This is a genomic window from Terriglobus roseus DSM 18391, from assembly GCF_000265425.1.
Lineage (GTDB): Bacteria > Acidobacteriota > Terriglobia > Terriglobales > Acidobacteriaceae > Terriglobus > Terriglobus roseus.
The window spans coordinates 2,186,779-3,109,524 of sequence record NC_018014.1; the positions used below are offsets into that span (position 1 = coordinate 2,186,779).

The following is a 922,746-nucleotide window of genomic DNA, read 5'->3' on the forward strand; positions in this document are numbered from 1 at the left end:
GCTATTGCGTATGGGGGTGAGTGTGCCGACGAGTGCGATCCGTGTGCAGAACATGGCGGCAGTGTTTATCTCTGCAGCGCTGCCGGCGTTTGCGCGCTCGGGGACGAGGGTGGATCTCACGGTCTCATCGGCGGGTGATGCCCGGAGCCTGGAGGGTGGGCTGCTGCTGATGACTCCGCTGTATGGCACGGATGGCAGGATCTATGCGGAGGCGCAGGGGCCATTGGTGCTTGGCGGGTATTCGGTCAGTGCGAATGGCAACAGCAAGAGTGTGAATCATCCGACGACGGCCCGCATTCCGATGGGTGGATCGGTGGAGCGTGGTGTGCCGCTGGATCTGGCGGGACGGACGACCTTCAACATCCTGCTGCAAGATGCGGACTTTCGGAGTGCGCGGTCGATGGCGGATGCGATCAACAAAGAGTTGGGTCGACCAGCCGCGCATGCGAGTAACAGCCGCAGTGTGGAACTGCAGGTGAAGGCGGGCGAAGATGTGCCGGAGCTGCTGTCTCGTGTAGAGGGTGTTGAGGTGACGCTGTCGCCGAAGGCGAAGGTCGTGGTGAATGAGCGAACCGGCACCGTGGTGATCGGCGGCAATGTGGTGCTGCAGCCCGCTTCGATTCTGCATGGAGGCCTGGCGGTCAACATTGTGAGCGAGTTTGAGGTATCGCAGCCAAACGGGTTCTCAAACGGCTCGACGAAGGTGGTACAGCAGACGCAGGTCGACGCGAAAGAGAAGCCGGTGAACCGCATTGATCTGAAGAGCGGATCGACGGTGGAGGACCTGGTGCGGAGCCTGCAGATGATTGGCGCGACGGCACGTGACGTGATCTCTATCCTGCAGGCGATGAAATCTGCCGGTGCGGTTGAGGCAGAGATTGAGGTGCTGTGATGCTGACATCCTTGACGGCGGTGCCGGGCACTTCCGACGTTTCAGTGCAGGCGGACAATGCTGCGCGACATGCGAAGTTGATGCATGCTGCGCAACAATTTGAGGCCGTGATGCTGGGCGAGTTGATGAAGCCCCTGTCGAAGTCCTCTGCAGTTGACGGAGAGGAAGGCGAGCAGAGCGGTAACGCGATGCAGGGGTATGGCGTCGAGGCGATGGCGGGTGCGCTGGCGCAGTCTGGTGCGTTGGGATTTGCGCACCGGATGGTTGCGGCAGTGGAAGGACAGTACGAGAAAAGTATGTCCGAAAAAAATACAGTTCCGGCTCATGGTTCTGTGGATGCTGCCGATGATCCGATGGGAGGGAAGTAGAGATGACGATTACCAATGGGATCGCAGGTTCGCCGCTGCCGGCGGGAACGCAGATCGGCAAGGCCGAGCAGACGGTGGAGCAGCGCTCAAAGTTGAGCGACGTATCCGCGAAGACCGCCACCAACACACAGGATGCAGCGAGCCTGAGCGGTACCGGCAGTCTTCTGGCTGCGGCATCTGCCGACACGGACGATGTGCGCACCGACAAGGTGGAAGAGCTGAAGGCGGCCATCCACAATGGCACCTATAACGTTCCGGCTGCCGACGTTGCAGACAAACTGATCCGTAACATGCTGGGGTAGATGCGTGCTCGATCTGGTAAAGGCAGTCTCGGTGGCGCTGAGCAGGAATGATGCAGAGACGCTGGAGCAGCTTGCGTTGGAAGCGTGCGAGGGGCGCTACTGCATGACGGCGCTGCACCGTGACGAGCTTGCCCGTGCGACGCATGTGCTGACCGCGCAGATGAATGCGGCTTCGTGGCACCTTGAGCTTCGATCACGCATGTTGGGACAGGGCGGTACCAGTCGGAAGGCGATCGCATGGGATCTTTAAGCGCACTGCTTAGCATGTCGAAGAGCGCGCTGGCAGCGGACCAGGCGGCGTTGTCGGCGACGGCGGATAATATCAGCAATCAGAACACCGAGGGTTACACGCGCCGCAGTGTGAGTTGGAGCAGTGGCGATACGGTGAATGTGCGCGGCACGAGCACGACCACCGGCGTGACGGCGACCGTGGTGGCGCAGCGAGATCGCGTGTTGCAGAGAGCGGTGCAGACAGCGACGGAAGCTGCGAGTGCGAGCAGCACACGTGTGACATCGCTGAGCAGCCTGCAGTCCTTATTTGCGATTGGATCGACCGGCGAGGATGCATCGGGCATTGGTGCTGCTGTGAGTGACTTTTTCAATGCGGCGACGGCGCTTGCTTCTACTCCCACGGACGGTACCGCGCGGCAGACGATGTTGACGGCAGCGCAGACGCTGGCGAGTGCTATGAATCGCACGGCGGGCCAGATCTCGCTGCAGAGTTCCGCGTTGAACCAGACGATTACGAGTTCTGTGGCGCAGGCGAATTCGCTGGCGGCGACGGTGGCTTCGTTGAACCAGCAGATCAGCAGTGCGAGCGGTGGGACAAGTGTGGATTCGCTGGTGGACCAGCGCGACCTTGCGGTAACGCAGCTATCCAAACTGATCGACGTGAACAGTATTGCGAACAGCGACGGCAGTGTGGGGCTTGCATTGTCTGACGGCACGGCGCTGGTGACGGGATCGATTGCGCTGCCGCTGACGACGGGCGTTGCGAGTGGTGTGACGCAGATCTATGCTGCAACGTCTGCCGGTGGAGCGAATGTGACGGGGGCGATCCATGGCGGCAGCATTGGCGGTTCTCTGCAGGTTCGGGACAGCGATATGCCTGCCGTGATGGCGCAACTGGATACCCTGGCGGGCACTATTGCTGCCGCGGTGAACGCGCAGAATGCGCTGGGCACGGATGCCGCGGGAAATCCTGGTGGTGCGATCTTCAGTGGATCTACGGCGGCGACGCTGACGGTGGTTGCGACGAGTGCGAGCGCGATTGCAGCTTCTCCGGATGGGAGTAATGTGGCGGCGATCGGAGCGCTGCAGGATGCTGCTTCGATTGGGGGCAAGACGTTCTCCGGTGCGTTTTCTGAGATGGTTTCCGGACTGGGAACGACCGCGGCGGATGCGACGACCGGGCGTGCCACGGATGCGGCTGTGTTGACGCAGACGACGACGCAGATGGAGGCGGTGTCGGGAGTATCGCTGGATACGGAGGCTTTGAACCTGACGCAGTTTCAGCGGTCTTACGAGGCTGCTGCGAAGGTATTGGCGATTGTGAATGAGTTGATGGCGCAGGCGATCAACCTGGGCACGCAGACGACCGTGTCGTAAGTGAAGGGGCAGACCTATGCTGAGCAGCAACTCATCCTTGCAGTCGCTTCTGACGTCGCTGAGTGACATGAACGCGAGGCAGACGAAGATTTCGCAGGAGACGTCTTCGGGCGTGCGCCTTACGGCGTTGAGCGATGACGCGAGCGCGGCTGGGCAGGCCGTGACCATGGCGGATACCCTGCGCCGGGATGACGCGTTTGTTGCGACTGCGAACACGGTGGGGAGCCGGATGCAGGCTGCGGATACGGCACTGAGTTCCGTGGTGGCGCAGATGACTTCGGCGATCAGTACGGCGGTGGGTGCGCTGACGGATGGGACAACGGCGACGGCTCGCGCTACGGCCGCGCAGCAACTTGGATCGATTCGCGACAGTCTGGTGTCGCTGGCGAACAGCAGCTATTCGGGGAGCTACCTGTTCAGTGGCAGCGGGACGGTGGCGCCGTTTACCGAGGATGCGAGTGGCAATGTGACGTATGCCGGCGACGCCCAGACGACGTCCGTGACGTTGACGAGTGGGAGCAAGCTGCAGAGTTCACTTGCGGGGGCGTCGGTGTTCCTGGCTTCGGGAGCTTCAGTGTTTACGGCGCTGAATGATGCGATTGCAGCCTTGCAACCGAATGCCAGTGCGAATGCGGCTACGGTGACCGGGGCGTTGCGAAGCGCTTTGGACAATGTGACATCGCAACGGGCTGTGCTGAACACAGCGCAGGCGCGGCTTTCGAGTGAGAGTACTTATGTTTCGACGCAGAAGACGAATCTTACCGCGGATCAGACGACGCTGCTTTCGGCCGATACGGCGACGCTAGCGACGGAGCTTTCGGCGGTGACGACGCAGCGGTCTGCGCTGCTAAGCACGATTGGGATTGTGCAGAAGGGTAGCTTGTTCGACTACCTGTAGGGTTCGTGTGGGTGCGAGCGCATTCGGTACACTCGACGAGTGATCGGCGCGATTCAATTCCTTTGGAACAGCACACGTGGTTCGCGGCTTCGGCCGTGGCGGAGCCCCTATCTGCGCTGGCGCGTGGAGACGTATAGCGGCATGCATGCGGAGACGATTGGCGCGGGTGCGATGCTGCGTTTTCTTTGGGCGGAGAAGTGGCAGTTTCTGCGGTTTCTGCGGTGGACCGAGGAGATGCGGGCGGAGAGTAAGAGCGTCTCGCGGCATGGGTAGTGCGGACGGGATTGGTCGACGACGGTTTCTGGCGGCAGGTGCAGCGATGGTTGGGGCTGTGGTTTTGTCGGGTTGTGGGCCGCGGCGTGTGGGTGGTTCGCCTGCGCTGGCGGGCGTCGATGTTGGAGGGAAGGCGTCGCTGAAGGAGCATGCGGCGAATGCCCGGCTGCTATTTGGCTTTGCGGTGGATACTCGGCAACTGCGGGAGAATCGCCGGTATCGGGAAGTAGTCGAGCAGCAGGCTTCGATCATCGTGGCGGAGAATGCGATGAAGTGGCGGGCGCTGCGGCCGGCGGTGGATCGGTATGACTTTGAGGATGCCGATGGGCTGCTGACGTTCGCGGAGAAGAATCGCATCAAGCTGCGGGGGCATAACCTTTGCTGGCATGAGTCTTTGCCAGTGTGGTTCGATGCCGTGGCGAATCGGGGGAATGCGCACCGGTTGCTGGTGGATCACATTCGGACGGTGGCGGGGCGGTATGCGGGTCGCATGCACTCGTGGGATGTGGTGAATGAGGCGATCAACACTCGCGATGGGCGTGGGGATGGGTTGAGGAATTCGCCCTGGCTGCGGCTGGTGGGGACGGACTATATCGAGATTGCTTTCCGCACGGCTCGTGAGGCGGATCCTGCTGCTTTGCTGACCTATAACGAGTTTGGGTTGGAGCCGGAGACGGTGGAAGGTGCAGGGAAGCGCGCGGCTACGCTGCAGATGTTGCGGCGGTTGAAGCAGCGGAATGTGCCGATCGATGCCGTTGGGATCCAGTCGCATCTGGAGGCTGGTTCGCGGAGCGGCTATGGGCCGGAGCTGACGAAGTTTATGGCTGCGTGTCGCGAGATGGGACTTGAGATCTTTTTGTCGGAGATGGATGTCAGCGACCGGAATCTGCCGGTGAACACGGATAGCCGCGATGCGGTGGTGGCCGAGAGCTATCGGTCTTATTTGGAGATGACGCTTCAGGAGCGCAGGGTAACTGCGGTGCTGACCTGGGGTGTGGATGATGGTGGGACGTGGCTGACCGCGGGGGAACCGCGGAGGGATCAGTCGGCGCAACGGCCGCTACTGTTTGATAGCAGCTTCCAGGCGAAGCCGGCGTTTGCTGCAGTGCGTGAGGCGTTTGTTGGGCGGATGCGGCCGGGGTCGGGTGCGAGTGCGGCTCGTGTGCCTGCTTACTTGCCTCGCTTGTAGCGCTTGTCTATTTGCTGGATCTGACAAGTGCGGAAGTTGGAGCTACGTTTCAGAAGCGAGACGTAGGGCACCCGCTGTCTTGCAGGTCTCGACTTTGCTCCGTCTTCGCGATAAGTGGTATCCTGTCTCGTAGACCAAATTGGATTTTCGGAATCAGGAGTACCGCAAGACAGTGTTGGCAACAGCGAAAAAGAACGACATCATCACGAAGTATCGTACGCACGATACCGATACCGGCAGCCCTGAAGTACAGATTGCGATCCTTAGCGAGCGCATCGGTCAGCTTACCGACCACTTCAAGACTCACAAGAAGGACCACGGCTCGCGCCGCGGCCTGCTTATGCTTGTTTCCAAGCGCCGCAGCCTGTTGGACTACCTGAAGAAGAATGATTCCGACCGTTACCGCGACGTTATCGGTAAGCTCGGCATCCGTAAGTAGTTTTCTTTTCCAGGCATATCCAATCAGGGGCGAGGGCCGCATCGAGATGCTGCGCACGCAGACTTCCGTTACGCCGGGGCAGAGATGCCTCGGCCTCACCTCCACACTGTGGAGCGTGAAAGGTTGACTGTGGCGTATCGCCTTCGGCCTCGCTGCCTCCTGGTTCGTTCCGGGCCTGGCCAATCCATTGACTTTATCGGCTCGCACCGCGTTCACCCCAGCGCAGAGCGGGCCCGCGCGCGTTCGCAGGCTTACTGTCGCGCCCACGACTTCCCATACAAAACCACAAAGAGAGAACACCCGCTATGAAGCAGGAAGTTTCCGTTGAACTTGCCGGTGGCAAGCGCATTACATTCGAGACCGGCCGCATTGCAAAGCAGGCCTCAGGCGCGGCGTTCACAAGCTGCGGCGACACCGTCATCCTGGCTACGGCCGTTGGCGCACCCGAGCCGAAAGAAGGCGTCGACTTTTTCCCGCTGACCGTTGAGTACCGCGAAACCACGTACGCCGGTGGCCGCATCCCCGGTGGCTTCATCAAGCGCGAAGGCCGCCCCAGCGAGAAGGAAATTCTCACCTGCCGCCAGATTGATCGCCCGATCCGCCCGCTGTTCCCGGAGACCTACCGCAACGAGACCCAGGTGGTCGCGTTCGTGTACTCCGCTGATAAGGAAAACGATCCGGATGTGGTCGCGATTAACGCAGCATCCTGCGCGATTGCCCTCTCTGATCTGCCCTTCGAAGGCCCCATCGGCGCTGTCCGTATTGGCCAGATCGACGGCGCCTTCATCGTGAACCCGACCTACGCTGAGCGCGCGAAGAGCACGCTCAACATCATGGTTGCCGGCACCAAGGACGGCATTGTGATGGTCGAGTCTGGCGCCAAGGGCGTCAGTGAAGAGACGGTCGTCGAAGCCATCGAGTTCGGGCACACGCAGGCCAAGCTGATCTGCGCAGCCATCATGGAGCTGGTTGGCCTTGCCGGCAAGCCCAAGCGCGCTACCAAGGCGCTTGAAGTGGACACTGCCTATGCCGAAAGCATCAAGATCCAGGTTGGCGACCGCCTGATCGATGCCGTCGACACGCAGAAGTACGACAAGATTGCGAGCTACGCCAAGATCAAGGAATTGAAGGATGAGCTGAAGAAGTCTCTTCCAGAGGGCAGCGATGCTGCCGCTTCGAAGAAGCTCGGCAAGTACTATGACAAGCTCCGCGAAGAGATCTTCCGTGAGCAGGTTCTAAAGGATCGCATCCGTCCCGATCGCCGCGCCTTCAACAAGGTTCGCGACATCGAGATTGAAGTTGGCATCCTGCCTCGCCCGCACGGCTCGGCACTCTTCCAGCGCGGTGAGACCCAGGCCATTGTGACCGCAACTCTGGGCACTGGCGACGATGCGCAGCGCATGGAGTCGTACGAGGGTGAGCAGAAGAAGCGCTTCATGCTTCACTACAACTTCCCGCCGTATTCCGTTGGTGAGGTTGGACGTATGAGCGGCACGGGTCGCCGCGAGATTGGCCACGGCGCGCTTGCGTACCGCGCGATCGAGGCTGTGCTTCCCGAGGATTCGCCCTACACTCTGCGCGTGGTTTCCGATATCACCGAGTCGAACGGATCGTCGTCGATGGCGTCTGTTTGCGGCGCTTCGCTGGCGCTGATGCATGCCGGTATCCCGCTGAAGGCGGCGGTTGCCGGTATTGCGATGGGCCTGGTTAAGGAAGGCGACGAGTACGCCATCCTGACCGACATTGCCGGTGCGGAAGATCACTACGGCGACATGGACTTCAAGGTGGCCGGTACGCGCGAAGGCATTACCGCGCTGCAGATGGACATCAAGATCATGGGCATCACGCCGCAGATCATGCGTGAGGCTCTGGCGCAGGCCAAGGAAGCTCGCCTGTTCCTGCTGGACAAGATGGACGCTGTGATCAGCGGTGCGCGTGAAGAGAAGTCACGCTACGCTCCGCAGATCAAGACGCTGCAGATTCCGACGGACAAGATTCGTGACCTGATTGGACCCGGCGGCAAGGTGATTCGTTCGATCATCGAGGCGACCCAGGTGAAGATCGATGTGGACGACACCGGCAAGGTGGACGTTTCGTCGAGCGATCCGGACGGCCTGGCACGCGCACTGCAGATGATCACCGATATCACGGCTGTTCCCGAGATCGGCAAGACGTACCTGGGCAAGGTGGTTCGCCTGGCAGAGTTCGGCGCATTCGTCGAAATCTTCCCGGGCACGGACGGCCTGCTGCACGTTTCCGAGATTGCAGAACATCGCGTGAAGGAAGTGAAGGACGAACTGCGCGAGGGCGATACGGTTCTGGTGAAGGTGCTCGGTATCGAGGGCAACCGCATCAAGCTGAGCCGCAAGGCAGTTCTGAAGGAGCAGCGCGCCAAGCTTGGCCTGCCTGATCCCGAGCCGCAGGCGGACGATCGCGGTGGCGATCGCCCGGCGGGTGGGGGCGACCGTGATCGCGGTCCCCGTCCTCCGCGTCCTGAGCGCACTGCTCCGGCACCGTCCGAAGAAACCATCACGCTTGAGGGCGGCGATGACTTCGAAGACGACGATGACATGGATGACGAAGAGGGCGACGAGGAGGGCGATGAGCCCGAGACGACGACCGAGGGTGGCGCGGCTCCAGCTGGTGGCGCTCCGCGTCCTGCTGGCGGTGCAAAGCGTCGCCGCCGTCGCGGTGGACGCCGTGGACCGGGTGCAGGTGGCCCGGCGGCCGGTGGCGCACCAAGCGCGTAACGGTACTTGCAAGAAACGTAAAGGGCCGCTGCGTAATGCAGCGGCCCTTTGTGTTTTTGATCTGCGTTAGGCCACGGAGGCGCGGAATTGTGCGGAGTGTTAATGCTTCGGCAAGACGTACTTGCGCAGCCTCTGTGCAGGCAGCTCGATGATGTAACGCGATAGAACGGCCAGCATGATGGTCGCTGCCAAGACCGTCACAAGGCGCATCAGATATGGCCCATTCTCATCGAGGAACAATTGATCGTGGTGCCGGTCCCAACTGATGTAGACATAGCCGTGAATCATGTAAAAGGCGTAACTGATGAGTCCCATGAAAGTGAGTGCGCGGCTGCGTGCCCATGCAAGCCATGAGGCGTTGGTGTGACTGACAATATGCGCGACAACGCTCAAGGCGATCAGGGTTAGACCTGTTTGCGACATCGCAGCGAAATAGGCTGCATGCGCGGCGCGAAGTGAAGTCATCTCCGGCAGGAGCAGCAGAACACCGATGAAGAAGCAGGCCGCCATCATGCTGTTTTCTTTTAGGGACGCACCTTGCGGCGATCCGCGTCGCGTCCACCAGCATGCGAGCAGTGCTCCTCCGGCGAGTCCATCGCAGCGCAGAGGCGTGAGGCCATAGTTATGGTGTCCGAAGTGGGCGGCGACGAGGCGAAGCAGGATGCAGGCAATGACAATGCCAAGGGCCGTCTTCTGCAGGTGGTCAATTTTGCGACGTCGGACCACCGTCGGCCACAGGATGTAGAACTGTTCCTCGATTGCCAGCGTCCAGAACGGTCCAAGGGCCACCACGTGAAACGAAGCAGAGAGGTTAGCGATAAAGAGTAAGGCGAGGACGACATACTTCCAAGATGCCGGGTATGTCATCAGGAGAAAGGCAAGGCAGGCGACGTACAGCGGAAAGATTCTCAGCGCCCGCTTCCAATAGAAGTCCTTGTAGTAGCGCTTGCTTTCACGCTCTCCGATCAGGATGTTCGTGATGAGGAAACCCGACAGGACAAAGAAAAGATCGACACCGCCGTAAGCCAGACTGGTGAGGCTATACATGGTCTTGATGAGGAAAGTGCCATGCGTCGGCGTGATCGAGACATAGGACAGGTGATGAAAGAAGACCAAGAGAGCGGCGATGCCGCGCAGTCCATCTAGTTCAAGAATGTGTGGCAGTCGAGGTCGTGGCACAGGTTGCGGGGACAATTGTTCTCCTGGAAAGCGTCCACGAGAGTCAGCGACGGAATGCGCTTGAATCAATCGGTGGGTCATCCGTGATTCAAAGTTTGCTTGGCGATACGGTATTGTAGCCCGGGCATTGCCGCCGCGGCGGCTGCGACACGGAGTGCACGATAGGCAGGACTGGGAAGAAGAGGACGTCCGTAACTCGTCGTCTTTCGCATAGCGTTACACTAGGCGCGAAGATGTCTGCTTCCATGTACATCGTTGTTCAGGGTGAAGATCCCGGCTTTGACACATTTGTGAATGGCCGGGCACTGGTGCGTAATGAAGACGCTCTGGAACGGCTGGCGATTCGGCTGGGCGTTCGACCGCTGATTGATTTCTTCTCCGCGGATGAGAATTCGATGTCGCTGCTGATCGAAGAGGGCGCGGGGAATCCCGAGTTGCTGGAGAAGCTGCCGCCACCGCAGTGGTTTGCCGGCGACGATGGGCTGGCCACGGTGCGTCCGCTGCTGCAGGCGCTGCGAGAGGATCCTTCGCAGTTAGGGAGTGAAGGTGAGTACCTGCGCGAGGAGCTTGAGGAGTATGAAGTGGTGCTGCAGAAGACGGCCGATCGCTGTCTTCGGTGGCATCTGGCTGTTAGCTGGCGTTAGTTCGCTGTTCACCTAAGTAGTTAGGAGTTTGCTTTGATCCTTGCACCGCATGAGTTTGTTACGCTGGATACGCCTTACGGCCCAATGCGCACACACATTGTTCGTCCTGCTGCGCCGGGGAAGTATCCCGGGCTGGTGTTCTATTCGGAGATCTTCCAGATCACGGAGCCGATTCGCCGGACGGCAGCGTTGCTGGCGGGGCATGGGTATGTTGTGGCGATGCCCGAGATTTATCACGAGTTCCTTCCGGCGGGTGAGGTGCTTGCGTATGACCAGGCGGGATCGGATGTCGGGAACAAGTACAAGTATGAGAAGGAACTGGCCAGCTATGACGCGGATACGCGTGCGGTGCTGGACCATCTGAAGTCACGCGAGGACTGTACCGGACAGCTTGGTGCGATTGGCATCTGCCTGGGTGGACATCTGTCATTCCGTGCGGCGATGGAGCCGGATGTGCGTGCGACGGTCTGCTTTTACGGCACGGACATCCATAAGGGTTCGCTGGGCAAGGGGCAGAGCGATGATTCGCTGGCGCGTGCGGCGGAGATCAAGGGCGAGTTGCTGATGATTTGGGGCCGCCAGGATCCGCACATTCCTCTGGAGGGCCGGCGGATCGTGCTGGCTCGGCTGGACGAGTTGAATCTGCGGTTCGCGTGGCACGAGGTGAACGGCGCACACGCGTTCATGCGGGATGAAGGCGCTCGCTATGATCCGGAGCTGGCGATGCATCTGTATCGGGAGACGCTGGATCTGTTCCACCGCAGCCTGGGTGCGGGCGACCGCTGAGTCTTAGCCCTGAAGGTTTCGCCAGCGTCGCACGAGGTTCTGTGCGGCGCTTGGCCATTCCGGGAAGATGAATTCGAAGCCTGCCTGTTGCAGGACTGCCGGGAGGACGCGGCGGCTCTTCAGGATCAGTTCTGTTTCCGTGCGAAGGAAGACGGCTCCGACTTCAAGCATCCACTTGCTGGCGGGCAGGCCCATCTGCGTGCCGTTGGCCAGGCGGATAGCGCGCATGAAGTCCTGGTTGGGAATGGGGTTGGGCGCGCAGATGTTGACCGGTCCGCTGACCTCGTCATTTTCGATGAGGAACTGCGCGGCGCGGACGAAGTCCTGATCGTGAATCCATGACAGGTACTGCGTGCCGGGGCCCTGGGTGCCGCCCAGACCGTGGCGCACGAGTCCCAGGAGCACGTCGAAGACGCCGTCCTTGTCCGGGCTCATGACCATGGAGGTGCGGAGAGCGATCTTGCGGGTGGCTGGTGTTGGGATGGCTGTGAGTGCGGCCTCCCATTGCAGGCCGATGCCGACGGAGAAGCCCCATGTTTCAGGGACGCCCGGTTCGTTGCCACCGAGTTCGCCGGTGAATTCGTCCTGTGGCTTGTCGATTGAGTGGCGGTAGAGCGTCGCGGTTGAGGCGTTGAGCCACACCTTTGGTGGACACGCTGCGGCGGCGATCGCCTGGCCTACGGCGAGTGTGGTGAGGGTGCGGGATTCGAGAATTTCTTTGCGGTGCTGGGGTGTGTAGCGGCAGTTGACGGTGCGTCCACTGAGGTGGATGACCGCGTCTGCGCCGTCCATCTCGTGTGCCCATGCGCCCGGGTATTTGCCGTCCCAGGATGCGGTTCGCCATGGAGCGGGCTGGGGATGACGGGAGAGAACTACGACTTCGTCGCCGCGCTTTTGGAAGGCACGCGCGAGCATGGTGCCGACCTGACCACTGCCACCTGGGATGACGATCTTCATTTACTCAAGATAGCTCTTGATCCATGGGTCGTCGGAATGGGTGAGTTCGAGGGTGGTGCCGTCGAAGACGACCTTGCCTTCGTTGAGAATTACGAATTTGGTGTTTTCGTCGACGCCGCCGTCGGGAATGGGCTTGGCTGTGTTGCTCTCGGTGTCCCAGCGGCTGGTGGCGAGCAGGAAGGCGTCCTGCAGGCGATGCGTGATCATGAGCGACGTGGTGTGCGAGACGTCGCGCTGTTTCATGACGAGTTCGACGATGGTGGTCGAAGTGATTGGGTCGAGGCCACCAGTGGGGGAGTCGTAGAGGATCAGGTCAGGCTTGGTGATGATGGCGCGCGCGATGGAGACGCGTCGGCGCATGCCGCCGGAGAGCTCGGAGGGAAACTTCGCAATGGCCTGGCTGAGTTCGACGAACTGGAGAGCTTCCTCGACGCGCTTGTGCGATTCGTCGATGGAGACGCCTTCTTCGTTGAGACGGTAGGCGACGTTGTCCTCGACGTTCATGGAGTCGAAGAGGGCTGACTCCTGGAAGACCATGCCGACGCGGCGTCGCATCTGGAAGAGCTCGCGCTCGGACATTGTGGTGATCTCCTGCCCGAAGACCTTAATGCTGCCGCTGTCAGGCTTGATGAGGCCGTTGACGAGCTTCATCAGGACGCTCTTGCCGCCGCCGGCGGGGCCGAGGAGGACGCGGGTCTCGCCGGAATTAACGGTCAGGCTGACGCCGTTGAGCACGGGGTCGCGCTCGAAGACGATGCTGACGTCCTTCAGTTCGAGAACGGGTCCGTCGTAGTCTTGGGCGGCTTTGTCTTGCGTGTCTTCGGCCATGGGTTATCGCCCGAAGATGCCGATGGTGGCGCGGCTGATGAGGAAGTCGATGACGATGATGAAGACGGAGGAGACGACGACAGCCTGTGTGGTGGCTTTGCCGACGCCTTGGGTGCCGCCCTTGGTGTTCATGCCGAAGTAGCAGCCGACCGAGGCGATGATGAAGCCGAAGAAGATCGGCTTGGCCATGCCCTGGACTACGTCGCCGTAAAGCAACGCACGATAGCTGGTGCGCAGGTAGCTGTGGCCGTTGAGGCCGAGCATGAAGACACCGACGAGACCGCCGCCGAGCATACCGACGCCGTCCGAGAGGATCGTCAGCCAGAAGAGCATGAAGACGGTGGCGGTGATGCGGGGTGTGACGAGCTTGCGGATTGGGTCGACGCCGAGGGCGCGCATGGCGTCGATCTGCTCGGTGACCTTCATGGAGCCGAGTTCGCTGGCCATGCCGGAGGCGTTGCGGCCGGAGACCATGAGGCCTGTGAGGACGGGACCCAGCTCTTTCACCATCGACAGCGAGACCAGCGTGCCGGTCATACTGACGGCGCCAAACTGCTTCAAGGAGGAGACGGACTGGAGGGCCAGAACGCATCCGGTGAAGAAGCCGGCGAGGATCACGATGGGCAGCGAACCGATGCCGATGGAGTCCATTTGAGTGAAGATGTCCGCGAGATAGATAGGCGGCGTGAAGAGGGCAGCGACCGCGCGAGCGCACAGGAGGGAATAGTCCTGGACCGCGGTTAGCTTTTCCTTGACGAACTCCGTTGGCGATGCAAATTTCATCAGTGGTCGGATTGCCTGTCTTGTAGCGGGAAGTCCCTGTCAAAGTATCAGATGCAGGAAGGTGCTGCACCGTTTCGTTCGATTGCGTGTTGCGTGTTCTTGTAGGTTCCGTGGCGCTGCGGGTGAGAAAATAGAGCGTGATGTCCACGACCATGCAGGCAGTTGTACTCCACGGCAGGGAAGATCTTAGGCTGGAGACGGTCGCCGTACCGCAGCCGGGGCCGGGCGAGTTGCTGCTGCGCGTGGGTGCGGCGCTGACGTGCGGTACCGATCTGAAGGTGTATCGGCGCGGGTATCACGCGAAGATGCTGGTGCCACCGACGCTCTTTGGGCATGAGATCGCCGGGACGGTGATCGCGATGGGCGCGGATGTGGCTGGTTTCAAGCAGGGCGATCGCGTGGTCGCGCTGAACTCTGCGCCTTGTGGTGCGTGCCTGTTCTGCCGGCGGGATCAGCCGAACCTTTGCAGTGACCTCTTGTTCAACAACGGTGCTTATGCGGAGTACATTCGCATCCCGGCGCGGATTGTGGCGAAGAATACGCTGCACGTGCCGGAGGGTGTGCCGTTTCAGCATGCTGCCTTGACGGAGCCGCTGGCGTGCGTGGTGCATGGACTGGAGCAGTGCAAACCGCGGACGGGCGATACGGTGGTTGTGATCGGTGCGGGGCCTATCGGGCTGATGTTTTTGCGGACGGCGCAGATTGCGGGTTGCCGCGTGATTGCGGTGGTCAAGCGGGATGACCAGATCGCGAGTGCGAAGCGCTTTGGTGCGGATGAAGTGGTGCAGATTGCGGAGGGCGTGGATACTGTCGCCGCAGTGCGTGCCTTGACCGAGGACGGTGAGGGCGCGGACATTGTTGTTGAGTGCGTTGCGACGCCTGCGACCTGGGAGCAATCGGTGGAGATGGTTCGCAAGGGTGGTGTGGTGAACCTGTTTGGTGGGCCCCCGAGCGGGACCAGCGTCTCGTTCGATACGAACCGGCTGCACTATGGCGATATCACGCTGAAGGCGACCTTTCATCACACACCCGCTGCGTGCCGTCGCGCGTTTGAGTTGATTACGAGCGGACGGATGCATGCGGAGGACTTCATCACGGCAACCTCTGCACTGTCGGATGTGCCGGATGTCTTTCGGCGGATGCTGGTGCGGTCTGCGACGGGGACGCTGGACATCAAAACGGCGATCCTGCCCGAGGCGGCACAGTGAGTACCGCGATGGCATCGGAACAGCGGCTTGAGGGCGCGCCGGTTGAGTTCCTTGAGCCGGCTACGCGGCCGACGCTGACTGAGGCGCAGGCCTGGTGCAAGGCGCTGGCGAACTCTCACTACGAGAACTTCCATGTCGCCACATATTTCCTGCCGGCGAAGTTGCGGCCGCATTTTCATGCGGTGTATGCGTACTGCCGCGTCTCGGACGACCTGGGGGATGAGGTTCCGGATCGCGAGACGGCGACGCGCCTGCTGGATACGTGGGGCGCGATGTTGAATGAGTGCTACGACGCTCCGGAGCAGTCGCGGCATCCCGTATTCGTTGCGCTGCGACCAAGCATTGTTGCGTGCGATCTGCCTCGTAAGCCGTTTCTGGATCTGCTGAGCGCCTTCCAGGCGGACCAGGTGAAGACCCGGTTTGCCACGCTGGATGAGGACAATGACTACTCGCGTGATTCCGCGAATCCAGTCGGCGCTCTGGTGCTGTACCTGTGCGGCTATCGTGATCCTGCGATGCATACGTTGAGTGACAAGACCTGCACGGCGCTGCAGTTGGCGAATTTCTGGCAGGATGTGGGCGAGGATCTGCGTGAGCGCGATCGTGTCTATCTGCCGCAGGATCGGCTGGCGAAGTACGGACTCGATGATGCTTTTCTGAAGCGCGGCGTGGAGAACGATGCCTACCGCGCGATGGTGCAGGAGCTTTGCGCGGAGACGCGTGCGATGTTGCTTGCGGGCGCTCCGCTGATCGACCAAGTCGATCGCGAACTTGCGGCAACGCTGCGACTGTTTACACAGGGTGGACTTGCGATCCTGGATGCGATCGCTGCGATCGACTACAACACGTTGAGTCGCCGCATTGAAGTGAGCAAGAGTGCAAAGATGAAGCTGCTTGCAGGTGCTGCACTGAGCAAGTTGGGCGTGCATCGCGGGTCGCGAGGTCTTCGGTGACGGATGAGCTTACCGCGGCATATGCCCACTGCCGCGTGATTGCAAAGCGCGAGGCGAAGAACTTCTACTACGGTTTTATGGCGCTGCCAGCGCATAAGCGCGATGCCATGTGCGCCGTGTATGCCTTCATGCGGCGGGCGGATGACATCAGCGACGAAGAGAGTTACTCGCTGGATGATCGTCGCGTGATGATGGCAGACTGGCTGGCTTCGTGGCGCGGTGAGCGTGCCGTCGATGCGCAGGATGTGCAAGTGTTTATGGCTGTGCGCGATGTCCAGGTCAGCTTCGGTGTGACGGACGACCTGCTTGAGAAGCTGATCGCCGGTACGACGATGGATCTCGATCCGGCGGCGCCGGCGGGTGTGCAGCGCATCAGCGTTGCTGGGCGCACGATCGATCAGTATGAGAGTGCCGAAGCGCTGGAGCGTTACTGTTACCTTGTCGCTTCGGTCGTGGGTCTGGTTACGATTCGCATCTTTGGATTCACGAATCCCGCCGCTGATGAGTATGCAGAGCAGCTTGGTCTTGCATTCCAGTTCACCAATATTCTCCGCGACGTGAAGGAAGACGCCGAGCGAGGCCGCATCTACCTGCCGCTCGAGTGGATGGAGCCGGCAGGTGTTACCTCGGCGGATGTGTTGAAGGCGGCGGCGTCCGGTGATGCGTCGCCTGCGATGTATGCAGTGCTGGCAGAGCTTGGGTCGCGTGCCGAGACTTTCTATGGCGCAGAGAACAAACTGATTCCGCTTCTCGCGACGGACAGCCGTGCCGCGATGCGGGTGCTGATCAGGATTTATCACATGCTGCTGCAGGACATTCGCGCGAAGCACTACCGCGTTTTCCAGGAGCGCATCAGCGTTTCGACGGCTCGGAAGCTGGCGGTGCTGGGCAAAGGGATGCTGGGCGGGCTGATGGCGCGTGGTGGAGCGAAGCCGTGAGTGTGCCTCATTTTGATGCTGTGGTGGTTGGGGCTGGACTTGCCGGCCTGGCAGCGGCGTCTGCGCTGAGCAGTGCGGGCGGGAAGGTACTGGTGCTGGAGCGGAAGCCGTTCGTCGGCGGCCGCGCTTACTCGTACGAGCACCCGGCGCTGCATGAAGAGATCGACTGTCAGCATGTGTTGCTGGGCTGCTGCACGAACCTGGTACACCTGTGTGAACAGGCCGGTGTGGCAGATCGAATCCGGTGGTATGACGAGCTTACGTTCCTGGAGCCGGGGCTGGATGGCAAAGCTGCTCAGCGGACGTCGTTGAAGCCCCGCATCCTGCCTGCGCCGCTACACACGTCGTTCGACTTCCTGCGGGCACCGATGCTTGGGCTCGCGGACAAGGTTGGCATCGCGCGCGGCCTCATGGACTTTATGCGCGGCTATCCCGCGGGTGATTCGGAGAGCTTTGCGACGTGGCTGAAGCGGACGCGACAGACTCCACGTGCGATCAAGCACTTGTGGGAGCCGGTGATTGTCGGTGCATTGAATGATGGCTTTGAGAACTGCTCGACGAAGTATGCGGGGCAGGTCTTTCACGAGTCGTTTCTGAAGTCGGCGCAGGGCGGCCGGCTGGGAATTCCTGCGATGCCGCTATCGCAGTTCTATGGGTACGTTGCGGAAGAGACGGTGCGGCAGGGGGCAGAGCTGCGTCTGTCGCAGTCGGTCACCGGACTCGCGCGCGAGGGCGATGTGTGGTCGATCGCAACGAGCGAGGGATCGTTCACTGGCGACAACGTTGTGCTTGCGGTGCCGTTTCAGCAGGCGGCTGCGCTGTTGCCGATGGATGCTGCTGGCACCGCGCTCCGCGAGCAATTCTCAAAGCTCCAGAACGCTCCGATCACGACCGTTCACCTTTGGTTTGAGCGGGAGATTACGGAACTGGATCACGCCGCGTTGCTGGACACGGGCATTCAGTGGATCTTTCAGAAGTCACGGATTCGTAAGACGCCTGGGCAGGGAAGTTACTGCGAGCTGACGATCTCTGCGTCGTTTGCGGAGTTGCACCAGACACGGGAGGAAATCCTCGGAAATGCTCTGCGGGAGCTTGCGATGTTCTTTCCGAAGGTGCGCGAAGTGAAGCTGGTGAAGAGCGGGATACTGAAGGAGGCTCGCGCTACGTTCTCGGTGACGCCGGGGCTGGATGCCTCCCGGCCTACGCAGACGACGGCGTGGCCTGGATTGTTTCTTGCGGGCGACTGGACGGAGACGGGCTGGCCTTCGACGATGGAGGGCGCGGTGCGTGGTGGGTACCTGGCGGCTGGCGCCGTGGCGGGAACGAAGTTCCTGCGGCCGGATTTGCCTGCGACCGGGTTGACGGGTTTGATCGCTCGGTCTTGAAGCGCAATCTCTAGAGTTGGTGGTCACGCTTAGTGAACTCTGCGTTCGGAGAAGACCTCCCTCAGCGGCTGAAGCCATTTTGTTGTTGGTTCTCATGGCATGGCTGAAGCCATGCCCCTCCGAAGGAAGTCGCGCTGACGCGCGATTTAGCGCTTTGCGCTTCCGTTCAGTGGGTCGTGCGTTGGCGATGGAGCGCTTCGTGGCGAACCCGGTTCTAGCGGTAGGGAGGTGAGGGCCGTGGATGCTTGAATGCCTTCGGGATCCTTGGCTTTGCCATGCAATGACGGGCTTTGGGGGTGATCTTGCCGCTGCCTTTTTAATCTGGAAAAGCTCGACCTCAGGGGCTGAAGCCCGCTTCTCGGAGGTTGTGGTGGCACAGCTGAAGCTGTGCCCTTCCGAGTCACTGGCTTTGGAAGCGGGCGTAGGCTGCGCGGTGGTAGAAGTTTGCGGTGGCGCTGTCCACGTCTCACAGACGAGACCTTGGGGCACCAGGCGGCGTGTTAACCCGAGGATCTTTGATGGATCAGAGGAAAGCAGTTCGCGCGTTGCGCGAATCCCCACTTTAGCTTCGCGAAAATGGGGCACCCAGAGTCGTGATCTCCGCTAGCTGTTAAGCCGTGCCCTTGAGCGACGCGTTCGGGCCTCCGTGAGCTTGAGGTGCTTGTCGATTCCTGGGGCTTGCTAGCGCGTTAGGAGGAAGACGCCTGCGCTGACAAATATGGCTGCGAGCCAGCGGCGGCGGTCCACGTTTTCTTTCAGGAAGAACTTTGCTGCAACGGCTGTTGCGATGAAGGTTAGCGAGTTGGTTGCGGGCGCTACCAGGCTTAGGTCCGCTCCGGAGAGCGCGAAGAGTAGCGCGAAGAAGCTGATTGCCATGCAGGCGATGCCGCCGATGAGGAAGGGCGATGTGACGACGGCCTTGATGGCGCCGGGGAGGCCGCTCTTTGCGCGGATCTCGTCGAGGTCACCGACGCGGGTCATGGCGGCCGAGATCATCGTCTCGCCGATGGTTGCGCCGAGGACCATGACGACGATGGTGATTATGGTCGAACTGCCAAGGTTCGCGATCATACCTGCACGCCTTCTTGCTCCACGATGGCGATGATGGTCGAGCTGCCGAGATTCGCGATCATGGCTGCACCCCTTCGAGTTCCGCGAGGGCGAGATGTTCGGTGCGGGATGGGCCGTTGGCCACGAAGCCTACGCCAATGACAATGCAGGCGATGCCTGCCCAGCGCATGGGGGTGATGGCCTCGTGCAACCAGAGGCGGCCGATGAGCGCGGTGACGACGTTGCCGAAGGCGGTGGCGGGCTGTACGAAGGTGAGGTCAGCCCAGCTAAGCGCCGTCATGTAACTGCCCATGAAGCTGATGAGGACGAGGATGCCGGCGATGACCCAGGGATTCATCAGAGCGTGCAGTAGCAGGCCCATGTGATCAAAGGAGACCGGACCGACCTGTTTCATGCCGCGGCTGAGGAGGGCGTCACCGATGGAGGCGCCCAGCATGATGAAGACGAGCATGAGGTATTGCGAAGCTTTGAGGCGGTGGGACATTCAGCTTTGATTGTATCGACTTAGGATGATCCGAAGCCGGGCGGGCACATACTGTCGCTGCGCCTGAGAAGTTGCAGCCAAATGAAAACCGCCTCCGTTTCCGGAGGCGTTTCTGTTTGGATCGACTTTGGAACTAGGCGTTCATGCTGACGGATTCCTGCGCCTTCAGTGCGTTCTGTTCCTTCTTGAGACGCGAAGCCTTGTTGCGCTGGCTGCGGAGCTTCATGAAGGCCTTTGCCTCGACGTACAGGCGCGGCACATCGCGGTTGACGATTGCCTTCCAGACGACGCGGGCTGCGGCCTTCGGGCGGAAGTAGTACTCGTCGTAGAACTTGTGCACCATCTCCATCACGTACTCGGTCGGCAGGCCGGGGTATTCAATGTGTGCCATCTGGTGGCCGCCGCCGTCGTTCATGATCTCGTTGGTGATGTAGCCGTTCTTCTCAGCGAAGTCATAGAACTCGGTGCCGGGGTAGGCATGCGCAACGGAGACCTGGATGGTCTCGCAGTCGAGCTGCTTGGCGAAGTTGATCGTGTTCCAGATCGACTCCTTGGTTTCGCCGGGCAGGCCGAGGATGAAGTCGGCGTGGATGATCAGACCGAGGTCGTGGCAGTCCTTGACGAACTCGCGGGCACGCTCAACGGTCGAGCCCTTCTTGATGTTCTTGAGGATCTGCGGATCGCCGGACTCGAAGCCAACGATGAGCAGGCGGCAGCCCGCTTCCTTCATAGCCTTCAGGGTGTCGCGGTGGGTCGTGGTACGGCTGGTGCAGGACCACGTGATGTTCAAAGGCTTGAGCTTCGCGCAGAGCTCGATGGTGCGTTCCTTTTGGATGTTGAAGGTGTCGTCATCGAAGAAGAACTCCTTGACGTCAGGGAAGTTCTCCTTGGCCCACTTCAATTCCGCTGCGACGTCGTCGGTGGAGCGCTTGCGCCATGCGTGGCCGCTGAGTGTCTGGGGCCAGAGGCAGAAAGTGCACTGTGCCGGGCAGCCGCGCGTGCTGTAAAGCGAGATGTAAGGGTGCAGAAGGAACGGCACGTTGTAGCGTGTGACGTCCATGTCGCGCTTGTAGATCTTGGTCGCCCAGGGCATCGCGTCGAGGTCTTCGACCTGCGGACGATCCGGGTTGTGCTGAATGACGCCGTTCTCATCCTTGTAGGAGAGGCCGAGGATCTCGTTGATCGGCTTACCCTGCGCGTATTCGACGATGGTGTAGTCGAACTCGCGGCGGCAGATGAAGTCGATGGCGTCGCACTCGTTCAGAGCGCGGTCGGGGTCGGTGGTCACCGGCGGTCCGACGAATGCGATCTTGATGGTCGGGTTGACCTTCTTGATGGCCTGCGCGAGCGCGTGATCGCCGGCCCAGCCTACCGTGGAGGTGAAGAGCACCAGGAACTCGTAATCCTTCGCGATGTTGATCGTCTCTTCGGCGCTGACGTGGTGCGGGGGCGCGTCGAGCAGGCGCGAGCCCTCCAGCATGCCGGCCGGGTAGGCCAACCACACGGGATACCAGTAGGATTCGATCTCACGCGTCGCGGGCCAACGGGAGCTGGCGCCACCGTCGAAGTTTTCAAAGGAAGGCGGGTTCAGGAGCAGTGTCTTCAATACCATGGTTGTACCTCGAATTTTACCATTTAGTGACCGGTCAAAGGACCGGTGGAACCCAGTCGGGAACCTTTCCGGCGGCCGCTAGGGGTGGGGTATGACGGAAGGGGAATTCGGCACGATGCCGGGGCTGGCTCCGGTGGGAGCGGTGGTGGGAACACCCGGTGCGGTTGTACCTGCGGGTGAAGGCACGCTTGGCGTCAGGGTGCGACTACCGGTGGCACCCAGAATCCAGTCGCCAAGGCCCTCTGTTTGACGCAGCAGGTTGACCTGCGTTTGACGCAGTTGCAACTCGGCGGCCAGAACGTCGAGATATTTCTGACGTTCCTGAAGCTGGGCGTTGAGCTGGTCCTTGGGATTGACTTGTGGGCCCTGGGAGGCGCCCCCGTCGAGCTGGAGTTGGAGTTTTAGAGTTTCGAGTTGATCTTCTGCGATCTCGCGGTCGTCGCGAGCGAGTTGGGCACGGAGGTCGAGTTCGCGGGTGGAGTTCGCCAGTTTTGAGCGACCTTCGCGATAGACGCCGCGCTGCTGGTCCGCCTCGGCGTAGGCACGTGCGGCATCTGCGGCTGAACCACGCGCCTTGGCCCGGTGTGCCATGTCCAGCAGCGGGATATTAAACTGGAGGCCAAAGCTGAGCGCGTTTTCGCTGTTCGGGTGCGCGTCGGTGCCGCCATACCGGGGGTAGTAGTCGAGGTAGGAGGAGAGCGAGGTCGCCACGCGGCTGTAATTGCCGGCGAGCACGATCTGCGGACGAAGCATGTAGCGGCTATCGCCGAAGGCGGTGTACTGCTTCGCGCGTGCACTCGCGAACGCTGCCTTGATGCCGTAGCTGTCTGGCAGCTTGTCCATATCCACGTCCGCGGATGCTGGCGTCCGCGTGAATTCCGGAACCGAGCTGCGATCCGTGAAGAGGAATGTCGCAGGAAGGCCGGTCAAGAGTGCGAGATGCTGGCGATTCGCTGCGATTTCATCGTCTACCTGGAGGCTTGCGAGACGTAGTTGCGTCCCGGTGCGTCGCGATTTGGGGAGTTCGACTTTTGGGTCGACGCCGAGAGCGATGCGGTCTGTGGTGATGGACACCAGGCGGTCTGAGTATGCGATGGAATCGCGAAGAACCATCTTGCGTTCCAGGGAGTAATCCAGCGCCAGGTAGGTGTTAGTTGTGTCTTCGGCTACTTCGATCTGGCTGTTGTGCAGGGTAAGTTCGGCAGCCCGGACACCTTCGTCGGTCGAACGGATGTAGTCCTTTTGCGAGAAGCTAAAGACGAGACTCTGAGCGCTTATTGAGAAGATGACCGGGACATTCAGAGGAGCGCCAGTGGATTGGCCGTAGCCGGTCACGACACCGACGGTGGGGATATAGGCGTCGCGGGCTTCGCTGCGCGCGGCACGGGCTTTGTCGAGGTCGGCCTGTGCCATGCGGATCTTGGGGCTGTTCTTCAGCGCAAGGTTCACTGCGGACTGCAGGGAGATCTGCGCGACGCCGCGGCCGGTGCAGACGAGGAATGCGGCGAGGGCGAGTGTGCGGAGTGCGTAGGAGCGTGTCATTGACCGGCTCCTTTCCGTGCGGCGTCGTAGTTGGCGGCGAGCGCCAGGGCTGCGGCGTATTCTTTTTGGGCGCCGGCAGTATCGCCCGTTGCCTTGAGCGCATTGCCTAGCAGGACGTGCGCATGGGCGAATGCGGAGAGTTCGATCTGCTGGGTTCCGAGGTACGCACGAAGTGCTGCGATCGCTTCAATGGGCTGCTTGAGATCGATCAGGATTGCGGCGGCATCGAGGGTGTCCGGACCATGATGTGGGTCGGCTGCGAGCGCGAGCTTTGCGTTCTGGGCGGCTCGATCCGCCTGCTTGCGGCTGCGGTAAAAGCTGGCTAGATCGACATAGGCCTCAGGCGAATGGGCCACTGCGAGTTCGGCACGATACTCGGCTTCCGCAGTTGCGTCGTCCTTCGACTTGGCGGCAATCATGGCTGAGAGGCGGTGGGCTCGCGCTGCGGAGAGGGGCTTGAGGCGGTTTGCGATGTCGCGGGCCTTATCAAGTCCGCCGCCCACGATGCCAGGAGCCTCGGCGTAAAACTGGCCCAAATCGCTGAGGGCTTCTACATTCTTGGGATTCAGTTGGACTGCCTTTTCGAAGCTTCCACGGATTTTGCTGACCATTCGCATACCGGTGAAGGTGCCGCTGTGATCGGCCTTATTGCCGTAGACGCGTGCCAGCTCGAGGGCGTAGTCGCTGTTGGAGGGCGCCAGAGAAGCGGCTGATTCGCAGGCGGTAATGGCTTCATCGCGTCCATCGACAGAGGAGTAGAGCTTGCACAACAGTTCCTGTGCGTCAGCGTTCCGGATCGGCTTCAGGGCTGCGACTGCGGCGTCGACTCGGCCTGCGCGGGCATCCGCCAGAGCGGGTGCGGGAATCTGCGCGGCGGCGGTCGCTGCGAATAGGAGGGTAACGCACGCTACTCGAGACACACCGATCACTGCTGCACAACCCTGACCCGCAGGCCTTCCGAGAGATCGATACTGCTGCTGGTTGAGGCGAGTGCGACAAGATCGTTGGGATTGATGCCGGAGACGATCTGTACCGCCATCAGGTTTACCGAACCAATCTTGACGACGCGCTTCACGAGCTGATTGTTCTGGACCAGGAAGACGTAGCTTTCTGAGCCTTGTGTCCGCAACGCCTCACGCGGCAGGCTGAGCACGTGATAGATCGACTGCGTCGTGACGCTAACGTTCACGTTGGTATTTGGAAGCAGATCGCCTGTGGCGTCGTCTACAGCGATGAGACACTCGCCAACGTTTCGGGTGCCGTAGGTTATGACCGTCGTGGGCGTCCGGACGATGTGGCCGTGCCAGCTGAGACCCGGCTTGGCGTCCCACTTGATGACCACCTTGTCGTTTAGTTTCAGGCGGCCGATCTCGGGCTCATCGAAGTAGGCGCGGACCTGCATCTTGGTGAGGTCGGCAACCTGCACGAGTTCTTCACCGGAGCCGACGAAATCATAAGCTTTCACGGGCAGGGAATAGACGGTGCCGGAGAACGGTGCACGTACGACGCTCTGAGAAAGTGACTGCTGCGCTGCGGCCAAGCTTGCCTGGCTGTCAGCCAACTGAGCGCTGGCGCGCTGCTTATCCAATGGAGAGTAACGACCTGTGGAGCGCTTCTGGAGTGAATCGAGGGAGCTTTGCGCCGAGGAGAGGCGGGACTGGGCAGAGGCGACCTCGCTAAGTGAGGCTGCGCCCTTCGCTTGTAATGCCTGTAGTGCAGAAAGATCCTTCTGCGATTGTGCTACCTGAAGACGTGCGCGCTCGAGGTCGCCGGTAATGCCGATACGCTCGTCCGTCGATCCGCCATTGCCTACGTCAAATTGCGCTGCGCGTGCCTGCGCAATGGCTGACCGTGCGGTCTCCACGCGAGCCTCGGCGGCAGCGGTGCTCATGCGGAGCAGCAGCGTTCCGGCGCCAACCTGTTGGCCTGCACGGACGTAGACTGCCTGCACGCTGCCGGCTTCGCCAGCATGGGCCTGGAAGTTCTGGATGGGTTCGACTTTACCGTTGGTCGACAGGTCGCTCAATAGGTCGCCGTAGCCAGCCTTCGCCGCTCTGATGTCGATTTCCTTACGCGTGAAGAGGCGAATGCCGATGACCAGTGCGATCACGAGGATCGCCACGATCGCCACTCGAAAGGCTATTTTTCCGCTGTTTCCGCTTGCAGTGTCAGTCATGCCCGATTCGTCATTATATGAGACTCAGAAAGCTGTTTCTCGGTTCAAAAGAATCGTTTACGGTACGTCGGGTGTTTCGTGGAGGCGCAGGTCTGCGAGTTCCATCTCCGCTCCACCAAACTGCGGGTGCTTGTTCTCGCGCACACGGAAGACCGCATCGACCACGGAACCCGCGCCAATGCCCATTTCCGCGAGTCGTTCCGGCCAGACCACGGCTCGGCTCCAGCAGAGGCAGCTGATCTGCGTGTCGTCTCCTACGCTGAGGCACAGCTTAAGATGGCGCTCCTTCAGCACCTTCGGCTGGTCGCGGATGGTGCAGGCGCGGGCGAGAAAAAGGGGTTCTCGATTGCTGTGGCCAAAGGGTTCGAGTAATCGCAGTTTCTTTAGCAGCTCAGGCGTGAGTTCCGTGAGCGGAAGTTCTGCGTCGATCTCGACTCGCTGCTGCAGCATCTCCGGTGAGAGGCGGCCGTTCGCGTAGGCTGCGAGCCGTTCGCGAAGCATCGGTACGCGATCTGACGGCATGGAGAAGCCAACGGCGTGCGCGTGGCCGCCGAAACGGTCAAAGATGACGGGTTCAGCGTGGGAGTGCGCAGCAGTGATTGCGTCCAGCAGATGAAAGCCGGGAACGGAGCGACCGGATCCATGAGCCAAGCCATTTTCGTGGGCGATGACGAGCGCCGGACGCCCCATCCGCTCGACCACGCGTGAGGCGAGGATGCCAATGACGCCGCGATGCCAGCCGTCGCCGTCGAGCACAAGGCAGCCGGCGGCGGCAAGTGCGACTTCGTCGGCACGGAGAACGACCATCTGCTCTTCAAGAGCGGTCAGGACGGTGGCTTCGACGTTGCGACGCTCTTCGTTGAGCAGGTGCAGTTTTTCTGCGATGGCGCGGCCCTCTGCGGGGTCGCGCGTAAGGAACATGCGGACGACGTCGCTGGCCACGTCCATGCGGCCGGCTGCATTAATGCGCGGCGCGATGCGGAAGGCGATCTCCGTGGCGGACGGGCCGCGCTCCTCATCGGCAGCGACGCCGGCGAGGTCCATGAGAGCGCGGAGGCCGCCCTGGCGAGGATCGCGCAGAGCACGCAGGCCAAGCGCGACGATGGTGCGGTTCTCACCCGTGAGCGGCACGGCGTCGGCAACGGTTGCGATGGCAACCAACTTCAGCAGGGACGGCAGTAGCTTGTCCCATAGGGCAGTGAATTCGACGGTGCGGTAGTGCGATGGATCGGGTGGTGACGTGGTCGCTGCGTGCAGGAGGGCGTGCGCCAGTTTGAAGGCGACGGCGGCTCCGCAGAGTTCCTTGTACGGGTAGTCGCAGAAGGGCTGATTGGGATTGATCACGGCGACCGCGTCCGGTATGCCGGCGACGCCGTCAGGCAGATGGTGATCGGTGACAATCAGATTGAGTCCCAGCGCCTTACACTCGTCCGCTGCGGCGAAGGCACGGATGCCGGTATCGACACTGATGACGAGGCGAACGCCCTGCGCTGCGGCCTCACCCAGCACGCCGGTCTGCATGCCGTAGCCTTCGCGGATGCGGTGCGGGATATGAAAGCGGACGAGCGAGGATCCACGGCCGTTGCTGTCGAGCGGCGTGATGCGGTCGATGGCGGTCTTGAGGAGGACGGTAGCGGTGGTGCCGTCGACGTCGTAGTCACCGTAGATGAGGATGGGCTCGCGCTTCGCAACAGCCAACAAAACACGGGCGACCGCTTCCTTCATGCCAAGTAGAAAATTGGGGTCGTGCAGGTCTGCCATGCTTGGGACGAGGTAGCGGCGGGCAGCGGCGGGAGTTTCGATGCCGCGGGAGACGAGAACCTGCGCGAACCAGAGCGGCTGTTCCAGCGCTGCGGCCAGCCCGTGCGCCTCAATCGAGGGCGGTTCCGGCATGATCCAGCGGGCCTGCATGGCAGATGTTTCTGCGGGCATCCGGTTATTCGTCGTCGCTGTCGTCAAGAACGATGCTGCCCAGATCGGCCACAGCTTCCATCCACTGCTGATAGCGGTCGTACCACTCGGTGGCGGTCTCGTAGAGGAACATGACGCCGCCGTAGGCGAAGCCGAGCTGCAGGTAGCCGGTCTTGCCGACGTACTTGAGCAGGTACTGTGCGTCGTCGAGCTCCTGGCCAGCTTCGTCGGGGAAGCGGTGGACGCGGGTGCGCTCGATCAGCGTCTCAATGTCCTGCTTTTCCAGGACGACTTCGCTCATGGTGACGAAGGGGACGTTGGTCGCCTTGGCATGCTCGACGAAGTCTTTCCAGCTGTCGGGACCATCATCCTCAAACATCACGGAGGGCACGTCTTCCGGGACGTATGCGTTCAGGCGCCGCAGGCCGTTGCCCGCGATGAACGCGATCATGTCGTCTTTCACAATGAGGAGGTCGTCTGGCTGCATCGTCCTTTGATTGTCTCATCCCGAAGGCCGGGGAGCATCGAGGTTATGAGTGTTCCCGAGTGGCAGATTCGTGTCTGCATGAATGAGCGCGAGCCCGACGCATCCCGGCCTTCCTGCCGGAACGAGGGCGCCAAGAAGTTAAAGGACGAGCTCAAGGACATGGTGAAGGATGCCGCTCTAATGAGAAAGGTTCGCGTGCTGGAACCAGCTGCATGGACTAGTGTGAACACGCTGCGGTTTGCGTGGTGTATTCGGACAATGTCTGGTACAGCTTTACCAAGGCGAAGGGACGCGGAGAAGATCGTGCAGCAGCACCTGGTAGGCGGAAAGCCAGTGAAACGCCTGCTGCGTGACGCGCCCGAGAATCTGCGACGGGCGGACAGCCGCAAGTAGAGAAGTAGGGGGACGGCTGCAACATGCTATCCTCCTTCTTGCCCATGCTCTTCTCCAAAGACTACGTCGGATATTTGTCGCGCCAGGTTGTGCGCAGGCTGGTGGAGGCGAAGATGATTCGCACCGACAAGCCAGCCATTGTGGCCGAGCGGATCAACGCCGGTCTGATCGAAGAGCTGTCTCTGGAAGACCGCATCAATGACGAAGTTCGCGTCATTCTTGAGGCTTTCCAGGACGACATGCTGAAATCCGGCGCGAGCTACCCGGAGATGTTCAAAAAGGTGAAGAACGAGCTCACCCGCAAGTACAAGGCGGTGCTTTAGTCATGCGCATCTCTCGCGATAAGGTGAATAAGCTGGCCCACACGGTCGCCGACACACTGGCGGACGTGGACGAGGCTGAGTTTCTGGAAGATCGCAATACGATCCGTCAGGAAGCCCGGAAGATCCTGGAAATGCTGCTGGCCGATGAAGTGAAGATCGATGCCGCCGCGCGCGGCAAGATCACGTCGCAGCAGAGGATCATCCTGGAAGGCACGCAGGAGTGGGACATCCTTTACCGGAAGTACTACAACGATGAAGTGAAGCGGCTGGGTATCTAGAGCGGTTTGGAATCATCACGGTGTTTGCGGTATACTTTGGAAGTCGCGCAAGTGATGGCCATTCCAAATGTGGCGTTATGGTGTAACTGGTTAACACGTCGCCCTCTCAAGGCGAAGAGTCCGGGTTCGAGCCCCGGTAACGCTACCAAATTCTCAGCTTCTCGCTAAATAACCTCAGACTTGAGCCACCCAGGCTGCTTTTATGGCGTCCTGTCTACTTTGGGGGTAGCTTTTTGGCTAAGCAGCGAATCTTGGTGACTGGCGCAAGCGGCACCTTAGGCCTGAACATCCTTCGTCAGTTAGTTGCAACGAACTCCTATAAAGTTATTGCACCGGTCCGCAGCAAAAGTGCGGAGCTGGCCACTTTCGGCGAAGATGTTCAATTCATCGATCATGAACTAAGCGATGCGATCCATACGGCCCAGATCTTTGAGCGTGCGAACCCGGACGTAATTGTCCATGCGGCTGCCAGTGGCTTGCGCCCCCCTAAAGGGTCCTGGTTTGACTTGATGCACTTCAATGTGGAATCGACGATGCGTTTATTTCAGATGAACTGCAGGTTTGACCACCATTCGCGTTTCATCTACATCAGCACGGGGCTTGTGTATCGAGAACAGGGCCGCCCTCTACTTGAGACTGATCCTATTGAGACCCTGCACCCCTACGGGGCCAGCAAGGCCGCTAGCGACTCGATGCTCCAAGCCGCGGCAGCGGAGTTTAAGCGGTCGCTCACCATATTGCGGCCGTTCGCTTTCACGGGCCTTCATGATGGCGGCGAACGCCTTTTTCCGAGAATCGTCACGGCTTCAGCTACCGGCAACACATTGCCTATGACGCTTGGGAACCAAGTGCGTGATTTTTGTTCCGTCGAAGATATTGCGCGGGCCGTCGTGCTGACAATCGAACGTAAGCCTGAGTCGATGATCGAAAAATTCAATCTAGGCAGCGGAGTTTCTGTTCCGCTTCGTGACCTAGTGACCGACGTGTGTCAGAAGTTAAAACTTGCGCCCAAGCTTGAATTTGGGAAAGTGCCGATGCACCCATTTGAACCCTTCCATTCCGTCGCGGATATTACCGCTGCTCGGGAGAAGCTCGGCTGGACTCCACGCCAGTCCGTGGCGCGCGCCGTTTGGGAACTGGCCAGACAAATGTATCCCGCACTAGAGATGAAGGAGCCTGCCCCAGGTGGAAGAACAGCTTGAGCTTTCTGTAGTAATGCCTGCTTATCGCGAAGCAGATTCGCTTCGCATGCTTCTGCCGAATCTTGTCCCTGCCGTTGCGAAACTTTCGAACAGGTTTGAGATTATCGTCGCGGACTCCATGACACCTGTCGATGACACAGCCGAGGTCTGCGGTGAAAACGGTGTGCGATGCGTGCCGCGTCGCGGCGGCAACACCTATGGGGATGCGGTTCGCAGCGGAATCGAGAGTTCATCGGGAAGATATGTGCTTTTGATGGATTCCGACGGTTCGCACAATCCAGCGGAACTGTTCAAGCTCTGGAACCAGCGTGGAAAGTGCGATCTGGTCATCGGGTCGCGCTACGTACGCGGAGGCAGTACCGAGAATCCAGCGATCCTGATTCTGATGAGCCGTGTTCTCAATTTGGCATATAAGTTCGCCTTCCACCTTCCGGTCGCAGATGTCAGCAATAGCCTCAGACTTTATCGTGGGGAGCAACTGCGCTCCCTGCACTTGGTCTCGAGTAACTTCGACATCGTGGAAGAGATTCTGATTCGTCTTGTTGCAGGCAAAACTCACGCTACCGTGACGGAAGTGCCTGTCACATTTGAGCAGCGTAAGGCGGGTGAAAGCAAGCGTCACTTGCCGACGTTTGTTATGAGTTATTTCAGTTCCATGGCTAAAATGCGGGCCTTCCGCAATGAAGAGATGGCAAAAAACAAGCAGTAGACGGGAGATACGGTTTGGCTTACTTAGTAACTGGTGGATGTGGTTTTGTTGGCAGCAATCTGACCGCGGAGTTGTTACGCCGGGGGGAGCAGGTCGTGGTTTTGGATAATTTCACGCGTCCCGGAACGCCGATAAACTATGCATGGCTCCAGACGATTGGTAGGTTCGATTTCTTTCACGGAGACGTTCGGAACAGCCAGGATGTTGAGACGATCTTCCGGGCTTTTCCGATCGATTGTGTGTTCCATCTGGCAGGACAGGTCGCGATGACCACGTCTCTTGAGAATCCACGCCGCGACTTCGAAGTTAACGTGCTGGGCTCCATTAATGTGCTGGAGGCAGTCCGATTGCACGCACCGGACGCAACGGTGGTCTATGCATCGAGCAATAAGGTCTACGGTGAACTTGAGGCCTGCGTCCTGGAAGAGAAGCCGACTCGCTACGAGCCGGCGGGCAAGAAAGACGTGGACGAACGGGCTAGGCTGGAGTTCTACACGCCGTATGGCTGCTCAAAGGGCGCGGCAGACCAGTACATGCAGGAATATGCGCGTAACTTCAAGGTGAAGAGCGTGGTCTTCCGGCATTCCACAATTTACGGCGGACGTCAGATCTCGACGTTTGATCAGGGCTGGGTCGGCTGGTTCTGCCAGCAGGCGATTGAGACAAAGCACAATCCGTCTCATAGTTTTACGATCAACGGCGATGGCAAGCAGGTTCGTGATCTATTGCATGTGTCGGATGCGGTGGCTTGCTACCTTGCAGCACACGAAAACCGCGCACAAGGTATCGGAAATGCCTTCAACATCGGTGGCGGTTATGAGAACAGCATGTCCTTGCGAGAACTCTTTTTACACCTGGAGAAGGAACTGGGCATAAAGATGAATCCACGCGAACTGCCGTGGCGAGCCAACGACCAGAAGTACTTCGTCGCGGACAATAGCAAGGCGTTAAGGCTCATCGGTTGGTCACCAAAGAAAGCGAAGGCAGATGGGATCGCGGACTCTCTCGCTTGGGAACTCCAGAGACGGAATGCATAAGCGCGCCGCACAGAATCACTTGGATGGCACAAGCCCGCGTAAAGAACGGGCGCTGCTTCTAACTGTCGGCAATTGCAAGCCGATCCAAGCATTTCTGTTAGTGTTGATCAGCCTATGGGTCCTGACCGCCGTAGTCGGCCTGCTGGAGCACTTTGCTCTGCACTGGCCGAAGGAGCATTGGTCGCCAATGTTCGTGTCTACCGCCCCGTACGATGATTTCACCATTTACAGGGAACGCTTTCATTACTTCCATCAGGCCGATTTTTTCGTGCCTTGGCAGACTCACGCCGTTGGGATCTCCAATTTCCCCTTCACATATCCGGCGCCGGCTGCAATTGCCTTCAAGCTCCTCTTCGTTTTTGGTTCTGCTAGCGAGTATGTGCTTTTTGCATTCTTTCTAGCCGGGAGTTTGCTCGCGCTAGCGCTCTTTGGACGCGCGCTGACGGTACACGGGTTCACTGGGCCTTCTACCATTTGTTTTCTCGGTCTTGCGGCAGGCCTTTCATATCCGGCCATGTTCGCGATCGACCGTGGAAACATCGAGCTCTTGAACGCCCTCCTCGTTTGGTCAGCCGTCGCTTGCATATGGAAACGGTGGTGGACCGCAGGTGCAGTCCTGCTCGGAGTCGCCATCTCTTTCAAGCTGTTTCCTATATTCCTCCTAGGATTGTTCGTTGCGAACCGCAAGTATCTTGCCACGTTGGTATCTGTGTCCTCGGCTGGTGTCGCCACGGTATTGTCCTACTTGGCACTCGGCCCTACATTGGGAGAGGCACGTCGGGGAATTGCCAGCGGGTTACTTTTCTTTCAGCAACAGTACGTTTTATCTTTCCATCAGTATGAGGCGGAGTTTGACCATTCACTTTTTTTGCCTGTGAAGATGGTTGCCATCGCGCTTCATCATTTTTTCCCCGCCTCCTTGCCAGCGGGACTTGCGTCCTACGCCAGCGGCTATCTCGCTATTGCAACTCTCTTGTGCCTCGTTCTTTTTTTCTGGCGAATTGTGAAAATGCCGTTGCCGAATCAAATCATCATTTTGGTGGTGCTATCGGTTTTGGTCCCACCCTTATCCAGCGATTACACCTTGGTCCATCTCTACGCAGGTTGGGCCGTCCTCACGTTATGCGTCGTAAGTTCCAACCGGCTTGACGACAGAGCGATGAAGGGAGGGTTGCTTGCCATGGCCCTGTTCGGCGCACTGATGGCACCGGAGAGTTTTCTTTATGCGCATCACTTTGGATTCTCCGGTCTAGCGAAGATGCTTATGCTCCTCACACTGGCCGCGACAGCCGCAATCTTCCCTTGGCAGTACAGCGGTTTATTGAAAGATGATGGGGTTGCGCTCTTAACCTGATTGTCGATAAGCACCATCATGGGCTCGGTCTTCGGAACGATATTAATACCGAGGCAGCGTATACTTTCCTCGTGAGCGCTGCAGCTAAAACCTTTTATATGGAGACCTTCGGTTGCCAGATGAATGCCCATGACTCTGAAAAGGTCATTGGCACGTTGGAGCATGAGGGGTATGTCCGGGTCCAGGATGAAGAGGCTGCGGAGCTGATTCTTTACAACACCTGCTCAATTCGCGACAAGGCGGAGCAGAAGGTCTTCCATCGGCTGAACGAATACAAGCGCATGCAGGGCGAAGGGAAGCAGTTTGCCGTGCTGGGCTGTGTTGCGCAGCAGGAAGGCGAGAAGATTTTTGAGAAGGCGCCTTTTGTGTCGCTGGTTTCGGGATCGGCTTCGTATCGCAATCTGCCGGAGATGCTGGTGCGTCTCGAGGCTGGTGAGAAGCGGATCACGGGCCTGGACGACCGTCGTACGCAGGACGCGACGTTCGATACGGAGTTCACGACACGCAGCAATCCGCACCGCGGCTACATCACCATCATTGAAGGTTGCGACAAGTTCTGCAGCTATTGCGTGGTGCCGTATACGCGTGGCAAAGAGCGTTCGCGGGCGTCCGACAGCATCATGGCTGAGGCGCAGCGGATGGCCTCGCTGGGCTATACGGACATCCAGTTGCTGGGGCAGAACGTGAACAGTTACCGCGACCCCCTGGGGCAGCGGACATTTGCGCAGGTGTTGGAATCGATTGGTGTGCTGCACGGTGTTCGTCGGGTGCGCTTCACTACGTCGCATCCGCGCGACTTTACGCCGGACATTATTGAAGTAATCGACCGGATGCCGACCGTCTGCGACCACGTGCATCTGCCGGTGCAGTCCGGCTCTTCTGCGGTGCTGAAGGCGATGCAGCGCGAGTACACGCGGGAGTGGTACCTGGAGCGCATCGGCTGGATCAAGGCTGCGAAGCGGGATATCAGCATGACGACGGACATCATCGTTGGGTTCCCCGGAGAGACGGAAGAGGACTTTGAGATGACGATGAGTCTGCTGGATGAAGTGGGCTACGACGCCGTCTACGCCTTCCAGTACTCGCAGCGTCCCAATACGCCTGCAGTGGGCATGCCGGATACCGTTCCGGACGATGTGAAGTCTTCGCGGCTGCAGCGGTTGATGGACGCGCAGCGGGAGCGGCAGCGTATTGCCTACGAGCGTCATATGGGGCAGGTGATGGACGTGATGGTGGAGGGCTACAATTCGCAGCGTGGTCAGATCACAGGTCGTTCCTCCCAGAACAAAACGGTGAACTTCACCACGACGCAGCCGATTCTTCCGGCGCTGGGCAGCTATCAACAGGTAAAGATCACACGCAGCTTCCCCAACAGCCTGGTGGGCGAAGCAGTACTGGCAGGCTGACGATGACACGTTCTGCAGAGCACGCAAAGGGAAGCACGACGCCTGAGGGAACGGGCGATGAGGTTGAGGTTCGTATACGGGGTCTGATGATGGATCCTGTCACGAACATGCCCATGATCGTCCTGAAGGATTTGACCGGCGACGGCGTGCTGCCCATCTGGGTCGGCATCTTCGAGGCAAACGCGATTGCGCTTGAGATTGAGAAATCCGCGACACCGCGGCCGATGACGCATGATTTGTTGCGGAATGTACTGCGTGCCTTCGACGCGACCGTGACCCGCGTGGTCATCAACGACCTGAAGGATGACACGTTCTTTGCGGTGATCTGGCTGGATCGCGACGGTGACGTCATGACCATGGATTCGCGGCCCTCGGATGCGCTGGCTCTGGCGATGCGCGCGGATTGCCCTATCTATGTCAGTCGCACCGTGATGGACAACGCTCGGATGAACCAGAAAGGGCGCGACGTAAATTCCGATGAATTGCGTCGCTGGCTGGAAGGCCTGGGCGACGACGATATGGGCCGCTACAAGATGTAGCTTGCCCTGGGCGGTTCCCCAGTCGTCGAAAACTGCATGTTGCACTCAACCGGCGATATCATGAGCGTTGGGTTTCAAGCACCCACGGATGAGAGGCACCATGAGGGATGAAAACGCATTGGCTGCGGCCAACTTTTACGATGAAGCCATGAGCAGCCCGCGGGCGCTTGCCGCCACACTGGATCACACCTTGCTGAAGGCCGACGCAACACGCGCACAGGTCCTGCATATCTGTGAAGAGGCCGCCGAGTATCGCTTTGCCTGTGCCATGGTTAACCCGTTCTGGGTGTCGACGGCGGTCGCTGCGCTTGCCGGTGCGGACGTTCCCGTAGGTGTGGTCATTGGGTTTCCGCTGGGCGCCTCGCTGATGGAGTCGAAAGTAGACGAGGCGAAGCGGGCAATTGCGTTGGGCGCGCATGACGTCGACATGGTGATGAACATCGGCGCTTTGAAGAGCGGCGAGTATGATGCCGTTGCCGAGGACATCCGTGGCGTGGTGGAGGTTGCACACGGCCGCGGCGCCATCGTGAAGGTAATTCTGGAAACGGCGCTCCTGAACTTTGAGGAGAAGTTACGCGCCAGCGAGATTGCCGTGACGGCGGGTGCCGACTTTATCAAGACAAGCACGGGCTTTTCGACGGGCGGGGCTACCGTGGATGACATTGCGCAGATGCGCGGCGTCGCGGGGTCTCGTTGCGGTGTGAAGGCTTCGGGCGGCATCCGATCGCTGGCAGACGCGCAGGCGATGTTGCGTGCCGGCGCCACACGGATTGGTGCCAGCGCCAGCGTGCGGATTGTGCAGGAGTTGACGGGCGACGCCGACGCGTTGAAGGCAACATCCGGCTATTAAGCCATCTTAGGAATCAAATCTGCTACAAAGGCAGGCATGGACGCGATCGAGGACAAGCCGAAGCGGAACGGGAAGCCACTGCGTGTGGCGTCGCGGTCCCGCGCCTCGGATGCGTCCGAGGTTCGCCTTGATGAAGGTGATGACGCCGCCCTGCTATCCGACCAGTTCGAGGGGGACTATCGCCCCAGCCCGAACGCGCCGCAGAGTGCGCCGCAAGTAGAGATCCCTGACCGCGGTCCCACCACCAACGGCGAGATGAATATCCCGCCCACGTCACCCTCACATCCTGAGAACCGCATCCGCGTATCGAGCGAGCATGTGGACTTTCTGCTGAGACTGGCCGAGGCGTTGAACAATACGCTGGATCTGCAGACGCTAATGCTGCGTGTGGCCGAGCTGGTACGGGCCGTCGTGGATTACCGCATCTTCGCGATCCTGCTGATCAACGACCGGACCCAGGAGCTGTGGATGCGCTTCCAGGTCGGCCATGCCCCGGAGATCGAGCGCATGCGCGTCAAGCTGGGCCGCGGCGTTGTCGGTCAGGCTGCACAGACGCGAACGTCGATCCTGGTCGATGATGTAAGCCACCTGCCGCACTACATCAGCGCGAACCCGGCGGTTAAAAGCGAGCTGGCGGTGCCGCTGATCGTGAAGAACCGCGTCATCGGCGTCATCGATCTTGAGAGTGAACAGCTTGCGGCGTTCACACAGGATCAACGGCGTTTGTTGGAGCTGGTGGCGTCGCGCATGGCGGTTGCGATCGAGAATGCCCGGCTGTACACACGCCTTTCGCGGCAGGCGCAGACGCTGACCGTGCTGAGCGAGATCAGCCGCGAATTCACGGCCATTCTTGACCTGGACACGCTGCTGCAGCGCATCGGCGTGCTGCTGAAGCGTGTGGTCGACTTCCAGATGTTTACGGTGCTGCTGTGGAGCGAGAGCCGGCAGCAGTTTGTGCATCGTCTGTCGACGCGCTTTGGCGAGCGCGTAAACCGCGACCGCAATGCCGTTATGGGGCAAGGCATCTTCGGCATAGCGGCGGAGCAGAAGGAGCCAATCCTGGTGGGCGATGTCCGGAAGGATGCGCGCTACCTGGGTGATAGTACTGCCTCGCCGGAGCGAGGAGCGGACACGCGCGAGGTGCGGTCGATGCTGGCCGTCCCGCTGATGTACAAGGAAAAGGTTGTTGGCGTGATGGCGTTGGAGCATACACGCCTCAACTACTACAACGAGGATCATCAGCGGACGCTGACGACTCTGGCCGGCCAGATTGCGATCGCGATCTCAAATGCGCGTTTGTACGAGCGCATCTTCGAAGAAGAACAACGCATGGAGCGGGATCTGCAGATGGCGCGTGAGGTGCAGATGCGTCTGCTGCCACCCCCTCCGCAGCCGTTGCCGCATGCAGAGTTTGCAGCGCGCTTTCTGCCCGCGCGGTCGATCGGCGGCGATGTCTATGACTTCATCAACTATGGCGATAACTGCGTGGCCATTGCTGTAGGCGACGTCAGTGGTAAGGCAGCTCCCGCGGCTCTCTATGCCGCGCTGGTCAGCGGCATCCTGCGGTCACTTGCAGCGCAACACCTGCAGCCGGCGGCGATGCTGGCGGCGCTGAACGACCAGTTGCAGGAGCGCAAGCTGGACTCGCAGTACGTAACGATGCTGTTTGCCGTGTGGAACGACGAAGGACGGACGCTAAGCATTGCCAATGCGGGATCGGTGCAGCCGATGCTTGTCTCCTGCGATGGGGACCGGATGCGTGCGCGTGTCATCGAAGCAGAGGGATTCCCGCTGGGGCTGTTTCCGAATGCAGAGTATGAGGAGTTCACTATCTCGACACGCCCGGGCGACCTTTTGGTTTTCTTCTCGGACGGTATTGTGGACGCGGAGAATAAGAGCGACGAGATGTTTGGCACGGAGCGCCTGAGCGAAGTACTGGAAACATTGACGCAGCCGGATGCTGAAGCCGCCGTGGTGGCCGTGCTGGACGCTGTCGCGAAGTTCCAGGATGGCAAAGAACACTTCGACGATGAGACGTTGGTCGTTCTGCGCGTCCTTTGATCGCCTGCTTCGCTCTAGAATGAATGCATGTCTTCGAATTCCACTACACAGACCGTGCTGCCTGCGCGCACGGTGCGCGGCAGCGTCCGTCTGCCCGGCGACAAGAGCATCTCGCACCGCTATGCCATGCTGGCCGGCCTTGCGAAGGGAACTTCGCGCCTCGCGAACTTCTCCACCGGCGCTGACCCGCATAGCTCGCTTGCCTGCATGGAAGCGCTTGGCGCGACGGTCGTGAAGCGTGATGACGGCGTCATTGAAGTCACGGGTGTTGGCGGCACATTTCAGCAGCCGACGCGCGACTTGGATTGCGGCAACAGTGGATCCACCATGCGAATGCTGGCGGGGCTGGTGGCGTCGCATCCTGGTACGTACACGTTCGTGGGTGACGCATCGCTGACGAAGCGGCCGATGCAGCGCATCAAGGGACCTCTGGAACAGATGGGCGCACGCATCGAGCTCATCGATGGGCACGCACCGATGGTCGTCCACGGCGGGCCGTTGAAGGCGATTGAGTTCAGCACCCCGATTGCATCGGCCCAGGTGAAGACTGCTGTGTTGTTTGCGGGATTGGGCGCGGAAGGCACCACGACTTTGCAGGAGGCGGTTCGCACGCGCGACCACTCGGAGCATGCACTGCGCGCGTTCGGTGCGGAGCTTGAGCGTGGGCGGGACAGCATCTCGATCCGTGGCGGACAGTCGCTCACAGCGATTGAAGCGACGGTGCCCGGCGATCTTTCATCAGCCGCCTTCTTCCTTTGCGCGGCGCTGCTGTTTCCGGATTCACAGCTGGTGCTGGATGACGTCGGCATGAATCCCTCGCGGTCGACTCTGCTGGATGTGCTGACCGGCATGGGATTGAAGATCACGGTGCTGAACCTAGAAGAGAAGCATGGCGAGATGATCGGCACGCTGCAAGTGAACGGCGCTGAGGTCCTGAAGGGTGCAGAAATCACCGGCACACTGCCGGCCCTCATCATTGATGAACTGCCAGTGCTTGCCGCCATCGCTCCGTTCACGCGCGATGGTGTGACGATCCGTGATGCGAAGGAACTACGCGTCAAAGAGTCCGACCGCATTGCCTTGGTGGTACAGAACCTAAGGGCGATGGGCGCGGAGGTTGAGGAGTTTGAGGATGGCATGCACGTTCCCGGCGGCCAGACGCTGCGTGGTGGCGTGGTCGATTCGGCCGACGATCATCGCATCGCCATGGCTTTTGCTGTGGCTGCGCTGCGCGCAGAGGGCGAGACGACGATCCACGGCGCAGAGGCTGCGGCTATCTCGTTCCCGGAGTTCTTCACGCTTCTGAACGAAATTGCCGCGCGTTAAGAAAAGGTCGCATGGAAACGTCGCAGCCAGTAGAGATCTTCATTGCAGAGGTGGAAGCGTTCGGCGGTGCCGAACGCAGCGACCTCGCGCTTTCGCGATGGCTCTATGAGCATGGTATTGCGAACCGCGTGCTGACCTATGAGGATCGCGTTGGGCTGGAAAAGCATGTGCAACATCCTCTTGAAGTCATCCAATTAAAGCCGCAGGGCGGTGTGCGCGCTAAGATCGCGGCATTGAAACAGCATTTTGCAGACAAGAAACAGCAGCCGAAGTTGATCGTCTCTGGCTACCAGCCGGCGCTGCATGTCACTCTCGCTGGTGTGCGTGGTTTCAACTGCCTCATGCATGACACCGCGGCGTTGTTGAGCGATGCGGGACATCGCTCGCTCAAGGGAAAGCTTCGACTCGCAATTTCGGAGTACGTCATCGGCATCGGGCTGCGGTCGGGTGGCGCCACAATCGTAACCAGTGAATTCCTGCAGGCGGAATGTCGTAAAGACTTTCGCATGAAAGCTCAAATTGCGCGCATGGGCGGTCTGCCTGCGAAGGACGGTTTTCATGAGCGGCCGTTTCATGGCGTGTTGAACATGCTTTCCGTCTGCCGTATCGAAGCCAACAAACGCATCGACTGGATGCTGGAAGCCCTCGCTGTCCTTGAGAGGGAATCGCCTCCACTTTCCGCCAAGGCTGACTGGCGCCTGGACCTCGCAGGGAAAGGATCACTGATCGAGTCGCTGCGGCAGCGTGCGCAGGTGCTGGGCCTTGCAGAGCGTGTGCGCTTCCTGGGCTATGTCTCCGATGATGAGTTGCAGCTGCTGATGCGCGAAGCGCACCTTTTCCTGATGCCAGCGGTGCAGGGTTTCGGGATACCTGCGGTTGAGGCGCTACAGGCTGGCATACCGGTGTTGCTGCACCGCGAGAGTGGCGTGAGTGACATCCTGCGCGAGACACCGTGGGCTACAGTGTTCGATGGTGGCCCGGATGCGATGGTGCCCGCGTTGCGTGACGCCATTGAAGGTCTGGTTGCAGGGAGACAGATCGATCAACCACTACCGCCCATCTCCACGGAAGACGAGTGGGCTGCAAAGGTTGCGGGTCTCTGCGGTTGGGCCTGATCAGGCCTTGCTGAGAGCGATCTGGTTTGCTGTGATCAGGTCATCGCGCAGATGCTTGTAGAGCTGCTCCCGTGTGGCTTCGTCTCGTGCGCGCAACACGGCCGATGGATGGAAGGTTGCCATCACTTGCTCGGCATAGGGCGTCGACAGAATCTTGCCGCGATCGCGCATGAGTGCAAAGGTTCCGCCCAGCAACGACTTCGATGCGGACGCACCGAGGCAAAGAACTATTTTGGGTTTGAGAGCGTCCAGTTCCGCAAGGAGCCATGGCTTGCACGCGACGATCTCACTCATCCGCGGGTTCTGGTGCAGTCGCAGCTTGCCGCGCTGCACGAACTTGAAATGCTTTACGGCATTCGTCAAGTAGACATCGGCATCGTGGATGCCGGCTTCAGCGAGTGCTCGTCGCAGCACTCCGCCAGCGGGCCCGACGAATGGCTCGCCCTGCAGATCTTCCTGGTCGCCTGGCTGTTCACCTACCAGCACGAGGGAAGCGTGCAGGCTTCCTCGCCCCGGCACGACCTGCGTGGCGTGGCAGTACAGGTCACAGCCTTTGCAGGTGGGTAGTGCCGCGTTGATCGCCGTGAGCGTGTGTGAGGCAGGGACGAAAGGTGCGGCGCTTGGCTTGCCGGTCTGTAGAGCCACCATCCCCTCAACGCGCTTCGCTGCGGTTGCCATCAAATTGGGAAGCAAGTCCACCTCGGGCAGGTTGCCCCAATAGCGTACCGGCATGTGGCCACGCATGGCATCAGGATTCAACCGCGCCGGATTGAAGATGTTGGCGTAATAACTCTTCCAGAGCACTTCAAGTTCATCGCCGGCGGGTGCGTGGTCCCGCGTGACCGCTGGGCCATATTGCAGCTGCTTCGTTGCGGGATCCCATGACGCGGAACCGTCGGGAGTGAGGATGGACCAGCGCATGATGGCGAAGCGTTCTGCAAAGAACGGGGCTGCAAGTTCGAGGATGCGATGCTGCGGTTCATACCAGGCGATGAAGTGCTCTTCGCTATCCTGCTGAATGCTGCGAAAGCGAACAAAGGCGTGCATCTTGTGTTCATCGCGACGCACCTGCTGCTCCATGCGCAGCAGTTCGTTAACGTCGCGGTCGACTTCAACCTTCAGCAAATCGCGATTGGATTGAAGCCGCCAAAGCAGGCGGTAGAGCAGATTCCAGCGTTGCGGGTCGCGATGGTACGAAGCGAGCAGCGCCTTCTGCAGGAAGGTCTTTGGAACGTGCGGAGCCTTGGCTTCGACATTGAGATCAAGTGGTTTAGATACCGTCTGGAAGAGGTCATTCGAAGAGGGAACGGTCGCATCTTCGAAGTCGATCTCATCGGGGGTAACCCCTTGGGACAATGCTGCACGTGCAAGGTCTCGCCACGCGTTGAATTCGGGCTCGACACGCAGGCGCCTTGTCGCAGAGGCGATCACAAGGCGCCCCAAAGTGCGCTGCGGCCGGCTTCCTCGAACAATCCCATTTGCTGGGCAGGTGGTTGCGTGGCACTCGTCACCGTCGTCGCGACATCTCCGAGGAGATTAGGAACGCTGGGTAAATGGTCCGCTGCGATGAGATAGTTCGCGGCATCTTTCAGTCGCACATGGAGCTTGCGAAGATCCTCGATGCCAAGACGGTGATAGCGGCGGATGCTGAGGATGCGATCGACGTTGCGATAACCGAGGCCAGGGACGCGCAGCAGCGTCTCGCGGGGTGCGGCATTCACGTCAACGGGAAAGAACTCCGGGTTGCGACGCGCCCAGCCCAGCTTCGGATCCACGGCTAGATCGAGTTCCGGCTCCGTCTCCGTTGTGATTTCATCCGCGGCGAAGCCGTAGTGCCGCATCAACCAGTCGGCCTGATAGAGCCGGTGCTCGCGGATCATCGGTGAAGCTCTTAACGGTAGCCGCGTGTCTGCTTCGGGGTAGGGTGAAAAGCCGGTGTAATAGACGCGGCGCAGCTTGTAGCTGGTGTAGAGGCCGCTGGCGCGCGTGATGATTTCGCGGTCGGTCGAAGGCGTAGCTCCGATGACCATCTGCGTACTTTGCCCGGCGGGTGCAAACTTTGGCGCAGAGTGAAAGCGTGCGCGATCCTCATCCGCCTCCTGCTTGCGCTCGTGAATCTGCGTCATCGTTGTTTCGATGACCGCGGACTTCTTCTCCGGCGCAAGCTGCACAAGGTCCTGCTGCGTGGGCAGCTCGATGTTTGCAGAGAGTCGGTCGGCATAGAGGCCTGCCTCATCGACGAGTCGCTGCGCACAGCCGGGGATGGCCTTGATGTGGATGTAGCCACCGAAGTGGTGGACGGACCGCAGCGTCTTCGCGACGGCGATCAATTGCTCCATGGTGTAGTCCGGCGATTGGATGATGCCGGACGACAGGAACAGGCCTTCAATGTAATTCCGCTTGTAGAAATCGAGCGTGAGTGTGACGATCTCCTCCGGCGTGAAACGCGCGCGGCGGATGTCGCTGCTGACGCGGTTGACGCAGAAGACACAGTCGTACGTGCAGAAGTTTGTGAGCAGCAGCTTTAGCAGGCTGACGCAGCGTCCGTCCGGAGTGTAGCTGTGGCAGATTCCGTTACCGTCGGAGTGACCCACGCCCTGACCGTTGCCCGCGCGCTTGGCACCGGACGAGGCACATGAGGCGTCGTACTTCGCCGCGTCGGCTAGGATTTCGAGCTTTTGCTGAACGGTCATCGACACCTTTCTATCCTAGCGAATAGGAAGCGAAGACCTTTCGGGTGGTTGCGTGTGGTGAAGCCTGTAGTGAGAGGTGTTTACGGCATGCATCTTTGTTCGGACCAGTGTGGAGGAGCACGGAAAAGCGGATGCGATCAGGATCGCATCCGCTTTGCTGACCTTACTGGCTTACTAAACCTTATCTTCCGGGAACAAGCGAATGTCAGCGACATTGCGGTACTTCTCCGCGTAGTCCATGCCGTAACCAATGACGAAGCGATTGGGAATTTTGAAGCAGACGTAGTCGGCTTCAATGGGCACCAGGCGGCGCTCCGGCTTATCGAGGCATGTCGCGATCTTCAGCGATGCGGGCTTGTGCTGCAGCATCAGTTTGCGCAGATAGCTCAGCGTCAGGCCTGTGTCGAGGATGTCTTCGACGACGATGACGTGCTTGCCTTCAATTGGTACATCCAGATCCTTGATGAGCTTAACGGCACCGCTGCTGGTCTTGCCCTTGCCGTAACTGGAGACGGCGACGAAGTCGAAGGTGTTATCGACTTCGATGGCGCGAGCGAGATCTGCAAGGAAGATGGCCGCGCCCTTCAACACACCCACAAGGACGATGCTTTCTCCTTTGTAGTCTTCACTGATCTGCTTGCCGATGGCGATGACGCGCTCGCGTATCTGCTCGACGGAGAAGAGAACTTGGCAGGAGGACGCGGGGACGAAGGGAAGGGTGGGAGTCGCCATGTACCTTAGCCTATCGCGTACGGTCGCGAGCGCAAACCCCGGTATACTTGGAAGACGCAATGTTTCCGTATCTGCACATCGGTTCGCTCACTCTCGGCACGTTCGGCATCCTGATGTGGTTCGCTGCGGTGACTGCGGCGTACGTGCTGCATCGCTCGTTCCTGCGAGCTGGTGTGTCGGCTGATGCCATCGTCGTTGTCTCAACCGTGATGATCGCCGGTGTAGTCGGCGCCAAGCTCTGGCACGAGTTACAACACCCCTTCCAGCTTCGTATGGCCATGCAGGAGGTCATCCTGCCGGGCTGGTCTCAGCCGCTGGAAGTCCTAACGCGCTTCTTCCACTGGTTTCAGGCCGGCTTTGCGTGGTTTGGCGGCTTGCTCTTCGGCATCGGCGCGCTGATGTGGCAGGGTCGTACGCACAAGACCGGTGCCGTGCGGATGCTGGATCTTGCAGCACCTGCTGCGGCGATCGGTTACGGCGTGGGACGTATCGGCTGCCTCACCTCAGGTGACGGCGACTATGGTGTAGCAACAACGCTGCCGTGGGGCATCCACATCCACGACGACGCCCTGGATCCGCCACAGCCGAATCCGCCGGGTCTGCTGGTGCACCCGACGCCCATCTACGAGTTGCTTTTCTCGTTGGCGCTGGGATGGTACCTGTGGGTCCGTGGACGTAAGGGCGATTTGCCCATCGGACAGCTCACGGGTGAATACCTGGTTCTGAGTGGTGTTGGTCGCTTTCTGGTGGAACTCTTGCGCCGAAACGAGCGTCTGTATCTGGGCATGAGCAATGCTCAGGTGGCATCGCTGGGCACTATTGTGGTCGGGGCGATTGTGATCGCAATTTCACGGAGCCGCAGGTCCGCTGTGGTCGAGCAGACGGCTTAGATCTTCCGCGGCTAAAGCCTTCGCAGAAACGCCTTCGCCTCTTCAAACTCTGGAAAAAGCTTCTCCTCCGCCTGAAATTCGCGCGAGTGGATGCAGCGACGACCCGTACGGGCGCGCACCACGGGATGCTTCAGGTGCAGCATCTCGTGGTACATCAGGTACTCGATCGCGAAACGCGGCACGTGTGCGGCGTCGAAGACGCGGCTGACCACGATTGTGTTGTGTGCGGCGTCGTAGTGGCCGAGCATACGGCGTGCGTGATGGCCGCTCCACGTCAGAATCGGGCGGCCCAGAAGGCCGTGGAAGAAGCGACGGTTGATCGTCTCGAAGACCTCGTCAAGATCGTAGAAATGGCCTACAGCCGTGTGAATCTGCTTACGGCCGCGTGTCTGCCGTGCATGTTCCGCCTGGCGGCTGACCGCCTCCGAAGAGGTGTAGCGGCGATAGCGATCGGAGTGCGCGGCCGTGATCGGCTTGCGATAAAGCTTGGCGATCAGGATGTGGGCGATGGCTTCCAAGACAGATTCCGGGGCGGACTGCAGCAGATCCGAGAGACTGACGAGCAGCTTGCCTTCCCGCAGACGGATCGTGGTGTTCAGTGAAACGAAGCGCCGGAAGCGGATGTCGAACGGCGGCATGGGCGCGCGTGGCCGCAGATCGCGGTAGGCGACTTCAAAGATGCGCTGCAGTTCCGGGGAGCTCACTACCAACAGTTTACGACTCGCACTACTCCCGTGGGATAAGTCCGACTCCACCTGGGTTCGCGGTCTTGCTGGGCGGATGTTCTTTGAAGTAGGCGACCTGCGCGGGCAGCATCTCGGTCGCCTGGGACTTCACATCTACAACGGCCTCGATTGCCAGTTTCCGGATGATGTTGTAGCTGTCGTCGTCGGGCGGCTGCTTCAGTACGCTCTCCCAGCGCATGGTGGCATCGATGAGTTTCGGCAGGGGTTTCCGCAGGTCGCGGTGCGCGTTGCTGTACTCCTCAAGGTTGTCCTGGAATTCGTCGACCAGACCGGCGATCTCGTCCATACTCTCGCGAATGTCCTCGCGGCGTCCTTGTGCGCGCTTGTCTGCAAGGATGACCTGAATACGCTTGATGCGGGATTCGATAATGCTTTGATAGACGGCAACTCGCGCAGCAGGATCGGCCGCGGCGTCGCGAACAGCCTCCTCCTCTCTCTCGGAGAGCGCAGTGGAGTGCCGCTGAGCCTGTGCTGCAGACAGACATAGGCAGAGCGCGAGGATTAGAAAGGGAATGCGGCGCACGGGGCCTCTACTTCTCGAAAACAGCGCTCAGGAGGGCCGTTTGCACCTTATCGAGCTGCCTCAAGGCACTTTGCACCATTGGCTTCATGTCGCCAGAGGCGCTACGTACCAAGTCAGTAAGTCGGCGGTTGGTCGCGTGGAGCAGCATCTCGGTCTTCTTCAAACCCTTGCTGTCGCGGTGAAGATCGCTTTCTAGCTCGGCGGTGCAAGCTTCCAGCTGATGGAGTGTGGCTTGTGCCTTTTCTTCTTCGCCTTCGGCGATCTCCCGTGAGACGAGCAGGCTGATCTTGTCGGCAAGATCTGCGTACATCTGCACTTGCTCGCGTGGTGAGGCTTGCTGGGCGCGCAGTTGCAACGACGCGATGGTGGCGGAGTCGATCATCAGGCCATTGTCGGCGGCGCGCGAGGACAATGGCAGCGCGAGCATGGCACCGCAACATGCGACGGTACGCAGGTGGGCAGGAAGATTGTGGGGTAGACGATGGAGCCGATTGCAAAGACGTGGGACCTGCATTGCACACCTCCCCGGGACGGGGATCTGAACCTGTGGCTTACATGGCCGGCGGAGTGAGTTACTTCGCCCGATCAAGAATCCGCAGCCGCTGTTGCGCCTGCCACTCTTGGTCTGGAAATTTACCACCGGATTGCTGCAAAAACAAGTGGTACTGCTCCTGTGCGGCTTTCGTGTGGTGCAGAGCGTCGTGCGCTGAAGCTGACAGGAACGTGTATGGCGGCTGTGATGGCAAGACCGCGTTGCGCGTTGCCAGCGCTCTCAGCACTGTTTCGTAGTCTTTGTTGGAGGATGCGGCGAACGCCAGTTCGCCGGCGGCCTCTGCCATTGCGGTCTTTGTGGGGAAGCGGTCGGGGTGTGCGAGGGCGCTCTGGAGTAGCGGTTCGGCTTCCGGGGAGCGCTTCAGGCGGATGAGCGCGTCGGCTGTTCCGCTTAGGATTGTTACGTCTTCGGGGCTGGTTTTCAGCAGGGAATCGTATAGGTCGTAGGCTTTGTCCGGGGCGCCCGCGTTGGTGTAGGCGCGGGCTAGTAAGAGGGCGACTGCGCCGTTCTCTGGCTCGGTTTTGTGGAGCTTTTCCAGGGATGGGAGGGCTGCTTCGGTTTGGCCGTCGAGGAGTTGCTCGGATGCCAATTCTGCCAGCAAAACGTGGTTTTGCGGGTGGTTTTCGAGGGCTTTCTGGAGCACTTTCTGCGCTTCTGCGGACTTTTTGAGACGACTCAGTACGCGGGCGTAGCCGACGGCCACTTCGATGTCGTTGGGGGCCAGTTCTGAGGCGTGGGCATAGGCCTTTTCGGTCGCAGCGTCGTCGTGCTGGGAGTCGGTGAGCTCGGCTGCCATGGCGGCGTCGTCCGGGGTCTCGGGTGAGAGCTTGAGGGCCTGGATGAGTTCCGGGATGGCGCGGGCGGGGGCGCGGAAGTGGATCTGGGCGAGAGCGCGGTAGGCTCGGGCCTGGATGGCCGGGTCAGCGTTGGGGACCTTCGTGACGGCGGTGAGTTGTTCTTCCGCTTCCTTCGCGTTGCCGGTCCGTGCAAGGAGCAGGCCGAGCGAGGCGCGGGCGGTTACGTCTTCGGGTTTCAGGGCGATGGCGCTGCGGTAGGCGGCGGCTGCTTCGTTGTTGTTGCCGAGGGCGTCCTGCGCGAAGGCGAGATCGTAGAAGATGCGGGCGTTGGTCTGCGTTGATGTTGCGAACGGCTTGAGCAGGGTGACGGCTTCTGTGTACTTTTCCGAAGCGATGTTTTCTTCCGCGGCCTGCAGGGCGGCGCTCTCCGCGGTCGGTGGGGCCTGGCGCGTGGTATCCGGCACGGGCGAGGTGGTGCCCGGGGGCATCTGCATCTGGATTTCGGCGTGGGCGTGTGCGTTTGCCGTTGCGGCGACGATCAGCAGCGCTGCAAGAGAGAGCTTCATAGCGCTGCCTCAAGTACCGGAGCGAGCCACTGGCCCGTGTAGGAGCCGGGGACCTTTGCGATCTCTTCCGGCGTGCCCACGGCGACGACCTGGCCGCCGGCCGAGCCGCCTTCCGGACCCATGTCGATGACCCAGTCCGCGCACTTGATGATGTCCATGTTGTGTTCGATGACGAGGAGCGATCCGCCGCCTTCGATGAGTTTGCGGAAGGCCTGCAGAAGGGTTGCGACGTCGGCGAAGTGTAGGCCCGTGGTTGGCTCGTCGAGGATGTAGAGGACGCGGCTGGCGGCCTTCTTCGTCTCGCCGCCGCGCGTGCCGGTGCGGATGTTGGCGAGGTGCGAGGCGAGTTTGACTCGCTGTGCCTCGCCGCCGCTGAGCGTGGTTGCCGACTGACCGAGGCGGACGTAACCGAGACCGACTTCGTCGAGGACCTGGAGGCGTTCCACGATCTTCGGGGTGCCGGCAAAGTAGTGCACGGCATCCTTCACGGTCATGTTCAGGACATCGTGGATGTTCTTGTTCTTGTACTTCACCTCAAGGATGCCGGGCTTGTAGCGCGAGCCGCCGCATTCTTCGCAGGGCAGTTCGATGTCGGCGAGGAACTGCATCTCGACCGTGACGGTGCCGTCGCCTTCGCAGGTATCGCAGCGGCCGCCGGGGACGTTGAAGCTGAAGCTGCCTGCGGTGTAGTTTTTGCGGCGCGAGTCGGGCTGCGATGCGAAGAGTTCGCGGATGGCGTCGAAGGCCTTGATGTAGGTGACGGGGTTCGAACGCGGTGTGCGGCCGATGGGGGACTGGTCGACGAGGACGACTTCACGGAGGAAGTGGGTGCCGATGAGTTCGCGATAAAGCTGCGTGACATCGCCGCTGGCACCTTCGACGCCGAGTGCGTGTTGCAGCGCGCGGTGCAGCACCTGGTGCACGATGGTGCTCTTGCCGCTGCCGCTGACGCCGGTGACGACGGTTAACATGCCTAACGGTATTTCGAGGTCCACGCCGCGCAGGTTATGGATGCGTGCGCCTTTAAGTTTGAGGACTTCGCGAGTAGGTTCGCGGCGCTCCTGCGGCACGGGGATGCGTGTGCGACCGGAGAGGTATTTTCCGGTGATGGAGTTGGGATCGTTCTTGACGTGTTCGACGGTGCCGATGGCGAGGAGCTGGCCGCCGAGTTCGCCGGCGCCGGGACCGAGATCGATGAGGCGATCGGCTGCGAGGATGACGTCGGGATCGTGCTCGACGACGAGGACGGTGTTCCCGAGGTCGCGCAGCTCATGCATGATCTTGATGAGCTTGGCGGTATCGCGCGAGTGCAGGCCGATGGATGGCTCGTCGAGCACGTAGAGCGCACCGACGAGGCGTGAGCCGAGTGATGAGGCGAGCTGGATACGCTGCGATTCGCCGCCACTGAGGGTAGAGGAGAGGCGGTCGAGTGTGAGGTATTCCAGGCCAACCTGTTCGAGGAAGCCGATGCGCTGGCGTACCTCTTCGAGGATCTTGCCGGCGATCTCTGCCTGTGCGGGCGAGAGCTGCAAACCTTCAAAGAAGATGCGTGCGCCGGTGATGGTGAGTGCGGCGGCTTCGCAGATGTTCCTGTCGTTGAGCAGGACGGCGCGAGCTTCCGCGCGGAGGCGCTGGCCGCGGCAGTCCGGGCATGGTGCGTAGCCGCGGTACTTGGAGAGGAAGACGCGGACGTGCAGCTTGTACTTCTTGGAATCGAGCGAACGAAAGAAGCCGCGGATGCCGACGAAGCCTGAGCCGCCATCCCAGATGGCGTTCTGCTGCGCGGGCGTCATGTCGTACCAGGCGAGCTTGGTGGGGATGCTGTTCGCCGTGGCGAAGCGCTTCATCATGCCATGGAACTCGCGGTACTTGGGCTTGGTCCACGGATCGATCGCGCCGTCGTCGAGCGACTTGCCCTTGTCCGGGATGATGAGGTCCGGATCAAAGTCGATGGTGTTCCCGAAGCCCTGGCAGCGCGGGCAGGCGCCGAAGGGGTTGTTGAAGCTGAAGAGACGTGGCTCCGGATCGCGGTAGGCGCGGTGGCAGTTGGTGCACTCGAAGGCCGAGGAGAAGCGGATGCGCTGCGGCTCGGAGCCATCGCGCGGCGCGGTGAGGAAGACGATCTCGCCGCTCTCGCGGTAGCCGGTCTCGATGGCGTCGACGATGCGTGCACGGACTTCCGCGCTGACGCTGAGGCGGTCGGCGAGAACGTAGATCGGTTCGGCGAAGTTGAGTTCCAGCAGCGATTCCGGCGTGGAGAACTCAACGATGCTGCCGTTCTGGAAGAGGCGGTTGTAGCCACGGCGACGGAGTTCGACCAGGCGGTCGCGCATGGGCTCCGTTGGATCGTTGACGGGAGGTGCTTCGACTTCCTTCGTCTTCTTGGTCGAGAGCTTCTTCGGCTTGGGTGCCGGCTTGGCGGGCGACTCTTCCACGGGCAGGGCGAAGTCCTGCATGGGCTCGAGGACGATGGGACGGCGCTCGATGGGGAAGAGTGCGAAGAGGCGCGTGTCGTCGCCGAGGGCGAGGATGCTGGTGGCGATCTCATCGACGGTGTCGCGCTTGACGATGCCGCCACAGTGCAGGCAGGTGACGGTGCCGCAGCGCGCGTAGAGCAGCCGCATGTAGTCGTAGATCTCGGTTGCGGTGGCCACGGTCGAGCGGGGGTTGCGCGTCTGGTTCTTCTGCTTGATGGCGATGGCGGGCGCGAGGCCGTCCATGTGATCGACGTCAGGCTTCTCGATGCGCTCGAGGAATTGCCGCGCGTAGGCAGAGAGCGATTCGACGTAGCGACGCTGGCCTTCGGCGTAGACGGTATCGAAGGCGAGCGAGGACTTGCCCGAGCCCGACACACCGCTGACGACCGTCAGCATGTTGTGCGGGATGTCGACGTCGATGCCCTTGAGGTTATGGGTACGCGCACCGCGAATGACGATGTTCTCGTTGGGCGAGACCGCCTTCAGCGCGGGCGTTGCCGGAGGGGGGATGACTTCCGGCAGTGCAACGGCTTTCTTCTCACGCGCCAAGAACATCTCCGTTCGCGGTTTTGTTGGATCCGTCGGCGTGGTCGGTCGCGGATTCGGAGGGCCAGATCATTTCGACCAGCAGTAGAACGGCACCGACGCTGATGGCCGAGTCGGCGATATTGAAGTCCGGCCAGTGATAGCTGCCGATGTGGACCTCGAGGAAGTCGATGACGTAGTGGAGGACGGCACGATCGTAGAGGTTACCGATGGCTCCGCCGAGTACGAGCGCAAAGCCGACGGAGGCGGCCGACCAGTGCTTCCCGTAGCGGACGAGCATGAAGAGGACAGCCAGCGCGGCAATGATGGAGAAGATGATGAGGCCGATGCGTACGGCCAGCGGCGAGGCCGACTCCGCAAACATGGAGAAGGCTGCGCCGGTGTTGAGCACGTGCGTGATGCGGAAGACCTTGGGGATGATGACCTTGCCGCTGCCCATCGAGATGTGATGCTCGACCGCGATCTTCGAGAGGCGGTCGAGCAGAACGACGACGAAGGCGATCAGCAGCAGCCACGGGCGCGCATCGCGGCGGGACCTTTGTTCGGTGTGCCATTCCGTACTCATGCAGACACCTCGTTTGCGGCTTCGTAGCCGATCTTTTCGAGCGCGTCGGCGCAACGGGCGCAGACGGTGGGATAGCGACCTTCGGCGCCGACGTCATCGGTGTAGCGCCAGCAGCGATCGCAGCGTGTGCCTTCTGCCTTTGCGAACTCCACCTGCGTATCCGCTGAGCCGAGTGCGGGATCGAGTGCTGCCAGTTCGACCTGAGAGACACCGAAGAGTTCCGGCAGTTGCCGCTCGTACTTCGAGAGGACTGCTGCCAGGTCACTCCTGGACGCGGTGACCACGATCTTCGCTTCCAGCGCTTTGCCGATGGTCTTGGCGGCGCGTGCGGCTTCGAGCACTTTGAGGGCGGACTCGCGTACCGTGCGGATCTGCAGGACGTCCGTGAGCAGGTCTGCGGAAGATTGCGTTGCGCCGAAGTCTTCCGCGGAGGGGAAGTTTGCGATGTGGACGCTTGCTTCGCGGCCTTCGACCGGCGGCAGGTAGCCCCAGATCTCGTCTGCTGTGAACGAGAGGATGGGGGCGATCAGGCGAACGAGTGCTTCGGTGATCTTCCAGACAGCCGTCTGTGCGCTGAGGCGGCGTGTGTCCGAGGGCGCCAGCGTGTAGAGGCGATCCTTAAGGACGTCGAGGTAGAAGGCGCTGAGTTCGGAGTTGCAGAACTCGTTGAGTGCGTGGAAGACGCGGTGGAACTCGAAGGCGTCGTAGCTGGCGCGGACCTTCGTGACCAGCTCTGCGGTGCGGGCGAGCATGTACTGGTCGAGCGCTTCCATCTGGTCCCACGGTTGTTCGTCCGTTGCAGGGACGAAGCCGTCGAGGTTTGCGAGCAGGAAGCGGAAGGTGTTGCGCAGCTTGCGGTAGATCTCTTCCGCGAGGCGCTTCATGAGCGGCACGGAGGCGATGACATCTTCGCGGAAGTCGACGGATGCGACCCACAGGCGAACGATGTCGCCGCCGAGTTCGTCCATGACCTTGACGGGATCGACACCGTTGCCGAGCGACTTGGAGAAGGCGCGGCGCTGCTCGTCGAGTGTCCAGCCGGAGGTTGCGACGTACTTGTACGGTGCCTGGTCGCGAATGCCGACGGCAGAGAGCAACGAGGAATGGAACCAGCCACGATGCTGATCGCCGCCCTCGGTGTACATGTCGGCGGGGAACTGGAGTTCGGGCTCGGCTTCGAGCACGGCGTGCCAGCTTGCACCGGACTCAAACCAGACGTCGAGGATGTCCATTTCCTTGCGGAACTCGGTACCGGCGCACTTCGCGCATGCGGTGCCGGCGGGCAGCAGGTCTTCCGCGGAGTGCCGATACCAGGCGTCTGCGCTTTCGGTTTCGAAGCGCTTGACGACGCTGGCGTTGATGGCCGGATCGTTCATGGGCTCATGACACTTCTGGCAGAGGAAGACGGCGATGGGCACGCCCCAGATGCGCTGGCGGCTGATGCACCAGTCGGGGCGTGTGGCGATCATGTTGCTGATGCGCTCCTGGCCCCAGGAGGGGTCCCAGGTGACCTTCGCGATCTCGGCGAGGGCGCGTTCGCGGAAGGTGGTGCCGTCGAGCGGCGTCTCCATGCCGATGAACCACTGCTCGGTGGCGCGATAGATCACAGGGCGATGGCAGCGCCAGCAGTGCGGGTAGCTGTGATGTACGTCGCCCTGCGCCATGAGCGCGCCGCGCGTCTTGAGCAGCTCGATGATGGGCGCGTTGGCCTTGTGCACGTTCAGGCTGTCGTACTCGGGCAGGCCGTTGCGCAGGCGGCCGGCTTCGTCAACGTCGCAGACCTGCGAGAGCGCGTACTTCTTGCCGGTGGCGAAGTCGTCCGGGCCGTGTGCGGGCGCGGTGTGGACGCCGCCGGTGCCTTGCTCGGTGGTGACGTACTCAGCCATGACGCCGAGGATTTCGCGGGGCAGGAAGGGGTGAGCAAAGGTGGTGCGCTCAAGCTTCTCGCCGTGGACGCGCGCGAGGACTTCGACGTCGGGCAGGTTTGCCGTGGTCTTGAGGGACTCGAGGAGTTCCGAGGCGACGAGGTAGACGTTGCCCTTGCCGTAGGTCTCGTTGTCTTCCGTGACCTGCACGGCGACGTACTCGAATTCCGGATGGAAGGCGATGGCAAGCGATGCCGGCAGGGTCCAGGGAGTGGTCGTCCAGATGAGGCCGAAGACGGGCAGGCCGGCGAGCGCGGGGTCAATGAGCGCGGCGTCGCTGGTGAGGGCGTAGCGCACGTAGACCGAGGGCGAGGTGTGCATCTCGTACTCGACTTCCGCCTCGGCGAGCGCGGTCTTGTCGTGCATGCACCAGTAGACCGGGCGCAGCCCCTTATAGACGAAGCCCTTTTCGAAGAAGGCGTAGAAGGTTTCGAGGATGCGGGCTTCGTAACCGAAGCTCATGGTGAGGTAGGGGTTGTCCCAGCGGCCGAGGACGCCCATGCGTACGAACTGCGAGCGCTGGAGGTCAACGTACTTCTGCGCGTAGTCGCGGCACTGCTGGCGGACGGTGAGCGCGTCCATTTCGAGCTTCTTGCGGCCGAGCTGCTCGTCGACCTTGATCTCGATGGGGAGGCCGTGGCAGTCCCATCCTGGGACGTAGGGTGCGTCAAAGCCCGCCATGGTCTTCGATTTGACGACGAAGTCCTTGATGCACTTGTTGAGCGCATGGCCGAGGTGGATGGCGCCGTTGGCGTAGGGCGGGCCATCGTGGAGGATGAATTTCTTTTTGCCAGCGCGCGATGCGCGAATCTGCCCGTATAGATCGGCCTCGGTCCATGCCTTCAGGCGCGCCGGTTCGTTGCCGGGCAGGTTGGCCTTCATGGGAAACGCTGTCTTTGGAAGATTGAGCGTGTCCTTCAACTGCTTCGGCTTAGTCGCCTCGTCCATCATTCCCTCATGCATTTGTGGCGGCGGTGCGCTGCGAAGACGTCGCAGGCTGCGCCCAAACCCTTATTGTAAGGGTGCGCAGCGACTGGCGATGTAAGGGGTGTACCTGCAGGGTTGCGCCTACCGAAGATTGAGAGTTACTTCCTATGGTCCGGCTGCGTCAAATGACAGTGATGTGGTGCAAACTTTGCGAAGACAAGATGTTGGGCGCATTTTGTACAATGTGGACGGACGCCTGATACGCCGTACAGCAGCTTGTGTTCCTTTAGACCCGGTCAGCGAGCCGGGCGGATCGACGAATCCAAGGACAGGGCCACCAGTAGATTGTTCCCGCGCGACCTACGCACGTGAGAACCAACGAGATTTGAGGCGATGGCGACTATCACTGAAGAACCTCACACCAAGGCCACGGACGGACCGCAGCTGGGTCAGCCGGATGAGCTGCAGCCGATGAGCCCTTTTGCGTCGCTCATCGAAAACTTTCGCGACGCTTTCTTTCCGGAGAAGCTGCCGCCGCTGGTGCTTGAGTCCAAGCCGATTGCGGTTGCGAATCCGATGGACGTCAAGCGCGACCCGAAGTCGACGGCCGTTGCCGTTGGCGTGCACGCGCTGATCTTCCTGCTGATTTTCTGGATCAGCACGCGCGTGATCAAGGTGGTTACGGCTTCGAAGCCGGTGATCAAGGAGATATCGTTCGACACGCCGCCTCCGCAGCCTCCGGTGAAAGTACCGGCGCTGAAGGCGATGGGCGGTGGTGGCGGTGCGCATGACATTGCGCCGGTGACGCAGGGACGTCTGCCGAAGATTTCTCCGACGCCGATTGTGCCGCCATCGAATCCTCCTAAGATTGAGCCGAAGCTGACGGTGGATCCTGCGATCAACATTCAGACGAATGTGAAGATGACGAACAACAATATGCCGAATCTTGGTATGCCGAACGCGCCGAATGTCGGTATGAATTCGCTGGGTAACGGCAGCGGCGGCGGTCTGGGCAGTGGTCGCGGCAACGGTCTTGGACCGGGCAGCGGCGGTGGCACGGGCGGCGGCACCTACCAGGTTGGTGGCGATGTTTCGGCGCCGCGGCTGATCTACTCGACGGATCCTGAGTTCAGCGAGGAAGCTCGCAAGGCGAAGTTCCAGGGTGAGGTGATGGTTCACTTAATCGTGGATGCTACGGGGCGGCCTACGCAGATCCGGGTGATTCGTCCGGTGGGCATGGGACTGGATGAGAAGGCGCGCGAGGCCGTGGCGCAGTGGAAGTTTGCTCCGGCGAAGAAGGGCGGCGTTGCCGTTCCGGTGGAGTTGAATGTTGCGGTTAACTTCCAGATCTTCTAAGCACTTCGGTAGCGACAAGAAAGCCCGGCTTCGCGCCGGGCTTTTCTGCGTTTGAATTGTTTGCGCTTACAGGGTCGAGATGGAGTGGCGCTTGAGGCCCGCGTGCAGGAGCTGCTCGGCTGTGATGCCCTTGATGTGGATGCCGGTGCCGACTGGCTTGGTGATGTCGGGGACTTGCTTCTGCGTTAGGACGCCTGCTTCGATGAGAGCAGTGTTCGCCTCATCGGCGGACTCGTAGGCGAACTCGTAGAACTCTGCTGCGGCGGTGGCACTGCCGACTCGGACGCGGACGGTCTGGCCCTGCTGGAACATGCTGAGGGTCAGGTCGCCGAGCATGGTCTGGGCGGGCGCGTTGAGCTCGTTGACGTCCGCAATGGAAAGATCGCGCGGCTGGGTCAGACCTGAGCGGGAGTGTTCTGCCGCTTCCACCCGTTGTGCGCCTGATTGAATGTCCTGATCGTTTGTCATGGCTGTTGGATGGCCTCCTGCTATCGGGAGTTGCGATATCGCTCTAACGAGTGGTGGCGACCGAGATTTCGTCGAAGGTCATGTTCTCAACTGGGGAGGCGGTGCGTTCTTTCCAGTCGAGGAACATGCGGCCATAGCTATCGGTGAAACAGGCATCACGGGGGATGTCGAGGCGTTCGAGAGCCCGGTCGATCCAGGCTGGTTGGCCTTCCAGTTCGGCGAAGTCACCGATGGGTGTTTCATCGAGGACGAGGGCGCCTTCTCCGTCGTGGAACTCGGTCCGGAACTTTTCGTAGCGGAAGACGGGGTTGTAGCCGAGTTCTACGAAGACGGCCCCCATGGCGTCGCCGTCGCTGACGACGGTTTCGGTCTCGAGGCGTTCCTTGTAGAACGAGCTGTCGTCGTTGTGCGCCGGCGGTCGTTTGTGGGTGAGGACCCACTGGCCGCCGTACTCGCGGAGTCGCAGCACCTGGCGTCCGCCAAGGAGCCGTCGTTCCGGTGTGTCAAAGAGCGCATTGCGCTCCAGCGTGCGCGGCGTTTGCAAAGCAAACCCGGCGGCGAGCGCCCGTGCGCGAAACTCGCGCGGATCGGGGACGCAGAACTTGAGTTCAATCTCCGCGTGCGACATGTGCCTGAGTATAGGCGCATCGGCGGCGCAAGACTGAGGGAAACACGTACTATAGTGCGGTGAAAACCGCCACGCACAAGACACTGCACCTTATCGCCGACCGGATGGCCGACGTGACGCAGGCCGCAGCCACGCTTGCCACAGGCGGGCTGGTCGCCATGCCCACCGAGACGGTCTACGGTCTTGCGGCGAACGCGCTGGATGCTGCAGCTGTCGAGAAGATTTTCGTTGCAAAGGAGCGGCCTCACTGGGATCCGCTGATCGTTCATGTGAGCGACCGGGCGATGCTGGAGCGTGTGGTGCGGCAGGTGCCGGCGTCGGCGCTGCCGCTGATGGAGGCGTTCTGGCCGGGGCCGCTGACGGTGCTGCTGCCGCGTCACCCCGATCTGCCGGATGCCGTGACTGCGGGGCGCGATCTTGTGGGTGTGCGGATGCCGTCGCATCCGGCGGCGCTGGCTCTGATCCGGGCGGCGAATCTGCCGCTGGCGGCTCCGAGTGCGAACCGGTTCGGACACATCAGCCCGACGACGGTGGCGCATGTGCTGGCGGACCTGGATGGACGTATCGATGCCGTGCTGGATGCGGGGCCGTGCGCGATCGGTGTGGAGTCGACGGTGCTTGATCCGACGGCGTCGCCGATGGTGCTCTACCGGCAGGGTGGGGTCAGTCTCGCGCAGATTGAGGTTGTGGTGAAGCAGCGGGTCACGGTCTACCGCCGTAGCGATGATGTGACCAAAGTCGCGGCGAAGCCAGAAAGTTTACCGTCGCCGGGCGTTGGGATTCGGCACTACGCTCCACGGGCGCGGCTGATGCTGGTGCATACGCAGGCCGATCTGGATGATCTGTTGCATCATGTCACGCCGGAGAAGACGGGGGTGATGGTGCCGCTGGGGTGGGCAGTGCCGGAGTGGACGGGGAAGGTCTTCCAGTGGGAGTGCTGGAATGATCCTGCGGCTTTGGCTCGGACGCTGTATACGGGGCTGCGGGCTTTGGATGGGATGCGGGTGAATACGATTGTTTGTCCGTTGCCGCCAGCGGGTGATGAGGCGCTGGTGGAGGCGATTCGGGATCGTTTGTTGAAGGCTGCGCGGGAGAGTTAGTGGCCGGGGCTGAAGCCCCTTTTAGGTGGGATTTTCAGGGGCCTAAAGGCCCCTGCTTTCTCCGGTTCGCGCTTTCGCGCGAATGGCTCCGTTTTGCGACGCATGTCTTTCGGCAGTTTTGGGTTTTTAGGCCCTGAGGGTGCTGTCTCTCAGTTTGCGCTTTGCGTGAATCTCCTATGCCTTCCCTCGGAGAGAACGGATTGCGTGTCCACGTTTCGTTGCTGACTGAACACGTAGAGCGGTTTGTGCTCCGCACCAATCCCCACCTTAGCTTCGCGAAGGTGGGCACCCGGTTTTCGCTTGATTTGAGTTTGTTGGCTCAACGGAAGGAAAAGCGGTTCGCGCTTTGCGCGAATAACCCACCCTTTTGCTTCGCAAAAGAATGGGGCACCCGGATCGGTAGCGCTCTCAGCATCGCATCCCACGTCTCAGAGGCGAGACGCGGGGCACCCGGTGTTCTTCGTCTATCCGGTCCAGGTTCGTCTATCCGGTCAAGGTTCGCGTGTCTGGTTCAGTCGGTTAGCGGCGGCCGTCGGCCATGTTTTCGGCGAAGGCGTCGAGGGAGATGGAGCGGAGGAGGTTTCTACGCATGCCGCTGATGACGTTGTCGAGGCCACGGACGGCGTTCTCTAGCCAGGCGAAAGTCACGGAGTCCGCGAGCGTCTCCAGTTCGCGGCCGAGGTCGATGTTCCTCATGCGGTCGGGTACACCGCTGCGGAGGAGCAGAAGGTCTTCAAGCAGGCCTGCGAGTGCGGAGAGCATGGCCTGGGTCTTCTGCTGGCCTTCGGCGCCGGCGCGGTAGGTTTCCGTCGTCTTGAAGAGGTCGGTGTGCTCGCTGTCTGTGGTGGCGGAGCGCAGGAGGACCATGGCGTCCGTACGCGCCTTGAGGTAGCTCTCAAGGTCGTAGGAGAGCGCTCGGCCTGCGGCACCCTGGGCGAGCCTTGCGACGAGGGCCCGCTGTTGCGGCTTTACTTCTGGCTTGCGAGCGGCGAGTAGCTGCTCAATCTCCGGAGAGGAGAGCGCTCCGAGGCGAACGGCGGCGCAGCGGCTGCGGATGGTGGGCAGCAGCTCGCCGGGATGCTCGGCCATGAGGATGATGTGTGCGTAGGACGGCGGCTCTTCGAGCACCTTGAGCAGGCTGTTTGCGGCCTCCTTCATAAAGGCTGCGGAAGGGAAGAGATAGACGCGGCGCTTGCTGTCACCGGGCAAGGAGTAGATGCCGTGGATGAGCGATCGAACCTGCCCGAGCTTAACGAGGAGTTGCGGCGGATCGGGTGGAAGGACGAGCACGTCCGGGTGCGTCTGGATGAGGACGCGGGTGTCCTTCTTGTCCGTCTCACGCATCTCTTCGCGGGCGCTGACTGCGGCCTCGACGAGTGTGGGCAGGTCGAATGATTCGGCGATGCGGGTGCAGTGACGGCACTCCCCGCAGAAGTCTGCGAGGTCACCGCCTGCGTGCGGTTCGCGCGGCTGACGTTCGCAGAGGAGCGCCATGGTGATCATGAGCGACAGTGTGTACTTGCCGGAGCCAGCGGGACCGCTCAGGAGAATGGAGTGCGGAAGGCGGCCGGAGGCGACGGCCCGGCGCAGGTGTGTCACGGTCGATTCGTTACCGACGAAATCCTTGAAGCGAAAAGGCACGTCCACAAGGATACTTGGTCGCATCGCCCAGCAGGAGACGTGTGCCCAAATAGGACAGCGCATTTCACGATTCGATGAGCGCTGACCTCCAGAATCTCGGAATATTTGTGGCGTTGCACCTGTGTCGGGTTCACAGCCTTCGTTGACCTGATAAAGGCGTAGAGTTACGCACTCTGACAGATCAAAACATCTTAGGCGCGGAATATGACAGCAACGAAAGGGGCAAATGAGCATTTTTCAGGAAGAAGAACCAAGCACATCGCTCCAAAACGAGGCCTTCCGTGCAGCAAAGAGAGCTCTGAGAACGCCCTGGGATGACACGCGGTACGCCGATCCTATTCCGGCGGCATCACCCGCTAACGTGTTGGCGGATGTCGTGAGGAGCTCGCAGCGTGATCAGAGCCCGTCTGGAGATGTGCTGATCCGCATGGAAAGCTCCTTCCAGACGGATTTGCGTCGCTTCGATACACTGACGTCCGGTAAGCTGCTGACGTTGGAGCAGCAAATTCTGCTGATCGAAGACGTTCACCGGTATGGTCGCATTTTTGATGCGATCTCCAACGGAATCACCATCGGCGACGCGGCACAGCCAGGAGCGCCGCTACTCTACGTCAATTCCGCGTTTGAAGAGATGACGGGATATCGATCCAACGAAGTACTGGGGCGTGACTGCAACTTCCTTCAGCGCAACAACAGGGATCAGCCGGGCGTGGTGAAGATACGCAAGGCCCTAGAAGAGCGGCGTGAAGAGCGGGTCCTGCTGCGCAACTACCGCAAGGATGGAACGCCTTTCTGGAACGAGCTGTATCTTTCACCGATCTTGGACTTGAAGGGGCGGCTGACGCACTTCGTAGGGATACAAAACGACGTGACCGCCAGGGTCAATGCCGAGCTGCAATTGTCGGACGAGAGGGACCGCCTGTTTGCGGCTTCGGAGTGCAGCCTGGACTGTATCTACGTCTGTGAATCCGTGCGCGACAAGAAGGATGACATCGTGGATTTCACGTTCACGTATCTGAACGCAAATGTGTCGAAGATGGTATTGGTTCCGCTGGATAAGCTACTGGGCGGCAGGATGTGTGAGTTGCTGCCGGTGAACCGAGAGCTTGGGCTGTTCGATCTCTACAAGCAGGTAGCTCTCACGGGTGTGCCATTGGTCCATGAGTGCCGAGTGCATGACCGTAACATCCGCAGTTCCTGGATCCGCGTGCAGGTAGTGAAGTTGCACGACGGTGTGGTGGTGAACGCTTCCGACATCACTCAGCGGAAAGAGGCCGAGGAGCTGATGCTGTCCCATGGCCTGCATGATTCGCTTACGTCACTGCCGAACCGGCGGGTATTGAAAGACCGGATTCAGCAGGGAATCTTCCGGGCGGACCGTACGAGGCAGTTGATGAGTGTGTTCGTGATCGATTTGGATAATTTCAAGCAGATCAACGACACCCTGGGACATGCGGCGGGCGACGAGACATTGGTGACAGTGGCGCGTCGATTGAGTGGTTGCATGCGGTCGATCGACTCAGTGATCCGGATGGGCGGAGATGAGTTCGTGATCGTCCTGCCGGAGATTCGCGGCGTGGGCGACACAGAGATGCTGGCGGCGCGTATCTCGCGAGAATTGGCGGCGCCCATGATCATTGCAGGCCAAACAGTTCAGGTGACGAGCAGCATCGGGATCACTCTTTATCCGGGAACGGCGCTCACCCCCGACGACCTGCTGAGTGAAGCCGATGGAGCGATGTACGCTGCAAAGCGTCGCGGAAAGAATCAGAGCGAGCTGTTTGTTCCGAAGGCTGCGGCCTAGCGTCCGCCGGAATTCACGTGCGTAGGATCTAGACCGGCTTCGCCATGATCTTGGTGAAGTAGAAAGTCATGACAGTCTTGCCGGTGTTGGTGATGCCATGGAGGACGTTGGCTTCTGCGTACATCATGTCACCAGCCTGGACCTGTGAGGTGACTCCGTCGACGACGATCTCGCCGGTGCCGGATGCGATGATCATCAACTCTTCTTCCGGGTGACGGTGTGGCGGATGCGGACGTGCACCCGGCTCGAGCGTGCATGCTCCTGAGGCAATGCCTTCGAGCTGGAGCGTCGGGCCGTTGAAGGAGACCATCGCCTTTGCGCCCGGGCTGTCGCCTTCGGCGGGCAGGCCCTTTGCTTTCACGACGGAACTCTTGAGCCGCGCACCTGTTGTCTTGGTATCGACGTGGGTGATGGGTTGCGAGGTCTGTGCGATTGCGCTGGGCATGACAGCGGTTGCGGCCAGAAATTTTCTGCGGTTCATTGCGATCTCCGTGCGTCGACTTTAACGGTCGAGAACAGACTACCGCGAACGCATTTGCAATAGCTCAGCTAACGCGCGTGCAGGGTGACACGCATCGGGTATTTGGGCCGCAGCGTGATCTTCTCTTCGACCTCGACGGGCTGGCCGGGAATCCATTCGAGGCGCCACTTCTGCGCGATGGTTGCGATGAGCATGACGCCCTCAAGCCAGGCGAAGCCTTCGCCGATGCACTGGCGCGGACCGCCGCCGAAGGGGAAGTACTCAAACTTGTCGCGCTTGGCTTTCTCTTCTTCGGTGTGGCGGAGAGGATCGAAGCGCAGCGGGTCGGGGTAGTAACGCTCGTCACGTTGCAGGATGTACTGCGAGATGAAGACGTGGGTTCCCGCGGGCATCCGGTAGGGGCCGATCTCGAATGGTTCCGTCGACTTGCGGCCCATGGCCCATGCAGGCGGATAGAGACGCATGGCTTCGGCGAAGACCATCTGGGTGTACTTGAGGTTGGCGTAGTCGTCGAGGGTGGGAGCGCGGCCGTCGAGGACCTGGCGAACCTCTTCGAAGAGGCGCTCCTGATGCTCGGGGTTCGTGGCGAGGAGATACCAGGTCCAGGAGAGGGCGTTGGCCGTCGTCTCATAGCCTGCGAGAAAGATGGTGAGAACTTCGTCGCGCAGTTGTTCGTCGCTGAGTTCAGATCCGTCTTCGTCGCGCGAAGAGAGCAGCATGCTCAGGAGGTCTTTGCGATCGGCGTGTTCAGGGTCGGCGGCGTTGGCTACCTTGCGATCGGCGATGATGCGGCGGACGACTTTGTCGAGACCAGCACGAGCCTTGGCGAACTTGCTGAGGCCGGGCATGGGGATTTTGTACTTCAGGAAGGCTTCCGCGTTGGGGAAGGCGATCAGGAAGTTGTAGATGCGCATGATGACGTTGGTCTGCTCGTTGATCTCGCGGATGTCGTCGTCGACTTCGGTGTCGAAGAGGGTGCGGGCCACGATGTCGAGTGAGAGCGTCATCATCTCAGCGTTCATGTCGACGATGGCGCCGTCGGACCACTGGTCGCGCCAGTGAAGGGTGCTGCGAACCATCTCGCTGCCGTAGTCGTAGATGCGCTGGCGGTGGAATGCTGGGGCGACGATGCGGCGCGAGCGCTTGTGCGTTGGGTCGTCGCTGGTGAGCAGGCCCTCGCCGAGGAGGATCTTGAGGCGGACGATGGTGCGTTCGCGCACAAACTTGCCGGCCTGGTTGATGAGGACCTCGCGGATGGCGGCGGGGTCGCTGAGGAAGATGACATGGTTGCCGAAGAGCATGTAGTGCGAGATGGGACCGCAGTGCTTCGCCATGTACTCGAAGAGCAGGATGGGCTTGCCGAGGCGCGCCCAGGGCTTGTGCAGGTAGAAGGGCAGCGTCTTGCGCAGGCCGGGCGGGATGCGCCACGTGCCTGTCTTGGTCGTCAGCTCGTGCGCAGGCCGGAAGACGTAGGAGTTCTCAAAGTCGATGGTGTCGGCCATAGTCGTTAGACTCGGATGCCAGCCGCCACGAGTCGTTGCTCTACGACCTGACGCACACGCGCGGCGATGGCTTCGATGCTGTCATCACCAGTTCCGGGGCCGATGAGAACGACGCGCTGCGGTTCGCGTTTGGCGATGGCGGTATAGGCGTCGTGGACGCGGCGATAGAAGGCCTCGCCCTCGGCTTCGAAGCGGTTCTCGTCGGCTCCGTTGTTCTGTTGCTTGAAGCGTTCGTTGCGGCGGCGGGCGCGTTTGAGTGCCTGGTCGACATCGGGTAACAGAAGGACGGTGAGCGACGGCTGCAGGTCGTCGCAGATGGCACGGTGGACGGCCAGTACGCGATCGGTGCCGAGACCGCGGCCGGCACCCTGATAGGCCTCGCTGGAGTCGGTATAGCGGTCGCAGAGAATGACTTTGCCTTCGGCGAGCGCGGGTTGGATGACCTGGCGGATCGACTGGGCTCGGTCTGCGAACATCAGTGCGAGTTCGGTGAGGGGAGCAATCTCGCCGAGGGATTGTTCAGAGCGGGAGTCGAGCAGGATGCTGCGGATGCGTTCGCCGAGCGGTGTGCCGCCGGGTTGACGGAGGAGGACGGGCTCGGTGCCGCGTTCGCGCAGCCAGTCGGCGAGGCGTTTGATCTGGGTGGTCTTGCCGGAGCCGTCGGGTCCGTCAAAGGTGATGAAGGCGCCGGGTGACGCGGGTGCAGTGCTCACGGCTTCAGGCTCGTGTGGAAGTCGGCGTGGTCCTGCGTGGGCAGCGTGATGTCGAGCGTGCCCTCCTGGCCTTCGTTGAGCCAGGGGCCGGTCTGCGCGTGCTCGTGCTTTGCGGCGTCGATGAAGCTGACCTTGATGTTGCCGCTGCCGAGGAGCTTGAAGCGGTAGTGAAAGCTGGCGCCGGGCGCGAGAAGCTGCGTGCCGAAGCTGGCGCTCGGGTAGTCGACCTGAACGACGTTCAGGGGTGCATCGCTCGCGTTGGTGATGGTGGCCTGAATGTAATGGGAATGGCAGCCCGTCAGGACCGAGGACATACCCAACGCAAGGCCAAGGAAGAGTCGACGCATAGAGAGCAGGGTATCAGGCCGGTCCTGCGCTATGCGAAGGCGTTCCCGGAGTGGCGATCGAGAATGCGTGCGCTGAGCACGACGCCGCTGCGGCCATCGTGCAACATGATCGGGAAGGCGAGGACGCTCCAGGTGGCGTTGCCCTCTTCTTCACGCGGTTCCATCAGCAGGCCGCGGCGTGTGCGGTCGATGTAGGTTTCGCGGGTGGTGGAGACGGCGTAGAGGACATCGCGCCAGTCGCGCATGGTGTTCGACATCTCGGCGAAGATGTTTCGGCCGGGGAACCAGTCGCGGGGCTTCTCGAGGTATTCTGCAGTGCTTTCGTTGACGTAGTGCCAGTTGCCCTCTGGATCGAGGATCTGCACAAGGACGTCGACACCGATGGCCATGGCAATGCGGCTGTAGTAGAACTCACGTGCATCGACGACGACGGGTGCTCCACGACGCTTGGCTTCGAGGCCGCGAAGGGCCGAGAGTAGATCGTCGACGGAGCTGTGGCCCTTGAGCAGGTGCATGTCTTCCATGCCGCCGAAACGCCGTTCGAGCGTTGCGGAGAGGATGATGATCGGCACTTCAGGTCGCCGCTGGCGTAGCTTTGCCGCGACGGCAGTGCCGAATTTGCCTGCGCCGAGGTGGTAGTCGAGCACTGCGATGTCGGTGCTTTCGAGGAGTTCGTTTGCCTCTTCGATGGTGCCGGCGGGTAGGGACTCGTAGCCGTTCTGTCGCAGGATTGCGGCGCGCAGAAGCAGGTTGGCTGGGTCGTCATCCAGGAGCAGAACGCGGACTGGCTTCAACTCCTCCGGTGCGCCCTTACTGCCTGCGCCCGGCATGGAGAGAAGATTGTTGCCGTCGTTGTTGCCGTTCTCGATAGTGATGTCGTCAGCCATACTCTCTCGGTCAGATGCTTTAGGGGGCTTGCCAGTCACCCCACTTGCGTTGATCGCATTACTCGTTTGGATTGGTTGTTCTACGCAGGGTTCGCAGATCGCGCAGCATTTCGGGGAGTCTTGTAAACGCTGCGACGGAGCGCAACCATTGCCGGTTGTCCATTGCAGGATAGCCGCTTACGACAGCGCCGGGTGCGACGTCGCTGGGGATGCCGCTCTGTGCGGTTGCTACGGCGCCGTCGCCGACTTTACAGTGACCGGCCACGCCGACCTGGCCAGCGAGAATGACGCGGTCGCCTACCTCGGTCGAGCCTGCCAAGCCCACCTGCGCGCAGAGGAGTGTGTTCTCGCCGACAGTCGAGCCGTGTCCTACCTGTACCAAGTTGTCGATCTTGCTGCCCGCACCGATGCTTGTTTCGCCGATGCTGGCGCGGTCGACGCAGGCGTTGGCCTGGACTTCAACACGATCGGCGAGCACTGCCGCGCCGGATTGCACGATCTTGACCCATGCCGAACCGTCGCGGGCGTAGCCGAAGCCATCGGCTCCGATGATTGCGCCGTTCTGCAGAGTTACATCGTCGCCGAGGCGGCAGAACTCACGCACGACGGCGTGCGCATGCGCGAAGAAGCGATGGCCGAGACGGGCCCCCTGGTAGATGACGGTGTGCGGCAGGATGACGGCATCGTCACCGACGACTACGTCTGCTCCGATGACGACATAAGCGCCGACGTGCGCGCGATCACCGATGGCGGCCGACGCGTCGATGACGGCGGTTGCGTGGATGCCGGGCGTGTACTTCGGCGCGGTGTAGAAGAGGCTGATGGTCTGAGCGAAGGCGCGGTAGCAGTTCTTGATGCGGAGGGTCGCGGTGCCTTCGAGGGCGGGGAAGTCCGGCTCGACGAGAATGGCGGCCGCCTTTGTGGACTTTGCGAGCGGAGCGTACTTCGGATTCGCAATGAAGGTGATCTGGTCCGGCCTGGCATGCTCGATGCCGGCGACTCCTGTGATCTCAACGTCACCGTCACCGACCAGCTCCGCGCCGAGGCGGCTCGCGATCTCTGAAAGTTTCATGCGGTCAATCGTACTGCTTCCCGGGCTACTGGGTGCGGGCGTCCGGAGGGAGAGCGAGGCTGAAGAGGTCAGGCTGCTCCTCCACCTCGGCTGCGATGGCTACCGGCTTTTTGCGAGAGGGCGTGGTGACGACGGCAAGTACTTCCATTGACTCAATGGCGAGCCGCGGCACGAAGAGTCGCTGGGTGTTGCCACGGATGTCGGGAGGGACCAGGTGGACGCCGAGATCCTGGGACCATCCGTCCGCGAGGGTAAGGTCCAAGGGAGCCAAGCCCTCGAGGATGTCGCCATCGCGCAGGGTGAGACGGAGCCAGAGGCCTTCGGTTCGAGGACGTGCCAGGAAGGTCTTGCGGGTGAGACGTTCCGGGGTGACGGAGTCCGCCGTGTTGAAGTCGCGCACATAGGCGGCGTACTTGACGTCTGTGAGGGGTACCGGCTGGATACGTCCGCTGAGGTCGAGGAGATCGAGCATGGGCGGTTGGCCGGTGTGGGCGAGTCCGCTGGATGGGAGGTAGCCCCAGAGGAGGCCTGGCAGGAAGCGGCGTACTATGACTTTCTTGCGGCTTGACGCCATCTCTCGCTCACTCCCAGTGGGTCGGTTCCCCGGCCTCTGCGCCTATTCTGGTCCTGCACCACTGCTGTGGCAAGAAATAGCGCCGGGATGGGTATTCAAATCACCAGCATCGTGCTACACTCGCATTTTGTGCCGAGGCTTTCACCCAGTCGCTAACCTGCTGAATCAGCGACGCTTATCGGCATCGCGCGGCCGCCGTGATGGGCCGCGATCTGGAGACTGAACGGCTCATGGCTGATTATATCTATCTGCTGGAAACCCGCCTTTCGCCCGCGCAGCAGAGGGCCATTGGAACGATTCGCACCGTCGCTCGCGAGTTCGACACCACCGTATTCCTGACGGGTGGTGCGGTTCGCGACCTTACCGGTGGCGGATCAATTCGCGATCTTGACCTGACTGTTCAGGGGGATGTCTCCCGGTTGAAGAACCCGTTGACGTCGGCTGGCGCTGAAGTTGTGGGCGAAAATCCCACCGCTTCACAGCTTTTCCTGGTCTTCCCGGGAGGCGTGCGTGTCGAACTGAGTTCGGCCGTTTCCGTCACCTGGCCAAAGCCCGGTAAGCCACAGTACGAACCCGGCAACATCACCGACGACCTTCGCCGCCGCGACTTTACAGCGAACGCCATGGCCATCTCGCTGAACGAGGGATCGTATGGGCTTCTGATGGATCCGTTGAACGGCGTGGCCGACATCGAAAACCGCGAACTGCGGCTGGTGAGCAACTACGGCTTCATCGAAGACCCGTCGCGCCTGATCCGCATGACGCGCCTGATCGCGCGTCTGGGCTGGCAGATGGAAGAGAAGACCCGTCAGCGCTACGAGACGGCGAAGGAAGAAGGCTACATCTCCGCTCTGGGCGACTGGAGCCGCGGATACGAGCTGGAAGAGATCTTCCATGAAGAAGACCCTGTCCGCGTGCTGCGTGCGCTCGAGGCCGAGGGCTGGGTGACGGCGCTGTATCCAGCACTAAGCTCTGCCAAGGCGAATACCGCAGCGCTGAGCGATCTGCATGAGCGCCAGGGCCAGTTGCAGATGCAGAGCATCCTGTCGCAGCCCGCCGCCGTCGCGTTCCCGCTGGTCACGGCGAAGATGTCGGCGACCGAGGTCGCGCAGTTGAAGGCGATGTTCGTGCGGCCTGGCTTCGTTCGTGAGATCGATACGCTGGATGCCCGCACGAAGGACTTTGCAACGCAGCTTTCTGCGAAGGACGTCGCTGCGCCTTCGGCTGCATGGCGGATGCTGCACGCGTCCGAGCCCAACCTGATTCTGGCGACTGCCTATGGCAGCAAGTCGGCACCAGTCCAGGCTCGTCTGAAGACGTTCCTCACCGAATCGCCCAATGCACGCCAGCGCATTCCGTACTCGCTGCTGACGGAGATGCGCATTACGCAGGACCTCCCGATCTATGCGGAACTGCTGGATAAGCTGTTCTTCGAGTTGATGGACGGCAAGCTGTCGACTCCGGAAGAGATGAAGGCTTTCCTGGAGCCCTATTCTCCGCCCGCGCCACCGCCGCCTGTGAACCTTCGTCGCGCTCGCGCGAAGAAGGAAGCGCGCCCGAGCCGCGCCAAGGCCAAGAAGGCCGCGGTGACTGTTGCGGCCGAAGAAGAGAATGCCGGCCTGGAATCTGGTCTGACCGAAGTTGGCGATCTTACCGGCCCGGATCGTGGACCGGAGCCGACGCCTCGCACGCCGATCTCGAAGGTCGCTCCTGAGCCCACGCCCGTGAAGGTGGTTGCTCCGAAGAAGGCTGCTCCTGTGGCACCGGTCGTCGTAAAGGCTGCTTCCGCTGCCGAACCGAAACCGGTCGCCGCAAAGAAGGTTGCACCGCCTGCGAAGGCCGCTCCGGCTCCGGTTGTGGTCAAGAAGGCAGCACCGGTCAAGGCCGCTCCTGCAAAGGCTGTGGCCAAGAAGGCCGTACCGCCCGCGAAGGCACCAGCCAAGGCCGTTGCGAAGAAGGCGCCGGTGAAGGTTGCCACAAAGAAGGCGGCACCTGTGAAGGCGGCCGCGAAGAAGGTTGTCGCCAAGAAAGCTGTTCCGGCGAAGAAGGCTGTACCTGCGAAGAAGGCGGCTCCTGCAAAGAAGGCCGTACCTGCGAAGGCTGGCAAGAAAGCCGTGCCTGCGAAGAAGTCTGGCCGGCGATAGGCCAAACAGGACGCTTGAAGATGCTTCAAATCACAGGCCACCTTCGGGTGGCCTTCTGATTTGGTATGGCTGATCGTGCTACGTTGGCGGCATGCGATTTGTACGGGTAATCCTTTGGGCGATGCTGGCCGCGGCCGTGTGCTCGGTGCTGGTGGTCTTTCTGTTCTGGTGGACGGTGCCGGATCACAACACGACACAAAGTCACTTTGACACGCTGATTGTCCTCGGCACGCCTGCTAAGGCGGACGGTACGCCCTCAGTCGAACTGCGCGAGCGGATCGATGAGAGTGTGCGCGAGTACAAGGCGGGCGTGGCGCAGCACGTGATCATGACGGGCGGACCGGCGCACAACAGCTATGTCGAAGGTCAGGTGATGGCCGACTACGCAGCCGCGGAAGGCGTGCCGCGGGAGGCGATCGTCATTGAAGGGAAGGCGAAGGACACCATCCAGAACATCTGGTACAGCCACGCCATCATGGCGGATCACGGATGGCACTCGGCGGAGGTGATTAGTTCGCCGTACCATCTGCCGCGGACCGCGCTAATCCTGGAGCACTACAAGGACGGCCTGAACTTTGACTGGCGCACGCACCCCGCGCAGTGGCCCCATGAGTATGGCCTCTGGGACAAGGTGAAGCGGGATTACCGTGAGGCGGTTGGCTGCTTTGCAATCCGCCGGGCGGGCTTCCGCCACTCGCAGTACCTGCCGGGAAGCTGAACCACGAGAGTAAACACTCTGGAAAACATCTCGTCCGATGCTTTCGATGCCTGCGATTAAGTGACTCTATTCATTGAAGAACGGGTTGCGCTCGATCTCATGGCCGATGGTCGTGGCGCGTCCGTGACCGGGGATCACTTCTGTGTTCTCGGGAAGAGGGAAGAGCTTCTCGCGAATGGAGCGAAGGATAGTCGCGGTGTCGCCGCCGGGGAGATCCGTCCGACCGATGCCGCTGCGGAAGAGTGTATCGCCGGCCAGAAGCAGATTGCTCTCGGGAAAAAGCAGGGAGATGCTGCCTTCGGTGTGACCTGGGGTGTGGAGCACCGTTCCGGTCTGTGTGCCGACGACGATCTTCGTACCTTCCTCGGCGCTCTCGTCGGGTGGTGCGACCTTCGGCGTCGGGACGCCCATCCATGCGGCCTGCTGTTCCATCCACGCGAGCTGGGCGAGGTCGGCCTGATGGTAGAGGACAGGCGCGCCCGTCTGTTCCGAGAGGAGTTTTGCTCCGGCGATGTGATCGAGGTGACCGTGAGTCACGACGATCTGCCGCAGCTTAAGCGTGTGCGCGGTCAGGAATGCGGTGATGCGTGCGAGATCTGCGCCGGGGTCGACGACGGTGGCGTCGTGTGCTGCTTCGTCGTAGAGGATGGAGCAGTTGCACTGGAGCGGGCCGACGGGGAAGGTCTCACGTTGCACAGGGGAAGCTCCTACGGGGTTAATGGGCACAGCAAAGGGGCGCAGGCCATAAGCCTACGCCCCTTGGAAGAACCGTTGAGCGCCTTACTTCTTCGGCGCGCTCTGCTGTGTCTTGATGCCCGACAGCACCGAACGATCGCTGGTGCGCGACATCAGGATGGTCAGGCTGATCGAAGTGAGCATAAAGAGCACTGCCGACCAGGTGGTCAGGCGGGTGAGCAGATTGGCTGCGCCACGCGGGCCGAAGGCGGTCTGCGAACCCTGTCCACCGAAGGCTCCGGCGAGATCGGCGCTCTTGCCCTGTTGCAACAGGACGACGCCGATGAGGAAGACACAGATAACGACATGCAGGATGACGAGAAGGATCAGAAGGGCGTTCATCGGTCTGGAGCTTGCCTCAATGCGCCGGGTAACGGCGCGGTACGCTTTTGGCGCAGATCAGAATGGGTGCGGCGGAACCGCGTGGCCTGAGGAGTCAGGGATTGGAGCGATGGTCGCTTGCGAGAGCTCTTGAAAGAGTTGCCTCTTGGCACATCTCTCCAGCAGTGAGTGTATCACCGTGGACCGCGTCAAATCCCGTGACGAACCATCGGGAGTTCCTGTCGTCGTAAGTGGACAGCTTATGCTGCCGGAGCGGACTCGTCCGTTTTGTCCTGGCAGATCTGTTCTGTGATCGAAGACTGGATGGTGTGGGTGATCAAAAGGCCCTTTGCCAGGATCTCATCGTCTTCCTGTGCCTGCTTCGCTCTGCTGCGAAGGGTCTCCTGCTCTTTGACCTTGCGGTCGTCGATGTCCTCAACACTGCCGTACCAGCGTGTGATCTCGCCGGAGGGACCGAAGCGAGGGGAGCCGGTGGAGCGCATCCATCGCCAATCGCCATCGATGCCCATGACGCGGTACTCGACATCGATCGGTTTGCCGGTTCGCAGTGCGTGTTTCATGACCTTCAACGTGTTGGCGAGGTCGTCGGTATGGAGCGCTTCAAGCCACCGCAGGTTGCGCGTCCGATCCTTGCCGAGAGGCGTGGTCTGGACCCAGCGCGAACTGACCTGGAGGTTGTTTCCGTCCGAGTCCATGACCCATGGGACTTCCGGGTTTACCTCGTAGAGAAATGCCTCGGGGTCAGTCTTGCGTGCGGCCGAGCGCCGTTTGCGCTTGTGTTCTGTAATGTCGAGGACCGAGATGGAGACGCCGATGACCTCGTCGGCCTCATCCCACGCGGGCTGATAGGAGGCCAGGAGTTCGAGGTCTGCGCCACCGGGGAATTGGTGCGGTCCGTGGAGTTCCACGCGCGAGACGGCCTCGCCCTGTAATGCTCGGGCGAGATAGGGCTCGAAGATGGGATACCACTCGGGATAGACCTCCTGGATCGGGTGGCCCAGATGCGCCCTGACGGAGATGCCACTCATCTCGGCGAGGCGCTTGTTCAGGCTGACGTAGCGAAGTTTTTTGTCGAGGAAACACAGGCCGACCGGTGCTCCGTCGTAGATAGCCTGGAGTTGCGCCATGCGGAGGGTCGGCAGTGCTTCGAGGCTGGAAGTAGCCCAATCGTCGCCGGGCGTGGCGAGTGCCGGCAGAGCGGCGATCGGTTCCGCTGCGATCATTGCGGCCATACATTCAGCACCTTGCGGCCGACCGTAGCGCCAGCCCTGCGCCTGTTCGCAGCCGAGCCAGATGAGCATATCGGCCTGTTCTTCAGTCTCCACGCCCTCGGCAACGGTGATGAGATCAAGGCTCTGTGCCAGACCGACGATGGCGGCGACAATCTTGCGACTGTCGCGGGCGACGGTCATGGATGCGATAAAACTGGCGTCGATCTTCAGTTCGTCGAAGGCCATCGACTGCAGGTGCCGAAGGCTGGAGTAGCCGGTGCCGAAGTCATCCATGGCGAGCTTGCAACCCATTTCACGCAGTTCGCCGGCGTTCTTTTTGGCCAGGCTCAGATCGTGGTGAAGGGCGGTCTCGGTTACTTCGACGATGAGTTGTTTCAGAGAAAAGCTAGTGCTGCCGGCGATGGAATGAATCTGTCCGGGCAGAGTAGATTCGCTCATCTGGATCGGGGAGGCGTTGACCGAGAGAGTCAGGTGCTTCGGCAGGTCCTTGGCGGCTAGGAATGCCTTCTGGCATATCTGTTGGGTGAGGGAACCGATCAGTCCGTTGCTCTCTGCGAGCGAGATGAAGTTTCGTGGCAGGATGGGGCCGTGCTCAGGATGCTGCCACCTGGCGAGGACTTCGAATCCCTTCAGGTTTCCGGTTCGGATTTCGACGATGGGCTGGAAGAAGGGGATGATCTGGTTCGCGTCTAGAGCCCGGACGATGTCACGCAACTCAACGAACATAAGAGGCCTCTTGGAGGTAACTCCCTCATCCTACCTTGATTACGTCCGTCATCAGTCATAAGACGACGCGCAGCGTCTTGTGACACTGATTTCACATTGGCGACATGGTTGTCGGAGGACAAATAAAAGAAGGCCAACCGCTTGGGTTGGCCTTCTTTGTTTGCTTGAGATTTAGGAGTGGTGCGGAGGACGGGACTTGAACCCGTATGGTGTTACCCGCTAGCACCTCAAGCTAGTGCGTCTGCCAATTTCGCCACCTCCGCATACAGAAAGCGCATACTGCTTGCACTACTGTGGGAAGCCCCATCCAGACCTAAGTATAGCAGAGTAAAGCCCTAAACTCTGCCTGCGGAAAACGGGTTATGAAAAGTGCTTCAGGAGATCGCGGAAGCTGGACAGGTGCAAGAGGTGACGGTCGTGTCGAGGCTCGGCGAGCGGCTCGCTCTCAAGCACCCACGTACTTGGGTGTGGCAGATAGACGGCGTGCATGCCCGCGGCCAGCGCGGGGTTGGCGTCGCTGCGTGGACTGTTACCGATCATCCACGTGACAGCGGGGTCGCAATCGTAACGATGAAGTAATGTCTCGTACGCTGCGGTGTGTTTCTCTGGCAGGACCTCAACGTGGTGGAAGTGCTCGTGGAGTCCGGAGCGCGAGAGCTTGGCAGTCTGTTCTTGGTGGTCGCCCTTGGTCACGAGGATCAGCGTGTGCTTTTGCGCGAGCAGCGGCAACGTTTCGAAGACACCGTCGAGCAGCGTGAGTTCTGCGTCGCGAACGCTGACCGCGCATGCGGCGAGATGTTCGTGCGTGTCGATTGTGACCTCAGCGCCGGTAAGGTGCGCGTAGCCGGCGATCAAGGATTGATGAAAGGCTCCTGTGCCGTAGCCGTGCGTCTTGACCCGTGTTGCTTCCAGCGCGTCGAAGGCTTCGCGTACTTCTGCGGGAGAGAGCTTGGGGTGCGCGACCAGTTCGACGAAGCGCTCGATCGCGCGCTCGAAGTAGATGTTGTTCTCCCAGAGCGTGTCGTCCGCGTCGATCATCAGGACCTGTGGACCAATCGGTAGGACGGGCGCTGCTGCGATCTGCGAGGGTGCGAGGCTGGTCATACGTGAGGCCAATGTAGCAATCCATGCAGCAGGCGAGGGAAGTTGGCCTGCCGCCGCAGGGCCTTCCGCTGGTTCCAGGTGAGCTGGAGCCAGCGGCAGGGCGTTGTGCGTTTCAGTATATGATTTCGCGATAGCCGATTGGTTAGGAACGCAGTCTCAGTGAAGTCATTCGCGAGGCATGCGGCGCATTTGGGCCAGCTTAGGGAGCCACGCAATGGAGCAGAACGGCCCGCTGCAGTATGGGCCCTATGTTGTGCTGGAACAGATCGGTGCCGGTGGCATGGGTGCGGTGTACCGTGCGCGCGACCGGCGGCTGGAACGCGACGTTGCCATCAAGGTTCTGCATCGCCACCTGGAGATGGCAAGTGCTCGCGAACGCTTTCTGCGCGAGGCACGCGCAGTATCTTCGCTGAACCATCCCAATATCTCAACGATCTTCGATATCGGCGAACAAGACGGCGATCCGTACCTGGTGATGGAACTGCTCCACGGCCAGAGCCTGAAAGACCGGCTGGTGGACGGTGTGCCGATGTTGCCAGCCGAGCTGGAGGCCATTGCAACACAGGCGGCGCTGGCGCTGGCGGCTGCACATGCCAAGGGCATCGTGCACCGGGACATCAAGCCGGCGAACTTGTTCCTGGTGGATGGTCCGCACGGGGAGAAGCAGTTGAAGGTGCTGGATTTCGGTCTGGCGAAGATGGAGACGGATCGCATTCTTTATGGCGATGCCGGCGGGCTGACCCGCACCGGTTCGACTGTCGGAACCGTCGAGTACATGTCGCCGGAGCAGGCGCGCGGCGAAGACCTGGACGCCAGATCCGATTTGTTTTCGCTGGGAGCTGTGCTGTACGAGCTTGCAACGGGCGATGTGCCCTTCCGCGGTGCGACGAGTGCTGTGGTGTTTGCAGAGCTGCTGGGAAGCGACCCGGTGCCTCCGCGCATGCAGAACTCACACTTGTCGCCCGGGATGGATGCCATCATCCGCAAGCTGCTGGAGAAAAAGCGCGAGAATCGCATTCAGTCTGCGACCGTGCTGTTGGAAGACTTGAGAAAGCTGAAGCATGAGGCTCCCGCGCGGCCCTCTGTTTCCTCTGGTGCGAGTGTTACGTCCGTTCCGCAGGACACGCCTGCTGCGGTCTCCCAAGAGTTGCCGGTTAGGCCCTTGCCGTCGCGCGAAACCCAACCAAAACATGTAGTGCCGGTTCAGGAGCCAACGGTACGCGGCCCGCGAATCAAGCCTTCCGGCAGCCGGCCTTCCCAGATTTATGCGCGCACATCCGGTAGCCGGCCCTCACTCGAACTCGATGCTGCTCGCCTCCTACAGGATCTGTCCTTTGAGCGGGCTGCTGCTGAGGGTGACTCGGAAGAGGTGGAAGCAACGGGTCGCATACGCTGGTGGATTCCTGTGCTGGCCGTTCTATTGTTGGCGGGCATTGCGGCCGCAATCTTTCTGCGGCCGAGAGGAGCAGCGACATCGGCAGCAAGCGTCTTCACTGGGTCATTACAGATTACGCAGTTCGATAATTCCACCGGCAACGCTGTTCTGCAGGAAACTCCGGCGGTTGCCATGCAGATCCTCTTGAAGGAAATGCCGTCTCTCCATCTGACAGGCTTTGCGCCCTCTCCAGATACAGTGGATCTGGACGCGGCAGAGATGGCGAAGCGCAGTGGCGCAGCGGCTTATCTGACTGGCTCTGTATCGCGCGACGGCGAGCGATACCACGTACACGCCGAGATCCTGAAGACGACGGACAGCTCCAGGCTGGCACAGGAAGATGTCGACGCGGCATCCATGGTGGAGCTGCCCAATGCATTGAGTCGACTGGCGGTCGCGCTGCGCACACACATGGGCGAAACGCCGGAACAGGCCGGAGCGGATACGGTTCAACTGGCGAACGAGGCTACAGCTTCGCTGAGTGCGCTGGCGTTGTACGCGCGCGGCTCATCGCTGCTACGAGCGGGGCAGCCGACGGCGGCCGTTGAACAGTTTCAAAAGGCTCTGGCCGACGATCCGTCCTTTGTCACTGCGAGGCTGGATCTGGTGGAGTCACTACGTCAGGCGGGAGCAGAACCGGAGCGCCTGCAGGCTGCGGCCCTTCTGAAGCCGATGGCTGGACGGGTTGGCGTGTGCGAGAGAAACCGCGCAGTCTATGAGATCGCAGACGCCGCCGGCGCGCTCGATGCGGCGCAGCAATGGGCGACGGCCTGTCCGACTCAGACCGAAGCGCAGATTGCTCTTGCACGGCAATTGCTTGCGGCCGGGCGTGGCGCAGAGGCGGAGGCAGTCGGGAACAAAGCTGTCCTCTTCGACCCAGCCGGTCGTGGTGCCATCACCATCGCGACAGAGGCCATGATCTCGCAGGACCACTATGAGTCCGCGCTGAAGCAGCAGGCTCACGCCGTGTCACTGCGCGCCTCCACGCCTGGATTGCTGTTGCTGGCAGCTTATCTGCGCGGGGATCTGGCTACCGAGTCAATGGCGCTGGCCCTCGCGGAAGCATCGTCGAACTGGCAGGATCAGTGGGCCGTGGTGACCTATCTTGCCAATCGCGGAAGGCTGGTCGAGGCGTCGCGATTTGGGCAAGGCGCGGCGGCTCGCCTGCAGCAGATGCGGGAAGTCGCGTCAACGGGAACGCTCATGCGTACACGTATCTCCGCTCTTCAAGCGATGGCCGGACATTGCGACGGCGGTGCAATTCGTGCCGCGAAGGCAGGCGACTTGGCCGAGTTCTATGCAGAGATTGCCGGGGCATGGTGCAAGCACGCGCCAGGCAGCGCGGGAATCAACGATGTGCACCTGGCAACGATTGCACGCGCGGCCGATACGTGGAGCAACGGCGATGCGCAGGGAGCGCTCGACATTCTGCAGAGCAGCCGTGGTGGCAGACAGGCACCCGTTGCGGCCATGCTTCGCGGTGAGATACACCTGGCGATGAAGGAGCGGGTGCTCGCCATTGGTGACTTCCAAGCTGTGATCACAAAGCGCGGAGCATCACTGCTGACGGGGACACTGGTCTACCCGGCAGCGCAGGCGGGCCTGGCGACGGCCTATCACAGGATGGGCGATGAGCCGAATGCCGCGCGGGTCGAAGACGATCTGAAGGCACTGTGGAAGGATGCTCCGCGCAACGAACCGTTGCTGAGGCGCGCGGTGAAGTAAACCTCCCTCATCGGTGATGACCGGGGTTAGTGTCTGGATGGTGTTGCCTTCGGCGACTTCGTCAGGTTTTCGGCAAGGAACAAACCACTCTTACCAGCGCTGACGAGGTCCAGGTCTCCATCGCCGTCGATGTCGACTGCGACCGTCTGAACGCCGCCGCCCATGCGTCCGCCGTAGTCGACGATGTGCCGTGTCCATTCGACTCCACCGTTGGCGGGTGTGGCTTTGTCGGCGGGTAGCTTGCGCCATTCATACCAGTAGAGACCGATGGGATCGCGCTCGCCTGGGTCGCCGCCGTTGTGAGCGAAGTAGCGCTTGCCGGTGACGAAGTCTGGCTGGCCGTCGCCGTTCATGTCTACAAGCTGCGAGGCGTGGGCCTGCGACCATGAGCTGTCGATGACGTGTTGCACCCATTTACCGTCGGCGGTCTGCTCATACCAGGCGACGCCATAGTCGTGCGCCACGCCGGTCAGAAGGTCTTTGCGGCCGTCACCGTTGATGTCGATCAGGTGCATGTAACCGAACTGGCCGTTGGGGCGGGCTGCAGATTTTGCCTGATCAGCGGGCGTTCCGGCGGGCGGGATGGACTTCCATCCCCAGTCGGTTGGATGGAAGACCCAGTCGCCTTCGGCGTGGATGTCGGCCGGAGCTTCGAGCCAGCCTTTGGGTATGAGGATGTCGTTGCGACCGTCGCCGTTGACGTCACCTGCGCCGATGCCGTGGCCGTAGCTCATCTTGGCGACGACGTGTTTGACCCACTTACCATTCGCAAGTTCGAACCATGCGGCGGGCACGTTGGGCCGGTCGAATTCGGGGAGTAGTTCGTTGGCTTTGCTGTCGTTATTGAGGTCGACGAGGAAGGCGAACTCGGTTGGGCCACTGTTGTCGATCTCGGTTTGCTTCCAGGGACCGCCGGTTTTGCCGGGGTTCTTGAGCCAGACGATGTTGTGTGCGAAGTAGCTGAACTGGATGATGTCGGTCCAGCCGTCGCCGTCGACGTCCATTGGCTGGTCTGAGAAGTTGTCGATGTAGCCGTTGGCGTAGTCGATCTGGCGCAGTGGATGCTTGGTCCAGTGCGGTGCTTCGTACCAGCTTTCTCCTGCGACGATGTCGGGTTTGCCGTCGCGATTGATGTCGGTAACGGCGACGGTTTCGCCGTAGCTAGGGTCGATCATGGTGACGTGGAAGGCTATGTCCGGCGGTCTGCTGGCAGCGAAGGTTACAGCCGCGCCACAGATTGTTGCGGCCGTCAGGAGTGCTTGCAGGGTGACGCGCATGCGGTCAAAACCTTCCGATTGAATCGTCTCAGTCGCGGAGGATTGTAGCGGCTCGCGCGCGTGATGAGCAAAGCGCGAGCCGGGGCACCTTTCCCTAGGGTTTTGCGGGCAGACCGATGAGCGGGGTCTTCACCGGAGCGGCGGCTCCGATGAATTCCATAACGGCACCGTTGGTCGCGGTGTCGCCGTAGCTGGTAACCCAGAGGTTGCCGCTGGGATCGATGGCCAGCCGTTGCGGATTCTTGAGCGATGCTGCCGCGCCGTACCCGTTGGTGCCGGAGAGGAGGGTGCCGGGTGTGCCGGTGCCTGTTTCGCCCTGGAGCTGCGTCAGTGTTCCGGTGAGGGTGTTGGCTACCCAGACGTGGTTGGCGCTGTCGACCGCGATGCCTTGCGGTTGGGTACCGGTGCCGAGCGTGTAGCCGGCCGAGGCGACGTTGCCGGAGGGGCGCACCTCGCTGACGGAGTCGCCGCTGAAGTTGGCGGCCCAGATGTTGCCGGCGCTATCGAGCGCGATGCCTGCTGGTGCGTTGCAGCAGGTGACGGCGGTGCCGAGCGTGCGATCGGCGGCCACGCGGAGCAGGGTGCTACCGCCCTGGTTGGCGAACCATGCACCGTTGGTGGCGTCGATCGCGATCGCGGAGGGATCGTTGAAGGTGCCGGCGAGACCGCCGGTCGGTGTGATGGGAGCTCCTGCCGAGGAGAGGAGGGCAACGGTGGAGTTACCACCGTTCGCCACCCAGACATTGCCGAGTGCGTCAGTTGCGAGGCTGGCCGGATTGTTGACGCCACTTGAGAAGCCCGTGGTGCCGGAGAGGACGACGCCAAGCCTGGTCAACTGCTGTACTGCGCCCTTCCCGGAATTCACGCTGGCTGCACTTTCCTTGCTGGCGACCCAGATGTTGCCGGAGCGGTCGATTGCAAGTCCGTTGAGTTCGAACATGCCACCACCGGTGTAACCAGTCGAGGGCGAGAAGGCCGCGCCCTGCGACGACAGCCGTGTGACCGCGCCTGCATAGTTCGCGATCCAGACGCTGCCGATGCCGTCGATGGCGATTGCCGTTGGTTTGTTGATGCCGCCGCCCTTGTGCGTCACGGCCAGCGTCCAGTCGGCTGGCGCGGCTGCGAGGCGTGGCGTGAAGACGCCGCCGGTGGATAGCGCGTACACCGCAGCTGGGTTTGCGGCTGGATGGAGGGCGAGGTTGACGAGGGCGGAGAAACTGTCGGTTGAGTAGCCTCCGCTACCAACAGGTCCCGGGGTGGTTGTGGCGTTCAGCAGAGGCTGGCACGCGGCGCTACCGGTGAGACCGCCGCAGGTTGAAAGGGCGTTGGCGAGCGAGTTCAGTTCTGCCAGCGGGAGCGTGCTGGCTGGGGAGAGCTGTGGGCCGCTCGGGAGTCCTGTGACCGGGTCCGCGATGACCTTGGCGGTAAGGAAGGCGCTTGCGATGCCTCCGGCGTTCGAGGCCGGTGCGCCGATGCGTGCGTAGGCGTACCCCGCGTAGGTATCGCTGAACTGTGCGAGTGCGTATGCCGCAGCGACTGTGGTGAATTCGTTGATAGTCGCGGCTGTGCCGAGGCTGCCGCATGGCCCGAGTGCGGTGACGAGTGTAAGAAGGTCAGTTGCTGCAGATCCGCCTGCGGGAGTGCCGCCACTCGATAGCAGAAACGCCTGGTCGGTCGCGCTGGCGCAAGTATAGGTGAGGGAGAAGTGGCCGGAGGAGTCGGTGGAGAGTGACGGGCTGATGAGACGGGGGGCGGTCGCGTAGCCGGTGGTTCCCGCGGTGTAGAGACGTACGGTCGCACCCACGACTGCGCTCTTGCGGATCTGGACCGCGCCGTTCAGCGCTCCTGCGAGTTTGAAGGTGGCCTGCGCGATTGCGCTGTTGCCGTATCCGGTCGCGACGGCGATGGCCTTGACGGTGGAGCTGGTGCTGAGGCGGAAGGGGGCAGTGTAACGAGTGGATGCAGTGGTCGGGGTGCGGCCGTCGACGGTGTAGTAGATGGCTGCGCCAGCCGTGGCATCGGTGATGGTGACGGTCTGTGCCGTGGTGAAGGTGCCCCCGGCAGGGCTGATGGCGGGTAGGGCGACGGTCTTCGGCAGGATCGTGATGATGGAGGATGCGACCGCACTGTTGTTATAGCCGGTAGCTATGGTGATCGCGCGCACTGTCGTTGTTGCAGAGACTGCGAAGGCCGCTGTGTACTTCGTCGACGACGCGGTGGGCGTGGAGCCGTTGGTGGTGTAGTAGACGGTCGACGCGGGTGTGGCCGCGGTGATGGTGACGGTCTGCGGGCCTGCGAAGGAACCTGTTGCGGGCGTGATGACGGGGGCAGCGGCCCCCGGCAGATTGATATTAATTTTGACGGTTGCGACACGGCTGTAAGCCGCGGAGGAGATCACGGCGATCGCGCTGACAGTCGACGTGCTTGCAACCTGAAAGGGGCCTTTATAGGCGGGAGAGAACGAAGTCGCAGGGCTTCCGTTGACCGTGTACCGGATGACGCTGTCTTTGTTGACGGAGGTGATGGTGACCGTTTGCGTCCGGGCGAATGTGCCGCCACCGGGTGAGATGGTGGGGGCCGGCAGGGAGGCAGGATCGACACCGCATCCGGTAAGCGAGAGCGCAAGGAAGGACAGAACTGCAAAGGTGTGACGCAAAGATGCCATACGGTCTCCGGAGTTACGCTGCTGGTCCCGCATCTGCAGGGCAGGGTCAGGTTTCGAGGGTTTCACCTCACCATAAGACCTTTTGACCCAATGCGGTTGCTAAACTTTGCACAAAATGAGTAATTCCTTATCTTCGTCCGTACAATCTTGACTGGTGCTCTGGCTGGGCAGCGAAGAGGGGTTGAAGAAAGAGATTCCGCGTTGTGGATGATCTTCGCCTTTTCATCGCCTATACTTCGATGCATGGAGATTGGCGGCTACAACAAACACGTGGACCTTTCGAAGCTGGGGACTTCCGTGCTTGTGGGTGCGTGCGTGATCCTGGCGATCCGCACGGCGCGCAAGGTGATCCACGATCATCCGACAGCATCGGACCGTGACCTGGAGGCGGAGGTGGATACCTCGATACGGCTTGCGCACCGGGTGATGAAACACATGGTGAGCAAACATGCCACGCTCTTCCCGAGCAAGGATGTGCCGTGGTATCTGCCAGCGGATGAGGATCACCCGAAGTGAGGCGACTCCGAGAGTCGGGAAGCGGGCAGAGCGGACGGTAGCATGGACCTGCGAGGCAGAATGAAGACGCTTACAGGCTTGCTGGTCCACCACCTCTTGATGATTACGGTCGCGGCGATGTTTGTGCCGAGCAGCCCTTCCCAGGCCAAGGTGCAGAAGACCGAGGTCCATTTTCAGCGGTACGCGGGTGCTTCGCTGGATGCGCAGCTTCGAGCCGCAGTGGCCGCCTACGCGGGCAAGCCCGCAACGCTGGTGTTGATCCAGGACACGGCTGGGACGTTTGCGGCACCTGCGACTCTACGGGCGAATGACGATCTGCTGTTCAACGCTTCCGCGTCGTTTGCTTCCGGTGCTTACGTTGTGGCGAACGGCGGGAACCGGATCTCCTGTGCGGCGAATGTGGTGCTGACGACCAAGACGCCCAACACCTCTCTGATCCGTGCGGAGGGCAATGGTATCGACGTGGGGAATTGCACGGCGAGCGGTGGCGGCGGCGACTCTGCCGTGGTGGCAGCGCCTGTTGCCCGGCATGCGCAGCACCTTCGGGTTCATGACCTGGTGGTGAAGGACATTGGCGTGGCGAACCTTGGCGGTGTGGACGATGCCGAGGTGTGGAAGTTCGACGCGACGGCGAGCCGGCGGGGCGGCACGGCGTACGGAGTCGTCATGACCGGGGATTCCACGCATGTGCGTGTGCATGACGGCAGTGTGAAGCTGTTCGGCCATGGCGTCGAGTGGTTCAACGCGGATGCGAACCTGAGCAGGGGTGGTCCTAAAACCCGCGCACAAGTGGGAGCGCATGGTGGCTGGTACACGATCGAAACGATGCAGTGCGAATCTGTCACGGGTGCGTGCGTCTGGGGTTCGGTCGCTCACGACATTGTGTCGCGCAACAATGTGTCTCGTAATGCCGGGGACGTGGGGTTCGATTGCGAAGGATGCATCGATTACCGAAGCGAGAATGACAGTTCGACGGAGGCTGCGAATGGTGGCTTCGCGACCTTCTTCTATGCGGACAACAACGTCTTCGTTCGCCCGCACCATACGTCTTCGACGGGCAAGAGCGGCGTGATGATCTTCAATGACTCACGCATGCCTGGTGTGAACACGCGGACGGCAGTCATCGATGGGGTTATCAACTGCTACAACGTTGCGTGTGTGGGCGTGGGTGGCAACGCATCGCAGGGCTTACAGGTAACTGGCACGCAGTTTTTGAATGCGTCCATTACGCCGAATGATTACTGGGCTGGGCCGACGATCAAGAACAACCACTTCACGGCATCGGCGGCGATGGGCCCGGCGATCAACCTGGGTACGCTCTTTGGTGGCGGCGTGGTGAGTGTCGAGGGCAACACGTTTGAGGGTGGATTCAAGCAGGCGGCGGGAGTGTCCTGCGTTGTTGTAAAGAATGTGGACTACAACGCGCCGGTTGCGGTGGTGTTGAAGCAGAACCGTTGCGCGGGCGGCTTCACGGGGGATTGGGATGCGACTTCCGGCAGTGGGAACGCGGGTGTTGGGATGAACCTGACGCTGGATGGGAATGTGGAGACGCATGCCGGGATGGCTCTGCATGGGTTTGGTGGGCGGGATCGGGTTTTGAAGGGGAAGTAGGGGTAGTCGTTATCGGATGTGACTTGTCTTATAGCTGCGCTGCCCGCCCATGCGTACCGTACGCGACGGTTTCCGCTGTGAGAATCACGGCGAGTAGCCTGCTCGATCCATCAGAAGCGTTAGCCGGTGCGGCTTCGACGCGGATCGGGCGCAGCATTCTTCAGCCGAGGTAGACCTCGGTACTGTAAGCGATTATCTCTCAGCACTGGTTGCTTACGCTGAATTCATCAGGGATGATGACGCATGGAACAGCCTAGCTTGAACGCGTCGCTTTACCAGAAAGAACTAAGTGATATCGCGCAGATGATGGCCATGCGCATTCTCCGCGAGTGGCCCTCGGAGCGCCTGAACGAGGCAAGAGGCGCAACAGTTCTACTAACCACTTTACAGATGGCGCTACATTATTGGAACTGCATCAATTTCATTGCTACGGTTCAGAAAACTACATCTCCGGTTGGCACCAAGAGCATTCTTTAGTTTTTCCATTGATAGATCGGACGCTCTTGGAGATGGTCGCTAACGTCATTTTTCTTCTAGAAGATCTGGAGAGCAATGGGTTCTGGTTTCTTCGCGCAGGATGGAGAGGGGCAAAGATTGCTTACGACGCAACTCATGCTGAGCAATGGACGGAAGATCGGCCTGATATCGTGAAGTTTTTACAAGAACGAGGAGCGATCTTGGAAGAAGGACGGGCCGACCTCCTCATCACGGAAGAAGAAGCGCTAAACCCCACAACAGCACTGAGGCAGTGGCTCACCATCGGCCTCTTGAAAGACTACGGAGTGAAGAAGGACGATCCGTTGAGCAGGGGGCGCAGAGTCGTTAAATATCTTTACACCCGCTTTTATTCTGAGCTCGCATCCATCGCACATTCGGATGGCTTTGCACAACTTATCCAAGGAGCCCTTGCTACTAGCATTGCTTTGACACCCGAGCAACGATCAATCATTAGGGAAGATGCATTTCCCATCCAGAGGTCACGCAGCATGTTCCTCTCCTCCATGTTCCTGCTTTGCATCATCTGTGAAGTTCAGCAGTATCTGGCTTTCAATGACGGACTGCTACCAGTTCGGATCTTACGAATTTGGGAGCATCTTTCGGTGCAGGAGGAAATTCGAGATGTATACGAAATGGGCTATAAGGAGTTGTACGATCTACCATCTGTCGGACAGACCCCATAGGACTGTTCTTTGAGTCTTTAGCCGAAATCAGCATCCGGTCTGAGCCGTTCGACGACAATGAAGCACGCGATTACCAACTCCGCGCAGGCTGCAACGAATGCGTCGTCTACCTCTACAAGAGTGTCTGGCTCCGACACATCACCTTCATGAAAGAAACGTTGGTCGGGTGCCTTCAGAAGGAACGGGAGTTTGTCTTTCTGAGCTAGAAGTCGCTCGTAGCTGCTTCCCTTGCCATGCTTCAAGACATTTATGCCTGCGAAGAATTGATCAAATCGCAGCACCAAGGCATATTCTTCTGCTTCAGCGAGAAGCTGAGAAGCTGTCGCGGCACCGTAGCCCATCCTGAAGGCGGGCCTCGAAGATCGAGAAGATGCCAACTGCGACGACCACCTTTCCGAGCGCGAGAGCCTGCTGGGTTTTCACGAGGGCCGCACTTCCGGGTTTGTCCTTCGCAACAGCATTCCGCATGGCGCCGTTAAGCGCGTCAAGCATGAAGTAACTGCAACGCCAGGTGATCTCGGCAAAGCGATCCACAACTCAACCTCTAATCGCATCTTAGCGTCAGGGAAAGCTGTCTTGCCGTTGAGCAGCTCGGCCGCTTTCTGCCGCTCAGATCTGTCAAAGTCAGCGAGTAGGGCACGCTATTCTCGCACTTCATCGCCATTCCGCTATAGCGGTAATGCGTAGGTCCCGCTCGACGATAGGCGGCGAGAAGAGAAGAGATCAGCCGAGGTGCCGGAGAACTGCCAGGTCTCGCTATCAGGCTTGGGTTTCCAATTTCCAAGCTTTACTGTCACGAAATCACCAATGGCAAAGGCTACGTAGATTACGTAACCTTTTGGGACCTATTAGCTGACCGTAAGCCGCTTGTAGCAAACAACTTAGGATTGAATGGCGGAGAGACAGGGATTCGAACCCTGGATACCTTGCGGTATACACGCTTTCCAAGCGTGCGCCTTCAGCCACTCGGCCATCTCTCCGCGTGCTTCCATCTTACGACAGAATTGGTACTTCTGGAGGGCTGGTGTGTCGTCTGGGGAGTTGTCGTTGCGATGGGTGGGCGGGTAAGGTTTTGTTGCGGGATTTGATGGCTGCGATGTGGCCAGGGGAGTAGCGATTGTCGATTGCGGGATGTCTTGGCGAATCGGCGGAGGTTCGGCGCGAGGTTGAGGGAGCGCTGCGCCGGATGCAGTTGGGTGCGGGCAGTCTGCGGTCTGTGCTGCCTTGCGGTGGTGCGTGGCTGGGTGCTGTGGATGAGGCGACGGTGTGGGAGGGCGATAGCGGCTCTTCGCCTGTGGATGTGGTCTTTGATGGGCGGCTGTTTGAGCTGGGGAAGCTGTGCGCGGAGCTGGATCTGCCGGAGGATTCGAGCGAGGCCCGGGTGGCGGCGTTTGCTTACCTGGCGTGGGGTGCGGAGTTTTCGGAGCGGCTGGATGGCGAGTATGCGTTTGCGTTGTGGGATCGCAGGGAGCGGCGGCTGGTGCTGGGTCGCGATGCGATGTCGCGTGTGCCGCTGTATTACAGCCGGCCTCGTGGCGGGTTCTGTTGCGCGAGTGAGCCGGTTGGGTTGATTGGCTGGGCGGGTGTCGATGCTTCGTTGAATGAGCGTGCCCTGGCCATGGTGCTGAGCCTGACGGCGTCGGCGCCGACGGATGAGATGACGACGGTGCGGAAGGGCATCCTGTCACTGAAGGGCGGCCATGTGATGCTGGTGGGCGCGGATGCGACGGAGCGGACGATCGACTACTGGAGGCCGCTAGGCGCGCCGAAGCTGGTGGTGAAGGATTGGCGGGAGTATGCGGAGGCGCTGCGCGAGGCGATGTTGCGTGCGGTGCGGGTGCGTCTGCCGGCGAAGGGGCTGGTGGCTTCGCAGCTTAGCTCGGGCTTTGATAGTTCGGGGGTGACTGCGCTGACGGCGCAGGTGCTTGCGGAGCAGAACCGGCCGCTGATTGCGTATACGTCTGTACCGGTGCATGCGGTGAACGCGCGGGAGATTGCGGGCGATCGTTTCAGCGATGAGTGGCCGCTGGCGGCGAAGGTTGCAGCGATGTATCCGAATGTGGAGCATGTTGCGGTTCGGACGGATGCGGCGGACTGGTGGCGTGCGCTGGATGTGATGAGCGATGTGTGTGGTGGGCCGACGGGGTTCATCCGGAACTCGCGCTGGTATTTCGGGATCCTGGAAGATGCTCGCCGGCGAGGTGCGGTGGCGATGATGGAGGGCCAGGCGGGAAACCACACCGCGAGCTACAACGGCGGGTTTGGGCTATACGATTTGCGGCGGAGCGGGCAGTGGATGCCGCTGGTTCGGGCGTTGCGGAACCGCAGGCGGCATGGCGCGAAGTGGAAGACGATGCTGGGGGCGACGTGGATGCCGTCGCGCAGTGCGATGGCTCGGATACAGCGGCTGCGCCGGAAGCAGATGCCGAAGATGTTTGAGCTGTCGCTGATGCGGCGGGATTTCTATGAGAGTTCGGGCCTGCCGCAGATGGAGATGTCGGCGATGGGAACGACGATGGAAGGGGATCGGTCGAGCGGTGCGGCGTGGCGGTTCTCGATCATTCGCGGCGGCGACATGGGGATGATGGGCGCGCTGCAGCGGCGGGCTTTCAGCATGCAGCGCGAAGATCCTACGGCGGATCGGCGGCTGATCGAGCTTTGCCTGCGAATTCCGGATGAGGCATTTGCGCCGGAAGGGATCAAGCGGGAGCTGTACCGAGAGGCGTTTCGCAGGGACTTGCCAGCGGAGCTGCTGGCGGAGCCGCTGCGGGGGTTGCAGTCGAGTGATTTTCTGCAGATGTTTGAGGCGTGGATACCGCAGTGGCAGGACGAGCTTGACCGGCTTGCACAGTCGCCGCTGGCGAGCCGTGTTCTGGATCTGCCGCGCATGCAGAGGCTGTTGGATGACTGGCCGAAGATGATCGCGGGGAGTCGAGCGAAGGCGGATCTGGCCTACAACTACACGTTTGGCGGAGCGATCGCGATGGGGCGGTTTCTTCGAAGGATTGAAGAAGCGAAGGGGCGTTGATGCGAAGAAGGCCGGCGATGATCGCCGGCCTTCTTCCGTTTGGGTTATGCGCGTTCCTGGTCGAAATGCTTCGGAATGCGGCGGGCCATGAGTGGTGTGAGCAGCAGGACGGAGAGCACGGTCGTGATCATGCCTCCGACGACGACGCGGGCGAGTGGTTGTTGTGCCTGGGCGCCGATGCCGTTGCTGATGGCCGCGGGTAGGAGACCAAGGCCTGCGGACATGCATGCCATGAGGACGGGACGCATCTCGTCGAGGGCACCTTCCCGGAGGCCCGCCTTTGCGCCGTGGTGCTGTTGCGCTCGACGGATGCCGGAGAGGAAGACGACTGCGCCCAACGTTGCGACGCCGGTGAGCGAGGTGAAGCCGACGGCTGCGGAGATGGAGAACGCGGTGTGTGTGATGAGCAGCGCGAGGATGCCTCCGATCGCCGCGAAGGGGAGCGTTGCGAGGACGATGAAGGCGTCGAGCCAGGTGTTGAACTGCGTGTAGAGAAGGATCAGGATGGCGAGCAGGCTGATCGGGATGATGAGGGCGAGTCGCTTCTGTTCTTTCTTGAGGGAGTCGAACTCGCCGGCCCAGGCATAGGTATAGCCGTGGGGTAGCGCGATCTTGTCGCTGAGTTGTTTTTGCAGATCCGTGATGGTTGCTGCGAGGTCGCGGCCGCGCACACTGAACTTGATGGGGATGTAGCGGCGACCGGCTTCGCGATAGATCTGGAAGCTGCCCTGACGCAGGCCGATGTCGGCTACGGAGGAGAGTGGAACGGAGCTGCCGTCGCCGGCGGGCAGCATGATGGAGCCGATGCTGTCGGGGCTGTTGCGGTATTGGCCGGGGTAGCGGACGGTGATGTCGAAGCGGCGGTCGCCTTCGATCATCTGCGTGACGGGCGCGCCGCCGACCGCGGCCTGGATGGCTGCGTTAACGTCAGCGGGTGCGACGCCATAGCGCGAGGCCTTGGCGCGGTCGACACGGACGACGAGTGAGGGTTGGCCGTCGACCTTGAAGATGCCGACGTCCTGCACACCGGGTACGCCGTCCATGACGTTCTGGACGTTGATTGCCTGCTTGCTGAGTTCGTTGAGATCGTCACCGAAGATCTTGAGCGAGTTCTCGCCCTTGACGCCGCTCATGGCCTCTTCGACGTTGTCCTGGATCTGTTGCGAGAAGCCAAAGACGGCGCCGGGGTATTTGGAGAGCTGATGCTGCATCTGTTCGATCAGCTTTTCCTTGGAGCCGTGAACGTCCTTGGGCCACTCGCTTTCGTCCTTGAGGTCGACGAGGAATTCGAGGTTGTTGAAGGTGGTGACGTCTGTGCCGTCGTTGGGACGGCCGAGTTGCGAGACGACCTGTTTGACCTCAGGGAATTTGAGGAACTCGCCCCGGAACTCGTCGACGGTCTTTGCTGCGAGGTCGAAGGACACATCCTGCGGCAAGGTTGCGCGAATCCAGAGATTGCCTTCTTCCAGCGGCGGCATGAACTCACCGCCGACGGCGTAGACGAAGAGCAAACCTGCGATGACGAGAGAGGCCCCTGCTGTGATCCAGACCAGCCTAGAGTGGCGCATGGTCATGGTGAAGGCGCGATTGTAGTGATGGCGGAACCAGTTGGAGAGCCAGGTTCCTTCGCCTGCGTGCGCGTCTTCTGCTTCGGGCACGGCTGTGGGTGGTCCTTTGGGGGCGAGGACGAAGGCGAGTACGGGAGCGAAGACGAGACCGAAGAGCAGCGCACCGATGAGTGCGAAGCCGTAGGTGACGGACATGGGCGCGAAGATCTTGCCGGGGACACCCTGCATGGTGAAGAGCGGGATGAAGGCGACGAGGATGATGGCGGTGGAGAAGAGAACAGGGCGCGATGCGTCCTGTACGCCTTCAATGATGAGCGTGGCGAGGTCGTCTTCGGGCAGCCTTCGCGAGAGTTTGCGATGAATGTTTTCGAGGACGACGATGGAGGCGTCGACGAGGATGCCGAAGTCGATGGCGCCGATGGAGATGAGGTTGGCGGAGTGGCCCGTTGCGGCCATCAACGAGAAGGCAAACAAGACCGCGAACGGAATGGTTGCGGCCGCGATGATGGTGGTTCGTACGTCACCCAGCATGAAGAGCAGGATGAGCGTGACGAGTACGAGGCCGGTGATGATGACGTGCTTGACCGTGTGTTCGGTGCGGTCGATGAGGTTGGTGCGATCGCTGATGGTGTCGATGTGCATGCCCGGGGGCATCAGGCCGCTGTTGAGCTGCTTGATCTTGCCCTTGAGGCCTTCGAGTGCGGGGATGGACTCTTCGTCCTTGTTGAGGAGGACGATGCCTTCGACGATGTCGCTTTGTTTGTTGCGGCCGATCTTGCCGAGGCGTTGCTGCGAGCCTTCACGCACTGTTGCTACATCGCCAACCAGAACGGGTACGCCCTTGTTCTGCGCGATGACGATCTGTTCGATGTCGCCGACGGTGTGGAGCTGGCCGACGGCGCGGACGTTGACGCTCTGTTCGCCGAGTGTGACGTAGTTGCCGCCCGCGTTGGCGTTGGAGTTGTTCACGGCCGCGGTGAGCTGCGGGAGTGTGACACCGTGCGCGAGGAGCTTCTGCGGGTCGGCTTCGATCTGGTACTGCTTGACCTGACCGCCGAAGGTGGTGATATCGATGATGCCGGGGACCTGCTTCAACTCACGACGGACCAGCCAGTCCTGTGTGGCGGTGAGGTCGTTGAGGGTGTAGGGGCCGGTGAGCTGGTAGCGATAGATTTCGCCGATGGGTGACCAGGGCGAGAGCTGCGGCTGCAAGCCCTGGGGTAGCTGGATCAGTTGCAGGCGATCAAGGACTTCCTGTCGGTCGTGGAAGTAGTCGCTGGTGAAGGTGAAGTAGAGCTTCACATCGCTGAGGCCGAAGATGGAGATCGACCGCACGCCGTCAAGATGCGGCATGCCGAAGAGTGAGGTTTCGATGGGCGCAGTGACCTGCTGCTCCATCTCTTCGGCAGACCACGCGGGGTTCTGCGTGATGATTTCGACGAGTGGCGGCGACGGGTCGGGGTAGGCCTCAACGTCAAGCTGCAGCGCGCCGAAGGTGCCGGCGACAAGCATGCAGGCGAGAAGGATGAGGACCAGCGCACGCATGCGCAGGAGTAAGCGGATGATGGATGCCATCGTTAATCTCCCGCTGCCGGTGCGCGCAGGAAGCTGGCACCCGTTTTCACGACGCGTTCGCCGTTTTGCAGACCGCTCAGGATCTCGACGTCGTCACCGTGGACTCCGCCGATCTTGACCTGGCGCAGTGCGAACTTGTTGTCCGCACCCTGCACGTAGACCTCAGCATTCTCGCCATCGTGAATGACGGCCGTTGCGGGCACGAGCACGACGGTGTTCGCGGGACGTGCGATCTGAAGGCTTGCGAACATGGCTGGCTTGAGGCGATGGCCTGGGTTGGGCAGAACGACGCGTGCGCGGAGGGTGTGCGTGGTTGGGTCGAAGACATCGCCGACGTTGGCGAGCGTGCCGTGGAAGACTTCGTTGGGATAGGCCTGCACGGTGACGTCGACGTGTTCGGACCTCTTAAGGAGCGCGAGATCGCGCTCGAAGACTTCGCCTTCGACCCAGACGGTATCGAGATTGGCGATGGTGGCGATGCCGTTGGTGGCGTTGTCGACGGACTTCTGCAATTCGCCGTTGGCGGCTCCCACTTCAATGACAGTCCCGCTGATGGGCGAGGTGATGGGTGCGATGTCGCTGGTGCCGTTCTCGCTGAAGCCGAGTTCATGCAGACGCTGGCGCGTGCGTTCGAGCTCTGCGTGATCGCCGCCAGCTGTGGCTTGCAGTTCGATGAATGCGGCCTGCGAGAGCACCTCATGATCGAGCAGCAGTTTGCCGCGAGTAACAGCACGGTCGGCGCGGTCGGCTTCAACCTTTGCCTTCTCGTAGTCGGAGCGTGCGGCTGCGACATCACCGCTTTGCAGCATGGCGATGGTCTGGCCCTTGCGGACGTCCTGTCCGGCGATGACTTTGAGGGCCATGATGCGGCCGGAGAGTGGCGGGAAGATATGGACGAGTTTCGTCGGGTCTGCCTCGATGTGAGCGGGTACGTTGAGTTGGTCGTTCAACGATGCGGTGTGCGCGGTGGTGACGGTGAGGTTGGCTGCGGGCAGGTCAGCCTGCGGCGCTTCCTTCTTTTCTTTGCAGCCGACGGAGGTCAGAAGCAACAGGACAGCGGCGCCTGCGAGGGCGGCTCGGGTGCTGATGGGGACGGACATTACGGATTCACCTCAGTCGCCGTGGCGTAGGAGAGTTGGTGCAGCGCGGTTTGCGCGGTGGCTTGTGCGTTGAGCGCGGCGAGATTGGTCAGGCGGTAGTCCTGCAGGGCCGAGAGGTAGTCGAGCAGGGTGGCGTTGCCGTTGCGGTAGGCGAACTCAAGGTTGTCGCGGACGTGTGCGGCTTCCGCGAGGTACTTGGTCTGGTAGCGCGCGTTCTGCACCACTGCGGCCTGATAGGCGGCGTAGGCCTGGTCGACGTCACTGATGACCTGATTGACCTGCTGCTGCAGGAGGAGGCGGCTGCTCTCGGCCTCGCGACGGGTGCGCTCCTGCTCGCCCTGATTGTGGTCGAAGATGCGAAGCGGGATCTGCAGATTAAAACCGCCAGTGCTGCCGGTTCCGGAGTGTTCGTACTCGACGCCGAACTGCGGATCGGTCTTGCCGTTGGCGTTGGCCAGGCGGATAGCGGCTTCGTTGGCGCGAACCTGCCGACTGGCTGCGAGGAGGTCCGGACGGGCGGCGATGGCTGCGTCCTCTAACTGCTTCTCCGTGCTGGCGAGTTGCGGAAGATCGAGCGTGCCGGTGATGTCGAAACTGGTGAGGCCGTGCGGCTCCCCAAGGAGCAGTTGCAGCTGCTCGCTGGCCTGGGTGAGATTGAGCTGCGCGTTGGTCTGGTCGTTCTCAAAGCCAGCGAGCTGAAGTTCGATCCGATCGAAGTCGGTGCGGTCGACGTCGCCGACGTCGAGACGAACCTTCATGAGGTCGACGGTGCGCCGGTAGCCTGCGAGGTTGTCGTTGGCGATGGCGAGGGCGAGCTTGGCCTGGAGCATGCGTGTGAAGGCGATACGAACGGCGAAGTCAAGGCTGCGTCGCTGGTCATCGAACTGCGCGGATGCGACGCCCGTATTGGCACGTGCGGCGTCGAGACGCAGGCTACGCTTGCCGCCGGTTTCGAAGACGCGCTGCAGTCCGATGCCATAGAAGGGCGGCCCATTGGGGTCGGTGTTGGAGAGGGTGTTCTGCGTGCCTTCACCGACGATGGACGGGTTGAGGCGCAGACCTGCGGTGATCTCGAGGGCTTGCACAGCAGACACATGTGCCTGGAGGCCCTGCAGGCCCGGACTGTGAAGCCGGGCGTAGTCGACGGCCTGCGAGATCGTGAGGGGTTGGCCGGGTGCAGAGGCAGACGGGGGCGCCGCTGTCTGTGCGAATGCCACGGCCTGCAGCAAAAGGCTGCCGGACAGGATAAGACTTTTCATGTGGGTACGGGGTTCCTCAGCGCACGGAAGCGTTGCGGATGAATGTCCTGGGGGTCGATCGGCGCAGTAGCGCCGAAGAGACAGCTAGGCGGGGGAGAGAGCCGGCGGCGGGCGGGCGGACTCCGGCCTTGCGGCGGGGTGGTCCGTCAGGCGCAGCGCCTCTGTCGAACGCGCAAAACGGCCTGCGGAGACAAGGCGCGCGCGGAGCAACAGCAACATCAACGCGGGCATGACCTCTGCCGGCGAACTGATGGGATTGTTCGGAGAGCCCAGTAGTAACGTGTCACCGAGGTGGCGACTGCTGGTTTCAGTGTCGAGCTTGGCCCGCTGCAGATCGTCCGTCATGGACAAGGCAGGGAAGAGTACCAGCGCGATCAGCGCGGTGCAGCCGAGCGCAACCACAAGGGAACACCGCAACGTGCCGCGACGATGCCCACGTACTGCCAGATAGGCAAGTACGCTGGCGACCGACAGCCACAGCAGATTGAGCAGATGTTCCACTATGCGGATGATAGCCGAGACTGGCAAGCGCCGGGGAAAGAATCGTGGACTGGAGAGGGTTGCCGCCGCGGTGCGACGTTGTGGCGCTCGACAAAAGTTTTACTTGATCGTAAGAAGTTTATTGCTTCTGCGTATGGCGTGGTGTAGCACAGAGCTACACCGTCTTTTCGCTTTCTATGCGCAAACTCTGGCTTCTGCTTTTGCTTGCTCTCGGCATTCCGGCGTACGCGGCTGATCCCGCGTGTACCGGTCTGTGCCTGAAACAGGTGACGTGTACGGGCGGCGCTACGACGTCCATTACGGGCACGGTCTTTGCGCCGAACGGTGTGGATCCGCTGCCGAACGTGCTGGTGTTTATTCCGAATGCTCCTATAGAAGCGTTCACACCGGGTGTCGCTTGCCCGGCGCCCAACGCGCCGCCGACGGGTTCGCCTCTGGTGGGCGGGAGGACCGCTGCGGACGGCTCGTTCCGGCTGGTGAATGTGCCGGTCGGGACGGCGATACCGCTGGTGATCCAGTCCGGGCGCTGGCGCCGGCAGTTGACGGTGTCTACGACGACCGCTTGCGCGGATACGGCTTTTTCCGCTCGAATGCCACGCAACCAGACAGAGGGCGATATCCCACTGATTGCGGTCGCGACGGGACGTGCCGATGCGGTGGAATGCGTCCTTCGGAAGGTTGGCATCGATGAGGCCGAGGTCACCAATCCCATGGGAACCGGTCGTATCCACCTGTATACGGGCAGCGGTTCGAAGGGCGCTGAGATCGATATCACGACGCCCTCGCAGAGTTCGCTGATGGACGATGCGGCGCAGTTGAGCAAGTATGACGTGCTGATGTTGCCGTGCCAGGGAACAAGCGAAGGTCAGACGACGCCGGACCGGCTAACGAATCTGCTGGGTTATGCAAATGCTGGCGGCCGGGTTTATGCCAGCCATTATTCGTATGCGTGGTTCCACCAGAATGGCCCCTTCGCATCCGTGGCCGCATGGCCTGCGAACGAGGTGAGCGCGCGGGCTGGCGGCACAGCAACGGTCAACACGAGTTTTGCCAGTGGGAAGACGTTGAGCGACTGGTTGCAGGTGGTCGGTGCCAGCACCAGTCCCGGGCAGGTGAATCTGCAGGAGATCAGTCCCGCGATTACGGGCGTCAATGCTCCGACGCAGGTCTGGCTGACGCTGAATAGTCCGAGCCAGGGCAATCCGGTTCAGCAGTTCACCTTCAACACGCCAGTCGGGAGCGCGAACCAGTGCGGCCGCGTGCTGTTCAACGAGTACCACGTGGAGAGTCCCGCTGTATCGCCTGCGAAAGCCTTTCCAACGGAGTGCTCTAAAGGCGCCATGACGAGCCAGGAGAAGCTGCTGGAGTACAGCCTGTTCGATTTGACGAACAGCGGCGCGGGACCGACGTTGACGCCAGCCTCGGCGGAGTTTGGAATGCAGGCGGTTGGCTTCAGCACGGCTGCGAAGATCTTTACCTTGACGAACGACTCCATCTTTCCGTCTGTTGTGAGTTCCGTGACGGTCACGAGCGATTTCCTGGTGACGTCCAACTCCTGCGGCAACCTGGCTCCAAATGCATCGTGCCAGATCGGCGTCGTCTTTAAACCGACGGCCATTGGAGCCGCCACCGGGACGCTGACGGTCTTCTCGAACGCGTCCACGGCTACCTCGACATTAACGGGGACGGGCGTCGACTTTACGATTGCCATGACACCGGCTTCGGGATCGCTGATTGCCGGGACCAGCCTGACCGCGCCAGTCACCGTGCTGCCGCTTGCGGGCTATGCTGGCGCCGTCACGATCAGTTGCACAACGACCGTCCCGGGATCGACGTGTACGCCGAACAAAACGAGTGTCATACCGTCGGCCGTGGCTGGCGTGTCGGTCACCATCACGTCCACTTCAAAGTACGCGGTGGTGGGCTATGGCGGATTCGGCCGGGGCGTGATGGCTTTGGTGGCACTTTGCAGTGTGTGCCTGCTTTGGCGACGCAGAAGCCAGGTGCGCTCGCTGGTGCTGACATCTTGTGGCGTGCTGATGCTCTTGGCAGTGTGCGGTGCGGTCACGGGGTGCTCCAGCAAACTGCCTGGACAGAACGCTGTGTACACGGCTCCGGGCACTTACACGTACACGATCACCGCAACGGATGGGCTTCTGAAGCACTCGGCGACTTACTCACTGAAGGTGACGGTGAATTAGAGTCGTCGGATGAACGAATTCGATTTTGCCTCGCTTGTGCAGGGCACCTCAAAGCCACAAGGACTGGTATCGACCAGACGAATGTTTGCAGTCGTGGCGCTTGGCATTGCGGCACTGACGCAGCAGGGTGTGGCACAGTCCCAGCCGACGACGATCGCGTTGAAACCCTACCTGGGCGTGCTTTGGTCGTTCGGGGCGGAGATTGGAGGGAAGCCGGGCGTCTTTCTTTTCGATACGGGCGGCGGCATTACGGTGATCACACCGGAGAGCGCGAAGGCGATCGGATGTGCGCCCTGGGGCCAACTGAGCGGTTTCCGGATGCGCGGTGATCGAGTCGATATGACTCGCTGCAATGACGTTTCTGTGCGGGCCAATGGAGCGACGCTAATGACTGCGACGGTAGGAGTCTTCGATTTTGCGAAGCTGTTGCCGAAGGACGCGCCGCCGCTAGCCGGCTCGGTGGCGCTGAGCAGCTTTACCGGAAAGGTCGTGACGATCGACCTGGGACACCAATAGGTCATCCTTGAGACGGCCGCGAGTCTGAAGCGGCGGATTGCGGACGCGAAGGAGGTCGAGGTGCACTTGGCCGGTGAGGTTTCGGGGCATGCCGTGACACCGTATCTGGCCGTCCAGTCGCCGAAGGGTAAGGTCTGGATGGAAGTGGATACCGGGAGCAATTCGTCGGTCATCGTTGGCGGTCACAATGCCGAACTTTTCTCGATGAAGCCCGAGGACAAGAGTGCGCAACAGTTTCGGGGCGAACTGGCTGGTGGTGTGGCGTTGGCGGCGGGGGATGCTCAGTCGATGCCGCTGGTCATCGATGGGAATATCGGTGCGGCGATCCTCAAGCACTGGGTACTGACTCTGGATGTTCCGCATGGCCGTGCCTGGATCTCGTCGGCGGATGCTCGCTAGCCCTGATTGCACCGCATACACTACGTCCGATAATGCATATTCTGTATAGTGAACGTCTGGCGAGGCCTGATGGCAGGCTTGCAGAGCCTCCCTTGTCATTTTTGGCATTCTCGGCTTCCCTGAGGTCTCGTTACCTCTTACCGCCGCCGACGAAGTGGACTACTTCGAAGCGGTCTCCGGATTGGACTGGGGTGTCTGGCCAGGTGCTTCGCGGTACGATGTCTCCGTTGCGTTCGAGGGCTACGCGATCGCCGCGGAAGCCGAGTGCGGCTACGAGCGCGGTCACGTAGGGTGTCTCTCCCAGATCGTCAAAGGTTCGCTCGGCGCCATTCAGGGTTACGGTGATCGGTCCTGCCATGGCGCAAGTTTACCAAGGCTGGACCGCCCGCTCACCGTCCTGGGATTTTCTGTGCACGTCGTCGCCACAGGAGTGCGGTCTGTACGCGCTGGTGCCAAGGCTGGATCAGTTCGCACTCCGCAAAAACCTGACGGGAGCAGGACATCAGTGTGCGGATGGCTGTTCCGTCGGAGGGTACTTCGACCGGGTCGTAGAGGCGGGAGTCCGCCAGGTATTCGACTGCGTGGCCGAGGATTTCAAGCGCCCGACCCTGGGTCGGCGTCGTGCGGCGGCAGATGGGTACTGTGCGAGCCGGCCAATGGCCCGCAGCGTATTCGACGATGGAACCAAGTGCGGTGGGGTGGGCAACGGTTGACATGTTGCACTGATCGGCGAAGTGGCTGTCGCCGTTAATCCGTCTGATGTCCCAAGATGGGCCACAGCAGATTCATGGGCCCGCGGCCGGCGCCACGTGGTGTGGCTGTGCGCATGGCTCGCGCGACGTATGCCTTTGCCGTTGCGGCTGCTGTTGGCCAGTCGTGACCGGCGAGTCTGCCGCAGAGCAAGGCGCTGGAGAAGGCGCAGCCCGTGCCGTGGGTGGCGCGAGTTTCGATGCGTTCGCCTGGAAGCGTGCTCCAGACTCCTTGCACCAGCAGCAGGTCGTCCGGCTTTGCGCGGTGGCCCCCGGTAACGACGATCGCGAGCGCGGGATGCTTTCGGGCGAGCGTCTCTGCTGCAGTTCCAATCTCTTCCTCGGTGTTGCATGGGAGGCCGGTGAGGACGGTGAGTTCGTCGGTGTTGGGGGTGATGGCGTCGACGAGAGGCAGCAGTTGCTCGATGAGAGTGCGAGTTCCCTCGCTGTCCAGCAGCGCTTTGCCGGAGCTGGATCGCAGGACGGGATCGAGGACGATCAGAGGTTTCTTCGGGAGGTCTTTCAGGAAGTCAATGACGGCGCGCACCTGTGACTGACCGCCGAGCATGCCGATCTTGATCCCGGCTGGCGGGAGGTCTGACCAGAGCTCGGTGAGTGTTTGCGACAGTACATCGGGTGCGACGAGTTCCACGCGGCGCACGCCCACGGTAGATTGCACGGTGAGCGCGGTGATGGCGGATGTGCCGAAGATGCCATGGGCTGCGAAGACGGCCAGATCGGCGGTGATGCCAGCTCCTGAGGATGGGTCGAAGCCGGCGATGGTGAGTGCTGTCATACGGTTCTCAGCATAGCGTGGCGGCGCATCTACACTGGAGGCATGGACCCGCTTGACCGCCTGATTGTCGCCCTGGATTACCCCTCACGTGCGGAGGCCATGGCTTTTGTGGACCGACTGGATGGCACGGTGCGCTGGCTGAAGGTTGGCCTGGAGCTCTACCTGGCCGAGGGCCGGCCGATGGTTGAGGCCTTGCGCGAGCGCGGCTTTGAAGTCTTTCTGGATCTGAAGCTGCATGACATTCCCAATACGGTTGCGGGTGCAGTGCGGTCGGCTGGAGCCTGTGGTGCGGCACTGCTGACGCTGCATGCGGCAGGTGGACCCGCGATGCTGGCGGCCGCAGCGGAGGCCGCATCGAAGCTGGCCAGCCCTCCAAGATTGCTGGCTGTGACGGTGCTGACGAGTATGGATGCCGCGCAATTGCGAGCGATTGGCATTGAGGCAGAGGCGCGCGAACACGTGGTTCGATTGGGAGAGATGGCCGTGGCGGCGGGTGTAAATGGGCTGGTGTGTTCGCCGGAGGAGATCATTCCGTTGCGGTCGAGCTCGGCGCAGGATGCGCGGCTGGTGGTGCCGGGAATTCGTCCGGCGGGTGCGGTGAAAGATGATCAGAGCCGGATTGCGACGGCTGGTGATGCGATTCGGTATGGGGCGGACATGCTGGTTGTGGGTCGGCCCATTACTCGGGCCTCTGATCCGGCGGCTGCGGCAGCTGCTTTGATCGAAGAGGTCCGTGCGGCGCAGACGGCTTGAGATTCGCGACGATCTAGATTTTGTTGCAAAAGGAAAAGACCCGGCGCCTAGGCACTGGGTCTTCCCTTTTAGATCCTGTTCGGTTGATGTCGCTTGGGACTACAGACGCTCAAAGAACTCGCATGCTGAGCACGAAATGTAGATGCCGCCGGGGGTGCCGCGTTCGCGGTCCTTGACGCGCTTTACGATACGCGTTGGCTTGCCACACTTCGGGCAGTCGGTGCTCTTTGTGGTGTCCATCGCCTTTTTGCGATCACCGGTTTTGGCAATCTTCGCCATGGGGTATTCCTCTCTGCGGCGCCTTCCGTGCGCCTGATGGGATCTTGATTCGCGGGTATTCCGGCGGCACAGGAAGCGCAGCCAGGTTGCGAGCAGCCACAGGGAGACCGTGGGCTCTGTCGCTCAACCTGATCAGTTTACATCAGATTCGGCAAGTTGTTGGCAGCAAAGCTCTTCTTGACCGTTGGGTCGGGCGCTGCCGGCTTGCTGTTCTCGCTGTCCGGGCGTTCGCCGGGTGCGCGGAGTGAGGGAGCCTTGGGTTGCGCGGCTTCAGCGTCTGCGGTTCCCTTCGTGGCGCCAGGCGTATCCCCAAGCGAGACCTCATGGATGAGCGCCGGATCGCGGTAGCCGGCCATCTGGTCCTTGTCCCGGACTTCGATTGGCTTGCCGAGTGCGGCGGTCTTCATGAGGACGACACGGTCGCCGCGAAAACGGACGAACCGGATGGTCTGCGGCGTGTGGCCGTAGATCCACTCTTCGAAGACTTCCCCATCGGAGCTTTCGGTCGCGCGCTCCCGCAGCTTGCTTTCAGGCTGACCGAGGGCCGCGAGGACCATGCGGCGATTCATGCCGACGAGGACTTCGTGTTCTTCTACGGCTTTCTTAATGGGATCCGGGAGCGTGTCGGCGAAGGCCTGTTCGGAGCTTTTCAGGCCGAAGTCGAGCAAGGGCTCCAGTAGCGCTTTAAGTTCCGAGGCGGAGACGCGTGGCGTCTGGCCCTCAAAGAGCAGCGTGATGCGGGTGCCTGTAGGAAGCTCGCCGACCTGTCCGTCCCCTGCCAGCGGCATGTTGTTGATGGAGATGTGACGGAGGAAGCGGTGCGGCAGGTAGGGACCGCCGTTGATGTCGATGTTGATGCGGTCGCCGAGGATGACGATGTCGGTGACCATAATGCGGTCTCCCGCGCCGGCGCACATGCCGCCTTTATAGAGAAGGGTCTGCAATTCTTTGCTGCCGACGGTCAGCTTGCCGTTCGCATGCAGCACGAGGCCGGGCGCTCCAAGTGGCAGAGCGCGATGGGCGAAACCTTGTTCCATGAGCAGCATGCGCACGAGTTCGCGCTTGCCCGCGAGATCCATGGGCTCCTGCGTGAATTCGACGCGGGTGGGCTTGAAGCCTATCAAGGGATCGCCGATGGCGGTTTCACGACCGACAACGAAGACATCGCGCTGCACCTGCGGACCTGCGACGGCCTGAGCGCACGCAGGCATGACTGGGCTGGCGACTGTCAAGAGTAGAAGCGCGGACGTGATTGATAAGCGCATGGGAGGGGACCCGATGCACGCAATGTAGACCCTACGGGGTTTGCTACGCAAGGGCCTGTGTCGGATATTGTTCGCAGGATGCTAAACGATTACAAAATTGGGTCTCGTGGCGTGGCAGGCAGGTCCGGAGCCGCGGGAGACGCGGGTGCGATACCGCCGATCTGTACGAGCGGTGCGGCTGCGGCGTGCTTCTTCTCTTCGCGGATGTGTTCTTCCGGCGGTGCGATGACGACGGGTGCGCCAGCACCTTCGATGGGCTGCCAGGTGTAATGCCAGGCGTAGTCCCTGGTGATGCGGAAGAGCGCGACTAGCGCTGCGATGAGCACGAGAACTGCGAAGGCAGAAGCCTCCGGGCCGAACGGGCCGCCCGTGAGCCAGGCGGGGCCGCCGGCGTCACTCTGCACGATGCCGTAGGTGACGGGGGTGTAGGGCGAGTTGGCGCCGAAGAGCAGCTGCAAGCCGAGCGTCCAGCCGATCTGCAGGCCCAGCGGCAGCCAGATGGCGCGTGTGCGCAGATAGCCCGCGACGAAGAGCGATGCGGAGAGTGCCATGAAGATCAGGCCGCGCCCCTGACCGCCCTGTCCGCTGATTGCAAGGCAGGTGACGACGAAGATGACTGCAGCCGTCGCCCATGCGGGACCGGTTGCACGTACGAGCAGACGCAACGGCAGTCCCGCGAGCACCAGTTGCACGACGAGTGCGAAGGCTGTGAGCACCACGGCGCTGACGAAGAAGTGAGTTATGGCAACGCTGGTGAAGCTGAACGTAAGGTCGAGGTTGCCAGTGAGCATAGCCGGCAGAACCAGAGCGATGGCGATTGCCCAGCCCAGCGCTGCGCCGCGGCCGAACTCTGCCGCAATGCCCGGACGGCGGACGAAGCCAATGCTGCTGAGGGGACGGAGGTCGGCGATGTAGGCGCGCGCAATCGCGTAGAAGCCGCCCGCAAGCAGGGCCGCTGCGACGATTTCTCGCACGATGGCTTCCCACAGTACCGGCACAGGCTTCGTCACCTCACCGGCGACGGCCAGTGACAGGACGATCCACGCGGCGGAGAGCAGAAACAGCGATGCGACGCGATTGGTGCGTGGTCTGGTGGGTGGGGTACCGTTCATCCGCTTGTGTGCCTTCCCTGTTTGACGAAGGCCGAGCTATGCCGTGGTCTTGGCCGTGGTGTAGAACTGCGCGATGTTGCGGAACTTCTGGTAGCGACGTTCGAGCAGCTCTTCCATGGACTGTGACTTAAGATCCGTGAAGTGATGCTTGAGGCATCCACGAATATGCTCCAGGGCGCGTTCGGGATTTGCCTGGACACCACCGGGCGGCTCGGCGATGACGTCATCGACGCAGCCCATGCGTGAAACGTCCGGTGCGGTGTACTTGAGAGCGTCTGCTGCGGCCTGGCGCTTGGCTGCATCCTTCCACATGATGGAGGCGCAGCCCTCGGGCGAGATGACCGAGTAGATGGCGTTTTCCATCATGAGGACGCGATCGGCGACGGCGAGAGCGAGTGCGCCACCGCTGCCACCCTCACCCGTGATGACGGTGATGGTGGGAACGCGCAGGCGCGACATTTCGATGAGGTTGCGAGCGATGGCTTCGCCCTGTCCACGCTCTTCTGCGCCCAGGCCGGGGTAAGCACCGGCGAGGTCGAGGAAGGAGAAGACGGGACGGCCGAACTTTTCGGCGATCTTCATGGCGCGCAGCGCTTTTCGGTAGCCCTCAGGTTCGGGCGAGCCAAAGCGGAACTGCATGCGCTCCTTGGTGGTGCGGCCCTTGCGATTGCAGAGGACGAGCACGTCATCGTCACCGAAGCGCGCCATGCCAGCGTACATCGCAGCGTCGTCGCCAAAGCTGCGGTCGCCGTGCAGTTCGCTCTGGTCGGTGAAGAGCGCGTCGATGAAGTTCATGGGGTGAAGGCGCTGCGGGTCACGCGCAACCTCGGTCTTTCGCCACGCCTCGGACACGGGCGGGGCTACGGGCTTTGCTTCTATCTCTGCCATGCGTTTCAATCCGCGCTGCAGGGCTCGCAGCGACTTCGCCGATTATACGTTCTTACGGCCCATCATCCCGTCGACCGACAGACTGTTTGCTTCGACGAGCCAGAGCATGACGAAGAAGACGAGGCTGTACTGCAGTTGCGTGCCTGCGCCGTTCCAGTTCTGCGTAGAGGTTGTGCCGAAGGTGAGAGCGATCATGAAAAGCGATCCGCCGATCAGTGCGAGGCGCGTGAAGAGCCCCAGTGTGAGCAGGATGCCCAATATTAGTTCGATGAAGGGCGTTGCGTAGAGAAAGGCCAGCGACAGGGCGTGCGGCAGCGGCCCCTTGTCCATTCCGTTGACTGCACCGTTGGCGAAGGCGCCCACGCCGCTAAGGATGCGAAAGAAGCCGTGGCCGAAGATGTTGATGCCGAGTGCGAGGCGCATGAGCGCGTAGGCGATGGCTTTGTGATCTCGAAGCATGCGGTAACTCCTGCTGAGTAGACGGTTTGTGGCGTCTGCAAGACCCACCGCCTTTGTGCGACAGGTACGGTCGCTGGAGACGGTGACGCCATCCTACTGAGAGAACCAGCCCGGTGCTTCGAGGGGCTGAAGGAGAACGAAGATGAGATACACGACACTGCCGAAGCTGGCCATGATGACGCTCCTCACTTTGACTGCGGGAACCGTCGCATTGAGCGCCCAAGAGGTTCGCACCGACTATGACCACAAGGCGAACTTCGGTCAATATCACACGTTTTCGATCTACAAGCTGCACGCCTCCGACCAGATTGTTGAGGGGAGACTGCGCGATGACATTCATCAGGCGCTGACTTCGCGCGGCTATCGCGAGGTGCCGGAGGGTGGTGATCTTGCGATCACAGCCGTCGGTGGCATCACGAACAAGCAAGAGTACAGCACCTTCTACAACGGCCTGGGTGGCGGCTATGGTTATGGCGGCTGGGGCGGATGGCGTGGCTTCGGCGGCTGGGGCGGCGGTGGCGGCACGGGTGTTTCGACGACGAGGGCCTATAACGTGCCGGTAGGAACGCTTGCAATCGACGCGTACGACCGCTCGAGCAAGCAGCTTGTCTTCCGCGGAACGGCTTCCGACACGCTCTCGAAGAAGTCGGAGAAGAATGCTTCGAAGCTGGAAAAGGCTGTCGATAAGATTTTCGACAAGCTGCCCAAGTCCAACGGGTAACAAAAAGCGGCGAGTGAGATTCGATCACTCGCCGCTTCTTCGTTAGTTGATGACCTTGACGCCACCAGCACCGACGAGACCTTCCACCTGATCGATGAAGAGACGGTCGGCGCAGACGTTGAAGCCGACGGGTTCGAGGACAGCACAGAACTCTCCGGGCTCTTCGAGGTCGAGGAGCACTTTGCCTGGGCCGGGCTTGGCTGTGAAGATGCTGAGCAGCTTGTCGAGCAGAGCGGCGTCGGGATTGTGCAGTGGCACTTTGATGCGTAGGGCCTCGGGCAGGCGCAGCTTCACATCTTCGAGTGCTGTGATCTTGGTGACGGAGAGCTTTGGTGCGGAGTCTTCTTCACCGCGCAGCGAACCACTTACGAGTACCGGTACGTCAATCTTGAGCGCTTCCTGCAGCTTCTCGTAGTCCTTCGGAAAGGCAATGATGTCGATCTTGCCGTGGGTATCTTCGAGGATGGCGGAGGCGTACATTTCGCCGCTGCGTTTGCTCTTTGCGACCTTGAGCGCGGAGATGACGCCGGCGATTTGAATTTCGGTCTGCGGTTCGCGCTGGCCGCGCTGAAAGACCACCGGTTCCGGCTTCATCTCGCAGGCGGTTGCGGTGTCGAGGACGCCCTTGATGTTGCGGAGCTTCTCGCGGTACTTGTCCATGGGGTGTCCGCTGACGAAGAAGCCGAGGACTTCCTTTTCGTTCTGAAGACGCGTGTGCTCGTCCCACTCGGGCACCTGGGGCAGCTCGTCCTCTGCGGCTGCCTGTCCACCGCCGGCTGGGCCAGCGTCGAAGAGACCGAAGAGGCCGCTCTGGCCGCTGGCGGCGTCGCGCTGTGACTTCTGCGCGCGTTCCATGGCCTTATCGACTGCGTTGTAGACGCGGGCGCGTGGTCCGAAGCTGTCCATGGCTCCGGCCTTGATGAGCGATTCGAAGACGCGCTTGTTCAGCAGGCGCAGCTCGACGGACTCGCAGAAGTCCCACATGGACGAGAAGCCCGGCTTCCCTTCTGCCTGCAGTTTGCGCCGAGAGGCGACGATCGTGTCGATGGCATTGCCGCCAACGTTCTTGATGGCAGCGAGGCCGAAGCGGATGCCGCCGTTGCTGGGTGTGAAGTTGGAGTCAGAGATCTGCACGTCGGGCGGCAGCACGGTGATGCCCATCTCGCGGCACTCGCCGATGTACTTCACGACATTCTCTGGCTTCGAGGTTTCACTGGTCAGCAGCGCCGCCATGAACTCGACGGGATAGTGCGTCTTGAGCCATGCCGTGTGATACGCGAGGAGCGCGTATGCGGACGAGTGCGACTTGTTAAAGCCATAACCCGCAAACTGCAGGATGAGATCGAAGAGAGCGCCGGCCTTGTCCTTGGGGTGCTTGCGTTCGGCTGCGCCGGCCATAAACAACTCACGCTGCACTTCCATGGCAGCGGGATCTTTTTTACCCATGGCGCGGCGCAGAAGATCAGCACCGCCGAGTGAGTATCCAGCAATGACGCTGGAGATCTGCATGACCTGTTCCTGGTAGACGATGACGCCGAGCGTCTCCTTCAGCAGGCCTTCGAGGTCCGGCAACATGTATTCGACAGCGCGGCGTCCCCACTTACGTTCGATGAAGTCATCAATCATGCCGCCCTGGATTGGGCCCGGGCGATAGAGTGCGTTGAGTGCCGTGAGGTCTTCGACGGTGGTGGGCTTGTACCGGCGAAGAACGTCGCGCATGCCGCCCGATTCAAACTGGAAGACACCTGAAGTCAGCGCACGATGGAAGACCTTCTCATACGTCACCTGGTCATCCAGATCGATGGTCGACATATCGATGGTGACGCCCTGGTGCTGCTTGATGAGCTTGAGGCAATCGTCGATGACGGTCAGCGTGGTTAGCCCAAGGAAGTCCATCTTGAGCAGACCCATCTTCTCGACGGCCTTCATGTCATACGCCGTAACAAGATCATCAGTCTTGGTCAGCGTGACAGGCACCAGCTCCGTCAACGGCTGCGGCGCAATCACAACACCGGCAGCATGAACGCCAGCGCCACGCACAAGTCCCTCGAGACGCATGGCAGTGTCGATGACTTCGCGGATTTGCGGATTCGTCTCGTACACCGCGGCCAGCGGCGGCGAGTCCTTCAAAGCCTCCGCGATCGTGATGCCGATCGTCGCAGGAATCATCTTCGCAATGCGATCGATTTCGCCATAGGGGATTTCGAGGGCGCGACCGACGTCCTTGATGGCGGCCTTTGCAGCCATGGTGTTGAAGGTGATGATTTGCGCAACCTGGTCTGCGCCATACTTACGCTTGACGTAGTCGATGACCTCGCCGCGGCGGTTCATGCAGAAGTCGATATCGATATCAGGCATCGACACGCGCTCAGGATTCAGGAAGCGCTCGAAGAGCAGCTCGTTCTGCAGCGGGTCGACGTCCGTAATCTCCATGACGTAGGCGACGAGCGAACCCGCAGCCGATCCACGGCCGGGTCCAACCGGGATGTTCTGCTCCTTCGCGTACCGGATGAAGTCCCACACGATCATGAAGTAGCCGGGGAACTTCATGCTCTTGATGCAATCCAGTTCGCGCTGCAGACGCGCTTCATACGCGTCAATCTCGTAACGCAGCAGACCACGCGACCGCAGGTGCGTTACCGCGGTGTTCAGTCGCTTCTTCAGACCTTCACGGCAGACAGCTTCAAAGTAATCGTCGAGGGACATACCCTCGGGCACGGGGAACGCCGGGAACGGGTCGTCTACCTTCTTCAACTTCACGTTGCAGCGGTCGACGAACTGCATGGTGCGTGTGCAGACTTCTTCGTGGCCGGCGAAGGTGCGGTGCATCTCCTCCGCGGACTTGATGTAGAACTCCTGCGTATCGAACTTGAAGCGGTTCGGGTCGTTCATCGAACCCGCCGTCTGTACGCAGAGCAGGATCTCGTGTGCGCGGCTGTCATCCGCAGCGACATAGTGCGAATCGTTGGTCGCGATCAGCGGAATGTCGAGGTCTTTCTCCATCCGGAAGAGCTGATCGCAGACACCCTTGTCCGGCTCCAACCCGTGATCCTGAATCTCGAGGAAGAAGTTGCCCTTGCCGAACATGTCCTGGAACATGCCCGCACTACGCTTCGCCTCTTCGTACTTGTCCTTCATCAGGTGCTGGTTGATCTCACCCGCCAGGCAGCCGCTGAAAGCGATGAGGCCTTCCGTGTGCTTCGACAGGAACTCCTTCGAGACGCGCGGCTTGCGATAGAAGCCATGCACCGCCGCTTCACTCGTCAAACGCACCAGGTTCCGATAGCCGGCGTCGTTCTCCGCCAGCACCAGGAAGTGGTTGTAACCGCCGCTGCGTTCGCGATGGTCGTCGGTCTGCGACAGGTAAAGCTCGCAGCCGATGATGGGCTTGATGCCCTTCTTCTGCATGGCGTCTGCAAAGTGCACCGCGCCGAAGATGTTGCCATGGTCGGTCATGGCTGCGCCTTTCTGGCCCAGCTTGCTCATGTGCGCGGCGAGTTTATCGACGTCGCAGGCGCCGTCCAGAAGGCTGTAATCGGTGTGGAGATGCAGGTGCGTGAAATCAACGGCCATGGATCGATTCTAGGCCGCGCGGGATGTGGTAGAAGCCTCTGGAAAAGCCGTACGAATTAGGTGACGATCTCTCCCCTGCCCAACTGCGCGACGGCAGCTTCCGCGCGCTCTCGCAATGCCTTTCGATCTGCGGCAGACTTCTTGCCGAGCGCAATGTACGGCATGCGAAGCCGTTGATTCGACTGCAACAGATCCGCATGACGCTCAAGGAAGGTCCAGTAGAGCGCGGTGAATGGGCAAGACCCAGGACCGAGCGCCTTCTTCGGATCAAGCGGGCACTTGCCGCAGTAGTCGCTCATCCGGTTGATGTACGCGGCACCGGAGACGTACGGCTTGGTGGCAGTCAGGCCGCCGTCCGCGAAGGTCGCCATGCCGAGGACGTTGGACTCCACGACCCAGTCGTAAGCGTCGATGTAGGCGACCCAGAACCAGTCCGTCAGTTCCCGCGGTGAGAAGCCGCAGAGTACCGCGAGATTCGACAGGACCATAAGGCGGGTGATGTGGTGCGACCAGCCCTGATCGCGGACCTGCGCGACCACGGTGTCCAGACAGCGCATGCCCGAACGATCGCCCCAGTAGGCCGGCGGCAGGGGGAGATGGGCATCAAGCGCAGAGGGTGTTGCGGGGCGGTCCGGCGTGGCAGGATCAATGGTTTGCACGATGGTGGCGCTGTAGGCGTGTGCTTCGCGGTTCGAAGGAGGGTCGGGGCTCTGCGGCAGTGTGCGGAAGCCATCGGTGGTGTCGTGGATGTGGCGCATGAACTCTCGCCAACCGAGGATCTGGCGGATGAAACCTTCGGCACTGGCAAGCGGAATCTTGCCCTGGTGATAGGCGGTCTCAACGTCTGCAATGATCTCGCGAGGCAGCAGGCGGCTGATGTTCATGAGGGCGGAGAGCGCGGAGTGAAAGAGCATCGGCTCCTGTGTGCTCATGGCGTCTTCCCATGGACCGAAGAACGGCAGTAGCCGGTCGAGTGCGAAGCTCCAGGCGCTCTTCGCATCGGCCTCCGTGACGGGAAGATCGAAGCCGTCCGCACTTCCGAAAGCAATCGGATTCACCCGCTGCATCATCTCCAACAATTCGATTGTGATGGCGTCCTGTGCAAAGGTGGGACGAGGTGGAGGTGTGATCTGTCCGCGGTAGGGTTCGCGATTCTGCTCATCGTAGGAGAGCTTGCCACCTGCATAGTTTCCGTCTTCCATCAGGATGCCGGTGGACCGTCGCATGTAGCGGTAGAAGCGCTCCATCAGGAACTGGCGACCGCGTGAGGCGCCCTTCCCGAAGACCTCCTGCCAGTCCTCGGAGGTTGAAAGCCAGGCCGTGTCCGGACGATCTTCGAGCCGCAGGCCGGATGCGCAGCCGCGTTCGAGGTCTTTACGAAGCTCGCGTTCTGCTGCGCGGGTCGAGAGGATGGAGCCAAGTCTAAAGCGTTGCTGCGCTGCGAATAACTGCTCACCGTAGCTTTCGGGGCCGTTCAGATAGAGCACGTGGCGGCCGCGTTCGATCTGCTCGAGCGCGAAGTGGCGCATATTCGAAAGGACGAGGAGAACCTTCTTGTGGTGGTAGGGGCGTGACTTTCCCTTCGCATGCGATTCGACGAGGATGATGCCGGCATCGCTATCTGTTGCGAGTGGACCGATGCGATCGTTCAGGCGGTCACAGGGCACGAAGACCCAGGAACGTTCGCGTGCCTCTGCGGCGGAGGGATACCGCTCACGCATGCTATCGAGAAAGGCCATGCCGCTTGGATGCGATGAAACCGATGCTGCAGACGGGGCGGTTTTCTTACCGTGAATCTGATTGCGCCTACTTTGCGATCGCACGGCGCCCGCGGAAGTTATCTGCCTGCCGTATCGATGCAGGACCGGCAGCAAGAGTACAGGCGTGCTGGGTCGATGATTTTCATGGAAATAAAGCTTTACGGACCATGCAGACTCCTGTTGACTGGGCGGCAGGAGAATCCCGATGCGTCTCGTCGCCAGTTTGATGGTTTGCAGTACAGTCGCTTTTGCTTCGCTCAGCGCCGCCGCACAGCAACCGGCCATGCCCTCCTGCCCCGGTACACCTGAGATCGTCCGTGTCTCCACCATCAAGCCCGGCAAGATGGACAAGTTTCTGGAAGCCGTTGCGGCCCAGGCAAAGTGGTACAAGCAACAGGGCACGACCGATGAGATCAGCGTCCTGCGCGTGATGGATACCAACACCGGTGCATGGTCTGCGACGGAGGCACTTACAACGCACACGGAACCCGCCGGGCAGGACGCGAAGCGCGCCCACAATGCGGGCTATGACGCCTTTGTGTCGCTCTTCCGCGAGAGCTCCGATGTAAAGGCACAGTATGTTGGCTGCCGACTGAACTAAGTGAATCTGTCAGGCGACCGCGGCGGTGAGTCGCTGTACACCGTCGCGGAAGGCCTCTGTGGGCGTCAGCAGACTCAGGACGAGCCATCCGCGGGACGGGAAGCCGTAGAGAGATCCGGGATGGGCTGCGATTCCCTCTTCCTGCAGCAGCCGGATCGCGACGGCCCTGTCGTCGTCGTTGGCGGGTATGCGCAGAACCACGGCCCAGCCCCCCTCTACCTTGAGCCGTGAGACGGATGTGCCGGCGATCGCGAGGTCGAGCGCGCGCAGATTGCTCGAGACACGTGCCTGAATTTGCGACTGCATTGCCTCACGCAGGACGAGCCACTTTGGCAGCGCGACCTGGGGTGGTGTGGCGATGGAGAGGAAGGTGTCGGCGATGATCTCGAGTCGCTCCATCGCGATGGCGGTTTCAGAGGGCGGTCCGCAGACGACGGTCCAGGCCAGCTTCATCTGCGGCAGGGCAAGCAGCTTGCTGAGGCCACCGAGGACAAAAGTTAGCACGGGAGGCTGGAGCGAGGCGAAGCTGGGCTGCGAGGCAGACTCGAGTGTGTAGTCGAGGAAGACCTCGTCGAGGATGAGCGGCAGGCCGTGCTCGAGCGCGGTGGCGAAGAGTGCGTCGCGGTCGGCCGGGCTGCAGAAGTGTCCGGTGGGATTGTTGGGATGGATAGCAACGATGGCGCGGGTACGCGGCGTGACCGCGGCGGCGAGCGAAGCAGGGTCGATCTGCCAACCGTCGTGATAGACGAGCGGGTACGGGATTAGCTCGACATCATGCAGGCGCGCCAGCAGGTCGAAGAGAGGATAGCTTGGCGATGGCACGAGGATCGCATCGCCGGGTTCGCAGAAGAGCCGCAGAAGGTAGCCGTAGGCTTCGCTGGTGCTCGCGGTGAGCAGGATGTTCTCGGGACTGACCTGGGCACCGTAGTTTTCGGCGTAGAGCTCCGCGATCGAGGTGCGGGCGGTGTGGATGCCGCGCGGGTCTGCACTGTAGTGGAGAACAGTTGCATCTCCGAGCGCTGTCGCGATAGCAACGGGATAGTCGAATCCGCAACGTGTGGGGTTCGAAACCGTAAGGTCGACGAAGCCGGGATTGGTGCGCGCAGCGGCGAGTGCCTCGCCATAGGGCGAAGCTGCGTCTCCGAAATCGCTGCGTGAGGCGAACCGCATAGACCCATGCTACGCAACCTGCGGGTAACGGAGGTTGGTTACAATCGACCGATGTCCTCCCCTATCGATGCAGTGTTGTTCGACTACGGCATGGTGCTGAGCGCACCGCGAATCCCGCGCGTGTGGAGCGAGCTTGCCGGCATGAGCGGTCTAACGGAAGCTGACCTGGAGCGCGAGTACTGGCTGCGCCGCGATGATTATGACGCGGGCGTCCTGACCGGCGAAGCTTTCTGGAGCGGGATCGGTGCGAGTGTCGGCGCGACCTACTCCGAAGAACAGTTGCGCGCGATGAACGATGGCGATGTGCGCCTGTGGGGCGGGCTGAACGAGCCCATGGTGCAGTGGGTACTGCGGCTGCATGATGCGGGAGTGCGCACGGGCATCCTGTCGAACATGGGCGACCGCATGGCGGAGGGACTGTCCGCGCGGTTTGACTGGATCGGCCGGTTCCATCACACGGTGTGGTCGCATGCGCTGAGTCTGCGCAAGCCGGACCCTGCGATCTATGAGGCATCCGCCAAAGGTCTTGGCGTGGAGCCCGCAAAGATCCTGTTCGTCGACGACAAGCCTGAGAACACAGAGGCTGCCATCGCGTTCGGCATGCAGGCCATCGTCTACAAGGACTTTGAAAGCTTTATCGCGGAGATGAAGCACCGTGGATTCGGCGAGTTGTTGCGTCCGATCGCGTCGACGACACCCTAGTTACCCGGTGGTGAGATGAGCGGCTTCCCTTTTCGGGACACCGCCTCATCACCTATTTGGGTACAAGTAGCAGAACAGGACACGGGTTTTGGTCCTTTGCGTGGATAAATAGGACGAGCCCGACCAGGGCCCGGCAAACAATCCTGCGCATGTGTCTGTTTCCTGGAAAATCCAAGATGGCCTTCTGCGCCGCGCTGCTGCTGGGCGTGGCGAGTCTGCTGCCCGCGCAGCAGGTGACGCTGGCAGGGCTGCGGTCTCTGAATCACGCGGGCGCGTTTCATGGTCTGAAGCAGGACGCTGCGGGATACTTGTACACGCTCTTCGACGCCCGCGACGGCGTCCGGCTGATGAAGTTCAATGCGGCGGGAACGCAGATGCTGGCGCAGACACTGGTGGGCCAGGCCGGTGATACCGGCATCGCGCTGGATGTGGACAGCGCGGGCTTCGTCTATGTTGCAGGCACGTCGAACTCCCTGGGATCGGTGACCGGCACAGCCGGGACAGCGTTTCCCAATCGCGCGGACACATCGACCAATAGTTTTATTGCGCGCTTTACCTCGTCGCTCGCCGAGGAGTGGTTGACCTTTTGCGGCAGTGGCAGGCTGGCCGTGAGCGGCATCGCCGCGACGACGACATCCGTGTACCTGACGGGTTCGATCTTTGCGTCGACGCTGCCGGTCACGTCCGGCGGCATCCAGCAGACGACTGCGCCGGGCAGTGGTGGCAACGGCTTTGTGGAAAGCTTCTCGGCGACTTCAGGAGCGCTTCTGTACGCAACGTATCTGACCGGGGCGAATGGTGACACCTCTCCCACGGCGATCGCGGTCGATGACGCGGGCAACGCTTATGTTGCGGGCGTTACGAGTGCCACCGGCTATCCGACGACGGCGGCATTGGTGCCGACCTTTCGTGCCAATGCAGGCGTAAATGCTGCAGGCTTTCTGACGAAACTGAATGTGGCCGGGGACGGCTTTCTGTTCTCAACCTTTGTGCCGGGCGGCGGTCTGAGTGCAGTGGCGGTGGATACGGGCGGCAGCGGGTCGATCCTGATCTCGGGGAACATTGCGCCGGGTCTGCTTCCAATGACGGCCGTGCAGGCACCGTTTGCTCCTTCACTGGACTACCAGTCGGCGGCACGCATCGCGCTGGATGGCTCGTCCGTCATGAGTGCGACGCTGCTCGCTCCGGGCTTTGAATCGGTAATTGCGCCTGGTACTGCCGGGTCGGCGTGGGTGTTTATCTCATCGCAGAATGCAACCTCGGTGCCGCTGCTGCCGTTGGCGCCGGTGGAGTCCATGGGAAGCGCGCTCGCCTTCCGGGTGAACAGCGCCGGTCGCGTGGATCGTGCTGCCCGCTTCGGTGGCCTGCCTGTGACGAACAGCGGCTACGCAAGCATGCCTGCGTTGGCGACCGGAGTGGTCGTTACAGCGGATGGTTCGGTGGCGTTGGCAGGGTCCGTCAGTCCCACGCTAAGTTCCGAACTGCTAGCAACCGAGACCTATGACCTACCTCTGACCGGGGCGCCGAATGCTGCGTTGCCTTCGACCGTTCGCGACGCTCTACCGCTTGCCTCCTGCGACGGCAGTACCTGCAGCGGGAGTGCGGGTTCTCTCGTGAAGCTGGCACCGGATGCTCTTGCGCCGAGCCTTGCACTTTCGGTCGATGACCTGCCAAGGTTGACGCTGCGGAATGTCGGGACAGCGGCTGCAACCGGCGTGTCCGTAGTGGCGAACGGCTTTGGCGTCGAGAGCAGTTGCGGCAGCACTTTGAATCCCGCAGGCGAGTGCAGCCTGTTTCTGACCGGAGCCGGGCCGGGATCGGTCACCGTACAGGCGACGAACAGTGCTGCGTTTACGACGCAGTTGCCTGTCTCTGCGGTCACTTCGAGTGGCCTAACAGTACTTCCGCGCGAGCTGGATTTCGGTATCCAGACGGCTGCATCCGCCGTAACGATACGAACGCTTACGGTGCGGAATCTGGGAAGTTCGACACGGACCTTCGTTTCGCAAAAGAGCGGCAACGGCGCTGCGGGCTACACATTGGCGGAAACGGCGAGCACCTGCACACCAGCGGGCGATGGTGTCAGCAAAGTGCTGGCGGGCGGCGGGTCGTGCAGCATCACGCTAGGACTGACGGCGAGTGCCGATGCCACCAACGACGGGGCGGTGAATGCGCGCTGGACGATCGGCTCTGAGGATGTGCTGCTGACCGGCTATGTGCAGGCGGCAGCGACGGCCCTGTCGGCGACCACGGTGGACTTCGGCCGACAGTACATCGGGGGACTGCGGCCTCCGCGTTACGTCTACCTGACGAACAGCAGCGATGCTCCGCAGAGCCATGCGGCCGTTGCGTCGACGAACCCGGCGTTCACAGTGACGGATGAATGCCCGGCGAAGCTGCAGCCTCGGACGGTCTGCCGGATCGCACTGGGTTATAACTCGGACGCTGCACCGTCGAGCGACGCGCTGACACTTACCGTGGACGCAGCACAGGTGGCGGTGCTGGGTGAAACTCTGCCGCAGCCCTCGATCAATGGCTCAACCGCGAATCCAAATCTGACACTGTCCGAGACAACCGTCCTCTTCAACGATGCGGTGACTGTCACGACCGTATCGTCCGAGACGCACACCGTCACCGTCGGAAATATTGGTGGCGCTGCATTTGCTCTATCCCTGGTGGCGACGGGTGACTTTCGCTTTGCGACGGACTGCGGGGCCATGCTGGCAGGCGGCGCCAGTTGCAATGTGGTGATGTCGTTCACACCGTCGGCTGCGGGTCAGCGCGGCGGGTTGCTGGCAGTGACTGCCGGGTCGGCTGGGCCTGCTTACATCTCGATGTCGGGCGATGCGACGGCCATTCTGCCGCAGAACGATGGCCTCAGTTTTGGGGATATCCCCCTCAATACGCCGTCCGTTCAGTGGCTGAAGGTTTCGCATTCGTTCGTATCGATGACCGCTGCTTCTGCCGATCCGAACTTCACCGCAGTGCTGGTGGAAGATACCGGCTTTGGACATGGTCAGCCTGCGCCCAGCGCCTTCGGGAGTACGGTCACCGGATCGTGTCTGAGCTGCTATCTTGGCGTGCGGTTTCTGCCGACGACGGTCGGCACGCATCTCGGCACGGTCACGCTGGCATCGACGGCTGGTGGCAAGCCGATGACTCTGGTGGTTGCGGGTAACGGGTCGCCGTTGATGGGTCTTGTTCTTACACCGCTGGCGCAGGATTTTGGAGCGGTGCCGGTGCATACCTCCACGGCTTCGACAATCTTTCAGTTGACGAACGCCACGGGTGGAAGTGTCGTCGTGACCGGGTTCCAGGCGACCGGCGACTTTGCCGTGACGGGAGAGGTCACGGGTGGAGCCGACTGTTCCGGCGGAAGCGTGCTGCCCGCTTACGCAAGTTGTTTTGCCGCTCTTCGGTTTACTCCGATTGCGGTCGGTACGCGCTTAGGATCGCTGACGGTTACGACTGCCAGCGCGAGCATGACCGCAGGACTTAGAGGGACAGGCTCGGGTGATCCTGGGGTAGCCTTCACGCCGGGCGAGCTTCGCTTCGACAACGTTCCCGGCACGTCTGCGACGACGCAAGTCATTACCGTTACCAATACGAGCGCCTCCACTGCGACGGTGGGGTCCGCGACGAGCAGCGATCCCCACTTTGCCGTTGCCACAAACTGCGGCGCGTTGGCTGCAGGCGGTAGTTGCACGGAAACGGTGACGTATACGCCCGGTAGCGGCCTCAGTAGTGGCACGCTGACGATCCCGATTACGACGGCACCCTCGGGCGTGCCCATGACGGCGAACTACAGCATTGCGCTTGCCGGGCAGTTTCCGGCGGAGTCTGCTGGCATCCAGATCATTCCGGGCGAGCATGCCTCGGTAAATTTCGGATCGGCCGCCACCGGCGCGCCCGCCGGGACGCGTGTGCTCCATGTAAACAACCTCACGTCGAGCGCGCTATCACTCACCGTCAGCGCGCCGCGCCAGTTTGCCGTTACCGGCGATTCATGCGGAGGGCTGGCGCCGAATGCCGGTTGTGATCTGACGGTGCAGTACACCCCCGTGAGCGGCGGCGACGCGACCGGCACCGTCTTTGTGCAGGGCACCCCGTCGGACGGATCAGCCACACGCAATGGTCTTGCCTATCTGGAGGGCTATGGCGCGGGCAATGCCTCCCTTGCCGTAACGGGGAACCTTTCGATCGCGGGCGTGCTGACTTTTGGGAGCGTCACCTCGGGCCTCAGCGCCTCGCAGACGCTGACCTTCACCAATCCGCTGACTTCCGCAGCGGGCACTGCGGTCACCGTTCGGCGAGTGCAGTCTGAGCTCCCTTTCCTCTCGACGACCGATTGCGGCGCACCTTTGCTGCCCGGACAGAGCTGTTCCGTAAGCGTGAGATATACCCCGCTCTACCAGGTCGCGTCGTCAGCGGACATTACCGTGCCGCAGATCGACACAGGAACTCTAACCATCGAGAGCGATGCCGCGAATGCGCCGCTGTTCCTCGACCTGCTCGGCCAGGCAAAGGCGGCGGTCGTCAGCGTACCTTCGAACACAGCTCCACTGGCGGCTTTCACAACATCGCAGGGGTCGCTCACTTTCGGCTCGTCCGCTGCAGGCACAGCGTCTGTGCCGCAGTCTGTGCGACTGACCAGTACCGGAACGGCTACCGTGCATGTGACTGGAGTTGTCACCAGCAGCGGCTTCCAGGCCTCGAATGGCTGCGGCGCCTTGATCGCAGGCGCGTCCTGCTCCATTGCCGTCACCTACCAGCCTCAGACTTCTGGGCCGACGGTTGGATCGCTGGAGATTCAGAGCGATGCCAGCACGTCGCTGGAACTTGTGTCACTGCTCGGCATGGGCTCGCCGGCATCGGTGACGCTCGCCCCGCTCGCTCTCGACTTTGGACGTGTCCTGGTTGGCCGCAGCGCGTCGCAGATGGCGACGCTGACGAATACCGGCAGCACTTCCCTTGCGATCGGCTCCCTCATCACGACTGGAGGCAACTTCGCCCTGGCGACCGCCACGACCGCAACCAATGCGTGCCCGAGTAGCGGCGGCACCGTAGGCGCGGGTACCAGTTGCACCATTGCTGTTATGTTCACGCCGTCGACTGCCGCGACCCTTCGCGGAACACTGTCGGTCGCTACTTCGGCGACTCCCCTGCCGCTGGCGGTGGATTTGTCTGGCGTGGGAACCAGGCCGCAGCTCAGTATTACCCCTGACTCGCTGGCGTTTGCGAGTGTCCTGGTTGGCACGACGGCAACGCAATCGGTCACGCTGCGCAATACCAGCGCTTTGACGGTGGATGGTCTGAGTTTTCGCGCGACTCCGGGCTTCAGCGTAAGCAGTACCTGCGGAATCACGAGCCTTAACGCTGCGTCCTCTTGTGCGGTGAGTGTTACGTTTGCGCCGACGGCCACCGGCGTTTATGCGGGGACGCTGACGGTTGCAAGCACCGATCCTGCCTCACCCATCACGATTCCACTCACCGGCACGGGGACACAAACCGGCACGATCATCAATCCTCCGGCTGGCGACATCGGGCTTACCGTGAACGGAGGTTCTACCGCGTCCGTAACAGTGCAGGCGGGCCTTCCGGCGACCTACGCTCTAAACGTCACACCGTCCAATGGCTTTACCGGCGACGTGGCGCTGACCTGCATGGCGGAGAAGCCTGCTGACTACACCGCGTGCTCGTTATTGCCCGCCTCGGTGACGTTGGGAGGAGGCGCGCAGGCTTCCTCTGCGACCATCTCTACTCTTTCAGCCGTATCCGCAGCGATCGGAGCACCAAGCCCTCTCGGACTGCGGGACGTGTTGCTGTGCACGCCACCGGCATTGCTCCTGCTGCTTGGTCTGAGGCAGCGGCGCTTTGCTGCGCTGCTCACCTTTTTGCTGGCGGTCGCCCCGGTCAGTGGCGGTTGCGGCAGCAGTGTGGACCGGCGTATTCGCTATGCTGCCACTGGCACATACACCTTCCACGTCACAGCGACACCGGTGGATGGCGTGACTGCGCCGAAGAGCGTGACACTCACGCTTGTGATCACACCGCGGTAGACAGCCCTAGCAGGCCGCTTAGGAAATGCGTGCGGGCGCCATGGCGACCTGCTCGACGATCTCGATGCCAAAACCCTGGAGCGCGGGCACGTGCGTGGGGCGCGAGACGAGCAGGCGGATGCGATGGATGCCAAGGTCCGAGAGGATCTGACCGCCGATGCCGGTGTGACGCAGCGTCTGGGACTGATCCTTCGAACTGGCTCGCATCGCGGCATCGCGGTGCATCACCATGCGCGGCGGGGTCGTAGTGCGATCGATCCCGAAGCCTCGGCTGCCGTTATGTAGATAGACCAGGGCGCCGCGGCCGTGTTCGGCGATCAGGCGCATGGCGTTTTCGACGCTCTGACGGCACTCGCAGCCATCGTGACAGAAGATGCCGCCGGCGAGACAGTGTGTGTGGACACGCACGAGCACGGGATCTGCGCCGCCCATGTCGCTGACATCACCCATCACCATGGCAAGGTGGCTTTCGCCCTCTTCGACATCGCTCGCGTAGGCGATGGTTCGGAACTCACCCCAGGGTGTATTCAACACCGTTTCGGCTTCGCGGTGGATATAGCGCTCGTGTTGCAGGCGGTAGCGGATCAGTTCCGCCACGGTCAGCATTCCCATGTCATGGGTCTTGCAGAATTCGATCAGGTCCGGCACGCGCGCCATGCTGCCGTCGTCATTCATGATCTCGCAGATCACACCGGCAGGGATCAGGCCGCTCATGCGAGCAAGATCTACAGAAGCTTCAGTTTGTCCTGCACGTACGAGCACGCCACCTTTGCGCGCACGCAGCGGGAAGACGTGGCCGGGCCGCGCCAGGTCTGCGGCTGTTTTGCCGGCGGTAACTGCAGTCAGGATGGTGTGCGCGCGGTCCGCAGCGCTGATGCCCGTGGAGACACCCTCGCGAGCCTCAATACTCTCGGTGAATGCGGTGCCGAAGCGCGAGGTGTTCTCAGCGGCCATGGGCGAGAGACGCAGGTAGTCCGCGCGTTCCTCGGTGAGCGTTAGGCAGATCAGGCCGCGGCCGTACTTTGCCATGAAGTTGATGGCTTCAGGCGTGGTGAATTCAGCGGCGAGCGTCAGATCGCCCTCGTTTTCGCGGTCTTCGTCATCGACCACCACAATCATGCGGCCCGCGGCAAACTGCCGCAGCGCCTCCGGAACGTCGATGAAAGGGCTCTCAGGCATAGGTCTAGAGTGTATCTCCCGGATTTGGATGATCATGATGCGACAGAAGCCTCAGAACAAACGCTGGCTTCTGGACAAAACAATGGCCCCGCCGGAAGCGGGGCCATGCTGACTTGCCGACACGCTGCTTACAGCGTGGACTCGATTTCGAAACCCCAGGCCTCGAGCAGCGCCTCCGGGATGTACTTCGAGTTCTTATTGCGGCGCGCCCACTCACGAAGACGCGTCGACCGGATGTACTGGTCCGGGGTCAGCTTGTATTCCTTCACTACCAGTTCGAACGATGTGACGGTCGGCACTACCGGTCCAATCGGCTCCGGCTTGCCCCAATTCGGGTTTCCACGACGCTTCGCCATCTTTTCTCCTCGACCCTAAGTCGTATGCCGCACAGCTCTACAGCGGGTTCAACCCGCAAGGCGCAACAAACACCTTAGTTTACCGCACTTTCACAGGAATTCCAAGGCGGCGAGAAGCGAAGGACGTCGTCAATGTGGCGCGTTGGCTGAGACATCTTGCTATGTCGCTCTCCTCATCACAGTTATGTTGATTCAAGTCTTCTTCCCATGTCACAACCAACCCTTGAGGCCCTATGAGCAATTCCAAGTGTCAAACCCTTGATACGGCACCTGAGCCGGAGGATCTCCAGAATTGGGAGGTCAGCCGCCGCACCTTCTGCAATCGGCGACCGCCGTTGGCGCAACGCTGGCGGTGGGTATGTCCCCAGCGGACGCGCAGACCGTGATGCCTGGAAGTTGCCAAGACCAAGTCCGTAACACTGAACATCAACGGGCAGGATCACAGCATCCAGTTGGACACGCGGACCAGCCTGCTCGACGCGCTGCGAGATCACCTGGACATGACCGGATCGAAGAAGGGTTGCGATCACGGCCAGTGTGGCGCATGCACGGTGCTTGTTAATGGCCGTCGTGTGAATAGCTGCCTGCTATTGGCGGTTTCGGCTGAGGGCGACCCCATCACGACTATTGAAGGACTGTCGCACGGCGATGACCTCTCGCCCATGCAGGCTGCCTTCCTGGAACATGACGCGTTTCAGTGCGGCTACTGCACGCCCGGCCAGATCTGTTCGGCGACAGCGTTACTGGACGAGATGAAGGCCGGCCACGCGTCGGTGGTTTCGTTCGAAGACGGCACACAGAATGCGCCGAAACTGACCGACCGTGAGATCAAGGAGCGCATGAGCGGCAACATCTGCCGCTGCGGCGCCTACCCCAACATTGTGAGCGCCGTACGCGCTGTCGCGAAAGGAATGAGCCTGTGAATCCCTTCGCTTACGAACGAGCCACTGCCCCCGAAGGCGCCGTCCACTCCCTCGCTGCCGACAAGAACGCGAAGCTGCTGGGCGGCGGAACAAACCTCGTCGACCTGATGAAGCAGGATGTCGAGCGCCCGTCTACGTTGATCGACATCACGCGCCTGTCGGCATTGGCGCACATCGAAGCTGTAGAAGGCGGACACCGCGTCGGCGCCCTGGTCCGCAACAGCGACCTGGCGAACGATGGGGATGTACGCAAGACCTATCCCCTGCTTTCGCAGGCACTGCTTGCGGGTGCTTCTGCGCAGTTACGCAACCTGGCCACGACCGGCGGCAACCTGATGCAGCGCACTCGCTGCTACTACTTTTATGATTCTGCTCTGCCTGCCTGCAACAAGCGCGCCCCGGGTTCGGGCTGCGGAGCCGTCGAGGGATTCAATCGCGTCCATGCGGTTCTGGGACAGACGGACGAGGGGCCAGCCGGCGCGCATACCTGCATCGCGACAAACCCCAGCGACATGAACGTGGCGCTGGCGGCACTTCATGCAGTGGTTGAAATTTCAGGGCCGAAGGGCAAGCGAACGATGCCTGTGCGCGAGTTCCACCGGCTGGTTGGCAAGACGCCACAGCTCGACACGAACCTGCAGCACGATGAACTGATCACCGGCGTGCATCTGCCGGCGTCTGCTGCGAAGTTTGCGGCAAACAGCTACTACCTGAAGGCGCGCGATCGGCAGAGCTATGCCTTCGCACTTGTTTCCGTCGCCGCTGGTCTTGAAATGGACGGCGGAAGCATCAAGTCCGTCGCGCTGGCATTGGGTGGCGTCGCACATAAGCCATGGACCAGCGAAGCCGCTGAAAAGGCCATGATCGGCAAGCCCGCCACTGAAGAAACTTTCAAGGCCGCCGCGGCAGCAGCCATGCAGGGTGCGAAGGGCTACGAGCACAACGCCTTCAAGATCGAACTCGCGAAGAGCTGCATCGTCCGCGCCTTCACCTTGGCGGCGCAAGGCACCGGCAACCACGGCGCAGAAGGAGCGGCAGCATGATGGACGAGATGCAGGAACAGAAGAGTCCTGTCGGCAACGGCAAGGAACTGCCGGTTCGTTATGACGGCAAGCTGAAGGTCTTGGGCAAGGCGAAGTATGCTGCCGAGTTTGCCAAGGAGATCGAAGAACAATTCAAAGGCAAGGGCATGCTGTACGCCTACCTTGTGGTGTCGAACATCGCTTCGGGCGAGATCATCAGCATGGACACGTCTGCGGCCGACCACGCCTCCGGTGTCGTGAAGATTCTGACGCCGTTCAACGCACCAAAGCTGCCGATGGTGGCTCCGCAGCCGCCTGCCACGCGCAAGCTATCGCTCCTGCAGGACCGCACCGTCTATTACAACGGCGAGCCGATTGGGATCGTGCTCGCGAAGTCGCAGGTAGAGGCGGCGCACGCAGCTTCGCTGATCAAGGTGAAGTACAAGGTCGTGCCGTCGAAGCTGAACTTCGACAAGCGCCTCGGCGAGGCGCGTATGCCCAAAGGCGGCAACGCTCCCAAGGCACAGAAGCATGGCGACGAAGCGGCCGCATGGGCGAAGGCGACAACCGTCGTTGAGCACACCTACAGCACTCCGCTGCAGACACACAATCCCATGGAGCCCCATGCGACCATCGCCGCATGGGAGGCCGACAAGCTGACCGTCTACGATGCGACGCAATACATCAGCGGCGATAAGCAGACGCTGGCCAAGCACTTCTCACTGCCGCTCGACAGCGTTCACGTCATCGATCCCTACGTTGGCGGCGGCTTCGGCTCGAAGGGATCGACGTGGTCGCATGTGGTCCTGTGCGCCCTGGCTGCGAAGGTTGCGGGCGTGCCCGTGAAGCTGGTGATGGAGCGCAACCAGATGTTCGGCCCAGTTGGCGGACGCCCGAAGACGGTACAGACCATCAAGCTGGGTACGGACAACACCGGCAAGCTCGTGGCGATACAGCATGACGTGATTCTGCCCGCCTCGGTGATGGAAGACTTCATGGAGGCTGCGGCGAACCAGACCACGATGCTCTACCAGTGCGACCAGATCAGCACCTCGCACAAGATGGTGGACATGAACATCGGCGTGCAGACCTTCCAGCGCGCACCGGGTGAGGCAGTCGGGACAGCGGCACTCGAGTCGGCGATGGACGAACTGGCCATCAAGCTCAATATGGATCCCCTCCAACTCCGCATGCTGAACTACGCCGAGAAGGATCCGGGCCAGCAAAAAGAGTTCTCTTCGAAGCACCTAAAGGATGCTTACACACAGGCAGCAGAACGCTTTGGATGGACGAAGCGGAACAGCACGCCCGGAGCGATGCGCGAAGGCAACAAGCACATCGGGTACGGCATGGCGACCGCCACCTACCCGGCGAATCGCTCGGCTGCTATGGCCGTCATTCGCTTACAGGCCAACGGTCGCATGTTCATTGGCAGCGGCACGCAGGACCTTGGCACCGGCATGTACACCATGATGGCCCAGACCGTCATGCAGGAGCTGGATGTTCCCTGGGAGATGATCGATGTGAAGCTGGGCGACTCTACGCTGCCCAAGGCACCGGTGTCAGGCGGTTCGCAGTCCACTGCGTCCGTTGGACCTGCGGTCAAGGAAGCCTGCAATCAGTTGAAGTTGAAGCTCGCAAACATGGCTGCCGCCGATCCATCGTCCAAGCTGTACGGCGCCATGGTGAATGACATCGAGGTGAAGGGTGGCATGTTGGTATCGAAGACCGACGCGTCGAAGTCTGAACCACTGGCAGCCTCGATCGCTCGCAACAAGGGAGCAGCCATTGAGGAAACGGGGTCCGGCGAACCAAGCCAGGAGGCGCAACGCGCGCTATCCACGCATAGCTGGGGCGCAGTCTTTGCAGAGGTCGCCGTGGACGATCACACGCACATGGTGGAGGTCCGCCGCGTCGTTGCGACCTACGACATCGGCAAGCTGCTAAACAAAAAGACCGGCATGTCGCAGCTTGAGGGTGGCATCGTGTGGGGCATCGGTACTGCACTTACCGAGGAGACGGTGCTCGACAACACCACGGGCCGCATCGTCAACAACAATCTGGCGGAGTACCACGTGCCGGTCAACCTTGACGCTGGCATCATCGACGTCACGGTCATCGACACGCCGGATACGAAGTTCAATCCTCAGGGCGCGAGGGGCGTGGGCGAGATCGGCATCACTGGCGTCGCAGGCGCAATCGCTAACGCCATCTTCAACGCTACCGGCAAGCGCGTGCGCGACTTCCCCATTACGCCGGACAAGATCATGGCGGCGTAGTTTCAACAAAGAGACAGGAACCGGAAGCGGCACCAGCGATGGTGCCGCTTCTGTTTGTGCAGCATGCCTGAGGCGAACGCTATGCGAAAATAGCATTCACCGCATGGCCTCCACCACTCCACCTGTCGATCTGAATGCACTGCTGCACAGCACCTTTGGTTTTCGCGATTTTCGCGTGAATCAGCAGGCTGTGTGCGAGGCCGCCACTGCTGGGCGGGATGTGCTGCTGGTGATGCCGACGGGTGCAGGCAAGAGTCTCTGCTACCAGCTTCCAGCTCTGGCGCGAGGTGGCACGGCGCTGGTGATCTCGCCGCTGATCGCGCTGATGGACGATCAGGCTCACAAACTGACATCACTCGGCCTGCGCGTGGGTCGTATCCACTCCGGCATGGACCGAGAACACAGCCGGCAGGTGTGCCGCGACTATCTCGACGGCAACCTGCAATTTCTCTTCATCGCACCCGAGCGCTTCCGAGTACCGGGCTTCGGTGCCATGCTGACCAAGCGACTGCCTTCGCTCATCGCGATCGACGAAGCGCACTGCATTTCGCAATGGGGCCATGACTTTCGGCCGGACTACCGCAATTTGGCGGCGCATCTGCAGTCACTGCGGCCAGCCCCGGTAATCGCGCTGACGGCGACAGCGACACCACAGGTGCAGCGCGACATCGTCAGCGAACTAGCGCTAAAGGATGCAAAACAGTTCATTCACGGTTTCCGCCGCACGAATCTTGCGGTCGAGGTGGTTGAGGTCAGCAAGCCGCGCCGTATCGAACTCGCGCGCAAGCTGCTGAAGGACGACGCGAATCGCCCGGCCATCATCTATGCGCCATCGCGCAAGGACGCTGAGGCACTCGCGACCGAACTGAACACCGACTTCCCTACCGCCAGCTATCACGCAGGTCTTGATCCGGGCACGCGCGACCGCGTGCAACGCAGCTTTCTCGATGGCAAGACGGAGGTGGTCGTTGCGACCATCGCCTTCGGCATGGGGATCGACAAAGCCGACGTGCGGACTGTCCTGCACATGGCCATGCCTGCATCGGTCGAGAGCTTCTATCAGGAGATTGGTCGTGCTGGCCGCGACGGGAAGCCCGCACGCACGGTGCTGATGTACAGCTTCGCCGACCGCCGGATGCATGACTTCTTTCTGGAGCGCGACTATCCGCCGGCAGACACGCTGGCACGCATCGCCACGTCTCTGGGTGAGGAGCCAATTTACGCGGACGATCTGCGCATCCGGCTGAAGCTTGACTTGGACGTCTTCGGCCCCGCACTCGACAAACTGCTGGCGCAGGGTGCCGCGCAGATCGATATGGGCGGCAACGTGACGCGCGCGGAGAACCCCAACGCGCAGTGGCGCCGCACCTACGACACGCAGGTGAACTTTCGCCGTGGCCAGATCGACGCGATGATGCGCTTCGCCTCGGGTGCCGAATGCCGCATGGCTGCACTCATTAAGCACTTTGGTGATTCCTCCGATAGCGCTCGCACCTGCGGTCTGTGTGACTTCTGTTCACCGGAACGCGCGTCGGCACAGGCCTTCCGCGAACCAACGAACGACGAGATGCGCGAGATCAAGCGCATCCTGCGGGCACTGTCGGGGGCATCTGCGGGCAAATCCACGGGCAAGCTGTTTACCGAGCTCTACCCGACCGGTGCGCTTGACCGCAAAGAGATGGACGCGCTGCTGGACTCGCTGACACGTGCCGGTTACACCGCTGTTGAGTCCGCTAGCTTCGTCGCGGAGGATGGCCGCGAGATCAGCTATCGCCGCGCCCTGCTCACTCACGAGGGCCGCGAAGCCGAGGACACCGGCGAGGATCCGGTGGGCCTGCAATTGCGGGATGCCGAAACGGTCAACGCGGGCCGCACACGTACCCGCGACCGTAGCACGACATCCTCTGCGAAGAAGAAGGCTGCTGACATTGAGAACACGCCGCTCTCGGCCGAGCAGAAGCAGCTTGATGCGTCGCTGCGGGCGTGGCGTGCGGCGGAAGCAAAGACCCTCGGCAAGCCTGCGTTCGTGGTCTTCGGCGACCGGACTTTGCGCGCCATTGTCCTTGAGGCTCCCGCTTCGATGGCGGAATTGCAGAACATCTCGGGCATTGGCCCAGCCAAGGCGGAGCGGTTCGGCGACGCGATTCTTACCGTAGTCAGCGGAGGGTCTGCTCCCACCAGCAAGCCCGCCCCCAAGCAGGCGAAGAATGCAGCGGCTGCTCGGCCGCCAGCTGCAACGACCATTCAGGCGGCGATCTCGTATGTTCCGACGCAACCTGCCGACGATGCCCCGCAATCGCTGGAACATGCGCTGAAAGTATGGCGGATGCGGGAGGCGCAACGGCAATCGAAAGCGCCCTTTGACTTGTTGCACGATCGGACGATTCGCGAAATTGCCGCGCAAAGACCGCAGTCCGTTGCCGATCTGCGGGCAATGGACATCGATGGGGCGTGGATCGAGCGGTTCGGTGCGGCTGTCTGTTCGGTTGTGGCACAGCACGCATAGCTGCGCCCTTGGGCGAGCTTCTGCGTGCCGCGAACAAAGTGGGCCTGTCCCGTCCGCGTACCGCACAGTGTCATAGATCGGCGAACAGTGCCATAAATTCGCTGCTAAACTTAGCTTGCTGGCCGGGATGCATTGTGCACCCGAACTAACCCGTCTTACATTTTGCGAAACATCCGAAGGAGCATTTGCGCCATGGCTGACCTCTCTTCTTCCAACGGTAACTACGCACCGCACGGTCTGCGGCTGAAGACCGGCCTGGCCGAGATGCTCAAGGGCGGCGTCATCATGGACGTCATGAACGTTGAGCAGGCGCGCATCGCTGAAGAAGCCGGCGCTGTTTCCGTCATGGCACTTGAGCGCGTTCCCGCGATGATACGCGCCGAAGGCGGCGTTGCCCGCATGGCGAACCCCAAGCTCATCAAGGAAATCATCGCCACCGTCTCCATCCCGGTTATGGCAAAGGCACGCATCGGCCACTTTGCCGAGGCGCAGGTCCTGCAGCATCTGGGCGTTGACTTCATCGACGAGAGCGAAGTTCTCACGCCCGCCGATGAGGTTTACCACATCGACAAGCATGCGTTCACCACGCCCTTCGTCTGCGGTGCACGCAACCTGGGCGAGGCGCTTCGCCGCATCGCTGAGGGCGCAGCCATGATCCGCACAAAGGGCGAGCCGGGCACCGGCGACGTAGTGCACGCTGTGCAGCATATGCGCCAGATCATCCGTGAGATCAAGGCACTCACTGTTCTGGGTGACGAAGAGCTCTACAACGCAGCCAAGGTCCACGGCGCACCGTACGAGCTGATCCGTATGGTCGCGCAGACCGGCAAGCTGCCCGTGCCGAACTTCTCGGCTGGCGGTATCGCCACCCCGGCCGACGCTTCGTTGATGATGCAGCTAGGCGCAGAGACGGTCTTCGTCGGCAGTGGCATCTTCATGAAGGAGGGCGCAACGCCCCTCGACGTGGAGAACGACCCCAAGGATCGTGCCGAGGCCATCTCGCGCGCAAAGGCTATCGTCATCGCGGCAACGCACTACGACGATCCCAAGATCTTGGCGGAAGCCAGCGAAGCCGTACTGGGATCGATGAAGGGCCTCGCAGCAGCCGCCATTGAAGAGAAGAACCTGATGCAGACACGGGGCTGGTAGGCGTTCACACGCCCGCTTACTGCTTCGCGTAAGCCTTCCGTTGGTTGGCATGAAACGCACACGAAAGGCCGCGAGCAATCGCGGCCTTTCTCTCTTAAAAGGAGCTCCTTGACCAGCGAGCATCGGACCGCCGTGAAAGTCGTGCTGAATGGTGGATTTGCTTACCTACCGGATGCTGGTCGCTCCTTTTCGCGCGGTGTGATCGCGCTCGATGGATACGTGTTTCGCCGTGTCCACTTACGGCGGGGGCTTCCACTGGAAGCCGGCTTGAGATTTGCGGCCGAATTCATCCGCGCCGCAGGACGGCCGATGCAGGCTTTCTGCGGCTGCGAACTCCGTATTCCCACCAGACTTTCCCGCACCGGGTTTGCGGAGTTTAACCGGCGCTCCATCGCCGCACTTGGCTCAAGCGGTTTCGAGATCGAGCCGGTGAACCCCGCCGCCCGCACCAACATGGCACCGGCGATTGGTGCACCAACGGATGCGGCACTGGCTGCCTTTACCTTCGCCGTACCGAGCCGTTCCAGCCCAGAGGCGCAGGACTTTCTCATCTCAGGCAAGCCGGAACTTGCAAGCAATCCAGATCGCGTCATCGCGACCGGTGACATCTCGTCCAGCGGCATGCAGGAAAAAGCCGCCTTCGTCCTTGAAGAGCTGCAGCTTACCGTGCGGCAACTTGGCGGGTATTGGGACAGGGTTACCGCAGGACAGATCTACACAAGGCATTCGATCGGAGATCTCGAGGGTGTATTCGCATCCGCCGGTTTACCGCTTACCCGTTGCACCCACATTCCCGGCGACCCGCCTGTCTTTGGCCCGGACGGCGTACCGCTTGAGTTCGAGGTGGATGTGCGTTCGATCACGGTCGAAGAGACGGCTTAGTGCTCCGCGTCACGATGCAGCCGCTATGATGGCTTATGGCCGACTCATCCACAGGCATTGCGCAACCAACCATCGGTATTCTCGCGCTGCAGGGCGCCTTTGACGCGCACGCGCGCATGTTGCAATCGCTGGGCGCGACGACCGTTCTGGTCCGCAAGCCGGAACAGCTCGCCACCATCGACGGCCTCATCATTCCCGGTGGCGAATCGACCACATTTCTGAAGCACCTGGAGCGCGCCGGCTTCTTCGACGTGCTGGCTGAGTTCACGCGCACGAAACCCACCTTTGGCACCTGCGCCGGCGTCATCCTGATGGCAAAGACAGTGCTTAGCCCCACGCAGAAGTCCCTTGGCGTCCTCGACATCGCGATCGAGCGCAACGCCTACGGCCGTCAGAATGACTCACGCATCCTGGAAGCTGAAACTTCCCTGCCCGGCGGCCCAATCGAAATGGTCTACATCCGCGCACCGCGCATCACCGAGATGGGCCCCGGCGTTGAAGTCCTTGCAGAGCGCGAGGGTTCGCCTACGCTCGTCCGGCAGGGTCATCTGCTGGCGGCCACCTTTCATCCGGAGCTGTCGACGGATCCGCGGGTGCACCAGCTTTTCCTTGATCTTGTGAAGTCCGGCCGCAACTAGCGTTCGATTTCCGCAGCAATCTCTGCAGATTTACGCCGCACGGGTTTTCACCGATGCGGTCACGGAGTACACTCAGGGCCAACAGCGCCTGCGCCATGCCTGCCATTCTTCATCCCGATGAGGTCGTCGAAAAGCGACCATCCCGCCGTATCGACGAGGGCGATACGGGTGGCGGACGTCTGCCACCCATCGAGCCGAAGCACACCGGCGGCGGTGGCGATGGCGACAACTGGAACAACAAACCGGTAGGCCGTCGCGGACCACGTGAGCGCCTGGGTAACTATCGTCGCGGCCTCTTCTTCGCGCTGGCCGGCGACCTGATGTTCTTCGTCGCCATCGTCTGCGCCTTCTTCGCAACCAAGCACTCCGGACACATCGACGCCTACAACCACTGGGTGTACTCGTGGGTTCCCATCGCGATCCCGTCGATCTTATGGCTGAACACGGGCGCCCTGCTGATCTCCTCGATCACCATCGAACTGGCGCGGCGGTCCATCTTCCGCGAGATTGACGTGATGGAAGAGTGGCTGGGCATGGGAACGCCCACACGGAAGCGTGTGATGCCGTGGCTGGCTGTGTCTACCCTGCTGGGGTTGACGTTCTTATGGGGACAGTACCTGGCGTGGAAGCAACTGGCGCGTGAGCCAATCTTCGTGCGCGGAAACCAGTCATCGCGCTTCTTTTACCTGATCACCGGCATCCACGGCGTGCACCTGCTGCTGGGGATCGCGCTGCTCATCGCTGCGTTCATCGGCATGCGGACGGTAAAACAGATCGAGTCGCGGCAGATCCTGGTCGACTGCAGCGCATGGTACTGGCACACCATGGGTGCTCTCTGGATCTTCCTGTTTGGCCTGCTCATCTACGGCCAGTAGCTCCCGACACTGCCATCCCGTGGTCGAGGATGACAGTGTCTCGGCCTAGAGACCAGCAGCCAGTCCGCTGACAAGTTCGGCGTACTTCTCAACAGCGTCCAGCAGTTCAGACTTGAGCACCTTCTCCTCGGGCGTGTGCGCGACATGAATGGTTCCAGGTCCCAGCAGCATCGGCTCACCCCAGTTCGTCAGCGAGGAAATGTCCGTGGCGTACTTCGCCACCATCGTCTCCCAGCCCGGCATGCGCTTCATGCGGACGGCGGACAGGTCGAGCGCAAACTTCACATCGCAGCGGTTCGCAACCACCCGCTCCACAATGTCCTTCACGTCGCGCGAATCGCCAATGGTGCGGATCAATACGTGCGCCTCGGCCGCGTCGGCGATCACATTCGGAGCTCGTCCGCCGCTGACCAGGCCGGTATTCACCGTCGTCTCACCGATCTCGGCATCCACCGGAAACTCTGTCCGCTGCAGCTCGTGCAGGACGTCGATCAGCTTGTTGATCGCGGAGTCGCCAAGCTCGGGGTACGCCGAATGGGCCATCTTGCCGCTGGCGCGAAGTTCCACCCGCAACGCGCCCTTGGTGGCGAGCGCTAGTTTGTTCTCCGTCGGTTCGCCATTGATCAGGTAGCGCGAGCCGTGTCCATCAAGATTCGCCACCTTAGCACCGGCGGAGTCACGCTCTTCACCGACGACGTAAAGCAAGCCAACTGCAACGCCGCCCTTCAGAAGCTTCTCTGCGGCGCACACCTGCGATGCGAGGATGCCCTTGGCATCGCACGAACCGCGGCCGTACACGTACACGTCGTCTTCGCTCGATTCGAAGTACGGCGGCACCGTATCAAAGTGCGTCGACAGGGTGATCAGCGGCGACGAGCCGGGCATGGTCGCATAGACATTGAAACGCTCACCGGATGAGCCGTTGATCCCCGGCTGCTCCACCTTCTGCCGCTCCACGTTGTAGCCAAGCCCGCGCAGATATTCGTCAAGAAACACGCCGCAGCGGCCTTCGTTGTAGGTCGTCGATTCGATGTCGACAAGCTTTCGTGTCAGCGCAATTGGATCGATGGACATGCACACAAGGATACCCGACGAAGTCGCCGCTATCATCGAAGCATGGCTGCAACCATTCAAACGATCGAGACACTGCGCGGACCCGCGGGGCGGCTGGAGGCGTTGCTCAACGTCGGCAACAGCGCCGCAACTTACTCCGCGCTGGTCTGTCATCCGCATCCGCCGTCGGGCGGCACCATGCATACCAAGGTGGTCTATCAGGCCGCGAAGGGATTCTCGCACTTCGGTGTGCCGGTACTCCGCTTCAACTTCCGCGGGACAGGCCGCAGCGAAGGCGTCCATGACAACGGCCCCGGCGAGATCGAAGATGTTCGCGCTGCGATCAATTGGCTCGATCATGAGTTCGGTCTGCCGATCCTCCTTGCAGGCTTCTCCTTCGGTGCGAACATCGCCTTCCGCGCGGGCTGCGGCGATCCACGCATCAAGGGCCTCATCGGCCTTGGAATGCCGGTGGAGGCGGGCGGGCGCAAGTACAGCTATGAGTTCATGAGGGACTGCACCGCACCGAAGCTCTTCCTCACCGGTGCAGAAGATCCCTTCGCTCCGAGAGAGCTGATGGAGGAAGTCTTCGCGAACGCACCCGGCGACACCGAGATGCGCTGGATCGAGGGCGCGGAGCACTTCTTCGCGGGCGTGCCGTCCTCGCCCGCAGTCAAGCTCGACCGCATGCAGCTCGCGCTGCGCGAATGGCTCCACGCGCACTTCTTCCGGCAGACACCCGTCGTTGAGGCGGCTCGCGAGGCAAGATAGATCGAGCTCCCAGGTGGCATTTCCCGCACCCGGGAACGTACTCTCTTCCTGCGCGGAAGTCCGGCGATCTACATGGTTTTGCAGTGCGAGCTATGGGAAAACGTAGACCGCTTTACGCCCAGCGGTCAGCGGTATGATGAACTGGTATTGACAAGCCATTTCCACCAACTGGACCGCATATTTGATGACGTCTATCGCCATAAGCGATTGGCCTCCAACGTGCAATAGAAGGTGATGAGCGCGCGTTTCGCGATACGTCGCCGGAGATCAAGACCGAAGGAATGGGCAAGGCGCTACAAACCCGCGTAACCGCCGTTGTGTTGGCGATCGTGACCCTACTGGTCTGCGCGCTGGGCATTGCCAATTTTCTTCAGGAGAGCTCGTACGAGGCGCCGACGGACGGCGTCTGGTGGATTGAAGGCACCGGTGGCCTGCTGGCAGAGCGCGTCCCTGCGAACTCGCCTGCGCATCGCGCTGGCGTCCGCGAAGGCGATCTACTTGTCACGGCCAACAAGCGCAACACACTAGCTGCCCCGGCTCTGCAGCGTGAGATGGGCCACACCGGCACATGGGGCCACATCAATTACTCGTTGATGCGCGGCAAGGCGCCACTCGAAGTCCCCGTCATTCTCGAGCCGACCGACCGCAGCCGCAACCAGGGTCTTCGTCTCATTGCGCTGGCTTACCTTGCCATCGGCATGTATGTCCTGCTGCGACGCTGGACTGCGCCAAAGGCGATGCACTTCTACGTCTTCTGCCTCGTCAGCGGCGTCCTTTACAGCTTCCGCTACACGGGCGTCTTCGACACGCTGGATTGGATCTGCTACTGGGGCGTGCTGGCTGCGGGAGCACTGCAACCCGCCCTCTTCCTGCACTTCGCCGTCTCGTTTGGCGACATGACGCAGTCCCTGCGCCGCAAGGCATTGGTTGCGTTGATCTACATTCCGGGCGCGGTCGAGTTCGGCCTGCAGATCGAGGCCATCACACGCTGGTCGGCGACCGAGCGGCTGAAGCATCGGCTGGATCAGATTGGCGTGGGCTATCTCGCGCTGTATTACGTGATCGCAGCGGTTGTCTTCTGGTTCCGGTACCGCGCGTCCGACAAGCCGCTGGAGCGGCAGCAGTTGAAGTGGCTGACGCGCGGCACACAGCTCTCCGTCATCCCGTTCACTGCGCTCTACGCAATTCCCTACCTTGCGGACGCGGACGTTCCCGTCGCACTGGCCCGCGCCGCCGGATTCGCGCTGATCTTCCTGCCTCTCACCTTCGCGTGGGCCATTGTTCGCTACCGCCTGATGGACACGGACCTGATCTTCAAGCGTGGTGTCACCTACACGCTCGCGACGGCCGCGCTTATCGGCGTCTACTTCGGCGTGGTCGCCCTGTCGGCAGAGGTGGTGCACACCCGCCTGCCCAGCCTGCGGATCTGGGGACTGCTCGCCGGTATCATCGCCACCGCGCTGATCTTCGAGCCGATCAAAGCAGCCATCCAGGCGCGTGTCGACCGGCTCTTCGACCGCAAGCGGTACGACTATCGCGAGACGCTGATCGAGTTCAGCCGCGGCCTCTCTTCGCAGACAGATCTGCCGACGCTCTCGCGCTCTATCGTGGAGCGGCTCTCGCAGACACTTCTGGTTTCGCGCGTTGCAGTCTTCGTCGCATCGGACGACGGAACCGGCCGAGACTTCTCGCTGGCAGCATCCCACGGTCTGCCCGACAACATCCTCGTCGACCTGCCCACGCAGACCTCGCGCGACTCCTTCCTCAACTTCGGTCTGCTTTCTCAGGACCACATCTTCTTTGAGAATCCGCAGCAGTTGCTGCACCTGGAGCCGGCTGAGCAGCGGATGGCATCGCTGCTGGACCTGAACTACTACCTGCCGTGTCGCGTCTCCCGCCAGGGACACGCCTCGCGCACCATCGCCGTCATCGGCCTGGGCCGCACGCAGGAAGGTGACTTCCTCTCCTCCGAAGACATGGAGCTGCTGAGCTCCCTCGCCGGATACATCGGCATCGCCATCCAGAACGCGCAGCTCTTCTCGCGGCTGGAGCAGCAGATCACCGAGTTTGAGCGCCTGAAGGAGTTCAACGAGAACATCGTCGAATCCATCAAGGTCGGTATCTTCACTCTGGACCTGAACAACGCCGTCGAGAGTTGGAACGCCGAGATGGAAGTGATGTACGCGCTCCCGCGTGCGGACGCCATCGGCCGCAACGTTGCCGAACTCTTCCCGAGCACGTTTCTCGAACCCTTCTTCGAGGCCCATAACCAGCCCGGAACGCATCACCTGTCAAAGGTACGGTTGGATCTGCGCACCGGCGAAAGCCGCACGGCCAACATCGCCATTGCCCCACTGCTAACGCGCGACTTCGTCTCCGTTGGCTCCATCGTCATGATGGAAGACATCACGGATCGCACTCGCCTGGAAGGTCAACTGACACAGGCTGAGAAGCTGTCCTCCATAGGCCTACTCGCTGCGGGCGTAGCGCACGAGGTGAACACGCCACTCGCCGTGATCTCGTCCTACGCGCAGATGCTCCAGAAGCACACGCGCGACGATCTGCGCCTTGCTCCGATCCTCGAAAAGATCACGCAGCAAACCTTCCGCGCGTCGGAGATCGTCAACGGCCTGCTGAACTTCTCGCGGACCAGCTCGACGGTCTTCGCCTCTCTCGATCTGAACGCGGTGCTTCGCGAGACACTGACGCTGATCGATCACCAGCTCCGCACAGCTCGTGTCACCGTCGACGCGGACCTGCAGGCAACGCTGCCACGCATCTACGGCAGCCAGGGCAAACTGCAGCAGGTGATCCTGAATCTTCTGTTGAACGCCAAAGACGCCATGAACGACGGCGCCGGCGGCACCATCCGCCTGGTCACCTATGACAACGGCAACGACGTGACACTGCGTATCTCCGATACTGGCTCCGGCATCGATCCGGAGCACCTCCATCGCATCTACGATCCGTTCTTCACCACGAAAAATGCGCCTCGTCAGGGGCAGCATAAGGGGACCGGATTGGGGTTGTCGGTTTCTTATGGCATCGTGCAGGAGCATAATGGCCGTATCGCGGTGGAGAGCACCGTCGGCGTGGGCACCACGTTCACGCTCGACTTCCCCATCGAGCCATCGCCCAAGGATGACCCAAGCGCGCAGCGCGAACCGTCCAAATCACAGGCGATCGATCCCATCGAAGCAAGGACCGTGAATGCCTGAGGCATTACCCGACAACACACTCGCACTCGGCGCACGCATTCTCATCATTGACGACGAAGCCGCCATCCGTGACTCTCTCGAAGCACTTTTGACCCTGGAAGGCTTCACCGTCGATCTGGCCCCGGAAGGCATCAGCGGCCTCGAAGCGCTCGCTGGCGGTCAGTACGACCTGCTGCTGCTGGACCTGTCCATGCCGGGCGAGAGCGGCATCGACCTGCTGCCCCGCATCAAGCGTATGCGGCCCGAACTCCCCGTCATCATGATTACGGCCTTCGGCACCGTCGGCAACGTCGTCGACGCACTCCGTGCGGGCGCCGATAACTTCGTCCAGAAGCCCTGGGATAACGAGAAGCTCCTGGCGGACATGCGGACCGCGATCGCGAAGCATCGCTCGCAGCAGGAGGTCGTTCAGCTTCGTAAGACCTTGAAGCAGCGATACAGCTTCGACAACATCATCGGCAAGTCCGACATCATGGCGAAGCTGCTGGACACCGTCGCACAGGTCGCACCCGCGAAGACCACCGTCCTCATCCAGGGCGAGAGCGGCACCGGCAAGGAACTCATCGCCAAGGCCATCCACACGGCCAGCCCGCGCCGCGACAAGCCCTTCGTAGCCATCAACACGGGCGCCGTACCGACCGACCTGCTGGAGTCCACACTCTTCGGACACGTGAAGGGCGCCTTCACCTCCGCCGTTGCGGCGAAGAAGGGCCTCTTCGAGGTCGCGGACGGCGGCACACTCTTCCTCGACGAGATCGGCACCATGCCCATCGAGACGCAGGCCAAGGTGCTGCGTGCACTGCAGGAGCGCCGCTTCATGCCCGTAGGTGGCACCGCCGAGATCGCAGTGGATGTGCGCATCGTCGCCGCCACCAACGTGAACCTGCAGGCCGCTGTTCGCGACGGACGCTTCCGCGAAGATCTTTACTATCGCCTCTCCGTCATCACGCTCGATCTGCCGGCACTGCGCCAGCGCAAGGAAGACGTTCCGCTGCTTGCCGCTCACTTCCTGCGGCACTACAGCGAAGAGAACGGCTTTGAGCTGCGCACACTCTCGCCCGACGCTTTGCGCGCCATGCTCGACTACGACTGGCCCGGCAACGTCCGCGAACTCGAGAACGCCATGGAGCGCGGCGTCGTGCTCTCCGGCGGCCCCAACATCACGCTCGACCTGCTGCCGCAACAGTTGAGCGGCACCGTCTATACCGCGGCTGTGCTCGACCACAAGACCGACGCCTCCCTCTTCGACATCATGGAAGAGATCGAGCGCCGCATCCTGGCCGACCGCCTCGAACGCTGCAACTGGAACCAGACCGAGGCCGCAGAGTTCCTGCGCATCCCTCTAAGCACCCTGAACCAGAAGATCAAACGCCTGAACGTCGAGATCAAGAAACGCCACCGCGACTAACGGCGACGCTTAGAGCGTCGTGGGCAGTAGCAAGGTAATCGTCCGCGATGAACGGAGTTGGATCATTGCCGGCAGGCACCCGACCCACTCACCGTCCGCCTGCACGTGAGTTCTGCCAACCGCTCCGTCACACGTGAATGAGACCACATCGTGTCGGCTGAGCAGCGGGTTCCAGCGCTCCAGCCGCAACCATGAGGACAGAAACCAAAGCGGCATAGCAAGCAGTGCCGGCGCTTTGACGAGCACCAGTCGCATGCTCTCGTCATTGAACGTGGCGCCGCGTGCCACACCCGGAAAGATGCCGCCGAGATCCCCGATGCGCAGTGCCATCGCACTCACTGCCTCCGCCGTCCCCTCCGTGCCATCCGCACCCTTCCATTGCACGCGAAACGGACGGAAGCCCCCACGCAGCAACAGGCGCAGAGCATGCCAAAGGTAGGCCCACCGCCCTACGAAGCTTCGATTGATCGTCAGCATTCGGTACATCAAGGCACCGTCGGGCCCACTACCGGCCATCGTCAAGAAGTAGCGTTCGCCGCTCGTTGTCACACACTGACCAACGGCTACACGGCGCTCGCGCCTCGCGGCATAGGCAGCGGCCGCTCGCAGCGGATTCAACGGAATGGATAGCTCGCGGCACAACGCATTCGCACTGCCCAGCGGGATGATCGCGAGCTTCGCTGAAGTACCGACGATGCCCTGCAACACGTCGTGAACGGTACCGTCGCCGCCGCAGGCAAAGATGACCTCCGCACGCTCCGCAATCGCCGAGCGCGCCTGGTCCCCGGCACTGCCGCGATGCGTGGTCGCTGTCACCGTAAGCTCGTATCCATGCCCGCGCAGCAACGAAGCAATCTGCTGCACCGTGGCCTCACGGGCACTGCGGTTGCGGCCAGCCTGCGGGTTGTAGAGCAGAAGGCCGCGCATGATGTCTGGAGTCTACGGCTGAATGACGATCTTCATGGAGTCGGCAACAGGATGCGATGCCAGGTCGATCCCTTTCACAGCGTCCTCAAGTGAGAAGCGGTGCGAGATCAGCTTCGTAAGATCGAATGTGCCGTCGCGATAACCGCTGAACACGAGCTCAATCGCCTCATCCTGGATGGCAACGGAAGATGAGTACGACCCCATCAACGTCTTCTCATCCATGCAGACAGCGGCCGGATCGAAGGGAGCTTCGCCATGCTGCGTCTGCGCAAAGAGGCAGACACGGCCACCGGGCCGAATCGCATTCATCGCCAGGGTGATCAGGCTGTTCGCGCCCACGGCAAGCAGAGCAACATCCGCGCCACGCCCCTCGGTCACACGCTTGCACTCCGCAACGACGTCGGCGTTCGCATCCAGCGGATGATCGAGTCCGTACCCCGCAGCCACCGCATGACGCTCCGCGTAGAGATCGCTCGTCAGCACATGCGGCGTCTTGCGCTTGGCAAGAGCAGCCAGCAGGATGCCAATGGGTCCCTGACCGATGACAAGAACAGTCTCATCATCCTTCAGGTCAAGAAGCTCAATGGCCTTGTAGCAGGTGTTGACCGGCTCGATCCATGCAGCCTGCTCAAACGGAATATCGTTAGGAAGCTTAATTAATCCCCTGCGAACGATCCAGTCCATCACGCGGATATACTCCGCAAACCCACCGCCCGATGGCTCGCCAAAGCCAGCCGTAGCGCCAACCTTCTTGTACGTCTCGCACTGCGCAAAGGTCTGCTTGCGGCAGTAGTAGCACTCGCCGCAGGGAATATGGTGAAAGCTCATCACGCGGTCGCCAACCGCAAAGCCCTTAACTCCCTCGCCCACCTGCACGATGGTTCCAGCCATCTCATGGCCAAAGATCCGCGGCGCCGAGTGCGATCCCGTGTGGATCTTCTTCAGATCCGTCCCGCAGATGCCGCAGGTATCGATCTTCATCAACACTTCGCCAGCGCCGATCGTCGGCACGACAACCGTCTCCACACGAACATCATTCACAGCACGGTACACAGCAGCGCGCTGCTCCGTTGGCAAGGTCGTTTCTTCACGAGTCACTGCAACACTCATCGCGGTCTCTCAATTCCAATGTCATCGGCAATGGCTGCGCACAGATTCACCGCTGCCAGCTTTGCCTGCTTGCCAAACTGCGCAAGCGAACTCCAGCACTGCGGCTTCGTCGCAACATGTGCGATGAAGCGCGCCGTCGCGAACTGCCCTGCTGCGGTCACGAACGGATTCATATCCGGCAGCTCTTCATCCAGGGTATCGCTGATGGCCTTGATGGCGCGGAAGCCCAAACCGTTCGCCATAGCCAAACGTGCCACCGTGGAAGCTTCCATATCCACCGCAACCGCCCCGTCATAAGTACCCGCCAGGCGATGCTTCTCTTCACGCACAGCAACGCGCGTTGATGTCAGCAACAGTCCGCCAGGGCCATTGGCCGGCAGCATCTCACCCGTATTCAGATCGCGCACCATGCTGGCACGCACGATCGAACCCGGCGCCAGTTCTTCGCGCAGAGCACCCGCCCAGCCAACGGACAGTAACTGCATCGGTTCGCACACCTGGCGCGCTCGCGCAAATGAACGCAGCGCCGCGTTCGCTCCCATACCGCCCGCAAAGGCCATGATCGGCCCATTAGGATGCTGCCACCCGTCGACGCCGTCCTTGGTCTCAAGCGCAGCCCAACTACGGACCAGCGGCTTCAGTTCGCCAGGCATAGCGGCGATGATCACGATCGCATCGTTCATCATGCGCGTGCCTTGTATGCCGGCGCATAGCCATTCGCAACGAACCACTCCATCGCCGAACGCAATGCCATATCCACCGGCTTCACCTCGAAGCCCAATTCTCTCTCCGCCTTCGTCGAAGCCGCGAACATCATCTTGCGCCCCATACGCACGGCCTCAACGGTTGCCCGTGGCTCCTTACCCCGGAGCTTGCCCGTGATCGTCTCGTCGAAGAAAGCGAAGGCCATCGCAACGCCGTGCGGCACCTTATGCTTCGGCGATGGCAGACCACTCATGGCGGCCATGCGATCGAGAATCTGCTTCAGCGTCAGGTTCTCGCCACCCAGGATGTAACGCTCACCCGGTGTGCCACGATCCAGTGCAACGACGTGCATGCGCGCAATCTCGGCGACATCCACCAGGTTCAGGCCGGTGTCCACGTAAGCCGGAAAGTTCTTGTTCAAGAAGTCAACGACGATGCGGCCAGTCGGCGTTGGCTTGCGATCCTGAGCACCAATTGGCGTCGTGGGATTTAGGATCATGACGTGCTGCCCAGCCCGCGCGGCTGCAATCGCCTCCTGCTCCGCAAGCCACTTCGAACGCTTGTAGTGGCCGATCATGTCGGCTTCGCTCACTGGAGTCGTCTCGTCGACGATGATGTTTGACTTGGTAAAGCCCATGGTCGCCACGCTCGACGTGTACACCACGCGCGGCACGCCCACCTCACGCGCCAGCTTCAACAGTTCACGCGTGCCGTCAACGTTGGCCTTGTACATGTCCGCAGGATCGGGCACCCACAGTCGATAGTCCGCAGCGACATGCACCAACGCATCGCAGCCTGTCAGCGCTGAGCGTAACGAGGACACATCGCGCAGATCGCCAACGACCGTCTCGCCCGCGATCCCCTCAAGCGAAGCAAGATTACTCGAGGAGCGTGTGAGCAGGCGCAGCTCGGCACCCGCCGCAGCGTAGGCGCCAGCCACATGACTACCGACGAACCCCGTTGCTCCAGTAAGAAAAACCCGCATGAATGGTTAGGTAGCCGAACTAATCGAGCTTCTCCGGCTCGATCTGGATGTTCTTCTCGCCGGCTGCCTTCTTCTCCCAGTACTTCTTGACCCAGGCGTCAAAGGTCTTACCTGCGGCGGTGTCGCGGCCGCTGAAGTTGACCGCAGCGATCTCCGCGTACGGAATGCTGCGACGCGAACGGTCTTCGCCCTTCGACGGCATCACACGCACCATGGAATCCAGCAGCGTCTTGCCCTGACGGCGATCGTAGACGTAGCCCTCGACAACTTCGCCGGACTTCAAAGTGAGCGTCACATCGCCGCGGTAGTCGAACGCCTTTTCAAGCACGTCCTTCACTTCCGCTTCGGTCGCGAGCTCTGGAATCCATCCTTCCAGATTCTCGCGCTCGCGGCCCGCCATTACTTCCAGCTGGTCGGGCGATGCCTCTTGCAGCTCTTCGATCTTGAGGTGTTCCTGCTGGTCAGTCGCCATCGTTAGTCTCCTGCCACCAGGGATTCCGCGTGGTTCACGCGCTCTGCTTCAGCCGACAGAATCGGCGAACCGATCTGCACCAGTTGGCCGTGGTTTGTTGGGCGCCAGTCATTCAGAATCTTATTCGCGCCATCGTCCTTGTAGGTGTTGAAGAAGATCGCCTTCGCGGTCTGCAGCAAGCCCTTGACCGAGCCGAAGGTGTAGTTCACACCGCTGGCCTCATAGCCCGAGTGCACCATGCAATTCGCGCAACGCGGGTTACCGCTCTCCGTGCCGTAGTTCGCCCACTCCACCGACTGCATCAGTTCGGCGAACGAGTCAGCATAGCCATCCTGCAGCAGGTAGCAAGGCTTCTGCCAGCCGAAGATGGAATAGGTCGGCATGCCCCAGGGCGTGCACGTCAGTTCCTTCTTGCCCATCAGGAATTCCATGAACATGGGCGAAGCATTGAAGCGCCAGGTCTTCTTCCGGTTCGACAGCAGCGCGCGGAAGAGCTTCTTCGAGCGGGCGCGGCCCAGGAAGTGCTTCTGGTCAGGAGCCTTGTCGTACGTGTAGCCGGGCGAAACCATCATGCTCTCAACGCCGGCTTCCATCAGCTGGTCGAAGTGGCGGCGAACCGAATTCGGGTCGGCACCATCGAAGAGCGTCGTGTTTGTCGTGACACGGAAACCTGCAGCCACGGCAGCGTGAACGCCTTCCATGGCGATGTCGTAACCGCCCTCGCGGCAGACACCAAAGTCATGATGCTCGCGCTCACCGTCCACGTGTACTGAGAACGACAGGTACTTCGAAGGCTTGAACAGGTGCAGCTTTTCCTTCAGCAGCAAGGCGTTCGTGCACATGTACACGTACTTCTTGCGAGCGACCAGGCCGGCGACAATCTCCGGCATGCGCGGGTGCAGCAGCGGCTCGCCGCCGGGAATGGCAACCATCGGTGTGCCGCACTCTTCCACTGCTTTGAAGCAGTCTTCGGGCGACAGCTCAGCCTTCAGGATATGGGCCGGGTACTGGATCTTGCCGCAGCCGGCGCATGCCAGGTTGCAGCGGAACAACGGCTCCAGCATTAACACCAGCGGATACCGCTTCTTACCCATCAACTTCTGCTTCAAGACGTAGGTTGCTACGGTCCAAGCTTGCGAAACTGGTACTGCCATTCGCGCTACCTCCAGCGTGCTTTACACGCATGCCACGCAAATGCGCAGCGAGTGAAAATCAAAACTTCTAAGCGTCACTGCGTGACATGCACTTATCGTAGGTCGTCAGCGCCAGCAACGGGAAATACTGTTTGTACAGGTGGTATCCCAGATAGAACACCCGCGGGAATCCGGTACCTGTGTAGTAGCTTTCGCCGTTTCGTCCCGGCACAAGCTCACTCCATGAACCGTCTTCCGCCTGGTGATCCACCAGCCAGCGCACACCCTTTGCAACCGAGTCGGAACGCGTATCGCCACCAGCCAGCAAGGCCAGTAGAGCCCAAGCGGTCTGTGAAGGCGTGGAAGGACCTACGCCCCGCGAACCCGGGTTATCGTAGGTGCCGCACGTCTCGCCCCATCCGCCGTCGTTGTTCTGCACGGACCGCACCCATTCCACCGACTGCTGAACCTGAGGCTCATTCGTATCGAACCCGATGGCTTCCAGGCCACGCAGCACAAGGAACGTGCCATACAAATAGTTCACACCCCAGCGCCCAAACCACGAACCATCGGACTCCTGCTCACGCAGGATGAACTGGACCGCTGCTTCCACACGCTTGTCACGGCGCGTGTAGCCATAGGCTGCCAACGTTTCCAGAATGCGGCCGGTAATGTCCACTGTCGGCGGATCCAGCATCGCGTTGTGATCGGCGAACGGGATGTACTGGAAGATCATCTTCGTGTTGTCACGATCAAACGAGGCCCAGCCGCCGTTGCGGCACTGCATGCCGAAGACCCAGTTGATGGCTCGCTCTGCGGCATCATGCTGACGAGCTTCCTGCGGATGGTCCACCATCTTCAGAGCCAGCAGGACCTCGCCCGTGTCGTCGACATCGGGGTAATGAATATTGTTGAAGAAGAATGCCCAGCCGCCCGGCTCGACGTTCTTGACCTTCTGAGCCCAATCACCCTTGTGGCGGTTCTCTTTGCTCAGCAGCCAATCGGCCGCCTTGATCATGCGCGGGTCTGTCGAGGACAGACCTGCCTCACCCAATGAGGAGACGACCTGGGCCGTATCCCATACGGGCGAAAGGCATGGCTGCATGCGGAAGGTCGGCACCGGATACTCCGGCGTTCCCTCCGGGCAATCGATCCCCAGCTTCTCAAATTCGTCCATCGCGCGAATCATCTGCGGATCATCGAGTGAGTATCCGAGATGCCGCAGAGCAACGATGGCATTCAGCATGGCAGGATAGATCGCTCCCAGACCGTCGGAACCCTCAAAGCGCTCCAGCATCCACTCCTCGGCCTTCTTCAGCGCAACCTTCCGCAGTGGGCGGATATGAATCCGCTCGGCCCAATGCACCATGCGATCCAGGAAGAGGAAGAAGTTACGCCACGAGACGATCTTCTTGTCCCAGCGCAGATGCAGATCGGAGTTCGCGCGACCGCCAACGAAGAGTTCGTCGATGCCCTGCTCTGCCGGCAGCAACTTCAACGGTTTCTTCGCGTACATGATCGACAGCGGCACCAGGATGCCGCGGGACCACGATGAGATCTCGTAGATGTTGAAGTAGAACCAGTTCGGCGCAAGAACGATCTCGGGCGGAATCGCCGGTACGGCGTCGTAATCGTACTGTCCAAACGCGCATAGATAGATCTTCGTGAAGGTGTTGCACTCCACGACACCGCCGTTCGCCAGCACCCACTCGCGTGCCTTGACGAGGATAGGATCATCCTGCGACCAGCCCATCAGCTTCAGCGCGTGGTAGGCCTTCACGCCGTAGTTAATGTTCGATGGTCCGCCAGGGTACAGACTCCATCCGCCATCGTCGTTCTGGTGACGCAGAATTTCATTCATTGCACGCTGCATCTTGCCGGGATCGCCCGTGCCCAGCAGCGTGTGCAGGAAGATGTAATCCGCCTCCAGCATCACGTCGGCTTCCAGTTCGCCGCACCAGTAGCCATCTGCGTGCTGCTGGCCCAGCAGCCACTCCTTCGCCGTTGACACGGCTGCACGCACTCTGTCCAGGCCAAGGTCAAGACGACCAAAGCGCGGCTGTGCGGGGCTCGCGGATGCGGTGGTTGCCGCTGGCGTGCCCGATCTCAAGTCATTTTCCTGCATTCTGATTAGACGAATCCTTCGGCAGATGCGGTGCAGCCTGCGAACCTTCGTGGATGCTGCAAATACGGCGTAAAACGCAATTGATACCGCGTTTCGGTAGCAAATGCCAGAGAAATACTAAGCGCGAACAGTCTGCGCTCCCGGCGCGGATGCGATGGCCTGCACGATCTCAGGCGGAAGGCCGAAACGGACGTTCTCCGGCATCACCTCAACCTCATCGACATCACCATATCCCTTGCCTTGCAGATAGGCCACAACTTCCTGCACCAAGACCTCAGGCGCAGACGCACCGGCCGTGATCGCCACGCGCCCTCTGCCCTCCAGCCACTCGGGCTGGATGTCCTTGGCGCTGTCGATCAGGTAGGACGTGGTCCCGATATTCATCGAGACCTCAACCAGGCGGTTCGAGTTGGAACTGTTCCGCGATCCGACGACGAGAACCAGATCGGCACCATGCGCCACATTCTTAACGGCAGTCTGGCGGTTCTCGGTGGCGTAGCAGATGTCCTGCGCATGCGGTCCCACGATCTTCGGGAACTTCTTCTTCAGCGCCTCGATCATGTACTTCGCTTCGTCCAGCGACAACGTGGTCTGCGTGAGATACGCAACGCGTTCTGGATCGGGCACGACAAGCTGATCAACCTCTTCAACGGTTGAAACCACCTGGGTCACATCCGGAGCCTCGCCCTGCGTGCCCTCGACTTCTTCGTGATCGCGATGTCCGACCAGCACCAGCGAGTAGCCCTGCTTGGCAAACTTGATCGCCTCGACGTGCACCTTGGTAACAAGTGGGCAGGTCGCGTCGATCACTTTAAGTCCGCGTTCCTTCGCGCGCTCACGAACAGCCGGCGAGACGCCGTGCGCGGAATAGATCACGCGCTTGCCCTCAGGCACCTCGTCCAGTTCGTTGACGAAGATCGCCCCCTTCTGGCGCAGGTCATCGACCACGTAGCTGTTGTGCACGATCTCTTTGCGCACGTAGATCGGCGCGCCGAAGGTGTCCAGCGCAATCTTGACGATGTCGACCGCGCGCACTACACCGGCGCAGAAACCACGGGGCTTCAGCAGCAGAACGCGCTTCTGTTTTTGCGCTGTCATTTTCGGCGGAGATGGGCGGGTCGAGGGTAAGGGTGCTCACCTTGAAAGTATACCGCGAAGTAAACAGCGAGTGGTCCGAATTGAACCGTCGCTGGTGCAAAGGCATGAAACTCTTGAGCGCGGCGGTGACGCAATATGGCGCACGCACCCAAGGCAGACCTAGAGATGTCCGCCGCAGCCCGTGTGAGTGCAATGACAACTCAGCGTGTTCGGGGCGGCGGCAGCCGCGTCCTTGCACAGATCCGAGCAGAATTTGCCTTCCGTAACCGTACAGGTGCAAGGCAGATGGGCGCATTTCTTTGGATCGTGAGACATTTGGGGCCTCCGCTTGACTTACTGGCAGGAAGTATAGACCTCGCCCAGTCCTAAGCAGCGACTATTTACTAGCCTTCAACATCTGCTCAGCGTGACGCAAACTCGTCTCCGTCACGGTGGCGCCACTGATCATGCGCGCTATCTCGCTCGTCCGCTCCTCTTCCTTCATCTGCCGGATCTGGGTGCGGGTACGGCCGTCACGCTCAGACTTCTCGACAAGGAAATGCTGATTCGCAAATGCAGCGATCTGCGGGAGATGCGTGACGCACAGAACCTGTTGATGGCTCGCGAGCGCCTTCAGCTTCTGCCCGACAGCCTCTGCCGCCCTCCCGCCGATACCGATATCGATTTCATCGAAGACCAGCGTGCGCGGCAGCGGGATCCGGCGGCGCGTACGGTCTGCTCCGCCCTCTTCAACCGAAACTTTCAGCGCCAGCATCACGCGGCTCATCTCGCCACCGCTCGCAATCTCTTCCAGCGGCTTCAGGGGTTCGCCGGCATTCGTCGCGATCAGGCATTCCACGTGGTCCCAGCCCACTGCAGTCCAGAAGCTCTGCTCCTTCTGCGGAGCAACCTCGACACGGAACTGCACCTTCATCGCAAGGTCATTAATCTGCTGCTCCGCGAGCTTTTCCAGGCTGCGGGCAGCCGTGGTCCGCGTCTCTGTCAGGTCGCTGGCGACGCACGTATAGATATGTTCCATCTCTGCAAGGGTCTGCTTCGCTTCCGCGATCAGGACATCGCGATTCTCGATCTCCTGAAGCTTGGTGGTCACATCCTCGCCATAGGCGATGACCTCGGCCAGGGTGCGGCCATACTTACGCTTCAGACGATCCAGCGCGGCCAGCCGATCCTCAATCGCCGACAGGCGTTCGGGCGAGGCATTGATGTTCTCTGCGTAATGACGGGAGGTCGCGCTGATGTCCGCCACAGTCGCACGAGCGTTGGCGATCTGCGTCGCTGCTTCGGTAAAGCTGCTGTCAAAGCGCGCAAGCTCTTCCAGATGCTTCTGCGCAGCGGCCAGCGTGCTCTCGGCAGAACCTTCGTTCTCGTACAAAACCTCGTGTGCGCTCATGGAAGCCGTGTAGAGCTTTTCAGCGTTCGCCAGGACACGCTTCTCGCTCTCGAGCTGCTCGTCTTCTTCCGCGGAGAGGATCTCTGCCTCGGCGATCTCGGTGCGTTGGAAGCTCCAAAGGTCGGCGTTACGGAGCCGCTCCTGCTCTTCTCCACTGAGACGATTCAGTTCTTCCATAGCCTCGCGCCACATGGTGTATGCAGTGCGGATATTTTCGCCTGCCCGCGCGGGATCAAGGCCCTTGCGCGTCATCAAACGGGTCCGTAATTCGCCCGACAACTCACGGCCCGGCAGCAGCGCCGTCTGGATGCCGGCATAACGGTCCAGCAGGCCACGCTGCTGCGTTTGATCAAAGGAATTCGTGGTTTCGGACTGGGCATGCACCAGCGCAAGTTCCGGTGCCAACTGCCGCAAAACACCAACCGTCGCAGGCTGATTGTTCAGAAAGACACGGCCCTTACCGCTGATATTGACCTCGCGGCGCAATAGGATCTCCGTGCCTTCAACATCGATACCGTTGGCCTCAAGGATCGCCTCAGCACCCGGCGTCGCTTCAAAGACGCAGGAAACCACGGCTTTTTCTGCACCATGCCGCACCACATCACTGGCAGCGCGACCGCCCATCAGCAGCGCGAGCGCGTCGACAAGGATCGATTTACCCGCGCCCGTCTCACCCGTAAGAAGGTTCAGGCCAGCACCAAAGGTTGCGACGGCGTGGTCGATGACGGCGTAGTTTTCGGCTCGAAGCTCCAACAGCATTTTCGCCCTACCTTCGCGCAGAGAATAGCATGGAGCACCACAGGAAAGGTGCGGTTTTGCCGGAACAGCATTGTCAAAATAAGTACACGGCCACTCGCCCGGATCTCGTGGCCGGAATCTTCGGAGGTACGTAGATCAACCCCATTCGCCGCGAGCCGCTACACTTTCACAAGGTATGGCTATTCTCCTCGCGCTCCTGTTGCAAGACGATGTTCCTGTCTCCGCCGCCACCGCGCCACCCGCTGCGGCCAACTCCTCTGCCTTAATGGAGATGCTGCACAACAGCGGCCCCGTCGCTCTTGCGGTGTTGCTCTTGCTGCTGGCGATGTCGATCTTTTCGTGGACGATTATTCTGACGAAAGCCGGCGCCTTCCGCCGTGCCCGCGCGAAGAGCCAGGCCTTTCTACGTGCCTTTCGCAAGTCGACGCGACTCAGCGAGATCGCAACGGTGTCGGACAGTTACAAACCATCACCTCTAGTTTCTGTCTTCACGGAAATCGTCGATGAGTACCAGCGCCAAACGGGCGGTCGTGGCCTTCCGCGCAACCCCATCACGATTGAGCGCGCCGCGCAGATTGCCTCCAGCGAAGCACTCTCCGAGCTGGAGACCCAGTTGACATGGCTCGCGACCATTGCTGCCGTCGCGCCATTCATCGGACTGCTCGGCACCGTGATGGGTATCGTCGATGCATTCCACGGCCTCGGCACGCAGGGCGCCGCGACTCTCCGCGCCGTCGCGCCCGGCATCAGTGAAGCGCTGATCACAACCGCGGCCGGCCTTGTCGTCGCAATCCCCGCCGTCGTCGGGTACAACCAGCTCTCGGCCAGCACCAAGGAATTTGCCGCCCGCATGGACGACTTCAGCCGTGAACTGCTGAACGCACTCGAGAATGCAGCAGCAGGTGCGCCGCAGCCGCCACCCGCTGAAGACCCGCGCCGTCGCGCCATGCAGACCAACTAAGCCCTTAGGAGATCGACACCATGGCCTTCTCCACTCGACGGACGCAGTCCTCGCTCGCTGAGATCAACATCACGCCGCTGGTCGACGTGGTCCTCGTTCTGCTGCTCATCTTCATGCTGACCGCACCTGTGCTGCAGTCGGGCATCGAGGTCGCAGTGCCTCAGACGCGTACCGTAAATCAGCTCACGGAAGAGCGCACGGTTGTCTCCATCGACCACGAGCGACGCGTTTATCTGCAGGACAAGCCGGTCAACATCGCCGAACTGCCCAGGCTGCTCCGTTCCAAGGGTGATCCGTCCAAGAAGGTGATCTACCTGCGGGCAGATCAGAAGGTTCCCTTCGGCGCCTTTGCCTCTGTGATGGACGCCGTGAAGCAGGCGGGCATCACCAACATCAGCATCGTCACCAGGCCCTTCGAGAAGTAAGCAATGCCGGCAGTGCAGGAGCCAACCCGAACCGGTCGCACCACGAAGCAGAACTTCGTGGTCGCGCTGGCGCTGCATGGAATCATCATCGGCGGCATCATCGGCTCGGCCTACGTCTTCCATAAGACTGGTGATGCCTGGGGCGACAAGGCTGATGTCACGGGTGCCGTGCAAGCGACCATGGTCAGCTCTGTACCGCTGCCGCCCAAGGTGCAGCCGACCACCGACAACGTGCTGGCCTCAGAATCCCCGAGCCCTGTGCCGCCTCCTCCAAAGGCCGCTGCGGAGCCTCCGCCAAAGCCGACCGACATCCCCATCGTCGTGAAGCAGCCGGACAAGAAGCAGCCTCCCAAGACCGCGGAAGCACCTTCGCCAAAGCCACCGGAGCACCCGCAACCGGCAAAGCCGCAGCCTGATAAGGCCGCCACAGGCGAGACGGCCGGCCTGCGAGTCGCCATGACTGCCGTTGAGAATCGCGCAGGTACCTCGTCTACGAACGTTGCGGACTCGGCCTTCGGCCAGCGCTATGCATATTATGTGCGCGCACTGACGCAGAAAGTCGCGCAGCAGTGGTTTACGCAAACGCTGGACAGCGGTGCCCCCGGGCACCGCGTCTACATCAGTTTCCGCGTCGAGCGAGACGGCACGCCATCGCAAATCCAGATTGCCAAGCCGAGCGGAGATGCCACCCTGGACGCGAGCGCTCTGCGTGCTTTGCAGCGCATCGACACCTTTGGCCCGCTACCCGATGGATATAACGGCCAGTACATCAACGTTCAGTATTATTTCGATCCCAAGCAGTAGATAGTGCGCGATTTACCGTACCCAATCTGGCACCTGTACCAGCCGATAGGAAACGCGTGCGTCTACCATAGAGAACGATGACGATCCGCATACAGCAATCTCTTCGTCGCGCGCTTCTGTCGCTTGCCTTGGCCGGCTGCATTGCCCCGCAACTGCACGCGCAGGACAACGTATTTACTGGGACCAACACCGGAGCCGACCGCGTCCGCATCGCCGCCGCTGACTTTCGCGGAGGAACGCCTGACGCCGCAGCTCTGAAGCGTACCTTCGATACCGTTCTCTACAGCGACCTTGGCAACGCCGGCGTCTTCGATCTTGTTTCGAAGAGCATGCAGCCGCAGGCGACTCCCGGCGCACCTGCCGAGATTCGTCTCGCTGACTGGGGTGGTGGCACAACCAACGCCGCCTTCGTCGCCTTCGGTTCCTTCAGCATCAACGCAGGCCGCGCCGTCGTGAGCGCCTATGTCGACGACACGCACAACGCGCAATTCCCACAGGTGCTCGGCAAGCAGTACACCGAAGCCGCGGACGAGAACGGCGCGCGTACCATCGCTCACAAGCTGGCTGACGAGATCATCCTCCGCCTTGGTGGCGGCATTCCCGGCATCGCCGAAAGCAAGATCTACTATGTGCATGCAGGTGGCGGCAGCAAAGAGATCTGGGCCATGGATTACGACGGTGCGAACGCGCACGCCGTGACGAACCTGGGAACAATCTCTATCTCGCCCCGCGTCTCTCCGGACAACTCGCGCGTAGCCTTTTCTTCGCTGGGCAAGTACGGTTTTCAGATCCGAGTTTTCTCGCTCCTGCTGAACCGCATGGTGTCCTTCCCGGACAGCAGCGGCACGAACCTGTCGCCGGCCTGGTCTGCCAACGGTCAACTGGCTTACTCTTCCTCACGCTCAGGCGATCCGGAGATTTACGTCTCTGACGGCAGCGGAAACAGCGCGCGGCGCATCACGAACTCGCGTGGTCCGGACGTTTCGCCCACTTGGAATCCGAAGACTGGATCGCAACTCGCGTGGATAAGCGGTCGCACCGGCTTGCCGCAGGTCTATATCATGGACACGGATGGCGCCGGCGTTCAACGCATGACGGACACTGGCTATGCAACATCCGTCTCATGGTCGCCTAACGGCCAGTTCCTCGCCTTTGCATGGGACCGGAAGTACGGTCCAGGTGCGCCAGGCGGTCAGGATATTTACCTGATGGACGTGGCCAGCAAGAAGTGGATTCAGTTGACCAACGGCATCGGTCGCTGCGACTTCCCGTCGTGGTCTCCGGACGGCCGCCATATCGTCTTCGCAGTCGGTTCTGGCGCGCGTGCCGAGGTCTGGACGATGCTCGCCGACGGCACCGGAAAACATAAACTCGCAGGGACCGGCAGTGACATGCCAAACTGGAGCTTCCGGTAACTTTTTTTTGATTACACGCAAGCGGGCGTCACCGGCCGCAAGGAGAAACGAATGACACTGCACAAACTGCGGACCAATACGCTGCTCACGATCGCTGCCGCGTCCATGGTCCTGCTGTCCGGCTGCCACAAGAAGGTAAGCGCACCGCCACCCTACACGGCACCCGCTGCGGTCGATACCGCCATCGCGCCCACCGCTGTGCTCACAGCCGATCCCTCGGCGATCGATCTCGGCCAGTCCGTCGTGCTGAACTGGCGCACCACTGGCGCAACGTCGGTGACCATCGACGGCATCGGTCCGGTCAATCTTAGCGGCACGCAGAATGTCACGCCATCGAACTCCACCAACTTTCACCTGGTTGCGAAGGGTGATGGCGGTGTTGCGGAAGCCAACGTTCGCGTGACCGTCCGTGTCCCTGCGCCTCCGACTGCTGATCTCGGCACGCAGAATGACCTTGGCTCCGACGCCGCCTTCCATGCCGCGGTGCAGGATGTCTTCTTCGACTACGACAGCTACGACCTGCGCGCAGATGCTCAGACCAATGCAACGCAGGCTGCCAGCTACCTGTCGCAGCACCCGGCTATCAAGATCACCATCGGCGGTTACTGCGATGAGCGTGGATCGGCCGAGTACAACCTGGCTCTGGGCGAGAACCGCGCCAATGCAGCGAAGACCGCACTGGTCAACGCCGGCATTGCGACCAACCGCATCCGAGTGATCTCGTTTGGTAAGGAAAAGCAGTTCTGCACCGAGCAGAATGAAAGCTGCTGGCAGCAGAACCGCCGCGCGCAGTTCAACATCGACCGCTAAAGACATGTCTTGTGTTCGGCTCTGACAACAGGGCCGAGCGCAGGCATCGTTCACTTTCTTAACCTTTTCCTGCGGCAAGCGCGAGCCTGCCGCAGCCTTCGTTTTGAGGGACATCAATGCGCCGCTTCCTTCGCCTCGCGCCCGCTACACTCGCCGTCGCCGCCGTTTTGCTCTCTGCTCCCGTGCCGGCCTTTGCCGTCAACAAGGACATGATTCAACTGCAGACGCAGATCCAGCAGTTGCAGGATGCCGTGGCTCGCCTGCAGCAGTCCAACGATGAACGCATGGGCGTCATGAAGGATCTGGTGCAGCAGACCACCGACTCTGTCAACAAGATGGCGCTCGCCCTGGATACGCTGCAACGGCAGATGCATGCGCAGTCAGAGGCCTCCGGAAAAAGCCTGGAGACGGTCAGCGGACAGATGCAGTCGATCAACGACTCTGTGGATGAGTTGAAGGCACGCCTCGCCAAGATCGACCGCGCCATCGCCGACGTACAAAGCACGCAGCAGTCGATGGGCGCGCGAACGGACAATGGTGGCGGTTCATCCGCACCGGTGGCTCCCGCGCCCATGGATTCTCCGGCGCCCATCTCGTCGATGCCCGCGCCGACCGGCAAGACTTCCAAGCTCTTGCCGCCCGTCAATACAGTGCCATCAGCCAGCGCTGGTCTGCCCACGAAGTCTTCAGCGCCACCAGTCGAAGACCTCTACCTGACCGCGTTCACTGACTTTAACGGGGCGAAGTACTCGTTGGCGTCGGCTGAATTCGCCGACGTCATCAAGTTCTATCCCGACTCAAACCTCGCTGGGAATTCGTATTTCTATCTGGGCGAGATCGACTACAAAGCAGGCCGCTTCGCACCCGCATCGAAGAACTACGACAAGGTGATTGAGCAGTATCCTGGCAATCAGAAAATCCCTGTCTCGCAATTACGCAAGGGCGAGTCGCTGCTGGCCCTGAAGCAGACCGACGCGGGTGCGCGCGAACTACGGTCCCTTATCCAGCGCTATCCCAACTCGCAAGAGGCCGTGGCTGCGCGCAGCAAGCTCAACGCGCTCGGCATCACGGTCGTCCCGCGTAATCGCTAGGCCCGTGCCGCCCCGTTAGGAGCGCATGCCTCGCAGCAGGTTTGCAATCTGCGCCGCGCGGTCGCCTGTGACGGGCAGCAGCGGAAGTCTTGGGCGGCCACCAAAATAACCTGACAGTTCACTGCCCGCCTTGATTGCAGGCGTATCCCACGGCGCGATTCCCTGCTCCGCTACTGCCAGCCTTCCCTGTTTCTCCTTCATCAAGGAAGCGTCGCCGTCCTTCCAAGCAGCCCACACCTCAAACGCAGCTTGCGGCACAGCCGATGCGATTGGCATCAACAGCCCGCCTGCACCGGCATGTAGAGCCTCGGTGGCGCCTGCGGCCACACCCCACAGCACCTGGAATCCGACCTGCTTTGTACGTGTCTTCAACGCGGCCACTGGTGGTGCTGTCGCAACGGCCGCTTCGCCTGCCGTTGCACCGCTCAAGGAAGCGGCGCTGACAAAGCTGCCGCCGACCGCTGCTGCAGCTTCCGGCACATGCAACATGCGAGCGGTCGCAGCTGTGAAGGTGATGGTGGTGGTTACCGCGCGGGATACCTTTGCGGTCAACTCACGCACCTGCACGACGCGGCTGACGTGTGCCGAGTAGTCCAACAAGCCAATGACATTTGGATGTCCGCTCAGACGTTCAATCGCAGCGGACGGCAGCACCACCCGCGCTGGATCAGACACCAGGATCACCGGCAATTGCGATGCATCCGCGATGGCTTCAAAGTAGGTGAACAGTGCCGTCGTCGCTTCGCCATCTTCCCACAACAGGTTGCGATACTCGATCGGCGCCTCCACCAACACCGCATCGAAACGAGCTTCTGCCGCGACCTTCGCCAGCGCCAACGATGCGAAAACGCTGGGCAGCCCGATACCGGCAAGCAACACTTTCTCTTTCGCAGCCTCGGCGCCAACAGTTCGCAACACCTGGGCGCGTTCTTCGTCGGTCAATGATGCGGACTCGCCCGTGCTGCCAAGCGCGCAGAGGCCGCTCACCGGGGTCAGCGACAGCCGCCGCACATTGTGTTCCAGCTTGCGCAGGTTCAGCCTGCCATCCGGGTAAAACGGCGTCGTCAGCGGTACATGAATTCCATCGAGCAACATACTCCCATGGTATCGCCACTGTTGCGGGAGCGTCGTGGTGACGGCGCGGTTACCGCTTCCGCAACTACGGTTTCCGCTTTGCAAGCGCCCGGGAAGCAGCTAACGTAAGAGGCGATGGAATCCGTAGAAATCCGGGGCAATAAAACCACCAACGACCTCTTGCGGGAGGCTGGATGGTTTGCTCTGCACTCGTTGCTTGCGGTTGTCGTCCTCATCGCGATCCTGGCCGGCTTCTGGGGCGCACACGTAGATCCGGATGCTGCGACACCGAAGATGCTGTGCACCATTCTCGCTTTCGTGATTCCAGGGCTTGCAGCGTACGGCATTATGCGGACACATCCCGACGGCATCGCAGGCTATGTGTGGATCTCCGGCGCACTCTTCTTCGGCGTCGTCTGCGTCTATGTACTTGATCTGCCGACTGGTCCCGGTCTTTGCGAGCACTGCACCCTCATCGAGCGGCTTTACCGAACCTTCTTTTCCATCACACACAACAGCGGCATGCTGGGCGGTGACGGCGTGCTCATCGGAGCCTGGATTCCACTCTCGATTATCGGCTATTCCGTCGGAGCGAGGCTTGCCACCTCGGCCGTGGACTGATGCAAACGCTTTGAAACACGAAAGGCCTCCGACGAATCGGAGGCCTTTCGTTGTGTTGAGGAGACGAGCGAGTTAGACCTTCGCCGTCTCTCGTGACGCATGCAGCTCCTGCAGGTTGTAAACCGTGACGCTTCCGCCCTGCAGTGACGCGATACCCTCGGCAGCAGCGCGCGCTGCTGCGACCGTGGTGATCGTCGGGATGCGGGCCAGCACTGCGGCCCGGCGAATCGCCTTTTCGTCGAAGAACGTATCCTGTCCGCGCGGCGTGTTCACGATCAGTTGAATGCGTTCGCCCTTGATGAAGTCGACCACGTTAGGCCGGCCTTCCTTCACCTTATGCACACGCTCGACCTGCAGGCCCGCCGTCGACAACACATCGGCAGTGCCGTGCGTTGCGACCAGGTGGAAGCCCATCTCGACAAACTGCTTCGCCAGAGGCACAAGCGTTTCCTTGTCGTGATCGTTCACGCTCAGGAAGACTGTGCCCTTTGTCGGCAGGTTCTGTCCCGCAGCGATCTGCGCCTTGGCGAAGGCCTCGCCGAAGGTCTCGGCAACACCCATGACTTCACCCGTCGAGCGCATCTCCGGTCCGAGAACAGGATCGACACCCTGGAACTTACCCCACGGGAAGACCGGCGACTTCACGAAGTAGTGGTCGCCTGTGCCTAGGTCCTTGCCGCTTGCGAGTTCCGCCGGCAGCAGTTCCTTCAACGTGCGGCCCGTCATCAGGCGCGATGCAATCTTCGCCAGCGGGACGCCCGTCGCCTTAGACACGTAGGGCACCGTGCGCGAAGCACGCGGATTCACTTCGATGACGTAGACGATGCCACGCTGGATGGCGAACTGGATGTTGCACAGGCCGATCACGTTCAGCGCCAGCGCAAGCTGCCGCGTATAGCGACGGATCTGATTGAGAACGTCTTCCGTCAAATCAACCGCCGGCAGTACACAGGACGAATCGCCCGAGTGAATGCCGGCCTCCTCGATGTGCTGCATGATGCCCGCGATGATGACATCCTTGCCATCGCAGAGGGCGTCGACATCGACCTCGGTCGCGTCTTCGAGGAAGTGGTCGATCAGCACTGGCCGCTCCTGCGAATACTCGATCGCCGTGTTCATGTATTGCACGATCGCTGCATCGTCATACGCGATGACCATCGCGCGTCCACCCAACACGAAGCTGGGCCGCACGAGAACCGGATAGGTGATCTTGTTCGCGCCGGCAAGAGCTTCAGCGACGCTGGTTGCGAGCACGCCCGCAGGCTGCGGGATCTTCAGGTCTTCGATCAGCTTCTGGAAGCGCTTGCGATCTTCTGCAAGCTCAATTGATTCGGGCGAGGTTCCGATGATGGGCACTCCCGCCGCCTTCAGCGGCAGCGACAGGTTCAGCGGCGTCTGACCACCGAACTGCACGATCATGCCGATGTCTGCACCACCCGAAGCCTCATGCTTGTAGACCGCAAGAACGTCTTCGAAGGTCAGCGGCTCAAAGTAGAGACGATCGCTGGTGTCATAGTCGGTCGAAACTGTCTCCGGATTGCAGTTGACCATGATGGTCTCGTAGCCATCCTCGCGCAACGCGAACGCCGCGTGGCAGCAGCAGTAATCAAACTCAATGCCCTGGCCAATGCGGTTCGGTCCGCTGCCCAGGATTATGATCTTCTTGCGATCCGTCGGTGCCGCCTCATCCTCTTCGTCGTAGCTGGAGTACAGGTAGGGCGTGTAGCTCTCGAACTCGGCCGCGCATGTGTCCACCAGCTTGTAGACGGGCATGACGCCCATCTTCTCGCGCAATGCACGCACCGGTGCTGCAGCGTCCTTCCCTTCAAGACCCCACGATGCCGCAAGGATGTCATCGCTGACGCCCATGCGCTTGACCGTGCGCAGCTCGTCTTCCGTGATGGTGTCGATGCTGTTGCCAGCGGTCGACTTGATCTCATCGACGATCTGCTTCACCTGGAAGAGGAACCAGGGATCCATGCCGGTCAGGCGCGCAACTTCGCGCACCGTCATGCCCCGCTCAAAGGCGTAACGCACGTAGGTCAACCGCTCAGGATGCGCAGTGACCAGACGCTGCGTCAGGCGGCGCGGCTCGATGTCCGCAGCCGATGCTTTCTTGCCCGTCTCTAGGGAGCGGACGGCTTTCATCATCGCTTCTTTGAAGGTCCGGCCGATAGCCATCACTTCGCCGACCGACTTCATCTGCGGTCCAAGCGACTCATCGGCGCCCGGAAACTTCTCGAACTGCCACTTCGGAATCTTTACGACGACGTAGTCGATTGTCGGCTCAAAGCAGGCCGGCGTCGCCTTCGTGATGTCGTTCTGTAACTCATCCAGCGTGTAGCCAACCGCCAGGCGAGCCGCGATCTTTGCGATCGGGAAGCCCGTCGCCTTTGAAGCCAGCGCGGACGAACGCGACACGCGCGGGTTCATCTCGATGACGGTCATGCGGCCGTTCGCAGGATTCACGGCGAATTGCACATTGCTGCCGCCGGTCTCCACACCAATCTCACGGATGACACGGATGGCCGCATCGCGCATGCACTGGTACTCACGATCGGTCAGCGTCTGCGCGGGCGCAACGGTGATGGAGTCGCCCGTGTGAACGCCCATGGGATCGAAGTTTTCAATGGAACAGATGATGATGACGTTGTCCGCTAGATCACGCACAACCTCAAGCTCATACTCCTTCCAGCCGAGTACAGACTCTTCCAGCAGGCACTCGCCGACGGGAGAAAGATCCAGACCGCGCGACAGAATCTCCGTCAGCTCTTCACGGTTGTAGGCGATACCGCCGCCCGATCCGCCCAGCGTGAAGGAGGGGCGAATAACCGCGGGGAAACCGATCTTCTGCGTAAAGTCCAGGCCGTCACGCAGGTTGTTCACCAGGGCGGAACGCGGCATGTCGAGGCCGATCTTGTTCATCGCGTCCTTGAACAACAGACGGTCTTCGGCCTTCTTGATCGCGTCCAGCTTCGCGCCGATCAACTCCACGTTGTACTTGTCGAGCGTGCCCGCATCCGCCATATCGACAGCGAGGTTCAGCGCCGTCTGGCCACCGACTGTCGGCAGCAACGCGAAGACACCGGAGCGACCGCTCTCTTTAAGAAGTTCACTCTCTACGCGGAGAATCTCCTCCACGTACTTCGGTGTCAGAGGCTCGACGTACGTGCGGTCTGCGACCTCCGGGTCCGTCATGATGGACGCTGGATTGCTGTTGACCAGCACCACCTCGTAGCCTTCAGCCTTCAGCGCCTTACACGCCTGGGTGCCGCTGTAATCGAACTCGGCCGACTGGCCAATGACAATCGGACCGGAGCCGATTACCAGAATCTTTGCGATGTCATTCCTGCGTGGCATCTATCTCTTCTCTCTCACTCGCCTGGCAAAACACACAAGCTCTCATGAAAAGGGGCATCCTCAGGATGCCCCTTTTGATTACTTCTTCCACTCATCCATCATCTTGCGGAAGTCCTTGAACAGGTAATGCGAATCGTGCGGACCGGGGCTTGCCTCGGGGTGATACTGCACGCTGAACATCGGATGTTCTTTGTGCTTCAAGCCAGCAACCGTACCGTCGTTCAGGTTGGTGTGCGTCACCGCAACCGTCGCGTCGTCCAGTGTTTCCGGATCGACCGCATAGTTGTGGTTCTGCGAGGTGATCTCGACCTTACCCGTCTCAAGATTCTTGATGGGGTGGTTCGCTCCATGGTGGCCGAACTTCAGCTTGTAGGTCTTGCCGCCAAGTGCCAGGCCAAAAATCTGATGGCCCAGGCAGATGCCGAACATCGGCGTCTTTCCGGCCAGATCCTGCACGTTCTTCTGCGCATAATCCAGCGGCTCAGGATCTCCGGGACCATTCGAGAAGAAGACGCCATCAGGATTCATCGCCAGCACTTCTGCTGCAGAGGTCTTCGCAGGCACTACCGTCACGCGGCAGTTCTCGCGAGCCAGCATACGCAGGATGTTCTGCTTGATGCCGAAGTCATACGCGACCACATGCATCTGCTTGCCATCCGTGCTGATCGAGGCCGGCAGAAACTTGTCGCCTGTTTCGTTTGCGGCGCTGGCGCTTGAAAACTCGTAAGGGGTCTTCGTGCTCACAACAGACGCGAGATCCGTCCCATCCATCTTGCGAATGGCGCGAGCCTTGGCTACGAGCACGTCAACGTCCGTCACCTTCGTGGAGATAACGCCACGCATGACGCCATTCGCACGCAGATGCCGCACGATAGCGCGCGTGTCGACTTCCGCGATCACGGGCACGTTGTACTTCTCAAGGTATTCGTCGGTCACCTGCGTTGAGCGCCAGTTGCTGGACACCGGAGAAAACTCCCGTGTCACCAGGCCTTCAATATAGGGTTTGGTGCTCTCAGCATCATTCGGCGTGGTGCCGTAATTTCCAATCTGCGGATTGGTGAGAACAACGATCTGTCCGGCATAAGAAGGATCGGTGAAGATCTCCTGATAACCGGTCAATGCAGTGTTGAAAACGACTTCCCCGGAACATTCGGCAGGGGCGCCGAAGCCTTTACCGCGGAAGATGCGCCCGTCTTCGAGCGCGAGGATAGCTTGCATTGCCTCTCCTACTGGAGTGGATTCAATCGATTCTATCAGCGTTAGCCCCATGACACAGCATCAAGTCGAAGCTTCCTGAAGAGAAGTGTGTGAATCCACTCTCTGGCATACCTATGTAATGTCCACCAGCACGTCTCCGCCCTCCGTTTTCAAAGGGAAAATGTCGACGTGCGCATGCTCCTCCGGACAGTTGCCGGTCGTCACTTCAAAGCCCCACGCGTGCCACGGACAGACCACGCGATCTCCCTCGACCCATCCCTCACCCAACGGGCCACGACGGTGAGGACACCAGTTGTCCATCGCGCTCAAAGCGCCGTTCACATTCGCCAGGCAAACATCCACGCCCTGGGCCTCCAGCTGCATCACCTTTCCCGGCTGCGGCGCTTCCTCCACCGCGCACAAACGAACCCACTGCGCCATTCCCTACTCCCTTTTGTCGTTTCGTGATTGGATGCAGCGACAGCTCCCTCCGCACCCTCAACATCCGCCGCGCTACCATGGAGCCTGCAATGGCCCAGCAACCCAAGACCTCGCCCAAGTCACAGCCTCGCGCTACGTCATCCCGCCCTGCCCAATCGTCACCTCCGAAGACGGTCGAGGTCGTCGACCCGCGCTGGCTCGTCCGCATGCTTGGTGTCTTCATCGTGCTTGGGCTGTTTTGCAGCTATCTCGCGCTTGGGCTGCTCTTTTACATGGGATCGTGGCAGCTTGTACTGCATCCAACACGACTTGCCAATGGCGGGACACGCCTCGTCTCGGAGAAGATTCACTTCGGACCTAACGGCGCCGGCGAACCGCAACTTGCTGGCGAATGGATTGGCGTACCCGGCAGCTCTTCTCGGGCCAATTTTGCCGCCCTTTACCTACGCGGTGGTGACGGCCAGCTCGATGCTGCGGACGGCACACAGATTGCCATGCTGCGTGACCTCGGACTGAACGTCCTCGCCTTCGACTACCGCGGTTACGGCAACAGCGCCCAGCGTCCTCACCCCAGCGAAGACCGCATGCAGGCCGACGCAGTATCCGCCTGGGAGTACCTCACCAGCACCCGCCACATCGCACCCGACCACGTGATCCTCTTCGGCAGTGGTACCGGCGTCTCGCTGGCTGTGAAGCTCCTCCAGAACTACGGTCCCGGTGGCGGCCTGATCGCCTACAACGCCGATCCCACTGTCCGCGCCCGCGTTGCACACGATCCGCGCAGCCACCTCTTTCCGCTGAGCCTCGTCTTTCACGACAACTTCTCGCTGGAAGGTCTGAAGCACGTCACTACTCCAAAGCTGCTTTACACCGTCGGCCAGGCAGACGGCGCACGCAAGGCTGTCTATCAGACCGCTGCCGATCCCAAGCTGACGGTGGAAGTCCCGACACACGATGAAGCAGCCGAGAAGGCCGCGCTGACGCGCTTTCTGGACAGCAACCTGCCCGGTGCCTCTATCCCGGTACTGACACCGCAGGTGCCCTCGGCAAAATAGAACGAAGAATCGCGCTATGTCGACATAGCCTGAACGAAAGAGGTGTTCGTCCATGGCCCGATTCTTTGATCGTCTACAGCCCTTTGCCCTGCTCATACTGCGCATCGTGCTGGGTTGCGCGCTGGTATCGGCCAGTTACACCAAGATCATCCCCCACGGCGGCTTTCACGGCAACAACACCTTTGCCGCCATCGAACATTGGAACGCCTACGTCCTCACGCTTGGCATGCCGGCGTGGCTGGGCACCATCGCAGCGCTCGGAGAGTTTCTAGGCGGCTTTTGCCTTCTTGCAGGACTCTTCACACGCTTCTTCGGCGGTCTGAACACCCTCATCCTTATCGTTGCGATCGCCAAAGTCACATTCCCTTCCTACGGCGCCTCGAAGTACCCGCTTACCTGCATGGCCCTCTCTTTTATCGTGATGGCTTTCGGCGCGGGGCCTATCTCGCTGGACAGCCGTCTCGGCTGGGAATAGCAAACGCTGTCGCGGCTGCGTTTCCTGGCTGACCGAACGATTCCAATGACGCGACCACCGACGACTCTTCTTGCGACTTACCGGCAGCGATCTTCTTGGAATACTCGATTCACACAAATGAAACAATTGCTCCTTACGTGCACAAGAAGTGAAGGCCTCCGATGTTCCGGAGGCCTTACATATAAAGGTGGGAAGATTTGGTGCGGATAGGTGAAACCAGGGTCGTAGAAGGGTGACCCCGGCGTATTGCTGACTACAACGGATAAGACGCAGTCACGGTTGAAAGGTTGCGCTGTCCGCTGTGGACTTTCGGTGGAATCAAATTATGTACACCATCCACAATGAGATACATTACTCCTTCTTTCCGAATGTCACGTCATTTTCAAAGACACGTGTTGCGAATCTGACTGCTACGCGAAACGCAGGAACTGCGCAGGCGTCACAGCACCACCTGGGAAGACGGAACTCAGATCACGCGTGCCCAGTGCGTGATACGCCGCCTCGCCAAGCACCTGCCGGAAATCCGTCGTAATGGCCAGGTCGCGCCCCTCATTCAACTGGTGATCATCCAGTCCTGGCCACTGGCCGTAAACTTTGCCACCCTTGATGCTGCCGCCCAGAACGAACATCACGTTGCCATGTCCGTGATCGGTTCCACCTGTGCCATTCTGGCGTGCAGTGCGTCCGAACTCACTCATGGTGATCAGAGTGATGTGCTCCGCGTCCTGCCCCATGTCGTTCCAGAAGGCGGCGATCGCCTCGCTGAATTCCTTCAGGCGATTGGAAAGTCGGCCGTTCACGCTGCCCTGCGCCTGGTGTGTGTCCCAGTCGCCGATGTCCGCGAATGCTGCTTCCACGCCAAGATTAGCCTTCATCAACTGAGCAATCTGCTTCAGGTTGTTGGCAAATGGCGAGTTTGGATACACGACGCCGTTCGCCGGCTGATAGTGAGCGGGATCGGTCGCCTTCAACATCCTCACCGCTTCGAACGTCTCCTGACCTTCACCGCTCAGGATGCGATCGTTCGTCCCCGCGTACATGGCCTGGAATGCTGCGGATGCTGCCACACCCTGCGCTCCCTGACCGCCGACTGAGAAGTTCGCAACGTTCGCGACTGCGACTGCTGGCAGACGTCCCTGCAGAGTACGCGGAACTTGCGTACCAAGGGCTACGGCTCGGAAGGCACTCATCGCCTTCGGATCGACTCGCTCTGCCTGCAGTGCGCGGTTCAGCCATCCATCCTGCGTGCTCTTGATGCCGGGTGTGCCGCTTTCCATGTAGTCCTGCGCGTCGAAGTGCGACCGCGTCGTGTCAGGCGAACCCACTGCGTGGATCGCCGCAAGATGTCCCTGCTTGAAGAGCGGCAGTAGAGGAGCCATCGCAGGGTGGAAGCCGAACTGACCGTCCAGATCGAGCACCTCGTTCGGTTGCAGCGCGATCGACGGCCGCATCGCGTAGTAGTTCTTTTCCTTGTAGGGCACAACAATGTTCAAGCCATCAGCGGCGCCACGCTGAAACAGGACAACAAGCTTCTTGCCATTCGCCTGCGCCGTAGCCTGTTCCGCCATCACACTGCGAACAAGAAAGCCTGGCACAGCTGCCGTACCGACAAGCGCCAACGCGCCACCCCGAACAAATGCCCGACGAGAAAACATTCCGATATCCTCCGCCGGTCTGACCGGCGACTTACCCACTGCTATCAACCCAACCCATCAAACTTCGTTCTGTCAGAGCTACGCCATTTCGGCGCATCGTGGAGATAGAGATCACCCGGGTCAGCGGATTTCTATCTCCGTTGAAACTCAGGCGAGCCAAGCAACAGCCCAGCCATTGCGGCGGCCTGCTTATCTGCGGGAGGCGGTCCTGCTTTGATCACGGCCGCGCCCAGACCGCGTGGTTGTGCCATGCCCTTCTGCGGCAGAGGCCCCTTCACCTTACCGGCCACCATCATGTCCAGACGATCCTGCTGCTGTGCCTGCTTCTCCGCATCCGTTAGGACGCGGGTGCCGTTCGCGGAGAACTGCTGTGCTGCCTGCTGCGCAGTGGCATCGTTCCCTTGCGTGATCACCGCGGTGCGAGTCTGAGCGCTCACCGGTACCTCAAACAACCGCGATTCCAGCAGTGATTCTTTACGGATCGCTTCTGGATCTGCCGCACCCGATCCCGTAGTCAGCGAAACTGGACGGATCATTGGCGTTCCATTTGTTAGCGCGGGCATCCAGTCCACGGTCGCTCCGCCGATGCGATTCGTCGAGAGCGACAACGCGAAGTTCATGCGGTTAACCAATGCAGACGAGGACAGCCACGTCGCTTCATCCCACTTATAACCGGTCGGCGGCTGGCATCCGTACAGAGGCATCCCGAGCTGCTGCAGCGACTGGATCAATGGCAACGGATTCGAGACATCCGCCCCACTCGCTCGCACTGCGCTCGTGACGTACTCCAGCGGCGTCTTCAGCTTGGCGTTCACCGTTGTCGTCGTAAAGAACTCGGGCGAATGGATCATCGCGCGAAGCACCTGCCTGATATCGCCATTGCTCGAGAGGAAGGCCTTCGCCATGCGATCGACCATGGCCTGCGGTGGATTGTCACTGACGAAGCGTTGCGCGATCTCGGTCGAGATGAAGTGCGCAGTGGCAGGGCTGGTAGCGAGCATGTGCAGCGCCTGGTAGCCCTCTTCTTCTCCGGTGGGCTGGATGGTCTTGCCCAATACCGTCTTCGGTCCCGGCTCGTGCCGGTTCATGTTGAAGTTGTATGCGCCACCATCGTAGGGACGATCGAGTGTCCAGCCGGTGAAGACCTTCGCGAGTTCCGTCACGTCCTTCTGGGTGTAGCCACCCGTCACGCCTAGTGTGTGCAGTTCCATCACTTCGCGCGCGTAGTTCTCATTCAGCCCAAGGTCCTGTTTGTTCTTGGCATTCTTCTTCGCCCGCTCTGCCGCAATCGAGTTCGGTCCCATGCTTGTGGCGTTGTTCAGATACATCAGCATCGCCGGGCTTTGCGCGGTTGCAACCAGCAGGTCTTCAAACTTACCGAGGGCGTTCGCGCGGATCGTCTGCTCGTACTCCGGCAGCACACTTGGTATCTGCCCGTTGGCGCCGACGAAGACGTTGAAGTGGTTCAGCCAGAAGTCGGTCATGACCGCCTCGAGCTGTCGCTGCGAGTAGATGTCACGCAGCAGACGCGAGCCCTGCGTCTCCGCGTTGATCATGCGGTTTGTTCCGGAAAGTGCGAGCAGCGTTTCCTTTTGGAGTGGTGTCATTCCATCGGTGATCTTCGCTTCCAGTGGGCCCTTGGCGCCTTTGCGTAGCGCGATGAGGTCTGCCGGCGGCATGCTGAGGAGGCGGCCGTAGCGATCGTTTGGCGACAGCGAGACCAGCGAATCAACTGCTGCTTTGGGCATGGCAGGAGTGGCCTGTTCGAGGTTCGCGACGGCGGCCTGAGCCTGTGCTTGCGCGGCTGTTTGCGCGGCTACATTCTGCATGGAGCCGTTCATCATCGTTGCGTCTGTGTTGCCGTTTTTAGTGGCGTCTGCCTTTGATTTGTTCTCGCGAACCATCTGGTAGAACTCGACCTGGTCGCCTACGATGGCGCGTAGTTCCGGGTCATTGGGAAGCACGCCAGTCTTAGCGATCTGGCGCAGCATTGCTGGTTCCGGATAGCGGCGCATGCGGTCGCTTTGTGTCATGCGGAGGGCCGGGTAGACGTCGAGTCTTGCCTCGAAAGCACTGTCGTTTATGGACTGCGGCTGGAGCTGCCGTTCGAGCCAATTGTCCACGCCAAGTGCGCGTACAGAGGCCAAATCTGCCTGCGTTGGACCGAAAGTGAATCGATTCAGTAGCAGATTGGCTCGCGCGTCCTTGTCGAGCGGACGAGCAGCGGGCGTCGAGGCAGATTTTGTCGCAGCGATCGCACTCAGGGGTGCGCTGAAGACGAAGCTGCCACAGAGTGCCGCGGCGAGAATGTGACGAAAGTGGTGTTGAGCGATGCCCATGAAACACCTCGGGTGCTGGATTCGGGGCGGCCGAGGCCGCCGGACTCCAGTGGGAACACAACGGTCTCTGCAATGTTGCGCAGGACACATTCCGAGGTGATCTTATGCCAAGCGAAACGAAGCGCTAGAACGCTGCGAGTTCTGCCATGGCGCGGTAGAGATCTTCCGGCTGCGGGAGGATCGCATCTTCGAGGACGGGCTGGTAGGCCACGAAGGTGTCCATGCCGGCGACACGGCGCACTGGAGCGTCGAGGTCGTGGAAGAGTTCGTCAGCAATGCGTGCTGCGAGTTCTGCACCGAAGCCCCAGCTTCGCATGTCCTCGTGCGCGATGATGACGCGATTTGTCTTGCGGACGCTCTCGGCGATGGCTTCGAAGTCGTAGGGTGAGAGCGATCTCAGATCGATCACTTCGACGCTGATGTCCTGCTCACGTTCGATCTTCTGCGCGGCCTGCAGGGCACGCGGGACCACGGCGCCGTAGGTCACGACGGTGAGGTCGGTACCAGTCTTGACGGTCTTTGCCTTGCCGAACGGGATGGCGTACTCCGGTCCTGGATAAGGGGCGCGGCCGTAGGCCTCGCGGTAGAGGCGCTTGTGTTCCAGGAAGAGGACGGGATCATCGCACCGGATCGCTGTGCGCAGCAGACCTGCCGCATCGAGCGCGTTGGATGGCATGACGACGCGCACGCCGGGCGTGTGCGTGAAGATGCTCTCACCGGACTGAGAGTGATAGAGCGATCCGCCGGTGAGGTAGCCGCCGATGGGGACACGGATCACCAGAGGTGATGAGTGGTTGCCGTTCGATCTCCAGCGGAAGACGGATAACTCGTTCCGCATCTGGTGCATGGCAGGCCAGATGTAATCAAAGAATTGAATTTCTACGACGGGCTTCAGGCCGCGTGAGGCCATGCCGATGGCGCGACCGACGATGTTGGCTTCAGCCAACGGCGAGTTGAAGACGCGGTCGGAGCCGAACTCTGTCTGCAGGCCCGCGGTGATCTTGAAGACACCGCCCTTGCCCTTCAAGGTGCCGGTCTTCAGATGTTCGTCGCGTGTCGCGTCGGCGACGTCTTCGCCAAAGACGATGATGCGCGGATCGCGCCGCATTTCGTCGCGGAGGGTGTGGTTGATCAGGTCCGCGATGGTGTGGTCGACGGCGTCTTCGAGCTTGGGTTCCGTCGCGAAGACTGCGTCGGTCGGCTTCAGGTCTTCGGAATAGACGTGCTTCGTGATGTTGGCGACGAGCGGGAGTGGAGCGCCCAGTGCGACGTCGGCCGCTGCGCGGACTTCGTCGTCGACTGCGCGCTTGAGTTTGTCCAGAGCCTCTTCGGTCAGGAAGCCTTCACGGAGAAGGAGTGCTTCGGTGCGACCAAGCGGATCGCGCAGGGCGTCGGCTTCAAGCTCTGAGGGGTGCCGGTACCAGCGCTCGTCATCGCTGAGTGCGTGCGAGTACGGGCGGATGACGTGGCCGTGGACCAGCGCGGGGCCCTTGCGAGCGCGGCAGTAGGCGACCGCCTCCCTCATCGCTTCATAGCTGGCGATGGGATCGGTGCCGTCGATCTCGGCGAAGTGAAAGTTTGGGAAGTTCGCGACGAGCCGCGAGATGTTGCCACCCGGCGTGTTGGCTTCGACGGGCGTGGAGATGGCGTAGCCGTTGTCTTCCACGACGAAGATGACCGGCAGGCGGTTGTTCGAGGCGGTGTTCAGCGCCTCCCAGAACTCGCCCTGCGAGGTGGAGCCTTCGCCGATGGAGGTGTAGACGACCTCGTCGGACTCGAAACTGACGTCTTTGAACTTGCGGTAGTCCCCCGCGCCGTATTCGCCAGCGGCAGCGTCGGGATGATCCGTGAAGTAGATGCCGGCCTCGGCACAGCCGACGGCGTGCAGGCACTGGGTGCCTGTCGCTGAGGATGGCGACATAAGGTGGATCGGCTTGCTGGTCCAGTGGGACGGCATCTGGCGTCCGCCGCTGCCGGGGTCGTCTGCGCCTACGGCCTGTAGAAGCTGGTCGGTGACCGTCTGCCCGAGTGCCAGGCATAGCGCCCGGTCACGATAGTACGGGAAGAACCAGTCATAGCCTGGCTTCAGTGCGAGACCGGCGGCTACCAGAAGGGCTTCGTGGCCGGCGCAGGAGATCTGGAAGAAGATTTTCTGCTGGCGCTTCAGCAGGATTTCGCGGTCGTCGGTCTTCCGCGACAGGTACATCAGCCGATAGAAGTGGATCAGCTCTTCTCCCGTAAGGGATCCAAGCGCACTCTCTGCCTTTGTCGTCCCTGCTGTCGTGGTGCGCGCTGCCATGCTGTTGCCCTTGTCCTAAGATCCTGGTCCGCCGTCACCACGTCACGGCGTTCCCTGCTGATTGTAAAGCGGTAGCGTCCGCCGTGCATCACGCGGGGACGACGCCTGCTTCAAGCTTGCGAACGGCGCGCCGATAAGGACCCCGTGGCAGATCCGGGGCCAGACGCTGAAAGGTGTCGCCTGTCCGGCTGCTGCGAGCGGATTGCACAGACCAGGTGAGGCTTTCAAATGTTCTCGATCTCCAGCTTGCGAAGGGCGGTTCTCTACCTCTTCTTCACCATCACGACGGTGTCGCTGGTGCGACCTGACGTGCATGGGCAGACTGTGTCTGCGACGGCCGCCAGCGTGAATGGCGTCCATCGACTCCTGGTGATCTACCGCAACGGCAGTATTCCCGGGGATGCGGAGGGCGCAGCCGTCCGTGCCGGCGGACACCTGCTGCGACGGCACGAGCGGCTGGGCACTGCACTCCTGACGGGGACGAGCGCGGCTGAGTCTGCCCTGAAGCTGGACCCAAGAGTGGAATTCGTCGTCGAGGACCGGGTGGTGACTGCTTCGAGTGTTGTGACTCGGTTGGAGACGGACGGGTCATCGGCGACGCGAACGGCCCCGATCCTGCGTGCCAATGTGCCGCGCGCCACGCCGCGAGATGATGGCGCCGACAGCTTCTATCGCGACTCGGCGCAGGGCTGGGCGGTTCGTGCCGTGGGAGCGATGGGCGGTGGCGTTGCCGGAAGTGGCGTCGCCGGACCGTGGGCGACGACAACCGGCAAGGGTGTTCGCATTGCGATTCTGGATAGCGGTGTCGATCGCGCCCACCCGGATATTGCTCCGAACCTGGCGCTGAGCATGACGGAGATCAACCAGGCCGTGCAGCCGAGCGTATGCGATGACGGTTCGCCCCAGGACCAGAGCGGTCACGGAACCTGGGTGGCGTCGCTGGCTGCGGGTGCGGCGGGAAGCGGCACGGGGCGAATGGTAGGCGTAGCGCCCGAGGCGGTGCTGCTGAATATCAAGGTGATGCAGCGCATGCCTGGGGACGGCAACTCGACGGCGGCGCAGTGCAATGCGGGACAGGCTTCCGGCTTGCTGTCGTGGGTGTTGCAGGGCGTGGAAGACGCCATTGCGCAACGGGCGGACGTGATTGTGATGAGTATGAGTGTGACGCTGGACCTGTACAGCGGCGACGCGGCTGGGCTGAAGGCGAGCTTTGACCGCGTGACACACGCGGCTGCCGACGCAGGAGCCGTGGTGGTGGCTGCCGCGGGCAACGATGCCTTCGACTTCACCAACACGAGGTATCTGGCGCTGCCGGCGCAGTCCCGAGATGTACTGGCCGTGGTCGCCTCAACGAATCCCGATTGTGCGCAAAACCTGGTGACGAACGCCACGTGCGTTGCGGGCGTTCCGACCCTGGCGTACTACAGCAACCTGGGAGCGCCGCTGCATGCGGTGGGCGCACCCGGCGGCAGCTATCCGGCGGGCGGCGACGAGAGCGTCTCCGGATGGGTGCGCGGAGCGTGCAGCAACGGTCAGCCGAATACGGTGGACGGCGTGCCGACGGACGCGAATCACTCCGAAGGGTGCTTCAACCTGGGCCATGTGCCGTATGTGCAGGCGCTCGGCACCAGCGCGAGTGCGCCGCTGGCTGCGGGAGTTGTGGCACTGGTTCGCGCGGCGCATCCGGAGTGGAGTGCTGCAACGGTACTGGCTGCGGTGCGAGCTTCCGCGGTGCCGACCGCCTCGATGGCGTACGGCGTGGTGAATGCCGCAGCCGCACTTGCCTATCGGCCGTGACCGTCGCCAACCCTGGTCTATTGCCTCATGCGGTCTTTGACCGACTTCGCGAGTTTCTCGATCTGGTCGGCTTGCTTGATGACCTGGACGGAGAGTTCGTCCTTTTTGGTCTGATCGACCGCGGTTTTAAGCTGCTGCGCCATCGCCAGCAGTTGGTCAGCGTCGGCTAGCATCTTTTTCTGGCGATCCTGCGCGACCATCTCGGCACGTGCGTGCTCCGGGACCTGTGCTGTCCCCGTGAAGCGCTGCTGCGCGTGAGCAGTAGCTATCAGGAGCGTCACGGTAAGAACGACCTTCGACATACGAACAAGGTTCAACATCCCACACCATCCAAAACAGTCCGTGCCGGCAGTTTGCAGCCGACATGCGGCACCGCCAGGCGAGCAAATCAATCCCGCATCTGGTCCTTCACCGATCGCGCCAGCCTGGCGATGTCGTCGAGTCGCTTTGCGTCTTCGGGCGTTGCTTCCCGTGTCGCAAGTTGCGCCCTCAACTGCTCCGTCAACTCCAGCAGCCGATTGGCGCTGTCCACCATACGCCTCTTCCGTTCCAGTTTGCGAGCGGCTTCGCGGCGCGTGACGATCTCTTTTGGAAAGTCGGGCGACACCGAAGAATCAAGGGGGTAGGTGGAGTTCCCGGGCCTGGAAGGATCCATGCCGCGCCCGTTGTTGGGGATGTTGCTGGGCGTCTGATTCTGCCGCATGTTGGGGTAGCTGTTCGCCTGTCCGAAGGCAGTCGAAGGAGAGGGCAAAACGATTCCCAGCGACACCGCCGTCAACAGCACGGTGGAAATGACAGCAGGACGTACGAGGTGTGATGCCTTCATGCTGCTGCCCCTCCTGTGTGTGTGGCGCTGCGATGTAACGCGCTGCGAGGTGAATGGTGAAGCGGATGTTGCGTTAGATGCTATGCGGCTGCGAAAACCTGGAGCCTATTTTGGAGCTTCGTCCTTCATGGTGTTCGCAAGCTTCTCGAGCTCACGAATCTGCTTGATGGCTGTGGCGGAGATCTCGCCGCCCTTCATGTTGCCAACGGATTCGTGAATCTGCCGGCCGAGGGCGGAGAGACGCTGCGCCTGATCGTTGAGTTTCTTCTGGCGCTCTGTTGTGGCGGGCGCACTTACCGTGGCGGCGTTTTGCTGTACGGAGGGCGGGTGCACCGGTTGTGCCTGGGCGGGAGCATTGAGTGTGAGAAGGAGCGTGGGAGCTGCGAGAAAGGATGCGCGCATGTTGATCAGTCCTCCAGCTTGCCCTGAATGGATTTTGCGAGACGCGAGATCTCATGCAGGCGTTTGAGGTCTGCTGTCGTGAGTTCCTGATGGGTTGCGGTGTCTTTCTGGAACTGCTCCGTCATGCTCTGCAGCAAGGCGGCTTGTTCGATTGCCTGTTTCCGCTCTGTGAGCCGCCGCTTCGCCTTGAACCGTTCGAGCAGAAGCACGGAAGGTGAGCTACCGGGGTCACTGCTGGAGGGCGCGCTTTCGTAGACGCTTGGCAGTGGCGCTATGACTTGCGGTGAGGGGTGGCGACGCCCCGCCCCTGGCCGCTTGTCGACGAGGCGACGAGATACAAAGAGGCGATCCCGATGGCGTTGCCAAGAGTGTGCCGATGCATAGGGGTTCCCTTTCGGTCGATGCGGAGCGGTCGGCCTGCGACAATGTTTGGGGTAAGGGCTCTGCCCCAAGATCATAACTCTGAAGCCGGCAGGAGCTCGCGCATGCTTTTCACACCGCTTATGACATTGTTTGTTCCGACCACACCGCCCGATGCCAGCTTTAAGGAGCTGGGCCATAGCTGGCACGTGGACATTGTGGACTTTGTCCGCCACGACGCTCCGAAGATCCTGGTGATCCTGCTGGTCTCGTTTGTCCTGCAGCGGATCGTGGCTTTCTTCGTGAACCGTATGCGCCGCATTGCGGACGCGTATGCCGGCCGGAGTCCTCGGGCGTCGCAACTGCGCACCGTGGCGGCAATTCTGCGAGCCAGTTGTTACGGATTGATCGGTTTCATTGCCCTGCTGCAGATCCTGCCGCTGTTCAACATTGATCTAAAGCCGCTGCTGGCGTCGGCGGGAGTGGTGGGGCTTGGCATCTCGTTTGGCGCGCAGTCGCTGTTCAAGGACATGCTGAACGGCATCTTCATCCTGATCGAAGACCAATTCAATGTGGGCGACGTGGTGAAGCTGGCGGGCCTGACGGGAACGGTGGAAGATCTATCACTGCGCGCGACGACGCTGCGGGATGGCGACGGCACGCAGTACTTTATTCCCAACTCGCAGATTGCAACGGTATCGAACCTGTCGCGCGAGTTCTCGGTGGCTTCCCTTTCGGTATCGGTGGATGCTTCGGCGGACCCGGACCGGGTGACGGCGCTGCTGCGGGAGATTGCGGCGGAGGTCCGCAGCGAACCGGCGTTCAAGGATGTGGCGATCGCTGATGCGGACATTCTTGGGGTAGACAAGATCAACGGTCGCGAAGTGATCTATCCCGTGAATATTCGAGTGAAGGCGAACCAGAAGGATGGGATTTTGCGTGCACTGCGCCGCCGGATCCTGCAGCGATTCGATCAGGAAGGCATTCCGCTGGGCATGCCGACGAGCACGTTTGTGATGGCAGGGGCCGCACGATCCCACGGTCGCTCAGCCTGCGCCGTCCGTTACTGAGGGGTAGAACCGGGCGAGACTGATTACATCTTGCGGGCGAGTACGAGGGTGATGTCGTCCGGCTGTTCGCCGCCGCCGATCCATGCGTCGAGCGCCGCCATCACCTCATGCGAGATGACTTCGAGGGGCTGGTCGCGGTGTTCGCGGACGACCTCAAGCAGGCGGTCCTCACCGAACTCGCCGAAGTCGTTCTCGGGTTCGGTGACGCCGTCGGAGTAAGCGATGAGCAGGTCGCCGGTGTCGAGTGTGACGGTTTCCTGCTCGTAGTGCATGCCGTCCATGAGGCCGACTACGGTGCCGCCCTTGTCTAGCCGTATGACCCGGCCGTCGCGTTTGAGGATGAAGGGCGGTAGCTGCCCTGCGTTGGAGTAGGTAAGCCGGCCACTGGCGTCGTCGTAGTGCGCAAGGAAGAGGGTGGCGTACTTTTCCGGCTGGGTGGAGCGGTAGAGGTGCTTGTTGAGCAGGGACAGGATGCGGGCGGGCGATTCGAAGAGTTCGCCGCACTCGAGCGACTCCTGGTGGGTGAGTGCGCGGGCGGTGTCGCCGTAGAGCTCTTCGCTGGCGAGACGGTAGGCGCGCACGGCGGAGTGCAGCGTTGCCATGAGGAGCGCGGCCGAGATTCCCTTGCCGCTGATGTCGCCCAGGGCGAGGCCGAGGCCGGTGATCTTTCGCGAGTTGTCGTTGTCGTCGTGGAAGACGAGGAAGTCGTAGTAGTCGCCGGAGACCGTGCGGGCGGGGCGGCAGATGCCGTGCAGTTGGAGCGATGGCACGCGAACGGAGGCCTGCGGGAAGAGGTTTGCCTGCACCTCCTGCGCGATGCTTAGTTCGCTCTGCATGCGCTCCTTTTCCTTTTGCTCCTCGATGAGTCTGCCGAGCGACCAGGACATGCGGTTGAAGGAGCGGCAGAGGTCGGCGAGCTGGTCGTCGCGCTGCACCTGGATGCGGTGAGCGAGGTTGCCGCTGTCGATGGAGAGCGTGGCGGCGTAGAGGTCCTCGACGGAGCCGGTCATGGTTCTTGTGAGGCGCATTGCCACGTAGAAGGCGAAGATCTCAAAGATGGCGAAGACCAGGCAGATGCCGAGGAAGACAGCGCGTACCGTGTCGGAGATGCGGCCGGTGAGGCCGCTGCCGAAGAGCTGCTCAAAGAGAATGGACGGGCGGGATTCTACGTTGAATGGGACGGCCTGGATTTCGCCGGTCTCCCAGTTGACGACGGAGAGCGTGGACGGAAAGCGGACGCCGTAGTCGAAGAAGGAGGATGCTGGCGGCCGGACGCCGCCCACCAGCCGGGTGCGGCGCAGCTCCTTTGCGGTGAGGCTGGCGCGGCGCTTCTGCTGGAGTGCGAGGCCGGGCACGAGCGTTACCTGTCCGAGGCCGTCGGCGACTCCATTCAGAAGCTGCTCCGAGACGGGAACGCTGCCGATGACGGTGACGGTGTGGTCGTGGCCTGCGGGTACTCGGTCGACCACGGCCATGTAGAGCACGCCGCCGTCGGCGACGAAGACCTTCAACTGACCGAAGCGGCGCTTACCTACCCAGTCCGCCATGCGTAAGGGACTGCGTGCGTTGCCGGCGAATCCCGGGGTGTCGACGGGCGTTTTGTCGACGTAGATGGCGCGTTGGCGACCTTCCAGGATTCGTCCGGCGGCATTACCGGGTGCATTGGCCCCGGGGCCTGCGCTGTTCGGCAGAGTGCCGGCGGTTGCCGGCGCGTCTGCCGCTGGAGTGGTGGGCGCCGAGGTGGGCGCTGCGGCTGGGCGTGTGCCGGCGGGTCCGCCGCTGGTTCCGGGAGTACGGTTTGGACCGCCTCGGCCGAATCCTCCAAAGCCGTTCGGAAAGCGCATCAAGCTGTCGACGGTGGCGCCGTCTTCGAGACGGTGGGCGATACCGAAGGCGAGGCCTGCGTCGGTGGTCCCCATGCTGTCCAACTGCAACTGCAGGTGCGACGCTGCGAGATGAATGGCGAACTGCCCTGCTGCGACGTATGCGGCCAGGAAGACCAGCGTGAAGAAGAGCACGACTGGGGTCAGGCCGATGAGGAGGTAGGTGAGAATCAGCTTGTTGCGCAGGCGCCACAGCATGCCGTGGCGAGCTGCCCGGTAGAGCACCGGCACGCCGGATAGGATGCCGATCGCGAGCAGAGGCCAACGCAGGAACGATGCGGCGCTGCCAAGACTTTCCGGCAGATAGGCCAGCAAAAAGCAAAGTGCAGTAAGTCCCCAGACCAGGCGGACCCACATTGGCACGCGCCGCCATGGGCCGGGACCCGGTGCTCCTGTCGCCGCGTAGAGCGGGTCAGACATGTTCTGCTGGCGTGGACGAAGCACTAGCGGCATCGGCTCAGTCTGCCTCCGCCGCGTGAGCCATGCGCATGGCGTGACGCGTCGCAGAGAAGTGCGCGCCGGCCAGCAGCATCAGGCCGCTCAGGAATGCCCAGAGCATCAGGCCGACCGAGATCTGAAAGGGGCCATAGACATCCTGGAAGTTCAGGTGGGGCAACGTGAGGATATAGAGGTGTTTCGCGCCCTCCCACAGCAGGCCGGTGACGATGGCGGTGGGTAAGACCGCGAGCGCGGGGATCTTGCGGTTGGGCAGGATCCAGTAGATCAGGAAGAAGAGCATGACTGAGCTGAATGTCGCAAGGACGCTCAGGAAGCCTTTCGAAAGAACTGCATAGAAGATGTTCTGCGTGTGGCCCATGAAGAGGAAGCCGAGCACTGCCTGCTGCGCGGAGGAGACACCAATCGAAAACATAGCCAGCAGACCGACGGAGAGGGCGAGGCCGAGGGACACCGCCTGGTTGTGCAGGTAGCTGCGATTCTTCGTTACGCGCCACACGTTATTCAGTGCAACCTCAAGCGGCAGGAAGACGCCGGTGCTGCTGACGAGCAGCATGCCCACGCTGAAGAACTGCACGCCCTTGTGCGGATGCACCAGCAGTGTCATGTTTCGCATGACAAAATCCTGGCCAACGGGCAGGTAGCTGTACATTAGCTGGCTGACGACCGTCACCATCGCAGGCGAGTGGAAGATGACACGCGAGATGGTCAACAGGAGGACGATGAACGGGAAGAGCGACAGGATGACGTTGGCAGCTACGGAGAAGGCGTAGGTGTGGACGTCGGTCTGCGTCAGATAACGCAGCAGCGCCACGAGTTGCGCGCCGGTACCACCTTCGATCGGCTCAGGCCACACTTCGCGCTCGCCTGGCGCGGACTTGACGCCTTCCGCCTGAGCCTCACTTGGTTCTTCGGATGGTTTCGACGGCTCGGCTTCGTAGGGCGGCGTAATGAACGGCATAGGCGGCGCACGGGCCCCCATCCGCCCGGTTCAAACGATGCTAGCAGAGCTATCCGGTGTGATCTTCTCTTCTTTGAAGGCCTGCGGCGTCTGTTGGTCTAAAGACGTTCCGGTCCCCACGATTTGTTCCAAGGCCCACGCCGCAGCTTCGCGGAGCATCTCGTCCTCGCCGGCTGCCCACGTCTGCAGACGTTGGGTGTGCCGTGCATCCCCGCTGTTGCCCATGGCGATGGCCACGTTGCGCTGGAGGCGGCGACGACCGGTGCGCTCGAGTGGCGATCCGCGAAACCTGCGCTTGAATGCAGGGGTATCCATTGCGGCCAGATCCTCAAGCGACGGATTTACAAGGGATGTTCTTGCCTGCATGTCCGGAGCGGTTCCGACGGGCGCCCGACGATTCCAGGGGCAGACGTCCTGACAGATGTCGCAGCCGAAGACCTGCCGCCCCATGAGAGGTCGAAGCGACTCGTCGATACTGCCCTTCTTTTCGATGGTCAAATAGGCGATACATCGGGTGGCATCCATCCGCCGGGGCGCGATGAGCGCGTCGGTCGGGCAGGCATCGATGCAGCGGGTGCATGTGCCGCACCGGTCAGCGGCCGGAAGCAAGACTGCGTCATTTGTCAGCGGCAACGATGTGAGCAGGACGCCCAGCAGCAGCCACGATCCCTGCTGCTGGTTGAGCATGCAGGTGTTCTTGCCGATCCATCCGATGCCTGATAGTTGCGCGAACCATCGCTCTACGACGGGGCCGGTGTCGACGTAGCAGCGTGTCTGGATAGCTTCCTCGCCGGGAGGCACCATGGCGTGCAGGTCGGCTTCGACTCGTTTGAGACGAGCGAGCAGTACCTCGTGATAGTCGGTCGGGACGGCCTCATCGCCGGTACTGTCGCCGCTCCAGGCGTAGCGTGCGATCCATCCGGCGCCATCGGGTGCTGCATCGATGGATCGCGGCTGGGCGCTGTTGTAGTTGATGGCGCAGAGCACCACCGACCGCGCCCACGGTACCGCCCGCTGCAGTGACGAGCGTAGCGGGACGCCGTCGGCGTCCTCGCGCAGCATCCATGCCATGTCCCCGGCAAAGCCTGCGCGAGCCCATTCCGCGAAGCGCTCGCTTTGGAGTTTTTCTTCTGGCGAGTCGCGCTCCGGCACCGCCGCGACGCCGGCCAGGTCAAAGCCCGCGCCGAGCGCACTTGCAATCAGGTTCTCGCGGAGGCGCGGTGTGATCATGATCTTTCGGCTCTCACCTATTATTGCCTTCGTCTTCAGACTGGTGTGAGCCGAGCCGCGCCACGCCCGCGTTCAGTGCCAGGCGCCTGACCCAGCAAGGTTGAGAGCCAAGGTGATCGCGACCACCAGTATGGGTTGGAGCTTCCATTGCGTGATTAGAACGAATGCGAGCAGCGCGATGCAGAAGTCTGCTGTGCCGTGGATTGCGGTTGTCCAGAGCGGATGAAAGAGTGCTGCAATGAGGACTCCTACGACTGCAGCGTTGACTCCTCGAAGTGCCGACTGGACGGTGTGACGCTCGCGCCAGCTTTGCCAGAATGGCAGGATGGATCCCATCGCGAGCAGGCCGGGAGCGCTGAGACCGAGGAGTCCCAGTAGACCGAAGAGCACGCGGTGGGCGGAACCCTGTATCGACGCGCCCAGGAATGCACCGAAGGTAAAGAGCGGACCTGGGACTGCCTGCGCTGCTCCGTAACCGGATAAGAAGACGGGCTCGCTCACCCAGCCAGGAGTGACGAAAGCACTTTCGAGCAGGGGGAGGACGACATGGCCGCCGCCGAAGACCAGTGCTCCGCAGGTGTAGAAGGCGGAGAGCACCTGGAGTGCGAGCAGGTGGGTCAGGCGACTTGTCACAGGGAGCAGGAGCAGCAGACCGAAGAGTGTGGCCGCGCAGGCGATGCCGACGATCCTGGAGGGCCGCACCAGGAATGCTCGTGGTGAAGCGGGCGGGACGGTTCGAAAGAATGCGAGACCGATGATCGCGCCGAGGAGGATCGCGAGGAGAGTGCCGAATCGGGCCGGGCCGAAGCTGACAATTACGAGCGCGCCAACGGCGATGATCATGCGTCCGCGATCGGGTGCGAGGGAACGCTGCATCATCAAGACGGCCTGAGCGACGATGGCGACCGCGACAAGCTGCAGACCGTGCACTATGCGGAGGCCGAGCGTGCCGGAGAGATGCGTTGCCGCAAAGGCGAAGAGCAACATCAGGAGAGCGGACGGTAAGGTGAACGCTGTCCAGGCCGCGATGCCGCCGAGCCATCCGGCACGGAGCACGCCGAGACCAAAGCACACCTGGCTGCTGGATGGTCCCGGGAGGGATTGGGCGAGGGCTATGAGTTCTGCGAAGCTGTCTTCGTTGCACCATCTGCGCTGGACGACGATGTCTTCCTGAAGGTAGCCAAGATGGGCGATGGGGCCGCCGAACGAGACGCAGCCCAGGCGCAGGAAGGCGAGGAACACCTCAAGCGTCGTGCCGCGTGATGACTCCTGCTCCATCTGTCAGCCGCTCCTCAATGCTCGACGATACAGAGCGCGAGAGGCATTTCCCTTAACGCGCGAAGCGTCTGGAGACTTTGCAGCACGGCCTGTCGCCCTTTGTAGCGTCAGGGCTTTTTCTGGTTCCGGATCCTGAGGATGAGATAGAGGACGATCGCCACGTTGAGCGCGAGCACGACCACCTTGACGGCGGTGGGGTGGAGATGGATCTCGAAGATCTCCAGTGGGATCAGCGAGGCGGTGATGATCGCTGTGAACCACTCGGCCCATGGCTTCATGAGCCAGAGCCCGATGCCCTCAGTAAGGAAGAGGGCCGCGTAGATGAAGCTGCCGATGCCGACCTCTTTGAAGTCCTTCGATGGCAGGTTGACGATCCTGGCCAGAGCCCCGTCGACGTAACGGCCACCCGGATTGAAGCCGATCGTTGCTGCCAGACGATTCACTGCTTCGGTAGCGTCGTTGTTGTGAAGTAAGTGGAGCGCGCCGATGCCTACGGCGACGAGCGTGATGGCTTTCACCAGTTTGAAGATGGCGATCAGCCGGAGCAGGCCGCTGTTTTTCTGTGTCACGTCGATTGCTACCTTTTCAAGTTTTGCGCCCGTAAGAGTCGACGGATAAGGCTATCTCTCTGATGCTGCGGCGAAGTTTCCTGTCCAGCAGATACAGGTGAGGCTGTAGACGCGGGGGCGTCGGCGTCGCATGCACTATCCTTGCTTCAGTCATAATGAAGTCCCCTGTAAGCCGTCTCCTCGCTACCCTCTTTATTCTTTGCGTCCTCTTTCTCGTTTACAAGAGTTTCTTTCCGACGAGTGTTCACGCGCCTCGAACCGGCTCGCGCGCGAAGCCTCAGAGGTCGGGACGCGACACGCCATCGCGTAAGGTGCCCAAGCAACAACCGCTGCCCGGCAACGCTTCGAAGGGTGACTGCAACGCGCTGGGAGTGACGTGTGATTCCAGCTACTTCGCAACCTGGCAATGGCCTAAGGATGACACCTGCGCGGTGGGCGTGAGGAACGGCTATCCGATTCCCGACCCTCGTTGTACGCCCGGCGGAGCTGTGCCGAACCTGGACGCGGAGATCCTTCGTGATCCGCAGTGGCGCACGAAATGTATCCGCAACTGCCAGAGCACGGAGAAGCAGAAGCATGTGACGTATGCCTGGTATGGCATGGTGGCGCCGACTGAAAACAACGGATCAACCCAGGTGTGTGAACTGGATCACCTGGTGCCGCTGGAGTTGGGCGGAGCGGATGGGTTGGGCAACATCTGGCCGCAGTGCGGGCCGGCCGAGAATGTCTTGAGGGATCGATTTTTTAAACGCAAGGATCTGGTCGAGAACTATCTTGCGGCGAAGGTTCGATCGGGCGAGATGCCGCTGGAAGAGGCGCAACGAGGCATCGCCACGGATTGGACGCAGTACCTTGCGGCAGCTGCGCAATCCAAGCGCAACCGTTGAGTCGCCTTGTCCAAGTGCGGTATTTTGTGGAGGTGTTGTCTCCTGCCGTATCTCAGGAGCGAAGTGACACTGACGATTTCGACGAGGACCCCATTGCAGCGAAGTGATCTACCCTCGATCGCATTACCCTGGTCACGCCGCCGATTTGTTGGCGTTGCCCCGGCTCTCCTTTTTGTGCGCGAGGCGATGGCTGTACCGTCGTCTCCGCGTCGCGTTCTGCTGTGCTCTGCGGCTAAGGCCGGCGGTGAGATTTATTCCGCGACGTGGGATCCCGCGAGCGGCGCGCTTGGCGTGTTGCAGAAGTCCGTGGCGATCACAAATCCGACGTTCATGGCCTTCGCTCGGATTGCGGGCAATACGTATGCCTATGCGGTGAGTGAAGCCACCGGCGCGGGAGCAACTGTAAGTGCCTTCGCTGCCGATCCGACGAGTGGTGTTCTTCGCCTGATCAATACACAGTCAAGCGAGGGTGATGCGCCGACGCATGTTTCCGTGTCGCCAGATGCACGCACGCTCGCCGTCGCAAATTACAACGGTGGCAGCATCACGACTTACCGGATCGACGGTCATGGAGCTATCTCTTCGCCCGTGTCGCATATTCAGTACACAGGCCACGGACCAAATCCGAAGCGGCAGGAGAGTGCTCATGCACACTCAGTCCGCTTCACCGCGGATGGGCGCTTTCTGCTGGTGAATAACTTTGGTCTGGACCAGATCCTGATCTACCGCGTGAATCAAGGGACCGCAGAGATCACGCCGCACACGATACCCCTCTGGTCGACCACTCCTGGCAGCGGTCCGCGTCACATCGCATTTCATCCCAATGGTCGTTGGATCTATTGCCTCGAAGAACTCGATTCCAGTGTCGACATCCTGCAGTGGGACGGCAAGGCAGGACGCTTGACGCCGGTTAGCCGTGTCTCAAGTCTGCCGAAGGATTTTCCGCAAGGCATCGCCTTCTCCGGTGAGATCGCAGTCTCGCCCGACGGGCGCAATCTCTACATTGGGAATCGTGTTGCGTCCGATACCATCGCGACCTTCCGCATCGATCACGATGGTGGCGCGCTGACGCTGATTCAGCTTGCGAGTAACGGTGGCAAGAACACGCGACACTTCGCTATCGATCCCACGGGACGATGGCTGATGCTGTGCGACGTTGCATCGAACAGCGTTGTGATTCTTGAGCGAGATGCAAAGACAGGAGAGCTGTCGGCGCCGATCCACACCTACTCGCTGGAGAGCCCGATGTTCGCAGACTTCCTGCCTGTCTGAAGCTGATTAGCGGCGGAACGTCAGCGTTCCCCAACGATCAGGGATATGCATATTCACTTCGCCCTGCGGCGACCATACCCAGTTCTCTTCGCGCGGATGTCCCGGCAGCCACTCCACACGGCTGAAGTTCACGCGCCATTGCGTGCCGTCGACAGGCATAGGAACCTGCTGCCGTGATGCAAACGCATCCAGCGGCAAGGCAATCTCCAGCGTCCATCCCTTGTCTTTATCCGACCGCTGATTGAGTGTGCCCTGGACCGCGACGGCAGTCCGGATACCTGCTGCTTCCCAACCATTGTCCGCCTTGCCGCCCTCGCGATACGGACGATTCAGATAAAGGTCCCAGGTCGTGTTGAGGGCGTTCATCTCAAATTCGAAATAGTCTTTATCTGAGGGGACGGGCTTCAGAAATAATTCGAAGTCGTCGTCATGAAATATTACGGAGTCATGCGCCGTAAGGGTGCCATGCACATCGGGCTCCTGCAGTTCTGCTGCGATGTAAAGTGCGTGATCGTCCCACAGCATTTTCATCCGAGTGCGATAGATGGGACGCCGATCTGCGCCACCCGTAATATCTACAAAAGCTGATGTCCATGCGGCGTGTCGCCATACGGCGTCATCCAGTTTGCCGTCGATCGTCGGTGGCGCGCCCACATGGTGGCATACATAGCTCAACGGGGATGGCGCCTGCGCTAAAAGTGGCGTAAATGCGAAGGTTGCGCCGAGGATCAAGCCGAGGAAACGAGTCAAGTCACTCTCCAGATACCTTGCTGTTTTTACTGTAAGCAAAACGAATGTCACTTATTCCTGACGATCCTCACGAGAGCCTGCTAGGTCATATGACCTAGCCCTCGGTGCGCGTTGTGCGGTCTACTGTGTCAACGTTAAAGTACCGAGAACATAGATCAAAATTGCAGCATATTTAGCTCGCTGCCCCCTGGTTTGTTCCACTTTGAAATTCCCCTTTTCGGAGACCAAGTTGATGAAGCGTTCCCTACTCTGTATGTCTGCGGTGCTTGTCTGTACGAGCCCCAGTATCTACGGCCAGACGATTACCGGTAGTATCAATGGCACTGTGACGGACGCCTCCGGCGCCGTCCTACCCGGCGCGAAGATTGTCGCCACCAACATCCAGACCAACGTGAGCAGCACCGCTGAGTCCACCAGCTCGGGCGTTTACAACCTTCGCTTCCTTCAGGTTGGCCAGTACAAGGTCACGATCCAGGCTGCAGGCTTTGCTCCGCAGACACTTGGACCTTTTGCACTCGAGGCAGGCCAGGACGCGAAGTTCGACGCCAAGCTTGGCGCTGAAGGCGTCAACCAGTCGGTCACTGTCAACGAAGCACTGATCCCACTGCTCAACACGGAGAGCGCTGAGCTTGGATCAACGCTCGATGCTCACGCAATCGACAACATCCCACTTCAGGGCCGTAACTTCTCGTCGCTGACGATCTTCACGCCCGGCGCTGTTGCGACCGATCCCACCAGCTTTACCGGCACCAACGCCATCGAGCGCAGCACCGGCGGTGGTGGACAGGTTGCAGTAAACGGCAACCGCCAGCAGTCGAACAACTTCCTGCTTGACGGTATCGAAATCAACGAGACCATCAACAACACCATCGGCTACAACCCAAGCCCCGATGCGCTGGACCAGGTCCGCACGGTCAGCGCCAACGCCCAGGCTGAGTATGGCAACGTCAACGGCGGCGACGTGATTGCCCTGACGAAGAGCGGCACCAACCAGTTCCATGGCAGCGCCTTCTACTACGTCAACGACGATAGCTTCAACGCGAACACGTGGGAGAACAACCACAACGCGGTACCGACGCCCAAGAACAGCGCGACCAGCAACATCTTTGGCGGCACCTTTGGCGGACCAGTCCTGAAGGATCGTCTCTTCTTCTTCGCAGATTACTCCGGCAACCGCTACCACACGGGCGGCACGTCGGCTGTAAACGTGGCAACAGCGAAGATGCGCGCGGGTGATTTCTCGGAACTGTTGGATCGCTCTCTGATCAACACGCCGGTCCAGCTCTATGACACGCAGACTGCTGGAGCGCCGGCGTATGCCAACAACCGTCTTCCTGTCACGGCTTTGAATCCGGTTGCGCGATATCTGTTTGCACATCCTGAGCTGTATCCGCTGCCGAACCAGGCCGCACAGGCTGGCACCGTCACCAACGGCAACTATCGCGGTGTGACCAAGCAGCGCATCTACAACGACCAGTTCGACGTCAAGGTCGATTATCGCTACCACGACAAGGACACCTTCTTCGTCCGCTATAGCCAGAGCACGGCAGGCGACACGAACACGGCACCGATCGCACTCGCCTTCCCGACTGCATCGACCTACCCAACGAAGGGTGTTGCCATCAACCATGTGCACACCTTCACGCCGACCATTCAGAACGAGCTCCGCGTAGGCTTCTTCCGTACGGCGTGGCACCAGGGTCTGCCGCAGGACACGACCGGCGTCTTCGGTCTGAGCGGAAACAGCCTTGTTGGTATCAGCGGCGGAAACCAGGTTCCTGGCTTCTCAGCGCAGAACATCACCTCGACGGGTGCGAACCTCTCAGCGAGCAGCGGTGGTGCGGCATTCGGTAACGCCGGCATCTACTCCGACAATGTGATGAACAACTTCACTTACGCCGACAACCTGACGGTGCAGAAGGGTAGCCACATCATCAAGATGGGCGGCCAGTTCATCCGCTACCAGCAGAACAGCCTGTACACCGGCAACGACGGTGCTCAGGGTCAGATGACGTACAACGGTAACTTCACTGCGGCCAACGGCTCGTCTGGCTCCGGTGTGGCTGACTTCTACCTGAATCGTGCGTTCTCGGCTGGCCGCGGCACGCTTGCCGGTCACACCGGTCAGCGTCAATGGCGTGATGCCTGGTTTGTGCAGGATGACTGGAAGGTCTCTTCCACCTTCACGCTTAACCTCGGTCTGCGTTGGGAGTACGACCAGCCCGTCTACGAAGTCAATAACAAGCAGGCGAACCTGAACCTTCAGACTGGCGCCATCCAACTGGCCGGTGTGAACGGAAACAGCCGTGCGCTCTACAACCCGGTCTGGACCAACTTCATGCCGCGTGTTGGTTTCTCTTGGAATCCAAAGCCGCGCATGGTGCTGCGTGGTGGCTTCGGCTCCACGACGTACATGGAAGGCAGCGGTGCGAACCTTCGCCTGAACATCAACCCGCCGTTCCAGAGCTCGGTGAGCTACACGGGATCGGCTCCTTCCGGTGGCAGCCTGGGCAGCTTCACGACGGTTCAGAACGCCTTCGCCCAGAACACCGCCACCTGCGCTTACAGCACCGATCCCACCTGCGGACAGCTTTTCCGTGCATGGGACCCGAACCTGAAGCCCTCCACGGTGAACGAGTACAGCCTCACCTCGGAGTACCAGCTCAGCAACACGAGCTCGGTACAGGTTGGCTATGTGGGTGAGTACGGCTATCACCTCATCCAGGCAGTCAATGCAAACCAGCCGACCCGTCCATGCCTCGTAAACGGCGCAGTGCTTGCGGTAAACGATCCTGCTTGCTTCGCCACGAACAAGACGCCCTTCTACCAGGTGGTTGGTCAGTCCGGTCGTGTGGCGCTGACTGCGTCGCAGTCGATGATGAACTACAACTCGCTGCAGGCAAGCTTCCGTCAGCGTCTGAAGGCCGGTCTGCAGTTCACTGTGAACTATGCCTACAGCAAGGCAATGACGAACAGCATCGGTTTCTTCGGTGTGTCCAACGTTCAGACCAACAGCGCTTACGCAGAAGATCCGCGTAACAACACCATCGAGTATGGTCCTTCCGGTGCGGACGTACGCCATAACCTGAACTTCACCATGACCTACGATCTGCCTGTAGGCCGTGGACGTATGGTGGGATCGAACATGCCCCGGTTCGTCGATGAGTTCATCGGCGGCTGGAAGCTGGCGACCTCTGGCTTCGTCTACTCGGGCTTCCCGACGACGATCACCAGCAACACCATCAACTCCGGTGTTAACTCGTCCCAGCAGCGCATGATCCGGTACCGTCCGCTGCGAGTGGTCAACCGTTCGGTCGCTCACTGGTTCGGAACGGATCCGTCGGCGACGTCCTGCAACACGCCTGGCTTTGACAACGGCGTCTGCGCCTACGGCCTGCCGGCCAACGGCGTGATCAGCCAGCAGCGCCCCGGAACGGAGCGCACGCCTGGCTTCATGCAGTACGATGCTTCCCTGTTCAAGGACTTCAATATCACCGAGCGCCAGCACCTGAGCCTGCGCGTGGATGGTACGAATGTCTTCAACATTGCAAGCTACGGCAACCCGAACAGCACCGCACAGGATGCTACGTTCGGTAACATCACGAAGACCCGCTCTGGACCACGGCAGCTGCAGCTGTCTGCCAAGTACGTTTTCTAACAACTGAGTCTCATGGCGGCGTGGATAATATCCACGCCGCTATGGGCTTTGATGAACGCAGCCGCCGAACGCTGCGTTGATCAAAGCCCGATGTAGACAAGGGAAGCTAGCGCGCTCAGGGAGCGTACTGGACGCTGGGCTTCGACCAACGGTGCACGCTATGGTCTATTAGGTCTGAGGGATCCGTATGCAGCCTAACTGGACAAGACGACGCTTTCTGCAGGCCGCCGGCCTGACCATTGCCGCGCATGGCACCAACTTCACTCATGCGCTGCCGCTCTCTCATCGTCCGACACACGCTTATGTCGCGGTAGAGAATGGCCTGCACGTTCTTCGTTCCGCCGGAGACTCCTGGCAACCGCTGCAGTTCGTTGAGAGCTTCGCCCCATCGGCAGTCCTGATGAACACCCGCTCAGGGACACTGTTTGTAGCAAATGCTCGCGAGCGCTTCGAAGGTTTGCCAACGGCATCCGTCGAGAGCTATCGCATCGATGAACGGAGCCGCACGCTCAACCGGATCGGCACGCAGCGACTTAGTCTTGCAGCCGTAATGCCGCACGCGATGGCGCTCTCTCCCGACGGATCGCTCATGGTGGTCGCTGCTGCCGCAGGTCTCTACAACATGCTGCCCGTCACACGGGATGGAGCAATTGGTGAGGTCACGGCGGTACGGAAAGAACTGCGGCTCGATGCAGCAGGTGCAACGCACATGTTCTTCGCGAGTGACAAGAAACTCCAGGTGCAGGATGCCTCCGGCACTCGGCTCTACCGTTGCGACTTGAATGGTATGGCTCTTCTGGATGCCTCACCTTCGACACAGCCACTTCCGTCCGGCACCTCACCTCTTGTGACAGGCCAACGCTCTGTCGCTTTTGCACGTTTCGCATAACCGCATCCGCCGAAAGAGAGCATTTCCATGTATCGCACCATCGCCCGCCGCGCCAACACGCTATTGGCACTGGCGTCCATTGCAGTTGCACTGACGACTTCGCAAAATTCACCCGCGCAAAATGCAGTCGATGTCAAACCGACGCCGCAGCAAACTGCCTGGCAGGACATGGAGTTTGGCGTCATCCTGCACTTCGGGACAAATACATTTCTTGATCGCGAGTGGGGCGATGGCACGGCCGACCCGAAGGTCTTCAATCCTACGCAGCTGAACACGGATCAGTGGATGAAGGCCATCAAGGCTTCGGGCGCGAAGTATGTCGTCATGGTCGCGAAGCACCACGACGGATTCTGCCTGTGGCCGACCGGGCAGACGGACTACAGCATCAAGGCGAGCCCGTGGAAGGACGGCAAAGGCGACCTGGTTCGCGAGGCTGCAAATGCAGCGCGCGCCAATGGCCTGCGCTTTGGAATCTACCTGTCCCCCTGGGATCGGCATGAGCCGAAGTACAAGGACTCTGCCGAGTATGACAAGTACTACAACGCAGAGCTGGAAGAGCTTGTGCAGCGCTACGGCGACCTTGCAGAGTTCTGGCTGGATGGCGCGGGCAGCGCCGGGCACGTTTATAACTTCCCGAAGATCATCGAGACTTTGCGTACCTATCAGCCCAATACCATCGTCTTCGCAGACACCGCTCTGTTCGAATACGGCGATGCGCGCTGGGCGGGCGATGAGTCTGGTTCCGTTGGCTACCAAGTCTGGAACGTCATCGATCGTCATGGCTACCTGCGGTGGCGTCCGATTGAAGTGGATACGCCGCTGCGCAACGTTCACTGGTTCTGGCACCCGAAGGACGAGAAAAGTCTGAAGTCGCTCCCTGACCTGCTTGATAGTTACGAGAATTCCGTGGGCCACGGTGGTCAGTGGATGCTCGGTGTCGCTCCGGATGATCGAGGCCTGCTGCCCGACAGCGATGTGGCACGCTTGCGTGAGCTGGGTGATGCTCTGCAACAGCGCTACAGCCACAGTCTGCTGCAACAGCACCTGCCGGTCGACAACAACGTAACCAACGCACTCGACGGCAATACCGACACGTTTTGGAGTGCTCCCGCGGGATCGCATGCGGCAACGCTGGAAGTGAAGCTGGCGAAGCCTGTCACCTTCGATCACGCGATGACGATGGAGTGGCTCGTGGAGGGTCAGCAGATCCAGCGTTACAGCATCGATGCGTGGACCGACGGCGCCTGGCACACCATCGTTCAGAGCGAAGCCATCGGCCACAAGAAGATCGACCGCTTCCCTGCAGTGACCGCACAGCGGGTACGCCTGAACATCCTCACCAGCGCAGGCGAAGCTCGCATCCGCGAGTTTGGGCTCTTCCGCCTCGACGAAACAGCGACCGCAGCGAAGTAAGTGCCGGCAGAGAAAAGGGAGTGTGGAGCCAACGCTCCACACTCCCTTTACTTTTTGATCGTGACCTAGGCCTTGCGAGCCTGCCACGAAGCCTTGCCGTACTCACCCAGATCAACGGAGCCGCTCGCGGTGTCGCCCGCGACCGTGCCCTTGAAGTTCCAATCCAGTTGATGACCCGAAACCGGCATGGTGCTGCGCAGCTTGATGTCATTGCCATGGATGCTTCCCTTCAAGGTTGCGTTGAAGAGTTCGCCCTTCTGCGTGCCGGAGAGGTCGCTGCCGCTCTGCTTCAGTTCGAACTCCTGCTCACCCTTGCCGCGCAGATACTGAATTGCGACATGCCACTTACCTTCGACCTTGCTCGCGCCCGGCGCAATGACAGGATTTGAGTAAGCATCGGGATGCGACAACGCCGCGAAGATCGCATCAGCAACGATTTTCTCTTCGCCTGGCGACATCATGTAGGGCATCACGGTCAGGCTGCTCGCCATGTTTTCCGGACGAATGCCCGTGCCACCATCCAGCATGACGCGCGGGTTGCCGGCATCCAGCTTCGCCGTCAACTCGGTACCGGTGATCTTCAGGACATTCGCATCCCGGTGCACTCGCAGACGGGGCGAACGGTTCGAAAGGTCTTCCGGTTCAAGGTACTCAAAAGTGGTGGACTGCAGCGGCTTCAGACGCGCTTCAATCGTCTTCAGCCAGCTCATCCACATCTTCTGCTCGGCAGCGTGATCACGCTTACCCCACTGCTGAACAGCAGCGCGGATGCCCATGATCTCTTCCTTGCCGACCTTGTAGGCACGACCGTAGTTGTGGTGGGGGGAGGCCTGGAACCACGCGGCCTTTGTCAGTTCCTTGTCACCAAGCAACAGACCTGCAGCCTGCGGTCCACGCATGCACTTACCACCCGAGTAACCGACGAGATTGGCGCCTGCCTGAATGTACTTGTTCGGCACCAGCGGCTCTTCGGCTGCTGCATCGACAAAGACAGGAACGTTCTTGGCGCGTGCCATCTGGCAGATGTTTGCAACAGAGAGCGGTCCTTTCTCTGCTGCGGGCGACGCCAGCACATAGACCATCGCTACCTTGTCGGTGAGCTTCGCCTGAAACTCCTCTGCGCTATCGACTTCCACGATCTCCGCGCCGGTCATGCGCACACCGAAGTCGTACGGGTTGCGTGAGTGCTTCGGGATGATGACCTGCGACTTCAGCCGCTTGTACGGGAAGGCCTGCGACCACTCCACGTTGGTTCCGCACGAACAGGCTACGGTCGCCAGCGCAATCGCGGCTTCACAACCTGTGGTGACGGTACATCCGGGCGCGCCAAGCATCTGCGCGATATCGGCTCCGACCTTGTCCATCAGCTCGTCCAGATGCACGAAGTAGAACGAGGCCTCATACATGGCCTGCTTTACCTCAGGCAAGGAACGCGACCCCGTGATGATGGTGAACGTCCCATGCGCATTGACGATGGGACGCACACCGAGCTTCGTGAAGATGTTGTCTTGTGGCGTGCCGGGTGACAGAGACAAACCCGTACGCGCCGGCTGATCGTCGGCGAGCGTCGCAGCATGTGCCGACAACGGAGCAGCGACCGCCGCTGCAGAAAGGACACCGGACTGCTTGAGTACATCGCGCCGTGTAGGACGCGCTTTGCTGAACAGAGACATGATCTTCCTTTGGTCTTTCAAGTGAGCAGCGGCGTTGTTTCCGTTTTAAACGTAAGCGATGCAGTCCATCTCGACCAGCGAGTTACCCGGTACACCGCCTGCCGGAGCAACCGTGGTGCGAACCGGAGGAATGCCGGTGAAGCGGCCCAGATAGGTATCGTTCATTGCCTTATAGTCCTTGAGATCATTCAGGTAGACGTTAACCTTCAGGACCTTGTCCATGGACGAACCGCATTCGATCAGCTGCTTCTCGAGCTCGTCCAGCACATGCTTCGTGTGCTCTTGAATGGTGCCCTCAAAGTGAGCCCCGACACCTGCAAGGTAGAGCGTTCCGTTATGCAACACTGCGCTTGAGAAAAGGCGCTTCTCGCCATCCTTCGGCTTGGGCCAGCCCTGCTTCTGTTCCTTCGGGGTTGCGGCGGCAGCCTCAGACGGGACCAATGCAGCAGCACCGGTCACAACGGCAGCAGCGCCTGCGGCATTCTTCAAGAGGTTACGGCGGGTGGTTTTGTTTGCGGTATTCGACATCGGTTTCTCCTGGCAGCCCGTGGCTGGTTTACGAAACGTTGGGTTGGGTCAGCAGCTTGCGCAGTGCGGCAGCGACGACTTCGGCTTCGCCGGGTTGCAGCATCCACGTCGCAAGCACGATCGTATTCTCGTCAGCAGTATGGAAGCGGCCGCTGTTACCGGTCGCCGGATTCAGTTCAATGGGAGGGTTCTGTGCACGCAGTTTGTCCGCGACCTGCAGCGGTGTGATGCCCACAACTTTTGGATCATAACGAAGGAAGAGATGAGGCACATGGTTTGCAATCTTCGGCATGAAGATCTCACTCTTCAACGTCGGTACGTTTTTCAACGCTGCCTGGATCACATGCGTGCGATCAAGGAACTCGCGCTGCATCGTCGCATCATCCTGCGACAGGATCCAGTCCACTGCCGCGACCATGCCGGCAATCTGTTCCTTCGCAACTTTCATGCCACGACCGACAGCTTCGCTGTTCGGGCTGTCGTTTTCCGCTGCCAAATCAATCAGCTTCTTCTTGCCCAGCAGAAGCCCGGCATTCTGCGGTCCGCGGATTCCTTTGCCGCCTGAGAAGCAGACAAAGTCAAAACCCATGCCGGTGTACTTCCACAGGTTCTCGATCGGAGGCATGTCTGCGGCTGCATCCAGGTGGCACGGCACGTTATGCTCATGCGCGATGCGGAGCCACGTTTCGCGGTCAATCTGTGTGGGAGGATTGTTCTCCGGCGCAGCATCGTTGAAGTAGTTCGTCATCACCGTGCGATCGCTGAAGGCCTTGCGATAGTCGTCTACCGTAACGACTTCGCGAACCTTAACGCCGCACAGAATCATGGCATGGTCGTATTCGTAACGATGCGACTTCTGCACGATGACTTCGTATCCGCGCTCGAGGGCCGCCTGCGGAATCTCCTCAGGCTTGATGTTGCCCTTCGATGCGATGGACGCCGCTGTGGCGAGCGTCAGTGCCGCCGAAGCGCCCGAGGTCACCAGTGCACCTTCGCACTTCAGACGCTTGGCGATGTACTCCCCTGCGGCCTTGTGCAGTTCCTTCAGTCGGACCGGATGGTGCGCGGCCGCCGCAACTGCGCGCTGCACGGACGGTGGCATCACGGCAGCCGTCAGGTAGGTGTAGGTTCCTGCCGCGTTGATCACGGTAGGAACGCCCAGCTTGGCGTAGTAGTCATCGGCGGCAGCGCCCGCGGGCGCCTCGGCCGCCGCGACTGAGGGCAGCACGGCTGCTGCTGCCACGGCCGTACTAAATTCGAGAAAGCCTCTGCGCGAGAGCTTCTGCTGATCAGTCCGTTGCGTCACGAAAACACCTTTCCGCTTATGGGAGTGCCGTTCGATCTGTTGATTGCGAGTACCTCTAACCCTACCTGCGAGGTTCTGCAGATTAATGGGGCAGATGTCCTACGCCGCCACTCAAATCCTGCCAAACTGTTTTACCGCAGCCACGATGGAATGCAGCCGCTCAATGTACGGATACATCGCGTGTTCGGTCTCATCCAGCTTCTGTGCCACGATCAAAACCTCTGCCGCACGTGCTCGCGGAATCACGACCACACCATCCTGGTCGGCTGAAATGATATCGCCTGCATTCACGGTAACGCCGTCGCAATTGACCGGGATATTCATGCCGCCGAAGCGATAGTGGCCCACGGAGGTTGACGGTACCGGCCCGGTCGCATACACCGGGAAACCAATGCGCTTCAACTGCGGAAGATCGCGCACACCGCCATCGACCACCGCACCGCTGAAGCCGCGCGACCACATGGCCGTACCCATCAGTCCGCCCATACCGGCGATGTCGGCACCGTCTTCAATCTTCATCACGTAGACCGAACCGGTGGTACCAGTGTCAATCGCCTTCAGCATGCCGCTCAGAGCATCGGGATCGTGATTCTCTTCCTTCTTCAGCAGTACGGTCAGTGCTGTGCCGACGAACTTTGTCGGGAAGATCGCCTGCATCTTGTGGCTCATGTAGTGCTTCTCATGCAGCGTCTGCTCGACGGCATCGGACACCGATGCGGCTTCCACATGGCGATACGCCTCCAGCATTCCGGGCAGATCCTTGTCATACTCCGCTGCAGTCCTGGGAGCCTGCGCCAGAACACCCGCGTGTGTGAAGACGGCCGCAGCGGCTGTCAGGCAAATCGCCGTGGTGCCGATGGCGGCATATCGTTTCAATCTCATTCCCTGCTTCTCCTGGTCGCGTGACACGCTTAATGAAAAAGATAGCCGCCGGAAGGTCCCGGCGGCTAGAGGTTGGAACAATTTGGAGAATTTAGAAGTTGATCTTGCCGGCGAGCTGCAGAATACGCGGTGTGTATCCGCTTGCCATGGACGAGATGGTACCGAAGGTAGATCCAGTGAAGTTGAACTGGCCCGTGGTTGCGCTTGCGGTCGGCAAATTCGAGTTCGGGTTACCGACGTTCGCATGGTTGAACAGGTTGAACGATTCTGCACGCAACTGCAGCTTCAGGCGCTCGAAGATCGCGAAGTCCTTGGACATCGAGAAGTTAACGTTCGCGAAGCCAGGTCCCTTCAGATCGTTGCGGTGCAGGTTGCCGAAGGTGAATGCTGCGGGCAGCGAGTAAGCGGTGCGGTCGATGCAGTTTGTGTTGCCGATACGGGTAGCGCGGCCACAGCTGAGGGCGTTTCCGTCCTTCACGTAGTTAGGGCGCTGCGTGCCGATGCCACCAACGTTGGCCTGGTCGTTCGAGATCGAGACATTGAACGGGATACCAGACTGCAGGGTGACGATGGCATTTGCATGCCAGCCGCCGAGCAACGAGTTGCCGATCGCTCCAAGTGCATGGAAGTCAGGCATGGCATAGGTAACAGTTCCAACGAAACGGTTCCGAATATCCCAGTTGGAGTTCGAGTAGTCAGCCCGCAGGTTGTTCTGGATCATCGCCGTACCGCCGCCATTCGCGTCGCTCGACGTGTCCATGTTGTGTGCCCACGTGTAGCCCAGCATGACATCCAGCCCGCGATATGCGTGCTGACGGAAGATTGCGCTCATGCCGTGATAGGTCGAGAAGCTGTCGTTGGTGATCTGACGAATCTGGCCAAACAACTGGTAGGGACGACGGGGATTGACAGCGCCAGCACCCGGCGTGGGCTGGTTCGGGTAGTAGGAGCGATCCAGGTACAGCGCCTTGGAACCAAGGTACTGCAGCTCAAACGCGCCGCCCTTCCAGAGCTCTACACCGGTATCCACGTTCCACTGGTACATGCGCGGGGTCGGCAGATAGTAGTTATCCGTAAAGGCCGAGACATACGTGCCAGGCGTTCCCGCCACGGGAGAAGCTGTTCCGCCGCTGCCGCCTGTTGGGTTGGCAAAGGTCAGCGTACCGACCGGGTTCGTACCGCTGTTGCCGTTGTAAACGATCGATGCCGCGAGCGGATAGTTCGAGGACGCCAGCGTGAAGGCGTTCAGGTGGTTGGGGTTGTAGAAAATACCGCCGCCACCGCGGATCACGATCTTGTCTGTTGCGCGGTATGCGAGACCGAGGCGCGGGGAGATGAGGTCATGGTTCGGTCCGTGGAATCCGAAGCCAGGCGTGGGAACGAACGTTCCTGGTGTGGTTGCCGTGCTGTTTGGCGTAAGCGCGGTGTAGGTCGAGTTCAGGATGCGGGCGTAACCATTCAGGGAGGTCGGGACGAGCGGCAGCTCATAACGGACGCCGTACTGAACCGTCAGCTTCTGTGTGGCCTGCCAGTTGTCCTGCGCGAAGAAACCATTACGCCACTCGGAGACAGATCCCTTCACCTGGAAAACGGGTGTCGTTACCTGGTTGGAGTAACCGGTGATGAAGTCGGCTGCAGCGTTTCCGGTATAGGAACCGTTGAAGCTGAACTGACCACGCGGCGTGTTACCGGCTGCACGGCCGATCGTCATCCGGCGAATGTCTGCACCTGCCATGATGTTGTGCTTGCCGAAGGTGTAGCTGATCTGGTCGTAGCCGTGAATCGTACGGTCGTCCTGGAACCAGTTCGTACCCTCAGCGCCAAGGCCCTGGTAGTTGGTGATGGTGATCGTGGGGATGCCGGGGTTTGCATTCGCAGTATCTGCGGTGAAGCCCGGGATGCCGAGATCCGTACCTGCCGTGCCCAGACCGGCCGTATAGAAGTAGTTGAGCGAGCTGGTGCTGAACTTGTTGAAGCCCACACGGAGATCGTTGATCATGCGCGGGGTGATGATGTGCGTGTACGCAATCAAGCCGTTCGTGTTCTTGGTCGGCGAGCTGCTGCCGGACGTAGGAACAATGTTGCCCGACGCGGACGTGATCGTCTGGTAGGAGTAACGGGCGAACAGACGGACCTTCTCGCCAAGGTTGTAGTCAACACGATCAAGCGTCTGATCCTGCTGGAAGGTGTTCGGCACGGCAACGCTGGCGTTGTTCGTGGTGCCTGGCAGGTTCGGATTCGCGTAGTACTGCAGCAGCTTGGTAGCGAGGGGCGAAACGTTCGTGATGCGGTTGTTCGCATACGGCGTCTTCGTGACTGGGTCCACAATCTGCTGACCTGCACCAGCGGCGCAAATACCGCCAACGAAGCTGGTACAGAGTGCGGAGAAATCGCCGCTCTGCATTGCTGGCGTCAGCAGTGTGGCGACAGTCGGAGACTGCTGCTTCTGCCGAAGACCTTCATACGATCCCATGAAGAAGAGGCGGTCGCGACCGTTGAAGACGTGCGGGATGGCGACGGGGCCGTCCAGAACGAATCCGAACTGGTTGAAATGCTGTACAGGAGTAGCGGCGCCCGATGGCGTCAGGAAGCTCTTGGCGTTGAACACGGTGTTCTGCACGTAGTCGAATGCCGTGCCGTGGAAGGTGTTCGTTCCGGCCTTGGTGTCGACGTTGATGTGTACGCCCATGTACGCGCCGTACTGCGCGGTATAGTTGCCGGTCTGCGTCTGAACCGCGCCGACTGCGTCTGCATTCGGTGTGACCGGCGAGCTCGAGATCAGCGAGTTCATGATCGTGATGCCGTCCAGGGTCAGCGAATTCGTAACTTCACGCGTACCTGCACCGATGTAGTTTGCGCCGGGAGGGTTACCGGTATAGCTGGTCTTGGGTCCGACGATGATGCTGGGATTCGTCGTCGCCAGTTCCATGACGCGGCGGCTTGCCATCGGCAGATTCTCGACCTGGTGCGCCGTTACCGTCTCGCCCACCAGTGCATCGTCGGTCGACAGTGCTGGGGTCGAGGTGGTCACAGTCACTTCCTGTGTGGAAGAACCGACCTGCAGCATGACGTCAGTACGTGCAGCCATGTTCAGCACAACATCGGTGCCCTTGCTGGTTACGCGCGAGAAGCCGTTCTGCTCAACGGACACGTCATAGCTACCAGGCTGCACGAACGGGATCTGATAGTAGCCCTGTGCATTGGTCGTGCCCGTGTATTGAACCTTTGTTGCAGTATTCACGGCAGTGACATGTGCGCCGGATACAACTGCACCAGTGCTATCCGTGACGGTTCCTACAAGAGACGTGTTGTTTGCTACCTGCGCGAACATCGCGGCAGGAAGAACCATGGGTGCAAGGTAAAGAAGAGACTTCTTCAATGAGGCGCTCCGGGTCAAGCTGAAATGAAGTGCAGGCTGTGAAGGCGCTACGGGCCCCGCCGTTCACATGCGAATCTGGCTGTGCTTATGGAGCTATTTCACAGCACGACCGGAAATGGCGCATCGGCCATATTGCACATTTGTTCGTAAGTCAAATGACCTAGTTGGATCGATTACGCCGACCGCAAGTATTTTAGGCTTCGTCCAAGTGGACGAGACCGCGCTGCAGCGCGAAGATGGTGGCCTGCGTGCGGTCACGCGCACCGACCTTATCCAACACCGCGCTCACGTGGATGCGCACGGTCTTCTCCGCAATTCCGAGTTCTTCTGCAATTTCGCGATTCGACCGCCCACGCGTGATGCAGGTCAGTACCTCGGCCTCGCGTGGCGTTAGATCGGTGGCCGGAATGCGTTCCGCCAGCCGATTGAGCACCGCCGAAGGAATGTAGCGAAGATCGCGACCCACTGCCTGAATCGCGTTCAGAACCTCGTCGCCGCTGGCGTCTTTTGTAAGGTAACCAAGTGCGCCACCCCGCAGCGCGCGATAGATATCCTCGCTGCCTTGGTAGGAAGACAGCACGATGCAACGCGCATGCGGAAACTCTTTGCGAATCGTAGCAAGAACCTCAAACCCGCTCATACGAGGCAGCCTCAGATCCAACAAAACGATGTCTGGCAGGAACTCGCGGTACATGGCGATGCCCTGCTCACCGTCGACAGCCTGACCGACGATCTGCAGGCCTGGCTGCATCGACAGCACGCTGGTCAGCGCCATTCGCGCCAGGAAGTGATCCTCCACCAGCAGTATTCGCGTGAGCTTCGTCATCTGCATCAACCTAACAGAAACGACCTACCACATGGCGGCGGACAGGGCGTTTCGCTCCGCCACGGGCATCGCATCACCTGCTGAAAAAGGAACCCGCACGACGATCTCAGTACCGAGATGCAGGGTCGATCGAACCGCAAAATCGCCACCCAGCTTCCGGGCGCGCTCTTCCATCACCATCATGCCGAAGTGGCCCTTTTTAGCCGAAGGTCGTCCCGGCTGAAAGCCGCATCCATCGTCCTTGACTTCCAGGCGAACCTCGCCCTTATTGAAGACCAGGCGCACATCGATACGCTGTGGCGAGGCGTGCCGGAGCGCGTTCGAGATCGCCTCCTGGCCGATGCAGACCAGGTGATGCACTGACCCCGGCGGCAAGACCAGCTCCGTACCGTCCACCTGCAGATCCACATGGATACTGTGCTCACGATAGTGCGCATCGATGGCGCGCGAGAGCGCATGCGACAGCACGCCGGAAAGCTCCTGCGAGTCGCGCAGATCCCAGATGATGCGGCGTGCCTCAGCCTGGCAGTGCACCACCATGCTGTGCGCCAGTTCGCAGGACTGCACCGCAGCCGCGGGATCGCCACCATCCACCAGCCGCTTTGCGGTTGCCTCCACCTGCCAGGCCACTGCAGCGAAGCCCGCCATCAGCGTGTCATGACATTCCCGCGCAATGCGGTTTCGCTCTTCCACAATCACGGCCAGCGAAGCGCGCATGCGATGCATGCGTCGGCGATACCAGACCACTGCGGCCGCGCCACACAGCAGCAGCATCGCAACCATGAAGTACCACCGCGCGTAAAAGTGCGGCATCTGCCGAACGCCCAGGGCTGCCGACGGCGAAATCCAATCCGTGCCGCTCTTACGCGCCTGCACCTCAAACCGATAGTGGCCCGGCGGCAGATGCTGGTAGTGCGCAGCACGCAGATGTGTGGTCGTCCACTCGCTGTCATAGCCATCCAGCCTGTAGCGAAACTCAATCTGTCCAGGATTCGAAAGTTCGCGGGCGTCGTAGAAGATCCGCAGATCCGCCTGCCCGGGCTTTAGCTCCAGGGTCCCGTTCGACCGCAGCGTCTCCATCTCACCGCTCGCCGCCGAGCTCCACCCCTCTATGGAAGCCACGGCGACCCGAGGTCCCGCATCCTCTGCGACGGCCGTCGTATGGACGAAGCCGCGTGTCGTGGCAAACCACAACGTCCCATCCGCCATGCGCGTCGCGCCAGGTTGCGATGGTCCGCTGCAGTCGCTTGAACGCATGCCGTCCGCCTTGCCGAACAGCACAACGTCCGGCACGGTCCCATGGCGATCCACGGCGCGCTGCATCTGCTCGCGGGAGACGCGAAGAATGCCACGTGACGTCCCCAACCATAGGTGGCCATCGAAATCTTCCAGACCGCTGTAGATTGGCAGACTGCCGAGCGCGCCGCCCACCTGCAGCGGCGCAACATGATCTCCCTGCAGAAGGCCCAGGCCGCCCCGTCGCGATCCCACCCAGATATCCCCGGCCAGATCGCGCGACAGCGACAGTACGTAAGGATGCGTCAGGCCCTTGATGGCGGTGACCGTCTGTCCCTTTACGCGGAACAGTCCCTCACTCGTGCCGACCAGTACACTGCCGTCCTGATCCTGGGACAGGCAGGTGATTAGTTTGTTGTCCAGCAGACGATCCGCCGCCCCCTTGCCCGGCTCCCCCGAGCTGAAGCGGAAGATGCCCGTGTAGGTTCCGATCCACAGCTCCCCTTCACGCGAGTACAGCAGCGCGCTCACGGCATTCACTGGAGACTCAATACCCAAGCGGTAGTGCTGCTTTTTCTTCTCGGTGACGCGGTATACCCCGTCAAACCATGTGCCCACCCATATCTCGCCCGGTTTCCCTTCGGTCAGCGCACGTATCGGTGTCGAGGGCTGCATCTCCGGCAACGGCACCGGCACGGTGACTTCCCCATGCTTGTGGAAGAGTCCCTGCCCCCAAGAGCCGAGCCAAAGGTCTCCCCGGCTGTCGGCGAAGGCCGCCGCCGCGTAGCCCACCGCGAGGCCTTCCTGCCTTCCATAAGGAGCGAAGGGCGCCTTGCGCCACCGGCTTAGTCCGCCGGTCAACATGCCGATCCAAAGATTGTCTTCGTCGTCGACAAAGAGCGACCGTACGGTCTCGTCTTCAAAGCCTTCACGTGCGCCCCAGTGCGCTGTCTCGGCTGCGACTTTTCCGATCGCCGGACTGTAACGCCAGAGGCCGTCGTGGCGAGTCCCAACCCAGACGTTGCGCCCCGCGTCGCTCACCAACTGCGTTACAGGACTTTTGGTCCCCATCACTTCTTTCACGACCGGCGCATTCGCTGACTCGTCCAGCACCTGCAACAAAGCGTGATCCGTACCGATCCAAAGCCCGCCATCACGATCCCGGAAGAGCGCCGTCGGCGATCCGTACTGCCTGGGCAACGGCAGGGCCTGCAGCGCTTCACTGCGCCATCGGAACAACCCGTTTGACGTGATGAACAACATGGAACCTGGAATGCCGTTCCCACCGCGGCAGTCGGCAAAGACCACTGTGATATCACCGGCGATTGTTCCAGTACCGGGAATGCGCTCCAGGCGGCCATTCCGAAAGCGTTCAATTCCGTTATGCGTCGCGACCCACAGCGTGCCCGCGTGGTCCAGCATCATGGTGCGGATGCGTTCATGCAGCAATCCAGCCTGCTCGCTCACGTTCACAACACCGGCCGCCGTCTGGTGCAGGACACCGCTGCCATCTGTGCCCACCCACAGATCGTTGTCCAGGCCGGGTAGCATCGCGTTCACTGCCGCCCCATTTACGCCAGCCGGGTTCTTTACAGTGCCCACCGGCTCAAATCGCTGGCCGTCGAAGGTCAGCACACCGGAAAACGTCGCCAGCAGCAGCTTCCTGTCGGTTGACTGCGTGATCTGCCGCACGTTGTTCTCGGACAGACCTTCTTCCACCTGCCAGTTCTGTTTTTGGTACTCCGACAGGCGCAGCCGGACCCCGGGCGTCGGCACCGCAGCCTGCCCCGCATACGCGCAACCGGCCACGAACGCCATCAGGACGATCAGAAACTGTATCCTGATCCGCGGGCCTCTGTTACCACTTCGGGGAGTGTTCTTCATGCGTCTGCTCTGTCTACCAAATCACAAGCGGCGACGCTCCGCAAGCATTTGCAAGGCTACAGACCTGCAATCCTATAAGACTATTGACGTAGACGCGCCACGGCCCATGGGCCCATGACAGACCGCTCCGCGGGGTAGATGATGTGCTGTCCTGTTAAACAGCCGTAAGGAGTTCCTTTGAATCTCTCGTTCCGATCCGTTCGCCTGGCGTTTGGACTTGCTCTGCTGTCCGGCGCCGCTCTCCACGCCCAGCAGTACGACCTGTTGCTCCAGCACGGCCATGTCATCGATCCGCGCAACAACATCGATGCCGTGATGGATGTTGCCATCAGCGCCGGCAAGATCGCAAAGGTCGCCGCCACGATCCCGTCTGCCTCAGCCGTTAAGACCGTCGACGCGACGGGCCTTTACGTGACGCCAGGCCTCATCGACATTCACGCGCACGTCTACACGGGCACAGGCGAAAAGAACTCCTACGCCGGCGACAACAGCATCTACCCGGACGGTTTTACCTTCCGCGTTGGTGTGACCACGGTCGTCGATGCCGGCGGCTCCGGCTGGCGCAACTTTGAAGACTTCAAGCAGCGTGTCATCGACCGTCAGCAGACCCGCATCCTCGCAGAGCTGAATATCGTCGGTTCGGGCATGCGTGGCGCTAAATATGAACAGAACCTGGACGACATGGACGGCGCGGCGACTGCAGAAGTGGCCAAGAAGTACCCTGGCCTGATCGTCGGCATCAAGAGCGCCCACTTCGAAGGTCCGGAATGGAAGCCGTATGAGCAGGCTGTGAAGGCCGGCACCATCGCCAACATCCCTGTCATGATCGACTACGGCGCCGACCGCAAGGAACGTCCTCTCTACGACCTGCTGACGAAGGTGCTCCGCCCCGGCGACATCTACACCCACGTCTACAGCGGTCTGCGCGAAGAGCAGGATCCCGTCACCCTCGGACCGCAGAAGGGCTTGATCGAAGGCCGCAAGCGGGGTATCTACTTCGACGTGGGACACGGTGGTGGCTCGTTCAACTGGAACGTGGCGTACCCCATCGTCACCAAGTTCAAGTTCCTTCCGGACTCCATCTCGACCGACATCCATATCACCAGCATGAACGCCGGTATGAAGGACATGCTGAACGTGATGGACAAGTTCCTTGCGCTGGGCGAACCGCTGCCGCTGGTCATCAAGCAGTCCACTTCAAATCCCGCGCATGAGATGAAGCAGGACCAGCTCGGCAACCTGTCTGAAGGCGCGATCGCCGACGTCGCTATTCTTCGCCTCGAGAATGGCAGGTTCGGATTTGTGGACATGAACAACGTCCGCGTCGACGGCAAGCAGAAGCTCACCTGCGAGCTGACCATCAAAGACGGCAAGGTGGTCTACGATCTGAACGGCATCTCGGCCGATCCGTACGGCGCGCCGGCATCCAGCGCTCAGAAGCAGTCCAAGCGCTGGACAACTATGCACACGGCCTTCGGCAAGGACCAGGAAGCCCACTAAGGCACTATTCTTATACCTGCAACCCCAGACGGCGTCCCTTCTAACGGACGCCGTTCTGACTTCAACAACATGGTTCCTCGGGGCGAGCTGTCATCATGGCTCTGACCTTCTTGCGCACCCCATCGGCGACCCGGAGCAAAAAACAGGTATGAGTTCAAAGGCATCTTCAGTCCGCGTCCGGTATCTGCTTGGCTTTCTTCTCTTCGCACTGAGCGGCATTGCCTTCCTCGACCGTACGAACATTTCCATCGCGGGTCCGCAGATCAGCCGGGAGTTCGCCCTGGGCCACGAACGGCTCGGATGGATCTTCAGCGCTTTCCTGATTGGCTACGCCATCATGCAGGTACCCGCGGGCTGGATGGCCTCGCGTTTCGGCCCGCGAGCTGTGCTCACTATTGGCACGCTCTGGTGGGGCGTCGCGACCATCCTGGCGACACTGTTGCCGGTGGGCACACCCACCGCTGTCTTCTGGCTGATCGCACTCCGCTTCCTGCTGGGAGCTGGTGAATCCGTCGTCTACCCCGCAGCCAATCAGTTCGTCTCCAACTGGATCCCGGTTGGAGAACGCGGGATCATCAACGGCCTGATCTTCGCTGGTGTGGGTGCCGGTAGCGGTCTCACACCGCCCCTCCTCAACTGGATCATCACGCAGCATGGCTGGCGCGCGGCCTTCTGGTTCAGTGCGATCGTCGGCGTCTTCATCGGTGGCGTGTGGTGGTTCGCATCTCGCAACATGCCGGAACAGCACCCCTCGGTATCCAAAGAAGAGCTGCAGGAGATTCGTGCTGGTCTGCCGAGCACCTTGCCTACAGAAAGTGACCTCGTGGATGGAGCGACCGTGAACCCGGTAGCTCCGAAATTCGAGTGGAAGGCGATGTTTACCCGCAAGGATCTGCCACTTCTCATGGGCGCCTATTTCTGCTTCGGATATATTTCCTGGATCTACTTCAGTTGGTTCTTCACGTACATGTCCGAAGTGCGCGGCTTTAATCCGAAGTCCAGCGCACTGTTCACGATGTTGCCTTTTATCTCCATGACGTTCTTCTGCCTGCTGGGTGGCGCTCTCAGTGACCGCATTACGCGTCGCTATGGTTTGCGCGCCGGCCGATGCTGGCTGGCTTCGGTTGCACTCTGCCTCACCGCGTGCTTCCTTGTCTTCGGCTCACAGGCAAAGAACCCGATCACGGCCGCCATCATTCTCTCGCTTGGCGCGGGTGCACTCTACCTCTCGCAGAGTTCCTTCTGGTCCGTCTCGATCGACATCGCCGGCAAGCAGTCCGGCGTCTTCTCTGCTCTTGTGAATACGGGCGGACAGGTTGGCGGCGCAGTTACCGCATCATTGACGCCATGGATCGCCCACGGCTTCGGCTGGACCTCTTCCTTCGGAACCGCAGCTTGCATGGCCATGCTCGGCGCCGCATGCTGGGCAGTCGTCAATCCAGCTCAGGTCCAGGCACGGGAAGCGTAGCGCGTCCCGTCGCGCCTGGAGAGTGCGTTCTGTGCCACGCGAGCAGTTGCGCATGCAACAGCGAACAGCGAGTGGAAAGCCGACTGGACAGTCGGCGGTTCTGGTGCCCAAACCGGGATGCTTCATGAGCAGAAATATCCGAAGGTCTGCCAGACGGCAGAGCGAGCCTCCACCAAGCTGTAATTTCTTCGTACATGGAGAAAGCTGGCGTCGGTGATTCGGGAGATCAGCTTTCACGGTCGAGCAGCCTGCGGAGGCTATTTGCCGTCCTAAACTCGACATGGCGCCGTGCCAGGGTGTCGTTGCTTGGCCACTGTGGCGCTTGCGGAACGTCCGCAGGTAGAAATCCTGATTGCGCGCGCTGCAAAGCTTTTCTGGACCGTGTCACAAAATCCTGGCCTTAGCGGACGGTTCCTGCGCCAGGAAATGCGTCGCCAAAAACAAACCACTCTAAGCGTCAGCTTCTCAGAAGCTTTAGTCGGAACTGAGGTCTAATCGCTTCGTCCGAGGTAGGTGACGTGCATCGAATATTTTTGCAGTATTCAATTTGATATGACGCAGCGACAGAGGCACCTCATACAACGTCTCTGCATAGCTCAGCCACGAGAGGCGCCAACCTTGTTCGAGGGTATGATCAGCAATGCCGTCGATGACCGCGTGATACATCTCCGGGTCGTTCGCCCAGGACGTTCCTCGCAACACATGCGGCTCGGCGGTGGGATCCCCGAGGTCATCATAGAAACCATTCTTCGGTGCCTTTTGCCAGTTGGCGATCTGCAACAGGCGGTCCCCTCGTTGTCCTTCTGACGGTAGCTGTAGAGCAAGCTTCATCTCCGCATCCAGCCAAGTTCTGTCGTTCAGGGGCGTCTCAATACGGTCCAGATTCGCACCGCGTTCCCAGTTCGAAGCGCCATACCTGGCGACACTGAGTTGCAGGCCAATCTCGTGAAAGAGCTGATTGGCGAGATGCTCAAGGTCTGCACGTAGAGAAAGCTCTTGTCCAACTCGACCGTGTTGACGCACCGAGCGGTGTAGGAGCGAACAACTTCCCGCTCAACTACTCGTCGCAGGCCTATAACTATCCCAGCCCCGAAGCGTACAACTGGAACCTCACCGTGGAACAGGAAGTCCCTGCCCTTGGCTTATTGACCATGTCCTACGCCGGCCGCAGGGGCATCCACCTGGAGAATATTCTGAACGCCAATCAGCTTCAGCCAGGAACGGTGCAGGCGAACCCCGGTGTCAACCAGGATGCTCTCCGTCCCTACAAGAGCTTCTCGAACATCAATCAAGCCACTAACTCCGGTGCGTCGAACTAATTGGTTCGGCACGTCGGCCTTCGTGACCTCGTATGACGTACTTACAACGCAATACGCGGGCAAGTTCGCTGGTCGAGGATCTCGTAACCAGATCACCGGACCCGGCTTCCAGAGCTATAACGCTGCATTGAACAAGAGCTGGACGCTTGTCCCCGGCCACGAAAACACGGTGCTCACCTTCCGTGCCGAGGCCTTTAACTTGCTCAGTCATCCGAGAGCGGATAAACCCGGATGTCGGCTATACCTCCGGCACCTTCGGCAAGAGCACCACAAAGGGCCAGACATACTGTGCAGACCGTCAGTTCCAGTTCAGTCTGCGCGTTGGTTTCTGATACCCCTAGTACTCCACTTATCCGGGTTCCACTTTCATAATGGAACCCGGTTTGTTTTGAGCCTAGCGCTTAAGCACACCGCAGAACGACAGCGGTTTCTGCCGACTTAGTCGCTCAGCGTTTTCGGGGTGGCGGCTGCACGTAGGATGAATCCTCCGGCTGCGTCACCGCAAACTGATCGTCGTCTTTCAGCTCCTTTTTCAGGCGGTATAGCTCCCGCTTCAACGCGGCAACTAGAGATTGTGCAGTGGGATCGCTGTAGATATTGTGCATCTCGGAGGGATCATGCACGAGGTCGTAGCACTCCCACTGATCCTTCTTCCAGAAATAGATCAGCTTGTGCGTCTCGGTGCGGACACCGTAGTGGGCACGTGTGTTGTGATCGCCTGGATCGTGATAGTAGCGGTAGTACATGGCATGACGCCAATCTTTGGGTGTGTGTCCCTGCCAGACTGGAAGGAAGCTGCGACCCTGCATGTCGGCGGGCGTCGGGCGGCCGGCCGCGTCAAGGAACGTGGGTGCGAAATCGCAATTGATGCCGATGGCCTTCGAGACTGTGCCGGGCTTGATGAATCCCGGCCAGCGAACTACGAACGGCATCTGGAGCGACTCCTCGTACATGAAGCGTTTGTCGAATAGCCCATGTTCACCAAGGAAGAAACCCTGATCGCTGGTGTAAATGACGATGGTGTTCTCTCGCAGCCCGTTGGCGTCGAGCCAGTCCAGCACGCGACCGACGTTATCGTCGACGCTTTGAACACAGGCGAGATAGTCGCGCATGTAACGCTGGTATTTCCAGTCTTCCAACTCCCGGCCGGTGATAGTTTTCTTCACGCCGTCGGACTCAATCTCGACTTCCATCGGCTTTGCAGCCAGCCACTGCTTCTGGTCCTCCGGTGACAGGCCTGCCGGTGGAACGATCTTGAGATCTGCGCGCGTCAGGTCACGAAAGACGGATTGCTTTTGTTCTCGCAGAGCATCGGTACGGCCCGCGTAGTCGTCGCGTAGTGTCGCCGGCTCGGGGATGTGGAGGTTCTCAAATTGCTTTCGGTGCTTTTCGTCTGGCGTCCATTCGCGGTGAGGAGCCTTGTGGTGCGACATGATGAAGAAGGGTTTGTCCTGAGGACGCTCTTTCAGTGTCCGGATCGTCAGATCGGCGATGATGTCCGTACAGTAGCCCTTGATCTGCGTGGAGCCGTCCTTGTCGTAGAACACTGGATCGTTGTACACGCCCTGTCCGGGGAGAATATTCCAAGTGTCAAAGCCGGTAGGATCGCTGCCAAGGTGCCACTTGCCAATCATCGCGGTGTGATAGCCGGCGCTTTGCAGATACTTCGCAACGGTGGGTTGCGAGCCATCGAAGCGATTGAAGATCGGCACACCGTTGAGGTGGCTGTACTTGCCGGTCAAGATGGTGGCGCGGCTGGGAGTGCAGATGGCGTTGGTGGCGAAGACATGATCCATGCGCATGCCTTCCCTGGCGATCCGATCCAGGTTGGGTGTCTGATTGATCTTGCTGCCATAGCAACTCATGGCCTGCGCAGCATGGTCATCGGTCATGATGAACAAGATATTCGGGCGCGACTTTGTCTGGGCCGCGTCAGCAGCGAGGCCTGTGAGCAGCGCACCCGCCGCAAGCGCTGAAGTCCCGATGAAGCTTCGTCGGGAAAGGTCATGGGATGAATGATCGGACATCTTCAAGAATTCCTCGGATCAAGATTAGACTGCTACGGCACCTTGTTGCACCGACTGAGGTTGTCGCCGGAGGTGAGTCCGCTTCTCTCCAAGTGAAAACGGCCTCACCATGGTGAGGCCGTTCAGGTTGGGATCCTTTAAAAGAGCAACTTCGCCCCGAACTGAAGCTGCCGCGGCGTGTTGGCCTGTGATGTGATGGTGCCAAACGCAGTGGAGTTGACGCTGGTGTTGGGTGCGCCGAATTGCACGTGGTTGAAGACGTTGAAGGCTTCCGCGCGTAACTGCAGCTGCATGGTCTCGCGCAGGTGGAAGGCTTTGAACAACGAGAAGTCCGTTGTCACCAGGCGAGGCGAACGGAGCTGCGCAATATACGCGGGTGCGTTGCCGAGCGAGAAGGCCGCAGGCTGGGTGAAAGCGGACGTATCGAACGAACGGGTCAGACGGTCGTGGATGTCGCCGCCAAGTGTTGGGTTTGAGCCGTTCCAGTTGGCATACAGCGTCGGGTTGCCGAGGCCGGAGGTATTGCTGGCAGTGACCTGCAGTGGTGTTCCACTCTGCAGTGTGGTGATGCCGTTCACCTGCCACCCCCCAATGAGTGCGTCCACCGCCCGGTTCATGTTCGTGCCGAAGGATCGGCCCACGCCGACGGGGAGTTCGTAGGTGTAGGCAAGAACCACGCGGTGCGGAACGTCCTGTGAGGCGATGGCGTAGTCGTACATCGGGTTGTAGCTGTCCTGGTGGGTTACGTTTGAGTCGCGCGATCTGGAGTAGACATAGTTGCCTCTCACCTCCAGGCCGAAGCTCATCCGCTTTTCGAGCTGGATCTGCAGGGCGTTGTACTTCGTCTGCGCTCCTGTCATAAAGAGCGGTTGCACGCTGGTGAATTGCGGGTAAGGACGCAGCAACTGGGCACGGCTGACGCGTGCCGCGGAGAGTGCACCGCGCGTGATGGTGCCGAAGAAAGGGTTCGGCAGCAGATCGTTCAAAGTCGCCCCAAGTGCCAACGCCGAAACAGGAAGCTGATTGAAGTCAATGCCGCCTTCGCGGCTCTGCTGAAGCTTTACCCCGTGATTGCCCACGTAGCCCACCTGAACATGGAGCTTTCCAGGCAGTTCCCGATCGACGTTGATTGTGTACTGCTCTGTGTAGGGCGTGGGCGTGTTTCGCAACACACCTTGGATCTGTCCCCCAGCACCGGTCGCAACACCCTGTGCGGCGCCCGGTGCGGGCTGGAAGCCATTCGGGAAAGGGTTATCGAGCGTGTTCAATGGCGTAATGCCGTCCAGTGAACCAACCCAGTCATTCTGCACGCGGAAGCCGAACGGTCCAATGGTGCCGGCGGCTGCCTGCGCTGACGGTCCGTACACCATGGCAAACCCCGCATGGATCACGGTGTTCTTGTCGACGGAGTAAGCGAGACCGACGCGAGGCGCGAAGTTGTTCGCGTCCGTCGAGTACTGGTGCCGATCCTGCCCACCGACTCCAACGAAGACCAGGCCGCCTTTGAGACCGGACAGACCAGACGCCTGCGCGAGGGCCGGTGACGCAACATTCGGATCAAAGAAATTCGTGCGGTTATAGCGTTCCGTCCGCGGTGTATCCAGGTCATAGCGCAACCCCATACTCAGCGTCAGCTTGGGCATGATGCGCCAATCATCCTGCAGGTAAGCGCCGTAGTAAAAGCTTTGAGTCGCGGCATCTTTAAAGTTCTGAATGAGGTCTCCCGTTCCCGTGCCAAGCAGCATCGACGCGATGCTGTTTCCCGCTGCCGTGCTCGCCGCGTTCGGATTGGGACCCTGCGTGAAGCCGTTGGTAAATGCATAGTTGCCGGATGTGTCGCGTGTCTCACGATCGTTCACGCGGATCATGCGTGCATCCAGGCCCGCTTTCACCACGTGATTTCCCTTCAGCCATGTCAGGCTTTGCAACAGGCTGTAGGACATAAAGGCGTTGTGGCGATTGTCTCCATTGCCAAGCTGCACATAGCTGCTTGCCGTCACGACCGGAAAGACTGGAAGGCCGCCGCCGTTCACGACGGACGCGGGCAAGCCCAGGTCGCTCGCCTGGAAGCCGAGGCCTGCGTTGAGGTAGTCGTACAACGCGCGAGCAAAGCCGAGGCGAACGTCATACACCAGACTGGCCTTCGGCGTAGCCGTGTAGCCGAGGACAAAGTTGCGCATCCAGTTGCGCTGTTCGATCCGGTTCTCTGCCTGTGTGATCGCGGTCGGAAAGAAGGGCTGTGGGTTGTCATCGTAAAAGCGGTCGGAGTAGCGGCCGAACAATGTCTGGTTGTGCGGCAGTCGAGCATCCAGTCGAACGTCCCAGCTGTCGATGCGGTTGTCCTGTGTGCTGGTGGCGAAGAAGTTGTTCTGCCCCGTGCGAGGGTCTCCTGCGATGTTGGGCAGCGGGTAGTAGTTCATCACGTCTGTGCGACGCGGCTCTGACGAGCTTTGGGAATGACGTTGCCGGCGAAGGGGGTACGTACATAGCCGCCTGATCCGTTCGACCGCGTGGTGAAAGGATCGTAGATCTGTACGAGCGCACCCGCAGAGGTGAAGGTTTGCGAGAAGTCTCCCTGGCGCTGGAGCAATGTCGGTACAGATGCCGTGGTCTGCGTGGCCTGCGAAGCGCGTAACAGCTCTGCCGAGACCAGGAAAAAGAGCTTATCGCGAAGAATGGGGCCGTTCAGCACGCCGCCAAACTGATTACGCTGGAAGGTAGGCAGCGCCCGCTTGTTGCGATTGGAGAAGTAGTCGTTCGCGTCCAAAGCAGAATTGCGCGCGAATTCGAAGAGCGTGCCGTGGAAGCGGTTTGTGCCGCTCTTAAAGGCAGTGTTCAGGATGCCGCCTAGGCTGCGGCCAAACTCTGCGGGATAATTCTGTCCCAGCACACGGAACTGGTTGATCGCGTCAACGGATGGGAAGACACCCACGCCTGAGTTGCCGTTGACCGTGGGAAATCCACCAGGAATGCCGTCCACAAGGACGTCGGTGTAGCCTTGGCGCGTGCCGTTGATGGAATAGCCGACTGAGTTGTAATTGTTACCGACCGAACCTGCAAAACCAGGCGTCAGTGCGATCAGAGAATAGGGATTGCGAGAATTCAGCGGAAGGTTCCGGATCTCGGAGCCGGTCACAACAGACGAAATGGTGACGTCCGTCGTGTCGATTGCATTTGCATCTGCTTCCACCGTGACAACGCTGCTCGCCGCGCCGGGCAACAGGCCCACATCGATTCTTGCATTCTGCGAGACATTGAGCGTGATGCCACGCTGCTTGTAGTGCTGGAATCCTGCTGCATCCACTTCAATTTGATAGCTGGATGGTGCGAGGTTCACGACGGTGTACTCGCCGTCTTTGTTTGCGGTAACAGTCTGGCTGGTATTCGTACCGAGGTCTGTCACCGTTACCGACGCGTTCTGAATCAACGCACCCGAGGGATCGTGGACTGTGCCAGTTACGGTCGCAGTCACGGATTGTGCGTAAAACGGGGTTGGAAGCACTGCAGCGAAGAGCAGCGCCTGCAAAGAGCGCCGGCTTGAAAATGACATGAGGAGGCCTTTCCATTAAAACGATGGCACCGAACGGCGCGTCAACGAGGAGACTTATGGTTTTGGTCATCCGGCCACCGTTCACTGCGGATCATTCCGCAATGAAGACAGACGTAGGCCCATCTTCCTCGACAGAGAGGCGATTCGTCTTCAACACGGTGTGAAAGGAAAATAGGCGACAGTGACGTCAAGCTCTCCCTTGGACCCAACGACTCCACAGACGGCAACAATGTTGAGAAACGCCGACGTGGCATGAGCCGTCCTGGACTGAGTGTTTTATGCGCGAGCCGCACTGACCATATCGCTCATGATCCCGTATTGCGTATCATCACCTCGTGCTCTCACCAAGGCACCGCTGGAGATTCGATCCGATGGCAGCAACGCGACGTCAGTTCCTGAAGGGCAGTGGCGCATTAGCGGCCGCAGCCGCAGCTCCCACACTTCCTGCCACAAATGGGATTGCGCAGAAGCCTGCGGACCGATCGCCGAAGCCTTTGCTGCCTCTGAGCGACTACGTCAATGTGCTGCAAGGCACTCATTCAAATCCTCAGTTTTCGCGGGGAAATACGCTACCGATCGTTGCTGAGCCATTTGGAATGGCGCACTGGACGCTCGAATCCAGAGGTGGATCCCCGTGGATGTTCGCGCCAGAGGACCAGCGGATCCAGGGCTTCCGATGCACGCACCAACTTAGTCCCTGGCTTGGCGATTATGGCTGGTCCACCATCATGCCGGTGACGGGCGAGCCAGAAGTGCGTGCAAGTGCTCGCGCCTCATCGTATCGACCGAGTGAACTCGTGGCGCATCCGTATGGCTTCAAGATGAACCTGCTTCGCTACGGGTTGGACGCAGAGCTTACACCGACATGCCGCGGTGCCGTGCTACGCACAATCAGCCGTCACGGCGAGCCAATCTCGCTGCTCATTGATGTGCCCGAGCCTGGCGCCGAGTTCACCTGGGATGGCAACAAGGGTGTGCTGCGGTGGAAGACATCGGCGAATGTCGGAGGAACGCCCGCTGGCTTCGCGACGTTTTATGTACTTCGCGTCGGTGTAGCAGGCGCTACGTTCGAGCAGAAAGAATTAAAGGCGGCAGGGACCGGACGAAACAACGCGGCCAGCGTAGTCGGTCTGATTCACTTACACGCTACACAGGCGGAGATAGCGGTCGCCCACTCGTTCCTGTCATTTGAGCAGGCTGAGCGCAACATCGACACCGAGGTTGGATCGAGCACCTTCGACGCAGTCCAGGCGAAGACAAAATCAATGTGGGAAGAGCACCTGTCGGCAGTGAAGATCCAGGGTGCCAGCGAGAAGCAGATGCGGACGTTCTATTCCTGCCTCTTCAGAACTCTGCTCTTTCCTCGCACCTGGCACGAGATCGATGTCGACGGAAAGACCGTGCATATGAGCCCATACACGGGCAAGTCCACACCGGGCGTGATGTATGCAGACCACGGGTACTGGGACGTGTATCGAGCGTGGTATCCGATGATGACCCTGCTATATCCGGAAAAGCTGGGCGAGATCCTGCAAAGCTGGGTCAACGCCGGTACCGAGGGAGAATGGATGCCCCAGTTCCCTTGCCCGGGATATCGTGCATGCATGACAGGGTCGTTGATCGATTCGTTGTTCGCCGATGCGGTGGTGAAGGACATCCCAGGCTTCAACAAGGAAGCCGCATACCAATTGCTGAAGAAACACGCCACACAGCCCGGTGATCCCGCAAAAGGATACGGACGGCGCGGACAAGCAGCGTACGCAAAACTTGGGTTCGTTCCGAACGATCTGGTCGAGCAGGCATGCGTCGAATCACTCGATGCGCACTACGGTGACTTTTGCATCGGACAGATCGCAACAAAGCTCGGACACGCGGACGACGCGGCGATGTTTGCAAAGCGCTCGCGCGACTGGCGGCTTCTATTCGATCAGGACACAAAGTTCTTCCGCGGCAAGAACTCCGATGGCTCCTGGGTTCCGAACTTTCGCGAGTACCAATGGGGATCACCGTATGTAGAGGGCTGTGCGTGGCAGCACCGATGGAGCGTTCCGCACGAACCAGAAGCGATGATGGAGGCTTTCGGGGGTAAGGAAGTCTTCGTCAACGAACTCGTCAAGTGCGTGGAGCAGGAACCTCGATTTGAGGTCGGTGTCTACCATCAGGAGATCCACGAGATGAGCGAAATGGCTGCTGTGCGATTTGGACAATACGCACATAGCAACCAGCCTTCCCACCACATCCTGTACATGTTCACGATCGGAGGGCGCCCAGACCTTACTCAGAAATGGGTACGCAGAGTTCTTACCGATCTCTACTCTCCGGAAGACTTCTGCGGTGATGAAGACACTGGCGCTATGGCCGCATGGTATGTTCTGAGTTCTTTGGGATTGTATTCACTGTGCCCGGGCAAACCGCAATGGATGCTCGGCTCCCCTCTATGGAGGTCCGCAGAGGTGCGCCTGGGGCTGAAGGGGAAGACCGTGAAGATCGAATCGGTGGGAGATCCGGCTACGAAGCCGTACCGTGCTTCCCTGTCAATCGATGGCATCGACCATAGCGGAGACTTCGTGCAGCATGCGGAACTATTGAGAGCACGGAATCTGCGTTTCGCTGTGAAGGCATAGACGAGAAGCTCAAGTATCTCCTGACTCGCGGACGTTATGAGGGTAGTTTCGAACTACCACCGGTGCCTTGCAGCCTTGGCCCTTTTGCTGTTCACCCTAGAACACCTCATTATTGTCACTGCGGGCTTGAATTGGAAGAGAGATTTCGGCGATACAGCCCGTAGAATCTTGCCGATTTCTCAAAGACAGTGCTCCACCATGTGCAGCGATGATCTGCCTTGACAGTGTCAGCCCTGTGCCCGTTCCGTGCTCCTTTGTGGTGTAGAACGGTACGAAAAGGTTCTCGGGGTTTGCTAAACCCGCACCGTTATCAACGATGTGTAGCGATAGCGACGCCCCATCGATCGTCCAACTTAGATCGATGAATGCGGCATCGTCTGCGGCTTCCGTATGGATCGAAGCTTCGGCTGCATTCTTCAGCAGGTTGATAAGTACTTGCTGTAGCTGGTCCGGGTCACCCTGGATCACAATGTCGGGAGAAGGAAGCACCCGCACCGCGGCTCTCGTCTCCAACGGCGTCGTTTGCTCGACTAAGGTCATGAGATCGACTTCTGTCATGCGCGGTTGGGGTAGACGCGATAACTGTTGATAGGCCTGCAAGAAACGATTGAGTGAGTCCGCGCGATCCTCAATCACAACGAGACCGCGCTGGAACTCGTACAGATCTTGCGTGGTGTGGTTGCTGTTCCCGAAGGGGATGGGCCGGGATCGCAACATGGATGCGATGGATTTGATCGGAGTCAGCGAGTTATTGATCTCGTGTCCCAGGACGCGTATCAGGCGCTGCCATGCGAGGCGCTCCTCTTCCCGCAGTGCAGCCGCAACGTCGCTGAGCACGAAGAGCGTATGTGGTACGCCTTGAAGGCGGAAGGTAGAGCGACGGACAGACCAGCGAACGGGAGATCCTTCTAAGGCCGTGCGACCATCATCTTCTGGCGCATAGACCTCTCCATCGCGAAGACCTGTGAGCGCACTGAGTTTGAGCTGTGATGCATCTTGTCCTAGCGCAGAGCGGGGGTGAAGATGCAACGCTCGTTCGGCAGCGTTATTGAGCAGGCGAAGTCTTCCCGAAGCGTCAAAGGCAAGCAGTGGTGCGGGCATTGAGGAAATGACGCTGTCCACGAGAGCGAGCGCGTCCAGGGCAGAGTTGCGTTGACGCTGCAATGTGCTGGCGAGGGCGTTGATCTCAAGCGCCAGGTCACCCATCGAGTCGCCGCGCCGTGCTCCGCGGGCACGAAAGGTGTAATCCTCCTCACGCAGTGAGGACACGATGTTCGAGAGAGTCTGCAACGGGCGCGTCATGCTCTCGAAAAAGAACGACGTGACGAAGAGCCAAGCACCAAACGCGACCGACAAACATGTGGTCAGAAGTGGCCAGTTGAACTGCTGATGAAAGCACCACGTGGTGACAGTGAGAAGCGCCGGGAGCGACGAGAACGTTATCCAGAGTCGTAGTCGCCGCTCATAGCTAAGCTTGTTTCGCCTTCGGCCCAGGGGCATCCGCCGGCGACTTGTGCCGTTTTGTGGAACAGGCGGCGTGATAGCTGCGCCTTGAAGATCAGAGTCCATGCTTTTCCATGCGACGATACAACGCTCCGCGACTAAGGCCAAGCGCCTCGGCGGCATGACTAACGTTGCCGGAGTTTCGGGCAAGGGCCTTTCGAACAAGGACAGCCTCGACCTCTTCGAGACTCATGTCATCCAGATTCGAGCTGCCCTGCCGAACGCTCTGATGGAGGCCGAGTTCACTTGCTGCAATCCGCGTGCCGCGCGCCATCAACACGGCGCGTTCCATCGTGTGGTTCAGTTCGCGCACGTTGCCCGGCCAGACATACTGCAGCAACTGTTGCAATGCGCCGGCTTCGAAACCTTCGACAGGTCGGCGGTAGCGTGCAGCGTAGCGGGCCAGGAAGTGTGCTGCCAGCGCTGGGATATCTTCACGCCGGTCACGCAAAGGCGGCAGTCTAATCTCCACCGTGTTGAGGCGGAAGAAGAGATCCTCGCGAAACCGTCCGGCTGCTGTCTCCTCCGCGAGGTTGGCGTTGGTTGCCGAGAGCATTCTTACGTCAACGTTGCGCGTGACAGATGATCCGACACGCTCCAACTGTCCCGATTCGATGACGCGCAACAGTTTCGCCTGTTGCCGCAGCGGAATGTTCGCGATCTCGTCCAGGAAAAGAGTGCCCCCACTGGCGAGTTCGAAGCGTCCAATGCGATCGGCGCGCGCGTCCGTGAACGCTCCCTTCACATGGCCGAAGAGCTCACTCTCAAACGTGCCGTCCGGCAGCGCTCCGGTATTGACTGCGACCAGCGTCTTGCCAGCACGCAGCGAAAGTTGATGGAGGGTTTGAGCGACCACTTCCTTGCCGGTACCGTGCTCACCCGTGATGAGCACGTTCGCGTCCGAAGGGCCGATGCGGTGCATCAGTTCCAGTACCGAACGCATCGCGGGAGCGGTTGCGATGAACTCAGCGCTTCCCTCCGCGCGCAGGATCCGATTCTCTGCTTCGAGCAGCAGAGTGCGGCGATGCGCATGGTAGAGGTCGATCTGAGTTTTAACGATCGCCAGAAGACGAGCATTTTCCCACGGCTTCTGCACAAAGTCGCTGGCGCCCCGACGCATGGCCTCTACGGCAAGATCGACATTGGCCCATGCCGTCATAACAAGGATCGGCAGTCTCTCGCTGTTGCTACCGCACCCTTGACGGATGGTATCGAGTAACTGAAGTCCTTCCCCACCGCTGGTGGTGTCACGTGTGTAATTCAGATCGATAAGTAACGCGTCATACTCGGTGTCTTCGAGATATTTGAGCACCAGCGCAGGCGACCGCGCCGCATCGACAACATAACCTTCCGCGCGCAGCAACATCGCCAACGCCTCAAGGATGTAAGGCTGGTCGTCGGCGATGAGTAAGCGACATCGAGGTGAGTTGTTGTCACCTGCATGATGGCGTCGTGATGAAGGCTCTGCGTTCATAGATTCAGCGAACCGCTCAGGGTTGCGGCGCAATGACCTGGGACGTCTGGGTACCGACGCGTGCCGAGGCCACTGAAACGCCATTATCGTCCAATGTTGTTCCGATTGCGCGCTGCAGCTCGACGCGCGATTTTTGATAGGCCGTTCGTGCTGCGACCAAGGCAGACTCGGCGGATGCGAGTGCCTGTCGCGCAAGCAGCGTATCCTGCGCTGATCCTGCGCCGAGCTGTTGCTCCTTGCCGGTGATGTCGAAGGTCTTTGCCGCAAGATCACGCGCTTTCGCGGCTGCGGCCACGCGTGCCTGCGCCTGCTGCAGCGCGTATTGAGCGTTACGGACTTCAATGCGGATCTGCTTCCGCTGCTGCTGCACCAGGATCTCGGCCTGGCAGGTCTCCAACTCCGAACGATACTGGTCGCTCTTGGCTTGACGGTTGCGTATCGGCACATTCACGTTCAGACCGACATAGTAGTTTGGCGCGCTGTTGTTGAAGGTGTTGGTGAAGGAGCCACCGTATCCCGTTGGAACGGTGGACACAACGCCGCCAGTCGAAGCAGGATTCGTGAGTCCGGCAAGACCAACGCCACCGTACTGACCGACGAGATTCACGGCGGGCAGGAGTGCGTTGTTCACGGCATCGCGGCTGATGTCACGATTTTTCAGATTGATGCTGGAGATCTTAAGTTCGAGCCTGCGAGAAAGCGCGTCATTAATGATGATTTCGGTGGGTGCCTGTACCTCCTGCGCACTGTCCGCCGCAACCGCACTCAGGTCCGTGGGATGAACGGGCATGACTTCCAACGTCGGATCGTCCAGATTTCGAGTGAGCGCATTCTTCATCAGCAACTCTTGAAACTGCAGCACGGACTTTGCGATCGTAAGATCGCCCTCTGCGCGAGCGACTTCGCCCTCATCCTTCGTGACATCGAGTGCGGGGATTGCCTGCAATGCAAGCTGTTTCCGACCGAGATCCAGGGTGTCATTCGCGAAACCCAGCGTCCGCTCTTTGACTTGCTCATCTTCAAAGGCAGCAACGAGATCCCAGTAAAGGTTCGCCACCTGTGTGATCGTGCTGATGACCTGTAGTTCAAATGCCTCGTCCGAAATCTTCTTGTTGTTTCGCGCAATGCGCAGGTAGCGAAGATTCGGGCCACGTCCGAATCCGGCCAGCAAGGGTTGATTGATCCCGAAATTGAACTGGGAATTTAATGTCGGGTTCAGAAAACTATAGGGACTATTTGTTGTCTGCCTGTTTCCTTGATAAGTAAACGAAACTGTCGTCCCCGTGCTGAAGGACTGCTGATAACCGATGGTGCCGTTGATGCTGTTATCGCGAAGCGTTGGAACGCCGTAGATCGTAAGGTTCGACAGAGGGCTCGTGGAATGTTGAACGTTTGCACTGCCGGTGAGGATGGGGTCGTACGAGTTAACTGCCGTACCGCTGCCGAGTGTGGACTGCACCAGGCCTGACGCGCCTGTGCCCGCGCCGCCGGCTCCTCCACTGGTGCCGCCCGCGCCCGCGCCCGTGGAACTGGACCCGAAACCGCCAACACCATTGCCCCCGGGGGTATTCTGCACTACGCCCGTATTCACACCGCGTGTGCTGCCGCCGGCCTTGGTGCGTTCAATATCCGCTTCGGCGATGGGGATGTTGTAGCGTGCAATCGCCAGGTCCAGGTTATTCTCGAGCGAGAGAGCGATGGCATCGGCCAACGATAATTCAAGAACTCCGTTATGCATCAAAGCATCGATCCGTGGAGAATTTGAAAGATTCGCTGCAGGCACGCTGGCAGGACGGTAAGTAGCAAGCGGGTTATGCGAGTGTGGAAGCGTCAGCGGCGTGGAAGGCTGAGGCGCCTGCAACGTCGCACCTTGTGAGGGAGCCACCGCCTGAGCAAACGACTGAGATGTAAAGAAAAGAAGAGTCGCGGTAGCGGCTGTCCTTCCCGGGTTTCTAAGAGCAGATCTCATGCGGCGGTGGTACTCGCTTTCTGATGACAGGAAACAGTTAAGAGGCTTACTCAGCGCGAAGTGCCTGCATCGGTTCGATGGAAGAAGCTCGCCGCGCCGGAACCACGCCTGCGACCAGAGCACTCAGCAAAAGCAGAATGCTTGAGACGGCAAGCGGCAGCGGATTCCAGCCCTTTACGCCGTACAGCTGCGACTGCAACAGGTGACCTGCAGCCAGCGCGACCGGGATGCCAATGAGCAGCCCAAGGATGGTCTGCTGCATTGCGCCGCGGAGAATCATCATGAGGACATGGCTGCGGTCCGCTCCCAATGCCATGCGGATGCCAATCTCACTGGTACGGCGGCCAACCGTATAGGCCGTGACTCCGTAGATGCCGAGCGAAGCAAGTATGAGTGCCAGGACTCCAAAGACTATAGTCAGCCGCACGACTGTTTCGTCCTGCGTAAAGTGATTGCTGACCTGATCGGAATAGTTCAGCAGTTGAGCAATTGGAATATCAGAGTTCACTGACTGGAAGGTGCGACGCATCGTGTTGGCAGCCGTCGCCGCATCCCCGTCATACCGCACGATCAGCACGGTGGCGTAATGAAAAAAGCGCTGACTCAGTTGGGCATCCTGGATAGTTGCCGCCGACGCATTCACGTGTGAGAAATCGACGATCTGTGTCATGGGCAGGAAGTACATGCCTCGTACCTCGCCCCTCGGGTCGCGGTACTTGGAATCATCGACAACGCCAACGATCTCAAACTCGTGCGCCAGGTCCAGAGTTGGGCCGAAGTGCGCTCCAATGACCTGCTTGCCCTGAAGATACTTATCCACGAAACGTTTGTTGACCACGGCGACATGAGTACTGGAAACGGTGTCGTGATCGGTGATTCCCCGGCCCAGTAAGATGCGGGTTCCGAGCGCGTCAAAGAAATGCGGGCTCACTGCGTCATAGCTTGCACCCTGATTGCGCACCGATGGGTCTTGACCCGGAAGCGCGACACCACTGCCCCAGTTGTTGTCGCTCATGGGGCTATAAGTTGCATAAGAAAAATCATGCAGAGTGGGAACAGCCTGGAACGCCTGATCCAGTTGGCGGTACAGCCCATCGAGCCGCTCATACGGCATGCCTGACGCCTGGATGTCGATAAAGGCGATGAGCCGCCCCTTCGGCTGAAAGTGGAAGTCCTGCCGCTCCAGGTTCCGCAGGCTTGCGATGAGCAGCCCTGCGGAACTCAGAAGCGCAACAGACAGCGCAGCCTGCAGAATGACCAGCACCTTTTGTGGTCGGGCACTCGAATCAGTTGTGCTGCGGTTGGCCCCGCGTAGGGCTTCCGCAGGATTTGCGGCGGTAGCGATCCAGGCCGGTGCAATGCCGAACAAAACTCCGGTGAGGAGCGAGACCCCCAGAGCAAAGAGCAGCACCGGAATGGATGGAGACGCCTGGAGCGGATTGATCTGCACGTCCTTCATAAGGAGTGCGAGCATGCCCTTGACGCCACCATAAGCGACGAGCAAAGAGAGCAGTCCGCCTAGTAGAGAGAGAAGCAACGATTCGACCAGCATCTGCCGAATCAGCCGGGAGCGCGGCGCCCCTAACGCGGTGCGGACACTCAGTTCCTGGCTGCGCGCCATACCGCGGACAAGCATCAGGTTGGCGAGGTTGGCGCACGTAATCAGCAGGACGAATCCAGCGATCATCATCAGCATGTTGAGGCTGCTCTTGTACTGATCGCCAAGGTCATTGATGCCGCTTGCCGCAGGGGCGAGCTCCGTCGTCTGCTTTGCAAATTCTGCTTCCGTAGTGTGGTCGCTCGGTTCACGATGCGCCCGCAACCACCGGACAAGCTGGACCTGTATCGACTTCTGGATGAGCGGCACTTGCTTGCTGTCGGGAATGCGAGCTAACAGATCCAGCCAGTGGGAGTTCGGCATCAGCGCCAGCTTTCGTTCCGGTTCCAGCAACGGTTCATGCGCAAGCGGGAACCACACTCCGGCAGGGTCGGCAGCGTTTCGCTCTCCCAGAAAGTTTTCTGCTGCGACACCAACGACCGTGACCGGTCGCCCTGCCATCAGCAGTGCCTGGCCGACGATCGACGGATCGGAATGAAACTTGGCTTGCCAGATGGCGTGACTCAACACCACCACGGGCGGCGCACCTTCCTGGTCATCATTGGGCGTGATCAACCTTCCAAGAGATGGCTGCACACCTAACACCTGGAAGTAATTTCCAGAGACTGCCCGAGCGTCCAGCGACTGTGCCCCATTGTCACCGGCGCGCCGAGCCGTCACGGTGAGCGTGCCGGCCTGCACAGCGAGAATGCCGTCCGTACCGCTCACCTGGTCACGCAGAGAACGGTACAAATCGTTCGAGAAGATGCGCCAGTCGTTCTGCAATCCGCCGTCGACACAGCATTCAATCTCCTTCCCCACCTTGTAGATCTGCTCCGGATGCTGGACCGGCATCGACCGTAGCAGCACCTGGTAGGTGAGTGTAAAAATTGCCGTCGTCGCACCAATGCCCAGCGCCAGCGTGAGAATCGCTGTTGCCGCAAACCCCGGCGAGCGACGTAAACGCCGCATGCCATATCGGATGTCCTGCAAGATCGTGTTCATAGTCTCTCCCCGGATGCGTGCTGCTGGATGGGTGCGGGTCCGTTTTAGAGGACAGCGTTCCCATTGCGGTAGCCGGCCTGGTATTGCTGGTCGGCCTCTGCGATCAGGTGCTGCAGTTCCCCTTCGGCTACGACCTTGCCGTCAAACAAGTGAACCTGGCGGTCGGCGTGCGCAGCGAAGCGGGGATCGTGCGTGACCATGCAGATCGTCGCTCCTTCGCCATGCAGATCGGCAAGCAGACGCATAACGGCTTCGCCGTTCTTGGAATCAAGGTTGCCGGTCGGTTCGTCGGCGAGAAGGATGCTGGGAGATCCAGCGAGCGCACGTGCCACAGCCACACGCTGCTGTTGACCTCCACTCAGTTGCGCGGGATAGTGGCGGAGTCGGTGCGCCATGTTCACGCGCTCTAACGCCTGCACCACACGGTCCTTCCGCTCAGAGGCATTCATTCCAGCCCGATAGGTAAGGGGCAATTCAACATTCTCAAAGACCGTCAGGTCTCCAATGAGATTGAAGCTCTGAAAGATGAACCCGATCTCCTGGTTCCGAATACGAGAGCGGTCCGCGAAGTTCAGATTTGCGACCTGCTTACCATTCAGCGTGTACTCTCCGGCTGTCGACGTGTCGAGCAGACCAAGGATGGAGAGCAGCGTGGACTTGCCGCAACCGGACGGGCCGCTCATGGCAACGTACTCACCGCGTGCGATCGAAAGGTGCACACCACTGAGCGCATGCGTTTCGATCTCGTCTGTATAGAAGACCTTGGTCAGCCCCTCGATGTGAATCAACTGGTTCGCTGCTACTGTCATGGCGTTGCTCTCCCATTCGCGGATCACTGTTTTTCGATCTGGACGCGATCGTTGTTGTCCCACTTGCTCATGTCGCTCAGCACTACGGTGTCGCCGGGTTGCAGCCCGCCCAGCACCTGGATTGCATTCACCGACGCACGTCCCACCTGCACTGAGGTACGTACGGCAGTCCGTCCGTCAGGAAGAACTTTGAACAGACTGAGCGTGCTGTTCTCGTTCCCCTGCGCGGGACGGCCGACATAGATCACATCGTTGAGGCGATCCAAATCGATCGTGCCGTCCACACTCAGATCCGGGCGTGCTCCCTGCGGCAATGATCCTGTTAACGCAACATCGACGGTAACGGTTCCGTTCTGCACGGCAGGATCGACCCGCGTAACCTGACCGGCGATGATGCCGTTGTGCGTATCAATCGCCGCAGGCTGTCCAATCTGGATATCGCGCGCCTGCGTTTCCGCGATTTTGAGGGATGCTTTCAACTGATCGGGCTGCACGACCTTGGCCAACGTTGTGCCAACGTCTACGTGTTCGCCGACCTGATGAGGTAGGTCGACAAGAACACCGTCAATTCCCGCACGAACGCTGAGTGCATCCGTCTGGCGCTGCTTCAGTGCAAGCATCGCCTGTGCCTGCTCTACTTTCGCCTGCTGGACCGCGATCTGCGTCTTCACGGCCTGCTGGTTCAACTGCAGCCGCTGCCCTTCAATGTCATTGCGCGTGTTTAGCTCGTCTGCCTTGCCGCGTGACTCGTTGTATTTCAAGCCGCTGATCACGCCGAGATCGAGCAGGTTCTTGTCGGTTTGCGCCTGCAGGTTGGCCTGGTGCTGGTCCTGCCGCACGGTCGCGGCGGCCGCGCGCTGCGTCATCAGGTCGCTCTGCAGCTTTGCCTCGGTGTTCTTCAGATCTGCCTTCGCCGCCTGCACCTGAAGCTGAGCATCCATTAGTTGTTGCTGGGTCGCGGGGTCGATCAGGTCCATCAGGATGGTGTCTGCGTGGACGACGGCGCCTGGTAGCACACGGATCCGAACCACCGTGGCCTCAGACTCGGCCGGTATCAGGCGAATCCGGTCTTCGCGGGGCGTCAAAGTACCGGGCCCGCGAACCTGCCGCAGCATCGGGCCACGCTTCACAACGTCGGTAAACACCGGTCCCTCAACCGTGGGGGAAGCCGGCTTCAGCCGCAGAAGGAAAAGGACAGCAACGGCAACGAGAATCGCTACCACTGAGGCAGTGATGACGTTGCGACGAAACTTCTTTCGTTTCAGATCGGGTCGAACGATATCCATGTACGGTGTCCTAGTGCACGGTGGCAGCCAAAGTAGATACGCAGATTCGCTGGCATTCGTGGCAGAAAGTGACCGCGGCCCGCGAGAAAGTGTCCATTCACGATTCAAGGTGTCCATTCGTGGACACCTTGATTTTGCAAACAAATGAAAGAGGGCACAGCGACCGATATCGCTGCGCCCTGCATTTCAGCTTGCTTACTGTGTTCGAAGTGCGACCAAAGGATTGATGTGTGCCGCTCGCCGAGCGGGAAAGTAACCGGCGGCGAGTGAAACCACAAGGAGCGACACCAGCATGGCGGCGAACGTCATCGGATCAGTCGCCTCTGTTCCGTAAAGCATTGCGGCAATACCCTTCGCAACGAGGATCGCCGCGACGGTGCCCACGGCAATACCGATGCCGGCAAGCCGAAGCGTGCGCTGAAGAACCGAGCGCAAGACGGAAGCTGGACTAGCGCCCAGAGCCATGCGTATGCCAATCTCTTGCGTCTGTCGCGTCACCGAATAAGAGATGACGCCGTAGATGCCAAGGCAAGCGAGCACGACACCGGAGGCAGCAAACAAGCCGACCAGCCATGCGAAAAACCGACGGGGTGAAGTGGAATGATCGACCAACGCCTGCATCGGCCGAACGTCCACCGCGCCCTGCGCCGGGTTAGTGCGCCGAAGAAGCTTCAACAAAGTGGGCTGCAGTGTCGCCGCGGATAGATTGCTACGCACAACCAGTTCCACCCCCGACATGTCGGAGAGTTGCGACACGGGAAAGTAAACCTGCCACGCGGAACTCGCCTCGACATCCGTCTCGTGAACATCGGGTACAACACCGACGATGCGGCGTTCTTTTCCGCTCATATCAACCATGTGATCCAAAGCGTCTCCACTCGGAAACAGCATCCGGGCAGCTCGCTCATTCAGGATGATGACCGGCTCGCTTGCATCATCGTCTTGCCACGAGAAATCCCGTCCGCGAAGATGCATGGCCATGGCCTCCATGTAGCCGGGCGTGATCATGTACACGAATGTCGGCATCCTCTCGTTGGGGCCATAGTGCACGCCCTTGATGCCGGGAGCACCCCAGGTACGATTACGCGCGAGCGGTAGGTTGTCAGCGATGCCGGCGCTCTGAATCCCAGGAATCGCACTGACCTGCTGCAGCAGATTCCGATAGTAGGGTCCGGCCTTCCCCGTCTTCAGGTCCGGCATTTCGACTGAGATCGTTGCGGCGTGCGATGGCTGGAAACCGAGATCAATCTCCATAACCTTCAAAAAGCTGCGCAGCAACAGACCTGCTCCGACGACAAGCACGCAGGCAAGCGCTACCTCTGAGATGATCAGCGCATTCCGCAGGCCCTCGTGCTTCCGCCCCTCGCTTGCTCCAGGACCGCTGTCCTTGAGCGTCGCCTGCAGATTCGCATCCGCTGTAATACGAAGACTGGGGACAACACCAAAGAGCAGTGTCGCGCCGATGCCAAGCAGCACCGTCCACAATAGCGTGGGCATGTCGATGCGCAGTTCGCTGATCAGCGGCAACGCCAGTGAACCCTGATGAGCCAGCCACTGCGTCACAACCGCAGCCAGCGCAATACCAATCGCGGCGCCCGCAAACGAGAGGAGGAGGCTCTCTGTGAGCAGTTGCCGAATGATGCGTTGACGACTCGCACCTAAGGCAAAGCGCAACGCAAACTCCTTACTGCGTGTTGCAGCGCGCCCAAGCAGCAGGTTCGATAGATTCACGCAGACGATCAGAAGAATCATCGCCACGGCACTCCACAAGACATACAGTGAGCGGCGCAGTGGACCGGCAACGTGCTCCTTCATGGGCACTGCTGCTACGGCCTTGTAGCCTCCTTTGCTGTCCGCCTGTTTCTTGCTCCAGTAAAGCTGCGGGAACAGCGTCGCTGACTCGGCCTCAGCCTGCCGCGTGGTAACGCCCGGCTTCAGGCGAGCGATAAGCGTCACGATGTTACCCCAGTCTCGCCCCTCATCCAGACTGAACGGAGAGAGGACATCGACGCGCGTGCCAGGCGAGAACGTAGCACCGAAATCGAAGGCGGCAGGCAGCACACCAATGATCGTTGCAGGTTTACCATCCACGGAAATCGCCTGATCGACGACATCGCGATCCCCGTGGAAATGGGTCATCCAGAAGGCATGCGACAGCATCACCACAGGCGACGCACCTTTGCGTCCGTCTTCCATGCGAAAGCCGCGTCCGAGTTGTGGCGGCACTTGCAGCACATCCAGCAGATTCGGGATAACACCGATTCCTGTGATCGGCGTAGGAATACCGGAGCCTGTAAGTTTCAGGTTATTCGGCGCGGAAAATGCAAAGTATCCAGTGACACCGCTGAATGACTGATTGCGATCGCGAAGATCCTCATACGCGTCGGAGGAGTATGTTGCACCAGACAGACCACCGCCCGCCTCGGCGGGCTGCAGCCACACAACCTGCCCCGGATTGCGGAAAGGAAGCGGCCTCAGCAGGATCGTGTTCACCAAGCTGAAGACAGCTATATTCGCGCCCATGCCAAGAGCCAGGATCAAGACCGCAATCGTCGTAAAACCACGATCACGCTTCAGCGACCTGGCGGCAAAGCGGAGATCCTGCCGCAGCGTATCCAGCCAGGCCCGCGGATGCTGGCGGTAGACTTGCTCCCGCGCCGACTCGATACCGCCAAACTCGATCAGTGCCAGACGACGCGCTTCGACCAGGGACATCCCTGCCCCCATCTTGTTGGCCATCGACTCCGCCAGGTGCGCACGGATCTCCTCCTCAACCTCTGTGGAGGGACGCTTCCGGAAGAAAAAGCGCAGGCGGCTCAACCTTGCGGCAATCATGCGAACTGCTCCGCAGTAGCTCCAAGAATGAGTGAGACGGCTGCACTTAAGCGTGTCCACTGCTCAATTTCAGCCCGAAGCTGCTTCTTACCAACCGGCGTCAGCGCATAGAATTTGGCGCGGCGGTTGTTGTCGGAGGCACCCCACGATGCTTCAATCCAGCCCTTGTACTCCAGCCGGTGCAGCGCTGGATAGAGCGACCCCTGGCCCACCTGCAGCACATCTTCCGAGATTTGTTGAATGCGCGAGGCGATCCCCCAGCCGTGCATGGGAGCATGAGCGAGTGTTTTCAGAATGAGCACATCAAGCGTGCCCTGCAACAGATCGGTGGATGGCGCCATCAACTCTCCCCTTGACGTTCGACACAAGCGTCCTCCATCCCTTGTCGAATGTCAAGGGGAGAACCCGTCATAAGACAGAATCGATAATTTCTACGAGAAAGGCCTTCAGCTTTCCTCCCTTTCTGGCTTCTTCAGGCCTTCTCACTTATGGGTGGGGTATTCTTCGCTCGAGGTTGACGCTCTTGGCCGCTCGCGGAGTCATGACTGCTTAGAGGCTTTTAGAAAATAGTCGCGGCCTTGCTGCCGCGGGAAGCCTACGCTCGGATCAGTCCTGCGAGCCGCGAAGAACCCCAAACGCCTCACAGCTTCGGCTCTCCTTAACGCAGCTTCTCGACCAATATCCTGCGCCGATGTCAGATTCAGCACATGGGAAGCCCCAACAAAGCAAGGTCAATGGAAGCGATCCCAGAATTCCTAATAAAGTGATTCTCCGGCATACTTCGTCTCCTTCCCTTCACTCACATCAAGAACACGAATAGTGGAGCGATGCAAAGTTCTTTATGACAAGAAGATTGCGAAGGCATCGGGCAGCTCGCGCTGACACCAGCGGCCCGACTTACACCACGTTGCCGCCAACCCATACGCAATCCATTCCTCCCAGCTCGAAGAGATCTCGTTCCGTGATGTCTGACGCGGTGATCAAAACTCCATTCTCTATACGAACGACCTGAACCCGCAGCCACCTGCACGGTACGTCGTGCGCCTGAAAGGAACATCGGGCAATGAAAGGGTGATTTGTTAAGGCCACCCGTTTACACTCCGCAAACAGGTCTACATCCCAGTTTCCGCGAAAGCACTGACTCATCCGCGATTCCGCTATCGATTCAGAGTGAGAAATCACCAACTTCTTGGCGTTTGAGTTTAGGTAGGTGAAGATAAAGTCGTCTATCTCATCTTTTCCATCGAAGACCGTTTCACAAATCAACAGAGCATCCATGCTGCTCTCCGCCGCAGCATGCAGCCGATCCCTTTCGCGTTTCCAGAGAGCGCCCATACAAAGCGCTTTGTCTGCCTGTGTTTTCTCTGCTGTCGCGTCAAACACGATCCTGGCGAAGCCCAGCAACTTCCCATCAGGCCCACGCATGCCGGAAATCTCACACCTTGCCCAGAAGCGGCCACCATCCTTCTTTAGGTGCCAGTTCTCTCCTGTGCATCGACCGCATTCTGCGGCTTCCCACATCTCGCGATCGGGGATCCGCTTTGCGACATCTTCGGGCAGATAGAACATGGAAAAGTGGCGAGCCAAAACTTCGCTTGCAGCGTATCCCTTCATCCTCTCCGCGCCGAGATTCCATGAACGGACTTGCCCCCGGCAATCGAGCATGTAGAGGGCGTAACTCCCAATGGATTCGACCATCAGGTGAAAGCGCCCCTCTTGGGAATGAAGACGGTCTCGATCGCAGACTCGTGACGGTGCCATCTCGACAAACGATTGAACTACCTCCGGATTTTGAAGTGCTGCCGCAAGTCGATACCCATGTCCTGAGACTGTTTGGATAAATTCACTTCCGTCCGGAAGTTTACCCATCGCCTTTCGAATCATGTAAATCGACTGAGTAAGGTTACCCTGCTCTACGAATGCTCCGTGCCAGACAGCCTCGAAAATCGCGGACTTGGAAACAACGTCCCCTTCAGCTCTGGCAATGAAGGCAAGCACATCCAATTGACGCCGTGAGAGTGCTAACACGCGCGGTCCGTCTTTTAGACACAACGGAAAGGAATGAAGGGAATATCTTCCAATTGCCTGAACCGGGGTACGAGCATCATGCAACATCGCTTTCGGCGTGCTGCTCATCATCAACCTCAATTCTCGTCCCATTTGAGTTTTTTTACATGGCGCTAGAACTAAGCTTGGCGCGCATAGAGAGACGGTTGGGCATCACGATATAGATCATGAAAGGTATTAGCAATCGTATTTTGAAAGGAAATAAACGTATCGCTCTGTGAACGAAAGCCAGGTGGGCCAGTGAGAGTAAAGCATTTTCAAGAAACTATCGTTCCTATAACTACCCTTGCTTGCGTCATCTCAAGCTGCATGGGAGTGTCGAACGTTTCATCCGCGCAGACCGCGAATGTTCAGCGCCCTGATAGTGAGGGAATCACTACCTTGCGTGAACGCGAACTACTTGCGCAGATCCATGACTTGCAAGAGCGGGTAGAAGCTCTTGAGGCTCGCCAAAATGGGACCAAGGGCCCTTTACACCTGGGTTCTCAGACTCCTGCAGGTGCTCTTTCCACACAACCACCTTCCGTCGACCCACTCCCGTCGTCAGCGCCGCCCGCAAATCTCACAACCCCTTCCTCCACTCAAGTGTCAGTTACTCAAAGCAGTCTCACCACGCGCTACGCGACAGCCCAGGCCCCTTCCAGCGCAGATGCTGCATCAACATCTCCTGCACAATGGGGCGCACTCGAACCTGGACGGGGCTTCAAACTGGCCAAGACGGAGTATGGGGAACTAAACCTCAGCGGCTACGCGCTCGTCCGATACTTAAATCAGCTCCCCGCCTCCCACACCTATACCAGCTATTCCGGTATTTCCAAGACCTCAAACGGTCGCAGCGACATTCAGCTTCAACGCGCCCTGATCTGGATGAACGGCTGGGTGTACCACCCGAAATTCAACTACGAAGTTCTGTTGTGGACAGTTAATTCCATCAATCAGGTCACGGTCGCAGGAAAACTTGGCTATAATTTTCATCCAGCCTTCAATTTGTACGGCGGCATTGGGGGCCTTCCGGGCGTCCGGTCAATGACCGGTGCGTTTCCCTACTTTGCAGGTACGGATCGCGTGATGGCGGAAGAGTTTTTCCGCCCTGGATTTACAACTGGCATCTGGGCAGTCGGCGCCCTTTCCAAGAAGTCCCGCTACATGGTGATGCTGGGCAATAATCTAAGCCAGATTGGTCTGACGGCTAACAAACTTACGCGGAGTCCTGCAGTCGCTGCCAGTGCATGGTGGATGCCTACTAGCGGAGAATTTGGTTCACGGGGCGGCTTCGGAGACTATGAAAGACACAAAACGCTAGCGACTCGTTTCGGTTTTTCCTACACACACAGCCCAGAGACCCGCGGGAATCAACCCGATCCGGAATCTGGCCCTGACAATGTGCAGATCCGAGTATCCGACGCTTCGCTTCTCTTCGGACCTAGCTCATTGGCACCGGGTGTGACCCTGCAAACCGCCCATTTCAATCTATACGCCATGGATGCAGGCCTAAAGTACCGTGGTTTCGCGATCCAAAGCGAAGGATACGTACGAAACCTAGACCACTTCGAGTTCCTGAGCGGCTCACTCCCATATCACAGCATCCGCGATAACGGTTTCTATACGCAAGCTTCCTACACATTACCGTCCAGAACTATTGAACTTTACGCCTTGACCTCCCAGATTTTCGGCCAGCAGGTCTACAGCTACGAGTACGGCGGCGGGACGAACTATCGCCCATTTCACACGCAGAATTTCCGGGTGAATGCAGATGTGAAGCGAATCGTGCGCTCACCTGTCGACAGCCTCTTTGGCTACTACATAGGTGGGCTCAAAGGCATGACTGTGTCGATCTCTTCCGACGTATTTTTCTAGCGCCATGGTCCGCATCGACTATGCGCCGACAAAGCTGATCACTGGTAGGAGACGTGGAGATAAAGCATATGACGATGACAACCAGGTTTGAAGCGTCTTATCCTTCGTTGATATTACTTGTGGCTCTAGTGGCACTCCTGTCGCTTTTACCGATGCGCGGTCAAAACTCCGCTTACGAGTTCAATGATGCTCATTTTCATCTGACGAACTACGTTCAGGAGGGTCCCGATATCTCAGAATTCGTCAAGATCATGGGAACAAAGGTTGGGCGGGTTGCACTCTTCGGGATACCGCTCCAACAGCAGTGGTCTTATCGCATTTCCGGCGAAAACGCACCCCGATACTATCTCGACACCGATGCGAAGCTTTATTACTACTCTTTCGTTGATGCTGTCATTGCGGAGCAATACAAATCCCTTCCGCAAACAGATCAAGAACGCTTTGATCCCATGATCACTGGATTCAATCCCACCGACATGTATGCGGTGGACCACATCCGTCGCGTGCTAAAGACATACCCGGGAGTATTCACAGGAGTCGGAGAGTTCTCGATACATAAGGAGTTTGTCGCTTCCAAGATTGTCGGCGATGTTGCCAGTCTGACTGATCCTGCCCTTGATCGGATCTTGGATTTCGCTGGCGAGTCGGGTCTGGTCGTTATTCTCCATAACGACATCGATGTCCCCTTTCCAAAACCGGCACACGATGCGGCGTACGCAAAGGAACTTGAATCCCTCTTTCGGAGACACGCAAACACGACGATCATATGGGCGCATATCGGCCTCGGCAGAATCGTAAAGCCCTCGAGCGATCAGAGAGCCTTTGTCGAGAAGATTTTGTCTGACCCTACTTTGACAAACGTCTATTGCGACGTCTCGTGGGATGAGACCGCCAAGTACCTCGTGGGGCAACCTAATGGATTTCAAGCAGCCCGCGAACTCGCGACCCGCTTTCCGGACCGTTTCATCTTTGGCACGGACGAGGTAGCACCGTCAAATGCAGAGAGCTACATGAAGGTATATGAGCAATACAAGCCTCTCTTGGAAGCTCTACCTCCCGCCGTGCGAGAAAAACTCCTGAAGAGCAACTATGAACGGGTGTTTGGAAACGGTCGAAGGCGCGTCCGGGTCTGGGAGGCAGAAAATCTTCGAAATGACAGAAAGACAGAGTAGCGGGGTGATCTCCATTCGATAGCAAGAAGCGACATCTTTCGAGGAGTGACTTTTATGGACCACACCAGCAAGCGAATCAGGTTTCGAATGTCAACGACATCGAGTGGGCTGCGGCTCCTCATTAAGGGATGGCGCGAAATCCTAATCGTCGCACTCCTCTTTATTCCCACAACAGCCTTTTGTCAGGCCCCAGCCCCTGATCTTGAAGGCTTGAAGAACAGGCTTGCGAAACTCGAGAACGAGGTGCAGGCGATCCGATCTGCGATCACATCTATCGAGACAAAAACGGCACCCGCAGTGGAATCTGCACCAGAAGTGCATAGCAAGGTTCGACCTGTTGAGCCCGCATCCCAGGTTCCGCTCCCAAGCGTCGTTCATATTGGTGCGGCGACCGACACAAGGGAGACGATCAATCAGGTTGAAGTCGGTGCGACCCGCATCAATAACGAGTCGTTGGATCCTGCGCGACGCGGATATTTTAAGCTTCCGTTGACAGATACGCTGATTCAGATCAATGGCTTCGTAAAGAGCGATCTGTTCATTGACACAAACTATGCAGGTGCCTACTCTGGCGCCTATGTTCCCTCCCTATTCCCCTCTAGCCCCCAACCACACTCTGTTAACTCCAGCGTGGTCATGAAGGCGTCTCGGCTCGCTCTCACGATATTGCAGCCAGCTTCCGCTAAGACCGTGAAGGGATACTTCGAGGTTGATGCACTGGGCAGCACGTCAGGTACTTCCATACGCATTCGACACATCTACGCTCAGTACCTAAACATCCTTGGCGGCCAAACGTGGAGCGCGTTTGGCGATCCTGATGTCTTTCCCAATACATTAGAGTTTGAGGGCCCTCCGGGCATCATCGGACTGCGCAACCCGCAGATTCGGTACACACAAGCAATCAATGCGAAGCACAGCATCGGCTTCTCGGTCGAGAACCCGGGAACGGACACTCCTGCCAACACTCCATTTGGCACTCCTACTGGAACTTCGACCAGACCGGACCTGGTGGCGTTTTACCGCCTTGAGACACCCCATGGACACATTCAGTCGGCGTTCATCTCGCGATCGGTAGGCGGGGTTGTCGCTGGCACCTCCCAATCCAATTTGCGACAGCACCTCAATGGTTACGGCGCGTCACTCTCTGGCGCCTTCGCCTTTGGTCGCAATAAAGGAGAAAGCATAGTGGCTCAGGCGGTAATTGGGAAGGGCATCTCCAACTACTACAACGATAATTTTGGTCTGGGCTCAGACGTAGGCTTCTCGGCAAACAATTGACTCGTCACAACACCAAGTGGCTCGGTGTCAGCCGGCTACACCCATCCCTGGACGCCCATCCTATTCTCAAACATCAGTTACGGTTTTCTTAAAATCAATAATGCCGCGCAGGATCCTGGAACGAATTATCGCCTCAGCAACTATTCCACTGCGAGCCTTGTCGTCCAACCGAAGATCAATGTTCTCTTCGGAGCCGAGTTTATCTACGGCAGCCTACAGCGGAAGAACGGCTTTTACTGGGTGGCGCCCCGCCTGCAGATCAGTGCCACATATTACCTAAACAAGCATCCCCGAGAGTAGTCATATAGAGGCCTACCAATGAGATCAACGCAGAAGATTCTGAGAATCGTGTTCAGCGCAAGCTTCCTGCTGGCTTCCTTCACATTCGTCAGCGCTCAAAGCAATCGAAGTCCAGTCGCGCCCACCCCAGAACAGTTCCAATCAACGCTGGGCAACGCATACGAGAAGTTCAAGGGCGACACGGGAGGAAAGAATGCGGACTATATCCCGTACCTCGCTCATGTTGACTCGAAACTGTTCGGCATCGCGGTTGTGACGACAGATGGAAAGCTATACAAGGTTGGGGACGTTGAGTATGCCTTCTCCATACAATCGATCTCCAAGGTGTTTACGCTAGCGCTGGCCATGGAAGAACTCGGCCCCGACGAAGTGCTGGCAAAGATTGGCGGGGAGCCTACGGGGCGACCGTTTAATTCGATTCCTGCCGTGGTCGATATGCCGAGCCATGCGGGCAACCCATATGTGAATGCCGGTGCAATCGCCACGACGAGTCTGATTTCAGGCGCCGATCCCGTTGCAAAGTGGGCAAAGATCCTTGCTTTTTACAGCGAAGCAAGCGGAAGCAAGCTTTCCTTGATAGACGAAGTATATAAATCCGAGGCCGCCACCAACACAGGGAATAAGGCCATCTCGATGCTGTTGGCGAAATACGATCGCATCTACGCGAATCCGTTTGAATCGGTCGATGTTTATACCAAGCAATGCTCAGTAGGTGTCACGGCGGATCAGTTGGCGGTGATGGGAGCAACGCTTGCCAACAACGGAAAGAATCCTATGACCGGCAAGCAGGTGGTCAAACAAGATAATGTCCCACACATCCTTGCAGAAATGATGATGGCCGGGCTGTATGACGGCTCCGGACAGTGGGCCTGGACCGTTGGGATCCCCGCAAAGAGCGGTGTAGGAGGGTCCATTCTTGCAGTAGTGCCCGGAAAAGGAGCGATAGCTGTCTTCGCGCCACCATTGGACGAGGCTGGAAATAGCGTTAAAGCTCAAAAGGTCATTGGATATGTCGCCGACAAGCTTGGCATCAATCTTTTCGCGGCGAGTTCGGTTGGTTTGAAGTAAAAACCGTCTCTTCTGGGAAATGTGACAGCGCGACCAATTGCCAGGCGCTGCCAAGTTAGCTTTCAGCCGCTGGCGCTAAGTGAAGACAGGTACGGACAAGCGAATGGGGCGAGACCGGACTGGCCAATCGATGTCAACTTTTTCCCCTCGGCCCTTACGTGACAGGACTACCCGACCAAATCGGGAGGAGCGGAGGACTTTCTGGGGACTTGTTTGGTTTGCCTCGATGTGTCTATCTGCAACTCCTTCCTACTGCTCGAGCCGGGAGAAAACGGACGTGATTTTCATGAAGAACGGAGACAGAATCACCTGTGAGATTCGGTCGCTCGCAAGGGGACAGCTAACGATTAAACAGGCCTATGCGAACACCGTTGTCCTTCTCGACTGGGGGCAAATCAGCCGTATCGAATCGACGCAGCGTTTTTTGGTCATCACTGCAACAAGAGAGGAGATCAGCGGACAGGTGTCGGAGGCAGCCGACGGAAGCTTGCTGACCGTAACCGGAAGCGTGAATAGAAAAGTTACTCATGACGATGTCGTGAGCATTCAACAGACAGGCGATGGTTTCGCACGGCACCTGCGCGGCAACGTGGATCTGGGTTTTAGTGTGGCTCAGGCGAACTCGCAGCTGAACGTCGCGTTGAATGGGGACATAACTTACAGCGCAATGCGGCGCATCTTCTCTGTGAATGCACGGTCCCAGTTTACGAGTCAAAGGGAAACTAGAAATACAAGGGAGCTTGGATTGCAATCGGAATATTTTCACCAGCTAAAAGGTTCCACTTGGTATGGAGGCGGCATTGCTAATCTACTCTCCAGTTCGGAGCAGGAGATCGCACTACGGACTACCTTAGGTGCCGCACTCGCAGTTCATCCCATTTCTACGAACAGTAGGGCCTTCACAATGATAGGGGCCTTGGCTTACACCGCTGAACAGAACTCGCCACGCACCGCAACACCTTCTAGGGCGGATAGCATCGATGCCGCTCTGGCAGTTCAAGGTGCCAGATTTCGCTTCGATTCTGCGAGCGCAGATACGACATTATGGATTCTGCCGAGTCTGACTTATCCTGGCCGCGTGCGATTGACGATGAGCCAGGATGCATACTACAGGTTCCTGAAGGACTTCTACGTTCGCGCCAGTTTCTATGACAATTATGACACCCGGCCGGTGGCGGGAGCTCCTGCAAACAATCTTGGAATATCTACGACTGTAGGATGGTCGTTTCGATAGTGCTGCTCAACTAGCAATGGCCCCGTTCGTAGCGACAACCGAAGCGACGCTATCTTTCGCTTATACAGTTCGGAGACACCATGTACCCACGAGCTTGTCAGATATTGGTCTTCATCAGCGGCGGCCTCTTTTCCGCTTTAGTTCATGCCCAGGTGGCAAGGGAGCCTGCGGTGGGCGCAGTGACACTGTTCCAGAACGTGCGTGTGCTACAGAAGTCCGGGCAGCTCTCAGCACCCTCTTATGTGTTGGTCCGGGGCAACAGGATTGAGCGCATCGCAACTTCTGCTGTGCCAACAGACCGCAGCGCGTCTACCAGAATCATCGAGGGAGGGGGGCGCACGCTGATGCCCGGTTTGATCGATGCGCACACTCATATTCTGCTGCAGTCGATTCCAATGTCCGTCGCGATGACTGCCGACATCGGCTATTTGAACCTGGTCGCCGGGCAAGCAGCGAGCGAAATGCTACTTCGTGGATTTACGACAATCCGCGACCTTGGTGGACCGTCCTTCGGTTTGAAGATGGCCATCGATCAGGGACTCATTCCAGGCCCCCGAATTGTCCCGTCTGGCGCGTTTATCTCTCAGACGAGCGGACACGGCGACTTCCGTATGCCCTACGAAATCCCGCGCACAGTCGGTACACCGCTAAGCCATTCGGAACAGGAGGGAGTGGCCGCCATCGCTGACGGTTCCGATGAGGTGAGGCTGCGCGCCCGCGAGCAGTTGATGAAGGGGGCGACGCAAATAAAGCTCATGGCAGGCGGGGGCGTTGCCTCTCCTTACGATCCGCTCGACGTCGCGCAATACACAGAGTTTGAGTTTCGCGCGGCTGTAGAAGCAGCGGAAAACTGGGGCACCTACGTCACTGTTCATGCCTACACGCCTAAAGCCATACGGACGGCGATCGCGGGAGGAGTGAAGTGCATCGAGCACGGTCAGCTTGCCGATGATGCGTCAGCGAAGCTGATGGCAGACAAGGGTATTTGGTGGAGTCTGCAACCATTCTTGGATGATGAAGACGCGAATCCGCAACCAGCGGGGTCGACAAATCGGCAAAAACAGCTGGAAATGTCGGCTGGGACAGACACAGCTTACAAGCTTGCGAAGAAGTACAAGGTCAAAACAGCATGGGGCACGGACACACTGTTCGATGCAAAGCTCGCATCACGGCAGGGGGCTCAGTTGGCCAAGATGGTGCGCTGGTACACGCCGTCCGAGATTTTAACGATGGCCACTGCGGATAATGCAGAACTCCTGGCAATGGCTGGCGCCAGGAATCCATATCCCGGACGGCTGGGAGTGGTGGAAGAAGGTGCTCTGGCGGATCTTCTGCTTGTGGACGGCGACCCCATCGCTAACATTCAGTTGATCACCAATCCCGGGAAGAATCTCTTAGTCATCATGAAAGATGGAGTGATCTATAAGAACCAGATTTCGCTTCCATGAACGAAAGGCGGGGTCTGAGCTCAACATCCGTCACTATCCCATCCTGAGCTCAATGTACCTTCGCATGCATGCCAATTAGTGAGAGAAGGCTGTCGATGAACCACTTACCTGCTATTTCGTATCGAGCGAATCGTCGTTCTTCATCAGGTGCAGCTGCAGTTATGCTTCTTCTATTGGTGGGCGCGATTACAACCTCTGCGCAATCCACTCCTGCACCAGCAAGACGGCCCACGATCGGCGTAGCACTCGAAGGTGGTGGGGCCCTTGGATTGGCTCATATTGGAGTGCTCCGCTGGTTTGAGAAGAATCACATCCCCGTCGACTATATCGTCGGTACTAGCATGGGCGGCTTGGTCGGTGGCCTATACGCGACCGGGCACAGTCCCAGCCAGATCGAAGGCCTTGTTAAAACGATGGACTGGCCACTCATCATCGGCGGTGAGACGCCTTACGAAGATCTTTCTTTCCGCCGCAAGCAGGATCACCGCGCGATTCCGACAAGCCTCACGCTCGGGTTCAGACGGGGAGCGGCTCCGCCTTCGGCGCTAAACGCCGGCCAACAAATCTCCATGGAAATCGATCGAGCGACGTTGCCATATTCGACAGTTGAGTCCTTCGACGACTTGCCGATCCCTTTCCGTTGCGTATCGACGGAGTTGATCTCTGGCCAGTTGCATGTCTTCGACCACGGCCCCATCGCTCTCGCAATGCGGTCCACCATGTCACTACCAGGTGTGTTCGCACCCATCCGCGACGGAGACAGCTTGTATATCGATGGGGCGCTTGTGGACAACCTTCCCACTGATGTGGTTCGCGAGATGGGACCTGACATCGTGATCGCGGTTCACCTGCAGGTTTCCGCGGCAACTGCTAACGATATTCGGTCTTTGTTTAGTGTTCTGGGACGGTCAATCACGGTAGGGGTAGCAAATACGGAATTGCGGGGAATGGAAGGGGCGGACTTGGTGATTAAGGTAGATGTCTCCCGATTCAACAGCCTGGAATATGAAAAAGGAGATGAGCTGATCGAGCAAGGGTTTCAGGCCACGGAAGCAAAATCCATGATTCTCCGGCCCTATGCACTCAATCAAACTGACTGGGATGCATATCTTAAAAATCGTGACGGCCGTAGGCAAGCACCGATCCCTGTCCCGCGTTTCATAGCAGTCCAGGGAGTGAATGGAGGAGCTCAAAAGACAATCGAGACATCTCTGCAACAGATAATCGGCAAGCCGCTCGATACATCACACCTCGAGGCCGACCTGACGCGGCTGACTGGACAAGGCAGGTTCGACGGTGCCTCATATGGTCTGACACGCAAAAACGGCGAGGATGGATTGCTTGTAATCGCACACGAACAGGAATACGCGCCGCCGGTTTTGCAACTCGGCTTCGAAGTAAGTGGCGCCCAGCCTGACAATGTGAACTTCACGCAGGCAGGAAGACTCACCTTCATGGAGATCGCCGGGGCTGGATCAGAATTGCGGAACGACTTCCAGTTCGGCAATACCTACGGTATAGAGTCTGAGCTCTACAAACCATTTGCAGGGCGGTCACAATGGTTTTACGCGCCGCGCATCAGCGCAAACATCTCCCAGCAGCGAATCTACTCCAACGCGCTTCCTGTAGCTCAGTACAGTTTTGGCCGGGCAGCGGGAGCCCTTGATTTTGGCTATGCGGTTAGCCGTTTCACCGAAGTCCGCGCAGGGTATGAGACTGGTTACCTTGATGCCTCTCTCAGGCTTGGGACTCCAGAATTTTCGTCCGTGAAAGGAAGAACCGGCACATCAAAGCTCCGGTTCGAGACATTGCATCTCGACCACCCAATCATTCCAAGACGCGGCTACGTGGGCCGGTTTAGTTTTGACTGGGTCGATACAAGCCCAGGTGCTAAAAGCGCGTATCCCAGTGTGCGGTCGTCTGTGAGCTATTTCAAGACTGTGTCGCGCGCCGCTTCCGTCTTCTTGACGGCGCAGGGTGGCACTACCCTTGGATACCGGAACACCGGTGTTCCGCAGTTCCTCATGGGAGGGGTTTCCGGCTGGGTAGCTTACGGGGCGAACGAACTGAGGGGCAACCAGTTCTACCTTTTGCGGGCCGGCTATATGCATTCGCTTTTCCGAATGCCACCCTTCCTTGGAGGGAACGTCTATGGTGTGACGCTCTTCGAAGCAGGGAAAATGTTTGCCTCGCCTCAGGTGAGCAGGCTGCCGACGGATGGTGTGGCGGGCATGATCGCGGTCACAGCCGTGGGGCCAGTGTTCGTCGGCGGTGCCGTAGGCGACACAGGCCATGCGAAGTGGTTCTTCTCCCTCGGGCATGTTTTCTGAACTGCTGCCAGATCTGAATGTCAGAGACACATCACGCCCGGACTTGGCTGGAGGAAAACGGTGAGATCGCTGAGAACAAACTTTGGAATCGGTCTAGCGCTTGTGCTTACCGTCTGCACTGCCAGCTTCGCTCAGGTGCAAAGAATAGACCGGCGGCAGGTTACGGGACTCGTGTCCATGGGGGGGCAGGCATTGCAAGGTGCGGTCGTGTATATCAAAGTATCCCCGACCCTAAGAGTCCGCACCTACATAACACAGGAAGACGGGTTGTATTCGTTTAGTAGTTTGCAGTCGCATACTGATTATTTGCTTTGGGCGTCATATCACGGTCGGCGTTCTAAGATGAAAAAGATAAGCCACTTTGATCGCGCACTCGACCGTAAGATCCTCTTAGTAATCCCTGAACACTAATGTCGCACCGTCTTCTGTTAGAGCCAAGATGCTGCCGTTCGTCTGGTGGCATATGATTTTTTCGGTTTCTTGTTAGCTCCCCTGTTTCTGCTCGGCTGCACTTCCAGCCCGCGCAGCCAGGATATCGTCCGCAGGTCAACCGCTGCCGTGACCAGGACTGTTGTCAACGATGCGAAAGTAGCGGCTCTTAGAATCCGCGACGATCTCAGACGCAATCCTGACAACGAGCCTGTGGACATCAACACTTTGTCCAGAATTCACCTTGAAGGCCTACCCGGTGTAACGGCGGCTATCGCCGAACGCGTGATTCGAGGCCGGCCCCTACAAACGCCCCTCTGATCCATCGCCACATCCTCTCTCAAGCGCATTATGATAAGGCCTCTCCGAGGCTCGTTGCTCATTAGCTGGCTGTCGTCACCGTTTAGAAACACGAGCGGTCGCTTGCCGGGTACGATGCGTGACGATAGCCGATCTCGAGCTTGGTCGACTCGGGCTGCGGGTGGATCGATTCGACCATGATGGGCTAAACGAGAGTCAGGCTATACCCCGGCAAATCGCTTACATTCAATTATCGTTCTCGAACCCGCCTGCACGTATTTATGGGCCCACGAATATCGAGCACATTCGCGGCCTTGCAGTGTTTAGAAGAAGAGTGCACTGACCTCAGTCGCCGTTAGCTTCTACTTTCAACTCTAGTACCAATCTCACCTTGGTGTTCCTATAACGCAGCCCCGGCTTATCTTCCGTAAGCAGTACGAGCATCATTCTTCCTGCTAGTCACCGACTCGACAGCTGTCCCCGCAAAACAACAGCCGTGATGTCTGTCTGCAAATACCTAAGATCCTCCTGCGGATTGCGGTTCAGTATCAGCAGATTTGCGTAGTACCCCGGCTGAACCCGCCCCACGCTCTTCAGGCCGTAAGCGCGATCAAAGTTTACGGTTGCTGTTGCCAGCGCCTCGTCGTTGGTCAGCCCGAGGACTTCCTTCATCTTGTAAAGATCATTCAGTAGAGAAAGCCCTGGCAGGGTCCCGAATCGCGGATTCGCGCTTGCCGCCAGATACCTTGCACCGTTCCGTTTGTTAGCTCTCTCCAGCGCATAGAGCGACTCAGCCCACTGATTGTTTGCGTAGTTCGTGTAGACGGATTCGCTGACTCGCGTCATCGGTATGCCGCAGGTATTCCGCTCTTCGTAATACTTCGAGAATGCCGCGAACGTAGCGAAGTCGTGGAAAGAGTAGAGGCCAAGGGCTGGCGTGAGAAAGAAGTTCTTCACGAGGAACTTGGAATGCTCCTGCGTGGTCGAGCTTTCCCCATCGACCGCTCTATAGAAATTGAGTAACGAGGATGCGTTTGTCTGAAGATCCGGTAAGTCTCGGATGGAGTCCGGTGCCAGCGGGTCAAAGTACCATTCCGTGTGTAAAAGATTATGAACCCCCACCGCGTCACGATAGGCCGCTGAAGCCAACTCCGCGTTGATGCGGATCTTGTTGTCTTCCCGAAGGCGCGGCAGCAGATACGCCATCTGGCTTGCGTTCATATCCTTATTTAGATCGACAAATTTAACACCGTCGCTGTTTTGGAGAGCGCTCGAAACCTGTTCGTCGAGCTGATCCAGCGTAAACGTGCCGCCAATGCCACGGCTCTTTATCAACGCCATGGGATAGATCACAGGTGAAGGATTCAAGCTGAGGTTAATTGCTCCACGATCCAACCCTGCCGTCGCAACGACCGAAGTGACTCCATAACGAATCGCCTCGTCAGCTTCGCACTGCGTGCTCATTTCACTCAGTGAGTCGGTCAGGCCCGCCATAATAAACTTGCCTCTGACATCCACAGTAGGCTCATCGTCGGGATACTGATCCTCCGTGTAAATCGCCGAGATGCGATCTCCCGTCACTTCGATGACGGAATGCGCAGCCAGCCCTTCGGCCGGGCGAATCAATGTCGCTCCAACTAGAAGATACGAGCCGGACCGAAACTCACGCGCACAAGACGAGAGCAGCGGTAGAAGCGACAGACCAAGGAGGCCGAGGTAGTTCATGATCCGCATAGCTATCCAAACCAAATCGTAGGTACAACCAACTCTTTCATGATGAGTGGGGCGTAAGGGTCCAGGCAGCTACAACTTATGGGCGCTCTTTGCTCCAACAGACGCGCTATTGGAAATCGAGCTATGGGAAATTAGGCTCACGAGAGCCCGCCCCACCGGCAGCGTCCCTAGAGACACCACTAAAGAACACCAAAGGATATTTTTATGTGCATCGCTTGTACGTTGTCTGACACCCTGGGCAGACTTGCTTCCGATAACATGCAGCCTGATAAAGGCTCGATTGTCGGTCGGCGCCAGTTTCTGAGCGGTGCTCTCGCCCTGGCGAGCGTAGCGAGTTTGCCTGCTTCGGCCATGATGAGGGATGCTAAGGGTTCGTTCGTGAAAGCTATTCCTTCCCGAGACGGGAAGGCCACGGTGGTCTTTACCAATGGGGCCGTCTACACCATGAATTCAAAGGCTCCCTGGGCGGAGGCTGTTGCGGTCAATGGTGACAAGATCGTCGCCGTCGGCACGAGCGCCGAAGTGAAATCCAGCATCGGTAAGCGCACAGAGGTCATCGATCTCAAGGGACAGATGCTTCTTCCTGGCTTTGTCGAGGGGCACACTCACCCGTTTCTCGGAGCCTTTTTTACCTCAGGTGTGGACCTGCAGTACCCCACGCTCGAAGAGGCACTCAAGGAGATCAAGAAGTATGTAGCCGCCAACCCGACTGGCCCGCTGCGCGGTTTTGGATGGCGCATGGATATGTTCCCGAAGGAAGGACCGACCCGCCAGATGCTGGACGAGATTGTCAGCGACCGTCCCATCATGCTTTTCGCGATCGATGTCCATAGTATGTGGGTGAATAGCAAGGCGCTTGAAGTCGCAAAGATCACAGCGAAGACTCCCGATCCGATTCCAAACTTCAGCTATTTCGTTCGCGATAAGAATGGCGAGCCAACGGGGTTCGTGTTGGAGGTGCTTGCCGAGCTTATGGTGGCCAACGCAGTAGAGCCCGTCACGGTGCAAGCGATGTCTGCCTATCTTGGGAAGTGGCTACCGAATGCGGCGAAGGCTGGCATCACGACATTGTTCGACGCGTCTGTGCCGCCCGTCTCGGGCGATGAGGGCGACATCATCCAGATCTACGCTGACTATGAAGCGAAGGGTGCCTTACCGTTTCGCGTCTCGGCATCGCACGTAGTTAAGGGTGCCAGCGGTGTCGCAAAGGCGGTAGCGAAGACACAAGGGCTCGCCAGACGATTTCAGAGTTCACTAGTGAACGCGCGCACGTTGAAGATCGTAGCGGACGGGACAGAGGAAGGCTGGACGGCGTACATGCTGAAGCCGTATACCGATAAGCCGAATGAAGTCGGCACACCACCATTCACCCAGCAAGAGATGGACACGATGGTCTCGTCGGCCGACCTTGCCGGTATCGATGTGCACATACACGCCTGCGGCGATGCAACGGTCCGCATGGCGCTGAATGCCATCGAGCATACGATCACGACAAATCCTCTGCGGGACCGTCGGAACACAATCGCTCACAATGTCCTGGTGGATGATGCGGATTTACCTCGCTTTGCAAAGCTAGGGGTAGTCTCCGAGTTCTCGCCTAACTGGCACTCCTACGATCCAGACACGACACAAATCCTTCTGGAACGTATGGGACCAGAACGCCAGGGAAAGATCTACCGACCGAACTCGATCCTGAAGGCAGGAGGTCGTATCTCCATGGGCACTGATTGGCCAGCGGCGGGATATTTTTCGACCTACAAGCCACTCGACGCAATTCAGATTGGTGTGACTCGTAAGCTGCTGGACAAAACCGACGCGGACCCCTGCCTTCAACCTGAGAGCGAACGTCTTGAGCTTTCGGACGCCTTGCACGCGAACACGTTGGGAGCGGCCTACCAACTCCGCATGGAGAAGGAGATCGGTTCCATCCAAGTCGGAAAGTGCGCCGATCTGGTGGTTCTCGCAAAAAACCTCTTCAACGTGCCGAAGAGTGAGATCGCCGGCACGCCGGTGAGAATGGCCATGCTGAACGGCCGCTTTACTCATCGAGAAGCTTTCTAAAGGTTGAAGAAACGATTTACGGCTCGCCTGCGAAGGCGAGCCATTCCCTGTTACTGGGGACTGATGTTGAATGCAACCGACTTCGAACTCGTTCGTCTGGAGTAGAACCAGACAGTCGACTTATCTGGCCTGCAGACGTCGGCCCTGCCCCATCGATGCCGCCACACTCGCGAAGGATCCTCAGGATCGAACGCGTCAATCAAAGTACTCATCTAGATTGAATCATCGTTCAACCCTCAACTCGCGGATTGAGCGATCCTAGAACGCGTGCCGGTGAGGTGAAACATCATAGCGTTTTGTCTGACTCTCCAAGGCAAACTGCCAGATTCGGCAGCACGGCGGATGCCAGGAGCAATCAGAGAAAGACTGCCCATTGTTGAAATGGCCTTATTCTCTAGAGGTTGCGCCGAGTCAAGCCGCGCAATCCCGGCTCCGTCTTCGCAACAAATGCAGCCAGCCGGTCCCAACGCCGTCGCCCCACTCCTCGATCTTCCGGTTGAACACAGAGGCGATTTCCCAATGGAGCTCGATGAGTGTGGCATTGACTGCCCGCACTGCCCTCTCACAGGGCGCGGCGATCAGTCTCGCGATCTGCGCGAAGCTCTCTCCTTCGCTTCTTCGCGCGATGGGACTCGTTTGTCCGATGGTCGAACTTGAGCTTGCCGGGTCATTATTTTCCGCCTCACGGACTCTTGTATCGACCATAGTCAACCTGACTCAACAGCTGACTTGAATGAGGCCTACCTTGCTGCACCGAAGTGCTCAATCTCCGTCTCCGTCGCGTCGCAGCTTCGGCCGCTAAGGACCAGATCACACAGTCGCTATCGCTCTCCCCGACTGTGCCGCCCTCGGAGACTGACCGCAATCACGGCTCCTTCTCGGTTGAGCTGGCTTCCTGCCAGACACGATTCTTTTCTTCACACAGACCGGAGTGGCCACCGTCCGGACGCGGCAGCTCTCGCCCGAGAGATCGATGATCGCCTACCGGTCCTCACGCATCGGAATGGCCTCAACGGTGAGCGAGGCTAGTCTTCCCTGCTCCAGAGAGCGCAGCCGACCAGCAGCGCCAGAATCGCGGAGTCCCACTTCCCCTTAGCGGTCGATGGGTCCGGCACCGCCAGCAGTTACCTCTCCTGTTCTTGGTCTGCCAGTTTCTGAAGCGAGTTCCCTTGTCCCGCACAGTCGGGATGTCGGCCAGTTTAGCTGCCTCTCCGCGGGTGAGCATGTCGTCCTTCTGGGCTTCGGAAGCCGGTTTCCGAACCGCCGCCAAACGCACACTGGCTCACCACGCCGTTCTTGGTGCAAAGCGTCCGACAGCCCGCATTCACGACTCGCACCTTTGCCCCCACCAGTGGTGCCACCTGCTCTTCAACTCCACGGCTTTTAGTTAGGTAACGGTTTCAACCCTGCGTGACCTTAAAGACAATTCGTCGTCGGCCCTACGAAAGCCTCGCTTCAAGTCGACAACATGCGTACGGAAGCGGAAACGATCGGCAGGGCGCCAGGCGATCAGAATTCGACGCGCAACGATACCTGTCCGGTTCTATTCCCTCCAAAGTCTGATCCCCGTGATTGCGTGATCTTGCCGAAGCTGGCAGACGTCAGGTCGAGCGTGGGATCGGCTAAATTGGTATGGTTCAGCACATTAGTAAATGTGCCTTCGGTACGAACTCTCAAGCTCTCGCGAATTCGGAACGTTTTGCTAATTCCAGCAGAGAGGTTAACGGTACCCGGCCCGCGTAGATCCCCAACTGCTTCTGAGCCATAACGTCCGATGGGCCGCGACCCTACGCCGACATCACAAGTTGCGATGGACGCTGGATCCGAGCTGCCGGGGCACGCAAAGGCATTTCGATTGAACCAATGAGAGCGTGTGCGCTCTCCGCTGTTCGCATCTGCGATACGGTCCGGCCGCTGGTTTGCGCCACCAACATACGTTCCGGATCCCGTTCCGGACGGATCGATGTAGCCCGCCGGGAAATAGGCCGTCAAAAACGTACCGCTTTGCATCAGGAAGATGTTGCTCAACTGCCATCCGCCGAGAAGCGTGTCCGTAACCCGATTCATGTTGCTGCCGAAGATTCGCCCGCGACCTACTGGTATCTCATAGATCAATGTGGACAGCCACCGGTGGCGGCGGGTCGCGGCAACATTGCCATAATCCACGTGGCGGTCGAAGCTGTCCGTCGCACTGTAGCCACCCTGCTCATCGACGAAACCCGCTGAGTTGAAGTTGCCGGCGCTCCCTTGGTTGTCGGAAAGGTTCTTGGCAAGCGTGTAGGTGGTTCCGAATGACAGGCCGCGACTCATCCGCCGTGTGAACTCTACCTGCATGGACTGATAGTCTGCCTGGGCCGCTGTGCTCCGATTCGTCACCTGGTAAAAGTTCGGGAAGGGGTAGTCCGCCTGCGATGCCTGTGAGGACAAGCGCGTACTGGACCTTGCTAACTGATTCAGTTGTGGCTGCCAGATCAGGTGCCATGTGTGCAGTCCAACATAGGAGATACGACCGGCAAGGTTATGTCCAAAGTCATGGTCGATGGATAGATTCGTTTGCAGGGAATAGGGGTCGTGCCAGTTGGGGTCGATGGCGCTATAGAAGTAAACGCTGCCGAGCGCAGGCGTGAACTGTCCGCTGGCGGCGGTATTGGGGAAGACAAATGTTGGTGGAACAAACGTCGACGAGCCTGCTGTGTTGGAACCACTGGAGTAGTAATTGGTGAAGGTCTGGTAGTTCTGCTGCAGTGTCTGCGCGATTGCGTAAAAGAGAGCGCCTGTCGTGGTGATGTTGAAGTAGCCCGCGCCGCCCCGCAGAACCGTTTTGTCATCGCTGAAAGGACGATAGGCAAATCCAACACGCGGCATGAAGCGCAGGTGCGGTGCTTTGCGCAGACCCGCAGGCAGACCGGCATCGACATTGCTGACAACCGGCGTGCAAGGAACGCCGGCAACGCTACCGCCGCTGGCATACGGGTTGTTCACACCTGCGATAGGGCATGCATTCACATTAGCCAGTTCCTGCACATCAAGTGCACTTGCATACCCTGACGGGTAGATCAGCCTCCCGGTCCGCGCCACGGATGGATCAAAGTTGCCGGCAAGTCCATTGGAGGACGCCAGCGCCGGATGGTACTCATACCGTAAGCCGAAGGTCAGGTTGAGCCGTTCAGTTGCCTTCCAGGCATCTTGTGCATAGAAGGCGAAACTGTTTGTGGTCGCGTCATTGTCCTGGCGGATGTTGTTGCTTTGGTTCTGGTACGGGACGCCTGCCAGGAAGTCTGCAAACTGGTCGCCGGTGGCCGTGTTCTGCGCGTCGAAGAGGAAGTTGCCGTAGTTGATTGAGGGTGTGGCGCCTCCGGCCTGCGTGTGCGCTCCAAGGTGTCGAATGTCGAATCCCAGGCGCATGGTGTGCCCGCCTGCCGTGTACGTGACGTTGTCGATGTATTGAAATACTCGCGAGCGCTCTTCATAACCAAGGCGCGACCCGATGGAAGTGACAGGAGCATCACCACCGTTGAAGTTGAGGTGAGGGATGCCGTTAAAGAATGGCGTCACACTCGTCGTCAGGCCCGTGCTCTGTGTGAATCCCGAACCATCGAAGGGGTTGCTATTGCCATCCTGCTCCAGTGTGAAGCCGAACTTAGCCTCATTGGCTAGCCGTGGCGTGACTGCAATATTAACGTTACTGGTCAGAATGCGATAGCGCGCGTAGGCCGTGCTGTTCGGAAGGGTCAGGTCGATCGGTTGCGATTGATTATTATTCTTCCAGGAGTAACGGACCGAGGCGGTTATCTTGCTTCCAATGACCTGGTCAGCACGTACATCGAATTGATTTGAGTTGATGTCGTTTCGCCGCGAACTGAGATAGTTGTAGCCACGATCGGCAACAGCGGCCGACAAAGAGAGATTTGCGTCGATATTGGGATCAGGATAGAACTGCAGGAACTTGGCGGAGACTGGATTAACGGGCAGGATGTTTCCTGCGTACGTTCCACCGGTGAAGGGGTTCTGCAGCGGCGTGGATGTCTCCTGCGAGAAGTTTCCCTGTTTCATCAGAACGGTAGGCACAGTGCGCTGCAGCGGCGTCGTCTGTGGGAAGCGAAGTCCCTCAAAGGCTCCGAAGAGGAAGGTTCGATTACGTCCGTTATATAGGTGCGGGACTACGACAGGGAGACCAACGCTTGCCCCGAAGTCCTTGGCGTCTTTCTGTGGCTTGGTGCTCGCATCAGCGCCAAAGGGTGTCGCATCTAATGCGTCATTCTGGTAGTACATGTAAGCCGAGCCATGGACCTGGTTCGTACCGCTCTTCGTAATGGTTGTGATCTCACCAGGCTGACCGTACTCGGCGTTGTTATTAACGCCGTCGACGCGGATCTCAGCAATGGATTCTGCAGACGGAAAGGCATCGGCTTGCACGTTGTTACTGGTCTGATTTTGCGCGGAGATGCCATCGACCGTCGTGTCCGTCTGCGAAGGCAGACCACCCTGGATGGAATAGCGCACCGAAGGGGCGGGACGCGTTGATGGCGCTGGTGGATAGCCTGCACTGTCTGGCTGCACACCAGGTAAAGCCTGCACCACGCTCAAAGGCGAGGTGGATCCTGCACCACGATAATTCGCCGGTAAATCAAGGACCGCCTGCGGTGTCAGAGTGGCTGATATCTGAGCGTTTTCTAGGTTGATCAGCCCCGCGTCTGTCGCGCTGACCGTGACCGCATCGTTGACATCGCCCGTTTTGAGTGTGACGTCGAAGCGCAGTTCCTGACGCGACTGCAGCAAGATGCCCGTTGACGTCGATGTAGACAGTCCCGCTGCCTGAGCCATGATGTCGTAGTGGCCTGGCTCAAGATTCAGCGAGGTATAGCTTCCGTTGCTGTCGCTTGTGGCAATACGGTCCGTATTGCTTTCCGTCCGGTGCAGTCTAACGGTTGCATTTGGAACGCGAGCACCCGTCTTGTCCTGGACGGTGCCGGAGATGCTGCCAAGCGTTGACTGCGCCAGAGCACATGGCGCGACGACGACAACAAGCGCAATGGGGAGGAGAGAGCGACGATGCATGTTAGGCCTCAAGATTGTGAAGTAGAAGTGTGGTCCGCGGTGCGCTTCAACGCACTCGCAGCGGGGACAGCAAAGCAATGGAGTGAGTGGCATCTGCTGCAGCTTCCGACCGCATACGATGTTGCCAAAGGACGGTAAGAAGAAGACCGGAACTTACGGAGGCGATGGCTCTTCCCATCCACAGTCCGACAGCGCCATATCCCAGGGGAAACGCAAGTAAGTACGCCGCCGGCATACCAAGCACCCAGTTACAGAAGACGCTTACCCACAAAGGCGTGCGCGTATCACCAAGTCCAGTTAAGGCAGACGCCTGCACTACGAATGCCGCATCGCCAAGAATAAGAACGCTGCACAGCCAGAACAACGGCGTCGCTGCTGCAACGACGTGGTTGTCTGTCGTATAGAAGGAAGCGAGCTTGTGAGCGAAGCTGAGAAAAGCAACCGCTGCAATCGCTCCATAGCCAAGCGCGAGCAACATTGTCGCCTTGGTAGCGCTCCGCACGCCGCGCAGGTCGTTACGTCCAGCGGCTTGACCAACACGGATCATCGCTGCGTAAGAGAGTCCGGTTGGGACCATATAAACGAACGCGTTCAAATCAAGTGCCACCTGATGGGCAGCAAGCAAATTCGTTCCTAGCCGAGCACAAAGTAGCGACATGAACGTAGATATGCCGAGTTCCAGGGAGAATTCCAGGCCGGAAGGCCAACCGACTTGTAGCAGCGCCCGCAGCCTTGCTGCATCCGGACGAAGCGTGGCGAGCCTCGGGCGCTGGTGCATCTGCCGCAGAGCGAAGACCACGCCGGGTACCAGTAACAGCAACATCCAAAAACGCACAACAACCGTGGCCCACCCTGAGCCTGCGAGTCCCATGGCAGGCATGTGCCAGTGCCCATACAGCAGAAGCCAGTCGAAGAGCAGATTCACAGCTCCAGAAGTTACCAAGGACGCCGTGATGAGTCCGACACGGTTGATGGATTGCAGAAACCGCCGCAATGCCATGTAAAGCATCAGTGGAACGGTGGACCAGACCAATGCACGAAGGTAGGTTTGTGTTATTAAAGCGACATCTCGTGAGACGCCAAATCGCGGCAGCAGAGTGCCGAAGCCAAGGGTGAGAAGCATTACCAGCGGCGTCGCGAGGACAACGATCCACATCGACTGCGCAAGCATGCGCACACACTCTTGCTTATCGTTACGTCCGGCAGCCTGCGAAACATAGGTCTCAAGGCCATTAAGCAGGTAGATCGCAAAGAATGCGATCGCGTAGTAAATTGTGTTGCCAAGCGAGGACGCAGCGATAGCCGCCGCGGAATGCGGCAGTCGTCCGATCATGAGGGCGTCGACAATATAGGTCGACATCCAGCCCAACTCTCCAAGCGCAAGGGGCAACCCAATGCGTGTGCATGCGGCGACCTCGCGTCGAAGGCTAACGGCAGATACCGCAGGCGCATTCTCAAGCAGCGCACTGCCATCAGCGCTGCTTGATGAAATAGAAAGCAACTCAACTCCTTGAGGGATGGATTCTTCCTTCTGATGCAACATGCGTGCTGCTGAAAAATCAGATTTTGACAGAGTGAAACGCGGAACGGCTTCTGGTTTCACATGCGAAACATAAGCTTGAAACTCGTCTGGGGAAGGCTCTTCAAGAGCGACACCAGATCATCTGAGCCTGAGAGGATTTCATGCGCGTTCTGGTTCTTTCGCCGCATCGTGATGATGCAGCCTTCTCATGCGGATTGATTCTGCACGAACTTCTCTCCGCAGGACACAGCGTTTCCATCGTGAACGTTTGCACAGTCAGCCGATACGCTCCCCTACGCCTCGCAGGACAGCCACGACGTTACTCGGCTGGTCACTGCACTGCGGATGCGAGAAGACCTCGTATTTATACAAACGATCTTGCGGGCAACTGGAGCGAAGAGCGACCAGGTCCATCTAGGGGATCTGGCATGGCAGGATCTGCCAATTCGCTGGGGAACGGAGGACGCACACTCCTTGTCTCCAGCAGACCTTCGGCAGGACGAGGTGCAATCGTTGGCGCGGAGCTTTGCCTCACTCCCCTTTACAGATCTCGTGTTGGCGCCGATGGCCTTGGGAGGCCATATCGACCATCGACTGGTCTACGAAGCAGCTAGGCACACCTTTAGCAGTGCCCGCCTTCTCTTCTACGAGGATCTGCCGTATGCATGTCGGATGTCCGCAGACAAACGAGAGAACTCTGCTTTGAGCCCCGGACAGGTGCTTCAGGAAGCATGGTTTCCACTGGAGCCGGCATCCGCTGCGTCGAAGCGAGATTACGCGATGTGTTATCCATCTCAGATCGCGGTCGACGTCTCCGACGAGATGCAAACATACGCTATGGCCCATAGCGGCAGAGAACGGTTTTCCGCGAGCCCAGAAGCATTACAGAAGCTGCGCACCGCGCTCCAGAGACAAGGAGTTCCCGATTGATGAAACTACCCTCTCCAAGTCAAGAGAACGCGGGCCCTGAAGTCTCTATTCTGATGACGGCGTTTAATAGCTCCACATATCTTGCGGAGGCCTTCGATAGCATTCTGAGTCAGGCAACATCTCGCATTTGGGAACTTCTCTTTGTGGACGACGGATCCACCGACGGAACTCTTGCCATCGCTCGGCAGCATGCGAACCGGTATTCCGGAAGAATTCGTGTTCTGGTACATCCGGGCGGTGTCAATCGAGGGATCAGCGCGTCACGTAATCTTGCGCTGCGTTATGCCCGCGCGCCTCTAATCACTTTCCTCGACTCCGATGATGTCTGGCTTCCACACCATCTGGAGACGCAGGCGTCTTTGCTGGATGACATGCCCCACGTAACGATGGTTTATGCAGCGGCCGAACGCTGGGTCGACTTCACAGTCCCGTTCCATGAACAGAGCTCCCGCGCAGCCAACTGGGGAAGTAATTACATACCACCGCTGATACCCAGGGGGGCGTCCGTCGGTCTGCTGGCACGTGGAGAACTGCTACGTTGGTTTCGGGAAGATGAGAGTATGGTCCCGTGTATCTGCACGGTCATGCTAAGAACCGCAGCGGCAAGGATGGTTGGCGGCTTCTGTGCCGACTTCCGAGGACTTTACGACGATCAGGCGTTCCACGCAAAGGTCGCACGGCAATACGATATTTATGCGCACGACGTTTGTGTCGCGCGTTATCGTCAACATCCGGCTTCGTGCTGTGCTCGGGCACGTTTGGATGATCAGATTGAGCAGAAGGAGCGCGACAAGTTCCAGGCATTCCTGTCGTCGACTCAAGGAACTTGATCGATGAAGCTACGGCGGCCGCGTCGCCATCCTTCCCGGACAGGCACCCGCCGAGGAGTTCAGCACCCTTGCGCATGAACTCGCATACGAAATGCTCCACAAGGCAGAGCGCCGCACAGCGACCTCAGAGACCGTACGTGAAACAGCAGACCATCGGCCTTGACGCTGGCCAAGCCTCCGCCGACTACATCCACCTGTTGTACGGCAACGCCGTTCTGCTGACGGAAAGCCTCGAGGTCATCTAGAAGACATCAGATCTCATCCTCTCTTCTACTGAGACGGCACCCGACGCAGCCAAACAGAACAAAACCACCGAAGCAGTCGCGGAGGTGGCGTAGTGCAGACCATCCTCAACATCCTCACGCATGCCTCTTGGTGATCCATCCTATGAATGAGACTCGTGACAGGCCGCTCCGCACCCGCTATTCCAGCGATTTGGGACATCTGAAGTCGTGGCTATGGGATCTGGGCATAGTGGAAAAGATATCGATGACTTCATCGTCTCCCTAGTTCGCGATCCGCTCCTTCCTTCGTCGGTCAGCGTGTCGGCCTTCTAACCAGAGAAACAGCACGATGTATGTGTGGCGGGTGTTTATGGACGGAGGATCTTCTCTGCGTTGTGGTTGTCGTTGTCGAAGGAGGGTGGCAGCAGTATCTGAACATTTAGACCTCCTGCGGATCTGTTGCTTGCCATAATTTTGCCTCCGTGGAGATGTACGGCTCGCTCCGCGATCGCCAGCCCTACGCCGAAACCACCGGAGCTCTCTGATCTCGCCATGTCGACCCGATAGAACGGGCGGAATATATGAGAGAGATGATCGAGCGGAATCCCGGGGCCGGTATCTCTCACAGAGACCTTGAAACCGCCGGGCGGGATCTGAACAGCCATTGCCTGATGGACGTCAAGGTTGCTGAGCTCGACTTCCACGACGCCCCCGGGCGGCGTATAGCGAATCGCATTTCGGAGGATGTTCTCGATGGCGCGGCTGAGCATGACAGGCTGCCCCGTCATTAAGCTGTTCCTCACGTTAGAGTGAAACTCGATTCTGCAACCCCGTGCACTTGCCTCAAAGTTCGCAGCCTCCAACAACTCTTCGATCAATAGCTGCATTTCGAAACTGTCCAGACGAGGCGTCTGCCGTGTGCTCTCCAGCAGCGAGAGCGTCAGCATCTCTCCGATGAGTTCATTGACTTTCCCTGTCTCTTGCTCCATGTGATCGAAGACTGCCTGGTCGGCGTTGCTGTCCTCTCGGGCGAGTTCGACGGCCATACACAGGCGTGCGAGTGGCGAACGAAGCTCGTGTGAAACGTCACGGATGAGCATTTTCTGCGCGTCGATCAGTTCGCTCACGCGATCCGCCATGCTGTTGAAGTCGGCCATTAGTGTCCGCACATCGGCGCTGTCAAATTGTCCCCAGCGTGATGGGCCTGGAACAGGAAGACGAGTATCCAGGTCGCCGGCAGTAAAGGTGCGAAATGCTGCAGAGAGGGCTCGAAGGGGACGAGTCAGCAGGTACGCAAAAAGGAACGTCACCAGAATGGACAGTGGCAAGGCGCTCTTAGGAAATGGTGGGAATAACGGAGGACGGATAAATGGCGAACTGAGGACGATAAACCACTTTGCTCCCGAAGCCAGCGTGATAGGCATCGCATGAATCCATTGACTGCCGTTCCTCTTACCGGTCAATGCGTCCTTGCTGATGGAACGCTGTAGGGCTTCTGCTTCTACCTGCGTTATCGAGCGGCCACAGAGTGGTTTCCCCTGGGCGTTTGCAACGATCCAGAGAGGATCAGAAAGCGAAACAGCAGAACAACCGTGGGAGCGATAGTCCTCGAGCGCTATCGTCAGAGTGTGTTGCGCGGAACTCTTGAAGATGGCTTCCAGCTCAGTCGGAGAGTGCGGCACGTCATCCGGAAAGAAGATAGTCGCGCCTACGAACACGGCAAGCGTTGCAAGCCAGAAGGAGAGAAAGAGTTGCAGGAAGAAGGTGCGCATCGGCTACTCAGGCCTCTTCCATGCGAGCCACCGGCATGGATGGAGAGAAGAGGTAACCGGTGCTCCGTATCGCGATGAGTCCGCCCGTGAACAGTGGAAAGACTTCAAGCTTCTTACGCAGACGCGAGACGTGCATATCAACACTTCTGTCGTACGCGCGATGCGGCCTTTCCAGCGCTTCGATGCAAAGAACCTCTCGGTTAAGCACTTCGCCCGGATGAGATAGAAAGATGCGCAGGAGGAGGTATTCCACGTCCGTAAGATCGATTGAGCGGCCATGGAACGTTATCTGACGGTGCAACGGATCGATGGCAAACCCCGGAGTTGCCTCTGCAGCAGGCATATCAGCGCGAGGCACGACATGCGCGCGACGAACCACAGCGCGCATGCGAGCGAGTAACTCTCGTGGGTTGAACGGCTTCGGAAGATAGTCGTCCGCTCCCATTTCGAGGCCGACAATCCGGTCGATCTCTTCGCCTCTTGCGGTAAGCAGAAGGACATGGGGGTTCATCTCGCGTTGGAGACGACGCAAAACCTCAAAGCCATCGAAATCCGGCAACATCACATCAAGGACGACTAGTTCCGCACGGACTCTACGTGCGGCCTCCATGCCCGATGCTCCGGTGTGTGCAGCAGTGACGTCCCAGCCGTGACGAGTCAAGTAGTCCCGCAGCATCGAGCAGAGTTTCACGTCATCATCGATGACCAGCACGCGGTCCTTCTGGATGGTCTGCGCTTCTGTCATGTGTATCCAGCCTCTTCCCTAGTCTGCGCCCAAACCCTTTCCAGACGGATGTTCCGTGACACTTCGTTACACTTTGTGACCCATCATTACCACGGTTCAACTTTGGCCGATCACTCTTGGATAAGAGGTAACCATGCTCCCTTCCGAGAGGCCGATGCAAGAAGCCACATCCGCCGCCCCTGACGAATCCGCCCCCCAGCAGACGCCGCATGAACGCCGGTGGCTCGCCTGGGTACTCGTTGTCCTGGTCTGCGGCATCATCACGATCCCTCTGCTTCTGCCTACGATGCCACCCGGCGGGATGCCTCCGGGTGGTATGCCACCGGCCGGTCCTGGAGGCGCCGCGCCCAGGGGGGCCGGCGATAAGGGCAAGAAGGCTTCAGGATCCCCGAGCAGCGTCATGGCAGCCACGGACAACAGCACCCCGGTCACGACGGCCAAGGTGCAAACGGGCCACATGGATATCTTCCTGGATGCCCTCGGTACCGTGACCCCGTTGGCTACGGTAAATGTGTACAGCCAGGTCAGCGGACGCGTCCTGGCGGTGAACTACCGCGAGGGCCAGATGGTTCACAAGGGACAGGTGCTGGTAGAGATCGATCCGCGCCCGACCGAGGCACAGGCGCAGCAGGCACGGGGTAGCCTGGCGCGAGATCGGGCGCTCCTGGACCAGGCCCGCGTCAACCTGCAGCGCTACCAGGAAGCATTGAAGGATCACGCAATCGCCGAGCAGACCGTATTCGATCAGTCCGCGACCGTGAATCAGTACGAGGGTACGGTCGCCAATGACGAAGGACAGGTGAAGTACTACGAGGTTCAGCTCAGCTATTGCCATATCATCGCGCCGATCTCCGGCAAGATTGGTCTGCGGCTGGTTGACTCCGGCAATACCATCTTTTCGGGCAGTTCAACCACCATTGCGACGATCACGCAGCTGAACCCAATCACCGTTGTGTTCTCCGTTGCGGAAGATCATCTCCCCAAGATCCAGCAGAAGACCGGGCCGAATCATGGAGCCTTGACGGTTGCCCTTTACGACCGTTCCCAGACCAGCCAACTAACCACTGGAAAGCTGCTTACCCTCGACAACCAGGTGGATACAAGCACCGGAACCGTGCGGCTGCGTGCCCAGTTCGACAACGCTGCAGCAGCGCTCTATCCCAACCAATTCGTGAATGCACGGCTTCAGGTGGATACGCTGCAGAACGCCAAGCTGATCCCCACTGGCGCCGTGCAATACAACGGCCAACAAGCATTTGTGTACGTCGTGAAACAGGACTCCACGGTGGCGCTGCGTAATATCACCGTCCTGAATACTGAAGGAAACCAGAGTGCGATCGACGGCCTGAACCCCGGCGATACGGTCATCACTAGTAACTTCGACCGTCTGACGGATGGCGCAAAGGTGGCAGTGGGTTCCAGCCAGTCGGCCATGATGGGGCCTGCGTAATGAATATTTCGCGGCCCTTCATCACGCGGCCGGTTGCGACGATCCTGCTGATGGTGGCGATCCTGCTCGTCGGCATTGTCGCTTACAGGGACCTGCCAATCTCTGCACTACCTGAGGTCAACTACCCGACCATTCAGGTGCAGACGCTGTATCCCGGCGCCAGTCCCGAGGTGATGAGTTCCACAGTCACCGGTCCGTTGGAGAAGCAGTTCGGCCAGATGCAGGGCCTGTCGCAGATGACCTCCACCTCTTCCGGAGGTGCGTCGGTCATTGTGTTGCAGTTTGATTTGACCGAAGACATCGACGTCGCTGAACAGGAAGTCCAGGCTGCGATCAATGCCTCAAACTCCTACCTGCCCGCCGACCTTCCTATCCCACCGACTTACAGTAAGACAAACCCCGCAGATGCGCCTGTGTTGACGCTTGCTCTGACATCGAAGGTGATGCCATTGAGTGAAGTCCAGGACCTTGCGGACACACGTTTGGCACCGAAGATCTCTCAGCTCACCGGTGTGGGTCTCGTCACGATCCAGGGCGGGCAGAAGCCTGCGGTACGCATCCAGGCAAATCCAACGGCGCTTGCCTCTTATGGTTTGACTCTTGAAGATGTCCGGACAGCGATTACCGGCACCAGCGTCAACACGGCCAAAGGCACGCTGAACGGACCGCAGCAGGCGTACACCATCGACGCGAACGATCAGCTCACTTCGGCCGAGCAGTACAAGCAAGTGGTCGTGGCCTATCGCAATGGATCGGCTGTCATGCTGCCGGAGGTCGCGAAGATCACCAATGGCGTTGAGAACAACAAACTGGCTGCCTGGATGAACACCACGCCAGCGATTATCCTCAGCATCCAGCGGCAATCTGATGCCAACACGATCAAGGTAGTCGACTCGATCAAGGCACTGCTGCCGCAGTTGCAGGCAAGCCTGCCGGCTTCCATTGAAGTGCATATACTGACCGACCGAACCATAACGGTCCGCGCTTCGGTAGAAGACGTTGAGTTCGAGCTGCTGCTGACGATCGGGCTGGTGATCGCGGTGATTTACGTCTTCCTGCGATCATGGCGAGCCACCGTGATTCCTGCGGTTGCTGTTCCGCTCTCGTTGGTCGGTACGTTCGCCGCGATGTATGCGCTGGGCTACAGCCTGAACAATCTAACGTTGATGGCGCTCACGATTTCGACCGGCTTCGTCGTCGATGATGCGATCGTGATGATCGAGAACATCAGCCGCTACCTGGAAGAGGGACTGGATCCTCTTGAGGCATCCCTCAAAGGCGCTGAAGAGATCGGCTTCACCATCCTGTCGCTCACGGTTTCACTGATCGCTGTGCTGATTCCGCTGCTGTTCATGGGAGACATCACTGGCCGGCTCTTCCGGGAGTTTGCCGTGACGCTGGCGGTGACAATCATCATCTCCGCGGTGGTCTCCCTCACCTTGACACCGATGATGGCGTCGCGGCTGTTGAAGCACACACCTCCTGAAGACGAGACGCGCTTTTACAAATGGTCAGAGCACCAGTTCGAACGCATCATCGGCTTCTACGGGCGGACACTTCAGTGGGTGCTCGGTCGTCAGGCGGTGGTGCTGGTCATTGCGTTCAGCATGATCGTCTGCGCTGGTCTTCTGTACTACTTCATCCCCAAGGGCTTCTTCCCGACGCAGGATACCGGCATCATCCAAGCCATCACCCAGGCACCGGAGGCCACGAGCTTCGACGCGATGAGCAAACGGGAACAAACGGTGGCCCGAGAGATTCTGGAAGACCCCGCCGTGGAATCCATCGCATCGTTCATCGGCGTGGATGCCAGCAACACCACGCCAAATACGGGACGCATGCAGATCAATCTGAAGGCACTGTCCACGCGTGGTGTCTCAGCGACGGAGGTTATCCAGCGACTGCGTCCCAAGCTGAACCGCATCACCGGCATCACAACCTACCTGCAGCCAGTCCAGGATCTTACCGTTGAGGATCGTGTCAGTCGTACGCAATACCAGTACACGATCGAAGACTCCGACAGCGCAGAGCTGAAGGCGTGGTCGTCGAAGCTGGTCGCCAGGCTTCGTACCCTGCCTCAACTAGAAGACGTGACCACGGACGAGTTGCCGAACGGCAATGCAGTCACGGTCGATGTGGACCGCGTCACGGCATCCCGTCTAGGCATCAACCCTCAGAGCCTGGACAACACGCTTTACGATGCCTTCGGCCAGCGCCAGATCTCAACGCTGTATAGCCAGACGAACCAGTACCACGTGATCCTCGAAGCTGATTCGAAGTTTCAGAGCAGCGTGGAGCGGCTTGGCGATATTTACATGCAGGGCACGGGAACTGCGAGTAACTCCAGCAGCGGTGGAGGATCGGGGGGCTACGGCCAGACTGGCACGTCGTCTTCCTCCTCGACCAACTCGCAATTGACTGCGAGCAGTACAAGCGGTGTAAGCGCCACGACATCCAGCAGCTCGACGCTGGCTACGACTACAGCCAACAGCCAACTCAATACCTCGGCGCAAAACGGGGCAATCTCAGGATCGACCACCGGCAGTACAGTGCTCCAGACATCGTCGACCACCGGCAGCACGTCTGCACTTAGCACATCCTCTTCCAGTGGTGGGTCGTCGTCGGCGCAGAGCAGTACCGGGTCAGCCGCTGGTGGTGGTGGCGGCAGTGCAAGCAGCAGCAATTCGAGCGCTCGTTATCCCGTCCCGCTCGCGGCATTCACCACGATCAAGAAGTCCCTTACACCGCTGACCATCAATCGTCAGTCGCAGTTTCCGGTCATCACGATCTCGTTCAATCTTGCGCCGGGTGTGCACTTGAGCCAGGCGGTGAATGCCGTGACGAAAGCGACCGCTGCACTCAAGATGCCAACGAATGTACAGACGAAGTTCCAGGGTACAGCAGCCAGTTATGAGACATCGTTGAACAACGAAGGTCTGCTGGTGCTTGCAGCGCTACTCACCGTCTACATCGTCCTCGGTGTTTTGTACGAGAGCTTCATTCACCCACTCACTATTCTCTCCACACTGCCGTCAGCAGGCGTAGGCGCGTTGCTGGCGCTCATGCTCTGCCGCATGGACTTGGGCATCGTTGGCATCATCGGCATTGTGCTGCTGATTGGCATCGTGAAGAAGAACGGCATCATGATGGTCGACTTCGCTCTCAACGCAGAACGCGTCGAAGGCAAGCCGCCCGAAGAAGCGATCTATAACGCGAGCTTGCTTCGCTTCCGTCCGATCATGATGACGACCCTTGCTGCCCTCTTCGGTGGATTACCGCTCGCACTTGGTCGCGGTATCGGGGCTGAGCTGCGCAGGCCTCTTGGCGTAGCGATGGTGGGCGGCTTGCTATTGAGCCAGGTACTGACGCTGTACACGACGCCGGTGATCTACCTCTGGTTCGATCGCATCAGCCAGAAGTTGCAGCGGAGAAAGAACGATAAGCCGATTGGTCAACAGAACCTGCCACTAGGGGGTCAGGCATGAACATATCTGCCCCTGCGATTCGCAGACCCATCGCTACAATTCTGTTGACGGCTGCGCTGGGCCTGGCTGGAACTCTAGCCTTCAACGTCCTTCCAGTTTCCCCGTTGCCACAGATCGATTCCCCGACCATCAGTGTCAGCGCGCAGCTACCGGGCGCCAGCCCCGATGTGATGGCAGCGGCCGTGGCGACACCACTCGAGCGTCAGTTTGGTCATATCGCCGGTGTCACGGAGATGACCTCGCAGAGCTCGACTGGATCAAGTTCGATCTCGCTGCAGTTTGATCTGAGTAAGAACGTCAACGCCGCGGCACGTGAAGTACAGGCGGCGATCAGTGCGGCCCGGACCTATCTCCCAACGAACCTGCCTTCCAATCCTGTGTACCGCAAGGTGAACTCCGCGGACGCACCCATCGCCATTCTTGGGATTGAGTCCGACACGTATGCCGTAGGCGCGCTCTACGATTCCGCATCTACCATCCTGCAGCAGAAGATTGCGCAGATTAAGGGTGTTGGTCAGATCACCATCGGCGGTTCCACACTGCCCGCCGTACGTGTTGAAATCAATCCCCTGCAGCTTGAGCACTATGGCTTGAGCCTGGCGGATGTTGCCACCTTCCTGAAGAACCAGAACGCTCACACGCCGACCGGTGCTCTGTCAGACGGGCAGACCATGAGCTACATCACGGTGAACGATCAGCTCTCAAAAGCAGAGGACTATCGCAAGCTGGTGGTGAGTACGCGCAATGGAGCTGCCGTCCGATTGGAGGACATCGCAGAGGTCGTAGATTCGACCGAGAATCTACACTCCAGCGGCTATGTGAATGGACGCAAGTCGGTTGACCTCATCATCTTCAAACAGCCCGGTGCCAACATCATCGAGACAGTGGATCGCATCAACGCACAGCTCCCTGCCCTGCGTTCGGCGATCCCGGCCGGGCAGTCGATTACCAAAATCATGGATGCGACCACCACGATCCGTGCTTCGCTGCGTGATACAGAACTGACACTGCTCCTTTCGATCCTGCTCGTCATCCTGGTGGTCTTCGTGTTCCTCCGCGACTGGAGAGCGACGATCATCCCCGGCATTGCCGTTCCCACTTCGTTGATCGGAACCTTCGGTGCGATGTACCTGCTGCACTATTCACTCGACAACCTCAGCCTGATGGCGCTCACCATCTCGACGGGATTCGTCATCGACGATGCCATCGTCGTCATGGAAAACATCACGCGTTACGTTGAGGAGGGCGTGCCGCCACTCGAAGCAGCATATAAAGGCGCAAAGGAGATTGGCTTCACGGTCATCTCCATCACGGCTTCCCTGCTGGCAGTGTTCATTCCAATCCTCATGATGGGTGGCATCATCGGGCGACTCTTCCGTGAGTTCGCCGTGACGCTATCGATCGCCATCTTCATTTCGATGGTCCTGTCCCTGACGACGACGCCAATGCTTTGCTCGCTGCTGTTGAAGCCCCGCGAGAAGTCAGAGCACGGCCGCTTGTATCGGTTCGTGGAAAGCTGCTTCGACTGGCTGCGCGCCATGTATGAACGCAGCCTTCGCTGGGTGATCCGCGACCACGCAGTGCTGGTCCTCGCGGTCTTCCTCTTCACCATCGGGTTGAATGTTGTGTACCTGATGCGTGTCTCAAAAGGCTTGTTTCCCCAGCAGGACACAGGCTTGTTGATGGGCGCTGTCATGGGTCCACAGGATGCGTCGTTCCAGATGATGGATGGCGCCACCAAGAAGTCCGTCGAGATCGTTCGCGCAGATCCTGCAGTCCAGAATGTCATTGGTTTTACGGGCGGCGGCATCAGCGGCACGTCGAACAACGCTTTCATGTTCGTTGTCCTCAAGCCACTGGACGAGCGCAAGCTGAGTGCGACTGCTGTCCTGAATCGTCTGCGTCCGAAACTGATGGTAGTCAAAGAGGCGCAGACCTTCCTGATGGCCGCGCAGGAGATCAACCTTGGCGCGCGACAATCGAACGCACAGTATCAATACACGCTGCAGGCAGACTCCACAAGCGACCTGAAGAAATACGTCCCCCTGCTCACACGCGAGATGAAGAAACTGTCCCTCGTTGCCGACGTCAACTCCGATCTACAGAGCGGTGGCCTGGAGGCCTACCTGACGTATGACCGTCGCACGGCAGCCCGCCTTGGGATCATGCCTTCGAATATCAACGACGCCCTGAACTACTCCTTTTCGCAGGCGCAGACGTCGACGATCTACAAGCCGCTCAATCAGTACCATGTCATCCTCGAAGCCCAGCAGCAGTTCACGCAATCACCCGCGACTCTTCGCAATACGTATGTGCAAACCGCCAGCGGTTCCGTCCCCCTGAGTGCCATCAGCACTTATAAAACGCTCACCGCCCCGCTGTCCGTGAACCATTCCGGTCTCTATCCGTCGTCGACCATCTCTTTCAACCTGGCAGGCGGGACATCGATTGAAAAAGCAACCAGCGAGGTGCACGCGCTGGAAACACAGTTGCACATACCGAAGAGCGTGCATGGAGCTTTCTCCGGCACAGCCCAGCTCTATCAGGCTTCCATCGACTCTGAGCCGATTCTGATCGCCACCGCCATCTTCGCGGTATACATCGTCCTGGGTGTTCTCTATGAGAGCTTCATTCACCCCATCACCATCCTCACCACGCTCCCATCCGCATCGCTCGGTGCAGTCATCACGCTCGTGCTCTTCCATGCCGAACTGGACGTCATCTCCCTGATCGGGATCATCCTGCTCATCGGCATTGTGAAGAAGAACGCCATCATGATGATCGACTTTGCGTTGCAGTTGGAACGCGAGCAAAACTTGCCGCCCGAAGACGCCATCTTCCAAGCCTGCATCCTGCGCTTTCGTCCCATCCTGATGACCACCGCGGCAGCATTCTTCGGAGCAGTTCCACTGGCCTTTGGCAGCGGAATCGGCTCGGAGTTTCGCCGGCCACTTGGCCTCACCATTCTCGGTGGTTTGCTTGTGAGCCAGGTCCTCACGCTCTACACCACGCCAGTCGTGTACCTGATGTTGGATCGCCTGCGCCATCGCTTTGGTCGCAAGCAATCGAACCATCCTCATGCGATCGCGGCCCAGGGGGCATTATGAAACTTGTCACATCTGCTCGCGCAACGGGCGCAGCGTTAACGCTTTCTCTCTCCCTGCTTGGTGGTTGCCGCGTTGGCCCTAAGTATGTCCGTGCCTCGATGCCTACAGCGCCGCCAGTCGCATACAAGGAGAACCAGGCCGGCAGCGACGAAGCCCGCAGCAACGGTTGGCGTCAGGCTCATCCAGACGATGCCATGCTGCGCGGAAAGTGGTGGGAGGTCTTCCAGAACGCAGAGCTAAACGCTCTGGAAGAACACCTCATCATCGACAACCAGAACATCAAGCAATACTTCGAGAACTACATGGCGGCGCGCGCTGTTGTCCGCAATGCCCATGCCTCTCTCTATCCATCGATCTCGTTTGCACCCAGCACGAACATCCAAGGTCAGGGCAATCAGAGCACCGCGACCGCAACGACGTCCACCACGGGCACGAGCGGAAGCGGTACGACCGGGACGACGCTTGCGAGCAACAGCAGCCACAGTTACTCACTCCCCTTCAGCGCCTCTTGGGAGCCTGATCTCTTCGGGAAGGTTCGTAACACCATTCGCGAGGACGCCAACGCGGCACAGGTAAGTGCGGCAAATCTGGCGAACGAAACACTCAGCGAGCAGGCCAGTCTGGCTCAGTATTACTTCGAACTGCGCGGCCAGGACGCACTTCAGGAGCTCTACAACAAGACAGTGGATGCCTACCGAGATACTCTGCGTCTCACCCAGACGCGATACCGGACCGGCATTGACTCTGACCAGGATGTCGCCCAGGCCGAGACAAACCTTCGCACCGCCGAAGCGAATGCAGCCGCGGTGGCGACAACACGTGGCCAGTACGAACACGCCATCGCTCTGCTGATCGGTCAGCCCCCAGGCAACTTCTCAATCGCCGTCAAACCGTTGGATGCCAAGCCTCCGTTCGTTCCGGTCGGGATCCCATCCCAACTGCTGGAACGGCGTCCAGACATTGCAGCAGCCGAGCGAACGATGGCTCAGGCGAATGCACTGATCGGCGTCGGCCAGGCGGCCTACTACCCTGACATCTCTCTGACTGCCAGCGCGGGAACACAAAGCTCAGACATTACGCACCTGCTGAATCTCTCCGCGGGCTTCTGGTCACTGGGCACAAGCGCAACCGAGACGATCTTCGACGCGGGAGCGCGCCGCGCTACGGTGCAACAGTACAAGGCACAGTACAACGCAGATGTGGCGGCATACCGGCAGACGGTGCTGAACGCCTTCAAGGAGGTCGAAGATTATCTGATCTCAAGCCGGCAACTCGCTGAACAGCAACAACGACAGCAGTTAGCGATCACCTCCGCGCAGCGATACCAGAAGCTCGCCTTCACCCGTTACACAACGGGCGTCGACACCTACCTTAATGTTCTGACAGCACAGAACAGTGTCTTCAACAGCCAGGAAACGGAAGTCAACCTCCGTACCAGCCGCATGACCGCGGCTGTCCAGTTGATCGCGGCTCTCGGTGGTGGTTGGAGTGCGACAGATCTGCCATCGGAGAAGGACGTTACTCGCAAGCCATAGAAGGCACCTCACCCTGAAGGGCTCTGCCAGGTCGAACTCCTAAAAGGCCAGGTCCGCAAGAAACTGGCCGCTGCCTGCACCGCACTCCCGTTGCGCGGAAGGCCGTTTCGTACGCCAAACGTAGAACGCTAGCTCTTGGCGTTCAACCTTCGGTTGCGACGGGAATTGTTTTCGGGCGTGCGTGGAACTCAACCACTTCCTTCACGTCCAAACAGAGAGCAAAACCTGCGTAGAGAAAGCCGTAGGCGGTACCTCCGATGAGAAAGCTGACCAGCAGCGATGGGAGCCATGCCGACATGGAAAGGATTGGTTCTTTCATCGTCGTATTGACCGAATGGATCAGTCTGGGTATTGGATTTCTCATGGACTCCCGATTCGACCCTCGTTGTTTATAGACGGCTTTCACCGAAGGCCGTTCCGTCATGAGTGGTCACTGACCGTAACGATTTGTCACAACCAGATCAGCATGACTTGAGGTACCGTTCGCGGAGTTTTGCGGGAGTGTGGCATCCACGACTTACTACATTCACGCGGCGTGTCTCGCGATGTCCTGATCGTCGATGACGATGTAGATCTATGCCGAATGCTCGCAAGCTTCCTCGGCCAGCACGGCTGGATAGTCCATGCCGGGCATAACGGCCAACGTGCGCTGGAACTCTGCCGGAGCAAACCCTTCGAGGTAATTCTGCTCGACATTGACTTGTCGGACTGCAGTGGCTTCGACCTTATCCGAGAGATTCACGACTCGATGGGGACACCCATCATCGTTATCAGTGGTCGATGCGAAGAGACGGATCGCATTGTGGGTCTGGAGCTCGGGGCGGATGATTACATCTCGAAGCCTTTCAGCCTGCGGGAATTGTTTGCTCGCATGGGGGCCGTTGTCCGTCGATCAGGTCAATTGGCTAGGAGCCCGAACGGCCCTTCTACTCACTCCTTCGGTCATTTTGTAGTCCAGTTGGAAACGCATGAAATCTCTTACGGCAGAACGAAGCTTACCTTGACCCCGGCGGAATTTCAGCTCCTACGTCTCTTACTCGATAGGCCGTATGAAGTGTGCAGTCGTGAGCTGCTGGCGCAGATCGTGCTGCTTCGGACCTATGACCCACTCGACAGAAGTCTGGACATGCACATCTTGAGACTTCGGCGAAAGCTGGGCCGTGTTCCACAGTTCGGAGGGGGCATCCTCACCGTAAGGAGCGGTGGCTACATGCTGGCTCTCCATCCTCAAAAATTCAAAGGGATCTGAATGACAAGAGTCAGTCGCGACGGTATGTGGAGTTCGTTCCAATCAGAATCTGTCACCGACGCGGTAGGTGCTGACGTGCATCGCAGAGTCGCTCACCACGTGCGGCGTCACTGTGATCAAAAGCTCGTTCCTGGTTCCGTCGGAGTTCTTGTTGGTGCTTTGGAAACCCGGTAGATCTGCCATCCCAGGCAAACCGTCCAGCGCCTTTGCTTCATCTGTACTTACCAGGGCGGCAAGCATGGTCGATTGGCCAGGGGCGATGGTAACGGTCGACTTCAGCGCCCGGTTGTTGAGGATAGGGATATCGTTGACCCCGGTTCCTCCCAGGGATTCGAGCTTGAAGTCGAGATTCAATTCCACGTCTCCGTCCCGAAGGAGCCGTGGTGTCAGTTTGAGCGTGAGGCCGATATCCTCGAACTGGATCTGCGGCGTCGTGTTGCTACCGCTGCCGCTGGACCCAGTGAGCTGTGCAATGACGGAACTGCTGACCCCAGCAGCCGCCAACTCCTGCGCTACAGTGCTGCTCGAAGCCGAAGTCGTGATTGCCGTCAGAATTGGATAGCGGGATCCGACACGCAACGTGGCCTCGTGGCGGTCACTCGAGCGTATCTGGAGCGCATTCAACATCCGGACGTCGGTGGAGTTCAAGAGCATATTCAAACTGGTCGAACCCATAGATATTCCCAGCAGCGGAACACCCTCCAGGCTGCCGACAGTTCCAAGGATGCTTGTAAGGGAACTACTTCCAGACACGCCGGCTGCCACGAGGAATGCGACCTCCTGCAGTTCCTGCTGATAAGTCGTGCCCGAGAGAGTCAACGCACCGCTCGAGATAGATTCATTGAGTAGGGTTTGGTTATCTGAGATCAGCTTCTGTGCCGTGCCAGAGACGTCAGTAGCAGTGGCCGAGGTCGGCGGTGCAAACCCGATCTTGCGGGCGGTAGTCTTGTCGACTTCGTAGATGTTGATGTCGAGCAGGATGTCTGCAGTTCGCACAGCAAGCTCGGTCAACAGATCATGGATGCGGTGCACGGATGCTTGTGGACCACGAACAACGATGATGCCGCTGTCGGCATTCACCGCCAGATGCGTCAGATCAAAATGTGAACGCAGGACATTTGCGAGTTCCAGCATTTGCGGCCGGTTCTGCGAGGAGAGATAGATGGTCTCTTCCACCAGTGGCATGAGCAATCCACGCACCTCTTCTGCGTCATCTGCAATCAAGGCGCTCGTCGAGTCCAGTGGTACGGCGAAGAGATGGGCCGCCTTATGAAGCACGCGGGCTGCCCCCAGGAAATCAACATCATCGACATCGATGCGAAGGTTCTTCCCACTCAGGACAGAAGGATCGAAGACGCTTTCGATGCCGAACGCCCTGTAAACCTCGCGGACGACCTGCTGTGTGGCGCCACTCGTATGAAAACTCCGGACCCCATCAAAGGGTGTCAAGGCAAGCGGTCCCTCAAATTCCTCTGACGTACGCCGCTCCTGCTGCCCTGTCGTTTTACGTAGGGTGTCGGCGAATTGCAGTACGAGCGGGTTGTTCGGATCGAGAGTTCTTGCTCCCGCAAACAAGCGGTCGGCCTCTCCAGCATCGCCCGCAAGGCGCGACTTGAAGGAGGCCTGCATTAATCGCTTCACCTCAACCTCACGCGCATAGAGCAGCGCCAGGACGTAGGTTCGGTTGTCAGGGTCGAGGTGGACGGCTCGTTCAAATTGGCGCTGGGCCTTCTGAAATTCTCCGCGCGCGAAGAACTTTGCTCCTTCCAGATAGGCGTCGTCTGCCTCCCGCTTTTGTCTTCGCGACCCGGTATGCGCCGTGGTCGTCGGCACATCCGCAGCAGATGGTTGCGACTCGCTCTGATTACTGCTGCTACTGAGTACCACCGTGCTTGCGCAAGTGATACCGGGACTTGCGCACGCAGCACCGAGGGGAAGCAAGAAAACAAGTCCCGCCTCCCATCTACTGAACATGCACCGCCCCAGGTTTCCCGACGACAGCCAGGCCACTCTGCTTGCTGTCAGTGGCGTTCATGTTCGTCAGGGTTAGAGTCGAATCTCCACTGCCTACCGCCTTGAACGTAAGGATCACAAGGCTTCCATCACCCGTCACCCCACCAGCATTTGGTGGCCGCACCACGGATACGGAGACCACTCCATTGCCGCTCTCGCGTTGCTGCAACGCCGCGGGTTGACCGTCACGGCCCAGGAGCTCTCCGTTGTCCACGCGCACGAGCGACAACACCTTGGGATCGAAATTTACTTGGAACGGAGCGCTGAATAGATCGACCGCGTGGGAAGCCGTCACAGCCACCTGGAAGGTGGATCCGATCTGCTGATTCACTGCGGACGGTACCACTTGAAGGACTACCGATGCACTTGGTATCGCGCCGCTTGTCTTGGTTGTGGGTGATACCAGCGGACGCGCCTGCGCCGCAAGCTGTCCAAGCATGGCCGAGGCAGCGTTCGCGGCAGACGTCGGCTGACTGGTGGCAGCCTGCTCTTTGCCTCCAACATCGTCCACATCCTTCGTATCGCTGAGTCTGCCATTCGGGCCGCGATGCCGCAGTTCGATGCTCTGGCTGGTGCCGCTGTCGATCACTCTCGTGTTCGCTTCGGTCAGGGGTGATTCCCGAACGATGTGCGGAATCAGTAGGAAGACGATCTCGTCGCTCGATTGCTTCTTGTCCTGACTGCTAAAAAAATATTTGAGAAACGGTAGCTCTCCTAGCCCAGGCGTTCCGCTTACGCTCTTGGTATCGCTCTGCTGAAGAAGCCCAGCCAGAATGGATGGTTCGCCGTCTTTGAGTTGAATCACCTGCTGCACCAAGCGCTGGGAGATGATCGGCTCCGAGACGCCGCTGATGGTGGTTGACCCTGTCTGCGAGGAGACTTCGATCTTCATCTTGAGTGATACCTGGTGATCAAGATGAACCGTGGGTGTCATGTCGATGTTGACACCCACATCCACGTAAGTGAACTGCGTCGTCGCTGTGGCAGTCGATGTGAGCGTGGAAGTTGTCGAACCGGTTGCGACGGGGATCTTTGATCCGATCTTGAGCGTCGCCTGTTGACCATCACTCGCGCGTACCCTTGGATTCTGCAGAACCCGCGTGTCCGAGTCAGACAGCAGCGCGTTCAGCGAAGCGCTGCTCAAAGTCACGGCGAAGTTGGTGCCGTTCAAGTTGCCGAGTGTGTTCAGCGTCAATCCCGAGGTGGAAGTACTAGTAGACGTTGACGATGAGCTCGAAGAACTGGTGGAATTCGCATTGCTGGCTTGGGCACTCACACTGAAGCTCGTCGGCAACGTAATGCCTAGATTCCGCTCCAGATCACGGCTTACCTCCAGAACCGCAACGTCTACGACCACTTCCGAGCGCGTCCGATCAAAGTCATCAATCAGCTTCTGAACCAGCACCAGCTCGGCTGGGGTCGCACGGATCACAATGGCGTTCTGCGATGCGAGTAGAAAGATCTTGGTACTCGGATCGAGGAGATTCCTGAGCGCAGTCAGTACTTCGTTGGCATCATTCTGCTGCGACATATTTGTCAAATAGAACGTCTCTACCGCAAGACCGTCATTGTCGGTATGCTTCGCGCGATTGTTCTGCGCAACAAAGATCGTGTTCTCCGTAAGTGGAGACCAGAACGTCCCGGCTATCTTACCGACGATTCGGAGACTATCGTTCAGCGACACGTTGGAGAGGTCCACCGCAATCCGTCTCGAGTTGTAGTCGGAATCGAAGATGACATTGAGGCCCGCCAGCTTTGCGATCGCCTGATAGATGACCTTGCTGTCTTCAACAAGGTGCATGGTGATAGGGTCCATCGAAATTGGCGCGAGCTCGACCGGACTGTCCAAAGAATCAATCTCGCGACGCACGCGCTTCTGATGCTGTGCCTGTAAGTTCCCCACCGGAGCGGCCGCACCGCCTCCTCCAGCAACCGCACTTCCCGACGCATGCGATGCATTGGATGGTTCCTCTGAGGCGAGGAGCTCTTGTGCAGCCGATTGATTTCCCCGGTCGATCTGCAGGGCGCGCGCGAACTCTTTCATGGCGCCGGCGTCGCCAGATTGCCGCAAGACACGCCCACGATCCAGATGTGCGTTCGATGCCTGGAAGCGCATCCGCTCATAGTGGGTCTCGTAGCGGAGATCCTTCGGCTTCAGTAGATGCGCTTGACGATAGGCCTCAAAGGCTGCGTCGAAATCATTACGCAGCTCGGCCTCGTTCCCGCGCTTGTCCCATTTCGCCGCGGATTGCGCCAGGGATTTGTTTGGAGCAACGCAGGTAACTACCGCACAGAGAAGCGATAGAAATACCTTGCGTTTACAGTCAGCCATCTCGTGTCGAAAAACTTTGGAATATTGTCGGCTCACAGTGCGATAGACGTTCAACGAAGTCTTCGGCGGCACTCCGGTCGGTAACGAATTGTCATCATCACTCGTGACATTTCAGGATCCTGTCAGGCAGCTGATCAGGCGGTGCACTCATGCAGCACCAACGGACTGCGGCGATGACAATTTGTTACAAACCGTGACCACGGCAACAAACCGGAAGCGTTCTTCTAAAGCCAACGCGGCCGCAGTGATCCATAGGACCGCTGCAGAAGGAGCAAGACATTGCGCATGCTTTTAAACTCCAGTGGTAATTCCCTCGCTCTGCGATCCTGCTTGGCTCTTGCGGGCGCCATTCTAATCTTCGGTCGGTTTGCGGCAGCACAAGGTGCGCCGCTGGCAGGACCCGCCCCATTCAAAGCGATTGTCAGCGTCCGCGGCGGCGGCGTTGAGCGCAACGCGCCGTACCGTGTGCCGCAGCGCGTCGTGCAGGGAGTTGTGCGAGACGGCCACGAAAAAGGAATCCCACGGGCTGAGGTCTTCCTCAAGGACGATCGAACCTTGAAAGTGCGTCAACTTCTTGCGGACGAGAACGGGAACTATATCTTCGGTGGTCTGCCACTCGATCACGACTACCAGGTATGGGCAAAAGCAGGCGAAATAACCACTCCGGTCAAACCTGTCAGCTCGTTCATGGGGATGCATGACGTGACGATGAACTTCCACATCGCAGCCGACAGCCACACATCGGAAGCTCCGAAGACTATCGAGACCGCAAAGCAGTAGTTCTGTCGGCGACCTCAGTCGGAAGAAGCACCCGGCATCAAGAGCTGTCTCCCCGAAGGCCAGCGTGATCGCCATCACTCGATGGCGGACCGTAAGGAAAGCACAACTATTCACCATGTCACGGTGGACGAGAGGGATCTTGTCTTCCAGAATTCGTGAGGCACCAGCTGAAGCTGAAACAACTATTGGGCGGTCCAGATCGCGTCGGTCAGAGAGATGAGTCGGTCGGCGCGGCGTGCGCTCTCACACCACCGCACGTGGAAGAGACTGCGAGCGATGTCGTCCAGCTCTATCAACAAAGTTGCGCACGGCTAGGCCTGCTTACTATGAGCTGTATGTTTGTCGCCCTTCCTCTCTGGGGCCAGAACCAGGCCGCGCTCCACCTGCCAGATGGCCCAACTCCACAGAGCACATCGTCCATGGCAATAGCGCAGGCCACGACACAAGGTGACTCCACACTGTCGGGCATGATTCTTGACACTGCCGGCGCTTCCATCGTGGGGATTGCTCTCCACTTGGAAGACGTTGCTGGTAAGGACATTCGGCAAGCGTCAACGGATATCGACGGAAAGTTCACCTTTGGCAAAGTGGCTTCCGGGACCTACCGTGTCGTCGTGCTGCCGCAGAATGGCTTTGAGGGATACACCACCGAGAGTTTCGACGTCGGCTCGCAAGAGGCCGTGGCGATCTACGCAATCACGCTGGGGATCGCATCCGCCAGCAGTGAGGTGACCGTACGACCGACGGAGATAATCGCAGCCGAGCAGATTAAGGCACAGGAGAAACAGCGACTGATCGGCATCCTGCCCAACTACTACATCAGCTTCGTGCACGATGCAGCGCCAATGACCGCGAAGCAGAAGTACGGCTTAGCGCTTCATGAGTTTCTCGATCCAACGCGCTTTGCTGGCACGGCAATCGTAGCGGGCGTGGAACAAGCGAATAACTCGTATGCTGGTTACGGATCAGGTGCGGCAGGATACGGAAAACGCTACGCCGCCGCATATGGCGACGGTCTCTTCCAGAGCATTTTGAGCCATGCAGTCTTCCCCTCTCTCCTTCACCAGGATCCTCGCTACTTCTATCAGGGGACGGGCACGACCAAGTCACGCGCCTTGCACGCCATCAGCTTCGCTGTGGCTGTGCGAAACGACAATGGCCATACGGCTCCGAATTACTCCTACCTGCTCGGCGACATTGGGGCCGGCATGATATCGAACCTCTACTATCCGCATGCTGACCGCGGTTATGGCTTGGTCTTTACAAATGCAATAATCAGCATGGGAGGACGCGCAGCGGGCGGTTTGCTGCACGAATTTCTCGATAAGCACATTACAAAGAATGTCCCGCGAACGGGGACTTCGTCCACCAGCGGAAAGATCCAACCGTAGGTAGGGCCACCGCCGGTATGTCGTCAGAGGGCCCTACCTGTGGGATCTCAACTTGCAAAGATTGTCAGTTCCCTGCTCGCCAGCCTTGTCCGGGTCGAAGACCAACACGATCTTACGGATATCGTTGGCGATCGCCAGTTCAAGGTGCGCGACGGTGAACGCTGTGCCGCAAGTCGCTACAGCCGTCTTGATGCCGCCGGCGTACAGAGTGGTCGCGTCCCCCTTTGCCCTCGATCATCACTGTCTTAGGTTTTGAACATCGGGCAAACCTGACTCGAGCTCGCCACACATCTTAAAGATGTAGCTTAGGCCCTCCCGTCGCGGGTCAAATGGCGCATTTAAGATCGCAATCCTCGAGTCCTAAACCAAGGAACGCAACTGCTTCCCTAGGATAGGTGTAAGTCTGATTCGGGAATCTCGGCGAGCGGGGCGATCAGCCCAATGGCTCTTCTGAATAAGCTCGCGTACATATCCTGGATATCGACGCTCCTTCGTCGATACTTTCAGTCCCCCACTTCCAGCCTCGGGGCCAAAGAGATGAATAGGGACGCTTTCCAACGGAGTTTCCGCCAGTATGCGTACCAGTAGGAGCAGGTAGACATCCGGCAGACTGTGTGGAAGGCATAGAAACAGATAAACCCCTCAGATAGAGGGGTTTATGGCGTTCCGTGTAGAACTTAATGAAGGTCGTGGCGGAGAGTGAGGGATTCGAACCCCCGATAGACTTACGCCTATGTCTGATTTCGAGTCAGGTGCATTCAACCGGGCTCTGCCAACTCTCCGACTTGATCGAGTATAGAGGTTCGGACGGGACACGGCAAACCGCTTTGTCGCGGAATGCGAACCACCGTTCCCACCCCACGCGGTTATCCGCCTTCTTCGCCGTCGAAGCACTTTCTCAAGTTCCGGGACCACATTTCCACGGCAACTCTTCGTACAGTTGAAGTTGCGGTTACCCACATCGGAACGACCACAAGTGCCGCCAGACTTTTGCACCGGCATCCCACATCTTGTGCTTGCGCGGTCACCCGGCACGAGCTAAAGTACATCTACTTCCGATGCAGTGCATGGCACCGCTCCCCAGCGATCCCTGCACAAGCGAAGCTAAAGCGAAAAAAGCAGCAGTTAGACGATGGTCGAAGGCAAGGCGGTCTTGCTGGAAACACATCGCCCGAAACGAATGTTCTCCACCCCATTTCGGCAGCGCGCCTTCAATGGCGCATGCAAGGAGCACCATGGCGAGCACTACCGTCCAGACCAGCCTTTCCGATATCCTTCCCGGCTTCCCCGCCCGCGAAGAAACGCCCGTCATGCACGTCAAAAAGCGGAACGGCGCTCTCGAACCGGTAGACGTCAACAAGATCGTCCGCGCCGTGCAGCGCTCTGGCTACGGCCTGCAGCACGTCGATGCGATCCGCATCGCATCCAAGACCATCGGTGGTCTCTATGACGGCGCGACCACCCGCGAACTGGACGCCATCTCCATCGACACTGCCGCTTCCCTTATTGCGGAAGAGCCGCAGTACTCCAAGCTGGCTTCGCGGCTGCTGCTGGCCACCATCCTCAAGGAAGTCGCCGGTCAAAACCTGCACTCCTTCTCGCAGTCCGTCGAGTACGGCGCGCAGGTCGGCATCGTCTCGCCCGCAGTCGCAGAGTTCGTACGCATCCACATGCGCAAGCTGAACCAGGCCATCAAGGAAGACAACGACGACCGCTTCGAGTACTTCGGCCTGCGCACCGTATACGACCGCTACCTGCTCCGCGATCCCCTCTCCCGCAAGGTCATCGAGACCCCGCAGCATTTCTTCCTGCGCGTCGCCTGCGGTCTCGCCGGCACCCCGCACGAAGCAATTGAGTTCTACAACCTGATCTCCTCGCACGACTACATGCCGTCGTCGCCCACGCTCTTCAACAGCGGTACGAAGCACCCGCAGATGTCGAGCTGCTACCTGCATGACTCACCGCAGGACTCGCTCGAATCCATCTACGACTCCTACAAGGACGTCGCGCTGCTCAGCAAGTTCTCCGGCGGCATCGGCCTCGCCTTTCACCGCGTCCGCAGCGAAGGATCGCTGATCCGTGCCACCAACGGCCTCTCCAACGGCATCGTGCCGTGGCTGCGTACGCTCGACTCCTCCGTCGCCGCCGTCAACCAGGGCGGTAAGCGGAAGGGTGCATGCTGCGTCTACCTCGAGCCTTGGCACGCGGACATCGAGAGCTTCTTGGAACTCCGCGAGAACACCGGCGATCTCTCCCGCCGCACCTACAACCTGAACCTCGCCAACTGGATTCCCGACCTCTTCATGAAGCGCGTCGACGAGGACGGCATGTGGTCGCTCTTCGACCCCAAGCTCGTCCCGCAGCTCCCTGACCTCTTCGGGGAAGAGTTCGAAAAGGCCTACATCCAGGCCGAAGAAGACAAGATCTACTACCGCCAGATGAAGGCGCGAGACCTTTACGCACGCATGATGCGTTCGCTTGCCGAAACCGGCAACGGCTGGATGACCTTCAAGGACGCCTGCAACGTCAAGAACAACCAGACAGGCCTGCCCGGCAACGTGATCCATCTGTCGAACCTGTGCACGGAGATCACGGAAGTCACCAGCAAGGACGAGACGGCTGTGTGCAACCTGGGCTCGGTGAACCTAGGTCGTCACATGAAGACTGACGAAAACGGCAAGACGGTATTCGACTTCGAGAAGCTCGCCAACACCGTCCGGGTTGCCGTGCCCATGCTCGACCGCGTCATCGACATCAACTTCTACCCGGTGCAGCAGGCCCTCAAGGCCAACAACCGCTGGCGCCCCGTAGGCCTTGGCGTCATGGGTCTGCAGGACGTCTTCTTCCAGATGCGTCTTCCCTTCGACTCCCCCGAAGCGCAGGCACTCTCGACCAAGATTCAGGAAGAGATCTACTACTACGCCATGCTCGCCACCACCGAGCTCGCCGAGAAGAACGGACCGCACCCCTCGTTCAACGAGACCCGCCTCGCACAGGGCAACTTCCAGTTCGACCTATGGAAGATCACGCCCAGCGAGCCCGAGCGTTGGGAGGCACTGCGCCAGCGCATCAAGCAGTCTGGAGTGCGCAACTCCCTACTGATCGCCATCGCACCTACGGCGACCATCGCATCCATCGTCGGCTGCTATGAGTGCATCGAGCCGCAGATCTCCAACCTCTTCAAGCGCGAAACCCTCTCAGGCGAGTTCCTGCAGGTCAACCGCTACCTCATCAACGAGCTCAAGGCACTCGGCATGTGGAACGAAGAGATGCGCATGAAGCTCAAGATGTCCGAAGGTTCCGTACAGAACATCGACGACCTCACCGACGAGCTGAAGCTCATCTACCGCACCGTCTGGGAAGTCCCCATGCGCAGCCTCATCGATATGGCAGCAGCACGCAACGCCTACATCGACCAGGCACAGTCGCTCAACCTATTCAGCGAGTCGCCCAACATCGGCCGCCTCTCCTCCATGTACATGTACGCCTGGAAGCAGGGCCTCAAGACGACCTACTACCTGCGTTCGCGTCCCGCAACCAAGATCGCGAAGACCACCGTACAGAAGGGCGCCATGTCCTCCAGCCTGCCGCAGACCGCACAGGCCCAGTTGCAGAACGTCTCCGTCCCCGAGCCGGAGCAGCAGCCCATCGACGCCTCCGCAGCCATCGCCTGCTCTCTCGAAAACCCTGAGAGCTGCGAGGCCTGCCAGTAAGACATACGTGTGGGGCGGCCTTAAGGCGGCCCCGCACGCCCTGTTATCCCGCGTGCTTTGCAGAAAGCACGCCCGCCGCACGCAGGCGAAACAAGTTCGTTAGGAGTCCTATCCAATGTCCACCATCGCAACGCCAGTAACCACGGCTAACTCCGTCGCAGCACCGATCTCCATCCTTGATCCCGGCATGTGTCTCACGCTTCGTCCGATGAAGTACCCGGTCTACTACGACATGTTCCGCGACGGTATCAAGAACACCTGGACCGTGGAAGAAGTCGACTTCTCCACCGACCTCGTCGATCTTCGTTCGAAGATGAGCCCGGCCGAGATCCACACCATCAAGCGCCTCGTGGCCTTCTTCGCGACCGGCGACTCCATCGTCTCGAACAACCTCGTGCTCAATCTCTACAAGCACATCAACTCGCCCGAAGCGCGCCTCTACCTCTCGCGCCAGCTCTACGAGGAGGCCGTGCACGTCCAGTTCTACCTGACGCTGCTCGACAACTACGTCCCCGACCAGAAAGAGCGCGAAGAGGCCTTCTCCGCCGTTGAGAACATCCCCTCCATCCAGAAGAAAGCCGAGTTCTGTATGAAGTGGATGGACTCCATCCAGGCCCTCGACACGCTCGAGACGCGCGATCACCGCCGCCAGTTTCTGCTCAACCTCATCTGCTTCGCGTCGTCGATTGAAGGCCTCTTCTTCTTCGCGGCCTTCGCCTACGTCTACTTCTTCCGTTCGAAGGGCCTGCTGCACGGCCTGGCATCGGGCACGAACTGGGTCTTCCGTGACGAAAGCTGCCACCTCGAGTTCGCCTTTGAGGTCGTCAACACCGTCCGCCAGCAGGAACCAGACCTCTGGGACGCCGATCTTGAGCGCCAGATCATCGAAATGCTCGAGGAAGCCGTTGACTGCGAAGCACAATTCGCAGACGATCTGCTCTCCGGCGGCGTCGCCGGACTCTCCGTCCGCGACATGCGCGCTTACCTCGGCTACGTCGCCGACAGCCGCCTGCAGCGACTCGGCATCGCGCCTCACTTCAAGACCAAGAACCCCTTCAGCTTCATGGAGCTGCAGGACGTCCAGGAGCTCACCAACTTCTTCGAACGCCGCGTCTCGGCCTACCAGACCGCGGTCGAAGGCGAAGTTGGCTTTGGCGAAGATTTTTAACGAACAATTCCGCACGATAATCCAGTGACAAAGAAAGCTGCCCGCACATCGCCGGGCAGCTTCTTTCGTCTGTTCACCATCTCAAAAACCATGCGAGTGGAAGAAGAAGTTCGCATCCCCGACGCGGTGGATGTGGTAGAGCCCAACCAGGTCGAGTCCACCATTGAAGCGAAGCAGATTGGCGACCGCATCCGGCGCCTCCGCATGAAACGCTCCATGGGTCTCGTCGAACTCGGCAAGAAAACCGGCCTCTCGGCCAGCTTCCTGTCCCAGCTGGAAACCGGTCGTGTTGTCCCCACGGTTCGAAACCTGGCGCGTATCTCCATCACCTTCGGCAAAGATCTCTCGTACTTCTTCCGCGACGAGCAGCCCATCACCTTCCGCATCCTCCGCCAGTCGGAGCGCGTACGCCTGCAGAAGAACGCCGGAACCGTACCGACCTTCCTCTCGGAAAACCTCAGCGGCCTCATCGCCGACAGCAGCATGGTTCCCTGCATCGCAGAATTTCGCGGTACCGCCGAAGAGGTCTGCTTCCGGCCCCGCATCTTCGAAGGCGTTGAATTCACCATGGTCGTCGAAGGTACCCTCACCCTCGTCTCTGAGATGGAAACACGCACCTTGGAATGCGGTGATGTCGCCTGGCTCGACGCCATGCGCAAGCGCCAGTACACCTGCGACCCCGGCGAACGCGCACGCGCCATCATCATCACGCGTCCCAACCGCAACTAGACACATCCGACGACACAGTTAGAACCCCACGTCTCCCTCTCTGAGACATGGGGTTCTTCGTTTCGCACACCCCGACGCACGGGACGCGAGACACTATTGCCATGCCCTCTGTTCCCGCAGACCAGCCAAGGAAATGGACGCCGCTCCCCGCGTCCTGGCGCAGGGCTGCCCTCGACCAGACCGGCACGGTCCTGCTTGAGTCTTCACTCCCAAGCGAAACGCAGCACCACTCCTATCTCTTCCTCGCCGCTGACCGCGTCCTCACCGCGCACTCGCCGCAAGAACTTCCGTCTCTCTTCGAAGCCATCGAGCAGGCCCTCGCCGAAGGCCACTGGGTAGCCGGTTCCCTGGACTACGAAGCCGGCTCCCACTTCCTCGACCTGCCCACACGAGTAACCAGGACGCCGCTCGCAACCTTCGGCATCTACACCGCGCCGCGCATCTTCGACCACACAAGCGACTCCACGGATGAGCCCGAACCGCCCAGGCCTGGACCGCTGCCCATCGCTCCCATGCTGCGCATCCGCCGCGAAGACTACACCGCCGCCATCGCCCGCATCCAGCGGTGGATCGCCGCCGGCGATACCTACCAGCTCAACTTCACCACCCACGCACTAAGTCCGTACGCCGACGACGCAGCCACGCTCTACGCGGCGTTGCAAACGCAGCAGCCATGCAGCTACGGCGCCATCCTGAACCTGCTACCGCAAAGCAAACCGTCCTCAGCCTCTCACCGGAACTCTTCTTCCGCGCCACACCCGACGGCACGCTGACCACCAAACCCATGAAAGGCACCGCGCTGCGCGGCACAACCGCAGCCGAAGACGACGCGCGCGCCGAGTCCCTGCGCAATGACGAGAAGAACCGCGCAGAACACGTCATGATCGTCGACCTTCTCCGCAACGATCTCGGCCGCATCTGCGAAGCGGGCACCGTCCGCGTCGATCGCCTCTTCGAAGTCGAGCGCTATCCCACGCTGCTGCAGATGACCTCCACTATCACCGGCCGCACGCCCCACCGGCTCGCCTGGTATCAGGTCTTCCGCGCACTCTTCCCCTCTGGTTCCATCACCGGCGCACCCAAACGTCACACCATGGCACTGACCGCACAGATCGAGGACCACCCACGCGGCATCTACACCGGCGCCATCGGCTACTTTGCACCGGACGGCAACGCGTGCTTCAACGTAGCGATCCGCACCGTCGTACTCGACGGCAAAACGATGGTGTTAGGAGTCGGCGGCGGCATCGTCGCAGACTCCACCTCCACCGGCGAATACGACGAATGCCTCCTCAAAACCGCCTTCCTGCAACGCGCAGCCCAACCCATCCAACTGATCGAAACAATGCGCTGGATGGGCACCACCCCGGCTGCCCCGGACATTGGCACTCTTGCGCATGAGCGGGAACTCGCGGAAAGAATACCGCTGCTCCCATTCCATCTGCAGCGCCTCGAAAGCTCCGCCGCATCCCTCGGATTCCGTTTCGACGCAGAAGCCATCCTCGCCACCATCGCAGAAGCAAGCACCCAGTGGGACGGCCAACCCAGGCGTCTGCGACTGCTTCTCCACCGCAATGGCGCGGTTGAGCTTCAGCATGCCGACGCTCCCAACTGGCAGCCCCATCTAAAGGTGAGCTTCGCAAGACAGATCACGAGCCGCGAAGCTCCGTACCTCCGCCACAAGAGCACCTTCCGCCCGGAGTACGATCCGGCCCTGCGCGAAGCGCATGCCGCAGGCCACGACGAAGCCCTCTTCCGGAATGAAATCGGTGAGATCACCGAGGGCTGCATTTCGTCGCTGCTGGCATGCCTGCAGGGACAGTGGCTCACACCACCGCTCGCCAGTGGCTGCCTGCCCGGTACCTACCGCGCAGCACTCCTCGAAGCAGGCCTGATCCGGGAACGATCCATCACCATGAGTGACCTGCGAACGGCAGACCATCTCTGTCTCTGCAACGCCATACGGGGCACCGGCTGCATTGCATCTCTGCAACTACCAGACGGTGAGCGCATCCATTACAAGATCGCCGCGCACCCGCCGCAACTTGTAGGAAGATGAGGCTTACAGAAGGTAGTCTTGATAGAGTGCCTCTCGCCGAAGTGATCCTCAACCATCAAGCTCTTGCTTCGAAGCAAGGACCTGAGCGTTTGCTTTCGGAGGGGCATGGCTTCAGCCATGCCATCAACAAGCTCAAGAAAGACCGGCGTTCGCCGCTTACGGAACCCATCAGACGCGCACAAGACCTCTCAGCACCAGGGACATCGGAAGCAAGAATTTAAGCTTTTGCTTTCGGAGGGGCATGGCTTCAGCCATGCCATCAACAAACTCAAGAGAGACCGGCTTTAGCCGCTGAGGGAATCTCTCAGGGGCATACGAAAGAATTAAGGAACGAGGAAACGTTGGAAGCAGGCATTGCCGTAGCGGCGATTCAGGCAGTGGCCATGGCGGCAGCGCTCTGGCTCAGTGCGCGGCATCGCCTGCTCGAACGCGGCATGGGGTATCTCGTCAGTCTCGCCGTCGGCGTTCTGCTGGCAACGGCGCTGCTGCACATCATGCCGGAAGCCATCATCACCGTCGGCAATCGGCCGGCGCTCTGGTTCACCTTCCTCGCCACCATCTTCGTGCTCTTCTGCTTTGAGCGGATCTTCGCCACACTCACCGGCCATCCTGTCGAAACGCCCGCGCAGGGCGAGCCCGACTGCGGTCCGCATCACCATCATCACCACGAACACGGCGCACGCCCCGTCTCGCTCATCTTCGGTGGCATGCTGCACAGCTTCGTCGATGGTGTCTCGGTCGCCGCAGCCTTCGCCGCCGGCCGTCGCATCGGCTGGCTAACCGCCGTTGCCATCACGCTGCATGAAGTGCCGCACCGCATGGGCGACTACGCCCTGCTACGCCACCTCCACGTCTCGCCCGCCCGCGCCCAGCGCTTCCTTCTGCTCATCGCCGCGGCAGCCATGGCAGGGGTAGCTATCGTGGGCGTGGCAGGCCACACATTCGACGCAACCAACTGGCTCCTGCCCGTAAGTGCCGCCAGCTTCGTCTACATCGCCCTGGTGAACCTCATGCCGGAACTCCCCGGAGAAAGCACCATCCGCAGCGTATGCCTGCAACTCGCCTGCATGATCGCCGGAGCGATCCTCGTAGCACTGGTCCTGCGAGTCCCCGGTAGCTGACTCCGAGTCACCATCCGGTCGCCATGGAGCGACGAATACGGCTCATTCCTGGGAAGGGAGCCCGCCGGAGATTCCTCCAAGGGCGGAGCTCGCACGGATCTCGAACCGCTATCCTCGTCACGCTGAAATCTTGTCAAGCCCCTGGACCATCTAAACATCACATTCAAAGCCACTTACAAGTGGCGGATAATTAGAGGAATTCCGCTAGAATAGAAAGAGTAGAGGATAACGGCGTTTTAGGCGCGAGCTAAATCCTTTAGAATCTAATTTTTGCGTGTAAGTCCAATAGAATCTAATTTTTACAGGCGCTGCAAAACCTAACCCCTTTCGAATCTGATTTTTACGAAAATTGAGGGGGGGGGGAGGGGGTCACGGCGAACCACCCATGGTTCTCCCTCTGCCGGCTCCGAAACGCAACAAAAGCGTGTAATAATTCGTGGAAATCGTGACATAATCGTAGGGTTGGTCTGAAACATCAGACCCGGCATCAGGAGATTGGTATGGCGAAGGTATGTCCCATCACCGGCAAACGGCCGATGGCTGGAAATAAAGTGTCGCACGCGAACAATAAGACGCGTCGCCGCTGGGAGCCGAACCTGCAGTGGAAGCGCATTTGGGTTCCGAGCGAGAAGAAGTTTGTGCGTATGCGCGTGTCTGCACGCGGCCTCCGCACCATTAACAAGCTGGGCGTAGAAGCTGCCCTGCTCCAGGCGAAGGGATAACGGACATGCGCACAATCATCAAGCTCGTCTCCAGCGCCGGTACCGGCCACTTCTACACCACGACCAAGAACCCCAAGACCACCAGCGCTAAGCTGGAGTTCAAGAAGTACGATCCGGTCGTGCGTAAGCACGTCTCGTATCGCGAAGCGAAGATCTAACTCTTCCCTTCCAATACTCTCTCGCAACGCCGCGATCTCCGGATCGCGGCGTTCGTGTGTGTGCGCTTCCGCACAATTTACTTTCGCCGGTAGGCGACTTCGACGCTGCGGCTGCATCTACCAAAAAATGACGCACGGCCATCCAATGACAAAGGTTCGGCGTCCGCAGTCTTATACAGGAGCATCAGGATGCATCCCTCCGTTCGTTCGCTCGCGCTCTGTGCAACACTTTCCGCGGCCATGTTGGCCGGCTGCCACAGCAATAACGCCGCAACCGCCGGCTCCACCACCGTCCGTATGCCCGATGGCAGCGTACAGGTCATCGCCGCCGGCCAGCCGCTCCCCGTCGGCTCCACCGTCCTCGCTGTAGGCAATGGCTCCACCGCCATCTCGCCCGCAACCGGTGCTCCAGTTGCTGTCGCACCCGGCGGATCAGTAACTCCCATGCCCCCGGCAGCAGCGCCCGGTTATGCCCCCAGCGGACCCGCGACAGCACCCGCACCCGCGGCAACACCCGCACCTGCCGCAGCTCCGGTCGCAGCGGCACCCGCTCCCGCACCGGCACTGGTCGTCCCCGCTGGTACTCGTGTAACCATCCGCACCAACGAATCGCTCTCGGCAGAACATAGCGGCGGCCCCGGAACCAGCTTCAGCGGCGAGCTTAACTCCCCCATCGTGGTGCGTGGAGTAACAGTCTTCCGCCGCGGTACTTCAGTGCGTGGCGAGATCGTCAGCGCCAACGGCCGGGGCCACTTCACCGGCGCCGGCGCCATCGGCATCGAGCTGACCAACATCGGCGGTTACCGCGTGCAGACCAGCGAGTACATCGCACGCACCAAGGGTCGCGGCAAGCGCACTGCAGGCTTCATCGGCGGCGGCGCGGGTCTCGGTGCGCTCATCGGCGGTCTGGCCGGCGGTGGTAAGGGTGCCCTGATCGGCGGCATGTCCGGCGCAGGCGCAGGCACCGTCGCAGGAGCGTACACCGGCAGCCGCGACACCATCATCCCGTCGGAGAGTGCCATCACCTTCACGCTGCGCAGCTCCATCGCAGTAAAGTAAGCGTTCGCACCGCAACAGCAGACATAAAAAAAGGGGCCATGAACATGGCCCCCTTTTTTACTTCTCGCGCTCCGGAATCGTTAAGGCTGAATCAGAAACACCCCATCGCGCATGATCTGAGACTCGCCCTCAGCATCACCCAGCCAGATGTTGAAGCCGAGACCGACCACATCGATGTGTGTCGAAGACTTCCACGGCGCTCCTGTATGTGCGCCATATGGATCACCGAACGCGATATGGATGCCAGGGAACTTCTCATCCTGCAGAATATTGCCGATCACTTCCTGCACGCCAATGTTCGTCCCAATTGCGAATTCACCCACGCGGTCGCTGTTCTCGTCCGTGTGCGTGTAAGCCCAGAATTCCCGCTCCAACTGCTTGTTCTCGCAGGAAATCCGAACGATCCGATTGTTCTCAATAGCAATCGAAAGCGGCGTCTCCCGCAGGATGCCATAACGAGCGCACAGATAGTCGCCAACAACACCGTCGACCACAAACACACCGTTCACTTCACCCGGAGCCGTAAAGCACTCGCCGCCCGGCAGGTTTCCCCACTTCTCCGTGGAGATGATGCCCGACGTCTTGAACCACTTGTAGTTCGGGTTTAGTTGCGCGTGGATGTCCGTTCCAGCAGCAGTCGTCGCACGCACATAAGTCGCCTCACGCACGCGATCCAGAACCGCCTGCGACAGCGCATCGACCGCACTGAAGTCCGCGCGCATGCCCTGCACCATGATCTCGGGTGTCACATTCACCATGTGGGCGTGCCGCATGCGGCGGCGGTTCACAACATCCGTCATCTCCATCCGGCTGCGCAACTCATTCGGCTGCACCTCCACGGCGAAGATGCTCACCTGGCTCGACTCCATGTCTTCCAGCACAGCAGCAGGCATTCCGATCAACGGCCGAGGAGCAAGCTCCTCGAGTACAAAGCCATTCCATTGGCAGCCGATCCGGTCCAGTTCCACAGCGATCGACGCCGCGATCGCCATCGTCTTCTCATCGGTGATGACCGTAACTTTCTCGCCCGGTTGAATCCGCAGGCACGTGGTCACAGCATTACGTGCGCCTTGGCCAAACGACGGCGGAAAAGGCACAGAGGAAAGACGCGTCGAGATATAGGCTGCTGGCATCGTTCTCCTTCAGATGCTTAAGCGTACCGCGCCGGCTCGCCCCCAGCCGAAAATGGAAGACCCCGGCAGAAATCGCCGGGGTCTTCCAGGTATGCCGCTTGGGCAGGAGTTATGCGCGGTAAAGCTCGTGCGGGATGTCGTTGATGTCCAGATGAGCTGCCACCGGTGCGGTGGGCGAGTTCATGACCTTGGTGAAGGCCGTCTGGAACTTCTTCATCTCTTCCGGTGTACCGACGGTCACGCGGACCATCGTCGGGTAGATCGACCAGACACGGCCGATAGCCACCTTCTCGCCAAGCATCGCGCGCTGCACTTCGGCGCCGGGACGCTTTACGTCAACCATGAACATGTTGGCTTGTGCACCAGGAATAAATGCAAAGTTGTTCTTCTGCAGGTACTCGAGCGTGTTGTCCAGCGTGTCCTTGTTGATCTTGCGGCGCAGCGGAACCAGCTGCGGATCGTTCAGGCTGGCGGCTGCGGCTGCGGCCGAGGTCAGCGAGATCGAACCGATCTGGCGGTTGTTCGACGTGACAGTCTCAAACTTCGCCAGCAGGTCAGGACGGCCGAAGGCGAAGCCGGCGCGAACGCCTGCCATACCGTAGATCTTCGAGAACGTGCGCAGGACGATGACGTCCTTGTCTGCAGCAACCATGTCGATGACGGAGTCTTCGGTCGAGAAGTGGTGATAGGCCTCGTCGACGATGACAACCGAACCGGCAGGCTTGTTCTTTACGAGCCATTCGATGTCCGACTTCGGCGTGATCGTGCCGGTCGGGTTGTTCGGGTTCACGATGTAATACGCACCCGGATTCGGGTGAGCAGCAAGCATCGCCTTCACGTCGTACGCGTAGGTCTTTTTATCCAGCGGAACCTGGATGTACTTGGCCTTACAGGTCTGTGCAGCGCGGAAACCCTGCTCGTAGGAGGGATCGCCCAGGATGAGCGCCTTGTCCGGTCCAATGTTGGAGTAGAGAGCCAGATCCAGCGGTCCACCCGAACCCGGGTAGATGCGGACGTAGCCAGGCTTCAACTGGAACTGCTCGCTGATCGCCTTGGTCATCGCGGCAGAGTACTCACGATCGTAACGGCCGCCCTTCTTGGCAGCGCCGCTGATCGCTTCGAGGGCGACGGGAGCAGGTCCAAGCGGGTTCTCGTTCGACGAGATGATCACGGTGTTGGGGTCACGCGGAGCACGTCCGCCGCCCATGTCATCGCCCATGCCGCCACCACGGCGACCTGCTTGCGGCGCGGCCGGAGCTGCGGCCTGCATTGCGAATGCGGGCATGGATGCCACCGCAGCCGAAGCGATGCCAGCGGTGCGCATGAAAGAACGGCGGGAAAAATACTGCTGGGCGGAAGCGAAGTTCTTCAAATCCATACGACTCTCCTCAGTGAAACTGCGGTGAACGAATCGAGGTACACGTCGGCGACACGACGCTACTTTGCGTTTGCAGGAAACTTGTGAACTGAAGCTTGGGATCGCCCATGCAGGACGGCTGTTTGCATGAGGATTTCCTTCACAATAGCGTGAATTCTTCGCGAATGCGCAATGCACCACAACTTTTTTTTCGAGACGGCGTCGAAGGTTAGGTTTCTTACAGTCCGGCGCGCGTCTCGGACGCCATGTAGTCCACCACCGCGCGCAGGTCATTCGTCTCACGCCAGACTTTCAACTGCCGGTCCGCCCCGCTGCCGTTTTCCAGCATCGTGCGAATGTAGTTGATTTCATTGCGCGATCCCAGTTCGTCGACCACGTCGTCGATGAAGTGCAGGTATTCCTCGATCAGTTCGCGCTCGGGCACCTCGGTCTCTTTGCCGAAGTCGATTAGTTTGCCATCCAAACCATATCGGACCGCCCGGAACTTGTTCTCCATCAGCAGCGCACGCGAGTACTGCCGAAAATCCACGTTGTTTGCGTGCAGACAGTGCAGCTTCATCGCCGTCGCCTGAATCAGAGCCGCAATCGCCACGGACTCCTCCGCCCTCATGGGGATGTCGCAAATGCGCACCTCGACCGTATTGAAGAATGGGTGTGGCCGAACGTCCCACCAGAGCTTCTTCGCGTTGTCGATGCTGTTCGTCTTGATCAGCAGATTCACATAGTTTTCGAATTCGGAGTACGAGGCGAAGCTGTCCGGCAGATTCGTACGCGGAAAGTTCTCAAACACCTTTGCGCGATAGCTCTTGTAACCCGTGTCCATGCCCAGCCAGAAGGGCGAATTCGTGGACAGCGCAAGGATGTGCGGAAGAAAGTAACGCAGAGAATTCATGATGCGAATGGCTGCCTCCCGATCCTCAATGCCCACGTGAACGTGCAGGCCAAAGATCAGGTTTGCGCGCGCCACCAGTTGTAGATCTTCCACGACCTTGTCGTAACGCGGATCGGGATAGATCTCCTGCTCACGCCAGTCAGCAAAGGGATGAGTCGCGCCCGCGACGAGCACCAGGCCATTCTCCTCAGCCAAACGAATCATATTGCGGCGAAGATCGTAAAGGTCTTCGCGAGCATCCTGGATGTTGTGGCAGACCCTCGTGCCGACCTCGATGACAGACTGGTGCATCTCGGCTTTCACGCGCTCTTCCAGGCGCAGCTTGCCGTTCTCCAGCATCTCCGTCGCCACATGTGAGCGCAGATCGCGGGTCACGGGGTCAATGGTCTGGTACTCCTCTTCAATGCCCAACGTGAACGACGGTCGCATAGCAAGCTCCGATGCCGCGCACTATTCCGGGAGTGGCTTTCCTATGTCGCCAGCCCGACAGAGCTACGGGTGAGAACGAGAGTAGCATCGAGCACCCGCACCGCACATCCTCAGGCGTCAGTTCCCGACGCTGCGATTCAGGTTCTCGTACCAACGTGTGGGGCGAACGAAAAAGACAAGCTCGCCGGGCTGCGTATGCACGGCCACATTACCGCAGGTATTTTCCGCGGCAACACCCGACTTAGCAACTTCGGTCATGTTGTATCCGCGCGGCGGAGCGTATCGAGCCGGTCGGCGGCAGTCGTTATAATCCACGCTGCTGACCAGAACACGCAGAGGATCGCCCACGGGCGCAGGCATCAACCCGATGCCCTGCGCCCCTGTGGCAAACTCATACCCCGGGCCTGAAGGCTCGTCATACCAGAGCTTCACATGACCGTTCGCAATAGGCTGGCCATTGCGTCCATCAATCAAACGCACGCGAAAGACAAGCGAACCTGGAGGGGCATCGACAGATGCCGCACTCGCTGAAGACTTTGGCAGAGGTGGTACAGCAATGCCTGCGGGCGCACCCGTCTGCTGCTGCGCGCATGCCGTACTTGCAAGCACCAGAATCACCGCTGAGAGAAGGTGCTTCATTTGATCGATTTCTTCTGACGAGCAGCTTTCGCGGCCTCAGGTTGTACGTCTGGCTGATATCCCAGGAAGGAAGACCAGCGCAATTCCGGCAACTCGCCATCGTTCGCTTGCGCACGCTCAATGGCAAGCTTTGCCACCTGCTCAACGATCCATTGAAAGTTTTCTTCACCAACAGAGTTCAGATCCGCATCCGGCGCCGGGTTCATGAAATCAATCGCGTAGGGAATGCCGTCTTCCACCGCAAATTCGACAGTGTTGAGGTCGTATCCAAGCGACCTGCACAGGGTGAGCGCATCCTTCTCCACGCGTGCAAGCAAGGCGGGCTCATAAGTCGGCGGATTCAGCACATAACGATCGGCGTGCGGGCGTGATGGATCGTACGGCATGATACGCACGTCTCTCTGTCCAACCACATAACAGCGAAAATACTCGCGGAACTTGACCGCAGCCTGCAGCGTCATGCAAAGGTCGCGCGTCTGGTCATACGCTTCAAAGAACTCGCGCTCATCGTGGACGTGAAAGACGTCCTTCCATCCACCACCGTCATGCGGTTTCAGAAACGCCGGAAAGCCGATGTAGTCGAAGACGCTCTTCCAGTCGTAGGGATACGGCAAATTCCGAAACGAGATGTCATTGGTGTCCGGCGGCATCTGCTTGCTCGGCAGAATGACTGTCTTCGGCACAGCGACACCTAGTTTCGCAGCCAAAGCGTAGTTGAAGAACTTGTCGTCGGCGCTCCACCAGAACGGATTGTTGATGACATGCGTTCCGGTAAGAACCGCATTCTTCAGGTAAGCCCGGTAGAACGGAACGTCATGCGAGATGCGGTCGACAATGACGGAATAGCCGCACGGACAAGCCTCTTTGACCGAACCGATCTCAACAAACTCCGCTGTAATCCCATCCACATTCATGGAATTGACCTTGTCCACAAAAGCCTGAGGGAAGGTGTTTTCCATGCCGAAGAGGATGCCGATCTTCTTCATTCTTATCTCCTAAGTTGGTGGATGCGTTACGGCGGAGTTCTGTAGTTTCTGGCTTCGTAGTCTCTGGACGCGAGCCGGCTTCCCGGCGTGTGAGGAGAACGAAAAACCCCAACTCCTAGAGATAAGTCTGAAGCATTCTCCGCCACCAGGGCCAGTCATGCCCCGTGTTGTCACCCCAAACATCCAGACGGACGGGGATGCCCTTGCTCCGCATCATGGCGGCGAGGCGCTCGTTGTCGTTCCAGCATTGGTCGTGTTGCCCGGTCGCCAGGACGTAGGTGTTGTGCCGGAACTTATCCAGATACCAGGGGTCGTTCAGATTTGGCAGAAAGTCCATAGGCAGCGTGTAATAGACATCGTCGTCGTAGTGCCCTCGCAGGAAACGCGCCAGATCAAACGCACCGCCCATTGAGAGCATGGCGTTGATCTTGTCCGGGTGGCGCAGCGCCATGCTGGCCGCGTGAAAGCCGCCAAATGAGCAGCCAGTCATCGCTACCATCTGGTTCCAGTTCTTGTGGCGAACCTGCGGCAGCACCTCGTGCATGATGTATTGCTCATACTGCAGGTGCCGTGCGATCTGCCAGCGCCCGCTGACGCCCCGGTTGTACCAGCTTTCGCTGTCAACAGAGTCAACGCACCACAGCTGGATCTGGCCGCGGTTAATCTTGTTTTCGATTGCGGCCACCATGCCCTGATCTTCAAACTCATAGAAGCGGCCGCAGGACGTGGGAAAGACGATTACGGGCAAGCCGTCATGCCCAAAGACAAGGCGCTCCATTGGCCGGCCCAAGGCAGCAGAGTGGTCGACGTGGTATTCGCGGTGCATATGCGTTGCCCTCCGGCAAAAGCCTGCTCTGGTACCCTTCGAAGGAATCTTAGTTCATGGAAATCGTTGCCTCCCAGCCCGACACTCACACGGAAATCACCCCGCCGGGACCACGAATGGCAGAGGTCGCAGCGCAGGGCCGCTACCTTCGGATCTGTGACTGGGAGTCTCAGTACCTTCCCAATCCTCGAGACCTCTTCCTTTATCTGCCCGAAGCCTACCTCCTCGAACCCGAGCGCAGCTTCCCGGTCTTAGTTCTGCATGACGGGCAGAATCTCTTTGACGGTGACCTGGCCTACGTAAAAGGCAGCACATGGCGTGCGGGCACTACAGCAGATGAAGAGATCGCTGCAGGTCGCGTCGAACCCTTGATCCTGGTCGGCGTAGCGAACACCGGCGCAACTCGGATGGCGGACTATACCCCTACGCCCGACCCAAGGCTCGGTGGCGGAAGAGGCCCCTTCTACGCGCAACTGCTGATAGAAGAACTCCTCCCGATGTTGCGCGCCGAGTATCGCGTGCTTTCAGGCGCAGACCACACAGGTATAGCTGGCTCATCCCTGGGTGGCCTCATCTCCTTGGCGATAGGTCTCAAGTCCCCGAACGTCTTCGGTCGCATTGGCGTGCTGTCTCCATCCATCTGGTGGGACAACCGCTCGATTCTGCGCGACGTTCGCTCGCTGAAGAGCCGCCTGCCCCTCCGCATTTGGCTGGATATGGGTACGGGCGAGGGCCTGCGTCACGTTCGCGACGCCGATTTGCTCTCGCAATTGCTTCTAGGCAAAGGGTGGCGGGAGGGAAACGACCTTCTGTACAGGAAGTTTCCGGGGGCGATTCATAATGAGGATGCCTGGGCAGATCGGTTCGCCGAGGTTCTGCAATTTCTTTTTCCGGACATGGGGAATCGCAGGTGATCCCACAGCCGCCTTGTATTCCGGCGAAAAATGGCCCACAATAGATTGGTTGGAAAGAGCTGCGCGCCGAAGCGTTTCCCCGGCCGGCAGAATCTCTGCCGCGGCAGTTGGCCCCGTCGAACGGGGTAACCGAGACATCTTTCAGAGTGAGGAAGTAAAAACAGTGGTCATGATTCGTCTGGCGCGCGTAGGCGCCACCAAGCAGCCGTACTATCGCATCGTCGTCATCGAGAAGGATCGCGCCCGCAACGGCCGTTCCATCGAAGTGGTTGGTACCTACAATCCCCGCACCGAGCCCGCAACTGTCGAGCTCAAGCACGATCGCATTGCCTACTGGACCGGCGTCGGCGCACAGATGTCGGACATCGTCGCCAAGCTTGTGAAGAATGCACCCGCGCCGGCAGCTGCCGACGCCCGTAGCAGCATAATCTCCCATTGCGGTACAAAGGCCACGTTTCTGTCGCAAAAACGCGATTTAGACGTGGCTTTTTCCTTGCTTGCAAGGCCATACCCCTGTAGAAACTTTTTAAGTGGAAGCTGTATCCCTTTAGCAACCATCCAACTGATCACTGGCGCTGCGCGGTAGCGCCTCCAGCCGCAAGAGCGGATCAAGTTCACCCCCAAGGTACGTATGACGGACAATCCCCTCCCCGGTTCTGTGCAACAGATGTGTGACTTAATGACTGGCATGGCGACCGCCTTGGTGGACCAACCGGACAAGGTCCGTGTTGAAGCGGAAACCTTCGAGACCGAGACGGTGTTGCGGCTGTACGTCGCCACCGATGATCTCGGCAAGCTCATCGGCAAACAGGGTCGCACAGCGCGGTCACTGCGCACGATTCTTGGTGCCGCCGGCAGCAAGCTACAGCAGCGCTTCAGCCTCGATGTGCAGTCCGAATAGATGATTCCGCAGACAAATGATTGGGTGACACTGGCCCGCGTCGTCCGTCCGCAGGGTCGACGCGGTGAGGTTCTTTGTGACCTCTTCACGGACTTCCCGGACCAGTTCAAAGATCGTCCCAACGTATCCCTCCTCGCGCCCAGCGGCCTCCGCACGGATGCGGTCGTCCAGGATCACTGGCTGCCTGTAGGCCGAAGCGCCGGTCGAATCGTACTGAAGTTCGCAGGTTACGACTCCATCACCGATGCCGAAAAGCTTACTAAGGCCGAAGCGCAAATCCCTGCCGAAGAACGAGTTGCGTTGGATGAGCAAACGTACTACGTGAACGATCTGATCGGGTGCATCATGACCGACGGCGAGATCGAGATCGGGAAAGTAGATGACATGCACTTCCCGCAGGATCCCCAGGGTCGCCGCATCGAAACAGCAGCATCCATCTTCGTTGTGACCCGGGCAAACGGCGATGAAGTCATGATCCCCTTCGCCAATGAGTTCATCGCAAAGATCGACATCGCTGCGAAGCGGATTGAGATGCGCCTGCCGCAGGGCCTTGTCGACATGAACGGCTAGCTGCAGCAGCCAGCAATCCAACCGATGAAAGAATAGCGGCATGCCGTCCGAAACCAGCATAACGACTGCAGCCGAACCGAAGCAGACTCTCCGCTTCGATATCGTGACGATCTTTCCTGACTTCTTTGAAAGCACACTCCGCAACGGAGTGGTCGCGCGCGCGTTGAACAGCGGCATCGCACAGATCGGCACCGTCGATCTGCGCAGCTTTACCCACGATCGCCACCGCACGGTCGATGACCGCCCGTTCGGCGGCGGCGAAGGCATGGTGCTGAAACCCGAGCCACTCTCCGAGGCGATTGAGTCTCTGGGGCTGTCGCCCAAGCCCCTCCGCGATCCCAGGCGAGAGACGGTGATCCTGCTCTCTGCACAGGGATCACGGTTCACACAGGCGGTGGCCCATGAGTTGAAGTCGATGGATCGCGTCGTTCTGGTCTGCGGGCGATACGAAGGGGTAGACGAACGCGTCAACCAGATGCACTGCGACCGCGAACTCTCCATCGGCGACTACGTCCTCTCGGGCGGAGAACTCGGCGCTGCCATCATCGTGGACGCCGTCACGCGGCTCCTGCCGGGCGTTCTTGGGAACCCGGACTCCGCACATTACGAGAGCTTCGGCCACGCCCACGACTCCGATCGCGCTGAGAACGCACCTCCACAAGCCGTTGCAGCATCTGCCGGATTGCTCGACTACCCTCACTACACGCGACCGGCCGAGTTTCGCGGAGTCGCCATCCCCGACGTCCTCGCAGCCGGCGATCATCTAGCCATTCGGCGCTGGCGCAGGCAACAGGCTCTCCTGAAAACGCTGCAAAATCGTCCCGACCTGCTGGCTGAGGCACCGCTGACCAAGGAGGATCGCAGGTTTCTTGAAAGCCTACGCAGATCCGCCGAGCCGAACCAACAGTGATTCCCTTGCAGGAAAGTCGCTTTCGCCATATCGGATATTGTTTTTCGGCGTTATTTGGGATAAACTGATCCACGACTCTAAGTAAGGAAACAGCATTATGTCGATTCACCCCATCATGCAGAAGCTCGCGGCTAAGCTCGAGCGCACTGACCTTCCGGAATTCGCTCCGGGCGATACCGTCCGCGTGCAGGTAAAGATCAAGGAAGGCGACAAAGAGCGTCTTCAGGCATTCGAGGGCATGTGCATCGCCCGTAAGAATGGCCCCCAGGGTTCCTTCACCGTGCGCAAGATGAGCTTCGGCCAGGGCGTGGAGCGTATCTTCCCGTTCAACTCGAAGGTCGTCGACAAGGTCGAGAAGGTTCGCTCGTACGAAGTGCGTCGCGCCAAGCTGTTCTACCTCCGTGGTCTGCGCGGTAAGGCCGCCCGTCTGCGCGAAGTGGGCCGCACCGCTTAAGCTTCTTCCACCTCAATGAGACGAGCGCCCCTTGGGCGCTCGTTTTTCGTTGCTGTTCACTTATTTACTTCGCGGGGCTTGGCTCCGCCGCTGGAACCGCTTGAGCAGCCGGCGAGAAACCCGGCACCTTGCCGCAGTTGGTAATGCAGACCGCTGTTGCCAGCTTTGGTCGCATGCCCGTCGGCAGCGGTGGAGCTACCGTAGCTTCCTTGTTCTCTATCCGCTTTGCGCCGGGCCACTCGTACGGAGCACCGGCCGTGCTCCCGTAACCCATCACGGGATAGCGCGAATCCTCGGTGTATTGCGGATCGAACTTCACCCAGGCTGACTCGGGCTTCTTGCCGGTCAACGGCTTTTCCGACGCGAGTTGAAACTCGTGGTCGCCCACCTTAACGCTCAGTGTATTTTCACGGAACGCGTCCTTCTGCTCCAGCGAGCCCGGAAAGGCAGACTGCGATACGATCACCGTGCCAATGGTTGGTGCGGAAAGATAGATGAACTTCAGGTCCGGTATGTCGTGATTCAGACGAGCCTTGCCCGTCCATCCATCCACTGTCATTGTGCCGTCGACGATGCTGATGGGATGGGACTTCGCCACCTTGATCTTCGACTTAACTCGCTTGCCCTTCTTGTTGTAGAGCACAGGTAAAGGGCGCGCAGTCGGGGCCGACCAACGGCGTTCCGTCGAAACTCGCTTCATACTCGCCACGCCACGTCATACCAGACGCCGCGAGATCTTCGACGCTCGGAGGGTTCGGCTCCATACCCGCCGGTAACACCTTCAAAGTGTGTGCGGAGGGCTCATCGTTTTCAGCCGCCGCAAGACCAGGTGCCGGATCCGCGGACGCCGGATCGCCCTTAGGCGTTGGTGTCGGCGCCACTTGGGCAGGCTTGGACTCCTTGCCCGTCGGTGGCTCGACAGTCGTCGCGGGGGAGTTTTGGGAAACGGCACAGGCAGGCAGAAGAGCAAAGGCCGCCAAGGTCAAACTGAGGCAGCGGGGACTGCGCATGGGGTCTCCATTAGAAAGTATCAACGTTGCGAGAGTATCCTGCGGAACATCGATTGTGTAGAGAGACTAGCGCTGGCCAGCACGAGTCGTCCACGGCGCATCTCCATCCCTTCAACGCGGCCTGCCATGGAGATCAACCTGCTGTGCGGCGGCGTCTGCCTGTGATGCTGCCGCAGCCTTTGCTTTGTACACTGGTAGAGCATGGCGACCATCCCCACAGACCTTCGTCGCAAGCGCCCGATGATTCCCGAAGGGCAGACCAAGCAGCAGATGCTGCGAGACCTCGTCTGCTCTGACGCACCCGAGCAGGCGCTGCGTTACCACGGCTTCTGCTGCATCGCCGGCGTGGACGAAGTGGGCCGCGGCGCGTTGTTCGGTTCCGTGGTGGCCGCAGCGGTCGTGCTGCCGCCACGCACCTCGAAGCTGCAGCGCCTCGGTCTTCGCGACAGCAAGCAACTGACCCGCGAGGAACGTGAACTCCTGGACCGCGAAATCCGCAAGTGTGCCATCGCCTTTGCGGTGGGGGAGGTCGACTCCGAGACCATCGACCGGATCAACATCTACCAGGCCTCGCGCCTGGCTATGCGTTTGGCAGTCGACCAACTAGGCTGCGTCCCGGATCACTTGCTCATCGACGCGATGCGGATCGACCATCCCTGCGCGCAGACCAAGCTCATCTACGGGGATTCCCTGTCCGTGTCGATCGCTGCAGCATCAGTGTTGGCTAAGGTCTATCGCGATGCGCAGATGCGCGAGTGGCACCTCGCACACCCGCAGTACGGCCTCGCATCTCATAAGGGCTACGCCACGCCGGAACATCGCCGCGCGCTGGAAGAACACGGCCCGACCCCCTTGCACCGCAGATCCTTTGCTCCGGTGGCAAAGTTCTTCGGGGACGAGACCCTGGAACAAGCTGTAGTGATGACTGATCTGTTGTTCGATGATGCCGAGTTACAGGAGGAGTTGGAACCTTGTCAAAGCGCCTGATGTGCGTGGTCGCACACCCCGATGATGAATGTTTCGCCTTCGGCGGAGCGCTGGCACTTGCCGCAAAGGCCTCCTGCGAAACCTACGTAGTTTGCCTGACGGACGGCCAGGCAGCGACCAACCGCGGCAGCTCCGCGGACGGCCAGGATCTCGGCAGAATGCGGCGCGACGAGTTCGCACGGAGCTGCGACGTGCTCGGCGTCACTAAACACGAGATCCTTGATTATCAGGACGGTCGACTCGAATTCGAAGAACTGAATGGCGTTGCGAAGCGGCTCGTAGAACGCATGCGGACATGGAAGCCGCACATCGTCCTCACCTTCGGTCTGGACGGATCACTGAACGTTCACGCTGACCACACCATGGCAAGCTGCTTCACCAGCGCCGCCTTTCATTGGTCGGCTCGCAGCAAGCGCTTCCCGGATCTTGGTCTGCCAACCCACGCACCACAAAAGCTATATCACCAGAGCACGGAGTTCACGCTGCCGGACCGCGAGGCGCTTCTGCCCGCACCCTGGACAGTCGTACTCGACGTCTCAGCCGTGAAAGAGCAGAAGCTCGCGGCCTTCCGCGAACACACCTCGCAGGTCCCTGTAATGGACAACGTGAAGCCCTTCTGGGATCAGTACGGCGATCGTGAACACTACACACTCGCCGCAGCGTCCACGCCGCAGGCCGCAGTGTTGACGCAAAGCATGTTCGAAGGCATCGTCGAGGACTAAGCCGCTACGCGGACAGCAGGCTTCTTCTTGAGCCACTGGTAGGCCGGTCGAGCCAGCAACAGCACCAGAAGCACAGCTGAGTCCTTCCAGGGGCTCAGCACCCCCTTTTTCACCAGCCACCAGTAGTGAATGACCCCAAAGACGGCCGCAATGTAGACGGTCCGATGCAGCGTCTGCCACGGCTTACCGCCCATCTTGCGCATGATCCATTGCGGCGAAGTCAGCGCGAGCGCCAGCAGAATCACATACGACAGCAAACCCACCTGGATGAAACGGCGCTTTGCAACGTCCTCAACCATCGTGGGCCAGACCGCGATCCAATCCTCACGCAACACGTGGAACTGTCCCTGGCGCAGCGCATCCAGCGCGCCAGGCAGATCAAATCCGCTGAAGAGCAAGACATAAGTCAGCAGGTGCAGAGATGCGTAAAAGAACGCAAACAGCCCCAGCATCCGGCGCAGACGGACAAGCCAGGCCAGCTTCGGTGAGAGCCGACGAACAGGCGTGATCGCAAGCGAGATCAAAAGCATCCACAGTGCCCAGTCGCCAGTCCAGTGCGTAATGGTCTGCACAGGATCCGCGCCGAGTGTGTCCTCGTGAAAGCTCCACACGATGCCAAAAAACGGCACCAGCGCCAGCAGGAATACGAAAGGCTTCAGGATCTTGATCGTGCGATTGGACATGAATTCAGTTTCTGAGTTTCTCGTTTCGTAGTTTCGAGGCTCCGAAGTCGACTGGAAGTGAGTCTCGCATCGAGAACCTGCTGCGATCTGCGAATCTCAAACAAGAAACCAGAAACGAGCAACGAGAAACACCTAATAGTTCTTGTTCAGATCCATGCCCTTGTAGAGCGACGCCACCTCGTTGCCATAGCCGTTGAATGGCAGCGTTGCCACCGTACGCGGGAAGACGCTCGCGTCAATGCGGCGCTCATGTGCCTGGCTCCAGCGAGGGTGGTTGTGCGTCGGATTCACATTCGAGTAAAAACCGTACTCTGACGCCGAGATGTCGTTCCACGTCGTCACCGGCTGCTTGTCGGTAAACCGTATGCGCACGATCGACTTCGCTGACTTGAAGCCATACTTCCACGGGACGATCACGCGGATGGGCGCGCCCTGCTGATTCTCCAGCGTCTGGCCGTACGCGCCAAAGGTCAACAGCGCCAGCGGGTTCATCGCCTCATCCAGACGCAGACCTTCGGTATAGGGCCAGTTGAAGCCACCCGGAAGATCCATCTGGCTGCGGTCCGCCAGCGAGATGAACTCGACGTACTTTGCCTCGGGCTTCGGCTGCGCAAAGTTGATCAGGTTCGCCAGCGGATAACCCACCCACGGAATGATCATGCTCCACGCTTCAACGCAACGGAACCGATATGTGCGGTCTTCCAGTGGCTTGTACTTCAGCAACGTCTCGATATCGACCGTCTTCGGGTTATTGCACAGGCCTTCGATCTTCACAGTCCACGGCCGCTGCTTAAGCTTGCCCGCGTTCGCCTTCGGATCGGCCTTGTCTGTGCCGAACTCGTAAAAATTGTTGTAGCTGGTCGCCTTGCCCTGCGGCGTGATGGCATCGCTCACTGCGGGCGCCTGCCCCGGCACCGTCGGCAACTTGGTGGCAGCGTGAACCGTCGGCGTGAAGAGCGGCGGCATCTTCTGGTGCCACTCATACGCCAGTCCCGCTGCGGCCAGGCCACCGAAGATGAGGTTGCGGCGATTCAGGAAACTCTCGCGTGGTGTGATCTCAGACGACTTAAACTCCGGTGCTTTGCCGATCAACATCTCGCTTACCTCTTCCTCTACGTGTCGCCCTACAGATCACAGCACGACGCTGTCATCTTAGTATGACGTGCTGAAACGGCGACCGGTTTGCGTCTGGCGGCACATTGCGAAAGACTTGTGGGCGGACGTTCGTACGACGAAAGGTATCTTGCATGACAATTCCGGCAGCACGCGAGGCGGTTCTACGCCAGACCGCGGACACTCTTCTGACAGCGCGACGCACCGCCTCCCCGATTTCGGATCTTCCGGTCGCGCTGCACCCCGCAACAGAAGCTGAGGCATTCGCCGTTCAGGACGTCATGGCGGAAGCCTATCGTCCCGTCGCCGGCTACAAAGTCGGCGCGCGCAGTCCGGAGCATGAGCCTTTCTTCGCACCCATGCCCGCCGCATGGATGGGCGAGAACGGAGCGCTCTTCCGCGGCGAGAATCACCGCCTGCGTGGCGTTGAAGCAGAGATCTGCTTCCGCATCGGCACTGCGCTGCCACCACGCGCACTTCCTTACACGCGCGATGAAGTTGTCGCCGCCATCGGAAGCTGCCATCCGGCAATCGAGATCCTCGAATCGGCGTACAACGATCCAACATCTGTCTCCCGCGAATGTATGCTGGCCGACCTCCAGATGCACGGCGGCTTTGTTGCCGGTCCTGCAGTCCCCAATTGGCAGACGATCGATTGGTCGCAGGAGCAGGTCACGCTCTCTGCCGACGGCGCCGTCCGCGTGGAGAACACCGGCTCAAACCCCGGTGGCAGCGACCTCATCCGCCTCCTTGTCTATCTGGCAAACGAAGGCGCCACCCGCACCGGCGGCCTCAAGCATGGCGACTGGATTACGACCGGCAGTTGGACCGGCGTTACCTGGACCTCGCACGGCACGGAAGTGGTCGCGAACTTCAGCCACGCAGGCCGCGTCAGCCTGCAATTTGCCTCGGAGAAGCTGTAAGCCATGCAGACCATTGAATTCAAGACGCCGCTTACGCCCGCTGACGAACAGATCCTCACACCGGACGCCGTCAACTTCCTGACGGCACTCCACCGTAACTTCAACGCCCGCCGGCTCGAGCTGCTGCAGGCCCGCATCGCTCGCCAGGCGCACTTGGACGCAGGCGAACGCCCTGACTTCCTGCCGGAGACCGCCAGCATTCGCAGTGCCGCTTGGCGCTGCGCACCGATCCCTGCTGACCTCCAGGACCGTCGCGTCGAGATCACCGGGCCTGTCGAACGCAAGATGGTGATCAACGCGCTGAACAGCGGTGCGAAGGTCTTCATGGCGGACTTTGAAGACTCCACCACACCCACCTGGACCAACCTCCTCGAAGGTCAGGCAAACCTGCGGGACGCCGTCCGCCGCACCATCACCTTCGAAGCCCCGGAGACGGGCAAAAGCTACAAGCTCAACGAGAAGACAGCAGTGCTCTTCGTACGGCCGCGCGGCTGGCATCTGCCGGAACAGCACATGATCGTGGATGGCGAGCCGATGAGCGGCTCCCTCTTCGATTTCGGCCTCTACCTCTTTCACAACGCGACAGAGCTGCTTGCACGCGGCTCCGGACCGTACTTCTACCTACCCAAGATGGAATCGCATCTGGAAGCGCGGCTGTGGAACGACGCCATCGTCTTCGCGCAGAACTACATCGGCGTGCCGCAAGGCTCCGTCCGCGCAACCGTGCTGATCGAGACCATCCTCGCGACCTTCGAAATGGACGAGATCCTCTATGAACTGCGCGACCACTCGGCCGGCCTCAACTGCGGTCGCTGGGACTACATCTTCTCGTTCATCAAGAAGCTCGCCGCAGACAAGACCATCCTCCTGCCGGATCGCGGACAGGTCACCATGGCGACCCATTTCATGCGGTCGTACTCGAAGCTCGCCATCAAGACCTGTCACCACCGCGAAATCAGCGCCATGGGCGGCATGAGCGCCTTCATCCCCATCAAGAGCGATCCCGAGGCAAACGAACGCGCTCTCGCGCAGGTCCGCGCCGACAAGGAGCGCGAAGCAGGCGACGGACACGACGGCACATGGGTCGCGCATCCCGGCCTCGTACCCATCGCCATGGAGGTCTTCGACCGCCTGATGCCGGGACCAAACCAGATCGATAAGAAGCTCGACGACTACACCGCAACCGCGACGGACCTGCTCCAGATCCCGACCGGCCAGATCACCGAGGCCGGTCTTCGTCAAAACGTGGCGGTCGGTCTGGGCTACGTCGAAGCTTGGCTGCGCGGCATCGGCTGTGTCCCTCTCTTCAACCTGATGGAGGATGCCGCGACCGCAGAGATCAGCCGCGCCCAGCTCTGGCAATGGGTCCACCATGGCGCTGTGCTGGCCGACGGCCGCGCCGTCACGGCAGATCTGGTCGACAGCGTCATTGACGACGAACTGAGCAAGACCAGGTCAGCCGTAGACGCGAAGCGCTTTGCAGCCTACGAACGCGCCGCGCTCATGATGCGCGACCTCGTTCGCAGTGACCGCTTCACGGACTTCCTGACGCTGCCCGCGTACGAATCGGTCCTCAAAGAAGGTCTGGCGTAGCGGGTGCCCCACGTCTCGATTCTGAGACGTGGGATCGGCGACCTCCGAAGCTTCGTGAAAGCAACGCCCCAAAAATCGGAACGTCGGGCACCGGAACTATTGGCCACTCAGTCAATCATCAGTCAGTAACGGCATTGACATCGTCGTGCCCGCGAGACATCCTGCCAGTGCCCCGCAAGAATCACACCAAAGCACACAGGGAGCACGCATCGTTATGGCTCGTCCTTATTGGTCAGGCACCATCCAGATCTCGCTCGTCTCGTTCGCGGTAAAGTTCTTCGTCGCGACCGAAGCAAAGAGTCAGATTCGCTTTCACCAGATCAGCCGCTCCACCGGCGAACGCGTCCGTCACCAGAAGGTGCTCGCATCGTCTCTCGAGGAGAACGACGGCGGTGGTGAAGAAGAGACTCAGGCTTCGGCGACCGTCGGCAAAGACGACATCGTCAAGGGATACGAGTACACCAAGGGCCAGTACGTCATGATCGAGCCCAGCGAGATCGCGAACCTCCGCGTCCCGTCGAAGCACGCCATCTCCATCGAACAATTCGTCGATGAGAGCGAGATCGATCCCGCATACTTTGAAAAGCCATACTTTGTGGCGCCCGATGGCGACGCACAGGCCGAAGCCTTTGCCGTAGTCCGCGAAGCCATGGGCAAAGCCGGCAAGGTTGGCATCGGCAAGATCGCCTTCGCCGGTCGCGAACACGTCGTCGCCATCATGGCCAGCAAAGACGACGAGGGCCGCGGCCTGATGGCCTACACGATGCGCTATCAGGAAGAACTGCGCAATCCGAACGAGTACTTCGCTAGCATTCCGAAAGTCGAGATCGAAGAAGACCAGCTCGAACTGGCACAGCAACTCATCAAGAAGAAGACCGCAAAGTTCGATCCGAAGCGCTACAAGGATGGCTACGAGATCGCGCTCAAGGAACTCGTCGACGCGAAGGTCCACAACGAGCCTATCCCTGTTGATGAGCCGGCCCCGAAACGCGCCAAGGTCGTCAACCTGATGGATGCCCTGCGTAGCAGCCTTGCGGGCAAGTCCGACTCTGAGGACGAGACGGACGCACCGCCGCCCGGAACGAAGAAGACCGCCGCAAAGACGGAAACGAAGAAGTCCTCGAAGAAGAGCACCGTAACGGAGATGCCGCGCCGCGACCACGTCGCTCCGGAACGCAAGAAGGCATCCGCCAGTGTCAAACCGGCAAAGTCCGCTCCCAAGCATAAGTCCGCATAGCGTGTCGACCACTACACACAGGGTGCGACTTCGGTCGCACCTTGCTTTTTCTGTGCAGCGGCGCATCATAAACTCCCATGGCAAAGGCAAAGAAGGCCTCGACTTCCGCAGCATCCAGCGCAGGCGACGCTGTCGATGAACAACTCGCACGCTATCGCTCCATGCGCGACTTTAAGGTCACAGCAGAGCCAAGCGGCGGGACAAAATCGAAGAAGCCCGAAGCGCTTCCCTTTGTCATACAGAAGCACGCAGCAACGCGCCTCCACTACGACTTCCGCCTGGGTTGGAACGGCGTCCTGAAGAGCTGGGCAGTCGCCAAGGGTCCCAGCTACAACGTGCATGACCGGCGACTGGCCGTGCAGGTAGAAGACCATCCCATGGAGTACGGCGGCTTCGAAGGCATCATCCCTCGCGGCCAATACGGTGGGGGCACCGTCATGGTGTGGGACCAGGGAACTTGGGAGCCGCACGTCGACGTGGATGAGGGTCTGCGCAAAGGCTCACTCAAGTTCGGCATCAACGGCACCAAGATGCACGGCAACTGGACCCTCGTCCGCATGGGCGGCAAGGCCGCGCAGGAAGGCAAGCCCAACTGGCTGCTGATCAAGGAGCACGACGACTTCGAGCGCGGCCCCGACGATCCCTGCATCACGGAAGAGATGCCCAACTCAGCCGTCACCGGCCGCACACTCGAAGAGATCGCCACAGCCAGCACGCACGTGTGGAACAGCAAGGAGACCGCCGGCGAGGGCCCTGCCTGGTACCGGGATCGTGCACGTGATGCCGACGCGGCCTCGACCAGCGACAAAGCAGCCAGCAAGCCTGCAGCGAAGCCCTCCGCTAAGACCACAAGTAAGGCATCACCGAAACAGGCAAAGTCTCCTCCAGTAGTTCCCGCACAAATCGAAAAGCTGCCGCAAGAGAAGCTGCCAGACTTCTTGAAGCCACAGCTCGCAGGAGAGACAACCGCACCGCCCGCGGGCGACGAATGGGTGCACGAACTCAAACTCGACGGCTACCGGGTGCAGGCACGCAAACACGGTAACAACGTGGAACTCTACACACGCAGCGGCCTCGACTGGACGCACCGAATGAAGCCCATCGCTGAAGCGGTTAAACAACTCGCAGTGGAGGATGCCATCCTCGACGGTGAAGTATGCGTTCTCGATGACAAAGGCCTCTCAAGCTTCGCGCGCCTGCAGGCCTCCTTTGAGAAGAACGAGAAGCACCCACTCACCTTCTTCGTCTTCGACCTGCTGCACCTCAACGGACACAACACGCGCCCTGCCGCTGCGCGAACGCAAAGCCCTCTTGCATAGCTTAGTCACCGAGGACGGCGATGTCCGCATGAGCGAAGACATGATCGGCGATGGCACCAGGATCTTTCACGCTGCCTGCGAACTGCACGCCGAAGGCATCATCTCGAAACGCGCGGACGGCGCCTACACTCCAGGCCGAAGCGCACAGTGGGTCAAGTCAAAGTGCGTGCATGAGCAGGAGTTCGTCGTCGGCGGATGGGTTGACCTTTCCAACGGCACACGCGGCATCGGTTCCCTCTTACTCGGCTACTACGACGATGCAGGCAAGCTGATCTACGCCGGCCGCACCGGCACCGGCTTCACGCAGAAGATCCACAAGATGCTCCGCGACAAACTCGACGCCCTCGAGCAGAAGACGATGCCCTTCACCGCCATCAGCGCAGAAGGCCGCCGCGGTGCCCACTGGGTCAAGCCCGAACTCGTCGTACAGGTGCGCTTCTCCACGTGGACCGGGGACCAGCAGGTCCGACAGGCGTCGTATCAAGGCCTGCGCGAAGACAAGCCAGCAGACGAAGTACGCCGCGAGATCGGCCCACCCTCCGCAAAATACAAGCCTGTCGCAGCCAGCACAAAAGCCGATCCCGAGCCCAGCGCGTCCACTGAAGTCGTCCACAAGGCCAAGGCAAACAAAGTGGTCAGCATCAACGCAAAGAAGGACGCGAAGCCTACTAGCGCTCAGAAGAATGCAGCTGCAGCCACCACGCCAATGCCGGCAATCCGCCTGACTCACCCCGACAAAATAGTCGATCCCGAGAGCGGCATCACCAAGCAGCAACTCGCAGAGTTCCTATGGGCCGTCGCACCGCAGATGCTCCCACACATCGCCGACCGTCCACTCAGCCTCGTCCGCTGCCCAGAAGGCTCTTCGAACCAATGCTTCTACCAGAAGCACGTCAATCACATGCTGCCAAAAGGCGTCGGCTCCGTGATGGTCGCGGACAAGAAAGGCGGCGCACCCGAGCCCTACATCACGCTGAACGACGCGGAAGCACTCGCCGGGCTGGCGCAGATGTCTGTTCTTGAGATCCACCCGTGGGGCTCGCACAACGACCACCTCGAGGAGCCCGACCGCATCATCATCGACCTCGACCCCGACGAGAGCTTGCCCTGGTCCACCGTCTGCGAAGCCGCGCTGGAAGTGCGCAGCCTGCTCGACGCCATGAAGCTGAAAAGCTTCCTCAAGATCACAGGCGGCAAGGGCCTGCACGTATGTTTTCCCGTCACACCAGAGCACGACTTCTCGATCATCAAGGCTTGGACGCACGGCCTCGTGCAGGCAATGGAAACCGCCCGTCCTGAACTCTACTTGTCAAAAATGTCGAAGGCCGCACGCACCGGCAAGATCTATCTGGACTATCTGCGCAATGAACGTGGCGCCACCGCCGTGGCACCCTACAGCATGCGAGCCCGCACAGGACTACCAGTAAGCGTGCCGCTGGAGTGGGAAGAACTCGCCGGCAGCGAACGCCCGCGCTACACCGTCAAAGACTTCGCAACATGGCAGCATAGGCTGGCGAGAGACCCCTGGCAGGCCGTGCTCAAGGTGAAACAGACCATACCAAAGGATGCTCTGGAGCGCTTCGCCGGAAAGACGAAGCGCTCCTGAACGCGGTTACTTCGTAACGCCGAAGGTGAAGACCGTCATCGAATGGAAGGTCTGCCCCGGCTTGAGCAGCGTGCTCGGGAACGCCGGATGATTCGGCGAATCCGGGAAGTGCTGCGTCTCCAGGCAGAAGCCACCGCGACGGACGTACTTCGCACCGCCCGTGCCGGTGTTCACGCCGTCCTTCATCGAATTGCCCGTATAGAACTGGACGCCCGGCTCCGTGGTCGACACCGTCAGCGTGCGGCCCGACGTCGGCTCCGAGACAACGGCTGCCGTGCGCAGAACGCCCGACTTGCCGTTCAGAACCCAGTTATGGTCGTAACCGCCACCCAGCTTCAGCTGGTCGTTCTTCGTGTCGACGCGCTCGCCAATGGTGTGCGGCGTGCGGAAATCAAACGGCGTACCGGCAACCGGCGGCAGATCGCCCGTCGGGATCAAAACCGAATCGACCGGCGTGTAGCGGTCAGCATCGATCTGGACCTTGTGATTCACGATCGTCCCATTCCCCTCACCGCCCAGGTTGAAGTAGGAGTGGTTCGTCAGGTTCAGGACCGTCGCCTTCGTCGTCGTGGCGCTGTAAGCGATCTGCAACGCATGGCCCTTCAACGTATAGCGCACGTGAGCGGTCAGCTCACCGGGATAGCCCTGGTCTCCATCGGGCGATACCAGCGTCATCTCCACACCCTCGGGGATCACCTTTGCCGTCCACACACGCGCCGAGAAGCCGTCGGTCCCGCCATGCAGCGACTGGCCATTGTTGTTGATCGGCACGTGGAAGGTCTTGCCATCGATCGTGAACTGGCCCTTCGCAATGCGATTCCCGTAGCGACCAACCACGGCGCCAAAGTACGTTCCACCATCGTTGACGTACCCGTCAAGATTGGCCGCGCCCAGCACGACGTTCCCCACCTTGCCGTGGCTGTCGGGAGCCAGCACGCTCTGGATTCGAGCGCCGTAGGTGATGATCTTCACTTCCAGGCTGGCGTCTTTCAGCGTGTAGATGTCCACTGCTTTGCCGTCCTTCGTCGTCCCGAAGGCAGCCTTGGTTACCTGTGCTTCTAAGCTCATTCCAACCAATCCCAGCGCCAGCAGCGCAATCGCGTGTTTCATTGTCACAGTTCCCGCCTTCCAACGCCGCAATCGCGGCACCGGCGAAGTATAACCGGCCCGCTCAGCCACGCGCGAACGCAGACACTCCTACAAGCCGGCGCAACACGCTGTTGTGGTGGCCTTCACAAGGACCTATACTGTATGTAGTTCTTTGACAGCGCTGCAGTTATGCAACGCTCGAAGCTGCTCCACCAAGTGGGGGCGTCATGGTTTCGACGGGGTTGCTTGTGGCAGAGAGGCATGCCGGGGTGGGTACACCCGTAATCGCGCCCAAAACTATAAGTGCCGAACCTCAGTTCGCTCTTGCTGCTTAATTAGTTAAGTAGCCGATCGCTCAAGCTTCGCCTATGGGCCTGTACCGATCGTCGCACAGTAGGCTGGTCAAAGCTGTTCCGTCTGTACGGCAATGACGAGATCGATCAGACTGGTCGCCGGCGCATCTTCGTCCGTTCTAAGTTCCGGTGACGAGACAAAAATGAACCAGGAAAAAGCATGAAAGCTCTCTGTCGTTGGTTTCTTCGGACGGGAGTTCGATTCTCCCCGCCTCCACCACCCATCTCAAAATACGGCAGCGCGCGTCGGCAAACGCCAATGGTTGAAGTTTCGACACACCCGTCGGAACGCCCTCTCGGCCCGATTACCTCCTGAGCGACATAGTCCCCTCCAGATTCCCGACGACCTTTCCGTCGGAAGGATCCGCATGCGCGCTGCGCGAGCTCAACGTCACTTCCCTTCGTCAGCTGTCGATCTCGTTGAACGAGATGAGTAACCGGACGCTCAGTCGCCGACCAAGACCGACGAATCACCGGCGCGGTTTGGGCAGGTTTCCCACTATATAGGTTTTGTGCTATCCGGCCGACCGAAGGCCAATGGAATCCTCCCGGACAGAGACCCCCTGCCCGACAGATAGAGTCACGCATCTGCTGCGCCTCGATCAAAAGATGCTGTCAATCCGCGGCTATTCCCACGTTGGGCTCTTCTCCTCAAAGCTGGGTGTTGAAGTTACTAGACTTGAAATCCATGAAATCTCTTTGGTAGCGCACGTGCCACGTGAAGTTATTGAGGCTATCTCCCACGTCGATTGGGCGGCACCGCCGCGGAGTCCTTTCATAAAGTGCATAGCTCTTTGCAGACATTGGTTAAGTCGTTGCACACTGCAGCTCGTTTCACTGTCGCCAACTTCGCTTTTCGGAGCATCCTCATGAAGAAACCAGGGGTTGTAGTTTCGCTCATCCTGACGTTGGCTCTCGTTACTGCGCTGCCCCTTTCCGCGAAGGTGGTCGACACAGCCAATGAAGCGCAGGGAGAATTGGCAGGCAGGCTAAAGAAGGTGAATGAGGCCGGAATTTCCGTAACCACGGTAAGCGATCTGGCATCGTCGGTCAGCGTCGAAGCCGTGCTGCTTCCCTACAGCGTCACCAAACGCACCTTTGGCAGAGAACTGGCGGATAAGTACGCGGCAGTCTCACTCATCGTATCCAATCGAGACCCCAGGCAGAGTGTAATCCTGCACAGCGTCTTTCTCGATTACAGTAAGTGGCTCTTTAGCGGCATCTTTGCTGGCATGACCGACAAAGCGCGCGTGGAGACGACGGCCTGGCAAGCACAGACCAACCCATCACAGGTAGCCAGTGCTGAAGTGCGCACGGTACGCACCGACTTCCAGGACGCACAACTGTGGAGCGCCCGAAACTGGGCCATCCACATCGCCACAGCCGTTGGCGCCACTGCTGGCGGCCTCGCCTACTCCACGGCAAGCGACCTCTTCTCACCCAGCGTGACAGCTTTCAGCAGTTACGTAGTTCCTGCCATAGGTGCTATCTGGCCGGATAACTCTCAGACCCAACTAAACCTCTTGAATGACATCGGTTTCCGGACAAATCATGTCATCGCCGCCAAGTCGGCGGACATCGTGGTGGCATTCTTTCCCTTGGACAGATTCCTCACGCCCAGTCTTCAGAAAATATACAAACAAGCACCGGCAGCATTCTTTAACCCCGCCGAACTTTTACTTGAGAAAGACAGAAAAAAAGGCCCTGGCCTGCTCATGAAACAACTGGAGGAGTTGGGCATCTTCGAGCCGGTCGCCTGCGTGACCGGGGATAAAGAAAAGCCCTCCGTGCGGTGCGCTATGTTCAATTCCGTGATGGAGTATGAACGGCATTATGCAGAACTGAAAAAGAAATCTCCGGAAAGTAAAAACCTGAATCCTTGCGGCCAGCCGGGCGAACCACCCGCTTTTTGCTACGCCGTCGACATGCTGAACAGGGTCAGCTTGAACACAATTCGGTTAGTCGTGGGCGGCGTGATGACCATCGACGCAGCCTCCGTCCCAGCGACGATCTCATCGGTAAACCTGAACGCAGGAACTCTGGCCGATGACTGGAAAGCCTCAAAGACATTGACAGGCTCTCTAATGGGAACCTTCTTGTCGGGCGCAGCGCTTTCCGTGACAAGCCCCGGTCCAGGTGGCACCACAACCTCTCCATTCAGCGCCATCACCATTGATCCGGCATCCACTGATTCCATCATGACCTATAAGGCCACCGTTGGCTCATCAGACCTGGCATCCGGCGCGAAGCTAAGCTTTGTCGTCTCCAAAACCGCGCAGGACAACACGACCACCACCAGCACCCCTTACATCTACACCCTCCCCGATCCCGCCCTTAGCTTCGACAGCGCCAACTGGGCCAAGGGCGGAAAGGTCAGCGGCTCGATCAAAGGCACAGGCCTCACAGGCGTCACGTTGCTCTCAGTCCAGGGCTCCGATGCAAACCAGCTTGCTGCAAATTTCGCCGTCGAAAATGACGCCAACAGCGACACCTCGCGGGCATTCACTCTGAATATCGTCAACACGGACGTACCTCACGGGACCGTGCTGACATTCACGCTCTCGAAGATGCACGCCGACAATACAGCAGTCACATTGCTCTACACAGTGCCCTAGCGGAAAGCGATTCAGGATCAAGGGAGGCGCAATGTTCAAATCATTCTGGAGTAGAAAGTCTCAAGAAACCCAACCACAGTCCTCATTGGTCCATCCCGAGGCAAACGCATCGGTGCGCGAGAGCAATCCACCTCCAACAGGGACACCCCCCGGTACGCCCGCTGCGAACGACTACATCTATCGCCTCGCCGAGACAATTTTGAAGTTCCCCCTCAAAGAGCAAAAGGAACTCAACCGTGCGGCTCAGCGTGACTTGGAGAGGTGCAAGACAAGATCCAGATCCGGATCCGGCTTGGCTCCGATCCTTGAACTTGCCCACTGCCTTGCAAAACGTCCGGAACTGCAATCGCGTGTCTCTCTACTGGTGAACTACACACCAAGCCGTTGGCTCGTGGAGAAAGAGATCGACGAGATCAAAAACGCCGAGCTGCCGCAGATGCCCCAAAGCAAGATGGCCCAAAGCAAGATGACATCGACGCGAAGTCCGCCCCCTATCAGTGGATGCATCAAAACCGCGTCGCTGGCCTCTGTTTCTCCGGCGGTGGCATCCGGAGCGCCACCTTCAATCTCGGTCTTCTGCAGGGCATGGCAGCACAAGTCATTAACGGAAAATCAATCCTTGAAAATTTTGATTACCTTTCGACCGTATCTGGCGGGGGGTACATTCATCAGTGGTTTGCAGCATGGATCAAGCGTGAGACTGACTTCAAACAAGTAATTCACCATCTAATTCCGCTACCCGCGCCCCACTGCGACCCTCTCCATCCGGCCGCCCTGACATGGCTCCGGCGTTACTCCAGTTATCTCACCCCGGACAAGGGATTCTTCAAACAGGACACCTGGGTCGTCTTCGCAATCTGGCTCAGAAATACGTTCCTGAACCAACTGGTTCTTATCTCAAGCCTCCTGCTGTTGGTACTTGTACCGCACTTCTTTACATCGCGGAATTCAACCCGGCATCCCCAGTCCCACGACGCTTCACGATCAACATTGTTAGAGACCATGGATCTCCCCTTTCGCCACGTATGGCAGCCTCTCTGCACATTGACGTCCCGGTCCGATAAGTTCAACTTCAAGCTATCTGTGTGGTGGAAGTACATAAGAGGCGTAGTCACCCCACTATGCCACAGCGGAACGTTACTCGCCCTCGGCGCAATCATCCTGTTTGCGATCGGTGTCGCGACGACAGCGTTCTGGCTGAAGCGTGCACGGAATCATGCTGACTGCCAGGAAGAAAGCGGACCAGCCGAGGGCGGCGATGGAGAAAGCGGATCGGCGGAAGGCGGCCAGGGAGCAGCCCAGGCGATAGTTGCGTTCCTGTTGCTCTCAAGCCTGTGCGTAACAGGTTTCCTAAACAACGACCGAGCCTGGGAACAATCCAAGTTTGCACTTTCCTACGTGGTCTTCCTTCTGCTTTTCGTCGCAAACGCGACCGTTGTTCACGCAGGCGGCGCACAGCAGGCATTCGAAACACTGAACGCTTTCGATGAGTCGAACAGTGGTCTACGCCGGTTGTGGGTGAAAATCCAGGTCATTGGCGGCCTCATCCTCAGCCTGTCTGCAGTCGCCGCGGCAGGGGCCACAGCGTGGTTTCTCCTGATGACCTGGGCAGTCTTCTCCGGACTACCACTTCTCGCCGCAAAGTTTCACCTCTATGGCCACGGCTTTGATCCGTGGCGCCTCATCCTCGTTGCCGGCCCTCCACTCTTTCTAAGCGTGCCATTTTTCTCACAGGTACTTCTCGCCGGCCTCATCGGCAGGGACTTCGCAGACTGGCTTAGGGAGTGGCTCGCCAGCATCCGTGCATGGAGCTTCATCATCGGTGTGACATGGGCTGCGTGGTTCGGAGCATCCCTCCTCACTAGACCTCTGCTCTTGGCGATCTGGGATAGCACGCCCCACGGTCGTCCGTCGGCGTTGATCGGATGGGTTCTGACGACCTTTGGCAGCGTCTTAGCGGCCAAGAGCCCCAAGACACAGGGAGAAACCACCGGGACCAGCAGCAGCGTAAAGGCGCTCAACCTTCTCGCAGTCGTAGGCCCTTATGTCTTCGTCACAGGGCTGATGCTCCTGCTCGCATGGGCCGTCGACAAAGCGCTTAGCCTCTCACTTACTCACCCCCACCTCTATCCTTGTCTCGTTATCGGCGGACTTCTTTCCGTCTTTTGCTTGTTCGGTTGGCGAGTCGACATCAACGAATTCTCAATGCACACCTTCTACCGCAACCGGCTGACTCGTTGTTATCTCGGAGCGACAAATCGGAAACGTAAGCCAGACCCTTTGACCGGGTTTGACGAAGGAGACACAAAGGACACCGTGCTCTCCACCTTTCGTGTCGATAAGTACAAAGGACCGTTTCCAATCTTCTGCTCAACCTTGAACTTGACCTTCGGGGAAGATCTAGCCTGGCAGCAAAGAAAGGCGGCATCCTTCATATTCACGCCGCTCTATTCCGGCTACCACGTAGGTTGGACAACTGGCATAAAAAAACATGTCCTCAGCTACAACGGCTACGTCCCAACCCGTACATTCGCCTACCCCAATGGCGGCATCAACATGGCGACTGCAGTAGCGATCTCCGGCGCCGCAGTCAGCCCGAACTGGGGTTACCACACCAGCCCTGCCACTGCCTTCTTGATGACCATGTTTAACGTTCGCCTGGGCTGGTGGTTACGCAATCCCCGCACATCGAAATACGCTGGGCAGGCGTGCTCTTCGACGCAGTTGTTTGATGCGGACGAAACACCGTCGCCACGTTTCCCTGCAGGATCTCTCATCAATGAGTTACGAGGCTCCGTGACGGACTCATCAGACTTCGTCTATCTCACCGACGGTGGTCACTTTGAAAACATGGGTCTTTATGAACTCATACGAAGGCGCTGCCGCTTCGTCGTCGTCTGCGACGCAGAGGAGGATCATGCCTTCACCTTCGGAGGTATAGGAAATGCGATCCAGCGTTGCCGCATCGACTTCGGCGTCGAGATCGACCTCAACTTAGGAAACCTACGGCCGCAGATGGATCCACAGCTCGGATATCCCGTCAGCAAATGTCACTTTGTATCTGGAACCGTGAGATATCCCGAACGCATGGACGACGAAGCCCCGATAACCGGTCGCATCCTTTACATCAAAGCCTCGCTCACCGGGCAGACCCCGCAATTCAAAAAAGCAAACTCCGGCGCCATCACCAACCTGCCGGGCGAGTCGGGCGACCTCCTGAAGCAGCGACTTGGCAATGCAGCTTTCCCTAACGACTCAACGGCCAATCAGTGGTTCGATGAGGAGACTTTCGAAAGCTATCGCCGGCTCGGCATACACATCGCAGAAGAAATCGAACGCTGCGGTCAATGGACGCCAAATCTGCCGTAGGCTGACGTGCAGAAATACTTGGCTTTACACGTGGCAACCGCGACCGAAAGCGCTGCACAGTCCAGCGCTTTCCGGCCCTTCGTCAGAGACCGCAACGTCGGACATTGACCCGCCGCTTACCTGATTCGTTCGACCGCCTGGAACATCCAATCACTGTGTATCGTCCCAAAACAACGGGCGTGAGAAGGAGTTTCATTGGCTCAGAAAACGGCTCTCGTAGTAGGCTCGACCGGTATCGTTGGCCTCAATCTCGCAACCCACCTTGCGGATCAGGACTGGGCGGTCTACGGTCTGGCGCGTAAGGCGGTTAGCTCCGTAGGCATCCATGCCGTCCCTGCTGATCTACTCGACCCCTCCGCACTCGCAACGGCGCTCAAAGACATCAAACCCACCCACGTTTACACCACCACGTGGATGCGTCAGCCGACTGAAGCCGAGAACATCCGCGTAAACAGCACCATGGTCCGCAACCTTCTCGAAGCGGTTTCGAAGTCCAACTCCGTAGAGCACGTCGGTCTCGTCACCGGCCTGAAACACTACCTTGGACCGTTTGAAGCGTATGGCAAAGGAAAGCTTCCCGCGACGCCGTTCCGCGAAGAACAGGGCCGCCTGGACATCGAGAATTTCTACTATGCGCAGGAGGACGAGGTCTTTGCAGCAGCGAAGCGGCAAGGCTTCGGCTGGAGCGTCCATCGCCCGCACACAATCATCGGCTACGCAGTCGGCAACGCCATGAACATGGGCGTAACCCTCGCTGCCTACGCCTCCATCTGCCGCGAAACCGGACGCCCGTTTATCTTCCCAGGATCTGCCGCGCAGTGGAATGGCCTGACCGACATGACAGACGCCCGCCTGCTTGCGCGCCAGCTGTCATGGGCAGGAACAACGCCTGCCGCACGCGACCAGGCCTTTAACGTCGTCAACGGAGACGTCTTCCGTTGGAGCTGGATGTGGCAGCGCATCGCCGACTGGTTCGGTATCGAAGCCGCCCCTTTCCCTGACCAGATCACTCCCCTCGAAGCTCAACTCGCCAACGCGGCACCCATTTGGTCCGAGATAGCAGCGAAGTACCAGCTGAACGAGCCCAAGTTAGATACGCTGATTTCTCCATGGCACACCGACGCCGACCTTGGCCGGCCGATCGAAGTCATGACCGATATGAGCAAGAGCCGCAAGATGGGCTTCCTCGACTATCAGGCCACGGACGACAGCTTCTTCGACCTCTTCACCCGCCTCCGGGAGGCGCAGCTCATCCCGTAAAGCAAATCCTCGCAAATCGCACAGAAGCATCGGGCCTGATCGCAAACAACGATCAGGCCCGACCTTCATGCAAAATGCAGATAAACTTGAACTACGCCCGGGTGGTGAAATGGCAGACACAGCGGACTTAAAATCCGCAGACCTTAACGGTCGTGCCGGTTCGAGTCCGGCCCCGGGCACCAATCACTTCAGGAACCCAGCTAGCTGCCGCCGTAAAGCTGCCGATACATCTCGCGATTGCGCAGGATGCTTTGCACGTATTCGCGAGTCTCTGTGTACGGAATGGACTCCACAAACTCAGGCAGATCCTTGTAGTTGTTCTCGCCCATCCAGTTCCGGATCGGCACATCGCCTGCGTTGTAGGCCGCCAGCGCATACTCCGGCGTGCCATTGAATCGGTCCAACACCTGCCGAAGGTTTGCCGTGCCCAGCCGCAGATTGATGGACGGATTCAACAACTGCGCCGGCGCAAATTTCCCCATCCCAATCCGCTTCGCTTGCTGTTTCCCCACAGCCGGCAGCAACTGCATCAGACCCATCGCATTCGCACGCGAAATAGCACCGGGGTTAAATTCACTCTCCTGCCGGATCAGCGACGCTACCAGGTAGGGGTCCAGCCCCTGGGCCTGCGCACTCGCAGTCAGATCGCTCCAGTAGGGCCTCGGAAACAGCAGTTGCCAGTATTGTGTCGGAACCTCACTGACGGGCAGCGTGTACAGGCCACTGCCGCCGCGCTTCACCGCCTGAAGTGCGCGAACATTCTCGCCAAAGCTCGTCCAGATCTCCGCCTCTGCCAGCGATCCCCACTGAGACGCCGTGCCGCTCGCCTGGATCTCCGGCGCAATAAACTCGTTCAACGCAGCGTTGGCCAGCAGGCGGGCCTTGATCAGGTGCGGATCGTTCTCCGGCAGTGCAGCCACCAGCGTCGGCGCGGGAGGTGTGCGTACACTCGACAGCGCTACAGCCGGTTCTACCGCTGCCTGCGGCCCCATCAGCTTCAATCGCTGACGCGCCAGGTTCGCATAGTAGTAATTGCGATAGGTATTCGAAAGTGCCGTATAAAAATTCGCCGCCTGCGAAAAGTTACGCTCAGGGTCTTCGTACAAACGTCCCCGCCAGTAGAGCGCGTTTGGCGCCTCCTGGCTCATGGGATACTTCACCACCTGCTCTTCCATCAGCCGCGCGGCTTCCGCGTAGTTACGCAGCCGATAGTTCAGCCAGGCGGAACGCCAGTGCGCTGACGGCGCATACGTGCTGTTTGGGAACAGTTCGAACAATTTCGAATAGTGCTCGATTGCCTGCGTGGAGTTCCGTTTCAGCAGGTACATATTGCCGCCGGAGTACAAAGCTTCTTCAAGCCAGCGGCTGTGCGGAAACCGCTGCTCCATCTGCGTCAGGATGGCGGTGTGTCCGGCCTGGTCGCCCTCTGTCCGCGAAATCTCCGCGAGCATATAAAGCTTCAGTGCGGCACTATCATCGCCCGTATCCGGCAGCCGCTCTGCATCATGACGCGAAAGGCGTTTCAACCGCAGATCGCAAACGGCAGCATAGATCGCCAGTGCATCACGGTCCGCCTGCGACAGCGTGCTGTCGTTCTTCTGAATGGAGTCGTACTCGGACCCTGCATCCGCATAACGCTTTGCGTTAAACAGCGCATCGGCATGCAGCTTCCGCTCACCGGCAGTCGGGCCGGCGTTCATCGCCTGCAATGCTGTACGGGACTGCGCGGCCTCCGGTGAAAACGGCAGGCGAACATAAATCTGTCGATAGATCGCCGCAGCCGCGTTCGTATCGCCCGCCATCTGGTGCGCCCGGGCCTCCGCAAACAGGTAGTCGGCGCTCTGCGCCTTGGACTGGCCCATCAGTGTCGCCAGTGATCGCAGGGCGCCCGTTGCATCGTTCGCCACAAGATACGCGTTCGCCAGGGTCACAGGCGCGCTCGGAATGAAGATGCTACCGGGATACTTCTGCGCGAAGTTGTTCAGCAGATTCGCGGCCGTGGACGTGTCGTGATTGTTCAGCGCAGCCTGTGCACCCAGGTATTCCGCGTAATCGCGCAAGGCCGTACCCTGCGCCGCAGCAGAGCGGTACGCGTTAACCGCTTCGCCATAACGACGATCCGCCGCATAAGCGTGTCCCATCGAAAGGTAAGCGGCAGCAGCGCCCTCACCAGGATGGGCCGCCGCATAGTTCTCAACACCTGCAAATGCCGCCGCAGACCGTGAAGATGCAAGCTGCTGTGCCATCGGCCGCAGCGTAGACGACGCCGTGAACGCCGAACTCAAGCTACGACTCTGTGCCGTCGGAACCGACTCAACCTGAGTCGTGCGAGCGTGCGGTCCACCACGCAAGGCAGCCGGTGCAGCCTTGCCTCCCCTGCTTCGGACTGAGGTGGACCGAGTTGAAGCTGACCTTGCCGAAGCCGAGCGTGATGGAGCAGCTGCGTGCCGTCCCCCACCCGATGCACGAGCAGCCGATGCCCCACGCGAGGCTGTGGCAACCTTGCCATGAGCTGCCGTCGCGCGCGCAGCAGGCTTCTTCGCCGCGGTATGTTTCTGGGGAGCAGCCAGCGTCGCCAGCGGCAGCAACAACGCCGATACGGCCAGAACAGATACGGGGTAAAGGATGTGCTTCACGTCTCCACTCTAGGATGCAGAAACGCCCTTCGCACTGTTCAGGGCAGATTTCCGCGAACCACACTTGATTACGACGTCTCACATCGCCCTCCGTCGCAACCAATGTCCACGGAATGCAGCAGATGGCGTTGCTCTCCCTCACCGCCGGAAGTACACTGCAACTAGCAGATGCCACCCGTCGTCGAACAGCCCGGAGTAGAAGAGGTCCACCCCGACGTAGCGTTGGTAGACGCTGCGCGCCACGGCGACACAGCCGCCTTCGAAAAACTGGTGCGCCAGTATGACCGCCAGATCTTTCGCGTCGCCCAGCACATCACCCAGAATCGCGAAGACGCCGAAGACATCACTCAGGACGTCTTCATGAAGGCGTACGGCAAGCTGGATCAGTTCCAGGGCAACAGCAAGTTCTCCACTTGGCTCACCCGCATCGCGGTCAATGAGAGCCTGATGCGCCTGCGCAAGCGCAAAACCAGTCGCACCGTCTCTATGGATCAGGATGTTCAGACTGAAGAGGGTTCGATCCCTCGCGATTTCGCCGATTGGACACCCGACCCTGAGCAGCAGTACGGTACTTCCGAGCTGGGAGAGATCCTGCAGAAGACAATTGCAGGCTTGTCGCCAGGATTTCGCACCGTTTTCACACTTCGAGACATCGAAAACCTGTCGACCGAAGAGACGGCAACAGCACTTGGTCTGAGTGTGCCGGCTGTAAAGTCAAGATTGCTTCGTGCACGGCTCCAGCTTCGCGAAAGGCTGAGCCGCTACATGAAGCGTAAGGACGGGAGCATCAAGCCGTGACCTGCACCGAGTTTCTTGCGCAGATGACCGATTACTTCGACGGCGACGTCGAGCCTCAGCTCCTGGAGGAGATCCAGTCGCACCTGTGCGAATGCCACCACTGCGAGATTCTCGTCGACACTACCCGAAAGACCATCCGTGTCTATCGTGACCATCAGGTCTACGACCTGACCGATGAAGTGCGCGAGCGAACGGTCGCACGCATCATGGCTGCCTGTACCACCCCTAGAGCCTAGACACACCTTTGTAGCGGGCCGGCGCGACGAAACAGCCTCAACGCAGCTCCACGCCTGAAGGCTAGTCGGATCGCCGCTAGGTGTTGGGTCGCAGAGTGTTCATCCGCCTGCGATGGCTTTCGACGCCCCCAGAAGCGACTCGATTCCCGGAAACAGGAAAGGGCCGGACGCATACGCGTCCGGCCCTTCCTGAAGACCTGTCTACTTGACGACTTGCTGAAACAGCGGCGAGTTCAACAGATCCGAGAACTGGCCCTCGCTTGACGCATAAGACACCTGAAGCGTACCCGCGCTCGAGTCCACCTGCGTCTCAGTCATCGCAGTCTTCTCCATCGTGCTGCCCTGCACTTGCTTCATCAGGACAACGCCCTTCATCAGCGCTGCAGCAGTCGCAGCAGTCATCGTGTCGCTCATGACGACAGCCATGTTGAAGTGGATGCCGTTCGCAAAGTCAAGAGTATAGCGGGAACTTCTCATCCGGTTCTTTACGCTGTCATAGTCCGTCAGCGCCGCCGCCTCGCCTAACACGGAACGCATCATCGTCTGCGTTCCCTTCTGATCCAGCAGGCTCCAGATGGCACGTGAATCCACAACATTCATCTCGTTCATCATGTCGCCGTTCTGCAACATGTTCTCCGTGATGCCATCCCGCGAATCCAGCCCCGCACGGACCGCTGAAGCATCACCAAAGATCATCGTCGTCTGGTTCAGAAACACAACGCTCATGCCCGCAGCACCCATCGGGTAGATATTGTAGTTGCGCAGCACCAGCGGCTTCGTCTTGTTCTTGGCAAACGTGCCAAGGATCGAAGCAGTGTTGAACTGTCCCTGTGCGATGCCAACCGTATGTACCTGCTGCCCGGTGCGGAAGGCAGCAAAGGCCAACGTATCGGCGTCGCGATCGACCTTCATACCGCTGTTGCGCAAGGCGGTCTCAAGACGTGTGAGTTCCGGCGGCATGATGCGTGCCTTCAGGTTCATCGCTGCAGACGAACCCTGCATCGCGCGATAGTCCACCACGATCAACTGCTGCACGTCCTTCGGGATTGCGGCCTTGGCGTCACTGCTCAACTGCGACGCCCGCGCGCCGCCAACCGCCAGCAGACCAACCACACCCAACAGAACCGCACGTGCTGCAATCTTCATCACTATCTTGCCTCCGAAACTTACTCACTGCGATTTTAGACGTCTGCGGCGACTGAATCGTCAGGCCAATTCATCGGCGATTCAAGTCGGTGCTCCAAAATCTTGTCTTCTGGCTGAAATTCAGGCACCTGCTGCAACCAAAGTGGTAGGCCATCGCCCGTCTGCGAGAGGCATGCAGCCTTCGGCACCAGGCCAATCACCTCGCCATCCCCCACATCTGCACCATGCAAACGTGCCAGGCGGCAGACCGATGCATGCACATCAGCAACAGGCGTCGTGCGGAAGTCCGTGATGTTCATGCTGACCTGCGCCCGCCCATCCACGAGCACGCCCATCGCCTTCACACCGAACATCCCGCCATTGGAAGCGCGCAGATCCTTCGCAATCGCGCGCGCCGCGTGCAGATCGCCCTTCTCCAGATAGATGTTGTAAGCAATCAGGAACTGCCGCGCACCCACCGCGCTCGCACCAGCAGTCGGGTGCAGTTCCGTCGATCCGACATCCGGGTGCCGACCTGAGTCCGACCGAACATCCCGCTGCAGCCCTTCAAACTGGCCTCGACGAACATCCTCCAGCCGTATGCGATCCGGCCGGCGCGCAGCCGCCTCATAAAAGTAAACAGGCACGCCAAAACGCTTCCAGATCTCAATCCCGGCATGGTGCGCCAGCACGGCACACTGTCCCAGCGAGTAATTCGAAACCGGCACAAATGGCACCACGTCCGCAGCGCCAATGCGCGGATGCACACCATGCTGGCCGGTAAGGTCGATTAACTGCGCGGCCCGGCCCACCGCACGAATCGCCGCCTCGGCCACGGCATCGGGCGCGCCTGCTACCGTCACCACGCTTCGGTTATGCGCGGGGTCCATAGACCAGTCCAGCAGACTGACCCCGTACACCCGCATCGCCCGCACAATCTCGCGAACAACACGTTCATCTCGTCCCTCTGAAAAGTTGGGGACGCACTCGACAATAGGTTCAGCCATCACAGCAACATCACAGTCCGTCTTGCGTTACTTCCACCAGCTATACCCAAGCGAAAACTGAACACTTGCGTTCACGCCTGGATTACGATCGCCCAGGCTAGCCGACGAGATATGGATGCCATTCGCACCCAGATCCAGCGACTGCTTCGGCTTCACAAAATAATGCACGCCAATGCCACCCTGCGGCGTGAAGTTCCAAACGCTCGCGCCCGATCCCGGACCAGAGTTCACCAGGTTTACTTCCCCCTGACCGTACGCGGGATACTTATGGTTCGTCCAGAGCACGCCACCAGCGGCCTGCACCCACGGCATGATGCGCTTGCCATGCGTGAAGTTCCACCGCAGGATGATCGGCGTAATCGACACACCGTGATACGTGCCGCCAACCGTATAGGGCCCCGCGCAGTCCAGCACAATCGGATTCGGCGTCGCGACGCAGTTGTAACGCTGAAACTTCGGCGTGTTCGACTGCCAGTACGGGAAGATCTCACCTGCGTACTCAAAATTGCCACGCAGGACGCCCTTGCCGTAAACAGGCGTCAGCACCTTGCCCACGTGCGCACCGGCCATGAAGAACTTGAAGCCGTCGCGATTCTGAGTGAAGCCTTTGCCGCCCTGGAACAGGACACCATACTCCCACGGCGTACCGCTTGTGACTGCCTGTACTGGCGCCTCCTGCGGCATCATCTGCGCATGGCCTTGAGCGCCAGTGACCATCGCAAACATCGCAGTCGCTACCCCAAACAACTTCCGCATCCGCCCTCGCTCTTCCTGCAAAGCAAAGCCGCCGAAGCCCGGCGGCCTGCTGTTTCCTGCAACCTGTTCCCTGCGATTATGCGGGAACCTGCGACTCGTCCATATCGAAGTTGCTGTAAAGATTCTGCGTATCATCCAGGTCTTCCAGCACCTCCAGCAGACGCATCATCGCATTGGCCTGCGAACCTTCCAGCTTCTGGTACGTCGACGGCACCATCGTGATCTCAGCATGTTCCGGCTTGAAGCCAGCCTTGGTCACGGCATCCCGAACGGCCTCGAAGTCCTTCGGCGTGGTGTAGATCTCCCAGTGATCGCCTTCTTCACTCAGGTCGTCTGCGCCCGCATCCAGCACGATCTCGGTGATCTTGTCCTCGTCCGCACCTTCCTTCGGAACGACGATAACGCCCTTCTTCGTGAAGATGTAACCCACCGAACCCGACTCACCCAGGTTGCCGCCATTCTTGCTGAAGGCATGGCGAATCTCGCTGACCGCGCGATTGCGGTTGTCCGTCAGCACTTCGATGATCACCGCGACGCCGCCAGGACCGTAGCCCTCATACGTGATCTCTTCGTAGCTCAGGCCTTCCAGTTCGCCCGTGCCTCGCTGAATCGCGCGCTTGATGTTGTCTGCCGGCATATTCTCGGCCTTGGCGGCCAGAATGGCCGTGCGAAGGCGCGGATTGCCGTCCGGGTCGCCGCCGCCCTGCTTGGCTGCAACCGTAATTTCCTTGATCAGGCGCGTGAACACCTTGCCGCGCTTGGCGTCCGCAGCGCCCTTCTTATGCTTGATGGTTGCCCATTTTGAGTGGCCTGACATCGACTGAAACCCCGCACTTTCTTTGGTTCTAAGCTGACAGCAAAGACTGCCCGCAACCAACGAAGTATAGCAAGCCGGGGCCTTCCCGTTCGACCCAGTGATGCGACCACGGAACCGGGCGCCCCACCTCTCGCTTTTGAGACGTGGGTTCTATCGCCGAGACAACGCGGCTCACCCTCAGAACCGCGTCACACAACACTCACTTGGCCGAGTCCAGCACCATCTGCAGATTCAGTGGCCCCGTCACCATCTTCAGATTCCCTGCCGCATCCACCGGCCACTCCGCCTGCGGACGATCCCAGTAAAGCTCCACGCCATTTCCATCCGGATCCGCAAGATAGATCGCCTCGCTCACACCGTGGTCGGAGGCACCCTGCAGCGGTACATTCGCCGCGATCAGCCGCCTCAGCGCATCGCCAAGCTCCGCACGCGTCGGATACAGGATCGCCAGGTGATACAGACCGGTCGTGCCAGGTGCCGGCGGCTTGCCACCAAGGCTCTCCCACGTGTTCAGGCCAATGTGATGGTGATAGCCACCCGCCGACAGAAACGCGGCACTGTTGCCGAACTTCTGCGTCACCGCAAAGCCAAGCACGCCACTGTAGAACGCAATCGCACGATCAAGATCCGCCACCTTCAGGTGCACATGACCAATGCGTACGCCGCTGCCAATAGGATTCGTCATCCCTATTCGATGTTTCGATATCGAATCAGTCGCACGAACCGCATGTCTACGGCATCTCTGGCGCGAACAACTCCTCGTACGTCTCACGACGCCGCACCAGCCGTGCCCCGGTCGATTCCACCAGCACCTCCGCTGGTCGCAGACGCGTGTTGTAGTTCGAACTCAGCGACAGCCCGTAAGCACCCGCATCCAGAACAGCAAGCAGATCGCCGTCCTCGGAGACAGGCAGCGTCCGCGCCCGCGCAAAGAAATCGCCGCTCTCGCATACGGGACCGACAATGTCGGCTTCCTCGTCCAGCGAGCCCTCGCGCGTCACCACCGGCACAATCTCGTGATGCGCCTGGTACAAAGCAGGACGGATCAGATCGTTCATGCCCGCATCGACAATGACAAACTTCTTGTCGCCATTCTGCTTGCGATAGAGCACGCGCGTGATCAGCGCGCCCGCCTGTCCCACCAGGAAGCGACCTGGCTCCAGCAGCAGATGTACGTCCATCGATCCCAACGCACTCTTCAGTGCGGCGGCATAGTGCGCGACCTGTTCGGCTGCGTCAAAATCCTTGTCCGCATACTCGATCCCAAGCCCGCCACCCGCATCCACATAACGAATCTGGTGGCCGTCACTCCGCAACTCCGCCACCAGTGCAAGCGTCTTTGCCAGCGCCTCGGCAAACGGCTCCACCTGCCGGATCTGCGAACCGATATGGACGCTGACGCCCGTCGTCTCGATCGACGGCATCGCCGCAGCCCGCGTGTACACGGCTCGCGCCAGCTTGATGCCGATGCCAAACTTGTGCGCGCTCAGCCCGGTCGAAATGTACGGATGCGTCTCCGCACTCACATCAGGATTCACACGCAGAGCAATACGCGCCCGCTTGCCCTTCGCCGCAGCACGCGCCGCCAGCAACTCTAGCTCTGGCTCGCTCTCCACGTTGAACTGGAGAATCTCCGCATCCAGCGCCTCGTCCATCTCGGCAGCGGTCTTGCCCACGCCAGAGAACACAACGCGACTCGCCACATCACGCCCACCGGCGGCCAGCACCCGCGCCAGTTCCCCACCGCTCACAATGTCGAAGCCGCAGCCCTGCGCGGCCAGCATCTTCAGGATCGCCAGCGACGAGTTCGCCTTCACCGCGTAACAAACGGTGTGAGACACGCCAGCAAAGGCCGTCTGAAACAGCCCGGCCCGCTCGGCAATCTGGTTTGCGGAATATACGTACAGCGGCGTGCCGAACTGCTCGGCAAGCTCCGCCACATCAACGCCGTCGCACTTGAGCCGCGCGTCGGCATACACAAAAGGCCGTCCCTGATTCATCCCATCCAGACTATCTGAACGGAGCAGACCTCAGTCGTACAACACAGGCTAGCCGAGTTTTTGACACGCATCACAAGCAGGGTCGCGGCAACGCCTTCCCCCAGGACACCGACTAAACAGATGGCGGCGGCGCGGGCGGATTTGTCGGCGGATAGTCTGCCGGCGGATAACCCACAGGCGGAGGCGGATAAGTTCCCGCATAAGGCAAAGCAAGCGGCTCTTCCGGAATCACGACCCAGCAGATCACGTAAGCCAGCAAACCGCCGCCGCCAAAGAACACCAGCAGCACCAGCGCAAGCCGTGTCAGCGTCAGATCCCAGCCATAGGCGCGGGCGAAAGCCGCGCAGACACCCGCGATCTTGCGGTCATAACGGGGACGAAGCAGTGGTCCATTCATAACGAAATCTCCTCCTGCCGATGCACAGCATTCTTGCACACGCTCGGCATTCACGGAGAGAGATACGCACGTACCGAAGCCTAAGTTCCCGTATAGGGGGACTTTATCAACTTCCGTGCAGCATCCGCCTGCGTCTGGTCGCCACCGGCCGCCGCCGCCAACTGATACTGCTTCACAGCCTCATCCCTGCGGTGCAGCTTGTCCAGCATCATGCCCGCATTCAACTGCGCACGCTTCCGCATCCAGTCGCTGCAGTTCGGCTGCTGAGAAGCCTTCAGATAACTTTCCGCAGCACCAAGGACGTCATTCTGCCCCCGCTGCGTCTCTCCCAGGCCAAAGTACGCAAGCTGCAATCGGGGATCGATGAAGTAACCTGGCTTCGCGGCATCCGCCAGCACAGCCTTGTAGATGTTGATGGCCTCCGGGCCATGACCCGAATCCTTCATCAGGTTCGCCTCTTCCAGCCGGAACAGAAAGTCATGCGGATACTGCTTCGCCAGCCCTTGGGCGACTGCATAGGCCTCGCTATAGCGCTGATCATGCCGCAGGAAGAGGGACAACGCCGTCTGTGATTCCACCTTGGTCGCCGTACCGTTCGCGGCCGCTTCACGCAGCAGCTTCAGGCCGCCTTCCTTGTTGCCGCCGATCCCTGCGATACCCACCAGCATCCGTACAAAGCGCGGCAGACTAGCCACCGCAAACTGCTGAATGCCCACCGCCATCTTCGCGTCCGCATAGTTGGGGTCCAGCTTCAGCACCTGCTCACTGTCATTGCGTGCCGCCAGTCCCTGCCGCGCGGCGCCGGTAAAGCTGTGGTCCGCCAGCGTCATCCACGCTGCGTGCATCCCGCGCACGTAGCCGCGGGCGAAGTAGGCGTCCTTATCCTGGCCGTTTGCCTTGATGCGAACATCCGCCTGGGCAATCGCGTTATCCGTCAGTTGGTCGATCTGTTTGCGCGTCGCCTCCGAGATGTCGGACTTATGCCCGGAACTCAGGAAATGTTCGTGCGCGTAGTAGGTCGTGTCCAGCAGATCCTGCCGATACAGCTCGCGGAAGATCGTATCCATCAACACATAGCCGCTGGCCATCGGGTCCTGCGGGTGCTCACGCTGCACCGCCTGGAAACGCTGCATCGCACCGTCATAATCCAGGTTGTAGAAATGCTGAAAGGCCTCACGGACCTGCGGATCGTTGTTCAGCGGGTAGGTATTCTCCGCACGTGCGGTACCGCAAACCAAAGCAAGCAGGACAGCAGCCATCGGGACTTTCATTCGCATCGCCACACGTTGGTAGACGCGTCCCGGGCCGCGCCGGGATGCGCGGCGCGTCATTACCGGACACAATCTCATCTCCGCCAGAGTCCGCAAGTCCCGATGAACGATTGCCGGATTGACGGATGGCCCGTGCGCGCATAAGTTGGGGGCACCCTTTCCTGAGGCTGGTACCCATGACGCGCGCGCAGCTACTGCAACTGCTCATCGGCCAGGCACGAGCATCGGGCTTTGAGTTCAAACGCTGGTACCACGAACACAGCGGCATGCCGTGGACGGGCGCCGACGAAGCCGTCCGCTGGCTCGCGCGCGGCAAACGAGCCCACATGCTCGTCTTCTCCCACACCTTCGCACGGGCATTCTTCCGCAGTGGCGAACGCATTACCTTCGTGGTTCCCCAGCAAACCTTCCAAAGCGCCCGGTCCACCGGGGAAGCGCGCACCGTCCAGCGCAAGGCACATCTACGACAGTCCAGCCGCAGCGATGTCTGGGAATACCACCTGCGCGAGATGGCCACCGCACCGGAACCACTGCGCTACCTGCGCCGCTATTTGCTAACGGAAGAGACGATGAGCGACCAGCCCGCAACGCTAACAAGCGCGGAAGAGGATTACGACGAGGAATTGATGGTCCGGGACGCGGACTAAAACTCCGCATGAAGCTTACTTCGCCGGAGCGCCCAGCTTTGCCAGCGCCTGCCGCACATCCCGGTCATGGTCGCCTTCCTCATCCAGCTTCAGGTACTCGCGATAGTTCAGGACAGCCTCGTCCGTCTTTTTCAGCTTGCTGGCAGCCTGAGCCAGGCCAAACCGAGCCTCCGGATCGTCCGGAGCATGATCCACGGCATCCTTGTAACGCAGATAAGCTCCCTGCGTGTTGCCGTCATTCATATAGAACTTCGCAATCTTCAGGTCGTCCGCCACGCGCGTCGCTTCCAGCTTCAACCGGGCTGCGCTCATATCGCCGCGACTGCCAAGATCCTTCAGCTTTGAAGCCTTCACCGGCGCATTCGGCGCAGCCGTCGTCGGCGCAACATCCGCATCATCGTCCGCCTTCGAGCTGGAACTAGCACCATCGTCGCCTCCGCTGCTCGAACTACTTCCCGAAGAAGAATAGCCATCCGGCGGCAGCTTCATCGGCCGCTCGGACGACGCAGGCGGATCGGGCACAGGCTCCGTCGGCATCGCTGGCAGACCATTCGGGTTCGCCGCTTTCGCAGGCGGCCCCGAAGGCTCCCCATCCACGTTCGCCCCGTGCTTAGAGTCATCCGTCGGGAAAGGAAACGCCGCCGCAGGAGGCTTGTCTTGCGTATCGCTCGAAGAAGAAGATCCCGCCGGTGCCGCCGAATCCGTCGCAACGCACGCCGGATCCTTCGATCCCGCCTTGCACTTCTTCGCAGGCTTTGAGGTCTGCGCACTGCCGCAAGCAACCGCCAGCAGCACGCATGCCGCCACCGCCAACCTCTTCGCCGATCTCGTCCGTTCGCTCATGACTTACACAACAGCTTAGACGCTCCATCCCAGCGTGAGGCAACCATCTGTTTTCGCGCCAAGGTCACGTGCCGTATACTCGCGCAACAATGCTCCCAAGACTCATGCTCCGTTCGTCGCCGGTCCACGGCTGCGGCTGTTACACACTTGACCCCATTCGCGCCGGCGCACGCGTCGCCGAATACGAGGGTCCGCGCATGACGAAGGCGGAGGCAGATGAGCGCTACGCCAACCGCGACATCACCTACCTCTTCGGCGTCCACGACCGGGACACCGTCATCGACGGCTTCGGCACGCCCATGTTCATCAACCACTGCTGCGAACCCAACTGCCAGAGCGAAGAAAACGACGGCCACATCTACGTCCTCGCCCTCCGCAACATCGCCGCCGGAGAAGAACTCACCTACGAGTACCACCTCTACGACAGCGACGAAGACGACCAGCCCTGCTACTGCGGGACCGAAGCCTGCCGCGGCACCATGTTCTCCGACGAGGAGATCAAGCGCCGCAAGCGACTCGGCCTGCCCATGACCCTCCGCAAGAAACCCAAAAAGGCCAAATAGCCCCTCCACGGCCACCCACCAACGATCCGCCTAATCCACCGCGGCACCCGCTAAACTAAATGGCGATGGCTTACCAGGTACTTGCCCGCAAATATCGTCCGCAACGCTTCGCCGACGTCGCCGGCCAGGACCACGTCACACGAACCCTGCAGAACGCGCTCGAGCAAAACCGCATCGCGCACGGCTACATCTTCAGCGGTCACCGTGGCATCGGCAAAACCACCATCGCGCGCATCCTCGCCTGCGCGCTCAACTGCCAGAACAAAATCGGCAGCAAAGAGCGCCCGACACCCGAGCCCTGCCTCGTCTGCGACGCCTGCACCGAGATCCGCGCCGGCAACGCCGTCGACGTCATTGAGATCGATGCCGCCACTAACCGCGGCATCGACGAGATCCGCGAACTGCGCGACGCCGCCCGCTACCGCCCCTCCCGCGACCGCTTCAAGATCTACATCCTCGACGAGGCGCACCAGATCACCGATGCCGCCTTCAACGCACTCCTGAAGACGCTGGAAGAACCACCAGACCACATCGTCTTCATGATGGCGACCACCGAGCCGGAGAACATCCCGCAGACCATCCGCTCGCGCTGCCAGCACTTCAGCTTTCACGCCGTCAAGCTCGACGACATCCTCAACGAACTCCGCGGAATCGCCGCTCACGAAGGCGTCCTCGCCGACGAAGCCGCGCTCGCTCTCCTCGCCGAAGCCGGCGACGGCAGCATGCGCGACGCGCTCTCCATCATGGATCAGGCCATCGCCTCCGCGCCCATGGTCGACGGCAAAGCCGAGCTCAGCGCCAGCGAGATCCGCGAACTCATGGGCACCGTGCCCAACACCGTCTTCGAAGAAATCCTCGAGTCCGTCGCACGCAACGACTCAGCCGCCGTCCTCACCACCGCAGGCCGCCTGCTCGACGCCGGCAACTCCTCCTCGCAGATCGCGCGCCAGTTCGTCCGCTACCTCCGCAACTGCATCGTCGCCAAGATCGCCTCGCTCACCGAAGAGCAGAACACCAGCGACCTCCTGCAGATCAGCCCCGACGAGCGCCGCCGCGCCGTCCGCACCGCCATGCTCTTCACCGAGGAAGAACTCACCCGCTTCCTCGGCGTCATGCTGCGCACCTTCGACGACCTCGGCTTCCGCCAGGAACAGCGCCTGCACCTCGAGCTCGGGCTCATCAAGCTCGTGCACCTGCAGCGACTCATCCCCATCGAAGAGTTCCTCTCGCAACTCCCCAAGCCCAGCAACAACCCGACACCGCGCACCATGCCGCCGCCACGCCCGGCCGCTGCGCCCAGCACGGCCCCCTCGCGTCCGGCAGCACCACCGTCGCGTTACGAAGCAGGCGGCAACGTCACGGGCCTCCCCGCGAAGGAAGACCCAAAGGCACCCTCGACCGCTCCGTCAGCCAGTGCCACGGTAACTCCCACGGCAAGCACAACAACCAACCCCTCCACTCCCGTGACGCCAGCACCCCGCTTCGAATCACAACCGACCGCCGCTCCCACGCCGGTCGCAACGCCCGTCAGCACCTCCACAGAACCGGGTGCCCCATACATACGCGAAGCGGATGTGTGGGCCTCGCGCGAAGCACGTCCCGTAGGCAGTGTGACACCCGTAACCGGACGCACCGAAGGTGCACTCGCCCTCGCACCCGATCCAGTCGCCCACCAGCCCGCGAACCTGTCGCCCTTCGCGCCGCCTGTAGCCGCCGAACCGCCAGCCGCGAAGCCCGCAACCCTGTCGCCATTCTCTGCACCCGAACCGGCAGCACCGAAGCCCGCGAACCTCTCGCCCTTCAGTACCCCGGCAGTAGCCACACCACCAGAACCCAGCACCGGCCTGAACATCCACATCCAGCCCAGCGCCGTCGCGCTCGCAGACCCGCCGGCCGCACACGCCGACGAGGCATACGATCCCTCCTGGGAGAGCATGCCACTGCCGGACGCCGACCCTGACGCCACAGAGCCCGCCTCGGCCCCCGCAGTCACCGGAGCAGCATCCGACGCGGCGCAACTTCAAGCCGCCGCCGTCGAAGCCCTCTTCGAGACAAAGAAGCACAACTCGGCCGCGGAACAACTGGAAGAGACCACCTGGACCATCGCCGACGGCGAAGTCCTGATAGCGACCACGCTCTCCAAGCCGTTGATGTCCACCATCTTCCGCCCGGACGTCGAAGCCATTATCAAGACGGCCCTGCGCGAAAAAGGCCTGGGCGGTGTCCGCATCGTCTTCCAGCCGGCTACGCCCGAAAGCAAAGCCAAGGCAGCCGCCCCCAAGAAACCCCGCACCGGCTCCGCGCAGGCAAAGGCATTGGAGCATCCAACCGTCCAGGCCGCTCAACGGCTCTTCAACGCCGAAGTCACCAACGTCTTCGACCTGCGCAAGGACTAGCGCACTCCCAAAGCTTTAGGAGATCGACCCCATGGACATGAGCAAGCTGCAGGAGATGATGGGCCAGGCCCAGCATATGCAGGAACAGATGGAACAGAAGCTGGCCACCACCACCGCAGAGGCGACCAGCGGCGGCGGTCTGGTAACGGCACGCGTCAACGGCAAGAAAGAGCTGCTGCGCCTGAAGATCGACCCCAATGCCCTCGCAGCCAGCGGCGGCGACGTGGAGATGCTCGAAGACCTCATCACCGCTGCCATCAACGAAGCCGGCCGCAAGGCCGACGACCAGATGCAGGCAGCCACCAGCGGCATGCTGGGCGGCATGGACCTCGGAAAGCTGCTCGGCTAAGTGCGTACCGCGGCGGGCCAATTCCGTAAACTATCCCTCCGCGGTCTCTGCATCTGCGCCGCACTTACAGGCCTGTGCACCTCCGCATCCGCGCAGGAACCCGATGAGGCCGTCAAGCAGGTCATCGCCCAGCACCACGGCAGCGTCGCTCTCTACGCACACCAGCTCAACACCGGCAAGACGATCAGCATCGACGCTGACAAGCCGGTCCAGACCGCAAGCACCATCAAACTCGCCCTGCTCTGGACCGCTGTGCACGAGATCGCTCTCGGCCACGCCACATGGGATGAGAAAGTCACACTCAAACCCGGCGAAGGCGTCGCCGGCTCGGGCATCCTCCACTTCTTCGACACGCCCATCACGCTCACGCTGAAAGACATCGCCACCATGATGGTCATCGTCAGCGATAACACCGCGACCAACCTCATGATTGACCGCTTCCCGACGAAACAGGTCGACGGGAACATGACGGCACTTGGCTACACCGACACATGGCTCTATAAGAAGGTCTTTAAACCGGCCGATGGCCCCATGCCCGCAGACCAGCCAAAGTTCGGCCTGGGTAAGACGACGCCACACCAGATCGCGCAACTGATCGAGAAGATCGGTCGTTGCGATGTCGACCTGCCCGGCCAGCCAAAGGTCAATCAGGCAAAGGCAGACACAGCCTGCAACGTCGCCATCGACATGCTGCGGAACCAGTTCTACCGAGACACCATCCCACGCTATCTGGAAACGCTCGACAACACGGAAAAAGGCAGCGGCATTGCCTCAAAGACGGGGTCGCTCGATGCCACTCGGTCCGACGTGGCCATCCTCGCGGCGAAGTCCGGTCCCATCGTCCTCGCGGTCTACACCTACGACAACGCCGACAAGGGCTGGAGCGTCGATAACGAGGGCGAAGTCGCCATCGCAAAGATCGCGCAGGCCGTCGTCAAAGCGTGGTCTCCTGCCGGTATCGACGGCAAGTCATTGACATCCGGCCTGGGCCTGCCTCCGGGTACCGCAAAGGGAGCGTCAAAGTAGCATGGAACGCTTCGCACAACCGATGGCCCGCCTGATCGAAGAGCTGCGCAAGCTGCCCGGCGTCGGCAACAAATCCGCACAACGTCTGGCCTTCCACATCCTGCGCTCGCCCAACGCCGACGCGGAACTGCTCGCCAACGCCATCCGCGAACTCAAAGCGCAACTGCGGCTTTGCAGTATCTGCAACAACGTCACCGACGTCGATCCCTGCACCTACTGCTCCTCCCCCACCCGCACGCACGCTACGGTCTGCGTCGTCGAAGAGCCAACCAGCATCGCGTCCATCGAAAAGACCCGCGGCTACAACGGCATCTATCACGTCCTCCACGGCACGCTCTCCCCGCTCAACGGCGTCGGCCCGGAACAACTGCGCACCGCCAACCTCTTCAGCCGCCTCGGCGAGATCGACGAAATCATCCTCGCCCTTTCGCCCACCGTCGAGGGAGAAGCAACATCACACTGGCTCGCAAACCAACTCCATCAGGCCAGTGCCGACCATCCGCTGCGCATCACGCGTATTGCCACCGGAGTCCCCGCAGGCAGCGACATCGAGTACGCCGACGAAATCACCATGAGCCGGGCAATGGAAGGCCGTCGCGAGATATAGATCTATCTTCGTGTGTGCTTTACGGTATTCGTAAATGGGAAAACGACGCCTTCAGCTCGATGATGAACTTGTAGGCGAAGCTATGCGCGTTAGTGGCATCAGCGATCCAAGTGAAGCAGTTGAATTCGTTCTTCGAGGGCACTTATTGAATCTCGCACTTGCGGCGTCAAGAGATGCACTGGATGCGGAAGGTTTAGAGTCCGTCGCGGTCGTCGATGGCCCGGAAACCCCAATCTCAGATATCGCTAGACTCTGCCTAATGTCGCCCGTGTGGGCTCTTGAAACACCGGCGCGTTCTGAGGCGGCCGAAGCAATCCGATCCGCAAAGAGCGGCACATCGCTGACGTTTTATAAAAGCGCCATCGCCTCCACTCCAACAGATGAAAGCATCGCCGCATCGTTCTCGATGATTCTGCTTCATCATCCGTCCGCGGCGCGGATCGTCCTCATAGAGGGAGCCACGGCCGTCAGAGATGCCTTGGTCCGACTAGGCTTCCCTCAACGAGCCGACTCGGCGATGGCTGTTCCAAAGGATTGGCCGATCGAGGGTTAAGCTTCTGGAAACACTCTCAGATCGCCGCCCGTCATCTCCTTCGGCAAATTCAATCCCAGCATCGCCAGCATCGTCGGCGAAAGATCACGCAGCGAACCACCCTCACGCAGACTGAACTTCTTACCCTGATCAGTCACAGCGATCAGCGGCACTGGATTCGTCGTGTGCGCGGTGTGCGGTCCACCGGTCACCGGATCGATCAACATCTCCGCGTTGCCATGGTCCGCGGTGATAAGCCACGATCCACCGTTGCGCTTCAAGGATGCGTAGATCTCGCCAAGGCACGCATCGACTGTCTCGACACCCTTGATCGTCGGCTCCATCCCTGCCGCTATGACCGACCATGTCGGCATTGGCAAAGTTCACGACTACCACGTCGAACGCAGTGTCATCGATCGCCTTCATCACCACATCGCAGATGCCACGCGCACTCATCTCGGGCGCCAGGTCATACGTCGCCACCTTCTGCGACTGCACCACCTCACGCTCCTCACCGCTGAATGGCTTCTCGATACCGCCATTGAAGAAGTAAGTCACGTGCGCATACTTCTCCGTCTCGGCGACGCGCAGGTTCCGCAGCTCGTTGTTCGCCATCACATTCGCCAGCAGGTTATCCATGCTCTCCGGCAGGATGACCATGGGCAACGTGAACTTCGGATCGTACTGCGTCATCGTGATGTAACGCAGATTCTTCGGAACGCTGACACGCGGAATCTCAAGGTCCAGCTCGTCAGCCTTGGGCAGATCGCGTGCGTCGGCCTTGGTCAAGCCACCGGCAACATTGCGTGCCAGGACGCGCGTAATCTGTCGCACGCGGTCGCTGCGGTAGTTGAAGCAGATGCAAAGATCCTCGTCCTGCACGGTGCCAAGCGGCTTCCCTGCCTCATCCGTGCAAACGAATGGGATCGTGAACTCATCCGTGACGCCGTTGTTGTAGCCCTCGCGCACCTTGGCCGCCGCATCCGTCGTCGAGCCGCCCTCGGCGTTGCCCTTCACCATGGCGTCAAACGCCTTCAGCTCGCGCTCCCACTTCAAGTCGCGATCCATCGCGTAGTAGCGGCCGCTGCAGCTCGCCAGCTTGCCCACGCCGATCTCGCGGATCTGCTGCTGCAGCGCATCAATGTAAGCCGCACCGGATGTCGGCATGGTGTCGCGTCCATCAAGGAACGCATGGACGAACACATCCTTCGCACCAAGCTGCGCGCAGAGCTTCAGCAACGCGTACAAGTGCCGCTGGTGCGAGTGCACGCCACCATCGCTCAACAAACCAAGAAAGTGAACCGCGCGACCGCGTTCCATCGCAGACTGGATCGAGTCGACCAGCAGCTTGTCCCTGAAGAACTCACCGCTCTCGATCATCGCGTCAATACGCGTGATGTCCATGCGAACCACACGCCCGGCGCCCAGGTTCAGATGGCCCACTTCGCTGTTGCCCATCTGCCCATCCGGCAGACCGACAAAGTGCTCACTCGCACGGATGATCGTATTCGGATACTCGCGCAGCAGCATGTCATACGTTGGCTTGCGAGCCATCGCAATCGCATTCCCATGCGTCTCCGCACGGATACCCCAGCCGTCAAGAATGGTAAGAACGAGTGGCTTGCGACGCGACATGCGATAGCTCCTTGCTTCCGTAAAAACTACTGCTGACTGCAAAGAAGGAGTGGCCGAAGCCACTCCTTCCGTAAATGGTTCACCTGGCGATTAGTCGCAGTTAATGGACTCGATGCCCAGGTACTCAGCGCCTTGACCGAGCTCTTCTTCGATGCGCAGCAGCTGGTTGTACTTGGCGATACGATCCGTACGCGAAGCCGAACCGGTCTTGATCTGGCCCGCGTTCGTAGCAACCGCAAGATCCGCGATGAAGGTGTCTTCCGTCTCGCCCGAACGGTGCGAGATGATCGACGTGTACCCATACCGGCGAGCCAGTTCGATCGACTCCATCGTCTCCGTGATCGTTCCGATCTGGTTGACCTTGATCAGGATCGAGTTGGCAACACCCTTCTCAATGCCCTCGCGCAGACGCTTCGTGTTCGTCACGAACAGGTCATCACCGACCAACTGGCAGCGGTCCCCGATCTCGTCCGTCAGAATCTTCCAGCCATCCCAATCGTCTTCTGCCAGACCATCTTCGATCGACACGATAGGATACTGGCGAACCCAGTCCGCCCAGTAGGCAGCCATCTCGGCCGAGCTCTTCTCGCTCTTGTCGCTCTTCTTGAAGATGTACCTGCCGGACTCCTTGTTGTAGAACTCGCTCGATGCCGGATCGAGTGCGAGGACAATATCCTCACCCGGCTCGTAACCAGCCAACTGAATCGATTCAAGAATGAGATCCAGCGCCTCGGTATTGGACTTAAGCGACGGTGCGAAACCACCCTCGTCACCCACCGCGGTGTTGTAACCCTTCTTCTTCAGGACGCCCTTCAGCGTGTGAAAGACCTCCGTCCCCCAGCGCAGTGCATCGCCAAAGCTGTCGGCACCAACCGGCATAATCATGAACTCTTGAAAGTCCACATTATTGTCCGCATGCGCGCCACCATTGAGGATATTCATCATCGGCGTCGGCAGCAGGCAGGCGTTCACGCCACCCAGATAGCGGTACAACGGCATCTTCAGCGCATTCGCCGAAGCGCGCGCACAAGCCATCGAAACCGCCAGAATCGCGTTCGCACCCAGGTTCGCCTTGTTCGGAGACCCGTCCAAAGCGAGCATCGTCGCATCGATCAAACGCTGATTCGTAGCATCCATCCCGGAAAGCTCGGGAGCGATGGAACTCTCAACGTTTTCAACGGCTTGCAGCACGCCCTTGCCCAGGTAGACTTCCTTGTCGCCATCGCGCAGTTCCACTGCCTCATGCTCGCCGGTGCTGGCACCGCTGGGCACTGCTGCGCGGCCAATGGCGCCGCCTGCAAGGGTCACGTCGGCTTCGACGGTAGGATTGCCCCGGCTGTCAAGGATCTCGCGCGCTGTGATGGATACGATCTCAGTCATGTTGCCTTTCCCTTCGCCCGCGTGCGGTGCGAGGATGCCCCCGTGGGCGATGATGCGATGTTGCAGCCGATCATTCAGCCGTGGCCGCCGATCGACGGCGATGCTGCTACCACCCGCACCGACGATCGTCTCCAGCAACTCAGCCATTAATATGTTGTCCGTGTGTGCAGCCCGGCGGGCACGAGTACCCGCAACTGCTTCGCCGTCATTCTAACAAAGCAGTATCAACACGCTGCGCAATGGTCTTTCCGAGGGAGGAGCAGTGACGCTCTTGATTCGCCCGGCAGATGACATGCCGCACTGGCGCCCGTCTCTTCTAGCCTAAGAAGAACTGCAGTCTCCCCGACGGCAGAAGGAGCCGAAGCGTGAAGCCACAGATCGCACTCGCACTCATCGTCGCCATGGCGACACCAGTTTTTGCTCAGCAGACCGGCGTGTCCCGTCCGCCGGAGGACTCAGTAGCAGATCTTCCGATCCCTGCGCCGGCAGCAAAGCCCTCAGCCGCGATCCCAATGAGCGCACCCGCAAGCTCTCCTGTTGCGTCCGAACAGTACGGCGAGTACAAGCCGTACGTTGGCCCCGGCGTCACCCTGCGCCCACGCATCGAAGAGAAGGTCGATCCGGATGCCGGCGTTGTGGGCGAGATGCCGCGCCGCGCTGATGAGCTTCCGATCAACACCCTGATGCACATCCGCCTGAGATCGGCCATCGCGACCCAAACCACGCAGCCGAACACCCCATTCACCGCCGAACTCGCCGAAGACATTCTGAACGAGGGCCGCGTCGTCCTCCCGGCGGGATCCACGGTGGAAGGCCGAATCACACAGGTCCGTGGTGGCCGTCGCATTCGCGGATCAGCCTTGATCCATCTGGAAGTTGAGACCGTAGTGTTGCCGGACGGAGCACGAAAGCTCATGCGTGCCATGGTCATCGACACCGACCAGACCGCAGACACGCGCATCGATGAAGAGGGCAACATCCTGCGGAAAGATCACGTCGGCGCAACACTGGCTGCCATGTCGCTCACCACGGGCGGAGCAGCAGCAGCGGGCGGCATCATCGGCGGCGCACCGGGTGCACTCATCGGCGCCGGTGTTGGTGCCGGCCTCAGCACTGCCTGGTGGTTGAAGCAGGATCGTCAGGCCCGCGTTCCCGAGGGCACGGTCCTGGTGATCAGCCTCACGGAACCAATGGCAATCGGCGGAAGCGCAAGACAGCCGGAATTCTCCCAGCGCACGGTTCCAGTTCTTGAAAGACGCTCGTCGACAGTCAACGCCGAAGCAGAGCCAACGACTCGTCCCTACGTAGCACCCCAAGCATTCGTCCCGACCAACTAAGCATTACCTCAATTCAGAAGTCAGCAGCGCGACCTCTCATTCGACTTCCATGCCGAAGCGCGAGAGTTCGCGCTTCTGCATGTTGTAGTCGACCAGAAATCCGACGCCGATGCACAGGTTAATCACTCCCGCGGCAGCAACGATCAGCGTCGGACGAACCAGCAGAATGGCGTAAAGCAGCAAGCCGAAGGCGCATAGCCCGATCCCGAGTGAGATGAGCACCATGGCCGCACGTCGTGTGTTGCCAAGGCTGCGGAGCGGATCACGCACTCGCTTCTCATCCTCGTTCGCACTTCTCATCATGCGTTCGATATCTGCCAGCGGCACACCGCGGTTTAGCATGGCGATGCGTTCCTGCGACCGGAGCTCTTTATTGCGGATCTCAGAAAAGATGCCCGCAACGCCAAGCCCGAGGATCATGAGGCAACCGGCTACGGGGACGATAAAGGGACTGTAGAAACCATTCATGGGTGTTCTCCTTTTCGTCCGCGTTAGACCAAGGGCCCGTATTTAAGTTTCAACCCACCGCGTGAAACTTATTACGATGTTCGTGGTCTTACTCACTCTTGACGACCACGGACAGCTTCGAGGCAATCGTTGCAGAGCATCAGGACATGGTGTTCCGCATGTTGGTGCGCCTGACTGGCACGCGAGAGCATGTCGACGATCTCGCCCAGGATGTCTTCCTTCGGCTCTATCGCGCGCTCCCCTCGTTCCGTGGCGAAGCTCTCCTAACCACGTACCTGCACCGCATCATCGTGAACGTGGCGCAGGACGAGTGGAAGCGGCGCAAACGGGATACCCGTGAGACATCACTTTCGGACGACGTCAGCGGATGGGAAGAGCGGCTGCATCACCCCTCAGCGAATGCCGAAGAACAGCTGAGCACACGCGAGTTGCAGCAACGCGTAGAGGACGAACTCGCAAATCTTAGCGCAGTCGAACGAGCCATACTGGTGCTCTACCATCAGGAAGAGCGCAGTTATCAGCAGATAGCGCAGTCCCTGCGACTGCCGATCGGCACAGTTCGAACGCATCTGCATCGAGGACGAAACAAGCTTCGAGTCGCTTTGGCCAGCCACGAACGCAGACCCACGCCACAGCAGGAAACACAGACGGGAGGCAGGCGTTGAACGAACAGAACGAACTGACACAACAGATCACCACCGCTCTGGAAGCAAAGCCGCTGATTGCCGTACCGGATGATTTTTCTGCCCGACTGATGGCTGCGCTGCCGCAGAAAAACATAGTGCGCCTCCCGCAGGCCTTGCCGGAAGGATCGCACTACGGCCAGCGGGTGACACTCGCCATGCTTGCGTTCATGCTGCTGGGGATGGTGGCTGCTGCCGCCTTATTGGGGCGCTCGGGTGCGTGGAGCCTTGCGGAAGACTTTCTCTTCCTTCAATTTGGCACACTGACACTTTGGTTCGTCTTGTCGCGACGCCGGGTCTTCTAGTTCCACTCCGCTGCGCTTGTGAATCTGAGCGCAGTGGAGTGAGGTTGAACGATGCCGAATCCGGCGTGAAGCTATCGCTCGACCTGGCTCAGCAGGCGCTTCCAGTTCTTGCTGTTGCGTTTGAAGGTCTTCTTCAAATCCGTCAGGATCAACTCAAAGTCGGCATTGCCATGCAGCCGAGACCATGCCGGGTTCTTCGAGAACCATGGGTAGTTTTCATTGCCGAGGTAGACCGCGCGGCGGAGCCAATGCAACGCCTCAACCGCTTCACCATCAACAGCAAAATAGGTCGCAAGTCGATACGCCATCTCGCTGTCTGCCTCAGCCGCCGCGAGCGTTTCATCCACGATGAAGGTCGACGCCTTGGCGCGATCGCCAAGCTGCGCGTAGCACATGGCGATGGTTGGATAGACGATGCGCATCGTCTTGTCTTCTGCGATCACCTCTTCGAGTGCAGCAATCGCCCGCTCCAACTGGCCGATACGCATGAACTGGTAGCCACGTGTGATGCGAAGGCGGGTGTGGCCTGGCTCCAGGGTCAGGCCCTTTTGAACCTCATCCTCGGCAAGCTCCATCTGCCCCTGGTACTGGAAGACACGCGCGCGATCGTTGTAGATGGCTGCCGCATCGGACGGGTTCAGCCGCAGCGCTGTCTGAAACTCCGCAAGAGCAGCTTCGTACTGCCCGTCACTGCGAAGCGTCGTACCGGCGATACGCCTCACATTCCAATCATTTCCGGCTGTCTGCAGCAGGTGCGCAATGCCGTGACGCGCGCTCTCCTTTTCGCCACGCGACAGCAGCATGTAGACGCGATAAAGATTCGCTTCGACCGAGCCTGGGTCGATGGCAAGCGCGCGATCCAGGGCACGCCGCGTCTCGATCAGGTGCATCTGGCCGCCCAGTCCGTGCCGCACATACTGCAAATGCGTCACGCCCAGCCCCGTCCATGCGGGGGCATAGGAAGGATCGCGCTGCGAGACACGATTAAACAGCTCCTTCGCACGATCCAGATCGTCCGCGCTGCCGCGGCGGAACATGAAGGAGTTGAGTAAGGCACGCGCCTGCAGATACTCCTCGGACAACTCCTGCTCCAGCGGCCGTGAGTCTTCCTGTTCCAGTTCTTTCGTGCGCGATGCGATGCGGACAGTCGCAGTGCCGCGCAGCACCGCGAAGATCTCCGCGCTGATCTCATTCTGAACCGCCACAAGATCGAACGAGTTCACATTGATGGATCCGCCCGCGCGTACCGACTGCGCCGGCACATCCAGCATCTGCCAGTTCAGATCGAATCCCTGATCGCTGCGCAGAAAGCTTCCGGCGACAACATACTCCACGCGCAACTTCTGACCGATGCTGAGCGGATCCAGCTGACGCGCATTCAGGTTCATCAGCGCACTGGAAGGCCGGACCACAAGACTCTGCATACGCGCCAACCGAGCACTAATAGCGTCTGCCAGTGCATAGCCGTACAGCGGCGCTGCATCGGCTGGTCCCATGTTGAGGAACGGCAGAACCACGATGGTGTTGTGCTGCTGGTTACCGCCACTCTCACGAAAGCGCTCAGCAAGCATGGAGAGGATGCCGGTCGACCGCTTCTCCTGTTCTGGCGTTGGGATCTCCAAATGATTGCGCGACGGCATGTTCAGTCCCGGCGACATCACCGAATCCAGCTGCTTCGCCATCAGGATGGTGCGCAGGCTTTCACGCAGCTCTGCTGCAGACGCGAAGCGCGCCGCAGGCTGTTTCTCAAGGCAATGAAGAATCGTGCTCTCAAGCTCAACCGGTGCGTCCGGAGCCAGCTCACGGATTGGCGGTGGTTCTTCAAACTGGATGGCACGAATGCTCTGGAAGTCCGGCGAATCAGGACGGTGAAATGGATGCCGGCCGGTCAATAATTCGTACAGCACGACACCGACAGCAAAGATGTCGCTTTGCACAGAAGACTGGCCCGTCACGAACTGCTCCGGAGCCATGTAGGCCAGCGTACCGCCGCGTGCCGTGTACTTCGCGTCGATAGGAATTTTGCGCTCGGCGTGCTTCGCCGGGTCGAACTCGACCTCTTCCATGTTGATGCGGCGCGCGAGACCAAAGTCGAGAATCTTCGCTAGCCCACCGTCTGTCAGGATGATGTTTGCAGGCTTCAGATCGCGATGGAAGATGCCAAGCGAATGCGCTGCGGCAAGACCGTCCGCCACCTGAATCCCCACAGATAACACAAGCTCCAGGCTTGCTGCACCGTTATCGATGATGCGGTCCAGCGGCTTGCCCGGGATGTACTGCATGACGATGAAGGCTTCGTTATCAGCCTCGCCAACTTCATAGATCCCGCAGACGTTGGGATGCTCAATGGCGGATGCCAGCCGGGCCTCTCGCAGATAGGTGGTGCGCATTTGCTCTGGTGTGAGCGCGCCACGCTGCAGGAGCTTGAGAACGACAGGGCGCTGCAGCTCCGTATCGTTGGCCAGCCACACCACACCACTGCCGCCGGTGCCCAGCTTTCGGACCAGCTCGTAGTGTTCGATGACGCGGTGCTTCATGCCACTCATTATCGCAGGAGCAGCCTGGTTCTTTGATTACAGAGCTGTGTGCACAACATAAGTGTTTTCAGGATGTCCCTATTTGGCAGTCCCCTCTAATGACGTCGAGGGCTTGCGTCAACGGCTGTATCAGGTCGTCCGACAGTTCCATCAGTCGAACCCTCCTGCCAACGCGCACGGCGGCCGAGAAAAAACATCAGCCCTCCAAAGATAAGCATTACCGATCCCCAGAGCACATTGATGTTCTGCCCCAGTGACTGCGCATAGATCGGGCTATGCCACGTCAGCGCGCCATAGCCGCACATAAGCGCGCCAATCGACAAAAACATGAGGCCCAGTGGAATACGAAGATCGAGACCCATGATCACTCCTCTACTTCATTAGGTAAGCTAACTACTTGACTAGGCGAAAGCCAGATTGAGCACGAGAAGGATCGCAAGGACGCCAATGCCAAGTGTCATCGGCCGGCTGTACCAGGGCAGATGATGTTCGACGGGCTTCGGCGTAAGCGAATACACAAGGCCGACCAACTCTTCTTCCGGCCGAGCCTTTGCCAATAGACTCACGACGATCGTTACGATCAAGTTGACCGAGAAGGCGAAGATGGCTGTCCAGAAGTTCTGCGCCATATCACCGGGATAACTGTGGAGATGCGCAAGCCACGCACCGTGGATACCCGGCGCGTCGCCCACCGGCAACGTCATGCCATGGTGCAGCAGTGCCGCGGTGGTACCGCTGATCAGGCCGGCAAACGCCGCGTGACCTGTCGTTCGCTTCCAGAACATGCCCAGCAAAAACGTCGCGAACAGCGGAGCATTCACCAGCGAGAAGACAAGCTGCAGCGTGTCCATGATGTTGTTAAAGCCGGTGACGAGATACGCTGCGCCGACACTCAGGATGACGCCTCCCACCGTAGCCCATCGGCCCATCTTGAGATAGTGAGCGTCTGTAGCGTTCTTATTCAGGTAGCTCTGGTAGATGTCGTAGGTCCATACGGCGTTGAAGGCTGTGACATTTCCCGCCATGCCGGACATGAAGCTGGCGAGCAAGGCGGTCAGGCCGAGGCCGAGGATGCCGGTCGGATAGTAATGCAGCAGCAGCGTCGGAATCGCGAGATCGTAGTTGTAAACCGGCTGGCCCTTGCTATCGGTCTGCATTGCGCCCGTGCGCGGATCCATCTTGACGGGGATCATGCCCTGCGAAGACGTGACGCTGGCACCGTTCACATGCGAGATGACGGTCGGCGTGGCCACCGCGATCAGACCAGGCAGAATGACCAGGAACGGGAAGACCATCTTCGGGATCGCAGCGATGAGCGGCACCTTGCGTGCACTCTCTTCACTGTCGGCAGCCATTGCGCGCTGAACCACCAGGAAGTCTGTGCACCAGTAGCCGAAGCTCAGCACAAACCCAAGGCCCATCGTCAGGCCGAACCACTCCACACCCAGCGGATTGGTGTTGGCGTGGCTCATGCCGCGCCACGAGTGCATGTAAGTCTCCGGCAGGCGAGTCTGCAGCCCATGCCAGCCGCCGATGTTGCGCAGGCCCAGGTACACCAGCGGCAGGAAGCCGGCGACGATCAGGAAGAACTGCAGCACCTCGTTATAGATCGCGCTGGTCAGCCCGCCTAGGAAGATGTAAGCCAGCACGATCACCGCGCTGATAAGCACCGAAACATGAAAGACATATTGGTCCGGAACGATGCCGTGAAAGATCCCAAGCGCCTGGATCAGCAGAGCCATGGCGTACATGCTGATGCCGGAAGAGAAGAGCGTCATAATGCCGAACGACACGGCATTCAGCGCGCGCGTCTTTTCGTCGAAGCGCATACGCAGGTACTCCGGTACGCTTCGGGCCTTGGATCCGTAATAGAACGGCATCATGAAGATGCCGACAAAGACCATCGCCGGCACGGCACCGATCCAGTAGAAATGACTGGTTGCCAAGCCATACTTCGCGCCGGAGGCACCCATGCCTATGACTTCCTGCGCCCCAAGATTGGCAGATAGGAAGGCCAGGCCGCAGACCCACGCCGGGATCGAGCGCCCGGCCAGGAAGAAGTCGTTGCTCGTCCGCATGTACCGCTTCAGCGCAACGCCAATGCCCAGCACAAAGACCAGGTACACGGCCATAATGAGCCAATCAATAGTGCCGAGATGTGTACTCAAGAGGTAGCGTCTCCGGGGATCAGAAAGTAAGGTGTTCTTCTAGGAAGTCCGCACCAAGCCTAGACCTTGTTTTCGCCTTCGTCTATCTGCAAGAAAAGGCGACCGAAGAGCGTAGCGATTGGCTAGAGTTGGTCATACCGTCCCAATTCCTGCATTTGAATGCGCCCTTCGCAGGCTGCCGAATGGCGATCACCGGCATCCAAATGCCGGAAAGCCTAAAACTCTGTTTCGAAGAGTAACCCGGCGAAGCCAAACCTGGCCGCCCGAGGATTCGAGGAAGAATGCAACGTACCGTTTTGTTGATTGACGATAATGCTATCCAGGCTGCCACCCGCCAGACAATTCTGAAGCGCGCCGGTTACTTCGTCATTCCTGCACTGAACGCGGAACGCGCCCTGCAGCAGTTTCGCGAGAACGACTTCCCGTCTGAGATCAACATGGTCATCACAGACCACATCATGCCGAACATGAGCGGGGCTGAGTTCGTGCGCGAACTGCGTACCTTCCGCCCGGAGCTGCCGGTCATGGTAATCAGCGGGCTGGAAGAGGCCGAGGAGGAGTACCGCGACTTGAACGTTCTCTTCCGTCTAAAGCCGCTGCTGCCCGACAATCTACTGGCATCGGTGGACCGCCTGATCCGTCCGGACGCCGCCTGATTCCCTTCTGCCGGCACCGAAACTCCGATGATCGCACCAGCGTTTGCCCACGGACTCTCCACCTGAGAGAATGGGTTCGCATCCCTGTACCTCGGGATCGGTAAACCCATGCCACACCCAATGCCACAGTTCGGCAGTTTCGCGCTTTTGCTGGCGCTGTGTCTCTCTGCATACACGTTTCTCGCTGGAGCATTCGCGCTCGTAGCAATGCAGCGCGGCTTGCAACTACGCGTCTCGGCCGAAAGGCTCGCCGAGACGGCGCGACGTGCCGGTCTGGGCAGCTTCATCGCGGTCCTCTGCGCAGCCATCGCCCTTATCTGGGCAGCCTTCACGAATGACTTCTCGGTCGAGTACATCCGGGAGCACTCGAACATCGCGCTGCACCCGGCTTACAAGTTTTCAGCGCTGTGGAGTGGCCAGGAAGGCTCCCTGCTGCTCTGGTCCTTTCTGACCACGGGCTACGCCTTCGTACTGCGTCTGCGCCATCGCACCGACGTCCGCTTGTTCGCGTATGCGTCGGTCATCCTCGCAGCCATCCAGATCTTCTTCCTTGCCCTGCTCAACTTCGCCGCGGAACCCTTCTCCTTGACGCGCGGCGTGATTCCGGCAGACGGTAACGGCCTGAATCCGCTTCTGCAATACCCGGAGATGGTCATCCATCCGCCGATGCTCTACCTGGGTTACGTGGGCTTTTCCGTACCATTCGCCTTTGCACTCGGCGCATTGATGATGAAGTACCCCGGCGAAAAGTGGATCCGCATCACACGCCGCTGGACGCTTGTCACATGGCTCTTCCTCACAGTCGGCATTTCGCTCGGTATGCACTGGGCTTACGCAGTTCTGGGGTGGGGCGGCTACTGGGGCTGGGACCCGGTTGAGAACGCATCGTTCCTGCCATGGCTTACGGCCACCGCCTTCCTGCACTCGGTCATGATGCAGGAAAAGCGCGGCATGATGAAGAAGTGGAACGTCTGGCTCATCTTCCTGACGTTCATGCTCACCATCCTGGGCACGCTCCTCACGCGATCCGGCATCGTCAGCAGTGTCCACGCCTTCGCCCAGAGCAGCATCGGCGACTGGTTCACGACATTCCTATGCATCATCTTCGCCGTATGCCTGTTCACCTTCTTCAAGCAGAGCGCTCACCTGAAGTCCGAGCACAAGCTTGAAGCGGTGGTCTCGCGCGAGAGCTCGTTCCTTTTCAACAATCTCGTCCTGCTCGTCGCCTGCTTCACCGTTCTCTTCGGCACGCTCTTCCCCGTCCTCAGCGAGTATGTCCAAGGGTCGAAAGTCACAATGGGCGCGCCCTTCTTCAATCGCGTTGCGGTTCCCATCGGCCTCTTCCTGCTACTCCTGACGGGCGTTGGTCCGCTGCTCGCATGGCGTGCGACGTCGCTCCGTTCCATCCGTCGCAACTTCGTTCTGCCGTGCGCGGCAATTCTAGGGAGCGCCGCCATCCTGATGCTCAGCGGCCTGCACCCCTGGAGCGCATCCAGCGAAGACCTGGAAGGCCAGCTTTACGCACTCGTCTGCTTCTCCATAGGCGCGGGCGTCTTCACGGCCATCCTCGCCGAGTTCCTGCGCGGCGCACACGTGGTCGCGACGCAGACCGGCAAGAACCTCGTCGCCTCCGGATGGACGCTGATGATGCGCAACAACCGGCGCTACGGTGGCTACCTGGTCCACTTCGGCATCGTTGTGCTCTTTGCAGGCCTCGCAGGAGCCGCGTTCAACCAGTCGAAAGAACTCGAGATGGGCTTTGGCGACTCGCTAACGATCGGCAACTACAAGCTCGTCTGCCTCAGCTACACGCAGGACTCCAACGCCAACTACGACACGGACTTTGCGCTGCTGGACGTCTATCGCGGCAACAAGAAGCTGACGCAGATGACGCCGGAGAAACGCTTCTACACCGCAAGCCAGACAAGCTCTACGATCGTTGCGATCCACTCCACCGTGCTACGTGACCTCTACGTCATCTTCCTGGGCCGCAACCCGGAGACCGAACCGTCCCATCATCAAGGTCTTCCTGAATCCCCTCGTCTCTTGGATCTGGGCAGGTGTCGCCATCGTCTTCGCAGGAACGGTACTGGCTCTTCTTCCCGGCCTCCGTCCCATGCTCAGTAACAAGGCCGCATCCGTAATGCCGGACCGTGAGTTGCAGACTGTGAGCGGCGATTGATGCGGGCCCTACTCAAAACCGCGTCCTGCAGATGGTCCTGCTCTTCACCGTCGCGCTCGTCACCATCGGCGCCGGTGACACGACAGACAAGTTCTCGAGCATCGGCCACAAGATGGTCTGTGTCTGCGGCTGCGGCCAAATCCTTCTGGAGTGCAACCACGTCGGCTGCCCGGACAGCGATCGCATGATCGGCGAGCTGCGCAATAAGGTCGCAGGCGGCGGTTCTGACACCAGCATCTTCAACTGGTTCGTAGCCAAGTACGGCCCCACGGTGCTGGCAGCGCCCATCCGTGGCGGCTTTGATAACGCCGCATGGATTGTCCCGGTCGTTGTCTTCATCCTGGCCATCGTCGGCACGGCGTTCCTCATCCGTCGCTGGAAGGGCCGTCACATGCTCGCGGTGCCGGGCGGCGCACCCTCCATGCCGTTTGCAGGCAGCGATGCTGTACGCGATCGCATTCGCCGCGAGACGGAGTACTAGCCATGGGCATCGCCGCATCCATCGTTCTCTTTGTCGCCCTCTTCGCCTACACCTTCTGGCCTGAGAAGAACCCCTTCACGCAGCGCGCCGCCTCCCGGCTTGATTTCCTGCGCGAACGTCGCGACGCCGTCTTCGCCAATCTGCGCGACCTCAACTTCGAGTACAAGGCCGGCAAGTATCCCGAAGAAGACTACGCCACCCAGCGTGCCCTGCTGGAAGATGAAGCAACGACCATCGTGACGGAGATCGACGTTCTCGAGCGCGCCTGACCTTAAGGCCAGCGCGAGTCCACTTTTGTGAACCGCGTGTGAATGGTAGTCTGCCGATGTACCCCTCAATCCAAGAGCGACACCACAAGGAGCACCATGCCCCTGCGCCGCCGCATCCTTTCCCTTGCCACCCTCACGCTGGCAATAGGCACCGCAGTCCCTTCGATCGCACAAGCCAAAGCCTCAACGTACAAGCCGATGAAGGGCTCAGAGATCCTGTGGGACAAGTGGGGCGTGCCGCATATCTTCGCAAAGAACACGAAGGATATGTTCTATCTCTACGGTTACGCGCAGACCGAGGCACACGGCGAACTACTGATGCACGTCATGGCCGGCAGCCGCGGCCGTTCCAGCGAGATCTACGGCGCGGGCGCGAACGATCGCAATCTGAAAACGGATCGGTGGGTGTGGCTCAATGAGGTGCCCAAGCGCTCCGCCCTCTGGCTCTCGCAGCAAATCCCGGAGTTCCGCAGCTATCTTGATTCTTTTGCAGCAGGCATCAACGCTTACGCAGCGGCGCATCCCGACAAGCTGAGTGCTGAGGCCAAGCAGGTGCTGCCCATCACGCCTCTCGATGTCATCGAACACACGCAACACTTTGTGAACTTCGAGTTCGTCGCCGGCCGCGCACTCATGGAGCCGCGCAACGCTACCCGCACCGCAGCGGCATCCACAGAAACAGCGTCGCTTGAGATGCCGGAATCGCCCTTCGCTCCCACCAACATGGACATGCAGGACGGCTCAAACGGCTGGGCCATCGCGCCCTCCCACAGCACCAGCGGCAACGCCATGCTGCTGATGAATCCGCACCTCGCTATGGCCGGCGAGCAGACCTATTTTGAGGCGCAGCTTGTCGCTCCCGGGATCAATCTTTTCGGCGCATCGCAGGTCGGTCTGCCGGTCATGCGCTTCTGCTTTTCAGACTATCTCGCCATCACCAACACGGTGAACACCAACAACGGCGCACTGCAGTTCGACATTAAGGAGCAGGCCGGCGGGTACCTTTACGACGGCAAGGTTCTACAGTATGAGACGTCTCAGTATCCCTTCCGCGTGAAGCAGAAAGATGGCAGCTTCACCACCGAAGTCGTGCAGGTGCAGAAGACTGTGCACGGCCCCATCATTCGCCGGGACAAGGGAGTTCCCGTCGCGCTGCTCACCGCAGGCCTCGACAAGCCCTTCTTCCTGGAGCAGTACTGGAAGATGGACACGGCGCACAACTTTGCGGAGTACCAGGCACAGCTACGCCGGCTGGAAGTGCCCATGTACAACATCCTCTACGCCGACCGCGACGGCCACATCGAATATCTCTTCAACGCCAACGTGCCACGCCGCACTGGCGATTGGGCCACATGGACGAAGCCCGTCGACGGATCCACCAGCGCCACCATGCCGCACGGCATCCTGAGCTATGACGAATTGCCCAAGCAGATCGACCCCGCCAGCGGCTACGTGCAGAACAGCAACGAACCACCATGGGATGCTGCCTGGCCCAACATGATGGATCGATCAGCCTACCCGGCGTACATCTCGTCGTTCTTTCCGCTCTTCCGCAGCGACCGCGCCCTTCGCATGTTGAGCGAGGACAAGAAAATCAGCTTCGACATGCTGCTGGAGAAGAAGTTTTCCACCCGCATGGAAATGGCCGACCGCGTCCTCGACGAACTGCTGGCTGACGTAGATCAGTATGGCAGTCCACGCGCGAAAGAGGCTGCGGCCGTGCTCCGGACATGGGATCGCCAGTGCGAAGCCAACTCCCGCGGCGCACTGCTCTTCTACACGTGGGCACAGAAATTCATCAGCACCAGTGTCGGCATGACGACCGTCGCAGCCCAAAAGAACTGGGCGATCCCATACGACTACAACCAGCCGCTGACGACACCGCGCGGCATCAAGGATCCGAAACTCGCGGTGCAGATGCTGGCCGACGCCGCAGACGAAACCGTGAAGCTCTACGGCGCGCTCGACCGCCCCTGGGGCGACGTCATGAAGATCGAAATCAACGGGCAGAGTGATGGCGACATTAAGGCAGTGCGGGGACCGGCGCTGAACGGTGTCTCACTCCCCGGCAATGGTGGCTACGGCAACCTGGGCGTCTTCCGCGTCTTCACATGGGGTCCGCTTCTCGAAGGCAAAAAGACACCGATCCACGGCGACGGCTTCACCATTGCGGTCGAATTCACCAAACCCGCCGTCAAGGCCAAAAGCTTCGTCTTCTACGGCGAATCTTCGCAGCCGGGCTCTCCCTTCCACACGGACGAGCTGCCGTTGGCAGAGAAGAAGCAGTGGCGAGACGTCTGGCGCACCCGCCCGGAGATCCTGGCGAACCTGAGTTCGAGAGACGCCTTCTAACTCGTAGGAATTGAAGCCAGGGCCACATCATCCGGTGTGGCCCTTTCGCTTCCGCATTTAGACTTAAAAGCGATGCGTTCCCTAAGAATCACTGCCCTCACGGCGCTGCTGGCGCTCCCCTTCTCGGCCTTCGCCGCAAGTACCCTCACCGGCACCATCACCAACGGCACGACGAACAAGCCGTCATCCGGCGACACCGTCACGCTCATCCGTCTGGCACAGGGCATGCAGGAAGCCGCGCACACCACCTCGGACGGCAAAGGCCACTACGAGCTCAACGTGCCCGACGACGGTGTGCACCTGGTCCGCGTGACCCACGAGGGCGCCAACTACTTCAAGCCGGCGCCTCCGGGCACGACCGCCCTCGACATCGACGTCTACGCCGTCGCAGCGAAGGTCCCCGGCGTAAAGCTTGAAGCGGACGTGATGCGCGTGCAGACTGAGGCCGACGGCAAGAGCCTCCGCGTCGTCCAGCACTTCTTCCTCAAGAACGAATCGGCACCGCCCAAGACACAATTCTCGGACGCGACCTTTGACTTTACCCTGCCGGAAGGCGCGGTCGTCGAGGGCGCAGCAGCGCAGGGCCCCGGCGGCATGACCGTCCAGTCACAGCCCGTCCCGCTAACAAAGAAGGGCCACTTCACCTTCAACTTTGCCGTGCGCCCGGGTGGGCAGACGCAGTTCCAGGTCAGCTATCGCGTGCCCTACAACGGATCGCTGAAGATGACGCCGACCACCGCCATGGCCTCTGACAACGTCATCGTCATGATGCCGAAGGCGATGAAGTTCGACGGTGGCAAGACGCCGTGGGCGCCCGTGCAGGATGAGGTGGATGCGCAGACCTTCGTCGCACGCAACATCGCAGGCGGCGATACCGCAGAGTTCACGCTCTCGGGTCAGGGCCAACTGCCTCGCACCACGACAACCGCTTCCGACGCAAGCCAGCAGAATCAGGGTAACGGCCCGGCAACCGGCACCCCAGCCAGCGGCGCGGACCCGAACGCTGATCCCGGGTCGAACACCGGCCCGGCAGCCAGTAACAAGCCGGGCGGTGGCCTCGGCACGCCCATCGACACACCCGATCCCCTCAGCAAGTACAAGTGGTGGATCATCGCTGGAGTCGCTCTGTTGCTGATCAGCGGAGCCGGTTTCCTCCTCGGACGCCCGCAGAATCCCGCCGTCGTCACAACCGACCCGACGATCCCTTCGACGGCAGCACCTGTCGGCGTCGCTATAGCAGCGGGTATCCCGCAGGCGGCATCACTGCTCAACGTCCTGCGCGACGAGCTCTTCACCCTTGAGAGCGATCGCTTGACCGGCAAAATCACCGAAGAGCAGTACGCGCGCGTAAAGCCTGCACTGGAAGTCGTCTTGCAGAACGCACTCGAGCGCAACAAACCGTCAGCATAGACAACAAACCCTCGGCATAAACGAGAGTCCCAGGTGCCCCAGCTTCGCTTCAAGGAGCTGGGGCATATCTGTCTGTGCCATCCACGGCGCAAGCCCCGCTACACTATCTCCATGGTCATTGCTGCCCGTGTCGTTCGTCTGCTTGCGTTCGCTGTTTGGATGGGCGCCCTCATCTTCTTTGGTGCGGTCGTAGCGCCCACAGCGGCGCGCGTCTTCGGCACCACAGAGCAATTCGCAACCTTCATCGGACACACCCTGCTCTTCGCACACTCCATCGGTCTGTGGTGCGGTGTGGCCATGATGATCAGCCTGCGGCTGCTGGGCAGCCGTGCCTATCGCATGCCCGTGCAGGCCGGCCTTGTGCTGCTGATGATCGTGATGACCTTCGTCTCCAACCGCGCCATCATCCTGCCCATGGAGCACGATCGCGCCCTCGCCGGCGGCAATATCAACATCCTTCTCCCCGGCTCGCCGATCCGTACCGATTTTGAATCACGCCACGCGTGGTCAACGCGCGTCGAGAGCGTCGTGATCCTCGCAGGTCTCGGCCTCGCGGTTCTCATCGGTATGGAGGCAGGCCTCCGCGAGCGCGGAACGAATGCCACCCCTCGCAAAGTCTTCGACCTGTCCGAAGACGCGTAACCCCTGCGGTACCTGGACCAAAGACGCGGTCCGTCGCGCACACCCGGCGCAACGAAGAACTTTTTCATTCTCAAGGTGAGTTTCTGCACAGGACAGTCACCCATCTCGTGCAAAAGTTCTGATAAACTCAATCTTGTCGTCGCGAGTGAAACAGGCAAGCAGCTCAGCCGGAATCACATAGCGCAACACGATCGAAGCATGCGGACGCGCAACACGGCGACCCGCTTCGATGTGACATCCATCTTGCACCAGCAAGTTTGGGGACGTAGCTCAGTCGGTTAGAGCGCTGCCCTGTCACGGCAGAGGTCGCGGGTTCGAGTCCCGTCGTCCCCGCCATCAATCTAAAGAACTTAGGTTGAGGCGGCCCCCCTAATACGCAGAAGTCAAAGGGTGTAAGTGGTACCTCGTACTTCGGGTGGATTCTTACCCGGTGCTTCACCAGTTTTGGAAACAGCCTCCACATAACACGCACCCTGCGCTGTCCGTTAATGCGAGCTCATGCCCGTGTATGAAGCATCTTCCCTGGTCGCCTTCAAAAGTGTGCTGAAGGTACTGCGAAAAGTGTGCCAGCCGAGTTCTTTCTGGATAATATTTGCTCGCGCTTCGCATGTAGGCCGGCAGAACGTTCAGAACTGCCGACGCATGGCGAGCTGGATATATGCCAAGTCAGACAAAGCGATATAGCGCACTCGTTGATAAAGCCAAAGTCGAAAAAATGAAGCAGATTGCAAGAATTGGGATTACTGATGCCAATACTGGCAGCTTCCTTGCCTTTTTCATGAGGATTAAACAACGAGATTCCATCTGCGGATGCAAGCCCTATGCGCCCGAGGGGCTGTCAACTGAGCCCGCTCACTCGATAGAGGTATCGCTGACCTAAGACTTAAGTGCTGCCTCTGGCTCCAGAGCCTAGAGTGTAATGCGGGCGCTTCGTCGGAGAAGATCATCATCACTCGGTTAGGCAAACGAGCTAGAAGATGAATGCCGCGACGCTGATAACAGCCACATAAGAACAGCACATTACCGGGTAATTCCGGGATATGGCGCCTGCTATGCGCATTGCAGAAAATTACTTGAGCAAGTAAATCATCTGAATTAAACGCAATAGGAAGAAATATTTCCTCAAATTATCGTTGCGTCGTTTCTAGACCGGTGTATGCTTCGGCTACTTCCAACGAGGTGCCATCGCGTGCCGGCTACGACTACTTTTCCAGGTGTCTATCTTGAGCGGTTGCCCAGTGGCGTCCGTTCCATTGCGGGTGTCAGCACTTCCGTTGCGGCTTTCCTCGGTGAGGCATCGCGCGGAACGGTTGGTGTTGCGACACAGATCTTTAACTTCACCGACTTTACGCGTGAGTTTGGCGGCCTGGTTAGTAAGTACGATCTTGGCTATGCTGTGCGGCAGTTCTTCATGAACGGCGGCAGCGAGGCTTGGATTGTTCGTGTTGCCGCGAATGCCGTGCAAGCTTCTGTGCCACTCACCGCGACAGGCGGAGCTACGGTTTTAACGCTAACTGCACTGGATGCGGGTGACTTTGGCAATGGCATCACCGTTACCGTTGACTGGAAGACGCCCTCCCCTGGCAGCACATTCAATCTGACTCTGGCCACCGCGGACGGAACATCCGTCGAGAGTTACAGTGGCCTGTCGATGAACTCCCAGGATGCCAAGTTCGTGGAGAAGGCACTTGCCTCATCCCAACTGGTCAAGGCCACCCGTGCGGCGGGCCTCGCATTTCCAAATCCGGGAACCAGCACCAGCGGTGTGGTGGCGGATACAACCGCTGCTCTAACGCCGCCCGCGGGCCAACCGCCGCGAACTGATTTGCGCATAGTCGTAGATGGTCTACCTGTCATCACAATATCGCTGAATGCTGCTGCCGTCAGCGGAGGCATCGGCGCGGTCGCATCGGCGATCCAGACGCAGGTAGTTGGCATCAGCACCAATCCATCCCTGAAGAACTTCACCTGCAAGCCCAATGGCAGCAATGACCGACTGATTCTTACCTCGGGAACTACCGGTGAGAACAGCAGTGTTATGGTTCTGCAGGGCGCGACGCGCGACGCCGCAGCGGCGCTGAAGTTAGGCGTGGCAAGCGGCGGAACAGAAGTAGACGGAACCAGCGCATTGCGCCCGAAACCCACGCCTGACCCCGGTGTATTGCGCGGAGCTGCGATCACCACAGCAACCGCCCTGGACACACTTCCCAAGGCCGATACGCACCAGTTACAACTCGTCCTGGATGGCGGTGTGGCGGACACGGTTGACTTGATTTCTGGCGGCCTTGCTGCGGGCGCCGACCTGAAGACGAAGTTGCAGGACATGGCGACACGACTGCAGGACGCGGTGCAGGCACTGCGGTCCACGGCAGCGTATACCGGCTTCACGGCGAAAGTGGATGACTCCGGGGCCAATCCATTGCTTGTCCTGACTTCGGGCACGCGAGGACCGGGATCATCCGTGAGCGTCCTAGCCGCAGGGGCTGACACGTTCGCGAACACCCTCGGACTTCTGACAGGGATCACTGCGACACCTGGCACAACAAAGGCGCTTGCGGGCGGCAGCGCGCAGGATGTTTCGCCCTCCACCGTGTACAGCAGCTATGTGCCGAGCGGTACGGCGAGGCAGGGGCTCTCCGCGCTGGAAGAAGTGCAGAGCTTCAACCTGTTGATCATGCCCGGTATTACGGACTCCGCGACGCTTGCCGATGCCGCTGCATATTGTCAGGCTCGCTCAGCCTTCCTGATTGCCGACGCACCCTTCGATACGGATATTCAGCACATGGTCACGGCGATCAGCGGGCCGTCGTTGCCGAAGAGTATCAACGCGGCGGTTTACTATCCGTACTTCTTTATCTCCGACCCACTAAATGGCGGCGCGAACAGGCGTATGCCTCCATCAGGTGCCATCGCAGGCATCTACGCGCGCACGGACACCACACGCGGCGTCTGGAAGGCACCTGCAGGCACAGACGCTTCCGTTGTCGGCGCTCTCGGTGTGGAGTACACGCTGACAGACTCGCAGAATGGTGCCTTAAATCCGCTCGGTGTGAACTGCATCCGGTCACTGCCAACCTTTGGCATTGTCAGTTGGGGCGCGCGAACGTTACGCGGTTCGAATGCGGAGGCGAATGAGTACAAGTATGTGCCGGTTAGCCGTACTGCCCTCTTCATCGAACAGAGTCTTTATCACGGGCTGCAATGGGTGGTCTTCGAACCAAACGACGAAACGCTCTGGTCGCAGATCCGGCTGAATGTTGGTGCGTTCATGCAGGGCCTCTTCAAGCAGGGTGCCTTTGCGGGGGTGAGCGCGGACCAGGCTTACTTTGTCGAATGCAGCAGCGAGACCACGACTTCCACTGACCAGAGCCTTGGCCGCGTGAATGTCATCGTCGGCTTTGCCCCGCTGCGGCCGGCTGAGTTCGTGATCATTCAGCTTCAGCAGATAGCCGGACAGGCAGCGTCGTAATCGACGGAAAGGAAGCCGTAAGCCATGGCGCAATTCACAGTAAATCCGGGGCGAGTCGACCCATACAAGAACTTCAAGTTCCGCGTGAAGTGGGACGGACGGTACGTCGCTGGCATCAGCAAAATCAGTGCGCTCAAGCGCACAACGGAAGTGGTCAAGCATCGAGATGGCAGCGATCTGTCTACGAGCTTCAAGTCGCCGGGGCGCACGGAGTACGAGGCCGTTACGCTGGAGCGCGGCGTGACCCATGACCTGGAGTTTGATACCTGGGCGCAGAAGGTATGGGACGTCAATGGCGGGCCCGGTACCGAGGTGTCACTGAAGGATTTCCGCAAGAACATCCGGCTGGAGTTGTTCAACGAGGCTGGCCAGATCGTGATGGCCTATAACCTCTTCCGCTGCTGGGTTTCGGAATACCAGCCTTGGCCTGACCTGGATGCGAATGCGAATGCCATCGCGATTCAACACATCAAGATCGAAAACGAAGGCTGGGTCCGTGACACGAAGGTGACGGAACCTGCAGAACCCAGCTTCTAATCCGGCCAGGAACTTGACGGAAGCGTAACGGCGCATCCGGAACTCCTTCGGCACGCACGGTACTACGGAGGACAAGATGGAAAGCAGCGCCGGCATGGTAGTGCGTGCGTGGGAGGCGGGATCGACTGTGACGGCCTGGCAGCGGCCGGCAGCCCTGCTCTCCGCGCTGACCGACATTCCGCTTCAACAGACGCTGCGCTTAGGGATCGCACGTCGTGATGCCGCGCTTGTCGCATGGCGCACTGCCCTCTTTGGAGTGCAGTGGCCCGCCTTCGCGCAGTGCCCCGCATGCAAAACCATGCTGGAGTACGAGCTACCGCAGCGTTCTGCCACGGTCGTAGAGAGCGACGAAGCCCTCGAGATAGACGTCAGTGGTCTGCACCTGCAGGTTAGGTGGCCGAACTCATTGGATCTGGCGGATGCGGCGGCTTGTCCAGATGCGCGAGAGGGCCGTGCACTGCTGCTGAAACGCATCCTGCCCGAACCAGTTGCGGAAGATTTTGTCGGCTCTGTGCTGACTGCGATGGCGGATGCGCACAACGGCTTCACAGGCATCGATCTGCAATGCCCGGAGTGTGCCGCGCATTGGTCGGAGGTGTTCGAGGCTGGTGAATACTTGTGGCGAGAAGTACGTGCGGCAGGCCGCCGAATCCTGCGGGATGTGGATGCGCTGGCGCGAGCCTATGGCTGGAGCGAGACGGAAATCCTGAGCCTGAGTGACTTGCGGCGCAACGAATACCTGGCGATGGTTCCATGAGCGCGGACTATCTGGAACTGCTCTTGGGGCGCGCGCGCGGCGAGCTACCCGCTGCAGAACCACGCATCCTGCCATCCATGGCGCCTCCATCCAGCCTGCAATGGGAAGAGATCAACGAAGAACGTCTGGCTGCGCCCGATCCACACATCGCTACGCAGCGCGCACCAGACCCGACCACGGCTTCAGCGATCGAGACGCGCGAGTTTCGTGACGGCCACACCCCATTGCGGGATGCGAAGCAGGCGCCCACTGTGAGTGCTCCCGGGCCTTCGCCAAAGCCGTTCCCCGGCCAACTTCTACCGCCGAGCGACGTCGTTCTATCCAACGTAGATAAGAGCGCTTCAATGGCAGTTACGCCGTTGCCCTCCCATGAGAACGTGACGCCGACACGGGAAGCTGTGAATCCGATTTCGCGTCTCGCTACTGCCGACCCCGGAGTGACGCGCCCTGATCCTCCGAAGATGGTGCCACCCACCTTGGGGCCAGCACGACCTCAATCGGCACATCCGCTGATGCCGCCACGCGAACAGGCTGCCACACCGCAGACAAGGCACTTACCCTCCCCTTTGAACACGCCACGGCCGGAGCCGGTTGCAGCAGCACCAATCACCATTCGCATCGATCGTATTGAAGTGCGAACCTCCGCACCAACGTCAACGCAACGGGTGGCACAACCAGAACGCTCTCCAGCAGCGATGCCGCTGGAAGACTATCTGCGCCGCAAAGGAGCGGGACGATGAGCACCGCCATGGCCATCGCGGCAGCAGCGCGCGTCGTCGCGCAGTTGATTGATCGGCGTGTCGCCCTGGAGAACTTCACCGCCTTCCAGTCGATGAAGACCACCGTTCTCTCTCCGGAACAGATCGACGGAACGGACATGTCGGCAACGATCGACGTCCCGCCGCATATCAACATCTTTCCGTATCACGTTGCCATGAATGCTGCATATCGCAATGCCTTCGAGCCGTCGCGCAATGCATTCGGACAGCCGGTGACGACGCCTCCGCTGGCGCTGGATATCAGCTTCCTGGTCAGCACACACAGCTCTTTGGAACTGTTGCCGGAGATGCTGCTTGGGCTCGCGATGCAGGCGCTCAGTGACGTACCGCAGTTGACGCGCGAGCGGGTACGCACATTGCTCGCGGTGAATCCGTTGATCGACCCTCCTGATCCTGTACTCGTGGCGCTGCAGCGATCAGGGCTCGCGGACCAGCTTGAAATTCTGCGGATCGAGCCGCTGAACCTCAACGCGGACGAGATGCAGAAGCTGTGGACTTCCATTCATAGCCGGTGTCGACCATCGTTCTGCTACCGCATCTCCGCAGTGCTGATTGAATCGGAAAATTCTGCGAAGAGTGCGCTGCCCGTGCGCACCTTTGCGACCGCCGTCGTTCAGTCGGTGCGGCCTTTCATTGATCGCATCGATCCGCCCAATCTGCTCTTCCAGGCGGCCGCCTCGCAGATCGCGCTGGTGGGTGAAGAACTCGTCCAGCCCGGTGCGGTAGCTGTTTTCAGCAATGGGGCCCGGCGGCCACTTGATGCCGGATCCACGCCTACACGCGCACTGGTAACGCTGCCTGCTGGCCTTTCTGCAGGCATCGTCGGTGTCGAGCTGGTACGGACCATCGACATCGGCGCCGCGCCATTGAAAGAGGTCAACGAGTCGAACCTTGCCATCTTTCTGCACCGGCCAGTCTTCGCGCTGAAAGGTGACGGCACACCAGACATCACGCTGAACGCAGGGGTGCTTTCCATCCGTCTGCAACCACCACCCACGACAAAGCAGGAGATACGCCTGCTGCTCAATGATCCCGTTCCATCAGCCAGCAGCGCCGGCTTCACGGTTGCGGGAGTGCTGGGAAACATCCCTGCGACCGACCCGGTCACTTTCAAATTGGCTGGCGTGACGCCCGGCAGCTACATGGTGCGCGTGCGGGTGGACGGCGCGGAGACGCCGCTGACGCTCGATGGCAATGGGGCCTACACCGGCCCAAAGATTACGGTGGTCTGACCCCATGGCGATCTCCACGGTTCCAACACGCACGGACTGGCGGACCACCGAGTTGGAGCGATCACTTTCGTCTGTCCGGGAGAGAGTTCGCACCCGGGACACACCCCTGAAGTTGACACCCACGCTGGAACTGCTGTCGGCGATCTTCGAGCTCTCACGCTTTGAATCAGAGGTTCTTCTGCTTTGCGCTGCGGCAGAACTCGACACGGATGCGGGAAAGGCACTGGCCCAACTCCAGGGCAGCAAATGCGTACACCCTACGTTCGGCCTGGCGCTGTCCTTGCTGGATCAGGCCGCATGGGAGGCCGTAGCGCCGCATGCTCCGTTACGCCGGTGGGATCTTCTGACGATGGAAACGGGCTCCACGCTGCTGACCAGTCCGCTGCGTATCGATGAGCGTGTCTTGCATTTCGTGGTGGGCATCGACAGCTTCGACCCACGCCTGCGTATGTATATGCAGCCTCTACTTGCCGCACCTGACCTCGTGGCCTCACAACAGGCAATAGCGATGCGCATGGCTGCACTTTGGCAGACGTCTGCGGAAGCCGTGCAACTGGCAGGACTGGATGGCGGTGCGAAGCGGGCGATTGTGACGCACGCGTGCGCAGCGATGGGCTGGCGTGCCTTCGTCTGGAGCGTCGATGCACTGCCGGAGGCGGCGGAACTGGACCGGGTAATGCGTCTCTGGCAAAGAGAGGCCGCTCTCAGTCGCGCTCTGCTGGTCATGGATGCCGAACGAGTCGATGGTGCGCGCGAACAGATGCAGGTTGAGCGGTTCGTGCGGCAACTTGCATCGCCGTGCGTAGTGCTGGTGCGGCAGCGTTGGCCTTCGCAGTCAGGACAGCTACTTACACTCGACGTAGTTCGGCCGCTACGGCAAGAGCAACAGGCGATCTGGCGCAAAGCCACGCTGCCGGAGGTTACTGACGACGAGGTCTCCCGCGTCAGCGCTCACTTCGACTTTGACGCAGATGCCATACGCGTAGCAGCGGCCGCGTGGCGCAGCGATCCCGGCGTGTCCCTTTGGAGGACTGCGCGGCAGTGCGCTCGCGCAGCCGTCGAGGGACTGGCGCAGACCATCACACCGCGGGCAGGCTGGGAAGACCTGGTCCTTGACGCCGGCATGAAACAGCGGCTGCGCAGGATTGCCTCGCAGGTTCGGCATCGCTCGCAGGTGTATGACACGTGGCGCATCGGCGAACGTGGTCCGAACGGACTTGGGATCACCGCACTGTTTGCAGGTCCGAGTGGTACCGGAAAAACGCTTGCAGCCGAGGTCATCGCGCATGAACTGGAACTGGACGTCTGCCGCGTCGACCTGAGTCAGCTTGTCAGCAAGTACATCGGAGAGACCGAAAAGAACATCGCGCGCATCTGCGAAGCTGCGGAACAAAGCGGCGCTGTGCTGCTCTTCGACGAGGCGGACGCACTCTTCGGCAAACGGAGCGAGGTAAAAGACAGCCACGACCGCCACGCGAATATCGAGGTCAGTTACCTGCTGCAGCGGATGGAGGTCTACCGCGGGCTTGCACTGCTAACCACCAACCTTGCGGAAAATATCGATCCCGCATTTTTGCGGCGCCTGCGCTTCGTCCTCCACTTCCGCCTGCCCGAAGCGGCGGAGCGCGCGGCAATCTGGCAGCGCATGTTTCCGAGAGAAGTGCCACTGCAAAATGTCGATTTCAACCTGCTTGCCCGTTTGCAGGTGGCCGGGGGCAATATCCGCAATATCGCCATGACTGCCATGTTCTTGGCGGCGGAGCACGGCACCGGCGTGACCATGCCGCTGCTGCTGGAAGGCGCGCGCATGGAGTACAGCAAGCTGGAACGAACGCTGCGTGATTCCGAGATCGAGGGCTGGGTATGAGAGCGCCTGCGCCCCCGTTCGAACTCAGCATCGGCGACCTTGTTCTGGAAGGCATGACGCCAGGTGCTCGGCAGGTGTGCGCTGCGGCGTTTTCCGCAGAGTTCGAACTGATCGTCCTGAACCGGGGCACTGCAAGCTTTGCGAAGCAGGATCATTCGGAATGGCAACTGCCGACGTTGACACTGCCGGCGCACACCGGCGACCAGCCGCGTCGCGTGGGAAGGGCTTTGGCAGTGGCGCTGTATGAGGCATTGCATTACGCCGGGGAGGGCCGATGAGCAAGTCCGCTGCTCCTCCCCAGCCAAAGCCAAAGGCGAACGCAAAACGGTCTGCACTGCGCAAAGCGATGTCAGAGCCGGGAAGACCACTGCCAGATGCAGTGCGCGTGGAACTTGAGATCAGATTCTCAACCAGTCTTGCAGCGGTTCGCGTTCACACTGGTCCTCTGGCAGATGAGGTAGCACGCGAATTGGGGGCAGATGCGCTGACGTTGGGACAGCACATCTTCTTCCGTGCAGGCAAATGGCAACCGGAGACGCTGGCCGGTCGCGACCTGCTGGCGCATGAGGCGATGCACACCCTGCAACAGCAGGCGTCTGCTCCGCCCGCGCAGGATCTTCGCGCATCCGAGCCGGGAGAGCCATTGGAACGCCAGGCAGATGAGGCCGCCGAGACGGGCAGCATACCCACGCCGACAGCCGAAGCGGTCGTCGCAAGACGGGTTGCGGGTATGGCCAACCGAGAGACAAAGACCATCGACCCGGCGCGGACCGTCGAGGAACTTTCGCGGACGCTGCTGATGCGCGTGCGCGCGGATGGTAAGGACAGCAGCGGGAGGATCCGCAACCAGTTGATCCGCATGGAAGACGACCTGCGCCGCGACGTTCTACGTTGGCTGGAAGCCCACATGGAAAGCCATGAGTGGCGCACCTTTCTGGATGTACTGGCCGAGGACGTTCCGTCCGGTCTGGACGGTACCGAAAATGCCCAGGGTGCCGCTGCCGCGCCCATCGGAGATCTGTCGCCAGAAGCCAGGGCCGTCGAATCCGCAAACGGGAAACTCGATGGCGAAGAGGCACACGATCAGACAGCACCGCAAGCCAGAAAGAGCGAACAGGCGGGGATCGAAGGTGAACAGGAGGAAGCCGCTGCATCGGGCGAAGCAGCCGTCGACCAGCCACAGATTGCAGCGGGTGCGGTCACTACCGAGACCGCCGAATCTGCAGGTGCCGGGGCAGTAGCTGCCCCTGCCCCCGAACCCGCCACATCCGCAGTAATTCCGTCCGCACCATCGGCAGCCGGCGGAGGTGGTGCGATGGAGCAGCCCTCCGTTGCGGCCCCAACTGATGCTGACGAGACAGCGACCGAAGCCAGCGCGGGAACCGATGCCCCGCAGGCACACGTCGCGGAAGACAGGGGCGGCGCTCCCGGTGCCGAAGGTCGCACAGAGGCAGCAGAGGAGGCGGAGGCAGATCCATCACAGGCGCAGAACTCCAAAGCTGACACAGCATCCGTCACTGGCGAGCCCACGCCCGATGCCGTTCCTGCCGGCCTTGCTCAGGAGACGGAAGCTACTTCGGGAACGGATGTTGACACTGCAAACGAAGGCGCTGTCGGGGCTTCTTCTGATGAGACCGAATCGGCATCCGAAACCGCCTCAGCCCCAGCTGGAATCGCCCTTCCCTCCCTCTCTCAGACGGGAGCTCAGCCGGAAGTGGAGCAGCCGCAGGCGAAGCCATCGTCGCCTGAGGAAGCGGCTGTCACTCAACCGACCGCGATGGGCAGCAATACGGCTCAGCAGATTGACCCCAATATCGACACGGGCGTGACCGCCGCTGCATCGGAGGCCACTGCCGGGGATGCGGCTTCAGAGTCTTCGGTCGAGGGCCACGTCGGTGACAACGGAGGTACGGTTCCCGGTGAAGGCATCGCTGCGCAGCCGGAAGTGGGAGGACAGGGCTCGGCTCCCGGTACCATCCCACCGGGCCTGCTGGGTGAGTTCTCAGGCGAACCACCGCAGAACGATGCCGCTGCACCCGCGGGTGGTGGAGGCGGTGGTGGCGCGGCCGTCCCGGAGCCTCCGCCGGAGCCCGACGCCGCCCAGAGCATTCCCTCCGCCGACCCCGTTGGTGCGATGGACGCCGTCGGTGGCATGCAGGTCGCCAGCGCTGCGCATGCGATGGGGGCAGCACAGGCGACAGTCGCCGCGGAGACCGGTCAGCAGCAGGCAGAGCTGGCGGCAGCGCCCCCGACGATTGAACGCCCTACGGGAGCACCGAGCGGCGCGGATGGTGTGGCTCCGGATAATGTCCCTGCTGTTCCTGCAGCCGCTGACCCGGCCGGAGTGGCAGCAGTTGCTGCGGGAGCTCCCATGGCGGTTGCTGCACCGCAGGCAGCGCCCGAGCCGGGTGCACCAGTGACCCAGGGAATCGCAAGACCCCAGGTGACCGGTACCAGCGAAGGCAAGATCACCGAATCAGATGCACGCCGGGTACAGCAGGCCGTCGGAGAGGTGCCAGTCACCGATGAGGCGCTGAATGTTGACGCGGGAGATGCGCCACCTCTGGCGCTGGAGGGTGATGCCGATCCCGCGCAGGTGCAAAACCAACAGACCGCACTGATGGACAGCGCAGCGACTAACGCGCAGCAGGGCGCGCAGGACGCTGCCGAACCGATGGGAGAGGACCATCTGTACCCTGCAGTGACACCGGGCACCATAGCCCCGGATGAAGCCGTAGCGGGTGTCGCCGCTGCAAGCGCCGGGCCAGAGCAGGACGCCGGCATGGGGGACATTGACATAGGTGTTGCCACGGTTGCCGAACAGGAGCACGGCGACGAAGTTCGCCAGCATGCAACGTCCGCATCCGGCCAGCTCACGACGAAACGCGCGGACAAAGACAACGAGCAGCAGAAGGCCAACACAGACAGCCAGAAACAGGTTTCCGATGCGATTGACGCTAATGCGAAGCAGCAGGCGGATGAGCGTACAACCGCGCGCAAACAAGTGTTGGATCAGCGCAAAGATTGGACCGAAGGTCAGAAGGCGGCGGTTACAACAGCGCGAGATGATTCTGGCAAGGAACTGCAGGGTGCTCGCGGCGAAATTACATCCGAACAGACAAAGGCGCAGGACAAGGCCAACGAACACATCGCCGAAGGCAACCGCAAGATCGTCACAGCACGCACCGACGGCGAGAACAAGGCTCGGGCCGAGCGCGAGAAAGCCAAGCGCGAGAGCGAAGATGATGGCGGCATCTTCGGCTGGATCGCCTCCAGTATCAGCAGTTTCTTTAACAAGCTGCTGGATGCAGTGCACGCCGTCTTCGACGCCGCGCGCAAACTCGTCAAGGTTGCGATCGAGGCAGCGCAGAAGTTGGCACACGCCGTCATCGACGCCGCACGCAAGGCCGTGGTGGGTCTCATCCAGGCAGCCGGTAAGGCACTCCTAGCCATTGGCGACAAGCTGCTCGCCGCCTTCCCTGCCCTGCACGACAAATTTCGTAAGGCCATTCACGGTCTGGTGGACGCCGCCGTCAAGGCCGTCAACAAGCTGGCCGATGCGCTGGACAAGGGTATCCGCGCCCTTCTAAACGGACTGATGAAGGCGCTCAACGCCATCCTCAGTGCCTACGAGGCCATCTACAGCGGCATCATCAAGGCAGTCGCTGGCTTTGTGAAGGGCGTGCTCGACAAGGTGCGTGCGCTGATCGCGGCACTCGCCCAGTTCGCTGCGCTGGTAAAAGATATTGCACCCGCACCGGGCCAGTGGCTAAGCAATCTTGGCGCATCGATCATGGACGGCATCCGCAATCACTTGTGGACCGCTCTGAAGACCGCCTTCAAACAGTGGTTCAACGACACCATCGAAGGCATCATCGGCATGGGCCGAATGGTGCTGGACCTGTTGCGAAAGGGCGGCCTCTCGCTCAAGAAGATCGCTGGCTTTGTGTGGAGCGCCATCATCTCCGCCATTCCGGGTATCGTCATCCAGTTCCTGATCGAGAAGCTCATCGCGATGATCATCCCTGCAGCCGGCGCGGTGATGCTCGTCATCCAGGGACTGATCGCAGCATGGGGAGCCATTCAGCGCATCATCGCCGCCTTCCAGCTGTTCTTCACCTTCCTCAAGGCGGTCAAGGCGGGCGGCGCGGGCCCGCAGTTTGCCACGGCCCTTGCAGCCGGAGCCATCGCGCTCATCCAGTTCCTTGCAGGCTTCATCATGTCGCGCCTTGGCGGAGCAGCGAGCGGCGTTACCAGCAAACTCAAGGCTATCGCGCAAAAGATCGTCGCCTTCTTCAAGCGCGTCGGCAAGGCGATTGGAAAGGGACTGAAGGTCGTTGGCCGCGTCATCGTGCGTGGCGTGAAGGCTGTCGGTCGCGTTGTCGTACGCGGCGCGAAAGCCGTTGGCAGAGTGGTCACCCGCGGTGCTCGTGCCGTGGCACGTGTAGCCACGCGTGCCGGGAAAGCTGTCGTACGAGTCTTGAGCAAGACGAAAATTGGCCGCGCAATCCTCCGCGCTGGCAGCAAGGTCGTTGGGAAGATTCGCACTGGTTATGGAAAGGCCAAAGACTGGCTCAAGAAGAAGCAGGAGCAATTCAAGGCGTGGCGGGAAAAACGAAAGAAGAACGCCGCGGAAAGGAAACAAAAGAGACTGGAGCATGCTGTAGCGGCCATCAAGCCGCCACTTGAGAGCATGCTGAAGCGCGGGGTCAGTGGCCTTTGGCTGAAGGCACGCCTGGGGTTCTGGTTGCTGCGTTATCGTCTGACTTCGCTGCGCGTTGCGGGCCGCGAGATCATCGCGAAGATCAACCCGGAAGCTCCCGTGACTGAAGTCGAAAAGGTTGGCATCGGCAAAGAGCTGCTCCCCATTCTGCGAGCCGCAGAAAGAAGGTTTGAGGAAGATTGGTATGCATCCAGGGCAGCGGATGACGCCGGAATGTCGAGCGCAAAGGAGGCTGACAATTACGTCCGCCCAAACGCAGAACTGGACGACATATTTAGCGCGCGGATGGCACGTACAGAGCGAGGAACGTCCTCAAGGCACGCACCGCTCTTCTTCCGGTCCACAGGTGTCACCATCCGAAGCAGGCGCGGGCCGTCTGCCTCGGATAGTCCGGCATTGCTTTCAGGCTTGATGGTTCCCCTCGGCAGGAAGTCCAGCTATAGCGCGATGCGAACGGAGTGGATAAAGACTGGTATGCCAACCATGGCTGCTCTTGCAGCTTCCCCGGAACATCGGACATTGCGCCTCTTTGAGCGAGCTCGTGGAGAGGGAATGCTTCCAGCAATGGACCTCGCCCAATCACTCGCAGAAGGAGGTCACGCCAACGCAGGCGACGTTACATACGGAGCGCTCGCGCCCATGGCTCCAGTGGGCGCAGCTCAAGCCGCGGAGGTGGATGCATTGAGAAAAGGCCTGCCGTTGAAGGTGGATCCCAAGGATCACAAGGGTTCTCCAGATCTACCTAAATACAACCGAAAGAAACTCGCAGGCGTTCGGGACGACAGTGCACGGCGCATCGCAAACATATTTCTCAGACTCCGCAGCGTAATCGAGTCTGGTCAATCACTTGAAACCACGCCGGGCAATGCCAGCTTCCCCGCGCTTGGAGAGGCTTTCAGCAAATGGCTGGAGGCGCACCGTAACCAGGACGTAATAGCAAAGTCAGGTGCTGCAGAGGTACTCTCCGCGGAGCTTGCCGTTTTCCTTAAGACCTACCGTGGTGGCTGACACCACTGTATTGAAAGGCAACATTGCGATGAGCACACCCGTATCACCACGCACATTACGCGCTGGTCTCGTGCTCGCCGACCCCAACTCCGGGTCGACGCAGCAGGTTATCGTGCTGCAGTACAGTCCGGAGTCCCTCAGCCGCTCCCTCCAGCCGCAGGCCGTCGGTGCCGAGTCAGGCGATCGCGTGGACGCCCTGCGCCTCAAGGCTCCGCCCGTCGAAACCTACAAGATCGACGCCGAGCTCGACGCAACCGATCAGATGGCAACAGCAGCCGGTGCACCCAATGGCCTCCTGCCGCAGCTTGCAGCGCTTGAGATGCTCGTCACTCCCTCCGTCTCCACCTTGCGTTCCAACCAGGCTCTCGCCATGGCCGGCACGTTGGAGATCGTTCCCGTGATGATGCCACTCACACTGTTTGTCTGGGGTCGTAACCGTATCCTGCCGGTTCGCATTACAGAGTACAGCGTGACAGAGGATGCCTTCGATCCGCAGTTAAATCCAATTCGTGCCCGCGTCAGCCTGAGCCTGCGCGTGCTGAATGTGAACGACCTTGTGCCAGGCAGCCGAGGGTCCGAACTTTACCTTGCGCATCAGTCGCAGATGGAAGCTCTGGCGCGCAAGTTTGCCTATGGCAGCGCAGCCGATGTGGGGCTGACCCGATGATCGCCAACCTGATTCGTATCCCTGATTCCTTTACGAGGAGGACCCTATGAAGAACCCGCTGCCAGCCAACAGTCGCTACTCCGCGGTGGAGGCTACACAGACCGTGCTGCCCGACGGACGGAACGTCGCTTTTCTGCGCCGCCGTTTTATCCCGCACCCATCGCAGTTCGCAACGCTGCAACAGCACACGGTGCGACAGAGCGAACGACTCGATCAAATTGCGGCTCAGTATCTGGGCGACCCGGAGATGTTCTGGCAGATTGCGGATGCCAACCTTGCCTTCGATCCTGCGGACCTGACCGCAACACCTGGAACAAACCTGCGCATCACCCTGCCCGCCGGCCTTCCCGGTGGGCCTGCGGACGACTGAGGAGACGGTAGACAGCATGCAGCAGATCTTCTTCACGTTGCTGATTGGCCCCATGGTGCCCGTGCCCGCGCCGGCGGCGGTGTCGAACGCGCTGCAGAGCGCGCAGGTCACCGTCGCCAGCGGCCAGCGCAGCGGCTTCCAGTTGCTCTTTAACGTGGCGACAAACAGCCTGTTGAACACAACGCTTCTTCCTGCGGGCCTGTTCGATCCCGGCATCCGCGTGATCCTTATGGCTATCGTCAACGGAATTCCAAACGTGCTGATGGATGGCATCGTCATGCGCCAGGAATTTGCTCCGTCAAACCAGCCGGGACAGAGCACACTCACGGTCACGGGTGAAGATGTGAGCGTCATGATGGGGCTGATTGATCTGAAAGGCATTCCCTATCCTGCGATGTCGGTCGAATTGCGAGTCGCCGCAATCCTGGCGAAGTACGCAATTTACGGTCTTGTTCCGCTGATCATTCCCTCTCTGTTTCCCGATCTCAACTTGCCAATGAAGTCCATCGCCTTCCAGAAGGGCACGGACCTTGACTACATCAATCAACTTGCCAAGGAGAACGGCTATGTCTTCTACCTCGAGTCCAGGCCCCGCGCCGGGTGTGAATCTGGCTTATTTCGGTCCAGAGATTCGCATCGGCGTGCCGCAGCCTGCACTCAACATCAACATGGACGCAGCAACCAACGTGGAATCTCTGAGCTTCAGCCTCGACGGTTCCACGCGCGAACAATTGGCCGTCCTCATTCAGGAACCATTCACCAAGTTGAATATTCCTGTTCCGATTCCCTCTCTAAGCCCTTACGCTCCACCGCTGGCGGCGAAGTCTGCGCCGGCGTTGCACCTGAAGTTTCTGGAAGGCGCAGCAAAATTGGATCCTCTGAAGGCCATGATCCAGGGCATCGGCAAAGCCACGGAGGCCAATGACGCTATTACCGCAAGCGGCTCCCTTGATGTACTGCGTTACGGACGCGTACTTGGTGCGCGGCAACTGGTGGGTGTCCGTGGCAGTGGACCTGCGTATGACGGCCTTTACTTCGTAAAGAGCGTGACGCATAACCTCAACCCTCGCAAGCGCGAGTACAAACAGAGTTTTAACTTGGCTCGGAACGGGCTGATCAGCCTGACGCCTCGAGTGGTGCCATAGACGATGAGCATGGACGAAACAACGCGTTACTACGGCAAGTACCGGGGCACGGTGGTGAACAACGTGGACCCGATGAAGACCGGACGCCTGATGGTGCAGGTGCCGGACGTGTACGGCATTGTGCCGTCAACGTGGGCCATGCCGTGTGTGCCTGCAAGCGGCATTCAAAACGGCATGTTGTGGTTACCCGCGATCGGTGCCGGCGTATGGGTGGAATTTGAGCAGGGCAACCCCGACTATCCCATCTGGGTTGGCGGCTGGTGGGGCTCTGCAGCGGAGGTGCCTGCGCTGACGCAACTCGCACCACCTGCAGTCTCCTGTATGGCCATGCAGACCACGCTGCAGAACGGCATCGTGCTGAGCGATGTGCCTGGCCCAACCGGCGGCATCATGCTCAAAAGCACGCTGGGCGCGAGCATCATCGTAAACGACACGGGAATTTACATACAGAACGGAAAGGGCGCGAGCATCACGTTGATCGGACCATCGGTCACCGTGAACACGGGCGCGCTGGTGGTGACTTAATGCCGGGACCTCTATTCCATGTAGGAGCCATCGCCATTTGCGCGCATGGCACGGGCGTCGTCAACGTGATCTCGTCGAACACGCGCGTCCTCGTCAGCGGCATGCCGGTCGCCACAGTGACCGATCAGGCCATGATCGCGGGTTGTCTGTTTCTCGCAACATCGCCCACGCCGCAACCATGTCTGCGTGTACAGTGGGTGACGCCTGCGGCGCGTGTGTTGATCAACGGTCAACCGGCGTTACTGCAGACCTCGGTCGGATTAGGACTTGGCCCCACTCAGGCTCCTCAAGGACCCATCAACATCGTGTCCACACAACCGCGGGTAATCGGCACGTAGAACGCCACGGGGAACTGCTATGCAGCATGTTCGATTTCCAATCCGTATCGATGGCCGGGGCCGTACCAGCACTGGCACTTACGAGCAGCATGTGGAAGACATGCTGGAACAGTTGCTCTTTACGCATGCGGGGGAACGCGTGAACCGGCCTGACTTTGGCGGCGGCCTGCTGCAGATGGTCTTCGCTCCCGGCGGCGACCAGCTCTCCGCAGCCACGCAGTTCATGGTCGCAGGCTCCATCCAGCAATGGCTGGGCGATCTGTTGCAGGTGGAAAGCGTCGATGTCTCTCAGACCGATAGCACCCTCTCTGTGTCCGTCTCCTACACGCTGCGTAAAACACAACAGCAGAAGACCTCCACGTTTACGAGGAGCAACTGATGGCCGCCTTTCTGTGTGCAAGCGAAGACCGGCGCGAAGCGGTACGAAGGCTGACGGGCACGACACCGCTCAATGGCATTGACTTTGTCGAGGTGCAGCCAGCCACACCCACCCAGGTTGAGGTGCACTTTCTGCACCCGATTGCGATCCCGCTGGCGACGGACAATTTCTTCGTCGAGGGCGGCGCACGCATCACGGGTCTGCAGGTGACAGCCTACGCACCCAACCCGGCCACGGGCTCGACCGTTCTGACGCTGACACTGAACACTGAGGGCGATCGGTCCAACTACACGTTGCGCATCGGGAATCCCTTTCCGTTGCCGGGTATTCCTTCCGGCATCGATCCCCAGTTAAGCGCGGTGGACTTCGTCTTTCATCCAGAGTGCGGAACGGCTGATTGTGCCGCAACGTCCAGCTGCCCGCCGACGGTCTACGATACGCCTCAGATTGACTATCTCGCGCGCGACTACGGTGCGATGCGACGGCAGTTGTTCGATCGTGTGTCGCTGCTTGTTCCCGGTTGGCGTGGTCGCAACGCTGCAGAGGTGGGTGCCATGCTGCTCGAGGTGCTGGCGTACACCGGAGACTACCTGAGTTACCGGCAGGACGCCGTCGCAACAGAGGCCTATCTCTCCACAGCGCGCCTGAATACTTCTGTCAAACGACACGCACGCCTGATGGATTACCAGATGCACAGCGGTCACAACGCGCGCGTGTGGGTGCAGTTGCATGTGACTGCAGACGTGCCCGGTGGCGTTCTGGCGGCGGTGCCGACCGGCTCTCGCCTGCTGACGGACCAGCCCGGACTACAGCCCGCACTGCCCACGACATGGAACGGATTCACCGACGCGGTCCACGCGGGAACGGGTGTGTTCGAATCGATGCGCGACGTTCATGACCTGCTCCTGGCGCACAATGAGTTGCCTTTCCACACATGGGGTGCGAGTGAGTGCTGTCTGCCGAAAGGCGGCACGCGAGCCACACTGCGCGGACGCTTTGACTCGCTCCGTGCAGGCGACGTACTTGTCCTTTGCGAGATGATCGGTCCGAAAACGGGTGATCGTGGCGATGCCGATGCCGTGCGCCGCCAGGCAGTGCGCCTGCTCAGCGTGGATGCAAGTGGCAGTGACCCGTACGATGGTCAGCTCATCACCGAAATCACCTGGCATCCGGAAGATGCGCTACAGTTCGCGCTGTGTATCGCAAGCCGCGATAGCGCAGGCAATCCCTTGCAGGACGTCAGCATGGCGCTTGGCAACATCGTGCTTGCCGATCACGGACGCACCATCGGACCCCCGGTAGATGGTGCTGCCCATGAGCCGTTGGCCGCAATGCCTGCACAAGGCCGTTACCTGCCACAGCTTGCGGCAAGCCCTGTAACTTTCGCCACACCCGCATTGCCGGTGCCGCTGCCAGGCGTCATGCTCGATTCCGCAGCAGCTTTGTTCGCAACCGACCCGCGCAAGGCGCTGCCAGAAGTAACGCTGACCAGCACGCCGGGTGGTCTGACATGGCTGCCCAGACTCTCTCTGCTGGATCGCGATATCGCATCGGACGGCGCGTACTTCGTGGCGGAGTCAGAACCCGGCCTGGGTACGACACTGCGCTTCGGAGATGACACACACGGCCGCAAGCCTGATCAACAGACAGTCTTCTCCGCGAGCTATCGTCTTGGGAATGGCCGCGACGGAAACGTGGGTGGCGACTCCATTCATCACGTGATGCTGCCTCACTCCGAGATAGACCGCGTGTGGAACCCGTTACCTGCGTCCGGCGGCGTAGAGCCGGAGACTATCGACCAGGCTCGGCAGAAGATTCCCTACGCTTACCGGACACAACAGCGCGCCGTTACATCCAGCGATTATGTCGCGGAGGCGATGGCGGTCGCCGGTGTGCAGCGTGCATCCGCGCGCATGCGCTGGACAGGCAGTTGGCACACCGTAACCGTCGTCGTCGATGCGCTGGGTGGTGCGCTGACGGAGGCCCTCAAAGATAGCGTGACGCTGGCACTCGAGGAAAAACGCATGGCCGGCCACGACGTAGAGGTGATGCCGGCAATGCTGGTCCCGCTCAGCATCGAGATGCATGTGTGTACAGGGGCCAACCGATATCGCGAAGACGTGCGCACCGCCATCCTGTCCAAACTCAACAGCGGTATACAGCCGGACGGTTCCCCAGGCCTCTTCCACCCCGATGTGATCGTGATGGGCGAACGCTTCTACATGAGCCCGCTGATCGCGGCGGTTCAGAGCATTGCCGGAGTCAGCGACGTCCGTATAACTCACTTCGAGCGCGAAGGCCAGCCAGGCCAACAAGGCATCATCGATGGTTTCCTGACGCCTGGACTGACGGAAGCATTCAGCATCGCCAACGACCCGAATTTCCCGGAACACGGCACCTTCAAGCTGATCGTGGAAGGAGGTCTATGAGCGACTGCACCTGCTGCACCGGCATCGCCGTAGTAGCACCCGGCACCATCGAAAACCCGCAGGGCCTCTCCACAATACCTTATCGCGTGGGAATACACGGCCAGTTCTTCGCTTCGATGCTCGCCGAGAACAACACCTCTGGCCTGCGCACGCGGGAGACGGATGACTTTACGGTCGCCGTCATGGACGCCGCTGCCGTGCTCTGCGACGTATTGAGCTTCTACCAGGAGAGCTTTGCAAACGAGCACTACCTTCGTACATCGAAGGAACGCCAATCGCTCGTGGGTATGGGCCAGCTGCTTGGCTACCAACTCGCAGCGGGCCGCGCTGCTTCGACCTATCTGGCGTTCACGCTGGAATCGCCCGTGGTGCCACCAGCACCTGCCATCGCAGGCCTTCCGCCTGGCCCCTACCCCACGCCCGGAGCCGTGGAAGGTGTGCCTGCATCCGTCAGCATTCCTATCGGCACAAAGGTGCAGAGTGTTCCCGGCCCCGGAGAGTCGCCTCAGACATTTGAAACAGTAGAAGCGCTGACAGCCCAGCCGGAGTGGAACAGCATTCCTCTTCGTCCCACGGCTCCGTTCTCGGCGGCCGCCACCGCGTTCAGCGCGGTCACGCTGCAGGGTTTCGTCGGCAACATTAAGCCGGGGGACTTTGTGTTGCTGCACCAGGATCCTTCGGCGCCCATCGTGCAGCAGGTGCTGAAGGTGGACACCCAGACGGTTGCGGGACAAACCACGTTGACTCTCGACGGTGCGACAAACCCGGGTGCCACTCTCGGATCGTTGCAGCCGCCTCCAGTGTCTAACCCGCCAGATGATTTCACTGAAAGCTACATCCTCTCTGCAGTGCGCGGCCGCAAGTGGAACCAGCCGGAGTTTGAAGCCATCATCAGCAACCGCCGCTGGGATACCGCGCGCTTACAGCAAGCAATCCGCAACGCGCAGGCGAAGGACACCTCCGGCGTGACCGTCAGTGTCATGTCATCGGCTGCTGCGCTCTTCGGTCACAACGCCGACCTCTCAGGCTCGTCGTCCTTGGAAACACTGGCAGAGTTGAGCATCAGCAAGAAGCTCGTAAAGAGCGTCGTGACTCATACATCTTCGGACGGTCATCTCTCGCAGCAGAACGCGGGGGCCGGGCAGCTGTATCTGGACGTACCGAATCCCGCCGCCGTGCCTGGCAGGTGGATCATGCTGGATGCTCCGTCTCTGAGAGTCGTCACGCAGATCAGCGGTGCCATCGATCTCTCTGTGGATGTCTTCGGTCCCGCCGCAAGGACCACTCGCGTGACACTCAAGAACCCGCCGGCTCAAAATGTGCTCGACAGCTTCTCCCTGCGATCGACCCGCGTGTTCTTGGAGGCGGCCACATTCGCTGTGGCTGCACCGTCCATGACTGCAACAAGCGGCAATGCCGACGCAGGCGGCGACACGCTGCGACTAGATGGTCCCTACCTTGGCTTGGTAGCCGGCCGGGACATAGTCGTCATGGGAGAGCTTACCCCTCTTCCGGGGCAGACAGCGTTTGAGCAGCGGACGATTGCCGGAGTAACTCTTGAAGACGGCTATACGGTGCTAAAGCTGTCCAATCCCCTGACCAACAGATTTGCGTGGTCCAGTGTGCGTGTCCTGGCGAATGTGGCCGCATCGACGCACGGCGAATCCCTTCCGGCAGAGACGCTGGGTGCCGGCGATGCGACCAAGGTCTTTCAAAGATTCGCTCTAAAGCAGGGTCCACTCACATGGGTCAGCGCATCGGTCCCCGCGGGCATTCTGCCGGCCATCACCGTGCGAGTGAACGGTGTCGCGTGGACGCGGGTGGATAATCTCTTCGCGTGCAGGCCGCAGGATCGTGTGTACATGCTGCAGACCACGTCTGAGGGCACCACATGGGTCTGCTTTGGGGATGGCGTCAACGGGGCGCGACTGCCAAGCGGCGCGGAGAACATCACTGCAGACTATCGCCGCGGTATCGGCGAGGGCGGCAACCTGAAGGCAGGCCAGCTTTCATTGGCATTGAGCCGTCCGCTGGGACTTAGCAGCGTCGTGAATCCGGTGGCCGCCACCGGTGGGGGCGCACCCGAGACATTGGAAGAGTCGCGCATCTCAATGCCCTACCCGATCAAGACGCTTGGCAGGATCGTCACCCTGCCAGACTACGAAGACTTCGCAAGGGCGTCTGCAGGCATCGCAAAAGCTCAGGCTGCTTGGGTATGGGACGGGCATCGCCGCGTGGCGATGGTCACCATTGCCGGACCGAACGGCGCGGTCATTCCGCCGGGTACGCCCGCATACTCGGATCTTCTGTCAGCTATTCAGTCAGCAGGGGATGAGCGAGTCGCGTCCGCACTCACGGCCTACCGACCCGTGTTTTTCGATGTCGATGCTTCGATCATCGTGGATCCCGCTTACGTCTCAGACTCCGTGCTCACAGCCGTGAAGGCGGCTCTTCAAAGCGCCTTCAGCTTCACGGTCCGGGCCTTCGGACAACCGGTCTACCTGAGCGAAGTGATCGCGGTGATGCAATCCGTTGCCGGTGTCATTGCTGTCGACGTAAATGCGCTGTATCGCAGTGGCACGACACCGGACCTTACGCTTGCACCGGCAGATTTCCTTGCCGCTGCGGGTGCCTCCGCTCTCGGCTCCACAATGACAGGCGCGGAACTCCTGACTCTGCGGGTTGGCGCGCTGAATAGCGTACGGGGGAACGCATGAGATACGACAAGGAGCATCTCCTCAGCCTGATTCCGGCCATCTACAAGCTGCGCGACGCCTTGAGCGACGATCAACCCAAAGGTCCACTGGATGCATTGATCGGCGCGATCGCTACGCAGATCTCAGGCGTCGAGTTGAACATTGAGCAGCTCTACGATGACCTCTTCATCGAGACGTGTGCGGATTGGGTCGTTCCCTATCTCGGCGATCTCATCGGCTATACCTCGCTCAGTGGCTCAACAGCGAACGTGCGCAGCCCCCGCGCCGAGGTCGCAAACACCATCAGCTATCGCCGCCGCAAGGGGACTCTCACGGTGCTGGAGATGCTCGCGGCTGATGTGACCGGCTGGCCCGCGCTTGCAAAGGAAAGCTTCCAGGGACTCGCCCAAACCCAGCATGTACGCCACCTGCGCCCCAGTCGCACATGGACGGCGTCCATGAGGTCACCGCTTCCTGCCCTTGCAGACAATCAGATTTTTCTCGACCTGCCGCACACCGTGGATGTTCGCCAGGTCAGTACAGGCCGCGGTCTGTGGAACATTCCGAATATTGCCATCACCCTGTACCGGCTTGCAGTCGGTAGCATCTCTGGCGGCACACCCGGCGTTCCCTCACCGGTCAATCCCAATCGGATGAGCTTCGATCCGTTAGGCCGCGATGTCCCATTGTTCCAGCCGGTCCGCGGGCCTGCTGCGGACCAGGCTCACACCGACTTGCCGCAGAACATGCCTTCCCGTGCATCGCGCCGCCTGTTATACGCCGAACTGGAGCAGCGACGTGCCCTGCTGGCGAAGGCAGTCGACCCGGCTGTGATCGAGGAAGAGGCCGTAGGCTTCACGGCGCTTCATCCGGTCTTCCGCATCGTGGTGGACGGTACCCCCATTGACCCGGAATTCATTGCCATCTGTAACCTGTCAGACTGGACGCCTTCCGCCGTTCCGGGTATCCAGGCCTCAGTTGATCCGGCACTCGGCCGATTCATGCTGGCAAATGCGACCCCGTCCAGCGTGCTGATTGATTACGCCTACGGATCACCCGGACCGTTTGGTGCGGGCGGCTACGTACGTCCGAACGCGCCCGCAATCACTGAAGTCACCAGCGGCGACTCGCTTTCCGGCGCTCTCGCAACTGCGCTCACAGCGAGCAAGGCTGATGTGCGCGTCTCCAGCAGCGCAACCTTTGCCGGAGACCTCACCATCACGCTCGACCCCGGCCAGACGCTGACGTTGCGTGCCGCCTCATTCATGCGGCCGGTCATCGGTGGCACACTGACCATCATTCTGGGTGACGGCTCTGCCTTGAAACTCAGTGGCTTTCTCATCTCCGGCGGCGTGCGCATCGATGGTGGACAAGGCTCCGTCGCCATAACAGGCTGCACAATGCCCGCCGCTCCTGATCTGGCGGTCGGCAGCAGTCCACCTCCTGCGCTCACCTGGGGAAACACTGGCGGTGGCACCTTGGCACTGGCTTCTACCCTCTCCGGCCCGCTGATCGTCGATGCCCTGCTGAACGTCAGTGTGACGGACTCAATCATTAATGCGGGCAGCGATTCCCTGCCTGCGATCAGTGCCGATGCCGGCGCCTCCGCAGGCGCTCTGTCGCTGGAAAGTACCACCGTGGTTGGCATGATCGCCGTGCGCGAGATCGGTCTCGTCCAGAACTCGCTGATCACCGGCTCACTTTCCAGCACGCGGACCCAGGGTGGGTGCGTGCGATTCAGTTACCTCGGCGTCAGGCTCCACCACGCCGCGCCGATACGAGTGCCAGCCCGACACCGCCATTGCTACCGCGACGGCGACTGCGCGCGCTGCGGGCGCGACCAATGCTGCGATTGCGGTTCAGATCACGGCCATCGCCACACGCCTGCTACCCGCTTTCACCAGTCTTGATCCCTCCCATCCGGCTTACGCGCAGCTTGGCACGCGTTGCGCTGCCGAGATCGCGTCGGGTGGTGAAGATGGTGGGGAGATGGGCATGTACCACTCACTCCAGCAGCCGGCACGAAGCGGCAACTTGGAGATACGCGTTGGGGAATACCTTCGCATCGGTTTAGAAGCAGGCCTGCTCTATGCAGATTGAGTTGTAAGAACGGAGACACTGATGAAGGGCGACTTCTCAAGAAAAACGTTCAATCCGGGGAATAACTACCGGTCGGTATTGCAGCAGCAGGGACGCGTCAGTGTGGACGCCGACTTCAACGAAGAAGTCGACATCCTCAACACCCGCATCGACTCCACCGCAGCAAGTGTCGTCGGGGATGTGGCGCGCGGCAAAAACAACTTCAGCATCAGCGTCAAAAGCGACGGTACGCTATCCATCGGCCCAGGCGTCCTGTACCTGCACGGCATCCCTTGCGTGAATGGAACAGAGTGTGGGCTGGGTACACAACCGTATCTGCCCGTGGACAATCCCAGCCAGGCCTCGTTCCCTGACCTGACCGCAAGTACCAGCTATGTCGTGTACCTGCGCGCGTTCGAGCGGTTGATTACCGCCGTGCAGGATCCTGCAATCAGGGAAAAGGCTCTTGGTGGCGCGGACACCGCTGTACGGACGCAGTGGGTCTGGCAGGTACGTCTTGCACCTGCCGTTCTCCCCAATCCCATAGACTGCGTCAACGCATCCTTCTGGCAGCCCGCGTTCAATCCGGGGAAGATGACGGCTGGTACGGTTGCGCTCGCAACCGGCAGCAGCCCTTGCGTCCTGCCCCCGCAGGCAAACTTCCGCGGCCTTGAGAATCAGCTCTACCGCGTGGAGATCCACAACGGCGGTCCCCTTGCGACGGCGACCTGCAAATGGTCACGGGAGAATGGGAGCGTCCTCACCGCCGTCATCGCCGGATCGGCCGCGTCCGGGCCCACTGCAGGGCCGGTGCTGAATGTCGCAAGTGTAGGTCGCGATGCTGATCTGGGTTTCGGAAATCAGCAATTCGTGGAACTGCTGGATGATGCTATCGAGTTGTGGGGAAAACCACAGCCGCTCTCGACGGTGAAGAACGTCACTGCATCGCTGAATCAAATCGAACTGCAGGCAGCCGCAAGTCTGCCCGTAAACTTCGACAGGGCACCCCGCCTTCGTCGTTGGGACCACACAACCGGCGACGCCAATGGGATTCCGCTCGCCACCGGATCCATCACTCTAGAGAACGGCATTGCAGTTACCTTCAGCGCGGGTGACTATCGCGCTGGAGACTACTGGCTCATTCCAGCGCGCACCGCCATCGATGCGGACACAGGCACCATCGAATGGCCCGTCGACGGATCGGGAACCCACCTTCCGCTACCGTCGAGGCAGGTGGAGTACCGCCAGATCCTCACCGCAGTCACCTGGAACGGATCAGCATTTGCACTTGCCCCGGGAGCGCGTAACTGCGTGCCACAATTCCCGGTTCTCAGTGCGATTGGCGCAGAGGATGTATCGTTCGACTCCAACTGCGGCATACTCGCGGGCGTCACGAATGTGGACCAGGCACTGGAAGCTCTTTGTGCGCACCAGGGCCCGTGCACGGTCGTTGTGGCCCCGCCGCAAACAGCCGGAGATCCCTGGTGGGATCCACTGCTTGCACTCCCTGCGGGCAAGGATGCGGAGATCTGCTTCCAGGCCGGAACGTTTCCTCTCAGTGGACAAGGCCTCGCCCTTACTAAGCTCGGCCATCTCAAGCTCACCGGCGCCGGCAACGGCACAAAGATCACCTCCACGGGTGAAGCCTGCCTCACATTCAATCAGTGTGCCAGCGTCATCGTTCGCGATCTGGCGGTGACGGCATCCGCCACGAATGCACCCCAACTCAATGGCGCACTTACGTTCATCGACTGCAATGATGTAGTCGTCGAGAGCGTCACCGCACAGACGAGCGATGATGGCAGTGTCGGATCTGCCTGCATCGCTGTCCGTCCGCAAGGCCGCCGCAACCCGGCTACAACCGCCTCATTGCGAGTACGCGGTTGCACTTTGAATGTTGGCTGGCAAAAGCACGGCATCCTCGGCGTGAACGTATTACGAGCGCAGATTGAAGACAATGAAATCGTCTGCAACAGCACACAAACCATTACGGTAAACACCGTCACCAAATCCAACGCCCTCATAAAGCAACTTGCGGGAGTTCTTGTCTCGGGACTCCGTGTGCTCGCACCTCAGAAGACAACACCTCCACCCGCACCGGCCCCTGCACCAACTCCCGCGCCGACGCCGGTTCCAGCACCTGCTCCCACGTCTCCGCAAGCCAAGAAGCAGGCAGGCACCGTCAACCTACGGGAGACCGTCGCGAACAAAATCAACACGTTCATGCTGCCAACCAAACACGATACCTCCGTGAAAGTAGGCGAGAGTTCGGTCGTCTTCACATCGGATCCTCGCTTCCGCAACGCATTCAGTACCTATGTAGCCAAGAACGCGCCCGCAGATGCCACCCCCACAGCTACGGCCAAAAACATCAATCAGCTCGCGATTGACTTCGCAAAGAACCCCCAGCTCTGGCAAACACTCCCGGGCTTCGTGAACTTGGTCCAGAGTTTCCCAGTGACCGGCTTGCGCGGGATCTGCCTGGCAGGTTCATCACTTCGCGAGGCCCGCATCGTGAACAACTCCATCCTGCGTTTCCGCGAAGGAGTTCATATCGGTTTAAGTCACTCGGAAGTACAACGTGGAGCGCCGGACATTGCCGACAACATCCTTATTCAAAACAATCGCATCGAGGTATCGATGCTTCCCGGAGACGAAGTAGCTGCCGCAAGGCTTCGCGGCCCATTCGCGATCTACGTCGGCAATGTGAATCACCTGATGGTTGTTGACAATCAGACCACGGTAAAAAGGAACAATGCAGACTTGCCAGCGCAAGCAGGAGTGGTAGTTTATGGCTGGCTGGGACCGCGCATCATCGCACGAGGTAACAGCGTCAGCGGATTTCGCACAGGCTTCGTCGTTACGCCCAGTAAGGGCATGGCACTGCCGCTGACGAGGCTTTGGATGGTCACGGAAAACATCATCACCGGAGGCGGAAGCATCGCAAGCGGTCCATTAAACCCACCGATAACATCCACCATCAACATAAATTGATCGACCGCGAAAATGCGCTTGACAACCAGAAAACGCAAGCGCAATCTTATCTCGAACGACCGGTTACGGCAGTGGTTTTCCTACGGTATGGATGAATGGGTTTCAATCGGGGTCGCTTTTAGTGTCTCTGTGAGTTTCTCGGACATGTGGGTTCAAATCCAACGAAATTACTTCTCGTAGCCGGTCGAACAACCCACACCACCTCTCCTGAAAACGTTAGATCCCGCTGGCGATCTCCATAGCTATGCGCCCTGCATGGTCCACATAAGGAGCGGGATACCACTCGTCTTAATGCGCAACCTTCTCCTTCCTTATCGCGGGAGCGGGATGTCACTTCACGTGGCAGCACGTAATCCTGCATTCGCGTAACTCCGGCTAGATCTTCACGACCGCGCCTGCATCATCAGGACTTCTCGACAGCCGACATCCCTCCTCGTGGTAACCGAATGTCAGGCCGTGGTAGATATTCTTGTGCCGAATGCCACGACCTTTAGAGCAGTCCTCATAAATCACCCTAAATTCCGCGAATAATATTGGACTTATCATGTTGCTGTCGCTAGGATGGCTCGGAACTCCCGTGTAGGAAATCGCAGGCTTGATCACGTGTACCTCGCATGCGTGTCACTGTTATGCATCATCAACAGTTAACATCCATCGCTTCCAGCGTGTCCCTGTTCCAACGCTCTCCTCCCTGTAACCATTTCCGGAGTGGTCCAGTGATCCTTTACGACTGTCTCTATCCCAAGATCAAGAGTGGCTGGTACGAACGCCTGCGCACATTTGCGGGCGTGTTTGCTGACTTCGGCGGAGATCTGATTCTGTTGCCACCGCCCTTTCGCACGACTTATACCGGGTCAGATAACATGAGCCTCGGCTACGATCCCATAAGCGATCTGGATATTGGGCAGTGGGAAAGTTTGCGCGGTGGCACCGCGGAGGATCTGCAGTCACTCGCGCGGGAGGCCCTTCGCCACGGCCTGCGTCTCATGTTCGATCTGCCGATGCATCAATATGGCGGCTTTCCGATCGTTGAGCGTAACGGCAAGGGAAAGCGCGACCGAAAGCTCGCCTACAAGCCATCCTTCCTCTTCCGCGCTGCACCCGACCAGAACTTCGAGCGTGCGCCAGCGGATGGCTTACGGGTTCCCTATCAACACTCAAAGCCCGCGGACTACTTGCGCAAAATGAAGATTCAATGCACAGCATGGCTTATGCACGTCACAGCGGGCTTTGGCTTGCGTCTTGATGAAGCCAAAGATATGGACATGAACCTTACGCACAGGCTGGCGGCAAGTATTCCAGGATTCAAGGTTGCCGAGGCTTACACCGGCAGTAATGCACAACTCGATTCCTATCACCGGCAATCCGGCCTCCCCGTCTTCGACTTTGGCAGCCATTTCGCGTATCGAGCCGTAAGTCAGGGTGCTGGTCTGGACGCACTCGTCTACACGGATCGCTATTGCCACATGAATCCTTCGGCAGCGGTTCCCTTCGTGGACAACCACGACACCGATGGTGCCGATGGCGTGGTCAACTTCAAAGGATGGTTCTATCTGGATGCCTGCACGCAGGCTGCGTTAGCCTGCAGTATCTACGCCGGCGACTATGAGTTGTACGGCCTCGCCCCCTTGATTGATAACTATCTCTGGATCGGCAAGCGTCTCGCTGTCGGTAATCAGGCTTACCACGTGATCAGCCCCGACGTTTTGATCTGGTCGCGTGATGGCAATGGTGGTGAGCTTGGCAACGCGGCCGGGGTGTTGTGCGGTATCTCACGCGATCCGTTCAACACGCGCTGGGTATGGACGGACACTCCGTGGCGTAACTGCTGGATCAGGAATTACGCGCGAAGCGGTGGCCCTAACGTATGGGTGTACCCTGACGGTCGCGCTTGCATCCCGCTTCCACCCAATAGCTTCAGTCGCGCGGATAACGGTGTCGCATACAGCCTGCTCAATCAGGATGGGCCGCTGCCAAAGCGCGAGTTGCATATTCCCCTTCGAAACCCGCTCGACTTTTCAGGAATTACGGTGACTTTATGAAGACACTAGTCCTTGTTCTAGTCGTATCAGCGTCCCTTCCCGCACAGGTGCTCACGAAGTCCTACGATGCGGCCCGCACCTCAGAAACGCGCAGCGAAACGATCCTCACCGTGGCAAAGGTGGGCGCGGGCATGCAGATGCAGCCACGTATTCCGTGCATCGGCGATGCGCGAGGTTGCGAAGCACAGCCGCTCATCGACGGTGGTGTCATGCTCCTCGCCTCGAACGGCAACGTAATCCGCGGCGTGAAGCCGGAAGACGGTGCGGGTATCTGGCAGACCCCTGTGCTCTGCGCTCCAGTAAGGTCCGTGCCTCAGAACGATATGTGGGGAGTAAATGAACACTTCGGGATGCTAAGCACCGGCGTGATCGATCCGGACACACACAAGCTCTACCAGGTCGCGACTTGTTCCGCTGATGGTACTGGCTCTCACCGGTCCATGAACCAGCGCATGTTTGTCATCGACACACGCAACGGCACCGTGCTGGCAAACACTGTTCTGGATGCCGCCAGTAACGGCCAGCGGTATTCGGATGCTCCACGAAAACAACGTGCCGCTCTGGCGCTTTGGTCACGCAATGGCGTCAAGTTTATCGTGATCGCTGCGGGTTCATTCGCTGAGACAGGCGAGAACGCCACCGGATGGATTCTGGCCTTCGATACCTTTGACAATCAGGTAAAGGCCGCAATCTCGACCCGGGCCGGGATCTGGATGTCGGGCGGTGGTCCCTCAATCGATCGGAATGGCCTCATCTACCTGGGTGCGGGCAATGGCCCGTTCAACGGTTCCACTACCTTCGGTGAGGCGATGATGCAGGTACAGCTAACGCCACCCACTGCCACTACACCAGCCAGGCTCGCTGTACTGCACGCGTGGGCCCCTTACTCAGACTCCGCACGAACCTGTGCGAATGCCCAACTTACCCAGCCTCGAGCCATGCTGATGAATAAGGTGGCAGGCGACTCTGCACCCAGCAACCCGCCGCCGGGCGCCAGAATGCCTATGAACACCGATTGCGGCGCACAATGGGGCGACCAGGATGCTCATCTCTCCGGAACTCTGTTTGAGCGTTTCAACCTGTACCTCACCGCAGGTAAGGATGGAATCGGCTATCTTGCAAACACTGCACAGTTTCCAGATACGCAGCCCTCGGACTTTTCCAACGCTAAGGCGAACTGCGCGAAGGTCAAGATGTTCCAGTTGGGATGGGATCTCGGCATGGACTCCTGTCCTGCGAAACTGGCTGGCCTTAACCGCTTTCCCGGCGCCAAGACCCGGCACATCCATTCGCCACTGGCACAGCATTTTGCGCCTGATTCCACACAGTTCGTGCTCGCCTTCGCAGAGAACAGCCCTTTGCAGGCGTGGCGCCTCGATGCAAATGGCGCCATGACATTTGTAGCCCGCGGCAATGAGATGGCGTCCGCACAATCCCGCGCGGAGCACGGTGGCATGCCCGGAGGCTTCTGTTCGGTCAGCTCAAACCGAGGAGCAAACGCCATCGCCTGGTGCGCAATCCCGGATGGCGACGCGAACAGGTCTGTGACAACCGGCCGGCTCGTTGCCTACGACCTGACAGGCTTCACCGGTGGTCGCATCCGCACACTCTGGACTTCAGAGCAATTTGTTTTCTCAAAGTTCTCACAGCCGGTGGTCTCCAACGGACGAGTCTATCTGGCGGACTACGCAGGCAGCGTCATGGTCTGGCACTAACAAGCTCTTACGAAAGACCCACGTGAGCATGCGTGACAAAACCTTCCGCCCTTTGGGGGCAGACATTTTCCCCACCTTGTAAAGGGAGCGGAAGTTCGCGCAGTCCGCAAGTCCTGAGGCATTGGTCGCCACGAAGAAAGCTGGCGAGCCGGTTGGGGCGATGGTGGAGCGGCGGACCCGCTACAGACGCAGCCGTCATCTGCAAACGGACTCAGTGACCATTCGGGCGCCGATCAAGAGGAAGTCACTGGTAGCCGCACAGCGTCGGGTTCTATCTCACGCACGATACGGAACGCTAGCAATCTTTAGTCTTAGTAACGCGATGCAAAACAACGGAGCCCGCCACCGTTCAATGAGAGTGACGGACTCCGGAGATTCACCGTTCAATAAACTGCGTTACTTACTGCACCTTTAGCGTGACACTCGCACTGTGAGGTGTGGCGTAGCCAGCTGCTGTCGCGGTAACGGTGATCGTGCGATTGACGGGCGTGGTAGTGGTGACTACGGTGTTTGAGCCGCAACCAGTCATTGCGGTCATGAAGAGAAAGCCGCAGCCCAGAAGCATCAACAGGCGAGCGTTCACTCGGCGGCGATGAACCAAACAAAACGGCAGAAACAGGACGGCCAGCGCCAGGCCGGAACGCCGCGACCACGCCGGCGAAGTATCGGCCTGGGAAGTAAGCTTCACTGTCTGGACCGTCAAACTTACTGTCTGGGGGCCTGCCGTGGTTGCAACTGACGTCGGCGTAAGCGTGTAGCTCATGCCAGCGTCCAGTCCTGCCACGGCGAAGGAAACGCCACCCGGATAGACAGGACTTCCGGGGCTAAGTGCGAAAGTGAAGGTGGCTGCGCTGCCCCCAGTAACGGTCTGGACGGTATTACCCGTAGCGTTAAAGGCAAAGTCAGAGACCGTAAGAGTGAGCGCCGCAGTAGCGGACGCTGCGGCATAGGCTCCTGCTGCAGGCTGACTAGCCGTGATGGTGTGAGCGCCGGCTAGCAGTGAATTGATGGCGTAGCTCGCCGTGCACGTGAGCGGTGACGCAACGCCCGTGCAGACGGCTGTGACAGCGGCGCCATTGTCCACAGTAAAGCTGACCGGAGCGGTAGGTGCGACAGTACCGGTGTAGGTAAGCTGTGCGGCCAGCGTGGCCGAAGCGGTCCCAACGGGCAGAGTTTGCGCCGCGAGGGAGAGCGAAGCACCAGGTTGAGAGACCGTGTGAGGAACACTGGCGGTAGTGCTTGCTAAGAAGTTGGAGTTCCCCGCGTAACGAGCGGTGATTGCAGACACACCCACCGGCAGCGTGGTGAGATTTAACGTCGCCGATCCGTTGGTGAGTACGCCGGTCCCGAGAGCTTGCGACCCATTGAAGAAGCTAACGACTTCGCCGTTCGTGGATAGGGTCTGAGCGACCGAAGGATTGAGCACCGCACTTAGAACAACCTGTTGGCCGTAGGCACTGATCGCCGGAGTGACCGAGAGCGTGAGAACCGTCACGATGGGCTGGCTCGTAAGGGATACGGTGTTCGAACTGCTGCCGGTATAGAGGCTGTCCCCCGTGTAGGTAGCCTTCACCAGGTGAGCAGACGTAACAGCTCCCACCGGGGAGATGCCCGTCGCGGTTGCAGTCGCGGTGGAAGATAGTTGCCCCAGCAAAACGGAGAGATTATTGCCGTGATAGTTACCCGTTACAAGATCGGCAATGCCGTCCCCATTGAAGTCGGCGGTCGAAACGGGGGACGGACCGGAACCTGTCGCATAAGTCACTTGCGCCGCGAAGGTACCGTCCGCCCTGCCCACGAAGACACCGACATTGTCACTGACATAGTTCGCCACGGCAAGATCGAGAATGCCGTCGCCGTTATAGTCGGCCGGGGCGATCGCATAGGGCGAGGTTCCAGTAGCGTAGACGACCTGCGCGTTGAACGTACCGTCGCCCTTGCCGGTGAGAACAGAGAGCGTATTGGCGGTGTAGTTGGTGACGGCAAGGTCGACGATACCGTCTCGATTGAAGTCACCGGCCACAAGGGGCGTAGGACCAGTGCCAACGGAGTAGCTGACGGGGCTGTTAAATACGCCGCCACCCTTGCCAATCACGACACCTACCCTGTTAGCGATGTAGTTCGTAACTGCAAGGTCCGGGATGCCATCGGCATTGAAGTCTGCAACGGCGATAGAAAGAGGTGTCAGGCCAGAAGGAACGACCACCTGGGTGTTAAAAGTTCCATCACCCTTGCCAAGAAAAACACCGACACTGTTGTCAAGCGAGTTCGAAACCACGAGGTCGAGGACACCGTCGCTGTCGAGGTCCGCCGTGGTCACGAAAACCGGCGAGTTCCCTGCAGCATAAGTCACCTGCGTGAAGAAAGTTCCATCCCCCTTCCCCAACAGGACGCTCACGGTGTTGGAGACTGAGTTCGCTACGGCGAGATCGACGATTCCGTCAGCGTTGAAGTCGCCTGCAGCAACATAGGACGGTGAGGCGCCAGTGCCATAGGTAACCTGGACGCCAATGGTTCCGTCGCCGTTTCCGAGAAACACTCCAACGGAACTGCCGCGATAGTTTGCCATCGCGATATCCGGGAAGCCGTCGTTATTGAAGTCTGCCGTGACGCTCGCAATGGGAGAATCGCCCGTGGCATAGGTCACATGCGAGGCGAACGTCTGGGCCGACGTAGCGCTGCCCAACACCCCCGTGCCCAGCAATGCATTGTTGTTTGTCGTGTCGACCAGGGAGACGCTACCAGTAGGGGCAACACTGCTGCCCGTACCTGCGACAGTCGCTGCCAGTGTGTAGTTACCAGCGACGCCGGTCTGCGTCAGCGTTGTCACGGTGGAGTGAGTCCCGGTCACCTGAACAGCGACGACTGGCGAGGCGCTGGTGATACTTGCTGCTGTGCCAGTGAATACAGCCTTGTAGGTGTGCGCCCCGATTCCGGTCCTTAGTCGAAGACTAGCCGTGCCCGTGGAGGTAAGCTGAGCGGTGCCCAGCAGGTAGCTGTCGACACACGAGATACCCGCGGTATCGCAGAATTTCACCTGCCCCGTGGTGACCGGCGTGGACCCAGCGAGAACAGTCGCACTCAGCGTTACGACCGTGCCAGAAACAACGCTCGACACAACCGATCCGCCGGCACGGGCCGCTAGAGTTGTTGCCGTCGCGGTGGGCGTGACTGCATTCGACGAACCCCACGACAGAACGCCAAGCGCCGCAACGACGCTATACGTAGCAATGCGACGAAGGTTGAGGCGAAGGGCCATAAAACGAAAGCAGGCAAGCAAAGGGGAACAGGATGTCATAGATCTCCACGAACAAGTACGAGCGGTGAAATGACAATGCGTGGTTTCCTTCCCTTTTTTGTCAGCGACACAGCGCCACGTGCACGGAATCGCAGGCAGAGGGGCATTACCAAGGGAGAAGAACGGTCGCAGTGGAAGAAAGGATGAAGCTTGCCGACCCATTCTACAGATTCCCCAAAGAACGGCGAACTATGATCAATCGATGAAACATCTCTCTGCAGCTAGTCGGCGGAAACTGAGACGAAACCTCTCTTCGTACATTCCTACAGAGCGGGTTCCTTTGTTCACTTGGGAGTGAGTGTCGCATGCTGGACTCAAGCTTGAGACAATTCCCTTTTCGCAATCAGTCATTTCCTCGTGCCATCAAACATGTTTGCACTTAGTCAGCGGCGTACACACAGCAATCGCTGGTTTCCACTTCAGACTGCGTTGAGAAAGCGCCTCCGAATTGTGCCCGCTGCGAACGTCGATCTCGCTCTAAATCGGAATACGCAGGTGGCCGCTCAGCAAGCGATAGGGGCAGGTCCTCAGGCTCGCGCCCCAATTCGGCGCAGTCTTCAAATACGAAGCATGCACTACCCAACTCTTCACGAGCCCACTGAAATAGATCCTCGAAACGAGCAGGAATGCGAGCCACGTCGAGATGCAGAAGCCTCACACTATGTCCATATCGGGGTTCCACGTGCGGCGCCAGTCCGCAGACAACCTGCGCTCCCAGCCTGCAAAGCATTGAAGAAGCTCCGTGCCGAGTGCTGACGATCGACCAGGCTGACCCTCCACCCAACAGGTCGGACAGCGCCATGCCCAGCATGACAATCTTTGCCCCGGAGTAAGAGCTCCTGAAGTACTGCTTCACAGCAAGGCCGCTCGCCTCTCCAAACTCAATACCTCTTCTCTTCGCATCAGCCTTATCGTTGGCAAATGCGCGAATCACCTGTGCCCGGGCCACCCCGGAGGCGATCGCACTGTCGTGACTGAGAAGCTCCTCGAACGACGACACGCCGTGGCGGTACCGGGCACACGCTGCAAGATCGCCCGTACTCGGATCTCGAACGAGAATGTGCCAGCATAAGTCATCCAGCGCCTGACGATCCAGCCCATCTTCGGTCAGTGTGGCCGCGACACCCGCGTATTCCTTGTACGTCTCGCCTCGCAGTAGCTGAATCTCTCGCTGCAGGGCAGCGTATTGGTGTGCCTGAATAACAACCGAGCTGCCAAAAGACGAAGTGTTGCGGGGCGCAAGAATCGTAACCATTGAGGCTCGGTGTGGTGTTACTTCCTGATGTGCCATGTCCCTCGACTATAGGGCCATTTCCGGCAACAACCTGCCCGCAGTGCCTAAAAATTGGCTGTGTGAAGCCACTCGCGGCGCGGCTCAAATTCGCTCGAACAATAAATCCAGAAAACAGCGATCGGGATGAAGGTATCTCGCGCAGGACGTCGCTTATGGCGATGGGCGTCTGAATCAGGTCACCAGCGCGGCAAAATCACAAGCATTCCTCCCAAGTGCAGAAGGCCAACGCATCGCACAGCCATGCATCGCCTTGAAGCTTCGGATGCGTCTCCTCAATCAGGTCGGAACGACCAAACTGCTCCAGTACCTCAGGGTTCGTCTTCCCATCCAGGCTCGACGTCATATGGCAAATCACGTAGGGTCTCATCGTTCGCTCTTCACTCTCCTCTTAACGTAGGCACATGGACTAGGTGCTAGATTCGTCAAAAGGTGTGAGAGAGTGTTCGAAGCCCTCGCATTCGCACCGTGTCACTTCACCGTCAGGCGATCTCGCCACTGCCGCACATCCCGCGTCGCTAAGGTAAACAGCATCCCGCCGCCAATCCTCGCAGCCTCCCAGGTTCGCATGCGAAGTTCAAGACGAAAATGAGCGCACACGGAGTATGTCGATGCAAGGGCAAGTCGACATACTCCGTGTGCAAGTTCCAGCGACTTAAAGTGCGTCCTACTGCCAGCCGCCTCCAAGAGCGCTGTAGAGCTGGACCAGCGTCAACGCCTCATTCTGCTGTGCACTCGCAAGGTTAAGCTGCGCAGAAAAGAGGTTCGAGTCTGTCGTCAACACTTCCAGATAGCTCGTCGATCCACCTTGATAGCGCAGACGCGCTAGCCGTGTCGCATCCTGTGCGGACGTCACCAGCAACTGCTGTTGCTCGCGTGCACGACGCTGTTTGTTCACAGCAATCAAAGCACTCGATACGTCGTGGAAGCCCGTGTAAACAGCCTTCTGATAAGTCAGGATCAACTCATCCTTCTGCCGCTTGGAAAGATCGTACTGCCCGCGAATCTTGCCTCCGGCAAAGATCGGCTGCGTCAGCGAACCAAGGCCATAGATCGTCTTCCCCGAAGGATCGAACAAGTTCGAGAACTCATCTCCACCAAAGCCTGCAGATCCGCTAATCGAAAGCTGCGGGAAGAACTGTGCACGCGCCGCACCCACCTGGGCGTTTGCTGCCTTCAGCTTCGCCTCGGCCTGTTGAATATCAGGTCGTCGCTCGATCAGCTGTGACGGAATACCGACGGGGAGAGCATCTGGCACAGGAGTAATTGCATTCGGATCCGCATGCGAAACCGGACCGGGCTCCTTGCCTAGCAGTAGCCTCAGGTCATTCTCACCCTGCTGGATCTGCTGCTCCAGTTGCGGTATCTGGCTGCTCGCCGTATACAGCAACTGCTCCGCCTGTCGCACGTCTGACAGCGGAACCGAGCCACCACGTTCCAGCGTCTGCGTCAGCTTCACCGACTCCTGGCGTGTCTTCAGCGTCTCCTTCGCGATCGCCAGCTGCTGATCCAGCGTGCGCAATTGGAAATAGGTCGTAGCCACCTGCTGCACCAGCGTCATCCGTACGGCACGCTGTGCCCACTGCTGCGCTAGCAGTTGATCGCGCGCTGCCTCAGTCTGCTTACGATAAAGACCCCAGAAATCAGGTGTCCACGAAGCCGACAGATTGAAGCTGCCAAACACCAGCGGACTGTTGATCGAAGTGCCGACCGTCGAAGGCAGATCGACACCTGCTCCCGTGCCGCCGCCGTTGATCTGCGGGAACTGCTGTGCCCGCGTGATCTTTACCTGCGATTCCTGTTGCAGCACGCGTTGCGCCGCAGCACGCAGATCGAAGTTGTTCGTCAGTGCCTCGCGAATCAACGCCTGCAGTTCGGGCTGTTTGAAGACAGTGCTCCACTGCTGATCGCCCAGCGAACCATTCGGATCACTCGACACCGCAGCGTCATCCGCACCGCGGAAGGCTGGCGGCGGCGGAACCTGCGGACGTGTGTACTTCGGGCCCACATTGCAACCGGCAAGCCCCATGACCGCGATCAATGCCAGGGAACTGACACCATATTTTTCATAGGCAATTCGGCTCATGCGTGACCCCCTTCCGGCTGGCTCACTGCGCCTGCCGGTTTCAGCTCTGTATCGTGTTCCGGCTCATGCTTCGAATCCATGGTGGTTCCCTTCCCGCCCTTACCGAAGCGATGCGAGATGTACTCCACCACGGCAAACGTGACAGGCACCATCAGGATGCCGAGGATGGTCGCCAACGTCATACCGCCGATCACCACCGTACCCAGGATGCGTCGCGACACCGCACCCGAACCTGTCGCAGTCCACAGCGGCAGACAGCCGAAGATGAACGCCAGCGCCGTCATCACAATCGGACGGAAACGTAACTTCGCAGCACCCAGTGCGGCTTCGCTGATGCTCTGTCCGCTCTTGTAGTTCGTCACCGCAAACTCAACAATCAGGATGGCGTTCTTCGCCGACAGACCGATGAGCATGATGAGACCGATCGTCGCAAAAATATCGTTCTCATACGACCGGATGCTAAGTGCCAGGTACGCACCCAGAATCGCGACCGGCGTGCTCAGCAGCACGCTGAACGGCAGTGTCCAGCTCTCATACAGCGCCGCAAGAATCAGGAAGACAAACACGATCGAGATACCGAATACGACCCACGTCGGTACGCCCTTCTCTGCTGCCTGCTCCTGGTAGCTCATGCCGCTGTAGCTGTACCCCATCCCCTCAGGCATCGCCTTTGCAAACGTCTCTTCCAGCGCCTTACGAACCTGACCACTGCTGTAACCGGGTGCTCCCGTCACGTTTAGCTGCGCTGCGTTGTATTCGTTGAAGCGCATCACAAACTCTGGACCGTTGATCTGCCTCGTCTTCACCAGCGCACTCAACGGCACCTGGCTTCCGTTCGCGCTGCGCACGTAGAACTGACCGATGTTGTTAATGTCTGTACGCGAAGTTCCCTCCGCCTCGACATAGGTCTGCCACTGTCGGCCAAACCGGTTGAAGTAGTTCACCAGGTAGCCACCCATAAAGGTCGACATGGTGTTGTACACCTGAGTCAGATCCACCTGCTGCTGAAGCACCTTCTCCTTGTCCACGTCCGCGTACAACTGCGGCACCGCCGGCAGGTAGGAAGGCACAGCAGACGCAATCTCTGGTCTCTTCTTTAGCGCACCCAGATAGCCGTAAAGGTTCTTTGTCAGAAAGTCTGCGTCGTCGTTACCGGACTGATCCTGCAGCACCATCGTCACACCACCCGAAGTTCCGATGCCCGGGATCGCCGGTGGCGGGAAGGTGAACGCAAGACCGTCCCCAAGTCCGCCAAGCTCCTTCGACACGTTGCCAAGAATGGCACCGATCTGCTCCTCCGCAGCCTTACGGTCTTCCCATGGCTTCAACGCCACGAAGAAGAACGCAGTGTTCGTGCTCTGCGTCTGCGTCAGCAGGCTAAAGCCGTTCACCTGCACCACACCCGCAATACCGGGCGTGTCCATCAACTGCTTCGTCACTTTTAGACCGGCTGCATCCGTACGCTGCATGCTCGCTGCGTCCGGCAACTGCATCGCGGCAAATAGGTAACCCTGATCCTCCTGCGGGATAAACCCACCCGGCAGGCGAGATCCCATGAAGACAGCGACGGCAGCAACAATCGCCAGCGCAATCATCGACAGAGCCGACTTATGCACTAGGATGCTGGAGGTAGAAACGTACTTGTCCGTGGTGCGGCCAAAGAAGCGGTTGAACCAGTCGAAGAATCGTCCCAGGAGGCCCGGCTTCTTGTTCTTGTCCTTCGGCTTCAGCAGCAGTGCAGCCAGTGCCGGGCTAAGTGTCAGCGCGTTGAACGCCGAGATCAGTACCGAGATCGCAATCGTCACAGCGAACTGCTGATACAGCCGTCCCGTAATGCCGGGGATGAACGCAGTAGGAATGAATACTGCGGCAAGAATGAGTGCGATCGCCACAACCGGGCCGCCCACCTCTTCCATCGCCTTGATGGTCGCCGACTGCGCGTCCATGCCCTCTTCCAGGTGGTGCTCAACTGCTTCCACCACGATGATCGCGTCATCCACCACCAGGCCGATAGCCAGCACAAGGCCGAACAGCGACAACGTGTTGATCGAGAACCCAAGCATCGGGAAGAAGATGAACGTACCGATCAACGACACCGGTACCGCCATCAACGGAATCAGCGTCGCGCGCCAGCCCTGCAGGAAGATATAGACCACAAGGATCACGAGGACGAGTGCGATCACAAGCGTCTCAGTAATCTCGTGAATACCCGCAGTGACAGCGAGCGTCGTATCCAGCGGCACGTCATACTTCATGCCCGTAGGAAAGTTCTTCTGCAGCTTATCCATCTTCGCGCGGACAAGCTTCGCAGTCTGAACCGCGTTGGAACCCGGCAGTTGATACACCGCCATGATGCCGGCAGGTGCACCGTTGTAACGCGCATTCAACCCATAAGCCTGCTCACCCAGCTCGATACGAGCGACATCCCGCAGGTGCAGGATGCTGCCATCGGGATTCGCCCGCACAACGATATTGCCGAATTCTTCCGGCAGCACCAGACGGCCCTGCGTACGCACCGTGTAAGTGAACTGCTGGCCGCTCGGTACCGGCTCGCCGCCGATCTGTCCGGCCGGGTTCACATTGTTCTGCGTCTGCAGCGCGGTGATAACGTCCTGCGCCGTAACACCCAGCTTCGCAAGCTGCTCCGGCTTCACCCACACACGCAACGCATACTGTCCCGCAAACACCTGCACACGGCTCACACCGGGAACGCGCGTGATCTCGTCCTGCACGTTGATGATGCCGTAGTTACCCAGAAACTCCTGGCTGTACTTGTTATCCGGCGAATTCAAGCCGATCAGCATCAACGGCGAAGTAAGCGCCTTCTGCACCGTCAGACCAGCCGTCGTCACCTGCGCCGGCAGCTGTGCCTGCGCCTGCGAAACACGCAACTGCGACAGGATCTGATCCGTATCCGGACTCGTCTTCACATCGAAGTCCACATACAGCGAAGCCTGCCCGTTGTTGGCATTCATGCTGTACATGTAGATCATGTTGTCGACGCCGTTCATCTGCTGCTCGATCGGCGTAGCAACAGCCTGCGACAACGTCCGCGCATCGGCGCCGGGGAACGTCGCCTGCACCAGAATCTCCGGTGGAACGATATCCGGATATTGCGACGTAGGCAGACTCACCAGCGAAACAATGCCGATAATGACCGTCAGGATCGCAATCACGATGGCCACAATGGGCCTGCGTATGAAAAATTTCGACATGATTACCTTCCCGCGGAAGCGCTGTCAGCGGTGGATGTTGAAGCCGTAGGAGCCGCCGCATGCGGACTCACCGGCATGCCTTCCTGCAGCTTCTGCAACTGGTCCGTGATCACTCGCGTGCCCGGCGTAACACCACCGGTCACAACCCAGTTGCTACCCGTCTGCTGCCCCAGCGTCACATTCACAACCTTCACCTTGCTGTCCGGCCCCACGGTGTAAAGCTGCTTCACGCCCTGCAGATCATTCACAGCCACCTGCGGCACCAGAATCGCGTTGTGCAACAGCTCCGTATTCGCAGACACCCGGCCAAACTGCCCTGGACGCAGCACATTTCCCGGATTCGGGAACACCGCCGCAATCCGGATCGCACCCGTCTGCTGATTCATCTGCCGATCCACAAACTGGATGTGCCCCTTATGCGGATACTCGCTTCCATCCGCCAGCGTCAGCGTTAAAGGCAGCGTGCCCGCCCCCTTCAGCAGATCACCCTTACCCGCATTCGAACGCTTCGAGAGCGCCAGGTACTCCCCATCGCTCATCGAGAAGTAAACCTTGATCGGATCCAGCTGCGACACCGACGTCAACACACTCTGCTGACTTACCAGATTGCCAACCTGCGTCGTAGCCTGGCCCGCAACACCGCCAATCAGCGATCGCACCTGCGTGAACCCAAGATTCAACTTCGCCGTGCTCACCTGAGCCTCGGCCGAAGCAATCTGCGCCTTCGCTGCTTCCACATTCGCCTGCTGCGCCGCAGCCTGCTGCTTATCGTTATCCAACTGGCTCTGTGCAATCGCGCGCTGCTCCGCCAGTGGCGTGTCGCGATTCACATTGATCTGTGCCAGTCCCAGGTTCGCCTGCGCCTGCGCAAGCTGGCCCTTCGCCTGTCCCAGCTGACCCATCGCCTGGTCCACCAGCGCCTGCAACGGCCGCGGATCGATCTGGAACAGCACCTGCCCCTTCGCCACCACCGAACCTTCGCGGTAGTTCTGCCGAATCAGGTACCCACTTACCTGCGGCTGGATCTGTGCATTCACAAAGCCATCCAGGGTGCCCACCCACTGGTTGCCCAGCGGAACATCCTGCGCCTGCAGCGTAATGGCCGAAACCGGCATCGGTCCACCCGCAGGTGCAGCGGGCGCCGGCTTCGAGCAGCCCGAGACCCAGAGCGACGCCAGCGTAAGTGCTGAAACACCGGTCAACTTCAATACCGCTGGCAAGTTAGTCTGCCGGCGTGCAGCAAGGGACAACGTCATTCCATCCTCCGGACATTTCGGAGCAGGCATAAATACATACATGCATGCATCTTTTATGAGATTCTGTCATAGCTATGTCGGATGCAGAGCAATTTGATGAAAATTCGCGATCCGCTCCACCGCAGCAGAGCCGCAAGCAAAATCGCTCCCTGCTCACCCGCCAGCAACTCATCGACGCCGCACGCAAGATCTTCGCGCGCGATGGCTTCGAGAAGGCAAGCCTGCAGGACATCTCAAACCTCGCAGGCAAGACCCGCGGCGCCTTCTACACGCACTTCGCCGACAAGGAAGATGTCTTCTTCGCCATCTTCGAGCAGTACCTCGCCGACGGCCAGGAGCAGTTTCGTCAGCGCATGAAGGGCGCGTCGACCAAGGCAAAGCGCATCGCCGCCCTTGCCGCCCACATCGTCCAGATCATCGGAGATAAGGAGCGCGCTCTACTTGCGCTGGAATTCAAAATCTACGTGCTACGTCATCCGCACGATCAGCAACGTCTCACAGACCTGCACAACGCCGTATGCCGCAGAGGGTGCGGCCCGGACATGGAAGCACTCATGCCGGAATTCCGCCGGCTGGATAACTCCATCGAGAGCCGCCGCCAGGTCGCACAGATGGGCGCTCTCGTTGACGGTCTGGCCCTGAATCACTTCTTCGATCCAGGCAGCCTGGACACCAAAACCCTGCTCAAGCAAGCGGCAGCCGGCATCCAGGCGCTCCTGTAAAGCGATAGCGCTTCCCTCTACTCTTAGTGAGCAGCCAGCTCCACGCGGCGTGCCACATGGTCCTGGATCCAGTGCGGATCCCACCATTCCTTCGCGTCGATTTGGACACCATCCAACTGCATCGCAAAGTGGACGTGATCGCCGCCGGCCATACCCGTCATACCGCTCAGACCCATCACCTGGCTACGCTTTACAGCATCGCCTTCCTTCACATCGATGCGGCTCATGTGGCCGTAGATCGTCTGCAGACCATATCCGTGATCCACGACAACGCAGTTGCCATAGATGCCAAGCGGCGCAGCCCACACCACACGACCGTCATTCGATGCCTCGACGCCAACATGCTGCGTCACCGCCAGGTCATATCCCAGGTGCACCTGCTCATCGATCTTTTCGCCGTGGTACATATAGCTCCGCACATCTGCAAACGTCGCTTCCGCGGCAGAGTGCGACTGCCGCGTGAACGGCTGGCTCCACAGAAAATGATCGGCCGTCTTGAATCGCAGCTCAGCCAGCGTCTTATTGTTCGACTGCCGCATCTGGCTGTTGATCTTCTTGAAGCGCTCCACCGGCGTCCCGCTGCCATTCGGATCCAGCTCACCCAGAACCTTTTGCATGAACTGGTCAGTGATCTGGATCTGGTGCTGCGTATAAACCGGCTGCTCCCGCTTCGGGAAGACCACCGTCAGCGGCGTCGTCACATCCGCGCCCGCGCCATTCGAAGCATAGACAACAGGAATCGTCTCCTGCGGCATATTCCACGCAAACGCAAACAGCGAGAACATGCCCGGCTTGCCGCCCGGCATCGGCCACGCACGGAATGTCTGGTTGCCCAGCCGCACGCCCGCCGACGTATACGCGCCCGTCACATTCATCGTCGCCAGATCCGCCATGCCGCGATACAGATAGTGCTGATCGGAATCAGCACTCACCGTCGGCGGCTGCGTCACCACATTCACCGCGCGCTCCCACCGGGTCGTGCCGCCAAACATCCCACCGGACTTCGCCTGCAGAATCAGCGTCGCGCGACCGTCCTTCAACTGCGGCGTGTCCTTCACACCAGCGGTAAAGTTCAGCGTCGTGTCCGGGCTCTTCGATGCACTCGCCGTATGCCACACCTGGTACGGCGTTCCATTCTGCTCGACCGTCGCGGTTAACTCGCTCAGACCATGCGGATCATGCACGCGCACTTCGATAGGCGTCGCCTGGCCCAGGGTGGTCACAGACGCAGCAACATCCACCGTCGGTTTGCTGCAACCCAGCAGCAGTTGGGTGATGGGGAAAAGCAGAAGAAGTTTGGCAGAGGTAGGGGTATTTCTCACAAGGCAATTCTACCGAGGTCCACGCAACACCAGGCGAACCACAACAGACACCTGTAAGCCCTCTCCTCGCCTAGACCTCTTCCAGCGCCAGGTCCTCTGACGGTGCCGCTGCCAGCGCAGCCCAGTCGAGTTCCTCCTCCAGGAGTTGAAAGACATCCTCCTCGATCTCGCCGTCGTCTCGCAGTGCGATCAGCCGCTCCCGCTGCGTGCACACAACCATGCTGCGTACGGTGTCCATGCCGGAACTCTGCGCAGAAAAGTCGAGTCGCGCAGCCTCTTTCAGTGCAATCTCCAGTTCCCTGCGAACGCTCTTCGCTGCCGAATCCGTCCGCTCACGCAGGCAGTTCACACCCACCTCCAGCAGCTCCTCGCGGGCCTTGTTCGACTCCTCTTTCAGCGACTCATCCGGCTCGATCTTCAGCAACTTGACCAACGGTCCAATTGTGAAGCCCTGGACCACCAGCGTTCCAAGCACGACGGAGAACGCCGCGAACACAATCATGCTTCGACCGGGAAACTCGTACGGCAAAGCGGAAGCCGTTGCAATCGTCAGGATGCCGCGAATACCGCACCAGGATGTTAGGAACGTCACGCCCACCGGTGGCTGCGGCAAGCCGCTCTTATCCAGTCGGTCCGCAAAGACGCGGTACAGAAACACCCACGCAATCCGCGTCACCACCGTCGTCAGCGTCACTGCCGCGCCAAAGATCACGGCCTGCTTCAGACTCACACCAGACAGATGCTTTGCTGCATCCAGCACCTGCATTCCCAGCAGTAGAAAAGCAATCGCCCCAAGAATGAACGTGATCGAACCCCACAGCGCAGTGGAATGGACTCGATCCCGCGGTGGCTCCTGTTTCGGAGCGCCCTTCGCAATCGTCATCGCCAGCACCACAACAGCCAGGATCGGAGAGACATGCAGTTTCTCGCCGAGAATCCAGGCGCCAAACGTGACAGCGATCTCCGCAATGGAAGCTGACAGGCTACCAGCCGTCCACTTCGCCACCATCAGGTAGAGCTTCCCAAGCACATACCCAAGAATCGCCCCGCCCGGGATCGCAAGCAGCAGCGGCCCGATGATCTTCCCAGGAGTCGAAGCTCCATGTAACGCCACCGCTTGCGCTGTTCCGAACAGCAGCAGAGCGGTCGCATCGTTCAAAAGGCTCTCGCCCTCCAGGATCAGCAGTGTCCGTCTCGGCAGCGGAAAGCGGCTCAGCACTGCACTCACGGCCGACGCATCCGGCGGAGACACAATGGCGCCCAGCGTCATCGCAGCGGCCCAGCCCAAACCGGCCATCGTATGACCCACCACACCAACGGCAACGGTCGTAATAATCACGGCGGCAACGGCCAGAATCGCCAGCGGCACCCAGTGTTTCTTCAGATCACGAGGAGCAGTATCGTAGGCCGCATCGAACAGCGCCGGCGTCACAAAGACTGCAAGTGCGAGCTCCGGTTCCAACACGATATTCGGCAGGAACGGAATGGCTGCCACTCCAATTCCCGCAAGAGCGAGGAGCGACGGATAGGGCAGGCTGAACCGGCGCGAGACCTGTAGCAGGACCACAGCCGCGACCATCAGCACAAGAATGCCTTCAAAAAGCTCCATCGAACCTCTTTCCACCTTTGCCTGAGTCGGTCTGAGGGCTTACAAAGCTGTCCCTCATACGATGCCGTCAGCTCTCGCAAGACCGCTCGATGCACCAGCCCTAAAAAACGCGCGCCTTCTTGGGTTGATTCGGTCGGTTCTCATCGTTCTTGTAACAGATCACGGACAAAGCGCCGTCACCCTCGATATAGGCGCGCTTGACGTTCTGGCAGCCTTCAATCCCACGCTCGCGCAGCATGGACATCAGATCGTCCCTCGTCAATAGCTCGTGGCGCATCGCGTTCACCTGCAGCACCCCATGGCGAATCAGGCATCGGGGTCCCGACTCGATCAGCGGCCGAATCGCAGGCACGTGATACGCGAGCCAGTCCAGCACAAACGACCAGAAGAAGATGGTGCCCGCCAGGATCAGCCCCTCAGGAATGGATCGATACTCCGAAGCCATCCCGTTCGAAACCGCATCCGCGATCAGCACGATCACCAGGATGTCCGCAAGTCCCATCTGCCCCGCATGCCGCGATCGCGCGATACGCAGGAAGGCAAACAGCGCAAGGTAGATCAGTGATCCGCGGATCACAATCTCGAGGGGAGAAAATGTCGGCACGAACATGTCGTGCCAATGGATGTTGAGCATCCGCTCAACCAGTGTCTTGCCGCCCATGCAAACTTGGATGCAGCCTTGGGCGGCTCGCGGAGGCGCAGCTGCGTCTCCGCGAACGACAGATAAGCCAACTCGCTAGAAGCTGAAACGAGCCTGCAGATTCACAATGCGTCCGGCAAGACCTTGGTTATAGGTGCCGAAGTTTGATGAGGTGATATTGGTTACCACGCTGCCCGGATTCAGGTTCGTCAGGTTCAACACGTTGAACGCATCCATCCGGAACTCCAGCCCCGTGCTCTCGCCGAAAAAGCGCGAACCCGGTAATGCGAAGTTCTTCGCGAGACTCGCATCCAGGTCCTGGTAATTCGGGCCGTCCAGCGTATTACGCGCCACTCCCGGCAGTGACGGCAGACCGTACCCGCCACCACCCGCCGGGATCCCCGTGGCAGGCACACCAAAGTAAGGCTGTCCGGCACCGGCAAGCGGAAAGTTGACGTTCGCGCCTTGGGTCTGACGCATTGCGCTTACGCTATGGTTCTTCCCTCCGGTACCGCTGTAGAACGTCGGCCGCAGTGTTGTATAGCCGCTGGTCCCGTAGTAAAGGTTGCCACCCGGTACGTTATACGTCGGCGTAAACGGAAAGCCCGTGTGGAAGTTGTAGATCCCCGAAACCGTCCAGCCATCGGCAATCGAGTGAGCAAACCCGTGCCCCTTGAAAAACCTAGGCTGCCACATGCCGAAGACCTTCGCTGCCTTGCCGAAGTTATAGTCGGAACGTCCATAAGCCAGGCTCGGATTGAACGAGTACGGGTCGGTGTAGTACGGCGACGATCCCTGATCCATCGTCTTGGCCCACTGGAAGCTCGCATCGATCGAGAAGCCATGGGACATCTGCTTGCGCAAGCCCGCCAGCAACTGGTTGTTGTTCGCCGTCCCGGTGTTCGTAAAGTACGCAAGATTCGAGACCAGCGGATTCACAGCATAGCCCTGCGTATAGGTGCGGACATACGCCTGGCTCTGCACAATAAGGTGGCGGGTAAGACTGCCCTGGTAGCCGACCGTCGCAACAAGCCCCAGCGGCAACTCGAACTGTGTGTCGAGCGAGAAGTGCTGCGTGTAGATCGTGGGGACGGTGCTCGGAAACGCCACAACACTGGCGCCACCGGCAGTGGGCAGGTTCGCCGCATTGAAGCCGCCGACAGCATTCGGATTCGCCGGGTACCCGAACAGCGACTTGGGATCGCTTGCCACGCTGTAAACAATCTTCGGATCGATCGTAGCGACCCCATTCACGATCCTGCTGTTGTTGTAACTCGCATTCAAGATGTAGGGCGGATTGTTGCCGGAATTACCTTGGATCGCGATCTCGTTCTGGTTGAAGTTCAGTCCATAGCCGCCGCGCAGCACCACGCGATGCTTCAGCGCCTCCGGATTCCACGCGAAGCCGAACTGCGGCCCGAAGTTGGCCTTCTGTGCCTGGCTCAGCGGGCCACCCGTTCGAACGCTCATGCCCGTGTACATCGCAGAGCCCTGACCGAACTCGACTACACCAATGTTGTTTTGCTTCGAATTCAGCGGTCCAAAGTAACTCCAGCGCAGCCCCATGTTCAGCGTCAGGTTCGGAGTCGCCTTCCAATCATCCTGCGCAAAGAAACCCCAGATCGTCGTCCGCTCATCCTGGCGGTTCGTACCCGGTGTCCCTGTAGCGGAAAGGAACGCCCCCGACTCCGAATGCGGCGCGTCATTCAGGAACGCCCACATGTTGTAAAAGTTGTAGGCCGGCCGAGCCGTGCTCGTCGGATTGTTCAGGTAATAGAGCCGCGTCGCCTCTCCGCCAAACTTCAGGATGTGGTTCCCCGTCGTCAACGTCGCCACATCTTTGAAGTTATAAGTGTGCTGGTTCAACACGCTCGGTCCGGGCGCACCGTAGTACCCCACGCTGATGTTGTTCGCTCCCAGTGTGTCCACCGTCGAGGTGGGCAGCCCGAAGGGCGCCTGCGGATTGCTCGACACTTCATTCCACCGGTAACCCGCGTCGTTAGCCCGTGCCTCGTTCAGCAGGTTCGGTGAGAAGATGTGATTCCAGATGACCGTGTACGCATCGTTGATCTGGTTGTGGTTGAACAGGTCATACACACGTCCCGGCCCGCCCTGGTTCGTGCGGCTCAATGGCACCCAATAGATGGCAAAGGCAAGATGATCCTTCTTCGTCACATCCCCATCCAGCCGCCCGTTGAACTGCTGACCCACCTGTGTCGTCGGGTTCTGGAACGAGTACTGCGCAATCGTCGGCGTGTTCGTCAGCCCACCACCCACACCCGGGTTGCTGTTACTCACCCATGTCGTGTCCTGCGTCCCGCGAGCACCCCTGACAGGTGACCCCAGGTTCAGAGCGCCGCCAACGGTCCGGCAGTTGACGCCTTCCTGGAAGCCGGCCGTCGAGCAAGTCTGGTTGATCTGGGTCGCGTTTACCGGCGCATTCCCGGCAAAGTTGAGGTACGTCGCCGCGATACTTCCGGCAGGTGCCAGCGCAGCGTACTGAGACGTCTCAAACCATCCCGTTCCCGGCACGGAAGTGTGGTCTCGCTGCGTCTCGTAGTTGAAAAAGAAGAACAGTCGATCCCGCAGAATCGGGCCGCCAATGCTGCCGCCAAACTGGTTCGAACGCGTAGCATCCCGCAGCAAACCACGGTCCGCAGGCGTCCCGGGATTGAACGTACCCGGACCGTTGTAACGCTGGTAAGCGTTCAATCCAGGGCGGTTAGCTCTCAGAAACAAACTTCCATGGAACCGGTTTGTACCCGTCTTCGAGTTCACCTGGATCTGCGCGCCACTGAAGCGCCCATTCTCCGCGTCATACCCATTCGACACCACCCGCACCGACCCAACCGAGTCCTGCGAAGGCGTAATAATCGAAGCCCCACCCCAAACAGCAGAAACCGTACTAACACCATCAATCGTGATGCTGTTATTGCCGTTTTGCCCACCATTCGCATTAGCCTGGGGCGCATTCTCCGTCTGGAAAATCCCATTCGAACGCGTAGCCGCACCAGGCCCCGCAGTGCCCGGCAAGTTTGAATTGCTAGTCCCGCTCGAAGCCTGCGCGCCATCGCCAAACACTCCAGGCGCAAGCTGAGTCAGTTGAAAAACATCCCGCCCAGCTGCAGGCAAATGCTGGATCTGGTTCTCATTGATCGTCCCGCTAATGGTCGCCGTCGCCGTCTCCAGGACCGGAGCACTTCCGGACGTTACATCCACGGAAGTGTTCTGCGACGCAATCCCAAGTTGCACATTCACGCTGTTGGGCGCGTCCGGCGTAATAGAAAGATTGTTCAGTTCTTTCGGCGAGAACCCGTCGAGCGCGACCGAAATCTTGTACTGATCCGGCGCCAATCCATTGAAGGTATAGACACCGCTCTCATTCGACGTGGTGGTCATCACACGATTCGTCTGGAGATCGGTCAGAGTAACGGCCGCTCCGGGCACCACCGCACCGCTGCCATCGCTCACGGTACCGGAGATCGAAGCGCGGAACTGCGCTGAGGCCGTTCCAGTGCAAACAATCGCAAGTGGAAGCAGGAATCGGGCACCGGCCGGAATACGGCGGCGCAGACTGCGGGGGGATGGGTACTTCATACAGCCTCCAACGGATCAGGCTCCATTCCCCTCCGCACGGATTGCGGACAACGAAAAGTACACTGACCCGACGTACAGGCGGAGATCCCGCTATGGAATATCACTCGTGACATCGGCACAAGTCATTCCGAGGGATGCTCTCTCACCGGTAAGAGGCTGCTTCAAGACCACGAATGCTAATACGCCCCGTTAACATCAAGCCCTCCCCTCGAACCACAACTGAAGCTCGGCGACATTGCTCTCGTGAACAAATTTATCGCTCGTGATGTATCTGCCGTCCGGATACCTCAAAAGATGAATGGCGTGCTTCGGCGGTATCGAACACCATTGCGTATGCTGAAGCGGCTACAAAGCTTGGATATAGGAATTGCGCTGATCTTGGCCGCAGCGCTCGGTTCCGTCGTGTTCACCGTTGCAGCAAGCAGTTCGTTTATCAGAACACCAAGAACCTGATTGAAGCGGAAGGTTGGGTCGAACACAGCCAGGAGGTGCTGAATAGCCTCCAGAGCGCATCGCAAAGGCTCGACCGCATTGAAGCCTATACCGGGCTCTACCTCGCGACCAAGAATGAAGATCAGCTCATCGCCGCTCGGTCGAACGTTGTCTCCCTCAGCACATCCAGCACCCGAATCCGCAGCCTCGTCTTTGACAATGCCGTTGCAGTCCAGGAGGTTACCGCTCTGGGAGCGTGTGCCACACGTCTCGCCCATGACTTGGAACGCGTCCCCGAGACTGGCAAGTCCCCGCAGACCAACATCCTCAAATGCCGCCAGACACTCGGCCGAATGTCCGAACAGGAGCGCACGCTCCTGAAGCAACGGACGGAAGCCTCCAGGGAGCGTTCTCAACGCTCCGTAGTCACGGAGTTCTCCATGGGCGGCATCTCTCTGCTCGCCTTGGTGTTTCTCTTCGGCTTCCTCATCCGGGACGCCTTTCGACGCAAGAGCGTCGCGATCCTCACAAACCGCACGAACTCCGAACTGGCCACCACGGTGCAGCAGTTGCACAATCGTGCGGAAGAATCCCGCCTTCTGACCGATGCCCGGGATGAACTCCAACTGTGTACAGGGCTGGATCAGGTCTACCGCGCCGCCGTCAGCAGCTTTGCTCGTCTGGCGCCCGCGACGAGCGGGACGATCTGCATGATCAACAACTCACGCGCCATGGCCGAAGTGGTTGCGCGTTGGGGGCCTCGACGCATCCATGGTGGAGATCTTCGTCCCCGATTCCTGCTGCTCCCTGCGCTCCGGGCGGCTGCGGTGGCGCGAGATAGGCGCATCCGAAGTGAATTGCTCACACTTTCTCAACGACGCTCCCGAAACCTACTTCTGCCTGCCGCTGGTAGCGCAAGGCGAGACGCTCGGAATGCTCTTCCTTACACCGAATGACAAGGACAGCATCGAAGGCGTGAGGTCGCGCGAAGACAGCATTCGCCAACTCGCAGAACTTACTGCCATGACCATCGCCGGTCTCCAGTTGCGCGTCAAGCTGGAAAACCAATCCGTACGGGACGGCCTCACCGGCCTTTTCAATCGTCACTTCATGGAGATCGCGCTGGAACGGGAACTTGCACGTGCCTCTCGCTCCAAGAGCCAGGTCGCCATGCTCATGCTGGACGTCGATCACTTCAAAACCTTCAACGATCAGTACGGCCATGCCACGGGCGACATCGTTCTCAAAGAAGTTGCAACGGTCTTCGAAGCTAAGATCCGCAGCGGAGATATGGTCTGCCGTTACGGCGGCGAAGAGTTCGCAATCATCCTTCCGGACGTGACAGTCGAAGGTGCCTTCATGACGGCGGAAAGAATCCGCACCGCCATCGCAGGGATGCGACTCACCTCAGGCCTGGCAATGCATTCGGACTTGAGCGTCTCGGTCGGCGTAGCGCTCTTCCCGCAGGATGCTGAGAATTCCGGAGATCTGCTCAGGAAAGCCGACGCGGCGCTCTACCGCGCAAAGCACGAAGGAAGAAATCAGGTCGTACTCGCCTAAACCTGACGATTTCGTCTTTCCACAAAGGCCGTTCCTCCGTCGGTCAGAGTACGGTGAAGATCAAGAAGCATTCGTGAAAGTAACTCACAAGAGTTTGCCGGCATGCACTCTTCTCAGTCCAGACAATATCCCTCACCCTAGAAGAGTTACTGTCTTCAAGGGAGACACACATGGACATCAAGAGAGTCGGAACACAGCCATCCGGCAAGGGACCGGCAGACTGGTTTACCGGAACGGTACGCATCGATCCGCTATTCACCGCACCTGACCCGGCCCTGGTAGTCGGTGCCAGCGTCACATTCGAGCCTGGCGCAAGAACCGCCTGGCACACACATCCACTAGGCCAGACGTTGATCGTGACGGCCGGTTGCGGATGGGCACAACGAGACGGCGGTCCGGTTGAGGAAATTCATCCCGGAGACGTCGTCTGGTTCTCGCCGCACGAGAAACACTGGCACGGAGCCACTCCCACCACGGCCATGACGCACATCGCCATCCAGGAAAAACAGGACGGCAAGGTCGTGGAGTGGATGGAACACGTCACGGACGAGCACTATCAACAGCCGCGCTAGAGGGCACAGCAGCACACGCAATCCCCTGCTCAGATCGCCATCAGTCCTGCGTGGCAGCACAAATCTGTTTTGCTTCGTGAAGCAGAAGCAACGACGGGCCGGCCCCCTTATAAGGTGTCCGGCCCGCGCGTTACCCCCCTTCGGCCAGAGCCAATCAACCCGACATGGCGTTTACCGCCGCGCTGTAGTCTTCCCCCGCCCCGCGGCGGTACTATCGCTGCATCAAAGAACCGAGGATTCACGGCCTGAGGCCGTCATCCTTAAAAAGGCTCGCAATATCGGAGCTGCCGTCCGGACAGCAGGACGCAGATGGAGGTCACAATGTCGACGAATGATGAAGAGAGCCAACAACCCATGACTTCGCTGGAAAGGCTCAGCCGCAGGTCCTTTTTGACCCGTGCCGGCATGGCCGGAGTCGCAGGCGCGACGGCCACGATGGCCGCGCCGCTCGCGGCCGCTGCAGCAGAGCCGGCAGCCGCCGCACAAGAGGCAGCAACTGCGACCATTCCCGGCACCGTACCGGTCAAACTCATGATCAACGGTCAGCAGCACAACCTGCAGGTCGACCCGCGCGCCACAGTACTCGATACCCTGCGCGAGACCCTGCACCTGACCGGCACCAAGAAGGGCTGCGACCACGGACAGTGCGGCGCCTGCACCATTCACGTCAATGGCCAGCGCGCCAACAGCTGCCTCCTCTTCGCCACCATGCAGCAGGGCAAAGAGATCACCACCATCGAAGGCCTTGGCACACCCGACCACATGCACCCCATGCAGACGGCGTTCGTCGAGCACGACGGCTACCAGTGCGGCTACTGCACCAGCGGCCAGATCATGTCGGCAGTCGCCATGATGAAGGAGCCCTGGGGCTCCAAGGATACGGACGTCAAGGAAGCGCTCAGCGGCAATATCTGCCGCTGCGGAGCCTACCCCAACATCGTCGCCGCTGTGCAAAGCTGCCGCGGCAAATTCACGGCATAAGAGGAGCCCAAGATGCAGCCCTTCGAACTCATTACGCCCAGCAGCATCCCCGACGCCGTCAAGGCGCAGGCGTCCGCGGCCACCGCCCAGCAGGGATCCCAGGTACGCTATATCGCCGGTGGCACCAACCTCGTCGATTACATGAAGCTAAACGTCGAGATGCCGCGGCAGCTCGTCGACATCAACGGCCTGCCACTCAACAAGATCGAGCCCGGCGAAAACGGCAGCCTGAAGATCGGCGCGCTCGCCAGCAACACCGCCGTTGCGCATCACGATCTTGTGAAGCAGCAGTATCCCGTCCTCTCCGAAGCTATCCTCAGCGGAGCCTCTACACAGCTCCGCAACATGGCATCGACCGCAGGCAATCTGCTGCAAAAAACGCGCTGCGGCTACTACCGTGACACCTCCTACGGCTGCAACAAGCGACAGCCCGGCACCGGCTGCTCCGCCATCGGAGGACATAATCGGATGCTCGCTATCCTCGGCACCAGCGACAAGTGCATCGCGTCGAACCCCTCCGACCAGAACGTTGCGCTCGCAGCCCTCGAAGCAAAAATCCACATCACCGGCGCCAAGGGCGATCGCGTCGTTCCCATCGCCGACTTCTACACGCTGCCCGGCAATACTCCGCAGCGTGAAACGGTACTCGAACCCGGCGACCTCATCACCCACGTCTCCATTCCCGCTCTTCCATCAGGCGCGAAGAGCCTCTATCTAAAACTTCGCGACCGGGCCTCGTACGAATTCGCCCTCACCTCCGCGGCCATCGTCATCAAGACAAGCGGCAATCACATCGACTTCGTCCGCGTAGCTCTTGGCGGCGTCGGAGCCGTGCCATGGCGCAGTCGCGAAGCGGAGAAGGCCCTGATGGGCAAGGCCGCCACGCCGGCCAACTTCCGCGCTGCCGCCGAAGCTGCACTGCACGGCGCCCGCCCGCAATCACAGAACGGCTTCAAAGTTGAACTCGCGAAACGCTGCCTGACCGCAGCCCTCACCAAGGTCACGGCATAGGAGGCGCATCATGATCCTCGATCAGCAGCAGGAATCGAAACCCGCAAACATCGGCGACAGCGCCGTCATCGGCAAGCCACAGTCACGTGTCGACGGTCCGCTTAAGACCACCGGCGCGGCCATGTACTCCTCCGACCATCACTTTGAAGGTCTCGTCTACGCATGGCCGACCACCGCAACCGTCGCAAGCGGCACCATAAGCGCCATCGATACGGCAGCGGCTGCAAAGATGCCAGGCGTCCTGGCCATCTACACACACGAGAGCATCGGCGCGCTCTACCGCACTCCTCCCGGCTCGGGCATGTCCATGATCCTGGATGAGAAGCGCCCTCCGCTCGAAGACACCACCGTCCGCTACTACGGCCAGTACGTCGCCGTTGCTGTCGCACAAACCGTCGAGCAGGCGCGCGCCGCAGCTGAAGCCGTCAAGGTCACCTACGCAAAGACACCGCACAACACCAGCGACAAGCTACTGGGCGATGTGGAGAAGACCGGCAAGAAGAGTGTCACCAAGCGTGGCGACACCGCAACTGCCTTCGCCTCTGCACCCGTCAAGCATGACGCCGTCTACAGCACACCTGCTGAGACGCACAATCCCATCGAGCTCCATGCGTCGGTTGCCGTCTACAAGAATGGCAAGTACACCCTCTATGAGACATCGCAAGCCGTCGTCAACTCGCGTGACGTACTCGCCGCGCAGCTCGGTGTGCCGTCTGAGAACGTGCAAGTCATCACGCGCTTCCTCGGCTCAGGCTTCGGCGGCAAGTTGTGGCCCTGGCCGCATGCAGCACTCGCCGCAGCCTGCGCGCGCAACCTGAACCGACCGGTCAAGCTGGTCGTCTCGCGCTCCATGATGTTCCAGAGCGTCGGCCACCGCCCCGCCATCGACCAGCAGATCAAGCTCGCAGCCGACACCAGCGGCAAGCTCCTCGTCATCGAGCAGAACTACGTCAACCACACCTCAATCCTCGACGACTACGACGAAGGTTGCGGCGAAGCTACCGGCTTCATCTACTCCTGCCAGAACGTCGCAGTAAACAGCGGCCTCGCACGCCGGAACATCGGCACGCCCACCTCCATGCGTGGTCCTGGTGCGGTACCTGGCCTCTACGCGCTTGAGTCCGCCATGGACGAGCTCGCCATCAAGCTCAAGATGGATCCCGTCAAACTTCGCCAGATCAACGAGCCGCAGAAGGATGAAAGCAACGGCCAGGAGTTCTCCTCACGGCACATGCAGGAATGCATCAGCACCGGCGCGGAGAAGTTCGGCTGGTCCAAGCGGAACCCGGCAATCGGATCGATGAAGAATGCGGAGGGCGTGACACTCGGCTGGGGCATGGCCGCATGCACGTGGATTGCAGCCCGCATGGAATCAGAAGCCACCGTCGAACTTCTGCAGGATGGCTCGGCCCGCGTCACCTGCGGCACGCAGGACATCGGCACCGGCACCTACACGGTGATCGCGCAGATGGTCTCGCACGAGACTGGCATCCCGATTGACAAGATCGAAGTTGTCCTCGGCGACTCCGCACTGCCGCCCGGCCCCATCAGCGGCGGCTCCTGGGCCACCGCGTCCGTAGTTCCCGCAGTGCTGCAGGCCGCGCAGAAGGCCACACAGACACTGCTCGTTGCAGCCGTTGGTGCTGCCGCAAGTCCCTTCAATGGCAAGGACGCAAAGATGCTCGAGTTCACCAATGGTGGCGTCCAGACCAAGGGCCAGTCCGGCACACACGTCGCCACCGCCGAGATCATTCGTATGGCCAAGGTGAAGGCCATCAGCGGTCAGGGCAAGTCCATGGGCACCCTCGGCAATCCCAACGAAAAGCTCTCCTCACACAGCTACGGAGCGCAGTTCGCTGAGGTTACTTGGGAGCCGGAGATCGCGCGTCTGCGTGTCAGCCGCGTCGTCACCGTCATCGACGCGGGTCGCATGATCAACCCGCGCGCAGCACGGAACCAGATCGAAGGTGCCGTCGTGATGGGCGTCGGCATGGCCATGTTCGAGGCCACCGAATATGACCAGCGCAGCGGTGCACCAATGAACAGCAACCTCGCCGACTACGTCATGGCCGTCAACGCCGACTGCCCGGAGATCGACGTCACCTTCCTCGACTACCCGGACTACAACCTCAACGCCATCGGGGCACGTGGCGTCGGCGAAATCGGCCTCGCCGGCATCGCCGCAGCGATCACGAATGCAGTTCACCACGCAACCGGCATTCGCGTTCGCAACCTGCCTATCCGCATCGAAGACCTGCTCGCTCCGGCAGGCCACCCGAAGAAAGAGCTGGTCTGAGATTCAGACCAGCTCTTCTCCTCTAGCGCTTCTCGCAGAAGCGAGCGCCGGGGTCGCTAAGGGACGGCGGCGGATTTGTCTTTCCCCACTCGGAGGGCGCTGATCCCATCTTCAGGATCAGCGTTCCTCCGTTGGCAATCTCCGCGTGACGAAACCAGTTCGTCGTCAGACTCCGTCCATTCAACGTCGCCGTCTGCACATAGCGATTCAGGCCGGCTGCATCCAGCCCCTCCGCAACGATGTGCAGCTTCTTTCCGTTCGCCAGCGCGAGCGAAGCATCGGGCACCGAAGGCGAACTGATCAGGTAGATATCCTGACCAGCCACCGGAAAGATGCCAAGCGACTGGAAGATGAGCCAGCTCGACATCGCGCCGGAATCATCGTTGCCAGGGATGCCGGCACGCGTGTCGTTGAATGCCTTCTCCAGCAGCAGGTGCGCAACGTCCGCGCTCTTGTCCGGACGCCCGGTGTAGTTGTAGAGCACCGGCATCAGGAAGCCAGGTTCATTCGAGATATCGAAGTGCCCGCGCGCGAACGTGAAGTCCATGCGATCGTTGAAGCGCTGGTTACCACCCGCCATCTCGATCAGGCGACGCATGTCCTGCGGTGCGTAGAGCGAGTAAGTCCAGATGTCGCCTTCATACATAAAGTCAGGCCACGTCCCGCGTACTGTGAGGTACGGTTCCGCCCACGAGCCATCCGGCTTACGCGGACGCAGGAACCCCTTGAAGCCTGACACCGCCATGTTGGGATCCCACAGGTGCTCGAAGTTATGCGTGCGGGCAAGCGCCCGGTCCATCTGCTTCTGTTCGCCCAGACCGCACGCGACCTCTGCAATTGCGAAGTCGTCATAGGCATACTCCACGGTCCGCGAGCCGGCACGCTCATCGGCCGTCGTAATGAAGCCGCGTTCGTTGTAATCCTTCAGCCCACCGCGGCCCTCCTTCTGCGCGTCCTTCGGAGGCACCTCGGCATCGTGCAACATCGCCTGCAAAGCCGTGGCATAGTCGATGCCCTTTAACCCCTTCACAAAAGCATCTGCAATCACCACGTTTGCATTGGAACCACCCTGCGTGCGGCCATTGTCGTTCCCGCTGCGCGCATCCGGCATGTACCCTGCGTGGCGATAGATATCGATCAGCGATCGAATAATGTCCCGCTGCCGGTCCGGCGAGATCAGTGTCAGCAGCGGACTCGACGTCCGATACGTATCCCAGATCGCGTAGTAGTCGTCGTAGTACGGCTCCGTCGAAGACCACAGTGGGTTCTCGCCCGTGCGATCCACCGGCATCATCATGATGTGGTACATCGCCGTGTAAAGCTGGTGACGTTGCGCCTCGGTCTCTCCTTTTACCTGCAGCTTCTCAAGCTCGGCATTCCAAAGCTTGTTGTTCGCATGGCGCACAGCCTCAAAGCTCCACCCAGGAATCTCTACCTGGATACTCTTCTTCGCCTGCTCCGCACTGATAAACGAGATGCCGACCTTAGCCTGCACCACTTGATGCGCACGCGCATTGAAATCGAACGAAGCGCCAACAGGCTTATCGCTGGTGACGACCACATCGCGCTCCGTCCCCAGCTCGCCACCATTCCACGTGCGTACGGCTGCAGCGGGCGTATCGATCTGCATGTCATAGAACACGCGATACTCGCCACCGCGGTTCCAGCCGCCACGAAAACGAGCGATGCCCTGGATCTCGCTGTTTGAGACCACATGCACCTCGGCACCAACGAAGGTCTGATCCTCCCAGCCCGTGCCCAGGTTCAGTGCCGCGGCAACATTGACCGTCAGGTGGGCCTCACCCGGATTCAGAAAGGTATAGCGATGAAAGCCAACGCGCCGGCTACTCGTAAGCTCCGCACGCACCTTCGGTCGCGTCAGCGTTGCGGCATAGTAGCCGGGCTTCGCGACCTCCTCCGTGCGCGGCGTTTTGATGTCATTCAAATTCAGTGGCCCGGTAACAGGAGCGACACGGATGTTGCCATACTTCCCGGCAGCGCCGCTAAGGTGAAGATGAGAGAAGCCAAGGATCAAGCCGTTGCTCGAATACCCAAAGCCCGAGCGGCGTCCGTCGAAGGTCTCCATATCCGGACCAACCTTCAACATGCCGAACGGAACCGTAGAACCGACGAAGGTGTTTCCTCCCCAGTCCACACCGATAAAAGGATCAACGTAGCGGGTGTAGTCCGGTGCACCTGCGCGACGCACCTCCGACTTCTGAGCAAAAGACGAGGTCGCCACAGATGCGATCAACAACAGGGAAAGACAGCGGAGCTTCAAGGAATTGGCCTTTCTAAAGGACAACAAACAATCAAACAGATTCCGGCATGTTGCGATTCAGGGCCGACGCACCAAAGCGGCCCTCGTATAACTACTAAAACGTTATACCGGAGGCCGGTACCGACCTATGTTTTTCGGTGCGATGAAAGTGCGTCCAGAAGCGTGAAAGACCAACACCAGCGGGACTTCTACGCGCTGCCCTCACCCTCCCGGGAACAGATTTACGTTGACAACGAGCTCTGGCGCTACTTATAGTCCGCGTCTACTTCCAACAAACTGTGGGGACGTCGTGGATATGTATAGCTACAGAAGAATCGCGTTGCATGCCATTGCGGCTGTCGCACTCGCCCCCCTTGCCGTCAGTAACGGCTTCGCACAAACTCTGTACGGCGGTCTGACCGGCGTCGTCACAGACTCCAGTGGATCCGTAGTTCCCGGCGCAAAAGTTACGGTGACAAATCCGGCAACTGGCCTTACGCGCACGGACGCCGCGGACAGTTCCGGAGCGTACCAGTTCACCGATCTTCCGCCCGGCACCTACGGTGTCGTCATCACGGCGCCCAGCTTCGGCACCGCCACTTCGAAGTCTGTACCCATCAGCGCGAATCAGTCACGCCGCTTTGACGCAACACTCACCGTTGGCAACGTGACGGAGACCGTTGAGGTCAACACGGTACCGCCTGCCCTGCAGACCGAGCGAGCGGACGTGAACTATGAGATCAGCCCCACGCAGGTCCAGGAGTTGCCGACGACCTCGACCGCAGGCCGAAACTTCCAGGGGCTCTATCGCCTCATCCCCGGTGTTCCGCCGCCCGTTGAGAACAACTCACAGGCCGGCAATCCAGGCCGGACACAGGCCGTCACGGCAAACGGCATCGTGAACACGGTCAACTCCACCAAGATCGACGGTGCCGCCGTGGGCTATCCGTGGCTCCAGTCCATCGTTGCCTATATCCCGCCGACAGATTCCATCGAGTCAGCCAACATCGTCACCAACAGCTTCAACGCAGAGCAGGGTGCTGCCGGCGGTATCGCTGCAAACCTCATCGTGAAGAGCGGTACCAACCGCTTTCACGGCGGCGCATGGGCGTATAACTCCATCGCCCAGTTCAACGCGCGCCAGTACTTCACCCGCGTCACGACCACGCCGATCCTGCCCAAGAACATCTATAACGAGTTCGGCGGCAACATCGGCGGTCCCATCATCCGCGACAAGCTCTTCTTCTTCTTTGGCTATAACCGTGTTTCGCTCCGTCAGTTCAAGACGGGCGGTGCAATGAACGTGCCACTTGCAGCCCTGCGCGGCGGCAACTTCGCGGGCACCGGTACCACCATCTACGACCCAACCACCGGCAACGCCAACGGTTCCGGACGCACGCCCTTTCCGGGAAACGTGATCCCCACGGGGAGACTAAGCCCCGCCACACAAAAGATTCTCGCGCTCCTCCCAACGGAGAAGGTCAACGCGATCTCCGGTAACTATCCCGGCGGCGCCGTGCTCTCGTATGACCGCGCGTCGTACGACACGAAGATCAGCTACAACCCGACAGACAAGACCACTTTCTTCGGTCGTTACTCCATCGGTCGTTCGCAGATCACCGATCCGCCCGCACTCGGCGCCGCCATCGGCAACACGTGGGATGGTGGTCAGCCTGGAACAGCGCCTGGCACCATCCAGAACATCGGCCTGGGCGCGACGCATTCGTTCACATCGAACTTCCTCATCGACGCGAATGCCGGCTTCGTGCGCATCAATCTCGCCGCACGCGCTCCGGACTACGGCACCAACCTCGGCACAGACCTTCTGGGCATCAGCGGTACCAACGGTGCAACACCCTTCCAGTCTGGCCTGCCAGGATTTCTGCCGACCGGACTCTCCAGCTTCGGTAACTACATCCAGTCCAATCCCTTCCAGTTCCGTGACATGCAGTATGTCGGCAATCTGAACGGCACTTACCTGCACGGCAAACACAACTTCCGTTTCGGCGGGGAGTATGTGCACTCTGCCATCAACCATCTGCAGGCAAACAACGCCGGCCCGCGCGGACAGTTCACCTTCACAGGCGGCGTCACCGGCAACAACAGCGGCCTGGCCGCCGATGGTCCCAACTACTACCGCACCGTCGCCGACATGCTCCTCGGTCTTCCGCAGGCAATCGGCAAAACCGTCCAACTCTTCCAGCCCAATGGCCCCCGCTTTTCAGTCTTCAGCTTTTACGCACAGGACACTTGGAAAGCGACACCGAACCTCACGATTAACTACGGCCTCCGGTACGAGTACTATCCCTTCGCGAACCGCGATCACACCGGCGTCTTCCGCTTCGATCCCGCCACCAGCAACGTGCTGATCGGCGGACGCGGCAACACACCAACCGATACCGGTGCAGACGTCGGGCGCGGACAGCTCGTCCCGCGATTCGGCATCAACTACCGCATCAACGAGAAGACGGTCATCCGAGCCGGCGGCGGCATCACGGTGGACCCGGAAAACTATCGCTTCTTCCGCGACTCTTATCCGGCCCTGATCACCCTGAACAACACCGGTGCAAACAACTACGTCGCAGCCGGTGCGCTCACCGCGCCCAACGCGGGAGCCCCGGGGATGAACACCCTCCCCAGCGGCGCGCTGGCGGCCGGCGTCCCGACTGTGAACGTGCCTAATATCAATACCGGCATCGTTCCCTTGCCCTTCAACTACACGACACAGACTGCACCGCAGAAGTGGCGTCGCGGCTACATCGAAGCCTATAACCTGTTTATTGACCGAGACCTCGCGCATGACGTCGTATTGAACATCGGTTACGTCGGCACGCACCATGTCCGTCAGGTGCTAGGCATCGACATCAACGCGGGTGGCGTCAGCACGCTTGGAGCGGCAAGCCGTCCGCTCTTCGCAAATGCCACAGCTCCCGGCGGCGCATTACGCTACACCGGAACCATCCTCAACGTGGCGCCCGCCGGAGACGAAGAATACTCGGGCATGCAGCTACAGATCAGCGATCGCCAGCTGAAGACCCTGCAATTCGGCTACAGCTACACCTGGTCGCACTATCTCAACTACTGGGACGCTGACTCGACACTCGGCACGCCCACCTTCAGCACGCCCGGTCTCTACAAGCGCAACTTCGCCTCGTCGGGCTTTGACCGCACCCATATGAATTCCCTATGGACGGTCTATAAGATTCCCTTCGGCAGAGGTCGCCAGTTTCTGAGTTCAGGCTTTGTTGGCAGTCTCGTAGGCGGTTGGGACCTGAATACCATCACCACCTACTACAGCGGCAGGCCTTTTCAGATCACGGACTCATCGCAGGCAGGCAACGGTGATACTGTGGTTCCCAACCAGATCTCGCAGCCGGTCAGAGCCGGCACAAAGTATCAACCCGGATCGAGTGTGTATCCGTATTACATCCAGAACCAGGGAAATTATGCCAAGCTGCCGAACGCGTCTTCGAACGGCAACACCTCGCGTAACTCAGTGCGCGGCCCAGGGTACTTCAACCTTGACGTAGGACTGACTCGCAACATTCCAATCTACCGTGAGCTTGCCATCATCCTGAAAGCAGAGTCCTTCGATGTAACGAATACTCCGCAATGGAGTGCACCAGTCGCGAACGTCAATGACAGCGGCTTCGGTCAGATCCAGAGCGTGCTGTCCACATCCAACCGCACACTCCGCTTCAGCGGCCGCATCTCCTTCTAACCAATCAACTCAAGAGGTCCGCATCTCACACAATATGCGGACCTCTCTTTTTCTGAACGCGTCAATCCGTTGCGTGGTCGGCGGCATGATCTTCTCCGGACCAGATACGCAACGAACTCCACTTCTCCGCCGCCCCACTCCAGAAGGGATCGCTCGCGGGTAGTCCCAATGGCAGGAAAGCTGTAGTGCAAAGATACAAACTCCCCGTGGAGATATAGGTCTCACCCAGCGAGGGCTGATGCCCGGCCAGCCCGATCGTAAGCCACCCCTTTGTGTCAAAGGTGCCACGAGCAAGCATCGTGCGTTTGATCACCGCATTCAGCGCGCAGCGAGCCTGCGCAGGCGAAAGATGCTCTGGTAGCTGCCGGCGCAAGGCAGCATCCGCCAGATGATGATATGCACCGCAACGGTACGCAATGGAACGTCCGATGGGCGGGAAACTGCCATCTGGATTAATGCTCCGCTCCTGCAACGCGGCAAACCGTTTCGCTCTCTCGACGATCGGCTTCCGCATCGCAGTCCACGCCGTCTCCTTGTCCCCGACAACCTCCATCAGAGCCACCAGGAAGGGATGAATCACGTAGGAGTTGTAGTTATCCGCGTGGAAGTGCGGGCCATCACCATAGATGCCATCACCCAGAAACCAAGCTGCGTGCTCGCGCAGAGCATAATCCACGCGCTCACGATCCCAATCTTCTCCCAGCATCGACAGACACGCCTCAACCATCGCAGCGAATAGCAGCCAGTTGTTGTAAGGCGGCGTCTGTCGCCGTGTCGCACGCAAAGCTTCACCAAGATGCTTCTTCACCGGCTCGGGGAGCGCATGCAACAAAGTGCGCGGAGCGCGTGCCATCGCGAGCGATAGAAATCCTGCGTCCACGATGGTCTGCCGTGCCGAACCAAATCGCAGATAAGAGGGCAAACCCGAATCAACTGACATCGCAATGGCCTTCTGAGCCAGTGCGGCACAACGCGCACGCTCAGCCTCTTCCGCGCCTGTCAGTGTCGTGTTCTCAAGCCACGGCGCAATGCCAGACAACGTCCTTGCCAGCGCCTCCAGCGGCGAGACACCACGGCGATCTGCCTCCTGGCCAGCAGCAGCCTCCACCGGCATCGCTTCAAACAACGTTCCTGCCGCGGCGGATCGCAGGACGGGATCAACAATCTTGACGAGAAGCTCCGTCCAATCCGAACGCATCGACGAAGCGCTCTCTGCAAGCGCTTCTGAGCTGAAACTTGCTGAAGACAATGAGGGTGTCAGCAACGCGGCAAAGCTTCCCGTCGCACCTGTAAGTAGCCTTCTGCGATTCACATCCATCTCCTTACGCCGCTAGGCTCGAGGTCGCACTTTGCATCGCGCAACAGACGGGCTTCATGCGCATAGAACCCGAGGATTAGCGACTCCCTGAAAGTGGTTGAAGTCTACCCGAACTTGCCTCGACGCGTCGCCTAAGCGTCACTCCGGAGAACTCACAGGCACCTGTGACAGACATCACTTCAAGCGAAGGGACCGCGCGCTAAGTTTGCATCAGGCGCGACGACACATGAGTTGAGATCTGTCGCTGCAAGGTGTTTCTACGTATCAGGACGAAGATCGGGCCGCACACATACGGCCTCTGCATCACGTCCGACCCACCCTTACATCCCCAAGGAGGAACCTTCCGATGTCCAGCATTGCTTCTTACACAAAGACCCACGATCAACGCATCCAGGACGACGTAATGCAGCAGATCACCTGGCAGCCAGAAATCCATTCCAAGGACATTAGCGTCAAGGTGCAGGATGCAAATGTGATGCTCACCGGCTTCGTACATGGCTACCTGGAGAAGCTCGCCGCAGAACGTGCCGCCAAGACAGTGTTCGGCGTTGTCTCCGTCGCGAATGACATTGAGGTAAAGCCACCCAGCATGCGTACTGATCCGGAGATCGCACGCGACGTGGTAGAAGCGCTGCGCATTCACGCAAGCGTCCCCGACGAAAAGATCAAGGTTGCCGTCTCTGGTGGCTTCGTAACACTGACCGGCGCAGTGGACTGGCACTACGAACTCGAGAATGCAGAGACAGCCGCGCACTCTATCAACGGAGTTCGCGGCATCGTGAATCTCCTGCAAATCAAACAGCGAGCCACCAGCGAACAAGTGCGGCAGAAGATCGAGGACGCACTGAAACGCATGGTCGACCTCGACGCTCGATCCATGTCTGTCTACACCAGCGACGGCACAGTATCGCTCTACGGGAACGTCCACTCCTGGTCCGAGCGCGAAAAAGCAGAACGCGCAGCCTGGCAGGCACCCGGCGTTCAGCAGGTTTCAAATCATCTCACCATCCATCCCTAACTGAAAACATTCCCGGGACGGACCAGGACATATCCAGACAGTCCGGGATTTTATTTCGGCGTCGGCCTGAACCAGGTCGACGCCTTTTTTCTTGCACAAGAACAGAACCTACTATTTGGAGTTGTCACTAACGACTAACACCGGGCAGGGTGCAGATCTCAGAATCTCTCCCGTCGGCCGCCACGAGAAGTGATCCGCACCAACCATACGCTCTCCGCTGCCAATCACGATCAGTGCCGCGTCTTCCTTGTTGGCCAGCGTAAGTACTTCCTCAGCGGGATCTCCATACTCCACACAATAGGTGATATCTGCCGCATCATCCGCAGGCTCACCCAAAGCAATACGCAACAACTCCTTGACGTATTCCTCCTTCCAGAGCCTGTCATGAGCCTCCGTCGGCGGACGTTCTGCCGGCGTATGCATCGCAAGTAGCTTCACACCGGCGTACTCCGCAATTGCCCTTGCATACTCCGCCGCGCGAACACTCGTCTCCGATGGAGTGCTCGCAAATACGACCGTCTTCCGCCGCATATCAGGTGGCTCGCACTCCGGACCGCAAACCAGGACAGGGCAAGTGCAACGAAACGCAAGTGATTCCGACACCGATCCGAAGAGGAATTGATCGATTCCCTTCCGCCCGTGAGACCCAACGATGACCAGGTCGGCATCCGTCTCCGACGCCGTCCGAAGCATCAGCTTCGCAGGCCCGTCAAAGTTAACGACCTCCTTGATCGGCCGATCGAAATGCTGCAGATGACGGTGGATCGCGTCCGCGATCTTGTCCCGGGCTTCGTCCAGCACCTCTTCTTTAAGCTGTTCATAGTAGATATCGATCACGCCGGGCGGTGGCGGAACCGAATGCGTAACAATTAGGTCTGCCTTGAGAACGGTCGCAATCTCTTCGGCCCATCGTAGAGCTCTGTTACCGCACTCATCGTTCTCATAGCCAACGACAATCTTGTGGATGGAAAGAGGCGGCACGTCCACCACGGGCTTGCTCACGCCCGCGGGTTCAATACTCAGTATCGGTTCTGACATAGGATCCCCCGGCATGGTTTCAGCATGCGCTTCAACTCGGAAGATTCTTGTGATTGCCGTCACTGCAGCATGTGGAAGCGCCACGTCGTAGGGATCTAGCCATTCGCTTCAGCACAGAGATGCCCCTCCGTCTGCGACGCTCATCTCATCAAATTACGAACGCAGATCCCCAAAGTCATCCCGTACCGTATCCAGCTTTTTCCGATACTCGGCAGCATCGCCATACGGGAGGAAGTGGCTGTAGCGGCTATGCTGTGCGGCAGCCTTCCGAGCGTGCTTCAGCGGACACCAATGCTGTTCCGTCCGCCCAACAACCTCCATCACATAAGCGATAAGACCGTTGGCGTAGGAACAGTAAATACAGTTGAGGCGCTCAAGCACATTCAGGTAGACGAGCGCGCCCCGGTCAAAGATCAGATAGTCTGCGCGTCTGACTTTGGGAACGCCATACACAGGGAAACAAATCGCCTGGTACAGCGTGATGACAGCATCAAGAAACAGAAACGCAACAAAGCAAAGATAGATGATGGGCGCCGTCAGTACGGCAAGAGGACGCGCATGCAACAGGTAGCGCCAAAGAGGGGTGCGTGCCTTGCGATGTGCCCGTCTGTCTTCATCCGAGATCAAGGGTGCATCCTGCTTCACCGGATACATCGGGAAAAGATCCGGCTTCACCTCTGCAATCAGAGCAGGTGGCACCTTCGGTAGAACATCCATGTAATTACCTTCTCTTCTATGTGCCGACTTAACTGAAACAACCATCGCAAGACGCTCGACTCACTTGAGCCCCGCTTCGCTGTAAACATTTCTCGCATTCCACAGAGACCATCCATTGGCATGCGCGTCCGCAGCGGCACGCGTCTGCGCCGCGACCTCTTCCGGTCCAAAAACACGTCGCGAGAATGCGGAGTCACGGAACCCCTGGATCCATGCGAGTATTTGGACCGTCGTGCCCGGGGCCTCTTGTCAGACGTTCTCGTACGGAGGCGTAAATCAGCGTGACGGCCGCGATGCCACGGCTAAGGTTAGGCACAGCAACTTCTGGCAAACTTTCAAAGGACTTGTAATAGTTGAGCAGGAAGCATCGCGTCTTATTGGCGCTTTATAGCTCAACTCTGTAGTGACAATGCGAACTATAGTCCTGAATGAGTCGCACCGTGAGGCTGGGAAGATTATGCATGTAGAACGTCATCGGATAAACAGGGTTGGCTGGTTGCGCGCATCGGTGCTTGGCGCGAACGATGGCCTCCTCTCGACCGCCAGTCTCGTCCTGGGTGTTGCAGCCGCGCACGGCACACATAAGGCCATCTTGATCTCTGGCGTTGCCGGCCTCGTTGCTGGAGCCATGTCGATGGCAGCCGGTGAATACGTGTCGGTCTCATCACAGGCAGACTCCGAAGCATCCGACTTGGAGCGTGAGCGTCGCGAGTTATCGACGGACCCAGTCGGTGAACTGGCCGAGTTGACGCAGATATACGTTACCCGGGGCTTGTCGCCCGATCTCGCAGGCCAGGTTGCAACGCAACTCATGACGCATGACGCGCTCGGAGCACACGCGCGCGACGAACTCGGCATAGCGGACGGTTCCATCGCACGACCAGTCCAGGCCGCGCTCGCATCCGCCGCCAGCTTTGCCGCAGGAGCGTCCGTCCCATTGATCGTCGGCGGCCTCGCAACAAGCCACCTCATCCCGTTTGTCCTCGTCACTTCTCTGCTCTGCCTGGTGGCCCTCGGTAGCCTGGCTGCGCGCGCAGGTGGAGCAGGTGCACTGAAAGGCTCACTCCGCGTAACCTTCTGGGGAGCACTGGCAATGGCTGTCACGCTCGGCGTTGGGTCTTTGGTTGGAGAGGCCAGTCCCGTCCGTTAATCCGCCACGACGGCCGCGACTTCACAGTGGCCACACTGTCCACACAGCAATCAGCGTCAGCAGCATCATGTCCGCGTACAGCAGGAACAGGACGCCTCCATGGTGAAGATCCCAGCGGACATGCATGCTTCGCACCGCATCACTCGTTGCGATCAGGCATAACGTAAACGGCCCCGCCATCAGCCAGCGGCCCGCATCCCAACCGTAGAAACGCAGCAGCAGAGCCAACACAAAAGCCCCGCACGCCAGCGCTGCACCACGCGCCAGATGCGAGCGCTCGTTCCCCTGTGTTTGAAGAGCGATCGAAGAGTTCCGGCGCAGACCTTCCCACCTATCCGCCAGCAGTGTGTGCGCATCAGCGGATCTGGGTTCGAGCATGTGTTGTCCTGTCTGAACTCAGCATCAAGCACGCGGACATAAGTTGGCTGTGATGGTAGTCACAGGCTGCTGAATCTGCGAAAGAGACACGACACGGAACACTCTGCCAGACAAATGTGAGCGCCATCACAACCAATCTCACATCGCAGCGTTACTTTCACCGTGAATCAATCTTCGATGAAAGGCAACATTCCCATGTCGACCACTGCTTTGCCAACCTATCCATACGCGATCCCTCACGAAATCCTCTTCGCCTTCGATCCCACAGACGACTCGCAGAAGGTGATGGAGTGCGCAAAGTCACTGGCCAAGCGGTTTGGATCCCACATCACCGTTGCGCATGTCAGCCAGCCGGTAAGTCCTTTCGTGGCTCCCGAAGCAATGTACTTCGAAGATCTCGACAACCAGGCTGCAGCAAGGACGGACGCGCAGTTGGATCAGGCAGTCGAGGATCTTCGTGCCAGCGGATTGAAAGCAGATAAATCGGAACACTGGGGTATGGTCTCTGACGAATTGCAGAAGCTTGCTCGAGAGAAGTCCGCGGACCTGCTGGTCCTTGGGACGCACGCGCCCCGTGGCCTGGATCGTCTCTTCTTCGGCTCCACTGCAGAAGATGTTGCGGATCGCTCCGGCTGGCCCGTAATGATCGTGGGCCCCAAGGCCGAGACGCCAAGCGGAGTCTGGTCACCCAGAGAAGTCGTCTGCATCGTCGGGCAAACACGGGAAGACGTAGGCACAGCTGTCTACGGCTATCACCTGTCGCGACAAGTGGGCGCCGCGTTCACTCTCTTCACCATCTCCGACAGCGTCACAGAACTTCCGGATCCAATCGAGAGCGAGTTGTTCCTGCGCAGCCTTGCAGAAGAACTCCCCGGAGTAGATGTAGCGCAGGAGATACCAAGGCGCGAGATTCGAAAGGGTATCGCGAAGGACTGTGTCATGAGGCTACTGAAGGAACTCGCTCCGGGAGCCGTCGTGATGCCAGCTGAAAAAGCCGGCCCAATGCACACCCACTTCAACCGCGGCCTGCTCTCAGACGTCGTTGGCGAAGCGAAATGCCCCGTCATCGTAATCACCAGCGACGATCGCAGCTGTTGAGGGTTAGACTTGACGCCTGAGCCTATGTTAAGACCACCTGAAGGACGCCGCGGTACTCGTCCAACAACGGCTGAGACATGGTCCGACCCAGGACGATGGCTTACCGCAATCGTCGAATCGTCTGACTCCGCCGTAATTGCGGAGTCGCTCGACGGCATCATCATGACGTGGAATGCAGCGGCATCCCGTATCTTCGGCTACACAGCCGACGAAGCAATCGGGATGCCGATCTTCCGCCTCGCTTACCCGGAAGAGGAAGAGTCCATCCAGATCGTGCTGGACGCCGTTCGTCGCGGCGAGCGCATCGATAACCTCCAAACGTCGCGGCGGCATAAGGATGGACACCGCATCTTTGTCTCGCTCAACCTCTTCCCTATCAAGGATGAGGCCGGCGCCGTCGTCGGTATTGCAAAGGTCGCAACCGACCTTACCAACCGCAAAAATGCCGAAGAGATTGAGGCAAGAATACGCATCGAGCTACTTGCAGAGCGTAAATATCGCGACTTGCTTCACCATGCACCAGACGCGATTCTTGAGGTCGACGATCGTGGTCGGATCCTCATTGCCAACCGGGCCGCTGAAAAACTGTTTGGCTACGAGCACGATGAGCTATTCGGAGCTTCCATCGAAATGCTCGTTCCGGAAGCAAACCGCCCGGACCACGCAAACCATCGAGCCGCTTTCGTTAAAGCGGGCAAGGCACGTCCCATGGGCTACGGACGCGACCTGAACGCCAAGCGTAAGGATGGCTCGGAGTTTCCTGTTGAGATCAGCCTCAGTCCCATCGTGATGGAGACTGGGGTCCTCGTCGTTGCAGCCATTCGTGACGTAACGGAACGCCGGCGGTCTGAGCTGCAGCTACGTCTACTGCAAGAGGATTATCTGGGCGAGCTGTCCGCCCGGCAGCAGGAAGCGGAGCGACTGAATCGCTTAAAGAGCGAGTTCCTTGCCAGCGTCAGTCACGAACTCCGGACTCCCCTGCACACCATCATCGGCTTTGCTGACCTTCTGCATGAGGACACGGACCACACACTCACCGGACGGCAAGGCCGCTTCGTCGAAAATATTCGCCGCGACTCAGAGCACTTACTCGCGCTCATCAACGACGTTCTCGACCTGAGTCACATCGAAGCAGGCGGACTCGCCGTTCACCCCCGCGAACTGTCGCTCTCTGCCGTCTTCACCGAAGTCATGGACGCTCTCCGAACGACCTGGGAAGAGAAGGCGCTCAACGTCACCGCCTCCTGCGATCCTGACTTGCAGTTACTGGCCGATCCCACTCGCCTGCGCCAGATACTCACCAACCTCCTGAGCAATGCAATCAAGTTCACCGGACGTGGCGGATCCGTTCAAATGAGAGGTACAAAAGAAGTCGGTTTCGCACTCATCGCCGTCGAAGACAGCGGCATCGGTATCGCGCCGGAAGAACTCTCGAACATCTTCAGCAAGTTCTACCAGGTCGGTGTCACCACAGGCGGCGTCCGCGAAGGCACCGGCCTTGGCTTGGCAATCTGCAAAGAGTTGGTGGAAATGCACGCCGGAACGCTCTCCGTCGCAAGCCAGCCCGGCGTAGGAAGTACCTTCTCGTTTGCTATCCCGCTATTGTGAAGGAACTGTGATGGGAGTCACAGCTCTACACCGAATCCTGGCTCTATCGTGAGCCATTGCTCGTCTGCACGTCTTTCTACCTTGGAGTCCATCTTGAAATGCCTCATTGCTGACGACGCAGCGCACGCACGTGAGTTGCTCTGGTCGATCCTGGAAGATATGGGCTTCGACATCCTGGAAGCCGCAGATGGGGAGGAGGCAATCCGCCTCGCGATCCTCAGTCTGCCCCAGGTGATCGTCCTGAATATAGGACTTCCGAAGAAGAGCGGCATTGAAGTAGTCTCCACCTTAAGGCGACAAGCCCCTCTGCAGAAGACGCCGATCATCGCTCTGATCGCGGCTGCTGGCCAGTACGAGCACACTCACCTAAGCCAGGCGGGCTTCTCACGCGTCCTCGTCAAGCCGGTCAACCCGGCTGAACTCCGTGCCGTGATCTCCGAGTTCACCTGCTAGCAACCCAGACCATGTTTCTTCAGCTTGTATCGCAGAGCATCCCGTCCGATACCGAGCCGTCTCGCCGTCTCGGACTGATTCCCATTTGTCTCGTTGAAGATCTGCTGCAGCAGCAGCCGCTCCTGGTTCACCAGGAGGGATGCTGTAACGAGCTGCATCGTACTGGGCACATCGACCACATCATCCGGAAGATCCTCGACGTCGATCAGTTCTGAATCTGCCAGCATGCACGACCGCGCGATCACGTGCTCCAACTGCCGCACATTGCCCGGCCAGTCATAGCGGTTCAGCACCAGTTGCGCACGGGGCGTGACACCGCGCACCTTCCGTCGATACTCCGAGGCGAAACGCTCAACGAAATGACCGGTAAGCAGTTCGATATCTTCCCTCCGTTCACGGAGGGGCGGAACCTTCAACTCGACCATTGACAGCCGATAGAACAGATCTTCCCGGAACTGACCCTCTTTCGCTGCCTGCTTCAGATCCCGATGGCTGGCAGCAATCACCTTCACATGGACGCGTCTCGGGACGAGCGATCCAATCTTATAGATCTCCTGGTTCTGAATGGCCCGCAGCAACTTCGCCTGGGTAGACATCGGCATGTCACCAATCTCATCCAGAAACAGGGTGCCTCCATCCGCCGCGGCAAATAGACCTTCCTTATCCCGATCGGCGCCCGTAAAGGCTCCGCGCGTGTGCCCGAACAGCTCACTCTCAAACAAAGTCTCCACGACCGCGGAGCAGTTCAGTACGACGAAACTCCCCCTGGTACGGCTGCGCGCGTGAACCGCCCGCGCCACAAGGTCCTTGCCTGTGCCAGTCTCCCCATGAATCAACAGGGTCCGGTAGTGCGGCGCGATCTTCTCCATCATGGCGAACAGGCGCCACATCGCAGCGCTCTTCGCGATCAGTCCTTCGAAGGTCAGATCCTCCATGTGGGCAGCAGTATCCGACAGAGCGAGCCGGCGGCTCTCGGCAGCGGTCAGCAGCAGGCGAACACGTTCCCGAAGGTCCGCGATCTTAACCGGCTTTTGCAGATAATCCGCGGCACCGTTGCGGATCGCCTCAACCGCTGTCTCGGTCGTGTAATGTGCCGTCATCAGAATCACATTCGTAGAAGGCGCAAATACCATAATTTGCCGAAGAACTTCCAAACCACTCAGTCCCGGCATCACCAGATCCGTAATGACAAGCTGTGGCCGCACGGTGCGGACCAGATCAAGCCCATGGACTGGATCGGAAGCAGTGTAAAGCGCAACGCCCTTTTGCTCCAGAGCGGCCGTCAACAGTTCCAGACTGCTGAGATTGTCGTCAATGATGACTGCGCGAATTAGTTCTGACATAGAACCGGTGCTGCGTGATTTGGCTCACAGGCTGCGCGCTTTTGCGCAGTTGAGAGCTGTTGAGGGAACAGCAAGTAACTTCAAGTGATTGATATCACAACTTAGTAAGTTTGGCTGTAAGTTTGCATTCATAGGGGCAGGCAACCTAGGAGAAACGAAATGTCCAAGTGCACAGGATGTCCCCACGCAGGTAAATACGCGTTCTGCAATCTGGGACAGGCCGCGCAGGCGTTTCTCGACGTGAACTCGATCACCATGGAGTATCCGCGCGGCAACGTCCTGTTCCGCGAAGGAGAATCAGCCGGGGCGGTCTTCATCGTCTGCAGCGGCAAGGTAAAGTCGACGGCCACCTCGACCGAAGGCCGTTCGGCCATCCTCCGTCTCTCTGGCCCTGGCGACGTCCTCGGCATGAGCGCAGTCCTCGGCGCAACACCCTACGAGATCACAGCAGAAGCTGTCCAGCCTTGCCGCATCCGCGTGCTCCATGCCCGCGTACTGCACCAGTTCATGCGCGAATTCAGCGATGCCAGCATGGGCGCCGCCCGCGCCCTCGCGCAGGACTATCGCTCGGCATTCCAGGAGATGCGTCTGATGGCCCTGCCTGAAACACCGGCAGGCCGCCTGTCGCGCCTCATCCTGGACTGGTCGGAGGAGAGCCAGACCACCGGCACACCGCTCACCATGACCCTCACGCACGAGGAACTCGCCTCCATGACTGCAACCACCCGCGAAACAGTCACGCGGACGTTAAGCCGCCTGCGCAAAGATGGTGCCATCGCAATCAAGGGCATCTCGCTGACCGTTTTGAAACCGGCCACGCTCCACGATCTGGCATCATGCTAGCGCTACAACATCAAGTAATGGACTGCATGGAAGCGATTCGAAATCGTAGATCGGTTCGATCCTTCACCAGCCAGCCCGTCGATCCCGAGCTCGTGCAGAGTCTGCTCGAAGCAGCCAACATGGCCCCAAGCTCGCGTAACTCCCAGCCCTGGGCCTTCTGGACCTTCATGGACGCAAGCTGCATCCGGACCATCGGACAGGAGGTGAAGGCATGGATCTTCCACGTTCCACCAGACGAACCATTCGCCTCCCCCATGCGACCCGTTATCTCTGCGATCGACTATGAGGTGTTCTACGGCGCTCCAGTGCTGATCCTCGTACTGGCCAGATCGACCGCCCAGGAAGCCCGGGATGCCTGCTGCCTGGCCGCCGAAAACCTCATGCTCGCCGCACGAGCGGCAGGCCTCGGCTCTTCGTGGGTCGGCATCGCAACAGACTGGTTTTCCTTACCGGAAACAAAACGCAAGCTGGCAATCCCGGCCAATTACTCCGTCGTTGTGCCGCTTGTCGTCGGCTACCCTGACGCGTGGCCGACCGAGACAGACCGGAGACTGCCGGAAGTGCGTTGGTGCACACTCGCCAACAAACCAGCCGACGCCTGACAGCCCGCCTGCAAGCCACTTCCTGAAATCACACGGCAGCCGCATACTGCAGCTCGATCGACTGCGCCGCCCTCGGCCTGCCAGGCAGCATTTGCGCAGCAGGTGCCTGCTCCCGGGTAAACGCAATGTGAAGAATCTCACCTGAGATCCAAGCCGCTACACGGTAGTCCCGTGCCAACCCGGGCAGCTTCATCCTCGTGTAGAACATTCTCGCCGGCAAATGAGGCCGCGTCAGGCATCCGCAAAGGCACAGCAGCTCACCTTCCAGGTGCAGACGAATCTCCTCCGGCCTGTATCCCTTTACAGGGACACGGTAGAGCAGACCGTCGCTCCGCAGAGTGCATGAGACCTGGACCGGATCCAGAACAAGCGCTTCGGCGATCTGCCAGTCCTGTTGAGTCAAAGGCCCATCCCATCTGCGAGCACTCAGCATATCGACTGTCTTCGCACAAATGCGTGACTCGATATGCTGCACCATCGAGAAGAAATCCATCGGAGAAGTGGTTCCCAACATCTCCGCCGTGTTCGTGGTCAGGTCATCCATCGTCTGCATCAGTCGGTACCTTCTCCCGGCATGGTTGGATTGCAAGAAGAGTGCAGCGCCACCAGGGCACAACCTTCTCCAAGCCTCACGCGACATTTCTACATTCACGCCGGGCACACGTCCGCGCAGTGACGCCAATCACCGAAAGCAGTTAAGGACATCACAGTACGAAACCGCTTCGGCGCTTACCTTCGGCATGAAGTCAAAACGCAGGAGACCTACATGCCAGTGATTGGACAGCGGCCCGAGATAGCTCTCGACGACATCGTTTTTGCAACCGACTTCTCCCCGGCATCACGCCGCGCGGAAGCCTACGCACTGCAGATCGCCCGCCGCTACAGCTCCCGCCTGCACATCGTCACCATCGTCGATCTCAACATCCCGATCCCGGCAGGCGACGGAACCTGTGTCCTTCCCGTGCAGGAAATGGTCGAGGCAAGGCGAGCGCAACTTGACGCGATGATTCCGCGATTTGCCGGCATTCACAGCGTCTTCCACGTCGCAGAATCCTTCTCCGTCGCCCAGGCCATCCTCGCCACGGCCACCGAGTGCGGCGCCGCTCTCATCGTCATGGGAACTTCCTCAAAAGGCATGCTGAAGAAGCTCGTCCTGGGGTCTGTCGCAGAAGAAGTGATTCGCAATGCGAAACCCCCAGTCCTCACCGTCGGCCCACACGTCCCGCCGGCCTGCGACGCGCTCGTGCCGTTCCAGCGAATCCTCTTCGCGAACGACATGAGCCCTCAGGCGAAGAGCGCACTCCCCGTCGCCCTGGCCTTCGCCGAAGACGGCGGTGCCCGCCTCGTCATCTGCCGCGTCACCCGGCCGAGTGGTTCCACGGACTCTTCCGAAGAGGACTCCGCACTGGAACAGTCACTTCAAAAAGCTCTGCCTGCAGCCGCAATCGACTGGTGCGATCCCGAGTACGTCGTCGAACACGGCGACCCATCCGAGGCTCTGGTCGCGCTCGCCCAGCGTACCAACTCCGACTTGATCGTCCTCGGATCACGCCGATCAAACTTCCGTTTGAACTATCTGGAAAGAGGCGTGACGCCGGCAGTCATCGCGCAGGCAAGATGCCCCGTCCTCAGCCTCAGCGCGTAAAGCTCATTCAGAACTCCCGGGAGAACACCAATGACAAACTCCATCACCAGCCCCTTCCCCATGATCCCTATCTTCAGCCGGCCTCGCACGCACGGCGTCACATCCGGTCATAGGCAGTTGCGCTTCCTTTTCGGAGCCGTATACATCGCCCTGCTTCTCACATGGCTCGCAGTGTCAGTTCTATAAATCGTCGGTTGATCAGCTAACAGACAACACGAAAGCCCAACTAAGAGACGCCCCAGGACCTCGTGTCTTCCTTCTGCCTGCTCCGGGTGATCTCGTTCAGAGTTATGGCTAGTTCCGAGTCGTAGCCATAGACATCGTCAAAGAAGCGGACGGTCCCATCCTCTGCCGCGATCCCCGTGCCATACACCAGCAGCACGGGGATCGGCGCGGCCAGTGATACCGAAACAGTCGCCGGATCCGCAATTGCCTGCGCAATCCGATCGGCAGTCCAGCCCCGCTCATCGCGAAGCACCCATGCCGCAAGCCGACTGGGATCCTCCACACGAATACACCCATGACTGAAATCGCGCTTGGTCTGCGCAAAGAGCGCAGTCTGCGGCGTGCCATGCATGTACGCGTCGAAAACATTCGGAAAGTTGAACTTGATGTCGCCCAGCGCATTCTGCCGACCGGGCACCTGCCGCACCCGAGCCTGCCCGCTCAGCAACCACCGTCTTGCCTCGGCGCTGTCACTGTCCAGCACGGCACCACTCCGGGACACAATCTGATAGTCATGCCGTCTCAGATACGAAGTGTCTCGCCGCACCAACGGCGCGATCTCGCGCATCTGGATGCTCTCCGGCACATTCCAGTAGGGATGGAAGGTGACCTCCTTCATCGGAGCGGAAAGGATCGGCGTCTGCCTCGAACCGGCACGTCCTACGATCACGGCCATCGACAACGTCACTCGCCCCTGCGGATCGTACGCGCGCAGCCGGAACTCCGGAATATTCACCACGACCGGCGGCCTAACAAATTCATGTGGCAACCAACGCCATCGTTCCAGGCTCATCGAAAGTTGTGCCGCGCGCCTCTTCATCGGCACATTCAACTCCCGCAAGGTCACCCGGTCGACACGTCCCGTAACAGCCAGCCCATGCAACTCCTGAAATCTGGCCAAAGCCCGTTGCTTCGGGGCATCGAAGGTCAGTTGACTCGCAGGCTCCACATACCGCGGCAGCAGACCGAACTGCGCAAGCCGCTCATCCAGGGCCACAGCGACCACCGTAGCGTCACCGAGCTGCAGGCTCCGAGCTTCGTCCGGTACGACGACATCCGCCTCGCTGTTCTCAAGCGTAAGCAGATCGTTAAGCGCACTCTCGGTCCTCAGGTATCCCGGATAGCTCGGCTCCAGGGCTTGTATCGCGCGTGAGGGTTCAACCGAAGAGACAAGGTTTTCACGGATGTAGTTCGCAACAAACCCACTATCCGCAACCTCGGCGTAGCCGGTCTTCTCAGAGTGCAGCCGGGCACGACCATACCTCAGGTCTGACACAAACCGCATTACGGCAACAGTCAGATCCACATCGAACTGTGCAAGCTCACGCTCTCGTCCAACGCATGGAATCTCCGTCGCAGCGGCTCGGCAGCCCCACCACGACAAGCCATAGTCTTCCGCACGCAATCCCTTCCGGTCCGCCTGTCCCATCGCAACCATCATCGATCGCGCTGCCGCAGTCGTCACACCATCCGCAGTCCAAGCCAGCCGGAAACCACACGGTGCATAAAACACACCGATCGCTTGCGCACGCGCCGCGGACATCTTCTGCACATCCAGTGACGCCAGGTACTGCGAAGCGCTGCGCGACAAACTATCCTGCCCCGACATCGCCGCACACGCAGCAACCTCTGCACGCCCCGCAAGCGGCAACGCACACACCAACATCAGCAACGCCGCGAGGAACCGGTCTCTCACGCGAAGCACCTGACGCTTCCTGGCACCACGATCACCCCATAACCAGGAACACAAGCCACGGCCAGACATAACGAAGGCAACACCGGGTTGTCATCGACAGCAAACTGCGGGGCCATGGCATCACCAATCCAATTCAGCCTAAGTCACCCGGCTCGCCACCGGGGTGACACGGATCACAAAATGCCTTTCACTCAGGCCCATTTCGGAACAGCGCTTTCATCACCGCAACGCAAGGCATCGTGTTGTGACCGAGATCACCCGATAGCGTGAGCCAGCACCCATCGCATACGTGTCGCCGCGCGCAAGATCACAGCATGATCGGCGCCCTGAGACTCATAAGCATGCCCAGCACCATCGCGATTCAGGTCACGAGCATCACCAGGTGGTTTGATGAAGGCGAAGCCCGCACACGCGCACGTTACGACGTCCATCTGGAGCTGCACTTCGGCGAAATGGTCTACATAGTCGGACCATCCAGCAGAGACGAAGCCATACGCTTGAGCATTCTCCGTCCAGACGCAGCAATGTCCTCAGCGAAGGCCACAGAATCCGTGGCCTATGAGCACCGACGCCCTCGCCTCATTTCGTCTCCGCAAGATCGGGTTCACCTTTCAGGACTTTCATCTCTTCCCGCACCTCGACTTCGCCCAAAACGTCGCTGTGCCGCTCATCCTGCACTACTTTCCGTGGAATAAGGCAGTGGAAGACGCCAAACTGTTGCGAGCGTAACTTCGAATGCAGCGCTCGGCGATGGTTGGACGAACGCGCAGCTAGCGACAGCTCATCAGGTAACGCACAACACCGCCCCATAGCCTCCAGCGACACAAGAAGGAAGACCATGATCCCGACCACCATGCGCGCCGCAGTCTTCCACGGAACACGTCACGACGGCGCGCCCCCTCTCACCATCGAAGAAAGGCCGGTGCCCACACCGGCCGAGGGCGAGAGTCTCCTTAAGGTCCTGGCCTGCGGTGTCTGTCGAACAGACCTGCATATCGTGGAAGGCGATCTCCCATTTCATCTACCTTCTGTCATCCCTGGTCATCAGATCGTCGGCGAAGTCGTCACGACATCCAGCAGCCAGTTTCAAGTGGGTGATCGCGTCGGTGTCTCATGGATGGGCGGAACAGACGGCACCTGTAAGTTCTGCAAAAGCAACAGAGAGAACCTCTGCGACGCCATCGCCTTCACCGGTTATTCGCGTGATGGTGGCTATGCCGAATATGTAACTGCCCGCACGGATTTCCTGATCCCACTTACGACCGCCCTCCCTCCGCAAATCGCTGCGCCGCTCCTCTGTGCAGGCATGATCGGCTTCCGCAGCTTGCGTGTGGCCGAGGTCAAGCCCGGTCAGAAGGTAGGCATCTTCGGCTTCGGTGCGTCGGCACGCTTGGTCATGCCCGTCCTTCACATGTGGGGGTGTGAAGTCTACGTCGCAACACGCGGCGAACGCCATCGTCAGGAAGCCGCGGCCATGGGCGCCACATGGGTTGGCGACGCCTTCGATCTACCGCCCACGCCTCTCGATGCAGCCGTTATCTTCGCGCCGGTTGGCAGCGTCGTCCTCGCCGGCCTCAAGTCGCTCGACAAAGGCGGCATCCTCTCCATCAACGCCATTCATCTCGATCAGATGCCCGCCTTCGACTACGACACCATCCTCTGGCACGAACGACAGATTCGAAGCGTCGCCAACATGACCCGGCAGGATGCAAAAGACTTCATGAGCATCGCGGAGAAGATTCGAATCACACCCGCCATCAAGGTCTTCTCACTCGAACAAGCCAATGAGGCACTCGCAGCCATCAAGGACGAAGACGTCGTCGGTTCCGCAGTCATCGTTCCTTGAAGGAGAGCCGCACCATGCCAGTCATCATCGCGGACATCGATGCAGCCTCGCAGGACGGCACGCTCCTTGGTCTCACCACGCAAGAGGCTGCGCAACGCCTCAATCAGTTCGGCCTCAATGAATCCGCATCGAAGCAGGGCAAGACACCCTGGCTCGATCAGGTGTTGCTTCTCTTCAACCCACTCTCCGTCGTGTTGCTCGTCGCGGCTGCCATCTCACTCACCATCGGCGAGCGCTTCGATGCCATCCTCATTACGGCCATTGTGCTGATCGGCGGCGGCATCGACTTCGCGCAGACCTACCACGCACGCATCACGATCGAACGACTGCGGGCGACTGTCGCGGCAACTGCCACCGCAAAGCGCGACGGCACCTGGCGGGAGATTCCTCGGTCGCAGATCGTTCCCGGCGACGTCATCCGCCTCTCCGCCGGCGACCTCGTTCCCGCCGACGCACGCCTCGCACAGTCACGGGATCTCGCCCTGCTCCAGGCCATGCTCACAGGGGAATCGACTTCCGTAGAAAAGCGAGCCACGTCCGACGCAGCATCAAGCTCCGCAGATGCCGTCAACATGATCTTCCTGGGCACATCCGTCGTAAGCGGCACGGGAACGGCAATCGTCACGGCAACAGGAAGGTCGACCGCCTTCGGCGACATCGTGGCACACCTCGCGGCAAAACCTCCTGAGACAGCCTTCGACCTCGGCATCAAGCGCTTCAGCTACATGATCGCCCGCATCGTCTTCGTCATGGTCCTGCTGGTGCTCGCTGCTAATCTCGCCATGCACCGGCCTCCCATCGAGTCACTGTTGTTTGCAGTTGCGCTGGCCGTCGGACTCACGCCGGAATTTCTCCCCATGATCACCTCCGTCACGCTCTCCCGCGGAGCGGTAGCGATGGCGCGCAAGCATGTCGTCGTGAAACATCTTCCGGCAATTCAAAATCTCGGCAGCATCGATGTCCTCTGCTCCGACAAGACAGGCACCCTGACCGCGGGCACCATGTCGCTGGTCGTCAGCGCATCACCCGACGGAACCGCCTCCAGCGCCCCGCAGGATCTCGCACTCATCAACAGCAGTTTGCAGGCGGGCATCCGGAGCCCACTCGACAAAGCCATCCTCGCCGGCAATCCAACACCACCAACTGCGACAAAGATCGACGAACTGCCCTTCGACTTCCAGCGCCGCCGCCTCTCCGTCATTGTTGACCATGCAGGACAGCGCACCCTCATCTGCAAGGGCTCCCCCGAAGGCATCTTCCCTCTCCTCACATCCTTCACATCCGGCGATAAAGTGCTTGCGATGACCGCCGAAGCGCTCTCCCGCGCGAAGGCCTACTACACCGCCCAAAGCACCCTCGGCTATCGCGTCCTCGCTGTCGCAACCAGAACACTTCCGGTACAGCCGCAATACAAGCTCGCCGATGAAAGCGTGCTCACACTCAACGGCTTCCTCTCCTTTGCCGACACCATCCTGCCCGATGCCGCCGAGACCATCGCACGCCTTCAGGGAGATGGTGTTTCCATCAAAATCCTCACCGGCGACAACGAACTCGTCGCAGCACACATCTGTGCGCAAGCCGGTCTTCCAGTCGCAGAGATCGTCCTCGGCACCGAACTCGAACTAATGAGTGACAACGCGCTCACACAGGTAGCCGAACGTGCAAATGTATTCGCACGCGTCTCACCTCCGCAGAAACTGCGCATCCTCACAGCCCTCCGCAGAAGAGGTCATACCGTCGGCTTCATGGGTGACGGCATCAACGACGCCCCCTCACTCCACGCGGCCGATGTCGGCATCGCAGCACCCGGTGCCGTCGATGTCGCGCAGGACGCCGCGGACGTCGTCCTCCTGCAGCCAGGCCTTGCCGTCTTGCATGAGGGCATCCTCGAAGGCCGGCGCGCCTTCGGCAACGTCATGAAGTATCTGCTGATGGGGACAAGCTCCAACTTCGGAAACGTACTCAGCATGGCCGTCGCGGCAGTCGCCCTGCCATTTCTGCCCATGCTGCCGGCACAGGTGCTACTGAACAACTTCCTCTACGATCTCTCGCAACTAACCATCCCGACCGACCGCGTCGACGCAGAATACTTTTCCAAGCCACAGAAGTGGGACATCGCCATCATCCGTCGCTTCATGGTCCTCGTCGGACCGATCAGCTCCATCTTCGACTTCCTTACCTTCTACGTCCTGCTTCACTTCTTCCGCGCAGGTCCCGCAGAGTTCCATACCGGATGGTTCGTAGAATCGCTCGCCACACAGACCTTGGTGTTGCTCGTCATCCGCACCGTACGATCGCCATTCCGCAGTCGCCCCAGCACAGGTCTTCTCTTATCTGTGATCTTTATCGTCGCAGTAGGATTCTGGCTGCCCTACTCCCGCTTCGCAGCAGATCTAGCCTTCACCAGGTTGCCGCTGACTTACTTCGCCTTCCTGGCGGCAGCAACCGTCTCCTATCTGCTATGCGTCGAGCTCGCAAAACGCTACATCATGTCAACGTCAAACGTCAGCGCAAAGTGAACTGACTAAGGAACCTTGGGCGCAGACGCCAGCTCCATGCCACGAGTTGTGCTATGACCGTCCAACGGCAACACCTTCGACCGCAACATCCTCACCGCAGTCGCCGCCTGCGCAGCACCAAAGCAGAGCAGGTAAAGATAGATCGCAGTCGCCAACTCCGCAGGTGAAAACCCAGCGCCCGCGCGAATCCGAATCGTGGCATAGACCACCGCAAAACAAGTCGCAACAAACGCACCCGCAAAATCCCAGACAGCCCACCGCTGTGCCCGCGTATGTTTCAACAACACAAATTCCCCAACCGCCGCACTAAGTGCCTGCAGCGCTGCCATCGGCAGAAACCACTCCACGCCAGCATGATCGAAGAACAGCGTCAGCAACAAGCCGCCAATCACAATGCCCACAACACCCTGGATCTGCATCACCCGCTTCGGCCAACGATGCGGATAGTCAAATCCACTGGCCAGCAGCAGAATGCTATCCACAATCCCATACAAGGCCAGAGCCGTCACAGCAATGGCCACGCCCACTGACACCAGCAGGATGCTCCGGTCCATATCCGTCGTCACCATCACCAGGCACCCGGTCAGCACCGCAAGACATCCACGTACCAGCGTCAACATCCAAAACCCTCGAACCTTATCCTTCATCGCTCGCCCCCGCGCATCCAGCTTCCCGCACCCACATCCTCGACGCGGTGACGCAGAGCATCTGCGGGCGTGACGCGCATCACAGGCCATCCCGCACAAAGAAGCTAGGTTCAACGTGGAGGTGCACCGTGAGTTCCATTTCCGTGCAGCCAAGTATTCTCTCTGCGGAGACTCATTCTCCAGTTAACCTCGCGGCGCCCGCACTTCAGTTCAAGCGCGTATTGGCTTGCACTGACTTCTCCGACGCATCCGCCAAAGCCGTCGAACAGGCGCATCGCCTCTGCTTGCATCACGGTGCGCAGCTAAGCCTCCTCTACATCCTGGAGCACGACGACCTCTCCGAGTGGCCCGATGCAGACAAGGAGCTCGCCTTGCTCGGTCTGCAACGCCGCCACGAACTGGAGTCCCTGGCGCAGCAACTGCAAACACCCACCGTCGCAGTAAAGCCCATCTTCCTCGACGGCCACATCACCACCGTCGTCCTTCAAGCCATTCGCGAGGAGAGCCCCGACCTCGTCGTCGTCGGAACACAGGGTCGCCGTGGCTTCGACCGGCTCCTGATGGGCTCCACCGCCGAAGCCATCATCCGTAACGCAGACTGCCCCGTCATGACGGTCGGCCCCGGCTTTCTACCGCCATCGCCCGAACTCGACGCCGGTCCCATCGTCTATGCCACCGACTTCCATGAAGGAGTCGAAGAGTCCATGGCCTACGCAGCATTCCTCTCGCACCAGCAGCAGGTGCCGCTTCACGCAATCCACGTCCTGCCGAAGTCATCCATCGACACAAAGAACCACATCGTCGCAAAGATCATGCAGACAGCGCTAGCCGATCTGCAGATAACATCCGGCAAGGAAGCACTACAACCCTCGTCGCATGCCGTCTTCGCCAAAGACGTCAGCAAGGCCATCGTCGAATACGCACGCGAGGTCCATGCCTCTGCCATCGTCCTCGGAGTCAACCGGCGCTCCAGCTTCGCATCGCATCTCCCGCTGCGAAGGACCTCCCGCGTCGTCATCCTCGCGCCCTGCCCGGTCTTCACCCTCGCCCATGCCAGGCACGTCTCGCCCCTGCTACACACAACAACGCACTAAGCCGCGCAGGCAGAAAGCAACGCAAACGTACAAGGGCCGCCCACGACTGGGCGGCCCTTCGAAAGCTGACCCACCGACGTAAGGGTCTGCTCTGTGCTGCGTGATGAAGAATGCTTAGTTGTTGATTGCGACGTGCAGCGTGACAGGAACGTCAACCGCAGTGCCATTCAGCGTACCGGGGGTGTAGCGGACCTTGTTCACAGCTTCCACAACACGCTCGTTCGTTGCGTTGTCGAGCGACTTCACAACATGGACGTTCTGCGGTACGCCGGCCGTGTCGACCGTGTACTCCACAACCACCTCGCCAGACACGGCGGGCGATGCAGCAACCTTCAGAGCGCTCAGACGTACCGGCGCCTTCAGGCCGGTGTAGATGCGGGGCGTGGCAGCCTTCACAGCACTCGCCTGGAAGGCAAACGCGGGAGCATCGACGGACGCAACCAGGTGCGAAACATTCGAATGCAGAGCCTGTGCAGGCATCATGACGGGGGCAACGAGCAGAGCGGCGGCGGCGAGGATCGAGCGCATAGGTTGAACTCCTTGATTGGGTCGTCGGTTATACACTGTTTGAGGCGTCCCTCGGTGTGTTCAACACCAAAATATATCGATGAGGTAATCATTGTCAACAGATAGTTGAAATGAATTTAGGAGCGCCCAGGCCTCCACCACCCCTCTCCCTCTAAACAACTGACAGAAAGCCACTTGCGCCGCCCCTCAACAGGAAAAGCAATGGGCCGGCAAGCAGCCGGCCCATTACCTTCCGCTTCATTCAACATCCGCTATGGCGTCGCAGTGACCGGCACCACCGGCAGGCTGATGAAGCTGGCACGGGGCCCCTCATGGTAGATCCGCTGCGTCGCCCGCTCGTAGTCCGCCGGTTTCGCATTAAAGATGTTCGGCACAAACTTCTGCGGATTCCGGTCATACAGCGGGAACAGCGAACTCTGCACCTGCACCATGATCCGGTGACCCGGCTGGAAGACATGGTTCACATTCGGCATATCCCACTTGTACGTCAGCGCCTCGTTCGACTTCAGAGCCTCGGGCTTTTCAAAGCTCGTGCGATAACGTCCGCGGAAGATATCCAGCGCAATCGGTAACTCATAGCCGCCCATCGCCTCGGCATGTCCATCCGGAAACACATCGATCAACTTCACAACCCAATCGCTATCGGTGCCCGACGTCGACGCCACCAGGTTCACCTTCGGCACACCGCTCACACGCACCGGCTCCTTCAACAGGTCGGTCGTGTAAGTCATCACATCCGGACGCCCATCGACAAATCGCTGATCGGTAACCAGCCACGTCCGCCAGTTCTCACCCGTATACGGCCGTGGAGAAAACGGCACAGGCTTCGCCGGGTCCGACACAAATTCGTCGAACTTCTCACCACTGCTCTTTGGTGCATCGAAGCCCAGCTTGCCACCCGCCTGCAGGTACATCGGCTTCGCCGTCGCATCGCAGCCGCTCTCACAACTCAGCGGCCACTTTGCAAACTTGTCCCAGTGATCTTCGCCCGTGTTGTAGATATAAACCGGCGGCGTATCCGCCTTTGGCGCACCCTCACGCAGGTATTGGTTGAAGAACGGCAACTGAACGTTTTGCAGATAAGTCGCCGTCGTATCGGTATCCCAGATCAGAGGCCCAAGCTGGTGCCCTTCCCGATTCACCTGGCTGTGAAACCACGGTCCCATCACCAGGAAGTTCATGTTGTTGTTCGTATCCTTCGGCTCCCACGCAGCATAGCTGTGGTTCGCTCCATACATGTCTTCCTGGTCCCACAGCCCCTGCAGCCACATCGTCGGCACCGTCAGGTCGGTCTTTGCGATCAGCTTGTCCAGTGCCTGCGACTGCCAGTAGGCGTCGTACGCCGGATGCGCCTCCACCATCTTCCAGAACGGCAGTTGCTCCTCGCCCATCGCCCGCGCCATGTCGCCCGCAGAGCCCATCTTCAGGAAGTTGGTGTACTCATCGCGGCCTTCGCGCGACACACGCACACCCGCACCGCGTGCCGTCGTCTGCGAGATGAAGTAGTCGAGATTCGGCTGACGGAACGCACCGTACTGGAACCAGTCATCACCCATCCATCCATCGACCATCGGGCTCTCCGGCACGGCAGCCTTCAACGCAGGATGCGGATGCAGCAATGCCATCACAACCGTGAAGCCCTCATACGAAGATCCGGTCATGCCCACACGGCCGTTCGACTCGGGCGTGTTTTTCACCAGCCAGTCGATCGTGTCATACGCGTCCATCGTGTCATCCGCACCCGTCGGATTCCACGGTCCCACCGGAGGCGGCGTCATCAGGTAAGCACCTTCCGACCCATACTTGCCGCGCACATCCTGGTAGACGCGAATGTATCCATCGCGCACATACACTTCATCGCTCAGGTTCAACTCGTCGATCATGTGCGGCGCATCCGGCTTCACGGCGCCACGGCCAGGCGCGGGAAAAGGAGCAGCAGCACTGCGCCCGGTCGAAGCCGCCATCAATGCAGCCTTCGGATCACGCGCAGCATGCGCGCGTGCCGCGGCATTATAGCAGGTGCGCGTCAGCAGCATCGGCGCATTCTTCACGCCCTTGGGAACGACGATCACTGTGTAGAGCTTCGTTCCGTCCCGCATCGGAATCATGACCACGCGCTTCTCGTAATCGAACGCCACCTTCGGCGCGTCGATCACCGCCGCAGCCTTCGGCGGCGTAAACGTCTGCGGAATCATGTTACTGTCCGTCGGACGTGAGGGCGCATTGCCCTTTTCCTGCGCATAGACAGGAACAGCAACAGTCACAACGGCAAGGACTGCCGCTGCCCAACGAGAATGCCTGGTCATGAAGGTCGTCCTTCGGCCCAAAGAAAAGCGGGCGCACATAGAGTGAGTGCACCCAGCATAACCCGCAGACGGATCCCTATTCCCTACTCCCTGCTCTACTGCGGCAGCACCAACTCATCCAGCGCCATAAAATCGCGCAGGATCGGATCGTCGATCTTCTCCAATTCGGCCAGCGTACCGAAGAACCGCGCAGTCCCTTCATGCAGGAACAGCAGCCGATCCGCCAGCTTCTTCGCAAACCGCATGTCATGCGTCACAACAATGCTTGTCAGGTGCAACTGCCGCTTCAACCGCTCAATCAGGTCGCCCAGCAGGTGCGCCATCAACGGATCCACCATCGTCGTCGGCTCGTCGTACAGCACAGCCTCCGGCTGCGCAGCCAGCGCGCGCGCAATCGCAACCGAACGCTTCATGCCGGTCGAAAGATCGCTCGGCAACAGGTCATCCATGCCGGCCACACCCACCATCTCCAGCAGGCCCTTCACCACCTGGCGTATCTGTTCTTCTTCCAGCTCACCCTTTTCCCGCAACGGGAATGCGACGTTCTCGCCGACCGAGATCGAATCGAAGAGCGCACCGTTCTGGAACACCATCGTCACCTTGCGGCGGATCGGCTGCATCTCTTTTTCGTTGAAGGCGCAGATATCCTCGTTGGCAACGCAGACCTTGCCCTTGTCCGGCTTCAGAAAACCCATCAGCATCTGCAGCGACACGGACTTGCCCACACCCGACCGCCCAAGAATGCAAAGTGTCTCGCCCGGCTTCACAAAGAAGCTCACATCCTCCAGCACCTTGAAGTCACCAAACGACTTGAACACATGCTCGAACGAGATGTAAGGCTTCTGGCTGTCCTCGTGGGAGACTTCGTTCTGCTCCTTCGACTGCTCGAAGAAGTCGCCGACCTCTTCCGCAACATCCTCTGAGACCTCATCGACGAGAGGCTTGTTCAGCATCTCCTCGGTCGCCTGCTCGTCGGCGGTCAGCGGTATGTCCTGCGTGGCAGATTCTTCGTTGGCGAGCACCTGGTCCTGCTGCTGCAACTTGTTGTGATCTTCAAGTGTCTCGTCGGGCATGCTAATTCGATGCGCCTCCCGCCATTTCGGTCGGAACTCCCGCTAGATCACGGGCAATCTCGAGATCAGCGGGCGTATTCACGTTCACGAAAGCGCGCGAAGCCGTAACCGGCGACACCAGCGAAGAGACCTCAAACGTACAGATCGACTTGCCATCCTCCCCCAGCATGCAGGGATGATCCGCAACGGCGTGCAGCACCGGCTGCAGCTTCAACGCCCCATTCTTCAATGCGGTCCGCACTACCTCGCGAGCATCGGCTCGGATCAGCAACGGCAGCGGCTGCGCAAAACCCTCCGTCACCATATGTGCCACCGCAGCGCCAGAGGCAATTGCAGTTGCGACAAAGCGGATTAGCAGCGAAGCCGGCAGCAGCGGTAGATCGATCGGATGCAGCAAGACATACTCCGCACCCTCCGCATCCTGCAGCGCCGCATCCAGCGCGCCCACTGGACCACAACCACAGGTCACGTCAGGCACCGTGCGGCCATAGGCGCTCAGGCGCTCGCAGCGTTCCGGCGTGCCACACAGAATGGCAGGGTCACTGCCGGGAACAGCATCGTGCACAATGCGCAGAGCGCGCTCCAGCAACGTCTCGTCGCCCATGCGCAGTAATGCTTTATCAATTGCGTGCGAACCAGGTTCGCGCTGCATGCGCGAACTCTCGCCGCCGGCTAATACATACGTACGAATCATGCGCCCAACAATGCGAAGAACCGGACAATCGACTCCGTCCCGCGGTAAAAATTACTTAGGTTGAACTTCTCATTTGGCGCGTGCAGATTGTCATCCGGCAGGCCAAACCCCATCATGACTGTCGGCACCTTCAACTGCCGCGCAAAGTCACCCACCACCGGAATCGACCCGCCGCCACGCACAAACACCGTCTCCTTCGCAAAGACTGCGCGCATCGCATCCGTCGCAGCCTGAACAAAGCGGTTGTCGGTACCGACCACGATCGGTTCCCCAGAATGGATCATACGGACTTCGATGGACACTCCCTTCGGCGCGATGCTTGCCACGTAGCCCTTCAACTTCTCGAAGGTATCCGCAGGTGTCATACCGGGCACAAGCCGCAACGAAACCTTGGCCAAAGCCTTCGCCGGGATCACCGTCTTCGCACCCGCACTGGTAAAGCCACCGGGCATGCCGTGCACGTCCAGAGTCGGCCGGGCCCACGTCCGCTCCAGCACCGAATAGCCGGGTTCGCCCGTCAGAACGCTGCTGCCTACCTCTGTCTCGCGGTAGTGCTCTTCGTCGAACGGCAGCGACTTCCACGCCGCCAGCTCCGCCGCCGTCGGCGCATCGATGCCGTCATAGATACCCGGAATCAGGATGCGGCCATCCTCGTCCTTCAGCTTGGCAATCACCTGCGACAGCGCGACGAATGGGTTCGGCGCAGCGCCGCCATACATGCCGCTGTGCAGATCGGTGCGGGCACCGCGCACCTCGATCTCCGTGTAGATCATGCCGCGCAGACCGACACACAGCGTCGGCAGATCGGGCGCAAACAGCTCCGTGTCGCACACCAGCGCAACGTCGCACTTCAGCTCTTCGGGATGTTCCTTCAGATAGGCAGCGATACCCTCGCCACCAACCTCTTCCTCACCCTCAGCCAGGAAGCGGATGTTCACCGGCAGCGGTCCGGCCTGCAACAGAGCCTCAAGAGCCTTCACTTCCATCCACAGTTGGCCCTTGTCATCCACAGCGCCACGCGCATAGATATTCCCATCGCGCTCCGTCGGTTCGAAGGGCGGCGTCAGCCACTCATCCAGCGGATCGGGCGGCTGCACATCGTAATGGCCGTAGCAAAGGATCGTCGGCTTACCCGCAGCGTGTAGGTGATCGGCATAAACCAGCGGATGCCCCTGCGTCTCGATCAGCCGGACATTCTCCATCCCGATGCGCTTCAGCTCGTCCGCAACGAACTGCGCAGCGCGACGCACATCACCCGTATGCTCCGGCAATGTGGAGATCGATGGGATGCGCAGAAAATCCTTCAACTCAGCGAGCGCATTCGCCTTGTTACTCTCAGCGAATTCCAGTGCAGACTTCGGCATGTCGTTCCGTACCCTCTTATGACCCTGTGCAAAGTTCTTATGATCATTGCAACACCGCCCGCGGCAGCGAACAATCAATCGCATGGCCAGCACACCACAGACCGAGCACACGACGCAAACAGAACGTACGCAAACCTGGGACGCTGCCCGATATGCGGCCAACGGCCGCTTCGTCGCCAACCTGGCCGGTGAAGTGCTCTCCATGTTGGATGCAAAGCCAGGCGAAGCCATCCTCGACCTCGGTTGCGGCGACGGTGCGTTAACCGAACGCATCGCAGCTACCGGCGCAAACGTCACCGGCTGCGACGCCGACACATCCATGCTCGCTGCCGCCCGCGAGCGCGGCCTGAAGACCGTCGAAGCTGACATGCGCTCACTCCCCTTCCAGAGCGAGTTCGACGCCGTCTTCTCCAACGCTGCCCTCCACTGGGTCACGGACCAGACAAGCGTCCTCCAGGGAATCCACCGCGCGCTCAAACCCGGCGGACGCTTCGTCGCCGAGATGGGAGGCCTCGGAAACATCGCTTCCATACGAACAGCACTACTCGCCGTACTGAGACGATTCAATCTTGACGCAGAAGAGCTCGGAGGATCGTTTTATCCCTCCGAAATGGACTACCGCACGCTGCTCGAATCCAACGGATTCCGCATCGTCACCATGGCCCTCGTACCCCGCCCAACCCTCGTGAAAGCAGGCATGGAGGAGTGGCTGCGCACCTTCCGCAGCGGCGTCCTGGCCCGTCTGCCCGAAGCCGCCCGGGAGCCAGCAGTCTCGGAAGTCACTGATTTACTTAGGCCAATGCTCTGCGACAACAGCGGCCAATGGTGGGCGGACTACGTCCGCCTGCGCTTCCACGCAGTCCGCGACTAACTTCCTCATTCTCCTGAACCACCAGCCGATAAGGCCAGTGGAGCAAACAGGCCATGATCGAACTGACCCGCCTAAACGGACACAAGCTACTCGTAAACAGCGACCTAATAAAACACGCAGAATCCATCCCTGACACAACGCTGACGCTCGTCACCGGCGAAAAACTCGTCGTGCTCGAAAGCTGCGATGACGTGCTGAAACGCACGCTGCACTACCGCGCACAGGTGCTCTCAGAAGCCTGGCCGTCAGCGGCAAGCGCTATCACAGCGCACAACTCCGCCAGCATCGCCCACGAAATCGAACTTCACTCCAACGACTAGCCGCCCAGGACACGGAGAGAACCATGGACCTCGCAAGCATCGGTGGCATCGTGATCGCCTTGGTCGCCATCCTCGGCGCCATGATGATGGAGGGCGGCAGCATCGCCCAGATCACACAACTGACCGCAGCCATCATCGTGATTGGCGGCACAATCGGCGCCATCAGCGTGCAGTTTCCGCTGAACGTCTTGCTCGCCTCCGCCAAGGGCATCCTCGGTGTCTTCCTGCACAAGGATCATGACGAAGAGGCCGTTCTAAAGCAGCTCGTCGAGTTCGCAAACAAGGCGCGTAAGAGCGGCATCGTCTCGCTGGATGGCGATCTCGCAAGTGTGCACGATCCCTTCCTGAAGCAGGGCTTGATGCTGGCAGTGGATGGCACGGAGTCCGGCGAGGTCCGCAAGATCCTGCAGCTCGAGATCGACAACAAGAGTGAGATGGACGAAAAGGTCCCTCAGGTGCTGGAGTCAGCCGGCGCCTTCGCACCAACTGTCGGCATCATCGGCGCTGTGCTCGGACTGATCCAAGTCATGCAGCACCTCGACAACATTGATGAGGTCGGCAAAGGCATCGCGGTCGCCTTCGTAGCGACCATCTACGGCGTTGCGTTGGCAAACCTGTTCTGCCTCCCAGCAGCGGGCAAGCTGAAGATTCGCCACAAACAGCACGTCATGATGCAGGAAATGATGCTCGAAGGCGTCATCAGCATCCTGGAAGGCCTGAATCCGCGGATGATCGAGACCAAATTAAAACATTCCTCACGAACCCCAGAGCGGAGGCGAAGACGTAGCGATGGGCAAGAAGAAGCACGCGGAACACGTCAACCATGAGCGCTGGCTCGTCTCCTGGGCGGACCTGCTGACATTGCTCTTCGCATTTTTCGTGGTCATGTTTGCGTCGAGCGTCAGCGACAAGAAAAAGTCGTCGAAGATGGCTGCCGCTATGCAGACAGCTTTCCAACAAAAGGCGATCTTCGATTCACACGCTGCAACGCCGCCGCTTGCACCAGGCGCCGGGACCTCCAGCGGCGATCCGATGCCGTTGGAACTGCCTATCGAAACCGCTTTAGTCAGCACCGAGCGAAGCGATGGTGACGCGGAGAAGAGGGCGATCGAAGCGTCCATTGCGCCTGCGTTGCAACAGCACCTGGTCAAGATGCGTGATGCCGAGGACGGCATCACGCTGTCCCTCGACAGCGCGGGCTTCTTTGACTCAGGCTCTGCGGAGGTGAAGCCATCGGTTCAGCCGATCCTGAACAAGCTCGCCGCGTCGTTACCGCGAAGGGCGCTTCGCGTGGAGGGTCACACGGACAATCGGCCCATCCACACAGCGCAGTTCCGAAGCAACTGGGAGCTGTCGACGGCTCGCGCCGCAGCAATTGCGGAAGTGCTGATGCGCTGCAGCTTGATCTCGCCGGCAGACTTTGCCATCGCGGGATACGCCGAATTTCACCCGATCGCCGGGAACAACACGGAGTCAGGGCGCGCGGCGAATCGTCGCGTGGATATTGTGCTTTTACGGAACCAGCGCACAACGTCGACGCAAAAAACATCAGCGCGAAGTTTCGAGTCGTTGCCACCTCAGAAGCTCCGCCGCTGCCGCCTGCGCGGTAGGCCTGGTTGTTGGCTCCACATTCTGACGTGCCGCGCGTCCACCTGTGACGCTATTACGCTGCAGACTCTTCGTTGCGGTTCTTCAGGTGACTCCAGACGAACCAGACGATGCCGATGAGGACGAGCGCGATGATGGCAGCATCGGCCTTGTGCAGGATCTTCTTCAGCGGGCTGTGCGGATCGTTCCAGCTTGCGCCAGCCTTCATGCCGACGTACGCCAGAGCAAAGCACCACGGCCACGAACCGAGGAACGTGTAGATGTGGAAGCGCAGCTGCGGCATGCGGGCGATGCCTGCGGGTAGTGCGATGAAGGTGCGCACGACTGGTAGCAGACGGCCGATGAGGACTGTGATGTCGCCGTACTTCTGGAAGTAGTGATCGACGCGGTCGAGGTCCTTGCGGCTCATGAGTACGTAGCGGCCGAACTTCTCCACCAGCGGACGACCGCCGTGCGCGCCGATCCAGTAGGCGATGACCGAGCCGATGTTGCAGCCGAGTGCGCCGGCGGTTGCGGCGGCGTAGAGGTTCATCTTGCCCTGGTCGACGACGAAGCCTGCGAAGGGCATGATGATTTCGCTTGGAAGCGGAATGCACGCGGATTCAATCGCCATGAGCAGCGCGACGCCGGGGTAGCCGATGGCTGAGATCAGGTGCGTGACGTATGGCAGTAGAAAATCGATGATTTTTTCAGTCATTTTGTTTGGGGAGCCACGGTGAGTATACCCGGCGTGGGCCTGTGCTTCGGTGAAGGATGTGGCTCGTGCCTACGCGCTGTCATGCGGCCGCTGATATCCTTGGAGGTATGGCTGAGACAGTAACCGCGCCCGAGACCCCGACCAACGCCGCACACACCGTTACACCTGTTACGGCTGCGCCCGCAGTCACGGGCGGACGTCCCGCGAGCAGCTATGGTGCTGCACCCGCGGCTCATGGCGGACCGCCGGTGAAGCGGCAGATCGTTGCCTTCTCCTTCTATAAGGTCCTGCCCGAGTGGAAGCGCCTGCCTGCAGCCGAGAAGGCTGCGATGAAGGCTGCCTTCATCGAGGTGATCGAGCGGTGGAACAAGCCCGGCGAGTTCCTGACGCTGACCTATTCGACGGTCGGAACGCGCGGCGATGTCGACATGTGCGTCTGGTCGATCTGCTACTCCGTTGAGGAGATGAACCGCATGCGCAGCGAGCTGCTGGCTTCGCCGCTGGGTGGCTACCTGGAGACGCCGCACAGCTTCCTGTCCATGACGAAGCGTTCGCAGTACCAGATCGACCGCGAGGACGAGAGCGAAGGCGAGGGTCGCGGCGCGATCCGTCCCGGCGGCCACAAGTACATCTTCGTTTATCCGTTCTGGAAGACGCGTCCGTGGTATCTGCTGTCGCTGGAAGAGCGTCGCCGGCTGATGGAAGAGCACATCCGCGTTGGCCTTGCTTACCCGCGCGTGAAGCTGAACACGACGTACTCGTTCGGCATCGACGATCAGGAGTTTGTGGTCGCGTTCGAGACCAACTTCCCTGAGGACTTCGTCGACCTGGTGCAGCAGCTCCGCGAGACCGAGATCAGCATGTACACGCTGAAGGACTTCCCGATCTTCTCGTGCGTACGCGTCACGCCTGCCGACATGCTGGATCGCCTGGGCTAATGGCGAAGGTCGTCAAACCGGCGAAGCCGCTGCCTGCGAAGAAAGCTGTCTCGCCTGCAGCGGCGAAGGGTATCCGTGCGCGGCAGATTGCTGCGTCGGAGCCTGTTGCGACGAAGAAGGCTGTCGGCAGGACGAAGAAGCCGCTGGCGCCGGAGCGCATTGCTGCGATCATCGATGCGCTGGCGAAGACCTATCCGGACGCGGTATGCGCGCTACACCACAGCAACGCGTGGGAGCTCACGGTTGCGACGATCCTCTCGGCGCAGTGCACGGATGCCCGCGTGAACATGGTGACTCCCGCGTTGTTCCACGCGTATCCGACGCCGAAGGCGATGGCACACGCGACGCCTGAGGAGCTGCAGCCGATCCTCAGTTCCCTGTCGTTCTTCCGTATGAAGGCGAAGTCGCTGGTCGGTGCGGCGAAGGTTGTTACCGAAGAGTTCGGCGGACAGATTCCGCAGACGATGGACGAGATGCTGCGCATTCCGGGCGCGGCACGTAAGACGTCGAACGTGGTGCTTGGCAGTTGGTATGGCATCGCTTCCGGTGTGGTCGTGGATACGCATGTTCTTCGTCTCTCGCGACGACTGGAACTCACGTTGAACGACGATCCCGTGAAGGTCGAGCGCGACCTGATGCAGATCATTCCGCAGACGGAGTGGATCAACTTCTCGCACCGGCTGATCCATCATGGCCGCCAGATCTGCGAGGCTCGCAAGCCAAAGTGCGTGGATTGTTCGCTGGAGACGGTTTGTAACTCGAGCGACAAGACCTGGAGTACGCACTAGTTCCTGGGACCCTCCCCCCCCCGCATTTTTGCAAAAATTAGATTCTAAAGGAGTTAGCGGAGGCGGTATCCGCAAAAATCAGATTCTAAAAGGGTTACGGGCAAAAATTAGATTCTAAAGGGGTTAGGGTCACTGGTTCCCGCCTCTTGCTTCTGGCTTCGTGATTTGCGCAAACGGACGGACCTTTGTGTCGCTGGCATCGGATTGACGGATGCAGCAACTGGAGATCCTCCGCTTCGCTGCGGGATGGCAAGCGTTTCCGTCGTGATTTGTAGGACTACTTCAAGCTTAGCGGATTCAGGCTAATTACCCGCCAACTTTATCTTGATTGGAATGAGTTACATCGCCGGTCCCGGGACCTTGACAGCTTGTGGAGCTATGCCTGGTTTCGGAGGGCCGTTGCTACTGCCACGGCGAGCGCAGCGACGCAGGCGTCGCGGGCTTCGATCGTAGCTTTGTGGCCTAGTTCCTGCAGTGTTGCCGTTGTAATCGGGCCGATCGAGGCGAGTACAACGCTGGGCGGGAGGCCAACCTTCGCCGCATCGAGCAGCGCGAAGAGGTTCTGGACGGCGGAGGAGCTTGTGAAGGTGATGGCGTGGACGTTGGGCAGTTCGCGCTTGAGGCGGTCTACCGATTCCATGGGGATGACGCTGCGGTAGGCGGGTGCCAGCGTTACTTCGGCGCCGGCTGCTGTGAGTGTTTCGATGAGGATATCCCGACCCTGCTCTGCGCGGACGAGTAGCATCTTCGATCCCTTTGCGTGCGGCAGGAGGGATTTCGCCAGCGATTCCGCGATGGCGGTCTGCGCCTGGAGGCGGACCGGAAAGCCTGCTTCGCGAAGGGCTTTGGTGGTGGCTGCGCCGATGCTGGCGATGCCGCAGCTCAATGGGACCGCCTGATCCTCAAGCCGTTCTGCGAAGACGGCGACCGCGTTGGCGGAGGTGAAGAGGATCCAGTCGTACTCGTCGAGTTGCGTGAGTTCGCGGTCGAGCGTGGCGTAGTCGTCCGCGGGTGGCGTGAGTGCAATGGTTGGGATGGATACGACGCGCAGGCCATGCGCGATCAGAGCGTCGCCGAGGGCGGACGCCTGATGGGGGGCGCGTGTGACAAGAACCCGAGCTGCCAAGAGTTACTCCGCGTCCGCCGTGGCGAATTCTCCCGCCAGCAGCTCCCGCGCTCCTTGCGCGATGAGATCGTTTGCAGCGCGTGTGCCGAAGTTCTCAGCCGACTCGCCGGGGGTTGCAAACAGCATGACGTTTGCCATGGCGTCTCCATCGGGAGAGACCACCGTTGCAAGCAACGTGGCGCCGCCGTCGGCATGGGTGCAGAGCGCGCCCACAGGGAGTGCGCATCCGCCGCCGAGTGCGTGGAGGAGCCAACGCTCCGCCTCGACTGCGTAACGAGTTTCGGCGTTGTCGAGTGGTTGGATGGCGGCGATGGTTGCCGCATCGTTTGCACGGGTCTCGATTGCGAGTGCGCCCTGGCCGGGAGCCGGGCACATCATCTCCGGATCGAATCGCTGGCGGATCCAGTCGGCCTGGCCGGGCAGTTCTTCCCCGTGCTCATGGCCCTTGGCATCGAAGTGCTCGCCGAGGTGATCGTGCTCTGGATGCGTGATGCATTCGATATGTGGCGTGCGGCCGTACTCCGGGTGCTGCGGGTCGAGTTCGACGGGCTTGAGCAGGCGAGGCCCAAGGCGGTCGAGCCCCGCGGCGGCGAGCACGAGTGCGTCGCAGTCGCCGCGACCGAGCTTGCGGATGCGTGTGTCGATGTTGCCGCGGATGGCGACGAATTGAAATTCAGGATTGAGTGCGCGCAGTTGCGCGATGCGGCGCGGCGACGTGGTGCCGATGCGTGCGTTCGCGGGCAGCGTATGAATCTGCAGCCACTCCGGCACGAGGAGGACGTCGCGTGGGTCCGCACGCTCCGGGATGGCGGCGAGCGTGAAGCGCGCATCCAGTTGCGTCGGAAGGTCCTTGAGGGAGTGCACGGCGAGGTCGATGGTGCCCGCCTCAAGTGCTTCCTCAATTTCCTTGATGAAGATGCCCTTGCCATCGATGTTCGCCGGGATCCTGCCGTCCGGACCGAGCACGGTGGCGGCGAATGCCGGGTCTTGCAGGCGGTCGCCGGTGGTGCGGATGATGGTGACTTCCGCAGTGTGGCCGAGCGCGCGCAGATGTGCAGCGATGTGATTCGATTGCCAGAGCGCCAGCCGCGAGCCGCGCGATCCTATGCGAAGATGCATGCGGCCATCATACTGCGCTCTTCGCGGGATGCCCAGCCGCGATTCACAGCCGCGTTGACGTAAGGCGGGTTGCATCGTCCGAGTTGCAGGTGAAGTTGCTCAACAGTTTGCTCTCTGTTGCAGACTGTGTGGTGTTGGGAGTGATGCTTGGCGGATGGGAAAGACGATTTCGGGATGCACTCGAACCGCACGTCCGCGGTGCCGCGAAAACGTGTGTGGTGGTGGATCGGCGCTGGGCTGTTGGTCTGCCTGCTGACGCTGCTGGTGGTCGGCGAGGTGATGGTCCGGCGGGCTGGGCCGATCCTGCGAGGACGCGTGGTGGAGACCTTGCAGACACGATTTCACAGTCGTGTGGAGCTCGACTACTTCGACGTCTCGCTGCTGCATGGCTTTGCGGTCACCGGTAGCGGCCTGCGTATCTACTCGCAGGATGACGTGGTGACGGCGGGCGCGAACGATCCCTTGATCACGGTGGGACAGTTTGAATTCCACACGCCCTTGCGCAGCCTCTTTGTGAAGCCGATGCATGTGGGCACGGTGCGCGTGGCCGGCATGACCATCCGCATTCCGCCGAGGCAGGAACGTGTTGCCGATGCACCTGCGAGACGCAGGCGCGGCAAGATCGAGGTGATCGCAGACGAGATCCTGGTGGAAAACTCGACACTTGTGATTGGCACGGCGAAGGCGAACAAGGATCCGAAACGCTTTGCCCTGGAGCGCATTCGGCTGCGGCATGTGGGTGAGGGTGAGCCGATGGAGTACGAGGCCACGCTGATGAACGCGTTCCCGCGGGGACAGATCCATGCATCCGGCGCCTTTGGTCCCTGGAACGCAGAGCAGCCCGGCGAGTCAGCAGTGCGGGGAGATTACGTCTTCGATCATGCGGAGCTGAACAGCATCAAGGGAGTGGGCGGCACGCTGTCGTCGGCAGGCAGCTTCAACGGCCGTTTGAACCGCATTGAGGCGGATGGCACGACGACCACGCCGGACTTTTCACTGGATACGGCGAATCATCCGATGCCGCTGGCGACACACTACCGTGCGGTGATCGACGGCACGAACGGCGACACCTATCTGCAGTCGGTGCAGGCGAAGCTGGGCGGCAGCGAGTTTACGTGTGCCGGCGCAATCCTGAATGTGAAGGGTAAGGGGCACATCACGGATCTGGATGTAGACATTCCTGCGGGGCGGTTGCGGGATTTTCTGGAGCTTGCCGTGAAGACGCGGCCGCCTTTTATGCAGAGCGGCATCAGCATGAAGATGCATCTACGCGTGCCGTACGGCAGGGAGAGCGTGACGAAGAAGCTGGAGATGCAGGGCAGATTTAGACTGCGGCAGATCCGATTTACGAATCCGCAGGTGCAGGACAAGGTGGACATGCTGAGCCTGCGGGCGCAGGGGAATCCGAAGGATGCCAGGCCGGGGGCCTCGGATGTGCCTTCGCAGATGAGCGGCTCGCTGGTGCTGAGTCGCGGGCAGATGACGGTTAGCCAGCTTAACTACCTGCTGCCGGGTGCGCAGGTTGCGCTGGATGGCGTGTACTCGCTGGATGGGAAGACCTTCGACTTCCATGGCAAGGTGCGGACGGCGGCGACTGTTTCGCAGATGGTTGCTACCGGGTGGAAGAGCTTCCTGCTGAAGCTGGCCGATCCGTTCTTCAGCAAACACGGTGCAGGCGCGGAGATACCGGTGAAGATTACCGGGACCGAAGGTGCTCCGAAGTTTGGTTTGGATTTTGGTGGCGGAAAGAAGAGCGAGGCTGCGCAGGAGAAGGACGATCTGCAGAGCCGGAGGGATGAACTGACGCCGGATGGACGGATTGCGCGTCATCCGTCGCCAGGGCTGCCGATTCCGAGATCGCGCCGGTAACGCGAAGAGGCGGCACTGGTGGCCGCCTCTTCTATGTGCTGCGTTGGTGCTACTGGCGCGTGTGGGTTCTGCCGTCGCGGGTGGGGTTCTGGGGCGGGTGGTCCTCGGTGCCGGCTTCCCTGCCTTGCTTGCCGATGTTCTCCGCACCGAGGTGCACCTTGCCCTCTTCGGCGAGGTGCGCTGCGTGCGAGTGGGCGTGGGCCTTGTCGTCGCCGGGTACGGCATCGACGTGGCCGCCCTTGACGGCTTCGCTCAGCTTGTCGCCGTGCATCTTGCTTTGCTCTTCTTTGAGGGTCGCCATTGCTACTCCTTTGTGAGTGCTTCGCGTGCTTTTGCTACTTTGTCCTCGGATGCGAGGGGCGCGGTGTCGACGGGTTCATCGCCGAAGTCGCGTGCGCCGTACTCGTAGTCGGTACCACCGTCGGTGTTCTGCTTGCCGGCAGGCTGCCTGGTGCGCTGCTCTTCATTTAGCTGCCAGCCCTGCTCGTGAGCGTACTCGCTTGCCAGGCCGCGCGTGTGTTCGCCGAGGCCGCGTGGTTCTTTTTGTGTGTCGTTGTCGTGTGCTGCCATGAAAACCACCTCACGTTCTGTGAGATGGACGGTTGGGCCGGGGAGAGGTCTGACGTGGCGGATCAGCGATCGCGGCTGAAGAGGCGCTGGATGATGGTGAGGGTGGCGGAGTCTCCCTCGTTGGCGCTCCTGCGCATGCCGGTCATGGGAGCGTGCAGGAATTTGTTCATCATGGAGCGGGTGAGCGCGTCCACGGCTTCCTGCTGCTCGGGCGTGAGGGTGTTCAGCTTTGCGCGGGCGCGGTCGAGTTCGGAAAGGCGTAGCTGCTCGGCGTGCTGCTGAAGTGCAAGGATGCCGGGGATGGCGTCGAGCGTCTGGAGGCGTGCGGCGAAGCGGTCGACCTCGTCGGAGACGATCTGCTCGGCAGCTGCGGCCTCTTCGGCGCGGGCGTTCATGTTCTTGGCGGCTACCTGCTGCAGGTCGTCGACGGAGTAGACAAAGGCGCCGTCGACGCCGTTGACGGCGGGATCGACGTCGCGCGGGACAGCGATGTCGATGAAGAAGACGGGCCGGCCGCGGCGGGCGTGGAGGATGGCCTGCGCCTCGCGGACGTTGAAGAGGTGCTCGCGGGCGCCGGTGCCGGTGACGATGATGTCGGCCTTGGGCGCGTGCTGCTGGAGGTCAGCGAATGGGACGGCGAGGCCGTGGAACTGCTCGGCCAGTCGCTGCGCGCGTTCGGGTGTGCGGTTGGCGACGAGGATGGAGCTGGCGCCCTGCGCGATGAGGTGGCGTGCGGCGAGCTCGCTCATCTTACCCGCGCCAACGAGCAGGACCTGCTTGCCTTTGAGTGAGCCGAAGATCTGCTTTGCGAGGTCGGCTGCGACGGAGGCGATGGAGACGGAGGAGGAGCCGATCTCGGTCTCGGTGCGGACTTTTTTCGCGACGGTGAAGGCGGACTGCAGCAGGCGCTCGAGTGTGGAGGAGACGGCGCCGACTTCGCGCGCAACGGTGTAGCTCTCCTTCACCTGGCCCAGGATCTGGGGTTCGCCGACGACCATGCTGTCGAGGGAGGAGGCTACGCGGAAGAGGTGGCGGATGGCCTCCTGCTCGCGGAACTCGTAGAGGTGCGGCGCGAGGACGGCGGTGGGGACCGCGAAGTAGTCGGAGAGGAAGCTGCGGAGGTCGCTGGCGGACTCGTGCTCCATGAGGAGCTCGACGCGGTTGCAGGTGGAGAGGATGAGGCCTTCGCGGACGCCGGGGTGGTGGACGAGCGAGCGGGTGGCGTCGGCGAGGCGGCCGGGCGCGATGGCGAGCCGTTCGCGAACGTCGATGGGTGCTGAGTTGTGGTTGACGCCGAGTAGCGAGAGACTCACGGGCGCCCCGCAAACTGGTGCACGCTGCTGACCGTGTCCGCCGACCACACCGCCAGCATGATGAAGAAGACGAAAGAGCTGAGCCAGACGGCACGGCGTCCGCGCAGACCGCTGCTGCGACGAATGGCGATCATGGCGACATAGGCGATCCACATCGCGAACGAGAGGAGGACCTTGGGGTCGCGGAAGTAGGCGGCACCGTAGGTCATCTGCGCGAGGGTGGTGCCGATGAGGAGGCCGGCGGTCATGCAGGGCAGGCCGATCAGCAGCGACTTGAGCGCGATCTGGTCGGTCGTCTCAAGCGGCGGCAGCTTGCTGAGCATGCCGGCGGAGGTGCGCGACTTGAGGCGCTTCTCTTGAATGAGATACAGAACCGAGGCGAGCACGGAGACGGAGAGCGCCGCGTAGGCCGCGAGGAGCAGGCCGATGTGCAGCCATAGCCAGACCGAGTGGAGCAGTGGAACGTCGAGCTGGCGGCGGCCGGGCGCGAAGGCGGGCAGCAGGCCGAGCAGGAAGACGGCGGGCAGAAGAACGACTCCGACCGTCAGGGTTCGATAGCGTGCGTAGACCGCGAGGAAGGCTGCGGCGAGCAGGAGGCCGAGGACTGCCTGGATCTCGCTGGCGTTGACCGGAAGGAAGTGGTGGGCGGCGTTGAGCATCTCGGCCACCGAGACGAAGTGGAAGAGCAATGCGGCGACGGCGGCTGGCACCGCAAGCAGGCGCCAGCGCGGCCGGTCATAGAGAACGGCCGGAAGCACCGCCAGTGAGGCGACGCCGTAGAGAATGACCGCGACTTTGAGCCAGAATAGCGACATTGATCAGCGCGGAACGCGCAGGATTACCCCGTAACGAACCAGGTAACAGTATACGGGCGTCGCTTTGGGGGCTGCGGGTGATGGAGGTCCTGTTCTGCGCTGCGGGATCGATGGTCCCTGCGCGGTATCGGGTAGTCCTGCGCGTGAGACGAAATCTTCCTGCCGATCCTGCTGTGTCATGAAATGGCCGAGATGGCTCTGGTCTCCTGCGGCGCTCGATGGCGCATCCGAGGGAGAGAACGGGAATGAAGTGTCCCGGCAGGAGGAATCATGGCATTTGAATTCACAGGCGACAAGCGCGTTCACGCAGGCGAAGCAACCGAAGGTCAGACCACGGCCTACATCGAGAGCTACACGTCCCAGGTTCCCAGCGGCATCTTTCTGACTGCGGCGATTGCGTCGATCAGCGCTTCGCTGGTCTTCAAGGCGATCCGCAAGGATCACGCAGCCCTGTTCGTCGGCCAGTGGGTTGCGCCATTCCTGATCCTGGGTCTGTACAACAAGATGGTGAAGCAGCACGGCTCGGACGCAGATACCCGCTCGTAGCCAACGCCCCGCCGATAGCCTTCCAAGCGCCAGCATGCCCTGAACCGGTATGCTGGCGTTCTAGTATGTCTGCGGAAAAGATCACAACAGAGACGCCACGCAAGTCCCAGGCGGAGACGCTGGCGTCTGACAAGCTGTCGCCCATGATGCGGCAGTTCGCAGCGGCCAAGGCTGCGCATCCTGATTCCCTGCTGTTCTTTCGCATGGGGGATTTCTACGAGCTCTTCTATGACGACGCCGTCGTCGCCTCCCGCGAACTGCAACTGACTCTTACCGCACGCGATCGCGAGCGGCAGCAGCCCATGTGCGGCGTGCCCTATCACGCGGCTGAGGGATATCTGCAGCGGCTGTTGCGCAAGGGATATCGCATTGCCATCTGTGAGCAGATGGAAGATCCCAAGCTGGCTAAAGGCATTGTGAAGCGCGAGGTCACGCGTGTCTTCACACCGGGGACTGCGCTGGATCCGAGTGCCGGCGCCGGGGAGAACACATTCCTGGCTTCGCTGGCTGTAGCGAACGATCGCAAGTCTGCTGGTGTGGCTTTGCTGGATCTCTCGACCGGTGAGTTCCGCACGACGGAGTTCCGTGGTGCCGATGCCGTTTCTGCAGCGACGGAGGAGGTTGCGCGCAATCGTCCGCGCGAGGTGTTGCTGCCGGCGGGACTACATCTGGGAGGGTCGCAGCCGGAGTTGGATGGCTCCGAGGCGGGCGATGACATGCTGTCCTCTGTCCGTACGAGGACGCCGGTTGAGGATTGGGTCTTCACGGCGGACTATGCCCTGCCGCTGCTGCAGAACCACTATCGCGCGCATTCGCTGGAGGGTTTCGGCCTGGCCGGGCGGACTTCGGCGGCGATTGCAGCGGGTGCGTTACTGCACTATCTGCGCGCGACGAAGCATGAGGAGCTGGAACACCTGGATGTGCCGCGGTTCTATGAGCGGTCGACGTGCCTGGAACTCGATGCGGTAAGCGTGCGCAATCTTGAGTTGATCGAGCCGCTCTTCAGCGGTGAGAGTCAGCAGACGACGCTTTGCTACGCGGTCGATGCCTGCCGTACGCCGATGGGCAAACGCATGTTGCGCGCGGTGCTCCTGCGGCCTTCGATTGATGTCGTGGAGATTGCCGCTCGCCATGATGCTGTGGGCGAGGCCGCGCGGTCGCTGGCTTCTCGCGAGCGCTTGCGGCGCGCGCTGGAGCAAGTGCTGGATCTTGAGCGATTGCTGGCACGCTTGGCGCTGGATTCCGCGGGACCTCGCGAGGTGGTTGCGCTGGCGCGAACGTTGGCGGCACTGCCGCCGGTGCAGGAGGCTCTGGCCGATCTGAACCAAGGCCGCTGGGGCGTGCTCCGCGAGCACTTCGACACGCTGGAGGATGTGTGTGCCCGCATCCAGGCCACGCTGGTCGATGAGCCTCCGCTGAAGCTGGGCGAGGGCGATGCCATTCAGGTTGGCGTGGACGCTGAGCTGGATGAGTTGCGCGGCCTGAGCCGCAGTGGACGCGAGGCGATCGCAGCGATTGAAGAACGCGAGCGCACACGGACGGGCATTGGCAGCCTGAAAGTGCGCTTCAACAGCGTCTTCGGTTACTACCTTGAGATTACGAAGTCGAACCTGGCGAATGTGCCGAGCGACTACGAACGCAAGCAGACGCTGGTGAATGCCGAGCGCTTCACCACGCCCGAGCTGAAGGAGTACGAGCGCAAGATCCTGACGGCGCAGGAGCGTGTGGGCGAGATCGAGCGACGCATCTTCGCCGCACTGCGTCGTGAGGTGCTCGGGAGTGCGGCGCGTATGCGCGAGGCTTCACGACGGCTTGCCGAGATTGACCTGCTCGCAAACTTCGCTCACATCGCTGCGCTGCGTGGATGGTCGCGGCCGGAGATCCTGGCGGACACGACGGTCTTCGAGTTTGCCGAGGCGCGGCATCCGGTGGTGGAGCTACGGCTTGAGGAGAGCGGCGCGGGACGGTTCATTCCGAACTCGGGCTTTCTTGACGGCGCGCAGGGGCCGTCACTGGCGTTGATCACCGGCCCGAACATGGGTGGTAAGTCGACCTATCTGCGCATGGCCGCGCTGCTGGCTATCCTGGCGCAGAGTGGATCGTTTGTGCCTGCGGTGGCGATGAAGCTGGGCCTGGTCGATCGCATCTTCACGCGCATTGGCGCGAGTGACAATGTGGCCCGTGGCCGATCGACCTTCATGGTGGAGATGACGGAGACTGCAGCGATCCTGAACTCGGCAACTCCTAAGAGTTTAGTTCTGCTGGACGAGATGGGTCGCGGCACTGCGACGTATGACGGCTTGTCTCTGGCGTGGGCTGCTGTCGAGCATCTGCATGATCGTGTTGGCGCTCGGACGCTGTTTGCCACGCACTATCACGAGTTGACACTGCTGGAAGAGAAGCTGGCTCGACTGAAAAATCTGCGTGTGGCATGTCGCGAGACGCCACAAGGCATCGTGTTTCTTCACCAGGTGGAGAGTGGCGCCGCGGATCGCAGTTATGGCATTGAAGTGGCGAAGCTGGCGGGGCTGCCGCGGGATGTAATCGCCCGTGCGCGGGCTGTGCTGAAGATGCATGAGAAGGCGGAGAGCGCGTCTGTCGCAGCGGCGGGACAAGCCGCGCAGATTGCGGCACCGCCGATGCAGATGACGATCTTTACGCCGCTGTCGCAGCGCGTGGTGGATCGCGTCCGTGAACTGGATGTGGATCGCATGACGCCGATGGAAGCATTGCAGTTGCTGGCCGAATTGAAACGGGAGATTGCGGAATGACCGAGACACCAAAGCCGATGATCGTTGCGGGCGTAATGAGCGGCACCTCTGCCGATGGTGTGGACGTCGCGCTGGTGCGTATTGCGGCGGGCAAAGCGGATGCATCGCCGAAGATGAAGCTGCTAGGCCATGCGGCGTTACCCTATCCGAAGAAGCTGCGTGAGGCGGTACTGGCCGCGATGGATGCGAAGGCAATCAGCGTGGCCGACCTGGCTCGGCTTCACTGGCGGCTGGGTGAGTTCTATGGCGACGCGATTGTGCGCGCGCAGCAGCAGCTTGGCGTGAAGGCGAAGCTGGCCGGCGTGCATGGCCAGACGATCTATCACCAGGGTGTGCCGGCCAAGTTCTTAGGAGACCCGCTGCGTTGTACCTGGCAGATTGGTGAAGCGAGCGAGGTGGCATCGCGCGCGGCGATGCCGGTGGTGAGCGACTTCCGACCTGCGGACATGGTCGCGGGCGGACAGGCCGCGCCGCTGGTGCCGATCTTCGATCGCGTCTTCTTTGCGCATGCAAAACGAAATCGCGTTCTGCAGAACCTGGGCGGCATCGCGAACATGACAGCCATTCCTGCGGGGACGGGCGATCTGCTTGCCTTTGATTCCGGCCCTGCTTCTGTCGTGATCGATGGCTGTATGCAGTCGCTGTATGGCAAGGCTTACGACCGCAACGGTGCAACTGCGAAGCGTGGCCGCGTGATCGATACGGTGCTGCAACAAGCGTTGAAGCTGCCGTACTTCTCTGCCCCGCCGCCGAAGAGCTGCGGTCGTGAGGAGTTTGGTGGGACCTTCGTGACCCGCTTCATCGCGGATTGCAGGAAGCAGGGCGCACAGGATGCTGACGTGATCGCGACTGCAACGGCGCTGACTGCCGAGAGCATCCTGCATGCGTATCGCAGTTTCGTGTGGCCCTTCCTCGGACAACGAGCACCGCTTGCCGATGCGACGGACTACATCGTGGCGGGCGGTGGCGCGAATAACGCGACGCTGATGAAGCTGTTGCGAGACGGACTGGAGCCGCTTGGCATAACCGTCAGCACGTCAGCCGATCACGGTGTGCCTGCCGAGGCAAAGGAGGCGATGGCGTTCGCGCTGCTGGCCTGGCTGCGGTGGCATGAGTTGCCGGGGAATGTGCCTGCTGCGACCGGTGCGAAGCGCGACGCGGCGCTTGGACGGGTTACGCTGCCGTGACCGCTTGTCGAGGACGTGTGTTTTGCAGCTTGCGTGGCGTTTTACTGCTGGGTTCGTTGTTGCCGCTTGCAGCGTGCCATGAGCGGCCGGACCGTGACACGCTCGTCATTGATATCGAAAGCTCGCCAACAAATCTGGACATACGCATTGGCAGTGATGCGCAGGCCGAGCACATCGGCGCGCTGCTGTTCGATTCGATCGTACGCAAGGATGAGCACTACAACCTGCAGCCGGCGATTGCTACGGCGTGGGAGTGGCGCGATCCGCTGACGCTGGTGCTGCACATTCGCGATGGAGTGCACTTCCACGATGACAAGCTGCTGGATGCGAATGACGTGGCGTGGTCGATCGACAGCATGCACAACGGCGCCATCACAACGTCGAAGAGCGGCAACTTTGCCAGCGTGGATCACACGGAAGTGACGGATCCGCACACCTGCATTGTGCACTTGAAAAAGGCCGATGCGAGCCTGCTGTTCAACATGAGCGATGAGTTGAGCGCGGTGGTGGAAAAGGGTGCGGGCAAGACGATGGGTGAGCACCCGATCGGCAGCGGCCCGTTTCGCTTTGTAAGCGAGGAGCAGGACAAAGACGTCGTGCTGGAGCGCAATCCCAATTACTGGGGCGGTGCGCCGTCGATTCCGCGGGTGCGGTTCGCCATTGTGCCGGACTCGATCACGCGCGCGCTGGAGTTGCAGAAGGGTTCTGCAGACGCTGCGTCCAATGCGCTAACGGGCGACACTGTGGCGGCGATGGCGAACGATCCCAACCTGGAGGTGGAGAGCAAGCCCGGATCGATTGTGAACTACATGACCTTCAACGCGACTGATCCCCTGCTGAAGGACAAGCGTGTGCGACAGGCCTTTGCGTATGCGGTGGATCGGCCTGCGATTACGAAGGCGTTGCTGCATGGCCAGGCGGAGGTGCAGGACACGTTGCTGCCGCTGGGTCACTGGGCGGCACCGGGCGCTGGCGATCCCATCACGCGGTACTCGCATGACGTTATGAAGGCAAAGGCGCTGCTGGAGTCTGCTGGATATCACGCGGACGCGAAGGGCGTGCGCATTCACCTGACGCTGAAGAGTTCAACCGATGACACGATGCGTCTGCTGGCGGCCGTGGTGCAGCAGCAGGTGCGCGACGCAGGCATTGAGCTGACGCTGCGGCAGAACGAGTTCGGTACGTTCTACAGCGATGTGACGAAGGGTGCGTTCCAGATCTATGTGCTGCGATGGGTTGGGTCGAATGAGGATCCCGATATCTTCCGCTACGCCTATAGCTCCGCGATGATGCCGCCGAAAGGATCAAATCGAGGGCACTATACGAACGCGCAGGCGGATGCGTTGATTGCACAGGGTGCGGGCGAGATCGACCAGGCGAAACGGCGCGAGACGTACCTGCAACTGCAACGCATACTGGCCGATGATGAGCCGACGCTGGTGCTTTGGTCGCCGGATAATGTCGTCGTTCACACGAAGCGGGTGCATGGTGTGGTGCCGGCTTCCGCGGGCAGCTTTGGGTGGCTGCGCACAGCAACTCTTCGGCAGCCGTAGCGGTTGACGTAAAGGGCAAGTCTTCGTACACTCGAAGAGGCGGTTGAGACGCTTCCAAGCGGCTCTCGCTTCCATCCTAAGCAGGATCCTCCTGCACCGTATTGCCCTCTCGTTCAATGGTAGGACTAGCGACTCTGACTCGCTCAATCGGGGTTCGAATCCCTGGGGGGCAACCACCTACGCCGGTAACGGCATGCCTTCCATACGGTTCTCGTGACTGCGGGAAACTTCTCCGCTTTTTTCCCGCTCCGTCGATCCCGCATCCCACAACGACCATGCTCATGCGGGATCGGGGTATTCGGCTGAGGGCTTATGCGTTTCGCCGATGTAGCGTTCGATACGATCCACGACGTCAGCGTGGTGTTGAGCGATATTGTTCTTCTCAGCCGGGTCGACGGCCAGATCGTAGAGTTCGAGCGGTCCTTTCCGTCCGTGGCGAACTGCCTTCCACTTACCCCACCGGACTGCCTGTTCGAAGACAGGCTCGTAGAACTCCCAGTAGAGAAAACGATCTTTCGGCCTGGCTTCCGGACGGAAGAGATAAGGACGGATGCTGATGCCGTCGGTCGCTTGCGGTGGGGCGCCAGCCAGGTCAAGGGCTGTCGGCAAGACGTCAGGAAAGAAGATCGGGACTTGCGACACTTTACCGGCGGGGATATGTCCCGGCCAGCGCGCGATGAATGGCTCGCGAATACCCCCTTCGTACATGTCCCGCTTGTAGCCCTGCAGGGCACCGTTGGAATCGAAGAAGTTCACCACCTTGGTTTGTTGGGGCGTGGGTTCTGAACGAGGACCGTTGTCCGAAGCGAAGAAGACGATTGTGTCCTCGTCTATTCCCTTCTGCTTCAGCGCTGCGAGGATCTTGCCGACGCCATTGTCGAGATGCCCGATCATGGCGGCATAGATCTTCTCGTCTTCGTCCCAGGGCTCCTTCGCATAGGAACCCTGATCGGGTGCGATGTAGGGGCTGTGGGGTGCGTCGTAGGCTACGTAAAGGAAGAACGGAGTGTCGCTGCTCTGCTGGATGTAGTTGACCGAGTCGTCCGTGATCATGGTGGTGTCGTAGCGACCTTGTTTCCCATTGGCGTTTTCAGGCAGGTCGATAAGGCGCTCGTTGTCGTAACGCTGCGTTGGGAAATAGCCCTGCGTGCTGGCTGTCTGGGTGAGCCAGCCCTTGAAGGTCTGAAAGCCGTGGCGGGTCGGAGTTGCCGCGGGATCATAGCCATCCAGATGCCACTTTCCGAAGAGCGCTGTCTTGTAGCCGCTGCGTGCTAGGTAATCGGCGATGGTGTGGTCGGCATCGGTCAGGCTTGCTCGGCGGATCTCTTCTTTGCCTTTGAAGCCCACGTGTCCTGCGGCCAGCGCGAAGTTATCTCGAACGCGGGTGTGGCCGGTGTTAAGGCCCGTCATCAAAACGCTGCGCGAGGGCGCGCAGACGGGCGCTCCGGCATAGGCCTGTGCGAAGCGGACACCTTCGGCTGCGAGCCGGTCGATGTGCGGCGTCTTGAACTTCCTCTGCCCATAGACACTGGTGTCGGCGTAACCCATGTCATCCGCGAGAATGAAGATGATGTTGGGCCGTCGTTTGGTCTGTGCCGCGAACGACTTCGTAAGATTGCTCAGCGCGAAGGCAGCCGAAGTAGACAATGCGTTCTGCAGGAAATGTCTGCGATTGAGCGCTGTTGAAGGCAATCCGTACTCCCTTTCCTGCAGGAAACGCGTTGGGATGAAGGTGCTTAGTCCTTGTCACGCACGCAGCGAAAGCTGATGTTCGTGGTCGCGCTGTCGGGTGTGTTGGAACTGCGCGCGCCGACGCGATAGCGATTGCAGTACGAGCGATGACAGAGGTACGAGCCGCCTTTGAGCACGCGTGCGACTCCCTCGGGTGGGCCGAGGGGATTGTGCCGCGTTGCGTGCTGATGCCAGGTGGGGTGAGACCAGTCTGCGATCCATTCCCATGTATTGCCGGTCATGCCAAAGAGCCCATAACCGTTTGGCGGAAAGGCGTCGGCTGGACAGGTGGAGGCGAAGCCGTCTTCTGCAGTATTACTGGTGGGAAAGTCGCCCTGCCAGATGTTGCAGAGATGCTTTCCCCCGGGCGTGAGATCGTCGCCCCAGGGGTAGGCTGCCTGCTCCAAGCCACCGCGCGCTGCGAACTCCCACTCTGCTTCTGTGGGGAGGCGCTTGCCTGCCCACGCGGCGTATGCGGCAGCGTCGTTCCAGGAGACATGCACCACCGGATGCTCGGCACGGGTGCTGATGTCGGATGATGGGCCTTCGGGATGCGACCAGGTTGCGCCTTCGATTCCCTGCCACCACTCTGCTCCATGAACCTGCACGGACGTGGAGCCATCCGCGTTGGGCGGGAGGTCGCCCGCGAAGACGAAGGACCAGCCGATACGCTCGGCCTCTGTGACGTACTGGGTAGCGTCGACAAACGGTGCGAAGTCACGATTGCGCACGACGAAGCGATCCATCCAGAAGGCGTCTACGGTGACGGGCCGCACAGGCCCTTCGCCGTCGTCAGGGAACGAGTCGGCGGACTCTGACCCCATCAAGAAGCGGCCACCTGGTAGGAGGACCATGTCCTCGGTGCTGCCGGTCGTTGCGCGGATGCGTTCGGTCGAGCTCTGCTGCGAGGCTTGCAGGAGCTGCGCGTGCTGCTTGCTGGGCACGCAGCATGGACTAACCTTCATGGTCATTGCACCCTCTCACCGCGCGCGACGTTGCGCTGCGGCTCGTCAATCATCTGAATGTCTGCATTTTGGAAGATGGCTTGAAGCGCCTGGTCGAGCACGGCGATGCGGCGATCGTCGAAGATGCGACGTGCGAGGTCGGCACGTATCTCATCGAGTGGCTGCAGCCCGGCGGCCTTATGGTCGCGCACCAGAGCGATGTGCAAGCCGAAGGGCGTCTCAAAGATGTCGCTCGGCTTTTTAGGCTTCAGGTTGAAGACAGTTTCTTCAAAGGCCGGCACCATGTCGTCGCGGGAGATCCATCCCAGTGCTCCACCGTTGCCTTTGCAGTCGGAGTAGCGATCGGCCACCGTTGCAAAAGGCTTGCCGCGCTTCAGCTCTTCGGCGGCACGTGTCAGCGTTGCCTTTGCAGCCTGCCGCTCCTCGTCCGTCTCTGCGAGACAGATGATGTGCGACACCAGCCAACGCTCTGGCAAGGTGAAGACGGCAGCGTTGCCACGATAGATGGTTTCCACTTCCTGACGGCCCGGTCTTGGCACATAGCGCGTGATGTGACGCTCAGCCTTGCGGACCGTGGCGCGCTCTGCCATCTCATCCATCACGCCAGCACCGCAGGACTGGTTCGCGGTGCTGCCCCATACCAGGCGGCGCTCTTCCTCGATCTCCTGCTCCGTCACGATCAGATTCTCTTGCGCCGCGAGTTGCCGCAGCAACACCGCGCGAAGCACACTGCGCTCTGCGACCTCCTGTGCCTGCGTGTAGTCGGCGGGAGATCGCTGTTGCATCTGTTCCGGCGTCAGTCCGCCGGAGACAGCGAGAAACTCGCGGTAGAAGCGTTCGTCGCTAATGAGTTCGCCATTGACTCGAAGTGCCATGAAGAAGAGTGTACTTTTTCCTCTCTGTCGTTGCGCTGCCGCACGTTAAGACCAAGGGACAGCGGAAGGCGCACTGCCCCATGGTCCGCTTAGGTTAGAACGTGAGCCGAACTGCCGCCTGCACCTGTCGTTGCGTTCCGGAGGTGTCGGTGGGCTTGGTTCCTGCGGTGGACGTGATGGTGCCGAATGCTGTGCTGCCGACGGTCACGTTCGGATTGCCGAGTTGCACATGATTGAGGACGTTGTAGCCCTCAAGGCGGAAGTTCAGGTTGCCACCTTCCCAACGCGGAATTGGAAAGTCACGCTGCACGCTGAGGTTCAACTGGTTTTGTCCAGGGCCACGAATCGCTCCCTTTCGCGTGTTGCCGAAGGTGTACTGCGGCTGCGCTACAAAGCAGCTTGTGTCAAACCATTTGCCGATCGTATGAGGAGCCGCCGCGTTTGCGCTGCAGACCTGGTTGGGACGATTGGTCTGACCGGAGTTCGTAATGTCCGTGCTCGTGGTTGGTGTGAGCGGCTGGCCAGTCTGCCACACATAGATGGGCGAGAGACCCCATCCACCCAGGACAGCGGATGCGAGGCGATTATTCATCACGGCATGGCTACCTGTAGGCAATGAAAAGAGACCGGTGAGCACGTAGCGGAATGGAACGTCGAAGTCGCTCGGACCCCAGTTCGATGCGTGATCGTACGAGTTCTGTAACTGGTCGCCGTTGGTGCAGGTGTCGCACACATCCAACGCCTGGCTCAACAGGCTGAAGCTGCGGCCGTACGTAATGGAGTTGCGAAACTGGATGCCCTTCGAAAAGCGTTTCTCAATCCGCGCGGAGATGCCCTGGTATTGCGTGGCGTTCCAGTCACCGATCTGATTGACTGCGGACTGCGTCACGCTGGAGAGCGGTCTGCGCGACTGCACGGTGGTCCCGTTGTTTACGAGTGGCTGGTTCACGTTCGACCGTCCGAGTAAGTGGACGCCGTGATTGCCGACATAGTTGAACTCCGTCAGCACAGACCATGGCAACTGCTTTTGCACGGAGAGGCTCCACTGCTGCACGTAGCCATATTGCATGTGCTGCACCCAACTGGTGACGCCGCCGGTATAGGTGGGCGAAAGGGTGAAGGTTGCCGGATCAACCGCTGGGGTTCGCGGGATAGATTGCGAGGGGCTTAGCTGGAACGCGGTTCTGGTGTTGATCTGATCGCTGGACTGGCTGATTGCACCATAGTTGTTGTAAGGCGGATTATTTGACAGGCGACTCGTAATGCCCAGGCCCTGGTCCTGCGCATAGAACATGCCGAACGATCCGCGGACCGTCATATCTTTCACACCGGGCACGCGGTAAGCAAAACCGACGCGCGGTGCGATGTTGTTCTTGTCTGCGTAGATGAGCGCACGTGGCAGCCGAGTGTCGATGCCGGCCTTGATGTACTGCAGGTACAACGGGCTGTCCTGATCGGTGATGAAGTTTGCTTCACGGTTGTCAACGTCATAGAAGGGCGTGAAGAGTTCGTAGCGGATGCCGTAGTTCAGTGTCAGATTTGTCGTTACATTCCATTGATCGTTGACGTAACCACCGTAGTACCAGCCGCGTTCCTGACTGCTGAGCGTGGTGCCCGTGTTCACCGAATTCGCATAGCCGAGCAACATGTCGGCGATACCGTATCCGCTGTTGGAACGTGATGTGGGAAGCTGCGTGAAAGCGCCTGTGAAGCCGAGGCTGCCACGGCCGTTGGATGCGGCTTGCGTATTCGGCCGGATCCACATCATCTCGCCGCCCAACTTGGTGAGGTGCCTGCCGTGGGACCACGAGACGTTATCGGCCCAATCCCACACCCCTGATGTCTTATGCAGCGGCGAGTTCCCCACCGCCTGGGAACCGATGGTGCTCTGCCCGGTGATGCTGAAGGTGGGCCAGCCTTCGGTGATGCCTGGGTCAAGAAGGCCGGGGATAAATTCCTGCCGTGCGAAGGTGCCAAGACCATCGTCGGCAATGCTGGTCCAGGAGAAGCGCAATTCATTCAGCAGTTGCTGGGTAATGACACGCGTGTAGCCTGCTCCGATGCCTTTGGAATCGATGCGGGTATTGCCGGGATCCTGCGCTCCGGGCAAGCCGACGCCTGTGAATGTGTTGTTTAGCGTTTCACCGTAGCGGGCGAAGAAACTGTCTTTATTGCTGAGCGTGTAGTCCAGACGGCCGATGCCGTTCTTTACGTCGATCTTGCTTGGAATAAACGAGGTGTAGTAATGCGTAAAGGGGTCGGTCGGACTGGTCGAATTGGGCAGCGGAAACAAATTGGCAAGCTGTTGTCCAAGCGCATTGATGCGAGCTGCGGGGATCCTGTTCTGGGCGAAGGCAGTGCGTGTGTAGTTTGCGCCTGCCTGCGTCGTCGTGGCCGGATCGTACACGGTGTACTTCGACTGGGAGAAGTCACCCGCACGTTCCAGAGCGGTGGGAACCGGTGCCTGACTGAACGATGAGGATTTGGTATGCCGTCCTTCGTACGCGCCGAAGAAGAAGAGGCGATCGCGGATGATGCGACCACCGAAGCTGCCACCGTACTGATTCTGTACGAACTGCTGCTTCGGCGACGCTGCTGTGGAGAAGTATGGTCTTGCGTCCAACACCTTGTTGCGGATGAAGTCATAGGCCGAGCCGTGCCAGCGGTTGGTACCGCTCTTTGTGATGGCGTTTAATAGAGCGCCTGCACCTGCGCCAAACTCTGCGGAGTAGTTTGACGTCTGCACGGTGAACTCCTGCAGAGCATCCAGCGGCGGCCGCACCATGTCACGCTGACCGTTGTCGAGCCCGCGCAGGTAGTTGACGTTGCGCGCGCCGTCTAGCAGAAACGAGTTCTGCAGACCATCGTTGCCATAGGCCACGAACGAGTTATCGCGACCAGCGTTCTGCGGCACGACACCCGGAATGTAGTTCGCAGCCTGCACGTAGTTACGGCCATTCAGTGGAATGTCCGTGAGTTCCTTGTTCTCGATTACCTGCTGGATCGTCTGTGACCTGTCCTCAATCAACGGGGCCTGGCCTGTGACCATGACGGAGTCCGCCGCCTCGCCAAGCTGCAGCGACGGCTGGAGTGTGACAGTTGCACCGACCTGCACGTTGACGGATTGTTGCTGCAGCGTCTTAAAGCCCGGCGCCGCAATACTGATGTTGTACTTTCCCGGGGGAACGAGCGGTACTTCGGCGATGCCCTTGTCATTGGTCTGCAGTATGCGTAACTGGGCGCCTGTGTCGGTACCTGTGACGGTCACTGTGGCGCCGGCAACGGCTGCTCCACCAGCGTCAAAGACCGTGATGCTGATTGCGCCGCTCGCACTCTGCGCATGTAACATCGTGGCCGACAGTGCGAGTGCAATTACTGGTGCACTCCGAAGGATGGATCTCAAGTAAGAAGTTTGCGTCATGTATTTCGCACAGCCAAAGGCCGCGCCTCCTGAAAGGTGTTGCGTTGGTCCGTATCTGAGAGCGTCGTGACTCTGCGTTAGTACGAATCGCCCGGCGCTACGGTGGGTGGCGCGTCAATGTCCAGCGGGTCGCCGAGCTTTGCCTGCATGGCTTTCAACTTCGCGATCATCTGAGTCTTCAAGCCGGCGTGGGATGGATCGTTGGCGAGGTCGTGCATCTCCCAGGGGTCCTTTTCAAGATCGAAGAGTTGGAAGCGCTTGATAGGCACATAGAAGATGAGCTTGTGCTGCTTCGTTCGAATGGATCGCTGGATGATATTGAGCCAGCCGAACATCGCGTCATTGATGGGTTGCGTCGTCTCACCCTTGAGATACGGCTTCAGGCTGGGAAACTCGACATGCGGCGGAACCGGGACACCGGCCAGCTCGCAGGTAGTCGCATACATGCTGTGCTGGTAGACCATCTCGTCGTTATGCGAGCCCGGTTTGATGCCGGGGCCACGTACGATCAGCGGCATGCGCATGGAGCACTCGTACTGATTCTGCTTGCCCATCAGGCCGTGTTCGCCTACGGCCAGGCCGTGGTCCGCCGTCATGATCACGTAAGTGTTATCTGCCTGCCCGCTGCGATCCAGTGCATCGAGCACACGCCCGATCTGGGCATCCATGTGCGTGATGATCGCGTAGTACTCCTTGCGATGCGTCTTCACATCCAGTTCGGTTCTGGGGAACGGCGCCAACTGCTCATCCCGCGTATGAAAGTCACCCTGGTTGAAGGGATGCTGTGGCAGGTAATTGGGAGGAAGCGCGATCTTGTCCACGGGGTACATCGCCTGGTATTCCTCGGGTGCCTGACGAGGATCATGCGGCGCGTTAAATCCGACGTACATAAAGAACGGCTTGTCATGCTCTGCACGCTGCCGATCGAGAAAGCTGATTGCGGAGTCGGCGTAGACCTCTGACGAGTGCTTCGTACTGCCTTCAGGGCCGTTGAGCCACAGGTGCTCGTCCAGCCAGTGCCCTTTCAGCGTGCGGTCGGTCGGGCTCCATGTGTTGCCCGGCGCGGGGCGGTCATACATGTTCTTCGTCGAGTCCAGGTAGCCAGGTCCCGTGGTCGCAATATCCGAGAAGGAGCGCTGCAGCGATACCGCATCCAGATGCCATTTCCCCGTCTGAAAGGTGCGATAGCCGGCGTTGCGGAGCGTTTGGCCCCACACGGGAACCATGCCGGACTGATTGTCCAGAAGAGCCTTCTGCGCCTTGAAGGGCGACAGGCCGGTGTTCAACATGGTGCGGCTGGCGACGCACACGGCTCCGACCCATGAGCCGCTGTGGAAGCAATGGGTGAAGTGCATCCCGCCGTGAACCAGGCGGTCGATGTTGGGCGTATGCACCTCCTGGTTATTGATGGAGTTGATCGTGCGGAACATGAGATCGTCCGCGATGAAGAAGAGAAAGTTTGGCCGAGAACCAGTTGCAGGTTCTGAGGATGCAACGGCGGTGCGCACCTGAGTTGCGGCAAGGGCGGCAGAGGATAGTCCTACAAACTGGCGTCGATTCATGGATTTTTTCTCGAGGGTTTTCGCGTGGCTGGAACGCCAGCAAATTTGGTTGTCGGGAAGCTTAGCAGACAAATGAAACACGCTCAGCACGGCAGCGGTCAGCAGGAGATGAAGATGTTCCGCGAGCGATATGACTCGGAGGCGTGCCCTCTCGGGCAATCTCAACTGCTTACAGGCAACAACAACATGCAGGACGGCTCGGGAGAGCGGCCTGCGCAAGTGTCAGCGACGGAGTGTTCGCGTGCGTACGGGAGTGAGGAGGTGATAAAAGCATGACGTTTCCAAACGTCAGAGATCAGGCATCTGCATGGGCTGCCAGTTGAACTAGTTTGCAGGTACTTCCCTGCCAACCGTTCGTTTGCTTGGATCTCCGAGGCTCTGTTCCCTCCCTGCGCTCAATCGTAACCGAGTCTTCACTCAATGCCCAGCGCAGCTGAACGAATGGTCTCGATCCGATGCGCCAGAAACGTGGACTTTCCCTGTCAATACCGAGAGTTTCGCGTCATGAGTGAGAGCAAATCTCGATAGAATCGTCGGATGGCCCAAACACATCCATGGCGTTCGGAACTGCTATCCATGATGAAACTGGCATGGCCGGTTGTGCTGGCCGAGCTTGGGTGGATGTTGCAGGGTGTGGTCGACGTGATCATGGTGGGCCGGCTGGGTCCCGTCGCGATCGGCGCGGTTGCGCTTGGCAATGCGCTGTACTACGCTCCGTCACTCTTCGGCCTTGGGCTGATGCTGGGATTGGATACCGTGATTGCGCATGCGTACGGCCGTGGCGACCATGAAGCGTGCCATCGCTGGCTGGCGCAGGGTGTCTACGTTGCACTGATTGCTACGTTGCCGCTGATGTTGATCACCTTCGGACTGAGCGCAGTGATTCCACATTTCGGAGTCGCAACGGAACTGATCCATCCCACGCGGACTTACATCGACATCCTGCTGCTGGGCACGCTGCCGCTGCTGCTGTACGCGGCATCACGCCGCTATCTTCAGTCCGTGGGGCAGGTGCGGGTGATCACCATCACCTTTGTCGGCGCAAACCTGCTGAACTGGGGCGGCAACTATGTGCTGATCAACGGCAAGCTCGGCCTGCCCGCGCTGGGTGTGGGTGGATCCGCAATCTCTACGGTGCTGTCTCGATGCCTGATGGCCTTGACGCTATTCGCATTCGCATGGCGTTATGAGAAGCAGCGCGGCCATCCGCTGTTTGAGCACTGGGCAAGGCCGGTGTTGCGCGAGATGCGTGAGTTGCTGAAGCTTGGCCTGCCGGCAGCAACGCAGCTGGTCCTGGAGATTGGCGCGTTTGCGGTGGCTACTGTTCTAGCGGGAAAGATCTCGCCGACCGCGCTGGCTGCGCACCAGATTGTGTTGAACTATGCGGCGCTGGCGTTCATGGTGCCGCTTGGTATCAGCGCAGCCGCGGCCATCGCCGTTGGTCACGCGCTGGGTGCGGGTGATCCGAAGGGTGCGAGGCTGCGCGCTTTGCTGGCACTCGGGCTCGGTGCGGGCTTCATGCTCTGCGTGACGGTGCTGTTCTTTGCCGTGCCGAAATACCTCATCGCGCTGTACACGCATGACAGCGCCGTCACCGCGATTGGCGTACCGCTGTTCGCGCTGGCGTCACTCTTTGCCGTATTCGATGGTGTGCAGATCGTCGCCAGCGGAGCGTTGCGCGGCATGGGTGAGACGCGCATCTCCATGTGGGCGAACCTGATCGGCTATTGGGCCATTGGCGTCCCACTGGGAGCGGTGTTGTGCTTCGTCTTTCACATGGGGATCTTTGGCGTCTGGATTGGTCTGGCGACCGCGCTCATCCTGATCTCGTTCGCGCTTTTTGCGGCGTGGCGAAAGAAGTCGGGAGCACTGCTTCATGCGAGCTCACCTGCTATCGCCTCACACTGAGGTGAGCCGAAGCGTGGGCTCCTATGCCTTTGCAGGCGTGAGCTTCTTTCCCATGGGCGTGGACTTCAACAACTTGCCGCCTTCTTCCAGGACGTGAAGCTGGTTGGCTGGTAGGTCCTTCCAGGTATCCTCGACACCCGAAGGCCAGGTGATCTTCACTGTCTCGGCCTTTGGTGCTACATCGAGTCCGAAGTGCATTCGCAGATCGTTCTGGGAGTAGTAACTGCCGCCGGAACGTAACTCATCCAGTTGCTGCAGCGGCTTGCCTGGTTGGTTTTGTGCAGTAACTACGATTCGCGCACCGATACCGGTTCGATTGCTCTTCGTGCCGACCAGTCGCAACTTGATCCAGTTACGCTGCACCGTGCTGTCGCAGCGTAACAACTGCGGCACGGTGTTGACGCAGTTCACGACAACGTCCATGTCGCCGTCGTTGTCATAGTCACCGAAGGCGCAGCCACGCGCCGTCGCCGGCTCGTTGATGCCGTTCCCTGCGACTTTCGTCACCTCTTCGAACTGACCATTCCGCAGGTTGCGATAGAGGTATTTCTTCTGCGCATAGGGTGCGTCGATGTGTGAGTTATCGACCTCGGGATAAACGTGCCCATTCGAGATAAGGATGTCCGGCCAGCCGTCGTTGTCGGGATCGAAGAAGCCCACGCCCCACCCCAGATAGCGCGTATTGATACCCAGGCCGGATAGATAGGTGTGGTCTTCAAACGTGCCATCGCCGAGATTTTCATAGAGCGAATCCGTGTCCCCCGCAAAGTTCGTCTTCACGATGTCCAGCAGGCCGTCGCGGTTGAAGTCACCGACGCTCACGCCCATGCCGGCCTGCGGCTTACCGTCCGGCGAGTAGGCGATGCCACTCTCAATCGCCTCGTCTTTAAAGGTGCCGTCCTTTTGGTTCCTGTAGAACGTCGCTGCCGTCGAGTCGTTCGCAACGTAGATATCGGGCCAGCCATCGTTGTCCAGATCTGCGACCACCACAGACAGCGCGTACGTTCCAATCGTGTCGAGGATGCCGCTCTTCTTGCTGACATCGGTGAAGGTGCCGTTGCCGTTGTTGCGATAGAGAATGTTCTTCGCACCCTCCAGTCCCGGCGGTCCGCACGCGACCTGGATGCCTTTGTAGGCGCAGCCGGCGGACTCTGGCAGCGGTGCTGTCTTCGGATCGAAGTCGATGTAGTTCGCAACGAAGAGATCCAGGTGCCCGTCCTTGTCGTAGTCGAGAAAGGCGCAGCCGGAGTTCCAGCGCACACGGTCCTGCTTCAGCCCCGCCTTCTCCGTCACATCGGTGAAGGTGCCATTGCCGTTGTTCTTCCAAAGCACGTTCTGACCGTAGTAACTGACGAAAAGATCATTCCATCCGTCATTGTCATAGTCGCCCACGCAGCATCCCTGCCCCCAACCTGCGCGGCCCAGTCCTGTCTGGATGGTCACGTCGGTGAAGGTGCCGTCGCGGTTGTTTTTGAACATCCTCGAGAGGGGCTCCTGCCCCTTTGGAAAACCACTTAGCCTCGATCCATTCACAAGGAAGATATCGAGCCAGTCGTCCTGGTCGTAGTCAAAAAACGCGACGCCACAGCCTGTCGTTTCCAGCAGGAATCGGTTCTTGTGCTCGTCCCCATAGATCGTCTTGGCATGCAGACCACTCTGCGTGGCTACGTCCACGAAGCTGTAGCCCAGAGGCGTTCCAAGGATCGGCGATGCCGCCATCTTCGGCGCACGGGCAGGCGCGTTGTACGTCGGCCGTGACATCCCCTGTTGCGCTTCCTGCGCCGGCACCGCCAGCGAAAGCACATCCTGGAGGCTCAGCACCAGGGCCGTACGCGACAGGCTCTTTAGAAAGGAACGGCGTGAGTTCAACATAGCGACTACTCGTATACCACTTCCTCACGAGAGGACGCACGACGAAACTAGCGCTTCGCCGGGTCCAGGGCCGCAGCTTTTTCACGTTCCGCCTTCGCCTCTGCAGATTGCCCTGTCTGCTGCAGGGCATCTGCCAGGCCACGGTGCGCCTCCGCAGAGTTCGGCGCGGCCGTGACTGCGGCCTGCATCTGCACCAGCGCATCCGTCGCCTTGCCTTGCGCAAGAAGCGCACGACCGCTCCGGAGCGAGAACGTTGCGCGCTGCGCATTAACCGCCACCCTGCTCAGGTTGGCCGCGATCTTGCGTTCCGCAGTCGCCGAGGCGCGGTCTCCGCTCTCCTGCATGACGGACGCCAGCGTGATGTGCGGTCCGGGCGCATCCGGCTGCAGCTTTATCGCCTGCCGCAGGGCCTCCGCAGCCTTTTCAGACTCACCACCCTGCCGGTAGACACTGCCCAGCAGAGCCCACGCTTCTCCATTGTGTGGTTCCAGCATTACTGCCTTCTGTAGTTGTTGAGCGGCCTCCTGGAAACGGCCCTGCTGCATCTCGAGCACACCCAATGTGTACGGCGCGTCCGGCAGGTTTGGGTCGAGTTCTTCAGTCTTGCGCAACTCGGCAGTCGCCCCTGCCACATCATCTTTCAACTTCAGTGCGAGCCCCAGGTCATAGTGCAACTGTACGCTGCCGGGCTCCTTCGCCAGACCCGCGCGAAACTGTTCCAGCGCATGGTCCAGATCGCTCTGCTGCAGGTAAGCGACACCTATGTTCTGACGCAGGAGCGCGTTGTCGCTGTGCGCAAGCGCCGCCTGATAGCGACGAAGCCCGCCCGCAGCATCTCCCGTCTGCACCAGCGCCAGGCCGTAGTTGGTCAGCGCCTCTGCATTCTCTGGCTCTGCGGCTACAAACTTCGCGAACAACGCCAAAGATGCAGCAGCGTCGCCCTGCGCCTGGCGAGCCAGTGCCAGCGCATACATCAGGTGCAACGATGACGGATCGCGCTGCAACGCCGGTTCCAGGACAGCAACGGCGTCATCCGCGCGGTTCAGTTCGACCAGCGCGCGCCCGAACTGCGCAGCCGTTGCGCTCGAAGCATCACCCAGATCAACTGCCTTCTTGAATTCACTCGCAGCCGGCGCCGGCTGATGAAGCGCAAGCAGCACGGATCCCAGGTGCGCGTGTGCCGGGACATACCGGACGTCCGCCGTCAGTGCTGCCTCCAGTTGCGCTTCTGCCTGCTCGTAACGCCGCTGTTGCGCCGTCACCGTCCCCAGTGCGTCCAGCAGCGCAGCGGACGTCTCTCCGCGCTCCACCGCGGCCTTCAATAGAACCTCCGCTTCAGCGGGCGCGCCATTGCCTGAGAGCGCGACGGCGAAAGCGAGCGTCTCGCGTTCTGAGAGTGTAGTGCCCGCCTCCACCGCGGAACGGAAGCTGTTTACAGCATCCGCATACTGCGCACTGTCCTTCTGCGCGATGCCGAGGGTCAGTAGCGCGTGTCCGTCGCGCGGGTCGATACGATGTGCGGTCGACAGTTCGGACACCGCCTCGCGACTCCGTCCCTGCGCAAGCAACACCGTTCCCAGCGCAACGTGTGCTGCTGCAACCTTCGGATACTGACGGACCAGTTGCGTGAAAACGTTTCGCGCTTCATCCAACCGTCCCGCTGCAAACGCCGCTGATCCGCGCGCGTAAAGCTCGCTGGCGTCCGGCCCCCGACCTTGCGCAACTGCACGGGGAATGCAGGAGGCCATCAGTAAGGCAAGAGCGAGCTGTGCGTGAGGGCAAATTCGCATAACGTCAAAATCCGATGGAGATGAGTGCCAAACTTTAGATTGATAACAACTTAGATCGAATGAGTTCTTGGTCCAGCACCGTGCTTCGGTTTACCCTATCAAATTTGACAAATAAGCATTGACAGGAGGCTTTCCACGTCATTAATGTTCGGCGGTCGAAAGCTCCGGAAACGTTGAAGTGATGCGCCCGAACATTGAGATGCATCGCCAACCCGGCGAAGAGCTCCTCGACTTGTCGCACTTGAGGAGGGTCTCATGAGAGTTCTTGGACGCCTTGGACTGGCGCTGGCTGTCACGGTCCTGTCTGTCCCGGGTACTGTCAACGCGCAAGCGGTGTACGGGTCCATCTACGGCACGGTCACAGATAACTCCGGTGCCGCAGTCCCGAACGCTGATGTTGTGGTGACCGATACCGCCAAAGGCACTTCGGTGACCGTGAAGACCAATGAGAGCGGTGCCTTTCGTGCCGACCACCTCGTACCCGATGACTATTCCGTCAAGGTGACGATGCAGGGCTTTAAGAGCTTCGAGCAGACTTCGGTCCACGTCTTTGCGGATACCGCAGCCAAAATCGATGCCCCACTGGCCGTCGGTTCCGCGAACGAAACCATCCAGGTCCGTGCAGATCAGCAGCCACAACTGAAGGCAGATCGCTCCGACGTCTCAACCACTCTCACGGCGAAAGAGATCGTCGACCTGCCTATCGCCGGCCGTAACTTCACCGGCTTACAACTCCTCTTGCCGGGTGCGCAGGAACTGACGTGGAGCCACGCAGCCAGCGAGAACCCCCAGGGGTCGAAGCAGATCGAAGTGGACGGCCAGGCGTTCGCGGGAACCGCCTTCCAGCTTGACGGTACCGACAACCAGGATCCGATTCTAGGAATCATCGTCGTCAATCCAAACGCTGATTCGCTGTCCGAAACCAAGATCACAACGCAGAACTTCGACGCGGAGTTCGGCAAAGCCGTCTCATCCGTCGTGACTGCGCAGACGAAGTCCGGGACCAATGCTTTCCATGGATCTGCGTTTGACTATCGCCAGTCCAACGCCAACTTGGCGCGCGACCCGTTCGTGCAATCCACGAAGTCCGCTGTTCCCGTCGGCCTGAAGAACCAGTTCGGCGGATCGCTTGGCGGCCCAATCCTCAAAGACCGCCTCTTCTTCTTCGGCGACTACCAAGGCGTCCGTCAGAAGGTGGGATCTTCGATTCTGCAGACCGTTCCCACACAGCACCTGATCCAGACCTGTCTTGGCCAGGCCACGGCACTCAGCGGAATCCCCGGCTGCGACTTCACGGAATACGCAAACTACTTCTCCGCCCCAGCCGCAGGTGGATCGGTCGTCGGCAACTTCACCCCCGTCGCGCAGCCATTCATCTTCCGTCCCGGAACAGCGACGGGCTACACCAATAACGTCATTCCGACGGCGCAACTTTCGCAGCCGGCACTCGCTCTGTTGAAGCAATTACAGCCCTATGCTCCGAACACGTCCGGCAGCAATCGTGGCCTCACACAGAACTACTCCGGTAACGGTACCGGCCTGTTTAACAGCGACCAGTGGGACGTTCGCGGTGACTACACGGCCAGCGATCGAATTCATGCTTTCGGCCGCTTCAGTCGCTTCACCGACACACTCACCGGCCCTGTTGCCTTCGGCGTGGCGGGCGGTGCGGGCTTTGGTCTTGGCGGCTATGGCGGCACCTCCAAGGGCGCGAACTCCAGTGCCGCAGCGGGCGTGGACGTGGTGCTCAGCAATAGCCTGATCACCGACGTTCGCCTGGGCTACTTCCGCTACAACATTGCGACGTCGAAGTTTGACGGAGGTCAGAACTCCGCAACGACACTCGGCATCCCCGGCCTCAATACCGGAAGCGTCTTTACCAGCGGCTCACCCGCTTGGAACATTACGGAAGTCGGAGCCTTCGGCGGTCCCAATAACAGCCAGTCTGTCGGACCGCAGTATGGTTCCGGTCTCAACATTAATCGCTGTAACTGCACACTCACGCAGCGAGAGGACCAGTTCCAACTAGCCAATAACTGGACGAAAACCTTCGGGAATCACTCCGTCAAGTTCGGTGCCGATTTACGCTACGCGCGCAATCTGCGCGTCCCAAGCGATAACAACCGCACCGGTGAACTTCGCTTCGGCACAGGCCCCACCAGCGGTGGGAACGCGACCAACGGTCTCGGCTTTGCAACCTTCGTCTTGGGTGATGTCACAACCTTCCAGCGCTACGTCAGCACCTCGACCAACGCGAAAGAGTTTCAGAAGCGTGACTTTTTCTATGCGCAGGACACGTGGCGCATCACGCCGAAGATCACCTTTAATTACGGTCTTCGCTACGAGTTGTACTTCCCGGAAGCAGTCAACGGTAAAGGCAATGGTTCGTTGCTTGATCTGAATACAGGCTTTTTGCGCGTCGCCGGCTTCGGCAATATCGGCTCCAACATGAACTACGGCATGCCGAAGAACACCTACAATCCGCGTATCGGTATTGCGTATCAGGTCACGGACCGGACGGTCGTTCGGGCGGGCTACGGCCGCAGCTTTGACATCGGCGTGTTCGGCTCCATCTTCGGTCATGCGGCAACGCAGAACCTGCCCACGCTTGCTAATCAGTCGCTCACAGGCTCCGGCGGGGACAACGCCACAAACAACGCCAACTTTGCCTTCACCCTGGCGGCAGGTCCTGCCGCTCCAACCCCGGTTACGGTACCTGCCAACGGGTTGTTGCCCAACCCCGGTGATCAGGTCACCTCACGCACGCGTCCTGATCCCCTCCGCCTGCCAACGCTGGATGCCTGGAATGCGAGCCTGCAGCAGTCTCTGACGCCGACGCTGTCGATGACCATCGCCTATGTGGGCAATAAGGGCACGCACACCTTCGGCGACGTCTCGGGCAACACTACCAATCCCAATGAGGCTGCCATTACGCTGCCTGCCGCTTATAGCATCAACGGCGCCACACTGCACTATGACCCGTCCGTTGCCAATGGCATCTCTGCGAATGGCGGCACCAAGAATCAGACCTACCTCACGCGGTACTACGGTGGGAAGCTGCCTGCCTGCGCTGGTAACACCAACGCCACCAATGCTGCAGGGACTGTCGTGCCAGGGGCCTGCGGATGGACGCAGGGCATCACCAATTTCAGCGATGACCTCAACACGCACTACAACGCATTGCAGGTGACGCTCACCAAGTCGATGACTCATGGCTACAGCTTCAACGTTAACTATGCGTTGCAACAGGCGATCAGCCAGAGCACTGGCTTCTCCACTTGGGACAAGAACATCGTTCGTGGCAATGACGGTGCGCTCCGTCGGTCGCAGATCACTGGTTACGGCCTGTTCGAGCTACCCTTCGGCAAAAACAAGATGTTCCTGGGAAATGCGACGGGGATACTGAATCAGATCGTAAGTGGATTTCAGATCAACCCGGTCGTGACTTACTCCAGCGGATTGCCGTTCACCATCACCTCGAATAACTCAGGCAACTGGGTACCGGGCAGTGCACCAAGCCAGCCGAATGGCGAAGCCACGCGTTTCTACAAGACGGTCACCGGCCGTCCCGGAGCGAACCTGAGGTACTTCACCACCGGCACGCTTACGAACAACCCCTACGGTTTCAGCGCACCGGCGCTGGACACCGTGGGCAACCTCGGGCGAAACACGGTCTATGGACCGCGCTTGTTCACGACAGATCTATCGCTCCTGAAAAACTTCACTATCCGGGAACGTTACTCTTTCCAGCTTCGTGCGGATGCCTTCAACGCCTTTAATCACATCAACTTCGGCAATCCTGGGGGATCGCTGGAGACTGGCGGCACCATCACCGCCGGTCCATTCGTCAACGGTGCGAACCCGCGGCAGATGCAGTTTGCAGTGCGAATCCAGTTCTAAGGTCAAGCTGAATCTCCGATTCCCAGGGGGAAGTGCGTCATGCACTTCCCCTTCTTTTCTATGATGGAGATCGCTTCGATATGCGCCAGCAACCCCTATCCGCGCTCTTCCTCTTCGCCGTGCTCACGTCGAACACGTGCGCGCAGTCGACGGAGACTCTCGACAAGCTGCAAGTGCTCGCGAACTCAGGCCGGGGCGTGGAGGCACTGCAGCAGCTGGATACGCTCGTGGCATCGCGGCCGAAGCTTGCCGGCGTTGCGCGAGTTCGGGGCATCGCGCTCTACAACCTCAATCGCTTTCCCGAAGCTGACGCGGCCTTCGCAGATGCTCTCAGCCAGGATTCGCACGATGAAGAGGCAGCGCAGATGCGCGGTCTGACACTCTACCGCCTGGGGCGTCCGCAAGAGGCGATTCCCCTCCTTGAGGGCGCCCACGGCAGCGCGCAGGGGAAGGCAGATCCAACGTATGTCCTGGCGCTCTGCTACGTCGAAGCGCATCGGTACGAAGATGCGCGGCGTGCGTACGCGACGCAATACGGACTTGCTCCAGAGTCTGCGGCAGCGTACCTGCTTGCGGGCCGCATGTTGTTTCGCCGGGAGTTGTTGCCGGTTGCAGAAGGCTTCGCGAAGGAAGCGGTCCGCCGCGATCCGAAGTTACCGCTTGCACATGAACTGCTCGGCGAGATCGCGCTGGCTGGTGGCCGCTTTGAAGAGGCGCAGGCAGAGTTTCAGCAGGAGTCCGCAACGAACCCGCTGGAAGCCGCTCCCTATGAGCGGCTGGGTGATCTGCTTGGTCGACAGGGGAAGTTCGCTGAGGCGCAGGTTGCGCTGCAGCGGGCCGTGCTCCTGGAGCCGAATGCCACCGGGCCGTACATCCTTCTTGGTCGGACGGCGCTGCGCCAGGGCGATGCTGTGGCCGCGCTCACTTATCTTCAAAAGGCCGAAACGATGGATCCAGCCTCAGCCATCACTCACAACCTGCTGGCGCAGACCTATCGTGTGATGAAACGCGACGAGGATGCCGCTCGCGAACTCGATGCGTTACAGAAACTGAATTCGAGTGCAGCTCCTGCGCTCCATGCGATACCGTAGCGTTCCTTCTGGAATGGGAGCGGCGGCTAGAGCCAGGACGTTACGCCTGCGGAAGCGTGGTGAGGCGATCCGGTGAGATTGGGCGGAGGGGCCATGCGGCAGCCTTGGCGACACCGCTCATTTCGATGAGAAGGTCAGGCGCGTTGGGAAGATAGAAGCGCCTGGTGCAGCCCGCACGATGGCCGAGGATGAACTCCAGAACAGAACCGTCCGCGAAAAGATGGATGTCGGCGGTGTCGGTCGCATGGAGCTCGAAGGATTGATCGCCCGCGTGAAAGCGATGCGTTGCCGAGTCATAGTGAACAGCGGCAATCTCCGTGTTGTCGGCTGCGTTGCGGACGATGCACTGCGCGTTGACTCGTGGTGCCGGTGTCGCGAGTATCTCGCCATTTGATTTGGGCAAGCGGACGCGTTGTGTCAGGTTGGAGGTGGAGACCGAGACAGGTGCGCCGCGCAGGGCTTGAAGGGTGGGCAGGGTGTCCATCCGAAGCGTGCCATCGGCATCCAGATGGAGCACACGCGGCAGGCTCATCACGCCGGCCCAGCCTGCTGCAACGGTATCGGACTCCGGGCGTCGCTCAGGGATCCAGCCCCACAGGATGCGATTTCCATGAGCGTCGAGCTGCGTCTTCGGCGCGTAGTAGGTGCCGAGGTCAAGCACGCCGGTCTTGCTCGCCTGGAAGCGCATCGTCTCCGTGTCGAGCTTGCCAGACTGCCAGTAGACCTTGCCTTCGGTGGAGTAGATGAGGACGTGACCGCCATCGAGCGCGAAGAAGTCCGGACACTCCCACATCTCACCGGAGGCGACCTTGTCATCCTGGACGGTGCCGTGCCATTCCCCTTCTGCGAACTTATGAAGGTAGCTCCAGCGCTTGAGATCGCGTGAGCTATAGATGAGTACGCAGCCCCCCTTACCGGACTCGCCGGCGCCGACGGTCATGTAATAAACGCCGCCCTGCTGCCAGATAGACGGGTCTCGGAAGCCGGTAACTTCATGAAGGTCAGCGGGTGGTGTGGGAACAATCGCGTCGGGTTCTTTCGTCCAGTGGAGCAGCATGGGATCGTCGGACCATGCGAGGCGCTGGGACTCACGGAAGTTGGGCTTGCCGCGTGTGGTCGCGTGCGCCGCATCGCTGAGTTCGGTCGCGGTATAGACCGCGTAAACGCGTTTGCCGACGATGAGACATGAACCGGAGAAGATGCCGTAGGAGTCGATGCTGTTGGGTGTCGGTGCGATGGCCAATGGCAGGTGCCGCCAGTGAATCATATCGTCGCTGACCATGTGAGCCCAGCTCATGTTGCCCCACACGGCGGCCTCGGGATTGTGCTGACAGAAGATGTGGTAACGGCCATGTGCGTAGATAGGGCCGTTCGGATCGTTCATCCATCCGCGCGCCGGCATGAGGTGGAACTGCGGACGCATGGTGTCACTGGCGAGCCTGGACTGCGGAACGCGAGCCTGGCCGAACGCACGCGGATCGCAGAGGGTGGCCGCAGTAGCAAGGCTCCAGAGCTGCAGAAAGTTCCTTCGCGAAAGATGCCCTGCGCTGAGTTGTGGCTGCGGCATTGTGTTTCTCCCGGAGCGAACGGCACCATCGTAATGCAGTGGGCAGTCAGGTGTCGTTTCCCTGTCCGCGATCAATTAGATGGCGTGAAGTCCCGCAGGTCATTCACGGTACTCTGCGTAAGACTCTGAAGCAGTGCAACGACAAAGTCCACCGTCTGATCGAAATCCTTCCGGTTCACGATGCCATTGTGAGCGTGTGTGTACCGCACGGGCACGACGATGTTGATCGTCGGCACGCCGCCGTTGCTGACCTGCATCTCGGCAGAATCATCTCCGTAGCCCTGCACCAGATCGTATTGCAGCGGAATCTTGCGCTCTGCGGCCACCTTCTTAACCTGCGCGACGAGCTTGCGATTCGCCAGTGCACTTGAGTCATACAGGAAGATACCGGGGCCACCGCCGAGCTTCGCCTGCGTCTCCTCCGGTCGGCTTCCGGGCGTGTCTCCAACGATGCCGCCCTCGATCGCGATGCCGATATCTGGTTTTACTAACTGCGCGGCTGTTCTGGCGCCACGCAGTCCAATCTCCTCTTGTGTCGTAGCCACGTAGAAGATCTGATTTCCGACGTTGGTGCCTTTCGTACGTTGCATCGCTGCGAGCAACACGGCACATCCGATTCTGTCATCCCACGCTTTGCCAAGATAGTTATCCGTTCCATTCAGCACCATGAAGGGCGCATCGGGCACGACTGGATCGCCGGGCTCTATGCCCATCGCAGCAGCTTCCGCAGCGTTCTTCGCGCCGATGTCCAGCATCAGGCTGTCACGGGGATACACCCTGGTCCGCTCATCCGCCGGGACCACATGAATGTCACGGATGCCGGTGACGCCGTGGACGGGTCCCTTGCTGCCGAGAATGATCCAACGCTGATCGACCAACGCCTGGTCAAGCCAGCCTCCCAGCATCTGCATCGTGAGGAAGCCGTTTGGCGTCACCCGACGGACCATACCTCCGAGCTCATCCATGTGCGCGTCCACCATGATCCGCGGCCCCGCACTTCCCTGCTGCGCGATGACAGAACCCAGGCCGTCGAACTTGATGGAGGATGAGTTTTGCTTCATCACCGGGTACATAATGGCTCGCACTGGCTCTTCCGCTCCAGGAGGTCCCGGCGCATCGGAGAGCTTCTTCAACATGTCGACCGTCGCATCGTTCGTCTGCGCGTGAAGTGTAGTCAAAGGGGTGGCGAGCACGCAGAAGAGCATGATGGATCTAAGCATGAAGACAAAGTAATTAGTCTCCGGGCAAAGGTCAAAAGTAAGTGCCTACCTTGCAATCGTCTCGTAACTCAGACCACCAGATAGCTTCATCGTTTCTTCCCTTTCCGGTGGGAAGACAGACCAGGTCGGAATCAAAGAAAAACGCTCCCGGGAGTTACCCCGGGAGCGTTTGGTCTTGTTCAGGTGTTGGTTAGAAGGTGAACTTGCCCCAGAGAACAATGTTTCTGCCGAGGGAACCCTGGCGAGCCAGCGATTGCGTTTCAAAGCTGGTCGGGCCGGTGCCGTACTGCAGGATGTCGGTTTCCAGGTACGGTCCACGATCGTTGTGATTAGCGATGTTCTGGACATCCATGCGCAGCAGGAGGAGACCGCGCTCCAGGCCAAGCAGCCCCGTGCCGAAGCCCTTCTGAACAGTAATGTCGTTGCGTGTGGTGCCGGGGTTGGAAAAGCTGTTGCGTCCCAGCAACCGCGAGTTGAACTGCCCGGACCGGTTGTTCGGGATCAGGAAGTGTACTTGGTCTGCAGTGACCGGAATCAAGGCACCATTGCTGGGATCGTTGAACGCAACATTGTTGTAGTAGACACCGGGAGTGCCACCAACAAAGCTACCGTCGATGCCGACTGTCTGGAACGGTGCACGAGCATTCCCAAGTATCGGACGATCGTTCGCAGCGGATCCGTCTCCGTTGTTATCCAGAGAACCAAGGCGGAAGGTACCGTAGGAACCACTCTGGAACTGCTCCACACCGGCAAAAGTGTAGTTACGGGTCAGTGCGCCGACGATGGTATCAGCGAACTTATTCGCAACGTGGAAGCCCTTGGGGGTGAAGGCATACGAGATCGATGCGTAGTGACGGTGGTCGAAGGCAGACGGTGCATACTCCTGCCGGCGTCCCACGGGTCCCAGGATCGCAGGTGCGGACGTGTTGCTGTCGCCGATAGCGAAGATTTCCGAACCGTTATCGAGGCTCTTGCTGAAGGTGTAGTTCGCGTGAACCGACAGGTACGAACCAAAGCGGCGCGAGAACTCGGTCTGCAGGCCGTTGTAGTTGCCGGAAGCAGAGTTATCGCGCACGGTGATGGCACCGCGCGACGTATTCAGGCGCGTTCCCGTAACGCCGCTAAACGGGTTCAGGGTTGAATTTGCAAACAGGTCGTACGAGCGAACGCCCACATAACGCACAGCAAGAATCGCATTAGCTACCGACTGCTCGATGCCCAGGTTGTACTGATAGCTCACCGGATTCCGGAGATTGCTCGAAACTGTCGTCTGACTTGCATTCGTGTTCAGCGTGGGAGTGAAGCTCGCCAGTGCTGCATTCGCATTCGCAATGCCCACACCGGTGTTGCTGGTGAGCGAACCTGCGATAGCATTCGGAGCAGACTGCGCAGCGTTCGTCACAAAGTTCGAGAAATAGCTGTCGTAGAACATGCCGAAGCCGCCACGCAGTACCGTCTTGCCCGAACCGAACATACCGCCCTGATTCGGCGTGTACGCGAAACCGATGCGCGGGGAAAGATTGTTCTTGTCGTTCTTTACTCGGACGACCGTGGTAAGCGGCTGGTAGGGGTTGCTCTCGTCGATACCAGGGTAGGCCAGGGAGTTTTCCGGGTTACCCGTGTAGTCGTAACGCATGCCCAGGTTCACAGTGAAGTTCGGTGCGAACTTCACGTCGTCCTGAAAGAAGAAGCCGGAACGCCATACGTGCGGATCGGTACGGCGGGGTCCGATCGTCTTGGTAACGCTGCCGGAGGATCCGGTCTGGTTCGCAAGGAAGTTCTGCAGTGCGCTTTGGGCAGTTCCCTTCGCGTAGTTGATCGTGCCAGCGTTCACACCGATGGTGTCCTTCTCTAACTGGCGGCCAATATCGAAGCCTGCGCGGATGGACTGGCGACCGTGCGTGTAGGTGAAGGTGTCCTGCACCTGGTACAGATCTTCAGCACGTCCCTGCGGGAAAGCTCCCGTCTGGGGACCGAGAGACGAGGAGGGAAATCCTGGCAGGTTCAGCAGAGGCAACGAGTAGGCGGGATTCGCCAGGGTAGCGGCTGTGGGTGCAAACGAGAAGTTGATGCGCGTTTCACTGACACGCAGTTCGTTCAGAACGTTGCCCGTGAAGACGTGTGTCCAGCTACCGGCACCCAGTTCCGAGGTGCCGCCCTGCTGTGTGTCCAGTCCCAGTGCGCCACCAGCTTCGTTCGCGAAGAAATCCGGCGTCAGAAGCTGACGGTCATGCAGGTAACGGAAGTAGAAGGAGTCCTTGTCGCTTGGCTTGAAGTCAACTCGAACACTCCATTGTGTATCCGGATTCTGCAGAGCAGCCGCAGGACGCTGAAAGAGTGCTTCTTCAACGAAGCAATTTCCACCCTGCGCACTGGCCGCGCAACCCGGCTGCACTCCAATATTGACGTTTGACGTCGGCTGATTCGTCACCTGGGCGTACGAGCCTAGGTAGGCGTTGTTCGCGGTGTATTGCTTCAGCAGTGCCACCTGCTGCGCGGAGACGCCCGTCAGGCTGTTCAGTGTTGCCACGCCTGCGGCAGTGGGTAACGTCACGGGGCTGATCTGAGTGTTGCCGTAGAAGCGCTGGAACTGTGTGCCACCGTAGACAAAGAGCTTGTCCTTGATGATGTAGCCGCCGCCCGTTGCTCCGATGGTGTGGCTCGTCTGACGCGGGTTGGGTGTGTCTGTACCGCGGAGGGAGTTCGGAACAGCGTTCAGGCCTGCGCTCGTGTAACGGTCATACACCGAACCGTGGAAGGAATTCGATCCCGATTTGGTGACCAGATTGAACACGCCACCGCCCGAACGGCCAAACTCTGCCGAGGCGACGCTGGTCAGGACCGTCAGGTTCTCATAGAGGTCGGGGATGTTCGGCTGAAATGCTTGACCGCCGATGCCGACGTCATTGATCTCCTGACTGTCCAGCAGGAAGTTGTTCGAACGGGGACGCGCGCCATCCACCTGGAGGTTAACGCCGTTACTCAACTGATTAGTGTCGGGGGCAGGGACAGTCTGTACGCCTGGAACGGTCGATGCCAGTTCCAGCGGATTCAGCGTGAATACGGGGAGCTTTGCGAGCTCGTTAGCGCTGATCGTTCCGGCGAGCTGGCCGTTTTCGGTATTAAGCGTCTCGCCCGATGCTTCCACCGTGATGGTGTCGCCGCGCGAACCAACATTCAAGGTCACGTTGTACGTGGTAACTGTCGAGGAGCCAACGGAGACGTGCTGCGCCGTGAACTTCGAGAAGCCCTCATGCTCTGCACTGATCGTGTAGTTTTCCGGGCTGAGTGCGTCGACTCGGAAGGAACCATCGGCACCGGTCGTCAGGGTACGGGTTTCGCCCGTCTGTTCGCCCTTGATGGTGATGACGGTCTGGCCGATTGCGGCTCCGCTGGGATCTTTCGCTACGCCGGAGATGGCGCCTTTACTGGTCTGCGCGAAAGCCATTCCGTTTGCGAGAACGCACGAGGCCGCGACGGCCAAAACTGGCATGAAGGGGGAACGCTTCAATGAATACTCCTAGTTTGTCGAGCTGACTGGGTGGGGGCCCGCAGTAGTATTGGCAATCCAAGGGCCAATCTCAAGTTGTTGAAAATGAGGCTCGCATAGCGATATCTCGCCTTGCACCACAAGAATTAAATGAATATTCATAGGCGACCTACAACAAACGGAATCCGCCAAACGCCATCGATTTACGCGTCATTGAAATAGTTTTGACTCATCCATCGCGGAATCAATGATTCAGAAAGGCGGTGATTTGTTCATTGAGGAACGTTCTGTCGGCTGGGCTGGCTCCGGCTCCGGCAGGGTGGCCCCACAGAGATGGGATGGGTGTCAGCGTGACGTGCGGGATGAAGGCCGCTTCGTATCTTGCGTCTTCCAGGGGGAAGTAAAGATCCGTGGCTGAGGGCATGTAGAGGAACGGAACCTCGATCGATCGAAGGGCCTGCTCGACATCGCCATTGAAGTTGGTCGGTTTTCCCTCCGCCAGTGTCGTATTGCCGACGTTGTTCGACTCCCAGGTGCGCGCCTGCAGGATGTAGTTGTTCGCGTCGGCGCTGAAGCGTTTGCGGAAGCTGAACATGTACTGCTCGAAGGTGGTGCCGGGCGCTGCGGTGGTGCGCCAGAGTTCCTTGCGCCACCACTCCTGCGAGTAGAGCCAGCCGGCCCAGACCATGCCGAAGGCCTCAAGTCCCTTCTCCGGCTCGGTCTTGTACTCGCCGTTCATGAAGGCAGGGTCGGCGGTGAGCGCGGCGATCTGGCCTTCAAGCCGAACGATCCCGTGGCCGTAGGTTTTGGCGGTGCCGCTTGTCGCGACGGCCCGGTCCATGAATGTGGGGTAGCTGACTGCCCACTGAAAAGCCTGCTGCGCCCCCATGGAAAAGCCAATGACCGCGCGCAGGTGCTGGATGTGCAGTTGCTCGATGAGCATCTGGTGCACAGCGTTTACGTTATCGCGGATGGTCATGACCGGAAAGCGTGGTCCGTCGAAGGGCGGCGGGGTGTTCGACGGAGAAGAGCTGCGGCCGTTGCCGAAGAGCTCGGAGGTGATGAGGAAGAGCTTTGAAGGGTCGAGGGCGCCTTTCGGGTAGTCGGGCGACTTTACTAGGAATTGGTAGCCCGTAAGGTTGGCCATGTAGTGCGAAGGAAGCAGGACCGCATTGGAGTGATCGGCGTTGAGCGTGCCGGTCGTGCCGTAGACGATGTGGGCTTCGGGAAGGACGACCCCGGACTCGGTTTTGAAGTTGTGAAGAACAAATTCATGGCGTTCGGGCGTCTGCGCCACCGTTTTCACGGGAGATTGACATACCGCGATGAGGTTGGATGAGAGGGTGAGCAGGATCAGGAGGCGGCGCATATCGAGAGAATATGCCGACTTTACGGTCAGTGGAACCACTTAGAGCGCTTCTGTCCGCGACTGATTCTCTGTCCTTTTACATATGACCACAAGTATATGATTTTTCATCAACTTCCAGACTTTCATAGATTGCCGCTAGAGCTCGAAAATTGCTTGACAGTGATAGTTTCAAGCGGGTAAAAAGTCAACGCTACACAATACGATTCATCCATGTTTTGAACTTACGTTTTCTGTTTTTCTTTGGAGGCTTTTGATGTATTCCTCACGATTCGCAATGAGGTCGCTGTTTGCGGCTTCTATGCTGATTCCCCTGGCGCATAGCGCTGTGGCGCAATCAGACGCTTCATCCCTATCGGGAACGGTGACCGACGCATCGGGCGCACTGCTCCCCAACGCAAAGGCAACAATCCACAGCGACGCAACCGGTTCCGACATCGTCGTCACCACCAACGCGAGCGGTAACTTCACGGTTCCGAACGTCCGTCCGGGCAACTACTCGGTCAAGATCGAGTCCGCGGGCTTCCAGTCCGTTACCTTGACCGCAGTTGCGGTGGATCCCAGCATCGGCAAGCACGTCGACATCAGCATGAAGGTCGGCGATGCCGGCACCTCGGTGAACGTCGAAGCCAACATCAACACCGTGCAGACGGAGAGCGCCGTCGTCGGTCAGCTCGTCACGCAGGAGCAGGTCAAGAGCATTCAGCTCAACGGCCGTAACCCGCTGTACCTTGCTCAGCTGGAGCCCGGCGTCGTACGGAATGCGCCGATGGCATCGTTCTCGTTCGGTCTGGACAACGGCCTGAACATCGGTGGCTCACGTTCGCAGGAGAGCGTCATCACACTGGACGGCGCACCCATGGTGCGTACCCGTTCCAACGGCACCAGCGTTGGCGTCGCCGACGTGGACTCCACCTCGCAGGTGCAGATCCTCACCAGCAGCTACCAGGCTGAGTACGGTCGCACGGCAGGCGGCCAGGTCCGCATGGTTCCCAAGAGCGGCACACAGGACTTCCACGGTTCGGTGTTCGAGTACCTGCGTAACAACTTCTTCAATGCAAACACCTGGCAGCGCAAGCTCCCCACCAACGACGCGAGCATCCGGAACCACCCGGCAGCTTTCCGTTACAACCAGTTCGGCTTCAACATCAACGGCCCGCTGTACATCCCCGGCTTCTTCAACAAGAGCAAGCAGCACCTGTTCTTCTTGTTCGGCCAGGAGTACGTGCGGTACAACAATGCCGACACCGTCTTCCGCCGCGTTCCGACCGCGCTGATGCGCACCGGTAACTTCAGCGAACTGCTCGCACCGAACATCTTCTACAGCGGTGCGCAGCAGATTGTGAACCCGACCACCGGCGCCAACTATGCTGGCAACGTCATCCCGACGACCGATCTCAGCGCCAACGGCCTGGGTCTTCTGAAGGCTTTCCCGGATGCTAATGCAGCAGGCCCCAACTACAACTGGGTGGACGCCGCGACGCAGCAGCAGACGCAGCGCAAGGACACACTGGTGGTTGACTGGGTACCGGCAGACGCACATCGCGTTCGCCTCAGCATCCTGAACTACAACTATCACCAGTTTGAGCCGCACTACGGCAACTTCAACCGCAATCCGCGTATCTTCGACCGTCCGAACCAGATCGGCGTCGTGCACTATTCGTGGACGATCAACCCGACCACGGTGAACGAAGCGATCTTCTCTGCCGCTTCGGATCACGTGACCATCGGTATCGATCAGTCCAGCGGACTGTTTGACCGTACCCGCTACGGCATCAACTATCCGTATCTGTACTCGTCTGCCACCAAGACGATCCCCAACAAGATCCCGACGGTTCAGCTCCCCAACTTCGACCTGCTGGACGGCGGTCCTTACCCGTCGCGTTCGGGCGGTATCGTCTACACGATCGCCGATAACCTCACCAAGGTCATCGGGAACCACACGCTGAAGTTTGGCGTGGTTGCCGAGTACTCCGGTGAGAACAACTTCGATCAGATCACGGTCTCAAACACGCCTGGATCGACGAACAACCAGAACGGCAAGTTCACCTTCACAGACTCGCGGGTCGGTGGCACCTCGAGCAAGGTCGGCGTAGCGAACGCCGCATTGGGTCTCTTCGATCAATACGGCGAAATCGGTCAGCGTTCCTACACCGTCTACCGGGCATGGATGTACGAGGGTTTTGCGCAGGATGCATGGCGCGTGACACCCAACCTCGTGGTTGAGGCAGGTATCCGTTACAGCTTCTACAACCCGTACTACGCCAAGTGGGGCAACCAGTCCGTCTTCAGCCAGAAGGACTACAACACCGGCAATCAGGCAACGGTCAATCGCGCGACCGGTGTTGTTACCGGCAGCGATCAGCAGCGCTTGAACGGCGTCGTTATCCCGGGCAGCAGCTTCCCCGGCAGCGCGCAGGGACACGTTTCTGCTGACATTCTGGCAAACGGCTACTCGTACCTCTTCCGCGGCTACAGCAACCAGTACTCGCCAACGGTGAAAACGAACATCCAGCCGCGCTTCGGCATCACCTATCAGCCGCACCCCGGTATGGTGATCCGTGCAGGTGGTGGACGTTACGTGCAGCGCCTAGGCATCACGGACAACGTCTTTACGGGTGGCAACACGCCCTTCCAGCCGTCGTCAACCGTGCAGTTGGGTAGCGTCAATGCACCGGGTGGTGTGGGAGTCAACAACTTCCCGCTGAACTACTCGTCGCAGGCCTTCAACTACCCCAGCCCAGAGGCATACAACTGGAATGCAACCGTCGAACAGGAGTTCCCTTCCCTCGGCGTGCTGACCCTGGCCTATGCCGGTCGTAAGGGCATTCACCTGGAGAACATCCTGAACGTGAACCAGCTTCAGCCTGGAACCGTGCAGGCTAATCCTGGCGTCAACCAGGATGCGCTGCGCCCCTACAAGGGCTTCAGCAACATCAACCAGGCGACCAACAGCGGTTCTTCCAACTACCACTCGCTGCAGGCAAACTTCCGTCGCCGTCTCACCAAGGGTCTGCTCCTGGGTGTGGCGTACACGTGGTCGAAGGCGATGGACTTTGGTTCCAGCAATGGCACCAATCTGCCCAACGCATTTGACAAGAACATCAACTACGGCCGTGCAGACTTTGATCGCCGTCACGTGTTCCTTGCGAACTTCGTCTACAACATCGACCAGTTCAACCACTCGTCGCACTTCATCAACCGCGCAGCGCTCGGTCACTGGCAGTTCTCCGGTACCCTGCAGGCTCAGACGGGCGCACCGTTGAACGTGACCACCACGGTTGACTTTGCGGGTGTCGGACCTGGTTCGGGAAACCAGCTGGTTCCCACCACAAAGTCAGTCTCGACCTCCAAGAACTTTGCGGGTCAGTCGAGCACGGCAACGTGGTTCGATACGAGCGCCTTCGTAACGTCCAACGCTGTTCTGAATTCCACGTACGCCGGTCGCTTTGCGCCGCGCGGAACGAGAAATCAGATTCAGGGACCTGGCTTCCAGAGCTACAGCGCTGCGCTGAACAAGGCGTGGACGCTGATCCCTGGCCACGACAGCACGCAGCTGAACTTCCGTGCGGAAGCCTTCAACCTGCTGAACAAGCCCACTGCCGACAACCCGGATCTCACCTACACCTCCGGTACGTTTGGACAGAGCAAGACCAAGGGCGGCACCTATGACCTGGGACGTCAGTTCCAGTTCAGCCTTCGCGTGGCTTTCTAAGCACTCTCCGCTGGTCCAACGTTGTACGTAACTGAAGTCGCACCACACAAAACCCGGTTGGCCCGAATAACACTCGGTCCAACCGGGTTCTGTATTTGCATCGGCGCCCTTGCGCCCGTTTCAACGAGAGGGACGATTCCAGGGGAATTTCGCTAACAACGAAGCCATCATGCAGGTGTTACTGACGCCGGCAAAGACCAGCCCCGCGCCGACGACCGCAGAGAGCAGATAAAGCCACGGCGATACCAGGAAGCCCATGATCATACCGAGCAGAACGAGTGATCCGGCCACCACTCTTACCTGCCGTTCCATGGCCCATGGTGCCCGTTCGGCGCGGACGACGGGGCTACCCGCAGCAATCCAGCCATCCATCCCGCCTTCGAGCACCGCGACAGACGCGAAGCCTTTCGATACGAGTGCTTCCTTCGCTTGCGCCGCTCGGCGTCCACTCTTGCAGATCAGCGTGATGCGGTCGGTCTCATCCCAGGCCTGACAGGTAAGGCTCAGTGTGCCGAGGGGAACAAGCGTCGAACCCGCAATGTGCCCTGCACCAAACTCCGCGTATTCACGAACGTCGATCCATCGCTCTGTCATCCTTACCTCACATCTACTACTATATTCTCATGTGGTGATATTATGAACCCATGGCCGCGCAAAAGATGAGCGACAAAATGATGGACCTTGTAGCGAGAAGGTTTCGTACACTCGGAGAGCCCTTCCGGCTCAGAATTCTGCAGGAGCTTGAAGGCGGCGAGCGGTCGGTGAATGAACTGGTCGCGGCGCTCGACGGGAATCAACCGAATGTCTCGAAGCATCTGCAGGTGCTCAGTGATGCAGGACTGGTAAGTCGTCGGCGCGAGGGAACCTCAGTCTTTTACGCCATCAGCGACCCCATGGTCTTCAAGCTTTGCGCACTGGTCTGCCAGTCTGCGCTGGAAAAAAGCAAGCAGGAGTTTGAAGACCTGAGCGGGACGAGAGGAAGCAAGCGATGAAGATCAAGCGATTCGAAGTGGCCGGTCTGGCTCAATACTCCTACATGATCTCGTCCGAGGGTAAGGCCGCCGTCATCGACGCCATGCGCGACACCGAAGTGTATGTGACCTACGCTGCGTTGCACGATCTCAAGATCGTGCAGGTGCTGGAGACGCACATCCATGCTGACTTTGCAGCGGGTTCGCTTGCGCTGGCAAACACGACAGGAGCCGAGCTTTCCCTAAGCAGCTATGACCACGGCGAGCGGTACCAATATGCCATGCCGCATCGCGCCCTGGTTGATGGTGAATCCGTGCACATTGGAAAGGTGAGGCTGCAGGCTCTCCACACGCCGGGTCACACGCCGGAGCACCTGTCCTTTCTCGCCTACGACGAAGAGAAGAACGCGAACGAGCCCGTAGCGTTGTTCTCCGGCGACTTTCTTTTTGTCGGCTCGCTCGGCCGACCGGACCTGTTGGGAGAAGAAGCGAAGGTTGCGTTGGCCAACGAGTTGTATGTCAGCCTGCAGCAGCGGATCGCCTCGTTACCCGACGGAGTGCAACTGTTCCCTGGCCACGGCGCCGGCTCGCTTTGCGGATCCGGCATGAGCGACCGTCCTGAGTCGACGTTAGGTTACGAGCGCAAGACGAACCACCTCTTTCAACTCAGTCGTCCAGAGTTCGTGGAGACCATTCTTAGCACCGTCCCCCCAATGCCGACATACTACCCACGCATGAAGCAGTTGAATGCGGACGGCGCGCGGGACGTATCGCATTTGCCGGGCGATCATGCACTTAACGCAGATACGGTGCATGCGCTCTCCCTCCTCGACGATGTCACGATCCTGGACATCCGTAGTCCCGAGGCATTTGGTAGCGCACATCTTCCCGGAGCGATCAACATCGGCTCCGGCCAGAACCTGTCGATGTGGGCAGGATGGCTGATCGACCCGCATCACCGGATTGTTCTGGTGAACGATGCCGGGGATGACGAAGCGTCGCGTCGCGCTCTGGTGCGCGTCGGGCTGGACAATATCGAGGGGTATCTTGCGAAGGGTTTCGCAGCCTGGGCTGCGGCAGGCATGGACCTGTCGCATACTCCTATGCTGTCGGTGCAGGAGGTGGCGTCAACTTCTTCGCTCCAGGTGCTGGATGTCCGTAGTGATGCCGAATGGGCTAGCGGCCATATCCCCGGCGCGCAGCACGTTATACTTGGCGATCTTCCGCAACATATCTCGACCCTGCCGGATGGGCCGATCGTCACGGTGTGCGGGAGCGGATATCGCGCCAGCGTTGCCGCCAGCATTCTTCAGAGAAGTAGCCACGACGGGAGTGTCAGCGTCCTGGAAGGTGGCATGGCCGCCTGGAACTCCCAACTCCTTGCGGTGCAGCAAACCTAGCGCCCAGCCCTAGGCGAAGGCTAAGACGATCGCACCCACGGTAATCAGAGCCCCGCCAGCGGCCTTCATCAGCGTGATGCGCTCTCCAAGCAGCGGCCAGGCAAGCAGAATGACGAAGACGACGCTCAGCTTGTCGATCGGCGCCACCTTCGAAGCCTGACCAAGCGACAGCGCGCGGAAGTAGCAGATCCACGACAGCCCCGTCGCCAGGCCCGACAGCGTCAGGAAGATCCAACTGCGACGCTCGATGTGCGCGATGCCGCCATGCGCACCGAAGCTGACAGCAATAACCCACGCGAAGAGTACGACGACCGTTGTGCGGACAGCGGTGGCAAGGTTGGGATCAACGCCGGCGACGCCCAGCTTGGCGAGTAGCGCTGTGGCGGCGGCGAAGACGGCCGAAAGCATTGCCCATACGATCCATGACATTCGCTACACTCCACCGTGGTCATTCAAACTTTGAGGCGTTGCTTAGGGAAAATCGCGTGGCGCCTGTAGCCGTTACTCCGGCGAGTCAGCTATCGTCTCATCGCAGCCTTAAGTCTGCCTAAAGAACGGCGTGTGATCCTTAAACCGATTGTTTTGGTGGCAACAGTGCGGATATTAGTAGTCGAAGATGAGGTACGGCTCGCGGAGAATATTGCACGCGGGCTTCGCGAGGGCCCCGGATACGCCGTGGATATCGCGCACGATGGGAAAGCGGCGCTGGAGTTTTGCAACGCCGGCGACTATGACCTGATCGTGCTGGACCTGATGCTGCCCGGCTGCAGCGGCGATGAGGTCGTTGCCAATTTGCGAGCAGCGAAGGTTGCGACACCAGTGCTGATCTTGACCGCTGTCAGTCAAACGGATCGAACGATCTCGCTGCTGGATGCGGGCGCAGACGACTTCATGACCAAGCCCTTCGACCTGGGCGAGTTGATCGCACGATGCCGTGCGCTGATTCGCCGCAGCAAGGGCGCGAGCCAGTCGTTGTTGCGATTTGGCGAGCTCGAATTGCACACAGGAGAGCAGAGCGTGGTGCGGGAGGGGCGGCAGATCGATCTGTCGCCAACCGAGTTCCGCATTCTCGAATATCTGATGTACCGTCCACGGATAGTCGTTTCAAAGCGCGAACTGTTGGAGCACTTGTATGACTTCACATGGGAGCACCACTCGAACGTCATTGAGGTCCATGTGTCGAATCTGCGAAGGAAGCTGCGTGGGAGCAAGGACGAGGACGTCGTTGAAACACTCCGTGGCCGTGGCTACCGTCTTGCCCAGTCGTAGACCCCTATGAAGTCGCGATCCATCACGCGCCAGACGGTCGCGATCGTGCTGCTTGCACAGATAACGTTCGCTCTTGTGTTGGGAGTCATCGCGATCCTGAGCGAACGCAATACCCGGCTGCGGGCCCTGGACCAGCAGATCGCGGGACGCCTGGATTCGCTGTTGGGAGCGATCCAGGATGCGGAAGACCCAGAAGACAACATCACGATTGACCCCGCCGAAGTCGACATCATGCGCGAGGATCGCTACGCCGTGTACTCGGAGAGCGGCAAGCTGATTGGTCGATCTGCCGATCACGAACCGGCACTTCCCGCACAGGGCGAGATGGGTCTCAGCAGACACCGGATCGATCGTTTGCAGTATCACGTGCTTCGGCGGAACGCGTTACGCATCATCGACCGCGCAGAGAACCATGGCATAGGACTTCGACGCCCAGTAGTGATTGTGTACGCATCACCCGAGAACCATGTGCTGCACGAGGTGTTTGAGGCGGTGGGTCGGCTGCTGGTTGCGATCGTTCTGGTGTCGGCCGCCGCAGCCTTTGTTACTGCATCGCTCGTTCGTAAGACGTTGCAACCGATTCGCGATCTGTCACTGGCGGCGCAGAGCGTGTCGTCCACTTCCCTGCAGTTCGATTCGCCACACAGTGCGATGCAGGTGGATGAGTTGCGACCACTGGCCACGACGCTGTCTGCATTGATCGATGAACTGCGCGAGGCCTTTGCCAAGGAACAACGCTTTGTGGGCGATGCTGCGCATGAATTGAAGACAGCCGTCGCCGTGGTGCGGTCGGCGGTCCAGGTGCTGATGCTGCGACGCCGCACCGAGCAGGAGTACGTCGCTGGGTTGGATCAGCTATTGCAGGACAATGATCGCGTCGAGGCGCTAGTGGCAAGCATGCTCGATTTGGCTCGCTTCGAGCAGGCTCCGAATGGGAAGGCGCCTTTACTGGATCTTGCGGACGCGGCACGGGAGGCCTGCGCGACGATGGAGTCGATCGCCGAGACGCACGGTGTGCGGCTCGTCGTAGAAGATGAAGCGTATGCGACAACGCATCTGTCGATGGATCGGGTTCAGACTCTGCTGACCAATCTCCTTTCAAACGCCATCCGTCACAGTTCGCCAGGAGGAACGGTGACTGTAGCGACGAAGCTTCAGGACGGCCATGCGGTGATCGAGGTAATCGACGAAGGCAGTGGTATTCCCGCGCACGCGTTGCCGCATGTCTTCGATCGTTTCTATCGCGCCGATCCGTCACGATCGCGCGCCTCCGGAGGAACCGGTCTTGGACTGGCAATCTGCAAGTCAATCGTAGAGTCTGCGGGGGGCAGGATCGACATCACCAGCACCGTTGGTAAGGGCACGCGCGTAAGGGCTCTCTTCATCACCGCTTAAGCGGTGGTCGCGACACTGAGGTGCCGGCCGTCATGATGGCCGCAGGGTGGATGCGATGAAGCGATATGCGACGTCTCTGGCAGCAATGTGCTGCCTGGTTGCGATGAGTTCGATGGCCCAGACTCCGTACAAGGTAGTGGCCCAGTGGAAGATTGGCGGCACCGGCGGATGGGATTATCTGCTTGCAGATGGCCCAGCCCACCGGCTTTACATTACGCACAACAGCCGTGTCGAAGTGGTGGATACCGCAACGGGCAAGCCCGTCGGTGCAGTGACGGGACTGAAGAGTACGCACGGCATCGCGCTCGATCCGGATGGCAAAACCGGCTACATCAGCGATGGTGCGGGAAACGCGGTCGTCATCTTTGATCGCACGTCGCTCGCAATACTGGCAACCATTCCGGCGGGAACGAACCCAGACGGCATTGCGTATGAGCCGACCACGAAGACGGTCTGGGCCTTCAATGGCCGCAGCAACAATATCTCGGTGATCGATCCTGCGAAGAAGACGGTCCTCGCGACCATCGCGCTGCCGGGCAAGCCTGAGTTTCCGCAGGTCGATGGCAAGGGTGCCGTCTTCGTGAACATCGAGGACAAGAACAGCATCGTCAAGCTGGATGCGTCAGCGAAAAAGGCCGTAGAGACATGGTCGCTGCCGGGTTGTGAATCGCCGTCCGGCATGGCCATGGACACGACGCATGGCCATCTTTTCTCCGTATGCGACGGAGACAAGATGGCTGTGACCGACGCCAAAACCGGCAAGCAGATTGCGCTGGCGTCGATCGGCGCGGGACCGGATGCTGCCGGATACGACGCAAAGAATCAGCTCGCATTTTCTTCGAATGGAGAGACCGGAACTCTCTCCGTCGTCGACGCTGCGCATGGCTACAAGACCGTGCAGACGCTGGCGACGAAGAAGGGAGCACGCACGATGGCCTACGACGCTGCGACCAACAGGATCTACCTGATGACAGCGGAGTACGGCGCACCGGCCGCCGGATCGAAGAGGCCTTCCGTTCTACCGGACACTGCCACAGTGCTTGTCGTGGGCAAGTAGTTTCTCGCATAAGACAAAGAGGAGGAGGCTCGCACGAGCCTCCTCCTCTTCTTGTTTGCAGTACTAAGCCGTGATGGCGTCATCGTGCGAGGACCGCGTGAGTCCGTAGTAAATCAGCGGCGTGACGATGAGGCTAAGTAGCATGGAGATGGCAATGCCGCCGATCACAGCAATGGCAAGCGGCTGTAGCATCTGCGAGCCCGCGCCGATTGCCAACGCAAGTGGCAGCATACCCGTCACAGCGGCGAGTGCCGTCATCAGAATGGGCCTCAACCGCCGCTGCGCAGACATCTTCATCGCATCAAGCGCGGACATACCCTCCGCGCGAAATCTTTCGTCTGCGTCCAGCAGCAGGATGCCATTCTTCGCAACAATACCAATCACCATGATGAGTCCCATGAACGAAGCCACGTTGAAGGCAGTGCCCGTCACGAGCAATGCTCCCACAACACCTGCAATCGATAGCACTGAGGACGACAGGATAGCGATCGGTGCAGCAAAGTTCCGGAACTCTGTAAGCAGCACACCAAAGACAAGAATCAGAGCAAGCAGCAACACACGCACAAGCTCGCCGAAGGACTTCTGCTGCTCCTCATAGGTGCCACCATATTCCACGCGCACGCTCGGCGGGATATGCATCGCCTGCACCCGCGCCTGAACAGCCTTCACGGCCGTCCCAAGATCCGTGCCCTCAAGCTGTGCCGTGACAGTCACCAGGCGCTGCAGATTCTCACGCTTGATCTCGTTCTGCGGCGGCAGCTGCGTAATCTCAGCCAATGATCCAAGCGACGCCGTCCGACCTGATGCCGAGTTGAAGACGGTGTCACGAATCGTATCCAGGTCTCGCCGCGTTGCATCGCCAAGCCGTACGCGCACAGTATAAGGACGCCCATTCGCGATGACCGGATCGTTCACAGTGACGCCGTCCAGAATGGACGTCGCATCCTCCGCGGCCTCCTGCGGTGTGAAGCCAAGCCGTGCAGCCAGCTGCGGGTCTACCTGGAAGTTAGTGGCCGGCCCACTAATGGTGTTGTCGATGCCGTTCTCGATGCTGACGACACCTTTCACCTTGCCAATCTCATCCGCGATGCGCGGAGCAAGTTCGCTCAGCAGCGCAAAGTCCTGGCTGAAGAGCTTGATCTGGATTGGCTCCGGCGCATTGGAGAGATCGTTGATGTTGTCCTGCAACACCTGGATATACTCCGTGTCGAGCTGCGGCTCGGCCGCCTTCACCTTCGCGCGAACCTCCGCGATCACCTCATCGATCGCGCGGTCACGCTTCCCTTTCAGCTTGACCGTCATGTCGCCCGTATTGGCTTCGGTCACAGCAGCGAGTCCCATCTGCAGACCCGTGCGGCGACTGACACTTTCCACCTCAGGTGTCTTTTTCAGAATCTGTTCGACGCGCGCCAGTACATCGCTCGTGGACTGTAGCGAACTGCCCGCAGGCATGATGTAGTCGATGATGAAGCCGCCCTCATCCATCTCCGGCAGCAGGTCCGAGCCAAGCGAGCGATATGCCAACAGCGTGCCGACAACAAGCACAGCGCACACACCGACGAGCGCCCAGGGCCGTGCCAACGAAAAGTCCAGAGCACGATGATGCCAACGCATCACACGCCCCAACACCTTGCCCGGTTCGCTTTGATGAGGAGCGCTATCGCCATCCGGTGCATGCTTCAACAGCAGCAGCGCAAGGCCCGGCGTAAAGCTGACTGCGAGTACCAACGATGTCAGCAGTGACACCGTCATGGTCGTCGCAAGTGCGCGAAAGAAGCTACCCGTAACTCCGGTAACTGCAACCAGTGGCAGAAACACCACGACCGGCGTGATCGTCGAACCGATCAGCGGCACTGCAATCTCTTTCAGTGCGAGCCGCACAGCATCCAGGCGCGACTGTCCGCTATCTCGATGGAGAACAATGTTTTCGACAACAACGATCGCATCGTCGATAACAAGACCGATCGCAGCGGCAAGACCACCCAGCGTCATCAGGTTGAAACTCTCGCCGATCAACCAGAGCGCAAGCACCGTCGCAGCAACAGTAACGGGGATCACGAGTCCTGCGATAAGCGATGACCGCCAGTCCCGCAGGAACAAATAGAGGATGATGCAGGCGAGTACGAGACCGATGAGGATCGCGTCACGCACACTACTGATACTCTCGCGAACGATCTGCGATTGATCGTAATAAGGCTTGAGAAGAACGCCCTTAGGCAGCTTCGTCGTTAAATCTGCAACCACAGCGCCAACACCGTCGGCCACTGCAACCGTGTTACTGCTGGGCTGGCGTGTAATGTTCAGGAGCACCGCCGGCTGGTCGTCCGCAGTGACCGCCGTGTAAACAGGCATGGTCGCTTGAATGACGTCCGCAACATCGCCAATGCGCACCGGCGCGCCACTGCTCGTGGTCTTTACAGAGAGCTGCTTCAGACCATCGATATCATGCGCTTGCGCTCCTACCAGAGCGAGGATCAGTTGGTGATCCTGCTGATACAGTCCCGGCGAGTCAATGATGTTCGACGTCTGGATCGCGTTGGTCAGGTCCAGGATCGTGACGCCCGCGGCCTGCAGCTTCGCCATGTTCGGAACTACGTGAAACTCCGGCACCTGTCCGCCTTGAATGGTGACCGTACTGACACCGCTCACCCTATTGAGCGGCGGCTTCAGCGTGTACTGCGCCAGCTCCCATAGCTGCGACTGCGACAGCGTATTCGATGTCAGCGAGTAACCAAGGATGGGAAAGGTCGCGAAGGTCAGGCGGTTCGTCGTGAGCTTCGCCGTAGTCGGCAACGTCTGCTGCACTTTGCTGAGTGCTGAGTCGACAAGCTGCAGCGTGCGAAACATGTCGACGGACCAATCAAAGAAGAGACTGACCTCTGCAGATCCACGGCTCGTTGTGGAACGCACCGTCATCAGGCCGGGAACGCTGTTCACAGCGTCTTCAATCGGCTTGGTGATAGTGACCTGCATCTGCCCGACCGGCATGACGCCGTTGTCCACGCCGATCACTACGCGCGGAAAGTTTGTCTCCGGAAATACGGCGATGGGCGTGCGAAAGAACGCATAGGATTCCCGCGATCGTCAGCACGACCGCGAGGAATAACACAGTACGCACCGACCGCGCCAGCCAGTACTGATCCGACTCGCGTGCGGCAGCCATCAGTCCTTGCCCTCGGCTGCCTTGCCTGCGGCGGGTTTGTCGTCGTCCGCTTCGCCGGGCTTGCCGACCTTCACCTTTGTGCCATCATCCAGACCGTAGCCGCCTTCCGTGATGACGTTATCGGTGGGTGACAACCCCGACAGTATCTGCACGCTCTCTGGCGTGCGGATGCCGACCTTCACCGGCTTCTTGTGCGCAGCACCATCCGCGCCGATCACGACGACAGCCGTGCTGCCGTCGGCAGCAGGAACGATGGCTGCGAGAGGAATCTGGAGTGCGTTGTTGACGGTCGTTCCGGTCAGCGTCGCATGAACGGGAGTGCCTACCTTCAGTGTGCCGCTCGTATTGCTGACCCTGACCCAAACTTCGACAGTCGTGGATCCCGTATCCAGAGCGGGACTCAGAAATGAAACCGTTCCTTCGAGCGGATCGTCCACGCCGGGAATCTTGACCTCAGCCTTGTCGCCCACGTGCAGCTTCTGAGCGCTGGGTTGCGCCAGATGCAGCTTTGCAAGGAGCGATGACGTGTCCATCACGGTGACCACGGTTGTGCCTGACTGTGCTGTTTCCCCGGGGAACAATGGTCGATCCGTGACGACACCGCTGATCGGACTCCGCAACTGCGCGTAACTCACCTGCGCCTCGGCACTAAGTAACTTGCCGCGGGCCGACGTAAGCTGTCCCTCGGCAGTCTGCTTGGACGTTGCGCGCGTCGTCGACATCACACTATCCAAATGTCTTACGGCAATGTCGTACGTAGCCTCTGCCTGCACGGCGGTCGCGTAGGCGGTGTCCGCATCGCGTCCCGACAGAGCTCCCTCTTGAAACAACTTCCTGCGTTCGTCCGCAGTCCGCTTGGCAACGTCGCGCGCAGCCTTCGCCTGCATGACATCGACCTCTGCCTTTTTCACATCCTCTGGGATGGAGGCGTTTACAGCGGTGGTCAGCGCAGCGTTCGCGGTGGTGACTGAACCGCGGCTATCCGCAGCAGCACCTCGCAGGTCGCGATCATCCAACGCGACAAGTAACTGGCCCTGCTTCACGCGCTGGCCACGCTCTACGTACTCATGCAGGATGGGCGCGCTGATGCGGGGCGCGATCGCTGCTTGGGAGAGTGGCGCAAGGATCGCGTCAGCCGCGATCTCCTCCGAAATAGAACCGGTCGTTGGATGTGCAGCCTGCACCGTGACGACGGGTGCCTCGGCCTCCTGATCCTTGCTCTTGCAAGCGGTGGTCGCAATCAGCGCCAGTGACAGCAGAGCAACAAAGTTCTTGCGGGAGCTACGTTCAACGTTCATGGGAGCCTTCCCGTCAGGGTTTGCAGTTGCGCGCGTGCCAGTTGATAGCGCAGTTGCCCGTCAACCTGTGCTGTCTCCGCATTGATGACGGCGGCTTGTGCGTCCACCACTTCCAGCGCGGTGCTTTCGCCATCGACGTAGCGAAGGTTCGTCAGGCGAAGGCTCTCGCGTGCCGTGATCACGCTGGCATCGAGCGAGCGCAGTTGTTGCGCGGCCAGGTCGGCCTCGGCGTAGAACTCTTCCAGGTTCGCAAGTAAACGACGTTGTGCTGCGGTGAGGACGACACGGGCAGCTCCGGCGCGTAGCTTGCTTGCCCTGATCCTGCGTTCCGTTGCGAGCCAATCCCATACGGGAATATCCAGCGTTGCGCTCATCGCGTAACCAAGATTGCGGATACCGTCGGGACCGTTCACGCCAAAGTTTGTCGCGTCGATGCCGTAGGTGTAATTGAGCGCGAGATCCGGCGTGAGCGCTGCCTTCGACGCAAACGTATCTGCCTGCGCCACCTGCAGACCGGCAATTGCGCTGCGGATCTCCGGATTATTCTGCTTCGCCAGACTGTCGATGCCGGGTCGGTCCGGCAACGGTGGTGGGATCGCCGGGATGTCGAGCGTGTACGGCGTGGATGGGTCCGGGTACAGCAGCACGCCTAGTTCAAGCCGCGCTTTGGTGGCGGCCAGCTTCGCGTCGGCCAGATCTCGCTCACGTTGCTGCTGTTGAAGCTGCGCCTTCAGAACGTCAGCGTGCGCAACTTCGCGGGCCTGTTCGCGCTTCTGCGTGATGTCGAGAAAGTGGTTGGCTTCGTTCAAAGCCTCAGCGGCTACGGTGGCCTTTTGCCCGGCGCCCTGTGAGCCGTAGAAGAGATTTGTCACCGCCACCACAAGGCCACGGCGAGCGACCTCCGCTTCGGCCTCCGCACGCAGTGCGCTGGCAGTTGCAGAGCGTATTGCTGCGATCTGGCCAAGGCCAATACGCTCATCGACTACGCCCTGGCTGGCATACTCGCGGATGGCGTTGTTCGCGATGAAGAGGGGCGAAGCATCGCCGGTGACCTGACCGATCCTACTTGCGGCCACACCGTTGGGCTGCGTGTAGACCGCCTGATTGTGATACGTGACCGTCGGCAGCAAGGCTGTCTTTGCGTTGGTACGCTCGAGAGCCAGCGCACCGCGTTCTGCGACGGCAGCGGCGTACTGTGGCTCATTCGCCTGCACCATGGTGATTGCCTGCTCAAGTGACAAAGCAGAAGTCTGGGCCGCTGGCGTTGCTATCGGAGCAGAAGTAGCGGTCTGACAGGGCGCGCTCATGGCGCACAGCAACATCCACCAGATGCATCCAGTCCGCATGGAGCGAGCCTAATGCAATAAGCATTAAGGTTGACTGAATATCTACGCTTAAATCCCGCGTAATTTACGCCCCGCTCTAGAAGTGAAAGATTAGATCGGTCGTCACGGTGAACTGGTTGGTACGTGTGCCGTTATCGTAGGCTCGCCGATCCCACGCGTGGTCGAAGCGTATCTCTGGACGCACCTGCACCGTGGTTCCCACCCAATGGCTCAGCATCAGTGTCTCTTCGCTGTAACGGGTCGCGTACCCCGTGCGCTGCCCCTTCTTGTCGTTCAAAAAGTCGGTGCGCAAGGAGACGAAATCGTGCGGCGAGAGTTGCTTGTTCAGGTAGTGAACGGCAGCCCATTCCGGGGCAAAACAGGTCTGCAGCCCCGGCCTGCAATTGGCGCCGTTTGTTCCCTTCTCCGGAACGATCGAGCCGTTCACGCTTGGCACGTCTCTCTGTGACATGGAGTACACCTCCGTTGCCATGTGCCAGGTGCTGCCAAACTTGTGATACCAGGTGGCGTCGTACATCTGAAGATTGTTAAAGGCATACTTGCCGTCGTTAATGCCGTTCGCGCAGACGTAGAAATTGTCATTGACGCTGGTCGTCGTATAACTCACACAACCTGTAAATGCCGGCTTGGCATCAGGTGTCCACGGCGCGACATCATGACTGGCAGACAGCCCGGCCTGCACCGTCCATCGATCATTCAACTGAATAGTCGCGAGAATGCCGGTGTCCGTAAAGGGATCAACCGCGTAGAGCAGTGAGTGGCTGAACATGTAGTTGTTCGGCGTCAGCTGCGCTTCAATGCCCGGAATCGAAATATAGCGACCAGCGCGGATATTCATGCCGTGCGCGACGTGTGGAAAGTAGACGTCGACGTACTCAAGCACCGGATCGAAGCCGTACTGCCGATTGTTCTTCAACAACTGTTGGCTGAAGTAACCCTTGTTCGTCGTGGAGCGATAGTCGGTGCCAAAGAAGCCCGTCACATGGAAACCCCAGTCGATGTGATCTCGCTGTACCGTGTCAGGCAACCGCTCTACGTAGACAACTGCCTGTCCAAGCTCCACACGATTGGAGTAGATGGCATTCGTCTGCGGATAGTTACGGTCGCGTGAGGTGGAGAGATTCGCCGTCGGCTCAATCCATCCATAGACCTTGGTGCGGCCTGTCGCGCCGTTGATCGCCGTCTGCAGCGGGTAAACGTTGCCGTCTGACTCACCAATCGTGGGCGAACCACCATAAGACCAGTCCGCGCTTGGGAACGGCGGCGAGTTGAGCGGCGACGGAACACTGCGGCGTGGCGCTGCAGGACCACTGACTGCCGTTCCCTTCCAGTCCGTTCGATAAAAGTCGATCCACCGCCCAACGAAGCCTGGTCTGGGAGTCGGTGCGGTCGCGGTCTTCTCGACTGCAGGCGCCTCGGGCACCGACTGTGCCTTGAGTGGCGTTGCGTACAACGAGAGTGCCGCGACCATCGTCAGGACGAAGGTGGTGCAGGTATGCGCGTTCTGAATCGAATTCGTCATCGGGCCCTTGAAAGCAGCGGGATCATAGGTCGTTGGATGCAGTGAGTAGCGTCAGTAAGCACATCGTAAGAAGCCATCATGCCTCGTTGGAATGTAGAAGAGGCGTTACAGAACACCGGTGAGGGCAAGGCTTGCGGTGCTGTTCAGGCTCGCTGCCGTGGGGTGCATGGATGCATTCAGAGCGATAGCCCCGTCCGTATGGCCAAGGTCGAACACTGCCGGATCGGGGTTGGAGAAGAACTGCCTGTGAAGGGAACGGACCGCACTCTCCACAGCCGCGCCGTCAATCATGAAGCTCATATTGATGCCGTTGGCGCCTTGCGAGATCATGTCGAGGTTGATCTCTCGTACAGCCGAGAACACCTGCTCGGAAAGCCCCTTGTGGCCCTGAATGTTATCGCCGACCAGGCAGATGAGCGCCTTGCCTTCCTCAGTCCGCACCGCGGCAATCTCGGACAGGTCCGCGATGATCGCCGGCAGATCGTCCGTAGCATCGATGCTGACGGAGATACTCACTTCACTTGTAGAAACCATGTTGACCGCGCACGCGTATCGGTCTAAGACCTCAAACGAAGCCCTCAGAAAGCCATGCGACATCAGCATGCGCGAAGAGACGATGTGAATGATGGTGAGGTGCTTCTTTGCGGAGATGCTCTTCAGCGGGCTGGTGCTCCGAGGTGCAGAGGCAGTGATCTTGGTGCCCTCATTGGAAGAATCATGCGAGTTCAGCACCCACACCGGGATGTCCTTCTTGACTGCGGGAAGAATCGTCGATGGGTGCAGCACCTTTGCACCGAAGTAAGCAAGCTCCGCAGCCTCTTCAAAGCTGATCGTCCTGACTCGCAAAGCATCGGGACAGATCCGCGGATCGGTCGTCATGATGCCGTTCACATCCGTCCAGATCTCAATCCCCTCCGCATTCAAACCACTTCCTACCAGTGCAGCCGTGAAGTCACTGCCGCCACGCCCAAGAGTCGTCGTGATACCACCAGTAGTCGCACCGATAAAGCCACCCATGATCGGGATTGCGCCGACATCCAGCAGAGGCAGTACGTGCTCCAACAGTTTGGCTTCAATCAGCTCTGGCTGTGGGACTGCTCTGCCGTGATGACTGTTCGTGATGATGCAGGTGCGAGCGTCAACGTGTGCGCTGCTAATCCCGCGATGCTCGAAGGCATCCGCGACGATCCTGCTTGAGAGACGTTCGCCGTAGCTGCTGATCAGATCCGTAGTGCGCTTGGTCAGCTCACCAACAGCCGCCACACCGCGAAGAATGTCCTCGAGCTTGTTGAGATTTTCGTCAATCACCTTCGCGACTGCGTGAATGTTTCTTCCGACCAACTCTACAGCGGTATGAAGATGACGCACACGCAATGCCCTGCAGAGAGCCATCGCTTCGTCGACCTGATTGTTCGCCGCCGCTTCCGCCGCCAGCAACAACTGGTCCGTCACCTTTGCCAGCGCAGAGACGACGACCACGGGGCGCTGGCCCCGATCGCGTCTGCCCTTGACGATCGAGATAGTCCGTTTGATCGCAGCAGCATCCTGGACGGAGGTACCACCAAACTTCATCACGACGATCGGCGATTCTGAGTTGGTGCTCTTTCTCTGATCGCCCGCGCTTGATCCCTCGCTCATGACTCTCCTGTCGAGGGCTCAGTGCGATGCCGGCGACACAATCCATTTCAAACCTTCCGCCATAAGAAAGGCATAAGAACGGAAAAACAACTGAGACGATTCAAAAGCATCACAAACCCGCGTCTATAGGCAGCGAAAAGGTGAATACGGAGCCCTGACCAAGCTGGCTGGTAACGGTTAGCGTCCCGCCATGGGCGCTGATAATCGCCTTGCTGATGGCCAGTCCCATGCCAGTCCCCGCCACGCGATCTCCCTGGCTACGCCCGCGATAGAAGCGATCAAAGATCAGCGCAAGCTCGCTGGAATCGATACCCACGCCACGATCCGCAACGCTTACTTCCACGAAACGGCCCTCCAGCCGCGCGGAAAGAAAGATAGGCGATCCCTCGGGCGAGTACTTCTCTGCGTTTTCAATCAGATTGCAAAGGACCTTATGAACAAACTCAGGGTCGGCCGTCACGGCTGGTAACTGTGGCACCGGGGCGAGTGTCAGCGGGTGCCTGGAGGGGTCGACCAGACACGTGGCAGCGGCTGCATCAAGCATCTCGGCAACACTCGCGGGCTGGAAGGTCATGTGCACCTGCTGCGCGTCCAGTTGCGCCATCTCCGTTGCCTGCGACACGAGCAGGTTTAAACGATCACTCTCTTCGTTGATGATCTGCAGCAGCTCGATCCTGGCTTCTGCGGGCGTCTCCGTGTTAGCGAGCAGTGCGCTCGCGGCGCCTTTGATCGACGTCAATGGCGTTCGCAGTTCGTGTGTGATGGAGTCGATGATGAGGGTCCGCAGTCTCTCGCTCTGCCGGTTCGCTTCCCCCTTCGCCACGTTTTCCAGTGCCTGTGCACGATCAAGCGAAATGGAGACGAGTCCTCCGATGGTTTCGAGGCTTTCCCTTGAGAGGGATGCGCCCTGGATGCTGACAAGGCCCCTGGGCATGACTCCTACCTTCAGTGGAACTCGTGCTTCTCCCTGATCCGAGACGTCCACGTTGGGCAGGGTGAGCGCGAGCTGACGCAGGTGCGGTAGCTCAAATCCCGAAAAGGCGTGTAGACCGTGCTCGAAGAAACGGTCGCCGTCGAGCAGGAAGAGCACCACCGAGTTTGCACGCGTGACGCGCGCGATCAGCATGGGCAGCGAACTGACGAGGTTCCCCACGTCGTCGAGTTGAAGCAACTCGCGCCCCAGCTCAAATGAGAGCTCAACTTCACGCTGACGGGCAGTCGCCTCATCCGCTTCGTCACGTGCTCGTTGCGAAAGGCGGCTGCCGATAACCGACGTGGAGAGAAAGGCCAGCAAGGCCAGCCAGTTCTGCGAGTCGGCGATAGTGATGCTGCCGATGGGAGGCAGGAAGTAATAATTGTAAGCAGCCGTAGCGGCGACTGAGACTGCAACCGCGTAGCGAAGGCTGAAGTTCGCGGCCAATCCAAGGATCAGCAGGACCAATGTCAGCGCGACAGTGGTCTGATTCACATGCAGCCAGCGGCTGTACACGAGTACAATTCCGGCCAGAGCCGCGAAGGAAACGATCCAGCGAACGATCATAAGAAAGCGGCGCGAGTTCATGGGGTGGATTGTAGATGGTCGAAGCTGAGCGGAAAACACCAGAGGACTGGCTCGCCTCCAGCGACCAGGAGAAAAAGACCGGCCGCCTCAAGATCTTCTTGGGTTACGCGCCGGGCGTCGGCAAGACCTTCAGCATGCTGAGCGAGGGTATCCGGAGGCGGAGTCGTGGGGAGGATGTGGTCGTTGGCGTGGTTGAGACGCATGGCCGCCGCGGCACGGCTGAACTCAGCACAAAGCTGGAGGAGGTACCGCCGCGCGAACTGAACTATCGCGGCACAGTCTTTCGCGAGATGGACGTCGATGCCATCCTCGCGCGGGCTCCGCAGGTCGTGCTGGTGGATGAGCTTGCCCATACGAACGTTGAAGGCAGCCGATTCGCGAAGCGGTTTGAGGACGTCCTGCTGCTGCTGGAGAACAACATCGATGTCCTTTCGACGATCAACATTCAGCACATTGAAAGCCTTACACCACGTGTTCAATCCCTGACGGGCATCAGCGTTCGGGAGCAGGTTCCGGACTGGGTTCTGGATCGTGCGGACGAGATCGTCATCGCCGACCTCACACCCGAAGCGCTGGCGACCCGCATGCGCCGCGGCGATGTCTATCCCATGGAACGTGTGGAGCGTGCGCTTGCCAACTTCTTTCGTAAGGGGAACCTGATTGCGCTTCGCGAGATGGCCCTGCAAAAAGTGACGCGCGCGGTCGATCGCAATCTGGACGCTTACGTCCGGCGTAAGCGGCTGGGTGCGCATTGGACGGTCACAGAGCGCGTTGCGGTCTGCATCAGTTCCAACCCGCAGTCACGCGACCTGATCGCACGTGGTGCGCGTCTCGCAGAAGGACTTGGCGGCGAACTGTATGTGCTACATGTCGCGAGCGACCGCGACACGGAAGGACAGCGAAAGCTGACACTCGATTCGCATATCCAGTTCGCACAGAATCTGGGAGCGAATATCGTTCAGTTAGCGGGCAGCAGTGTTGCTACGGCCACTGCGGCGTATGTGAAGGAGCAGCGCATCACACAGGCTATCTTCGGAAGGTCCGCACTGCGCGGTTTCAGGAAGTACTTGTACTACCTTGCGATAGGAAAATTTATGTCAGAAGCACCGCATGTCGATCTACACATCATCACGCAGGATCCCGAATGAGCCGTGTCCTGATAGTGGATGACGAACCACAGATCCTGCGCATGCTGCGCGCATCACTGACTGTGAACGGCTACGAAGTTGTCAGCGCAAAAAACGGACTGGAAGGCTTCACAGCATTCGAGCAGTTGCAGCCCGACCTGATTATCACCGACATGAGTATGCCGGTGATGGATGGGCTTTCGTTGACACGAGAGATCCGCCGGATCTCAAAGGTTCCAATCATTATCCTGAGCGTGCGCAACATGGAGCCGCTGAAGGTGGATGCACTGGATGCCGGCGCGGATGACTACGTCACGAAACCGTTCACGATGCCGGAGCTACTGGCGCGCGTGCGTGCAAATCTTCGCCGTGTCACCGACGCGGAGGCGGAACCCGAGGACGCCTTGCAGGAGGGCGACTTCTCGATGGACTTTCGCACGCGGACCGTCGCAGTTCGAAAGAACACGGTCCATCTGACTCCCAAGGAATTCGATCTGCTGCACTTCTTCCTGAAGTCGCCGGATCGTGTGCTGACACATCGTGCGCTGGCAGAGGCGGTGTGGGGGACTGTGAGCGATGGCCAGACCGAGAACCTGCGTGTGCTGGTGGCGCAAGTCCGTCGCAAGATCGAAGACAAGGATCATCGCTACGTCATCAGCGAGCCATGGGTCGGTTATGCGCTGCGGGTGAACGGCACCAAAAGCTCCTTATGACTTCTTAATGTCTTTCTTACGGACTTCTTACAGGCTCCCGCATTGGAATAGGCGGTGGAGTCGATACGATGTCTGCAGCAGTTGTGACGCTCGTGAGTCTGCGATCAAAGGTTGCGTTCCCTTGCGGCATGCAACCGGATCGCGCACCCGACTCTCTGGGAAAGTCGCAACTCTGCGCAACGCTTAGCGCCCACAAAGACAATCCACAACATGGTCTCCACCCGTACCTGGCCCTCCCGGCCATGCGTGAGATCACTGCGCCCCGACACACCCTCTTCATGCCCGCATTGCCGGCAACTGGGCTGCATGAAGGTGGCTACGCCGAATCTCCACTTGGCATAACGAAGGAAAGGAATCACCCATGCTCGACGTGTTAGCGATAGCACTCTTGTTCCTCTTATTTGGCGCGTGCCTGTTGTATCTGCGTGGCTGCGCCAGCCTGAAGGGCGGCCGCTGATGGCTCTGAATCTTGTGCTGTTGTTCCTGGCTGGCGCTCTTATGGCCTACCTGATTTACGCGTTGCTTCGCCCGGAGAAATTCTGATGTCTCTCAATGGATGGCTGCAGATCGCAGTGTTCATCGCGGCTGTACTGGTCCTGGCTAAACCCATGGGCAGCTTCATGACGAGCGTCTTCGAGCGCCGTCGTACTTTCCTTGATCCCGTACTTGTGCCGTGTGAACGCCTTCTCTATCGCGTGACGGGTGTAAACCCGGACGAAGAGATGAACTGGATGCAGTATGGAGTGGCCATGCTGATCTTCAGCGCGGCCAGCCTGGCTTTGACTTACGTCGTGCAGCGACTGCAGAACGTACTACCGCTGAACACACAGCACCTGCCCGGCGTCCCTGCCGATCTTGCGTTCAACACCGCCGTCTCTTTCACGACGAACACAAACTGGCAGTCGTACGTGCCAGAGACGACCATGAGCTATCTCACGCAGATGCTGGGCCTGGCAACGCATAACTTCTGGTCTGCTGCTGCGGGCCTGGCGCTGGCAATCGCGTTTATTCGTGGCATCGCACGTCGCGAAGCGAAGACGCTGGGTAACTTCTGGGTCGATCTGACGCGGGGCACCTTCTGGGTACTGTTGCCGCTCTCCGTCATCTTCGCGATGGTACTGGTGTCGCAGGGCGTTGTGCAGAACCTGAAGTCTTATGACACGGTGAAGTTACTGGAACCGCAAAAAGTTACCGGTACCGATGGCAAGACATCGACCGTAACAACGCAGACCATTGCGCAGGGCCCCGTGGCGTCTCAAGAAGCGATCAAGATGCTGGGGACAAATGGTGGCGGCTTCTTCAACGCGAACAGCGCGCATCCATTCGAGAATCCCACGCCACTTACCAACTTCCTGCAGATGCTTTCCATTTTCCTGATCCCTGCGGGACTCACGGTAACGCTTGGGCAGATGGTCGGTTCGCCGAAGCATGGATGGGCGGTGCTGGCGGCGATGACGGTGCTGTGGTTTGCCGGTGTCTTCACCGTCTTCTGGGCGGAGGCCAAGGGCAATCCTCAGTTCGCGAATGTTGACCAGCACGTGTCCATGCAGCAGGCCGGCGGCAACATGGAAGGCAAGGAAGTTCGCTTCGGCATCGCCAACTCTGCGCTGTTTGCAACGGTGACCACCGACGCAAGCTGTGGCGCTGTGAACAGCATGCATGACAGCTTCACGCCGCTTGGTGGGCTGGTTCCTTTGACGAACATCCTGCTTGGTGAGATCGTCTTTGGCGGTGTGGGAGCGGGCATGTACGGCATGCTGGTCTTCGTGATCGTCGCGGTGTTCATCGCGGGCTTGATGGTCGGTCGAACACCGGAGTACTTGGGCAAGAAAATCGAGTCGTATGACGTCCAGATGGCAATGCTTTACCTGTTGATCTTTCCGCTGATCATTCTTGGTCTGGCTGCAATCGGTCTTCGAACTCCAGCGGGACTGGCAGGCCTGGCAAATCATGGACCTCACGGGTTGTCGGAAGTTCTGTATGCGTACACCTCTGCCACAGGTAACAACGGCTCTGCATTTGCGGGACTGAGTGCCAACACGCATTGGTATAACTTCACGCTCGGCATCGCTATGTTCGCAGGACGTTTCCTGATGATCGTTCCGATGCTCGCGATCGCTGGCAATCTGGCCGCGAAGAAGATTACGCCTGCAACCGCTGGCACATTCCCCGTCACGACACCGCTTTTCACCGTGCTGCTGACAGGTTTGATTGTCATCGTTGGCGCGCTGACGTTCTTCCCGGTGCTGAGCCTTGGCCCCATCCTGGAGCACCTGCTACTTCGCGCGGGACACCTGTTCTAAACGTTCGTTGACGCGGACAAGGAAAGATAGACATGGCAACTCAAAAGAAGTCCTTATTTGACCGGGCGATTGTGAAACGAGCATCGGTGGATGCATTCGTGAAGCTGCATCCCCGCGGCATGATGAAGAATCCCGTGATGTTCGTTGTGGAGATCGGCAGCGTACTCACGACCATTCTGCTAATCGCAAACATGGCGACGCACACCGGCCACTTCCGTTTTGATGTGCAGATCACCCTGTGGCTCTGGTTCACCGTACTGTTCGCGAATTTCGCAGAGGCGATGGCGGAGGGCCGTGGCAAAGCGCAGGCTGATGCGCTGCGTCTCGCAAAGTCGGAGACAACGGCCTATCGCGTCGACAAGAGCGGCGCTGTCGAGGAGATCCCAAGTTCGCAGCTGCGCGTGAACGATGTGGTCCGCGTCGTTGCGGGACAGATGGTCCCGGGCGATGGTGAAGTAATCCAGGGCGTTGCTTCTGTGGATGAGTCTGCAATTACAGGCGAGTCCGCTCCAGTGATCCGCGAGGCAGGCGGTGATCGTTCCGCAGTGACTGGTGGCACGCGAGTGCTTAGCGACGTCATCGAGGTTCGCATCACATCCAATCCCGGCGAGACCTTCCTCGATCGTATGATTGCGCTGGTTGAGGGTGCTGAGCGGCAGAAGACACCGAACGAGATCGCTCTGAATATTCTGCTTGCAGGATTGACGATCATCTTTCTGCTGGCGGTAGTGACACTGCAGCCCTTTGCACAGTACTCCGGTGCGCCGCAGACGATCTTTGTTTTGATCTCACTGCTGGTCTGCCTCATCCCCACAACCATTGGCGGCCTGCTCTCAGCCATCGGTATCGCGGGTATGGATCGACTGGTGCAGCACAACGTTCTTGCTACTTCGGGACGTGCTGTGGAAGCAGCTGGCGACGTCAATACCTTGCTGCTTGATAAGACGGGCACTATCACCATTGGCAATCGCCAGGCATCGGAGTTTATCCCGGCACCCGGGGTATCCGCAGAGCAGCTTGCCGATGCCGCACAACTCTCTTCCCTGCCCGATGAAACGCCGGAGGGCCGCTCTATTGTGGTGCTTGCGAAGGAGAAGTACGGGCTTCGCGGACGCGAGCTGGGGCAGATGAATGCGGAGTTCGTTCCCTTCTCTGCAACGACGCGCATGAGCGGTATTGAAGTCGACGGTCGCAGCATCCGTAAGGGTGCGGTCGATGCGATTGCTCGCTATCTGCAGGAGCATGGCAGTGCCATGCATGATGAGGTTCGCAGTGCAGTGGAGATGGTCGCGAATAGTGGCGGCACACCTCTGGTGGTCGCAGAGAACGGTCGTGTGCTGGGCGTCATTCACCTGAAGGATGTTGTGAAGGGCGGCATGAAGGAGCGCTTCGAACAACTGCGCGCCATGGGTATTCGCACGGTCATGATCACGGGCGATAACCCGCTGACGGCAGCGGCCATTGCGCGTGAGGCTGGTGTGGATGACTTCCTGGCAGAAGCCAAGCCGAAGGACAAGATGGACCTCATCAAACGCGAGCAGGCGGAGGGCAAGCTGGTTGCGATGACGGGCGATGGCACCAATGACGCGCCCGCTCTTGCTCAGGCTGACGTAGGCGTCGCCATGAACTCCGGTACGCAGGCTGCAAAAGAAGCCGGCAACATGGTGGATCTGGACAGCAACCCTACCAAGCTGATCGAGATCGTTGCTATCGGCAAGCAGTTGCTGATGACACGCGGCGCGTTGACGACGTTCTCCATTGCGAACGATGTGGCAAAGTACTTCGCGATTATCCCTGCGATGTTTGCCGGGGTGTTCCCGGTGCTGAATGCGCTCAACATCATGCATCTGCACAACTCGGAATCGGCTGTGCTGTCGGCCATCATCTTCAACGCGTTGATCATCGTGGGACTTATCCCACTGGCACTGCGTGGAGTATCGTATCGGCCGCTATCCGCTGCTGCACTGCTGCAGAGAAATCTACTGGTTTACGGCGTAGGCGGCATTGTGGTGCCGTTCATCGGCATCAAGCTCATCGACATGCTCGTTACCGCGATGCATCTCGCATAGGACACTTATATGAAGAAGCAAATCATTACGGCTTGTCTCTACACCGTCATCACTGCGGTCCTGCTGGGCATCCTTTATCCACTTGCCATCACTGGTCTTTCGCGACTGCTGTTCCGTGACAAGGCTGATGGTCAACTGGTGCAGCGCAACGGTGAGCTCATCGGCTCACGGCTGATCGGTCAGCCGTTCACTGGCGCCGGCTACTTCCACAGTCGCCCTTCCGCGGCTGGCGCGGGGTACGACGCTGGCAATTCCAGCGGATCGAACCTGGGGCCGTCTACAAAGACTCTGATCGATCGTGTGAACGCCAGCACGGCGGCTGAATCGAATGGTGCTCCAGTACCCGTGGATCTGGTGACTACCTCTGGATCGGGTCTGGATCCGGACCTTTCCCCCGCGGCGGCCCTCTACCAGGTTCCTCGTGTTGCGAAGGAGAGGCATATCCCTGAGGCAGATTTGACGGCGATAGTTCGGAAAAGCGTCATCCCGCGTCAGTTTGGCCTGCTGGGAGAGCCGAGAGTCAATGTCCTGCAGTTGAATCTTGCTTTGGATCAGGCACGCTAAAGATGCTTCGCAAGCCGCTGGTCGATTGATCAGCGGCGCTGAAGCAACGGGCTGGCGATATCGACTGCGTCAAAGCCAAAGCTGTATCTTTACGACTTTCTTATGCGGGTGTGGGCTCTAATACTCTTTGACCTCCCCGGTCCTTGAGGCTCTCCCTTCGCATGCGATTGTTCGACCTTCTTCTAGGAAAACCGCTGGCGACCAGCGATGCACACAATGAACATATAGGCGTTGCAGCCGGCATCCCGATCTTTGGCCTGGATGGACTCACGAGCGCCGCCTACGGTCCGGAACAGGCCATGGCGATCCTCGTCCCGCTTGGCCTGCTTGGCGTGCAACAGCATCTGCTGCCTATCTTTGGCGCGATCCTGGTTCTGCTGGCGATTCTGTACTTCAGCTATCGCCAGACCATCGAGGCCTATCCCAACGGTGGTGGATCCTTCACCGTAGCCAGCGAGAACCTTGGCGATGGCGCGGGCCTGCTTGCGGCTGCTGCGCTGATGATTGACTACATCCTCACCGCGGCTGTGGGTGTGTCCGCAGGTGTGACGGCCCTGGTGAGTGCAGTGCCCCGGCTCCATCCGCATCAGCTTGCGCTGTGCCTGCTGATTCTGATGATCATTGTCCTGATCAACCTGCGCGGCGTGAAGGAGTCTGGTTTTGTCTTCATGCTGCCGACGTTTCTCTTTGTGGGGACGTTGTTGGCGACCGTTGCTGTCGGCGTCTGGCACACCTATGCCGCGCACGGACATCCCATTCCTTTGGCAGCTCCGCCGCCGCCCATCTCCGCGACCATGCAGTACGTCACAATCTGGCTGCTGCTCAAGGCGTTTGCCAGTGGGTGCGCTGCCATGACGGGCGTCGAGGCCGTGTCGAACGGTGTCACTGCCTTCAAGGAACCGAAGTCGAAGCGGGCGAACCACGCGCTCACCGTCATTATCGGTCTGCTTTTCACCATGCTCGCAGGCCTGGCTTACGTCGCGCGTGCTTATGGCGTGACCGCTATGGATTCGGGCGATGCAGCTTACCAGAGTGTGCTGTCGATTGAAGTAGCTGCTGTCTTCGGTCGGGGGTGGTTCTACTTCCTTACGATGGGCAGCGTCCTTGCCGCGCTCAGCTTTAGCGCCAATACAGCGTTTGCCGACTTCCCGCGCATGGCTCGTGCGATTGCTTTGAAGGACTACATGCCGCGCGTCTTCCTATTGCGCGGACGACGACTTCTCTTCTCGCACGGCATCTATGCTCTGACCGGCTTCACGGCTCTGCTGCTTATCATCTTCAACGGCGTAACCGATCGACTGATTCCGCTCTATGCCATCGGCGCTTTCCTCGCCTTTACGCTTAGCCAGGCCGGCATGGTTCGTCACTGGATGAAATGCACGGACGCAAAGCATCGCCACATCAAGATGTTCCTAAACGGACTTGGCGCCGTCGCAACCGGCATTACGCTATTAGTGGTATTAGTGGCCAAGTTCACCTCGGGCGCGTGGATCACGGCGCTGCTGGTGCCTGCCATCATCTGGCTCATGCACGGCATCAAGCATCACTACACCCGTATCAATCACGAGACAGCTGATCCTGAGCCGCTGCGCTTCACCGATCTTGAGCAGCCATTGGTCGTGATCCCCGTTGCCCGCTGGGACAAGATCACTGAAAAGGCTGTACGCTTCGGGCTGGTGATGAGCCAGGATGTGAAGATCGTAACCGTCGAGACCGATACGGACAGCGGCTTCGACGAGACTTGGGAACGCATGGTCATGGGTCCGATTCGCGCCCACGATGGACCAGTGCCGGAGATGGTGCAGGTCAAGAGTACGTACCGAACCGTCATCACGCCGCTCATGGACTACATCCTGAGCCTCGAAAAGGACTATCCCAAACGGAAGATAGCCGTGCTGATCCCCGAACTGGTAGTTAAGCACTGGTGGGAAAACCTGCTGCACAATCAACGGACGCAGATGTTGAAGTTGCTGCTGCTTGTGCGCGGCAATCGACGTATCGTGGTCGTCAATATTCCCTGGTACTTGTGAGTACCTGACGCTCGAGCACTTTGTCGCTTGCAACGAACGGACTGTGGCCCGATCAGGCCACGGTCCGTTCTGTTTGAGGCCGCACCCCGGCAAGTTCCAGGTGCATGTCCACAGGACCGGGCATCATCTTCCAATTTCGAAGTTGCGCAGAGGACAGTGGTCGCATGAGGTCGACAGGTTCCTTCCCCTCCTCTTTCGCGATGCGAAGCCAGCGATCCAGATCCGCCGCATCCGTCAGCGCTACGGGCAGCCGTTCGAAGAGCGTGCTCAAGATCGGCGTTACAAGTGCCGTCACGATGGCAAAGCTCTCGACAGCGTGCCCCTGATCGTTGGTCCACGTCTCCCACACACCTGCAATCCCGAATAGACCGCCACATTCAAGCGCGAAGGAACACTGCTGCTCGATCTCCGTCGAGAGGTGACGGCGTTCGTGCAGCACAGTGGCTGGTATGACGCAGCGGCGACGACGAAAGGCGCTACGGAAGCACGAGTCGCACGTCATCGCTTCCGCATGCGCTTCGGAACGCTGCTCTGCACCACGCTCATCGCACGCGTAGGACGGCACTAACCCCTCGCGCATCCAGACGATCTCCCGACGCGATGTTGTGGGGGAGATCCTGACCACGGGGTGGAATTTAACGCTTCTCTGCTGGTGTCTTAGCGAAGCCATTGACTCGATCGATGCGATGGTAGCCACCGTCGATTCAACGCCGGCCCACGCTGCGAGATGAGTCCAGTCCTGCTGCATTTCAAATCTTTGGAACATATATGCCTCCCGGGCACACTCATGTTGGCGACCTAATAGGCTTCGGTGAGATATCGCCACAAGACAACGACGATCATGCCGGCGACCGCAGTCAACAACAGAATGCCGAGGAGCTCTGCTCGTAGATCTGCTTTTTCGGGAAAGTCGACACGGTCCGAACGATGCCGCCTTCCTGCGAAGGCAAGAAAGATACGATCGCCAACGCCACGCTTGATCGCCGAAGTCTTATGCAGTTTTTCGTTGGGCATCGGGACTCTCCTACGGACGCTGAAGGGCACGAACGATACAGACGGCGAAGAAAGACGCGAACATCAGGAAGAGGCTGCCGCAGGCACGCGCACGGCTGGCATTAAAGCTCCCTTCCTGTACGCATTCCAGGGCACGTTCCCGTTCGATGAGGACGGAAAGACAGGGCGCCGCGCAATCAGGACGCAGTAGCATGGCTCCGGCCAGGTACAAAAGAACGACTCCAAGTGCCGCTCCGCCGTATGCGAGGATGTCGACGAAAATAAGACCTGACATCATGGCTTTCTCCAGTGTTAGTAGCAGACCTAGCGCCGCCATAACTATCGTGTGCGAGTGAGCGTCGCGGCGACATGAAAAGAGACAGGAGAGCCTGGGTGCCGGCGCTCCTGACCTCTCGACTAGAACTTGTAGATGAGGTCCGCGCCCACGAAGAACTGGTTGCGAGCCGTGCCGTTGTTGTAGCCCCGCATGTCCCAGGAATGATCAAAGCGGATTTCGGGACGAAGCACGATCGTGCTGCCGATGTACTTCGTCGCGTACAAAGTGTTCTCGGTGTACTTGCCTGCAATACCTGTGCGCTGTCCCTTCTTGTCGTTCAGAAGGTCCGAGCGGAAACCCACAGCCAGCTTCGAGTTGATCTCACGATTGATATAGTTCACGATCGCGTACTCCGGTGCCGTACAACGCAGTTGGCCGGCTGCACACTTCGCACCATTGGCGCCCGTCTCGGTCGGCACAGGGTTGGCTACATTGCCTGCCACGTTAGGTACTTCGCGCTGATACATGTACCAGGCCTCCGTTGCCATGTGCCACTTGGCATTGAAGCGGTGGTACCAGGTCATGTCGTAGTCCTGCAGGTTGTTGTACGCGTACTTTCCATCGTTGATGCCGTTGGCACATGCATAGAAGTTGTCATGGTTCGTCTTCGTCGAATAGTTGAGACACGCGATGCCCGAAGCTTTTCGATCATCTGACCAGATCGCCACGTCATGCCCCGCAGACACTCCGAGTTGCACCAGCCACTGCTTACTCAGCTTCAACGTCCCAATGATGCCCGTGTCCGTGAAGGGATCGATCGTATAAAGCAATGAGTGCGTCATGTTGTAGTTATTGGGCGCCAGCTGCGCTTCTATGCCCGGAACGGACAGGAAGCGACCAATCCGGATATTGAGGCCTTCCTTCACGGGGAAGTAAAGGTCCGCATATTCCAGTACCGGATCAAAGCCGTAACGACGATTCTTTTGCAGCAGTTGCTGACTGAAGTAATCCTTCGCCGTCGTGAAGCGGTAGTCATTACCGTAGAGCGCTGTGAAGTGGTAGCCGAAGTCGAAGTGTTTCTTCTGTACCGTGTCTGGCAGGCGCTCCACATAGATGACGGCCTGATTCAAGACAACGCTATTCGGAAAGACATCATAAGACACAGGAAAATTATTCGATCCCGACGTGCTCGCATTGAAGCTTGGTGCGATCCATCCATAGATCTTTGTCCGCGAGTTCTGTAACTTCAGGGCCGTCATCAACGGATATACGTTGGAGTCGGGGACACCGAGCAGTGGCGATCCGCCATAGCCCCAATCGGAGCTGGGAAAGGGCGCCGAGTCTAGCGGTGCATCCAATGCGCGGCGAACAGCTGGCGGAGTCGCCGGCGCTGTACCGGCCCAGTCCTGCCCATAAAAATGACCAAGGCGACGAAAGAAGTTGCCACCGGAAGAGGGGGCCTCGCCCGCGGCGGCACCGCCCTGCGGCGGTTTGCCTTCAACCACATCGGATGAACCATCCAAGACGTCCGTAGACACTACAGAGCTACTCATCTGGTTGACGGCCGTCTGTGCCTGCATGTTGATGGGGTACTGCAGAAATGCTGCGGTCGTCGCTACGGTTGCGTAGAGCGCCAGCGTGGAAATCTTTGTGCTTCGCATACTTCTCCGTTCAGCGCCGCCGGGGGTTGTAAATCCAGCAGCGCCATAACGAATGCTAGGCTTTAGGGCCCTAAGAAAGCCGTAAGGAAGTCATCAAAAGTCCATAAGGAAAAGGGAGCCAGTTACTCCTCGCGCAGTACTTCCAAGGGCTTTTGACCAAGGACACGAAAGCTGGCAAGCCATCCTGTCGCAACCGTAAGCAGTGCAACGCCTAGAAGCGCGCACACATTGATCAACGTCAGGAAGTGATAGTCGAGGTCGAGCTGTCGCAGAACGATTCGCGTCGTCAGGTTCGCAAAGATCAGGCCGACAAATCCAGCGATAAGGCCCAGCGTTGCAAACTCAATCGAGAAGATCGCGGCGATGCGTGATCGCGTGGCTCCCAAGGTCTTGAGGACGACAACCTCGCGAATGCGCCGGTACCGCGTGCCAGCGATGGCACTGGCAAGAATCACAAGTCCCGCAAAGATTGAGAAGCCCGCGAGGAACTGCACGACCAGCGACACCTGCAACAGCACACCACGCAGCGTCTCCATAGCCTGCGCCACGTTGATGACGGTAACCGTGGGATACTTCGCGTACAAAGCCCTCTGCAGTTCGCCCACCTGATCGGGGTTTGCATGCACACCGCCGTACCAGACCGTGGGCAACGACGCGAGCGGTGTACGTGGCAACAGAAACTCCGCGCGCGAAAAAGCATGCTGGCCATCGGATTTGATGATGGCCGCCACCGTTGCGTCTACCGGATGGTCGGGATCGCCGGGTGCAGCAAACAAGATGTGCGATCCAACATCAACGCCAAGCCTCTGCGCCATACGCTGCCCGATAGCAAGCTTCGCAAGCGGCTCGCCCGGCTGCCAGAAGGCACCGCGAACGACCTTCGTGCCCGGCGGAAAGTTGTCGGTCCACGTGATCGAAATCGACTGCAGCATGCGCTTGGGAAAGTTCTGCAGCTTCAGGTCGGCCGCGGGCGTTCCGTTAACGGACAAGATGCGCGAAGCGATGACCGGCAGCATCTCCGCTTCCCCTCGCACCGACGGCTGCGTCTTCAACAACGCACGCACACCGTCGATCTCACTGGGTGAGATGTCGATGAGGAAGACGTTCGGTAACGTCGGTTGTGTGGACAGCTTCAGTTCCTTGATGAGCGCATGCGACAGAAAGAAGACGCTGGCAATCTGCATCACACCAAGCCCAACTGCAGCCAGCAACGCCGCGGAAGGATTGCCGGGCCGATACAAGTTCGCAAGTCCATGGCGCACAACCGGTGTCAGGGAAGAACGCGTTCCGCGCAGGAGCACGCGCAACCCGGCAAGAACCAGCGTCGAAGTGATCAGCAGAACCAGCAGCACCGCAGCCAACCCGCCCGTAAAGACGCGGCCGACTGCCTTCGAGTCCGACAGCGTCGTCGCAATTAACGTGATGCCGACAAGGATAAGGATGCCCGCAACGATCTGCGCGCCGGAGCGACGGATCTTTGCAAGAAAGCCACTTACTGCGCTGCCATCGCCTGCATCATCCACCGTGCGGCGCAGAATGAGGATAGGCCGCACGTTGCGGATATCCAGCAGTGGCGGCATGGTGAACAGCAGCGTGGTCAGCAATCCGGTGGCAAGTCCCGCAAAGATCGCCGATGCCGCAATGTGCAGCTCCGGCGTAACGCCCAGCAACTTCGCCAGCAGCAGCGGCAGCACCAGTTGCACGCCAACACCAAGCACCACGCCAACGACACCACCCAGCAGACCAAGCAGCAGCGTCTGCAGCAGGTAGATGCGCAGAATGTGCGATGACCGAGCGCCCAACGACTTCATGATGGCGATGGAATCCATGCGCTGTAACAGGTGTGTGCGCATCGCCATGGCGACACCCACAGCTCCCAGCACAAGCGCTACCAGCGATACCAAGGACAGCACGCCCGTCGCACGATCAAGCGCCATGGTGATGGCAGGATTCGTCTCGCGATAGTCCGTCACCTGCGACTCCGGCAGGATCGTCTCAAGCTGCGCCTTCAGCCGCACCACATCGCGGTCGTTCTTCACCGGCAGCTTGAAGAGGTAACGCTGCCCGGCACGCGAACCCGGCGCCAGCAGGTGTGTACTCTCCAACTGGTCCTGCGTCAGTAGGATGCGCGGCCCCGCAGCGAACGATCCGGAGAGACGATCCGGCTCGCTCAACACGATCGACGAGATGCGCAGCTTCGCATCGCCAAGCTGGATGCGGTCACCCGTATGCAGCTTCAGGCGAATCAGCAGGTCTTCACCGACCGCAACGTTGTCTCCTCCGACGGCCTGCGTCAGCGGCATAGATGGCTTCAGATCGACCACGCCATAAAACGGATAAGCCGAGGTGTCGATCGCCTTGAGCGCAACCAGCAGCGGATCAAGCGAGTTGGCCGCAGTCGCCATGCCGGCCATTTCTGTAATAGGCGTCATGCGGACGCCGCCGGTCTTCAGGGCATCCAGCTTCGCAATCTGCGAGGCGTCCGGCTGTTGAAACATGCGTGCCGAAAGGTCACCGGCAAGGATAGAGCGAGCACGCACCAGCAGTGTCTGCCGAAATGCCGATGAGAATCCTCGCACGCCCGTCAGGGCCGCAACCCCAATCGCAACCGACAGGATGACAAAGAAGAACTTTCCGCGTGACGATCGCAGCTCGCGCGAAGCGATGCGGGCTGCCGTAGTCCATGAGAGCGCGGCCACCGCCTACACCTGCTCCGGTGTCTTATAGATATCGGAGATCACTTCGCCATCGCGGACGGTTAGCACCCGTGTCGCGTGCGCGGCAACTGCCGGATCGTGCGTGACCAGCACCAGCGTCGTGCCTTCGCGGCGGTTCAGGTCCAACAGCAGTTCCATAATGTGCGCGCCATTGTGCGTATCCAGATTGCCGGTAGGTTCGTCGGCCAGCACAATGGGTGGCCGCAGGATGAATGCTCGTGCCAACGCCACGCGCTGCTGCTCTCCGCCCGAAAGCTGCACGGGGTAGTGGTCGGCCCGTTCCGACAAGCCGACGGCTGCAAGCAGGTCCTTCGCACGGGCGATGCCCGCTGCCTGCTCCTTCGATGGAGCGTTCAGCTCATGGGGCAAGAGCACGTTCTCAAGCGCCGTCAACGTCGGAATCAATTGGTAGCTTTGAAAGACAAAGCCAATCAGCTTGCCCCGGACCTCGGCCAGCTTGTCTTCCGGTAGATAGCTGATGGCAGTGCCCTGCAGCGTGACATTGCCCTCGGTCGGCGTGTCCAGTCCCGCCAACAGGCCCAGCAACGTGCTCTTGCCCGAACCCGACGAGCCGACGATAGCGACAAACTCGCCCGCGCTGACATCAAACGTAATGCCGCGCAGGATTTCGACGGTGCGTGGGCCATTGCGGATCGACTTGCGAAGGCCCGCCACACGAATACTGGGTGCGGCACTGCTGGCAGTTTGGGTGTCGGGACTCAGGCTCGAACTCGCTTTCAGGAACTTTGCTACGTTGGACGGATGATGTTGAGAGATTGTTCCGGATTGAGCACGATGATACAGCGCCACCTTCCGCGGCACAGCCGCTTACTGGCCGCGATGTTGACGGTATGCGCTGTGCTGGCGATCTCAGGTTGCGAAGCCGAACGTCACGAACGCCCCACCGACAGCACCGACGGAGGCGCCACCCCCTTGGGATCCATGACCTCACACACACCAACCGTCACACCGAATGCTCCGACGGCGACAGACAGCCGCCCCGTCATTGCCGCCTTTGGCGATAGTCTGACGGCTGGCTACGGCGTGGATATGGAAAGCAGCTACCCCGCTGACCTGCAACGCGACCTGGACAAAGCCGGTTACCGCTACCGCGTCGTGAACATGGGTATCAGCGGCGACACCACGAAGGATGGCCTCGCGCGCGTGGAGCGGGTGCTGGCACTGAAACCTGCTATCGTCGTCGTCGAATTCGGCGGAAACGACGGGCTGCGTGGCGTACCGGTGGCGAGTTCGCGTACCAACCTGGACAGCATCGTCAATAAGCTACAGAGCAGCGGCACGCAGGTAGCCATGGCCGGTATCACGCTGCCGCCGCAGTACAGTCAGCCCTACATCAAGTCCTTCAACGAGACCTATACGCTGCTCGCAAAGAAGTACCATGTGCCACTGCTGCCCTTTGTCCTGCAGGACGTCTATGGTGTCCCAGGGAGTATCCAGCAAGACGGCATCCACCCCACAGCGCAGGGCTGCAAGCAGGTATCGAAGAACATCTTTGGACTGATCAAACCGCTGTTGAAGAAGTGAGCTACTTCCCTAGGCCAGGTTCACAAACGGCTGAATGAGCGTGCCGGCCACACGGCGGCCGATACCCAACAGTTCGTTGCGGTCCTTGAAGATGCGAATCAGCGGCGCGTCGGAGAACTCCGGCAGGTTGACGGCCATCCCGTTGCGTAGCTTGTTCTGCGAACCTTCATCGGCCGTCACCGACGGCATCTCTGGCAGCACCGTACGAGCATGCGGCAACAGTGCCTCGATGGTGCCGGCGTTGGCTGCGTCGATCAGTTGCTCGCGTGTGATCGCATCGGCCAACGTAAACGGTCCGGCCTGCACGCGGCGTAGCGCGCTCAGGTGCGCGCCGCATCCAGCTAACTGACCAAGCTCATGCGCGACGGATCGCACGTAACCGCCCGCCGAGACGTGCATCGTAAACGATGCCCTATCGCCCTCGAGCGATGTCAGCTCAAAGCCGTGGATCGTAATGCGCGCGGGCTTTACAGGCACTTCCTTGCCCTGCCTAGCGAGCTTGTGCGCAGGCACGCCACCGATCTTCTTCGCAGAGAAAACGGGCGGTACCTGATCGATCGTGCCGTGGAAGCCGGCGCTCAGTTCGCGCAATCTTTCCAGATTGCAATCCAGTGATTGCGGATCGCCTGCAGGTACTCCCTCCGCGTCGTAGGTGTCGGTAGCGAAGCCGAATCGGATTGTGCCGGTGTATTGCTTCTCAGCAGCACCGAAGAACTGCGCTAGCCGAGTCCACTTGCCCAGCATCAGCGGCAACACGCCCGTTGCCATCGGATCAAGGGTGCCAAGGTGGCCGACAGACTTTTCGCCTGTGGCGCGACGTACGAGGGAGACAACATCGTGCGAGGTGAGACCGGAGGGCTTATCGAAGATCAGGAGTCCATTCATTGCAGTCTTCGATTAGACCACCGATCGCACCATCTCGTGATGGCTTGCCGTTGCTTGCAGTCGGCTAGGCCCGTCCTGGAGACGGCTACGAACAGATTCCGCACTCATGAATACACGCGCGGTAGCGCGTCGAGGACGGTGCGAAGCACTAGAAGCCGCCGGGCCTGCGGATGAGCGACAGGAATTCGTTGCGTGTCTGTGCGCTCTCGCGGAAGCAGCCAAGCATCGCTGACGTTGACGTCATGCTTCCCTGCTTCTCTACTCCGCGCATCATCATGCAGAGGTGCTGCGCCTCAAGAATGACGGCCACTCCCATTGGGTGGATAGCTTCGACGACTGCATCGGCGATCTCGCGAGTCATACGTTCCTGCACTTGCAGGCGCCGTGCGAAGACATCGACCAGACGCGCGACCTTACTAAGGCCGATGACCTTTCCTTTTGGGATATAAGCGATATGCGCTTTGCCGAAGAACGGCAGCATGTGGTGCTCGCAGAGCGAGTAGAACTCGATGTCACGGACGATTACCATCTCGTCATAGTCGACGTCGAAGAGCGCGCCGCGCAGGATGTCCGTAGCGCTCTGCTCGTACCCGTGCGTCAGGAAGGTCATCGCCTTCTCCATACGTTCGGGCGTTTTCAGCAGGCCGTCGCGCTCGGGGTTTTCACCGATGCGCAGCAGCAATTCCCTGTAAAGCTCCGCGGTAGTCGCGTCGTTCAGAGTGACTTGCGGTTCTGCAACGGCCGTGTTCGTTTCCAGTCGACTATCTTTCATGGCTTCTTTCTTCAGACGCGCGGCTAGGCGATCGGTTGCAGAGCATGCTGTTCGTGCGGGATCAAGGCATCGATCTGGCCAGGCGCCAGTAGGTCAAAGCTGTTGTTCTTCGTCTCTTCGATGCGGATCCGATGCAGCCGCAATTGGCACGTGGGATCGAGCAGCGGAACCGCGCGACGGAAGACGCGCTCGACCTCGATGCCGAGGTTCTCGGTCGACGGCACGAAGTCGCCGTTAAAGACCGGATCCGCGTTCATGTGCTGCGCGTCGAAGCGATCGATGAGTTCCCGCTTCGCGAGTGCATCGAGCTTAGGCATATCGACAACAAAGCCTGTCTCGGGATCGATGGGTCCTGCCACTGTGACTTCAACGAAGTAGTTGTGACCGTGGCCGTACGGGTTGTTGCACTTGCCGTAGGTATCCCGGTTTTGCTGATCATTCAGGCTCGGCGCATGCAACCGGTGCGATGCGGAAAGGCGGTAGCGGCGTGTGAAGTGTGCGATTGGCATTACGCTACCAGCTCCGGGGCTGCTGTGTCCGAGATCCCATCGTTCAAGCCCTCGCCGTAGAAGTCTGCGAAGAGATCGTCCATCTCATAGACGCGCACCCGCTGCAACTTGGCGTTCGGTATCTTCCCATCGAGCCGGCGCCAGATGGCCACTGCGATGTTCTCGGTCGTGGGCACGACGTTCGCAAACTCCGGCACCTCGTGGTTTAGGTGGCGATGGTCATAGACGCTGACCACCTCCTGCTCTAGGATGTCCTTCAACAGCTTCAGGTCCACGACGAAGCCGGTGACGGGATCGACCTCGCCGCCCACCGTAACCTCAAGCGTGTAGTTGTGGCCGTGCCCATTCGTATTGGCGCACTTGCCAAAGACTTCGCGATTCTTCTCTTCGCTCCAAGCGGGATTGCGATAGAAGTGGGCGGAGGAGAACTCGGCTTTGCGTGTCAGATAAATCATCGTCTTATTGGATGAGTGTAAGGCGTTAAGAGTCGCTAAGTCGTGTACTCGCGGCCCTTCCACGTGACGGCCTTCGCGATCTTGACCATCTGCCATGAGCGGATCAACAAAGCTGCGAAGAGTGGCAGTGCGATCACCGTGAGGATGCGGTCGAGGAAGGGCGCGTGGGAACGGCCGACGCGCGAGAAGTAGCGCAGGAGCACACGCAGCCAGACGATGAAGATGGCCAGCGCCTGCCAGACCACAAGGTTCGGCATCAGGAGGGGCAGCAGCGGCAGGCCAAGCAGCAGAACGAAGTTGAGTAGGGCGATGGCCGCCATGATCAGCGGATTGCCGAAGAGCAGTGCGAGGTTCTTCGTCCAGCCTTCGATCATCTCCGGTGTTGACGCGTACATTCGTGCACTTACCGCTTCCGGTGCGTAGCGCAGTCGGATGGTGTGGCGGCGCTTCAGCAGCTTGGCGAGTGCGACGTCTTCGAGCACGGAAGATGCTACGGCCATGTGACCGCCCACGTCGAAGTAGGCCTGCCTGCGGACGAGCAGGAACTGGCCGTTGGCTGCTGCTATGGGGCTGGATGGGTCGCTTACTTTCTTCGGTGGATAGGTGCTTGCGAGCTCCGAGAAGATCAGCGGCATCAGCGCGCGCTGCACGAAGTTTGCTACGAGCTGGCGTGGCGAGTAGCTCAGCATCGTTAAATCGTGGCGTTCTGCTTCGACGATGGCGCGGCTGGTGCTGCCTGGTTCGTGGAGGGTGTCGGCGTCGGTGAAGAGGAGCCATTTCGCTGTGTGAGCCAAAGGCTGTGATGCTCCGAACCAGAGTGCGGCGTTTTTTCCGGTGAATCCGCTGCCGCTGGATTTCAGCGGAGGTGCCTGTAAAACATGCAATCCGGGGTGGTTTTCTGCGAGTTTCTGCACGATTTGAATCGATTCATCCGCCGAATTATCGTCGATCACAAAAATGTGCCAGTGCTCCCCCAACTGGAAGCCTGGTTCGGACTGGTCGAGCAGCGATTTGAGGCAGCCTGGGAGGTTGTGCGCCTCGTTCCGGGCGGGGATCAGGACGGTGAGGGGGTGCGTGGACGGCTCGTCCTCCTCAAGGTGAACGACGGGAGCGGTCCGGCGCAGGGCTGCGGCGGTGGGGCTGCCGTCAAAACGGAGGTCAAGGTCCGGCGCGGGGGTGACGCGATCGGTGCTCTGGTGCTCGGGTTGGGAACTGCTCGACTCGTCTGGCATGCGCCTCCGTATTATAGGAAGCGTGAGAGTTTCTGCGACGCTGCGTTTTGCTTTAGCCGCTGCCCTGTTGTTGACGGGCTGCAATCGTGGCGACCATCCGCAACAGATTGCGGAGACCGCGCCCGAGTTCACCGTCCAGGACGGACAGCAGACCGTGCGCCTGAGCCAGTTCCGCGGCAAGGTTGTCGTCCTTAACTTCTGGGCTACCTGGTGCGCGCCGTGCATCGACGAATTGCCCAGCCTGCAGGCCCTGCAGAAGGCGCGGCCGGACATCCAGGTGCTGGCCGTCTCCATCGACGACGATCCAGTTGCCTACGCGAAGTTCCTGAAGCAGTACGACATGAGCATCCTCAGCATCCGGACGGGCATGGAGGGCGTGAACCTGAAGTACGGATCGGTGCGTCCGCCGGAGACCTTCCTGATCGACCGAGGCGGGATGATCCGCCGGAAGTTCATCGGACCGCAGTTGTGGACGAATCCTGAGATTCTTGGGTATCTGCAGAAGATTTCGTAGCACTTCCAACCGGAGCGCTTAAGGACAACGCCCCACCCTTTGCTTGCAAAGGGTGGGGCGTTTGGCTTCGTCATGCTACTTAACGCTTGGACTGTCGTCTGCCGGCAGGTCGCCGAGGGCGTACTGGATGCCTGCGAGGACGTGTTCCATGATGGGTGTCGTGGCGTAGATGTGTTCGCTGTGGCCGAGGGCCTCATAGAAGACGCGGCCTTTGCCTTCGTGGCGGATCCAGCTCAGAGCGTAGTCGCCGTCGGTGCGTTTGGTTGCGGCCGTCTCCTTCGCCTTGTCGACGTCGCTCATCTTGGCGTAGTCGAGGCTGGTGAGGACGTGCACGCGCTTGCGTGAGAAGGAGTCCTGCACGAAGGTGTAGATCTCGTCATGCACGGTGAACTCCTGGCCGTGGAACATGGCGGTGATGGGGCTCTTCGGGTCGTCGATCTTCACGGTGATGGGCTGCGGGAAGAGCCAGTGGAACTTGAAGTAGCCGCCGATCATGGTGTCGAAGTCCTGCCATGTGCCGGTGGGTGCGTCGGTCGATCCGCGGGGCGGTGACGTGTGGTATGAGTCACCCGCTGCGTGAATCCCAGCGAGGCCTTTGCCGCCGCGGACGAAGTCGAGCAGCGCCTTCTTGCGCGCTTCGGTCGCGGCTGCGTCCTTCGGGTCATCCAGGAAGTTGAGCGTGGTGCTGTCGAGGAAGATCAGGTCATAGTTTGCGAGGTTCGCGGCGTTGATATCTGCGGGATCAAAGGTGATGGTGGTGCTGTACGCGCCGGTCGCCTCGCCCATAGCCTTGATGGTCTCCGCCGCGATCGGGATGGACGAATGGACGAAGCCCGCGGCGTGCGCCAGCAGCAGCACCTTGCGCGGTTTCTTGGGCTTGGCCGGCGCGTGATGCGGGATGTTGTCGAGCATCGCGACGTAGTCCTGAAGCTGCGGCTTCTGAAGCTGGACGCCGTCCTTGATGCTCTGCGGACGCGTGTCCGGGCTGGGAACGGTCTTCTCTTTCAGCTCGGCCGTGGAGCCGGTGTCAGGACGCTGTGCCGGGCGGGTTGCGGGTGGTGCGGCGGGTGCCTGAGCACAGGCTGCGGTGCTGGTGAGTACGGTGGCCGAAAGCGCAAGGGCCAGTGGCAGTGCTACACGAAGGATCATGTCTTTGGGAACTCCGGCGTGGCATTGAGGCCCGCCGTCACACGGTAATCGTGCGAGAGCGTGTCGTCAACGCGTTCCTGTCTATGGAGGATCCCCATACATCCGCTGCGCGTATGTATGGGCACCAGCTTCATGCGATGGTGGTTGCGCGGAAGAATCTTGATTCGCTGCCGTTGGCATCGCGTAGGGCGGAGGGATCAAGATGCAGATCCCTCCGCTTCGCTTCGCGATAGCTGTCCCTGTGGTGGGAAGCGGGACCGCTTAATCCTTGCCGTCTCGGAAGACACGCATGGAACGGCCACCGAGAATCACCTTTTCGCCAAGAGTCTCTGCGGCGAAGGGATTGTCGATCCTCTGGGTGTCGAGTACCTGGCGCCAGGGTGTGTTGCCCGGCGGCGGCGGCAGTTTGAACTCGACGCCGTCGTGGGCTGCGTTGACCATCATCAGGAAGCTGTCATCCGTGATGAGGCGGCCATCATCGTCAGTGACGCCGAGAGTTTTACCGTTGAGCATGAAAGCCAGAGAACGCTGCCAGTCGGCGTTCCAGTCCTCTTCGCGGAACTCCTCGCCGCCTGTGCCGTACCAGGCGATGTCCTTGATGACGGAGCCTCGCACGGTGCGGTCCTGGAAGAACTTGCGGCGACGCAGGTTGGGGTGCTTGGTCCGGAGCTCGATGAGCTTCGTCGTGAATTCCATCAGGCGCTGGCGGGGCTCGTCGAGCTTCCAGTCGTACCAGGTAATCTCGTTGTCCTGACAGTAGCCGTTGTTGTTGCCACGCTGGGAACGACCGACTTCGTCGCCGCCGCAGATCATAGGAACACCCTGCGACAAGATTAACGTTGTCAGGAAGTTGCGGGTCTGACGCTCACGTAACTCATTAATATCAGGATCGTCGGTCGCGCCCTCGGCACCCATGTTCCAACTGTCGTTGTCATTGGCGCCGTCGGTGTTGTCGTCGCCATTGTTCTCGTTGTGTTTTTCGTTGTAGCTAACGAGATCAGTGAGGGTGAAACCGTCGTGCGCCGTGATGAAGTTGATCGAGGCGTAGGGCTTGCGGCCGTCGCTCTGGTAGAGATCGCTGGAGCCCGTAATGCGGTAGGCGAAGTCCGAGAGCAGACCTTCGTCGCCCTTCCAGAAGCGGCGGACGGTGTCGCGGTATTTGCCGTTCCACTCAGCCCACAGGACCGGGAAGTTGCCGACCTGGTAGCCACCTTCGCCCACATCCCAAGGTTCGGCGATGAGCTTGACCGACTGCAGAATCGGATCCTGATGGATGACGTTGAAGAAGCTGGAGAGCTTCTGGACACCCTCTTCGTCGCGGGCGAGCGTGCTTGCGAGATCGAAGCGGAAGCCGTCGACGTGCATCTCCGTAACCCAATAACGCAGTGAGTCCATGACGAGCATGAGCACCTGCGGGTGCGAGACGTTGAGCGTGTTGCCGGTGCCGGTGTAGTCCATGTAGTAGCGGGGACTGTCAGCGACCTGGCGGTAGTAGGTTGTATTGTCGATGCCCTCCATGAAGAGCATCGGGCCCTTCTCGTTGCCCTCGCAGGTGTGGTTGTAGACCACGTCGAGAATGACCTCGATCCCCTCTTTGTGTAGGGCTTTAACCATTTCCTTGAACTCGCGGACTTGCTCGCCGTCGCTGCCGGAAGAGCTGTAGCGGGCCATGGGAGCGAAGTAGCCCAGGGTGTTGTAGCCCCAGTAGTCGCGCAGTTCGCGATCGACGAGGTGGCCTTCGTCGATGAAGTGGTGGACGGGCAAAAGTTCGACGGCGGTGACGCCGAGCATCTTCAGATACTTGACGCTGGGCTCGGATGCCAAACCGGCGTAGGTGCCACGCAAACTCTCTTCGATAGCGGTGTTCTGCATGGAAAAGCCACGGACATTGAGCTCGTAGATGATGGAGTCGGAGAGCGGGATCTCCGGCGGGCAGTCACCCCCCCAGTCAAAGTGCGGGTCGATAACGATGCTCTTCGGCACGCCGCTGGCTGAATCCTGATCGTCTTTTTTAAGGTCGTCGCCGCTCATGACGTCGTAGGGGAAGACCGGTTTCTTCCAATCGATATCGCCCGTAATGGCCTTGGCGTAGGGATCAACCAGTACCTTGGCTTTGTTAAAGCGAAGGCCTTGCTCCGGCTCCCAAGGGCCGTCGACGCGATAGCCGTAGCGCTGGCCGGGCCGGATGTTGCGGACCAGGCCGTGCCAGACGAACGCTGTTTTCTCCTTCAGGGCAACGCAGTCAACCTGGTTGTCCTGTTCGTCAAAGAAGCAGACGGAGACCGCCGTAGCGTTCTCGCTGTACACAGCGAAATTTGTTCCCTTGCTGGAGGCGGTTGCTCCGAGCGGGTAGGGCTTTCCGGGCAGAACGGTACGTGTCATCTCTTGCATATCCCTATTCAGATCGTGTCTTAGAACGGTGGGATGCGGTGAGCGCGCCGGGGGATGGGCAGCGAAGGCAATGGGTTTGGGGTTGCGTCCGGTAGGCGACGCCTGTCGGCGGCGAATGACGTCACAGTTCGCCGCCGATGGGCAAGGGGCGTATTCTTGGAGTCGGCATGATGTTGCGATTTGCGTCTTACACAATCTTTGCGGGCCTCGCCCTGTCGTTGCCCGTGCACGCTCAGCGGGCTGAGCCAGGTACGCCGTCCCAGTCACCTTCACCACCCCAGCAGACGAAGCCGGCGGCGCCGGTGGAGGAACTGCCGGATTCTCCAGGTGCGTCAGAAGGCCTGGGCATTCCGCCCATGCCGAATGGACCGACCGCCGTCCTCGACACCAGCATGGGCCGCCTGACGTGCCAGTTCTTTGCGAATGAATCGCCGAAGACGGTAGAGAACTTTATCGGCCTCGCGACCGGCACCAAGCCGTTTGTGGATCCCATCACCGACAAGCCGATGAAGGGTGTGCATTTTTACGACGGCACAACGTTTCATCGGGTGATCGCGAACTTCATGATCCAGGGCGGCGACCGCGCCGGGACGGGCGCGGGCGATGCGGGGTATTACATTCCCGAGGAGCGGTCAGCCGGACTACGGTTTGACCGCGAAGGCCGCTTGGCGATGGCCAATGCCGGGCCTGGCACGGGCAGCACCCAGTTCTTCGTAACGGAAGGGCCCGTTCCGGAACTGAACGGCAAACACACGATCTTCGGGCAGTGCGGTGCGCACTCTGTTCTGGTGGTGCAATCGATTGCGCGGGTCGAAAAGAACTCAAACGACAAGCCGGTCACACCGGTTTTGATCAACAAGGTGACGATCGTTCCGGAAGGCCAGCCGCTACCGGCGGAGCCAGCCGTTACGGCTGCTCCGGCCGCGAAATAGCATTCGGCAGGGCGGCATACGATACCGCCGGAAGCCGGGCGAACCCATCCGATAGACTTGCAACGAAAGAAGGAGAACGAAAATCATGGCAGAGCGCACACCTGGAACCTACGCGATCTTCAACACCAGCGAGGGCACCATTGTTACCAAGCTGTACGAGAAGGACGCGCCGGAGACCGTCGCCAACTTTATCGGCCTGGCCGAGGGCAGCAAGTCCTGGGAGAGCCGCAGCAAGAAGGGCGACAAGCTGTATGACGGCACCGTCTTTCACCGCGTGATTCCTGAGTTCATGATCCAGGGCGGCGATCCGGAAGGCACCGGCATGGGCGGCCCCGGCTACAAGTTTGCCGATGAGACCAAGGGTTCGCCGCACGGCTTCCAGACCACGGGCAAGCTGGCCATGGCGAATGCCGGCCCGAACACGAACGGATCGCAGTTCTTCATCACGGTTGCGCCGACCACGTGGCTGACCGGCCGCCACACCATCTTTGGTGAAGTGGTTGAGGGCTACGACATTGTGGAGAAGATCAGCAAGGCTCCGCGTGACGGCATGGACCGTCCGAAGAAGACCATCACGCTGGATACGGTTGTGATCGAGCGCGTTTAAGTTACTTTTCATCTTTCGATCGACGCCAGCGCCTTCGGGGGCTGGCGTTCTTTTTTTGCTCACATTCGCGCTCTTCAGGCCGCTGTCGCCGCTCGCCGCCGCACATGAAAGTGCCGATTGATGGGACTTTCGATCCAGTGATAGCAGGCGATACCGCATACGATGCTGAGCGCCATGGTCAGCCCTAGCGGCACCATGAAATTCTGGACGCCCGAGAATGCCGGCAGTTGAATGATGCTGCGGACTGCGCCAACGAGAAACCAGTGCACAAGGTAGATGGAGTATGACGCGTCCCCGATGAGGAGTAACAGCCTCGGGATTCTGCGCCCAATCGATCGCTCAAGTTCTACCGCGAAGCCCACCATCAGAAAGGCAAGCGGGCCTGCAAATACGAAGTAAGAGATGGCTCCCCATTGTGTAAAGACCATCAGCCATGTACTCAGGAGCATCCCTGCGCATGCAATCCATGCCGGACAAGGCATTGCACCACGCAAGGCAACGGCGCGATAACGTTCGGCAAGCACCATACCCAGCAGGAACTCTAACAAGAGAGGCAGACGTGCGGTGTCCACCGGCACAAGAGCCGGCAAGTGCAGAAAGAACCCAGCCGCCCCCAGCATCAACAATGGCGGCAGAAAATACCGCAGGCGCACGCGAAACAGAAGCGCCAGGGCAATCAGGAGGTAGAAAAGCATCTCCATGTTTAGTGTCCAGCCCGGCGGCAACAGTGGCACGACCTCTCCCAGGCTGTTCCGCGAGGGAAGGAAGAGGTAAGAGGCGATCGTGTGCCAGACTGCCAGCTTGACTGTACCCGGCAGGAAGAAGTCCTTGAGGAGTTTCAAGGTGGTGAAGATCCAGTACGCAGGCACAAGCCGTTCAAGCCGTCGCAACAGGAATCTGCGGGCGTCCGCCGGGCCGCTATTCGACCGGCGCACGGAGAGCGGCATGATGAAGCCGCTGAGAACAAAAAAGATGTCCAGGCCTGTGCCACCATTCACGATGAACGGCAGTGTTCGTCTCCCCAGCTCAAACCACATGGTGGTCGTATGTAGCGAGATCACAAGTAACGCCGCGATACCACGGAGCGCCTGTACCGTCAGAACCGTGCTGCGCAAAGAGGGTGCGGGCTGGATCAGTCCGCGACTCCCAGCTGCCGCAACCACTTTCATGCCAGTTGCAGCAGGCGGCTCGTCTCTGCCGTCATTTGCGTCAGGAGCTCGGGTTCGGTATTCATGGAGCGGCCGTAGCTTGGCACGAGGTCGCGGATGCGGTCTGCTGAGCTTTCTGTTGCGGACAGCACCGGGAGGCCCTTGGCGATGAGTTCGAGCATGATGGAGACGGCTGTGGATGCTCCGGGGGATGCACCGAGCAGTGCGGCGAGTGAGCCGTCGGCGCTACGGACGATCTCAGTGCCGAATTCCAGCTTGCCGCCGGCCTTCGGGTCGGGCTTGATGATCTGTACGCGTTGACCGGCGATTTCGAGCACCCAGTCCTCACCGCGGGCGGTGGGGACGAACTCGCGGAGGGCGTTGATGCGGTCTTCCTGCGACTGCATGACCTGGCCGATGAGGTACTTGGTGAGTTCAAGGTTGGTAGCGCCGGCGCCGAGCATGCTGATGAGGTTACCGGTGCCGATAGAGCCGGGCAGGTCGAGGAACGAGCCGGTCTTAAGGAACTTGGTGGTGAAGCCTGCGAAGGGTCCGAAGAGGAGCTCGCGCTTGCCGTCGATGACGCGCGTGTCCAGGTGAGGTACGGACATGGGCGGTGCGCCGAGTGCGGGCTTGCCGTAAACCTTGGCGGCGTGCTGCTCGATGACGTCGCGGTTGGTGCAGCGCAGCCATTGGCCGCTGACGGGGAAGCCGCCGTAGCCGCGGCCTTCGGGAATGCCGGACTGTTGCAGAAGCGGCAGAGCCCCACCGCCTGCACCGAGGAAGACGAAGCGGGTGGTGATGCGTGTGCGCTTTTTGGTGGCGAGGTTCTCTACTTCGACGTACCAGCGGTTGTCCGGCAGCCGTGTGAGATCCGTGACCTTGTGGCGCGTGTAGATGCCGCTGCCCTGCTCATACAGGAGGCCGAGAAGGAGACGGGTGAGCGCGCCGAAGTTGAGGTCGGTTCCCTCTTCCGAACGCGTTGCCGCGACTGGTTCGGAGGCGTCGCGGGAGTTCATCATCAGCGGAATCCACTCGCGGACCTTTGCGGCGTCGTCGCTGAACTGCATGCTGCGGAAGAGCGGGCTGACCTGCATGGCTGCGAAGCGGCGGCGGAGGAAGTCGACGGCTTCGGCTCCATGGACGAAGCTCATGTGCGGGATGCGATTGATGAACTGCTTCGGATCGGCCAGCAGGCCGCGCTCTACGAGCGATGCCCAGAACTGGCGGGAGTGCTGAAACTGCTCGTTGATCTTGATGGCGCGGTCGATGGCGATGGTGCCGTCGGGCTGCTCGGCGGTGTAGTTGAGCTCGCAGAGTGCGGCGTGGCCGGTGCCGGCGTTGTTCCAGGCGTCAGAGCTTTCGATGGCCGGGCGGTCGAGTGCTTCGACGACGGTGACGCGGACGGACGGCGCGAGGGTCTTGAGCAGCGTACCCAGCGTGGCCGACATGATACCGGCGCCAACCAGAAGAACATCGGTTTCAGCGGGAAGAGCAGCTACTTCAGACATTTGAAAAGCCTAGCAGGGGGTGATTACGACTCGCAATCCGATGTTCGCCCATTTGGGCGGCTATCGCACGATTTGCGGACCTTTGTGAGCGGGACGGAAACGTGTGGCTCAGAAGGCCTGACAGACCTTCTGAGCCCTATCGATTACACAGCGTGGTGCGCACGCTGCATGATGTTGAGTACGTCGGTGTACTTGTTGCCGGTGCCGGTGTTGAAGATGACGACGCGGTCGCTCGGGCTGAGGAATTCCGTCTCGATGAGGCGGTCGTAGGCTGCGGTGGCAGCGGCGCCTTCGGGCGAGAGCAGGATGCCTTCGTTCTTACCCCAGTCCTGGATGGACTCGAAGATCTGGTCGTCGGTCTGGGAGATGACGGTGCCGCCGCTCTGGCGGACGACGTCGAGGATGATGTAGTCGCCGTAGGGCTTTGGGACGCGGAGACCGCTGGCGAGTGTGTGTGCGTTCTGGAACATCACAGAGGCGTCCGCGCCTTCGCGGTAGGCCTTGGTGACGGGTTCGCAGCCCGCTGCCTGTACGGCGATCATCTTCGGGCGCTTGCCGGTGACCCAGCCAAGCTCTTCCATTTCGAGGAAAGCCTTCCACATGCCGATGAGGCCCACGCCACCGCCGGTGGGGTAGAAGACTGCGTCAGGGTAGGTCCAGCCGCACTGCTCGACCAGTTCGTAGCCCATGGTCTTCTTGCCTTCGACACGGAAGGGCTCCTTCAGCGTGGAGACATCGAACCAGCCCTCCTCTTCCCTGCGTGCTGCGACGATCTTGGCGCAGTCGCTGATGAGGCCGTCGACGAGGGTCATGTGCGCGCCGTAGGCGATGCACTCGACCTGATTGGCGAGCGGGACGTCCTGCGGCATGAAGACGTGTGCCTCAATGCCTGCGGCAGCCGCGTAAGCTGCACATGCGCCGCCGGCATTGCCCGCGCTGGGCACTGCGACCTTGCCGATGCCGTAGTGCTTCATCATCGTCATGCACATGCTCATGCCGCGCGCTTTGAAGGTACCGGTGGGGTTGGCTCCCTCTTCCTTCAGCAGCACGTTGGGATTGCGACGCGACGGGAGAATGGGTGTCCAGCCTTCGGCGAGTGTGACCGGTGGGACGTCTGGCAGGACCGGCGCGTAGCGCCACATGCTGTCAATCTGCGGCAGGTTATCGCGGACCTGCAGGCCGCGCGCGGCGGAGAGGTCGTAGCGAACGTAAAACGTTCCGGCACATACGGGGCAGACGGTCTTGGGTGTTTCCGCACTCTCGCGATGATGGCAACGCGAACATTCCAGGTGGTCGATCTTCGGCATAGATCATCAGGATAGAAGATTTGTGACAGCAGCGGCGCGGTGGGTGACGCAGACACCTGTCTTGCAGAGTCTTCGACGTCAGGCGGCGCTTATCGACAGACGGATGGGCTGGAGTATCTGAGCCTCCTCTACACTTGAGTGCGATGCGGACTGTGCTTGCGACTCGTTACGTTCTTGCCCTGCGCGAGGGCGGTTCCATGCCCGCGATCGTCGAGGCAGACGACCTTGGCATGTACGTTGTGAAGTTTCGTGGTGCCGGTCAGGGCCCGCTGGCTTTGACGGCCGAGATCGTCGCCGGTGAGATCGGCCGTACGCTCGGGTTGAGTGTGCCGGAGTTGGTGCTGGTGGAGGTTGATCCTGCACTGGGCCGCAACGATCCCGATGCAGAGATACGGCATCTGCTGAAGGCGAGCGTCGGCACCAATGTTGGGCTGGATTATCTCCCTGGGTCGACAGACTTCAATGCCGCCGCAGGAGACCTGATCTCTGCAGAGACGGCTTCCATGGCGGTGTGGTTCGACAGCTTTGTGCAGAACGTCGATCGCACGCCGCGCAATCCGAACCTGTTGATGTGGCATCGCGAGGTGCGCTTTATTGATCATGGTGCGGCGATGTTCTTTCATCACAACTGGGAGACGATGCCGACCAAGACGCAGTCGCCTTTCGCCCAGATCGAGCACCATGTGCTGCTGCCTTTTGCGAGTGATCTCAAAACTGCTTCGTCACGCGCGCGTGCCGTGCTGAGTGAAGACGTGCTGCGCGCCATCGTTTCGATGGTGCCCGATGCATTCCTTGCCGCGGCGCTGGTTGAGAGTGGCGATGCGGAAGCAATCAAGGCAGAGGCCACAGCGAAGCGCGAGGCTTATGTGCGCTTCTTTGTGGAGCGTCTGGCTCACTCATCTATCTTCGAAGAGGAGGCCGACCGTGCACGCCAACGCCAGCTTTGATTACGCGACGCTGCGCGTGGTGCCTCGCGTGGAGCGTGAGGAGTTCGTCAACGCCGGCGTGATCCTCTTCTGCCTGGAGCGACGTTATTTGAAGTGCCGCATCGCGCTCGATGAAGAGCGAGTGCTGGCGCTGGCACCTTCTCTTGATGTCGCGACCATCCGGCAGCATCTGCGTGCCGTGGAGCTGCTCTGCAACGGTGATGCAAAGGGTGGACCGATGGCGAAGCTGTCGCAGCGGGAACGCTTCCACTGGTTGACTGCTCCGCGTAGCACCGTTTTGCAGACCTCGCCGGTCCGAACGGGTGTTTGCAGCAAAGAAAACGGCGACTGCCATGATCTGGACAGTCGCCTGGGTGAGATTGCTGCGATGATGCTGGGGACAAAGTAGGACGGGGTCGCGCTTCCGCGCGACGGAGCGCACTTGGCGCTGGTCCATGTATCAGAATCGATACATGGGGCACCCAGTTCTCACCGCTCGCTAGCTCCAGGCTCGGCCTTCGATGACGCGCTCGTAGACCCTGATGTACTCTTCCGCGGGCTTGTTCCAGGAGAAGTCCTGTTCCATGCCCCGCCTCATCATGGCCTCCCACTGTTCCTTGTTCTGGAAGGTGGCGACGGCGCGACGGATGGCATCAAGGAAGTCCCACTGGTTGTAGCCGTGGAACTTGAAGCCGTTGCCCTGCCCTTCGTGGAGTTCAACGATGGTGTCCTCGAGGCCGCCGGTTGAGCGGACGACGGGCACCGTGCCGTAGCGCAGCGAGTACATCTGGTTCAGGCCGCTGGGCTCGTAGTGCGACGGCATCAGGAAGATGTCGCTGCCTGCCTCGATCTTGTGCGCGGTGGTGTTGTCGTAGCGGATGTCCACGCGCACCTTGTCCGGGTAGCGTGCGGCAAGCTCGCTCAGGAGGCGCTCGTAGTACTCCTCGCCGGTGCCGAGCGCGATGAGGACGACGTCGTCCTTGATGAGTTCATGCAGGATGCCCGCGAGCAGGTCAAAGCCCTTCTGCGTGGCGAAGCGCGAGACGATGCCGAGCACGGCCGTTGTGTCTTCGACGTGGTCGAGACCGAAGGCATGCAGGAGGTCGCGACGGCATTCTTTCTTGCCCTTCAGGTTGTCCGCGCTGTAGTGTGCTGCGATGTGCGCATCGCGTGCGGGGTCCCACTGGTCGTAGTCGACGCCGTTGAGGATACCGAAGAGATCGCCGCTGCGCCTCCGGAAGATGTCGTCGAGGCCGTTGCCGAACTCCGGCGTCTGGATCTCTTCGGCGTAGCGCCGGCTCACCGTCGTGAGCGCGTCGGCGTAGACAAGGCCACCCTTGAGCAGGTTGACGTTGTCGTATGCCTCGAGCTTTTCCAAGGTGAACATGTCCCACGGCAGCATGATGCGTGGCATGGTGTCGGCCGGGAACCAGCCCTGGTAGCCGGCGTTATGGATGGTGAAGACACACGGCACCTTGCGCAGGACAGGATCGAAGAAGTAGATCGAGCGCAGATAGATGGGCACGAGCGCCGCCTGCCAGTCGTGGGCGTGGAAGACATCCGGCACGCCGAGGATCTTGCTGGCTTCAATCACCGCGCGGCTGTAGAGCGAGAAGCGCTCCCAGTTGTCGAGGTAGTCGCCGCCGGGCGTGGCGTAGAAGCTTTCGCGATCGAACATCTCCGGACAATCGAAGAAGTAGACCTGCACGCCATCCTGGATGCCGCCGTCCAGCACGCGCACGTAGCGCTGATAGCTTGGGAACGGAATGGTAAGGCTTTGGATGACCGTTGGCAGGTCGGGCAGCTTGCGCGCGACCTGGCGATAGTACGGTACAAACGTGGTGACGCGATGGCCCATGCGGACCAGGACGGGAGGCAATGCGCCGACCACGTCAGCCAGGCCGCCGGTCTTGGCCCAGGGCACGCACTCCGATGCTGCGAAAACAATGTGCATCCAAACTCCTGCAAATGTGCAGACCCAACGATACCGCACACGCAGGCACGATACCCTAAAGGTCTAGTCATCGGATGCAGCCACGCAAGCCAAAGCTCGGACAAAATTTTCTGGTCGACGACAACGCGCGTCACCGCATCGCGGATGCCCTGGGCGATGTGTCGCAGCGGACGGTCCTGGAGATTGGTCCAGGGCATGGCGCGATCACGACGATTCTGGCGGAACGAGCGAAGCGGCTTGTGTGCATTGAGCTTGACCGGTCGCTGGCGCCCGAGCTGCGATTCAAGTTCCGCAACCACCCGAATGTCGAAATCGTGGAAGGCGATGTGCTGCAAACGGACCTGACCGCCCTGGTGCCTGAGGGTGAGAAGGGCCTGCTGATCGGCAACCTGCCGTATTACATCACCAGCGACATCCTGCTGCATATGTTCACGCATGAGGCCGCGCTTGAGCTGGCCGTGGTGATGATGCAGCGGGAGGTGGCGGACCGTGTGGCGGCTGAGCCTGGGTCGCGCGACTTTGGCCTGCTGGGAGCGACCGCACAGATGCACGCGCGGGCGAATTCTCTGTTTACGCTGCCGCCGCAGGCCTTTGCGCCACCGCCAGATGTCTATTCGACCGTGCTGCGGTTGGCGTTTGCGCCGCGGTTCGATGAGCTGGGCATTGCAGATCGCAAGGGCTTCGATCGTTTTCTGAAGCTTTGTTTCCAGCAGAAGCGTAAGACCCTGAGCAACAACCTGCGTGCTGCGGGCTACACGCCGGCGCAGATTGCGGATGCGTGCGCGGCCGCCGGGATCGAGTCAAGCACGCGCGCCGAGGCGCTGCCACTGGATCGGTTTGCTGAGTTGTTTCGGGCGCTTTAGGCTGCCTGCTACTTTTTGGCGATCTCCTGCTGATCGACCATAGTCAGCAGTTGCTGGGCGCGGGTTCGGACGCGTTCGAGGACGGCTACGTCAGTAGCGAGGCTCTCGAGGATTGGGCGGATGGCACCAAGCTCGGCGGCGCGGCCTGTCTTGGCATCCTCTGCGAGGCGGATCATGACGGGGTCGAGGCCGAGACGGTCGTAGCGATGCAGCCGGTCGAGCTCAAGGCCTGCCTGCACGGTGCCTGCGATGGCCAGCATGTAATCCAGTGCTTCACTGAGCGGCTTGTTGTCGGTGAAGTTAAAGGTGCAGTGTGCGGCGGGGCCATCAGCCGGGGCGTATTCGACTTCCTTGGTGCCCATGTTTGCGATGCCCTTGGAGCGGGTCTCGCATGGCTGCAGGTTGTGCGTGCGTTCCATCAGCGAACTGAGCCGGGCGCGACCGGTGGGCGAGAGACGGAAGAGCACCTGGCCTGGATCGCTTCCCTTCACGGGCTTGCCTGTGTACTCGGCCATGCCGTGCAGGGGGACGGAGATCTGCCAGTGCGGGACAAGCAGGCCGGGCCGGTCATAGCTGACGACGAGTCGAAACGGAGCAGTGGTTACTGCCGGAGCGGAGTCTGGCACAGCATCCTGCGCGTGCGCCGACAGGGCGAGAGCAAGTAACGAACCGGCGAAGAGCAAAGACTTCAACGAACACCCATCCCAAAGTGTGTCTGCGCCGTGTGCACGTGGCAGATGGCGATTGCCAGTGCGTCAGCGGCATCGGCTGGTTCCGGCGCCTTATCCAGATCGAGCAGCCTCGCAACCATGAACTGTACCTGCTCTTTCGCGGCGAGGCCATAGCCTACGACGGCGCTCTTGATGGAGAGCGGGGCGTACTCGCTGACTTCCAGATTGCAGGTGGCCGCGGCCAGCATGGCGACGCCGCGAACGTGGCCCAGTTTGAGGGCGCTTTTGGCGTTGGCGGCGAAGAAGACGTCTTCAATGGCAACGCAATCGGGCTCGTAGACGGTCATGAGTCCGGTCAGTTCGGCGAAGACCTGCTGCAGTCGCAGCGGCGTCTTCTGCTTCTTGTCGAGCTTGATGGCGCCGGCGGCGATGGGGACCAGGCGACGCTCGCGTGCGGTCTCTTCGACCTGCACCACGCCCCAGCCGGTGTATTCCGTGCCGCAGTCGATTCCGAAGACGCGCATAGGACGAGTGTACCGGCAATGTCGGCTAAGGGACGGGCCTGAATCGCGGATGCTACTGCCGCGCCAATGTGCGCTGTGGGCGGGTGAAAGGAGCGATTTACGGGGCTGCAACGGCTTGTCGGAGGGGCTTACAGAAGTCTTACACACAGATACGGGCACTTCACGGTAGCTTTGGTGGTGAGGCGGACCAAAGCCCGCCAGAAACGAGTAGCCGAATGTCTCCTGTTGTTGATCAAGCCGCTGCAGAACAGACTCGCAGCACCCCCGTCGCAACCGCGCCTGTGCGCCTTGTTCCGGCAGCCGTAGAAGCTCGCGAGAAGGCCAAGATGGACCTCCGCATGGGCCGCGAGCACCAGCACGGACAAGTGAACTGGATTACCGCCATTGCCTTCGGCGCGTTCCATGTTCTGGCTGTGGTAGCCCTCTTCTTCTGGTCCTGGTCGTATGTTGCCTGCTTCGCCGTGATGTACTTCCTGGCGATCAATGTCGGCATCGGCATGACGTATCACCGCCTGTTGACGCACCGCGGCTATCGCGTTCCCCGCTGGCTTGAGATCTTCATGACCGCCTGCGGCACCATGGCCCTTGAGGGCGGACCGATCTTCTGGGTGGCCACGCACCGCGTTCACCATCAGCACAGCGACCAGGAAGGCGATCCGCACACGCCGCACGATGGTACCTGGTGGGCGCACATCGGCTGGATCATCACCGGCCGCGCCATGCATAGTGAGACTGCCCTGCTGGGCCGTTACGCCCCTGACCTTACCCGCGATCCCGCACAGCGCTGGCTGAGCAAGTACCACTGGCTGCCGCTGACCATTGCCGGCTTCCTGCAGATGGGCCTTGGCTACTACATGGGCGGCGTGAAGATGATGTTCGGCATGGTTCTGTGGGGCACGTTCCTCCGCGTAGTTGTCGGTGTGAACGCGACCTGGTTCGTGAACTCGGCCTCGCACATGTTCGGACCGCGCCGCTTTGAGACGAAGGACGACTCGCGCAACAACTGGTGGGTCGCGATCCTTACCGGTGGCGAAGGCTGGCACAACAACCACCACGCTCATCCCGTCAGCGCGCGTCATGGCCTGGTCTGGTACGAGTTCGACATCAACTACTACGGCATCTGGCTGCTGAAGAAGCTGGGCATCGCAAAGAAGGTCCAGATTGCCAAGTGGGATCCTTCGAACCCGAAGCCTGCCGGCGCTTAGTCCGTTAATGTTTCCCAGAAGGCCCGGTGAAAGCCGGGCCTTTTTGTTTGTGCGCAGCTATGGTCCTGAGTGAATGAAGAGAGATGAAAGAATGATCACGCCATGAACATCACACGCCGGCGTGGCGCGATCGCGTTCTACATCACACTGGGTATCTGCCTGGTAGGGCTGGCCGTTGCCCTGAACGTTGGATGGATCATCGTCAACGTGACAGAGCGGCGTATTGCCATGCTGGTGCTCGGCGTGATCTTCTTCGCCGTCATCATTGCGGGCATGGTGCTCAACACAATCTTTCTGGTGCGTGAGATCCGGCGGAACGAACGCCAGGACAGCTTTCTGAACGCGGTCACGCACGAACTGAAGACACCCATTGCGTCCATCCGCCTGTACCTGGATACGCTGCAGCGGCGGCCACTGGAAGAGTCGCAGCGGCAGGAGTTCTACACGCGCATGCGTGAAGACAATGACCGCCTGCTGGCCACGGTGGAGCAGATCCTGCGCGCGGGCGAAGCCGGTGCCAAGGGTTTGCAGCGCAACGCGAAGGGCCGCCTGCCCGTGGATGTTCGCGCGCTGACGCAGGCCTGCCTGGAGGAGACCCTGCGACGGCACCATCTGGCTGAGGACGCAGTGAAGATGGTCGACGACACGGCCGGAGCAGACCTTCGCGTCAACGGCGATGCGGACAGCCTGCGCACCGCGATGTTGAACGTCCTGGACAATGCCGTGAAGTATTCCCCGGCGGGCGTGCACATCACGGCAGAGCTCAACACCGCACGTCGCGGCTTCGTCATTCTGCGTTTCATCGACACGGGCATGGGTATCCCGCCGGGCCAGCTTGGCAGGGTCTTTCACCGCTTCTATCGAGTGGGCGGCAATGCTTCCGCGAAGGTCAAGGGCACCGGCCTGGGACTGTTCATCGTCCGTGCCATTGCTCGTAATCACGGCGGCGATGCCAGTGCACAAAGCTACGGGGAAGGGCGCGGTACCACCATCACCCTGCAACTGCCGTTGATGCCCGCGGGCGCCGATACCAAGGCTGCAAGGAAGGTTTCATGAGCGATCAACCGCTGATTGCGCTGGTTGAGGATGAAGAGCATCTTGCCGATGCGCTGCTGTTCAACCTGAAGGCCGAAGGTTATCGCGTACACCACGAGGCGGATGGCGAGGCTGCGCTGGCGTGGCTGTTGAACGCGCCGGAACGTCCACGAGCCGTGCTGCTGGACGTGATGTTGCCGGGTATGGATGGATTTGCCATCGCGCGTGCACTGCGAGCTGCGAACAACTACGTCCCCATCCTGATGCTGACGGCCCGCGACCGGCCTGAGGACGTACTGGAAGGATTCGAGTCCGGTGCCGACGACTACCTGAACAAGCCGTTCGATCTGTCGATTCTGCTGGCCCGGCTGAACAGTCTGTTGCGTCGCATGCAGTGGCAGCAGGAATCGGCCCCGACCACCGAGGCCCCGGCTGCAGCCGAGCCGGAGGAGGTTCGCGATGTCTACGAGTTTGAGGGCAAGACCATCAACTTCGACTCGCTGGAGATCCATGCCAATGGCAAGATCACGCGGCTGACGCTCATGGAAGCGGACCTGTTGCGTTACCTGCTGGTTCGCGAGGGCCGGGTTGTTTCACGCAAGGAGATCCTGGAAGAGGTCTGGCGTGTGCGGGAGGACACGGATACGCGCGCCATCGACAATTTTATTGTGCGTCTGCGGCGATACCTGGAGGACGATCCCGTGCGGCCCCAGCACCTGCTTACGGTGCGTGGGGTTGGGTACCGGTTTGTGATCGATGGCGCGAAGGCTGCTGTCTGATCCTTGCCCGCTTTTCCACGAGCGGATACCGCGAACCCTTCCGCCGCCGGAGCGCGTCCAATCGCTACACTTAGGTACATGAGGAACCGTTGACACCGTGCGAATTCTGACGCGTTACATTTTGCGCGAAGTGCTGTCGCACGCGGTGCTGGGCGGTGTGCTGTTTACGTTTGTGCTCTTCATGCGCGACCTGGGGCGCTATCCTTGAGCTGCTGGTGCGCGGCTCCGCGTCGCTGCATTCGGTGATGCTGGTCTTCTTCTACACGCTGCCGACGACGCTGATCCTGACCATTCCGATGACGGTGCTGGTCGGTATCCTGCTTGGTCTTTCGCGGCTTTCGGCAGACAGCGAAGTCACGGCCATGCGGGCTGCAGGCTTTGGCGTGATGCAGTTTGTGGGCGTCGTCTCGTATGCGGCGGTTGCTGCGCTGCTGGTTGGCCTGTTCAATTCGATGTATGTTGCACCGAAGTCGGCAGCCGCGTTGTTGCGCCTGGAATCATCCCTGAAGACGCAGCAGGCAAGCTTTGAAGTGCAGCCGCGCGTCTTCTACGAGGACTTCAAGAACTACGTTCTGTACGTGCAGGACACGCGTCCGGCTCAGGGCGCGACGCTGTGGCGCCACGTCTTTCTGGCCGATCTGACGGAGCCTGCGGCGCCCTCGATCACCACGGCTGAACAGGCTGTTGTCGTGCCCGGCCCGAGCGCGTCGCTCCGGCTCCACTTCCGCGATGGATCGAAGCACGAGATCTCGCCCAAGGACCCGAACCAGTACGACATCTCCACCTTTACGGAGACGGACACACCCATCCAGACGGGCGCGCAGGAAGACCTGAAGCTGGGCCACGCGGACACGCCGCTGGTCGCGATGTCGTTCGCCGAGCTGTGGCATCGCCGCTTTGAGCCACAGGGTCGCGTCTACATGATCGAGCTCCATAAGCGCATCAGCTATCCGGTCGCATGTATTGTGCTGATGCTGGTGGGCGTGCCGCTTGGTCTGTCGTCCCGCCGCGGCGGCAAGAGCACCGGCTTTGTGCTGACGGTGGCGCTGGTCTTCGTCTACTACTTCTTTTCGAGCGTCGGCGTGGCCATGGCGAAGCAGGGCAAACTGCCGGCAGGCATCGGCGTGTGGATTGCCAACATTGTCTTCTCCATCGTGGGTTTCCTGCTGCTGCGGCAGATGGCCCGCGGCGATGTCGGGATGCGCGGAACGGCCCTGGTACGTGCGCTCTCACCGGTGGGCCTCTGGGTCGAACGGCGTCTGCCCGCCCGCTTCCGCTCGTCGAACGCCGCAGCACAGGCTGCGAAGCGTGAGCGTCCGGCAAGCTATCGACCACTGCGCAACAACCGCTTCCCGCTGATCTTTGACGACTACGTCATGCGCCAGTTCCTGTCGACCTTTGCGCTGGTGCTGGTCTCGTTCGTCGCGATCTCGATCATCTTCAACTTCTTCGAACTGATCGGCGACATCTTCCGCAACCGCACGCCGCTGATCACCGTCGGCGACTACCTGCTGAACCTGATCCCGTACATGCTCTACAACCTGACGCCGCTGTGCGCGCTGCTGGGTGTTCTGGTGACGCTCGGTTCCCTTTCGCGGACCAGCGAGTTGACGGCCATGAAGGCCAGCGGCGTGAGCCTGTACCGGCTGATCGCGCCTCTGCTGCTGATCGCAAGTATTCTTGCCGTCGGACTGTACGCCTTTGGCGATTTCTATCTGCCAAACGCCAATCGCCGGCAGGAGTCACTGCGATCGGAGATCAAGGGAAAGCCCGCACAGACCTTCCTGCGGCCTGATCGCAAGTGGATCAGCGGACAGCAGGACACGGTGGGCGAGCCGGCGCGCATCTTTTACTACCAGTTCTTCGATCCGGATAAGAACGTCTTCGCGAACCTGACGGTCTTCGAGTTCCAGCCGGGCAGCTTCCACCTGAGCCGCCGTATCTTTGCCAGCTCTGCGCACTGGGAACAGAAGACGCAGCAATGGGTGTTGGAGAGTGGCTGGGAACGCGACTTCCAGGGCGAAGCCATCTCCGACTACAAACCGTTTGCGCTTTCCGTCTTCCCCGAGATCCGCGAGCAGCCCTCCTACTTCAAGAAGGAGACGCGGCAGTCGCAGGAGATGAGCTTTGGCGAGCTGGACAAGTACATCACGGACCTGCAGCAGAGCGGCTTCGACACCATGCGGCTGCGTGTGCAGCTCAACCGCAAGCTGGCGTATCCGCTGATCACGCTGGTGATGGCGATCTTCGCGGTGCCGTTCGCTTTGACGATGGGCAAACGCGGGTCGCTGGCGGGTATTGCCACGGCCATCGGCATGGCCGTGGCTTACACGGTGATTGCCAGTGTTTTTGAGGCGATGGGGAATGTGAATGCGCTTCCGCCGATGCTGGCGGCGTGGTCGCCGGACCTGCTGTTTGGCATGGCGGGTGGGTATCTGCTGCTGAAAGCGCAGACCTGATCGCGGTTTCGCCGCATCGTGCAGACCACTCGTAGAATCAAATGCGAGGATTGTTCATGCGAAACCTTGCACCAGCGCTGCTCGCAACGATTGCCATGGCAGCGACCGCACAGACCGCCCCGAAGCCCGCAACCACCACCGCGAAGCCCGGCGCCGCGAAGAGCTCTACCGCGACACACCGGCTGACCGCTCACGTTCCAAGGACGACCATGCCCGATCCCAAAGCAACTGAAGGCACTGCCGCTGTCGGCACGATGCCCGCTGTCACCGGCACGCCGGCGCCGCTGTACGCACTGAAGTACATCGACACAAAGATTGGCGACGGCGAACTGGCTCGCCCGTCGACGCCGCCGTCCAACGTGGTCTTCTACACCGTGCATTACACCGGTTGGACCCTTGACGGTAAGAAGTTCGATTCGTCCGTCGACCGCGGCCAGCCCATCGTCTTTCCGATCGGCCTGAAGCGTGTGATCTCCGGCTGGGACACGGGCTTTGAAGGCATGCATGTCGGTGGCAAGCGCCGCCTTATCATCCCGTACCAGCTTGCTTATGGTGCTGCGGGGCATCCGCCCGATATCCCAGAGAAGGCTGACCTGGTCTTCGACGTGGAGCTGGTCGGTCAGGGCAATACGCAGCAGCCCGTTACGGGCTCGCATTTTGAGCCGCCGACGCCTGAGTCTGCACCCTTAACACCGCAACCCGGCGCGAACCCGGCGGCCAAGCCGGAAGATCACCCGGAATAGAACAGGAACAACCATGCTGGAAAAGCTGAACCCACTGCGTCCCTACCTGAAGCGATACCGCGCCCAACTGGCGCAGGGCGCAGTCGCGGTGCTGCTTTATAACAGCTCGAAGATCGTGATGCCGTTGCTGATCGGCCGCGCCGTGGATGGCATCGTCCACCACGGCGCGGAGTCGGTCATCACGCGTACGGTCTTTCTGTTGATCGCCGTCGCTGCCGTTGCGGCGGTGTGCCTGTATGCCACGCGATGGATCATCATTGGCGCCAGCCGCGAGATCGAGTTCGATCTGCGCAATGACATGTTCGGCAACCTTGAGAAGCAGTCGCTTTCGTTCTTCCACCAGCACCGTACGGGCGACATCATGGCCCGTGCGACGAACGATCTGAATGCGGTTCGACAACTGCTTGGCCCGGCAATCATGTACTCCGCCAACACCGTTGTCTTTACGGCGGCGGCGCTGCCGTTCATGCTGCACATCTCCAGCCGGCTGACGCTGTTTGCGTTCCTGCCGTTGCCGATCGCTTCCGTCGTCGTGCAGCTGATGGGCCGCAAGATCCACTCACGCTTTGAGCGGATCCAGGCCATGTTCTCGGAGATCAGCGCCAAGGCGCAGGAGAACTTCAGCGGTGCCCGCCTGGTCCGCGCCTTTGCGCAGGAAGAGGCGGAGATCAAGTCCTTCGAAACGGCGAACCGTGAGTACATCCGCCGGTCACTGTTTCTTGTCCGCATTATGGCCATGCTGTGGCCCACGCTTGAGTTTGTGCTGGGCATGTCGATCATGCTGACCTTGCTGGTCGGCGGCCGCGAAGTGGTTGGGGGCCGCATCTCCGCCGGGCAGTTCGCGGAGTACATGGTCTTCATGGTGCAGCTTACCTTCCCAATGCTGGCGCTTGGCTACGTCATCAACCTCTTTCAGCGCGGCACCGCATCGGTCGTGCGTATCGACGAGCTGCTGCGCTGGGAGCCGTCGATCAAGGACGAGAGTGGCCTGTCCATACCCATTGACGCTGTGCCACGCGGCGACATCGAGTTCCGCAACCTGACCTTCGGCTATGGCGACGGCCCGCGCATCCTGGAGGATGTGAACCTGTCGATCCCGGCAGGCAGCTCCCTTGCGATTGTCGGGCCGACCGGCTCGGGCAAGTCGACGCTGGTGAACCTGATTCCGCGACTGCTGGACGCGCCTGCGGGCGAAGTCTTCGTGGATGGTCTGCCCATCCGCGAGTGGCCGCTGACGGCCCTGCGCCGCTCCATCGGCTTTGTGCCACAGGAGACGTTCCTCTTCTCGACCAGCATCCGCGACAACATCGCCTTCGGCGTCGAGTCAGCCACGGACGCGGAGATCGAACGCGCCGCAACCGTCGCACACATCGCGAACGAGATCCTTGAATTCCCCCATGGCTTCGATACGCTGGTGGGCGAACGCGGCGTAACGCTTTCCGGTGGCCAGAAGCAACGGACGTCGATCGCGCGAGCAATCATGCGCGATCCGCGCATCCTGATCCTGGATGACGCACTTGCCTCCGTAGACACGTATACGGAAGAGCAGATTCTGCGCGGACTGCGCGAGGTGATGACAGACCGCACAACAATCCTGATCGCGCATCGCGTCTCGACCGCACGCAGCGCCGACCGGATCGCGGTCCTGATCAACGGTCGCATCACGCAGATCGGCACGCACGACGAACTGCTTGCCAGCGGTGGCTACTACTCGGAGCTGTTTGAGAAGCAGCAGCTGGAAGAAGAGATCGTCGCGAACTAACGATCGCCCGCCCTCGGCCATCAGCGCATAACGATCCGCTATGCGCGGGTAATGGTAATGCCGCGCTTCGCGTAGGGTTCGACCAACGCCTCGTCCACGCTACGTTCCACGATGATGCCGTTTATGTCGGCAAGGCCGACCACTTCGTAAGCCGAGGCGGCGTTCAGCTTCTCAGCAGAAGCAAGAACCACTGTCTCGGCAGAAGCCCGACTCAAGGCGCGTTTCACGGCGGCTTCCTCGTAGTCGCCGGTTGTGAGTCCGACCTTCGGGTGAACACCGGTGACGCCCATGAAGAAGATGTCGGCGTGAATCTTACTGATGGCCTCGACAGCAGATGCCCCGACCGCGACCACGGAATGCTTAAAGAAGCGACCGCCGATCAGAATCACTTCGACGCCTCCGTGGTTCACCAGCTCAAGCGCAATGGTCGGACTATGGGTCACGATGGTGGCTTTGAGGTCGAGCGGTAGATGCCGCGCAATCTCGCGAGAGGTCGTTCCTCCATCAAGGATCGCGACCTGGCCTGGCTGAATCATCGCCGCTGCCGCGATACCGATGGCAATCTTCCCTTCATGCCTGAGCTGTTCGCGACCGGCGAAGTCAGCGACGGCGGGCGAAGCCGGCAGTGCGCCACCGTGGACCCGCTGGAGTAGCCCCTCTCGTGCAAGTTCGCGCAAATCCCGGCGAATGGTGTCTTCGGAGACGTTCATAGACTGGCTCAGGTCTTTCGCAACGACCTGCCCCTCTTGCGTGAGAATCTGGATAATCTGCTGTTTTCGATGCGTCGTGAGCATTCGCTCTCTCTTGCACGATATTACTTGACTCTGCATGAAACTGCACGTTACGGTCAACGTATGAGTCACCAAGCGGCGGTGAATACGGCAAACGAAAAGGTACGGATCAAGGCGGTCGAGACCCTCTCCGACGATTGGTACGTTCTGAAAAAGACGACCTTCGAACTACTTCGCAGGGACGGGAGCTGGCAGCAGCAGAGCCGCGAAACGTATGACAGAGGGAACGGAGCGACCATTCTGCTCTACAACCTGGAGCGAAGGACGGTCGTGCTCACGCGCCAGTTTCGCTTTCCTGCCTACGTCAATGGTCACTCCGGCATGCTGATCGAAACGGCTGCGGGCCTGCTTGATCAGGCAAGTCCCGAAGATCGAATTCGCGCAGAAGCCGAAGAGGAGACTGGCTACCGTGTGTCGCATGTCCGCAGGGTCTTCGAAGCGTTCATGAGTCCGGGATCTGTCACGGAACGACTCTACTTCTTTGTCGCTGAATACGGGAGTGGGTCCCGGGCCACACTGGGTGGAGGCAATCACGAAGAAGGTGAGGATATCGAAGTTCTGGAGCTACCGTTCGAAAAGGCCATGGCTGCAATCGACAGCGGAGAGATTGAAGATGGCAAGACGATCATGCTTCTGCAATACGCATTCATTCATCTCTTCCAGGCCCAGCGAGCCACGCCGTAAGTCTGCGCTCTGGCCCAGTCGGCTCAGATGAGACTCAGGCCACCATCGACCGCCATCACCTGTCCCGTGATGAACTCCGGCGCGGCGGCGAAGAACATTACGGCTGCTACTACGTCCTCCGGGGATCCATCGCGTCCCATGGGCGTCTTCCCTGCCAGCCGCTCCGGCTCGTCCGGCAAACGGATCATGCCGGGCGCGACGCAATTCACGCTGACCTCCGGTGCCCATGCCTTCGCCATCGTCTGCGACAGCATATGCAGCGCGGCCTTGCTGGCGCAGTAGTGCCCGTGCGTGATCCATGGCTTCATGCCACCGAGCGAGCCGATGTTGATGATCCTGCCATGACCGCTGGCACGCAGATGCTGCAAGGCCGCCTGCGCCACCAGGAATGGACCGCGAGCGTTGACCGCGTAGGCGTCGTCCCACTGCTCTGGCGACAGTGCCTCTAGCGGTGCCGACTCAAACATACCGGCGTTGTTAATCAGCAGGTCCAGGTCGCCAAGAAACTCCACCGCCTGTGCGACCGCGCTGAAAAATGACAGCATCCGGCGAGCGCACATCGCACGCGACGGCGTGCGCGCGGACTCCGAGATCTGTGAGTTCCTGGACGACCGCGGCAGACTCCGCATCCAGCGAGCGTGAGGTCACAACGACGTTCGCTCCCGCGGCCGCGAGAGCCACGGCGAACGCACGTCCCAGCCGCCGGACGCCGCCTGTGACGAGTGCACGTCGGCCCCACAGTATGTTGCTCATGCTTAGTTCGAAGGAGAGGAGGTACCGGGCGAGCCGTCGCTGGCAGGCGTGGTATCGCTCGAGGTCTTATTCGGCATCTTGGCCGGTGCTGCAGGCGCCGGAGTGACGTTATGGTCGGCGGGTACCACGGTCGAATCACCCTTGGCCTTCGCGTTCTTCGGCAGCGAGGGCAGTTTGATCACAGGTGCTGTGGCCGGCAGCGGCTTCGGCGTCGAAGACGGGCCCGTATTGCGAATGGGCTCCTGAACGCCGACGCTGCGGTTCATGTCCTTGGCTTCGTTCTCACCATACGCAGAGACCTGCGTCGTCGGCCGCTTCATGCGTACCGTCAACTGCTTCGAAGGCCCATCCAGCAGGATCGTTCCGGCGTAGGTCGTAAAGCCATTCGCAATGACCTGAATGCCCACCTGCGAGCCGGTCGGAATGATGTCGATGAAAGCCTTGCCGTCTGTGCCGGACTTGATCTCGAGATTGCCCTCGTCGTTGCCATCCTTCGTGGGATGGAAGATGACGGCAGCGTTCTCAAGGATCTTGCCGTTCGTGTCCTTGACTACCAGAATCTCAAGGTGGCTGGTCTCGGGCGGCGCCTTGTACTTGCGGCCGTGGCGCTCCGACTGCGCAGGGGCCAGCGTGGCGGCCAGGGTAACAACACTTGCAACGGAGACGAGAAGCGAACGGCGGAACTGCATGGGTGCATTCTACCGCCGCAGGCGCTCGCCTGTCTCCGAGCAGTCACAAACTGAAGTCGTCTTTTGACGCTGCTTGACGTTTACAGACGACCTTGAGCGACATTCACTCATATTTCATTGAGCAGTCTTGACTCTCACTAGGCCACCGCCGTACATTAGCAATCGGAGCGGCGGAGTGCTAAAACGCCCTACCGCCCACCCACACATCAAGGAGAACGAAGAACCATGGCATCGACATTCACACCGCTGCACGACCGCATCCTGGTCCGTCGCCTGGAAGAAGGCGAAACACTTCGCGGCGGGATCATCATCCCCGATTCTGCGAAGGAAAAGCCCCAGCAGGGCACAGTTATCAGCGTCGGCAAGGGTAAGAGCAATGACGAGGGCAAGGTATTCCCGCTCGACGTCAAGGCTGGCGACACGGTCCTCTTCGGCAAGTACTCCGGCACCGAGATCAAGCTGGAAGGCGAAGATCTGCTGATCATGCGCGAAGAAGAAGTCCTCGGAATCCTCAAGTAACCATTGCCCCGAACTCGGGTGCCCCATGTCTCGCTTCTGAGACATGGGTTTTCAGAACTCCGCAATCAACCGCAGCTCTTCGTGAGCGCGAACAAAGGAAAACATAATGGCAAAGCAAATTCTGCACGGTGAAGATTCCCGTCAGGCTATCCTCCGCGGCGTGAACGTCCTGGCGGACGCCGTCAAGGTGACCCTCGGACCCAAGGGCCGTAACGTTGTCATCGAGAAGAAGTTCGGTTCGCCGACCATCACCAAGGACGGCGTTACCGTCGCCAAGGAAATCGAGCTGGCGAACTCGCTCGAGAACATGGGCGCACAGATGGTCAAGGAAGTTGCTTCCAAGACCTCGGACGTTGCCGGCGACGGTACGACCACTGCAACCGTTCTGGCACAGGCTATCTTCCGCGAGGGCGTGAAGACGGTTGCTGCCGGTGCAAACCCCATGGCACTGAAGCGCGGCATCGATAAGGCTGTTGCAGCCATCATCGGCGTTCGCGACAACGACGGTGTGGTTCAGGGCGGCGCCCTGTCCAAGTTCTCCAAGCCCGTCTCTGGCGACATGATCGCTCAGGTCGGCACCATCTCGGCTAACTCGGATTCGCAGATCGGCACCATCATTGCCGAAGCGATGAAGAAGGTTGGCAAGGACGGCGTCATCACCGTCGAAGAGGCGAAGAGCATGGAGACCCAGCTCGACGTCGTCGAAGGCATGCAGTTCGACCGCGGTTACCTGTCGCCCTACTTCGTCACCGACGCAGAGCGCATGGAAGCTGCCTTTGAGGATCCATACATCCTCATCTATGAGAAGAAGGTCTCGTCCATGAAGGACATCTTCCCCTGCTGGAGCAGATCGCTCGCACCGGCAAGGCACTCGTCATCATCGCGGAAGATGTTGATGGTGAGGCTCTCGCAACGCTCGTCGTCAACAAGCTGCGTGGCACGCTGAACGTCGCTGCTGTGAAGGCACCTGGCTTCGGCGATCGCCGCAAGGCAATGCTGGGCGACATCGCCATCCTGACCGGTGGCAAGGCCATCACGGAAGACCTCGGCATCAAGCTGGAGTCCGTGAAGATCGAGGACCTGGGCACCGCGAAGCGCGTGACCATCGACAAGGACAACACCACCATCATCGACGGCGCCGGCAAGGAAGCCGACATCGACGGTCGCGTGCGCGAGATCCGTTCGCAGGTTGAGAAGACCTCGTCGGATTACGACCGTGAGAAGCTGCAGGAGCGCCTCGCCAAGCTGGTTGGCGGCGTTGCAGTCATCAAGGTCGGTGCTGCTACCGAGACCGAGATGAAGGAAAAGAAAGCACGCGTCGAAGACGCGATGCACGCAACCCGCGCTGCCGTCGAAGAAGGCATCGTCCCCGGTGGCGGTGTGGCCCTGATCCGCTGCATCCCTGATGTGGACGCGCTGGTGAAGACGCTTGATGGTGACGAGAAGATCGGCGCCAACATCATCCGTCGCGCCATCGAAGAGCCGCTGCGCATGATCGCCTACAACGCAGGCGAAGAAGGCGCAGTTGTGATCGGTAAGATCACCGAGTCGAAGGACATGACCTTCGGTTACAACGCAGGCACCGACAAGTACGAGGACCTGGTCGCGGCCGGTGTCATCGATCCCACCAAGGTAACGCGCACTGCCCTGCAGAACGCAGCCTCCATCGCCGGCCTCATGCTGACGACGGAAGCCATGATCGCCGACATCCCGGAGAAGGCACCGGCAGGCGGCGGCCACAACCACGGCGGTGGCGGCGGTATGGACGGCATGTACTAAAGCATTGCATGCAGCGGACGCGGCCAAAGCCGCAGACGCAAGTGCGACGAGACAGAAAGCCCCGGAGCAATCCGGGGCTTTTGTTTACGACATGTTTCGGCCTGGACAATTCAGACGCCTACAAAACCACATCCAGATTGGGCACAAGCTCGCGCGCGACAGCTTTGGAGCTGATGAATAACAGTCGCCGAAAGTTGCCAAGCCCCTTCGTGTGTCGAATTAATTTTTTCACAAAATGAATTAGTTATGGGGCAAGGCTGAACGCCAGGAATAATTTTCCGTACTAGGAATTTTTTACTGTAGTTTAGGGCGGTGCCCGAAATCCTCTGCACGGTTGCCGGTCCCAGCTGCCATTTTTCGGGCTACCGCCTTGGCTGCTCCGTGAGGTGAGGGCTCCACCCAAAGAGGGTGGTAATGCTCGGTGGGGAGTCACGACTGAAAAGCGTGATTCCTGTTCATTTTAGGGAGTTTACGTTTGAAAGAATCCAACCCGCTTCCAACGCCCGGCGGTCATCACCGTTTCCATTTGCTAGATGCGCTCCGCGGCCTTGTTTCCGTGCTAGTCGTTTATCTGCACGCACCCGCCTATCTCAACTTGCGAGCTGGGCACGACACAACCCTTGGGGTCGACTTCTTTTTCTGCTTATCCGGGTTTGTGATTGCTTTCTCTTATGAACGGCGCCTGGCGCTGTCACTCACCTTCAAGCAGTTCTTACGCGCACGCCTCATTCGTCTCTACCCGATCTATCTCTTTGGCCTGCTCGAGGGAACCATCTCGTTCCTGCTGGTGATGGTCAAATTCCCTCTTTCGATTGGGGACGTGGGTCGCCTCTCGATTCTCTTCGGTCTACAGACGTTGATTCTTCCTGGCTTCGGCGTTTGGAAGAGCCACCTTCTGTTCCCGCTGAACTTCCCCGCCTGGTCAATGTTTTTCGAGTTGCTGGTCAACATTGCCTTCGCTGCAGCCATTCGTAAAAAAATCGCCAGCAACAAGGCTCTCATTGCGACTTACGCCGTCTCACTCGCGTTGATGATCGGGCTTACAACGCAATACAAGGGCACTGATGTTGGATGGGGTTTGAACGCAGGCCATCTCATCGGCGGCACCGCTCGTGTATGTCTATCTTTTGTCGCCGGAGTGCTCATCCTTCGCTACACCCGTGCGAATCCGCGCAAGAGTTTCTCAGATCGGATCAGCATCTTCGCTTCCCTAGGCATCATCATCGCATTACTGCTGATCCTGCAATCACCGCATCCAGTGTTACGCACCAAGCTATTTCAGCTACTCGCGATCAGCTCTCTTCTACCTGCCACCGTTTATCTCGGCTCGCGTTGTCACGTATCGAAAAGACTCGCGCCTGTCTGCGCTTTCTTAGGGGACATTTCCTTCCCTCTATACCTCATCCATGCCCCCATCATGGTTCTTTTTGATTTGCCTGCAGTGAAGGCACTCCTCCTTCGCCTTCCTTCCTTGCAGCCCCTCGTCGTTCCTTCGGTGCTCTTGATCGCCGGGACAATCTCTTACTTCGTTATGACGTACTACGATCTTCCGGTAAGAGCTTTCCTCCGACGCCAGCAATCACTGCGATCATTGATCTTCCACCTCCCAACCGCTCTCACACGACAAGGCAGCGTCAGCGATCGTAGCGAGCAAGGGCTGGGCCAGCGGTACCGCGATGAAGCAGCAAAGCACGTAGCGATGCTGTAGCTCAAGATGCCTCGTAACTAACTCACGCTACAAAGCACGCATGTCGCTTGAAGCTGGACAAGATGAAGAGATGCAAACGCAGAAAAGCCCCGACGATTCTCGAGGCTTTTTTGTTTTGTTTTGTGTAAAGAACTAAGCAACCACCTTGCCATGCGTAGCTTCGTTCAGTGTGTCAGCCCAAGGATCGATCACGATCTTGGTGACTTGGTCTTCCTTCTTCTGCCACTTGCCGTACATCTCCGGTGCCTGCTCGATACCGATGCGGTGCGAGATCATAAAGCTTGGGTCGATCTGGCCTGCTTCGATGCGCTCAAGTAGCGGTGCGAGATGCGCCTGCATGTGGGTCTGACCCATGTTCATGTGGACACCCTTGCCGAACGCTGCACCAAAGTTCACCTTATCGAGGACGCCACCATAGACGCCAGGGATGGAGATAGTTCCGCCCTTGCGCACGGCCTGAATAGCTTCGCGCAGAACGATGGGACGATCCGTCTCAAGCATCAACGTCTGCTTCACACTGTCATACAGACCGGCCGTCGTGGCAGCGTGTGCTTCCATACCGACAGCGTCGATACAGGAGTCCGGTCCCATGCCGCCAGTGATATCCCGCAGCGCTTCCTGGATGCTGAGACCTTCATCGGTGTAGTCCATGATGGTTGCTCCGCAGTAACCCTCTGCGAGGCGGAGACGCTCTGGGAAGCGATCGATGGCGATGACCTTCTCTGCGCCCAGCATGTACGCGCTGGCGATGGCGAAGAGCCCCACGGGACCGCAACCCCAAACAGCGACCGTGTCGCCGGGCTTGATGTTTGCATTCACAGCAGCCTGGTAGCCGGTTGGGAAAATATCCGAAAGGAAGAGTACCTTCTCGTCCGGGATGTCGCTCTCGATCTTGATGGGTCCCACATCCGCGAACGGGATGCGTGCGTACTGCGCCTGTCCCCCGGCGTAACCGCCGTACAGATGCGAGAAGCCGAAGAGACCTGATCCCGAGTAGCCATACATCGTTTCGGCAACCTGGGCGTTGGGGTTGGTGTTATCGCAGACGCTCCATAGATCGCTTGCGCAGAAGAAGCAGCTACCGCATGCGATGGTGAATGGCACCACGACGCGATCGCCACGCTTCAACTTCTTCACTTCACTGCCGACCTCTTCGACGATGCCCATGAACTCATGGCCCAGGATGTCTCCGGATTCCATCGACGGGATGAAGCCACCGTACAGATGCAGATCGCTACCGCAGATTGCGGTACGCGTGACGCGGATGATTGCGTCCTTGGGGTTAATGATCTTTGGGTCCGGAACATTCTGGACCTCCATGGACTCTTTGCCCATCCAGCAGACTGCCTTCATTGCGTACTCCTTCTAACTTGTCGCGAGTGTTTCGAAATGGTTGACTTACGCAGATCCAGGGCGATGCAGACTACTGCTGGCTGCTGCCCGGCGGCGTGGGGTTGTTCTCGCCGTACATCCACTTCTTGATGGTTCCGCTTATGCCGCGATCGCCATGCGGCTGGCCCTTCACGGTAGGAATCTCGCCCGTCTCTGCGAACTGCTTGAAGTGACGCAGATCTTCCGTCACAATCTGTCGCGGGCTGCGCTTGGCTGTCGCGGCGATCGCATTGCCGAGGGCGCCAGCGGGTACCTTACCCACCTGCACCAGCGTGACGCGTGTGCCCCGCGCTGTCTCTTCAAAGGTGACAACACCACTCTGCTTTACATCGTCGGTGATGGAGCGCCAGGCAATCTTCTTACCCGGGACGAGCTCTGTTACTTCCGAATCAAACTCAACGCGCTTGCCGTCGGCATCATCCGGATCACCCATAACCCAATGACTTACACGCTCACTTACAGGATTTACAGAAACGACATACTCCTGCCACAGGGGAATAGAAACGATATCGCTCCACATGGCGAAGAGAGTCTGAGCGTCCTGACGGATGATCTGCACGGACCGGCCGATGATCTCCCCATCGTCGGTCTTATCGGCCGGAACAAAGTAGCGATTGCCGTCCTGCTGTGCCATGGGAAAGGTATAGTTCGGCGGATTCTGCGGAGTACTCATGGTGGCCTCTGTCGTGGTGGCGTTACTGATTCTCTAGTTGTGATGGCACAACCGCGACTGTGAGCCACCCGCCGAGCGCCGCAAGCAGCACTTTCCGCACGTCATTTTCACCCGCAGCAACACGGCAGCGTCAGAAAGACACAACTGCCGCACTTTGTGTGACTTATGTGCCTGATATCGCACATAAGTCGATCGACTCTAACCGCAAAAGCCGTCCATGGCGCAGCCGCGTCTCGGTGAATCTGATCCGTAAGGATTATCAGAACTAGTGAAGCTACAAACAAAATGGCAACGCGACGAATCGCGTTGCCATTTGCAACTATGCTTTTGAGGCCTATCTGGCGCCGGCTGCGCCTGCCAGTTGCTGTGCGCGTAGCTTGACGCCCTTGGTGTTGGAGCTGACCTTTACGCGCTGCAGTTTGGTGGAGCCGGTTTGAAAGGTAACCAGATAGCTCTCACGCAGCTCAGAGTCGAACTTTCGGAAGTATGGCTCAAGCGAGACCGGGTTGATAGTGCCGCCGTTGAGTGATTCGCCACCTGTGCCTTCGGCAGTCTGGCTCAGATAGCTCTGCCCGCTGAAGCTGGCGAGATTGCCATTCACCTCGCGACGGCCGTAATAGATCGAATAAACGGGCACGCCGGCACGCTGGGCGTCCGTAATGGCCTGCGCGACGTAGGGGCTGTCCTGATTCATTGGGCTCACCGATCCGTTGTAGCGATCGATGCCGCTGGTGATCATTAGGACCACTCGCGCGACGCCCGGATGTACGGGCCACTTCTTCACCAGATCCTGGAGGCAGAAGTATGGGCTGCCGTCGACGCCTGCCATGGAGATGGGGAGACGGATGGCCTTGAGCTCCTGCTCAGCCTCCGTGCTGAAGCCCTGGGGAAAATTAACGCCACCATTGCGCATATAGCCAACGCCGACCGCGGTGGTGGGCGAAACGGTGTTCTTCACAAACGATTCCACTTCATGAAGCTGGATGCCAAAGTTCGAGCGCAGGCCGTCGTCGATCAGCAGCGCGACCTCGGTGCGCACACCGGGCTTGTTCCCAACGCTAAGCGCTTGCAGAGAGCTGACAGGCACTGTCTTGCCGTTGAACTCCAGCTTGAGATCGGAAGGCTGCAACGTGGGCGCGCCGCCCTTGCTCTCCGCACGCACGATGATGCTGACAGGCTTTGGGCCTTCCGTGTATGCATCCGAACGCTGCGCGTTCATGCTGAGTGTGGTGCAGCAGACTAGACCTGCAGTGATTGCCATGGAACGGAACATAGCGAACTCCTTGAAAGCCGCTGACATGGCTCTCTAGATAAGACGCCGTCCATGAATTTTGGATCGATATTTCTACACGCCAATACGGCATGCTGCCCGGTAAGCCTACTTCGGCTCTCCGGGCAGCACTGGATTATTCCGCTGGAAAGCGAACCTTCAGGCCAACACGCACCGTCAGCGGAAGGCCTGGATAGCCAAACGCGCCAATGTGCTGGTTGTTCAGCAGATTCTCAGCCTGCGTAAACACACCGATCGACGGCCGCCACTGGTAGGTGACGCTGGCGTCCAGCTTCGTAAAGCCATAGGCCAGGTTACGGTTCGGCAGCAGCATCGAGTTATCGAAGGTAGAGCTAGAGAACGCATCGATAAACGTCGAATCATCCGACCGCGAGGACATAGCCCCCTTCAGCGCAGCACCAAACTTGTTGCCCGTGTACTGCACGACGAAGAAGCCCGTGTTCGGCGCGCGCCGGAACGGACGCTGACCCACCAGCGGCGAACTGACACCGATGGCAACGCCCGCATACTTGGGGTTTACGGTCGCCGCACCACCAAGCGCCTGCAACGCATCGGTTGAGAAGGACTGCTTCACCGAAGCATCCAGGTACGTGTAGCCTGCACGAACAAACAGGCGATGCGTCATCTGGTACTGCAGCTCCGCTTCGATGCCCTGCCCCTGTGTCGACAGAGAGTTCAGATAAAAGCCATACAGCGCCTGCGGCAGCGTCTGGTTGAAGTACTGGTTGTACAGCGACGTCGACACATACTCGATGCCGCGGCCGTACGTACTGTGAAAGTAAGTGAGGTGCAGAATCGCACGGTCGCTATAGATGTTCTGACTTACGCCACCTTCGTAAGTACGGCTGCGCTGTGCGCCAATGGGACTGACACGGAACTTTGCAATATCCGCCGTATCGTTGATGCCTTGCAGCGCGGCATACAGCGATGAGAGCTGCGTCGACAGGTTCGGCTCCTGCACGCCCTTGGCAAAGTTCACACGCAGACGCGTGCCATGGAACCAGCCGGTACCAGGCTGAATGGCATAGTAAGCAAGCCCAAGCTGCGGCTGGCCCTCAGTGCCATACAGCGAGTTGCGCTGGATCGCACCGCCCAGTGTATAGAAGACTCGGTGACCCACGCTTCCCTGCATCTGCAACGTGTAATCGTAGTTGCTGCGGCCAACCTGCTGATTGGTGCCGAACAGCGGATACCGATACGAGCCACGCTCATCCTGAAAGCGGAAACCACCAATGACCGTAAGGTGTTCGTTGACCTTGTAGTCCGTCCGGTAGTCAAGTCCATCGCGGTTCGAGACCAGTTCATAGCGCGTTGGGAACGGATCGTAACCAACGACGGCGCTGCCCGTTGCAGACGTGCCATTCGCGCCGCGAATCGTCACAACCTTGCCGTAGTAAGTGCCGAAGCCATCCGGTGTGCCGTTGCTGGCAAACTGCTGCGACTGCTCGCGCTTGCGTGCGCCAATGTAGCGGAAGCTGTTATGCCAGCCGCTTCGACGCGTGTCGTCGATGACGCCGGACATGTACGTGTTCTGATCGCCCTGCTTACCCACCTGCGTCAGGCCCTGGAAGTCATAGGGGCCCGGCAGTCCCGTTGCAGACACACCATTGCGAACTGTGCCGCGGATGCTGGTAGTGCCCGTGAAGCTATAGCCCAGGTTCGCAGCAGACGTCGCGGAATGATAGCGGTCATTGGCCAGCGCGTTGGAGGTATCGAAGCGCGAGAAGGCCGTGTAGTAATCCGCCTTGCCGTACGTACCGGAGAGCGTCGCTTCATTGCGCCAGGTGTGTAAGTTTCCCGCGTCACCAGAGTAAGTAAGCACCGGCCGAATCGCCGTGCCGTGCGGTGTTTCAAAGCGCACCACACCCGCGCGCGCATCCGTACCGTAGAGCACGCTATCCGGTCCGCGATGTGACTCCAACGCGCGCACTGCCGTGGAAGATACGGTGCCAAAGTCAAAGACACCGCCCACGTCGTTCGCGGGTACATCGTCGATCAGGACCTTGTTCGCGTCCGAGTTGCCGCCACGCACAAACAGCGACGTCGCACCACCGTACTGGCCGGTCTGTACCATCGATACGCCTGGCTGCAGACGCAGTTCCTGCGTCACGTCGACACGCGTGCTCAGGTCCTGCATCGGAATAATCGTGACGCTACCGCTCGTCTGCGCGATCGCCGTGGGTACGCCCGTGGCCGTCACCGTGACTTCACTGCGGACGGGATTGATCGTCATTTGCAGATCGCGTGAGACCACGTCCAGCGACCGGCCATAGAAAGGCTCGCTGACCTGCACGGCAAAGGCCTGTGCGTTTGCCAGCAGCAAGAAGCGTCCGTCTTCCGTAGAGCGAATTTCGTACGAACCATCCGGCAGTGTGACGGTCGATGCCACAACCTGCGTGCCCTTGATTAACTGCACGCGTGCCGATGGAATGGCCCGGCCCAGCGGATCGCGCACGCTGCCGCGAATGATGACGGCGTGTGCCGTAAGTGTAGTGGTGGACAAGACTGCGGCGAGCCACACGCATGTGCGCGCGCGTCGCCTGGGGATGCAATACATTTGAATCTCCTACGCTCCCCCTCGGGGCGTGGTTTGCTGTCAGCACCGGAATCGGTCTCCTGACTTACGCGCTTGCGCAGGGCCTCGGTAATGCCACGCACCTCGCCTTCCCGCTGTTCGCAGTGACGACCGGCGCCTCGAAGCTCCGCGTCTCCTCAATGCATCGGAGGAGCGCGATTACAGTTGCGGGGCAGTGGCGGAATCTCACCGCGCTTCCCATTGCATTCCAATGCAGTTGGCGTGAATGTCGAACAGTGCGCCGAAGCGCAGTCTGTCAATGGAGTGTGAACCTCCAGTCTACGCGCCACCGGACGCATTAGGCCGCTGTATGTGCCTCTATCGCAACATTTGCCAGGATCGCCGATGCACGCAGGCAGGCGGTTTGATCCACATCGCGATGCGTCACCAGGCGCACGCTGTGGGCGCTCAGGGCACTGGCAAGTACGCCGTTTTGCTTGAGCGCTGCGACATATGCAGGCGCGTCAAAGGCAGTGGTGAAGATCACGATGTTCGTCTCAACATCTGCTGGATCAATCGTGATGCCTTCGATCTTCGCCAAGGCCTCTGCCAGCAGCCTCGCCGTGGCGTGATCCTCGTGCAGACGCTTCGGCATCTCTTCCAGCGCGATCAAGCCCGCCGCGGCCAGAATGCCCGCCTGCCGCATGCCACCACCCAGCGCCTTGCGGACCATGCGGGCTTCCCGGATGAATTCCGCAGTGCCAACCAGGAGCGATCCCACCGGCGCGCACAGGCCCTTCGACAGGCAAAAGTTCACCGAGTCATAGCCCTCCGTCAGCGTGGCAACGTCGGTCTTCAGAGCGGTCGCGGCGTTAAACACTCGCGCACCATCCAGGTGAATGGGCAAGCCGCGGCTGTGCGCGCCATTCCGCAACTCGCGCATGACGGCCAGCGGCGTCACCGTGCCGCCTGCCATGTTGTGCGTGTTCTCTACCCAGACCAGGCCGGTCTGTGCCTTGTAGTAAAGACCGGATGTCGCCAGAGCCGGCTCGATATCCTTCCAGCGCAGAACACCGCGCTGCCCGGCGACCGTACGCAACTGGCAGCCGCTGAACATTGCGGCCATGCCCATCTCCCAGTCCATCACATGCGCCCGCGACTCGCAGACAACTTCCCTCCCGGGCTGCGTGTGCAGACGCAGTGCGATCTGATTGCCCATCGATCCGGTCGGCACAAAGATAGAAGCCTCACGGCCAAAGAGCTCAGCAGCGCGCGCCTCCAGCTTGTTGATCGTCGGGTCCTCGCTGTAGACGTCATCCCCCACCTCAGCGTTGGCCATGGCAGAACGCATCTCGGGCGTGGGTTTTGTTACGGTGTCGCTGCGAAGGTCGATGATGTTCTCAGGCACGTTTCAGTTCTCCAGGTTCCGGCAAGCGCAGCAAAGGCTTGAAATCAACTCGCCAAATATCCAACTCGAACAGGTCGCCATCCTGATCGACGTTAAGCGAAATCTCGAGCCCCATGCCGTCTTCGTCCCTTGCACGCACGGCGATCAATTCGTGATCCATCTTCCGAGGCCCGAGCCCCGTAAAACGAAGGCTACCCATGCCGCCGTCCTTCATGAACTCGACACGAGCGTCAGCCAAATGATCCCGCAGCGATGCGCCGTCCGGCAGCATTTCGAGCATCGCTGTGATCAGCGCTGATTCGCGTGGAGTGAGGGCTCGCGCACCCGGGCTAACGTACGGTGATGCGTCCCACGTGGATGTTGCCGTCGTCGAATCTAAAGGCTCGAAACTCAAGGTGCACTCCTCTCACATGAACTTCTCCCGTATAGGGTCCGGCCATGAGTCGGTCCTGCAAGAGCTGCAGATGCTTCGTGATCTCCTGCTCAACGTCGCTTTGTGTCAGTCCTGCCGCATAGGTGTGACGGAAGGTATGTGAGAGCTGATTGGCATTCCGTCCGAACTCGATCAAATGGCGGTCATCCGCGATGACATGATTCTAAGCTGCTGGGATAGCGAGCAATTCTCCAAAAACACTGGATGAGAGGATGCGTCCGTTCTGAGTCAATCGGACGGATTCGCGGTCTACAGACATGAAGCCCGCGATAGCAAGCTCACGGGACCTCTCAACAAAGGCATCCACCCACGCAGCAGGGTAATCCCGCCGCAACGCGTCGATCGACACGCCCTCGCTCAAACGCAGCCCAAGGAAGATACTCTCCTCCCAGGCTTCAAGTGCATCCACCCGCTCCACCTCCACGGCCTCGGCGGCGTCCATGTAACCGTCCAGGTCGTCGGCGTTCGCGAAGCGCACAGCCCCACCGGTCTCGGCGTCCAACAGCATGGAGTGCGCATCGAGTCCGAAACCGAGGTAGGGTGCCCGTGTCCAGTACTTCAGATTGTGCCGCGACGTATGGCCGGCTCGCGCAAAGTTCGAGATCTCGTACTGCGTCAGCCCTGCGCCGTTCAACGCTTCACAAGCCTGCGAATAAAGATCCGCAACCAGTGAGTCAGCAGGCGTCGCATTGGCGCCGTAACGGACACCCGGTCCGATCAGCTCACGCCCAAGCCGCGAATCCTCATCGACCTCGAGCATGTAGACAGAAACGTGATCGACGCTACTCTCGATGGCCTGCTGCAACGACTCACTCCAGCTCGCGACCGTCTGGTGCGGCAGCCCGGCGATCAGATCCACGTTGAGATCCCGAACGCCCGCAGCACGCAGGCGTTCCAGCTCTGCCAGGCACGAAGCACCCGTATGCGAGCGCCCAACAGCCCGCGACTCCGCATCGACGAAGCTCTGCACCCCCAGCGAGATGCGGTTCACACCACTCTTTAGCAGCGAGTCCAACAGCGCATCGGAGATCTGACCCGGAGCGGCCTCTACGGTGATCTCGGCGTCCTGAAACACTTGAAACTGGTCACGAAGCGCACCAAAGAGCGCCGTCATCTGCTGTGGCTCCAGCAACGAAGGCGTACCCCCGCCAAGGAAGATCGAATCCACCGCGGATGGGACCGCAAGTCCATGCGGTGACGCGAAATCGCGCGCGGCGCCAATCTCTGCAATGACCCGATCCACGTAAGCGGCCATGCGCGCGGGCGGGTAAGCGTCTGAGGCGAAGTTGCAGAAGGTGCACTTGGCTTTGCAGAACGGCACCGAAAGGTACAGTCCCAGCGTGTTGTCGACCGTGCCCATGGCTCCATTTTCCCACGTTGGTGCTGGCCGCCCCATACGAAAGCTGCACCGGAGCGGCCCCGGCCCACATCTACAATGGGACAGACTCATGGCGAAACGCACCAAAGAAAAGCCCAAGCCCGCAGCGAAGTCCGGCGGCGACGAAGAGGTACTGGGAAAGGCCTATGACAGCCGGCTGATGCGCCGGCTGCTGACCTACATGCGTCCCTACACGGGCCATGCCGTCCTCAGCTTCGCCGCCATCCTGCTCAAGGCCGCCGCGGACGTCGCGGGCCCTTACCTGATCCTCGTTGCGACCGATCGCTACATGACGGGCCGCTCCACGACGTTTGTACCGCCATTTCTCCAGCGCCATCTCAGCACAGTGCCGCTCACGGGTATCACCCAGTGCGCGCTACTCTACATGTGCGCGCTGCTGATGAGCTACGGTCTCGAGTTCCTGCAGACCTACCTGATGCAGTGGACCGGCCAGCGCATCATGTTCGACATGCGCTCGCAGATCTTCCGCCACCTGCAGCGCATGCACGTCGGCTTCTACGACAAGAATCCCGTGGGCCGCCTGGTTACGCGCGTCACAAGCGACATTGACGCGCTGAACGAAATGTTCACGAGCGGCGTGCTCGCGATCTTCGAAGACGTCTTCGTCCTGATCTTCATCGTCGGCATCATGCTTTGGATGAGCTGGCCGCTGGCCCTGCTCACGCTCTCCGTACTGCCGCTCATCATGTACGCCACGCGGCTCTTTCGGATCGCCGTACGCGCCAGCTACCGTCGCATCCGCGTCGCCATTGCGAAGATCAACGCCTACACGCAGGAACACGTCAGCGGCATGAGCGTCGTACAACTCTTCAACCGCGAAGAGCGCGCCTACAAGGACTTCCAAAGCATCAACGCAGAACATCGCGACGCCTTCGTCGACCAGGTGCAGGCCTACTCGCTCTACTATCCTGCAGTCGAATTGCTCAGCAGCATCGCCATCGCAACGGTCATCTGGAAGGGTGGCCTAGGCGTCCTCCACGGCAGCACCTTCTTCGGCCGCACGGTCACGGTCGGCGTCCTGCTTGCCTTCATGCAGTACGCGCAGCGCTTCTTCCGGCCCATCATGGACCTCAGCGAGAAGTACAACATTCTGCAGGCTGCCATGGCCGCCAGCGAACGTGTCTTCAAGCTGATCGATACCGAGCCCGAAATCGTCTCACCGGCAACCGTCACCGCCACGCCAGACAGTGGCTCACCGTGCGCCATTGAGTTCCGCGATGTCTGGTTCACCTACCAGACGCTGAACGACGACCAGCGCGTCTGGGTCGAAACCGCGGCCGACGCGGAGCTTGCCGCATCGACCGACATCGAGTGGATCCTCCGTGGTGTTTCGTTCCGCGTGGCGCGCGGTGAGACCGCTGCCATCGTCGGACACACCGGTGCCGGCAAGACGACCATCACGGCCCTGATGATGCGCTTCTACGACGTCACGCGCGGCGCAGTCCTGATCGATGGTGTCGACGTCCGCGAAGTAGCTCTCGACACCCTGCGCAGGCGATTCGGTGTCGTTCTGCAGGATGCCTTTCTGTTCACCGGCACCGTCCGCAGCAACATCCGTCTGGGCAGTGAATGGATCACGGACGCCGAGGTCGAGCATGCCGCCGACGAGGTCAACATCGGCGACTTCATCCGCACCCTGCCGCAGGGCTTCGACCAGCCCATGCAGGAGCGCGGCGCGACCCTCTCCACCGGCCAGAAGCAGCTCATCAGCTTCGCACGCGCTCTGGCGCACCGGCCTGAGATCCTGATCCTCGACGAAGCCACCAGCTCCGTCGACACCGATACCGAACTGCGCGTGCGACTTGCCCTGCAGCGCATGATCACCGGCCGCACCTCGGTCGTAATCGCACACCGCCTCTCCACCATTCAGCGCGCAGACACCATCCTGGTCATGCACAAGGGCCAGCTCCGCGAGAGCGGCACGCATAACGAACTGCTCGTGGAGCGCGGCCTCTACTGGCGCCTCTACCGCCTGCAGTACAAGGATCAGGAAGACACCGTCATCCCCATTCCGGCAGAACCACTCCGCCTGCAGCCCGGCGACTAACGCAACATCGATTCAACACAGAAGCGGAGGCCCCATCGGCCTCCGCTTCTTCTTGCTGTCGACCACGGATCGTTACCGGCGACGGACACCCTCACGACCATTGTGGTTCTCGCGCTGGATCTGGTGGCTGGCGACGTTCTGTTCGCGATTCACCTGCTGCCGCTCAGGTCCGTTTAGCCGGCCGCCGTTTGCCATACGATCCGCCCTCACCTGCTGGTTGATGTTCTGCTGACGGCTCTCCGCTCGTGCCGCCTCGCTCGCCGTCATCTGGCCGCTGTTGATGCCGTTGGCAATTCGCTGCTGCTGATTCGCCTCGCGGTCACCCACCAGACTATTGCCCTGGTTCTGTACGGCAGCATTGTGCTTGTCGTTGTAGATCGAGTTGCTGATGTTGTTCTGGCGCTGGTTGATGTTCTGCTGCTCCTGCGGCGTCAGGCTCCCGCCGTTCGCTGCACGGTCATTCCGAATGGTGTTGTTCAGGTTCGCCTCGCGCCCCTCAACGTTTCTCGTCTCACCGGCGGTCATCTGCCCGGAAGCGACACCCTGCGCAATGCGGCCCTGCTGGTCGAAGCGGCGGCCATTCACCTGGTTCATCGCAAGCGTCTGCGGCCGACCACCATTCACGCTGGCAAGCGAGCCGCGATCCTGCGCAAAGTTCGTCTGGTGCATCTGCTGATTTACCGTGGCACCCACATGCTGCTCATGGGCAAAGGCCATCTGCTGCGGCGTCGGCCGCGCCGCGATCCCACCAGGTCCATTGAAGCTCACACGGTTGATGTTGTTGTTCACAATCACCGTGCGGTCGACGTACGTGTTGTGAATGACCGTCGTATTCACATTCATCACAGCCGTGTTGTAACGGAAGGTATTCCCCGCCCACACACCGCCGCCAAAGCCCACGCCCGTATAGCCAAAGCCATAGTTCACGCCGCCATAGAAGCCGACATGCGGTCCCCAGTAGCCGGGATGCCAGCCATACGCACCGCTTGCAAAGCCCCAGTAACCCGGCGTCCACAAATAGCCAACCTGCGGCGGCGCAACCCACACGCCCGGCACCCAGTAGTAGCCCGCAGGACCATAGGCCCAGTATCCCGGCGTCCACAGGTAGCCCGGCGTCGGGCACGGCGGCTGCACGTAGACCGGCAGCGCGGGCGGCGCAGTGTGAATGGCGATGCCAATCGAAAACGACTGGGCCGCAGCGGATGGCGGCGCGATGCTTGCAACAGCAGCGATCAAAGGCAGAGTTGCAGCGAAGGTCAGTTGCACGAAGCGATTCATGGTGTCTCCCGTGCACGAAGTCAGTCCGTGCAGACAGCCACTTCAACCCACGGCTTTTTCGGATGTTTCTCGCAGCCTCGCACAATGCGTTCCGTGTCGCAATTCTGCGTATCCGACATAACGAGCTCCGCAGCAACATCGCCCACCTACCGCGACGGATACACTTGTCGGGACGTGCTGCAGACCCCACTCATCTTCCTCTCGGCCGGCGAGGCCAGCGGCGACCACTACGGCGCACAACTCATCGCTGCCGTAAAAGCCGTCCTGCCACAGGCCCGTTTCATCGGACTGGGCGGAGCCGCCATGGAAGCCGAAGGCCAGCAACGAGTCGTCCGCGCAGAAGACGTCGCCGTCATGGGCATCACCGAGATACTGCAACACATCCCGCGCATCCTCGGCAGCTACCTCCGGCTCGTCCAATCCATCAAGAGGAACCGGCCAGACGTCGCCGTGCTCATCGACTTCCCCGATGTCAACTTCCGTCTCGCCAAACACCTCAAGAGGCTCGGTGTACCCGTCATCTGGTTCGTCAGCCCGCAACTCTGGGCCTGGAAGCGTAGTCGTCTGCGCTGGGTGCAGCAACGCATCTGGAAGATGCTGACCATCTTTCCCTTCGAAGAGACCTTCTATGCCAACCGCGGCGTCACGGCCGAATTCGTCGGACATCCGCTGGCGGAACAGCCGCTCCCGACGATCTCTCGCGAGCAATACGCGAAGGATCACAGCCTCGATCCTGCAAAGCAGTGGGTCGCTCTCCTGCCCGGCAGCCGTGGCGGTGAGATCGACGCAAACCTGCCAGAGATGGTGCGCGCAACCGCACTCATCGAGCAGGACTATCAGTACCTTCTCCCCGTCGCACCCACCGTCAGCGACGCACGTCGCGATGCGATGAGGACCGCCACGCAGGCATCCAGAGTCAAGCTGGTGTCCGACGCCCGCGCCGCCTTGCTGCACAGCCGCGCAGCCGTCGTAGCCAGCGGCACGGCGACAGTGCAGGCAGCGGTCATCGGCATCCCGTTCCTCCTCGTCTATCGAGTCTCGGACCTTACGTTTAAGGCAGCGAAGCGCCTGGTCCGATACCCCGTCGAAATTCCGGCGGAGGAGGACGCGCACGGCAATCTTCCCATCGGCATGGTGAACCTCGTCGCCGGCAGGCGGATCGTCCCCGAGCTCCTCCAGGAACACTTCACCGGAGAAGCCGCCGCCGCGGCCCTGAGACCCCTCCTCGAAGATTCACCCGAGCGTGCGGCTCAGATCGCAGCCCTCGCTGAAGTCCGTCACAAGCTCCAATCCCCCAACCACCGCACCGGCATCGAAAGCCTGCGCGACGCCGTACTGGAAGCTCTTGAACCGCCGCCCCTGACCACCTCATCCGCCGCGCCTGCATCTGCGTCTAAATAAAGGACAGCCCATAATTGGGCTACCCTTGCCTCAGCTCGAATGAAGGACCCTCGCCAGCATGTTTGCGATCCGCAAGTTTGTAGTCGCCACCAGCGCCGCCGCTCTCTCTATCTCCGCCGCCGCCCAGACCAGCGGCACGCGCCAGCCGCTGCAGGTGACCGGCTACACCATCGACGCACAGCTTGATCCCGTCGCTCAGCGCCTGACAGCGACCGCCGCCGTCACCTTCACAGCGGTTCAGGACCTCATGTCGGCCACCTTCGAACTGAACAACGGCCTCCGCATCACCAAGATCACCGGGCCGGACGGCAAGCCGCTCGACAGCGACCGTGACGCCAGACGCTCGACCGTTACGGTGTCGCTTCCCGTCGCTATCCCAACCGGAACAACCTCCACCTTTACATTCACTTACGCCGGCATCCTGAAAGAAGCAGATACAAGCCCGGTTGAGGGCATCAAGACCGCTGCGCTCGCCACGCCCATCTCCATGCTGCTCTACCCGGGCCGCTGGTTCCCCATGGTCGGCCTGTACACCAACCGCTTTACGATGAACCTGCACGCCACCGTCCCCAGCGATGAGATCGCCGTGAGCAGCGGTTTCACGGGTAAGAAATCGGTCGCTGGCAACAAGACCGAGTTCGACTTCGCATGGTCCAAACCCGGCTTCCCCGGAACCCTGATCGCAGGCAAGTTCCTACCGGCAGGCAAGGTCGCAGGCTCGAATCAGATCTCCATCTACGTCACCGAGCCGCACAAGGCCGCGGCTGCTGATTACGCCGGCGTAGCCGCGCAGCAGCAGGAGTACTTCACCAACACCTTCGGCCAGCCCGAGAGCGGCAAGCTGCAGATCGTCGAACTGCCCGACGACAGCGTCTCCGCATCCTGGGGACCAGAGATTGCCGCCATTGCGGGCAATCGCATCGGCGACAAGAACAGCCATCGCCTGCTGGCCAACACCATCAGCCGCCAGTGGTGGGGCTCTGAGATCTCGCCTGCCACACTGAACGACGCGTGGATCACGAACGGCATGGCCCGCTACTCCGAACTGATGAACCTGGAAGAGACCGGCGGCAAGACCGCGCTCCAGAACGCCATCCCCGATATCGAAGCAGGCGCGCTCGCCTACGACACGGCACCGCTCTCGACCCTCGCTCGCGTCGACCCATTCTCGCCACAGTTCCAGTCCATGACGCTTGAGAAGGGTGCCATGGTCTTCCACATGCTCCGTTACCAGCTTGGCGACGACAAATTCCTCGCCTTCCTGAAGGGCCTGCTCTCGCAGTACACCGACAAGCCCGTCCGCTCCGCTGATCTGGAAGTGGTCGCGAAGGCGCAGGGCGGCGAAGGCGTCAACCTGAGACCCTTCTTCGCGCAGTGGATCGATGGCACCGGCGCACCGTCCTTCCAGGACAAGTTCACCATCTACCGTCTCGGGTCCAACAAAGGCTTCCGCACCATCGGCTCTGTCTCGCAGGACCTCGACCTCTTCCGCATGCCCATCGACCTGCGCATCGAGACCGACGGTAAGACCGAAACCCGCAAGATCGACGTGACCGGTACGGACTCCGCGTACACCATCGAGACCTTCGGCCGTCCCCGCCGCATCGTCATCGATCCCGACAACTGGGTGCTCAAAAGCACGCCGGATCTCGCCGTCCGCGTCGCCGTCCTCAAGGGTCAGCAACTCGTAGCCCAGGGCGACCTCATCGGTGCACTGGCCGAGTACCAGAAGGCGCTCGACAGCAACAAGAACTCAGCGCTCGCAAACTACCGCATCGCAGAGATCTTCTTTACGCAACGTAACTACCAGTCGTCCGCCAACAGCTACCGCGACTCGCTGCGAGGCGACGGCGAACCGCGCTGGACGCAGGTCTGGAGCCACATCGGCCTCGGCAAGATCTTCGACCTGACCGGCCAGCGCGATCGTGCCGTGCAGGAATACCGACTCGCCGTGCAGACCAACGACAACACACAGGGCGCCATCAACGAAGCGCGTGCACTTCTGCAGAAACCCTTCGAGCGCGCGCGCTCCATGGACTAAGCTTCGTTTCGAACCAACAAGGCCCACGTCTCAATCCTGAGGCGTGGGCCCTGCCTTTTGCGAAGCAATGAGCCAGAATCCAACCACCACCTTCGGGTCAGAAGAATGTCGCATTCTTGCGCCTCAACACAAGCAACACGCGACGCAATTCCTGAATCCGCGCGCCACCAAAGCGCGTCTAGTTAGGTGTTCGGCAAGGAAATGCGGGTCACTCGAGAACCTGCGATCCGCACTGAACATGGCACAAGGCCAAACACGCCGGGCGATGAACGGAGCCGGCGCGAAGCTCTTCCCTAAAGCCGTGGGCACCAGTCGCGACCGCTCGACGACTGTCCCAACAGGGTGACACTTATGGTTCTTCGTAACGCTGCACTTTTGCTTGCACTGACGCTTCCAATAGCCGCATTCGCACAGGAGCATGATCGCTCCCCACACACGCATGACAGCTCACCGCGTACGCACGACAGCTCGCCACGTCCCACCGGCCAGCCGACTCGCTAACCGAGTCACATCGACATCAGAAAGGGCATGGCGCAAGCCATGCCCTTCTCTATTGCAAACCTTCCTCACGAACTAATCTTTTCGCTGCACCTGCAGCTGCGCGGCCTGCGCCGCCATGTCCCGTAGCGCCAGCAACACGGCATCGTGGATCTCTTCGCGGAAGGCATCACGCACTGTCTGTGCGACCTCACCCGGTTCAAACGCCACGTCACTCGTGCGGCGCTCGAAGACGCGCTCCAGCACCTGCTCCACCACCGGCTTCACGTTGATGTGCTTCGCAACGATCTTCGCCACACGCCGCACCGGGATATCCATCGCCGTTTCCATGGAGTCCTGCACCGCCGGCTGAGCCCCCTGCCAGTCGCCTTCGAAGATGTTGATCATCTTCTTCACCGCCGCTGCATCCTGGAAGATCACGCCAATCTCTCGGCGCGCCTCCAGCTCGAGCTTACGCAGACTCTGGCTGCCCAGAAATGCGGCCTTCCCATCACGAAGGATCGCGCGCACGTGCAGACGCATCCCCATCGTCCGCAGCGGCAGAATATTCGCCCGGGGTGAAGCGCGACCGATGATCCGCACATCCACGCCATCCGCGACCTTCTCCCGCAGCAACTTCACAAAGTCTGGATCGCTGATCTTCATCTCGTACAGCAGCAGCTGCTTCTTGGCGCCCTTGATGAACTCCGTCAGCTCCTTGCGCGCGTTAATCGGGCTGACGACCAGCTCATGCACGCTCGACACAAACGGCGTCCGGTGCGAGTCGCACTCGAACAGCTTCACCGCCTCCGCCACGATCGCGGGTGTCGTAATCCGAGCGCCAAACGACCGGCTCAGCGTAATGTCCAGGTGCGTGTAGTTGAACGCCAGCAGGAACAGTTCCTTGCGGTCGATGATGAACATCTTGCCGTGGTAACGCACCAGGTCGTCCGCCGTACGCGTCACGGTAATGCCGCGCTCCAGCAGACGCATCTCCAGCTTGCGAAGGTTCTTCTCTTCGCCGCGATTGGTAAACGCGATCAGCGCCTGCACCGTAACGCCGCGCTGCACGGCTTCTACGAGAGCCCGTTCGATCTCGCTACGGTCATACCGAAAGATCAGAATCAGAATGCTCGTCTTCGCGCTGCGCAGCGCGTTCAACAGGGGCTCGATGCCGTCATCCGGCTGTACCATCAGCTTCACTTGTATCTTGGTCTCCTGCTGTACTGGCACAGCGTCGTACTTCATGAGGATGCAGAACCGCTAGTGGAAGATGTTTTCCGTGCGTCGCGCATCGCACTTCGCGGGAATTGCTTCTTATCTCGTACAGACCACGTTCGGAGACAACATGTTGCGTTTCACACGGCTTTCGCACTTTGCAGTGATCTGCACGCTTGCCGCAGCATCCTTTCAAAGCTTTGCGTCCCCTGCCGCCGCCCACGCCGCTTACGTTCAGGACGACGACAAGAAGTCCAAGGCCAAAGAAGATGACAATGACCGCGACGTTCGCAGCAACGCCGCGCTGTGGGCGCAGATCCGCAACCCCGTCCTGTGGCACCAGCCAAAAGACATCGCCAGGCTGGACCTGCTCAACGGTCAGGGCGGCAGGGACAAGCAGCCCCGCCCTCCATTCGTCTTCGAATCAGAGGACATGGGCGGCACCAATCCCAAGATGGATGTGCGCGACGCCGGCGATAAGAAGTGGCGCGTGAAAGCTGGCGAAGAAGCACGGCCAGAGGTCGTCGCCTCGCGCCTTCTGTGGGCCATGGGCTACTTCGTCAATGACGACTACTTCTTGCCGTCAGCAACCGTCAGTAACGTAAAGGTGAAGCGGGGCCCGAAGGAATGGAAGGCCGGCCAACTGCAGGACGTCCGCTTCGCACGCAAACCCGCGGGCCAGAAGAAGATTGGCATCTGGGAGTGGAAGACCAACCCCTTCTACGGCAAGCGTGAGTTCAACGGCCTGCGCGTCATGATGGCCGTCATGAACAACTGGGACCTGAAGGACGAGAACAACGCCGTCTACACCGATAAGAAGAGCGGCCAGCAACTCTTCCTCGTCAGCGACGTCGGTGCAAGCTTCGGCTCCAACGGCATCGGATGGACCAAGGCAAGCTCCAAGGGAAATATCGACAGCTTCAAAGACTCGAAGTTCGTGACCCGCCTGACGACAGCCACCGTGGACTTCGGCACTCCCAGGCGTCCCACCGGCATGCTCTTCGCCACGGCGGGCGTCACGGCCAAGTCTTTCGCCATGCGGGCCAATCTCGACTGGATCGGCCGCGAGGTACCACGCGAGGACGCCCGATGGATCGGCGGCATGCTCGCCCAGCTCAGTCACAGGCAGTTGACCGATGCCTTCCGTGCAGGCGGCTTTCCCGACGAAGTCGTCACCCAATACGTAACCGTCGTCGAGTCACGCATCGCAGAGCTGAAGAAGCTTTAGTCAGCGCTGTCAGCAGAAACGAAGGCCCGGTTGCTGATGCATCCGGGCCTTCTTCCTGGCAACTGTCCGAACGGACGCCTAAGCCAGCAAAGCAGACTTCTCTTCATCCGCATGGGCTTGTGTCTCGTTCAATTCCTGGTATAAACCGCCGGCATGGATCAACTCGTCATGCGTGCCATTCTCCACGACACGCCCATCCTGCCAGCACATAGATGCAGTTCGCATTCCGCACCGTCGATAGCCGGTGAGCGATCACGATCGCCGTCTTCCCTTCCATCAATCGATCGAGCGCCTCGAACACCAGGTGCTCGCTGTTCGCATCAAGCGCCGAGGTCGGCTCATCCAGGATCAGGATCGGGCTGTTCCGCACCATGGCACGCGCAATCGCGATGCGTTGCCGCTGGCCACCCGACAGCAGGATGCCCCGCTCGCCCACGACTGTATCGTACTTCTGCGGCAGGCAGTCGATAAACTCATCCGCATTCGCGTCCTTCGCGGCCTGCACAATCTCGGCGTGCGTCGCCTCCGGCCGCCCATACGCAATGTTCTCCCAGATCGACCCGCTGAACAGCACCGTATCCTGCAGCACAAAGCTCAACTGCTCACGCAGTGACTTCTGCTTTACCTTGCTGACGTCCTGTCCATCGATCCGCACAGTTCCCGACTGCGGCTCGTAGAAACGTGCAATCAAGTTGATCAACGTCGTCTTGCCGGAACCAGTCGGCCCCACGATCGCAACCGTGGAGCAGGGCTCCACGCGCATCGTCACATCGTGCAGGATCTCGCGATCGCTGTTGTAGCTGAAGCTCACATTGTCCAGTTCGATGCGACCTTCGGTGATGCGCAGATTCTTGGCGCCAGCGGCGTCACGCACCTCGTCCTGATTGCCAATGATCTCCTGGATGCGTTCGTAGCCGATGTCGGCCTTCGAGTACGAATCCATGATCTTGCTGATGTCCTGCATCGGCTTGTACATACCCGCGATGTACGCAATAAAGATGTAGATCTTGCCGCCGGTCATATTCGAATCCAGAGCCAGCCGACCGCCGAAGTACAGCACACCGCAGGTACCCAGTGCCGTGACGATGTTCACAATCGGTACCAGCTTCGCCTTCAGCGTACGCGCCTTCAGTGAAGCCTCAACTGTCTCCAGGCTCTCGCCCTCAAGCCGGTCGATCTCATACTGCTCGCGCGAGAACGCCTTCACCACGCGGATGGAGCCAAGGACCTCCTGCACCACGGAGATCATCTTGCCCTCCTGCTTCCGCACCGCACGCGAAGCCTTCTTCACCTTGCGCGTGTACGTGTACACGATCGCGAACAGGATAGGCACGACAGCCAGCGCAATCAGTGTCAGTTGCCAGCTCAGGTAGAACAAAACGCCGATCATGCCGACAATGGTGGCGATGTCGACCAGGATGCTCAGCAACCCCGACACAATGAAGCTCTGAATCGAATCAATATCCGTCGTCACGCGGCTGATCAGGTCGCCCGTCTGGCTGGTGTCATGGTACGAAAGCGACAGCCGCTGCACCTGCGCGTAGAGCGTCCGGCGCAGATCATGCGTCACCCACTGCCCCACGCTCGTCGTCGTGTACTTCTCCCAGTACGAGCAGAACGCGTCCACAATCGCGATCGCAACAACCGCAATGCAGGCGAACATCAGGATCTGGTGCGGCTCCGTGCCGGCCGTGCGTTTGATGAACTTGAAGAGCCAGCCGTGAGATTCCTTGTGCGCAATCACATTGTCGAGCACGATCTTCAACGGCCACGGCGCCGCCACATCCGCGATACTCTCACCGGCAATCGCAACCAGCCCCAGCATCAGCGCCCGACGGTGAGGCCGCAGCAGTTCCTTGATCGTAATGCGGCGCGTCTCCTGCTTGTCGGGCATACTGCTCTGCAATCTCCTGGTCTGTGACGGCGTCTCGGGATCCACTGCAAATGCAGCAGGAACACGACAGTCGAACCACAGTTCCCGACCGCGTCGCCCCACGATACATTACGCCGAAGGACCACGGAATACCCCGTTAGCACGGAGAAAAGTAGCTCTTCAGAATCTCTTGAGTCCAACCGTTTGGACGCTGCGCCCCGCGCGGCTGTTGTCTTCCCGCCGTGTCAGCGGCCCGCCGCTCTCACGCGTTCAGAGCGCATCGTGGAACCACGCGGAGATCCAGCAATTCAACCTCGGGCGTCATGTAGTCCTCGCGCACCGGCTCTTCACGAAGCAGCCCCGTACTCAAATACTTCTTGTTGTCATCGCAAAACACAGTAGCAACCGTGGTCTTGCCTTCGAAGCGCATCGCCGCTGTCACCGCAGCAAGAAAATTGCAGCCCGACGAAATCCCTACGGCAAGCCCGAGCGTTCGCGCCAGCAACTGCGCCATCAGGATGGAGTCGCCATCGTGGATGGCGATCACCTCATCCACCTCGCGCAACTGGACGATCTCCGGAATGAACTCATCGCTGATGCCCTGGATGCGATGAGACCCCACCTTATAGCCGGTCGTCAGCGTAGGCGACTCCGCCGGCTCAACCGGATGACAGGTCAGGCCAGGCCACGCACGGCGCAGCGACTGCGAAACGCCCATGATCGTCCCCCCCGTTCCCACACCAGCAACAAACGCATCCGGGATCAGGCCTGCATGGCGAAGCTGCGCAATGATCTCTGGCCCGGTGCCGAGCGCGTGTGCCTCCACATTCGCTTCATTCTCAAACTGCCGTGGAAGGAAAACAGCGTTCTGCTCCAGGGCCAGCCTGCGGCAGCAGTCGATGCTGCCCAGAAAGCCACCCTGGTCCTTGCTGATGCTCACAACCTCTGCGCCATAGCTGCGGATCAGATCCATCCGCTCCCGGCTCATCCAGTCCGGCATGTAGATGACGACCTTATGTCCGAGCGCACCACCCAGTGCCGCAAACGCAATCCCCGTGTTTCCGCTGGTCGCTTCCGCAATGCGATCGCCCGGGCGCAGCGACCCATCCTCATACGCGCGCTCCAGAATGTGAAGCGCCATGCGGTCCTTGATCGAGCCGCTCAAATTCAGGTGCTCGGCCTTCGCGCAGACAGCGCCCGTGCGTCCGCGATACCGGTAGTCGATGCAGAGCATCGGCGTGTTGCCCACCAACTCCCGAAGTGCGGTGAAACGGTGACGCGTGGTCTCTGGAAGAGTGACAGGCTGCAGAAGCTCTAGGGGCATACGAGAATGCTAAAGATTCCCGTGCTTTCGATCCATAATGTTTGTAAGGTAGGATGCGTCTTATGCCGACGAATGTTAGGCCAAAAACCGCTGCAAAGAAGATCGCGAAAGCCGCAGAGGCATCGCACGTGCCGCCGCTCACGCCGGCGCCTGCCCTGCTTGATGCCATCGATCACGCCCTCATTGAAGAGTTGCAGGACAACGCACGCATCTCCTTCGCAGAACTGGCGCGCCGCGTCCATCTCTCCAAACCCGCAGTGATGGAGCGCGTACGCCGGCTGGAGACGTCCGGAGTGATCCTTCGTTACCGCACCGAGATCGACCCGGCAAAGCTCGGACTCGCAGTGCGTGCGTTCGTGAAGATCACCGTCGCTGGCGATCGCCTGTCGAACTTCGCACGCCTCGCGCGGTCGATCCCCGAGGTCGTCGAATGCCATCGCGTCACCGGCAATGAGAGCTTCCTGGTCCAGGTGGTCGTGCGCGACATGAACCACCTGGAGACAGTGATCGACGCGCTCATGCCCTACGTCGCCACCAATACCAGCATGGTGCTCAACTCCCCCGTACAAAGCGCGCGCATCCCACTCCCTGCGCCGCAACCGAAGCGCGGCGGACGACGATAGAGCGCGCAAACGCAGCGGAGGGATCTGCTTCTCGCCCATGCCGGCTGGTTTGCCTGGCTCGGACGAAAAGCAGATCCCTCCGCCTCACTAACGACTTGCTTCGAACTACAGCGAACTCATGTTGTGCAGGAACTCCTGGTTGTTGCGGGTCTTGCTCAGCTTGTCCGTCAACAGTTCCATAGCCTCGACCGGCGACAGCGGATTCAACACCTTGCGCAGAATCCACGTACGCTGCAGGTCTTCCTTCGGGATCAGCAACTCTTCCTTACGCGTACCGCTGCGCTGGATGTCGATCGCCGGGAAGACGCGCTTGTCGACCAGCTTGCGGTCCAGGATGACTTCCATGTTGCCCGTACCCTTGAACTCTTCGAAGATGACTTCGTCCATACGCGATCCGGTATCGACAAGAGCCGTCGCCATGATCGTGAGCGAACCGCCCTCTTCAATGTTGCGGGCCGCGCCGAAGAAGCGCTTGGGGCGCTGTAGCGCGTTCGAGTCCACACCGCCGGAGAGCACCTTGCCCGAAGGCGGCACGATCGTGTTGTAGGCACGTGCCAAACGGGTGATCGAATCCAGCAGGATCACAACATCGCGCTTGTGCTCGACCAGGCGCTTGGCCTTTTCGATGACCATCTCGGCCACCTGTACGTGACGTGCTGCCGGCTCGTCGAAGGTCGAGGAGATGACCTCGCCCTTTACCGAGCGCTGCATGTCCGTGACTTCTTCCGGACGCTCATCGATCAGCAGGACGATCAGCACAACCTCAGGATGGTTCGTCGTGATCGAGTTCGCAATCGACTGCAGCAGAACCGTCTTACCGGTACGCGGCGGTGCAACGATCAGGCCACGCTGGCCCTTGCCCACGGGCGTCAACAGGTCCATCACGCGGCCGGAGATGTTGTCGCGGACCGTCTCCATCTTCACGCGCTCTTCGGCGTACAGCGGCGTTAGGTTGTCGAACAGAATCTTGTTGCGCGTCTCTTCGGGCGATTCAAAGTTGATCGCTTCGATCTTGACCAGCGCGAAGTACTTCTCACCCTCGTGCGGCGGGCGCACGTTGCCGCTGATCGTGTCGCCGGTCTTCAGGTCGAACTTGCGGATCTGCGAAGGCGAAACGTAAATATCATCCGGACCGGGCAGGTAGTTATAGTCGGGCGAGCGAAGGAAGCCGTACCCGTCGGGCAGGATCTCAAGGACACCTTCCGCGAAGATGTGGCCCTCTTTTTCGCTCTGGGCCTGAAGGATCTTGAAGATCAGGTCCTGCTTACGCAGGGCGCTTGTGCCTTGGATCTCAAGGCCGCGTGCGAGCTTTCCGAGTTCGGCAATGCTCTTTTCTTTAAGTTCTGAGATGGTCATGGATACCTGTGTACGTGCGTCCGTCTTGATAGGAGCGGGTGAGACTGGGAAGGGATTTCAGTGCGGAGGGTGTTGCGGGCTGGTGCGGTTGTTTTGCTGCAAATCAAAGCAGTCGTGCAAACGGCAGTGCGGCACTCTCAACTTGGGTGTGGTGATGCTACAGACACTACTACGAAACCGGCGGCGTGCAAATGCCTATTTCGTTGAAAAGAGCGGTGCGGGTGCACCGCACGGCCGTTAGGCCGCGCGGCGCTCCTCGATGGTTTCCAGAACTGCAGCCGGCTCAGGGCCAGTCTTCAGATCGGACGGCGCCTGCTCATGGAAGCGCTCCAGAACTTCGTTCGTCGTGTCCTGCAGACGGGTGTTGGGCTTGTGGAGCTTGCGGGTTGCCTTGCTGGCAAGCTGACAAAGCTGGTAACGGTTCTGGACGTGGGTTAGAGCGCCAAAGATCAGATCGGAGCGCATGGTTCTCCTTAAATTTTGTTACGGCTTCAGTTGGAAGCCGCTTACAGCGGGCCGGAGGGGGAGTCTTGGAAGCCGGTTCACTGTAATTAGACGTCTCACCCTGGTCATGGGGTTCAACGCATGAAGTTCTTCAGAACGAGAGCGCACGGCACTACCCGCCACTGTGGCGTCCACTGCCCTCTCGTTACGGTATGGATTGCTGCGCCTGGCCGTCCGGCGCTTTGTACGGGAACTGGTCCATGTACTGGGATTCAACAGCGCCCGGCCTGGATGCCTCAGTAGTGGCACGCTGACGATCCCGATTACGACGGCACCCTCGGGCGTGCCCATGACGGCGAACTACAGCATTGCGCTTGCCGGGCAGTTTCCGGCGGAGTCTGCTGGCATCCAGATCATTCCGGGCGAGCATGCCTCGGTAAATTTCGGATCGGCCGCCACCGGCGCGCCCGCCGGGACGCGTGTGCTCCATGTAAACAACCTCACGTCGAGCGCGCTATCACTCACCGTCAGCGCGCCGCGCCAGTTTGCCGTTACCGGCGATTCATGCGGAGGGCTGGCGCCGAATGCCGGTTGTGATCTGACGGTGCAGTACACCCCCGTGAGCGGCGGCGACGCGACCGGCACCGTCTTTGTGCAGGGCACCCCGTCGGACGGATCAGCCACACGCAATGGTCTTGCCTATCTGGAGGGCTATGGCGCGGGCAATGCCTCCCTTGCCGTAACGGGGAACCTTTCGATCGCGGGCGTGCTGACTTTTGGGAGCGTCACCTCGGGCCTCAGCGCCTCGCAGACGCTGACCTTCACCAATCCGCTGACTTCCGCAGCGGGCACTGCGGTCACCGTTCGGCGAGTGCAGTCTGAGCTCCCTTTCCTCTCGACGACCGATTGCGGCGCACCTTTGCTGCCCGGACAGAGCTGTTCCGTAAGCGTGAGATATACCCCGCTCTACCAGGTCGCGTCGTCAGCGGACATTACCGTGCCGCAGATCGACACAGGAACTCTAACCATCGAGAGCGATGCCGCGAATGCGCCGCTGTTCCTCGACCTGCTCGGCCAGGCAAAGGCGGCGGTCGTCAGCGTACCTTCGAACACAGCTCCACTGGCGGCTTTCACAACATCGCAGGGGTCGCTCACTTTCGGCTCGTCCGCTGCAGGCACAGCGTCTGTGCCGCAGTCTGTGCGACTGACCAGTACCGGAACGGCTACCGTGCATGTGACTGGAGTTGTCACCAGCAGCGGCTTCCAGGCCTCGAATGGCTGCGGCGCCTTGATCGCAGGCGCGTCCTGCTCCATTGCCGTCACCTACCAGCCTCAGACTTCTGGGCCGACGGTTGGATCGCTGGAGATTCAGAGCGATGCCAGCACGTCGCTGGAACTTGTGTCACTGCTCGGCATGGGCTCGCCGGCATCGGTGACGCTCGCCCCGCTCGCTCTCGACTTTGGACGTGTCCTGGTTGGCCGCAGCGCGTCGCAGATGGCGACGCTGACGAATACCGGCAGCACTTCCCTTGCGATCGGCTCCCTCATCACGACTGGAGGCAACTTCGCCCTGGCGACCGCCACGACCGCAACCAATGCGTGCCCGAGTAGCGGCGGCACCGTAGGCGCGGGTACCAGTTGCACCATTGCTGTTATGTTCACGCCGTCGACTGCCGCGACCCTTCGCGGAACACTGTCGGTCGCTACTTCGGCGACTCCCCTGCCGCTGGCGGTGGATTTGTCTGGCGTGGGAACCAGGCCGCAGCTCAGTATTACCCCTGACTCGCTGGCGTTTGCGAGTGTCCTGGTTGGCACGACGGCAACGCAATCGGTCACGCTGCGCAATACCAGCGCTTTGACGGTGGATGGTCTGAGTTTTCGCGCGACTCCGGGCTTCAGCGTAAGCAGTACCTGCGGAATCACGAGCCTTAACGCTGCGTCCTCTTGTGCGGTGAGTGTTACGTTTGCGCCGACGGCCACCGGCGTTTATGCGGGGACGCTGACGGTTGCAAGCACCGATCCTGCCTCACCCATCACGATTCCACTCACCGGCACGGGGACACAAACCGGCACGATCATCAATCCTCCGGCTGGCGACATCGGGCTTACCGTGAACGGAGGTTCTACCGCGTCCGTAACAGTGCAGGCGGGCCTTCCGGCGACCTACGCTCTAAACGTCACACCGTCCAATGGCTTTACCGGCGACGTGGCGCTGACCTGCATGGCGGAGAAGCCTGCTGACTACACCGCGTGCTCGTTATTGCCCGCCTCGGTGACGTTGGGAGGAGGCGCGCAGGCTTCCTCTGCGACCATCTCTACTCTTTCAGCCGTATCCGCAGCGATCGGAGCACCAAGCCCTCTCGGACTGCGGGACGTGTTGCTGTGCACGCCACCGGCATTGCTCCTGCTGCTTGGTCTGAGGCAGCGGCGCTTTGCTGCGCTGCTCACCTTTTTGCTGGCGGTCGCCCCGGTCAGTGGCGGTTGCGGCAGCAGTGTGGACCGGCGTATTCGCTATGCTGCCACTGGCACATACACCTTCCACGTCACAGCGACACCGGTGGATGGCGTGACTGCGCCGAAGAGCGTGACACTCACGCTTGTGATCACACCGCGGTAGACAGCCCTAGCAGGCCGCTTAGGAAATGCGTGCGGGCGCCATGGCGACCTGCTCGACGATCTCGATGCCAAAACCCTGGAGCGCGGGCACGTGCGTGGGGCGCGAGACGAGCAGGCGGATGCGATGGATGCCAAGGTCCGAGAGGATCTGACCGCCGATGCCGGTGTGACGCAGCGTCTGGGACTGATCCTTCGAACTGGCTCGCATCGCGGCATCGCGGTGCATCACCATGCGCGGCGGGGTCGTAGTGCGATCGATCCCGAAGCCTCGGCTGCCGTTATGTAGATAGACCAGGGCGCCGCGGCCGTGTTCGGCGATCAGGCGCATGGCGTTTTCGACGCTCTGACGGCACTCGCAGCCATCGTGACAGAAGATGCCGCCGGCGAGACAGTGTGTGTGGACACGCACGAGCACGGGATCTGCGCCGCCCATGTCGCTGACATCACCCATCACCATGGCAAGGTGGCTTTCGCCCTCTTCGACATCGCTCGCGTAGGCGATGGTTCGGAACTCACCCCAGGGTGTATTCAACACCGTTTCGGCTTCGCGGTGGATATAGCGCTCGTGTTGCAGGCGGTAGCGGATCAGTTCCGCCACGGTCAGCATTCCCATGTCATGGGTCTTGCAGAATTCGATCAGGTCCGGCACGCGCGCCATGCTGCCGTCGTCATTCATGATCTCGCAGATCACACCGGCAGGGATCAGGCCGCTCATGCGAGCAAGATCTACAGAAGCTTCAGTTTGTCCTGCACGTACGAGCACGCCACCTTTGCGCGCACGCAGCGGGAAGACGTGGCCGGGCCGCGCCAGGTCTGCGGCTGTTTTGCCGGCGGTAACTGCAGTCAGGATGGTGTGCGCGCGGTCCGCAGCGCTGATGCCCGTGGAGACACCCTCGCGAGCCTCAATACTCTCGGTGAATGCGGTGCCGAAGCGCGAGGTGTTCTCAGCGGCCATGGGCGAGAGACGCAGGTAGTCCGCGCGTTCCTCGGTGAGCGTTAGGCAGATCAGGCCGCGGCCGTACTTTGCCATGAAGTTGATGGCTTCAGGCGTGGTGAATTCAGCGGCGAGCGTCAGATCGCCCTCGTTTTCGCGGTCTTCGTCATCGACCACCACAATCATGCGGCCCGCGGCAAACTGCCGCAGCGCCTCCGGAACGTCGATGAAAGGGCTCTCAGGCATAGGTCTAGAGTGTATCTCCCGGATTTGGATGATCATGATGCGACAGAAGCCTCAGAACAAACGCTGGCTTCTGGACAAAACAATGGCCCCGCCGGAAGCGGGGCCATGCTGACTTGCCGACACGCTGCTTACAGCGTGGACTCGATTTCGAAACCCCAGGCCTCGAGCAGCGCCTCCGGGATGTACTTCGAGTTCTTATTGCGGCGCGCCCACTCACGAAGACGCGTCGACCGGATGTACTGGTCCGGGGTCAGCTTGTATTCCTTCACTACCAGTTCGAACGATGTGACGGTCGGCACTACCGGTCCAATCGGCTCCGGCTTGCCCCAATTCGGGTTTCCACGACGCTTCGCCATCTTTTCTCCTCGACCCTAAGTCGTATGCCGCACAGCTCTACAGCGGGTTCAACCCGCAAGGCGCAACAAACACCTTAGTTTACCGCACTTTCACAGGAATTCCAAGGCGGCGAGAAGCGAAGGACGTCGTCAATGTGGCGCGTTGGCTGAGACATCTTGCTATGTCGCTCTCCTCATCACAGTTATGTTGATTCAAGTCTTTCTTCCCATGTCACAACCAACCCTTGAGGCCCTATGAGCAATTCCAAGTGTCAAACCCTTGATACGGCACCTGAGCCGGAGGATCTCCAGAATTGGGAGGTCAGCCGCCGCACCTTTCTGCAATCGGCGACCGCCGTTGGCGCAACGCTGGCGGTGGGTATGTCCCCAGCGGACGCGCAGACCGTGATGCCTGGAAGTGCCAAGACCAAGTCCGTAACACTGAACATCAACGGGCAGGATCACAGCATCCAGTTGGACACGCGGACCAGCCTGCTCGACGCGCTGCGAGATCACCTGGACATGACCGGATCGAAGAAGGGTTGCGATCACGGCCAGTGTGGCGCATGCACGGTGCTTGTTAATGGCCGTCGTGTGAATAGCTGCCTGCTATTGGCGGTTTCGGCTGAGGGCGACCCCATCACGACTATTGAAGGACTGTCGCACGGCGATGACCTCTCGCCCATGCAGGCTGCCTTCCTGGAACATGACGCGTTTCAGTGCGGCTACTGCACGCCCGGCCAGATCTGTTCGGCGACAGCGTTACTGGACGAGATGAAGGCCGGCCACGCGTCGGTGGTTTCGTTCGAAGACGGCACACAGAATGCGCCGAAACTGACCGACCGTGAGATCAAGGAGCGCATGAGCGGCAACATCTGCCGCTGCGGCGCCTACCCCAACATTGTGAGCGCCGTACGCGCTGTCGCGAAAGGAATGAGCCTGTGAATCCCTTCGCTTACGAACGAGCCACTGCCCCCGAAGGCGCCGTCCACTCCCTCGCTGCCGACAAGAACGCGAAGCTGCTGGGCGGCGGAACAAACCTCGTCGACCTGATGAAGCAGGATGTCGAGCGCCCGTCTACGTTGATCGACATCACGCGCCTGTCGGCATTGGCGCACATCGAAGCTGTAGAAGGCGGACACCGCGTCGGCGCCCTGGTCCGCAACAGCGACCTGGCGAACGATGGGGATGTACGCAAGACCTATCCCCTGCTTTCGCAGGCACTGCTTGCGGGTGCTTCTGCGCAGTTACGCAACCTGGCCACGACCGGCGGCAACCTGATGCAGCGCACTCGCTGCTACTACTTTTATGATTCTGCTCTGCCTGCCTGCAACAAGCGCGCCCCGGGTTCGGGCTGCGGAGCCGTCGAGGGATTCAATCGCGTCCATGCGGTTCTGGGACAGACGGACGAGGGGCCAGCCGGCGCGCATACCTGCATCGCGACAAACCCCAGCGACATGAACGTGGCGCTGGCGGCACTTCATGCAGTGGTTGAAATTTCAGGGCCGAAGGGCAAGCGAACGATGCCTGTGCGCGAGTTCCACCGGCTGGTTGGCAAGACGCCACAGCTCGACACGAACCTGCAGCACGATGAACTGATCACCGGCGTGCATCTGCCGGCGTCTGCTGCGAAGTTTGCGGCAAACAGCTACTACCTGAAGGCGCGCGATCGGCAGAGCTATGCCTTCGCACTTGTTTCCGTCGCCGCTGGTCTTGAAATGGACGGCGGAAGCATCAAGTCCGTCGCGCTGGCATTGGGTGGCGTCGCACATAAGCCATGGACCAGCGAAGCCGCTGAAAAGGCCATGATCGGCAAGCCCGCCACTGAAGAAACTTTCAAGGCCGCCGCGGCAGCAGCCATGCAGGGTGCGAAGGGCTACGAGCACAACGCCTTCAAGATCGAACTCGCGAAGAGCTGCATCGTCCGCGCCTTCACCTTGGCGGCGCAAGGCACCGGCAACCACGGCGCAGAAGGAGCGGCAGCATGATGGACGAGATGCAGGAACAGAAGAGTCCTGTCGGCAACGGCAAGGAACTGCCGGTTCGTTATGACGGCAAGCTGAAGGTCTTGGGCAAGGCGAAGTATGCTGCCGAGTTTGCCAAGGAGATCGAAGAACAATTCAAAGGCAAGGGCATGCTGTACGCCTACCTTGTGGTGTCGAACATCGCTTCGGGCGAGATCATCAGCATGGACACGTCTGCGGCCGACCACGCCTCCGGTGTCGTGAAGATTCTGACGCCGTTCAACGCACCAAAGCTGCCGATGGTGGCTCCGCAGCCGCCTGCCACGCGCAAGCTATCGCTCCTGCAGGACCGCACCGTCTATTACAACGGCGAGCCGATTGGGATCGTGCTCGCGAAGTCGCAGGTAGAGGCGGCGCACGCAGCTTCGCTGATCAAGGTGAAGTACAAGGTCGTGCCGTCGAAGCTGAACTTCGACAAGCGCCTCGGCGAGGCGCGTATGCCCAAAGGCGGCAACGCTCCCAAGGCACAGAAGCATGGCGACGAAGCGGCCGCATGGGCGAAGGCGACAACCGTCGTTGAGCACACCTACAGCACTCCGCTGCAGACACACAATCCCATGGAGCCCCATGCGACCATCGCCGCATGGGAGGCCGACAAGCTGACCGTCTACGATGCGACGCAATACATCAGCGGCGATAAGCAGACGCTGGCCAAGCACTTCTCACTGCCGCTCGACAGCGTTCACGTCATCGATCCCTACGTTGGCGGCGGCTTCGGCTCGAAGGGATCGACGTGGTCGCATGTGGTCCTGTGCGCCCTGGCTGCGAAGGTTGCGGGCGTGCCCGTGAAGCTGGTGATGGAGCGCAACCAGATGTTCGGCCCAGTTGGCGGACGCCCGAAGACGGTACAGACCATCAAGCTGGGTACGGACAACACCGGCAAGCTCGTGGCGATACAGCATGACGTGATTCTGCCCGCCTCGGTGATGGAAGACTTCATGGAGGCTGCGGCGAACCAGACCACGATGCTCTACCAGTGCGACCAGATCAGCACCTCGCACAAGATGGTGGACATGAACATCGGCGTGCAGACCTTCCAGCGCGCACCGGGTGAGGCAGTCGGGACAGCGGCACTCGAGTCGGCGATGGACGAACTGGCCATCAAGCTCAATATGGATCCCCTCCAACTCCGCATGCTGAACTACGCCGAGAAGGATCCGGGCCAGCAAAAAGAGTTCTCTTCGAAGCACCTAAAGGATGCTTACACACAGGCAGCAGAACGCTTTGGATGGACGAAGCGGAACAGCACGCCCGGAGCGATGCGCGAAGGCAACAAGCACATCGGGTACGGCATGGCGACCGCCACCTACCCGGCGAATCGCTCGGCTGCTATGGCCGTCATTCGCTTACAGGCCAACGGTCGCATGTTCATTGGCAGCGGCACGCAGGACCTTGGCACCGGCATGTACACCATGATGGCCCAGACCGTCATGCAGGAGCTGGATGTTCCCTGGGAGATGATCGATGTGAAGCTGGGCGACTCTACGCTGCCCAAGGCACCGGTGTCAGGCGGTTCGCAGTCCACTGCGTCCGTTGGACCTGCGGTCAAGGAAGCCTGCAATCAGTTGAAGTTGAAGCTCGCAAACATGGCTGCCGCCGATCCATCGTCCAAGCTGTACGGCGCCATGGTGAATGACATCGAGGTGAAGGGTGGCATGTTGGTATCGAAGACCGACGCGTCGAAGTCTGAACCACTGGCAGCCTCGATCGCTCGCAACAAGGGAGCAGCCATTGAGGAAACGGGGTCCGGCGAACCAAGCCAGGAGGCGCAACGCGCGCTATCCACGCATAGCTGGGGCGCAGTCTTTGCAGAGGTCGCCGTGGACGATCACACGCACATGGTGGAGGTCCGCCGCGTCGTTGCGACCTACGACATCGGCAAGCTGCTAAACAAAAAGACCGGCATGTCGCAGCTTGAGGGTGGCATCGTGTGGGGCATCGGTACTGCACTTACCGAGGAGACGGTGCTCGACAACACCACGGGCCGCATCGTCAACAACAATCTGGCGGAGTACCACGTGCCGGTCAACCTTGACGCTGGCATCATCGACGTCACGGTCATCGACACGCCGGATACGAAGTTCAATCCTCAGGGCGCGAGGGGCGTGGGCGAGATCGGCATCACTGGCGTCGCAGGCGCAATCGCTAACGCCATCTTCAACGCTACCGGCAAGCGCGTGCGCGACTTCCCCATTACGCCGGACAAGATCATGGCGGCGTAGTTTCAACAAAGAGACAGGAACCGGAAGCGGCACCAGCGATGGTGCCGCTTCTGTTTGTGCAGCATGCCTGAGGCGAACGCTATGCGAAAATAGCATTCACCGCATGGCCTCCACCACTCCACCTGTCGATCTGAATGCACTGCTGCACAGCACCTTTGGTTTTCGCGATTTTCGCGTGAATCAGCAGGCTGTGTGCGAGGCCGCCACTGCTGGGCGGGATGTGCTGCTGGTGATGCCGACGGGTGCAGGCAAGAGTCTCTGCTACCAGCTTCCAGCTCTGGCGCGAGGTGGCACGGCGCTGGTGATCTCGCCGCTGATCGCGCTGATGGACGATCAGGCTCACAAACTGACATCACTCGGCCTGCGCGTGGGTCGTATCCACTCCGGCATGGACCGAGAACACAGCCGGCAGGTGTGCCGCGACTATCTCGACGGCAACCTGCAATTTCTCTTCATCGCACCCGAGCGCTTCCGAGTACCGGGCTTCGGTGCCATGCTGACCAAGCGACTGCCTTCGCTCATCGCGATCGACGAAGCGCACTGCATTTCGCAATGGGGCCATGACTTTCGGCCGGACTACCGCAATTTGGCGGCGCATCTGCAGTCACTGCGGCCAGCCCCGGTAATCGCGCTGACGGCGACAGCGACACCACAGGTGCAGCGCGACATCGTCAGCGAACTAGCGCTAAAGGATGCAAAACAGTTCATTCACGGTTTCCGCCGCACGAATCTTGCGGTCGAGGTGGTTGAGGTCAGCAAGCCGCGCCGTATCGAACTCGCGCGCAAGCTGCTGAAGGACGACGCGAATCGCCCGGCCATCATCTATGCGCCATCGCGCAAGGACGCTGAGGCACTCGCGACCGAACTGAACACCGACTTCCCTACCGCCAGCTATCACGCAGGTCTTGATCCGGGCACGCGCGACCGCGTGCAACGCAGCTTTCTCGATGGCAAGACGGAGGTGGTCGTTGCGACCATCGCCTTCGGCATGGGGATCGACAAAGCCGACGTGCGGACTGTCCTGCACATGGCCATGCCTGCATCGGTCGAGAGCTTCTATCAGGAGATTGGTCGTGCTGGCCGCGACGGGAAGCCCGCACGCACGGTGCTGATGTACAGCTTCGCCGACCGCCGGATGCATGACTTCTTTCTGGAGCGCGACTATCCGCCGGCAGACACGCTGGCACGCATCGCCACGTCTCTGGGTGAGGAGCCAATTTACGCGGACGATCTGCGCATCCGGCTGAAGCTTGACTTGGACGTCTTCGGCCCCGCACTCGACAAACTGCTGGCGCAGGGTGCCGCGCAGATCGATATGGGCGGCAACGTGACGCGCGCGGAGAACCCCAACGCGCAGTGGCGCCGCACCTACGACACGCAGGTGAACTTTCGCCGTGGCCAGATCGACGCGATGATGCGCTTCGCCTCGGGTGCCGAATGCCGCATGGCTGCACTCATTAAGCACTTTGGTGATTCCTCCGATAGCGCTCGCACCTGCGGTCTGTGTGACTTCTGTTCACCGGAACGCGCGTCGGCACAGGCCTTCCGCGAACCAACGAACGACGAGATGCGCGAGATCAAGCGCATCCTGCGGGCACTGTCGGGGGCATCTGCGGGCAAATCCACGGGCAAGCTGTTTACCGAGCTCTACCCGACCGGTGCGCTTGACCGCAAAGAGATGGACGCGCTGCTGGACTCGCTGACACGTGCCGGTTACACCGCTGTTGAGTCCGCTAGCTTCGTCGCGGAGGATGGCCGCGAGATCAGCTATCGCCGCGCCCTGCTCACTCACGAGGGCCGCGAAGCCGAGGACACCGGCGAGGATCCGGTGGGCCTGCAATTGCGGGATGCCGAAACGGTCAACGCGGGCCGCACACGTACCCGCGACCGTAGCACGACATCCTCTGCGAAGAAGAAGGCTGCTGACATTGAGAACACGCCGCTCTCGGCCGAGCAGAAGCAGCTTGATGCGTCGCTGCGGGCGTGGCGTGCGGCGGAAGCAAAGACCCTCGGCAAGCCTGCGTTCGTGGTCTTCGGCGACCGGACTTTGCGCGCCATTGTCCTTGAGGCTCCCGCTTCGATGGCGGAATTGCAGAACATCTCGGGCATTGGCCCAGCCAAGGCGGAGCGGTTCGGCGACGCGATTCTTACCGTAGTCAGCGGAGGGTCTGCTCCCACCAGCAAGCCCGCCCCCAAGCAGGCGAAGAATGCAGCGGCTGCTCGGCCGCCAGCTGCAACGACCATTCAGGCGGCGATCTCGTATGTTCCGACGCAACCTGCCGACGATGCCCCGCAATCGCTGGAACATGCGCTGAAAGTATGGCGGATGCGGGAGGCGCAACGGCAATCGAAAGCGCCCTTTGACTTGTTGCACGATCGGACGATTCGCGAAATTGCCGCGCAAAGACCGCAGTCCGTTGCCGATCTGCGGGCAATGGACATCGATGGGGCGTGGATCGAGCGGTTCGGTGCGGCTGTCTGTTCGGTTGTGGCACAGCACGCATAGCTGCGCCCTTGGGCGAGCTTCTGCGTGCCGCGAACAAAGTGGGCCTGTCCCGTCCGCGTACCGCACAGTGTCATAGATCGGCGAACAGTGCCATAAATTCGCTGCTAAACTTAGCTTGCTGGCCGGGATGCATTGTGCACCCGAACTAACCCGTCTTACATTTTGCGAAACATCCGAAGGAGCATTTGCGCCATGGCTGACCTCTCTTCTTCCAACGGTAACTACGCACCGCACGGTCTGCGGCTGAAGACCGGCCTGGCCGAGATGCTCAAGGGCGGCGTCATCATGGACGTCATGAACGTTGAGCAGGCGCGCATCGCTGAAGAAGCCGGCGCTGTTTCCGTCATGGCACTTGAGCGCGTTCCCGCGATGATACGCGCCGAAGGCGGCGTTGCCCGCATGGCGAACCCCAAGCTCATCAAGGAAATCATCGCCACCGTCTCCATCCCGGTTATGGCAAAGGCACGCATCGGCCACTTTGCCGAGGCGCAGGTCCTGCAGCATCTGGGCGTTGACTTCATCGACGAGAGCGAAGTTCTCACGCCCGCCGATGAGGTTTACCACATCGACAAGCATGCGTTCACCACGCCCTTCGTCTGCGGTGCACGCAACCTGGGCGAGGCGCTTCGCCGCATCGCTGAGGGCGCAGCCATGATCCGCACAAAGGGCGAGCCGGGCACCGGCGACGTAGTGCACGCTGTGCAGCATATGCGCCAGATCATCCGTGAGATCAAGGCACTCACTGTTCTGGGTGACGAAGAGCTCTACAACGCAGCCAAGGTCCACGGCGCACCGTACGAGCTGATCCGTATGGTCGCGCAGACCGGCAAGCTGCCCGTGCCGAACTTCTCGGCTGGCGGTATCGCCACCCCGGCCGACGCTTCGTTGATGATGCAGCTAGGCGCAGAGACGGTCTTCGTCGGCAGTGGCATCTTCATGAAGGAGGGCGCAACGCCCCTCGACGTGGAGAACGACCCCAAGGATCGTGCCGAGGCCATCTCGCGCGCAAAGGCTATCGTCATCGCGGCAACGCACTACGACGATCCCAAGATCTTGGCGGAAGCCAGCGAAGCCGTACTGGGATCGATGAAGGGCCTCGCAGCAGCCGCCATTGAAGAGAAGAACCTGATGCAGACACGGGGCTGGTAGGCGTTCACACGCCCGCTTACTGCTTCGCGTAAGCCTTCCGTTGGTTGGCATGAAACGCACACGAAAGGCCGCGAGCAATCGCGGCCTTTCTCTCTTAAAAGGAGCTCCTTGACCAGCGAGCATCGGACCGCCGTGAAAGTCGTGCTGAATGGTGGATTTGCTTACCTACCGGATGCTGGTCGCTCCTTTTCGCGCGGTGTGATCGCGCTCGATGGATACGTGTTTCGCCGTGTCCACTTACGGCGGGGGCTTCCACTGGAAGCCGGCTTGAGATTTGCGGCCGAATTCATCCGCGCCGCAGGACGGCCGATGCAGGCTTTCTGCGGCTGCGAACTCCGTATTCCCACCAGACTTTCCCGCACCGGGTTTGCGGAGTTTAACCGGCGCTCCATCGCCGCACTTGGCTCAAGCGGTTTCGAGATCGAGCCGGTGAACCCCGCCGCCCGCACCAACATGGCACCGGCGATTGGTGCACCAACGGATGCGGCACTGGCTGCCTTTACCTTCGCCGTACCGAGCCGTTCCAGCCCAGAGGCGCAGGACTTTCTCATCTCAGGCAAGCCGGAACTTGCAAGCAATCCAGATCGCGTCATCGCGACCGGTGACATCTCGTCCAGCGGCATGCAGGAAAAAGCCGCCTTCGTCCTTGAAGAGCTGCAGCTTACCGTGCGGCAACTTGGCGGGTATTGGGACAGGGTTACCGCAGGACAGATCTACACAAGGCATTCGATCGGAGATCTCGAGGGTGTATTCGCATCCGCCGGTTTACCGCTTACCCGTTGCACCCACATTCCCGGCGACCCGCCTGTCTTTGGCCCGGACGGCGTACCGCTTGAGTTCGAGGTGGATGTGCGTTCGATCACGGTCGAAGAGACGGCTTAGTGCTCCGCGTCACGATGCAGCCGCTATGATGGCTTATGGCCGACTCATCCACAGGCATTGCGCAACCAACCATCGGTATTCTCGCGCTGCAGGGCGCCTTTGACGCGCACGCGCGCATGTTGCAATCGCTGGGCGCGACGACCGTTCTGGTCCGCAAGCCGGAACAGCTCGCCACCATCGACGGCCTCATCATTCCCGGTGGCGAATCGACCACATTTCTGAAGCACCTGGAGCGCGCCGGCTTCTTCGACGTGCTGGCTGAGTTCACGCGCACGAAACCCACCTTTGGCACCTGCGCCGGCGTCATCCTGATGGCAAAGACAGTGCTTAGCCCCACGCAGAAGTCCCTTGGCGTCCTCGACATCGCGATCGAGCGCAACGCCTACGGCCGTCAGAATGACTCACGCATCCTGGAAGCTGAAACTTCCCTGCCCGGCGGCCCAATCGAAATGGTCTACATCCGCGCACCGCGCATCACCGAGATGGGCCCCGGCGTTGAAGTCCTTGCAGAGCGCGAGGGTTCGCCTACGCTCGTCCGGCAGGGTCATCTGCTGGCGGCCACCTTTCATCCGGAGCTGTCGACGGATCCGCGGGTGCACCAGCTTTTCCTTGATCTTGTGAAGTCCGGCCGCAACTAGCGTTCGATTTCCGCAGCAATCTCTGCAGATTTACGCCGCACGGGTTTTCACCGATGCGGTCACGGAGTACACTCAGGGCCAACAGCGCCTGCGCCATGCCTGCCATTCTTCATCCCGATGAGGTCGTCGAAAAGCGACCATCCCGCCGTATCGACGAGGGCGATACGGGTGGCGGACGTCTGCCACCCATCGAGCCGAAGCACACCGGCGGCGGTGGCGATGGCGACAACTGGAACAACAAACCGGTAGGCCGTCGCGGACCACGTGAGCGCCTGGGTAACTATCGTCGCGGCCTCTTCTTCGCGCTGGCCGGCGACCTGATGTTCTTCGTCGCCATCGTCTGCGCCTTCTTCGCAACCAAGCACTCCGGACACATCGACGCCTACAACCACTGGGTGTACTCGTGGGTTCCCATCGCGATCCCGTCGATCTTATGGCTGAACACGGGCGCCCTGCTGATCTCCTCGATCACCATCGAACTGGCGCGGCGGTCCATCTTCCGCGAGATTGACGTGATGGAAGAGTGGCTGGGCATGGGAACGCCCACACGGAAGCGTGTGATGCCGTGGCTGGCTGTGTCTACCCTGCTGGGGTTGACGTTCTTATGGGGACAGTACCTGGCGTGGAAGCAACTGGCGCGTGAGCCAATCTTCGTGCGCGGAAACCAGTCATCGCGCTTCTTTTACCTGATCACCGGCATCCACGGCGTGCACCTGCTGCTGGGGATCGCGCTGCTCATCGCTGCGTTCATCGGCATGCGGACGGTAAAACAGATCGAGTCGCGGCAGATCCTGGTCGACTGCAGCGCATGGTACTGGCACACCATGGGTGCTCTCTGGATCTTCCTGTTTGGCCTGCTCATCTACGGCCAGTAGCTCCCGACACTGCCATCCCGTGGTCGAGGATGACAGTGTCTCGGCCTAGAGACCAGCAGCCAGTCCGCTGACAAGTTCGGCGTACTTCTCAACAGCGTCCAGCAGTTCAGACTTGAGCACCTTCTCCTCGGGCGTGTGCGCGACATGAATGGTTCCAGGTCCCAGCAGCATCGGCTCACCCCAGTTCGTCAGCGAGGAAATGTCCGTGGCGTACTTCGCCACCATCGTCTCCCAGCCCGGCATGCGCTTCATGCGGACGGCGGACAGGTCGAGCGCAAACTTCACATCGCAGCGGTTCGCAACCACCCGCTCCACAATGTCCTTCACGTCGCGCGAATCGCCAATGGTGCGGATCAATACGTGCGCCTCGGCCGCGTCGGCGATCACATTCGGAGCTCGTCCGCCGCTGACCAGGCCGGTATTCACCGTCGTCTCACCGATCTCGGCATCCACCGGAAACTCTGTCCGCTGCAGCTCGTGCAGGACGTCGATCAGCTTGTTGATCGCGGAGTCGCCAAGCTCGGGGTACGCCGAATGGGCCATCTTGCCGCTGGCGCGAAGTTCCACCCGCAACGCGCCCTTGGTGGCGAGCGCTAGTTTGTTCTCCGTCGGTTCGCCATTGATCAGGTAGCGCGAGCCGTGTCCATCAAGATTCGCCACCTTAGCACCGGCGGAGTCACGCTCTTCACCGACGACGTAAAGCAAGCCAACTGCAACGCCGCCCTTCAGAAGCTTCTCTGCGGCGCACACCTGCGATGCGAGGATGCCCTTGGCATCGCACGAACCGCGGCCGTACACGTACACGTCGTCTTCGCTCGATTCGAAGTACGGCGGCACCGTATCAAAGTGCGTCGACAGGGTGATCAGCGGCGACGAGCCGGGCATGGTCGCATAGACATTGAAACGCTCACCGGATGAGCCGTTGATCCCCGGCTGCTCCACCTTCTGCCGCTCCACGTTGTAGCCAAGCCCGCGCAGATATTCGTCAAGAAACACGCCGCAGCGGCCTTCGTTGTAGGTCGTCGATTCGATGTCGACAAGCTTTCGTGTCAGCGCAATTGGATCGATGGACATGCACACAAGGATACCCGACGAAGTCGCCGCTATCATCGAAGCATGGCTGCAACCATTCAAACGATCGAGACACTGCGCGGACCCGCGGGGCGGCTGGAGGCGTTGCTCAACGTCGGCAACAGCGCCGCAACTTACTCCGCGCTGGTCTGTCATCCGCATCCGCCGTCGGGCGGCACCATGCATACCAAGGTGGTCTATCAGGCCGCGAAGGGATTCTCGCACTTCGGTGTGCCGGTACTCCGCTTCAACTTCCGCGGGACAGGCCGCAGCGAAGGCGTCCATGACAACGGCCCCGGCGAGATCGAAGATGTTCGCGCTGCGATCAATTGGCTCGATCATGAGTTCGGTCTGCCGATCCTCCTTGCAGGCTTCTCCTTCGGTGCGAACATCGCCTTCCGCGCGGGCTGCGGCGATCCACGCATCAAGGGCCTCATCGGCCTTGGAATGCCGGTGGAGGCGGGCGGGCGCAAGTACAGCTATGAGTTCATGAGGGACTGCACCGCACCGAAGCTCTTCCTCACCGGTGCAGAAGATCCCTTCGCTCCGAGAGAGCTGATGGAGGAAGTCTTCGCGAACGCACCCGGCGACACCGAGATGCGCTGGATCGAGGGCGCGGAGCACTTCTTCGCGGGCGTGCCGTCCTCGCCCGCAGTCAAGCTCGACCGCATGCAGCTCGCGCTGCGCGAATGGCTCCACGCGCACTTCTTCCGGCAGACACCCGTCGTTGAGGCGGCTCGCGAGGCAAGATAGATCGAGCTCCCAGGTGGCATTTCCCGCACCCGGGAACGTACTCTCTTCCTGCGCGGAAGTCCGGCGATCTACATGGTTTTGCAGTGCGAGCTATGGGAAAACGTAGACCGCTTTACGCCCAGCGGTCAGCGGTATGATGAACTGGTATTGACAAGCCATTTCCACCAACTGGACCGCATATTTGATGACGTCTATCGCCATAAGCGATTGGCCTCCAACGTGCAATAGAAGGTGATGAGCGCGCGTTTCGCGATACGTCGCCGGAGATCAAGACCGAAGGAATGGGCAAGGCGCTACAAACCCGCGTAACCGCCGTTGTGTTGGCGATCGTGACCCTACTGGTCTGCGCGCTGGGCATTGCCAATTTTCTTCAGGAGAGCTCGTACGAGGCGCCGACGGACGGCGTCTGGTGGATTGAAGGCACCGGTGGCCTGCTGGCAGAGCGCGTCCCTGCGAACTCGCCTGCGCATCGCGCTGGCGTCCGCGAAGGCGATCTACTTGTCACGGCCAACAAGCGCAACACACTAGCTGCCCCGGCTCTGCAGCGTGAGATGGGCCACACCGGCACATGGGGCCACATCAATTACTCGTTGATGCGCGGCAAGGCGCCACTCGAAGTCCCCGTCATTCTCGAGCCGACCGACCGCAGCCGCAACCAGGGTCTTCGTCTCATTGCGCTGGCTTACCTTGCCATCGGCATGTATGTCCTGCTGCGACGCTGGACTGCGCCAAAGGCGATGCACTTCTACGTCTTCTGCCTCGTCAGCGGCGTCCTTTACAGCTTCCGCTACACGGGCGTCTTCGACACGCTGGATTGGATCTGCTACTGGGGCGTGCTGGCTGCGGGAGCACTGCAACCCGCCCTCTTCCTGCACTTCGCCGTCTCGTTTGGCGACATGACGCAGTCCCTGCGCCGCAAGGCATTGGTTGCGTTGATCTACATTCCGGGCGCGGTCGAGTTCGGCCTGCAGATCGAGGCCATCACACGCTGGTCGGCGACCGAGCGGCTGAAGCATCGGCTGGATCAGATTGGCGTGGGCTATCTCGCGCTGTATTACGTGATCGCAGCGGTTGTCTTCTGGTTCCGGTACCGCGCGTCCGACAAGCCGCTGGAGCGGCAGCAGTTGAAGTGGCTGACGCGCGGCACACAGCTCTCCGTCATCCCGTTCACTGCGCTCTACGCAATTCCCTACCTTGCGGACGCGGACGTTCCCGTCGCACTGGCCCGCGCCGCCGGATTCGCGCTGATCTTCCTGCCTCTCACCTTCGCGTGGGCCATTGTTCGCTACCGCCTGATGGACACGGACCTGATCTTCAAGCGTGGTGTCACCTACACGCTCGCGACGGCCGCGCTTATCGGCGTCTACTTCGGCGTGGTCGCCCTGTCGGCAGAGGTGGTGCACACCCGCCTGCCCAGCCTGCGGATCTGGGGACTGCTCGCCGGTATCATCGCCACCGCGCTGATCTTCGAGCCGATCAAAGCAGCCATCCAGGCGCGTGTCGACCGGCTCTTCGACCGCAAGCGGTACGACTATCGCGAGACGCTGATCGAGTTCAGCCGCGGCCTCTCTTCGCAGACAGATCTGCCGACGCTCTCGCGCTCTATCGTGGAGCGGCTCTCGCAGACACTTCTGGTTTCGCGCGTTGCAGTCTTCGTCGCATCGGACGACGGAACCGGCCGAGACTTCTCGCTGGCAGCATCCCACGGTCTGCCCGACAACATCCTCGTCGACCTGCCCACGCAGACCTCGCGCGACTCCTTCCTCAACTTCGGTCTGCTTTCTCAGGACCACATCTTCTTTGAGAATCCGCAGCAGTTGCTGCACCTGGAGCCGGCTGAGCAGCGGATGGCATCGCTGCTGGACCTGAACTACTACCTGCCGTGTCGCGTCTCCCGCCAGGGACACGCCTCGCGCACCATCGCCGTCATCGGCCTGGGCCGCACGCAGGAAGGTGACTTCCTCTCCTCCGAAGACATGGAGCTGCTGAGCTCCCTCGCCGGATACATCGGCATCGCCATCCAGAACGCGCAGCTCTTCTCGCGGCTGGAGCAGCAGATCACCGAGTTTGAGCGCCTGAAGGAGTTCAACGAGAACATCGTCGAATCCATCAAGGTCGGTATCTTCACTCTGGACCTGAACAACGCCGTCGAGAGTTGGAACGCCGAGATGGAAGTGATGTACGCGCTCCCGCGTGCGGACGCCATCGGCCGCAACGTTGCCGAACTCTTCCCGAGCACGTTTCTCGAACCCTTCTTCGAGGCCCATAACCAGCCCGGAACGCATCACCTGTCAAAGGTACGGTTGGATCTGCGCACCGGCGAAAGCCGCACGGCCAACATCGCCATTGCCCCACTGCTAACGCGCGACTTCGTCTCCGTTGGCTCCATCGTCATGATGGAAGACATCACGGATCGCACTCGCCTGGAAGGTCAACTGACACAGGCTGAGAAGCTGTCCTCCATAGGCCTACTCGCTGCGGGCGTAGCGCACGAGGTGAACACGCCACTCGCCGTGATCTCGTCCTACGCGCAGATGCTCCAGAAGCACACGCGCGACGATCTGCGCCTTGCTCCGATCCTCGAAAAGATCACGCAGCAAACCTTCCGCGCGTCGGAGATCGTCAACGGCCTGCTGAACTTCTCGCGGACCAGCTCGACGGTCTTCGCCTCTCTCGATCTGAACGCGGTGCTTCGCGAGACACTGACGCTGATCGATCACCAGCTCCGCACAGCTCGTGTCACCGTCGACGCGGACCTGCAGGCAACGCTGCCACGCATCTACGGCAGCCAGGGCAAACTGCAGCAGGTGATCCTGAATCTTCTGTTGAACGCCAAAGACGCCATGAACGACGGCGCCGGCGGCACCATCCGCCTGGTCACCTATGACAACGGCAACGACGTGACACTGCGTATCTCCGATACTGGCTCCGGCATCGATCCGGAGCACCTCCATCGCATCTACGATCCGTTCTTCACCACGAAAAATGCGCCTCGTCAGGGGCAGCATAAGGGGACCGGATTGGGGTTGTCGGTTTCTTATGGCATCGTGCAGGAGCATAATGGCCGTATCGCGGTGGAGAGCACCGTCGGCGTGGGCACCACGTTCACGCTCGACTTCCCCATCGAGCCATCGCCCAAGGATGACCCAAGCGCGCAGCGCGAACCGTCCAAATCACAGGCGATCGATCCCATCGAAGCAAGGACCGTGAATGCCTGAGGCATTACCCGACAACACACTCGCACTCGGCGCACGCATTCTCATCATTGACGACGAAGCCGCCATCCGTGACTCTCTCGAAGCACTTTTGACCCTGGAAGGCTTCACCGTCGATCTGGCCCCGGAAGGCATCAGCGGCCTCGAAGCGCTCGCTGGCGGTCAGTACGACCTGCTGCTGCTGGACCTGTCCATGCCGGGCGAGAGCGGCATCGACCTGCTGCCCCGCATCAAGCGTATGCGGCCCGAACTCCCCGTCATCATGATTACGGCCTTCGGCACCGTCGGCAACGTCGTCGACGCACTCCGTGCGGGCGCCGATAACTTCGTCCAGAAGCCCTGGGATAACGAGAAGCTCCTGGCGGACATGCGGACCGCGATCGCGAAGCATCGCTCGCAGCAGGAGGTCGTTCAGCTTCGTAAGACCTTGAAGCAGCGATACAGCTTCGACAACATCATCGGCAAGTCCGACATCATGGCGAAGCTGCTGGACACCGTCGCACAGGTCGCACCCGCGAAGACCACCGTCCTCATCCAGGGCGAGAGCGGCACCGGCAAGGAACTCATCGCCAAGGCCATCCACACGGCCAGCCCGCGCCGCGACAAGCCCTTCGTAGCCATCAACACGGGCGCCGTACCGACCGACCTGCTGGAGTCCACACTCTTCGGACACGTGAAGGGCGCCTTCACCTCCGCCGTTGCGGCGAAGAAGGGCCTCTTCGAGGTCGCGGACGGCGGCACACTCTTCCTCGACGAGATCGGCACCATGCCCATCGAGACGCAGGCCAAGGTGCTGCGTGCACTGCAGGAGCGCCGCTTCATGCCCGTAGGTGGCACCGCCGAGATCGCAGTGGATGTGCGCATCGTCGCCGCCACCAACGTGAACCTGCAGGCCGCTGTTCGCGACGGACGCTTCCGCGAAGATCTTTACTATCGCCTCTCCGTCATCACGCTCGATCTGCCGGCACTGCGCCAGCGCAAGGAAGACGTTCCGCTGCTTGCCGCTCACTTCCTGCGGCACTACAGCGAAGAGAACGGCTTTGAGCTGCGCACACTCTCGCCCGACGCTTTGCGCGCCATGCTCGACTACGACTGGCCCGGCAACGTCCGCGAACTCGAGAACGCCATGGAGCGCGGCGTCGTGCTCTCCGGCGGCCCCAACATCACGCTCGACCTGCTGCCGCAACAGTTGAGCGGCACCGTCTATACCGCGGCTGTGCTCGACCACAAGACCGACGCCTCCCTCTTCGACATCATGGAAGAGATCGAGCGCCGCATCCTGGCCGACCGCCTCGAACGCTGCAACTGGAACCAGACCGAGGCCGCAGAGTTCCTGCGCATCCCTCTAAGCACCCTGAACCAGAAGATCAAACGCCTGAACGTCGAGATCAAGAAACGCCACCGCGACTAACGGCGACGCTTAGAGCGTCGTGGGCAGTAGCAAGGTAATCGTCCGCGATGAACGGAGTTGGATCATTGCCGGCAGGCACCCGACCCACTCACCGTCCGCCTGCACGTGAGTTCTGCCAACCGCTCCGTCACACGTGAATGAGACCACATCGTGTCGGCTGAGCAGCGGGTTCCAGCGCTCCAGCCGCAACCATGAGGACAGAAACCAAAGCGGCATAGCAAGCAGTGCCGGCGCTTTGACGAGCACCAGTCGCATGCTCTCGTCATTGAACGTGGCGCCGCGTGCCACACCCGGAAAGATGCCGCCGAGATCCCCGATGCGCAGTGCCATCGCACTCACTGCCTCCGCCGTCCCCTCCGTGCCATCCGCACCCTTCCATTGCACGCGAAACGGACGGAAGCCCCCACGCAGCAACAGGCGCAGAGCATGCCAAAGGTAGGCCCACCGCCCTACGAAGCTTCGATTGATCGTCAGCATTCGGTACATCAAGGCACCGTCGGGCCCACTACCGGCCATCGTCAAGAAGTAGCGTTCGCCGCTCGTTGTCACACACTGACCAACGGCTACACGGCGCTCGCGCCTCGCGGCATAGGCAGCGGCCGCTCGCAGCGGATTCAACGGAATGGATAGCTCGCGGCACAACGCATTCGCACTGCCCAGCGGGATGATCGCGAGCTTCGCTGAAGTACCGACGATGCCCTGCAACACGTCGTGAACGGTACCGTCGCCGCCGCAGGCAAAGATGACCTCCGCACGCTCCGCAATCGCCGAGCGCGCCTGGTCCCCGGCACTGCCGCGATGCGTGGTCGCTGTCACCGTAAGCTCGTATCCATGCCCGCGCAGCAACGAAGCAATCTGCTGCACCGTGGCCTCACGGGCACTGCGGTTGCGGCCAGCCTGCGGGTTGTAGAGCAGAAGGCCGCGCATGATGTCTGGAGTCTACGGCTGAATGACGATCTTCATGGAGTCGGCAACAGGATGCGATGCCAGGTCGATCCCTTTCACAGCGTCCTCAAGTGAGAAGCGGTGCGAGATCAGCTTCGTAAGATCGAATGTGCCGTCGCGATAACCGCTGAACACGAGCTCAATCGCCTCATCCTGGATGGCAACGGAAGATGAGTACGACCCCATCAACGTCTTCTCATCCATGCAGACAGCGGCCGGATCGAAGGGAGCTTCGCCATGCTGCGTCTGCGCAAAGAGGCAGACACGGCCACCGGGCCGAATCGCATTCATCGCCAGGGTGATCAGGCTGTTCGCGCCCACGGCAAGCAGAGCAACATCCGCGCCACGCCCCTCGGTCACACGCTTGCACTCCGCAACGACGTCGGCGTTCGCATCCAGCGGATGATCGAGTCCGTACCCCGCAGCCACCGCATGACGCTCCGCGTAGAGATCGCTCGTCAGCACATGCGGCGTCTTGCGCTTGGCAAGAGCAGCCAGCAGGATGCCAATGGGTCCCTGACCGATGACAAGAACAGTCTCATCATCCTTCAGGTCAAGAAGCTCAATGGCCTTGTAGCAGGTGTTGACCGGCTCGATCCATGCAGCCTGCTCAAACGGAATATCGTTAGGAAGCTTAATTAATCCCCTGCGAACGATCCAGTCCATCACGCGGATATACTCCGCAAACCCACCGCCCGATGGCTCGCCAAAGCCAGCCGTAGCGCCAACCTTCTTGTACGTCTCGCACTGCGCAAAGGTCTGCTTGCGGCAGTAGTAGCACTCGCCGCAGGGAATATGGTGAAAGCTCATCACGCGGTCGCCAACCGCAAAGCCCTTAACTCCCTCGCCCACCTGCACGATGGTTCCAGCCATCTCATGGCCAAAGATCCGCGGCGCCGAGTGCGATCCCGTGTGGATCTTCTTCAGATCCGTCCCGCAGATGCCGCAGGTATCGATCTTCATCAACACTTCGCCAGCGCCGATCGTCGGCACGACAACCGTCTCCACACGAACATCATTCACAGCACGGTACACAGCAGCGCGCTGCTCCGTTGGCAAGGTCGTTTCTTCACGAGTCACTGCAACACTCATCGCGGTCTCTCAATTCCAATGTCATCGGCAATGGCTGCGCACAGATTCACCGCTGCCAGCTTTGCCTGCTTGCCAAACTGCGCAAGCGAACTCCAGCACTGCGGCTTCGTCGCAACATGTGCGATGAAGCGCGCCGTCGCGAACTGCCCTGCTGCGGTCACGAACGGATTCATATCCGGCAGCTCTTCATCCAGGGTATCGCTGATGGCCTTGATGGCGCGGAAGCCCAAACCGTTCGCCATAGCCAAACGTGCCACCGTGGAAGCTTCCATATCCACCGCAACCGCCCCGTCATAAGTACCCGCCAGGCGATGCTTCTCTTCACGCACAGCAACGCGCGTTGATGTCAGCAACAGTCCGCCAGGGCCATTGGCCGGCAGCATCTCACCCGTATTCAGATCGCGCACCATGCTGGCACGCACGATCGAACCCGGCGCCAGTTCTTCGCGCAGAGCACCCGCCCAGCCAACGGACAGTAACTGCATCGGTTCGCACACCTGGCGCGCTCGCGCAAATGAACGCAGCGCCGCGTTCGCTCCCATACCGCCCGCAAAGGCCATGATCGGCCCATTAGGATGCTGCCACCCGTCGACGCCGTCCTTGGTCTCAAGCGCAGCCCAACTACGGACCAGCGGCTTCAGTTCGCCAGGCATAGCGGCGATGATCACGATCGCATCGTTCATCATGCGCGTGCCTTGTATGCCGGCGCATAGCCATTCGCAACGAACCACTCCATCGCCGAACGCAATGCCATATCCACCGGCTTCACCTCGAAGCCCAATTCTCTCTCCGCCTTCGTCGAAGCCGCGAACATCATCTTGCGCCCCATACGCACGGCCTCAACGGTTGCCCGTGGCTCCTTACCCCGGAGCTTGCCCGTGATCGTCTCGTCGAAGAAAGCGAAGGCCATCGCAACGCCGTGCGGCACCTTATGCTTCGGCGATGGCAGACCACTCATGGCGGCCATGCGATCGAGAATCTGCTTCAGCGTCAGGTTCTCGCCACCCAGGATGTAACGCTCACCCGGTGTGCCACGATCCAGTGCAACGACGTGCATGCGCGCAATCTCGGCGACATCCACCAGGTTCAGGCCGGTGTCCACGTAAGCCGGAAAGTTCTTGTTCAAGAAGTCAACGACGATGCGGCCAGTCGGCGTTGGCTTGCGATCCTGAGCACCAATTGGCGTCGTGGGATTTAGGATCATGACGTGCTGCCCAGCCCGCGCGGCGGCAATCGCCTCCTGCTCCGCAAGCCACTTCGAACGCTTGTAGTGGCCGATCATGTCGGCTTCGCTCACTGGAGTCGTCTCGTCGACGATGATGTTTGACTTGGTAAAGCCCATGGTCGCCACGCTCGACGTGTACACCACGCGCGGCACGCCCACCTCACGCGCCAGCTTCAACAGTTCACGCGTGCCGTCAACGTTGGCCTTGTACATGTCCGCAGGATCGGGCACCCACAGTCGATAGTCCGCAGCGACATGCACCAACGCATCGCAGCCTGTCAGCGCTGAGCGTAACGAGGACACATCGCGCAGATCGCCAACGACCGTCTCGCCCGCGATCCCCTCAAGCGAAGCAAGATTACTCGAGGAGCGTGTGAGCAGGCGCAGCTCGGCACCCGCCGCAGCGTAGGCGCCAGCCACATGACTACCGACGAACCCCGTTGCTCCAGTAAGAAAAACCCGCATGAATGGTTAGGTAGCCGAACTAATCGAGCTTCTCCGGCTCGATCTGGATGTTCTTCTCGCCGGCTGCCTTCTTCTCCCAGTACTTCTTGACCCAGGCGTCAAAGGTCTTACCTGCGGCGGTGTCGCGGCCGCTGAAGTTGACCGCAGCGATCTCCGCGTACGGAATGCTGCGACGCGAACGGTCTTCGCCCTTCGACGGCATCACACGCACCATGGAATCCAGCAGCGTCTTGCCCTGACGGCGATCGTAGACGTAGCCCTCGACAACTTCGCCGGACTTCAAAGTGAGCGTCACATCGCCGCGGTAGTCGAACGCCTTTTCAAGCACGTCCTTCACTTCCGCTTCGGTCGCGAGCTCTGGAATCCATCCTTCCAGATTCTCGCGCTCGCGGCCCGCCATTACTTCCAGCTGGTCGGGCGATGCCTCTTGCAGCTCTTCGATCTTGAGGTGTTCCTGCTGGTCAGTCGCCATCGTTAGTCTCCTGCCACCAGGGATTCCGCGTGGTTCACGCGCTCTGCTTCAGCCGACAGAATCGGCGAACCGATCTGCACCAGTTGGCCGTGGTTTGTTGGGCGCCAGTCATTCAGAATCTTATTCGCGCCATCGTCCTTGTAGGTGTTGAAGAAGATCGCCTTCGCGGTCTGCAGCAAGCCCTTGACCGAGCCGAAGGTGTAGTTCACACCGCTGGCCTCATAGCCCGAGTGCACCATGCAATTCGCGCAACGCGGGTTACCGCTCTCCGTGCCGTAGTTCGCCCACTCCACCGACTGCATCAGTTCGGCGAACGAGTCAGCATAGCCATCCTGCAGCAGGTAGCAAGGCTTCTGCCAGCCGAAGATGGAATAGGTCGGCATGCCCCAGGGCGTGCACGTCAGTTCCTTCTTGCCCATCAGGAATTCCATGAACATGGGCGAAGCATTGAAGCGCCAGGTCTTCTTCCGGTTCGACAGCAGCGCGCGGAAGAGCTTCTTCGAGCGGGCGCGGCCCAGGAAGTGCTTCTGGTCAGGAGCCTTGTCGTACGTGTAGCCGGGCGAAACCATCATGCTCTCAACGCCGGCTTCCATCAGCTGGTCGAAGTGGCGGCGAACCGAATTCGGGTCGGCACCATCGAAGAGCGTCGTGTTTGTCGTGACACGGAAACCTGCAGCCACGGCAGCGTGAACGCCTTCCATGGCGATGTCGTAACCGCCCTCGCGGCAGACACCAAAGTCATGATGCTCGCGCTCACCGTCCACGTGTACTGAGAACGACAGGTACTTCGAAGGCTTGAACAGGTGCAGCTTTTCCTTCAGCAGCAAGGCGTTCGTGCACATGTACACGTACTTCTTGCGAGCGACCAGGCCGGCGACAATCTCCGGCATGCGCGGGTGCAGCAGCGGCTCGCCGCCGGGAATGGCAACCATCGGTGTGCCGCACTCTTCCACTGCTTTGAAGCAGTCTTCGGGCGACAGCTCAGCCTTCAGGATATGGGCCGGGTACTGGATCTTGCCGCAGCCGGCGCATGCCAGGTTGCAGCGGAACAACGGCTCCAGCATTAACACCAGCGGATACCGCTTCTTACCCATCAACTTCTGCTTCAAGACGTAGGTTGCTACGGTCCAAGCTTGCGAAACTGGTACTGCCATTCGCGCTACCTCCAGCGTGCTTTACACGCATGCCACGCAAATGCGCAGCGAGTGAAAATCAAAACTTCTAAGCGTCACTGCGTGACATGCACTTATCGTAGGTCGTCAGCGCCAGCAACGGGAAATACTGTTTGTACAGGTGGTATCCCAGATAGAACACCCGCGGGAATCCGGTACCTGTGTAGTAGCTTTCGCCGTTTCGTCCCGGCACAAGCTCACTCCATGAACCGTCTTCCGCCTGGTGATCCACCAGCCAGCGCACACCCTTTGCAACCGAGTCGGAACGCGTATCGCCACCAGCCAGCAAGGCCAGTAGAGCCCAAGCGGTCTGTGAAGGCGTGGAAGGACCTACGCCCCGCGAACCCGGGTTATCGTAGGTGCCGCACGTCTCGCCCCATCCGCCGTCGTTGTTCTGCACGGACCGCACCCATTCCACCGACTGCTGAACCTGAGGCTCATTCGTATCGAACCCGATGGCTTCCAGGCCACGCAGCACAAGGAACGTGCCATACAAATAGTTCACACCCCAGCGCCCAAACCACGAACCATCGGACTCCTGCTCACGCAGGATGAACTGGACCGCTGCTTCCACACGCTTGTCACGGCGCGTGTAGCCATAGGCTGCCAACGTTTCCAGAATGCGGCCGGTAATGTCCACTGTCGGCGGATCCAGCATCGCGTTGTGATCGGCGAACGGGATGTACTGGAAGATCATCTTCGTGTTGTCACGATCAAACGAGGCCCAGCCGCCGTTGCGGCACTGCATGCCGAAGACCCAGTTGATGGCTCGCTCTGCGGCATCATGCTGACGAGCTTCCTGCGGATGGTCCACCATCTTCAGAGCCAGCAGGACCTCGCCCGTGTCGTCGACATCGGGGTAATGAATATTGTTGAAGAAGAATGCCCAGCCGCCCGGCTCGACGTTCTTGACCTTCTGAGCCCAATCACCCTTGTGGCGGTTCTCTTTGCTCAGCAGCCAATCGGCCGCCTTGATCATGCGCGGGTCTGTCGAGGACAGACCTGCCTCACCCAATGAGGAGACGACCTGGGCCGTATCCCATACGGGCGAAAGGCATGGCTGCATGCGGAAGGTCGGCACCGGATACTCCGGCGTTCCCTCCGGGCAATCGATCCCCAGCTTCTCAAATTCGTCCATCGCGCGAATCATCTGCGGATCATCGAGTGAGTATCCGAGATGCCGCAGAGCAACGATGGCATTCAGCATGGCAGGATAGATCGCTCCCAGACCGTCGGAACCCTCAAAGCGCTCCAGCATCCACTCCTCGGCCTTCTTCAGCGCAACCTTCCGCAGTGGGCGGATATGAATCCGCTCGGCCCAATGCACCATGCGATCCAGGAAGAGGAAGAAGTTACGCCACGAGACGATCTTCTTGTCCCAGCGCAGATGCAGATCGGAGTTCGCGCGACCGCCAACGAAGAGTTCGTCGATGCCCTGCTCTGCCGGCAGCAACTTCAACGGTTTCTTCGCGTACATGATCGACAGCGGCACCAGGATGCCGCGGGACCACGATGAGATCTCGTAGATGTTGAAGTAGAACCAGTTCGGCGCAAGAACGATCTCGGGCGGAATCGCCGGTACGGCGTCGTAATCGTACTGTCCAAACGCGCATAGATAGATCTTCGTGAAGGTGTTGCACTCCACGACACCGCCGTTCGCCAGCACCCACTCGCGTGCCTTGACGAGGATAGGATCATCCTGCGACCAGCCCATCAGCTTCAGCGCGTGGTAGGCCTTCACGCCGTAGTTAATGTTCGATGGTCCGCCAGGGTACAGACTCCATCCGCCATCGTCGTTCTGGTGACGCAGAATTTCATTCATTGCACGCTGCATCTTGCCGGGATCGCCCGTGCCCAGCAGCGTGTGCAGGAAGATGTAATCCGCCTCCAGCATCACGTCGGCTTCCAGTTCGCCGCACCAGTAGCCATCTGCGTGCTGCTGGCCCAGCAGCCACTCCTTCGCCGTTGACACGGCTGCACGCACTCTGTCCAGGCCAAGGTCAAGACGACCAAAGCGCGGCTGTGCGGGGCTCGCGGATGCGGTGGTTGCCGCTGGCGTGCCCGATCTCAAGTCATTTTCCTGCATTCTGATTAGACGAATCCTTCGGCAGATGCGGTGCAGCCTGCGAACCTTCGTGGATGCTGCAAATACGGCGTAAAACGCAATTGATACCGCGTTTCGGTAGCAAATGCCAGAGAAATACTAAGCGCGAACAGTCTGCGCTCCCGGCGCGGATGCGATGGCCTGCACGATCTCAGGCGGAAGGCCGAAACGGACGTTCTCCGGCATCACCTCAACCTCATCGACATCACCATATCCCTTGCCTTGCAGATAGGCCACAACTTCCTGCACCAAGACCTCAGGCGCAGACGCACCGGCCGTGATCGCCACGCGCCCTCTGCCCTCCAGCCACTCGGGCTGGATGTCCTTGGCGCTGTCGATCAGGTAGGACGTGGTCCCGATATTCATCGAGACCTCAACCAGGCGGTTCGAGTTGGAACTGTTCCGCGATCCGACGACGAGAACCAGATCGGCACCATGCGCCACATTCTTAACGGCAGTCTGGCGGTTCTCGGTGGCGTAGCAGATGTCCTGCGCATGCGGTCCCACGATCTTCGGGAACTTCTTCTTCAGCGCCTCGATCATGTACTTCGCTTCGTCCAGCGACAACGTGGTCTGCGTGAGATACGCAACGCGTTCTGGATCGGGCACGACAAGCTGATCAACCTCTTCAACGGTTGAAACCACCTGGGTCACATCCGGAGCCTCGCCCTGCGTGCCCTCGACTTCTTCGTGATCGCGATGTCCGACCAGCACCAGCGAGTAGCCCTGCTTGGCAAACTTGATCGCCTCGACGTGCACCTTGGTAACAAGTGGGCAGGTCGCGTCGATCACTTTAAGTCCGCGTTCCTTCGCGCGCTCACGAACAGCCGGCGAGACGCCGTGCGCGGAATAGATCACGCGCTTGCCCTCAGGCACCTCGTCCAGTTCGTTGACGAAGATCGCCCCCTTCTGGCGCAGGTCATCGACCACGTAGCTGTTGTGCACGATCTCTTTGCGCACGTAGATCGGCGCGCCGAAGGTGTCCAGCGCAATCTTGACGATGTCGACCGCGCGCACTACACCGGCGCAGAAACCACGGGGCTTCAGCAGCAGAACGCGCTTCTGTTTTGCGCTGTCATTTTCGGCGGAGATGGGCGGGTCGAGGGTAAGGGTGCTCACCTTGAAAGTATACCGCGAAGTAAACAGCGAGTGGTCCGAATTGAACCGTCGCTGGTGCAAAGGCATGAAACTCTTGAGCGCGGCGGTGACGCAATATGGCGCACGCACCCAAGGCAGACCTAGAGATGTCCGCCGCAGCCCGTGTGAGTGCAATGACAACTCAGCGTGTTCGGGGCGGCGGCAGCCGCGTCCTTGCACAGATCCGAGCAGAATTTGCCTTCCGTAACCGTACAGGTGCAAGGCAGATGGGCGCATTTCTTTGGATCGTGAGACATTTGGGGCCTCCGCTTGACTTACTGGCAGGAAGTATAGACCTCGCCCAGTCCTAAGCAGCGACTATTTACTAGCCTTCAACATCTGCTCAGCGTGACGCAAACTCGTCTCCGTCACGGTGGCGCCACTGATCATGCGCGCTATCTCGCTCGTCCGCTCCTCTTCCTTCATCTGCCGGATCTGGGTGCGGGTACGGCCGTCACGCTCAGACTTCTCGACAAGGAAATGCTGATTCGCAAATGCAGCGATCTGCGGGAGATGCGTGACGCACAGAACCTGTTGATGGCTCGCGAGCGCCTTCAGCTTCTGCCCGACAGCCTCTGCCGCCCTCCCGCCGATACCGATATCGATTTCATCGAAGACCAGCGTGCGCGGCAGCGGGATCCGGCGGCGCGTACGGTCTGCTCCGCCCTCTTCAACCGAAACTTTCAGCGCCAGCATCACGCGGCTCATCTCGCCACCGCTCGCAATCTCTTCCAGCGGCTTCAGGGGTTCGCCGGCATTCGTCGCGATCAGGCATTCCACGTGGTCCCAGCCCACTGCAGTCCAGAAGCTCTGCTCCTTCTGCGGAGCAACCTCGACACGGAACTGCACCTTCATCGCAAGGTCATTAATCTGCTGCTCCGCGAGCTTTTCCAGGCTGCGGGCAGCCGTGGTCCGCGTCTCTGTCAGGTCGCTGGCGACGCACGTATAGATATGTTCCATCTCTGCAAGGGTCTGCTTCGCTTCCGCGATCAGGACATCGCGATTCTCGATCTCCTGAAGCTTGGTGGTCACATCCTCGCCATAGGCGATGACCTCGGCCAGGGTGCGGCCATACTTACGCTTCAGACGATCCAGCGCGGCCAGCCGATCCTCAATCGCCGACAGGCGTTCGGGCGAGGCATTGATGTTCTCTGCGTAATGACGGGAGGTCGCGCTGATGTCCGCCACAGTCGCACGAGCGTTGGCGATCTGCGTCGCTGCTTCGGTAAAGCTGCTGTCAAAGCGCGCAAGCTCTTCCAGATGCTTCTGCGCAGCGGCCAGCGTGCTCTCGGCAGAACCTTCGTTCTCGTACAAAACCTCGTGTGCGCTCATGGAAGCCGTGTAGAGCTTTTCAGCGTTCGCCAGGACACGCTTCTCGCTCTCGAGCTGCTCGTCTTCTTCCGCGGAGAGGATCTCTGCCTCGGCGATCTCGGTGCGTTGGAAGCTCCAAAGGTCGGCGTTACGGAGCCGCTCCTGCTCTTCTCCACTGAGACGATTCAGTTCTTCCATAGCCTCGCGCCACATGGTGTATGCAGTGCGGATATTTTCGCCTGCCCGCGCGGGATCAAGGCCCTTGCGCGTCATCAAACGGGTCCGTAATTCGCCCGACAACTCACGGCCCGGCAGCAGCGCCGTCTGGATGCCGGCATAACGGTCCAGCAGGCCACGCTGCTGCGTTTGATCAAAGGAATTCGTGGTTTCGGACTGGGCATGCACCAGCGCAAGTTCCGGTGCCAACTGCCGCAAAACACCAACCGTCGCAGGCTGATTGTTCAGAAAGACACGGCCCTTACCGCTGATATTGACCTCGCGGCGCAATAGGATCTCCGTGCCTTCAACATCGATACCGTTGGCCTCAAGGATCGCCTCAGCACCCGGCGTCGCTTCAAAGACGCAGGAAACCACGGCTTTTTCTGCACCATGCCGCACCACATCACTGGCAGCGCGACCGCCCATCAGCAGCGCGAGCGCGTCGACAAGGATCGATTTACCCGCGCCCGTCTCACCCGTAAGAAGGTTCAGGCCAGCACCAAAGGTTGCGACGGCGTGGTCGATGACGGCGTAGTTTTCGGCTCGAAGCTCCAACAGCATTTTCGCCCTACCTTCGCGCAGAGAATAGCATGGAGCACCACAGGAAAGGTGCGGTTTTGCCGGAACAGCATTGTCAAAATAAGTACACGGCCACTCGCCCGGATCTCGTGGCCGGAATCTTCGGAGGTACGTAGATCAACCCCATTCGCCGCGAGCCGCTACACTTTCACAAGGTATGGCTATTCTCCTCGCGCTCCTGTTGCAAGACGATGTTCCTGTCTCCGCCGCCACCGCGCCACCCGCTGCGGCCAACTCCTCTGCCTTAATGGAGATGCTGCACAACAGCGGCCCCGTCGCTCTTGCGGTGTTGCTCTTGCTGCTGGCGATGTCGATCTTTTCGTGGACGATTATTCTGACGAAAGCCGGCGCCTTCCGCCGTGCCCGCGCGAAGAGCCAGGCCTTTCTACGTGCCTTTCGCAAGTCGACGCGACTCAGCGAGATCGCAACGGTGTCGGACAGTTACAAACCATCACCTCTAGTTTCTGTCTTCACGGAAATCGTCGATGAGTACCAGCGCCAAACGGGCGGTCGTGGCCTTCCGCGCAACCCCATCACGATTGAGCGCGCCGCGCAGATTGCCTCCAGCGAAGCACTCTCCGAGCTGGAGACCCAGTTGACATGGCTCGCGACCATTGCTGCCGTCGCGCCATTCATCGGACTGCTCGGCACCGTGATGGGTATCGTCGATGCATTCCACGGCCTCGGCACGCAGGGCGCCGCGACTCTCCGCGCCGTCGCGCCCGGCATCAGTGAAGCGCTGATCACAACCGCGGCCGGCCTTGTCGTCGCAATCCCCGCCGTCGTCGGGTACAACCAGCTCTCGGCCAGCACCAAGGAATTTGCCGCCCGCATGGACGACTTCAGCCGTGAACTGCTGAACGCACTCGAGAATGCAGCAGCAGGTGCGCCGCAGCCGCCACCCGCTGAAGACCCGCGCCGTCGCGCCATGCAGACCAACTAAGCCCTTAGGAGATCGACACCATGGCCTTCTCCACTCGACGGACGCAGTCCTCGCTCGCTGAGATCAACATCACGCCGCTGGTCGACGTGGTCCTCGTTCTGCTGCTCATCTTCATGCTGACCGCACCTGTGCTGCAGTCGGGCATCGAGGTCGCAGTGCCTCAGACGCGTACCGTAAATCAGCTCACGGAAGAGCGCACGGTTGTCTCCATCGACCACGAGCGACGCGTTTATCTGCAGGACAAGCCGGTCAACATCGCCGAACTGCCCAGGCTGCTCCGTTCCAAGGGTGATCCGTCCAAGAAGGTGATCTACCTGCGGGCAGATCAGAAGGTTCCCTTCGGCGCCTTTGCCTCTGTGATGGACGCCGTGAAGCAGGCGGGCATCACCAACATCAGCATCGTCACCAGGCCCTTCGAGAAGTAAGCAATGCCGGCAGTGCAGGAGCCAACCCGAACCGGTCGCACCACGAAGCAGAACTTCGTGGTCGCGCTGGCGCTGCATGGAATCATCATCGGCGGCATCATCGGCTCGGCCTACGTCTTCCATAAGACTGGTGATGCCTGGGGCGACAAGGCTGATGTCACGGGTGCCGTGCAAGCGACCATGGTCAGCTCTGTACCGCTGCCGCCCAAGGTGCAGCCGACCACCGACAACGTGCTGGCCTCAGAATCCCCGAGCCCTGTGCCGCCTCCTCCAAAGGCCGCTGCGGAGCCTCCGCCAAAGCCGACCGACATCCCCATCGTCGTGAAGCAGCCGGACAAGAAGCAGCCTCCCAAGACCGCGGAAGCACCTTCGCCAAAGCCACCGGAGCACCCGCAACCGGCAAAGCCGCAGCCTGATAAGGCCGCCACAGGCGAGACGGCCGGCCTGCGAGTCGCCATGACTGCCGTTGAGAATCGCGCAGGTACCTCGTCTACGAACGTTGCGGACTCGGCCTTCGGCCAGCGCTATGCATATTATGTGCGCGCACTGACGCAGAAAGTCGCGCAGCAGTGGTTTACGCAAACGCTGGACAGCGGTGCCCCCGGGCACCGCGTCTACATCAGTTTCCGCGTCGAGCGAGACGGCACGCCATCGCAAATCCAGATTGCCAAGCCGAGCGGAGATGCCACCCTGGACGCGAGCGCTCTGCGTGCTTTGCAGCGCATCGACACCTTTGGCCCGCTACCCGATGGATATAACGGCCAGTACATCAACGTTCAGTATTATTTCGATCCCAAGCAGTAGATAGTGCGCGATTTACCGTACCCAATCTGGCACCTGTACCAGCCGATAGGAAACGCGTGCGTCTACCATAGAGAACGATGACGATCCGCATACAGCAATCTCTTCGTCGCGCGCTTCTGTCGCTTGCCTTGGCCGGCTGCATTGCCCCGCAACTGCACGCGCAGGACAACGTATTTACTGGGACCAACACCGGAGCCGACCGCGTCCGCATCGCCGCCGCTGACTTTCGCGGAGGAACGCCTGACGCCGCAGCTCTGAAGCGTACCTTCGATACCGTTCTCTACAGCGACCTTGGCAACGCCGGCGTCTTCGATCTTGTTTCGAAGAGCATGCAGCCGCAGGCGACTCCCGGCGCACCTGCCGAGATTCGTCTCGCTGACTGGGGTGGTGGCACAACCAACGCCGCCTTCGTCGCCTTCGGTTCCTTCAGCATCAACGCAGGCCGCGCCGTCGTGAGCGCCTATGTCGACGACACGCACAACGCGCAATTCCCACAGGTGCTCGGCAAGCAGTACACCGAAGCCGCGGACGAGAACGGCGCGCGTACCATCGCTCACAAGCTGGCTGACGAGATCATCCTCCGCCTTGGTGGCGGCATTCCCGGCATCGCCGAAAGCAAGATCTACTATGTGCATGCAGGTGGCGGCAGCAAAGAGATCTGGGCCATGGATTACGACGGTGCGAACGCGCACGCCGTGACGAACCTGGGAACAATCTCTATCTCGCCCCGCGTCTCTCCGGACAACTCGCGCGTAGCCTTTTCTTCGCTGGGCAAGTACGGTTTTCAGATCCGAGTTTTCTCGCTCCTGCTGAACCGCATGGTGTCCTTCCCGGACAGCAGCGGCACGAACCTGTCGCCGGCCTGGTCTGCCAACGGTCAACTGGCTTACTCTTCCTCACGCTCAGGCGATCCGGAGATTTACGTCTCTGACGGCAGCGGAAACAGCGCGCGGCGCATCACGAACTCGCGTGGTCCGGACGTTTCGCCCACTTGGAATCCGAAGACTGGATCGCAACTCGCGTGGATAAGCGGTCGCACCGGCTTGCCGCAGGTCTATATCATGGACACGGATGGCGCCGGCGTTCAACGCATGACGGACACTGGCTATGCAACATCCGTCTCATGGTCGCCTAACGGCCAGTTCCTCGCCTTTGCATGGGACCGGAAGTACGGTCCAGGTGCGCCAGGCGGTCAGGATATTTACCTGATGGACGTGGCCAGCAAGAAGTGGATTCAGTTGACCAACGGCATCGGTCGCTGCGACTTCCCGTCGTGGTCTCCGGACGGCCGCCATATCGTCTTCGCAGTCGGTTCTGGCGCGCGTGCCGAGGTCTGGACGATGCTCGCCGACGGCACCGGAAAACATAAACTCGCAGGGACCGGCAGTGACATGCCAAACTGGAGCTTCCGGTAACTTTTTTTTGATTACACGCAAGCGGGCGTCACCGGCCGCAAGGAGAAACGAATGACACTGCACAAACTGCGGACCAATACGCTGCTCACGATCGCTGCCGCGTCCATGGTCCTGCTGTCCGGCTGCCACAAGAAGGTAAGCGCACCGCCACCCTACACGGCACCCGCTGCGGTCGATACCGCCATCGCGCCCACCGCTGTGCTCACAGCCGATCCCTCGGCGATCGATCTCGGCCAGTCCGTCGTGCTGAACTGGCGCACCACTGGCGCAACGTCGGTGACCATCGACGGCATCGGTCCGGTCAATCTTAGCGGCACGCAGAATGTCACGCCATCGAACTCCACCAACTTTCACCTGGTTGCGAAGGGTGATGGCGGTGTTGCGGAAGCCAACGTTCGCGTGACCGTCCGTGTCCCTGCGCCTCCGACTGCTGATCTCGGCACGCAGAATGACCTTGGCTCCGACGCCGCCTTCCATGCCGCGGTGCAGGATGTCTTCTTCGACTACGACAGCTACGACCTGCGCGCAGATGCTCAGACCAATGCAACGCAGGCTGCCAGCTACCTGTCGCAGCACCCGGCTATCAAGATCACCATCGGCGGTTACTGCGATGAGCGTGGATCGGCCGAGTACAACCTGGCTCTGGGCGAGAACCGCGCCAATGCAGCGAAGACCGCACTGGTCAACGCCGGCATTGCGACCAACCGCATCCGAGTGATCTCGTTTGGTAAGGAAAAGCAGTTCTGCACCGAGCAGAATGAAAGCTGCTGGCAGCAGAACCGCCGCGCGCAGTTCAACATCGACCGCTAAAGACATGTCTTGTGTTCGGCTCTGACAACAGGGCCGAGCGCAGGCATCGTTCACTTTCTTAACCTTTTCCTGCGGCAAGCGCGAGCCTGCCGCAGCCTTCGTTTTGAGGGACATCAATGCGCCGCTTCCTTCGCCTCGCGCCCGCTACACTCGCCGTCGCCGCCGTTTTGCTCTCTGCTCCCGTGCCGGCCTTTGCCGTCAACAAGGACATGATTCAACTGCAGACGCAGATCCAGCAGTTGCAGGATGCCGTGGCTCGCCTGCAGCAGTCCAACGATGAACGCATGGGCGTCATGAAGGATCTGGTGCAGCAGACCACCGACTCTGTCAACAAGATGGCGCTCGCCCTGGATACGCTGCAACGGCAGATGCATGCGCAGTCAGAGGCCTCCGGAAAAAGCCTGGAGACGGTCAGCGGACAGATGCAGTCGATCAACGACTCTGTGGATGAGTTGAAGGCACGCCTCGCCAAGATCGACCGCGCCATCGCCGACGTACAAAGCACGCAGCAGTCGATGGGCGCGCGAACGGACAATGGTGGCGGTTCATCCGCACCGGTGGCTCCCGCGCCCATGGATTCTCCGGCGCCCATCTCGTCGATGCCCGCGCCGACCGGCAAGACTTCCAAGCTCTTGCCGCCCGTCAATACAGTGCCATCAGCCAGCGCTGGTCTGCCCACGAAGTCTTCAGCGCCACCAGTCGAAGACCTCTACCTGACCGCGTTCACTGACTTTAACGGGGCGAAGTACTCGTTGGCGTCGGCTGAATTCGCCGACGTCATCAAGTTCTATCCCGACTCAAACCTCGCTGGGAATTCGTATTTCTATCTGGGCGAGATCGACTACAAAGCAGGCCGCTTCGCACCCGCATCGAAGAACTACGACAAGGTGATTGAGCAGTATCCTGGCAATCAGAAAATCCCTGTCTCGCAATTACGCAAGGGCGAGTCGCTGCTGGCCCTGAAGCAGACCGACGCGGGTGCGCGCGAACTACGGTCCCTTATCCAGCGCTATCCCAACTCGCAAGAGGCCGTGGCTGCGCGCAGCAAGCTCAACGCGCTCGGCATCACGGTCGTCCCGCGTAATCGCTAGGCCCGTGCCGCCCCGTTAGGAGCGCATGCCTCGCAGCAGGTTTGCAATCTGCGCCGCGCGGTCGCCTGTGACGGGCAGCAGCGGAAGTCTTGGGCGGCCACCAAAATAACCTGACAGTTCACTGCCCGCCTTGATTGCAGGCGTATCCCACGGCGCGATTCCCTGCTCCGCTACTGCCAGCCTTCCCTGTTTCTCCTTCATCAAGGAAGCGTCGCCGTCCTTCCAAGCAGCCCACACCTCAAACGCAGCTTGCGGCACAGCCGATGCGATTGGCATCAACAGCCCGCCTGCACCGGCATGTAGAGCCTCGGTGGCGCCTGCGGCCACACCCCACAGCACCTGGAATCCGACCTGCTTTGTACGTGTCTTCAACGCGGCCACTGGTGGTGCTGTCGCAACGGCCGCTTCGCCTGCCGTTGCACCGCTCAAGGAAGCGGCGCTGACAAAGCTGCCGCCGACCGCTGCTGCAGCTTCCGGCACATGCAACATGCGAGCGGTCGCAGCTGTGAAGGTGATGGTGGTGGTTACCGCGCGGGATACCTTTGCGGTCAACTCACGCACCTGCACGACGCGGCTGACGTGTGCCGAGTAGTCCAACAAGCCAATGACATTTGGATGTCCGCTCAGACGTTCAATCGCAGCGGACGGCAGCACCACCCGCGCTGGATCAGACACCAGGATCACCGGCAATTGCGATGCATCCGCGATGGCTTCAAAGTAGGTGAACAGTGCCGTCGTCGCTTCGCCATCTTCCCACAACAGGTTGCGATACTCGATCGGCGCCTCCACCAACACCGCATCGAAACGAGCTTCTGCCGCGACCTTCGCCAGCGCCAACGATGCGAAAACGCTGGGCAGCCCGATACCGGCAAGCAACACTTTCTCTTTCGCAGCCTCGGCGCCAACAGTTCGCAACACCTGGGCGCGTTCTTCGTCGGTCAATGATGCGGACTCGCCCGTGCTGCCAAGCGCGCAGAGGCCGCTCACCGGGGTCAGCGACAGCCGCCGCACATTGTGTTCCAGCTTGCGCAGGTTCAGCCTGCCATCCGGGTAAAACGGCGTCGTCAGCGGTACATGAATTCCATCGAGCAACATACTCCCATGGTATCGCCACTGTTGCGGGAGCGTCGTGGTGACGGCGCGGTTACCGCTTCCGCAACTACGGTTTCCGCTTTGCAAGCGCCCGGGAAGCAGCTAACGTAAGAGGCGATGGAATCCGTAGAAATCCGGGGCAATAAAACCACCAACGACCTCTTGCGGGAGGCTGGATGGTTTGCTCTGCACTCGTTGCTTGCGGTTGTCGTCCTCATCGCGATCCTGGCCGGCTTCTGGGGCGCACACGTAGATCCGGATGCTGCGACACCGAAGATGCTGTGCACCATTCTCGCTTTCGTGATTCCAGGGCTTGCAGCGTACGGCATTATGCGGACACATCCCGACGGCATCGCAGGCTATGTGTGGATCTCCGGCGCACTCTTCTTCGGCGTCGTCTGCGTCTATGTACTTGATCTGCCGACTGGTCCCGGTCTTTGCGAGCACTGCACCCTCATCGAGCGGCTTTACCGAACCTTCTTTTCCATCACACACAACAGCGGCATGCTGGGCGGTGACGGCGTGCTCATCGGAGCCTGGATTCCACTCTCGATTATCGGCTATTCCGTCGGAGCGAGGCTTGCCACCTCGGCCGTGGACTGATGCAAACGCTTTGAAACACGAAAGGCCTCCGACGAATCGGAGGCCTTTCGTTGTGTTGAGGAGACGAGCGAGTTAGACCTTCGCCGTCTCTCGTGACGCATGCAGCTCCTGCAGGTTGTAAACCGTGACGCTTCCGCCCTGCAGTGACGCGATACCCTCGGCAGCAGCGCGCGCTGCTGCGACCGTGGTGATCGTCGGGATGCGGGCCAGCACTGCGGCCCGGCGAATCGCCTTTTCGTCGAAGAACGTATCCTGTCCGCGCGGCGTGTTCACGATCAGTTGAATGCGTTCGCCCTTGATGAAGTCGACCACGTTAGGCCGGCCTTCCTTCACCTTATGCACACGCTCGACCTGCAGGCCCGCCGTCGACAACACATCGGCAGTGCCGTGCGTTGCGACCAGGTGGAAGCCCATCTCGACAAACTGCTTCGCCAGAGGCACAAGCGTTTCCTTGTCGTGATCGTTCACGCTCAGGAAGACTGTGCCCTTTGTCGGCAGGTTCTGTCCCGCAGCGATCTGCGCCTTGGCGAAGGCCTCGCCGAAGGTCTCGGCAACACCCATGACTTCACCCGTCGAGCGCATCTCCGGTCCGAGAACAGGATCGACACCCTGGAACTTACCCCACGGGAAGACCGGCGACTTCACGAAGTAGTGGTCGCCTGTGCCTAGGTCCTTGCCGCTTGCGAGTTCCGCCGGCAGCAGTTCCTTCAACGTGCGGCCCGTCATCAGGCGCGATGCAATCTTCGCCAGCGGGACGCCCGTCGCCTTAGACACGTAGGGCACCGTGCGCGAAGCACGCGGATTCACTTCGATGACGTAGACGATGCCACGCTGGATGGCGAACTGGATGTTGCACAGGCCGATCACGTTCAGCGCCAGCGCAAGCTGCCGCGTATAGCGACGGATCTGATTGAGAACGTCTTCCGTCAAATCAACCGCCGGCAGTACACAGGACGAATCGCCCGAGTGAATGCCGGCCTCCTCGATGTGCTGCATGATGCCCGCGATGATGACATCCTTGCCATCGCAGAGGGCGTCGACATCGACCTCGGTCGCGTCTTCGAGGAAGTGGTCGATCAGCACTGGCCGCTCCTGCGAATACTCGATCGCCGTGTTCATGTATTGCACGATCGCTGCATCGTCATACGCGATGACCATCGCGCGTCCACCCAACACGAAGCTGGGCCGCACGAGAACCGGATAGGTGATCTTGTTCGCGCCGGCAAGAGCTTCAGCGACGCTGGTTGCGAGCACGCCCGCAGGCTGCGGGATCTTCAGGTCTTCGATCAGCTTCTGGAAGCGCTTGCGATCTTCTGCAAGCTCAATTGATTCGGGCGAGGTTCCGATGATGGGCACTCCCGCCGCCTTCAGCGGCAGCGACAGGTTCAGCGGCGTCTGACCACCGAACTGCACGATCATGCCGATGTCTGCACCACCCGAAGCCTCATGCTTGTAGACCGCAAGAACGTCTTCGAAGGTCAGCGGCTCAAAGTAGAGACGATCGCTGGTGTCATAGTCGGTCGAAACTGTCTCCGGATTGCAGTTGACCATGATGGTCTCGTAGCCATCCTCGCGCAACGCGAACGCCGCGTGGCAGCAGCAGTAATCAAACTCAATGCCCTGGCCAATGCGGTTCGGTCCGCTGCCCAGGATTATGATCTTCTTGCGATCCGTCGGTGCCGCCTCATCCTCTTCGTCGTAGCTGGAGTACAGGTAGGGCGTGTAGCTCTCGAACTCGGCCGCGCATGTGTCCACCAGCTTGTAGACGGGCATGACGCCCATCTTCTCGCGCAATGCACGCACCGGTGCTGCAGCGTCCTTCCCTTCAAGACCCCACGATGCCGCAAGGATGTCATCGCTGACGCCCATGCGCTTGACCGTGCGCAGCTCGTCTTCCGTGATGGTGTCGATGCTGTTGCCAGCGGTCGACTTGATCTCATCGACGATCTGCTTCACCTGGAAGAGGAACCAGGGATCCATGCCGGTCAGGCGCGCAACTTCGCGCACCGTCATGCCCCGCTCAAAGGCGTAACGCACGTAGGTCAACCGCTCAGGATGCGCAGTGACCAGACGCTGCGTCAGGCGGCGCGGCTCGATGTCCGCAGCCGATGCTTTCTTGCCCGTCTCTAGGGAGCGGACGGCTTTCATCATCGCTTCTTTGAAGGTCCGGCCGATAGCCATCACTTCGCCGACCGACTTCATCTGCGGTCCAAGCGACTCATCGGCGCCCGGAAACTTCTCGAACTGCCACTTCGGAATCTTTACGACGACGTAGTCGATTGTCGGCTCAAAGCAGGCCGGCGTCGCCTTCGTGATGTCGTTCTGTAACTCATCCAGCGTGTAGCCAACCGCCAGGCGAGCCGCGATCTTTGCGATCGGGAAGCCCGTCGCCTTTGAAGCCAGCGCGGACGAACGCGACACGCGCGGGTTCATCTCGATGACGGTCATGCGGCCGTTCGCAGGATTCACGGCGAATTGCACATTGCTGCCGCCGGTCTCCACACCAATCTCACGGATGACACGGATGGCCGCATCGCGCATGCACTGGTACTCACGATCGGTCAGCGTCTGCGCGGGCGCAACGGTGATGGAGTCGCCCGTGTGAACGCCCATGGGATCGAAGTTTTCAATGGAACAGATGATGATGACGTTGTCCGCTAGATCACGCACAACCTCAAGCTCATACTCCTTCCAGCCGAGTACAGACTCTTCCAGCAGGCACTCGCCGACGGGAGAAAGATCCAGACCGCGCGACAGAATCTCCGTCAGCTCTTCACGGTTGTAGGCGATACCGCCGCCCGATCCGCCCAGCGTGAAGGAGGGGCGAATAACCGCGGGGAAACCGATCTTCTGCGTAAAGTCCAGGCCGTCACGCAGGTTGTTCACCAGGGCGGAACGCGGCATGTCGAGGCCGATCTTGTTCATCGCGTCCTTGAACAACAGACGGTCTTCGGCCTTCTTGATCGCGTCCAGCTTCGCGCCGATCAACTCCACGTTGTACTTGTCGAGCGTGCCCGCATCCGCCATATCGACAGCGAGGTTCAGCGCCGTCTGGCCACCGACTGTCGGCAGCAACGCGAAGACACCGGAGCGACCGCTCTCTTTAAGAAGTTCACTCTCTACGCGGAGAATCTCCTCCACGTACTTCGGTGTCAGAGGCTCGACGTACGTGCGGTCTGCGACCTCCGGGTCCGTCATGATGGACGCTGGATTGCTGTTGACCAGCACCACCTCGTAGCCTTCAGCCTTCAGCGCCTTACACGCCTGGGTGCCGCTGTAATCGAACTCGGCCGACTGGCCAATGACAATCGGACCGGAGCCGATTACCAGAATCTTTGCGATGTCATTCCTGCGTGGCATCTATCTCTTCTCTCTCACTCGCCTGGCAAAACACACAAGCTCTCATGAAAAGGGGCATCCTCAGGATGCCCCTTTTGATTACTTCTTCCACTCATCCATCATCTTGCGGAAGTCCTTGAACAGGTAATGCGAATCGTGCGGACCGGGGCTTGCCTCGGGGTGATACTGCACGCTGAACATCGGATGTTCTTTGTGCTTCAAGCCAGCAACCGTACCGTCGTTCAGGTTGGTGTGCGTCACCGCAACCGTCGCGTCGTCCAGTGTTTCCGGATCGACCGCATAGTTGTGGTTCTGCGAGGTGATCTCGACCTTACCCGTCTCAAGATTCTTGATGGGGTGGTTCGCTCCATGGTGGCCGAACTTCAGCTTGTAGGTCTTGCCGCCAAGTGCCAGGCCAAAAATCTGATGGCCCAGGCAGATGCCGAACATCGGCGTCTTTCCGGCCAGATCCTGCACGTTCTTCTGCGCATAATCCAGCGGCTCAGGATCTCCGGGACCATTCGAGAAGAAGACGCCATCAGGATTCATCGCCAGCACTTCTGCTGCAGAGGTCTTCGCAGGCACTACCGTCACGCGGCAGTTCTCGCGAGCCAGCATACGCAGGATGTTCTGCTTGATGCCGAAGTCATACGCGACCACATGCATCTGCTTGCCATCCGTGCTGATCGAGGCCGGCAGAAACTTGTCGCCTGTTTCGTTTGCGGCGCTGGCGCTTGAAAACTCGTAAGGGGTCTTCGTGCTCACAACAGACGCGAGATCCGTCCCATCCATCTTGCGAATGGCGCGAGCCTTGGCTACGAGCACGTCAACGTCCGTCACCTTCGTGGAGATAACGCCACGCATGACGCCATTCGCACGCAGATGCCGCACGATAGCGCGCGTGTCGACTTCCGCGATCACGGGCACGTTGTACTTCTCAAGGTATTCGTCGGTCACCTGCGTTGAGCGCCAGTTGCTGGACACCGGAGAAAACTCCCGTGTCACCAGGCCTTCAATATAGGGTTTGGTGCTCTCAGCATCATTCGGCGTGGTGCCGTAATTTCCAATCTGCGGATTGGTGAGAACAACGATCTGTCCGGCATAAGAAGGATCGGTGAAGATCTCCTGATAACCGGTCAATGCAGTGTTGAAAACGACTTCCCCGGAACATTCGGCAGGGGCGCCGAAGCCTTTACCGCGGAAGATGCGCCCGTCTTCGAGCGCGAGGATAGCTTGCATTGCCTCTCCTACTGGAGTGGATTCAATCGATTCTATCAGCGTTAGCCCCATGACACAGCATCAAGTCGAAGCTTCCTGAAGAGAAGTGTGTGAATCCACTCTCTGGCATACCTATGTAATGTCCACCAGCACGTCTCCGCCCTCCGTTTTCAAAGGGAAAATGTCGACGTGCGCATGCTCCTCCGGACAGTTGCCGGTCGTCACTTCAAAGCCCCACGCGTGCCACGGACAGACCACGCGATCTCCCTCGACCCATCCCTCACCCAACGGGCCACGACGGTGAGGACACCAGTTGTCCATCGCGCTCAAAGCGCCGTTCACATTCGCCAGGCAAACATCCACGCCCTGGGCCTCCAGCTGCATCACCTTTCCCGGCTGCGGCGCTTCCTCCACCGCGCACAAACGAACCCACTGCGCCATTCCCTACTCCCTTTTGTCGTTTCGTGATTGGATGCAGCGACAGCTCCCTCCGCACCCTCAACATCCGCCGCGCTACCATGGAGCCTGCAATGGCCCAGCAACCCAAGACCTCGCCCAAGTCACAGCCTCGCGCTACGTCATCCCGCCCTGCCCAATCGTCACCTCCGAAGACGGTCGAGGTCGTCGACCCGCGCTGGCTCGTCCGCATGCTTGGTGTCTTCATCGTGCTTGGGCTGTTTTGCAGCTATCTCGCGCTTGGGCTGCTCTTTTACATGGGATCGTGGCAGCTTGTACTGCATCCAACACGACTTGCCAATGGCGGGACACGCCTCGTCTCGGAGAAGATTCACTTCGGACCTAACGGCGCCGGCGAACCGCAACTTGCTGGCGAATGGATTGGCGTACCCGGCAGCTCTTCTCGGGCCAATTTTGCCGCCCTTTACCTACGCGGTGGTGACGGCCAGCTCGATGCTGCGGACGGCACACAGATTGCCATGCTGCGTGACCTCGGACTGAACGTCCTCGCCTTCGACTACCGCGGTTACGGCAACAGCGCCCAGCGTCCTCACCCCAGCGAAGACCGCATGCAGGCCGACGCAGTATCCGCCTGGGAGTACCTCACCAGCACCCGCCACATCGCACCCGACCACGTGATCCTCTTCGGCAGTGGTACCGGCGTCTCGCTGGCTGTGAAGCTCCTCCAGAACTACGGTCCCGGTGGCGGCCTGATCGCCTACAACGCCGATCCCACTGTCCGCGCCCGCGTTGCACACGATCCGCGCAGCCACCTCTTTCCGCTGAGCCTCGTCTTTCACGACAACTTCTCGCTGGAAGGTCTGAAGCACGTCACTACTCCAAAGCTGCTTTACACCGTCGGCCAGGCAGACGGCGCACGCAAGGCTGTCTATCAGACCGCTGCCGATCCCAAGCTGACGGTGGAAGTCCCGACACACGATGAAGCAGCCGAGAAGGCCGCGCTGACGCGCTTTCTGGACAGCAACCTGCCCGGTGCCTCTATCCCGGTACTGACACCGCAGGTGCCCTCGGCAAAATAGAACGAAGAATCGCGCTATGTCGACATAGCCTGAACGAAAGAGGTGTTCGTCCATGGCCCGATTCTTTGATCGTCTACAGCCCTTTGCCCTGCTCATACTGCGCATCGTGCTGGGTTGCGCGCTGGTATCGGCCAGTTACACCAAGATCATCCCCCACGGCGGCTTTCACGGCAACAACACCTTTGCCGCCATCGAACATTGGAACGCCTACGTCCTCACGCTTGGCATGCCGGCGTGGCTGGGCACCATCGCAGCGCTCGGAGAGTTTCTAGGCGGCTTTTGCCTTCTTGCAGGACTCTTCACACGCTTCTTCGGCGGTCTGAACACCCTCATCCTTATCGTTGCGATCGCCAAAGTCACATTCCCTTCCTACGGCGCCTCGAAGTACCCGCTTACCTGCATGGCCCTCTCTTTTATCGTGATGGCTTTCGGCGCGGGGCCTATCTCGCTGGACAGCCGTCTCGGCTGGGAATAGCAAACGCTGTCGCGGCTGCGTTTCCTGGCTGACCGAACGATTCCAATGACGCGACCACCGACGACTCTTCTTGCGACTTACCGGCAGCGATCTTCTTGGAATACTCGATTCACACAAATGAAACAATTGCTCCTTACGTGCACAAGAAGTGAAGGCCTCCGATGTTCCGGAGGCCTTACATATAAAGGTGGGAAGATTTGGTGCGGATAGGTGAAACCAGGGTCGTAGAAGGGTGACCCCGGCGTATTGCTGACTACAACGGATAAGACGCAGTCACGGTTGAAAGGTTGCGCTGTCCGCTGTGGACTTTCGGTGGAATCAAATTATGTACACCATCCACAATGAGATACATTACTCCTTCTTTCCGAATGTCACGTCATTTTCAAAGACACGTGTTGCGAATCTGACTGCTACGCGAAACGCAGGAACTGCGCAGGCGTCACAGCACCACCTGGGAAGACGGAACTCAGATCACGCGTGCCCAGTGCGTGATACGCCGCCTCGCCAAGCACCTGCCGGAAATCCGTCGTAATGGCCAGGTCGCGCCCCTCATTCAACTGGTGATCATCCAGTCCTGGCCACTGGCCGTAAACTTTGCCACCCTTGATGCTGCCGCCCAGAACGAACATCACGTTGCCATGTCCGTGATCGGTTCCACCTGTGCCATTCTGGCGTGCAGTGCGTCCGAACTCACTCATGGTGATCAGAGTGATGTGCTCCGCGTCCTGCCCCATGTCGTTCCAGAAGGCGGCGATCGCCTCGCTGAATTCCTTCAGGCGATTGGAAAGTCGGCCGTTCACGCTGCCCTGCGCCTGGTGTGTGTCCCAGTCGCCGATGTCCGCGAATGCTGCTTCCACGCCAAGATTAGCCTTCATCAACTGAGCAATCTGCTTCAGGTTGTTGGCAAATGGCGAGTTTGGATACACGACGCCGTTCGCCGGCTGATAGTGAGCGGGATCGGTCGCCTTCAACATCCTCACCGCTTCGAACGTCTCCTGACCTTCACCGCTCAGGATGCGATCGTTCGTCCCCGCGTACATGGCCTGGAATGCTGCGGATGCTGCCACACCCTGCGCTCCCTGACCGCCGACTGAGAAGTTCGCAACGTTCGCGACTGCGACTGCTGGCAGACGTCCCTGCAGAGTACGCGGAACTTGCGTACCAAGGGCTACGGCTCGGAAGGCACTCATCGCCTTCGGATCGACTCGCTCTGCCTGCAGTGCGCGGTTCAGCCATCCATCCTGCGTGCTCTTGATGCCGGGTGTGCCGCTTTCCATGTAGTCCTGCGCGTCGAAGTGCGACCGCGTCGTGTCAGGCGAACCCACTGCGTGGATCGCCGCAAGATGTCCCTGCTTGAAGAGCGGCAGTAGAGGAGCCATCGCAGGGTGGAAGCCGAACTGACCGTCCAGATCGAGCACCTCGTTCGGTTGCAGCGCGATCGACGGCCGCATCGCGTAGTAGTTCTTTTCCTTGTAGGGCACAACAATGTTCAAGCCATCAGCGGCGCCACGCTGAAACAGGACAACAAGCTTCTTGCCATTCGCCTGCGCCGTAGCCTGTTCCGCCATCACACTGCGAACAAGAAAGCCTGGCACAGCTGCCGTACCGACAAGCGCCAACGCGCCACCCCGAACAAATGCCCGACGAGAAAACATTCCGATATCCTCCGCCGGTCTGACCGGCGACTTACCCACTGCTATCAACCCAACCCATCAAACTTCGTTCTGTCAGAGCTACGCCATTTCGGCGCATCGTGGAGATAGAGATCACCCGGGTCAGCGGATTTCTATCTCCGTTGAAACTCAGGCGAGCCAAGCAACAGCCCAGCCATTGCGGCGGCCTGCTTATCTGCGGGAGGCGGTCCTGCTTTGATCACGGCCGCGCCCAGACCGCGTGGTTGTGCCATGCCCTTCTGCGGCAGAGGCCCCTTCACCTTACCGGCCACCATCATGTCCAGACGATCCTGCTGCTGTGCCTGCTTCTCCGCATCCGTTAGGACGCGGGTGCCGTTCGCGGAGAACTGCTGTGCTGCCTGCTGCGCAGTGGCATCGTTCCCTTGCGTGATCACCGCGGTGCGAGTCTGAGCGCTCACCGGTACCTCAAACAACCGCGATTCCAGCAGTGATTCTTTACGGATCGCTTCTGGATCTGCCGCACCCGATCCCGTAGTCAGCGAAACTGGACGGATCATTGGCGTTCCATTTGTTAGCGCGGGCATCCAGTCCACGGTCGCTCCGCCGATGCGATTCGTCGAGAGCGACAACGCGAAGTTCATGCGGTTAACCAATGCAGACGAGGACAGCCACGTCGCTTCATCCCACTTATAACCGGTCGGCGGCTGGCATCCGTACAGAGGCATCCCGAGCTGCTGCAGCGACTGGATCAATGGCAACGGATTCGAGACATCCGCCCCACTCGCTCGCACTGCGCTCGTGACGTACTCCAGCGGCGTCTTCAGCTTGGCGTTCACCGTTGTCGTCGTAAAGAACTCGGGCGAATGGATCATCGCGCGAAGCACCTGCCTGATATCGCCATTGCTCGAGAGGAAGGCCTTCGCCATGCGATCGACCATGGCCTGCGGTGGATTGTCACTGACGAAGCGTTGCGCGATCTCGGTCGAGATGAAGTGCGCAGTGGCAGGGCTGGTAGCGAGCATGTGCAGCGCCTGGTAGCCCTCTTCTTCTCCGGTGGGCTGGATGGTCTTGCCCAATACCGTCTTCGGTCCCGGCTCGTGCCGGTTCATGTTGAAGTTGTATGCGCCACCATCGTAGGGACGATCGAGTGTCCAGCCGGTGAAGACCTTCGCGAGTTCCGTCACGTCCTTCTGGGTGTAGCCACCCGTCACGCCTAGTGTGTGCAGTTCCATCACTTCGCGCGCGTAGTTCTCATTCAGCCCAAGGTCCTGTTTGTTCTTGGCATTCTTCTTCGCCCGCTCTGCCGCAATCGAGTTCGGTCCCATGCTTGTGGCGTTGTTCAGATACATCAGCATCGCCGGGCTTTGCGCGGTTGCAACCAGCAGGTCTTCAAACTTACCGAGGGCGTTCGCGCGGATCGTCTGCTCGTACTCCGGCAGCACACTTGGTATCTGCCCGTTGGCGCCGACGAAGACGTTGAAGTGGTTCAGCCAGAAGTCGGTCATGACCGCCTCGAGCTGTCGCTGCGAGTAGATGTCACGCAGCAGACGCGAGCCCTGCGTCTCCGCGTTGATCATGCGGTTTGTTCCGGAAAGTGCGAGCAGCGTTTCCTTTTGGAGTGGTGTCATTCCATCGGTGATCTTCGCTTCCAGTGGGCCCTTGGCGCCTTTGCGTAGCGCGATGAGGTCTGCCGGCGGCATGCTGAGGAGGCGGCCGTAGCGATCGTTTGGCGACAGCGAGACCAGCGAATCAACTGCTGCTTTGGGCATGGCAGGAGTGGCCTGTTCGAGGTTCGCGACGGCGGCCTGAGCCTGTGCTTGCGCGGCTGTTTGCGCGGCTACATTCTGCATGGAGCCGTTCATCATCGTTGCGTCTGTGTTGCCGTTTTTAGTGGCGTCTGCCTTTGATTTGTTCTCGCGAACCATCTGGTAGAACTCGACCTGGTCGCCTACGATGGCGCGTAGTTCCGGGTCATTGGGAAGCACGCCAGTCTTAGCGATCTGGCGCAGCATTGCTGGTTCCGGATAGCGGCGCATGCGGTCGCTTTGTGTCATGCGGAGGGCCGGGTAGACGTCGAGTCTTGCCTCGAAAGCACTGTCGTTTATGGACTGCGGCTGGAGCTGCCGTTCGAGCCAATTGTCCACGCCAAGTGCGCGTACAGAGGCCAAATCTGCCTGCGTTGGACCGAAAGTGAATCGATTCAGTAGCAGATTGGCTCGCGCGTCCTTGTCGAGCGGACGAGCAGCGGGCGTCGAGGCAGATTTTGTCGCAGCGATCGCACTCAGGGGTGCGCTGAAGACGAAGCTGCCACAGAGTGCCGCGGCGAGAATGTGACGAAAGTGGTGTTGAGCGATGCCCATGAAACACCTCGGGTGCTGGATTCGGGGCGGCCGAGGCCGCCGGACTCCAGTGGGAACACAACGGTCTCTGCAATGTTGCGCAGGACACATTCCGAGGTGATCTTATGCCAAGCGAAACGAAGCGCTAGAACGCTGCGAGTTCTGCCATGGCGCGGTAGAGATCTTCCGGCTGCGGGAGGATCGCATCTTCGAGGACGGGCTGGTAGGCCACGAAGGTGTCCATGCCGGCGACACGGCGCACTGGAGCGTCGAGGTCGTGGAAGAGTTCGTCAGCAATGCGTGCTGCGAGTTCTGCACCGAAGCCCCAGCTTCGCATGTCCTCGTGCGCGATGATGACGCGATTTGTCTTGCGGACGCTCTCGGCGATGGCTTCGAAGTCGTAGGGTGAGAGCGATCTCAGATCGATCACTTCGACGCTGATGTCCTGCTCACGTTCGATCTTCTGCGCGGCCTGCAGGGCACGCGGGACCACGGCGCCGTAGGTCACGACGGTGAGGTCGGTACCAGTCTTGACGGTCTTTGCCTTGCCGAACGGGATGGCGTACTCCGGTCCTGGATAAGGGGCGCGGCCGTAGGCCTCGCGGTAGAGGCGCTTGTGTTCCAGGAAGAGGACGGGATCATCGCACCGGATCGCTGTGCGCAGCAGACCTGCCGCATCGAGCGCGTTGGATGGCATGACGACGCGCACGCCGGGCGTGTGCGTGAAGATGCTCTCACCGGACTGAGAGTGATAGAGCGATCCGCCGGTGAGGTAGCCGCCGATGGGGACACGGATCACCAGAGGTGATGAGTGGTTGCCGTTCGATCTCCAGCGGAAGACGGATAACTCGTTCCGCATCTGGTGCATGGCAGGCCAGATGTAATCAAAGAATTGAATTTCTACGACGGGCTTCAGGCCGCGTGAGGCCATGCCGATGGCGCGACCGACGATGTTGGCTTCAGCCAACGGCGAGTTGAAGACGCGGTCGGAGCCGAACTCTGTCTGCAGGCCCGCGGTGATCTTGAAGACACCGCCCTTGCCCTTCAAGGTGCCGGTCTTCAGATGTTCGTCGCGTGTCGCGTCGGCGACGTCTTCGCCAAAGACGATGATGCGCGGATCGCGCCGCATTTCGTCGCGGAGGGTGTGGTTGATCAGGTCCGCGATGGTGTGGTCGACGGCGTCTTCGAGCTTGGGTTCCGTCGCGAAGACTGCGTCGGTCGGCTTCAGGTCTTCGGAATAGACGTGCTTCGTGATGTTGGCGACGAGCGGGAGTGGAGCGCCCAGTGCGACGTCGGCCGCTGCGCGGACTTCGTCGTCGACTGCGCGCTTGAGTTTGTCCAGAGCCTCTTCGGTCAGGAAGCCTTCACGGAGAAGGAGTGCTTCGGTGCGACCAAGCGGATCGCGCAGGGCGTCGGCTTCAAGCTCTGAGGGGTGCCGGTACCAGCGCTCGTCATCGCTGAGTGCGTGCGAGTACGGGCGGATGACGTGGCCGTGGACCAGCGCGGGGCCCTTGCGAGCGCGGCAGTAGGCGACCGCCTCCCTCATCGCTTCATAGCTGGCGATGGGATCGGTGCCGTCGATCTCGGCGAAGTGAAAGTTTGGGAAGTTCGCGACGAGCCGCGAGATGTTGCCACCCGGCGTGTTGGCTTCGACGGGCGTGGAGATGGCGTAGCCGTTGTCTTCCACGACGAAGATGACCGGCAGGCGGTTGTTCGAGGCGGTGTTCAGCGCCTCCCAGAACTCGCCCTGCGAGGTGGAGCCTTCGCCGATGGAGGTGTAGACGACCTCGTCGGACTCGAAACTGACGTCTTTGAACTTGCGGTAGTCCCCCGCGCCGTATTCGCCAGCGGCAGCGTCGGGATGATCCGTGAAGTAGATGCCGGCCTCGGCACAGCCGACGGCGTGCAGGCACTGGGTGCCTGTCGCTGAGGATGGCGACATAAGGTGGATCGGCTTGCTGGTCCAGTGGGACGGCATCTGGCGTCCGCCGCTGCCGGGGTCGTCTGCGCCTACGGCCTGTAGAAGCTGGTCGGTGACCGTCTGCCCGAGTGCCAGGCATAGCGCCCGGTCACGATAGTACGGGAAGAACCAGTCATAGCCTGGCTTCAGTGCGAGACCGGCGGCTACCAGAAGGGCTTCGTGGCCGGCGCAGGAGATCTGGAAGAAGATTTTCTGCTGGCGCTTCAGCAGGATTTCGCGGTCGTCGGTCTTCCGCGACAGGTACATCAGCCGATAGAAGTGGATCAGCTCTTCTCCCGTAAGGGATCCAAGCGCACTCTCTGCCTTTGTCGTCCCTGCTGTCGTGGTGCGCGCTGCCATGCTGTTGCCCTTGTCCTAAGATCCTGGTCCGCCGTCACCACGTCACGGCGTTCCCTGCTGATTGTAAAGCGGTAGCGTCCGCCGTGCATCACGCGGGGACGACGCCTGCTTCAAGCTTGCGAACGGCGCGCCGATAAGGACCCCGTGGCAGATCCGGGGCCAGACGCTGAAAGGTGTCGCCTGTCCGGCTGCTGCGAGCGGATTGCACAGACCAGGTGAGGCTTTCAAATGTTCTCGATCTCCAGCTTGCGAAGGGCGGTTCTCTACCTCTTCTTCACCATCACGACGGTGTCGCTGGTGCGACCTGACGTGCATGGGCAGACTGTGTCTGCGACGGCCGCCAGCGTGAATGGCGTCCATCGACTCCTGGTGATCTACCGCAACGGCAGTATTCCCGGGGATGCGGAGGGCGCAGCCGTCCGTGCCGGCGGACACCTGCTGCGACGGCACGAGCGGCTGGGCACTGCACTCCTGACGGGGACGAGCGCGGCTGAGTCTGCCCTGAAGCTGGACCCAAGAGTGGAATTCGTCGTCGAGGACCGGGTGGTGACTGCTTCGAGTGTTGTGACTCGGTTGGAGACGGACGGGTCATCGGCGACGCGAACGGCCCCGATCCTGCGTGCCAATGTGCCGCGCGCCACGCCGCGAGATGATGGCGCCGACAGCTTCTATCGCGACTCGGCGCAGGGCTGGGCGGTTCGTGCCGTGGGAGCGATGGGCGGTGGCGTTGCCGGAAGTGGCGTCGCCGGACCGTGGGCGACGACAACCGGCAAGGGTGTTCGCATTGCGATTCTGGATAGCGGTGTCGATCGCGCCCACCCGGATATTGCTCCGAACCTGGCGCTGAGCATGACGGAGATCAACCAGGCCGTGCAGCCGAGCGTATGCGATGACGGTTCGCCCCAGGACCAGAGCGGTCACGGAACCTGGGTGGCGTCGCTGGCTGCGGGTGCGGCGGGAAGCGGCACGGGGCGAATGGTAGGCGTAGCGCCCGAGGCGGTGCTGCTGAATATCAAGGTGATGCAGCGCATGCCTGGGGACGGCAACTCGACGGCGGCGCAGTGCAATGCGGGACAGGCTTCCGGCTTGCTGTCGTGGGTGTTGCAGGGCGTGGAAGACGCCATTGCGCAACGGGCGGACGTGATTGTGATGAGTATGAGTGTGACGCTGGACCTGTACAGCGGCGACGCGGCTGGGCTGAAGGCGAGCTTTGACCGCGTGACACACGCGGCTGCCGACGCAGGAGCCGTGGTGGTGGCTGCCGCGGGCAACGATGCCTTCGACTTCACCAACACGAGGTATCTGGCGCTGCCGGCGCAGTCCCGAGATGTACTGGCCGTGGTCGCCTCAACGAATCCCGATTGTGCGCAAAACCTGGTGACGAACGCCACGTGCGTTGCGGGCGTTCCGACCCTGGCGTACTACAGCAACCTGGGAGCGCCGCTGCATGCGGTGGGCGCACCCGGCGGCAGCTATCCGGCGGGCGGCGACGAGAGCGTCTCCGGATGGGTGCGCGGAGCGTGCAGCAACGGTCAGCCGAATACGGTGGACGGCGTGCCGACGGACGCGAATCACTCCGAAGGGTGCTTCAACCTGGGCCATGTGCCGTATGTGCAGGCGCTCGGCACCAGCGCGAGTGCGCCGCTGGCTGCGGGAGTTGTGGCACTGGTTCGCGCGGCGCATCCGGAGTGGAGTGCTGCAACGGTACTGGCTGCGGTGCGAGCTTCCGCGGTGCCGACCGCCTCGATGGCGTACGGCGTGGTGAATGCCGCAGCCGCACTTGCCTATCGGCCGTGACCGTCGCCAACCCTGGTCTATTGCCTCATGCGGTCTTTGACCGACTTCGCGAGTTTCTCGATCTGGTCGGCTTGCTTGATGACCTGGACGGAGAGTTCGTCCTTTTTGGTCTGATCGACCGCGGTTTTAAGCTGCTGCGCCATCGCCAGCAGTTGGTCAGCGTCGGCTAGCATCTTTTTCTGGCGATCCTGCGCGACCATCTCGGCACGTGCGTGCTCCGGGACCTGTGCTGTCCCCGTGAAGCGCTGCTGCGCGTGAGCAGTAGCTATCAGGAGCGTCACGGTAAGAACGACCTTCGACATACGAACAAGGTTCAACATCCCACACCATCCAAAACAGTCCGTGCCGGCAGTTTGCAGCCGACATGCGGCACCGCCAGGCGAGCAAATCAATCCCGCATCTGGTCCTTCACCGATCGCGCCAGCCTGGCGATGTCGTCGAGTCGCTTTGCGTCTTCGGGCGTTGCTTCCCGTGTCGCAAGTTGCGCCCTCAACTGCTCCGTCAACTCCAGCAGCCGATTGGCGCTGTCCACCATACGCCTCTTCCGTTCCAGTTTGCGAGCGGCTTCGCGGCGCGTGACGATCTCTTTTGGAAAGTCGGGCGACACCGAAGAATCAAGGGGGTAGGTGGAGTTCCCGGGCCTGGAAGGATCCATGCCGCGCCCGTTGTTGGGGATGTTGCTGGGCGTCTGATTCTGCCGCATGTTGGGGTAGCTGTTCGCCTGTCCGAAGGCAGTCGAAGGAGAGGGCAAAACGATTCCCAGCGACACCGCCGTCAACAGCACGGTGGAAATGACAGCAGGACGTACGAGGTGTGATGCCTTCATGCTGCTGCCCCTCCTGTGTGTGTGGCGCTGCGATGTAACGCGCTGCGAGGTGAATGGTGAAGCGGATGTTGCGTTAGATGCTATGCGGCTGCGAAAACCTGGAGCCTATTTTGGAGCTTCGTCCTTCATGGTGTTCGCAAGCTTCTCGAGCTCACGAATCTGCTTGATGGCTGTGGCGGAGATCTCGCCGCCCTTCATGTTGCCAACGGATTCGTGAATCTGCCGGCCGAGGGCGGAGAGACGCTGCGCCTGATCGTTGAGTTTCTTCTGGCGCTCTGTTGTGGCGGGCGCACTTACCGTGGCGGCGTTTTGCTGTACGGAGGGCGGGTGCACCGGTTGTGCCTGGGCGGGAGCATTGAGTGTGAGAAGGAGCGTGGGAGCTGCGAGAAAGGATGCGCGCATGTTGATCAGTCCTCCAGCTTGCCCTGAATGGATTTTGCGAGACGCGAGATCTCATGCAGGCGTTTGAGGTCTGCTGTCGTGAGTTCCTGATGGGTTGCGGTGTCTTTCTGGAACTGCTCCGTCATGCTCTGCAGCAAGGCGGCTTGTTCGATTGCCTGTTTCCGCTCTGTGAGCCGCCGCTTCGCCTTGAACCGTTCGAGCAGAAGCACGGAAGGTGAGCTACCGGGGTCACTGCTGGAGGGCGCGCTTTCGTAGACGCTTGGCAGTGGCGCTATGACTTGCGGTGGAGGGGTGGCGACGCCCCGCCCCTGGCCGCTTGTCGACGAGGCGACGAGATACAAAGAGGCGATCCCGATGGCGTTGCCAAGAGTGTGCCGATGCATAGGGGTTCCCTTTCGGTCGATGCGGAGCGGTCGGCCTGCGACAATGTTTGGGGTAAGGGCTCTGCCCCAAGATCATAACTCTGAAGCCGGCAGGAGCTCGCGCATGCTTTTCACACCGCTTATGACATTGTTTGTTCCGACCACACCGCCCGATGCCAGCTTTAAGGAGCTGGGCCATAGCTGGCACGTGGACATTGTGGACTTTGTCCGCCACGACGCTCCGAAGATCCTGGTGATCCTGCTGGTCTCGTTTGTCCTGCAGCGGATCGTGGCTTTCTTCGTGAACCGTATGCGCCGCATTGCGGACGCGTATGCCGGCCGGAGTCCTCGGGCGTCGCAACTGCGCACCGTGGCGGCAATTCTGCGAGCCAGTTGTTACGGATTGATCGGTTTCATTGCCCTGCTGCAGATCCTGCCGCTGTTCAACATTGATCTAAAGCCGCTGCTGGCGTCGGCGGGAGTGGTGGGGCTTGGCATCTCGTTTGGCGCGCAGTCGCTGTTCAAGGACATGCTGAACGGCATCTTCATCCTGATCGAAGACCAATTCAATGTGGGCGACGTGGTGAAGCTGGCGGGCCTGACGGGAACGGTGGAAGATCTATCACTGCGCGCGACGACGCTGCGGGATGGCGACGGCACGCAGTACTTTATTCCCAACTCGCAGATTGCAACGGTATCGAACCTGTCGCGCGAGTTCTCGGTGGCTTCCCTTTCGGTATCGGTGGATGCTTCGGCGGACCCGGACCGGGTGACGGCGCTGCTGCGGGAGATTGCGGCGGAGGTCCGCAGCGAACCGGCGTTCAAGGATGTGGCGATCGCTGATGCGGACATTCTTGGGGTAGACAAGATCAACGGTCGCGAAGTGATCTATCCCGTGAATATTCGAGTGAAGGCGAACCAGAAGGATGGGATTTTGCGTGCACTGCGCCGCCGGATCCTGCAGCGATTCGATCAGGAAGGCATTCCGCTGGGCATGCCGACGAGCACGTTTGTGATGCAGGGGCCGCACGATCCCACGGTCGCTCAGCCTGCGCCGTCCGTTACTGAGGGGTAGAACCGGGCGAGACTGATTACATCTTGCGGGCGAGTACGAGGGTGATGTCGTCCGGCTGTTCGCCGCCGCCGATCCATGCGTCGAGCGCCGCCATCACCTCATGCGAGATGACTTCGAGGGGCTGGTCGCGGTGTTCGCGGACGACCTCAAGCAGGCGGTCCTCACCGAACTCGCCGAAGTCGTTCTCGGGTTCGGTGACGCCGTCGGAGTAAGCGATGAGCAGGTCGCCGGTGTCGAGTGTGACGGTTTCCTGCTCGTAGTGCATGCCGTCCATGAGGCCGACTACGGTGCCGCCCTTGTCTAGCCGTATGACCCGGCCGTCGCGTTTGAGGATGAAGGGCGGTAGCTGCCCTGCGTTGGAGTAGGTAAGCCGGCCACTGGCGTCGTCGTAGTGCGCAAGGAAGAGGGTGGCGTACTTTTCCGGCTGGGTGGAGCGGTAGAGGTGCTTGTTGAGCAGGGACAGGATGCGGGCGGGCGATTCGAAGAGTTCGCCGCACTCGAGCGACTCCTGGTGGGTGAGTGCGCGGGCGGTGTCGCCGTAGAGCTCTTCGCTGGCGAGACGGTAGGCGCGCACGGCGGAGTGCAGCGTTGCCATGAGGAGCGCGGCCGAGATTCCCTTGCCGCTGATGTCGCCCAGGGCGAGGCCGAGGCCGGTGATCTTTCGCGAGTTGTCGTTGTCGTCGTGGAAGACGAGGAAGTCGTAGTAGTCGCCGGAGACCGTGCGGGCGGGGCGGCAGATGCCGTGCAGTTGGAGCGATGGCACGCGAACGGAGGCCTGCGGGAAGAGGTTTGCCTGCACCTCCTGCGCGATGCTTAGTTCGCTCTGCATGCGCTCCTTTTCCTTTTGCTCCTCGATGAGTCTGCCGAGCGACCAGGACATGCGGTTGAAGGAGCGGCAGAGGTCGGCGAGCTGGTCGTCGCGCTGCACCTGGATGCGGTGAGCGAGGTTGCCGCTGTCGATGGAGAGCGTGGCGGCGTAGAGGTCCTCGACGGAGCCGGTCATGGTTCTTGTGAGGCGCATTGCCACGTAGAAGGCGAAGATCTCAAAGATGGCGAAGACCAGGCAGATGCCGAGGAAGACAGCGCGTACCGTGTCGGAGATGCGGCCGGTGAGGCCGCTGCCGAAGAGCTGCTCAAAGAGAATGGACGGGCGGGATTCTACGTTGAATGGGACGGCCTGGATTTCGCCGGTCTCCCAGTTGACGACGGAGAGCGTGGACGGAAAGCGGACGCCGTAGTCGAAGAAGGAGGATGCTGGCGGCCGGACGCCGCCCACCAGCCGGGTGCGGCGCAGCTCCTTTGCGGTGAGGCTGGCGCGGCGCTTCTGCTGGAGTGCGAGGCCGGGCACGAGCGTTACCTGTCCGAGGCCGTCGGCGACTCCATTCAGAAGCTGCTCCGAGACGGGAACGCTGCCGATGACGGTGACGGTGTGGTCGTGGCCTGCGGGTACTCGGTCGACCACGGCCATGTAGAGCACGCCGCCGTCGGCGACGAAGACCTTCAACTGACCGAAGCGGCGCTTACCTACCCAGTCCGCCATGCGTAAGGGACTGCGTGCGTTGCCGGCGAATCCCGGGGTGTCGACGGGCGTTTTGTCGACGTAGATGGCGCGTTGGCGACCTTCCAGGATTCGTCCGGCGGCATTACCGGGTGCATTGGCCCCGGGGCCTGCGCTGTTCGGCAGAGTGCCGGCGGTTGCCGGCGCGTCTGCCGCTGGAGTGGTGGGCGCCGAGGTGGGCGCTGCGGCTGGGCGTGTGCCGGCGGGTCCGCCGCTGGTTCCGGGAGTACGGTCTGGACCGCCTCGGCCGAATCCTCCAAAGCCGTTCGGAAAGCGCATCAAGCTGTCGACGGTGGCGCCGTCTTCGAGACGGTGGGCGATACCGAAGGCGAGGCCTGCGTCGGTGGTCCCCATGCTGTCCAACTGCAACTGCAGGTGCGACGCTGCGAGATGAATGGCGAACTGCCCTGCTGCGACGTATGCGGCCAGGAAGACCAGCGTGAAGAAGAGCACGACTGGGGTCAGGCCGATGAGGAGGTAGGTGAGAATCAGCTTGTTGCGCAGGCGCCACAGCATGCCGTGGCGAGCTGCCCGGTAGAGCACCGGCACGCCGGATAGGATGCCGATCGCGAGCAGAGGCCAACGCAGGAACGATGCGGCGCTGCCAAGACTTTCCGGCAGATAGGCCAGCAAAAAGCAAAGTGCAGTAAGTCCCCAGACCAGGCGGACCCACATTGGCACGCGCCGCCATGGGCCGGGACCCGGTGCTCCTGTCGCCGCGTAGAGCGGGTCAGACATGTTCTGCTGGCGTGGACGAAGCACTAGCGGCATCGGCTCAGTCTGCCTCCGCCGCGTGAGCCATGCGCATGGCGTGACGCGTCGCAGAGAAGTGCGCGCCGGCCAGCAGCATCAGGCCGCTCAGGAATGCCCAGAGCATCAGGCCGACCGAGATCTGAAAGGGGCCATAGACATCCTGGAAGTTCAGGTGGGGCAACGTGAGGATATAGAGGTGTTTCGCGCCCTCCCACAGCAGGCCGGTGACGATGGCGGTGGGTAAGACCGCGAGCGCGGGGATCTTGCGGTTGGGCAGGATCCAGTAGATCAGGAAGAAGAGCATGACTGAGCTGAATGTCGCAAGGACGCTCAGGAAGCCTTTCGAAAGAACTGCATAGAAGATGTTCTGCGTGTGGCCCATGAAGAGGAAGCCGAGCACTGCCTGCTGCGCGGAGGAGACACCAATCGAAAACATAGCCAGCAGACCGACGGAGAGGGCGAGGCCGAGGGACACCGCCTGGTTGTGCAGGTAGCTGCGATTCTTCGTTACGCGCCACACGTTATTCAGTGCAACCTCAAGCGGCAGGAAGACGCCGGTGCTGCTGACGAGCAGCATGCCCACGCTGAAGAACTGCACGCCCTTGTGCGGATGCACCAGCAGTGTCATGTTTCGCATGACAAAATCCTGGCCAACGGGCAGGTAGCTGTACATTAGCTGGCTGACGACCGTCACCATCGCAGGCGAGTGGAAGATGACACGCGAGATGGTCAACAGGAGGACGATGAACGGGAAGAGCGACAGGATGACGTTGGCAGCTACGGAGAAGGCGTAGGTGTGGACGTCGGTCTGCGTCAGATAACGCAGCAGCGCCACGAGTTGCGCGCCGGTACCACCTTCGATCGGCTCAGGCCACACTTCGCGCTCGCCTGGCGCGGACTTGACGCCTTCCGCCTGAGCCTCACTTGGTTCTTCGGATGGTTTCGACGGCTCGGCTTCGTAGGGCGGCGTAATGAACGGCATAGGCGGCGCACGGGCCCCCATCCGCCCGGTTCAAACGATGCTAGCAGAGCTATCCGGTGTGATCTTCTCTTCTTTGAAGGCCTGCGGCGTCTGTTGGTCTAAAGACGTTCCGGTCCCCACGATTTGTTCCAAGGCCCACGCCGCAGCTTCGCGGAGCATCTCGTCCTCGCCGGCTGCCCACGTCTGCAGACGTTGGGTGTGCCGTGCATCCCCGCTGTTGCCCATGGCGATGGCCACGTTGCGCTGGAGGCGGCGACGACCGGTGCGCTCGAGTGGCGATCCGCGAAACCTGCGCTTGAATGCAGGGGTATCCATTGCGGCCAGATCCTCAAGCGACGGATTTACAAGGGATGTTCTTGCCTGCATGTCCGGAGCGGTTCCGACGGGCGCCCGACGATTCCAGGGGCAGACGTCCTGACAGATGTCGCAGCCGAAGACCTGCCGCCCCATGAGAGGTCGAAGCGACTCGTCGATACTGCCCTTCTTTTCGATGGTCAAATAGGCGATACATCGGGTGGCATCCATCCGCCGGGGCGCGATGAGCGCGTCGGTCGGGCAGGCATCGATGCAGCGGGTGCATGTGCCGCACCGGTCAGCGGCCGGAAGCAAGACTGCGTCATTTGTCAGCGGCAACGATGTGAGCAGGACGCCCAGCAGCAGCCACGATCCCTGCTGCTGGTTGAGCATGCAGGTGTTCTTGCCGATCCATCCGATGCCTGATAGTTGCGCGAACCATCGCTCTACGACGGGGCCGGTGTCGACGTAGCAGCGTGTCTGGATAGCTTCCTCGCCGGGAGGCACCATGGCGTGCAGGTCGGCTTCGACTCGTTTGAGACGAGCGAGCAGTACCTCGTGATAGTCGGTCGGGACGGCCTCATCGCCGGTACTGTCGCCGCTCCAGGCGTAGCGTGCGATCCATCCGGCGCCATCGGGTGCTGCATCGATGGATCGCGGCTGGGCGCTGTTGTAGTTGATGGCGCAGAGCACCACCGACCGCGCCCACGGTACCGCCCGCTGCAGTGACGAGCGTAGCGGGACGCCGTCGGCGTCCTCGCGCAGCATCCATGCCATGTCCCCGGCAAAGCCTGCGCGAGCCCATTCCGCGAAGCGCTCGCTTTGGAGTTTTTCTTCTGGCGAGTCGCGCTCCGGCACCGCCGCGACGCCGGCCAGGTCAAAGCCCGCGCCGAGCGCACTTGCAATCAGGTTCTCGCGGAGGCGCGGTGTGATCATGATCTTTCGGCTCTCACCTATTATTGCCTTCGTCTTCAGACTGGTGTGAGCCGAGCCGCGCCACGCCCGCGTTCAGTGCCAGGCGCCTGACCCAGCAAGGTTGAGAGCCAAGGTGATCGCGACCACCAGTATGGGTTGGAGCTTCCATTGCGTGATTAGAACGAATGCGAGCAGCGCGATGCAGAAGTCTGCTGTGCCGTGGATTGCGGTTGTCCAGAGCGGATGAAAGAGTGCTGCAATGAGGACTCCTACGACTGCAGCGTTGACTCCTCGAAGTGCCGACTGGACGGTGTGACGCTCGCGCCAGCTTTGCCAGAATGGCAGGATGGATCCCATCGCGAGCAGGCCGGGAGCGCTGAGACCGAGGAGTCCCAGTAGACCGAAGAGCACGCGGTGGGCGGAACCCTGTATCGACGCGCCCAGGAATGCACCGAAGGTAAAGAGCGGACCTGGGACTGCCTGCGCTGCTCCGTAACCGGATAAGAAGACGGGCTCGCTCACCCAGCCAGGAGTGACGAAAGCACTTTCGAGCAGGGGGAGGACGACATGGCCGCCGCCGAAGACCAGTGCTCCGCAGGTGTAGAAGGCGGAGAGCACCTGGAGTGCGAGCAGGTGGGTCAGGCGACTTGTCACAGGGAGCAGGAGCAGCAGACCGAAGAGTGTGGCCGCGCAGGCGATGCCGACGATCCTGGAGGGCCGCACCAGGAATGCTCGTGGTGAAGCGGGCGGGACGGTTCGAAAGAATGCGAGACCGATGATCGCGCCGAGGAGGATCGCGAGGAGAGTGCCGAATCGGGCCGGGCCGAAGCTGACAATTACGAGCGCGCCAACGGCGATGATCATGCGTCCGCGATCGGGTGCGAGGGAACGCTGCATCATCAAGACGGCCTGAGCGACGATGGCGACCGCGACAAGCTGCAGACCGTGCACTATGCGGAGGCCGAGCGTGCCGGAGAGATGCGTTGCCGCAAAGGCGAAGAGCAACATCAGGAGAGCGGACGGTAAGGTGAACGCTGTCCAGGCCGCGATGCCGCCGAGCCATCCGGCACGGAGCACGCCGAGACCAAAGCACACCTGGCTGCTGGATGGTCCCGGGAGGGATTGGGCGAGGGCTATGAGTTCTGCGAAGCTGTCTTCGTTGCACCATCTGCGCTGGACGACGATGTCTTCCTGAAGGTAGCCAAGATGGGCGATGGGGCCGCCGAACGAGACGCAGCCCAGGCGCAGGAAGGCGAGGAACACCTCAAGCGTCGTGCCGCGTGATGACTCCTGCTCCATCTGTCAGCCGCTCCTCAATGCTCGACGATACAGAGCGCGAGAGGCATTTCCCTTAACGCGCGAAGCGTCTGGAGACTTTGCAGCACGGCCTGTCGCCCTTTGTAGCGTCAGGGCTTTTTCTGGTTCCGGATCCTGAGGATGAGATAGAGGACGATCGCCACGTTGAGCGCGAGCACGACCACCTTGACGGCGGTGGGGTGGAGATGGATCTCGAAGATCTCCAGTGGGATCAGCGAGGCGGTGATGATCGCTGTGAACCACTCGGCCCATGGCTTCATGAGCCAGAGCCCGATGCCCTCAGTAAGGAAGAGGGCCGCGTAGATGAAGCTGCCGATGCCGACCTCTTTGAAGTCCTTCGATGGCAGGTTGACGATCCTGGCCAGAGCCCCGTCGACGTAACGGCCACCCGGATTGAAGCCGATCGTTGCTGCCAGACGATTCACTGCTTCGGTAGCGTCGTTGTTGTGAAGTAAGTGGAGCGCGCCGATGCCTACGGCGACGAGCGTGATGGCTTTCACCAGTTTGAAGATGGCGATCAGCCGGAGCAGGCCGCTGTTTTTCTGTGTCACGTCGATTGCTACCTTTTCAAGTTTTGCGCCCGTAAGAGTCGACGGATAAGGCTATCTCTCTGATGCTGCGGCGAAGTTTCCTGTCCAGCAGATACAGGTGAGGCTGTAGACGCGGGGGCGTCGGCGTCGCATGCACTATCCTTGCTTCAGTCATAATGAAGTCCCCTGTAAGCCGTCTCCTCGCTACCCTCTTTATTCTTTGCGTCCTCTTTCTCGTTTACAAGAGTTTCTTTCCGACGAGTGTTCACGCGCCTCGAACCGGCTCGCGCGCGAAGCCTCAGAGGTCGGGACGCGACACGCCATCGCGTAAGGTGCCCAAGCAACAACCGCTGCCCGGCAACGCTTCGAAGGGTGACTGCAACGCGCTGGGAGTGACGTGTGATTCCAGCTACTTCGCAACCTGGCAATGGCCTAAGGATGACACCTGCGCGGTGGGCGTGAGGAACGGCTATCCGATTCCCGACCCTCGTTGTACGCCCGGCGGAGCTGTGCCGAACCTGGACGCGGAGATCCTTCGTGATCCGCAGTGGCGCACGAAATGTATCCGCAACTGCCAGAGCACGGAGAAGCAGAAGCATGTGACGTATGCCTGGTATGGCATGGTGGCGCCGACTGAAAACAACGGATCAACCCAGGTGTGTGAACTGGATCACCTGGTGCCGCTGGAGTTGGGCGGAGCGGATGGGTTGGGCAACATCTGGCCGCAGTGCGGGCCGGCCGAGAATGTCTTGAGGGATCGATTTTTTAAACGCAAGGATCTGGTCGAGAACTATCTTGCGGCGAAGGTTCGATCGGGCGAGATGCCGCTGGAAGAGGCGCAACGAGGCATCGCCACGGATTGGACGCAGTACCTTGCGGCAGCTGCGCAATCCAAGCGCAACCGTTGAGTCGCCTTGTCCAAGTGCGGTATTTTGTGGAGGTGTTGTCTCCTGCCGTATCTCAGGAGCGAAGTGACACTGACGATTTCGACGAGGACCCCATTGCAGCGAAGTGATCTACCCTCGATCGCATTACCCTGGTCACGCCGCCGATTTGTTGGCGTTGCCCCGGCTCTCCTTTTTGTGCGCGAGGCGATGGCTGTACCGTCGTCTCCGCGTCGCGTTCTGCTGTGCTCTGCGGCTAAGGCCGGCGGTGAGATTTATTCCGCGACGTGGGATCCCGCGAGCGGCGCGCTTGGCGTGTTGCAGAAGTCCGTGGCGATCACAAATCCGACGTTCATGGCCTTCGCTCGGATTGCGGGCAATACGTATGCCTATGCGGTGAGTGAAGCCACCGGCGCGGGAGCAACTGTAAGTGCCTTCGCTGCCGATCCGACGAGTGGTGTTCTTCGCCTGATCAATACACAGTCAAGCGAGGGTGATGCGCCGACGCATGTTTCCGTGTCGCCAGATGCACGCACGCTCGCCGTCGCAAATTACAACGGTGGCAGCATCACGACTTACCGGATCGACGGTCATGGAGCTATCTCTTCGCCCGTGTCGCATATTCAGTACACAGGCCACGGACCAAATCCGAAGCGGCAGGAGAGTGCTCATGCACACTCAGTCCGCTTCACCGCGGATGGGCGCTTTCTGCTGGTGAATAACTTTGGTCTGGACCAGATCCTGATCTACCGCGTGAATCAAGGGACCGCAGAGATCACGCCGCACACGATACCCCTCTGGTCGACCACTCCTGGCAGCGGTCCGCGTCACATCGCATTTCATCCCAATGGTCGTTGGATCTATTGCCTCGAAGAACTCGATTCCAGTGTCGACATCCTGCAGTGGGACGGCAAGGCAGGACGCTTGACGCCGGTTAGCCGTGTCTCAAGTCTGCCGAAGGATTTTCCGCAAGGCATCGCCTTCTCCGGTGAGATCGCAGTCTCGCCCGACGGGCGCAATCTCTACATTGGGAATCGTGTTGCGTCCGATACCATCGCGACCTTCCGCATCGATCACGATGGTGGCGCGCTGACGCTGATTCAGCTTGCGAGTAACGGTGGCAAGAACACGCGACACTTCGCTATCGATCCCACGGGACGATGGCTGATGCTGTGCGACGTTGCATCGAACAGCGTTGTGATTCTTGAGCGAGATGCAAAGACAGGAGAGCTGTCGGCGCCGATCCACACCTACTCGCTGGAGAGCCCGATGTTCGCAGACTTCCTGCCTGTCTGAAGCTGATTAGCGGCGGAACGTCAGCGTTCCCCAACGATCAGGGATATGCATATTCACTTCGCCCTGCGGCGACCATACCCAGTTCTCTTCGCGCGGATGTCCCGGCAGCCACTCCACACGGCTGAAGTTCACGCGCCATTGCGTGCCGTCGACAGGCATAGGAACCTGCTGCCGTGATGCAAACGCATCCAGCGGCAAGGCAATCTCCAGCGTCCATCCCTTGTCTTTATCCGACCGCTGATTGAGTGTGCCCTGGACCGCGACGGCAGTCCGGATACCTGCTGCTTCCCAACCATTGTCCGCCTTGCCGCCCTCGCGATACGGACGATTCAGATAAAGGTCCCAGGTCGTGTTGAGGGCGTTCATCTCAAATTCGAAATAGTCTTTATCTGAGGGGACGGGCTTCAGAAATAATTCGAAGTCGTCGTCATGAAATATTACGGAGTCATGCGCCGTAAGGGTGCCATGCACATCGGGCTCCTGCAGTTCTGCTGCGATGTAAAGTGCGTGATCGTCCCACAGCATTTTCATCCGAGTGCGATAGATGGGACGCCGATCTGCGCCACCCGTAATATCTACAAAAGCTGATGTCCATGCGGCGTGTCGCCATACGGCGTCATCCAGTTTGCCGTCGATCGTCGGTGGCGCGCCCACATGGTGGCATACATAGCTCAACGGGGATGGCGCCTGCGCTAAAAGTGGCGTAAATGCGAAGGTTGCGCCGAGGATCAAGCCGAGGAAACGAGTCAAGTCACTCTCCAGATACCTTGCTGTTTTTACTGTAAGCAAAACGAATGTCACTTATTCCTGACGATCCTCACGAGAGCCTGCTAGGTCATATGACCTAGCCCTCGGTGCGCGTTGTGCGGTCTACTGTGTCAACGTTAAAGTACCGAGAACATAGATCAAAATTGCAGCATATTTAGCTCGCTGCCCCCTGGTTTGTTCCACTTTGAAATTCCCCTTTTCGGAGACCAAGTTGATGAAGCGTTCCCTACTCTGTATGTCTGCGGTGCTTGTCTGTACGAGCCCCAGTATCTACGGCCAGACGATTACCGGTAGTATCAATGGCACTGTGACGGACGCCTCCGGCGCCGTCCTACCCGGCGCGAAGATTGTCGCCACCAACATCCAGACCAACGTGAGCAGCACCGCTGAGTCCACCAGCTCGGGCGTTTACAACCTTCGCTTCCTTCAGGTTGGCCAGTACAAGGTCACGATCCAGGCTGCAGGCTTTGCTCCGCAGACACTTGGACCTTTTGCACTCGAGGCAGGCCAGGACGCGAAGTTCGACGCCAAGCTTGGCGCTGAAGGCGTCAACCAGTCGGTCACTGTCAACGAAGCACTGATCCCACTGCTCAACACGGAGAGCGCTGAGCTTGGATCAACGCTCGATGCTCACGCAATCGACAACATCCCACTTCAGGGCCGTAACTTCTCGTCGCTGACGATCTTCACGCCCGGCGCTGTTGCGACCGATCCCACCAGCTTTACCGGCACCAACGCCATCGAGCGCAGCACCGGCGGTGGTGGACAGGTTGCAGTAAACGGCAACCGCCAGCAGTCGAACAACTTCCTGCTTGACGGTATCGAAATCAACGAGACCATCAACAACACCATCGGCTACAACCCAAGCCCCGATGCGCTGGACCAGGTCCGCACGGTCAGCGCCAACGCCCAGGCTGAGTATGGCAACGTCAACGGCGGCGACGTGATTGCCCTGACGAAGAGCGGCACCAACCAGTTCCATGGCAGCGCCTTCTACTACGTCAACGACGATAGCTTCAACGCGAACACGTGGGAGAACAACCACAACGCGGTACCGACGCCCAAGAACAGCGCGACCAGCAACATCTTTGGCGGCACCTTTGGCGGACCAGTCCTGAAGGATCGTCTCTTCTTCTTCGCAGATTACTCCGGCAACCGCTACCACACGGGCGGCACGTCGGCTGTAAACGTGGCAACAGCGAAGATGCGCGCGGGTGATTTCTCGGAACTGTTGGATCGCTCTCTGATCAACACGCCGGTCCAGCTCTATGACACGCAGACTGCTGGAGCGCCGGCGTATGCCAACAACCGTCTTCCTGTCACGGCTTTGAATCCGGTTGCGCGATATCTGTTTGCACATCCTGAGCTGTATCCGCTGCCGAACCAGGCCGCACAGGCTGGCACCGTCACCAACGGCAACTATCGCGGTGTGACCAAGCAGCGCATCTACAACGACCAGTTCGACGTCAAGGTCGATTATCGCTACCACGACAAGGACACCTTCTTCGTCCGCTATAGCCAGAGCACGGCAGGCGACACGAACACGGCACCGATCGCACTCGCCTTCCCGACTGCATCGACCTACCCAACGAAGGGTGTTGCCATCAACCATGTGCACACCTTCACGCCGACCATTCAGAACGAGCTCCGCGTAGGCTTCTTCCGTACGGCGTGGCACCAGGGTCTGCCGCAGGACACGACCGGCGTCTTCGGTCTGAGCGGAAACAGCCTTGTTGGTATCAGCGGCGGAAACCAGGTTCCTGGCTTCTCAGCGCAGAACATCACCTCGACGGGTGCGAACCTCTCAGCGAGCAGCGGTGGTGCGGCATTCGGTAACGCCGGCATCTACTCCGACAATGTGATGAACAACTTCACTTACGCCGACAACCTGACGGTGCAGAAGGGTAGCCACATCATCAAGATGGGCGGCCAGTTCATCCGCTACCAGCAGAACAGCCTGTACACCGGCAACGACGGTGCTCAGGGTCAGATGACGTACAACGGTAACTTCACTGCGGCCAACGGCTCGTCTGGCTCCGGTGTGGCTGACTTCTACCTGAATCGTGCGTTCTCGGCTGGCCGCGGCACGCTTGCCGGTCACACCGGTCAGCGTCAATGGCGTGATGCCTGGTTTGTGCAGGATGACTGGAAGGTCTCTTCCACCTTCACGCTTAACCTCGGTCTGCGTTGGGAGTACGACCAGCCCGTCTACGAAGTCAATAACAAGCAGGCGAACCTGAACCTTCAGACTGGCGCCATCCAACTGGCCGGTGTGAACGGAAACAGCCGTGCGCTCTACAACCCGGTCTGGACCAACTTCATGCCGCGTGTTGGTTTCTCTTGGAATCCAAAGCCGCGCATGGTGCTGCGTGGTGGCTTCGGCTCCACGACGTACATGGAAGGCAGCGGTGCGAACCTTCGCCTGAACATCAACCCGCCGTTCCAGAGCTCGGTGAGCTACACGGGATCGGCTCCTTCCGGTGGCAGCCTGGGCAGCTTCACGACGGTTCAGAACGCCTTCGCCCAGAACACCGCCACCTGCGCTTACAGCACCGATCCCACCTGCGGACAGCTTTTCCGTGCATGGGACCCGAACCTGAAGCCCTCCACGGTGAACGAGTACAGCCTCACCTCGGAGTACCAGCTCAGCAACACGAGCTCGGTACAGGTTGGCTATGTGGGTGAGTACGGCTATCACCTCATCCAGGCAGTCAATGCAAACCAGCCGACCCGTCCATGCCTCGTAAACGGCGCAGTGCTTGCGGTAAACGATCCTGCTTGCTTCGCCACGAACAAGACGCCCTTCTACCAGGTGGTTGGTCAGTCCGGTCGTGTGGCGCTGACTGCGTCGCAGTCGATGATGAACTACAACTCGCTGCAGGCAAGCTTCCGTCAGCGTCTGAAGGCCGGTCTGCAGTTCACTGTGAACTATGCCTACAGCAAGGCAATGACGAACAGCATCGGTTTCTTCGGTGTGTCCAACGTTCAGACCAACAGCGCTTACGCAGAAGATCCGCGTAACAACACCATCGAGTATGGTCCTTCCGGTGCGGACGTACGCCATAACCTGAACTTCACCATGACCTACGATCTGCCTGTAGGCCGTGGACGTATGGTGGGATCGAACATGCCCCGGTTCGTCGATGAGTTCATCGGCGGCTGGAAGCTGGCGACCTCTGGCTTCGTCTACTCGGGCTTCCCGACGACGATCACCAGCAACACCATCAACTCCGGTGTTAACTCGTCCCAGCAGCGCATGATCCGGTACCGTCCGCTGCGAGTGGTCAACCGTTCGGTCGCTCACTGGTTCGGAACGGATCCGTCGGCGACGTCCTGCAACACGCCTGGCTTTGACAACGGCGTCTGCGCCTACGGCCTGCCGGCCAACGGCGTGATCAGCCAGCAGCGCCCCGGAACGGAGCGCACGCCTGGCTTCATGCAGTACGATGCTTCCCTGTTCAAGGACTTCAATATCACCGAGCGCCAGCACCTGAGCCTGCGCGTGGATGGTACGAATGTCTTCAACATTGCAAGCTACGGCAACCCGAACAGCACCGCACAGGATGCTACGTTCGGTAACATCACGAAGACCCGCTCTGGACCACGGCAGCTGCAGCTGTCTGCCAAGTACGTTTTCTAACAACTGAGTCTCATGGCGGCGTGGATAATATCCACGCCGCTATGGGCTTTGATGAACGCAGCCGCCGAACGCTGCGTTGATCAAAGCCCGATGTAGACAAGGGAAGCTAGCGCGCTCAGGGAGCGTACTGGACGCTGGGCTTCGACCAACGGTGCACGCTATGGTCTATTAGGTCTGAGGGATCCGTATGCAGCCTAACTGGACAAGACGACGCTTTCTGCAGGCCGCCGGCCTGACCATTGCCGCGCATGGCACCAACTTCACTCATGCGCTGCCGCTCTCTCATCGTCCGACACACGCTTATGTCGCGGTAGAGAATGGCCTGCACGTTCTTCGTTCCGCCGGAGACTCCTGGCAACCGCTGCAGTTCGTTGAGAGCTTCGCCCCATCGGCAGTCCTGATGAACACCCGCTCAGGGACACTGTTTGTAGCAAATGCTCGCGAGCGCTTCGAAGGTTTGCCAACGGCATCCGTCGAGAGCTATCGCATCGATGAACGGAGCCGCACGCTCAACCGGATCGGCACGCAGCGACTTAGTCTTGCAGCCGTAATGCCGCACGCGATGGCGCTCTCTCCCGACGGATCGCTCATGGTGGTCGCTGCTGCCGCAGGTCTCTACAACATGCTGCCCGTCACACGGGATGGAGCAATTGGTGAGGTCACGGCGGTACGGAAAGAACTGCGGCTCGATGCAGCAGGTGCAACGCACATGTTCTTCGCGAGTGACAAGAAACTCCAGGTGCAGGATGCCTCCGGCACTCGGCTCTACCGTTGCGACTTGAATGGTATGGCTCTTCTGGATGCCTCACCTTCGACACAGCCACTTCCGTCCGGCACCTCACCTCTTGTGACAGGCCAACGCTCTGTCGCTTTTGCACGTTTCGCATAACCGCATCCGCCGAAAGAGAGCATTTCCATGTATCGCACCATCGCCCGCCGCGCCAACACGCTATTGGCACTGGCGTCCATTGCAGTTGCACTGACGACTTCGCAAAATTCACCCGCGCAAAATGCAGTCGATGTCAAACCGACGCCGCAGCAAACTGCCTGGCAGGACATGGAGTTTGGCGTCATCCTGCACTTCGGGACAAATACATTTCTTGATCGCGAGTGGGGCGATGGCACGGCCGACCCGAAGGTCTTCAATCCTACGCAGCTGAACACGGATCAGTGGATGAAGGCCATCAAGGCTTCGGGCGCGAAGTATGTCGTCATGGTCGCGAAGCACCACGACGGATTCTGCCTGTGGCCGACCGGGCAGACGGACTACAGCATCAAGGCGAGCCCGTGGAAGGACGGCAAAGGCGACCTGGTTCGCGAGGCTGCAAATGCAGCGCGCGCCAATGGCCTGCGCTTTGGAATCTACCTGTCCCCCTGGGATCGGCATGAGCCGAAGTACAAGGACTCTGCCGAGTATGACAAGTACTACAACGCAGAGCTGGAAGAGCTTGTGCAGCGCTACGGCGACCTTGCAGAGTTCTGGCTGGATGGCGCGGGCAGCGCCGGGCACGTTTATAACTTCCCGAAGATCATCGAGACTTTGCGTACCTATCAGCCCAATACCATCGTCTTCGCAGACACCGCTCTGTTCGAATACGGCGATGCGCGCTGGGCGGGCGATGAGTCTGGTTCCGTTGGCTACCAAGTCTGGAACGTCATCGATCGTCATGGCTACCTGCGGTGGCGTCCGATTGAAGTGGATACGCCGCTGCGCAACGTTCACTGGTTCTGGCACCCGAAGGACGAGAAAAGTCTGAAGTCGCTCCCTGACCTGCTTGATAGTTACGAGAATTCCGTGGGCCACGGTGGTCAGTGGATGCTCGGTGTCGCTCCGGATGATCGAGGCCTGCTGCCCGACAGCGATGTGGCACGCTTGCGTGAGCTGGGTGATGCTCTGCAACAGCGCTACAGCCACAGTCTGCTGCAACAGCACCTGCCGGTCGACAACAACGTAACCAACGCACTCGACGGCAATACCGACACGTTTTGGAGTGCTCCCGCGGGATCGCATGCGGCAACGCTGGAAGTGAAGCTGGCGAAGCCTGTCACCTTCGATCACGCGATGACGATGGAGTGGCTCGTGGAGGGTCAGCAGATCCAGCGTTACAGCATCGATGCGTGGACCGACGGCGCCTGGCACACCATCGTTCAGAGCGAAGCCATCGGCCACAAGAAGATCGACCGCTTCCCTGCAGTGACCGCACAGCGGGTACGCCTGAACATCCTCACCAGCGCAGGCGAAGCTCGCATCCGCGAGTTTGGGCTCTTCCGCCTCGACGAAACAGCGACCGCAGCGAAGTAAGTGCCGGCAGAGAAAAGGGAGTGTGGAGCCAACGCTCCACACTCCCTTTACTTTTTGATCGTGACCTAGGCCTTGCGAGCCTGCCACGAAGCCTTGCCGTACTCACCCAGATCAACGGAGCCGCTCGCGGTGTCGCCCGCGACCGTGCCCTTGAAGTTCCAATCCAGTTGATGACCCGAAACCGGCATGGTGCTGCGCAGCTTGATGTCATTGCCATGGATGCTTCCCTTCAAGGTTGCGTTGAAGAGTTCGCCCTTCTGCGTGCCGGAGAGGTCGCTGCCGCTCTGCTTCAGTTCGAACTCCTGCTCACCCTTGCCGCGCAGATACTGAATTGCGACATGCCACTTACCTTCGACCTTGCTCGCGCCCGGCGCAATGACAGGATTTGAGTAAGCATCGGGATGCGACAACGCCGCGAAGATCGCATCAGCAACGATTTTCTCTTCGCCTGGCGACATCATGTAGGGCATCACGGTCAGGCTGCTCGCCATGTTTTCCGGACGAATGCCCGTGCCACCATCCAGCATGACGCGCGGGTTGCCGGCATCCAGCTTCGCCGTCAACTCGGTACCGGTGATCTTCAGGACATTCGCATCCCAGTGCACTCGCAGACGGGGCGAACGGTTCGAAAGGTCTTCCGGTTCAAGGTACTCAAAAGTGGTGGACTGCAGCGGCTTCAGACGCGCTTCAATCGTCTTCAGCCAGCTCATCCACATCTTCTGCTCGGCAGCGTGATCACGCTTACCCCACTGCTGAACAGCAGCGCGGATGCCCATGATCTCTTCCTTGCCGACCTTGTAGGCACGACCGTAGTTGTGGTGGGGGGAGGCCTGGAACCACGCGGCCTTTGTCAGTTCCTTGTCACCAAGCAACAGACCTGCAGCCTGCGGTCCACGCATGCACTTACCACCCGAGTAACCGACGAGATTGGCGCCTGCCTGAATGTACTTGTTCGGCACCAGCGGCTCTTCGGCTGCTGCATCGACAAAGACAGGAACGTTCTTGGCGCGTGCCATCTGGCAGATGTTTGCAACAGAGAGCGGTCCTTTCTCTGCTGCGGGCGACGCCAGCACATAGACCATCGCTACCTTGTCGGTGAGCTTCGCCTGAAACTCCTCTGCGCTATCGACTTCCACGATCTCCGCGCCGGTCATGCGCACACCGAAGTCGTACGGGTTGCGTGAGTGCTTCGGGATGATGACCTGCGACTTCAGCCGCTTGTACGGGAAGGCCTGCGACCACTCCACGTTGGTTCCGCACGAACAGGCTACGGTCGCCAGCGCAATCGCGGCTTCACAACCTGTGGTGACGGTACATCCGGGCGCGCCAAGCATCTGCGCGATATCGGCTCCGACCTTGTCCATCAGCTCGTCCAGATGCACGAAGTAGAACGAGGCCTCATACATGGCCTGCTTTACCTCAGGCAAGGAACGCGACCCCGTGATGATGGTGAACGTCCCATGCGCATTGACGATGGGACGCACACCGAGCTTCGTGAAGATGTTGTCTTGTGGCGTGCCGGGTGACAGAGACAAACCCGTACGCGCCGGCTGATCGTCGGCGAGCGTCGCAGCATGTGCCGACAACGGAGCAGCGACCGCCGCTGCAGAAAGGACACCGGACTGCTTGAGTACATCGCGCCGTGTAGGACGCGCTTTGCTGAACAGAGACATGATCTTCCTTTGGTCTTTCAAGTGAGCAGCGGCGTTGTTTCCGTTTTAAACGTAAGCGATGCAGTCCATCTCGACCAGCGAGTTACCCGGTACACCGCCTGCCGGAGCAACCGTGGTGCGAACCGGAGGAATGCCGGTGAAGCGGCCCAGATAGGTATCGTTCATTGCCTTATAGTCCTTGAGATCATTCAGGTAGACGTTAACCTTCAGGACCTTGTCCATGGACGAACCGCATTCGATCAGCTGCTTCTCGAGCTCGTCCAGCACATGCTTCGTGTGCTCTTGAATGGTGCCCTCAAAGTGAGCCCCGACACCTGCAAGGTAGAGCGTTCCGTTATGCAACACTGCGCTTGAGAAAAGGCGCTTCTCGCCATCCTTCGGCTTGGGCCAGCCCTGCTTCTGTTCCTTCGGGGTTGCGGCGGCAGCCTCAGACGGGACCAATGCAGCAGCACCGGTCACAACGGCAGCAGCGCCTGCGGCATTCTTCAAGAGGTTACGGCGGGTGGTTTTGTTTGCGGTATTCGACATCGGTTTCTCCTGGCAGCCCGTGGCTGGTTTACGAAACGTTGGGTTGGGTCAGCAGCTTGCGCAGTGCGGCAGCGACGACTTCGGCTTCGCCGGGTTGCAGCATCCACGTCGCAAGCACGATCGTATTCTCGTCAGCAGTATGGAAGCGGCCGCTGTTACCGGTCGCCGGATTCAGTTCAATGGGAGGGTTCTGTGCACGCAGTTTGTCCGCGACCTGCAGCGGTGTGATGCCCACAACTTTTGGATCATAACGAAGGAAGAGATGAGGCACATGGTTTGCAATCTTCGGCATGAAGATCTCACTCTTCAACGTCGGTACGTTTTTCAACGCTGCCTGGATCACATGCGTGCGATCAAGGAACTCGCGCTGCATCGTCGCATCATCCTGCGACAGGATCCAGTCCACTGCCGCGACCATGCCGGCAATCTGTTCCTTCGCAACTTTCATGCCACGACCGACAGCTTCGCTGTTCGGGCTGTCGTTTTCCGCTGCCAAATCAATCAGCTTCTTCTTGCCCAGCAGAAGCCCGGCATTCTGCGGTCCGCGGATTCCTTTGCCGCCTGAGAAGCAGACAAAGTCAAAACCCATGCCGGTGTACTTCCACAGGTTCTCGATCGGAGGCATGTCTGCGGCTGCATCCAGGTGGCACGGCACGTTATGCTCATGCGCGATGCGGAGCCACGTTTCGCGGTCAATCTGTGTGGGAGGATTGTTCTCCGGCGCAGCATCGTTGAAGTAGTTCGTCATCACCGTGCGATCGCTGAAGGCCTTGCGATAGTCGTCTACCGTAACGACTTCGCGAACCTTAACGCCGCACAGAATCATGGCATGGTCGTATTCGTAACGATGCGACTTCTGCACGATGACTTCGTATCCGCGCTCGAGGGCCGCCTGCGGAATCTCCTCAGGCTTGATGTTGCCCTTCGATGCGATGGACGCCGCTGTGGCGAGCGTCAGTGCCGCCGAAGCGCCCGAGGTCACCAGTGCACCTTCGCACTTCAGACGCTTGGCGATGTACTCCCCTGCGGCCTTGTGCAGTTCCTTCAGTCGGACCGGATGGTGCGCGGCCGCCGCAACTGCGCGCTGCACGGACGGTGGCATCACGGCAGCCGTCAGGTAGGTGTAGGTTCCTGCCGCGTTGATCACGGTAGGAACGCCCAGCTTGGCGTAGTAGTCATCGGCGGCAGCGCCCGCGGGCGCCTCGGCCGCCGCGACTGAGGGCAGCACGGCTGCTGCTGCCACGGCCGTACTAAATTCGAGAAAGCCTCTGCGCGAGAGCTTCTGCTGATCAGTCCGTTGCGTCACGAAAACACCTTTCCGCTTATGGGAGTGCCGTTCGATCTGTTGATTGCGAGTACCTCTAACCCTACCTGCGAGGTTCTGCAGATTAATGGGGCAGATGTCCTACGCCGCCACTCAAATCCTGCCAAACTGTTTTACCGCAGCCACGATGGAATGCAGCCGCTCAATGTACGGATACATCGCGTGTTCGGTCTCATCCAGCTTCTGTGCCACGATCAAAACCTCTGCCGCACGTGCTCGCGGAATCACGACCACACCATCCTGGTCGGCTGAAATGATATCGCCTGCATTCACGGTAACGCCGTCGCAATTGACCGGGATATTCATGCCGCCGAAGCGATAGTGGCCCACGGAGGTTGACGGTACCGGCCCGGTCGCATACACCGGGAAACCAATGCGCTTCAACTGCGGAAGATCGCGCACACCGCCATCGACCACCGCACCGCTGAAGCCGCGCGACCACATGGCCGTACCCATCAGTCCGCCCATACCGGCGATGTCGGCACCGTCTTCAATCTTCATCACGTAGACCGAACCGGTGGTACCAGTGTCAATCGCCTTCAGCATGCCGCTCAGAGCATCGGGATCGTGATTCTCTTCCTTCTTCAGCAGTACGGTCAGTGCTGTGCCGACGAACTTTGTCGGGAAGATCGCCTGCATCTTGTGGCTCATGTAGTGCTTCTCATGCAGCGTCTGCTCGACGGCATCGGACACCGATGCGGCTTCCACATGGCGATACGCCTCCAGCATTCCGGGCAGATCCTTGTCATACTCCGCTGCAGTCCTGGGAGCCTGCGCCAGAACACCCGCGTGTGTGAAGACGGCCGCAGCGGCTGTCAGGCAAATCGCCGTGGTGCCGATGGCGGCATATCGTTTCAATCTCATTCCCTGCTTCTCCTGGTCGCGTGACACGCTTAATGAAAAAGATAGCCGCCGGAAGGTCCCGGCGGCTAGAGGTTGGAACAATTTGGAGAATTTAGAAGTTGATCTTGCCGGCGAGCTGCAGAATACGCGGTGTGTATCCGCTTGCCATGGACGAGATGGTACCGAAGGTAGATCCAGTGAAGTTGAACTGGCCCGTGGTTGCGCTTGCGGTCGGCAAATTCGAGTTCGGGTTACCGACGTTCGCATGGTTGAACAGGTTGAACGATTCTGCACGCAACTGCAGCTTCAGGCGCTCGAAGATCGCGAAGTCCTTGGACATCGAGAAGTTAACGTTCGCGAAGCCAGGTCCCTTCAGATCGTTGCGGTGCAGGTTGCCGAAGGTGAATGCTGCGGGCAGCGAGTAAGCGGTGCGGTCGATGCAGTTTGTGTTGCCGATACGGGTAGCGCGGCCACAGCTGAGGGCGTTTCCGTCCTTCACGTAGTTAGGGCGCTGCGTGCCGATGCCACCAACGTTGGCCTGGTCGTTCGAGATCGAGACATTGAACGGGATACCAGACTGCAGGGTGACGATGGCATTTGCATGCCAGCCGCCGAGCAACGAGTTGCCGATCGCTCCAAGTGCATGGAAGTCAGGCATGGCATAGGTAACAGTTCCAACGAAACGGTTCCGAATATCCCAGTTGGAGTTCGAGTAGTCAGCCCGCAGGTTGTTCTGGATCATCGCCGTACCGCCGCCATTCGCGTCGCTCGACGTGTCCATGTTGTGTGCCCACGTGTAGCCCAGCATGACATCCAGCCCGCGATATGCGTGCTGACGGAAGATTGCGCTCATGCCGTGATAGGTCGAGAAGCTGTCGTTGGTGATCTGACGAATCTGGCCAAACAACTGGTAGGGACGACGGGGATTGACAGCGCCAGCACCCGGCGTGGGCTGGTTCGGGTAGTAGGAGCGATCCAGGTACAGCGCCTTGGAACCAAGGTACTGCAGCTCAAACGCGCCGCCCTTCCAGAGCTCTACACCGGTATCCACGTTCCACTGGTACATGCGCGGGGTCGGCAGATAGTAGTTATCCGTAAAGGCCGAGACATACGTGCCAGGCGTTCCCGCCACGGGAGAAGCTGTTCCGCCGCTGCCGCCTGTTGGGTTGGCAAAGGTCAGCGTACCGACCGGGTTCGTACCGCTGTTGCCGTTGTAAACGATCGATGCCGCGAGCGGATAGTTCGAGGACGCCAGCGTGAAGGCGTTCAGGTGGTTGGGGTTGTAGAAAATACCGCCGCCACCGCGGATCACGATCTTGTCTGTTGCGCGGTATGCGAGACCGAGGCGCGGGGAGATGAGGTCATGGTTCGGTCCGTGGAATCCGAAGCCAGGCGTGGGAACGAACGTTCCTGGTGTGGTTGCCGTGCTGTTTGGCGTAAGCGCGGTGTAGGTCGAGTTCAGGATGCGGGCGTAACCATTCAGGGAGGTCGGGACGAGCGGCAGCTCATAACGGACGCCGTACTGAACCGTCAGCTTCTGTGTGGCCTGCCAGTTGTCCTGCGCGAAGAAACCATTACGCCACTCGGAGACAGATCCCTTCACCTGGAAAACGGGTGTCGTTACCTGGTTGGAGTAACCGGTGATGAAGTCGGCTGCAGCGTTTCCGGTATAGGAACCGTTGAAGCTGAACTGACCACGCGGCGTGTTACCGGCTGCACGGCCGGTCGTCATCCGGCGAATGTCTGCACCTGCCATGATGTTGTGCTTGCCGAAGGTGTAGCTGATCTGGTCGTAGCCGTGAATCGTACGGTCGTCCTGGAACCAGTTCGTACCCTCAGCGCCAAGGCCCTGGTAGTTGGTGATGGTGATCGTGGGGATGCCGGGGTTTGCATTCGCAGTATCTGCGGTGAAGCCCGGGATGCCGAGATCCGTACCTGCCGTGCCCAGACCGGCCGTATAGAAGTAGTTGAGCGAGCTGGTGCTGAACTTGTTGAAGCCCACACGGAGATCGTTGATCATGCGCGGGGTGATGATGTGCGTGTACGCAATCAAGCCGTTCGTGTTCTTGGTCGGCGAGCTGCTGCCGGACGTAGGAACAATGTTGCCCGACGCGGACGTGATCGTCTGGTAGGAGTAACGGGCGAACAGACGGACCTTCTCGCCAAGGTTGTAGTCAACACGATCAAGCGTCTGATCCTGCTGGAAGGTGTTCGGCACGGCAACGCTGGCGTTGTTCGTGGTGCCTGGCAGGTTCGGATTCGCGTAGTACTGCAGCAGCTTGGTAGCGAGGGGCGAAACGTTCGTGATGCGGTTGTTCGCATACGGCGTCTTCGTGACTGGGTCCACAATCTGCTGACCTGCACCAGCGGCGCAAATACCGCCAACGAAGCTGGTACAGAGTGCGGAGAAATCGCCGCTCTGCATTGCTGGCGTCAGCAGTGTGGCGACAGTCGGAGACTGCTGCTTCTGCCGAAGACCTTCATACGATCCCATGAAGAAGAGGCGGTCGCGACCGTTGAAGACGTGCGGGATGGCGACGGGGCCGTCCAGAACGAATCCGAACTGGTTGAAATGCTGTACAGGAGTAGCGGCGCCCGATGGCGTCAGGAAGCTCTTGGCGTTGAACACGGTGTTCTGCACGTAGTCGAATGCCGTGCCGTGGAAGGTGTTCGTTCCGGCCTTGGTGTCGACGTTGATGTGTACGCCCATGTACGCGCCGTACTGCGCGGTATAGTTGCCGGTCTGCGTCTGAACCGCGCCGACTGCGTCTGCATTCGGTGTGACCGGCGAGCTCGAGATCAGCGAGTTCATGATCGTGATGCCGTCCAGGGTCAGCGAATTCGTAACTTCACGCGTACCTGCACCGATGTAGTTTGCGCCGGGAGGGTTACCGGTATAGCTGGTCTTGGGTCCGACGATGATGCTGGGATTCGTCGTCGCCAGTTCCATGACGCGGCGGCTTGCCATCGGCAGATTCTCGACCTGGTGCGCCGTTACCGTCTCGCCCACCAGTGCATCGTCGGTCGACAGTGCTGGGGTCGAGGTGGTCACAGTCACTTCCTGTGTGGAAGAACCGACCTGCAGCATGACGTCAGTACGTGCAGCCATGTTCAGCACAACATCGGTGCCCTTGCTGGTTACGCGCGAGAAGCCGTTCTGCTCAACGGACACGTCATAGCTACCAGGCTGCACGAACGGGATCTGATAGTAGCCCTGTGCATTGGTCGTGCCCGTGTATTGAACCTTTGTTGCAGTATTCACGGCAGTGACATGTGCGCCGGATACAACTGCACCAGTGCTATCCGTGACGGTTCCTACAAGAGACGTGTTGTTTGCTACCTGCGCGAACATCGCGGCAGGAAGAACCATGGGTGCAAGGTAAAGAAGAGACTTCTTCAATGAGGCGCTCCGGGTCAAGCTGAAATGAAGTGCAGGCTGTGAAGGCGCTACGGGCCCCGCCGTTCACATGCGAATCTGGCTGTGCTTATGGAGCTATTTCACAGCACGACCGGAAATGGCGCATCGGCCATATTGCACATTTGTTCGTAAGTCAAATGACCTAGTTGGATCGATTACGCCGACCGCAAGTATTTTAGGCTTCGTCCAAGTGGACGAGACCGCGCTGCAGCGCGAAGATGGTGGCCTGCGTGCGGTCACGCGCACCGACCTTATCCAACACCGCGCTCACGTGGATGCGCACGGTCTTCTCCGCAATTCCGAGTTCTTCTGCAATTTCGCGATTCGACCGCCCACGCGTGATGCAGGTCAGTACCTCGGCCTCGCGTGGCGTTAGATCGGTGGCCGGAATGCGTTCCGCCAGCCGATTGAGCACCGCCGAAGGAATGTAGCGAAGATCGCGACCCACTGCCTGAATCGCGTTCAGAACCTCGTCGCCGCTGGCGTCTTTTGTAAGGTAACCAAGTGCGCCACCCCGCAGCGCGCGATAGATATCCTCGCTGCCTTGGTAGGAAGACAGCACGATGCAACGCGCATGCGGAAACTCTTTGCGAATCGTAGCAAGAACCTCAAACCCGCTCATACGAGGCAGCCTCAGATCCAACAAAACGATGTCTGGCAGGAACTCGCGGTACATGGCGATGCCCTGCTCACCGTCGACAGCCTGACCGACGATCTGCAGGCCTGGCTGCATCGACAGCACGCTGGTCAGCGCCATTCGCGCCAGGAAGTGATCCTCCACCAGCAGTATTCGCGTGAGCTTCGTCATCTGCATCAACCTAACAGAAACGACCTACCACATGGCGGCGGACAGGGCGTTTCGCTCCGCCACGGGCATCGCATCACCTGCTGAAAAAGGAACCCGCACGACGATCTCAGTACCGAGATGCAGGGTCGATCGAACCGCAAAATCGCCACCCAGCTTCCGGGCGCGCTCTTCCATCACCATCATGCCGAAGTGGCCCTTTTTAGCCGAAGGTCGTCCCGGCTGAAAGCCGCATCCATCGTCCTTGACTTCCAGGCGAACCTCGCCCTTATTGAAGACCAGGCGCACATCGATACGCTGTGGCGAGGCGTGCCGGAGCGCGTTCGAGATCGCCTCCTGGCCGATGCAGACCAGGTGATGCACTGACCCCGGCGGCAAGACCAGCTCCGTACCGTCCACCTGCAGATCCACATGGATACTGTGCTCACGATAGTGCGCATCGATGGCGCGCGAGAGCGCATGCGACAGCACGCCGGAAAGCTCCTGCGAGTCGCGCAGATCCCAGATGATGCGGCGTGCCTCAGCCTGGCAGTGCACCACCATGCTGTGCGCCAGTTCGCAGGACTGCACCGCAGCCGCGGGATCGCCACCATCCACCAGCCGCTTTGCGGTTGCCTCCACCTGCCAGGCCACTGCAGCGAAGCCCGCCATCAGCGTGTCATGACATTCCCGCGCAATGCGGTTTCGCTCTTCCACAATCACGGCCAGCGAAGCGCGCATGCGATGCATGCGTCGGCGATACCAGACCACTGCGGCCGCGCCACACAGCAGCAGCATCGCAACCATGAAGTACCACCGCGCGTAAAAGTGCGGCATCTGCCGAACGCCCAGGGCTGCCGACGGCGAAATCCAATCCGTGCCGCTCTTACGCGCCTGCACCTCAAACCGATAGTGGCCCGGCGGCAGATGCTGGTAGTGCGCAGCACGCAGATGTGTGGTCGTCCACTCGCTGTCATAGCCATCCAGCCTGTAGCGAAACTCAATCTGTCCAGGATTCGAAAGTTCGCGGGCGTCGTAGAAGATCCGCAGATCCGCCTGCCCGGGCTTTAGCTCCAGGGTCCCGTTCGACCGCAGCGTCTCCATCTCACCGCTCGCCGCCGAGCTCCACCCCTCTATGGAAGCCACGGCGACCCGAGGTCCCGCATCCTCTGCGACGGCCGTCGTATGGACGAAGCCGCGTGTCGTGGCAAACCACAACGTCCCATCCGCCATGCGCGTCGCGCCAGGTTGCGATGGTCCGCTGCAGTCGCTTGAACGCATGCCGTCCGCCTTGCCGAACAGCACAACGTCCGGCACGGTCCCATGGCGATCCACGGCGCGCTGCATCTGCTCGCGGGAGACGCGAAGAATGCCACGTGACGTCCCCAACCATAGGTGGCCATCGAAATCTTCCAGACCGCTGTAGATTGGCAGACTGCCGAGCGCGCCGCCCACCTGCAGCGGCGCAACATGATCTCCCTGCAGAAGGCCCAGGCCGCCCCGTCGCGATCCCACCCAGATATCCCCGGCCAGATCGCGCGACAGCGACAGTACGTAAGGATGCGTCAGGCCCTTGATGGCGGTGACCGTCTGTCCCTTTACGCGGAACAGTCCCTCACTCGTGCCGACCAGTACACTGCCGTCCTGATCCTGGGACAGGCAGGTGATTAGTTTGTTGTCCAGCAGACGATCCGCCGCCCCCTTGCCCGGCTCCCCCGAGCTGAAGCGGAAGATGCCCGTGTAGGTTCCGATCCACAGCTCCCCTTCACGCGAGTACAGCAGCGCGCTCACGGCATTCACTGGAGACTCAATACCCAAGCGGTAGTGCTGCTTTTTCTTCTCGGTGACGCGGTATACCCCGTCAAACCATGTGCCCACCCATATCTCGCCCGGTTTCCCTTCGGTCAGCGCACGTATCGGTGTCGAGGGCTGCATCTCCGGCAACGGCACCGGCACGGTGACTTCCCCATGCTTGTGGAAGAGTCCCTGCCCCCAAGAGCCGAGCCAAAGGTCTCCCCGGCTGTCGGCGAAGGCCGCCGCCGCGTAGCCCACCGCGAGGCCTTCCTGCCTTCCATAAGGAGCGAAGGGCGCCTTGCGCCACCGGCTTAGTCCGCCGGTCAACATGCCGATCCAAAGATTGTCTTCGTCGTCGACAAAGAGCGACCGTACGGTCTCGTCTTCAAAGCCTTCACGTGCGCCCCAGTGCGCTGTCTCGGCTGCGACTTTTCCGATCGCCGGACTGTAACGCCAGAGGCCGTCGTGGCGAGTCCCAACCCAGACGTTGCGCCCCGCGTCGCTCACCAACTGCGTTACAGGACTTTTGGTCCCCATCACTTCTTTCACGACCGGCGCATTCGCTGACTCGTCCAGCACCTGCAACAAAGCGTGATCCGTACCGATCCAAAGCCCGCCATCACGATCCCGGAAGAGCGCCGTCGGCGATCCGTACTGCCTGGGCAACGGCAGGGCCTGCAGCGCTTCACTGCGCCATCGGAACAACCCGTTTGACGTGATGAACAACATGGAACCTGGAATGCCGTTCCCACCGCGGCAGTCGGCAAAGACCACTGTGATATCACCGGCGATTGTTCCAGTACCGGGAATGCGCTCCAGGCGGCCATTCCGAAAGCGTTCAATTCCGTTATGCGTCGCGACCCACAGCGTGCCCGCGTGGTCCAGCATCATGGTGCGGATGCGTTCATGCAGCAATCCAGCCTGCTCGCTCACGTTCACAACACCGGCCGCCGTCTGGTGCAGGACACCGCTGCCATCTGTGCCCACCCACAGATCGTTGTCCAGGCCGGGTAGCATCGCGTTCACTGCCGCCCCATTTACGCCAGCCGGGTTCTTTACAGTGCCCACCGGCTCAAATCGCTGGCCGTCGAAGGTCAGCACACCGGAAAACGTCGCCAGCAGCAGCTTCCTGTCGGTTGACTGCGTGATCTGCCGCACGTTGTTCTCGGACAGACCTTCTTCCACCTGCCAGTTCTGTTTTTGGTACTCCGACAGGCGCAGCCGGACCCCGGGCGTCGGCACCGCAGCCTGCCCCGCATACGCGCAACCGGCCACGAACGCCATCAGGACGATCAGAAACTGTATCCTGATCCGCGGGCCTCTGTTACCACTTCGGGGAGTGTTCTTCATGCGTCTGCTCTGTCTACCAAATCACAAGCGGCGACGCTCCGCAAGCATTTGCAAGGCTACAGACCTGCAATCCTATAAGACTATTGACGTAGACGCGCCACGGCCCATGGGCCCATGACAGACCGCTCCGCGGGGTAGATGATGTGCTGTCCTGTTAAACAGCCGTAAGGAGTTCCTTTGAATCTCTCGTTCCGATCCGTTCGCCTGGCGTTTGGACTTGCTCTGCTGTCCGGCGCCGCTCTCCACGCCCAGCAGTACGACCTGTTGCTCCAGCACGGCCATGTCATCGATCCGCGCAACAACATCGATGCCGTGATGGATGTTGCCATCAGCGCCGGCAAGATCGCAAAGGTCGCCGCCACGATCCCGTCTGCCTCAGCCGTTAAGACCGTCGACGCGACGGGCCTTTACGTGACGCCAGGCCTCATCGACATTCACGCGCACGTCTACACGGGCACAGGCGAAAAGAACTCCTACGCCGGCGACAACAGCATCTACCCGGACGGTTTTACCTTCCGCGTTGGTGTGACCACGGTCGTCGATGCCGGCGGCTCCGGCTGGCGCAACTTTGAAGACTTCAAGCAGCGTGTCATCGACCGTCAGCAGACCCGCATCCTCGCAGAGCTGAATATCGTCGGTTCGGGCATGCGTGGCGCTAAATATGAACAGAACCTGGACGACATGGACGGCGCGGCGACTGCAGAAGTGGCCAAGAAGTACCCTGGCCTGATCGTCGGCATCAAGAGCGCCCACTTCGAAGGTCCGGAATGGAAGCCGTATGAGCAGGCTGTGAAGGCCGGCACCATCGCCAACATCCCTGTCATGATCGACTACGGCGCCGACCGCAAGGAACGTCCTCTCTACGACCTGCTGACGAAGGTGCTCCGCCCCGGCGACATCTACACCCACGTCTACAGCGGTCTGCGCGAAGAGCAGGATCCCGTCACCCTCGGACCGCAGAAGGGCTTGATCGAAGGCCGCAAGCGGGGTATCTACTTCGACGTGGGACACGGTGGTGGCTCGTTCAACTGGAACGTGGCGTACCCCATCGTCACCAAGTTCAAGTTCCTTCCGGACTCCATCTCGACCGACATCCATATCACCAGCATGAACGCCGGTATGAAGGACATGCTGAACGTGATGGACAAGTTCCTTGCGCTGGGCGAACCGCTGCCGCTGGTCATCAAGCAGTCCACTTCAAATCCCGCGCATGAGATGAAGCAGGACCAGCTCGGCAACCTGTCTGAAGGCGCGATCGCCGACGTCGCTATTCTTCGCCTCGAGAATGGCAGGTTCGGATTTGTGGACATGAACAACGTCCGCGTCGACGGCAAGCAGAAGCTCACCTGCGAGCTGACCATCAAAGACGGCAAGGTGGTCTACGATCTGAACGGCATCTCGGCCGATCCGTACGGCGCGCCGGCATCCAGCGCTCAGAAGCAGTCCAAGCGCTGGACAACTATGCACACGGCCTTCGGCAAGGACCAGGAAGCCCACTAAGGCACTATTCTTATACCTGCAACCCCAGACGGCGTCCCTTCTAACGGACGCCGTTCTGACTTCAACAACATGGTTCCTCGGGGCGAGCTGTCATCATGGCTCTGACCTTCTTGCGCACCCCATCGGCGACCCGGAGCAAAAAACAGGTATGAGTTCAAAGGCATCTTCAGTCCGCGTCCGGTATCTGCTTGGCTTTCTTCTCTTCGCACTGAGCGGCATTGCCTTCCTCGACCGTACGAACATTTCCATCGCGGGTCCGCAGATCAGCCGGGAGTTCGCCCTGGGCCACGAACGGCTCGGATGGATCTTCAGCGCTTTCCTGATTGGCTACGCCATCATGCAGGTACCCGCGGGCTGGATGGCCTCGCGTTTCGGCCCGCGAGCTGTGCTCACTATTGGCACGCTCTGGTGGGGCGTCGCGACCATCCTGGCGACACTGTTGCCGGTGGGCACACCCACCGCTGTCTTCTGGCTGATCGCACTCCGCTTCCTGCTGGGAGCTGGTGAATCCGTCGTCTACCCCGCAGCCAATCAGTTCGTCTCCAACTGGATCCCGGTTGGAGAACGCGGGATCATCAACGGCCTGATCTTCGCTGGTGTGGGTGCCGGTAGCGGTCTCACACCGCCCCTCCTCAACTGGATCATCACGCAGCATGGCTGGCGCGCGGCCTTCTGGTTCAGTGCGATCGTCGGCGTCTTCATCGGTGGCGTGTGGTGGTTCGCATCTCGCAACATGCCGGAACAGCACCCCTCGGTATCCAAAGAAGAGCTGCAGGAGATTCGTGCTGGTCTGCCGAGCACCTTGCCTACAGAAAGTGACCTCGTGGATGGAGCGACCGTGAACCCGGTAGCTCCGAAATTCGAGTGGAAGGCGATGTTTACCCGCAAGGATCTGCCACTTCTCATGGGCGCCTATTTCTGCTTCGGATATATTTCCTGGATCTACTTCAGTTGGTTCTTCACGTACATGTCCGAAGTGCGCGGCTTTAATCCGAAGTCCAGCGCACTGTTCACGATGTTGCCTTTTATCTCCATGACGTTCTTCTGCCTGCTGGGTGGCGCTCTCAGTGACCGCATTACGCGTCGCTATGGTTTGCGCGCCGGCCGATGCTGGCTGGCTTCGGTTGCACTCTGCCTCACCGCGTGCTTCCTTGTCTTCGGCTCACAGGCAAAGAACCCGATCACGGCCGCCATCATTCTCTCGCTTGGCGCGGGTGCACTCTACCTCTCGCAGAGTTCCTTCTGGTCCGTCTCGATCGACATCGCCGGCAAGCAGTCCGGCGTCTTCTCTGCTCTTGTGAATACGGGCGGACAGGTTGGCGGCGCAGTTACCGCATCATTGACGCCATGGATCGCCCACGGCTTCGGCTGGACCTCTTCCTTCGGAACCGCAGCTTGCATGGCCATGCTCGGCGCCGCATGCTGGGCAGTCGTCAATCCAGCTCAGGTCCAGGCACGGGAAGCGTAGCGCGTCCCGTCGCGCCTGGAGAGTGCGTTCTGTGCCACGCGAGCAGTTGCGCATGCAACAGCGAACAGCGAGTGGAAAGCCGACTGGACAGTCGGCGGTTCTGGTGCCCAAACCGGGATGCTTCATGAGCAGAAATATCCGAAGGTCTGCCAGACGGCAGAGCGAGCCTCCACCAAGCTGTAATTTCTTCGTACATGGAGAAAGCTGGCGTCGGTGATTCGGGAGATCAGCTTTCACGGTCGAGCAGCCTGCGGAGGCTATTTGCCGTCCTAAACTCGACATGGCGCCGTGCCAGGGTGTCGTTGCTTGGCCACTGTGGCGCTTGCGGAACGTCCGCAGGTAGAAATCCTGATTGCGCGCGCTGCAAAGCTTTTCTGGACCGTGTCACAAAATCCTGGCCTTAGCGGACGGTTCCTGCGCCAGGAAATGCGTCGCCAAAACAAACCACTCTAAGCGTCAGCTTCTCAGAAGCTTTAGTCGGAACTGAGGTCTAATCGCTTCGTCCGAGGTAGGTGACGTGCATCGAATATTTTTGCAGTATTCAATTTGATATGACGCAGCGACAGAGGCACCTCATACAACGTCTCTGCATAGCTCAGCCACGAGAGGCGCCAACCTTGTTCGAGGGTATGATCAGCAATGCCGTCGATGACCGCGTGATACATCTCCGGGTCGTTCGCCCAGGACGTTCCTCGCAACACATGCGGCTCGGCGGTGGGATCCCCGAGGTCATCATAGAAACCATTCTTCGGTGCCTTTTGCCAGTTGGCGATCTGCAACAGGCGGTCCCCTCGTTGTCCTTCTGACGGTAGCTGTAGAGCAAGCTTCATCTCCGCATCCAGCCAAGTTCTGTCGTTCAGGGGCGTCTCAATACGGTCCAGATTCGCACCGCGTTCCCAGTTCGAAGCGCCATACCTGGCGACACTGAGTTGCAGGCCAATCTCGTGAAAGAGCTGATTGGCGAGATGCTCAAGGTCTGCACGTAGAGAAAGCTCTTGTCCAACTCGACCGTGTTGACGCACCGAGCGGTGTAGGAGCGAACAACTTCCCGCTCAACTACTCGTCGCAGGCCTATAACTATCCCAGCCCCGAAGCGTACAACTGGAACCTCACCGTGGAACAGGAAGTCCCTGCCCTTGGCTTATTGACCATGTCCTACGCCGGCCGCAGGGGCATCCACCTGGAGAATATTCTGAACGCCAATCAGCTTCAGCCAGGAACGGTGCAGGCGAACCCCGGTGTCAACCAGGATGCTCTCCGTCCCTACAAGAGCTTCTCGAACATCAATCAAGCCACTAACTCCGGTGCGTCGAACTAATTGGTTCGGCACGTCGGCCTTCGTGACCTCGTATGACGTACTTACAACGCAATACGCGGGCAAGTTCGCTGGTCGAGGATCTCGTAACCAGATCACCGGACCCGGCTTCCAGAGCTATAACGCTGCATTGAACAAGAGCTGGACGCTTGTCCCCGGCCACGAAAACACGGTGCTCACCTTCCGTGCCGAGGCCTTTAACTTGCTCAGTCATCCGAGAGCGGATAAACCCGGATGTCGGCTATACCTCCGGCACCTTCGGCAAGAGCACCACAAAGGGCCAGACATACTGTGCAGACCGTCAGTTCCAGTTCAGTCTGCGCGTTGGTTTCTGATACCCCTAGTACTCCACTTATCCGGGTTCCACTTTCATAATGGAACCCGGTTTGTTTTGAGCCTAGCGCTTAAGCACACCGCAGAACGACAGCGGTTTCTGCCGACTTAGTCGCTCAGCGTTTTCGGGGTGGCGGCTGCACGTAGGATGAATCCTCCGGCTGCGTCACCGCAAACTGATCGTCGTCTTTCAGCTCCTTTTTCAGGCGGTATAGCTCCCGCTTCAACGCGGCAACTAGAGATTGTGCAGTGGGATCGCTGTAGATATTGTGCATCTCGGAGGGATCATGCACGAGGTCGTAGCACTCCCACTGATCCTTCTTCCAGAAATAGATCAGCTTGTGCGTCTCGGTGCGGACACCGTAGTGGGCACGTGTGTTGTGATCGCCTGGATCGTGATAGTAGCGGTAGTACATGGCATGACGCCAATCTTTGGGTGTGTGTCCCTGCCAGACTGGAAGGAAGCTGCGACCCTGCATGTCGGCGGGCGTCGGGCGGCCGGCCGCGTCAAGGAACGTGGGTGCGAAATCGCAATTGATGCCGATGGCCTTCGAGACTGTGCCGGGCTTGATGAATCCCGGCCAGCGAACTACGAACGGCATCTGGAGCGACTCCTCGTACATGAAGCGTTTGTCGAATAGCCCATGTTCACCAAGGAAGAAACCCTGATCGCTGGTGTAAATGACGATGGTGTTCTCTCGCAGCCCGTTGGCGTCGAGCCAGTCCAGCACGCGACCGACGTTATCGTCGACGCTTTGAACACAGGCGAGATAGTCGCGCATGTAACGCTGGTATTTCCAGTCTTCCAACTCCCGGCCGGTGATAGTTTTCTTCACGCCGTCGGACTCAATCTCGACTTCCATCGGCTTTGCAGCCAGCCACTGCTTCTGGTCCTCCGGTGACAGGCCTGCCGGTGGAACGATCTTGAGATCTGCGCGCGTCAGGTCACGAAAGACGGATTGCTTTTGTTCTCGCAGAGCATCGGTACGGCCCGCGTAGTCGTCGCGTAGTGTCGCCGGCTCGGGGATGTGGAGGTTCTCAAATTGCTTTCGGTGCTTTTCGTCTGGCGTCCATTCGCGGTGAGGAGCCTTGTGGTGCGACATGATGAAGAAGGGTTTGTCCTGAGGACGCTCTTTCAGTGTCCGGATCGTCAGATCGGCGATGATGTCCGTACAGTAGCCCTTGATCTGCGTGGAGCCGTCCTTGTCGTAGAACACTGGATCGTTGTACACGCCCTGTCCGGGGAGAATATTCCAAGTGTCAAAGCCGGTAGGATCGCTGCCAAGGTGCCACTTGCCAATCATCGCGGTGTGATAGCCGGCGCTTTGCAGATACTTCGCAACGGTGGGTTGCGAGCCATCGAAGCGATTGAAGATCGGCACACCGTTGAGGTGGCTGTACTTGCCGGTCAAGATGGTGGCGCGGCTGGGAGTGCAGATGGCGTTGGTGGCGAAGACATGATCCATGCGCATGCCTTCCCTGGCGATCCGATCCAGGTTGGGTGTCTGATTGATCTTGCTGCCATAGCAACTCATGGCCTGCGCAGCATGGTCATCGGTCATGATGAACAAGATATTCGGGCGCGACTTTGTCTGGGCCGCGTCAGCAGCGAGGCCTGTGAGCAGCGCACCCGCCGCAAGCGCTGAAGTCCCGATGAAGCTTCGTCGGGAAAGGTCATGGGATGAATGATCGGACATCTTCAAGAATTCCTCGGATCAAGATTAGACTGCTACGGCACCTTGTTGCACCGACTGAGGTTGTCGCCGGAGGTGAGTCCGCTTCTCTCCAAGTGAAAACGGCCTCACCATGGTGAGGCCGTTCAGGTTGGGATCCTTTAAAAGAGCAACTTCGCCCCGAACTGAAGCTGCCGCGGCGTGTTGGCCTGTGATGTGATGGTGCCAAACGCAGTGGAGTTGACGCTGGTGTTGGGTGCGCCGAATTGCACGTGGTTGAAGACGTTGAAGGCTTCCGCGCGTAACTGCAGCTGCATGGTCTCGCGCAGGTGGAAGGCTTTGAACAACGAGAAGTCCGTTGTCACCAGGCGAGGCGAACGGAGCTGCGCAATATACGCGGGTGCGTTGCCGAGCGAGAAGGCCGCAGGCTGGGTGAAAGCGGACGTATCGAACGAACGGGTCAGACGGTCGTGGATGTCGCCGCCAAGTGTTGGGTTTGAGCCGTTCCAGTTGGCATACAGCGTCGGGTTGCCGAGGCCGGAGGTATTGCTGGCAGTGACCTGCAGTGGTGTTCCACTCTGCAGTGTGGTGATGCCGTTCACCTGCCACCCCCCAATGAGTGCGTCCACCGCCCGGTTCATGTTCGTGCCGAAGGATCGGCCCACGCCGACGGGGAGTTCGTAGGTGTAGGCAAGAACCACGCGGTGCGGAACGTCCTGTGAGGCGATGGCGTAGTCGTACATCGGGTTGTAGCTGTCCTGGTGGGTTACGTTTGAGTCGCGCGATCTGGAGTAGACATAGTTGCCTCTCACCTCCAGGCCGAAGCTCATCCGCTTTTCGAGCTGGATCTGCAGGGCGTTGTACTTCGTCTGCGCTCCTGTCATAAAGAGCGGTTGCACGCTGGTGAATTGCGGGTAAGGACGCAGCAACTGGGCACGGCTGACGCGTGCCGCGGAGAGTGCACCGCGCGTGATGGTGCCGAAGAAAGGGTTCGGCAGCAGATCGTTCAAAGTCGCCCCAAGTGCCAACGCCGAAACAGGAAGCTGATTGAAGTCAATGCCGCCTTCGCGGCTCTGCTGAAGCTTTACCCCGTGATTGCCCACGTAGCCCACCTGAACATGGAGCTTTCCAGGCAGTTCCCGATCGACGTTGATTGTGTACTGCTCTGTGTAGGGCGTGGGCGTGTTTCGCAACACACCTTGGATCTGTCCCCCAGCACCGGTCGCAACACCCTGTGCGGCGCCCGGTGCGGGCTGGAAGCCATTCGGGAAAGGGTTATCGAGCGTGTTCAATGGCGTAATGCCGTCCAGTGAACCAACCCAGTCATTCTGCACGCGGAAGCCGAACGGTCCAATGGTGCCGGCGGCTGCCTGCGCTGACGGTCCGTACACCATGGCAAACCCCGCATGGATCACGGTGTTCTTGTCGACGGAGTAAGCGAGACCGACGCGAGGCGCGAAGTTGTTCGCGTCCGTCGAGTACTGGTGCCGATCCTGCCCACCGACTCCAACGAAGACCAGGCCGCCTTTGAGACCGGACAGACCAGACGCCTGCGCGAGGGCCGGTGACGCAACATTCGGATCAAAGAAATTCGTGCGGTTATAGCGTTCCGTCCGCGGTGTATCCAGGTCATAGCGCAACCCCATACTCAGCGTCAGCTTGGGCATGATGCGCCAATCATCCTGCAGGTAAGCGCCGTAGTAAAAGCTTTGAGTCGCGGCATCTTTAAAGTTCTGAATGAGGTCTCCCGTTCCCGTGCCAAGCAGCATCGACGCGATGCTGTTTCCCGCTGCCGTGCTCGCCGCGTTCGGATTGGGACCCTGCGTGAAGCCGTTGGTAAATGCATAGTTGCCGGATGTGTCGCGTGTCTCACGATCGTTCACGCGGATCATGCGTGCATCCAGGCCCGCTTTCACCACGTGATTTCCCTTCAGCCATGTCAGGCTTTGCAACAGGCTGTAGGACATAAAGGCGTTGTGGCGATTGTCTCCATTGCCAAGCTGCACATAGCTGCTTGCCGTCACGACCGGAAAGACTGGAAGGCCGCCGCCGTTCACGACGGACGCGGGCAAGCCCAGGTCGCTCGCCTGGAAGCCGAGGCCTGCGTTGAGGTAGTCGTACAACGCGCGAGCAAAGCCGAGGCGAACGTCATACACCAGACTGGCCTTCGGCGTAGCCGTGTAGCCGAGGACAAAGTTGCGCATCCAGTTGCGCTGTTCGATCCGGTTCTCTGCCTGTGTGATCGCGGTCGGAAAGAAGGGCTGTGGGTTGTCATCGTAAAAGCGGTCGGAGTAGCGGCCGAACAATGTCTGGTTGTGCGGCAGTCGAGCATCCAGTCGAACGTCCCAGCTGTCGATGCGGTTGTCCTGTGTGCTGGTGGCGAAGAAGTTGTTCTGCCCCGTGCGAGGGTCTCCTGCGATGTTGGGCAGCGGGTAGTAGTTCATCACGTCTGTGCGACGCGGCTCTGACGAGCTTTGGGAATGACGTTGCCGGCGAAGGGGGTACGTACATAGCCGCCTGATCCGTTCGACCGCGTGGTGAAAGGATCGTAGATCTGTACGAGCGCACCCGCAGAGGTGAAGGTTTGCGAGAAGTCTCCCTGGCGCTGGAGCAATGTCGGTACAGATGCCGTGGTCTGCGTGGCCTGCGAAGCGCGTAACAGCTCTGCCGAGACCAGGAAAAAGAGCTTATCGCGAAGAATGGGGCCGTTCAGCACGCCGCCAAACTGATTACGCTGGAAGGTAGGCAGCGCCCGCTTGTTGCGATTGGAGAAGTAGTCGTTCGCGTCCAAAGCAGAATTGCGCGCGAATTCGAAGAGCGTGCCGTGGAAGCGGTTTGTGCCGCTCTTAAAGGCAGTGTTCAGGATGCCGCCTAGGCTGCGGCCAAACTCTGCGGGATAATTCTGTCCCAGCACACGGAACTGGTTGATCGCGTCAACGGATGGGAAGACACCCACGCCTGAGTTGCCGTTGACCGTGGGAAATCCACCAGGAATGCCGTCCACAAGGACGTCGGTGTAGCCTTGGCGCGTGCCGTTGATCGGAATAGCCGACTGAGTTGTAATTGTTACCGACCGAACCTGCAAAACCAGGCGTCAGTGCGATCAGAGAATAGGGATTGCGAGAATTCAGCGGAAGGTTCCGGATCTCGGAGCCGGTCACAACAGACGAAATGGTGACGTCCGTCGTGTCGATTGCATTTGCATCTGCTTCCACCGTGACAACGCTGCTCGCCGCGCCGGGCAACAGGCCCACATCGATTCTTGCATTCTGCGAGACATTGAGCGTGATGCCACGCTGCTTGTAGTGCTGGAATCCTGCTGCATCCACTTCAATTTGATAGCTGGATGGTGCGAGGTTCACGACGGTGTACTCGCCGTCTTTGTTTGCGGTAACAGTCTGGCTGGTATTCGTACCGAGGTCTGTCACCGTTACCGACGCGTTCTGAATCAACGCACCCGAGGGATCGTGGACTGTGCCAGTTACGGTCGCAGTCACGGATTGTGCGTAAAACGGGGTTGGAAGCACTGCAGCGAAGAGCAGCGCCTGCAAAGAGCGCCGGCTTGAAAATGACATGAGGAGGCCTTTCCATTAAAACGATGGCACCGAACGGCGCGTCAACGAGGAGACTTATGGTTTTGGTCATCCGGCCACCGTTCACTGCGGATCATTCCGCAATGAAGACAGACGTAGGCCCATCTTCCTCGACAGAGAGGCGATTCGTCTTCAACACGGTGTGAAAGGAAAATAGGCGACAGTGACGTCAAGCTCTCCCTTGGACCCAACGACTCCACAGACGGCAACAATGTTGAGAAACGCCGACGTGGCATGAGCCGTCCTGGACTGAGTGTTTTATGCGCGAGCCGCACTGACCATATCGCTCATGATCCCGTATTGCGTATCATCACCTCGTGCTCTCACCAAGGCACCGCTGGAGATTCGATCCGATGGCAGCAACGCGACGTCAGTTCCTGAAGGGCAGTGGCGCATTAGCGGCCGCAGCCGCAGCTCCCACACTTCCTGCCACAAATGGGATTGCGCAGAAGCCTGCGGACCGATCGCCGAAGCCTTTGCTGCCTCTGAGCGACTACGTCAATGTGCTGCAAGGCACTCATTCAAATCCTCAGTTTTCGCGGGGAAATACGCTACCGATCGTTGCTGAGCCATTTGGAATGGCGCACTGGACGCTCGAATCCAGAGGTGGATCCCCGTGGATGTTCGCGCCAGAGGACCAGCGGATCCAGGGCTTCCGATGCACGCACCAACTTAGTCCCTGGCTTGGCGATTATGGCTGGTCCACCATCATGCCGGTGACGGGCGAGCCAGAAGTGCGTGCAAGTGCTCGCGCCTCATCGTATCGACCGAGTGAACTCGTGGCGCATCCGTATGGCTTCAAGATGAACCTGCTTCGCTACGGGTTGGACGCAGAGCTTACACCGACATGCCGCGGTGCCGTGCTACGCACAATCAGCCGTCACGGCGAGCCAATCTCGCTGCTCATTGATGTGCCCGAGCCTGGCGCCGAGTTCACCTGGGATGGCAACAAGGGTGTGCTGCGGTGGAAGACATCGGCGAATGTCGGAGGAACGCCCGCTGGCTTCGCGACGTTTTATGTACTTCGCGTCGGTGTAGCAGGCGCTACGTTCGAGCAGAAAGAATTAAAGGCGGCAGGGACCGGACGAAACAACGCGGCCAGCGTAGTCGGTCTGATTCACTTACACGCTACACAGGCGGAGATAGCGGTCGCCCACTCGTTCCTGTCATTTGAGCAGGCTGAGCGCAACATCGACACCGAGGTTGGATCGAGCACCTTCGACGCAGTCCAGGCGAAGACAAAATCAATGTGGGAAGAGCACCTGTCGGCAGTGAAGATCCAGGGTGCCAGCGAGAAGCAGATGCGGACGTTCTATTCCTGCCTCTTCAGAACTCTGCTCTTTCCTCGCACCTGGCACGAGATCGATGTCGACGGAAAGACCGTGCATATGAGCCCATACACGGGCAAGTCCACACCGGGCGTGATGTATGCAGACCACGGGTACTGGGACGTGTATCGAGCGTGGTATCCGATGATGACCCTGCTATATCCGGAAAAGCTGGGCGAGATCCTGCAAAGCTGGGTCAACGCCGGTACCGAGGGAGAATGGATGCCCCAGTTCCCTTGCCCGGGATATCGTGCATGCATGACAGGGTCGTTGATCGATTCGTTGTTCGCCGATGCGGTGGTGAAGGACATCCCAGGCTTCAACAAGGAAGCCGCATACCAATTGCTGAAGAAACACGCCACACAGCCCGGTGATCCCGCAAAAGGATACGGACGGCGCGGACAAGCAGCGTACGCAAAACTTGGGTTCGTTCCGAACGATCTGGTCGAGCAGGCATGCGTCGAATCACTCGATGCGCACTACGGTGACTTTTGCATCGGACAGATCGCAACAAAGCTCGGACACGCGGACGACGCGGCGATGTTTGCAAAGCGCTCGCGCGACTGGCGGCTTCTATTCGATCAGGACACAAAGTTCTTCCGCGGCAAGAACTCCGATGGCTCCTGGGTTCCGAACTTTCGCGAGTACCAATGGGGATCACCGTATGTAGAGGGCTGTGCGTGGCAGCACCGATGGAGCGTTCCGCACGAACCAGAAGCGATGATGGAGGCTTTCGGGGGTAAGGAAGTCTTCGTCAACGAACTCGTCAAGTGCGTGGAGCAGGAACCTCGATTTGAGGTCGGTGTCTACCATCAGGAGATCCACGAGATGAGCGAAATGGCTGCTGTGCGATTTGGACAATACGCACATAGCAACCAGCCTTCCCACCACATCCTGTACATGTTCACGATCGGAGGGCGCCCAGACCTTACTCAGAAATGGGTACGCAGAGTTCTTACCGATCTCTACTCTCCGGAAGACTTCTGCGGTGATGAAGACACTGGCGCTATGGCCGCATGGTATGTTCTGAGTTCTTTGGGATTGTATTCACTGTGCCCGGGCAAACCGCAATGGATGCTCGGCTCCCCTCTATGGAGGTCCGCAGAGGTGCGCCTGGGGCTGAAGGGGAAGACCGTGAAGATCGAATCGGTGGGAGATCCGGCTACGAAGCCGTACCGTGCTTCCCTGTCAATCGATGGCATCGACCATAGCGGAGACTTCGTGCAGCATGCGGAACTATTGAGAGCACGGAATCTGCGTTTCGCTGTGAAGGCATAGACGAGAAGCTCAAGTATCTCCTGACTCGCGGACGTTATGAGGGTAGTTTCGAACTACCACCGGTGCCTTGCAGCCTTGGCCCTTTTGCTGTTCACCCTAGAACACCTCATTATTGTCACTGCGGGCTTGAATTGGAAGAGAGATTTCGGCGATACAGCCCGTAGAATCTTGCCGATTTCTCAAAGACAGTGCTCCACCATGTGCAGCGATGATCTGCCTTGACAGTGTCAGCCCTGTGCCCGTTCCGTGCTCCTTTGTGGTGTAGAACGGTACGAAAAGGTTCTCGGGGTTTGCTAAACCCGCACCGTTATCAACGATGTGTAGCGATAGCGACGCCCCATCGATCGTCCAACTTAGATCGATGAATGCGGCATCGTCTGCGGCTTCCGTATGGATCGAAGCTTCGGCTGCATTCTTCAGCAGGTTGATAAGTACTTGCTGTAGCTGGTCCGGGTCACCCTGGATCACAATGTCGGGAGAAGGAAGCACCCGCACCGCGGCTCTCGTCTCCAACGGCGTCGTTTGCTCGACTAAGGTCATGAGATCGACTTCTGTCATGCGCGGTTGGGGTAGACGCGATAACTGTTGATAGGCCTGCAAGAAACGATTGAGTGAGTCCGCGCGATCCTCAATCACAACGAGACCGCGCTGGAACTCGTACAGATCTTGCGTGGTGTGGTTGCTGTTCCCGAAGGGGATGGGCCGGGATCGCAACATGGATGCGATGGATTTGATCGGAGTCAGCGAGTTATTGATCTCGTGTCCCAGGACGCGTATCAGGCGCTGCCATGCGAGGCGCTCCTCTTCCCGCAGTGCAGCCGCAACGTCGCTGAGCACGAAGAGCGTATGTGGTACGCCTTGAAGGCGGAAGGTAGAGCGACGGACAGACCAGCGAACGGGAGATCCTTCTAAGGCCGTGCGACCATCATCTTCTGGCGCATAGACCTCTCCATCGCGAAGACCTGTGAGCGCACTGAGTTTGAGCTGTGATGCATCTTGTCCTAGCGCAGAGCGGGGGTGAAGATGCAACGCTCGTTCGGCAGCGTTATTGAGCAGGCGAAGTCTTCCCGAAGCGTCAAAGGCAAGCAGTGGTGCGGGCATTGAGGAAATGACGCTGTCCACGAGAGCGAGCGCGTCCAGGGCAGAGTTGCGTTGACGCTGCAATGTGCTGGCGAGGGCGTTGATCTCAAGCGCCAGGTCACCCATCGAGTCGCCGCGCCGTGCTCCGCGGGCACGAAAGGTGTAATCCTCCTCACGCAGTGAGGACACGATGTTCGAGAGAGTCTGCAACGGGCGCGTCATGCTCTCGAAAAAGAACGACGTGACGAAGAGCCAAGCACCAAACGCGACCGACAAACATGTGGTCAGAAGTGGCCAGTTGAACTGCTGATGAAAGCACCACGTGGTGACAGTGAGAAGCGCCGGGAGCGACGAGAACGTTATCCAGAGTCGTAGTCGCCGCTCATAGCTAAGCTTGTTTCGCCTTCGGCCCAGGGGCATCCGCCGGCGACTTGTGCCGTTTTGTGGAACAGGCGGCGTGATAGCTGCGCCTTGAAGATCAGAGTCCATGCTTTTCCATGCGACGATACAACGCTCCGCGACTAAGGCCAAGCGCCTCGGCGGCATGACTAACGTTGCCGGAGTTTCGGGCAAGGGCCTTTCGAACAAGGACAGCCTCGACCTCTTCGAGACTCATGTCATCCAGATTCGAGCTGCCCTGCCGAACGCTCTGATGGAGGCCGAGTTCACTTGCTGCAATCCGCGTGCCGCGCGCCATCAACACGGCGCGTTCCATCGTGTGGTTCAGTTCGCGCACGTTGCCCGGCCAGACATACTGCAGCAACTGTTGCAATGCGCCGGCTTCGAAACCTTCGACAGGTCGGCGGTAGCGTGCAGCGTAGCGGGCCAGGAAGTGTGCTGCCAGCGCTGGGATATCTTCACGCCGGTCACGCAAAGGCGGCAGTCTAATCTCCACCGTGTTGAGGCGGAAGAAGAGATCCTCGCGAAACCGTCCGGCTGCTGTCTCCTCCGCGAGGTTGGCGTTGGTTGCCGAGAGCATTCTTACGTCAACGTTGCGCGTGACAGATGATCCGACACGCTCCAACTGTCCCGATTCGATGACGCGCAACAGTTTCGCCTGTTGCCGCAGCGGAATGTTCGCGATCTCGTCCAGGAAAAGAGTGCCCCCACTGGCGAGTTCGAAGCGTCCAATGCGATCGGCGCGCGCGTCCGTGAACGCTCCCTTCACATGGCCGAAGAGCTCACTCTCAAACGTGCCGTCCGGCAGCGCTCCGGTATTGACTGCGACCAGCGTCTTGCCAGCACGCAGCGAAAGTTGATGGAGGGTTTGAGCGACCACTTCCTTGCCGGTACCGTGCTCACCCGTGATGAGCACGTTCGCGTCCGAAGGGCCGATGCGGTGCATCAGTTCCAGTACCGAACGCATCGCGGGAGCGGTTGCGATGAACTCAGCGCTTCCCTCCGCGCGCAGGATCCGATTCTCTGCTTCGAGCAGCAGAGTGCGGCGATGCGCATGGTAGAGGTCGATCTGAGTTTTAACGATCGCCAGAAGACGAGCATTTTCCCACGGCTTCTGCACAAAGTCGCTGGCGCCCCGACGCATGGCCTCTACGGCAAGATCGACATTGGCCCATGCCGTCATAACAAGGATCGGCAGTCTCTCGCTGTTGCTACCGCACCCTTGACGGATGGTATCGAGTAACTGAAGTCCTTCCCCACCGCTGGTGGTGTCACGTGTGTAATTCAGATCGATAAGTAACGCGTCATACTCGGTGTCTTCGAGATATTTGAGCACCAGCGCAGGCGACCGCGCCGCATCGACAACATAACCTTCCGCGCGCAGCAACATCGCCAACGCCTCAAGGATGTAAGGCTGGTCGTCGGCGATGAGTAAGCGACATCGAGGTGAGTTGTTGTCACCTGCATGATGGCGTCGTGATGAAGGCTCTGCGTTCATAGATTCAGCGAACCGCTCAGGGTTGCGGCGCAATGACCTGGGACGTCTGGGTACCGACGCGTGCCGAGGCCACTGAAACGCCATTATCGTCCAATGTTGTTCCGATTGCGCGCTGCAGCTCGACGCGCGATTTTTGATAGGCCGTTCGTGCTGCGACCAAGGCAGACTCGGCGGATGCGAGTGCCTGTCGCGCAAGCAGCGTATCCTGCGCTGATCCTGCGCCGAGCTGTTGCTCCTTGCCGGTGATGTCGAAGGTCTTTGCCGCAAGATCACGCGCTTTCGCGGCTGCGGCCACGCGTGCCTGCGCCTGCTGCAGCGCGTATTGAGCGTTACGGACTTCAATGCGGATCTGCTTCCGCTGCTGCTGCACCAGGATCTCGGCCTGGCAGGTCTCCAACTCCGAACGATACTGGTCGCTCTTGGCTTGACGGTTGCGTATCGGCACATTCACGTTCAGACCGACATAGTAGTTTGGCGCGCTGTTGTTGAAGGTGTTGGTGAAGGAGCCACCGTATCCCGTTGGAACGGTGGACACAACGCCGCCAGTCGAAGCAGGATTCGTGAGTCCGGCAAGACCAACGCCACCGTACTGACCGACGAGATTCACGGCGGGCAGGAGTGCGTTGTTCACGGCATCGCGGCTGATGTCACGATTTTTCAGATTGATGCTGGAGATCTTAAGTTCGAGCCTGCGAGAAAGCGCGTCATTAATGATGATTTCGGTGGGTGCCTGTACCTCCTGCGCACTGTCCGCCGCAACCGCACTCAGGTCCGTGGGATGAACGGGCATGACTTCCAACGTCGGATCGTCCAGATTTCGAGTGAGCGCATTCTTCATCAGCAACTCTTGAAACTGCAGCACGGACTTTGCGATCGTAAGATCGCCCTCTGCGCGAGCGACTTCGCCCTCATCCTTCGTGACATCGAGTGCGGGGATTGCCTGCAATGCAAGCTGTTTCCGACCGAGATCCAGGGTGTCATTCGCGAAACCCAGCGTCCGCTCTTTGACTTGCTCATCTTCAAAGGCAGCAACGAGATCCCAGTAAAGGTTCGCCACCTGTGTGATCGTGCTGATGACCTGTAGTTCAAATGCCTCGTCCGAAATCTTCTTGTTGTTTCGCGCAATGCGCAGGTAGCGAAGATTCGGGCCACGTCCGAATCCGGCCAGCAAGGGTTGATTGATCCCGAAATTGAACTGGGAATTTAATGTCGGGTTCAGAAAACTATAGGGACTATTTGTTGTCTGCCTGTTTCCTTGATAAGTAAACGAAACTGTCGTCCCCGTGCTGAAGGACTGCTGATAACCGATGGTGCCGTTGATGCTGTTATCGCGAAGCGTTGGAACGCCGTAGATCGTAAGGTTCGACAGAGGGCTCGTGGAATGTTGAACGTTTGCACTGCCGGTGAGGATGGGGTCGTACGAGTTAACTGCCGTACCGCTGCCGAGTGTGGACTGCACCAGGCCTGACGCGCCTGTGCCCGCGCCGCCGGCTCCTCCACTGGTGCCGCCCGCGCCCGCGCCCGTGGAACTGGACCCGAAACCGCCAACACCATTGCCCCCGGGGGTATTCTGCACTACGCCCGTATTCACACCGCGTGTGCTGCCGCCGGCCTTGGTGCGTTCAATATCCGCTTCGGCGATGGGGATGTTGTAGCGTGCAATCGCCAGGTCCAGGTTATTCTCGAGCGAGAGAGCGATGGCATCGGCCAACGATAATTCAAGAACTCCGTTATGCATCAAAGCATCGATCCGTGGAGAATTTGAAAGATTCGCTGCAGGCACGCTGGCAGGACGGTAAGTAGCAAGCGGGTTATGCGAGTGTGGAAGCGTCAGCGGCGTGGAAGGCTGAGGCGCCTGCAACGTCGCACCTTGTGAGGGAGCCACCGCCTGAGCAAACGACTGAGATGTAAAGAAAAGAAGAGTCGCGGTAGCGGCTGTCCTTCCCGGGTTTCTAAGAGCAGATCTCATGCGGCGGTGGTACTCGCTTTCTGATGACAGGAAACAGTTAAGAGGCTTACTCAGCGCGAAGTGCCTGCATCGGTTCGATGGAAGAAGCTCGCCGCGCCGGAACCACGCCTGCGACCAGAGCACTCAGCAAAAGCAGAATGCTTGAGACGGCAAGCGGCAGCGGATTCCAGCCCTTTACGCCGTACAGCTGCGACTGCAACAGGTGACCTGCAGCCAGCGCGACCGGGATGCCAATGAGCAGCCCAAGGATGGTCTGCTGCATTGCGCCGCGGAGAATCATCATGAGGACATGGCTGCGGTCCGCTCCCAATGCCATGCGGATGCCAATCTCACTGGTACGGCGGCCAACCGTATAGGCCGTGACTCCGTAGATGCCGAGCGAAGCAAGTATGAGTGCCAGGACTCCAAAGACTATAGTCAGCCGCACGACTGTTTCGTCCTGCGTAAAGTGATTGCTGACCTGATCGGAATAGTTCAGCAGTTGAGCAATTGGAATATCAGAGTTCACTGACTGGAAGGTGCGACGCATCGTGTTGGCAGCCGTCGCCGCATCCCCGTCATACCGCACGATCAGCACGGTGGCGTAATGAAAAAAGCGCTGACTCAGTTGGGCATCCTGGATAGTTGCCGCCGACGCATTCACGTGTGAGAAATCGACGATCTGTGTCATGGGCAGGAAGTACATGCCTCGTACCTCGCCCCTCGGGTCGCGGTACTTGGAATCATCGACAACGCCAACGATCTCAAACTCGTGCGCCAGGTCCAGAGTTGGGCCGAAGTGCGCTCCAATGACCTGCTTGCCCTGAAGATACTTATCCACGAAACGTTTGTTGACCACGGCGACATGAGTACTGGAAACGGTGTCGTGATCGGTGATTCCCCGGCCCAGTAAGATGCGGGTTCCGAGCGCGTCAAAGAAATGCGGGCTCACTGCGTCATAGCTTGCACCCTGATTGCGCACCGATGGGTCTTGACCCGGAAGCGCGACACCACTGCCCCAGTTGTTGTCGCTCATGGGGCTATAAGTTGCATAAGAAAAATCATGCAGAGTGGGAACAGCCTGGAACGCCTGATCCAGTTGGCGGTACAGCCCATCGAGCCGCTCATACGGCATGCCTGACGCCTGGATGTCGATAAAGGCGATGAGCCGCCCCTTCGGCTGAAAGTGGAAGTCCTGCCGCTCCAGGTTCCGCAGGCTTGCGATGAGCAGCCCTGCGGAACTCAGAAGCGCAACAGACAGCGCAGCCTGCAGAATGACCAGCACCTTTTGTGGTCGGGCACTCGAATCAGTTGTGCTGCGGTTGGCCCCGCGTAGGGCTTCCGCAGGATTTGCGGCGGTAGCGATCCAGGCCGGTGCAATGCCGAACAAAACTCCGGTGAGGAGCGAGACCCCCAGAGCAAAGAGCAGCACCGGAATGGATGGAGACGCCTGGAGCGGATTGATCTGCACGTCCTTCATAAGGAGTGCGAGCATGCCCTTGACGCCACCATAAGCGACGAGCAAAGAGAGCAGTCCGCCTAGTAGAGAGAGAAGCAACGATTCGACCAGCATCTGCCGAATCAGCCGGGAGCGCGGCGCCCCTAACGCGGTGCGGACACTCAGTTCCTGGCTGCGCGCCATACCGCGGACAAGCATCAGGTTGGCGAGGTTGGCGCACGTAATCAGCAGGACGAATCCAGCGATCATCATCAGCATGTTGAGGCTGCTCTTGTACTGATCGCCAAGGTCATTGATGCCGCTTGCCGCAGGGGCGAGCTCCGTCGTCTGCTTTGCAAATTCTGCTTCCGTAGTGTGGTCGCTCGGTTCACGATGCGCCCGCAACCACCGGACAAGCTGGACCTGTATCGACTTCTGGATGAGCGGCACTTGCTTGCTGTCGGGAATGCGAGCTAACAGATCCAGCCAGTGGGAGTTCGGCATCAGCGCCAGCTTTCGTTCCGGTTCCAGCAACGGTTCATGCGCAAGCGGGAACCACACTCCGGCAGGGTCGGCAGCGTTTCGCTCTCCCAGAAAGTTTTCTGCTGCGACACCAACGACCGTGACCGGTCGCCCTGCCATCAGCAGTGCCTGGCCGACGATCGACGGATCGGAATGAAACTTGGCTTGCCAGATGGCGTGACTCAACACCACCACGGGCGGCGCACCTTCCTGGTCATCATTGGGCGTGATCAACCTTCCAAGAGATGGCTGCACACCTAACACCTGGAAGTAATTTCCAGAGACTGCCCGAGCGTCCAGCGACTGTGCCCCATTGTCACCGGCGCGCCGAGCCGTCACGGTGAGCGTGCCGGCCTGCACAGCGAGAATGCCGTCCGTACCGCTCACCTGGTCACGCAGAGAACGGTACAAATCGTTCGAGAAGATGCGCCAGTCGTTCTGCAATCCGCCGTCGACACAGCATTCAATCTCCTTCCCCACCTTGTAGATCTGCTCCGGATGCTGGACCGGCATCGACCGTAGCAGCACCTGGTAGGTGAGTGTAAAAATTGCCGTCGTCGCACCAATGCCCAGCGCCAGCGTGAGAATCGCTGTTGCCGCAAACCCCGGCGAGCGACGTAAACGCCGCATGCCATATCGGATGTCCTGCAAGATCGTGTTCATAGTCTCTCCCCGGATGCGTGCTGCTGGATGGGTGCGGGTCCGTTTTAGAGGACAGCGTTCCCATTGCGGTAGCCGGCCTGGTATTGCTGGTCGGCCTCTGCGATCAGGTGCTGCAGTTCCCCTTCGGCTACGACCTTGCCGTCAAACAAGTGAACCTGGCGGTCGGCGTGCGCAGCGAAGCGGGGATCGTGCGTGACCATGCAGATCGTCGCTCCTTCGCCATGCAGATCGGCAAGCAGACGCATAACGGCTTCGCCGTTCTTGGAATCAAGGTTGCCGGTCGGTTCGTCGGCGAGAAGGATGCTGGGAGATCCAGCGAGCGCACGTGCCACAGCCACACGCTGCTGTTGACCTCCACTCAGTTGCGCGGGATAGTGGCGGAGTCGGTGCGCCATGTTCACGCGCTCTAACGCCTGCACCACACGGTCCTTCCGCTCAGAGGCATTCATTCCAGCCCGATAGGTAAGGGGCAATTCAACATTCTCAAAGACCGTCAGGTCTCCAATGAGATTGAAGCTCTGAAAGATGAACCCGATCTCCTGGTTCCGAATACGAGAGCGGTCCGCGAAGTTCAGATTTGCGACCTGCTTACCATTCAGCGTGTACTCTCCGGCTGTCGACGTGTCGAGCAGACCAAGGATGGAGAGCAGCGTGGACTTGCCGCAACCGGACGGGCCGCTCATGGCAACGTACTCACCGCGTGCGATCGAAAGGTGCACACCACTGAGCGCATGCGTTTCGATCTCGTCTGTATAGAAGACCTTGGTCAGCCCCTCGATGTGAATCAACTGGTTCGCTGCTACTGTCATGGCGTTGCTCTCCCATTCGCGGATCACTGTTTTTCGATCTGGACGCGATCGTTGTTGTCCCACTTGCTCATGTCGCTCAGCACTACGGTGTCGCCGGGTTGCAGCCCGCCCAGCACCTGGATTGCATTCACCGACGCACGTCCCACCTGCACTGAGGTACGTACGGCAGTCCGTCCGTCAGGAAGAACTTTGAACAGACTGAGCGTGCTGTTCTCGTTCCCCTGCGCGGGACGGCCGACATAGATCACATCGTTGAGGCGATCCAAATCGATCGTGCCGTCCACACTCAGATCCGGGCGTGCTCCCTGCGGCAATGATCCTGTTAACGCAACATCGACGGTAACGGTTCCGTTCTGCACGGCAGGATCGACCCGCGTAACCTGACCGGCGATGATGCCGTTGTGCGTATCAATCGCCGCAGGCTGTCCAATCTGGATATCGCGCGCCTGCGTTTCCGCGATTTTGAGGGATGCTTTCAACTGATCGGGCTGCACGACCTTGGCCAACGTTGTGCCAACGTCTACGTGTTCGCCGACCTGATGAGGTAGGTCGACAAGAACACCGTCAATTCCCGCACGAACGCTGAGTGCATCCGTCTGGCGCTGCTTCAGTGCAAGCATCGCCTGTGCCTGCTCTACTTTCGCCTGCTGGACCGCGATCTGCGTCTTCACGGCCTGCTGGTTCAACTGCAGCCGCTGCCCTTCAATGTCATTGCGCGTGTTTAGCTCGTCTGCCTTGCCGCGTGACTCGTTGTATTTCAAGCCGCTGATCACGCCGAGATCGAGCAGGTTCTTGTCGGTTTGCGCCTGCAGGTTGGCCTGGTGCTGGTCCTGCCGCACGGTCGCGGCGGCCGCGCGCTGCGTCATCAGGTCGCTCTGCAGCTTTGCCTCGGTGTTCTTCAGATCTGCCTTCGCCGCCTGCACCTGAAGCTGAGCATCCATTAGTTGTTGCTGGGTCGCGGGGTCGATCAGGTCCATCAGGATGGTGTCTGCGTGGACGACGGCGCCTGGTAGCACACGGATCCGAACCACCGTGGCCTCAGACTCGGCCGGTATCAGGCGAATCCGGTCTTCGCGGGGCGTCAAAGTACCGGGCCCGCGAACCTGCCGCAGCATCGGGCCACGCTTCACAACGTCGGTAAACACCGGTCCCTCAACCGGTGGGGGAAGCCGGCTTCAGCCGCAGAAGGAAAAGGACAGCAACGGCAACGAGAATCGCTACCACTGAGGCAGTGATGACGTTGCGACGAAACTTCTTTCGTTTCAGATCGGGTCGAACGATATCCATGTACGGTGTCCTAGTGCACGGTGGCAGCCAAAGTAGATACGCAGATTCGCTGGCATTCGTGGCAGAAAGTGACCGCGGCCCGCGAGAAAGTGTCCATTCACGATTCAAGGTGTCCATTCGTGGACACCTTGATTTTGCAAACAAATGAAAGAGGGCACAGCGACCGATATCGCTGCGCCCTGCATTTCAGCTTGCTTACTGTGTTCGAAGTGCGACCAAAGGATTGATGTGTGCCGCTCGCCGAGCGGGAAAGTAACCGGCGGCGAGTGAAACCACAAGGAGCGACACCAGCATGGCGGCGAACGTCATCGGATCAGTCGCCTCTGTTCCGTAAAGCATTGCGGCAATACCCTTCGCAACGAGGATCGCCGCGACGGTGCCCACGGCAATACCGATGCCGGCAAGCCGAAGCGTGCGCTGAAGAACCGAGCGCAAGACGGAAGCTGGACTAGCGCCCAGAGCCATGCGTATGCCAATCTCTTGCGTCTGTCGCGTCACCGAATAAGAGATGACGCCGTAGATGCCAAGGCAAGCGAGCACGACACCGGAGGCAGCAAACAAGCCGACCAGCCATGCGAAAAACCGACGGGGTGAAGTGGAATGATCGACCAACGCCTGCATCGGCCGAACGTCCACCGCGCCCTGCGCCGGGTTAGTGCGCCGAAGAAGCTTCAACAAAGTGGGCTGCAGTGTCGCCGCGGATAGATTGCTACGCACAACCAGTTCCACCCCCGACATGTCGGAGAGTTGCGACACGGGAAAGTAAACCTGCCACGCGGAACTCGCCTCGACATCCGTCTCGTGAACATCGGGTACAACACCGACGATGCGGCGTTCTTTTCCGCTCATATCAACCATGTGATCCAAAGCGTCTCCACTCGGAAACAGCATCCGGGCAGCTCGCTCATTCAGGATGATGACCGGCTCGCTTGCATCATCGTCTTGCCACGAGAAATCCCGTCCGCGAAGATGCATGGCCATGGCCTCCATGTAGCCGGGCGTGATCATGTACACGAATGTCGGCATCCTCTCGTTGGGGCCATAGTGCACGCCCTTGATGCCGGGAGCACCCCAGGTACGATTACGCGCGAGCGGTAGGTTGTCAGCGATGCCGGCGCTCTGAATCCCAGGAATCGCACTGACCTGCTGCAGCAGATTCCGATAGTAGGGTCCGGCCTTCCCCGTCTTCAGGTCCGGCATTTCGACTGAGATCGTTGCGGCGTGCGATGGCTGGAAACCGAGATCAATCTCCATAACCTTCAAAAAGCTGCGCAGCAACAGACCTGCTCCGACGACAAGCACGCAGGCAAGCGCTACCTCTGAGATGATCAGCGCATTCCGCAGGCCCTCGTGCTTCCGCCCCTCGCTTGCTCCAGGACCGCTGTCCTTGAGCGTCGCCTGCAGATTCGCATCCGCTGTAATACGAAGACTGGGGACAACACCAAAGAGCAGTGTCGCGCCGATGCCAAGCAGCACCGTCCACAATAGCGTGGGCATGTCGATGCGCAGTTCGCTGATCAGCGGCAACGCCAGTGAACCCTGATGAGCCAGCCACTGCGTCACAACCGCAGCCAGCGCAATACCAATCGCGGCGCCCGCAAACGAGAGGAGGAGGCTCTCTGTGAGCAGTTGCCGAATGATGCGTTGACGACTCGCACCTAAGGCAAAGCGCAACGCAAACTCCTTACTGCGTGTTGCAGCGCGCCCAAGCAGCAGGTTCGATAGATTCACGCAGACGATCAGAAGAATCATCGCCACGGCACTCCACAAGACATACAGTGAGCGGCGCAGTGGACCGGCAACGTGCTCCTTCATGGGCACTGCTGCTACGGCCTTGTAGCCTCCTTTGCTGTCCGCCTGTTTCTTGCTCCAGTAAAGCTGCGGGAACAGCGTCGCTGACTCGGCCTCAGCCTGCCGCGTGGTAACGCCCGGCTTCAGGCGAGCGATAAGCGTCACGATGTTACCCCAGTCTCGCCCCTCATCCAGACTGAACGGAGAGAGGACATCGACGCGCGTGCCAGGCGAGAACGTAGCACCGAAATCGAAGGCGGCAGGCAGCACACCAATGATCGTTGCAGGTTTACCATCCACGGAAATCGCCTGATCGACGACATCGCGATCCCCGTGGAAATGGGTCATCCAGAAGGCATGCGACAGCATCACCACAGGCGACGCACCTTTGCGTCCGTCTTCCATGCGAAAGCCGCGTCCGAGTTGTGGCGGCACTTGCAGCACATCCAGCAGATTCGGGATAACACCGATTCCTGTGATCGGCGTAGGAATACCGGAGCCTGTAAGTTTCAGGTTATTCGGCGCGGAAAATGCAAAGTATCCAGTGACACCGCTGAATGACTGATTGCGATCGCGAAGATCCTCATACGCGTCGGAGGAGTATGTTGCACCAGACAGACCACCGCCCGCCTCGGCGGGCTGCAGCCACACAACCTGCCCCGGATTGCGGAAAGGAAGCGGCCTCAGCAGGATCGTGTTCACCAAGCTGAAGACAGCTATATTCGCGCCCATGCCAAGAGCCAGGATCAAGACCGCAATCGTCGTAAAACCACGATCACGCTTCAGCGACCTGGCGGCAAAGCGGAGATCCTGCCGCAGCGTATCCAGCCAGGCCCGCGGATGCTGGCGGTAGACTTGCTCCCGCGCCGACTCGATACCGCCAAACTCGATCAGTGCCAGACGACGCGCTTCGACCAGGGACATCCCTGCCCCCATCTTGTTGGCCATCGACTCCGCCAGGTGCGCACGGATCTCCTCCTCAACCTCTGTGGAGGGACGCTTCCGGAAGAAAAAGCGCAGGCGGCTCAACCTTGCGGCAATCATGCGAACTGCTCCGCAGTAGCTCCAAGAATGAGTGAGACGGCTGCACTTAAGCGTGTCCACTGCTCAATTTCAGCCCGAAGCTGCTTCTTACCAACCGGCGTCAGCGCATAGAATTTGGCGCGGCGGTTGTTGTCGGAGGCACCCCACGATGCTTCAATCCAGCCCTTGTACTCCAGCCGGTGCAGCGCTGGATAGAGCGACCCCTGGCCCACCTGCAGCACATCTTCCGAGATTTGTTGAATGCGCGAGGCGATCCCCCAGCCGTGCATGGGAGCATGAGCGAGTGTTTTCAGAATGAGCACATCAAGCGTGCCCTGCAACAGATCGGTGGATGGCGCCATCAACTCTCCCCTTGACGTTCGACACAAGCGTCCTCCATCCCTTGTCGAATGTCAAGGGGAGAACCCGTCATAAGACAGAATCGATAATTTCTACGAGAAAGGCCTTCAGCTTTCCTCCCTTTCTGGCTTCTTCAGGCCTTCTCACTTATGGGTGGGGTAGTTCTTCGCTCGAGGTTGACGCTCTTGGCCGCTCGCGGAGTCATGACTGCTTAGAGGCTTTTAGAAAATAGTCGCGGCCTTGCTGCCGCGGGAAGCCTACGCTCGGATCAGTCCTGCGAGCCGCGAAGAACCCCAAACGCCTCACAGCTTCGGCTCTCCTTAACGCAGCTTCTCGACCAATATCCTGCGCCGATGTCAGATTCAGCACATGGGAAGCCCCAACAAAGCAAGGTCAATGGAAGCGATCCCAGAATTCCTAATAAAGTGATTCTCCGGCATACTTCGTCTCCTTCCCTTCACTCACATCAAGAACACGAATAGTGGAGCGATGCAAAGTTCTTTATGACAAGAAGATTGCGAAGGCATCGGGCAGCTCGCGCTGACACCAGCGGCCCGACTTACACCACGTTGCCGCCAACCCATACGCAATCCATTCCTCCCAGCTCGAAGAGATCTCGTTCCGTGATGTCTGACGCGGTGATCAAAACTCCATTCTCTATACGAACGACCTGAACCCGTTTTCAGCCACCTGCACGGTACGTCGTGCGCCTGAAAGGACATCGGGCAATGAAAGGGTGATTTGTTAAGGCCACCCGTTTACACTCCGCAAACAGGTCTACATCCCAGTTTCCGCGAAAGCACTGACTCATCCGCGATTCCGCTATCGATTCAGAGTGAGAAATCACCAACTTCTTGGCGTTTGAGTTTAGGTAGGTGAAGATAAAGTCGTCTATCTCATCTTTTCCATCGAAGACCGTTTCACAAATCAACAGAGCATCCATGCTGCTCTCCGCCGCAGCATGCAGCCGATCCCTTTCGCGTTTCCAGAGAGCGCCCATACAAAGCGCTTTGTCTGCCTGTGTTTTCTCTGCTGTCGCGTCAAACACGATCCTGGCGAAGCCCAGCAACTTCCCATCAGGCCCACGCATGCCGGAAATCTCACACCTTGCCCAGAAGCGGCCACCATCCTTCTTTAGGTGCCAGTTCTCTCCTGTGCATCGACCGCATTCTGCGGCTTCCCACATCTCGCGATCGGGGATCCGCTTTGCGACATCTTCGGGCAGATAGAACATGGAAAAGTGGCGAGCCAAAACTTCGCTTGCAGCGTATCCCTTCATCCTCTCCGCGCCGAGATTCCATGAACGGACTTGCCCCCGGCAATCGAGCATGTAGAGGGCGTAACTCCCAATGGATTCGACCATCAGGTGAAAGCGCCCCTCTCGGGAATGAAGACGGTCTCGATCGCAGACTCGTGACGGTGCCATCTCGACAAACGATTGAACTACCTCCGGATTTTGAAGTGCTGCCGCAAGTCGATACCCATGTCCTGAGACTGTTTGGATAAATTCACTTCCGTCCGGAAGTTTACCCATCGCCTTTCGAATCATGTAAATCGACTGAGTAAGGTTACCCTGCTCTACGAATGCTCCGTGCCAGACAGCCTCGAAAATCGCGGACTTGGAAACAACGTCCCCTTCAGCTCTGGCAATGAAGGCAAGCACATCCAATTGACGCCGTGAGAGTGCTAACACGCGCGGTCCGTCTTTTAGACACAACGGAAAGGAATGAAGGGAATATCTTCCAATTGCCTGAACCGGGGTACGAGCATCATGCAACATCGCTTTCGGCGTGCTGCTCATCATCAACCTCAATTCTCGTCCCATTTGAGTTTTTTTACATGGCGCTAGAACTAAGCTTGGCGCGCATAGAGAGACGGTTGGGCATCACGATATAGATCATGAAAGGTATTAGCAATCGTATTTTGAAAGGAAATAAACGTATCGCTCTGTGAACGAAAGCCAGGTGGGCCAGTGAGAGTAAAGCATTTTCAAGAAACTATCGTTCCTATAACTACCCTTGCTTGCGTCATCTCAAGCTGCATGGGAGTGTCGAACGTTTCATCCGCGCAGACCGCGAATGTTCAGCGCCCTGATAGTGAGGGAATCACTACCTTGCGTGAACGCGAACTACTTGCGCAGATCCATGACTTGCAAGAGCGGGTAGAAGCTCTTGAGGCTCGCCAAAATGGGACCAAGGGCCCTTTACACCTGGGTTCTCAGACTCCTGCAGGTGCTCTTTCCACACAACCACCTTCCGTCGACCCACTCCCGTCGTCAGCGCCGCCCGCAAATCTCACAACCCCTTCCTCCACTCAAGTGTCAGTTACTCAAAGCAGTCTCACCACGCGCTACGCGACAGCCCAGGCCCCTTCCAGCGCAGATGCTGCATCAACATCTCCTGCACAATGGGGCGCACTCGAACCTGGACGGGGCTTCAAACTGGCCAAGACGGAGTATGGGGAACTAAACCTCAGCGGCTACGCGCTCGTCCGATACTTAAATCAGCTCCCCGCCTCCCACACCTATACCAGCTATTCCGGTATTTCCAAGACCTCAAACGGTCGCAGCGACATTCAGCTTCAACGCGCCCTGATCTGGATGAACGGCTGGGTGTACCACCCGAAATTCAACTACGAAGTTCTGTTGTGGACAGTTAATTCCATCAATCAGGTCACGGTCGCAGGAAAACTTGGCTATAATTTTCATCCAGCCTTCAATTTGTACGGCGGCATTGGGGGCCTTCCGGGCGTCCGGTCAATGACCGGTGCGTTTCCCTACTTTGCAGGTACGGATCGCGTGATGGCGGAAGAGTTTTTCCGCCCTGGATTTACAACTGGCATCTGGGCAGTCGGCGCCCTTTCCAAGAAGTCCCGCTACATGGTGATGCTGGGCAATAATCTAAGCCAGATTGGTCTGACGGCTAACAAACTTACGCGGAGTCCTGCAGTCGCTGCCAGTGCATGGTGGATGCCTACTAGCGGAGAATTTGGTTCACGGGGCGGCTTCGGAGACTATGAAAGACACAAAACGCTAGCGACTCGTTTCGGTTTTTCCTACACACACAGCCCAGAGACCCGCGGGAATCAACCCGATCCGGAATCTGGCCCTGACAATGTGCAGATCCGAGTATCCGACGCTTCGCTTCTCTTCGGACCTAGCTCATTGGCACCGGGTGTGACCCTGCAAACCGCCCATTTCAATCTATACGCCATGGATGCAGGCCTAAAGTACCGTGGTTTCGCGATCCAAAGCGAAGGATACGTACGAAACCTAGACCACTTCGAGTTCCTGAGCGGCTCACTCCCATATCACAGCATCCGCGATAACGGTTTCTATACGCAAGCTTCCTACACATTACCGTCCAGAACTATTGAACTTTACGCCTTGACCTCCCAGATTTTCGGCCAGCAGGTCTACAGCTACGAGTACGGCGGCGGGACGAACTATCGCCCATTTCACACGCAGAATTTCCGGGTGAATGCAGATGTGAAGCGAATCGTGCGCTCACCTGTCGACAGCCTCTTTGGCTACTACATAGGTGGGCTCAAAGGCATGACTGTGTCGATCTCTTCCGACGTATTTTTCTAGCGCCATGGTCCGCATCGACTATGCGCCGACAAAGCTGATCACTGGTAGGAGACGTGGAGATAAAGCATATGACGATGACAACCAGGTTTGAAGCGTCTTATCCTTCGTTGATATTACTTGTGGCTCTAGTGGCACTCCTGTCGCTTTTACCGATGCGCGGTCAAAACTCCGCTTACGAGTTCAATGATGCTCATTTTCATCTGACGAACTACGTTCAGGAGGGTCCCGATATCTCAGAATTCGTCAAGATCATGGGAACAAAGGTTGGGCGGGTTGCACTCTTCGGGATACCGCTCCAACAGCAGTGGTCTTATCGCATTTCCGGCGAAAACGCACCCCGATACTATCTCGACACCGATGCGAAGCTTTATTACTACTCTTTCGTTGATGCTGTCATTGCGGAGCAATACAAATCCCTTCCGCAAACAGATCAAGAACGCTTTGATCCCATGATCACTGGATTCAATCCCACCGACATGTATGCGGTGGACCACATCCGTCGCGTGCTAAAGACATACCCGGGAGTATTCACAGGAGTCGGAGAGTTCTCGATACATAAGGAGTTTGTCGCTTCCAAGATTGTCGGCGATGTTGCCAGTCTGACTGATCCTGCCCTTGATCGGATCTTGGATTTCGCTGGCGAGTCGGGTCTGGTCGTTATTCTCCATAACGACATCGATGTCCCCTTTCCAAAACCGGCACACGATGCGGCGTACGCAAAGGAACTTGAATCCCTCTTTCGGAGACACGCAAACACGACGATCATATGGGCGCATATCGGCCTCGGCAGAATCGTAAAGCCCTCGAGCGATCAGAGAGCCTTTGTCGAGAAGATTTTGTCTGACCCTACTTTGACAAACGTCTATTGCGACGTCTCGTGGGATGAGACCGCCAAGTACCTCGTGGGGCAACCTAATGGATTTCAAGCAGCCCGCGAACTCGCGACCCGCTTTCCGGACCGTTTCATCTTTGGCACGGACGAGGTAGCACCGTCAAATGCAGAGAGCTACATGAAGGTATATGAGCAATACAAGCCTCTCTTGGAAGCTCTACCTCCCGCCGTGCGAGAAAAACTCCTGAAGAGCAACTATGAACGGGTGTTTGGAAACGGTCGAAGGCGCGTCCGGGTCTGGGAGGCAGAAAATCTTCGAAATGACAGAAAGACAGAGTAGCGGGGTGATCTCCATTCGATAGCAAGAAGCGACATCTTTCGAGGAGTGACTTTTATGGACCACACCAGCAAGCGAATCAGGTTTCGAATGTCAACGACATCGAGTGGGCTGCGGCTCCTCATTAAGGGATGGCGCGAAATCCTAATCGTCGCACTCCTCTTTATTCCCACAACAGCCTTTTGTCAGGCCCCAGCCCCTGATCTTGAAGGCTTGAAGAACAGGCTTGCGAAACTCGAGAACGAGGTGCAGGCGATCCGATCTGCGATCACATCTATCGAGACAAAAACGGCACCCGCAGTGGAATCTGCACCAGAAGTGCATAGCAAGGTTCGACCTGTTGAGCCCGCATCCCAGGTTCCGCTCCCAAGCGTCGTTCATATTGGTGCGGCGACCGACACAAGGGAGACGATCAATCAGGTTGAAGTCGGTGCGACCCGCATCAATAACGAGTCGTTGGATCCTGCGCGACGCGGATATTTTAAGCTTCCGTTGACAGATACGCTGATTCAGATCAATGGCTTCGTAAAGAGCGATCTGTTCATTGACACAAACTATGCAGGTGCCTACTCTGGCGCCTATGTTCCCTCCCTATTCCCCTCTAGCCCCCAACCACACTCTGTTAACTCCAGCGTGGTCATGAAGGCGTCTCGGCTCGCTCTCACGATATTGCAGCCAGCTTCCGCTAAGACCGTGAAGGGATACTTCGAGGTTGATGCACTGGGCAGCACGTCAGGTACTTCCATACGCATTCGACACATCTACGCTCAGTACCTAAACATCCTTGGCGGCCAAACGTGGAGCGCGTTTGGCGATCCTGATGTCTTTCCCAATACATTAGAGTTTGAGGGCCCTCCGGGCATCATCGGACTGCGCAACCCGCAGATTCGGTACACACAAGCAATCAATGCGAAGCACAGCATCGGCTTCTCGGTCGAGAACCCGGGAACGGACACTCCTGCCAACACTCCATTTGGCACTCCTACTGGAACTTCGACCAGACCGGACCTGGTGGCGTTTTACCGCCTTGAGACACCCCATGGACACATTCAGTCGGCGTTCATCTCGCGATCGGTAGGCGGGGTTGTCGCTGGCACCTCCCAATCCAATTTGCGACAGCACCTCAATGGTTACGGCGCGTCACTCTCTGGCGCCTTCGCCTTTGGTCGCAATAAAGGAGAAAGCATAGTGGCTCAGGCGGTAATTGGGAAGGGCATCTCCAACTACTACAACGATAATTTTGGTCTGGGCTCAGACGTAGGCTTCTCGGCAAACAATTGACTCGTCACAACACCAAGTGGCTCGGTGTCAGCCGGCTACACCCATCCCTGGACGCCCATCCTATTCTCAAACATCAGTTACGGTTTTCTTAAAATCAATAATGCCGCGCAGGATCCTGGAACGAATTATCGCCTCAGCAACTATTCCACTGCGAGCCTTGTCGTCCAACCGAAGATCAATGTTCTCTTCGGAGCCGAGTTTATCTACGGCAGCCTACAGCGGAAGAACGGCTTTTACTGGGCGGCGCCCCGCCTGCAGATCAGTGCCACATATTACCTAAACAAGCATCCCCGAGAGTAGTCATATAGAGGCCTACCAATGAGATCAACGCAGAAGATTCTGAGAATCGTGTTCAGCGCAAGCTTCCTGCTGGCTTCCTTCACATTCGTCAGCGCTCAAAGCAATCGAAGTCCAGTCGCGCCCACCCCAGAACAGTTCCAATCAACGCTGGGCAACGCATACGAGAAGTTCAAGGGCGACACGGGAGGAAAGAATGCGGACTATATCCCGTACCTCGCTCATGTTGACTCGAAACTGTTCGGCATCGCGGTTGTGACGACAGATGGAAAGCTATACAAGGTTGGGGACGTTGAGTATGCCTTCTCCATACAATCGATCTCCAAGGTGTTTACGCTAGCGCTGGCCATGGAAGAACTCGGCCCCGACGAAGTGCTGGCAAAGATTGGCGGGGAGCCTACGGGGCGACCGTTTAATTCGATTCCTGCCGTGGTCGATATGCCGAGCCATGCGGGCAACCCATATGTGAATGCCGGTGCAATCGCCACGACGAGTCTGATTTCAGGCGCCGATCCCGTTGCAAAGTGGGCAAAGATCCTTGCTTTTTACAGCGAAGCAAGCGGAAGCAAGCTTTCCTTGATAGACGAAGTATATAAATCCGAGGCCGCCACCAACACAGGGAATAAGGCCATCTCGATGCTGTTGGCGAAATACGATCGCATCTACGCGAATCCGTTTGAATCGGTCGATGTTTATACCAAGCAATGCTCAGTAGGTGTCACGGCGGATCAGTTGGCGGTGATGGGAGCAACGCTTGCCAACAACGGAAAGAATCCTATGACCGGCAAGCAGGTGGTCAAACAAGATAATGTCCCACACATCCTTGCAGAAATGATGATGGCCGGGCTGTATGACGGCTCCGGACAGTGGGCCTGGACCGTTGGGATCCCCGCAAAGAGCGGTGTAGGAGGGTCCATTCTTGCAGTAGTGCCCGGAAAAGGAGCGATAGCTGTCTTCGCGCCACCATTGGACGAGGCTGGAAATAGCGTTAAAGCTCAAAAGGTCATTGGATATGTCGCCGACAAGCTTGGCATCAATCTTTTCGCGGCGAGTTCGGTTGGTTTGAAGTAAAAACCGTCTCTTCTGGGAAATGTGACAGCGCGACCAATTGCCAGGCGCTGCCAAGTTAGCTTTCAGCCGCTGGCGCTAAGTGAAGACAGGTACGGACAAGCGAATGGGGCGAGACCGGACTGGCCAATCGATGTCAACTTTTTCCCCTCGGCCCTTACGTGACAGGACTACCCGACCAAATCGGGAGGAGCGGAGGACTTTCTGGGGACTTGTTTGGTTTGCCTCGATGTGTCTATCTGCAACTCCTTCCTACTGCTCGAGCCGGGAGAAAACGGACGTGATTTTCATGAAGAACGGAGACAGAATCACCTGTGAGATTCGGTCGCTCGCAAGGGGACAGCTAACGATTAAACAGGCCTATGCGAACACCGTTGTCCTTCTCGACTGGGGGCAAATCAGCCGTATCGAATCGACGCAGCGTTTTTTGGTCATCACTGCAACAAGAGAGGAGATCAGCGGACAGGTGTCGGAGGCAGCCGACGGAAGCTTGCTGACCGTAACCGGAAGCGTGAATAGAAAAGTTACTCATGACGATGTCGTGAGCATTCAACAGACAGGCGATGGTTTCGCACGGCACCTGCGCGGCAACGTGGATCTGGGTTTTAGTGTGGCTCAGGCGAACTCGCAGCTGAACGTCGCGTTGAATGGGGACATAACTTACAGCGCAATGCGGCGCATCTTCTCTGTGAATGCACGGTCCCAGTTTACGAGTCAAAGGGAAACTAGAAATACAAGGGAGCTTGGATTGCAATCGGAATATTTTCACCAGCTAAAAGGTTCCACTTGGTATGGAGGCGGCATTGCTAATCTACTCTCCAGTTCGGAGCAGGAGATCGCACTACGGACTACCTTAGGTGCCGCACTCGCAGTTCATCCCATTTCTACGAACAGTAGGGCCTTCACAATGATAGGGGCCTTGGCTTACACCGCTGAACAGAACTCGCCACGCACCGCAACACCTTCTAGGGCGGATAGCATCGATGCCGCTCTGGCAGTTCAAGGTGCCAGATTTCGCTTCGATTCTGCGAGCGCAGATACGACATTATGGATTCTGCCGAGTCTGACTTATCCTGGCCGCGTGCGATTGACGATGAGCCAGGATGCATACTACAGGTTCCTGAAGGACTTCTACGTTCGCGCCAGTTTCTATGACAATTATGACACCCGGCCGGTGGCGGGAGCTCCTGCAAACAATCTTGGAATATCTACGACTGTAGGATGGTCGTTTCGATAGTGCTGCTCAACTAGCAATGGCCCCGTTCGTAGCGACAACCGAAGCGACGCTATCTTTCGCTTATACAGTTCGGAGACACCATGTACCCACGAGCTTGTCAGATATTGGTCTTCATCAGCGGCGGCCTCTTTTCCGCTTTAGTTCATGCCCAGGTGGCAAGGGAGCCTGCGGTGGGCGCAGTGACACTGTTCCAGAACGTGCGTGTGCTACAGAAGTCCGGGCAGCTCTCAGCACCCTCTTATGTGTTGGTCCGGGGCAACAGGATTGAGCGCATCGCAACTTCTGCTGTGCCAACAGACCGCAGCGCGTCTACCAGAATCATCGAGGGAGGGGGGCGCACGCTGATGCCCGGTTTGATCGATGCGCACACTCATATTCTGCTGCAGTCGATTCCAATGTCCGTCGCGATGACTGCCGACATCGGCTATTTGAACCTGGTCGCCGGGCAAGCAGCGAGCGAAATGCTACTTCGTGGATTTACGACAATCCGCGACCTTGGTGGACCGTCCTTCGGTTTGAAGATGGCCATCGATCAGGGACTCATTCCAGGCCCCCGAATTGTCCCGTCTGGCGCGTTTATCTCTCAGACGAGCGGACACGGCGACTTCCGTATGCCCTACGAAATCCCGCGCACAGTCGGTACACCGCTAAGCCATTCGGAACAGGAGGGAGTGGCCGCCATCGCTGACGGTTCCGATGAGGTGAGGCTGCGCGCCCGCGAGCAGTTGATGAAGGGGGCGACGCAAATAAAGCTCATGGCAGGCGGGGGCGTTGCCTCTCCTTACGATCCGCTCGACGTCGCGCAATACACAGAGTTTGAGTTTCGCGCGGCTGTAGAAGCAGCGGAAAACTGGGGCACCTACGTCACTGTTCATGCCTACACGCCTAAAGCCATACGGACGGCGATCGCGGGAGGAGTGAAGTGCATCGAGCACGGTCAGCTTGCCGATGATGCGTCAGCGAAGCTGATGGCAGACAAGGGTATTTGGTGGAGTCTGCAACCATTCTTGGATGATGAAGACGCGAATCCGCAACCAGCGGGGTCGACAAATCGGCAAAAACAGCTGGAAATGTCGGCTGGGACAGACACAGCTTACAAGCTTGCGAAGAAGTACAAGGTCAAAACAGCATGGGGCACGGACACACTGTTCGATGCAAAGCTCGCATCACGGCAGGGGGCTCAGTTGGCCAAGATGGTGCGCTGGTACACGCCGTCCGAGATTTTAACGATGGCCACTGCGGATAATGCAGAACTCCTGGCAATGGCTGGCGCCAGGAATCCATATCCCGGACGGCTGGGAGTGGTGGAAGAAGGTGCTCTGGCGGATCTTCTGCTTGTGGACGGCGACCCCATCGCTAACATTCAGTTGATCACCAATCCCGGGAAGAATCTCTTAGTCATCATGAAAGATGGAGTGATCTATAAGAACCAGATTTCGCTTCCATGAACGAAAGGCGGGGTCTGAGCTCAACATCCGTCACTATCCCATCCTGAGCTCAATGTACCTTCGCATGCATGCCAATTAGTGAGAGAAGGCTGTCGATGAACCACTTACCTGCTATTTCGTATCGAGCGAATCGTCGTTCTTCATCAGGTGCAGCTGCAGTTATGCTTCTTCTATTGGTGGGCGCGATTACAACCTCTGCGCAATCCACTCCTGCACCAGCAAGACGGCCCACGATCGGCGTAGCACTCGAAGGTGGTGGGGCCCTTGGATTGGCTCATATTGGAGTGCTCCGCTGGTTTGAGAAGAATCACATCCCCGTCGACTATATCGTCGGTACTAGCATGGGCGGCTTGGTCGGTGGCCTATACGCGACCGGGCACAGTCCCAGCCAGATCGAAGGCCTTGTTAAAACGATGGACTGGCCACTCATCATCGGCGGTGAGACGCCTTACGAAGATCTTTCTTTCCGCCGCAAGCAGGATCACCGCGCGATTCCGACAAGCCTCACGCTCGGGTTCAGACGGGGAGCGGCTCCGCCTTCGGCGCTAAACGCCGGCCAACAAATCTCCATGGAAATCGATCGAGCGACGTTGCCATATTCGACAGTTGAGTCCTTCGACGACTTGCCGATCCCTTTCCGTTGCGTATCGACGGAGTTGATCTCTGGCCAGTTGCATGTCTTCGACCACGGCCCCATCGCTCTCGCAATGCGGTCCACCATGTCACTACCAGGTGTGTTCGCACCCATCCGCGACGGAGACAGCTTGTATATCGATGGGGCGCTTGTGGACAACCTTCCCACTGATGTGGTTCGCGAGATGGGACCTGACATCGTGATCGCGGTTCACCTGCAGGTTTCCGCGGCAACTGCTAACGATATTCGGTCTTTGTTTAGTGTTCTGGGACGGTCAATCACGGTAGGGGTAGCAAATACGGAATTGCGGGGAATGGAAGGGGCGGACTTGGTGATTAAGGTAGATGTCTCCCGATTCAACAGCCTGGAATATGAAAAAGGAGATGAGCTGATCGAGCAAGGATTTCAGGCCACGGAAGCAAAATCCATGATTCTCCGGCCCTATGCACTCAATCAAACTGACTGGGATGCATATCTTAAAAATCGTGACGGCCGTAGGCAAGCACCGATCCCTGTCCCGCGTTTCATAGCAGTCCAGGGAGTGAATGGAGGAGCTCAAAAGACAATCGAGACATCTCTGCAACAGATAATCGGCAAGCCGCTCGATACATCACACCTCGAGGCCGACCTGACGCGGCTGACTGGACAAGGCAGGTTCGACGGTGCCTCATATGGTCTGACACGCAAAAACGGCGAGGATGGATTGCTTGTAATCGCACACGAACAGGAATACGCGCCGCCGGTTTTGCAACTCGGCTTCGAAGTAAGTGGCGCCCAGCCTGACAATGTGAACTTCACGCAGGCAGGAAGACTCACCTTCATGGAGATCGCCGGGGCTGGATCAGAATTGCGGAACGACTTCCAGTTCGGCAATACCTACGGTATAGAGTCTGAGCTCTACAAACCATTTGCAGGGCGGTCACAATGGTTTTACGCGCCGCGCATCAGCGCAAACATCTCCCAGCAGCGAATCTACTCCAACGCGCTTCCTGTAGCTCAGTACAGTTTTGGCCGGGCAGCGGGAGCCCTTGATTTTGGCTATGCGGTTAGCCGTTTCACCGAAGTCCGCGCAGGGTATGAGACTGGTTACCTTGATGCCTCTCTCAGGCTTGGGACTCCAGAATTTTCGTCCGTGAAAGGAAGAACCGGCACATCAAAGCTCCGGTTCGAGACATTGCATCTCGACCACCCAATCATTCCAAGACGCGGCTACGTGGGCCGGTTTAGTTTTGACTGGGTCGATACAAGCCCAGGTGCTAAAAGCGCGTATCCCAGTGTGCGGTCGTCTGTGAGCTATTTCAAGACTGTGTCGCGCGCCGCTTCCGTCTTCTTGACGGCGCAGGGTGGCACTACCCTTGGATACCGGAACACCGGTGTTCCGCAGTTCCTCATGGGAGGGGTTTCCGGCTGGGTAGCTTACGGGGCGAACGAACTGAGGGGCAACCAGTTCTACCTTTTGCGGGCCGGCTATATGCATTCGCTTTTCCGAATGCCACCCTTCCTTGGAGGGAACGTCTATGGTGTGACGCTCTTCGAAGCAGGGAAAATGTTTGCCTCGCCTCAGGTGAGCAGGCTGCCGACGGATGGTGTGGCGGGCATGATCGCGGTCACAGCCGTGGGGCCAGTGTTCGTCGGCGGTGCCGTAGGCGACACAGGCCATGCGAAGTGGTTCTTCTCCCTCGGGCATGTTTTCTGAACTGCTGCCAGATCTGAATGTCAGAGACACATCACGCCCGGACTTGGCTGGAGGAAAACGGTGAGATCGCTGAGAACAAACTTTGGAATCGGTCTAGCGCTTGTGCTTACCGTCTGCACTGCCAGCTTCGCTCAGGTGCAAAGAATAGACCGGCGGCAGGTTACGGGACTCGTGTCCATGGGGGGGCAGGCATTGCAAGGTGCGGTCGTGTATATCAAAGTATCCCCGACCCTAAGAGTCCGCACCTACATAACACAGGAAGACGGGTTGTATTCGTTTAGTAGTTTGCAGTCGCATACTGATTATTTGCTTTGGGCGTCATATCACGGTCGGCGTTCTAAGATGAAAAAGATAAGCCACTTTGATCGCGCACTCGACCGTAAGATCCTCTTAGTAATCCCTGAACACTAATGTCGCACCGTCTTCTGTTAGAGCCAAGATGCTGCCGTTCGTCTGGTGGCATATGATTTTTTCGGTTTCTTGTTAGCTCCCCTGTTTCTGCTCGGCTGCACTTCCAGCCCGCGCAGCCAGGATATCGTCCGCAGGTCAACCGCTGCCGTGACCAGGACTGTTGTCAACGATGCGAAAGTAGCGGCTCTTAGAATCCGCGACGATCTCAGACGCAATCCTGACAACGAGCCTGTGGACATCAACACTTTGTCCAGAATTCACCTTGAAGGCCTACCCGGTGTAACGGCGGCTATCGCCGAACGCGTGATTCGAGGCCGGCCCCTACAAACGCCCCTCTGATCCATCGCCACATCCTCTCTCAAGCGCATTATGATAAGGCCTCTCCGAGGCTCGTTGCTCATTAGCTGGCTGTCGTCACCGTTTAGAAACACGAGCGGTCGCTTGCCGGGTACGATGCGTGACGATAGCCGATCTCGAGCTTGGTCGACTCGGGCTGCGGGTGGATCGATTCGACCATGATGGGCTAAACGAGAGTCAGGCTATACCCCGGCAAATCGCTTACATTCAATTATCGTTCTCGAACCCGCCTGCACGTATTTATGGGCCCACGAATATCGAGCACATTCGCGGCCTTGCAGTGTTTAGAAGAAGAGTGCACTGACCTCAGTCGCCGTTAGCTTCTACTTTCAACTCTAGTACCAATCTCACCTTGGTGTTCCTATAACGCAGCCCCGGCTTATCTTCCGTAAGCAGTACGAGCATCATTCTTCCTGCTAGTCACCGACTCGACAGCTGTCCCCGCAAAACAACAGCCGTGATGTCTGTCTGCAAATACCTAAGATCCTCCTGCGGATTGCGGTTCAGTATCAGCAGATTTGCGTAGTACCCCGGCTGAACCCGCCCCACGCTCTTCAGGCCGTAAGCGCGATCAAAGTTTACGGTTGCTGTTGCCAGCGCCTCGTCGTTGGTCAGCCCGAGGACTTCCTTCATCTTGTAAAGATCATTCAGTAGAGAAAGCCCTGGCAGGGTCCCGAATCGCGGATTCGCGCTTGCCGCCAGATACCTTGCACCGTTCCGTTTGTTAGCTCTCTCCAGCGCATAGAGCGACTCAGCCCACTGATTGTTTGCGTAGTTCGTGTAGACGGATTCGCTGACTCGCGTCATCGGTATGCCGCAGGTATTCCGCTCTTCGTAATACTTCGAGAATGCCGCGAACGTAGCGAAGTCGTGGAAAGAGTAGAGGCCAAGGGCTGGCGTGAGAAAGAAGTTCTTCACGAGGAACTTGGAATGCTCCTGCGTGGTCGAGCTTTCCCCATCGACCGCTCTATAGAAATTGAGTAACGAGGATGCGTTTGTCTGAAGATCCGGTAAGTCTCGGATGGAGTCCGGTGCCAGCGGGTCAAAGTACCATTCCGTGTGTAAAAGATTATGAACCCCCACCGCGTCACGATAGGCCGCTGAAGCCAACTCCGCGTTGATGCGGATCTTGTTGTCTTCCCGAAGGCGCGGCAGCAGATACGCCATCTGGCTTGCGTTCATATCCTTATTTAGATCGACAAATTTAACACCGTCGCTGTTTTGGAGAGCGCTCGAAACCTGTTCGTCGAGCTGATCCAGCGTAAACGTGCCGCCAATGCCACGGCTCTTTATCAACGCCATGGGATAGATCACAGGTGAAGGATTCAAGCTGAGGTTAATTGCTCCACGATCCAACCCTGCCGTCGCAACGACCGAAGTGACTCCATAACGAATCGCCTCGTCAGCTTCGCACTGCGTGCTCATTTCACTCAGTGAGTCGGTCAGGCCCGCCATAATAAACTTGCCTCTGACATCCACAGTAGGCTCATCGTCGGGATACTGATCCTCCGTGTAAATCGCCGAGATGCGATCTCCCGTCACTTCGATGACGGAATGCGCAGCCAGCCCTTCGGCCGGGCGAATCAATGTCGCTCCAACTAGAAGATACGAGCCGGACCGAAACTCACGCGCACAAGACGAGAGCAGCGGTAGAAGCGACAGACCAAGGAGGCCGAGGTAGTTCATGATCCGCATAGCTATCCAAACCAAATCGTAGGTACAACCAACTCTTTCATGATGAGTGGGGCGTAAGGGTCCAGGCAGCTACAACTTATGGGCGCTCTTTGCTCCAACAGACGCGCTATTGGAAATCGAGCTATGGGAAATTAGGCTCACGAGAGCCCGCCCCACCGGCAGCGTCCCTAGAGACACCACTAAAGAACACCAAAGGATATTTTTATGTGCATCGCTTGTACGTTGTCTGACACCCTGGGCAGACTTGCTTCCGATAACATGCAGCCTGATAAAGGCTCGATTGTCGGTCGGCGCCAGTTTCTGAGCGGTGCTCTCGCCCTGGCGAGCGTAGCGAGTTTGCCTGCTTCGGCCATGATGAGGGATGCTAAGGGTTCGTTCGTGAAAGCTATTCCTTCCCGAGACGGGAAGGCCACGGTGGTCTTTACCAATGGGGCCGTCTACACCATGAATTCAAAGGCTCCCTGGGCGGAGGCTGTTGCGGTCAATGGTGACAAGATCGTCGCCGTCGGCACGAGCGCCGAAGTGAAATCCAGCATCGGTAAGCGCACAGAGGTCATCGATCTCAAGGGACAGATGCTTCTTCCTGGCTTTGTCGAGGGGCACACTCACCCGTTTCTCGGAGCCTTTTTTACCTCAGGTGTGGACCTGCAGTACCCCACGCTCGAAGAGGCACTCAAGGAGATCAAGAAGTATGTAGCCGCCAACCCGACTGGCCCGCTGCGCGGTTTTGGATGGCGCATGGATATGTTCCCGAAGGAAGGACCGACCCGCCAGATGCTGGACGAGATTGTCAGCGACCGTCCCATCATGCTTTTCGCGATCGATGTCCATAGTATGTGGGTGAATAGCAAGGCGCTTGAAGTCGCAAAGATCACAGCGAAGACTCCCGATCCGATTCCAAACTTCAGCTATTTCGTTCGCGATAAGAATGGCGAGCCAACGGGGTTCGTGTTGGAGGTGCTTGCCGAGCTTATGGTGGCCAACGCAGTAGAGCCCGTCACGGTGCAAGCGATGTCTGCCTATCTTGGGAAGTGGCTACCGAATGCGGCGAAGGCTGGCATCACGACATTGTTCGACGCGTCTGTGCCGCCCGTCTCGGGCGATGAGGGCGACATCATCCAGATCTACGCTGACTATGAAGCGAAGGGTGCCTTACCGTTTCGCGTCTCGGCATCGCACGTAGTTAAGGGTGCCAGCGGTGTCGCAAAGGCGGTAGCGAAGACACAAGGGCTCGCCAGACGATTTCAGAGTTCACTAGTGAACGCGCGCACGTTGAAGATCGTAGCGGACGGGACAGAGGAAGGCTGGACGGCGTACATGCTGAAGCCGTATACCGATAAGCCGAATGAAGTCGGCACACCACCATTCACCCAGCAAGAGATGGACACGATGGTCTCGTCGGCCGACCTTGCCGGTATCGATGTGCACATACACGCCTGCGGCGATGCAACGGTCCGCATGGCGCTGAATGCCATCGAGCATACGATCACGACAAATCCTCTGCGGGACCGTCGGAACACAATCGCTCACAATGTCCTGGTGGATGATGCGGATTTACCTCGCTTTGCAAAGCTAGGGGTAGTCTCCGAGTTCTCGCCTAACTGGCACTCCTACGATCCAGACACGACACAAATCCTTCTGGAACGTATGGGACCAGAACGCCAGGGAAAGATCTACCGACCGAACTCGATCCTGAAGGCAGGAGGTCGTATCTCCATGGGCACTGATTGGCCAGCGGCGGGATATTTTTCGACCTACAAGCCACTCGACGCAATTCAGATTGGTGTGACTCGTAAGCTGCTGGACAAAACCGACGCGGACCCCTGCCTTCAACCTGAGAGCGAACGTCTTGAGCTTTCGGACGCCTTGCACGCGAACACGTTGGGAGCGGCCTACCAACTCCGCATGGAGAAGGAGATCGGTTCCATCCAAGTCGGAAAGTGCGCCGATCTGGTGGTTCTCGCAAAAAACCTCTTCAACGTGCCGAAGAGTGAGATCGCCGGCACGCCGGTGAGAATGGCCATGCTGAACGGCCGCTTTACTCATCGAGAAGCTTTCTAAAGGTTGAAGAAACGATTTACGGCTCGCCTGCGAAGGCGAGCCATTCCCTGTTACTGGGGACTGATGTTGAATGCAACCGACTTCGAACTCGTTCGTCTGGAGTAGAACCAGACAGTCGACTTATCTGGCCTGCAGACGTCGGCCCTGCCCCATCGATGCCGCCACACTCGCGAAGGATCCTCAGGATCGAACGCGTCAATCAAAGTACTCATCTAGATTGAATCATCGTTCAACCCTCAACTCGCGGATTGAGCGATCCTAGAACGCGTGCCGGTGAGGTGAAACATCATAGCGTTTTGTCTGACTCTCCAAGGCAAACTGCCAGATTCGGCAGCACGGCGGATGCCAGGAGCAATCAGAGAAAGACTGCCCATTGTTGAAATGGCCTTATTCTCTAGAGGTTGCGCCGAGTCAAGCCGCGCAATCCCGGCTCCGTCTTCGCAACAAATGCAGCCAGCCGGTCCCAACGCCGTCGCCCCACTCCTCGATCTTCCGGTTGAACACAGAGGCGATTTCCCAATGGAGCTCGATGAGTGTGGCATTGACTGCCCGCACTGCCCTCTCACAGGGCGCGGCGATCAGTCTCGCGATCTGCGCGAAGCTCTCTCCTTCGCTTCTTCGCGCGATGGGACTCGTTTGTCCGATGGTCGAACTTGAGCTTGCCGGGTCATTATTTTCCGCCTCACGGACTCTTGTATCGACCATAGTCAACCTGACTCAACAGCTGACTTGAATGAGGCCTACCTTGCTGCACCGAAGTGCTCAATCTCCGTCTCCGTCGCGTCGCAGCTTCGGCCGCTAAGGACCAGATCACACAGTCGCTATCGCTCTCCCCGACTGTGCCGCCCTCGGAGACTGACCGCAATCACGGCTCCTTCTCGATTGAGCTGGCTTCCTGCCAGACACGATTCTTTTCTTCACACAGACCGGAGTGGCCACCGTCCGGACGCGGCAGCTCTCGCCCGAGAGATCGATGATCGCCTACCGGTCCTCACGCATCGGAATGGCCTCAACGGTGAGCGAGGCTAGTCTTCCCTGCTCCAGAGAGCGCAGCCGACCAGCAGCGCCAGAATCGCGGAGTCCCACTTCCCCTTAGCGGTCGATGGGTCCGGCACCGCCAGCAGTTACCTCTCCTGTTCTTGGTCTGCCAGTTTCTGAAGCGAGTTCCCTTGTCCCGCACAGTCGGGATGTCGGCCAGTTTAGCTGCCTCTCCGCGGGTGAGCATGTCGTCCTTCTGGGCTTCGGAAGCCGGTTTCCGAACCGCCGCCAAACGCACACTGGCTCACCACGCCGTTCTTGGTGCAAAGCGTCCGACAGCCCGCATTCACGACTCGCACCTTTGCCCCCACCAGTGGTGCCACCTGCTCTTCAACTCCACGGCTTTTAGTTAGGTAACGGTTTCAACCCTGCGTGACCTTAAAGACAATTCGTCGTCGGCCCTACGAAAGCCTCGCTTCAAGTCGACAACATGCGTACGGAAGCGGAAACGATCGGCAGGGCGCCAGGCGATCAGAATTCGACGCGCAACGATACCTGTCCGGTTCTATTCCCTCCAAAGTCTGATCCCCGTGATTGCGTGATCTTGCCGAAGCTGGCAGACGTCAGGTCGAGCGTGGGATCGGCTAAATTGGTATGGTTCAGCACATTAGTAAATGTGCCTTCGGTACGAACTCTCAAGCTCTCGCGAATTCGGAACGTTTTGCTAATTCCAGCAGAGAGGTTAACGGTACCCGGCCCGCGTAGATCCCCAACTGCTTCTGAGCCATAACGTCCGATGGGCCGCGACCCTACGCCGACATCACAAGTTGCGATGGACGCTGGATCCGAGCTGCCGGGGCACGCAAAGGCATTTCGATTGAACCAATGAGAGCGTGTGCGCTCTCCGCTGTTCGCATCTGCGATACGGTCCGGCCGCTGGTTTGCGCCACCAACATACGTTCCGGATCCCGTTCCGGACGGATCGATGTAGCCCGCCGGGAAATAGGCCGTCAAAAACGTACCGCTTTGCATCAGGAAGATGTTGCTCAACTGCCATCCGCCGAGAAGCGTGTCCGTAACCCGATTCATGTTGCTGCCGAAGATTCGCCCGCGACCTACTGGTATCTCATAGATCAATGTGGACAGCCACCGGTGGCGGCGGGTCGCGGCAACATTGCCATAATCCACGTGGCGGTCGAAGCTGTCCGTCGCACTGTAGCCACCCTGCTCATCGACGAAACCCGCTGAGTTGAAGTTGCCGGCGCTCCCTTGGTTGTCGGAAAGGTTCTTGGCAAGCGTGTAGGTGGTTCCGAATGACAGGCCGCGACTCATCCGCCGTGTGAACTCTACCTGCATGGACTGATAGTCTGCCTGGGCCGCTGTGCTCCGATTCGTCACCTGGTAAAAGTTCGGGAAGGGGTAGTCCGCCTGCGATGCCTGTGAGGACAAGCGCGTACTGGACCTTGCTAACTGATTCAGTTGTGGCTGCCAGATCAGGTGCCATGTGTGCAGTCCAACATAGGAGATACGACCGGCAAGGTTATGTCCAAAGTCATGGTCGATGGATAGATTCGTTTGCAGGGAATAGGGGTCGTGCCAGTTGGGGTCGATGGCGCTATAGAAGTAAACGCTGCCGAGCGCAGGCGTGAACTGTCCGCTGGCGGCGGTATTGGGGAAGACAAATGTTGGTGGAACAAACGTCGACGAGCCTGCTGTGTTGGAACCACTGGAGTAGTAATTGGTGAAGGTCTGGTAGTTCTGCTGCAGTGTCTGCGCGATTGCGTAAAAGAGAGCGCCTGTCGTGGTGATGTTGAAGTAGCCCGCGCCGCCCCGCAGAACCGTTTTGTCATCGCTGAAAGGACGATAGGCAAATCCAACACGCGGCATGAAGCGCAGGTGCGGTGCTTTGCGCAGACCCGCAGGCAGACCGGCATCGACATTGCTGACAACCGGCGTGCAAGGAACGCCGGCAACGCTACCGCCGCTGGCATACGGGTTGTTCACACCTGCGATAGGGCATGCATTCACATTAGCCAGTTCCTGCACATCAAGTGCACTTGCATACCCTGACGGGTAGATCAGCCTCCCGGTCCGCGCCACGGATGGATCAAAGTTGCCGGCAAGTCCATTGGAGGACGCCAGCGCCGGATGGTACTCATACCGTAAGCCGAAGGTCAGGTTGAGCCGTTCAGTTGCCTTCCAGGCATCTTGTGCATAGAAGGCGAAACTGTTTGTGGTCGCGTCATTGTCCTGGCGGATGTTGTTGCTTTGGTTCTGGTACGGGACGCCTGCCAGGAAGTCTGCAAACTGGTCGCCGGTGGCCGTGTTCTGCGCGTCGAAGAGGAAGTTGCCGTAGTTGATTGAGGGTGTGGCGCCTCCGGCCTGCGTGTGCGCTCCAAGGTGTCGAATGTCGAATCCCAGGCGCATGGTGTGCCCGCCTGCCGTGTACGTGACGTTGTCGATGTATTGAAATACTCGCGAGCGCTCTTCATAACCAAGGCGCGACCCGATGGAAGTGACAGGAGCATCACCACCGTTGAAGTTGAGGTGAGGGATGCCGTTAAAGAATGGCGTCACACTCGTCGTCAGGCCCGTGCTCTGTGTGAATCCCGAACCATCGAAGGGGTTGCTATTGCCATCCTGCTCCAGTGTGAAGCCGAACTTAGCCTCATTGGCTAGCCGTGGCGTGACTGCAATATTAACGTTACTGGTCAGAATGCGATAGCGCGCGTAGGCCGTGCTGTTCGGAAGGGTCAGGTCGATCGGTTGCGATTGATTATTATTCTTCCAGGAGTAACGGACCGAGGCGGTTATCTTGCTTCCAATGACCTGGTCAGCACGTACATCGAATTGATTTGAGTTGATGTCGTTTCGCCGCGAACTGAGATAGTTGTAGCCACGATCGGCAACAGCGGCCGACAAAGAGAGATTTGCGTCGATATTGGGATCAGGATAGAACTGCAGGAACTTGGCGGAGACTGGATTAACGGGCAGGATGTTTCCTGCGTACGTTCCACCGGTGAAGGGGTTCTGCAGCGGCGTGGATGTCTCCTGCGAGAAGTTTCCCTGTTTCATCAGAACGGTAGGCACAGTGCGCTGCAGCGGCGTCGTCTGTGGGAAGCGAAGTCCCTCAAAGGCTCCGAAGAGGAAGGTTCGATTACGTCCGTTATATAGGTGCGGGACTACGACAGGGAGACCAACGCTTGCCCCGAAGTCCTTGGCGTCTTTCTGTGGCTTGGTGCTCGCATCAGCGCCAAAGGGTGTCGCATCTAATGCGTCATTCTGGTAGTACATGTAAGCCGAGCCATGGACCTGGTTCGTACCGCTCTTCGTAATGGTTGTGATCTCACCAGGCTGACCGTACTCGGCGTTGTTATTAACGCCGTCGACGCGGATCTCAGCAATGGATTCTGCAGACGGAAAGGCATCGGCTTGCACGTTGTTACTGGTCTGATTTTGCGCGGAGATGCCATCGACCGTCGTGTCCGTCTGCGAAGGCAGACCACCCTGGATGGAATAGCGCACCGAAGGGGCGGGACGCGTTGATGGCGCTGGTGGATAGCCTGCACTGTCTGGCTGCACACCAGGTAAAGCCTGCACCACGCTCAAAGGCGAGGTGGATCCTGCACCACGATAATTCGCCGGTAAATCAAGGACCGCCTGCGGTGTCAGAGTGGCTGATATCTGAGCGTTTTCTAGGTTGATCAGCCCCGCGTCTGTCGCGCTGACCGTGACCGCATCGTTGACATCGCCCGTTTTGAGTGTGACGTCGAAGCGCAGTTCCTGACGCGACTGCAGCAAGATGCCCGTTGACGTCGATGTAGACAGTCCCGCTGCCTGAGCCATGATGTCGTAGTGGCCTGGCTCAAGATTCAGCGAGGTATAGCTTCCGTTGCTGTCGCTTGTGGCAATACGGTCCGTATTGCTTTCCGTCCGGTGCAGTCTAACGGTTGCATTTGGAACGCGAGCACCCGTCTTGTCCTGGACGGTGCCGGAGATGCTGCCAAGCGTTGACTGCGCCAGAGCACATGGCGCGACGACGACAACAAGCGCAATGGGGAGGAGAGAGCGACGATGCATGTTAGGCCTCAAGATTGTGAAGTAGAAGTGTGGTCCGCGGTGCGCTTCAACGCACTCGCAGCGGGGACAGCAAAGCAATGGAGTGAGTGGCATCTGCTGCAGCTTCCGACCGCATACGATGTTGCCAAAGGACGGTAAGAAGAAGACCGGAACTTACGGAGGCGATGGCTCTTCCCATCCACAGTCCGACAGCGCCATATCCCAGGGGAAACGCAAGTAAGTACGCCGCCGGCATACCAAGCACCCAGTTACAGAAGACGCTTACCCACAAAGGCGTGCGCGTATCACCAAGTCCAGTTAAGGCAGACGCCTGCACTACGAATGCCGCATCGCCAAGAATAAGAACGCTGCACAGCCAGAACAACGGCGTCGCTGCTGCAACGACGTGGTTGTCTGTCGTATAGAAGGAAGCGAGCTTGTGAGCGAAGCTGAGAAAAGCAACCGCTGCAATCGCTCCATAGCCAAGCGCGAGCAACATTGTCGCCTTGGTAGCGCTCCGCACGCCGCGCAGGTCGTTACGTCCAGCGGCTTGACCAACACGGATCATCGCTGCGTAAGAGAGTCCGGTTGGGACCATATAAACGAACGCGTTCAAATCAAGTGCCACCTGATGGGCAGCAAGCAAATTCGTTCCTAGCCGAGCACAAAGTAGCGACATGAACGTAGATATGCCGAGTTCCAGGGAGAATTCCAGGCCGGAAGGCCAACCGACTTGTAGCAGCGCCCGCAGCCTTGCTGCATCCGGACGAAGCGTGGCGAGCCTCGGGCGCTGGTGCATCTGCCGCAGAGCGAAGACCACGCCGGGTACCAGTAACAGCAACATCCAAAAACGCACAACAACCGTGGCCCACCCTGAGCCTGCGAGTCCCATGGCAGGCATGTGCCAGTGCCCATACAGCAGAAGCCAGTCGAAGAGCAGATTCACAGCTCCAGAAGTTACCAAGGACGCCGTGATGAGTCCGACACGGTTGATGGATTGCAGAAACCGCCGCAATGCCATGTAAAGCATCAGTGGAACGGTGGACCAGACCAATGCACGAAGGTAGGTTTGTGTTATTAAAGCGACATCTCGTGAGACGCCAAATCGCGGCAGCAGAGTGCCGAAGCCAAGGGTGAGAAGCATTACCAGCGGCGTCGCGAGGACAACGATCCACATCGACTGCGCAAGCATGCGCACACACTCTTGCTTATCGTTACGTCCGGCAGCCTGCGAAACATAGGTCTCAAGGCCATTAAGCAGGTAGATCGCAAAGAATGCGATCGCGTAGTAAATTGTGTTGCCAAGCGAGGACGCAGCGATAGCCGCCGCGGAATGCGGCAGTCGTCCGATCATGAGGGCGTCGACAATATAGGTCGACATCCAGCCCAACTCTCCAAGCGCAAGGGGCAACCCAATGCGTGTGCATGCGGCGACCTCGCGTCGAAGGCTAACGGCAGATACCGCAGGCGCATTCTCAAGCAGCGCACTGCCATCAGCGCTGCTTGATGAAATAGAAAGCAACTCAACTCCTTGAGGGATGGATTCTTCCTTCTGATGCAACATGCGTGCTGCTGAAAAATCAGATTTTGACAGAGTGAAACGCGGAACGGCTTCTGGTTTCACATGCGAAACATAAGCTTGAAACTCGTCTGGGGAAGGCTCTTCAAGAGCGACACCAGATCATCTGAGCCTGAGAGGATTTCATGCGCGTTCTGGTTCTTTCGCCGCATCGTGATGATGCAGCCTTCTCATGCGGATTGATTCTGCACGAACTTCTCTCCGCAGGACACAGCGTTTCCATCGTGAACGTTTGCACAGTCAGCCGATACGCTCCCTACGCCTCGCAGGACAGCCACGACGTTACTCGGCTGGTCACTGCACTGCGGATGCGAGAAGACCTCGTATTTATACAAACGATCTTGCGGGCAACTGGAGCGAAGAGCGACCAGGTCCATCTAGGGGATCTGGCATGGCAGGATCTGCCAATTCGCTGGGGAACGGAGGACGCACACTCCTTGTCTCCAGCAGACCTTCGGCAGGACGAGGTGCAATCGTTGGCGCGGAGCTTTGCCTCACTCCCCTTTACAGATCTCGTGTTGGCGCCGATGGCCTTGGGAGGCCATATCGACCATCGACTGGTCTACGAAGCAGCTAGGCACACCTTTAGCAGTGCCCGCCTTCTCTTCTACGAGGATCTGCCGTATGCATGTCGGATGTCCGCAGACAAACGAGAGAACTCTGCTTTGAGCCCCGGACAGGTGCTTCAGGAAGCATGGTTTCCACTGGAGCCGGCATCCGCTGCGTCGAAGCGAGATTACGCGATGTGTTATCCATCTCAGATCGCGGTCGACGTCTCCGACGAGATGCAAACATACGCTATGGCCCATAGCGGCAGAGAACGGTTTTCCGCGAGCCCAGAAGCATTACAGAAGCTGCGCACCGCGCTCCAGAGACAAGGAGTTCCCGATTGATGAAACTACCCTCTCCAAGTCAAGAGAACGCGGGCCCTGAAGTCTCTATTCTGATGACGGCGTTTAATAGCTCCACATATCTTGCGGAGGCCTTCGATAGCATTCTGAGTCAGGCAACATCTCGCATTTGGGAACTTCTCTTTGTGGACGACGGATCCACCGACGGAACTCTTGCCATCGCTCGGCAGCATGCGAACCGGTATTCCGGAAGAATTCGTGTTCTGGTACATCCGGGCGGTGTCAATCGAGGGATCAGCGCGTCACGTAATCTTGCGCTGCGTTATGCCCGCGCGCCTCTAATCACTTTCCTCGACTCCGATGATGTCTGGCTTCCACACCATCTGGAGACGCAGGCGTCTTTGCTGGATGACATGCCCCACGTAACGATGGTTTATGCAGCGGCCGAACGCTGGGTCGACTTCACAGTCCCGTTCCATGAACAGAGCTCCCGCGCAGCCAACTGGGGAAGTAATTACATACCACCGCTGATACCCAGGGGGGCGTCCGTCGGTCTGCTGGCACGTGGAGAACTGCTACGTTGGTTTCGGGAAGATGAGAGTATGGTCCCGTGTATCTGCACGGTCATGCTAAGAACCGCAGCGGCAAGGATGGTTGGCGGCTTCTGTGCCGACTTCCGAGGACTTTACGACGATCAGGCGTTCCACGCAAAGGTCGCACGGCAATACGATATTTATGCGCACGACGTTTGTGTCGCGCGTTATCGTCAACATCCGGCTTCGTGCTGTGCTCGGGCACGTTTGGATGATCAGATTGAGCAGAAGGAGCGCGACAAGTTCCAGGCATTCCTGTCGTCGACTCAAGGAACTTGATCGATGAAGCTACGGCGGCCGCGTCGCCATCCTTCCCGGACAGGCACCCGCCGAGGAGTTCAGCACCCTTGCGCATGAACTCGCATACGAAATGCTCCACAAGGCAGAGCGCCGCACAGCGACCTCAGAGACCGTACGTGAAACAGCAGACCATCGGCCTTGACGCTGGCCAAGCCTCCGCCGACTACATCCACCTGTTGTACGGCAACGCCGTTCTGCTGACGGAAAGCCTCGAGGTCATCTAGAAGACATCAGATCTCATCCTCTCTTCTACTGAGACGGCACCCGACGCAGCCAAACAGAACAAAACCACCGAAGCAGTCGCGGAGGTGGCGTAGTGCAGACCATCCTCAACATCCTCACGCATGCCTCTTGGTGATCCATCCTATGAATGAGACTCGTGACAGGCCGCTCCGCACCCGCTATTCCAGCGATTTGGGACATCTGAAGTCGTGGCTATGGGATCTGGGCATAGTGGAAAAGATATCGATGACTTCATCGTCTCCCTAGTTCGCGATCCGCTCCTTCCTTCGTCGGTCAGCGTGTCGGCCTTCTAACCAGAGAAACAGCACGATGTATGTGTGGCGGGTGTTTATGGACGGAGGATCTTCTCTGCGTTGTGGTTGTCGTTGTCGAAGGAGGGTGGCAGCAGTATCTGAACATTTAGACCTCCTGCGGATCTGTTGCTTGCCATAATTTTGCCTCCGTGGAGATGTACGGCTCGCTCCGCGATCGCCAGCCCTACGCCGAAACCACCGGAGCTCTCTGATCTCGCCATGTCGACCCGATAGAACGGGCGGAATATATGAGAGAGATGATCGAGCGGAATCCCGGGGCCGGTATCTCTCACAGAGACCTTGAAACCGCCGGGCGGGATCTGAACAGCCATTGCCTGATGGACGTCAAGGTTGCTGAGCTCGACTTCCACGACGCCCCCGGGCGGCGTATAGCGAATCGCATTTCGGAGGATGTTCTCGATGGCGCGGCTGAGCATGACAGGCTGCCCCGTCATTAAGCTGTTCCTCACGTTAGAGTGAAACTCGATTCTGCAACCCCGTGCACTTGCCTCAAAGTTCGCAGCCTCCAACAACTCTTCGATCAATAGCTGCATTTCGAAACTGTCCAGACGAGGCGTCTGCCGTGTGCTCTCCAGCAGCGAGAGCGTCAGCATCTCTCCGATGAGTTCATTGACTTTCCCTGTCTCTTGCTCCATGTGATCGAAGACTGCCTGGTCGGCGTTGCTGTCCTCTCGGGCGAGTTCGACGGCCATACACAGGCGTGCGAGTGGCGAACGAAGCTCGTGTGAAACGTCACGGATGAGCATTTTCTGCGCGTCGATCAGTTCGCTCACGCGATCCGCCATGCTGTTGAAGTCGGCCATTAGTGTCCGCACATCGGCGCTGTCAAATTGTCCCCAGCGTGATGGGCCTGGAACAGGAAGACGAGTATCCAGGTCGCCGGCAGTAAAGGTGCGAAATGCTGCAGAGAGGGCTCGAAGGGGACGAGTCAGCAGGTACGCAAAAAGGAACGTCACCAGAATGGACAGTGGCAAGGCGCTCTTAGGAAATGGTGGGAATAACGGAGGACGGATAAATGGCGAACTGAGGACGATAAACCACTTTGCTCCCGAAGCCAGCGTGATAGGCATCGCATGAATCCATTGACTGCCGTTCCTCTTACCGGTCAATGCGTCCTTGCTGATGGAACGCTGTAGGGCTTCTGCTTCTACCTGCGTTATCGAGCGGCCACAGAGTGGTTTCCCCTGGGCGTTTGCAACGATCCAGAGAGGATCAGAAAGCGAAACAGCAGAACAACCGTGGGAGCGATAGTCCTCGAGCGCTATCGTCAGAGTGTGTTGCGCGGAACTCTTGAAGATGGCTTCCAGCTCAGTCGGAGAGTGCGGCACGTCATCCGGAAAGAAGATAGTCGCGCCTACGAACACGGCAAGCGTTGCAAGCCAGAAGGAGAGAAAGAGTTGCAGGAAGAAGGTGCGCATCGGCTACTCAGGCCTCTTCCATGCGAGCCACCGGCATGGATGGAGAGAAGAGGTAACCGGTGCTCCGTATCGCGATGAGTCCGCCCGTGAACAGTGGAAAGACTTCAAGCTTCTTACGCAGACGCGAGACGTGCATATCAACACTTCTGTCGTACGCGCGATGCGGCCTTTCCAGCGCTTCGATGCAAAGAACCTCTCGGTTAAGCACTTCGCCCGGATGAGATAGAAAGATGCGCAGGAGGAGGTATTCCACGTCCGTAAGATCGATTGAGCGGCCATGGAACGTTATCTGACGGTGCAACGGATCGATGGCAAACCCCGGAGTTGCCTCTGCAGCAGGCATATCAGCGCGAGGCACGACATGCGCGCGACGAACCACAGCGCGCATGCGAGCGAGTAACTCTCGTGGGTTGAACGGCTTCGGAAGATAGTCGTCCGCTCCCATTTCGAGGCCGACAATCCGGTCGATCTCTTCGCCTCTTGCGGTAAGCAGAAGGACATGGGGGTTCATCTCGCGTTGGAGACGACGCAAAACCTCAAAGCCATCGAAATCCGGCAACATCACATCAAGGACGACTAGTTCCGCACGGACTCTACGTGCGGCCTCCATGCCCGATGCTCCGGTGTGTGCAGCAGTGACGTCCCAGCCGTGACGAGTCAAGTAGTCCCGCAGCATCGAGCAGAGTTTCACGTCATCATCGATGACCAGCACGCGGTCCTTCTGGATGGTCTGCGCTTCTGTCATGTGTATCCAGCCTCTTCCCTAGTCTGCGCCCAAACCCTTTCCAGACGGATGTTCCGTGACACTTCGTTACACTTTGTGACCCATCATTACCACGGTTCAACTTTGGCCGATCACTCTTGGATAAGAGGTAACCATGCTCCCTTCCGAGAGGCCGATGCAAGAAGCCACATCCGCCGCCCCTGACGAATCCGCCCCCCAGCAGACGCCGCATGAACGCCGGTGGCTCGCCTGGGTACTCGTTGTCCTGGTCTGCGGCATCATCACGATCCCTCTGCTTCTGCCTACGATGCCACCCGGCGGGATGCCTCCGGGTGGTATGCCACCGGCCGGTCCTGGAGGCGCCGCGCCCAGGGGGGCCGGCGATAAGGGCAAGAAGGCTTCAGGATCCCCGAGCAGCGTCATGGCAGCCACGGACAACAGCACCCCGGTCACGACGGCCAAGGTGCAAACGGGCCACATGGATATCTTCCTGGATGCCCTCGGTACCGTGACCCCGTTGGCTACGGTAAATGTGTACAGCCAGGTCAGCGGACGCGTCCTGGCGGTGAACTACCGCGAGGGCCAGATGGTTCACAAGGGACAGGTGCTGGTAGAGATCGATCCGCGCCCGACCGAGGCACAGGCGCAGCAGGCACGGGGTAGCCTGGCGCGAGATCGGGCGCTCCTGGACCAGGCCCGCGTCAACCTGCAGCGCTACCAGGAAGCATTGAAGGATCACGCAATCGCCGAGCAGACCGTATTCGATCAGTCCGCGACCGTGAATCAGTACGAGGGTACGGTCGCCAATGACGAAGGACAGGTGAAGTACTACGAGGTTCAGCTCAGCTATTGCCATATCATCGCGCCGATCTCCGGCAAGATTGGTCTGCGGCTGGTTGACTCCGGCAATACCATCTTTTCGGGCAGTTCAACCACCATTGCGACGATCACGCAGCTGAACCCAATCACCGTTGTGTTCTCCGTTGCGGAAGATCATCTCCCCAAGATCCAGCAGAAGACCGGGCCGAATCATGGAGCCTTGACGGTTGCCCTTTACGACCGTTCCCAGACCAGCCAACTAACCACTGGAAAGCTGCTTACCCTCGACAACCAGGTGGATACAAGCACCGGAACCGTGCGGCTGCGTGCCCAGTTCGACAACGCTGCAGCAGCGCTCTATCCCAACCAATTCGTGAATGCACGGCTTCAGGTGGATACGCTGCAGAACGCCAAGCTGATCCCCACTGGCGCCGTGCAATACAACGGCCAACAAGCATTTGTGTACGTCGTGAAACAGGACTCCACGGTGGCGCTGCGTAATATCACCGTCCTGAATACTGAAGGAAACCAGAGTGCGATCGACGGCCTGAACCCCGGCGATACGGTCATCACTAGTAACTTCGACCGTCTGACGGATGGCGCAAAGGTGGCAGTGGGTTCCAGCCAGTCGGCCATGATGGGGCCTGCGTAATGAATATTTCGCGGCCCTTCATCACGCGGCCGGTTGCGACGATCCTGCTGATGGTGGCGATCCTGCTCGTCGGCATTGTCGCTTACAGGGACCTGCCAATCTCTGCACTACCTGAGGTCAACTACCCGACCATTCAGGTGCAGACGCTGTATCCCGGCGCCAGTCCCGAGGTGATGAGTTCCACAGTCACCGGTCCGTTGGAGAAGCAGTTCGGCCAGATGCAGGGCCTGTCGCAGATGACCTCCACCTCTTCCGGAGGTGCGTCGGTCATTGTGTTGCAGTTTGATTTGACCGAAGACATCGACGTCGCTGAACAGGAAGTCCAGGCTGCGATCAATGCCTCAAACTCCTACCTGCCCGCCGACCTTCCTATCCCACCGACTTACAGTAAGACAAACCCCGCAGATGCGCCTGTGTTGACGCTTGCTCTGACATCGAAGGTGATGCCATTGAGTGAAGTCCAGGACCTTGCGGACACACGTTTGGCACCGAAGATCTCTCAGCTCACCGGTGTGGGTCTCGTCACGATCCAGGGCGGGCAGAAGCCTGCGGTACGCATCCAGGCAAATCCAACGGCGCTTGCCTCTTATGGTTTGACTCTTGAAGATGTCCGGACAGCGATTACCGGCACCAGCGTCAACACGGCCAAAGGCACGCTGAACGGACCGCAGCAGGCGTACACCATCGACGCGAACGATCAGCTCACTTCGGCCGAGCAGTACAAGCAAGTGGTCGTGGCCTATCGCAATGGATCGGCTGTCATGCTGCCGGAGGTCGCGAAGATCACCAATGGCGTTGAGAACAACAAACTGGCTGCCTGGATGAACACCACGCCAGCGATTATCCTCAGCATCCAGCGGCAATCTGATGCCAACACGATCAAGGTAGTCGACTCGATCAAGGCACTGCTGCCGCAGTTGCAGGCAAGCCTGCCGGCTTCCATTGAAGTGCATATACTGACCGACCGAACCATAACGGTCCGCGCTTCGGTAGAAGACGTTGAGTTCGAGCTGCTGCTGACGATCGGGCTGGTGATCGCGGTGATTTACGTCTTCCTGCGATCATGGCGAGCCACCGTGATTCCTGCGGTTGCTGTTCCGCTCTCGTTGGTCGGTACGTTCGCCGCGATGTATGCGCTGGGCTACAGCCTGAACAATCTAACGTTGATGGCGCTCACGATTTCGACCGGCTTCGTCGTCGATGATGCGATCGTGATGATCGAGAACATCAGCCGCTACCTGGAAGAGGGACTGGATCCTCTTGAGGCATCCCTCAAAGGCGCTGAAGAGATCGGCTTCACCATCCTGTCGCTCACGGTTTCACTGATCGCTGTGCTGATTCCGCTGCTGTTCATGGGAGACATCACTGGCCGGCTCTTCCGGGAGTTTGCCGTGACGCTGGCGGTGACAATCATCATCTCCGCGGTGGTCTCCCTCACCTTGACACCGATGATGGCGTCGCGGCTGTTGAAGCACACACCTCCTGAAGACGAGACGCGCTTTTACAAATGGTCAGAGCACCAGTTCGAACGCATCATCGGCTTCTACGGGCGGACACTTCAGTGGGTGCTCGGTCGTCAGGCGGTGGTGCTGGTCATTGCGTTCAGCATGATCGTCTGCGCTGGTCTTCTGTACTACTTCATCCCCAAGGGCTTCTTCCCGACGCAGGATACCGGCATCATCCAAGCCATCACCCAGGCACCGGAGGCCACGAGCTTCGACGCGATGAGCAAACGGGAACAAACGGTGGCCCGAGAGATTCTGGAAGACCCCGCCGTGGAATCCATCGCATCGTTCATCGGCGTGGATGCCAGCAACACCACGCCAAATACGGGACGCATGCAGATCAATCTGAAGGCACTGTCCACGCGTGGTGTCTCAGCGACGGAGGTTATCCAGCGACTGCGTCCCAAGCTGAACCGCATCACCGGCATCACAACCTACCTGCAGCCAGTCCAGGATCTTACCGTTGAGGATCGTGTCAGTCGTACGCAATACCAGTACACGATCGAAGACTCCGACAGCGCAGAGCTGAAGGCGTGGTCGTCGAAGCTGGTCGCCAGGCTTCGTACCCTGCCTCAACTAGAAGACGTGACCACGGACGAGTTGCCGAACGGCAATGCAGTCACGGTCGATGTGGACCGCGTCACGGCATCCCGTCTAGGCATCAACCCTCAGAGCCTGGACAACACGCTTTACGATGCCTTCGGCCAGCGCCAGATCTCAACGCTGTATAGCCAGACGAACCAGTACCACGTGATCCTCGAAGCTGATTCGAAGTTTCAGAGCAGCGTGGAGCGGCTTGGCGATATTTACATGCAGGGCACGGGAACTGCGAGTAACTCCAGCAGCGGTGGAGGATCGGGGGGCTACGGCCAGACTGGCACGTCGTCTTCCTCCTCGACCAACTCGCAATTGACTGCGAGCAGTACAAGCGGTGTAAGCGCCACGACATCCAGCAGCTCGACGCTGGCCACGACTACAGCCAACAGCCAACTCAATACCTCGGCGCAAAACGGGGCAATCTCAGGATCGACCACCGGCAGTACAGTGCTCCAGACATCGTCGACCACCGGCAGCACGTCTGCACTTAGCACATCCTCTTCCAGTGGTGGGTCGTCGTCGGCGCAGAGCAGTACCGGGTCAGCCGCTGGTGGTGGTGGCGGCAGTGCAAGCAGCAGCAATTCGAGCGCTCGTTATCCCGTCCCGCTCGCGGCATTCACCACGATCAAGAAGTCCCTTACACCGCTGACCATCAATCGTCAGTCGCAGTTTCCGGTCATCACGATCTCGTTCAATCTTGCGCCGGGTGTGCACTTGAGCCAGGCGGTGAATGCCGTGACGAAAGCGACCGCTGCACTCAAGATGCCAACGAATGTACAGACGAAGTTCCAGGGTACAGCAGCCAGTTATGAGACATCGTTGAACAACGAAGGTCTGCTGGTGCTTGCAGCGCTACTCACCGTCTACATCGTCCTCGGTGTTTTGTACGAGAGCTTCATTCACCCACTCACTATTCTCTCCACACTGCCGTCAGCAGGCGTAGGCGCGTTGCTGGCGCTCATGCTCTGCCGCATGGACTTGGGCATCGTTGGCATCATCGGCATTGTGCTGCTGATTGGCATCGTGAAGAAGAACGGCATCATGATGGTCGACTTCGCTCTCAACGCAGAACGCGTCGAAGGCAAGCCGCCCGAAGAAGCGATCTATAACGCGAGCTTGCTTCGCTTCCGTCCGATCATGATGACGACCCTTGCTGCCCTCTTCGGTGGATTACCGCTCGCACTTGGTCGCGGTATCGGGGCTGAGCTGCGCAGGCCTCTTGGCGTAGCGATGGTGGGCGGCTTGCTATTGAGCCAGGTACTGACGCTGTACACGACGCCGGTGATCTACCTCTGGTTCGATCGCATCAGCCAGAAGTTGCAGCGGAGAAAGAACGATAAGCCGATTGGTCAACAGAACCTGCCACTAGGGGGTCAGGCATGAACATATCTGCCCCTGCGATTCGCAGACCCATCGCTACAATTCTGTTGACGGCTGCGCTGGGCCTGGCTGGAACTCTAGCCTTCAACGTCCTTCCAGTTTCCCCGTTGCCACAGATCGATTCCCCGACCATCAGTGTCAGCGCGCAGCTACCGGGCGCCAGCCCCGATGTGATGGCAGCGGCCGTGGCGACACCACTCGAGCGTCAGTTTGGTCATATCGCCGGTGTCACGGAGATGACCTCGCAGAGCTCGACTGGATCAAGTTCGATCTCGCTGCAGTTTGATCTGAGTAAGAACGTCAACGCCGCGGCACGTGAAGTACAGGCGGCGATCAGTGCGGCCCGGACCTATCTCCCAACGAACCTGCCTTCCAATCCTGTGTACCGCAAGGTGAACTCCGCGGACGCACCCATCGCCATTCTTGGGATTGAGTCCGACACGTATGCCGTAGGCGCGCTCTACGATTCCGCATCTACCATCCTGCAGCAGAAGATTGCGCAGATTAAGGGTGTTGGTCAGATCACCATCGGCGGTTCCACACTGCCCGCCGTACGTGTTGAAATCAATCCCCTGCAGCTTGAGCACTATGGCTTGAGCCTGGCGGATGTTGCCACCTTCCTGAAGAACCAGAACGCTCACACGCCGACCGGTGCTCTGTCAGACGGGCAGACCATGAGCTACATCACGGTGAACGATCAGCTCTCAAAAGCAGAGGACTATCGCAAGCTGGTGGTGAGTACGCGCAATGGAGCTGCCGTCCGATTGGAGGACATCGCAGAGGTCGTAGATTCGACCGAGAATCTACACTCCAGCGGCTATGTGAATGGACGCAAGTCGGTTGACCTCATCATCTTCAAACAGCCCGGTGCCAACATCATCGAGACAGTGGATCGCATCAACGCACAGCTCCCTGCCCTGCGTTCGGCGATCCCGGCCGGGCAGTCGATTACCAAAATCATGGATGCGACCACCACGATCCGTGCTTCGCTGCGTGATACAGAACTGACACTGCTCCTTTCGATCCTGCTCGTCATCCTGGTGGTCTTCGTGTTCCTCCGCGACTGGAGAGCGACGATCATCCCCGGCATTGCCGTTCCCACTTCGTTGATCGGAACCTTCGGTGCGATGTACCTGCTGCACTATTCACTCGACAACCTCAGCCTGATGGCGCTCACCATCTCGACGGGATTCGTCATCGACGATGCCATCGTCGTCATGGAAAACATCACGCGTTACGTTGAGGAGGGCGTGCCGCCACTCGAAGCAGCATATAAAGGCGCAAAGGAGATTGGCTTCACGGTCATCTCCATCACGGCTTCCCTGCTGGCAGTGTTCATTCCAATCCTCATGATGGGTGGCATCATCGGGCGACTCTTCCGTGAGTTCGCCGTGACGCTATCGATCGCCATCTTCATTTCGATGGTCCTGTCCCTGACGACGACGCCAATGCTTTGCTCGCTGCTGTTGAAGCCCCGCGAGAAGTCAGAGCACGGCCGCTTGTATCGGTTCGTGGAAAGCTGCTTCGACTGGCTGCGCGCCATGTATGAACGCAGCCTTCGCTGGGTGATCCGCGACCACGCAGTGCTGGTCCTCGCGGTCTTCCTCTTCACCATCGGGTTGAATGTTGTGTACCTGATGCGTGTCTCAAAAGGCTTGTTTCCCCAGCAGGACACAGGCTTGTTGATGGGCGCTGTCATGGGTCCACAGGATGCGTCGTTCCAGATGATGGATGGCGCCACCAAGAAGTCCGTCGAGATCGTTCGCGCAGATCCTGCAGTCCAGAATGTCATTGGTTTTACGGGCGGCGGCATCAGCGGCACGTCGAACAACGCTTTCATGTTCGTTGTCCTCAAGCCACTGGACGAGCGCAAGCTGAGTGCGACTGCTGTCCTGAATCGTCTGCGTCCGAAACTGATGGTAGTCAAAGAGGCGCAGACCTTCCTGATGGCCGCGCAGGAGATCAACCTTGGCGCGCGACAATCGAACGCACAGTATCAATACACGCTGCAGGCAGACTCCACAAGCGACCTGAAGAAATACGTCCCCCTGCTCACACGCGAGATGAAGAAACTGTCCCTCGTTGCCGACGTCAACTCCGATCTACAGAGCGGTGGCCTGGAGGCCTACCTGACGTATGACCGTCGCACGGCAGCCCGCCTTGGGATCATGCCTTCGAATATCAACGACGCCCTGAACTACTCCTTTTCGCAGGCGCAGACGTCGACGATCTACAAGCCGCTCAATCAGTACCATGTCATCCTCGAAGCCCAGCAGCAGTTCACGCAATCACCCGCGACTCTTCGCAATACGTATGTGCAAACCGCCAGCGGTTCCGTCCCCCTGAGTGCCATCAGCACTTATAAAACGCTCACCGCCCCGCTGTCCGTGAACCATTCCGGTCTCTATCCGTCGTCGACCATCTCTTTCAACCTGGCAGGCGGGACATCGATTGAAAAAGCAACCAGCGAGGTGCACGCGCTGGAAACACAGTTGCACATACCGAAGAGCGTGCATGGAGCTTTCTCCGGCACAGCCCAGCTCTATCAGGCTTCCATCGACTCTGAGCCGATTCTGATCGCCACCGCCATCTTCGCGGTATACATCGTCCTGGGTGTTCTCTATGAGAGCTTCATTCACCCCATCACCATCCTCACCACGCTCCCATCCGCATCGCTCGGTGCAGTCATCACGCTCGTGCTCTTCCATGCCGAACTGGACGTCATCTCCCTGATCGGGATCATCCTGCTCATCGGCATTGTGAAGAAGAACGCCATCATGATGATCGACTTTGCGTTGCAGTTGGAACGCGAGCAAAACTTGCCGCCCGAAGACGCCATCTTCCAAGCCTGCATCCTGCGCTTTCGTCCCATCCTGATGACCACCGCGGCAGCATTCTTCGGAGCAGTTCCACTGGCCTTTGGCAGCGGAATCGGCTCGGAGTTTCGCCGGCCACTTGGCCTCACCATTCTCGGTGGTTTGCTTGTGAGCCAGGTCCTCACGCTCTACACCACGCCAGTCGTGTACCTGATGTTGGATCGCCTGCGCCATCGCTTTGGTCGCAAGCAATCGAACCATCCTCATGCGATCGCGGCCCAGGGGGCATTATGAAACTTGTCACATCTGCTCGCGCAACGGGCGCAGCGTTAACGCTTTCTCTCTCCCTGCTTGGTGGTTGCCGCGTTGGCCCTAAGTATGTCCGTGCCTCGATGCCTACAGCGCCGCCAGTCGCATACAAGGAGAACCAGGCCGGCAGCGACGAAGCCCGCAGCAACGGTTGGCGTCAGGCTCATCCAGACGATGCCATGCTGCGCGGAAAGTGGTGGGAGGTCTTCCAGAACGCAGAGCTAAACGCTCTGGAAGAACACCTCATCATCGACAACCAGAACATCAAGCAATACTTCGAGAACTACATGGCGGCGCGCGCTGTTGTCCGCAATGCCCATGCCTCTCTCTATCCATCGATCTCGTTTGCACCCAGCACGAACATCCAAGGTCAGGGCAATCAGAGCACCGCGACCGCAACGACGTCCACCACGGGCACGAGCGGAAGCGGTACGACCGGGACGACGCTTGCGAGCAACAGCAGCCACAGTTACTCACTCCCCTTCAGCGCCTCTTGGGAGCCTGATCTCTTCGGGAAGGTTCGTAACACCATTCGCGAGGACGCCAACGCGGCACAGGTAAGTGCGGCAAATCTGGCGAACGAAACACTCAGCGAGCAGGCCAGTCTGGCTCAGTATTACTTCGAACTGCGCGGCCAGGACGCACTTCAGGAGCTCTACAACAAGACAGTGGATGCCTACCGAGATACTCTGCGTCTCACCCAGACGCGATACCGGACCGGCATTGACTCTGACCAGGATGTCGCCCAGGCCGAGACAAACCTTCGCACCGCCGAAGCGAATGCAGCCGCGGTGGCGACAACACGTGGCCAGTACGAACACGCCATCGCTCTGCTGATCGGTCAGCCCCCCAGGCAACTTCTCAATCGCCGTCAAACCGTTGGATGCCAAGCCTCCGTTCGTTCCGGTCGGGATCCCATCCCAACTGCTGGAACGGCGTCCAGACATTGCAGCAGCCGAGCGAACGATGGCTCAGGCGAATGCACTGATCGGCGTCGGCCAGGCGGCCTACTACCCTGACATCTCTCTGACTGCCAGCGCGGGAACACAAAGCTCAGACATTACGCACCTGCTGAATCTCTCCGCGGGCTTCTGGTCACTGGGCACAAGCGCAACCGAGACGATCTTCGACGCGGGAGCGCGCCGCGCTACGGTGCAACAGTACAAGGCACAGTACAACGCAGATGTGGCGGCATACCGGCAGACGGTGCTGAACGCCTTCAAGGAGGTCGAAGATTATCTGATCTCAAGCCGGCAACTCGCTGAACAGCAACAACGACAGCAGTTAGCGATCACCTCCGCGCAGCGATACCAGAAGCTCGCCTTCACCCGTTACACAACGGGCGTCGACACCTACCTTAATGTTCTGACAGCACAGAACAGTGTCTTCAACAGCCAGGAAACGGAAGTCAACCTCCGTACCAGCCGCATGACCGCGGCTGTCCAGTTGATCGCGGCTCTCGGTGGTGGTTGGAGTGCGACAGATCTGCCATCGGAGAAGGACGTTACTCGCAAGCCATAGAAGGCACCTCACCCTGAAGGGCTCTGCCAGGTCGAACTCCTAAAAGGCCAGGTCCGCAAGAAACTGGCCGCTGCCTGCACCGCACTCCCGTTGCGCGGAAGGCCGTTTCGTACGCCAAACGTAGAACGCTAGCTCTTGGCGTTCAACCTTCGGTTGCGACGGGAATTGTTTTCGGGCGTGCGTGGAACTCAACCACTTCCTTCACGTCCAAACAGAGAGCAAAACCTGCGTAGAGAAAGCCGTAGGCGGTACCTCCGATGAGAAAGCTGACCAGCAGCGATGGGAGCCATGCCGACATGGAAAGGATTGGTTCTTTCATCGTCGTATTGACCGAATGGATCAGTCTGGGTATTGGATTTCTCATGGACTCCCGATTCGACCCTCGTTGTTTATAGACGGCTTTCACCGAAGGCCGTTCCGTCATGAGTGGTCACTGACCGTAACGATTTGTCACAACCAGATCAGCATGACTTGAGGTACCGTTCGCGGAGTTTTGCGGGAGTGTGGCATCCACGACTTACTACATTCACGCGGCGTGTCTCGCGATGTCCTGATCGTCGATGACGATGTAGATCTATGCCGAATGCTCGCAAGCTTCCTCGGCCAGCACGGCTGGATAGTCCATGCCGGGCATAACGGCCAACGTGCGCTGGAACTCTGCCGGAGCAAACCCTTCGAGGTAATTCTGCTCGACATTGACTTGTCGGACTGCAGTGGCTTCGACCTTATCCGAGAGATTCACGACTCGATGGGGACACCCATCATCGTTATCAGTGGTCGATGCGAAGAGACGGATCGCATTGTGGGTCTGGAGCTCGGGGCGGATGATTACATCTCGAAGCCTTTCAGCCTGCGGGAATTGTTTGCTCGCATGGGGGCCGTTGTCCGTCGATCAGGTCAATTGGCTAGGAGCCCGAACGGCCCTTCTACTCACTCCTTCGGTCATTTTGTAGTCCAGTTGGAAACGCATGAAATCTCTTACGGCAGAACGAAGCTTACCTTGACCCCGGCGGAATTTCAGCTCCTACGTCTCTTACTCGATAGGCCGTATGAAGTGTGCAGTCGTGAGCTGCTGGCGCAGATCGTGCTGCTTCGGACCTATGACCCACTCGACAGAAGTCTGGACATGCACATCTTGAGACTTCGGCGAAAGCTGGGCCGTGTTCCACAGTTCGGAGGGGGCATCCTCACCGTAAGGAGCGGTGGCTACATGCTGGCTCTCCATCCTCAAAAATTCAAAGGGATCTGAATGACAAGAGTCAGTCGCGACGGTATGTGGAGTTCGTTCCAATCAGAATCTGTCACCGACGCGGTAGGTGCTGACGTGCATCGCAGAGTCGCTCACCACGTGCGGCGTCACTGTGATCAAAAGCTCGTTCCTGGTTCCGTCGGAGTTCTTGTTGGTGCTTTGGAAACCCGGTAGATCTGCCATCCCAGGCAAACCGTCCAGCGCCTTTGCTTCATCTGTACTTACCAGGGCGGCAAGCATGGTCGATTGGCCAGGGGCGATGGTAACGGTCGACTTCAGCGCCCGGTTGTTGAGGATAGGGATATCGTTGACCCCGGTTCCTCCCAGGGATTCGAGCTTGAAGTCGAGATTCAATTCCACGTCTCCGTCCCGAAGGAGCCGTGGTGTCAGTTTGAGCGTGAGGCCGATATCCTCGAACTGGATCTGCGGCGTCGTGTTGCTACCGCTGCCGCTGGACCCAGTGAGCTGTGCAATGACGGAACTGCTGACCCCAGCAGCCGCCAACTCCTGCGCTACAGTGCTGCTCGAAGCCGAAGTCGTGATTGCCGTCAGAATTGGATAGCGGGATCCGACACGCAACGTGGCCTCGTGGCGGTCACTCGAGCGTATCTGGAGCGCATTCAACATCCGGACGTCGGTGGAGTTCAAGAGCATATTCAAACTGGTCGAACCCATAGATATTCCCAGCAGCGGAACACCCTCCAGGCTGCCGACAGTTCCAAGGATGCTTGTAAGGGAACTACTTCCAGACACGCCGGCTGCCACGAGGAATGCGACCTCCTGCAGTTCCTGCTGATAAGTCGTGCCCGAGAGAGTCAACGCACCGCTCGAGATAGATTCATTGAGTAGGGTTTGGTTATCTGAGATCAGCTTCTGTGCCGTGCCAGAGACGTCAGTAGCAGTGGCCGAGGTCGGCGGTGCAAACCCGATCTTGCGGGCGGTAGTCTTGTCGACTTCGTAGATGTTGATGTCGAGCAGGATGTCTGCAGTTCGCACAGCAAGCTCGGTCAACAGATCATGGATGCGGTGCACGGATGCTTGTGGACCACGAACAACGATGATGCCGCTGTCGGCATTCACCGCCAGATGCGTCAGATCAAAATGTGAACGCAGGACATTTGCGAGTTCCAGCATTTGCGGCCGGTTCTGCGAGGAGAGATAGATGGTCTCTTCCACCAGTGGCATGAGCAATCCACGCACCTCTTCTGCGTCATCTGCAATCAAGGCGCTCGTCGAGTCCAGTGGTACGGCGAAGAGATGGGCCGCCTTATGAAGCACGCGGGCTGCCCCCAGGAAATCAACATCATCGACATCGATGCGAAGGTTCTTCCCACTCAGGACAGAAGGATCGAAGACGCTTTCGATGCCGAACGCCCTGTAAACCTCGCGGACGACCTGCTGTGTGGCGCCACTCGTATGAAAACTCCGGACCCCATCAAAGGGTGTCAAGGCAAGCGGTCCCTCAAATTCCTCTGACGTACGCCGCTCCTGCTGCCCTGTCGTTTTACGTAGGGTGTCGGCGAATTGCAGTACGAGCGGGTTGTTCGGATCGAGAGTTCTTGCTCCCGCAAACAAGCGGTCGGCCTCTCCAGCATCGCCCGCAAGGCGCGACTTGAAGGAGGCCTGCATTAATCGCTTCACCTCAACCTCACGCGCATAGAGCAGCGCCAGGACGTAGGTTCGGTTGTCAGGGTCGAGGTGGACGGCTCGTTCAAATTGGCGCTGGGCCTTCTGAAATTCTCCGCGCGCGAAGAACTTTGCTCCTTCCAGATAGGCGTCGTCTGCCTCCCGCTTTTGTCTTCGCGACCCGGTATGCGCCGTGGTCGTCGGCACATCCGCAGCAGATGGTTGCGACTCGCTCTGATTACTGCTGCTACTGAGTACCACCGTGCTTGCGCAAGTGATACCGGGACTTGCGCACGCAGCACCGAGGGGAAGCAAGAAAACAAGTCCCGCCTCCCATCTACTGAACATGCACCGCCCCAGGTTTCCCGACGACAGCCAGGCCACTCTGCTTGCTGTCAGTGGCGTTCATGTTCGTCAGGGTTAGAGTCGAATCTCCACTGCCTACCGCCTTGAACGTAAGGATCACAAGGCTTCCATCACCCGTCACCCCACCAGCATTTGGTGGCCGCACCACGGATACGGAGACCACTCCATTGCCGCTCTCGCGTTGCTGCAACGCCGCGGGTTGACCGTCACGGCCCAGGAGCTCTCCGTTGTCCACGCGCACGAGCGACAACACCTTGGGATCGAAATTTACTTGGAACGGAGCGCTGAATAGATCGACCGCGTGGGAAGCCGTCACAGCCACCTGGAAGGTGGATCCGATCTGCTGATTCACTGCGGACGGTACCACTTGAAGGACTACCGATGCACTTGGTATCGCGCCGCTTGTCTTGGTTGTGGGTGATACCAGCGGACGCGCCTGCGCCGCAAGCTGTCCAAGCATGGCCGAGGCAGCGTTCGCGGCAGACGTCGGCTGACTGGTGGCAGCCTGCTCTTTGCCTCCAACATCGTCCACATCCTTCGTATCGCTGAGTCTGCCATTCGGGCCGCGATGCCGCAGTTCGATGCTCTGGCTGGTGCCGCTGTCGATCACTCTCGTGTTCGCTTCGGTCAGGGGTGATTCCCGAACGATGTGCGGAATCAGTAGGAAGACGATCTCGTCGCTCGATTGCTTCTTGTCCTGACTGCTAAAAAAATATTTGAGAAACGGTAGCTCTCCTAGCCCAGGCGTTCCGCTTACGCTCTTGGTATCGCTCTGCTGAAGAAGCCCAGCCAGAATGGATGGTTCGCCGTCTTTGAGTTGAATCACCTGCTGCACCAAGCGCTGGGAGATGATCGGCTCCGAGACGCCGCTGATGGTGGTTGACCCTGTCTGCGAGGAGACTTCGATCTTCATCTTGAGTGATACCTGGTGATCAAGATGAACCGTGGGTGTCATGTCGATGTTGACACCCACATCCACGTAAGTGAACTGCGTCGTCGCTGTGGCAGTCGATGTGAGCGTGGAAGTTGTCGAACCGGTTGCGACGGGGATCTTTGATCCGATCTTGAGCGTCGCCTGTTGACCATCACTCGCGCGTACCCTTGGATTCTGCAGAACCCGCGTGTCCGAGTCAGACAGCAGCGCGTTCAGCGAAGCGCTGCTCAAAGTCACGGCGAAGTTGGTGCCGTTCAAGTTGCCGAGTGTGTTCAGCGTCAATCCCGAGGTGGAAGTACTAGTAGACGTTGACGATGAGCTCGAAGAACTGGTGGAATTCGCATTGCTGGCTTGGGCACTCACACTGAAGCTCGTCGGCAACGTAATGCCTAGATTCCGCTCCAGATCACGGCTTACCTCCAGAACCGCAACGTCTACGACCACTTCCGAGCGCGTCCGATCAAAGTCATCAATCAGCTTCTGAACCAGCACCAGCTCGGCTGGGGTCGCACGGATCACAATGGCGTTCTGCGATGCGAGTAGAAAGATCTTGGTACTCGGATCGAGGAGATTCCTGAGCGCAGTCAGTACTTCGTTGGCATCATTCTGCTGCGACATATTTGTCAAATAGAACGTCTCTACCGCAAGACCGTCATTGTCGGTATGCTTCGCGCGATTGTTCTGCGCAACAAAGATCGTGTTCTCCGTAAGTGGAGACCAGAACGTCCCGGCTATCTTACCGACGATTCGGAGACTATCGTTCAGCGACACGTTGGAGAGGTCCACCGCAATCCGTCTCGAGTTGTAGTCGGAATCGAAGATGACATTGAGGCCCGCCAGCTTTGCGATCGCCTGATAGATGACCTTGCTGTCTTCAACAAGGTGCATGGTGATAGGGTCCATCGAAATTGGCGCGAGCTCGACCGGACTGTCCAAAGAATCAATCTCGCGACGCACGCGCTTCTGATGCTGTGCCTGTAAGTTCCCCACCGGAGCGGCCGCACCGCCTCCTCCAGCAACCGCACTTCCCGACGCATGCGATGCATTGGATGGTTCCTCTGAGGCGAGGAGCTCTTGTGCAGCCGATTGATTTCCCCGGTCGATCTGCAGGGCGCGCGCGAACTCTTTCATGGCGCCGGCGTCGCCAGATTGCCGCAAGACACGCCCACGATCCAGATGTGCGTTCGATGCCTGGAAGCGCATCCGCTCATAGTGGGTCTCGTAGCGGAGATCCTTCGGCTTCAGTAGATGCGCTTGACGATAGGCCTCAAAGGCTGCGTCGAAATCATTACGCAGCTCGGCCTCGTTCCCGCGCTTGTCCCATTTCGCCGCGGATTGCGCCAGGGATTTGTTTGGAGCAACGCAGGTAACTACCGCACAGAGAAGCGATAGAAATACCTTGCGTTTACAGTCAGCCATCTCGTGTCGAAAAACTTTGGAATATTGTCGGCTCACAGTGCGATAGACGTTCAACGAAGTCTTCGGCGGCACTCCGGTCGGTAACGAATTGTCATCATCACTCGTGACATTTCAGGATCCTGTCAGGCAGCTGATCAGGCGGTGCACTCATGCAGCACCAACGGACTGCGGCGATGACAATTTGTTACAAACCGTGACCACGGCAACAAACCGGAAGCGTTCTTCTAAAGCCAACGCGGCCGCAGTGATCCATAGGACCGCTGCAGAAGGAGCAAGACATTGCGCATGCTTTTAAACTCCAGTGGTAATTCCCTCGCTCTGCGATCCTGCTTGGCTCTTGCGGGCGCCATTCTAATCTTCGGTCGGTTTGCGGCAGCACAAGGTGCGCCGCTGGCAGGACCCGCCCCATTCAAAGCGATTGTCAGCGTCCGCGGCGGCGGCGTTGAGCGCAACGCGCCGTACCGTGTGCCGCAGCGCGTCGTGCAGGGAGTTGTGCGAGACGGCCACGAAAAAGGAATCCCACGGGCTGAGGTCTTCCTCAAGGACGATCGAACCTTGAAAGTGCGTCAACTTCTTGCGGACGAGAACGGGAACTATATCTTCGGTGGTCTGCCACTCGATCACGACTACCAGGTATGGGCAAAAGCAGGCGAAATAACCACTCCGGTCAAACCTGTCAGCTCGTTCATGGGGATGCATGACGTGACGATGAACTTCCACATCGCAGCCGACAGCCACACATCGGAAGCTCCGAAGACTATCGAGACCGCAAAGCAGTAGTTCTGTCGGCGACCTCAGTCGGAAGAAGCACCCGGCATCAAGAGCTGTCTCCCCGAAGGCCAGCGTGATCGCCATCACTCGATGGCGGACCGTAAGGAAAGCACAACTATTCACCATGTCACGGTGGACGAGAGGGATCTTGTCTTCCAGAATTCGTGAGGCACCAGCTGAAGCTGAAACAACTATTGGGCGGTCCAGATCGCGTCGGTCAGAGAGATGAGTCGGTCGGCGCGGCGTGCGCTCTCACACCACCGCACGTGGAAGAGACTGCGAGCGATGTCGTCCAGCTCTATCAACAAAGTTGCGCACGGCTAGGCCTGCTTACTATGAGCTGTATGTTTGTCGCCCTTCCTCTCTGGGGCCAGAACCAGGCCGCGCTCCACCTGCCAGATGGCCCAACTCCACAGAGCACATCGTCCATGGCAATAGCGCAGGCCACGACACAAGGTGACTCCACACTGTCGGGCATGATTCTTGACACTGCCGGCGCTTCCATCGTGGGGATTGCTCTCCACTTGGAAGACGTTGCTGGTAAGGACATTCGGCAAGCGTCAACGGATATCGACGGAAAGTTCACCTTTGGCAAAGTGGCTTCCGGGACCTACCGTGTCGTCGTGCTGCCGCAGAATGGCTTTGAGGGATACACCACCGAGAGTTTCGACGTCGGCTCGCAAGAGGCCGTGGCGATCTACGCAATCACGCTGGGGATCGCATCCGCCAGCAGTGAGGTGACCGTACGACCGACGGAGATAATCGCAGCCGAGCAGATTAAGGCACAGGAGAAACAGCGACTGATCGGCATCCTGCCCAACTACTACATCAGCTTCGTGCACGATGCAGCGCCAATGACCGCGAAGCAGAAGTACGGCTTAGCGCTTCATGAGTTTCTCGATCCAACGCGCTTTGCTGGCACGGCAATCGTAGCGGGCGTGGAACAAGCGAATAACTCGTATGCTGGTTACGGATCAGGTGCGGCAGGATACGGAAAACGCTACGCCGCCGCATATGGCGACGGTCTCTTCCAGAGCATTTTGAGCCATGCAGTCTTCCCCTCTCTCCTTCACCAGGATCCTCGCTACTTCTATCAGGGGACGGGCACGACCAAGTCACGCGCCTTGCACGCCATCAGCTTCGCTGTGGCTGTGCGAAACGACAATGGCCATACGGCTCCGAATTACTCCTACCTGCTCGGCGACATTGGGGCCGGCATGATATCGAACCTCTACTATCCGCATGCTGACCGCGGTTATGGCTTGGTCTTTACAAATGCAATAATCAGCATGGGAGGACGCGCAGCGGGCGGTTTGCTGCACGAATTTCTCGATAAGCACATTACAAAGAATGTCCCGCGAACGGGGACTTCGTCCACCAGCGGAAAGATCCAACCGTAGGTAGGGCCACCGCCGGTATGTCGTCAGAGGGCCCTACCTGTGGGATCTCAACTTGCAAAGATTGTCAGTTCCCTGCTCGCCAGCCTTGTCCGGGTCGAAGACCAACACGATCTTACGGATATCGTTGGCGATCGCCAGTTCAAGGTGCGCGACGGTGAACGCTGTGCCGCAAGTCGCTACAGCCGTCTTGATGCCGCCGGCGTACAGAGTGGTCGCGTCCCCCTTTGCCCTCGATCATCACTGTCTTAGGTTTTGAACATCGGGCAAACCTGACTCGAGCTCGCCACACATCTTAAAGATGTAGCTTAGGCCCTCCCGTCGCGGGTCAAATGGCGCATTTAAGATCGCAATCCTCGAGTCCTAAACCAAGGAACGCAACTGCTTCCCTAGGATAGGTGTAAGTCTGATTCGGGAATCTCGGCGAGCGGGGCGATCAGCCCAATGGCTCTTCTGAATAAGCTCGCGTACATATCCTGGATATCGACGCTCCTTCGTCGATACTTTCAGTCCCCCACTTCCAGCCTCGGGGCCAAAGAGATGAATAGGGACGCTTTCCAACGGAGTTTCCGCCAGTATGCGTACCAGTAGGAGCAGGTAGACATCCGGCAGACTGTGTGGAAGGCATAGAAACAGATAAACCCCTCAGATAGAGGGGTTTATGGCGTTCCGTGTAGAACTTAATGAAGGTCGTGGCGGAGAGTGAGGGATTCGAACCCCCGATAGACTTACGCCTATGTCTGATTTCGAGTCAGGTGCATTCAACCGGGCTCTGCCAACTCTCCGACTTGATCGAGTATAGAGGTTCGGACGGGACACGGCAAACCGCTTTGTCGCGGAATGCGAACCACCGTTCCCACCCCACGCGGTTATCCGCCTTCTTCGCCGTCGAAGCACTTTCTCAAGTTCCGGGACCACATTTCCACGGCAACTCTTCGTACAGTTGAAGTTGCGGTTACCCACATCGGAACGACCACAAGTGCCGCCAGACTTTTGCACCGGCATCCCACATCTTGTGCTTGCGCGGTCACCCGGCACGAGCTAAAGTACATCTACTTCCGATGCAGTGCATGGCACCGCTCCCCAGCGATCCCTGCACAAGCGAAGCTAAAGCGAAAAAAGCAGCAGTTAGACGATGGTCGAAGGCAAGGCGGTCTTGCTGGAAACACATCGCCCGAAACGAATGTTCTCCACCCCATTTCGGCAGCGCGCCTTCAATGGCGCATGCAAGGAGCACCATGGCGAGCACTACCGTCCAGACCAGCCTTTCCGATATCCTTCCCGGCTTCCCCGCCCGCGAAGAAACGCCCGTCATGCACGTCAAAAAGCGGAACGGCGCTCTCGAACCGGTAGACGTCAACAAGATCGTCCGCGCCGTGCAGCGCTCTGGCTACGGCCTGCAGCACGTCGATGCGATCCGCATCGCATCCAAGACCATCGGTGGTCTCTATGACGGCGCGACCACCCGCGAACTGGACGCCATCTCCATCGACACTGCCGCTTCCCTTATTGCGGAAGAGCCGCAGTACTCCAAGCTGGCTTCGCGGCTGCTGCTGGCCACCATCCTCAAGGAAGTCGCCGGTCAAAACCTGCACTCCTTCTCGCAGTCCGTCGAGTACGGCGCGCAGGTCGGCATCGTCTCGCCCGCAGTCGCAGAGTTCGTACGCATCCACATGCGCAAGCTGAACCAGGCCATCAAGGAAGACAACGACGACCGCTTCGAGTACTTCGGCCTGCGCACCGTATACGACCGCTACCTGCTCCGCGATCCCCTCTCCCGCAAGGTCATCGAGACCCCGCAGCATTTCTTCCTGCGCGTCGCCTGCGGTCTCGCCGGCACCCCGCACGAAGCAATTGAGTTCTACAACCTGATCTCCTCGCACGACTACATGCCGTCGTCGCCCACGCTCTTCAACAGCGGTACGAAGCACCCGCAGATGTCGAGCTGCTACCTGCATGACTCACCGCAGGACTCGCTCGAATCCATCTACGACTCCTACAAGGACGTCGCGCTGCTCAGCAAGTTCTCCGGCGGCATCGGCCTCGCCTTTCACCGCGTCCGCAGCGAAGGATCGCTGATCCGTGCCACCAACGGCCTCTCCAACGGCATCGTGCCGTGGCTGCGTACGCTCGACTCCTCCGTCGCCGCCGTCAACCAGGGCGGTAAGCGGAAGGGTGCATGCTGCGTCTACCTCGAGCCTTGGCACGCGGACATCGAGAGCTTCTTGGAACTCCGCGAGAACACCGGCGATCTCTCCCGCCGCACCTACAACCTGAACCTCGCCAACTGGATTCCCGACCTCTTCATGAAGCGCGTCGACGAGGACGGCATGTGGTCGCTCTTCGACCCCAAGCTCGTCCCGCAGCTCCCTGACCTCTTCGGGGAAGAGTTCGAAAAGGCCTACATCCAGGCCGAAGAAGACAAGATCTACTACCGCCAGATGAAGGCGCGAGACCTTTACGCACGCATGATGCGTTCGCTTGCCGAAACCGGCAACGGCTGGATGACCTTCAAGGACGCCTGCAACGTCAAGAACAACCAGACAGGCCTGCCCGGCAACGTGATCCATCTGTCGAACCTGTGCACGGAGATCACGGAAGTCACCAGCAAGGACGAGACGGCTGTGTGCAACCTGGGCTCGGTGAACCTAGGTCGTCACATGAAGACTGACGAAAACGGCAAGACGGTATTCGACTTCGAGAAGCTCGCCAACACCGTCCGGGTTGCCGTGCCCATGCTCGACCGCGTCATCGACATCAACTTCTACCCGGTGCAGCAGGCCCTCAAGGCCAACAACCGCTGGCGCCCCGTAGGCCTTGGCGTCATGGGTCTGCAGGACGTCTTCTTCCAGATGCGTCTTCCCTTCGACTCCCCCGAAGCGCAGGCACTCTCGACCAAGATTCAGGAAGAGATCTACTACTACGCCATGCTCGCCACCACCGAGCTCGCCGAGAAGAACGGACCGCACCCCTCGTTCAACGAGACCCGCCTCGCACAGGGCAACTTCCAGTTCGACCTATGGAAGATCACGCCCAGCGAGCCCGAGCGTTGGGAGGCACTGCGCCAGCGCATCAAGCAGTCTGGAGTGCGCAACTCCCTACTGATCGCCATCGCACCTACGGCGACCATCGCATCCATCGTCGGCTGCTATGAGTGCATCGAGCCGCAGATCTCCAACCTCTTCAAGCGCGAAACCCTCTCAGGCGAGTTCCTGCAGGTCAACCGCTACCTCATCAACGAGCTCAAGGCACTCGGCATGTGGAACGAAGAGATGCGCATGAAGCTCAAGATGTCCGAAGGTTCCGTACAGAACATCGACGACCTCACCGACGAGCTGAAGCTCATCTACCGCACCGTCTGGGAAGTCCCCATGCGCAGCCTCATCGATATGGCAGCAGCACGCAACGCCTACATCGACCAGGCACAGTCGCTCAACCTATTCAGCGAGTCGCCCAACATCGGCCGCCTCTCCTCCATGTACATGTACGCCTGGAAGCAGGGCCTCAAGACGACCTACTACCTGCGTTCGCGTCCCGCAACCAAGATCGCGAAGACCACCGTACAGAAGGGCGCCATGTCCTCCAGCCTGCCGCAGACCGCACAGGCCCAGTTGCAGAACGTCTCCGTCCCCGAGCCGGAGCAGCAGCCCATCGACGCCTCCGCAGCCATCGCCTGCTCTCTCGAAAACCCTGAGAGCTGCGAGGCCTGCCAGTAAGACATACGTGTGGGGCGGCCTTAAGGCGGCCCCGCACGCCCTGTTATCCCGCGTGCTTTGCAGAAAGCACGCCCGCCGCACGCAGGCGAAACAAGTTCGTTAGGAGTCCTATCCAATGTCCACCATCGCAACGCCAGTAACCACGGCTAACTCCGTCGCAGCACCGATCTCCATCCTTGATCCCGGCATGTGTCTCACGCTTCGTCCGATGAAGTACCCGGTCTACTACGACATGTTCCGCGACGGTATCAAGAACACCTGGACCGTGGAAGAAGTCGACTTCTCCACCGACCTCGTCGATCTTCGTTCGAAGATGAGCCCGGCCGAGATCCACACCATCAAGCGCCTCGTGGCCTTCTTCGCGACCGGCGACTCCATCGTCTCGAACAACCTCGTGCTCAATCTCTACAAGCACATCAACTCGCCCGAAGCGCGCCTCTACCTCTCGCGCCAGCTCTACGAGGAGGCCGTGCACGTCCAGTTCTACCTGACGCTGCTCGACAACTACGTCCCCGACCAGAAAGAGCGCGAAGAGGCCTTCTCCGCCGTTGAGAACATCCCCTCCATCCAGAAGAAAGCCGAGTTCTGTATGAAGTGGATGGACTCCATCCAGGCCCTCGACACGCTCGAGACGCGCGATCACCGCCGCCAGTTTCTGCTCAACCTCATCTGCTTCGCGTCGTCGATTGAAGGCCTCTTCTTCTTCGCGGCCTTCGCCTACGTCTACTTCTTCCGTTCGAAGGGCCTGCTGCACGGCCTGGCATCGGGCACGAACTGGGTCTTCCGTGACGAAAGCTGCCACCTCGAGTTCGCCTTTGAGGTCGTCAACACCGTCCGCCAGCAGGAACCAGACCTCTGGGACGCCGATCTTGAGCGCCAGATCATCGAAATGCTCGAGGAAGCCGTTGACTGCGAAGCACAATTCGCAGACGATCTGCTCTCCGGCGGCGTCGCCGGACTCTCCGTCCGCGACATGCGCGCTTACCTCGGCTACGTCGCCGACAGCCGCCTGCAGCGACTCGGCATCGCGCCTCACTTCAAGACCAAGAACCCCTTCAGCTTCATGGAGCTGCAGGACGTCCAGGAGCTCACCAACTTCTTCGAACGCCGCGTCTCGGCCTACCAGACCGCGGTCGAAGGCGAAGTTGGCTTTGGCGAAGATTTTTAACGAACAATTCCGCACGATAATCCAGTGACAAAGAAAGCTGCCCGCACATCGCCGGGCAGCTTCTTTCGTCTGTTCACCATCTCAAAAACCATGCGAGTGGAAGAAGAAGTTCGCATCCCCGACGCGGTGGATGTGGTAGAGCCCAACCAGGTCGAGTCCACCATTGAAGCGAAGCAGATTGGCGACCGCATCCGGCGCCTCCGCATGAAACGCTCCATGGGTCTCGTCGAACTCGGCAAGAAAACCGGCCTCTCGGCCAGCTTCCTGTCCCAGCTGGAAACCGGTCGTGTTGTCCCCACGGTTCGAAACCTGGCGCGTATCTCCATCACCTTCGGCAAAGATCTCTCGTACTTCTTCCGCGACGAGCAGCCCATCACCTTCCGCATCCTCCGCCAGTCGGAGCGCGTACGCCTGCAGAAGAACGCCGGAACCGTACCGACCTTCCTCTCGGAAAACCTCAGCGGCCTCATCGCCGACAGCAGCATGGTTCCCTGCATCGCAGAATTTCGCGGTACCGCCGAAGAGGTCTGCTTCCGGCCCCGCATCTTCGAAGGCGTTGAATTCACCATGGTCGTCGAAGGTACCCTCACCCTCGTCTCTGAGATGGAAACACGCACCTTGGAATGCGGTGATGTCGCCTGGCTCGACGCCATGCGCAAGCGCCAGTACACCTGCGACCCCGGCGAACGCGCACGCGCCATCATCATCACGCGTCCCAACCGCAACTAGACACATCCGACGACACAGTTAGAACCCCACGTCTCCCTCTCTGAGACATGGGGTTCTTCGTTTCGCACACCCCGACGCACGGGACGCGAGACACTATTGCCATGCCCTCTGTTCCCGCAGACCAGCCAAGGAAATGGACGCCGCTCCCCGCGTCCTGGCGCAGGGCTGCCCTCGACCAGACCGGCACGGTCCTGCTTGAGTCTTCACTCCCAAGCGAAACGCAGCACCACTCCTATCTCTTCCTCGCCGCTGACCGCGTCCTCACCGCGCACTCGCCGCAAGAACTTCCGTCTCTCTTCGAAGCCATCGAGCAGGCCCTCGCCGAAGGCCACTGGGTAGCCGGTTCCCTGGACTACGAAGCCGGCTCCCACTTCCTCGACCTGCCCACACGAGTAACCAGGACGCCGCTCGCAACCTTCGGCATCTACACCGCGCCGCGCATCTTCGACCACACAAGCGACTCCACGGATGAGCCCGAACCGCCCAGGCCTGGACCGCTGCCCATCGCTCCCATGCTGCGCATCCGCCGCGAAGACTACACCGCCGCCATCGCCCGCATCCAGCGGTGGATCGCCGCCGGCGATACCTACCAGCTCAACTTCACCACCCACGCACTAAGTCCGTACGCCGACGACGCAGCCACGCTCTACGCGGCGTTGCAAACGCAGCAGCCATGCAGCTACGGCGCCATCCTGAACCTGCTACCGCAGCAAACCGTCCTCAGCCTCTCACCGGAACTCTTCTTCCGCGCCACACCCGACGGCACGCTGACCACCAAACCCATGAAAGGCACCGCGCTGCGCGGCACAACCGCAGCCGAAGACGACGCGCGCGCCGAGTCCCTGCGCAATGACGAGAAGAACCGCGCAGAACACGTCATGATCGTCGACCTTCTCCGCAACGATCTCGGCCGCATCTGCGAAGCGGGCACCGTCCGCGTCGATCGCCTCTTCGAAGTCGAGCGCTATCCCACGCTGCTGCAGATGACCTCCACTATCACCGGCCGCACGCCCCACCGGCTCGCCTGGTATCAGGTCTTCCGCGCACTCTTCCCCTCTGGTTCCATCACCGGCGCACCCAAACGTCACACCATGGCACTGATCGCACAGATCGAGGACCACCCACGCGGCATCTACACCGGCGCCATCGGCTACTTTGCACCGGACGGCAACGCGTGCTTCAACGTAGCGATCCGCACCGTCGTACTCGACGGCAAAACGATGGTGTTAGGAGTCGGCGGCGGCATCGTCGCAGACTCCACCTCCACCGGCGAATACGACGAATGCCTCCTCAAAACCGCCTTCCTGCAACGCGCAGCCCAACCCATCCAACTGATCGAAACAATGCGCTGGATGGGCACCACCCCGGCTGCCCCGGACATTGGCACTCTTGCGCATGAGCGGGAACTCGCGGAAAGAATACCGCTGCTCCCATTCCATCTGCAGCGCCTCGAAAGCTCCGCCGCATCCCTCGGATTCCGTTTCGACGCAGAAGCCATCCTCGCCACCATCGCAGAAGCAAGCACCCAGTGGGACGGCCAACCCAGGCGTCTGCGACTGCTTCTCCACCGCAATGGCGCGGTTGAGCTTCAGCATGCCGACGCTCCCAACTGGCAGCCCCATCTAAAGGTGAGCTTCGCAAGACAGATCACGAGCCGCGAAGCTCCGTACCTCCGCCACAAGAGCACCTTCCGCCCGGAGTACGATCCGGCCCTGCGCGAAGCGCATGCCGCAGGCCACGACGAAGCCCTCTTCCGGAATGAAATCGGTGAGATCACCGAGGGCTGCATTTCGTCGCTGCTGGCATGCCTGCAGGGACAGTGGCTCACACCACCGCTCGCCAGTGGCTGCCTGCCCGGTACCTACCGCGCAGCACTCCTCGAAGCAGGCCTGATCCGGGAACGATCCATCACCATGAGTGACCTGCGAACGGCAGACCATCTCTGTCTCTGCAACGCCATACGGGGCACCGGCTGCATTGCATCTCTGCAACTACCAGACGGTGAGCGCATCCATTACAAGATCGCCGCGCACCCGCCGCAACTTGTAGGAAGATGAGGCTTACAGAAGGTAGTCTTGATAGAGTGCCTCTCGCCGAAGTGATCCTCAACCATCAAGCTCTTGCTTCGAAGCAAGGACCTGAGCGTTTGCTTTCGGAGGGGCATGGCTTCAGCCATGCCATCAACAAGCTCAAGAAAGACCGGCGTTCGCCGCTTACGGAACCCATCAGACGCGCACAAGACCTCTCAGCACCAGGGACATCGGAAGCAAGAATTTAAGCTTTTGCTTTCGGAGGGGCATGGCTTCAGCCATGCCATCAACAAACTCAAGAGAGACCGGCTTTAGCCGCTGAGGGAATCTCTCAGGGGCATACGAAAGAATTAAGGAACGAGGAAACGTTGGAAGCAGGCATTGCCGTAGCGGCGATTCAGGCAGTGGCCATGGCGGCAGCGCTCTGGCTCAGTGCGCGGCATCGCCTGCTCGAACGCGGCATGGGGTATCTCGTCAGTCTCGCCGTCGGCGTTCTGCTGGCAACGGCGCTGCTGCACATCATGCCGGAAGCCATCATCACCGTCGGCAATCGGCCGGCGCTCTGGTTCACCTTCCTCGCCACCATCTTCGTGCTCTTCTGCTTTGAGCGGATCTTCGCCACACTCACCGGCCATCCTGTCGAAACGCCCGCGCAGGGCGAGCCCGACTGCGGTCCGCATCACCATCATCACCACGAACACGGCGCACGCCCCGTCTCGCTCATCTTCGGTGGCATGCTGCACAGCTTCGTCGATGGTGTCTCGGTCGCCGCAGCCTTCGCCGCCGGCCGTCGCATCGGCTGGCTAACCGCCGTTGCCATCACGCTGCATGAAGTGCCGCACCGCATGGGCGACTACGCCCTGCTACGCCACCTCCACGTCTCGCCCGCCCGCGCCCAGCGCTTCCTTCTGCTCATCGCCGCGGCAGCCATGGCAGGGGTAGCTATCGTGGGCGTGGCAGGCCACACATTCGACGCAACCAACTGGCTCCTGCCCGTAAGTGCCGCCAGCTTCGTCTACATCGCCCTGGTGAACCTCATGCCGGAACTCCCCGGAGAAAGCACCATCCGCAGCGTATGCCTGCAACTCGCCTGCATGATCGCCGGAGCGATCCTCGTAGCACTGGTCCTGCGAGTCCCCGGTAGCTGACTCCGAGTCACCATCCGGTCGCCATGGAGCGACGAATACGGCTCATTCCTGGGAAGGGAGCCCGCCGGAGATTCCTCCAAGGGCGGAGCTCGCACGGATCTCGAACCGCTATCCTCGTCACGCTGAAATCTTGTCAAGCCCCTGGACCATCTAAACATCACATTCAAAGCCACTTACAAGTGGCGGATAATTAGAGGAATTCCGCTAGAATAGAAAGAGTAGAGGATAACGGCGTTTTAGGCGCGAGCTAAATCCTTTAGAATCTAATTTTTGCGTGTAAGTCCAATAGAATCTAATTTTTACAGGCGCTGCAAAACCTAACCCCTTTCGAATCTGATTTTTACGAAAATTGAGGGGGGGGGGAGGGGGTCACGGCGAACCACCCATGGTTCTCCCTCTGCCGGCTCCGAAACGCAACAAAAGCGTGTAATAATTCGTGGAAATCGTGACATAATCGTAGGGTTGGTCTGAAACATCAGACCCGGCATCAGGAGATTGGTATGGCGAAGGTATGTCCCATCACCGGCAAACGGCCGATGGCTGGAAATAAAGTGTCGCACGCGAACAATAAGACGCGTCGCCGCTGGGAGCCGAACCTGCAGTGGAAGCGCATTTGGGTTCCGAGCGAGAAGAAGTTTGTGCGTATGCGCGTGTCTGCACGCGGCCTCCGCACCATTAACAAGCTGGGCGTAGAAGCTGCCCTGCTCCAGGCGAAGGGATAACGGACATGCGCACAATCATCAAGCTCGTCTCCAGCGCCGGTACCGGCCACTTCTACACCACGACCAAGAACCCCAAGACCACCAGCGCTAAGCTGGAGTTCAAGAAGTACGATCCGGTCGTGCGTAAGCACGTCTCGTATCGCGAAGCGAAGATCTAACTCTTCCCTTCCAATACTCTCTCGCAACGCCGCGATCTCCGGATCGCGGCGTTCGTGTGTGTGCGCTTCCGCACAATTTACTTTCGCCGGTAGGCGACTTCGACGCTGCGGCTGCATCTACCAAAAAATGACGCACGGCCATCCAATGACAAAGGTTCGGCGTCCGCAGTCTTATACAGGAGCATCAGGATGCATCCCTCCGTTCGTTCGCTCGCGCTCTGTGCAACACTTTCCGCGGCCATGTTGGCCGGCTGCCACAGCAATAACGCCGCAACCGCCGGCTCCACCACCGTCCGTATGCCCGATGGCAGCGTACAGGTCATCGCCGCCGGCCAGCCGCTCCCCGTCGGCTCCACCGTCCTCGCTGTAGGCAATGGCTCCACCGCCATCTCGCCCGCAACCGGTGCTCCAGTTGCTGTCGCACCCGGCGGATCAGTAACTCCCATGCCCCCGGCAGCAGCGCCCGGTTATGCCCCCAGCGGACCCGCGACAGCACCCGCACCCGCGGCAACACCCGCACCTGCCGCAGCTCCGGTCGCAGCGGCACCCGCTCCCGCACCGGCACTGGTCGTCCCCGCTGGTACTCGTGTAACCATCCGCACCAACGAATCGCTCTCGGCAGAACATAGCGGCGGCCCCGGAACCAGCTTCAGCGGCGAGCTTAACTCCCCCATCGTGGTGCGTGGAGTAACAGTCTTCCGCCGCGGTACTTCAGTGCGTGGCGAGATCGTCAGCGCCAACGGCCGGGGCCACTTCACCGGCGCCGGCGCCATCGGCATCGAGCTGACCAACATCGGCGGTTACCGCGTGCAGACCAGCGAGTACATCGCACGCACCAAGGGTCGCGGCAAGCGCACTGCAGGCTTCATCGGCGGCGGCGCGGGTCTCGGTGCGCTCATCGGCGGTCTGGCCGGCGGTGGTAAGGGTGCCCTGATCGGCGGCATGTCCGGCGCAGGCGCAGGCACCGTCGCAGGAGCGTACACCGGCAGCCGCGACACCATCATCCCGTCGGAGAGTGCCATCACCTTCACGCTGCGCAGCTCCATCGCAGTAAAGTAAGCGTTCGCACCGCAACAGCAGACATAAAAAAAGGGGCCATGAACATGGCCCCCTTTTTACTTCTCGCGCTCCGGAATCGTTAAGGCTGAATCAGAAACACCCCATCGCGCATGATCTGAGACTCGCCCTCAGCATCACCCAGCCAGATGTTGAAGCCGAGACCGACCACATCGATGTGTGTCGAAGACTTCCACGGCGCTCCTGTATGTGCGCCATATGGATCACCGAACGCGATATGGATGCCAGGGAACTTCTCATCCTGCAGAATATTGCCGATCACTTCCTGCACGCCAATGTTCGTCCCAATTGCGAATTCACCCACGCGGTCGCTGTTCTCGTCCGTGTGCGTGTAAGCCCAGAATTCCCGCTCCAACTGCTTGTTCTCGCAGGAAATCCGAACGATCCGATTGTTCTCAATAGCAATCGAAAGCGGCGTCTCCCGCAGGATGCCATAACGAGCGCACAGATAGTCGCCAACAACACCGTCGACCACAAACACACCGTTCACTTCACCCGGAGCCGTAAAGCACTCGCCGCCCGGCAGGTTTCCCCACTTCTCCGTGGAGATGATGCCCGACGTCTTGAACCACTTGTAGTTCGGGTTTAGTTGCGCGTGGATGTCCGTTCCAGCAGCAGTCGTCGCACGCACATAAGTCGCCTCACGCACGCGATCCAGAACCGCCTGCGACAGCGCATCGACCGCACTGAAGTCCGCGCGCATGCCCTGCACCATGATCTCGGGTGTCACATTCACCATGTGGGCGTGCCGCATGCGGCGGCGGTTCACAACATCCGTCATCTCCATCCGGCTGCGCAACTCATTCGGCTGCACCTCCACGGCGAAGATGCTCACCTGGCTCGACTCCATGTCTTCCAGCACAGCAGCAGGCATTCCGATCAACGGCCGAGGAGCAAGCTCCTCGAGTACAAAGCCATTCCATTGGCAGCCGATCCGGTCCAGTTCCACAGCGATCGACGCCGCGATCGCCATCGTCTTCTCATCGGTGATGACCGTAACTTTCTCGCCCGGTTGAATCCGCAGGCACGTGGTCACAGCATTACGTGCGCCTTGGCCAAACGACGGCGGAAAAGGCACAGAGGAAAGACGCGTCGAGATATAGGCTGCTGGCATCGTTCTCCTTCAGATGCTTAAGCGTACCGCGCCGGCTCGCCCCCAGCCGAAAATGGAAGACCCCGGCAGAAATCGCCGGGGTCTTCCAGGTATGCCGCTTGGGCAGGAGTTATGCGCGGTAAAGCTCGTGCGGGATGTCGTTGATGTCCAGATGAGCTGCCACCGGTGCGGTGGGCGAGTTCATGACCTTGGTGAAGGCCGTCTGGAACTTCTTCATCTCTTCCGGTGTACCGACGGTCACGCGGACCATCGTCGGGTAGATCGACCAGACACGGCCGATAGCCACCTTCTCGCCAAGCATCGCGCGCTGCACTTCGGCGCCGGGACGCTTTACGTCAACCATGAACATGTTGGCTTGTGCACCAGGAATAAATGCAAAGTTGTTCTTCTGCAGGTACTCGAGCGTGTTGTCCAGCGTGTCCTTGTTGATCTTGCGGCGCAGCGGAACCAGCTGCGGATCGTTCAGGCTGGCGGCTGCGGCTGCGGCCGAGGTCAGCGAGATCGAACCGATCTGGCGGTTGTTCGACGTGACAGTCTCAAACTTCGCCAGCAGGTCAGGACGGCCGAAGGCGAAGCCGGCGCGAACGCCTGCCATACCGTAGATCTTCGAGAACGTGCGCAGGACGATGACGTCCTTGTCTGCAGCAACCATGTCGATGACGGAGTCTTCGGTCGAGAAGTGGTGATAGGCCTCGTCGACGATGACAACCGAACCGGCAGGCTTGTTCTTTACGAGCCATTCGATGTCCGACTTCGGCGTGATCGTGCCGGTCGGGTTGTTCGGGTTCACGATGTAATACGCACCCGGATTCGGGTGAGCAGCAAGCATCGCCTTCACGTCGTACGCGTAGGTCTTTTTATCCAGCGGAACCTGGATGTACTTGGCCTTACAGGTCTGTGCAGCGCGGAAACCCTGCTCGTAGGAGGGATCGCCCAGGATGAGCGCCTTGTCCGGTCCAATGTTGGAGTAGAGAGCCAGATCCAGCGGTCCACCCGAACCCGGGTAGATGCGGACGTAGCCAGGCTTCAACTGGAACTGCTCGCTGATCGCCTTGGTCATCGCGGCAGAGTACTCACGATCGTAACGGCCGCCCTTCTTGGCAGCGCCGCTGATCGCTTCGAGGGCGACGGGAGCAGGTCCAAGCGGGTTCTCGTTCGACGAGATGATCACGGTGTTGGGGTCACGCGGAGCACGTCCGCCGCCCATGTCATCGCCCATGCCGCCACCACGGCGACCTGCTTGCGGCGCGGCCGGAGCTGCGGCCTGCATTGCGAATGCGGGCATGGATGCCACCGCAGCCGAAGCGATGCCAGCGGTGCGCATGAAAGAACGGCGGGAAAAATACTGCTGGGCGGAAGCGAAGTTCTTCAAATCCATACGACTCTCCTCAGTGAAACTGCGGTGAACGAATCGAGGTACACGTCGGCGACACGACGCTACTTTGCGTTTGCAGGAAACTTGTGAACTGAAGCTTGGGATCGCCCATGCAGGACGGCTGTTTGCATGAGGATTTCCTTCACAATAGCGTGAATTCTTCGCGAATGCGCAATGCACCACAACTTTTTTTTCGAGACGGCGTCGAAGGTTAGGTTTCTTACAGTCCGGCGCGCGTCTCGGACGCCATGTAGTCCACCACCGCGCGCAGGTCATTCGTCTCACGCCAGACTTTCAACTGCCGGTCCGCCCCGCTGCCGTTTTCCAGCATCGTGCGAATGTAGTTGATTTCATTGCGCGATCCCAGTTCGTCGACCACGTCGTCGATGAAGTGCAGGTATTCCTCGATCAGTTCGCGCTCGGGCACCTCGGTCTCTTTGCCGAAGTCGATTAGTTTGCCATCCAAACCATATCGGACCGCCCGGAACTTGTTCTCCATCAGCAGCGCACGCGAGTACTGCCGAAAATCCACGTTGTTTGCGTGCAGACAGTGCAGCTTCATCGCCGTCGCCTGAATCAGAGCCGCAATCGCCACGGACTCCTCCGCCCTCATGGGGATGTCGCAAATGCGCACCTCGACCGTATTGAAGAATGGGTGTGGCCGAACGTCCCACCAGAGCTTCTTCGCGTTGTCGATGCTGTTCGTCTTGATCAGCAGATTCACATAGTTTTCGAATTCGGAGTACGAGGCGAAGCTGTCCGGCAGATTCGTACGCGGAAAGTTCTCAAACACCTTTGCGCGATAGCTCTTGTAACCCGTGTCCATGCCCAGCCAGAAGGGCGAATTCGTGGACAGCGCAAGGATGTGCGGAAGAAAGTAACGCAGAGAATTCATGATGCGAATGGCTGCCTCCCGATCCTCAATGCCCACGTGAACGTGCAGGCCAAAGATCAGGTTTGCGCGCGCCACCAGTTGTAGATCTTCCACGACCTTGTCGTAACGCGGATCGGGATAGATCTCCTGCTCACGCCAGTCAGCAAAGGGATGAGTCGCGCCCGCGACGAGCACCAGGCCATTCTCCTCAGCCAAACGAATCATATTGCGGCGAAGATCGTAAAGGTCTTCGCGAGCATCCTGGATGTTGTGGCAGACCCTCGTGCCGACCTCGATGACAGACTGGTGCATCTCGGCTTTCACGCGCTCTTCCAGGCGCAGCTTGCCGTTCTCCAGCATCTCCGTCGCCACATGTGAGCGCAGATCGCGGGTCACGGGGTCAATGGTCTGGTACTCCTCTTCAATGCCCAACGTGAACGACGGTCGCATAGCAAGCTCCGATGCCGCGCACTATTCCGGGAGTGGCTTTCCTATGTCGCCAGCCCGACAGAGCTACGGGTGAGAACGAGAGTAGCATCGAGCACCCGCACCGCACATCCTCAGGCGTCAGTTCCCGACGCTGCGATTCAGGTTCTCGTACCAACGTGTGGGGCGAACGAAAAAGACAAGCTCGCCGGGCTGCGTATGCACGGCCACATTACCGCAGGTATTTTCCGCGGCAACACCCGACTTAGCAACTTCGGTCATGTTGTATCCGCGCGGCGGAGCGTATCGAGCCGGTCGGCGGCAGTCGTTATAATCCACGCTGCTGACCAGAACACGCAGAGGATCGCCCACGGGCGCAGGCATCAACCCGATGCCCTGCGCCCCTGTGGCAAACTCATACCCCGGGCCTGAAGGCTCGTCATACCAGAGCTTCACATGACCGTTCGCAATAGGCTGGCCATTGCGTCCATCAATCAAACGCACGCGAAAGACAAGCGAACCTGGAGGGGCATCGACAGATGCCGCACTCGCTGAAGACTTTGGCAGAGGTGGTACAGCAATGCCTGCGGGCGCACCCGTCTGCTGCTGCGCGCATGCCGTACTTGCAAGCACCAGAATCACCGCTGAGAGAAGGTGCTTCATTTGATCGATTTCTTCTGACGAGCAGCTTTCGCGGCCTCAGGTTGTACGTCTGGCTGATATCCCAGGAAGGAAGACCAGCGCAATTCCGGCAACTCGCCATCGTTCGCTTGCGCACGCTCAATGGCAAGCTTTGCCACCTGCTCAACGATCCATTGAAAGTTTTCTTCACCAACAGAGTTCAGATCCGCATCCGGCGCCGGGTTCATGAAATCAATCGCGTAGGGAATGCCGTCTTCCACCGCAAATTCGACAGTGTTGAGGTCGTATCCAAGCGACCTGCACAGGGTGAGCGCATCCTTCTCCACGCGTGCAAGCAAGGCGGGCTCATAAGTCGGCGGATTCAGCACATAACGATCGGCGTGCGGGCGTGATGGATCGTACGGCATGATACGCACGTCTCTCTGTCCAACCACATAACAGCGAAAATACTCGCGGAACTTGACCGCAGCCTGCAGCGTCATGCAAAGGTCGCGCGTCTGGTCATACGCTTCAAAGAACTCGCGCTCATCGTGGACGTGAAAGACGTCCTTCCATCCACCACCGTCATGCGGTTTCAGAAACGCCGGAAAGCCGATGTAGTCGAAGACGCTCTTCCAGTCGTAGGGATACGGCAAATTCCGAAACGAGATGTCATTGGTGTCCGGCGGCATCTGCTTGCTCGGCAGAATGACTGTCTTCGGCACAGCGACACCTAGTTTCGCAGCCAAAGCGTAGTTGAAGAACTTGTCGTCGGCGCTCCACCAGAACGGATTGTTGATGACATGCGTTCCGGTAAGAACCGCATTCTTCAGGTAAGCCCGGTAGAACGGAACGTCATGCGAGATGCGGTCGACAATGACGGAATAGCCGCACGGACAAGCCTCTTTGACCGAACCGATCTCAACAAACTCCGCTGTAATCCCATCCACATTCATGGAATTGACCTTGTCCACAAAAGCCTGAGGGAAGGTGTTTTCCATGCCGAAGAGGATGCCGATCTTCTTCATTCTTATCTCCTAAGTTGGTGGATGCGTTACGGCGGAGTTCTGTAGTTTCTGGCTTCGTAGTCTCTGGACGCGAGCCGGCTTCCCGGCGTGTGAGGAGAACGAAAAACCCCAACTCCTAGAGATAAGTCTGAAGCATTCTCCGCCACCAGGGCCAGTCATGCCCCGTGTTGTCACCCCAAACATCCAGACGGACGGGGATGCCCTTGCTCCGCATCATGGCGGCGAGGCGCTCGTTGTCGTTCCAGCATTGGTCGTGTTGCCCGGTCGCCAGGACGTAGGTGTTGTGCCGGAACTTATCCAGATACCAGGGGTCGTTCAGATTTGGCAGAAAGTCCATAGGCAGCGTGTAATAGACATCGTCGTCGTAGTGCCCTCGCAGGAAACGCGCCAGATCAAACGCACCGCCCATTGAGAGCATGGCGTTGATCTTGTCCGGGTGGCGCAGCGCCATGCTGGCCGCGTGAAAGCCGCCAAATGAGCAGCCAGTCATCGCTACCATCTGGTTCCAGTTCTTGTGGCGAACCTGCGGCAGCACCTCGTGCATGATGTATTGCTCATACTGCAGGTGCCGTGCGATCTGCCAGCGCCCGCTGACGCCCCGGTTGTACCAGCTTTCGCTGTCAACAGAGTCAACGCACCACAGCTGGATCTGGCCGCGGTTAATCTTGTTTTCGATTGCGGCCACCATGCCCTGATCTTCAAACTCATAGAAGCGGCCGCAGGACGTGGGAAAGACGATTACGGGCAAGCCGTCATGCCCAAAGACAAGGCGCTCCATTGGCCGGCCCAAGGCAGCAGAGTGGTCGACGTGGTATTCGCGGTGCATATGCGTTGCCCTCCGGCAAAAGCCTGCTCTGGTACCCTTCGAAGGAATCTTAGTTCATGGAAATCGTTGCCTCCCAGCCCGACACTCACACGGAAATCACCCCGCCGGGACCACGAATGGCAGAGGTCGCAGCGCAGGGCCGCTACCTTCGGATCTGTGACTGGGAGTCTCAGTACCTTCCCAATCCTCGAGACCTCTTCCTTTATCTGCCCGAAGCCTACCTCCTCGAACCCGAGCGCAGCTTCCCGGTCTTAGTTCTGCATGACGGGCAGAATCTCTTTGACGGTGACCTGGCCTACGTAAAAGGCAGCACATGGCGTGCGGGCACTACAGCAGATGAAGAGATCGCTGCAGGTCGCGTCGAACCCTTGATCCTGGTCGGCGTAGCGAACACCGGCGCAACTCGGATGGCGGACTATACCCCTACGCCCGACCCAAGGCTCGGTGGCGGAAGAGGCCCCTTCTACGCGCAACTGCTGATAGAAGAACTCCTCCCGATGTTGCGCGCCGAGTATCGCGTGCTTTCAGGCGCAGACCACACAGGTATAGCTGGCTCATCCCTGGGTGGCCTCATCTCCTTGGCGATAGGTCTCAAGTCCCCGAACGTCTTCGGTCGCATTGGCGTGCTGTCTCCATCCATCTGGTGGGACAACCGCTCGATTCTGCGCGACGTTCGCTCGCTGAAGAGCCGCCTGCCCCTCCGCATTTGGCTGGATATGGGTACGGGCGAGGGCCTGCGTCACGTTCGCGACGCCGATTTGCTCTCGCAATTGCTTCTAGGCAAAGGGTGGCGGGAGGGAAACGACCTTCTGTACAGGAAGTTTCCGGGGGCGATTCATAATGAGGATGCCTGGGCAGATCGGTTCGCCGAGGTTCTGCAATTTCTTTTTCCGGACATGGGGAATCGCAGGTGATCCCACAGCCGCCTTGTATTCCGGCGAAAAATGGCCCACAATAGATTGGTTGGAAAGAGCTGCGCGCCGAAGCGTTTCCCCGGCCGGCAGAATCTCTGCCGCGGCAGTTGGCCCCGTCGAACGGGGTAACCGAGACATCTTTCAGAGTGAGGAAGTAAAAACAGTGGTCATGATTCGTCTGGCGCGCGTAGGCGCCACCAAGCAGCCGTACTATCGCATCGTCGTCATCGAGAAGGATCGCGCCCGCAACGGCCGTTCCATCGAAGTGGTTGGTACCTACAATCCCCGCACCGAGCCCGCAACTGTCGAGCTCAAGCACGATCGCATTGCCTACTGGACCGGCGTCGGCGCACAGATGTCGGACATCGTCGCCAAGCTTGTGAAGAATGCACCCGCGCCGGCAGCTGCCGAGCCCGTAGCAGCATAATCTCCCATTGCGGTACAAAGGCCACGTTTCTGTCGCAAAAACGCGATTTAGACGTGGCTTTTTCCTTGCTTGCAAGGCCATACCCCTGTAGAAACTTTTTAAGTGGAAGCTGTATCCCTTTAGCAACCATCCAACTGATCACTGGCGCTGCGCGGTAGCGCCTCCAGCCGCAAGAGCGGATCAAGTTCACCCCCAAGGTACGTATGACGGACAATCCCCTCCCCGGTTCTGTGCAACAGATGTGTGACTTAATGACTGGCATGGCGACCGCCTTGGTGGACCAACCGGACAAGGTCCGTGTTGAAGCGGAAACCTTCGAGACCGAGACGGTGTTGCGGCTGTACGTCGCCACCGATGATCTCGGCAAGCTCATCGGCAAACAGGGTCGCACAGCGCGGTCACTGCGCACGATTCTTGGTGCCGCCGGCAGCAAGCTACAGCAGCGCTTCAGCCTCGATGTGCAGTCCGAATAGATGATTCCGCAGACAAATGATTGGGTGACACTGGCCCGCGTCGTCCGTCCGCAGGGTCGACGCGGTGAGGTTCTTTGTGACCTCTTCACGGACTTCCCGGACCAGTTCAAAGATCGTCCCAACGTATCCCTCCTCGCGCCCAGCGGCCTCCGCACGGATGCGGTCGTCCAGGATCACTGGCTGCCTGTAGGCCGAAGCGCCGGTCGAATCGTACTGAAGTTCGCAGGTTACGACTCCATCACCGATGCCGAAAAGCTTACTAAGGCCGAAGCGCAAATCCCTGCCGAAGAACGAGTTGCGTTGGATGAGCAAACGTACTACGTGAACGATCTGATCGGGTGCATCATGACCGACGGCGAGATCGAGATCGGGAAAGTAGATGACATGCACTTCCCGCAGGATCCCCAGGGTCGCCGCATCGAAACAGCAGCATCCATCTTCGTTGTGACCCGGGCAAACGGCGATGAAGTCATGATCCCCTTCGCCAATGAGTTCATCGCAAAGATCGACATCGCTGCGAAGCGGATTGAGATGCGCCTGCCGCAGGGCCTTGTCGACATGAACGGCTAGCTGCAGCAGCCAGCAATCCAACCGATGAAAGAATAGCGGCATGCCGTCCGAAACCAGCATAACGACTGCAGCCGAACCGAAGCAGACTCTCCGCTTCGATATCGTGACGATCTTTCCTGACTTCTTTGAAAGCACACTCCGCAACGGAGTGGTCGCGCGCGCGTTGAACAGCGGCATCGCACAGATCGGCACCGTCGATCTGCGCAGCTTTACCCACGATCGCCACCGCACGGTCGATGACCGCCCGTTCGGCGGCGGCGAAGGCATGGTGCTGAAACCCGAGCCACTCTCCGAGGCGATTGAGTCTCTGGGGCTGTCGCCCAAGCCCCTCCGCGATCCCAGGCGAGAGACGGTGATCCTGCTCTCTGCACAGGGATCACGGTTCACACAGGCGGTGGCCCATGAGTTGAAGTCGATGGATCGCGTCGTTCTGGTCTGCGGGCGATACGAAGGGGTAGACGAACGCGTCAACCAGATGCACTGCGACCGCGAACTCTCCATCGGCGACTACGTCCTCTCGGGCGGAGAACTCGGCGCTGCCATCATCGTGGACGCCGTCACGCGGCTCCTGCCGGGCGTTCTTGGGAACCCGGACTCCGCACATTACGAGAGCTTCGGCCACGCCCACGACTCCGATCGCGCTGAGAACGCACCTCCACAAGCCGTTGCAGCATCTGCCGGATTGCTCGACTACCCTCACTACACGCGACCGGCCGAGTTTCGCGGAGTCGCCATCCCCGACGTCCTCGCAGCCGGCGATCATCTAGCCATTCGGCGCTGGCGCAGGCAACAGGCTCTCCTGAAAACGCTGCAAAATCGTCCCGACCTGCTGGCTGAGGCACCGCTGACCAAGGAGGATCGCAGGTTTCTTGAAAGCCTACGCAGATCCGCCGAGCCGAACCAACAGTGATTCCCTTGCAGGAAAGTCGCTTTCGCCATATCGGATATTGTTTTTCGGCGTTATTTGGGATAAACTGATCCACGACTCTAAGTAAGGAAACAGCATTATGTCGATTCACCCCATCATGCAGAAGCTCGCGGCTAAGCTCGAGCGCACTGACCTTCCGGAATTCGCTCCGGGCGATACCGTCCGCGTGCAGGTAAAGATCAAGGAAGGCGACAAAGAGCGTCTTCAGGCATTCGAGGGCATGTGCATCGCCCGTAAGAATGGCCCCCAGGGTTCCTTCACCGTGCGCAAGATGAGCTTCGGCCAGGGCGTGGAGCGTATCTTCCCGTTCAACTCGAAGGTCGTCGACAAGGTCGAGAAGGTTCGCTCGTACGAAGTGCGTCGCGCCAAGCTGTTCTACCTCCGTGGTCTGCGCGGTAAGGCCGCCCGTCTGCGCGAAGTGGGCCGCACCGCTTAAGCTTCTTCCACCTCAATGAGACGAGCGCCCCTTGGGCGCTCGTTTTTCGTTGCTGTTCACTTATTTACTTCGCGGGGCTTGGCTCCGCCGCTGGAACCGCTTGAGCAGCCGGCGAGAAACCCGGCACCTTGCCGCAGTTGGTAATGCAGACCGCTGTTGCCAGCTTTGGTCGCATGCCCGTCGGCAGCGGTGGAGCTACCGTAGCTTCCTTGTTCTCTATCCGCTTTGCGCCGGGCCACTCGTACGGAGCACCGGCCGTGCTCCCGTAACCCATCACGGGATAGCGCGAATCCTCGGTGTATTGCGGATCGAACTTCACCCAGGCTGACTCGGGCTTCTTGCCGGTCAACGGCTTTTCCGACGCGAGTTGAAACTCGTGGTCGCCCACCTTAACGCTCAGTGTATTTTCACGGAACGCGTCCTTCTGCTCCAGCGAGCCCGGAAAGGCAGACTGCGATACGATCACCGTGCCAATGGTTGGTGCGGAAAGATAGATGAACTTCAGGTCCGGTATGTCGTGATTCAGACGAGCCTTGCCCGTCCATCCATCCACTGTCATTGTGCCGTCGACGATGCTGATGGGATGGGACTTCGCCACCTTGATCTTCGACTTAACTCGCTTGCCCTTCTTGTTGTAGAGCACAGGTAAAGGGCGCGCATCGGGGCCGACCAACGGCGTTCCGTCGAAACTCGCTTCATACTCGCCACGCCACGTCATACCAGACGCCGCGAGATCTTCGACGCTCGGAGGGTTCGGCTCCATACCCGCCGGTAACACCTTCAAAGTGTGTGCGGAGGGCTCATCGTTTTCAGCCGCCGCAAGACCAGGTGCCGGATCCGCGGACGCCGGATCGCCCTTAGGCGTTGGTGTCGGCGCCACTTGGGCAGGCTTGGACTCCTTGCCCGTCGGTGGCTCGACAGTCGTCGCGGGGGAGTTTTGGGAAACGGCACAGGCAGGCAGAAGAGCAAAGGCCGCCAAGGTCAAACTGAGGCAGCGGGGACTGCGCATGGGGTCTCCATTAGAAAGTATCAACGTTGCGAGAGTATCCTGCGGAACATCGATTGTGTAGAGAGACTAGCGCTGGCCAGCACGAGTCGTCCACGGCGCATCTCCATCCCTTCAACGCGGCCTGCCATGGAGATCAACCTGCTGTGCGGCGGCGTCTGCCTGTGATGCTGCCGCAGCCTTTGCTTTGTACACTGGTAGAGCATGGCGACCATCCCCACAGACCTTCGTCGCAAGCGCCCGATGATTCCCGAAGGGCAGACCAAGCAGCAGATGCTGCGAGACCTCGTCTGCTCTGACGCACCCGAGCAGGCGCTGCGTTACCACGGCTTCTGCTGCATCGCCGGCGTGGACGAAGTGGGCCGCGGCGCGTTGTTCGGTTCCGTGGTGGCCGCAGCGGTCGTGCTGCCGCCACGCACCTCGAAGCTGCAGCGCCTCGGTCTTCGCGACAGCAAGCAACTGACCCGCGAGGAACGTGAACTCCTGGACCGCGAAATCCGCAAGTGTGCCATCGCCTTTGCGGTGGGGGAGGTCGACTCCGAGACCATCGACCGGATCAACATCTACCAGGCCTCGCGCCTGGCTATGCGTTTGGCAGTCGACCAACTAGGCTGCGTCCCGGATCACTTGCTCATCGACGCGATGCGGATCGACCATCCCTGCGCGCAGACCAAGCTCATCTACGGGGATTCCCTGTCCGTGTCGATCGCTGCAGCATCAGTGTTGGCTAAGGTCTATCGCGATGCGCAGATGCGCGAGTGGCACCTCGCACACCCGCAGTACGGCCTCGCATCTCATAAGGGCTACGCCACGCCGGAACATCGCCGCGCGCTGGAAGAACACGGCCCGACCCCCTTGCACCGCAGATCCTTTGCTCCGGTGGCAAAGTTCTTCGGGGACGAGACCCTGGAACAAGCTGTAGTGATGACTGATCTGTTGTTCGATGATGCCGAGTTACAGGAGGAGTTGGAACCTTGTCAAAGCGCCTGATGTGCGTGGTCGCACACCCCGATGATGAATGTTTCGCCTTCGGCGGAGCGCTGGCACTTGCCGCAAAGGCCTCCTGCGAAACCTACGTAGTTTGCCTGACGGACGGCCAGGCAGCGACCAACCGCGGCAGCTCCGCGGACGGCCAGGATCTCGGCAGAATGCGGCGCGACGAGTTCGCACGGAGCTGCGACGTGCTCGGCGTCACTAAACACGAGATCCTTGATTATCAGGACGGTCGACTCGAATTCGAAGAACTGAATGGCGTTGCGAAGCGGCTCGTAGAACGCATGCGGACATGGAAGCCGCACATCGTCCTCACCTTCGGTCTGGACGGATCACTGAACGTTCACGCTGACCACACCATGGCAAGCTGCTTCACCAGCGCCGCCTTTCATTGGTCGGCTCGCAGCAAGCGCTTCCCGGATCTTGGTCTGCCAACCCACGCACCACAAAAGCTATATCACCAGAGCACGGAGTTCACGCTGCCGGACCGCGAGGCGCTTCTGCCCGCACCCTGGACAGTCGTACTCGACGTCTCAGCCGTGAAAGAGCAGAAGCTCGCGGCCTTCCGCGAACACACCTCGCAGGTCCCTGTAATGGACAACGTGAAGCCCTTCTGGGATCAGTACGGCGATCGTGAACACTACACACTCGCCGCAGCGTCCACGCCGCAGGCCGCAGTGTTGACGCAAAGCATGTTCGAAGGCATCGTCGAGGACTAAGCCGCTACGCGGACAGCAGGCTTCTTCTTGAGCCACTGGTAGGCCGGTCGAGCCAGCAACAGCACCAGAAGCACAGCTGAGTCCTTCCAGGGGCTCAGCACCCCCTTTTTCACCAGCCACCAGTAGTGAATGACCCCAAAGACGGCCGCAATGTAGACGGTCCGATGCAGCGTCTGCCACGGCTTACCGCCCATCTTGCGCATGATCCATTGCGGCGAAGTCAGCGCGAGCGCCAGCAGAATCACATACGACAGCAAACCCACCTGGATGAAACGGCGCTTTGCAACGTCCTCAACCATCGTGGGCCAGACCGCGATCCAATCCTCACGCAACACGTGGAACTGTCCCTGGCGCAGCGCATCCAGCGCGCCAGGCAGATCAAATCCGCTGAAGAGCAAGACATAAGTCAGCAGGTGCAGAGATGCGTAAAAGAACGCAAACAGCCCCAGCATCCGGCGCAGACGGACAAGCCAGGCCAGCTTCGGTGAGAGCCGACGAACAGGCGTGATCGCAAGCGAGATCAAAAGCATCCACAGTGCCCAGTCGCCAGTCCAGTGCGTAATGGTCTGCACAGGATCCGCGCCGAGTGTGTCCTCGTGAAAGCTCCACACGATGCCAAAAAACGGCACCAGCGCCAGCAGGAATACGAAAGGCTTCAGGATCTTGATCGTGCGATTGGACATGAATTCAGTTTCTGAGTTTCTCGTTTCGTAGTTTCGAGGCTCCGAAGTCGACTGGAAGTGAGTCTCGCATCGAGAACCTGCTGCGATCTGCGAATCTCAAACAAGAAACCAGAAACGAGCAACGAGAAACACCTAATAGTTCTTGTTCAGATCCATGCCCTTGTAGAGCGACGCCACCTCGTTGCCATAGCCGTTGAATGGCAGCGTTGCCACCGTACGCGGGAAGACGCTCGCGTCAATGCGGCGCTCATGTGCCTGGCTCCAGCGAGGGTGGTTGTGCGTCGGATTCACATTCGAGTAAAAACCGTACTCTGACGCCGAGATGTCGTTCCACGTCGTCACCGGCTGCTTGTCGGTAAACCGTATGCGCACGATCGACTTCGCTGACTTGAAGCCATACTTCCACGGGACGATCACGCGGATGGGCGCGCCCTGCTGATTCTCCAGCGTCTGGCCGTACGCGCCAAAGGTCAACAGCGCCAGCGGGTTCATCGCCTCATCCAGACGCAGACCTTCGGTATAGGGCCAGTTGAAGCCACCCGGAAGATCCATCTGGCTGCGGTCCGCCAGCGAGATGAACTCGACGTACTTTGCCTCGGGCTTCGGCTGCGCAAAGTTGATCAGGTTCGCCAGCGGATAACCCACCCACGGAATGATCATGCTCCACGCTTCAACGCAACGGAACCGATATGTGCGGTCTTCCAGTGGCTTGTACTTCAGCAACGTCTCGATATCGACCGTCTTCGGGTTATTGCACAGGCCTTCGATCTTCACAGTCCACGGCCGCTGCTTAAGCTTGCCCGCGTTCGCCTTCGGATCGGCCTTGTCTGTGCCGAACTCGTAAAAATTGTTGTAGCTGGTCGCCTTGCCCTGCGGCGTGATGGCATCGCTCACTGCGGGCGCCTGCCCCGGCACCGTCGGCAACTTGGTGGCAGCGTGAACCGTCGGCGTGAAGAGCGGCGGCATCTTCTGGTGCCACTCATACGCCAGTCCCGCTGCGGCCAGGCCACCGAAGATGAGGTTGCGGCGATTCAGGAAACTCTCGCGTGGTGTGATCTCAGACGACTTAAACTCCGGTGCTTTGCCGATCAACATCTCGCTTACCTCTTCCTCTACGTGTCGCCCTACAGATCACAGCACGACGCTGTCATCTTAGTATGACGTGCTGAAACGGCGACCGGTTTGCGTCTGGCGGCACATTGCGAAAGACTTGTGGGCGGACGTTCGTACGACGAAAGGTATCTTGCATGACAATTCCGGCAGCACGCGAGGCGGTTCTACGCCAGACCGCGGACACTCTTCTGACAGCGCGACGCACCGCCTCCCCGATTTCGGATCTTCCGGTCGCGCTGCACCCCGCAACAGAAGCTGAGGCATTCGCCGTTCAGGACGTCATGGCGGAAGCCTATCGTCCCGTCGCCGGCTACAAAGTCGGCGCGCGCAGTCCGGAGCATGAGCCTTTCTTCGCACCCATGCCCGCCGCATGGATGGGCGAGAACGGAGCGCTCTTCCGCGGCGAGAATCACCGCCTGCGTGGCGTTGAAGCAGAGATCTGCTTCCGCATCGGCACTGCGCTGCCACCACGCGCACTTCCTTACACGCGCGATGAAGTTGTCGCCGCCATCGGAAGCTGCCATCCGGCAATCGAGATCCTCGAATCGGCGTACAACGATCCAACATCTGTCTCCCGCGAATGTATGCTGGCCGACCTCCAGATGCACGGCGGCTTTGTTGCCGGTCCTGCAGTCCCCAATTGGCAGACGATCGATTGGTCGCAGGAGCAGGTCACGCTCTCTGCCGACGGCGCCGTCCGCGTGGAGAACACCGGCTCAAACCCCGGTGGCAGCGACCTCATCCGCCTCCTTGTCTATCTGGCAAACGAAGGCGCCACCCGCACCGGCGGCCTCAAGCATGGCGACTGGATTACGACCGGCAGTTGGACCGGCGTTACCTGGACCTCGCACGGCACGGAAGTGGTCGCGAACTTCAGCCACGCAGGCCGCGTCAGCCTGCAATTTGCCTCGGAGAAGCTGTAAGCCATGCAGACCATTGAATTCAAGACGCCGCTTACGCCCGCTGACGAACAGATCCTCACACCGGACGCCGTCAACTTCCTGACGGCACTCCACCGTAACTTCAACGCCCGCCGGCTCGAGCCTGCTGCAGGCCCGCATCGCTCGCCAGGCGCACTTGGACGCAGGCGAACGCCCTGACTTCCTGCCGGAGACCGCCAGCATTCGCAGTGCCGCTTGGCGCTGCGCACCGATCCCTGCTGACCTCCAGGACCGTCGCGTCGAGATCACCGGGCCTGTCGAACGCAAGATGGTGATCAACGCGCTGAACAGCGGTGCGAAGGTCTTCATGGCGGACTTTGAAGACTCCACCACACCCACCTGGACCAACCTCCTCGAAGGTCAGGCAAACCTGCGGGACGCCGTCCGCCGCACCATCACCTTCGAAGCCCCGGAGACGGGCAAAAGCTACAAGCTCAACGAGAAGACAGCAGTGCTCTTCGTACGGCCGCGCGGCTGGCATCTGCCGGAACAGCACATGATCGTGGATGGCGAGCCGATGAGCGGCTCCCTCTTCGATTTCGGCCTCTACCTCTTTCACAACGCGACAGAGCTGCTTGCACGCGGCTCCGGACCGTACTTCTACCTACCCAAGATGGAATCGCATCTGGAAGCGCGGCTGTGGAACGACGCCATCGTCTTCGCGCAGAACTACATCGGCGTGCCGCAAGGCTCCGTCCGCGCAACCGTGCTGATCGAGACCATCCTCGCGACCTTCGAAATGGACGAGATCCTCTATGAACTGCGCGACCACTCGGCCGGCCTCAACTGCGGTCGCTGGGACTACATCTTCTCGTTCATCAAGAAGCTCGCCGCAGACAAGACCATCCTCCTGCCGGATCGCGGACAGGTCACCATGGCGACCCATTTCATGCGGTCGTACTCGAAGCTCGCCATCAAGACCTGTCACCACCGCGAAATCAGCGCCATGGGCGGCATGAGCGCCTTCATCCCCATCAAGAGCGATCCCGAGGCAAACGAACGCGCTCTCGCGCAGGTCCGCGCCGACAAGGAGCGCGAAGCAGGCGACGGACACGACGGCACATGGGTCGCGCATCCCGGCCTCGTACCCATCGCCATGGAGGTCTTCGACCGCCTGATGCCGGGACCAAACCAGATCGATAAGAAGCTCGACGACTACACCGCAACCGCGACGGACCTGCTCCAGATCCCGACCGGCCAGATCACCGAGGCCGGTCTTCGTCAAAACGTGGCGGTCGGTCTGGGCTACGTCGAAGCTTGGCTGCGCGGCATCGGCTGTGTCCCTCTCTTCAACCTGATGGAGGATGCCGCGACCGCAGAGATCAGCCGCGCCCAGCTCTGGCAATGGGTCCACCATGGCGCTGTGCTGGCCGACGGCCGCGCCGTCACGGCAGATCTGGTCGACAGCGTCATTGACGACGAACTGAGCAAGACCAGGTCAGCCGTAGACGCGAAGCGCTTTGCAGCCTACGAACGCGCCGCGCTCATGATGCGCGACCTCGTTCGCAGTGACCGCTTCACGGACTTCCTGACGCTGCCCGCGTACGAATCGGTCCTCAAAGAAGGTCTGGCGTAGCGGGTGCCCCACGTCTCGATTCTGAGACGTGGGATCGGCGACCTCCGAAGCTTCGTGAAAGCAACGCCCCAAAAATCGGAACGTCGGGCACCGGAACTATTGGCCACTCAGTCAATCATCAGTCAGTAACGGCATTGACATCGTCGTGCCCGCGAGACATCCTGCCAGTGCCCCGCAAGAATCACACCAAAGCACACAGGGAGCACGCATCGTTATGGCTCGTCCTTATTGGTCAGGCACCATCCAGATCTCGCTCGTCTCGTTCGCGGTAAAGTTCTTCGTCGCGACCGAAGCAAAGAGTCAGATTCGCTTTCACCAGATCAGCCGCTCCACCGGCGAACGCGTCCGTCACCAGAAGGTGCTCGCATCGTCTCTCGAGGAGAACGACGGCGGTGGTGAAGAAGAGACTCAGGCTTCGGCGACCGTCGGCAAAGACGACATCGTCAAGGGATACGAGTACACCAAGGGCCAGTACGTCATGATCGAGCCCAGCGAGATCGCGAACCTCCGCGTCCCGTCGAAGCACGCCATCTCCATCGAACAATTCGTCGATGAGAGCGAGATCGATCCCGCATACTTTGAAAAGCCATACTTTGTGGCGCCCGATGGCGACGCACAGGCCGAAGCCTTTGCCGTAGTCCGCGAAGCCATGGGCAAAGCCGGCAAGGTTGGCATCGGCAAGATCGCCTTCGCCGGTCGCGAACACGTCGTCGCCATCATGGCCAGCAAAGACGACGAGGGCCGCGGCCTGATGGCCTACACGATGCGCTATCAGGAAGAACTGCGCAATCCGAACGAGTACTTCGCTAGCATTCCGAAAGTCGAGATCGAAGAAGACCAGCTCGAACTGGCACAGCAACTCATCAAGAAGAAGACCGCAAAGTTCGATCCGAAGCGCTACAAGGATGGCTACGAGATCGCGCTCAAGGAACTCGTCGACGCGAAGGTCCACAACGAGCCTATCCCTGTTGATGAGCCGGCCCCGAAACGCGCCAAGGTCGTCAACCTGATGGATGCCCTGCGTAGCAGCCTTGCGGGCAAGTCCGACTCTGAGGACGAGACGGACGCACCGCCGCCCGGAACGAAGAAGACCGCCGCAAAGACGGAAACGAAGAAGTCCTCGAAGAAGAGCACCGTAACGGAGATGCCGCGCCGCGACCACGTCGCTCCGGAACGCAAGAAGGCATCCGCCAGTGTCAAACCGGCAAAGTCCGCTCCCAAGCATAAGTCCGCATAGCGTGTCGACCACTACACACAGGGTGCGACTTCGGTCGCACCTTGCTTTTTCTGTGCAGCGGCGCATCATAAACTCCCATGGCAAAGGCAAAGAAGGCCTCGACTTCCGCAGCATCCAGCGCAGGCGACGCTGTCGATGAACAACTCGCACGCTATCGCTCCATGCGCGACTTTAAGGTCACAGCAGAGCCAAGCGGCGGGACAAAATCGAAGAAGCCCGAAGCGCTTCCCTTTGTCATACAGAAGCACGCAGCAACGCGCCTCCACTACGACTTCCGCCTGGGTTGGAACGGCGTCCTGAAGAGCTGGGCAGTCGCCAAGGGTCCCAGCTACAACGTGCATGACCGGCGACTGGCCGTGCAGGTAGAAGACCATCCCATGGAGTACGGCGGCTTCGAAGGCATCATCCCTCGCGGCCAATACGGTGGGGGCACCGTCATGGTGTGGGACCAGGGAACTTGGGAGCCGCACGTCGACGTGGATGAGGGTCTGCGCAAAGGCTCACTCAAGTTCGGCATCAACGGCACCAAGATGCACGGCAACTGGACCCTCGTCCGCATGGGCGGCAAGGCCGCGCAGGAAGGCAAGCCCAACTGGCTGCTGATCAAGGAGCACGACGACTTCGAGCGCGGCCCCGACGATCCCTGCATCACGGAAGAGATGCCCAACTCAGCCGTCACCGGCCGCACACTCGAAGAGATCGCCACAGCCAGCACGCACGTGTGGAACAGCAAGGAGACCGCCGGCGAGGGCCCTGCCTGGTACCGGGATCGTGCACGTGATGCCGACGCGGCCTCGACCAGCGACAAAGCAGCCAGCAAGCCTGCAGCGAAGCCCTCCGCTAAGACCACAAGTAAGGCATCACCGAAACAGGCAAAGTCTCCTCCAGTAGTTCCCGCACAAATCGAAAAGCTGCCGCAAGAGAAGCTGCCAGACTTCTTGAAGCCACAGCTCGCAGGAGAGACAACCGCACCGCCCGCGGGCGACGAATGGGTGCACGAACTCAAACTCGACGGCTACCGGGTGCAGGCACGCAAACACGGTAACAACGTGGAACTCTACACACGCAGCGGCCTCGACTGGACGCACCGAATGAAGCCCATCGCTGAAGCGGTTAAACAACTCGCAGTGGAGGATGCCATCCTCGACGGTGAAGTATGCGTTCTCGATGACAAAGGCCTCTCAAGCTTCGCGCGCCTGCAGGCCTCCTTTGAGAAGAACGAGAAGCACCCACTCACCTTCTTCGTCTTCGACCTGCTGCACCTCAACGGACACAACACACGCGCCCTGCCGCTGCGCGAACGCAAAGCCCTCTTGCATAGCTTAGTCACCGAGGACGGCGATGTCCGCATGAGCGAAGACATGATCGGCGATGGCACCAGGATCTTTCACGCTGCCTGCGAACTGCACGCCGAAGGCATCATCTCGAAACGCGCGGACGGCGCCTACACTCCAGGCCGAAGCGCACAGTGGGTCAAGTCAAAGTGCGTGCATGAGCAGGAGTTCGTCGTCGGCGGATGGGTTGACCTTTCCAACGGCACACGCGGCATCGGTTCCCTCTTACTCGGCTACTACGACGATGCAGGCAAGCTGATCTACGCCGGCCGCACCGGCACCGGCTTCACGCAGAAGATCCACAAGATGCTCCGCGACAAACTCGACGCCCTCGAGCAGAAGACGATGCCCTTCACCGCCATCAGCGCAGAAGGCCGCCGCGGTGCCCACTGGGTCAAGCCCGAACTCGTCGTACAGGTGCGCTTCTCCACGTGGACCGGGGACCAGCAGGTCCGACAGGCGTCGTATCAAGGCCTGCGCGAAGACAAGCCAGCAGACGAAGTACGCCGCGAGATCGGCCCACCCTCCGCAAAATACAAGCCTGTCGCAGCCAGCACAAAAGCCGATCCCGAGCCCAGCGCGTCCACTGAAGTCGTCCACAAGGCCAAGGCAAACAAAGTGGTCAGCATCAACGCAAAGAAGGACGCGAAGCCTACTAGCGCTCAGAAGAATGCAGCTGCAGCCACCACGCCAATGCCGGCAATCCGCCTGACTCACCCCGACAAAATAGTCGATCCCGAGAGCGGCATCACCAAGCAGCAACTCGCAGAGTTCCTATGGGCCGTCGCACCGCAGATGCTCCCACACATCGCCGACCGTCCACTCAGCCTCGTCCGCTGCCCAGAAGGCTCTTCGAACCAATGCTTCTACCAGAAGCACGTCAATCACATGCTGCCAAAAGGCGTCGGCTCCGTGATGGTCGCGGACAAGAAAGGCGGCGCACCCGAGCCCTACATCACGCTGAACGACGCGGAAGCACTCGCCGGGCTGGCGCAGATGTCTGTTCTTGAGATCCACCCGTGGGGCTCGCACAACGACCACCTCGAGGAGCCCGACCGCATCATCATCGACCTCGACCCCGACGAGAGCTTGCCCTGGTCCACCGTCTGCGAAGCCGCGCTGGAAGTGCGCAGCCTGCTCGACGCCATGAAGCTGAAAAGCTTCCTCAAGATCACAGGCGGCAAGGGCCTGCACGTATGTTTTCCCGTCACACCAGAGCACGACTTCTCGATCATCAAGGCTTGGACGCACGGCCTCGTGCAGGCAATGGAAACCGCCCGTCCTGAACTCTACTTGTCAAAAATGTCGAAGGCCGCACGCACCGGCAAGATCTATCTGGACTATCTGCGCAATGAACGTGGCGCCACCGCCGTGGCACCCTACAGCATGCGAGCCCGCACAGGACTACCAGTAAGCGTGCCGCTGGAGTGGGAAGAACTCGCCGGCAGCGAACGCCCGCGCTACACCGTCAAAGACTTCGCAACATGGCAGCATAGGCTGGCGAGAGACCCCTGGCAGGCCGTGCTCAAGGTGAAACAGACCATACCAAAGGATGCTCTGGAGCGCTTCGCCGGAAAGACGAAGCGCTCCTGAACGCGGTTACTTCGTAACGCCGAAGGTGAAGACCGTCATCGAATGGAAGGTCTGCCCCGGCTTGAGCAGCGTGCTCGGGAACGCCGGATGATTCGGCGAATCCGGGAAGTGCTGCGTCTCCAGGCAGAAGCCACCGCGACGGACGTACTTCGCACCGCCCGTGCCGGTGTTCACGCCGTCCTTCATCGAATTGCCCGTATAGAACTGGACGCCCGGCTCCGTGGTCGACACCGTCAGCGTGCGGCCCGACGTCGGCTCCGAGACAACGGCTGCCGTGCGCAGAACGCCCGACTTGCCGTTCAGAACCCAGTTATGGTCGTAACCGCCACCCAGCTTCAGCTGGTCGTTCTTCGTGTCGACGCGCTCGCCAATGGTGTGCGGCGTGCGGAAATCAAACGGCGTACCGGCAACCGGCGGCAGATCGCCCGTCGGGATCAAAACCGAATCGACCGGCGTGTAGCGGTCAGCATCGATCTGGACCTTGTGATTCACGATCGTCCCATTCCCCTCACCGCCCAGGTTGAAGTAGGAGTGGTTCGTCAGGTTCAGGACCGTCGCCTTCGTCGTCGTGGCGCTGTAAGCGATCTGCAACGCATGGCCCTTCAACGTATAGCGCACGTGAGCGGTCAGCTCACCGGGATAGCCCTGGTCTCCATCGGGCGATACCAGCGTCATCTCCACACCCTCGGGGATCACCTTTGCCGTCCACACACGCGCCGAGAAGCCGTCGGTCCCGCCATGCAGCGACTGGCCATTGTTGTTGATCGGCACGTGGAAGGTCTTGCCATCGATCGTGAACTGGCCCTTCGCAATGCGATTCCCGTAGCGACCAACCACGGCGCCAAAGTACGTTCCACCATCGTTGACGTACCCGTCAAGATTGGCCGCGCCCAGCACGACGTTCCCCACCTTGCCGTGGCTGTCGGGAGCCAGCACGCTCTGGATTCGAGCGCCGTAGGTGATGATCTTCACTTCCAGGCTGGCGTCTTTCAGCGTGTAGATGTCCACTGCTTTGCCGTCCTTCGTCGTCCCGAAGGCAGCCTTGGTTACCTGTGCTTCTAAGCTCATTCCAACCAATCCCAGCGCCAGCAGCGCAATCGCGTGTTTCATTGTCACAGTTCCCGCCTTCCAACGCCGCAATCGCGGCACCGGCGAAGTATAACCGGCCCGCTCAGCCACGCGCGAACGCAGACACTCCTACAAGCCGGCGCAACACGCTGTTGTGGTGGCCTTCACAAGGACCTATACTGTATGTAGTTCTTTGACAGCGCTGCAGTTATGCAACGCTCGAAGCTGCTCCACCAAGTGGGGGCGTCATGGTTTCGACGGGGTTGCTTGTGGCAGAGAGGCATGCCGGGGTGGGTACACCCGTAATCGCGCCCAAAACTATAAGTGCCGAACCTCAGTTCGCTCTTGCTGCTTAATTAGTTAAGTAGCCGATCGCTCAAGCTTCGCCTATGGGCCTGTACCGATCGTCGCACAGTAGGCTGGTCAAAGCTGTTCCGTCTGTACGGCAATGACGAGATCGATCAGACTGGTCGCCGGCGCATCTTCGTCCGTTCTAAGTTCCGGTGACGAGACAAAAATGAACCAGGAAAAAGCATGAAAGCTCTCTGTCGTTGGTTTCTTCGGACGGGAGTTCGATTCTCCCCGCCTCCACCACCCATCTCAAAATACGGCAGCGCGCGTCGGCAAACGCCAATGGTTGAAGTTTCGACACACCCGTCGGAACGCCCTCTCGGCCCGATTACCTCCTGAGCGACATAGTCCCCTCCAGATTCCCGACGACCTTTCCGTCGGAAGGATCCGCATGCGCGCTGCGCGAGCTCAACGTCACTTCCCTTCGTCAGCTGTCGATCTCGTTGAACGAGATGAGTAACCGGACGCTCAGTCGCCGACCAAGACCGACGAATCACCGGCGCGGTTTGGGCAGGTTTCCCACTATATAGGTTTTGTGCTATCCGGCCGACCGAAGGCCAATGGAATCCTCCCGGACAGAGACCCCCTGCCCGACAGATAGAGTCACGCATCTGCTGCGCCTCGATCAAAAGATGCTGTCAATCCGCGGCTATTCCCACGTTGGGCTCTTCTCCTCAAAGCTGGGTGTTGAAGTTACTAGACTTGAAATCCATGAAATCTCTTTGGTAGCGCACGTGCCACGTGAAGTTATTGAGGCTATCTCCCACGTCGATTGGGCGGCACCGCCGCGGAGTCCTTTCATAAAGTGCATAGCTCTTTGCAGACATTGGTTAAGTCGTTGCACACTGCAGCTCGTTTCACTGTCGCCAACTTCGCTTTTCGGAGCATCCTCATGAAGAAACCAGGGGTTGTAGTTTCGCTCATCCTGACGTTGGCTCTCGTTACTGCGCTGCCCCTTTCCGCGAAGGTGGTCGACACAGCCAATGAAGCGCAGGGAGAATTGGCAGGCAGGCTAAAGAAGGTGAATGAGGCCGGAATTTCCGTAACCACGGTAAGCGATCTGGCATCGTCGGTCAGCGTCGAAGCCGTGCTGCTTCCCTACAGCGTCACCAAACGCACCTTTGGCAGAGAACTGGCGGATAAGTACGCGGCAGTCTCACTCATCGTATCCAATCGAGACCCCAGGCAGAGTGTAATCCTGCACAGCGTCTTTCTCGATTACAGTAAGTGGCTCTTTAGCGGCATCTTTGCTGGCATGACCGACAAAGCGCGCGTGGAGACGACGGCCTGGCAAGCACAGACCAACCCATCACAGGTAGCCAGTGCTGAAGTGCGCACGGTACGCACCGACTTCCAGGACGCACAACTGTGGAGCGCCCGAAACTGGGCCATCCACATCGCCACAGCCGTTGGCGCCACTGCTGGCGGCCTCGCCTACTCCACGGCAAGCGACCTCTTCTCACCCAGCGTGACAGCTTTCAGCAGTTACGTAGTTCCTGCCATAGGTGCTATCTGGCCGGATAACTCTCAGACCCAACTAAACCTCTTGAATGACATCGGTTTCCGGACAAATCATGTCATCGCCGCCAAGTCGGCGGACATCGTGGTGGCATTCTTTCCCTTGGACAGATTCCTCACGCCCAGTCTTCAGAAAATATACAAACAAGCACCGGCAGCATTCTTTAACCCCGCCGAACTTTTACTTGAGAAAGACAGAAAAAAAGGCCCTGGCCTGCTCATGAAACAACTGGAGGAGTTGGGCATCTTCGAGCCGGTCGCCTGCGTGACCGGGGATAAAGAAAAGCCCTCCGTGCGGTGCGCTATGTTCAATTCCGTGATGGAGTATGAACGGCATTATGCAGAACTGAAAAAGAAATCTCCGGAAAGTAAAAACCTGAATCCTTGCGGCCAGCCGGGCGAACCACCCGCTTTTTGCTACGCCGTCGACATGCTGAACAGGGTCAGCTTGAACACAATTCGGTTAGTCGTGGGCGGCGTGATGACCATCGACGCAGCCTCCGTCCCAGCGACGATCTCATCGGTAAACCTGAACGCAGGAACTCTGGCCGATGACTGGAAAGCCTCAAAGACATTGACAGGCTCTCTAATGGGAACCTTCTTGTCGGGCGCAGCGCTTTCCGTGACAAGCCCCGGTCCAGGTGGCACCACAACCTCTCCATTCAGCGCCATCACCATTGATCCGGCATCCACTGATTCCATCATGACCTATAAGGCCACCGTTGGCTCATCAGACCTGGCATCCGGCGCGAAGCTAAGCTTTGTCGTCTCCAAAACCGCGCAGGACAACACGACCACCACCAGCACCCCTTACATCTACACCCTCCCCGATCCCGCCCTTAGCTTCGACAGCGCCAACTGGGCCAAGGGCGGAAAGGTCAGCGGCTCGATCAAAGGCACAGGCCTCACAGGCGTCACGTTGCTCTCAGTCCAGGGCTCCGATGCAAACCAGCTTGCTGCAAATTTCGCCGTCGAAAATGACGCCAACAGCGACACCTCGCGGGCATTCACTCTGAATATCGTCAACACGGACGTACCTCACGGGACCGTGCTGACATTCACGCTCTCGAAGATGCACGCCGACAATACAGCAGTCACATTGCTCTACACAGTGCCCTAGCGGAAAGCGATTCAGGATCAAGGGAGGCGCAATGTTCAAATCATTCTGGAGTAGAAAGTCTCAAGAAACCCAACCACAGTCCTCATTGGTCCATCCCGAGGCAAACGCATCGGTGCGCGAGAGCAATCCACCTCCAACAGGGACACCCCCCGGTACGCCCGCTGCGAACGACTACATCTATCGCCTCGCCGAGACAATTTTGAAGTTCCCCCTCAAAGAGCAAAAGGAACTCAACCGTGCGGCTCAGCGTGACTTGGAGAGGTGCAAGACAAGATCCAGATCCGGATCCGGCTTGGCTCCGATCCTTGAACTTGCCCACTGCCTTGCAAAACGTCCGGAACTGCAATCGCGTGTCTCTCTACTGGTGAACTACACACCAAGCCGTTGGCTCGTGGAGAAAGAGATCGACGAGATCAAAAAACGCCGAGCTGCCGCAGATGCCCCAAAGCAAGATGGCCCAAAGCAAGATGACATCGACGCGAAGTCCGCCCCCTATCAGTGGATGCATCAAAACCGCGTCGCTGGCCTCTGTTTCTCCGGCGGTGGCATCCGGAGCGCCACCTTCAATCTCGGTCTTCTGCAGGGCATGGCAGCACAAGTCATTAACGGAAAATCAATCCTTGAAAATTTTGATTACCTTTCGACCGTATCTGGCGGGGGGTACATTCATCAGTGGTTTGCAGCATGGATCAAGCGTGAGACTGACTTCAAACAAGTAATTCACCATCTAATTCCGCTACCCGCGCCCCACTGCGACCCTCTCCATCCGGCCGCCCTGACATGGCTCCGGCGTTACTCCAGTTATCTCACCCCGGACAAGGGATTCTTCAAACAGGACACCTGGGTCGTCTTCGCAATCTGGCTCAGAAATACGTTCCTGAACCAACTGGTTCTTATCTCAAGCCTCCTGCTGTTGGTACTTGTACCGCACTTCTTTACATCGCGGAATTCAACCCGGCATCCCCAGTCCCACGACGCTTCACGATCAACATTGTTAGAGACCATGGATCTCCCCTTTCGCCACGTATGGCAGCCTCTCTGCACATTGACGTCCCGGTCCGATAAGTTCAACTTCAAGCTATCTGTGTGGTGGAAGTACATAAGAGGCGTAGTCACCCCACTATGCCACAGCGGAACGTTACTCGCCCTCGGCGCAATCATCCTGTTTGCGATCGGTGTCGCGACGACAGCGTTCTGGCTGAAGCGTGCACGGAATCATGCTGACTGCCAGGAAGAAAGCGGACCAGCCGAGGGCGGCGATGGAGAAAGCGGATCGGCGGAAGGCGGCCAGGGAGCAGCCCAGGCGATAGTTGCGTTCCTGTTGCTCTCAAGCCTGTGCGTAACAGGTTTCCTAAACAACGACCGAGCCTGGGAACAATCCAAGTTTGCACTTTCCTACGTGGTCTTCCTTCTGCTTTTCGTCGCAAACGCGACCGTTGTTCACGCAGGCGGCGCACAGCAGGCATTCGAAACACTGAACGCTTTCGATGAGTCGAACAGTGGTCTACGCCGGTTGTGGGTGAAAATCCAGGTCATTGGCGGCCTCATCCTCAGCCTGTCTGCAGTCGCCGCGGCAGGGGCCACAGCGTGGTTTCTCCTGATGACCTGGGCAGTCTTCTCCGGACTACCACTTCTCGCCGCAAAGTTTCACCTCTATGGCCACGGCTTTGATCCGTGGCGCCTCATCCTCGTTGCCGGCCCTCCACTCTTTCTAAGCGTGCCATTTTTCTCACAGGTACTTCTCGCCGGCCTCATCGGCAGGGACTTCGCAGACTGGCTTAGGGAGTGGCTCGCCAGCATCCGTGCATGGAGCTTCATCATCGGTGTGACATGGGCTGCGTGGTTCGGAGCATCCCTCCTCACTAGACCTCTGCTCTTGGCGATCTGGGATAGCACGCCCCACGGTCGTCCGTCGGCGTTGATCGGATGGGTTCTGACGACCTTTGGCAGCGTCTTAGCGGCCAAGAGCCCCAAGACACAGGGAGAAACCACCGGGACCAGCAGCAGCGTAAAGGCGCTCAACCTTCTCGCAGTCGTAGGCCCTTATGTCTTCGTCACAGGGCTGATGCTCCTGCTCGCATGGGCCGTCGACAAAGCGCTTAGCCTCTCACTTACTCACCCCCACCTCTATCCTTGTCTCGTTATCGGCGGACTTCTTTCCGTCTTTTGCTTGTTCGGTTGGCGAGTCGACATCAACGAATTCTCAATGCACACCTTCTACCGCAACCGGCTGACTCGTTGTTATCTCGGAGCGACAAATCGGAAACGTAAGCCAGACCCTTTGACCGGGTTTGACGAAGGAGACACAAAGGACACCGTGCTCTCCACCTTTCGTGTCGATAAGTACAAAGGACCGTTTCCAATCTTCTGCTCAACCTTGAACTTGACCTTCGGGGAAGATCTAGCCTGGCAGCAAAGAAAGGCGGCATCCTTCATATTCACGCCGCTCTATTCCGGCTACCACGTAGGTTGGACAACTGGCATAAAAAAACATGTCCTCAGCTACAACGGCTACGTCCCAACCCGTACATTCGCCTACCCCAATGGCGGCATCAACATGGCGACTGCAGTAGCGATCTCCGGCGCCGCAGTCAGCCCGAACTGGGGTTACCACACCAGCCCTGCCACTGCCTTCTTGATGACCATGTTTAACGTTCGCCTGGGCTGGTGGTTACGCAATCCCCGCACATCGAAATACGCTGGGCAGGCGTGCTCTTCGACGCAGTTGTTTGATGCGGACGAAACACCGTCGCCACGTTTCCCTGCAGGATCTCTCATCAATGAGTTACGAGGCTCCGTGACGGACTCATCAGACTTCGTCTATCTCACCGACGGTGGTCACTTTGAAAACATGGGTCTTTATGAACTCATACGAAGGCGCTGCCGCTTCGTCGTCGTCTGCGACGCAGAGGAGGATCATGCCTTCACCTTCGGAGGTATAGGAAATGCGATCCAGCGTTGCCGCATCGACTTCGGCGTCGAGATCGACCTCAACTTAGGAAACCTACGGCCGCAGATGGATCCACAGCTCGGATATCCCGTCAGCAAATGTCACTTTGTATCTGGAACCGTGAGATATCCCGAACGCATGGACGACGAAGCCCCGATAACCGGTCGCATCCTTTACATCAAAGCCTCGCTCACCGGGCAGACCCCGCAATTCAAAAAAGCAAACTCCGGCGCCATCACCAACCTGCCGGGCGAGTCGGGCGACCTCCTGAAGCAGCGACTTGGCAATGCAGCTTTCCCTAACGACTCAACGGCCAATCAGTGGTTCGATGAGGAGACTTTCGAAAGCTATCGCCGGCTCGGCATACACATCGCAGAAGAAATCGAACGCTGCGGTCAATGGACGCCAAATCTGCCGTAGGCTGACGTGCAGAAATACTTGGCTTTACACGTGGCAACCGCGACCGAAAGCGCTGCACAGTCCAGCGCTTTCCGGCCCTTCGTCAGAGACCGCAACGTCGGACATTGACCCGCCGCTTACCTGATTCGTTCGACCGCCTGGAACATCCAATCACTGTGTATCGTCCCAAAACAACGGGCGTGAGAAGGAGTTTCATTGGCTCAGAAAACGGCTCTCGTAGTAGGCTCGACCGGTATCGTTGGCCTCAATCTCGCAACCCACCTTGCGGATCAGGACTGGGCGGTCTACGGTCTGGCGCGTAAGGCGGTTAGCTCCGTAGGCATCCATGCCGTCCCTGCTGATCTACTCGACCCCTCCGCACTCGCAACGGCGCTCAAAGACATCAAACCCACCCACGTTTACACCACCACGTGGATGCGTCAGCCGACTGAAGCCGAGAACATCCGCGTAAACAGCACCATGGTCCGCAACCTTCTCGAAGCGGTTTCGAAGTCCAACTCCGTAGAGCACGTCGGTCTCGTCACCGGCCTGAAACACTACCTTGGACCGTTTGAAGCGTATGGCAAAGGAAAGCTTCCCGCGACGCCGTTCCGCGAAGAACAGGGCCGCCTGGACATCGAGAATTTCTACTATGCGCAGGAGGACGAGGTCTTTGCAGCAGCGAAGCGGCAAGGCTTCGGCTGGAGCGTCCATCGCCCGCACACAATCATCGGCTACGCAGTCGGCAACGCCATGAACATGGGCGTAACCCTCGCTGCCTACGCCTCCATCTGCCGCGAAACCGGACGCCCGTTTATCTTCCCAGGATCTGCCGCGCAGTGGAATGGCCTGACCGACATGACAGACGCCCGCCTGCTTGCGCGCCAGCTGTCATGGGCAGGAACAACGCCTGCCGCACGCGACCAGGCCTTTAACGTCGTCAACGGAGACGTCTTCCGTTGGAGCTGGATGTGGCAGCGCATCGCCGACTGGTTCGGTATCGAAGCCGCCCCTTTCCCTGACCAGATCACTCCCCTCGAAGCTCAACTCGCCAACGCGGCACCCATTTGGTCCGAGATAGCAGCGAAGTACCAGCTGAACGAGCCCAAGTTAGATACGCTGATTTCTCCATGGCACACCGACGCCGACCTTGGCCGGCCGATCGAAGTCATGACCGATATGAGCAAGAGCCGCAAGATGGGCTTCCTCGACTATCAGGCCACGGACGACAGCTTCTTCGACCTCTTCACCCGCCTCCGGGAGGCGCAGCTCATCCCGTAAAGCAAATCCTCGCAAATCGCACAGAAGCATCGGGCCTGATCGCAAACAACGATCAGGCCCGACCTTCATGCAAAATGCAGATAAACTTGAACTACGCCCGGGTGGTGAAATGGCAGACACAGCGGACTTAAAATCCGCAGACCTTAACGGTCGTGCCGGTTCGAGTCCGGCCCCGGGCACCAATCACTTCAGGAACCCAGCTAGCTGCCGCCGTAAAGCTGCCGATACATCTCGCGATTGCGCAGGATGCTTTGCACGTATTCGCGAGTCTCTGTGTACGGAATGGACTCCACAAACTCAGGCAGATCCTTGTAGTTGTTCTCGCCCATCCAGTTCCGGATCGGCACATCGCCTGCGTTGTAGGCCGCCAGCGCATACTCCGGCGTGCCATTGAATCGGTCCAACACCTGCCGAAGGTTTGCCGTGCCCAGCCGCAGATTGATGGACGGATTCAACAACTGCGCCGGCGCAAATTTCCCCATCCCAATCCGCTTCGCTTGCTGTTTCCCCACAGCCGGCAGCAACTGCATCAGACCCATCGCATTCGCACGCGAAATAGCACCGGGGTTAAATTCACTCTCCTGCCGGATCAGCGACGCTACCAGGTAGGGGTCCAGCCCCTGGGCCTGCGCACTCGCAGTCAGATCGCTCCAGTAGGGCCTCGGAAACAGCAGTTGCCAGTATTGTGTCGGAACCTCACTGACGGGCAGCGTGTACAGGCCACTGCCGCCGCGCTTCACCGCCTGAAGTGCGCGAACATTCTCGCCAAAGCTCGTCCAGATCTCCGCCTCTGCCAGCGATCCCCACTGAGACGCCGTGCCGCTCGCCTGGATCTCCGGCGCAATAAACTCGTTCAACGCAGCGTTGGCCAGCAGGCGGGCCTTGATCAGGTGCGGATCGTTCTCCGGCAGTGCAGCCACCAGCGTCGGCGCGGGAGGTGTGCGTACACTCGACAGCGCTACAGCCGGTTCTACCGCTGCCTGCGGCCCCATCAGCTTCAATCGCTGACGCGCCAGGTTCGCATAGTAGTAATTGCGATAGGTATTCGAAAGTGCCGTATAAAAATTCGCCGCCTGCGAAAAGTTACGCTCAGGGTCTTCGTACAAACGTCCCCGCCAGTAGAGCGCGTTTGGCGCCTCCTGGCTCATGGGATACTTCACCACCTGCTCTTCCATCAGCCGCGCGGCTTCCGCGTAGTTACGCAGCCGATAGTTCAGCCAGGCGGAACGCCAGTGCGCTGACGGCGCATACGTGCTGTTTGGGAACAGTTCGAACAATTTCGAATAGTGCTCGATTGCCTGCGTGGAGTTCCGTTTCAGCAGGTACATATTGCCGCCGGAGTACAAAGCTTCTTCAAGCCAGCGGCTGTGCGGAAACCGCTGCTCCATCTGCGTCAGGATGGCGGTGTGTCCGGCCTGGTCGCCCTCTGTCCGCGAAATCTCCGCGAGCATATAAAGCTTCAGTGCGGCACTATCATCGCCCGTATCCGGCAGCCGCTCTGCATCATGACGCGAAAGGCGTTTCAACCGCAGATCGCAAACGGCAGCATAGATCGCCAGTGCATCACGGTCCGCCTGCGACAGCGTGCTGTCGTTCTTCTGAATGGAGTCGTACTCGGACCCTGCATCCGCATAACGCTTTGCGTTAAACAGCGCATCGGCATGCAGCTTCCGCTCACCGGCAGTCGGGCCGGCGTTCATCGCCTGCAATGCTGTACGGGACTGCGCGGCCTCCGGTGAAAACGGCAGGCGAACATAAATCTGTCGATAGATCGCCGCAGCCGCGTTCGTATCGCCCGCCATCTGGTGCGCCCGGGCCTCCGCAAACAGGTAGTCGGCGCTCTGCGCCTTGGACTGGCCCATCAGTGTCGCCAGTGATCGCAGGGCGCCCGTTGCATCGTTCGCCACAAGATACGCGTTCGCCAGGGTCACAGGCGCGCTCGGAATGAAGATGCTACCGGGATACTTCTGCGCGAAGTTGTTCAGCAGATTCGCGGCCGTGGACGTGTCGTGATTGTTCAGCGCAGCCTGTGCACCCAGGTATTCCGCGTAATCGCGCAAGGCCGTACCCTGCGCCGCAGCAGAGCGGTACGCGTTAACCGCTTCGCCATAACGACGATCCGCCGCATAAGCGTGTCCCATCGAAAGGTAAGCGGCAGCAGCGCCCTCACCAGGATGGGCCGCCGCATAGTTCTCAACACCTGCAAATGCCGCCGCAGACCGTGAAGATGCAAGCTGCTGTGCCATCGGCCGCAGCGTAGACGACGCCGTGAACGCCGAACTCAAGCTACGACTCTGTGCCGTCGGAACCGACTCAACCTGAGTCGTGCGAGCGTGCGGTCCACCACGCAAGGCAGCCGGTGCAGCCTTGCCTCCCCTGCTTCGGACTGAGGTGGACCGAGTTGAAGCTGACCTTGCCGAAGCCGAGCGTGATGGAGCAGCTGCGTGCCGTCCCCCACCCGATGCACGAGCAGCCGATGCCCCACGCGAGGCTGTGGCAACCTTGCCATGAGCTGCCGTCGCGCGCGCAGCAGGCTTCTTCGCCGCGGTATGTTTCTGGGGAGCAGCCAGCGTCGCCAGCGGCAGCAACAACGCCGATACGGCCAGAACAGATACGGGGTAAAGGATGTGCTTCACGTCTCCACTCTAGGATGCAGAAACGCCCTTCGCACTGTTCAGGGCAGATTTCCGCGAACCACACTTGATTACGACGTCTCACATCGCCCTCCGTCGCAACCAATGTCCACGGAATGCAGCAGATGGCGTTGCTCTCCCTCACCGCCGGAAGTACACTGCAACTAGCAGATGCCACCCGTCGTCGAACAGCCCGGAGTAGAAGAGGTCACCCCGACGTAGCGTTGGTAGACGCTGCGCGCCACGGCGACACAGCCGCCTTCGAAAAACTGGTGCGCCAGTATGACCGCCAGATCTTTCGCGTCGCCCAGCACATCACCCAGAATCGCGAAGACGCCGAAGACATCACTCAGGACGTCTTCATGAAGGCGTACGGCAAGCTGGATCAGTTCCAGGGGCAACAGCAAGTTCTCCACTTGGCTCACCCGCATCGCGGTCAATGAGAGCCTGATGCGCCTGCGCAAGCGCAAAACCAGTCGCACCGTCTCTATGGATCAGGATGTTCAGACTGAAGAGGGTTCGATCCCTCGCGATTTCGCCGATTGGACACCCGACCCTGAGCAGCAGTACGGTACTTCCGAGCTGGGAGAGATCCTGCAGAAGACAATTGCAGGCTTGTCGCCAGGATTTCGCACCGTTTTCACACTTCGAGACATCGAAAACCTGTCGACCGAAGAGACGGCAACAGCACTTGGTCTGAGTGTGCCGGCTGTAAAGTCAAGATTGCTTCGTGCACGGCTCCAGCTTCGCGAAAGGCTGAGCCGCTACATGAAGCGTAAGGACGGGAGCATCAAGCCGTGACCTGCACCGAGTTTCTTGCGCAGATGACCGATTACTTCGACGGCGACGTCGAGCCTCAGCTCCTGGAGGAGATCCAGTCGCACCTGTGCGAATGCCACCACTGCGAGATTCTCGTCGACACTACCCGAAAGACCATCCGTGTCTATCGTGACCATCAGGTCTACGACCTGACCGATGAAGTGCGCGAGCGAACGGTCGCACGCATCATGGCTGCCTGTACCACCCCTAGAGCCTAGACACACCTTTGTAGCGGGCCGGCGCGACGAAACAGCCTCAACGCAGCTCCACGCCTGAAGGCTAGTCGGATCGCCGCTAGGTGTTGGGTCGCAGAGTGTTCATCCGCCTGCGATGGCTTTCGACGCCCCCAGAAGCGACTCGATTCCCGGAAACAGGAAAGGGCCGGACGCATACGCGTCCGGCCCTTCCTGAAGACCTGTCTACTTGACGACTTGCTGAAACAGCGGCGAGTTCAACAGATCCGAGAACTGGCCCTCGCTTGACGCATAAGACACCTGAAGCGTACCCGCGCTCGAGTCCACCTGCGTCTCAGTCATCGCAGTCTTCTCCATCGTGCTGCCCTGCACTTGCTTCATCAGGACAACGCCCTTCATCAGCGCTGCAGCAGTCGCAGCAGTCATCGTGTCGCTCATGACGACAGCCATGTTGAAGTGGATGCCGTTCGCAAAGTCAAGAGTATAGCGGGAACTTCTCATCCGGTTCTTTACGCTGTCATAGTCCGTCAGCGCCGCCGCCTCGCCTAACACGGAACGCATCATCGTCTGCGTTCCCTTCTGATCCAGCAGGCTCCAGATGGCACGTGAATCCACAACATTCATCTCGTTCATCATGTCGCCGTTCTGCAACATGTTCTCCGTGATGCCATCCCGCGAATCCAGCCCCGCACGGACCGCTGAAGCATCACCAAAGATCATCGTCGTCTGGTTCAGAAACACAACGCTCATGCCCGCAGCACCCATCGGGTAGATATTGTAGTTGCGCAGCACCAGCGGCTTCGTCTTGTTCTTGGCAAACGTGCCAAGGATCGAAGCAGTGTTGAACTGTCCCTGTGCGATGCCAACCGTATGTACCTGCTGCCCGGTGCGGAAGGCAGCAAAGGCCAACGTATCGGCGTCGCGATCGACCTTCATACCGCTGTTGCGCAAGGCGGTCTCAAGACGTGTGAGTTCCGGCGGCATGATGCGTGCCTTCAGGTTCATCGCTGCAGACGAACCCTGCATCGCGCGATAGTCCACCACGATCAACTGCTGCACGTCCTTCGGGATTGCGGCCTTGGCGTCACTGCTCAACTGCGACGCCCGCGCGCCGCCAACCGCCAGCAGACCAACCACACCCAACAGAACCGCACGTGCTGCAATCTTCATCACTATCTTGCCTCCGAAACTTACTCACTGCGATTTTAGACGTCTGCGGCGACTGAATCGTCAGGCCAATTCATCGGCGATTCAAGTCGGTGCTCCAAAATCTTGTCTTCTGGCTGAAATTCAGGCACCTGCTGCAACCAAAGTGGTAGGCCATCGCCCGTCTGCGAGAGGCATGCAGCCTTCGGCACCAGGCCAATCACCTCGCCATCCCCCACATCTGCACCATGCAAACGTGCCAGGCGGCAGACCGATGCATGCACATCAGCAACAGGCGTCGTGCGGAAGTCCGTGATGTTCATGCTGACCTGCGCCCGCCCATCCACGAGCACGCCCATCGCCTTCACACCGAACATCCCGCCATTGGAAGCGCGCAGATCCTTCGCAATCGCGCGCGCCGCGTGCAGATCGCCCTTCTCCAGATAGATGTTGTAAGCAATCAGGAACTGCCGCGCACCCACCGCGCTCGCACCAGCAGTCGGGTGCAGTTCCGTCGATCCGACATCCGGGTGCCGACCTGAGTCCGACCGAACATCCCGCTGCAGCCCTTCAAACTGGCCTCGACGAACATCCTCCAGCCGTATGCGATCCGGCCGGCGCGCAGCCGCCTCATAAAAGTAAACAGGCACGCCAAAACGCTTCCAGATCTCAATCCCGGCATGGTGCGCCAGCACGGCACACTGTCCCAGCGAGTAATTCGAAACCGGCACAAATGGCACCACGTCCGCAGCGCCAATGCGCGGATGCACACCATGCTGGCCGGTAAGGTCGATTAACTGCGCGGCCCGGCCCACCGCACGAATCGCCGCCTCGGCCACGGCATCGGGCGCGCCTGCTACCGTCACCACGCTTCGGTTATGCGCGGGGTCCATAGACCAGTCCAGCAGACTGACCCCGTACACCCGCATCGCCCGCACAATCTCGCGAACAACACGTTCATCTCGTCCCTCTGAAAAGTTGGGGACGCACTCGACAATAGGTTCAGCCATCACAGCAACATCACAGTCCGTCTTGCGTTACTTCCACCAGCTATACCCAAGCGAAAACTGAACACTTGCGTTCACGCCTGGATTACGATCGCCCAGGCTAGCCGACGAGATATGGATGCCATTCGCACCCAGATCCAGCGACTGCTTCGGCTTCACAAAATAATGCACGCCAATGCCACCCTGCGGCGTGAAGTTCCAAACGCTCGCGCCCGATCCCGGACCAGAGTTCACCAGGTTTACTTCCCCCTGACCGTACGCGGGATACTTATGGTTCGTCCAGAGCACGCCACCAGCGGCCTGCCACCCACGGCATGATGCGCTTGCCATGCGTGAAGTTCCACCGCAGGATGATCGGCGTAATCGACACACCGTGATACGTGCCGCCAACCGTATAGGGCCCCGCGCAGTCCAGCACAATCGGATTCGGCGTCGCGACGCAGTTGTAACGCTGAAACTTCGGCGTGTTCGACTGCCAGTACGGGAAGATCTCACCTGCGTACTCAAAATTGCCACGCAGGACGCCCTTGCCGTAAACAGGCGTCAGCACCTTGCCCACGTGCGCACCGGCCATGAAGAACTTGAAGCCGTCGCGATTCTGAGTGAAGCCTTTGCCGCCCTGGAACAGGACACCATACTCCCACGGCGTACCGCTTGTGACTGCCTGTACTGGCGCCTCCTGCGGCATCATCTGCGCATGGCCTTGAGCGCCAGTGACCATCGCAAACATCGCAGTCGCTACCCCAAACAACTTCCGCATCCGCCCTCGCTCTTCCTGCAAAGCAAAGCCGCCGAAGCCCGGCGGCCTGCTGTTTCCTGCAACCTGTTCCCTGCGATTATGCGGGAACCTGCGACTCGTCCATATCGAAGTTGCTGTAAAGATTCTGCGTATCATCCAGGTCTTCCAGCACCTCCAGCAGACGCATCATCGCATTGGCCTGCGAACCTTCCAGCTTCTGGTACGTCGACGGCACCATCGTGATCTCAGCATGTTCCGGCTTGAAGCCAGCCTTGGTCACGGCATCCCGAACGGCCTCGAAGTCCTTCGGCGTGGTGTAGATCTCCCAGTGATCGCCTTCTTCACTCAGGTCGTCTGCGCCCGCATCCAGCACGATCTCGGTGATCTTGTCCTCGTCCGCACCTTCCTTCGGAACGACGATAACGCCCTTCTTCGTGAAGATGTAACCCACCGAACCCGACTCACCCAGGTTGCCGCCATTCTTGCTGAAGGCATGGCGAATCTCGCTGACCGCGCGATTGCGGTTGTCCGTCAGCACTTCGATGATCACCGCGACGCCGCCAGGACCGTAGCCCTCATACGTGATCTCTTCGTAGCTCAGGCCTTCCAGTTCGCCCGTGCCTCGCTGAATCGCGCGCTTGATGTTGTCTGCCGGCATATTCTCGGCCTTGGCGGCCAGAATGGCCGTGCGAAGGCGCGGATTGCCGTCCGGGTCGCCGCCGCCCTGCTTGGCTGCAACCGTAATTTCCTTGATCAGGCGCGTGAACACCTTGCCGCGCTTGGCGTCCGCAGCGCCCTTCTTATGCTTGATGGTTGCCCATTTTGAGTGGCCTGACATCGACTGAAACCCCGCACTTTCTTTGGTTCTAAGCTGACAGCAAAGACTGCCCGCAACCAACGAAGTATAGCAAGCCGGGGCCTTCCCGTTCGACCCAGTGATGCGACCACGGAACCGGGCGCCCCACCTCTCGCTTTTGAGACGTGGGTTCTATCGCCGAGACAACGCGGCTCACCCTCAGAACCGCGTCACACAACACTCACTTGGCCGAGTCCAGCACCATCTGCAGATTCAGTGGCCCCGTCACCATCTTCAGATTCCCTGCCGCATCCACCGGCCACTCCGCCTGCGGACGATCCCAGTAAAGCTCCACGCCATTTCCATCCGGATCCGCAAGATAGATCGCCTCGCTCACACCGTGGTCGGAGGCACCCTGCAGCGGTACATTCGCCGCGATCAGCCGCCTCAGCGCATCGCCAAGCTCCGCACGCGTCGGATACAGGATCGCCAGGTGATACAGACCGGTCGTGCCAGGTGCCGGCGGCTTGCCACCAAGGCTCTCCCACGTGTTCAGGCCAATGTGATGGTGATAGCCACCCGCCGACAGAAACGCGGCACTGTTGCCGAACTTCTGCGTCACCGCAAAGCCAAGCACGCCACTGTAGAACGCAATCGCACGATCAAGATCCGCCACCTTCAGGTGCACATGACCAATGCGTACGCCGCTGCCAATAGGATTCGTCATCCCTATTCGATGTTTCGATATCGAATCAGTCGCACGAACCGCATGTCTACGGCATCTCTGGCGCGAACAACTCCTCGTACGTCTCACGACGCCGCACCAGCCGTGCCCCGGTCGATTCCACCAGCACCTCCGCTGGTCGCAGACGCGTGTTGTAGTTCGAACTCAGCGACAGCCCGTAAGCACCCGCATCCAGAACAGCAAGCAGATCGCCGTCCTCGGAGACAGGCAGCGTCCGCGCCCGCGCAAAGAAATCGCCGCTCTCGCATACGGGACCGACAATGTCGGCTTCCTCGTCCAGCGAGCCCTCGCGCGTCACCACCGGCACAATCTCGTGATGCGCCTGGTACAAAGCAGGACGGATCAGATCGTTCATGCCCGCATCGACAATGACAAACTTCTTGTCGCCATTCTGCTTGCGATAGAGCACGCGCGTGATCAGCGCGCCCGCCTGTCCCACCAGGAAGCGACCTGGCTCCAGCAGCAGATGTACGTCCATCGATCCCAACGCACTCTTCAGTGCGGCGGCATAGTGCGCGACCTGTTCGGCTGCGTCAAAATCCTTGTCCGCATACTCGATCCCAAGCCCGCCACCCGCATCCACATAACGAATCTGGTGGCCGTCACTCCGCAACTCCGCCACCAGTGCAAGCGTCTTTGCCAGCGCCTCGGCAAACGGCTCCACCTGCCGGATCTGCGAACCGATATGGACGCTGACGCCCGTCGTCTCGATCGACGGCATCGCCGCAGCCCGCGTGTACACGGCTCGCGCCAGCTTGATGCCGATGCCAAACTTGTGCGCGCTCAGCCCGGTCGAAATGTACGGATGCGTCTCCGCACTCACATCAGGATTCACACGCAGAGCAATACGCGCCCGCTTGCCCTTCGCCGCAGCACGCGCCGCCAGCAACTCTAGCTCTGGCTCGCTCTCCACGTTGAACTGGAGAATCTCCGCATCCAGCGCCTCGTCCATCTCGGCAGCGGTCTTGCCCACGCCAGAGAACACAACGCGACTCGCCACATCACGCCCACCGGCGGCCAGCACCCGCGCCAGTTCCCCACCGCTCACAATGTCGAAGCCGCAGCCCTGCGCGGCCAGCATCTTCAGGATCGCCAGCGACGAGTTCGCCTTCACCGCGTAACAAACGGTGTGAGACACGCCAGCAAAGGCCGTCTGAAACAGCCCGGCCCGCTCGGCAATCTGGTTTGCGGAATATACGTACAGCGGCGTGCCGAACTGCTCGGCAAGCTCCGCCACATCAACGCCGTCGCACTTGAGCCGCGCGTCGGCATACACAAAAGGCCGTCCCTGATTCATCCCATCCAGACTATCTGAACGGAGCAGACCTCAGTCGTACAACACAGGCTAGCCGAGTTTTTGACACGCATCACAAGCAGGGTCGCGGCAACGCCTTCCCCCAGGACACCGACTAAACAGATGGCGGCGGCGCGGGCGGATTTGTCGGCGGATAGTCTGCCGGCGGATAACCCACAGGCGGAGGCGGATAAGTTCCCGCATAAGGCAAAGCAAGCGGCTCTTCCGGAATCACGACCCAGCAGATCACGTAAGCCAGCAAACCGCCGCCGCCAAAGAACACCAGCAGCACCAGCGCAAGCCGTGTCAGCGTCAGATCCCAGCCATAGGCGCGGGCGAAAGCCGCGCAGACACCCGCGATCTTGCGGTCATAACGGGGACGAAGCAGTGGTCCATTCATAACGAAATCTCCTCCTGCCGATGCACAGCATTCTTGCACACGCTCGGCATTCACGGAGAGAGATACGCACGTACCGAAGCCTAAGTTCCCGTATAGGGGGACTTTATCAACTTCCGTGCAGCATCCGCCTGCGTCTGGTCGCCACCGGCCGCCGCCGCCAACTGATACTGCTTCACAGCCTCATCCCTGCGGTGCAGCTTGTCCAGCATCATGCCCGCATTCAACTGCGCACGCTTCCGCATCCAGTCGCTGCAGTTCGGCTGCTGAGAAGCCTTCAGATAACTTTCCGCAGCACCAAGGACGTCATTCTGCCCCCGCTGCGTCTCTCCCAGGCCAAAGTACGCAAGCTGCAATCGGGGATCGATGAAGTAACCTGGCTTCGCGGCATCCGCCAGCACAGCCTTGTAGATGTTGATGGCCTCCGGGCCATGACCCGAATCCTTCATCAGGTTCGCCTCTTCCAGCCGGAACAGAAAGTCATGCGGATACTGCTTCGCCAGCCCTTGGGCGACTGCATAGGCCTCGCTATAGCGCTGATCATGCCGCAGGAAGAGGGACAACGCCGTCTGTGATTCCACCTTGGTCGCCGTACCGTTCGCGGCCGCTTCACGCAGCAGCTTCAGGCCGCCTTCCTTGTTGCCGCCGATCCCTGCGATACCCACCAGCATCCGTACAAAGCGCGGCAGACTAGCCACCGCAAACTGCTGAATGCCCACCGCCATCTTCGCGTCCGCATAGTTGGGGTCCAGCTTCAGCACCTGCTCACTGTCATTGCGTGCCGCCAGTCCCTGCCGCGCGGCGCCGGTAAAGCTGTGGTCCGCCAGCGTCATCCACGCTGCGTGCATCCCGCGCACGTAGCCGCGGGCGAAGTAGGCGTCCTTATCCTGGCCGTTTGCCTTGATGCGAACATCCGCCTGGGCAATCGCGTTATCCGTCAGTTGGTCGATCTGTTTGCGCGTCGCCTCCGAGATGTCGGACTTATGCCCGGAACTCAGGAAATGTTCGTGCGCGTAGTAGGTCGTGTCCAGCAGATCCTGCCGATACAGCTCGCGGAAGATCGTATCCATCAACACATAGCCGCTGGCCATCGGGTCCTGCGGGTGCTCACGCTGCACCGCCTGGAAACGCTGCATCGCACCGTCATAATCCAGGTTGTAGAAATGCTGAAAGGCCTCACGGACCTGCGGATCGTTGTTCAGCGGGTAGGTATTCTCCGCACGTGCGGTACCGCAAACCAAAGCAAGCAGGACAGCAGCCATCGGGACTTTCATTCGCATCGCCACACGTTGGTAGACGCGTCCCGGGCCGCGCCGGGATGCGCGGCGCGTCATTACCGGACACAATCTCATCTCCGCCAGAGTCCGCAAGTCCCGATGAACGATTGCCGGATTGACGGATGGCCCGTGCGCGCATAAGTTGGGGGCACCCTTTCCTGAGGCTGGTACCCATGACGCGCGCGCAGCTACTGCAACTGCTCATCGGCCAGGCACGAGCATCGGGCTTTGAGTTCAAACGCTGGTACCACGAACACAGCGGCATGCCGTGGACGGGCGCCGACGAAGCCGTCCGCTGGCTCGCGCGCGGCAAACGAGCCCACATGCTCGTCTTCTCCCACACCTTCGCACGGGCATTCTTCCGCAGTGGCGAACGCATTACCTTCGTGGTTCCCCAGCAAACCTTCCAAAGCGCCCGGTCCACCGGGGAAGCGCGCACCGTCCAGCGCAAGGCACATCTACGACAGTCCAGCCGCAGCGATGTCTGGGAATACCACCTGCGCGAGATGGCCACCGCACCGGAACCACTGCGCTACCTGCGCCGCTATTTGCTAACGGAAGAGACGATGAGCGACCAGCCCGCAACGCTAACAAGCGCGGAAGAGGATTACGACGAGGAATTGATGGTCCGGGACGCGGACTAAAACTCCGCATGAAGCTTACTTCGCCGGAGCGCCCAGCTTTGCCAGCGCCTGCCGCACATCCCGGTCATGGTCGCCTTCCTCATCCAGCTTCAGGTACTCGCGATAGTTCAGGACAGCCTCGTCCGTCTTTTTCAGCTTGCTGGCAGCCTGAGCCAGGCCAAACCGAGCCTCCGGATCGTCCGGAGCATGATCCACGGCATCCTTGTAACGCAGATAAGCTCCCTGCGTGTTGCCGTCATTCATATAGAACTTCGCAATCTTCAGGTCGTCCGCCACGCGCGTCGCTTCCAGCTTCAACCGGGCTGCGCTCATATCGCCGCGACTGCCAAGATCCTTCAGCTTTGAAGCCTTCACCGGCGCATTCGGCGCAGCCGTCGTCGGCGCAACATCCGCATCATCGTCCGCCTTCGAGCTGGAACTAGCACCATCGTCGCCTCCGCTGCTCGAACTACTTCCCGAAGAAGAATAGCCATCCGGCGGCAGCTTCATCGGCCGCTCGGACGACGCAGGCGGATCGGGCACAGGCTCCGTCGGCATCGCTGGCAGACCATTCGGGTTCGCCGCTTTCGCAGGCGGCCCCGAAGGCTCCCCATCCACGTTCGCCCCGTGCTTAGAGTCATCCGTCGGGAAAGGAAACGCCGCCGCAGGAGGCTTGTCTTGCGTATCGCTCGAAGAAGAAGATCCCGCCGGTGCCGCCGAATCCGTCGCAACGCACGCCGGATCCTTCGATCCCGCCTTGCACTTCTTCGCAGGCTTTGAGGTCTGCGCACTGCCGCAAGCAACCGCCAGCAGCACGCATGCCGCCACCGCCAACCTCTTCGCCGATCTCGTCCGTTCGCTCATGACTTACACAACAGCTTAGACGCTCCATCCCAGCGTGAGGCAACCATCTGTTTTCGCGCCAAGGTCACGTGCCGTATACTCGCGCAACAATGCTCCCAAGACTCATGCTCCGTTCGTCGCCGGTCCACGGCTGCGGCTGTTACACACTTGACCCCATTCGCGCCGGCGCACGCGTCGCCGAATACGAGGGTCCGCGCATGACGAAGGCGGAGGCAGATGAGCGCTACGCCAACCGCGACATCACCTACCTCTTCGGCGTCCACGACCGGGACACCGTCATCGACGGCTTCGGCACGCCCATGTTCATCAACCACTGCTGCGAACCCAACTGCCAGAGCGAAGAAAACGACGGCCACATCTACGTCCTCGCCCTCCGCAACATCGCCGCCGGAGAAGAACTCACCTACGAGTACCACCTCTACGACAGCGACGAAGACGACCAGCCCTGCTACTGCGGGACCGAAGCCTGCCGCGGCACCATGTTCTCCGACGAGGAGATCAAGCGCCGCAAGCGACTCGGCCTGCCCATGACCCTCCGCAAGAAACCCAAAAAGGCCAAATAGCCCCTCCACGGCCACCCACCAACGATCCGCCTAATCCACCGCGGCACCCGCTAAACTAAATGGCGATGGCTTACCAGGTACTTGCCCGCAAATATCGTCCGCAACGCTTCGCCGACGTCGCCGGCCAGGACCACGTCACACGAACCCTGCAGAACGCGCTCGAGCAAAACCGCATCGCGCACGGCTACATCTTCAGCGGTCACCGTGGCATCGGCAAAACCACCATCGCGCGCATCCTCGCCTGCGCGCTCAACTGCCAGAACAAAATCGGCAGCAAAGAGCGCCCGACACCCGAGCCCTGCCTCGTCTGCGACGCCTGCACCGAGATCCGCGCCGGCAACGCCGTCGACGTCATTGAGATCGATGCCGCCACTAACCGCGGCATCGACGAGATCCGCGAACTGCGCGACGCCGCCCGCTACCGCCCCTCCCGCGACCGCTTCAAGATCTACATCCTCGACGAGGCGCACCAGATCACCGATGCCGCCTTCAACGCACTCCTGAAGACGCTGGAAGAACCACCAGACCACATCGTCTTCATGATGGCGACCACCGAGCCGGAGAACATCCCGCAGACCATCCGCTCGCGCTGCCAGCACTTCAGCTTTCACGCCGTCAAGCTCGACGACATCCTCAACGAACTCCGCGGAATCGCCGCTCACGAAGGCGTCCTCGCCGACGAAGCCGCGCTCGCTCTCCTCGCCGAAGCCGGCGACGGCAGCATGCGCGACGCGCTCTCCATCATGGATCAGGCCATCGCCTCCGCGCCCATGGTCGACGGCAAAGCCGAGCTCAGCGCCAGCGAGATCCGCGAACTCATGGGCACCGTGCCCAACACCGTCTTCGAAGAAATCCTCGAGTCCGTCGCACGCAACGACTCAGCCGCCGTCCTCACCACCGCAGGCCGCCTGCTCGACGCCGGCAACTCCTCCTCGCAGATCGCGCGCCAGTTCGTCCGCTACCTCCGCAACTGCATCGTCGCCAAGATCGCCTCGCTCACCGAAGAGCAGAACACCAGCGACCTCCTGCAGATCAGCCCCGACGAGCGCCGCCGCGCCGTCCGCACCGCCATGCTCTTCACCGAGGAAGAACTCACCCGCTTCCTCGGCGTCATGCTGCGCACCTTCGACGACCTCGGCTTCCGCCAGGAACAGCGCCTGCACCTCGAGCTCGGGCTCATCAAGCTCGTGCACCTGCAGCGACTCATCCCCATCGAAGAGTTCCTCTCGCAACTCCCCAAGCCCAGCAACAACCCGACACCGCGCACCATGCCGCCGCCACGCCCGGCCGCTGCGCCCAGCACGGCCCCCTCGCGTCCGGCAGCACCACCGTCGCGTTACGAAGCAGGCGGCAACGTCACGGGCCTCCCCGCGAAGGAAGACCCAAAGGCACCCTCGACCGCTCCGTCAGCCAGTGCCACGGTAACTCCCACGGCAAGCACAACAACCAACCCCTCCACTCCCGTGACGCCAGCACCCCGCTTCGAATCACAACCGACCGCCGCTCCCACGCCGGTCGCAACGCCCGTCAGCACCTCCACAGAACCGGGTGCCCCATACATACGCGAAGCGGATGTGTGGGCCTCGCGCGAAGCACGTCCCGTAGGCAGTGTGACACCCGTAACCGGACGCACCGAAGGTGCACTCGCCCTCGCACCCGATCCAGTCGCCCACCAGCCCGCGAACCTGTCGCCCTTCGCGCCGCCTGTAGCCGCCGAACCGCCAGCCGCGAAGCCCGCAACCCTGTCGCCATTCTCTGCACCCGAACCGGCAGCACCGAAGCCCGCGAACCTCTCGCCCTTCAGTACCCCGGCAGTAGCCACACCACCAGAACCCAGCACCGGCCTGAACATCCACATCCAGCCCAGCGCCGTCGCGCTCGCAGACCCGCCGGCCGCACACGCCGACGAGGCATACGATCCCTCCTGGGAGAGCATGCCACTGCCGGACGCCGACCCTGACGCCACAGAGCCCGCCTCGGCCCCCGCAGTCACCGGAGCAGCATCCGACGCGGCGCAACTTCAAGCCGCCGCCGTCGAAGCCCTCTTCGAGACAAAGAAGCACAACTCGGCCGCGGAACAACTGGAAGAGACCACCTGGACCATCGCCGACGGCGAAGTCCTGATAGCGACCACGCTCTCCAAGCCGTTGATGTCCACCATCTTCCGCCCGGACGTCGAAGCCATTATCAAGACGGCCCTGCGCGAAAAAGGCCTGGGCGGTGTCCGCATCGTCTTCCAGCCGGCTACGCCCGAAAGCAAAGCCAAGGCAGCCGCCCCCAAGAAACCCCGCACCGGCTCCGCGCAGGCAAAGGCATTGGAGCATCCAACCGTCCAGGCCGCTCAACGGCTCTTCAACGCCGAAGTCACCAACGTCTTCGACCTGCGCAAGGACTAGCGCACTCCCAAAGCTTTAGGAGATCGACCCCATGGACATGAGCAAGCTGCAGGAGATGATGGGCCAGGCCCAGCATATGCAGGAACAGATGGAACAGAAGCTGGCCACCACCACCGCAGAGGCGACCAGCGGCGGCGGTCTGGTAACGGCACGCGTCAACGGCAAGAAAGAGCTGCTGCGCCTGAAGATCGACCCCAATGCCCTCGCAGCCAGCGGCGGCGACGTGGAGATGCTCGAAGACCTCATCACCGCTGCCATCAACGAAGCCGGCCGCAAGGCCGACGACCAGATGCAGGCAGCCACCAGCGGCATGCTGGGCGGCATGGACCTCGGAAAGCTGCTCGGCTAAGTGCGTACCGCGGCGGGCCAATTCCGTAAACTATCCCTCCGCGGTCTCTGCATCTGCGCCGCACTTACAGGCCTGTGCACCTCCGCATCCGCGCAGGAACCCGATGAGGCCGTCAAGCAGGTCATCGCCCAGCACCACGGCAGCGTCGCTCTCTACGCACACCAGCTCAACACCGGCAAGACGATCAGCATCGACGCTGACAAGCCGGTCCAGACCGCAAGCACCATCAAACTCGCCCTGCTCTGGACCGCTGTGCACGAGATCGCTCTCGGCCACGCCACATGGGATGAGAAAGTCACACTCAAACCCGGCGAAGGCGTCGCCGGCTCGGGCATCCTCCACTTCTTCGACACGCCCATCACGCTCACGCTGAAAGACATCGCCACCATGATGGTCATCGTCAGCGATAACACCGCGACCAACCTCATGATTGACCGCTTCCCGACGAAACAGGTCGACGGGAACATGACGGCACTTGGCTACACCGACACATGGCTCTATAAGAAGGTCTTTAAACCGGCCGATGGCCCCATGCCCGCAGACCAGCCAAAGTTCGGCCTGGGTAAGACGACGCCACACCAGATCGCGCAACTGATCGAGAAGATCGGTCGTTGCGATGTCGACCTGCCCGGCCAGCCAAAGGTCAATCAGGCAAAGGCAGACACAGCCTGCAACGTCGCCATCGACATGCTGCGGAACCAGTTCTACCGAGACACCATCCCACGCTATCTGGAAACGCTCGACAACACGGAAAAAGGCAGCGGCATTGCCTCAAAGACGGGGTCGCTCGATGCCACTCGGTCCGACGTGGCCATCCTCGCGGCGAAGTCCGGTCCCATCGTCCTCGCGGTCTACACCTACGACAACGCCGACAAGGGCTGGAGCGTCGATAACGAGGGCGAAGTCGCCATCGCAAAGATCGCGCAGGCCGTCGTCAAAGCGTGGTCTCCTGCCGGTATCGACGGCAAGTCATTGACATCCGGCCTGGGCCTGCCTCCGGGTACCGCAAAGGGAGCGTCAAAGTAGCATGGAACGCTTCGCACAACCGATGGCCCGCCTGATCGAAGAGCTGCGCAAGCTGCCCGGCGTCGGCAACAAATCCGCACAACGTCTGGCCTTCCACATCCTGCGCTCGCCCAACGCCGACGCGGAACTGCTCGCCAACGCCATCCGCGAACTCAAAGCGCAACTGCGGCTTTGCAGTATCTGCAACAACGTCACCGACGTCGATCCCTGCACCTACTGCTCCTCCCCCACCCGCACGCACGCTACGGTCTGCGTCGTCGAAGAGCCAACCAGCATCGCGTCCATCGAAAAGACCCGCGGCTACAACGGCATCTATCACGTCCTCCACGGCACGCTCTCCCCGCTCAACGGCGTCGGCCCGGAACAACTGCGCACCGCCAACCTCTTCAGCCGCCTCGGCGAGATCGACGAAATCATCCTCGCCCTTTCGCCCACCGTCGAGGGAGAAGCAACATCACACTGGCTCGCAAACCAACTCCATCAGGCCAGTGCCGACCATCCGCTGCGCATCACGCGTATTGCCACCGGAGTCCCCGCAGGCAGCGACATCGAGTACGCCGACGAAATCACCATGAGCCGGGCAATGGAAGGCCGTCGCGAGATATAGATCTATCTTCGTGTGTGCTTTACGGTATTCGTAAATGGGAAAACGACGCCTTCAGCTCGATGATGAACTTGTAGGCGAAGCTATGCGCGTTAGTGGCATCAGCGATCCAAGTGAAGCAGTTGAATTCGTTCTTCGAGGGCACTTATTGAATCTCGCACTTGCGGCGTCAAGAGATGCACTGGATGCGGAAGGTTTAGAGTCCGTCGCGGTCGTCGATGGCCCGGAAACCCCAATCTCAGATATCGCTAGACTCTGCCTAATGTCGCCCGTGTGGGCTCTTGAAACACCGGCGCGTTCTGAGGCGGCCGAAGCAATCCGATCCGCAAAGAGCGGCACATCGCTGACGTTTTATAAAAGCGCCATCGCCTCCACTCCAACAGATGAAAGCATCGCCGCATCGTTCTCGATGATTCTGCTTCATCATCCGTCCGCGGCGCGGATCGTCCTCATAGAGGGAGCCACGGCCGTCAGAGATGCCTTGGTCCGACTAGGCTTCCCTCAACGAGCCGACTCGGCGATGGCTGTTCCAAAGGATTGGCCGATCGAGGGTTAAGCTTCTGGAAACACTCTCAGATCGCCGCCCGTCATCTCCTTCGGCAAATTCAATCCCAGCATCGCCAGCATCGTCGGCGAAAGATCACGCAGCGAACCACCCTCACGCAGACTGAACTTCTTACCCTGATCAGTCACAGCGATCAGCGGCACTGGATTCGTCGTGTGCGCGGTGTGCGGTCCACCGGTCACCGGATCGATCAACATCTCCGCGTTGCCATGGTCCGCGGTGATAAGCCACGATCCACCGTTGCGCTTCAAGGATGCGTAGATCTCGCCAAGGCACGCATCGACTGTCTCGACACCCTTGATCGTCGGCTCCATCCTGCCGCTATGACCGACCATGTCGGCATTGGCAAAGTTCACGACTACCACGTCGAACGCAGTGTCATCGATCGCCTTCATCACCACATCGCAGATGCCACGCGCACTCATCTCGGGCGCCAGGTCATACGTCGCCACCTTCTGCGACTGCACCACCTCACGCTCCTCACCGCTGAATGGCTTCTCGATACCGCCATTGAAGAAGTAAGTCACGTGCGCATACTTCTCCGTCTCGGCGACGCGCAGGTTCCGCAGCTCGTTGTTCGCCATCACATTCGCCAGCAGGTTATCCATGCTCTCCGGCAGGATGACCATGGGCAACGTGAACTTCGGATCGTACTGCGTCATCGTGATGTAACGCAGATTCTTCGGAACGCTGACACGCGGAATCTCAAGGTCCAGCTCGTCAGCCTTGGGCAGATCGCGTGCGTCGGCCTTGGTCAAGCCACCGGCAACATTGCGTGCCAGGACGCGCGTAATCTGTCGCACGCGGTCGCTGCGGTAGTTGAAGCAGATGCAAAGATCCTCGTCCTGCACGGTGCCAAGCGGCTTCCCTGCCTCATCCGTGCAAACGAATGGGATCGTGAACTCATCCGTGACGCCGTTGTTGTAGCCCTCGCGCACCTTGGCCGCCGCATCCGTCGTCGAGCCGCCCTCGGCGTTGCCCTTCACCATGGCGTCAAACGCCTTCAGCTCGCGCTCCCACTTCAAGTCGCGATCCATCGCGTAGTAGCGGCCGCTGCAGCTCGCCAGCTTGCCCACGCCGATCTCGCGGATCTGCTGCTGCAGCGCATCAATGTAAGCCGCACCGGATGTCGGCATGGTGTCGCGTCCATCAAGGAACGCATGGACGAACACATCCTTCGCACCAAGCTGCGCGCAGAGCTTCAGCAACGCGTACAAGTGCCGCTGGTGCGAGTGCACGCCACCATCGCTCAACAAACCAAGAAAGTGAACCGCGCGACCGCGTTCCATCGCAGACTGGATCGAGTCGACCAGCAGCTTGTCCCTGAAGAACTCACCGCTCTCGATCATCGCGTCAATACGCGTGATGTCCATGCGAACCACACGCCCGGCGCCCAGGTTCAGATGGCCCACTTCGCTGTTGCCCATCTGCCCATCCGGCAGACCGACAAAGTGCTCACTCGCACGGATGATCGTATTCGGATACTCGCGCAGCAGCATGTCATACGTTGGCTTGCGAGCCATCGCAATCGCATTCCCATGCGTCTCCGCACGGATACCCCAGCCGTCAAGAATGGTAAGAACGAGTGGCTTGCGACGCGACATGCGATAGCTCCTTGCTTCCGTAAAACTACTGCTGACTGCAAAGAAGGAGTGGCCGAAGCCACTCCTTCCGTAAATGGTTCACCTGGCGATTAGTCGCAGTTAATGGACTCGATGCCCAGGTACTCAGCGCCTTGACCGAGCTCTTCTTCGATGCGCAGCAGCTGGTTGTACTTGGCGATACGATCCGTACGCGAAGCCGAACCGGTCTTGATCTGGCCCGCGTTCGTAGCAACCGCAAGATCCGCGATGAAGGTGTCTTCCGTCTCGCCCGAACGGTGCGAGATGATCGACGTGTACCCATACCGGCGAGCCAGTTCGATCGACTCCATCGTCTCCGTGATCGTTCCGATCTGGTTGACCTTGATCAGGATCGAGTTGGCAACACCCTTCTCAATGCCCTCGCGCAGACGCTTCGTGTTCGTCACGAACAGGTCATCACCGACCAACTGGCAGCGGTCCCCGATCTCGTCCGTCAGAATCTTCCAGCCATCCCAATCGTCTTCTGCCAGACCATCTTCGATCGACACGATAGGATACTGGCGAACCCAGTCCGCCCAGTAGGCAGCCATCTCGGCCGAGCTCTTCTCGCTCTTGTCGCTCTTCTTGAAGATGTACCTGCCGGACTCCTTGTTGTAGAACTCGCTCGATGCCGGATCGAGTGCGAGGACAATATCCTCACCCGGCTCGTAACCAGCCAACTGAATCGATTCAAGAATGAGATCCAGCGCCTCGGTATTGGACTTAAGCGACGGTGCGAAACCACCCTCGTCACCCACCGCGGTGTTGTAACCCTTCTTCTTCAGGACGCCCTTCAGCGTGTGAAAGACCTCCGTCCCCCAGCGCAGTGCATCGCCAAAGCTGTCGGCACCAACCGGCATAATCATGAACTCTTGAAAGTCCACATTATTGTCCGCATGCGCGCCACCATTGAGGATATTCATCATCGGCGTCGGCAGCAGGCAGGCGTTCACGCCACCCAGATAGCGGTACAACGGCATCTTCAGCGCATTCGCCGAAGCGCGCGCACAAGCCATCGAAACCGCCAGAATCGCGTTCGCACCCAGGTTCGCCTTGTTCGGAGACCCGTCCAAAGCGAGCATCGTCGCATCGATCAAACGCTGATTCGTAGCATCCATCCCGGAAAGCTCGGGAGCGATGGAACTCTCAACGTTTTCAACGGCTTGCAGCACGCCCTTGCCCAGGTAGACTTCCTTGTCGCCATCGCGCAGTTCCACTGCCTCATGCTCGCCGGTGCTGGCACCGCTGGGCACTGCTGCGCGGCCAATGGCGCCGCCTGCAAGGGTCACGTCGGCTTCGACGGTAGGATTGCCCCGGCTGTCAAGGATCTCGCGCGCTGTGATGGATACGATCTCAGTCATGTTGCCTTTCCCTTCGCCCGCGTGCGGTGCGAGGATGCCCCCGTGGGCGATGATGCGATGTTGCAGCCGATCATTCAGCCGTGGCCGCCGATCGACGGCGATGCTGCTACCACCCGCACCGACGATCGTCTCCAGCAACTCAGCCATTAATATGTTGTCCGTGTGTGCAGCCCGGCGGGCACGAGTACCCGCAACTGCTTCGCCGTCATTCTAACAAAGCAGTATCAACACGCTGCGCAATGGTCTTTCCGAGGGAGGAGCAGTGACGCTCTTGATTCGCCCGGCAGATGACATGCCGCACTGGCGCCCGTCTCTTCTAGCCTAAGAAGAACTGCAGTCTCCCCGACGGCAGAAGGAGCCGAAGCGTGAAGCCACAGATCGCACTCGCACTCATCGTCGCCATGGCGACACCAGTTTTTGCTCAGCAGACCGGCGTGTCCCGTCCGCCGGAGGACTCAGTAGCAGATCTTCCGATCCCTGCGCCGGCAGCAAAGCCCTCAGCCGCGATCCCAATGAGCGCACCCGCAAGCTCTCCTGTTGCGTCCGAACAGTACGGCGAGTACAAGCCGTACGTTGGCCCCGGCGTCACCCTGCGCCCACGCATCGAAGAGAAGGTCGATCCGGATGCCGGCGTTGTGGGCGAGATGCCGCGCCGCGCTGATGAGCTTCCGATCAACACCCTGATGCACATCCGCCTGAGATCGGCCATCGCGACCCAAACCACGCAGCCGAACACCCCATTCACCGCCGAACTCGCCGAAGACATTCTGAACGAGGGCCGCGTCGTCCTCCCGGCGGGATCCACGGTGGAAGGCCGAATCACACAGGTCCGTGGTGGCCGTCGCATTCGCGGATCAGCCTTGATCCATCTGGAAGTTGAGACCGTAGTGTTGCCGGACGGAGCACGAAAGCTCATGCGTGCCATGGTCATCGACACCGACCAGACCGCAGACACGCGCATCGATGAAGAGGGCAACATCCTGCGGAAAGATCACGTCGGCGCAACACTGGCTGCCATGTCGCTCACCACGGGCGGAGCAGCAGCAGCGGGCGGCATCATCGGCGGCGCACCGGGTGCACTCATCGGCGCCGGTGTTGGTGCCGGCCTCAGCACTGCCTGGTGGTTGAAGCAGGATCGTCAGGCCCGCGTTCCCGAGGGCACGGTCCTGGTGATCAGCCTCACGGAACCAATGGCAATCGGCGGAAGCGCAAGACAGCCGGAATTCTCCCAGCGCACGGTTCCAGTTCTTGAAAGACGCTCGTCGACAGTCAACGCCGAAGCAGAGCCAACGACTCGTCCCTACGTAGCACCCCAAGCATTCGTCCCGACCAACTAAGCATTACCTCAATTCAGAAGTCAGCAGCGCGACCTCTCATTCGACTTCCATGCCGAAGCGCGAGAGTTCGCGCTTCTGCATGTTGTAGTCGACCAGAAATCCGACGCCGATGCACAGGTTAATCACTCCCGCGGCAGCAACGATCAGCGTCGGACGAACCAGCAGAATGGCGTAAAGCAGCAAGCCGAAGGCGCATAGCCCGATCCCGAGTGAGATGAGCACCATGGCCGCACGTCGTGTGTTGCCAAGGCTGCGGAGCGGATCACGCACTCGCTTCTCATCCTCGTTCGCACTTCTCATCATGCGTTCGATATCTGCCAGCGGCACACCGCGGTTTAGCATGGCGATGCGTTCCTGCGACCGGAGCTCTTTATTGCGGATCTCAGAAAAGATGCCCGCAACGCCAAGCCCGAGGATCATGAGGCAACCGGCTACGGGGACGATAAAGGGACTGTAGAAACCATTCATGGGTGTTCTCCTTTTCGTCCGCGTTAGACCAAGGGCCCGTATTTAAGTTTCAACCCACCGCGTGAAACTTATTACGATGTTCGTGGTCTTACTCACTCTTGACGACCACGGACAGCTTCGAGGCAATCGTTGCAGAGCATCAGGACATGGTGTTCCGCATGTTGGTGCGCCTGACTGGCACGCGAGAGCATGTCGACGATCTCGCCCAGGATGTCTTCCTTCGGCTCTATCGCGCGCTCCCCTCGTTCCGTGGCGAAGCTCTCCTAACCACGTACCTGCACCGCATCATCGTGAACGTGGCGCAGGACGAGTGGAAGCGGCGCAAACGGGATACCCGTGAGACATCACTTTCGGACGACGTCAGCGGATGGGAAGAGCGGCTGCATCACCCCTCAGCGAATGCCGAAGAACAGCTGAGCACACGCGAGTTGCAGCAACGCGTAGAGGACGAACTCGCAAATCTTAGCGCAGTCGAACGAGCCATACTGGTGCTCTACCATCAGGAAGAGCGCAGTTATCAGCAGATAGCGCAGTCCCTGCGACTGCCGATCGGCACAGTTCGAACGCATCTGCATCGAGGACGAAACAAGCTTCGAGTCGCTTTGGCCAGCCACGAACGCAGACCCACGCCACAGCAGGAAACACAGACGGGAGGCAGGCGTTGAACGAACAGAACGAACTGACACAACAGATCACCACCGCTCTGGAAGCAAAGCCGCTGATTGCCGTACCGGATGATTTTTCTGCCCGACTGATGGCTGCGCTGCCGCAGAAAAACATAGTGCGCCTCCCGCAGGCCTTGCCGGAAGGATCGCACTACGGCCAGCGGGTGACACTCGCCATGCTTGCGTTCATGCTGCTGGGGATGGTGGCTGCTGCCGCCTTATTGGGGCGCTCGGGTGCGTGGAGCCTTGCGGAAGACTTTCTCTTCCTTCAATTTGGCACACTGACACTTTGGTTCGTCTTGTCGCGACGCCGGGTCTTCTAGTTCCACTCCGCTGCGCTTGTGAATCTGAGCGCAGTGGAGTGAGGTTGAACGATGCCGAATCCGGCGTGAAGCTATCGCTCGACCTGGCTCAGCAGGCGCTTCCAGTTCTTGCTGTTGCGTTTGAAGGTCTTCTTCAAATCCGTCAGGATCAACTCAAAGTCGGCATTGCCATGCAGCCGAGACCATGCCGGGTTCTTCGAGAACCATGGGTAGTTTTCATTGCCGAGGTAGACCGCGCGGCGGAGCCAATGCAACGCCTCAACCGCTTCACCATCAACAGCAAAATAGGTCGCAAGTCGATACGCCATCTCGCTGTCTGCCTCAGCCGCCGCGAGCGTTTCATCCACGATGAAGGTCGACGCCTTGGCGCGATCGCCAAGCTGCGCGTAGCACATGGCGATGGTTGGATAGACGATGCGCATCGTCTTGTCTTCTGCGATCACCTCTTCGAGTGCAGCAATCGCCCGCTCCAACTGGCCGATACGCATGAACTGGTAGCCACGTGTGATGCGAAGGCGGGTGTGGCCTGGCTCCAGGGTCAGGCCCTTTTGAACCTCATCCTCGGCAAGCTCCATCTGCCCCTGGTACTGGAAGACACGCGCGCGATCGTTGTAGATGGCTGCCGCATCGGACGGGTTCAGCCGCAGCGCTGTCTGAAACTCCGCAAGAGCAGCTTCGTACTGCCCGTCACTGCGAAGCGTCGTACCGGCGATACGCCTCACATTCCAATCATTTCCGGCTGTCTGCAGCAGGTGCGCAATGCCGTGACGCGCGCTCTCCTTTTCGCCACGCGACAGCAGCATGTAGACGCGATAAAGATTCGCTTCGACCGAGCCTGGGTCGATGGCAAGCGCGCGATCCAGGGCACGCCGCGTCTCGATCAGGTGCATCTGGCCGCCCAGTCCGTGCCGCACATACTGCAAATGCGTCACGCCCAGCCCCGTCCATGCGGGGGCATAGGAAGGATCGCGCTGCGAGACACGATTAAACAGCTCCTTCGCACGATCCAGATCGTCCGCGCTGCCGCGGCGGAACATGAAGGAGTTGAGTAAGGCACGCGCCTGCAGATACTCCTCGGACAACTCCTGCTCCAGCGGCCGTGAGTCTTCCTGTTCCAGTTCTTTCGTGCGCGATGCGATGCGGACAGTCGCAGTGCCGCGCAGCACCGCGAAGATCTCCGCGCTGATCTCATTCTGAACCGCCACAAGATCGAACGAGTTCACATTGATGGATCCGCCCGCGCGTACCGACTGCGCCGGCACATCCAGCATCTGCCAGTTCAGATCGAATCCCTGATCGCTGCGCAGAAAGCTTCCGGCGACAACATACTCCACGCGCAACTTCTGACCGATGCTGAGCGGATCCAGCTGACGCGCATTCAGGTTCATCAGCGCACTGGAAGGCCGGACCACAAGACTCTGCATACGCGCCAACCGAGCACTAATAGCGTCTGCCAGTGCATAGCCGTACAGCGGCGCTGCATCGGCTGGTCCCATGTTGAGGAACGGCAGAACCACGATGGTGTTGTGCTGCTGGTTACCGCCACTCTCACGAAAGCGCTCAGCAAGCATGGAGAGGATGCCGGTCGACCGCTTCTCCTGTTCTGGCGTTGGGATCTCCAAATGATTGCGCGACGGCATGTTCAGTCCCGGCGACATCACCGAATCCAGCTGCTTCGCCATCAGGATGGTGCGCAGGCTTTCACGCAGCTCTGCTGCAGACGCGAAGCGCGCCGCAGGCTGTTTCTCAAGGCAATGAAGAATCGTGCTCTCAAGCTCAACCGGTGCGTCCGGAGCCAGCTCACGGATTGGCGGTGGTTCTTCAAACTGGATGGCACGAATGCTCTGGAAGTCCGGCGAATCAGGACGGTGAAATGGATGCCGGCCGGTCAATAATTCGTACAGCACGACACCGACAGCAAAGATGTCGCTTTGCACAGAAGACTGGCCCGTCACGAACTGCTCCGGAGCCATGTAGGCCAGCGTACCGCCGCGTGCCGTGTACTTCGCGTCGATAGGAATTTTGCGCTCGGCGTGCTTCGCCGGGTCGAACTCGACCTCTTCCATGTTGATGCGGCGCGCGAGACCAAAGTCGAGAATCTTCGCTAGCCCACCGTCTGTCAGGATGATGTTTGCAGGCTTCAGATCGCGATGGAAGATGCCAAGCGAATGCGCTGCGGCAAGACCGTCCGCCACCTGAATCCCCACAGATAACACAAGCTCCAGGCTTGCTGCACCGTTATCGATGATGCGGTCCAGCGGCTTGCCCGGGATGTACTGCATGACGATGAAGGCTTCGTTATCAGCCTCGCCAACTTCATAGATCCCGCAGACGTTGGGATGCTCAATGGCGGATGCCAGCCGGGCCTCTCGCAGATAGGTGGTGCGCATTTGCTCTGGTGTGAGCGCGCCACGCTGCAGGAGCTTGAGAACGACAGGGCGCTGCAGCTCCGTATCGTTGGCCAGCCACACCACACCACTGCCGCCGGTGCCCAGCTTTCGGACCAGCTCGTAGTGTTCGATGACGCGGTGCTTCATGCCACTCATTATCGCAGGAGCAGCCTGGTTCTTTGATTACAGAGCTGTGTGCACAACATAAGTGTTTTCAGGATGTCCCTATTTGGCAGTCCCCTCTAATGACGTCGAGGGCTTGCGTCAACGGCTGTATCAGGTCGTCCGACAGTTCCATCAGTCGAACCCTCCTGCCAACGCGCACGGCGGCCGAGAAAAAACATCAGCCCTCCAAAGATAAGCATTACCGATCCCCAGAGCACATTGATGTTCTGCCCCAGTGACTGCGCATAGATCGGGCTATGCCACGTCAGCGCGCCATAGCCGCACATAAGCGCGCCAATCGACAAAAACATGAGGCCCAGTGGAATACGAAGATCGAGACCCATGATCACTCCTCTACTTCATTAGGTAAGCTAACTATTTGACTAGGCGAAAGCCAGATTGAGCACGAGAAGGATCGCAAGGACGCCAATGCCAAGTGTCATCGGCCGGCTGTACCAGGGCAGATGATGTTCGACGGGCTTCGGCGTAAGCGAATACACAAGGCCGACCAACTCTTCTTCCGGCCGAGCCTTTGTCAATAGACTCACGACGATCGTTACGATCAAGTTGACCGAGAAGGCGAAGATGGCTGTCCAGAAGTTCTGCGCCATATCACTGGGATAACTGTGGAGATGCGCAAGCCACGCACCGTGGATACCCGGCGCGTCGCCCACCGGCAACGTCATGCCATGGTGCAGCAGTGCCGCGGTGGTACCGCTGATCAGGCCGGCAAACGCCGCGTGACCTGTCGTTCGCTTCCAGAACATGCCCAGCAAAAACGTCGCGAACAGCGGAGCATTCACCAGCGAGAAGACAAGCTGCAGCGTGTCCATGATGTTGTTAAAGCCGGTGACGAGATACGCTGCGCCGACACTCAGGATGACGCCTCCCACCGTAGCCCATCGGCCCATCTTGAGATAGTGAGCGTCTGTAGCGTTCTTATTCAGGTAGCTCTGGTAGATGTCGTAGGTCCATACGGCGTTGAAGGCTGTGACATTTCCCGCCATGCCGGACATGAAGCTGGCGAGCAAGGCGGTCAGGCCGAGGCCGAGGATGCCGGTCGGATAGTAATGCAGCAGCAGCGTCGGAATCGCGAGATCGTAGTTGTAAACCGGCTGGCCCTTGCTATCGGTCTGCATTGCGCCCGTGCGCGGATCCATCTTGACGGGGATCATGCCCTGCGAAGACGTGACGCTGGCACCGTTCACATGCGAGATGACGGTCGGCGTGGCCACCGCGATCAGACCAGGCAGAATGACCAGGAACGGGAAGACCATCTTCGGGATCGCAGCGATGAGCGGCACCTTGCGTGCACTCTCTTCACTGTCGGCAGCCATTGCGCGCTGAACCACCAGGAAGTCTGTGCACCAGTAGCCGAAGCTCAGCACAAACCCAAGGCCCATCGTCAGGCCGAACCACTCCACACCCAGCGGATTGGTGTTGGCGTGGCTCATGCCGCGCCACGAGTGCATGTAAGTCTCCGGCAGGCGAGTCTGCAGCCCATGCCAGCCGCCGATGTTGCGCAGGCCCAGGTACACCAGCGGCAGGAAGCCGGCGACGATCAGGAAGAACTGCAGCACCTCGTTATAGATCGCGCTGGTCAGCCCGCCTAGGAAGATGTAAGCCAGCACGATCACCGCGCTGATAAGCACCGAAACATGAAAGACATATTGGTCCGGAACGATGCCGTGAAAGATCCCAAGCGCCTGGATCAGCAGAGCCATGGCGTACATGCTGATGCCGGAAGAGAAGAGCGTCATAATGCCGAACGACACGGCATTCAGCGCGCGCGTCTTTTCGTCGAAGCGCATACGCAGGTACTCCGGTACGCTTCGGGCCTTGGATCCGTAATAGAACGGCATCATGAAGATGCCGACAAAGACCATCGCCGGCACGGCACCGATCCAGTAGAAATGACTGGTTGCCAAGCCATACTTCGCGCCGGAGGCACCCATGCCTATGACTTCCTGCGCCCCAAGATTGGCAGATAGGAAGGCCAGGCCGCAGACCCACGCCGGGATCGAGCGCCCGGCCAGGAAGAAGTCGTTGCTCGTCCGCATGTACCGCTTCAGCGCAACGCCAATGCCCAGCACAAAGACCAGGTACACGGCCATAATGAGCCAATCAATAGTGCCGAGATGTGTACTCAAGAGGTAGCGTCTCCGGGGATCAGAAAGTAAGGTGTTCTTCTAGGAAGTCCGCACCAAGCCTAGACCTTGTTTTCGCCTTCGTCTATCTGCAAGAAAGGCGACCGAAGAGCGTAGCGATTGGCTAGAGTTGGTCATACCGTCCCAATTCCTGCATTTGAATGCGCCCTTCGCAGGCTGCCGAATGGCGATCACCGGCATCCAAATGCCGGAAAGCCTAAAACTCTGTTTCGAAGAGTAACCCGGCGAAGCCAAACCTGGCCGCCCGAGGATTCGAGGAAGAATGCAACGTACCGTTTTGTTGATTGACGATAATGCTATCCAGGCTGCCACCCGCCAGACAATTCTGAAGCGCGCCGGTTACTTCGTCATTCCTGCACTGAACGCGGAACGCGCCCTGCAGCAGTTTCGCGAGAACGACTTCCCGTCTGAGATCAACATGGTCATCACAGACCACATCATGCCGAACATGAGCGGGGCTGAGTTCGTGCGCGAACTGCGTACCTTCCGCCCGGAGCTGCCGGTCATGGTAATCAGCGGGCTGGAAGAGGCCGAGGAGGAGTACCGCGACTTGAACGTTCTCTTCCGTCTAAAGCCGCTGCTGCCCGACAATCTACTGGCATCGGTGGACCGCCTGATCCGTCCGGACGCCGCCTGATTCCCTTCTGCCGGCACCGAAACTCCGATGATCGCACCAGCGTTTGCCCACGGACTCTCCACCTGAGAGAATGGGTTCGCATCCCTGTACCTCGGGATCGGTAAACCCATGCCACACCCAATGCCACAGTTCGGCAGTTTCGCGCTTTTGCTGGCGCTGTGTCTCTCTGCATACACGTTTCTCGCTGGAGCATTCGCGCTCGTAGCAATGCAGCGCGGCTTGCAACTACGCGTCTCGGCCGAAAGGCTCGCCGAGACGGCGCGACGTGCCGGTCTGGGCAGCTTCATCGCGGTCCTCTGCGCAGCCATCGCCCTTATCTGGGCAGCCTTCACGAATGACTTCTCGGTCGAGTACATCCGGGAGCACTCGAACATCGCGCTGCACCCGGCTTACAAGTTTTCAGCGCTGTGGAGTGGCCAGGAAGGCTCCCTGCTGCTCTGGTCCTTTCTGACCACGGGCTACGCCTTCGTACTGCGTCTGCGCCATCGCACCGACGTCCGCTTGTTCGCGTATGCGTCGGTCATCCTCGCAGCCATCCAGATCTTCTTCCTTGCCCTGCTCAACTTCGCCGCGGAACCCTTCTCCTTGACGCGCGGCGTGATTCCGGCAGACGGTAACGGCCTGAATCCGCTTCTGCAATACCCGGAGATGGTCATCCATCCGCCGATGCTCTACCTGGGTTACGTGGGCTTTTCCGTACCATTCGCCTTTGCACTCGGCGCATTGATGATGAAGTACCCCGGCGAAAAGTGGATCCGCATCACACGCCGCTGGACGCTTGTCACATGGCTCTTCCTCACAGTCGGCATTTCGCTCGGTATGCACTGGGCTTACGCAGTTCTGGGGTGGGGCGGCTACTGGGGCTGGGACCCGGTTGAGAACGCATCGTTCCTGCCATGGCTTACGGCCACCGCCTTCCTGCACTCGGTCATGATGCAGGAAAAGCGCGGCATGATGAAGAAGTGGAACGTCTGGCTCATCTTCCTGACGTTCATGCTCACCATCCTGGGCACGCTCCTCACGCGATCCGGCATCGTCAGCAGTGTCCACGCCTTCGCCCAGAGCAGCATCGGCGACTGGTTCACGACATTCCTATGCATCATCTTCGCCGTATGCCTGTTCACCTTCTTCAAGCAGAGCGCTCACCTGAAGTCCGAGCACAAGCTTGAAGCGGTGGTCTCGCGCGAGAGCTCGTTCCTTTTCAACAATCTCGTCCTGCTCGTCGCCTGCTTCACCGTTCTCTTCGGCACGCTCTTCCCCGTCCTCAGCGAGTATGTCCAAGGGTCGAAAGTCACAATGGGCGCGCCCTTCTTCAATCGCGTTGCGGTTCCCATCGGCCTCTTCCTGCTACTCCTGACGGGCGTTGGTCCGCTGCTCGCATGGCGTGCGACGTCGCTCCGTTCCATCCGTCGCAACTTCGTTCTGCCGTGCGCGGCAATTCTAGGGAGCGCCGCCATCCTGATGCTCAGCGGCCTGCACCCCTGGAGCGCATCCAGCGAAGACCTGGAAGGCCAGCTTTACGCACTCGTCTGCTTCTCCATAGGCGCGGGCGTCTTCACGGCCATCCTCGCCGAGTTCCTGCGCGGCGCACACGTGGTCGCGACGCAGACCGGCAAGAACCTCGTCGCCTCCGGATGGACGCTGATGATGCGCAACAACCGGCGCTACGGTGGCTACCTGGTCCACTTCGGCATCGTTGTGCTCTTTGCAGGCCTCGCAGGAGCCGCGTTCAACCAGTCGAAAGAACTCGAGATGGGCTTTGGCGACTCGCTAACGATCGGCAACTACAAGCTCGTCTGCCTCAGCTACACGCAGGACTCCAACGCCAACTACGACACGGACTTTGCGCTGCTGGACGTCTATCGCGGCAACAAGAAGCTGACGCAGATGACGCCGGAGAAACGCTTCTACACCGCAAGCCAGACAAGCTCTACGATCGTTGCGATCCACTCCACCGTGCTACGTGACCTCTACGTCATCTTCCTGGGCCGCAACCCGGAGACGAACCGTCCCATCATCAAGGTCTTCCTGAATCCCCTCGTCTCTTGGATCTGGGCAGGTGTCGCCATCGTCTTCGCAGGAACGGTACTGGCTCTTCTTCCCGGCCTCCGTCCCATGCTCAGTAACAAGGCCGCATCCGTAATGCCGGACCGTGAGTTGCAGACTGTGAGCGGCGATTGATGCGGGCCCTACTCAAAAACCGCGTCCTGCAGATGGTCCTGCTCTTCACCGTCGCGCTCGTCACCATCGGCGCCGGTGACACGACAGACAAGTTCTCGAGCATCGGCCACAAGATGGTCTGTGTCTGCGGCTGCGGCCAAATCCTTCTGGAGTGCAACCACGTCGGCTGCCCGGACAGCGATCGCATGATCGGCGAGCTGCGCAATAAGGTCGCAGGCGGCGGTTCTGACACCAGCATCTTCAACTGGTTCGTAGCCAAGTACGGCCCCACGGTGCTGGCAGCGCCCATCCGTGGCGGCTTTGATAACGCCGCATGGATTGTCCCGGTCGTTGTCTTCATCCTGGCCATCGTCGGCACGGCGTTCCTCATCCGTCGCTGGAAGGGCCGTCACATGCTCGCGGTGCCGGGCGGCGCACCCTCCATGCCGTTTGCAGGCAGCGATGCTGTACGCGATCGCATTCGCCGCGAGACGGAGTACTAGCCATGGGCATCGCCGCATCCATCGTTCTCTTTGTCGCCCTCTTCGCCTACACCTTCTGGCCTGAGAAGAACCCCTTCACGCAGCGCGCCGCCTCCCGGCTTGATTTCCTGCGCGAACGTCGCGACGCCGTCTTCGCCAATCTGCGCGACCTCAACTTCGAGTACAAGGCCGGCAAGTATCCCGAAGAAGACTACGCCACCCAGCGTGCCCTGCTGGAAGATGAAGCAACGACCATCGTGACGGAGATCGACGTTCTCGAGCGCGCCTGACCTTAAGGCCAGCGCGAGTCCACTTTTGTGAACCGCGTGTGAATGGTAGTCTGCCGATGTACCCCTCAATCCAAGAGCGACACCACAAGGAGCACCATGCCCCTGCGCCGCCGCATCCTTTCCCTTGCCACCCTCACGCTGGCAATAGGCACCGCAGTCCCTTCGATCGCACAAGCCAAAGCCTCAACGTACAAGCCGATGAAGGGCTCAGAGATCCTGTGGGACAAGTGGGGCGTGCCGCATATCTTCGCAAAGAACACGAAGGATATGTTCTATCTCTACGGTTACGCGCAGACCGAGGCACACGGCGAACTACTGATGCACGTCATGGCCGGCAGCCGCGGCCGTTCCAGCGAGATCTACGGCGCGGGCGCGAACGATCGCAATCTGAAAACGGATCGGTGGGTGTGGCTCAATGAGGTGCCCAAGCGCTCCGCCCTCTGGCTCTCGCAGCAAATCCCGGAGTTCCGCAGCTATCTTGATTCTTTTGCAGCAGGCATCAACGCTTACGCAGCGGCGCATCCCGACAAGCTGAGTGCTGAGGCCAAGCAGGTGCTGCCCATCACGCCTCTCGATGTCATCGAACACACGCAACACTTTGTGAACTTCGAGTTCGTCGCCGGCCGCGCACTCATGGAGCCGCGCAACGCTACCCGCACCGCAGCGGCATCCACAGAAACAGCGTCGCTTGAGATGCCGGAATCGCCCTTCGCTCCCACCAACATGGACATGCAGGACGGCTCAAACGGCTGGGCCATCGCGCCCTCCCACAGCACCAGCGGCAACGCCATGCTGCTGATGAATCCGCACCTCGCTATGGCCGGCGAGCAGACCTATTTTGAGGCGCAGCTTGTCGCTCCCGGGATCAATCTTTTCGGCGCATCGCAGGTCGGTCTGCCGGTCATGCGCTTCTGCTTTTCAGACTATCTCGCCATCACCAACACGGTGAACACCAACAACGGCGCACTGCAGTTCGACATTAAGGAGCAGGCCGGCGGGTACCTTTACGACGGCAAGGTTCTACAGTATGAGACGTCTCAGTATCCCTTCCGCGTGAAGCAGAAAGATGGCAGCTTCACCACCGAAGTCGTGCAGGTGCAGAAGACTGTGCACGGCCCCATCATTCGCCGGGACAAGGGAGTTCCCGTCGCGCTGCTCACCGCAGGCCTCGACAAGCCCTTCTTCCTGGAGCAGTACTGGAAGATGGACACGGCGCACAACTTTGCGGAGTACCAGGCACAGCTACGCCGGCTGGAAGTGCCCATGTACAACATCCTCTACGCCGACCGCGACGGCCACATCGAATATCTCTTCAACGCCAACGTGCCACGCCGCACTGGCGATTGGGCCACATGGACGAAGCCCGTCGACGGATCCACCAGCGCCACCATGCCGCACGGCATCCTGAGCTATGACGAATTGCCCAAGCAGATCGACCCCGCCAGCGGCTACGTGCAGAACAGCAACGAACCACCATGGGATGCTGCCTGGCCCAACATGATGGATCGATCAGCCTACCCGGCGTACATCTCGTCGTTCTTTCCGCTCTTCCGCAGCGACCGCGCCCTTCGCATGTTGAGCGAGGACAAGAAAATCAGCTTCGACATGCTGCTGGAGAAGAAGTTTTCCACCCGCATGGAAATGGCCGACCGCGTCCTCGACGAACTGCTGGCTGACGTAGATCAGTATGGCAGTCCACGCGCGAAAGAGGCTGCGGCCGTGCTCCGGACATGGGATCGCCAGTGCGAAGCCAACTCCCGCGGCGCACTGCTCTTCTACACGTGGGCACAGAAATTCATCAGCACCAGTGTCGGCATGACGACCGTCGCAGCCCAAAAGAACTGGGCGATCCCATACGACTACAACCAGCCGCTGACGACACCGCGCGGCATCAAGGATCCGAAACTCGCGGTGCAGATGCTGGCCGACGCCGCAGACGAAACCGTGAAGCTCTACGGCGCGCTCGACCGCCCCTGGGGCGACGTCATGAAGATCGAAATCAACGGGCAGAGTGATGGCGACATTAAGGCAGTGCGGGGACCGGCGCTGAACGGTGTCTCACTCCCCGGCAATGGTGGCTACGGCAACCTGGGCGTCTTCCGCGTCTTCACATGGGGTCCGCTTCTCGAAGGCAAAAAGACACCGATCCACGGCGACGGCTTCACCATTGCGGTCGAATTCACCAAACCCGCCGTCAAGGCCAAAAGCTTCGTCTTCTACGGCGAATCTTCGCAGCCGGGCTCTCCCTTCCACACGGACGAGCTGCCGTTGGCAGAGAAGAAGCAGTGGCGAGACGTCTGGCGCACCCGCCCGGAGATCCTGGCGAACCTGAGTTCGAGAGACGCCTTCTAACTCGTAGGAATTGAAGCCAGGGCCACATCATCCGGTGTGGCCCTTTCGCTTCCGCATTTAGACTTAAAAGCGATGCGTTCCCTAAGAATCACTGCCCTCACGGCGCTGCTGGCGCTCCCCTTCTCGGCCTTCGCCGCAAGTACCCTCACCGGCACCATCACCAACGGCACGACGAACAAGCCGTCATCCGGCGACACCGTCACGCTCATCCGTCTGGCACAGGGCATGCAGGAAGCCGCGCACACCACCTCGGACGGCAAAGGCCACTACGAGCTCAACGTGCCCGACGACGGTGTGCACCTGGTCCGCGTGACCCACGAGGGCGCCAACTACTTCAAGCCGGCGCCTCCGGGCACGACCGCCCTCGACATCGACGTCTACGCCGTCGCAGCGAAGGTCCCCGGCGTAAAGCTTGAAGCGGACGTGATGCGCGTGCAGACTGAGGCCGACGGCAAGAGCCTCCGCGTCGTCCAGCACTTCTTCCTCAAGAACGAATCGGCACCGCCCAAGACACAATTCTCGGACGCGACCTTTGACTTTACCCTGCCGGAAGGCGCGGTCGTCGAGGGCGCAGCAGCGCAGGGCCCCGGCGGCATGACCGTCCAGTCACAGCCCGTCCCGCTAACAAAGAAGGGCCACTTCACCTTCAACTTTGCCGTGCGCCCGGGTGGGCAGACGCAGTTCCAGGTCAGCTATCGCGTGCCCTACAACGGATCGCTGAAGATGACGCCGACCACCGCCATGGCCTCTGACAACGTCATCGTCATGATGCCGAAGGCGATGAAGTTCGACGGTGGCAAGACGCCGTGGGCGCCCGTGCAGGATGAGGTGGATGCGCAGACCTTCGTCGCACGCAACATCGCAGGCGGCGATACCGCAGAGTTCACGCTCTCGGGTCAGGGCCAACTGCCTCGCACCACGACAACCGCTTCCGACGCAAGCCAGCAGAATCAGGGTAACGGCCCGGCAACCGGCACCCCAGCCAGCGGCGCGGACCCGAACGCTGATCCCGGGTCGAACACCGGCCCGGCAGCCAGTAACAAGCCGGGCGGTGGCCTCGGCACGCCCATCGACACACCCGATCCCCTCAGCAAGTACAAGTGGTGGATCATCGCTGGAGTCGCTCTGTTGCTGATCAGCGGAGCCGGTTTCCTCCTCGGACGCCCGCAGAATCCCGCCGTCGTCACAACCGACCCGACGATCCCTTCGACGGCAGCACCTGTCGGCGTCGCTATAGCAGCGGGTATCCCGCAGGCGGCATCACTGCTCAACGTCCTGCGCGACGAGCTCTTCACCCTTGAGAGCGATCGCTTGACCGGCAAAATCACCGAAGAGCAGTACGCGCGCGTAAAGCCTGCACTGGAAGTCGTCTTGCAGAACGCACTCGAGCGCAACAAACCGTCAGCATAGACAACAAACCCTCGGCATAAACGAGAGTCCCAGGTGCCCCAGCTTCGCTTCAAGGAGCTGGGGCATATCTGTCTGTGCCATCCACGGCGCAAGCCCCGCTACACTATCTCCATGGTCATTGCTGCCCGTGTCGTTCGTCTGCTTGCGTTCGCTGTTTGGATGGGCGCCCTCATCTTCTTTGGTGCGGTCGTAGCGCCCACAGCGGCGCGCGTCTTCGGCACCACAGAGCAATTCGCAACCTTCATCGGACACACCCTGCTCTTCGCACACTCCATCGGTCTGTGGTGCGGTGTGGCCATGATGATCAGCCTGCGGCTGCTGGGCAGCCGTGCCTATCGCATGCCCGTGCAGGCCGGCCTTGTGCTGCTGATGATCGTGATGACCTTCGTCTCCAACCGCGCCATCATCCTGCCCATGGAGCACGATCGCGCCCTCGCCGGCGGCAATATCAACATCCTTCTCCCCGGCTCGCCGATCCGTACCGATTTTGAATCACGCCACGCGTGGTCAACGCGCGTCGAGAGCGTCGTGATCCTCGCAGGTCTCGGCCTCGCGGTTCTCATCGGTATGGAGGCAGGCCTCCGCGAGCGCGGAACGAATGCCACCCCTCGCAAAGTCTTCGACCTGTCCGAAGACGCGTAACCCCTGCGGTACCTGGACCAAAGACGCGGTCCGTCGCGCACACCCGGCGCAACGAAGAACTTTTTCATTCTCAAGGTGAGTTTCTGCACAGGACAGTCACCCATCTCGTGCAAAAGTTCTGATAAACTCAATCTTGTCGTCGCGAGTGAAACAGGCAAGCAGCTCAGCCGGAATCACATAGCGCAACACGATCGAAGCATGCGGACGCGCAACACGGCGACCCGCTTCGATGTGACATCCATCTTGCACCAGCAAGTTTGGGGACGTAGCTCAGTCGGTTAGAGCGCTGCCCTGTCACGGCAGAGGTCGCGGGTTCGAGTCCCGTCGTCCCCGCCATCAATCTAAAGAACTTAGGTTGAGGCGGCCCCCCTAATACGCAGAAGTCAAAGGGTGTAAGTGGTACCTCGTACTTCGGGTGGATTCTTACCCGGTGCTTCACCAGTTTTGGAAACAGCCTCCACATAACACGCACCCTGCGCTGTCCGTTAATGCGAGCTCATGCCCGTGTATGAAGCATCTTCCCTGGTCGCCTTCAAAAGTGTGCTGAAGGTACTGCGAAAAGTGTGCCAGCCGAGTTCTTTCTGGATAATATTTGCTCGCGCTTCGCATGTAGGCCGGCAGAACGTTCAGAACTGCCGACGCATGGCGAGCTGGATATATGCCAAGTCAGACAAAGCGATATAGCGCACTCGTTGATAAAGCCAAAGTCGAAAAAATGAAGCAGATTGCAAGAATTGGGATTACTGATGCCAATACTGGCAGCTTCCTTGCCTTTTTCATGAGGATTAAACAACGAGATTCCATCTGCGGATGCAAGCCCTATGCGCCCGAGGGGCTGTCAACTGAGCCCGCTCACTCGATAGAGGTATCGCTGACCTAAGACTTAAGTGCTGCCTCTGGCTCCAGAGCCTAGAGTGTAATGCGGGCGCTTCGTCGGAGAAGATCATCATCACTCGGTTAGGCAAACGAGCTAGAAGATGAATGCCGCGACGCTGATAACAGCCACATAAGAACAGCACATTACCGGGTAATTCCGGGATATGGCGCCTGCTATGCGCATTGCAGAAAATTACTTGAGCAAGTAAATCATCTGAATTAAACGCAATAGGAAGAAATATTTCCTCAAATTATCGTTGCGTCGTTTCTAGACCGGTGTATGCTTCGGCTACTTCCAACGAGGTGCCATCGCGTGCCGGCTACGACTACTTTTCCAGGTGTCTATCTTGAGCGGTTGCCCAGTGGCGTCCGTTCCATTGCGGGTGTCAGCACTTCCGTTGCGGCTTTCCTCGGTGAGGCATCGCGCGGAACGGTTGGTGTTGCGACACAGATCTTTAACTTCACCGACTTTACGCGTGAGTTTGGCGGCCTGGTTAGTAAGTACGATCTTGGCTATGCTGTGCGGCAGTTCTTCATGAACGGCGGCAGCGAGGCTTGGATTGTTCGTGTTGCCGCGAATGCCGTGCAAGCTTCTGTGCCACTCACCGCGACAGGCGGAGCTACGGTTTTAACGCTAACTGCACTGGATGCGGGTGACTTTGGCAATGGCATCACCGTTACCGTTGACTGGAAGACGCCCTCCCCTGGCAGCACATTCAATCTGACTCTGGCCACCGCGGACGGAACATCCGTCGAGAGTTACAGTGGCCTGTCGATGAACTCCCAGGATGCCAAGTTCGTGGAGAAGGCACTTGCCTCATCCCAACTGGTCAAGGCCACCCGTGCGGCGGGCCTCGCATTTCCAAATCCGGGAACCAGCACCAGCGGTGTGGTGGCGGATACAACCGCTGCTCTAACGCCGCCCGCGGGCCAACCGCCGCGAACTGATTTGCGCATAGTCGTAGATGGTCTACCTGTCATCACAATATCGCTGAATGCTGCTGCCGTCAGCGGAGGCATCGGCGCGGTCGCATCGGCGATCCAGACGCAGGTAGTTGGCATCAGCACCAATCCATCCCTGAAGAACTTCACCTGCAAGCCCAATGGCAGCAATGACCGACTGATTCTTACCTCGGGAACTACCGGTGAGAACAGCAGTGTTATGGTTCTGCAGGGCGCGACGCGCGACGCCGCAGCGGCGCTGAAGTTAGGCGTGGCAAGCGGCGGAACAGAAGTAGACGGAACCAGCGCATTGCGCCCGAAACCCACGCCTGACCCCGGTGTATTGCGCGGAGCTGCGATCACCACAGCAACCGCCCTGGACACACTTCCCAAGGCCGATACGCACCAGTTACAACTCGTCCTGGATGGCGGTGTGGCGGACACGGTTGACTTGATTTCTGGCGGCCTTGCTGCGGGCGCCGACCTGAAGACGAAGTTGCAGGACATGGCGACACGACTGCAGGACGCGGTGCAGGCACTGCGGTCCACGGCAGCGTATACCGGCTTCACGGCGAAAGTGGATGACTCCGGGGCCAATCCATTGCTTGTCCTGACTTCGGGCACGCGAGGACCGGGATCATCCGTGAGCGTCCTAGCCGCAGGGGCTGACACGTTCGCGAACACCCTCGGACTTCTGACAGGGATCACTGCGACACCTGGCACAACAAAGGCGCTTGCGGGCGGCAGCGCGCAGGATGTTTCGCCCTCCACCGTGTACAGCAGCTATGTGCCGAGCGGTACGGCGAGGCAGGGGCTCTCCGCGCTGGAAGAAGTGCAGAGCTTCAACCTGTTGATCATGCCCGGTATTACGGACTCCGCGACGCTTGCCGATGCCGCTGCATATTGTCAGGCTCGCTCAGCCTTCCTGATTGCCGACGCACCCTTCGATACGGGTATTCAGCACATGGTCACGGCGATCAGCGGGCCGTCGTTGCCGAAGAGTATCAACGCGGCGGTTTACTATCCGTACTTCTTTATCTCCGACCCACTAAATGGCGGCGCGAACAGGCGTATGCCTCCATCAGGTGCCATCGCAGGCATCTACGCGCGCACGGACACCACACGCGGCGTCTGGAAGGCACCTGCAGGCACAGACGCTTCCGTTGTCGGCGCTCTCGGTGTGGAGTACACGCTGACAGACTCGCAGAATGGTGCCTTAAATCCGCTCGGTGTGAACTGCATCCGGTCACTGCCAACCTTTGGCATTGTCAGTTGGGGCGCGCGAACGTTACGCGGTTCGAATGCGGAGGCGAATGAGTACAAGTATGTGCCGGTTAGCCGTACTGCCCTCTTCATCGAACAGAGTCTTTATCACGGGCTGCAATGGGTGGTCTTCGAACCAAACGACGAAACGCTCTGGTCGCAGATCCGGCTGAATGTTGGTGCGTTCATGCAGGGCCTCTTCAAGCAGGGTGCCTTTGCGGGGGTGAGCGCGGACCAGGCTTACTTTGTCGAATGCAGCAGCGAGACCACGACTTCCACTGACCAGAGCCTTGGCCGCGTGAATGTCATCGTCGGCTTTGCCCCGCTGCGGCCGGCTGAGTTCGTGATCATTCAGCTTCAGCAGATAGCCGGACAGGCAGCGTCGTAATCGACGGAAAGGAAGCCGTAAGCCATGGCGCAATTCACAGTAAATCCGGGGCGAGTCGACCCATACAAGAACTTCAAGTTCCGCGTGAAGTGGGACGGACGGTACGTCGCTGGCATCAGCAAAATCAGTGCGCTCAAGCGCACAACGGAAGTGGTCAAGCATCGAGATGGCAGCGATCTGTCTACGAGCTTCAAGTCGCCGGGGCGCACGGAGTACGAGGCCGTTACGCTGGAGCGCGGCGTGACCCATGACCTGGAGTTTGATACCTGGGCGCAGAAGGTATGGGACGTCAATGGCGGGCCCGGTACCGAGGTGTCACTGAAGGATTTCCGCAAGAACATCCGGCTGGAGTTGTTCAACGAGGCTGGCCAGATCGTGATGGCCTATAACCTCTTCCGCTGCTGGGTTTCGGAATACCAGCCTTGGCCTGACCTGGATGCGAATGCGAATGCCATCGCGATTCAACACATCAAGATCGAAAACGAAGGCTGGGTCCGTGACACGAAGGTGACGGAACCTGCAGAACCCAGCTTCTAATCCGGCCAGGAACTTGACGGAAGCGTAACGGCGCATCCGGAACTCCTTCGGCACGCACGGTACTACGGAGGACAAGATGGAAAGCAGCGCCGGCATGGTAGTGCGTGCGTGGGAGGCGGGATCGACTGTGACGGCCTGGCAGCGGCCGGCAGCCCTGCTCTCCGCGCTGACCGACATTCCGCTTCAACAGACGCTGCGCTTAGGGATCGCACGTCGTGATGCCGCGCTTGTCGCATGGCGCACTGCCCTCTTTGGAGTGCAGTGGCCCGCCTTCGCGCAGTGCCCCGCATGCAAAACCATGCTGGAGTACGAGCTACCGCAGCGTTCTGCCACGGTCGTAGAGAGCGACGAAGCCCTCGAGATAGACGTCAGTGGTCTGCACCTGCAGGTTAGGTGGCCGAACTCATTGGATCTGGCGGATGCGGCGGCTTGTCCAGATGCGCGAGAGGGCCGTGCACTGCTGCTGAAACGCATCCTGCCCGAACCAGTTGCGGAAGATTTTGTCGGCTCTGTGCTGACTGCGATGGCGGATGCGCACAACGGCTTCACAGGCATCGATCTGCAATGCCCGGAGTGTGCCGCGCATTGGTCGGAGGTGTTCGAGGCTGGTGAATACTTGTGGCGAGAAGTACGTGCGGCAGGCCGCCGAATCCTGCGGGATGTGGATGCGCTGGCGCGAGCCTATGGCTGGAGCGAGACGGAAATCCTGAGCCTGAGTGACTTGCGGCGCAACGAATACCTGGCGATGGTTCCATGAGCGCGGACTATCTGGAACTGCTCTTGGGGCGCGCGCGCGGCGAGCTACCCGCTGCAGAACCACGCATCCTGCCATCCATGGCGCCTCCATCCAGCCTGCAATGGGAAGAGATCAACGAAGAACGTCTGGCTGCGCCCGATCCACACATCGCTACGCAGCGCGCACCAGACCCGACCACGGCTTCAGCGATCGAGACGCGCGAGTTTCGTGACGGCCACACCCCATTGCGGGATGCGAAGCAGGCGCCCACTGTGAGTGCTCCCGGGCCTTCGCCAAAGCCGTTCCCCGGCCAACTTCTACCGCCGAGCGACGTCGTTCTATCCAACGTAGATAAGAGCGCTTCAATGGCAGTTACGCCGTTGCCCTCCCATGAGAACGTGACGCCGACACGGGAAGCTGTGAATCCGATTTCGCGTCTCGCTACTGCCGACCCCGGAGTGACGCGCCCTGATCCTCCGAAGATGGTGCCACCCACCTTGGGGCCAGCACGACCTCAATCGGCACATCCGCTGATGCCGCCACGCGAACAGGCTGCCACACCGCAGACAAGGCACTTACCCTCCCCTTTGAACACGCCACGGCCGGAGCCGGTTGCAGCAGCACCAATCACCATTCGCATCGATCGTATTGAAGTGCGAACCTCCGCACCAACGTCAACGCAACGGGTGGCACAACCAGAACGCTCTCCAGCAGCGATGCCGCTGGAAGACTATCTGCGCCGCAAAGGAGCGGGACGATGAGCACCGCCATGGCCATCGCGGCAGCAGCGCGCGTCGTCGCGCAGTTGATTGATCGGCGTGTCGCCCTGGAGAACTTCACCGCCTTCCAGTCGATGAAGACCACCGTTCTCTCTCCGGAACAGATCGACGGAACGGACATGTCGGCAACGATCGACGTCCCGCCGCATATCAACATCTTTCCGTATCACGTTGCCATGAATGCTGCATATCGCAATGCCTTCGAGCCGTCGCGCAATGCATTCGGACAGCCGGTGACGACGCCTCCGCTGGCGCTGGATATCAGCTTCCTGGTCAGCACACACAGCTCTTTGGAACTGTTGCCGGAGATGCTGCTTGGGCTCGCGATGCAGGCGCTCAGTGACGTACCGCAGTTGACGCGCGAGCGGGTACGCACATTGCTCGCGGTGAATCCGTTGATCGACCCTCCTGATCCTGTACTCGTGGCGCTGCAGCGATCAGGGCTCGCGGACCAGCTTGAAATTCTGCGGATCGAGCCGCTGAACCTCAACGCGGACGAGATGCAGAAGCTGTGGACTTCCATTCATAGCCGGTGTCGACCATCGTTCTGCTACCGCATCTCCGCAGTGCTGATTGAATCGGAAATTCTGCGAAGAGTGCGCTGCCCGTGCGCACCTTTGCGACCGCCGTCGTTCAGTCGGTGCGGCCTTTCATTGATCGCATCGATCCGCCCAATCTGCTCTTCCAGGCGGCCGCCTCGCAGATCGCGCTGGTGGGTGAAGAACTCGTCCAGCCCGGTGCGGTAGCTGTTTTCAGCAATGGGGCCCGGCGGCCACTTGATGCCGGATCCACGCCTACACGCGCACTGGTAACGCTGCCTGCTGGCCTTTCTGCAGGCATCGTCGGTGTCGAGCTGGTACGGACCATCGACATCGGCGCCGCGCCATTGAAAGAGGTCAACGAGTCGAACCTTGCCATCTTTCTGCACCGGCCAGTCTTCGCGCTGAAAGGTGACGGCACACCAGACATCACGCTGAACGCAGGGGTGCTTTCCATCCGTCTGCAACCACCACCCACGACAAAGCAGGAGATACGCCTGCTGCTCAATGATCCCGTTCCATCAGCCAGCAGCGCCGGCTTCACGGTTGCGGGAGTGCTGGGAAACATCCCTGCGACCGACCCGGTCACTTTCAAATTGGCTGGCGTGACGCCCGGCAGCTACATGGTGCGCGTGCGGGTGGACGGCGCGGAGACGCCGCTGACGCTCGATGGCAATGGGGCCTACACCGGCCCAAAGATTACGGTGGTCTGACCCCATGGCGATCTCCACGGTTCCAACACGCACGGACTGGCGGACCACCGAGTTGGAGCGATCACTTTCGTCTGTCCGGGAGAGAGTTCGCACCCGGGACACACCCCTGAAGTTGACACCCACGCTGGAACTGCTGTCGGCGATCTTCGAGCTCTCACGCTTTGAATCAGAGGTTCTTCTGCTTTGCGCTGCGGCAGAACTCGACACGGATGCGGGAAAGGCACTGGCCCAACTCCAGGGCAGCAAATGCGTACACCCTACGTTCGGCCTGGCGCTGTCCTTGCTGGATCAGGCCGCATGGGAGGCCGTAGCGCCGCATGCTCCGTTACGCCGGTGGGATCTTCTGACGATGGAAACGGGCTCCACGCTGCTGACCAGTCCGCTGCGTATCGATGAGCGTGTCTTGCATTTCGTGGTGGGCATCGACAGCTTCGACCCACGCCTGCGTATGTATATGCAGCCTCTACTTGCCGCACCTGACCTCGTGGCCTCACAACAGGCAATAGCGATGCGCATGGCTGCACTTTGGCAGACGTCTGCGGAAGCCGTGCAACTGGCAGGACTGGATGGCGGTGCGAAGCGGGCGATTGTGACGCACGCGTGCGCAGCGATGGGCTGGCGTGCCTTCGTCTGGAGCGTCGATGCACTGCCGGAGGCGGCGGAACTGGACCGGGTAATGCGTCTCTGGCAAAGAGAGGCCGCTCTCAGTCGCGCTCTGCTGGTCATGGATGCCGAACGAGTCGATGGTGCGCGCGAACAGATGCAGGTTGAGCGGTTCGTGCGGCAACTTGCATCGCCGTGCGTAGTGCTGGTGCGGCAGCGTTGGCCTTCGCAGTCAGGACAGCTACTTACACTCGACGTAGTTCGGCCGCTACGGCAAGAGCAACAGGCGATCTGGCGCAAAGCCACGCTGCCGGAGGTTACTGACGACGAGGTCTCCCGCGTCAGCGCTCACTTCGACTTTGACGCAGATGCCATACGCGTAGCAGCGGCCGCGTGGCGCAGCGATCCCGGCGTGTCCCTTTGGAGGACTGCGCGGCAGTGCGCTCGCGCAGCCGTCGAGGGACTGGCGCAGACCATCACACCGCGGGCAGGCTGGGAAGACCTGGTCCTTGACGCCGGCATGAAACAGCGGCTGCGCAGGATTGCCTCGCAGGTTCGGCATCGCTCGCAGGTGTATGACACGTGGCGCATCGGCGAACGTGGTCCGAACGGACTTGGGATCACCGCACTGTTTGCAGGTCCGAGTGGTACCGGAAAAACGCTTGCAGCCGAGGTCATCGCGCATGAACTGGAACTGGACGTCTGCCGCGTCGACCTGAGTCAGCTTGTCAGCAAGTACATCGGAGAGACCGAAAAGAACATCGCGCGCATCTGCGAAGCTGCGGAACAAAGCGGCGCTGTGCTGCTCTTCGACGAGGCGGACGCACTCTTCGGCAAACGGAGCGAGGTAAAAGACAGCCACGACCGCCACGCGAATATCGAGGTCAGTTACCTGCTGCAGCGGATGGAGGTCTACCGCGGGCTTGCACTGCTAACCACCAACCTTGCGGAAAATATCGATCCCGCATTTTTGCGGCGCCTGCGCTTCGTCCTCCACTTCCGCCTGCCCGAAGCGGCGGAGCGCGCGGCAATCTGGCAGCGCATGTTTCCGAGAGAAGTGCCACTGCAAAATGTCGATTTCAACCTGCTTGCCCGTTTGCAGGTGGCCGGGGGCAATATCCGCAATATCGCCATGACTGCCATGTTCTTGGCGGCGGAGCACGGCACCGGCGTGACCATGCCGCTGCTGCTGGAAGGCGCGCGCATGGAGTACAGCAAGCTGGAACGAACGCTGCGTGATTCCGAGATCGAGGGCTGGGTATGAGAGCGCCTGCGCCCCCGTTCGAACTCAGCATCGGCGACCTTGTTCTGGAAGGCATGACGCCAGGTGCTCGGCAGGTGTGCGCTGCGGCGTTTTCCGCAGAGTTCGAACTGATCGTCCTGAACCGGGGCACTGCAAGCTTTGCGAAGCAGGATCATTCGGAATGGCAACTGCCGACGTTGACACTGCCGGCGCACACCGGCGACCAGCCGCGTCGCGTGGGAAGGGCTTTGGCAGTGGCGCTGTATGAGGCATTGCATTACGCCGGGGAGGGCCGATGAGCAAGTCCGCTGCTCCTCCCCAGCCAAAGCCAAAGGCGAACGCAAAACGGTCTGCACTGCGCAAAGCGATGTCAGAGCCGGGAAGACCACTGCCAGATGCAGTGCGCGTGGAACTTGAGATCAGATTCTCAACCAGTCTTGCAGCGGTTCGCGTTCACACTGGTCCTCTGGCAGATGAGGTAGCACGCGAATTGGGGGCAGATGCGCTGACGTTGGGACAGCACATCTTCTTCCGTGCAGGCAAATGGCAACCGGAGACGCTGGCCGGTCGCGACCTGCTGGCGCATGAGGCGATGCACACCCTGCAACAGCAGGCGTCTGCTCCGCCCGCGCAGGATCTTCGCGCATCCGAGCCGGGAGAGCCATTGGAACGCCAGGCAGATGAGGCCGCCGAGACGGGCAGCATACCCACGCCGACAGCCGAAGCGGTCGTCGCAAGACGGGTTGCGGGTATGGCCAACCGAGAGACAAAGACCATCGACCCGGCGCGGACCGTCGAGGAACTTTCGCGGACGCTGCTGATGCGCGTGCGCGCGGATGGTAAGGACAGCAGCGGGAGGATCCGCAACCAGTTGATCCGCATGGAAGACGACCTGCGCCGCGACGTTCTACGTTGGCTGGAAGCCCACATGGAAAGCCATGAGTGGCGCACCTTTCTGGATGTACTGGCCGAGGACGTTCCGTCCGGTCTGGACGGTACCGAAAATGCCCAGGGTGCCGCTGCCGCGCCCATCGGAGATCTGTCGCCAGAAGCCAGGGCCGTCGAATCCGCAAACGGGAAACTCGATGGCGAAGAGGCACACGATCAGACAGCACCGCAAGCCAGAAAGAGCGAACAGGCGGGGATCGAAGGTGAACAGGAGGAAGCCGCTGCATCGGGCGAAGCAGCCGTCGACCAGCCACAGATTGCAGCGGGTGCGGTCACTACCGAGACCGCCGAATCTGCAGGTGCCGGGGCAGTAGCTGCCCCTGCCCCCGAACCCGCCACATCCGCAGTAATTCCGTCCGCACCATCGGCAGCCGGCGGAGGTGGTGCGATGGAGCAGCCCTCCGTTGCGGCCCCAACTGATGCTGACGAGACAGCGACCGAAGCCAGCGCGGGAACCGATGCCCCGCAGGCACACGTCGCGGAAGACAGGGGCGGCGCTCCCGGTGCCGAAGGTCGCACAGAGGCAGCAGAGGAGGCGGAGGCAGATCCATCACAGGCGCAGAACTCCAAAGCTGACACAGCATCCGTCACTGGCGAGCCCACGCCCGATGCCGTTCCTGCCGGCCTTGCTCAGGAGACGGAAGCTACTTCGGGAACGGATGTTGACACTGCAAACGAAGGCGCTGTCGGGGCTTCTTCTGATGAGACCGAATCGGCATCCGAAACCGCCTCAGCCCCAGCTGGAATCGCCCTTCCCTCCCTCTCTCAGACGGGAGCTCAGCCGGAAGTGGAGCAGCCGCAGGCGAAGCCATCGTCGCCTGAGGAAGCGGCTGTCACTCAACCGACCGCGATGGGCAGCAATACGGCTCAGCAGATTGACCCCAATATCGACACGGGCGTGACCGCCGCTGCATCGGAGGCCACTGCCGGGGATGCGGCTTCAGAGTCTTCGGTCGAGGGCCACGTCGGTGACAACGGAGGTACGGTTCCCGGTGAAGGCATCGCTGCGCAGCCGGAAGTGGGAGGACAGGGCTCGGCTCCCGGTACCATCCCACCGGGCCTGCTGGGTGAGTTCTCAGGCGAACCACCGCAGAACGATGCCGCTGCACCCGCGGGTGGTGGAGGCGGTGGTGGCGCGGCCGTCCCGGAGCCTCCGCCGGAGCCCGACGCCGCCCAGAGCATTCCCTCCGCCGACCCCGTTGGTGCGATGGACGCCGTCGGTGGCATGCAGGTCGCCAGCGCTGCGCATGCGATGGGGGCAGCACAGGCGACAGTCGCCGCGGAGACCGGTCAGCAGCAGGCAGAGCTGGCGGCAGCGCCCCCGACGATTGAACGCCCTACGGGAGCACCGAGCGGCGCGGATGGTGTGGCTCCGGATAATGTCCCTGCTGTTCCTGCAGCCGCTGACCCGGCCGGAGTGGCAGCAGTTGCTGCGGGAGCTCCCATGGCGGTTGCTGCACCGCAGGCAGCGCCCGAGCCGGGTGCACCAGTGACCCAGGGAATCGCAAGACCCCAGGTGACCGGTACCAGCGAAGGCAAGATCACCGAATCAGATGCACGCCGGGTACAGCAGGCCGTCGGAGAGGTGCCAGTCACCGATGAGGCGCTGAATGTTGACGCGGGAGATGCGCCACCTCTGGCGCTGGAGGGTGATGCCGATCCCGCGCAGGTGCAAAACCAACAGACCGCACTGATGGACAGCGCAGCGACTAACGCGCAGCAGGGCGCGCAGGACGCTGCCGAACCGATGGGAGAGGACCATCTGTACCCTGCAGTGACACCGGGCACCATAGCCCCGGATGAAGCCGTAGCGGGTGTCGCCGCTGCAAGCGCCGGGCCAGAGCAGGACGCCGGCATGGGGGACATTGACATAGGTGTTGCCACGGTTGCCGAACAGGAGCACGGCGACGAAGTTCGCCAGCATGCAACGTCCGCATCCGGCCAGCTCACGACGAAACGCGCGGACAAAGACAACGAGCAGCAGAAGGCCAACACAGACAGCCAGAAACAGGTTTCCGATGCGATTGACGCTAATGCGAAGCAGCAGGCGGATGAGCGTACAACCGCGCGCAAACAAGTGTTGGATCAGCGCAAAGATTGGACCGAAGGTCAGAAGGCGGCGGTTACAACAGCGCGAGATGATTCTGGCAAGGAACTGCAGGGTGCTCGCGGCGAAATTACATCCGAACAGACAAAGGCGCAGGACAAGGCCAACGAACACATCGCCGAAGGCAACCGCAAGATCGTCACAGCACGCACCGACGGCGAGAACAAGGCTCGGGCCGAGCGCGAGAAAGCCAAGCGCGAGAGCGAAGATGATGGCGGCATCTTCGGCTGGATCGCCTCCAGTATCAGCAGTTTCTTTAACAAGCTGCTGGATGCAGTGCACGCCGTCTTCGACGCCGCGCGCAAACTCGTCAAGGTTGCGATCGAGGCAGCGCAGAAGTTGGCACACGCCGTCATCGACGCCGCACGCAAGGCCGTGGTGGGTCTCATCCAGGCAGCCGGTAAGGCACTCCTAGCCATTGGCGACAAGCTGCTCGCCGCCTTCCCTGCCCTGCACGACAAATTTCGTAAGGCCATTCACGGTCTGGTGGACGCCGCCGTCAAGGCCGTCAACAAGCTGGCCGATGCGCTGGACAAGGGTATCCGCGCCCTTCTAAACGGACTGATGAAGGCGCTCAACGCCATCCTCAGTGCCTACGAGGCCATCTACAGCGGCATCATCAAGGCAGTCGCTGGCTTTGTGAAGGGCGTGCTCGACAAGGTGCGTGCGCTGATCGCGGCACTCGCCCAGTTCGCTGCGCTGGTAAAAGATATTGCACCCGCACCGGGCCAGTGGCTAAGCAATCTTGGCGCATCGATCATGGACGGCATCCGCAATCACTTGTGGACCGCTCTGAAGACCGCCTTCAAACAGTGGTTCAACGACACCATCGAAGGCATCATCGGCATGGGCCGAATGGTGCTGGACCTGTTGCGAAAGGGCGGCCTCTCGCTCAAGAAGATCGCTGGCTTTGTGTGGAGCGCCATCATCTCCGCCATTCCGGGTATCGTCATCCAGTTCCTGATCGAGAAGCTCATCGCGATGATCATCCCTGCAGCCGGCGCGGTGATGCTCGTCATCCAGGGACTGATCGCAGCATGGGGAGCCATTCAGCGCATCATCGCCGCCTTCCAGCTGTTCTTCACCTTCCTCAAGGCGGTCAAGGCGGGCGGCGCGGGCCCGCAGTTTGCCACGGCCCTTGCAGCCGGAGCCATCGCGCTCATCCAGTTCCTTGCAGGCTTCATCATGTCGCGCCTTGGCGGAGCAGCGAGCGGCGTTACCAGCAAACTCAAGGCTATCGCGCAAAAGATCGTCGCCTTCTTCAAGCGCGTCGGCAAGGCGATTGGAAAGGGACTGAAGGTCGTTGGCCGCGTCATCGTGCGTGGCGTGAAGGCTGTCGGTCGCGTTGTCGTACGCGGCGCGAAAGCCGTTGGCAGAGTGGTCACCCGCGGTGCTCGTGCCGTGGCACGTGTAGCCACGCGTGCCGGGAAAGCTGTCGTACGAGTCTTGAGCAAGACGAAAATTGGCCGCGCAATCCTCCGCGCTGGCAGCAAGGTCGTTGGGAAGATTCGCACTGGTTATGGAAAGGCCAAAGACTGGCTCAAGAAGAAGCAGGAGCAATTCAAGGCGTGGCGGGAAAAACGAAAGAAGAACGCCGCGGAAAGGAAACAAAAGAGACTGGAGCATGCTGTAGCGGCCATCAAGCCGCCACTTGAGAGCATGCTGAAGCGCGGGGTCAGTGGCCTTTGGCTGAAGGCACGCCTGGGGTTCTGGTTGCTGCGTTATCGTCTGACTTCGCTGCGCGTTGCGGGCCGCGAGATCATCGCGAAGATCAACCCGGAAGCTCCCGTGACTGAAGTCGAAAAGGTTGGCATCGGCAAAGAGCTGCTCCCCATTCTGCGAGCCGCAGAAAGAAGGTTTGAGGAAGATTGGTATGCATCCAGGGCAGCGGATGACGCCGGAATGTCGAGCGCAAAGGAGGCTGACAATTACGTCCGCCCAAACGCAGAACTGGACGACATATTTAGCGCGCGGATGGCACGTACAGAGCGAGGAACGTCCTCAAGGCACGCACCGCTCTTCTTCCGGTCCACAGGTGTCACCATCCGAAGCAGGCGCGGGCCGTCTGCCTCGGATAGTCCGGCATTGCTTTCAGGCTTGATGGTTCCCCTCGGCAGGAAGTCCAGCTATAGCGCGATGCGAACGGAGTGGATAAAGACTGGTATGCCAACCATGGCTGCTCTTGCAGCTTCCCCGGAACATCGGACATTGCGCCTCTTTGAGCGAGCTCGTGGAGAGGGAATGCTTCCAGCAATGGACCTCGCCCAATCACTCGCAGAAGGAGGTCACGCCAACGCAGGCGACGTTACATACGGAGCGCTCGCGCCCATGGCTCCAGTGGGCGCAGCTCAAGCCGCGGAGGTGGATGCATTGAGAAAAGGCCTGCCGTTGAAGGTGGATCCCAAGGATCACAAGGGTTCTCCAGATCTACCTAAATACAACCGAAAGAAACTCGCAGGCGTTCGGGACGACAGTGCACGGCGCATCGCAAACATATTTCTCAGACTCCGCAGCGTAATCGAGTCTGGTCAATCACTTGAAACCACGCCGGGCAATGCCAGCTTCCCCGCGCTTGGAGAGGCTTTCAGCAAATGGCTGGAGGCGCACCGTAACCAGGACGTAATAGCAAAGTCAGGTGCTGCAGAGGTACTCTCCGCGGAGCTTGCCGTTTTCCTTAAGACCTACCGTGGTGGCTGACACCACTGTATTGAAAGGCAACATTGCGATGAGCACACCCGTATCACCACGCACATTACGCGCTGGTCTCGTGCTCGCCGACCCCAACTCCGGGTCGACGCAGCAGGTTATCGTGCTGCAGTACAGTCCGGAGTCCCTCAGCCGCTCCCTCCAGCCGCAGGCCGTCGGTGCCGAGTCAGGCGATCGCGTGGACGCCCTGCGCCTCAAGGCTCCGCCCGTCGAAACCTACAAGATCGACGCCGAGCTCGACGCAACCGATCAGATGGCAACAGCAGCCGGTGCACCCAATGGCCTCCTGCCGCAGCTTGCAGCGCTTGAGATGCTCGTCACTCCCTCCGTCTCCACCTTGCGTTCCAACCAGGCTCTCGCCATGGCCGGCACGTTGGAGATCGTTCCCGTGATGATGCCACTCACACTGTTTGTCTGGGGTCGTAACCGTATCCTGCCGGTTCGCATTACAGAGTACAGCGTGACAGAGGATGCCTTCGATCCGCAGTTAAATCCAATTCGTGCCCGCGTCAGCCTGAGCCTGCGCGTGCTGAATGTGAACGACCTTGTGCCAGGCAGCCGAGGGTCCGAACTTTACCTTGCGCATCAGTCGCAGATGGAAGCTCTGGCGCGCAAGTTTGCCTATGGCAGCGCAGCCGATGTGGGGCTGACCCGATGATCGCCAACCTGATTCGTATCCCTGATTCCTTTACGAGGAGGACCCTATGAAGAACCCGCTGCCAGCCAACAGTCGCTACTCCGCGGTGGAGGCTACACAGACCGTGCTGCCCGACGGACGGAACGTCGCTTTTCTGCGCCGCCGTTTTATCCCGCACCCATCGCAGTTCGCAACGCTGCAACAGCACACGGTGCGACAGAGCGAACGACTCGATCAAATTGCGGCTCAGTATCTGGGCGACCCGGAGATGTTCTGGCAGATTGCGGATGCCAACCTTGCCTTCGATCCTGCGGACCTGACCGCAACACCTGGAACAAACCTGCGCATCACCCTGCCCGCCGGCCTTCCCGGTGGGCCTGCGGACGACTGAGGAGACGGTAGACAGCATGCAGCAGATCTTCTTCACGTTGCTGATTGGCCCCATGGTGCCCGTGCCCGCGCCGGCGGCGGTGTCGAACGCGCTGCAGAGCGCGCAGGTCACCGTCGCCAGCGGCCAGCGCAGCGGCTTCCAGTTGCTCTTTAACGTGGCGACAAACAGCCTGTTGAACACAACGCTTCTTCCTGCGGGCCTGTTCGATCCCGGCATCCGCGTGATCCTTATGGCTATCGTCAACGGAATTCCAAACGTGCTGATGGATGGCATCGTCATGCGCCAGGAATTTGCTCCGTCAAACCAGCCGGGACAGAGCACACTCACGGTCACGGGTGAAGATGTGAGCGTCATGATGGGGCTGATTGATCTGAAAGGCATTCCCTATCCTGCGATGTCGGTCGAATTGCGAGTCGCCGCAATCCTGGCGAAGTACGCAATTTACGGTCTTGTTCCGCTGATCATTCCCTCTCTGTTTCCCGATCTCAACTTGCCAATGAAGTCCATCGCCTTCCAGAAGGGCACGGACCTTGACTACATCAATCAACTTGCCAAGGAGAACGGCTATGTCTTCTACCTGAGTCCAGGCCCCGCGCCGGGTGTGAATCTGGCTTATTTCGGTCCAGAGATTCGCATCGGCGTGCCGCAGCCTGCACTCAACATCAACATGGACGCAGCAACCAACGTGGAATCTCTGAGCTTCAGCCTCGACGGTTCCACGCGCGAACAATTGGCCGTCCTCATTCAGGAACCATTCACCAAGTTGAATATTCCTGTTCCGATTCCCTCTCTAAGCCCTTACGCTCCACCGCTGGCGGCGAAGTCTGCGCCGGCGTTGCACCTGAAGTTTCTGGAAGGCGCAGCAAAATTGGATCCTCTGAAGGCCATGATCCAGGGCATCGGCAAAGCCACGGAGGCCAATGACGCTATTACCGCAAGCGGCTCCCTTGATGTACTGCGTTACGGACGCGTACTTGGTGCGCGGCAACTGGTGGGTGTCCGTGGCAGTGGACCTGCGTATGACGGCCTTTACTTCGTAAAGAGCGTGACGCATAACCTCAACCCTCGCAAGCGCGAGTACAAACAGAGTTTTAACTTGGCTCGGAACGGGCTGATCAGCCTGACGCCTCGAGTGGTGCCATAGACGATGAGCATGGACGAAACAACGCGTTACTACGGCAAGTACCGGGGCACGGTGGTGAACAACGTGGACCCGATGAAGACCGGACGCCTGATGGTGCAGGTGCCGGACGTGTACGGCATTGTGCCGTCAACGTGGGCCATGCCGTGTGTGCCTGCAAGCGGCATTCAAAACGGCATGTTGTGGTTACCCGCGATCGGTGCCGGCGTATGGGTGGAATTTGAGCAGGGCAACCCCGACTATCCCATCTGGGTTGGCGGCTGGTGGGGCTCTGCAGCGGAGGTGCCTGCGCTGACGCAACTCGCACCACCTGCAGTCTCCTGTATGGCCATGCAGACCACGCTGCAGAACGGCATCGTGCTGAGCGATGTGCCTGGCCCAACCGGCGGCATCATGCTCAAAAGCACGCTGGGCGCGAGCATCATCGTAAACGACACGGGAATTTACATACAGAACGGAAAGGGCGCGAGCATCACGTTGATCGGACCATCGGTCACCGTGAACACGGGCGCGCTGGTGGTGACTTAATGCCGGGACCTCTATTCCATGTAGGAGCCATCGCCATTTGCGCGCATGGCACGGGCGTCGTCAACGTGATCTCGTCGAACACGCGCGTCCTCGTCAGCGGCATGCCGGTCGCCACAGTGACCGATCAGGCCATGATCGCGGGTTGTCTGTTTCTCGCAACATCGCCCACGCCGCAACCATGTCTGCGTGTACAGTGGGTGACGCCTGCGGCGCGTGTGTTGATCAACGGTCAACCGGCGTTACTGCAGACCTCGGTCGGATTAGGACTTGGCCCCACTCAGGCTCCTCAAGGACCCATCAACATCGTGTCCACACAACCGCGGGTAATCGGCACGTAGAACGCCACGGGGAACTGCTATGCAGCATGTTCGATTTCCAATCCGTATCGATGGCCGGGGCCGTACCAGCACTGGCACTTACGAGCAGCATGTGGAAGACATGCTGGAACAGTTGCTCTTTACGCATGCGGGGGAACGCGTGAACCGGCCTGACTTTGGCGGCGGCCTGCTGCAGATGGTCTTCGCTCCCGGCGGCGACCAGCTCTCCGCAGCCACGCAGTTCATGGTCGCAGGCTCCATCCAGCAATGGCTGGGCGATCTGTTGCAGGTGGAAAGCGTCGATGTCTCTCAGACCGATAGCACCCTCTCTGTGTCCGTCTCCTACACGCTGCGTAAAACACAACAGCAGAAGACCTCCACGTTTACGAGGAGCAACTGATGGCCGCCTTTCTGTGTGCAAGCGAAGACCGGCGCGAAGCGGTACGAAGGCTGACGGGCACGACACCGCTCAATGGCATTGACTTTGTCGAGGTGCAGCCAGCCACACCCACCCAGGTTGAGGTGCACTTTCTGCACCCGATTGCGATCCCGCTGGCGACGGACAATTTCTTCGTCGAGGGCGGCGCACGCATCACGGGTCTGCAGGTGACAGCCTACGCACCCAACCCGGCCACGGGCTCGACCGTTCTGACGCTGACACTGAACACTGAGGGCGATCGGTCCAACTACACGTTGCGCATCGGGAATCCCTTTCCGTTGCCGGGTATTCCTTCCGGCATCGATCCCCAGTTAAGCGCGGTGGACTTCGTCTTTCATCCAGAGTGCGGAACGGCTGATTGTGCCGCAACGTCCAGCTGCCCGCCGACGGTCTACGATACGCCTCAGATTGACTATCTCGCGCGCGACTACGGTGCGATGCGACGGCAGTTGTTCGATCGTGTGTCGCTGCTTGTTCCCGGTTGGCGTGGTCGCAACGCTGCAGAGGTGGGTGCCATGCTGCTCGAGGTGCTGGCGTACACCGGAGACTACCTGAGTTACCGGCAGGACGCCGTCGCAACAGAGGCCTATCTCTCCACAGCGCGCCTGAATACTTCTGTCAAACGACACGCACGCCTGATGGATTACCAGATGCACAGCGGTCACAACGCGCGCGTGTGGGTGCAGTTGCATGTGACTGCAGACGTGCCCGGTGGCGTTCTGGCGGCGGTGCCGACCGGCTCTCGCCTGCTGACGGACCAGCCCGGACTACAGCCCGCACTGCCCACGACATGGAACGGATTCACCGACGCGGTCCACGCGGGAACGGGTGTGTTCGAATCGATGCGCGACGTTCATGACCTGCTCCTGGCGCACAATGAGTTGCCTTTCCACACATGGGGTGCGAGTGAGTGCTGTCTGCCGAAAGGCGGCACGCGAGCCACACTGCGCGGACGCTTTGACTCGCTCCGTGCAGGCGACGTACTTGTCCTTTGCGAGATGATCGGTCCGAAAACGGGTGATCGTGGCGATGCCGATGCCGTGCGCCGCCAGGCAGTGCGCCTGCTCAGCGTGGATGCAAGTGGCAGTGACCCGTACGATGGTCAGCTCATCACCGAAATCACCTGGCATCCGGAAGATGCGCTACAGTTCGCGCTGTGTATCGCAAGCCGCGATAGCGCAGGCAATCCCTTGCAGGACGTCAGCATGGCGCTTGGCAACATCGTGCTTGCCGATCACGGACGCACCATCGGACCCCCGGTAGATGGTGCTGCCCATGAGCCGTTGGCCGCAATGCCTGCACAAGGCCGTTACCTGCCACAGCTTGCGGCAAGCCCTGTAACTTTCGCCACACCCGCATTGCCGGTGCCGCTGCCAGGCGTCATGCTCGATTCCGCAGCAGCTTTGTTCGCAACCGACCCGCGCAAGGCGCTGCCAGAAGTAACGCTGACCAGCACGCCGGGTGGTCTGACATGGCTGCCCAGACTCTCTCTGCTGGATCGCGATATCGCATCGGACGGCGCGTACTTCGTGGCGGAGTCAGAACCCGGCCTGGGTACGACACTGCGCTTCGGAGATGACACACACGGCCGCAAGCCTGATCAACAGACAGTCTTCTCCGCGAGCTATCGTCTTGGGAATGGCCGCGACGGAAACGTGGGTGGCGACTCCATTCATCACGTGATGCTGCCTCACTCCGAGATAGACCGCGTGTGGAACCCGTTACCTGCGTCCGGCGGCGTAGAGCCGGAGACTATCGACCAGGCTCGGCAGAAGATTCCCTACGCTTACCGGACACAACAGCGCGCCGTTACATCCAGCGATTATGTCGCGGAGGCGATGGCGGTCGCCGGTGTGCAGCGTGCATCCGCGCGCATGCGCTGGACAGGCAGTTGGCACACCGTAACCGTCGTCGTCGATGCGCTGGGTGGTGCGCTGACGGAGGCCCTCAAAGATAGCGTGACGCTGGCACTCGAGGAAAAACGCATGGCCGGCCACGACGTAGAGGTGATGCCGGCAATGCTGGTCCCGCTCAGCATCGAGATGCATGTGTGTACAGGGGCCAACCGATATCGCGAAGACGTGCGCACCGCCATCCTGTCCAAACTCAACAGCGGTATACAGCCGGACGGTTCCCCAGGCCTCTTCCACCCCGATGTGATCGTGATGGGCGAACGCTTCTACATGAGCCCGCTGATCGCGGCGGTTCAGAGCATTGCCGGAGTCAGCGACGTCCGTATAACTCACTTCGAGCGCGAAGGCCAGCCAGGCCAACAAGGCATCATCGATGGTTTCCTGACGCCTGGACTGACGGAAGCATTCAGCATCGCCAACGACCCGAATTTCCCGGAACACGGCACCTTCAAGCTGATCGTGGAAGGAGGTCTATGAGCGACTGCACCTGCTGCACCGGCATCGCCGTAGTAGCACCCGGCACCATCGAAAACCCGCAGGGCCTCTCCACAATACCTTATCGCGTGGGAATACACGGCCAGTTCTTCGCTTCGATGCTCGCCGAGAACAACACCTCTGGCCTGCGCACGCGGGAGACGGATGACTTTACGGTCGCCGTCATGGACGCCGCTGCCGTGCTCTGCGACGTATTGAGCTTCTACCAGGAGAGCTTTGCAAACGAGCACTACCTTCGTACATCGAAGGAACGCCAATCGCTCGTGGGTATGGGCCAGCTGCTTGGCTACCAACTCGCAGCGGGCCGCGCTGCTTCGACCTATCTGGCGTTCACGCTGGAATCGCCCGTGGTGCCACCAGCACCTGCCATCGCAGGCCTTCCGCCTGGCCCCTACCCCACGCCCGGAGCCGTGGAAGGTGTGCCTGCATCCGTCAGCATTCCTATCGGCACAAAGGTGCAGAGTGTTCCCGGCCCCGGAGAGTCGCCTCAGACATTTGAAACAGTAGAAGCGCTGACAGCCCAGCCGGAGTGGAACAGCATTCCTCTTCGTCCCACGGCTCCGTTCTCGGCGGCCGCCACCGCGTTCAGCGCGGTCACGCTGCAGGGTTTCGTCGGCAACATTAAGCCGGGGGACTTTGTGTTGCTGCACCAGGATCCTTCGGCGCCCATCGTGCAGCAGGTGCTGAAGGTGGACACCCAGACGGTTGCGGGACAAACCACGTTGACTCTCGACGGTGCGACAAACCCGGGTGCCACTCTCGGATCGTTGCAGCCGCCTCCAGTGTCTAACCCGCCAGATGATTTCACTGAAAGCTACATCCTCTCTGCAGTGCGCGGCCGCAAGTGGAACCAGCCGGAGTTTGAAGCCATCATCAGCAACCGCCGCTGGGATACCGCGCGCTTACAGCAAGCAATCCGCAACGCGCAGGCGAAGGACACCTCCGGCGTGACCGTCAGTGTCATGTCATCGGCTGCTGCGCTCTTCGGTCACAACGCCGACCTCTCAGGCTCGTCGTCCTTGGAAACACTGGCAGAGTTGAGCATCAGCAAGAAGCTCGTAAAGAGCGTCGTGACTCATACATCTTCGGACGGTCATCTCTCGCAGCAGAACGCGGGGGCCGGGCAGCTGTATCTGGACGTACCGAATCCCGCCGCCGTGCCTGGCAGGTGGATCATGCTGGATGCTCCGTCTCTGAGAGTCGTCACGCAGATCAGCGGTGCCATCGATCTCTCTGTGGATGTCTTCGGTCCCGCCGCAAGGACCACTCGCGTGACACTCAAGAACCCGCCGGCTCAAAATGTGCTCGACAGCTTCTCCCTGCGATCGACCCGCGTGTTCTTGGAGGCGGCCACATTCGCTGTGGCTGCACCGTCCATGACTGCAACAAGCGGCAATGCCGACGCAGGCGGCGACACGCTGCGACTAGATGGTCCCTACCTTGGCTTGGTAGCCGGCCGGGACATAGTCGTCATGGGAGAGCTTACCCCTCTTCCGGGGCAGACAGCGTTTGAGCAGCGGACGATTGCCGGAGTAACTCTTGAAGACGGCTATACGGTGCTAAAGCTGTCCAATCCCCTGACCAACAGATTTGCGTGGTCCAGTGTGCGTGTCCTGGCGAATGTGGCCGCATCGACGCACGGCGAATCCCTTCCGGCAGAGACGCTGGGTGCCGGCGATGCGACCAAGGTCTTTCAAAGATTCGCTCTAAAGCAGGGTCCACTCACATGGGTCAGCGCATCGGTCCCCGCGGGCATTCTGCCGGCCATCACCGTGCGAGTGAACGGTGTCGCGTGGACGCGGGTGGATAATCTCTTCGCGTGCAGGCCGCAGGATCGTGTGTACATGCTGCAGACCACGTCTGAGGGCACCACATGGGTCTGCTTTGGGGATGGCGTCAACGGGGCGCGACTGCCAAGCGGCGCGGAGAACATCACTGCAGACTATCGCCGCGGTATCGGCGAGGGCGGCAACCTGAAGGCAGGCCAGCTTTCATTGGCATTGAGCCGTCCGCTGGGACTTAGCAGCGTCGTGAATCCGGTGGCCGCCACCGGTGGGGGCGCACCCGAGACATTGGAAGAGTCGCGCATCTCAATGCCCTACCCGATCAAGACGCTTGGCAGGATCGTCACCCTGCCAGACTACGAAGACTTCGCAAGGGCGTCTGCAGGCATCGCAAAAGCTCAGGCTGCTTGGGTATGGGACGGGCATCGCCGCGTGGCGATGGTCACCATTGCCGGACCGAACGGCGCGGTCATTCCGCCGGGTACGCCCGCATACTCGGATCTTCTGTCAGCTATTCAGTCAGCAGGGGATGAGCGAGTCGCGTCCGCACTCACGGCCTACCGACCCGTGTTTTTCGATGTCGATGCTTCGATCATCGTGGATCCCGCTTACGTCTCAGACTCCGTGCTCACAGCCGTGAAGGCGGCTCTTCAAAGCGCCTTCAGCTTCACGGTCCGGGCCTTCGGACAACCGGTCTACCTGAGCGAAGTGATCGCGGTGATGCAATCCGTTGCCGGTGTCATTGCTGTCGACGTAAATGCGCTGTATCGCAGTGGCACGACACCGGACCTTACGCTTGCACCGGCAGATTTCCTTGCCGCTGCGGGTGCCTCCGCTCTCGGCTCCACAATGACAGGCGCGGAACTCCTGACTCTGCGGGTTGGCGCGCTGAATAGCGTACGGGGGAACGCATGAGATACGACAAGGAGCATCTCCTCAGCCTGATTCCGGCCATCTACAAGCTGCGCGACGCCTTGAGCGACGATCAACCCAAAGGTCCACTGGATGCATTGATCGGCGCGATCGCTACGCAGATCTCAGGCGTCGAGTTGAACATTGAGCAGCTCTACGATGACCTCTTCATCGAGACGTGTGCGGATTGGGTCGTTCCCTATCTCGGCGATCTCATCGGCTATACCTCGCTCAGTGGCTCAACAGCGAACGTGCGCAGCCCCCGCGCCGAGGTCGCAAACACCATCAGCTATCGCCGCCGCAAGGGGACTCTCACGGTGCTGGAGATGCTCGCGGCTGATGTGACCGGCTGGCCCGCGCTTGCAAAGGAAAGCTTCCAGGGACTCGCCCAAACCCAGCATGTACGCCACCTGCGCCCCAGTCGCACATGGACGGCGTCCATGAGGTCACCGCTTCCTGCCCTTGCAGACAATCAGATTTTTCTCGACCTGCCGCACACCGTGGATGTTCGCCAGGTCAGTACAGGCCGCGGTCTGTGGAACATTCCGAATATTGCCATCACCCTGTACCGGCTTGCAGTCGGTAGCATCTCTGGCGGCACACCCGGCGTTCCCTCACCGGTCAATCCCAATCGGATGAGCTTCGATCCGTTAGGCCGCGATGTCCCATTGTTCCAGCCGGTCCGCGGGCCTGCTGCGGACCAGGCTCACACCGACTTGCCGCAGAACATGCCTTCCCGTGCATCGCGCCGCCTGTTATACGCCGAACTGGAGCAGCGACGTGCCCTGCTGGCGAAGGCAGTCGACCCGGCTGTGATCGAGGAAGAGGCCGTAGGCTTCACGGCGCTTCATCCGGTCTTCCGCATCGTGGTGGACGGTACCCCCATTGACCCGGAATTCATTGCCATCTGTAACCTGTCAGACTGGACGCCTTCCGCCGTTCCGGGTATCCAGGCCTCAGTTGATCCGGCACTCGGCCGATTCATGCTGGCAAATGCGACCCCGTCCAGCGTGCTGATTGATTACGCCTACGGATCACCCGGACCGTTTGGTGCGGGCGGCTACGTACGTCCGAACGCGCCCGCAATCACTGAAGTCACCAGCGGCGACTCGCTTTCCGGCGCTCTCGCAACTGCGCTCACAGCGAGCAAGGCTGATGTGCGCGTCTCCAGCAGCGCAACCTTTGCCGGAGACCTCACCATCACGCTCGACCCCGGCCAGACGCTGACGTTGCGTGCCGCCTCATTCATGCGGCCGGTCATCGGTGGCACACTGACCATCATTCTGGGTGACGGCTCTGCCTTGAAACTCAGTGGCTTTCTCATCTCCGGCGGCGTGCGCATCGATGGTGGACAAGGCTCCGTCGCCATAACAGGCTGCACAATGCCCGCCGCTCCTGATCTGGCGGTCGGCAGCAGTCCACCTCCTGCGCTCACCTGGGGAAACACTGGCGGTGGCACCTTGGCACTGGCTTCTACCCTCTCCGGCCCGCTGATCGTCGATGCCCTGCTGAACGTCAGTGTGACGGACTCAATCATTAATGCGGGCAGCGATTCCCTGCCTGCGATCAGTGCCGATGCCGGCGCCTCCGCAGGCGCTCTGTCGCTGGAAAGTACCACCGTGGTTGGCATGATCGCCGTGCGCGAGATCGGTCTCGTCCAGAACTCGCTGATCACCGGCTCACTTTCCAGCACGCGGACCCAGGGTGGGTGCGTGCGATTCAGTTACCTCGGCGCAGGCTCCACCACGCCGCGCCGATACGAGTGCCAGCCCGACACCGCCATTGCTACCGCGACGGCGACTGCGCGCGCTGCGGGCGCGACCAATGCTGCGATTGCGGTTCAGATCACGGCCATCGCCACACGCCTGCTACCCGCTTTCACCAGTCTTGATCCCTCCCATCCGGCTTACGCGCAGCTTGGCACGCGTTGCGCTGCCGAGATCGCGTCGGGTGGTGAAGATGGTGGGGAGATGGGCATGTACCACTCACTCCAGCAGCCGGCACGAAGCGGCAACTTGGAGATACGCGTTGGGGAATACCTTCGCATCGGTTTAGAAGCAGGCCTGCTCTATGCAGATTGAGTTGTAAGAACGGAGACACTGATGAAGGGCGACTTCTCAAGAAAAACGTTCAATCCGGGGAATAACTACCGGTCGGTATTGCAGCAGCAGGGACGCGTCAGTGTGGACGCCGACTTCAACGAAGAAGTCGACATCCTCAACACCCGCATCGACTCCACCGCAGCAAGTGTCGTCGGGGATGTGGCGCGCGGCAAAAACAACTTCAGCATCAGCGTCAAAAGCGACGGTACGCTATCCATCGGCCCAGGCGTCCTGTACCTGCACGGCATCCCTTGCGTGAATGGAACAGAGTGTGGGCTGGGTACACAACCGTATCTGCCCGTGGACAATCCCAGCCAGGCCTCGTTCCCTGACCTGACCGCAAGTACCAGCTATGTCGTGTACCTGCGCGCGTTCGAGCGGTTGATTACCGCCGTGCAGGATCCTGCAATCAGGGAAAAGGCTCTTGGTGGCGCGGACACCGCTGTACGGACGCAGTGGGTCTGGCAGGTACGTCTTGCACCTGCCGTTCTCCCCAATCCCATAGACTGCGTCAACGCATCCTTCTGGCAGCCCGCGTTCAATCCGGGGAAGATGACGGCTGGTACGGTTGCGCTCGCAACCGGCAGCAGCCCTTGCGTCCTGCCCCCGCAGGCAAACTTCCGCGGCCTTGAGAATCAGCTCTACCGCGTGGAGATCCACAACGGCGGTCCCCTTGCGACGGCGACCTGCAAATGGTCACGGGAGAATGGGAGCGTCCTCACCGCCGTCATCGCCGGATCGGCCGCGTCCGGGCCCACTGCAGGGCCGGTGCTGAATGTCGCAAGTGTAGGTCGCGATGCTGATCTGGGTTTCGGAAATCAGCAATTCGTGGAACTGCTGGATGATGCTATCGAGTTGTGGGGAAAACCACAGCCGCTCTCGACGGTGAAGAACGTCACTGCATCGCTGAATCAAATCGAACTGCAGGCAGCCGCAAGTCTGCCCGTAAACTTCGACAGGGCACCCCGCCTTCGTCGTTGGGACCACACAACCGGCGACGCCAATGGGATTCCGCTCGCCACCGGATCCATCACTCTAGAGAACGGCATTGCAGTTACCTTCAGCGCGGGTGACTATCGCGCTGGAGACTACTGGCTCATTCCAGCGCGCACCGCCATCGATGCGGACACAGGCACCATCGAATGGCCCGTCGACGGATCGGGAACCCACCTTCCGCTACCGTCGAGGCAGGTGGAGTACCGCCAGATCCTCACCGCAGTCACCTGGAACGGATCAGCATTTGCACTTGCCCCGGGAGCGCGTAACTGCGTGCCACAATTCCCGGTTCTCAGTGCGATTGGCGCAGAGGATGTATCGTTCGACTCCAACTGCGGCATACTCGCGGGCGTCACGAATGTGGACCAGGCACTGGAAGCTCTTTGTGCGCACCAGGGCCCGTGCACGGTCGTTGTGGCCCCGCCGCAAACAGCCGGAGATCCCTGGTGGGATCCACTGCTTGCACTCCCTGCGGGCAAGGATGCGGAGATCTGCTTCCAGGCCGGAACGTTTCCTCTCAGTGGACAAGGCCTCGCCCTTACTAAGCTCGGCCATCTCAAGCTCACCGGCGCCGGCAACGGCACAAAGATCACCTCCACGGGTGAAGCCTGCCTCACATTCAATCAGTGTGCCAGCGTCATCGTTCGCGATCTGGCGGTGACGGCATCCGCCACGAATGCACCCCAACTCAATGGCGCACTTACGTTCATCGACTGCAATGATGTAGTCGTCGAGAGCGTCACCGCACAGACGAGCGATGATGGCAGTGTCGGATCTGCCTGCATCGCTGTCCGTCCGCAAGGCCGCCGCAACCCGGCTACAACCGCCTCATTGCGAGTACGCGGTTGCACTTTGAATGTTGGCTGGCAAAAGCACGGCATCCTCGGCGTGAACGTATTACGAGCGCAGATTGAAGACAATGAAATCGTCTGCAACAGCACACAAACCATTACGGTAAACACCGTCACCAAATCCAACGCCCTCATAAAGCAACTTGCGGGAGTTCTTGTCTCGGGACTCCGTGTGCTCGCACCTCAGAAGACAACACCTCCACCCGCACCGGCCCCTGCACCAACTCCCGCGCCGACGCCGGTTCCAGCACCTGCTCCCACGTCTCCGCAAGCCAAGAAGCAGGCAGGCACCGTCAACCTACGGGAGACCGTCGCGAACAAAATCAACACGTTCATGCTGCCAACCAAACACGATACCTCCGTGAAAGTAGGCGAGAGTTCGGTCGTCTTCACATCGGATCCTCGCTTCCGCAACGCATTCAGTACCTATGTAGCCAAGAACGCGCCCGCAGATGCCACCCCCACAGCTACGGCCAAAAACATCAATCAGCTCGCGATTGACTTCGCAAAGAACCCCCAGCTCTGGCAAACACTCCCGGGCTTCGTGAACTTGGTCCAGAGTTTCCCAGTGACCGGCTTGCGCGGGATCTGCCTGGCAGGTTCATCACTTCGCGAGGCCCGCATCGTGAACAACTCCATCCTGCGTTTCCGCGAAGGAGTTCATATCGGTTTAAGTCACTCGGAAGTACAACGTGGAGCGCCGGACATTGCCGACAACATCCTTATTCAAAACAATCGCATCGAGGTATCGATGCTTCCCGGAGACGAAGTAGCTGCCGCAAGGCTTCGCGGCCCATTCGCGATCTACGTCGGCAATGTGAATCACCTGATGGTTGTTGACAATCAGACCACGGTAAAAAGGAACAATGCAGACTTGCCAGCGCAAGCAGGAGTGGTAGTTTATGGCTGGCTGGGACCGCGCATCATCGCACGAGGTAACAGCGTCAGCGGATTTCGCACAGGCTTCGTCGTTACGCCCAGTAAGGGCATGGCACTGCCGCTGACGAGGCTTTGGATGGTCACGGAAAACATCATCACCGGAGGCGGAAGCATCGCAAGCGGTCCATTAAACCCACCGATAACATCCACCATCAACATAAATTGATCGACCGCGAAAATGCGCTTGACAACCAGAAAACGCAAGCGCAATCTTATCTCGAACGACCGGTTACGGCAGTGGTTTTCCTACGGTATGGATGAATGGGTTTCAATCGGGGTCGCTTTTAGTGTCTCTGTGAGTTTCTCGGACATGTGGGTTCAAATCCAACGAAATTACTTCTCGTAGCCGGTCGAACAACCCACACCACCTCTCCTGAAAACGTTAGATCCCGCTGGCGATCTCCATAGCTATGCGCCCTGCATGGTCCACATAAGGAGCGGGATACCACTCGTCTTAATGCGCAACCTTCTCCTTCCTTATCGCGGGAGCGGGATGTCACTTCACGTGGCAGCACGTAATCCTGCATTCGCGTAACTCCGGCTAGATCTTCACGACCGCGCCTGCATCATCAGGACTTCTCGACAGCCGACATCCCTCCTCGTGGTAACCGAATGTCAGGCCGTGGTAGATATTCTTGTGCCGAATGCCACGACCTTTAGAGCAGTCCTCATAAATCACCCTAAATTCCGCGAATAATATTGGACTTATCATGTTGCTGTCGCTAGGATGGCTCGGAACTCCCGTGTAGGAAATCGCAGGCTTGATCACGTGTACCTCGCATGCGTGTCACTGTTATGCATCATCAACAGTTAACATCCATCGCTTCCAGCGTGTCCCTGTTCCAACGCTCTCCTCCCTGTAACCATTTCCGGAGTGGTCCAGTGATCCTTTACGACTGTCTCTATCCCAAGATCAAGAGTGGCTGGTACGAACGCCTGCGCACATTTGCGGGCGTGTTTGCTGACTTCGGCGGAGATCTGATTCTGTTGCCACCGCCCTTTCGCACGACTTATACCGGGTCAGATAACATGAGCCTCGGCTACGATCCCATAAGCGATCTGGATATTGGGCAGTGGGAAAGTTTGCGCGGTGGCACCGCGGAGGATCTGCAGTCACTCGCGCGGGAGGCCCTTCGCCACGGCCTGCGTCTCATGTTCGATCTGCCGATGCATCAATATGGCGGCTTTCCGATCGTTGAGCGTAACGGCAAGGGAAAGCGCGACCGAAAGCTCGCCTACAAGCCATCCTTCCTCTTCCGCGCTGCACCCGACCAGAACTTCGAGCGTGCGCCAGCGGATGGCTTACGGGTTCCCTATCAACACTCAAAGCCCGCGGACTACTTGCGCAAAATGAAGATTCAATGCACAGCATGGCTTATGCACGTCACAGCGGGCTTTGGCTTGCGTCTTGATGAAGCCAAAGATATGGACATGAACCTTACGCACAGGCTGGCGGCAAGTATTCCAGGATTCAAGGTTGCCGAGGCTTACACCGGCAGTAATGCACAACTCGATTCCTATCACCGGCAATCCGGCCTCCCCGTCTTCGACTTTGGCAGCCATTTCGCGTATCGAGCCGTAAGTCAGGGTGCTGGTCTGGACGCACTCGTCTACACGGATCGCTATTGCCACATGAATCCTTCGGCAGCGGTTCCCTTCGTGGACAACCACGACACCGATGGTGCCGATGGCGTGGTCAACTTCAAAGGATGGTTCTATCTGGATGCCTGCACGCAGGCTGCGTTAGCCTGCAGTATCTACGCCGGCGACTATGAGTTGTACGGCCTCGCCCCCTTGATTGATAACTATCTCTGGATCGGCAAGCGTCTCGCTGTCGGTAATCAGGCTTACCACGTGATCAGCCCCGACGTTTTGATCTGGTCGCGTGATGGCAATGGTGGTGAGCTTGGCAACGCGGCCGGGGTGTTGTGCGGTATCTCACGCGATCCGTTCAACACGCGCTGGGTATGGACGGACACTCCGTGGCGTAACTGCTGGATCAGGAATTACGCGCGAAGCGGTGGCCCTAACGTATGGGTGTACCCTGACGGTCGCGCTTGCATCCCGCTTCCACCCAATAGCTTCAGTCGCGCGGATAACGGTGTCGCATACAGCCTGCTCAATCAGGATGGGCCGCTGCCAAAGCGCGAGTTGCATATTCCCCTTCGAAACCCGCTCGACTTTTCAGGAATTACGGTGACTTTATGAAGACACTAGTCCTTGTTCTAGTCGTATCAGCGTCCCTTCCCGCACAGGTGCTCACGAAGTCCTACGATGCGGCCCGCACCTCAGAAACGCGCAGCGAAACGATCCTCACCGTGGCAAAGGTGGGCGCGGGCATGCAGATGCAGCCACGTATTCCGTGCATCGGCGATGCGCGAGGTTGCGAAGCACAGCCGCTCATCGACGGTGGTGTCATGCTCCTCGCCTCGAACGGCAACGTAATCCGCGGCGTGAAGCCGGAAGACGGTGCGGGTATCTGGCAGACCCCTGTGCTCTGCGCTCCAGTAAGGTCCGTGCCTCAGAACGATATGTGGGGAGTAAATGAACACTTCGGGATGCTAAGCACCGGCGTGATCGATCCGGACACACACAAGCTCTACCAGGTCGCGACTTGTTCCGCTGATGGTACTGGCTCTCACCGGTCCATGAACCAGCGCATGTTTGTCATCGACACACGCAACGGCACCGTGCTGGCAAACACTGTTCTGGATGCCGCCAGTAACGGCCAGCGGTATTCGGATGCTCCACGAAAACAACGTGCCGCTCTGGCGCTTTGGTCACGCAATGGCGTCAAGTTTATCGTGATCGCTGCGGGTTCATTCGCTGAGACAGGCGAGAACGCCACCGGATGGATTCTGGCCTTCGATACCTTTGACAATCAGGTAAAGGCCGCAATCTCGACCCGGGCCGGGATCTGGATGTCGGGCGGTGGTCCCTCAATCGATCGGAATGGCCTCATCTACCTGGGTGCGGGCAATGGCCCGTTCAACGGTTCCACTACCTTCGGTGAGGCGATGATGCAGGTACAGCTAACGCCACCCACTGCCACTACACCAGCCAGGCTCGCTGTACTGCACGCGTGGGCCCCTTACTCAGACTCCGCACGAACCTGTGCGAATGCCCAACTTACCCAGCCTCGAGCCATGCTGATGAATAAGGTGGCAGGCGACTCTGCACCCAGCAACCCGCCGCCGGGCGCCAGAATGCCTATGAACACCGATTGCGGCGCACAATGGGGCGACCAGGATGCTCATCTCTCCGGAACTCTGTTTGAGCGTTTCAACCTGTACCTCACCGCAGGTAAGGATGGAATCGGCTATCTTGCAAACACTGCACAGTTTCCAGATACGCAGCCCTCGGACTTTTCCAACGCTAAGGCGAACTGCGCGAAGGTCAAGATGTTCCAGTTGGGATGGGATCTCGGCATGGACTCCTGTCCTGCGAAACTGGCTGGCCTTAACCGCTTTCCCGGCGCCAAGACCCGGCACATCCATTCGCCACTGGCACAGCATTTTGCGCCTGATTCCACACAGTTCGTGCTCGCCTTCGCAGAGAACAGCCCTTTGCAGGCGTGGCGCCTCGATGCAAATGGCGCCATGACATTTGTAGCCCGCGGCAATGAGATGGCGTCCGCACAATCCCGCGCGGAGCACGGTGGCATGCCCGGAGGCTTCTGTTCGGTCAGCTCAAACCGAGGAGCAAACGCCATCGCCTGGTGCGCAATCCCGGATGGCGACGCGAACAGGTCTGTGACAACCGGCCGGCTCGTTGCCTACGACCTGACAGGCTTCACCGGTGGTCGCATCCGCACACTCTGGACTTCAGAGCAATTTGTTTTCTCAAAGTTCTCACAGCCGGTGGTCTCCAACGGACGAGTCTATCTGGCGGACTACGCAGGCAGCGTCATGGTCTGGCACTAACAAGCTCTTACGAAAGACCCACGTGAGCATGCGTGACAAAACCTTCCGCCCTTTGGGGGCAGACATTTTCCCCACCTTGTAAAGGGAGCGGAAGTTCGCGCAGTCCGCAAGTCCTGAGGCATTGGTCGCCACGAAGAAAGCTGGCGAGCCGGTTGGGGCGATGGTGGAGCGGCGGACCCGCTACAGACGCAGCCGTCATCTGCAAACGGACTCAGTGACCATTCGGGCGCCGATCAAGAGGAAGTCACTGGTAGCCGCACAGCGTCGGGTTCTATCTCACGCACGATACGGAACGCTAGCAATCTTTAGTCTTAGTAACGCGATGCAAAACAACGGAGCCCGCCACCGTTCAATGAGAGTGACGGACTCCGGAGATTCACCGTTCAATAAACTGCGTTACTTACTGCACCTTTAGCGTGACACTCGCACTGTGAGGTGTGGCGTAGCCAGCTGCTGTCGCGGTAACGGTGATCGTGCGATTGACGGGCGTGGTAGTGGTGACTACGGTGTTTGAGCCGCAACCAGTCATTGCGGTCATGAAGAGAAAGCCGCAGCCCAGAAGCATCAACAGGCGAGCGTTCACTCGGCGGCGATGAACCAAACAAAACGGCAGAAACAGGACGGCCAGCGCCAGGCCGGAACGCCGCGACCACGCCGGCGAAGTATCGGCCTGGGAAGTAAGCTTCACTGTCTGGACCGTCAAACTTACTGTCTGGGGGCCTGCCGTGGTTGCAACTGACGTCGGCGTAAGCGTGTAGCTCATGCCAGCGTCCAGTCCTGCCACGGCGAAGGAAACGCCACCCGGATAGACAGGACTTCCGGGGCTAAGTGCGAAAGTGAAGGTGGCTGCGCTGCCCCCAGTAACGGTCTGGACGGTATTACCCGTAGCGTTAAAGGCAAAGTCAGAGACCGTAAGAGTGAGCGCCGCAGTAGCGGACGCTGCGGCATAGGCTCCTGCTGCAGGCTGACTAGCCGTGATGGTGTGAGCGCCGGCTAGCAGTGAATTGATGGCGTAGCTCGCCGTGCACGTGAGCGGTGACGCAACGCCCGTGCAGACGGCTGTGACAGCGGCGCCATTGTCCACAGTAAAGCTGACCGGAGCGGTAGGTGCGACAGTACCGGTGTAGGTAAGCTGTGCGGCCAGCGTGGCCGAAGCGGTCCCAACGGGCAGAGTTTGCGCCGCGAGGGAGAGCGAAGCACCAGGTTGAGAGACCGTGTGAGGAACACTGGCGGTAGTGCTTGCTAAGAAGTTGGAGTTCCCCGCGTAACGAGCGGTGATTGCAGACACACCCACCGGCAGCGTGGTGAGATTTAACGTCGCCGATCCGTTGGTGAGTACGCCGGTCCCGAGAGCTTGCGACCCATTGAAGAAGCTAACGACTTCGCCGTTCGTGGATAGGGTCTGAGCGACCGAAGGATTGAGCACCGCACTTAGAACAACCTGTTGGCCGTAGGCACTGATCGCCGGAGTGACCGAGAGCGTGAGAACCGTCACGATGGGCTGGCTCGTAAGGGATACGGTGTTCGAACTGCTGCCGGTATAGAGGCTGTCCCCCGTGTAGGTAGCCTTCACCAGGTGAGCAGACGTAACAGCTCCCACCGGGGAGATGCCCGTCGCGGTTGCAGTCGCGGTGGAAGATAGTTGCCCCAGCAAAACGGAGAGATTATTGCCGTGATAGTTACCCGTTACAAGATCGGCAATGCCGTCCCCATTGAAGTCGGCGGTCGAAACGGGGGACGGACCGGAACCTGTCGCATAAGTCACTTGCGCCGCGAAGGTACCGTCCGCCCTGCCCACGAAGACACCGACATTGTCACTGACATAGTTCGCCACGGCAAGATCGAGAATGCCGTCGCCGTTATAGTCGGCCGGGGCGATCGCATAGGGCGAGGTTCCAGTAGCGTAGACGACCTGCGCGTTGAACGTACCGTCGCCCTTGCCGGTGAGAACAGAGAGCGTATTGGCGGTGTAGTTGGTGACGGCAAGGTCGACGATACCGTCTCGATTGAAGTCACCGGCCACAAGGGGCGTAGGACCAGTGCCAACGGAGTAGCTGACGGGGCTGTTAAATACGCCGCCACCCTTGCCAATCACGACACCTACCCTGTTAGCGATGTAGTTCGTAACTGCAAGGTCCGGGATGCCATCGGCATTGAAGTCTGCAACGGCGATAGAAAGAGGTGTCAGGCCAGAAGGAACGACCACCTGGGTGTTAAAAGTTCCATCACCCTTGCCAAGAAAAACACCGACACTGTTGTCAAGCGAGTTCGAAACCACGAGGTCGAGGACACCGTCGCTGTCGAGGTCCGCCGTGGTCACGAAAACCGGCGAGTTCCCTGCAGCATAAGTCACCTGCGTGAAGAAAGTTCCATCCCCCTTCCCCAACAGGACGCTCACGGTGTTGGAGACTGAGTTCGCTACGGCGAGATCGACGATTCCGTCAGCGTTGAAGTCGCCTGCAGCAACATAGGACGGTGAGGCGCCAGTGCCATAGGTAACCTGGACGCCAATGGTTCCGTCGCCGTTTCCGAGAAACACTCCAACGGAACTGCCGCGATAGTTTGCCATCGCGATATCCGGGAAGCCGTCGTTATTGAAGTCTGCCGTGACGCTCGCAATGGGAGAATCGCCCGTGGCATAGGTCACATGCGAGGCGAACGTCTGGGCCGACGTAGCGCTGCCCAACACCCCCGTGCCCAGCAATGCATTGTTGTTTGTCGTGTCGACCAGGGAGACGCTACCAGTAGGGGCAACACTGCTGCCCGTACCTGCGACAGTCGCTGCCAGTGTGTAGTTACCAGCGACGCCGGTCTGCGTCAGCGTTGTCACGGTGGAGTGAGTCCCGGTCACCTGAACAGCGACGACTGGCGAGGCGCTGGTGATACTTGCTGCTGTGCCAGTGAATACAGCCTTGTAGGTGTGCGCCCCGATTCCGGTCCTTAGTCGAAGACTAGCCGTGCCCGTGGAGGTAAGCTGAGCGGTGCCCAGCAGGTAGCTGTCGACACACGAGATACCCGCGGTATCGCAGAATTTCACCTGCCCCGTGGTGACCGGCGTGGACCCAGCGAGAACAGTCGCACTCAGCGTTACGACCGTGCCAGAAACAACGCTCGACACAACCGATCCGCCGGCACGGGCCGCTAGAGTTGTTGCCGTCGCGGTGGGCGTGACTGCATTCGACGAACCCCACGACAGAACGCCAAGCGCCGCAACGACGCTATACGTAGCAATGCGACGAAGGTTGAGGCGAAGGGCCATAAAACGAAAGCAGGCAAGCAAAGGGGAACAGGATGTCATAGATCTCCACGAACAAGTACGAGCGGTGAAATGACAATGCGTGGTTTCCTTCCCTTTTTTGTCAGCGACACAGCGCCACGTGCACGGAATCGCAGGCAGAGGGGCATTACCAAGGGAGAAGAACGGTCGCAGTGGAAGAAAGGATGAAGCTTGCCGACCCATTCTACAGATTCCCCAAAGAACGGCGAACTATGATCAATCGATGAAACATCTCTCTGCAGCTAGTCGGCGGAAACTGAGACGAAACCTCTCTTCGTACATTCCTACAGAGCGGGTTCCTTTGTTCACTTGGGAGTGAGTGTCGCATGCTGGACTCAAGCTTGAGACAATTCCCTTTTCGCAATCAGTCATTTCCTCGTGCCATCAAACATGTTTGCACTTAGTCAGCGGCGTACACACAGCAATCGCTGGTTTCCACTTCAGACTGCGTTGAGAAAGCGCCTCCGAATTGTGCCCGCTGCGAACGTCGATCTCGCTCTAAATCGGAATACGCAGGTGGCCGCTCAGCAAGCGATAGGGGCAGGTCCTCAGGCTCGCGCCCCAATTCGGCGCAGTCTTCAAATACGAAGCATGCACTACCCAACTCTTCACGAGCCCACTGAAATAGATCCTCGAAACGAGCAGGAATGCGAGCCACGTCGAGATGCAGAAGCCTCACACTATGTCCATATCGGGGTTCCACGTGCGGCGCCAGTCCGCAGACAACCTGCGCTCCCAGCCTGCAAAGCATTGAAGAAGCTCCGTGCCGAGTGCTGACGATCGACCAGGCTGACCCTCCACCCAACAGGTCGGACAGCGCCATGCCCAGCATGACAATCTTTGCCCCGGAGTAAGAGCTCCTGAAGTACTGCTTCACAGCAAGGCCGCTCGCCTCTCCAAACTCAATACCTCTTCTCTTCGCATCAGCCTTATCGTTGGCAAATGCGCGAATCACCTGTGCCCGGGCCACCCCGGAGGCGATCGCACTGTCGTGACTGAGAAGCTCCTCGAACGACGACACGCCGTGGCGGTACCGGGCACACGCTGCAAGATCGCCCGTACTCGGATCTCGAACGAGAATGTGCCAGCATAAGTCATCCAGCGCCTGACGATCCAGCCCATCTTCGGTCAGTGTGGCCGCGACACCCGCGTATTCCTTGTACGTCTCGCCTCGCAGTAGCTGAATCTCTCGCTGCAGGGCAGCGTATTGGTGTGCCTGAATAACAACCGAGCTGCCAAAAGACGAAGTGTTGCGGGGCGCAAGAATCGTAACCATTGAGGCTCGGTGTGGTGTTACTTCCTGATGTGCCATGTCCCTCGACTATAGGGCCATTTCCGGCAACAACCTGCCCGCAGTGCCTAAAAATTGGCTGTGTGAAGCCACTCGCGGCGCGGCTCAAATTCGCTCGAACAATAAATCCAGAAAACAGCGATCGGGATGAAGGTATCTCGCGCAGGACGTCGCTTATGGCGATGGGCGTCTGAATCAGGTCACCAGCGCGGCAAAATCACAAGCATTCCTCCCAAGTGCAGAAGGCCAACGCATCGCACAGCCATGCATCGCCTTGAAGCTTCGGATGCGTCTCCTCAATCAGGTCGGAACGACCAAACTGCTCCAGTACCTCAGGGTTCGTCTTCCCATCCAGGCTCGACGTCATATGGCAAATCACGTAGGGTCTCATCGTTCGCTCTTCACTCTCCTCTTAACGTAGGCACATGGACTAGGTGCTAGATTCGTCAAAAGGTGTGAGAGAGTGTTCGAAGCCCTCGCATTCGCACCGTGTCACTTCACCGTCAGGCGATCTCGCCACTGCCGCACATCCCGCGTCGCTAAGGTAAACAGCATCCCGCCGCCAATCCTCGCAGCCTCCCAGGTTCGCATGCGAAGTTCAAGACGAAAATGAGCGCACACGGAGTATGTCGATGCAAGGGCAAGTCGACATACTCCGTGTGCAAGTTCCAGCGACTTAAAGTGCGTCCTACTGCCAGCCGCCTCCAAGAGCGCTGTAGAGCTGGACCAGCGTCAACGCCTCATTCTGCTGTGCACTCGCAAGGTTAAGCTGCGCAGAAAAGAGGTTCGAGTCTGTCGTCAACACTTCCAGATAGCTCGTCGATCCACCTTGATAGCGCAGACGCGCTAGCCGTGTCGCATCCTGTGCGGACGTCACCAGCAACTGCTGTTGCTCGCGTGCACGACGCTGTTTGTTCACAGCAATCAAAGCACTCGATACGTCGTGGAAGCCCGTGTAAACAGCCTTCTGATAAGTCAGGATCAACTCATCCTTCTGCCGCTTGGAAAGATCGTACTGCCCGCGAATCTTGCCTCCGGCAAAGATCGGCTGCGTCAGCGAACCAAGGCCATAGATCGTCTTCCCCGAAGGATCGAACAAGTTCGAGAACTCATCTCCACCAAAGCCTGCAGATCCGCTAATCGAAAGCTGCGGGAAGAACTGTGCACGCGCCGCACCCACCTGGGCGTTTGCTGCCTTCAGCTTCGCCTCGGCCTGTTGAATATCAGGTCGTCGCTCGATCAGCTGTGACGGAATACCGACGGGGAGAGCATCTGGCACAGGAGTAATTGCATTCGGATCCGCATGCGAAACCGGACCGGGCTCCTTGCCTAGCAGTAGCCTCAGGTCATTCTCACCCTGCTGGATCTGCTGCTCCAGTTGCGGTATCTGGCTGCTCGCCGTATACAGCAACTGCTCCGCCTGTCGCACGTCTGACAGCGGAACCGAGCCACCACGTTCCAGCGTCTGCGTCAGCTTCACCGACTCCTGGCGTGTCTTCAGCGTCTCCTTCGCGATCGCCAGCTGCTGATCCAGCGTGCGCAATTGGAAATAGGTCGTAGCCACCTGCTGCACCAGCGTCATCCGTACGGCACGCTGTGCCCACTGCTGCGCTAGCAGTTGATCGCGCGCTGCCTCAGTCTGCTTACGATAAAGACCCCAGAAATCAGGTGTCCACGAAGCCGACAGATTGAAGCTGCCAAACACCAGCGGACTGTTGATCGAAGTGCCGACCGTCGAAGGCAGATCGACACCTGCTCCCGTGCCGCCGCCGTTGATCTGCGGGAACTGCTGTGCCCGCGTGATCTTTACCTGCGATTCCTGTTGCAGCACGCGTTGCGCCGCAGCACGCAGATCGAAGTTGTTCGTCAGTGCCTCGCGAATCAACGCCTGCAGTTCGGGCTGTTTGAAGACAGTGCTCCACTGCTGATCGCCCAGCGAACCATTCGGATCACTCGACACCGCAGCGTCATCCGCACCGCGGAAGGCTGGCGGCGGCGGAACCTGCGGACGTGTGTACTTCGGGCCCACATTGCAACCGGCAAGCCCCATGACCGCGATCAATGCCAGGGAACTGACACCATATTTTTCATAGGCAATTCGGCTCATGCGTGACCCCCTTCCGGCTGGCTCACTGCGCCTGCCGGTTTCAGCTCTGTATCGTGTTCCGGCTCATGCTTCGAATCCATGGTGGTTCCCTTCCCGCCCTTACCGAAGCGATGCGAGATGTACTCCACCACGGCAAACGTGACAGGCACCATCAGGATGCCGAGGATGGTCGCCAACGTCATACCGCCGATCACCACCGTACCCAGGATGCGTCGCGACACCGCACCCGAACCTGTCGCAGTCCACAGCGGCAGACAGCCGAAGATGAACGCCAGCGCCGTCATCACAATCGGACGGAAACGTAACTTCGCAGCACCCAGTGCGGCTTCGCTGATGCTCTGTCCGCTCTTGTAGTTCGTCACCGCAAACTCAACAATCAGGATGGCGTTCTTCGCCGACAGACCGATGAGCATGATGAGACCGATCGTCGCAAAAATATCGTTCTCATACGACCGGATGCTAAGTGCCAGGTACGCACCCAGAATCGCGACCGGCGTGCTCAGCAGCACGCTGAACGGCAGTGTCCAGCTCTCATACAGCGCCGCAAGAATCAGGAAGACAAACACGATCGAGATACCGAATACGACCCACGTCGGTACGCCCTTCTCTGCTGCCTGCTCCTGGTAGCTCATGCCGCTGTAGCTGTACCCCATCCCCTCAGGCATCGCCTTTGCAAACGTCTCTTCCAGCGCCTTACGAACCTGACCACTGCTGTAACCGGGTGCTCCCGTCACGTTTAGCTGCGCTGCGTTGTATTCGTTGAAGCGCATCACAAACTCTGGACCGTTGATCTGCCTCGTCTTCACCAGCGCACTCAACGGCACCTGGCTTCCGTTCGCGCTGCGCACGTAGAACTGACCGATGTTGTTAATGTCTGTACGCGAAGTTCCCTCCGCCTCGACATAGGTCTGCCACTGTCGGCCAAACCGGTTGAAGTAGTTCACCAGGTAGCCACCCATAAAGGTCGACATGGTGTTGTACACCTGAGTCAGATCCACCTGCTGCTGAAGCACCTTCTCCTTGTCCACGTCCGCGTACAACTGCGGCACCGCCGGCAGGTAGGAAGGCACAGCAGACGCAATCTCTGGTCTCTTCTTTAGCGCACCCAGATAGCCGTAAAGGTTCTTTGTCAGAAAGTCTGCGTCGTCGTTACCGGACTGATCCTGCAGCACCATCGTCACACCACCCGAAGTTCCGATGCCCGGGATCGCCGGTGGCGGGAAGGTGAACGCAAGACCGTCCCCAAGTCCGCCAAGCTCCTTCGACACGTTGCCAAGAATGGCACCGATCTGCTCCTCCGCAGCCTTACGGTCTTCCCATGGCTTCAACGCCACGAAGAAGAACGCAGTGTTCGTGCTCTGCGTCTGCGTCAGCAGGCTAAAGCCGTTCACCTGCACCACACCCGCAATACCGGGCGTGTCCATCAACTGCTTCGTCACTTTTAGACCGGCTGCATCCGTACGCTGCATGCTCGCTGCGTCCGGCAACTGCATCGCGGCAAATAGGTAACCCTGATCCTCCTGCGGGATAAACCCACCCGGCAGGCGAGATCCCATGAAGACAGCGACGGCAGCAACAATCGCCAGCGCAATCATCGACAGAGCCGACTTATGCACTAGGATGCTGGAGGTAGAAACGTACTTGTCCGTGGTGCGGCCAAAGAAGCGGTTGAACCAGTCGAAGAATCGTCCCAGGAGGCCCGGCTTCTTGTTCTTGTCCTTCGGCTTCAGCAGCAGTGCAGCCAGTGCCGGGCTAAGTGTCAGCGCGTTGAACGCCGAGATCAGTACCGAGATCGCAATCGTCACAGCGAACTGCTGATACAGCCGTCCCGTAATGCCGGGGATGAACGCAGTAGGAATGAATACTGCGGCAAGAATGAGTGCGATCGCCACAACCGGGCCGCCCACCTCTTCCATCGCCTTGATGGTCGCCGACTGCGCGTCCATGCCCTCTTCCAGGTGGTGCTCAACTGCTTCCACCACGATGATCGCGTCATCCACCACCAGGCCGATAGCCAGCACAAGGCCGAACAGCGACAACGTGTTGATCGAGAACCCAAGCATCGGGAAGAAGATGAACGTACCGATCAACGACACCGGTACCGCCATCAACGGAATCAGCGTCGCGCGCCAGCCCTGCAGGAAGATATAGACCACAAGGATCACGAGGACGAGTGCGATCACAAGCGTCTCAGTAATCTCGTGAATACCCGCAGTGACAGCGAGCGTCGTATCCAGCGGCACGTCATACTTCATGCCCGTAGGAAAGTTCTTCTGCAGCTTATCCATCTTCGCGCGGACAAGCTTCGCAGTCTGAACCGCGTTGGAACCCGGCAGTTGATACACCGCCATGATGCCGGCAGGTGCACCGTTGTAACGCGCATTCAACCCATAAGCCTGCTCACCCAGCTCGATACGAGCGACATCCCGCAGGTGCAGGATGCTGCCATCGGGATTCGCCCGCACAACGATATTGCCGAATTCTTCCGGCAGCACCAGACGGCCCTGCGTACGCACCGTGTAAGTGAACTGCTGGCCGCTCGGTACCGGCTCGCCGCCGATCTGTCCGGCCGGGTTCACATTGTTCTGCGTCTGCAGCGCGGTGATAACGTCCTGCGCCGTAACACCCAGCTTCGCAAGCTGCTCCGGCTTCACCCACACACGCAACGCATACTGTCCCGCAAACACCTGCACACGGCTCACACCGGGAACGCGCGTGATCTCGTCCTGCACGTTGATGATGCCGTAGTTACCCAGAAACTCCTGGCTGTACTTGTTATCCGGCGAATTCAAGCCGATCAGCATCAACGGCGAAGTAAGCGCCTTCTGCACCGTCAGACCAGCCGTCGTCACCTGCGCCGGCAGCTGTGCCTGCGCCTGCGAAACACGCAACTGCGACAGGATCTGATCCGTATCCGGACTCGTCTTCACATCGAAGTCCACATACAGCGAAGCCTGCCCGTTGTTGGCATTCATGCTGTACATGTAGATCATGTTGTCGACGCCGTTCATCTGCTGCTCGATCGGCGTAGCAACAGCCTGCGACAACGTCCGCGCATCGGCGCCGGGGAACGTCGCCTGCACCAGAATCTCCGGTGGAACGATATCCGGATATTGCGACGTAGGCAGACTCACCAGCGAAACAATGCCGATAATGACCGTCAGGATCGCAATCACGATGGCCACAATGGGCCTGCGTATGAAAAATTTCGACATGATTACCTTCCCGCGGAAGCGCTGTCAGCGGTGGATGTTGAAGCCGTAGGAGCCGCCGCATGCGGACTCACCGGCATGCCTTCCTGCAGCTTCTGCAACTGGTCCGTGATCACTCGCGTGCCCGGCGTAACACCACCGGTCACAACCCAGTTGCTACCCGTCTGCTGCCCCAGCGTCACATTCACAACCTTCACCTTGCTGTCCGGCCCCACGGTGTAAAGCTGCTTCACGCCCTGCAGATCATTCACAGCCACCTGCGGCACCAGAATCGCGTTGTGCAACAGCTCCGTATTCGCAGACACCCGGCCAAACTGCCCTGGACGCAGCACATTTCCCGGATTCGGGAACACCGCCGCAATCCGGATCGCACCCGTCTGCTGATTCATCTGCCGATCCACAAACTGGATGTGCCCCTTATGCGGATACTCGCTTCCATCCGCCAGCGTCAGCGTTAAAGGCAGCGTGCCCGCCCCCTTCAGCAGATCACCCTTACCCGCATTCGAACGCTTCGAGAGCGCCAGGTACTCCCCATCGCTCATCGAGAAGTAAACCTTGATCGGATCCAGCTGCGACACCGACGTCAACACACTCTGCTGACTTACCAGATTGCCAACCTGCGTCGTAGCCTGGCCCGCAACACCGCCAATCAGCGATCGCACCTGCGTGAACCCAAGATTCAACTTCGCCGTGCTCACCTGAGCCTCGGCCGAAGCAATCTGCGCCTTCGCTGCTTCCACATTCGCCTGCTGCGCCGCAGCCTGCTGCTTATCGTTATCCAACTGGCTCTGTGCAATCGCGCGCTGCTCCGCCAGTGGCGTGTCGCGATTCACATTGATCTGTGCCAGTCCCAGGTTCGCCTGCGCCTGCGCAAGCTGGCCCTTCGCCTGTCCCAGCTGACCCATCGCCTGGTCCACCAGCGCCTGCAACGGCCGCGGATCGATCTGGAACAGCACCTGCCCCTTCGCCACCACCGAACCTTCGCGGTAGTTCTGCCGAATCAGGTACCCACTTACCTGCGGCTGGATCTGTGCATTCACAAAGCCATCCAGGGTGCCCACCCACTGGTTGCCCAGCGGAACATCCTGCGCCTGCAGCGTAATGGCCGAAACCGGCATCGGTCCACCCGCAGGTGCAGCGGGCGCCGGCTTCGAGCAGCCCGAGACCCAGAGCGACGCCAGCGTAAGTGCTGAAACACCGGTCAACTTCAATACCGCTGGCAAGTTAGTCTGCCGGCGTGCAGCAAGGGACAACGTCATTCCATCCTCCGGACATTTCGGAGCAGGCATAAATACATACATGCATGCATCTTTTATGAGATTCTGTCATAGCTATGTCGGATGCAGAGCAATTTGATGAAAATTCGCGATCCGCTCCACCGCAGCAGAGCCGCAAGCAAAATCGCTCCCTGCTCACCCGCCAGCAACTCATCGACGCCGCACGCAAGATCTTCGCGCGCGATGGCTTCGAGAAGGCAAGCCTGCAGGACATCTCAAACCTCGCAGGCAAGACCCGCGGCGCCTTCTACACGCACTTCGCCGACAAGGAAGATGTCTTCTTCGCCATCTTCGAGCAGTACCTCGCCGACGGCCAGGAGCAGTTTCGTCAGCGCATGAAGGGCGCGTCGACCAAGGCAAAGCGCATCGCCGCCCTTGCCGCCCACATCGTCCAGATCATCGGAGATAAGGAGCGCGCTCTACTTGCGCTGGAATTCAAAATCTACGTGCTACGTCATCCGCACGATCAGCAACGTCTCACAGACCTGCACAACGCCGTATGCCGCAGAGGGTGCGGCCCGGACATGGAAGCACTCATGCCGGAATTCCGCCGGCTGGATAACTCCATCGAGAGCCGCCGCCAGGTCGCACAGATGGGCGCTCTCGTTGACGGTCTGGCCCTGAATCACTTCTTCGATCCAGGCAGCCTGGACACCAAAACCCTGCTCAAGCAAGCGGCAGCCGGCATCCAGGCGCTCCTGTAAAGCGATAGCGCTTCCCTCTACTCTTAGTGAGCAGCCAGCTCCACGCGGCGTGCCACATGGTCCTGGATCCAGTGCGGATCCCACCATTCCTTCGCGTCGATTTGGACACCATCCAACTGCATCGCAAAGTGGACGTGATCGCCGCCGGCCATACCCGTCATACCGCTCAGACCCATCACCTGGCTACGCTTTACAGCATCGCCTTCCTTCACATCGATGCGGCTCATGTGGCCGTAGATCGTCTGCAGACCATATCCGTGATCCACGACAACGCAGTTGCCATAGATGCCAAGCGGCGCAGCCCACACCACACGACCGTCATTCGATGCCTCGACGCCAACATGCTGCGTCACCGCCAGGTCATATCCCAGGTGCACCTGCTCATCGATCTTTTCGCCGTGGTACATATAGCTCCGCACATCTGCAAACGTCGCTTCCGCGGCAGAGTGCGACTGCCGCGTGAACGGCTGGCTCCACAGAAAATGATCGGCCGTCTTGAATCGCAGCTCAGCCAGCGTCTTATTGTTCGACTGCCGCATCTGGCTGTTGATCTTCTTGAAGCGCTCCACCGGCGTCCCGCTGCCATTCGGATCCAGCTCACCCAGAACCTTTTGCATGAACTGGTCAGTGATCTGGATCTGGTGCTGCGTATAAACCGGCTGCTCCCGCTTCGGGAAGACCACCGTCAGCGGCGTCGTCACATCCGCGCCCGCGCCATTCGAAGCATAGACAACAGGAATCGTCTCCTGCGGCATATTCCACGCAAACGCAAACAGCGAGAACATGCCCGGCTTGCCGCCCGGCATCGGCCACGCACGGAATGTCTGGTTGCCCAGCCGCACGCCCGCCGACGTATACGCGCCCGTCACATTCATCGTCGCCAGATCCGCCATGCCGCGATACAGATAGTGCTGATCGGAATCAGCACTCACCGTCGGCGGCTGCGTCACCACATTCACCGCGCGCTCCCACCGGGTCGTGCCGCCAAACATCCCACCGGACTTCGCCTGCAGAATCAGCGTCGCGCGACCGTCCTTCAACTGCGGCGTGTCCTTCACACCAGCGGTAAAGTTCAGCGTCGTGTCCGGGCTCTTCGATGCACTCGCCGTATGCCACACCTGGTACGGCGTTCCATTCTGCTCGACCGTCGCGGTTAACTCGCTCAGACCATGCGGATCATGCACGCGCACTTCGATAGGCGTCGCCTGGCCCAGGGTGGTCACAGACGCAGCAACATCCACCGTCGGTTTGCTGCAACCCAGCAGCAGTTGGGTGATGGGGAAAAGCAGAAGAAGTTTGGCAGAGGTAGGGGTATTTCTCACAAGGCAATTCTACCGAGGTCCACGCAACACCAGGCGAACCACAACAGACACCTGTAAGCCCTCTCCTCGCCTAGACCTCTTCCAGCGCCAGGTCCTCTGACGGTGCCGCTGCCAGCGCAGCCCAGTCGAGTTCCTCCTCCAGGAGTTGAAAGACATCCTCCTCGATCTCGCCGTCGTCTCGCAGTGCGATCAGCCGCTCCCGCTGCGTGCACACAACCATGCTGCGTACGGTGTCCATGCCGGAACTCTGCGCAGAAAAGTCGAGTCGCGCAGCCTCTTTCAGTGCAATCTCCAGTTCCCTGCGAACGCTCTTCGCTGCCGAATCCGTCCGCTCACGCAGGCAGTTCACACCCACCTCCAGCAGCTCCTCGCGGGCCTTGTTCGACTCCTCTTTCAGCGACTCATCCGGCTCGATCTTCAGCAACTTGACCAACGGTCCAATTGTGAAGCCCTGGACCACCAGCGTTCCAAGCACGACGGAGAACGCCGCGAACACAATCATGCTTCGACCGGGAAACTCGTACGGCAAAGCGGAAGCCGTTGCAATCGTCAGGATGCCGCGAATACCGCACCAGGATGTTAGGAACGTCACGCCCACCGGTGGCTGCGGCAAGCCGCTCTTATCCAGTCGGTCCGCAAAGACGCGGTACAGAAACACCCACGCAATCCGCGTCACCACCGTCGTCAGCGTCACTGCCGCGCCAAAGATCACGGCCTGCTTCAGACTCACACCAGACAGATGCTTTGCTGCATCCAGCACCTGCATTCCCAGCAGTAGAAAAGCAATCGCCCCAAGAATGAACGTGATCGAACCCCACAGCGCAGTGGAATGGACTCGATCCCGCGGTGGCTCCTGTTTCGGAGCGCCCTTCGCAATCGTCATCGCCAGCACCACAACAGCCAGGATCGGAGAGACATGCAGTTTCTCGCCGAGAATCCAGGCGCCAAACGTGACAGCGATCTCCGCAATGGAAGCTGACAGGCTACCAGCCGTCCACTTCGCCACCATCAGGTAGAGCTTCCCAAGCACATACCCAAGAATCGCCCCGCCCGGGATCGCAAGCAGCAGCGGCCCGATGATCTTCCCAGGAGTCGAAGCTCCATGTAACGCCACCGCTTGCGCTGTTCCGAACAGCAGCAGAGCGGTCGCATCGTTCAAAAGGCTCTCGCCCTCCAGGATCAGCAGTGTCCGTCTCGGCAGCGGAAAGCGGCTCAGCACTGCACTCACGGCCGACGCATCCGGCGGAGACACAATGGCGCCCAGCGTCATCGCAGCGGCCCAGCCCAAACCGGCCATCGTATGACCCACCACACCAACGGCAACGGTCGTAATAATCACGGCGGCAACGGCCAGAATCGCCAGCGGCACCCAGTGTTTCTTCAGATCACGAGGAGCAGTATCGTAGGCCGCATCGAACAGCGCCGGCGTCACAAAGACTGCAAGTGCGAGCTCCGGTTCCAACACGATATTCGGCAGGAACGGAATGGCTGCCACTCCAATTCCCGCAAGAGCGAGGAGCGACGGATAGGGCAGGCTGAACCGGCGCGAGACCTGTAGCAGGACCACAGCCGCGACCATCAGCACAAGAATGCCTTCAAAAAGCTCCATCGAACCTCTTTCCACCTTTGCCTGAGTCGGTCTGAGGGCTTACAAAGCTGTCCCTCATACGATGCCGTCAGCTCTCGCAAGACCGCTCGATGCACCAGCCCTAAAAAACGCGCGCCTTCTTGGGTTGATTCGGTCGGTTCTCATCGTTCTTGTAACAGATCACGGACAAAGCGCCGTCACCCTCGATATAGGCGCGCTTGACGTTCTGGCAGCCTTCAATCCCACGCTCGCGCAGCATGGACATCAGATCGTCCCTCGTCAATAGCTCGTGGCGCATCGCGTTCACCTGCAGCACCCCATGGCGAATCAGGCATCGGGGTCCCGACTCGATCAGCGGCCGAATCGCAGGCACGTGATACGCGAGCCAGTCCAGCACAAACGACCAGAAGAAGATGGTGCCCGCCAGGATCAGCCCCTCAGGAATGGATCGATACTCCGAAGCCATCCCGTTCGAAACCGCATCCGCGATCAGCACGATCACCAGGATGTCCGCAAGTCCCATCTGCCCCGCATGCCGCGATCGCGCGATACGCAGGAAGGCAAACAGCGCAAGGTAGATCAGTGATCCGCGGATCACAATCTCGAGGGGAGAAAATGTCGGCACGAACATGTCGTGCCAATGGATGTTGAGCATCCGCTCAACCAGTGTCTTGCCGCCCATGCAAACTTGGATGCAGCCTTGGGCGGCTCGCGGAGGCGCAGCTGCGTCTCCGCGAACGACAGATAAGCCAACTCGCTAGAAGCTGAAACGAGCCTGCAGATTCACAATGCGTCCGGCAAGACCTTGGTTATAGGTGCCGAAGTTTGATGAGGTGATATTGGTTACCACGCTGCCCGGATTCAGGTTCGTCAGGTTCAACACGTTGAACGCATCCATCCGGAACTCCAGCCCCGTGCTCTCGCCGAAAAAGCGCGAACCCGGTAATGCGAAGTTCTTCGCGAGACTCGCATCCAGGTCCTGGTAATTCGGGCCGTCCAGCGTATTACGCGCCACTCCCGGCAGTGACGGCAGACCGTACCCGCCACCACCCGCCGGGATCCCCGTGGCAGGCACACCAAAGTAAGGCTGTCCGGCACCGGCAAGCGGAAAGTTGACGTTCGCGCCTTGGGTCTGACGCATTGCGCTTACGCTATGGTTCTTCCCTCCGGTACCGCTGTAGAACGTCGGCCGCAGTGTTGTATAGCCGCTGGTCCCGTAGTAAAGGTTGCCACCCGGTACGTTATACGTCGGCGTAAACGGAAAGCCCGTGTGGAAGTTGTAGATCCCCGAAACCGTCCAGCCATCGGCAATCGAGTGAGCAAACCCGTGCCCCTTGAAAAACCTAGGCTGCCACATGCCGAAGACCTTCGCTGCCTTGCCGAAGTTATAGTCGGAACGTCCATAAGCCAGGCTCGGATTGAACGAGTACGGGTCGGTGTAGTACGGCGACGATCCCTGATCCATCGTCTTGGCCCACTGGAAGCTCGCATCGATCGAGAAGCCATGGGACATCTGCTTGCGCAAGCCCGCCAGCAACTGGTTGTTGTTCGCCGTCCCGGTGTTCGTAAAGTACGCAAGATTCGAGACCAGCGGATTCACAGCATAGCCCTGCGTATAGGTGCGGACATACGCCTGGCTCTGCACAATAAGGTGGCGGGTAAGACTGCCCTGGTAGCCGACCGTCGCAACAAGCCCCAGCGGCAACTCGAACTGTGTGTCGAGCGAGAAGTGCTGCGTGTAGATCGTGGGGACGGTGCTCGGAAACGCCACAACACTGGCGCCACCGGCAGTGGGCAGGTTCGCCGCATTGAAGCCGCCGACAGCATTCGGATTCGCCGGGTACCCGAACAGCGACTTGGGATCGCTTGCCACGCTGTAAACAATCTTCGGATCGATCGTAGCGACCCCATTCACGATCCTGCTGTTGTTGTAACTCGCATTCAAGATGTAGGGCGGATTGTTGCCGGAATTACCTTGGATCGCGATCTCGTTCTGGTTGAAGTTCAGTCCATAGCCGCCGCGCAGCACCACGCGATGCTTCAGCGCCTCCGGATTCCACGCGAAGCCGAACTGCGGCCCGAAGTTGGCCTTCTGTGCCTGGCTCAGCGGGCCACCCGTTCGAACGCTCATGCCCGTGTACATCGCAGAGCCCTGACCGAACTCGACTACACCAATGTTGTTTTGCTTCGAATTCAGCGGTCCAAAGTAACTCCAGCGCAGCCCCATGTTCAGCGTCAGGTTCGGAGTCGCCTTCCAATCATCCTGCGCAAAGAAACCCCAGATCGTCGTCCGCTCATCCTGGCGGTTCGTACCCGGTGTCCCTGTAGCGGAAAGGAACGCCCCCGACTCCGAATGCGGCGCGTCATTCAGGAACGCCCACATGTTGTAAAAGTTGTAGGCCGGCCGAGCCGTGCTCGTCGGATTGTTCAGGTAATAGAGCCGCGTCGCCTCTCCGCCAAACTTCAGGATGTGGTTCCCCGTCGTCAACGTCGCCACATCTTTGAAGTTATAAGTGTGCTGGTTCAACACGCTCGGTCCGGGCGCACCGTAGTACCCCACGCTGATGTTGTTCGCTCCCAGTGTGTCCACCGTCGAGGTGGGCAGCCCGAAGGGCGCCTGCGGATTGCTCGACACTTCATTCCACCGGTAACCCGCGTCGTTAGCCCGTGCCTCGTTCAGCAGGTTCGGTGAGAAGATGTGATTCCAGATGACCGTGTACGCATCGTTGATCTGGTTGTGGTTGAACAGGTCATACACACGTCCCGGCCCGCCCTGGTTCGTGCGGCTCAATGGCACCCAATAGATGGCAAAGGCAAGATGATCCTTCTTCGTCACATCCCCATCCAGCCGCCCGTTGAACTGCTGACCCACCTGTGTCGTCGGGTTCTGGAACGAGTACTGCGCAATCGTCGGCGTGTTCGTCAGCCCACCACCCACACCCGGGTTGCTGTTACTCACCCATGTCGTGTCCTGCGTCCCGCGAGCACCCCTGACAGGTGACCCCAGGTTCAGAGCGCCGCCAACGGTCCGGCAGTTGACGCCTTCCTGGAAGCCGGCCGTCGAGCAAGTCTGGTTGATCTGGGTCGCGTTTACCGGCGCATTCCCGGCAAAGTTGAGGTACGTCGCCGCGATACTTCCGGCAGGTGCCAGCGCAGCGTACTGAGACGTCTCAAACCATCCCGTTCCCGGCACGGAAGTGTGGTCTCGCTGCGTCTCGTAGTTGAAAAAGAAGAACAGTCGATCCCGCAGAATCGGGCCGCCAATGCTGCCGCCAAACTGGTTCGAACGCGTAGCATCCCGCAGCAAACCACGGTCCGCAGGCGTCCCGGGATTGAACGTACCCGGACCGTTGTAACGCTGGTAAGCGTTCAATCCAGGGCGGTTAGCTCTCAGAAACAAACTTCCATGGAACCGGTTTGTACCCGTCTTCGAGTTCACCTGGATCTGCGCGCCACTGAAGCGCCCATTCTCCGCGTCATACCCATTCGACACCACCCGCACCGACCCAACCGAGTCCTGCGAAGGCGTAATAATCGAAGCCCCACCCCAAACAGCAGAAACCGTACTAACACCATCAATCGTGATGCTGTTATTGCCGTTTTGCCCACCATTCGCATTAGCCTGGGGCGCATTCTCCGTCTGGAAAATCCCATTCGAACGCGTAGCCGCACCAGGCCCCGCAGTGCCCGGCAAGTTTGAATTGCTAGTCCCGCTCGAAGCCTGCGCGCCATCGCCAAACACTCCAGGCGCAAGCTGAGTCAGTTGAAAAACATCCCGCCCAGCTGCAGGCAAATGCTGGATCTGGTTCTCATTGATCGTCCCGCTAATGGTCGCCGTCGCCGTCTCCAGGACCGGAGCACTTCCGGACGTTACATCCACGGAAGTGTTCTGCGACGCAATCCCAAGTTGCACATTCACGCTGTTGGGCGCGTCCGGCGTAATAGAAAGATTGTTCAGTTCTTTCGGCGAGAACCCGTCGAGCGCGACCGAAATCTTGTACTGATCCGGCGCCAATCCATTGAAGGTATAGACACCGCTCTCATTCGACGTGGTGGTCATCACACGATTCGTCTGGAGATCGGTCAGAGTAACGGCCGCTCCGGGCACCACCGCACCGCTGCCATCGCTCACGGTACCGGAGATCGAAGCGCGGAACTGCGCTGAGGCCGTTCCAGTGCAAACAATCGCAAGTGGAAGCAGGAATCGGGCACCGGCCGGAATACGGCGGCGCAGACTGCGGGGGGATGGGTACTTCATACAGCCTCCAACGGATCAGGCTCCATTCCCCTCCGCACGGATTGCGGACAACGAAAAGTACACTGACCCGACGTACAAGCGGAGATCCCGCTATGGAATATCACTCGTGACATCGGCACAAGTCATTCCGAGGGATGCTCTCTCACCGGTAAGAGGCTGCTTCAAGACCACGAATGCTAATACGCCCCGTTAACATCAAGCCCTCCCCTCGAACCACAACTGAAGCTCGGCGACATTGCTCTCGTGAACAAATTTATCGCTCGTGATGTATCTGCCGTCCGGATACCTCAAAAGATGAATGGCGTGCTTCGGCGGTATCGAACACCATTGCGTATGCTGAAGCGGCTACAAAGCTTGGATATAGGAATTGCGCTGATCTTGGCCGCAGCGCTCGGTTCCGTCGTGTTCACCGTTGCAGCAAGCAGTTTCGTTTATCAGAACACCAAGAACCTGATTGAAGCGGAAGGTTGGGTCGAACACAGCCAGGAGGTGCTGAATAGCCTCCAGAGCGCATCGCAAAGGCTCGACCGCATTGAAGCCTATACCGGGCTCTACCTCGCGACCAAGAATGAAGATCAGCTCATCGCCGCTCGGTCGAACGTTGTCTCCCTCAGCACATCCAGCACCCGAATCCGCAGCCTCGTCTTTGACAATGCCGTTGCAGTCCAGGAGGTTACCGCTCTGGGAGCGTGTGCCACACGTCTCGCCCATGACTTGGAACGCGTCCCCGAGACTGGCAAGTCCCCGCAGACCAACATCCTCAAATGCCGCCAGACACTCGGCCGAATGTCCGAACAGGAGCGCACGCTCCTGAAGCAACGGACGGAAGCCTCCAGGGAGCGTTCTCAACGCTCCGTAGTCACGGAGTTCTCCATGGGCGGCATCTCTCTGCTCGCCTTGGTGTTTCTCTTCGGCTTCCTCATCCGGGACGCCTTTCGACGCAAGAGCGTCGCGATCCTCACAAACCGCACGAACTCCGAACTGGCCACCACGGTGCAGCAGTTGCACAATCGTGCGGAAGAATCCCGCCTTCTGACCGATGCCCGGGATGAACTCCAACTGTGTACAGGGCTGGATCAGGTCTACCGCGCCGCCGTCAGCAGCTTTGCTCGTCTGGCGCCCGCGACGAGCGGGACGATCTGCATGATCAACAACTCACGCGCCATGGCCGAAGTGGTTGCGCGTTGGGGCCTCGACGCATCCATGGTGGAGATCTTCGTCCCCGATTCCTGCTGCTCCCTGCGCTCCGGGCGGCTGCGGTGGCGCGAGATAGGCGCATCCGAAGTGAATTGCTCACACTTTCTCAACGACGCTCCCGAAACCTACTTCTGCCTGCCGCTGGTAGCGCAAGGCGAGACGCTCGGAATGCTCTTCCTTACACCGAATGACAAGGACAGCATCGAAGGCGTGAGGTCGCGCGAAGACAGCATTCGCCAACTCGCAGAACTTACTGCCATGACCATCGCCGGTCTCCAGTTGCGCGTCAAGCTGGAAAACCAATCCGTACGGGACGGCCTCACCGGCCTTTTCAATCGTCACTTCATGGAGATCGCGCTGGAACGGGAACTTGCACGTGCCTCTCGCTCCAAGAGCCAGGTCGCCATGCTCATGCTGGACGTCGATCACTTCAAAACCTTCAACGATCAGTACGGCCATGCCACGGGCGACATCGTTCTCAAAGAAGTTGCAACGGTCTTCGAAGCTAAGATCCGCAGCGGAGATATGGTCTGCCGTTACGGCGGCGAAGAGTTCGCAATCATCCTTCCGGACGTGACAGTCGAAGGTGCCTTCATGACGGCGGAAAGAATCCGCACCGCCATCGCAGGGATGCGACTCACCTCAGGCCTGGCAATGCATTCGGACTTGAGCGTCTCGGTCGGCGTAGCGCTCTTCCCGCAGGATGCTGAGAATTCCGGAGATCTGCTCAGGAAAGCCGACGCGGCGCTCTACCGCGCAAAGCACGAAGGAAGAAATCAGGTCGTACTCGCCTAAACCTGACGATTTCGTCTTTCCACAAAGGCCGTTCCTCCGTCGGTCAGAGTACGGTGAAGATCAAGAAGCATTCGTGAAAGTAACTCACAAGAGTTTGCCGGCATGCACTCTTCTCAGTCCAGACAATATCCCTCACCCTAGAAGAGTTACTGTCTTCAAGGGAGACACACATGGACATCAAGAGAGTCGGAACACAGCCATCCGGCAAGGGACCGGCAGACTGGTTTACCGGAACGGTACGCATCGATCCGCTATTCACCGCACCTGACCCGGCCCTGGTAGTCGGTGCCAGCGTCACATTCGAGCCTGGCGCAAGAACCGCCTGGCACACACATCCACTAGGCCAGACGTTGATCGTGACGGCCGGTTGCGGATGGGCACAACGAGACGGCGGTCCGGTTGAGGAAATTCATCCCGGAGACGTCGTCTGGTTCTCGCCGCACGAGAAACACTGGCACGGAGCCACTCCCACCACGGCCATGACGCACATCGCCATCCAGGAAAAACAGGACGGCAAGGTCGTGGAGTGGATGGAACACGTCACGGACGAGCACTATCAACAGCCGCGCTAGAGGGCACAGCAGCACACGCAATCCCCTGCTCAGATCGCCATCAGTCCTGCGTGGCAGCACAAATCTGTTTTGCTTCGTGAAGCAGAAGCAACGACGGGCCGGCCCCCTTATAAGGTGTCCGGCCCGCGCGTTACCCCCCTTCGGCCAGAGCCAATCAACCCGACATGGCGTTTACCGCCGCGCTGTAGTCTTCCCCCGCCCCGCGGCGGTACTATCGCTGCATCAAAGAACCGAGGATTCACGGCCTGAGGCCGTCATCCTTAAAAAGGCTCGCAATATCGGAGCTGCCGTCCGGACAGCAGGACGCAGATGGAGGTCACAATGTCGACGAATGATGAAGAGAGCCAACAACCCATGACTTCGCTGGAAAGGCTCAGCCGCAGGTCCTTTTTGACCCGTGCCGGCATGGCCGGAGTCGCAGGCGCGACGGCCACGATGGCCGCGCCGCTCGCGGCCGCTGCAGCAGAGCCGGCAGCCGCCGCACAAGAGGCAGCAACTGCGACCATTCCCGGCACCGTACCGGTCAAACTCATGATCAACGGTCAGCAGCACAACCTGCAGGTCGACCCGCGCGCCACAGTACTCGATACCCTGCGCGAGACCCTGCACCTGACCGGCACCAAGAAGGGCTGCGACCACGGACAGTGCGGCGCCTGCACCATTCACGTCAATGGCCAGCGCGCCAACAGCTGCCTCCTCTTCGCCACCATGCAGCAGGGCAAAGAGATCACCACCATCGAAGGCCTTGGCACACCCGACCACATGCACCCCATGCAGACGGCGTTCGTCGAGCACGACGGCTACCAGTGCGGCTACTGCACCAGCGGCCAGATCATGTCGGCAGTCGCCATGATGAAGGAGCCCTGGGGCTCCAAGGATACGGACGTCAAGGAAGCGCTCAGCGGCAATATCTGCCGCTGCGGAGCCTACCCCAACATCGTCGCCGCTGTGCAAAGCTGCCGCGGCAAATTCACGGCATAAGAGGAGCCCAAGATGCAGCCCTTCGAACTCATTACGCCCAGCAGCATCCCCGACGCCGTCAAGGCGCAGGCGTCCGCGGCCACCGCCCAGCAGGGATCCCAGGTACGCTATATCGCCGGTGGCACCAACCTCGTCGATTACATGAAGCTAAACGTCGAGATGCCGCGGCAGCTCGTCGACATCAACGGCCTGCCACTCAACAAGATCGAGCCCGGCGAAAACGGCAGCCTGAAGATCGGCGCGCTCGCCAGCAACACCGCCGTTGCGCATCACGATCTTGTGAAGCAGCAGTATCCCGTCCTCTCCGAAGCTATCCTCAGCGGAGCCTCTACACAGCTCCGCAACATGGCATCGACCGCAGGCAATCTGCTGCAAAAAACGCGCTGCGGCTACTACCGTGACACCTCCTACGGCTGCAACAAGCGACAGCCCGGCACCGGCTGCTCCGCCATCGGAGGACATAATCGGATGCTCGCTATCCTCGGCACCAGCGACAAGTGCATCGCGTCGAACCCCTCCGACCAGAACGTTGCGCTCGCAGCCCTCGAAGCAAAAATCCACATCACCGGCGCCAAGGGCGATCGCGTCGTTCCCATCGCCGACTTCTACACGCTGCCCGGCAATACTCCGCAGCGTGAAACGGTACTCGAACCCGGCGACCTCATCACCCACGTCTCCATTCCCGCTCTTCCATCAGGCGCGAAGAGCCTCTATCTAAAACTTCGCGACCGGGCCTCGTACGAATTCGCCCTCACCTCCGCGGCCATCGTCATCAAGACAAGCGGCAATCACATCGACTTCGTCCGCGTAGCTCTTGGCGGCGTCGGAGCCGTGCCATGGCGCAGTCGCGAAGCGGAGAAGGCCCTGATGGGCAAGGCCGCCACGCCGGCCAACTTCCGCGCTGCCGCCGAAGCTGCACTGCACGGCGCCCGCCCGCAATCACAGAACGGCTTCAAAGTTGAACTCGCGAAACGCTGCCTGACCGCAGCCCTCACCAAGGTCACGGCATAGGAGGCGCATCATGATCCTCGATCAGCAGCAGGAATCGAAACCCGCAAACATCGGCGACAGCGCCGTCATCGGCAAGCCACAGTCACGTGTCGACGGTCCGCTTAAGACCACCGGCGCGGCCATGTACTCCTCCGACCATCACTTTGAAGGTCTCGTCTACGCATGGCCGACCACCGCAACCGTCGCAAGCGGCACCATAAGCGCCATCGATACGGCAGCGGCTGCAAAGATGCCAGGCGTCCTGGCCCATCTACACACACGAGAGCATCGGCGCGCTCTACCGCACTCCTCCCGGCTCGGGCATGTCCATGATCCTGGATGAGAAGCGCCCTCCGCTCGAAGACACCACCGTCCGCTACTACGGCCAGTACGTCGCCGTTGCTGTCGCACAAACCGTCGAGCAGGCGCGCGCCGCAGCTGAAGCCGTCAAGGTCACCTACGCAAAGACACCGCACAACACCAGCGACAAGCTACTGGGCGATGTGGAGAAGACCGGCAAGAAGAGTGTCACCAAGCGTGGCGACACCGCAACTGCCTTCGCCTCTGCACCCGTCAAGCATGACGCCGTCTACAGCACACCTGCTGAGACGCACAATCCCATCGAGCTCCATGCGTCGGTTGCCGTCTACAAGAATGGCAAGTACACCCTCTATGAGACATCGCAAGCCGTCGTCAACTCGCGTGACGTACTCGCCGCGCAGCTCGGTGTGCCGTCTGAGAACGTGCAAGTCATCACGCGCTTCCTCGGCTCAGGCTTCGGCGGCAAGTTGTGGCCCTGGCCGCATGGCAGCACTCGCCGCAGCCTGCGCGCGCAACCTGAACCGACCGGTCAAGCTGGTCGTCTCGCGCTCCATGATGTTCCAGAGCGTCGGCCACCGCCCCGCCATCGACCAGCAGATCAAGCTCGCAGCCGACACCAGCGGCAAGCTCCTCGTCATCGAGCAGAACTACGTCAACCACACCTCAATCCTCGACGACTACGACGAAGGTTGCGGCGAAGCTACCGGCTTCATCTACTCCTGCCAGAACGTCGCAGTAAACAGCGGCCTCGCACGCCGGAACATCGGCACGCCCACCTCCATGCGTGGTCCTGGTGCGGTACCTGGCCTCTACGCGCTTGAGTCCGCCATGGACGAGCTCGCCATCAAGCTCAAGATGGATCCCGTCAAACTTCGCCAGATCAACGAGCCGCAGAAGGATGAAAGCAACGGCCAGGAGTTCTCCTCACGGCACATGCAGGAATGCATCAGCACCGGCGCGGAGAAGTTCGGCTGGTCCAAGCGGAACCCGGCAATCGGATCGATGAAGAATGCGGAGGGCGTGACACTCGGCTGGGGCATGGCCGCATGCACGTGGATTGCAGCCCGCATGGAATCAGAAGCCACCGTCGAACTTCTGCAGGATGGCTCGGCCCGCGTCACCTGCGGCACGCAGGACATCGGCACCGGCACCTACACGGTGATCGCGCAGATGGTCTCGCACGAGACTGGCATCCCGATTGACAAGATCGAAGTTGTCCTCGGCGACTCCGCACTGCCGCCCGGCCCCATCAGCGGCGGCTCCTGGGCCACCGCGTCCGTAGTTCCCGCAGTGCTGCAGGCCGCGCAGAAGGCCACACAGACACTGCTCGTTGCAGCCGTTGGTGCTGCCGCAAGTCCCTTCAATGGCAAGGACGCAAAGATGCTCGAGTTCACCAATGGTGGCGTCCAGACCAAGGGCCAGTCCGGCACACACGTCGCCACCGCCGAGATCATTCGTATGGCCAAGGTGAAGGCCATCAGCGGTCAGGGCAAGTCCATGGGCACCCTCGGCAATCCCAACGAAAAGCTCTCCTCACACAGCTACGGAGCGCAGTTCGCTGAGGTTACTTGGGAGCCGGAGATCGCGCGTCTGCGTGTCAGCCGCGTCGTCACCGTCATCGACGCGGGTCGCATGATCAACCCGCGCGCAGCACGGAACCAGATCGAAGGTGCCGTCGTGATGGGCGTCGGCATGGCCATGTTCGAGGCCACCGAATATGACCAGCGCAGCGGTGCACCAATGAACAGCAACCTCGCCGACTACGTCATGGCCGTCAACGCCGACTGCCCGGAGATCGACGTCACCTTCCTCGACTACCCGGACTACAACCTCAACGCCATCGGGGCACGTGGCGTCGGCGAAATCGGCCTCGCCGGCATCGCCGCAGCGATCACGAATGCAGTTCACCACGCAACCGGCATTCGCGTTCGCAACCTGCCTATCCGCATCGAAGACCTGCTCGCTCCGGCAGGCCACCCGAAGAAAGAGCTGGTCTGAGATTCAGACCAGCTCTTCTCCTCTAGCGCTTCTCGCAGAAGCGAGCGCCGGGGTCGCTAAGGGACGGCGGCGGATTTGTCTTTCCCCACTCGGAGGGCGCTGATCCCATCTTCAGGATCAGCGTTCCTCCGTTGGCAATCTCCGCGTGACGAAACCAGTTCGTCGTCAGACTCCGTCCATTCAACGTCGCCGTCTGCACATAGCGATTCAGGCCGGCTGCATCCAGCCCCTCCGCAACGATGTGCAGCTTCTTTCCGTTCGCCAGCGCGAGCGAAGCATCGGGCACCGAAGGCGAACTGATCAGGTAGATATCCTGACCAGCCACCGGAAAGATGCCAAGCGACTGGAAGATGAGCCAGCTCGACATCGCGCCGGAATCATCGTTGCCAGGGATGCCGGCACGCGTGTCGTTGAATGCCTTCTCCAGCAGCAGGTGCGCAACGTCCGCGCTCTTGTCCGGACGCCCGGTGTAGTTGTAGAGCACCGGCATCAGGAAGCCAGGTTCATTCGAGATATCGAAGTGCCCGCGCGCGAACGTGAAGTCCATGCGATCGTTGAAGCGCTGGTTACCACCCGCCATCTCGATCAGGCGACGCATGTCCTGCGGTGCGTAGAGCGAGTAAGTCCAGATGTCGCCTTCATACATAAAGTCAGGCCACGTCCCGCGTACTGTGAGGTACGGTTCCGCCCACGAGCCATCCGGCTTACGCGGACGCAGGAACCCCTTGAAGCCTGACACCGCCATGTTGGGATCCCACAGGTGCTCGAAGTTATGCGTGCGGGCAAGCGCCCGGTCCATCTGCTTCTGTTCGCCCAGACCGCACGCGACCTCTGCAATTGCGAAGTCGTCATAGGCATACTCCACGGTCCGCGAGCCGGCACGCTCATCGGCCGTCGTAATGAAGCCGCGTTCGTTGTAATCCTTCAGCCCACCGCGGCCCTCCTTCTGCGCGTCCTTCGGAGGCACCTCGGCATCGTGCAACATCGCCTGCAAAGCCGTGGCATAGTCGATGCCCTTTAACCCCTTCACAAAAGCATCTGCAATCACCACGTTTGCATTGGAACCACCCTGCGTGCGGCCATTGTCGTTCCCGCTGCGCGCATCCGGCATGTACCCTGCGTGGCGATAGATATCGATCAGCGATCGAATAATGTCCCGCTGCCGGTCCGGCGAGATCAGTGTCAGCAGCGGACTCGACGTCCGATACGTATCCCAGATCGCGTAGTAGTCGTCGTAGTACGGCTCCGTCGAAGACCACAGTGGGTTCTCGCCCGTGCGATCCACCGGCATCATCATGATGTGGTACATCGCCGTGTAAAGCTGGTGACGTTGCGCCTCGGTCTCTCCTTTTACCTGCAGCTTCTCAAGCTCGGCATTCCAAAGCTTGTTGTTCGCATGGCGCACAGCCTCAAAGCTCCACCCAGGAATCTCTACCTGGATACTCTTCTTCGCCTGCTCCGCACTGATAAACGAGATGCCGACCTTAGCCTGCACCACTTGATGCGCACGCGCATTGAAATCGAACGAAGCGCCAACAGGCTTATCGCTGGTGACGACCACATCGCGCTCCGTCCCCAGCTCGCCACCATTCCACGTGCGTACGGCTGCAGCGGGCGTATCGATCTGCATGTCATAGAACACGCGATACTCGCCACCGCGGTTCCAGCCGCCACGAAAACGAGCGATGCCCTGGATCTCGCTGTTTGAGACCACATGCACCTCGGCACCAACGAAGGTCTGATCCTCCCAGCCCGTGCCCAGGTTCAGTGCCGCGGCAACATTGACCGTCAGGTGGGCCTCACCCGGATTCAGAAAGGTATAGCGATGAAAGCCAACGCGCCGGCTACTCGTAAGCTCCGCACGCACCTTCGGTCGCGTCAGCGTTGCGGCATAGTAGCCGGGCTTCGCGACCTCCTCCGTGCGCGGCGTTTTGATGTCATTCAAATTCAGTGGCCCGGTAACAGGAGCGACACGGATGTTGCCATACTTCCCGGCAGCGCCGCTAAGGTGAAGATGAGAGAAGCCAAGGATCAAGCCGTTGCTCGAATACCCAAAGCCCGAGCGGCGTCCGTCGAAGGTCTCCATATCCGGACCAACCTTCAACATGCCGAACGGAACCGTAGAACCGACGAAGGTGTTTCCTCCCCAGTCCACACCGATAAAAGGATCAACGTAGCGGGTGTAGTCCGGTGCACCTGCGCGACGCACCTCCGACTTCTGAGCAAAAGACGAGGTCGCCACAGATGCGATCAACAACAGGGAAAGACAGCGGAGCTTCAAGGAATTGGCCTTTCTAAAGGACAACAAACAATCAAACAGATTCCGGCATGTTGCGATTCAGGGCCGACGCACCAAAGCGGCCCTCGTATAACTACTAAAACGTTATACCGGAGGCCGGTACCGACCTATGTTTTTCGGTGCGATGAAAGTGCGTCCAGAAGCGTGAAAGACCAACACCAGCGGGACTTCTACGCGCTGCCCTCACCCTCCCGGGAACAGATTTACGTTGACAACGAGCTCTGGCGCTACTTATAGTCCGCGTCTACTTCCAACAAACTGTGGGGACGTCGTGGATATGTATAGCTACAGAAGAATCGCGTTGCATGCCATTGCGGCTGTCGCACTCGCCCCCCTTGCCGTCAGTAACGGCTTCGCACAAACTCTGTACGGCGGTCTGACCGGCGTCGTCACAGACTCCAGTGGATCCGTAGTTCCCGGCGCAAAAGTTACGGTGACAAATCCGGCAACTGGCCTTACGCGCACGGACGCCGCGGACAGTTCCGGAGCGTACCAGTTCACCGATCTTCCGCCCGGCACCTACGGTGTCGTCATCACGGCGCCCAGCTTCGGCACCGCCACTTCGAAGTCTGTACCCATCAGCGCGAATCAGTCACGCCGCTTTGACGCAACACTCACCGTTGGCAACGTGACGGAGACCGTTGAGGTCAACACGGTACCGCCTGCCCTGCAGACCGAGCGAGCGGACGTGAACTATGAGATCAGCCCCACGCAGGTCCAGGAGTTGCCGACGACCTCGACCGCAGGCCGAAACTTCCAGGGGCTCTATCGCCTCATCCCCGGTGTTCCGCCGCCCGTTGAGAACAACTCACAGGCCGGCAATCCAGGCCGGACACAGGCCGTCACGGCAAACGGCATCGTGAACACGGTCAACTCCACCAAGATCGACGGTGCCGCCGTGGGCTATCCGTGGCTCCAGTCCATCGTTGCCTATATCCCGCCGACAGATTCCATCGAGTCAGCCAACATCGTCACCAACAGCTTCAACGCAGAGCAGGGTGCTGCCGGCGGTATCGCTGCAAACCTCATCGTGAAGAGCGGTACCAACCGCTTTCACGGCGGCGCATGGGCGTATAACTCCATCGCCCAGTTCAACGCGCGCCAGTACTTCACCCGCGTCACGACCACGCCGATCCTGCCCAAGAACATCTATAACGAGTTCGGCGGCAACATCGGCGGTCCCATCATCCGCGACAAGCTCTTCTTCTTCTTTGGCTATAACCGTGTTTCGCTCCGTCAGTTCAAGACGGGCGGTGCAATGAACGTGCCACTTGCAGCCCTGCGCGGCGGCAACTTCGCGGGCACCGGTACCACCATCTACGACCCAACCACCGGCAACGCCAACGGTTCCGGACGCACGCCCTTTCCGGGAAACGTGATCCCCACGGGGAGACTAAGCCCCGCCACACAAAAGATTCTCGCGCTCCTCCCAACGGAGAAGGTCAACGCGATCTCCGGTAACTATCCCGGCGGCGCCGTGCTCTCGTATGACCGCGCGTCGTACGACACGAAGATCAGCTACAACCCGACAGACAAGACCACTTTCTTCGGTCGTTACTCCATCGGTCGTTCGCAGATCACCGATCCGCCCGCACTCGGCGCCGCCATCGGCAACACGTGGGATGGTGGTCAGCCTGGAACAGCGCCTGGCACCATCCAGAACATCGGCCTGGGCGCGACGCATTCGTTCACATCGAACTTCCTCATCGACGCGAATGCCGGCTTCGTGCGCATCAATCTCGCCGCACGCGCTCCGGACTACGGCACCAACCTCGGCACAGACCTTCTGGGCATCAGCGGTACCAACGGTGCAACACCCTTCCAGTCTGGCCTGCCAGGATTTCTGCCGACCGGACTCTCCAGCTTCGGTAACTACATCCAGTCCAATCCCTTCCAGTTCCGTGACATGCAGTATGTCGGCAATCTGAACGGCACTTACCTGCACGGCAAACACAACTTCCGTTTCGGCGGGGAGTATGTGCACTCTGCCATCAACCATCTGCAGGCAAACAACGCCGGCCCGCGCGGACAGTTCACCTTCACAGGCGGCGTCACCGGCAACAACAGCGGCCTGGCCGCCGATGGTCCCAACTACTACCGCACCGTCGCCGACATGCTCCTCGGTCTTCCGCAGGCAATCGGCAAAACCGTCCAACTCTTCCAGCCCAATGGCCCCCGCTTTTCAGTCTTCAGCTTTTACGCACAGGACACTTGGAAAGCGACACCGAACCTCACGATTAACTACGGCCTCCGGTACGAGTACTATCCCTTCGCGAACCGCGATCACACCGGCGTCTTCCGCTTCGATCCCGCCACCAGCAACGTGCTGATCGGCGGACGCGGCAACACACCAACCGATACCGGTGCAGACGTCGGGCGCGGACAGCTCGTCCCGCGATTCGGCATCAACTACCGCATCAACGAGAAGACGGTCATCCGAGCCGGCGGCGGCATCACGGTGGACCCGGAAAACTATCGCTTCTTCCGCGACTCTTATCCGGCCCTGATCACCCTGAACAACACCGGTGCAAACAACTACGTCGCAGCCGGTGCGCTCACCGCGCCCAACGCGGGAGCCCCGGGGATGAACACCCTCCCCAGCGGCGCGCTGGCGGCCGGCGTCCCGACTGTGAACGTGCCTAATATCAATACCGGCATCGTTCCCTTGCCCTTCAACTACACGACACAGACTGCACCGCAGAAGTGGCGTCGCGGCTACATCGAAGCCTATAACCTGTTTATTGACCGAGACCTCGCGCATGACGTCGTATTGAACATCGGTTACGTCGGCACGCACCATGTCCGTCAGGTGCTAGGCATCGACATCAACGCGGGTGGCGTCAGCACGCTTGGAGCGGCAAGCCGTCCGCTCTTCGCAAATGCCACAGCTCCCGGCGGCGCATTACGCTACACCGGAACCATCCTCAACGTGGCGCCCGCCGGAGACGAAGAATACTCGGGCATGCAGCTACAGATCAGCGATCGCCAGCTGAAGACCCTGCAATTCGGCTACAGCTACACCTGGTCGCACTATCTCAACTACTGGGACGCTGACTCGACACTCGGCACGCCCACCTTCAGCACGCCCGGTCTCTACAAGCGCAACTTCGCCTCGTCGGGCTTTGACCGCACCCATATGAATTCCCTATGGACGGTCTATAAGATTCCCTTCGGCAGAGGTCGCCAGTTTCTGAGTTCAGGCTTTGTTGGCAGTCTCGTAGGCGGTTGGGACCTGAATACCATCACCACCTACTACAGCGGCAGGCCTTTTCAGATCACGGACTCATCGCAGGCAGGCAACGGTGATACTGTGGTTCCCAACCAGATCTCGCAGCCGGTCAGAGCCGGCACAAAGTATCAACCCGGATCGAGTGTGTATCCGTATTACATCCAGAACCAGGGAAATTATGCCAAGCTGCCGAACGCGTCTTCGAACGGCAACACCTCGCGTAACTCAGTGCGCGGCCCAGGGTACTTCAACCTTGACGTAGGACTGACTCGCAACATTCCAATCTACCGTGAGCTTGCCATCATCCTGAAAGCAGAGTCCTTCGATGTAACGAATACTCCGCAATGGAGTGCACCAGTCGCGAACGTCAATGACAGCGGCTTCGGTCAGATCCAGAGCGTGCTGTCCACATCCAACCGCACACTCCGCTTCAGCGGCCGCATCTCCTTCTAACCAATCAACTCAAGAGGTCCGCATCTCACACAATATGCGGACCTCTCTTTTTCTGAACGCGTCAATCCGTTGCGTGGTCGGCGGCATGATCTTCTCCGGACCAGATACGCAACGAACTCCACTTCTCCGCCGCCCCACTCCAGAAGGGATCGCTCGCGGGTAGTCCCAATGGCAGGAAAGCTGTAGTGCAAAGATACAAACTCCCCGTGGAGATATAGGTCTCACCCAGCGAGGGCTGATGCCCGGCCAGCCCGATCGTAAGCCACCCCTTTGTGTCAAAGGTGCCACGAGCAAGCATCGTGCGTTTGATCACCGCATTCAGCGCGCAGCGAGCCTGCGCAGGCGAAAGATGCTCTGGTAGCTGCCGGCGCAAGGCAGCATCCGCCAGATGATGATATGCACCGCAACGGTACGCAATGGAACGTCCGATGGGCGGGAAACTGCCATCTGGATTAATGCTCCGCTCCTGCAACGCGGCAAACCGTTTCGCTCTCTCGACGATCGGCTTCCGCATCGCAGTCCACGCCGTCTCCTTGTCCCCGACAACCTCCATCAGAGCCACCAGGAAGGGATGAATCACGTAGGAGTTGTAGTTATCCGCGTGGAAGTGCGGGCCATCACCATAGATGCCATCACCCAGAAACCAAGCTGCGTGCTCGCGCAGAGCATAATCCACGCGCTCACGATCCCAATCTTCTCCCAGCATCGACAGACACGCCTCAACCATCGCAGCGAATAGCAGCCAGTTGTTGTAAGGCGGCGTCTGTCGCCGTGTCGCACGCAAAGCTTCACCAAGATGCTTCTTCACCGGCTCGGGGAGCGCATGCAACAAAGTGCGCGGAGCGCGTGCCATCGCGAGCGATAGAAATCCTGCGTCCACGATGGTCTGCCGTGCCGAACCAAATCGCAGATAAGAGGGCAAACCCGAATCAACTGACATCGCAATGGCCTTCTGAGCCAGTGCGGCACAACGCGCACGCTCAGCCTCTTCCGCGCCTGTCAGTGTCGTGTTCTCAAGCCACGGCGCAATGCCAGACAACGTCCTTGCCAGCGCCTCCAGCGGCGAGACACCACGGCGATCTGCCTCCTGGCCAGCAGCAGCCTCCACCGGCATCGCTTCAAACAACGTTCCTGCCGCGGCGGATCGCAGGACGGGATCAACAATCTTGACGAGAAGCTCCGTCCAATCCGAACGCATCGACGAAGCGCTCTCTGCAAGCGCTTCTGAGCTGAAACTTGCTGAAGACAATGAGGGTGTCAGCAACGCGGCAAAGCTTCCCGTCGCACCTGTAAGTAGCCTTCTGCGATTCACATCCATCTCCTTACGCCGCTAGGCTCGAGGTCGCACTTTGCATCGCGCAACAGACGGGCTTCATGCGCATAGAACCCGAGGATTAGCGACTCCCTGAAAGTGGTTGAAGTCTACCCGAACTTGCCTCGACGCGTCGCCTAAGCGTCACTCCGGAGAACTCACAGGCACCTGTGACAGACATCACTTCAAGCGAAGGGACCGCGCGCTAAGTTTGCATCAGGCGCGACGACACATGAGTTGAGATCTGTCGCTGCAAGGTGTTTCTACGTATCAGGACGAAGATCGGGCCGCACACATACGGCCTCTGCATCACGTCCGACCCACCCTTACATCCCCAAGGAGGAACCTTCCGATGTCCAGCATTGCTTCTTACACAAAGACCCACGATCAACGCATCCAGGACGACGTAATGCAGCAGATCACCTGGCAGCCAGAAATCCATTCCAAGGACATTAGCGTCAAGGTGCAGGATGCAAATGTGATGCTCACCGGCTTCGTACATGGCTACCTGGAGAAGCTCGCCGCAGAACGTGCCGCCAAGACAGTGTTCGGCGTTGTCTCCGTCGCGAATGACATTGAGGTAAAGCCACCCAGCATGCGTACTGATCCGGAGATCGCACGCGACGTGGTAGAAGCGCTGCGCATTCACGCAAGCGTCCCCGACGAAAAGATCAAGGTTGCCGTCTCTGGTGGCTTCGTAACACTGACCGGCGCAGTGGACTGGCACTACGAACTCGAGAATGCAGAGACAGCCGCGCACTCTATCAACGGAGTTCGCGGCATCGTGAATCTCCTGCAAATCAAACAGCGAGCCACCAGCGAACAAGTGCGGCAGAAGATCGAGGACGCACTGAAACGCATGGTCGACCTCGACGCTCGATCCATGTCTGTCTACACCAGCGACGGCACAGTATCGCTCTACGGGAACGTCCACTCCTGGTCCGAGCGCGAAAAAGCAGAACGCGCAGCCTGGCAGGCACCCGGCGTTCAGCAGGTTTCAAATCATCTCACCATCCATCCCTAACTGAAAACATTCCCGGGACGGACCAGGACATATCCAGACAGTCCGGGATTTTATTTCGGCGTCGGCCTGAACCAGGTCGACGCCTTTTTTCTTGCACAAGAACAGAACCTACTATTTGGAGTTGTCACTAACGACTAACACCGGGCAGGGTGCAGATCTCAGAATCTCTCCCGTCGGCCGCCACGAGAAGTGATCCGCACCAACCATACGCTCTCCGCTGCCAATCACGATCAGTGCCGCGTCTTCCTTGTTGGCCAGCGTAAGTACTTCCTCAGCGGGATCTCCATACTCCACACAATAGGTGATATCTGCCGCATCATCCGCAGGCTCACCCAAAGCAATACGCAACAACTCCTTGACGTATTCCTCCTTCCAGAGCCTGTCATGAGCCTCCGTCGGCGGACGTTCTGCCGGCGTATGCATCGCAAGTAGCTTCACACCGGCGTACTCCGCAATTGCCCTTGCATACTCCGCCGCGCGAACACTCGTCTCCGATGGAGTGCTCGCAAATACGACCGTCTTCCGCCGCATATCAGGTGGCTCGCACTCCGGACCGCAAACCAGGACAGGGCAAGTGCAACGAAACGCAAGTGATTCCGACACCGATCCGAAGAGGAATTGATCGATTCCCTTCCGCCCGTGAGACCCAACGATGACCAGGTCGGCATCCGTCTCCGACGCCGTCCGAAGCATCAGCTTCGCAGGCCCGTCAAAGTTAACGACCTCCTTGATCGGCCGATCGAAATGCTGCAGATGACGGTGGATCGCGTCCGCGATCTTGTCCCGGGCTTCGTCCAGCACCTCTTCTTTAAGCTGTTCATAGTAGATATCGATCACGCCGGGCGGTGGCGGAACCGAATGCGTAACAATTAGGTCTGCCTTGAGAACGGTCGCAATCTCTTCGGCCCATCGTAGAGCTCTGTTACCGCACTCATCGTTCTCATAGCCAACGACAATCTTGTGGATGGAAAGAGGCGGCACGTCCACCACGGGCTTGCTCACGCCCGCGGGTTCAATACTCAGTATCGGTTCTGACATAGGATCCCCCGGCATGGTTTCAGCATGCGCTTCAACTCGGAAGATTCTTGTGATTGCCGTCACTGCAGCATGTGGAAGCGCCACGTCGTAGGGATCTAGCCATTCGCTTCAGCACAGAGATGCCCCTCCGTCTGCGACGCTCATCTCATCAAATTACGAACGCAGATCCCCAAAGTCATCCCGTACCGTATCCAGCTTTTTCCGATACTCGGCAGCATCGCCATACGGGAGGAAGTGGCTGTAGCGGCTATGCTGTGCGGCAGCCTTCCGAGCGTGCTTCAGCGGACACCAATGCTGTTCCGTCCGCCCAACAACCTCCATCACATAAGCGATAAGACCGTTGGCGTAGGAACAGTAAATACAGTTGAGGCGCTCAAGCACATTCAGGTAGACGAGCGCGCCCCGGTCAAAGATCAGATAGTCTGCGCGTCTGACTTTGGGAACGCCATACACAGGGAAACAAATCGCCTGGTACAGCGTGATGACAGCATCAAGAAACAGAAACGCAACAAAGCAAAGATAGATGATGGGCGCCGTCAGTACGGCAAGAGGACGCGCATGCAACAGGTAGCGCCAAAGAGGGGTGCGTGCCTTGCGATGTGCCCGTCTGTCTTCATCCGAGATCAAGGGTGCATCCTGCTTCACCGGATACATCGGGAAAAGATCCGGCTTCACCTCTGCAATCAGAGCAGGTGGCACCTTCGGTAGAACATCCATGTAATTACCTTCTCTTCTATGTGCCGACTTAACTGAAACAACCATCGCAAGACGCTCGACTCACTTGAGCCCCGCTTCGCTGTAAACATTTCTCGCATTCCACAGAGACCATCCATTGGCATGCGCGTCCGCAGCGGCACGCGTCTGCGCCGCGACCTCTTCCGGTCCAAAAACACGTCGCGAGAATGCGGAGTCACGGAACCCCTGGATCCATGCGAGTATTTGGACCGTCGTGCCCGGGGCCTCTTGTCAGACGTTCTCGTACGGAGGCGTAAATCAGCGTGACGGCCGCGATGCCACGGCTAAGGTTAGGCACAGCAACTTCTGGCAAACTTTCAAAGGACTTGTAATAGTTGAGCAGGAAGCATCGCGTCTTATTGGCGCTTTATAGCTCAACTCTGTAGTGACAATGCGAACTATAGTCCTGAATGAGTCGCACCGTGAGGCTGGGAAGATTATGCATGTAGAACGTCATCGGATAAACAGGGTTGGCTGGTTGCGCGCATCGGTGCTTGGCGCGAACGATGGCCTCCTCTCGACCGCCAGTCTCGTCCTGGGTGTTGCAGCCGCGCACGGCACACATAAGGCCATCTTGATCTCTGGCGTTGCCGGCCTCGTTGCTGGAGCCATGTCGATGGCAGCCGGTGAATACGTGTCGGTCTCATCACAGGCAGACTCCGAAGCATCCGACTTGGAGCGTGAGCGTCGCGAGTTATCGACGGACCCAGTCGGTGAACTGGCCGAGTTGACGCAGATATACGTTACCCGGGGCTTGTCGCCCGATCTCGCAGGCCAGGTTGCAACGCAACTCATGACGCATGACGCGCTCGGAGCACACGCGCGCGACGAACTCGGCATAGCGGACGGTTCCATCGCACGACCAGTCCAGGCCGCGCTCGCATCCGCCGCCAGCTTTGCCGCAGGAGCGTCCGTCCCATTGATCGTCGGCGGCCTCGCAACAAGCCACCTCATCCCGTTTGTCCTCGTCACTTCTCTGCTCTGCCTGGTGGCCCTCGGTAGCCTGGCTGCGCGCGCAGGTGGAGCAGGTGCACTGAAAGGCTCACTCCGCGTAACCTTCTGGGGAGCACTGGCAATGGCTGTCACGCTCGGCGTTGGGTCTTTGGTTGGAGAGGCCAGTCCCGTCCGTTAATCCGCCACGACGGCCGCGACTTCACAGTGGCCACACTGTCCACACAGCAATCAGCGTCAGCAGCATCATGTCCGCGTACAGCAGGAACAGGACGCCTCCATGGTGAAGATCCCAGCGGACATGCATGCTTCGCACCGCATCACTCGTTGCGATCAGGCATAACGTAAACGGCCCCGCCATCAGCCAGCGGCCCGCATCCCAACCGTAGAAACGCAGCAGCAGAGCCAACACAAAAGCCCCGCACGCCAGCGCTGCACCACGCGCCAGATGCGAGCGCTCGTTCCCCTGTGTTTGAAGAGCGATCGAAGAGTTCCGGCGCAGACCTTCCCACCTATCCGCCAGCAGTGTGTGCGCATCAGCGGATCTGGGTTCGAGCATGTGTTGTCCTGTCTGAACTCAGCATCAAGCACGCGGACATAAGTTGGCTGTGATGGTAGTCACAGGCTGCTGAATCTGCGAAAGAGACACGACACGGAACACTCTGCCAGACAAATGTGAGCGCCATCACAACCAATCTCACATCGCAGCGTTACTTTCACCGTGAATCAATCTTCGATGAAAGGCAACATTCCCATGTCGACCACTGCTTTGCCAACCTATCCATACGCGATCCCTCACGAAATCCTCTTCGCCTTCGATCCCACAGACGACTCGCAGAAGGTGATGGAGTGCGCAAAGTCACTGGCCAAGCGGTTTGGATCCCACATCACCGTTGCGCATGTCAGCCAGCCGGTAAGTCCTTTCGTGGCTCCCGAAGCAATGTACTTCGAAGATCTCGACAACCAGGCTGCAGCAAGGACGGACGCGCAGTTGGATCAGGCAGTCGAGGATCTTCGTGCCAGCGGATTGAAAGCAGATAAATCGGAACACTGGGGTATGGTCTCTGACGAATTGCAGAAGCTTGCTCGAGAGAAGTCCGCGGACCTGCTGGTCCTTGGGACGCACGCGCCCCGTGGCCTGGATCGTCTCTTCTTCGGCTCCACTGCAGAAGATGTTGCGGATCGCTCCGGCTGGCCCGTAATGATCGTGGGCCCCAAGGCCGAGACGCCAAGCGGAGTCTGGTCACCCAGAGAAGTCGTCTGCATCGTCGGGCAAACACGGGAAGACGTAGGCACAGCTGTCTACGGCTATCACCTGTCGCGACAAGTGGGCGCCGCGTTCACTCTCTTCACCATCTCCGACAGCGTCACAGAACTTCCGGATCCAATCGAGAGCGAGTTGTTCCTGCGCAGCCTTGCAGAAGAACTCCCCGGAGTAGATGTAGCGCAGGAGATACCAAGGCGCGAGATTCGAAAGGGTATCGCGAAGGACTGTGTCATGAGGCTACTGAAGGAACTCGCTCCGGGAGCCGTCGTGATGCCAGCTGAAAAAGCCGGCCCAATGCACACCCACTTCAACCGCGGCCTGCTCTCAGACGTCGTTGGCGAAGCGAAATGCCCCGTCATCGTAATCACCAGCGACGATCGCAGCTGTTGAGGGTTAGACTTGACGCCTGAGCCTATGTTAAGACCACCTGAAGGACGCCGCGGTACTCGTCCAACAACGGCTGAGACATGGTCCGACCCAGGACGATGGCTTACCGCAATCGTCGAATCGTCTGACTCCGCCGTAATTGCGGAGTCGCTCGACGGCATCATCATGACGTGGAATGCAGCGGCATCCCGTATCTTCGGCTACACAGCCGACGAAGCAATCGGGATGCCGATCTTCCGCCTCGCTTACCCGGAAGAGGAAGAGTCCATCCAGATCGTGCTGGACGCCGTTCGTCGCGGCGAGCGCATCGATAACCTCCAAACGTCGCGGCGGCATAAGGATGGACACCGCATCTTTGTCTCGCTCAACCTCTTCCCTATCAAGGATGAGGCCGGCGCCGTCGTCGGTATTGCAAAGGTCGCAACCGACCTTACCAACCGCAAAAATGCCGAAGAGATTGAGGCAAGAATACGCATCGAGCTACTTGCAGAGCGTAAATATCGCGACTTGCTTCACCATGCACCAGACGCGATTCTTGAGGTCGACGATCGTGGTCGGATCCTCATTGCCAACCGGGCCGCTGAAAAACTGTTTGGCTACGAGCACGATGAGCTATTCGGAGCTTCCATCGAAATGCTCGTTCCGGAAGCAAACCGCCCGGACCACGCAAACCATCGAGCCGCTTTCGTTAAAGCGGGCAAGGCACGTCCCATGGGCTACGGACGCGACCTGAACGCCAAGCGTAAGGATGGCTCGGAGTTTCCTGTTGAGATCAGCCTCAGTCCCATCGTGATGGAGACTGGGGTCCTCGTCGTTGCAGCCATTCGTGACGTAACGGAACGCCGGCGGTCTGAGCTGCAGCTACGTCTACTGCAAGAGGATTATCTGGGCGAGCTGTCCGCCCGGCAGCAGGAAGCGGAGCGACTGAATCGCTTAAAGAGCGAGTTCCTTGCCAGCGTCAGTCACGAACTCCGGACTCCCCTGCACACCATCATCGGCTTTGCTGACCTTCTGCATGAGGACACGGACCACACACTCACCGGACGGCAAGGCCGCTTCGTCGAAAATATTCGCCGCGACTCAGAGCACTTACTCGCGCTCATCAACGACGTTCTCGACCTGAGTCACATCGAAGCAGGCGGACTCGCCGTTCACCCCCGCGAACTGTCGCTCTCTGCCGTCTTCACCGAAGTCATGGACGCTCTCCGAACGACCTGGGAAGAGAAGGCGCTCAACGTCACCGCCTCCTGCGATCCTGACTTGCAGTTACTGGCCGATCCCACTCGCCTGCGCCAGATACTCACCAACCTCCTGAGCAATGCAATCAAGTTCACCGGACGTGGCGGATCCGTTCAAATGAGAGGTACAAAAGAAGTCGGTTTCGCACTCATCGCCGTCGAAGACAGCGGCATCGGTATCGCGCCGGAAGAACTCTCGAACATCTTCAGCAAGTTCTACCAGGTCGGTGTCACCACAGGCGGCGTCCGCGAAGGCACCGGCCTTGGCTTGGCAATCTGCAAAGAGTTGGTGGAAATGCACGCCGGAACGCTCTCCGTCGCAAGCCAGCCCGGCGTAGGAAGTACCTTCTCGTTTGCTATCCCGCTATTGTGAAGGAACTGTGATGGGAGTCACAGCTCTACACCGAATCCTGGCTCTATCGTGAGCCATTGCTCGTCTGCACGTCTTTCTACCTTGGAGTCCATCTTGAAATGCCTCATTGCTGACGACGCAGCGCACGCACGTGAGTTGCTCTGGTCGATCCTGGAAGATATGGGCTTCGACATCCTGGAAGCCGCAGATGGGGAGGAGGCAATCCGCCTCGCGATCCTCAGTCTGCCCCAGGTGATCGTCCTGAATATAGGACTTCCGAAGAAGAGCGGCATTGAAGTAGTCTCCACCTTAAGGCGACAAGCCCCTCTGCAGAAGACGCCGATCATCGCTCTGATCGCGGCTGCTGGCCAGTACGAGCACACTCACCTAAGCCAGGCGGGCTTCTCACGCGTCCTCGTCAAGCCGGTCAACCCGGCTGAACTCCGTGCCGTGATCTCCGAGTTCACCTGCTAGCAACCCAGACCATGTTTCTTCAGCTTGTATCGCAGAGCATCCCGTCCGATACCGAGCCGTCTCGCCGTCTCGGACTGATTCCCATTTGTCTCGTTGAAGATCTGCTGCAGCAGCAGCCGCTCCTGGTTCACCAGGAGGGATGCTGTAACGAGCTGCATCGTACTGGGCACATCGACCACATCATCCGGAAGATCCTCGACGTCGATCAGTTCTGAATCTGCCAGCATGCACGACCGCGCGATCACGTGCTCCAACTGCCGCACATTGCCCGGCCAGTCATAGCGGTTCAGCACCAGTTGCGCACGGGGCGTGACACCGCGCACCTTCCGTCGATACTCCGAGGCGAAACGCTCAACGAAATGACCGGTAAGCAGTTCGATATCTTCCCTCCGTTCACGGAGGGGCGGAACCTTCAACTCGACCATTGACAGCCGATAGAACAGATCTTCCCGGAACTGACCCTCTTTCGCTGCCTGCTTCAGATCCCGATGGCTGGCAGCAATCACCTTCACATGGACGCGTCTCGGGACGAGCGATCCAATCTTATAGATCTCCTGGTTCTGAATGGCCCGCAGCAACTTCGCCTGGGTAGACATCGGCATGTCACCAATCTCATCCAGAAACAGGGTGCCTCCATCCGCCGCGGCAAATAGACCTTCCTTATCCCGATCGGCGCCCGTAAAGGCTCCGCGCGTGTGCCCGAACAGCTCACTCTCAAACAAAGTCTCCACGACCGCGGAGCAGTTCAGTACGACGAAACTCCCCCTGGTACGGCTGCGCGCGTGAACCGCCCGCGCCACAAGGTCCTTGCCTGTGCCAGTCTCCCCATGAATCAACAGGGTCCGGTAGTGCGGCGCGATCTTCTCCATCATGGCGAACAGGCGCCACATCGCAGCGCTCTTCGCGATCAGTCCTTCGAAGGTCAGATCCTCCATGTGGGCAGCAGTATCCGACAGAGCGAGCCGGCGGCTCTCGGCAGCGGTCAGCAGCAGGCGAACACGTTCCCGAAGGTCCGCGATCTTAACCGGCTTTTGCAGATAATCCGCGGCACCGTTGCGGATCGCCTCAACCGCTGTCTCGGTCGTGTAATGTGCCGTCATCAGAATCACATTCGTAGAAGGCGCAAATACCATAATTTGCCGAAGAACTTCCAAACCACTCAGTCCCGGCATCACCAGATCCGTAATGACAAGCTGTGGCCGCACGGTGCGGACCAGATCAAGCCCATGGACTGGATCGGAAGCAGTGTAAAGCGCAACGCCCTTTTGCTCCAGAGCGGCCGTCAACAGTTCCAGACTGCTGAGATTGTCGTCAATGATGACTGCGCGAATTAGTTCTGACATAGAACCGGTGCTGCGTGATTTGGCTCACAGGCTGCGCGCTTTTGCGCAGTTGAGAGCTGTTGAGGGAACAGCAAGTAACTTCAAGTGATTGATATCACAACTTAGTAAGTTTGGCTGTAAGTTTGCATTCATAGGGGCAGGCAACCTAGGAGAAACGAAATGTCCAAGTGCACAGGATGTCCCCACGCAGGTAAATACGCGTTCTGCAATCTGGGACAGGCCGCGCAGGCGTTTCTCGACGTGAACTCGATCACCATGGAGTATCCGCGCGGCAACGTCCTGTTCCGCGAAGGAGAATCAGCCGGGGCGGTCTTCATCGTCTGCAGCGGCAAGGTAAAGTCGACGGCCACCTCGACCGAAGGCCGTTCGGCCATCCTCCGTCTCTCTGGCCCTGGCGACGTCCTCGGCATGAGCGCAGTCCTCGGCGCAACACCCTACGAGATCACAGCAGAAGCTGTCCAGCCTTGCCGCATCCGCGTGCTCCATGCCCGCGTACTGCACCAGTTCATGCGCGAATTCAGCGATGCCAGCATGGGCGCCGCCCGCGCCCTCGCGCAGGACTATCGCTCGGCATTCCAGGAGATGCGTCTGATGGCCCTGCCTGAAACACCGGCAGGCCGCCTGTCGCGCCTCATCCTGGACTGGTCGGAGGAGAGCCAGACCACCGGCACACCGCTCACCATGACCCTCACGCACGAGGAACTCGCCTCCATGACTGCAACCACCCGCGAAACAGTCACGCGGACGTTAAGCCGCCTGCGCAAAGATGGTGCCATCGCAATCAAGGGCATCTCGCTGACCGTTTTGAAACCGGCCACGCTCCACGATCTGGCATCATGCTAGCGCTACAACATCAAGTAATGGACTGCATGGAAGCGATTCGAAATCGTAGATCGGTTCGATCCTTCACCAGCCAGCCCGTCGATCCCGAGCTCGTGCAGAGTCTGCTCGAAGCAGCCAACATGGCCCCAAGCTCGCGTAACTCCCAGCCCTGGGCCTTCTGGACCTTCATGGACGCAAGCTGCATCCGGACCATCGGACAGGAGGTGAAGGCATGGATCTTCCACGTTCCACCAGACGAACCATTCGCCTCCCCCATGCGACCCGTTATCTCTGCGATCGACTATGAGGTGTTCTACGGCGCTCCAGTGCTGATCCTCGTACTGGCCAGATCGACCGCCCAGGAAGCCCGGGATGCCTGCTGCCTGGCCGCCGAAAACCTCATGCTCGCCGCACGAGCGGCAGGCCTCGGCTCTTCGTGGGTCGGCATCGCAACAGACTGGTTTTCCTTACCGGAAACAAAACGCAAGCTGGCAATCCCGGCCAATTACTCCGTCGTTGTGCCGCTTGTCGTCGGCTACCCTGACGCGTGGCCGACCGAGACAGACCGGAGACTGCCGGAAGTGCGTTGGTGCACACTCGCCAACAAACCAGCCGACGCCTGACAGCCCGCCTGCAAGCCACTTCCTGAAATCACACGGCAGCCGCATACTGCAGCTCGATCGACTGCGCCGCCCTCGGCCTGCCAGGCAGCATTTGCGCAGCAGGTGCCTGCTCCCGGGTAAACGCAATGTGAAGAATCTCACCTGAGATCCAAGCCGCTACACGGTAGTCCCGTGCCAACCCGGGCAGCTTCATCCTCGTGTAGAACATTCTCGCCGGCAAATGAGGCCGCGTCAGGCATCCGCAAAGGCACAGCAGCTCACCTTCCAGGTGCAGACGAATCTCCTCCGGCCTGTATCCCTTTACAGGGACACGGTAGAGCAGACCGTCGCTCCGCAGAGTGCATGAGACCTGGACCGGATCCAGAACAAGCGCTTCGGCGATCTGCCAGTCCTGTTGAGTCAAAGGCCCATCCCATCTGCGAGCACTCAGCATATCGACTGTCTTCGCACAAATGCGTGACTCGATATGCTGCACCATCGAGAAGAAATCCATCGGAGAAGTGGTTCCCAACATCTCCGCCGTGTTCGTGGTCAGGTCATCCATCGTCTGCATCAGTCGGTACCTTCTCCCGGCATGGTTGGATTGCAAGAAGAGTGCAGCGCCACCAGGGCACAACCTTCTCCAAGCCTCACGCGACATTTCTACATTCACGCCGGGCACACGTCCGCGCAGTGACGCCAATCACCGAAAGCAGTTAAGGACATCACAGTACGAAACCGCTTCGGCGCTTACCTTCGGCATGAAGTCAAAACGCAGGAGACCTACATGCCAGTGATTGGACAGCGGCCCGAGATAGCTCTCGACGACATCGTTTTTGCAACCGACTTCTCCCCGGCATCACGCCGCGCGGAAGCCTACGCACTGCAGATCGCCCGCCGCTACAGCTCCCGCCTGCACATCGTCACCATCGTCGATCTCAACATCCCGATCCCGGCAGGCGACGGAACCTGTGTCCTTCCCGTGCAGGAAATGGTCGAGGCAAGGCGAGCGCAACTTGACGCGATGATTCCGCGATTTGCCGGCATTCACAGCGTCTTCCACGTCGCAGAATCCTTCTCCGTCGCCCAGGCCATCCTCGCCACGGCCACCGAGTGCGGCGCCGCTCTCATCGTCATGGGAACTTCCTCAAAAGGCATGCTGAAGAAGCTCGTCCTGGGGTCTGTCGCAGAAGAAGTGATTCGCAATGCGAAACCCCCAGTCCTCACCGTCGGCCCACACGTCCCGCCGGCCTGCGACGCGCTCGTGCCGTTCCAGCGAATCCTCTTCGCGAACGACATGAGCCCTCAGGCGAAGAGCGCACTCCCCGTCGCCCTGGCCTTCGCCGAAGACGGCGGTGCCCGCCTCGTCATCTGCCGCGTCACCCGGCCGAGTGGTTCCACGGACTCTTCCGAAGAGGACTCCGCACTGGAACAGTCACTTCAAAAAGCTCTGCCTGCAGCCGCAATCGACTGGTGCGATCCCGAGTACGTCGTCGAACACGGCGACCCATCCGAGGCTCTGGTCGCGCTCGCCCAGCGTACCAACTCCGACTTGATCGTCCTCGGATCACGCCGATCAAACTTCCGTTTGAACTATCTGGAAAGAGGCGTGACGCCGGCAGTCATCGCGCAGGCAAGATGCCCCGTCCTCAGCCTCAGCGCGTAAAGCTCATTCAGAACTCCCGGGAGAACACCAATGACAAACTCCATCACCAGCCCCTTCCCCATGATCCCTATCTTCAGCCGGCCTCGCACGCACGGCGTCACATCCGGTCATAGGCAGTTGCGCTTCCTTTTCGGAGCCGTATACATCGCCCTGCTTCTCACATGGCTCGCAGTGTCAGTTCTATAAATCGTCGGTTGATCAGCTAACAGACAACACGAAAGCCCAACTAAGAGACGCCCCAGGACCTCGTGTCTTCCTTCTGCCTGCTCCGGGTGATCTCGTTCAGAGTTATGGCTAGTTCCGAGTCGTAGCCATAGACATCGTCAAAGAAGCGGACGGTCCCATCCTCTGCCGCGATCCCCGTGCCATACACCAGCAGCACGGGGATCGGCGCGGCCAGTGATACCGAAACAGTCGCCGGATCCGCAATTGCCTGCGCAATCCGATCGGCAGTCCAGCCCCGCTCATCGCGAAGCACCCATGCCGCAAGCCGACTGGGATCCTCCACACGAATACACCCATGACTGAAATCGCGCTTGGTCTGCGCAAAGAGCGCAGTCTGCGGCGTGCCATGCATGTACGCGTCGAAAACATTCGGAAAGTTGAACTTGATGTCGCCCAGCGCATTCTGCCGACCGGGCACCTGCCGCACCCGAGCCTGCCCGCTCAGCAACCACCGTCTTGCCTCGGCGCTGTCACTGTCCAGCACGGCACCACTCCGGGACACAATCTGATAGTCATGCCGTCTCAGATACGAAGTGTCTCGCCGCACCAACGGCGCGATCTCGCGCATCTGGATGCTCTCCGGCACATTCCAGTAGGGATGGAAGGTGACCTCCTTCATCGGAGCGGAAAGGATCGGCGTCTGCCTCGAACCGGCACGTCCTACGATCACGGCCATCGACAACGTCACTCGCCCCTGCGGATCGTACGCGCGCAGCCGGAACTCCGGAATATTCACCACGACCGGCGGCCTAACAAATTCATGTGGCAACCAACGCCATCGTTCCAGGCTCATCGAAAGTTGTGCCGCGCGCCTCTTCATCGGCACATTCAACTCCCGCAAGGTCACCCGGTCGACACGTCCCGTAACAGCCAGCCCATGCAACTCCTGAAATCTGGCCAAAGCCCGTTGCTTCGGGGCATCGAAGGTCAGTTGACTCGCAGGCTCCACATACCGCGGCAGCAGACCGAACTGCGCAAGCCGCTCATCCAGGGCCACAGCGACCACCGTAGCGTCACCGAGCTGCAGGCTCCGAGCTTCGTCCGGTACGACGACATCCGCCTCGCTGTTCTCAAGCGTAAGCAGATCGTTAAGCGCACTCTCGGTCCTCAGGTATCCCGGATAGCTCGGCTCCAGGGCTTGTATCGCGCGTGAGGGTTCAACCGAAGAGACAAGGTTTTCACGGATGTAGTTCGCAACAAACCCACTATCCGCAACCTCGGCGTAGCCGGTCTTCTCAGAGTGCAGCCGGGCACGACCATACCTCAGGTCTGACACAAACCGCATTACGGCAACAGTCAGATCCACATCGAACTGTGCAAGCTCACGCTCTCGTCCAACGCATGGAATCTCCGTCGCAGCGGCTCGGCAGCCCCACCACGACAAGCCATAGTCTTCCGCACGCAATCCCTTCCGGTCCGCCTGTCCCATCGCAACCATCATCGATCGCGCTGCCGCAGTCGTCACACCATCCGCAGTCCAAGCCAGCCGGAAACCACACGGTGCATAAAACACACCGATCGCTTGCGCACGCGCCGCGGACATCTTCTGCACATCCAGTGACGCCAGGTACTGCGAAGCGCTGCGCGACAAACTATCCTGCCCCGACATCGCCGCACACGCAGCAACCTCTGCACGCCCCGCAAGCGGCAACGCACACACCAACATCAGCAACGCCGCGAGGAACCGGTCTCTCACGCGAAGCACCTGACGCTTCCTGGCACCACGATCACCCCATAACCAGGAACACAAGCCACGGCCAGACATAACGAAGGCAACACCGGGTTGTCATCGACAGCAAACTGCGGGGCCATGGCATCACCAATCCAATTCAGCCTAAGTCACCCGGCTCGCCACCGGGGTGACACGGATCACAAAATGCCTTTCACTCAGGCCCATTTCGGAACAGCGCTTTCATCACCGCAACGCAAGGCATCGTGTTGTGACCGAGATCACCCGATAGCGTGAGCCAGCACCCATCGCATACGTGTCGCCGCGCGCAAGATCACAGCATGATCGGCGCCCTGAGACTCATAAGCATGCCCAGCACCATCGCGATTCAGGTCACGAGCATCACCAGGTGGTTTGATGAAGGCGAAGCCCGCACACGCGCACGTTACGACGTCCATCTGGAGCTGCACTTCGGCGAAATGGTCTACATAGTCGGACCATCCAGCAGAGACGAAGCCATACGCTTGAGCATTCTCCGTCCAGACGCAGCAATGTCCTCAGCGAAGGCCACAGAATCCGTGGCCTATGAGCACCGACGCCCTCGCCTCATTTCGTCTCCGCAAGATCGGGTTCACCTTTCAGGACTTTCATCTCTTCCCGCACCTCGACTTCGCCCAAAACGTCGCTGTGCCGCTCATCCTGCACTACTTTCCGTGGAATAAGGCAGTGGAAGACGCCAAACTGTTGCGAGCGTAACTTCGAATGCAGCGCTCGGCGATGGTTGGACGAACGCGCAGCTAGCGACAGCTCATCAGGTAACGCACAACACCGCCCCATAGCCTCCAGCGACACAAGAAGGAAGACCATGATCCCGACCACCATGCGCGCCGCAGTCTTCCACGGAACACGTCACGACGGCGCGCCCCCTCTCACCATCGAAGAAAGGCCGGTGCCCACACCGGCCGAGGGCGAGAGTCTCCTTAAGGTCCTGGCCTGCGGTGTCTGTCGAACAGACCTGCATATCGTGGAAGGCGATCTCCCATTTCATCTACCTTCTGTCATCCCTGGTCATCAGATCGTCGGCGAAGTCGTCACGACATCCAGCAGCCAGTTTCAAGTGGGTGATCGCGTCGGTGTCTCATGGATGGGCGGAACAGACGGCACCTGTAAGTTCTGCAAAAGCAACAGAGAGAACCTCTGCGACGCCATCGCCTTCACCGGTTATTCGCGTGATGGTGGCTATGCCGAATATGTAACTGCCCGCACGGATTTCCTGATCCCACTTACGACCGCCCTCCCTCCGCAAATCGCTGCGCCGCTCCTCTGTGCAGGCATGATCGGCTTCCGCAGCTTGCGTGTGGCCGAGGTCAAGCCCGGTCAGAAGGTAGGCATCTTCGGCTTCGGTGCGTCGGCACGCTTGGTCATGCCCGTCCTTCACATGTGGGGGTGTGAAGTCTACGTCGCAACACGCGGCGAACGCCATCGTCAGGAAGCCGCGGCCATGGGCGCCACATGGGTTGGCGACGCCTTCGATCTACCGCCCACGCCTCTCGATGCAGCCGTTATCTTCGCGCCGGTTGGCAGCGTCGTCCTCGCCGGCCTCAAGTCGCTCGACAAAGGCGGCATCCTCTCCATCAACGCCATTCATCTCGATCAGATGCCCGCCTTCGACTACGACACCATCCTCTGGCACGAACGACAGATTCGAAGCGTCGCCAACATGACCCGGCAGGATGCAAAAGACTTCATGAGCATCGCGGAGAAGATTCGAATCACACCCGCCATCAAGGTCTTCTCACTCGAACAAGCCAATGAGGCACTCGCAGCCATCAAGGACGAAGACGTCGTCGGTTCCGCAGTCATCGTTCCTTGAAGGAGAGCCGCACCATGCCAGTCATCATCGCGGACATCGATGCAGCCTCGCAGGACGGCACGCTCCTTGGTCTCACCACGCAAGAGGCTGCGCAACGCCTCAATCAGTTCGGCCTCAATGAATCCGCATCGAAGCAGGGCAAGACACCCTGGCTCGATCAGGTGTTGCTTCTCTTCAACCCACTCTCCGTCGTGTTGCTCGTCGCGGCTGCCATCTCACTCACCATCGGCGAGCGCTTCGATGCCATCCTCATTACGGCCATTGTGCTGATCGGCGGCGGCATCGACTTCGCGCAGACCTACCACGCACGCATCACGATCGAACGACTGCGGGCGACTGTCGCGGCAACTGCCACCGCAAAGCGCGACGGCACCTGGCGGGAGATTCCTCGGTCGCAGATCGTTCCCGGCGACGTCATCCGCCTCTCCGCCGGCGACCTCGTTCCCGCCGACGCACGCCTCGCACAGTCACGGGATCTCGCCCTGCTCCAGGCCATGCTCACAGGGGAATCGACTTCCGTAGAAAAGCGAGCCACGTCCGACGCAGCATCAAGCTCCGCAGATGCCGTCAACATGATCTTCCTGGGCACATCCGTCGTAAGCGGCACGGGAACGGCAATCGTCACGGCAACAGGAAGGTCGACCGCCTTCGGCGACATCGTGGCACACCTCGCGGCAAAACCTCCTGAGACAGCCTTCGACCTCGGCATCAAGCGCTTCAGCTACATGATCGCCCGCATCGTCTTCGTCATGGTCCTGCTGGTGCTCGCTGCTAATCTCGCCATGCACCGGCCTCCCATCGAGTCACTGTTGTTTGCAGTTGCGCTGGCCGTCGGACTCACGCCGGAATTTCTCCCCATGATCACCTCCGTCACGCTCTCCCGCGGAGCGGTAGCGATGGCGCGCAAGCATGTCGTCGTGAAACATCTTCCGGCAATTCAAAATCTCGGCAGCATCGATGTCCTCTGCTCCGACAAGACAGGCACCCTGACCGCGGGCACCATGTCGCTGGTCGTCAGCGCATCACCCGACGGAACCGCCTCCAGCGCCCCGCAGGATCTCGCACTCATCAACAGCAGTTTGCAGGCGGGCATCCGGAGCCCACTCGACAAAGCCATCCTCGCCGGCAATCCAACACCACCAACTGCGACAAAGATCGACGAACTGCCCTTCGACTTCCAGCGCCGCCGCCTCTCCGTCATTGTTGACCATGCAGGACAGCGCACCCTCATCTGCAAGGGCTCCCCCGAAGGCATCTTCCCTCTCCTCACATCCTTCACATCCGGCGATAAAGTGCTTGCGATGACCGCCGAAGCGCTCTCCCGCGCGAAGGCCTACTACACCGCCCAAAGCACCCTCGGCTATCGCGTCCTCGCTGTCGCAACCAGAACACTTCCGGTACAGCCGCAATACAAGCTCGCCGATGAAAGCGTGCTCACACTCAACGGCTTCCTCTCCTTTGCCGACACCATCCTGCCCGATGCCGCCGAGACCATCGCACGCCTTCAGGGAGATGGTGTTTCCATCAAAATCCTCACCGGCGACAACGAACTCGTCGCAGCACACATCTGTGCGCAAGCCGGTCTTCCAGTCGCAGAGATCGTCCTCGGCACCGAACTCGAACTAATGAGTGACAACGCGCTCACACAGGTAGCCGAACGTGCAAATGTATTCGCACGCGTCTCACCTCCGCAGAAACTGCGCATCCTCACAGCCCTCCGCAGAAGAGGTCATACCGTCGGCTTCATGGGTGACGGCATCAACGACGCCCCCTCACTCCACGCGGCCGATGTCGGCATCGCAGCACCCGGTGCCGTCGATGTCGCGCAGGACGCCGCGGACGTCGTCCTCCTGCAGCCAGGCCTTGCCGTCTTGCATGAGGGCATCCTCGAAGGCCGGCGCGCCTTCGGCAACGTCATGAAGTATCTGCTGATGGGGACAAGCTCCAACTTCGGAAACGTACTCAGCATGGCCGTCGCGGCAGTCGCCCTGCCATTTCTGCCCATGCTGCCGGCACAGGTGCTACTGAACAACTTCCTCTACGATCTCTCGCAACTAACCATCCCGACCGACCGCGTCGACGCAGAATACTTTTCCAAGCCACAGAAGTGGGACATCGCCATCATCCGTCGCTTCATGGTCCTCGTCGGACCGATCAGCTCCATCTTCGACTTCCTTACCTTCTACGTCCTGCTTCACTTCTTCCGCGCAGGTCCCGCAGAGTTCCATACCGGATGGTTCGTAGAATCGCTCGCCACACAGACCTTGGTGTTGCTCGTCATCCGCACCGTACGATCGCCATTCCGCAGTCGCCCCAGCACAGGTCTTCTCTTATCTGTGATCTTTATCGTCGCAGTAGGATTCTGGCTGCCCTACTCCCGCTTCGCAGCAGATCTAGCCTTCACCAGGTTGCCGCTGACTTACTTCGCCTTCCTGGCGGCAGCAACCGTCTCCTATCTGCTATGCGTCGAGCTCGCAAAACGCTACATCATGTCAACGTCAAACGTCAGCGCAAAGTGAACTGACTAAGGAACCTTGGGCGCAGACGCCAGCTCCATGCCACGAGTTGTGCTATGACCGTCCAACGGCAACACCTTCGACCGCAACATCCTCACCGCAGTCGCCGCCTGCGCAGCACCAAAGCAGAGCAGGTAAAGATAGATCGCAGTCGCCAACTCCGCAGGTGAAAACCCAGCGCCCGCGCGAATCCGAATCGTGGCATAGACCACCGCAAAACAAGTCGCAACAAACGCACCCGCAAAATCCCAGACAGCCCACCGCTGTGCCCGCGTATGTTTCAACAACACAAATTCCCCAACCGCCGCACTAAGTGCCTGCAGCGCTGCCATCGGCAGAAACCACTCCACGCCAGCATGATCGAAGAACAGCGTCAGCAACAAGCCGCCAATCACAATGCCCACAACACCCTGGATCTGCATCACCCGCTTCGGCCAACGATGCGGATAGTCAAATCCACTGGCCAGCAGCAGAATGCTATCCACAATCCCATACAAGGCCAGAGCCGTCACAGCAATGGCCACGCCCACTGACACCAGCAGGATGCTCCGGTCCATATCCGTCGTCACCATCACCAGGCACCCGGTCAGCACCGCAAGACATCCACGTACCAGCGTCAACATCCAAAACCCTCGAACCTTATCCTTCATCGCTCGCCCCCGCGCATCCAGCTTCCCGCACCCACATCCTCGACGCGGTGACGCAGAGCATCTGCGGGCGTGACGCGCATCACAGGCCATCCCGCACAAAGAAGCTAGGTTCAACGTGGAGGTGCACCGTGAGTTCCATTTCCGTGCAGCCAAGTATTCTCTCTGCGGAGACTCATTCTCCAGTTAACCTCGCGGCGCCCGCACTTCAGTTCAAGCGCGTATTGGCTTGCACTGACTTCTCCGACGCATCCGCCAAAGCCGTCGAACAGGCGCATCGCCTCTGCTTGCATCACGGTGCGCAGCTAAGCCTCCTCTACATCCTGGAGCACGACGACCTCTCCGAGTGGCCCGATGCAGACAAGGAGCTCGCCTTGCTCGGTCTGCAACGCCGCCACGAACTGGAGTCCCTGGCGCAGCAACTGCAAACACCCACCGTCGCAGTAAAGCCCATCTTCCTCGACGGCCACATCACCACCGTCGTCCTTCAAGCCATTCGCGAGGAGAGCCCCGACCTCGTCGTCGTCGGAACACAGGGTCGCCGTGGCTTCGACCGGCTCCTGATGGGCTCCACCGCCGAAGCCATCATCCGTAACGCAGACTGCCCCGTCATGACGGTCGGCCCCGGCTTTCTACCGCCATCGCCCGAACTCGACGCCGGTCCCATCGTCTATGCCACCGACTTCCATGAAGGAGTCGAAGAGTCCATGGCCTACGCAGCATTCCTCTCGCACCAGCAGCAGGTGCCGCTTCACGCAATCCACGTCCTGCCGAAGTCATCCATCGACACAAAGAACCACATCGTCGCAAAGATCATGCAGACAGCGCTAGCCGATCTGCAGATAACATCCGGCAAGGAAGCACTACAACCCTCGTCGCATGCCGTCTTCGCCAAAGACGTCAGCAAGGCCATCGTCGAATACGCACGCGAGGTCCATGCCTCTGCCATCGTCCTCGGAGTCAACCGGCGCTCCAGCTTCGCATCGCATCTCCCGCTGCGAAGGACCTCCCGCGTCGTCATCCTCGCGCCCTGCCCGGTCTTCACCCTCGCCCATGCCAGGCACGTCTCGCCCCTGCTACACACAACAACGCACTAAGCCGCGCAGGCAGAAAGCAACGCAAACGTACAAGGGCCGCCCACGACTGGGCGGCCCTTCGAAAGCTGACCCACCGACGTAAGGGTCTGCTCTGTGCTGCGTGATGAAGAATGCTTAGTTGTTGATTGCGACGTGCAGCGTGACAGGAACGTCAACCGCAGTGCCATTCAGCGTACCGGGGGTGTAGCGGACCTTGTTCACAGCTTCCACAACACGCTCGTTCGTTGCGTTGTCGAGCGACTTCACAACATGGACGTTCTGCGGTACGCCGGCCGTGTCGACCGTGTACTCCACAACCACCTCGCCAGACACGGCGGGCGATGCAGCAACCTTCAGAGCGCTCAGACGTACCGGCGCCTTCAGGCCGGTGTAGATGCGGGGCGTGGCAGCCTTCACAGCACTCGCCTGGAAGGCAAACGCGGGAGCATCGACGGACGCAACCAGGTGCGAAACATTCGAATGCAGAGCCTGTGCAGGCATCATGACGGGGGCAACGAGCAGAGCGGCGGCGGCGAGGATCGAGCGCATAGGTTGAACTCCTTGATTGGGTCGTCGGTTATACACTGTTTGAGGCGTCCCTCGGTGTGTTCAACACCAAAATATATCGATGAGGTAATCATTGTCAACAGATAGTTGAAATGAATTTAGGAGCGCCCAGGCCTCCACCACCCCTCTCCCTCTAAACAACTGACAGAAAGCCACTTGCGCCGCCCCTCAACAGGAAAAGCAATGGGCCGGCAAGCAGCCGGCCCATTACCTTCCGCTTCATTCAACATCCGCTATGGCGTCGCAGTGACCGGCACCACCGGCAGGCTGATGAAGCTGGCACGGGGCCCCTCATGGTAGATCCGCTGCGTCGCCCGCTCGTAGTCCGCCGGTTTCGCATTAAAGATGTTCGGCACAAACTTCTGCGGATTCCGGTCATACAGCGGGAACAGCGAACTCTGCACCTGCACCATGATCCGGTGACCCGGCTGGAAGACATGGTTCACATTCGGCATATCCCACTTGTACGTCAGCGCCTCGTTCGACTTCAGAGCCTCGGGCTTTTCAAAGCTCGTGCGATAACGTCCGCGGAAGATATCCAGCGCAATCGGTAACTCATAGCCGCCCATCGCCTCGGCATGTCCATCCGGAAACACATCGATCAACTTCACAACCCAATCGCTATCGGTGCCCGACGTCGACGCCACCAGGTTCACCTTCGGCACACCGCTCACACGCACCGGCTCCTTCAACAGGTCGGTCGTGTAAGTCATCACATCCGGACGCCCATCGACAAATCGCTGATCGGTAACCAGCCACGTCCGCCAGTTCTCACCCGTATACGGCCGTGGAGAAAACGGCACAGGCTTCGCCGGGTCCGACACAAATTCGTCGAACTTCTCACCACTGCTCTTTGGTGCATCGAAGCCCAGCTTGCCACCCGCCTGCAGGTACATCGGCTTCGCCGTCGCATCGCAGCCGCTCTCACAACTCAGCGGCCACTTTGCAAACTTGTCCCAGTGATCTTCGCCCGTGTTGTAGATATAAACCGGCGGCGTATCCGCCTTTGGCGCACCCTCACGCAGGTATTGGTTGAAGAACGGCAACTGAACGTTTTGCAGATAAGTCGCCGTCGTATCGGTATCCCAGATCAGAGGCCCAAGCTGGTGCCCTTCCCGATTCACCTGGCTGTGAAACCACGGTCCCATCACCAGGAAGTTCATGTTGTTGTTCGTATCCTTCGGCTCCCACGCAGCATAGCTGTGGTTCGCTCCATACATGTCTTCCTGGTCCCACAGCCCCTGCAGCCACATCGTCGGCACCGTCAGGTCGGTCTTTGCGATCAGCTTGTCCAGTGCCTGCGACTGCCAGTAGGCGTCGTACGCCGGATGCGCCTCCACCATCTTCCAGAACGGCAGTTGCTCCTCGCCCATCGCCCGCGCCATGTCGCCCGCAGAGCCCATCTTCAGGAAGTTGGTGTACTCATCGCGGCCTTCGCGCGACACACGCACACCCGCACCGCGTGCCGTCGTCTGCGAGATGAAGTAGTCGAGATTCGGCTGACGGAACGCACCGTACTGGAACCAGTCATCACCCATCCATCCATCGACCATCGGGCTCTCCGGCACGGCAGCCTTCAACGCAGGATGCGGATGCAGCAATGCCATCACAACCGTGAAGCCCTCATACGAAGATCCGGTCATGCCCACACGGCCGTTCGACTCGGGCGTGTTTTTCACCAGCCAGTCGATCGTGTCATACGCGTCCATCGTGTCATCCGCACCCGTCGGATTCCACGGTCCCACCGGAGGCGGCGTCATCAGGTAAGCACCTTCCGACCCATACTTGCCGCGCACATCCTGGTAGACGCGAATGTATCCATCGCGCACATACACTTCATCGCTCAGGTTCAACTCGTCGATCATGTGCGGCGCATCCGGCTTCACGGCGCCACGGCCAGGCGCGGGAAAAGGAGCAGCAGCACTGCGCCCGGTCGAAGCCGCCATCAATGCAGCCTTCGGATCACGCGCAGCATGCGCGCGTGCCGCGGCATTATAGCAGGTGCGCGTCAGCAGCATCGGCGCATTCTTCACGCCCTTGGGAACGACGATCACTGTGTAGAGCTTCGTTCCGTCCCGCATCGGAATCATGACCACGCGCTTCTCGTAATCGAACGCCACCTTCGGCGCGTCGATCACCGCCGCAGCCTTCGGCGGCGTAAACGTCTGCGGAATCATGTTACTGTCCGTCGGACGTGAGGGCGCATTGCCCTTTTCCTGCGCATAGACAGGAACAGCAACAGTCACAACGGCAAGGACTGCCGCTGCCCAACGAGAATGCCTGGTCATGAAGGTCGTCCTTCGGCCCAAAGAAAAGCGGGCGCACATAGAGTGAGTGCACCCAGCATAACCCGCAGACGGATCCCTATTCCCTACTCCCTGCTCTACTGCGGCAGCACCAACTCATCCAGCGCCATAAAATCGCGCAGGATCGGATCGTCGATCTTCTCCAATTCGGCCAGCGTACCGAAGAACCGCGCAGTCCCTTCATGCAGGAACAGCAGCCGATCCGCCAGCTTCTTCGCAAACCGCATGTCATGCGTCACAACAATGCTTGTCAGGTGCAACTGCCGCTTCAACCGCTCAATCAGGTCGCCCAGCAGGTGCGCCATCAACGGATCCACCATCGTCGTCGGCTCGTCGTACAGCACAGCCTCCGGCTCGCGCAGCCAGCGCGCGCGCAATCGCAACCGAACGCTTCATGCCGGTCGAAAGATCGCTCGGCAACAGGTCATCCATGCCGGCCACACCCACCATCTCCAGCAGGCCCTTCACCACCTGGCGTATCTGTTCTTCTTCCAGCTCACCCTTTTCCCGCAACGGGAATGCGACGTTCTCGCCGACCGAGATCGAATCGAAGAGCGCACCGTTCTGGAACACCATCGTCACCTTGCGGCGGATCGGCTGCATCTCTTTTTCGTTGAAGGCGCAGATATCCTCGTTGGCAACGCAGACCTTGCCCTTGTCCGGCTTCAGAAAACCCATCAGCATCTGCAGCGACACGGACTTGCCCACACCCGACCGCCCAAGAATGCAAAGTGTCTCGCCCGGCTTCACAAAGAAGCTCACATCCTCCAGCACCTTGAAGTCACCAAACGACTTGAACACATGCTCGAACGAGATGTAAGGCTTCTGGCTGTCCTCGTGGGAGACTTCGTTCTGCTCCTTCGACTGCTCGAAGAAGTCGCCGACCTCTTCCGCAACATCCTCTGAGACCTCATCGACGAGAGGCTTGTTCAGCATCTCCTCGGTCGCCTGCTCGTCGGCGGTCAGCGGTATGTCCTGCGTGGCAGATTCTTCGTTGGCGAGCACCTGGTCCTGCTGCTGCAACTTGTTGTGATCTTCAAGTGTCTCGTCGGGCATGCTAATTCGATGCGCCTCCCGCCATTTCGGTCGGAACTCCCGCTAGATCACGGGCAATCTCGAGATCAGCGGGCGTATTCACGTTCACGAAAGCGCGCGAAGCCGTAACCGGCGACACCAGCGAAGAGACCTCAAACGTACAGATCGACTTGCCATCCTCCCCCAGCATGCAGGGATGATCCGCAACGGCGTGCAGCACCGGCTGCAGCTTCAACGCCCCATTCTTCAATGCGGTCCGCACTACCTCGCGAGCATCGGCTCGGATCAGCAACGGCAGCGGCTGCGCAAAACCCTCCGTCACCATATGTGCCACCGCAGCGCCAGAGGCAATTGCAGTTGCGACAAAGCGGATTAGCAGCGAAGCCGGCAGCAGCGGTAGATCGATCGGATGCAGCAAGACATACTCCGCACCCTCCGCATCCTGCAGCGCCGCATCCAGCGCGCCCACTGGACCACAACCACAGGTCACGTCAGGCACCGTGCGGCCATAGGCGCTCAGGCGCTCGCAGCGTTCCGGCGTGCCACACAGAATGGCAGGGTCACTGCCGGGAACAGCATCGTGCACAATGCGCAGAGCGCGCTCCAGCAACGTCTCGTCGCCCATGCGCAGTAATGCTTTATCAATTGCGTGCGAACCAGGTTCGCGCTGCATGCGCGAACTCTCGCCGCCGGCTAATACATACGTACGAATCATGCGCCCAACAATGCGAAGAACCGGACAATCGACTCCGTCCCGCGGTAAAAATTACTTAGGTTGAACTTCTCATTTGGCGCGTGCAGATTGTCATCCGGCAGGCCAAACCCCATCATGACTGTCGGCACCTTCAACTGCCGCGCAAAGTCACCCACCACCGGAATCGACCCGCCGCCACGCACAAACACCGTCTCCTTCGCAAAGACTGCGCGCATCGCATCCGTCGCAGCCTGAACAAAGCGGTTGTCGGTACCGACCACGATCGGTTCCCCAGAATGGATCATACGGACTTCGATGGACACTCCCTTCGGCGCGATGCTTGCCACGTAGCCCTTCAACTTCTCGAAGGTATCCGCAGGTGTCATACCGGGCACAAGCCGCAACGAAACCTTGGCCAAAGCCTTCGCCGGGATCACCGTCTTCGCACCCGCACTGGTAAAGCCACCGGGCATGCCGTGCACGTCCAGAGTCGGCCGGGCCCACGTCCGCTCCAGCACCGAATAGCCGGGTTCGCCCGTCAGAACGCTGCTGCCTACCTCTGTCTCGCGGTAGTGCTCTTCGTCGAACGGCAGCGACTTCCACGCCGCCAGCTCCGCCGCCGTCGGCGCATCGATGCCGTCATAGATACCCGGAATCAGGATGCGGCCATCCTCGTCCTTCAGCTTGGCAATCACCTGCGACAGCGCGACGAATGGGTTCGGCGCAGCGCCGCCATACATGCCGCTGTGCAGATCGGTGCGGGCACCGCGCACCTCGATCTCCGTGTAGATCATGCCGCGCAGACCGACACACAGCGTCGGCAGATCGGGCGCAAACAGCTCCGTGTCGCACACCAGCGCAACGTCGCACTTCAGCTCTTCGGGATGTTCCTTCAGATAGGCAGCGATACCCTCGCCACCAACCTCTTCCTCACCCTCAGCCAGGAAGCGGATGTTCACCGGCAGCGGTCCGGCCTGCAACAGAGCCTCAAGAGCCTTCACTTCCATCCACAGTTGGCCCTTGTCATCCACAGCGCCACGCGCATAGATATTCCCATCGCGCTCCGTCGGTTCGAAGGGCGGCGTCAGCCACTCATCCAGCGGATCGGGCGGCTGCACATCGTAATGGCCGTAGCAAAGGATCGTCGGCTTACCCGCAGCGTGTAGGTGATCGGCATAAACCAGCGGATGCCCCTGCGTCTCGATCAGCCGGACATTCTCCATCCCGATGCGCTTCAGCTCGTCCGCAACGAACTGCGCAGCGCGACGCACATCACCCGTATGCTCCGGCAATGTGGAGATCGATGGGATGCGCAGAAAATCCTTCAACTCAGCGAGCGCATTCGCCTTGTTACTCTCAGCGAATTCCAGTGCAGACTTCGGCATGTCGTTCCGTACCCTCTTATGACCCTGTGCAAAGTTCTTATGATCATTGCAACACCGCCCGCGGCAGCGAACAATCAATCGCATGGCCAGCACACCACAGACCGAGCACACGACGCAAACAGAACGTACGCAAACCTGGGACGCTGCCCGATATGCGGCCAACGGCCGCTTCGTCGCCAACCTGGCCGGTGAAGTGCTCTCCATGTTGGATGCAAAGCCAGGCGAAGCCATCCTCGACCTCGGTTGCGGCGACGGTGCGTTAACCGAACGCATCGCAGCTACCGGCGCAAACGTCACCGGCTGCGACGCCGACACATCCATGCTCGCTGCCGCCCGCGAGCGCGGCCTGAAGACCGTCGAAGCTGACATGCGCTCACTCCCCTTCCAGAGCGAGTTCGACGCCGTCTTCTCCAACGCTGCCCTCCACTGGGTCACGGACCAGACAAGCGTCCTCCAGGGAATCCACCGCGCGCTCAAACCCGGCGGACGCTTCGTCGCCGAGATGGGAGGCCTCGGAAACATCGCTTCCATACGAACAGCACTACTCGCCGTACTGAGACGATTCAATCTTGACGCAGAAGAGCTCGGAGGATCGTTTTATCCCTCCGAAATGGACTACCGCACGCTGCTCGAATCCAACGGATTCCGCATCGTCACCATGGCCCTCGTACCCCGCCCAACCCTCGTGAAAGCAGGCATGGAGGAGTGGCTGCGCACCTTCCGCAGCGGCGTCCTGGCCCGTCTGCCCGAAGCCGCCCGGGAGCCAGCAGTCTCGGAAGTCACTGATTTACTTAGGCCAATGCTCTGCGACAACAGCGGCCAATGGTGGGCGGACTACGTCCGCCTGCGCTTCCACGCAGTCCGCGACTAACTTCCTCATTCTCCTGAACCACCAGCCGATAAGGCCAGTGGAGCAAACAGGCCATGATCGAACTGACCCGCCTAAACGGACACAAGCTACTCGTAAACAGCGACCTAATAAAACACGCAGAATCCATCCCTGACACAACGCTGACGCTCGTCACCGGCGAAAAACTCGTCGTGCTCGAAAGCTGCGATGACGTGCTGAAACGCACGCTGCACTACCGCGCACAGGTGCTCTCAGAAGCCTGGCCGTCAGCGGCAAGCGCTATCACAGCGCACAACTCCGCCAGCATCGCCCACGAAATCGAACTTCACTCCAACGACTAGCCGCCCAGGACACGGAGAGAACCATGGACCTCGCAAGCATCGGTGGCATCGTGATCGCCTTGGTCGCCATCCTCGGCGCCATGATGATGGAGGGCGGCAGCATCGCCCAGATCACACAACTGACCGCAGCCATCATCGTGATTGGCGGCACAATCGGCGCCATCAGCGTGCAGTTTCCGCTGAACGTCTTGCTCGCCTCCGCCAAGGGCATCCTCGGTGTCTTCCTGCACAAGGATCATGACGAAGAGGCCGTTCTAAAGCAGCTCGTCGAGTTCGCAAACAAGGCGCGTAAGAGCGGCATCGTCTCGCTGGATGGCGATCTCGCAAGTGTGCACGATCCCTTCCTGAAGCAGGGCTTGATGCTGGCAGTGGATGGCACGGAGTCCGGCGAGGTCCGCAAGATCCTGCAGCTCGAGATCGACAACAAGAGTGAGATGGACGAAAAGGTCCCTCAGGTGCTGGAGTCAGCCGGCGCCTTCGCACCAACTGTCGGCATCATCGGCGCTGTGCTCGGACTGATCCAAGTCATGCAGCACCTCGACAACATTGATGAGGTCGGCAAAGGCATCGCGGTCGCCTTCGTAGCGACCATCTACGGCGTTGCGTTGGCAAACCTGTTCTGCCTCCCAGCAGCGGGCAAGCTGAAGATTCGCCACAAACAGCACGTCATGATGCAGGAAATGATGCTCGAAGGCGTCATCAGCATCCTGGAAGGCCTGAATCCGCGGATGATCGAGACCAAATTAAAACATTCCTCACGAACCCCAGAGCGGAGGCGAAGACGTAGCGATGGGCAAGAAGAAGCACGCGGAACACGTCAACCATGAGCGCTGGCTCGTCTCCTGGGCGGACCTGCTGACATTGCTCTTCGCATTTTTCGTGGTCATGTTTGCGTCGAGCGTCAGCGACAAGAAAAAGTCGTCGAAGATGGCTGCCGCTATGCAGACAGCTTTCCAACAAAAGGCGATCTTCGATTCACACGCTGCAACGCCGCCGCTTGCACCAGGCGCCGGGACCTCCAGCGGCGATCCGATGCCGTTGGAACTGCCTATCGAAACCGCTTTAGTCAGCACCGAGCGAAGCGATGGTGACGCGGAGAAGAGGGCGATCGAAGCGTCCATTGCGCCTGCGTTGCAACAGCACCTGGTCAAGATGCGTGATGCCGAGGACGGCATCACGCTGTCCCTCGACAGCGCGGGCTTCTTTGACTCAGGCTCTGCGGAGGTGAAGCCATCGGTTCAGCCGATCCTGAACAAGCTCGCCGCGTCGTTACCGCGAAGGGCGCTTCGCGTGGAGGGTCACACGGACAATCGGCCCATCCACACAGCGCAGTTCCGAAGCAACTGGGAGCTGTCGACGGCTCGCGCCGCAGCAATTGCGGAAGTGCTGATGCGCTGCAGCTTGATCTCGCCGGCAGACTTTGCCATCGCGGGATACGCCGAATTTCACCCGATCGCCGGGAACAACACGGAGTCAGGGCGCGCGGCGAATCGTCGCGTGGATATTGTGCTTTTACGGAACCAGCGCACAACGTCGACGCAAAAAACATCAGCGCGAAGTTTCGAGTCGTTGCCACCTCAGAAGCTCCGCCGCTGCCGCCTGCGCGGTAGGCCTGGTTGTTGGCTCCACATTCTGACGTGCCGCGCGTCCACCTGTGACGCTATTACGCTGCAGACTCTTCGTTGCGGTTCTTCAGGTGACTCCAGACGAACCAGACGATGCCGATGAGGACGAGCGCGATGATGGCAGCATCGGCCTTGTGCAGGATCTTCTTCAGCGGGCTGTGCGGATCGTTCCAGCTTGCGCCAGCCTTCATGCCGACGTACGCCAGAGCAAAGCACCACGGCCACGAACCGAGGAACGTGTAGATGTGGAAGCGCAGCTGCGGCATGCGGGCGATGCCTGCGGGTAGTGCGATGAAGGTGCGCACGACTGGTAGCAGACGGCCGATGAGGACTGTGATGTCGCCGTACTTCTGGAAGTAGTGATCGACGCGGTCGAGGTCCTTGCGGCTCATGAGTACGTAGCGGCCGAACTTCTCCACCAGCGGACGACCGCCGTGCGCGCCGATCCAGTAGGCGATGACCGAGCCGATGTTGCAGCCGAGTGCGCCGGCGGTTGCGGCGGCGTAGAGGTTCATCTTGCCCTGGTCGACGACGAAGCCTGCGAAGGGCATGATGATTTCGCTTGGAAGCGGAATGCACGCGGATTCAATCGCCATGAGCAGCGCGACGCCGGGGTAGCCGATGGCTGAGATCAGGTGCGTGACGTATGGCAGTAGAAAATCGATGATTTTTTCAGTCATTTTGTTTGGGGAGCCACGGTGAGTATACCCGGCGTGGGCCTGTGCTTCGGTGAAGGATGTGGCTCGTGCCTACGCGCTGTCATGCGGCCGCTGATATCCTTGGAGGTATGGCTGAGACAGTAACCGCGCCCGAGACCCCGACCAACGCCGCACACACCGTTACACCTGTTACGGCTGCGCCCGCAGTCACGGGCGGACGTCCCGCGAGCAGCTATGGTGCTGCACCCGCGGCTCATGGCGGACCGCCGGTGAAGCGGCAGATCGTTGCCTTCTCCTTCTATAAGGTCCTGCCCGAGTGGAAGCGCCTGCCTGCAGCCGAGAAGGCTGCGATGAAGGCTGCCTTCATCGAGGTGATCGAGCGGTGGAACAAGCCCGGCGAGTTCCTGACGCTGACCTATTCGACGGTCGGAACGCGCGGCGATGTCGACATGTGCGTCTGGTCGATCTGCTACTCCGTTGAGGAGATGAACCGCATGCGCAGCGAGCTGCTGGCTTCGCCGCTGGGTGGCTACCTGGAGACGCCGCACAGCTTCCTGTCCATGACGAAGCGTTCGCAGTACCAGATCGACCGCGAGGACGAGAGCGAAGGCGAGGGTCGCGGCGCGATCCGTCCCGGCGGCCACAAGTACATCTTCGTTTATCCGTTCTGGAAGACGCGTCCGTGGTATCTGCTGTCGCTGGAAGAGCGTCGCCGGCTGATGGAAGAGCACATCCGCGTTGGCCTTGCTTACCCGCGCGTGAAGCTGAACACGACGTACTCGTTCGGCATCGACGATCAGGAGTTTGTGGTCGCGTTCGAGACCAACTTCCCTGAGGACTTCGTCGACCTGGTGCAGCAGCTCCGCGAGACCGAGATCAGCATGTACACGCTGAAGGACTTCCCGATCTTCTCGTGCGTACGCGTCACGCCTGCCGACATGCTGGATCGCCTGGGCTAATGGCGAAGGTCGTCAAACCGGCGAAGCCGCTGCCTGCGAAGAAAGCTGTCTCGCCTGCAGCGGCGAAGGGTATCCGTGCGCGGCAGATTGCTGCGTCGGAGCCTGTTGCGACGAAGAAGGCTGTCGGCAGGACGAAGAAGCCGCTGGCGCCGGAGCGCATTGCTGCGATCATCGATGCGCTGGCGAAGACCTATCCGGACGCGGTATGCGCGCTACACCACAGCAACGCGTGGGAGCTCACGGTTGCGACGATCCTCTCGGCGCAGTGCACGGATGCCCGCGTGAACATGGTGACTCCCGCGTTGTTCCACGCGTATCCGACGCCGAAGGCGATGGCACACGCGACGCCTGAGGAGCTGCAGCCGATCCTCAGTTCCCTGTCGTTCTTCCGTATGAAGGCGAAGTCGCTGGTCGGTGCGGCGAAGGTTGTTACCGAAGAGTTCGGCGGACAGATTCCGCAGACGATGGACGAGATGCTGCGCATTCCGGGCGCGGCACGTAAGACGTCGAACGTGGTGCTTGGCAGTTGGTATGGCATCGCTTCCGGTGTGGTCGTGGATACGCATGTTCTTCGTCTCTCGCGACGACTGGAACTCACGTTGAACGACGATCCCGTGAAGGTCGAGCGCGACCTGATGCAGATCATTCCGCAGACGGAGTGGATCAACTTCTCGCACCGGCTGATCCATCATGGCCGCCAGATCTGCGAGGCTCGCAAGCCAAAGTGCGTGGATTGTTCGCTGGAGACGGTTTGTAACTCGAGCGACAAGACCTGGAGTACGCACTAGTTCCTGGGACCCTCCCCCCCCCGCATTTTTGCAAAAATTAGATTCTAAAGGAGTTAGCGGAGGCGGTATCCGCAAAAATCAGATTCTAAAAGGGTTACGGGCAAAAATTAGATTCTAAAGGGGTTAGGGTCACTGGTTCCCGCCTCTTGCTTCTGGCTTCGTGATTTGCGCAAACGGACGGACCTTTGTGTCGCTGGCATCGGATTGACGGATGCAGCAACTGGAGATCCTCCGCTTCGCTGCGGGATGGCAAGCGTTTCCGTCGTGATTTGTAGGACTACTTCAAGCTTAGCGGATTCAGGCTAATTACCCGCCAACTTTATCTTGATTGGAATGAGTTACATCGCCGGTCCCGGGACCTTGACAGCTTGTGGAGCTATGCCTGGTTTCGGAGGGCCGTTGCTACTGCCACGGCGAGCGCAGCGACGCTGGCGTCGCGGGCTTCGATCGTAGCTTTGTGGCCTAGTTCCTGCAGTGTTGCCGTTGTAATCGGGCCGATCGAGGCGAGTACAACGCTGGGCGGGAGGCCAACCTTCGCCGCATCGAGCAGCGCGAAGAGGTTCTGGACGGCGGAGGAGCTTGTGAAGGTGATGGCGTGGACGTTGGGCAGTTCGCGCTTGAGGCGGTCTACCGATTCCATGGGGATGACGCTGCGGTAGGCGGGTGCCAGCGTTACTTCGGCGCCGGCTGCTGTGAGTGTTTCGATGAGGATATCCCGACCCTGCTCTGCGCGGACGAGTAGCATCTTCGATCCCTTTGCGTGCGGCAGGAGGGATTTCGCCAGCGATTCCGCGATGGCGGTCTGCGCCTGGAGGCGGACCGGAAAGCCTGCTTCGCGAAGGGCTTTGGTGGTGGCTGCGCCGATGCTGGCGATGCCGCAGCTCAATGGGACCGCCTGATCCTCAAGCCGTTCTGCGAAGACGGCGACCGCGTTGGCGGAGGTGAAGAGGATCCAGTCGTACTCGTCGAGTTGCGTGAGTTCGCGGTCGAGCGTGGCGTAGTCGTCCGCGGGTGGCGTGAGTGCAATGGTTGGGATGGATACGACGCGCAGGCCATGCGCGATCAGAGCGTCGCCGAGGGCGGACGCCTGATGGGGGGCGCGTGTGACAAGAACCCGAGCTGCCAAGAGTTACTCCGCGTCCGCCGTGGCGAATTCTCCCGCCAGCAGCTCCCGCGCTCCTTGCGCGATGAGATCGTTTGCAGCGCGTGTGCCGAAGTTCTCAGCCGACTCGCCGGGGGTTGCAAACAGCATGACGTTTGCCATGGCGTCTCCATCGGGAGAGACCACCGTTGCAAGCAACGTGGCGCCGCCGTCGGCATGGGTGCAGAGCGCGCCCACAGGGAGTGCGCATCCGCCGCCGAGTGCGTGGAGGAGCCAACGCTCCGCCTCGACTGCGTAACGAGTTTCGGCGTTGTCGAGTGGTTGGATGGCGGCGATGGTTGCCGCATCGTTTGCACGGGTCTCGATTGCGAGTGCGCCCTGGCCGGGAGCCGGGCACATCATCTCCGGATCGAATCGCTGGCGGATCCAGTCGGCCTGGCCGGGCAGTTCTTCCCCGTGCTCATGGCCCTTGGCATCGAAGTGCTCGCCGAGGTGATCGTGCTCTGGATGCGTGATGCATTCGATATGTGGCGTGCGGCCGTACTCCGGGTGCTGCGGGTCGAGTTCGACGGGCTTGAGCAGGCGAGGCCCAAGGCGGTCGAGCCCCGCGGCGGCGAGCACGAGTGCGTCGCAGTCGCCGCGACCGAGCTTGCGGATGCGTGTGTCGATGTTGCCGCGGATGGCGACGAATTGAAATTCAGGATTGAGTGCGCGCAGTTGCGCGATGCGGCGCGGCGACGTGGTGCCGATGCGTGCGTTCGCGGGCAGCGTATGAATCTGCAGCCACTCCGGCACGAGGAGGACGTCGCGTGGGTCCGCACGCTCCGGGATGGCGGCGAGCGTGAAGCGCGCATCCAGTTGCGTCGGAAGGTCCTTGAGGGAGTGCACGGCGAGGTCGATGGTGCCCGCCTCAAGTGCTTCCTCAATTTCCTTGATGAAGATGCCCTTGCCATCGATGTTCGCCGGGATCCTGCCGTCCGGACCGAGCACGGTGGCGGCGAATGCCGGGTCTTGCAGGCGGTCGCCGGTGGTGCGGATGATGGTGACTTCCGCAGTGTGGCCGAGCGCGCGCAGATGTGCAGCGATGTGATTCGATTGCCAGAGCGCCAGCCGCGAGCCGCGCGATCCTATGCGAAGATGCATGCGGCCATCATACTGCGCTCTTCGCGGGATGCCCAGCCGCGATTCACAGCCGCGTTGACGTAAGGCGGGTTGCATCGTCCGAGTTGCAGGTGAAGTTGCTCAACAGTTTGCTCTCTGTTGCAGACTGTGTGGTGTTGGGAGTGATGCTTGGCGGATGGGAAAGACGATTTCGGGATGCACTCGAACCGCACGTCCGCGGTGCCGCGAAAACGTGTGTGGTGGTGGATCGGCGCTGGGCTGTTGGTCTGCCTGCTGACGCTGCTGGTGGTCGGCGAGGTGATGGTCCGGCGGGCTGGGCCGATCCTGCGAGGACGCGTGGTGGAGACCTTGCAGACACGATTTCACAGTCGTGTGGAGCTCGACTACTTCGACGTCTCGCTGCTGCATGGCTTTGCGGTCACCGGTAGCGGCCTGCGTATCTACTCGCAGGATGACGTGGTGACGGCGGGCGCGAACGATCCCTTGATCACGGTGGGACAGTTTGAATTCCACACGCCCTTGCGCAGCCTCTTTGTGAAGCCGATGCATGTGGGCACGGTGCGCGTGGCCGGCATGACCATCCGCATTCCGCCGAGGCAGGAACGTGTTGCCGATGCACCTGCGAGACGCAGGCGCGGCAAGATCGAGGTGATCGCAGACGAGATCCTGGTGGAAAACTCGACACTTGTGATTGGCACGGCGAAGGCGAACAAGGATCCGAAACGCTTTGCCCTGGAGCGCATTCGGCTGCGGCATGTGGGTGAGGGTGAGCCGATGGAGTACGAGGCCACGCTGATGAACGCGTTCCCGCGGGGACAGATCCATGCATCCGGCGCCTTTGGTCCCTGGAACGCAGAGCAGCCCGGCGAGTCAGCAGTGCGGGGAGATTACGTCTTCGATCATGCGGAGCTGAACAGCATCAAGGGAGTGGGCGGCACGCTGTCGTCGGCAGGCAGCTTCAACGGCCGTTTGAACCGCATTGAGGCGGATGGCACGACGACCACGCCGGACTTTTCACTGGATACGGCGAATCATCCGATGCCGCTGGCGACACACTACCGTGCGGTGATCGACGGCACGAACGGCGACACCTATCTGCAGTCGGTGCAGGCGAAGCTGGGCGGCAGCGAGTTTACGTGTGCCGGCGCAATCCTGAATGTGAAGGGTAAGGGGCACATCACGGATCTGGATGTAGACATTCCTGCGGGGCGGTTGCGGGATTTTCTGGAGCTTGCCGTGAAGACGCGGCCGCCTTTTATGCAGAGCGGCATCAGCATGAAGATGCATCTACGCGTGCCGTACGGCAGGGAGAGCGTGACGAAGAAGCTGGAGATGCAGGGCAGATTTAGACTGCGGCAGATCCGATTTACGAATCCGCAGGTGCAGGACAAGGTGGACATGCTGAGCCTGCGGGCGCAGGGGAATCCGAAGGATGCCAGGCCGGGGGCCTCGGATGTGCCTTCGCAGATGAGCGGCTCGCTGGTGCTGAGTCGCGGGCAGATGACGGTTAGCCAGCTTAACTACCTGCTGCCGGGTGCGCAGGTTGCGCTGGATGGCGTGTACTCGCTGGATGGGAAGACCTTCGACTTCCATGGCAAGGTGCGGACGGCGGCGACTGTTTCGCAGATGGTTGCTACCGGGTGGAAGAGCTTCCTGCTGAAGCTGGCCGATCCGTTCTTCAGCAAACACGGTGCAGGCGCGGAGATACCGGTGAAGATTACCGGGACCGAAGGTGCTCCGAAGTTTGGTTTGGATTTTGGTGGCGGAAAGAAGAGCGAGGCTGCGCAGGAGAAGGACGATCTGCAGAGCCGGAGGGATGAACTGACGCCGGATGGACGGATTGCGCGTCATCCGTCGCCAGGGCTGCCGATTCCGAGATCGCGCCGGTAACGCGAAGAGGCGGCACTGGTGGCCGCCTCTTCTATGTGCTGCGTTGGTGCTACTGGCGCGTGTGGGTTCTGCCGTCGCGGGTGGGGTTCTGGGGCGGGTGGTCCTCGGTGCCGGCTTCCCTGCCTTGCTTGCCGATGTTCTCCGCACCGAGGTGCACCTTGCCCTCTTCGGCGAGGTGCGCTGCGTGCGAGTGGGCGTGGGCCTTGTCGTCGCCGGGTACGGCATCGACGTGGCCGCCCTTGACGGCTTCGCTCAGCTTGTCGCCGTGCATCTTGCTTTGCTCTTCTTTGAGGGTCGCCATTGCTACTCCTTTGTGAGTGCTTCGCGTGCTTTTGCTACTTTGTCCTCGGATGCGAGGGGCGCGGTGTCGACGGGTTCATCGCCGAAGTCGCGTGCGCCGTACTCGTAGTCGGTACCACCGTCGGTGTTCTGCTTGCCGGCAGGCTGCCTGGTGCGCTGCTCTTCATTTAGCTGCCAGCCCTGCTCGTGAGCGTACTCGCTTGCCAGGCCGCGCGTGTGTTCGCCGAGGCCGCGTGGTTCTTTTTGTGTGTCGTTGTCGTGTGCTGCCATGAAAACCACCTCACGTTCTGTGAGATGGACGGTTGGGCCGGGGAGAGGTCTGACGTGGCGGATCAGCGATCGCGGCTGAAGAGGCGCTGGATGATGGTGAGGGTGGCGGAGTCTCCCTCGTTGGCGCTCCTGCGCATGCCGGTCATGGGAGCGTGCAGGAATTTGTTCATCATGGAGCGGGTGAGCGCGTCCACGGCTTCCTGCTGCTCGGGCGTGAGGGTGTTCAGCTTTGCGCGGGCGCGGTCGAGTTCGGAAAGGCGTAGCTGCTCGGCGTGCTGCTGAAGTGCAAGGATGCCGGGGATGGCGTCGAGCGTCTGGAGGCGTGCGGCGAAGCGGTCGACCTCGTCGGAGACGATCTGCTCGGCAGCTGCGGCCTCTTCGGCGCGGGCGTTCATGTTCTTGGCGGCTACCTGCTGCAGGTCGTCGACGGAGTAGACAAAGGCGCCGTCGACGCCGTTGACGGCGGGATCGACGTCGCGCGGGACAGCGATGTCGATGAAGAAGACGGGCCGGCCGCGGCGGGCGTGGAGGATGGCCTGCGCCTCGCGGACGTTGAAGAGGTGCTCGCGGGCGCCGGTGCCGGTGACGATGATGTCGGCCTTGGGCGCGTGCTGCTGGAGGTCAGCGAATGGGACGGCGAGGCCGTGGAACTGCTCGGCCAGTCGCTGCGCGCGTTCGGGTGTGCGGTTGGCGACGAGGATGGAGCTGGCGCCCTGCGCGATGAGGTGGCGTGCGGCGAGCTCGCTCATCTTACCCGCGCCAACGAGCAGGACCTGCTTGCCTTTGAGTGAGCCGAAGATCTGCTTTGCGAGGTCGGCTGCGACGGAGGCGATGGAGACGGAGGAGGAGCCGATCTCGGTCTCGGTGCGGACTTTTTTCGCGACGGTGAAGGCGGACTGCAGCAGGCGCTCGAGTGTGGAGGAGACGGCGCCGACTTCGCGCGCAACGGTGTAGCTCTCCTTCACCTGGCCCAGGATCTGGGGTTCGCCGACGACCATGCTGTCGAGGGAGGAGGCTACGCGGAAGAGGTGGCGGATGGCCTCCTGCTCGCGGAACTCGTAGAGGTGCGGCGCGAGGACGGCGGTGGGGACCGCGAAGTAGTCGGAGAGGAAGCTGCGGAGGTCGCTGGCGGACTCGTGCTCCATGAGGAGCTCGACGCGGTTGCAGGTGGAGAGGATGAGGCCTTCGCGGACGCCGGGGTGGTGGACGAGCGAGCGGGTGGCGTCGGCGAGGCGGCCGGGCGCGATGGCGAGCCGTTCGCGAACGTCGATGGGTGCTGAGTTGTGGTTGACGCCGAGTAGCGAGAGACTCACGGGCGCCCCGCAAACTGGTGCACGCTGCTGACCGTGTCCGCCGACCACACCGCCAGCATGATGAAGAAGACGAAAGAGCTGAGCCAGACGGCACGGCGTCCGCGCAGACCGCTGCTGCGACGAATGGCGATCATGGCGACATAGGCGATCCACATCGCGAACGAGAGGAGGACCTTGGGGTCGCGGAAGTAGGCGGCACCGTAGGTCATCTGCGCGAGGGTGGTGCCGATGAGGAGGCCGGCGGTCATGCAGGGCAGGCCGATCAGCAGCGACTTGAGCGCGATCTGGTCGGTCGTCTCAAGCGGCGGCAGCTTGCTGAGCATGCCGGCGGAGGTGCGCGACTTGAGGCGCTTCTCTTGAATGAGATACAGAACCGAGGCGAGCACGGAGACGGAGAGCGCCGCGTAGGCCGCGAGGAGCAGGCCGATGTGCAGCCATAGCCAGACCGAGTGGAGCAGTGGAACGTCGAGCTGGCGGCGGCCGGGCGCGAAGGCGGGCAGCAGGCCGAGCAGGAAGACGGCGGGCAGAAGAACGACTCCGACCGTCAGGGTTCGATAGCGTGCGTAGACCGCGAGGAAGGCTGCGGCGAGCAGGAGGCCGAGGACTGCCTGGATCTCGCTGGCGTTGACCGGAAGGAAGTGGTGGGCGGCGTTGAGCATCTCGGCCACCGAGACGAAGTGGAAGAGCAATGCGGCGACGGCGGCTGGCACCGCAAGCAGGCGCCAGCGCGGCCGGTCATAGAGAACGGCCGGAAGCACCGCCAGTGAGGCGACGCCGTAGAGAATGACCGCGACTTTGAGCCAGAATAGCGACATTGATCAGCGCGGAACGCGCAGGATTACCCCGTAACGAACCAGGTAACAGTATACGGGCGTCGCTTTGGGGGCTGCGGGTGATGGAGGTCCTGTTCTGCGCTGCGGGATCGATGGTCCCTGCGCGGTATCGGGTAGTCCTGCGCGTGAGACGAAATCTTCCTGCCGATCCTGCTGTGTCATGAAATGGCCGAGATGGCTCTGGTCTCCTGCGGCGCTCGATGGCGCATCCGAGGGAGAGAACGGGAATGAAGTGTCCCGGCAGGAGGAATCATGGCATTTGAATTCACAGGCGACAAGCGCGTTCACGCAGGCGAAGCAACCGAAGGTCAGACCACGGCCTACATCGAGAGCTACACGTCCCAGGTTCCCAGCGGCATCTTTCTGACTGCGGCGATTGCGTCGATCAGCGCTTCGCTGGTCTTCAAGGCGATCCGCAAGGATCACGCAGCCCTGTTCGTCGGCCAGTGGGTTGCGCCATTCCTGATCCTGGGTCTGTACAACAAGATGGTGAAGCAGCACGGCTCGGACGCAGATACCCGCTCGTAGCCAACGCCCCGCCGATAGCCTTCCAAGCGCCAGCATGCCCTGAACCGGTATGCTGGCGTTCTAGTATGTCTGCGGAAAAGATCACAACAGAGACGCCACGCAAGTCCCAGGCGGAGACGCTGGCGTCTGACAAGCTGTCGCCCATGATGCGGCAGTTCGCAGCGGCCAAGGCTGCGCATCCTGATTCCCTGCTGTTCTTTCGCATGGGGGATTTCTACGAGCTCTTCTATGACGACGCCGTCGTCGCCTCCCGCGAACTGCAACTGACTCTTACCGCACGCGATCGCGAGCGGCAGCAGCCCATGTGCGGCGTGCCCTATCACGCGGCTGAGGGATATCTGCAGCGGCTGTTGCGCAAGGGATATCGCATTGCCATCTGTGAGCAGATGGAAGATCCCAAGCTGGCTAAAGGCATTGTGAAGCGCGAGGTCACGCGTGTCTTCACACCGGGGACTGCGCTGGATCCGAGTGCCGGCGCCGGGGAGAACACATTCCTGGCTTCGCTGGCTGTAGCGAACGATCGCAAGTCTGCTGGTGTGGCTTTGCTGGATCTCTCGACCGGTGAGTTCCGCACGACGGAGTTCCGTGGTGCCGATGCCGTTTCTGCAGCGACGGAGGAGGTTGCGCGCAATCGTCCGCGCGAGGTGTTGCTGCCGGCGGGACTACATCTGGGAGGGTCGCAGCCGGAGTTGGATGGCTCCGAGGCGGGCGATGACATGCTGTCCTCTGTCCGTACGAGGACGCCGGTTGAGGATTGGGTCTTCACGGCGGACTATGCCCTGCCGCTGCTGCAGAACCACTATCGCGCGCATTCGCTGGAGGGTTTCGGCCTGGCCGGGCGGACTTCGGCGGCGATTGCAGCGGGTGCGTTACTGCACTATCTGCGCGCGACGAAGCATGAGGAGCTGGAACACCTGGATGTGCCGCGGTTCTATGAGCGGTCGACGTGCCTGGAACTCGATGCGGTAAGCGTGCGCAATCTTGAGTTGATCGAGCCGCTCTTCAGCGGTGAGAGTCAGCAGACGACGCTTTGCTACGCGGTCGATGCCTGCCGTACGCCGATGGGCAAACGCATGTTGCGCGCGGTGCTCCTGCGGCCTTCGATTGATGTCGTGGAGATTGCCGCTCGCCATGATGCTGTGGGCGAGGCCGCGCGGTCGCTGGCTTCTCGCGAGCGCTTGCGGCGCGCGCTGGAGCAAGTGCTGGATCTTGAGCGATTGCTGGCACGCTTGGCGCTGGATTCCGCGGGACCTCGCGAGGTGGTTGCGCTGGCGCGAACGTTGGCGGCACTGCCGCCGGTGCAGGAGGCTCTGGCCGATCTGAACCAAGGCCGCTGGGGCGTGCTCCGCGAGCACTTCGACACGCTGGAGGATGTGTGTGCCCGCATCCAGGCCACGCTGGTCGATGAGCCTCCGCTGAAGCTGGGCGAGGGCGATGCCATTCAGGTTGGCGTGGACGCTGAGCTGGATGAGTTGCGCGGCCTGAGCCGCAGTGGACGCGAGGCGATCGCAGCGATTGAAGAACGCGAGCGCACACGGACGGGCATTGGCAGCCTGAAAGTGCGCTTCAACAGCGTCTTCGGTTACTACCTTGAGATTACGAAGTCGAACCTGGCGAATGTGCCGAGCGACTACGAACGCAAGCAGACGCTGGTGAATGCCGAGCGCTTCACCACGCCCGAGCTGAAGGAGTACGAGCGCAAGATCCTGACGGCGCAGGAGCGTGTGGGCGAGATCGAGCGACGCATCTTCGCCGCACTGCGTCGTGAGGTGCTCGGGAGTGCGGCGCGTATGCGCGAGGCTTCACGACGGCTTGCCGAGATTGACCTGCTCGCAAACTTCGCTCACATCGCTGCGCTGCGTGGATGGTCGCGGCCGGAGATCCTGGCGGACACGACGGTCTTCGAGTTTGCCGAGGCGCGGCATCCGGTGGTGGAGCTACGGCTTGAGGAGAGCGGCGCGGGACGGTTCATTCCGAACTCGGGCTTTCTTGACGGCGCGCAGGGGCCGTCACTGGCGTTGATCACCGGCCCGAACATGGGTGGTAAGTCGACCTATCTGCGCATGGCCGCGCTGCTGGCTATCCTGGCGCAGAGTGGATCGTTTGTGCCTGCGGTGGCGATGAAGCTGGGCCTGGTCGATCGCATCTTCACGCGCATTGGCGCGAGTGACAATGTGGCCCGTGGCCGATCGACCTTCATGGTGGAGATGACGGAGACTGCAGCGATCCTGAACTCGGCAACTCCTAAGAGTTTAGTTCTGCTGGACGAGATGGGTCGCGGCACTGCGACGTATGACGGCTTGTCTCTGGCGTGGGCTGCTGTCGAGCATCTGCATGATCGTGTTGGCGCTCGGACGCTGTTTGCCACGCACTATCACGAGTTGACACTGCTGGAAGAGAAGCTGGCTCGACTGAAAAATCTGCGTGTGGCATGTCGCGAGACGCCACAAGGCATCGTGTTTCTTCACCAGGTGGAGAGTGGCGCCGCGGATCGCAGTTATGGCATTGAAGTGGCGAAGCTGGCGGGGCTGCCGCGGGATGTAATCGCCCGTGCGCGGGCTGTGCTGAAGATGCATGAGAAGGCGGAGAGCGCGTCTGTCGCAGCGGCGGGACAAGCCGCGCAGATTGCGGCACCGCCGATGCAGATGACGATCTTTACGCCGCTGTCGCAGCGCGTGGTGGATCGCGTCCGTGAACTGGATGTGGATCGCATGACGCCGATGGAAGCATTGCAGTTGCTGGCCGAATTGAAACGGGAGATTGCGGAATGACCGAGACACCAAAGCCGATGATCGTTGCGGGCGTAATGAGCGGCACCTCTGCCGATGGTGTGGACGTCGCGCTGGTGCGTATTGCGGCGGGCAAAGCGGATGCATCGCCGAAGATGAAGCTGCTAGGCCATGCGGCGTTACCCTATCCGAAGAAGCTGCGTGAGGCGGTACTGGCCGCGATGGATGCGAAGGCAATCAGCGTGGCCGACCTGGCTCGGCTTCACTGGCGGCTGGGTGAGTTCTATGGCGACGCGATTGTGCGCGCGCAGCAGCAGCTTGGCGTGAAGGCGAAGCTGGCCGGCGTGCATGGCCAGACGATCTATCACCAGGGTGTGCCGGCCAAGTTCTTAGGAGACCCGCTGCGTTGTACCTGGCAGATTGGTGAAGCGAGCGAGGTGGCATCGCGCGCGGCGATGCCGGTGGTGAGCGACTTCCGACCTGCGGACATGGTCGCGGGCGGACAGGCCGCGCCGCTGGTGCCGATCTTCGATCGCGTCTTCTTTGCGCATGCAAAACGAAATCGCGTTCTGCAGAACCTGGGCGGCATCGCGAACATGACAGCCATTCCTGCGGGGACGGGCGATCTGCTTGCCTTTGATTCCGGCCCTGCTTCTGTCGTGATCGATGGCTGTATGCAGTCGCTGTATGGCAAGGCTTACGACCGCAACGGTGCAACTGCGAAGCGTGGCCGCGTGATCGATACGGTGCTGCAACAAGCGTTGAAGCTGCCGTACTTCTCTGCCCCGCCGCCGAAGAGCTGCGGTCGTGAGGAGTTTGGTGGGACCTTCGTGACCCGCTTCATCGCGGATTGCAGGAAGCAGGGCGCACAGGATGCTGACGTGATCGCGACTGCAACGGCGCTGACTGCCGAGAGCATCCTGCATGCGTATCGCAGTTTCGTGTGGCCCTTCCTCGGACAACGAGCACCGCTTGCCGATGCGACGGACTACATCGTGGCGGGCGGTGGCGCGAATAACGCGACGCTGATGAAGCTGTTGCGAGACGGACTGGAGCCGCTTGGCATAACCGTCAGCACGTCAGCCGATCACGGTGTGCCTGCCGAGGCAAAGGAGGCGATGGCGTTCGCGCTGCTGGCCTGGCTGCGGTGGCATGAGTTGCCGGGGAATGTGCCTGCTGCGACCGGTGCGAAGCGCGACGCGGCGCTTGGACGGGTTACGCTGCCGTGACCGCTTGTCGAGGACGTGTGTTTTGCAGCTTGCGTGGCGTTTTACTGCTGGGTTCGTTGTTGCCGCTTGCAGCGTGCCATGAGCGGCCGGACCGTGACACGCTCGTCATTGATATCGAAAGCTCGCCAACAAATCTGGACATACGCATTGGCAGTGATGCGCAGGCCGAGCACATCGGCGCGCTGCTGTTCGATTCGATCGTACGCAAGGATGAGCACTACAACCTGCAGCCGGCGATTGCTACGGCGTGGGAGTGGCGCGATCCGCTGACGCTGGTGCTGCACATTCGCGATGGAGTGCACTTCCACGATGACAAGCTGCTGGATGCGAATGACGTGGCGTGGTCGATCGACAGCATGCACAACGGCGCCATCACAACGTCGAAGAGCGGCAACTTTGCCAGCGTGGATCACACGGAAGTGACGGATCCGCACACCTGCATTGTGCACTTGAAAAAGGCCGATGCGAGCCTGCTGTTCAACATGAGCGATGAGTTGAGCGCGGTGGTGGAAAAGGGTGCGGGCAAGACGATGGGTGAGCACCCGATCGGCAGCGGCCCGTTTCGCTTTGTAAGCGAGGAGCAGGACAAAGACGTCGTGCTGGAGCGCAATCCCAATTACTGGGGCGGTGCGCCGTCGATTCCGCGGGTGCGGTTCGCCATTGTGCCGGACTCGATCACGCGCGCGCTGGAGTTGCAGAAGGGTTCTGCAGACGCTGCGTCCAATGCGCTAACGGGCGACACTGTGGCGGCGATGGCGAACGATCCCAACCTGGAGGTGGAGAGCAAGCCCGGATCGATTGTGAACTACATGACCTTCAACGCGACTGATCCCCTGCTGAAGGACAAGCGTGTGCGACAGGCCTTTGCGTATGCGGTGGATCGGCCTGCGATTACGAAGGCGTTGCTGCATGGCCAGGCGGAGGTGCAGGACACGTTGCTGCCGCTGGGTCACTGGGCGGCACCGGGCGCTGGCGATCCCATCACGCGGTACTCGCATGACGTTATGAAGGCAAAGGCGCTGCTGGAGTCTGCTGGATATCACGCGGACGCGAAGGGCGTGCGCATTCACCTGACGCTGAAGAGTTCAACCGATGACACGATGCGTCTGCTGGCGGCCGTGGTGCAGCAGCAGGTGCGCGACGCAGGCATTGAGCTGACGCTGCGGCAGAACGAGTTCGGTACGTTCTACAGCGATGTGACGAAGGGTGCGTTCCAGATCTATGTGCTGCGATGGGTTGGGTCGAATGAGGATCCCGATATCTTCCGCTACGCCTATAGCTCCGCGATGATGCCGCCGAAAGGATCAAATCGAGGGCACTATACGAACGCGCAGGCGGATGCGTTGATTGCACAGGGTGCGGGCGAGATCGACCAGGCGAAACGGCGCGAGACGTACCTGCAACTGCAACGCATACTGGCCGATGATGAGCCGACGCTGGTGCTTTGGTCGCCGGATAATGTCGTCGTTCACACGAAGCGGGTGCATGGTGTGGTGCCGGCTTCCGCGGGCAGCTTTGGGTGGCTGCGCACAGCAACTCTTCGGCAGCCGTAGCGGTTGACGTAAAGGGCAAGTCTTCGTACACTCGAAGAGGCGGTTGAGACGCTTCCAAGCGGCTCTCGCTTCCATCCTAAGCAGGATCCTCCTGCACCGTATTGCCCTCTCGTTCAATGGTAGGACTAGCGACTCTGACTCGCTCAATCGGGGTTCGAATCCCTGGGGGGCAACCACCTACGCCGGTAACGGCATGCCTTCCATACGGTTCTCGTGACTGCGGGAAACTTCTCCGCTTTTTTCCCGCTCCGTCGATCCCGCATCCCACAACGACCATGCTCATGCGGGATCGGGGTATTCGGCTGAGGGCTTATGCGTTTCGCCGATGTAGCGTTCGATACGATCCACGACGTCAGCGTGGTGTTGAGCGATATTGTTCTTCTCAGCCGGGTCGACGGCCAGATCGTAGAGTTCGAGCGGTCCTTTCCGTCCGTGGCGAACTGCCTTCCACTTACCCCACCGGACTGCCTGTTCGAAGACAGGCTCGTAGAACTCCCAGTAGAGAAAACGATCTTTCGGCCTGGCTTCCGGACGGAAGAGATAAGGACGGATGCTGATGCCGTCGGTCGCTTGCGGTGGGGCGCCAGCCAGGTCAAGGGCTGTCGGCAAGACGTCAGGAAAGAAGATCGGGACTTGCGACACTTTACCGGCGGGGATATGTCCCGGCCAGCGCGCGATGAATGGCTCGCGAATACCCCCTTCGTACATGTCCCGCTTGTAGCCCTGCAGGGCACCGTTGGAATCGAAGAAGTTCACCACCTTGGTTTGTTGGGGCGTGGGTTCTGAACGAGGACCGTTGTCCGAAGCGAAGAAGACGATTGTGTCCTCGTCTATTCCCTTCTGCTTCAGCGCTGCGAGGATCTTGCCGACGCCATTGTCGAGATGCCCGATCATGGCGGCATAGATCTTCTCGTCTTCGTCCCAGGGCTCCTTCGCATAGGAACCCTGATCGGGTGCGATGTAGGGGCTGTGGGGTGCGTCGTAGGCTACGTAAAGGAAGAACGGAGTGTCGCTGCTCTGCTGGATGTAGTTGACCGAGTCGTCCGTGATCATGGTGGTGTCGTAGCGACCTTGTTTCCCATTGGCGTTTTCAGGCAGGTCGATAAGGCGCTCGTTGTCGTAACGCTGCGTTGGGAAATAGCCCTGCGTGCTGGCTGTCTGGGTGAGCCAGCCCTTGAAGGTCTGAAAGCCGTGGCGGGTCGGAGTTGCCGCGGGATCATAGCCATCCAGATGCCACTTTCCGAAGAGCGCTGTCTTGTAGCCGCTGCGTGCTAGGTAATCGGCGATGGTGTGGTCGGCATCGGTCAGGCTTGCTCGGCGGATCTCTTCTTTGCCTTTGAAGCCCACGTGTCCTGCGGCCAGCGCGAAGTTATCTCGAACGCGGGTGTGGCCGGTGTTAAGGCCCGTCATCAAAACGCTGCGCGAGGGCGCGCAGACGGGCGCTCCGGCATAGGCCTGTGCGAAGCGGACACCTTCGGCTGCGAGCCGGTCGATGTGCGGCGTCTTGAACTTCCTCTGCCCATAGACACTGGTGTCGGCGTAACCCATGTCATCCGCGAGAATGAAGATGATGTTGGGCCGTCGTTTGGTCTGTGCCGCGAACGACTTCGTAAGATTGCTCAGCGCGAAGGCAGCCGAAGTAGACAATGCGTTCTGCAGGAAATGTCTGCGATTGAGCGCTGTTGAAGGCAATCCGTACTCCCTTTCCTGCAGGAAACGCGTTGGGATGAAGGTGCTTAGTCCTTGTCACGCACGCAGCGAAAGCTGATGTTCGTGGTCGCGCTGTCGGGTGTGTTGGAACTGCGCGCGCCGACGCGATAGCGATTGCAGTACGAGCGATGACAGAGGTACGAGCCGCCTTTGAGCACGCGTGCGACTCCCTCGGGTGGGCCGAGGGGATTGTGCCGCGTTGCGTGCTGATGCCAGGTGGGGTGAGACCAGTCTGCGATCCATTCCCATGTATTGCCGGTCATGCCAAAGAGCCCATAACCGTTTGGCGGAAAGGCGTCGGCTGGACAGGTGGAGGCGAAGCCGTCTTCTGCAGTATTACTGGTGGGAAAGTCGCCCTGCCAGATGTTGCAGAGATGCTTTCCCCCGGGCGTGAGATCGTCGCCCCAGGGGTAGGCTGCCTGCTCCAAGCCACCGCGCGCTGCGAACTCCCACTCTGCTTCTGTGGGGAGGCGCTTGCCTGCCCACGCGGCGTATGCGGCAGCGTCGTTCCAGGAGACATGCACCACCGGATGCTCGGCACGGGTGCTGATGTCGGATGATGGGCCTTCGGGATGCGACCAGGTTGCGCCTTCGATTCCCTGCCACCACTCTGCTCCATGAACCTGCACGGACGTGGAGCCATCCGCGTTGGGCGGGAGGTCGCCCGCGAAGACGAAGGACCAGCCGATACGCTCGGCCTCTGTGACGTACTGGGTAGCGTCGACAAACGGTGCGAAGTCACGATTGCGCACGACGAAGCGATCCATCCAGAAGGCGTCTACGGTGACGGGCCGCACAGGCCCTTCGCCGTCGTCAGGGAACGAGTCGGCGGACTCTGACCCCATCAAGAAGCGGCCACCTGGTAGGAGGACCATGTCCTCGGTGCTGCCGGTCGTTGCGCGGATGCGTTCGGTCGAGCTCTGCTGCGAGGCTTGCAGGAGCTGCGCGTGCTGCTTGCTGGGCACGCAGCATGGACTAACCTTCATGGTCATTGCACCCTCTCACCGCGCGCGACGTTGCGCTGCGGCTCGTCAATCATCTGAATGTCTGCATTTTGGAAGATGGCTTGAAGCGCCTGGTCGAGCACGGCGATGCGGCGATCGTCGAAGATGCGACGTGCGAGGTCGGCACGTATCTCATCGAGTGGCTGCAGCCCGGCGGCCTTATGGTCGCGCACCAGAGCGATGTGCAAGCCGAAGGGCGTCTCAAAGATGTCGCTCGGCTTTTTAGGCTTCAGGTTGAAGACAGTTTCTTCAAAGGCCGGCACCATGTCGTCGCGGGAGATCCATCCCAGTGCTCCACCGTTGCCTTTGCAGTCGGAGTAGCGATCGGCCACCGTTGCAAAAGGCTTGCCGCGCTTCAGCTCTTCGGCGGCACGTGTCAGCGTTGCCTTTGCAGCCTGCCGCTCCTCGTCCGTCTCTGCGAGACAGATGATGTGCGACACCAGCCAACGCTCTGGCAAGGTGAAGACGGCAGCGTTGCCACGATAGATGGTTTCCACTTCCTGACGGCCCGGTCTTGGCACATAGCGCGTGATGTGACGCTCAGCCTTGCGGACCGTGGCGCGCTCTGCCATCTCATCCATCACGCCAGCACCGCAGGACTGGTTCGCGGTGCTGCCCCATACCAGGCGGCGCTCTTCCTCGATCTCCTGCTCCGTCACGATCAGATTCTCTTGCGCCGCGAGTTGCCGCAGCAACACCGCGCGAAGCACACTGCGCTCTGCGACCTCCTGTGCCTGCGTGTAGTCGGCGGGAGATCGCTGTTGCATCTGTTCCGGCGTCAGTCCGCCGGAGACAGCGAGAAACTCGCGGTAGAAGCGTTCGTCGCTAATGAGTTCGCCATTGACTCGAAGTGCCATGAAGAAGAGTGTACTTTTTCCTCTCTGTCGTTGCGCTGCCGCACGTTAAGACCAAGGGACAGCGGAAGGCGCACTGCCCCATGGTCCGCTTAGGTTAGAACGTGAGCCGAACTGCCGCCTGCACCTGTCGTTGCGTTCCGGAGGTGTCGGTGGGCTTGGTTCCTGCGGTGGACGTGATGGTGCCGAATGCTGTGCTGCCGACGGTCACGTTCGGATTGCCGAGTTGCACATGATTGAGGACGTTGTAGCCCTCAAGGCGGAAGTTCAGGTTGCCACCTTCCCAACGCGGAATTGGAAAGTCACGCTGCACGCTGAGGTTCAACTGGTTTTGTCCAGGGCCACGAATCGCTCCCTTTCGCGTGTTGCCGAAGGTGTACTGCGGCTGCGCTACAAAGCAGCTTGTGTCAAACCATTTGCCGATCGTATGAGGAGCCGCCGCGTTTGCGCTGCAGACCTGGTTGGGACGATTGGTCTGACCGGAGTTCGTAATGTCCGTGCTCGTGGTTGGTGTGAGCGGCTGGCCAGTCTGCCACACATAGATGGGCGAGAGACCCCATCCACCCAGGACAGCGGATGCGAGGCGATTATTCATCACGGCATGGCTACCTGTAGGCAATGAAAAGAGACCGGTGAGCACGTAGCGGAATGGAACGTCGAAGTCGCTCGGACCCCAGTTCGATGCGTGATCGTACGAGTTCTGTAACTGGTCGCCGTTGGTGCAGGTGTCGCACACATCCAACGCCTGGCTCAACAGGCTGAAGCTGCGGCCGTACGTAATGGAGTTGCGAAACTGGATGCCCTTCGAAAAGCGTTTCTCAATCCGCGCGGAGATGCCCTGGTATTGCGTGGCGTTCCAGTCACCGATCTGATTGACTGCGGACTGCGTCACGCTGGAGAGCGGTCTGCGCGACTGCACGGTGGTCCCGTTGTTTACGAGTGGCTGGTTCACGTTCGACCGTCCGAGTAAGTGGACGCCGTGATTGCCGACATAGTTGAACTCCGTCAGCACAGACCATGGCAACTGCTTTTGCACGGAGAGGCTCCACTGCTGCACGTAGCCATATTGCATGTGCTGCACCCAACTGGTGACGCCGCCGGTATAGGTGGGCGAAAGGGTGAAGGTTGCCGGATCAACCGCTGGGGTTCGCGGGATAGATTGCGAGGGGCTTAGCTGGAACGCGGTTCTGGTGTTGATCTGATCGCTGGACTGGCTGATTGCACCATAGTTGTTGTAAGGCGGATTATTTGACAGGCGACTCGTAATGCCCAGGCCCTGGTCCTGCGCATAGAACATGCCGAACGATCCGCGGACCGTCATATCTTTCACACCGGGCACGCGGTAAGCAAAACCGACGCGCGGTGCGATGTTGTTCTTGTCTGCGTAGATGAGCGCACGTGGCAGCCGAGTGTCGATGCCGGCCTTGATGTACTGCAGGTACAACGGGCTGTCCTGATCGGTGATGAAGTTTGCTTCACGGTTGTCAACGTCATAGAAGGGCGTGAAGAGTTCGTAGCGGATGCCGTAGTTCAGTGTCAGATTTGTCGTTACATTCCATTGATCGTTGACGTAACCACCGTAGTACCAGCCGCGTTCCTGACTGCTGAGCGTGGTGCCCGTGTTCACCGAATTCGCATAGCCGAGCAACATGTCGGCGATACCGTATCCGCTGTTGGAACGTGATGTGGGAAGCTGCGTGAAAGCGCCTGTGAAGCCGAGGCTGCCACGGCCGTTGGATGCGGCTTGCGTATTCGGCCGGATCCACATCATCTCGCCGCCCAACTTGGTGAGGTGCCTGCCGTGGGACCACGAGACGTTATCGGCCCAATCCCACACCCCTGATGTCTTATGCAGCGGCGAGTTCCCCACCGCCTGGGAACCGATGGTGCTCTGCCCGGTGATGCTGAAGGTGGGCCAGCCTTCGGTGATGCCTGGGTCAAGAAGGCCGGGGATAAATTCCTGCCGTGCGAAGGTGCCAAGACCATCGTCGGCAATGCTGGTCCAGGAGAAGCGCAATTCATTCAGCAGTTGCTGGGTAATGACACGCGTGTAGCCTGCTCCGATGCCTTTGGAATCGATGCGGGTATTGCCGGGATCCTGCGCTCCGGGCAAGCCGACGCCTGTGAATGTGTTGTTTAGCGTTTCACCGTAGCGGGCGAAGAAACTGTCTTTATTGCTGAGCGTGTAGTCCAGACGGCCGATGCCGTTCTTTACGTCGATCTTGCTTGGAATAAACGAGGTGTAGTAATGCGTAAAGGGGTCGGTCGGACTGGTCGAATTGGGCAGCGGAAACAAATTGGCAAGCTGTTGTCCAAGCGCATTGATGCGAGCTGCGGGGATCCTGTTCTGGGCGAAGGCAGTGCGTGTGTAGTTTGCGCCTGCCTGCGTCGTCGTGGCCGGATCGTACACGGTGTACTTCGACTGGGAGAAGTCACCCGCACGTTCCAGAGCGGTGGGAACCGGTGCCTGACTGAACGATGAGGATTTGGTATGCCGTCCTTCGTACGCGCCGAAGAAGAAGAGGCGATCGCGGATGATGCGACCACCGAAGCTGCCACCGTACTGATTCTGTACGAACTGCTGCTTCGGCGACGCTGCTGTGGAGAAGTATGGTCTTGCGTCCAACACCTTGTTGCGGATGAAGTCATAGGCCGAGCCGTGCCAGCGGTTGGTACCGCTCTTTGTGATGGCGTTTAATAGAGCGCCTGCACCTGCGCCAAACTCTGCGGAGTAGTTTGACGTCTGCACGGTGAACTCCTGCAGAGCATCCAGCGGCGGCCGCACCATGTCACGCTGACCGTTGTCGAGCCCGCGCAGGTAGTTGACGTTGCGCGCGCCGTCTAGCAGAAACGAGTTCTGCAGACCATCGTTGCCATAGGCCACGAACGAGTTATCGCGACCAGCGTTCTGCGGCACGACACCCGGAATGTAGTTCGCAGCCTGCACGTAGTTACGGCCATTCAGTGGAATGTCCGTGAGTTCCTTGTTCTCGATTACCTGCTGGATCGTCTGTGACCTGTCCTCAATCAACGGGGCCTGGCCTGTGACCATGACGGAGTCCGCCGCCTCGCCAAGCTGCAGCGACGGCTGGAGTGTGACAGTTGCACCGACCTGCACGTTGACGGATTGTTGCTGCAGCGTCTTAAAGCCCGGCGCCGCAATACTGATGTTGTACTTTCCCGGGGGAACGAGCGGTACTTCGGCGATGCCCTTGTCATTGGTCTGCAGTATGCGTAACTGGGCGCCTGTGTCGGTACCTGTGACGGTCACTGTGGCGCCGGCAACGGCTGCTCCACCAGCGTCAAAGACCGTGATGCTGATTGCGCCGCTCGCACTCTGCGCATGTAACATCGTGGCCGACAGTGCGAGTGCAATTACTGGTGCACTCCGAAGGATGGATCTCAAGTAAGAAGTTTGCGTCATGTATTTCGCACAGCCAAAGGCCGCGCCTCCTGAAAGGTGTTGCGTTGGTCCGTATCTGAGAGCGTCGTGACTCTGCGTTAGTACGAATCGCCCGGCGCTACGGTGGGTGGCGCGTCAATGTCCAGCGGGTCGCCGAGCTTTGCCTGCATGGCTTTCAACTTCGCGATCATCTGAGTCTTCAAGCCGGCGTGGGATGGATCGTTGGCGAGGTCGTGCATCTCCCAGGGGTCCTTTTCAAGATCGAAGAGTTGGAAGCGCTTGATAGGCACATAGAAGATGAGCTTGTGCTGCTTCGTTCGAATGGATCGCTGGATGATATTGAGCCAGCCGAACATCGCGTCATTGATGGGTTGCGTCGTCTCACCCTTGAGATACGGCTTCAGGCTGGGAAACTCGACATGCGGCGGAACCGGGACACCGGCCAGCTCGCAGGTAGTCGCATACATGCTGTGCTGGTAGACCATCTCGTCGTTATGCGAGCCCGGTTTGATGCCGGGGCCACGTACGATCAGCGGCATGCGCATGGAGCACTCGTACTGATTCTGCTTGCCCATCAGGCCGTGTTCGCCTACGGCCAGGCCGTGGTCCGCCGTCATGATCACGTAAGTGTTATCTGCCTGCCCGCTGCGATCCAGTGCATCGAGCACACGCCCGATCTGGGCATCCATGTGCGTGATGATCGCGTAGTACTCCTTGCGATGCGTCTTCACATCCAGTTCGGTTCTGGGGAACGGCGCCAACTGCTCATCCCGCGTATGAAAGTCACCCTGGTTGAAGGGATGCTGTGGCAGGTAATTGGGAGGAAGCGCGATCTTGTCCACGGGGTACATCGCCTGGTATTCCTCGGGTGCCTGACGAGGATCATGCGGCGCGTTAAATCCGACGTAC

714 protein-coding genes, 11 tRNA genes, 2 other RNA genes, 13 pseudogenes and 1 riboswitch (2 of these 741 cut by a window edge) are annotated in these 922,746 nt (G+C 59.8%); of the genes and pseudogenes, 391 read left to right on the forward strand and 349 right to left on the reverse strand.

Annotated features, from left to right (window positions below):
* From TERRO_RS09115 to pnp, 10 genes are all read left to right on the forward strand, one after another.
* On the forward strand, window positions 1–892 hold the 3' portion of the coding sequence (locus TERRO_RS09115; protein WP_245536265.1) for a flagellar basal body P-ring protein FlgI. The gene continues 257 nt to the left of window position 1, outside the view; the window shows 892 of its 1,149 coding nt (coding positions 258–1,149); its start codon lies off the left edge, out of view; it ends in the stop codon at window positions 890–892.
* On the forward strand, window positions 892–1,260 hold the full coding sequence (locus tag TERRO_RS09120) for a hypothetical protein (RefSeq protein ID WP_014785712.1): 369 nt from the start codon (window positions 892–894) through the stop codon (window positions 1,258–1,260). The genes TERRO_RS09115 and TERRO_RS09120 overlap by 1 nt, the downstream gene beginning before the upstream one ends.
* 2 nt (window positions 1,261–1,262) lie before the next feature.
* Window positions 1,263–1,562, forward strand: a complete 300-nt coding sequence (flgM, locus tag TERRO_RS09125; RefSeq protein WP_014785713.1) for a flagellar biosynthesis anti-sigma factor FlgM — start codon at window positions 1,263–1,265, stop codon at window positions 1,560–1,562.
* Between the two features lie 4 nt (window positions 1,563–1,566).
* Complete coding sequence (locus TERRO_RS09130) at window positions 1,567–1,812, forward strand: hypothetical protein (protein ID WP_014785714.1); 246 nt, start codon at window positions 1,567–1,569, stop codon at window positions 1,810–1,812.
* Between the two features lie 14 nt (window positions 1,813–1,826).
* Window positions 1,827–3,170 carry a flagellar hook-associated protein FlgK gene (gene flgK, locus TERRO_RS09135; protein WP_052313304.1) on the forward strand — a complete coding sequence of 448 codons (1,344 nt, stop codon included), beginning with the start codon at window positions 1,827–1,829 and terminating at the stop codon, window positions 3,168–3,170.
* Between the two features lie 16 nt (window positions 3,171–3,186).
* Window positions 3,187–4,068, forward strand: a complete 882-nt coding sequence (locus TERRO_RS09140; RefSeq protein ID WP_014785716.1) for a flagellin N-terminal helical domain-containing protein — start codon at window positions 3,187–3,189, stop codon at window positions 4,066–4,068.
* Window positions 4,069–4,107: 39 nt separating this feature from the next.
* The gene (locus TERRO_RS22640) at window positions 4,108–4,341 is read left to right on the forward strand and encodes a hypothetical protein (RefSeq protein WP_086011964.1); all 234 of its coding nucleotides are present in this window, start codon (window positions 4,108–4,110) and stop codon (window positions 4,339–4,341) included.
* Entirely contained in the window at window positions 4,334–5,530 is a 1,197-nt protein-coding gene (locus tag TERRO_RS09145; RefSeq protein ID WP_157178303.1) for an endo-1,4-beta-xylanase, read from the forward strand. The genes TERRO_RS22640 and TERRO_RS09145 overlap by 8 nt, the downstream gene beginning before the upstream one ends.
* A gap of 172 nt (window positions 5,531–5,702) precedes the next feature.
* On the forward strand, window positions 5,703–5,969 hold the full coding sequence (rpsO, locus tag TERRO_RS09150) for a 30S ribosomal protein S15 (RefSeq protein ID WP_041593187.1): 267 nt from the start codon (window positions 5,703–5,705) through the stop codon (window positions 5,967–5,969).
* Between the two features lie 305 nt (window positions 5,970–6,274).
* Entirely contained in the window at window positions 6,275–8,719 is a 2,445-nt protein-coding gene (pnp, locus tag TERRO_RS09155) for a polyribonucleotide nucleotidyltransferase (protein WP_014785720.1), read from the forward strand.
* 99 nt (window positions 8,720–8,818) lie between these two features.
* Here the strand turns inward: pnp and TERRO_RS21975 are convergent, their stop codons facing one another.
* Window positions 8,819–9,913, reverse strand: a complete 1,095-nt coding sequence (locus TERRO_RS21975) for an acyltransferase family protein (protein ID WP_014785721.1) — start codon at window positions 9,911–9,913, stop codon at window positions 8,819–8,821.
* Between the two features lie 218 nt (window positions 9,914–10,131).
* Between TERRO_RS21975 and TERRO_RS09165 the strand changes: the two genes are divergently transcribed.
* A complete protein-coding gene (locus tag TERRO_RS09165; protein WP_014785722.1) occupies window positions 10,132–10,542 on the forward strand; it encodes a hypothetical protein in 411 nt (136 codons plus the stop codon).
* A gap of 33 nt (window positions 10,543–10,575) precedes the next feature.
* Window positions 10,576–11,328, forward strand: coding sequence for a dienelactone hydrolase family protein (locus TERRO_RS09170; protein WP_014785723.1), 753 nt, complete (start codon window positions 10,576–10,578; stop codon window positions 11,326–11,328).
* Between the two features lie 3 nt (window positions 11,329–11,331).
* Here the strand turns inward: TERRO_RS09170 and TERRO_RS09175 are convergent, their stop codons facing one another.
* The 3 genes from TERRO_RS09175 to TERRO_RS09185 are packed head-to-tail and all read right to left on the reverse strand — an operon-like array spanning window position 11,332 to window position 13,896.
* Window positions 11,332–12,285, reverse strand: a complete 954-nt coding sequence (locus tag TERRO_RS09175; protein ID WP_014785724.1) for a TIGR01777 family oxidoreductase — start codon at window positions 12,283–12,285, stop codon at window positions 11,332–11,334.
* A complete protein-coding gene (locus TERRO_RS09180) occupies window positions 12,286–13,113 on the reverse strand; it encodes an ABC transporter ATP-binding protein (protein WP_014785725.1) in 828 nt (275 codons plus the stop codon).
* Between the two features lie 3 nt (window positions 13,114–13,116).
* Window positions 13,117–13,896 carry an MlaE family ABC transporter permease gene (locus TERRO_RS09185; protein WP_014785726.1) on the reverse strand — a complete coding sequence of 260 codons (780 nt, stop codon included), beginning with the start codon at window positions 13,894–13,896 and terminating at the stop codon, window positions 13,117–13,119.
* A 140-nt stretch (window positions 13,897–14,036) separates the two neighbouring features.
* Here TERRO_RS09185 and TERRO_RS09190 point away from each other — a divergent pair, with 140 nt between their 5' ends.
* From TERRO_RS09190 to hpnE, 4 genes are read left to right on the forward strand one after another with little or no spacing between them, the layout of a single operon-like run.
* Window positions 14,037–15,104 carry a zinc-dependent alcohol dehydrogenase gene (locus TERRO_RS09190; RefSeq protein WP_014785727.1) on the forward strand — a complete coding sequence of 356 codons (1,068 nt, stop codon included), beginning with the start codon at window positions 14,037–14,039 and terminating at the stop codon, window positions 15,102–15,104.
* 8 nt (window positions 15,105–15,112) lie between these two features.
* On the forward strand, window positions 15,113–16,057 hold the full coding sequence (gene hpnC, locus TERRO_RS09195) for a squalene synthase HpnC (protein WP_014785728.1): 945 nt from the start codon (window positions 15,113–15,115) through the stop codon (window positions 16,055–16,057).
* Window positions 16,054–16,995 carry a phytoene/squalene synthase family protein gene (locus TERRO_RS09200; RefSeq protein WP_014785729.1) on the forward strand — a complete coding sequence of 314 codons (942 nt, stop codon included), beginning with the start codon at window positions 16,054–16,056 and terminating at the stop codon, window positions 16,993–16,995. The genes hpnC and TERRO_RS09200 overlap by 4 nt, the downstream gene beginning before the upstream one ends.
* Window positions 16,992–18,380 carry a hydroxysqualene dehydroxylase HpnE gene (gene hpnE / locus TERRO_RS09205; RefSeq protein ID WP_014785730.1) on the forward strand — a complete coding sequence of 463 codons (1,389 nt, stop codon included), beginning with the start codon at window positions 16,992–16,994 and terminating at the stop codon, window positions 18,378–18,380. The genes TERRO_RS09200 and hpnE overlap by 4 nt, the downstream gene beginning before the upstream one ends.
* Before the next feature lie 681 nt (window positions 18,381–19,061).
* On the opposite strand, the gene TERRO_RS09210 is transcribed toward hpnE, so the two are convergent.
* The 8 genes from TERRO_RS09210 to TERRO_RS09245 all read right to left on the reverse strand — a co-directional run bounded on the left by TERRO_RS09210 (window position 19,062) and on the right by TERRO_RS09245 (window position 27,663).
* Window positions 19,062–19,451, reverse strand: coding sequence for an EamA family transporter (locus TERRO_RS09210; protein WP_014785731.1), 390 nt, complete (start codon window positions 19,449–19,451; stop codon window positions 19,062–19,064).
* Between the two features lie 58 nt (window positions 19,452–19,509).
* Window positions 19,510–19,935 (reverse strand): EamA family transporter, encoded by a 426-nt coding sequence (locus tag TERRO_RS09215; RefSeq protein WP_041592530.1) that lies wholly within the window; start codon window positions 19,933–19,935, stop codon window positions 19,510–19,512.
* 133 nt (window positions 19,936–20,068) lie between these two features.
* A complete protein-coding gene (gene hpnJ, locus TERRO_RS09220; protein ID WP_014785733.1) occupies window positions 20,069–21,547 on the reverse strand; it encodes a hopanoid biosynthesis associated radical SAM protein HpnJ in 1,479 nt (492 codons plus the stop codon).
* Window positions 21,548–21,625: 78 nt separating this feature from the next.
* Window positions 21,626–23,089, reverse strand: coding sequence for a TolC family protein (locus tag TERRO_RS09225; protein WP_014785734.1), 1,464 nt, complete (start codon window positions 23,087–23,089; stop codon window positions 21,626–21,628).
* Window positions 23,086–24,009, reverse strand: a complete 924-nt coding sequence (locus tag TERRO_RS09230) for a tetratricopeptide repeat protein (protein ID WP_157178305.1) — start codon at window positions 24,007–24,009, stop codon at window positions 23,086–23,088. The genes TERRO_RS09225 and TERRO_RS09230 overlap by 4 nt, the downstream gene beginning before the upstream one ends.
* 5 nt (window positions 24,010–24,014) lie before the next feature.
* Window positions 24,015–25,265: an efflux RND transporter periplasmic adaptor subunit gene (locus tag TERRO_RS09235; RefSeq protein WP_014785736.1), complete on the reverse strand. Its 1,251-nt coding sequence runs from the start codon at window positions 25,263–25,265 to the stop codon at window positions 24,015–24,017.
* 57 nt (window positions 25,266–25,322) lie between these two features.
* Window positions 25,323–27,197 carry a single-stranded-DNA-specific exonuclease RecJ gene (gene recJ, locus TERRO_RS09240; protein WP_041592531.1) on the reverse strand — a complete coding sequence of 625 codons (1,875 nt, stop codon included), beginning with the start codon at window positions 27,195–27,197 and terminating at the stop codon, window positions 25,323–25,325.
* A gap of 4 nt (window positions 27,198–27,201) precedes the next feature.
* Window positions 27,202–27,663 carry a hypothetical protein gene (locus tag TERRO_RS09245; protein ID WP_014785738.1) on the reverse strand — a complete coding sequence of 154 codons (462 nt, stop codon included), beginning with the start codon at window positions 27,661–27,663 and terminating at the stop codon, window positions 27,202–27,204.
* A gap of 437 nt (window positions 27,664–28,100) precedes the next feature.
* Here TERRO_RS09245 and TERRO_RS23810 point away from each other — a divergent pair, with 437 nt between their 5' ends.
* From TERRO_RS23810 to TERRO_RS09315, 13 genes are all read left to right on the forward strand, one after another.
* The gene (locus TERRO_RS23810; protein WP_041592532.1) at window positions 28,101–28,379 is read left to right on the forward strand and encodes a DUF507 family protein; all 279 of its coding nucleotides are present in this window, start codon (window positions 28,101–28,103) and stop codon (window positions 28,377–28,379) included.
* A gap of 2 nt (window positions 28,380–28,381) precedes the next feature.
* On the forward strand, window positions 28,382–28,657 hold the full coding sequence (locus TERRO_RS23815) for a DUF507 family protein (protein WP_014785740.1): 276 nt from the start codon (window positions 28,382–28,384) through the stop codon (window positions 28,655–28,657).
* 71 nt (window positions 28,658–28,728) lie between these two features.
* A tRNA-Glu gene (locus TERRO_RS09265) sits at window positions 28,729–28,805 on the forward strand.
* Window positions 28,806–28,890: 85 nt separating this feature from the next.
* Window positions 28,891–29,859 carry an NAD-dependent epimerase/dehydratase family protein gene (locus tag TERRO_RS09270; protein ID WP_157178306.1) on the forward strand — a complete coding sequence of 323 codons (969 nt, stop codon included), beginning with the start codon at window positions 28,891–28,893 and terminating at the stop codon, window positions 29,857–29,859.
* Entirely contained in the window at window positions 29,843–30,568 is a 726-nt protein-coding gene (locus tag TERRO_RS09275) for a glycosyltransferase (RefSeq protein WP_014785742.1), read from the forward strand. Before TERRO_RS09270 ends, TERRO_RS09275 begins: the two co-directional genes overlap by 17 nt.
* A gap of 14 nt (window positions 30,569–30,582) precedes the next feature.
* Window positions 30,583–31,605 carry an NAD-dependent epimerase/dehydratase family protein gene (locus TERRO_RS09280; RefSeq protein WP_014785743.1) on the forward strand — a complete coding sequence of 341 codons (1,023 nt, stop codon included), beginning with the start codon at window positions 30,583–30,585 and terminating at the stop codon, window positions 31,603–31,605.
* Entirely contained in the window at window positions 31,598–32,959 is a 1,362-nt protein-coding gene (locus tag TERRO_RS09285) for a glycosyltransferase family 87 protein (protein ID WP_014785744.1), read from the forward strand. Before TERRO_RS09280 ends, TERRO_RS09285 begins: the two co-directional genes overlap by 8 nt.
* A gap of 98 nt (window positions 32,960–33,057) precedes the next feature.
* Complete coding sequence (miaB, locus tag TERRO_RS09290; RefSeq protein WP_041592533.1) at window positions 33,058–34,365, forward strand: tRNA (N6-isopentenyl adenosine(37)-C2)-methylthiotransferase MiaB; 1,308 nt, start codon at window positions 33,058–33,060, stop codon at window positions 34,363–34,365.
* Between the two features lie 2 nt (window positions 34,366–34,367).
* The gene (locus TERRO_RS09295) at window positions 34,368–34,904 is read left to right on the forward strand and encodes a bifunctional nuclease family protein (protein WP_014785746.1); all 537 of its coding nucleotides are present in this window, start codon (window positions 34,368–34,370) and stop codon (window positions 34,902–34,904) included.
* A 148-nt stretch (window positions 34,905–35,052) separates the two neighbouring features.
* On the forward strand, window positions 35,053–35,754 hold the full coding sequence (deoC, locus tag TERRO_RS09300) for a deoxyribose-phosphate aldolase (protein ID WP_041593190.1): 702 nt from the start codon (window positions 35,053–35,055) through the stop codon (window positions 35,752–35,754).
* A gap of 36 nt (window positions 35,755–35,790) precedes the next feature.
* Window positions 35,791–37,815, forward strand: a complete 2,025-nt coding sequence (locus TERRO_RS09305) for a SpoIIE family protein phosphatase (RefSeq protein WP_014785748.1) — start codon at window positions 35,791–35,793, stop codon at window positions 37,813–37,815.
* 27 nt (window positions 37,816–37,842) lie between these two features.
* Window positions 37,843–39,141 (forward strand): 3-phosphoshikimate 1-carboxyvinyltransferase, encoded by a 1,299-nt coding sequence (aroA, locus tag TERRO_RS09310; protein ID WP_014785749.1) that lies wholly within the window; start codon window positions 37,843–37,845, stop codon window positions 39,139–39,141.
* An 11-nt stretch (window positions 39,142–39,152) separates the two neighbouring features.
* Window positions 39,153–40,256 (forward strand): glycosyltransferase family 4 protein, encoded by a 1,104-nt coding sequence (locus TERRO_RS09315; protein WP_014785750.1) that lies wholly within the window; start codon window positions 39,153–39,155, stop codon window positions 40,254–40,256.
* Here TERRO_RS09315 and TERRO_RS09320 read toward each other — a convergent pair whose 3' ends face one another.
* From TERRO_RS09320 to hpt, 3 genes are all read right to left on the reverse strand, one after another.
* Complete coding sequence (locus tag TERRO_RS09320) at window positions 40,257–41,687, reverse strand: UdgX family uracil-DNA binding protein (protein ID WP_014785751.1); 1,431 nt, start codon at window positions 41,685–41,687, stop codon at window positions 40,257–40,259.
* Complete coding sequence (locus TERRO_RS09325; protein WP_014785752.1) at window positions 41,684–42,949, reverse strand: putative DNA modification/repair radical SAM protein; 1,266 nt, start codon at window positions 42,947–42,949, stop codon at window positions 41,684–41,686. The genes TERRO_RS09320 and TERRO_RS09325 overlap by 4 nt, the downstream gene beginning before the upstream one ends.
* Window positions 42,950–43,123: 174 nt before the next feature.
* Entirely contained in the window at window positions 43,124–43,681 is a 558-nt protein-coding gene (gene hpt, locus TERRO_RS09330) for a hypoxanthine phosphoribosyltransferase (protein ID WP_014785753.1), read from the reverse strand.
* Between the two features lie 59 nt (window positions 43,682–43,740).
* Between hpt and TERRO_RS09335 the strand changes: the two genes are divergently transcribed.
* Window positions 43,741–44,571: a prolipoprotein diacylglyceryl transferase gene (locus TERRO_RS09335; protein ID WP_014785754.1), complete on the forward strand. Its 831-nt coding sequence runs from the start codon at window positions 43,741–43,743 to the stop codon at window positions 44,569–44,571.
* An 11-nt stretch (window positions 44,572–44,582) separates the two neighbouring features.
* Here the strand turns inward: TERRO_RS09335 and TERRO_RS09340 are convergent, their stop codons facing one another.
* The 7 genes from TERRO_RS09340 to ileS form a co-directional block, all read right to left on the reverse strand.
* On the reverse strand, window positions 44,583–45,281 hold the full coding sequence (locus tag TERRO_RS09340; RefSeq protein ID WP_014785755.1) for a M48 family metalloprotease: 699 nt from the start codon (window positions 45,279–45,281) through the stop codon (window positions 44,583–44,585).
* A 16-nt stretch (window positions 45,282–45,297) separates the two neighbouring features.
* Window positions 45,298–45,840, reverse strand: a complete 543-nt coding sequence (locus TERRO_RS09345; RefSeq protein WP_014785756.1) for a hypothetical protein — start codon at window positions 45,838–45,840, stop codon at window positions 45,298–45,300.
* A 7-nt stretch (window positions 45,841–45,847) separates the two neighbouring features.
* A complete protein-coding gene (locus tag TERRO_RS09350; RefSeq protein WP_041592534.1) occupies window positions 45,848–46,267 on the reverse strand; it encodes a hypothetical protein in 420 nt (139 codons plus the stop codon).
* 145 nt (window positions 46,268–46,412) lie between these two features.
* A complete protein-coding gene (locus TERRO_RS09355; protein ID WP_014785758.1) occupies window positions 46,413–47,756 on the reverse strand; it encodes a tetratricopeptide repeat protein in 1,344 nt (447 codons plus the stop codon).
* Entirely contained in the window at window positions 47,753–50,743 is a 2,991-nt protein-coding gene (gene uvrA, locus TERRO_RS09360; protein ID WP_425358501.1) for an excinuclease ABC subunit UvrA, read from the reverse strand. The genes TERRO_RS09355 and uvrA overlap by 4 nt, the downstream gene beginning before the upstream one ends.
* Window positions 50,744–50,771: 28 nt before the next feature.
* Complete coding sequence (gene lspA / locus TERRO_RS09365) at window positions 50,772–51,344, reverse strand: signal peptidase II (protein ID WP_014785760.1); 573 nt, start codon at window positions 51,342–51,344, stop codon at window positions 50,772–50,774.
* Window positions 51,341–54,217, reverse strand: a complete 2,877-nt coding sequence (ileS, locus tag TERRO_RS09370; protein ID WP_014785761.1) for an isoleucine--tRNA ligase — start codon at window positions 54,215–54,217, stop codon at window positions 51,341–51,343. Before ileS ends, lspA begins: the two co-directional genes overlap by 4 nt.
* Before the next feature lie 372 nt (window positions 54,218–54,589).
* On the opposite strand from ileS, the gene TERRO_RS09375 reads away from it, so the two are divergent.
* Window positions 54,590–55,552, forward strand: a complete 963-nt coding sequence (locus tag TERRO_RS09375) for an energy transducer TonB (RefSeq protein ID WP_014785762.1) — start codon at window positions 54,590–54,592, stop codon at window positions 55,550–55,552.
* Window positions 55,553–55,618: 66 nt separating this feature from the next.
* Here TERRO_RS09375 and TERRO_RS09380 read toward each other — a convergent pair whose 3' ends face one another.
* Both TERRO_RS09380 and TERRO_RS09385 read right to left on the reverse strand, forming a co-directional pair.
* Window positions 55,619–56,020 (reverse strand): hypothetical protein, encoded by a 402-nt coding sequence (locus tag TERRO_RS09380; protein ID WP_014785763.1) that lies wholly within the window; start codon window positions 56,018–56,020, stop codon window positions 55,619–55,621.
* Between the two features lie 43 nt (window positions 56,021–56,063).
* Window positions 56,064–56,648, reverse strand: coding sequence for a class IV adenylate cyclase (locus TERRO_RS09385; protein ID WP_014785764.1), 585 nt, complete (start codon window positions 56,646–56,648; stop codon window positions 56,064–56,066).
* 59 nt (window positions 56,649–56,707) lie between these two features.
* Between TERRO_RS09385 and TERRO_RS09390 the strand changes: the two genes are divergently transcribed.
* A complete protein-coding gene (locus TERRO_RS09390; protein WP_014785765.1) occupies window positions 56,708–57,748 on the forward strand; it encodes an L-threonylcarbamoyladenylate synthase in 1,041 nt (346 codons plus the stop codon).
* Between the two features lie 519 nt (window positions 57,749–58,267).
* Here the strand turns inward: TERRO_RS09390 and TERRO_RS09395 are convergent.
* A complete protein-coding gene (locus tag TERRO_RS09395; RefSeq protein ID WP_014785766.1) occupies window positions 58,268–59,413 on the reverse strand; it encodes a DNA polymerase III subunit in 1,146 nt (381 codons plus the stop codon).
* Window positions 59,414–59,804: 391 nt separating this feature from the next.
* On the opposite strand from TERRO_RS09395, the gene TERRO_RS09400 reads away from it, so the two are divergent.
* On the forward strand, window positions 59,805–61,193 hold the full coding sequence (locus TERRO_RS09400) for a sensor domain-containing diguanylate cyclase (RefSeq protein ID WP_169315296.1): 1,389 nt from the start codon (window positions 59,805–59,807) through the stop codon (window positions 61,191–61,193).
* A gap of 28 nt (window positions 61,194–61,221) precedes the next feature.
* Here the strand turns inward: TERRO_RS09400 and TERRO_RS09405 are convergent, their stop codons facing one another.
* The 7 genes from TERRO_RS09405 to TERRO_RS09435 all read right to left on the reverse strand — a co-directional run bounded on the left by TERRO_RS09405 (window position 61,222) and on the right by TERRO_RS09435 (window position 66,769).
* The gene (locus TERRO_RS09405) at window positions 61,222–61,674 is read right to left on the reverse strand and encodes a cupin domain-containing protein (protein ID WP_014785768.1); all 453 of its coding nucleotides are present in this window, start codon (window positions 61,672–61,674) and stop codon (window positions 61,222–61,224) included.
* A gap of 68 nt (window positions 61,675–61,742) precedes the next feature.
* Window positions 61,743–63,176 carry a cytochrome P450 gene (locus TERRO_RS09410; protein ID WP_014785769.1) on the reverse strand — a complete coding sequence of 478 codons (1,434 nt, stop codon included), beginning with the start codon at window positions 63,174–63,176 and terminating at the stop codon, window positions 61,743–61,745.
* A 5-nt stretch (window positions 63,177–63,181) separates the two neighbouring features.
* Complete coding sequence (gene tmk / locus TERRO_RS09415) at window positions 63,182–63,889, reverse strand: dTMP kinase (RefSeq protein WP_014785770.1); 708 nt, start codon at window positions 63,887–63,889, stop codon at window positions 63,182–63,184.
* Window positions 63,886–64,236 carry a hypothetical protein gene (locus tag TERRO_RS09420; protein WP_014785771.1) on the reverse strand — a complete coding sequence of 117 codons (351 nt, stop codon included), beginning with the start codon at window positions 64,234–64,236 and terminating at the stop codon, window positions 63,886–63,888. Before TERRO_RS09420 ends, tmk begins: the two co-directional genes overlap by 4 nt.
* 29 nt (window positions 64,237–64,265) lie before the next feature.
* The gene (locus TERRO_RS09425) at window positions 64,266–65,123 is read right to left on the reverse strand and encodes a response regulator (protein WP_014785772.1); all 858 of its coding nucleotides are present in this window, start codon (window positions 65,121–65,123) and stop codon (window positions 64,266–64,268) included.
* Window positions 65,124–65,181: 58 nt separating this feature from the next.
* The gene (gene lpxD, locus TERRO_RS09430; RefSeq protein ID WP_014785773.1) at window positions 65,182–66,195 is read right to left on the reverse strand and encodes a UDP-3-O-(3-hydroxymyristoyl)glucosamine N-acyltransferase; all 1,014 of its coding nucleotides are present in this window, start codon (window positions 66,193–66,195) and stop codon (window positions 65,182–65,184) included.
* Window positions 66,196–66,220: 25 nt separating this feature from the next.
* Window positions 66,221–66,769 carry a DUF6982 domain-containing protein gene (locus TERRO_RS09435; protein WP_014785774.1) on the reverse strand — a complete coding sequence of 183 codons (549 nt, stop codon included), beginning with the start codon at window positions 66,767–66,769 and terminating at the stop codon, window positions 66,221–66,223.
* A gap of 230 nt (window positions 66,770–66,999) precedes the next feature.
* Here TERRO_RS09435 and TERRO_RS09440 point away from each other — a divergent pair, with 230 nt between their 5' ends.
* On the forward strand, window positions 67,000–68,913 hold the full coding sequence (locus tag TERRO_RS09440) for a tRNA nucleotidyltransferase/poly(A) polymerase family protein (RefSeq protein WP_041593201.1): 1,914 nt from the start codon (window positions 67,000–67,002) through the stop codon (window positions 68,911–68,913).
* A gap of 91 nt (window positions 68,914–69,004) precedes the next feature.
* Window positions 69,005–69,631, forward strand: coding sequence for a YdcF family protein (locus TERRO_RS09445; protein WP_041592536.1), 627 nt, complete (start codon window positions 69,005–69,007; stop codon window positions 69,629–69,631).
* A 66-nt stretch (window positions 69,632–69,697) separates the two neighbouring features.
* Here the strand turns inward: TERRO_RS09445 and TERRO_RS09450 are convergent, their stop codons facing one another.
* The 5 genes from TERRO_RS09450 to TERRO_RS09470 all read right to left on the reverse strand — a co-directional run bounded on the left by TERRO_RS09450 (window position 69,698) and on the right by TERRO_RS09470 (window position 73,770).
* Window positions 69,698–70,327: an MBL fold metallo-hydrolase gene (locus TERRO_RS09450; RefSeq protein WP_014785777.1), complete on the reverse strand. Its 630-nt coding sequence runs from the start codon at window positions 70,325–70,327 to the stop codon at window positions 69,698–69,700.
* Window positions 70,328–70,411: 84 nt separating this feature from the next.
* A complete protein-coding gene (secG, locus tag TERRO_RS09455) occupies window positions 70,412–70,708 on the reverse strand; it encodes a preprotein translocase subunit SecG (protein ID WP_014785778.1) in 297 nt (98 codons plus the stop codon).
* A gap of 239 nt (window positions 70,709–70,947) precedes the next feature.
* A complete protein-coding gene (locus TERRO_RS21980; protein WP_014785779.1) occupies window positions 70,948–72,666 on the reverse strand; it encodes a sensor domain-containing phosphodiesterase in 1,719 nt (572 codons plus the stop codon).
* Window positions 72,667–72,844: 178 nt separating this feature from the next.
* Window positions 72,845–72,929 (reverse strand) — tRNA-Leu (locus tag TERRO_RS09465).
* 97 nt (window positions 72,930–73,026) lie between these two features.
* Window positions 73,027–73,770, reverse strand: coding sequence for an HAD family hydrolase (locus tag TERRO_RS09470; RefSeq protein ID WP_014785780.1), 744 nt, complete (start codon window positions 73,768–73,770; stop codon window positions 73,027–73,029).
* Window positions 73,771–73,984: 214 nt separating this feature from the next.
* Between TERRO_RS09470 and TERRO_RS21985 the strand changes: the two genes are divergently transcribed.
* Complete coding sequence (locus tag TERRO_RS21985) at window positions 73,985–76,930, forward strand: serine/threonine-protein kinase (RefSeq protein ID WP_014785781.1); 2,946 nt, start codon at window positions 73,985–73,987, stop codon at window positions 76,928–76,930.
* Between the two features lie 26 nt (window positions 76,931–76,956).
* Here TERRO_RS21985 and TERRO_RS09480 read toward each other — a convergent pair whose 3' ends face one another.
* Window positions 76,957–78,207 (reverse strand): FG-GAP repeat domain-containing protein, encoded by a 1,251-nt coding sequence (locus TERRO_RS09480; protein WP_014785782.1) that lies wholly within the window; start codon window positions 78,205–78,207, stop codon window positions 76,957–76,959.
* A gap of 94 nt (window positions 78,208–78,301) precedes the next feature.
* Window positions 78,302–80,872, reverse strand: a complete 2,571-nt coding sequence (locus tag TERRO_RS21990) for a chitobiase/beta-hexosaminidase C-terminal domain-containing protein (protein ID WP_014785783.1) — start codon at window positions 80,870–80,872, stop codon at window positions 78,302–78,304.
* A gap of 243 nt (window positions 80,873–81,115) precedes the next feature.
* Here TERRO_RS21990 and TERRO_RS09490 point away from each other — a divergent pair, with 243 nt between their 5' ends.
* The 3 genes from TERRO_RS09490 (at window position 81,116) to TERRO_RS09505 (ending at window position 84,180) form a co-directional block, all read left to right on the forward strand.
* Window positions 81,116–81,388, forward strand: a complete 273-nt coding sequence (locus tag TERRO_RS09490; protein WP_014785784.1) for a hypothetical protein — start codon at window positions 81,116–81,118, stop codon at window positions 81,386–81,388.
* Between the two features lie 60 nt (window positions 81,389–81,448).
* Window positions 81,449–82,999 carry a hypothetical protein gene (locus TERRO_RS09495; protein ID WP_041592538.1) on the forward strand — a complete coding sequence of 517 codons (1,551 nt, stop codon included), beginning with the start codon at window positions 81,449–81,451 and terminating at the stop codon, window positions 82,997–82,999.
* A gap of 329 nt (window positions 83,000–83,328) precedes the next feature.
* Window positions 83,329–84,180, forward strand: a complete 852-nt coding sequence (locus TERRO_RS09505) for a hypothetical protein (protein ID WP_157178308.1) — start codon at window positions 83,329–83,331, stop codon at window positions 84,178–84,180.
* A gap of 17 nt (window positions 84,181–84,197) precedes the next feature.
* Here TERRO_RS09505 and TERRO_RS21995 read toward each other — a convergent pair whose 3' ends face one another.
* A complete protein-coding gene (locus tag TERRO_RS21995) occupies window positions 84,198–84,521 on the reverse strand; it encodes a hypothetical protein (RefSeq protein WP_157178309.1) in 324 nt (107 codons plus the stop codon).
* Window positions 84,522–85,072: 551 nt separating this feature from the next.
* Window positions 85,073–85,160 (reverse strand) — tRNA-Ser (locus tag TERRO_RS09515).
* A 137-nt stretch (window positions 85,161–85,297) separates the two neighbouring features.
* Here TERRO_RS09515 and TERRO_RS09520 point away from each other — a divergent pair.
* Window positions 85,298–87,208, forward strand: coding sequence for an asparagine synthase-related protein (locus TERRO_RS09520; protein ID WP_157178310.1), 1,911 nt, complete (start codon window positions 85,298–85,300; stop codon window positions 87,206–87,208).
* 44 nt (window positions 87,209–87,252) lie between these two features.
* Here the strand turns inward: TERRO_RS09520 and TERRO_RS09525 are convergent, their stop codons facing one another.
* From TERRO_RS09525 to TERRO_RS09540, 4 genes are all read right to left on the reverse strand, one after another.
* On the reverse strand, window positions 87,253–90,351 hold the full coding sequence (locus TERRO_RS09525) for an efflux RND transporter permease subunit (RefSeq protein ID WP_014785789.1): 3,099 nt from the start codon (window positions 90,349–90,351) through the stop codon (window positions 87,253–87,255).
* 2 nt (window positions 90,352–90,353) lie between these two features.
* Window positions 90,354–91,451 (reverse strand): efflux RND transporter periplasmic adaptor subunit, encoded by a 1,098-nt coding sequence (locus TERRO_RS09530; RefSeq protein ID WP_014785790.1) that lies wholly within the window; start codon window positions 91,449–91,451, stop codon window positions 90,354–90,356.
* Entirely contained in the window at window positions 91,451–92,710 is a 1,260-nt protein-coding gene (locus TERRO_RS09535; protein WP_014785791.1) for a TolC family protein, read from the reverse strand. Before TERRO_RS09535 ends, TERRO_RS09530 begins: the two co-directional genes overlap by 1 nt.
* Before the next feature lie 84 nt (window positions 92,711–92,794).
* Window positions 92,795–93,211, reverse strand: a complete 417-nt coding sequence (locus TERRO_RS09540) for a hypothetical protein (protein WP_157178311.1) — start codon at window positions 93,209–93,211, stop codon at window positions 92,795–92,797.
* A 176-nt stretch (window positions 93,212–93,387) separates the two neighbouring features.
* Here TERRO_RS09540 and TERRO_RS22005 point away from each other — a divergent pair, with 176 nt between their 5' ends.
* Genes TERRO_RS22005 through TERRO_RS09555 form a run of 3 tightly spaced genes read left to right on the forward strand, consistent with a single transcriptional unit; the run spans window position 93,388 to window position 96,327 of the window.
* On the forward strand, window positions 93,388–95,412 hold the full coding sequence (locus TERRO_RS22005; RefSeq protein WP_014785793.1) for a choice-of-anchor D domain-containing protein: 2,025 nt from the start codon (window positions 93,388–93,390) through the stop codon (window positions 95,410–95,412).
* A gap of 9 nt (window positions 95,413–95,421) precedes the next feature.
* On the forward strand, window positions 95,422–95,928 hold the full coding sequence (locus tag TERRO_RS09550) for an aspartyl protease family protein (protein ID WP_041592540.1): 507 nt from the start codon (window positions 95,422–95,424) through the stop codon (window positions 95,926–95,928).
* Between the two features lie 60 nt (window positions 95,929–95,988).
* On the forward strand, window positions 95,989–96,327 hold the full coding sequence (locus TERRO_RS09555) for a hypothetical protein (protein WP_157178312.1): 339 nt from the start codon (window positions 95,989–95,991) through the stop codon (window positions 96,325–96,327).
* Window positions 96,328–96,457: 130 nt separating this feature from the next.
* On the opposite strand, the gene thiS is transcribed toward TERRO_RS09555, so the two are convergent.
* Genes thiS through thiD form a run of 3 tightly spaced genes read right to left on the reverse strand, consistent with a single transcriptional unit; the run spans window position 96,458 to window position 97,872 of the window.
* On the reverse strand, window positions 96,458–96,685 hold the full coding sequence (gene thiS / locus TERRO_RS09560; RefSeq protein WP_014785794.1) for a sulfur carrier protein ThiS: 228 nt from the start codon (window positions 96,683–96,685) through the stop codon (window positions 96,458–96,460).
* Between the two features lie 31 nt (window positions 96,686–96,716).
* On the reverse strand, window positions 96,717–97,043 hold the full coding sequence (locus TERRO_RS09565) for a hypothetical protein (RefSeq protein ID WP_014785795.1): 327 nt from the start codon (window positions 97,041–97,043) through the stop codon (window positions 96,717–96,719).
* 31 nt (window positions 97,044–97,074) lie between these two features.
* Complete coding sequence (gene thiD, locus TERRO_RS09570) at window positions 97,075–97,872, reverse strand: bifunctional hydroxymethylpyrimidine kinase/phosphomethylpyrimidine kinase (protein WP_014785796.1); 798 nt, start codon at window positions 97,870–97,872, stop codon at window positions 97,075–97,077.
* Between the two features lie 42 nt (window positions 97,873–97,914).
* Here thiD and pyrF point away from each other — a divergent pair, with 42 nt between their 5' ends.
* A complete protein-coding gene (pyrF, locus tag TERRO_RS09575; RefSeq protein ID WP_014785797.1) occupies window positions 97,915–98,625 on the forward strand; it encodes an orotidine-5'-phosphate decarboxylase in 711 nt (236 codons plus the stop codon).
* Between the two features lie 99 nt (window positions 98,626–98,724).
* Here the strand turns inward: pyrF and TERRO_RS09580 are convergent, their stop codons facing one another.
* The 5 genes from TERRO_RS09580 to TERRO_RS09600 all read right to left on the reverse strand — a co-directional run bounded on the left by TERRO_RS09580 (window position 98,725) and on the right by TERRO_RS09600 (window position 102,628).
* Complete coding sequence (locus TERRO_RS09580) at window positions 98,725–98,904, reverse strand: Rcat domain-containing protein (RefSeq protein ID WP_014785798.1); 180 nt, start codon at window positions 98,902–98,904, stop codon at window positions 98,725–98,727.
* Between the two features lie 137 nt (window positions 98,905–99,041).
* Window positions 99,042–100,115 (reverse strand): hypothetical protein, encoded by a 1,074-nt coding sequence (locus TERRO_RS09585; protein ID WP_014785799.1) that lies wholly within the window; start codon window positions 100,113–100,115, stop codon window positions 99,042–99,044.
* Window positions 100,116–100,258: 143 nt separating this feature from the next.
* Complete coding sequence (locus TERRO_RS09590; RefSeq protein WP_014785800.1) at window positions 100,259–101,281, reverse strand: hypothetical protein; 1,023 nt, start codon at window positions 101,279–101,281, stop codon at window positions 100,259–100,261.
* Between the two features lie 36 nt (window positions 101,282–101,317).
* Window positions 101,318–102,169 carry an acetyl-CoA carboxylase carboxyltransferase subunit alpha gene (locus TERRO_RS09595; RefSeq protein ID WP_014785801.1) on the reverse strand — a complete coding sequence of 284 codons (852 nt, stop codon included), beginning with the start codon at window positions 102,167–102,169 and terminating at the stop codon, window positions 101,318–101,320.
* Between the two features lie 42 nt (window positions 102,170–102,211).
* The gene (locus TERRO_RS09600) at window positions 102,212–102,628 is read right to left on the reverse strand and encodes a DoxX family membrane protein (RefSeq protein ID WP_014785802.1); all 417 of its coding nucleotides are present in this window, start codon (window positions 102,626–102,628) and stop codon (window positions 102,212–102,214) included.
* Window positions 102,629–102,770: 142 nt separating this feature from the next.
* Between TERRO_RS09600 and TERRO_RS09605 the strand changes: the two genes are divergently transcribed.
* On the forward strand, window positions 102,771–103,349 hold the full coding sequence (locus TERRO_RS09605) for a DUF4136 domain-containing protein (RefSeq protein ID WP_014785803.1): 579 nt from the start codon (window positions 102,771–102,773) through the stop codon (window positions 103,347–103,349).
* Between the two features lie 42 nt (window positions 103,350–103,391).
* Here TERRO_RS09605 and dnaE read toward each other — a convergent pair whose 3' ends face one another.
* The gene (gene dnaE, locus TERRO_RS09610) at window positions 103,392–106,922 is read right to left on the reverse strand and encodes a DNA polymerase III subunit alpha (RefSeq protein WP_014785804.1); all 3,531 of its coding nucleotides are present in this window, start codon (window positions 106,920–106,922) and stop codon (window positions 103,392–103,394) included.
* A 56-nt stretch (window positions 106,923–106,978) separates the two neighbouring features.
* The gene (locus tag TERRO_RS09615; RefSeq protein ID WP_014785805.1) at window positions 106,979–108,661 is read right to left on the reverse strand and encodes a cryptochrome/photolyase family protein; all 1,683 of its coding nucleotides are present in this window, start codon (window positions 108,659–108,661) and stop codon (window positions 106,979–106,981) included.
* Between the two features lie 226 nt (window positions 108,662–108,887).
* Between TERRO_RS09615 and TERRO_RS09620 the strand changes: the two genes are divergently transcribed.
* A complete protein-coding gene (locus TERRO_RS09620; protein WP_014785806.1) occupies window positions 108,888–109,283 on the forward strand; it encodes a hypothetical protein in 396 nt (131 codons plus the stop codon).
* Window positions 109,284–109,292: 9 nt separating this feature from the next.
* Here TERRO_RS09620 and TERRO_RS09625 read toward each other — a convergent pair whose 3' ends face one another.
* Window positions 109,293–110,453 (reverse strand): pyridoxal phosphate-dependent aminotransferase, encoded by a 1,161-nt coding sequence (locus TERRO_RS09625; protein ID WP_014785807.1) that lies wholly within the window; start codon window positions 110,451–110,453, stop codon window positions 109,293–109,295.
* Between the two features lie 51 nt (window positions 110,454–110,504).
* Between TERRO_RS09625 and TERRO_RS09630 the strand changes: the two genes are divergently transcribed.
* The gene (locus TERRO_RS09630; RefSeq protein ID WP_014785808.1) at window positions 110,505–111,155 is read left to right on the forward strand and encodes an HAD family hydrolase; all 651 of its coding nucleotides are present in this window, start codon (window positions 110,505–110,507) and stop codon (window positions 111,153–111,155) included.
* A 176-nt stretch (window positions 111,156–111,331) separates the two neighbouring features.
* Entirely contained in the window at window positions 111,332–117,214 is a 5,883-nt protein-coding gene (locus tag TERRO_RS09635; RefSeq protein WP_014785809.1) for a choice-of-anchor D domain-containing protein, read from the forward strand.
* Between the two features lie 18 nt (window positions 117,215–117,232).
* Here TERRO_RS09635 and ribB (TERRO_RS09640) read toward each other — a convergent pair whose 3' ends face one another.
* Window positions 117,233–118,393: a 3,4-dihydroxy-2-butanone-4-phosphate synthase gene (ribB, locus tag TERRO_RS09640; protein WP_014785810.1), complete on the reverse strand. Its 1,161-nt coding sequence runs from the start codon at window positions 118,391–118,393 to the stop codon at window positions 117,233–117,235.
* A gap of 128 nt (window positions 118,394–118,521) precedes the next feature.
* Complete coding sequence (locus TERRO_RS09645) at window positions 118,522–118,749, reverse strand: hypothetical protein (RefSeq protein WP_014785811.1); 228 nt, start codon at window positions 118,747–118,749, stop codon at window positions 118,522–118,524.
* Between the two features lie 452 nt (window positions 118,750–119,201).
* On the opposite strand from TERRO_RS09645, the gene TERRO_RS09650 reads away from it, so the two are divergent.
* The 8 genes from TERRO_RS09650 (at window position 119,202) to TERRO_RS09685 (ending at window position 129,023) form a co-directional block, all read left to right on the forward strand.
* The gene (locus tag TERRO_RS09650) at window positions 119,202–119,672 is read left to right on the forward strand and encodes a 2Fe-2S iron-sulfur cluster-binding protein (RefSeq protein WP_014785812.1); all 471 of its coding nucleotides are present in this window, start codon (window positions 119,202–119,204) and stop codon (window positions 119,670–119,672) included.
* Window positions 119,669–120,715, forward strand: a complete 1,047-nt coding sequence (locus TERRO_RS09655; protein ID WP_014785813.1) for an FAD binding domain-containing protein — start codon at window positions 119,669–119,671, stop codon at window positions 120,713–120,715. The genes TERRO_RS09650 and TERRO_RS09655 overlap by 4 nt, the downstream gene beginning before the upstream one ends.
* A complete protein-coding gene (locus TERRO_RS09660; RefSeq protein WP_014785814.1) occupies window positions 120,712–122,973 on the forward strand; it encodes a xanthine dehydrogenase family protein molybdopterin-binding subunit in 2,262 nt (753 codons plus the stop codon). Before TERRO_RS09655 ends, TERRO_RS09660 begins: the two co-directional genes overlap by 4 nt.
* Window positions 122,974–123,076: 103 nt before the next feature.
* The gene (locus tag TERRO_RS09665) at window positions 123,077–125,479 is read left to right on the forward strand and encodes a RecQ family ATP-dependent DNA helicase (protein WP_014785815.1); all 2,403 of its coding nucleotides are present in this window, start codon (window positions 123,077–123,079) and stop codon (window positions 125,477–125,479) included.
* A 192-nt stretch (window positions 125,480–125,671) separates the two neighbouring features.
* Window positions 125,672–126,628: a pyridoxal 5'-phosphate synthase lyase subunit PdxS gene (pdxS, locus tag TERRO_RS09670; RefSeq protein ID WP_014785816.1), complete on the forward strand. Its 957-nt coding sequence runs from the start codon at window positions 125,672–125,674 to the stop codon at window positions 126,626–126,628.
* A gap of 108 nt (window positions 126,629–126,736) precedes the next feature.
* On the forward strand, window positions 126,737–127,510 hold the full coding sequence (locus TERRO_RS09675; RefSeq protein WP_014785817.1) for a hypothetical protein: 774 nt from the start codon (window positions 126,737–126,739) through the stop codon (window positions 127,508–127,510).
* A 35-nt stretch (window positions 127,511–127,545) separates the two neighbouring features.
* Window positions 127,546–128,148 carry a pyridoxal 5'-phosphate synthase glutaminase subunit PdxT gene (gene pdxT, locus TERRO_RS09680; protein ID WP_014785818.1) on the forward strand — a complete coding sequence of 201 codons (603 nt, stop codon included), beginning with the start codon at window positions 127,546–127,548 and terminating at the stop codon, window positions 128,146–128,148.
* Window positions 128,149–128,243: 95 nt separating this feature from the next.
* On the forward strand, window positions 128,244–129,023 hold the full coding sequence (locus TERRO_RS09685; RefSeq protein WP_014785819.1) for a cytochrome c oxidase subunit 3: 780 nt from the start codon (window positions 128,244–128,246) through the stop codon (window positions 129,021–129,023).
* 45 nt (window positions 129,024–129,068) lie between these two features.
* Here TERRO_RS09685 and TERRO_RS09690 read toward each other — a convergent pair whose 3' ends face one another.
* Window positions 129,069–130,097: a M20/M25/M40 family metallo-hydrolase gene (locus TERRO_RS09690; RefSeq protein WP_041592543.1), complete on the reverse strand. Its 1,029-nt coding sequence runs from the start codon at window positions 130,095–130,097 to the stop codon at window positions 129,069–129,071.
* Between the two features lie 42 nt (window positions 130,098–130,139).
* Between TERRO_RS09690 and TERRO_RS09695 the strand changes: the two genes are divergently transcribed.
* The 3 genes from TERRO_RS09695 to TERRO_RS09705 all read left to right on the forward strand — a co-directional run bounded on the left by TERRO_RS09695 (window position 130,140) and on the right by TERRO_RS09705 (window position 135,473).
* Window positions 130,140–130,847 carry an alpha/beta hydrolase gene (locus TERRO_RS09695; protein WP_014785821.1) on the forward strand — a complete coding sequence of 236 codons (708 nt, stop codon included), beginning with the start codon at window positions 130,140–130,142 and terminating at the stop codon, window positions 130,845–130,847.
* Window positions 130,848–131,128: 281 nt separating this feature from the next.
* Window positions 131,129–134,065 carry an ATP-binding protein gene (locus tag TERRO_RS09700; protein ID WP_014785823.1) on the forward strand — a complete coding sequence of 979 codons (2,937 nt, stop codon included), beginning with the start codon at window positions 131,129–131,131 and terminating at the stop codon, window positions 134,063–134,065.
* Window positions 134,058–135,473, forward strand: a complete 1,416-nt coding sequence (locus TERRO_RS09705; RefSeq protein WP_014785824.1) for a sigma-54-dependent transcriptional regulator — start codon at window positions 134,058–134,060, stop codon at window positions 135,471–135,473. Before TERRO_RS09700 ends, TERRO_RS09705 begins: the two co-directional genes overlap by 8 nt.
* A 9-nt stretch (window positions 135,474–135,482) precedes the next feature.
* Here the strand turns inward: TERRO_RS09705 and TERRO_RS09710 are convergent, their stop codons facing one another.
* From TERRO_RS09710 to TERRO_RS09750, 9 genes are all read right to left on the reverse strand, one after another.
* Window positions 135,483–136,400, reverse strand: a complete 918-nt coding sequence (locus TERRO_RS09710) for a diacylglycerol/lipid kinase family protein (RefSeq protein WP_014785825.1) — start codon at window positions 136,398–136,400, stop codon at window positions 135,483–135,485.
* Window positions 136,401–136,412: 12 nt separating this feature from the next.
* Window positions 136,413–137,510 carry a zinc-dependent dehydrogenase gene (locus TERRO_RS09715; RefSeq protein ID WP_014785826.1) on the reverse strand — a complete coding sequence of 366 codons (1,098 nt, stop codon included), beginning with the start codon at window positions 137,508–137,510 and terminating at the stop codon, window positions 136,413–136,415.
* On the reverse strand, window positions 137,507–138,196 hold the full coding sequence (locus tag TERRO_RS09720) for a phosphorylase family protein (RefSeq protein ID WP_014785827.1): 690 nt from the start codon (window positions 138,194–138,196) through the stop codon (window positions 137,507–137,509). Before TERRO_RS09720 ends, TERRO_RS09715 begins: the two co-directional genes overlap by 4 nt.
* Entirely contained in the window at window positions 138,193–139,200 is a 1,008-nt protein-coding gene (gene hpnA / locus TERRO_RS09725; protein ID WP_014785828.1) for a hopanoid-associated sugar epimerase, read from the reverse strand. Before hpnA (TERRO_RS09725) ends, TERRO_RS09720 begins: the two co-directional genes overlap by 4 nt.
* Window positions 139,201–139,219: 19 nt before the next feature.
* Window positions 139,220–139,672, reverse strand: a complete 453-nt coding sequence (locus tag TERRO_RS09730) for a hypothetical protein (RefSeq protein ID WP_014785829.1) — start codon at window positions 139,670–139,672, stop codon at window positions 139,220–139,222.
* Window positions 139,673–139,674: 2 nt separating this feature from the next.
* A complete protein-coding gene (gene hpnH / locus TERRO_RS09735) occupies window positions 139,675–140,826 on the reverse strand; it encodes an adenosyl-hopene transferase HpnH (RefSeq protein WP_014785830.1) in 1,152 nt (383 codons plus the stop codon).
* A gap of 67 nt (window positions 140,827–140,893) precedes the next feature.
* A complete protein-coding gene (gene shc / locus TERRO_RS09740; RefSeq protein WP_014785831.1) occupies window positions 140,894–142,930 on the reverse strand; it encodes a squalene--hopene cyclase in 2,037 nt (678 codons plus the stop codon).
* 117 nt (window positions 142,931–143,047) lie between these two features.
* Window positions 143,048–144,028, reverse strand: coding sequence for a 4-hydroxy-3-methylbut-2-enyl diphosphate reductase (locus TERRO_RS09745; RefSeq protein ID WP_014785832.1), 981 nt, complete (start codon window positions 144,026–144,028; stop codon window positions 143,048–143,050).
* 376 nt (window positions 144,029–144,404) lie between these two features.
* A complete protein-coding gene (locus tag TERRO_RS09750) occupies window positions 144,405–146,177 on the reverse strand; it encodes a DNA repair protein RecN (protein ID WP_014785833.1) in 1,773 nt (590 codons plus the stop codon).
* Window positions 146,178–146,352: 175 nt separating this feature from the next.
* Here TERRO_RS09750 and TERRO_RS09755 point away from each other — a divergent pair, with 175 nt between their 5' ends.
* The 6 genes from TERRO_RS09755 to TERRO_RS09780 all read left to right on the forward strand — a co-directional run bounded on the left by TERRO_RS09755 (window position 146,353) and on the right by TERRO_RS09780 (window position 151,683).
* Window positions 146,353–147,138, forward strand: a complete 786-nt coding sequence (locus TERRO_RS09755) for a MotA/TolQ/ExbB proton channel family protein (RefSeq protein ID WP_014785834.1) — start codon at window positions 146,353–146,355, stop codon at window positions 147,136–147,138.
* Window positions 147,139–147,158: 20 nt separating this feature from the next.
* On the forward strand, window positions 147,159–147,563 hold the full coding sequence (locus TERRO_RS09760) for an ExbD/TolR family protein (protein ID WP_014785835.1): 405 nt from the start codon (window positions 147,159–147,161) through the stop codon (window positions 147,561–147,563).
* A gap of 3 nt (window positions 147,564–147,566) precedes the next feature.
* A complete protein-coding gene (locus TERRO_RS09765; protein ID WP_014785836.1) occupies window positions 147,567–148,367 on the forward strand; it encodes a TonB family protein in 801 nt (266 codons plus the stop codon).
* 77 nt (window positions 148,368–148,444) lie between these two features.
* Window positions 148,445–149,782 carry a PD40 domain-containing protein gene (locus TERRO_RS09770; protein WP_014785837.1) on the forward strand — a complete coding sequence of 446 codons (1,338 nt, stop codon included), beginning with the start codon at window positions 148,445–148,447 and terminating at the stop codon, window positions 149,780–149,782.
* Between the two features lie 51 nt (window positions 149,783–149,833).
* Window positions 149,834–150,592, forward strand: a complete 759-nt coding sequence (locus TERRO_RS09775; protein ID WP_014785838.1) for an OmpA family protein — start codon at window positions 149,834–149,836, stop codon at window positions 150,590–150,592.
* 116 nt (window positions 150,593–150,708) lie between these two features.
* A complete protein-coding gene (locus tag TERRO_RS09780) occupies window positions 150,709–151,683 on the forward strand; it encodes a tetratricopeptide repeat protein (RefSeq protein WP_014785839.1) in 975 nt (324 codons plus the stop codon).
* A gap of 15 nt (window positions 151,684–151,698) precedes the next feature.
* Here the strand turns inward: TERRO_RS09780 and TERRO_RS09785 are convergent, their stop codons facing one another.
* Window positions 151,699–152,778: a dihydrodipicolinate synthase family protein gene (locus tag TERRO_RS09785; protein WP_014785840.1), complete on the reverse strand. Its 1,080-nt coding sequence runs from the start codon at window positions 152,776–152,778 to the stop codon at window positions 151,699–151,701.
* A 114-nt stretch (window positions 152,779–152,892) separates the two neighbouring features.
* Here TERRO_RS09785 and TERRO_RS09790 point away from each other — a divergent pair, with 114 nt between their 5' ends.
* Window positions 152,893–153,378: a hypothetical protein gene (locus tag TERRO_RS09790; RefSeq protein WP_014785841.1), complete on the forward strand. Its 486-nt coding sequence runs from the start codon at window positions 152,893–152,895 to the stop codon at window positions 153,376–153,378.
* A gap of 72 nt (window positions 153,379–153,450) precedes the next feature.
* On the opposite strand, the gene carB (TERRO_RS09795) is transcribed toward TERRO_RS09790, so the two are convergent.
* The 3 genes from carB (TERRO_RS09795) to TERRO_RS09805 all read right to left on the reverse strand — a co-directional run bounded on the left by carB (TERRO_RS09795) (window position 153,451) and on the right by TERRO_RS09805 (window position 158,376).
* A complete protein-coding gene (gene carB, locus TERRO_RS09795; RefSeq protein ID WP_014785842.1) occupies window positions 153,451–156,738 on the reverse strand; it encodes a carbamoyl-phosphate synthase large subunit in 3,288 nt (1,095 codons plus the stop codon).
* A 78-nt stretch (window positions 156,739–156,816) separates the two neighbouring features.
* Window positions 156,817–157,956 (reverse strand): glutamine-hydrolyzing carbamoyl-phosphate synthase small subunit, encoded by a 1,140-nt coding sequence (gene carA / locus TERRO_RS09800; RefSeq protein ID WP_014785843.1) that lies wholly within the window; start codon window positions 157,954–157,956, stop codon window positions 156,817–156,819.
* 111 nt (window positions 157,957–158,067) lie between these two features.
* On the reverse strand, window positions 158,068–158,376 hold the full coding sequence (locus TERRO_RS09805) for a Rieske (2Fe-2S) protein (protein WP_014785844.1): 309 nt from the start codon (window positions 158,374–158,376) through the stop codon (window positions 158,068–158,070).
* Between the two features lie 89 nt (window positions 158,377–158,465).
* Between TERRO_RS09805 and TERRO_RS09810 the strand changes: the two genes are divergently transcribed.
* Both TERRO_RS09810 and TERRO_RS09815 read left to right on the forward strand, forming a co-directional pair.
* Window positions 158,466–159,431 carry an alpha/beta hydrolase gene (locus TERRO_RS09810; protein ID WP_014785845.1) on the forward strand — a complete coding sequence of 322 codons (966 nt, stop codon included), beginning with the start codon at window positions 158,466–158,468 and terminating at the stop codon, window positions 159,429–159,431.
* A gap of 52 nt (window positions 159,432–159,483) precedes the next feature.
* Complete coding sequence (locus tag TERRO_RS09815) at window positions 159,484–159,906, forward strand: DoxX family protein (protein WP_014785846.1); 423 nt, start codon at window positions 159,484–159,486, stop codon at window positions 159,904–159,906.
* 410 nt (window positions 159,907–160,316) lie between these two features.
* Here the strand turns inward: TERRO_RS09815 and TERRO_RS09820 are convergent, their stop codons facing one another.
* The 3 genes from TERRO_RS09820 to TERRO_RS09830 form a co-directional block, all read right to left on the reverse strand.
* A complete protein-coding gene (locus TERRO_RS09820) occupies window positions 160,317–161,561 on the reverse strand; it encodes a DUF1501 domain-containing protein (RefSeq protein WP_014785847.1) in 1,245 nt (414 codons plus the stop codon).
* 131 nt (window positions 161,562–161,692) lie between these two features.
* A complete protein-coding gene (locus TERRO_RS09825) occupies window positions 161,693–163,900 on the reverse strand; it encodes a DUF1800 domain-containing protein (RefSeq protein WP_014785848.1) in 2,208 nt (735 codons plus the stop codon).
* A gap of 124 nt (window positions 163,901–164,024) precedes the next feature.
* On the reverse strand, window positions 164,025–166,199 hold the full coding sequence (locus TERRO_RS09830) for an alpha-ketoacid dehydrogenase subunit alpha/beta (protein WP_014785849.1): 2,175 nt from the start codon (window positions 166,197–166,199) through the stop codon (window positions 164,025–164,027).
* A gap of 228 nt (window positions 166,200–166,427) precedes the next feature.
* Here TERRO_RS09830 and TERRO_RS09835 point away from each other — a divergent pair, with 228 nt between their 5' ends.
* Complete coding sequence (locus TERRO_RS09835) at window positions 166,428–167,996, forward strand: S8 family peptidase (protein WP_014785850.1); 1,569 nt, start codon at window positions 166,428–166,430, stop codon at window positions 167,994–167,996.
* A gap of 17 nt (window positions 167,997–168,013) precedes the next feature.
* On the opposite strand, the gene TERRO_RS09840 is transcribed toward TERRO_RS09835, so the two are convergent.
* The 4 genes from TERRO_RS09840 to TERRO_RS09855 all read right to left on the reverse strand — a co-directional run bounded on the left by TERRO_RS09840 (window position 168,014) and on the right by TERRO_RS09855 (window position 169,433).
* Window positions 168,014–168,316, reverse strand: coding sequence for a hypothetical protein (locus TERRO_RS09840; RefSeq protein ID WP_014785851.1), 303 nt, complete (start codon window positions 168,314–168,316; stop codon window positions 168,014–168,016).
* Window positions 168,317–168,384: 68 nt separating this feature from the next.
* On the reverse strand, window positions 168,385–168,822 hold the full coding sequence (locus TERRO_RS09845; RefSeq protein ID WP_014785852.1) for a hypothetical protein: 438 nt from the start codon (window positions 168,820–168,822) through the stop codon (window positions 168,385–168,387).
* A gap of 105 nt (window positions 168,823–168,927) precedes the next feature.
* A complete protein-coding gene (locus TERRO_RS09850) occupies window positions 168,928–169,224 on the reverse strand; it encodes a hypothetical protein (RefSeq protein WP_014785853.1) in 297 nt (98 codons plus the stop codon).
* Window positions 169,225–169,229: 5 nt separating this feature from the next.
* Window positions 169,230–169,433 (reverse strand): hypothetical protein, encoded by a 204-nt coding sequence (locus tag TERRO_RS09855; protein WP_014785854.1) that lies wholly within the window; start codon window positions 169,431–169,433, stop codon window positions 169,230–169,232.
* 294 nt (window positions 169,434–169,727) lie between these two features.
* On the opposite strand from TERRO_RS09855, the gene TERRO_RS09860 reads away from it, so the two are divergent.
* Window positions 169,728–170,654 (forward strand): mechanosensitive ion channel family protein, encoded by a 927-nt coding sequence (locus tag TERRO_RS09860; protein WP_245536266.1) that lies wholly within the window; start codon window positions 169,728–169,730, stop codon window positions 170,652–170,654.
* A 23-nt stretch (window positions 170,655–170,677) separates the two neighbouring features.
* Here TERRO_RS09860 and TERRO_RS22010 read toward each other — a convergent pair whose 3' ends face one another.
* The 5 genes from TERRO_RS22010 to TERRO_RS09885 form a co-directional block, all read right to left on the reverse strand.
* Window positions 170,678–172,990, reverse strand: a complete 2,313-nt coding sequence (locus TERRO_RS22010) for a PP2C family protein-serine/threonine phosphatase (protein ID WP_014785856.1) — start codon at window positions 172,988–172,990, stop codon at window positions 170,678–170,680.
* Window positions 172,991–172,994: 4 nt separating this feature from the next.
* Complete coding sequence (locus TERRO_RS09870) at window positions 172,995–173,954, reverse strand: YihY/virulence factor BrkB family protein (protein ID WP_014785857.1); 960 nt, start codon at window positions 173,952–173,954, stop codon at window positions 172,995–172,997.
* Between the two features lie 30 nt (window positions 173,955–173,984).
* A complete protein-coding gene (gene queG / locus TERRO_RS09875; protein ID WP_014785858.1) occupies window positions 173,985–175,184 on the reverse strand; it encodes a tRNA epoxyqueuosine(34) reductase QueG in 1,200 nt (399 codons plus the stop codon).
* A gap of 72 nt (window positions 175,185–175,256) precedes the next feature.
* A complete protein-coding gene (gene chrA / locus TERRO_RS09880) occupies window positions 175,257–176,462 on the reverse strand; it encodes a chromate efflux transporter (protein WP_014785859.1) in 1,206 nt (401 codons plus the stop codon).
* 107 nt (window positions 176,463–176,569) lie between these two features.
* On the reverse strand, window positions 176,570–177,031 hold the full coding sequence (locus TERRO_RS09885; protein WP_014785860.1) for a DUF2127 domain-containing protein: 462 nt from the start codon (window positions 177,029–177,031) through the stop codon (window positions 176,570–176,572).
* Between the two features lie 311 nt (window positions 177,032–177,342).
* On the opposite strand from TERRO_RS09885, the gene TERRO_RS22015 reads away from it, so the two are divergent.
* A complete protein-coding gene (locus tag TERRO_RS22015; RefSeq protein WP_052313311.1) occupies window positions 177,343–177,918 on the forward strand; it encodes a hypothetical protein in 576 nt (191 codons plus the stop codon).
* Between the two features lie 186 nt (window positions 177,919–178,104).
* Window positions 178,105–179,190 (forward strand): lactonase family protein, encoded by a 1,086-nt coding sequence (locus tag TERRO_RS09895; RefSeq protein WP_052313312.1) that lies wholly within the window; start codon window positions 178,105–178,107, stop codon window positions 179,188–179,190.
* A gap of 6 nt (window positions 179,191–179,196) precedes the next feature.
* Here the strand turns inward: TERRO_RS09895 and TERRO_RS09900 are convergent, their stop codons facing one another.
* Window positions 179,197–179,940 (reverse strand): carbohydrate-binding family 9-like protein, encoded by a 744-nt coding sequence (locus TERRO_RS09900; RefSeq protein ID WP_014785863.1) that lies wholly within the window; start codon window positions 179,938–179,940, stop codon window positions 179,197–179,199.
* A 232-nt stretch (window positions 179,941–180,172) separates the two neighbouring features.
* On the opposite strand from TERRO_RS09900, the gene TERRO_RS09905 reads away from it, so the two are divergent.
* The 3 genes from TERRO_RS09905 to TERRO_RS09915 all read left to right on the forward strand — a co-directional run bounded on the left by TERRO_RS09905 (window position 180,173) and on the right by TERRO_RS09915 (window position 185,900).
* On the forward strand, window positions 180,173–183,598 hold the full coding sequence (locus TERRO_RS09905; protein WP_014785864.1) for a TonB-dependent receptor: 3,426 nt from the start codon (window positions 180,173–180,175) through the stop codon (window positions 183,596–183,598).
* 187 nt (window positions 183,599–183,785) lie between these two features.
* Window positions 183,786–184,487, forward strand: a complete 702-nt coding sequence (locus tag TERRO_RS09910) for a lactonase family protein (RefSeq protein ID WP_014785865.1) — start codon at window positions 183,786–183,788, stop codon at window positions 184,485–184,487.
* Between the two features lie 27 nt (window positions 184,488–184,514).
* Window positions 184,515–185,900 carry an alpha-L-fucosidase gene (locus TERRO_RS09915; protein ID WP_014785866.1) on the forward strand — a complete coding sequence of 462 codons (1,386 nt, stop codon included), beginning with the start codon at window positions 184,515–184,517 and terminating at the stop codon, window positions 185,898–185,900.
* A 65-nt stretch (window positions 185,901–185,965) separates the two neighbouring features.
* Here the strand turns inward: TERRO_RS09915 and TERRO_RS09920 are convergent, their stop codons facing one another.
* From TERRO_RS09920 to TERRO_RS09950, 7 genes are all read right to left on the reverse strand, one after another.
* Window positions 185,966–187,573, reverse strand: a complete 1,608-nt coding sequence (locus TERRO_RS09920) for a PLP-dependent transferase (protein WP_014785867.1) — start codon at window positions 187,571–187,573, stop codon at window positions 185,966–185,968.
* A gap of 45 nt (window positions 187,574–187,618) precedes the next feature.
* Window positions 187,619–188,101: a RidA family protein gene (locus TERRO_RS09925; protein ID WP_014785868.1), complete on the reverse strand. Its 483-nt coding sequence runs from the start codon at window positions 188,099–188,101 to the stop codon at window positions 187,619–187,621.
* Between the two features lie 28 nt (window positions 188,102–188,129).
* A complete protein-coding gene (locus TERRO_RS09930; RefSeq protein WP_014785869.1) occupies window positions 188,130–189,407 on the reverse strand; it encodes a twin-arginine translocation signal domain-containing protein in 1,278 nt (425 codons plus the stop codon).
* Window positions 189,408–189,518: 111 nt separating this feature from the next.
* Window positions 189,519–190,289 carry an RraA family protein gene (locus tag TERRO_RS09935; protein WP_014785870.1) on the reverse strand — a complete coding sequence of 257 codons (771 nt, stop codon included), beginning with the start codon at window positions 190,287–190,289 and terminating at the stop codon, window positions 189,519–189,521.
* A 91-nt stretch (window positions 190,290–190,380) separates the two neighbouring features.
* A complete protein-coding gene (locus TERRO_RS09940; RefSeq protein ID WP_014785871.1) occupies window positions 190,381–193,668 on the reverse strand; it encodes a TonB-dependent receptor in 3,288 nt (1,095 codons plus the stop codon).
* Window positions 193,669–193,861: 193 nt separating this feature from the next.
* Window positions 193,862–194,494, reverse strand: coding sequence for a response regulator (locus TERRO_RS09945; protein ID WP_014785872.1), 633 nt, complete (start codon window positions 194,492–194,494; stop codon window positions 193,862–193,864).
* Window positions 194,495–194,518: 24 nt separating this feature from the next.
* Window positions 194,519–197,548: a sensor histidine kinase gene (locus tag TERRO_RS09950; RefSeq protein ID WP_052313313.1), complete on the reverse strand. Its 3,030-nt coding sequence runs from the start codon at window positions 197,546–197,548 to the stop codon at window positions 194,519–194,521.
* Window positions 197,549–197,791: 243 nt separating this feature from the next.
* Here TERRO_RS09950 and TERRO_RS09955 point away from each other — a divergent pair, with 243 nt between their 5' ends.
* On the forward strand, window positions 197,792–199,114 hold the full coding sequence (locus TERRO_RS09955; protein ID WP_014785874.1) for an amidohydrolase/deacetylase family metallohydrolase: 1,323 nt from the start codon (window positions 197,792–197,794) through the stop codon (window positions 199,112–199,114).
* 148 nt (window positions 199,115–199,262) lie between these two features.
* Window positions 199,263–200,582 (forward strand): MFS transporter, encoded by a 1,320-nt coding sequence (locus TERRO_RS09960; RefSeq protein WP_014785875.1) that lies wholly within the window; start codon window positions 199,263–199,265, stop codon window positions 200,580–200,582.
* 474 nt (window positions 200,583–201,056) lie between these two features.
* Here TERRO_RS09960 and TERRO_RS09965 read toward each other — a convergent pair whose 3' ends face one another.
* On the reverse strand, window positions 201,057–201,605 hold the full coding sequence (locus TERRO_RS09965) for a hypothetical protein (RefSeq protein ID WP_041592545.1): 549 nt from the start codon (window positions 201,603–201,605) through the stop codon (window positions 201,057–201,059).
* Between TERRO_RS09965 and TERRO_RS24045 the strand changes: the two genes are divergently transcribed.
* Window positions 201,560–201,901: an outer membrane beta-barrel protein gene (locus TERRO_RS24045; RefSeq protein ID WP_483754800.1), complete on the forward strand. Its 342-nt coding sequence runs from the start codon at window positions 201,560–201,562 to the stop codon at window positions 201,899–201,901. The genes TERRO_RS09965 and TERRO_RS24045 overlap by 46 nt on opposite strands.
* Entirely contained in the window at window positions 201,834–202,343 is a 510-nt protein-coding gene (locus TERRO_RS24050) for an outer membrane beta-barrel protein (RefSeq protein WP_483754799.1), read from the forward strand. Before TERRO_RS24045 ends, TERRO_RS24050 begins: the two co-directional genes overlap by 68 nt.
* Window positions 202,344–202,347: 4 nt before the next feature.
* On the opposite strand, the gene TERRO_RS09970 is transcribed toward TERRO_RS24050, so the two are convergent.
* Together TERRO_RS09970 and TERRO_RS09975 are read right to left on the reverse strand one after the other, a co-directional pair.
* Window positions 202,348–203,928, reverse strand: a complete 1,581-nt coding sequence (locus TERRO_RS09970; RefSeq protein WP_014785876.1) for a sulfatase family protein — start codon at window positions 203,926–203,928, stop codon at window positions 202,348–202,350.
* A 137-nt stretch (window positions 203,929–204,065) separates the two neighbouring features.
* Window positions 204,066–207,478 (reverse strand): annotated as a pseudogene (locus TERRO_RS09975) (TonB-dependent receptor domain-containing protein).
* Window positions 207,479–207,849: 371 nt separating this feature from the next.
* Here TERRO_RS09975 and TERRO_RS09980 point away from each other — a divergent pair.
* Window positions 207,850–210,102 carry a GH92 family glycosyl hydrolase gene (locus TERRO_RS09980; protein WP_014785877.1) on the forward strand — a complete coding sequence of 751 codons (2,253 nt, stop codon included), beginning with the start codon at window positions 207,850–207,852 and terminating at the stop codon, window positions 210,100–210,102.
* A gap of 96 nt (window positions 210,103–210,198) precedes the next feature.
* Here the strand turns inward: TERRO_RS09980 and TERRO_RS09985 are convergent, their stop codons facing one another.
* From TERRO_RS09985 to TERRO_RS22020, 9 genes are all read right to left on the reverse strand, one after another.
* Window positions 210,199–211,671 carry a sensor histidine kinase gene (locus TERRO_RS09985; RefSeq protein ID WP_169315297.1) on the reverse strand — a complete coding sequence of 491 codons (1,473 nt, stop codon included), beginning with the start codon at window positions 211,669–211,671 and terminating at the stop codon, window positions 210,199–210,201.
* A complete protein-coding gene (locus TERRO_RS09990) occupies window positions 211,661–213,079 on the reverse strand; it encodes a sigma-54-dependent transcriptional regulator (RefSeq protein WP_014785879.1) in 1,419 nt (472 codons plus the stop codon). Before TERRO_RS09990 ends, TERRO_RS09985 begins: the two co-directional genes overlap by 11 nt.
* 16 nt (window positions 213,080–213,095) lie before the next feature.
* The gene (locus TERRO_RS09995; protein WP_014786158.1) at window positions 213,096–214,790 is read right to left on the reverse strand and encodes a TolC family protein; all 1,695 of its coding nucleotides are present in this window, start codon (window positions 214,788–214,790) and stop codon (window positions 213,096–213,098) included.
* 304 nt (window positions 214,791–215,094) lie between these two features.
* Window positions 215,095–217,650 carry an ABC transporter permease gene (locus TERRO_RS10000; RefSeq protein WP_014785881.1) on the reverse strand — a complete coding sequence of 852 codons (2,556 nt, stop codon included), beginning with the start codon at window positions 217,648–217,650 and terminating at the stop codon, window positions 215,095–215,097.
* A 44-nt stretch (window positions 217,651–217,694) separates the two neighbouring features.
* Entirely contained in the window at window positions 217,695–218,459 is a 765-nt protein-coding gene (locus TERRO_RS10005; protein ID WP_014785882.1) for an ABC transporter ATP-binding protein, read from the reverse strand.
* Window positions 218,460–218,482: 23 nt separating this feature from the next.
* Window positions 218,483–219,745 carry an efflux RND transporter periplasmic adaptor subunit gene (locus TERRO_RS10010; RefSeq protein WP_014785883.1) on the reverse strand — a complete coding sequence of 421 codons (1,263 nt, stop codon included), beginning with the start codon at window positions 219,743–219,745 and terminating at the stop codon, window positions 218,483–218,485.
* A gap of 195 nt (window positions 219,746–219,940) precedes the next feature.
* Entirely contained in the window at window positions 219,941–222,580 is a 2,640-nt protein-coding gene (locus TERRO_RS10015; protein WP_014785884.1) for an ABC transporter permease, read from the reverse strand.
* Window positions 222,577–222,921, reverse strand: a complete 345-nt coding sequence (locus tag TERRO_RS10020) for a PadR family transcriptional regulator (protein ID WP_014785885.1) — start codon at window positions 222,919–222,921, stop codon at window positions 222,577–222,579. The genes TERRO_RS10015 and TERRO_RS10020 overlap by 4 nt, the downstream gene beginning before the upstream one ends.
* A gap of 556 nt (window positions 222,922–223,477) precedes the next feature.
* Window positions 223,478–224,719, reverse strand: a complete 1,242-nt coding sequence (locus tag TERRO_RS22020) for a PAS domain S-box protein (protein ID WP_157178314.1) — start codon at window positions 224,717–224,719, stop codon at window positions 223,478–223,480.
* 513 nt (window positions 224,720–225,232) lie between these two features.
* Here TERRO_RS22020 and TERRO_RS10030 point away from each other — a divergent pair.
* The 7 genes from TERRO_RS10030 to TERRO_RS10065 all read left to right on the forward strand — a co-directional run bounded on the left by TERRO_RS10030 (window position 225,233) and on the right by TERRO_RS10065 (window position 235,334).
* Window positions 225,233–226,504: a hypothetical protein gene (locus TERRO_RS10030; protein WP_052313315.1), complete on the forward strand. Its 1,272-nt coding sequence runs from the start codon at window positions 225,233–225,235 to the stop codon at window positions 226,502–226,504.
* Window positions 226,505–226,572: 68 nt separating this feature from the next.
* Complete coding sequence (locus tag TERRO_RS10035) at window positions 226,573–227,676, forward strand: amidohydrolase family protein (protein WP_014785888.1); 1,104 nt, start codon at window positions 226,573–226,575, stop codon at window positions 227,674–227,676.
* 54 nt (window positions 227,677–227,730) lie between these two features.
* Complete coding sequence (locus tag TERRO_RS22025; RefSeq protein ID WP_157178315.1) at window positions 227,731–228,954, forward strand: DcaP family trimeric outer membrane transporter; 1,224 nt, start codon at window positions 227,731–227,733, stop codon at window positions 228,952–228,954.
* A 318-nt stretch (window positions 228,955–229,272) separates the two neighbouring features.
* Window positions 229,273–230,322 carry a glutaminase A gene (gene glsA, locus TERRO_RS10050; protein WP_014785889.1) on the forward strand — a complete coding sequence of 350 codons (1,050 nt, stop codon included), beginning with the start codon at window positions 229,273–229,275 and terminating at the stop codon, window positions 230,320–230,322.
* A 286-nt stretch (window positions 230,323–230,608) separates the two neighbouring features.
* Entirely contained in the window at window positions 230,609–231,556 is a 948-nt protein-coding gene (locus tag TERRO_RS10055) for a DUF481 domain-containing protein (RefSeq protein ID WP_245536283.1), read from the forward strand.
* 80 nt (window positions 231,557–231,636) lie between these two features.
* A complete protein-coding gene (locus tag TERRO_RS10060; RefSeq protein ID WP_014785891.1) occupies window positions 231,637–233,004 on the forward strand; it encodes a metal-dependent hydrolase family protein in 1,368 nt (455 codons plus the stop codon).
* Window positions 233,005–233,165: 161 nt separating this feature from the next.
* Window positions 233,166–235,334, forward strand: coding sequence for a patatin-like phospholipase family protein (locus tag TERRO_RS10065; RefSeq protein WP_014785892.1), 2,169 nt, complete (start codon window positions 233,166–233,168; stop codon window positions 235,332–235,334).
* Window positions 235,335–236,522: 1,188 nt separating this feature from the next.
* On the opposite strand, the gene TERRO_RS10075 is transcribed toward TERRO_RS10065, so the two are convergent.
* Complete coding sequence (locus tag TERRO_RS10075) at window positions 236,523–237,689, reverse strand: amidohydrolase family protein (protein ID WP_157178318.1); 1,167 nt, start codon at window positions 237,687–237,689, stop codon at window positions 236,523–236,525.
* 366 nt (window positions 237,690–238,055) lie between these two features.
* On the opposite strand from TERRO_RS10075, the gene TERRO_RS10080 reads away from it, so the two are divergent.
* Window positions 238,056–239,858, forward strand: a complete 1,803-nt coding sequence (locus tag TERRO_RS10080) for an amidohydrolase (RefSeq protein WP_041593226.1) — start codon at window positions 238,056–238,058, stop codon at window positions 239,856–239,858.
* 1,509 nt (window positions 239,859–241,367) lie between these two features.
* On the opposite strand, the gene TERRO_RS10090 is transcribed toward TERRO_RS10080, so the two are convergent.
* Window positions 241,368–244,916: a TonB-dependent receptor gene (locus tag TERRO_RS10090; protein WP_014785898.1), complete on the reverse strand. Its 3,549-nt coding sequence runs from the start codon at window positions 244,914–244,916 to the stop codon at window positions 241,368–241,370.
* A gap of 46 nt (window positions 244,917–244,962) precedes the next feature.
* Window positions 244,963–246,459 carry an MATE family efflux transporter gene (locus TERRO_RS10095; protein WP_281047872.1) on the reverse strand — a complete coding sequence of 499 codons (1,497 nt, stop codon included), beginning with the start codon at window positions 246,457–246,459 and terminating at the stop codon, window positions 244,963–244,965.
* Window positions 246,460–247,367: 908 nt separating this feature from the next.
* Here TERRO_RS10095 and TERRO_RS10105 point away from each other — a divergent pair.
* Together TERRO_RS10105 and TERRO_RS22645 are read left to right on the forward strand one after the other, a co-directional pair.
* Window positions 247,368–248,198, forward strand: a complete 831-nt coding sequence (locus TERRO_RS10105) for a glycosyltransferase family 2 protein (RefSeq protein ID WP_014785900.1) — start codon at window positions 247,368–247,370, stop codon at window positions 248,196–248,198.
* Window positions 248,199–248,205: 7 nt separating this feature from the next.
* Window positions 248,206–248,536 (forward strand): annotated as a pseudogene (locus tag TERRO_RS22645) (DUF1738 domain-containing protein); the annotation flags it as partial.
* Window positions 248,537–248,790: 254 nt separating this feature from the next.
* On the opposite strand, the gene TERRO_RS10115 reads toward TERRO_RS22645, so the two are convergent.
* Both TERRO_RS10115 and TERRO_RS10120 read right to left on the reverse strand, forming a co-directional pair.
* Window positions 248,791–250,194, reverse strand: a complete 1,404-nt coding sequence (locus TERRO_RS10115; protein ID WP_014785901.1) for a sensor histidine kinase — start codon at window positions 250,192–250,194, stop codon at window positions 248,791–248,793.
* 7 nt (window positions 250,195–250,201) lie between these two features.
* Window positions 250,202–250,939, reverse strand: a complete 738-nt coding sequence (locus TERRO_RS10120; protein ID WP_014785902.1) for a response regulator transcription factor — start codon at window positions 250,937–250,939, stop codon at window positions 250,202–250,204.
* 154 nt (window positions 250,940–251,093) lie between these two features.
* On the opposite strand from TERRO_RS10120, the gene TERRO_RS10125 reads away from it, so the two are divergent.
* From TERRO_RS10125 to TERRO_RS10140, 4 genes are read left to right on the forward strand one after another with little or no spacing between them, the layout of a single operon-like run.
* A complete protein-coding gene (locus tag TERRO_RS10125) occupies window positions 251,094–252,389 on the forward strand; it encodes an efflux RND transporter periplasmic adaptor subunit (protein WP_245536073.1) in 1,296 nt (431 codons plus the stop codon).
* Entirely contained in the window at window positions 252,389–255,874 is a 3,486-nt protein-coding gene (locus TERRO_RS10130) for an efflux RND transporter permease subunit (protein ID WP_014785904.1), read from the forward strand. The genes TERRO_RS10125 and TERRO_RS10130 overlap by 1 nt, the downstream gene beginning before the upstream one ends.
* The gene (locus TERRO_RS10135; protein ID WP_014785905.1) at window positions 255,871–258,981 is read left to right on the forward strand and encodes an efflux RND transporter permease subunit; all 3,111 of its coding nucleotides are present in this window, start codon (window positions 255,871–255,873) and stop codon (window positions 258,979–258,981) included. The genes TERRO_RS10130 and TERRO_RS10135 overlap by 4 nt, the downstream gene beginning before the upstream one ends.
* The gene (locus tag TERRO_RS10140; protein ID WP_014785906.1) at window positions 258,978–260,516 is read left to right on the forward strand and encodes an efflux transporter outer membrane subunit; all 1,539 of its coding nucleotides are present in this window, start codon (window positions 258,978–258,980) and stop codon (window positions 260,514–260,516) included. The genes TERRO_RS10135 and TERRO_RS10140 overlap by 4 nt, the downstream gene beginning before the upstream one ends.
* A gap of 142 nt (window positions 260,517–260,658) precedes the next feature.
* On the opposite strand, the gene TERRO_RS23115 is transcribed toward TERRO_RS10140, so the two are convergent.
* Entirely contained in the window at window positions 260,659–260,835 is a 177-nt protein-coding gene (locus tag TERRO_RS23115; RefSeq protein ID WP_157178320.1) for a hypothetical protein, read from the reverse strand.
* A gap of 216 nt (window positions 260,836–261,051) precedes the next feature.
* Between TERRO_RS23115 and TERRO_RS10145 the strand changes: the two genes are divergently transcribed.
* Window positions 261,052–261,765, forward strand: a complete 714-nt coding sequence (locus TERRO_RS10145; protein WP_014785908.1) for a response regulator transcription factor — start codon at window positions 261,052–261,054, stop codon at window positions 261,763–261,765.
* Between the two features lie 42 nt (window positions 261,766–261,807).
* Here TERRO_RS10145 and TERRO_RS10150 read toward each other — a convergent pair whose 3' ends face one another.
* The gene (locus TERRO_RS10150) at window positions 261,808–263,598 is read right to left on the reverse strand and encodes a type II secretory protein PulD (protein WP_245536075.1); all 1,791 of its coding nucleotides are present in this window, start codon (window positions 263,596–263,598) and stop codon (window positions 261,808–261,810) included.
* Window positions 263,599–263,728: 130 nt separating this feature from the next.
* Window positions 263,729–266,110: a cohesin domain-containing protein gene (locus TERRO_RS10155; protein WP_014785910.1), complete on the reverse strand. Its 2,382-nt coding sequence runs from the start codon at window positions 266,108–266,110 to the stop codon at window positions 263,729–263,731.
* Window positions 266,111–266,395: 285 nt separating this feature from the next.
* Between TERRO_RS10155 and TERRO_RS10160 the strand changes: the two genes are divergently transcribed.
* Both TERRO_RS10160 and TERRO_RS10165 read left to right on the forward strand, forming a co-directional pair.
* Entirely contained in the window at window positions 266,396–266,890 is a 495-nt protein-coding gene (locus TERRO_RS10160) for a carboxypeptidase-like regulatory domain-containing protein (protein ID WP_157178321.1), read from the forward strand.
* A gap of 467 nt (window positions 266,891–267,357) precedes the next feature.
* Window positions 267,358–268,281, forward strand: coding sequence for a carboxypeptidase-like regulatory domain-containing protein (locus TERRO_RS10165; RefSeq protein ID WP_245536076.1), 924 nt, complete (start codon window positions 267,358–267,360; stop codon window positions 268,279–268,281).
* Between the two features lie 33 nt (window positions 268,282–268,314).
* Here TERRO_RS10165 and TERRO_RS23910 read toward each other — a convergent pair.
* Window positions 268,315–268,491: pseudogene (locus TERRO_RS23910) on the reverse strand (toprim domain-containing protein); the annotation flags it as partial.
* A 480-nt stretch (window positions 268,492–268,971) separates the two neighbouring features.
* Window positions 268,972–269,063, reverse strand: a tRNA-Ser gene (locus TERRO_RS10170).
* Between the two features lie 453 nt (window positions 269,064–269,516).
* Here TERRO_RS10170 and TERRO_RS10175 point away from each other — a divergent pair.
* The 9 genes from TERRO_RS10175 (at window position 269,517) to TERRO_RS10210 (ending at window position 279,010) form a co-directional block, all read left to right on the forward strand.
* Window positions 269,517–271,994, forward strand: a complete 2,478-nt coding sequence (locus TERRO_RS10175) for a ribonucleoside-diphosphate reductase subunit alpha (RefSeq protein WP_014785913.1) — start codon at window positions 269,517–269,519, stop codon at window positions 271,992–271,994.
* A gap of 115 nt (window positions 271,995–272,109) precedes the next feature.
* Window positions 272,110–273,162, forward strand: a complete 1,053-nt coding sequence (locus TERRO_RS10180; RefSeq protein ID WP_014785914.1) for a ribonucleotide-diphosphate reductase subunit beta — start codon at window positions 272,110–272,112, stop codon at window positions 273,160–273,162.
* A 24-nt stretch (window positions 273,163–273,186) separates the two neighbouring features.
* On the forward strand, window positions 273,187–273,891 hold the full coding sequence (locus TERRO_RS10185; protein WP_014785915.1) for a helix-turn-helix domain-containing protein: 705 nt from the start codon (window positions 273,187–273,189) through the stop codon (window positions 273,889–273,891).
* Window positions 273,892–273,992: 101 nt separating this feature from the next.
* On the forward strand, window positions 273,993–274,664 hold the full coding sequence (locus TERRO_RS22030; protein WP_157178322.1) for a chorismate-binding protein: 672 nt from the start codon (window positions 273,993–273,995) through the stop codon (window positions 274,662–274,664).
* Entirely contained in the window at window positions 274,565–275,950 is a 1,386-nt protein-coding gene (locus TERRO_RS10190) for a chorismate-binding protein (protein WP_081490631.1), read from the forward strand. Before TERRO_RS22030 ends, TERRO_RS10190 begins: the two co-directional genes overlap by 100 nt.
* A 341-nt stretch (window positions 275,951–276,291) precedes the next feature.
* Window positions 276,292–277,071, forward strand: coding sequence for a ZIP family metal transporter (locus tag TERRO_RS10195; RefSeq protein WP_014785916.1), 780 nt, complete (start codon window positions 276,292–276,294; stop codon window positions 277,069–277,071).
* Between the two features lie 500 nt (window positions 277,072–277,571).
* The gene (gene rpmB / locus TERRO_RS10200; protein ID WP_014785917.1) at window positions 277,572–277,793 is read left to right on the forward strand and encodes a 50S ribosomal protein L28; all 222 of its coding nucleotides are present in this window, start codon (window positions 277,572–277,574) and stop codon (window positions 277,791–277,793) included.
* Between the two features lie 5 nt (window positions 277,794–277,798).
* Entirely contained in the window at window positions 277,799–277,951 is a 153-nt protein-coding gene (gene rpmG / locus TERRO_RS10205; protein ID WP_014785918.1) for a 50S ribosomal protein L33, read from the forward strand.
* Window positions 277,952–278,140: 189 nt separating this feature from the next.
* Window positions 278,141–279,010: a hypothetical protein gene (locus TERRO_RS10210; RefSeq protein WP_014785919.1), complete on the forward strand. Its 870-nt coding sequence runs from the start codon at window positions 278,141–278,143 to the stop codon at window positions 279,008–279,010.
* An 80-nt stretch (window positions 279,011–279,090) separates the two neighbouring features.
* On the opposite strand, the gene TERRO_RS10215 is transcribed toward TERRO_RS10210, so the two are convergent.
* The 6 genes from TERRO_RS10215 to TERRO_RS10240 form a co-directional block, all read right to left on the reverse strand.
* The gene (locus tag TERRO_RS10215) at window positions 279,091–280,143 is read right to left on the reverse strand and encodes an aminopeptidase (protein WP_014785920.1); all 1,053 of its coding nucleotides are present in this window, start codon (window positions 280,141–280,143) and stop codon (window positions 279,091–279,093) included.
* 109 nt (window positions 280,144–280,252) lie between these two features.
* Entirely contained in the window at window positions 280,253–281,521 is a 1,269-nt protein-coding gene (locus TERRO_RS10220; protein ID WP_014785921.1) for a pyridoxal phosphate-dependent aminotransferase, read from the reverse strand.
* 217 nt (window positions 281,522–281,738) lie between these two features.
* Window positions 281,739–282,842 carry a carboxylate-amine ligase gene (locus TERRO_RS10225; RefSeq protein WP_014785922.1) on the reverse strand — a complete coding sequence of 368 codons (1,104 nt, stop codon included), beginning with the start codon at window positions 282,840–282,842 and terminating at the stop codon, window positions 281,739–281,741.
* Between the two features lie 117 nt (window positions 282,843–282,959).
* On the reverse strand, window positions 282,960–283,481 hold the full coding sequence (locus TERRO_RS10230) for a hypothetical protein (RefSeq protein ID WP_014785923.1): 522 nt from the start codon (window positions 283,479–283,481) through the stop codon (window positions 282,960–282,962).
* Window positions 283,478–284,467 (reverse strand): ATP-grasp domain-containing protein, encoded by a 990-nt coding sequence (locus TERRO_RS10235; protein WP_014785924.1) that lies wholly within the window; start codon window positions 284,465–284,467, stop codon window positions 283,478–283,480. The genes TERRO_RS10230 and TERRO_RS10235 overlap by 4 nt, the downstream gene beginning before the upstream one ends.
* A 115-nt stretch (window positions 284,468–284,582) precedes the next feature.
* Window positions 284,583–285,293 (reverse strand): esterase family protein, encoded by a 711-nt coding sequence (locus TERRO_RS10240; protein ID WP_014785925.1) that lies wholly within the window; start codon window positions 285,291–285,293, stop codon window positions 284,583–284,585.
* Window positions 285,294–285,349: 56 nt separating this feature from the next.
* Between TERRO_RS10240 and TERRO_RS10245 the strand changes: the two genes are divergently transcribed.
* The 6 genes and pseudogenes from TERRO_RS10245 (at window position 285,350) to rplS (TERRO_RS10270) (ending at window position 289,042) form a co-directional block, all read left to right on the forward strand.
* Entirely contained in the window at window positions 285,350–286,207 is an 858-nt protein-coding gene (locus TERRO_RS10245) for an alpha/beta hydrolase (protein ID WP_014785926.1), read from the forward strand.
* A gap of 169 nt (window positions 286,208–286,376) precedes the next feature.
* Window positions 286,377–286,616: pseudogene (gene rpsP / locus TERRO_RS10250) on the forward strand (30S ribosomal protein S16); the annotation flags it as partial.
* A 279-nt stretch (window positions 286,617–286,895) separates the two neighbouring features.
* A complete protein-coding gene (locus TERRO_RS10255; RefSeq protein ID WP_245536077.1) occupies window positions 286,896–287,108 on the forward strand; it encodes a KH domain-containing protein in 213 nt (70 codons plus the stop codon).
* Entirely contained in the window at window positions 287,109–287,678 is a 570-nt protein-coding gene (gene rimM / locus TERRO_RS10260; protein WP_014785929.1) for a ribosome maturation factor RimM, read from the forward strand.
* 40 nt (window positions 287,679–287,718) lie between these two features.
* Window positions 287,719–288,588, forward strand: a complete 870-nt coding sequence (gene trmD / locus TERRO_RS10265) for a tRNA (guanosine(37)-N1)-methyltransferase TrmD (protein ID WP_014785930.1) — start codon at window positions 287,719–287,721, stop codon at window positions 288,586–288,588.
* Window positions 288,589–288,685: 97 nt separating this feature from the next.
* Window positions 288,686–289,042 carry a 50S ribosomal protein L19 gene (gene rplS, locus TERRO_RS10270; RefSeq protein WP_014785931.1) on the forward strand — a complete coding sequence of 119 codons (357 nt, stop codon included), beginning with the start codon at window positions 288,686–288,688 and terminating at the stop codon, window positions 289,040–289,042.
* 64 nt (window positions 289,043–289,106) lie between these two features.
* Here the strand turns inward: rplS (TERRO_RS10270) and TERRO_RS10275 are convergent, their stop codons facing one another.
* On the reverse strand, window positions 289,107–289,742 hold the full coding sequence (locus tag TERRO_RS10275; protein WP_157178323.1) for a hypothetical protein: 636 nt from the start codon (window positions 289,740–289,742) through the stop codon (window positions 289,107–289,109).
* Between the two features lie 511 nt (window positions 289,743–290,253).
* On the opposite strand from TERRO_RS10275, the gene TERRO_RS10280 reads away from it, so the two are divergent.
* Both TERRO_RS10280 and TERRO_RS10285 read left to right on the forward strand, forming a co-directional pair.
* Window positions 290,254–291,039, forward strand: a complete 786-nt coding sequence (locus TERRO_RS10280; RefSeq protein WP_014785934.1) for a ribonuclease HII — start codon at window positions 290,254–290,256, stop codon at window positions 291,037–291,039.
* Window positions 291,024–291,761: a PIG-L deacetylase family protein gene (locus TERRO_RS10285; protein WP_014785935.1), complete on the forward strand. Its 738-nt coding sequence runs from the start codon at window positions 291,024–291,026 to the stop codon at window positions 291,759–291,761. Before TERRO_RS10280 ends, TERRO_RS10285 begins: the two co-directional genes overlap by 16 nt.
* Here the strand turns inward: TERRO_RS10285 and TERRO_RS10290 are convergent.
* Both TERRO_RS10290 and msrP (TERRO_RS10295) read right to left on the reverse strand, forming a co-directional pair.
* Window positions 291,758–292,444, reverse strand: a complete 687-nt coding sequence (locus tag TERRO_RS10290; RefSeq protein WP_014785936.1) for a protein-methionine-sulfoxide reductase heme-binding subunit MsrQ — start codon at window positions 292,442–292,444, stop codon at window positions 291,758–291,760. The genes TERRO_RS10285 and TERRO_RS10290 overlap by 4 nt on opposite strands.
* A 132-nt stretch (window positions 292,445–292,576) precedes the next feature.
* Window positions 292,577–293,539 carry a protein-methionine-sulfoxide reductase catalytic subunit MsrP gene (gene msrP, locus TERRO_RS10295; protein ID WP_014785937.1) on the reverse strand — a complete coding sequence of 321 codons (963 nt, stop codon included), beginning with the start codon at window positions 293,537–293,539 and terminating at the stop codon, window positions 292,577–292,579.
* 152 nt (window positions 293,540–293,691) lie between these two features.
* Between msrP (TERRO_RS10295) and TERRO_RS10300 the strand changes: the two genes are divergently transcribed.
* The 5 genes from TERRO_RS10300 (at window position 293,692) to ligD (TERRO_RS23635) (ending at window position 300,235) form a co-directional block, all read left to right on the forward strand.
* Complete coding sequence (locus TERRO_RS10300) at window positions 293,692–294,480, forward strand: 2-keto-4-pentenoate hydratase (protein ID WP_014785938.1); 789 nt, start codon at window positions 293,692–293,694, stop codon at window positions 294,478–294,480.
* A gap of 3 nt (window positions 294,481–294,483) precedes the next feature.
* The gene (gene aceB / locus TERRO_RS10305) at window positions 294,484–296,073 is read left to right on the forward strand and encodes a malate synthase A (RefSeq protein WP_014785939.1); all 1,590 of its coding nucleotides are present in this window, start codon (window positions 294,484–294,486) and stop codon (window positions 296,071–296,073) included.
* 214 nt (window positions 296,074–296,287) lie between these two features.
* The gene (gene ku / locus TERRO_RS10310) at window positions 296,288–297,310 is read left to right on the forward strand and encodes a non-homologous end joining protein Ku (RefSeq protein WP_014785940.1); all 1,023 of its coding nucleotides are present in this window, start codon (window positions 296,288–296,290) and stop codon (window positions 297,308–297,310) included.
* A 77-nt stretch (window positions 297,311–297,387) separates the two neighbouring features.
* Window positions 297,388–298,629: a DNA polymerase ligase N-terminal domain-containing protein gene (locus TERRO_RS23630; protein WP_245536267.1), complete on the forward strand. Its 1,242-nt coding sequence runs from the start codon at window positions 297,388–297,390 to the stop codon at window positions 298,627–298,629.
* Entirely contained in the window at window positions 298,622–300,235 is a 1,614-nt protein-coding gene (gene ligD / locus TERRO_RS23635) for a DNA ligase D (RefSeq protein ID WP_245536268.1), read from the forward strand. Before TERRO_RS23630 ends, ligD (TERRO_RS23635) begins: the two co-directional genes overlap by 8 nt.
* A 6-nt stretch (window positions 300,236–300,241) precedes the next feature.
* Here the strand turns inward: ligD (TERRO_RS23635) and TERRO_RS10320 are convergent, their stop codons facing one another.
* A complete protein-coding gene (locus TERRO_RS10320; RefSeq protein WP_014785941.1) occupies window positions 300,242–301,345 on the reverse strand; it encodes an aldose epimerase family protein in 1,104 nt (367 codons plus the stop codon).
* Window positions 301,346–301,542: 197 nt separating this feature from the next.
* Between TERRO_RS10320 and ssrA (TERRO_RS22660) the strand changes: the two genes are divergently transcribed.
* The 6 genes from ssrA (TERRO_RS22660) (at window position 301,543) to TERRO_RS10340 (ending at window position 309,103) form a co-directional block, all read left to right on the forward strand.
* Window positions 301,543–301,897: a transfer-messenger RNA gene (gene ssrA, locus TERRO_RS22660) on the forward strand.
* Between the two features lie 649 nt (window positions 301,898–302,546).
* Window positions 302,547–304,292 (forward strand): hypothetical protein, encoded by a 1,746-nt coding sequence (locus TERRO_RS10325; RefSeq protein WP_014785942.1) that lies wholly within the window; start codon window positions 302,547–302,549, stop codon window positions 304,290–304,292.
* Between the two features lie 31 nt (window positions 304,293–304,323).
* Window positions 304,324–305,010: a hypothetical protein gene (locus tag TERRO_RS23405; RefSeq protein WP_169315298.1), complete on the forward strand. Its 687-nt coding sequence runs from the start codon at window positions 304,324–304,326 to the stop codon at window positions 305,008–305,010.
* Window positions 305,011–305,336: 326 nt separating this feature from the next.
* The gene (locus TERRO_RS22035) at window positions 305,337–307,661 is read left to right on the forward strand and encodes an acyltransferase (RefSeq protein WP_169315299.1); all 2,325 of its coding nucleotides are present in this window, start codon (window positions 305,337–305,339) and stop codon (window positions 307,659–307,661) included.
* Between the two features lie 195 nt (window positions 307,662–307,856).
* Window positions 307,857–308,921, forward strand: a complete 1,065-nt coding sequence (locus TERRO_RS10335) for an SDR family oxidoreductase (RefSeq protein WP_014785944.1) — start codon at window positions 307,857–307,859, stop codon at window positions 308,919–308,921.
* Window positions 308,922–309,016: 95 nt separating this feature from the next.
* Window positions 309,017–309,103, forward strand: a tRNA-Leu gene (locus tag TERRO_RS10340).
* An 18-nt stretch (window positions 309,104–309,121) separates the two neighbouring features.
* On the opposite strand, the gene TERRO_RS10345 is transcribed toward TERRO_RS10340, so the two are convergent.
* A complete protein-coding gene (locus TERRO_RS10345; RefSeq protein WP_086011967.1) occupies window positions 309,122–311,167 on the reverse strand; it encodes a lytic transglycosylase domain-containing protein in 2,046 nt (681 codons plus the stop codon).
* A gap of 558 nt (window positions 311,168–311,725) precedes the next feature.
* Here TERRO_RS10345 and TERRO_RS10350 point away from each other — a divergent pair.
* Together TERRO_RS10350 and TERRO_RS10355 are read left to right on the forward strand one after the other, a co-directional pair.
* Window positions 311,726–312,355, forward strand: coding sequence for an RNA polymerase sigma factor (locus TERRO_RS10350; RefSeq protein ID WP_014785946.1), 630 nt, complete (start codon window positions 311,726–311,728; stop codon window positions 312,353–312,355).
* Complete coding sequence (locus tag TERRO_RS10355) at window positions 312,352–312,591, forward strand: anti-sigma factor family protein (RefSeq protein ID WP_014785947.1); 240 nt, start codon at window positions 312,352–312,354, stop codon at window positions 312,589–312,591. The genes TERRO_RS10350 and TERRO_RS10355 overlap by 4 nt, the downstream gene beginning before the upstream one ends.
* 201 nt (window positions 312,592–312,792) lie before the next feature.
* Here the strand turns inward: TERRO_RS10355 and TERRO_RS10360 are convergent, their stop codons facing one another.
* From TERRO_RS10360 to TERRO_RS10395, 8 genes are all read right to left on the reverse strand, one after another.
* On the reverse strand, window positions 312,793–313,737 hold the full coding sequence (locus TERRO_RS10360; protein ID WP_014785948.1) for a hypothetical protein: 945 nt from the start codon (window positions 313,735–313,737) through the stop codon (window positions 312,793–312,795).
* 35 nt (window positions 313,738–313,772) lie between these two features.
* Complete coding sequence (gene ftcD, locus TERRO_RS10365) at window positions 313,773–314,723, reverse strand: glutamate formimidoyltransferase (RefSeq protein ID WP_014785949.1); 951 nt, start codon at window positions 314,721–314,723, stop codon at window positions 313,773–313,775.
* Between the two features lie 27 nt (window positions 314,724–314,750).
* Window positions 314,751–315,479 carry an acyloxyacyl hydrolase gene (locus TERRO_RS10370; RefSeq protein WP_014785950.1) on the reverse strand — a complete coding sequence of 243 codons (729 nt, stop codon included), beginning with the start codon at window positions 315,477–315,479 and terminating at the stop codon, window positions 314,751–314,753.
* A gap of 76 nt (window positions 315,480–315,555) precedes the next feature.
* Window positions 315,556–316,296 (reverse strand): YebC/PmpR family DNA-binding transcriptional regulator, encoded by a 741-nt coding sequence (locus tag TERRO_RS10375; RefSeq protein WP_014785951.1) that lies wholly within the window; start codon window positions 316,294–316,296, stop codon window positions 315,556–315,558.
* 199 nt (window positions 316,297–316,495) lie between these two features.
* A complete protein-coding gene (locus TERRO_RS10380; RefSeq protein WP_014785952.1) occupies window positions 316,496–316,981 on the reverse strand; it encodes a VOC family protein in 486 nt (161 codons plus the stop codon).
* Window positions 316,982–317,027: 46 nt separating this feature from the next.
* Window positions 317,028–318,296, reverse strand: coding sequence for a diaminopimelate decarboxylase (gene lysA / locus TERRO_RS10385; RefSeq protein ID WP_014785953.1), 1,269 nt, complete (start codon window positions 318,294–318,296; stop codon window positions 317,028–317,030).
* A gap of 112 nt (window positions 318,297–318,408) precedes the next feature.
* Window positions 318,409–318,693, reverse strand: a complete 285-nt coding sequence (locus TERRO_RS10390; RefSeq protein WP_014785954.1) for a PspC domain-containing protein — start codon at window positions 318,691–318,693, stop codon at window positions 318,409–318,411.
* Between the two features lie 80 nt (window positions 318,694–318,773).
* Window positions 318,774–319,952, reverse strand: a complete 1,179-nt coding sequence (locus TERRO_RS10395; RefSeq protein WP_245536082.1) for a hypothetical protein — start codon at window positions 319,950–319,952, stop codon at window positions 318,774–318,776.
* Window positions 319,953–320,140: 188 nt separating this feature from the next.
* Between TERRO_RS10395 and TERRO_RS10400 the strand changes: the two genes are divergently transcribed.
* The gene (locus tag TERRO_RS10400; protein ID WP_014785956.1) at window positions 320,141–320,611 is read left to right on the forward strand and encodes a hypothetical protein; all 471 of its coding nucleotides are present in this window, start codon (window positions 320,141–320,143) and stop codon (window positions 320,609–320,611) included.
* 15 nt (window positions 320,612–320,626) lie between these two features.
* On the opposite strand, the gene TERRO_RS10405 is transcribed toward TERRO_RS10400, so the two are convergent.
* A complete protein-coding gene (locus TERRO_RS10405) occupies window positions 320,627–321,148 on the reverse strand; it encodes a tetratricopeptide repeat protein (RefSeq protein WP_041592552.1) in 522 nt (173 codons plus the stop codon).
* Between the two features lie 115 nt (window positions 321,149–321,263).
* On the opposite strand from TERRO_RS10405, the gene TERRO_RS23120 reads away from it, so the two are divergent.
* The 7 genes from TERRO_RS23120 to TERRO_RS10440 all read left to right on the forward strand — a co-directional run bounded on the left by TERRO_RS23120 (window position 321,264) and on the right by TERRO_RS10440 (window position 326,948).
* Window positions 321,264–321,473: a hypothetical protein gene (locus TERRO_RS23120; protein WP_041592553.1), complete on the forward strand. Its 210-nt coding sequence runs from the start codon at window positions 321,264–321,266 to the stop codon at window positions 321,471–321,473.
* A 70-nt stretch (window positions 321,474–321,543) separates the two neighbouring features.
* Window positions 321,544–322,017, forward strand: coding sequence for an SET domain-containing protein (locus TERRO_RS10415; RefSeq protein ID WP_014785958.1), 474 nt, complete (start codon window positions 321,544–321,546; stop codon window positions 322,015–322,017).
* Window positions 322,018–322,082: 65 nt separating this feature from the next.
* Complete coding sequence (gene dnaX, locus TERRO_RS23640) at window positions 322,083–324,413, forward strand: DNA polymerase III subunit gamma/tau (protein ID WP_041593241.1); 2,331 nt, start codon at window positions 322,083–322,085, stop codon at window positions 324,411–324,413.
* Window positions 324,414–324,444: 31 nt separating this feature from the next.
* Window positions 324,445–324,762 carry a YbaB/EbfC family nucleoid-associated protein gene (locus TERRO_RS10425; protein WP_014785960.1) on the forward strand — a complete coding sequence of 106 codons (318 nt, stop codon included), beginning with the start codon at window positions 324,445–324,447 and terminating at the stop codon, window positions 324,760–324,762.
* The gene (locus TERRO_RS10430) at window positions 324,763–325,788 is read left to right on the forward strand and encodes a serine hydrolase (RefSeq protein WP_014785961.1); all 1,026 of its coding nucleotides are present in this window, start codon (window positions 324,763–324,765) and stop codon (window positions 325,786–325,788) included.
* Between the two features lies 1 nt (window position 325,789).
* The gene (gene recR, locus TERRO_RS10435) at window positions 325,790–326,395 is read left to right on the forward strand and encodes a recombination mediator RecR (RefSeq protein ID WP_014785962.1); all 606 of its coding nucleotides are present in this window, start codon (window positions 325,790–325,792) and stop codon (window positions 326,393–326,395) included.
* A 34-nt stretch (window positions 326,396–326,429) separates the two neighbouring features.
* Window positions 326,430–326,948, forward strand: coding sequence for a type II toxin-antitoxin system VapB family antitoxin (locus TERRO_RS10440; protein ID WP_014785963.1), 519 nt, complete (start codon window positions 326,430–326,432; stop codon window positions 326,946–326,948).
* On the opposite strand, the pseudogene gpmI (TERRO_RS10445) reads toward TERRO_RS10440, so the two are convergent.
* Window positions 326,945–328,562 (reverse strand): annotated as a pseudogene (gene gpmI, locus TERRO_RS10445) (2,3-bisphosphoglycerate-independent phosphoglycerate mutase). The gene TERRO_RS10440 and the pseudogene gpmI (TERRO_RS10445) overlap by 4 nt on opposite strands.
* A 90-nt stretch (window positions 328,563–328,652) precedes the next feature.
* Window positions 328,653–330,089, reverse strand: coding sequence for a phosphopyruvate hydratase (gene eno / locus TERRO_RS10450; RefSeq protein ID WP_014785964.1), 1,437 nt, complete (start codon window positions 330,087–330,089; stop codon window positions 328,653–328,655).
* Window positions 330,090–330,307: 218 nt separating this feature from the next.
* On the opposite strand from eno (TERRO_RS10450), the gene TERRO_RS10455 reads away from it, so the two are divergent.
* Window positions 330,308–331,279 (forward strand): hypothetical protein, encoded by a 972-nt coding sequence (locus TERRO_RS10455; RefSeq protein ID WP_014785965.1) that lies wholly within the window; start codon window positions 330,308–330,310, stop codon window positions 331,277–331,279.
* A gap of 36 nt (window positions 331,280–331,315) precedes the next feature.
* Here TERRO_RS10455 and TERRO_RS10460 read toward each other — a convergent pair whose 3' ends face one another.
* The gene (locus TERRO_RS10460) at window positions 331,316–331,747 is read right to left on the reverse strand and encodes a DUF6249 domain-containing protein (RefSeq protein WP_014785966.1); all 432 of its coding nucleotides are present in this window, start codon (window positions 331,745–331,747) and stop codon (window positions 331,316–331,318) included.
* Between the two features lie 98 nt (window positions 331,748–331,845).
* Here TERRO_RS10460 and TERRO_RS10465 point away from each other — a divergent pair, with 98 nt between their 5' ends.
* Entirely contained in the window at window positions 331,846–332,412 is a 567-nt protein-coding gene (locus TERRO_RS10465) for an RNA polymerase sigma factor (protein ID WP_014785967.1), read from the forward strand.
* Window positions 332,409–332,735, forward strand: coding sequence for a hypothetical protein (locus tag TERRO_RS10470; RefSeq protein WP_014785968.1), 327 nt, complete (start codon window positions 332,409–332,411; stop codon window positions 332,733–332,735). Before TERRO_RS10465 ends, TERRO_RS10470 begins: the two co-directional genes overlap by 4 nt.
* 71 nt (window positions 332,736–332,806) lie before the next feature.
* Here TERRO_RS10470 and TERRO_RS10475 read toward each other — a convergent pair whose 3' ends face one another.
* The 3 genes from TERRO_RS10475 to TERRO_RS10485 form a co-directional block, all read right to left on the reverse strand.
* The gene (locus tag TERRO_RS10475; protein WP_041593243.1) at window positions 332,807–335,272 is read right to left on the reverse strand and encodes a serine/threonine-protein kinase; all 2,466 of its coding nucleotides are present in this window, start codon (window positions 335,270–335,272) and stop codon (window positions 332,807–332,809) included.
* Between the two features lie 95 nt (window positions 335,273–335,367).
* A complete protein-coding gene (locus TERRO_RS10480) occupies window positions 335,368–335,634 on the reverse strand; it encodes a hypothetical protein (RefSeq protein ID WP_014785970.1) in 267 nt (88 codons plus the stop codon).
* Window positions 335,635–335,673: 39 nt separating this feature from the next.
* Window positions 335,674–337,404, reverse strand: a complete 1,731-nt coding sequence (locus tag TERRO_RS10485) for a sodium:solute symporter family protein (RefSeq protein WP_052313320.1) — start codon at window positions 337,402–337,404, stop codon at window positions 335,674–335,676.
* A 317-nt stretch (window positions 337,405–337,721) separates the two neighbouring features.
* Here TERRO_RS10485 and TERRO_RS10490 point away from each other — a divergent pair, with 317 nt between their 5' ends.
* The 29 genes and pseudogenes from TERRO_RS10490 to TERRO_RS10630 all read left to right on the forward strand — a co-directional run bounded on the left by TERRO_RS10490 (window position 337,722) and on the right by TERRO_RS10630 (window position 377,183).
* A complete protein-coding gene (locus TERRO_RS10490; protein WP_014785972.1) occupies window positions 337,722–338,096 on the forward strand; it encodes a response regulator in 375 nt (124 codons plus the stop codon).
* Between the two features lie 108 nt (window positions 338,097–338,204).
* Window positions 338,205–340,278: pseudogene (locus TERRO_RS10495) on the forward strand (heme lyase CcmF/NrfE family subunit).
* Between the two features lie 31 nt (window positions 340,279–340,309).
* A complete protein-coding gene (locus TERRO_RS10500) occupies window positions 340,310–340,759 on the forward strand; it encodes a cytochrome c-type biogenesis protein (protein ID WP_014785974.1) in 450 nt (149 codons plus the stop codon).
* Between the two features lie 2 nt (window positions 340,760–340,761).
* The gene (locus tag TERRO_RS10505; protein WP_014785975.1) at window positions 340,762–341,028 is read left to right on the forward strand and encodes a hypothetical protein; all 267 of its coding nucleotides are present in this window, start codon (window positions 340,762–340,764) and stop codon (window positions 341,026–341,028) included.
* Between the two features lie 96 nt (window positions 341,029–341,124).
* Window positions 341,125–343,380 (forward strand): penicillin acylase family protein, encoded by a 2,256-nt coding sequence (locus TERRO_RS10510; protein WP_014785976.1) that lies wholly within the window; start codon window positions 341,125–341,127, stop codon window positions 343,378–343,380.
* Window positions 343,381–343,452: 72 nt separating this feature from the next.
* Window positions 343,453–344,790, forward strand: a complete 1,338-nt coding sequence (locus TERRO_RS10515; protein WP_014785977.1) for a flagellar basal body-associated FliL family protein — start codon at window positions 343,453–343,455, stop codon at window positions 344,788–344,790.
* Window positions 344,791–344,901: 111 nt separating this feature from the next.
* Window positions 344,902–345,432, forward strand: coding sequence for a DUF4149 domain-containing protein (locus TERRO_RS10520; protein ID WP_014785978.1), 531 nt, complete (start codon window positions 344,902–344,904; stop codon window positions 345,430–345,432).
* Between the two features lie 259 nt (window positions 345,433–345,691).
* Window positions 345,692–345,768: transfer RNA gene (locus TERRO_RS10525), tRNA-Asp, on the forward strand.
* A gap of 853 nt (window positions 345,769–346,621) precedes the next feature.
* Entirely contained in the window at window positions 346,622–348,901 is a 2,280-nt protein-coding gene (locus TERRO_RS10535; RefSeq protein WP_014785979.1) for a phage tail sheath family protein, read from the forward strand.
* Window positions 348,902–348,925: 24 nt separating this feature from the next.
* Window positions 348,926–349,438 (forward strand): phage tail protein, encoded by a 513-nt coding sequence (locus tag TERRO_RS10540; RefSeq protein WP_014785980.1) that lies wholly within the window; start codon window positions 348,926–348,928, stop codon window positions 349,436–349,438.
* A gap of 76 nt (window positions 349,439–349,514) precedes the next feature.
* Window positions 349,515–350,195: a hypothetical protein gene (locus tag TERRO_RS10545; protein WP_014785981.1), complete on the forward strand. Its 681-nt coding sequence runs from the start codon at window positions 349,515–349,517 to the stop codon at window positions 350,193–350,195.
* On the forward strand, window positions 350,192–350,935 hold the full coding sequence (locus tag TERRO_RS10550; RefSeq protein WP_014785982.1) for a hypothetical protein: 744 nt from the start codon (window positions 350,192–350,194) through the stop codon (window positions 350,933–350,935). The genes TERRO_RS10545 and TERRO_RS10550 overlap by 4 nt, the downstream gene beginning before the upstream one ends.
* Window positions 350,932–352,206: a Pvc16 family protein gene (locus TERRO_RS10555; protein WP_014785983.1), complete on the forward strand. Its 1,275-nt coding sequence runs from the start codon at window positions 350,932–350,934 to the stop codon at window positions 352,204–352,206. The genes TERRO_RS10550 and TERRO_RS10555 overlap by 4 nt, the downstream gene beginning before the upstream one ends.
* 4 nt (window positions 352,207–352,210) lie before the next feature.
* A complete protein-coding gene (locus tag TERRO_RS10560) occupies window positions 352,211–354,073 on the forward strand; it encodes an ATP-binding protein (RefSeq protein ID WP_014785984.1) in 1,863 nt (620 codons plus the stop codon).
* Complete coding sequence (locus tag TERRO_RS10565) at window positions 354,070–354,351, forward strand: hypothetical protein (RefSeq protein WP_014785985.1); 282 nt, start codon at window positions 354,070–354,072, stop codon at window positions 354,349–354,351. Before TERRO_RS10560 ends, TERRO_RS10565 begins: the two co-directional genes overlap by 4 nt.
* Complete coding sequence (locus tag TERRO_RS10570; protein ID WP_014785986.1) at window positions 354,348–359,804, forward strand: eCIS core domain-containing protein; 5,457 nt, start codon at window positions 354,348–354,350, stop codon at window positions 359,802–359,804. The genes TERRO_RS10565 and TERRO_RS10570 overlap by 4 nt, the downstream gene beginning before the upstream one ends.
* A 28-nt stretch (window positions 359,805–359,832) precedes the next feature.
* Window positions 359,833–360,471, forward strand: coding sequence for a hypothetical protein (locus TERRO_RS10575; RefSeq protein ID WP_014785987.1), 639 nt, complete (start codon window positions 359,833–359,835; stop codon window positions 360,469–360,471).
* Between the two features lie 46 nt (window positions 360,472–360,517).
* Entirely contained in the window at window positions 360,518–360,841 is a 324-nt protein-coding gene (locus TERRO_RS10580) for a LysM peptidoglycan-binding domain-containing protein (RefSeq protein WP_014785988.1), read from the forward strand.
* Between the two features lie 16 nt (window positions 360,842–360,857).
* A complete protein-coding gene (locus TERRO_RS10585; RefSeq protein WP_245536269.1) occupies window positions 360,858–361,766 on the forward strand; it encodes a hypothetical protein in 909 nt (302 codons plus the stop codon).
* A complete protein-coding gene (locus tag TERRO_RS23645) occupies window positions 361,729–361,986 on the forward strand; it encodes a hypothetical protein (RefSeq protein WP_245536270.1) in 258 nt (85 codons plus the stop codon). Before TERRO_RS10585 ends, TERRO_RS23645 begins: the two co-directional genes overlap by 38 nt.
* A 9-nt stretch (window positions 361,987–361,995) precedes the next feature.
* Window positions 361,996–362,511, forward strand: a complete 516-nt coding sequence (locus TERRO_RS10590; RefSeq protein ID WP_041593245.1) for a phage baseplate assembly protein V — start codon at window positions 361,996–361,998, stop codon at window positions 362,509–362,511.
* Window positions 362,511–362,849 (forward strand): PAAR-like protein, encoded by a 339-nt coding sequence (locus tag TERRO_RS10595; protein ID WP_014785990.1) that lies wholly within the window; start codon window positions 362,511–362,513, stop codon window positions 362,847–362,849. Before TERRO_RS10590 ends, TERRO_RS10595 begins: the two co-directional genes overlap by 1 nt.
* A 19-nt stretch (window positions 362,850–362,868) precedes the next feature.
* Complete coding sequence (locus tag TERRO_RS10600; RefSeq protein WP_014785991.1) at window positions 362,869–363,228, forward strand: GPW/gp25 family protein; 360 nt, start codon at window positions 362,869–362,871, stop codon at window positions 363,226–363,228.
* The gene (locus tag TERRO_RS10605; RefSeq protein ID WP_014785992.1) at window positions 363,228–365,657 is read left to right on the forward strand and encodes a baseplate J/gp47 family protein; all 2,430 of its coding nucleotides are present in this window, start codon (window positions 363,228–363,230) and stop codon (window positions 365,655–365,657) included. The genes TERRO_RS10600 and TERRO_RS10605 overlap by 1 nt, the downstream gene beginning before the upstream one ends.
* Window positions 365,654–368,374: a putative baseplate assembly protein gene (locus TERRO_RS22040; RefSeq protein ID WP_014785993.1), complete on the forward strand. Its 2,721-nt coding sequence runs from the start codon at window positions 365,654–365,656 to the stop codon at window positions 368,372–368,374. The genes TERRO_RS10605 and TERRO_RS22040 overlap by 4 nt, the downstream gene beginning before the upstream one ends.
* Window positions 368,371–370,263 carry a hypothetical protein gene (locus TERRO_RS10615; protein WP_041592556.1) on the forward strand — a complete coding sequence of 631 codons (1,893 nt, stop codon included), beginning with the start codon at window positions 368,371–368,373 and terminating at the stop codon, window positions 370,261–370,263. Before TERRO_RS22040 ends, TERRO_RS10615 begins: the two co-directional genes overlap by 4 nt.
* 211 nt (window positions 370,264–370,474) lie before the next feature.
* Complete coding sequence (locus tag TERRO_RS10620; RefSeq protein ID WP_014785994.1) at window positions 370,475–373,426, forward strand: DUF6519 domain-containing protein; 2,952 nt, start codon at window positions 370,475–370,477, stop codon at window positions 373,424–373,426.
* Between the two features lie 716 nt (window positions 373,427–374,142).
* Complete coding sequence (locus tag TERRO_RS10625) at window positions 374,143–375,468, forward strand: alpha-amylase family protein (protein WP_014785996.1); 1,326 nt, start codon at window positions 374,143–374,145, stop codon at window positions 375,466–375,468.
* The gene (locus TERRO_RS10630; RefSeq protein ID WP_014785997.1) at window positions 375,465–377,183 is read left to right on the forward strand and encodes a hypothetical protein; all 1,719 of its coding nucleotides are present in this window, start codon (window positions 375,465–375,467) and stop codon (window positions 377,181–377,183) included. Before TERRO_RS10625 ends, TERRO_RS10630 begins: the two co-directional genes overlap by 4 nt.
* A gap of 400 nt (window positions 377,184–377,583) precedes the next feature.
* Here TERRO_RS10630 and TERRO_RS22045 read toward each other — a convergent pair whose 3' ends face one another.
* The 5 genes from TERRO_RS22045 to TERRO_RS10655 all read right to left on the reverse strand — a co-directional run bounded on the left by TERRO_RS22045 (window position 377,584) and on the right by TERRO_RS10655 (window position 388,329).
* Window positions 377,584–380,442, reverse strand: a complete 2,859-nt coding sequence (locus TERRO_RS22045; protein WP_169315301.1) for a beta strand repeat-containing protein — start codon at window positions 380,440–380,442, stop codon at window positions 377,584–377,586.
* A gap of 418 nt (window positions 380,443–380,860) precedes the next feature.
* The gene (locus TERRO_RS10640; RefSeq protein WP_157178325.1) at window positions 380,861–381,772 is read right to left on the reverse strand and encodes a lysophospholipid acyltransferase family protein; all 912 of its coding nucleotides are present in this window, start codon (window positions 381,770–381,772) and stop codon (window positions 380,861–380,863) included.
* Window positions 381,773–382,439: 667 nt separating this feature from the next.
* The gene (locus tag TERRO_RS10645; RefSeq protein ID WP_014786001.1) at window positions 382,440–383,858 is read right to left on the reverse strand and encodes an efflux transporter outer membrane subunit; all 1,419 of its coding nucleotides are present in this window, start codon (window positions 383,856–383,858) and stop codon (window positions 382,440–382,442) included.
* On the reverse strand, window positions 383,855–387,073 hold the full coding sequence (locus tag TERRO_RS10650) for an efflux RND transporter permease subunit (RefSeq protein ID WP_014786002.1): 3,219 nt from the start codon (window positions 387,071–387,073) through the stop codon (window positions 383,855–383,857). Before TERRO_RS10650 ends, TERRO_RS10645 begins: the two co-directional genes overlap by 4 nt.
* A 2-nt stretch (window positions 387,074–387,075) precedes the next feature.
* Window positions 387,076–388,329, reverse strand: a complete 1,254-nt coding sequence (locus tag TERRO_RS10655; RefSeq protein WP_014786003.1) for an efflux RND transporter periplasmic adaptor subunit — start codon at window positions 388,327–388,329, stop codon at window positions 387,076–387,078.
* Between the two features lie 74 nt (window positions 388,330–388,403).
* Between TERRO_RS10655 and TERRO_RS10660 the strand changes: the two genes are divergently transcribed.
* The gene (locus tag TERRO_RS10660) at window positions 388,404–389,051 is read left to right on the forward strand and encodes a TetR/AcrR family transcriptional regulator (RefSeq protein ID WP_014786004.1); all 648 of its coding nucleotides are present in this window, start codon (window positions 388,404–388,406) and stop codon (window positions 389,049–389,051) included.
* Between the two features lie 23 nt (window positions 389,052–389,074).
* Here TERRO_RS10660 and TERRO_RS10665 read toward each other — a convergent pair whose 3' ends face one another.
* The 4 genes from TERRO_RS10665 to TERRO_RS10680 form a co-directional block, all read right to left on the reverse strand.
* Window positions 389,075–390,373, reverse strand: coding sequence for a M23 family metallopeptidase (locus TERRO_RS10665; RefSeq protein WP_014786005.1), 1,299 nt, complete (start codon window positions 390,371–390,373; stop codon window positions 389,075–389,077).
* Window positions 390,374–390,443: 70 nt separating this feature from the next.
* The gene (locus TERRO_RS10670; RefSeq protein ID WP_014786006.1) at window positions 390,444–391,982 is read right to left on the reverse strand and encodes a cation:proton antiporter; all 1,539 of its coding nucleotides are present in this window, start codon (window positions 391,980–391,982) and stop codon (window positions 390,444–390,446) included.
* Between the two features lie 100 nt (window positions 391,983–392,082).
* Complete coding sequence (locus TERRO_RS10675) at window positions 392,083–392,643, reverse strand: DUF421 domain-containing protein (RefSeq protein ID WP_014786007.1); 561 nt, start codon at window positions 392,641–392,643, stop codon at window positions 392,083–392,085.
* Between the two features lie 75 nt (window positions 392,644–392,718).
* On the reverse strand, window positions 392,719–396,219 hold the full coding sequence (locus TERRO_RS10680; protein ID WP_014786008.1) for a carboxypeptidase-like regulatory domain-containing protein: 3,501 nt from the start codon (window positions 396,217–396,219) through the stop codon (window positions 392,719–392,721).
* 488 nt (window positions 396,220–396,707) lie between these two features.
* On the opposite strand from TERRO_RS10680, the gene TERRO_RS23130 reads away from it, so the two are divergent.
* From TERRO_RS23130 to TERRO_RS10710, 6 genes are all read left to right on the forward strand, one after another.
* Window positions 396,708–397,607 (forward strand): hypothetical protein, encoded by a 900-nt coding sequence (locus tag TERRO_RS23130; protein ID WP_157178326.1) that lies wholly within the window; start codon window positions 396,708–396,710, stop codon window positions 397,605–397,607.
* Entirely contained in the window at window positions 397,585–398,211 is a 627-nt protein-coding gene (locus TERRO_RS10690) for a GGDEF domain-containing protein (RefSeq protein WP_157178327.1), read from the forward strand. Before TERRO_RS23130 ends, TERRO_RS10690 begins: the two co-directional genes overlap by 23 nt.
* Window positions 398,212–398,381: 170 nt before the next feature.
* Window positions 398,382–398,783 (forward strand): (R)-mandelonitrile lyase, encoded by a 402-nt coding sequence (locus TERRO_RS10695; RefSeq protein WP_014786009.1) that lies wholly within the window; start codon window positions 398,382–398,384, stop codon window positions 398,781–398,783.
* 321 nt (window positions 398,784–399,104) lie between these two features.
* Entirely contained in the window at window positions 399,105–399,764 is a 660-nt protein-coding gene (locus tag TERRO_RS10700) for a (2Fe-2S)-binding protein (protein WP_014786010.1), read from the forward strand.
* Window positions 399,765–399,776: 12 nt separating this feature from the next.
* Complete coding sequence (locus TERRO_RS10705; RefSeq protein WP_014786011.1) at window positions 399,777–400,775, forward strand: FAD binding domain-containing protein; 999 nt, start codon at window positions 399,777–399,779, stop codon at window positions 400,773–400,775.
* Between the two features lie 10 nt (window positions 400,776–400,785).
* Window positions 400,786–403,071, forward strand: coding sequence for a xanthine dehydrogenase family protein molybdopterin-binding subunit (locus TERRO_RS10710; protein ID WP_014786012.1), 2,286 nt, complete (start codon window positions 400,786–400,788; stop codon window positions 403,069–403,071).
* 22 nt (window positions 403,072–403,093) lie between these two features.
* Here the strand turns inward: TERRO_RS10710 and TERRO_RS10715 are convergent, their stop codons facing one another.
* Window positions 403,094–405,379, reverse strand: coding sequence for a GH92 family glycosyl hydrolase (locus TERRO_RS10715; RefSeq protein ID WP_157178328.1), 2,286 nt, complete (start codon window positions 405,377–405,379; stop codon window positions 403,094–403,096).
* 292 nt (window positions 405,380–405,671) lie between these two features.
* Between TERRO_RS10715 and TERRO_RS10720 the strand changes: the two genes are divergently transcribed.
* On the forward strand, window positions 405,672–409,052 hold the full coding sequence (locus TERRO_RS10720) for a TonB-dependent receptor (protein ID WP_041592559.1): 3,381 nt from the start codon (window positions 405,672–405,674) through the stop codon (window positions 409,050–409,052).
* A gap of 61 nt (window positions 409,053–409,113) precedes the next feature.
* On the opposite strand, the gene TERRO_RS10725 is transcribed toward TERRO_RS10720, so the two are convergent.
* Window positions 409,114–410,364, reverse strand: a complete 1,251-nt coding sequence (locus TERRO_RS10725) for a DUF2264 domain-containing protein (protein ID WP_217164342.1) — start codon at window positions 410,362–410,364, stop codon at window positions 409,114–409,116.
* A gap of 352 nt (window positions 410,365–410,716) precedes the next feature.
* Here TERRO_RS10725 and TERRO_RS10730 point away from each other — a divergent pair, with 352 nt between their 5' ends.
* Complete coding sequence (locus TERRO_RS10730) at window positions 410,717–411,388, forward strand: BON domain-containing protein (protein WP_014786016.1); 672 nt, start codon at window positions 410,717–410,719, stop codon at window positions 411,386–411,388.
* A 111-nt stretch (window positions 411,389–411,499) separates the two neighbouring features.
* Here the strand turns inward: TERRO_RS10730 and TERRO_RS10735 are convergent, their stop codons facing one another.
* The 3 genes from TERRO_RS10735 to TERRO_RS22670 all read right to left on the reverse strand — a co-directional run bounded on the left by TERRO_RS10735 (window position 411,500) and on the right by TERRO_RS22670 (window position 413,365).
* Entirely contained in the window at window positions 411,500–412,426 is a 927-nt protein-coding gene (locus TERRO_RS10735) for a universal stress protein (protein ID WP_014786017.1), read from the reverse strand.
* A gap of 153 nt (window positions 412,427–412,579) precedes the next feature.
* On the reverse strand, window positions 412,580–413,143 hold the full coding sequence (locus TERRO_RS10740) for a hypothetical protein (RefSeq protein WP_014786018.1): 564 nt from the start codon (window positions 413,141–413,143) through the stop codon (window positions 412,580–412,582).
* A gap of 60 nt (window positions 413,144–413,203) precedes the next feature.
* Window positions 413,204–413,365: a putative glycoside hydrolase gene (locus tag TERRO_RS22670; RefSeq protein ID WP_081490719.1), complete on the reverse strand. Its 162-nt coding sequence runs from the start codon at window positions 413,363–413,365 to the stop codon at window positions 413,204–413,206.
* Between the two features lie 274 nt (window positions 413,366–413,639).
* On the opposite strand from TERRO_RS22670, the gene TERRO_RS10745 reads away from it, so the two are divergent.
* A complete protein-coding gene (locus TERRO_RS10745; RefSeq protein WP_245536085.1) occupies window positions 413,640–414,293 on the forward strand; it encodes a VIT1/CCC1 transporter family protein in 654 nt (217 codons plus the stop codon).
* Between the two features lie 21 nt (window positions 414,294–414,314).
* Here the strand turns inward: TERRO_RS10745 and TERRO_RS10750 are convergent, their stop codons facing one another.
* Window positions 414,315–414,671, reverse strand: a complete 357-nt coding sequence (locus TERRO_RS10750; protein WP_014786020.1) for a hypothetical protein — start codon at window positions 414,669–414,671, stop codon at window positions 414,315–414,317.
* 195 nt (window positions 414,672–414,866) lie between these two features.
* Between TERRO_RS10750 and TERRO_RS10755 the strand changes: the two genes are divergently transcribed.
* The 3 genes from TERRO_RS10755 to TERRO_RS22050 all read left to right on the forward strand — a co-directional run bounded on the left by TERRO_RS10755 (window position 414,867) and on the right by TERRO_RS22050 (window position 417,830).
* Complete coding sequence (locus TERRO_RS10755) at window positions 414,867–415,769, forward strand: universal stress protein (RefSeq protein WP_041592561.1); 903 nt, start codon at window positions 414,867–414,869, stop codon at window positions 415,767–415,769.
* Window positions 415,770–415,793: 24 nt separating this feature from the next.
* Window positions 415,794–417,377: a PAS domain S-box protein gene (locus tag TERRO_RS10760; RefSeq protein WP_157178329.1), complete on the forward strand. Its 1,584-nt coding sequence runs from the start codon at window positions 415,794–415,796 to the stop codon at window positions 417,375–417,377.
* Window positions 417,378–417,470: 93 nt separating this feature from the next.
* The gene (locus TERRO_RS22050) at window positions 417,471–417,830 is read left to right on the forward strand and encodes a response regulator (protein ID WP_014786023.1); all 360 of its coding nucleotides are present in this window, start codon (window positions 417,471–417,473) and stop codon (window positions 417,828–417,830) included.
* On the opposite strand, the gene TERRO_RS10770 is transcribed toward TERRO_RS22050, so the two are convergent.
* On the reverse strand, window positions 417,827–419,173 hold the full coding sequence (locus tag TERRO_RS10770; RefSeq protein WP_014786024.1) for a sigma-54-dependent transcriptional regulator: 1,347 nt from the start codon (window positions 419,171–419,173) through the stop codon (window positions 417,827–417,829). The genes TERRO_RS22050 and TERRO_RS10770 overlap by 4 nt on opposite strands.
* Window positions 419,174–419,332: 159 nt before the next feature.
* Here TERRO_RS10770 and TERRO_RS10775 point away from each other — a divergent pair, with 159 nt between their 5' ends.
* Together TERRO_RS10775 and TERRO_RS10780 are read left to right on the forward strand one after the other, a co-directional pair.
* On the forward strand, window positions 419,333–420,016 hold the full coding sequence (locus tag TERRO_RS10775; protein ID WP_014786025.1) for a Crp/Fnr family transcriptional regulator: 684 nt from the start codon (window positions 419,333–419,335) through the stop codon (window positions 420,014–420,016).
* A 26-nt stretch (window positions 420,017–420,042) separates the two neighbouring features.
* Window positions 420,043–420,618 carry a nitroreductase family protein gene (locus TERRO_RS10780; RefSeq protein WP_014786026.1) on the forward strand — a complete coding sequence of 192 codons (576 nt, stop codon included), beginning with the start codon at window positions 420,043–420,045 and terminating at the stop codon, window positions 420,616–420,618.
* A 28-nt stretch (window positions 420,619–420,646) separates the two neighbouring features.
* On the opposite strand, the gene TERRO_RS10785 is transcribed toward TERRO_RS10780, so the two are convergent.
* A complete protein-coding gene (locus tag TERRO_RS10785; protein WP_014786027.1) occupies window positions 420,647–421,171 on the reverse strand; it encodes a hypothetical protein in 525 nt (174 codons plus the stop codon).
* 213 nt (window positions 421,172–421,384) lie between these two features.
* On the opposite strand from TERRO_RS10785, the gene TERRO_RS10790 reads away from it, so the two are divergent.
* Window positions 421,385–422,263, forward strand: a complete 879-nt coding sequence (locus tag TERRO_RS10790) for a universal stress protein (protein ID WP_014786028.1) — start codon at window positions 421,385–421,387, stop codon at window positions 422,261–422,263.
* Between the two features lie 226 nt (window positions 422,264–422,489).
* Here the strand turns inward: TERRO_RS10790 and TERRO_RS22055 are convergent, their stop codons facing one another.
* The gene (locus TERRO_RS22055; RefSeq protein ID WP_169315303.1) at window positions 422,490–424,184 is read right to left on the reverse strand and encodes a L,D-transpeptidase family protein; all 1,695 of its coding nucleotides are present in this window, start codon (window positions 424,182–424,184) and stop codon (window positions 422,490–422,492) included.
* 558 nt (window positions 424,185–424,742) lie between these two features.
* Between TERRO_RS22055 and TERRO_RS23135 the strand changes: the two genes are divergently transcribed.
* From TERRO_RS23135 to mgtA (TERRO_RS10810), 3 genes are all read left to right on the forward strand, one after another.
* Entirely contained in the window at window positions 424,743–424,913 is a 171-nt protein-coding gene (locus TERRO_RS23135; RefSeq protein ID WP_157178331.1) for a P-loop NTPase family protein, read from the forward strand.
* A gap of 109 nt (window positions 424,914–425,022) precedes the next feature.
* Complete coding sequence (locus TERRO_RS10805) at window positions 425,023–426,030, forward strand: zinc-dependent alcohol dehydrogenase family protein (protein WP_014786031.1); 1,008 nt, start codon at window positions 425,023–425,025, stop codon at window positions 426,028–426,030.
* Window positions 426,031–426,044: 14 nt separating this feature from the next.
* Entirely contained in the window at window positions 426,045–428,549 is a 2,505-nt protein-coding gene (gene mgtA / locus TERRO_RS10810; RefSeq protein WP_014786032.1) for a magnesium-translocating P-type ATPase, read from the forward strand.
* A gap of 5 nt (window positions 428,550–428,554) precedes the next feature.
* Here mgtA (TERRO_RS10810) and TERRO_RS23410 read toward each other — a convergent pair whose 3' ends face one another.
* Window positions 428,555–429,169 carry a hypothetical protein gene (locus tag TERRO_RS23410; protein ID WP_014786176.1) on the reverse strand — a complete coding sequence of 205 codons (615 nt, stop codon included), beginning with the start codon at window positions 429,167–429,169 and terminating at the stop codon, window positions 428,555–428,557.
* Between the two features lie 155 nt (window positions 429,170–429,324).
* Between TERRO_RS23410 and TERRO_RS10820 the strand changes: the two genes are divergently transcribed.
* A complete protein-coding gene (locus TERRO_RS10820; RefSeq protein ID WP_014786034.1) occupies window positions 429,325–430,290 on the forward strand; it encodes a universal stress protein in 966 nt (321 codons plus the stop codon).
* A 114-nt stretch (window positions 430,291–430,404) separates the two neighbouring features.
* Here TERRO_RS10820 and TERRO_RS10825 read toward each other — a convergent pair whose 3' ends face one another.
* From TERRO_RS10825 to TERRO_RS10845, 5 genes are all read right to left on the reverse strand, one after another.
* On the reverse strand, window positions 430,405–430,818 hold the full coding sequence (locus TERRO_RS10825) for a TonB family protein (protein ID WP_014786035.1): 414 nt from the start codon (window positions 430,816–430,818) through the stop codon (window positions 430,405–430,407).
* A 251-nt stretch (window positions 430,819–431,069) separates the two neighbouring features.
* Window positions 431,070–433,124 (reverse strand): CocE/NonD family hydrolase, encoded by a 2,055-nt coding sequence (locus TERRO_RS10830; protein WP_014786036.1) that lies wholly within the window; start codon window positions 433,122–433,124, stop codon window positions 431,070–431,072.
* Between the two features lie 95 nt (window positions 433,125–433,219).
* Window positions 433,220–434,197, reverse strand: coding sequence for an ABC transporter ATP-binding protein (locus TERRO_RS10835; protein ID WP_014786037.1), 978 nt, complete (start codon window positions 434,195–434,197; stop codon window positions 433,220–433,222).
* Window position 434,198: 1 nt separating this feature from the next.
* Window positions 434,199–434,891, reverse strand: coding sequence for a molybdenum cofactor guanylyltransferase (gene mobA / locus TERRO_RS10840; protein ID WP_014786038.1), 693 nt, complete (start codon window positions 434,889–434,891; stop codon window positions 434,199–434,201).
* Window positions 434,888–436,255 (reverse strand): dipeptidase, encoded by a 1,368-nt coding sequence (locus TERRO_RS10845; RefSeq protein ID WP_014786039.1) that lies wholly within the window; start codon window positions 436,253–436,255, stop codon window positions 434,888–434,890. The genes mobA (TERRO_RS10840) and TERRO_RS10845 overlap by 4 nt, the downstream gene beginning before the upstream one ends.
* Before the next feature lie 82 nt (window positions 436,256–436,337).
* Here TERRO_RS10845 and TERRO_RS10850 point away from each other — a divergent pair, with 82 nt between their 5' ends.
* Genes TERRO_RS10850 through TERRO_RS10865 form a run of 4 tightly spaced genes read left to right on the forward strand, consistent with a single transcriptional unit; the run spans window position 436,338 to window position 439,174 of the window.
* On the forward strand, window positions 436,338–437,126 hold the full coding sequence (locus tag TERRO_RS10850; protein ID WP_014786040.1) for a class I SAM-dependent methyltransferase: 789 nt from the start codon (window positions 436,338–436,340) through the stop codon (window positions 437,124–437,126).
* A 53-nt stretch (window positions 437,127–437,179) separates the two neighbouring features.
* Window positions 437,180–437,446, forward strand: coding sequence for a flagellar FlbD family protein (locus TERRO_RS10855; RefSeq protein WP_014786041.1), 267 nt, complete (start codon window positions 437,180–437,182; stop codon window positions 437,444–437,446).
* A 23-nt stretch (window positions 437,447–437,469) separates the two neighbouring features.
* Window positions 437,470–438,273 carry a flagellar motor protein gene (locus TERRO_RS10860; protein WP_014786042.1) on the forward strand — a complete coding sequence of 268 codons (804 nt, stop codon included), beginning with the start codon at window positions 437,470–437,472 and terminating at the stop codon, window positions 438,271–438,273.
* Window positions 438,236–439,174, forward strand: coding sequence for a flagellar motor protein MotB (locus TERRO_RS10865; RefSeq protein ID WP_014786043.1), 939 nt, complete (start codon window positions 438,236–438,238; stop codon window positions 439,172–439,174). Before TERRO_RS10860 ends, TERRO_RS10865 begins: the two co-directional genes overlap by 38 nt.
* Here TERRO_RS10865 and TERRO_RS10870 read toward each other — a convergent pair.
* Window positions 439,110–439,751, reverse strand: coding sequence for a DedA family protein (locus tag TERRO_RS10870; protein WP_014786044.1), 642 nt, complete (start codon window positions 439,749–439,751; stop codon window positions 439,110–439,112). The genes TERRO_RS10865 and TERRO_RS10870 overlap by 65 nt on opposite strands.
* Before the next feature lie 107 nt (window positions 439,752–439,858).
* Here TERRO_RS10870 and TERRO_RS10875 point away from each other — a divergent pair, with 107 nt between their 5' ends.
* Both TERRO_RS10875 and nth (TERRO_RS10880) read left to right on the forward strand, forming a co-directional pair.
* Window positions 439,859–440,689, forward strand: a complete 831-nt coding sequence (locus TERRO_RS10875) for a chlorite dismutase family protein (protein WP_014786045.1) — start codon at window positions 439,859–439,861, stop codon at window positions 440,687–440,689.
* Window positions 440,689–441,477 carry an endonuclease III gene (gene nth / locus TERRO_RS10880; RefSeq protein ID WP_014786046.1) on the forward strand — a complete coding sequence of 263 codons (789 nt, stop codon included), beginning with the start codon at window positions 440,689–440,691 and terminating at the stop codon, window positions 441,475–441,477. The genes TERRO_RS10875 and nth (TERRO_RS10880) overlap by 1 nt, the downstream gene beginning before the upstream one ends.
* Before the next feature lie 376 nt (window positions 441,478–441,853).
* On the opposite strand, the gene TERRO_RS10885 is transcribed toward nth (TERRO_RS10880), so the two are convergent.
* Window positions 441,854–442,603: a uroporphyrinogen-III synthase gene (locus TERRO_RS10885; RefSeq protein WP_014786047.1), complete on the reverse strand. Its 750-nt coding sequence runs from the start codon at window positions 442,601–442,603 to the stop codon at window positions 441,854–441,856.
* Between the two features lie 3 nt (window positions 442,604–442,606).
* Entirely contained in the window at window positions 442,607–443,722 is a 1,116-nt protein-coding gene (hemC, locus tag TERRO_RS10890; RefSeq protein WP_014786048.1) for a hydroxymethylbilane synthase, read from the reverse strand.
* A gap of 174 nt (window positions 443,723–443,896) precedes the next feature.
* Here hemC (TERRO_RS10890) and TERRO_RS10895 point away from each other — a divergent pair, with 174 nt between their 5' ends.
* Window positions 443,897–445,591, forward strand: a complete 1,695-nt coding sequence (locus tag TERRO_RS10895) for an AsmA family protein (RefSeq protein ID WP_157178334.1) — start codon at window positions 443,897–443,899, stop codon at window positions 445,589–445,591.
* Between the two features lie 49 nt (window positions 445,592–445,640).
* Here TERRO_RS10895 and TERRO_RS10900 read toward each other — a convergent pair whose 3' ends face one another.
* The 4 genes from TERRO_RS10900 to ccsA (TERRO_RS10915) form a co-directional block, all read right to left on the reverse strand.
* Window positions 445,641–445,892: a hypothetical protein gene (locus tag TERRO_RS10900; RefSeq protein ID WP_014786050.1), complete on the reverse strand. Its 252-nt coding sequence runs from the start codon at window positions 445,890–445,892 to the stop codon at window positions 445,641–445,643.
* Between the two features lie 2 nt (window positions 445,893–445,894).
* On the reverse strand, window positions 445,895–446,161 hold the full coding sequence (locus TERRO_RS10905) for a hypothetical protein (RefSeq protein ID WP_014786051.1): 267 nt from the start codon (window positions 446,159–446,161) through the stop codon (window positions 445,895–445,897).
* Between the two features lie 62 nt (window positions 446,162–446,223).
* A complete protein-coding gene (hemA, locus tag TERRO_RS10910) occupies window positions 446,224–447,474 on the reverse strand; it encodes a glutamyl-tRNA reductase (protein ID WP_014786052.1) in 1,251 nt (416 codons plus the stop codon).
* Window positions 447,471–448,289 carry a cytochrome c biogenesis protein CcsA gene (gene ccsA / locus TERRO_RS10915; protein ID WP_014786053.1) on the reverse strand — a complete coding sequence of 273 codons (819 nt, stop codon included), beginning with the start codon at window positions 448,287–448,289 and terminating at the stop codon, window positions 447,471–447,473. Before ccsA (TERRO_RS10915) ends, hemA (TERRO_RS10910) begins: the two co-directional genes overlap by 4 nt.
* 270 nt (window positions 448,290–448,559) lie before the next feature.
* Between ccsA (TERRO_RS10915) and TERRO_RS10920 the strand changes: the two genes are divergently transcribed.
* The 5 genes from TERRO_RS10920 to TERRO_RS10940 all read left to right on the forward strand — a co-directional run bounded on the left by TERRO_RS10920 (window position 448,560) and on the right by TERRO_RS10940 (window position 454,522).
* Window positions 448,560–448,835, forward strand: a complete 276-nt coding sequence (locus TERRO_RS10920) for a hypothetical protein (protein WP_014786054.1) — start codon at window positions 448,560–448,562, stop codon at window positions 448,833–448,835.
* A 65-nt stretch (window positions 448,836–448,900) separates the two neighbouring features.
* Window positions 448,901–451,606: a DNA mismatch repair protein MutS gene (gene mutS / locus TERRO_RS10925; RefSeq protein WP_014786055.1), complete on the forward strand. Its 2,706-nt coding sequence runs from the start codon at window positions 448,901–448,903 to the stop codon at window positions 451,604–451,606.
* Window positions 451,603–452,793: an anhydro-N-acetylmuramic acid kinase gene (locus TERRO_RS10930; RefSeq protein ID WP_014786056.1), complete on the forward strand. Its 1,191-nt coding sequence runs from the start codon at window positions 451,603–451,605 to the stop codon at window positions 452,791–452,793. The genes mutS (TERRO_RS10925) and TERRO_RS10930 overlap by 4 nt, the downstream gene beginning before the upstream one ends.
* A 29-nt stretch (window positions 452,794–452,822) precedes the next feature.
* Window positions 452,823–454,346, forward strand: a complete 1,524-nt coding sequence (locus TERRO_RS10935) for an ABC transporter substrate-binding protein (RefSeq protein WP_014786057.1) — start codon at window positions 452,823–452,825, stop codon at window positions 454,344–454,346.
* A gap of 102 nt (window positions 454,347–454,448) precedes the next feature.
* Window positions 454,449–454,522: transfer RNA gene (locus tag TERRO_RS10940), tRNA-Gln, on the forward strand.
* A 103-nt stretch (window positions 454,523–454,625) separates the two neighbouring features.
* Here TERRO_RS10940 and TERRO_RS10945 read toward each other — a convergent pair.
* From TERRO_RS10945 to TERRO_RS10965, 5 genes are all read right to left on the reverse strand, one after another.
* The gene (locus TERRO_RS10945) at window positions 454,626–455,993 is read right to left on the reverse strand and encodes an arylsulfatase (protein ID WP_245536065.1); all 1,368 of its coding nucleotides are present in this window, start codon (window positions 455,991–455,993) and stop codon (window positions 454,626–454,628) included.
* Window positions 455,994–456,082: 89 nt separating this feature from the next.
* Entirely contained in the window at window positions 456,083–457,048 is a 966-nt protein-coding gene (locus TERRO_RS10950; protein ID WP_014786059.1) for a formylglycine-generating enzyme family protein, read from the reverse strand.
* On the reverse strand, window positions 457,045–457,917 hold the full coding sequence (locus tag TERRO_RS10955) for a peptidylprolyl isomerase (protein WP_014786060.1): 873 nt from the start codon (window positions 457,915–457,917) through the stop codon (window positions 457,045–457,047). Before TERRO_RS10955 ends, TERRO_RS10950 begins: the two co-directional genes overlap by 4 nt.
* A 94-nt stretch (window positions 457,918–458,011) precedes the next feature.
* Entirely contained in the window at window positions 458,012–461,320 is a 3,309-nt protein-coding gene (locus TERRO_RS10960; protein ID WP_169315304.1) for a TonB-dependent receptor, read from the reverse strand.
* A 95-nt stretch (window positions 461,321–461,415) separates the two neighbouring features.
* Entirely contained in the window at window positions 461,416–462,900 is a 1,485-nt protein-coding gene (locus tag TERRO_RS10965) for a sulfatase family protein (protein WP_052313327.1), read from the reverse strand.
* Window positions 462,901–463,437: 537 nt separating this feature from the next.
* Here TERRO_RS10965 and TERRO_RS10975 point away from each other — a divergent pair.
* Complete coding sequence (locus TERRO_RS10975) at window positions 463,438–464,808, forward strand: MATE family efflux transporter (RefSeq protein WP_014786064.1); 1,371 nt, start codon at window positions 463,438–463,440, stop codon at window positions 464,806–464,808.
* A 21-nt stretch (window positions 464,809–464,829) separates the two neighbouring features.
* Here the strand turns inward: TERRO_RS10975 and TERRO_RS10980 are convergent, their stop codons facing one another.
* A complete protein-coding gene (locus tag TERRO_RS10980) occupies window positions 464,830–466,680 on the reverse strand; it encodes a CRTAC1 family protein (protein WP_014786065.1) in 1,851 nt (616 codons plus the stop codon).
* A gap of 47 nt (window positions 466,681–466,727) precedes the next feature.
* Window positions 466,728–468,428, reverse strand: coding sequence for a tetratricopeptide repeat protein (locus TERRO_RS10985; RefSeq protein ID WP_169315305.1), 1,701 nt, complete (start codon window positions 468,426–468,428; stop codon window positions 466,728–466,730).
* Between the two features lie 297 nt (window positions 468,429–468,725).
* On the opposite strand from TERRO_RS10985, the gene TERRO_RS10990 reads away from it, so the two are divergent.
* The gene (locus TERRO_RS10990; RefSeq protein ID WP_014786067.1) at window positions 468,726–472,370 is read left to right on the forward strand and encodes a TonB-dependent receptor; all 3,645 of its coding nucleotides are present in this window, start codon (window positions 468,726–468,728) and stop codon (window positions 472,368–472,370) included.
* 80 nt (window positions 472,371–472,450) lie between these two features.
* Window positions 472,451–473,461, forward strand: a complete 1,011-nt coding sequence (locus TERRO_RS10995) for a tetratricopeptide repeat protein (RefSeq protein ID WP_014786068.1) — start codon at window positions 472,451–472,453, stop codon at window positions 473,459–473,461.
* 40 nt (window positions 473,462–473,501) lie between these two features.
* Here TERRO_RS10995 and TERRO_RS11000 read toward each other — a convergent pair whose 3' ends face one another.
* The 4 genes from TERRO_RS11000 to TERRO_RS11015 form a co-directional block, all read right to left on the reverse strand.
* The gene (locus TERRO_RS11000; protein ID WP_014786069.1) at window positions 473,502–475,028 is read right to left on the reverse strand and encodes a glycoside hydrolase family 32 protein; all 1,527 of its coding nucleotides are present in this window, start codon (window positions 475,026–475,028) and stop codon (window positions 473,502–473,504) included.
* 71 nt (window positions 475,029–475,099) lie between these two features.
* Entirely contained in the window at window positions 475,100–476,248 is a 1,149-nt protein-coding gene (locus tag TERRO_RS11005; RefSeq protein ID WP_014786070.1) for a M42 family metallopeptidase, read from the reverse strand.
* Between the two features lie 190 nt (window positions 476,249–476,438).
* Complete coding sequence (locus tag TERRO_RS11010; protein ID WP_014786071.1) at window positions 476,439–479,759, reverse strand: TonB-dependent receptor; 3,321 nt, start codon at window positions 479,757–479,759, stop codon at window positions 476,439–476,441.
* Between the two features lie 223 nt (window positions 479,760–479,982).
* Window positions 479,983–481,107 carry an alpha/beta fold hydrolase gene (locus TERRO_RS11015; protein WP_014786072.1) on the reverse strand — a complete coding sequence of 375 codons (1,125 nt, stop codon included), beginning with the start codon at window positions 481,105–481,107 and terminating at the stop codon, window positions 479,983–479,985.
* A gap of 253 nt (window positions 481,108–481,360) precedes the next feature.
* Between TERRO_RS11015 and TERRO_RS11020 the strand changes: the two genes are divergently transcribed.
* Window positions 481,361–484,819 carry a TonB-dependent receptor gene (locus tag TERRO_RS11020; RefSeq protein ID WP_014786073.1) on the forward strand — a complete coding sequence of 1,153 codons (3,459 nt, stop codon included), beginning with the start codon at window positions 481,361–481,363 and terminating at the stop codon, window positions 484,817–484,819.
* A 120-nt stretch (window positions 484,820–484,939) separates the two neighbouring features.
* On the opposite strand, the gene TERRO_RS11025 is transcribed toward TERRO_RS11020, so the two are convergent.
* A complete protein-coding gene (locus TERRO_RS11025; RefSeq protein WP_014786074.1) occupies window positions 484,940–485,413 on the reverse strand; it encodes a rhodanese-like domain-containing protein in 474 nt (157 codons plus the stop codon).
* Window positions 485,414–485,463: 50 nt separating this feature from the next.
* Here TERRO_RS11025 and TERRO_RS11030 point away from each other — a divergent pair, with 50 nt between their 5' ends.
* A complete protein-coding gene (locus TERRO_RS11030; protein WP_014786075.1) occupies window positions 485,464–485,811 on the forward strand; it encodes an ArsR/SmtB family transcription factor in 348 nt (115 codons plus the stop codon).
* Complete coding sequence (locus TERRO_RS11035) at window positions 485,808–487,190, forward strand: MBL fold metallo-hydrolase (protein WP_014786076.1); 1,383 nt, start codon at window positions 485,808–485,810, stop codon at window positions 487,188–487,190. The genes TERRO_RS11030 and TERRO_RS11035 overlap by 4 nt, the downstream gene beginning before the upstream one ends.
* 9 nt (window positions 487,191–487,199) lie before the next feature.
* Here the strand turns inward: TERRO_RS11035 and TERRO_RS11040 are convergent, their stop codons facing one another.
* A complete protein-coding gene (locus TERRO_RS11040; RefSeq protein ID WP_014786077.1) occupies window positions 487,200–487,619 on the reverse strand; it encodes an EamA family transporter in 420 nt (139 codons plus the stop codon).
* A 165-nt stretch (window positions 487,620–487,784) separates the two neighbouring features.
* On the opposite strand from TERRO_RS11040, the gene TERRO_RS11045 reads away from it, so the two are divergent.
* Genes TERRO_RS11045 through TERRO_RS11055 form a run of 3 tightly spaced genes read left to right on the forward strand, consistent with a single transcriptional unit; the run spans window position 487,785 to window position 490,911 of the window.
* On the forward strand, window positions 487,785–488,459 hold the full coding sequence (locus tag TERRO_RS11045; protein WP_041592565.1) for a response regulator transcription factor: 675 nt from the start codon (window positions 487,785–487,787) through the stop codon (window positions 488,457–488,459).
* Between the two features lie 6 nt (window positions 488,460–488,465).
* Window positions 488,466–489,854 (forward strand): sensor histidine kinase, encoded by a 1,389-nt coding sequence (locus tag TERRO_RS11050; protein ID WP_014786079.1) that lies wholly within the window; start codon window positions 488,466–488,468, stop codon window positions 489,852–489,854.
* 55 nt (window positions 489,855–489,909) lie between these two features.
* Window positions 489,910–490,911, forward strand: coding sequence for a YncE family protein (locus tag TERRO_RS11055; RefSeq protein ID WP_014786080.1), 1,002 nt, complete (start codon window positions 489,910–489,912; stop codon window positions 490,909–490,911).
* Window positions 490,912–490,974: 63 nt separating this feature from the next.
* Here TERRO_RS11055 and TERRO_RS11060 read toward each other — a convergent pair.
* The 6 genes and pseudogenes from TERRO_RS11060 to TERRO_RS11085 all read right to left on the reverse strand — a co-directional run bounded on the left by TERRO_RS11060 (window position 490,975) and on the right by TERRO_RS11085 (window position 501,439).
* Window positions 490,975–494,074, reverse strand: a pseudogene (locus tag TERRO_RS11060) (efflux RND transporter permease subunit).
* Window positions 494,074–495,372 (reverse strand): efflux RND transporter periplasmic adaptor subunit, encoded by a 1,299-nt coding sequence (locus tag TERRO_RS11065; protein ID WP_014786082.1) that lies wholly within the window; start codon window positions 495,370–495,372, stop codon window positions 494,074–494,076. Before TERRO_RS11065 ends, TERRO_RS11060 begins: the two are co-directional and overlap by 1 nt.
* Complete coding sequence (locus TERRO_RS11070; RefSeq protein WP_245536066.1) at window positions 495,369–496,613, reverse strand: TolC family protein; 1,245 nt, start codon at window positions 496,611–496,613, stop codon at window positions 495,369–495,371. The genes TERRO_RS11065 and TERRO_RS11070 overlap by 4 nt, the downstream gene beginning before the upstream one ends.
* A 181-nt stretch (window positions 496,614–496,794) precedes the next feature.
* Window positions 496,795–498,240 (reverse strand): outer membrane beta-barrel protein, encoded by a 1,446-nt coding sequence (locus tag TERRO_RS11075; RefSeq protein ID WP_014786084.1) that lies wholly within the window; start codon window positions 498,238–498,240, stop codon window positions 496,795–496,797.
* 105 nt (window positions 498,241–498,345) lie between these two features.
* The gene (gene lysC, locus TERRO_RS11080; protein ID WP_014786085.1) at window positions 498,346–499,878 is read right to left on the reverse strand and encodes a lysine-sensitive aspartokinase 3; all 1,533 of its coding nucleotides are present in this window, start codon (window positions 499,876–499,878) and stop codon (window positions 498,346–498,348) included.
* A gap of 109 nt (window positions 499,879–499,987) precedes the next feature.
* The gene (locus tag TERRO_RS11085) at window positions 499,988–501,439 is read right to left on the reverse strand and encodes a sensor histidine kinase (RefSeq protein WP_014786086.1); all 1,452 of its coding nucleotides are present in this window, start codon (window positions 501,437–501,439) and stop codon (window positions 499,988–499,990) included.
* Between the two features lie 14 nt (window positions 501,440–501,453).
* Between TERRO_RS11085 and TERRO_RS11090 the strand changes: the two genes are divergently transcribed.
* The 7 genes from TERRO_RS11090 (at window position 501,454) to TERRO_RS11115 (ending at window position 510,245) form a co-directional block, all read left to right on the forward strand.
* On the forward strand, window positions 501,454–502,587 hold the full coding sequence (locus TERRO_RS11090; protein WP_014786087.1) for a universal stress protein: 1,134 nt from the start codon (window positions 501,454–501,456) through the stop codon (window positions 502,585–502,587).
* Window positions 502,584–503,279, forward strand: coding sequence for a response regulator transcription factor (locus TERRO_RS11095; RefSeq protein ID WP_014786088.1), 696 nt, complete (start codon window positions 502,584–502,586; stop codon window positions 503,277–503,279). Before TERRO_RS11090 ends, TERRO_RS11095 begins: the two co-directional genes overlap by 4 nt.
* Before the next feature lie 456 nt (window positions 503,280–503,735).
* Entirely contained in the window at window positions 503,736–503,822 is an 87-nt protein-coding gene (gene kdpF / locus TERRO_RS23915; RefSeq protein WP_081490632.1) for a K(+)-transporting ATPase subunit F, read from the forward strand.
* The gene (gene kdpA / locus TERRO_RS11100; RefSeq protein ID WP_014786091.1) at window positions 503,822–505,582 is read left to right on the forward strand and encodes a potassium-transporting ATPase subunit KdpA; all 1,761 of its coding nucleotides are present in this window, start codon (window positions 503,822–503,824) and stop codon (window positions 505,580–505,582) included. Before kdpF ends, kdpA begins: the two co-directional genes overlap by 1 nt.
* A 32-nt stretch (window positions 505,583–505,614) precedes the next feature.
* Window positions 505,615–507,651, forward strand: coding sequence for a potassium-transporting ATPase subunit KdpB (kdpB, locus tag TERRO_RS11105; protein WP_014786092.1), 2,037 nt, complete (start codon window positions 505,615–505,617; stop codon window positions 507,649–507,651).
* Window positions 507,652–507,660: 9 nt separating this feature from the next.
* Window positions 507,661–508,215 carry a potassium-transporting ATPase subunit KdpC gene (gene kdpC / locus TERRO_RS11110; protein ID WP_014786093.1) on the forward strand — a complete coding sequence of 185 codons (555 nt, stop codon included), beginning with the start codon at window positions 507,661–507,663 and terminating at the stop codon, window positions 508,213–508,215.
* Between the two features lie 161 nt (window positions 508,216–508,376).
* Window positions 508,377–510,245, forward strand: coding sequence for an APC family permease (locus TERRO_RS11115; protein ID WP_014786094.1), 1,869 nt, complete (start codon window positions 508,377–508,379; stop codon window positions 510,243–510,245).
* 52 nt (window positions 510,246–510,297) lie between these two features.
* Here the strand turns inward: TERRO_RS11115 and TERRO_RS11120 are convergent, their stop codons facing one another.
* The 6 genes from TERRO_RS11120 to TERRO_RS11145 form a co-directional block, all read right to left on the reverse strand.
* A complete protein-coding gene (locus tag TERRO_RS11120) occupies window positions 510,298–511,011 on the reverse strand; it encodes an SOS response-associated peptidase family protein (protein WP_014786095.1) in 714 nt (237 codons plus the stop codon).
* Between the two features lie 32 nt (window positions 511,012–511,043).
* Window positions 511,044–511,259, reverse strand: coding sequence for a hypothetical protein (locus TERRO_RS11125; protein WP_014786096.1), 216 nt, complete (start codon window positions 511,257–511,259; stop codon window positions 511,044–511,046).
* A 10-nt stretch (window positions 511,260–511,269) separates the two neighbouring features.
* Window positions 511,270–511,536 (reverse strand): hypothetical protein, encoded by a 267-nt coding sequence (locus TERRO_RS11130; RefSeq protein ID WP_014786097.1) that lies wholly within the window; start codon window positions 511,534–511,536, stop codon window positions 511,270–511,272.
* A 119-nt stretch (window positions 511,537–511,655) separates the two neighbouring features.
* Complete coding sequence (locus tag TERRO_RS11135) at window positions 511,656–513,176, reverse strand: outer membrane beta-barrel protein (RefSeq protein ID WP_014786098.1); 1,521 nt, start codon at window positions 513,174–513,176, stop codon at window positions 511,656–511,658.
* A 122-nt stretch (window positions 513,177–513,298) separates the two neighbouring features.
* On the reverse strand, window positions 513,299–515,875 hold the full coding sequence (locus TERRO_RS11140) for an ABC transporter permease (RefSeq protein WP_014786099.1): 2,577 nt from the start codon (window positions 515,873–515,875) through the stop codon (window positions 513,299–513,301).
* A gap of 3 nt (window positions 515,876–515,878) precedes the next feature.
* Complete coding sequence (locus TERRO_RS11145; protein WP_014786100.1) at window positions 515,879–516,568, reverse strand: ABC transporter ATP-binding protein; 690 nt, start codon at window positions 516,566–516,568, stop codon at window positions 515,879–515,881.
* A 165-nt stretch (window positions 516,569–516,733) separates the two neighbouring features.
* Between TERRO_RS11145 and TERRO_RS11150 the strand changes: the two genes are divergently transcribed.
* Window positions 516,734–517,438 (forward strand): arylesterase, encoded by a 705-nt coding sequence (locus TERRO_RS11150; RefSeq protein ID WP_014786101.1) that lies wholly within the window; start codon window positions 516,734–516,736, stop codon window positions 517,436–517,438.
* A 9-nt stretch (window positions 517,439–517,447) separates the two neighbouring features.
* Here the strand turns inward: TERRO_RS11150 and truB are convergent, their stop codons facing one another.
* The 5 genes from truB to TERRO_RS11175 all read right to left on the reverse strand — a co-directional run bounded on the left by truB (window position 517,448) and on the right by TERRO_RS11175 (window position 521,291).
* Window positions 517,448–518,323 carry a tRNA pseudouridine(55) synthase TruB gene (gene truB, locus TERRO_RS11155; RefSeq protein ID WP_014786102.1) on the reverse strand — a complete coding sequence of 292 codons (876 nt, stop codon included), beginning with the start codon at window positions 518,321–518,323 and terminating at the stop codon, window positions 517,448–517,450.
* Window positions 518,324–518,471: 148 nt separating this feature from the next.
* The gene (folE, locus tag TERRO_RS11160; protein ID WP_014786103.1) at window positions 518,472–519,095 is read right to left on the reverse strand and encodes a GTP cyclohydrolase I FolE; all 624 of its coding nucleotides are present in this window, start codon (window positions 519,093–519,095) and stop codon (window positions 518,472–518,474) included.
* A gap of 23 nt (window positions 519,096–519,118) precedes the next feature.
* A complete protein-coding gene (locus TERRO_RS11165) occupies window positions 519,119–519,604 on the reverse strand; it encodes a 6-carboxytetrahydropterin synthase (RefSeq protein ID WP_014786104.1) in 486 nt (161 codons plus the stop codon).
* Window positions 519,604–520,059: a 6-pyruvoyl trahydropterin synthase family protein gene (locus TERRO_RS11170; RefSeq protein ID WP_014786105.1), complete on the reverse strand. Its 456-nt coding sequence runs from the start codon at window positions 520,057–520,059 to the stop codon at window positions 519,604–519,606. Before TERRO_RS11170 ends, TERRO_RS11165 begins: the two co-directional genes overlap by 1 nt.
* Window positions 520,060–520,094: 35 nt before the next feature.
* On the reverse strand, window positions 520,095–521,291 hold the full coding sequence (locus TERRO_RS11175) for a glycosyltransferase family 2 protein (protein ID WP_014786106.1): 1,197 nt from the start codon (window positions 521,289–521,291) through the stop codon (window positions 520,095–520,097).
* A 22-nt stretch (window positions 521,292–521,313) separates the two neighbouring features.
* Between TERRO_RS11175 and TERRO_RS11180 the strand changes: the two genes are divergently transcribed.
* Window positions 521,314–521,805, forward strand: coding sequence for a TlpA family protein disulfide reductase (locus tag TERRO_RS11180; RefSeq protein ID WP_245536067.1), 492 nt, complete (start codon window positions 521,314–521,316; stop codon window positions 521,803–521,805).
* A 75-nt stretch (window positions 521,806–521,880) separates the two neighbouring features.
* Here TERRO_RS11180 and TERRO_RS11185 read toward each other — a convergent pair whose 3' ends face one another.
* Together TERRO_RS11185 and glgX are read right to left on the reverse strand one after the other, a co-directional pair.
* Window positions 521,881–522,954 carry a ThuA domain-containing protein gene (locus TERRO_RS11185; protein WP_014786108.1) on the reverse strand — a complete coding sequence of 358 codons (1,074 nt, stop codon included), beginning with the start codon at window positions 522,952–522,954 and terminating at the stop codon, window positions 521,881–521,883.
* A gap of 261 nt (window positions 522,955–523,215) precedes the next feature.
* Window positions 523,216–525,336 (reverse strand): glycogen debranching protein GlgX, encoded by a 2,121-nt coding sequence (glgX, locus tag TERRO_RS11190; RefSeq protein WP_014786109.1) that lies wholly within the window; start codon window positions 525,334–525,336, stop codon window positions 523,216–523,218.
* 176 nt (window positions 525,337–525,512) lie between these two features.
* Between glgX and TERRO_RS11195 the strand changes: the two genes are divergently transcribed.
* Window positions 525,513–526,277, forward strand: a complete 765-nt coding sequence (locus tag TERRO_RS11195; protein WP_014786110.1) for a peptidylprolyl isomerase — start codon at window positions 525,513–525,515, stop codon at window positions 526,275–526,277.
* An 85-nt stretch (window positions 526,278–526,362) separates the two neighbouring features.
* Window positions 526,363–526,884 carry a peptidylprolyl isomerase gene (locus TERRO_RS11200; protein WP_014786111.1) on the forward strand — a complete coding sequence of 174 codons (522 nt, stop codon included), beginning with the start codon at window positions 526,363–526,365 and terminating at the stop codon, window positions 526,882–526,884.
* Between the two features lie 74 nt (window positions 526,885–526,958).
* Here TERRO_RS11200 and TERRO_RS11205 read toward each other — a convergent pair whose 3' ends face one another.
* From TERRO_RS11205 to TERRO_RS11215, 3 genes are all read right to left on the reverse strand, one after another.
* Window positions 526,959–528,053 (reverse strand): acyltransferase family protein, encoded by a 1,095-nt coding sequence (locus tag TERRO_RS11205; RefSeq protein WP_014786112.1) that lies wholly within the window; start codon window positions 528,051–528,053, stop codon window positions 526,959–526,961.
* A complete protein-coding gene (gene mqo, locus TERRO_RS11210) occupies window positions 528,050–529,543 on the reverse strand; it encodes a malate dehydrogenase (quinone) (RefSeq protein WP_014786113.1) in 1,494 nt (497 codons plus the stop codon). Before mqo ends, TERRO_RS11205 begins: the two co-directional genes overlap by 4 nt.
* 143 nt (window positions 529,544–529,686) lie before the next feature.
* Window positions 529,687–530,850, reverse strand: coding sequence for a threonine synthase (locus TERRO_RS11215; RefSeq protein WP_014786114.1), 1,164 nt, complete (start codon window positions 530,848–530,850; stop codon window positions 529,687–529,689).
* Between the two features lie 143 nt (window positions 530,851–530,993).
* On the opposite strand from TERRO_RS11215, the gene TERRO_RS11220 reads away from it, so the two are divergent.
* Window positions 530,994–531,797, forward strand: a complete 804-nt coding sequence (locus TERRO_RS11220; RefSeq protein WP_041592568.1) for a HipA family kinase — start codon at window positions 530,994–530,996, stop codon at window positions 531,795–531,797.
* On the forward strand, window positions 531,775–532,185 hold the full coding sequence (locus tag TERRO_RS11225; protein ID WP_014786116.1) for a DUF3037 domain-containing protein: 411 nt from the start codon (window positions 531,775–531,777) through the stop codon (window positions 532,183–532,185). The genes TERRO_RS11220 and TERRO_RS11225 overlap by 23 nt, the downstream gene beginning before the upstream one ends.
* Window positions 532,186–532,275: 90 nt before the next feature.
* Here TERRO_RS11225 and glgA read toward each other — a convergent pair whose 3' ends face one another.
* On the reverse strand, window positions 532,276–533,730 hold the full coding sequence (gene glgA, locus TERRO_RS11230; protein WP_014786117.1) for a glycogen synthase GlgA: 1,455 nt from the start codon (window positions 533,728–533,730) through the stop codon (window positions 532,276–532,278).
* Between the two features lie 74 nt (window positions 533,731–533,804).
* Here glgA and rsmA point away from each other — a divergent pair, with 74 nt between their 5' ends.
* Entirely contained in the window at window positions 533,805–534,593 is a 789-nt protein-coding gene (rsmA, locus tag TERRO_RS11235; protein ID WP_014786118.1) for a 16S rRNA (adenine(1518)-N(6)/adenine(1519)-N(6))-dimethyltransferase RsmA, read from the forward strand.
* An 8-nt stretch (window positions 534,594–534,601) separates the two neighbouring features.
* On the opposite strand, the gene TERRO_RS11240 is transcribed toward rsmA, so the two are convergent.
* A complete protein-coding gene (locus tag TERRO_RS11240; protein WP_014786119.1) occupies window positions 534,602–535,285 on the reverse strand; it encodes a hypothetical protein in 684 nt (227 codons plus the stop codon).
* Window positions 535,282–535,788 (reverse strand): crossover junction endodeoxyribonuclease RuvC, encoded by a 507-nt coding sequence (ruvC, locus tag TERRO_RS11245; protein ID WP_014786120.1) that lies wholly within the window; start codon window positions 535,786–535,788, stop codon window positions 535,282–535,284. Before ruvC ends, TERRO_RS11240 begins: the two co-directional genes overlap by 4 nt.
* 215 nt (window positions 535,789–536,003) lie before the next feature.
* Here ruvC and TERRO_RS11250 point away from each other — a divergent pair, with 215 nt between their 5' ends.
* From TERRO_RS11250 to TERRO_RS11275, 6 genes are all read left to right on the forward strand, one after another.
* Window positions 536,004–536,993: an acyl-CoA desaturase gene (locus tag TERRO_RS11250; protein WP_014786121.1), complete on the forward strand. Its 990-nt coding sequence runs from the start codon at window positions 536,004–536,006 to the stop codon at window positions 536,991–536,993.
* Between the two features lie 102 nt (window positions 536,994–537,095).
* Window positions 537,096–538,049, forward strand: coding sequence for a sensor histidine kinase (locus tag TERRO_RS11255; RefSeq protein ID WP_014786122.1), 954 nt, complete (start codon window positions 537,096–537,098; stop codon window positions 538,047–538,049).
* The gene (locus TERRO_RS11260; RefSeq protein ID WP_014786123.1) at window positions 538,046–538,807 is read left to right on the forward strand and encodes a response regulator transcription factor; all 762 of its coding nucleotides are present in this window, start codon (window positions 538,046–538,048) and stop codon (window positions 538,805–538,807) included. Before TERRO_RS11255 ends, TERRO_RS11260 begins: the two co-directional genes overlap by 4 nt.
* 215 nt (window positions 538,808–539,022) lie before the next feature.
* Complete coding sequence (lptG, locus tag TERRO_RS11265) at window positions 539,023–541,266, forward strand: LPS export ABC transporter permease LptG (protein ID WP_342612444.1); 2,244 nt, start codon at window positions 539,023–539,025, stop codon at window positions 541,264–541,266.
* 56 nt (window positions 541,267–541,322) lie between these two features.
* A complete protein-coding gene (locus TERRO_RS22060; RefSeq protein WP_014786124.1) occupies window positions 541,323–542,009 on the forward strand; it encodes an FKBP-type peptidyl-prolyl cis-trans isomerase in 687 nt (228 codons plus the stop codon).
* A gap of 13 nt (window positions 542,010–542,022) precedes the next feature.
* Window positions 542,023–543,771: an ABC transporter ATP-binding protein gene (locus TERRO_RS11275; protein ID WP_014786125.1), complete on the forward strand. Its 1,749-nt coding sequence runs from the start codon at window positions 542,023–542,025 to the stop codon at window positions 543,769–543,771.
* A gap of 38 nt (window positions 543,772–543,809) precedes the next feature.
* Here TERRO_RS11275 and TERRO_RS11280 read toward each other — a convergent pair whose 3' ends face one another.
* Window positions 543,810–544,565: a DeoR/GlpR family DNA-binding transcription regulator gene (locus TERRO_RS11280; protein ID WP_014786126.1), complete on the reverse strand. Its 756-nt coding sequence runs from the start codon at window positions 544,563–544,565 to the stop codon at window positions 543,810–543,812.
* Window positions 544,566–544,625: 60 nt separating this feature from the next.
* Between TERRO_RS11280 and TERRO_RS11285 the strand changes: the two genes are divergently transcribed.
* Entirely contained in the window at window positions 544,626–545,246 is a 621-nt protein-coding gene (locus tag TERRO_RS11285; protein WP_014786127.1) for an NUDIX domain-containing protein, read from the forward strand.
* A gap of 23 nt (window positions 545,247–545,269) precedes the next feature.
* On the opposite strand, the gene TERRO_RS11290 is transcribed toward TERRO_RS11285, so the two are convergent.
* The 3 genes from TERRO_RS11290 to TERRO_RS11295 are packed head-to-tail and all read right to left on the reverse strand — an operon-like array spanning window position 545,270 to window position 546,688.
* Window positions 545,270–545,791: an SDR family NAD(P)-dependent oxidoreductase gene (locus tag TERRO_RS11290; protein WP_342612445.1), complete on the reverse strand. Its 522-nt coding sequence runs from the start codon at window positions 545,789–545,791 to the stop codon at window positions 545,270–545,272.
* On the reverse strand, window positions 545,724–545,999 hold the full coding sequence (locus tag TERRO_RS23875) for an SDR family NAD(P)-dependent oxidoreductase (protein ID WP_342612446.1): 276 nt from the start codon (window positions 545,997–545,999) through the stop codon (window positions 545,724–545,726). Before TERRO_RS23875 ends, TERRO_RS11290 begins: the two co-directional genes overlap by 68 nt.
* A gap of 2 nt (window positions 546,000–546,001) precedes the next feature.
* Complete coding sequence (locus tag TERRO_RS11295; RefSeq protein ID WP_014786128.1) at window positions 546,002–546,688, reverse strand: hypothetical protein; 687 nt, start codon at window positions 546,686–546,688, stop codon at window positions 546,002–546,004.
* A 225-nt stretch (window positions 546,689–546,913) separates the two neighbouring features.
* Here TERRO_RS11295 and TERRO_RS11300 point away from each other — a divergent pair, with 225 nt between their 5' ends.
* The 3 genes and pseudogenes from TERRO_RS11300 (at window position 546,914) to TERRO_RS11310 (ending at window position 550,694) form a co-directional block, all read left to right on the forward strand.
* Complete coding sequence (locus tag TERRO_RS11300; RefSeq protein ID WP_014786129.1) at window positions 546,914–547,207, forward strand: co-chaperone GroES; 294 nt, start codon at window positions 546,914–546,916, stop codon at window positions 547,205–547,207.
* Between the two features lie 106 nt (window positions 547,208–547,313).
* Window positions 547,314–548,986, forward strand: a pseudogene (gene groL, locus TERRO_RS11305) (chaperonin GroEL).
* Between the two features lie 475 nt (window positions 548,987–549,461).
* Window positions 549,462–550,694 carry an acyltransferase family protein gene (locus tag TERRO_RS11310; protein WP_014786130.1) on the forward strand — a complete coding sequence of 411 codons (1,233 nt, stop codon included), beginning with the start codon at window positions 549,462–549,464 and terminating at the stop codon, window positions 550,692–550,694.
* Between the two features lie 132 nt (window positions 550,695–550,826).
* Here the strand turns inward: TERRO_RS11310 and TERRO_RS11315 are convergent, their stop codons facing one another.
* The 8 genes from TERRO_RS11315 to hemW all read right to left on the reverse strand — a co-directional run bounded on the left by TERRO_RS11315 (window position 550,827) and on the right by hemW (window position 559,766).
* Complete coding sequence (locus TERRO_RS11315) at window positions 550,827–552,047, reverse strand: zinc-dependent alcohol dehydrogenase (RefSeq protein WP_014786131.1); 1,221 nt, start codon at window positions 552,045–552,047, stop codon at window positions 550,827–550,829.
* 70 nt (window positions 552,048–552,117) lie between these two features.
* Window positions 552,118–552,759 (reverse strand): SRPBCC family protein, encoded by a 642-nt coding sequence (locus TERRO_RS11320; protein ID WP_014786132.1) that lies wholly within the window; start codon window positions 552,757–552,759, stop codon window positions 552,118–552,120.
* Window positions 552,760–553,093: 334 nt separating this feature from the next.
* Window positions 553,094–554,032, reverse strand: a complete 939-nt coding sequence (locus TERRO_RS11325; protein ID WP_014786133.1) for a vWA domain-containing protein — start codon at window positions 554,030–554,032, stop codon at window positions 553,094–553,096.
* Window positions 554,033–554,165: 133 nt separating this feature from the next.
* Entirely contained in the window at window positions 554,166–556,607 is a 2,442-nt protein-coding gene (locus tag TERRO_RS11330) for a TonB-dependent receptor (protein ID WP_014786134.1), read from the reverse strand.
* A 30-nt stretch (window positions 556,608–556,637) separates the two neighbouring features.
* Window positions 556,638–556,878, reverse strand: a riboswitch (cobalamin riboswitch).
* A 45-nt stretch (window positions 556,879–556,923) separates the two neighbouring features.
* Window positions 556,924–557,973, reverse strand: coding sequence for a threonine aldolase family protein (locus TERRO_RS11335; RefSeq protein WP_014786135.1), 1,050 nt, complete (start codon window positions 557,971–557,973; stop codon window positions 556,924–556,926).
* Window positions 557,966–558,367 (reverse strand): DUF6984 family protein, encoded by a 402-nt coding sequence (locus TERRO_RS11340; RefSeq protein ID WP_425358491.1) that lies wholly within the window; start codon window positions 558,365–558,367, stop codon window positions 557,966–557,968. The genes TERRO_RS11335 and TERRO_RS11340 overlap by 8 nt, the downstream gene beginning before the upstream one ends.
* Entirely contained in the window at window positions 558,303–558,542 is a 240-nt protein-coding gene (locus TERRO_RS22065; protein WP_014786137.1) for a hypothetical protein, read from the reverse strand. The genes TERRO_RS11340 and TERRO_RS22065 overlap by 65 nt, the downstream gene beginning before the upstream one ends.
* Before the next feature lie 27 nt (window positions 558,543–558,569).
* Entirely contained in the window at window positions 558,570–559,766 is a 1,197-nt protein-coding gene (hemW, locus tag TERRO_RS11345) for a radical SAM family heme chaperone HemW (protein ID WP_014786138.1), read from the reverse strand.
* A gap of 88 nt (window positions 559,767–559,854) precedes the next feature.
* Here hemW and TERRO_RS11350 point away from each other — a divergent pair, with 88 nt between their 5' ends.
* Window positions 559,855–561,852 (forward strand): ABC transporter ATP-binding protein, encoded by a 1,998-nt coding sequence (locus TERRO_RS11350; RefSeq protein ID WP_014786139.1) that lies wholly within the window; start codon window positions 559,855–559,857, stop codon window positions 561,850–561,852.
* 72 nt (window positions 561,853–561,924) lie between these two features.
* Here the strand turns inward: TERRO_RS11350 and TERRO_RS22070 are convergent, their stop codons facing one another.
* Complete coding sequence (locus TERRO_RS22070; RefSeq protein WP_014786140.1) at window positions 561,925–563,130, reverse strand: YXWGXW repeat-containing protein; 1,206 nt, start codon at window positions 563,128–563,130, stop codon at window positions 561,925–561,927.
* Between the two features lie 174 nt (window positions 563,131–563,304).
* Here TERRO_RS22070 and lpxB point away from each other — a divergent pair, with 174 nt between their 5' ends.
* Together lpxB and TERRO_RS11365 are read left to right on the forward strand one after the other, a co-directional pair.
* On the forward strand, window positions 563,305–564,531 hold the full coding sequence (lpxB, locus tag TERRO_RS11360; protein WP_245536068.1) for a lipid-A-disaccharide synthase: 1,227 nt from the start codon (window positions 563,305–563,307) through the stop codon (window positions 564,529–564,531).
* A 58-nt stretch (window positions 564,532–564,589) separates the two neighbouring features.
* Window positions 564,590–566,572, forward strand: coding sequence for a M1 family aminopeptidase (locus TERRO_RS11365; RefSeq protein ID WP_014786142.1), 1,983 nt, complete (start codon window positions 564,590–564,592; stop codon window positions 566,570–566,572).
* Between the two features lie 573 nt (window positions 566,573–567,145).
* Here TERRO_RS11365 and TERRO_RS11370 read toward each other — a convergent pair.
* The gene (locus TERRO_RS11370; protein ID WP_245536287.1) at window positions 567,146–568,243 is read right to left on the reverse strand and encodes a phospholipase D-like domain-containing protein; all 1,098 of its coding nucleotides are present in this window, start codon (window positions 568,241–568,243) and stop codon (window positions 567,146–567,148) included.
* 154 nt (window positions 568,244–568,397) lie between these two features.
* Between TERRO_RS11370 and TERRO_RS11375 the strand changes: the two genes are divergently transcribed.
* Window positions 568,398–569,495, forward strand: coding sequence for a hypothetical protein (locus TERRO_RS11375; protein WP_014786144.1), 1,098 nt, complete (start codon window positions 568,398–568,400; stop codon window positions 569,493–569,495).
* A gap of 166 nt (window positions 569,496–569,661) precedes the next feature.
* On the opposite strand, the gene TERRO_RS11380 is transcribed toward TERRO_RS11375, so the two are convergent.
* Both TERRO_RS11380 and TERRO_RS11385 read right to left on the reverse strand, forming a co-directional pair.
* A complete protein-coding gene (locus tag TERRO_RS11380; protein WP_014786145.1) occupies window positions 569,662–571,389 on the reverse strand; it encodes an ABC transporter ATP-binding protein in 1,728 nt (575 codons plus the stop codon).
* Between the two features lie 241 nt (window positions 571,390–571,630).
* Complete coding sequence (locus TERRO_RS11385; protein ID WP_014786146.1) at window positions 571,631–572,692, reverse strand: PLP-dependent cysteine synthase family protein; 1,062 nt, start codon at window positions 572,690–572,692, stop codon at window positions 571,631–571,633.
* Window positions 572,693–572,754: 62 nt separating this feature from the next.
* On the opposite strand from TERRO_RS11385, the gene TERRO_RS11390 reads away from it, so the two are divergent.
* Entirely contained in the window at window positions 572,755–573,315 is a 561-nt protein-coding gene (locus TERRO_RS11390; RefSeq protein ID WP_014786147.1) for an Lrp/AsnC family transcriptional regulator, read from the forward strand.
* Window positions 573,316–573,420: 105 nt separating this feature from the next.
* On the opposite strand, the gene rho is transcribed toward TERRO_RS11390, so the two are convergent.
* A complete protein-coding gene (rho, locus tag TERRO_RS11395; RefSeq protein ID WP_014786148.1) occupies window positions 573,421–574,671 on the reverse strand; it encodes a transcription termination factor Rho in 1,251 nt (416 codons plus the stop codon).
* 237 nt (window positions 574,672–574,908) lie between these two features.
* Window positions 574,909–575,136 (reverse strand): hypothetical protein, encoded by a 228-nt coding sequence (locus TERRO_RS11400; RefSeq protein ID WP_014786149.1) that lies wholly within the window; start codon window positions 575,134–575,136, stop codon window positions 574,909–574,911.
* A 163-nt stretch (window positions 575,137–575,299) separates the two neighbouring features.
* Here TERRO_RS11400 and TERRO_RS11405 point away from each other — a divergent pair, with 163 nt between their 5' ends.
* Complete coding sequence (locus TERRO_RS11405; protein WP_014786150.1) at window positions 575,300–577,732, forward strand: choice-of-anchor D domain-containing protein; 2,433 nt, start codon at window positions 575,300–575,302, stop codon at window positions 577,730–577,732.
* Window positions 577,733–577,750: 18 nt separating this feature from the next.
* Here the strand turns inward: TERRO_RS11405 and ribB (TERRO_RS11410) are convergent, their stop codons facing one another.
* A complete protein-coding gene (ribB, locus tag TERRO_RS11410; RefSeq protein WP_014785810.1) occupies window positions 577,751–578,911 on the reverse strand; it encodes a 3,4-dihydroxy-2-butanone-4-phosphate synthase in 1,161 nt (386 codons plus the stop codon).
* A 128-nt stretch (window positions 578,912–579,039) separates the two neighbouring features.
* Window positions 579,040–579,267 carry a hypothetical protein gene (locus tag TERRO_RS11415; protein WP_014785811.1) on the reverse strand — a complete coding sequence of 76 codons (228 nt, stop codon included), beginning with the start codon at window positions 579,265–579,267 and terminating at the stop codon, window positions 579,040–579,042.
* 234 nt (window positions 579,268–579,501) lie between these two features.
* Between TERRO_RS11415 and TERRO_RS11420 the strand changes: the two genes are divergently transcribed.
* The 8 genes from TERRO_RS11420 (at window position 579,502) to TERRO_RS11455 (ending at window position 589,542) form a co-directional block, all read left to right on the forward strand.
* The gene (locus TERRO_RS11420; protein ID WP_014786151.1) at window positions 579,502–580,191 is read left to right on the forward strand and encodes a 2Fe-2S iron-sulfur cluster-binding protein; all 690 of its coding nucleotides are present in this window, start codon (window positions 579,502–579,504) and stop codon (window positions 580,189–580,191) included.
* A complete protein-coding gene (locus TERRO_RS11425; RefSeq protein ID WP_014785813.1) occupies window positions 580,188–581,234 on the forward strand; it encodes an FAD binding domain-containing protein in 1,047 nt (348 codons plus the stop codon). Before TERRO_RS11420 ends, TERRO_RS11425 begins: the two co-directional genes overlap by 4 nt.
* Entirely contained in the window at window positions 581,231–583,492 is a 2,262-nt protein-coding gene (locus tag TERRO_RS11430) for a xanthine dehydrogenase family protein molybdopterin-binding subunit (protein WP_014785814.1), read from the forward strand. The genes TERRO_RS11425 and TERRO_RS11430 overlap by 4 nt, the downstream gene beginning before the upstream one ends.
* Window positions 583,493–583,595: 103 nt before the next feature.
* Window positions 583,596–585,998, forward strand: coding sequence for a RecQ family ATP-dependent DNA helicase (locus TERRO_RS11435; RefSeq protein WP_014785815.1), 2,403 nt, complete (start codon window positions 583,596–583,598; stop codon window positions 585,996–585,998).
* A gap of 192 nt (window positions 585,999–586,190) precedes the next feature.
* Complete coding sequence (pdxS, locus tag TERRO_RS11440) at window positions 586,191–587,147, forward strand: pyridoxal 5'-phosphate synthase lyase subunit PdxS (RefSeq protein WP_014785816.1); 957 nt, start codon at window positions 586,191–586,193, stop codon at window positions 587,145–587,147.
* Between the two features lie 108 nt (window positions 587,148–587,255).
* Window positions 587,256–588,029, forward strand: a complete 774-nt coding sequence (locus TERRO_RS11445) for a hypothetical protein (protein ID WP_014785817.1) — start codon at window positions 587,256–587,258, stop codon at window positions 588,027–588,029.
* A 35-nt stretch (window positions 588,030–588,064) separates the two neighbouring features.
* Window positions 588,065–588,667 (forward strand): pyridoxal 5'-phosphate synthase glutaminase subunit PdxT, encoded by a 603-nt coding sequence (pdxT, locus tag TERRO_RS11450; RefSeq protein ID WP_014785818.1) that lies wholly within the window; start codon window positions 588,065–588,067, stop codon window positions 588,665–588,667.
* A 95-nt stretch (window positions 588,668–588,762) separates the two neighbouring features.
* Complete coding sequence (locus tag TERRO_RS11455; RefSeq protein WP_014785819.1) at window positions 588,763–589,542, forward strand: cytochrome c oxidase subunit 3; 780 nt, start codon at window positions 588,763–588,765, stop codon at window positions 589,540–589,542.
* 45 nt (window positions 589,543–589,587) lie between these two features.
* Here the strand turns inward: TERRO_RS11455 and TERRO_RS11460 are convergent, their stop codons facing one another.
* Window positions 589,588–590,616: a M20/M25/M40 family metallo-hydrolase gene (locus TERRO_RS11460; RefSeq protein ID WP_041592543.1), complete on the reverse strand. Its 1,029-nt coding sequence runs from the start codon at window positions 590,614–590,616 to the stop codon at window positions 589,588–589,590.
* Window positions 590,617–590,658: 42 nt separating this feature from the next.
* On the opposite strand from TERRO_RS11460, the gene TERRO_RS11465 reads away from it, so the two are divergent.
* The 3 genes from TERRO_RS11465 (at window position 590,659) to TERRO_RS11475 (ending at window position 595,992) form a co-directional block, all read left to right on the forward strand.
* The gene (locus TERRO_RS11465) at window positions 590,659–591,366 is read left to right on the forward strand and encodes an alpha/beta hydrolase (protein ID WP_014785821.1); all 708 of its coding nucleotides are present in this window, start codon (window positions 590,659–590,661) and stop codon (window positions 591,364–591,366) included.
* 281 nt (window positions 591,367–591,647) lie between these two features.
* Window positions 591,648–594,584, forward strand: coding sequence for an ATP-binding protein (locus TERRO_RS11470; protein ID WP_014785823.1), 2,937 nt, complete (start codon window positions 591,648–591,650; stop codon window positions 594,582–594,584).
* Window positions 594,577–595,992 carry a sigma-54-dependent transcriptional regulator gene (locus TERRO_RS11475; RefSeq protein ID WP_014785824.1) on the forward strand — a complete coding sequence of 472 codons (1,416 nt, stop codon included), beginning with the start codon at window positions 594,577–594,579 and terminating at the stop codon, window positions 595,990–595,992. Before TERRO_RS11470 ends, TERRO_RS11475 begins: the two co-directional genes overlap by 8 nt.
* A 9-nt stretch (window positions 595,993–596,001) precedes the next feature.
* On the opposite strand, the gene TERRO_RS11480 is transcribed toward TERRO_RS11475, so the two are convergent.
* From TERRO_RS11480 to TERRO_RS11520, 9 genes are all read right to left on the reverse strand, one after another.
* Window positions 596,002–596,919, reverse strand: coding sequence for a diacylglycerol/lipid kinase family protein (locus TERRO_RS11480; protein ID WP_014785825.1), 918 nt, complete (start codon window positions 596,917–596,919; stop codon window positions 596,002–596,004).
* Between the two features lie 12 nt (window positions 596,920–596,931).
* A complete protein-coding gene (locus tag TERRO_RS11485) occupies window positions 596,932–598,029 on the reverse strand; it encodes a zinc-dependent dehydrogenase (RefSeq protein ID WP_014785826.1) in 1,098 nt (365 codons plus the stop codon).
* Window positions 598,026–598,715, reverse strand: a complete 690-nt coding sequence (locus TERRO_RS11490) for a phosphorylase family protein (RefSeq protein WP_014785827.1) — start codon at window positions 598,713–598,715, stop codon at window positions 598,026–598,028. The genes TERRO_RS11485 and TERRO_RS11490 overlap by 4 nt, the downstream gene beginning before the upstream one ends.
* A complete protein-coding gene (hpnA, locus tag TERRO_RS11495; RefSeq protein ID WP_014785828.1) occupies window positions 598,712–599,719 on the reverse strand; it encodes a hopanoid-associated sugar epimerase in 1,008 nt (335 codons plus the stop codon). Before hpnA (TERRO_RS11495) ends, TERRO_RS11490 begins: the two co-directional genes overlap by 4 nt.
* Window positions 599,720–599,738: 19 nt before the next feature.
* Window positions 599,739–600,191: a hypothetical protein gene (locus TERRO_RS11500; protein WP_014785829.1), complete on the reverse strand. Its 453-nt coding sequence runs from the start codon at window positions 600,189–600,191 to the stop codon at window positions 599,739–599,741.
* A 2-nt stretch (window positions 600,192–600,193) separates the two neighbouring features.
* A complete protein-coding gene (gene hpnH / locus TERRO_RS11505) occupies window positions 600,194–601,345 on the reverse strand; it encodes an adenosyl-hopene transferase HpnH (protein ID WP_014785830.1) in 1,152 nt (383 codons plus the stop codon).
* 67 nt (window positions 601,346–601,412) lie between these two features.
* Window positions 601,413–603,449: a squalene--hopene cyclase gene (shc, locus tag TERRO_RS11510; RefSeq protein ID WP_014785831.1), complete on the reverse strand. Its 2,037-nt coding sequence runs from the start codon at window positions 603,447–603,449 to the stop codon at window positions 601,413–601,415.
* A gap of 117 nt (window positions 603,450–603,566) precedes the next feature.
* Entirely contained in the window at window positions 603,567–604,652 is a 1,086-nt protein-coding gene (locus tag TERRO_RS11515; protein ID WP_014786152.1) for a 4-hydroxy-3-methylbut-2-enyl diphosphate reductase, read from the reverse strand.
* Between the two features lie 270 nt (window positions 604,653–604,922).
* Window positions 604,923–606,695 carry a DNA repair protein RecN gene (locus TERRO_RS11520; RefSeq protein WP_014785833.1) on the reverse strand — a complete coding sequence of 591 codons (1,773 nt, stop codon included), beginning with the start codon at window positions 606,693–606,695 and terminating at the stop codon, window positions 604,923–604,925.
* Window positions 606,696–606,870: 175 nt separating this feature from the next.
* Here TERRO_RS11520 and TERRO_RS11525 point away from each other — a divergent pair, with 175 nt between their 5' ends.
* The 6 genes from TERRO_RS11525 to TERRO_RS11550 all read left to right on the forward strand — a co-directional run bounded on the left by TERRO_RS11525 (window position 606,871) and on the right by TERRO_RS11550 (window position 612,201).
* On the forward strand, window positions 606,871–607,656 hold the full coding sequence (locus tag TERRO_RS11525) for a MotA/TolQ/ExbB proton channel family protein (protein ID WP_014785834.1): 786 nt from the start codon (window positions 606,871–606,873) through the stop codon (window positions 607,654–607,656).
* 20 nt (window positions 607,657–607,676) lie between these two features.
* On the forward strand, window positions 607,677–608,081 hold the full coding sequence (locus tag TERRO_RS11530; RefSeq protein ID WP_014785835.1) for an ExbD/TolR family protein: 405 nt from the start codon (window positions 607,677–607,679) through the stop codon (window positions 608,079–608,081).
* 3 nt (window positions 608,082–608,084) lie between these two features.
* Window positions 608,085–608,885 (forward strand): TonB family protein, encoded by an 801-nt coding sequence (locus TERRO_RS11535; protein WP_014785836.1) that lies wholly within the window; start codon window positions 608,085–608,087, stop codon window positions 608,883–608,885.
* A 77-nt stretch (window positions 608,886–608,962) separates the two neighbouring features.
* Complete coding sequence (locus TERRO_RS11540) at window positions 608,963–610,300, forward strand: PD40 domain-containing protein (protein ID WP_014785837.1); 1,338 nt, start codon at window positions 608,963–608,965, stop codon at window positions 610,298–610,300.
* Window positions 610,301–610,351: 51 nt separating this feature from the next.
* Complete coding sequence (locus TERRO_RS11545; RefSeq protein WP_014785838.1) at window positions 610,352–611,110, forward strand: OmpA family protein; 759 nt, start codon at window positions 610,352–610,354, stop codon at window positions 611,108–611,110.
* A 116-nt stretch (window positions 611,111–611,226) separates the two neighbouring features.
* Entirely contained in the window at window positions 611,227–612,201 is a 975-nt protein-coding gene (locus TERRO_RS11550; RefSeq protein WP_014785839.1) for a tetratricopeptide repeat protein, read from the forward strand.
* 15 nt (window positions 612,202–612,216) lie between these two features.
* Here the strand turns inward: TERRO_RS11550 and TERRO_RS11555 are convergent, their stop codons facing one another.
* Entirely contained in the window at window positions 612,217–613,296 is a 1,080-nt protein-coding gene (locus TERRO_RS11555; RefSeq protein WP_014785840.1) for a dihydrodipicolinate synthase family protein, read from the reverse strand.
* Between the two features lie 114 nt (window positions 613,297–613,410).
* Between TERRO_RS11555 and TERRO_RS11560 the strand changes: the two genes are divergently transcribed.
* A complete protein-coding gene (locus TERRO_RS11560; protein WP_014785841.1) occupies window positions 613,411–613,896 on the forward strand; it encodes a hypothetical protein in 486 nt (161 codons plus the stop codon).
* Window positions 613,897–613,968: 72 nt separating this feature from the next.
* On the opposite strand, the gene carB (TERRO_RS11565) is transcribed toward TERRO_RS11560, so the two are convergent.
* The 3 genes from carB (TERRO_RS11565) to TERRO_RS11575 all read right to left on the reverse strand — a co-directional run bounded on the left by carB (TERRO_RS11565) (window position 613,969) and on the right by TERRO_RS11575 (window position 618,894).
* Entirely contained in the window at window positions 613,969–617,256 is a 3,288-nt protein-coding gene (gene carB / locus TERRO_RS11565; protein ID WP_014785842.1) for a carbamoyl-phosphate synthase large subunit, read from the reverse strand.
* 78 nt (window positions 617,257–617,334) lie between these two features.
* A complete protein-coding gene (carA, locus tag TERRO_RS11570; protein ID WP_014785843.1) occupies window positions 617,335–618,474 on the reverse strand; it encodes a glutamine-hydrolyzing carbamoyl-phosphate synthase small subunit in 1,140 nt (379 codons plus the stop codon).
* 111 nt (window positions 618,475–618,585) lie between these two features.
* Window positions 618,586–618,894: a Rieske (2Fe-2S) protein gene (locus tag TERRO_RS11575; protein ID WP_014785844.1), complete on the reverse strand. Its 309-nt coding sequence runs from the start codon at window positions 618,892–618,894 to the stop codon at window positions 618,586–618,588.
* 89 nt (window positions 618,895–618,983) lie between these two features.
* Here TERRO_RS11575 and TERRO_RS11580 point away from each other — a divergent pair, with 89 nt between their 5' ends.
* Entirely contained in the window at window positions 618,984–619,949 is a 966-nt protein-coding gene (locus TERRO_RS11580) for an alpha/beta hydrolase (protein ID WP_014785845.1), read from the forward strand.
* Between the two features lie 52 nt (window positions 619,950–620,001).
* On the forward strand, window positions 620,002–620,424 hold the full coding sequence (locus TERRO_RS11585) for a DoxX family protein (protein ID WP_014785846.1): 423 nt from the start codon (window positions 620,002–620,004) through the stop codon (window positions 620,422–620,424).
* A 410-nt stretch (window positions 620,425–620,834) separates the two neighbouring features.
* On the opposite strand, the gene TERRO_RS11590 is transcribed toward TERRO_RS11585, so the two are convergent.
* From TERRO_RS11590 to TERRO_RS11600, 3 genes are all read right to left on the reverse strand, one after another.
* Window positions 620,835–622,079: a DUF1501 domain-containing protein gene (locus TERRO_RS11590; protein ID WP_014785847.1), complete on the reverse strand. Its 1,245-nt coding sequence runs from the start codon at window positions 622,077–622,079 to the stop codon at window positions 620,835–620,837.
* A gap of 131 nt (window positions 622,080–622,210) precedes the next feature.
* Window positions 622,211–624,418, reverse strand: a complete 2,208-nt coding sequence (locus TERRO_RS11595) for a DUF1800 domain-containing protein (RefSeq protein ID WP_014785848.1) — start codon at window positions 624,416–624,418, stop codon at window positions 622,211–622,213.
* A gap of 124 nt (window positions 624,419–624,542) precedes the next feature.
* The gene (locus TERRO_RS11600; protein ID WP_014785849.1) at window positions 624,543–626,717 is read right to left on the reverse strand and encodes an alpha-ketoacid dehydrogenase subunit alpha/beta; all 2,175 of its coding nucleotides are present in this window, start codon (window positions 626,715–626,717) and stop codon (window positions 624,543–624,545) included.
* A 228-nt stretch (window positions 626,718–626,945) separates the two neighbouring features.
* Here TERRO_RS11600 and TERRO_RS11605 point away from each other — a divergent pair, with 228 nt between their 5' ends.
* Window positions 626,946–628,514: a S8 family peptidase gene (locus TERRO_RS11605; protein WP_014785850.1), complete on the forward strand. Its 1,569-nt coding sequence runs from the start codon at window positions 626,946–626,948 to the stop codon at window positions 628,512–628,514.
* Window positions 628,515–628,531: 17 nt separating this feature from the next.
* Here the strand turns inward: TERRO_RS11605 and TERRO_RS11610 are convergent, their stop codons facing one another.
* The 4 genes from TERRO_RS11610 to TERRO_RS11625 all read right to left on the reverse strand — a co-directional run bounded on the left by TERRO_RS11610 (window position 628,532) and on the right by TERRO_RS11625 (window position 630,125).
* On the reverse strand, window positions 628,532–628,834 hold the full coding sequence (locus TERRO_RS11610) for a hypothetical protein (protein ID WP_014785851.1): 303 nt from the start codon (window positions 628,832–628,834) through the stop codon (window positions 628,532–628,534).
* A 68-nt stretch (window positions 628,835–628,902) separates the two neighbouring features.
* A complete protein-coding gene (locus TERRO_RS11615; protein ID WP_014785852.1) occupies window positions 628,903–629,340 on the reverse strand; it encodes a hypothetical protein in 438 nt (145 codons plus the stop codon).
* A 105-nt stretch (window positions 629,341–629,445) separates the two neighbouring features.
* Complete coding sequence (locus TERRO_RS11620) at window positions 629,446–629,742, reverse strand: hypothetical protein (protein ID WP_014785853.1); 297 nt, start codon at window positions 629,740–629,742, stop codon at window positions 629,446–629,448.
* A 5-nt stretch (window positions 629,743–629,747) separates the two neighbouring features.
* A complete protein-coding gene (locus TERRO_RS11625) occupies window positions 629,748–630,125 on the reverse strand; it encodes a hypothetical protein (protein ID WP_014786153.1) in 378 nt (125 codons plus the stop codon).
* Between the two features lie 121 nt (window positions 630,126–630,246).
* Between TERRO_RS11625 and TERRO_RS11630 the strand changes: the two genes are divergently transcribed.
* Window positions 630,247–631,179 (forward strand): mechanosensitive ion channel family protein, encoded by a 933-nt coding sequence (locus tag TERRO_RS11630; protein WP_157178338.1) that lies wholly within the window; start codon window positions 630,247–630,249, stop codon window positions 631,177–631,179.
* Between the two features lie 16 nt (window positions 631,180–631,195).
* On the opposite strand, the gene TERRO_RS22075 is transcribed toward TERRO_RS11630, so the two are convergent.
* The 5 genes from TERRO_RS22075 to TERRO_RS11655 all read right to left on the reverse strand — a co-directional run bounded on the left by TERRO_RS22075 (window position 631,196) and on the right by TERRO_RS11655 (window position 637,549).
* On the reverse strand, window positions 631,196–633,508 hold the full coding sequence (locus TERRO_RS22075; protein ID WP_014786155.1) for a PP2C family protein-serine/threonine phosphatase: 2,313 nt from the start codon (window positions 633,506–633,508) through the stop codon (window positions 631,196–631,198).
* Window positions 633,509–633,512: 4 nt separating this feature from the next.
* Window positions 633,513–634,472 (reverse strand): YihY/virulence factor BrkB family protein, encoded by a 960-nt coding sequence (locus tag TERRO_RS11640; RefSeq protein WP_014785857.1) that lies wholly within the window; start codon window positions 634,470–634,472, stop codon window positions 633,513–633,515.
* 30 nt (window positions 634,473–634,502) lie between these two features.
* Entirely contained in the window at window positions 634,503–635,702 is a 1,200-nt protein-coding gene (gene queG / locus TERRO_RS11645) for a tRNA epoxyqueuosine(34) reductase QueG (RefSeq protein ID WP_014785858.1), read from the reverse strand.
* A gap of 72 nt (window positions 635,703–635,774) precedes the next feature.
* A complete protein-coding gene (gene chrA / locus TERRO_RS11650; RefSeq protein ID WP_014785859.1) occupies window positions 635,775–636,980 on the reverse strand; it encodes a chromate efflux transporter in 1,206 nt (401 codons plus the stop codon).
* Between the two features lie 107 nt (window positions 636,981–637,087).
* Window positions 637,088–637,549, reverse strand: coding sequence for a DUF2127 domain-containing protein (locus TERRO_RS11655; protein WP_014785860.1), 462 nt, complete (start codon window positions 637,547–637,549; stop codon window positions 637,088–637,090).
* 311 nt (window positions 637,550–637,860) lie between these two features.
* Between TERRO_RS11655 and TERRO_RS22080 the strand changes: the two genes are divergently transcribed.
* Window positions 637,861–638,436 carry a hypothetical protein gene (locus TERRO_RS22080; protein ID WP_052313311.1) on the forward strand — a complete coding sequence of 192 codons (576 nt, stop codon included), beginning with the start codon at window positions 637,861–637,863 and terminating at the stop codon, window positions 638,434–638,436.
* Between the two features lie 186 nt (window positions 638,437–638,622).
* The gene (locus TERRO_RS11665) at window positions 638,623–639,708 is read left to right on the forward strand and encodes a lactonase family protein (protein ID WP_052313312.1); all 1,086 of its coding nucleotides are present in this window, start codon (window positions 638,623–638,625) and stop codon (window positions 639,706–639,708) included.
* 6 nt (window positions 639,709–639,714) lie between these two features.
* Here the strand turns inward: TERRO_RS11665 and TERRO_RS11670 are convergent, their stop codons facing one another.
* Window positions 639,715–640,458, reverse strand: coding sequence for a carbohydrate-binding family 9-like protein (locus TERRO_RS11670; RefSeq protein WP_014785863.1), 744 nt, complete (start codon window positions 640,456–640,458; stop codon window positions 639,715–639,717).
* Between the two features lie 232 nt (window positions 640,459–640,690).
* Here TERRO_RS11670 and TERRO_RS11675 point away from each other — a divergent pair, with 232 nt between their 5' ends.
* The 3 genes from TERRO_RS11675 (at window position 640,691) to TERRO_RS11685 (ending at window position 646,418) form a co-directional block, all read left to right on the forward strand.
* The gene (locus TERRO_RS11675) at window positions 640,691–644,116 is read left to right on the forward strand and encodes a TonB-dependent receptor (protein WP_014785864.1); all 3,426 of its coding nucleotides are present in this window, start codon (window positions 640,691–640,693) and stop codon (window positions 644,114–644,116) included.
* A 187-nt stretch (window positions 644,117–644,303) separates the two neighbouring features.
* On the forward strand, window positions 644,304–645,005 hold the full coding sequence (locus TERRO_RS11680; protein WP_014785865.1) for a lactonase family protein: 702 nt from the start codon (window positions 644,304–644,306) through the stop codon (window positions 645,003–645,005).
* A 27-nt stretch (window positions 645,006–645,032) separates the two neighbouring features.
* The gene (locus tag TERRO_RS11685) at window positions 645,033–646,418 is read left to right on the forward strand and encodes an alpha-L-fucosidase (protein WP_014785866.1); all 1,386 of its coding nucleotides are present in this window, start codon (window positions 645,033–645,035) and stop codon (window positions 646,416–646,418) included.
* A 65-nt stretch (window positions 646,419–646,483) separates the two neighbouring features.
* Here the strand turns inward: TERRO_RS11685 and TERRO_RS11690 are convergent, their stop codons facing one another.
* From TERRO_RS11690 to TERRO_RS11720, 7 genes are all read right to left on the reverse strand, one after another.
* Window positions 646,484–648,091, reverse strand: a complete 1,608-nt coding sequence (locus TERRO_RS11690) for a PLP-dependent transferase (RefSeq protein ID WP_014786156.1) — start codon at window positions 648,089–648,091, stop codon at window positions 646,484–646,486.
* Between the two features lie 45 nt (window positions 648,092–648,136).
* Complete coding sequence (locus TERRO_RS11695; RefSeq protein WP_014785868.1) at window positions 648,137–648,619, reverse strand: RidA family protein; 483 nt, start codon at window positions 648,617–648,619, stop codon at window positions 648,137–648,139.
* A gap of 28 nt (window positions 648,620–648,647) precedes the next feature.
* Complete coding sequence (locus TERRO_RS11700) at window positions 648,648–649,925, reverse strand: twin-arginine translocation signal domain-containing protein (protein ID WP_014785869.1); 1,278 nt, start codon at window positions 649,923–649,925, stop codon at window positions 648,648–648,650.
* Between the two features lie 111 nt (window positions 649,926–650,036).
* Window positions 650,037–650,807: an RraA family protein gene (locus tag TERRO_RS11705; RefSeq protein ID WP_014785870.1), complete on the reverse strand. Its 771-nt coding sequence runs from the start codon at window positions 650,805–650,807 to the stop codon at window positions 650,037–650,039.
* Window positions 650,808–650,898: 91 nt separating this feature from the next.
* The gene (locus tag TERRO_RS11710) at window positions 650,899–654,186 is read right to left on the reverse strand and encodes a TonB-dependent receptor (RefSeq protein WP_014786157.1); all 3,288 of its coding nucleotides are present in this window, start codon (window positions 654,184–654,186) and stop codon (window positions 650,899–650,901) included.
* 193 nt (window positions 654,187–654,379) lie between these two features.
* Window positions 654,380–655,012 (reverse strand): response regulator, encoded by a 633-nt coding sequence (locus tag TERRO_RS11715; protein ID WP_014785872.1) that lies wholly within the window; start codon window positions 655,010–655,012, stop codon window positions 654,380–654,382.
* A 24-nt stretch (window positions 655,013–655,036) separates the two neighbouring features.
* Window positions 655,037–658,066 (reverse strand): sensor histidine kinase, encoded by a 3,030-nt coding sequence (locus TERRO_RS11720; protein ID WP_052313313.1) that lies wholly within the window; start codon window positions 658,064–658,066, stop codon window positions 655,037–655,039.
* A 243-nt stretch (window positions 658,067–658,309) separates the two neighbouring features.
* Here TERRO_RS11720 and TERRO_RS11725 point away from each other — a divergent pair, with 243 nt between their 5' ends.
* Complete coding sequence (locus TERRO_RS11725) at window positions 658,310–659,632, forward strand: amidohydrolase/deacetylase family metallohydrolase (RefSeq protein ID WP_014785874.1); 1,323 nt, start codon at window positions 658,310–658,312, stop codon at window positions 659,630–659,632.
* Between the two features lie 148 nt (window positions 659,633–659,780).
* Window positions 659,781–661,100, forward strand: a complete 1,320-nt coding sequence (locus TERRO_RS11730; protein WP_014785875.1) for an MFS transporter — start codon at window positions 659,781–659,783, stop codon at window positions 661,098–661,100.
* A gap of 473 nt (window positions 661,101–661,573) precedes the next feature.
* On the opposite strand, the gene TERRO_RS11735 is transcribed toward TERRO_RS11730, so the two are convergent.
* Window positions 661,574–662,122 (reverse strand): hypothetical protein, encoded by a 549-nt coding sequence (locus TERRO_RS11735; protein WP_041592545.1) that lies wholly within the window; start codon window positions 662,120–662,122, stop codon window positions 661,574–661,576.
* Here TERRO_RS11735 and TERRO_RS24055 point away from each other — a divergent pair.
* Window positions 662,077–662,418 (forward strand): outer membrane beta-barrel protein, encoded by a 342-nt coding sequence (locus TERRO_RS24055; RefSeq protein WP_483754800.1) that lies wholly within the window; start codon window positions 662,077–662,079, stop codon window positions 662,416–662,418. The genes TERRO_RS11735 and TERRO_RS24055 overlap by 46 nt on opposite strands.
* Window positions 662,351–662,860 carry an outer membrane beta-barrel protein gene (locus TERRO_RS24060; protein ID WP_483754799.1) on the forward strand — a complete coding sequence of 170 codons (510 nt, stop codon included), beginning with the start codon at window positions 662,351–662,353 and terminating at the stop codon, window positions 662,858–662,860. Before TERRO_RS24055 ends, TERRO_RS24060 begins: the two co-directional genes overlap by 68 nt.
* A gap of 4 nt (window positions 662,861–662,864) precedes the next feature.
* Here TERRO_RS24060 and TERRO_RS11740 read toward each other — a convergent pair whose 3' ends face one another.
* The 3 genes and pseudogenes from TERRO_RS11740 to TERRO_RS22940 all read right to left on the reverse strand — a co-directional run bounded on the left by TERRO_RS11740 (window position 662,865) and on the right by TERRO_RS22940 (window position 667,996).
* Window positions 662,865–664,445 (reverse strand): sulfatase family protein, encoded by a 1,581-nt coding sequence (locus TERRO_RS11740; RefSeq protein WP_014785876.1) that lies wholly within the window; start codon window positions 664,443–664,445, stop codon window positions 662,865–662,867.
* Between the two features lie 137 nt (window positions 664,446–664,582).
* Window positions 664,583–667,425, reverse strand: a pseudogene (locus tag TERRO_RS11745) (TonB-dependent receptor domain-containing protein).
* Window positions 667,355–667,996, reverse strand: coding sequence for a carboxypeptidase-like regulatory domain-containing protein (locus TERRO_RS22940; RefSeq protein ID WP_086011969.1), 642 nt, complete (start codon window positions 667,994–667,996; stop codon window positions 667,355–667,357). Before TERRO_RS22940 ends, TERRO_RS11745 begins: the two are co-directional and overlap by 71 nt.
* 371 nt (window positions 667,997–668,367) lie before the next feature.
* Here TERRO_RS22940 and TERRO_RS11750 point away from each other — a divergent pair, with 371 nt between their 5' ends.
* Complete coding sequence (locus TERRO_RS11750; RefSeq protein ID WP_014785877.1) at window positions 668,368–670,620, forward strand: GH92 family glycosyl hydrolase; 2,253 nt, start codon at window positions 668,368–668,370, stop codon at window positions 670,618–670,620.
* Between the two features lie 96 nt (window positions 670,621–670,716).
* On the opposite strand, the gene TERRO_RS11755 is transcribed toward TERRO_RS11750, so the two are convergent.
* The 9 genes from TERRO_RS11755 to TERRO_RS22085 all read right to left on the reverse strand — a co-directional run bounded on the left by TERRO_RS11755 (window position 670,717) and on the right by TERRO_RS22085 (window position 685,242).
* A complete protein-coding gene (locus TERRO_RS11755; protein ID WP_169315297.1) occupies window positions 670,717–672,189 on the reverse strand; it encodes a sensor histidine kinase in 1,473 nt (490 codons plus the stop codon).
* Window positions 672,179–673,597 carry a sigma-54-dependent transcriptional regulator gene (locus TERRO_RS11760; protein ID WP_014785879.1) on the reverse strand — a complete coding sequence of 473 codons (1,419 nt, stop codon included), beginning with the start codon at window positions 673,595–673,597 and terminating at the stop codon, window positions 672,179–672,181. The genes TERRO_RS11755 and TERRO_RS11760 overlap by 11 nt, the downstream gene beginning before the upstream one ends.
* Window positions 673,598–673,613: 16 nt before the next feature.
* A complete protein-coding gene (locus tag TERRO_RS11765; RefSeq protein WP_014786158.1) occupies window positions 673,614–675,308 on the reverse strand; it encodes a TolC family protein in 1,695 nt (564 codons plus the stop codon).
* 304 nt (window positions 675,309–675,612) lie between these two features.
* Complete coding sequence (locus TERRO_RS11770) at window positions 675,613–678,168, reverse strand: ABC transporter permease (RefSeq protein ID WP_014785881.1); 2,556 nt, start codon at window positions 678,166–678,168, stop codon at window positions 675,613–675,615.
* 44 nt (window positions 678,169–678,212) lie between these two features.
* Window positions 678,213–678,977 carry an ABC transporter ATP-binding protein gene (locus TERRO_RS11775; protein WP_014785882.1) on the reverse strand — a complete coding sequence of 255 codons (765 nt, stop codon included), beginning with the start codon at window positions 678,975–678,977 and terminating at the stop codon, window positions 678,213–678,215.
* A 23-nt stretch (window positions 678,978–679,000) separates the two neighbouring features.
* On the reverse strand, window positions 679,001–680,122 hold the full coding sequence (locus tag TERRO_RS11780; protein ID WP_014786159.1) for an efflux RND transporter periplasmic adaptor subunit: 1,122 nt from the start codon (window positions 680,120–680,122) through the stop codon (window positions 679,001–679,003).
* Between the two features lie 337 nt (window positions 680,123–680,459).
* Window positions 680,460–683,099, reverse strand: coding sequence for an ABC transporter permease (locus tag TERRO_RS11785; protein ID WP_014785884.1), 2,640 nt, complete (start codon window positions 683,097–683,099; stop codon window positions 680,460–680,462).
* Entirely contained in the window at window positions 683,096–683,440 is a 345-nt protein-coding gene (locus TERRO_RS11790; RefSeq protein WP_014785885.1) for a PadR family transcriptional regulator, read from the reverse strand. The genes TERRO_RS11785 and TERRO_RS11790 overlap by 4 nt, the downstream gene beginning before the upstream one ends.
* A gap of 680 nt (window positions 683,441–684,120) precedes the next feature.
* Window positions 684,121–685,242, reverse strand: a complete 1,122-nt coding sequence (locus TERRO_RS22085; protein ID WP_157178340.1) for a winged helix-turn-helix domain-containing protein — start codon at window positions 685,240–685,242, stop codon at window positions 684,121–684,123.
* Window positions 685,243–685,755: 513 nt separating this feature from the next.
* Here TERRO_RS22085 and TERRO_RS11800 point away from each other — a divergent pair.
* The 7 genes from TERRO_RS11800 (at window position 685,756) to TERRO_RS11835 (ending at window position 695,857) form a co-directional block, all read left to right on the forward strand.
* Window positions 685,756–687,027, forward strand: a complete 1,272-nt coding sequence (locus TERRO_RS11800) for a hypothetical protein (protein WP_052313315.1) — start codon at window positions 685,756–685,758, stop codon at window positions 687,025–687,027.
* 68 nt (window positions 687,028–687,095) lie between these two features.
* The gene (locus TERRO_RS11805; RefSeq protein ID WP_014785888.1) at window positions 687,096–688,199 is read left to right on the forward strand and encodes an amidohydrolase family protein; all 1,104 of its coding nucleotides are present in this window, start codon (window positions 687,096–687,098) and stop codon (window positions 688,197–688,199) included.
* A gap of 54 nt (window positions 688,200–688,253) precedes the next feature.
* A complete protein-coding gene (locus tag TERRO_RS22090; protein WP_157178315.1) occupies window positions 688,254–689,477 on the forward strand; it encodes a DcaP family trimeric outer membrane transporter in 1,224 nt (407 codons plus the stop codon).
* A gap of 318 nt (window positions 689,478–689,795) precedes the next feature.
* Complete coding sequence (gene glsA / locus TERRO_RS11820) at window positions 689,796–690,845, forward strand: glutaminase A (protein WP_014785889.1); 1,050 nt, start codon at window positions 689,796–689,798, stop codon at window positions 690,843–690,845.
* Between the two features lie 286 nt (window positions 690,846–691,131).
* Window positions 691,132–692,079 carry a DUF481 domain-containing protein gene (locus tag TERRO_RS11825; RefSeq protein ID WP_245536283.1) on the forward strand — a complete coding sequence of 316 codons (948 nt, stop codon included), beginning with the start codon at window positions 691,132–691,134 and terminating at the stop codon, window positions 692,077–692,079.
* A gap of 80 nt (window positions 692,080–692,159) precedes the next feature.
* Window positions 692,160–693,527, forward strand: a complete 1,368-nt coding sequence (locus tag TERRO_RS11830; RefSeq protein ID WP_014785891.1) for a metal-dependent hydrolase family protein — start codon at window positions 692,160–692,162, stop codon at window positions 693,525–693,527.
* Between the two features lie 161 nt (window positions 693,528–693,688).
* Window positions 693,689–695,857, forward strand: coding sequence for a patatin-like phospholipase family protein (locus TERRO_RS11835; protein ID WP_014785892.1), 2,169 nt, complete (start codon window positions 693,689–693,691; stop codon window positions 695,855–695,857).
* A 1,188-nt stretch (window positions 695,858–697,045) separates the two neighbouring features.
* On the opposite strand, the gene TERRO_RS11845 is transcribed toward TERRO_RS11835, so the two are convergent.
* On the reverse strand, window positions 697,046–698,212 hold the full coding sequence (locus tag TERRO_RS11845; RefSeq protein WP_157178318.1) for an amidohydrolase family protein: 1,167 nt from the start codon (window positions 698,210–698,212) through the stop codon (window positions 697,046–697,048).
* Between the two features lie 366 nt (window positions 698,213–698,578).
* On the opposite strand from TERRO_RS11845, the gene TERRO_RS11850 reads away from it, so the two are divergent.
* Window positions 698,579–700,381, forward strand: coding sequence for an amidohydrolase (locus tag TERRO_RS11850; protein ID WP_041593226.1), 1,803 nt, complete (start codon window positions 698,579–698,581; stop codon window positions 700,379–700,381).
* A gap of 1,509 nt (window positions 700,382–701,890) precedes the next feature.
* Here TERRO_RS11850 and TERRO_RS11860 read toward each other — a convergent pair.
* Both TERRO_RS11860 and TERRO_RS11865 read right to left on the reverse strand, forming a co-directional pair.
* Window positions 701,891–705,439, reverse strand: coding sequence for a TonB-dependent receptor (locus TERRO_RS11860; RefSeq protein WP_014785898.1), 3,549 nt, complete (start codon window positions 705,437–705,439; stop codon window positions 701,891–701,893).
* Between the two features lie 46 nt (window positions 705,440–705,485).
* On the reverse strand, window positions 705,486–706,982 hold the full coding sequence (locus TERRO_RS11865) for an MATE family efflux transporter (protein WP_281047872.1): 1,497 nt from the start codon (window positions 706,980–706,982) through the stop codon (window positions 705,486–705,488).
* Between the two features lie 140 nt (window positions 706,983–707,122).
* On the opposite strand from TERRO_RS11865, the gene TERRO_RS11870 reads away from it, so the two are divergent.
* The 3 genes and pseudogenes from TERRO_RS11870 to TERRO_RS22685 form a co-directional block, all read left to right on the forward strand.
* A complete protein-coding gene (locus TERRO_RS11870; protein ID WP_014786162.1) occupies window positions 707,123–707,890 on the forward strand; it encodes a PIG-L deacetylase family protein in 768 nt (255 codons plus the stop codon).
* Window positions 707,890–708,720: a glycosyltransferase family 2 protein gene (locus TERRO_RS11875; protein WP_014785900.1), complete on the forward strand. Its 831-nt coding sequence runs from the start codon at window positions 707,890–707,892 to the stop codon at window positions 708,718–708,720. Before TERRO_RS11870 ends, TERRO_RS11875 begins: the two co-directional genes overlap by 1 nt.
* A 7-nt stretch (window positions 708,721–708,727) precedes the next feature.
* A pseudogene (locus TERRO_RS22685) lies at window positions 708,728–709,058 on the forward strand (DUF1738 domain-containing protein); the annotation flags it as partial.
* A 254-nt stretch (window positions 709,059–709,312) separates the two neighbouring features.
* On the opposite strand, the gene TERRO_RS11885 reads toward TERRO_RS22685, so the two are convergent.
* Together TERRO_RS11885 and TERRO_RS11890 are read right to left on the reverse strand one after the other, a co-directional pair.
* Complete coding sequence (locus TERRO_RS11885) at window positions 709,313–710,716, reverse strand: sensor histidine kinase (RefSeq protein WP_014785901.1); 1,404 nt, start codon at window positions 710,714–710,716, stop codon at window positions 709,313–709,315.
* A 7-nt stretch (window positions 710,717–710,723) separates the two neighbouring features.
* Window positions 710,724–711,461 (reverse strand): response regulator transcription factor, encoded by a 738-nt coding sequence (locus TERRO_RS11890; protein WP_014785902.1) that lies wholly within the window; start codon window positions 711,459–711,461, stop codon window positions 710,724–710,726.
* Between the two features lie 154 nt (window positions 711,462–711,615).
* Here TERRO_RS11890 and TERRO_RS11895 point away from each other — a divergent pair, with 154 nt between their 5' ends.
* The 5 genes from TERRO_RS11895 to TERRO_RS23655 are packed head-to-tail and all read left to right on the forward strand — an operon-like array spanning window position 711,616 to window position 721,039.
* Complete coding sequence (locus TERRO_RS11895; RefSeq protein ID WP_245536073.1) at window positions 711,616–712,911, forward strand: efflux RND transporter periplasmic adaptor subunit; 1,296 nt, start codon at window positions 711,616–711,618, stop codon at window positions 712,909–712,911.
* Window positions 712,911–716,396 carry an efflux RND transporter permease subunit gene (locus TERRO_RS11900; protein ID WP_014785904.1) on the forward strand — a complete coding sequence of 1,162 codons (3,486 nt, stop codon included), beginning with the start codon at window positions 712,911–712,913 and terminating at the stop codon, window positions 716,394–716,396. The genes TERRO_RS11895 and TERRO_RS11900 overlap by 1 nt, the downstream gene beginning before the upstream one ends.
* On the forward strand, window positions 716,393–719,503 hold the full coding sequence (locus TERRO_RS11905) for an efflux RND transporter permease subunit (protein WP_014785905.1): 3,111 nt from the start codon (window positions 716,393–716,395) through the stop codon (window positions 719,501–719,503). Before TERRO_RS11900 ends, TERRO_RS11905 begins: the two co-directional genes overlap by 4 nt.
* On the forward strand, window positions 719,500–720,537 hold the full coding sequence (locus TERRO_RS11910) for a TolC family protein (RefSeq protein ID WP_245536074.1): 1,038 nt from the start codon (window positions 719,500–719,502) through the stop codon (window positions 720,535–720,537). The genes TERRO_RS11905 and TERRO_RS11910 overlap by 4 nt, the downstream gene beginning before the upstream one ends.
* Entirely contained in the window at window positions 720,446–721,039 is a 594-nt protein-coding gene (locus TERRO_RS23655) for a TolC family protein (protein ID WP_245536288.1), read from the forward strand. Before TERRO_RS11910 ends, TERRO_RS23655 begins: the two co-directional genes overlap by 92 nt.
* A 142-nt stretch (window positions 721,040–721,181) precedes the next feature.
* On the opposite strand, the gene TERRO_RS23155 is transcribed toward TERRO_RS23655, so the two are convergent.
* Window positions 721,182–721,358, reverse strand: a complete 177-nt coding sequence (locus tag TERRO_RS23155; RefSeq protein ID WP_157178320.1) for a hypothetical protein — start codon at window positions 721,356–721,358, stop codon at window positions 721,182–721,184.
* Between the two features lie 216 nt (window positions 721,359–721,574).
* Here TERRO_RS23155 and TERRO_RS11915 point away from each other — a divergent pair, with 216 nt between their 5' ends.
* Complete coding sequence (locus tag TERRO_RS11915; protein WP_014785908.1) at window positions 721,575–722,288, forward strand: response regulator transcription factor; 714 nt, start codon at window positions 721,575–721,577, stop codon at window positions 722,286–722,288.
* Window positions 722,289–722,330: 42 nt separating this feature from the next.
* On the opposite strand, the gene TERRO_RS11920 is transcribed toward TERRO_RS11915, so the two are convergent.
* Together TERRO_RS11920 and TERRO_RS11925 are read right to left on the reverse strand one after the other, a co-directional pair.
* Entirely contained in the window at window positions 722,331–724,121 is a 1,791-nt protein-coding gene (locus tag TERRO_RS11920; protein ID WP_245536075.1) for a type II secretory protein PulD, read from the reverse strand.
* Between the two features lie 130 nt (window positions 724,122–724,251).
* The gene (locus TERRO_RS11925) at window positions 724,252–726,633 is read right to left on the reverse strand and encodes a cohesin domain-containing protein (protein ID WP_014785910.1); all 2,382 of its coding nucleotides are present in this window, start codon (window positions 726,631–726,633) and stop codon (window positions 724,252–724,254) included.
* A gap of 285 nt (window positions 726,634–726,918) precedes the next feature.
* Between TERRO_RS11925 and TERRO_RS11930 the strand changes: the two genes are divergently transcribed.
* Together TERRO_RS11930 and TERRO_RS11935 are read left to right on the forward strand one after the other, a co-directional pair.
* The gene (locus TERRO_RS11930) at window positions 726,919–727,413 is read left to right on the forward strand and encodes a carboxypeptidase-like regulatory domain-containing protein (RefSeq protein ID WP_157178321.1); all 495 of its coding nucleotides are present in this window, start codon (window positions 726,919–726,921) and stop codon (window positions 727,411–727,413) included.
* A 467-nt stretch (window positions 727,414–727,880) separates the two neighbouring features.
* Window positions 727,881–728,804, forward strand: a complete 924-nt coding sequence (locus tag TERRO_RS11935; RefSeq protein WP_245536076.1) for a carboxypeptidase-like regulatory domain-containing protein — start codon at window positions 727,881–727,883, stop codon at window positions 728,802–728,804.
* A 33-nt stretch (window positions 728,805–728,837) separates the two neighbouring features.
* On the opposite strand, the pseudogene TERRO_RS23920 reads toward TERRO_RS11935, so the two are convergent.
* Together TERRO_RS23920 and TERRO_RS11940 are read right to left on the reverse strand one after the other, a co-directional pair.
* Window positions 728,838–729,014 (reverse strand): annotated as a pseudogene (locus TERRO_RS23920) (toprim domain-containing protein); the annotation flags it as partial.
* Between the two features lie 480 nt (window positions 729,015–729,494).
* Window positions 729,495–729,586: transfer RNA gene (locus tag TERRO_RS11940), tRNA-Ser, on the reverse strand.
* Between the two features lie 453 nt (window positions 729,587–730,039).
* On the opposite strand from TERRO_RS11940, the gene TERRO_RS11945 reads away from it, so the two are divergent.
* From TERRO_RS11945 to TERRO_RS11980, 8 genes are all read left to right on the forward strand, one after another.
* Window positions 730,040–732,517 (forward strand): ribonucleoside-diphosphate reductase subunit alpha, encoded by a 2,478-nt coding sequence (locus TERRO_RS11945; RefSeq protein WP_014785913.1) that lies wholly within the window; start codon window positions 730,040–730,042, stop codon window positions 732,515–732,517.
* Between the two features lie 115 nt (window positions 732,518–732,632).
* Complete coding sequence (locus tag TERRO_RS11950; protein ID WP_014785914.1) at window positions 732,633–733,685, forward strand: ribonucleotide-diphosphate reductase subunit beta; 1,053 nt, start codon at window positions 732,633–732,635, stop codon at window positions 733,683–733,685.
* Window positions 733,686–733,709: 24 nt separating this feature from the next.
* Window positions 733,710–734,414: a helix-turn-helix domain-containing protein gene (locus TERRO_RS11955; RefSeq protein ID WP_014785915.1), complete on the forward strand. Its 705-nt coding sequence runs from the start codon at window positions 733,710–733,712 to the stop codon at window positions 734,412–734,414.
* A gap of 101 nt (window positions 734,415–734,515) precedes the next feature.
* Complete coding sequence (gene pabB, locus TERRO_RS11960; RefSeq protein WP_169315306.1) at window positions 734,516–736,471, forward strand: aminodeoxychorismate synthase component I; 1,956 nt, start codon at window positions 734,516–734,518, stop codon at window positions 736,469–736,471.
* 341 nt (window positions 736,472–736,812) lie between these two features.
* Window positions 736,813–737,592, forward strand: coding sequence for a ZIP family metal transporter (locus TERRO_RS11965; RefSeq protein WP_014785916.1), 780 nt, complete (start codon window positions 736,813–736,815; stop codon window positions 737,590–737,592).
* 500 nt (window positions 737,593–738,092) lie between these two features.
* Window positions 738,093–738,314 (forward strand): 50S ribosomal protein L28, encoded by a 222-nt coding sequence (gene rpmB / locus TERRO_RS11970; RefSeq protein WP_014785917.1) that lies wholly within the window; start codon window positions 738,093–738,095, stop codon window positions 738,312–738,314.
* Window positions 738,315–738,319: 5 nt separating this feature from the next.
* On the forward strand, window positions 738,320–738,472 hold the full coding sequence (gene rpmG / locus TERRO_RS11975) for a 50S ribosomal protein L33 (protein WP_014785918.1): 153 nt from the start codon (window positions 738,320–738,322) through the stop codon (window positions 738,470–738,472).
* Window positions 738,473–738,661: 189 nt separating this feature from the next.
* The gene (locus tag TERRO_RS11980; protein ID WP_014785919.1) at window positions 738,662–739,531 is read left to right on the forward strand and encodes a hypothetical protein; all 870 of its coding nucleotides are present in this window, start codon (window positions 738,662–738,664) and stop codon (window positions 739,529–739,531) included.
* A gap of 79 nt (window positions 739,532–739,610) precedes the next feature.
* On the opposite strand, the gene TERRO_RS11985 is transcribed toward TERRO_RS11980, so the two are convergent.
* From TERRO_RS11985 to TERRO_RS12010, 6 genes are all read right to left on the reverse strand, one after another.
* On the reverse strand, window positions 739,611–740,663 hold the full coding sequence (locus tag TERRO_RS11985; RefSeq protein WP_014785920.1) for an aminopeptidase: 1,053 nt from the start codon (window positions 740,661–740,663) through the stop codon (window positions 739,611–739,613).
* Between the two features lie 109 nt (window positions 740,664–740,772).
* A complete protein-coding gene (locus TERRO_RS11990; RefSeq protein WP_014785921.1) occupies window positions 740,773–742,041 on the reverse strand; it encodes a pyridoxal phosphate-dependent aminotransferase in 1,269 nt (422 codons plus the stop codon).
* A 217-nt stretch (window positions 742,042–742,258) separates the two neighbouring features.
* Window positions 742,259–743,362 carry a carboxylate-amine ligase gene (locus TERRO_RS11995; RefSeq protein WP_014785922.1) on the reverse strand — a complete coding sequence of 368 codons (1,104 nt, stop codon included), beginning with the start codon at window positions 743,360–743,362 and terminating at the stop codon, window positions 742,259–742,261.
* 117 nt (window positions 743,363–743,479) lie between these two features.
* Window positions 743,480–744,001 (reverse strand): hypothetical protein, encoded by a 522-nt coding sequence (locus tag TERRO_RS12000; protein ID WP_014785923.1) that lies wholly within the window; start codon window positions 743,999–744,001, stop codon window positions 743,480–743,482.
* Window positions 743,998–744,987 (reverse strand): ATP-grasp domain-containing protein, encoded by a 990-nt coding sequence (locus tag TERRO_RS12005; protein WP_014785924.1) that lies wholly within the window; start codon window positions 744,985–744,987, stop codon window positions 743,998–744,000. The genes TERRO_RS12000 and TERRO_RS12005 overlap by 4 nt, the downstream gene beginning before the upstream one ends.
* 115 nt (window positions 744,988–745,102) lie before the next feature.
* On the reverse strand, window positions 745,103–745,813 hold the full coding sequence (locus TERRO_RS12010; protein WP_014785925.1) for an esterase family protein: 711 nt from the start codon (window positions 745,811–745,813) through the stop codon (window positions 745,103–745,105).
* A gap of 56 nt (window positions 745,814–745,869) precedes the next feature.
* Between TERRO_RS12010 and TERRO_RS12015 the strand changes: the two genes are divergently transcribed.
* The 6 genes from TERRO_RS12015 (at window position 745,870) to rplS (TERRO_RS12040) (ending at window position 749,561) form a co-directional block, all read left to right on the forward strand.
* Window positions 745,870–746,727, forward strand: a complete 858-nt coding sequence (locus TERRO_RS12015; protein ID WP_014785926.1) for an alpha/beta hydrolase — start codon at window positions 745,870–745,872, stop codon at window positions 746,725–746,727.
* A 169-nt stretch (window positions 746,728–746,896) separates the two neighbouring features.
* Window positions 746,897–747,154, forward strand: coding sequence for a 30S ribosomal protein S16 (gene rpsP / locus TERRO_RS12020; RefSeq protein WP_041592573.1), 258 nt, complete (start codon window positions 746,897–746,899; stop codon window positions 747,152–747,154).
* Between the two features lie 260 nt (window positions 747,155–747,414).
* Complete coding sequence (locus tag TERRO_RS12025) at window positions 747,415–747,627, forward strand: KH domain-containing protein (protein ID WP_245536077.1); 213 nt, start codon at window positions 747,415–747,417, stop codon at window positions 747,625–747,627.
* Entirely contained in the window at window positions 747,628–748,197 is a 570-nt protein-coding gene (gene rimM, locus TERRO_RS12030; RefSeq protein WP_014785929.1) for a ribosome maturation factor RimM, read from the forward strand.
* A gap of 40 nt (window positions 748,198–748,237) precedes the next feature.
* Window positions 748,238–749,107, forward strand: a complete 870-nt coding sequence (trmD, locus tag TERRO_RS12035; protein ID WP_014785930.1) for a tRNA (guanosine(37)-N1)-methyltransferase TrmD — start codon at window positions 748,238–748,240, stop codon at window positions 749,105–749,107.
* A gap of 97 nt (window positions 749,108–749,204) precedes the next feature.
* Window positions 749,205–749,561, forward strand: a complete 357-nt coding sequence (gene rplS / locus TERRO_RS12040) for a 50S ribosomal protein L19 (protein ID WP_014785931.1) — start codon at window positions 749,205–749,207, stop codon at window positions 749,559–749,561.
* Window positions 749,562–749,625: 64 nt separating this feature from the next.
* On the opposite strand, the gene TERRO_RS12045 is transcribed toward rplS (TERRO_RS12040), so the two are convergent.
* Complete coding sequence (locus TERRO_RS12045; protein ID WP_157178341.1) at window positions 749,626–750,441, reverse strand: hypothetical protein; 816 nt, start codon at window positions 750,439–750,441, stop codon at window positions 749,626–749,628.
* Window positions 750,442–750,771: 330 nt separating this feature from the next.
* Between TERRO_RS12045 and TERRO_RS12050 the strand changes: the two genes are divergently transcribed.
* Both TERRO_RS12050 and TERRO_RS12055 read left to right on the forward strand, forming a co-directional pair.
* Window positions 750,772–751,557, forward strand: a complete 786-nt coding sequence (locus TERRO_RS12050) for a ribonuclease HII (protein WP_014785934.1) — start codon at window positions 750,772–750,774, stop codon at window positions 751,555–751,557.
* Window positions 751,542–752,279 carry a PIG-L deacetylase family protein gene (locus TERRO_RS12055; protein WP_014785935.1) on the forward strand — a complete coding sequence of 246 codons (738 nt, stop codon included), beginning with the start codon at window positions 751,542–751,544 and terminating at the stop codon, window positions 752,277–752,279. Before TERRO_RS12050 ends, TERRO_RS12055 begins: the two co-directional genes overlap by 16 nt.
* Here the strand turns inward: TERRO_RS12055 and TERRO_RS12060 are convergent.
* Both TERRO_RS12060 and msrP (TERRO_RS12065) read right to left on the reverse strand, forming a co-directional pair.
* Window positions 752,276–752,962, reverse strand: a complete 687-nt coding sequence (locus TERRO_RS12060) for a protein-methionine-sulfoxide reductase heme-binding subunit MsrQ (protein ID WP_014785936.1) — start codon at window positions 752,960–752,962, stop codon at window positions 752,276–752,278. The two genes, TERRO_RS12055 and TERRO_RS12060, sit on opposite strands and share 4 nt — an antisense overlap.
* 132 nt (window positions 752,963–753,094) lie before the next feature.
* Entirely contained in the window at window positions 753,095–754,057 is a 963-nt protein-coding gene (gene msrP / locus TERRO_RS12065) for a protein-methionine-sulfoxide reductase catalytic subunit MsrP (RefSeq protein ID WP_014785937.1), read from the reverse strand.
* 152 nt (window positions 754,058–754,209) lie between these two features.
* Between msrP (TERRO_RS12065) and TERRO_RS12070 the strand changes: the two genes are divergently transcribed.
* From TERRO_RS12070 to ligD (TERRO_RS12085), 5 genes are all read left to right on the forward strand, one after another.
* Complete coding sequence (locus TERRO_RS12070; RefSeq protein WP_014785938.1) at window positions 754,210–754,998, forward strand: 2-keto-4-pentenoate hydratase; 789 nt, start codon at window positions 754,210–754,212, stop codon at window positions 754,996–754,998.
* 3 nt (window positions 754,999–755,001) lie between these two features.
* On the forward strand, window positions 755,002–755,175 hold the full coding sequence (locus tag TERRO_RS23660) for a hypothetical protein (RefSeq protein ID WP_245536078.1): 174 nt from the start codon (window positions 755,002–755,004) through the stop codon (window positions 755,173–755,175).
* The gene (gene aceB / locus TERRO_RS12075) at window positions 755,135–756,592 is read left to right on the forward strand and encodes a malate synthase A (RefSeq protein WP_342612583.1); all 1,458 of its coding nucleotides are present in this window, start codon (window positions 755,135–755,137) and stop codon (window positions 756,590–756,592) included. Before TERRO_RS23660 ends, aceB (TERRO_RS12075) begins: the two co-directional genes overlap by 41 nt.
* 214 nt (window positions 756,593–756,806) lie before the next feature.
* Window positions 756,807–757,829: a non-homologous end joining protein Ku gene (gene ku, locus TERRO_RS12080; RefSeq protein ID WP_014785940.1), complete on the forward strand. Its 1,023-nt coding sequence runs from the start codon at window positions 756,807–756,809 to the stop codon at window positions 757,827–757,829.
* A gap of 77 nt (window positions 757,830–757,906) precedes the next feature.
* A complete protein-coding gene (gene ligD, locus TERRO_RS12085) occupies window positions 757,907–760,756 on the forward strand; it encodes a DNA ligase D (protein WP_014786166.1) in 2,850 nt (949 codons plus the stop codon).
* Between the two features lie 6 nt (window positions 760,757–760,762).
* Here the strand turns inward: ligD (TERRO_RS12085) and TERRO_RS12090 are convergent, their stop codons facing one another.
* Complete coding sequence (locus TERRO_RS12090) at window positions 760,763–761,866, reverse strand: aldose epimerase family protein (RefSeq protein WP_014785941.1); 1,104 nt, start codon at window positions 761,864–761,866, stop codon at window positions 760,763–760,765.
* Between the two features lie 197 nt (window positions 761,867–762,063).
* Between TERRO_RS12090 and ssrA (TERRO_RS22700) the strand changes: the two genes are divergently transcribed.
* The 5 genes from ssrA (TERRO_RS22700) (at window position 762,064) to TERRO_RS12110 (ending at window position 769,625) form a co-directional block, all read left to right on the forward strand.
* Window positions 762,064–762,418: a transfer-messenger RNA gene (ssrA, locus tag TERRO_RS22700) on the forward strand.
* A gap of 649 nt (window positions 762,419–763,067) precedes the next feature.
* Window positions 763,068–764,813: a hypothetical protein gene (locus TERRO_RS12095; protein WP_014785942.1), complete on the forward strand. Its 1,746-nt coding sequence runs from the start codon at window positions 763,068–763,070 to the stop codon at window positions 764,811–764,813.
* A 31-nt stretch (window positions 764,814–764,844) separates the two neighbouring features.
* A complete protein-coding gene (locus TERRO_RS22095) occupies window positions 764,845–768,183 on the forward strand; it encodes an apolipoprotein N-acyltransferase (RefSeq protein ID WP_014786167.1) in 3,339 nt (1,112 codons plus the stop codon).
* Window positions 768,184–768,378: 195 nt separating this feature from the next.
* Window positions 768,379–769,443 carry an SDR family oxidoreductase gene (locus TERRO_RS12105; protein WP_014785944.1) on the forward strand — a complete coding sequence of 355 codons (1,065 nt, stop codon included), beginning with the start codon at window positions 768,379–768,381 and terminating at the stop codon, window positions 769,441–769,443.
* Window positions 769,444–769,538: 95 nt separating this feature from the next.
* Window positions 769,539–769,625 (forward strand) — tRNA-Leu (locus TERRO_RS12110).
* A gap of 18 nt (window positions 769,626–769,643) precedes the next feature.
* On the opposite strand, the gene TERRO_RS12115 is transcribed toward TERRO_RS12110, so the two are convergent.
* Complete coding sequence (locus tag TERRO_RS12115) at window positions 769,644–771,689, reverse strand: lytic transglycosylase domain-containing protein (protein WP_086011967.1); 2,046 nt, start codon at window positions 771,687–771,689, stop codon at window positions 769,644–769,646.
* Window positions 771,690–772,201: 512 nt separating this feature from the next.
* Here TERRO_RS12115 and TERRO_RS23925 point away from each other — a divergent pair.
* Genes TERRO_RS23925 through TERRO_RS12125 form a run of 3 tightly spaced genes read left to right on the forward strand, consistent with a single transcriptional unit; the run spans window position 772,202 to window position 773,113 of the window.
* On the forward strand, window positions 772,202–772,519 hold the full coding sequence (locus TERRO_RS23925) for an RNA polymerase sigma factor (RefSeq protein ID WP_425358502.1): 318 nt from the start codon (window positions 772,202–772,204) through the stop codon (window positions 772,517–772,519).
* Window positions 772,520–772,526: 7 nt separating this feature from the next.
* Entirely contained in the window at window positions 772,527–772,877 is a 351-nt protein-coding gene (locus TERRO_RS23930) for a sigma-70 family RNA polymerase sigma factor (protein ID WP_425358492.1), read from the forward strand.
* Window positions 772,874–773,113 (forward strand): anti-sigma factor family protein, encoded by a 240-nt coding sequence (locus TERRO_RS12125; RefSeq protein WP_014785947.1) that lies wholly within the window; start codon window positions 772,874–772,876, stop codon window positions 773,111–773,113. The genes TERRO_RS23930 and TERRO_RS12125 overlap by 4 nt, the downstream gene beginning before the upstream one ends.
* 201 nt (window positions 773,114–773,314) lie before the next feature.
* Here TERRO_RS12125 and TERRO_RS12130 read toward each other — a convergent pair whose 3' ends face one another.
* The 9 genes from TERRO_RS12130 to TERRO_RS12165 all read right to left on the reverse strand — a co-directional run bounded on the left by TERRO_RS12130 (window position 773,315) and on the right by TERRO_RS12165 (window position 780,475).
* Window positions 773,315–774,259, reverse strand: a complete 945-nt coding sequence (locus TERRO_RS12130; protein ID WP_014785948.1) for a hypothetical protein — start codon at window positions 774,257–774,259, stop codon at window positions 773,315–773,317.
* Window positions 774,260–774,294: 35 nt separating this feature from the next.
* The gene (ftcD, locus tag TERRO_RS12135) at window positions 774,295–775,245 is read right to left on the reverse strand and encodes a glutamate formimidoyltransferase (protein ID WP_014785949.1); all 951 of its coding nucleotides are present in this window, start codon (window positions 775,243–775,245) and stop codon (window positions 774,295–774,297) included.
* A gap of 27 nt (window positions 775,246–775,272) precedes the next feature.
* On the reverse strand, window positions 775,273–775,530 hold the full coding sequence (locus tag TERRO_RS23665; RefSeq protein ID WP_245536080.1) for an acyloxyacyl hydrolase: 258 nt from the start codon (window positions 775,528–775,530) through the stop codon (window positions 775,273–775,275).
* Window positions 775,511–776,002, reverse strand: a complete 492-nt coding sequence (locus tag TERRO_RS12140; protein WP_245536081.1) for a hypothetical protein — start codon at window positions 776,000–776,002, stop codon at window positions 775,511–775,513. Before TERRO_RS12140 ends, TERRO_RS23665 begins: the two co-directional genes overlap by 20 nt.
* A gap of 76 nt (window positions 776,003–776,078) precedes the next feature.
* Window positions 776,079–776,819 (reverse strand): YebC/PmpR family DNA-binding transcriptional regulator, encoded by a 741-nt coding sequence (locus TERRO_RS12145; protein WP_014785951.1) that lies wholly within the window; start codon window positions 776,817–776,819, stop codon window positions 776,079–776,081.
* A 199-nt stretch (window positions 776,820–777,018) separates the two neighbouring features.
* Complete coding sequence (locus tag TERRO_RS12150) at window positions 777,019–777,504, reverse strand: VOC family protein (RefSeq protein WP_014785952.1); 486 nt, start codon at window positions 777,502–777,504, stop codon at window positions 777,019–777,021.
* 46 nt (window positions 777,505–777,550) lie between these two features.
* On the reverse strand, window positions 777,551–778,819 hold the full coding sequence (gene lysA / locus TERRO_RS12155; RefSeq protein ID WP_014785953.1) for a diaminopimelate decarboxylase: 1,269 nt from the start codon (window positions 778,817–778,819) through the stop codon (window positions 777,551–777,553).
* Window positions 778,820–778,931: 112 nt separating this feature from the next.
* Window positions 778,932–779,216 (reverse strand): PspC domain-containing protein, encoded by a 285-nt coding sequence (locus TERRO_RS12160; protein WP_014785954.1) that lies wholly within the window; start codon window positions 779,214–779,216, stop codon window positions 778,932–778,934.
* Between the two features lie 80 nt (window positions 779,217–779,296).
* A complete protein-coding gene (locus tag TERRO_RS12165; protein WP_245536082.1) occupies window positions 779,297–780,475 on the reverse strand; it encodes a hypothetical protein in 1,179 nt (392 codons plus the stop codon).
* A gap of 188 nt (window positions 780,476–780,663) precedes the next feature.
* On the opposite strand from TERRO_RS12165, the gene TERRO_RS12170 reads away from it, so the two are divergent.
* A complete protein-coding gene (locus TERRO_RS12170; RefSeq protein ID WP_014785956.1) occupies window positions 780,664–781,134 on the forward strand; it encodes a hypothetical protein in 471 nt (156 codons plus the stop codon).
* 15 nt (window positions 781,135–781,149) lie between these two features.
* On the opposite strand, the gene TERRO_RS12175 is transcribed toward TERRO_RS12170, so the two are convergent.
* Entirely contained in the window at window positions 781,150–781,671 is a 522-nt protein-coding gene (locus tag TERRO_RS12175) for a tetratricopeptide repeat protein (RefSeq protein ID WP_041592552.1), read from the reverse strand.
* Between the two features lie 115 nt (window positions 781,672–781,786).
* On the opposite strand from TERRO_RS12175, the gene TERRO_RS23160 reads away from it, so the two are divergent.
* The 7 genes from TERRO_RS23160 to TERRO_RS12210 all read left to right on the forward strand — a co-directional run bounded on the left by TERRO_RS23160 (window position 781,787) and on the right by TERRO_RS12210 (window position 787,471).
* Window positions 781,787–781,996: a hypothetical protein gene (locus TERRO_RS23160; protein WP_041592553.1), complete on the forward strand. Its 210-nt coding sequence runs from the start codon at window positions 781,787–781,789 to the stop codon at window positions 781,994–781,996.
* Window positions 781,997–782,066: 70 nt separating this feature from the next.
* On the forward strand, window positions 782,067–782,540 hold the full coding sequence (locus tag TERRO_RS12185; RefSeq protein ID WP_014785958.1) for an SET domain-containing protein: 474 nt from the start codon (window positions 782,067–782,069) through the stop codon (window positions 782,538–782,540).
* Window positions 782,541–782,605: 65 nt separating this feature from the next.
* On the forward strand, window positions 782,606–784,936 hold the full coding sequence (gene dnaX, locus TERRO_RS23670) for a DNA polymerase III subunit gamma/tau (protein WP_041593241.1): 2,331 nt from the start codon (window positions 782,606–782,608) through the stop codon (window positions 784,934–784,936).
* Between the two features lie 31 nt (window positions 784,937–784,967).
* Window positions 784,968–785,285, forward strand: a complete 318-nt coding sequence (locus tag TERRO_RS12195) for a YbaB/EbfC family nucleoid-associated protein (protein ID WP_014785960.1) — start codon at window positions 784,968–784,970, stop codon at window positions 785,283–785,285.
* Window positions 785,286–786,311 carry a serine hydrolase gene (locus tag TERRO_RS12200; protein ID WP_014785961.1) on the forward strand — a complete coding sequence of 342 codons (1,026 nt, stop codon included), beginning with the start codon at window positions 785,286–785,288 and terminating at the stop codon, window positions 786,309–786,311.
* A 1-nt stretch (window position 786,312) separates the two neighbouring features.
* Window positions 786,313–786,918 (forward strand): recombination mediator RecR, encoded by a 606-nt coding sequence (gene recR, locus TERRO_RS12205; RefSeq protein ID WP_014785962.1) that lies wholly within the window; start codon window positions 786,313–786,315, stop codon window positions 786,916–786,918.
* A gap of 34 nt (window positions 786,919–786,952) precedes the next feature.
* Window positions 786,953–787,471: a type II toxin-antitoxin system VapB family antitoxin gene (locus TERRO_RS12210; protein WP_014785963.1), complete on the forward strand. Its 519-nt coding sequence runs from the start codon at window positions 786,953–786,955 to the stop codon at window positions 787,469–787,471.
* Here the strand turns inward: TERRO_RS12210 and gpmI (TERRO_RS12215) are convergent.
* Entirely contained in the window at window positions 787,468–789,084 is a 1,617-nt protein-coding gene (gene gpmI / locus TERRO_RS12215) for a 2,3-bisphosphoglycerate-independent phosphoglycerate mutase (protein ID WP_014786168.1), read from the reverse strand. The genes TERRO_RS12210 and gpmI (TERRO_RS12215) overlap by 4 nt on opposite strands.
* 89 nt (window positions 789,085–789,173) lie before the next feature.
* The gene (gene eno, locus TERRO_RS12220; protein ID WP_014785964.1) at window positions 789,174–790,610 is read right to left on the reverse strand and encodes a phosphopyruvate hydratase; all 1,437 of its coding nucleotides are present in this window, start codon (window positions 790,608–790,610) and stop codon (window positions 789,174–789,176) included.
* Window positions 790,611–790,828: 218 nt separating this feature from the next.
* Here eno (TERRO_RS12220) and TERRO_RS12225 point away from each other — a divergent pair, with 218 nt between their 5' ends.
* Entirely contained in the window at window positions 790,829–791,800 is a 972-nt protein-coding gene (locus TERRO_RS12225; RefSeq protein ID WP_014785965.1) for a hypothetical protein, read from the forward strand.
* Window positions 791,801–791,836: 36 nt separating this feature from the next.
* Here the strand turns inward: TERRO_RS12225 and TERRO_RS12230 are convergent, their stop codons facing one another.
* The gene (locus TERRO_RS12230; RefSeq protein WP_014785966.1) at window positions 791,837–792,268 is read right to left on the reverse strand and encodes a DUF6249 domain-containing protein; all 432 of its coding nucleotides are present in this window, start codon (window positions 792,266–792,268) and stop codon (window positions 791,837–791,839) included.
* 98 nt (window positions 792,269–792,366) lie between these two features.
* Between TERRO_RS12230 and TERRO_RS12235 the strand changes: the two genes are divergently transcribed.
* Window positions 792,367–792,933: an RNA polymerase sigma factor gene (locus TERRO_RS12235; RefSeq protein ID WP_014785967.1), complete on the forward strand. Its 567-nt coding sequence runs from the start codon at window positions 792,367–792,369 to the stop codon at window positions 792,931–792,933.
* The gene (locus TERRO_RS12240; RefSeq protein WP_014785968.1) at window positions 792,930–793,256 is read left to right on the forward strand and encodes a hypothetical protein; all 327 of its coding nucleotides are present in this window, start codon (window positions 792,930–792,932) and stop codon (window positions 793,254–793,256) included. Before TERRO_RS12235 ends, TERRO_RS12240 begins: the two co-directional genes overlap by 4 nt.
* 71 nt (window positions 793,257–793,327) lie before the next feature.
* Here TERRO_RS12240 and TERRO_RS12245 read toward each other — a convergent pair whose 3' ends face one another.
* The 3 genes from TERRO_RS12245 to TERRO_RS12255 form a co-directional block, all read right to left on the reverse strand.
* Window positions 793,328–795,793 (reverse strand): serine/threonine-protein kinase, encoded by a 2,466-nt coding sequence (locus tag TERRO_RS12245; RefSeq protein WP_041593243.1) that lies wholly within the window; start codon window positions 795,791–795,793, stop codon window positions 793,328–793,330.
* 95 nt (window positions 795,794–795,888) lie between these two features.
* Window positions 795,889–796,155, reverse strand: coding sequence for a hypothetical protein (locus TERRO_RS12250; RefSeq protein ID WP_014785970.1), 267 nt, complete (start codon window positions 796,153–796,155; stop codon window positions 795,889–795,891).
* A gap of 39 nt (window positions 796,156–796,194) precedes the next feature.
* Window positions 796,195–797,925, reverse strand: a complete 1,731-nt coding sequence (locus TERRO_RS12255; RefSeq protein WP_052313336.1) for a sodium:solute symporter family protein — start codon at window positions 797,923–797,925, stop codon at window positions 796,195–796,197.
* 316 nt (window positions 797,926–798,241) lie between these two features.
* Here TERRO_RS12255 and TERRO_RS12260 point away from each other — a divergent pair, with 316 nt between their 5' ends.
* The 29 genes from TERRO_RS12260 (at window position 798,242) to TERRO_RS12405 (ending at window position 837,700) form a co-directional block, all read left to right on the forward strand.
* Window positions 798,242–798,616, forward strand: coding sequence for a response regulator (locus TERRO_RS12260; protein ID WP_014785972.1), 375 nt, complete (start codon window positions 798,242–798,244; stop codon window positions 798,614–798,616).
* A gap of 108 nt (window positions 798,617–798,724) precedes the next feature.
* The gene (locus tag TERRO_RS12265) at window positions 798,725–800,797 is read left to right on the forward strand and encodes a heme lyase CcmF/NrfE family subunit (RefSeq protein ID WP_014786170.1); all 2,073 of its coding nucleotides are present in this window, start codon (window positions 798,725–798,727) and stop codon (window positions 800,795–800,797) included.
* Complete coding sequence (locus tag TERRO_RS12270) at window positions 800,797–801,279, forward strand: cytochrome c-type biogenesis protein (RefSeq protein ID WP_014786171.1); 483 nt, start codon at window positions 800,797–800,799, stop codon at window positions 801,277–801,279. The genes TERRO_RS12265 and TERRO_RS12270 overlap by 1 nt, the downstream gene beginning before the upstream one ends.
* A 2-nt stretch (window positions 801,280–801,281) precedes the next feature.
* Window positions 801,282–801,548, forward strand: coding sequence for a hypothetical protein (locus TERRO_RS12275; RefSeq protein ID WP_014785975.1), 267 nt, complete (start codon window positions 801,282–801,284; stop codon window positions 801,546–801,548).
* Window positions 801,549–801,644: 96 nt separating this feature from the next.
* A complete protein-coding gene (locus tag TERRO_RS12280) occupies window positions 801,645–803,900 on the forward strand; it encodes a penicillin acylase family protein (protein ID WP_014785976.1) in 2,256 nt (751 codons plus the stop codon).
* Window positions 803,901–803,972: 72 nt separating this feature from the next.
* Window positions 803,973–805,310, forward strand: coding sequence for a flagellar basal body-associated FliL family protein (locus TERRO_RS12285; RefSeq protein ID WP_014785977.1), 1,338 nt, complete (start codon window positions 803,973–803,975; stop codon window positions 805,308–805,310).
* A gap of 111 nt (window positions 805,311–805,421) precedes the next feature.
* Window positions 805,422–805,952, forward strand: a complete 531-nt coding sequence (locus TERRO_RS12290) for a DUF4149 domain-containing protein (RefSeq protein WP_014785978.1) — start codon at window positions 805,422–805,424, stop codon at window positions 805,950–805,952.
* A gap of 259 nt (window positions 805,953–806,211) precedes the next feature.
* A tRNA-Asp gene (locus TERRO_RS12295) sits at window positions 806,212–806,288 on the forward strand.
* Window positions 806,289–807,141: 853 nt separating this feature from the next.
* A complete protein-coding gene (locus TERRO_RS12305; protein ID WP_014786172.1) occupies window positions 807,142–809,421 on the forward strand; it encodes a phage tail sheath family protein in 2,280 nt (759 codons plus the stop codon).
* Window positions 809,422–809,445: 24 nt separating this feature from the next.
* The gene (locus TERRO_RS12310; protein WP_014785980.1) at window positions 809,446–809,958 is read left to right on the forward strand and encodes a phage tail protein; all 513 of its coding nucleotides are present in this window, start codon (window positions 809,446–809,448) and stop codon (window positions 809,956–809,958) included.
* A gap of 76 nt (window positions 809,959–810,034) precedes the next feature.
* Window positions 810,035–810,715 carry a hypothetical protein gene (locus tag TERRO_RS12315; RefSeq protein ID WP_014785981.1) on the forward strand — a complete coding sequence of 227 codons (681 nt, stop codon included), beginning with the start codon at window positions 810,035–810,037 and terminating at the stop codon, window positions 810,713–810,715.
* Window positions 810,712–811,455 carry a hypothetical protein gene (locus TERRO_RS12320; RefSeq protein ID WP_014785982.1) on the forward strand — a complete coding sequence of 248 codons (744 nt, stop codon included), beginning with the start codon at window positions 810,712–810,714 and terminating at the stop codon, window positions 811,453–811,455. The genes TERRO_RS12315 and TERRO_RS12320 overlap by 4 nt, the downstream gene beginning before the upstream one ends.
* Window positions 811,452–812,219: a Pvc16 family protein gene (locus TERRO_RS12325; protein ID WP_052313338.1), complete on the forward strand. Its 768-nt coding sequence runs from the start codon at window positions 811,452–811,454 to the stop codon at window positions 812,217–812,219. Before TERRO_RS12320 ends, TERRO_RS12325 begins: the two co-directional genes overlap by 4 nt.
* A complete protein-coding gene (locus TERRO_RS12330; RefSeq protein ID WP_041592576.1) occupies window positions 812,186–812,725 on the forward strand; it encodes a hypothetical protein in 540 nt (179 codons plus the stop codon). Before TERRO_RS12325 ends, TERRO_RS12330 begins: the two co-directional genes overlap by 34 nt.
* Before the next feature lie 4 nt (window positions 812,726–812,729).
* On the forward strand, window positions 812,730–814,592 hold the full coding sequence (locus TERRO_RS12335; RefSeq protein WP_014785984.1) for an ATP-binding protein: 1,863 nt from the start codon (window positions 812,730–812,732) through the stop codon (window positions 814,590–814,592).
* Entirely contained in the window at window positions 814,589–814,870 is a 282-nt protein-coding gene (locus TERRO_RS12340; RefSeq protein WP_014785985.1) for a hypothetical protein, read from the forward strand. The genes TERRO_RS12335 and TERRO_RS12340 overlap by 4 nt, the downstream gene beginning before the upstream one ends.
* Window positions 814,867–820,323 (forward strand): eCIS core domain-containing protein, encoded by a 5,457-nt coding sequence (locus tag TERRO_RS12345; protein ID WP_014785986.1) that lies wholly within the window; start codon window positions 814,867–814,869, stop codon window positions 820,321–820,323. Before TERRO_RS12340 ends, TERRO_RS12345 begins: the two co-directional genes overlap by 4 nt.
* A 28-nt stretch (window positions 820,324–820,351) precedes the next feature.
* On the forward strand, window positions 820,352–820,990 hold the full coding sequence (locus TERRO_RS12350; RefSeq protein ID WP_014785987.1) for a hypothetical protein: 639 nt from the start codon (window positions 820,352–820,354) through the stop codon (window positions 820,988–820,990).
* 46 nt (window positions 820,991–821,036) lie between these two features.
* Window positions 821,037–821,360 carry a LysM peptidoglycan-binding domain-containing protein gene (locus tag TERRO_RS12355; RefSeq protein WP_014785988.1) on the forward strand — a complete coding sequence of 108 codons (324 nt, stop codon included), beginning with the start codon at window positions 821,037–821,039 and terminating at the stop codon, window positions 821,358–821,360.
* A gap of 16 nt (window positions 821,361–821,376) precedes the next feature.
* The gene (locus TERRO_RS12360; RefSeq protein ID WP_014786173.1) at window positions 821,377–822,504 is read left to right on the forward strand and encodes a hypothetical protein; all 1,128 of its coding nucleotides are present in this window, start codon (window positions 821,377–821,379) and stop codon (window positions 822,502–822,504) included.
* Window positions 822,505–822,513: 9 nt separating this feature from the next.
* Entirely contained in the window at window positions 822,514–823,029 is a 516-nt protein-coding gene (locus TERRO_RS12365) for a phage baseplate assembly protein V (RefSeq protein ID WP_041593245.1), read from the forward strand.
* Complete coding sequence (locus TERRO_RS12370; RefSeq protein ID WP_014785990.1) at window positions 823,029–823,367, forward strand: PAAR-like protein; 339 nt, start codon at window positions 823,029–823,031, stop codon at window positions 823,365–823,367. The genes TERRO_RS12365 and TERRO_RS12370 overlap by 1 nt, the downstream gene beginning before the upstream one ends.
* A gap of 19 nt (window positions 823,368–823,386) precedes the next feature.
* Window positions 823,387–823,746: a GPW/gp25 family protein gene (locus TERRO_RS12375; protein ID WP_014785991.1), complete on the forward strand. Its 360-nt coding sequence runs from the start codon at window positions 823,387–823,389 to the stop codon at window positions 823,744–823,746.
* Window positions 823,746–826,175, forward strand: a complete 2,430-nt coding sequence (locus TERRO_RS12380) for a baseplate J/gp47 family protein (protein WP_014785992.1) — start codon at window positions 823,746–823,748, stop codon at window positions 826,173–826,175. The genes TERRO_RS12375 and TERRO_RS12380 overlap by 1 nt, the downstream gene beginning before the upstream one ends.
* A complete protein-coding gene (locus TERRO_RS22100) occupies window positions 826,172–828,892 on the forward strand; it encodes a putative baseplate assembly protein (protein ID WP_014785993.1) in 2,721 nt (906 codons plus the stop codon). Before TERRO_RS12380 ends, TERRO_RS22100 begins: the two co-directional genes overlap by 4 nt.
* Window positions 828,889–830,970, forward strand: coding sequence for a hypothetical protein (locus TERRO_RS12390; RefSeq protein ID WP_014786174.1), 2,082 nt, complete (start codon window positions 828,889–828,891; stop codon window positions 830,968–830,970). Before TERRO_RS22100 ends, TERRO_RS12390 begins: the two co-directional genes overlap by 4 nt.
* Before the next feature lie 21 nt (window positions 830,971–830,991).
* Complete coding sequence (locus TERRO_RS12395; protein ID WP_014785994.1) at window positions 830,992–833,943, forward strand: DUF6519 domain-containing protein; 2,952 nt, start codon at window positions 830,992–830,994, stop codon at window positions 833,941–833,943.
* Window positions 833,944–834,659: 716 nt separating this feature from the next.
* The gene (locus TERRO_RS12400) at window positions 834,660–835,985 is read left to right on the forward strand and encodes an alpha-amylase family protein (RefSeq protein ID WP_014785996.1); all 1,326 of its coding nucleotides are present in this window, start codon (window positions 834,660–834,662) and stop codon (window positions 835,983–835,985) included.
* On the forward strand, window positions 835,982–837,700 hold the full coding sequence (locus tag TERRO_RS12405) for a hypothetical protein (protein ID WP_014785997.1): 1,719 nt from the start codon (window positions 835,982–835,984) through the stop codon (window positions 837,698–837,700). The genes TERRO_RS12400 and TERRO_RS12405 overlap by 4 nt, the downstream gene beginning before the upstream one ends.
* A gap of 400 nt (window positions 837,701–838,100) precedes the next feature.
* Here TERRO_RS12405 and TERRO_RS22105 read toward each other — a convergent pair whose 3' ends face one another.
* The 5 genes from TERRO_RS22105 to TERRO_RS12430 form a co-directional block, all read right to left on the reverse strand.
* Complete coding sequence (locus tag TERRO_RS22105; RefSeq protein ID WP_169315301.1) at window positions 838,101–840,959, reverse strand: beta strand repeat-containing protein; 2,859 nt, start codon at window positions 840,957–840,959, stop codon at window positions 838,101–838,103.
* A 418-nt stretch (window positions 840,960–841,377) separates the two neighbouring features.
* Window positions 841,378–842,289 (reverse strand): lysophospholipid acyltransferase family protein, encoded by a 912-nt coding sequence (locus tag TERRO_RS12415; protein WP_157178325.1) that lies wholly within the window; start codon window positions 842,287–842,289, stop codon window positions 841,378–841,380.
* A 667-nt stretch (window positions 842,290–842,956) separates the two neighbouring features.
* Window positions 842,957–844,375: an efflux transporter outer membrane subunit gene (locus TERRO_RS12420; RefSeq protein ID WP_014786001.1), complete on the reverse strand. Its 1,419-nt coding sequence runs from the start codon at window positions 844,373–844,375 to the stop codon at window positions 842,957–842,959.
* Entirely contained in the window at window positions 844,372–847,590 is a 3,219-nt protein-coding gene (locus TERRO_RS12425) for an efflux RND transporter permease subunit (protein ID WP_014786002.1), read from the reverse strand. The genes TERRO_RS12420 and TERRO_RS12425 overlap by 4 nt, the downstream gene beginning before the upstream one ends.
* Before the next feature lie 2 nt (window positions 847,591–847,592).
* Window positions 847,593–848,846, reverse strand: coding sequence for an efflux RND transporter periplasmic adaptor subunit (locus TERRO_RS12430; protein WP_014786003.1), 1,254 nt, complete (start codon window positions 848,844–848,846; stop codon window positions 847,593–847,595).
* A gap of 74 nt (window positions 848,847–848,920) precedes the next feature.
* Here TERRO_RS12430 and TERRO_RS12435 point away from each other — a divergent pair, with 74 nt between their 5' ends.
* Window positions 848,921–849,568 carry a TetR/AcrR family transcriptional regulator gene (locus TERRO_RS12435; RefSeq protein WP_014786004.1) on the forward strand — a complete coding sequence of 216 codons (648 nt, stop codon included), beginning with the start codon at window positions 848,921–848,923 and terminating at the stop codon, window positions 849,566–849,568.
* Between the two features lie 23 nt (window positions 849,569–849,591).
* Here the strand turns inward: TERRO_RS12435 and TERRO_RS12440 are convergent, their stop codons facing one another.
* The 4 genes from TERRO_RS12440 to TERRO_RS12455 form a co-directional block, all read right to left on the reverse strand.
* On the reverse strand, window positions 849,592–850,890 hold the full coding sequence (locus tag TERRO_RS12440) for a M23 family metallopeptidase (protein ID WP_014786005.1): 1,299 nt from the start codon (window positions 850,888–850,890) through the stop codon (window positions 849,592–849,594).
* A 70-nt stretch (window positions 850,891–850,960) separates the two neighbouring features.
* On the reverse strand, window positions 850,961–852,499 hold the full coding sequence (locus tag TERRO_RS12445) for a cation:proton antiporter (protein ID WP_014786006.1): 1,539 nt from the start codon (window positions 852,497–852,499) through the stop codon (window positions 850,961–850,963).
* 100 nt (window positions 852,500–852,599) lie between these two features.
* Window positions 852,600–853,160, reverse strand: coding sequence for a DUF421 domain-containing protein (locus TERRO_RS12450; RefSeq protein WP_014786007.1), 561 nt, complete (start codon window positions 853,158–853,160; stop codon window positions 852,600–852,602).
* 75 nt (window positions 853,161–853,235) lie between these two features.
* Entirely contained in the window at window positions 853,236–856,736 is a 3,501-nt protein-coding gene (locus tag TERRO_RS12455) for a carboxypeptidase-like regulatory domain-containing protein (RefSeq protein WP_014786008.1), read from the reverse strand.
* 378 nt (window positions 856,737–857,114) lie between these two features.
* Between TERRO_RS12455 and TERRO_RS22110 the strand changes: the two genes are divergently transcribed.
* The 7 genes and pseudogenes from TERRO_RS22110 (at window position 857,115) to TERRO_RS12480 (ending at window position 863,590) form a co-directional block, all read left to right on the forward strand.
* Window positions 857,115–858,728: a diguanylate cyclase gene (locus TERRO_RS22110; RefSeq protein WP_157178342.1), complete on the forward strand. Its 1,614-nt coding sequence runs from the start codon at window positions 857,115–857,117 to the stop codon at window positions 858,726–858,728.
* A 170-nt stretch (window positions 858,729–858,898) separates the two neighbouring features.
* A complete protein-coding gene (locus TERRO_RS12465) occupies window positions 858,899–859,300 on the forward strand; it encodes a (R)-mandelonitrile lyase (RefSeq protein WP_014786009.1) in 402 nt (133 codons plus the stop codon).
* Window positions 859,301–859,621: 321 nt separating this feature from the next.
* Window positions 859,622–860,281, forward strand: a complete 660-nt coding sequence (locus TERRO_RS12470) for a (2Fe-2S)-binding protein (protein WP_014786010.1) — start codon at window positions 859,622–859,624, stop codon at window positions 860,279–860,281.
* A gap of 12 nt (window positions 860,282–860,293) precedes the next feature.
* Window positions 860,294–861,292 (forward strand): FAD binding domain-containing protein, encoded by a 999-nt coding sequence (locus tag TERRO_RS12475; protein ID WP_014786011.1) that lies wholly within the window; start codon window positions 860,294–860,296, stop codon window positions 861,290–861,292.
* Between the two features lie 10 nt (window positions 861,293–861,302).
* The gene (locus TERRO_RS23675; RefSeq protein WP_245536083.1) at window positions 861,303–861,614 is read left to right on the forward strand and encodes a hypothetical protein; all 312 of its coding nucleotides are present in this window, start codon (window positions 861,303–861,305) and stop codon (window positions 861,612–861,614) included.
* Window positions 861,601–862,011 (forward strand): annotated as a pseudogene (locus TERRO_RS23820) (molybdopterin cofactor-binding domain-containing protein); the annotation flags it as partial. The gene TERRO_RS23675 and the pseudogene TERRO_RS23820, both read left to right, overlap by 14 nt.
* Before the next feature lie 64 nt (window positions 862,012–862,075).
* Window positions 862,076–863,590, forward strand: coding sequence for a xanthine dehydrogenase family protein molybdopterin-binding subunit (locus TERRO_RS12480; protein ID WP_281047873.1), 1,515 nt, complete (start codon window positions 862,076–862,078; stop codon window positions 863,588–863,590).
* Window positions 863,591–863,612: 22 nt separating this feature from the next.
* On the opposite strand, the gene TERRO_RS12485 is transcribed toward TERRO_RS12480, so the two are convergent.
* Window positions 863,613–865,898, reverse strand: coding sequence for a GH92 family glycosyl hydrolase (locus TERRO_RS12485; protein WP_157178328.1), 2,286 nt, complete (start codon window positions 865,896–865,898; stop codon window positions 863,613–863,615).
* A gap of 292 nt (window positions 865,899–866,190) precedes the next feature.
* Here TERRO_RS12485 and TERRO_RS12490 point away from each other — a divergent pair, with 292 nt between their 5' ends.
* Window positions 866,191–869,571, forward strand: a complete 3,381-nt coding sequence (locus TERRO_RS12490) for a TonB-dependent receptor (protein WP_041592559.1) — start codon at window positions 866,191–866,193, stop codon at window positions 869,569–869,571.
* Window positions 869,572–869,632: 61 nt separating this feature from the next.
* Here TERRO_RS12490 and TERRO_RS12495 read toward each other — a convergent pair whose 3' ends face one another.
* Window positions 869,633–870,883 (reverse strand): DUF2264 domain-containing protein, encoded by a 1,251-nt coding sequence (locus TERRO_RS12495; RefSeq protein ID WP_217164342.1) that lies wholly within the window; start codon window positions 870,881–870,883, stop codon window positions 869,633–869,635.
* A gap of 352 nt (window positions 870,884–871,235) precedes the next feature.
* Between TERRO_RS12495 and TERRO_RS12500 the strand changes: the two genes are divergently transcribed.
* Complete coding sequence (locus TERRO_RS12500; protein WP_014786016.1) at window positions 871,236–871,907, forward strand: BON domain-containing protein; 672 nt, start codon at window positions 871,236–871,238, stop codon at window positions 871,905–871,907.
* 111 nt (window positions 871,908–872,018) lie between these two features.
* Here the strand turns inward: TERRO_RS12500 and TERRO_RS12505 are convergent, their stop codons facing one another.
* The 3 genes from TERRO_RS12505 to TERRO_RS22710 all read right to left on the reverse strand — a co-directional run bounded on the left by TERRO_RS12505 (window position 872,019) and on the right by TERRO_RS22710 (window position 873,884).
* Complete coding sequence (locus TERRO_RS12505; RefSeq protein WP_014786017.1) at window positions 872,019–872,945, reverse strand: universal stress protein; 927 nt, start codon at window positions 872,943–872,945, stop codon at window positions 872,019–872,021.
* Between the two features lie 153 nt (window positions 872,946–873,098).
* Window positions 873,099–873,662 carry a hypothetical protein gene (locus tag TERRO_RS12510; RefSeq protein WP_014786018.1) on the reverse strand — a complete coding sequence of 188 codons (564 nt, stop codon included), beginning with the start codon at window positions 873,660–873,662 and terminating at the stop codon, window positions 873,099–873,101.
* 60 nt (window positions 873,663–873,722) lie between these two features.
* Window positions 873,723–873,884 carry a putative glycoside hydrolase gene (locus TERRO_RS22710; protein WP_081490719.1) on the reverse strand — a complete coding sequence of 54 codons (162 nt, stop codon included), beginning with the start codon at window positions 873,882–873,884 and terminating at the stop codon, window positions 873,723–873,725.
* 274 nt (window positions 873,885–874,158) lie between these two features.
* Between TERRO_RS22710 and TERRO_RS12515 the strand changes: the two genes are divergently transcribed.
* On the forward strand, window positions 874,159–874,812 hold the full coding sequence (locus TERRO_RS12515; protein ID WP_245536085.1) for a VIT1/CCC1 transporter family protein: 654 nt from the start codon (window positions 874,159–874,161) through the stop codon (window positions 874,810–874,812).
* A gap of 21 nt (window positions 874,813–874,833) precedes the next feature.
* Here TERRO_RS12515 and TERRO_RS12520 read toward each other — a convergent pair whose 3' ends face one another.
* Window positions 874,834–875,190 carry a hypothetical protein gene (locus TERRO_RS12520; RefSeq protein ID WP_014786020.1) on the reverse strand — a complete coding sequence of 119 codons (357 nt, stop codon included), beginning with the start codon at window positions 875,188–875,190 and terminating at the stop codon, window positions 874,834–874,836.
* A gap of 195 nt (window positions 875,191–875,385) precedes the next feature.
* On the opposite strand from TERRO_RS12520, the gene TERRO_RS12525 reads away from it, so the two are divergent.
* The 3 genes from TERRO_RS12525 (at window position 875,386) to TERRO_RS22115 (ending at window position 878,349) form a co-directional block, all read left to right on the forward strand.
* A complete protein-coding gene (locus tag TERRO_RS12525) occupies window positions 875,386–876,288 on the forward strand; it encodes a universal stress protein (protein WP_041592561.1) in 903 nt (300 codons plus the stop codon).
* A 24-nt stretch (window positions 876,289–876,312) separates the two neighbouring features.
* Complete coding sequence (locus TERRO_RS12530; protein ID WP_157178329.1) at window positions 876,313–877,896, forward strand: PAS domain S-box protein; 1,584 nt, start codon at window positions 876,313–876,315, stop codon at window positions 877,894–877,896.
* Between the two features lie 93 nt (window positions 877,897–877,989).
* The gene (locus TERRO_RS22115; protein WP_014786023.1) at window positions 877,990–878,349 is read left to right on the forward strand and encodes a response regulator; all 360 of its coding nucleotides are present in this window, start codon (window positions 877,990–877,992) and stop codon (window positions 878,347–878,349) included.
* Here TERRO_RS22115 and TERRO_RS12540 read toward each other — a convergent pair.
* Entirely contained in the window at window positions 878,346–879,692 is a 1,347-nt protein-coding gene (locus tag TERRO_RS12540; RefSeq protein WP_014786024.1) for a sigma-54-dependent transcriptional regulator, read from the reverse strand. The two genes, TERRO_RS22115 and TERRO_RS12540, sit on opposite strands and share 4 nt — an antisense overlap.
* A gap of 159 nt (window positions 879,693–879,851) precedes the next feature.
* Here TERRO_RS12540 and TERRO_RS12545 point away from each other — a divergent pair, with 159 nt between their 5' ends.
* Both TERRO_RS12545 and TERRO_RS12550 read left to right on the forward strand, forming a co-directional pair.
* Window positions 879,852–880,535 (forward strand): Crp/Fnr family transcriptional regulator, encoded by a 684-nt coding sequence (locus TERRO_RS12545; protein WP_014786025.1) that lies wholly within the window; start codon window positions 879,852–879,854, stop codon window positions 880,533–880,535.
* A 26-nt stretch (window positions 880,536–880,561) separates the two neighbouring features.
* Window positions 880,562–881,137, forward strand: a complete 576-nt coding sequence (locus TERRO_RS12550) for a nitroreductase family protein (protein WP_014786026.1) — start codon at window positions 880,562–880,564, stop codon at window positions 881,135–881,137.
* 28 nt (window positions 881,138–881,165) lie between these two features.
* Here the strand turns inward: TERRO_RS12550 and TERRO_RS12555 are convergent, their stop codons facing one another.
* On the reverse strand, window positions 881,166–881,690 hold the full coding sequence (locus TERRO_RS12555; RefSeq protein ID WP_014786027.1) for a hypothetical protein: 525 nt from the start codon (window positions 881,688–881,690) through the stop codon (window positions 881,166–881,168).
* A gap of 213 nt (window positions 881,691–881,903) precedes the next feature.
* On the opposite strand from TERRO_RS12555, the gene TERRO_RS12560 reads away from it, so the two are divergent.
* Entirely contained in the window at window positions 881,904–882,782 is an 879-nt protein-coding gene (locus TERRO_RS12560; RefSeq protein WP_014786028.1) for a universal stress protein, read from the forward strand.
* Window positions 882,783–883,008: 226 nt separating this feature from the next.
* On the opposite strand, the gene TERRO_RS22120 is transcribed toward TERRO_RS12560, so the two are convergent.
* Window positions 883,009–884,703 (reverse strand): L,D-transpeptidase family protein, encoded by a 1,695-nt coding sequence (locus TERRO_RS22120; protein WP_169315303.1) that lies wholly within the window; start codon window positions 884,701–884,703, stop codon window positions 883,009–883,011.
* Between the two features lie 558 nt (window positions 884,704–885,261).
* Here TERRO_RS22120 and TERRO_RS23170 point away from each other — a divergent pair.
* The 3 genes from TERRO_RS23170 to mgtA (TERRO_RS12580) all read left to right on the forward strand — a co-directional run bounded on the left by TERRO_RS23170 (window position 885,262) and on the right by mgtA (TERRO_RS12580) (window position 889,068).
* Window positions 885,262–885,432, forward strand: coding sequence for a P-loop NTPase family protein (locus tag TERRO_RS23170; protein ID WP_157178331.1), 171 nt, complete (start codon window positions 885,262–885,264; stop codon window positions 885,430–885,432).
* A gap of 109 nt (window positions 885,433–885,541) precedes the next feature.
* Window positions 885,542–886,549: a zinc-dependent alcohol dehydrogenase family protein gene (locus tag TERRO_RS12575; RefSeq protein WP_014786031.1), complete on the forward strand. Its 1,008-nt coding sequence runs from the start codon at window positions 885,542–885,544 to the stop codon at window positions 886,547–886,549.
* Between the two features lie 14 nt (window positions 886,550–886,563).
* A complete protein-coding gene (mgtA, locus tag TERRO_RS12580; protein WP_014786032.1) occupies window positions 886,564–889,068 on the forward strand; it encodes a magnesium-translocating P-type ATPase in 2,505 nt (834 codons plus the stop codon).
* A gap of 5 nt (window positions 889,069–889,073) precedes the next feature.
* Here mgtA (TERRO_RS12580) and TERRO_RS23415 read toward each other — a convergent pair whose 3' ends face one another.
* Window positions 889,074–889,688 carry a hypothetical protein gene (locus tag TERRO_RS23415; RefSeq protein WP_014786176.1) on the reverse strand — a complete coding sequence of 205 codons (615 nt, stop codon included), beginning with the start codon at window positions 889,686–889,688 and terminating at the stop codon, window positions 889,074–889,076.
* Between the two features lie 155 nt (window positions 889,689–889,843).
* On the opposite strand from TERRO_RS23415, the gene TERRO_RS12590 reads away from it, so the two are divergent.
* Window positions 889,844–890,809: a universal stress protein gene (locus TERRO_RS12590; RefSeq protein ID WP_014786034.1), complete on the forward strand. Its 966-nt coding sequence runs from the start codon at window positions 889,844–889,846 to the stop codon at window positions 890,807–890,809.
* Between the two features lie 114 nt (window positions 890,810–890,923).
* Here the strand turns inward: TERRO_RS12590 and TERRO_RS12595 are convergent, their stop codons facing one another.
* The 5 genes and pseudogenes from TERRO_RS12595 to TERRO_RS12615 form a co-directional block, all read right to left on the reverse strand.
* Complete coding sequence (locus TERRO_RS12595; protein ID WP_014786035.1) at window positions 890,924–891,337, reverse strand: TonB family protein; 414 nt, start codon at window positions 891,335–891,337, stop codon at window positions 890,924–890,926.
* Window positions 891,338–891,588: 251 nt separating this feature from the next.
* Window positions 891,589–893,643 carry a CocE/NonD family hydrolase gene (locus TERRO_RS12600; protein WP_014786036.1) on the reverse strand — a complete coding sequence of 685 codons (2,055 nt, stop codon included), beginning with the start codon at window positions 893,641–893,643 and terminating at the stop codon, window positions 891,589–891,591.
* Between the two features lie 95 nt (window positions 893,644–893,738).
* A pseudogene (locus TERRO_RS12605) lies at window positions 893,739–894,717 on the reverse strand (ABC transporter ATP-binding protein).
* Between the two features lies 1 nt (window position 894,718).
* Window positions 894,719–895,411, reverse strand: coding sequence for a molybdenum cofactor guanylyltransferase (gene mobA, locus TERRO_RS12610; RefSeq protein ID WP_014786038.1), 693 nt, complete (start codon window positions 895,409–895,411; stop codon window positions 894,719–894,721).
* Window positions 895,408–896,775 (reverse strand): dipeptidase, encoded by a 1,368-nt coding sequence (locus tag TERRO_RS12615; protein WP_014786039.1) that lies wholly within the window; start codon window positions 896,773–896,775, stop codon window positions 895,408–895,410. The genes mobA (TERRO_RS12610) and TERRO_RS12615 overlap by 4 nt, the downstream gene beginning before the upstream one ends.
* 82 nt (window positions 896,776–896,857) lie before the next feature.
* On the opposite strand from TERRO_RS12615, the gene TERRO_RS12620 reads away from it, so the two are divergent.
* Genes TERRO_RS12620 through TERRO_RS12635 form a run of 4 tightly spaced genes read left to right on the forward strand, consistent with a single transcriptional unit; the run spans window position 896,858 to window position 899,694 of the window.
* The gene (locus TERRO_RS12620; RefSeq protein WP_014786040.1) at window positions 896,858–897,646 is read left to right on the forward strand and encodes a class I SAM-dependent methyltransferase; all 789 of its coding nucleotides are present in this window, start codon (window positions 896,858–896,860) and stop codon (window positions 897,644–897,646) included.
* Window positions 897,647–897,699: 53 nt separating this feature from the next.
* Window positions 897,700–897,966 carry a flagellar FlbD family protein gene (locus tag TERRO_RS12625; protein WP_014786041.1) on the forward strand — a complete coding sequence of 89 codons (267 nt, stop codon included), beginning with the start codon at window positions 897,700–897,702 and terminating at the stop codon, window positions 897,964–897,966.
* Window positions 897,967–897,989: 23 nt separating this feature from the next.
* The gene (locus tag TERRO_RS12630; protein WP_014786042.1) at window positions 897,990–898,793 is read left to right on the forward strand and encodes a flagellar motor protein; all 804 of its coding nucleotides are present in this window, start codon (window positions 897,990–897,992) and stop codon (window positions 898,791–898,793) included.
* Complete coding sequence (locus TERRO_RS12635; protein ID WP_014786043.1) at window positions 898,756–899,694, forward strand: flagellar motor protein MotB; 939 nt, start codon at window positions 898,756–898,758, stop codon at window positions 899,692–899,694. The genes TERRO_RS12630 and TERRO_RS12635 overlap by 38 nt, the downstream gene beginning before the upstream one ends.
* On the opposite strand, the gene TERRO_RS12640 is transcribed toward TERRO_RS12635, so the two are convergent.
* The gene (locus TERRO_RS12640; RefSeq protein ID WP_014786044.1) at window positions 899,630–900,271 is read right to left on the reverse strand and encodes a DedA family protein; all 642 of its coding nucleotides are present in this window, start codon (window positions 900,269–900,271) and stop codon (window positions 899,630–899,632) included. The two genes, TERRO_RS12635 and TERRO_RS12640, sit on opposite strands and share 65 nt — an antisense overlap.
* A 107-nt stretch (window positions 900,272–900,378) precedes the next feature.
* On the opposite strand from TERRO_RS12640, the gene TERRO_RS12645 reads away from it, so the two are divergent.
* Complete coding sequence (locus TERRO_RS12645) at window positions 900,379–901,209, forward strand: chlorite dismutase family protein (protein WP_014786045.1); 831 nt, start codon at window positions 900,379–900,381, stop codon at window positions 901,207–901,209.
* On the forward strand, window positions 901,209–901,997 hold the full coding sequence (gene nth, locus TERRO_RS12650) for an endonuclease III (protein ID WP_014786046.1): 789 nt from the start codon (window positions 901,209–901,211) through the stop codon (window positions 901,995–901,997). Before TERRO_RS12645 ends, nth (TERRO_RS12650) begins: the two co-directional genes overlap by 1 nt.
* A gap of 376 nt (window positions 901,998–902,373) precedes the next feature.
* On the opposite strand, the gene TERRO_RS12655 is transcribed toward nth (TERRO_RS12650), so the two are convergent.
* Entirely contained in the window at window positions 902,374–903,123 is a 750-nt protein-coding gene (locus TERRO_RS12655; RefSeq protein ID WP_014786177.1) for a uroporphyrinogen-III synthase, read from the reverse strand.
* Between the two features lie 3 nt (window positions 903,124–903,126).
* A complete protein-coding gene (gene hemC, locus TERRO_RS12660; protein ID WP_014786048.1) occupies window positions 903,127–904,242 on the reverse strand; it encodes a hydroxymethylbilane synthase in 1,116 nt (371 codons plus the stop codon).
* Window positions 904,243–904,416: 174 nt separating this feature from the next.
* On the opposite strand from hemC (TERRO_RS12660), the gene TERRO_RS12665 reads away from it, so the two are divergent.
* Window positions 904,417–906,111 carry an AsmA family protein gene (locus tag TERRO_RS12665; RefSeq protein WP_157178334.1) on the forward strand — a complete coding sequence of 565 codons (1,695 nt, stop codon included), beginning with the start codon at window positions 904,417–904,419 and terminating at the stop codon, window positions 906,109–906,111.
* 49 nt (window positions 906,112–906,160) lie between these two features.
* Here the strand turns inward: TERRO_RS12665 and TERRO_RS12670 are convergent, their stop codons facing one another.
* The 4 genes from TERRO_RS12670 to ccsA (TERRO_RS12685) form a co-directional block, all read right to left on the reverse strand.
* Complete coding sequence (locus TERRO_RS12670) at window positions 906,161–906,412, reverse strand: hypothetical protein (RefSeq protein ID WP_014786050.1); 252 nt, start codon at window positions 906,410–906,412, stop codon at window positions 906,161–906,163.
* A 2-nt stretch (window positions 906,413–906,414) separates the two neighbouring features.
* Complete coding sequence (locus tag TERRO_RS12675) at window positions 906,415–906,681, reverse strand: hypothetical protein (protein ID WP_014786051.1); 267 nt, start codon at window positions 906,679–906,681, stop codon at window positions 906,415–906,417.
* Between the two features lie 62 nt (window positions 906,682–906,743).
* Window positions 906,744–907,994, reverse strand: a complete 1,251-nt coding sequence (gene hemA, locus TERRO_RS12680) for a glutamyl-tRNA reductase (protein WP_014786052.1) — start codon at window positions 907,992–907,994, stop codon at window positions 906,744–906,746.
* Entirely contained in the window at window positions 907,991–908,809 is an 819-nt protein-coding gene (gene ccsA, locus TERRO_RS12685) for a cytochrome c biogenesis protein CcsA (RefSeq protein ID WP_014786053.1), read from the reverse strand. Before ccsA (TERRO_RS12685) ends, hemA (TERRO_RS12680) begins: the two co-directional genes overlap by 4 nt.
* 270 nt (window positions 908,810–909,079) lie before the next feature.
* On the opposite strand from ccsA (TERRO_RS12685), the gene TERRO_RS12690 reads away from it, so the two are divergent.
* From TERRO_RS12690 to TERRO_RS12710, 5 genes are all read left to right on the forward strand, one after another.
* Window positions 909,080–909,355, forward strand: coding sequence for a hypothetical protein (locus tag TERRO_RS12690; protein ID WP_014786054.1), 276 nt, complete (start codon window positions 909,080–909,082; stop codon window positions 909,353–909,355).
* Between the two features lie 65 nt (window positions 909,356–909,420).
* A complete protein-coding gene (mutS, locus tag TERRO_RS12695; RefSeq protein ID WP_014786055.1) occupies window positions 909,421–912,126 on the forward strand; it encodes a DNA mismatch repair protein MutS in 2,706 nt (901 codons plus the stop codon).
* Window positions 912,123–913,313: an anhydro-N-acetylmuramic acid kinase gene (locus tag TERRO_RS12700; RefSeq protein WP_014786056.1), complete on the forward strand. Its 1,191-nt coding sequence runs from the start codon at window positions 912,123–912,125 to the stop codon at window positions 913,311–913,313. Before mutS (TERRO_RS12695) ends, TERRO_RS12700 begins: the two co-directional genes overlap by 4 nt.
* A gap of 29 nt (window positions 913,314–913,342) precedes the next feature.
* The gene (locus TERRO_RS12705; RefSeq protein WP_014786057.1) at window positions 913,343–914,866 is read left to right on the forward strand and encodes an ABC transporter substrate-binding protein; all 1,524 of its coding nucleotides are present in this window, start codon (window positions 913,343–913,345) and stop codon (window positions 914,864–914,866) included.
* Window positions 914,867–914,968: 102 nt separating this feature from the next.
* A tRNA-Gln gene (locus tag TERRO_RS12710) sits at window positions 914,969–915,042 on the forward strand.
* Window positions 915,043–915,145: 103 nt separating this feature from the next.
* On the opposite strand, the gene TERRO_RS12715 is transcribed toward TERRO_RS12710, so the two are convergent.
* The 5 genes from TERRO_RS12715 to TERRO_RS12735 all read right to left on the reverse strand — a co-directional run.
* Window positions 915,146–916,513: an arylsulfatase gene (locus TERRO_RS12715; protein WP_245536065.1), complete on the reverse strand. Its 1,368-nt coding sequence runs from the start codon at window positions 916,511–916,513 to the stop codon at window positions 915,146–915,148.
* A gap of 89 nt (window positions 916,514–916,602) precedes the next feature.
* Window positions 916,603–917,568, reverse strand: coding sequence for a formylglycine-generating enzyme family protein (locus tag TERRO_RS12720; protein ID WP_014786059.1), 966 nt, complete (start codon window positions 917,566–917,568; stop codon window positions 916,603–916,605).
* Window positions 917,565–918,437, reverse strand: a complete 873-nt coding sequence (locus tag TERRO_RS12725; RefSeq protein ID WP_014786060.1) for a peptidylprolyl isomerase — start codon at window positions 918,435–918,437, stop codon at window positions 917,565–917,567. Before TERRO_RS12725 ends, TERRO_RS12720 begins: the two co-directional genes overlap by 4 nt.
* Window positions 918,438–918,531: 94 nt before the next feature.
* Window positions 918,532–921,840 (reverse strand): TonB-dependent receptor, encoded by a 3,309-nt coding sequence (locus tag TERRO_RS12730; protein WP_169315304.1) that lies wholly within the window; start codon window positions 921,838–921,840, stop codon window positions 918,532–918,534.
* Between the two features lie 95 nt (window positions 921,841–921,935).
* A protein-coding gene (locus TERRO_RS12735) for a sulfatase family protein (RefSeq protein ID WP_052313327.1) crosses the window boundary here: on the reverse strand, window positions 921,936–922,746 show its 3' portion. 674 nt of this gene lie beyond the right edge of the window; the window shows 811 of its 1,485 coding nt (coding positions 675–1,485); the start codon falls outside the window, past its right edge; it ends in the stop codon at window positions 921,936–921,938.

What these genes read in the sequence shown, in the direction of transcription:
- ku (WP_014785940.1), top strand. Translation starts at nt 756,807, where the DNA reads ATGGCTCGTCCTTATTGGTCAGGCACCATCCAGATCTCGCTCGTCTCG.
- TERRO_RS12335 (WP_014785984.1), top strand. Translation starts at nt 812,730, where the DNA reads ATGGCGATCTCCACGGTTCCAACACGCACGGACTGGCGGACCACCGAG.
- TERRO_RS09350 (WP_041592534.1), bottom strand. Translation starts at nt 46,267, where the DNA reads ATGCTCGCGCTGCCATTGTCCTCGCGCGCCGCCGACAATGGCCTGATG.
- TERRO_RS09775 (WP_014785838.1), top strand. Translation starts at nt 149,834, where the DNA reads ATGACACTGCACAAACTGCGGACCAATACGCTGCTCACGATCGCTGCC.
- TERRO_RS11020 (WP_014786073.1), top strand. Translation starts at nt 481,361, where the DNA reads ATGTATTCCTCACGATTCGCAATGAGGTCGCTGTTTGCGGCTTCTATG.
- TERRO_RS12395 (WP_014785994.1), top strand. Translation starts at nt 830,992, where the DNA reads ATGAAGGGCGACTTCTCAAGAAAAACGTTCAATCCGGGGAATAACTAC.
- TERRO_RS12150 (WP_014785952.1), bottom strand. Translation starts at nt 777,504, where the DNA reads ATGACGAATCCTATTGGCAGCGGCGTACGCATTGGTCATGTGCACCTG.
- mgtA (WP_014786032.1), top strand. Translation starts at nt 426,045, where the DNA reads ATGCCAGTCATCATCGCGGACATCGATGCAGCCTCGCAGGACGGCACG.
- TERRO_RS21995 (WP_157178309.1), bottom strand. Translation starts at nt 84,521, where the DNA reads ATGGGCTACGGTGCCGCGACAGCTTCTCAGCTTCTCGCTGAAGCAGAA.
- TERRO_RS12615 (WP_014786039.1), bottom strand. Translation starts at nt 896,775, where the DNA reads ATGCCGAAGTCTGCACTGGAATTCGCTGAGAGTAACAAGGCGAATGCG.
- flgM (WP_014785713.1), top strand. Translation starts at nt 1,263, where the DNA reads ATGACGATTACCAATGGGATCGCAGGTTCGCCGCTGCCGGCGGGAACG.
- TERRO_RS10275 (WP_157178323.1), bottom strand. Translation starts at nt 289,742, where the DNA reads ATGAAGCGAGTTTCGACGGAACGCCGTTGGTCGGCCCCGACTGCGCGC.
- TERRO_RS12015 (WP_014785926.1), top strand. Translation starts at nt 745,870, where the DNA reads ATGGAAATCGTTGCCTCCCAGCCCGACACTCACACGGAAATCACCCCG.
- TERRO_RS09595 (WP_014785801.1), bottom strand. Translation starts at nt 102,169, where the DNA reads ATGGCAGAGATAGAAGCAAAGCCCGTAGCCCCGCCCGTGTCCGAGGCG.
- TERRO_RS10280 (WP_014785934.1), top strand. Translation starts at nt 290,254, where the DNA reads ATGGCGACCATCCCCACAGACCTTCGTCGCAAGCGCCCGATGATTCCC.
- ruvC (WP_014786120.1), bottom strand. Translation starts at nt 535,788, where the DNA reads ATGCGCGTCTTCGGAATCGACTGCGGCACGGAATACACCGGCTGGGGC.
- TERRO_RS09525 (WP_014785789.1), bottom strand. Translation starts at nt 90,351, where the DNA reads ATGGCATCCATCATCCGCTTACTCCTGCGCATGCGTGCGCTGGTCCTC.
- TERRO_RS23410 (WP_014786176.1), bottom strand. Translation starts at nt 429,169, where the DNA reads ATGTTGACGCTGGTACGTGGATGTCTTGCGGTGCTGACCGGGTGCCTG.
- TERRO_RS09980 (WP_014785877.1), top strand. Translation starts at nt 207,850, where the DNA reads ATGGCAGCAACGCGACGTCAGTTCCTGAAGGGCAGTGGCGCATTAGCG.
- ftcD (WP_014785949.1), bottom strand. Translation starts at nt 775,245, where the DNA reads ATGGCTGAACCTATTGTCGAGTGCGTCCCCAACTTTTCAGAGGGACGA.
- TERRO_RS10620 (WP_014785994.1), top strand. Translation starts at nt 370,475, where the DNA reads ATGAAGGGCGACTTCTCAAGAAAAACGTTCAATCCGGGGAATAACTAC.
- msrP (WP_014785937.1), bottom strand. Translation starts at nt 754,057, where the DNA reads ATGTTGATCGGCAAAGCACCGGAGTTTAAGTCGTCTGAGATCACACCA.
- TERRO_RS10660 (WP_014786004.1), top strand. Translation starts at nt 388,404, where the DNA reads ATGTCGGATGCAGAGCAATTTGATGAAAATTCGCGATCCGCTCCACCG.
- TERRO_RS11690 (WP_014786156.1), bottom strand. Translation starts at nt 648,091, where the DNA reads ATGTCTCTGTTCAGCAAAGCGCGTCCTACACGGCGCGATGTACTCAAG.
- secG (WP_014785778.1), bottom strand. Translation starts at nt 70,708, where the DNA reads ATGAACGCCCTTCTGATCCTTCTCGTCATCCTGCATGTCGTTATCTGT.
- aroA (WP_014785749.1), top strand. Translation starts at nt 37,843, where the DNA reads ATGTCTTCGAATTCCACTACACAGACCGTGCTGCCTGCGCGCACGGTG.
- TERRO_RS11740 (WP_014785876.1), bottom strand. Translation starts at nt 664,445, where the DNA reads ATGTCCGATCATTCATCCCATGACCTTTCCCGACGAAGCTTCATCGGG.
- TERRO_RS10120 (WP_014785902.1), bottom strand. Translation starts at nt 250,939, where the DNA reads ATGACAGAAGCGCAGACCATCCAGAAGGACCGCGTGCTGGTCATCGAT.
- TERRO_RS12325 (WP_052313338.1), top strand. Translation starts at nt 811,452, where the DNA reads ATGAGCACCGCCATGGCCATCGCGGCAGCAGCGCGCGTCGTCGCGCAG.
- TERRO_RS10425 (WP_014785960.1), top strand. Translation starts at nt 324,445, where the DNA reads ATGGACATGAGCAAGCTGCAGGAGATGATGGGCCAGGCCCAGCATATG.
- TERRO_RS10475 (WP_041593243.1), bottom strand. Translation starts at nt 335,272, where the DNA reads ATGAAGCACCGCGTCATCGAACACTACGAGCTGGTCCGAAAGCTGGGC.
- TERRO_RS10500 (WP_014785974.1), top strand. Translation starts at nt 340,310, where the DNA reads ATGGTCCTGCTCTTCACCGTCGCGCTCGTCACCATCGGCGCCGGTGAC.
- TERRO_RS10065 (WP_014785892.1), top strand. Translation starts at nt 233,166, where the DNA reads ATGCTTCTTCTATTGGTGGGCGCGATTACAACCTCTGCGCAATCCACT.
- TERRO_RS10090 (WP_014785898.1), bottom strand. Translation starts at nt 244,916, where the DNA reads ATGCATCGTCGCTCTCTCCTCCCCATTGCGCTTGTTGTCGTCGTCGCG.
- TERRO_RS09140 (WP_014785716.1), top strand. Translation starts at nt 3,187, where the DNA reads ATGCTGAGCAGCAACTCATCCTTGCAGTCGCTTCTGACGTCGCTGAGT.
- rho (WP_014786148.1), bottom strand. Translation starts at nt 574,671, where the DNA reads ATGACCATCTCAGAACTTAAAGAAAAGAGCATTGCCGAACTCGGAAAG.
- TERRO_RS10595 (WP_014785990.1), top strand. Translation starts at nt 362,511, where the DNA reads ATGCCGGGACCTCTATTCCATGTAGGAGCCATCGCCATTTGCGCGCAT.
- TERRO_RS11585 (WP_014785846.1), top strand. Translation starts at nt 620,002, where the DNA reads ATGGCCCGATTCTTTGATCGTCTACAGCCCTTTGCCCTGCTCATACTG.
- hpnA (WP_014785828.1), bottom strand. Translation starts at nt 599,719, where the DNA reads ATGCGGGTTTTTCTTACTGGAGCAACGGGGTTCGTCGGTAGTCATGTG.
- TERRO_RS12090 (WP_014785941.1), bottom strand. Translation starts at nt 761,866, where the DNA reads ATGAAACACGCGATTGCGCTGCTGGCGCTGGGATTGGTTGGAATGAGC.
- TERRO_RS22940 (WP_086011969.1), bottom strand. Translation starts at nt 667,996, where the DNA reads ATGTCATTTTCAAGCCGGCGCTCTTTGCAGGCGCTGCTCTTCGCTGCA.
- TERRO_RS11575 (WP_014785844.1), bottom strand. Translation starts at nt 618,894, where the DNA reads ATGGCGCAGTGGGTTCGTTTGTGCGCGGTGGAGGAAGCGCCGCAGCCG.
- TERRO_RS10600 (WP_014785991.1), top strand. Translation starts at nt 362,869, where the DNA reads ATGCAGCATGTTCGATTTCCAATCCGTATCGATGGCCGGGGCCGTACC.
- TERRO_RS11120 (WP_014786095.1), bottom strand. Translation starts at nt 511,011, where the DNA reads ATGTTCCAAAGATTTGAAATGCAGCAGGACTGGACTCATCTCGCAGCG.
- TERRO_RS12600 (WP_014786036.1), bottom strand. Translation starts at nt 893,643, where the DNA reads ATGACCAGGCATTCTCGTTGGGCAGCGGCAGTCCTTGCCGTTGTGACT.
- TERRO_RS09445 (WP_041592536.1), top strand. Translation starts at nt 69,005, where the DNA reads ATGCGATTTGTACGGGTAATCCTTTGGGCGATGCTGGCCGCGGCCGTG.
- TERRO_RS11530 (WP_014785835.1), top strand. Translation starts at nt 607,677, where the DNA reads ATGGCCTTCTCCACTCGACGGACGCAGTCCTCGCTCGCTGAGATCAAC.
- glsA (WP_014785889.1), top strand. Translation starts at nt 229,273, where the DNA reads ATGAGATCAACGCAGAAGATTCTGAGAATCGTGTTCAGCGCAAGCTTC.
- TERRO_RS11775 (WP_014785882.1), bottom strand. Translation starts at nt 678,977, where the DNA reads ATGACAGTAGCAGCGAACCAGTTGATTCACATCGAGGGGCTGACCAAG.
- TERRO_RS09580 (WP_014785798.1), bottom strand. Translation starts at nt 98,904, where the DNA reads ATGGCGAAGATTGCCAAAACCGGTGATCGCAAAAAGGCGATGGACACC.
- chrA (WP_014785859.1), bottom strand. Translation starts at nt 636,980, where the DNA reads ATGGAGCAGGAGTCATCACGCGGCACGACGCTTGAGGTGTTCCTCGCC.
- TERRO_RS12425 (WP_014786002.1), bottom strand. Translation starts at nt 847,590, where the DNA reads ATGTCGAAATTTTTCATACGCAGGCCCATTGTGGCCATCGTGATTGCG.
- TERRO_RS10360 (WP_014785948.1), bottom strand. Translation starts at nt 313,737, where the DNA reads ATGAAGATTGCAGCACGTGCGGTTCTGTTGGGTGTGGTTGGTCTGCTG.
- TERRO_RS12175 (WP_041592552.1), bottom strand. Translation starts at nt 781,671, where the DNA reads ATGCCGACGGAGCCTGTGCCCGATCCGCCTGCGTCGTCCGAGCGGCCG.
- TERRO_RS09755 (WP_014785834.1), top strand. Translation starts at nt 146,353, where the DNA reads ATGGCTATTCTCCTCGCGCTCCTGTTGCAAGACGATGTTCCTGTCTCC.
- TERRO_RS12005 (WP_014785924.1), bottom strand. Translation starts at nt 744,987, where the DNA reads ATGAAGAAGATCGGCATCCTCTTCGGCATGGAAAACACCTTCCCTCAG.
- TERRO_RS10370 (WP_014785950.1), bottom strand. Translation starts at nt 315,479, where the DNA reads ATGCGGAAGTTGTTTGGGGTAGCGACTGCGATGTTTGCGATGGTCACT.
- TERRO_RS12275 (WP_014785975.1), top strand. Translation starts at nt 801,282, where the DNA reads ATGGGCATCGCCGCATCCATCGTTCTCTTTGTCGCCCTCTTCGCCTAC.
- dnaE (WP_014785804.1), bottom strand. Translation starts at nt 106,922, where the DNA reads ATGGCCGTTGATTTCACGCACCTGCATCTCCACACCGATTACAGCCTT.
- TERRO_RS11685 (WP_014785866.1), top strand. Translation starts at nt 645,033, where the DNA reads ATGTATCGCACCATCGCCCGCCGCGCCAACACGCTATTGGCACTGGCG.
- TERRO_RS10180 (WP_014785914.1), top strand. Translation starts at nt 272,110, where the DNA reads ATGTCCACCATCGCAACGCCAGTAACCACGGCTAACTCCGTCGCAGCA.
- TERRO_RS11460 (WP_041592543.1), bottom strand. Translation starts at nt 590,616, where the DNA reads ATGTCCATCGATCCAATTGCGCTGACACGAAAGCTTGTCGACATCGAA.
- TERRO_RS10105 (WP_014785900.1), top strand. Translation starts at nt 247,368, where the DNA reads ATGAAACTACCCTCTCCAAGTCAAGAGAACGCGGGCCCTGAAGTCTCT.
- TERRO_RS12270 (WP_014786171.1), top strand. Translation starts at nt 800,797, where the DNA reads ATGCGGGCCCTACTCAAAAACCGCGTCCTGCAGATGGTCCTGCTCTTC.
- TERRO_RS11605 (WP_014785850.1), top strand. Translation starts at nt 626,946, where the DNA reads ATGTTCTCGATCTCCAGCTTGCGAAGGGCGGTTCTCTACCTCTTCTTC.
- TERRO_RS12310 (WP_014785980.1), top strand. Translation starts at nt 809,446, where the DNA reads ATGGCGCAATTCACAGTAAATCCGGGGCGAGTCGACCCATACAAGAAC.
- TERRO_RS09700 (WP_014785823.1), top strand. Translation starts at nt 131,129, where the DNA reads ATGGGCAAGGCGCTACAAACCCGCGTAACCGCCGTTGTGTTGGCGATC.
- pnp (WP_014785720.1), top strand. Translation starts at nt 6,275, where the DNA reads ATGAAGCAGGAAGTTTCCGTTGAACTTGCCGGTGGCAAGCGCATTACA.
- TERRO_RS12415 (WP_157178325.1), bottom strand. Translation starts at nt 842,289, where the DNA reads ATGGCACATCAGGAAGTAACACCACACCGAGCCTCAATGGTTACGATT.
- TERRO_RS09185 (WP_014785726.1), bottom strand. Translation starts at nt 13,896, where the DNA reads ATGAAATTTGCATCGCCAACGGAGTTCGTCAAGGAAAAGCTAACCGCG.
- TERRO_RS11805 (WP_014785888.1), top strand. Translation starts at nt 687,096, where the DNA reads ATGACGATGACAACCAGGTTTGAAGCGTCTTATCCTTCGTTGATATTA.
- TERRO_RS12250 (WP_014785970.1), bottom strand. Translation starts at nt 796,155, where the DNA reads ATGGGTCTCGATCTTCGTATTCCACTGGGCCTCATGTTTTTGTCGATT.
- TERRO_RS09760 (WP_014785835.1), top strand. Translation starts at nt 147,159, where the DNA reads ATGGCCTTCTCCACTCGACGGACGCAGTCCTCGCTCGCTGAGATCAAC.
- TERRO_RS23875 (WP_342612446.1), bottom strand. Translation starts at nt 545,999, where the DNA reads ATGAGCAACATACTGTGGGGCCGACGTGCACTCGTCACAGGCGGCGTC.
- rpmB (WP_014785917.1), top strand. Translation starts at nt 277,572, where the DNA reads ATGGCGAAGGTATGTCCCATCACCGGCAAACGGCCGATGGCTGGAAAT.
- TERRO_RS12195 (WP_014785960.1), top strand. Translation starts at nt 784,968, where the DNA reads ATGGACATGAGCAAGCTGCAGGAGATGATGGGCCAGGCCCAGCATATG.
- TERRO_RS09830 (WP_014785849.1), bottom strand. Translation starts at nt 166,199, where the DNA reads ATGGCAGCGCGCACCACGACAGCAGGGACGACAAAGGCAGAGAGTGCG.
- TERRO_RS12290 (WP_014785978.1), top strand. Translation starts at nt 805,422, where the DNA reads ATGGTCATTGCTGCCCGTGTCGTTCGTCTGCTTGCGTTCGCTGTTTGG.
- miaB (WP_041592533.1), top strand. Translation starts at nt 33,058, where the DNA reads ATGGAGACCTTCGGTTGCCAGATGAATGCCCATGACTCTGAAAAGGTC.
- TERRO_RS09615 (WP_014785805.1), bottom strand. Translation starts at nt 108,661, where the DNA reads ATGGCCTTTCTCGATAGCATGCGTGAGCGGTATCCCTCCGCCGCAGAG.
- TERRO_RS11760 (WP_014785879.1), bottom strand. Translation starts at nt 673,597, where the DNA reads ATGAACGCAGAGCCTTCATCACGACGCCATCATGCAGGTGACAACAAC.
- TERRO_RS10215 (WP_014785920.1), bottom strand. Translation starts at nt 280,143, where the DNA reads ATGCCAGCAGCCTATATCTCGACGCGTCTTTCCTCTGTGCCTTTTCCG.
- TERRO_RS12690 (WP_014786054.1), top strand. Translation starts at nt 909,080, where the DNA reads ATGGCATTTGAATTCACAGGCGACAAGCGCGTTCACGCAGGCGAAGCA.
- TERRO_RS12130 (WP_014785948.1), bottom strand. Translation starts at nt 774,259, where the DNA reads ATGAAGATTGCAGCACGTGCGGTTCTGTTGGGTGTGGTTGGTCTGCTG.
- TERRO_RS11600 (WP_014785849.1), bottom strand. Translation starts at nt 626,717, where the DNA reads ATGGCAGCGCGCACCACGACAGCAGGGACGACAAAGGCAGAGAGTGCG.
- trmD (WP_014785930.1), top strand. Translation starts at nt 748,238, where the DNA reads ATGCCGTCCGAAACCAGCATAACGACTGCAGCCGAACCGAAGCAGACT.
- TERRO_RS12720 (WP_014786059.1), bottom strand. Translation starts at nt 917,568, where the DNA reads ATGACCATGAAGGTTAGTCCATGCTGCGTGCCCAGCAAGCAGCACGCG.
- TERRO_RS11000 (WP_014786069.1), bottom strand. Translation starts at nt 475,028, where the DNA reads ATGCCGCAGCCACAACTCAGCGCAGGGCATCTTTCGCGAAGGAACTTT.
- TERRO_RS09605 (WP_014785803.1), top strand. Translation starts at nt 102,771, where the DNA reads ATGAGATACACGACACTGCCGAAGCTGGCCATGATGACGCTCCTCACT.
- TERRO_RS12390 (WP_014786174.1), top strand. Translation starts at nt 828,889, where the DNA reads ATGAGATACGACAAGGAGCATCTCCTCAGCCTGATTCCGGCCATCTAC.
- TERRO_RS12665 (WP_157178334.1), top strand. Translation starts at nt 904,417, where the DNA reads ATGCACTCGAACCGCACGTCCGCGGTGCCGCGAAAACGTGTGTGGTGG.
- TERRO_RS10985 (WP_169315305.1), bottom strand. Translation starts at nt 468,428, where the DNA reads ATGGCCTCCTGCATTCCCCGTGCAGTTGCGCAAGGTCGGGGGCCGGAC.
- TERRO_RS09835 (WP_014785850.1), top strand. Translation starts at nt 166,428, where the DNA reads ATGTTCTCGATCTCCAGCTTGCGAAGGGCGGTTCTCTACCTCTTCTTC.
- rimM (WP_014785929.1), top strand. Translation starts at nt 287,109, where the DNA reads ATGATTCCGCAGACAAATGATTGGGTGACACTGGCCCGCGTCGTCCGT.
- TERRO_RS11220 (WP_041592568.1), top strand. Translation starts at nt 530,994, where the DNA reads ATGCGGACTGTGCTTGCGACTCGTTACGTTCTTGCCCTGCGCGAGGGC.
- TERRO_RS10955 (WP_014786060.1), bottom strand. Translation starts at nt 457,917, where the DNA reads ATGGCACTTCGAGTCAATGGCGAACTCATTAGCGACGAACGCTTCTAC.
- TERRO_RS10755 (WP_041592561.1), top strand. Translation starts at nt 414,867, where the DNA reads ATGTCGACCACTGCTTTGCCAACCTATCCATACGCGATCCCTCACGAA.
- TERRO_RS11170 (WP_014786105.1), bottom strand. Translation starts at nt 520,059, where the DNA reads ATGATTTATCTGACACGCAAAGCCGAGTTCTCCTCCGCCCACTTCTAT.
- TERRO_RS10480 (WP_014785970.1), bottom strand. Translation starts at nt 335,634, where the DNA reads ATGGGTCTCGATCTTCGTATTCCACTGGGCCTCATGTTTTTGTCGATT.
- hpnH (WP_014785830.1), bottom strand. Translation starts at nt 601,345, where the DNA reads ATGGCAGTACCAGTTTCGCAAGCTTGGACCGTAGCAACCTACGTCTTG.
- TERRO_RS11455 (WP_014785819.1), top strand. Translation starts at nt 588,763, where the DNA reads ATGCCTGCCATTCTTCATCCCGATGAGGTCGTCGAAAAGCGACCATCC.
- TERRO_RS11130 (WP_014786097.1), bottom strand. Translation starts at nt 511,536, where the DNA reads ATGATGTCAGGTCTTATTTTCGTCGACATCCTCGCATACGGCGGAGCG.
- TERRO_RS10750 (WP_014786020.1), bottom strand. Translation starts at nt 414,671, where the DNA reads ATGCTCGAACCCAGATCCGCTGATGCGCACACACTGCTGGCGGATAGG.
- TERRO_RS10140 (WP_014785906.1), top strand. Translation starts at nt 258,978, where the DNA reads ATGAAACTTGTCACATCTGCTCGCGCAACGGGCGCAGCGTTAACGCTT.
- TERRO_RS12350 (WP_014785987.1), top strand. Translation starts at nt 820,352, where the DNA reads ATGAGCACACCCGTATCACCACGCACATTACGCGCTGGTCTCGTGCTC.
- TERRO_RS12675 (WP_014786051.1), bottom strand. Translation starts at nt 906,681, where the DNA reads ATGGCAGCACACGACAACGACACACAAAAAGAACCACGCGGCCTCGGC.
- TERRO_RS11480 (WP_014785825.1), bottom strand. Translation starts at nt 596,919, where the DNA reads ATGCGCGGCCTTCTGCTCTACAACCCGCAGGCTGGCCGCAACCGCAGT.
- mgtA (WP_014786032.1), top strand. Translation starts at nt 886,564, where the DNA reads ATGCCAGTCATCATCGCGGACATCGATGCAGCCTCGCAGGACGGCACG.
- hpt (WP_014785753.1), bottom strand. Translation starts at nt 43,681, where the DNA reads ATGGCGACTCCCACCCTTCCCTTCGTCCCCGCGTCCTCCTGCCAAGTT.
- TERRO_RS10825 (WP_014786035.1), bottom strand. Translation starts at nt 430,818, where the DNA reads ATGCGCTCGATCCTCGCCGCCGCCGCTCTGCTCGTTGCCCCCGTCATG.
- TERRO_RS12255 (WP_052313336.1), bottom strand. Translation starts at nt 797,925, where the DNA reads ATGGCCGTGTACCTGGTCTTTGTGCTGGGCATTGGCGTTGCGCTGAAG.
- TERRO_RS12510 (WP_014786018.1), bottom strand. Translation starts at nt 873,662, where the DNA reads ATGGATGTTCTACCGAAGGTGCCACCTGCTCTGATTGCAGAGGTGAAG.
- TERRO_RS12635 (WP_014786043.1), top strand. Translation starts at nt 898,756, where the DNA reads ATGGGCAAGAAGAAGCACGCGGAACACGTCAACCATGAGCGCTGGCTC.
- TERRO_RS22045 (WP_169315301.1), bottom strand. Translation starts at nt 380,442, where the DNA reads ATGGCCCTTCGCCTCAACCTTCGTCGCATTGCTACGTATAGCGTCGTT.
- TERRO_RS11695 (WP_014785868.1), bottom strand. Translation starts at nt 648,619, where the DNA reads ATGTCGAATACCGCAAACAAAACCACCCGCCGTAACCTCTTGAAGAAT.
- TERRO_RS11610 (WP_014785851.1), bottom strand. Translation starts at nt 628,834, where the DNA reads ATGTTGAACCTTGTTCGTATGTCGAAGGTCGTTCTTACCGTGACGCTC.
- kdpC (WP_014786093.1), top strand. Translation starts at nt 507,661, where the DNA reads ATGAAGAAGCAAATCATTACGGCTTGTCTCTACACCGTCATCACTGCG.
- TERRO_RS10645 (WP_014786001.1), bottom strand. Translation starts at nt 383,858, where the DNA reads ATGAGCCGAATTGCCTATGAAAAATATGGTGTCAGTTCCCTGGCATTG.
- TERRO_RS11165 (WP_014786104.1), bottom strand. Translation starts at nt 519,604, where the DNA reads ATGCCAATCGCACACTTCACACGCCGCTACCGCCTTTCCGCATCGCAC.
- hemW (WP_014786138.1), bottom strand. Translation starts at nt 559,766, where the DNA reads ATGGGCACGGTCGACAACACGCTGGGACTGTACCTTTCGGTGCCGTTC.
- TERRO_RS11850 (WP_041593226.1), top strand. Translation starts at nt 698,579, where the DNA reads ATGCAGCCTGATAAAGGCTCGATTGTCGGTCGGCGCCAGTTTCTGAGC.
- TERRO_RS10605 (WP_014785992.1), top strand. Translation starts at nt 363,228, where the DNA reads ATGGCCGCCTTTCTGTGTGCAAGCGAAGACCGGCGCGAAGCGGTACGA.
- TERRO_RS10995 (WP_014786068.1), top strand. Translation starts at nt 472,451, where the DNA reads ATGCGCCAGCAACCCCTATCCGCGCTCTTCCTCTTCGCCGTGCTCACG.
- TERRO_RS11925 (WP_014785910.1), bottom strand. Translation starts at nt 726,633, where the DNA reads ATGGCTGACTGTAAACGCAAGGTATTTCTATCGCTTCTCTGTGCGGTA.
- TERRO_RS10555 (WP_014785983.1), top strand. Translation starts at nt 350,932, where the DNA reads ATGAGCACCGCCATGGCCATCGCGGCAGCAGCGCGCGTCGTCGCGCAG.
- TERRO_RS22100 (WP_014785993.1), top strand. Translation starts at nt 826,172, where the DNA reads ATGAGCGACTGCACCTGCTGCACCGGCATCGCCGTAGTAGCACCCGGC.
- TERRO_RS10775 (WP_014786025.1), top strand. Translation starts at nt 419,333, where the DNA reads ATGTCCAAGTGCACAGGATGTCCCCACGCAGGTAAATACGCGTTCTGC.
- TERRO_RS11430 (WP_014785814.1), top strand. Translation starts at nt 581,231, where the DNA reads ATGATGGACGAGATGCAGGAACAGAAGAGTCCTGTCGGCAACGGCAAG.
- TERRO_RS09635 (WP_014785809.1), top strand. Translation starts at nt 111,332, where the DNA reads ATGGCCTTCTGCGCCGCGCTGCTGCTGGGCGTGGCGAGTCTGCTGCCC.
- TERRO_RS12070 (WP_014785938.1), top strand. Translation starts at nt 754,210, where the DNA reads ATGACAATTCCGGCAGCACGCGAGGCGGTTCTACGCCAGACCGCGGAC.
- rimM (WP_014785929.1), top strand. Translation starts at nt 747,628, where the DNA reads ATGATTCCGCAGACAAATGATTGGGTGACACTGGCCCGCGTCGTCCGT.
- TERRO_RS09590 (WP_014785800.1), bottom strand. Translation starts at nt 101,281, where the DNA reads ATGAACGGTACCCCACCCACCAGACCACGCACCAATCGCGTCGCATCG.
- TERRO_RS10580 (WP_014785988.1), top strand. Translation starts at nt 360,518, where the DNA reads ATGAAGAACCCGCTGCCAGCCAACAGTCGCTACTCCGCGGTGGAGGCT.
- TERRO_RS11680 (WP_014785865.1), top strand. Translation starts at nt 644,304, where the DNA reads ATGCAGCCTAACTGGACAAGACGACGCTTTCTGCAGGCCGCCGGCCTG.
- TERRO_RS10020 (WP_014785885.1), bottom strand. Translation starts at nt 222,921, where the DNA reads ATGGCGCCATCCACCGATCTGTTGCAGGGCACGCTTGATGTGCTCATT.
- TERRO_RS10690 (WP_157178327.1), top strand. Translation starts at nt 397,585, where the DNA reads ATGCTCTTCCTTACACCGAATGACAAGGACAGCATCGAAGGCGTGAGG.
- TERRO_RS12360 (WP_014786173.1), top strand. Translation starts at nt 821,377, where the DNA reads ATGCAGCAGATCTTCTTCACGTTGCTGATTGGCCCCATGGTGCCCGTG.
- TERRO_RS24050 (WP_483754799.1), top strand. Translation starts at nt 201,834, where the DNA reads ATGCTCTCCGTCCCTACAAGAGCTTCTCGAACATCAATCAAGCCACTA.
- TERRO_RS09750 (WP_014785833.1), bottom strand. Translation starts at nt 146,177, where the DNA reads ATGCTGTTGGAGCTTCGAGCCGAAAACTACGCCGTCATCGACCACGCC.
- TERRO_RS12355 (WP_014785988.1), top strand. Translation starts at nt 821,037, where the DNA reads ATGAAGAACCCGCTGCCAGCCAACAGTCGCTACTCCGCGGTGGAGGCT.
- TERRO_RS11550 (WP_014785839.1), top strand. Translation starts at nt 611,227, where the DNA reads ATGCGCCGCTTCCTTCGCCTCGCGCCCGCTACACTCGCCGTCGCCGCC.
- TERRO_RS12000 (WP_014785923.1), bottom strand. Translation starts at nt 744,001, where the DNA reads ATGAAGCACCTTCTCTCAGCGGTGATTCTGGTGCTTGCAAGTACGGCA.
- TERRO_RS12280 (WP_014785976.1), top strand. Translation starts at nt 801,645, where the DNA reads ATGCCCCTGCGCCGCCGCATCCTTTCCCTTGCCACCCTCACGCTGGCA.
- TERRO_RS10160 (WP_157178321.1), top strand. Translation starts at nt 266,396, where the DNA reads ATGCTTTTAAACTCCAGTGGTAATTCCCTCGCTCTGCGATCCTGCTTG.
- TERRO_RS09120 (WP_014785712.1), top strand. Translation starts at nt 892, where the DNA reads ATGCTGACATCCTTGACGGCGGTGCCGGGCACTTCCGACGTTTCAGTG.
- TERRO_RS11280 (WP_014786126.1), bottom strand. Translation starts at nt 544,565, where the DNA reads ATGCTCACGACGCATCGAAAACAGCAGATTATCCAGATTCTCACGCAA.
- TERRO_RS10860 (WP_014786042.1), top strand. Translation starts at nt 437,470, where the DNA reads ATGGACCTCGCAAGCATCGGTGGCATCGTGATCGCCTTGGTCGCCATC.
- TERRO_RS11580 (WP_014785845.1), top strand. Translation starts at nt 618,984, where the DNA reads ATGGCCCAGCAACCCAAGACCTCGCCCAAGTCACAGCCTCGCGCTACG.
- TERRO_RS11115 (WP_014786094.1), top strand. Translation starts at nt 508,377, where the DNA reads ATGCGATTGTTCGACCTTCTTCTAGGAAAACCGCTGGCGACCAGCGAT.
- TERRO_RS12725 (WP_014786060.1), bottom strand. Translation starts at nt 918,437, where the DNA reads ATGGCACTTCGAGTCAATGGCGAACTCATTAGCGACGAACGCTTCTAC.
- TERRO_RS11415 (WP_014785811.1), bottom strand. Translation starts at nt 579,267, where the DNA reads ATGGCGAAGCGTCGTGGAAACCCGAATTGGGGCAAGCCGGAGCCGATT.
- TERRO_RS09780 (WP_014785839.1), top strand. Translation starts at nt 150,709, where the DNA reads ATGCGCCGCTTCCTTCGCCTCGCGCCCGCTACACTCGCCGTCGCCGCC.
- TERRO_RS11125 (WP_014786096.1), bottom strand. Translation starts at nt 511,259, where the DNA reads ATGCCCAACGAAAAACTGCATAAGACTTCGGCGATCAAGCGTGGCGTT.
- glgA (WP_014786117.1), bottom strand. Translation starts at nt 533,730, where the DNA reads ATGCACATTGTTTTCGCAGCATCGGAGTGCGTGCCCTGGGCCAAGACC.
- rpmG (WP_014785918.1), top strand. Translation starts at nt 738,320, where the DNA reads ATGCGCACAATCATCAAGCTCGTCTCCAGCGCCGGTACCGGCCACTTC.
- hemC (WP_014786048.1), bottom strand. Translation starts at nt 904,242, where the DNA reads ATGCATCTTCGCATAGGATCGCGCGGCTCGCGGCTGGCGCTCTGGCAA.
- TERRO_RS09985 (WP_169315297.1), bottom strand. Translation starts at nt 211,671, where the DNA reads ATGGACTCTGATCTTCAAGGCGCAGCTATCACGCCGCCTGTTCCACAA.
- TERRO_RS11320 (WP_014786132.1), bottom strand. Translation starts at nt 552,759, where the DNA reads ATGAGTACTCCGCAGAATCCGCCGAACTATACCTTTCCCATGGCACAG.
- TERRO_RS10975 (WP_014786064.1), top strand. Translation starts at nt 463,438, where the DNA reads ATGGCCCAAACACATCCATGGCGTTCGGAACTGCTATCCATGATGAAA.
- kdpA (WP_014786091.1), top strand. Translation starts at nt 503,822, where the DNA reads ATGTCTCTCAATGGATGGCTGCAGATCGCAGTGTTCATCGCGGCTGTA.
- TERRO_RS10760 (WP_157178329.1), top strand. Translation starts at nt 415,794, where the DNA reads ATGTTAAGACCACCTGAAGGACGCCGCGGTACTCGTCCAACAACGGCT.
- TERRO_RS10235 (WP_014785924.1), bottom strand. Translation starts at nt 284,467, where the DNA reads ATGAAGAAGATCGGCATCCTCTTCGGCATGGAAAACACCTTCCCTCAG.
- TERRO_RS23155 (WP_157178320.1), bottom strand. Translation starts at nt 721,358, where the DNA reads ATGAAAGAACCAATCCTTTCCATGTCGGCATGGCTCCCATCGCTGCTG.
- TERRO_RS12620 (WP_014786040.1), top strand. Translation starts at nt 896,858, where the DNA reads ATGGCCAGCACACCACAGACCGAGCACACGACGCAAACAGAACGTACG.
- TERRO_RS12365 (WP_041593245.1), top strand. Translation starts at nt 822,514, where the DNA reads ATGGACGAAACAACGCGTTACTACGGCAAGTACCGGGGCACGGTGGTG.
- TERRO_RS11930 (WP_157178321.1), top strand. Translation starts at nt 726,919, where the DNA reads ATGCTTTTAAACTCCAGTGGTAATTCCCTCGCTCTGCGATCCTGCTTG.
- TERRO_RS10805 (WP_014786031.1), top strand. Translation starts at nt 425,023, where the DNA reads ATGATCCCGACCACCATGCGCGCCGCAGTCTTCCACGGAACACGTCAC.
- TERRO_RS11275 (WP_014786125.1), top strand. Translation starts at nt 542,023, where the DNA reads ATGCTGGAAAAGCTGAACCCACTGCGTCCCTACCTGAAGCGATACCGC.
- TERRO_RS10735 (WP_014786017.1), bottom strand. Translation starts at nt 412,426, where the DNA reads ATGTCAGAACCGATACTGAGTATTGAACCCGCGGGCGTGAGCAAGCCC.
- gpmI (WP_014786168.1), bottom strand. Translation starts at nt 789,084, where the DNA reads ATGTCGCGTCGCAAGCCACTCGTTCTTACCATTCTTGACGGCTGGGGT.
- TERRO_RS11375 (WP_014786144.1), top strand. Translation starts at nt 568,398, where the DNA reads ATGTTGCGTTTCACACGGCTTTCGCACTTTGCAGTGATCTGCACGCTT.
- TERRO_RS11980 (WP_014785919.1), top strand. Translation starts at nt 738,662, where the DNA reads ATGCATCCCTCCGTTCGTTCGCTCGCGCTCTGTGCAACACTTTCCGCG.
- TERRO_RS23660 (WP_245536078.1), top strand. Translation starts at nt 755,002, where the DNA reads ATGCAGACCATTGAATTCAAGACGCCGCTTACGCCCGCTGACGAACAG.
- TERRO_RS09180 (WP_014785725.1), bottom strand. Translation starts at nt 13,113, where the DNA reads ATGGCCGAAGACACGCAAGACAAAGCCGCCCAAGACTACGACGGACCC.
- TERRO_RS12375 (WP_014785991.1), top strand. Translation starts at nt 823,387, where the DNA reads ATGCAGCATGTTCGATTTCCAATCCGTATCGATGGCCGGGGCCGTACC.
- TERRO_RS11350 (WP_014786139.1), top strand. Translation starts at nt 559,855, where the DNA reads ATGGCGAAACGCACCAAAGAAAAGCCCAAGCCCGCAGCGAAGTCCGGC.
- recJ (WP_041592531.1), bottom strand. Translation starts at nt 27,197, where the DNA reads ATGCCCGCAGAAACATCTGCCATGCAGGCCCGCTGGATCATGCCGGAA.
- TERRO_RS12420 (WP_014786001.1), bottom strand. Translation starts at nt 844,375, where the DNA reads ATGAGCCGAATTGCCTATGAAAAATATGGTGTCAGTTCCCTGGCATTG.
- trmD (WP_014785930.1), top strand. Translation starts at nt 287,719, where the DNA reads ATGCCGTCCGAAACCAGCATAACGACTGCAGCCGAACCGAAGCAGACT.
- TERRO_RS10350 (WP_014785946.1), top strand. Translation starts at nt 311,726, where the DNA reads ATGCCACCCGTCGTCGAACAGCCCGGAGTAGAAGAGGTCCACCCCGAC.
- TERRO_RS11545 (WP_014785838.1), top strand. Translation starts at nt 610,352, where the DNA reads ATGACACTGCACAAACTGCGGACCAATACGCTGCTCACGATCGCTGCC.
- TERRO_RS23115 (WP_157178320.1), bottom strand. Translation starts at nt 260,835, where the DNA reads ATGAAAGAACCAATCCTTTCCATGTCGGCATGGCTCCCATCGCTGCTG.
- TERRO_RS10155 (WP_014785910.1), bottom strand. Translation starts at nt 266,110, where the DNA reads ATGGCTGACTGTAAACGCAAGGTATTTCTATCGCTTCTCTGTGCGGTA.
- TERRO_RS11175 (WP_014786106.1), bottom strand. Translation starts at nt 521,291, where the DNA reads ATGCCAGACGAGTCGAGCAGTTCCCAACCCGAGCACCAGAGCACCGAT.
- TERRO_RS10545 (WP_014785981.1), top strand. Translation starts at nt 349,515, where the DNA reads ATGGAAAGCAGCGCCGGCATGGTAGTGCGTGCGTGGGAGGCGGGATCG.
- TERRO_RS11300 (WP_014786129.1), top strand. Translation starts at nt 546,914, where the DNA reads ATGGCATCGACATTCACACCGCTGCACGACCGCATCCTGGTCCGTCGC.
- TERRO_RS11770 (WP_014785881.1), bottom strand. Translation starts at nt 678,168, where the DNA reads ATGAACACGATCTTGCAGGACATCCGATATGGCATGCGGCGTTTACGT.
- nth (WP_014786046.1), top strand. Translation starts at nt 440,689, where the DNA reads ATGGCGAAGGTCGTCAAACCGGCGAAGCCGCTGCCTGCGAAGAAAGCT.
- TERRO_RS22075 (WP_014786155.1), bottom strand. Translation starts at nt 633,508, where the DNA reads ATGCCGCTAGTGCTTCGTCCACGCCAGCAGAACATGTCTGACCCGCTC.
- TERRO_RS12260 (WP_014785972.1), top strand. Translation starts at nt 798,242, where the DNA reads ATGCAACGTACCGTTTTGTTGATTGACGATAATGCTATCCAGGCTGCC.
- TERRO_RS10705 (WP_014786011.1), top strand. Translation starts at nt 399,777, where the DNA reads ATGCAGCCCTTCGAACTCATTACGCCCAGCAGCATCCCCGACGCCGTC.
- TERRO_RS09165 (WP_014785722.1), top strand. Translation starts at nt 10,132, where the DNA reads ATGTCTGCTTCCATGTACATCGTTGTTCAGGGTGAAGATCCCGGCTTT.
- ftcD (WP_014785949.1), bottom strand. Translation starts at nt 314,723, where the DNA reads ATGGCTGAACCTATTGTCGAGTGCGTCCCCAACTTTTCAGAGGGACGA.
- TERRO_RS09245 (WP_014785738.1), bottom strand. Translation starts at nt 27,663, where the DNA reads ATGCAGCCAGACGACCTCCTCATTGTGAAAGACGACATGATCGCGTTC.
- ligD (WP_014786166.1), top strand. Translation starts at nt 757,907, where the DNA reads ATGGCAAAGGCAAAGAAGGCCTCGACTTCCGCAGCATCCAGCGCAGGC.
- TERRO_RS09375 (WP_014785762.1), top strand. Translation starts at nt 54,590, where the DNA reads ATGGCGACTATCACTGAAGAACCTCACACCAAGGCCACGGACGGACCG.
- TERRO_RS11205 (WP_014786112.1), bottom strand. Translation starts at nt 528,053, where the DNA reads ATGAAAGTGGTTGCGGCAGCTGGGAGTCGCGGACTGATCCAGCCCGCA.
- TERRO_RS10015 (WP_014785884.1), bottom strand. Translation starts at nt 222,580, where the DNA reads ATGATTGCCGCAAGGTTGAGCCGCCTGCGCTTTTTCTTCCGGAAGCGT.
- TERRO_RS11185 (WP_014786108.1), bottom strand. Translation starts at nt 522,954, where the DNA reads ATGATCCTTCGTGTAGCACTGCCACTGGCCCTTGCGCTTTCGGCCACC.
- TERRO_RS10400 (WP_014785956.1), top strand. Translation starts at nt 320,141, where the DNA reads ATGACGCGCGCGCAGCTACTGCAACTGCTCATCGGCCAGGCACGAGCA.
- TERRO_RS09420 (WP_014785771.1), bottom strand. Translation starts at nt 64,236, where the DNA reads ATGCGTCGACTCTTCCTTGGCCTTGCGTTGGGTATGTCCTCGGTCCTG.
- pdxS (WP_014785816.1), top strand. Translation starts at nt 125,672, where the DNA reads ATGGCTGACCTCTCTTCTTCCAACGGTAACTACGCACCGCACGGTCTG.
- TERRO_RS10770 (WP_014786024.1), bottom strand. Translation starts at nt 419,173, where the DNA reads ATGTCAGAACTAATTCGCGCAGTCATCATTGACGACAATCTCAGCAGT.
- TERRO_RS23170 (WP_157178331.1), top strand. Translation starts at nt 885,262, where the DNA reads ATGAGCACCGACGCCCTCGCCTCATTTCGTCTCCGCAAGATCGGGTTC.
- TERRO_RS10905 (WP_014786051.1), bottom strand. Translation starts at nt 446,161, where the DNA reads ATGGCAGCACACGACAACGACACACAAAAAGAACCACGCGGCCTCGGC.
- mutS (WP_014786055.1), top strand. Translation starts at nt 909,421, where the DNA reads ATGTCTGCGGAAAAGATCACAACAGAGACGCCACGCAAGTCCCAGGCG.
- TERRO_RS10125 (WP_245536073.1), top strand. Translation starts at nt 251,094, where the DNA reads ATGCAAGAAGCCACATCCGCCGCCCCTGACGAATCCGCCCCCCAGCAG.
- TERRO_RS11750 (WP_014785877.1), top strand. Translation starts at nt 668,368, where the DNA reads ATGGCAGCAACGCGACGTCAGTTCCTGAAGGGCAGTGGCGCATTAGCG.
- TERRO_RS11420 (WP_014786151.1), top strand. Translation starts at nt 579,502, where the DNA reads ATGAGCAATTCCAAGTGTCAAACCCTTGATACGGCACCTGAGCCGGAG.
- TERRO_RS10575 (WP_014785987.1), top strand. Translation starts at nt 359,833, where the DNA reads ATGAGCACACCCGTATCACCACGCACATTACGCGCTGGTCTCGTGCTC.
- TERRO_RS10130 (WP_014785904.1), top strand. Translation starts at nt 252,389, where the DNA reads ATGAATATTTCGCGGCCCTTCATCACGCGGCCGGTTGCGACGATCCTG.
- TERRO_RS09990 (WP_014785879.1), bottom strand. Translation starts at nt 213,079, where the DNA reads ATGAACGCAGAGCCTTCATCACGACGCCATCATGCAGGTGACAACAAC.
- TERRO_RS09770 (WP_014785837.1), top strand. Translation starts at nt 148,445, where the DNA reads ATGACGATCCGCATACAGCAATCTCTTCGTCGCGCGCTTCTGTCGCTT.
- TERRO_RS09645 (WP_014785811.1), bottom strand. Translation starts at nt 118,749, where the DNA reads ATGGCGAAGCGTCGTGGAAACCCGAATTGGGGCAAGCCGGAGCCGATT.
- TERRO_RS10655 (WP_014786003.1), bottom strand. Translation starts at nt 388,329, where the DNA reads ATGACGTTGTCCCTTGCTGCACGCCGGCAGACTAACTTGCCAGCGGTA.
- TERRO_RS23925 (WP_425358502.1), top strand. Translation starts at nt 772,202, where the DNA reads ATGGCGTTGCTCTCCCTCACCGCCGGAAGTACACTGCAACTAGCAGAT.
- TERRO_RS09945 (WP_014785872.1), bottom strand. Translation starts at nt 194,494, where the DNA reads ATGACGAAGCTCACGCGAATACTGCTGGTGGAGGATCACTTCCTGGCG.
- TERRO_RS11995 (WP_014785922.1), bottom strand. Translation starts at nt 743,362, where the DNA reads ATGCGACCGTCGTTCACGTTGGGCATTGAAGAGGAGTACCAGACCATT.
- TERRO_RS23645 (WP_245536270.1), top strand. Translation starts at nt 361,729, where the DNA reads ATGATCCAGGGCATCGGCAAAGCCACGGAGGCCAATGACGCTATTACC.
- TERRO_RS23630 (WP_245536267.1), top strand. Translation starts at nt 297,388, where the DNA reads ATGGCAAAGGCAAAGAAGGCCTCGACTTCCGCAGCATCCAGCGCAGGC.
- TERRO_RS12025 (WP_245536077.1), top strand. Translation starts at nt 747,415, where the DNA reads ATGGCGACCGCCTTGGTGGACCAACCGGACAAGGTCCGTGTTGAAGCG.
- TERRO_RS10640 (WP_157178325.1), bottom strand. Translation starts at nt 381,772, where the DNA reads ATGGCACATCAGGAAGTAACACCACACCGAGCCTCAATGGTTACGATT.
- TERRO_RS22025 (WP_157178315.1), top strand. Translation starts at nt 227,731, where the DNA reads ATGGACCACACCAGCAAGCGAATCAGGTTTCGAATGTCAACGACATCG.
- TERRO_RS09705 (WP_014785824.1), top strand. Translation starts at nt 134,058, where the DNA reads ATGCCTGAGGCATTACCCGACAACACACTCGCACTCGGCGCACGCATT.
- TERRO_RS11945 (WP_014785913.1), top strand. Translation starts at nt 730,040, where the DNA reads ATGGCGAGCACTACCGTCCAGACCAGCCTTTCCGATATCCTTCCCGGC.
- TERRO_RS10380 (WP_014785952.1), bottom strand. Translation starts at nt 316,981, where the DNA reads ATGACGAATCCTATTGGCAGCGGCGTACGCATTGGTCATGTGCACCTG.
- TERRO_RS11255 (WP_014786122.1), top strand. Translation starts at nt 537,096, where the DNA reads ATGAACATCACACGCCGGCGTGGCGCGATCGCGTTCTACATCACACTG.
- TERRO_RS09820 (WP_014785847.1), bottom strand. Translation starts at nt 161,561, where the DNA reads ATGTTTTCTCGTCGGGCATTTGTTCGGGGTGGCGCGTTGGCGCTTGTC.
- TERRO_RS11400 (WP_014786149.1), bottom strand. Translation starts at nt 575,136, where the DNA reads ATGCGCTCCGATCTGATCTTTGGCGCTCTAACCCACGTCCAGAACCGT.
- TERRO_RS09695 (WP_014785821.1), top strand. Translation starts at nt 130,140, where the DNA reads ATGGCTGCAACCATTCAAACGATCGAGACACTGCGCGGACCCGCGGGG.
- TERRO_RS09625 (WP_014785807.1), bottom strand. Translation starts at nt 110,453, where the DNA reads ATGCGGTTCGCCTCACGCAGCGATTTCGGAGACGCAGCTTCGCCCTAT.
- TERRO_RS11890 (WP_014785902.1), bottom strand. Translation starts at nt 711,461, where the DNA reads ATGACAGAAGCGCAGACCATCCAGAAGGACCGCGTGCTGGTCATCGAT.
- TERRO_RS10675 (WP_014786007.1), bottom strand. Translation starts at nt 392,643, where the DNA reads ATGGGCGGCAAGACACTGGTTGAGCGGATGCTCAACATCCATTGGCAC.
- TERRO_RS11730 (WP_014785875.1), top strand. Translation starts at nt 659,781, where the DNA reads ATGAGTTCAAAGGCATCTTCAGTCCGCGTCCGGTATCTGCTTGGCTTT.
- TERRO_RS23135 (WP_157178331.1), top strand. Translation starts at nt 424,743, where the DNA reads ATGAGCACCGACGCCCTCGCCTCATTTCGTCTCCGCAAGATCGGGTTC.
- TERRO_RS10390 (WP_014785954.1), bottom strand. Translation starts at nt 318,693, where the DNA reads ATGAATGGACCACTGCTTCGTCCCCGTTATGACCGCAAGATCGCGGGT.
- TERRO_RS11560 (WP_014785841.1), top strand. Translation starts at nt 613,411, where the DNA reads ATGGAATCCGTAGAAATCCGGGGCAATAAAACCACCAACGACCTCTTG.
- TERRO_RS10240 (WP_014785925.1), bottom strand. Translation starts at nt 285,293, where the DNA reads ATGCACCGCGAATACCACGTCGACCACTCTGCTGCCTTGGGCCGGCCA.
- carB (WP_014785842.1), bottom strand. Translation starts at nt 617,256, where the DNA reads ATGCCACGCAGGAATGACATCGCAAAGATTCTGGTAATCGGCTCCGGT.
- TERRO_RS11260 (WP_014786123.1), top strand. Translation starts at nt 538,046, where the DNA reads ATGAGCGATCAACCGCTGATTGCGCTGGTTGAGGATGAAGAGCATCTT.
- TERRO_RS10505 (WP_014785975.1), top strand. Translation starts at nt 340,762, where the DNA reads ATGGGCATCGCCGCATCCATCGTTCTCTTTGTCGCCCTCTTCGCCTAC.
- TERRO_RS09355 (WP_014785758.1), bottom strand. Translation starts at nt 47,756, where the DNA reads ATGAAGCTCTCTCTTGCAGCGCTGCTGATCGTCGCCGCAACGGCAAAC.
- TERRO_RS10540 (WP_014785980.1), top strand. Translation starts at nt 348,926, where the DNA reads ATGGCGCAATTCACAGTAAATCCGGGGCGAGTCGACCCATACAAGAAC.
- TERRO_RS10855 (WP_014786041.1), top strand. Translation starts at nt 437,180, where the DNA reads ATGATCGAACTGACCCGCCTAAACGGACACAAGCTACTCGTAAACAGC.
- TERRO_RS09785 (WP_014785840.1), bottom strand. Translation starts at nt 152,778, where the DNA reads ATGTTGCTCGATGGAATTCATGTACCGCTGACGACGCCGTTTTACCCG.
- TERRO_RS12595 (WP_014786035.1), bottom strand. Translation starts at nt 891,337, where the DNA reads ATGCGCTCGATCCTCGCCGCCGCCGCTCTGCTCGTTGCCCCCGTCATG.
- TERRO_RS11490 (WP_014785827.1), bottom strand. Translation starts at nt 598,715, where the DNA reads ATGATGAACGATGCGATCGTGATCATCGCCGCTATGCCTGGCGAACTG.
- thiD (WP_014785796.1), bottom strand. Translation starts at nt 97,872, where the DNA reads ATGACAGCACTCACCATCGCCGGCTTCGACCCATCCTCAGGAGCTGGC.
- TERRO_RS11865 (WP_281047872.1), bottom strand. Translation starts at nt 706,982, where the DNA reads ATGTTGCATCAGAAGGAAGAATCCATCCCTCAAGGAGTTGAGTTGCTT.
- TERRO_RS09745 (WP_014785832.1), bottom strand. Translation starts at nt 144,028, where the DNA reads ATGACAGCGCAAAAACAGAAGCGCGTTCTGCTGCTGAAGCCCCGTGGT.
- TERRO_RS10230 (WP_014785923.1), bottom strand. Translation starts at nt 283,481, where the DNA reads ATGAAGCACCTTCTCTCAGCGGTGATTCTGGTGCTTGCAAGTACGGCA.
- TERRO_RS11590 (WP_014785847.1), bottom strand. Translation starts at nt 622,079, where the DNA reads ATGTTTTCTCGTCGGGCATTTGTTCGGGGTGGCGCGTTGGCGCTTGTC.
- TERRO_RS12165 (WP_245536082.1), bottom strand. Translation starts at nt 780,475, where the DNA reads ATGGCTGCTGTCCTGCTTGCTTTGGTTTGCGGTACCGCACGTGCGGAG.
- TERRO_RS23405 (WP_169315298.1), top strand. Translation starts at nt 304,324, where the DNA reads ATGTTCAAATCATTCTGGAGTAGAAAGTCTCAAGAAACCCAACCACAG.
- TERRO_RS12630 (WP_014786042.1), top strand. Translation starts at nt 897,990, where the DNA reads ATGGACCTCGCAAGCATCGGTGGCATCGTGATCGCCTTGGTCGCCATC.
- TERRO_RS10920 (WP_014786054.1), top strand. Translation starts at nt 448,560, where the DNA reads ATGGCATTTGAATTCACAGGCGACAAGCGCGTTCACGCAGGCGAAGCA.
- TERRO_RS10830 (WP_014786036.1), bottom strand. Translation starts at nt 433,124, where the DNA reads ATGACCAGGCATTCTCGTTGGGCAGCGGCAGTCCTTGCCGTTGTGACT.
- TERRO_RS12475 (WP_014786011.1), top strand. Translation starts at nt 860,294, where the DNA reads ATGCAGCCCTTCGAACTCATTACGCCCAGCAGCATCCCCGACGCCGTC.
- TERRO_RS11825 (WP_245536283.1), top strand. Translation starts at nt 691,132, where the DNA reads ATGAAGAACGGAGACAGAATCACCTGTGAGATTCGGTCGCTCGCAAGG.
- TERRO_RS11065 (WP_014786082.1), bottom strand. Translation starts at nt 495,372, where the DNA reads ATGAACGTTGAACGTAGCTCCCGCAAGAACTTTGTTGCTCTGCTGTCA.
- TERRO_RS10320 (WP_014785941.1), bottom strand. Translation starts at nt 301,345, where the DNA reads ATGAAACACGCGATTGCGCTGCTGGCGCTGGGATTGGTTGGAATGAGC.
- TERRO_RS09970 (WP_014785876.1), bottom strand. Translation starts at nt 203,928, where the DNA reads ATGTCCGATCATTCATCCCATGACCTTTCCCGACGAAGCTTCATCGGG.
- pdxS (WP_014785816.1), top strand. Translation starts at nt 586,191, where the DNA reads ATGGCTGACCTCTCTTCTTCCAACGGTAACTACGCACCGCACGGTCTG.
- TERRO_RS09530 (WP_014785790.1), bottom strand. Translation starts at nt 91,451, where the DNA reads ATGTCCGTCCCCATCAGCACCCGAGCCGCCCTCGCAGGCGCCGCTGTC.
- TERRO_RS11470 (WP_014785823.1), top strand. Translation starts at nt 591,648, where the DNA reads ATGGGCAAGGCGCTACAAACCCGCGTAACCGCCGTTGTGTTGGCGATC.
- TERRO_RS12525 (WP_041592561.1), top strand. Translation starts at nt 875,386, where the DNA reads ATGTCGACCACTGCTTTGCCAACCTATCCATACGCGATCCCTCACGAA.
- TERRO_RS11620 (WP_014785853.1), bottom strand. Translation starts at nt 629,742, where the DNA reads ATGCGCGCATCCTTTCTCGCAGCTCCCACGCTCCTTCTCACACTCAAT.
- TERRO_RS12060 (WP_014785936.1), bottom strand. Translation starts at nt 752,962, where the DNA reads ATGTCCAATCGCACGATCAAGATCCTGAAGCCTTTCGTATTCCTGCTG.
- TERRO_RS12285 (WP_014785977.1), top strand. Translation starts at nt 803,973, where the DNA reads ATGCGTTCCCTAAGAATCACTGCCCTCACGGCGCTGCTGGCGCTCCCC.
- TERRO_RS11325 (WP_014786133.1), bottom strand. Translation starts at nt 554,032, where the DNA reads ATGTTCCGTTCCATGGCAATCACTGCAGGTCTAGTCTGCTGCACCACA.
- TERRO_RS09235 (WP_014785736.1), bottom strand. Translation starts at nt 25,265, where the DNA reads ATGACTGACACTGCAAGCGGAAACAGCGGAAAAATAGCCTTTCGAGTG.
- pdxT (WP_014785818.1), top strand. Translation starts at nt 127,546, where the DNA reads ATGGCCGACTCATCCACAGGCATTGCGCAACCAACCATCGGTATTCTC.
- TERRO_RS12380 (WP_014785992.1), top strand. Translation starts at nt 823,746, where the DNA reads ATGGCCGCCTTTCTGTGTGCAAGCGAAGACCGGCGCGAAGCGGTACGA.
- TERRO_RS09600 (WP_014785802.1), bottom strand. Translation starts at nt 102,628, where the DNA reads ATGCTTCGAGATCACAAAGCCATCGCCTACGCGCTCATGCGCCTCGCA.
- TERRO_RS11785 (WP_014785884.1), bottom strand. Translation starts at nt 683,099, where the DNA reads ATGATTGCCGCAAGGTTGAGCCGCCTGCGCTTTTTCTTCCGGAAGCGT.
- TERRO_RS11390 (WP_014786147.1), top strand. Translation starts at nt 572,755, where the DNA reads ATGCCGACGAATGTTAGGCCAAAAACCGCTGCAAAGAAGATCGCGAAA.
- TERRO_RS12470 (WP_014786010.1), top strand. Translation starts at nt 859,622, where the DNA reads ATGTCGACGAATGATGAAGAGAGCCAACAACCCATGACTTCGCTGGAA.
- TERRO_RS12640 (WP_014786044.1), bottom strand. Translation starts at nt 900,271, where the DNA reads ATGACTGAAAAAATCATCGATTTTCTACTGCCATACGTCACGCACCTG.
- TERRO_RS11485 (WP_014785826.1), bottom strand. Translation starts at nt 598,029, where the DNA reads ATGAGTGTTGCAGTGACTCGTGAAGAAACGACCTTGCCAACGGAGCAG.
- rplS (WP_014785931.1), top strand. Translation starts at nt 288,686, where the DNA reads ATGTCGATTCACCCCATCATGCAGAAGCTCGCGGCTAAGCTCGAGCGC.
- TERRO_RS09305 (WP_014785748.1), top strand. Translation starts at nt 35,791, where the DNA reads ATGGACGCGATCGAGGACAAGCCGAAGCGGAACGGGAAGCCACTGCGT.
- TERRO_RS11315 (WP_014786131.1), bottom strand. Translation starts at nt 552,047, where the DNA reads ATGAAGGCAGTCTGCTGGATGGGCAAAGAGTCCATGGAGGTCCAGAAT.
- TERRO_RS11665 (WP_052313312.1), top strand. Translation starts at nt 638,623, where the DNA reads ATGGCTGTACCGTCGTCTCCGCGTCGCGTTCTGCTGTGCTCTGCGGCT.
- TERRO_RS10990 (WP_014786067.1), top strand. Translation starts at nt 468,726, where the DNA reads ATGAGAGTTCTTGGACGCCTTGGACTGGCGCTGGCTGTCACGGTCCTG.
- TERRO_RS11365 (WP_014786142.1), top strand. Translation starts at nt 564,590, where the DNA reads ATGTTTGCGATCCGCAAGTTTGTAGTCGCCACCAGCGCCGCCGCTCTC.
- rpsP (WP_041592573.1), top strand. Translation starts at nt 746,897, where the DNA reads ATGATTCGTCTGGCGCGCGTAGGCGCCACCAAGCAGCCGTACTATCGC.
- nth (WP_014786046.1), top strand. Translation starts at nt 901,209, where the DNA reads ATGGCGAAGGTCGTCAAACCGGCGAAGCCGCTGCCTGCGAAGAAAGCT.
- TERRO_RS10080 (WP_041593226.1), top strand. Translation starts at nt 238,056, where the DNA reads ATGCAGCCTGATAAAGGCTCGATTGTCGGTCGGCGCCAGTTTCTGAGC.
- dnaX (WP_041593241.1), top strand. Translation starts at nt 782,606, where the DNA reads ATGGCTTACCAGGTACTTGCCCGCAAATATCGTCCGCAACGCTTCGCC.
- TERRO_RS09410 (WP_014785769.1), bottom strand. Translation starts at nt 63,176, where the DNA reads ATGGCCGACACCATCGACTTTGAGAACTCCTACGTCTTCCGGCCTGCG.
- chrA (WP_014785859.1), bottom strand. Translation starts at nt 176,462, where the DNA reads ATGGAGCAGGAGTCATCACGCGGCACGACGCTTGAGGTGTTCCTCGCC.
- TERRO_RS11040 (WP_014786077.1), bottom strand. Translation starts at nt 487,619, where the DNA reads ATGTCATGGATCGTATGGGCAATGCTTTCGGCCGTCTTCGCCGCCGCC.
- TERRO_RS12265 (WP_014786170.1), top strand. Translation starts at nt 798,725, where the DNA reads ATGCCACACCCAATGCCACAGTTCGGCAGTTTCGCGCTTTTGCTGGCG.
- TERRO_RS10650 (WP_014786002.1), bottom strand. Translation starts at nt 387,073, where the DNA reads ATGTCGAAATTTTTCATACGCAGGCCCATTGTGGCCATCGTGATTGCG.
- TERRO_RS22085 (WP_157178340.1), bottom strand. Translation starts at nt 685,242, where the DNA reads ATGATGAGCAGCACGCCGAAAGCGATGTTGCATGATGCTCGTACCCCG.
- TERRO_RS10965 (WP_052313327.1), bottom strand. Translation starts at nt 462,900, where the DNA reads ATGAATCGACGCCAGTTTGTAGGACTATCCTCTGCCGCCCTTGCCGCA.
- TERRO_RS11025 (WP_014786074.1), bottom strand. Translation starts at nt 485,413, where the DNA reads ATGACAGAGCGATGGATCGACGTTCGTGAATACGCGGAGTTTGGTGCA.
- TERRO_RS09175 (WP_014785724.1), bottom strand. Translation starts at nt 12,285, where the DNA reads ATGAAGATCGTCATCCCAGGTGGCAGTGGTCAGGTCGGCACCATGCTC.
- TERRO_RS10225 (WP_014785922.1), bottom strand. Translation starts at nt 282,842, where the DNA reads ATGCGACCGTCGTTCACGTTGGGCATTGAAGAGGAGTACCAGACCATT.
- TERRO_RS10060 (WP_014785891.1), top strand. Translation starts at nt 231,637, where the DNA reads ATGTACCCACGAGCTTGTCAGATATTGGTCTTCATCAGCGGCGGCCTC.
- TERRO_RS10490 (WP_014785972.1), top strand. Translation starts at nt 337,722, where the DNA reads ATGCAACGTACCGTTTTGTTGATTGACGATAATGCTATCCAGGCTGCC.
- TERRO_RS09495 (WP_041592538.1), top strand. Translation starts at nt 81,449, where the DNA reads ATGAAGACGCTTACAGGCTTGCTGGTCCACCACCTCTTGATGATTACG.
- TERRO_RS12095 (WP_014785942.1), top strand. Translation starts at nt 763,068, where the DNA reads ATGAAGAAACCAGGGGTTGTAGTTTCGCTCATCCTGACGTTGGCTCTC.
- TERRO_RS11500 (WP_014785829.1), bottom strand. Translation starts at nt 600,191, where the DNA reads ATGGCGACTGACCAGCAGGAACACCTCAAGATCGAAGAGCTGCAAGAG.
- TERRO_RS11625 (WP_014786153.1), bottom strand. Translation starts at nt 630,125, where the DNA reads ATGCATCGGCACACTCTTGGCAACGCCATCGGGATCGCCTCTTTGTAT.
- TERRO_RS12210 (WP_014785963.1), top strand. Translation starts at nt 786,953, where the DNA reads ATGGGAAAACGACGCCTTCAGCTCGATGATGAACTTGTAGGCGAAGCT.
- hpnA (WP_014785828.1), bottom strand. Translation starts at nt 139,200, where the DNA reads ATGCGGGTTTTTCTTACTGGAGCAACGGGGTTCGTCGGTAGTCATGTG.
- flgK (WP_052313304.1), top strand. Translation starts at nt 1,827, where the DNA reads ATGTCGAAGAGCGCGCTGGCAGCGGACCAGGCGGCGTTGTCGGCGACG.
- TERRO_RS12140 (WP_245536081.1), bottom strand. Translation starts at nt 776,002, where the DNA reads ATGCGGAAGTTGTTTGGGGTAGCGACTGCGATGTTTGCGATGGTCACT.
- ribB (WP_014785810.1), bottom strand. Translation starts at nt 118,393, where the DNA reads ATGCCTGAGAGCCCTTTCATCGACGTTCCGGAGGCGCTGCGGCAGTTT.
- TERRO_RS12480 (WP_281047873.1), top strand. Translation starts at nt 862,076, where the DNA reads ATGGCAGCACTCGCCGCAGCCTGCGCGCGCAACCTGAACCGACCGGTC.
- TERRO_RS10950 (WP_014786059.1), bottom strand. Translation starts at nt 457,048, where the DNA reads ATGACCATGAAGGTTAGTCCATGCTGCGTGCCCAGCAAGCAGCACGCG.
- TERRO_RS11520 (WP_014785833.1), bottom strand. Translation starts at nt 606,695, where the DNA reads ATGCTGTTGGAGCTTCGAGCCGAAAACTACGCCGTCATCGACCACGCC.
- pyrF (WP_014785797.1), top strand. Translation starts at nt 97,915, where the DNA reads ATGGACCCGCTTGACCGCCTGATTGTCGCCCTGGATTACCCCTCACGT.
- recR (WP_014785962.1), top strand. Translation starts at nt 325,790, where the DNA reads ATGGAACGCTTCGCACAACCGATGGCCCGCCTGATCGAAGAGCTGCGC.
- shc (WP_014785831.1), bottom strand. Translation starts at nt 142,930, where the DNA reads ATGCAGGAAAATGACTTGAGATCGGGCACGCCAGCGGCAACCACCGCA.
- TERRO_RS10220 (WP_014785921.1), bottom strand. Translation starts at nt 281,521, where the DNA reads ATGGATTTGAAGAACTTCGCTTCCGCCCAGCAGTATTTTTCCCGCCGT.
- TERRO_RS11005 (WP_014786070.1), bottom strand. Translation starts at nt 476,248, where the DNA reads ATGCTTAGATCCATCATGCTCTTCTGCGTGCTCGCCACCCCTTTGACT.
- mobA (WP_014786038.1), bottom strand. Translation starts at nt 895,411, where the DNA reads ATGATTCGTACGTATGTATTAGCCGGCGGCGAGAGTTCGCGCATGCAG.
- TERRO_RS10585 (WP_245536269.1), top strand. Translation starts at nt 360,858, where the DNA reads ATGCAGCAGATCTTCTTCACGTTGCTGATTGGCCCCATGGTGCCCGTG.
- TERRO_RS11540 (WP_014785837.1), top strand. Translation starts at nt 608,963, where the DNA reads ATGACGATCCGCATACAGCAATCTCTTCGTCGCGCGCTTCTGTCGCTT.
- lysA (WP_014785953.1), bottom strand. Translation starts at nt 778,819, where the DNA reads ATGAATCAGGGACGGCCTTTTGTGTATGCCGACGCGCGGCTCAAGTGC.
- TERRO_RS10865 (WP_014786043.1), top strand. Translation starts at nt 438,236, where the DNA reads ATGGGCAAGAAGAAGCACGCGGAACACGTCAACCATGAGCGCTGGCTC.
- TERRO_RS11950 (WP_014785914.1), top strand. Translation starts at nt 732,633, where the DNA reads ATGTCCACCATCGCAACGCCAGTAACCACGGCTAACTCCGTCGCAGCA.
- TERRO_RS09620 (WP_014785806.1), top strand. Translation starts at nt 108,888, where the DNA reads ATGCGTCTCGTCGCCAGTTTGATGGTTTGCAGTACAGTCGCTTTTGCT.
- TERRO_RS09225 (WP_014785734.1), bottom strand. Translation starts at nt 23,089, where the DNA reads ATGACACGCTCCTACGCACTCCGCACACTCGCCCTCGCCGCATTCCTC.
- TERRO_RS09720 (WP_014785827.1), bottom strand. Translation starts at nt 138,196, where the DNA reads ATGATGAACGATGCGATCGTGATCATCGCCGCTATGCCTGGCGAACTG.
- kdpB (WP_014786092.1), top strand. Translation starts at nt 505,615, where the DNA reads ATGGCAACTCAAAAGAAGTCCTTATTTGACCGGGCGATTGTGAAACGA.
- TERRO_RS11095 (WP_014786088.1), top strand. Translation starts at nt 502,584, where the DNA reads ATGAGCCGTGTCCTGATAGTGGATGACGAACCACAGATCCTGCGCATG.
- aceB (WP_014785939.1), top strand. Translation starts at nt 294,484, where the DNA reads ATGCAGACCATTGAATTCAAGACGCCGCTTACGCCCGCTGACGAACAG.
- TERRO_RS11990 (WP_014785921.1), bottom strand. Translation starts at nt 742,041, where the DNA reads ATGGATTTGAAGAACTTCGCTTCCGCCCAGCAGTATTTTTCCCGCCGT.
- TERRO_RS11195 (WP_014786110.1), top strand. Translation starts at nt 525,513, where the DNA reads ATGATGTTGCGATTTGCGTCTTACACAATCTTTGCGGGCCTCGCCCTG.
- TERRO_RS10570 (WP_014785986.1), top strand. Translation starts at nt 354,348, where the DNA reads ATGAGCAAGTCCGCTGCTCCTCCCCAGCCAAAGCCAAAGGCGAACGCA.
- TERRO_RS12315 (WP_014785981.1), top strand. Translation starts at nt 810,035, where the DNA reads ATGGAAAGCAGCGCCGGCATGGTAGTGCGTGCGTGGGAGGCGGGATCG.
- TERRO_RS10590 (WP_041593245.1), top strand. Translation starts at nt 361,996, where the DNA reads ATGGACGAAACAACGCGTTACTACGGCAAGTACCGGGGCACGGTGGTG.
- queG (WP_014785858.1), bottom strand. Translation starts at nt 175,184, where the DNA reads ATGATCACACCGCGCCTCCGCGAGAACCTGATTGCAAGTGCGCTCGGC.
- TERRO_RS09710 (WP_014785825.1), bottom strand. Translation starts at nt 136,400, where the DNA reads ATGCGCGGCCTTCTGCTCTACAACCCGCAGGCTGGCCGCAACCGCAGT.
- TERRO_RS10345 (WP_086011967.1), bottom strand. Translation starts at nt 311,167, where the DNA reads ATGGCACAGCAGCTTGCATCTTCACGGTCTGCGGCGGCATTTGCAGGT.
- TERRO_RS22030 (WP_157178322.1), top strand. Translation starts at nt 273,993, where the DNA reads ATGCCCTCTGTTCCCGCAGACCAGCCAAGGAAATGGACGCCGCTCCCC.
- TERRO_RS10565 (WP_014785985.1), top strand. Translation starts at nt 354,070, where the DNA reads ATGAGAGCGCCTGCGCCCCCGTTCGAACTCAGCATCGGCGACCTTGTT.
- TERRO_RS11715 (WP_014785872.1), bottom strand. Translation starts at nt 655,012, where the DNA reads ATGACGAAGCTCACGCGAATACTGCTGGTGGAGGATCACTTCCTGGCG.
- TERRO_RS09385 (WP_014785764.1), bottom strand. Translation starts at nt 56,648, where the DNA reads ATGTCGCACGCGGAGATTGAACTCAAGTTCTGCGTCCCCGATCCGCGC.
- TERRO_RS09815 (WP_014785846.1), top strand. Translation starts at nt 159,484, where the DNA reads ATGGCCCGATTCTTTGATCGTCTACAGCCCTTTGCCCTGCTCATACTG.
- TERRO_RS09190 (WP_014785727.1), top strand. Translation starts at nt 14,037, where the DNA reads ATGTCCACGACCATGCAGGCAGTTGTACTCCACGGCAGGGAAGATCTT.
- TERRO_RS09565 (WP_014785795.1), bottom strand. Translation starts at nt 97,043, where the DNA reads ATGTCAACCGTTGCCCACCCCACCGCACTTGGTTCCATCGTCGAATAC.
- TERRO_RS10670 (WP_014786006.1), bottom strand. Translation starts at nt 391,982, where the DNA reads ATGGAGCTTTTTGAAGGCATTCTTGTGCTGATGGTCGCGGCTGTGGTC.
- TERRO_RS11200 (WP_014786111.1), top strand. Translation starts at nt 526,363, where the DNA reads ATGGCAGAGCGCACACCTGGAACCTACGCGATCTTCAACACCAGCGAG.
- folE (WP_014786103.1), bottom strand. Translation starts at nt 519,095, where the DNA reads ATGAAAGATAGTCGACTGGAAACGAACACGGCCGTTGCAGAACCGCAA.
- TERRO_RS12550 (WP_014786026.1), top strand. Translation starts at nt 880,562, where the DNA reads ATGGAAGCGATTCGAAATCGTAGATCGGTTCGATCCTTCACCAGCCAG.
- TERRO_RS12370 (WP_014785990.1), top strand. Translation starts at nt 823,029, where the DNA reads ATGCCGGGACCTCTATTCCATGTAGGAGCCATCGCCATTTGCGCGCAT.
- rplS (WP_014785931.1), top strand. Translation starts at nt 749,205, where the DNA reads ATGTCGATTCACCCCATCATGCAGAAGCTCGCGGCTAAGCTCGAGCGC.
- ccsA (WP_014786053.1), bottom strand. Translation starts at nt 908,809, where the DNA reads ATGTCGCTATTCTGGCTCAAAGTCGCGGTCATTCTCTACGGCGTCGCC.
- TERRO_RS10895 (WP_157178334.1), top strand. Translation starts at nt 443,897, where the DNA reads ATGCACTCGAACCGCACGTCCGCGGTGCCGCGAAAACGTGTGTGGTGG.
- TERRO_RS10630 (WP_014785997.1), top strand. Translation starts at nt 375,465, where the DNA reads ATGAAGACACTAGTCCTTGTTCTAGTCGTATCAGCGTCCCTTCCCGCA.
- TERRO_RS11515 (WP_014786152.1), bottom strand. Translation starts at nt 604,652, where the DNA reads ATGCCTTTGCACCAGCGACGGTTCAATTCGGACCACTCGCTGTTTACT.
- hpnH (WP_014785830.1), bottom strand. Translation starts at nt 140,826, where the DNA reads ATGGCAGTACCAGTTTCGCAAGCTTGGACCGTAGCAACCTACGTCTTG.
- TERRO_RS10845 (WP_014786039.1), bottom strand. Translation starts at nt 436,255, where the DNA reads ATGCCGAAGTCTGCACTGGAATTCGCTGAGAGTAACAAGGCGAATGCG.
- TERRO_RS12170 (WP_014785956.1), top strand. Translation starts at nt 780,664, where the DNA reads ATGACGCGCGCGCAGCTACTGCAACTGCTCATCGGCCAGGCACGAGCA.
- TERRO_RS09840 (WP_014785851.1), bottom strand. Translation starts at nt 168,316, where the DNA reads ATGTTGAACCTTGTTCGTATGTCGAAGGTCGTTCTTACCGTGACGCTC.
- eno (WP_014785964.1), bottom strand. Translation starts at nt 790,610, where the DNA reads ATGGCTGAGTTGCTGGAGACGATCGTCGGTGCGGGTGGTAGCAGCATC.
- TERRO_RS12185 (WP_014785958.1), top strand. Translation starts at nt 782,067, where the DNA reads ATGCTCCCAAGACTCATGCTCCGTTCGTCGCCGGTCCACGGCTGCGGC.
- TERRO_RS11250 (WP_014786121.1), top strand. Translation starts at nt 536,004, where the DNA reads ATGTCTCCTGTTGTTGATCAAGCCGCTGCAGAACAGACTCGCAGCACC.
- TERRO_RS10850 (WP_014786040.1), top strand. Translation starts at nt 436,338, where the DNA reads ATGGCCAGCACACCACAGACCGAGCACACGACGCAAACAGAACGTACG.
- TERRO_RS22020 (WP_157178314.1), bottom strand. Translation starts at nt 224,719, where the DNA reads ATGATGAGCAGCACGCCGAAAGCGATGTTGCATGATGCTCGTACCCCG.
- TERRO_RS10730 (WP_014786016.1), top strand. Translation starts at nt 410,717, where the DNA reads ATGTCCAGCATTGCTTCTTACACAAAGACCCACGATCAACGCATCCAG.
- TERRO_RS11720 (WP_052313313.1), bottom strand. Translation starts at nt 658,066, where the DNA reads ATGGCGTTCGTGGCCGGTTGCGCGTATGCGGGGCAGGCTGCGGTGCCG.
- TERRO_RS10700 (WP_014786010.1), top strand. Translation starts at nt 399,105, where the DNA reads ATGTCGACGAATGATGAAGAGAGCCAACAACCCATGACTTCGCTGGAA.
- TERRO_RS09210 (WP_014785731.1), bottom strand. Translation starts at nt 19,451, where the DNA reads ATGATCGCGAACCTTGGCAGTTCGACCATAATCACCATCGTCGTCATG.
- eno (WP_014785964.1), bottom strand. Translation starts at nt 330,089, where the DNA reads ATGGCTGAGTTGCTGGAGACGATCGTCGGTGCGGGTGGTAGCAGCATC.
- TERRO_RS10000 (WP_014785881.1), bottom strand. Translation starts at nt 217,650, where the DNA reads ATGAACACGATCTTGCAGGACATCCGATATGGCATGCGGCGTTTACGT.
- TERRO_RS12230 (WP_014785966.1), bottom strand. Translation starts at nt 792,268, where the DNA reads ATGAATGGTTTCTACAGTCCCTTTATCGTCCCCGTAGCCGGTTGCCTC.
- TERRO_RS11385 (WP_014786146.1), bottom strand. Translation starts at nt 572,692, where the DNA reads ATGCCCCTAGAGCTTCTGCAGCCTGTCACTCTTCCAGAGACCACGCGT.
- TERRO_RS10835 (WP_014786037.1), bottom strand. Translation starts at nt 434,197, where the DNA reads ATGCCCGACGAGACACTTGAAGATCACAACAAGTTGCAGCAGCAGGAC.
- TERRO_RS11595 (WP_014785848.1), bottom strand. Translation starts at nt 624,418, where the DNA reads ATGGGCATCGCTCAACACCACTTTCGTCACATTCTCGCCGCGGCACTC.
- TERRO_RS10785 (WP_014786027.1), bottom strand. Translation starts at nt 421,171, where the DNA reads ATGCAGACGATGGATGACCTGACCACGAACACGGCGGAGATGTTGGGA.
- glsA (WP_014785889.1), top strand. Translation starts at nt 689,796, where the DNA reads ATGAGATCAACGCAGAAGATTCTGAGAATCGTGTTCAGCGCAAGCTTC.
- TERRO_RS09915 (WP_014785866.1), top strand. Translation starts at nt 184,515, where the DNA reads ATGTATCGCACCATCGCCCGCCGCGCCAACACGCTATTGGCACTGGCG.
- TERRO_RS09730 (WP_014785829.1), bottom strand. Translation starts at nt 139,672, where the DNA reads ATGGCGACTGACCAGCAGGAACACCTCAAGATCGAAGAGCTGCAAGAG.
- TERRO_RS11050 (WP_014786079.1), top strand. Translation starts at nt 488,466, where the DNA reads ATGAAGTCGCGATCCATCACGCGCCAGACGGTCGCGATCGTGCTGCTT.
- TERRO_RS12530 (WP_157178329.1), top strand. Translation starts at nt 876,313, where the DNA reads ATGTTAAGACCACCTGAAGGACGCCGCGGTACTCGTCCAACAACGGCT.
- carA (WP_014785843.1), bottom strand. Translation starts at nt 618,474, where the DNA reads ATGCAAGCTATCCTCGCGCTCGAAGACGGGCGCATCTTCCGCGGTAAA.
- TERRO_RS10005 (WP_014785882.1), bottom strand. Translation starts at nt 218,459, where the DNA reads ATGACAGTAGCAGCGAACCAGTTGATTCACATCGAGGGGCTGACCAAG.
- TERRO_RS11090 (WP_014786087.1), top strand. Translation starts at nt 501,454, where the DNA reads ATGGTCGAAGCTGAGCGGAAAACACCAGAGGACTGGCTCGCCTCCAGC.
- TERRO_RS11015 (WP_014786072.1), bottom strand. Translation starts at nt 481,107, where the DNA reads ATGCGCCGCCTCCTGATCCTGCTCACCCTCTCATCCAACCTCATCGCG.
- TERRO_RS09665 (WP_014785815.1), top strand. Translation starts at nt 123,077, where the DNA reads ATGGCCTCCACCACTCCACCTGTCGATCTGAATGCACTGCTGCACAGC.
- TERRO_RS11615 (WP_014785852.1), bottom strand. Translation starts at nt 629,340, where the DNA reads ATGAAGGCATCACACCTCGTACGTCCTGCTGTCATTTCCACCGTGCTG.
- TERRO_RS12575 (WP_014786031.1), top strand. Translation starts at nt 885,542, where the DNA reads ATGATCCCGACCACCATGCGCGCCGCAGTCTTCCACGGAACACGTCAC.
- TERRO_RS12540 (WP_014786024.1), bottom strand. Translation starts at nt 879,692, where the DNA reads ATGTCAGAACTAATTCGCGCAGTCATCATTGACGACAATCTCAGCAGT.
- TERRO_RS12700 (WP_014786056.1), top strand. Translation starts at nt 912,123, where the DNA reads ATGACCGAGACACCAAAGCCGATGATCGTTGCGGGCGTAATGAGCGGC.
- TERRO_RS12245 (WP_041593243.1), bottom strand. Translation starts at nt 795,793, where the DNA reads ATGAAGCACCGCGTCATCGAACACTACGAGCTGGTCCGAAAGCTGGGC.
- TERRO_RS09470 (WP_014785780.1), bottom strand. Translation starts at nt 73,770, where the DNA reads ATGACCAGCCTCGCACCCTCGCAGATCGCAGCAGCGCCCGTCCTACCG.
- mobA (WP_014786038.1), bottom strand. Translation starts at nt 434,891, where the DNA reads ATGATTCGTACGTATGTATTAGCCGGCGGCGAGAGTTCGCGCATGCAG.
- ribB (WP_014785810.1), bottom strand. Translation starts at nt 578,911, where the DNA reads ATGCCTGAGAGCCCTTTCATCGACGTTCCGGAGGCGCTGCGGCAGTTT.
- TERRO_RS10875 (WP_014786045.1), top strand. Translation starts at nt 439,859, where the DNA reads ATGGCTGAGACAGTAACCGCGCCCGAGACCCCGACCAACGCCGCACAC.
- TERRO_RS11675 (WP_014785864.1), top strand. Translation starts at nt 640,691, where the DNA reads ATGAAGCGTTCCCTACTCTGTATGTCTGCGGTGCTTGTCTGTACGAGC.
- TERRO_RS10510 (WP_014785976.1), top strand. Translation starts at nt 341,125, where the DNA reads ATGCCCCTGCGCCGCCGCATCCTTTCCCTTGCCACCCTCACGCTGGCA.
- TERRO_RS23810 (WP_041592532.1), top strand. Translation starts at nt 28,101, where the DNA reads ATGCTCTTCTCCAAAGACTACGTCGGATATTTGTCGCGCCAGGTTGTG.
- TERRO_RS22005 (WP_014785793.1), top strand. Translation starts at nt 93,388, where the DNA reads ATGCGCAAACTCTGGCTTCTGCTTTTGCTTGCTCTCGGCATTCCGGCG.
- TERRO_RS10300 (WP_014785938.1), top strand. Translation starts at nt 293,692, where the DNA reads ATGACAATTCCGGCAGCACGCGAGGCGGTTCTACGCCAGACCGCGGAC.
- TERRO_RS09435 (WP_014785774.1), bottom strand. Translation starts at nt 66,769, where the DNA reads ATGGCGTCAAGCCGCAAGAAAGTCATAGTACGCCGCTTCCTGCCAGGC.
- TERRO_RS09935 (WP_014785870.1), bottom strand. Translation starts at nt 190,289, where the DNA reads ATGAGATTGAAACGATATGCCGCCATCGGCACCACGGCGATTTGCCTG.
- TERRO_RS11555 (WP_014785840.1), bottom strand. Translation starts at nt 613,296, where the DNA reads ATGTTGCTCGATGGAATTCATGTACCGCTGACGACGCCGTTTTACCCG.
- TERRO_RS10440 (WP_014785963.1), top strand. Translation starts at nt 326,430, where the DNA reads ATGGGAAAACGACGCCTTCAGCTCGATGATGAACTTGTAGGCGAAGCT.
- TERRO_RS12450 (WP_014786007.1), bottom strand. Translation starts at nt 853,160, where the DNA reads ATGGGCGGCAAGACACTGGTTGAGCGGATGCTCAACATCCATTGGCAC.
- TERRO_RS10870 (WP_014786044.1), bottom strand. Translation starts at nt 439,751, where the DNA reads ATGACTGAAAAAATCATCGATTTTCTACTGCCATACGTCACGCACCTG.
- TERRO_RS10255 (WP_245536077.1), top strand. Translation starts at nt 286,896, where the DNA reads ATGGCGACCGCCTTGGTGGACCAACCGGACAAGGTCCGTGTTGAAGCG.
- TERRO_RS09825 (WP_014785848.1), bottom strand. Translation starts at nt 163,900, where the DNA reads ATGGGCATCGCTCAACACCACTTTCGTCACATTCTCGCCGCGGCACTC.
- TERRO_RS12505 (WP_014786017.1), bottom strand. Translation starts at nt 872,945, where the DNA reads ATGTCAGAACCGATACTGAGTATTGAACCCGCGGGCGTGAGCAAGCCC.
- TERRO_RS21990 (WP_014785783.1), bottom strand. Translation starts at nt 80,872, where the DNA reads ATGGCATCTTTGCGTCACACCTTTGCAGTTCTGTCCTTCCTTGCGCTC.
- TERRO_RS23930 (WP_425358492.1), top strand. Translation starts at nt 772,527, where the DNA reads ATGCGCCTGCGCAAGCGCAAAACCAGTCGCACCGTCTCTATGGATCAG.
- deoC (WP_041593190.1), top strand. Translation starts at nt 35,053, where the DNA reads ATGAGCAGCCCGCGGGCGCTTGCCGCCACACTGGATCACACCTTGCTG.
- TERRO_RS11895 (WP_245536073.1), top strand. Translation starts at nt 711,616, where the DNA reads ATGCAAGAAGCCACATCCGCCGCCCCTGACGAATCCGCCCCCCAGCAG.
- TERRO_RS09335 (WP_014785754.1), top strand. Translation starts at nt 43,741, where the DNA reads ATGTTTCCGTATCTGCACATCGGTTCGCTCACTCTCGGCACGTTCGGC.
- TERRO_RS10560 (WP_014785984.1), top strand. Translation starts at nt 352,211, where the DNA reads ATGGCGATCTCCACGGTTCCAACACGCACGGACTGGCGGACCACCGAG.
- TERRO_RS11285 (WP_014786127.1), top strand. Translation starts at nt 544,626, where the DNA reads ATGAGTCACCAAGCGGCGGTGAATACGGCAAACGAAAAGGTACGGATC.
- hpnC (WP_014785728.1), top strand. Translation starts at nt 15,113, where the DNA reads ATGGCATCGGAACAGCGGCTTGAGGGCGCGCCGGTTGAGTTCCTTGAG.
- TERRO_RS09325 (WP_014785752.1), bottom strand. Translation starts at nt 42,949, where the DNA reads ATGACCGTTCAGCAAAAGCTCGAAATCCTAGCCGACGCGGCGAAGTAC.
- TERRO_RS22010 (WP_014785856.1), bottom strand. Translation starts at nt 172,990, where the DNA reads ATGCCGCTAGTGCTTCGTCCACGCCAGCAGAACATGTCTGACCCGCTC.
- TERRO_RS09535 (WP_014785791.1), bottom strand. Translation starts at nt 92,710, where the DNA reads ATGAAAAGTCTTATCCTGTCCGGCAGCCTTTTGCTGCAGGCCGTGGCA.
- TERRO_RS11870 (WP_014786162.1), top strand. Translation starts at nt 707,123, where the DNA reads ATGCGCGTTCTGGTTCTTTCGCCGCATCGTGATGATGCAGCCTTCTCA.
- TERRO_RS10485 (WP_052313320.1), bottom strand. Translation starts at nt 337,404, where the DNA reads ATGGCCGTGTACCTGGTCTTTGTGCTGGGCATTGGCGTTGCGCTGAAG.
- TERRO_RS12345 (WP_014785986.1), top strand. Translation starts at nt 814,867, where the DNA reads ATGAGCAAGTCCGCTGCTCCTCCCCAGCCAAAGCCAAAGGCGAACGCA.
- TERRO_RS24060 (WP_483754799.1), top strand. Translation starts at nt 662,351, where the DNA reads ATGCTCTCCGTCCCTACAAGAGCTTCTCGAACATCAATCAAGCCACTA.
- TERRO_RS09630 (WP_014785808.1), top strand. Translation starts at nt 110,505, where the DNA reads ATGTCCTCCCCTATCGATGCAGTGTTGTTCGACTACGGCATGGTGCTG.
- TERRO_RS11630 (WP_157178338.1), top strand. Translation starts at nt 630,247, where the DNA reads ATGACATTGTTTGTTCCGACCACACCGCCCGATGCCAGCTTTAAGGAG.
- TERRO_RS09660 (WP_014785814.1), top strand. Translation starts at nt 120,712, where the DNA reads ATGATGGACGAGATGCAGGAACAGAAGAGTCCTGTCGGCAACGGCAAG.
- TERRO_RS09850 (WP_014785853.1), bottom strand. Translation starts at nt 169,224, where the DNA reads ATGCGCGCATCCTTTCTCGCAGCTCCCACGCTCCTTCTCACACTCAAT.
- TERRO_RS10415 (WP_014785958.1), top strand. Translation starts at nt 321,544, where the DNA reads ATGCTCCCAAGACTCATGCTCCGTTCGTCGCCGGTCCACGGCTGCGGC.
- TERRO_RS09480 (WP_014785782.1), bottom strand. Translation starts at nt 78,207, where the DNA reads ATGCGCGTCACCCTGCAAGCACTCCTGACGGCCGCAACAATCTGTGGC.
- pabB (WP_169315306.1), top strand. Translation starts at nt 734,516, where the DNA reads ATGCCCTCTGTTCCCGCAGACCAGCCAAGGAAATGGACGCCGCTCCCC.
- glgX (WP_014786109.1), bottom strand. Translation starts at nt 525,336, where the DNA reads ATGACACGTACCGTTCTGCCCGGAAAGCCCTACCCGCTCGGAGCAACC.
- TERRO_RS09215 (WP_041592530.1), bottom strand. Translation starts at nt 19,935, where the DNA reads ATGTCCCACCGCCTCAAAGCTTCGCAATACCTCATGCTCGTCTTCATC.
- truB (WP_014786102.1), bottom strand. Translation starts at nt 518,323, where the DNA reads ATGAATGGACTCCTGATCTTCGATAAGCCCTCCGGTCTCACCTCGCAC.
- TERRO_RS10245 (WP_014785926.1), top strand. Translation starts at nt 285,350, where the DNA reads ATGGAAATCGTTGCCTCCCAGCCCGACACTCACACGGAAATCACCCCG.
- TERRO_RS11290 (WP_342612445.1), bottom strand. Translation starts at nt 545,791, where the DNA reads ATGCTGTCATTTTTCAGCGCGGTCGCACAGGCGGTGGAGTTTCTTGGC.
- mutS (WP_014786055.1), top strand. Translation starts at nt 448,901, where the DNA reads ATGTCTGCGGAAAAGATCACAACAGAGACGCCACGCAAGTCCCAGGCG.
- TERRO_RS12435 (WP_014786004.1), top strand. Translation starts at nt 848,921, where the DNA reads ATGTCGGATGCAGAGCAATTTGATGAAAATTCGCGATCCGCTCCACCG.
- TERRO_RS10680 (WP_014786008.1), bottom strand. Translation starts at nt 396,219, where the DNA reads ATGAAGTACCCATCCCCCCGCAGTCTGCGCCGCCGTATTCCGGCCGGT.
- TERRO_RS09405 (WP_014785768.1), bottom strand. Translation starts at nt 61,674, where the DNA reads ATGAACCGCAGAAAATTTCTGGCCGCAACCGCTGTCATGCCCAGCGCA.
- TERRO_RS12625 (WP_014786041.1), top strand. Translation starts at nt 897,700, where the DNA reads ATGATCGAACTGACCCGCCTAAACGGACACAAGCTACTCGTAAACAGC.
- TERRO_RS11835 (WP_014785892.1), top strand. Translation starts at nt 693,689, where the DNA reads ATGCTTCTTCTATTGGTGGGCGCGATTACAACCTCTGCGCAATCCACT.
- TERRO_RS09295 (WP_014785746.1), top strand. Translation starts at nt 34,368, where the DNA reads ATGACACGTTCTGCAGAGCACGCAAAGGGAAGCACGACGCCTGAGGGA.
- carA (WP_014785843.1), bottom strand. Translation starts at nt 157,956, where the DNA reads ATGCAAGCTATCCTCGCGCTCGAAGACGGGCGCATCTTCCGCGGTAAA.
- TERRO_RS22105 (WP_169315301.1), bottom strand. Translation starts at nt 840,959, where the DNA reads ATGGCCCTTCGCCTCAACCTTCGTCGCATTGCTACGTATAGCGTCGTT.
- ccsA (WP_014786053.1), bottom strand. Translation starts at nt 448,289, where the DNA reads ATGTCGCTATTCTGGCTCAAAGTCGCGGTCATTCTCTACGGCGTCGCC.
- ku (WP_014785940.1), top strand. Translation starts at nt 296,288, where the DNA reads ATGGCTCGTCCTTATTGGTCAGGCACCATCCAGATCTCGCTCGTCTCG.
- TERRO_RS11085 (WP_014786086.1), bottom strand. Translation starts at nt 501,439, where the DNA reads ATGAACTCGCGCCGCTTTCTTATGATCGTTCGCTGGATCGTTTCCTTC.
- TERRO_RS21980 (WP_014785779.1), bottom strand. Translation starts at nt 72,666, where the DNA reads ATGTTCGTTGAGTTGCGTGACATCGTCCGGGCTCTAGACGCGAACCAG.
- TERRO_RS22060 (WP_014786124.1), top strand. Translation starts at nt 541,323, where the DNA reads ATGCGAAACCTTGCACCAGCGCTGCTCGCAACGATTGCCATGGCAGCG.
- TERRO_RS11330 (WP_014786134.1), bottom strand. Translation starts at nt 556,607, where the DNA reads ATGTATTGCATCCCCAGGCGACGCGCGCGCACATGCGTGTGGCTCGCC.
- TERRO_RS09925 (WP_014785868.1), bottom strand. Translation starts at nt 188,101, where the DNA reads ATGTCGAATACCGCAAACAAAACCACCCGCCGTAACCTCTTGAAGAAT.
- TERRO_RS12405 (WP_014785997.1), top strand. Translation starts at nt 835,982, where the DNA reads ATGAAGACACTAGTCCTTGTTCTAGTCGTATCAGCGTCCCTTCCCGCA.
- TERRO_RS11055 (WP_014786080.1), top strand. Translation starts at nt 489,910, where the DNA reads ATGAAGCGATATGCGACGTCTCTGGCAGCAATGTGCTGCCTGGTTGCG.
- TERRO_RS09490 (WP_014785784.1), top strand. Translation starts at nt 81,116, where the DNA reads ATGGAGATTGGCGGCTACAACAAACACGTGGACCTTTCGAAGCTGGGG.
- TERRO_RS12050 (WP_014785934.1), top strand. Translation starts at nt 750,772, where the DNA reads ATGGCGACCATCCCCACAGACCTTCGTCGCAAGCGCCCGATGATTCCC.
- TERRO_RS10405 (WP_041592552.1), bottom strand. Translation starts at nt 321,148, where the DNA reads ATGCCGACGGAGCCTGTGCCCGATCCGCCTGCGTCGTCCGAGCGGCCG.
- TERRO_RS10165 (WP_245536076.1), top strand. Translation starts at nt 267,358, where the DNA reads ATGATTCTTGACACTGCCGGCGCTTCCATCGTGGGGATTGCTCTCCAC.
- TERRO_RS11705 (WP_014785870.1), bottom strand. Translation starts at nt 650,807, where the DNA reads ATGAGATTGAAACGATATGCCGCCATCGGCACCACGGCGATTTGCCTG.
- TERRO_RS09690 (WP_041592543.1), bottom strand. Translation starts at nt 130,097, where the DNA reads ATGTCCATCGATCCAATTGCGCTGACACGAAAGCTTGTCGACATCGAA.
- TERRO_RS12455 (WP_014786008.1), bottom strand. Translation starts at nt 856,736, where the DNA reads ATGAAGTACCCATCCCCCCGCAGTCTGCGCCGCCGTATTCCGGCCGGT.
- TERRO_RS11475 (WP_014785824.1), top strand. Translation starts at nt 594,577, where the DNA reads ATGCCTGAGGCATTACCCGACAACACACTCGCACTCGGCGCACGCATT.
- TERRO_RS11640 (WP_014785857.1), bottom strand. Translation starts at nt 634,472, where the DNA reads ATGCCGTTCATTACGCCGCCCTACGAAGCCGAGCCGTCGAAACCATCC.
- hemC (WP_014786048.1), bottom strand. Translation starts at nt 443,722, where the DNA reads ATGCATCTTCGCATAGGATCGCGCGGCTCGCGGCTGGCGCTCTGGCAA.
- TERRO_RS09425 (WP_014785772.1), bottom strand. Translation starts at nt 65,123, where the DNA reads ATGGCTGACGACATCACTATCGAGAACGGCAACAACGACGGCAACAAT.
- TERRO_RS10930 (WP_014786056.1), top strand. Translation starts at nt 451,603, where the DNA reads ATGACCGAGACACCAAAGCCGATGATCGTTGCGGGCGTAATGAGCGGC.
- TERRO_RS09860 (WP_245536266.1), top strand. Translation starts at nt 169,728, where the DNA reads ATGACATTGTTTGTTCCGACCACACCGCCCGATGCCAGCTTTAAGGAG.
- TERRO_RS22040 (WP_014785993.1), top strand. Translation starts at nt 365,654, where the DNA reads ATGAGCGACTGCACCTGCTGCACCGGCATCGCCGTAGTAGCACCCGGC.
- TERRO_RS09805 (WP_014785844.1), bottom strand. Translation starts at nt 158,376, where the DNA reads ATGGCGCAGTGGGTTCGTTTGTGCGCGGTGGAGGAAGCGCCGCAGCCG.
- TERRO_RS10095 (WP_281047872.1), bottom strand. Translation starts at nt 246,459, where the DNA reads ATGTTGCATCAGAAGGAAGAATCCATCCCTCAAGGAGTTGAGTTGCTT.
- mqo (WP_014786113.1), bottom strand. Translation starts at nt 529,543, where the DNA reads ATGTCTGAAGTAGCTGCTCTTCCCGCTGAAACCGATGTTCTTCTGGTT.
- pdxT (WP_014785818.1), top strand. Translation starts at nt 588,065, where the DNA reads ATGGCCGACTCATCCACAGGCATTGCGCAACCAACCATCGGTATTCTC.
- TERRO_RS11985 (WP_014785920.1), bottom strand. Translation starts at nt 740,663, where the DNA reads ATGCCAGCAGCCTATATCTCGACGCGTCTTTCCTCTGTGCCTTTTCCG.
- TERRO_RS11075 (WP_014786084.1), bottom strand. Translation starts at nt 498,240, where the DNA reads ATGACGAATTCGATTCAGAACGCGCATACCTGCACCACCTTCGTCCTG.
- TERRO_RS09895 (WP_052313312.1), top strand. Translation starts at nt 178,105, where the DNA reads ATGGCTGTACCGTCGTCTCCGCGTCGCGTTCTGCTGTGCTCTGCGGCT.
- queG (WP_014785858.1), bottom strand. Translation starts at nt 635,702, where the DNA reads ATGATCACACCGCGCCTCCGCGAGAACCTGATTGCAAGTGCGCTCGGC.
- TERRO_RS11215 (WP_014786114.1), bottom strand. Translation starts at nt 530,850, where the DNA reads ATGCCGAAGATCGACCACCTGGAATGTTCGCGTTGCCATCATCGCGAG.
- TERRO_RS10900 (WP_014786050.1), bottom strand. Translation starts at nt 445,892, where the DNA reads ATGGCGACCCTCAAAGAAGAGCAAAGCAAGATGCACGGCGACAAGCTG.
- TERRO_RS22070 (WP_014786140.1), bottom strand. Translation starts at nt 563,130, where the DNA reads ATGAATCGCTTCGTGCAACTGACCTTCGCTGCAACTCTGCCTTTGATC.
- TERRO_RS12445 (WP_014786006.1), bottom strand. Translation starts at nt 852,499, where the DNA reads ATGGAGCTTTTTGAAGGCATTCTTGTGCTGATGGTCGCGGCTGTGGTC.
- TERRO_RS11535 (WP_014785836.1), top strand. Translation starts at nt 608,085, where the DNA reads ATGCCGGCAGTGCAGGAGCCAACCCGAACCGGTCGCACCACGAAGCAG.
- TERRO_RS09790 (WP_014785841.1), top strand. Translation starts at nt 152,893, where the DNA reads ATGGAATCCGTAGAAATCCGGGGCAATAAAACCACCAACGACCTCTTG.
- lysA (WP_014785953.1), bottom strand. Translation starts at nt 318,296, where the DNA reads ATGAATCAGGGACGGCCTTTTGTGTATGCCGACGCGCGGCTCAAGTGC.
- TERRO_RS11755 (WP_169315297.1), bottom strand. Translation starts at nt 672,189, where the DNA reads ATGGACTCTGATCTTCAAGGCGCAGCTATCACGCCGCCTGTTCCACAA.
- TERRO_RS10210 (WP_014785919.1), top strand. Translation starts at nt 278,141, where the DNA reads ATGCATCCCTCCGTTCGTTCGCTCGCGCTCTGTGCAACACTTTCCGCG.
- TERRO_RS12430 (WP_014786003.1), bottom strand. Translation starts at nt 848,846, where the DNA reads ATGACGTTGTCCCTTGCTGCACGCCGGCAGACTAACTTGCCAGCGGTA.
- TERRO_RS11935 (WP_245536076.1), top strand. Translation starts at nt 727,881, where the DNA reads ATGATTCTTGACACTGCCGGCGCTTCCATCGTGGGGATTGCTCTCCAC.
- TERRO_RS23675 (WP_245536083.1), top strand. Translation starts at nt 861,303, where the DNA reads ATGATCCTCGATCAGCAGCAGGAATCGAAACCCGCAAACATCGGCGAC.
- TERRO_RS10190 (WP_081490631.1), top strand. Translation starts at nt 274,565, where the DNA reads ATGCAGCTACGGCGCCATCCTGAACCTGCTACCGCAAAGCAAACCGTC.
- TERRO_RS10395 (WP_245536082.1), bottom strand. Translation starts at nt 319,952, where the DNA reads ATGGCTGCTGTCCTGCTTGCTTTGGTTTGCGGTACCGCACGTGCGGAG.
- TERRO_RS12320 (WP_014785982.1), top strand. Translation starts at nt 810,712, where the DNA reads ATGAGCGCGGACTATCTGGAACTGCTCTTGGGGCGCGCGCGCGGCGAG.
- TERRO_RS09950 (WP_052313313.1), bottom strand. Translation starts at nt 197,548, where the DNA reads ATGGCGTTCGTGGCCGGTTGCGCGTATGCGGGGCAGGCTGCGGTGCCG.
- TERRO_RS10515 (WP_014785977.1), top strand. Translation starts at nt 343,453, where the DNA reads ATGCGTTCCCTAAGAATCACTGCCCTCACGGCGCTGCTGGCGCTCCCC.
- TERRO_RS11905 (WP_014785905.1), top strand. Translation starts at nt 716,393, where the DNA reads ATGAACATATCTGCCCCTGCGATTCGCAGACCCATCGCTACAATTCTG.
- rpmG (WP_014785918.1), top strand. Translation starts at nt 277,799, where the DNA reads ATGCGCACAATCATCAAGCTCGTCTCCAGCGCCGGTACCGGCCACTTC.
- TERRO_RS22090 (WP_157178315.1), top strand. Translation starts at nt 688,254, where the DNA reads ATGGACCACACCAGCAAGCGAATCAGGTTTCGAATGTCAACGACATCG.
- hpnJ (WP_014785733.1), bottom strand. Translation starts at nt 21,547, where the DNA reads ATGGTATTGAAGACACTGCTCCTGAACCCGCCTTCCTTTGAAAACTTC.
- TERRO_RS11860 (WP_014785898.1), bottom strand. Translation starts at nt 705,439, where the DNA reads ATGCATCGTCGCTCTCTCCTCCCCATTGCGCTTGTTGTCGTCGTCGCG.
- TERRO_RS10290 (WP_014785936.1), bottom strand. Translation starts at nt 292,444, where the DNA reads ATGTCCAATCGCACGATCAAGATCCTGAAGCCTTTCGTATTCCTGCTG.
- lspA (WP_014785760.1), bottom strand. Translation starts at nt 51,344, where the DNA reads ATGAGTACGGAATGGCACACCGAACAAAGGTCCCGCCGCGATGCGCGC.
- TERRO_RS09315 (WP_014785750.1), top strand. Translation starts at nt 39,153, where the DNA reads ATGGAAACGTCGCAGCCAGTAGAGATCTTCATTGCAGAGGTGGAAGCG.
- TERRO_RS09845 (WP_014785852.1), bottom strand. Translation starts at nt 168,822, where the DNA reads ATGAAGGCATCACACCTCGTACGTCCTGCTGTCATTTCCACCGTGCTG.
- TERRO_RS10115 (WP_014785901.1), bottom strand. Translation starts at nt 250,194, where the DNA reads ATGCGCACCTTCTTCCTGCAACTCTTTCTCTCCTTCTGGCTTGCAACG.
- TERRO_RS12340 (WP_014785985.1), top strand. Translation starts at nt 814,589, where the DNA reads ATGAGAGCGCCTGCGCCCCCGTTCGAACTCAGCATCGGCGACCTTGTT.
- rpmB (WP_014785917.1), top strand. Translation starts at nt 738,093, where the DNA reads ATGGCGAAGGTATGTCCCATCACCGGCAAACGGCCGATGGCTGGAAAT.
- TERRO_RS09380 (WP_014785763.1), bottom strand. Translation starts at nt 56,020, where the DNA reads ATGACAAACGATCAGGACATTCAATCAGGCGCACAACGGGTGGAAGCG.
- TERRO_RS11900 (WP_014785904.1), top strand. Translation starts at nt 712,911, where the DNA reads ATGAATATTTCGCGGCCCTTCATCACGCGGCCGGTTGCGACGATCCTG.
- TERRO_RS11465 (WP_014785821.1), top strand. Translation starts at nt 590,659, where the DNA reads ATGGCTGCAACCATTCAAACGATCGAGACACTGCGCGGACCCGCGGGG.
- ileS (WP_014785761.1), bottom strand. Translation starts at nt 54,217, where the DNA reads ATGGACGAGGCGACTAAGCCGAAGCAGTTGAAGGACACGCTCAATCTT.
- TERRO_RS11030 (WP_014786075.1), top strand. Translation starts at nt 485,464, where the DNA reads ATGGCCGCGCAAAAGATGAGCGACAAAATGATGGACCTTGTAGCGAGA.
- TERRO_RS10010 (WP_014785883.1), bottom strand. Translation starts at nt 219,745, where the DNA reads ATGGATATCGTTCGACCCGATCTGAAACGAAAGAAGTTTCGTCGCAAC.
- TERRO_RS09145 (WP_157178303.1), top strand. Translation starts at nt 4,334, where the DNA reads ATGGGTAGTGCGGACGGGATTGGTCGACGACGGTTTCTGGCGGCAGGT.
- TERRO_RS22095 (WP_014786167.1), top strand. Translation starts at nt 764,845, where the DNA reads ATGTTCAAATCATTCTGGAGTAGAAAGTCTCAAGAAACCCAACCACAG.
- TERRO_RS10035 (WP_014785888.1), top strand. Translation starts at nt 226,573, where the DNA reads ATGACGATGACAACCAGGTTTGAAGCGTCTTATCCTTCGTTGATATTA.
- TERRO_RS10135 (WP_014785905.1), top strand. Translation starts at nt 255,871, where the DNA reads ATGAACATATCTGCCCCTGCGATTCGCAGACCCATCGCTACAATTCTG.
- TERRO_RS12115 (WP_086011967.1), bottom strand. Translation starts at nt 771,689, where the DNA reads ATGGCACAGCAGCTTGCATCTTCACGGTCTGCGGCGGCATTTGCAGGT.
- TERRO_RS11525 (WP_014785834.1), top strand. Translation starts at nt 606,871, where the DNA reads ATGGCTATTCTCCTCGCGCTCCTGTTGCAAGACGATGTTCCTGTCTCC.
- TERRO_RS12520 (WP_014786020.1), bottom strand. Translation starts at nt 875,190, where the DNA reads ATGCTCGAACCCAGATCCGCTGATGCGCACACACTGCTGGCGGATAGG.
- TERRO_RS10520 (WP_014785978.1), top strand. Translation starts at nt 344,902, where the DNA reads ATGGTCATTGCTGCCCGTGTCGTTCGTCTGCTTGCGTTCGCTGTTTGG.
- TERRO_RS10175 (WP_014785913.1), top strand. Translation starts at nt 269,517, where the DNA reads ATGGCGAGCACTACCGTCCAGACCAGCCTTTCCGATATCCTTCCCGGC.
- TERRO_RS09715 (WP_014785826.1), bottom strand. Translation starts at nt 137,510, where the DNA reads ATGAGTGTTGCAGTGACTCGTGAAGAAACGACCTTGCCAACGGAGCAG.
- TERRO_RS12010 (WP_014785925.1), bottom strand. Translation starts at nt 745,813, where the DNA reads ATGCACCGCGAATACCACGTCGACCACTCTGCTGCCTTGGGCCGGCCA.
- TERRO_RS12500 (WP_014786016.1), top strand. Translation starts at nt 871,236, where the DNA reads ATGTCCAGCATTGCTTCTTACACAAAGACCCACGATCAACGCATCCAG.
- recR (WP_014785962.1), top strand. Translation starts at nt 786,313, where the DNA reads ATGGAACGCTTCGCACAACCGATGGCCCGCCTGATCGAAGAGCTGCGC.
- TERRO_RS09285 (WP_014785744.1), top strand. Translation starts at nt 31,598, where the DNA reads ATGCATAAGCGCGCCGCACAGAATCACTTGGATGGCACAAGCCCGCGT.
- TERRO_RS12560 (WP_014786028.1), top strand. Translation starts at nt 881,904, where the DNA reads ATGCCAGTGATTGGACAGCGGCCCGAGATAGCTCTCGACGACATCGTT.
- TERRO_RS12145 (WP_014785951.1), bottom strand. Translation starts at nt 776,819, where the DNA reads ATGTCAGGCCACTCAAAATGGGCAACCATCAAGCATAAGAAGGGCGCT.
- TERRO_RS09585 (WP_014785799.1), bottom strand. Translation starts at nt 100,115, where the DNA reads ATGCCTGCGTGCGCTCAGGCCGTCGCAGGTCCGCAGGTGCAGCGCGAT.
- dnaX (WP_041593241.1), top strand. Translation starts at nt 322,083, where the DNA reads ATGGCTTACCAGGTACTTGCCCGCAAATATCGTCCGCAACGCTTCGCC.
- TERRO_RS09905 (WP_014785864.1), top strand. Translation starts at nt 180,173, where the DNA reads ATGAAGCGTTCCCTACTCTGTATGTCTGCGGTGCTTGTCTGTACGAGC.
- TERRO_RS11370 (WP_245536287.1), bottom strand. Translation starts at nt 568,243, where the DNA reads ATGGTACAGCCGGATGACGGCATCGAGCCCCTGTTGAACGCGCTGCGC.
- TERRO_RS09920 (WP_014785867.1), bottom strand. Translation starts at nt 187,573, where the DNA reads ATGTCTCTGTTCAGCAAAGCGCGTCCTACACGGCGCGATGTACTCAAG.
- thiS (WP_014785794.1), bottom strand. Translation starts at nt 96,685, where the DNA reads ATGGCAGGACCGATCACCGTAACCCTGAATGGCGCCGAGCGAACCTTT.
- TERRO_RS11435 (WP_014785815.1), top strand. Translation starts at nt 583,596, where the DNA reads ATGGCCTCCACCACTCCACCTGTCGATCTGAATGCACTGCTGCACAGC.
- TERRO_RS10740 (WP_014786018.1), bottom strand. Translation starts at nt 413,143, where the DNA reads ATGGATGTTCTACCGAAGGTGCCACCTGCTCTGATTGCAGAGGTGAAG.
- TERRO_RS09960 (WP_014785875.1), top strand. Translation starts at nt 199,263, where the DNA reads ATGAGTTCAAAGGCATCTTCAGTCCGCGTCCGGTATCTGCTTGGCTTT.
- TERRO_RS09765 (WP_014785836.1), top strand. Translation starts at nt 147,567, where the DNA reads ATGCCGGCAGTGCAGGAGCCAACCCGAACCGGTCGCACCACGAAGCAG.
- TERRO_RS21985 (WP_014785781.1), top strand. Translation starts at nt 73,985, where the DNA reads ATGGAGCAGAACGGCCCGCTGCAGTATGGGCCCTATGTTGTGCTGGAA.
- TERRO_RS12555 (WP_014786027.1), bottom strand. Translation starts at nt 881,690, where the DNA reads ATGCAGACGATGGATGACCTGACCACGAACACGGCGGAGATGTTGGGA.
- TERRO_RS12545 (WP_014786025.1), top strand. Translation starts at nt 879,852, where the DNA reads ATGTCCAAGTGCACAGGATGTCCCCACGCAGGTAAATACGCGTTCTGC.
- TERRO_RS10550 (WP_014785982.1), top strand. Translation starts at nt 350,192, where the DNA reads ATGAGCGCGGACTATCTGGAACTGCTCTTGGGGCGCGCGCGCGGCGAG.
- TERRO_RS10325 (WP_014785942.1), top strand. Translation starts at nt 302,547, where the DNA reads ATGAAGAAACCAGGGGTTGTAGTTTCGCTCATCCTGACGTTGGCTCTC.
- TERRO_RS10695 (WP_014786009.1), top strand. Translation starts at nt 398,382, where the DNA reads ATGGACATCAAGAGAGTCGGAACACAGCCATCCGGCAAGGGACCGGCA.
- TERRO_RS09395 (WP_014785766.1), bottom strand. Translation starts at nt 59,413, where the DNA reads ATGCGACCAAGTATCCTTGTGGACGTGCCTTTTCGCTTCAAGGATTTC.
- TERRO_RS10615 (WP_041592556.1), top strand. Translation starts at nt 368,371, where the DNA reads ATGAGATACGACAAGGAGCATCTCCTCAGCCTGATTCCGGCCATCTAC.
- TERRO_RS11790 (WP_014785885.1), bottom strand. Translation starts at nt 683,440, where the DNA reads ATGGCGCCATCCACCGATCTGTTGCAGGGCACGCTTGATGTGCTCATT.
- TERRO_RS09910 (WP_014785865.1), top strand. Translation starts at nt 183,786, where the DNA reads ATGCAGCCTAACTGGACAAGACGACGCTTTCTGCAGGCCGCCGGCCTG.
- TERRO_RS09685 (WP_014785819.1), top strand. Translation starts at nt 128,244, where the DNA reads ATGCCTGCCATTCTTCATCCCGATGAGGTCGTCGAAAAGCGACCATCC.
- TERRO_RS12645 (WP_014786045.1), top strand. Translation starts at nt 900,379, where the DNA reads ATGGCTGAGACAGTAACCGCGCCCGAGACCCCGACCAACGCCGCACAC.
- lysC (WP_014786085.1), bottom strand. Translation starts at nt 499,878, where the DNA reads ATGAGCGAGGGATCAAGCGCGGGCGATCAGAGAAAGAGCACCAACTCA.
- TERRO_RS10710 (WP_014786012.1), top strand. Translation starts at nt 400,786, where the DNA reads ATGATCCTCGATCAGCAGCAGGAATCGAAACCCGCAAACATCGGCGAC.
- TERRO_RS10055 (WP_245536283.1), top strand. Translation starts at nt 230,609, where the DNA reads ATGAAGAACGGAGACAGAATCACCTGTGAGATTCGGTCGCTCGCAAGG.
- TERRO_RS11380 (WP_014786145.1), bottom strand. Translation starts at nt 571,389, where the DNA reads ATGCCCGACAAGCAGGAGACGCGCCGCATTACGATCAAGGAACTGCTG.
- msrP (WP_014785937.1), bottom strand. Translation starts at nt 293,539, where the DNA reads ATGTTGATCGGCAAAGCACCGGAGTTTAAGTCGTCTGAGATCACACCA.
- TERRO_RS23415 (WP_014786176.1), bottom strand. Translation starts at nt 889,688, where the DNA reads ATGTTGACGCTGGTACGTGGATGTCTTGCGGTGCTGACCGGGTGCCTG.
- lpxD (WP_014785773.1), bottom strand. Translation starts at nt 66,195, where the DNA reads ATGAAACTTTCAGAGATCGCGAGCCGCCTCGGCGCGGAGCTGGTCGGT.
- TERRO_RS12670 (WP_014786050.1), bottom strand. Translation starts at nt 906,412, where the DNA reads ATGGCGACCCTCAAAGAAGAGCAAAGCAAGATGCACGGCGACAAGCTG.
- TERRO_RS12465 (WP_014786009.1), top strand. Translation starts at nt 858,899, where the DNA reads ATGGACATCAAGAGAGTCGGAACACAGCCATCCGGCAAGGGACCGGCA.
- TERRO_RS12160 (WP_014785954.1), bottom strand. Translation starts at nt 779,216, where the DNA reads ATGAATGGACCACTGCTTCGTCCCCGTTATGACCGCAAGATCGCGGGT.
- TERRO_RS11875 (WP_014785900.1), top strand. Translation starts at nt 707,890, where the DNA reads ATGAAACTACCCTCTCCAAGTCAAGAGAACGCGGGCCCTGAAGTCTCT.
- TERRO_RS10460 (WP_014785966.1), bottom strand. Translation starts at nt 331,747, where the DNA reads ATGAATGGTTTCTACAGTCCCTTTATCGTCCCCGTAGCCGGTTGCCTC.
- rsmA (WP_014786118.1), top strand. Translation starts at nt 533,805, where the DNA reads ATGCAGCCACGCAAGCCAAAGCTCGGACAAAATTTTCTGGTCGACGAC.
- TERRO_RS09440 (WP_041593201.1), top strand. Translation starts at nt 67,000, where the DNA reads ATGGCTGATTATATCTATCTGCTGGAAACCCGCCTTTCGCCCGCGCAG.
- TERRO_RS11885 (WP_014785901.1), bottom strand. Translation starts at nt 710,716, where the DNA reads ATGCGCACCTTCTTCCTGCAACTCTTTCTCTCCTTCTGGCTTGCAACG.
- TERRO_RS09870 (WP_014785857.1), bottom strand. Translation starts at nt 173,954, where the DNA reads ATGCCGTTCATTACGCCGCCCTACGAAGCCGAGCCGTCGAAACCATCC.
- TERRO_RS11035 (WP_014786076.1), top strand. Translation starts at nt 485,808, where the DNA reads ATGAAGATCAAGCGATTCGAAGTGGCCGGTCTGGCTCAATACTCCTAC.
- TERRO_RS11150 (WP_014786101.1), top strand. Translation starts at nt 516,734, where the DNA reads ATGTTGACGGTATGCGCTGTGCTGGCGATCTCAGGTTGCGAAGCCGAA.
- TERRO_RS11135 (WP_014786098.1), bottom strand. Translation starts at nt 513,176, where the DNA reads ATGCGAAGCACAAAGATTTCCACGCTGGCGCTCTACGCAACCGTAGCG.
- TERRO_RS10790 (WP_014786028.1), top strand. Translation starts at nt 421,385, where the DNA reads ATGCCAGTGATTGGACAGCGGCCCGAGATAGCTCTCGACGACATCGTT.
- TERRO_RS11910 (WP_245536074.1), top strand. Translation starts at nt 719,500, where the DNA reads ATGAAACTTGTCACATCTGCTCGCGCAACGGGCGCAGCGTTAACGCTT.
- shc (WP_014785831.1), bottom strand. Translation starts at nt 603,449, where the DNA reads ATGCAGGAAAATGACTTGAGATCGGGCACGCCAGCGGCAACCACCGCA.
- TERRO_RS09810 (WP_014785845.1), top strand. Translation starts at nt 158,466, where the DNA reads ATGGCCCAGCAACCCAAGACCTCGCCCAAGTCACAGCCTCGCGCTACG.
- carB (WP_014785842.1), bottom strand. Translation starts at nt 156,738, where the DNA reads ATGCCACGCAGGAATGACATCGCAAAGATTCTGGTAATCGGCTCCGGT.
- TERRO_RS11830 (WP_014785891.1), top strand. Translation starts at nt 692,160, where the DNA reads ATGTACCCACGAGCTTGTCAGATATTGGTCTTCATCAGCGGCGGCCTC.
- kdpF (WP_081490632.1), top strand. Translation starts at nt 503,736, where the DNA reads ATGGCTCTGAATCTTGTGCTGTTGTTCCTGGCTGGCGCTCTTATGGCC.
- TERRO_RS10980 (WP_014786065.1), bottom strand. Translation starts at nt 466,680, where the DNA reads ATGTTGAACTCACGCCGTTCCTTTCTAAAGAGCCTGTCGCGTACGGCC.
- TERRO_RS09550 (WP_041592540.1), top strand. Translation starts at nt 95,422, where the DNA reads ATGAACGAATTCGATTTTGCCTCGCTTGTGCAGGGCACCTCAAAGCCA.
- TERRO_RS23815 (WP_014785740.1), top strand. Translation starts at nt 28,382, where the DNA reads ATGCGCATCTCTCGCGATAAGGTGAATAAGCTGGCCCACACGGTCGCC.
- TERRO_RS11295 (WP_014786128.1), bottom strand. Translation starts at nt 546,688, where the DNA reads ATGCAGTTCCGCCGTTCGCTTCTCGTCTCCGTTGCAAGTGTTGTTACC.
- TERRO_RS10780 (WP_014786026.1), top strand. Translation starts at nt 420,043, where the DNA reads ATGGAAGCGATTCGAAATCGTAGATCGGTTCGATCCTTCACCAGCCAG.
- TERRO_RS10375 (WP_014785951.1), bottom strand. Translation starts at nt 316,296, where the DNA reads ATGTCAGGCCACTCAAAATGGGCAACCATCAAGCATAAGAAGGGCGCT.